The organism is Polynucleobacter sp. UB-Tiil-W10 (assembly GCF_018881605.1).
GTDB lineage: Bacteria > Pseudomonadota > Gammaproteobacteria > Burkholderiales > Burkholderiaceae > Polynucleobacter.
On the sequence record NZ_JACVPZ010000001.1, the window covers coordinates 514,834 to 1,422,226 of the forward strand.

The 907,393-nt window shown below is 45.4% G+C and carries 925 protein-coding genes, 14 tRNA genes, 3 rRNA genes, 1 other RNA gene, 9 pseudogenes and 1 riboswitch (2 of these 953 running past the window's edge); of the genes and pseudogenes, 564 read left to right on the top strand and 388 right to left on the bottom strand.

The window, feature by feature from the left end; translation table 11 throughout:
- The 6 genes from ICN33_RS02555 to ICN33_RS02580 form a co-directional block, all read right to left on the bottom strand.
- Window positions 1-317: the 5' portion of an ABC transporter ATP-binding protein gene (locus ICN33_RS02555; protein ID WP_216194266.1), read on the bottom strand. Its footprint begins 457 nt before the window's first position; the window shows 317 of its 774 coding nt (coding positions 1-317); the start codon lies at window positions 315-317; the stop codon falls past the left edge of the window.
- On the bottom strand, window positions 314-1,405 hold the full coding sequence (locus tag ICN33_RS02560; RefSeq protein ID WP_216194268.1) for an ABC transporter ATP-binding protein: 1,092 nt from the start codon (window positions 1,403-1,405) through the stop codon (window positions 314-316). The genes ICN33_RS02555 and ICN33_RS02560 overlap by 4 nt, the downstream gene beginning before the upstream one ends.
- On the bottom strand, window positions 1,398-2,333 hold the full coding sequence (locus ICN33_RS02565; RefSeq protein ID WP_216196521.1) for a branched-chain amino acid ABC transporter permease: 936 nt from the start codon (window positions 2,331-2,333) through the stop codon (window positions 1,398-1,400). The genes ICN33_RS02560 and ICN33_RS02565 overlap by 8 nt, the downstream gene beginning before the upstream one ends.
- A gap of 74 nt (window positions 2,334-2,407) precedes the next feature.
- Window positions 2,408-3,586: a branched-chain amino acid ABC transporter substrate-binding protein gene (locus ICN33_RS02570; RefSeq protein ID WP_216194275.1), complete on the bottom strand. Its 1,179-nt coding sequence runs from the start codon at window positions 3,584-3,586 to the stop codon at window positions 2,408-2,410.
- 29 nt (window positions 3,587-3,615) lie between these two features.
- Entirely contained in the window at window positions 3,616-4,557 is a 942-nt protein-coding gene (gene ispH / locus ICN33_RS02575) for a 4-hydroxy-3-methylbut-2-enyl diphosphate reductase (protein WP_216194277.1), read from the bottom strand.
- A gap of 3 nt (window positions 4,558-4,560) precedes the next feature.
- Window positions 4,561-5,007 (bottom strand): peptidylprolyl isomerase, encoded by a 447-nt coding sequence (locus ICN33_RS02580; protein WP_216194278.1) that lies wholly within the window; start codon window positions 5,005-5,007, stop codon window positions 4,561-4,563.
- Window positions 5,008-5,037: 30 nt separating this feature from the next.
- Between ICN33_RS02580 and radC the strand changes: the two genes are divergently transcribed.
- The 3 genes from radC to rpmG all read left to right on the top strand — a co-directional run bounded on the left by radC (window position 5,038) and on the right by rpmG (window position 6,290).
- Entirely contained in the window at window positions 5,038-5,733 is a 696-nt protein-coding gene (gene radC / locus ICN33_RS02585; RefSeq protein ID WP_370623214.1) for a DNA repair protein RadC, read from the top strand.
- Window positions 5,734-5,877: 144 nt separating this feature from the next.
- The gene (gene rpmB / locus ICN33_RS02590; RefSeq protein WP_011903570.1) at window positions 5,878-6,111 is read left to right on the top strand and encodes a 50S ribosomal protein L28; all 234 of its coding nucleotides are present in this window, start codon (window positions 5,878-5,880) and stop codon (window positions 6,109-6,111) included.
- An 11-nt stretch (window positions 6,112-6,122) separates the two neighbouring features.
- Window positions 6,123-6,290, top strand: coding sequence for a 50S ribosomal protein L33 (rpmG, locus tag ICN33_RS02595; RefSeq protein WP_015421876.1), 168 nt, complete (start codon window positions 6,123-6,125; stop codon window positions 6,288-6,290).
- 113 nt (window positions 6,291-6,403) lie between these two features.
- On the opposite strand, the gene ICN33_RS02600 is transcribed toward rpmG, so the two are convergent.
- From ICN33_RS02600 to purN, 3 genes are read right to left on the bottom strand one after another with little or no spacing between them, the layout of a single operon-like run.
- Window positions 6,404-7,597: an acyl-CoA desaturase gene (locus tag ICN33_RS02600; RefSeq protein WP_216194280.1), complete on the bottom strand. Its 1,194-nt coding sequence runs from the start codon at window positions 7,595-7,597 to the stop codon at window positions 6,404-6,406.
- A gap of 28 nt (window positions 7,598-7,625) precedes the next feature.
- Window positions 7,626-9,185, bottom strand: coding sequence for an RsmB/NOP family class I SAM-dependent RNA methyltransferase (locus ICN33_RS02605; RefSeq protein WP_216194282.1), 1,560 nt, complete (start codon window positions 9,183-9,185; stop codon window positions 7,626-7,628).
- Window positions 9,182-9,811 carry a phosphoribosylglycinamide formyltransferase gene (purN, locus tag ICN33_RS02610; protein ID WP_216194284.1) on the bottom strand — a complete coding sequence of 210 codons (630 nt, stop codon included), beginning with the start codon at window positions 9,809-9,811 and terminating at the stop codon, window positions 9,182-9,184. Before purN ends, ICN33_RS02605 begins: the two co-directional genes overlap by 4 nt.
- Before the next feature lie 39 nt (window positions 9,812-9,850).
- Between purN and ICN33_RS02615 the strand changes: the two genes are divergently transcribed.
- Genes ICN33_RS02615 through dut form a run of 5 tightly spaced genes read left to right on the top strand, consistent with a single transcriptional unit; the run spans window position 9,851 to window position 15,888 of the window.
- Complete coding sequence (locus tag ICN33_RS02615; protein WP_216194286.1) at window positions 9,851-10,801, top strand: bifunctional riboflavin kinase/FAD synthetase; 951 nt, start codon at window positions 9,851-9,853, stop codon at window positions 10,799-10,801.
- On the top strand, window positions 10,776-13,655 hold the full coding sequence (ileS, locus tag ICN33_RS02620) for an isoleucine--tRNA ligase (protein WP_370623246.1): 2,880 nt from the start codon (window positions 10,776-10,778) through the stop codon (window positions 13,653-13,655). The genes ICN33_RS02615 and ileS overlap by 26 nt, the downstream gene beginning before the upstream one ends.
- A gap of 11 nt (window positions 13,656-13,666) precedes the next feature.
- Window positions 13,667-14,158 carry a signal peptidase II gene (gene lspA / locus ICN33_RS02625; RefSeq protein WP_216194290.1) on the top strand — a complete coding sequence of 164 codons (492 nt, stop codon included), beginning with the start codon at window positions 13,667-13,669 and terminating at the stop codon, window positions 14,156-14,158.
- Between the two features lie 9 nt (window positions 14,159-14,167).
- A complete protein-coding gene (coaBC, locus tag ICN33_RS02630) occupies window positions 14,168-15,379 on the top strand; it encodes a bifunctional phosphopantothenoylcysteine decarboxylase/phosphopantothenate--cysteine ligase CoaBC (protein WP_216194292.1) in 1,212 nt (403 codons plus the stop codon).
- Window positions 15,380-15,438: 59 nt separating this feature from the next.
- Window positions 15,439-15,888, top strand: a complete 450-nt coding sequence (gene dut / locus ICN33_RS02635) for a dUTP diphosphatase (protein ID WP_216194294.1) — start codon at window positions 15,439-15,441, stop codon at window positions 15,886-15,888.
- Window positions 15,889-15,898: 10 nt separating this feature from the next.
- Here the strand turns inward: dut and ICN33_RS02640 are convergent, their stop codons facing one another.
- The 4 genes from ICN33_RS02640 to clpS form a co-directional block, all read right to left on the bottom strand.
- On the bottom strand, window positions 15,899-17,278 hold the full coding sequence (locus ICN33_RS02640) for an APC family permease (RefSeq protein ID WP_255530588.1): 1,380 nt from the start codon (window positions 17,276-17,278) through the stop codon (window positions 15,899-15,901).
- 137 nt (window positions 17,279-17,415) lie between these two features.
- Window positions 17,416-17,649, bottom strand: a complete 234-nt coding sequence (locus ICN33_RS02645) for a hypothetical protein (protein ID WP_068320954.1) — start codon at window positions 17,647-17,649, stop codon at window positions 17,416-17,418.
- 42 nt (window positions 17,650-17,691) lie between these two features.
- Entirely contained in the window at window positions 17,692-19,998 is a 2,307-nt protein-coding gene (gene clpA, locus ICN33_RS02650) for an ATP-dependent Clp protease ATP-binding subunit ClpA (protein WP_216194296.1), read from the bottom strand.
- Window positions 19,995-20,351 (bottom strand): ATP-dependent Clp protease adapter ClpS, encoded by a 357-nt coding sequence (gene clpS, locus ICN33_RS02655; RefSeq protein ID WP_216859677.1) that lies wholly within the window; start codon window positions 20,349-20,351, stop codon window positions 19,995-19,997. The genes clpA and clpS overlap by 4 nt, the downstream gene beginning before the upstream one ends.
- Window positions 20,352-20,627: 276 nt before the next feature.
- Here clpS and ICN33_RS02660 point away from each other — a divergent pair, with 276 nt between their 5' ends.
- Together ICN33_RS02660 and ICN33_RS02665 are read left to right on the top strand one after the other, a co-directional pair.
- Complete coding sequence (locus ICN33_RS02660) at window positions 20,628-20,831, top strand: cold-shock protein (RefSeq protein WP_011903586.1); 204 nt, start codon at window positions 20,628-20,630, stop codon at window positions 20,829-20,831.
- Window positions 20,832-20,915: 84 nt separating this feature from the next.
- Window positions 20,916-21,368, top strand: a complete 453-nt coding sequence (locus ICN33_RS02665; protein WP_216194298.1) for a DUF192 domain-containing protein — start codon at window positions 20,916-20,918, stop codon at window positions 21,366-21,368.
- 9 nt (window positions 21,369-21,377) lie between these two features.
- Here the strand turns inward: ICN33_RS02665 and ICN33_RS02670 are convergent, their stop codons facing one another.
- The 4 genes from ICN33_RS02670 to argF all read right to left on the bottom strand — a co-directional run bounded on the left by ICN33_RS02670 (window position 21,378) and on the right by argF (window position 24,787).
- Window positions 21,378-22,118: a hypothetical protein gene (locus ICN33_RS02670; RefSeq protein WP_216194300.1), complete on the bottom strand. Its 741-nt coding sequence runs from the start codon at window positions 22,116-22,118 to the stop codon at window positions 21,378-21,380.
- A 70-nt stretch (window positions 22,119-22,188) separates the two neighbouring features.
- Window positions 22,189-22,494 carry a pyrimidine/purine nucleoside phosphorylase gene (locus ICN33_RS02675; RefSeq protein WP_215391545.1) on the bottom strand — a complete coding sequence of 102 codons (306 nt, stop codon included), beginning with the start codon at window positions 22,492-22,494 and terminating at the stop codon, window positions 22,189-22,191.
- Window positions 22,495-22,549: 55 nt separating this feature from the next.
- Window positions 22,550-23,782 (bottom strand): argininosuccinate synthase, encoded by a 1,233-nt coding sequence (locus ICN33_RS02680; RefSeq protein WP_216194302.1) that lies wholly within the window; start codon window positions 23,780-23,782, stop codon window positions 22,550-22,552.
- A gap of 57 nt (window positions 23,783-23,839) precedes the next feature.
- Entirely contained in the window at window positions 23,840-24,787 is a 948-nt protein-coding gene (gene argF / locus ICN33_RS02685; protein ID WP_216196525.1) for an ornithine carbamoyltransferase, read from the bottom strand.
- Window positions 24,788-24,939: 152 nt separating this feature from the next.
- On the opposite strand from argF, the gene ICN33_RS02690 reads away from it, so the two are divergent.
- Window positions 24,940-25,254, top strand: coding sequence for a DUF3579 domain-containing protein (locus ICN33_RS02690; RefSeq protein WP_216194305.1), 315 nt, complete (start codon window positions 24,940-24,942; stop codon window positions 25,252-25,254).
- Window positions 25,255-25,327: 73 nt separating this feature from the next.
- Here the strand turns inward: ICN33_RS02690 and rpsT are convergent, their stop codons facing one another.
- A complete protein-coding gene (gene rpsT, locus ICN33_RS02695) occupies window positions 25,328-25,594 on the bottom strand; it encodes a 30S ribosomal protein S20 (RefSeq protein ID WP_011903592.1) in 267 nt (88 codons plus the stop codon).
- A gap of 151 nt (window positions 25,595-25,745) precedes the next feature.
- On the opposite strand from rpsT, the gene murJ reads away from it, so the two are divergent.
- Together murJ and ICN33_RS02705 are read left to right on the top strand one after the other, a co-directional pair.
- A complete protein-coding gene (murJ, locus tag ICN33_RS02700; RefSeq protein ID WP_216194306.1) occupies window positions 25,746-27,299 on the top strand; it encodes a murein biosynthesis integral membrane protein MurJ in 1,554 nt (517 codons plus the stop codon).
- Window positions 27,300-27,304: 5 nt separating this feature from the next.
- Window positions 27,305-28,147: a SirB1 family protein gene (locus ICN33_RS02705; RefSeq protein WP_216194308.1), complete on the top strand. Its 843-nt coding sequence runs from the start codon at window positions 27,305-27,307 to the stop codon at window positions 28,145-28,147.
- 42 nt (window positions 28,148-28,189) lie between these two features.
- On the opposite strand, the gene ICN33_RS02710 is transcribed toward ICN33_RS02705, so the two are convergent.
- Window positions 28,190-28,834, bottom strand: a complete 645-nt coding sequence (locus tag ICN33_RS02710) for a VTT domain-containing protein (RefSeq protein WP_216194310.1) — start codon at window positions 28,832-28,834, stop codon at window positions 28,190-28,192.
- Window positions 28,835-28,892: 58 nt separating this feature from the next.
- Here ICN33_RS02710 and miaA point away from each other — a divergent pair, with 58 nt between their 5' ends.
- Window positions 28,893-29,897, top strand: coding sequence for a tRNA (adenosine(37)-N6)-dimethylallyltransferase MiaA (gene miaA, locus ICN33_RS02715; RefSeq protein WP_216194312.1), 1,005 nt, complete (start codon window positions 28,893-28,895; stop codon window positions 29,895-29,897).
- Window positions 29,898-29,910: 13 nt separating this feature from the next.
- Here the strand turns inward: miaA and purM are convergent, their stop codons facing one another.
- The gene (purM, locus tag ICN33_RS02720) at window positions 29,911-30,963 is read right to left on the bottom strand and encodes a phosphoribosylformylglycinamidine cyclo-ligase (protein WP_216194314.1); all 1,053 of its coding nucleotides are present in this window, start codon (window positions 30,961-30,963) and stop codon (window positions 29,911-29,913) included.
- Window positions 30,964-31,035: 72 nt separating this feature from the next.
- On the opposite strand from purM, the gene ICN33_RS02725 reads away from it, so the two are divergent.
- From ICN33_RS02725 to panB, 6 genes are read left to right on the top strand one after another with little or no spacing between them, the layout of a single operon-like run.
- On the top strand, window positions 31,036-32,025 hold the full coding sequence (locus ICN33_RS02725) for an AI-2E family transporter (protein WP_216194315.1): 990 nt from the start codon (window positions 31,036-31,038) through the stop codon (window positions 32,023-32,025).
- 11 nt (window positions 32,026-32,036) lie between these two features.
- Window positions 32,037-32,792, top strand: coding sequence for a DnaA regulatory inactivator Hda (gene hda, locus ICN33_RS02730; RefSeq protein WP_216194317.1), 756 nt, complete (start codon window positions 32,037-32,039; stop codon window positions 32,790-32,792).
- 19 nt (window positions 32,793-32,811) lie between these two features.
- Window positions 32,812-33,492: an HAD-IB family hydrolase gene (locus ICN33_RS02735; protein WP_216194321.1), complete on the top strand. Its 681-nt coding sequence runs from the start codon at window positions 32,812-32,814 to the stop codon at window positions 33,490-33,492.
- The gene (gene pcnB / locus ICN33_RS02740) at window positions 33,489-34,889 is read left to right on the top strand and encodes a polynucleotide adenylyltransferase PcnB (protein ID WP_216194323.1); all 1,401 of its coding nucleotides are present in this window, start codon (window positions 33,489-33,491) and stop codon (window positions 34,887-34,889) included. Before ICN33_RS02735 ends, pcnB begins: the two co-directional genes overlap by 4 nt.
- Window positions 34,890-34,941: 52 nt before the next feature.
- Window positions 34,942-35,469, top strand: coding sequence for a 2-amino-4-hydroxy-6-hydroxymethyldihydropteridine diphosphokinase (gene folK / locus ICN33_RS02745; RefSeq protein WP_216194325.1), 528 nt, complete (start codon window positions 34,942-34,944; stop codon window positions 35,467-35,469).
- 17 nt (window positions 35,470-35,486) lie between these two features.
- Window positions 35,487-36,305 carry a 3-methyl-2-oxobutanoate hydroxymethyltransferase gene (panB, locus tag ICN33_RS02750; RefSeq protein WP_216194327.1) on the top strand — a complete coding sequence of 273 codons (819 nt, stop codon included), beginning with the start codon at window positions 35,487-35,489 and terminating at the stop codon, window positions 36,303-36,305.
- A gap of 29 nt (window positions 36,306-36,334) precedes the next feature.
- Here panB and dnaJ read toward each other — a convergent pair whose 3' ends face one another.
- From dnaJ to hrcA, 5 genes are all read right to left on the bottom strand, one after another.
- On the bottom strand, window positions 36,335-37,471 hold the full coding sequence (gene dnaJ / locus ICN33_RS02755) for a molecular chaperone DnaJ (RefSeq protein ID WP_216194329.1): 1,137 nt from the start codon (window positions 37,469-37,471) through the stop codon (window positions 36,335-36,337).
- 100 nt (window positions 37,472-37,571) lie between these two features.
- Entirely contained in the window at window positions 37,572-39,509 is a 1,938-nt protein-coding gene (dnaK, locus tag ICN33_RS02760) for a molecular chaperone DnaK (RefSeq protein WP_216194330.1), read from the bottom strand.
- 157 nt (window positions 39,510-39,666) lie between these two features.
- Window positions 39,667-40,221 carry a nucleotide exchange factor GrpE gene (grpE, locus tag ICN33_RS02765; RefSeq protein ID WP_216194332.1) on the bottom strand — a complete coding sequence of 185 codons (555 nt, stop codon included), beginning with the start codon at window positions 40,219-40,221 and terminating at the stop codon, window positions 39,667-39,669.
- A 66-nt stretch (window positions 40,222-40,287) separates the two neighbouring features.
- Window positions 40,288-41,382 carry a ferrochelatase gene (gene hemH / locus ICN33_RS02770; protein WP_216194335.1) on the bottom strand — a complete coding sequence of 365 codons (1,095 nt, stop codon included), beginning with the start codon at window positions 41,380-41,382 and terminating at the stop codon, window positions 40,288-40,290.
- Window positions 41,383-41,428: 46 nt separating this feature from the next.
- Window positions 41,429-42,439, bottom strand: a complete 1,011-nt coding sequence (gene hrcA, locus ICN33_RS02775; RefSeq protein WP_216188667.1) for a heat-inducible transcriptional repressor HrcA — start codon at window positions 42,437-42,439, stop codon at window positions 41,429-41,431.
- A 37-nt stretch (window positions 42,440-42,476) separates the two neighbouring features.
- On the opposite strand from hrcA, the gene ICN33_RS02780 reads away from it, so the two are divergent.
- Window positions 42,477-43,382, top strand: a complete 906-nt coding sequence (locus tag ICN33_RS02780; RefSeq protein WP_216194338.1) for an NAD kinase — start codon at window positions 42,477-42,479, stop codon at window positions 43,380-43,382.
- A gap of 26 nt (window positions 43,383-43,408) precedes the next feature.
- Window positions 43,409-45,079 (top strand): DNA repair protein RecN, encoded by a 1,671-nt coding sequence (gene recN, locus ICN33_RS02785; protein WP_216194340.1) that lies wholly within the window; start codon window positions 43,409-43,411, stop codon window positions 45,077-45,079.
- A gap of 10 nt (window positions 45,080-45,089) precedes the next feature.
- Here the strand turns inward: recN and glnE are convergent, their stop codons facing one another.
- On the bottom strand, window positions 45,090-47,903 hold the full coding sequence (gene glnE, locus ICN33_RS02790; RefSeq protein ID WP_216194342.1) for a bifunctional [glutamate--ammonia ligase]-adenylyl-L-tyrosine phosphorylase/[glutamate--ammonia-ligase] adenylyltransferase: 2,814 nt from the start codon (window positions 47,901-47,903) through the stop codon (window positions 45,090-45,092).
- Between the two features lie 77 nt (window positions 47,904-47,980).
- On the opposite strand from glnE, the gene ICN33_RS02795 reads away from it, so the two are divergent.
- From ICN33_RS02795 to ICN33_RS02810, 4 genes are read left to right on the top strand one after another with little or no spacing between them, the layout of a single operon-like run.
- The gene (locus tag ICN33_RS02795) at window positions 47,981-52,141 is read left to right on the top strand and encodes a YhdP family protein (RefSeq protein ID WP_216194344.1); all 4,161 of its coding nucleotides are present in this window, start codon (window positions 47,981-47,983) and stop codon (window positions 52,139-52,141) included.
- 16 nt (window positions 52,142-52,157) lie between these two features.
- The gene (locus tag ICN33_RS02800; RefSeq protein WP_216194352.1) at window positions 52,158-52,991 is read left to right on the top strand and encodes a carbon-nitrogen hydrolase family protein; all 834 of its coding nucleotides are present in this window, start codon (window positions 52,158-52,160) and stop codon (window positions 52,989-52,991) included.
- Between the two features lie 20 nt (window positions 52,992-53,011).
- A complete protein-coding gene (gene tldD, locus ICN33_RS02805; RefSeq protein WP_255530603.1) occupies window positions 53,012-54,502 on the top strand; it encodes a metalloprotease TldD in 1,491 nt (496 codons plus the stop codon).
- 30 nt (window positions 54,503-54,532) lie between these two features.
- The gene (locus tag ICN33_RS02810) at window positions 54,533-55,657 is read left to right on the top strand and encodes a 3-deoxy-7-phosphoheptulonate synthase (RefSeq protein ID WP_216194354.1); all 1,125 of its coding nucleotides are present in this window, start codon (window positions 54,533-54,535) and stop codon (window positions 55,655-55,657) included.
- A 42-nt stretch (window positions 55,658-55,699) separates the two neighbouring features.
- On the opposite strand, the gene ICN33_RS02815 is transcribed toward ICN33_RS02810, so the two are convergent.
- The gene (locus tag ICN33_RS02815) at window positions 55,700-56,269 is read right to left on the bottom strand and encodes a cob(I)yrinic acid a,c-diamide adenosyltransferase (protein ID WP_216194355.1); all 570 of its coding nucleotides are present in this window, start codon (window positions 56,267-56,269) and stop codon (window positions 55,700-55,702) included.
- Window positions 56,270-56,311: 42 nt separating this feature from the next.
- Here ICN33_RS02815 and ICN33_RS02820 point away from each other — a divergent pair, with 42 nt between their 5' ends.
- The 5 genes from ICN33_RS02820 to proC are packed head-to-tail and all read left to right on the top strand — an operon-like array spanning window position 56,312 to window position 61,821.
- On the top strand, window positions 56,312-57,802 hold the full coding sequence (locus ICN33_RS02820; RefSeq protein ID WP_216196527.1) for an FAD-linked oxidase C-terminal domain-containing protein: 1,491 nt from the start codon (window positions 56,312-56,314) through the stop codon (window positions 57,800-57,802).
- Window positions 57,802-58,947 (top strand): glycolate oxidase subunit GlcE, encoded by a 1,146-nt coding sequence (gene glcE, locus ICN33_RS02825; RefSeq protein ID WP_216194356.1) that lies wholly within the window; start codon window positions 57,802-57,804, stop codon window positions 58,945-58,947. Before ICN33_RS02820 ends, glcE begins: the two co-directional genes overlap by 1 nt.
- An 8-nt stretch (window positions 58,948-58,955) precedes the next feature.
- Window positions 58,956-60,233 (top strand): glycolate oxidase subunit GlcF, encoded by a 1,278-nt coding sequence (gene glcF, locus ICN33_RS02830; RefSeq protein WP_216194358.1) that lies wholly within the window; start codon window positions 58,956-58,958, stop codon window positions 60,231-60,233.
- Entirely contained in the window at window positions 60,230-60,955 is a 726-nt protein-coding gene (locus ICN33_RS02835) for a YggS family pyridoxal phosphate-dependent enzyme (RefSeq protein ID WP_216194360.1), read from the top strand. Before glcF ends, ICN33_RS02835 begins: the two co-directional genes overlap by 4 nt.
- Window positions 60,952-61,821 (top strand): pyrroline-5-carboxylate reductase, encoded by an 870-nt coding sequence (gene proC, locus ICN33_RS02840; protein WP_216194361.1) that lies wholly within the window; start codon window positions 60,952-60,954, stop codon window positions 61,819-61,821. The genes ICN33_RS02835 and proC overlap by 4 nt, the downstream gene beginning before the upstream one ends.
- Here the strand turns inward: proC and ubiA are convergent.
- Both ubiA and recG read right to left on the bottom strand, forming a co-directional pair.
- Window positions 61,807-62,670 carry a 4-hydroxybenzoate octaprenyltransferase gene (gene ubiA, locus ICN33_RS02845; RefSeq protein ID WP_216194363.1) on the bottom strand — a complete coding sequence of 288 codons (864 nt, stop codon included), beginning with the start codon at window positions 62,668-62,670 and terminating at the stop codon, window positions 61,807-61,809. The genes proC and ubiA overlap by 15 nt on opposite strands.
- A 10-nt stretch (window positions 62,671-62,680) precedes the next feature.
- Window positions 62,681-64,744, bottom strand: a complete 2,064-nt coding sequence (gene recG / locus ICN33_RS02850; RefSeq protein WP_216194365.1) for an ATP-dependent DNA helicase RecG — start codon at window positions 64,742-64,744, stop codon at window positions 62,681-62,683.
- Window positions 64,745-64,774: 30 nt separating this feature from the next.
- On the opposite strand from recG, the gene queA reads away from it, so the two are divergent.
- From queA to secF, 5 genes are all read left to right on the top strand, one after another.
- Window positions 64,775-65,821, top strand: a complete 1,047-nt coding sequence (queA, locus tag ICN33_RS02855) for a tRNA preQ1(34) S-adenosylmethionine ribosyltransferase-isomerase QueA (RefSeq protein WP_216194367.1) — start codon at window positions 64,775-64,777, stop codon at window positions 65,819-65,821.
- Window positions 65,818-66,975, top strand: a complete 1,158-nt coding sequence (gene tgt, locus ICN33_RS02860) for a tRNA guanosine(34) transglycosylase Tgt (RefSeq protein WP_216194369.1) — start codon at window positions 65,818-65,820, stop codon at window positions 66,973-66,975. The genes queA and tgt overlap by 4 nt, the downstream gene beginning before the upstream one ends.
- 134 nt (window positions 66,976-67,109) lie before the next feature.
- Entirely contained in the window at window positions 67,110-67,436 is a 327-nt protein-coding gene (yajC, locus tag ICN33_RS02865; RefSeq protein ID WP_216194371.1) for a preprotein translocase subunit YajC, read from the top strand.
- A gap of 38 nt (window positions 67,437-67,474) precedes the next feature.
- On the top strand, window positions 67,475-69,334 hold the full coding sequence (gene secD / locus ICN33_RS02870; protein ID WP_216194373.1) for a protein translocase subunit SecD: 1,860 nt from the start codon (window positions 67,475-67,477) through the stop codon (window positions 69,332-69,334).
- Between the two features lie 3 nt (window positions 69,335-69,337).
- A complete protein-coding gene (secF, locus tag ICN33_RS02875) occupies window positions 69,338-70,312 on the top strand; it encodes a protein translocase subunit SecF (protein WP_216194375.1) in 975 nt (324 codons plus the stop codon).
- Window position 70,313: 1 nt separating this feature from the next.
- On the opposite strand, the gene ICN33_RS02880 is transcribed toward secF, so the two are convergent.
- Together ICN33_RS02880 and purB are read right to left on the bottom strand one after the other, a co-directional pair.
- Complete coding sequence (locus ICN33_RS02880; protein ID WP_216194377.1) at window positions 70,314-71,669, bottom strand: 3-deoxy-D-manno-octulosonic acid transferase; 1,356 nt, start codon at window positions 71,667-71,669, stop codon at window positions 70,314-70,316.
- Window positions 71,666-73,045 (bottom strand): adenylosuccinate lyase, encoded by a 1,380-nt coding sequence (gene purB, locus ICN33_RS02885; RefSeq protein WP_216194378.1) that lies wholly within the window; start codon window positions 73,043-73,045, stop codon window positions 71,666-71,668. Before purB ends, ICN33_RS02880 begins: the two co-directional genes overlap by 4 nt.
- Window positions 73,046-73,140: 95 nt before the next feature.
- On the opposite strand from purB, the gene ICN33_RS02890 reads away from it, so the two are divergent.
- Window positions 73,141-73,755: a glutathione S-transferase gene (locus tag ICN33_RS02890; RefSeq protein WP_216194380.1), complete on the top strand. Its 615-nt coding sequence runs from the start codon at window positions 73,141-73,143 to the stop codon at window positions 73,753-73,755.
- Between the two features lie 73 nt (window positions 73,756-73,828).
- Here the strand turns inward: ICN33_RS02890 and mnmA are convergent, their stop codons facing one another.
- Window positions 73,829-74,941: a tRNA 2-thiouridine(34) synthase MnmA gene (mnmA, locus tag ICN33_RS02895; RefSeq protein WP_216194382.1), complete on the bottom strand. Its 1,113-nt coding sequence runs from the start codon at window positions 74,939-74,941 to the stop codon at window positions 73,829-73,831.
- Between the two features lie 176 nt (window positions 74,942-75,117).
- On the opposite strand from mnmA, the gene ICN33_RS02900 reads away from it, so the two are divergent.
- Genes ICN33_RS02900 through ICN33_RS02910 form a run of 3 tightly spaced genes read left to right on the top strand, consistent with a single transcriptional unit; the run spans window position 75,118 to window position 77,997 of the window.
- On the top strand, window positions 75,118-76,248 hold the full coding sequence (locus ICN33_RS02900; protein ID WP_216194384.1) for a Re/Si-specific NAD(P)(+) transhydrogenase subunit alpha: 1,131 nt from the start codon (window positions 75,118-75,120) through the stop codon (window positions 76,246-76,248).
- A gap of 9 nt (window positions 76,249-76,257) precedes the next feature.
- Window positions 76,258-76,596 (top strand): proton-translocating transhydrogenase family protein, encoded by a 339-nt coding sequence (locus ICN33_RS02905; RefSeq protein WP_216194386.1) that lies wholly within the window; start codon window positions 76,258-76,260, stop codon window positions 76,594-76,596.
- A 33-nt stretch (window positions 76,597-76,629) separates the two neighbouring features.
- Window positions 76,630-77,997, top strand: coding sequence for an NAD(P)(+) transhydrogenase (Re/Si-specific) subunit beta (locus ICN33_RS02910; protein ID WP_216194388.1), 1,368 nt, complete (start codon window positions 76,630-76,632; stop codon window positions 77,995-77,997).
- 142 nt (window positions 77,998-78,139) lie between these two features.
- Here the strand turns inward: ICN33_RS02910 and groL are convergent, their stop codons facing one another.
- Window positions 78,140-79,792 (bottom strand): chaperonin GroEL, encoded by a 1,653-nt coding sequence (gene groL / locus ICN33_RS02915; protein WP_216194390.1) that lies wholly within the window; start codon window positions 79,790-79,792, stop codon window positions 78,140-78,142.
- 28 nt (window positions 79,793-79,820) lie between these two features.
- Window positions 79,821-80,111, bottom strand: coding sequence for a co-chaperone GroES (locus ICN33_RS02920; protein ID WP_072582790.1), 291 nt, complete (start codon window positions 80,109-80,111; stop codon window positions 79,821-79,823).
- Window positions 80,112-80,427: 316 nt separating this feature from the next.
- Here ICN33_RS02920 and ICN33_RS02925 point away from each other — a divergent pair, with 316 nt between their 5' ends.
- Genes ICN33_RS02925 through dacB form a run of 4 tightly spaced genes read left to right on the top strand, consistent with a single transcriptional unit; the run spans window position 80,428 to window position 85,904 of the window.
- On the top strand, window positions 80,428-81,270 hold the full coding sequence (locus ICN33_RS02925) for a diguanylate phosphodiesterase (RefSeq protein WP_216194392.1): 843 nt from the start codon (window positions 80,428-80,430) through the stop codon (window positions 81,268-81,270).
- Window positions 81,270-81,893: a response regulator transcription factor gene (locus tag ICN33_RS02930; protein WP_216194393.1), complete on the top strand. Its 624-nt coding sequence runs from the start codon at window positions 81,270-81,272 to the stop codon at window positions 81,891-81,893. The genes ICN33_RS02925 and ICN33_RS02930 overlap by 1 nt, the downstream gene beginning before the upstream one ends.
- A gap of 6 nt (window positions 81,894-81,899) precedes the next feature.
- The gene (locus ICN33_RS02935; RefSeq protein ID WP_216194394.1) at window positions 81,900-84,326 is read left to right on the top strand and encodes an ATP-binding protein; all 2,427 of its coding nucleotides are present in this window, start codon (window positions 81,900-81,902) and stop codon (window positions 84,324-84,326) included.
- A gap of 48 nt (window positions 84,327-84,374) precedes the next feature.
- Entirely contained in the window at window positions 84,375-85,904 is a 1,530-nt protein-coding gene (gene dacB, locus ICN33_RS02940; RefSeq protein ID WP_216194396.1) for a D-alanyl-D-alanine carboxypeptidase/D-alanyl-D-alanine-endopeptidase, read from the top strand.
- Here the strand turns inward: dacB and ICN33_RS02945 are convergent.
- From ICN33_RS02945 to ICN33_RS02975, 7 genes are read right to left on the bottom strand one after another with little or no spacing between them, the layout of a single operon-like run.
- Window positions 85,850-86,944: an L-threonylcarbamoyladenylate synthase gene (locus ICN33_RS02945; RefSeq protein WP_216194398.1), complete on the bottom strand. Its 1,095-nt coding sequence runs from the start codon at window positions 86,942-86,944 to the stop codon at window positions 85,850-85,852. The genes dacB and ICN33_RS02945 overlap by 55 nt on opposite strands.
- Window position 86,945: 1 nt before the next feature.
- A complete protein-coding gene (locus ICN33_RS02950; protein ID WP_216194400.1) occupies window positions 86,946-88,130 on the bottom strand; it encodes a 5-(carboxyamino)imidazole ribonucleotide synthase in 1,185 nt (394 codons plus the stop codon).
- Window positions 88,131-88,134: 4 nt separating this feature from the next.
- Window positions 88,135-88,629 (bottom strand): 5-(carboxyamino)imidazole ribonucleotide mutase, encoded by a 495-nt coding sequence (gene purE, locus ICN33_RS02955; RefSeq protein WP_216194401.1) that lies wholly within the window; start codon window positions 88,627-88,629, stop codon window positions 88,135-88,137.
- A gap of 49 nt (window positions 88,630-88,678) precedes the next feature.
- Complete coding sequence (locus ICN33_RS02960) at window positions 88,679-89,578, bottom strand: phosphoribosylaminoimidazolesuccinocarboxamide synthase (protein WP_216194403.1); 900 nt, start codon at window positions 89,576-89,578, stop codon at window positions 88,679-88,681.
- A 7-nt stretch (window positions 89,579-89,585) separates the two neighbouring features.
- On the bottom strand, window positions 89,586-90,650 hold the full coding sequence (gene fba / locus ICN33_RS02965; protein ID WP_216194405.1) for a class II fructose-bisphosphate aldolase: 1,065 nt from the start codon (window positions 90,648-90,650) through the stop codon (window positions 89,586-89,588).
- Window positions 90,651-90,707: 57 nt separating this feature from the next.
- Window positions 90,708-92,144, bottom strand: a complete 1,437-nt coding sequence (gene pyk, locus ICN33_RS02970; RefSeq protein ID WP_216194407.1) for a pyruvate kinase — start codon at window positions 92,142-92,144, stop codon at window positions 90,708-90,710.
- 2 nt (window positions 92,145-92,146) lie between these two features.
- The gene (locus ICN33_RS02975) at window positions 92,147-93,358 is read right to left on the bottom strand and encodes a phosphoglycerate kinase (RefSeq protein WP_216194409.1); all 1,212 of its coding nucleotides are present in this window, start codon (window positions 93,356-93,358) and stop codon (window positions 92,147-92,149) included.
- A gap of 210 nt (window positions 93,359-93,568) precedes the next feature.
- Between ICN33_RS02975 and ICN33_RS02980 the strand changes: the two genes are divergently transcribed.
- The 5 genes from ICN33_RS02980 to ICN33_RS03000 are packed head-to-tail and all read left to right on the top strand — an operon-like array spanning window position 93,569 to window position 96,865.
- Entirely contained in the window at window positions 93,569-94,492 is a 924-nt protein-coding gene (locus ICN33_RS02980) for a branched-chain amino acid transaminase (protein ID WP_216194411.1), read from the top strand.
- A 23-nt stretch (window positions 94,493-94,515) separates the two neighbouring features.
- Complete coding sequence (locus tag ICN33_RS02985; RefSeq protein ID WP_215360214.1) at window positions 94,516-94,704, top strand: zinc-finger domain-containing protein; 189 nt, start codon at window positions 94,516-94,518, stop codon at window positions 94,702-94,704.
- A gap of 43 nt (window positions 94,705-94,747) precedes the next feature.
- A complete protein-coding gene (waaF, locus tag ICN33_RS02990) occupies window positions 94,748-95,788 on the top strand; it encodes a lipopolysaccharide heptosyltransferase II (RefSeq protein ID WP_216194413.1) in 1,041 nt (346 codons plus the stop codon).
- Between the two features lie 17 nt (window positions 95,789-95,805).
- Window positions 95,806-96,240, top strand: a complete 435-nt coding sequence (locus ICN33_RS02995; RefSeq protein WP_216194415.1) for a nuclear transport factor 2 family protein — start codon at window positions 95,806-95,808, stop codon at window positions 96,238-96,240.
- A gap of 4 nt (window positions 96,241-96,244) precedes the next feature.
- On the top strand, window positions 96,245-96,865 hold the full coding sequence (locus tag ICN33_RS03000; protein WP_216194417.1) for a DUF2946 family protein: 621 nt from the start codon (window positions 96,245-96,247) through the stop codon (window positions 96,863-96,865).
- Here ICN33_RS03000 and ICN33_RS03005 read toward each other — a convergent pair.
- Entirely contained in the window at window positions 96,862-98,559 is a 1,698-nt protein-coding gene (locus ICN33_RS03005) for a M48 family metalloprotease (RefSeq protein ID WP_216194418.1), read from the bottom strand. The genes ICN33_RS03000 and ICN33_RS03005 overlap by 4 nt on opposite strands.
- A 23-nt stretch (window positions 98,560-98,582) precedes the next feature.
- Here ICN33_RS03005 and moaC point away from each other — a divergent pair, with 23 nt between their 5' ends.
- From moaC to ICN33_RS03025, 4 genes are all read left to right on the top strand, one after another.
- Window positions 98,583-99,062, top strand: a complete 480-nt coding sequence (gene moaC / locus ICN33_RS03010) for a cyclic pyranopterin monophosphate synthase MoaC (protein ID WP_216194420.1) — start codon at window positions 98,583-98,585, stop codon at window positions 99,060-99,062.
- Window positions 99,063-99,135: 73 nt separating this feature from the next.
- A complete protein-coding gene (locus ICN33_RS03015) occupies window positions 99,136-100,119 on the top strand; it encodes a site-specific integrase (protein WP_216194421.1) in 984 nt (327 codons plus the stop codon).
- 223 nt (window positions 100,120-100,342) lie between these two features.
- A complete protein-coding gene (locus tag ICN33_RS03020) occupies window positions 100,343-100,552 on the top strand; it encodes a hypothetical protein (protein WP_216194423.1) in 210 nt (69 codons plus the stop codon).
- Window positions 100,542-101,939: an AAA family ATPase gene (locus ICN33_RS03025; protein WP_216194425.1), complete on the top strand. Its 1,398-nt coding sequence runs from the start codon at window positions 100,542-100,544 to the stop codon at window positions 101,937-101,939. Before ICN33_RS03020 ends, ICN33_RS03025 begins: the two co-directional genes overlap by 11 nt.
- A gap of 357 nt (window positions 101,940-102,296) precedes the next feature.
- Here the strand turns inward: ICN33_RS03025 and ICN33_RS03030 are convergent, their stop codons facing one another.
- A complete protein-coding gene (locus ICN33_RS03030; RefSeq protein WP_216194427.1) occupies window positions 102,297-102,908 on the bottom strand; it encodes a hypothetical protein in 612 nt (203 codons plus the stop codon).
- Between the two features lie 609 nt (window positions 102,909-103,517).
- Between ICN33_RS03030 and ICN33_RS03035 the strand changes: the two are divergent.
- Window positions 103,518-103,649 (top strand): annotated as a pseudogene (locus tag ICN33_RS03035) (cyclic pyranopterin monophosphate synthase MoaC); the annotation flags it as partial.
- A 56-nt stretch (window positions 103,650-103,705) separates the two neighbouring features.
- Here ICN33_RS03035 and ICN33_RS03040 read toward each other — a convergent pair.
- From ICN33_RS03040 to ICN33_RS03075, 8 genes are all read right to left on the bottom strand, one after another.
- Window positions 103,706-104,233: a pilin gene (locus ICN33_RS03040; protein ID WP_216194429.1), complete on the bottom strand. Its 528-nt coding sequence runs from the start codon at window positions 104,231-104,233 to the stop codon at window positions 103,706-103,708.
- 119 nt (window positions 104,234-104,352) lie between these two features.
- Window positions 104,353-105,060 (bottom strand): TerC family protein, encoded by a 708-nt coding sequence (locus ICN33_RS03045; RefSeq protein WP_216196528.1) that lies wholly within the window; start codon window positions 105,058-105,060, stop codon window positions 104,353-104,355.
- A 99-nt stretch (window positions 105,061-105,159) separates the two neighbouring features.
- Window positions 105,160-106,053 (bottom strand): succinate--CoA ligase subunit alpha, encoded by an 894-nt coding sequence (gene sucD / locus ICN33_RS03050; RefSeq protein ID WP_068319459.1) that lies wholly within the window; start codon window positions 106,051-106,053, stop codon window positions 105,160-105,162.
- A gap of 15 nt (window positions 106,054-106,068) precedes the next feature.
- Window positions 106,069-107,238 carry an ADP-forming succinate--CoA ligase subunit beta gene (gene sucC, locus ICN33_RS03055; protein WP_216194431.1) on the bottom strand — a complete coding sequence of 390 codons (1,170 nt, stop codon included), beginning with the start codon at window positions 107,236-107,238 and terminating at the stop codon, window positions 106,069-106,071.
- A gap of 189 nt (window positions 107,239-107,427) precedes the next feature.
- A complete protein-coding gene (gene recX, locus ICN33_RS03060) occupies window positions 107,428-107,949 on the bottom strand; it encodes a recombination regulator RecX (protein ID WP_216194433.1) in 522 nt (173 codons plus the stop codon).
- Window positions 107,950-107,966: 17 nt separating this feature from the next.
- Window positions 107,967-109,052, bottom strand: a complete 1,086-nt coding sequence (gene recA / locus ICN33_RS03065; RefSeq protein ID WP_370623247.1) for a recombinase RecA — start codon at window positions 109,050-109,052, stop codon at window positions 107,967-107,969.
- 114 nt (window positions 109,053-109,166) lie between these two features.
- The gene (locus tag ICN33_RS03070; protein ID WP_216194437.1) at window positions 109,167-109,709 is read right to left on the bottom strand and encodes a DUF2878 domain-containing protein; all 543 of its coding nucleotides are present in this window, start codon (window positions 109,707-109,709) and stop codon (window positions 109,167-109,169) included.
- Between the two features lie 54 nt (window positions 109,710-109,763).
- A tRNA-Met gene (locus tag ICN33_RS03075) sits at window positions 109,764-109,840 on the bottom strand.
- A 203-nt stretch (window positions 109,841-110,043) separates the two neighbouring features.
- Here ICN33_RS03075 and ICN33_RS03080 point away from each other — a divergent pair.
- Window positions 110,044-111,237, top strand: a complete 1,194-nt coding sequence (locus ICN33_RS03080; protein WP_216194439.1) for a glycosyltransferase family 87 protein — start codon at window positions 110,044-110,046, stop codon at window positions 111,235-111,237.
- 27 nt (window positions 111,238-111,264) lie between these two features.
- On the opposite strand, the gene ICN33_RS03085 is transcribed toward ICN33_RS03080, so the two are convergent.
- Window positions 111,265-111,699, bottom strand: a complete 435-nt coding sequence (locus tag ICN33_RS03085; RefSeq protein WP_216194441.1) for a hypothetical protein — start codon at window positions 111,697-111,699, stop codon at window positions 111,265-111,267.
- A gap of 108 nt (window positions 111,700-111,807) precedes the next feature.
- Here ICN33_RS03085 and ICN33_RS03090 point away from each other — a divergent pair, with 108 nt between their 5' ends.
- Together ICN33_RS03090 and ICN33_RS03095 are read left to right on the top strand one after the other, a co-directional pair.
- Window positions 111,808-112,077 carry a DUF6150 family protein gene (locus ICN33_RS03090; protein ID WP_216194443.1) on the top strand — a complete coding sequence of 90 codons (270 nt, stop codon included), beginning with the start codon at window positions 111,808-111,810 and terminating at the stop codon, window positions 112,075-112,077.
- An 18-nt stretch (window positions 112,078-112,095) separates the two neighbouring features.
- Window positions 112,096-112,707: an MOSC domain-containing protein gene (locus ICN33_RS03095; protein WP_216194445.1), complete on the top strand. Its 612-nt coding sequence runs from the start codon at window positions 112,096-112,098 to the stop codon at window positions 112,705-112,707.
- A gap of 66 nt (window positions 112,708-112,773) precedes the next feature.
- On the opposite strand, the gene ICN33_RS03100 is transcribed toward ICN33_RS03095, so the two are convergent.
- Window positions 112,774-114,444 (bottom strand): MFS transporter, encoded by a 1,671-nt coding sequence (locus ICN33_RS03100; RefSeq protein WP_216194446.1) that lies wholly within the window; start codon window positions 114,442-114,444, stop codon window positions 112,774-112,776.
- A 231-nt stretch (window positions 114,445-114,675) separates the two neighbouring features.
- Window positions 114,676-115,305 (bottom strand): trimeric intracellular cation channel family protein, encoded by a 630-nt coding sequence (locus ICN33_RS03105; RefSeq protein ID WP_216194449.1) that lies wholly within the window; start codon window positions 115,303-115,305, stop codon window positions 114,676-114,678.
- 90 nt (window positions 115,306-115,395) lie between these two features.
- On the opposite strand from ICN33_RS03105, the gene maiA reads away from it, so the two are divergent.
- Window positions 115,396-116,076 carry a maleylacetoacetate isomerase gene (maiA, locus tag ICN33_RS03110; protein WP_216194451.1) on the top strand — a complete coding sequence of 227 codons (681 nt, stop codon included), beginning with the start codon at window positions 115,396-115,398 and terminating at the stop codon, window positions 116,074-116,076.
- Here the strand turns inward: maiA and ICN33_RS03115 are convergent.
- From ICN33_RS03115 to ICN33_RS03125, 3 genes are read right to left on the bottom strand one after another with little or no spacing between them, the layout of a single operon-like run.
- Window positions 116,047-116,976 (bottom strand): AEC family transporter, encoded by a 930-nt coding sequence (locus ICN33_RS03115; protein ID WP_216194453.1) that lies wholly within the window; start codon window positions 116,974-116,976, stop codon window positions 116,047-116,049. The genes maiA and ICN33_RS03115 overlap by 30 nt on opposite strands.
- A 27-nt stretch (window positions 116,977-117,003) precedes the next feature.
- On the bottom strand, window positions 117,004-117,528 hold the full coding sequence (locus tag ICN33_RS03120; RefSeq protein WP_216194455.1) for a gamma carbonic anhydrase family protein: 525 nt from the start codon (window positions 117,526-117,528) through the stop codon (window positions 117,004-117,006).
- A gap of 56 nt (window positions 117,529-117,584) precedes the next feature.
- Window positions 117,585-118,787, bottom strand: a complete 1,203-nt coding sequence (locus tag ICN33_RS03125) for an ammonium transporter (RefSeq protein WP_216194457.1) — start codon at window positions 118,785-118,787, stop codon at window positions 117,585-117,587.
- Between the two features lie 137 nt (window positions 118,788-118,924).
- Between ICN33_RS03125 and ICN33_RS03130 the strand changes: the two genes are divergently transcribed.
- Together ICN33_RS03130 and ICN33_RS03135 are read left to right on the top strand one after the other, a co-directional pair.
- On the top strand, window positions 118,925-119,287 hold the full coding sequence (locus ICN33_RS03130) for a Rap1a/Tai family immunity protein (RefSeq protein ID WP_216194459.1): 363 nt from the start codon (window positions 118,925-118,927) through the stop codon (window positions 119,285-119,287).
- 47 nt (window positions 119,288-119,334) lie between these two features.
- Window positions 119,335-119,622 carry a glycine zipper domain-containing protein gene (locus ICN33_RS03135; RefSeq protein WP_216194461.1) on the top strand — a complete coding sequence of 96 codons (288 nt, stop codon included), beginning with the start codon at window positions 119,335-119,337 and terminating at the stop codon, window positions 119,620-119,622.
- 68 nt (window positions 119,623-119,690) lie between these two features.
- On the opposite strand, the gene ICN33_RS03140 is transcribed toward ICN33_RS03135, so the two are convergent.
- On the bottom strand, window positions 119,691-120,080 hold the full coding sequence (locus tag ICN33_RS03140; RefSeq protein ID WP_216194463.1) for an OsmC family protein: 390 nt from the start codon (window positions 120,078-120,080) through the stop codon (window positions 119,691-119,693).
- Window positions 120,081-120,125: 45 nt separating this feature from the next.
- Complete coding sequence (locus tag ICN33_RS03145; RefSeq protein ID WP_216194465.1) at window positions 120,126-120,536, bottom strand: rhodanese-like domain-containing protein; 411 nt, start codon at window positions 120,534-120,536, stop codon at window positions 120,126-120,128.
- 58 nt (window positions 120,537-120,594) lie between these two features.
- Between ICN33_RS03145 and ICN33_RS03150 the strand changes: the two genes are divergently transcribed.
- The 9 genes from ICN33_RS03150 (at window position 120,595) to ICN33_RS03190 (ending at window position 130,571) form a co-directional block, all read left to right on the top strand.
- Window positions 120,595-121,857, top strand: coding sequence for a putative Na+/H+ antiporter (locus ICN33_RS03150; RefSeq protein ID WP_216194467.1), 1,263 nt, complete (start codon window positions 120,595-120,597; stop codon window positions 121,855-121,857).
- 66 nt (window positions 121,858-121,923) lie between these two features.
- The gene (gene miaB / locus ICN33_RS03155) at window positions 121,924-123,270 is read left to right on the top strand and encodes a tRNA (N6-isopentenyl adenosine(37)-C2)-methylthiotransferase MiaB (protein WP_216194469.1); all 1,347 of its coding nucleotides are present in this window, start codon (window positions 121,924-121,926) and stop codon (window positions 123,268-123,270) included.
- Window positions 123,260-123,733: an rRNA maturation RNase YbeY gene (ybeY, locus tag ICN33_RS03160; RefSeq protein ID WP_216194470.1), complete on the top strand. Its 474-nt coding sequence runs from the start codon at window positions 123,260-123,262 to the stop codon at window positions 123,731-123,733. The genes miaB and ybeY overlap by 11 nt, the downstream gene beginning before the upstream one ends.
- Before the next feature lie 30 nt (window positions 123,734-123,763).
- The gene (locus ICN33_RS03165) at window positions 123,764-124,603 is read left to right on the top strand and encodes an HlyC/CorC family transporter (protein ID WP_216194473.1); all 840 of its coding nucleotides are present in this window, start codon (window positions 123,764-123,766) and stop codon (window positions 124,601-124,603) included.
- Window positions 124,604-124,641: 38 nt separating this feature from the next.
- A complete protein-coding gene (gene lnt, locus ICN33_RS03170) occupies window positions 124,642-126,144 on the top strand; it encodes an apolipoprotein N-acyltransferase (protein WP_216194475.1) in 1,503 nt (500 codons plus the stop codon).
- A gap of 59 nt (window positions 126,145-126,203) precedes the next feature.
- Window positions 126,204-127,094 carry a glycine--tRNA ligase subunit alpha gene (gene glyQ / locus ICN33_RS03175; RefSeq protein WP_215391637.1) on the top strand — a complete coding sequence of 297 codons (891 nt, stop codon included), beginning with the start codon at window positions 126,204-126,206 and terminating at the stop codon, window positions 127,092-127,094.
- A gap of 27 nt (window positions 127,095-127,121) precedes the next feature.
- Window positions 127,122-129,260, top strand: a complete 2,139-nt coding sequence (gene glyS / locus ICN33_RS03180; RefSeq protein ID WP_216194477.1) for a glycine--tRNA ligase subunit beta — start codon at window positions 127,122-127,124, stop codon at window positions 129,258-129,260.
- Entirely contained in the window at window positions 129,257-129,829 is a 573-nt protein-coding gene (gene gmhB, locus ICN33_RS03185) for a D-glycero-beta-D-manno-heptose 1,7-bisphosphate 7-phosphatase (protein WP_216194479.1), read from the top strand. Before glyS ends, gmhB begins: the two co-directional genes overlap by 4 nt.
- 7 nt (window positions 129,830-129,836) lie before the next feature.
- Window positions 129,837-130,571 (top strand): 1-acyl-sn-glycerol-3-phosphate acyltransferase, encoded by a 735-nt coding sequence (locus ICN33_RS03190; RefSeq protein WP_216194481.1) that lies wholly within the window; start codon window positions 129,837-129,839, stop codon window positions 130,569-130,571.
- A gap of 38 nt (window positions 130,572-130,609) precedes the next feature.
- Here the strand turns inward: ICN33_RS03190 and rsmA are convergent, their stop codons facing one another.
- From rsmA to ICN33_RS03210, 4 genes are read right to left on the bottom strand one after another with little or no spacing between them, the layout of a single operon-like run.
- On the bottom strand, window positions 130,610-131,386 hold the full coding sequence (gene rsmA, locus ICN33_RS03195; RefSeq protein ID WP_216194483.1) for a 16S rRNA (adenine(1518)-N(6)/adenine(1519)-N(6))-dimethyltransferase RsmA: 777 nt from the start codon (window positions 131,384-131,386) through the stop codon (window positions 130,610-130,612).
- A 9-nt stretch (window positions 131,387-131,395) separates the two neighbouring features.
- Complete coding sequence (pdxA, locus tag ICN33_RS03200) at window positions 131,396-132,397, bottom strand: 4-hydroxythreonine-4-phosphate dehydrogenase PdxA (RefSeq protein ID WP_216196530.1); 1,002 nt, start codon at window positions 132,395-132,397, stop codon at window positions 131,396-131,398.
- The gene (locus tag ICN33_RS03205) at window positions 132,372-133,817 is read right to left on the bottom strand and encodes a peptidylprolyl isomerase (protein WP_255530621.1); all 1,446 of its coding nucleotides are present in this window, start codon (window positions 133,815-133,817) and stop codon (window positions 132,372-132,374) included. The genes pdxA and ICN33_RS03205 overlap by 26 nt, the downstream gene beginning before the upstream one ends.
- Window positions 133,818-133,825: 8 nt before the next feature.
- Complete coding sequence (locus ICN33_RS03210; RefSeq protein WP_216194485.1) at window positions 133,826-136,348, bottom strand: LPS-assembly protein LptD; 2,523 nt, start codon at window positions 136,346-136,348, stop codon at window positions 133,826-133,828.
- 33 nt (window positions 136,349-136,381) lie between these two features.
- Here ICN33_RS03210 and ICN33_RS03215 point away from each other — a divergent pair, with 33 nt between their 5' ends.
- The 10 genes from ICN33_RS03215 (at window position 136,382) to ruvB (ending at window position 145,966) form a co-directional block, all read left to right on the top strand.
- The gene (locus tag ICN33_RS03215) at window positions 136,382-137,383 is read left to right on the top strand and encodes an aminoglycoside phosphotransferase family protein (RefSeq protein WP_216194487.1); all 1,002 of its coding nucleotides are present in this window, start codon (window positions 136,382-136,384) and stop codon (window positions 137,381-137,383) included.
- Window positions 137,384-137,393: 10 nt separating this feature from the next.
- Entirely contained in the window at window positions 137,394-138,110 is a 717-nt protein-coding gene (gene murU, locus ICN33_RS03220; protein ID WP_216194489.1) for an N-acetylmuramate alpha-1-phosphate uridylyltransferase MurU, read from the top strand.
- A complete protein-coding gene (locus ICN33_RS03225) occupies window positions 138,103-139,470 on the top strand; it encodes an aminopeptidase P N-terminal domain-containing protein (protein WP_255530623.1) in 1,368 nt (455 codons plus the stop codon). The genes murU and ICN33_RS03225 overlap by 8 nt, the downstream gene beginning before the upstream one ends.
- A 16-nt stretch (window positions 139,471-139,486) precedes the next feature.
- Window positions 139,487-140,644, top strand: a complete 1,158-nt coding sequence (locus ICN33_RS03230; protein WP_216194493.1) for an FAD-dependent monooxygenase — start codon at window positions 139,487-139,489, stop codon at window positions 140,642-140,644.
- A gap of 129 nt (window positions 140,645-140,773) precedes the next feature.
- Window positions 140,774-141,790 carry a tRNA dihydrouridine synthase DusB gene (gene dusB, locus ICN33_RS03235; protein ID WP_216194494.1) on the top strand — a complete coding sequence of 339 codons (1,017 nt, stop codon included), beginning with the start codon at window positions 140,774-140,776 and terminating at the stop codon, window positions 141,788-141,790.
- Between the two features lie 50 nt (window positions 141,791-141,840).
- On the top strand, window positions 141,841-142,080 hold the full coding sequence (locus ICN33_RS03240; RefSeq protein WP_068319558.1) for a helix-turn-helix domain-containing protein: 240 nt from the start codon (window positions 141,841-141,843) through the stop codon (window positions 142,078-142,080).
- A gap of 47 nt (window positions 142,081-142,127) precedes the next feature.
- On the top strand, window positions 142,128-143,708 hold the full coding sequence (purH, locus tag ICN33_RS03245; protein WP_216194496.1) for a bifunctional phosphoribosylaminoimidazolecarboxamide formyltransferase/IMP cyclohydrolase: 1,581 nt from the start codon (window positions 142,128-142,130) through the stop codon (window positions 143,706-143,708).
- Between the two features lie 31 nt (window positions 143,709-143,739).
- A complete protein-coding gene (ruvC, locus tag ICN33_RS03250; protein WP_216194498.1) occupies window positions 143,740-144,258 on the top strand; it encodes a crossover junction endodeoxyribonuclease RuvC in 519 nt (172 codons plus the stop codon).
- A 29-nt stretch (window positions 144,259-144,287) separates the two neighbouring features.
- Window positions 144,288-144,869 carry a Holliday junction branch migration protein RuvA gene (gene ruvA / locus ICN33_RS03255; protein WP_216194500.1) on the top strand — a complete coding sequence of 194 codons (582 nt, stop codon included), beginning with the start codon at window positions 144,288-144,290 and terminating at the stop codon, window positions 144,867-144,869.
- A gap of 26 nt (window positions 144,870-144,895) precedes the next feature.
- The gene (gene ruvB, locus ICN33_RS03260) at window positions 144,896-145,966 is read left to right on the top strand and encodes a Holliday junction branch migration DNA helicase RuvB (protein WP_216194502.1); all 1,071 of its coding nucleotides are present in this window, start codon (window positions 144,896-144,898) and stop codon (window positions 145,964-145,966) included.
- 9 nt (window positions 145,967-145,975) lie between these two features.
- On the opposite strand, the gene ICN33_RS03265 is transcribed toward ruvB, so the two are convergent.
- Together ICN33_RS03265 and tyrS are read right to left on the bottom strand one after the other, a co-directional pair.
- The gene (locus tag ICN33_RS03265; protein ID WP_216194504.1) at window positions 145,976-146,350 is read right to left on the bottom strand and encodes a nuclear transport factor 2 family protein; all 375 of its coding nucleotides are present in this window, start codon (window positions 146,348-146,350) and stop codon (window positions 145,976-145,978) included.
- A gap of 12 nt (window positions 146,351-146,362) precedes the next feature.
- Window positions 146,363-147,595 (bottom strand): tyrosine--tRNA ligase, encoded by a 1,233-nt coding sequence (tyrS, locus tag ICN33_RS03270; protein WP_216194506.1) that lies wholly within the window; start codon window positions 147,593-147,595, stop codon window positions 146,363-146,365.
- Between the two features lie 76 nt (window positions 147,596-147,671).
- Here tyrS and ICN33_RS03275 point away from each other — a divergent pair, with 76 nt between their 5' ends.
- Entirely contained in the window at window positions 147,672-148,799 is a 1,128-nt protein-coding gene (locus ICN33_RS03275) for an anhydro-N-acetylmuramic acid kinase (RefSeq protein ID WP_216194508.1), read from the top strand.
- Window positions 148,800-148,807: 8 nt separating this feature from the next.
- Here ICN33_RS03275 and erpA read toward each other — a convergent pair whose 3' ends face one another.
- The 4 genes from erpA to rplM form a co-directional block, all read right to left on the bottom strand.
- Window positions 148,808-149,182 carry an iron-sulfur cluster insertion protein ErpA gene (gene erpA / locus ICN33_RS03280; protein ID WP_216194510.1) on the bottom strand — a complete coding sequence of 125 codons (375 nt, stop codon included), beginning with the start codon at window positions 149,180-149,182 and terminating at the stop codon, window positions 148,808-148,810.
- A 68-nt stretch (window positions 149,183-149,250) separates the two neighbouring features.
- Window positions 149,251-150,309 carry an N-acetyl-gamma-glutamyl-phosphate reductase gene (argC, locus tag ICN33_RS03285; protein ID WP_216194512.1) on the bottom strand — a complete coding sequence of 353 codons (1,059 nt, stop codon included), beginning with the start codon at window positions 150,307-150,309 and terminating at the stop codon, window positions 149,251-149,253.
- A 113-nt stretch (window positions 150,310-150,422) separates the two neighbouring features.
- Window positions 150,423-150,824: a 30S ribosomal protein S9 gene (gene rpsI, locus ICN33_RS03290; protein WP_071466175.1), complete on the bottom strand. Its 402-nt coding sequence runs from the start codon at window positions 150,822-150,824 to the stop codon at window positions 150,423-150,425.
- 9 nt (window positions 150,825-150,833) lie between these two features.
- A complete protein-coding gene (rplM, locus tag ICN33_RS03295) occupies window positions 150,834-151,262 on the bottom strand; it encodes a 50S ribosomal protein L13 (protein ID WP_015422034.1) in 429 nt (142 codons plus the stop codon).
- 418 nt (window positions 151,263-151,680) lie between these two features.
- Here rplM and ICN33_RS03300 point away from each other — a divergent pair, with 418 nt between their 5' ends.
- Window positions 151,681-152,103 (top strand): OsmC family protein, encoded by a 423-nt coding sequence (locus ICN33_RS03300; protein WP_216194514.1) that lies wholly within the window; start codon window positions 151,681-151,683, stop codon window positions 152,101-152,103.
- Here ICN33_RS03300 and rnpB read toward each other — a convergent pair.
- The 13 genes from rnpB to ICN33_RS03365 form a co-directional block, all read right to left on the bottom strand.
- Window positions 152,104-152,410: RNase P RNA component class A (gene rnpB / locus ICN33_RS03305), an RNA gene on the bottom strand. It lies immediately after the preceding gene.
- Between the two features lie 60 nt (window positions 152,411-152,470).
- Complete coding sequence (pyrC, locus tag ICN33_RS03310) at window positions 152,471-153,529, bottom strand: dihydroorotase (protein WP_216194517.1); 1,059 nt, start codon at window positions 153,527-153,529, stop codon at window positions 152,471-152,473.
- A 1-nt stretch (window position 153,530) separates the two neighbouring features.
- Complete coding sequence (locus tag ICN33_RS03315; protein ID WP_216194519.1) at window positions 153,531-154,883, bottom strand: glycerate kinase; 1,353 nt, start codon at window positions 154,881-154,883, stop codon at window positions 153,531-153,533.
- 9 nt (window positions 154,884-154,892) lie between these two features.
- Complete coding sequence (locus ICN33_RS03320; RefSeq protein WP_216194521.1) at window positions 154,893-156,716, bottom strand: ABC transporter ATP-binding protein/permease; 1,824 nt, start codon at window positions 156,714-156,716, stop codon at window positions 154,893-154,895.
- 37 nt (window positions 156,717-156,753) lie between these two features.
- Complete coding sequence (gene nudB / locus ICN33_RS03325; RefSeq protein WP_216194522.1) at window positions 156,754-157,197, bottom strand: dihydroneopterin triphosphate diphosphatase; 444 nt, start codon at window positions 157,195-157,197, stop codon at window positions 156,754-156,756.
- Between the two features lie 30 nt (window positions 157,198-157,227).
- Complete coding sequence (gene aspS, locus ICN33_RS03330) at window positions 157,228-159,027, bottom strand: aspartate--tRNA ligase (protein WP_216194524.1); 1,800 nt, start codon at window positions 159,025-159,027, stop codon at window positions 157,228-157,230.
- A 16-nt stretch (window positions 159,028-159,043) separates the two neighbouring features.
- Entirely contained in the window at window positions 159,044-159,697 is a 654-nt protein-coding gene (locus tag ICN33_RS03335; RefSeq protein WP_216194526.1) for a DUF502 domain-containing protein, read from the bottom strand.
- A 52-nt stretch (window positions 159,698-159,749) separates the two neighbouring features.
- Window positions 159,750-161,336, bottom strand: coding sequence for a ubiquinone biosynthesis regulatory protein kinase UbiB (ubiB, locus tag ICN33_RS03340; protein ID WP_216194528.1), 1,587 nt, complete (start codon window positions 161,334-161,336; stop codon window positions 159,750-159,752).
- A 3-nt stretch (window positions 161,337-161,339) separates the two neighbouring features.
- Window positions 161,340-161,960: an SCP2 domain-containing protein gene (locus tag ICN33_RS03345; protein WP_216194530.1), complete on the bottom strand. Its 621-nt coding sequence runs from the start codon at window positions 161,958-161,960 to the stop codon at window positions 161,340-161,342.
- Between the two features lie 53 nt (window positions 161,961-162,013).
- Window positions 162,014-162,922, bottom strand: a complete 909-nt coding sequence (locus tag ICN33_RS03350) for a Tim44 domain-containing protein (protein ID WP_216194532.1) — start codon at window positions 162,920-162,922, stop codon at window positions 162,014-162,016.
- Window positions 162,923-162,990: 68 nt separating this feature from the next.
- The gene (gene ubiE / locus ICN33_RS03355) at window positions 162,991-163,734 is read right to left on the bottom strand and encodes a bifunctional demethylmenaquinone methyltransferase/2-methoxy-6-polyprenyl-1,4-benzoquinol methylase UbiE (RefSeq protein ID WP_216194533.1); all 744 of its coding nucleotides are present in this window, start codon (window positions 163,732-163,734) and stop codon (window positions 162,991-162,993) included.
- Window positions 163,734-164,132: a gamma-butyrobetaine hydroxylase-like domain-containing protein gene (locus ICN33_RS03360; protein ID WP_216194535.1), complete on the bottom strand. Its 399-nt coding sequence runs from the start codon at window positions 164,130-164,132 to the stop codon at window positions 163,734-163,736. The genes ubiE and ICN33_RS03360 overlap by 1 nt, the downstream gene beginning before the upstream one ends.
- Window positions 164,132-167,971: an FAD/FMN-binding oxidoreductase gene (locus tag ICN33_RS03365; RefSeq protein ID WP_216194537.1), complete on the bottom strand. Its 3,840-nt coding sequence runs from the start codon at window positions 167,969-167,971 to the stop codon at window positions 164,132-164,134. The genes ICN33_RS03360 and ICN33_RS03365 overlap by 1 nt, the downstream gene beginning before the upstream one ends.
- A 134-nt stretch (window positions 167,972-168,105) precedes the next feature.
- Here ICN33_RS03365 and ilvA point away from each other — a divergent pair, with 134 nt between their 5' ends.
- From ilvA to queF, 3 genes are read left to right on the top strand one after another with little or no spacing between them, the layout of a single operon-like run.
- Window positions 168,106-169,626, top strand: a complete 1,521-nt coding sequence (gene ilvA, locus ICN33_RS03370; protein WP_216194539.1) for a threonine ammonia-lyase, biosynthetic — start codon at window positions 168,106-168,108, stop codon at window positions 169,624-169,626.
- Window positions 169,627-169,653: 27 nt separating this feature from the next.
- Window positions 169,654-170,562, top strand: coding sequence for a 5'-nucleotidase (locus ICN33_RS03375; protein ID WP_216194541.1), 909 nt, complete (start codon window positions 169,654-169,656; stop codon window positions 170,560-170,562).
- A gap of 37 nt (window positions 170,563-170,599) precedes the next feature.
- The gene (gene queF, locus ICN33_RS03380) at window positions 170,600-171,427 is read left to right on the top strand and encodes an NADPH-dependent 7-cyano-7-deazaguanine reductase QueF (protein WP_216194543.1); all 828 of its coding nucleotides are present in this window, start codon (window positions 170,600-170,602) and stop codon (window positions 171,425-171,427) included.
- A gap of 113 nt (window positions 171,428-171,540) precedes the next feature.
- Here queF and ssb read toward each other — a convergent pair whose 3' ends face one another.
- The gene (gene ssb / locus ICN33_RS03385) at window positions 171,541-171,996 is read right to left on the bottom strand and encodes a single-stranded DNA-binding protein (RefSeq protein ID WP_216194545.1); all 456 of its coding nucleotides are present in this window, start codon (window positions 171,994-171,996) and stop codon (window positions 171,541-171,543) included.
- Between the two features lie 82 nt (window positions 171,997-172,078).
- Window positions 172,079-173,263, bottom strand: a complete 1,185-nt coding sequence (locus ICN33_RS03390; protein ID WP_216194547.1) for an MFS transporter — start codon at window positions 173,261-173,263, stop codon at window positions 172,079-172,081.
- Window positions 173,264-173,300: 37 nt separating this feature from the next.
- Between ICN33_RS03390 and uvrA the strand changes: the two genes are divergently transcribed.
- Window positions 173,301-176,198: an excinuclease ABC subunit UvrA gene (gene uvrA / locus ICN33_RS03395; protein WP_216194549.1), complete on the top strand. Its 2,898-nt coding sequence runs from the start codon at window positions 173,301-173,303 to the stop codon at window positions 176,196-176,198.
- Between the two features lie 38 nt (window positions 176,199-176,236).
- On the opposite strand, the gene ICN33_RS03400 is transcribed toward uvrA, so the two are convergent.
- Complete coding sequence (locus ICN33_RS03400; RefSeq protein ID WP_216194551.1) at window positions 176,237-178,219, bottom strand: monovalent cation:proton antiporter family protein; 1,983 nt, start codon at window positions 178,217-178,219, stop codon at window positions 176,237-176,239.
- An 11-nt stretch (window positions 178,220-178,230) separates the two neighbouring features.
- Between ICN33_RS03400 and ICN33_RS03405 the strand changes: the two genes are divergently transcribed.
- The 9 genes from ICN33_RS03405 (at window position 178,231) to rapZ (ending at window position 184,685) form a co-directional block, all read left to right on the top strand.
- On the top strand, window positions 178,231-179,223 hold the full coding sequence (locus ICN33_RS03405; RefSeq protein WP_216194554.1) for an SIS domain-containing protein: 993 nt from the start codon (window positions 178,231-178,233) through the stop codon (window positions 179,221-179,223).
- 27 nt (window positions 179,224-179,250) lie between these two features.
- Window positions 179,251-179,823, top strand: coding sequence for an HAD family hydrolase (locus ICN33_RS03410; RefSeq protein ID WP_216194556.1), 573 nt, complete (start codon window positions 179,251-179,253; stop codon window positions 179,821-179,823).
- Window positions 179,824-179,826: 3 nt separating this feature from the next.
- On the top strand, window positions 179,827-180,468 hold the full coding sequence (lptC, locus tag ICN33_RS03415) for an LPS export ABC transporter periplasmic protein LptC (RefSeq protein WP_216194558.1): 642 nt from the start codon (window positions 179,827-179,829) through the stop codon (window positions 180,466-180,468).
- A 2-nt stretch (window positions 180,469-180,470) separates the two neighbouring features.
- Window positions 180,471-181,043, top strand: a complete 573-nt coding sequence (gene lptA, locus ICN33_RS03420) for a lipopolysaccharide transport periplasmic protein LptA (protein WP_216194560.1) — start codon at window positions 180,471-180,473, stop codon at window positions 181,041-181,043.
- Window positions 181,040-181,807 carry an LPS export ABC transporter ATP-binding protein gene (lptB, locus tag ICN33_RS03425; protein ID WP_216194562.1) on the top strand — a complete coding sequence of 256 codons (768 nt, stop codon included), beginning with the start codon at window positions 181,040-181,042 and terminating at the stop codon, window positions 181,805-181,807. Before lptA ends, lptB begins: the two co-directional genes overlap by 4 nt.
- 182 nt (window positions 181,808-181,989) lie before the next feature.
- Entirely contained in the window at window positions 181,990-182,313 is a 324-nt protein-coding gene (gene hpf, locus ICN33_RS03430) for a ribosome hibernation-promoting factor, HPF/YfiA family (protein WP_216194564.1), read from the top strand.
- 33 nt (window positions 182,314-182,346) lie between these two features.
- Window positions 182,347-182,808 carry a PTS sugar transporter subunit IIA gene (locus tag ICN33_RS03435; protein ID WP_216194566.1) on the top strand — a complete coding sequence of 154 codons (462 nt, stop codon included), beginning with the start codon at window positions 182,347-182,349 and terminating at the stop codon, window positions 182,806-182,808.
- On the top strand, window positions 182,805-183,791 hold the full coding sequence (gene hprK / locus ICN33_RS03440; protein WP_216194581.1) for an HPr(Ser) kinase/phosphatase: 987 nt from the start codon (window positions 182,805-182,807) through the stop codon (window positions 183,789-183,791). The genes ICN33_RS03435 and hprK overlap by 4 nt, the downstream gene beginning before the upstream one ends.
- A gap of 3 nt (window positions 183,792-183,794) precedes the next feature.
- Window positions 183,795-184,685, top strand: coding sequence for an RNase adapter RapZ (rapZ, locus tag ICN33_RS03445; RefSeq protein WP_216194583.1), 891 nt, complete (start codon window positions 183,795-183,797; stop codon window positions 184,683-184,685).
- On the opposite strand, the gene mutY is transcribed toward rapZ, so the two are convergent.
- Complete coding sequence (gene mutY / locus ICN33_RS03450) at window positions 184,630-185,775, bottom strand: A/G-specific adenine glycosylase (protein WP_216194585.1); 1,146 nt, start codon at window positions 185,773-185,775, stop codon at window positions 184,630-184,632. The genes rapZ and mutY overlap by 56 nt on opposite strands.
- On the bottom strand, window positions 185,760-186,596 hold the full coding sequence (gene mutM, locus ICN33_RS03455) for a bifunctional DNA-formamidopyrimidine glycosylase/DNA-(apurinic or apyrimidinic site) lyase (RefSeq protein ID WP_216194587.1): 837 nt from the start codon (window positions 186,594-186,596) through the stop codon (window positions 185,760-185,762). The genes mutY and mutM overlap by 16 nt, the downstream gene beginning before the upstream one ends.
- 35 nt (window positions 186,597-186,631) lie before the next feature.
- Between mutM and ICN33_RS03460 the strand changes: the two genes are divergently transcribed.
- From ICN33_RS03460 to pth, 6 genes are all read left to right on the top strand, one after another.
- Window positions 186,632-188,119, top strand: a complete 1,488-nt coding sequence (locus ICN33_RS03460) for an outer membrane lipoprotein LolB (protein WP_216194589.1) — start codon at window positions 186,632-186,634, stop codon at window positions 188,117-188,119.
- An 11-nt stretch (window positions 188,120-188,130) separates the two neighbouring features.
- A complete protein-coding gene (gene ispE / locus ICN33_RS03465) occupies window positions 188,131-189,009 on the top strand; it encodes a 4-(cytidine 5'-diphospho)-2-C-methyl-D-erythritol kinase (RefSeq protein WP_216194591.1) in 879 nt (292 codons plus the stop codon).
- A 5-nt stretch (window positions 189,010-189,014) separates the two neighbouring features.
- A tRNA-Gln gene (locus ICN33_RS03470) sits at window positions 189,015-189,091 on the top strand.
- Window positions 189,092-189,145: 54 nt separating this feature from the next.
- Window positions 189,146-190,111 (top strand): ribose-phosphate pyrophosphokinase, encoded by a 966-nt coding sequence (locus ICN33_RS03475; RefSeq protein ID WP_216194593.1) that lies wholly within the window; start codon window positions 189,146-189,148, stop codon window positions 190,109-190,111.
- A 136-nt stretch (window positions 190,112-190,247) separates the two neighbouring features.
- Complete coding sequence (locus ICN33_RS03480) at window positions 190,248-190,892, top strand: 50S ribosomal protein L25/general stress protein Ctc (protein ID WP_216194595.1); 645 nt, start codon at window positions 190,248-190,250, stop codon at window positions 190,890-190,892.
- Between the two features lie 115 nt (window positions 190,893-191,007).
- The gene (gene pth, locus ICN33_RS03485; RefSeq protein ID WP_216194597.1) at window positions 191,008-191,598 is read left to right on the top strand and encodes an aminoacyl-tRNA hydrolase; all 591 of its coding nucleotides are present in this window, start codon (window positions 191,008-191,010) and stop codon (window positions 191,596-191,598) included.
- 21 nt (window positions 191,599-191,619) lie between these two features.
- On the opposite strand, the gene ICN33_RS03490 is transcribed toward pth, so the two are convergent.
- From ICN33_RS03490 to ICN33_RS03510, 5 genes are read right to left on the bottom strand one after another with little or no spacing between them, the layout of a single operon-like run.
- Window positions 191,620-191,886: a YfhL family 4Fe-4S dicluster ferredoxin gene (locus tag ICN33_RS03490; RefSeq protein ID WP_216194599.1), complete on the bottom strand. Its 267-nt coding sequence runs from the start codon at window positions 191,884-191,886 to the stop codon at window positions 191,620-191,622.
- A gap of 16 nt (window positions 191,887-191,902) precedes the next feature.
- The gene (coaD, locus tag ICN33_RS03495; RefSeq protein WP_216194600.1) at window positions 191,903-192,400 is read right to left on the bottom strand and encodes a pantetheine-phosphate adenylyltransferase; all 498 of its coding nucleotides are present in this window, start codon (window positions 192,398-192,400) and stop codon (window positions 191,903-191,905) included.
- Between the two features lie 36 nt (window positions 192,401-192,436).
- Window positions 192,437-193,054 carry a 16S rRNA (guanine(966)-N(2))-methyltransferase RsmD gene (rsmD, locus tag ICN33_RS03500; RefSeq protein WP_370623248.1) on the bottom strand — a complete coding sequence of 206 codons (618 nt, stop codon included), beginning with the start codon at window positions 193,052-193,054 and terminating at the stop codon, window positions 192,437-192,439.
- Window positions 193,051-194,385 carry a pitrilysin family protein gene (locus ICN33_RS03505; protein ID WP_216194602.1) on the bottom strand — a complete coding sequence of 445 codons (1,335 nt, stop codon included), beginning with the start codon at window positions 194,383-194,385 and terminating at the stop codon, window positions 193,051-193,053. Before ICN33_RS03505 ends, rsmD begins: the two co-directional genes overlap by 4 nt.
- On the bottom strand, window positions 194,385-195,749 hold the full coding sequence (locus tag ICN33_RS03510) for a pitrilysin family protein (RefSeq protein WP_216194604.1): 1,365 nt from the start codon (window positions 195,747-195,749) through the stop codon (window positions 194,385-194,387). Before ICN33_RS03510 ends, ICN33_RS03505 begins: the two co-directional genes overlap by 1 nt.
- A gap of 63 nt (window positions 195,750-195,812) precedes the next feature.
- On the opposite strand from ICN33_RS03510, the gene ftsY reads away from it, so the two are divergent.
- Entirely contained in the window at window positions 195,813-196,703 is an 891-nt protein-coding gene (gene ftsY / locus ICN33_RS03515; protein WP_216194606.1) for a signal recognition particle-docking protein FtsY, read from the top strand.
- Between the two features lie 92 nt (window positions 196,704-196,795).
- Window positions 196,796-197,719, top strand: a complete 924-nt coding sequence (gene rpoH, locus ICN33_RS03520) for an RNA polymerase sigma factor RpoH (RefSeq protein WP_216194608.1) — start codon at window positions 196,796-196,798, stop codon at window positions 197,717-197,719.
- 30 nt (window positions 197,720-197,749) lie between these two features.
- Here the strand turns inward: rpoH and ICN33_RS03525 are convergent, their stop codons facing one another.
- The 5 genes from ICN33_RS03525 to ICN33_RS03545 are packed head-to-tail and all read right to left on the bottom strand — an operon-like array spanning window position 197,750 to window position 201,800.
- A complete protein-coding gene (locus ICN33_RS03525; RefSeq protein ID WP_216194610.1) occupies window positions 197,750-198,334 on the bottom strand; it encodes an SCO family protein in 585 nt (194 codons plus the stop codon).
- Window positions 198,335-198,341: 7 nt separating this feature from the next.
- A complete protein-coding gene (gene cyoE, locus ICN33_RS03530; protein ID WP_216194612.1) occupies window positions 198,342-199,235 on the bottom strand; it encodes a heme o synthase in 894 nt (297 codons plus the stop codon).
- Between the two features lie 2 nt (window positions 199,236-199,237).
- On the bottom strand, window positions 199,238-200,359 hold the full coding sequence (locus tag ICN33_RS03535) for a heme A synthase (protein ID WP_255530625.1): 1,122 nt from the start codon (window positions 200,357-200,359) through the stop codon (window positions 199,238-199,240).
- A complete protein-coding gene (locus ICN33_RS03540) occupies window positions 200,359-201,015 on the bottom strand; it encodes a hypothetical protein (protein WP_216194614.1) in 657 nt (218 codons plus the stop codon). The genes ICN33_RS03535 and ICN33_RS03540 overlap by 1 nt, the downstream gene beginning before the upstream one ends.
- Window positions 201,012-201,800, bottom strand: coding sequence for an SURF1 family protein (locus tag ICN33_RS03545; RefSeq protein WP_255530626.1), 789 nt, complete (start codon window positions 201,798-201,800; stop codon window positions 201,012-201,014). The genes ICN33_RS03540 and ICN33_RS03545 overlap by 4 nt, the downstream gene beginning before the upstream one ends.
- A gap of 24 nt (window positions 201,801-201,824) precedes the next feature.
- On the opposite strand from ICN33_RS03545, the gene ICN33_RS03550 reads away from it, so the two are divergent.
- A complete protein-coding gene (locus ICN33_RS03550) occupies window positions 201,825-202,037 on the top strand; it encodes a twin transmembrane helix small protein (protein WP_128112804.1) in 213 nt (70 codons plus the stop codon).
- Window positions 202,038-202,101: 64 nt separating this feature from the next.
- Here ICN33_RS03550 and ICN33_RS03555 read toward each other — a convergent pair whose 3' ends face one another.
- The 7 genes from ICN33_RS03555 to ICN33_RS03585 form a co-directional block, all read right to left on the bottom strand.
- A complete protein-coding gene (locus ICN33_RS03555; protein ID WP_216194616.1) occupies window positions 202,102-202,956 on the bottom strand; it encodes a cytochrome c oxidase subunit 3 in 855 nt (284 codons plus the stop codon).
- A 29-nt stretch (window positions 202,957-202,985) separates the two neighbouring features.
- Window positions 202,986-203,159 (bottom strand): DUF2970 domain-containing protein, encoded by a 174-nt coding sequence (locus ICN33_RS03560; RefSeq protein ID WP_370623215.1) that lies wholly within the window; start codon window positions 203,157-203,159, stop codon window positions 202,986-202,988.
- 17 nt (window positions 203,160-203,176) lie between these two features.
- Window positions 203,177-203,761 (bottom strand): cytochrome c oxidase assembly protein, encoded by a 585-nt coding sequence (locus ICN33_RS03565; protein ID WP_216196534.1) that lies wholly within the window; start codon window positions 203,759-203,761, stop codon window positions 203,177-203,179.
- Between the two features lie 13 nt (window positions 203,762-203,774).
- Complete coding sequence (locus tag ICN33_RS10465) at window positions 203,775-203,990, bottom strand: cytochrome oxidase small assembly protein (protein WP_370623216.1); 216 nt, start codon at window positions 203,988-203,990, stop codon at window positions 203,775-203,777.
- The gene (gene ctaD / locus ICN33_RS03575) at window positions 203,890-205,509 is read right to left on the bottom strand and encodes a cytochrome c oxidase subunit I (protein WP_216194622.1); all 1,620 of its coding nucleotides are present in this window, start codon (window positions 205,507-205,509) and stop codon (window positions 203,890-203,892) included. Before ctaD ends, ICN33_RS10465 begins: the two co-directional genes overlap by 101 nt.
- Before the next feature lie 42 nt (window positions 205,510-205,551).
- Complete coding sequence (gene coxB, locus ICN33_RS03580; protein WP_216194623.1) at window positions 205,552-206,709, bottom strand: cytochrome c oxidase subunit II; 1,158 nt, start codon at window positions 206,707-206,709, stop codon at window positions 205,552-205,554.
- Window positions 206,710-206,888: 179 nt separating this feature from the next.
- Window positions 206,889-207,686: a class I SAM-dependent methyltransferase gene (locus tag ICN33_RS03585; protein WP_255530627.1), complete on the bottom strand. Its 798-nt coding sequence runs from the start codon at window positions 207,684-207,686 to the stop codon at window positions 206,889-206,891.
- A gap of 152 nt (window positions 207,687-207,838) precedes the next feature.
- On the opposite strand from ICN33_RS03585, the gene ICN33_RS03590 reads away from it, so the two are divergent.
- Both ICN33_RS03590 and trmL read left to right on the top strand, forming a co-directional pair.
- Window positions 207,839-208,453: a ComF family protein gene (locus ICN33_RS03590; RefSeq protein ID WP_255530628.1), complete on the top strand. Its 615-nt coding sequence runs from the start codon at window positions 207,839-207,841 to the stop codon at window positions 208,451-208,453.
- A gap of 10 nt (window positions 208,454-208,463) precedes the next feature.
- Window positions 208,464-208,934, top strand: coding sequence for a tRNA (uridine(34)/cytosine(34)/5-carboxymethylaminomethyluridine(34)-2'-O)-methyltransferase TrmL (gene trmL, locus ICN33_RS03595; RefSeq protein ID WP_216194627.1), 471 nt, complete (start codon window positions 208,464-208,466; stop codon window positions 208,932-208,934).
- A gap of 22 nt (window positions 208,935-208,956) precedes the next feature.
- Here the strand turns inward: trmL and ICN33_RS03600 are convergent, their stop codons facing one another.
- Genes ICN33_RS03600 through ICN33_RS03615 form a run of 4 tightly spaced genes read right to left on the bottom strand, consistent with a single transcriptional unit; the run spans window position 208,957 to window position 211,242 of the window.
- Window positions 208,957-209,979 carry an NAD(P)H-dependent glycerol-3-phosphate dehydrogenase gene (locus ICN33_RS03600; RefSeq protein ID WP_216194629.1) on the bottom strand — a complete coding sequence of 341 codons (1,023 nt, stop codon included), beginning with the start codon at window positions 209,977-209,979 and terminating at the stop codon, window positions 208,957-208,959.
- Window positions 209,980-210,003: 24 nt separating this feature from the next.
- Entirely contained in the window at window positions 210,004-210,528 is a 525-nt protein-coding gene (gene secB, locus ICN33_RS03605) for a protein-export chaperone SecB (protein ID WP_216194630.1), read from the bottom strand.
- Between the two features lie 35 nt (window positions 210,529-210,563).
- The gene (gene grxC, locus ICN33_RS03610; protein WP_216194631.1) at window positions 210,564-210,818 is read right to left on the bottom strand and encodes a glutaredoxin 3; all 255 of its coding nucleotides are present in this window, start codon (window positions 210,816-210,818) and stop codon (window positions 210,564-210,566) included.
- Window positions 210,819-210,828: 10 nt separating this feature from the next.
- Window positions 210,829-211,242 (bottom strand): rhodanese-like domain-containing protein, encoded by a 414-nt coding sequence (locus tag ICN33_RS03615; protein ID WP_216194633.1) that lies wholly within the window; start codon window positions 211,240-211,242, stop codon window positions 210,829-210,831.
- 22 nt (window positions 211,243-211,264) lie between these two features.
- Here ICN33_RS03615 and gpmA point away from each other — a divergent pair, with 22 nt between their 5' ends.
- Genes gpmA through ICN33_RS03630 form a run of 3 tightly spaced genes read left to right on the top strand, consistent with a single transcriptional unit; the run spans window position 211,265 to window position 214,192 of the window.
- Window positions 211,265-211,954: a 2,3-diphosphoglycerate-dependent phosphoglycerate mutase gene (gene gpmA / locus ICN33_RS03620; protein WP_216194635.1), complete on the top strand. Its 690-nt coding sequence runs from the start codon at window positions 211,265-211,267 to the stop codon at window positions 211,952-211,954.
- Window positions 211,955-211,966: 12 nt separating this feature from the next.
- A complete protein-coding gene (locus ICN33_RS03625; RefSeq protein WP_216194638.1) occupies window positions 211,967-213,415 on the top strand; it encodes a S41 family peptidase in 1,449 nt (482 codons plus the stop codon).
- Between the two features lie 24 nt (window positions 213,416-213,439).
- Complete coding sequence (locus tag ICN33_RS03630; RefSeq protein ID WP_216194639.1) at window positions 213,440-214,192, top strand: HesA/MoeB/ThiF family protein; 753 nt, start codon at window positions 213,440-213,442, stop codon at window positions 214,190-214,192.
- Window positions 214,193-214,220: 28 nt separating this feature from the next.
- On the opposite strand, the gene ptsP is transcribed toward ICN33_RS03630, so the two are convergent.
- The 8 genes from ptsP to ICN33_RS03670 all read right to left on the bottom strand — a co-directional run bounded on the left by ptsP (window position 214,221) and on the right by ICN33_RS03670 (window position 221,775).
- Window positions 214,221-215,972 (bottom strand): phosphoenolpyruvate--protein phosphotransferase, encoded by a 1,752-nt coding sequence (gene ptsP, locus ICN33_RS03635; RefSeq protein WP_216194642.1) that lies wholly within the window; start codon window positions 215,970-215,972, stop codon window positions 214,221-214,223.
- Between the two features lie 5 nt (window positions 215,973-215,977).
- Complete coding sequence (locus ICN33_RS03640; protein ID WP_216194643.1) at window positions 215,978-216,247, bottom strand: HPr family phosphocarrier protein; 270 nt, start codon at window positions 216,245-216,247, stop codon at window positions 215,978-215,980.
- Window positions 216,248-216,264: 17 nt separating this feature from the next.
- Complete coding sequence (locus ICN33_RS03645; protein WP_216194645.1) at window positions 216,265-216,687, bottom strand: PTS sugar transporter subunit IIA; 423 nt, start codon at window positions 216,685-216,687, stop codon at window positions 216,265-216,267.
- Between the two features lie 2 nt (window positions 216,688-216,689).
- Window positions 216,690-217,631, bottom strand: a complete 942-nt coding sequence (gshB, locus tag ICN33_RS03650; RefSeq protein ID WP_216194647.1) for a glutathione synthase — start codon at window positions 217,629-217,631, stop codon at window positions 216,690-216,692.
- 28 nt (window positions 217,632-217,659) lie between these two features.
- Complete coding sequence (gene gshA / locus ICN33_RS03655) at window positions 217,660-218,958, bottom strand: glutamate--cysteine ligase (protein ID WP_216194649.1); 1,299 nt, start codon at window positions 218,956-218,958, stop codon at window positions 217,660-217,662.
- A gap of 104 nt (window positions 218,959-219,062) precedes the next feature.
- The gene (locus tag ICN33_RS03660; protein WP_216194651.1) at window positions 219,063-220,547 is read right to left on the bottom strand and encodes an ammonium transporter; all 1,485 of its coding nucleotides are present in this window, start codon (window positions 220,545-220,547) and stop codon (window positions 219,063-219,065) included.
- Window positions 220,548-220,560: 13 nt separating this feature from the next.
- The gene (locus ICN33_RS03665) at window positions 220,561-220,899 is read right to left on the bottom strand and encodes a P-II family nitrogen regulator (RefSeq protein WP_011903792.1); all 339 of its coding nucleotides are present in this window, start codon (window positions 220,897-220,899) and stop codon (window positions 220,561-220,563) included.
- A gap of 24 nt (window positions 220,900-220,923) precedes the next feature.
- Window positions 220,924-221,775 (bottom strand): TorF family putative porin, encoded by an 852-nt coding sequence (locus ICN33_RS03670; protein WP_216194653.1) that lies wholly within the window; start codon window positions 221,773-221,775, stop codon window positions 220,924-220,926.
- A gap of 263 nt (window positions 221,776-222,038) precedes the next feature.
- Between ICN33_RS03670 and ICN33_RS03675 the strand changes: the two genes are divergently transcribed.
- Window positions 222,039-222,293: an accessory factor UbiK family protein gene (locus tag ICN33_RS03675; RefSeq protein WP_216194655.1), complete on the top strand. Its 255-nt coding sequence runs from the start codon at window positions 222,039-222,041 to the stop codon at window positions 222,291-222,293.
- Between the two features lie 25 nt (window positions 222,294-222,318).
- Here ICN33_RS03675 and ICN33_RS03680 read toward each other — a convergent pair whose 3' ends face one another.
- Genes ICN33_RS03680 through ICN33_RS03710 form a run of 7 tightly spaced genes read right to left on the bottom strand, consistent with a single transcriptional unit; the run spans window position 222,319 to window position 226,999 of the window.
- Window positions 222,319-222,903, bottom strand: coding sequence for a hypothetical protein (locus ICN33_RS03680; RefSeq protein ID WP_216194656.1), 585 nt, complete (start codon window positions 222,901-222,903; stop codon window positions 222,319-222,321).
- Entirely contained in the window at window positions 222,896-223,906 is a 1,011-nt protein-coding gene (gene lipA / locus ICN33_RS03685; RefSeq protein WP_216194658.1) for a lipoyl synthase, read from the bottom strand. Before lipA ends, ICN33_RS03680 begins: the two co-directional genes overlap by 8 nt.
- A complete protein-coding gene (lipB, locus tag ICN33_RS03690; RefSeq protein ID WP_216194660.1) occupies window positions 223,903-224,547 on the bottom strand; it encodes a lipoyl(octanoyl) transferase LipB in 645 nt (214 codons plus the stop codon). The genes lipA and lipB overlap by 4 nt, the downstream gene beginning before the upstream one ends.
- Window positions 224,548-224,555: 8 nt before the next feature.
- Complete coding sequence (locus ICN33_RS03695; protein WP_215362317.1) at window positions 224,556-224,822, bottom strand: DUF493 family protein; 267 nt, start codon at window positions 224,820-224,822, stop codon at window positions 224,556-224,558.
- Window positions 224,823-224,841: 19 nt separating this feature from the next.
- A complete protein-coding gene (locus tag ICN33_RS03700) occupies window positions 224,842-225,555 on the bottom strand; it encodes an alpha/beta hydrolase (RefSeq protein ID WP_216194663.1) in 714 nt (237 codons plus the stop codon).
- A 24-nt stretch (window positions 225,556-225,579) separates the two neighbouring features.
- The gene (locus ICN33_RS03705; protein WP_216194665.1) at window positions 225,580-225,888 is read right to left on the bottom strand and encodes a ferredoxin; all 309 of its coding nucleotides are present in this window, start codon (window positions 225,886-225,888) and stop codon (window positions 225,580-225,582) included.
- Window positions 225,889-225,904: 16 nt separating this feature from the next.
- Entirely contained in the window at window positions 225,905-226,999 is a 1,095-nt protein-coding gene (locus ICN33_RS03710) for a VanZ family protein (RefSeq protein WP_216194667.1), read from the bottom strand.
- A gap of 37 nt (window positions 227,000-227,036) precedes the next feature.
- On the opposite strand from ICN33_RS03710, the gene ICN33_RS03715 reads away from it, so the two are divergent.
- On the top strand, window positions 227,037-227,822 hold the full coding sequence (locus tag ICN33_RS03715) for a biotin--[acetyl-CoA-carboxylase] ligase (RefSeq protein WP_216194669.1): 786 nt from the start codon (window positions 227,037-227,039) through the stop codon (window positions 227,820-227,822).
- Window positions 227,819-228,628 (top strand): type III pantothenate kinase, encoded by an 810-nt coding sequence (locus ICN33_RS03720; protein WP_216194671.1) that lies wholly within the window; start codon window positions 227,819-227,821, stop codon window positions 228,626-228,628. The genes ICN33_RS03715 and ICN33_RS03720 overlap by 4 nt, the downstream gene beginning before the upstream one ends.
- On the opposite strand, the gene rfaE2 is transcribed toward ICN33_RS03720, so the two are convergent.
- On the bottom strand, window positions 228,625-229,113 hold the full coding sequence (gene rfaE2, locus ICN33_RS03725) for a D-glycero-beta-D-manno-heptose 1-phosphate adenylyltransferase (RefSeq protein WP_216194673.1): 489 nt from the start codon (window positions 229,111-229,113) through the stop codon (window positions 228,625-228,627). The genes ICN33_RS03720 and rfaE2 overlap by 4 nt on opposite strands.
- Window positions 229,114-229,205: 92 nt before the next feature.
- Between rfaE2 and ICN33_RS03730 the strand changes: the two genes are divergently transcribed.
- From ICN33_RS03730 to ICN33_RS03750, 5 genes are read left to right on the top strand one after another with little or no spacing between them, the layout of a single operon-like run.
- The gene (locus ICN33_RS03730) at window positions 229,206-229,775 is read left to right on the top strand and encodes a glutathione peroxidase (protein ID WP_216194675.1); all 570 of its coding nucleotides are present in this window, start codon (window positions 229,206-229,208) and stop codon (window positions 229,773-229,775) included.
- Window positions 229,772-231,148 (top strand): FAD-dependent oxidoreductase, encoded by a 1,377-nt coding sequence (locus ICN33_RS03735; RefSeq protein WP_216194676.1) that lies wholly within the window; start codon window positions 229,772-229,774, stop codon window positions 231,146-231,148. Before ICN33_RS03730 ends, ICN33_RS03735 begins: the two co-directional genes overlap by 4 nt.
- A 3-nt stretch (window positions 231,149-231,151) precedes the next feature.
- Complete coding sequence (locus tag ICN33_RS03740) at window positions 231,152-231,937, top strand: DUF1365 domain-containing protein (protein ID WP_216194679.1); 786 nt, start codon at window positions 231,152-231,154, stop codon at window positions 231,935-231,937.
- Window positions 231,934-233,229 carry a cyclopropane-fatty-acyl-phospholipid synthase family protein gene (locus ICN33_RS03745; protein WP_216194680.1) on the top strand — a complete coding sequence of 432 codons (1,296 nt, stop codon included), beginning with the start codon at window positions 231,934-231,936 and terminating at the stop codon, window positions 233,227-233,229. The genes ICN33_RS03740 and ICN33_RS03745 overlap by 4 nt, the downstream gene beginning before the upstream one ends.
- Window positions 233,226-234,002: an SDR family oxidoreductase gene (locus tag ICN33_RS03750; RefSeq protein WP_216194682.1), complete on the top strand. Its 777-nt coding sequence runs from the start codon at window positions 233,226-233,228 to the stop codon at window positions 234,000-234,002. Before ICN33_RS03745 ends, ICN33_RS03750 begins: the two co-directional genes overlap by 4 nt.
- 29 nt (window positions 234,003-234,031) lie before the next feature.
- On the opposite strand, the gene ICN33_RS03755 is transcribed toward ICN33_RS03750, so the two are convergent.
- The 3 genes from ICN33_RS03755 to argS are packed head-to-tail and all read right to left on the bottom strand — an operon-like array spanning window position 234,032 to window position 237,071.
- Window positions 234,032-234,679: a thiol:disulfide interchange protein DsbA/DsbL gene (locus ICN33_RS03755; RefSeq protein WP_216194684.1), complete on the bottom strand. Its 648-nt coding sequence runs from the start codon at window positions 234,677-234,679 to the stop codon at window positions 234,032-234,034.
- Window positions 234,676-235,308, bottom strand: a complete 633-nt coding sequence (locus ICN33_RS03760; protein WP_216194686.1) for an SPOR domain-containing protein — start codon at window positions 235,306-235,308, stop codon at window positions 234,676-234,678. The genes ICN33_RS03755 and ICN33_RS03760 overlap by 4 nt, the downstream gene beginning before the upstream one ends.
- Window positions 235,309-235,343: 35 nt before the next feature.
- Window positions 235,344-237,071, bottom strand: coding sequence for an arginine--tRNA ligase (gene argS / locus ICN33_RS03765; protein WP_216194688.1), 1,728 nt, complete (start codon window positions 237,069-237,071; stop codon window positions 235,344-235,346).
- Between the two features lie 35 nt (window positions 237,072-237,106).
- Here argS and ICN33_RS03770 point away from each other — a divergent pair, with 35 nt between their 5' ends.
- On the top strand, window positions 237,107-237,421 hold the full coding sequence (locus ICN33_RS03770) for a DUF1840 domain-containing protein (protein WP_216194690.1): 315 nt from the start codon (window positions 237,107-237,109) through the stop codon (window positions 237,419-237,421).
- On the opposite strand, the gene metH is transcribed toward ICN33_RS03770, so the two are convergent.
- Window positions 237,418-240,168 (bottom strand): methionine synthase, encoded by a 2,751-nt coding sequence (gene metH, locus ICN33_RS03775; RefSeq protein ID WP_216194692.1) that lies wholly within the window; start codon window positions 240,166-240,168, stop codon window positions 237,418-237,420. The two genes, ICN33_RS03770 and metH, sit on opposite strands and share 4 nt — an antisense overlap.
- Window positions 240,165-241,229: a homocysteine S-methyltransferase family protein gene (locus tag ICN33_RS03780; protein WP_216194695.1), complete on the bottom strand. Its 1,065-nt coding sequence runs from the start codon at window positions 241,227-241,229 to the stop codon at window positions 240,165-240,167. Before ICN33_RS03780 ends, metH begins: the two co-directional genes overlap by 4 nt.
- Before the next feature lie 74 nt (window positions 241,230-241,303).
- On the opposite strand from ICN33_RS03780, the gene ICN33_RS03785 reads away from it, so the two are divergent.
- Window positions 241,304-241,753 (top strand): PhaM family polyhydroxyalkanoate granule multifunctional regulatory protein, encoded by a 450-nt coding sequence (locus ICN33_RS03785; protein ID WP_216194697.1) that lies wholly within the window; start codon window positions 241,304-241,306, stop codon window positions 241,751-241,753.
- Here the strand turns inward: ICN33_RS03785 and ICN33_RS03790 are convergent.
- Window positions 241,665-242,750 carry an MBL fold metallo-hydrolase gene (locus ICN33_RS03790; protein ID WP_216194699.1) on the bottom strand — a complete coding sequence of 362 codons (1,086 nt, stop codon included), beginning with the start codon at window positions 242,748-242,750 and terminating at the stop codon, window positions 241,665-241,667. The two genes, ICN33_RS03785 and ICN33_RS03790, sit on opposite strands and share 89 nt — an antisense overlap.
- Before the next feature lie 40 nt (window positions 242,751-242,790).
- Between ICN33_RS03790 and ICN33_RS03795 the strand changes: the two genes are divergently transcribed.
- The gene (locus tag ICN33_RS03795; protein WP_216194701.1) at window positions 242,791-242,967 is read left to right on the top strand and encodes a DUF1289 domain-containing protein; all 177 of its coding nucleotides are present in this window, start codon (window positions 242,791-242,793) and stop codon (window positions 242,965-242,967) included.
- 20 nt (window positions 242,968-242,987) lie between these two features.
- Here the strand turns inward: ICN33_RS03795 and ICN33_RS03800 are convergent, their stop codons facing one another.
- On the bottom strand, window positions 242,988-243,971 hold the full coding sequence (locus ICN33_RS03800) for an MDR family oxidoreductase (RefSeq protein ID WP_216194703.1): 984 nt from the start codon (window positions 243,969-243,971) through the stop codon (window positions 242,988-242,990).
- 87 nt (window positions 243,972-244,058) lie between these two features.
- Between ICN33_RS03800 and ICN33_RS03805 the strand changes: the two genes are divergently transcribed.
- From ICN33_RS03805 to ICN33_RS03815, 3 genes are read left to right on the top strand one after another with little or no spacing between them, the layout of a single operon-like run.
- Window positions 244,059-244,355 carry a hypothetical protein gene (locus tag ICN33_RS03805; RefSeq protein ID WP_216194706.1) on the top strand — a complete coding sequence of 99 codons (297 nt, stop codon included), beginning with the start codon at window positions 244,059-244,061 and terminating at the stop codon, window positions 244,353-244,355.
- 10 nt (window positions 244,356-244,365) lie between these two features.
- On the top strand, window positions 244,366-244,866 hold the full coding sequence (locus ICN33_RS03810; RefSeq protein WP_216194707.1) for a flavin reductase family protein: 501 nt from the start codon (window positions 244,366-244,368) through the stop codon (window positions 244,864-244,866).
- Window positions 244,867-244,893: 27 nt separating this feature from the next.
- Window positions 244,894-245,556: a glutathione S-transferase family protein gene (locus ICN33_RS03815; protein ID WP_216194709.1), complete on the top strand. Its 663-nt coding sequence runs from the start codon at window positions 244,894-244,896 to the stop codon at window positions 245,554-245,556.
- Window positions 245,557-245,574: 18 nt separating this feature from the next.
- On the opposite strand, the gene ICN33_RS03820 is transcribed toward ICN33_RS03815, so the two are convergent.
- The 8 genes from ICN33_RS03820 to ICN33_RS03855 form a co-directional block, all read right to left on the bottom strand.
- Window positions 245,575-248,610 carry an efflux RND transporter permease subunit gene (locus tag ICN33_RS03820; protein WP_216194711.1) on the bottom strand — a complete coding sequence of 1,012 codons (3,036 nt, stop codon included), beginning with the start codon at window positions 248,608-248,610 and terminating at the stop codon, window positions 245,575-245,577.
- Between the two features lie 7 nt (window positions 248,611-248,617).
- Complete coding sequence (locus ICN33_RS03825; RefSeq protein WP_216196536.1) at window positions 248,618-249,757, bottom strand: efflux RND transporter periplasmic adaptor subunit; 1,140 nt, start codon at window positions 249,755-249,757, stop codon at window positions 248,618-248,620.
- Window positions 249,758-249,926: 169 nt separating this feature from the next.
- On the bottom strand, window positions 249,927-251,477 hold the full coding sequence (locus ICN33_RS03830; RefSeq protein WP_255530634.1) for an efflux transporter outer membrane subunit: 1,551 nt from the start codon (window positions 251,475-251,477) through the stop codon (window positions 249,927-249,929).
- A gap of 117 nt (window positions 251,478-251,594) precedes the next feature.
- Window positions 251,595-253,427 carry a glutamine--fructose-6-phosphate transaminase (isomerizing) gene (glmS, locus tag ICN33_RS03835; protein WP_216194713.1) on the bottom strand — a complete coding sequence of 611 codons (1,833 nt, stop codon included), beginning with the start codon at window positions 253,425-253,427 and terminating at the stop codon, window positions 251,595-251,597.
- Window positions 253,427-254,932, bottom strand: a complete 1,506-nt coding sequence (gene glmU / locus ICN33_RS03840; RefSeq protein ID WP_216194715.1) for a bifunctional UDP-N-acetylglucosamine diphosphorylase/glucosamine-1-phosphate N-acetyltransferase GlmU — start codon at window positions 254,930-254,932, stop codon at window positions 253,427-253,429. Before glmU ends, glmS begins: the two co-directional genes overlap by 1 nt.
- Entirely contained in the window at window positions 254,929-255,837 is a 909-nt protein-coding gene (gene ttcA, locus ICN33_RS03845) for a tRNA 2-thiocytidine(32) synthetase TtcA (protein ID WP_216194716.1), read from the bottom strand. Before ttcA ends, glmU begins: the two co-directional genes overlap by 4 nt.
- A gap of 26 nt (window positions 255,838-255,863) precedes the next feature.
- Window positions 255,864-256,259: a dihydroneopterin aldolase gene (locus ICN33_RS03850; RefSeq protein ID WP_216194717.1), complete on the bottom strand. Its 396-nt coding sequence runs from the start codon at window positions 256,257-256,259 to the stop codon at window positions 255,864-255,866.
- Window positions 256,260-256,282: 23 nt separating this feature from the next.
- Complete coding sequence (locus tag ICN33_RS03855) at window positions 256,283-257,092, bottom strand: SDR family oxidoreductase (protein WP_216194720.1); 810 nt, start codon at window positions 257,090-257,092, stop codon at window positions 256,283-256,285.
- 25 nt (window positions 257,093-257,117) lie between these two features.
- On the opposite strand from ICN33_RS03855, the gene ICN33_RS03860 reads away from it, so the two are divergent.
- The gene (locus ICN33_RS03860) at window positions 257,118-258,305 is read left to right on the top strand and encodes a class I SAM-dependent methyltransferase (RefSeq protein WP_216194721.1); all 1,188 of its coding nucleotides are present in this window, start codon (window positions 257,118-257,120) and stop codon (window positions 258,303-258,305) included.
- An 8-nt stretch (window positions 258,306-258,313) separates the two neighbouring features.
- Here the strand turns inward: ICN33_RS03860 and ICN33_RS03865 are convergent, their stop codons facing one another.
- From ICN33_RS03865 to ICN33_RS03875, 3 genes are read right to left on the bottom strand one after another with little or no spacing between them, the layout of a single operon-like run.
- Window positions 258,314-259,444, bottom strand: a complete 1,131-nt coding sequence (locus ICN33_RS03865; RefSeq protein ID WP_216194723.1) for a polynucleotide adenylyltransferase — start codon at window positions 259,442-259,444, stop codon at window positions 258,314-258,316.
- Complete coding sequence (locus tag ICN33_RS03870) at window positions 259,444-260,352, bottom strand: complex I NDUFA9 subunit family protein (protein WP_216194725.1); 909 nt, start codon at window positions 260,350-260,352, stop codon at window positions 259,444-259,446. The genes ICN33_RS03865 and ICN33_RS03870 overlap by 1 nt, the downstream gene beginning before the upstream one ends.
- A 36-nt stretch (window positions 260,353-260,388) precedes the next feature.
- On the bottom strand, window positions 260,389-262,347 hold the full coding sequence (locus tag ICN33_RS03875) for a lytic transglycosylase domain-containing protein (RefSeq protein WP_216194728.1): 1,959 nt from the start codon (window positions 262,345-262,347) through the stop codon (window positions 260,389-260,391).
- A 93-nt stretch (window positions 262,348-262,440) separates the two neighbouring features.
- Here ICN33_RS03875 and ICN33_RS03880 point away from each other — a divergent pair, with 93 nt between their 5' ends.
- On the top strand, window positions 262,441-263,058 hold the full coding sequence (locus ICN33_RS03880; protein ID WP_255530635.1) for a 5-formyltetrahydrofolate cyclo-ligase: 618 nt from the start codon (window positions 262,441-262,443) through the stop codon (window positions 263,056-263,058).
- A gap of 11 nt (window positions 263,059-263,069) precedes the next feature.
- Here ICN33_RS03880 and metF read toward each other — a convergent pair whose 3' ends face one another.
- The 3 genes from metF to metK all read right to left on the bottom strand — a co-directional run bounded on the left by metF (window position 263,070) and on the right by metK (window position 266,796).
- A complete protein-coding gene (gene metF / locus ICN33_RS03885) occupies window positions 263,070-263,912 on the bottom strand; it encodes a methylenetetrahydrofolate reductase [NAD(P)H] (RefSeq protein ID WP_216194733.1) in 843 nt (280 codons plus the stop codon).
- Window positions 263,913-263,949: 37 nt separating this feature from the next.
- Entirely contained in the window at window positions 263,950-265,395 is a 1,446-nt protein-coding gene (ahcY, locus tag ICN33_RS03890) for an adenosylhomocysteinase (RefSeq protein ID WP_216194736.1), read from the bottom strand.
- 61 nt (window positions 265,396-265,456) lie between these two features.
- A riboswitch (S-adenosyl-L-homocysteine riboswitch) is annotated at window positions 265,457-265,562 on the bottom strand.
- A gap of 67 nt (window positions 265,563-265,629) precedes the next feature.
- Window positions 265,630-266,796 (bottom strand): methionine adenosyltransferase, encoded by a 1,167-nt coding sequence (gene metK, locus ICN33_RS03895; protein WP_216194737.1) that lies wholly within the window; start codon window positions 266,794-266,796, stop codon window positions 265,630-265,632.
- Window positions 266,797-267,000: 204 nt separating this feature from the next.
- On the opposite strand from metK, the gene ICN33_RS03900 reads away from it, so the two are divergent.
- Genes ICN33_RS03900 through dapF form a run of 3 tightly spaced genes read left to right on the top strand, consistent with a single transcriptional unit; the run spans window position 267,001 to window position 269,698 of the window.
- Complete coding sequence (locus ICN33_RS03900; protein WP_370623217.1) at window positions 267,001-267,861, top strand: lysophospholipid acyltransferase family protein; 861 nt, start codon at window positions 267,001-267,003, stop codon at window positions 267,859-267,861.
- A gap of 23 nt (window positions 267,862-267,884) precedes the next feature.
- Window positions 267,885-268,784: a lipid A biosynthesis acyltransferase gene (locus ICN33_RS03905; protein ID WP_216194739.1), complete on the top strand. Its 900-nt coding sequence runs from the start codon at window positions 267,885-267,887 to the stop codon at window positions 268,782-268,784.
- 59 nt (window positions 268,785-268,843) lie between these two features.
- A complete protein-coding gene (gene dapF, locus ICN33_RS03910; protein WP_216196538.1) occupies window positions 268,844-269,698 on the top strand; it encodes a diaminopimelate epimerase in 855 nt (284 codons plus the stop codon).
- Here the strand turns inward: dapF and pyrE are convergent.
- Window positions 269,695-270,363, bottom strand: coding sequence for an orotate phosphoribosyltransferase (gene pyrE, locus ICN33_RS03915; RefSeq protein WP_216194741.1), 669 nt, complete (start codon window positions 270,361-270,363; stop codon window positions 269,695-269,697). The two genes, dapF and pyrE, sit on opposite strands and share 4 nt — an antisense overlap.
- A gap of 8 nt (window positions 270,364-270,371) precedes the next feature.
- On the opposite strand from pyrE, the gene ICN33_RS03920 reads away from it, so the two are divergent.
- Window positions 270,372-271,154, top strand: coding sequence for an exodeoxyribonuclease III (locus ICN33_RS03920; RefSeq protein ID WP_216194743.1), 783 nt, complete (start codon window positions 270,372-270,374; stop codon window positions 271,152-271,154).
- Window positions 271,155-271,176: 22 nt separating this feature from the next.
- Here the strand turns inward: ICN33_RS03920 and ICN33_RS03925 are convergent, their stop codons facing one another.
- From ICN33_RS03925 to gatC, 12 genes are all read right to left on the bottom strand, one after another.
- Window positions 271,177-272,496: an MFS transporter gene (locus ICN33_RS03925; protein WP_370623218.1), complete on the bottom strand. Its 1,320-nt coding sequence runs from the start codon at window positions 272,494-272,496 to the stop codon at window positions 271,177-271,179.
- Window positions 272,497-272,511: 15 nt separating this feature from the next.
- Complete coding sequence (gene metW, locus ICN33_RS03930; protein ID WP_216194745.1) at window positions 272,512-273,105, bottom strand: methionine biosynthesis protein MetW; 594 nt, start codon at window positions 273,103-273,105, stop codon at window positions 272,512-272,514.
- Entirely contained in the window at window positions 273,102-274,241 is a 1,140-nt protein-coding gene (locus ICN33_RS03935; RefSeq protein WP_216194746.1) for a homoserine O-acetyltransferase, read from the bottom strand. The genes metW and ICN33_RS03935 overlap by 4 nt, the downstream gene beginning before the upstream one ends.
- Window positions 274,238-274,888, bottom strand: coding sequence for a nucleoid occlusion factor SlmA (slmA, locus tag ICN33_RS03940; protein ID WP_216194748.1), 651 nt, complete (start codon window positions 274,886-274,888; stop codon window positions 274,238-274,240). Before slmA ends, ICN33_RS03935 begins: the two co-directional genes overlap by 4 nt.
- A 10-nt stretch (window positions 274,889-274,898) precedes the next feature.
- On the bottom strand, window positions 274,899-275,801 hold the full coding sequence (gene argB, locus ICN33_RS03945) for an acetylglutamate kinase (RefSeq protein ID WP_216194750.1): 903 nt from the start codon (window positions 275,799-275,801) through the stop codon (window positions 274,899-274,901).
- A 13-nt stretch (window positions 275,802-275,814) separates the two neighbouring features.
- A complete protein-coding gene (gene dksA, locus ICN33_RS03950) occupies window positions 275,815-276,192 on the bottom strand; it encodes an RNA polymerase-binding protein DksA (RefSeq protein WP_050747259.1) in 378 nt (125 codons plus the stop codon).
- A gap of 222 nt (window positions 276,193-276,414) precedes the next feature.
- A complete protein-coding gene (locus ICN33_RS03955) occupies window positions 276,415-277,479 on the bottom strand; it encodes a GTP-binding protein (RefSeq protein ID WP_216194751.1) in 1,065 nt (354 codons plus the stop codon).
- 69 nt (window positions 277,480-277,548) lie between these two features.
- Entirely contained in the window at window positions 277,549-278,550 is a 1,002-nt protein-coding gene (locus ICN33_RS03960) for a tyrosine recombinase XerC (protein WP_216194753.1), read from the bottom strand.
- On the bottom strand, window positions 278,531-279,205 hold the full coding sequence (locus ICN33_RS03965; protein WP_216194755.1) for a DUF484 family protein: 675 nt from the start codon (window positions 279,203-279,205) through the stop codon (window positions 278,531-278,533). Before ICN33_RS03965 ends, ICN33_RS03960 begins: the two co-directional genes overlap by 20 nt.
- Before the next feature lie 26 nt (window positions 279,206-279,231).
- Window positions 279,232-280,704: an Asp-tRNA(Asn)/Glu-tRNA(Gln) amidotransferase subunit GatB gene (gene gatB, locus ICN33_RS03970; RefSeq protein WP_216194757.1), complete on the bottom strand. Its 1,473-nt coding sequence runs from the start codon at window positions 280,702-280,704 to the stop codon at window positions 279,232-279,234.
- Entirely contained in the window at window positions 280,701-282,218 is a 1,518-nt protein-coding gene (gatA, locus tag ICN33_RS03975; protein WP_216194759.1) for an Asp-tRNA(Asn)/Glu-tRNA(Gln) amidotransferase subunit GatA, read from the bottom strand. The genes gatB and gatA overlap by 4 nt, the downstream gene beginning before the upstream one ends.
- Window positions 282,215-282,508, bottom strand: coding sequence for an Asp-tRNA(Asn)/Glu-tRNA(Gln) amidotransferase subunit GatC (gene gatC, locus ICN33_RS03980; RefSeq protein ID WP_216194762.1), 294 nt, complete (start codon window positions 282,506-282,508; stop codon window positions 282,215-282,217). Before gatC ends, gatA begins: the two co-directional genes overlap by 4 nt.
- A gap of 61 nt (window positions 282,509-282,569) precedes the next feature.
- Here gatC and ICN33_RS03985 point away from each other — a divergent pair, with 61 nt between their 5' ends.
- Genes ICN33_RS03985 through rodA form a run of 5 tightly spaced genes read left to right on the top strand, consistent with a single transcriptional unit; the run spans window position 282,570 to window position 288,143 of the window.
- A complete protein-coding gene (locus ICN33_RS03985; protein ID WP_068319852.1) occupies window positions 282,570-283,613 on the top strand; it encodes a rod shape-determining protein in 1,044 nt (347 codons plus the stop codon).
- Window positions 283,614-283,637: 24 nt separating this feature from the next.
- Entirely contained in the window at window positions 283,638-284,573 is a 936-nt protein-coding gene (mreC, locus tag ICN33_RS03990; protein ID WP_216194764.1) for a rod shape-determining protein MreC, read from the top strand.
- Window positions 284,570-285,094 (top strand): rod shape-determining protein MreD, encoded by a 525-nt coding sequence (gene mreD, locus ICN33_RS03995; RefSeq protein ID WP_216194766.1) that lies wholly within the window; start codon window positions 284,570-284,572, stop codon window positions 285,092-285,094. The genes mreC and mreD overlap by 4 nt, the downstream gene beginning before the upstream one ends.
- Window positions 285,095-285,102: 8 nt before the next feature.
- Window positions 285,103-287,010, top strand: coding sequence for a penicillin-binding protein 2 (gene mrdA, locus ICN33_RS04000; RefSeq protein WP_216194768.1), 1,908 nt, complete (start codon window positions 285,103-285,105; stop codon window positions 287,008-287,010).
- Window positions 286,992-288,143: a rod shape-determining protein RodA gene (gene rodA, locus ICN33_RS04005; protein ID WP_216194769.1), complete on the top strand. Its 1,152-nt coding sequence runs from the start codon at window positions 286,992-286,994 to the stop codon at window positions 288,141-288,143. Before mrdA ends, rodA begins: the two co-directional genes overlap by 19 nt.
- 89 nt (window positions 288,144-288,232) lie before the next feature.
- Here rodA and ICN33_RS04010 read toward each other — a convergent pair whose 3' ends face one another.
- Window positions 288,233-288,553: an HU family DNA-binding protein gene (locus tag ICN33_RS04010; protein ID WP_011903860.1), complete on the bottom strand. Its 321-nt coding sequence runs from the start codon at window positions 288,551-288,553 to the stop codon at window positions 288,233-288,235.
- A gap of 77 nt (window positions 288,554-288,630) precedes the next feature.
- Window positions 288,631-288,996, bottom strand: coding sequence for a hypothetical protein (locus tag ICN33_RS04015; protein WP_216194771.1), 366 nt, complete (start codon window positions 288,994-288,996; stop codon window positions 288,631-288,633).
- A 157-nt stretch (window positions 288,997-289,153) separates the two neighbouring features.
- On the opposite strand from ICN33_RS04015, the gene ICN33_RS04020 reads away from it, so the two are divergent.
- Complete coding sequence (locus ICN33_RS04020; RefSeq protein WP_216196540.1) at window positions 289,154-290,050, top strand: aspartyl/asparaginyl beta-hydroxylase domain-containing protein; 897 nt, start codon at window positions 289,154-289,156, stop codon at window positions 290,048-290,050.
- A 15-nt stretch (window positions 290,051-290,065) separates the two neighbouring features.
- On the opposite strand, the gene ICN33_RS04025 is transcribed toward ICN33_RS04020, so the two are convergent.
- Complete coding sequence (locus ICN33_RS04025; protein WP_216194773.1) at window positions 290,066-290,362, bottom strand: DUF167 domain-containing protein; 297 nt, start codon at window positions 290,360-290,362, stop codon at window positions 290,066-290,068.
- Between the two features lie 22 nt (window positions 290,363-290,384).
- Here ICN33_RS04025 and can point away from each other — a divergent pair, with 22 nt between their 5' ends.
- Genes can through ICN33_RS04045 form a run of 4 tightly spaced genes read left to right on the top strand, consistent with a single transcriptional unit; the run spans window position 290,385 to window position 294,159 of the window.
- Entirely contained in the window at window positions 290,385-291,056 is a 672-nt protein-coding gene (gene can / locus ICN33_RS04030) for a carbonate dehydratase (RefSeq protein WP_216194775.1), read from the top strand.
- A gap of 1 nt (window position 291,057) precedes the next feature.
- A complete protein-coding gene (locus ICN33_RS04035; protein ID WP_216194777.1) occupies window positions 291,058-291,957 on the top strand; it encodes a lipid A biosynthesis acyltransferase in 900 nt (299 codons plus the stop codon).
- Window positions 291,958-291,982: 25 nt separating this feature from the next.
- A complete protein-coding gene (locus tag ICN33_RS04040) occupies window positions 291,983-292,735 on the top strand; it encodes a metallophosphoesterase (protein ID WP_216194779.1) in 753 nt (250 codons plus the stop codon).
- Window positions 292,736-292,740: 5 nt separating this feature from the next.
- Window positions 292,741-294,159 carry a protein kinase gene (locus ICN33_RS04045; protein WP_216194781.1) on the top strand — a complete coding sequence of 473 codons (1,419 nt, stop codon included), beginning with the start codon at window positions 292,741-292,743 and terminating at the stop codon, window positions 294,157-294,159.
- A 2-nt stretch (window positions 294,160-294,161) separates the two neighbouring features.
- On the opposite strand, the gene ICN33_RS04050 is transcribed toward ICN33_RS04045, so the two are convergent.
- Window positions 294,162-295,490 (bottom strand): dicarboxylate/amino acid:cation symporter, encoded by a 1,329-nt coding sequence (locus tag ICN33_RS04050; RefSeq protein WP_216194784.1) that lies wholly within the window; start codon window positions 295,488-295,490, stop codon window positions 294,162-294,164.
- Between the two features lie 101 nt (window positions 295,491-295,591).
- Here ICN33_RS04050 and ICN33_RS04055 point away from each other — a divergent pair, with 101 nt between their 5' ends.
- Window positions 295,592-296,329 (top strand): pseudouridine synthase, encoded by a 738-nt coding sequence (locus ICN33_RS04055; protein WP_216196541.1) that lies wholly within the window; start codon window positions 295,592-295,594, stop codon window positions 296,327-296,329.
- Window positions 296,330-296,386: 57 nt separating this feature from the next.
- Window positions 296,387-298,015, top strand: coding sequence for a peptide chain release factor 3 (locus tag ICN33_RS04060; protein ID WP_216196542.1), 1,629 nt, complete (start codon window positions 296,387-296,389; stop codon window positions 298,013-298,015).
- A 21-nt stretch (window positions 298,016-298,036) separates the two neighbouring features.
- Here the strand turns inward: ICN33_RS04060 and ICN33_RS04065 are convergent, their stop codons facing one another.
- Both ICN33_RS04065 and ICN33_RS04070 read right to left on the bottom strand, forming a co-directional pair.
- Window positions 298,037-298,282, bottom strand: a complete 246-nt coding sequence (locus tag ICN33_RS04065; RefSeq protein ID WP_216194786.1) for a hypothetical protein — start codon at window positions 298,280-298,282, stop codon at window positions 298,037-298,039.
- A 21-nt stretch (window positions 298,283-298,303) separates the two neighbouring features.
- Entirely contained in the window at window positions 298,304-298,540 is a 237-nt protein-coding gene (locus ICN33_RS04070) for a DUF2798 domain-containing protein (RefSeq protein WP_216194788.1), read from the bottom strand.
- A gap of 128 nt (window positions 298,541-298,668) precedes the next feature.
- On the opposite strand from ICN33_RS04070, the gene ICN33_RS04075 reads away from it, so the two are divergent.
- On the top strand, window positions 298,669-298,851 hold the full coding sequence (locus tag ICN33_RS04075) for a hypothetical protein (RefSeq protein ID WP_216194790.1): 183 nt from the start codon (window positions 298,669-298,671) through the stop codon (window positions 298,849-298,851).
- 51 nt (window positions 298,852-298,902) lie between these two features.
- Here ICN33_RS04075 and ICN33_RS04080 read toward each other — a convergent pair whose 3' ends face one another.
- Window positions 298,903-299,775: a DMT family transporter gene (locus ICN33_RS04080; protein ID WP_216194792.1), complete on the bottom strand. Its 873-nt coding sequence runs from the start codon at window positions 299,773-299,775 to the stop codon at window positions 298,903-298,905.
- A gap of 77 nt (window positions 299,776-299,852) precedes the next feature.
- Between ICN33_RS04080 and ICN33_RS04085 the strand changes: the two genes are divergently transcribed.
- From ICN33_RS04085 to ICN33_RS04100, 4 genes are read left to right on the top strand one after another with little or no spacing between them, the layout of a single operon-like run.
- Complete coding sequence (locus ICN33_RS04085; RefSeq protein ID WP_255530643.1) at window positions 299,853-300,356, top strand: MOSC domain-containing protein; 504 nt, start codon at window positions 299,853-299,855, stop codon at window positions 300,354-300,356.
- The gene (locus ICN33_RS04090; protein ID WP_255530644.1) at window positions 300,346-300,753 is read left to right on the top strand and encodes a GNAT family N-acetyltransferase; all 408 of its coding nucleotides are present in this window, start codon (window positions 300,346-300,348) and stop codon (window positions 300,751-300,753) included. Before ICN33_RS04085 ends, ICN33_RS04090 begins: the two co-directional genes overlap by 11 nt.
- Before the next feature lie 21 nt (window positions 300,754-300,774).
- The gene (locus tag ICN33_RS04095; protein WP_216194794.1) at window positions 300,775-301,419 is read left to right on the top strand and encodes a histidine phosphatase family protein; all 645 of its coding nucleotides are present in this window, start codon (window positions 300,775-300,777) and stop codon (window positions 301,417-301,419) included.
- A 28-nt stretch (window positions 301,420-301,447) separates the two neighbouring features.
- Window positions 301,448-302,221: a MipA/OmpV family protein gene (locus ICN33_RS04100; RefSeq protein WP_216194796.1), complete on the top strand. Its 774-nt coding sequence runs from the start codon at window positions 301,448-301,450 to the stop codon at window positions 302,219-302,221.
- Between the two features lie 49 nt (window positions 302,222-302,270).
- Here ICN33_RS04100 and ICN33_RS04105 read toward each other — a convergent pair whose 3' ends face one another.
- The 6 genes from ICN33_RS04105 to ICN33_RS04130 form a co-directional block, all read right to left on the bottom strand.
- Window positions 302,271-302,420 carry a hypothetical protein gene (locus ICN33_RS04105; RefSeq protein ID WP_216194798.1) on the bottom strand — a complete coding sequence of 50 codons (150 nt, stop codon included), beginning with the start codon at window positions 302,418-302,420 and terminating at the stop codon, window positions 302,271-302,273.
- Window positions 302,421-302,474: 54 nt separating this feature from the next.
- Complete coding sequence (locus tag ICN33_RS04110) at window positions 302,475-302,876, bottom strand: MAPEG family protein (RefSeq protein WP_216194800.1); 402 nt, start codon at window positions 302,874-302,876, stop codon at window positions 302,475-302,477.
- A gap of 10 nt (window positions 302,877-302,886) precedes the next feature.
- Window positions 302,887-303,570 (bottom strand): haloacid dehalogenase type II, encoded by a 684-nt coding sequence (locus ICN33_RS04115; RefSeq protein WP_216194802.1) that lies wholly within the window; start codon window positions 303,568-303,570, stop codon window positions 302,887-302,889.
- 66 nt (window positions 303,571-303,636) lie between these two features.
- Complete coding sequence (locus tag ICN33_RS04120) at window positions 303,637-304,191, bottom strand: peroxiredoxin (RefSeq protein WP_216194803.1); 555 nt, start codon at window positions 304,189-304,191, stop codon at window positions 303,637-303,639.
- Window positions 304,192-304,371: 180 nt separating this feature from the next.
- On the bottom strand, window positions 304,372-305,268 hold the full coding sequence (locus ICN33_RS04125; protein ID WP_216194805.1) for a cation diffusion facilitator family transporter: 897 nt from the start codon (window positions 305,266-305,268) through the stop codon (window positions 304,372-304,374).
- A gap of 165 nt (window positions 305,269-305,433) precedes the next feature.
- A complete protein-coding gene (locus ICN33_RS04130; protein ID WP_216194807.1) occupies window positions 305,434-306,609 on the bottom strand; it encodes an MFS transporter in 1,176 nt (391 codons plus the stop codon).
- 90 nt (window positions 306,610-306,699) lie between these two features.
- Here ICN33_RS04130 and ICN33_RS04135 point away from each other — a divergent pair, with 90 nt between their 5' ends.
- Window positions 306,700-307,050: a DUF3147 family protein gene (locus ICN33_RS04135; protein WP_216194809.1), complete on the top strand. Its 351-nt coding sequence runs from the start codon at window positions 306,700-306,702 to the stop codon at window positions 307,048-307,050.
- Between the two features lie 93 nt (window positions 307,051-307,143).
- On the opposite strand, the gene ICN33_RS04140 is transcribed toward ICN33_RS04135, so the two are convergent.
- The 6 genes from ICN33_RS04140 to ICN33_RS04165 all read right to left on the bottom strand — a co-directional run bounded on the left by ICN33_RS04140 (window position 307,144) and on the right by ICN33_RS04165 (window position 311,116).
- Window positions 307,144-307,539: a hypothetical protein gene (locus ICN33_RS04140; RefSeq protein WP_216194811.1), complete on the bottom strand. Its 396-nt coding sequence runs from the start codon at window positions 307,537-307,539 to the stop codon at window positions 307,144-307,146.
- Window positions 307,540-307,655: 116 nt separating this feature from the next.
- A complete protein-coding gene (locus tag ICN33_RS04145) occupies window positions 307,656-308,015 on the bottom strand; it encodes a DMT family protein (protein ID WP_216194813.1) in 360 nt (119 codons plus the stop codon).
- A gap of 108 nt (window positions 308,016-308,123) precedes the next feature.
- A complete protein-coding gene (locus tag ICN33_RS04150) occupies window positions 308,124-308,570 on the bottom strand; it encodes a GNAT family N-acetyltransferase (protein WP_216194815.1) in 447 nt (148 codons plus the stop codon).
- Window positions 308,571-308,583: 13 nt separating this feature from the next.
- The gene (locus ICN33_RS04155) at window positions 308,584-309,363 is read right to left on the bottom strand and encodes a YoaK family protein (RefSeq protein ID WP_216194817.1); all 780 of its coding nucleotides are present in this window, start codon (window positions 309,361-309,363) and stop codon (window positions 308,584-308,586) included.
- A 130-nt stretch (window positions 309,364-309,493) separates the two neighbouring features.
- A complete protein-coding gene (locus ICN33_RS04160; RefSeq protein ID WP_216194819.1) occupies window positions 309,494-310,588 on the bottom strand; it encodes a patatin-like phospholipase family protein in 1,095 nt (364 codons plus the stop codon).
- A 108-nt stretch (window positions 310,589-310,696) separates the two neighbouring features.
- The gene (locus ICN33_RS04165) at window positions 310,697-311,116 is read right to left on the bottom strand and encodes a BLUF domain-containing protein (protein ID WP_216194822.1); all 420 of its coding nucleotides are present in this window, start codon (window positions 311,114-311,116) and stop codon (window positions 310,697-310,699) included.
- A gap of 251 nt (window positions 311,117-311,367) precedes the next feature.
- On the opposite strand from ICN33_RS04165, the gene ICN33_RS04170 reads away from it, so the two are divergent.
- Window positions 311,368-311,694 carry a hypothetical protein gene (locus tag ICN33_RS04170; RefSeq protein WP_216194824.1) on the top strand — a complete coding sequence of 109 codons (327 nt, stop codon included), beginning with the start codon at window positions 311,368-311,370 and terminating at the stop codon, window positions 311,692-311,694.
- A 177-nt stretch (window positions 311,695-311,871) separates the two neighbouring features.
- Here ICN33_RS04170 and ICN33_RS04175 read toward each other — a convergent pair whose 3' ends face one another.
- The 7 genes from ICN33_RS04175 to ICN33_RS04205 form a co-directional block, all read right to left on the bottom strand.
- Window positions 311,872-312,726, bottom strand: coding sequence for a delta-class carbonic anhydrase (locus ICN33_RS04175; RefSeq protein ID WP_216194826.1), 855 nt, complete (start codon window positions 312,724-312,726; stop codon window positions 311,872-311,874).
- Window positions 312,727-312,925: 199 nt separating this feature from the next.
- Window positions 312,926-314,710, bottom strand: a complete 1,785-nt coding sequence (locus tag ICN33_RS04180; protein WP_216194827.1) for a sulfatase-like hydrolase/transferase — start codon at window positions 314,708-314,710, stop codon at window positions 312,926-312,928.
- Window positions 314,711-314,830: 120 nt separating this feature from the next.
- A complete protein-coding gene (locus tag ICN33_RS04185) occupies window positions 314,831-315,415 on the bottom strand; it encodes a uracil-DNA glycosylase family protein (RefSeq protein WP_216194828.1) in 585 nt (194 codons plus the stop codon).
- A gap of 14 nt (window positions 315,416-315,429) precedes the next feature.
- The gene (locus ICN33_RS04190) at window positions 315,430-316,278 is read right to left on the bottom strand and encodes an ion channel (RefSeq protein WP_216194831.1); all 849 of its coding nucleotides are present in this window, start codon (window positions 316,276-316,278) and stop codon (window positions 315,430-315,432) included.
- Between the two features lie 149 nt (window positions 316,279-316,427).
- Complete coding sequence (locus ICN33_RS04195) at window positions 316,428-316,643, bottom strand: BrnA antitoxin family protein (RefSeq protein ID WP_370623219.1); 216 nt, start codon at window positions 316,641-316,643, stop codon at window positions 316,428-316,430.
- Between the two features lie 5 nt (window positions 316,644-316,648).
- On the bottom strand, window positions 316,649-316,927 hold the full coding sequence (locus ICN33_RS04200) for a BrnT family toxin (protein ID WP_216194835.1): 279 nt from the start codon (window positions 316,925-316,927) through the stop codon (window positions 316,649-316,651).
- 154 nt (window positions 316,928-317,081) lie between these two features.
- Window positions 317,082-317,552, bottom strand: a complete 471-nt coding sequence (locus tag ICN33_RS04205) for a RidA family protein (RefSeq protein WP_216194838.1) — start codon at window positions 317,550-317,552, stop codon at window positions 317,082-317,084.
- Window positions 317,553-317,685: 133 nt separating this feature from the next.
- Here ICN33_RS04205 and ICN33_RS04210 point away from each other — a divergent pair, with 133 nt between their 5' ends.
- Window positions 317,686-318,864 (top strand): integrase core domain-containing protein, encoded by a 1,179-nt coding sequence (locus ICN33_RS04210; protein WP_216194205.1) that lies wholly within the window; start codon window positions 317,686-317,688, stop codon window positions 318,862-318,864.
- Window positions 318,865-318,934: 70 nt separating this feature from the next.
- Here ICN33_RS04210 and ICN33_RS04215 read toward each other — a convergent pair.
- The 8 genes from ICN33_RS04215 to def all read right to left on the bottom strand — a co-directional run bounded on the left by ICN33_RS04215 (window position 318,935) and on the right by def (window position 326,404).
- Window positions 318,935-319,010: transfer RNA gene (locus ICN33_RS04215), tRNA-Phe, on the bottom strand.
- Between the two features lie 114 nt (window positions 319,011-319,124).
- Window positions 319,125-319,808: a response regulator gene (locus ICN33_RS04220; RefSeq protein WP_216194840.1), complete on the bottom strand. Its 684-nt coding sequence runs from the start codon at window positions 319,806-319,808 to the stop codon at window positions 319,125-319,127.
- A 2-nt stretch (window positions 319,809-319,810) separates the two neighbouring features.
- Complete coding sequence (locus ICN33_RS04225; protein WP_216194842.1) at window positions 319,811-322,120, bottom strand: PAS domain-containing sensor histidine kinase; 2,310 nt, start codon at window positions 322,118-322,120, stop codon at window positions 319,811-319,813.
- The gene (locus ICN33_RS04230) at window positions 322,117-322,698 is read right to left on the bottom strand and encodes a DUF4390 domain-containing protein (RefSeq protein WP_216194844.1); all 582 of its coding nucleotides are present in this window, start codon (window positions 322,696-322,698) and stop codon (window positions 322,117-322,119) included. Before ICN33_RS04230 ends, ICN33_RS04225 begins: the two co-directional genes overlap by 4 nt.
- Window positions 322,695-324,011 carry a 16S rRNA (cytosine(967)-C(5))-methyltransferase RsmB gene (gene rsmB, locus ICN33_RS04235; RefSeq protein ID WP_216194846.1) on the bottom strand — a complete coding sequence of 439 codons (1,317 nt, stop codon included), beginning with the start codon at window positions 324,009-324,011 and terminating at the stop codon, window positions 322,695-322,697. Before rsmB ends, ICN33_RS04230 begins: the two co-directional genes overlap by 4 nt.
- A 1-nt stretch (window position 324,012) precedes the next feature.
- Window positions 324,013-324,879, bottom strand: coding sequence for a zinc metalloprotease HtpX (gene htpX, locus ICN33_RS04240; RefSeq protein WP_216194848.1), 867 nt, complete (start codon window positions 324,877-324,879; stop codon window positions 324,013-324,015).
- Window positions 324,880-324,881: 2 nt separating this feature from the next.
- Entirely contained in the window at window positions 324,882-325,880 is a 999-nt protein-coding gene (gene fmt, locus ICN33_RS04245) for a methionyl-tRNA formyltransferase (protein WP_216194850.1), read from the bottom strand.
- 8 nt (window positions 325,881-325,888) lie between these two features.
- Window positions 325,889-326,404, bottom strand: a complete 516-nt coding sequence (gene def, locus ICN33_RS04250) for a peptide deformylase (protein ID WP_216194852.1) — start codon at window positions 326,402-326,404, stop codon at window positions 325,889-325,891.
- 71 nt (window positions 326,405-326,475) lie between these two features.
- On the opposite strand from def, the gene dprA reads away from it, so the two are divergent.
- A complete protein-coding gene (dprA, locus tag ICN33_RS04255; protein ID WP_216194854.1) occupies window positions 326,476-327,150 on the top strand; it encodes a DNA-processing protein DprA in 675 nt (224 codons plus the stop codon).
- A gap of 223 nt (window positions 327,151-327,373) precedes the next feature.
- Window positions 327,374-330,046 (top strand): DNA topoisomerase III, encoded by a 2,673-nt coding sequence (locus ICN33_RS04260; protein ID WP_216194855.1) that lies wholly within the window; start codon window positions 327,374-327,376, stop codon window positions 330,044-330,046.
- A gap of 62 nt (window positions 330,047-330,108) precedes the next feature.
- On the opposite strand, the pseudogene mnmC reads toward ICN33_RS04260, so the two are convergent.
- The 7 genes and pseudogenes from mnmC to rpmH all read right to left on the bottom strand — a co-directional run.
- Window positions 330,109-331,107, bottom strand: a pseudogene (mnmC, locus tag ICN33_RS10395) (FAD-dependent 5-carboxymethylaminomethyl-2-thiouridine(34) oxidoreductase MnmC); the annotation flags it as partial.
- A 38-nt stretch (window positions 331,108-331,145) separates the two neighbouring features.
- Window positions 331,146-333,011 carry a phosphoenolpyruvate carboxykinase (GTP) gene (locus tag ICN33_RS04265; RefSeq protein WP_216194857.1) on the bottom strand — a complete coding sequence of 622 codons (1,866 nt, stop codon included), beginning with the start codon at window positions 333,009-333,011 and terminating at the stop codon, window positions 331,146-331,148.
- 90 nt (window positions 333,012-333,101) lie between these two features.
- A complete protein-coding gene (gene mnmE / locus ICN33_RS04270; RefSeq protein ID WP_216196545.1) occupies window positions 333,102-334,463 on the bottom strand; it encodes a tRNA uridine-5-carboxymethylaminomethyl(34) synthesis GTPase MnmE in 1,362 nt (453 codons plus the stop codon).
- 42 nt (window positions 334,464-334,505) lie between these two features.
- The gene (gene yidC / locus ICN33_RS04275) at window positions 334,506-336,176 is read right to left on the bottom strand and encodes a membrane protein insertase YidC (RefSeq protein WP_216194859.1); all 1,671 of its coding nucleotides are present in this window, start codon (window positions 336,174-336,176) and stop codon (window positions 334,506-334,508) included.
- A gap of 6 nt (window positions 336,177-336,182) precedes the next feature.
- Window positions 336,183-336,530: a membrane protein insertion efficiency factor YidD gene (gene yidD / locus ICN33_RS04280; protein ID WP_216859641.1), complete on the bottom strand. Its 348-nt coding sequence runs from the start codon at window positions 336,528-336,530 to the stop codon at window positions 336,183-336,185.
- Entirely contained in the window at window positions 336,427-336,744 is a 318-nt protein-coding gene (gene rnpA / locus ICN33_RS04285) for a ribonuclease P protein component (protein WP_255530648.1), read from the bottom strand. Before rnpA ends, yidD begins: the two co-directional genes overlap by 104 nt.
- Before the next feature lie 8 nt (window positions 336,745-336,752).
- Complete coding sequence (rpmH, locus tag ICN33_RS04290; RefSeq protein WP_011903922.1) at window positions 336,753-336,887, bottom strand: 50S ribosomal protein L34; 135 nt, start codon at window positions 336,885-336,887, stop codon at window positions 336,753-336,755.
- 222 nt (window positions 336,888-337,109) lie between these two features.
- On the opposite strand from rpmH, the gene dnaA reads away from it, so the two are divergent.
- The 26 genes from dnaA (at window position 337,110) to priA (ending at window position 363,845) form a co-directional block, all read left to right on the top strand.
- Entirely contained in the window at window positions 337,110-338,540 is a 1,431-nt protein-coding gene (gene dnaA / locus ICN33_RS04295) for a chromosomal replication initiator protein DnaA (protein WP_255530649.1), read from the top strand.
- Window positions 338,541-338,803: 263 nt separating this feature from the next.
- Entirely contained in the window at window positions 338,804-339,919 is a 1,116-nt protein-coding gene (dnaN, locus tag ICN33_RS04300) for a DNA polymerase III subunit beta (protein ID WP_216194862.1), read from the top strand.
- 11 nt (window positions 339,920-339,930) lie between these two features.
- Entirely contained in the window at window positions 339,931-342,429 is a 2,499-nt protein-coding gene (gyrB, locus tag ICN33_RS04305; RefSeq protein ID WP_216194865.1) for a DNA topoisomerase (ATP-hydrolyzing) subunit B, read from the top strand.
- 3 nt (window positions 342,430-342,432) lie between these two features.
- Window positions 342,433-342,927: an SET domain-containing protein gene (locus ICN33_RS04310; protein WP_216194866.1), complete on the top strand. Its 495-nt coding sequence runs from the start codon at window positions 342,433-342,435 to the stop codon at window positions 342,925-342,927.
- A gap of 12 nt (window positions 342,928-342,939) precedes the next feature.
- Entirely contained in the window at window positions 342,940-343,155 is a 216-nt protein-coding gene (locus ICN33_RS04315; protein WP_216194868.1) for a DUF3717 domain-containing protein, read from the top strand.
- A 105-nt stretch (window positions 343,156-343,260) separates the two neighbouring features.
- Complete coding sequence (locus tag ICN33_RS04320; protein WP_216194870.1) at window positions 343,261-344,028, top strand: ABC transporter ATP-binding protein; 768 nt, start codon at window positions 343,261-343,263, stop codon at window positions 344,026-344,028.
- A complete protein-coding gene (locus ICN33_RS04325) occupies window positions 344,025-344,729 on the top strand; it encodes an ABC transporter ATP-binding protein (protein WP_216194871.1) in 705 nt (234 codons plus the stop codon). Before ICN33_RS04320 ends, ICN33_RS04325 begins: the two co-directional genes overlap by 4 nt.
- Window positions 344,730-344,751: 22 nt before the next feature.
- Complete coding sequence (locus ICN33_RS04330; RefSeq protein WP_216194873.1) at window positions 344,752-345,975, top strand: ABC transporter substrate-binding protein; 1,224 nt, start codon at window positions 344,752-344,754, stop codon at window positions 345,973-345,975.
- An 18-nt stretch (window positions 345,976-345,993) separates the two neighbouring features.
- A complete protein-coding gene (locus tag ICN33_RS04335) occupies window positions 345,994-346,914 on the top strand; it encodes a branched-chain amino acid ABC transporter permease (protein ID WP_215362427.1) in 921 nt (306 codons plus the stop codon).
- Window positions 346,915-346,916: 2 nt separating this feature from the next.
- Window positions 346,917-347,846 (top strand): branched-chain amino acid ABC transporter permease, encoded by a 930-nt coding sequence (locus tag ICN33_RS04340; RefSeq protein WP_216194875.1) that lies wholly within the window; start codon window positions 346,917-346,919, stop codon window positions 347,844-347,846.
- Between the two features lie 114 nt (window positions 347,847-347,960).
- Window positions 347,961-348,698, top strand: coding sequence for a TSUP family transporter (locus ICN33_RS04345; protein ID WP_216194877.1), 738 nt, complete (start codon window positions 347,961-347,963; stop codon window positions 348,696-348,698).
- A gap of 106 nt (window positions 348,699-348,804) precedes the next feature.
- Window positions 348,805-350,727, top strand: coding sequence for a tRNA uridine-5-carboxymethylaminomethyl(34) synthesis enzyme MnmG (mnmG, locus tag ICN33_RS04350; RefSeq protein ID WP_216194879.1), 1,923 nt, complete (start codon window positions 348,805-348,807; stop codon window positions 350,725-350,727).
- On the top strand, window positions 350,720-351,388 hold the full coding sequence (gene rsmG / locus ICN33_RS04355; protein WP_216194881.1) for a 16S rRNA (guanine(527)-N(7))-methyltransferase RsmG: 669 nt from the start codon (window positions 350,720-350,722) through the stop codon (window positions 351,386-351,388). The genes mnmG and rsmG overlap by 8 nt, the downstream gene beginning before the upstream one ends.
- Window positions 351,389-351,406: 18 nt before the next feature.
- A complete protein-coding gene (locus tag ICN33_RS04360; RefSeq protein ID WP_216194883.1) occupies window positions 351,407-352,177 on the top strand; it encodes a ParA family protein in 771 nt (256 codons plus the stop codon).
- A 24-nt stretch (window positions 352,178-352,201) separates the two neighbouring features.
- Window positions 352,202-353,092 carry a ParB/RepB/Spo0J family partition protein gene (locus ICN33_RS04365; protein WP_216194885.1) on the top strand — a complete coding sequence of 297 codons (891 nt, stop codon included), beginning with the start codon at window positions 352,202-352,204 and terminating at the stop codon, window positions 353,090-353,092.
- Window positions 353,093-353,161: 69 nt separating this feature from the next.
- Entirely contained in the window at window positions 353,162-353,656 is a 495-nt protein-coding gene (locus tag ICN33_RS04370; RefSeq protein WP_216194887.1) for an ATP synthase subunit I, read from the top strand.
- A gap of 40 nt (window positions 353,657-353,696) precedes the next feature.
- Window positions 353,697-354,572, top strand: coding sequence for a F0F1 ATP synthase subunit A (gene atpB, locus ICN33_RS04375; protein WP_216194889.1), 876 nt, complete (start codon window positions 353,697-353,699; stop codon window positions 354,570-354,572).
- Window positions 354,573-354,617: 45 nt separating this feature from the next.
- Window positions 354,618-354,884 carry a F0F1 ATP synthase subunit C gene (gene atpE, locus ICN33_RS04380; protein ID WP_011901869.1) on the top strand — a complete coding sequence of 89 codons (267 nt, stop codon included), beginning with the start codon at window positions 354,618-354,620 and terminating at the stop codon, window positions 354,882-354,884.
- A gap of 63 nt (window positions 354,885-354,947) precedes the next feature.
- Complete coding sequence (locus tag ICN33_RS04385; protein ID WP_216194890.1) at window positions 354,948-355,418, top strand: F0F1 ATP synthase subunit B; 471 nt, start codon at window positions 354,948-354,950, stop codon at window positions 355,416-355,418.
- A 1-nt stretch (window position 355,419) separates the two neighbouring features.
- Window positions 355,420-355,956: a F0F1 ATP synthase subunit delta gene (locus ICN33_RS04390; protein WP_216194892.1), complete on the top strand. Its 537-nt coding sequence runs from the start codon at window positions 355,420-355,422 to the stop codon at window positions 355,954-355,956.
- Between the two features lie 45 nt (window positions 355,957-356,001).
- Window positions 356,002-357,543: a F0F1 ATP synthase subunit alpha gene (gene atpA, locus ICN33_RS04395; protein WP_216194894.1), complete on the top strand. Its 1,542-nt coding sequence runs from the start codon at window positions 356,002-356,004 to the stop codon at window positions 357,541-357,543.
- Window positions 357,544-357,560: 17 nt separating this feature from the next.
- Entirely contained in the window at window positions 357,561-358,430 is an 870-nt protein-coding gene (gene atpG, locus ICN33_RS04400) for a F0F1 ATP synthase subunit gamma (RefSeq protein WP_216194896.1), read from the top strand.
- Window positions 358,431-358,485: 55 nt separating this feature from the next.
- Window positions 358,486-359,886 (top strand): F0F1 ATP synthase subunit beta, encoded by a 1,401-nt coding sequence (gene atpD / locus ICN33_RS04405; protein ID WP_071467468.1) that lies wholly within the window; start codon window positions 358,486-358,488, stop codon window positions 359,884-359,886.
- A 21-nt stretch (window positions 359,887-359,907) separates the two neighbouring features.
- Complete coding sequence (locus ICN33_RS04410) at window positions 359,908-360,324, top strand: F0F1 ATP synthase subunit epsilon (RefSeq protein ID WP_216194898.1); 417 nt, start codon at window positions 359,908-359,910, stop codon at window positions 360,322-360,324.
- Window positions 360,325-360,333: 9 nt separating this feature from the next.
- The gene (gene hemE / locus ICN33_RS04415) at window positions 360,334-361,452 is read left to right on the top strand and encodes a uroporphyrinogen decarboxylase (RefSeq protein WP_216196548.1); all 1,119 of its coding nucleotides are present in this window, start codon (window positions 360,334-360,336) and stop codon (window positions 361,450-361,452) included.
- 266 nt (window positions 361,453-361,718) lie between these two features.
- On the top strand, window positions 361,719-363,845 hold the full coding sequence (gene priA, locus ICN33_RS04420; RefSeq protein ID WP_216194899.1) for a primosomal protein N': 2,127 nt from the start codon (window positions 361,719-361,721) through the stop codon (window positions 363,843-363,845).
- A gap of 4 nt (window positions 363,846-363,849) precedes the next feature.
- Here priA and gcvH read toward each other — a convergent pair whose 3' ends face one another.
- Complete coding sequence (gene gcvH, locus ICN33_RS04425; RefSeq protein ID WP_216194901.1) at window positions 363,850-364,242, bottom strand: glycine cleavage system protein GcvH; 393 nt, start codon at window positions 364,240-364,242, stop codon at window positions 363,850-363,852.
- Between the two features lie 81 nt (window positions 364,243-364,323).
- Between gcvH and ICN33_RS04430 the strand changes: the two genes are divergently transcribed.
- Window positions 364,324-364,968 carry an MBL fold metallo-hydrolase gene (locus ICN33_RS04430; RefSeq protein ID WP_216859643.1) on the top strand — a complete coding sequence of 215 codons (645 nt, stop codon included), beginning with the start codon at window positions 364,324-364,326 and terminating at the stop codon, window positions 364,966-364,968.
- Between the two features lie 246 nt (window positions 364,969-365,214).
- Here ICN33_RS04430 and ICN33_RS04435 read toward each other — a convergent pair whose 3' ends face one another.
- Together ICN33_RS04435 and ICN33_RS04440 are read right to left on the bottom strand one after the other, a co-directional pair.
- Window positions 365,215-366,357 (bottom strand): fatty acid desaturase, encoded by a 1,143-nt coding sequence (locus ICN33_RS04435; protein ID WP_370623220.1) that lies wholly within the window; start codon window positions 366,355-366,357, stop codon window positions 365,215-365,217.
- Window positions 366,358-366,439: 82 nt separating this feature from the next.
- Window positions 366,440-366,515 (bottom strand) — tRNA-Arg (locus ICN33_RS04440).
- A 102-nt stretch (window positions 366,516-366,617) separates the two neighbouring features.
- Between ICN33_RS04440 and ICN33_RS04445 the strand changes: the two genes are divergently transcribed.
- Window positions 366,618-366,845: a hypothetical protein gene (locus tag ICN33_RS04445; protein WP_255530653.1), complete on the top strand. Its 228-nt coding sequence runs from the start codon at window positions 366,618-366,620 to the stop codon at window positions 366,843-366,845.
- Between the two features lie 52 nt (window positions 366,846-366,897).
- Here the strand turns inward: ICN33_RS04445 and rsmI are convergent, their stop codons facing one another.
- Window positions 366,898-367,791 (bottom strand): 16S rRNA (cytidine(1402)-2'-O)-methyltransferase, encoded by an 894-nt coding sequence (gene rsmI / locus ICN33_RS04450; RefSeq protein ID WP_216194903.1) that lies wholly within the window; start codon window positions 367,789-367,791, stop codon window positions 366,898-366,900.
- A 104-nt stretch (window positions 367,792-367,895) separates the two neighbouring features.
- On the opposite strand from rsmI, the gene ICN33_RS04455 reads away from it, so the two are divergent.
- The 3 genes from ICN33_RS04455 to ICN33_RS04465 are packed head-to-tail and all read left to right on the top strand — an operon-like array spanning window position 367,896 to window position 369,554.
- Window positions 367,896-368,498 carry a phosphoheptose isomerase gene (locus tag ICN33_RS04455; protein WP_216194905.1) on the top strand — a complete coding sequence of 201 codons (603 nt, stop codon included), beginning with the start codon at window positions 367,896-367,898 and terminating at the stop codon, window positions 368,496-368,498.
- Window positions 368,499-368,532: 34 nt separating this feature from the next.
- Window positions 368,533-369,183, top strand: coding sequence for a BON domain-containing protein (locus ICN33_RS04460; RefSeq protein ID WP_216194907.1), 651 nt, complete (start codon window positions 368,533-368,535; stop codon window positions 369,181-369,183).
- A gap of 17 nt (window positions 369,184-369,200) precedes the next feature.
- A complete protein-coding gene (locus ICN33_RS04465; RefSeq protein WP_216194910.1) occupies window positions 369,201-369,554 on the top strand; it encodes a c-type cytochrome in 354 nt (117 codons plus the stop codon).
- A 9-nt stretch (window positions 369,555-369,563) separates the two neighbouring features.
- On the opposite strand, the gene ICN33_RS04470 is transcribed toward ICN33_RS04465, so the two are convergent.
- The gene (locus ICN33_RS04470; protein ID WP_216194912.1) at window positions 369,564-370,220 is read right to left on the bottom strand and encodes a GNAT family N-acetyltransferase; all 657 of its coding nucleotides are present in this window, start codon (window positions 370,218-370,220) and stop codon (window positions 369,564-369,566) included.
- 482 nt (window positions 370,221-370,702) lie between these two features.
- On the opposite strand from ICN33_RS04470, the gene ICN33_RS04475 reads away from it, so the two are divergent.
- From ICN33_RS04475 to dsbD, 53 genes and pseudogenes are all read left to right on the top strand, one after another.
- A 16S ribosomal RNA gene (locus tag ICN33_RS04475) occupies window positions 370,703-372,235 on the top strand.
- Between the two features lie 59 nt (window positions 372,236-372,294).
- Window positions 372,295-372,371, top strand: a tRNA-Ile gene (locus ICN33_RS04480).
- A gap of 30 nt (window positions 372,372-372,401) precedes the next feature.
- Window positions 372,402-372,477, top strand: a tRNA-Ala gene (locus ICN33_RS04485).
- A 268-nt stretch (window positions 372,478-372,745) separates the two neighbouring features.
- A 23S ribosomal RNA gene (locus tag ICN33_RS04490) occupies window positions 372,746-375,619 on the top strand.
- 106 nt (window positions 375,620-375,725) lie between these two features.
- Window positions 375,726-375,839, top strand: a 5S ribosomal RNA gene (gene rrf / locus ICN33_RS04495).
- Together the 16S, 23S and 5S rRNA genes with 5 tRNA genes alongside form the textbook arrangement of a ribosomal RNA operon.
- Window positions 375,840-375,944: 105 nt before the next feature.
- A tRNA-Tyr gene (locus ICN33_RS04500) sits at window positions 375,945-376,029 on the top strand.
- Window positions 376,030-376,034: 5 nt separating this feature from the next.
- Window positions 376,035-376,108, top strand: a tRNA-Gly gene (locus ICN33_RS04505).
- 21 nt (window positions 376,109-376,129) lie between these two features.
- Window positions 376,130-376,204, top strand: a tRNA-Thr gene (locus ICN33_RS04510).
- A gap of 63 nt (window positions 376,205-376,267) precedes the next feature.
- On the top strand, window positions 376,268-377,458 hold the full coding sequence (tuf, locus tag ICN33_RS04515) for an elongation factor Tu (RefSeq protein ID WP_216152347.1): 1,191 nt from the start codon (window positions 376,268-376,270) through the stop codon (window positions 377,456-377,458).
- A gap of 13 nt (window positions 377,459-377,471) precedes the next feature.
- A tRNA-Trp gene (locus ICN33_RS04520) sits at window positions 377,472-377,547 on the top strand.
- A 20-nt stretch (window positions 377,548-377,567) separates the two neighbouring features.
- Window positions 377,568-377,945 (top strand): preprotein translocase subunit SecE, encoded by a 378-nt coding sequence (secE, locus tag ICN33_RS04525; protein WP_216194914.1) that lies wholly within the window; start codon window positions 377,568-377,570, stop codon window positions 377,943-377,945.
- A gap of 7 nt (window positions 377,946-377,952) precedes the next feature.
- On the top strand, window positions 377,953-378,525 hold the full coding sequence (nusG, locus tag ICN33_RS04530) for a transcription termination/antitermination protein NusG (RefSeq protein ID WP_216194916.1): 573 nt from the start codon (window positions 377,953-377,955) through the stop codon (window positions 378,523-378,525).
- 148 nt (window positions 378,526-378,673) lie between these two features.
- Window positions 378,674-379,105 (top strand): 50S ribosomal protein L11, encoded by a 432-nt coding sequence (rplK, locus tag ICN33_RS04535; protein WP_011901890.1) that lies wholly within the window; start codon window positions 378,674-378,676, stop codon window positions 379,103-379,105.
- A gap of 2 nt (window positions 379,106-379,107) precedes the next feature.
- Window positions 379,108-379,809 (top strand): 50S ribosomal protein L1, encoded by a 702-nt coding sequence (rplA, locus tag ICN33_RS04540; protein ID WP_071464433.1) that lies wholly within the window; start codon window positions 379,108-379,110, stop codon window positions 379,807-379,809.
- Window positions 379,810-380,045: 236 nt separating this feature from the next.
- Window positions 380,046-380,564 (top strand): annotated as a pseudogene (rplJ, locus tag ICN33_RS04545) (50S ribosomal protein L10); the annotation flags it as partial.
- Between the two features lie 165 nt (window positions 380,565-380,729).
- A complete protein-coding gene (gene rplL / locus ICN33_RS04550; protein WP_216194921.1) occupies window positions 380,730-381,107 on the top strand; it encodes a 50S ribosomal protein L7/L12 in 378 nt (125 codons plus the stop codon).
- Between the two features lie 227 nt (window positions 381,108-381,334).
- Window positions 381,335-385,435 (top strand): DNA-directed RNA polymerase subunit beta, encoded by a 4,101-nt coding sequence (rpoB, locus tag ICN33_RS04555; protein ID WP_216194923.1) that lies wholly within the window; start codon window positions 381,335-381,337, stop codon window positions 385,433-385,435.
- 1 nt (window position 385,436) lies between these two features.
- Window positions 385,437-389,699, top strand: coding sequence for a DNA-directed RNA polymerase subunit beta' (rpoC, locus tag ICN33_RS04560; RefSeq protein ID WP_216194925.1), 4,263 nt, complete (start codon window positions 385,437-385,439; stop codon window positions 389,697-389,699).
- Between the two features lie 177 nt (window positions 389,700-389,876).
- Entirely contained in the window at window positions 389,877-390,257 is a 381-nt protein-coding gene (gene rpsL, locus ICN33_RS04565) for a 30S ribosomal protein S12 (protein ID WP_072582063.1), read from the top strand.
- 161 nt (window positions 390,258-390,418) lie between these two features.
- Window positions 390,419-390,889 carry a 30S ribosomal protein S7 gene (gene rpsG / locus ICN33_RS04570; RefSeq protein ID WP_011901897.1) on the top strand — a complete coding sequence of 157 codons (471 nt, stop codon included), beginning with the start codon at window positions 390,419-390,421 and terminating at the stop codon, window positions 390,887-390,889.
- A gap of 27 nt (window positions 390,890-390,916) precedes the next feature.
- On the top strand, window positions 390,917-393,019 hold the full coding sequence (gene fusA / locus ICN33_RS04575) for an elongation factor G (RefSeq protein WP_216194927.1): 2,103 nt from the start codon (window positions 390,917-390,919) through the stop codon (window positions 393,017-393,019).
- A 51-nt stretch (window positions 393,020-393,070) separates the two neighbouring features.
- Window positions 393,071-394,261 (top strand): elongation factor Tu, encoded by a 1,191-nt coding sequence (gene tuf / locus ICN33_RS04580; RefSeq protein ID WP_216152347.1) that lies wholly within the window; start codon window positions 393,071-393,073, stop codon window positions 394,259-394,261.
- A gap of 123 nt (window positions 394,262-394,384) precedes the next feature.
- A complete protein-coding gene (gene rpsJ, locus ICN33_RS04585; protein WP_096673305.1) occupies window positions 394,385-394,696 on the top strand; it encodes a 30S ribosomal protein S10 in 312 nt (103 codons plus the stop codon).
- Window positions 394,697-394,893: 197 nt separating this feature from the next.
- Entirely contained in the window at window positions 394,894-395,550 is a 657-nt protein-coding gene (gene rplC / locus ICN33_RS04590; protein WP_216196551.1) for a 50S ribosomal protein L3, read from the top strand.
- An 11-nt stretch (window positions 395,551-395,561) separates the two neighbouring features.
- Window positions 395,562-396,182: a 50S ribosomal protein L4 gene (gene rplD, locus ICN33_RS04595; RefSeq protein ID WP_011901901.1), complete on the top strand. Its 621-nt coding sequence runs from the start codon at window positions 395,562-395,564 to the stop codon at window positions 396,180-396,182.
- Window positions 396,179-396,493 (top strand): 50S ribosomal protein L23, encoded by a 315-nt coding sequence (rplW, locus tag ICN33_RS04600; protein WP_068320111.1) that lies wholly within the window; start codon window positions 396,179-396,181, stop codon window positions 396,491-396,493. Before rplD ends, rplW begins: the two co-directional genes overlap by 4 nt.
- 2 nt (window positions 396,494-396,495) lie before the next feature.
- Window positions 396,496-397,326 (top strand): 50S ribosomal protein L2, encoded by an 831-nt coding sequence (rplB, locus tag ICN33_RS04605; RefSeq protein ID WP_215362450.1) that lies wholly within the window; start codon window positions 396,496-396,498, stop codon window positions 397,324-397,326.
- A gap of 19 nt (window positions 397,327-397,345) precedes the next feature.
- Window positions 397,346-397,624 (top strand): 30S ribosomal protein S19, encoded by a 279-nt coding sequence (gene rpsS, locus ICN33_RS04610; RefSeq protein ID WP_011901904.1) that lies wholly within the window; start codon window positions 397,346-397,348, stop codon window positions 397,622-397,624.
- Between the two features lie 7 nt (window positions 397,625-397,631).
- Window positions 397,632-397,964, top strand: coding sequence for a 50S ribosomal protein L22 (gene rplV / locus ICN33_RS04615; RefSeq protein ID WP_198929325.1), 333 nt, complete (start codon window positions 397,632-397,634; stop codon window positions 397,962-397,964).
- A gap of 8 nt (window positions 397,965-397,972) precedes the next feature.
- Window positions 397,973-398,800: a 30S ribosomal protein S3 gene (gene rpsC / locus ICN33_RS04620; protein WP_216194929.1), complete on the top strand. Its 828-nt coding sequence runs from the start codon at window positions 397,973-397,975 to the stop codon at window positions 398,798-398,800.
- A 2-nt stretch (window positions 398,801-398,802) separates the two neighbouring features.
- Window positions 398,803-399,216, top strand: a complete 414-nt coding sequence (gene rplP / locus ICN33_RS04625; RefSeq protein WP_011901907.1) for a 50S ribosomal protein L16 — start codon at window positions 398,803-398,805, stop codon at window positions 399,214-399,216.
- A 14-nt stretch (window positions 399,217-399,230) separates the two neighbouring features.
- Complete coding sequence (gene rpmC / locus ICN33_RS04630; protein ID WP_215362451.1) at window positions 399,231-399,425, top strand: 50S ribosomal protein L29; 195 nt, start codon at window positions 399,231-399,233, stop codon at window positions 399,423-399,425.
- A 12-nt stretch (window positions 399,426-399,437) separates the two neighbouring features.
- Window positions 399,438-399,707, top strand: a complete 270-nt coding sequence (gene rpsQ, locus ICN33_RS04635) for a 30S ribosomal protein S17 (protein WP_011901909.1) — start codon at window positions 399,438-399,440, stop codon at window positions 399,705-399,707.
- A 183-nt stretch (window positions 399,708-399,890) separates the two neighbouring features.
- Complete coding sequence (rplN, locus tag ICN33_RS04640; RefSeq protein WP_072582069.1) at window positions 399,891-400,259, top strand: 50S ribosomal protein L14; 369 nt, start codon at window positions 399,891-399,893, stop codon at window positions 400,257-400,259.
- A gap of 9 nt (window positions 400,260-400,268) precedes the next feature.
- A complete protein-coding gene (gene rplX / locus ICN33_RS04645; RefSeq protein WP_011901911.1) occupies window positions 400,269-400,577 on the top strand; it encodes a 50S ribosomal protein L24 in 309 nt (102 codons plus the stop codon).
- Between the two features lie 16 nt (window positions 400,578-400,593).
- Complete coding sequence (gene rplE / locus ICN33_RS04650) at window positions 400,594-401,136, top strand: 50S ribosomal protein L5 (protein ID WP_046329383.1); 543 nt, start codon at window positions 400,594-400,596, stop codon at window positions 401,134-401,136.
- A 9-nt stretch (window positions 401,137-401,145) separates the two neighbouring features.
- On the top strand, window positions 401,146-401,451 hold the full coding sequence (gene rpsN, locus ICN33_RS04655) for a 30S ribosomal protein S14 (protein ID WP_071464445.1): 306 nt from the start codon (window positions 401,146-401,148) through the stop codon (window positions 401,449-401,451).
- A gap of 24 nt (window positions 401,452-401,475) precedes the next feature.
- Window positions 401,476-401,871: a 30S ribosomal protein S8 gene (rpsH, locus tag ICN33_RS04660; protein ID WP_011901914.1), complete on the top strand. Its 396-nt coding sequence runs from the start codon at window positions 401,476-401,478 to the stop codon at window positions 401,869-401,871.
- A gap of 10 nt (window positions 401,872-401,881) precedes the next feature.
- Window positions 401,882-402,415, top strand: a complete 534-nt coding sequence (gene rplF, locus ICN33_RS04665) for a 50S ribosomal protein L6 (protein WP_071464447.1) — start codon at window positions 401,882-401,884, stop codon at window positions 402,413-402,415.
- A 13-nt stretch (window positions 402,416-402,428) separates the two neighbouring features.
- Complete coding sequence (rplR, locus tag ICN33_RS04670) at window positions 402,429-402,782, top strand: 50S ribosomal protein L18 (protein WP_046329386.1); 354 nt, start codon at window positions 402,429-402,431, stop codon at window positions 402,780-402,782.
- 18 nt (window positions 402,783-402,800) lie between these two features.
- Window positions 402,801-403,319 (top strand): 30S ribosomal protein S5, encoded by a 519-nt coding sequence (gene rpsE, locus ICN33_RS04675; protein ID WP_011901917.1) that lies wholly within the window; start codon window positions 402,801-402,803, stop codon window positions 403,317-403,319.
- 24 nt (window positions 403,320-403,343) lie between these two features.
- Window positions 403,344-403,532 carry a 50S ribosomal protein L30 gene (gene rpmD / locus ICN33_RS04680; RefSeq protein WP_215358833.1) on the top strand — a complete coding sequence of 63 codons (189 nt, stop codon included), beginning with the start codon at window positions 403,344-403,346 and terminating at the stop codon, window positions 403,530-403,532.
- Window positions 403,533-403,559: 27 nt separating this feature from the next.
- Window positions 403,560-404,000 carry a 50S ribosomal protein L15 gene (gene rplO, locus ICN33_RS04685; protein ID WP_216194931.1) on the top strand — a complete coding sequence of 147 codons (441 nt, stop codon included), beginning with the start codon at window positions 403,560-403,562 and terminating at the stop codon, window positions 403,998-404,000.
- Window positions 404,001-404,017: 17 nt separating this feature from the next.
- Entirely contained in the window at window positions 404,018-405,355 is a 1,338-nt protein-coding gene (gene secY / locus ICN33_RS04690) for a preprotein translocase subunit SecY (protein WP_216194933.1), read from the top strand.
- Between the two features lie 4 nt (window positions 405,356-405,359).
- A complete protein-coding gene (gene infA / locus ICN33_RS04695; protein WP_068320132.1) occupies window positions 405,360-405,578 on the top strand; it encodes a translation initiation factor IF-1 in 219 nt (72 codons plus the stop codon).
- A gap of 35 nt (window positions 405,579-405,613) precedes the next feature.
- The gene (gene rpmJ / locus ICN33_RS04700; protein ID WP_012357167.1) at window positions 405,614-405,730 is read left to right on the top strand and encodes a 50S ribosomal protein L36; all 117 of its coding nucleotides are present in this window, start codon (window positions 405,614-405,616) and stop codon (window positions 405,728-405,730) included.
- Window positions 405,731-405,754: 24 nt separating this feature from the next.
- Window positions 405,755-406,120, top strand: a complete 366-nt coding sequence (gene rpsM / locus ICN33_RS04705) for a 30S ribosomal protein S13 (protein ID WP_015420253.1) — start codon at window positions 405,755-405,757, stop codon at window positions 406,118-406,120.
- A gap of 18 nt (window positions 406,121-406,138) precedes the next feature.
- Window positions 406,139-406,546 (top strand): 30S ribosomal protein S11, encoded by a 408-nt coding sequence (gene rpsK / locus ICN33_RS04710; protein ID WP_011901923.1) that lies wholly within the window; start codon window positions 406,139-406,141, stop codon window positions 406,544-406,546.
- A gap of 116 nt (window positions 406,547-406,662) precedes the next feature.
- Window positions 406,663-407,286 carry a 30S ribosomal protein S4 gene (gene rpsD, locus ICN33_RS04715; RefSeq protein ID WP_216194935.1) on the top strand — a complete coding sequence of 208 codons (624 nt, stop codon included), beginning with the start codon at window positions 406,663-406,665 and terminating at the stop codon, window positions 407,284-407,286.
- A 23-nt stretch (window positions 407,287-407,309) separates the two neighbouring features.
- Window positions 407,310-408,290, top strand: a complete 981-nt coding sequence (rpoA, locus tag ICN33_RS04720; RefSeq protein ID WP_216189021.1) for a DNA-directed RNA polymerase subunit alpha — start codon at window positions 407,310-407,312, stop codon at window positions 408,288-408,290.
- Window positions 408,291-408,306: 16 nt separating this feature from the next.
- Entirely contained in the window at window positions 408,307-408,702 is a 396-nt protein-coding gene (gene rplQ, locus ICN33_RS04725) for a 50S ribosomal protein L17 (protein ID WP_068320139.1), read from the top strand.
- Between the two features lie 68 nt (window positions 408,703-408,770).
- Window positions 408,771-409,121, top strand: a complete 351-nt coding sequence (gene cutA, locus ICN33_RS04730) for a divalent-cation tolerance protein CutA (RefSeq protein WP_216194937.1) — start codon at window positions 408,771-408,773, stop codon at window positions 409,119-409,121.
- Window positions 409,118-410,794, top strand: coding sequence for a protein-disulfide reductase DsbD (gene dsbD, locus ICN33_RS04735; protein WP_216194938.1), 1,677 nt, complete (start codon window positions 409,118-409,120; stop codon window positions 410,792-410,794). Before cutA ends, dsbD begins: the two co-directional genes overlap by 4 nt.
- A gap of 28 nt (window positions 410,795-410,822) precedes the next feature.
- Here dsbD and hemB read toward each other — a convergent pair whose 3' ends face one another.
- Together hemB and yihA are read right to left on the bottom strand one after the other, a co-directional pair.
- The gene (hemB, locus tag ICN33_RS04740) at window positions 410,823-411,845 is read right to left on the bottom strand and encodes a porphobilinogen synthase (RefSeq protein ID WP_216194940.1); all 1,023 of its coding nucleotides are present in this window, start codon (window positions 411,843-411,845) and stop codon (window positions 410,823-410,825) included.
- On the bottom strand, window positions 411,829-412,494 hold the full coding sequence (yihA, locus tag ICN33_RS04745; RefSeq protein ID WP_216194942.1) for a ribosome biogenesis GTP-binding protein YihA/YsxC: 666 nt from the start codon (window positions 412,492-412,494) through the stop codon (window positions 411,829-411,831). The genes hemB and yihA overlap by 17 nt, the downstream gene beginning before the upstream one ends.
- A 114-nt stretch (window positions 412,495-412,608) precedes the next feature.
- Between yihA and ICN33_RS04750 the strand changes: the two genes are divergently transcribed.
- Window positions 412,609-413,337 carry a cytochrome c gene (locus tag ICN33_RS04750; RefSeq protein WP_216194944.1) on the top strand — a complete coding sequence of 243 codons (729 nt, stop codon included), beginning with the start codon at window positions 412,609-412,611 and terminating at the stop codon, window positions 413,335-413,337.
- A gap of 97 nt (window positions 413,338-413,434) precedes the next feature.
- On the opposite strand, the gene lysA is transcribed toward ICN33_RS04750, so the two are convergent.
- Both lysA and ICN33_RS10470 read right to left on the bottom strand, forming a co-directional pair.
- A complete protein-coding gene (gene lysA, locus ICN33_RS04755) occupies window positions 413,435-414,733 on the bottom strand; it encodes a diaminopimelate decarboxylase (RefSeq protein ID WP_216194946.1) in 1,299 nt (432 codons plus the stop codon).
- On the bottom strand, window positions 414,733-414,924 hold the full coding sequence (locus ICN33_RS10470; protein WP_223146533.1) for a lipoprotein: 192 nt from the start codon (window positions 414,922-414,924) through the stop codon (window positions 414,733-414,735). Before ICN33_RS10470 ends, lysA begins: the two co-directional genes overlap by 1 nt.
- Before the next feature lie 47 nt (window positions 414,925-414,971).
- Here ICN33_RS10470 and cyaY point away from each other — a divergent pair, with 47 nt between their 5' ends.
- A complete protein-coding gene (cyaY, locus tag ICN33_RS04760) occupies window positions 414,972-415,349 on the top strand; it encodes an iron donor protein CyaY (RefSeq protein WP_216194948.1) in 378 nt (125 codons plus the stop codon).
- On the opposite strand, the gene aroB is transcribed toward cyaY, so the two are convergent.
- From aroB to ICN33_RS04780, 4 genes are read right to left on the bottom strand one after another with little or no spacing between them, the layout of a single operon-like run.
- Window positions 415,346-416,428: a 3-dehydroquinate synthase gene (gene aroB / locus ICN33_RS04765; protein ID WP_255530821.1), complete on the bottom strand. Its 1,083-nt coding sequence runs from the start codon at window positions 416,426-416,428 to the stop codon at window positions 415,346-415,348. The two genes, cyaY and aroB, sit on opposite strands and share 4 nt — an antisense overlap.
- Before the next feature lie 16 nt (window positions 416,429-416,444).
- The gene (locus ICN33_RS04770) at window positions 416,445-416,969 is read right to left on the bottom strand and encodes a shikimate kinase (RefSeq protein WP_216194951.1); all 525 of its coding nucleotides are present in this window, start codon (window positions 416,967-416,969) and stop codon (window positions 416,445-416,447) included.
- Window positions 416,970-416,981: 12 nt separating this feature from the next.
- A complete protein-coding gene (locus tag ICN33_RS04775; protein WP_216194954.1) occupies window positions 416,982-418,103 on the bottom strand; it encodes a secretin and TonB N-terminal domain-containing protein in 1,122 nt (373 codons plus the stop codon).
- Window positions 418,100-418,792, bottom strand: a complete 693-nt coding sequence (locus ICN33_RS04780) for a hypothetical protein (protein WP_216194956.1) — start codon at window positions 418,790-418,792, stop codon at window positions 418,100-418,102. The genes ICN33_RS04775 and ICN33_RS04780 overlap by 4 nt, the downstream gene beginning before the upstream one ends.
- Window positions 418,793-418,933: 141 nt before the next feature.
- On the opposite strand from ICN33_RS04780, the gene ICN33_RS04785 reads away from it, so the two are divergent.
- The 16 genes and pseudogenes from ICN33_RS04785 to hisD all read left to right on the top strand — a co-directional run bounded on the left by ICN33_RS04785 (window position 418,934) and on the right by hisD (window position 437,476).
- Window positions 418,934-421,270: a penicillin-binding protein 1A gene (locus tag ICN33_RS04785; RefSeq protein ID WP_216194957.1), complete on the top strand. Its 2,337-nt coding sequence runs from the start codon at window positions 418,934-418,936 to the stop codon at window positions 421,268-421,270.
- Window positions 421,271-421,282: 12 nt separating this feature from the next.
- Window positions 421,283-421,987, top strand: coding sequence for a transposase (locus ICN33_RS04790; protein WP_216194959.1), 705 nt, complete (start codon window positions 421,283-421,285; stop codon window positions 421,985-421,987).
- Window positions 421,988-422,181: 194 nt separating this feature from the next.
- Window positions 422,182-426,927 carry a glutamate synthase-related protein gene (locus ICN33_RS04795; protein WP_216194961.1) on the top strand — a complete coding sequence of 1,582 codons (4,746 nt, stop codon included), beginning with the start codon at window positions 422,182-422,184 and terminating at the stop codon, window positions 426,925-426,927.
- A 50-nt stretch (window positions 426,928-426,977) separates the two neighbouring features.
- Window positions 426,978-428,441 carry a glutamate synthase subunit beta gene (locus ICN33_RS04800; protein WP_216194963.1) on the top strand — a complete coding sequence of 488 codons (1,464 nt, stop codon included), beginning with the start codon at window positions 426,978-426,980 and terminating at the stop codon, window positions 428,439-428,441.
- 10 nt (window positions 428,442-428,451) lie between these two features.
- Window positions 428,452-429,306, top strand: coding sequence for an ABC transporter ATP-binding protein (locus ICN33_RS04805; protein ID WP_216194965.1), 855 nt, complete (start codon window positions 428,452-428,454; stop codon window positions 429,304-429,306).
- Window positions 429,303-430,091 carry a lipid asymmetry maintenance ABC transporter permease subunit MlaE gene (mlaE, locus tag ICN33_RS04810; protein ID WP_216194967.1) on the top strand — a complete coding sequence of 263 codons (789 nt, stop codon included), beginning with the start codon at window positions 429,303-429,305 and terminating at the stop codon, window positions 430,089-430,091. Before ICN33_RS04805 ends, mlaE begins: the two co-directional genes overlap by 4 nt.
- Window positions 430,092-430,112: 21 nt before the next feature.
- Window positions 430,113-430,595 carry an outer membrane lipid asymmetry maintenance protein MlaD gene (gene mlaD / locus ICN33_RS04815; protein ID WP_216194969.1) on the top strand — a complete coding sequence of 161 codons (483 nt, stop codon included), beginning with the start codon at window positions 430,113-430,115 and terminating at the stop codon, window positions 430,593-430,595.
- Window positions 430,595-431,344, top strand: coding sequence for a VacJ family lipoprotein (locus ICN33_RS04820; protein WP_216194972.1), 750 nt, complete (start codon window positions 430,595-430,597; stop codon window positions 431,342-431,344). The genes mlaD and ICN33_RS04820 overlap by 1 nt, the downstream gene beginning before the upstream one ends.
- Before the next feature lie 61 nt (window positions 431,345-431,405).
- Complete coding sequence (locus tag ICN33_RS04825; protein ID WP_216194973.1) at window positions 431,406-432,047, top strand: phospholipid-binding protein MlaC; 642 nt, start codon at window positions 431,406-431,408, stop codon at window positions 432,045-432,047.
- A gap of 18 nt (window positions 432,048-432,065) precedes the next feature.
- Entirely contained in the window at window positions 432,066-432,323 is a 258-nt protein-coding gene (locus ICN33_RS04830; RefSeq protein ID WP_216194976.1) for a lipid asymmetry maintenance protein MlaB, read from the top strand.
- Window positions 432,324-432,328: 5 nt separating this feature from the next.
- Window positions 432,329-433,012 (top strand): annotated as a pseudogene (locus ICN33_RS04835) (ABC transporter ATP-binding protein); the annotation flags it as partial.
- Window positions 433,013-433,077: 65 nt separating this feature from the next.
- Window positions 433,078-433,866, top strand: coding sequence for an ABC transporter permease (locus tag ICN33_RS04840; RefSeq protein ID WP_216194977.1), 789 nt, complete (start codon window positions 433,078-433,080; stop codon window positions 433,864-433,866).
- Between the two features lie 32 nt (window positions 433,867-433,898).
- The gene (locus tag ICN33_RS04845; RefSeq protein ID WP_216194979.1) at window positions 433,899-434,147 is read left to right on the top strand and encodes a BolA family protein; all 249 of its coding nucleotides are present in this window, start codon (window positions 433,899-433,901) and stop codon (window positions 434,145-434,147) included.
- Window positions 434,148-434,202: 55 nt separating this feature from the next.
- Window positions 434,203-435,477, top strand: a complete 1,275-nt coding sequence (gene murA, locus ICN33_RS04850; RefSeq protein ID WP_216194981.1) for a UDP-N-acetylglucosamine 1-carboxyvinyltransferase — start codon at window positions 434,203-434,205, stop codon at window positions 435,475-435,477.
- A gap of 20 nt (window positions 435,478-435,497) precedes the next feature.
- Window positions 435,498-436,124 carry an ATP phosphoribosyltransferase gene (gene hisG, locus ICN33_RS04855; RefSeq protein WP_216189044.1) on the top strand — a complete coding sequence of 209 codons (627 nt, stop codon included), beginning with the start codon at window positions 435,498-435,500 and terminating at the stop codon, window positions 436,122-436,124.
- Between the two features lie 29 nt (window positions 436,125-436,153).
- Window positions 436,154-437,476 carry a histidinol dehydrogenase gene (gene hisD, locus ICN33_RS04860; RefSeq protein WP_216194983.1) on the top strand — a complete coding sequence of 441 codons (1,323 nt, stop codon included), beginning with the start codon at window positions 436,154-436,156 and terminating at the stop codon, window positions 437,474-437,476.
- A gap of 8 nt (window positions 437,477-437,484) precedes the next feature.
- On the opposite strand, the gene hisC is transcribed toward hisD, so the two are convergent.
- Window positions 437,485-438,567, bottom strand: coding sequence for a histidinol-phosphate transaminase (hisC, locus tag ICN33_RS04865; RefSeq protein WP_216194985.1), 1,083 nt, complete (start codon window positions 438,565-438,567; stop codon window positions 437,485-437,487).
- 116 nt (window positions 438,568-438,683) lie between these two features.
- Between hisC and hisB the strand changes: the two genes are divergently transcribed.
- From hisB to hisF (ICN33_RS04885), 4 genes are read left to right on the top strand one after another with little or no spacing between them, the layout of a single operon-like run.
- Window positions 438,684-439,271, top strand: a complete 588-nt coding sequence (hisB, locus tag ICN33_RS04870; protein WP_216194987.1) for an imidazoleglycerol-phosphate dehydratase HisB — start codon at window positions 438,684-438,686, stop codon at window positions 439,269-439,271.
- Window positions 439,272-439,320: 49 nt separating this feature from the next.
- Window positions 439,321-439,983, top strand: coding sequence for an imidazole glycerol phosphate synthase subunit HisH (gene hisH, locus ICN33_RS04875; RefSeq protein WP_216194989.1), 663 nt, complete (start codon window positions 439,321-439,323; stop codon window positions 439,981-439,983).
- A gap of 21 nt (window positions 439,984-440,004) precedes the next feature.
- Window positions 440,005-440,766 (top strand): 1-(5-phosphoribosyl)-5-[(5-phosphoribosylamino)methylideneamino]imidazole-4-carboxamide isomerase, encoded by a 762-nt coding sequence (hisA, locus tag ICN33_RS04880; protein ID WP_216194991.1) that lies wholly within the window; start codon window positions 440,005-440,007, stop codon window positions 440,764-440,766.
- On the top strand, window positions 440,766-441,524 hold the full coding sequence (gene hisF, locus ICN33_RS04885) for an imidazole glycerol phosphate synthase subunit HisF (protein WP_216194993.1): 759 nt from the start codon (window positions 440,766-440,768) through the stop codon (window positions 441,522-441,524). The genes hisA and hisF (ICN33_RS04885) overlap by 1 nt, the downstream gene beginning before the upstream one ends.
- Before the next feature lie 9 nt (window positions 441,525-441,533).
- Here the strand turns inward: hisF (ICN33_RS04885) and ICN33_RS04890 are convergent, their stop codons facing one another.
- Window positions 441,534-441,926, bottom strand: coding sequence for a type II toxin-antitoxin system HicB family antitoxin (locus ICN33_RS04890; RefSeq protein ID WP_216194996.1), 393 nt, complete (start codon window positions 441,924-441,926; stop codon window positions 441,534-441,536).
- Between the two features lie 10 nt (window positions 441,927-441,936).
- Entirely contained in the window at window positions 441,937-442,119 is a 183-nt protein-coding gene (locus ICN33_RS04895) for a type II toxin-antitoxin system HicA family toxin (protein ID WP_216194998.1), read from the bottom strand.
- Window positions 442,120-442,263: 144 nt separating this feature from the next.
- Between ICN33_RS04895 and hisI the strand changes: the two genes are divergently transcribed.
- The 8 genes from hisI to tatC all read left to right on the top strand — a co-directional run bounded on the left by hisI (window position 442,264) and on the right by tatC (window position 445,800).
- Window positions 442,264-442,644 carry a phosphoribosyl-AMP cyclohydrolase gene (gene hisI, locus ICN33_RS04900; protein ID WP_216195000.1) on the top strand — a complete coding sequence of 127 codons (381 nt, stop codon included), beginning with the start codon at window positions 442,264-442,266 and terminating at the stop codon, window positions 442,642-442,644.
- An 86-nt stretch (window positions 442,645-442,730) separates the two neighbouring features.
- Window positions 442,731-442,991, top strand: coding sequence for an antitoxin (locus tag ICN33_RS04905; protein ID WP_216195001.1), 261 nt, complete (start codon window positions 442,731-442,733; stop codon window positions 442,989-442,991).
- Entirely contained in the window at window positions 442,991-443,386 is a 396-nt protein-coding gene (locus ICN33_RS04910) for a type II toxin-antitoxin system VapC family toxin (RefSeq protein WP_255530658.1), read from the top strand. Before ICN33_RS04905 ends, ICN33_RS04910 begins: the two co-directional genes overlap by 1 nt.
- Window positions 443,387-443,402: 16 nt before the next feature.
- On the top strand, window positions 443,403-443,804 hold the full coding sequence (locus tag ICN33_RS04915) for a phosphoribosyl-ATP diphosphatase (protein WP_255530659.1): 402 nt from the start codon (window positions 443,403-443,405) through the stop codon (window positions 443,802-443,804).
- Between the two features lie 35 nt (window positions 443,805-443,839).
- Entirely contained in the window at window positions 443,840-444,196 is a 357-nt protein-coding gene (locus ICN33_RS04920) for a histidine triad nucleotide-binding protein (protein WP_216195003.1), read from the top strand.
- 16 nt (window positions 444,197-444,212) lie between these two features.
- Window positions 444,213-444,446, top strand: coding sequence for a Sec-independent protein translocase subunit TatA (gene tatA / locus ICN33_RS04925; RefSeq protein ID WP_216195005.1), 234 nt, complete (start codon window positions 444,213-444,215; stop codon window positions 444,444-444,446).
- A gap of 52 nt (window positions 444,447-444,498) precedes the next feature.
- A complete protein-coding gene (gene tatB, locus ICN33_RS04930; RefSeq protein ID WP_216195007.1) occupies window positions 444,499-444,975 on the top strand; it encodes a Sec-independent protein translocase protein TatB in 477 nt (158 codons plus the stop codon).
- Window positions 444,976-445,008: 33 nt separating this feature from the next.
- Window positions 445,009-445,800 (top strand): twin-arginine translocase subunit TatC, encoded by a 792-nt coding sequence (gene tatC / locus ICN33_RS04935; protein ID WP_216195008.1) that lies wholly within the window; start codon window positions 445,009-445,011, stop codon window positions 445,798-445,800.
- Here the strand turns inward: tatC and ICN33_RS04940 are convergent.
- Window positions 445,776-447,239, bottom strand: a complete 1,464-nt coding sequence (locus tag ICN33_RS04940; RefSeq protein WP_216195010.1) for a tetratricopeptide repeat protein — start codon at window positions 447,237-447,239, stop codon at window positions 445,776-445,778. The two genes, tatC and ICN33_RS04940, sit on opposite strands and share 25 nt — an antisense overlap.
- Window positions 447,240-447,447: 208 nt before the next feature.
- Here ICN33_RS04940 and ICN33_RS04945 point away from each other — a divergent pair, with 208 nt between their 5' ends.
- Window positions 447,448-448,746: a porin gene (locus ICN33_RS04945; protein ID WP_216195012.1), complete on the top strand. Its 1,299-nt coding sequence runs from the start codon at window positions 447,448-447,450 to the stop codon at window positions 448,744-448,746.
- A 101-nt stretch (window positions 448,747-448,847) separates the two neighbouring features.
- On the opposite strand, the gene ICN33_RS04950 is transcribed toward ICN33_RS04945, so the two are convergent.
- Window positions 448,848-451,295, bottom strand: coding sequence for a tetratricopeptide repeat protein (locus ICN33_RS04950; protein ID WP_216195014.1), 2,448 nt, complete (start codon window positions 451,293-451,295; stop codon window positions 448,848-448,850).
- Between the two features lie 9 nt (window positions 451,296-451,304).
- The gene (locus ICN33_RS04955) at window positions 451,305-453,122 is read right to left on the bottom strand and encodes a tetratricopeptide repeat protein (RefSeq protein WP_216195015.1); all 1,818 of its coding nucleotides are present in this window, start codon (window positions 453,120-453,122) and stop codon (window positions 451,305-451,307) included.
- A 128-nt stretch (window positions 453,123-453,250) separates the two neighbouring features.
- On the opposite strand from ICN33_RS04955, the gene ICN33_RS04960 reads away from it, so the two are divergent.
- The 5 genes from ICN33_RS04960 to ICN33_RS04980 all read left to right on the top strand — a co-directional run bounded on the left by ICN33_RS04960 (window position 453,251) and on the right by ICN33_RS04980 (window position 458,811).
- Window positions 453,251-455,434, top strand: a complete 2,184-nt coding sequence (locus ICN33_RS04960; RefSeq protein WP_216195017.1) for a tetratricopeptide repeat protein — start codon at window positions 453,251-453,253, stop codon at window positions 455,432-455,434.
- Window positions 455,435-455,626: 192 nt separating this feature from the next.
- Complete coding sequence (locus tag ICN33_RS04965) at window positions 455,627-456,547, top strand: amino acid ABC transporter substrate-binding protein (protein WP_370623224.1); 921 nt, start codon at window positions 455,627-455,629, stop codon at window positions 456,545-456,547.
- A 21-nt stretch (window positions 456,548-456,568) separates the two neighbouring features.
- Window positions 456,569-457,360: an amino acid ABC transporter permease gene (locus tag ICN33_RS04970; RefSeq protein ID WP_216195018.1), complete on the top strand. Its 792-nt coding sequence runs from the start codon at window positions 456,569-456,571 to the stop codon at window positions 457,358-457,360.
- A gap of 11 nt (window positions 457,361-457,371) precedes the next feature.
- Window positions 457,372-458,040 carry an amino acid ABC transporter permease gene (locus tag ICN33_RS04975; RefSeq protein WP_216195020.1) on the top strand — a complete coding sequence of 223 codons (669 nt, stop codon included), beginning with the start codon at window positions 457,372-457,374 and terminating at the stop codon, window positions 458,038-458,040.
- A gap of 36 nt (window positions 458,041-458,076) precedes the next feature.
- Entirely contained in the window at window positions 458,077-458,811 is a 735-nt protein-coding gene (locus ICN33_RS04980) for an amino acid ABC transporter ATP-binding protein (RefSeq protein ID WP_216195022.1), read from the top strand.
- A gap of 23 nt (window positions 458,812-458,834) precedes the next feature.
- On the opposite strand, the gene ICN33_RS04985 is transcribed toward ICN33_RS04980, so the two are convergent.
- Complete coding sequence (locus ICN33_RS04985; protein ID WP_216195024.1) at window positions 458,835-460,013, bottom strand: Do family serine endopeptidase; 1,179 nt, start codon at window positions 460,011-460,013, stop codon at window positions 458,835-458,837.
- A gap of 20 nt (window positions 460,014-460,033) precedes the next feature.
- Window positions 460,034-460,456, bottom strand: a complete 423-nt coding sequence (mscL, locus tag ICN33_RS04990) for a large conductance mechanosensitive channel protein MscL (RefSeq protein ID WP_216195026.1) — start codon at window positions 460,454-460,456, stop codon at window positions 460,034-460,036.
- A 137-nt stretch (window positions 460,457-460,593) separates the two neighbouring features.
- Here mscL and petA point away from each other — a divergent pair, with 137 nt between their 5' ends.
- The 7 genes from petA to ICN33_RS05025 all read left to right on the top strand — a co-directional run bounded on the left by petA (window position 460,594) and on the right by ICN33_RS05025 (window position 465,771).
- Complete coding sequence (gene petA, locus ICN33_RS04995) at window positions 460,594-461,196, top strand: ubiquinol-cytochrome c reductase iron-sulfur subunit (protein ID WP_216195028.1); 603 nt, start codon at window positions 460,594-460,596, stop codon at window positions 461,194-461,196.
- A gap of 10 nt (window positions 461,197-461,206) precedes the next feature.
- The gene (locus ICN33_RS05000; RefSeq protein WP_216195030.1) at window positions 461,207-462,607 is read left to right on the top strand and encodes a cytochrome bc complex cytochrome b subunit; all 1,401 of its coding nucleotides are present in this window, start codon (window positions 461,207-461,209) and stop codon (window positions 462,605-462,607) included.
- A 41-nt stretch (window positions 462,608-462,648) separates the two neighbouring features.
- Window positions 462,649-463,422: a cytochrome c1 gene (locus ICN33_RS05005; RefSeq protein ID WP_370623226.1), complete on the top strand. Its 774-nt coding sequence runs from the start codon at window positions 462,649-462,651 to the stop codon at window positions 463,420-463,422.
- A 100-nt stretch (window positions 463,423-463,522) separates the two neighbouring features.
- Window positions 463,523-464,134: a glutathione S-transferase N-terminal domain-containing protein gene (locus ICN33_RS05010; protein ID WP_068320223.1), complete on the top strand. Its 612-nt coding sequence runs from the start codon at window positions 463,523-463,525 to the stop codon at window positions 464,132-464,134.
- A 29-nt stretch (window positions 464,135-464,163) separates the two neighbouring features.
- On the top strand, window positions 464,164-464,571 hold the full coding sequence (locus ICN33_RS05015) for a ClpXP protease specificity-enhancing factor (protein ID WP_216195032.1): 408 nt from the start codon (window positions 464,164-464,166) through the stop codon (window positions 464,569-464,571).
- Between the two features lie 18 nt (window positions 464,572-464,589).
- A tRNA-Thr gene (locus ICN33_RS05020) sits at window positions 464,590-464,665 on the top strand.
- 29 nt (window positions 464,666-464,694) lie between these two features.
- Complete coding sequence (locus ICN33_RS05025; RefSeq protein ID WP_216195034.1) at window positions 464,695-465,771, top strand: hypothetical protein; 1,077 nt, start codon at window positions 464,695-464,697, stop codon at window positions 465,769-465,771.
- Between the two features lie 17 nt (window positions 465,772-465,788).
- Here the strand turns inward: ICN33_RS05025 and ICN33_RS05030 are convergent, their stop codons facing one another.
- On the bottom strand, window positions 465,789-467,117 hold the full coding sequence (locus ICN33_RS05030) for an MFS transporter (RefSeq protein ID WP_255530662.1): 1,329 nt from the start codon (window positions 467,115-467,117) through the stop codon (window positions 465,789-465,791).
- Between the two features lie 196 nt (window positions 467,118-467,313).
- Here ICN33_RS05030 and ICN33_RS05035 point away from each other — a divergent pair, with 196 nt between their 5' ends.
- Window positions 467,314-467,898 (top strand): phasin family protein, encoded by a 585-nt coding sequence (locus tag ICN33_RS05035; RefSeq protein WP_216195036.1) that lies wholly within the window; start codon window positions 467,314-467,316, stop codon window positions 467,896-467,898.
- A gap of 122 nt (window positions 467,899-468,020) precedes the next feature.
- On the opposite strand, the gene rmuC is transcribed toward ICN33_RS05035, so the two are convergent.
- From rmuC to hemA, 5 genes are all read right to left on the bottom strand, one after another.
- Entirely contained in the window at window positions 468,021-469,295 is a 1,275-nt protein-coding gene (gene rmuC / locus ICN33_RS05040; RefSeq protein WP_216195038.1) for a DNA recombination protein RmuC, read from the bottom strand.
- A 29-nt stretch (window positions 469,296-469,324) separates the two neighbouring features.
- Window positions 469,325-469,633, bottom strand: a complete 309-nt coding sequence (grxD, locus tag ICN33_RS05045) for a Grx4 family monothiol glutaredoxin (RefSeq protein ID WP_216195041.1) — start codon at window positions 469,631-469,633, stop codon at window positions 469,325-469,327.
- Window positions 469,634-469,739: 106 nt separating this feature from the next.
- Window positions 469,740-470,582: a peptide chain release factor N(5)-glutamine methyltransferase gene (gene prmC, locus ICN33_RS05050; protein ID WP_216195043.1), complete on the bottom strand. Its 843-nt coding sequence runs from the start codon at window positions 470,580-470,582 to the stop codon at window positions 469,740-469,742.
- A gap of 26 nt (window positions 470,583-470,608) precedes the next feature.
- Entirely contained in the window at window positions 470,609-471,688 is a 1,080-nt protein-coding gene (prfA, locus tag ICN33_RS05055) for a peptide chain release factor 1 (protein ID WP_216195044.1), read from the bottom strand.
- Entirely contained in the window at window positions 471,689-473,005 is a 1,317-nt protein-coding gene (gene hemA / locus ICN33_RS05060) for a glutamyl-tRNA reductase (protein WP_216195046.1), read from the bottom strand. It lies immediately after the preceding gene.
- Between the two features lies 1 nt (window position 473,006).
- Here hemA and ICN33_RS05065 point away from each other — a divergent pair, with 1 nt between their 5' ends.
- Entirely contained in the window at window positions 473,007-473,303 is a 297-nt protein-coding gene (locus tag ICN33_RS05065; protein ID WP_255530663.1) for a hypothetical protein, read from the top strand.
- Here ICN33_RS05065 and ICN33_RS05070 read toward each other — a convergent pair.
- The 4 genes from ICN33_RS05070 to ICN33_RS05085 are packed head-to-tail and all read right to left on the bottom strand — an operon-like array spanning window position 473,292 to window position 477,818.
- Window positions 473,292-474,047, bottom strand: coding sequence for a uracil-DNA glycosylase (locus ICN33_RS05070; protein WP_216195048.1), 756 nt, complete (start codon window positions 474,045-474,047; stop codon window positions 473,292-473,294). The genes ICN33_RS05065 and ICN33_RS05070 overlap by 12 nt on opposite strands.
- A 6-nt stretch (window positions 474,048-474,053) precedes the next feature.
- The gene (locus ICN33_RS05075) at window positions 474,054-475,829 is read right to left on the bottom strand and encodes a M61 family metallopeptidase (RefSeq protein ID WP_216195050.1); all 1,776 of its coding nucleotides are present in this window, start codon (window positions 475,827-475,829) and stop codon (window positions 474,054-474,056) included.
- A gap of 5 nt (window positions 475,830-475,834) precedes the next feature.
- Window positions 475,835-476,551, bottom strand: a complete 717-nt coding sequence (locus ICN33_RS05080) for a DsbC family protein (protein WP_216195052.1) — start codon at window positions 476,549-476,551, stop codon at window positions 475,835-475,837.
- Complete coding sequence (locus tag ICN33_RS05085) at window positions 476,544-477,818, bottom strand: FAD-dependent monooxygenase (RefSeq protein WP_216195053.1); 1,275 nt, start codon at window positions 477,816-477,818, stop codon at window positions 476,544-476,546. Before ICN33_RS05085 ends, ICN33_RS05080 begins: the two co-directional genes overlap by 8 nt.
- A gap of 40 nt (window positions 477,819-477,858) precedes the next feature.
- Here ICN33_RS05085 and ychF point away from each other — a divergent pair, with 40 nt between their 5' ends.
- Window positions 477,859-478,953, top strand: a complete 1,095-nt coding sequence (gene ychF, locus ICN33_RS05090; RefSeq protein WP_216195055.1) for a redox-regulated ATPase YchF — start codon at window positions 477,859-477,861, stop codon at window positions 478,951-478,953.
- Window positions 478,954-479,029: 76 nt separating this feature from the next.
- On the opposite strand, the gene ICN33_RS05095 is transcribed toward ychF, so the two are convergent.
- On the bottom strand, window positions 479,030-479,380 hold the full coding sequence (locus tag ICN33_RS05095) for a hypothetical protein (RefSeq protein ID WP_216195057.1): 351 nt from the start codon (window positions 479,378-479,380) through the stop codon (window positions 479,030-479,032).
- Window positions 479,381-479,615: 235 nt separating this feature from the next.
- On the opposite strand from ICN33_RS05095, the gene ICN33_RS05100 reads away from it, so the two are divergent.
- Window positions 479,616-480,062, top strand: coding sequence for a hypothetical protein (locus ICN33_RS05100; protein WP_370623227.1), 447 nt, complete (start codon window positions 479,616-479,618; stop codon window positions 480,060-480,062).
- On the opposite strand, the gene trpC is transcribed toward ICN33_RS05100, so the two are convergent.
- From trpC to rpe, 5 genes are read right to left on the bottom strand one after another with little or no spacing between them, the layout of a single operon-like run.
- The gene (gene trpC, locus ICN33_RS05105; protein WP_216195062.1) at window positions 480,043-480,846 is read right to left on the bottom strand and encodes an indole-3-glycerol phosphate synthase TrpC; all 804 of its coding nucleotides are present in this window, start codon (window positions 480,844-480,846) and stop codon (window positions 480,043-480,045) included. The two genes, ICN33_RS05100 and trpC, sit on opposite strands and share 20 nt — an antisense overlap.
- Window positions 480,847-480,856: 10 nt before the next feature.
- Entirely contained in the window at window positions 480,857-481,882 is a 1,026-nt protein-coding gene (gene trpD, locus ICN33_RS05110) for an anthranilate phosphoribosyltransferase (protein ID WP_216195064.1), read from the bottom strand.
- Window positions 481,883-481,899: 17 nt separating this feature from the next.
- Window positions 481,900-482,466, bottom strand: a complete 567-nt coding sequence (locus ICN33_RS05115; RefSeq protein WP_216195066.1) for an aminodeoxychorismate/anthranilate synthase component II — start codon at window positions 482,464-482,466, stop codon at window positions 481,900-481,902.
- Complete coding sequence (gene trpE / locus ICN33_RS05120; RefSeq protein WP_216195068.1) at window positions 482,450-483,955, bottom strand: anthranilate synthase component I; 1,506 nt, start codon at window positions 483,953-483,955, stop codon at window positions 482,450-482,452. Before trpE ends, ICN33_RS05115 begins: the two co-directional genes overlap by 17 nt.
- Window positions 483,955-484,680 (bottom strand): ribulose-phosphate 3-epimerase, encoded by a 726-nt coding sequence (rpe, locus tag ICN33_RS05125; protein ID WP_216195070.1) that lies wholly within the window; start codon window positions 484,678-484,680, stop codon window positions 483,955-483,957. The genes trpE and rpe overlap by 1 nt, the downstream gene beginning before the upstream one ends.
- A gap of 49 nt (window positions 484,681-484,729) precedes the next feature.
- Between rpe and apaG the strand changes: the two genes are divergently transcribed.
- The 3 genes from apaG (at window position 484,730) to ICN33_RS05140 (ending at window position 487,169) form a co-directional block, all read left to right on the top strand.
- Window positions 484,730-485,104, top strand: a complete 375-nt coding sequence (gene apaG / locus ICN33_RS05130; RefSeq protein ID WP_072583449.1) for a Co2+/Mg2+ efflux protein ApaG — start codon at window positions 484,730-484,732, stop codon at window positions 485,102-485,104.
- 130 nt (window positions 485,105-485,234) lie between these two features.
- Complete coding sequence (locus tag ICN33_RS05135) at window positions 485,235-486,365, top strand: murein transglycosylase A (protein WP_216195072.1); 1,131 nt, start codon at window positions 485,235-485,237, stop codon at window positions 486,363-486,365.
- 27 nt (window positions 486,366-486,392) lie between these two features.
- Window positions 486,393-487,169, top strand: a complete 777-nt coding sequence (locus ICN33_RS05140) for an enoyl-CoA hydratase (RefSeq protein WP_216195074.1) — start codon at window positions 486,393-486,395, stop codon at window positions 487,167-487,169.
- 20 nt (window positions 487,170-487,189) lie between these two features.
- Here the strand turns inward: ICN33_RS05140 and ICN33_RS05145 are convergent, their stop codons facing one another.
- From ICN33_RS05145 to bioA, 4 genes are read right to left on the bottom strand one after another with little or no spacing between them, the layout of a single operon-like run.
- Window positions 487,190-488,386, bottom strand: coding sequence for a M20 aminoacylase family protein (locus ICN33_RS05145; protein WP_216195076.1), 1,197 nt, complete (start codon window positions 488,384-488,386; stop codon window positions 487,190-487,192).
- A 56-nt stretch (window positions 488,387-488,442) separates the two neighbouring features.
- Window positions 488,443-489,162 carry a dethiobiotin synthase gene (bioD, locus tag ICN33_RS05150; protein WP_216195078.1) on the bottom strand — a complete coding sequence of 240 codons (720 nt, stop codon included), beginning with the start codon at window positions 489,160-489,162 and terminating at the stop codon, window positions 488,443-488,445.
- On the bottom strand, window positions 489,155-490,402 hold the full coding sequence (locus tag ICN33_RS05155; protein WP_216195080.1) for an 8-amino-7-oxononanoate synthase: 1,248 nt from the start codon (window positions 490,400-490,402) through the stop codon (window positions 489,155-489,157). The genes bioD and ICN33_RS05155 overlap by 8 nt, the downstream gene beginning before the upstream one ends.
- Window positions 490,399-491,745, bottom strand: coding sequence for an adenosylmethionine--8-amino-7-oxononanoate transaminase (gene bioA / locus ICN33_RS05160; RefSeq protein WP_216195082.1), 1,347 nt, complete (start codon window positions 491,743-491,745; stop codon window positions 490,399-490,401). Before bioA ends, ICN33_RS05155 begins: the two co-directional genes overlap by 4 nt.
- Window positions 491,746-491,834: 89 nt before the next feature.
- Here bioA and bioB point away from each other — a divergent pair, with 89 nt between their 5' ends.
- The 19 genes from bioB to lpxC all read left to right on the top strand — a co-directional run bounded on the left by bioB (window position 491,835) and on the right by lpxC (window position 512,866).
- Window positions 491,835-492,884: a biotin synthase BioB gene (gene bioB / locus ICN33_RS05165; RefSeq protein ID WP_216195085.1), complete on the top strand. Its 1,050-nt coding sequence runs from the start codon at window positions 491,835-491,837 to the stop codon at window positions 492,882-492,884.
- Window positions 492,885-492,893: 9 nt separating this feature from the next.
- A complete protein-coding gene (coq7, locus tag ICN33_RS05170; RefSeq protein WP_216195087.1) occupies window positions 492,894-493,523 on the top strand; it encodes a 2-polyprenyl-3-methyl-6-methoxy-1,4-benzoquinone monooxygenase in 630 nt (209 codons plus the stop codon).
- Between the two features lie 293 nt (window positions 493,524-493,816).
- Window positions 493,817-494,245 (top strand): division/cell wall cluster transcriptional repressor MraZ, encoded by a 429-nt coding sequence (gene mraZ / locus ICN33_RS05175; RefSeq protein WP_068320686.1) that lies wholly within the window; start codon window positions 493,817-493,819, stop codon window positions 494,243-494,245.
- Window positions 494,246-494,257: 12 nt separating this feature from the next.
- Complete coding sequence (rsmH, locus tag ICN33_RS05180) at window positions 494,258-495,208, top strand: 16S rRNA (cytosine(1402)-N(4))-methyltransferase RsmH (RefSeq protein WP_216195089.1); 951 nt, start codon at window positions 494,258-494,260, stop codon at window positions 495,206-495,208.
- Window positions 495,205-495,471, top strand: coding sequence for a cell division protein FtsL (gene ftsL, locus ICN33_RS05185; protein WP_216195091.1), 267 nt, complete (start codon window positions 495,205-495,207; stop codon window positions 495,469-495,471). The genes rsmH and ftsL overlap by 4 nt, the downstream gene beginning before the upstream one ends.
- The gene (locus ICN33_RS05190) at window positions 495,468-497,240 is read left to right on the top strand and encodes a penicillin-binding protein 2 (protein ID WP_216195093.1); all 1,773 of its coding nucleotides are present in this window, start codon (window positions 495,468-495,470) and stop codon (window positions 497,238-497,240) included. Before ftsL ends, ICN33_RS05190 begins: the two co-directional genes overlap by 4 nt.
- The gene (locus ICN33_RS05195) at window positions 497,237-498,787 is read left to right on the top strand and encodes a UDP-N-acetylmuramoyl-L-alanyl-D-glutamate--2,6-diaminopimelate ligase (RefSeq protein ID WP_216195095.1); all 1,551 of its coding nucleotides are present in this window, start codon (window positions 497,237-497,239) and stop codon (window positions 498,785-498,787) included. Before ICN33_RS05190 ends, ICN33_RS05195 begins: the two co-directional genes overlap by 4 nt.
- On the top strand, window positions 498,787-500,235 hold the full coding sequence (murF, locus tag ICN33_RS05200) for a UDP-N-acetylmuramoyl-tripeptide--D-alanyl-D-alanine ligase (protein WP_216195097.1): 1,449 nt from the start codon (window positions 498,787-498,789) through the stop codon (window positions 500,233-500,235). The genes ICN33_RS05195 and murF overlap by 1 nt, the downstream gene beginning before the upstream one ends.
- Complete coding sequence (gene mraY / locus ICN33_RS05205) at window positions 500,226-501,395, top strand: phospho-N-acetylmuramoyl-pentapeptide-transferase (protein WP_216195099.1); 1,170 nt, start codon at window positions 500,226-500,228, stop codon at window positions 501,393-501,395. Before murF ends, mraY begins: the two co-directional genes overlap by 10 nt.
- Window positions 501,396-501,408: 13 nt before the next feature.
- Window positions 501,409-503,031, top strand: coding sequence for a UDP-N-acetylmuramoyl-L-alanine--D-glutamate ligase (gene murD, locus ICN33_RS05210; protein WP_370623228.1), 1,623 nt, complete (start codon window positions 501,409-501,411; stop codon window positions 503,029-503,031).
- Window positions 503,028-504,299: a putative lipid II flippase FtsW gene (gene ftsW / locus ICN33_RS05215; RefSeq protein ID WP_216195100.1), complete on the top strand. Its 1,272-nt coding sequence runs from the start codon at window positions 503,028-503,030 to the stop codon at window positions 504,297-504,299. The genes murD and ftsW overlap by 4 nt, the downstream gene beginning before the upstream one ends.
- Window positions 504,296-505,369: an undecaprenyldiphospho-muramoylpentapeptide beta-N-acetylglucosaminyltransferase gene (gene murG, locus ICN33_RS05220; RefSeq protein WP_370623229.1), complete on the top strand. Its 1,074-nt coding sequence runs from the start codon at window positions 504,296-504,298 to the stop codon at window positions 505,367-505,369. The genes ftsW and murG overlap by 4 nt, the downstream gene beginning before the upstream one ends.
- A complete protein-coding gene (gene murC / locus ICN33_RS05225) occupies window positions 505,366-506,802 on the top strand; it encodes a UDP-N-acetylmuramate--L-alanine ligase (RefSeq protein ID WP_216195102.1) in 1,437 nt (478 codons plus the stop codon). The genes murG and murC overlap by 4 nt, the downstream gene beginning before the upstream one ends.
- Window positions 506,795-507,808: a D-alanine--D-alanine ligase gene (locus tag ICN33_RS05230; RefSeq protein WP_216195104.1), complete on the top strand. Its 1,014-nt coding sequence runs from the start codon at window positions 506,795-506,797 to the stop codon at window positions 507,806-507,808. The genes murC and ICN33_RS05230 overlap by 8 nt, the downstream gene beginning before the upstream one ends.
- Window positions 507,805-508,662: a cell division protein FtsQ/DivIB gene (locus tag ICN33_RS05235; RefSeq protein ID WP_216195106.1), complete on the top strand. Its 858-nt coding sequence runs from the start codon at window positions 507,805-507,807 to the stop codon at window positions 508,660-508,662. Before ICN33_RS05230 ends, ICN33_RS05235 begins: the two co-directional genes overlap by 4 nt.
- Window positions 508,663-508,671: 9 nt before the next feature.
- Window positions 508,672-509,901, top strand: a complete 1,230-nt coding sequence (gene ftsA / locus ICN33_RS05240; RefSeq protein ID WP_216195108.1) for a cell division protein FtsA — start codon at window positions 508,672-508,674, stop codon at window positions 509,899-509,901.
- A gap of 48 nt (window positions 509,902-509,949) precedes the next feature.
- Entirely contained in the window at window positions 509,950-511,290 is a 1,341-nt protein-coding gene (gene ftsZ, locus ICN33_RS05245) for a cell division protein FtsZ (protein WP_216195110.1), read from the top strand.
- Between the two features lie 112 nt (window positions 511,291-511,402).
- Window positions 511,403-511,903, top strand: a complete 501-nt coding sequence (locus tag ICN33_RS05250; protein WP_216195111.1) for a peroxiredoxin — start codon at window positions 511,403-511,405, stop codon at window positions 511,901-511,903.
- 48 nt (window positions 511,904-511,951) lie between these two features.
- Window positions 511,952-512,866: a UDP-3-O-acyl-N-acetylglucosamine deacetylase gene (gene lpxC, locus ICN33_RS05255; RefSeq protein WP_216195113.1), complete on the top strand. Its 915-nt coding sequence runs from the start codon at window positions 511,952-511,954 to the stop codon at window positions 512,864-512,866.
- Between the two features lie 31 nt (window positions 512,867-512,897).
- Here the strand turns inward: lpxC and ICN33_RS05260 are convergent, their stop codons facing one another.
- Entirely contained in the window at window positions 512,898-513,428 is a 531-nt protein-coding gene (locus ICN33_RS05260) for a hypothetical protein (RefSeq protein ID WP_255530665.1), read from the bottom strand.
- Between the two features lie 24 nt (window positions 513,429-513,452).
- Here ICN33_RS05260 and secA point away from each other — a divergent pair, with 24 nt between their 5' ends.
- From secA to ICN33_RS05290, 6 genes are all read left to right on the top strand, one after another.
- Complete coding sequence (gene secA / locus ICN33_RS05265; RefSeq protein WP_216195115.1) at window positions 513,453-516,218, top strand: preprotein translocase subunit SecA; 2,766 nt, start codon at window positions 513,453-513,455, stop codon at window positions 516,216-516,218.
- Window positions 516,219-516,390: 172 nt separating this feature from the next.
- Window positions 516,391-516,849, top strand: a complete 459-nt coding sequence (locus ICN33_RS05270) for a (2Fe-2S)-binding protein (RefSeq protein WP_216195117.1) — start codon at window positions 516,391-516,393, stop codon at window positions 516,847-516,849.
- A 14-nt stretch (window positions 516,850-516,863) separates the two neighbouring features.
- Window positions 516,864-518,987 carry a xanthine dehydrogenase family protein molybdopterin-binding subunit gene (locus tag ICN33_RS05275; RefSeq protein ID WP_216195119.1) on the top strand — a complete coding sequence of 708 codons (2,124 nt, stop codon included), beginning with the start codon at window positions 516,864-516,866 and terminating at the stop codon, window positions 518,985-518,987.
- Between the two features lie 81 nt (window positions 518,988-519,068).
- Entirely contained in the window at window positions 519,069-520,304 is a 1,236-nt protein-coding gene (gene argJ / locus ICN33_RS05280; protein ID WP_216195121.1) for a bifunctional glutamate N-acetyltransferase/amino-acid acetyltransferase ArgJ, read from the top strand.
- A 15-nt stretch (window positions 520,305-520,319) separates the two neighbouring features.
- Entirely contained in the window at window positions 520,320-521,177 is an 858-nt protein-coding gene (locus ICN33_RS05285; RefSeq protein ID WP_216195122.1) for an ATP-binding protein, read from the top strand.
- Window positions 521,178-521,189: 12 nt separating this feature from the next.
- Window positions 521,190-521,606 carry an NUDIX domain-containing protein gene (locus tag ICN33_RS05290; RefSeq protein WP_216195124.1) on the top strand — a complete coding sequence of 139 codons (417 nt, stop codon included), beginning with the start codon at window positions 521,190-521,192 and terminating at the stop codon, window positions 521,604-521,606.
- Here ICN33_RS05290 and zapD read toward each other — a convergent pair.
- From zapD to ICN33_RS05315, 5 genes are all read right to left on the bottom strand, one after another.
- Complete coding sequence (zapD, locus tag ICN33_RS05295) at window positions 521,603-522,355, bottom strand: cell division protein ZapD (RefSeq protein WP_216195126.1); 753 nt, start codon at window positions 522,353-522,355, stop codon at window positions 521,603-521,605. The two genes, ICN33_RS05290 and zapD, sit on opposite strands and share 4 nt — an antisense overlap.
- 11 nt (window positions 522,356-522,366) lie before the next feature.
- Window positions 522,367-523,053, bottom strand: a complete 687-nt coding sequence (gene coaE, locus ICN33_RS05300) for a dephospho-CoA kinase (protein WP_216859646.1) — start codon at window positions 523,051-523,053, stop codon at window positions 522,367-522,369.
- 83 nt (window positions 523,054-523,136) lie between these two features.
- Window positions 523,137-524,183: a type II secretion system F family protein gene (locus ICN33_RS05305; RefSeq protein ID WP_216195129.1), complete on the bottom strand. Its 1,047-nt coding sequence runs from the start codon at window positions 524,181-524,183 to the stop codon at window positions 523,137-523,139.
- Entirely contained in the window at window positions 524,174-525,253 is a 1,080-nt protein-coding gene (locus ICN33_RS05310; protein WP_216195131.1) for a GspE/PulE family protein, read from the bottom strand. The genes ICN33_RS05305 and ICN33_RS05310 overlap by 10 nt, the downstream gene beginning before the upstream one ends.
- Window positions 525,250-526,542, bottom strand: coding sequence for an HlyC/CorC family transporter (locus tag ICN33_RS05315; RefSeq protein WP_216195133.1), 1,293 nt, complete (start codon window positions 526,540-526,542; stop codon window positions 525,250-525,252). The genes ICN33_RS05310 and ICN33_RS05315 overlap by 4 nt, the downstream gene beginning before the upstream one ends.
- Window positions 526,543-526,660: 118 nt before the next feature.
- Here ICN33_RS05315 and ICN33_RS05320 point away from each other — a divergent pair, with 118 nt between their 5' ends.
- Window positions 526,661-527,173, top strand: coding sequence for a methylated-DNA--[protein]-cysteine S-methyltransferase (locus tag ICN33_RS05320; RefSeq protein WP_216195135.1), 513 nt, complete (start codon window positions 526,661-526,663; stop codon window positions 527,171-527,173).
- Between the two features lie 2 nt (window positions 527,174-527,175).
- Here ICN33_RS05320 and ICN33_RS05325 read toward each other — a convergent pair whose 3' ends face one another.
- Window positions 527,176-528,138, bottom strand: coding sequence for a phytoene/squalene synthase family protein (locus ICN33_RS05325; protein WP_216195137.1), 963 nt, complete (start codon window positions 528,136-528,138; stop codon window positions 527,176-527,178).
- A gap of 130 nt (window positions 528,139-528,268) precedes the next feature.
- Between ICN33_RS05325 and ICN33_RS05330 the strand changes: the two genes are divergently transcribed.
- Both ICN33_RS05330 and ICN33_RS05335 read left to right on the top strand, forming a co-directional pair.
- Window positions 528,269-529,684, top strand: coding sequence for a sodium:solute symporter family protein (locus ICN33_RS05330; RefSeq protein ID WP_216195139.1), 1,416 nt, complete (start codon window positions 528,269-528,271; stop codon window positions 529,682-529,684).
- A gap of 105 nt (window positions 529,685-529,789) precedes the next feature.
- Window positions 529,790-530,809, top strand: coding sequence for a 2-dehydropantoate 2-reductase (locus tag ICN33_RS05335; RefSeq protein WP_216195141.1), 1,020 nt, complete (start codon window positions 529,790-529,792; stop codon window positions 530,807-530,809).
- Window positions 530,810-530,913: 104 nt separating this feature from the next.
- Here the strand turns inward: ICN33_RS05335 and ICN33_RS05340 are convergent, their stop codons facing one another.
- Window positions 530,914-531,681 (bottom strand): fumarylacetoacetate hydrolase family protein, encoded by a 768-nt coding sequence (locus tag ICN33_RS05340; RefSeq protein WP_216195143.1) that lies wholly within the window; start codon window positions 531,679-531,681, stop codon window positions 530,914-530,916.
- Between the two features lie 56 nt (window positions 531,682-531,737).
- On the opposite strand from ICN33_RS05340, the gene ICN33_RS05345 reads away from it, so the two are divergent.
- A complete protein-coding gene (locus ICN33_RS05345) occupies window positions 531,738-532,673 on the top strand; it encodes a reductase (RefSeq protein WP_216195145.1) in 936 nt (311 codons plus the stop codon).
- On the opposite strand, the gene ICN33_RS05350 is transcribed toward ICN33_RS05345, so the two are convergent.
- Window positions 532,670-533,674 (bottom strand): polyprenyl synthetase family protein, encoded by a 1,005-nt coding sequence (locus ICN33_RS05350; protein WP_216195147.1) that lies wholly within the window; start codon window positions 533,672-533,674, stop codon window positions 532,670-532,672. The two genes, ICN33_RS05345 and ICN33_RS05350, sit on opposite strands and share 4 nt — an antisense overlap.
- Before the next feature lie 75 nt (window positions 533,675-533,749).
- Here ICN33_RS05350 and rplU point away from each other — a divergent pair, with 75 nt between their 5' ends.
- The 4 genes and pseudogenes from rplU to proB form a co-directional block, all read left to right on the top strand.
- Window positions 533,750-534,061 carry a 50S ribosomal protein L21 gene (rplU, locus tag ICN33_RS05355; RefSeq protein WP_011902040.1) on the top strand — a complete coding sequence of 104 codons (312 nt, stop codon included), beginning with the start codon at window positions 533,750-533,752 and terminating at the stop codon, window positions 534,059-534,061.
- Between the two features lie 19 nt (window positions 534,062-534,080).
- Window positions 534,081-534,341: a 50S ribosomal protein L27 gene (gene rpmA, locus ICN33_RS05360; RefSeq protein WP_087908492.1), complete on the top strand. Its 261-nt coding sequence runs from the start codon at window positions 534,081-534,083 to the stop codon at window positions 534,339-534,341.
- Window positions 534,342-534,428: 87 nt separating this feature from the next.
- Window positions 534,429-535,517, top strand: coding sequence for a GTPase ObgE (gene obgE / locus ICN33_RS05365; RefSeq protein ID WP_216195149.1), 1,089 nt, complete (start codon window positions 534,429-534,431; stop codon window positions 535,515-535,517).
- Window positions 535,518-535,538: 21 nt separating this feature from the next.
- A pseudogene (gene proB, locus ICN33_RS05370) lies at window positions 535,539-536,312 on the top strand (glutamate 5-kinase); the annotation flags it as partial.
- 19 nt (window positions 536,313-536,331) lie between these two features.
- Here the strand turns inward: proB and ICN33_RS05375 are convergent.
- On the bottom strand, window positions 536,332-536,898 hold the full coding sequence (locus tag ICN33_RS05375) for a CNP1-like family protein (RefSeq protein ID WP_216195153.1): 567 nt from the start codon (window positions 536,896-536,898) through the stop codon (window positions 536,332-536,334).
- Window positions 536,899-536,900: 2 nt separating this feature from the next.
- Window positions 536,901-537,494 carry an RNA pyrophosphohydrolase gene (locus ICN33_RS05380; protein ID WP_216195156.1) on the bottom strand — a complete coding sequence of 198 codons (594 nt, stop codon included), beginning with the start codon at window positions 537,492-537,494 and terminating at the stop codon, window positions 536,901-536,903.
- 48 nt (window positions 537,495-537,542) lie between these two features.
- On the opposite strand from ICN33_RS05380, the gene ICN33_RS05385 reads away from it, so the two are divergent.
- A complete protein-coding gene (locus tag ICN33_RS05385; protein WP_216195158.1) occupies window positions 537,543-539,285 on the top strand; it encodes a proline--tRNA ligase in 1,743 nt (580 codons plus the stop codon).
- Between the two features lie 14 nt (window positions 539,286-539,299).
- Here ICN33_RS05385 and ffh read toward each other — a convergent pair whose 3' ends face one another.
- Window positions 539,300-540,682 (bottom strand): signal recognition particle protein, encoded by a 1,383-nt coding sequence (gene ffh / locus ICN33_RS05390; RefSeq protein ID WP_216195160.1) that lies wholly within the window; start codon window positions 540,680-540,682, stop codon window positions 539,300-539,302.
- A 20-nt stretch (window positions 540,683-540,702) separates the two neighbouring features.
- Between ffh and ICN33_RS05395 the strand changes: the two genes are divergently transcribed.
- From ICN33_RS05395 to ICN33_RS05415, 5 genes and pseudogenes are all read left to right on the top strand, one after another.
- On the top strand, window positions 540,703-541,551 hold the full coding sequence (locus ICN33_RS05395) for an inner membrane protein YpjD (protein WP_216195162.1): 849 nt from the start codon (window positions 540,703-540,705) through the stop codon (window positions 541,549-541,551).
- 3 nt (window positions 541,552-541,554) lie between these two features.
- Entirely contained in the window at window positions 541,555-542,373 is an 819-nt protein-coding gene (gene ampD / locus ICN33_RS05400; RefSeq protein ID WP_255530666.1) for a 1,6-anhydro-N-acetylmuramyl-L-alanine amidase AmpD, read from the top strand.
- Window positions 542,374-542,704: 331 nt separating this feature from the next.
- Window positions 542,705-545,629 carry a ribonucleoside-diphosphate reductase subunit alpha gene (locus tag ICN33_RS05405; protein WP_370623249.1) on the top strand — a complete coding sequence of 975 codons (2,925 nt, stop codon included), beginning with the start codon at window positions 542,705-542,707 and terminating at the stop codon, window positions 545,627-545,629.
- 44 nt (window positions 545,630-545,673) lie between these two features.
- Window positions 545,674-546,855: a ribonucleotide-diphosphate reductase subunit beta gene (locus ICN33_RS05410; RefSeq protein WP_216195166.1), complete on the top strand. Its 1,182-nt coding sequence runs from the start codon at window positions 545,674-545,676 to the stop codon at window positions 546,853-546,855.
- 332 nt (window positions 546,856-547,187) lie between these two features.
- Window positions 547,188-547,597 (top strand): annotated as a pseudogene (locus ICN33_RS05415) (histone H1-like repetitive region-containing protein).
- 110 nt (window positions 547,598-547,707) lie between these two features.
- On the opposite strand, the gene ICN33_RS05420 reads toward ICN33_RS05415, so the two are convergent.
- From ICN33_RS05420 to ICN33_RS05445, 7 genes and pseudogenes are all read right to left on the bottom strand, one after another.
- A complete protein-coding gene (locus ICN33_RS05420; RefSeq protein WP_216195168.1) occupies window positions 547,708-548,667 on the bottom strand; it encodes a carbohydrate kinase family protein in 960 nt (319 codons plus the stop codon).
- Between the two features lie 45 nt (window positions 548,668-548,712).
- A complete protein-coding gene (locus ICN33_RS10400) occupies window positions 548,713-549,333 on the bottom strand; it encodes a DUF3426 domain-containing protein (RefSeq protein WP_255530826.1) in 621 nt (206 codons plus the stop codon).
- Window positions 549,322-550,242 (bottom strand): annotated as a pseudogene (gene prmA, locus ICN33_RS10405) (50S ribosomal protein L11 methyltransferase); the annotation flags it as partial. The pseudogene prmA and the gene ICN33_RS10400, both read right to left, overlap by 12 nt.
- Window positions 550,243-550,267: 25 nt before the next feature.
- The gene (gene accC / locus ICN33_RS05430; protein WP_216195172.1) at window positions 550,268-551,632 is read right to left on the bottom strand and encodes an acetyl-CoA carboxylase biotin carboxylase subunit; all 1,365 of its coding nucleotides are present in this window, start codon (window positions 551,630-551,632) and stop codon (window positions 550,268-550,270) included.
- 62 nt (window positions 551,633-551,694) lie between these two features.
- A complete protein-coding gene (gene accB, locus ICN33_RS05435) occupies window positions 551,695-552,162 on the bottom strand; it encodes an acetyl-CoA carboxylase biotin carboxyl carrier protein (RefSeq protein ID WP_216195173.1) in 468 nt (155 codons plus the stop codon).
- Between the two features lie 36 nt (window positions 552,163-552,198).
- Window positions 552,199-552,648 (bottom strand): type II 3-dehydroquinate dehydratase, encoded by a 450-nt coding sequence (aroQ, locus tag ICN33_RS05440; RefSeq protein ID WP_216195175.1) that lies wholly within the window; start codon window positions 552,646-552,648, stop codon window positions 552,199-552,201.
- Window positions 552,649-552,877: 229 nt separating this feature from the next.
- A complete protein-coding gene (locus ICN33_RS05445) occupies window positions 552,878-553,405 on the bottom strand; it encodes a redoxin family protein (RefSeq protein ID WP_216195177.1) in 528 nt (175 codons plus the stop codon).
- Window positions 553,406-553,431: 26 nt separating this feature from the next.
- Here ICN33_RS05445 and mpl point away from each other — a divergent pair, with 26 nt between their 5' ends.
- The 6 genes from mpl to mtgA are packed head-to-tail and all read left to right on the top strand — an operon-like array spanning window position 553,432 to window position 560,201.
- Window positions 553,432-554,832 carry a UDP-N-acetylmuramate:L-alanyl-gamma-D-glutamyl-meso-diaminopimelate ligase gene (gene mpl / locus ICN33_RS05450; RefSeq protein ID WP_216195179.1) on the top strand — a complete coding sequence of 467 codons (1,401 nt, stop codon included), beginning with the start codon at window positions 553,432-553,434 and terminating at the stop codon, window positions 554,830-554,832.
- Between the two features lie 30 nt (window positions 554,833-554,862).
- Complete coding sequence (gene fabG / locus ICN33_RS05455; RefSeq protein ID WP_216195181.1) at window positions 554,863-555,597, top strand: 3-oxoacyl-ACP reductase FabG; 735 nt, start codon at window positions 554,863-554,865, stop codon at window positions 555,595-555,597.
- Between the two features lie 2 nt (window positions 555,598-555,599).
- Window positions 555,600-557,639, top strand: coding sequence for a ribonuclease catalytic domain-containing protein (locus ICN33_RS05460; protein ID WP_216195183.1), 2,040 nt, complete (start codon window positions 555,600-555,602; stop codon window positions 557,637-557,639).
- Window positions 557,623-558,510 carry an energy transducer TonB gene (locus ICN33_RS05465; protein ID WP_216195185.1) on the top strand — a complete coding sequence of 296 codons (888 nt, stop codon included), beginning with the start codon at window positions 557,623-557,625 and terminating at the stop codon, window positions 558,508-558,510. Before ICN33_RS05460 ends, ICN33_RS05465 begins: the two co-directional genes overlap by 17 nt.
- A 44-nt stretch (window positions 558,511-558,554) precedes the next feature.
- Window positions 558,555-559,460, top strand: a complete 906-nt coding sequence (gene aroE / locus ICN33_RS05470; protein ID WP_216195187.1) for a shikimate dehydrogenase — start codon at window positions 558,555-558,557, stop codon at window positions 559,458-559,460.
- 9 nt (window positions 559,461-559,469) lie between these two features.
- Window positions 559,470-560,201: a monofunctional biosynthetic peptidoglycan transglycosylase gene (gene mtgA / locus ICN33_RS05475; RefSeq protein ID WP_216195189.1), complete on the top strand. Its 732-nt coding sequence runs from the start codon at window positions 559,470-559,472 to the stop codon at window positions 560,199-560,201.
- Between the two features lie 46 nt (window positions 560,202-560,247).
- Here mtgA and pyrF read toward each other — a convergent pair whose 3' ends face one another.
- A complete protein-coding gene (gene pyrF / locus ICN33_RS05480; RefSeq protein WP_216195191.1) occupies window positions 560,248-561,093 on the bottom strand; it encodes an orotidine-5'-phosphate decarboxylase in 846 nt (281 codons plus the stop codon).
- A 73-nt stretch (window positions 561,094-561,166) separates the two neighbouring features.
- Here pyrF and corA point away from each other — a divergent pair, with 73 nt between their 5' ends.
- Entirely contained in the window at window positions 561,167-562,132 is a 966-nt protein-coding gene (corA, locus tag ICN33_RS05485) for a magnesium/cobalt transporter CorA (protein ID WP_215358999.1), read from the top strand.
- Window positions 562,133-562,152: 20 nt separating this feature from the next.
- On the opposite strand, the gene ICN33_RS05490 is transcribed toward corA, so the two are convergent.
- Genes ICN33_RS05490 through thiL form a run of 3 tightly spaced genes read right to left on the bottom strand, consistent with a single transcriptional unit; the run spans window position 562,153 to window position 564,224 of the window.
- Window positions 562,153-562,632, bottom strand: a complete 480-nt coding sequence (locus ICN33_RS05490; RefSeq protein WP_216195193.1) for a CinA family protein — start codon at window positions 562,630-562,632, stop codon at window positions 562,153-562,155.
- Window positions 562,633-562,641: 9 nt separating this feature from the next.
- Window positions 562,642-563,202, bottom strand: a complete 561-nt coding sequence (locus ICN33_RS05495) for a phosphatidylglycerophosphatase A (RefSeq protein ID WP_216195195.1) — start codon at window positions 563,200-563,202, stop codon at window positions 562,642-562,644.
- Complete coding sequence (gene thiL / locus ICN33_RS05500) at window positions 563,199-564,224, bottom strand: thiamine-phosphate kinase (RefSeq protein ID WP_216195197.1); 1,026 nt, start codon at window positions 564,222-564,224, stop codon at window positions 563,199-563,201. The genes ICN33_RS05495 and thiL overlap by 4 nt, the downstream gene beginning before the upstream one ends.
- Before the next feature lie 104 nt (window positions 564,225-564,328).
- Between thiL and ICN33_RS05505 the strand changes: the two genes are divergently transcribed.
- Window positions 564,329-566,650, top strand: a complete 2,322-nt coding sequence (locus ICN33_RS05505) for an NADP-dependent malic enzyme (RefSeq protein WP_216195199.1) — start codon at window positions 564,329-564,331, stop codon at window positions 566,648-566,650.
- 128 nt (window positions 566,651-566,778) lie between these two features.
- Complete coding sequence (locus ICN33_RS05510; RefSeq protein ID WP_215321414.1) at window positions 566,779-567,399, top strand: barstar family protein; 621 nt, start codon at window positions 566,779-566,781, stop codon at window positions 567,397-567,399.
- A gap of 33 nt (window positions 567,400-567,432) precedes the next feature.
- On the opposite strand, the gene ICN33_RS05515 is transcribed toward ICN33_RS05510, so the two are convergent.
- Window positions 567,433-568,194, bottom strand: coding sequence for a 16S rRNA (uracil(1498)-N(3))-methyltransferase (locus ICN33_RS05515; RefSeq protein WP_216195201.1), 762 nt, complete (start codon window positions 568,192-568,194; stop codon window positions 567,433-567,435).
- 43 nt (window positions 568,195-568,237) lie between these two features.
- On the opposite strand from ICN33_RS05515, the gene tkt reads away from it, so the two are divergent.
- Together tkt and gap are read left to right on the top strand one after the other, a co-directional pair.
- Entirely contained in the window at window positions 568,238-570,232 is a 1,995-nt protein-coding gene (gene tkt, locus ICN33_RS05520; RefSeq protein WP_216195203.1) for a transketolase, read from the top strand.
- Between the two features lie 25 nt (window positions 570,233-570,257).
- Window positions 570,258-571,286, top strand: a complete 1,029-nt coding sequence (gene gap / locus ICN33_RS05525; protein ID WP_216195205.1) for a type I glyceraldehyde-3-phosphate dehydrogenase — start codon at window positions 570,258-570,260, stop codon at window positions 571,284-571,286.
- A gap of 123 nt (window positions 571,287-571,409) precedes the next feature.
- On the opposite strand, the gene fur is transcribed toward gap, so the two are convergent.
- A complete protein-coding gene (gene fur, locus ICN33_RS05530) occupies window positions 571,410-571,853 on the bottom strand; it encodes a ferric iron uptake transcriptional regulator (protein ID WP_216196564.1) in 444 nt (147 codons plus the stop codon).
- Between the two features lie 103 nt (window positions 571,854-571,956).
- Between fur and ICN33_RS05535 the strand changes: the two genes are divergently transcribed.
- From ICN33_RS05535 to hemL, 10 genes are all read left to right on the top strand, one after another.
- Window positions 571,957-572,628 (top strand): outer membrane protein assembly factor BamE, encoded by a 672-nt coding sequence (locus ICN33_RS05535; protein WP_255530672.1) that lies wholly within the window; start codon window positions 571,957-571,959, stop codon window positions 572,626-572,628.
- 70 nt (window positions 572,629-572,698) lie between these two features.
- Window positions 572,699-573,499, top strand: a complete 801-nt coding sequence (gene dapB, locus ICN33_RS05540) for a 4-hydroxy-tetrahydrodipicolinate reductase (protein ID WP_216196566.1) — start codon at window positions 572,699-572,701, stop codon at window positions 573,497-573,499.
- Between the two features lie 42 nt (window positions 573,500-573,541).
- Entirely contained in the window at window positions 573,542-576,214 is a 2,673-nt protein-coding gene (gene leuS / locus ICN33_RS05545; RefSeq protein ID WP_216195207.1) for a leucine--tRNA ligase, read from the top strand.
- Window positions 576,215-576,235: 21 nt separating this feature from the next.
- Window positions 576,236-576,763, top strand: a complete 528-nt coding sequence (gene lptE / locus ICN33_RS05550; protein ID WP_216195209.1) for an LPS assembly lipoprotein LptE — start codon at window positions 576,236-576,238, stop codon at window positions 576,761-576,763.
- A 14-nt stretch (window positions 576,764-576,777) separates the two neighbouring features.
- Complete coding sequence (holA, locus tag ICN33_RS05555) at window positions 576,778-577,839, top strand: DNA polymerase III subunit delta (RefSeq protein ID WP_216195211.1); 1,062 nt, start codon at window positions 576,778-576,780, stop codon at window positions 577,837-577,839.
- Between the two features lie 18 nt (window positions 577,840-577,857).
- Entirely contained in the window at window positions 577,858-579,135 is a 1,278-nt protein-coding gene (locus ICN33_RS05560) for a glutamate-5-semialdehyde dehydrogenase (RefSeq protein ID WP_216195213.1), read from the top strand.
- A gap of 30 nt (window positions 579,136-579,165) precedes the next feature.
- The gene (locus tag ICN33_RS05565) at window positions 579,166-579,591 is read left to right on the top strand and encodes a CopD family protein (RefSeq protein WP_216195215.1); all 426 of its coding nucleotides are present in this window, start codon (window positions 579,166-579,168) and stop codon (window positions 579,589-579,591) included.
- A gap of 45 nt (window positions 579,592-579,636) precedes the next feature.
- On the top strand, window positions 579,637-581,076 hold the full coding sequence (locus ICN33_RS05570) for a class I SAM-dependent RNA methyltransferase (protein WP_216195217.1): 1,440 nt from the start codon (window positions 579,637-579,639) through the stop codon (window positions 581,074-581,076).
- Between the two features lie 78 nt (window positions 581,077-581,154).
- Window positions 581,155-581,325, top strand: coding sequence for a rubredoxin (locus tag ICN33_RS05575; protein WP_071464595.1), 171 nt, complete (start codon window positions 581,155-581,157; stop codon window positions 581,323-581,325).
- Window positions 581,326-581,337: 12 nt separating this feature from the next.
- A complete protein-coding gene (hemL, locus tag ICN33_RS05580) occupies window positions 581,338-582,639 on the top strand; it encodes a glutamate-1-semialdehyde 2,1-aminomutase (RefSeq protein WP_216195219.1) in 1,302 nt (433 codons plus the stop codon).
- A gap of 12 nt (window positions 582,640-582,651) precedes the next feature.
- On the opposite strand, the gene ICN33_RS05585 is transcribed toward hemL, so the two are convergent.
- Window positions 582,652-583,491 (bottom strand): symmetrical bis(5'-nucleosyl)-tetraphosphatase, encoded by an 840-nt coding sequence (locus ICN33_RS05585; protein WP_216195220.1) that lies wholly within the window; start codon window positions 583,489-583,491, stop codon window positions 582,652-582,654.
- 39 nt (window positions 583,492-583,530) lie between these two features.
- Window positions 583,531-585,003 (bottom strand): deoxyribodipyrimidine photo-lyase, encoded by a 1,473-nt coding sequence (locus ICN33_RS05590; RefSeq protein WP_216195222.1) that lies wholly within the window; start codon window positions 585,001-585,003, stop codon window positions 583,531-583,533.
- Window positions 585,004-585,079: 76 nt separating this feature from the next.
- Here ICN33_RS05590 and ICN33_RS05595 point away from each other — a divergent pair, with 76 nt between their 5' ends.
- The 8 genes from ICN33_RS05595 to ICN33_RS05630 all read left to right on the top strand — a co-directional run bounded on the left by ICN33_RS05595 (window position 585,080) and on the right by ICN33_RS05630 (window position 591,479).
- Window positions 585,080-585,889: a YdcF family protein gene (locus ICN33_RS05595; RefSeq protein WP_216195224.1), complete on the top strand. Its 810-nt coding sequence runs from the start codon at window positions 585,080-585,082 to the stop codon at window positions 585,887-585,889.
- Between the two features lie 66 nt (window positions 585,890-585,955).
- Window positions 585,956-586,555, top strand: a complete 600-nt coding sequence (locus ICN33_RS05600) for a YqgE/AlgH family protein (protein WP_216196567.1) — start codon at window positions 585,956-585,958, stop codon at window positions 586,553-586,555.
- Window positions 586,548-587,003 carry a Holliday junction resolvase RuvX gene (gene ruvX / locus ICN33_RS05605; protein ID WP_216195226.1) on the top strand — a complete coding sequence of 152 codons (456 nt, stop codon included), beginning with the start codon at window positions 586,548-586,550 and terminating at the stop codon, window positions 587,001-587,003. Before ICN33_RS05600 ends, ruvX begins: the two co-directional genes overlap by 8 nt.
- A gap of 31 nt (window positions 587,004-587,034) precedes the next feature.
- On the top strand, window positions 587,035-587,538 hold the full coding sequence (gene pyrR, locus ICN33_RS05610; RefSeq protein ID WP_216195228.1) for a bifunctional pyr operon transcriptional regulator/uracil phosphoribosyltransferase PyrR: 504 nt from the start codon (window positions 587,035-587,037) through the stop codon (window positions 587,536-587,538).
- Window positions 587,535-588,494: an aspartate carbamoyltransferase catalytic subunit gene (locus ICN33_RS05615; protein ID WP_216195230.1), complete on the top strand. Its 960-nt coding sequence runs from the start codon at window positions 587,535-587,537 to the stop codon at window positions 588,492-588,494. Before pyrR ends, ICN33_RS05615 begins: the two co-directional genes overlap by 4 nt.
- Window positions 588,494-589,834 (top strand): glycosyltransferase, encoded by a 1,341-nt coding sequence (locus ICN33_RS05620; RefSeq protein ID WP_255530674.1) that lies wholly within the window; start codon window positions 588,494-588,496, stop codon window positions 589,832-589,834. The genes ICN33_RS05615 and ICN33_RS05620 overlap by 1 nt, the downstream gene beginning before the upstream one ends.
- The gene (locus ICN33_RS05625) at window positions 589,831-590,733 is read left to right on the top strand and encodes a DUF6492 family protein (RefSeq protein ID WP_216195235.1); all 903 of its coding nucleotides are present in this window, start codon (window positions 589,831-589,833) and stop codon (window positions 590,731-590,733) included. The genes ICN33_RS05620 and ICN33_RS05625 overlap by 4 nt, the downstream gene beginning before the upstream one ends.
- A gap of 14 nt (window positions 590,734-590,747) precedes the next feature.
- Entirely contained in the window at window positions 590,748-591,479 is a 732-nt protein-coding gene (locus tag ICN33_RS05630; protein ID WP_216195237.1) for a glycosyltransferase family 25 protein, read from the top strand.
- 5 nt (window positions 591,480-591,484) lie between these two features.
- On the opposite strand, the gene ICN33_RS05635 is transcribed toward ICN33_RS05630, so the two are convergent.
- The gene (locus tag ICN33_RS05635) at window positions 591,485-592,303 is read right to left on the bottom strand and encodes a glycosyltransferase family A protein (RefSeq protein WP_216195239.1); all 819 of its coding nucleotides are present in this window, start codon (window positions 592,301-592,303) and stop codon (window positions 591,485-591,487) included.
- A 114-nt stretch (window positions 592,304-592,417) separates the two neighbouring features.
- Between ICN33_RS05635 and ICN33_RS05640 the strand changes: the two genes are divergently transcribed.
- On the top strand, window positions 592,418-593,125 hold the full coding sequence (locus ICN33_RS05640; RefSeq protein ID WP_216195241.1) for a hypothetical protein: 708 nt from the start codon (window positions 592,418-592,420) through the stop codon (window positions 593,123-593,125).
- A gap of 5 nt (window positions 593,126-593,130) precedes the next feature.
- Here ICN33_RS05640 and ICN33_RS05645 read toward each other — a convergent pair whose 3' ends face one another.
- The 3 genes from ICN33_RS05645 to ICN33_RS05655 form a co-directional block, all read right to left on the bottom strand.
- Window positions 593,131-594,075: a glycosyltransferase family 10 domain-containing protein gene (locus tag ICN33_RS05645; RefSeq protein WP_216195242.1), complete on the bottom strand. Its 945-nt coding sequence runs from the start codon at window positions 594,073-594,075 to the stop codon at window positions 593,131-593,133.
- A 27-nt stretch (window positions 594,076-594,102) separates the two neighbouring features.
- Window positions 594,103-594,777, bottom strand: coding sequence for a hypothetical protein (locus ICN33_RS05650; protein WP_216195244.1), 675 nt, complete (start codon window positions 594,775-594,777; stop codon window positions 594,103-594,105).
- A gap of 73 nt (window positions 594,778-594,850) precedes the next feature.
- On the bottom strand, window positions 594,851-595,651 hold the full coding sequence (locus ICN33_RS05655) for a DUF6492 family protein (RefSeq protein ID WP_216195246.1): 801 nt from the start codon (window positions 595,649-595,651) through the stop codon (window positions 594,851-594,853).
- Between the two features lie 126 nt (window positions 595,652-595,777).
- On the opposite strand from ICN33_RS05655, the gene rfbB reads away from it, so the two are divergent.
- The 5 genes from rfbB to waaC are packed head-to-tail and all read left to right on the top strand — an operon-like array spanning window position 595,778 to window position 600,405.
- Window positions 595,778-596,836 (top strand): dTDP-glucose 4,6-dehydratase, encoded by a 1,059-nt coding sequence (gene rfbB, locus ICN33_RS05660; RefSeq protein ID WP_216195248.1) that lies wholly within the window; start codon window positions 595,778-595,780, stop codon window positions 596,834-596,836.
- A 20-nt stretch (window positions 596,837-596,856) separates the two neighbouring features.
- The gene (rfbD, locus tag ICN33_RS05665) at window positions 596,857-597,810 is read left to right on the top strand and encodes a dTDP-4-dehydrorhamnose reductase (protein ID WP_216195250.1); all 954 of its coding nucleotides are present in this window, start codon (window positions 596,857-596,859) and stop codon (window positions 597,808-597,810) included.
- A 12-nt stretch (window positions 597,811-597,822) separates the two neighbouring features.
- Window positions 597,823-598,752, top strand: coding sequence for a glucose-1-phosphate thymidylyltransferase RfbA (gene rfbA, locus ICN33_RS05670; RefSeq protein ID WP_216195252.1), 930 nt, complete (start codon window positions 597,823-597,825; stop codon window positions 598,750-598,752).
- Window positions 598,753-598,754: 2 nt separating this feature from the next.
- Window positions 598,755-599,315 carry a dTDP-4-dehydrorhamnose 3,5-epimerase gene (gene rfbC, locus ICN33_RS05675; RefSeq protein WP_216196568.1) on the top strand — a complete coding sequence of 187 codons (561 nt, stop codon included), beginning with the start codon at window positions 598,755-598,757 and terminating at the stop codon, window positions 599,313-599,315.
- Window positions 599,316-599,352: 37 nt separating this feature from the next.
- Entirely contained in the window at window positions 599,353-600,405 is a 1,053-nt protein-coding gene (gene waaC, locus ICN33_RS05680) for a lipopolysaccharide heptosyltransferase I (RefSeq protein ID WP_216195254.1), read from the top strand.
- On the opposite strand, the gene ICN33_RS05685 is transcribed toward waaC, so the two are convergent.
- A complete protein-coding gene (locus ICN33_RS05685; protein ID WP_216195256.1) occupies window positions 600,402-602,027 on the bottom strand; it encodes a TolC family protein in 1,626 nt (541 codons plus the stop codon). The two genes, waaC and ICN33_RS05685, sit on opposite strands and share 4 nt — an antisense overlap.
- 120 nt (window positions 602,028-602,147) lie before the next feature.
- Here ICN33_RS05685 and ICN33_RS05690 point away from each other — a divergent pair, with 120 nt between their 5' ends.
- Genes ICN33_RS05690 through trmB form a run of 4 tightly spaced genes read left to right on the top strand, consistent with a single transcriptional unit; the run spans window position 602,148 to window position 605,273 of the window.
- Window positions 602,148-602,993, top strand: a complete 846-nt coding sequence (locus ICN33_RS05690) for an undecaprenyl-diphosphate phosphatase (protein ID WP_216195258.1) — start codon at window positions 602,148-602,150, stop codon at window positions 602,991-602,993.
- 34 nt (window positions 602,994-603,027) lie between these two features.
- Complete coding sequence (locus ICN33_RS05695) at window positions 603,028-603,486, top strand: DUF2721 domain-containing protein (RefSeq protein WP_216195260.1); 459 nt, start codon at window positions 603,028-603,030, stop codon at window positions 603,484-603,486.
- Window positions 603,487-603,527: 41 nt separating this feature from the next.
- Complete coding sequence (locus ICN33_RS05700) at window positions 603,528-604,463, top strand: UDP-glucuronic acid decarboxylase family protein (protein WP_216195262.1); 936 nt, start codon at window positions 603,528-603,530, stop codon at window positions 604,461-604,463.
- A gap of 3 nt (window positions 604,464-604,466) precedes the next feature.
- The gene (gene trmB / locus ICN33_RS05705) at window positions 604,467-605,273 is read left to right on the top strand and encodes a tRNA (guanosine(46)-N7)-methyltransferase TrmB (protein WP_216195264.1); all 807 of its coding nucleotides are present in this window, start codon (window positions 604,467-604,469) and stop codon (window positions 605,271-605,273) included.
- 26 nt (window positions 605,274-605,299) lie between these two features.
- Here the strand turns inward: trmB and ICN33_RS05710 are convergent, their stop codons facing one another.
- The 4 genes from ICN33_RS05710 to ribBA all read right to left on the bottom strand — a co-directional run bounded on the left by ICN33_RS05710 (window position 605,300) and on the right by ribBA (window position 609,085).
- On the bottom strand, window positions 605,300-606,772 hold the full coding sequence (locus ICN33_RS05710; protein ID WP_216195266.1) for an NAD-dependent succinate-semialdehyde dehydrogenase: 1,473 nt from the start codon (window positions 606,770-606,772) through the stop codon (window positions 605,300-605,302).
- Between the two features lie 109 nt (window positions 606,773-606,881).
- Entirely contained in the window at window positions 606,882-607,400 is a 519-nt protein-coding gene (nusB, locus tag ICN33_RS05715) for a transcription antitermination factor NusB (RefSeq protein ID WP_216195267.1), read from the bottom strand.
- A 5-nt stretch (window positions 607,401-607,405) separates the two neighbouring features.
- Complete coding sequence (gene ribH / locus ICN33_RS05720) at window positions 607,406-607,918, bottom strand: 6,7-dimethyl-8-ribityllumazine synthase (RefSeq protein WP_216195270.1); 513 nt, start codon at window positions 607,916-607,918, stop codon at window positions 607,406-607,408.
- Between the two features lie 36 nt (window positions 607,919-607,954).
- Window positions 607,955-609,085: a bifunctional 3,4-dihydroxy-2-butanone-4-phosphate synthase/GTP cyclohydrolase II gene (gene ribBA, locus ICN33_RS05725; RefSeq protein WP_216195272.1), complete on the bottom strand. Its 1,131-nt coding sequence runs from the start codon at window positions 609,083-609,085 to the stop codon at window positions 607,955-607,957.
- Window positions 609,086-609,460: 375 nt separating this feature from the next.
- On the opposite strand from ribBA, the gene ICN33_RS05730 reads away from it, so the two are divergent.
- The 7 genes from ICN33_RS05730 (at window position 609,461) to ICN33_RS05760 (ending at window position 613,630) form a co-directional block, all read left to right on the top strand.
- Window positions 609,461-610,087 (top strand): hypothetical protein, encoded by a 627-nt coding sequence (locus ICN33_RS05730; RefSeq protein WP_216195274.1) that lies wholly within the window; start codon window positions 609,461-609,463, stop codon window positions 610,085-610,087.
- Window positions 610,084-610,413, top strand: coding sequence for a hypothetical protein (locus ICN33_RS05735; protein ID WP_216195276.1), 330 nt, complete (start codon window positions 610,084-610,086; stop codon window positions 610,411-610,413). The genes ICN33_RS05730 and ICN33_RS05735 overlap by 4 nt, the downstream gene beginning before the upstream one ends.
- 25 nt (window positions 610,414-610,438) lie before the next feature.
- On the top strand, window positions 610,439-610,984 hold the full coding sequence (locus ICN33_RS05740; RefSeq protein ID WP_216195278.1) for a GspH/FimT family pseudopilin: 546 nt from the start codon (window positions 610,439-610,441) through the stop codon (window positions 610,982-610,984).
- A gap of 17 nt (window positions 610,985-611,001) precedes the next feature.
- Complete coding sequence (gene ribD, locus ICN33_RS05745; protein WP_216195280.1) at window positions 611,002-612,117, top strand: bifunctional diaminohydroxyphosphoribosylaminopyrimidine deaminase/5-amino-6-(5-phosphoribosylamino)uracil reductase RibD; 1,116 nt, start codon at window positions 611,002-611,004, stop codon at window positions 612,115-612,117.
- Between the two features lie 16 nt (window positions 612,118-612,133).
- Complete coding sequence (locus tag ICN33_RS05750) at window positions 612,134-612,745, top strand: riboflavin synthase (protein ID WP_216195282.1); 612 nt, start codon at window positions 612,134-612,136, stop codon at window positions 612,743-612,745.
- 196 nt (window positions 612,746-612,941) lie between these two features.
- A complete protein-coding gene (locus tag ICN33_RS05755) occupies window positions 612,942-613,250 on the top strand; it encodes a type II toxin-antitoxin system HigB family toxin (RefSeq protein ID WP_216195284.1) in 309 nt (102 codons plus the stop codon).
- Window positions 613,247-613,630 carry a type II toxin-antitoxin system HigA family antitoxin gene (locus ICN33_RS05760; RefSeq protein WP_216195285.1) on the top strand — a complete coding sequence of 128 codons (384 nt, stop codon included), beginning with the start codon at window positions 613,247-613,249 and terminating at the stop codon, window positions 613,628-613,630. Before ICN33_RS05755 ends, ICN33_RS05760 begins: the two co-directional genes overlap by 4 nt.
- Before the next feature lie 5 nt (window positions 613,631-613,635).
- Here ICN33_RS05760 and queC read toward each other — a convergent pair whose 3' ends face one another.
- The 7 genes from queC to tolQ all read right to left on the bottom strand — a co-directional run bounded on the left by queC (window position 613,636) and on the right by tolQ (window position 619,054).
- The gene (gene queC / locus ICN33_RS05765) at window positions 613,636-614,379 is read right to left on the bottom strand and encodes a 7-cyano-7-deazaguanine synthase QueC (RefSeq protein ID WP_216195287.1); all 744 of its coding nucleotides are present in this window, start codon (window positions 614,377-614,379) and stop codon (window positions 613,636-613,638) included.
- 9 nt (window positions 614,380-614,388) lie between these two features.
- On the bottom strand, window positions 614,389-615,120 hold the full coding sequence (gene ybgF / locus ICN33_RS05770) for a tol-pal system protein YbgF (RefSeq protein ID WP_216195289.1): 732 nt from the start codon (window positions 615,118-615,120) through the stop codon (window positions 614,389-614,391).
- Window positions 615,120-615,626 carry a peptidoglycan-associated lipoprotein Pal gene (gene pal, locus ICN33_RS05775; RefSeq protein WP_216195291.1) on the bottom strand — a complete coding sequence of 169 codons (507 nt, stop codon included), beginning with the start codon at window positions 615,624-615,626 and terminating at the stop codon, window positions 615,120-615,122. Before pal ends, ybgF begins: the two co-directional genes overlap by 1 nt.
- A 131-nt stretch (window positions 615,627-615,757) precedes the next feature.
- The gene (tolB, locus tag ICN33_RS05780) at window positions 615,758-617,011 is read right to left on the bottom strand and encodes a Tol-Pal system beta propeller repeat protein TolB (RefSeq protein WP_216196569.1); all 1,254 of its coding nucleotides are present in this window, start codon (window positions 617,009-617,011) and stop codon (window positions 615,758-615,760) included.
- A gap of 84 nt (window positions 617,012-617,095) precedes the next feature.
- Window positions 617,096-617,917 carry an energy transducer TonB gene (locus ICN33_RS05785; protein WP_216195293.1) on the bottom strand — a complete coding sequence of 274 codons (822 nt, stop codon included), beginning with the start codon at window positions 617,915-617,917 and terminating at the stop codon, window positions 617,096-617,098.
- 26 nt (window positions 617,918-617,943) lie between these two features.
- The gene (gene tolR / locus ICN33_RS05790; RefSeq protein ID WP_216195295.1) at window positions 617,944-618,363 is read right to left on the bottom strand and encodes a protein TolR; all 420 of its coding nucleotides are present in this window, start codon (window positions 618,361-618,363) and stop codon (window positions 617,944-617,946) included.
- A 34-nt stretch (window positions 618,364-618,397) separates the two neighbouring features.
- Window positions 618,398-619,054, bottom strand: a complete 657-nt coding sequence (tolQ, locus tag ICN33_RS05795) for a protein TolQ (RefSeq protein ID WP_216195296.1) — start codon at window positions 619,052-619,054, stop codon at window positions 618,398-618,400.
- Between the two features lie 76 nt (window positions 619,055-619,130).
- Between tolQ and glyA the strand changes: the two genes are divergently transcribed.
- Together glyA and nrdR are read left to right on the top strand one after the other, a co-directional pair.
- On the top strand, window positions 619,131-620,375 hold the full coding sequence (glyA, locus tag ICN33_RS05800; RefSeq protein WP_216195297.1) for a serine hydroxymethyltransferase: 1,245 nt from the start codon (window positions 619,131-619,133) through the stop codon (window positions 620,373-620,375).
- Window positions 620,376-620,399: 24 nt separating this feature from the next.
- Complete coding sequence (gene nrdR / locus ICN33_RS05805; protein ID WP_072583294.1) at window positions 620,400-620,846, top strand: transcriptional regulator NrdR; 447 nt, start codon at window positions 620,400-620,402, stop codon at window positions 620,844-620,846.
- Window positions 620,847-620,921: 75 nt separating this feature from the next.
- Here nrdR and adk read toward each other — a convergent pair whose 3' ends face one another.
- From adk to ICN33_RS05835, 6 genes are all read right to left on the bottom strand, one after another.
- Complete coding sequence (gene adk, locus ICN33_RS05810; RefSeq protein WP_216195298.1) at window positions 620,922-621,587, bottom strand: adenylate kinase; 666 nt, start codon at window positions 621,585-621,587, stop codon at window positions 620,922-620,924.
- Between the two features lie 114 nt (window positions 621,588-621,701).
- A complete protein-coding gene (kdsB, locus tag ICN33_RS05815; protein WP_216195299.1) occupies window positions 621,702-622,466 on the bottom strand; it encodes a 3-deoxy-manno-octulosonate cytidylyltransferase in 765 nt (254 codons plus the stop codon).
- 21 nt (window positions 622,467-622,487) lie between these two features.
- A complete protein-coding gene (locus tag ICN33_RS05820; RefSeq protein WP_216195300.1) occupies window positions 622,488-622,667 on the bottom strand; it encodes a Trm112 family protein in 180 nt (59 codons plus the stop codon).
- Window positions 622,668-622,728: 61 nt separating this feature from the next.
- Entirely contained in the window at window positions 622,729-623,820 is a 1,092-nt protein-coding gene (gene lpxK / locus ICN33_RS05825; protein ID WP_216195301.1) for a tetraacyldisaccharide 4'-kinase, read from the bottom strand.
- Window positions 623,821-623,845: 25 nt separating this feature from the next.
- A complete protein-coding gene (locus ICN33_RS05830; protein WP_216195302.1) occupies window positions 623,846-624,310 on the bottom strand; it encodes a biopolymer transporter ExbD in 465 nt (154 codons plus the stop codon).
- Entirely contained in the window at window positions 624,307-624,954 is a 648-nt protein-coding gene (locus ICN33_RS05835) for a MotA/TolQ/ExbB proton channel family protein (RefSeq protein WP_216195303.1), read from the bottom strand. The genes ICN33_RS05830 and ICN33_RS05835 overlap by 4 nt, the downstream gene beginning before the upstream one ends.
- A gap of 314 nt (window positions 624,955-625,268) precedes the next feature.
- On the opposite strand from ICN33_RS05835, the gene xseA reads away from it, so the two are divergent.
- The 3 genes from xseA (at window position 625,269) to ICN33_RS10475 (ending at window position 627,044) form a co-directional block, all read left to right on the top strand.
- Window positions 625,269-626,492 carry an exodeoxyribonuclease VII large subunit gene (gene xseA, locus ICN33_RS05840; protein WP_216195305.1) on the top strand — a complete coding sequence of 408 codons (1,224 nt, stop codon included), beginning with the start codon at window positions 625,269-625,271 and terminating at the stop codon, window positions 626,490-626,492.
- A gap of 49 nt (window positions 626,493-626,541) precedes the next feature.
- Window positions 626,542-626,784, top strand: coding sequence for a type II toxin-antitoxin system Phd/YefM family antitoxin (locus tag ICN33_RS05845; RefSeq protein ID WP_216195307.1), 243 nt, complete (start codon window positions 626,542-626,544; stop codon window positions 626,782-626,784).
- 101 nt (window positions 626,785-626,885) lie between these two features.
- Window positions 626,886-627,044 (top strand): Txe/YoeB family addiction module toxin, encoded by a 159-nt coding sequence (locus tag ICN33_RS10475; protein WP_370623250.1) that lies wholly within the window; start codon window positions 626,886-626,888, stop codon window positions 627,042-627,044.
- Between the two features lie 21 nt (window positions 627,045-627,065).
- On the opposite strand, the gene murB is transcribed toward ICN33_RS10475, so the two are convergent.
- Window positions 627,066-628,103, bottom strand: a complete 1,038-nt coding sequence (gene murB / locus ICN33_RS05855) for a UDP-N-acetylmuramate dehydrogenase (protein WP_216195308.1) — start codon at window positions 628,101-628,103, stop codon at window positions 627,066-627,068.
- 135 nt (window positions 628,104-628,238) lie between these two features.
- On the opposite strand from murB, the gene ICN33_RS05860 reads away from it, so the two are divergent.
- The gene (locus ICN33_RS05860; RefSeq protein ID WP_216195310.1) at window positions 628,239-628,724 is read left to right on the top strand and encodes a YajQ family cyclic di-GMP-binding protein; all 486 of its coding nucleotides are present in this window, start codon (window positions 628,239-628,241) and stop codon (window positions 628,722-628,724) included.
- Window positions 628,725-628,775: 51 nt separating this feature from the next.
- On the opposite strand, the pseudogene ICN33_RS10480 reads toward ICN33_RS05860, so the two are convergent.
- Window positions 628,776-628,880, bottom strand: a pseudogene (locus ICN33_RS10480) (hypothetical protein); the annotation flags it as partial.
- On the opposite strand from ICN33_RS10480, the pseudogene ICN33_RS05865 reads away from it, so the two are divergent.
- The 10 genes and pseudogenes from ICN33_RS05865 to ICN33_RS05910 form a co-directional block, all read left to right on the top strand.
- Window positions 628,839-629,093, top strand: a pseudogene (locus ICN33_RS05865) (BrnT family toxin); the annotation flags it as partial. The pseudogenes ICN33_RS10480 and ICN33_RS05865 sit on opposite strands and share 42 nt — an antisense overlap.
- Window positions 629,080-629,352, top strand: a complete 273-nt coding sequence (locus ICN33_RS05870) for a BrnA antitoxin family protein (protein ID WP_216195313.1) — start codon at window positions 629,080-629,082, stop codon at window positions 629,350-629,352. The pseudogene ICN33_RS05865 and the gene ICN33_RS05870, both read left to right, overlap by 14 nt.
- A 31-nt stretch (window positions 629,353-629,383) precedes the next feature.
- Window positions 629,384-630,316, top strand: coding sequence for a site-specific tyrosine recombinase XerD (gene xerD / locus ICN33_RS05875; protein ID WP_216195316.1), 933 nt, complete (start codon window positions 629,384-629,386; stop codon window positions 630,314-630,316).
- A 123-nt stretch (window positions 630,317-630,439) separates the two neighbouring features.
- Window positions 630,440-630,715, top strand: coding sequence for a hypothetical protein (locus ICN33_RS05880; protein ID WP_216195318.1), 276 nt, complete (start codon window positions 630,440-630,442; stop codon window positions 630,713-630,715).
- Window positions 630,715-631,119 carry a hypothetical protein gene (locus ICN33_RS05885; protein WP_216195320.1) on the top strand — a complete coding sequence of 135 codons (405 nt, stop codon included), beginning with the start codon at window positions 630,715-630,717 and terminating at the stop codon, window positions 631,117-631,119. The genes ICN33_RS05880 and ICN33_RS05885 overlap by 1 nt, the downstream gene beginning before the upstream one ends.
- A 70-nt stretch (window positions 631,120-631,189) precedes the next feature.
- Entirely contained in the window at window positions 631,190-631,822 is a 633-nt protein-coding gene (gene plsY / locus ICN33_RS05890; protein ID WP_216195322.1) for a glycerol-3-phosphate 1-O-acyltransferase PlsY, read from the top strand.
- Window positions 631,823-631,842: 20 nt separating this feature from the next.
- Complete coding sequence (locus tag ICN33_RS05895; RefSeq protein ID WP_216195324.1) at window positions 631,843-632,214, top strand: MAPEG family protein; 372 nt, start codon at window positions 631,843-631,845, stop codon at window positions 632,212-632,214.
- A gap of 82 nt (window positions 632,215-632,296) precedes the next feature.
- Window positions 632,297-633,055, top strand: a complete 759-nt coding sequence (gene folE / locus ICN33_RS05900; protein WP_255530678.1) for a GTP cyclohydrolase I — start codon at window positions 632,297-632,299, stop codon at window positions 633,053-633,055.
- A gap of 4 nt (window positions 633,056-633,059) precedes the next feature.
- Window positions 633,060-633,278 (top strand): hypothetical protein, encoded by a 219-nt coding sequence (locus ICN33_RS05905; RefSeq protein WP_216195326.1) that lies wholly within the window; start codon window positions 633,060-633,062, stop codon window positions 633,276-633,278.
- Window positions 633,279-633,461: 183 nt separating this feature from the next.
- Complete coding sequence (locus ICN33_RS05910; RefSeq protein WP_215362647.1) at window positions 633,462-633,770, top strand: high-potential iron-sulfur protein; 309 nt, start codon at window positions 633,462-633,464, stop codon at window positions 633,768-633,770.
- 111 nt (window positions 633,771-633,881) lie between these two features.
- Here ICN33_RS05910 and ICN33_RS05915 read toward each other — a convergent pair whose 3' ends face one another.
- Window positions 633,882-634,022 (bottom strand): hypothetical protein, encoded by a 141-nt coding sequence (locus ICN33_RS05915; RefSeq protein WP_216195328.1) that lies wholly within the window; start codon window positions 634,020-634,022, stop codon window positions 633,882-633,884.
- 162 nt (window positions 634,023-634,184) lie between these two features.
- Here ICN33_RS05915 and ICN33_RS05920 point away from each other — a divergent pair, with 162 nt between their 5' ends.
- The 44 genes from ICN33_RS05920 (at window position 634,185) to ICN33_RS06135 (ending at window position 679,625) form a co-directional block, all read left to right on the top strand.
- Window positions 634,185-635,660, top strand: a complete 1,476-nt coding sequence (locus tag ICN33_RS05920; RefSeq protein WP_216195330.1) for a mannose-1-phosphate guanylyltransferase/mannose-6-phosphate isomerase — start codon at window positions 634,185-634,187, stop codon at window positions 635,658-635,660.
- A 51-nt stretch (window positions 635,661-635,711) separates the two neighbouring features.
- Window positions 635,712-636,839 (top strand): GDP-mannose 4,6-dehydratase, encoded by a 1,128-nt coding sequence (gene gmd / locus ICN33_RS05925; RefSeq protein WP_216195332.1) that lies wholly within the window; start codon window positions 635,712-635,714, stop codon window positions 636,837-636,839.
- A 57-nt stretch (window positions 636,840-636,896) separates the two neighbouring features.
- Window positions 636,897-637,877: a GDP-L-fucose synthase gene (locus ICN33_RS05930; protein WP_216195334.1), complete on the top strand. Its 981-nt coding sequence runs from the start codon at window positions 636,897-636,899 to the stop codon at window positions 637,875-637,877.
- Window positions 637,878-638,191: 314 nt separating this feature from the next.
- Window positions 638,192-639,358, top strand: a complete 1,167-nt coding sequence (locus tag ICN33_RS05935) for an O-antigen ligase family protein (protein ID WP_216195336.1) — start codon at window positions 638,192-638,194, stop codon at window positions 639,356-639,358.
- Between the two features lie 341 nt (window positions 639,359-639,699).
- On the top strand, window positions 639,700-641,346 hold the full coding sequence (locus ICN33_RS05940; RefSeq protein WP_216195338.1) for an ABC transporter ATP-binding protein: 1,647 nt from the start codon (window positions 639,700-639,702) through the stop codon (window positions 641,344-641,346).
- 98 nt (window positions 641,347-641,444) lie between these two features.
- Window positions 641,445-642,653, top strand: coding sequence for a TIGR04372 family glycosyltransferase (locus ICN33_RS10485; protein ID WP_216195340.1), 1,209 nt, complete (start codon window positions 641,445-641,447; stop codon window positions 642,651-642,653).
- Window positions 642,654-642,694: 41 nt separating this feature from the next.
- A complete protein-coding gene (gene pseB / locus ICN33_RS05950) occupies window positions 642,695-643,693 on the top strand; it encodes a UDP-N-acetylglucosamine 4,6-dehydratase (inverting) (protein ID WP_216196571.1) in 999 nt (332 codons plus the stop codon).
- Window positions 643,690-644,859 (top strand): UDP-4-amino-4,6-dideoxy-N-acetyl-beta-L-altrosamine transaminase, encoded by a 1,170-nt coding sequence (gene pseC / locus ICN33_RS05955; RefSeq protein WP_216195343.1) that lies wholly within the window; start codon window positions 643,690-643,692, stop codon window positions 644,857-644,859. The genes pseB and pseC overlap by 4 nt, the downstream gene beginning before the upstream one ends.
- Window positions 644,856-645,545, top strand: a complete 690-nt coding sequence (pseF, locus tag ICN33_RS05960) for a pseudaminic acid cytidylyltransferase (protein WP_216195345.1) — start codon at window positions 644,856-644,858, stop codon at window positions 645,543-645,545. Before pseC ends, pseF begins: the two co-directional genes overlap by 4 nt.
- Before the next feature lie 33 nt (window positions 645,546-645,578).
- Window positions 645,579-646,727 carry an N-acetyl sugar amidotransferase gene (locus tag ICN33_RS05965; RefSeq protein ID WP_216195347.1) on the top strand — a complete coding sequence of 383 codons (1,149 nt, stop codon included), beginning with the start codon at window positions 645,579-645,581 and terminating at the stop codon, window positions 646,725-646,727.
- Window positions 646,724-647,347, top strand: a complete 624-nt coding sequence (gene hisH, locus ICN33_RS05970) for an imidazole glycerol phosphate synthase subunit HisH (protein ID WP_216195349.1) — start codon at window positions 646,724-646,726, stop codon at window positions 647,345-647,347. Before ICN33_RS05965 ends, hisH (ICN33_RS05970) begins: the two co-directional genes overlap by 4 nt.
- Entirely contained in the window at window positions 647,341-648,117 is a 777-nt protein-coding gene (gene hisF, locus ICN33_RS05975) for an imidazole glycerol phosphate synthase subunit HisF (protein WP_216195351.1), read from the top strand. The genes hisH (ICN33_RS05970) and hisF (ICN33_RS05975) overlap by 7 nt, the downstream gene beginning before the upstream one ends.
- Complete coding sequence (gene pseG, locus ICN33_RS05980; protein WP_216195353.1) at window positions 648,114-649,643, top strand: UDP-2,4-diacetamido-2,4,6-trideoxy-beta-L-altropyranose hydrolase; 1,530 nt, start codon at window positions 648,114-648,116, stop codon at window positions 649,641-649,643. The genes hisF (ICN33_RS05975) and pseG overlap by 4 nt, the downstream gene beginning before the upstream one ends.
- Window positions 649,633-650,688 carry a pseudaminic acid synthase gene (gene pseI / locus ICN33_RS05985; protein WP_216195355.1) on the top strand — a complete coding sequence of 352 codons (1,056 nt, stop codon included), beginning with the start codon at window positions 649,633-649,635 and terminating at the stop codon, window positions 650,686-650,688. Before pseG ends, pseI begins: the two co-directional genes overlap by 11 nt.
- Window positions 650,689-650,722: 34 nt before the next feature.
- Window positions 650,723-652,018, top strand: coding sequence for a capsular biosynthesis protein (locus tag ICN33_RS05990; RefSeq protein ID WP_216195357.1), 1,296 nt, complete (start codon window positions 650,723-650,725; stop codon window positions 652,016-652,018).
- A 56-nt stretch (window positions 652,019-652,074) separates the two neighbouring features.
- Window positions 652,075-653,637, top strand: coding sequence for a hypothetical protein (locus ICN33_RS05995; protein WP_216195359.1), 1,563 nt, complete (start codon window positions 652,075-652,077; stop codon window positions 653,635-653,637).
- A 10-nt stretch (window positions 653,638-653,647) separates the two neighbouring features.
- The gene (locus ICN33_RS06000) at window positions 653,648-654,544 is read left to right on the top strand and encodes a glycosyltransferase family A protein (protein ID WP_216195361.1); all 897 of its coding nucleotides are present in this window, start codon (window positions 653,648-653,650) and stop codon (window positions 654,542-654,544) included.
- A gap of 81 nt (window positions 654,545-654,625) precedes the next feature.
- A complete protein-coding gene (locus ICN33_RS06005) occupies window positions 654,626-655,624 on the top strand; it encodes an NAD-dependent epimerase/dehydratase family protein (protein ID WP_216195363.1) in 999 nt (332 codons plus the stop codon).
- Window positions 655,625-655,629: 5 nt separating this feature from the next.
- On the top strand, window positions 655,630-656,727 hold the full coding sequence (locus ICN33_RS06010; protein WP_255530680.1) for a DegT/DnrJ/EryC1/StrS aminotransferase family protein: 1,098 nt from the start codon (window positions 655,630-655,632) through the stop codon (window positions 656,725-656,727).
- 218 nt (window positions 656,728-656,945) lie between these two features.
- Window positions 656,946-657,716, top strand: coding sequence for a hypothetical protein (locus ICN33_RS06015; protein ID WP_216195365.1), 771 nt, complete (start codon window positions 656,946-656,948; stop codon window positions 657,714-657,716).
- A 32-nt stretch (window positions 657,717-657,748) separates the two neighbouring features.
- Window positions 657,749-658,498 carry a glycosyltransferase family 2 protein gene (locus tag ICN33_RS06020; protein WP_216195367.1) on the top strand — a complete coding sequence of 250 codons (750 nt, stop codon included), beginning with the start codon at window positions 657,749-657,751 and terminating at the stop codon, window positions 658,496-658,498.
- A gap of 202 nt (window positions 658,499-658,700) precedes the next feature.
- Window positions 658,701-659,678: a glycosyltransferase family 2 protein gene (locus ICN33_RS06025; protein WP_216195368.1), complete on the top strand. Its 978-nt coding sequence runs from the start codon at window positions 658,701-658,703 to the stop codon at window positions 659,676-659,678.
- A gap of 63 nt (window positions 659,679-659,741) precedes the next feature.
- Window positions 659,742-660,683: an NAD(P)-dependent oxidoreductase gene (locus ICN33_RS06030; protein WP_216195370.1), complete on the top strand. Its 942-nt coding sequence runs from the start codon at window positions 659,742-659,744 to the stop codon at window positions 660,681-660,683.
- Window positions 660,684-660,700: 17 nt separating this feature from the next.
- A complete protein-coding gene (locus ICN33_RS06035; RefSeq protein ID WP_216195372.1) occupies window positions 660,701-661,270 on the top strand; it encodes an SIS domain-containing protein in 570 nt (189 codons plus the stop codon).
- A gap of 11 nt (window positions 661,271-661,281) precedes the next feature.
- Entirely contained in the window at window positions 661,282-662,268 is a 987-nt protein-coding gene (locus tag ICN33_RS06040; RefSeq protein WP_216195374.1) for a GDP-mannose 4,6-dehydratase, read from the top strand.
- Between the two features lie 3 nt (window positions 662,269-662,271).
- A complete protein-coding gene (locus ICN33_RS06045) occupies window positions 662,272-663,096 on the top strand; it encodes a transketolase (RefSeq protein ID WP_216195376.1) in 825 nt (274 codons plus the stop codon).
- A complete protein-coding gene (locus ICN33_RS06050; protein ID WP_216195378.1) occupies window positions 663,093-664,010 on the top strand; it encodes a transketolase family protein in 918 nt (305 codons plus the stop codon). The genes ICN33_RS06045 and ICN33_RS06050 overlap by 4 nt, the downstream gene beginning before the upstream one ends.
- 9 nt (window positions 664,011-664,019) lie before the next feature.
- The gene (locus ICN33_RS06055) at window positions 664,020-664,652 is read left to right on the top strand and encodes a haloacid dehalogenase-like hydrolase (protein ID WP_216195380.1); all 633 of its coding nucleotides are present in this window, start codon (window positions 664,020-664,022) and stop codon (window positions 664,650-664,652) included.
- Window positions 664,639-665,682: a phosphotransferase gene (locus ICN33_RS06060; protein WP_216195382.1), complete on the top strand. Its 1,044-nt coding sequence runs from the start codon at window positions 664,639-664,641 to the stop codon at window positions 665,680-665,682. The genes ICN33_RS06055 and ICN33_RS06060 overlap by 14 nt, the downstream gene beginning before the upstream one ends.
- 4 nt (window positions 665,683-665,686) lie before the next feature.
- Complete coding sequence (locus tag ICN33_RS06065) at window positions 665,687-666,340, top strand: class I SAM-dependent methyltransferase (protein WP_255530681.1); 654 nt, start codon at window positions 665,687-665,689, stop codon at window positions 666,338-666,340.
- An 8-nt stretch (window positions 666,341-666,348) separates the two neighbouring features.
- Window positions 666,349-667,398 (top strand): zinc-binding dehydrogenase, encoded by a 1,050-nt coding sequence (locus ICN33_RS06070; protein ID WP_216195386.1) that lies wholly within the window; start codon window positions 666,349-666,351, stop codon window positions 667,396-667,398.
- Window positions 667,399-667,409: 11 nt separating this feature from the next.
- Entirely contained in the window at window positions 667,410-668,171 is a 762-nt protein-coding gene (locus ICN33_RS06075; RefSeq protein WP_216195388.1) for a phytanoyl-CoA dioxygenase family protein, read from the top strand.
- A 17-nt stretch (window positions 668,172-668,188) separates the two neighbouring features.
- Window positions 668,189-668,929 (top strand): SDR family NAD(P)-dependent oxidoreductase, encoded by a 741-nt coding sequence (locus ICN33_RS06080; protein WP_216195390.1) that lies wholly within the window; start codon window positions 668,189-668,191, stop codon window positions 668,927-668,929.
- Between the two features lie 6 nt (window positions 668,930-668,935).
- The gene (locus tag ICN33_RS06085; RefSeq protein ID WP_216195392.1) at window positions 668,936-670,201 is read left to right on the top strand and encodes a class I SAM-dependent methyltransferase; all 1,266 of its coding nucleotides are present in this window, start codon (window positions 668,936-668,938) and stop codon (window positions 670,199-670,201) included.
- A complete protein-coding gene (locus tag ICN33_RS06090) occupies window positions 670,202-671,380 on the top strand; it encodes a methyltransferase domain-containing protein (RefSeq protein ID WP_216195394.1) in 1,179 nt (392 codons plus the stop codon).
- A 27-nt stretch (window positions 671,381-671,407) separates the two neighbouring features.
- Window positions 671,408-672,091, top strand: a complete 684-nt coding sequence (locus tag ICN33_RS06095) for a bifunctional 2-polyprenyl-6-hydroxyphenol methylase/3-demethylubiquinol 3-O-methyltransferase UbiG (protein ID WP_216195396.1) — start codon at window positions 671,408-671,410, stop codon at window positions 672,089-672,091.
- Window positions 672,088-673,290: a methyltransferase domain-containing protein gene (locus ICN33_RS06100; RefSeq protein WP_216195397.1), complete on the top strand. Its 1,203-nt coding sequence runs from the start codon at window positions 672,088-672,090 to the stop codon at window positions 673,288-673,290. The genes ICN33_RS06095 and ICN33_RS06100 overlap by 4 nt, the downstream gene beginning before the upstream one ends.
- A gap of 12 nt (window positions 673,291-673,302) precedes the next feature.
- Window positions 673,303-673,890 (top strand): WbuC family cupin fold metalloprotein, encoded by a 588-nt coding sequence (locus tag ICN33_RS06105; protein ID WP_216195399.1) that lies wholly within the window; start codon window positions 673,303-673,305, stop codon window positions 673,888-673,890.
- A 267-nt stretch (window positions 673,891-674,157) separates the two neighbouring features.
- Window positions 674,158-675,765, top strand: a complete 1,608-nt coding sequence (locus ICN33_RS06110) for a TIGR04372 family glycosyltransferase (RefSeq protein ID WP_216195400.1) — start codon at window positions 674,158-674,160, stop codon at window positions 675,763-675,765.
- Window positions 675,766-675,984: 219 nt separating this feature from the next.
- Window positions 675,985-676,317, top strand: a complete 333-nt coding sequence (locus tag ICN33_RS06115; protein ID WP_216195401.1) for a hypothetical protein — start codon at window positions 675,985-675,987, stop codon at window positions 676,315-676,317.
- A 141-nt stretch (window positions 676,318-676,458) separates the two neighbouring features.
- Window positions 676,459-677,601, top strand: a complete 1,143-nt coding sequence (locus ICN33_RS06120) for a hypothetical protein (RefSeq protein ID WP_216195403.1) — start codon at window positions 676,459-676,461, stop codon at window positions 677,599-677,601.
- Complete coding sequence (locus tag ICN33_RS06125) at window positions 677,598-678,593, top strand: lysylphosphatidylglycerol synthase transmembrane domain-containing protein (RefSeq protein WP_216195405.1); 996 nt, start codon at window positions 677,598-677,600, stop codon at window positions 678,591-678,593. The genes ICN33_RS06120 and ICN33_RS06125 overlap by 4 nt, the downstream gene beginning before the upstream one ends.
- 314 nt (window positions 678,594-678,907) lie before the next feature.
- A complete protein-coding gene (locus ICN33_RS06130) occupies window positions 678,908-679,123 on the top strand; it encodes a hypothetical protein (RefSeq protein ID WP_216195408.1) in 216 nt (71 codons plus the stop codon).
- Window positions 679,116-679,625, top strand: coding sequence for a hypothetical protein (locus tag ICN33_RS06135; RefSeq protein ID WP_216195410.1), 510 nt, complete (start codon window positions 679,116-679,118; stop codon window positions 679,623-679,625). Before ICN33_RS06130 ends, ICN33_RS06135 begins: the two co-directional genes overlap by 8 nt.
- 189 nt (window positions 679,626-679,814) lie before the next feature.
- On the opposite strand, the gene ICN33_RS06140 is transcribed toward ICN33_RS06135, so the two are convergent.
- Entirely contained in the window at window positions 679,815-680,588 is a 774-nt protein-coding gene (locus ICN33_RS06140) for a glycosyltransferase family 2 protein (RefSeq protein ID WP_216195411.1), read from the bottom strand.
- Between the two features lie 35 nt (window positions 680,589-680,623).
- Window positions 680,624-681,868, bottom strand: coding sequence for a TIGR04372 family glycosyltransferase (locus tag ICN33_RS06145; RefSeq protein ID WP_216195413.1), 1,245 nt, complete (start codon window positions 681,866-681,868; stop codon window positions 680,624-680,626).
- A 584-nt stretch (window positions 681,869-682,452) separates the two neighbouring features.
- Between ICN33_RS06145 and ICN33_RS06150 the strand changes: the two genes are divergently transcribed.
- The 5 genes from ICN33_RS06150 to ICN33_RS06170 all read left to right on the top strand — a co-directional run bounded on the left by ICN33_RS06150 (window position 682,453) and on the right by ICN33_RS06170 (window position 687,447).
- Window positions 682,453-683,955: a PfkB family carbohydrate kinase gene (locus ICN33_RS06150; protein ID WP_370623230.1), complete on the top strand. Its 1,503-nt coding sequence runs from the start codon at window positions 682,453-682,455 to the stop codon at window positions 683,953-683,955.
- The gene (locus tag ICN33_RS06155) at window positions 683,952-684,650 is read left to right on the top strand and encodes a nucleotidyltransferase family protein (RefSeq protein ID WP_216195415.1); all 699 of its coding nucleotides are present in this window, start codon (window positions 683,952-683,954) and stop codon (window positions 684,648-684,650) included. Before ICN33_RS06150 ends, ICN33_RS06155 begins: the two co-directional genes overlap by 4 nt.
- Entirely contained in the window at window positions 684,634-685,437 is an 804-nt protein-coding gene (locus ICN33_RS06160) for an ABC transporter permease (protein ID WP_216195417.1), read from the top strand. The genes ICN33_RS06155 and ICN33_RS06160 overlap by 17 nt, the downstream gene beginning before the upstream one ends.
- 3 nt (window positions 685,438-685,440) lie before the next feature.
- Window positions 685,441-686,154: an ABC transporter ATP-binding protein gene (locus tag ICN33_RS06165; RefSeq protein WP_216195419.1), complete on the top strand. Its 714-nt coding sequence runs from the start codon at window positions 685,441-685,443 to the stop codon at window positions 686,152-686,154.
- Window positions 686,155-686,346: 192 nt separating this feature from the next.
- Complete coding sequence (locus ICN33_RS06170; RefSeq protein ID WP_216195426.1) at window positions 686,347-687,447, top strand: glycosyltransferase; 1,101 nt, start codon at window positions 686,347-686,349, stop codon at window positions 687,445-687,447.
- A gap of 22 nt (window positions 687,448-687,469) precedes the next feature.
- On the opposite strand, the gene ICN33_RS06175 is transcribed toward ICN33_RS06170, so the two are convergent.
- A complete protein-coding gene (locus ICN33_RS06175) occupies window positions 687,470-688,489 on the bottom strand; it encodes a calcium:proton antiporter (RefSeq protein ID WP_216195428.1) in 1,020 nt (339 codons plus the stop codon).
- Between the two features lie 70 nt (window positions 688,490-688,559).
- Between ICN33_RS06175 and ICN33_RS06180 the strand changes: the two genes are divergently transcribed.
- Window positions 688,560-688,922: a sirohydrochlorin chelatase gene (locus ICN33_RS06180; RefSeq protein WP_216195430.1), complete on the top strand. Its 363-nt coding sequence runs from the start codon at window positions 688,560-688,562 to the stop codon at window positions 688,920-688,922.
- Here ICN33_RS06180 and cobA read toward each other — a convergent pair.
- The 5 genes from cobA to ICN33_RS06205 all read right to left on the bottom strand — a co-directional run bounded on the left by cobA (window position 688,845) and on the right by ICN33_RS06205 (window position 692,615).
- On the bottom strand, window positions 688,845-689,672 hold the full coding sequence (cobA, locus tag ICN33_RS06185) for a uroporphyrinogen-III C-methyltransferase (protein WP_216195432.1): 828 nt from the start codon (window positions 689,670-689,672) through the stop codon (window positions 688,845-688,847). The genes ICN33_RS06180 and cobA overlap by 78 nt on opposite strands.
- A 13-nt stretch (window positions 689,673-689,685) precedes the next feature.
- Window positions 689,686-690,303 (bottom strand): DUF934 domain-containing protein, encoded by a 618-nt coding sequence (locus ICN33_RS06190; protein WP_216195434.1) that lies wholly within the window; start codon window positions 690,301-690,303, stop codon window positions 689,686-689,688.
- On the bottom strand, window positions 690,300-692,009 hold the full coding sequence (locus ICN33_RS06195) for a nitrite/sulfite reductase (RefSeq protein ID WP_216195436.1): 1,710 nt from the start codon (window positions 692,007-692,009) through the stop codon (window positions 690,300-690,302). Before ICN33_RS06195 ends, ICN33_RS06190 begins: the two co-directional genes overlap by 4 nt.
- Before the next feature lie 125 nt (window positions 692,010-692,134).
- Window positions 692,135-692,404, bottom strand: coding sequence for a type II toxin-antitoxin system RelE/ParE family toxin (locus tag ICN33_RS06200; RefSeq protein WP_216195438.1), 270 nt, complete (start codon window positions 692,402-692,404; stop codon window positions 692,135-692,137).
- On the bottom strand, window positions 692,388-692,615 hold the full coding sequence (locus tag ICN33_RS06205; RefSeq protein WP_216195440.1) for a ribbon-helix-helix protein, CopG family: 228 nt from the start codon (window positions 692,613-692,615) through the stop codon (window positions 692,388-692,390). The genes ICN33_RS06200 and ICN33_RS06205 overlap by 17 nt, the downstream gene beginning before the upstream one ends.
- Window positions 692,616-692,748: 133 nt before the next feature.
- Between ICN33_RS06205 and ICN33_RS06210 the strand changes: the two genes are divergently transcribed.
- The 3 genes from ICN33_RS06210 to ICN33_RS06220 all read left to right on the top strand — a co-directional run bounded on the left by ICN33_RS06210 (window position 692,749) and on the right by ICN33_RS06220 (window position 694,870).
- Window positions 692,749-693,027, top strand: a complete 279-nt coding sequence (locus tag ICN33_RS06210; RefSeq protein WP_216195442.1) for a type II toxin-antitoxin system RelE/ParE family toxin — start codon at window positions 692,749-692,751, stop codon at window positions 693,025-693,027.
- A gap of 7 nt (window positions 693,028-693,034) precedes the next feature.
- Window positions 693,035-693,340, top strand: a complete 306-nt coding sequence (locus ICN33_RS06215) for a HigA family addiction module antitoxin (RefSeq protein WP_216196573.1) — start codon at window positions 693,035-693,037, stop codon at window positions 693,338-693,340.
- Between the two features lie 81 nt (window positions 693,341-693,421).
- Window positions 693,422-694,870 carry a glycosyltransferase gene (locus tag ICN33_RS06220; RefSeq protein ID WP_216195444.1) on the top strand — a complete coding sequence of 483 codons (1,449 nt, stop codon included), beginning with the start codon at window positions 693,422-693,424 and terminating at the stop codon, window positions 694,868-694,870.
- Window positions 694,871-694,900: 30 nt separating this feature from the next.
- On the opposite strand, the gene ICN33_RS06225 is transcribed toward ICN33_RS06220, so the two are convergent.
- The 5 genes from ICN33_RS06225 to ICN33_RS06245 all read right to left on the bottom strand — a co-directional run bounded on the left by ICN33_RS06225 (window position 694,901) and on the right by ICN33_RS06245 (window position 699,062).
- Complete coding sequence (locus ICN33_RS06225) at window positions 694,901-696,418, bottom strand: phospholipid carrier-dependent glycosyltransferase (RefSeq protein WP_216195446.1); 1,518 nt, start codon at window positions 696,416-696,418, stop codon at window positions 694,901-694,903.
- Window positions 696,419-696,454: 36 nt separating this feature from the next.
- Window positions 696,455-696,826, bottom strand: coding sequence for a hypothetical protein (locus ICN33_RS06230; protein WP_216195448.1), 372 nt, complete (start codon window positions 696,824-696,826; stop codon window positions 696,455-696,457).
- Between the two features lie 4 nt (window positions 696,827-696,830).
- Window positions 696,831-697,055 (bottom strand): hypothetical protein, encoded by a 225-nt coding sequence (locus ICN33_RS06235; RefSeq protein ID WP_216195450.1) that lies wholly within the window; start codon window positions 697,053-697,055, stop codon window positions 696,831-696,833.
- Between the two features lie 78 nt (window positions 697,056-697,133).
- Window positions 697,134-698,036: an amidohydrolase gene (locus ICN33_RS06240; protein ID WP_216195452.1), complete on the bottom strand. Its 903-nt coding sequence runs from the start codon at window positions 698,034-698,036 to the stop codon at window positions 697,134-697,136.
- Window positions 698,037-698,063: 27 nt separating this feature from the next.
- Entirely contained in the window at window positions 698,064-699,062 is a 999-nt protein-coding gene (locus tag ICN33_RS06245) for a tripartite tricarboxylate transporter substrate binding protein (RefSeq protein ID WP_216195453.1), read from the bottom strand.
- A gap of 98 nt (window positions 699,063-699,160) precedes the next feature.
- Here ICN33_RS06245 and pcaD point away from each other — a divergent pair, with 98 nt between their 5' ends.
- From pcaD to ICN33_RS06265, 4 genes are read left to right on the top strand one after another with little or no spacing between them, the layout of a single operon-like run.
- Window positions 699,161-699,976 carry a 3-oxoadipate enol-lactonase gene (pcaD, locus tag ICN33_RS06250; RefSeq protein ID WP_216195455.1) on the top strand — a complete coding sequence of 272 codons (816 nt, stop codon included), beginning with the start codon at window positions 699,161-699,163 and terminating at the stop codon, window positions 699,974-699,976.
- A 58-nt stretch (window positions 699,977-700,034) separates the two neighbouring features.
- Window positions 700,035-700,613 carry an HdeD family acid-resistance protein gene (locus ICN33_RS06255; protein WP_216195457.1) on the top strand — a complete coding sequence of 193 codons (579 nt, stop codon included), beginning with the start codon at window positions 700,035-700,037 and terminating at the stop codon, window positions 700,611-700,613.
- A gap of 47 nt (window positions 700,614-700,660) precedes the next feature.
- The gene (locus ICN33_RS06260) at window positions 700,661-700,837 is read left to right on the top strand and encodes a hypothetical protein (RefSeq protein WP_216195459.1); all 177 of its coding nucleotides are present in this window, start codon (window positions 700,661-700,663) and stop codon (window positions 700,835-700,837) included.
- Between the two features lie 3 nt (window positions 700,838-700,840).
- Complete coding sequence (locus ICN33_RS06265; RefSeq protein WP_255530682.1) at window positions 700,841-701,902, top strand: acyltransferase; 1,062 nt, start codon at window positions 700,841-700,843, stop codon at window positions 701,900-701,902.
- A gap of 1 nt (window position 701,903) precedes the next feature.
- Here the strand turns inward: ICN33_RS06265 and yjgA are convergent, their stop codons facing one another.
- Genes yjgA through ICN33_RS06280 form a run of 3 tightly spaced genes read right to left on the bottom strand, consistent with a single transcriptional unit; the run spans window position 701,904 to window position 703,123 of the window.
- Window positions 701,904-702,431, bottom strand: a complete 528-nt coding sequence (gene yjgA, locus ICN33_RS06270; protein WP_216195461.1) for a ribosome biogenesis factor YjgA — start codon at window positions 702,429-702,431, stop codon at window positions 701,904-701,906.
- 31 nt (window positions 702,432-702,462) lie between these two features.
- Window positions 702,463-702,780 carry a helix-turn-helix domain-containing protein gene (locus tag ICN33_RS06275; protein WP_216195463.1) on the bottom strand — a complete coding sequence of 106 codons (318 nt, stop codon included), beginning with the start codon at window positions 702,778-702,780 and terminating at the stop codon, window positions 702,463-702,465.
- A 40-nt stretch (window positions 702,781-702,820) separates the two neighbouring features.
- A complete protein-coding gene (locus tag ICN33_RS06280; protein ID WP_216195464.1) occupies window positions 702,821-703,123 on the bottom strand; it encodes a type II toxin-antitoxin system RelE/ParE family toxin in 303 nt (100 codons plus the stop codon).
- Window positions 703,124-703,237: 114 nt separating this feature from the next.
- Here ICN33_RS06280 and ICN33_RS06285 point away from each other — a divergent pair, with 114 nt between their 5' ends.
- From ICN33_RS06285 to ICN33_RS06310, 6 genes are all read left to right on the top strand, one after another.
- Window positions 703,238-704,863, top strand: a complete 1,626-nt coding sequence (locus ICN33_RS06285) for a GMC family oxidoreductase (RefSeq protein ID WP_216195466.1) — start codon at window positions 703,238-703,240, stop codon at window positions 704,861-704,863.
- The gene (locus ICN33_RS06290; RefSeq protein ID WP_216195468.1) at window positions 704,856-705,773 is read left to right on the top strand and encodes an EamA family transporter; all 918 of its coding nucleotides are present in this window, start codon (window positions 704,856-704,858) and stop codon (window positions 705,771-705,773) included. The genes ICN33_RS06285 and ICN33_RS06290 overlap by 8 nt, the downstream gene beginning before the upstream one ends.
- A 135-nt stretch (window positions 705,774-705,908) precedes the next feature.
- A complete protein-coding gene (locus ICN33_RS06295) occupies window positions 705,909-707,093 on the top strand; it encodes an ABC transporter substrate-binding protein (protein WP_216195469.1) in 1,185 nt (394 codons plus the stop codon).
- A 141-nt stretch (window positions 707,094-707,234) separates the two neighbouring features.
- Window positions 707,235-708,113: a branched-chain amino acid ABC transporter permease gene (locus tag ICN33_RS06300; RefSeq protein WP_216195472.1), complete on the top strand. Its 879-nt coding sequence runs from the start codon at window positions 707,235-707,237 to the stop codon at window positions 708,111-708,113.
- Between the two features lie 2 nt (window positions 708,114-708,115).
- Window positions 708,116-710,044 (top strand): ATP-binding cassette domain-containing protein, encoded by a 1,929-nt coding sequence (locus ICN33_RS06305; protein ID WP_216196575.1) that lies wholly within the window; start codon window positions 708,116-708,118, stop codon window positions 710,042-710,044.
- 30 nt (window positions 710,045-710,074) lie between these two features.
- On the top strand, window positions 710,075-710,803 hold the full coding sequence (locus tag ICN33_RS06310) for an ABC transporter ATP-binding protein (RefSeq protein ID WP_216195474.1): 729 nt from the start codon (window positions 710,075-710,077) through the stop codon (window positions 710,801-710,803).
- A gap of 90 nt (window positions 710,804-710,893) precedes the next feature.
- Here ICN33_RS06310 and ICN33_RS06315 read toward each other — a convergent pair whose 3' ends face one another.
- The 3 genes from ICN33_RS06315 to ICN33_RS06325 form a co-directional block, all read right to left on the bottom strand.
- Window positions 710,894-711,394 carry a hypothetical protein gene (locus ICN33_RS06315; RefSeq protein WP_216195475.1) on the bottom strand — a complete coding sequence of 167 codons (501 nt, stop codon included), beginning with the start codon at window positions 711,392-711,394 and terminating at the stop codon, window positions 710,894-710,896.
- Between the two features lie 135 nt (window positions 711,395-711,529).
- Window positions 711,530-712,342, bottom strand: a complete 813-nt coding sequence (locus tag ICN33_RS06320) for a sulfite exporter TauE/SafE family protein (protein WP_216195477.1) — start codon at window positions 712,340-712,342, stop codon at window positions 711,530-711,532.
- Between the two features lie 3 nt (window positions 712,343-712,345).
- On the bottom strand, window positions 712,346-713,590 hold the full coding sequence (locus ICN33_RS06325; protein ID WP_216195479.1) for an FAD/NAD(P)-binding oxidoreductase: 1,245 nt from the start codon (window positions 713,588-713,590) through the stop codon (window positions 712,346-712,348).
- A gap of 148 nt (window positions 713,591-713,738) precedes the next feature.
- Between ICN33_RS06325 and ICN33_RS06330 the strand changes: the two genes are divergently transcribed.
- A complete protein-coding gene (locus ICN33_RS06330) occupies window positions 713,739-714,599 on the top strand; it encodes an MBL fold metallo-hydrolase (protein WP_216195481.1) in 861 nt (286 codons plus the stop codon).
- Window positions 714,600-714,604: 5 nt separating this feature from the next.
- Window positions 714,605-714,925 (top strand): helix-turn-helix transcriptional regulator, encoded by a 321-nt coding sequence (locus tag ICN33_RS06335; protein ID WP_255530683.1) that lies wholly within the window; start codon window positions 714,605-714,607, stop codon window positions 714,923-714,925.
- A gap of 14 nt (window positions 714,926-714,939) precedes the next feature.
- Here the strand turns inward: ICN33_RS06335 and ICN33_RS06340 are convergent, their stop codons facing one another.
- Genes ICN33_RS06340 through ICN33_RS06360 form a run of 5 tightly spaced genes read right to left on the bottom strand, consistent with a single transcriptional unit; the run spans window position 714,940 to window position 717,888 of the window.
- The gene (locus tag ICN33_RS06340) at window positions 714,940-715,362 is read right to left on the bottom strand and encodes a hypothetical protein (protein ID WP_216195483.1); all 423 of its coding nucleotides are present in this window, start codon (window positions 715,360-715,362) and stop codon (window positions 714,940-714,942) included.
- Window positions 715,359-716,180: an FAD:protein FMN transferase gene (locus tag ICN33_RS06345; RefSeq protein WP_216195485.1), complete on the bottom strand. Its 822-nt coding sequence runs from the start codon at window positions 716,178-716,180 to the stop codon at window positions 715,359-715,361. The genes ICN33_RS06340 and ICN33_RS06345 overlap by 4 nt, the downstream gene beginning before the upstream one ends.
- A gap of 6 nt (window positions 716,181-716,186) precedes the next feature.
- Window positions 716,187-716,744 (bottom strand): FMN-binding protein, encoded by a 558-nt coding sequence (locus tag ICN33_RS06350; RefSeq protein ID WP_216195487.1) that lies wholly within the window; start codon window positions 716,742-716,744, stop codon window positions 716,187-716,189.
- 36 nt (window positions 716,745-716,780) lie between these two features.
- Window positions 716,781-716,960 (bottom strand): hypothetical protein, encoded by a 180-nt coding sequence (locus ICN33_RS06355; protein WP_216195489.1) that lies wholly within the window; start codon window positions 716,958-716,960, stop codon window positions 716,781-716,783.
- Between the two features lie 13 nt (window positions 716,961-716,973).
- Window positions 716,974-717,888: a DUF6662 family protein gene (locus ICN33_RS06360; protein ID WP_216195491.1), complete on the bottom strand. Its 915-nt coding sequence runs from the start codon at window positions 717,886-717,888 to the stop codon at window positions 716,974-716,976.
- A 151-nt stretch (window positions 717,889-718,039) separates the two neighbouring features.
- Between ICN33_RS06360 and ICN33_RS06365 the strand changes: the two genes are divergently transcribed.
- A complete protein-coding gene (locus ICN33_RS06365; RefSeq protein ID WP_216195493.1) occupies window positions 718,040-718,282 on the top strand; it encodes a DUF3820 family protein in 243 nt (80 codons plus the stop codon).
- Here ICN33_RS06365 and ICN33_RS06370 read toward each other — a convergent pair.
- The gene (locus tag ICN33_RS06370; protein WP_216195495.1) at window positions 718,274-719,299 is read right to left on the bottom strand and encodes a DNA/RNA non-specific endonuclease; all 1,026 of its coding nucleotides are present in this window, start codon (window positions 719,297-719,299) and stop codon (window positions 718,274-718,276) included. The genes ICN33_RS06365 and ICN33_RS06370 overlap by 9 nt on opposite strands.
- Before the next feature lie 495 nt (window positions 719,300-719,794).
- Here ICN33_RS06370 and ICN33_RS06375 point away from each other — a divergent pair, with 495 nt between their 5' ends.
- On the top strand, window positions 719,795-720,787 hold the full coding sequence (locus tag ICN33_RS06375) for a transglycosylase SLT domain-containing protein (RefSeq protein ID WP_216195497.1): 993 nt from the start codon (window positions 719,795-719,797) through the stop codon (window positions 720,785-720,787).
- A gap of 80 nt (window positions 720,788-720,867) precedes the next feature.
- Here ICN33_RS06375 and ICN33_RS06380 read toward each other — a convergent pair whose 3' ends face one another.
- Complete coding sequence (locus tag ICN33_RS06380; RefSeq protein WP_215362092.1) at window positions 720,868-721,215, bottom strand: FKBP-type peptidyl-prolyl cis-trans isomerase; 348 nt, start codon at window positions 721,213-721,215, stop codon at window positions 720,868-720,870.
- An 87-nt stretch (window positions 721,216-721,302) separates the two neighbouring features.
- On the opposite strand from ICN33_RS06380, the gene ICN33_RS06385 reads away from it, so the two are divergent.
- Window positions 721,303-722,319, top strand: coding sequence for a DUF6352 family protein (locus ICN33_RS06385; protein WP_216195499.1), 1,017 nt, complete (start codon window positions 721,303-721,305; stop codon window positions 722,317-722,319).
- On the opposite strand, the gene ICN33_RS06390 is transcribed toward ICN33_RS06385, so the two are convergent.
- Complete coding sequence (locus ICN33_RS06390; RefSeq protein ID WP_216195501.1) at window positions 722,316-723,512, bottom strand: MFS transporter; 1,197 nt, start codon at window positions 723,510-723,512, stop codon at window positions 722,316-722,318. The two genes, ICN33_RS06385 and ICN33_RS06390, sit on opposite strands and share 4 nt — an antisense overlap.
- Before the next feature lie 236 nt (window positions 723,513-723,748).
- Here ICN33_RS06390 and ICN33_RS06395 point away from each other — a divergent pair, with 236 nt between their 5' ends.
- The 4 genes from ICN33_RS06395 (at window position 723,749) to ICN33_RS06410 (ending at window position 728,702) form a co-directional block, all read left to right on the top strand.
- Complete coding sequence (locus ICN33_RS06395; protein ID WP_216195503.1) at window positions 723,749-725,983, top strand: NADP-dependent isocitrate dehydrogenase; 2,235 nt, start codon at window positions 723,749-723,751, stop codon at window positions 725,981-725,983.
- A gap of 238 nt (window positions 725,984-726,221) precedes the next feature.
- A complete protein-coding gene (gene msrP / locus ICN33_RS06400) occupies window positions 726,222-727,184 on the top strand; it encodes a protein-methionine-sulfoxide reductase catalytic subunit MsrP (RefSeq protein WP_216195505.1) in 963 nt (320 codons plus the stop codon).
- Window positions 727,185-727,186: 2 nt separating this feature from the next.
- A complete protein-coding gene (locus tag ICN33_RS06405; protein ID WP_216195507.1) occupies window positions 727,187-727,747 on the top strand; it encodes a lipocalin family protein in 561 nt (186 codons plus the stop codon).
- A gap of 31 nt (window positions 727,748-727,778) precedes the next feature.
- The gene (locus ICN33_RS06410; RefSeq protein ID WP_216195509.1) at window positions 727,779-728,702 is read left to right on the top strand and encodes an MBL fold metallo-hydrolase; all 924 of its coding nucleotides are present in this window, start codon (window positions 727,779-727,781) and stop codon (window positions 728,700-728,702) included.
- Between the two features lie 9 nt (window positions 728,703-728,711).
- Here the strand turns inward: ICN33_RS06410 and ICN33_RS06415 are convergent, their stop codons facing one another.
- Window positions 728,712-729,269: a hypothetical protein gene (locus ICN33_RS06415; RefSeq protein WP_216195510.1), complete on the bottom strand. Its 558-nt coding sequence runs from the start codon at window positions 729,267-729,269 to the stop codon at window positions 728,712-728,714.
- A gap of 296 nt (window positions 729,270-729,565) precedes the next feature.
- Here ICN33_RS06415 and ICN33_RS06420 point away from each other — a divergent pair, with 296 nt between their 5' ends.
- On the top strand, window positions 729,566-730,336 hold the full coding sequence (locus ICN33_RS06420) for an SDR family NAD(P)-dependent oxidoreductase (protein WP_216195513.1): 771 nt from the start codon (window positions 729,566-729,568) through the stop codon (window positions 730,334-730,336).
- 3 nt (window positions 730,337-730,339) lie between these two features.
- On the opposite strand, the gene ICN33_RS06425 is transcribed toward ICN33_RS06420, so the two are convergent.
- On the bottom strand, window positions 730,340-730,873 hold the full coding sequence (locus tag ICN33_RS06425) for a DUF2889 domain-containing protein (RefSeq protein WP_216195514.1): 534 nt from the start codon (window positions 730,871-730,873) through the stop codon (window positions 730,340-730,342).
- 103 nt (window positions 730,874-730,976) lie between these two features.
- Here ICN33_RS06425 and ICN33_RS06430 point away from each other — a divergent pair, with 103 nt between their 5' ends.
- Window positions 730,977-731,702: a pseudouridine synthase gene (locus ICN33_RS06430; RefSeq protein WP_216195516.1), complete on the top strand. Its 726-nt coding sequence runs from the start codon at window positions 730,977-730,979 to the stop codon at window positions 731,700-731,702.
- Window positions 731,703-731,714: 12 nt separating this feature from the next.
- Window positions 731,715-732,005 carry a 4a-hydroxytetrahydrobiopterin dehydratase gene (locus tag ICN33_RS06435; protein ID WP_216195518.1) on the top strand — a complete coding sequence of 97 codons (291 nt, stop codon included), beginning with the start codon at window positions 731,715-731,717 and terminating at the stop codon, window positions 732,003-732,005.
- Here the strand turns inward: ICN33_RS06435 and ICN33_RS06440 are convergent, their stop codons facing one another.
- Window positions 732,006-732,221 carry a hypothetical protein gene (locus tag ICN33_RS06440; protein ID WP_216195520.1) on the bottom strand — a complete coding sequence of 72 codons (216 nt, stop codon included), beginning with the start codon at window positions 732,219-732,221 and terminating at the stop codon, window positions 732,006-732,008.
- Window positions 732,222-732,365: 144 nt separating this feature from the next.
- Here ICN33_RS06440 and ICN33_RS06445 point away from each other — a divergent pair, with 144 nt between their 5' ends.
- From ICN33_RS06445 to ICN33_RS06460, 4 genes are all read left to right on the top strand, one after another.
- Window positions 732,366-732,863, top strand: coding sequence for a (2Fe-2S)-binding protein (locus tag ICN33_RS06445; protein WP_216195521.1), 498 nt, complete (start codon window positions 732,366-732,368; stop codon window positions 732,861-732,863).
- A 10-nt stretch (window positions 732,864-732,873) separates the two neighbouring features.
- Entirely contained in the window at window positions 732,874-735,105 is a 2,232-nt protein-coding gene (locus tag ICN33_RS06450; RefSeq protein WP_216195523.1) for a molybdopterin cofactor-binding domain-containing protein, read from the top strand.
- Between the two features lie 72 nt (window positions 735,106-735,177).
- On the top strand, window positions 735,178-735,765 hold the full coding sequence (locus ICN33_RS06455; RefSeq protein ID WP_216195525.1) for a sulfite oxidase heme-binding subunit YedZ: 588 nt from the start codon (window positions 735,178-735,180) through the stop codon (window positions 735,763-735,765).
- Between the two features lie 109 nt (window positions 735,766-735,874).
- Complete coding sequence (locus ICN33_RS06460) at window positions 735,875-736,201, top strand: hypothetical protein (RefSeq protein ID WP_216859650.1); 327 nt, start codon at window positions 735,875-735,877, stop codon at window positions 736,199-736,201.
- Here the strand turns inward: ICN33_RS06460 and ICN33_RS06465 are convergent.
- Window positions 736,198-736,818, bottom strand: a complete 621-nt coding sequence (locus ICN33_RS06465) for an SOS response-associated peptidase (protein ID WP_216195527.1) — start codon at window positions 736,816-736,818, stop codon at window positions 736,198-736,200. The two genes, ICN33_RS06460 and ICN33_RS06465, sit on opposite strands and share 4 nt — an antisense overlap.
- 84 nt (window positions 736,819-736,902) lie before the next feature.
- Here ICN33_RS06465 and ICN33_RS06470 point away from each other — a divergent pair, with 84 nt between their 5' ends.
- A complete protein-coding gene (locus ICN33_RS06470) occupies window positions 736,903-737,745 on the top strand; it encodes a peptidylprolyl isomerase (RefSeq protein WP_255530684.1) in 843 nt (280 codons plus the stop codon).
- 50 nt (window positions 737,746-737,795) lie between these two features.
- Here the strand turns inward: ICN33_RS06470 and ICN33_RS06475 are convergent, their stop codons facing one another.
- The 4 genes from ICN33_RS06475 to fdxA are packed head-to-tail and all read right to left on the bottom strand — an operon-like array spanning window position 737,796 to window position 740,528.
- Window positions 737,796-738,284 (bottom strand): dihydrofolate reductase, encoded by a 489-nt coding sequence (locus ICN33_RS06475; protein WP_216195528.1) that lies wholly within the window; start codon window positions 738,282-738,284, stop codon window positions 737,796-737,798.
- A 14-nt stretch (window positions 738,285-738,298) separates the two neighbouring features.
- The gene (locus ICN33_RS06480) at window positions 738,299-739,093 is read right to left on the bottom strand and encodes a thymidylate synthase (RefSeq protein WP_216195529.1); all 795 of its coding nucleotides are present in this window, start codon (window positions 739,091-739,093) and stop codon (window positions 738,299-738,301) included.
- A gap of 45 nt (window positions 739,094-739,138) precedes the next feature.
- A complete protein-coding gene (locus ICN33_RS06485) occupies window positions 739,139-740,185 on the bottom strand; it encodes an FAD-dependent oxidoreductase (protein WP_216195530.1) in 1,047 nt (348 codons plus the stop codon).
- Window positions 740,186-740,204: 19 nt separating this feature from the next.
- On the bottom strand, window positions 740,205-740,528 hold the full coding sequence (fdxA, locus tag ICN33_RS06490; protein ID WP_216195531.1) for a ferredoxin FdxA: 324 nt from the start codon (window positions 740,526-740,528) through the stop codon (window positions 740,205-740,207).
- A gap of 119 nt (window positions 740,529-740,647) precedes the next feature.
- On the opposite strand from fdxA, the gene ICN33_RS06495 reads away from it, so the two are divergent.
- The gene (locus ICN33_RS06495) at window positions 740,648-741,661 is read left to right on the top strand and encodes a D-glycerate dehydrogenase (protein ID WP_216195532.1); all 1,014 of its coding nucleotides are present in this window, start codon (window positions 740,648-740,650) and stop codon (window positions 741,659-741,661) included.
- Between the two features lie 89 nt (window positions 741,662-741,750).
- Here the strand turns inward: ICN33_RS06495 and ICN33_RS06500 are convergent, their stop codons facing one another.
- From ICN33_RS06500 to ICN33_RS06520, 5 genes are all read right to left on the bottom strand, one after another.
- Complete coding sequence (locus ICN33_RS06500; RefSeq protein ID WP_072583151.1) at window positions 741,751-742,044, bottom strand: hypothetical protein; 294 nt, start codon at window positions 742,042-742,044, stop codon at window positions 741,751-741,753.
- A gap of 12 nt (window positions 742,045-742,056) precedes the next feature.
- Window positions 742,057-743,373 (bottom strand): gephyrin-like molybdotransferase Glp, encoded by a 1,317-nt coding sequence (gene glp, locus ICN33_RS06505; RefSeq protein ID WP_216195533.1) that lies wholly within the window; start codon window positions 743,371-743,373, stop codon window positions 742,057-742,059.
- On the bottom strand, window positions 743,370-743,975 hold the full coding sequence (gene mobA, locus ICN33_RS06510; protein ID WP_216195535.1) for a molybdenum cofactor guanylyltransferase MobA: 606 nt from the start codon (window positions 743,973-743,975) through the stop codon (window positions 743,370-743,372). The genes glp (ICN33_RS06505) and mobA overlap by 4 nt, the downstream gene beginning before the upstream one ends.
- Window positions 743,975-745,102 carry a GTP 3',8-cyclase MoaA gene (gene moaA / locus ICN33_RS06515; protein WP_216195536.1) on the bottom strand — a complete coding sequence of 376 codons (1,128 nt, stop codon included), beginning with the start codon at window positions 745,100-745,102 and terminating at the stop codon, window positions 743,975-743,977. Before moaA ends, mobA begins: the two co-directional genes overlap by 1 nt.
- Before the next feature lie 93 nt (window positions 745,103-745,195).
- Complete coding sequence (locus ICN33_RS06520; protein ID WP_216195538.1) at window positions 745,196-747,835, bottom strand: Rne/Rng family ribonuclease; 2,640 nt, start codon at window positions 747,833-747,835, stop codon at window positions 745,196-745,198.
- A 464-nt stretch (window positions 747,836-748,299) separates the two neighbouring features.
- Between ICN33_RS06520 and ICN33_RS06525 the strand changes: the two genes are divergently transcribed.
- From ICN33_RS06525 to sppA, 3 genes are read left to right on the top strand one after another with little or no spacing between them, the layout of a single operon-like run.
- A complete protein-coding gene (locus ICN33_RS06525; RefSeq protein WP_216195540.1) occupies window positions 748,300-749,322 on the top strand; it encodes an RluA family pseudouridine synthase in 1,023 nt (340 codons plus the stop codon).
- Between the two features lie 13 nt (window positions 749,323-749,335).
- Window positions 749,336-750,010: an HAD-IA family hydrolase gene (locus tag ICN33_RS06530; protein WP_216195542.1), complete on the top strand. Its 675-nt coding sequence runs from the start codon at window positions 749,336-749,338 to the stop codon at window positions 750,008-750,010.
- 29 nt (window positions 750,011-750,039) lie between these two features.
- A complete protein-coding gene (gene sppA / locus ICN33_RS06535; protein WP_216195544.1) occupies window positions 750,040-750,987 on the top strand; it encodes a signal peptide peptidase SppA in 948 nt (315 codons plus the stop codon).
- Between the two features lie 18 nt (window positions 750,988-751,005).
- Here the strand turns inward: sppA and ICN33_RS06540 are convergent, their stop codons facing one another.
- Window positions 751,006-751,776 carry an SAM-dependent methyltransferase gene (locus ICN33_RS06540; protein ID WP_216195546.1) on the bottom strand — a complete coding sequence of 257 codons (771 nt, stop codon included), beginning with the start codon at window positions 751,774-751,776 and terminating at the stop codon, window positions 751,006-751,008.
- 13 nt (window positions 751,777-751,789) lie between these two features.
- The gene (locus ICN33_RS06545) at window positions 751,790-752,398 is read right to left on the bottom strand and encodes a Maf family nucleotide pyrophosphatase (protein ID WP_216195548.1); all 609 of its coding nucleotides are present in this window, start codon (window positions 752,396-752,398) and stop codon (window positions 751,790-751,792) included.
- 43 nt (window positions 752,399-752,441) lie between these two features.
- Between ICN33_RS06545 and ICN33_RS06550 the strand changes: the two genes are divergently transcribed.
- The 17 genes from ICN33_RS06550 (at window position 752,442) to nagZ (ending at window position 767,807) form a co-directional block, all read left to right on the top strand.
- On the top strand, window positions 752,442-753,017 hold the full coding sequence (locus tag ICN33_RS06550; RefSeq protein WP_216195550.1) for a DUF177 domain-containing protein: 576 nt from the start codon (window positions 752,442-752,444) through the stop codon (window positions 753,015-753,017).
- 105 nt (window positions 753,018-753,122) lie between these two features.
- The gene (gene rpmF / locus ICN33_RS06555) at window positions 753,123-753,302 is read left to right on the top strand and encodes a 50S ribosomal protein L32 (protein WP_011902241.1); all 180 of its coding nucleotides are present in this window, start codon (window positions 753,123-753,125) and stop codon (window positions 753,300-753,302) included.
- Between the two features lie 83 nt (window positions 753,303-753,385).
- Entirely contained in the window at window positions 753,386-754,399 is a 1,014-nt protein-coding gene (gene plsX / locus ICN33_RS06560; protein WP_216195552.1) for a phosphate acyltransferase PlsX, read from the top strand.
- On the top strand, window positions 754,396-755,382 hold the full coding sequence (locus ICN33_RS06565; RefSeq protein WP_216195554.1) for a beta-ketoacyl-ACP synthase III: 987 nt from the start codon (window positions 754,396-754,398) through the stop codon (window positions 755,380-755,382). The genes plsX and ICN33_RS06565 overlap by 4 nt, the downstream gene beginning before the upstream one ends.
- 62 nt (window positions 755,383-755,444) lie before the next feature.
- Window positions 755,445-756,380, top strand: a complete 936-nt coding sequence (fabD, locus tag ICN33_RS06570; RefSeq protein WP_216195556.1) for an ACP S-malonyltransferase — start codon at window positions 755,445-755,447, stop codon at window positions 756,378-756,380.
- A gap of 54 nt (window positions 756,381-756,434) precedes the next feature.
- Window positions 756,435-757,178, top strand: coding sequence for a 3-oxoacyl-ACP reductase FabG (fabG, locus tag ICN33_RS06575; RefSeq protein ID WP_216195558.1), 744 nt, complete (start codon window positions 756,435-756,437; stop codon window positions 757,176-757,178).
- Between the two features lie 102 nt (window positions 757,179-757,280).
- Entirely contained in the window at window positions 757,281-757,520 is a 240-nt protein-coding gene (gene acpP / locus ICN33_RS06580; RefSeq protein WP_215324024.1) for an acyl carrier protein, read from the top strand.
- A gap of 21 nt (window positions 757,521-757,541) precedes the next feature.
- Window positions 757,542-758,789: a beta-ketoacyl-ACP synthase II gene (gene fabF, locus ICN33_RS06585; protein WP_216195560.1), complete on the top strand. Its 1,248-nt coding sequence runs from the start codon at window positions 757,542-757,544 to the stop codon at window positions 758,787-758,789.
- Between the two features lie 50 nt (window positions 758,790-758,839).
- Entirely contained in the window at window positions 758,840-760,288 is a 1,449-nt protein-coding gene (locus tag ICN33_RS06590; RefSeq protein WP_216195562.1) for a DegQ family serine endoprotease, read from the top strand.
- Between the two features lie 136 nt (window positions 760,289-760,424).
- Entirely contained in the window at window positions 760,425-762,230 is a 1,806-nt protein-coding gene (lepA, locus tag ICN33_RS06595; protein WP_216195564.1) for a translation elongation factor 4, read from the top strand.
- Window positions 762,230-763,036, top strand: coding sequence for a signal peptidase I (lepB, locus tag ICN33_RS06600; RefSeq protein ID WP_216195566.1), 807 nt, complete (start codon window positions 762,230-762,232; stop codon window positions 763,034-763,036). The genes lepA and lepB overlap by 1 nt, the downstream gene beginning before the upstream one ends.
- Window positions 763,037-763,041: 5 nt before the next feature.
- The gene (rnc, locus tag ICN33_RS06605; protein WP_216151765.1) at window positions 763,042-763,833 is read left to right on the top strand and encodes a ribonuclease III; all 792 of its coding nucleotides are present in this window, start codon (window positions 763,042-763,044) and stop codon (window positions 763,831-763,833) included.
- Window positions 763,834-763,877: 44 nt separating this feature from the next.
- Window positions 763,878-764,771: a GTPase Era gene (gene era, locus ICN33_RS06610; RefSeq protein WP_216859651.1), complete on the top strand. Its 894-nt coding sequence runs from the start codon at window positions 763,878-763,880 to the stop codon at window positions 764,769-764,771.
- 6 nt (window positions 764,772-764,777) lie between these two features.
- On the top strand, window positions 764,778-765,512 hold the full coding sequence (gene recO, locus ICN33_RS06615) for a DNA repair protein RecO (RefSeq protein WP_216195570.1): 735 nt from the start codon (window positions 764,778-764,780) through the stop codon (window positions 765,510-765,512).
- 12 nt (window positions 765,513-765,524) lie between these two features.
- Window positions 765,525-766,268 carry a pyridoxine 5'-phosphate synthase gene (gene pdxJ, locus ICN33_RS06620; protein ID WP_216195572.1) on the top strand — a complete coding sequence of 248 codons (744 nt, stop codon included), beginning with the start codon at window positions 765,525-765,527 and terminating at the stop codon, window positions 766,266-766,268.
- A gap of 35 nt (window positions 766,269-766,303) precedes the next feature.
- Complete coding sequence (acpS, locus tag ICN33_RS06625) at window positions 766,304-766,696, top strand: holo-ACP synthase (protein ID WP_216195574.1); 393 nt, start codon at window positions 766,304-766,306, stop codon at window positions 766,694-766,696.
- A 34-nt stretch (window positions 766,697-766,730) separates the two neighbouring features.
- The gene (gene nagZ / locus ICN33_RS06630) at window positions 766,731-767,807 is read left to right on the top strand and encodes a beta-N-acetylhexosaminidase (protein ID WP_216195577.1); all 1,077 of its coding nucleotides are present in this window, start codon (window positions 766,731-766,733) and stop codon (window positions 767,805-767,807) included.
- Window positions 767,808-767,814: 7 nt separating this feature from the next.
- On the opposite strand, the gene ICN33_RS06635 is transcribed toward nagZ, so the two are convergent.
- From ICN33_RS06635 to earP, 3 genes are all read right to left on the bottom strand, one after another.
- Entirely contained in the window at window positions 767,815-768,816 is a 1,002-nt protein-coding gene (locus ICN33_RS06635) for a GNAT family N-acetyltransferase (RefSeq protein WP_216195578.1), read from the bottom strand.
- Window positions 768,817-768,894: 78 nt separating this feature from the next.
- The gene (gene efp, locus ICN33_RS06640) at window positions 768,895-769,455 is read right to left on the bottom strand and encodes an elongation factor P (protein ID WP_011902258.1); all 561 of its coding nucleotides are present in this window, start codon (window positions 769,453-769,455) and stop codon (window positions 768,895-768,897) included.
- Window positions 769,456-769,542: 87 nt separating this feature from the next.
- Window positions 769,543-770,613, bottom strand: coding sequence for an elongation factor P maturation arginine rhamnosyltransferase EarP (gene earP / locus ICN33_RS06645; protein ID WP_216195580.1), 1,071 nt, complete (start codon window positions 770,611-770,613; stop codon window positions 769,543-769,545).
- On the opposite strand from earP, the gene uvrC reads away from it, so the two are divergent.
- The 5 genes from uvrC to ICN33_RS06670 all read left to right on the top strand — a co-directional run bounded on the left by uvrC (window position 770,612) and on the right by ICN33_RS06670 (window position 774,001).
- Window positions 770,612-772,522: an excinuclease ABC subunit UvrC gene (gene uvrC / locus ICN33_RS06650; protein ID WP_216195583.1), complete on the top strand. Its 1,911-nt coding sequence runs from the start codon at window positions 770,612-770,614 to the stop codon at window positions 772,520-772,522. The genes earP and uvrC overlap by 2 nt on opposite strands.
- Window positions 772,523-772,555: 33 nt before the next feature.
- Window positions 772,556-773,131: a CDP-diacylglycerol--glycerol-3-phosphate 3-phosphatidyltransferase gene (gene pgsA / locus ICN33_RS06655; protein ID WP_216195585.1), complete on the top strand. Its 576-nt coding sequence runs from the start codon at window positions 772,556-772,558 to the stop codon at window positions 773,129-773,131.
- Window positions 773,132-773,247: 116 nt separating this feature from the next.
- Window positions 773,248-773,323 (top strand) — tRNA-Gly (locus ICN33_RS06660).
- A 49-nt stretch (window positions 773,324-773,372) separates the two neighbouring features.
- Window positions 773,373-773,446: transfer RNA gene (locus ICN33_RS06665), tRNA-Cys, on the top strand.
- 93 nt (window positions 773,447-773,539) lie between these two features.
- Window positions 773,540-774,001 (top strand): hypothetical protein, encoded by a 462-nt coding sequence (locus ICN33_RS06670; RefSeq protein ID WP_216195589.1) that lies wholly within the window; start codon window positions 773,540-773,542, stop codon window positions 773,999-774,001.
- A gap of 69 nt (window positions 774,002-774,070) precedes the next feature.
- On the opposite strand, the gene lexA is transcribed toward ICN33_RS06670, so the two are convergent.
- Window positions 774,071-774,790, bottom strand: coding sequence for a transcriptional repressor LexA (gene lexA, locus ICN33_RS06675; protein ID WP_216151775.1), 720 nt, complete (start codon window positions 774,788-774,790; stop codon window positions 774,071-774,073).
- Between the two features lie 61 nt (window positions 774,791-774,851).
- Here lexA and ICN33_RS06680 point away from each other — a divergent pair, with 61 nt between their 5' ends.
- From ICN33_RS06680 to dnaB, 6 genes are all read left to right on the top strand, one after another.
- Window positions 774,852-775,928, top strand: a complete 1,077-nt coding sequence (locus ICN33_RS06680; RefSeq protein WP_216195591.1) for an asparaginase — start codon at window positions 774,852-774,854, stop codon at window positions 775,926-775,928.
- A 134-nt stretch (window positions 775,929-776,062) separates the two neighbouring features.
- The gene (gene rpsF / locus ICN33_RS06685; RefSeq protein ID WP_215361101.1) at window positions 776,063-776,437 is read left to right on the top strand and encodes a 30S ribosomal protein S6; all 375 of its coding nucleotides are present in this window, start codon (window positions 776,063-776,065) and stop codon (window positions 776,435-776,437) included.
- 59 nt (window positions 776,438-776,496) lie between these two features.
- Window positions 776,497-776,790, top strand: a complete 294-nt coding sequence (priB, locus tag ICN33_RS06690) for a primosomal replication protein N (protein ID WP_072583120.1) — start codon at window positions 776,497-776,499, stop codon at window positions 776,788-776,790.
- 13 nt (window positions 776,791-776,803) lie between these two features.
- On the top strand, window positions 776,804-777,076 hold the full coding sequence (rpsR, locus tag ICN33_RS06695) for a 30S ribosomal protein S18 (RefSeq protein WP_011902267.1): 273 nt from the start codon (window positions 776,804-776,806) through the stop codon (window positions 777,074-777,076).
- A gap of 13 nt (window positions 777,077-777,089) precedes the next feature.
- Window positions 777,090-777,542 (top strand): 50S ribosomal protein L9, encoded by a 453-nt coding sequence (gene rplI, locus ICN33_RS06700; RefSeq protein WP_216195593.1) that lies wholly within the window; start codon window positions 777,090-777,092, stop codon window positions 777,540-777,542.
- Between the two features lie 34 nt (window positions 777,543-777,576).
- Window positions 777,577-779,016, top strand: coding sequence for a replicative DNA helicase (gene dnaB / locus ICN33_RS06705; RefSeq protein ID WP_370623231.1), 1,440 nt, complete (start codon window positions 777,577-777,579; stop codon window positions 779,014-779,016).
- An 87-nt stretch (window positions 779,017-779,103) separates the two neighbouring features.
- Here dnaB and ICN33_RS06710 read toward each other — a convergent pair whose 3' ends face one another.
- The 11 genes from ICN33_RS06710 to ICN33_RS06760 all read right to left on the bottom strand — a co-directional run bounded on the left by ICN33_RS06710 (window position 779,104) and on the right by ICN33_RS06760 (window position 789,560).
- Window positions 779,104-779,370 (bottom strand): hypothetical protein, encoded by a 267-nt coding sequence (locus ICN33_RS06710; protein ID WP_216195596.1) that lies wholly within the window; start codon window positions 779,368-779,370, stop codon window positions 779,104-779,106.
- A 114-nt stretch (window positions 779,371-779,484) separates the two neighbouring features.
- Window positions 779,485-780,015 carry a C40 family peptidase gene (locus ICN33_RS06715; RefSeq protein ID WP_216195599.1) on the bottom strand — a complete coding sequence of 177 codons (531 nt, stop codon included), beginning with the start codon at window positions 780,013-780,015 and terminating at the stop codon, window positions 779,485-779,487.
- Window positions 779,996-781,657, bottom strand: a complete 1,662-nt coding sequence (locus tag ICN33_RS06720; protein WP_216195602.1) for a PhoH family protein — start codon at window positions 781,655-781,657, stop codon at window positions 779,996-779,998. The genes ICN33_RS06715 and ICN33_RS06720 overlap by 20 nt, the downstream gene beginning before the upstream one ends.
- 232 nt (window positions 781,658-781,889) lie before the next feature.
- A complete protein-coding gene (locus tag ICN33_RS06725; RefSeq protein WP_216195604.1) occupies window positions 781,890-782,357 on the bottom strand; it encodes a peroxiredoxin in 468 nt (155 codons plus the stop codon).
- Between the two features lie 33 nt (window positions 782,358-782,390).
- Window positions 782,391-783,320 carry a polysaccharide deacetylase family protein gene (locus ICN33_RS06730; protein WP_216195606.1) on the bottom strand — a complete coding sequence of 310 codons (930 nt, stop codon included), beginning with the start codon at window positions 783,318-783,320 and terminating at the stop codon, window positions 782,391-782,393.
- A 22-nt stretch (window positions 783,321-783,342) separates the two neighbouring features.
- Window positions 783,343-784,389 carry a bifunctional UDP-4-keto-pentose/UDP-xylose synthase gene (locus ICN33_RS06735; RefSeq protein WP_216195609.1) on the bottom strand — a complete coding sequence of 349 codons (1,047 nt, stop codon included), beginning with the start codon at window positions 784,387-784,389 and terminating at the stop codon, window positions 783,343-783,345.
- 37 nt (window positions 784,390-784,426) lie between these two features.
- Entirely contained in the window at window positions 784,427-785,296 is an 870-nt protein-coding gene (locus ICN33_RS06740; protein WP_216195611.1) for a formyltransferase, read from the bottom strand.
- The gene (locus ICN33_RS06745) at window positions 785,297-786,259 is read right to left on the bottom strand and encodes a glycosyltransferase (RefSeq protein WP_216195613.1); all 963 of its coding nucleotides are present in this window, start codon (window positions 786,257-786,259) and stop codon (window positions 785,297-785,299) included.
- A gap of 41 nt (window positions 786,260-786,300) precedes the next feature.
- Window positions 786,301-787,467 carry a DegT/DnrJ/EryC1/StrS aminotransferase family protein gene (locus ICN33_RS06750; protein WP_216195615.1) on the bottom strand — a complete coding sequence of 389 codons (1,167 nt, stop codon included), beginning with the start codon at window positions 787,465-787,467 and terminating at the stop codon, window positions 786,301-786,303.
- 24 nt (window positions 787,468-787,491) lie between these two features.
- A complete protein-coding gene (locus ICN33_RS06755; RefSeq protein ID WP_216195618.1) occupies window positions 787,492-789,183 on the bottom strand; it encodes a glycosyltransferase family 39 protein in 1,692 nt (563 codons plus the stop codon).
- Window positions 789,183-789,560: an Mth938-like domain-containing protein gene (locus tag ICN33_RS06760; protein ID WP_216195620.1), complete on the bottom strand. Its 378-nt coding sequence runs from the start codon at window positions 789,558-789,560 to the stop codon at window positions 789,183-789,185. Before ICN33_RS06760 ends, ICN33_RS06755 begins: the two co-directional genes overlap by 1 nt.
- A 79-nt stretch (window positions 789,561-789,639) precedes the next feature.
- On the opposite strand from ICN33_RS06760, the gene ICN33_RS06765 reads away from it, so the two are divergent.
- From ICN33_RS06765 to oxlT, 7 genes are all read left to right on the top strand, one after another.
- On the top strand, window positions 789,640-790,896 hold the full coding sequence (locus ICN33_RS06765; protein WP_216195622.1) for an aminotransferase class I/II-fold pyridoxal phosphate-dependent enzyme: 1,257 nt from the start codon (window positions 789,640-789,642) through the stop codon (window positions 790,894-790,896).
- A complete protein-coding gene (locus ICN33_RS06770) occupies window positions 790,893-792,203 on the top strand; it encodes a homoserine dehydrogenase (protein WP_216195624.1) in 1,311 nt (436 codons plus the stop codon). Before ICN33_RS06765 ends, ICN33_RS06770 begins: the two co-directional genes overlap by 4 nt.
- An 8-nt stretch (window positions 792,204-792,211) precedes the next feature.
- On the top strand, window positions 792,212-793,654 hold the full coding sequence (gene thrC / locus ICN33_RS06775; RefSeq protein ID WP_216195626.1) for a threonine synthase: 1,443 nt from the start codon (window positions 792,212-792,214) through the stop codon (window positions 793,652-793,654).
- A 40-nt stretch (window positions 793,655-793,694) separates the two neighbouring features.
- On the top strand, window positions 793,695-794,918 hold the full coding sequence (gene glp / locus ICN33_RS06780) for a gephyrin-like molybdotransferase Glp (protein ID WP_216196580.1): 1,224 nt from the start codon (window positions 793,695-793,697) through the stop codon (window positions 794,916-794,918).
- Window positions 794,919-794,936: 18 nt separating this feature from the next.
- Entirely contained in the window at window positions 794,937-795,194 is a 258-nt protein-coding gene (gene moaD, locus ICN33_RS06785) for a molybdopterin converting factor subunit 1 (RefSeq protein WP_216195628.1), read from the top strand.
- Window position 795,195: 1 nt separating this feature from the next.
- Window positions 795,196-795,651 (top strand): molybdopterin synthase catalytic subunit MoaE, encoded by a 456-nt coding sequence (gene moaE / locus ICN33_RS06790; RefSeq protein WP_216195630.1) that lies wholly within the window; start codon window positions 795,196-795,198, stop codon window positions 795,649-795,651.
- A 183-nt stretch (window positions 795,652-795,834) separates the two neighbouring features.
- Window positions 795,835-797,103, top strand: a complete 1,269-nt coding sequence (gene oxlT, locus ICN33_RS06795) for an oxalate/formate MFS antiporter (RefSeq protein WP_216195632.1) — start codon at window positions 795,835-795,837, stop codon at window positions 797,101-797,103.
- Window positions 797,104-797,203: 100 nt separating this feature from the next.
- Here the strand turns inward: oxlT and ggt are convergent, their stop codons facing one another.
- A complete protein-coding gene (ggt, locus tag ICN33_RS06800) occupies window positions 797,204-798,802 on the bottom strand; it encodes a gamma-glutamyltransferase (RefSeq protein ID WP_216195634.1) in 1,599 nt (532 codons plus the stop codon).
- A 70-nt stretch (window positions 798,803-798,872) separates the two neighbouring features.
- Window positions 798,873-799,142, bottom strand: a complete 270-nt coding sequence (locus ICN33_RS06805; protein ID WP_216195636.1) for a GIY-YIG nuclease family protein — start codon at window positions 799,140-799,142, stop codon at window positions 798,873-798,875.
- Window positions 799,143-799,243: 101 nt separating this feature from the next.
- Here ICN33_RS06805 and clpB point away from each other — a divergent pair, with 101 nt between their 5' ends.
- The 4 genes from clpB to ICN33_RS06825 all read left to right on the top strand — a co-directional run bounded on the left by clpB (window position 799,244) and on the right by ICN33_RS06825 (window position 805,273).
- Window positions 799,244-801,847, top strand: a complete 2,604-nt coding sequence (gene clpB, locus ICN33_RS06810) for an ATP-dependent chaperone ClpB (protein ID WP_216195638.1) — start codon at window positions 799,244-799,246, stop codon at window positions 801,845-801,847.
- Window positions 801,848-801,900: 53 nt separating this feature from the next.
- A complete protein-coding gene (locus ICN33_RS06815) occupies window positions 801,901-803,136 on the top strand; it encodes an MFS transporter (protein ID WP_216195640.1) in 1,236 nt (411 codons plus the stop codon).
- Window positions 803,137-803,419: 283 nt separating this feature from the next.
- Window positions 803,420-804,718 (top strand): isocitrate lyase, encoded by a 1,299-nt coding sequence (gene aceA / locus ICN33_RS06820; protein WP_072583092.1) that lies wholly within the window; start codon window positions 803,420-803,422, stop codon window positions 804,716-804,718.
- 114 nt (window positions 804,719-804,832) lie between these two features.
- A complete protein-coding gene (locus tag ICN33_RS06825; protein WP_216195641.1) occupies window positions 804,833-805,273 on the top strand; it encodes an HIT family protein in 441 nt (146 codons plus the stop codon).
- Here ICN33_RS06825 and ICN33_RS06830 read toward each other — a convergent pair.
- From ICN33_RS06830 to ICN33_RS06850, 5 genes are read right to left on the bottom strand one after another with little or no spacing between them, the layout of a single operon-like run.
- On the bottom strand, window positions 805,270-805,695 hold the full coding sequence (locus ICN33_RS06830) for a DUF1841 family protein (protein WP_216196582.1): 426 nt from the start codon (window positions 805,693-805,695) through the stop codon (window positions 805,270-805,272). The two genes, ICN33_RS06825 and ICN33_RS06830, sit on opposite strands and share 4 nt — an antisense overlap.
- A complete protein-coding gene (gene nth / locus ICN33_RS06835) occupies window positions 805,688-806,344 on the bottom strand; it encodes an endonuclease III (protein WP_216196581.1) in 657 nt (218 codons plus the stop codon). Before nth ends, ICN33_RS06830 begins: the two co-directional genes overlap by 8 nt.
- Window positions 806,344-807,030 (bottom strand): electron transport complex subunit RsxB, encoded by a 687-nt coding sequence (rsxB, locus tag ICN33_RS06840; RefSeq protein WP_216195643.1) that lies wholly within the window; start codon window positions 807,028-807,030, stop codon window positions 806,344-806,346. The genes nth and rsxB overlap by 1 nt, the downstream gene beginning before the upstream one ends.
- A 54-nt stretch (window positions 807,031-807,084) precedes the next feature.
- A complete protein-coding gene (locus ICN33_RS06845; RefSeq protein ID WP_216195645.1) occupies window positions 807,085-808,365 on the bottom strand; it encodes a polyhydroxyalkanoate depolymerase in 1,281 nt (426 codons plus the stop codon).
- Between the two features lie 41 nt (window positions 808,366-808,406).
- Window positions 808,407-809,606 carry an amino acid aminotransferase gene (locus tag ICN33_RS06850; protein WP_216195648.1) on the bottom strand — a complete coding sequence of 400 codons (1,200 nt, stop codon included), beginning with the start codon at window positions 809,604-809,606 and terminating at the stop codon, window positions 808,407-808,409.
- A gap of 169 nt (window positions 809,607-809,775) precedes the next feature.
- Between ICN33_RS06850 and uvrB the strand changes: the two genes are divergently transcribed.
- From uvrB to ICN33_RS06895, 9 genes are all read left to right on the top strand, one after another.
- Window positions 809,776-811,929 (top strand): excinuclease ABC subunit UvrB, encoded by a 2,154-nt coding sequence (gene uvrB, locus ICN33_RS06855; protein WP_255530688.1) that lies wholly within the window; start codon window positions 809,776-809,778, stop codon window positions 811,927-811,929.
- A 152-nt stretch (window positions 811,930-812,081) separates the two neighbouring features.
- Entirely contained in the window at window positions 812,082-812,654 is a 573-nt protein-coding gene (locus tag ICN33_RS06860) for a Fe-S cluster assembly transcription factor (RefSeq protein WP_216195650.1), read from the top strand.
- Window positions 812,655-812,683: 29 nt separating this feature from the next.
- On the top strand, window positions 812,684-813,943 hold the full coding sequence (locus ICN33_RS06865) for an IscS subfamily cysteine desulfurase (protein ID WP_216151814.1): 1,260 nt from the start codon (window positions 812,684-812,686) through the stop codon (window positions 813,941-813,943).
- Window positions 813,944-813,973: 30 nt separating this feature from the next.
- A complete protein-coding gene (gene iscU / locus ICN33_RS06870; protein WP_216195651.1) occupies window positions 813,974-814,360 on the top strand; it encodes a Fe-S cluster assembly scaffold IscU in 387 nt (128 codons plus the stop codon).
- 37 nt (window positions 814,361-814,397) lie between these two features.
- A complete protein-coding gene (gene iscA, locus ICN33_RS06875) occupies window positions 814,398-814,721 on the top strand; it encodes an iron-sulfur cluster assembly protein IscA (RefSeq protein ID WP_215359479.1) in 324 nt (107 codons plus the stop codon).
- Window positions 814,687-815,226 carry a Fe-S protein assembly co-chaperone HscB gene (gene hscB, locus ICN33_RS06880; protein ID WP_216195653.1) on the top strand — a complete coding sequence of 180 codons (540 nt, stop codon included), beginning with the start codon at window positions 814,687-814,689 and terminating at the stop codon, window positions 815,224-815,226. Before iscA ends, hscB begins: the two co-directional genes overlap by 35 nt.
- A 27-nt stretch (window positions 815,227-815,253) precedes the next feature.
- The gene (gene hscA / locus ICN33_RS06885; protein ID WP_216195655.1) at window positions 815,254-817,119 is read left to right on the top strand and encodes a Fe-S protein assembly chaperone HscA; all 1,866 of its coding nucleotides are present in this window, start codon (window positions 815,254-815,256) and stop codon (window positions 817,117-817,119) included.
- 29 nt (window positions 817,120-817,148) lie between these two features.
- Window positions 817,149-817,487 carry an ISC system 2Fe-2S type ferredoxin gene (gene fdx, locus ICN33_RS06890; protein WP_215283916.1) on the top strand — a complete coding sequence of 113 codons (339 nt, stop codon included), beginning with the start codon at window positions 817,149-817,151 and terminating at the stop codon, window positions 817,485-817,487.
- A gap of 19 nt (window positions 817,488-817,506) precedes the next feature.
- Window positions 817,507-817,935, top strand: a complete 429-nt coding sequence (locus ICN33_RS06895; RefSeq protein ID WP_216195658.1) for a cupin domain-containing protein — start codon at window positions 817,507-817,509, stop codon at window positions 817,933-817,935.
- Between the two features lie 228 nt (window positions 817,936-818,163).
- Here ICN33_RS06895 and ICN33_RS06900 read toward each other — a convergent pair whose 3' ends face one another.
- Genes ICN33_RS06900 through ICN33_RS06910 form a run of 3 tightly spaced genes read right to left on the bottom strand, consistent with a single transcriptional unit; the run spans window position 818,164 to window position 821,928 of the window.
- A complete protein-coding gene (locus tag ICN33_RS06900) occupies window positions 818,164-819,156 on the bottom strand; it encodes a tripartite tricarboxylate transporter substrate binding protein (RefSeq protein ID WP_216195660.1) in 993 nt (330 codons plus the stop codon).
- Between the two features lie 22 nt (window positions 819,157-819,178).
- Window positions 819,179-820,927: a hypothetical protein gene (locus tag ICN33_RS06905; protein ID WP_216195662.1), complete on the bottom strand. Its 1,749-nt coding sequence runs from the start codon at window positions 820,925-820,927 to the stop codon at window positions 819,179-819,181.
- A 23-nt stretch (window positions 820,928-820,950) separates the two neighbouring features.
- Complete coding sequence (locus tag ICN33_RS06910) at window positions 820,951-821,928, bottom strand: AAA family ATPase (RefSeq protein ID WP_255530689.1); 978 nt, start codon at window positions 821,926-821,928, stop codon at window positions 820,951-820,953.
- A 142-nt stretch (window positions 821,929-822,070) separates the two neighbouring features.
- Between ICN33_RS06910 and xsc the strand changes: the two genes are divergently transcribed.
- On the top strand, window positions 822,071-823,879 hold the full coding sequence (gene xsc, locus ICN33_RS06915) for a sulfoacetaldehyde acetyltransferase (protein WP_216195664.1): 1,809 nt from the start codon (window positions 822,071-822,073) through the stop codon (window positions 823,877-823,879).
- A 60-nt stretch (window positions 823,880-823,939) separates the two neighbouring features.
- Here xsc and ICN33_RS06920 read toward each other — a convergent pair whose 3' ends face one another.
- From ICN33_RS06920 to ICN33_RS06945, 6 genes are read right to left on the bottom strand one after another with little or no spacing between them, the layout of a single operon-like run.
- Window positions 823,940-824,509, bottom strand: a complete 570-nt coding sequence (locus ICN33_RS06920; protein WP_216195666.1) for a nitroreductase — start codon at window positions 824,507-824,509, stop codon at window positions 823,940-823,942.
- A 15-nt stretch (window positions 824,510-824,524) separates the two neighbouring features.
- Window positions 824,525-825,460 (bottom strand): DmsC/YnfH family molybdoenzyme membrane anchor subunit, encoded by a 936-nt coding sequence (locus tag ICN33_RS06925; protein WP_216195669.1) that lies wholly within the window; start codon window positions 825,458-825,460, stop codon window positions 824,525-824,527.
- The gene (locus tag ICN33_RS06930; protein ID WP_216195672.1) at window positions 825,460-826,119 is read right to left on the bottom strand and encodes a 4Fe-4S dicluster domain-containing protein; all 660 of its coding nucleotides are present in this window, start codon (window positions 826,117-826,119) and stop codon (window positions 825,460-825,462) included. Before ICN33_RS06930 ends, ICN33_RS06925 begins: the two co-directional genes overlap by 1 nt.
- Window positions 826,116-829,004 (bottom strand): molybdopterin oxidoreductase family protein, encoded by a 2,889-nt coding sequence (locus ICN33_RS06935; protein ID WP_216195674.1) that lies wholly within the window; start codon window positions 829,002-829,004, stop codon window positions 826,116-826,118. Before ICN33_RS06935 ends, ICN33_RS06930 begins: the two co-directional genes overlap by 4 nt.
- 11 nt (window positions 829,005-829,015) lie before the next feature.
- Window positions 829,016-829,924 carry a bifunctional enoyl-CoA hydratase/phosphate acetyltransferase gene (locus ICN33_RS06940; protein ID WP_370623232.1) on the bottom strand — a complete coding sequence of 303 codons (909 nt, stop codon included), beginning with the start codon at window positions 829,922-829,924 and terminating at the stop codon, window positions 829,016-829,018.
- A 39-nt stretch (window positions 829,925-829,963) separates the two neighbouring features.
- Window positions 829,964-830,764: an IclR family transcriptional regulator gene (locus tag ICN33_RS06945; RefSeq protein ID WP_216195676.1), complete on the bottom strand. Its 801-nt coding sequence runs from the start codon at window positions 830,762-830,764 to the stop codon at window positions 829,964-829,966.
- Between the two features lie 191 nt (window positions 830,765-830,955).
- On the opposite strand from ICN33_RS06945, the gene ICN33_RS06950 reads away from it, so the two are divergent.
- From ICN33_RS06950 to ICN33_RS06960, 3 genes are read left to right on the top strand one after another with little or no spacing between them, the layout of a single operon-like run.
- A complete protein-coding gene (locus tag ICN33_RS06950) occupies window positions 830,956-831,942 on the top strand; it encodes a tripartite tricarboxylate transporter substrate binding protein (protein WP_216195678.1) in 987 nt (328 codons plus the stop codon).
- A gap of 51 nt (window positions 831,943-831,993) precedes the next feature.
- Window positions 831,994-833,403 carry an aldehyde dehydrogenase family protein gene (locus tag ICN33_RS06955; protein WP_216195680.1) on the top strand — a complete coding sequence of 470 codons (1,410 nt, stop codon included), beginning with the start codon at window positions 831,994-831,996 and terminating at the stop codon, window positions 833,401-833,403.
- Window positions 833,404-833,410: 7 nt separating this feature from the next.
- Complete coding sequence (locus ICN33_RS06960; protein ID WP_216195682.1) at window positions 833,411-834,946, top strand: AMP-binding protein; 1,536 nt, start codon at window positions 833,411-833,413, stop codon at window positions 834,944-834,946.
- A 9-nt stretch (window positions 834,947-834,955) separates the two neighbouring features.
- Here the strand turns inward: ICN33_RS06960 and ICN33_RS06965 are convergent, their stop codons facing one another.
- The 4 genes from ICN33_RS06965 to ICN33_RS06980 are packed head-to-tail and all read right to left on the bottom strand — an operon-like array spanning window position 834,956 to window position 839,033.
- On the bottom strand, window positions 834,956-835,726 hold the full coding sequence (locus ICN33_RS06965; protein ID WP_216195683.1) for a sulfite exporter TauE/SafE family protein: 771 nt from the start codon (window positions 835,724-835,726) through the stop codon (window positions 834,956-834,958).
- Between the two features lie 32 nt (window positions 835,727-835,758).
- A complete protein-coding gene (locus ICN33_RS06970; protein WP_216195684.1) occupies window positions 835,759-837,369 on the bottom strand; it encodes a GMC family oxidoreductase in 1,611 nt (536 codons plus the stop codon).
- 5 nt (window positions 837,370-837,374) lie between these two features.
- Window positions 837,375-838,205, bottom strand: a complete 831-nt coding sequence (locus tag ICN33_RS06975) for a 3-keto-5-aminohexanoate cleavage protein (RefSeq protein WP_216195685.1) — start codon at window positions 838,203-838,205, stop codon at window positions 837,375-837,377.
- 15 nt (window positions 838,206-838,220) lie between these two features.
- Window positions 838,221-839,033: an IclR family transcriptional regulator gene (locus tag ICN33_RS06980; protein ID WP_216195686.1), complete on the bottom strand. Its 813-nt coding sequence runs from the start codon at window positions 839,031-839,033 to the stop codon at window positions 838,221-838,223.
- 113 nt (window positions 839,034-839,146) lie between these two features.
- Here ICN33_RS06980 and accB (ICN33_RS06985) point away from each other — a divergent pair, with 113 nt between their 5' ends.
- The 7 genes from accB (ICN33_RS06985) (at window position 839,147) to ICN33_RS07015 (ending at window position 845,122) form a co-directional block, all read left to right on the top strand.
- A complete protein-coding gene (accB, locus tag ICN33_RS06985) occupies window positions 839,147-839,710 on the top strand; it encodes an acetyl-CoA carboxylase biotin carboxyl carrier protein (RefSeq protein WP_216195687.1) in 564 nt (187 codons plus the stop codon).
- Window positions 839,707-841,167: a pyruvate carboxylase subunit B gene (locus ICN33_RS06990; RefSeq protein WP_216195688.1), complete on the top strand. Its 1,461-nt coding sequence runs from the start codon at window positions 839,707-839,709 to the stop codon at window positions 841,165-841,167. Before accB (ICN33_RS06985) ends, ICN33_RS06990 begins: the two co-directional genes overlap by 4 nt.
- A gap of 60 nt (window positions 841,168-841,227) precedes the next feature.
- Window positions 841,228-842,511 (top strand): ABC transporter substrate-binding protein, encoded by a 1,284-nt coding sequence (locus ICN33_RS06995; protein ID WP_216195690.1) that lies wholly within the window; start codon window positions 841,228-841,230, stop codon window positions 842,509-842,511.
- Between the two features lie 6 nt (window positions 842,512-842,517).
- Window positions 842,518-843,291, top strand: a complete 774-nt coding sequence (locus tag ICN33_RS07000) for an ABC transporter permease (RefSeq protein ID WP_216195691.1) — start codon at window positions 842,518-842,520, stop codon at window positions 843,289-843,291.
- Between the two features lie 41 nt (window positions 843,292-843,332).
- On the top strand, window positions 843,333-844,109 hold the full coding sequence (locus tag ICN33_RS07005) for an ABC transporter ATP-binding protein (protein ID WP_216195693.1): 777 nt from the start codon (window positions 843,333-843,335) through the stop codon (window positions 844,107-844,109).
- Between the two features lie 29 nt (window positions 844,110-844,138).
- A complete protein-coding gene (locus tag ICN33_RS07010) occupies window positions 844,139-844,864 on the top strand; it encodes a sulfite exporter TauE/SafE family protein (RefSeq protein WP_255530833.1) in 726 nt (241 codons plus the stop codon).
- 99 nt (window positions 844,865-844,963) lie between these two features.
- Window positions 844,964-845,122: a hypothetical protein gene (locus ICN33_RS07015; protein WP_216195696.1), complete on the top strand. Its 159-nt coding sequence runs from the start codon at window positions 844,964-844,966 to the stop codon at window positions 845,120-845,122.
- Window positions 845,123-845,221: 99 nt separating this feature from the next.
- Here the strand turns inward: ICN33_RS07015 and ICN33_RS07020 are convergent, their stop codons facing one another.
- Entirely contained in the window at window positions 845,222-845,386 is a 165-nt protein-coding gene (locus ICN33_RS07020) for a hypothetical protein (protein ID WP_216196635.1), read from the bottom strand.
- Between the two features lie 111 nt (window positions 845,387-845,497).
- On the bottom strand, window positions 845,498-846,274 hold the full coding sequence (locus ICN33_RS07025; protein ID WP_215291637.1) for a ferredoxin--NADP reductase: 777 nt from the start codon (window positions 846,272-846,274) through the stop codon (window positions 845,498-845,500).
- Window positions 846,275-846,444: 170 nt separating this feature from the next.
- On the opposite strand from ICN33_RS07025, the gene ICN33_RS07030 reads away from it, so the two are divergent.
- The 3 genes from ICN33_RS07030 to cysK all read left to right on the top strand — a co-directional run bounded on the left by ICN33_RS07030 (window position 846,445) and on the right by cysK (window position 849,252).
- On the top strand, window positions 846,445-846,930 hold the full coding sequence (locus ICN33_RS07030; protein ID WP_216195699.1) for a disulfide bond formation protein B: 486 nt from the start codon (window positions 846,445-846,447) through the stop codon (window positions 846,928-846,930).
- 57 nt (window positions 846,931-846,987) lie between these two features.
- On the top strand, window positions 846,988-848,172 hold the full coding sequence (locus ICN33_RS07035) for an acetate/propionate family kinase (protein WP_216195701.1): 1,185 nt from the start codon (window positions 846,988-846,990) through the stop codon (window positions 848,170-848,172).
- Between the two features lie 108 nt (window positions 848,173-848,280).
- Window positions 848,281-849,252, top strand: a complete 972-nt coding sequence (cysK, locus tag ICN33_RS07040) for a cysteine synthase A (RefSeq protein ID WP_216195703.1) — start codon at window positions 848,281-848,283, stop codon at window positions 849,250-849,252.
- Between the two features lie 60 nt (window positions 849,253-849,312).
- On the opposite strand, the gene lysS is transcribed toward cysK, so the two are convergent.
- The 4 genes from lysS to ICN33_RS07060 form a co-directional block, all read right to left on the bottom strand.
- Window positions 849,313-850,863 carry a lysine--tRNA ligase gene (gene lysS, locus ICN33_RS07045; RefSeq protein ID WP_216195705.1) on the bottom strand — a complete coding sequence of 517 codons (1,551 nt, stop codon included), beginning with the start codon at window positions 850,861-850,863 and terminating at the stop codon, window positions 849,313-849,315.
- Between the two features lie 12 nt (window positions 850,864-850,875).
- Window positions 850,876-851,980 (bottom strand): peptide chain release factor 2 gene (gene prfB / locus ICN33_RS07050; protein WP_216195706.1). Its coding sequence is split into 2 segments (ribosomal slippage): window positions 850,876-851,907 and window positions 851,909-851,980, totalling 1,104 coding nucleotides; the frame shifts between segments, so codons are not numbered across the junction.
- 34 nt (window positions 851,981-852,014) lie between these two features.
- Window positions 852,015-853,775: a single-stranded-DNA-specific exonuclease RecJ gene (recJ, locus tag ICN33_RS07055; protein WP_216195708.1), complete on the bottom strand. Its 1,761-nt coding sequence runs from the start codon at window positions 853,773-853,775 to the stop codon at window positions 852,015-852,017.
- A 7-nt stretch (window positions 853,776-853,782) separates the two neighbouring features.
- The gene (locus ICN33_RS07060) at window positions 853,783-854,742 is read right to left on the bottom strand and encodes a hypothetical protein (RefSeq protein ID WP_255530691.1); all 960 of its coding nucleotides are present in this window, start codon (window positions 854,740-854,742) and stop codon (window positions 853,783-853,785) included.
- A gap of 67 nt (window positions 854,743-854,809) precedes the next feature.
- On the opposite strand from ICN33_RS07060, the gene ICN33_RS07065 reads away from it, so the two are divergent.
- Genes ICN33_RS07065 through ICN33_RS07085 form a run of 5 tightly spaced genes read left to right on the top strand, consistent with a single transcriptional unit; the run spans window position 854,810 to window position 860,503 of the window.
- The gene (locus tag ICN33_RS07065) at window positions 854,810-856,072 is read left to right on the top strand and encodes a lipoprotein-releasing ABC transporter permease subunit (protein ID WP_216195712.1); all 1,263 of its coding nucleotides are present in this window, start codon (window positions 854,810-854,812) and stop codon (window positions 856,070-856,072) included.
- Complete coding sequence (locus tag ICN33_RS07070) at window positions 856,065-856,775, top strand: ABC transporter ATP-binding protein (RefSeq protein WP_216195713.1); 711 nt, start codon at window positions 856,065-856,067, stop codon at window positions 856,773-856,775. Before ICN33_RS07065 ends, ICN33_RS07070 begins: the two co-directional genes overlap by 8 nt.
- A gap of 11 nt (window positions 856,776-856,786) precedes the next feature.
- Window positions 856,787-857,623, top strand: coding sequence for a TatD family hydrolase (locus ICN33_RS07075; RefSeq protein WP_216195715.1), 837 nt, complete (start codon window positions 856,787-856,789; stop codon window positions 857,621-857,623).
- A gap of 4 nt (window positions 857,624-857,627) precedes the next feature.
- On the top strand, window positions 857,628-860,108 hold the full coding sequence (locus ICN33_RS07080; protein ID WP_255530692.1) for a DNA internalization-related competence protein ComEC/Rec2: 2,481 nt from the start codon (window positions 857,628-857,630) through the stop codon (window positions 860,106-860,108).
- Window positions 860,109-860,131: 23 nt separating this feature from the next.
- Window positions 860,132-860,503, top strand: a complete 372-nt coding sequence (locus ICN33_RS07085) for a glycine zipper family protein (RefSeq protein ID WP_216195717.1) — start codon at window positions 860,132-860,134, stop codon at window positions 860,501-860,503.
- A gap of 540 nt (window positions 860,504-861,043) precedes the next feature.
- Here the strand turns inward: ICN33_RS07085 and ICN33_RS07090 are convergent.
- Window positions 861,044-861,120: transfer RNA gene (locus ICN33_RS07090), tRNA-Met, on the bottom strand.
- Window positions 861,121-861,275: 155 nt separating this feature from the next.
- Here ICN33_RS07090 and ICN33_RS07095 point away from each other — a divergent pair.
- Genes ICN33_RS07095 through radA form a run of 3 tightly spaced genes read left to right on the top strand, consistent with a single transcriptional unit; the run spans window position 861,276 to window position 865,129 of the window.
- Window positions 861,276-863,219, top strand: coding sequence for a potassium transporter Kup (locus ICN33_RS07095; protein WP_216195719.1), 1,944 nt, complete (start codon window positions 861,276-861,278; stop codon window positions 863,217-863,219).
- A gap of 47 nt (window positions 863,220-863,266) precedes the next feature.
- Window positions 863,267-863,725 (top strand): hypothetical protein, encoded by a 459-nt coding sequence (locus ICN33_RS07100; RefSeq protein WP_255530694.1) that lies wholly within the window; start codon window positions 863,267-863,269, stop codon window positions 863,723-863,725.
- A gap of 39 nt (window positions 863,726-863,764) precedes the next feature.
- A complete protein-coding gene (gene radA, locus ICN33_RS07105) occupies window positions 863,765-865,129 on the top strand; it encodes a DNA repair protein RadA (RefSeq protein WP_216195722.1) in 1,365 nt (454 codons plus the stop codon).
- 13 nt (window positions 865,130-865,142) lie between these two features.
- On the opposite strand, the gene prmB is transcribed toward radA, so the two are convergent.
- The 3 genes from prmB to dapD are packed head-to-tail and all read right to left on the bottom strand — an operon-like array spanning window position 865,143 to window position 868,075.
- Complete coding sequence (gene prmB, locus ICN33_RS07110) at window positions 865,143-866,039, bottom strand: 50S ribosomal protein L3 N(5)-glutamine methyltransferase (RefSeq protein ID WP_216195724.1); 897 nt, start codon at window positions 866,037-866,039, stop codon at window positions 865,143-865,145.
- A gap of 47 nt (window positions 866,040-866,086) precedes the next feature.
- Window positions 866,087-867,238 carry a succinyl-diaminopimelate desuccinylase gene (gene dapE / locus ICN33_RS07115; RefSeq protein ID WP_216195729.1) on the bottom strand — a complete coding sequence of 384 codons (1,152 nt, stop codon included), beginning with the start codon at window positions 867,236-867,238 and terminating at the stop codon, window positions 866,087-866,089.
- Window positions 867,239-867,247: 9 nt separating this feature from the next.
- Window positions 867,248-868,075 carry a 2,3,4,5-tetrahydropyridine-2,6-dicarboxylate N-succinyltransferase gene (dapD, locus tag ICN33_RS07120; protein WP_216195730.1) on the bottom strand — a complete coding sequence of 276 codons (828 nt, stop codon included), beginning with the start codon at window positions 868,073-868,075 and terminating at the stop codon, window positions 867,248-867,250.
- A 175-nt stretch (window positions 868,076-868,250) separates the two neighbouring features.
- Between dapD and smc the strand changes: the two genes are divergently transcribed.
- Genes smc through ICN33_RS07140 form a run of 4 tightly spaced genes read left to right on the top strand, consistent with a single transcriptional unit; the run spans window position 868,251 to window position 875,329 of the window.
- Window positions 868,251-871,772 (top strand): chromosome segregation protein SMC, encoded by a 3,522-nt coding sequence (gene smc, locus ICN33_RS07125; RefSeq protein ID WP_216195732.1) that lies wholly within the window; start codon window positions 868,251-868,253, stop codon window positions 871,770-871,772.
- Window positions 871,773-872,849: a cell division protein ZipA C-terminal FtsZ-binding domain-containing protein gene (locus tag ICN33_RS07130; protein ID WP_370623233.1), complete on the top strand. Its 1,077-nt coding sequence runs from the start codon at window positions 871,773-871,775 to the stop codon at window positions 872,847-872,849.
- Window positions 872,850-872,858: 9 nt separating this feature from the next.
- Window positions 872,859-874,874 carry an NAD-dependent DNA ligase LigA gene (gene ligA, locus ICN33_RS07135; protein ID WP_216195734.1) on the top strand — a complete coding sequence of 672 codons (2,016 nt, stop codon included), beginning with the start codon at window positions 872,859-872,861 and terminating at the stop codon, window positions 874,872-874,874.
- Window positions 874,875-874,918: 44 nt separating this feature from the next.
- The gene (locus tag ICN33_RS07140; protein ID WP_216195736.1) at window positions 874,919-875,329 is read left to right on the top strand and encodes a DoxX family protein; all 411 of its coding nucleotides are present in this window, start codon (window positions 874,919-874,921) and stop codon (window positions 875,327-875,329) included.
- A 72-nt stretch (window positions 875,330-875,401) separates the two neighbouring features.
- On the opposite strand, the gene ICN33_RS07145 is transcribed toward ICN33_RS07140, so the two are convergent.
- A complete protein-coding gene (locus ICN33_RS07145; protein ID WP_216195739.1) occupies window positions 875,402-877,999 on the bottom strand; it encodes a [protein-PII] uridylyltransferase in 2,598 nt (865 codons plus the stop codon).
- A 4-nt stretch (window positions 878,000-878,003) separates the two neighbouring features.
- A complete protein-coding gene (map, locus tag ICN33_RS07150) occupies window positions 878,004-878,840 on the bottom strand; it encodes a type I methionyl aminopeptidase (protein ID WP_216195742.1) in 837 nt (278 codons plus the stop codon).
- A gap of 268 nt (window positions 878,841-879,108) precedes the next feature.
- Here map and rpsB point away from each other — a divergent pair, with 268 nt between their 5' ends.
- The 16 genes from rpsB (at window position 879,109) to ICN33_RS07230 (ending at window position 894,081) form a co-directional block, all read left to right on the top strand.
- Window positions 879,109-879,858 carry a 30S ribosomal protein S2 gene (rpsB, locus tag ICN33_RS07155; RefSeq protein WP_216195746.1) on the top strand — a complete coding sequence of 250 codons (750 nt, stop codon included), beginning with the start codon at window positions 879,109-879,111 and terminating at the stop codon, window positions 879,856-879,858.
- Complete coding sequence (gene tsf, locus ICN33_RS07160; RefSeq protein ID WP_216195748.1) at window positions 879,858-880,742, top strand: translation elongation factor Ts; 885 nt, start codon at window positions 879,858-879,860, stop codon at window positions 880,740-880,742. The genes rpsB and tsf overlap by 1 nt, the downstream gene beginning before the upstream one ends.
- Before the next feature lie 185 nt (window positions 880,743-880,927).
- Window positions 880,928-881,638 carry a UMP kinase gene (gene pyrH, locus ICN33_RS07165; protein ID WP_216195750.1) on the top strand — a complete coding sequence of 237 codons (711 nt, stop codon included), beginning with the start codon at window positions 880,928-880,930 and terminating at the stop codon, window positions 881,636-881,638.
- An 11-nt stretch (window positions 881,639-881,649) separates the two neighbouring features.
- Complete coding sequence (frr, locus tag ICN33_RS07170; protein ID WP_216195752.1) at window positions 881,650-882,210, top strand: ribosome recycling factor; 561 nt, start codon at window positions 881,650-881,652, stop codon at window positions 882,208-882,210.
- Between the two features lie 25 nt (window positions 882,211-882,235).
- Window positions 882,236-883,009: a polyprenyl diphosphate synthase gene (gene uppS, locus ICN33_RS07175; RefSeq protein WP_216195754.1), complete on the top strand. Its 774-nt coding sequence runs from the start codon at window positions 882,236-882,238 to the stop codon at window positions 883,007-883,009.
- Between the two features lie 26 nt (window positions 883,010-883,035).
- Window positions 883,036-883,863, top strand: coding sequence for a phosphatidate cytidylyltransferase (locus tag ICN33_RS07180; RefSeq protein ID WP_216195756.1), 828 nt, complete (start codon window positions 883,036-883,038; stop codon window positions 883,861-883,863).
- Window positions 883,863-885,059: a 1-deoxy-D-xylulose-5-phosphate reductoisomerase gene (gene ispC / locus ICN33_RS07185; protein WP_216195759.1), complete on the top strand. Its 1,197-nt coding sequence runs from the start codon at window positions 883,863-883,865 to the stop codon at window positions 885,057-885,059. Before ICN33_RS07180 ends, ispC begins: the two co-directional genes overlap by 1 nt.
- Window positions 885,047-886,180 carry an RIP metalloprotease gene (locus tag ICN33_RS07190; RefSeq protein ID WP_216195762.1) on the top strand — a complete coding sequence of 378 codons (1,134 nt, stop codon included), beginning with the start codon at window positions 885,047-885,049 and terminating at the stop codon, window positions 886,178-886,180. Before ispC ends, ICN33_RS07190 begins: the two co-directional genes overlap by 13 nt.
- Before the next feature lie 50 nt (window positions 886,181-886,230).
- Window positions 886,231-888,525, top strand: a complete 2,295-nt coding sequence (gene bamA, locus ICN33_RS07195; protein WP_216196588.1) for an outer membrane protein assembly factor BamA — start codon at window positions 886,231-886,233, stop codon at window positions 888,523-888,525.
- Between the two features lie 18 nt (window positions 888,526-888,543).
- Window positions 888,544-889,071, top strand: a complete 528-nt coding sequence (locus ICN33_RS07200; protein WP_216195764.1) for an OmpH family outer membrane protein — start codon at window positions 888,544-888,546, stop codon at window positions 889,069-889,071.
- 5 nt (window positions 889,072-889,076) lie between these two features.
- Window positions 889,077-890,144, top strand: a complete 1,068-nt coding sequence (lpxD, locus tag ICN33_RS07205) for a UDP-3-O-(3-hydroxymyristoyl)glucosamine N-acyltransferase (protein ID WP_216195766.1) — start codon at window positions 889,077-889,079, stop codon at window positions 890,142-890,144.
- A gap of 45 nt (window positions 890,145-890,189) precedes the next feature.
- Window positions 890,190-890,639: a 3-hydroxyacyl-ACP dehydratase FabZ gene (gene fabZ / locus ICN33_RS07210; protein WP_216195768.1), complete on the top strand. Its 450-nt coding sequence runs from the start codon at window positions 890,190-890,192 to the stop codon at window positions 890,637-890,639.
- Window positions 890,639-891,436, top strand: a complete 798-nt coding sequence (gene lpxA / locus ICN33_RS07215) for an acyl-ACP--UDP-N-acetylglucosamine O-acyltransferase (protein ID WP_216195770.1) — start codon at window positions 890,639-890,641, stop codon at window positions 891,434-891,436. Before fabZ ends, lpxA begins: the two co-directional genes overlap by 1 nt.
- Before the next feature lie 4 nt (window positions 891,437-891,440).
- A complete protein-coding gene (lpxB, locus tag ICN33_RS07220) occupies window positions 891,441-892,652 on the top strand; it encodes a lipid-A-disaccharide synthase (protein ID WP_370623251.1) in 1,212 nt (403 codons plus the stop codon).
- On the top strand, window positions 892,649-893,242 hold the full coding sequence (gene rnhB, locus ICN33_RS07225) for a ribonuclease HII (protein WP_216195773.1): 594 nt from the start codon (window positions 892,649-892,651) through the stop codon (window positions 893,240-893,242). Before lpxB ends, rnhB begins: the two co-directional genes overlap by 4 nt.
- Window positions 893,243-893,256: 14 nt before the next feature.
- On the top strand, window positions 893,257-894,081 hold the full coding sequence (locus tag ICN33_RS07230) for an RNA methyltransferase (protein ID WP_216195777.1): 825 nt from the start codon (window positions 893,257-893,259) through the stop codon (window positions 894,079-894,081).
- Window positions 894,082-894,100: 19 nt separating this feature from the next.
- On the opposite strand, the gene ICN33_RS07235 is transcribed toward ICN33_RS07230, so the two are convergent.
- Window positions 894,101-894,928 (bottom strand): pyruvate, water dikinase regulatory protein, encoded by an 828-nt coding sequence (locus ICN33_RS07235; RefSeq protein WP_216195779.1) that lies wholly within the window; start codon window positions 894,926-894,928, stop codon window positions 894,101-894,103.
- 106 nt (window positions 894,929-895,034) lie between these two features.
- Between ICN33_RS07235 and ppsA the strand changes: the two genes are divergently transcribed.
- Complete coding sequence (gene ppsA, locus ICN33_RS07240) at window positions 895,035-897,440, top strand: phosphoenolpyruvate synthase (RefSeq protein WP_216195781.1); 2,406 nt, start codon at window positions 895,035-895,037, stop codon at window positions 897,438-897,440.
- An 89-nt stretch (window positions 897,441-897,529) separates the two neighbouring features.
- Here ppsA and ICN33_RS07245 read toward each other — a convergent pair whose 3' ends face one another.
- The 5 genes from ICN33_RS07245 to smpB form a co-directional block, all read right to left on the bottom strand.
- Window positions 897,530-898,426, bottom strand: coding sequence for a peptidase (locus tag ICN33_RS07245; RefSeq protein ID WP_216195783.1), 897 nt, complete (start codon window positions 898,424-898,426; stop codon window positions 897,530-897,532).
- 56 nt (window positions 898,427-898,482) lie between these two features.
- A complete protein-coding gene (locus ICN33_RS07250; RefSeq protein ID WP_216195785.1) occupies window positions 898,483-899,280 on the bottom strand; it encodes a transglutaminase family protein in 798 nt (265 codons plus the stop codon).
- Between the two features lie 17 nt (window positions 899,281-899,297).
- On the bottom strand, window positions 899,298-900,275 hold the full coding sequence (locus ICN33_RS07255; protein ID WP_216195788.1) for an alpha-E domain-containing protein: 978 nt from the start codon (window positions 900,273-900,275) through the stop codon (window positions 899,298-899,300).
- Window positions 900,276-900,292: 17 nt separating this feature from the next.
- A complete protein-coding gene (locus tag ICN33_RS07260) occupies window positions 900,293-901,705 on the bottom strand; it encodes a circularly permuted type 2 ATP-grasp protein (protein ID WP_216195789.1) in 1,413 nt (470 codons plus the stop codon).
- 83 nt (window positions 901,706-901,788) lie between these two features.
- Window positions 901,789-902,241 carry an SsrA-binding protein SmpB gene (smpB, locus tag ICN33_RS07265; RefSeq protein WP_068321829.1) on the bottom strand — a complete coding sequence of 151 codons (453 nt, stop codon included), beginning with the start codon at window positions 902,239-902,241 and terminating at the stop codon, window positions 901,789-901,791.
- Between the two features lie 25 nt (window positions 902,242-902,266).
- Between smpB and ICN33_RS07270 the strand changes: the two genes are divergently transcribed.
- The 4 genes from ICN33_RS07270 to guaA are packed head-to-tail and all read left to right on the top strand — an operon-like array spanning window position 902,267 to window position 906,163.
- Complete coding sequence (locus tag ICN33_RS07270; protein WP_215359568.1) at window positions 902,267-902,698, top strand: type II toxin-antitoxin system RatA family toxin; 432 nt, start codon at window positions 902,267-902,269, stop codon at window positions 902,696-902,698.
- A complete protein-coding gene (locus ICN33_RS07275) occupies window positions 902,691-903,041 on the top strand; it encodes an RnfH family protein (RefSeq protein ID WP_216195792.1) in 351 nt (116 codons plus the stop codon). Before ICN33_RS07270 ends, ICN33_RS07275 begins: the two co-directional genes overlap by 8 nt.
- Window positions 903,042-903,067: 26 nt before the next feature.
- Window positions 903,068-904,531: an IMP dehydrogenase gene (guaB, locus tag ICN33_RS07280; RefSeq protein WP_216195794.1), complete on the top strand. Its 1,464-nt coding sequence runs from the start codon at window positions 903,068-903,070 to the stop codon at window positions 904,529-904,531.
- A 24-nt stretch (window positions 904,532-904,555) separates the two neighbouring features.
- Window positions 904,556-906,163, top strand: coding sequence for a glutamine-hydrolyzing GMP synthase (gene guaA, locus ICN33_RS07285; RefSeq protein WP_216195796.1), 1,608 nt, complete (start codon window positions 904,556-904,558; stop codon window positions 906,161-906,163).
- Window positions 906,164-906,219: 56 nt separating this feature from the next.
- Here the strand turns inward: guaA and ICN33_RS07290 are convergent, their stop codons facing one another.
- On the bottom strand, window positions 906,220-907,393 hold the 3' portion of the coding sequence (locus ICN33_RS07290; protein WP_216195798.1) for a PP2C family protein-serine/threonine phosphatase. The gene runs 155 nt beyond the window's last position; the window shows 1,174 of its 1,329 coding nt (coding positions 156-1,329); its start codon lies beyond the right edge, outside the window — the gene reads right to left on this strand; the stop codon is at window positions 906,220-906,222.

The following is a 907,393-nucleotide window of genomic DNA, read 5'->3' on the forward strand; positions in this document are numbered from 1 at the left end:
CATCCCACCATCACATTTTCAAGAACAGACATTTCGCCAAAGAGACGAATATTTTGAAATGTTCTAGCTAAACCAGATTTAGTAACTTCAGATACCGACTCTGGAAAATACGCTTTGCCATCAAACAAAAAGATCCCGGAATCTGCAGGATATAAGCCGGTAATGACATTAAAAAAGGTAGTCTTACCGGCACCATTAGGGCCAATCAAGCCAACAATCGCTCCTTGCGGCACTTGTAAGCTGACAGAGTCTAGCGCCTGCACACCGCCAAAACGTTTAGATACATCAGTCACGTCTAATAACAAGGAAGCGGTCATTTCCCACCTCCGTGCTTTTGCCATATGCCACCTGGGCGATAGAGCATGATCAAAATCAAGGCTAGCCCATAAATTAATTGGCGGATGACCTCAACATCAACAATCACATGACCAAACAGAAACTGCTGAACTGGTTGTGCAATGCCACGCAATACTTCTGGAAATACCGCCAAAAGAACGGCACCTAAAATCACGCCTGGAATATGACCAATCCCCCCAAGGACAACCATAGCCAAAACTACGATGGATTCCCATAGAGTAAATGATTCAGGGGAAACAAAGCCCTGAAAAGCAGAGAACAATACGCCCGCTACTCCAGCAAAAGAGGCGCCAATTGCAAAGGCAAGCAACTTCATATTTCGCGTATTGATGCCCATCGCCTTGGCTGCGATCTCGTCTTCACGAATCGCAATCCACGCTCTTCCTATGCGCGAATCTTGTAAATGCAAACAAACAATGGCTACCGCAATAGCTAGCAATAAAAATAAATAAAAAACCAAATACAGACCTGGAATTTGGATGAGGCCGAGGTCTAAGGGCTTGTTAAATGGGATACCAAATAATTGAATTGGATCAATCCCAGAAATTCCTTTGGGACCATTGGTGAGATTTAAAGGACGGTCTAAGTTATTCATGAAGATCCGAATAATTTCACCGAAACCTAGGGTGACAATCGCTAAATAATCGCCGCGCAACTGAAGCGTCGGCAAACCTAAGATCAGCCCAAATAAGGCGGCCAAAATAATTGAGAACACCGCCACCATCCAGGGTGAAAAATGCATCCCCTCTGGAAAGGTCGCTGCAATGGTTTCAAACTGAGTAGGCAGATGAGGTGAAGCCAATAAAGCAAAGCTATAAGCGCCCAAGGCATAAAAGGCAATGTACCCCAAATCCAATAGACCAGCAAAGCCCACCACGACATTTAAGCCCAGAGCTAGAACGATATAAAGCAAGGCAAAATCGAGCACCCGCACCCAATAGTTGCCACCGCCAGCGCCGACCACCCAAGGCAAAAGAACTAATGTGAGAACTCCAAGCCACAGGTATACGGAGCGACTCAGGCGATTGGTAGCAAGGATCTCAAGCACGGTCTGAAACCTTCTCGCCTAATAAACCGGTGGGTCGCAATACCAATACCAAGATCAACACTAGGAATGCAAAGATATCTTGATAGTTGGAGCCGAAAACTCCACCAGTGAGGTCACCAATATATCCAGCACCCAAGGATTCGATCAAACCTAGAAGTAAACCTCCGAGCATCGCACCTTGTAAATTTCCGATGCCACCAAGAACCGCAGCAGTGAAGGCTTTAAGACCAGGAATGAAACCCATATAAAAATGCACGTTGCCGTAATTACTCGCAATCATGACGCCCGCTAGTCCTGCTAATGCACCACCCAACATAAAGGTGATTGAGATCACACGATTTGGATTAACACCCATCAGCGCAACAATTTGTGTTTGCTCAGCAGTTGCCCGCATCGCCCTGCCAAGCTTTGTTTTTTCAACCAAGAACAATAAGCCGGACATGACCGCCAAAGCCACAACGATAATCACGATTTCTTTACCGGTAATCGTGGCGCCACTTCCCCATAAATCAATTGGACTAGAGGGTAATAATTGTGGATAAGTCATGGGATTGCGTGACCAAATCATCATGGCAATCGTTTGCAGCAAAATTGACATGCCAATTGCCGATATCAAAGGCGCCAAACGTGGTGCATTTCGTAAGGGGCGGTAAGCAATTCTCTCAATCCAATAACTTAATCCTGCGCAAACTGCCATCGTCACAGGCAGTACGATTAAAAGCGTTAGCCAACCTGGCAAATCACTGGTTAAATTCAGAACCAAGCGCAATAGCGATAGAGAAACCATTGCGCCAATCATCAACACTTCGCCGTGTGCGAAATTAATAATTCCTAACACGCCGTACACCATGGTGTAACCCAGAGCAATTAAGGCATAGATGCTACCAAGCACTAAGCCATTAATGATCTGTTGAAGAAGGATATCCATGGGGTTGAGGATTGATGAAGTCTTAATAAAAAAATAGCACCGCATTAGCGGCGCCATTTGTTATTGAGGAGACATTACATCTTAATGACTTCAAGAACGTTTTTCTTTTTATCCTTGAAGTCGTACAAGGTGATGACACCTTCTTTCATATCGCCTTTGTTATCAAAAGCAATATTGCCTACCAAGCCTTGCATTTTTGTATCAGGCATTACAGCCAAAATCTTTGCGGGATCGGTTGAGTTTGCACGCTTCATAGAATCCACTAAGACATAGACAGCGTCATAGGTAAAGGGCGCATAAATCTGTACATCAGAGTTAAAGCGCTCCTTATATCGCTTCTGGAAGTCAGCGCCTTGAGCCATCTTCGATAACGCCATACCAGCTTCAGAGCAAGTCACATTCACTACAGCCTCACCAGCCAATTCAGCAAGCTTCTCGGTACACATGCCGTCACCGCCAACCACCTTCGCCTTAATACCCAACTCAGCCGCTTGCTTCGCTAATGGGCCGCCAGTAGCATCCATGCCACCATACATGATGACATCGGGCTTACTGCCTTTGATCTTGGTCAAGATTGCCTTGAAATCAGTAGCCTTGTTATTGCTCGCTTCACGAGTTACCACTTTCATGCCAGCGGCTTTAACCGTTTTCTCAAATTCGTCGGCCAAACCTTTGCCATACTGGGTCGAGTCATCAATAATCGCTACAGTCTTTGCCCTCAAAGTATTCACAACGTAATTAGCAAGCGCTGGGCCTTGTTGGGCATCCGTTGCCACCAGGCGATAGGTTGTCTTAAAGCCTTGCTTGGTGTAATCAGGGTTAGTTGCTGATGGAGAAACCTGAGTAATGCCTGCATCGCTATAAATACGGGATGCCGGAATACTTGTTCCAGAGTTTAGATGACCCACCACACCCACTACCTTGGCATCTACTAATTTTTGTGCAACCTGGGTAGCCGTCTTTGGATCTTCAGCATCATCCTCGGGCACCAAAGTCAGAACTATTTTTTTTCCATCAATCGTTAAGCCTGCTTTGTTGATTTCTTCGATTGCAAGACGAGCGCCATTCTCATTATCCTTGCCCAAGTGAGCAATAGGTCCAGTAAGCGGGGCAACGTGTCCAATCTTCACTTCAACGCCATCGATTGGAGATGCGGCAGACTTGTCCCCAGCTTTGCCGCAAGCAACCAATAGCAAAGCAGAGGCCGCCAAAGCAAGAGTGCTTCTTGCAAAAGTAATGCGTGAACTGATCATGTGCGGCTCCTCGGTTATAGATAGATACTTCAATCAACTAAATTTTTTGGCAACGAAAAGGTAACGTCCTCGACTACACCATCAAGCGCACGCACGCTTCTTGGCCCAAACTCTTGTATGCGACTGACAATAGACTGGGCCAAGCTTTCTGGTGCAGATGCTCCTGCGGTTAAACCCACCCGTTTTTTACCAACAAACCATTCTGGCTTGAGCTGCTCAGGGGCATCCACCATGTAGGACGGAACACCGAGCTTTTCAGAAAGTTCACGCAGGCGATTCGAGTTCGAGCTCGTCGCACTTCCCACCACAATAACCACCTCAACCTGAGGTGCCATGAATTTCACAGCATCCTGACGATTCTGAGTGGCATAACAAATATCTTGTTTACGGGGCTGAACAATATTGGGAAACTTTTTGGTTAGCGCTTCAACAATTTCTTTCGTCTCATCCACTGAGAGTGTTGTCTGGGTAACAAATGCAATCTTTTCGTCAGGCGGGAATGGCAAAGCGCTCACATCGCCCAGTTTCTCGACCAAGAAAACGCCTTGTTTCACTTGCCCCATAGTGCCTTCAACCTCAGGGTGCCCGGCATGACCAATCATCAATACCGTAAAGCCGTCTTTACACATTTTCACAACTTCAAGATGAACCTTGGTGACCAAGGGGCATGTAGCGTCATACACCTGCAGGCCTCGCGCTTCGGCATCCTTACGCACTTCCTGAGAAACACCATGAGCGCTAAATACAACGATGCCGCCTTGCGGAACTTCATGCAATTCGTCGACAAAGACTGCGCCCTTATCGCGCAACTCATTGACTACATAAGCGTTATGCACAATTTCATGACGTACGTATATAGGTGCGCCAAAACGATCGAGTGCCTCATTGACGATGTTGATCGCACGATCTACGCCCGCACAAAAACCACGCGGCTGCGCCATCAAAATTTCTGCGTTATTGAAATCACTCATGGTTTACAAAATCGCCACAATCTCTGCTTCAAAGCTTACAGGCCTTCCTGCCAAGGGATGATTAAAGTCAAACCATGCACCATCTTCATTAATCGATTGCAATACACCCGCGTATTGAGCCCCTCCTGGCGCATTGAACTCAATCACATCACCAGGATTAAATTCCACATCGTCATCACGACCTTCCTTAAGCGCTTTCAGGGATACCCATTGCACTAAATCTTCTTTGCGCTCGCCAAAACTTTCTTCAGGAGCAAGAATCGCACTTTTTTTCTCACCAACACATAAGCCCAGCAAGACACTTTCAAAACAAGGAGCAAATTGTCCAGACCCCATCAAAACCGTCGCAGGACGATCGATAAAAGTATTGATGTAATCCTCCCCATTGGGCAAAGTGAGCCGATAGTTGAGAGTCAAATAGGAATTAGGCAAAACGGTAAGCTTAGTCATAAGGTCATTGTATCTAGGCCTGCGCTAGCTGTGCACTCTCCGATTACGGACTGGCCAAAAAATGAGCAGCCTCGAGAAAAGGTACGCTTATACGGCGCTACAGCTCTTTCCGATGCCGAGCTACTTGCCATCTTTCTGCGGGTCGGGGTAAAGGGCAAAAGCGCTGTTGCCCTAGCCAAAGACCTCCTTCATCATTTCGGAAGCCTTCCCCGACTTTTAGCCAGCACCCCTGAAGAATTTACCCGAATTCATGGCATGGGGCTCTCTAAATGGTCCCAAATTCAAGCGGCCTATGAATTAGTTAAACGCAGCCTAGAAGATGGTCTTAGCCAAGACCCCATCTTTTCATCACCTAACAACGTTAGAGAGTTCTTGCAGGCCAAAATTGGGCGCCTTCCCCATGAGGTCTTCCTGTGCCTCTACCTGGACTCACGCCTTCACCTAATTGAATGCGATGAGCTTTTTAGAGGATCTATTACCCAGACAGCCATCTACCCCCGGGAAATACTCAAGGAAGCCCTTGCCAAAAATGCCAGCGCCCTAATCGTGGCTCATAACCACCCTAGCGGCAACCCATTACCAAGCGATGCAGACCAAGAACTCACTAAGTTATTAGCAAATGCCTTACAACTAGTAGATATTCAACTCCTGGATCACTGCATTGTGAGTAGTAATGGTTTTTTCTCTTTTTCAGACTCCGGTCTTATGAATAATGGGAATAAATGATAGTGAATACTAACTTTTAACTCTATATTGCACCGAATCGCACGTTTTATTTCTAATTACCTCACAACAAAGCCATTTAGGGCTAGCCCAAAATGGGCTGGGACTGATACAATCTTCTTTTTTCGCAATTAATGGAGTTATGTCATGGCAAAAGTTTGCCAAGTCACTGGGAAGAAGCCGATGGTTGGCAACAATGTATCCCATGCAAACAATAAAACGAAGCGTCGCTTTTTGCCGAATTTGCAAAATCGTCGTTTTTGGGTTGAATCTGAAAACCGTTGGATTAGCTTGCGCTTAACCAATGCTGGTTTGCGCGTTATCGACAAGAACGGCATCGATGCTGTGTTGTCTGATCTACGTGCACGTGGCGAAATTTAAGGAGCGCACAAATGGCTAAAGGCGGCAGAGAAAAAATCAAGTTAGAGTCATCAGCAGGTACTGGTCACTTCTACACAACTTCAAAAAACAAGCGTACGAAGCCTGAGAAAATGGAGATCATGAAGTTTGATCCAACCATTCGCAAGCACGTTGCTTACAAAGAAACAAAGCTGAAGTAAGGTTTTCATTCGTATCGATTCGATACTTACTCCCAGCAAATAAAAAACCCGCTACATCAGCGGGTTTTTTATTGCCCAGAAATTCTTACGGGCAATTAGTTTGCGCTTATTCTTTAAGCGTAACGACGCAATCTCAAAGAGAACTCACGTAGACTCGTTAAGCCACTATCTTCAGCGCGCTGACACCAAGCGTGTAACTGGGAGAGTAATTGCTCTTTGGTTGCGCTAGAACGACTCCAAATGGCCTGTAGATCCCGGCGCATTTCAATCATCTTGTGCAACTGCGTATTACTTGCCATTAGTTCTTCGAGCTTTGCTTTTTCTTGTTCGGTTAAACGAGTTTCGTCTTTAGCCAACCAAGTACGAGCATCACTGAGATGTGCCGCCAAGACTTGCATGTGTTGCACTTCATTGCTGAAAAAACTGCGCAATGTCTTGCTATAGCGCGCCATGATTTCATAACGATTCGCGATGATAGCTTCAAGCGTGTTTTCATCGGCTGGACGCAAATCGCTTAATACTGGCTTGGGTGGAGTCTTCTTCACAGTAGCCAAACCAACAGCACTCATGATCTGGATGTACATCCAGCCAATATCAAACTCGTACCATTTATTCGATAGCTTCGCGCTTGTTGCAAAAGTGTGATGATTGTTATGCAACTCTTCGCCACCAATCAAAATACCCCAAGGAATAATGTTTCTAGAAGCGTCTTCGCAATCAAAATTGCGATAGCCCCAATAGTGGCCGATACCGTTAATAACGCCTGCAGCAGTAATCGGGATCCACAACATTTGTACTGCCCAGACAGTCAACCCAACTGCACCAAACAAAAGCACATCGATGATGAGCATGATGGCAACACCCTGCCAAGAGAATTTAGAGTAGACGTTGTTCTCCACCCAGTCATTTGGAGTGCCATGACCAAATTTGTCTAAAGTCTCTTGATTGGCGGCTTCTTTTTTATAGAGCTCAGCGCCACGTGAGAGAACGGTATTGATCCCTAAAATCTGCGGACTATGCGGATCGTCAACTGTTTCACATTTGGCATGGTGCTTACGATGAATCGCAGCCCATTCTTTAGTCACCATACCGGTAGTTAGCCAAAGCCAAAAACGGAAAAAATGAGAAACAATAGGATGCAGATCTAATGCACGATGCGCTTGGCATCGGTGCAAGAAAATAGTTACCGCAGCAATGGTGATGTGGGTGACTATCAAGGTGAAAACGATAATCTGCCACCATGACCAGCCCAAAGCGCCATTCGCAAGCCAATGGAGGAACAAATCAAAACCTGAAACTGTATTCAAAAGAGTATCCCTAAGGAGATCTAAAACTCTATTTTAGTTCTTTAGAGGCCTTCTTGTTTTTGACCTTAATCTCTTTTTGAGCGTCTTTTTCTGATTCAAGAACTGGGGCTGCGGCCTTTTTCTGGAATACGGCTCCAAAGAAGCCATCGGTTCCATGAATATGGGGCCATAACTGCCACCAAGGATTATCCGTACTGCAACCTAAAGGTAATTTATCCTTTGGAAACAATGGTTTAAGAACTTCTGCAGCTGGAACAGCCTCAAATTGTGGGTGTTTTGCCAGGAAATCCTCGGCAATGGCTTGATTTTCTTGGGGCAGGAGGCTACAAGTGGCATAGACCAAGCGTCCGCCCGGTTTAAGCAGGCGAGCTGCAGAGGTAAGAATGCTCATCTGCTTCTGATTTAGCTCTAAGACTCCCGTTGGGGATTGGCGCCACTTGAGGTCTGGATTGCGTCGCAAAGTACCCATACCACTACAAGGGGCATCTACCAAGACCCGATCAATCTTGCCAGCCAAGCGTTTGATCTTGGCGTCATTTTCGCTATCAATCCACACAGGATGGACGTTGGAGAGGCCACTACGAGCCTGCCTAGGCTTCAAATTTGCTAAGCGGCGCTCTGATGTATCTAAAGCGTACAAACGCCCTGTGGAACGCATGAGCGCTCCAATTGCCAAAGTTTTTCCACCGGCTCCAGCACAAAAGTCCACAACCATTTCACCGCGCTTTGGCGCCAGTAAATATGCCAAGAGCTGACTACCCTCATCTTGGACTTCAAACATGCCCGCTTTAAAACCGGCTGTATTTTGCAAAGCAGGTTTACCCATAATGCGCACACCATCAGGTGCGTATGGAGTTGGGATGGCTTGATAGCGACCACCTAATGCATTCATTTGCGCAAGTAACTCCTCGCGATTGGTTTTCATGGTGTTCGCACGCAAATCCAAAAGCGCTGGATGCATTAATGACTTAGCCAGTTCTTCGCGAGTTTCTTCACCAGGATATTTACCAAATGCATCCCACAACCACTCGGGCAAATTATTCCGCACGAGGGGATTTAAGGCAGTCGGATCAACCGTTGCAAAACGTTGCAACCACTCATATTCACCAGGCTTTAGTACGTGAGCCAAGTCAGCAATTGCACTCTCTGCACGATTAGCAGAACCCAACCCACCTTCAGACAAGGCAGACAGCAAACCCAATAGGGCTAAGCGTCTAGCCTGTGAGCCTTCACCACTCGAGGCAAATTGAGAGAACTCATTTTTACGACGCAAAATAGCAAACGCACTCTCCGCTATCAGAGCGCGATCACGATTTCCGAGTTGCGGTTCAGCCCGAAAATACCGACTCACTACTCTATCAGCTGGTTGCTCAAAACTGAGTAACTCCGGAAGTAAACGCTCAAGGTGAATTGCATGCTGCGGCAATGCTTTAGCATTTGAATAATTCTTTTGACCTTCGGGCGCAATTAGATTGCCACTGGCATTGCGACGTTCAGGGCGACGTAGCGGATCTTTCGATTTCGCTGCGTAACTTTTATTGGGGGCTAGTCTGCTGCCAGATCTGCGGGGTGGACGTTCTGCACTCATAATTTAAAAAATTGCGACTCCGGGGGTTGTAACTTCACTTGATTACCTTCTATTCGCAATCGTCCATCGAGGAACCATTTTACGGCCCGCGGGTAAATTTGATGCTCAGCAGCCAAAACTCGGGCAGCTAGGGTGTCGGGATCGTCGCCTTCAAGCACTGGAACTGAGGCCTGGCAAATAACAGGTCCTTCATCCACGCCCTCATTCACAAAGTGGACTGTGGCGCCATGCTCCTTCACTCCCGCCTCCAAAGCTCGCTCATGGGTATGCAAACCAGGGAAAGCAGGCAATAAAGCTGGATGGATATTGATCAATCGCCCCTCAAAATGGCGAATAAATTCTGGGGTCAGAATTCTCATGAAACCTGCAAGAACTACCAAATCCGCTCCTAAAGCATCAATCTGCGCAATTAAGGCGTTATCAAAGGATTCGCGGGTCGGGTGCGCCTGATGGTCAATGACAAAGGCCGGAATACCCTGCAAGCGAGCAAAATCAAGGCCCTTAGCTGCTGAGTGATTGGCTATGACCCCGGCAAATGTGACCGGCCATTGCTCTTTTTGAGCTATTTTGACAATGGCCTCGAAATTGGATCCGCGGCCGGAGATTAAGGTGACGATAGAAGGCATGCCCACAATATAATTGATGGCTACCCTGAAAGCGATTTTGTGAACGTATTCCGTGGCCCCACCCAGTTTTCTGCAGGACCAGCTTGTGCCTTAACCATCGGTAATTTTGATGGCGTGCACAGGGGTCATCGCGCCCTGCTGAATGAACTTATTAATGGAGCTAAGGATCTAGGCCTGGTCAGTTGTGTCATGACCTTTGAGCCGCATCCAAAAGAATTCTTCTCCCCTGAGCAAGCTCCACCCCGCATTCTGAATTTGCGCGATAAGTTAGCTGCTTTTGCTGACCTCGGAATTGATCGCGTTGTTGTGGAACATTTCAACTCAGCTTTTGCAAAACTTTCACCCGAAGAATTTGTTTCGGAAATTATTGTCAAAAGACTGAATGCAAAATGGATCTTGATTGGCGATGATTTTTGTTATGGCGCAAAACGTGCTGGTAACTTTGCAAGTCTCAAGGCTGCTGGTGAACGGCATGGCTTTGAGGTATCGAGCATCCAAACTATTCATGAAAATGGTGAGCGCATTTCTAGTTCTGCGCTACGTGCCGCGCTAGCTTGTGGCGATATTCAATTGGCTGAAAAATTATTAGGTCGTCCTTATGGAATTTCAGGCCATGTTATTCATGGCCAGCAACTCGGACGACAGCTTGGTTTTCCTACTTTGAATTTAGCAGTTGCCAATCATCTCCACCATCGCAAACCAGCAACAACTGGCATCTTTACGGCACAGGTTTTAGGTCTAGCAGATAAACCTCTTCCTGCGGTAGCTAGCTTGGGCGTAAGACCAACAGTGGAAGATGAAGGCAGAGTTTTGCTTGAGACTCATATCTTTGATTACAACGCAGATGTTTACGGAAAAATTATTACCGTAGAACTATTAGAAAAAATCCGTGATGAGGCGAAGTACCCAGACCTCGAAACCCTTACACAAGCGATTGCAGCAGATGCAACGCATGCCAGAAATTATTTCCAGAAAAAAGCTTATGTCTGAAAAAGAAAACTCATATCCCGTTAATCTACTAGATACCTCCTTTCCAATGCGAGGGGATCTAGCTAAGCGTGAACCGCAGTGGGTTGCCGGCTGGCAAAAAAATAAGCTCTATGAAAAGATTCGTGCAGCCCATGCAAACCAGCCTAAGTTCATCTTGCATGATGGCCCTCCTTATGCAAATGGAGACATTCATATTGGCCATGCAGTTAATAAGATTCTGAAAGATATGATCGTCAAGTCACGCTGGCTTATGGGCTTTGACTCTGTTTACGTTCCTGGCTGGGATTGCCATGGCATGCCAATTGAAATTCAGATCGAAAAAGAATTTGGTAAAAATTTACCAACTGCTGAAGTGCAATCTAAAGCGCGCGCTTATGCTCATGTTCAAGTAGAAAAACAGAAGAAAGATTTTGAGCGCTTGGGCGTATTGGGGGACTGGAATAATCCCTATCTCACCATGAACTTCCGCAACGAAGCTGATGAAATCCGAGCACTGGGCAAGATTTGGGAAAAAGGTTATGTATTCCGTGGATTAAAGCCGGTGAACTGGTGTTTTGATTGCGGATCTGCACTTGCTGAAGCCGAGGTGGAGTACCAAGATAAAACTGACCCAACAGTGGATGTCGGTTTTGCATTTGATGATGCGCAACGCCCACAACTTGCTAAAGCATTTGGGTTGGCTGAACTGCCGAATAAACCAGGTCAGATTGTTATCTGGACTACAACGCCTTGGACGATTCCCGCCAATCAGGCAATGAATGTTCATCCAGAATTAACTTATGCGCTGGTCGATGTTGGTGACAGGTTATTAATTCTAGCTAAAGATCGTGTTGAGACTTGCTTGCAAGACTATGGCCTGGAAGGAAAGGTAATTGCAACTTGCCAAGGCGCTCAATTAGCAAATATTTCTTTCTGGCATCCGCTAGCACCATTGCATGAGGGCTATAAACGTCTCTCACCAATTTATCCAGCCGAATACGTCACGCTAGATACCGGTACAGGCATTGTTCACTCAGCACCCGCTTATGGTGAAGAAGACTTTAAATCCTGCAAGGCTAATAAACTTGCTGACAAAGACATTCTGAATCCGGTTATGGGGAATGGTGTTTATGCCTCCTGGTTGCCACTCTTTGCAAATGAGTACATCTGGAAAGCAAATCCAAAAATTGTTGAGGCTATGCGCGAAGCAGGAAGTCTCCTGCGCGACAAAACATATACCCACTCCTACATGCATTGCTGGCGCCATAAATCGCCCATCATTTACCGTGCAACCTCACAATGGTTTGCGAGTATGGATAAAAAGCCATCGGATGGAAATCCTAGCCTGCGCGAGACTGCATTAGCAGGAATTGATAACACTGAATTCTTCCCAGCGTGGGGCAAACAACGTTTAAGTAGCATGATTGCCAATCGCCCCGATTGGACTTTGTCACGCCAGCGTCAATGGGGTGTTCCGATGGCTTTCTTTGTTCATAAAGAAAGTGGCGAGCCACACCCACGCACAGTGGAGCTTCTCGAAGAAATTGCTAAGCGCGTAGAAAAAGAAGGGATTGAAGCTTGGCAAAAATTAGAAGTTGCCGAGCTGCTAGGCGAAGAAGCAGCGCAGTACGAAAAGAATCGAGACACTTTAGATGTCTGGTTTGACTCTGGTACAACGCACTGGCACGTCATTCGCGGTTCTCACCGTGACGAACTGCTCACTGCAGATGCAGAAACCCCAAATGGGCGCCTGGCAGATCTCTATCTCGAAGGGTCAGACCAGCATCGCGGTTGGTTCCACTCCTCGTTGCTAACCGGCGCCATGCTCGATGGCAAGCCGCCCTATAAAGCACTCCTTACGCATGGCTTTACTGTCGATGGCCAGGGTCGCAAGATGAGTAAGTCTGTAGGTAATGTGATTGCACCTCAACAAGTTGCTGACAAACTCGGTGCTGAAATCATTCGTCTTTGGGTGGCCTCAACAGACTACTCCGGTGAAATGACTATCTCGGATGAGATTCTCAAACGTGTTACTGAAAGCTATCGTCGTATTCGCAATACTTTGCGCTTCTTGCTAGCCAATCTATCGGATTTTGATCCCAGCAAACATACAATTCCTGCCGATCAGTGGCTAGAGATTGATCGCTATGCAGTTGCTCTTGCCAATCAATTACAGAACGATGTTGAAGCGCATTACAAAGCATATGAATTTCAGCCTGCAGTTGCTCGCATGCTAACTTTCTGCTCTGAAGATTTAGGTGGCTTCTATTTGGATATCCTCAAGGATCGTCTCTATACGAGTGCACCTGATTCTCCGGATCGCCGCGCTGCTCAGAACGCTTTATTCCATATCACTCGCAATCTCTTAAAGTGGCTATCTCCATTCCTATCCTTCACGGCTGAAGAGGCTTGGAAAGATTTCCCGCATGGCACTGGAAGCAAGCCTGCAGAATCCATCTTCATGGAGGAGTTTGGCAAGTTCCCCGAAATTGCTCACGCCAGTGAATTACTCGCTAAATGGGCTCGTATCCGTGAAATTCGCTCGGAGATTACCAAAGCAATTGAAGTTGAACGCGAAGCAGGCAATGTAGGCTCATCATTACAAGCCGAGCTCACAATCAAAGTTGGTGATGTGGACTTTGCAATTCTGCATTCACTCGAGGATGATTTGCGCTTTGTAACAATCACCTCTAGCGCCAATATTGAGCTTAGCAATGAGGGGTTAGCAGTCTTCGTGCGAGGTAGCCAATACAAAAAATGCGGTCGCTGCTGGCATCACACTAAAGATGTAGGAAACAATGCCGATCATCCTGAATTATGTGGTCGCTGCATTAGCAACCTATTTGGTGATGGTGATCATCGCCTTTTTGCTTAAGTAGTCACTATATGAAAAGTCTGACTCTACTTCGCTATCTTGCAATTGCGATCATCGTGCTATTGCTAGATCAACTCAGCAAGTGGTCGGCACTGAGTAATTTACAAATGGGTATGCCTGAACCAGTTCTTCCTTTTATGAACTGGTTACTACTCTTTAACCCAGGCGCAGCATTTTCATTTTTGGCGCAAGGATCTGGTTGGCAACGCTGGTTCTTCACCATTCTGGGCTTGGCAGCATCCATCTACATTATTTGGCTCCTTTATAAAAACCAAAGCGACAAGCTACTCTGCATTGCCCTTAGCTTGATCTTGGGTGGCGCCCTAGGGAACGTCTTGGATCGCGTGATGTATGGTGCTGTAGTCGATTTTATTGATGTGTATTACGGCAACTGGCATTGGCCAGCATTCAATATTGCCGATAGCACCATTTGCATGGGGGCAGCCCTCATTATTTGGGGTGAACTACGCAAGTCATTTGGCAAATCTGCCCAATCCCATTAAGCTGGCGCCATGCAATCACTTTTAAACAAGAAGATCGTTCTCGGCATCTCTGGCGGCATTGCAGCATATAAAGCCCCTGAGCTTGCACGCCAATTGATGCAAGAGGGCGCCTCTGTGCAAGTGGTGATGACTGAGGCTGCACAGCAATTTGTGACGCCCGTGACAATGCAGGCTCTCACTGGCAACCCAGTTTATTTGAACCAATGGGATAGCAGCATTCCAAACAATATGGCACATATTGAGTTATCGCGCTCTGCAGATGCCATCCTGATTGCCCCTACAAGTGCCGATCTAATGGCCAAGCTTTCTCTAGGTTTAGCTGATGACTTATTGACTACCCTTTGCCTTGCAAGAGATTGCCCCCTGCTACTCACTCCAGCAATGAACAAGCAGATGTGGGAGCATGCCGCTACCAAAAGAAGTGCGAAACGACTTTTGGAGGATGGCGTTACTCTCTTGGGTCCTGCCAGTGGCTTTCAGGCTTGCGGCGAAGTGGGCATGGGCAGAATGCTCGAACCCTCAGAAATTACCGAACAGGTCATTGCCTTCTTTCAGAAAAAATCTTTGGCTGGCAAAAAAGTATTAATTACCGCAGGTCCCACATTTGAAGCAATTGATCCAGTGCGCGGGATTACCAATCACAGCTCGGGCAAAATGGGTTTTGCTATAGCAAGAGCGGCTGTTGAAGCTGGCGCCCAAGTACATTTAATTGCTGGGCCATGTGGCCTAGATACGCCACTCTTGGCAACTGGACAAATCACCCGTACCAATGTGGTCAGCGCTAAAGAAATGCACGCAGCCACCCTTAACGCCCCCGACAGCGATATCTTCTTTGCTGTAGCTGCGGTTGCTGACTGGGGTATCGCTAAACCGGCCAAGGATAAGATCAAACGCCAAGGCAATCAAGCGCCGAACCTAGAATTTGTTGCTAACCCAGACATTCTTCTCGATGTTGCTAAGGCAACAAAAACTCGGGGCGGCAAACCTTACCCCTATTGCGTTGGCTTTGCAGCAGAATCAACCGACCTAGAAAAACATGCCAATGAGAAGCGTAAGCGCAAAGGCATTCCGATGATTGTTGGCAATATTGGCCCCGATACCTTTGGTAGCGACCTTAACCAAATGGTTGTTATCGACGCAAGTGGTAGCAAAAAAATTGCTAAGGCTGAAAAACTGCAATTAGCACGCCAACTAATCCAGCTAGTGGCCAAGAAAATCTAGGTTAAATTCTTTTTAGTTTTTTTATTCTTCACATTTATTCCCTCGCTTTAGGAAATTTCATGCAATCCCTCCAAGTAAAAATTCTTGATGAACGTATGCGCGACCAGTTGCCAGCTTATGGCACTCCTGGAAGTGCTGGATTAGATCTTCGTGCCTGCATTGATGAAGCGATTGAGATTGCCCCTGGCCAATCTGTGCTTGTGCCTACCGGATTGGCAATCTACGTTGAAGATCCGCGTTATGCTGCTTTTATTCTGCCGCGCTCCGGCTTAGGCCATAAGCATGGCATTGTGCTTGGCAATCTTGTTGGCTTAATAGATTCTGACTACCAAGGCCAGTTAATGGTGAGCACCTGGAACCGTGGCTCCACTCCATTCAAGCTTGAGCCGATGGAACGTTTGGCTCAACTGGTAGTAATGCCGGTGCAACAAGTGGAACTCAAGGTCGTGGAAGAGTTCACTGAAAGCAGTCGTGGTGCTGGTGGCTTTGGAAGCACGGGACGCGCCTAATTCAAAAATTCTAATGGGCGGTATTGAGGGCTCTTTTGCGACTAAACGCTAAGGGCAGAAAACCTAGCAGCAAACCTCCAACCCCCATCATGATCGTAAATGCATCAAAGGTGGGGATGCTATAAATGGCAACGAACACCATGAATGCGCCTGAAAAACTAGGCCAGATGACATAAGCCATAGCTGGCCCGAAACCCGCTCTTAGCTTATTCCTGTAATGCCATGCACAAGCAAAGCCAGTCAGGCTCATATAAAAGCAAATCTGAAATCCAATTGCCAAAATAGAGCTGGTCAAGATAGCCTTCACTGAAGGCATAAAGGAGGAGGAAAAAAGCAATACCACTCCTAAAAACCAAATCACAAAAGTAGCCACCCAAGGCGTCTTATATTCGTCATGCACTTTTGCATAGACTGGATGCAACATGCCATCTCGCGCCATTGCAAACATACTGCGACTGAACTGCAAAATCTGAGTTTCTATTGTTCCAACCGTACTAAATATGGTGCAAAAGACCGCAAGGTAGCTCCAGGGGGCTGGGAATAATTTATTAGCGATTGCAAAAAGTACATTGGTACCAGATTCAGCAATTTCACCATCAGTTAAGACCATTAAAACCACAACCATCATCAGCACAAAGAAAAGCATCATATTCAGCACAGCCCAAAATGCCCCCTTGCCTGCAGCACCATCTGAATTTTTTGATCCACCTTTACTCTCTTCGCTTAAATTCATGGTGACATCCCAGCCCCAAAAGAAGAAGATGGCAGTAAGCGCGCCCGTAGCAAATAGTTGTGGAGAAAATGAGAGTGGAGAAATCCATACAAAAGAAGGTGGGTGCGCTGGATTTGACCAGTAACTAATGATTCCTGCAGTAATCAGTGCAAATAAAATTACTGTCTCAAAAAGAGTGAGAGTGATCTGCATAAAGCTTGAATGTTTTATTCCGCGACCAACAATCAACGAGACAACCGTCAACCAGACGACCGCTATTACTGAAATTAGCTGGGTATTTTCTGCCTGATCAGGCGCAACCAGTAGCAAGGTAGAGCTGGCCGCAGGAATGGTTGCCGAAACCATAAAAAAAATAGAGGCAATCAATAAACCCCAACCAGCAAAGAATCCCCATGTGGGTCCAAAAACATGCCCAACCCAAGCATAGGCAGCACCAGCATTCGGCTGAATTTTGCTCAAATGAATAAAAGCTAAAGTGATCCCAAACATGATGAGACCACAATACAAAATACTCCCAACAGATAAAACACCAACCGAAGCCACGATGGCAGCACTAGTTACAGCGACACTAAAGGCGGGCGCAGTTCCCGCAATGCCCATGATGATGGATTCAAATACGCCTAGTGAATTTTTTGCCAAAGCATCGGATGAACTCATATATGGAAATATTGGGTTATTTGCCTAAAGAAGAGATTCTATTCTTAAATAATATGAACCGTCGACTTAGGATTCACACCTTTGGGGTAGCTATAAAAAAACCACCCGTAGGTGGCTTTTTTATCAGTCAATACTGCTTACTTACGAATATGTGCCTTACGTGCCGCATCTTGTGACATGCCGGCACCAGCACCTTCACGAGACTCTTTTTCAGCGGTAATTTCTTTACGGCGCTCTTTGCAAGAGCCGGCAATTTCTTGCAATGCCTTACGAGCCCGAGCAGCAGAAGCTTTAATGCCCTTACCTTGAAACTTTTCATTTTCAGCTTTGTAAGTTTCAAAAGCTTCTAGCAATTTATCGTGATGGGACATATTTTCCTTTTTGGTTTGTATTTATTTAAATAAATTAGGTCGTTAAATTTCTTCAGCCGGCGCCACATCAGCTTTGGTACGCTTTCCAGGTAAAACAGGAGCCTCAAAATTCAAAAGTACTTTGCCGTCAGCGTCAATATCGACATCCACATGACCGCCTTGAGCTAGCTTGCCAAATAGAAGCTCGTCAGCAAGCGCCTTACGCACAGTATCCTGAATAATGCGTTGCATTGGACGCGCACCCATTAAGGGGTCAAAGCCATGCTTAGCTAAATGAGCTCGCAATGCAGGGCTAAAAGTAGCGTCCACTTTCTTCTCGTGAAGCTGCTCCTCTAACTGCATTAAGAACTTATCAACAACACGCATGATGATAGATTCATCGAGTGCTTTAAAGGAAACGATGGCATCCAAGCGATTGCGGAACTCTGGAGTAAAGAACTTCTTGATATCCGCCATCTCATCACCAGACTCGCGCGCATTGGTAAAGCCAATGGTTGACTTCTGCATTGCCTCAGCACCAGCGTTCGTTGTCATGATAATGATCACGTTACGGAAATCAGTCTTCCGACCATTGTTATCCGTCAAAGTACCGTGATCCATCACCTGTAAAAGGATATTGAAAATATCTGGATGAGCCTTCTCGATCTCATCTAACAAGAGCACGCAATGGGGCTTCTTATTCACAGCCTCAGTAAGCAAGCCGCCCTGATCAAATCCCACATAGCCTGGGGGCGCACCAATCAAACGGCTCACCGCATGGCGCTCCATGTACTCGGACATATCAAAACGCAAGAGTTCAATACCAAGAATATAAGCAAGCTGTTTTGCAACCTCAGTCTTGCCAACGCCTGTTGGTCCAGAGAATAGGAAAGAACCAATTGGTCTATCAATCTTTCCAAGACCAGCACGAGTCATTTTGATGGCGCTGGCCAAGGCTTCGATAGCTGGATCCTGACCAAAGACCACACTCCTAATGTCGCGATCCAAAGTCTGTAACTTGCTACGATCATCCACCGTGACGGATTGTGGCGGTATGCGCGCAATCTTAGCCACAATCTCTTCAATCTCAGGACGGCCAATGGTTTTCTTCTGCTTAGACTTCGGCAGAATACGTTGGGCTGCACCAGCTTCATCAATTACATCAATAGCCTTATCAGGCAAATGACGATCATTGATATAGCGAGCAGAAAGTTCTGCAGCAGCAACCAAAGCACCAGCCGCATACTTCACGCTATGGTGCTCTTCGAAACGTGATTTCAAGCCACGCAGAATTTGCACTGTTTGGTCTACTGTTGGCTCTACCACATCTACCTTCTGGAAGCGACGCGATAAAGCTGCATCCTTTTCAAAAATTCCACGATATTCGGTAAAGGTAGTTGCGCCAATACACTTGAGTTGACCATTAGACAGTGCAGGCTTCAATAAGTTGCTTGCATCTAATGTTCCACCAGAAGCTGCGCCAGCACCAATCAGCGTGTGAATTTCATCGATGAACAAAACACCATGAGCATGGTCCTTTAAAGACTTCAGAACACTTTTCAAGCGCTGCTCAAAATCTCCGCGGTATTTGGTACCCGCTAAAAGAGCGCCCATATCTAAAGAGTAAACAGTGGCATTAGCCAAGATATCAGGCACATCACCTTTAACGATTCTCCAGGCCAAGCCCTCAGCAATAGCTGTCTTACCTACACCAGCCTCACCCACCAATAAAGGGTTGTTCTTGCGACGACGGCAGAGCACCTGAATCACCCGCTCTACCTCACTCTCACGACCGATCAAGGGATCAATCTTGCCTTGACGGGCCAACACATTCAGGTTTTGCGTATATTGCTCAAGAGGACTTTCTTTGCCGGAAGAGCTAGATTCCTCAGTCTCCTGGGAAGGCTCAACGGGTTTCACATGCTCGGACTGATCCTTACGTACACCATGGCTAATGAAGTTCACCACGTCTAAACGTGTAACGCCCTGTTGTTGTAAGAAATACACCGCATGAGAATCTTTTTCACCAAAGATGGCTACCAATACATTTGCACCAGTCACCTCTTTCTTGCCATTCGATGTTGACTGCACATGCATGATGGCGCGCTGTATGACTCGCTGAAATCCTAGCGTAGGTTGCGTATCAACCTCATCATTACCTGGCACTACAGGTGTGTTGTCGTTAATAAAGTTTTTGAGTTGAGCGCGTAGCTCTGCAATATTGACTGCGCAAGCCTTTAGGACCTCTACCGCAGTAGCGTTATCCAGTAAGGCTGCGAGCAAATGCTCGACTGTGATGAACTCATGTCGCGATGCCCTTGCGTCAACAAACGCCATATGCAAACTCACTTCTAATTCTTGGGCAATCATGCTTCCTCCATAGTGCACTGTAGTGGGTGACCCGCTTCACGGGAGAGTTCAATAACTTGATGCACTTTCGTAGCAGCAACATCGCGGGTAAATATTCCACAAACGCCTTTGCCAACTAAATGTACTTGTAACATGATGCGTGTAGCTGTTTCGTGATCTTTATTAAAATACTCCTGAATTACCATCACCACAAATTCCATGGGTGTGTAATCGTCATTCAATAGTAAAACTTTATACATCGATGGCGCCTTAACTTGCTCGACCTGTTTTTCGAGAAGAATAGTGTCCTCAGCATATGGATTGCCGGGGTTGCCAGTAGTGGGATTTTTTGGTGCGCGACTCATGAGAAACATTCTAAACACAGATATCCAAACCTTAATTTACTAGGGTCTTGTTGCGAAAACCACGCAAAAACCCCTCTTAAACCTATATTGGGGCATTTTTCTATAAAAAAAGGGGTATTTAATGGGGGGTAGGTGCATATAACTCCTTGACACCCCTCGAAAAAGGGCAAACAATCAGGGGGTAGGCTTCAAGAGAGGTTCTATTTAGGCGTGTTGTGGATTGAGACTGATTAAAAAGTATTTACCCTCATCACGGTTGTTTTAAGTTTATGTAATGGAGTTCGCATGGCGACCGGAATTGTTAAGTGGTTCAATGATGCAAAAGGTTTTGGCTTTATCAAACCTGATGATGGTGAAGAAGAGTTGTTCGCGCATTTCAGCGCAATTACTATGCCTGGGTTCAAAACCCTTAAGGAAAACCAAAAGGTAACGTTTGACATTACCCAAGGCCCTAAAGGCAAGCAAGCTACTAATATCCAAGCGGCTTAATAGTCCTTAGATCATTATTAAAAACCCAGGATTCGTTCCTGGGTTTTTTTTCGCCTGCAATTTACCTCACTTAGAATGTTAAGCATGCATACCCATCAAAATCTCCTACGCATTCTATTTGCGGCCATTCTTTTTGCTAGCTCAAGCTTTGTACTGGCACAGGTCAATGTTGGCCTACCCACTATTGAATTGAAAGCAGGGATCTACCGTATTCAGGCTGAACTGGCCGATACCCCAAAGGCCAGAGAGGTCGGCCTCATGAATCGCACCAGCATGCCAACCAACTCAGGCATGCTATTTATTTTTGAACAAAAAGCTGGTCATTGTTTCTGGATGAACAACACCAAAATTCCACTATCGATTGCGTTCATTGCAGATGATGGCAAGATTGTGAATATTGAAGAGATGCAGGCTGAAACCACTAATAACCACTGCCCTAAAGCGGCTGTACGTTATGCGCTTGAGATGAACAAGCAGTGGTTCTCTGAACGAGTACTCGTACCAGGCAGCGTGATTAGCGGCTTACCCAAAAGGTAGCACTCTTCTCTAGTTTTTTAATATGAACTGGGCAGCTGCTTTTACAAACTCAGGTTCTTTTTGATTAAAGCCGTGATAAGCCTTTGAGCCACAAACATCCCCCTCACTGATGCCGCCGTCTATTTGAATAAATTGAGATACAGCTTGCTTCGGTCGACTTTCGATGATTCGCTCAGAAGTGACAAATGGTGTGGAGGCACAACCATCATCCACATGATGAATAGCTAGTACCGGTACTTTGACATCTGAATCTACCATTGCGGATCTATAGGTTCCGGCAACAATAACTCCGGCTATTAGTTTTTCTTTTTCTTTTCCGCCGTTAACAAATTCAGTAACGCTGACCGTACCCATGCTGTGACCAAAAATCCACACTGGTAAGCTGAGCTTGTCTCTGTAATAACTTACGACATTCAAAATTCTTTGCTGATGGTCTCGGATGGAACGAGAATTACGCATGCCTGCCCCTAAGTCGTATGGCGTGTCGACCAAGACAGAATCTATTCCATATTGAGCCCAGAGATCTTTAGACCTAACAAAGGTATGAAAGTTGGTGGTTGAACCATCGTCCCGCAAATTTAGAACCCCGCCGCCACCGGGAAATAACAAGACAACTGCTTTGGCATTTTTAACTGGACTCAGCAAAGTTCTGGTGGGGGCATCATCCTTGTATTGAACATCGAAAACCTGCGAGTAAGCAATGGGGGATGTGAGCACCCCAATAGCAACAATAATGTGAACTAGCTTCATTTATGAATTCTTGCATATTTAGGACACAAAAAAACCACCCTCAGGTGGCTTTATTCGAAACATCTTCTAGTTACTCAAAGTGGCAAACGTAGTGCACCGGTTGCTCAGCGCGAATAATGAAGTAACCGCCCTTTTCTACTTCCCAGCTTTGACCGGCCTTAAATTCTTGCTCAGGGGCGCCGTTGATGCTGACAAAAGCGTTGCCATCAACTACTTCCATGATCTCTTTAGTGCTTAAATCAAAACGCAAGGTGCTGGGCAATACAACGCCAACCGACTTGCGAACACCATTAGGCAATGTCACGGTGTGAGAAACACACTTGCCATCAAAAAAGACATTGGCTTTCTTACCTACGGAAACTTGATCAAATTGCATGCTGATTCTTTCTAATCTATTTGGTTCTAATTTATTGTTTGTTTTTTACTTCTATTTATTTCTGAGCACGCTTACGTCTTGCGGTTTCAGCAATGCGCATACGTAAGGCATTGAGCTTAATAAAGCCGCCAGCATCTGCTTGGTTATATGCGCCGCCGTCATCATCAAAAGTTGCGATATTTTGATCAAACAAGGTATTTGCTGAATCGCGTGAAATCACCGAGACAGAACCCTTATAGAGCTTCAAACGAACAACCCCGTTTACAGCCTGTTGTGTGTGATCAATCAAAGTTTGCAGAGCTACGCGCTCTGGTGCCCACCACAAGCCGTTGTATATCAAACTTGCATAGCGTGGCATCAAATCATCCTTCAAGTGAGCCACTTCGCGATCCAATGTAATGCTCTCGATGCCGCGATGCGCTTTCAGCAGGATTGTGCCGCCAGGGGTTTCATAGCAACCGCGACTCTTCATGCCTACAAAGCGGTTTTCCACGAGGTCAAGGCGACCGATGCCATGTTTACCACCAATACGATTTAATTCAGCCAATAACTCATGTGGCTTATAGGCTTTGCCATCAATTGCCACTGGGTCGCCCGCTTTAAATTCGATCTCAATAATTTCTGGGGCATCTGGAGCTTTCTCTGGGGAAACCGTCCAACGCCACATTGACTCTTCTGCTTCAGCATTTGGGTTCTCTAAATGACGGCCCTCATAACTGATATGCAAGAGATTGGCATCCATTGAGTAAGGTGAACCGCCTTGCTTATGTTTCATCTCAACCGGAATGCCATGCTTTTCTGCGTAAGCCATCAACTTCTCACGTGAGAGCAGATCCCATTCACGCCAAGGAGCAATGACTTTAATTCCTGGCTCTAAAGCGTAGTATCCCAACTCAAAGCGAACTTGGTCGTTACCTTTGCCGGTGGCGCCGTGCGACACAGAGTCAGCACCAGTTAAGCGGGCAATTTCAATTTGACGCTTAGCAATTAATGGGCGAGCAATCGATGTGCCCAATAAATATTCGCCTTCGTAAATCGTATTAGCGCGGAACATGGGGAATACAAAGTCACGCACAAACTCTTCGCGCAAATCATCGATAAAAATATTTTCTGGTTTGATGCCAAATTGCAAAGCCTTGGCACGTGCCGGCTCAAGCTCTTCTCCCTGACCTAGATCGGCGGTAAAAGTCACGATCTCGCAGCCATAAGTATCTTGAAGCCATTTCAAGATCACGCTTGTATCAAGACCACCGGAATACGCTAAGACTGCTTTTTTAATATCAGACATGTTTTCTTTTTCAATCAAAAATTAACTAGAAACTTACCAAGACAAATTTACAAAAAATTAATCCAAGCGCCCACAGAGCAAATACTCCATTAAAGCCTTTTGAACATGTAAACGATTTTCCGCCTCTTCCCAAACAATGCTTTGCGGACCATCAATTACGCCAGCCGAAACTTCTTCGCCACGATGCGCTGGCAAACAATGCATGAACAAGACATCTGGCTTAGCTAAGGACATCAATTCTTCATCAACCATCCAATCCTGGAAGGCGTTCATACGGGAAGTATTTTCATCCTCATAACCCATGCTGGTCCAAACATCAGTAGAAACCAGGTCAGCACCTCTGCATGCATCCTTCGGGTCAGCGCAAATCGTCAAGTGTTTTGCAGAATTGGGTGTCAGACGTGCAGCATCCAATTGATAGCCCTCTGGCGCTGAGAAGCGCAACTGAAAATCTAAACATTCAGCAGCCTGAAGCCAGGTATAGGCCATATTATTAGCATCACCTACCCAAGCTACTGTCTTTCCCTGGATCGGGCCACGAGCCTCTACAAAAGTAAAGATATCAGCCAAGACTTGGCATGGATGAAATTCATTTGTCAGGCCATTAATGACTGGTACGCGTGAATTAGACGCAAAACGCTCAATGATGTCCTGGCCAAAGGTACGAATCATGATGATGTCCGTCATCCTTGAAATCACCTGAGCGGCGTCCTCTACAGGCTCACCACGACCTAACTGAGTATCTCGAGTGTTTAGGTATACCGCATGGCCGCCAAGCTGATGGATGCCGGCCTCGAAAGAAAGACGGGTACGTGTGGAGTGTTTCTCAAAAATCATCGCCAAAGTTCGGTCATGCAAAGGGTGCCAAGTTTCATAGCTCTTGAACTTAGCCTTGAGCCAAGCTGAACGCTGAAGCAAATAGTCATACTCTTCACGAGTCAGGTCAGAAAACTGCAGGTAGTGCTTTACCTTACCGGGCACTTGAGGCTTTGCCAGCGATGTCATAGTTGAGCTTTCTACTAAAGTTTTGGCTTGCATTTTTTTCTTCATACTTTCGGCTGCACGAAAATAGATCCTAAAGTCATCTTACGGCCAACTCAGGCTGTTAAGCTAGAGGGCTTAGTAATACTATTTTTCACAACCATCATTACGCGAACTTGAACCACAAAAAGCTTTTCATTCAAGGCATTACCACTTCTGGCAAACCATTTCGGCCCAGCGATTGGGCGGAGCGTCTGTGCGGGGTAATGGCTACTTTTCGCCCTCCCGGTGATTCCGGGGACCCTCGCTTCACTTATTCGCCCTATGTCAGACCAGTGCTTATTGCAAAAGTGAAATGCGTTGTTATTGATACCAGGCTACGGGACCTAGATCCCAGAGCGCTAGACTTTGTCATGAACTTTGCCAAAGACAACAGCCTACCGATTGAAGAGGCATGTGAGTTCAACCCAACAGCCCCATCCCAGCCTTAAAAACAAAAACCCGCTCTGATGAGGAGCGGGCTTAGGTCGAAACTACTTCGACCAGCCTAAAACTAAAACTATATTACGCTGCCATCGCCTTAATAGCTGCAGACAAACGTGACTTCTGACGAGATGCAGTATTTTTGTGAGCAATCTTTTTGTCAGCAATCTTGTCGATTGTTGCTTGCGTTGCAGCGAAAACTTTCGCAGCAGCAGCTTTGTCACCAGTTTCAATTGCTTTACGAACCGCCTTAATGGAAGTGCGGAGCTTAGAACGCAAACTGGAGTTATGTTCGTTTTGTTTTACTGCTTGGCGTGCACGCTTGCGCGCTTGTGCTGTATTGGCCATCTTTAAACCTTGCCTCTATAAATTGCAAAATGCGATTAGTTAAAAATCTTGCGGACTTGCCAGATACAGAAGCAAGCTCGCCAAAACCCAAGATTTTACCTTAAAGGGGCAAAAAAGCCCAGCCGACCGATAAATAGGTGAAAATCGGCTCATGAACCTGCTTTCTGCCGCTGCCAAGGTTAGCTCCCTAACCATGCTGTCCCGTATTACGGGCCTGCTCCGGGAGACCCTGATTGCCCGTAGTTTTGGGGCCTCCGAGTGGACAGACGCCTTTAATGTGGCTTTTAGGCTACCGAATTTACTGCGTCGACTCTTTGCCGAAGGAGCCTTTTCCCAAGCTTTTGTGCCCATTTTGGGAGAAATCTCCAGCAACGGGGATCAAAAACAGGCCCAAATCCTCGTAAATGCGGTCTCTACCCTCTTATTTTGGGCTTTGCTGCTCACGGTATTGGTGGGCGTGATCGGCGCCCCAGCCCTCATTTTGATCATCGCCACAGGCTTTAAAGGTGGCCCAGCATATGACGCCAGCGTTGTAATGACCCGAATTATGTTCCCGTATATCGGCCTGATATCACTGGTTTCGCTTTCGGCTGGTATTTTGAACACATTCCAGCGTTTTGCTATTCCTGCCTTTACCCCGGTTCTCCTCAATCTGGCATTAATCGGGAGTGCAATATTTTTAGCGCCCCATCTTGATCAGCCCATTTATGCCCTGAGCATTGGCGTTCTCATTGGCGGTGTTTTGCAACTAGCCATACAAATTCCCGCTCTGTCTCGAATTGGCTTATTGCCTCGTATCGGTTTGCTGCCGGGTGCCATTAAAGCGGCCGCCGCCAATCCGGACGCAAGACGAGTGTTGCGTTTGATGGGGCCGGCGGTATTTGCGGTTTCAGTTGCACAAATCTCCCTCATCATTAATACGAATATTGCTTCACGACTGCAAGCAGGAAGTGTTTCCTGGCTGTCTTATGCGGATCGCTTAATGGAATTTCCTACTGCCCTCCTTGGTGTGGCCCTGGGTACCGTGCTTTTACCCAGCTTAAGTAAAGCCAACGCCAAAAATGATTTAGTGCACGCCGGTGAACTACTGCTTTGGGGATTGCAGCTAACATTTTTACTAGCAGCGCCATGCGCGCTTGCTCTATTTATCTTTGGGGAGCCGCTGGCGGCTGTCTTGTATCACTACGGCAAATTTAATGCGCTGGATGTCGTGATGACACAACGCGCATTGGCTGCCTATGGAGTTGGACTCATCGGTTTGATTCTTGTGAAAATTTTGGCTCCTGGCTTTTATTCTCGTCAAGATATCCGCACCCCGGTCAAAATTGGATTGCTCGTATTAGTAGCTACTCAGTTAGCCAACCTAGTCTTTGTACCTTGGCTTGGACATGCTGGGCTTGCTCTATCAGTGGGCACGGGCGCATGCCTGAATGCCACCCTCTTATGGGTTGGCCTTCATCGACGCGGCGCCCTACCTAGCTCCGCTTGGGCCAAGTATCTAGGTCAATTATTTCTGGCGCTCATTCCCTTTGCAGCAGTGCTTTTTTATGCTGCCGGTGCGCATAATTGGATTGAACTTCAAGCCGAACCATGGCTTCGTATTGGTTTACTTGCCTTGTGGCTTGGTATTGCCGCCATTGTTTACTTTGCGTCCCTCGCTTTAGTTGGAATTCGCTGGCAAAAATTCTTGCGTCATGCAAAATAGCTTGTATGCCAACACAACAACTCGACTATTTCACCTCCCTAGTTGCCGAAGATGAACACTTCCCCTTAACCGAGGGAGCGATCGCTGTCGCACAACATGCCTATCCCGATCTAGACGTTCAGGGTGTACTGGATAAGCTTGATCAACTGGGAAACCAATTAAAGTCGCGCATCACCCCAGATACTTCGCCAGTTCAGCGCTTACAAATTCTCAAGCATTTCTTTTATACCGAGTTGGGCTTTGGCCCAAACCCAAATGATTTTTATGCGCCTGAAAATTCGTACCTGCATTACGTTCTTGAGAATCGCAGGGGTATCCCAATTTCATTAGCGATCCTGATGATGGAGCTCGGAAATCAAATTGGACTCAAGATTCGGGGCGTTTCATTTCCAAATCACTTCATGATGCGCATCTCTTTGCAACAAGGTGAAGTAATCATGGACCCGCTCACCGGAGAATCACTCTCCAAGAATCAGCTTCAAGAAATGCTCGACCCTTACTTAGATGCCAAGGGTTATCGCGGCGAACTCAGCTTGCCTCTCAATCTCTTTCTGAGGGCTTCTAGCTCAAGAGAGATTCTGTCGCGCTTTCTGAGAAACCTCAAAATGATTTACTCAGAACATGAGCGCTGGGAGCGTTTATTGGGCATTCAAGAGCGCCTGGTGATTCTTCTACCAGACTCCGTTGAGGAGATTAGAGATCGAGGATTAATCTTTGCGCAGCTAGAATATTTACGCCCAGCTTTAGCGGATATGCATCGCTACCTAAGCGAAATGCCAGAGGCTGAAGATGCTAGCGATATTCGCGAGCATATAGCCACCCTCGAAAGCCAAACCAAGCTGCACTGAAGTCAAATTGCTTTGACTTCAGTTGTTTAGATATTTAGTTTGTTATTTTTTCTTGCGCTGAAAAATTTTGTAGGCAGCTGCGAATAAAACTGGCACGGCAGCAGCACCAACTCCAACCAGCACAATCACATTGAGATTCTGGCGAATGATGGGGATATTGCCGAAGAAATATCCTGCTATGACTAAGCCAAAGATCCACAAGGCTGCGCCAGTGATATTGAATAACTGAAAGCGTGAGAAGTTCATCTCGGACACACCAGCAATGAAAGGAGCAAAAGTGCGAAATATCGGCAAGAAGCGCGCGAGGATGATGGTCTTGCCGCCATGCTTTTCATAAAATGCGTGGGTCTTTAATAGGGCGCCCTGATCAATCCAGCGCGATTGACTACTAAAGACGCGTTTGCCAATCCAGCGACCAATAAAATAATTCACGGTATTGCCTGCGACCGCAGCAACTAATAAACCAATGCACAAGGTCCAGATATTGAAATGCTCGCTAGCGCAATAGGCGCCCGCGATAAATAAGAGCGAATCACCTGGCAAGAAGGGTGCAACCACTAAGCCGGTTTCTGCAAAAACAATGGCAAATAGGAGGCCATAGGCCCAAGGGCCATATTGCTGAATCACCACATCTAAATGTTTATCAATATGTAGCAATAAATCACTAATTTGCAAAAGGGTATCCATCGACTCGCTCTCTAACTTATGGGTTGTTGCGGATATTAACAGGCTCTTATAATCAGGTATGCCAACTGAACCCTACATTCAGCCTATGCATGCTCCAGATGAAGTCTCAACGCTTTGTATTGTTGGACCTACTGGCGCAGGCAAAACCCATCTCGCCATGTCCTTGGCTGAGTATGCAAAATCAATTGGTCAAACACTTGAACTCATTAGCATGGACTCTGCATTGGTCTATCGCGGCTTGGATATTGGCAGCGCCAAACCAACTAAGGCAGAACAAGCTGCGGTTATTCACCATCTGATTGACATCATCGACCCCACTGAAGTGTATTCAGCGGCACGTTTTGCTAATGATGCAAAGCGTCTTTGTACGGAGATTCGTGCGCGGGGAAATATTCCGGTTGTTGTTGGCGGCACCATGTTGTATTGGCGTGCGTGGGCGTATGGCCTCTCATCACTTCCTCCAGCAAATCCAGAAATTCGCGCTCGTTTGGATGAAGAAGGTAAAGCCATTGGCTGGCCAGCAATGCACGACAAGCTTGCCAAGATTGATCCTGAAACTGCGGCTCGCCTAAAACCAAATGACTCCCAAAGAGTGCAACGCGCTCTAGAGGTTTATGAAATTACTGGCAAGCCGATGTCCATATTATTGGCCGACTCACCCAGTGAAGATGGCAGAGAAGGTTCAGCGATTCCATCATGGATCAAGTTAGTTTCGCTAGAGCCAAGTGATCGCAAACGCTTGCATCTGAACTTAGAAAAACGCTTTGATGAAATGCTTGCCGCAGGATTTATGGATGAAGTCAAAGCGCTTCGTACGAATACTGGATTACACGCAGATCTTCCAGCCATTCGTTCGGTAGGCTATCGCCAAGCCTGGGAATTTCTCAATGGGGAAATTGATGCTGAAGAGATGCGCTACAAAGCATTGGCTGCCACTAGACAACTTGGCAAGCGGCAGCTCACATGGCTGCGTGCAATTGAGGGAAGAAAAATATTTGACCCCTTCAACCCCGAAGAGCTGAAGGCGGCCTTGGATTACTGCAAGAAGAATTTAATCAGGTAAGTAGGCTGGCAGCTTAAATAACGATAGTCTGTGGTGCGTCTTTCGGACGCTCAACGACTTCACCAACAGTCCATGCCTTGAGGCCCTGAGAAGTTAATGACTTGATTGCTGCATCTACTTGGTCAGGCGCAACAATCACCACCATACCGATACCGCAGTTAAATACGCGAACCATCTCTGCATCAGCAACGCCACCCTTCATTTGCAACCAACGGAAGAGCTCCGGCATTTGCCAGCTATCGCGATGCAGCACTGCTTGAGTATTTTCTGGGAGGACGCGCGGAACGTTATCCACTAGGCCGCCGCCAGTAATATGCGCCATTCCTTTTACATTGATTTCAGAAATTAATTTCAGCAGAGGCTTCACATAAATTTCTGTCGGAGCCATCACTACATCGCCTAATGAGCGACCACCCAAATCATCGCTTGGCTTAGCACCGGCACGTTCAATAATCTTACGCACCAATGAGTAACCATTCGAATGCGCGCCACTGGAACCAATTGCCAATACTGCATCACCCGAAACAATTGTTGCGCCGGTAATGATTTTGGATTTCTCAACCGCTCCCACGGCAAATCCCGCTAAGTCATATTCGCCTGGTGGGTACATGCCCGGCATTTCTGCGGTCTCACCGCCGATTAATGCGCAACCAGATAGTTCGCAACCCATGGCAATACCGCCGACAACAGTCGCCGCAGTATCTACAGTCAACTTGCCGCAAGCAAAGTAATCTAAAAAGAAAAGGGGCTCAGCACCCTGAACCAGGATGTCATTCACACTCATCGCCACCAAGTCTTGACCGATGGTTTCATGACGATTCCACTCGAATGCCAGCCTTAGCTTGGTACCGACACCATCTGTGCCAGCAACCAAAACTGGCTCTTTGTAGCGCTTGGGCACCTCAAAAAGGGCTCCAAAGCCACCAATTCCGGCTAAAACGCCCTCTCGCATGGTTTTCTTGGCCAGCGGCTTAATGCGGTCAACCAAATCGTCCCCAGCATCAATATCGACGCCAGCATCACGGTAGGAAAGGCCTTTTGAGGAAGAATTAGTAGATGAAGTCATGTGAGCGCTGGAATATTAGTAAAAAATGCGAGTAGATCAGTAGAATCATTGAATTCTAGAGGATTACTTGTAATGGCTGAAATTTTTACCCCTTTTCTGGCTGCATTCATACTGGCCTACATCCTGCGGCCTGCTTTTCTATGGCTGGAAAGAAGGCGCTTACCCGCATCTTTGGCTGCAGCTCTCACCGTTGTTCTAGGTCTGGCAGTCGTAATTGCCATTGTGAGCCTATTTGTTGGCCTTCTTAAAACAGAAATTCCCCTAATCAAAGCCCAGCTCCCAGGATGGATCTCAAATACCCAGGCATGGCTGGGACCTAAATTAGCTGAATTTCATATTGATGTTGATTGGGGTACTTTAAAAAATACAGCCTCGCAAAAAATTTCAGAGCATATTAGTGACAATGCTGACTCACTGATGAGTACCACGATAGACACGGTACTCATGTCGGGCAGCTCGGTTATCACTGGCTTTGTAAATTGTGTATTAATTCTATTTGTGATGTTTTATTTACTGATCGATTGGAATCAGTTTTTTCAGTACATTAAAAATTTAGTGCCTAAGCGTGCCCAAGAAACTGTTCACCATCTTGCAATGCACACGGATGGTCTACTCTCTCAGTACCTCAATGGCATGGTGATTGTTGTTTCCATCATGTCTGCTTTCTATAGCATTAGCTTGAGTTTGATTGGTATCAAAGGTGCGGTTGCTTTGGGTATTTTTACCGCCTTAATGATTGTGATTCCTTATATCGGCATTACACTGGGATTCACGCTTGCTATAGTCTCGGCCCTTCTTCAATTTGGTCCAGGCTCACAAATCATCGGTGTACTAGTCATCTATGGAATTGGGCAATTCCTAGAAGGCTTCTTCTTGACGCCGCGCCTAGTTGGTGAGCGCATTGGCCTGCATCCTGTTGCCGTCTTGTTTGCGTTGCTTTTCTTTGGCAAACTCTTTGGCTTCTTTGGCGTATTGCTCGCCCTGCCAATTAGTGCGGTCAGCTTAGTCTTAGTCCAGTACTTATGGTCTATTTATACGCAAAGCGCTTGGTATCAAAAGTAAATCTGGTAGTAATGAATACACCCTCACTTCCAAAACAATTTGCGCTTGATATCAGTCATTCGCCTAAAGCGAGTTTAGAAAACTATCTTCCTGGAAAAGATCTTGCTTTAATTTCTGCGCTACAAGATATTGAACGTTCTTGGAAAAGAGGTGATGCTCAAAGCTCTGAGAACCCCTTAAATCAACGTTGGATTTATTGGTGGGGACCAGAAGGCTCTGGACGATCTCATTTAATAAATGCCGTTGGAAATGCAGCTGATTACGCTGGTTTAGAACATATCGCCCTCACCCCATTCGAGCCCACCTCCTGGGTTCGCCTTGAAGAGAAGATGGGCACAATCTCCGAAAGCACTACCCCGTCAGTGATTACCGTAGATGATGTTGATCGTTTAGACGATCGTCTCGTTGGGTCGCTTTTTCGTATCCTCAATGTGGTTCAGGCTAGCAAGGCGATTCATATTTTTATGGCCGGCAAGGCTTCCCCGGCCAATTTGAAGCTTCGGGAAGATCTACGAACCCGTCTGGGCTGGGGTCTGATCTTTCAGACACAACTTTTGGACGATGATGAGAAAATACAGGCATTAGAGGAAGCGGCCAAAGCACGGGGTCTTGTTTTATCTCCCGATGTGTTGCCGTGGTTATTAAGCCGGTTTTACCGAGATATGCCCAGCTTAATGGCTTTGATTGATGCATTGGATGCCTACTCACTTGAAACAAAACGTGCTGTCACTTTGCCTCTTGTACGAGAGCTTTTGCAGCCTAAATAATTTATTAAATATTTCATTCGTGACTCAGTTAGCCCTTTTCGATTTAGACCACACTCTTTTGCCCTGCGATAGCGATTACGAATGGGGTCAATTTTTGGCTCGCATTGGAGTTGTGGGTAGCGAATACTACGCACGACAAAACGAACGCTTTTATCAAGACTACAAAGATGGCAAGCTCGATATTCATGAATTTTTACGCTTTGCCTTAAAACCACTTTCAGAGCATTCTCGCGCGCAATTGAAAGAATGGCATGACGCATTTATGAAAGAAGTGATTAACGGTCAGATCCGACAAAAGTCGATTGATCTTGTAAAGCGTCACCAGGATGCTGGAGATCTTTGCTGCGTCATTACCGCTACCAACAGTTTTGTTACGCGCCCCATTGTTGAGGGTTTTGGCATTGAGCATCTAATTGCTACAGAACCTGCTACCGCAAATAACGAACCCTTAGCTAACTATACCGGCCAAGTCAAAGGTATTCCGAATTTTCGCGAAGGCAAGATTCAGAATTTGCATGACTGGCTTTCATCTCAACAGTTGTCTTTAGATACTTTGTCTCATAGCTATTTCTATTCTGACTCGATGAACGATCTTCCTTTACTCGAAAAAGTAAGTCATCCTGTTGCCACCAATCCAGATGATCGCCTTCGCAACGAAGCCAAGCAGCGTAACTGGCCCATTCTTGAATTGTTTGCATGATCACTAAATTTATTAAACGTATTTTGCGGCGCGACCCCATGGTCAAGCACACTCAGGCCAATAACACTGGCGCTCCAAAACGTATTCCAAAAAAAGCACATCGTATTGATCCTCACTTGCTCTCGAAGAACGCAGTAAAGGTGACACATACATTGCAGCAAGCTGGCTATGAGGCATTTATTGTTGGGGGCGCAGTTAGAGATCTTGCCCTAGGCATCAGCCCAAAAGATTTTGACGTTGCAACCAATGCAACGCCAGATCAAGTACAAAGACTTTTTCGTAAAGCGCGCCTAATTGGTCGCCGCTTTCAGATTGTGCATGTCACCTTTTTTGGTAAAGGTCACCCTGAAATCATTGAGGTATCGACCTTTAGAGCCCTATTGGATAATGCCGGAGATCATGTGGCTGAGAGTGGCCGGATCCTACGAGATAACGTCTGGGGCTCTCAAGGCGAGGATGCTGCAAGGCGTGATTTCACAATCAATGCGATGTATTACGACCCTTCTTCCGAAACCGTTCTTGACTATCACGGTGGAATGGCTGATATGCAAAAGAAGACCTTACGCATGATTGGTGATCCGGCAAAGCGCTATCGCGAAGATCCCGTTCGCATGCTTAGGGCAGTTCGCTTTGCAGCCAAAACTGGCTTTGAACTAGACAGTGCTACACGTGCACCCATTGCAAAGTTGGGCACACTCTTAAATGATGTGCCTTCAGCCAGACTTTTTGATGAAATCCTAAAGCTCTTAATGTCAGGCTACTCCTGGTCAGCAATCCAGGGACTAAAAGATGCCGGTCTGCACCACGGTCTACTCCCGCTACTAGATCACATCCTGGATAAGGGTGAAGAGTCTAAGGGGGCTAACAACTTTGTAAAACTTGCTTTAGCCAATACTGATGATCGCATCCAATCTGGCAAAAGTGTTTCTGCTGGATTTTTATTTGCCACCCTACTTTGGCCTGACTTACTGAAGAATTGGAAAGCCAATTCTGCCAAAGGAATGGCTAATATTCCCGCTTTGCAAGATGCGATGGATGACACGATTGCAACGCAAAGTAGTGGCATGACCATTCAACGTCGCTTTGAAAGCGATATGCGCGAGATTTGGTCAATGCAGCCCCGCTTTGAGAGACGCGTAGGTCGTTTTCCCTTTCGCTTGATCGAATCCCCTCGTTTTAGAGCGGGTTATGACTTCATGTTGCTACGCTGTGAAACTGGAGAGCTAAATCCAGAGATTGGCCAATGGTGGACAGACTTTATTGCAGCAGACCCCGCAAGACAAGACGAGCTAATGGTTAGCGCCAAAAATGAATCCGGCAACAGCCCAAGCCCTGCCAAAAGACGGCGCCGTAGAAAGCCAAAATCAGCAGTGCCCCCAGAGAGTGCGGCAAGCTAAGCAGACTTAGAGAAAATTCAGTAAAGTAGTTTCATCTCTAGTTTGGAAATTTATGGCACGGGTATATATTGGATTTGGTGGCAATATCGGCGACACGCGTCAGCTTATTACTGATGCCATTGTTTGCTTGGCATTGCGGTCTGAACTACAAATTTTGGCAAAAAGCTGTTTTTACCAAAGCGCTCCTGTTGAGGCTACGGGCGGCGATTACATTAATGCCGTCATTGAAGTTGAAACCGAGTTAAGCCCATATGGTCTTTTGTACGTTTGCCAGGCTATCGAACAAGAATTTGGTCGTGAACGACCATATGCAAACGCTCCTCGGACACTCGACCTCGACATCCTTTCTTTTGAAGGGGTCACTCAAAATGAAACAGAGTTAATGCTTCCGCACCCCAAAATCATTGAGCGCTCTTTTGTACTCCTACCCCTCCTGGAAATAGCGCCTGATCTCTTTTTACCCAACTGGGGTGAACTCAAAGCCTATTTACCTAACGTAGCCCACCAAAGAATAGAGAAACTCCCCTGCAGAAACTGCAATTGCGGAGAAAAAAACGTTTATAGCCAAACGGCTCATTAATTCATTAAACTCTCGCCATGGGTTACTTACAGGGCGACAAGCCAATCACAATTACCAAGCTCCTCGCAATGCATGCTGAGGGCGAAAAGATATCTATGCTCACGGCATATGATTCAACTATGTCAGCGCTTCTAAATCGCTGCGGAGTTGAAACTATTTTGATTGGTGATTCACTGGGTAACGTGATTCAAGGACATTCCAGCACAACACCAGTCACCGTAGAGCAAATGGCGTATCACACCGAATGTGTCGTCCGCGCCAATACTCATGCATTTATCATCGCCGACCTGCCATTTGCGAGCTACGGCGATCCCGTGCAAGCCTTAGAGTCGGCCGCCCATTTGATGCGCGCTGGCGCGGATATGGTGAAGCTCGAAGGCGGAGGTGAATGGCAAGTTGATGTGATTAGTCACTTAGTAGAGCGAAGCGTTCCTGTCTGCGCTCACTTAGGCCTGCTACCACAATCCGTTCATGTCTTAGGCGGCTACAAAGTCCAAGGCAAATCCAAAGATGCCGCTAGCATCATGCTTGAGCAAGCGCTTTCATGCCAGGCAGCTGGTGCTCAAATGGTGGTGTTGGAAGCCATCCCTTCATCACTAGGCGAAAAGATTACAGCAGAACTTCACATTCCAACCATTGGCATAGGTGCTGGGCCAAATTGCTCTGGTCAAGTATTGGTTTTACAAGATATGTTGGGCATTAGCCCTGGTAAGCCACCGAAGTTTGTCAAAAACTTTATGGATGGTCACCACTCTGTTGAAGCAGCTATTAAGGCTTATGTACGCGAAGTGAAGTCCGGGAAATTCCCCGGACCCGAACATGGTTTTGCTGGCTGATTGCTAGCCAGCCCAAGTCCCGCTAATTTTTAGCTAAAGAAACTCTTTACGCCGTCAAACCAACCCTTTTGTTGGGGGCTGTGTTTGTCGCCACCTGACTTTAGACTGTCATCAAACTTTTGCAGCAATTTCTTTTGCTCATCCGTCAGCTTAATCGGCGTTTCCACCAAAACATGCACAAAAAGATCGCCAACCAAGGTGGAGCGTAAGCCTTTAATCCCTTTATGACGTAAGCGGAACGTCTTACCAGTCTGCGTACCCTCTGGAATTGGGAACTCAACGCGCCCGGAGAGAGTTGGAACTTCAATTTCGCCGCCGATAGTAGCTGTCGCAAATGAGATTGGCATTTGTACATGCAAATCGCTGCCATCACGCTCAAACACTTTATGAGGCTGTACGCGCACCTCTACATAGAGATCGCCAGATGGTCCGCCGTTAATGCCAGGCTCGCCATTGCCAACTGAACGAACACGCATACCATCATCGATGCCCGCCGGTATTTTGATCTCCAGTGTTTTTTGTTCTTTATGTTTTCCACTGCCATGGCAAGTTTTACACGGCTTAGGAATGTACTCGCCAGTGCCGCGGCATTTTGGGCATGTTTGTTGCATGGAGAAAAAGCCTTGTTGCACACGCACCTGTCCATGACCATCACAAGTCGTGCAGGTCTCAGCCTTTGACCCAGGCTCAGCGCCAGTACCATGACATGGCTTGCAATTACTCCAGCTAGGTACACGAATTTGAGTTGTATACCCTTCGGCAGCCTGCTCAAGACTGATATCCATGTTGTAACGTAAATCTGCACCTTTGTAGACTTGGGGGCCAGCGTGCCTGCCACCGCCTTGACCAAAGATGTCGCCAAAGATGTCGCCAAAGGCATCGGCAAATCCGCCGCCGCCAAAACCACCCCCACCAAAACCACCACCCATTGATGGGTCAACGCCAGCATGTCCATACTGATCGTATGCAGCACGCTTATTAGGGTCTGTTAGGGTTTCGTAGGCTTCTTTTACTTCTTTAAATTGGGCTTCAGCCGTTTTGCTATCGGGGTTGCGATCTGGGTGATGTTTCATCGCCATCTTGCGATAAGCCTTTTTCAACTCATCATCACTGGCACCTTTTGCTACACCAAGTACTTCATAAAAATCGCGTTTACTTTTAGGCACGGCCTATTCCTCTCAACAACCTGAATGACACAAGTCGGCACGAGGCCGACTTGTTGTTTAAGTACATCAAAACTACGTTAACGAATATCTGATTTCAGAATTACTTCTTGTCATCAACCTCTTTAAAGTCAGCATCCACAACATCTGCGTCAGGAGCAGTACCAGGAGCTGCGCCACCAGGAGCGGCACCTGCAGCAGCGCCACCAGCTTTAGCTTGTTCAGCAGCCATGACTTTTTCGCCTAGCTTCTGACTTGCCTTACCCAAAGCTTCTGTTTTTGCTTCAATCGCTTCTTTATCACTACCTTTGATTGCTTCGTCTAAGTCTTTAAGGGCTGCTTCAATCGCCTCTTTTTCGGAAGCTTCTAAGCTAGCACCATGCTCTTCAAGAGCCTTCTTGGTGGAGTGAGCTAAGGCATCCGCAGTGTTGCGTGCAGTGACCAGCTCAAGCGCTTTTTTATCTTCAGCAGCGTTGGCTTCAGCATCTTTAACCATCCGTTGAATTTCTTCTTCGGTTAAGCCTGAGTTTGCCTTGATCGTGATCTTGTTCTCTTTACCAGTGGTTTTATCTTTTGCTGTTACATGCAAAATGCCGTTGGCATCAATGTCGAAGGTCACTTCAATTTGTGGCATACCACGTTGCGCTGGAGCAATACCTTCAAGATTAAATTCACCGAGCAACTTGTTTGCAGCGGCCATCTCACGCTCACCTTGGAAGCACTTGATCGTTACGGCCGGCTGATTATCTTCAGCAGTGGAATAAACCTGTGAATGCTTGGTTGGAATCGTTGTGTTCTTTGGAATCATCTTGGTCATTACACCACCAAGAGTTTCGATACCCAATGACAATGGGGTAACGTCCAAGAGCAATACGTCTTTACGATCGCCAGACAGCACAGAACCCTGAATTGCGGCACCAACAGCAACCGCTTCATCTGGATTAACGTCTTTGCGTGGTTCTTTTCCAAAGATTTCTTTTACTTTATCTTGAACCGCAGGCATACGAGTTTGACCACCGACCAAAATTACGTCGTCAATGTCAGCCACGTTCACGCCAGCATCTTTAATCGCAGTCAAGCAAGGGCCAGCTGTACGGTTGATTAACTCTTCAACCAAAGACTCTAATTTGGCACGGGTTAACTTCAAGTTCAAATGCTTAGGACCGCTAGCGTCAGCTGTCACATATGGCAAATTAATTTCGGTTTGTTGCGCAGATGACAATTCGATCTTGGCTTTTTCTGCGGCGTCTTTCAAACGCTGCAATGCCAAAACGTCTTTACTCAAGTCAACGCCTTGTTCCTTCTTGAACTCGGCAATGATCCAATCAATGATGCGTTGGTCAAAGTCTTCGCCACCCAGGAATGTGTCGCCGTTGGTAGAGAGCACTTCAAACTGCTTCTCACCGTCAACGTTAGCAATCTCAATAATGGATACGTCGAATGTACCGCCGCCCAAGTCATACACAGCAATCTTGCGATCCACTTTGTCTTGTTTGTCTAAGCCGAATGCCAATGCAGCAGCTGTTGGCTCATTAATGATGCGCTTGACATCTAAGCCAGCGATACGACCAGCATCTTTAGTAGCTTGACGTTGGCTGTCATTGAAGTAAGCAGGAACAGTAATCACTGCTTCAGTCACTTCTTCGCCGAGATAGTCTTCAGCGGTTTTTTTCATTTTGCGCAAAATTTCAGCGGACACTTGTTGTGGCGCCATTTTCTTGTCGCGTGCTTCAACCCAAGCATCACCATTATCAGCAGCAATAATTGAATAAGGCATCAAGCCGATGTCTTTTTGCACTTCAGGATCAGTAAATTTACGGCCCATCAAACGCTTCACGGCGTAGATGGTGTTTTTAGGATTTGTTACTGACTGACGCTTTGCAGGCGCACCAACCAATACTTCACCATCTTCAACATAGGCGATGATGGATGGAGTTGTGCGACCGCCTTCGGCATTCTCGACGACCTTAGGTGCATTGTTTTCAACGACTGAAACACATGAATTTGTGGTTCCTAAGTCAATTCCGATAATCTTTCCCATAATTGCTCCAAAAAATTAAGTTGCTTTGTTTTACTAATGAATATTTCGATACCCAGTAAATGGGGTCTAAAAAGGGGATTTCAAGGGGATAAATAGCAAAAAAGGCAGAAATCTGCCTTTTTTATGCCTTTTTGGAGCTTTCCCCTTACTTTTTAGCTTACTTTGGGGCACTAACCGTTACCAAAGCTGGTCTCAGAACCCGGTCGGCAACGGTATAGCCCCTCTGAAGCACCGACACCACGGTGTTGGAATCTTGCTCAGAAGGAACTGAAGCGATTGCCTGGTGGTGGTGAGGGTCAAATTTATCCCCAATCGTAGGGTTAATTTCAGTCATGCGACCTTTCTCAAAGGCGGATAGCAACTGCTTGAGAGTAATTTCTAAGCCCTCTTTAAAGGCTTTGGCATCACCGGCATCTGTGCTCAATGCTGCATAGAGACTATCCGTAACCGGCACTAAATGCTCTGCAAAGCTTTCAATTGCAAACTTATGCGCTTTGGCAATATCTTCAACAGCACGACGGCGAATATTTTCCCCTTCTGCTTTTGCGCGCAAGAAATTATCTTGTAACTCGCCAATCTTTTGATTGAGTTCATCAATCTCTTGTTCTGGTGTTTTAACAGCAGTGGGATCAGCGGCTGCCGCTTCATTCACCTGAGAATCTGCAGAAGCATTTTCTTGCTCTGGGGACGGGTTTTGATTTTCTTGTGTCATGGACGCTATTTTACTTTTCTATAAAGATGGCTATTAGTTTGTAATATGGGGTCAATTGTTTCGATTTCAAGACTTCGTTCTTTCGGCTAGCTCAGCCCTTTCATTGCGCTTCGCCAATTCAATATCAGACTCCACCCCTAAGGACCAGCCCTGCAAATGATGGTGGGCGATTTGGCTGAGAGCCTCAATCCACTTGGGGTTACTGTTTAAGCAAGGAATATAGCGATAGTCTTTACCGCCATGTTCCAAAAAGATTTCACGGGCTTCCATAGCAATCTCTTCCAGTGTTTCCAAGCAATCAGCCGGAAATCCTGGGCAGAAAATATCGATCCGTTCGCAACCTTCCTTAGCCAATTTTTCAATGGTGGGGGCTGTATAGGGTTTTAACCATTCGGCCTTACCAAAGCGAGATTGAAAGGTCACAATATATTGACCGGGCTCTAAGCCTAAAGATTCGCCGAGTAAACGACCAGTCTTCAAGCACTCGCAGTGATAGGGGTCACCCTTCATTAAATTGCGTTTTGGCAAGCCATGAAAAGACATCACAAAGCGATCACCTTTTGCAAAATCGGGTCGCCCATCCACATCCCAACTCGACAATACCTGATCTCTTAATGCATAAATATAGGCAGGGTTGTCGTGATAGTGCTTAACTAAACGCAACTCAGGTTGATCGCGCCAAGTGCTGAAGATACGAAATACTTCATCAAAGCTAGATGCTGTTGTAGTAGCTGAGTATTGGGGATATAAAGGTATTAGTAATAAACGCTCCATGCCCTGCGCCTTCAGGCTCTCAAGGACTGACTGGGTAGATGGCTCACCATACCGCATCGCCAAGTCAACTAAGACTGTATGGCCCTCATTCGCAAATTTCTCACCCAACTCTTTTGCTTGCAAGCGTGAGTAATGCATTAATGGTGAACCTAATTTTGGCAACCAGATAGAGGCGTATTTTTTTGCAGAAGCACTGCTTCGAATGGGCAAAATAATGCCATTCAAAATGCACCACCAAATAATGCGAGGAATTTCTACTACACGTGGATCAGAGAGAAATTCTTTTAAATAAGCGCGCACCGCTTTGGATGTCGGAGCCGATGGTGTCCCCAAGTTCAATAGTAAGACTGCAGTTTTGGAAGCGCGTAGATGCGGGTTCTGATTCAAGATGTTCTGTCTCTAGTAATGAGTTATAAATAAATAAGGGTTTGGGTTAGGAACTTAAAGCACCTGATAATAATTTTGAGGTTATATCCACAATGGGTATAACTCGGTCATACGCCATCCGCGTCGGCCCAATAACGCCAAGCGTCCCCACCACCTGACCATCAACGCTATACGGGGCGCTAATGACGGCAAGATCCTCATAAGGCAATAAGTCACTCTCACCGCCAATAAAGATTTGAATACCATCGGCATGACTTGATACATCAAGTAATTGCATGAGTACTGATTTCTGCTCCAACATATCGAACATCTTGCGCAACTTATCCAAGTTAGAGCTTAAGTCTCCGACATTGAGCAATCGTCGCTCGCCCGAGAGCACCATGTCACCGCGACCCATATCGTAATCAGCTACTCCCGTTTGCAAAGCTAAAGCCATCAAGCCGGAGATATCTGCACGCAAATTATCTAAATCGGATTTCAGATGCATGCGCACTTGATCAAAGCTTTTGCCAGCAAATTGGGCGTTAATAAAGTTACCCGCCTCAATGAGTTGACTGGGGGTGTAATCCTGGGTTGTAGGCAATATCCGATTTTGCACATCGCCTTCTGGTGTAACCATGATGAGCAATATCTTGCCTTCACCCAAACGCAAAAACTCAATATGTTTGAAAACCTGAGCTCGCTTAGGTGTCATTACCACCCCTGCAAAGTGGGTTAGGTTGGACAAAATCTGTGCTGCCGAGTTGAGAACCCTTTGTGGCGAATCAGGCAAAAGGCCTTTTTCAACCTCTCGAGCTGCCATCGCCTCCAATGGGCGGACAGTCACCATCGTATCCACAAAGAGGCGATAGCCCCTTGGGGTTGGGATGCGGCCAGCAGAAGTATGGGGGCTGGTGACCAACCCCATGTCCTCTAAATCCGCCATCACATTGCGGATAGTGGCTGCAGAGAGGTCTAAACCCGAGAATCTAGAGAGCGTACGCGAGCCAATAGGCTGACCCTCCTCGATATAGCGCTCGATGAGGGTTTTTAGTAGTGCGCGGGAACGTTCATCCATGGTGGAAGGGATTTTATGCCTATGGTTTAATCGTTATATGTTAAGCCCATCCCCAAATTCCACCAAGAAGGCATTTAGCCGGATCGCGCTTGTCGGCAAATACCAGGCAGACGGGATCGAGGAACACCTCAAAGATCTGGCAAAACTGCTTAAGGGGCTAGGGTGTGAGGTATTTTTGGAGGCAGCCACGGCAAAGCATGTTGGCTTAAAAGACTTCCCCACCGAAACTGCCGAGAATTTTGCTGGGGCAATCGATTTAGTCGTTGTTCTGGGTGGCGATGGAACAATGTTAGGCATTGGTCGTCAACTCGCAGGCAGTAATGTGCCGCTAGTCGGAATTAATATGGGTCGTCTTGGTTACATGACCGATATCCCCATTCAGTCCGTTCAAGCCACCCTTCCCAAAATTATTGCAGGTGAATACGAAGCCGATACGCGCACTTTGCTCGATGCCGTAGTTCTTCGTGACGGCAAAGAGATCAATCGTGCGTTAGCACTCAATGACGTCGTTGTAAACCGCTCTGGAATTTCTGGAATGGTCGAACTAGCAGTTCACGTCAACGGCTCATTTATGTATAACCAAAGATCCGATGGTTTAATCGTCTCAACCCCTACCGGCTCAACGGCTTACGCACTTTCAGCTGGTGGACCTATTTTGCATCCCCATGTTGCAGGTATTTTGCTAGTGCCCATTGCGCCACACTCGCTTTCTAATCGGCCAATCGTCTTGCCACAAGATAGCGTCACTGTGATTGAAGTGGTTAATGGACTCGAGGTAATTGTGAATTTTGATATGCAATCGCAAACTAACTTGCAAAGCGGTGACAAGATTGAAGTACGTCAATCCGATAAAACAATTGCCCTTTTACACCCCAGCAATCACAGCGACTACAAAACTTTGCGTGAGAAATTGCATTGGAATGAATACCCATCGACTTTCTGATGTCGAGCTTTTTGCTACGCTAATACATGCTTCAAACCATCTCACTTCGTGACTTTGTCATTGTTGACCAGCTAGAGCTAGATTTCTCTAGCGGCTTTACCGTGCTCACCGGCGAAACTGGCGCAGGTAAATCCATTCTGCTTGACGCTCTTGGCTTGGTCCTAGGTGAACGCGCAGATAGCAGCCAAATACGTGAAGGCAGTAACCGCGCAGAAATTTCTGCACTCTTTCGCATTGAACCTGAATTAGTCCAATCTTTTGGTCAATGGCTTGATGAACAAGGGTTCCCTTTGGAAGATGATGGCCAAAGTCTATTACTTAAAAGAACCGTAGAAAGCAGTGGACGAAGTCGGGCCTTTATTAATGGCAGTGTTGCGACATTGGTGCAATTACGCGAGGCAGGTGACCAATTAGTGGATATTCATGGTCAACATGCCCATCAACTCTTGCTCAAGGGCGGTGCTCAACGGGAGCTTTTAGATCGTCATGCCGGACTATTACCGCTTGCTACTGAAGTAGCGCAGGCATTCAAAATACTTTCGGATTCTCGTCGTCGTCTAGAGCAAGCAGAAAATGCAGGCCAAGATGTGGAACGCGAGCGTGAACGTCTTGAGTGGCAACTAGAGGAGCTTAATGAGCTTGCTCCACAAGAAGGTGAATGGATCAGCATTCAAAGTGAGCATGCACGCTTAGCAAATGGTGCAAAGCTGATTAGTGGCTGCCAAGAGGCAATTGAAATCTTGAGTGATGCCGATAACTCTCTTGAATCTTCACTGTCCAAAGTATGTGCCAATGTTGGCGCACTAGCAGAACATGATCCGGCACTAGTTGACATCAACCAAGCTCTAGAGTCTGCAACCATTCAGCTCGATGAAGCTATTCATGGCCTCAATCGCTACTTACAAAAGATTGACCTTGACCCCGCTAGGCTTGCCCAAGTTGAAGAGCGCATGCAAGCATTGCACAGTACAGCCCGAAAATATCGCGCCGAAGTAGACGAGCTCCCTGCATTACTGCAAAAAACTACTGAGCGACTTGAAGCTTTAACTGCCTCCCAAAATATTGAAGCGCTTAGACAGCAAGTCCAGCAACAGGAAAGTGCTTATTTAAAGCTCGCTAAACAACTCTCACAAAAACGTGAAAAAGCGGCATCTGATCTCGGGAAATTAGTAACAGATGCAATGCAAGATTTATCTATGGCTGGCGGTCGCCTAGAGATTGCTCTAACACCTCTCAATGAAGGTGGTTCCCACGGTCTTGAGCAAATTGAGTTCCTAGTTGCAGGCCATGCCGGTAGTACCCCACGGTCACTAGCAAAAGTAGCATCAGGCGGTGAGTTAGCGCGTATTAGCTTAGCAATCAGCGTCATCACTAGCAAAGCCTCATTTACACCAACTCTCATATTTGATGAAGTGGATGCAGGTATTGGAGGTGCAGTGGCTGAAACAGTTGGCAAGCTCTTGCATCAATTGGGTCAATCGCACCAAATATTATGTGTGACTCATTTACCTCAGGTTGCTGCCCAAGGCAATCATCACCTCAAAGTTAGCAAGTCACAAAGTGGTGAAAAGACTGTTTCGCAAGTGCAGATCTTAGGCAGAGCCGAACGAGTTGAAGAAGTAGCGCGCATGCTTGGTGGCGCCACCATTACCGACACCACACGCCGTCATGCTCGTGAGTTGCTAGAGCAAAACTAGGCCCTGCCTCCTAATCGCTATTAGAAGGTGCCTTGAATATCTCCAGCCATAGCGCTTGCACTGCGTCTCTTGCAGCAATCAGTTCAGGCTCATTCTCTAAATGAATGCGGGTTTTCTCAGCACCATCCAAACGCAAACGATGTTGACGAGACCTCATTAAGCGATAGGCATCTCCCACAGAATGGGCGGCTTGCTCGGTAATTAAGCCTACATCACCAGCGATACGTAACAAAGCAATATTACCCAGATTACCAATCAGTTGAGAATGCTGATGGGCATATGCTAAGACTAGAAACTGGACAATAAATTCAATATCGACCATGCCGCCTGCATCATGCTTTAAGTCAAATTCGACGTTGGCATTGGGATGACCCGCATGCACCTTGCGACGCATTTCTAGAATCTCAAGTCGCAGCTGATCAACATCTCGCGGCTGACTTAATACCTCTGAGCGAACGGAATCGAAAAAGGCTTCCACAGCCACACTTCCAGCAGAGAAACGAGCCCGGGTTAGCGCTTGATGCTCCCATACCCAGGCGGCGTTATCACCTTCACGCAGTTGATATTTTTTAAAGGCCTCCGCGTTCGTAACTAAGAATCCAGCAGAGCCATTCGGACGGAGGCGGGTGTCAATTTCGAACAAACTACCTGTTGAGGTAAATGCAGTGAGCCAATTAATCATCCGTTTTGCAAGCAAGGCATAGATTTCCTGCGCAGCATAATCAGACTCATCTGCCTGATATAAAAATATGATGTCCAAGTCAGAGGCATAGCCCAATTCCTTACCGCCTAACTTGCCATAAGAAATAATGGCAAAAGGTGGATTCGCATCAGCGGGAAGATCAAATTTTTTGGCGACGCTTGGCCAAACACGCTCAAAGGTAGCCTGCAAAATTAAATCTGCCAGAGCAGATAAATGATCGCTCACACGCTCTACCGGTAAGGCTTTTTGTATACCGATACCTAGATCGGTCAATAACGTAATAAAAGTTTCGTTGTGATGGGTGACTCGCAAAATATCCATTGCCTGCTCAGAACCATCACCCTGAGCCATCACGTCATCAAGTTGCATATTGAGATTTGAACGCACCTCTGACCAATATTTTTCTGGATCCTCAATTAACGCCCTCTCTGATTGAGCGTTCAACAAATGATCCAATAAATGGGGGTGACGCGTGAGATATAAAGCACCCCATTGCGAGGCCTTGAGTAAATCCAGAACATTAGAAAGGGCTCTAGGGTACTCCGACAAAATGGCAAGATAGGCACTACGTCTTGCAATTGCTTCAAGCAAGTCAAAAAAACGTAACAGCGTTTTATCAGCATGCGCAGGAGATGCACTTTCAATCTGCAAACTCTCTGCTGCCTTACACATTAAGTTATCAAAAATTAACCGGCTTTTTTGCGGCAATAATTTTTGTTTAGGGCTATCAATCCACGCCCGCCAACGAACATGGGAATCAGGAAAAAATGTCTGGTCGGGCGCCCAGTCTAGAGATAGAGGCGCCATCTCCAGACGGGCACCATCATCTAATAAAAACGCTTTTTCAAATAACTGCGCAACATTATTTTGATGGCGCTCTAATTCGGCCATAAAAGTATCTACCTGGGAATTTTGTCCCTGCATCGAAATCGCCAAACGTGAGCGTGCTGCTCCATCCTCTGGAAGATAGTGGGTCTGCTGGTCATCCCACACTTGAATACGATGCTCTAAGCGTCTTAAGTAAACATAAGCTGCTTGCAAGACCTCGACTTCGTGAGCAGGCAAAATGCCACACTGCTTAATCAGCTCTAGGACCTCTAAACTTGGTCGCACTCTAAAGCGGGGATCCGTACCACCTCGCATCAGTTGAAACATTTGTGCCAGAAACTCAATCTCCCGAATGCCGCCGCGCCCCAATTTAATATCTCTTGATCGACCTTGATGACCCGAGGATCTCTTTTCAGCTTCCGCCTGAATCTGCGCGTGTAAATCACGAATGGAGGCAATCACACCGTAATCCAAATGTCGGCGATATACAAAGGGTCGAATAAGTTGATCAAGCTCTTTTTGACAGTACGCAAAATCGGGAGATTCTGGTAATGGTGCAATTAATCTACCTTTAATCCAGGCGTAACGCTCCCACTCCCTGCCCTGCACCATGAGATATTCTTCCAACATATCTAGACTGCACACTAACGGTCCAGAATCCCCATTAGGACGAAGACGCATATCCACCCTAAATACAAAACCATTGGCATCGTGCTCAGCAAGCAACTTAATCAACCGTTTACCCATGCGAGTAAACCACTCGTGATTAGACAAACTCTTAGGACCACCAGTAGTCTCGCCCTCATGCTCGTATAGAAAAATTAAATCAATATCTGACGAGAGGTTTAACTCAAGGCCGCCTAATTTACCCATCCCGACGACCATCAGAGGCATCTCAGATTGTGTTGAACTACTCCAAGGCAGGCCAAAACGATTTTTGAGATCTTCACGGATAAAAGCAATCGAAGCAGAAACTGCTAATTCAGCAAAATGGCTAAGTGCTTGGGTAACCTCTTGGAGGTCAGCCATACCATTTAAGTCTCGAAATGCCACCCATAGCATCAGACGCTGCCTTGCCAAGCGGAGATTGGCCATCCATAGAGCCTCATCTTGCTCATGGGCTAGGCAATCGACACCACAGTCTTTTAATAAATCTCTAATACCCTGAGAATCGACTTTTATCTGCCCCTGCATACGAAGCCATTCAAGCCATTCGGGGCGAGCACTTAGCCAGCGTCGCGCATAGGTCGAGTGTTGCTCTAAAAAATCGATTTGTCGGGAAAAATCATCCATTCCCCCATCTTAATCCGACCCCAAGACTCAAGCCAGAAGCTTGGCGATCAAGCTAAGCCTGACGGATAATAGAGCTCATGCTGCAAAAGTTCATCCCGCCTCGCCTCAAGAGCGTGCTTGCTAAACGTCCTCAAGGTTCGAGTGGGGCTTGGCGTAAGCGTGCCCTGATTTTGGCCGGTATTGTTGCGGCAGTATTTGTGCTCGGACATATTGGAGTTCGTTTTGTACTTTGGCCTCAAATTGAGAAATCCAAAGCCTCGGTTGAAAAACTGATCAGCGCTCGAATTGGCGCTGAAGTTTCGATGGACTCTCTCCAAGTTTCGTGGACAGGGATGAGGCCTAATTTTGAAATTGAAGGTTTACGCTTCAACGGTCCAGATAAATCACAGCCATACTTATTTGTTCAGAAAATTAATGGTCAGTTAAGTTGGGCATCTTTTTATCACCTTGCGCCGTATTTTTATGAACTCAATATTACAAATGCTGAAATTTTTTCGCAACGTAATAAGAAAGGCATCGTTACCGTTGCCGGCGTTTCGATTGATGGAAATTCGAATGACTATTCTGCAGAGAATTGGCTCTTCGCTCAAAATGAAATTCACATCAGCAATGTCAAACTATTTTGGGATGATCAACTCAAGAAAAAAGCAATCACGACAATCGATATTCAAAGTCTTTCTCTTAGCAATGGCATTCGCAGTCACCAGGGCTCGCTAAGCGCCGTCACGCCTTGGACCAAAGGTCCGCTCACACTTGATATTGATTTAGTTCATCATATCGGCGGCCAAGCTGGTAATTGGCGTAACTGGATTGGAACAATTTCCTGGAATTTAAATGAACTCCAGCTTAGTCAAATAGCCAGTGAGTTTTCCCTCACACTAAATACTCTTGAGGGAGTCCTGAACTCCAATGGAAAACTAAAAATTGACAACGGCAAGCCTGATGGCGGAGAAATTAATCTCGCCGCTGATAACTTAACCATCCAGTTATCTAAAGATGAAGATGCCATTGCACTTGGAAGATTAGAAACCAATCTAGTTCAAGAAACTGACAGTGGCTTGATCTCCGTTACAACCAAGACTTTTGCGTGGCGCGATATCGATAGTCCAAAATCTACCCCACTAGAACATTTGAGTCCAATGACTTTCCGTTGGAGACCCCCTGCTGGAGATGGGGAAATTAAAGAGTTTGGTTTTTCATCGCCAAAGATACTGGTTGAAGATGTTGCCTTATTTGCCCTTAATCTTCCGTTATCCAAAAAAGTACACCAGTGGATTAAGGCCTCGAAAGCAGATGGTGAATTACAAGATTTAGATATTAATTGGGCGGAAAGTAAATCACCTTTATCGGCCCTCAATATTCCTGGTGGCTGGTTTAAGACAAACAAACTAGACTTTACTGTAAGCGCCAAACTCATTGATTTGAGCTTTATTGGCATCAATAAATCAATGCCTTCTGTATCAAAGCTTTCAGGCTTCCTCACTGCCGACCAAAGCAAGGGCAGCTTCTCAATTGCATCAAATGATCTCGAAGTTGAGGTGAACGACTTGTTGGTGGACCCCAAAATAAAACTGGACAAAGCCAGCGGTCAAATTTCTTGGTCGAAGCAAAAAGGAAATTGGGTCATTAATGCAAAACGGTTAGCTCTTAGTAACCCCGATATATCAACAACGCTCAATCTAAATTACATCATTGGCGAAGCTAAAAAGCCTGACTACATGACTCTAGATATGGATTTTAGTCAGGCCAATCTTAAAACTGCCTATCGTTATTTGCCGATTGGCATGGGAAGTGATGCCAAGACCTATTTAAGTAAAGCCTTTGATGCAGGCAGTATTCAAAAAGGTAGCCTGCATATTCAAGGAGATCCCAATGAAGTGCCCTTCCCCAAATCGAGTACTGCAGACTTCACCCTCAAGCTCCCGATTACTGGCGCTACTTTCAGTCCAGTGCCTGCCTCATCAGCTGCGCAAGGTGTTTGGCCCGCCTTCAATAAGGTGAATGGCGTCGTTAACATGAAGAATGCCAACTTCACAGTAGATATCGATCAAGCAAACTACAAACAAGTTGCTCTCAGTAAATTTCATGCAGAAATTCCGAGTGTTATTGCAAAGCAATTAATACTGACAGTCAATGGCGAAGCGCAAGGTGATGCACCGCAACTGCTGGACTATTTATTTGCCTCGCCTGTTGGCAAGAAGCAGATTGAACTTGAGAAGAATCTCAAAATAACGGGGCCAACCAACTTAAGTTTGGACTTAAAGATTCCACTGACCGGTAGTGGAGATACCAACGCAGATGTTCAATTAAGCTTTCCTGGTAACAGAGTGCAATGGGCTGACTTACCACCCTTTGAGAATCTCAAGGGAATGATACGAATTACTGAGGTTAATCCGGAATTTGAAAATATCACTGCTAATTTTCTTGGTGGTGCCATCAAAATTTCAAGCACAGCACCCAACCAAAAGGGCCAAAGCTATAACATCTCGGGGGATGTTTCAGCAAGCTTTATCAAAGACTACTTTGCTAGCGATAGTGCCGTACAAGCATTTCCAATATTGCAGGCATTGAGCGGAGTAGCTAAATATGATGGCATTATTAACTTCAACAAAGGGAATAGCGAAACCAATCTGAAAATTGATATGCGGAACTGGGGTAGTACTGCCCCTGCGCCTGCTAAAAAGCAGATTGGCACAGCAATGTCAGGCCAGCTTAATCTCAAAACTTTTGCTAAAACCAAAACTAGTTCAAGCCGTTTCTCTTGGGATGGAAAAATAGGGGATGCCTACTTTATTCAGGGTGAAATAGCGAGCGACGATACCATTCGTCATGCTGTTGGCATTGGAACGCCCGCGATTCCACCTCAACAAGGCTTTCAGCTTAACCTTGTAAGTAATGAGCTGAACTTAGATGTCTGGCAAGAATTTTTGAGTCATCAAAATAGAAAAAAATCTGCGCCTAGCTCTAGCTCTATCTCCAACAATACAAATAGCATTCAAGTTTCGGCGCAAGTTAAGCAATTAACATTATCTGATCGCATTTGGCAGGACTTAAATCTGGTGGCAACCAATAAAAATGCCGCTTGGCAATTGCGCTTAAGAGGATCCCCTCAGATTACCGGCAATATTCAATATCAACCCGCCAATCAATCTCAAGTTAGCAGCCTTATCAGCGGGCGACTTGCGCGCCTCAAAGTTCCTGAATCAATCATTGCCCCGCCTCCTACGCAGCAGGATCAAAAAAATCCAGCCAGTAAAAATACACTTGAGCCAGGCTCTATACCTAGTATTGATTTAACTATTGACGACTTTGATTGGAAAAAAGCGCAACTTGGTCAGGTAAAAATTAAAACTAATACCACTGGCAATGCTATCAATATAGATTCCATTCAATTTAGCAGCCCACAGGGCAGCTCAATCATTAATGGCCGTTGGGTTGGTGACACATCCAATACGCCTGCCCACACAAACTTAAATGTTGATTTGGAGATTAAGGATGCTGGCCAGATTATTGGTCATTGGACCAATCAAAAGTCAGTGGAAGGTGGGCAAGGAAAATTAACTGTGAATGCCGAGTGGGACGGATCTCCGTTTGATCCAAAATATGACACCCTTGCAGGCAAAGCAAATCTGAATCTAGAAAAAGGGCGCCTTCTAGAAGTGAATACCAGTAGCGCAAAACTACTCGATGTTCTGAGCTTACAAAGCTTGTTTCGATTTGCCACGTTTGACCTAAAAGGAAGTCTAGGAAATATTGTTACTAAAGGCACTCCATTTAATACTATTGATGCCTCTTTTGATATGAATGCCGGCATAGCCCAAACCAAGCAATTCACGATGGGTCTAGATCAAGCAAGGGTAGCTATGACAGGACAAATCAACATTCCCAAGCAAACACAAGATTTGCGGGTCACTATTTTTCCGACAATTGATGCAACAGCGGGCTCTTTAGCTGCGTTTGCTATTAACCCTATAGTAGGGCTTGGTGCATTAGTTGGACAGTACTTGATTACCAGCCAGATCAATCGCAACTTTCAATCTGACTATCTAGTACAGGGATCTTGGGATAACCCGGAAGTGATCCCACTTGATCAGAAGGGTCAACCAATCGATAGCAAAACTATTGATACGATTCGTAGCAAGGAGTTGCTAAAAGAGCAAAACAAGCCAAGCAGCAACACCACAGGACCACAAAACAATCCGAGCAATCCAAGCAGTCCCAATAAAACCGCCAACTAACACTAGCGAATACAGCATGAGCACATCAGCAAGTAATGCAGAACTTAAGGTTGCCTCCATCCAGATGGTCTCTACTCCTGATTTGCAGGAGAACTTATCTACCGCAAGTAGACTCATCGCTACTGCCGCTGCAGATGGTGCTCAGCTAGCTGTTTTGCCAGAGTATTTTTGCTTAATGGGCCTTAAAGATAAGGATAAGGTGCGCGCAAGAGAAAGCGCTGGAAGTGGGCCCATTCAAGAACACCTTTCCCAAATTGCTCAAGAAAATAATCTTTATTTAGTTGCTGGCACGATTCCACTGGAAGCGAAAGACCCCAATAAGGTGCTTAATACAACTCTTGTATTTAATCCTGCCGGTCAGCAGATTACTCGTTACGACAAAATCCATTTATTTGGCTTTCAAACAAGCACTGAGCGCTATCAAGAGTCCGAAACAATTGAAGCTGGCAATGCGCCGGGTCTTTTAAAGATTTCAATTAACGGGAGTGATTGGACGTTTGGTTTGAGCATTTGTTATGACTTACGCTTCCCAGAACTCTATCGCGCCCTAGGCCAAGTGGACTGCCATATCATTCCCGCTGCGTTTACCTACACCACTGGCAAAGATCATTGGGAGATCTTGCTACGCGCCCGAGCCATTGAAAATCAATGCTATGTTTTGGCATCTGCCCAAGGGGGAATGCATCAAAATCAACGTCGTACTTGGGGTAACAGCATGCTGATTGATCCTTGGGGCGATATTATGGCCAACCTCCCCGAGGGAGAGGGCTTTATTTCTGGGGTTTTGTGCAAAGATAAATTAAACGAGGTACGCTCTAAGTTACCCGCACTTACACATCGCAAGCTTTAAAGAAAGATCTGCTGAATCACATGAATGCACCAGAAGCACTATTTCCCGCTAATTGGACCAAAGCCAAAAAGCAAGCAGACCTCATTAAATTAGCCAAATCTATCTTGCTTGAGCCAACTGGTCTATCAGAACAAGATCTGCATCACACCTTTGGAAATCTATTTACCCATCGCCTCGATGATGCAGACCTTTATTTCCAGCATACTCGCAGCGAAAGTTGGAGTCTGGAAGAGGGAATCGTTAAATCAGGTAGTTTTAATATTGACCAAGGTGTTGGCGTACGCGCCATCTATGGCGATAAGACTGCCTTTGCCTACTCAGATGAAATTAACTTAGAAGCCCTAAATAAAGCAGCTAAAGCTACTCGAGTAATTGGTCCTGAGGGCGGTAAGCAAGCGGTTGCGAGCAAACTATTTAATACCGTATCGAATAAGCTCTATTCAGATATCAACCCTTTAGATTCACTGCAGCCCAAAGAAAAAATTGCGCTACTTGAAAGTATTGAGCGTCGCGCCAAAGCGCGTGATCCGCGCATCATTCAAGTCATGGCAAGTTTAGCTGGGGAGTTTGATGTCGTTTTAGTGGTGCGCGCAGATGGCTTATTGGCTGCTGATGTGCGTCCGCTAGTGCGCGTGTCAGTGCATGTTATTGCCGAACAAAATGGTCGCCGTGAATCAGGATCCTCTGGCGGCGGCGCACGGCATGACTATCTTTACTTCGATAACGAGCTCATTAATCGTTATGTTGATGAAGCGGTTGATGGCGCTTTAGTTAATCTCGAATCTCGCCCTGCGCCTGCAGGCCCAATGACAGTGGTGATGGGGCCTGGGTGGCCTGGCGTTTTGTTGCACGAGGCAGTAGGTCATGGTCTCGAGGGCGACTTTAATCGCAAAGGTTCTTCTGCTTTTGCTGGTCGAATTGGTCAACGGGTAGCAGCCAAGGGTGTCACCGTGGTTGATGACGGCACATTGTCTGGGCGTAGAGGCTCCTTGAATATTGATGATGAAGGTACACCAACGCAATGCACCACCTTAATTGAAGACGGCATTTTGAAGGGCTATATCCAAGATAGCCTGAATGCCCGCCTGATGAATATGCCCCTTACAGGCAATGGTCGCCGTGAAAGTTTTGCTTCTCTACCGATGCCGCGCATGACCAATACCTATATGCTTGCCGGCAAAGATGATCCCCAAGAAATTGTCGCCAGTATTAAGCGCGGCTTATATGCAGTGAATTTTGGGGGTGGCCAAGTGGACATCACTAGCGGCAAATTCGTTTTTTCTGCTTCAGAGGCTTACTGGGTGGAAAACGGCAAAATCCAATATCCCGTTAAAGGCGCCACCATTATTGGTAGTGGACCAGAGTCTCTAAAACAGGTATCCATGATCGGAAATGACCTCAAATTAGACGGTGGTGTGGGGGTTTGCGGCAAGGAAGGGCAAAGCGTTCCGGTCGGGGTTGGACAGCCCACCCTCAGGATTGACAGCCTGACTGTAGGTGGGACTGCCTGATATCAGCTAATTACGGCTTAAAATAGCCGGATGAGCCAACAAAATACGAATCCCGCTAATTGGTACTCCGCTGTCGACAAGACTTCGGATACTGACGATCAACGCATTGACAAAATTTCTGTTCTGCCTCCGCCAGAGCATTTGATTCGCTTCTTTCCAATTTCTGGAACACCGATTGAGGCGCTGATCAGCAAAACCCGCAAAAAGATCCGTGACATTATCCATGGCAAAGATGACCGCTTACTCGTCATCATCGGACCATGCTCAATTCATGATCCAAAAGCAGCGCTGGAATATTGCCAACGTCTCTTAGCTGAGCGTGAGCGTTTTGCTGGCGAATTGGAAATTGTGATGCGTGTTTATTTTGAAAAGCCGCGCACTACTGTTGGTTGGAAAGGTTTAATCAACGATCCGTATTTGGATGAAAGCTATCGCATCGAAGAAGGTCTGCGCCTTGCTCGCCAAGTGCTGATGGAAATCAATCGCCTTGGTATGCCAGCTGGTAGCGAGTTCTTGGATGTGATTTCCCCGCAATACATTGCTGACCTTATTTCTTGGGGGGCAATTGGTGCGCGCACTACTGAGAGTCAAGTACACCGTGAACTTGCATCCGGCCTCTCTGCACCTATTGGTTTTAAGAACGGCACCGACGGCAACATCAAAATTGCTACTGATGCGATTCAAGCAGCTGGTCGTCCACATCATTTCTTATCTGTTCATAAGAATGGTCAAGTTTCTGTTGTGGAAACTAAAGGCAACAAAGACTGTCACGTAATTTTGCGAGGCGGAAAAGAGCCAAACTATGAAGCTAAATATGTACAGGCTGCCTGCTCTGAGCTAGAAGCAGCAAAGCTTCCAGTCAGTTTGATGGTTGACTTGTCGCACGCTAATTCAAGCAAGAAACATGAGCGTCAAATTGTGGTTGCTGATGATGTGGCACAGCAAATTGAATCTGGATCACATCAAATTTTTGGTGTGATGATTGAAAGTCATTTGAATGACGGTGCTCAGAAATTCACGCCAGGAAAAGATGATCCCAATAAATTGGAATACGGCAAGAGTATTACTGATGCCTGCATTAATTGGGATGACTCAGTAAATGTACTCGAGCGTCTTGCAACTGCCGTTAAAAAACGTCGCAGCCAGAAAAAATAATGCAGAAGTAATTTAGTAGTACTGCAGTTAAAAGAGACTAATTTATTTAGTCTCTTTTTTTTCGTGCTTCCACAGTACGTCGGAACCACCAGCGGTACGATTCAGAATACGTGCAAGCACAAACAGGAGATCGGATAAACGATTGACGTATTGGCGAGGCGAGTCATACAAAGGCTCTTCCCAACCCAGGCGAACAATCGAACGCTCCGCTCTTCTGCATACGGTGCGGCAAACGTGCGCTTGTGCCGCAGCACGTGTACCACCAGGTAGGATAAATTCTGTTAACGGAGGCAATTGCGCATTGTATTTTTCAAGCCAAACATCCAGCTGTGCGACATGCTCGGGTTTAAGTAGCTTGTAATTCGGTATGCAAAGCTCACCACCCAAATCAAATAAATCATGCTGCACTTGCAAAAAAAGCGCATGTAATTCAGAAGCTATGGGTGCAGGGATCTCTTCGGTCATCAAAACGCCAATTTCCGAGTTCAACTCATCAATATCGCCCATGGCACAGACCCGCAGGTGATCTTTCTCTACGCGGCTGCCATCTCCTAAGCCAGTCATTCCTGCATCACCCGTTCTAGTGGCGATTTTTGATAGTCGATTTCCCATAAACCTAATTATAGGTAAATGGCTAAAATGATTCTTATGAATATGGTGACCCCACCCCCCGAATTAGCCGCTATTAGCGCCCTTCAGACCAAACTGGTTGCAGCCTTGCGGCCAATCTTGCCGGAACATGCCCTTCTATGGGAGCCGGAAGACACCATCCCCTACGAATGTGATGGTCTGGCAGCCTATCGCCGGATGCCTTTGGCAGTGGCTTTACCTGAAACCGAAGACCAAGTCGCCCAAATTTTGAAGATTTGCTATGCAATGCAAATTCCAGTGGTGCCTCGTGGATCTGGAACCGGGCTCTCTGGTGGCGCAATGCCCCTTTCCCAGGGGTTGGTACTGTCTTTAGCTAAGCTTAAGAAAATCATCAGTATTGATCCATTTACCCGCACTGCAGTAGTTCAGCCTGGTGTACGCAATCTCGCCATCTCCGAAGCTGTCGCGCATCTTGGTTTGTACTATGCACCAGACCCCTCCTCTCAAATTGCTTGCTCGATTGGTGGCAACGTCAATGAAAACTCTGGAGGCGTGCACTGCCTTAAATATGGTTTGACCCTGCACAATGTTCTGCGTGTGCGTGGAATACTCATGAACGGTGAGATCGTTGAATTTGGTAGCTTGGCACCAGATTCTCCTGGGCTTGATTTACTGGCGATCATGATGGGTAGCGAAGGTATGCTTGCAGTGGTTACTGAAGTCACCGTCAAATTAGTGGCTAAGCCAAAATTGGCTCGTGTGATTATGGCAAGTTTTGACGATATTGAAAAAGGTGGTAACGCAGTTGCTGCCATCATCGCAGCCGGCATCATTCCTGCTGGTTTAGAGATGATGGATAAGGCCACGACGCGTGCTGTAGAAGAGTTTGTGCATGCTGGCTATGACTTAGAGGCTGCAGCCATTTTGCTCTGTGAATCTGATGGCACACCGGAAGAGGTTGCTGAAGAAATCGAGCGCATGACCAAGGTACTCGAAGAAGCTGGTGCAAGTGGCATTCAGATTTCCCAAGATGAAAGCGAACGTTTAAAGTTTTGGAGTGGTCGCAAGAATGCTTTTCCGGCTGCAGGTCGATTGGCGCCTGACTACTATTGCATGGACGGCACCATCCCGCGCCGTCACATTGCTACTCTGCTCAAGCGTATTCAGGGCATGGAAGAGAAATATGGCCTTGGCTGCTTAAATGTATTTCATGCAGGTGATGGCAATATGCATCCACTTATTTTGTTCAACGGCGCCGATCAGGATGAATGGCATCGCGCTGAAGAATTCGGTACTGAAATTTTGGAAGCCTGTGTAGAGCTCGGTGGCACTATTACTGGCGAACATGGTGTTGGCATCGAAAAAATTAATTCCATGTGTGTACAGTTTGGCGAGGGCGAGCGGGAATCTTTCTGGGGCGTGAAGAGCGCATTTGATCCAAAGAAATTACTCAACCCAGATAAAGCAATTCCAACCTTGAATCGCTGCGCAGAATATGGTCGCATGCGCATTAGCGGCGGCCAATTGCCTCACCCAGAATTGGAGCGCTTCTAATGAGTCACTCCCACCCACAAATCAACGCATTTCGAGAGCAAATTCTGAATGCCGCAAAGAACAGAACTTCGCTTTCAATTGAAGGTGGCGGCACTAAATCCTGGTACGGAAATCCAAATAACTTTACCAAGCTAGAAACACGTGCCTACTCAGGAATTTTGGAATATCAACCAGAAGAGTTAGTGATTACTGCTTGTGCCGGTACTCCACTCAAAGAAATTGAAGCCGCTCTCACAGAAAAAAATCAGACGCTGCCTTTTGAACCACCCCACTTTGGTGAGAATGCAACCTTTGGTGGCGCAATTGCTGCCGGACTTGCTGGTCCAGGACGAATCACTGTTGGTAATTTCCGCGACTTTGTATTGGGTGCTCGCATCATCGATGGCAAAGGTCAGGATCTTTCCTTTGGCGGTAAAGTGATGAAGAACGTTGCAGGATATGACGTCTCTCGTTTATTGCCGGGTTCTTTGGGAACGCTTGCGCTTTTATTGGAAGCCTCAGTCAAAGTATTGCCAAAGCCTGCTGCGACCGTAACGCTACGTTGCCAGATCCCCCAAGATAAAGCCTTAAAGATTCTCAATGAATGGGCTGGGCAGCCACTGCCACTATCTGCAAGTTGCTGGATAGGTTCTGCCAAAGGCGGAGATGGCGAACTTACCTTCCGCCTCGCAGGTGCAGCAGCTGCCGTAAAAGCTGCGATTCCCCTCATGGGTCCATTGGTGAATGCTATTGAACTTAATCATGAAGTTGCAGAACATTTCTGGAATGATTTGCGTGAGCAAAAAGTTTCTGCGTTTGCTAATCTTGGTGGCGATCAAACCCTTTATCGCTTAGCGCTACCTGCTGCCTGTGGGCCAATTACTATCGCTAGCGCTGCCGATGAAATTATTTTGGAATGGCATGGCCAACAACGGTGGATTAAAGCGCCTGGTGATGAGGCTAGCTTTAAAGCAATTAAAGCATTAGCCAGCTCTCATGGAGGACATGCGGCTCGCTTTAGACAGGGCGCAAATGTAGATCCTAGCCATCAGCGCTTTACTTTACTATCAGAGCAAGCTCATTCCAAAGCCCTTGAGGCAGTGCAAGATCGCCTGCGATCAGCCTTTGATCCCGCAGGTGTATTCGCCACTAAACGTCTTCCATAAGTCTTTATATGCAAACTCAACTCGCCCCTCAATTTGCCAACACACCGGAAGGTATCGAGGCAGCCCGTATTCTGGGCAAATGTGTTCACTGTGGTTTTTGTACTGCCACCTGCCCTACATATCAACTGCTTGGTGATGAGTTAGATGGTCCACGCGGCAGAATCTATCTCATTAAGCAAATGGCTGAAGGTCAAGCCCCCACCGAAAAGACTCGCTTACATTTAGACCGTTGCTTAACCTGTCGCAATTGCGAAAGTACTTGTCCGAGTGGCGTGCAATACGGCAACCTAGTGGATATAGGTCGCAAATGGGCAGAAGAAAATACGCCTGAGCGTCCAGTCGGTCAACGCCTGACTCGCTGGGCCTTAAAAGAAGGTTTAACTAAACCGGCTTTATTTAATTCAGCAATGGCCTTGGGTCGCCTAGTGCGCCCATTAATGCCGAGTGGCATTAAACGCAAGATTCCGCTGACTATTAACAAAGCATTAGCCAACTCCACTGATGCATATGCAAGGCCTACTACAGCACATCAGCGCAAAATGGTTTTGCTTGAAGGTTGCGTGCAGCCTGGCATGCTCCCGAACATCAATTCAGCAACAGCGCGTGTGCTCAATGCGTTAAAGATTCAACTAGTTAGCGCGTCCAATGCCACTTGCTGTGGAGCGCTACGCTACCACTTGAATGATCAAGCTGGCGGATTAGAGAATGCTAAGCAAAATATTGATGCATGGTGGCCTTTGGTAGAAAGCGGCGTAGAGGCCATTGTGATGACGGCATCAGGTTGTGGAGTGATGGTGAAAGACTATGGCCATCTCTTTGCAGCTAATCCAGCCTATGCAGCCAAAGCAAAGAAGATTTCTGAATTAACAAAAGATATCTCCGAAATACTGCCTTCCTTACAAAATGAGCTAGTTCAACTCTTAGGTACCGACCCAAAACCTGGTGTGGTATATCACCCGCCCTGCACTTTGCAGCATGGTCAGCAAATTCGCGGCAAGGTTGAGGGGTTACTTTCAAGCATTGGTATTGGTGTGCGTTTATGTGCCGATAGCCATCTTTGCTGTGGATCTGCCGGCACTTATTCAGTTACTCAACCAGAACTATCGGAACAACTCCGCAAAAATAAGTTAACTCACTTAAATGCAGCGTGTGAAGAGTCTGGGGCAGAAGTAATTGTTTCGGGAAATATTGGCTGCATTACCCATCTGCAGCAAGATGACACTCCAGTAGTCCATTGGATTGAAATCGTAGACCAAATGCTCAGCAAATCTTCTAAGGCCGCATGAACTCCATTGTTGTAAATCTCATGCAAGTCAGAGCACGAATTGAACTTGCGGCTTTAGCAGCAAAGCGTGAGCCCGAAGAAATTGAGCTCCTTGCGGTTAGTAAGACTTTCCCAGCTTCGGCAGTTGAGGAGGCTATGCATGCCGGTCAATCTGCCTTTGGTGAAAACTACGTCCAAGAGGCCGTTGAAAAGATTGAGAAGCTTGCTAAATTACGTCCTTGGTTGATTTGGCATTTCATAGGCCCGTTGCAGAGCAATAAAACGAGAGAGGTGGCGCAGCACTTTGATTGGGTTCATAGCGTAGATCGCCTCAAAATTGCTGAACGCTTATCCACTCAACGGGGTGAGTTTCCTGAGTTATCACCCCTGCAGGTTTGCGTACAAATTAATATTAGCGAGGAAAATAGTAAAAGCGGCGTTTCCCTGGGGGAAGTTGAAGAACTTTGCAATGCCATTAGCTCTTTGCCAAACTTAGTTCTCAGGGGCTTAATGGCTATTCCAGAACCCAGCCCAGACCCGATTGAGCAGCGCAAGGCTTTTGCGGCTGTTCAAGCTTGTTTTACGAAGATCCAAATCACTCACTCGACTGAACTGGGGTACCAATTCTTTGACACCCTATCAATGGGCATGTCAGATGATTTAGAGTCTGCCATTGACGAAGGTAGCACTATGGTCCGTGTTGGTACGGCCATTTTTGGGAAGCGCGATAAGATTAGCAAATGAGCATAAACAAAACCTCGCAAAATAATAGCAACACCCACATTACCTTTATCGGTGGCGGCAACATGGGGCGCGCGCTCATTAGCGGTCTGCTTGCAAGCGGATTTGAGCCAAATCAAATCTCTGTTGTTGAAGCAAATGCTGTAACCGCCCTGAAGTTGCATGAAGATTTTGGCGTACAAGGAATTGGCACATTAGAGCAAATCGCTTTTGACTTCTCCAAAAATAATGTTGTTGTCATGGCGATTAAGCCTCAAGATTTCAACGTAGTTGCCAAAGGCTTAGCAGCGAAGTTAAAACATGCCAGCGCACCCGGTCCATTGATTCTGAGTATTGCGGCCGGCATTCGCTTGAAGGATATGAGCCGCTGGTTAGACCACACGCGTTGTGTGCGCGCCATGCCAAATACTCCAGCCCTCATTGGTAAAGGTATCACCGGTCTATTTGCAGATGCCGCAGTAAATGATGCTGATCGCGCTTTATCTGAAATGATTTGTAATGCAGTAGGTCAAGCTGTATGGGTAAGCGAAGAAAAGCTGATGGATGCAGTGACTGCTGTTTCTGGTAGCGGCCCTGCTTATGTCTTTGCATTTCTAGAGGCAATGCAGTCTGCTGGTGAGAAGTTAGGTCTTGATTCAGAGACTGCGCGTAAGCTTGCATATGCCACACTTGAAGGTGCAACGCAGTTAGCCCATAACTCCGATGAACATGCTGGCGTTCTGCGCGAAAGAGTAACCTCTAAGGGAGGCACTACTGCTGCAGCACTTGATGTGATGAAGCAGCAAGGTTGGAACGAGATCTTAGAAAAAGCCATTGATGCCGCAAGTCAACGCGGCAAAGCTATGGGGGATGAGTTAGGGCAGAGCTAGTCCCAACACAATTCCGAGAAATAAAAATCCACCTAGCCAGTTGTTATGGCGAAATGCTTTAAAACAATTTTCTCTATTACTAGTAGATACCAGCTTTAGATGATAGATCGCACAAGTTAATGCTGCGAACCATCCCACTAGAAAATAATTACTTAGACCAGCTAATTGCGCAACCCATAACTGGCTCACGAACAAAATGCCGTAACTTATTGCAATTGCAAGTACATCATACTGACCAAAAGTAATGGCAGATGTTCTCAAACCTAAGCGCAAGTCATCATCACGATCGACCATGGCATAGGCAGTGTCATAGGCAATTGCCCAAAAGATATTCCCCACAAATAGAATCCAAGCCTCTAGGGGGATGAAATCCAGAATCGCCGCATATGCCATGGGAATGCCGAAGCCAAAGGCAATCCCTAAGACCGCTTGGGGCATAGCAAAAAAGCGTTTAGTGAAGGGATAGATAAAGGCAACCAATAAAGCAAGCACTGATAGTTGCTTCGTGAATACATTCAAAGGTTGAATCAGTAAAAAAGCAATGAAGGCTAATGTGCCAGCTACCGCAACGGCCTCTTTACCCGAAATTTTTCCACTGGTAACTGGGCGCGCTTGCGTTCTCTTCACATGGCGGTCAAAGTCACGATCAGCATAATCATTGATTGCACATCCTGCGCTGCGCATCAAAAAGGTGCCGACAGTAAAGATCAGCAAAATAGATACATCAGGCATACCGCTGCTTGCCAACCAAAGAGCCCAAAGCGTAGGCCATAAAAGCAAGAGTGTGCCAATAGGCTTGTCCAACCTAATGAGGTAGCAATATGAAATGAAACGCTCTCTTAAATTCATAGTGCAATTATCAAGCTTTTAGAAATTCCGCACGAGATCCAAGCCAGCGCTCTAAATGACGCTCCACTAAATCTGCGTGCTCAGCAAGTAAGCGCTCTGCCGCCTGCTGGGCTAACTCAATCAACCAAGCATCCCGTTGCAAATCTACAAAACGCAGCATGGCATCACCCGATTGTTTGGCACCAAGCAATTCACCAGGGCCACGCAGTGACAAGTCGCGCTCAGCAATCACAAACCCATCCGATGTCTCTCGCAAAGTTTGCAAACGCTCCTTAGCAGCCAACGAGAGTGGCTCGGCATACATCAAAATACAGACTGAATCTGCGGAGCCTCTCCCTACGCGCCCACGCAACTGGTGAATCTGAGCATATCCAAAACGCTCGGCATGCTCAATCACCATCAGCGCCGCATTGGGGACATCAACGCCAACCTCAATCACTGTAGTTGCTACCAAGAGTTGAATTTCGTTCGATTTGAAGGCGGCCATGACTGCCGCTTTTTCTTCTGCTTTTAGTCTGCCATGCACCAAGCCAACTTTAAAGTCAGGCAAAGCTTGTGTGAGTTGTTCAAAACTCTCAACTGCTGTTTGCAATTGCAGGACTTCAGATTCCTCAATAAGAGGACAAACCCAATACGCTTGTAATCCTTTAGATAACCAACTTTGCAAACCACTAATGACCTCATCACGACGACTAGCTTTAACGACTTTAGTAGCAATCGGTTTTCGTCCAGGAGGTAACTCATCAATTACGGAAACATCTAAATCAGCGTAGTAGGTCATCGCTAAAGTGCGTGGGATGGGAGTAGCAGACATCATCAACTGATGACAGTAAAACAATTCTGAGCCAACGCGTTGCTGAATTTCTAAACGCTGTCTCACGCCAAAACGATGCTGCTCGTCAATCACCGCTAGACCTAACTTAGCAAAGCTGACGCTCTCCTGAATGAGGGCATGCGTACCAATAATTAGTTGGGCTTTCCCATTCTCAATAGCTTCTTGCGCATGTCTTTTTTCTTTAACCTTTAGACTTCCTGATAGCCAAGCGATCTGAACCCCCAAAGGCTCAAACCATTCTTTCATTTTGAGGTAATGCTGCTCAGCCAAAATCTCAGTAGGGGCCATGATGGCGGCTTGATAACCATGATCCATTACCCGAGCCGCGGCCAAGGCAGCTACCACAGTCTTCCCGCTCCCCACATCCCCTTGCAGGAGGCGATTCATGGGGAAAGATTTGGAGAGATCATGACTAATTTCTGACCAAACACGTTCTTGTGCTTGAGTTAATTTAAAGGGTAAGACTTTTAACAATCCCTCTTCAAAACTTTGCTTCTTTTCTTTTGGAAAACTTGGCGCATGCCGTTCTCGACGAATCGCATGAGCTCTTTTTAAAGAGATTTGTTGCGCAAGAAGCTCTTCAAATTGCACCCGACGCCACGCGGGATGGGTACGGTCTAGTAAAGCCTGGGTATTAGCATCGGCGGGCGGTTGATGCAAGTAGGTAATAGCCGCTTGTAAGTTGGGCCAGTCATTGCCCGGCAACATCTCGACCATCAGTTTTTTGGGTAAGAACTCAGCCAAGCTATCTTGCAGGCTTGGGTCACGCAAGGCTTGCGTAACTGCCTTACGAATAATAGTTTGCGAGACACCAACGCTTGCAGGGTAAACAGGGGTCAAACTAGCAGGCAAAGGAGCATCAGGAGCTACAGCTCGCACAGTAGGATGCACCATCTCTGGACCCTGAAAACCCTCGCGCACCTCACCGCGCACTCGGATATTGACGCCTACTGCCATCTGCTTTTGTTGGCTAGGATAAAAATTGAGGAAGCGAAGATTTAAGGTTTCAGTGTCATCCTCAATAGTGACGACCATTTGCCTTCTTGGCCGAAACAAGACCTGATTACGGATAACTACCCCCTGAGTTTGGGCCGAGTTAAACCTACCCTGAGCAATAGCCTCCTCAATGGTGAGCAACTCCGTCTCATCCTCATATCGGGCTGGCAAGTGCAAAGCAAGGGCCATAGGGCTGTCTAAACCCATCTTTTGGAGTGTGCTTGGCGCTTGTTTAGTAGTCATCGTTAAAATCTAATACCTGATGGTAATGCTATGCAACTCTCCGACTTTAATTACGAACTTCCTGCCGAACTAATCGCCCAACATCCCTTGGCGAATAGAACCGATAGCCGCCTCTTAGAGGTAAAGGCTAGCGGGCCAAATCACGTTCAATTGGTAGATCTACAGTTTAAGGACATTCTGAGCCTTGTTCAGCCTGGGGACTTATTAGTCTTCAATGACACCAAGGTCATTCCCGCACGCCTGCATGGTAAAAAGGAAACTGGCGGGAACGTTGAATTACTCATTGAACGCATCAGTGGCGAAAAACAGGCTTGGGTACAGATAAGGGCATCTAAGGTGCCAAAAACTGGCACCACCGTTCATGTCCATAATCAGGCTGGCGAAACCTTCCCCGTGGAAATGATTGGGTACGACGGACGTTTTTATGAAGTTCGCTTTCCTGAGAATGTTTTTTCTTTACTTGAGCGCTTTGGTGAGCTACCTCTTCCGCCATACATCGAACATCAACCTGACGGCGAAGATGCACAGCGTTATCAAACGGTTGTTGCTAAAAATCCAGGTGCCGTAGCGGCACCTACAGCTGGCTTACATTTTGATGAAGCGATCTTGCAAGAACTTCAGCAATTGGGCGCTAAACAAGCAACCGTCACATTGCATGTGGGCGCAGGTACATTCACACCTGTGCGCGAAGAAGATCTCTCAAAACATAAGATGCACTACGAGTGGTTCTCCATTCCTAACGAAACTTTGCAAGCAATAGAAGCAACCAAGAAAAATGGTGGCAGAGTGATTGCGGTAGGCACCACCAGCCTGCGCGCCTTAGAGAGCCAGGCGGCTAGCGGGCAAAGTAGCGGCGAGACCAATCTTTTTATTACTCCGGGATATCAATTTAAAACCGTAGATTGTTTGTTAACAAACTTTCATCTGCCAAAATCTACTTTATTAATGTTGGTTAGTGCTTTTGCTGGAATAAATAACATTCGCGCTGCTTATCAACATGCCATTCATCAGAAATATCGCTTCTTCAGTTATGGAGACGCGATGTTTCTTTGCCGACTCGAGAATACAAAGCCATGACCAAACCCGTTCACTTCAACATTCTGGCGCGCGACTCACAAAGTCCCGCCCGCCTTGGGCAGCTTGATCTCCCGCACGGCAGTGTTCAAACGCCGATCTTCATGCCAGTAGGAACCTATGGCACGGTAAAAGCAATGACGCCGCGCGACCTGAATGAAGCCAAGGCACAAATTATTTTGGGCAACACATTTCACCTTTGGTTAAGGCCCGGACTGGACGTTGTTAAGAAGCATGGGGGCTTGCATCGCTTTATGGGCTGGGATAAACCCATCCTCACTGACTCAGGTGGTTTTCAAGTATTTAGTTTGGGTGCATTACGCAAGATTTCTGAAGAAGGCGTCACCTTTGCCTCACCAATTAATGGAGACAAGTTATTTATGTCTCCAGAAGTGTCAATGGAAATTCAGGCGGTACTCAATAGCGATATTGCCATGCAGTTTGATGAATGCACTCCGTACGAGATTAAAGGGCAGCCCACTTCCGAAAAAACAGCACGTGCCTCACTGGAGATGTCCTTACGCTGGGGCGATCGCTCCCTCAAGCGATTTCGTGAGCTCAATACTGGCAATGGTCTCTTTGGCATAGTACAGGGCGGTATGTTCGAGAATCTTCGTGAGTTCTCTTTAGATGCCGTTAGTCAGCAAGGTTTTGATGGCATTGCCATTGGTGGTCTCTCGGTTGGAGAACCAAAACCCGAGTTTGAGCGCATTCTCAATTTCACCGCACCAAAACTGCCAGAACACATGCCTCATTATTTAATGGGCGTTGGCACTCCAGAAGACCTGATTTTGGGTGTCAGTCTAGGCATTGACATGTTTGATTGCGTCATGCCTACCCGAAACGCCCGAAATGGTTGGCTCTTTACACGCTTTGGTGACCTTAAGCTACGTAATTCAGGATATAAGGACGATGATCGCCCTGTTGACCCTACCTGCGCCTGCTATACCTGCCAAAACTTCACCAGATCCTATCTAAATCACCTCCAAAAGGCCAACGAGATCTTGGGGTCACAGCTCAACACCATCCACAACCTGTCTTACTACCTCCAGCTCATGACTGAGGTCCGTGAGGCCCTTGGAAAAGACCGCTTTAGCGCTTATCGCGAGGAATTTCATAGTAATCGCCAGCGTGGCGTTGAGCCCGGACAGGACTAATAGCCCTACAGGGGGCAAAACCCCCTGCAAATCACCTCCCAAGCCCCACACAGTTTAGAATTGCGGGTTACGACCCAAGATTTACAGGTCGAAAAATTCGGCAGTTTTTAATTGGTAATTAATGGAGGTTTTGTATGTGGATTAGTAACGCTTTTGCCCAAGCTCCTGCAGCGGGCGCAGATTCTGGTGGCTTAATGAGCTTCCTACCTTTGATTTTGATGTTTGCAGTTTTGTACTTCATCATGATTCGCCCACAAATGAAGCGTCAAAAAGAAACTAAAGCAATGCTTGAGTCATTAAGTGTTGGCGATGAAGTGGTGACTGTTGGCGGCATCATGGGCAAAGTAACAGCATTAAAAGATCAAGTAGTTACTGTTGAAATTTCTGCTGGTACTGAAGTACAAATGCAAAAAGGCGCCATCACTACAGTATTACCAAAAGGTACGCTGAAGTCTGCTTAATGCATCCGCTCAATTTGTTTGTTTAAAAGTATCTCAATATGAATCGCTACCCTCTCTGGAAATATCTAGTCATCGCAGTTGCACTACTGATCGGCGGACTATATTCATTACCCAATTTCTATGGTGAGGCACCTGCGGTTCAAGTCTCGTCTGCCAAACCAACCATCAAGGTTGATTTGGCAACGCAGGCTCGCGTAGAAAAGATTTTGACAGAGGCTAGCATCAATAACACCGGCATCTTCTTTGAGGTTGCTGGTCATGTGGGTTCCATCAAGGTACGTTTTAATAACACTGATATTCAGTTACGTGCGCGTGACCTTTTGCAACAAAAACTCAATGTGGATCAAAACGATCCCAATTACACCGTTGCATTAAATTTGCTGTCCAATACACCGAGCTGGTTAAGCGCAATTAACGCGTTACCAATGCCACTAGGCCTTGATTTGCGTGGTGGTGTCTACTTCCTCTTGCAAGTTGACATGAAGGGCGCAGTTCAGAAAAAAGTGACCTCCTTGGCAGGCGATATCCGCAGCCAATTACGTGATAAGAGCATTCGTCATCAAGGCATTGAGCGTGGCGCTGATTTCATCTCTATTAATTTCGGTAGCATCGCTGATGCTGAAGCGGCTCGCAGTGTATTGCTAACGGCCCAACCAGAACTCATCTGGCAAGTAAAGCCTACCGGTCTATCACCTAAAGTGGTTGGTGAATTTAAGCCGGCCGCATTAAAAGAAATACAAGATAACGCCGTTAAACAAAATATCATCACCCTGAATAAACGCGTGAATGAGTTGGCGGTTAAAGAGCCAGTAATTCAACAGCAAGGTGCTGAGCGTATCGTGGTGCAGTTACCTGGCGTACAAGATACAGCTCGCGCCAAGGACATCATTGGTCGCACAGCAACATTAGAGTCTCGCTTGGCCGATCCTTTGGTTTCTACTATCGGCTTAGGTGAAACCCCTCCTCCAGGCATGGACACTTTCCGCTTTGGCGAAAACCGTTTAGGCGTATTTAAAAAGTCAGTGATCTTCAGTGGTGATCGCATTACCGATGCAAGCGCTGGCTTTGATCAAAACCAACGTCCTGCTGTAAATATCTCACTAGACTCTGCTGGCGGTCGCGTCATGCAAGAAGTGACCCGTGAAAATATTGGCAAACCAATGGGCATGATTTTGTTTGAAAAAGGCAAAGGCGAAGTACTCACCATCGCCACCATTCAAAGTGAATTTGGCGCTAAGTTCCAGATTACCGGTCAACCCACCACTGAGAGCGCTAATGATTTGGCTCTTCTATTGCGTGCAGGCTCTTTAGCTGCGCCAATGGAAATCATCGAAGAACGTACTATCGGCCCTAGCCTTGGTGCAGAAAACATTGAGAAGGGCTTTAAGTCTCTCTTAATTGGCTTTACTGCTATCGCAATCTTCATGATGGTCTACTACCTACTGTTTGGCACTTTCTCAGTTGTCGCTTTGGCAGTGAACTTACTCTTGCTGATCTCAGTGCTATCCATGCTGCAAGCTACGCTAACCTTGCCAGGTATCGCGGCGATGGCCCTAGCCCTCGGTATGGCGATTGACTCTAATGTGTTGATTAACGAACGTATTCGTGAAGAGCTGCGTAATGGCGCTTCACCGCAAACGGCAATTGCTGTTGGTTTTGATAAAGCTTGGGCAACGATTTTGGACTCGAACGTAACGACTTTAATTGCCGGTCTGGCATTGTTAGCGTTTGGATCAGGCCCTATTAAAGGCTTCGCAGTCGTTCACTGCTTAGGTATTCTGACTTCAATGTTCTCGGCTGTTTTCTTCTCACGTGGCCTTGTTAACCTCTGGTACGGCAGACATAAGAAGATTCAAAAACTCGCTATCGGCCAAGTTTGGCGCCCACAGGAGAAATAAGCCATGGAATTTTTCCGGATCAAAAAAGATATTCCCTTTATGCGCCATGCATTGGTGCTCAATGCGATTTCTTTAATTACCTTTTTAGCTGCAGTCTTTTTTCTCTGGCATAACGGTCTTCACCTCTCCATTGAATTTACTGGCGGCACAGTCATGGAAGTGAGCTATCCACAGACTGCTCCATTGGACTCTATACGCACTAAGGTCGAGAAACTCGGCTATGCAGATACTCAGATTCAAAACTTTGGTAGCTCACGCGATGTGATGATTCGCCTGCCCTTGCAAAAAGATGCTGAAGGGAAGTTGATTTCTTCTGCCGACCAAAGTACTGCAGTGATGCAGGCGCTCGATCCCGAAACAACTGGCGTGAAACTTCAGCGCGTAGAGTTTGTTGGCCCACAGGTTGGTCAAGAACTCGCTTTTGATGGTTTAAAAGCGCTGATTTTTGTGATCATTGGTATCGTGGTGTATCTCTCCTTCCGCTTCGAATGGAAGTTTGCAGTTGCCGGCATCATTGCGAACTTACATGACGTTGTCATCATCTTGGGATTCTTTGCTTTCTTCCAATGGGAATTCTCCCTCTCCGTGTTGGCAGCAGTTCTAGCAGTTCTGGGTTACTCAGTAAATGAATCCGTCGTGATCTTTGACCGTATTCGCGAAAACTTCCGAAAATACCGCAAGATGAATACCCGCGAGATTATTGACAATGCGATCACCAGCACAATCAGTAGAACAGTAATTACCCACGGCAGTACAGAAATGATGGTTTTGGCAATGCTAGTCTTTGGCGGGCCCACACTCTTCTATTTCGCCTTAGCGCTGACCATCGGTATTTTGTTTGGTATCTACTCTTCAGTTTTCGTTGCTGCCGCACTAGCCATGTGGCTTGGTGTTACACGCGAGGATTTAGTGAAGGGCGATAAAAAGCCGGATGACAATGCCCGTAACGATGACCCTAACTACGGGGCACGCGTTTAAGCTAGTGCAAGTTTTGCTGATCAAGGGCAGCTAAGATTCTCTTAGTTGCGCCTTGATGTTCTACTGAATAAGACCTAGCAGCGGCACTCATCTTTGCCAGCTCGGCAGCATTCAACAGTAATTCTTTCAAGGCCTCCATCAAGGCAACCGGTCCACTTAGAATTAAATCTCCCCCAATACGCTTAGCAGCACCGCTTTCAATAGCATCTAAAGCTGCCTGCTGAAAGTTATAGGTATGCTCACCCAGCAAAACTGGGCAGCCAGCGGCACATGCCTCAATGAGGTTTTGGCCGCCAAAAGGCAAAAGACTGCCGCCCATCAGCACTAGGTCTGAGGCACTGTAATACAAAGGCATCTCACCCATAGAGTCACCCAGAACCACATCTAATCCAGCGCACTCACTCGGAATGCCGGGCCACTCACTGCGACGGCGAAACCTCAAGCTAGCACTATTGATCTGATCCGCCACCTCCGTAAATCGCTCTGGATGGCGTGGCACTAAACAAAGCAAGGGAGGAGTTATAAATGCATTGTTTAAAAGTAAATCTTTCCAAGCCTTCAGAATGATCGCTTCTTCCCCATCACGCGTACTAGCAGCACATACCATCAAGCGATTAGCCGAATGTAATTCTTTCTTCCATTCTTCACCTTGAATAACTAATTGCGGGTCAAGTGGAACATCAAACTTCAGATTGCCAGTAATAACAATATTTTTAACGCCTGAGCTACGATACCGCTGGGCATCAAATTCAGTTTGCGCCAAAATGCCTGCAAAAGCTTGAAATAATGAACGCCCTGCTTTACCAAATTGATTTACACGTCGCGCGCTTCTCTCGGATAAACGTGCATTAACCAAAAACAATGGCAAGCCCATATCTTTGCAACGAAAGACTACTGTTGGCCAAGCTTCGGTTTCCATAAAGAGTCCAAACTTTGGCTGGAACGATTTTAAGAAATGCTCTACTGACCAGCAAAGGTCATAAGGCAAATAAACTTGTCGAATTTGCCCAGAAGCTATCTCCTTAGCAAATAACTGTTTACCGGTGCGGCGTCCGTTCAAAGTCATATGTGTGAGCAAAATGGATTCGCCCTTCGCCAAATAGGCTTCGATCAAAGGCTGAGCTGCGCGGGTTTCGCCCACTGAAACCGCATGAATCCAAATAGCCCCCTGAGTGATTGGCTTGCTATAGCCAAATCCTAGACGCTCCGGAATGTGATGCAAATAAGAGAAAGAGTGACGGGCACGCCAAGCTAGGCGAATAAATGCTAAGGGCAGCAAGAGATGCCATAGCAGTTGGTAAGCAGCAAACCAGGTCTGGGGACGCGCCCCATACTCTGAATTGGTAGTCAAACTCACTTTTTGAGTCGTTCGGTCAACTCGACCGCCTTACCTAAGTAAGAAGATGGGGTCATCTCCAGCAAACGTGCTTTTGCATCATCGGGAATCTTCAGGCCACGAATAAAGGTTTGAAGATCTGCTTGATTAATGCCTTTGCCGCGAGTGAGCTCTTTTAACTGCTCATAGGGATTCTCAATTCCGTAACGGCGCATCACGGTTTGTACTGGCTCAGCTAACACTTCCCAGCATGCGTCCAAATCAGCAGCAATCGCCGCAAGATTAACCTCTAACTTACCAAGTCCACGTAAGGCGCTGTCATAAGCCAAGACGCTATGACCAAATGCAGGTCCTAGGTTACGTAATACAGTTGAATCAGTCAGGTCACGCTGCCAGCGAGAGATCGGCAATTTTTCAGCAAGATGGCGCAGTAATGCATTAGCAACACCTAAGTTACCTTCAGAGTTTTCAAAGTCAATTGGGTTTACTTTGTGCGGCATAGTAGAAGAACCAATCTCACCTGCTTTAGTGCGCTGCTTGAAATATCCAATAGAGATATAAGCCCAGAAATCACGATCCATATCCAAGAGAATCGTATTAGCTCGCGCAATTGCATCAAAGAGTTGGGCCATGCCATCGTGCGGCTCTATTTGAATGGTGTAGGGATTGAAGGTTAAACCTAGACGCTTCTCAACTACATTCTTTGAAAAATTTTCCCAATCAAAATCAGGATAAGCTGATATGTGAGCGTTGTAATTACCTACCGCTCCATTCATCTTGCCGAGCAAGGGGGCCGCAGCAATGGAGTCAATTGCGCGCTCTAAACGCATCGCGATATTAGCAATCTCTTTACCCAAAGTACTTGGTGAAGCTGGTTGTCCATGAGTGCGAGATAACAAAGGTACTTTAGCGTGTTCAATTGCAAGATCAGTCAGTACTGAAAGTACTTTTCTGAGTTGAGGTAAGAGCACTTCATCACGAGCACCGCGCAACATCAAACCATGTGAAGTATTGTTAATGTCTTCTGATGTACAGGCAAAATGAATGAACTCACTGGCTTTTAGCAAATCAGGGCGACCTGCTACTTTTTCCTTTAAGAAGTACTCCACTGCTTTTACGTCGTGGTTGGTTACCGCTTCGATGTCCTTAATACGCTGAGCATCGGCATCAGAAAAATTCTCTGGAAGTGAAAGCAAAAAAGCTTCGTCAGCAGCGTTAATTTTTGGCACATCAGGAAGGCCGGCAGCAGCCAAAGCCAAAAGCCAATGAATTTCGACAAAAACACGTTGACGCATAAAAGCGGCTTCGGAAAGCCAAGGGCGCAAAGCATCTAGTTTTCCGGCATAACGGCCATCTAGGGGTGAAAGGGCATTGAGGGTTGAAAGCGGCTGACTCACGAATATTGCCTTTGCATTGAATATGTCAATAAAAGCTGATTTTAATGCGTTCCGGTGTACAGCAAACCCCAAATAGGATCGCTATACTTGAGCCCATGAAACTAATCGGATCCCTCACCAGCCCCTATGTACGTAAAGTACGCATCGTTTTTAATGAAAAAAAGGTCGATGTTGACCTCGAATTAGAGAATGTCTGGGCTGCAGACACCAAAATAAGCGTTACCAACCCCCTAGGGAAGGTTCCTTGCCTCATTGCTGACGACGGGGAGGCCATCTATGACTCCCGCGTCATCGCCGAATACGCTGATGGCCTGAGCCCCGTAAGCAAGCTCATTCCTGCAGAAAATCGTGAGCGTGCTGCGGTGAAAACCTGGGAAGCGCTAGCAGATGGAATTATGGATGCTGGCATTTTGGCTCGTTTAGAGCGGACTTTGCGCCCAGCAGAGCAACAAAGTCAAACTTGGTATGACCGTCAAATGGGCAAGATTGATGCCGCACTTCGTGAAATGTCCAAACAGCTTGGCGAGAATACCTGGTGTCATGGCAATCAAATCACATTGGCAGATATCGCTGTTGGTTGTGCTATCGGATATTTATTGTTTCGTTTCCCAGAAGTGAAATGGCAAACTCAATATCCAAATCTAGATCGTCTTTATCAAAAATTATTGCAGCGATCTTCTTTTATAGAAACTGAACCACCAGCCGCTTAATTAACCTGCAGTTTAATTAAAAATGCCAATCAAAACTGATTGGCATTTTTGTATCCGCTATTTGGTAATGAAATTATGCTGAAATAATTCCGCCACCCAAGCAAATATCTCCGTCATAGAGAACGGCAGACTGTCCAGGTGTAACAGCCCACTGCGCATCTGGAAAACTCAATTCAAAACTCAGGGTCTCATTGCCCGCACTCAATGTGCATGCTGAGTCTGCTTGACGATAGCGCGTTTTAGCAGAATATTTTCCGGGTGCAGGGGAAGCACCAGCAACCCAACTTGCATCCATAGCAGCCAGCCTGTTAGCCAATAGCCATGGGTGTTCGTGGCCTTGGGCTACATACAAGGTGTTATTAGGAACATCCTTACGCGCAACGTACCAAGCATCACCATTGCCATCTTGACTACCACCCAAACCAATGCCTTTACGTTGACCTAAAGTAAAGAAAGCCAAGCCCATATGCTCACCAACCGTCTTACCCTCTGGCGTTTTAATAGGACCAGGTACGCGAGGTAAATAGCGATTTAAGAATTCCCTAAAAGGACGTTCACCAATAAAACAAATTCCGGTGGAGTCTTTCTTTTTTGCATTATGTAAACCAATTTGTTCTGCAATTTTTCTGACTTCAGTTTTTGGAATTTCACCAAGAGGAAACATCACGTTTTTTAGTTGTTGCTGCGTTAGACGATGCAAAAAATAACTTTGATCTTTGCTGGCATCGACTGCTTTTAATAATTGCACTTTGCCGCCCTCATGACGAACACGTGCATAGTGGCCTGTTGCAATAGCATCAGCACCTAAACTCATGGCGTGATCTAAAAAGGCTTTGAATTTAATCTCGGCGTTACATAGAACATCGGGATTAGGCGTTCGCCCTGCAGCGTACTCGCGCAAGAAATCGGCAAATACGCGCTCACGATACTCGGTGGCGAAATTCACTGCTTCAACGTCGATCCCAATCATGTCAGCCACTGACACCACATCTAGCCAGTCTTGACGGGCAGAACAGTATTCGTCGTTATCATCATCTTCCCAATTTTTCATAAAAAGGCCAATAACTTCAAAGCCTTGCTCTTTGAGCATCCACGCTGCAACAGACGAATCTACCCCTCCAGACATGCCAATAACGACTTTCTTGGGTCGGGAAGATGGTATTGAGGAAGAATTGAGCTGGATCATCAAAAAATGCGAGAATTCAATATAAGCTGATAGACCACATTGTAGAAGTCTTGGCCCAAATTCACAGGATTTTGGGTAAAAACCAAGCAATTGGACTTAGGGGTAAGTAAATAGGCGCAATTAGTCCTATTTAACTAAAATAGATTTTTTATAAATTTTGCTTTTGGAGACATGCCATGCGCATAGGAGTGCCACTGGAAACAAGGCCCGGGGAAACTCGAGTAGCCGCCACACCAGAAACCGTTAAAAAACTCATCGGTCAAGGTCATACCGTCGTTATTCAAAAAGATGCCGGGGTAAAAGCTAGTCAACCTGACTCCGCATACGAGGCTGTAGGTGCAACCATTGGTAGCGCTGCAGATGCATTTGGTGCGGAGATTGTTCTTAAAGTACGCGCGCCCGAGTCAGCTGAACTTAAACAGATCAAATCCGGCGCTGTTCTTCTGGGCATGCTCGATCCATTTGATAACGACATGATTGCAGCGATGGCTGCACAAGGCGTTACTGCGTTCTCTTTAGAAGCTGCGCCACGCACAACACGCGCACAAAGCATGGACGTTTTATCTTCCCAAGCAAATATTGCTGGATACAAAGCAGTGATGGTTGCCGCAAATGAATATCAACGCTTCATGCCAATGCTGATGACTGCTGCGGGAACTGTTAAAGCAGCTCGCATCCTGATCTTGGGTGCTGGTGTTGCAGGCTTGCAAGCGATTGCTACTGCAAAACGTCTTGGTGCCGTGATTGAGGCATCTGACGTACGTCCTGCCGCTAAAGAGCAAATCGAATCATTGGGTGCCAAGTTTGTTGATGTTCCTTATGAAACTGATGAAGAGCGTGAAATCGCTCAAGGTGTTGGTGGCTATGCCCGTCCAATGCCTGAAGCGTGGATGAAGCGCCAAGCTGCCTTGGTTGCAGAGCGTGCGCAACAAGCGGACATCGTTATCACGACTGCATTGATTCCTGGACGTAAACCCCCAGTTCTATTACATAGCGATACCGTTGCTAATATGAAACCAGGCTCGATCGTGATCGACTTAGCTGCTGGTAAAGGTGATAACGGCTCAGGCAACTGCCCTTTGACACAAGCAGACAAAGTGATTGATGTGAATGGCGTAAAGATTGTTGGCTACACCAATTTAGCTAGCATGGTTGGTGCCGATGCTTCTGCACTCTACTCACGAAACTTACTCGATTTCATGAAACTCATTGTGGATAAAGATGCCAACTTAGTTATCCCGACTGATGATGACATTGTTACTGCTTGCTTAATGTGTCGTGATGGCCAAGCCATCCGCAAAAACTAAGGAAATACTATGGATCTCGCTGCCTTTCAAAGCATCCTCACCGTTCAAAACATTACCGTGTTCGTATTAGCTATTTTTGTTGGCTATCACGTAGTTTGGAACGTTACCCCAGCATTGCATACGCCTTTAATGGCGGTGACCAATGCCATCTCCGGCATCATCATCGTTGGCGCATTACTGCAAACTGAAATTATCGGTGGTGATGAAATCACGCTCACCAGCATCATTGGTGCTGTAGCGGTATTCCTCGCATCTATCAATATTTTTGGTGGCTTTATGGTCACTCGTCGCATGCTTGAAATGTTCAAGAAAAAAGCTCCTAAAGCTGATGCGGCTGGAACCAAATAAACCCAGAACAAGACCAATATAGAGACCAAAACTATGTCAAACATAACCGCTATTTCTTATCTCATTTCATCGGTGTTGTTCATCCTCGCTTTGCGTGGCTTATCTTCACCAACCACTTCACGCCAGGGCAATACCTTCGGCATGATTGGTATGTTGTTAGCAGTCATCACCACTTTCTTCATTCCTGATTTCAAACCCGTTATCTCTTTGATCGGTGTTGCAATCGTGGGTGGCGCCATCATTGGAACCATCGCCGCGAAGCGCGTGCAAATGACCAAGATGCCTGAGTTGGTTGCTTTGATGCACTCCTTCGTAGGTTTGTCAGCGGTATTAATTGCGATTGCTGCTGTATTTAATCCAGCACATGACCATACAGGCGCCCAGAAGATCGAACTTTTCATTGGCGCGTTTATTGGCGCTATTACCTTTACTGCATCTGTGATTGCATTTGGTAAGTTATCTGGCAAGGTTAGCGGCAAGCCTGTGAGCTTTGCTGGTCAACACTTACTGAACTTAATCTTGGCTGTTTCCATGGTGGGCGCTGGTATTGCTTACTACATGGGCGATAGCCACGCTGCTTTCTTGGCGATGTGTGCCATTGCCCTGGTATTAGGCGTGACCTTGATCATCCCTATTGGCGGTGCCGATATGCCAGTAGTTGTATCAATGCTCAATAGTTATTCTGGTTGGGCTGCGGCTGGTATTGGCTTTACCTTAAACAACCCAGTATTGATTATTGCTGGTGCTTGCGTAGGTTCATCCGGTGCGATTCTGTCTTACATCATGTGTAAGGCGATGAACCGCTCCATTCTGGCTGTATTACTTGGTGGTTTTGGCGCTGAAGCTGCTGCCGGCGGTGCCGATGATGGCGGCCCTAAGAATTACAAAACAGGCTCTCCCGAAGATGCAGCATTCCTCATGGAAAATGCTGACACAGTGATCATTGTTCCCGGCTATGGCTTAGCAGTTGCCCGCGCTCAACACGCTCTAAAAGAATTGACTGAAAAGTTGACTCATCATGGCGTGACTGTGAAGTATGCGATTCATCCAGTAGCAGGTCGTATGCCTGGTCATATGAATGTCCTCTTGGCTGAAGCTGAAGTTCCATACGATCAAGTATTTGAGATGGAAGACATCAATAGTGACTTTGGTCAAGCTGACGTAGTGCTAGTGCTTGGCGCTAACGACGTGGTGAACCCTGCCGCACGTACTCCAGGTAGCCCAATCTTTGGTATGCCAATCTTAGAAGCATTTAAAGCTAAAACAATTATTGTTAACAAGCGCTCTATGGCGGCTGGTTATGCTGGCCTAGACAATGAACTCTTCTACATGGATAAAACCATGATGGTCTTCGGTGATGCGAAGAAGGTCGTTGAAGATATGGTCAAGTCTGTTAGTTAAGCTTTTCATACTCAATAAATGACCGCCTTCGGGCGGTTTTTTATTGTCTCAATAGCTTAGGCATTGCCAATAAAAAACGCCTGGTCTTTTGAACCAGGCGCTCTTGTTTCTACAGCTAGATAGCTGAGGAAATTAACGGCTATTACATCATGCCGCCCATTCCACCCATACCACCCATGCCGCCCATATCAGGCATGCCACCAGCACCAGACTCGTCTTTTGGAGCGTCGCAGATTGCGCAATCGGTTGTCAACAATAAGCCAGCAACAGAAGCTGCATTTACCAATGCTGTTTTTGTTACCTTAGTTGGATCGATAACACCTTGTGCAACGAGGTCACCATATTCACCAGTAGCTGCGTTGTAGCCGTTATTGCCTGTACTTGCTTGTACTGCATTAACAACCACACCAGCATCTTCACCGGCATTGCTAACGATCGTACGCAATGGTTCTTGCATAGCGCGCAATACGATGCTGATACCAGCGTCTTGATCAGCGTTATCACCTTTCAAGCCCTTGATACCTTGCATTGCACGAATCAAGGCAACACCACCGCCAGGAACAATACCTTCTTCAACGGCTGCACGTGTTGCATGTAATGCGTCGTCAACACGAGCCTTCTTCTCTTTCATTTCTACTTCAGTAGCAGCACCAACACGAATCACAGCAACACCGCCAGCCAACTTGGCTACACGCTCTTGCAATTTTTCTTTGTCGTAGTCGCTAGTAGCTTCTTCGATCTGAACACGAATGTTCTTCACACGAGCTTCAATCGCTTTAGCATCACCAGCACCGTCAATAATGATGGTGTTTTCTTTGCCTACTTCGATACGCTTCGCTTGACCTAAGTGCTCAAGAGTTGTTTTCTCGAGTGTGAGGCCGATTTCTTCAGCGATTACTGTACCGCCAGTCAAAATCGCAATATCTTCCAACATGGCTTTACGACGATCACCAAAACCTGGAGCCTTAACAGCACAAGTCTTGATGATGCCGCGAATGTTATTCACAACCAAAGTTGCCAAGGCTTCGCCTTCAACATCTTCTGCAATGATCAACAATGGACGGCCAGACTTAGCTACTTGCTCGAGTACTGGGAGCAAATCACGGATGTTGGCAATTTTCTTGTCAAACAAGAGAACATATGGGCTTTCCAGTACGGCAACTTGCTTTTCTGGTTGATTGATGAAGTATGGAGAGAGGTAACCGCGGTCAAACTGCATACCTTCAACAACTTCAAGCTCATCTTCTAAAGACTTGCCATCTTCAACAGTGATAACGCCTTCCTTACCTACTTTTTCCATTGCTTCTGCAATACGCTGACCAATGCTATGGTCGCTGTTTGCAGAGATAGAACCTACTTGAGCGATTTCTTTAGTAGTGGTGCAAGGCTTGCTGATTTTTGCCAGTTCTTCGATTGCGGCTGTAACAGCCTTGTCGATACCGCGCTTCAAGTCCATTGGGTTATGGCCTGAAACTACATACTTCATACCTTCACGAACGATGGATTGAGCCAAAACAGTCGCGGTAGTTGTACCGTCACCAGCGATGTCAGCAGTTTTGGAAGCAACTTCCTTAACCATCTGTGCACCCATGTTCTGAAGCTTATCTTTGAGTTCAATTTCTTTTGCTACGGATACACCGTCTTTAGTGATTGTTGGTCCACCAAATGAACGCTCGATCACTACGTTGCGACCTTTTGGTCCCAAAGTTGTTTTAACTGCATTAGCAAGAATGTTTACGCCTTCAACCATCTTGGTGCGAGCGCTATCTCCAAATACAACGTCTTTTGCTGCCATGATTAAATTCCTCTCTTAAATACCGAAATTACTTCTGTACAACAGCCATGATGTCGTCTTCACGCATCACGATGAGTTCTTCGCTGTCAACTTTTACTGTTTGACCTGCATATTTACCAAACAACACACGGTCGCCTACTTTGACGTCGGGTGCATTTAATTTGCCGCTGTCATCGCGCTTGCCTGGACCTACTGCCAAAACTTCACCTTGATCAGGTTTTTCAGCTGCAGCGTCAGGAATGATGATTCCGGAAGCAGTTTTTGATTCTTGATCTAAACGCTTGATGATTACGCGATCATGTAAGGGACGCAAATTCATCTCTTCTCCTATGTTAGTAAGTGTTAACTATTTAATTAATCTATATAAATCAAAGATTTATAAATTCCTCACATGAGAGCTGATGGCAATTTACGAATAAAATGCCCTTTTAGCACTCGCATGTAGGGAGTGCTGATTATATAGGTCTGTTTCCTGAGATTTCAAGGGTAGATCGCCATAAATTCTTTAAGGATTTAGCCCTTATCTATAATTTGGACAGGGTCGTAGGGCTTTTCCTACAGATAAATCAGCCCAAAGCCCTTACCGCTCCAATCTGTCCTGCCTAGACTGAACAGTCACCGATTGGAGAATCCTGATGAGCCCGAAATCCCGGCTGTACACGCTTGTAAAGGCATGGAAGAACAAACCCTTCCAAGAAGTGCGAGACGCCTGTGGCGACCCCTGGCTTGGCCTTAGTAACCAAGCGCTTGAAGAACACCAATCCTGGTCCAAACGACAAGCGATTAGTCATGAACCCATTTTTAACTGCAAGGGAACAAAACTGACAGGCTCTTTATTTAGACCACTTCTTACTGCTTCTGACATGCAATTACTACGCCTTTTTATGGAAGGCTTAGACACTATTGCGTATTGGTATCGAACTGGTCGCTTTATTCCTGGCATTTTGCCAATACCGACACATGTCTTAGCCTCCAACGGATATGTGGATGCAATGAGTGAATTAATTCTGAACTCTCGACTACCGGTTGGACTAGTGGCCATTGGGATTCAAAATATTCCTGAGTCCGACACAGCCGATGCTTGCAAGGAAGGATTGTTGCGCTTACGACGGCTTGGCGTTTTGCTGCATTTCCTCAAATTTACCGGAAGCATTGAGGAGTTGCAGTGGATTACTGATTTGCAATTAGAAGGGGTACATATTGATATGGGTCAGCTTCGTGAGCGTGAACTGACAAGTGATGCTCTATCCCAATTGAGACAGTCACCCTATTCACCTACCCAAATTTATGCCAGCAATATTGCATTGGTAAAGGACCTCGAAAATGCCTCCACCCTTATTGCTGACCACTCTTATGGCAGCCTCATGATGTCGCCTTTAAGCCGCCATCAGATGCTGCAAATTAACGATAGTCGTATCGCTAAAGCTATCTTTTCGCTTCACCCTCATCAACACCCAAACCAAAACGGAGACAAGTAATGAGAAAACGCGTGATGTTGGTAGATGACCATCCAGCAATGCTGATGGCTCTTAAAAGTATGTTGCAAGACCAGTTACTCTTTGAGATTGCAGGGCAAGCCCAGAATGGCGAAGAGTGCCTCAGATCCATGAAGGAGGTTAATCCCAATATGGTGATTTTGGATCTGGATATGCCCAAGACGGATGGCTTTGATGTTATCCGTCGTATTGGACTAATGTATCCCGAGGTTCGCATGCTGGTTCTCTCGAGTATGGATGAAGCAGTTTACGGCGGCAGAGTTCGCTCCTTAGGCGGGCATGGTTTTGTGAATAAAACTGCTGGGGCTGATGTCATCCTAGCTGCTTGCGTTGCGATCTCTCAAGGCTATAACTTTTTCACCCATGGAAAAAATGGCAATAGCTCACTGAGTGATAACGATAAGCTGGCGCTAATCTCGGATCGTGAGTTGCAAGTCATGAAGTACTTAGGCAAAGGCAATACTAATCAACAGATATCTGACATGTTGCATATCAGCAATAAGACTGTAGCAACCTACAAGACCAGAGTCTTTGACAAGCTAGGTATTAACAATATTGCTGACCTCATCTTGTTCTGTCGCATGAATAATATTATCGAAAGCTAATTCAGCATGCATCGATCCATCATCCGTATTGCGGTCTGCATCCTGTTCAACGGGGTACTTGGCAATGCATATGCAAATTTGCTGGGTCCAGTCGAGCAAGAGTGGATCGATGCCCATCCCATAGTGCGTTTTAGCATTCATGAAAAATATGCCCCGTATTTAGAAGCCACTGAAAGGGGCGAATTCGGAATTTTTCATAGCGTGCTAAGCAAGTTGGGTGAATTTACCAAGCAAGAATTTCTACCAAAATGGCGCAAGAACGATAAAGAAGGGTTGCAACAGCTTGCCAATGGGGAGGTGGACTTCATCATTGATCCGCCATCATTAGATGATGAATACCTCAAGTTTGGATCTTTATCAGAGGCAATCTTCTGGGGTCAAGATGCAGTTCTGACAAAACGCTCAAAAAACGATACCCCCATTGACCCAATCAATATTGCCTACTTTGACCGTGGATTTAAAAACCCGCCAATACCCCATCACCCTCAAGCCAGTATTTCTAGTCATACCGAGAAATTGGTTTTTGATCTTCTCAAAAACGATATTGAAGCGCTTGTCTTACCGCTTCGGTTAGCGCGGCAACTCATTGCAAAGTTAAGCCCAGATCAGTTACAAGTCGATGGGCTCTATAGCAGAGAGCCATTTGAATATCGCTGGCTTATTGCCCACCAGGATGCAGCTTTGCATGGTGTACTGGAGCATTTTCTACGTAACTTAGATCCAATCGCATCACGCCAACTTTTTAGCATCAACACCTCCACTTTGGAGGATTGTCCTTTATCTCCTGAAAACCATTTGCCTTGGCTCTCTACTCTAGGAATCCTCTTGCTAGGATCTTACTTAATCTGGCGCATGCATCAAAAGCAATCCCTGCAAAAACAAGAGGTGCAAGAACTAATGTCATCCAAAGAGCAGGCTGAAAATGCGAATGCTGCAAAGTCTAACTTCCTAGCAACCATGAGCCATGAAATCCGCACCCCCATGAATGCTATTTTGGGTGTGCAAGAGCTATTGCTCACCAGCCCACTTCCAGCAAATGAAAAAACCTTACTTAAAAGCGCGCATTCCTCTGCAGAATCTCTCTTGGGAATCCTCAATCAAGTTCTAGACCTCTCAAAGATCGAGGCCGGAAAGCTCACACTCAATATTGAACCTTGCAATCTCAATACCTTGATTGATAACATTGATTCAGCATTTGCAACCGTTGCTCAAAGGCAAAATCTCAAACTACATACCTCTAAAGACCCACGTATTGCAGAGGTCTTAATGCTTGACACCTTGCGCTTGCGTCAAGTAATACAAAACTTAATTAGCAATGCGATTAAATTTACTGATAGTGGTGAAATCTATTTCTCTATTAGCGTGCTTGCAGATGATCATGCTGGCCAGCTGATTGAATTCAGGGTCATCGATACGGGCATTGGCATGGGTACAGAGGAGATCGCAATCGCCCTTCAAGCCTATGAGCAAATTCCAGGCAATGCCGAACAGCGCAATGGAACCGGTCTTGGCCTAACCATAACAAACCACTTAGTCACTTCCATGAATGGCCAACTCTACTTTGAGAGCGCCCCTGGCTTTGGTAGCAATATCCATTTTTGCCTTGCATTCCCACGCACCAGCATTGCCGCAACTAGAACCTTAATGCCAGAACATACCAATGTCTCTAGAAAGCTAGTATCGAAGCATCCTCAAAATAATGGGCGCCTTTTACAAGCCCTAGTAGTCGAAGATCATCCTGCTAGCCGTCAAATTATTTCTCTCCAACTTCAGGCTTTAGGTATTGAGGCATCCGTTTGCGATAACGCCAGCACTGCACTGGCTTTGATCAGCCAAAATCATTTTGATCTTCTTCTAACAGATCAATCTATTCCCGGAATGCAGGGATCAGATCTTGCCAAGTGTCTGCGGGATAAGGGCTGTCGAGATCTCATCATTATTGGAATTACTGCGGATATTTATGCACTAGACTCTCGCCATCAATTCTTGGAGGCCGGCATGAATGGGGTCCTAATAAAACCCTTGAGCCTCATGACTTTAGAGAATGAGCTTTCGCGATATTTCCAGAACGAAGGATTGCCTGATAACACCTCGTCCATTAGGGTCCAAGAAGAATATTCGTTTGATGCCTTCGAAAATCTCTTAAGAAGTAGCCCAAAATATATTCTGGTCATCCTAGAGGAAATTAAAAAGGTTCATGATGAGACCCTTTTCTCACTTAAAGATGAAGCAATAGATGAGGCAAGCTTTAGGGTCCTGGTACATAAGGTCAAGGGAGGGGCCCAACTAGTCAGTGCTACAAAATTTATTCAAGCATGTGAAGCTTTGGAGCAAACAGGGATGCTGGACCATCGAATCCAAACCTTTATCCATTTGCTTGAAGAGCAAAATCAAATTATCAGCGGGTATCAAGCAAGATATTCAAAGCTTTAATCTTTGGCACGATACACCCTCCTGTAATGTGGGTTTATCCTATGGGAAATGCGCCCTTACATCTCACATTCAGCCTTCTTTATTGCAAGCTTCTGTTGGCTAGCCAGCTCTTTCGCCGCTGCCAATGAAACCGCGCCCCTCAGTATCCCTAAGGTTGTAGTCAGTAGCCTAGAACGCAACCAGATTCCTCTCGATACTGTCAGTATTTCAGTTGTGGAAATCGAGCCTGGAAGTCCTGGAAAACATGTCGCCAAGAAAATGTTGGATTGGCGTGGTATCGAGCCAATGAACCCAGCCTCAACAATGAAGCTATTAACTACGCTTACTGGTCTGGATATATTAGGCCCCCAATACCGTTGGCGCACTAATGTATTCACCGATGGCGTGATACGTCAAGGCACCCTCAAGGGTAATGTGTATTTGCAAGGTACCGGTGATCCGAAGCTGGTTCCCGAAGAGCTTGCAAAGATGATGAGAGAACTTCAGGGTCTGGGTATTCAGAAGATAGATGGTAATTTATTCTTTGACCGCAGCGCTTATGCGCCAAGCGCAATGGAACACAACACTATTGATGGTGAATCCTTACGCGCTTATAACGTTCCACCAGATCCTTTACTGTATGCATTTAGAACGCTTTCGTTTCAGCTAAGCAAGTCACGCACTGCTGACTTTATCGACATCAGCTACACGCCAGCGCTTTCTCAACTGAAGGTATCTAATCAAATGCAATTGGTTGATCGCTCATGCGATAACTGGAAAAGTAATATTCGTTTTAATTTAGATCCAGAAGGTATAACTAACACTGATCAACCTTTAACCGCAGAATTCTCAGGCGCATTTCCCAGCTCCTGCAAAGGAGTGAACTTTAATGTTGTAGCACTAGATGCCAATACCTTTTTAACGCAAGGCTTTGCTGCCGCCTGGGAGTTGGCTGGTGGCACTTGGGTACGGCCACCAGTTGGAAAAAATGGCAATGTGCCGCTGGCAGCAAGATTGCTGCTTCAGTTTGAGGGCATTGCACTGGCTGACGATGTTTTGGATATCAATAAATATTCCAATAACGTGATGGCACGCCAACTGCTATTAACCCTAGCCTTAGAAAAAATGGGGAAACCTGCTACTACTGCCAATGGAGAACTCGTTATTCAGAGTTGGCTTAAGCAAAATGCTCTAGATTTTCAAGGTCTAGTGATTGAGAATGGCTCTGGTCTATCTCGTAATGAAGCAATCTCCGCCAGCCAGATGAATCAACTCTTATTAACCGCACGTAATCTACCGGTAGGCGATATTTTTTATAATAGCCTGCCAATTGCGGGTACAGATGGCACGATGAGAAATCGCCTGATGAGTCAGCTTCGCAAGTTTTTGCATCTAAAGAAAAAGCCTGAAGCCAGAATCAAAACCGGCTCGCTAGCAGATGTACGTGCAATCTCGGGTTATGTTTTAAGTAAATCTGGAAAGATGTATGCAGTAACTTCGTTCATCAACCACCCCAATGCTTGGAGGGGACTAGAAGCCCACGATCAGTTGCTATCGTGGCTATTAGAAGATGGACCAGACCCAAAGCATGCGCGCTGAAGACGGTCTCTAACGCCGTCCCACTCCTCGCCTGCTGGCGGTTCAGGAAATAAAATCAAATCCCAACCTTGCTGATCTAGGTCGCGCAAAGTTCGGTACAAGCGATTTGCAAAAGCAGCGCTATCACTAGGAACTTCTACCTCTTCAAAGTGCGCCGAAGGATGCCCATCCTCACTTAAGGAAGATTCCGAATCCCACACCGCTACAGCAACCCTCGATTTAATATCTGGAAACTCGCTCAAGGCATCTAAGACACGACCGGAAGCATATAGACGCAAAGGAGTGGTTGGTGCGTAATGGGCTTTGAGACTTCCAGATACTCTAGGAAAATCATCCATTGCTTCGTTAGCCTTTGCCTCGCCAAGTAGATAAACTTTTACACCGGTCTTAGCAAAGATCTCACTCGGAGTAATCGCACCAGGCCTTAAAAGCACGGCTTTATCACCAGATGATAAGTCAATGATGGTTGACTCAATACCTACTTCACAATCACCACCATCTAACACCATCAAATCCAACATACCTTCGAATTCATGACGGACATCAGCAGCACTGGTGGGTGATACCTTGCCAAAACGGTTTGCCGAAGGCGCTACAACACCGCTTTTAAATTTACGTAATAGCTCTTGGGCAATTGGGTGAGAAGGTGCACGAATGGCTACCGTATCCTGACCGCCTGTTAGCTCATTCAAAACGCTTTTATCTTTTTTGAAAACCAAGGTTAATGGGCCAGGCCAAAATGCATTAATCAACTTTAGCGCTTCTTCAGATAAATCTCTTACCCATGGTGCTAGCAGAGCAACCCAATCAATTTGGGCTTGATCAAATTTATCTGGTGCAGCTAAGTGAACAATTAAGGGATGATTTGATGGGCGTCCTTTAGCGGTGAAGATTTTCTTAATGGCTTCAGGGTTCTTTGCATCAGCGCCCAAACCATAAACCGTCTCAGTAGGAAATGCGACCAAACCACCGTCACGTAAGCTTTGTACTGCTTCGTTAATCACTGCAGATGAATGCAGTGGGGTACTGTCGCTGGACATTCTAGGGCTCTATCCCTAATTCAGTGGCAACAGCTGCACAATTTTGGCGAGCCTCATTGAGGGCTTCACCTAAGCAGTTAATATGCCCCATTTTTCTACCAATACGTGGCGCAGACTTGCCGTAGAGGTGCAACTTGGCATCAGGATGAGCCAGTACTTTATTCCAAGCAGGTTCACGGGCTTTATCTTCGCTACCCTCAAACCAAAGATCGCCTAACAAGTTCAGCATGGATACTGGAGCTAACTGACGGGTGTCGCCTAAAGGAAGCCTAGCCATTGCCCTCACCTGCTGCTCAAACTGACTGCTCACACATGCATCCATTGTGTAGTGGCCAGAGTTATGGGGACGTGGAGCAATTTCATTGGCAATGATATCGCCGTTTTTGAGGACAAAGAACTCTACACATAGAACGCCAACGTAATCAATCTTGCGAATGAGTGCCTTCGCTGCATCAATGATTTTCTTTTCTTGAGCGGGCTTGAGAGACGGAGCCGGCACAGTCGAGGTATGCAAAATACCATTGCGATGAATATTTTGAGCTACTGGATAGGCCACTACAGCATCATCATAGCCACGCACTACCAAAGCAGATACTTCAAAATCCAAATCCATGCGCTTTTCAAGTACGCACGGCACGCGGCCGAATTCATTCCATGCGGCATTCAATTCTTCTGAGCTATAAACAGTTGCCTGACCTTTGCCGTCGTAACCCATGCGGGCAGTCTTTAAAATTCCAGGAAAAAGGTCGGTAGGGGTGTGTGCAATGTCTGCCTCATGTTCAATCACAAAGCTTGGTGCCGGGCCAATATTGGTTTCTGACTTCCATGTGGCCAAGAAATTTTTCTCAGCAATACGATTTTGAGCTAGAGAAACACAGCTACTGCGTGGTGCCACAAATACACCCAAAGACTCTAATTCATCCAATGCTTGAGCCGGGACATTCTCGAATTCAGTACTCACAGAGGAGCACAGGGCAGCCATCTCGTTTAAAGCAGCACTATCAGTGTATTCAGCTTGAATAAATTTTTCCGCAATAGATCCAGCGGGACTATCAGAGCCAGGGTCGAGCACGCAAACCTTGTAGCCCATAGCTTGGGCAGCCTGAGTAAACATCCGCCCCAATTGACCACCACCCAAAATTCCTAAATACGAACCCGGCAAAATGGGTTCCAGACGATCTGCCATGTAATTAATATCCCGGCAGATTCATTGAACGTGCAGCGTCAGATTGCTTTGCACGGAAATCCTCTAAGCGCTTAGCCAAATCGGTGTCGTGCAAAGCTAAACCTGCAATCACATGCAAGGCAGCATTTGCTGCGCCGGCTTCACCAATCGCAAAAGTAGCAACCGGGATACCTTTAGGCATTTGCACAATAGAGAAGAGAGAATCTTCGCCGCGCAAATATTTACTGGCAACAGGAACGCCATAAACAGGAACAATGGTTTTTGAGGCAAGCATGCCTGGTAAATGCGCTGCGCCACCTGCACCAGCAATAATGGCCTGCAATCCATTAGCTTGGGCATTTTCAGCATACTGAAACATATCGTCAGGCATACGGTGCGCAGAGAGAACCTTAGCCTCATGAGCTATACCAAACTGCTCGAGCATTTGAGCGGCATGCTGCATGGTGTCCCAATCTGAATTGGATCCCATCACTATTCCGACGATTGGCTTCTTACTCATTTACTTCTCCAAATGCCTTATAACCATTAAGAATTCTATTATCCCTGACTCAAGAAGTTTCAGTAAGACGGGTAAGCGCTTCACGATACTTTTGGGCAGTCTTATCAATCACATCTGCTGGCAATTGCGGCGCAGGGGCTGTTTTGGGCCATAACTTGCCATCTACCATAGCGGTTTCAAGCCAATCACGGACAAACTGCTTGTCATACGAGGGTGGATTTGAGCCCACATAGTAGGTTTCAGCAGGCCAGAAACGAGAGGAATCTGCCGTCAGGATCTCATCCATCAACACCAATTGCCCATTAGCATCTAAGCCAAACTCAAACTTGGTATCGGCAATGATGATTCCGCGAGTAGCAGCGTATTCAGAGGCTTCTTTATATAAACGAATACTGACCTCACGAATTTGATTGGCCAACTTTTCACCAATCAATTCAATTACTTTTTCAAATGAAATATTTTCATCGTGCTGCCCAAATTCAGCTTTAGCGGCAGGAGTAAAAATAGGCTCAGGTAGTTTTTGTGCATTCTCTAAGCCTTCCGGCAAAACAATGCCGCATACCTTGCCTGTTTCTTTATAGTCTTTCCAGCCACTTCCCGCCAAATAACCGCGCACCACAGCTTCCACTAGAATGGGCTTTAAACGCTTAGCCACAACTGCTCGACCTTTGACTTGCTCAACTTCATCAGCTGATACCACGGTAGCAGGATCAATCCCAGTCAAATGATTCGGAATAACGGCTGCCAATTTATCAAACCAAAAATTCGCCATTTGATTGAGAACCACACCCTTCTCCGGAATAGGCTCACCCATTACCACATCAAAGGCGGAAAGACGGTCAGTAGTAATCATCAACAACTTGTCATCATCTAATGCATAAACATCGCGCACTTTGCCTTTGGACAGCAAAGGCAATGACTTAATAGAGGTAGCGTATAAAGCAGGCATATTTAAATCACTTCACAATTTGAGTTAATTTTCCGCTCTTATATAGCTCAGCCATTTTCTCTAAAGAAATCGGTTTGATTTTGGATGCTTGACCAGCAGAACCAAAAGCCTGGAAGCGTGCAATGCATACCTTCTTAGCAGCTTCACGGGCCGGCTTCAAATAATCACGTGGATCAAACTTAGATGGGTTTTCAATGAAGTAACGGCGAATCGCACCAGTCATCGCCAAACGGATATCGGTATCAATATTGATCTTGCGCACACCATTCTTGATGCCTTCTTGAATCTCTTCAACAGGAACGCCGTAAGTTTCTTTCATATCGCCACCGAATTCACGAATCTCGGCAAGCAATTCTTGTGGAACACTGGAAGAGCCATGCATCACTAAATGGGTATTTGGAATACGCGCATGAATTTCTTTAATACGATCAATTGCCAATATATCGCCAGTAGGCCTCTTGCTAAACTTGTATGCCCCATGGCTAGTACCAATCGCAATCGCTAAGGCATCACACTGGGTTGCCTTGACAAAATCGGCCGCCTGCTCCACATCAGTAAGCAACTGCTCACGGGTCATCTTGCCATCAGCACCATGACCATCCTCTTTATCCCCCTGCATAGTCTCAAGAGAACCCAATACACCCAACTCAGCCTCAACCGTCACTCCGATTGAATGAGAGAATTTCACCACCTCTTTAGAGACATCTACGTTGTACTCATAACTGGCAACAGATTTGCCATCAGCCTCCAATGAGCCATCCATCATTACGCTAGTAAAGCCACTCTTGATCGCTGCCATACATACTGCTGGGCTTTGGCCATGGTCTTGGTGCATTACTACAGGAATATGCGGATAAGCCTCTACTGCAGCAGAAATTAAGTGACGCAAGAAAGCTTCTCCAGCATATTTACGTGCACCTGCTGATGCTTGCATGATGACTGGAGAATCGGCTTCATTCGCCGCCTCCATAATCGCAGTTACTTGCTCTAAGTTATTCACGTTAAATGCTGGCAGGCCGTAACCGTTTTCAGCAGCATGATCCAAGAGTTGTCTTAAAGATACTAAAGCCATGATGTTCTCTTAATTAAATAGTAATGATGTTAAAAATAAATCTGCCTTCAATGTGAATTACTTCACATGAATAATTTTGAGAGTATTGGTTCCGCCGGGCTCGCCCATAGGTTCGCCAGAAGTCAGCACAACAGTGTCACCCTTCTTAACTGCACCTACTTTTTTCAAGCATGCCTCAACCTCTTGCAGTGCGGTATCACGATCTTTTGTATAGTCCAAACCAATTGGAGTGACATTACGATAGGTGCTTAAAGCGCGCTGGGTAGCAATCTTAGAAGTCAATGCAAAGATCGGCACATGAATATTGTGACGACTCATCCAAATTGCTGTTGAGCCGGAATCTGTCAATGCAGCGATCGCATTGGCGTGCAAGTGGTGGGCTGTAAATAGTGCGCCTAAGGCAATAGTTTGATCAATACGCGCAAAAGTTTGATCCAAAAAGTCGGTCTCCAACTTGACGGGGTCTGATTTCTCAGCCTCAAGGCAAATTTCTGCCATAGCCTTAATGGTTTGAACTGGATACATGCCAGCAGCCGATTCAGCCGACAACATCACGGCATCAGTACCATCCAACACAGCGTTAGCAACGTCGCTCACTTCAGCACGTGTAGGTACTGGAGCATTAATCATGGACTCCATCATTTGCGTAGCAGTGATCGTAAATTTATCTGCCTCACGTGCCCACTTAATCATGCGCTTTTGCAAAGCAGGCACTGCAGCATTGCCCACCTCAATTGCCAGATCACCTCGAGCAACCATGATGCCATCGCTCTCAGCAATAATACTTTTAAGTGCTACTGGCTCAATTGCTTCAGCACGCTCTACCTTAGCAATCGTCCTTACTTTACCAACGCCATACTTAGCGCTAGCTGCATCGGCCAACTTTCGGGCATAGGCCATATCCGCACCGTCTTTAGGAAAGCTGATAGCCAAGAAATCAACCCCCATTGCAATGGCTGCATCTAAATCAGCAATGTCTTTTTCAGTAAGTGCAGGTGCGGTTAGACCACCACCAGCACGATTGATGCCTTTGTTATTGGAGAGTGGTCCACCCTGCTCAACGATGGTAAAAATCTCTCCACCTTTAACATTCTGAACCGTTAGAACAACTAAACCATCATTTAATAAAAGACGGTCGCCTGGCTTTACATCACCAGGCAACTCTTTGTAATCAAGACCTACTTTGGTTTGATCGCCGAGCTCACATGCCACATCCAGAGTAAATTTGTCGCCTTCTTTCAGAAGAATTTTGCTATCTGCAAATTTACCTACGCGAATTTTTGGGCCTTGCAAGTCAGCCATGATGCCGACTTCTTTACCGACCTCAGCTGAAATTGTGCGCACTAAATCGTGACGCGCTTTATGGTCAGCAACAGTACCATGAGAGAAGTTCATGCGCACAACATCTACGCCAGCACGGATCATGTCACGCAAGACTTCAGGCTTTTCGGAGGCAGGCCCTAGGGTTGCAATGATCTTTGTTGCTCTCAACATATTTAGTCTTTCGCTCTTTCAGCAAGTACTGCAAAGGCTGGCAAAGTTTTACCTTCTAAAAACTCCAAGAAGGCACCGCCGCCAGTAGAGATGTAATCCACTTGATTCTCAATACCGTACTTCGCAATCGCCGCCAAGGTATCACCTCCACCAGCAATAGAGAATGCAGGTGAATGCGCAATGGCTGCAGCTAACATTTTGGTGCCGCCACCAAATTGATCAATTTCAAATACGCCTAATGGGCCATTCCAAACAATCGTGCCGGCATGAGCAAGCATGGTTGATAAGCGTGCAGCTGTCTTCGGACCGATATCCAGAATCATGTCATCGTCTGCAACTTGATCTGAAGACACGCGATTCGCACGCGCCAATGGAGATAATTCATTGGCAACCACTACATCTTCTGGAATCGGCACATGAGCGCCACGCTTTTCCATGATCTCCATAATCTCCCTGGCTTCATCAACTAAGTCAGGCTCAGCAAGCGATTTACCAATTGGCAAACCTTTAGCCAGCATGAACGTATTAGCAATGCCGCCCCCAACAATCAACTCATCCACTTTCTCAGATAAGGCTTTTAGGATGGTGAGCTTGGATGACACTTTAGAGCCTGCAACAATAGCAACCAGTGGACGTTTTGGACTCGCCAATGCACGGCTTAATGCATCTAACTCTGCAGCCATCAAAGGACCAGCACAAGCGACTGGTGCGAACTTTGCTACACCATATGTCGTTGCTTCAGCGCGATGAGCGGTACCGAACGCATCATTGACATAGACATCACACAATGCAGCGATCTTTTTAGCCAATTCATCGTTATTCTTTTTCTCGCCGACATTGAGGCGACAGTTTTCTAGTAACACTAGTTCACCTGGATTAACTTCAAATCCCCCATTCACCCAATCGCTAATCAATGGAACTTTGCGATTCAGTAAGCTGGCGATACGATCGGCAACCGGAGCCAAACTATCTTCCGGTTTAAATTCACCTTCTGTTGGGCGACCCAAATGGGAAGTCACCATCACAGCTGCCCCAGCGTCTAAACACATCTGAACTGCCGGCATCGATGCCCGAATACGCGTGTCTTCAGTAATATTTCCAGCTTCGTCTTGGGGAACATTGAGGTCAGCACGGATCAGCACCCGTTTACCCTTTAATTGTCCTGACTGGGCTAGTTCGCTTAAACGCTTAACTTTAAATAAGGATTCCGGCATGAGTTTGGGTAAATAAGATGGTTTATGGGGAAAGTCCCATTCTAAAGGCTCTGGTCTAACAACCCCCGAGGATCGGAGCCAACAGACTTTCCTGCCTGCTCTACAATAAGGACTTAAACGCATTCTGGGCCGGAAGACCATAATCCACCTGCCTAGAGCCTTGCTTAATCAGCTTTTACAGATACTTAACTGACACAAAAGGTAGAAAAAATGTCGATGTCCGACCGCGATGGCTTTATTTGGACTGATGGGAAGTTAATTCCATGGCGTGAGGCCAATGTTCACGTGTTAACCCATAGTCTGCACTACGGAATGGGCGTGTTTGAGGGCATCCGAGCCTACAAAACCCCCCAGGGAACCGCTATTTTCCGCCTTCAGGAGCACGTAAAGCGCCTTTTTAACGGCACCAAGATCTTCCAAATGAACATGCCTTTCAGCTCAGAAGAGATCTCCAAGGGCATTATTGACGTGGTAAACAGCAATAAGCTCGAAGCCTGCTACATACGCCCAATTATCTTTATTGGCGCCGAAAGGCTTGGAATCTCCCCTAAGGGCAACAGTATTCATACCTCTATCGCCGCCTGGGAATGGGGTGCCTATTTAGGTGAAGATGGCATCAATAAGGGCATTCGGGTTAAAACCTCCTCTTTTACACGCCACTTTGTTAATTCTTCATTGGTTCGTGCCAAGGCATCTGGCTACTACATCAACTCTATTTTGGCCAACCAAGAAGTGACCGCCAATGGCTACGATGAAGCTTTATTGCTTGATACCGAAGGTTATGTTTCTGAAGGCTCTGGCGAAAACCTCTTTATGGTTCGCAACGGTATTGTGTACACGCCTGACTTAGCCTCTTGTTTAGATGGCATCACTCGTGACTCCATTATTCAGATTGCAAAAGACCTTGGATATGAAATTCGCGAGAAACGCATCACCCGCGACGAAGTTTATTCTGCTGATGAAGCTTTCTTCACTGGCACAGCCGCTGAAGTTACTCCAATCCGTGAATTAGATGATCGCACGATTGGGGATGGCAAGCGTGGCCCCATCACTGAAAAAATTCAGAAGACCTATTTCGATGCGGTGTACGGCAGAAATGATAAATACAAATCTTGGCTCACTTACGTTAAGTAATTTCAGCAATTAGGAAATAGGATATGACTCAAGCTCAAGTTGTTATGGTGGACGGCAAAGACTTACCTCTTCATTGCCCCACCAACAAAACTCCAGCATGGAACTCGCACCCGCGCGTTTTCTTAGACATTACTAAAACCGGCGAAGCCAAGTGTCCTTATTGTGGCGCAGAGTACAAGCTCATTCCCGGCACTGAGCCACACGGTCACTAAGCCTTGTCAGCACCCCTCGGGGTGCTGAGTCGGGATACATTACATGCACGGTATTCTGATCATCGCCCCAAACTGGATTGGGGATGCTGTAATGACTCAGCCTTTGCTGGCAAATATAAAAGAGCAATATCCAGAATCAAACATTGATGTACTAGCCAGCAATTGGGTGGCGCCTATCTATCGGGCTTGCTCAGAAGTTCACGAAGTAATTGAAGCGAAGTTCGAGCATAAGCAATTGCAATGGGACTTGCGCAAACAGCTAGCAAAAAAACTTGCAGTAAAAAAATATCAAGCGTGTTTTGTATTGCCCAATAGCTTTAAGTCAGCATTGATTCCCTGGCTCGCTAATATTCCTTTTCGAATTGGCTATCGTGGCGAGTTGCGCTTTGGATTAATCAATCTCCCCTTAGATAACCCAAGCAAAATAAATCGCCCGCCCATGGTCGAGCACTATCTTGCGCTGAGCCAACTGCTTGGCAAAGATCAAGCATTAGCAATAAGTAATAGCCTGACACCAAAGTTAAATGTCTCCCCTATAGCAAATCAATCTGTGCAGGCAAAATTGCAAAGTGCCCAGATTGATCCTGCAAATATTTACGTCATGTGCCCAGGCGCCGAATATGGTCCAACCAAGCGCTGGCCAACAAGTCATTTTGGAGAACTGGCGCAAAGGTTAATTTCCAGCAACCCAAATAATCAGATCATTCTTTTGGGCAGCAAAGGTGATCACGCACTTGCCCAAGAAATTCATTCCCAAGCCAAGCAAGATGGCCACATCCATAATTGGTGTGGAAATACCTCACTGGATGAGGCGATTGCCCTGATTGGTACAAGCAAAGCAGTGATCAGCAATGACTCAGGTCTAATGCATATCGCAGCAGCCCTCAAAACACCTCAAGTAGCCATTTTTGGCTCAAGCGATCCAGCCCATACCCCGCCTTTATCGGAAAAGGCTAAAGTGATTTGGCTAAACCTACCGTGCAGCCCATGTCATAAAAGAGAATGTCCATTAGGCCACCTCAATTGCTTAAACGACATTCTCCCCGAACAAGTATTCGCTACACTGAATACATTGCAGTCATAAACTAGGAAAAGTTAGCCATGACCAAACTTGCCAGACTCTTTCACAGTGCAGATGATGTAGTAGAGGCATGGCGAGATGCCTTACGTCATCGCGACGTTCAAGGTGCGCTGGATATTTGGCTTGATGATGATTCCATTACCTGCGTTCTCCCCGAGGGTCATCGTCTCAGTGGACATGCAGAAATTCGGGAGGGCTTAGAAAGACTGCTCACTAAGCAGCCTTTATTTTTAGAGCCAATTGCTTGTATTAGCCATTCTGTTTTAGGTGCTGCAGTATATGACACCACTGAAGCTGTTCATCTTCGCCCCGATCAAGTTGAAGCAGAATTTTTTCTAAACATTACGCTCGTGCTGTTACAGGATAGTCAAGGTTGGCGAATTGCCCACCTGCATGCCAGCCACTCTACTGAAGAGACTTTCGACGCTCCTTCAACGCCACACGGCTTGCATTAAATCCATGGATGATCAAGTGCTTCGGTCACTCATGAAGTGGCCAAATGTGCCTGATTGCTATGGCTGGCTTGCTTTAGATCGCCGCGGCTATTGGCGCATGCGCGATGAGTTCACTCAATTAAATAATCTTCCTGGCCAGATTATTCAACATACAGCTTTAAATGAATTTATCGCACGCAACTATGCGTGCAATGAACTCGGAAAATACTTTTTCCAGAATGGGCCGCAGCGCGTTTTTATTACCCTAGATACCACCCCTTGGATAGTGAGAATGATTCCCGACGACAATGGCCCACATCTCATCAATCAATGCCATCAAATCATGGAACCCACTGCCGCGCTAAGTGATGAGAATGGCAACATTTATATTGTTGGTAATGTAAATCAAAATATTTGCAACAGCAATGACAATGGCAAAAATCAGTTGATTAAGAGCAATAGTCAAACCATTGCTTTGTTACATGATCATGATTTAGATCATTTTTCTGAGCTAGCCAAACTACGTGAAGAAGCTTGTAGTTTTGGAGGATCTTGGACTTGGCAAGGAAAACAATTGTTCCTAGATCCCATTCACTCTCAAGAATTAGCGTCTCGCTTTAACTACATTGCAAAACCAAAGCCCTAACTTGGCATTTGCTTGCCCTGCTCCTTGAGCTCATCTTGATACTGCCGTTGCATTTCCCGTAAACGAGCATCAATACTAGAGCTTTGATAAAAATCAGCCCCGCCAGCAGAACGTGCAATTCTAAGCTGCTCAATTGCCGAAGGCCAAGCACCTTCAAGAGCATATTTTTCACCAAGCGCGTAATGACGCATGGGCACATTCTTAGCCTGATCGTAGGCTTTAGATAATAAGGTCCACCAGACTATTTCATTAGGCTGAGATCTTGTGCGAGCCTTTAACCATGCGATGGCATCATTTGTGCGGCCGAGATTTAACTCCGCATTAATCATGGCGGCACCTGCAGCATAAGACTGAGGATAGGCTCGCAAAGTAGCTTGGGCTATTTGCAACGCCTCTTCACCCCTACCTTTAGCTAGGGCAAGTTCGGATGCGGTGATATCCAATGAAAGGCTTTGTCTTTGGATCGGAGATCCTGGAGCGCTTGCCTTCTGGGCCAAATTGCGAGCTTGCTGCAAATCGGCTTCTGCCTGATCTATTTTTCCTTGACGTTGCGCAATTAAAGCCAGACCATAGAAACCTTCTAACTGCTTACCAATAGGCTGTTGTTTGCTCAAGCTATCAAAGGTATTTTTTAAGTCATACATTCCACTAGAGGTACCCGCTTGCTCCATGCGTGCCCGTGCCTTAATAAAATAAAACTCTACGGATGTAGGGACGTTACGTGATAAGGCAGTACGGGCCCTATCTTGCATGTCGGCAATACGATCTGTTGTCAGCGGATGAGTACGGACATATGAAGGTACGCCTTTATCCATAATGCCCGTAGCTTTTTGTAAACGCTGAAAAAATCCTGGCGCACCATTTACATCGTATCCGCTGGCATCCAAGATCTGAAAGCCAACACGATCAGCCTCACGTTCAGCATCCCTGGAATAGGAAAGCTGATTACTAATTGCTGCCGCTTGGCCACCTTGCATTAGGCCAGCGCCAGCCTGAGGATTCCGGGACATCGCCAATGCACCAAGAACCATACCTGCAATGGCAATCATCATGTTCGTAGTTTGCTTATCCATCTGACGAGCTAGGTGGCGCTGCAATACGTGGCCTGTTTCATGGCCCATTACAGAAGCTACCTCAGAATCCGATTCCGCACTCACAATGAGGCCCGTATGAAAGCCAATGAATCCACCAGGCAATGCAAACGCATTAATAGTGCTATCTTTTACCGCAAATACTTCGAAGTTGTAAGCGCCGCTTCCCTGTTCATTGGCACCTCCAAGCTGTAACTTCCTGGCGGCCTGCAATAAACGACGTTCCATCTGATTTAAAAAATCATAGATCGGCAAGTCATTTGAATAATCGGGATCTGGACGAATCTGACGCATGATCATTTCGCCATATTTACGCTCGTCCACTCGACTCAAGGAATCACCACCTGGATCACCCATATCAGGCAAAACAATATTAGGCTGACTCTGCATGGAACTGCGTGTAGGCGCATTAGTGGGGCGAGCATCGGGAGACTGCATAGCCCTCCCAATATTCTGAATAGCGGCAGAGTTACCCTCTACAGATACATCGCCAGCAGGAGCAGCATATGCAGGTAATCCAGAGCAAGTCAGCCCCACCATCAGCTGAACAGCTAAAGTGCGGCGTAAAAAAGAGGTTTTTGTAACAGACTTTATGTCTTGCATCTCTATATGGTAAAACTTATCCCATGAACAAACTAACTCATTTTGATGCCAGTGGGCAAGCTCACATGGTAAACGTTGGTGATAAGCCTAACACCCACCGTATGGCCATTGCTACCGGCAAGATCACGATGCTTCCTGAAACCTTCCAAATGGTAGAAGCTGGCTCCCATAAAAAGGGGGATGTCCTCGGTATTGCCCGAATTGCAGGGATACAGGCATCTAAGAGAACTTCTGACCTCATCCCCTTATGCCACCCGCTAGCGCTAACTCACGTTAGCCTTGAATTTCAAACCAACCCTCAAGAAAGCAGTATTACCTGCCAAGTCAGAGCAGAGACCACTGGGCCAACTGGCGTTGAAATGGAAGCTCTCACCGCAGTCCAGGTTGCCCTGCTCACAATCTACGATATGTGCAAAGCTGTAGACCGTGGCATGGTGATGGGTGATGTGAAGCTGCTTGAGAAGAGTGGTGGCAAGAGCGGAGAATGGAAAGCGGAGAAGTAAGCGCTAACCTATAAAACAATAACGAGAGAATAAAAACACTCTTGGCCTAATCCTGTCCTTCTTGGAGAGGTAAATGGCAACATTTCGCAACCGTAACGGTAAGTGGCAAGCACGAGTTCAAACCAAAGGCCACGCTGCCCTAAGTAAAACCTTTATCAATAAAGTAGATGCCGAGCGTTGGGCTAAGCAGATTGAAGTAGAAATACAAAAAGGCAGCTATACAAATCTGGTCTTGGCTGAGCGCACAACTTTCGCCGAAGTCATAGAGCGTTACATAGCTGAAGTATTACCTACCATGCGTGGAGGCAAAGCCGACTTCATTCGCTTAAAGGCACTTGCAAGGCGTCCAATAGCAAAGCTGAATATGGTTAGCCTCACCCCTCAAAAAATAGCCCAGCACAGGGATGAACGTCTTAAAGAAATAGCACCAGCAACGGTTATTAGAGAGTTGTCTTATTTTTCTTCCATCATCACCTATGCTCGCAAAGAATGGGGCATCAACATCAATAATCCCGTAGCACTGGTAGCGAAACCTAAGAACCCACAAGGAAGAAGTCGCATACTTGATGCTGCCGAAACTAACGCATTATTTGAGACATTGAGGCCAATAGGACGGCGTTCAATATGGATACTACCTTTGGTGAAGTTGGCATTGGAAACGGCTATGAGGAGAAGTGAGCTGCTAGACCTACGCTGGGATCATGTTGAGCTTGGGCGGCGCACGATATTTTTACAACTCACCAAAAATGGCACAAGCAGAACGGTGCCGCTATCAACCCATGCAATCCAAATCCTTTCTGAAATGCCACGCAGTCTTGATGGAAGGGTCTTTCCAGTTACGCACGAAGTAGTGTCACAAGCATTTAACCGAGCAAGACAACAGGCCGGGGTGAAGGACGTTAGATTTCATGATTTAAGGCATATGGCCATTACAAGACTTGCAGAAAAGCTACCTAACTTGATTGAACTTAGCGCCGTTAGCGGTCACAAAAGCTTGGCCATGCTCAAAAGGTACTATCACCCAAACCCCGAGCTGCTTGCAGCGAAGTTGGGGTAAAAGCAACACTTTTAAGGACTTAAGCGAGCTTTCTAAATTGGATTTTATAATAGCGATTGCTCACTAGCGCAGCCAGATCTTTTTTAGACACTTAAGGTGACGAGCTAGTAGACGGGTTTTATATCGCCAAGCGATCCATAGCCGACAAACGTAGTACCAATTCATTAACCCGGATTGGAGTTTGTTGGTAAACCCCGGCAGCTCCATCCAATTAGGAGCTGTTATGGAAAAAGCAATAACCACTGTAATAACAAATCAACAACGGATTGAACTCGTCTATCAGGCCGTGATAGCGCTTGAAGCCCAAAACTGGGCACACATACGAAATTCACAAAATTCACTAGTCGCTGCCATAGAAATTCTTGAGGCTGTAGAAGAGGTAATTCATTCCAAATATCCGACACACACTGAAGGTGACCGTAATGAATTATGAGAACAATATACTTTCACATCTAATTTTTGATGCCAGTAAACCCGAAAACAATATCTACCAAGTGCTAAGTCAAATTGACCCCGGATGCTCCCGTAGCGAATGGATGCAAGTTGGCTTTGGCTGCATCGACCATCTTGGGGAATTAGCTCAAGAGCCTTTTTCTGACTGGTCACAAGGTTGCTTGCATGAGAAATATGATTTTGGCAACTCTCCCCCATCTAATTACAGCCTCAAAGATCTTGAAAGCCAGTGGGCAGATTGGATCAAGCGTCATGCGGCGGGTAAAACTGGCATTACGTTTGGTACGGTCAAACATATTGCCAAAAGAAATAGCGGCCAACAACCTGAACCCACCAAACTTACTGTCATAAGTAGAACATCAGGTGGCATAAGTGCAAAAGAATTGGCCAACAAAAAGTTTCCGCCCCTAATTTGGGTGGTTCAAGACATACTTCCAGAGGGTTGCTATTTACTCTCAGCGAGACCAAAGGTTGGAAAGTCGTGGCTGGCACTTCAATGCTGCATAGCCGTTGCTTATGGAAGCCAAACCCTAGGCAAGGAAGTGCAAGCAGGAAAAGCTATCTACTTAGCACTTGAAGACAACCAGCGAAGGCTGCAAGGTAGGCTGAAAATCATGCGCCCCCAAGGCTACTCAACCGATAATTTGATTCTTCATACAGAGTGGCCAAAATTAAATGATGGTGGCTTGGAGGCATTAGAGAAACTCATTATTTCTGAATCACCAAGACTTGTCGTCATTGATACTCTGGCTAAAGTTCGCCCATCTATGGGCAGAAACTCAAACCTGTACGAAAGTGATTATTCAGCCGTAGCACCGTTAACTGGATTGGCTAATAAATATCGGTGCTGCATCTTGGTGGTTACCCATAATAGAAAAGGTAAATCTGATTCCGATGCGCTGGAGCAGATAAGCGGGTCTCTTGGTTTATCGGGGGCAGTAGATGGGGCTCTCGTTATCGATGGCATTAGATCGGATAAACAATATAAATTGAGTCTGATCGGCAGAGACATACCCAATGATGATGAGCTGGCTATTAGCCGTCAGGAAAATGGGGAATGGAAGATTCTCGGGGAAGCGACGCAGGTATTTATTAGCGCTGAAAGAAAAGAAATTACCGATGTCCTTAGGCTTCACCCAGCAGGACTAAAGCCAAAGGAAATAGCCGAGATCATAGGAAAAAAACAGCCAACCGTACGTAGACTCTTAAGTTCAATGGCCGTCGATCGGCAAGTCCAAAGTTCTGCTGGTACCTATACATTAATAAGTAGTAACTCGAGTAATAACGAGAATATCGATAACTCTAGTAACACCGGTAACTCTAGTCACTTAAGCGGACTGTTAGCATCAATAGACTGGGATAGTTGAGTTACGGAAGTTACCGATTTACATAGGTATACCGTTAAGTGGATAAAGCACTGATCGGTATACCCCCTTTAACTCAATTCAAAATTGTGACAAAACTATGCCATTGCCAGCAATAACTAAATTCGGAGCAAAGCAGTGCCAATGCAAAAGTAAGCGTACAGGTCTTCCCTGTAAAAACTTAGCAGCACATGGCTGCATTAGCTGCAGAATGCATGGGTCACATAAATCACGAAATGTACTCAGAGGCAAATCCCACCCCAACTATAAGCATGGACTTGATACAAACGGGGCGATAGCCGAAAGAAAGAAGAAATTTAAGGAATTAGGAGAGATTGCCATGGGCCTTGGAATTAAAGCTTAATTGCAACTAGTAATATTCCCAATTGTTGAACAAGTCATCATCTTATTTCCTGGCAGCATATAAGTTCTTGGACCCATTTGAGGTGGGAGAGATGGACTACCAGAATTAGCGGATCCGGGCGAATTGTTAGATAACATTCCAAGCCCCATGCCCATCATCGCCACTCCAGCCGCTTGAGATTTTTGCTTGTTATAGGCATCTAGCTGTTGTTGATATTGATCTTGTTGCTGTCGGGCTTGTATTCTTGCTTGGTCAATTTGCAGGCGGCAAGAAGCATATTCATTTGTTTGCGGCTTAAAACCATAACGTCGACACGTTGCCTCATCAGGATCATTGGGATTAATTGGAGAATTGCTCGATCCCCTATCTACAAGTTCTAGTACGCAATTTGCAAATGCTTCAGTCTTTTTCTTAAAACCAATATCAGAACATGTTTTTTCCTGCTCAGAGGTATCAATTGCTCTTGCTAAATTAGTATTAAAAAGTAGCAGTAGGATTAGCATATACTTTTTATTAATAACCACTTTTATCACCCTCATGATGTCTATAAAAAGCTCTTTTGCGATTCTACTCTTGATCACTTTGAATGGATGCTCTGGCGTTCGCATACAAGATTCCGGGGGGTCTGACTTCACATACTTTTTTGATCTAAAAGTAGATTCAGGGTGGATTGATGGAAAGGCATCGGATTTATGCTATCGAAAAGGTTACGGAAGCTATAACTTAGTCAATTCTTCAGATGCCTCGTTCAATCACTCTAGAACATACAGATGCTCGAATCCATTAAATCAGTCATTACAACAACCATCTTATCAACCATCTATTCAGCCACAGAAGACCTCAATGGATGAAGCAAAAAGAAAATGTGTTGACTTGGGCTTTAAAGCAGGAACAGACGGCTTTGGAAACTGTGTATTGAAGCTAACCAAATAACTCTTCAAAACTCGTCCCTATTGTCATGTCGAATATTTGACATCACCCCATAAGTTTTGTGATGTGGTTACAAAATCCTGATCTATATACATTGAAGGGCTTGCCTGCATTTGGGTGGGTATGGGATGGGTGGGGGTTCGATATTCCAATATGAAGAAGCAAAACCGCTTTGTGATATTCTTTTTTTCAGGCCTAACACTGTCCTTTTTGGCCTAACTTTTAACCTGATAGGTTTGGGTTTAGTTTGTTTTAGTTTTTCTTAGTTCATTGTTTTTATTGGGTTTCTCACCGCAGTCCAGGTTGCCCTGCTCACAATCTACGATATGTGCAAAGCTGTAGACCGTGGCATGGTGATGGGTGATGTGAAGCTGCTTGAGAAGAGTGGTGGCAAGAGCGGAGAATGGAAAGCTGCTTGATTTTGCCAATGACCCTAGATAAAAGCCGCTTCATGAGCGGCTTTTTATTTGGAAGTCTATTTACCAATCCTGCATTCTGAAGGCAATAACTGAGAAATAAGATTTGTCTCAGTAGATCTGCATGACCATCCACCAGCCCAACTTGCCCCTTCTGGTTTGGATAAATCAATCGGCTTCGGAGAGTTAGCATCAGGCTCATTTGTTGGAACTAGATGAAGTGTATTTTTGCCCTCAGGCGCTACGCTGACTTGATAGTCAATTGCAATCGCACCTGATGGAGTCACCTCAATTAACTTGACGCTACGGGTCGGGGTAAATGTAAACGATCCATGTGTCGCATCATCCATAGGAACAGTCCCTCTGCTAGCAAATGCCTCAGTCACCGCAAGCTTGGCACTAGACGATAAATTCATACCCTCCACCACCCTACTTCTCGCTATGTAATCCTGATACTGTGGCACCGCCACTGCAACCAAGATGCCAATGATGGCCACTACAACCATCACCTCAATCAAGGTAAAGCCTGCCTCTTGATTGCTTTCTGCATTTTGAATATCTTGAATCCCATTGCTTAGCTTTTGCATATTTTCTGCCTCCTAAAGTGAAATACTGCATCATCCGTTTTTGCGCAGATACTCACAAGGAAACTGGCAACAAAAAAGCCGGCATATACGGCCGGCTTTTCTGATTTGATGCGGAGAAATTACGCCGCTTCTTTATGCTTGTTCTTCTTTTTGAGATAAGTGCCAACTAAAAGAACAATGGCGACTCCAATGCCCTCAAAAATCATGTGTGCATCTTCAAATGCAGCCTGCATAGACTCTTTAATTGCTGGATCTTCAACTAGCATACCGCCTGCCAAAAGACCCAATAAGCCAGCGCCCAAGGTAATGATGATGGGGAAGCGATCCATTACTTTTAACAGCATGGTGCTACCAAAGATGATCAACGGAATCGAAAGGCCGAGGCCAATGATTAGGAGGGCTAAACGAGTTTCTTCTGGGCCTTTTTGAGCAGCCGCAGCGACTGCAATAACGTTATCCAAACTCATAACCAAGTCCGCCACCAATATTGTGCGTATCGCACCCCATATATTGGAGTGGCCATCCATCTCAGCCTCATCATCGCTATCTGCCAATAATTGCACGCCAATGTAGACCAACAAAATAGCGCCAACGATTTTCAGATAAGGAAGGCTGAGGAGTTGTACCGCAGTGATTGTCAAAACAACACGCAAAATAATAGCTGCTGCACTACCCCAAAAGATCGCCTTTTTTTGTTGATTGGGCGGCAGATTGCGTGATGCTAGCGCAATCACCACAGCGTTATCACCCGATAACAAAATATTCGCAACAATAATTGATAAAAGAGCAGCCCAAAATGCTGATCCTGAAAATACTGAGAAATCCATCATGTCTCCTACGTGCTTTATTTTTATTTTATGTTTTAACTACTACCTACTGCCAAAAAAAGGATGCTGGTTTAACAGCATCCTTTTACTGATTACTAATTACAACATGGCTTTCAACAAAGCAGCCATTTCTGATGGATTCTTTGTTACTTTGAAGCCACACTCTTCCATCACGGCAAGCTTGGCATCTGCCGTATCGGCACCACCAGAAATTAAAGCACCTGCGTGACCCATACGCTTGCCTGGAGGCGCTGTTACGCCAGCAATAAAGCCAACTACCGGCTTCTTCATATTGTCTTTGCACCAGCGGGCAGCTTCAGCCTCATCTGGACCACCAATTTCACCAATCATAATGACAGCGTCAGTCTCTGGATCTTCATTGAACATTCTCATGATGTCGATATGCTTCAAGCCATTGATCGGGTCTCCACCAATACCAACTGCTGTGGACTGACCTAAGCCAATAGCTGTCAACTGACCAACCGCCTCATAAGTCAATGTACCGGAACGACTAACAACGCCGATGCGACCTTTCTTATGAATATGACCAGGCATGATGCCGATCTTGATTTCATCTGGAGTAATGATCCCTGGGCAGTTAGGACCAAGCAATAGAGTTTTCTTGCCACCAGCAGCTTCTTTTGCATGCATCTTGTTTCGTACTTCCAGCATGTCCCGGACAGGGATGCCTTCCGTAATACAGATCACGAAGTCGAGGTCAGCTTCAACAGCCTCCCAAATTGCAGCAGCAGCGCCAGGAGGCGGAACATAAATTACAGAAGTAGTTGCGCCAGTTTGCTGGGCAGCTTCTTTAACAGTTCCATAAATTGGAATGTTAAAAATGGACTCGCCAGCTTTTTTAGGATTTACACCCGCAACAAAACAATTTTTGCCGTTTGCGTATTCCTGACATTTTTCTGTATGGAACTGACCGGTCTTACCAGTAATACCTTGTGTAATAACTTTGGTGTTTTTATTGATCAAAATAGACATATCGAAATTCCTGGATTATTTGTTTTTGGCAACAGCAGCAACTACCTTAGTAGCGGCTTCAGCCATTGAATCGGCGCTAATGATTGGCAAACCGGAGTCTGCAAGAATTTTCTTGCCCAACTCTTCGTTTGTGCCCTTCATACGCACAACCAAAGGTACCGTAAGGTTGACTGCTTTACATGCAGTAACAACCCCGTCAGCAATAACGTCACAACGCATAATGCCACCGAAGATATTTACCAAAATCGCTTCAACACTCTTGTTCTTCAACATGATCTTGAATGCTTCAGTAACTTTTTCTGCTGTAGCACCACCACCAACGTCCAAGAAGTTTGCTGGCTCACCGCCGAACAACTTAATCGTGTCCATAGTTGCCATTGCTAAGCCTGCACCGTTAACTAAACAGCCAATATTGCCGTCCAATGAGATGTAAGCAAGGTCAAATTTAGAGGCTTCGATTTCAGCAGCATCTTCTTCGTCGATATCGCGGTAAGCAACGATCTCTGGATGACGGTACAAAGCATTTGGATCAAAGTTGAACTTTGCATCCAAGGCCTTGATTTTGCCGTTACCTTCAAGAATCAAAGGATTGATTTCAACCAATGAAGCATCAGTATCCCAGTAAGTCTTGTACAAGTTCTTAAATACATCACGAGCCATTGGGATAGATGCTTCAGGAACTCCAATACCTTTAGCAACAATGTCGCAATCAGCATCTGTCAAGCCGATCATTGGATCAACAAATACTTTGATAATTTTTTCTGGATGAGATTCAGCAACTTCCTCAATATCCATACCGCCTTCGCTTGAAGCCATGATCACATTCTTTTGTGTGCCACGGTCTGTAACGATACTGAAGTAGTACTCTTTTTTAATATCAGCGCCATCTTCAACGAGGAGGCGATTTACTTTTTGACCTTCTGGTCCAGTTTGATGTGTCTTGAGCTGCATGCCCAAAATTTCAGAAGCATATTTCTTCACTTCGTCCATGCTCTTAGCCAATTTCACACCGCCGCCTTTGCCGCGACCACCGGCATGAATCTGCGCTTTCACAACCCATACTGGACCACCGAGTTTTTCAGCAGCTTTCACTGCCTCATCAACACTAAATGCAGGGATGCCGTTAGGAACTGGCACATTAAATTGGCGAAGAAGTTCTTTGCCTTGGTACTCGTGAATTTTCATAATTACTCCGAAACGGTATCTTTTTTAGTAAGCGATGAGGATTAGTAAAACCGATGTCGCCACAATCTCATACTTACTCTAAAAACTGGCTAAATTTGCCAAATTTGAATAAATGCGAACGGCTTGACCGACTTCATAAGTCTATCATGCTGCAACGCCGCAAATTGGGTCTGCTGATCCGTAATTGCCCTAATCAGGGCTCTGGCCACCAACCACCTTAGCAACCACTTCAGAGCTAAAACCCTTGGAAGCCAAAAATCGATACTGCCTAGCTCTCTCCTTTTGATCTTGGGCGCGTACACCGTATTTCCTGGTCCAAAGATCAAAAGCGCGCTGAAATTCCGTCTCTTTAAGGACTCCAAGGAGCTTAGCCGATTGTTTGGAATCCACGCCTGCTCTGTCAAGCTCATCGGCAATCTTTCTCATGCCATAGCGCTCGCTCCGGCGACGCACTAAGGCTTCCGCAAAGCGCTCATCTGATAACCACCCGCGAGCCTCAAAGTCCTCCAAAACTGCCTCAATTTGAGAAATCCTGGCTTCAGCCGATTGCTCAGCCTGCTCACCACCTAGCTTGCCCCATCTAGCCTCTGATTCGGCTAATTTTGCAGCCAAACCCTTCCGGCTATATTCCCGCTGCGACAAAAGGCGCAAAGCCCGAGCTTTGAGACTCGGGCTTTGTTTGACCTTCTTGTTGCTACCTAATTCTGACATTGAATTATTCAACGTGGTTATTCGACTTCCTCTTCCTCGCTCAACACATCAGTTACTACTGCTGAGCCAGATTTAACGCCTAACTTCGCGCGGATTTTTGCTTCGATATCTTTAGCAATGGCTGGGTTCTCTTTTAAAAACTCACGCACATTATCTTTTCCCTGACCAATACGATCACCGTTGTAGCTATACCAAGAGCCTGACTTTTCAACAAGATCAGCCTCAACACCCATATCAATGATTTCGCCTTCTCTAGAAATACCGGCGCCGTACATGATGTCAAAGATCGCTTCGCGGAACGGAGGAGAAACTTTGTTCTTCACAACCTTCACACGGGTTTCATTACCCACAACCTCATCACCCTTTTTGATGCTACCGATACGACGGATGTCTAAACGCATAGAAGCGTAGAACTTCAAAGCATTACCACCAGTAGTAGTTTCTGGGGAGCCAAACATGACGCCGATCTTCATACGGATTTGGTTAATAAAGATCACAGTAGTGTTGGTACGCTTGATCGCACCAGTCAACTTACGCAAAGCCTGACTCATCAAGCGAGCTTGCAAGCCCGGTAAAGAGTCGCCCATATCGCCTTCGATCTCTGCCCTTGGAACCAAAGCGGCAACTGAGTCGATCACGATCAAATCAATGGAGCCAGAGCGCACTAATGCGTCTGCGATTTCTAAAGCTTGCTCACCAGTGTCAGGCTGAGAAATTAAAAGATTATTTACATCCACACCCAAGCGTGATGCGTACTGCACATCCAAGGCGTGTTCCGCATCAATAAATGCGCAAGTCCCACCAAGCTTTTGCATTTCAGCAATCGCATGCAATGTCAAAGTCGTTTTGCCAGAAGATTCTGGGCCGTAGATTTCAATTACGCGACCACGCGCAAGACCACCAACTCCAAGGGCGATATCTAAACCGAGTGAACCACTGGATACCACCTGAATATCTTGACTAATTTCAGCATCGCCCAATCGCATGATTGAACCTTTGCCAAACTGTTTCTCAATTTGTGCCAGCGCCGCTGTAAGCGCTTTTTGTTTGTCTCCGCTCATTCCTTCAAATTCTGAAGAGGCTGATTGCTTTTTGTTATCCAAGGCCATTTTTTATTCCCTTTTCACTATGTACTGGGCTTTTTCCCGAAGTTTTATCTACTGTGTAACAACTTAGGAGTTACTGTATATAAAAACAGTAGTCTTTGCAAGCGACTTTTAAACTGAATTTACAGATTCTTTACTAGTCTGCCCTTGATTGGCTCGGTCCCAGTAGAAAAAGAGGGGTATGGCGACCGCCCAGGCCAATCCCACAAGGATAAATCCAATCATTTCGCCGCCAGGAACCCAAGATCCAGCCCCCATCCGAATCCCAGCCTCGTAGGACATGGGTCCGGCAATACCCCCTAAAACGGCCCCTAAAACAGGTTTACCGCGTAACCAAGTCAAGGAACTATTAATAGTGGTGGCTACCAACACCCATAAGACCCACATCCAGAGTGGTGATAAAAATGGTGAGGGCCAATCGTCCCGAAAATCCAGATAGCCCAAATGCATGATGAGAGAATCAGCAACCAATCCAAAGGCAAAAGCTTTGAATAAAAGGCTTATTTCTGTTTTTGGTGAAGGTGAACGCCAGGCATGAAAAGCGATGTAGGCCAAAGTCCCAATTACCGCCCAAACCACATCTTTATTGGCCGCGCCCAATACACAGGCAAACCAACCAAGCTGGAAAATAACAAAGTTCCAAAATTTAGCCATATACCTAGCAACCTAAGAAAAAGGCCACTGCCGAGGGGCAATGGCCTTTAGATTTGGTGGCGAATCAGGGATTTGAACCCCGGACCTGCGGATTATGATTCCGTCGCTCTAACCAGCTGAGCTAATTCGCCGAGTTCTATATTTTAGCGTAATTAAGTGCCATCGTCTAAATATAGTGAACTGTAAAGCCCATACACGCTTGCATGTATGAAAAGATAGCTTACAGGGCCCCACATTGCATTCAAGACGGTTATACCCATAAACATAGAAAAAATGAGGTAGCCTAATAGGCCGGTCAAATATATTTATAAATAAGGATTCACAATTGTCTCGAATGAATTCAAATACAGAAAGGTATTGGCTCAATAAAGAAAGACTCCGGATTTATCCAAGAATTATTTTGGCCATCCTCCTCTTATGCACCCTTGGAATTTATTTATTTATCAGGCTTAACGGGGATTCCTTTTATTACGAGAATGATTACAGTATTTTTTGGACAGTTTCACGCCTGTCACTAGAAGGCAAAAGCATCCTTGCATATGACTATCTATTTTTATTAGATAAAGTGAGGGAAATTGCCCCCGTTGTCAAAAGTCGCTGGTTTTATTTTCCCACCTATGACTTATTTATTCTACCCATTGGCTTATTACCTTATGGCGCCTCCTACCTGCTTTTTATGGCGACCACCTATTGTGCTTATGCCACTGTTATTTGGCGTATCTTGCCTTACAAAGAAACAATGTGGTGGCTTGCTGTTTTTGGTGGGGCTTGGATCAACCTTCGGTTTGGTCAAAATGGTTTTATCACAGCAGCCTTAGTTGGCGCAGCATTAATGAACATTAATAAAAGACCTGCTATATCAGGTATCTTCATTGGACTGCTCACGATTAAACCGCAGCTGGTAATTTTGTTTCCGGTAGCGCTAATAGCATGCAAGGCCTGGCGCACCTTAATTTTTGCAGTAATTACTGCAGTCCTCTTTCTATCCATAAGTACATACCTTATCGGCATGGATAGTTTAATTGCCTCACTTGACAACATCGCTCAAGCGAGGGCGCTTATAGAGAGCGAAGGCTCAAATGGGTTTTGGCAAATCATGCCAACCTTTTTTGCTTTATGCAGGCTATCAGGTGCACCAGTTTTCACTTCTTATTTAGTACATTATTTTTTTGCTGCCTTTGCGGTACTCTCTACCTGGATTATTTGGAAAAATACCCCTAATTCTGACCTACGTAATGCAACTTTAATCATATGTACATTACTCGTCAGCCCTTATTTACATGTTTACGATCTAACATGGCTAGCACTTGCAATTGCCTGGTTTATAAGATATGGGATGCAGACTGGATGGCGAAACGGAGAAAGAGAGGTATTAATTGGCATATGGATTTTGCCATTTGTAGATGTACCAATCTCAAGATATTTTGATATTCAAATTGGGCCAATCATTGTTTTTTGTTTTTTACTTATTTTGATGAAAAGATATCAAATCAATTTGAGATGTAACTTATCCCCCAACAAATGTTAGTAGGGGAAGCTTTGACTAGCTCAACCTTTATTTAATCAAAAATATACTCACCGCTTCTTCTCGACCATAAAGCACATTAAACTCGATTTTCTTAGCTAAAAATAGTTTTTTTAGCATTTCATCCTTATTCTCAAACACAATCGCAGTTTGCTCGGGGTAATGCGAAAAGGGATCGCTGTTAACGTCTACCGAAACCCCATCAATCTTAATTTGCTTAATAGAACGCTTATAAAGCTTGTCAGGACGTATAAAAATTAAGCGTTTTACATACTTATCTAACACCAACTTTTGATTCTGCTCATTAGTCTTGTAATAGTAAACTAGCTCTTCTTTGCCATTGGCTGTCATATCCCGCTCTTCATCCCACTTGGCGTGAACAATTTGACTCACCATTCCACAAAAAAATACCAAGGCCAATTGGCTAAGCGAAAAAATGGTTTTTGCTTGAAATGAATTTTTCATATACTCATCTTAGCCCAAGCTACACATCTAAAGCAGAAGGCGTAATATTCTCAAATAATGACTGATCTTCGCTCACTGTTTCTTGGTCTAATAATTTTGAGTAGTTGCATGCCCATTTGCGCTTCTGCAGCCCAAATCTTCATCACCAATTACCCATCAGAAGCTAATGCAAAAGTCTTTGTCACCAAATATCCCTCTGAAGCAAACTGTATTGTGTATGACACCCAATACTCGAGCGATAACGAACCTGGCGTCTGGTTCTATACAAAATATAAAAGTGATGCACGTGCCGTGATTTACTACACCCAATATAAATCCGAGGCCGATCTCATTGTGTACTTCACCAAGTACAAGAGTGATGCACGCTGCCGTTACTAATAATTACTTATTTAATCCATGAGACTTCTCTCCATTTCTGCAGGCAAAGTAGCCCCCTTATTTGGCAATCATCACCCTAATTACAAATCTGTTGCCTCTGCGATTCACAAGAAAGTGGTAAGTGATTTCGCAAATCCCACCCCAGTTGAAATCACTTCGCTTGGTGTTCAGGGTGATGAACAGGCAGACTTATCCGTGCATGGCGGAATGGAAAAAGCAATCTATGTTTATCCAGCGGAACACTACATCTTCTGGAATGAACTGCTCACCCGTGAAACCAAGCAACCTACTGAATTGCAACATGGCGCTATTGGAGAAAATTTCACGATCGAAGGACTTTTAGAAACTGAAGTCTTTGTAGGAGATCGACTTCAAATAGGAGATCTAGAATTCGCAGTGGTAAAACTCCGTGAACCTTGTTTTAAGTTCAATGCGAAGTTGGGCTATAAAGGCGCAGCCAAAGCGATGCTTCAAACCGGCTTTAGTGGCTGGTATTTGCGTGTATTAAAAACCGGGATCCTTGCTGGTGGCGCCGGAATTACTTTAATTCCCGGCCCAAGAGAAACCTCTATTGCGCAACAAAATCAAAAGCTCCTAAACAATCGCAACCAAAAGAATTTGTGGGAATAAAAAAACCCGACCATTTCTGGTCGGGTTTCTTATTTGATACAGACTAAAGAATCTTAGTAAATCCGCTTAGTCACGTGCGTAGATATCTACATCTTTGGTTTCTTTAACAAACAGTGTACCGATTACCAATGTCATCGCAGCGATGATGATTGGGTACCAGAGACCGTAGTAAATATTACCGTTTTGCGCTACCAAGGCGAAGGAGATCGTTGGCAACAAGCCACCGAACCAACCGTTACCAATGTGGTATGGCAAGGACATAGAGGTGTAACGAATGCGGGTTGGGAACATCTCAACCAACATCGCAGCGATTGGGCCATAAACCATGGTTACCAAGATCACCAAGTACACCAACAAGAGCAATACAGCAACGTAGTTAATGCCAGCTGGATCAGCTTTAACTGGATAACCCTCTTTATTTAAAGCATCGCGAATTGCCTTCTTGAACTCAGCATCCTTAGCTTTTGCTTCAGCAGGATCAATTCCCTTGGAGGTATAACCAGGGATTTCAACATCACCAATTTTCACAACTGCAGTAGTGCCAGCTGGAGCTGGAATAGTAGTGTAGCTAGCTGAGTTAGATGCCATCACTTGTTTTGCAATGTCGCAAGAACTAGTGAACTTCGCAGTTCCAGTTGGGTTAAATTGGAATGTACATTCAGCAGGATCAGCTGTAATTGTTGCTGGTGCTGTTGCCATTGCCTTTTCTAACGCAGGGTTAGCAAAGTGAGTTAAAGCATTAAATACGGAAACTGGTGTGTTAGGGATGTAAGTAATTACAGCCAACAACAAGCCTCCCATGATGATTACCTTACGGCCAATCTTGTCTGACAAGCTGCCGAACACTACGAAGAATGGTGTGCCGATTACTAATGAAGCAGCAATCAACAAGTTCGCAGTCTTAGCGTCTACCTTTAATACTTGAGTAAGGTAGAACAAAGCATAAAACTGACCCGTGTACCAAACCACCGCTTGACCTGCAACCAGACCAAACAATGCCAAGATAACAATCTTCAAGTTTTTCCATTGACCGAATGACTCTGTCAAAGGTGCTTTAGACAATTTGCCCTCTTCTTTCATCTTCTTGAAAGCTGGAGATTCATTCATGGACAAGCGAATCCATACAGAAACTGCCAACAAGCCAATAGAAACGATGAAAGGAACACGCCAGCCCCAAACGTCAAAGTCTGGACCAGTGAATTCACGTGTGAACAAAATCACGAGCAAGGAGAGGAACAAGCCCAAAGTAGCTGTTGTCTGAATCCAAGCTGTGTAAGCGCCACGACGGCCATGAGGAGCATGTTCTGCAACATACGTAGCAGCACCGCCGTACTCACCACCCAAAGCTAAACCTTGAAGCATACGCAATGCGATCAAGATGACTGGTGCAGCAACACCGATAGTTGCATAGTTAGGCAGAATACCCACGATGAAAGTTGCGCCACCCATTAACAAGATGGTTACCAAGAAGGTGTATTTACGACCAATCAAATCGCCTAGACGACCAAACACCAACGCGCCAAATGGACGCACGATGAAACCAGCAGCAAACGCTAATAAAGCGAAAATGAAGGCAGAGCCTGCATCTAGGCCAGAGAAGAATTGCTTAGCAATAATTGCCGCAAGTGAACCGTAAAGATAAAAGTCGTACCACTCAAAAACCGTACCTAAAGATGATGCAAAAATAACTTTGCGTTCTTCGGCGGTCATTGGGGCTGCTTTAGTTGATGTTGACATCAGTAGCTCCTAACTATTTTTATTAAATAAAAAACAACGGGTCGATTATGCTTTGAAAAAATTCAAAGAAATCCACTAGTTAGGGTAATTCCCCATCAAATAGGATCGGGGTTTTCCCGAGAAATAGCGAAACTGGAGGCAATTACGCAACATGCACTAGCCCAACCTCTAATGCAAGATTGGTGCTTTTATATAGTGAGAATATAAAAACACGCCGTAAAAATGGCGAAGTTAGCGCGTTTTAGTGATAAACATTTTGGGTACGCGCAGATCCCAGAAAATCGCTGATGCACGTAATCCAAAAATTCCTAGCATGCAAATTACAGAACCTTCGACCACATACTGAGGCAAGAAGTTCAATATCAGAACATATGCACAACATCCCAAAGTCACTGGAATGGCATAAAGCTCATGCGACATGATGAGTGTTTTTCTACCCGCCAATACATCGCGTAATAGGCCGCCGCCAATTGCAGTAACAACACCTAAAATGACAGGCGCTACCGGCAGACCATAACCCATACTCCAAGCCTTGTCAGCACCCTGTATACCAAAGAGTGCTGCACCAAAACCATCGATATAAAGCATCCAGCGATAAATTTGTGGTTGAGTAAAGAAAGATTCTGCGAAGAAGGTAATAACGCTAGCTCCTAGTGCAAGCCAGACATAAATCTGATTCTCGGACCAGAAAACAGGGGCCTCTAAAATGATGTCGCGAATAGTCCCTCCACCGATTGCGGTGATGAGCCCAAGCACCAAAACACCAAAGAGATCCACACCCCGATCTGCAATTGCCAAGACCCCTGTCACAGCAAAAGCCATGGTTGCGATGATGCCAATCCAGAAATTAATGTCTTTCATATCAATTAGTCTAATGCACTTTGTCTGAACGCAGTCTTGAATAACCATCCTGAATATACTGTTAGCTATGAGTGCAAATAAGAGGTTGATATGACCTACAAGCTTTATAGCTTTTGGCGCAGCTCCGCTGCTTTTCGTGTTCGCATTGCCCTTAATCTCAAAGGCATGGATTACGAAATCATTCCCGTACATCTCAGCAAAAATGGCGGGAATCAGTTGAGCGAGGAATACGGCAAGAAAAATCCCAACCGCTTAGTACCCGTTCTGGAAGATGGTGAAAAAAGTATTCATCAATCCTTAGCGATGATTGAATATCTTGAAGAGGTGAAGCCCGAACCTCCCCTCTTACCAACCTTGGCTATTGATCGAGCATGGGTACGCGCACTTGCAATGGATATTGCCTGCGATATTCACCCCATCAACAATGTGCGGGTGTTACGTTACCTCATCAAAAAACTAGGCATTAGTAGTGAGGCAAAGGATGAGTGGTATCAGCATTGGGTCAAGACTGGATTAGAAAGTTTAGAAAAGCAATTAAGCAGTGACGCTAGGGTCGGGAAATTTGCCTATGGCGATCAACCAGGCTTAATTGATCTTTGCTTAGTTCCCCAACTATTTAACGCGCTCAGCGCAAAAGTAGATGTAAGCCCCTACCCAACCCTCATGCGAATCTTTCATGAGTGCATGAAATTACCTGCTTTTATAAACGCCTCTTGGGAAAGACAAATTGATGCAGAGGGCTTAAACCCCGTTGCTCCACCACAGGAATAATGAGAGTGTGAGTAATGAGCTCACGGTTGTAATCAATACCACTCTAGAAATAACGCTACCGTCTGCTTTGTAATACTGCGCCAACATAAAAGGTCCAGTACCAGTAGGCAGTGCACTCAAAATCACAATTGCACTGACCCATAATCCAGGCAAATCTAAAATGGGTGATGCAATTACCCAGGCAATCAAGGGCTGAAGAAAGAGCTTTGCAAAACTAATACCCCAAGCTTGCGTTGGAGCTGCAGTGTTTTTTTGTATGAGAAATAAACCAATTGAAACCAGCGCACAAGGAGTCGATGCTGCCGCCAAGAATGCAATCACTTGTGCAATTGGATCATACAAAGTCAGGCCACTAGCGGCCCATGCCAAACCAGCAACTGGGGCAATTAATAATGGATTAGTACAGAGAGATTTAATGACGCTCAGAACAATCTCATGTGACCTCTTATGCGACAAGATGCCGATCTCAATCAGAACTGTCGCTAAAGCGAACATCACAAACACAATGAAGGTGGAAATAATCGCTGGTGCCAAACCATCTTGACCAAGGGCCAGTGCGCACAAAGGAATGCCCATATACCCTGTATTTGAATAAGAGGCGCTAAGACCATCGAAGCTAGCTGATGCCAAATCTCGACTACGCATGAAGCTCATCAAGAGCACCAGAATAAAAACAATTAAACAGCTTAGAAAAAAAGCGGTAATAAAGCCAGGCTGCCAAAGCGTTTGCCAGCCGCTATTAGCGGCGAAATTAAAGAGTTGCGCAGGTAATGCTAACCAAACAACAAAGCGATTTAGCTCAATCGAAGCGTTTATACCCAGCTTACCCGTCCGCCCTCCAACATACCCAATCAGAATGAGTAAAAAGACTGGAAGAACTACATTAAATACGTAGAGCAAAATATTTAATATGCAAAAGTTAGAGTGTTAGGAAATCTTTTTCAGCGTCTTTACGTAGCGCTGTGCATTTTTGACATAACGTCCGGCGATATCATGAATTCCGGCAATTTGTTCTAGAGTTAGTTCTTTGACCGCTTTGGCAGGTGTTCCTAAAATCATGGAACCATCCGGAAATTCTTTTCCCTCTGTAACGAGCGCGCCCGCACCAACCAAACAGTTTTTTCCAATCTTGGCACCATTCAAAATAACCGCACCAATTCCGATAAGACTACCGTCTCCAATATGGCAACCATGCAACATCACTTGATGACCGACAGTGACATGCTTACCAATGATCAGCGGATAACCTGGGTCGGTATGCAGGACAGAAGCGTCTTGCACATTACTACCCTCTCCGATTTGAATGAGATCGTTATCGCCACGAATAACTACCTTTGGCCAAATGCTCGCATCTTGATGAAGTACAACTTTGCCGATCACTTCTGCGCTCTCGGCAACCCAAGCACCCTCAGCTAATTGTGGGGCGTTTCCGTCTAGTTCAAATATAGCCATGATTCATTATAGGTACGAATCTGGCTATAGATGAATGACCTCACACCAAGAAAGCACTACCAGTTAGGCTCGCGATCTGGGGTAGAGGAAATACGGTGCACACTTAAATCAGCGCCTTCGTATTCCTCTTCTTGTGACATCCGAATACCCAAGAATGCTTTCAGGGCGCCATAAACAACAAAACCGCCGACCAGTGCGATACCCACTCCCAATGCACTGCCCATCAGTTGACCAGTAAAGGTAACGCCACCGATTCCGCCCAGAGCCTTGCTGCCGAAGATGCCTGCGGCCAATCCACCCCAAAGCCCGCATAAACCATGCAAAGGCCAAACACCGAGAACATCATCAATCTTCCAGCGGTTTTGCACCAAAGTAAACATATAGACAAACAAAGCACCAGCGACCAAACCAACAAATAAAGCACCTAAAGGATGCATTAAATCTGAGCCTGCGCAAACCGCAACCAAACCAGCCAGCGGGCCGTTGTATGTAAAACCAGGATCATTGCGACCCACCACCCAAGCAGCCAATGTTCCACCAACCATCGCCATTAGTGAGTTCATCGCAACCAAGCCGCTGATCTTATCAATCGCTTGTGCGCTCATCACATTAAAACCAAACCAACCTACCGCCAAAATCCAGGCACCCAAAGCTAAGAAAGGAATGCTTGAAGGTGGATGAGCAGAGATTTGACCGTCTTTTGTGTAACGGCCACGACGTGCGCCCAGTAGAATGACCGCTGGCAAGGCGGTCCATCCGCCTACCGCATGAACCACTACTGACCCAGCAAAGTCATGAAACTCTTCACCAGTAAAACCTTTAATCCAAGCTTGAATGCCGTAATGTTGATTCCAGGCAATGCCTTCGAAGAAGGGGTAGACAAAACCTACCAATACAAAAGTAGCAATTAACTGAGGATTAAATTTGGCTCGCTCTGCAATGCCGCCAGAAATAATTGCGGGAATTGCGGCAGCAAAAGTCAGCAAGAAGAAAAACTTCACTAACTCATAACCGTTCTTCTCTGCCAACAACTCCGCGCCAGAGAAAAAGTTCACTCCATAAGCAATGCTGTAACCGATAAAAAAATACGCAATAGTGGAAACCGCAAAGTCCACCAAGATTTTGACCAGAGCATTTACTTGGTTTTTCTTGCGTACTGTTCCCAACTCCAAGAACGCAAAGCCGGCGTGCATGGCAAGAACCATAATGGCGCCGAGCAAGATAAATAAGGCATCGCTGCCTGACTTCAAAGTTTCCATGAAATTTCCCCTCTTATTTTTTGCATCATTATGGGGAATTCAATAACCCAAATAAGTGCACAATGCACTTATTTAGTGCATTAATAGGGCTTATTTATGGTTTATCATATTTTTTACACACACCTAAGGGAGAACCCATGAAAAAATTCCTCGTTGCATTAGCCACTTTGGCTGCATTTTCAGGCCTTGCTCAAGCACAAGAAACCATCAAAGTTTTGAGCACGCAAGAACTGGCCAATACCTGCAAACTCCCAGCAAGCCCAGAATCACGTAGCTTTTGTATTGGCTTTACGACTTCTGTTTATGAAACCTATCTAGCAACGCGTCACCCACAACGTGCAAAGCCATTTATTTGCGTTAAGCAACCAGCACCAGCACGCGACGAAGTTATTGCTGATTTCGTGAAATTTGCACAAAGCACTCCACAAGTTGCAGACAAGCCAGCAGCAGGCGTTTTCTTGGGCTTCTTAGGGTCACGCTTCCCTTGCGCTAGAAAATAATCTAAACAACTTAGCCAAACTAATACACATTCAAAGGATCAATTGAGATGAAAAAAATTATCGCAATTACTGCAGCAACTTTAGCAATCGCTGGTTGCTCAAACATGAGCAACACTGAGCAACGCACACTTTCAGGCGCAGGCATTGGCGCTGCAGCCGGAGCTGTTGGTACCGCAATCTTTCACGGCAATCCGATCTGGGGTGCGGTTGGTGGTGCAGCAGTTGGTGCAGCGTCTGGTTACGTCTACGATGCATACAAGAAAAATGAAGGCGCTAATTACAATGCTGGTTATAACGCTGGCAAAAATAATCAGCCAGCTAACGCGCCTAACTAAGGCATCAAACTAAGCTCAAACATTCGACCTTCTCGGGCCGAAGTTTGACAACACGAACCCAGCTTGTATTAATTTACTAGCTGGGTTTTTATTTGAATCTGTCCCGCCAAAGCCTTATGTATTGGGCACTTCTCTGCAATCTCTAGTAGGCGCTCTTTTTCTTCCTCGCTCAAATTACCTTGTAACTGAATTTCACGGGAGAATGTTTCAACGTCATCAGATCTCTCAATATCAACCGTCACAATCGCATTTTCTAATTTCATTTCCTTACGCCCAGCGTACATCTTTAAAGTCATGGATGTACAGGCAGCTAAAGCTGCGCCAAGATACTCATGAGGACTTGGGCCAGTACCCGAGCCCCCTTTAGAAACTTCAGCATCAGATAAAAAATGTAAATCACCAGCAGTTAATTTCTGCTGAAGCGGGCCTTGGCCAAACTGCGAAACAACTTTTCTCATAATGCTCCTAAAAAATATTCTGATAGTTTAAATTTCAGAATGACTTTAACCGGAATGGGATTTGCTTGCTTTTTCTACGATGGGCAATTGCGCATTCTTCCACGCACTAAAGCCACCCGCCAAATGACAAATATTAGGGACACCCATTCTCTTTAAAGTTTGAGTTGCCAATGCTGAACGCCATGCAGAGGCGCAATACAACACCAAACGCTTTCCTTCACCAAATACTGACTTGTAATAAGGGCTATCAGGATCAACCCAAAACTCCAACATTCCTCTTGGGGCGTGTAGGGCATTCGGAATCATGCCTTCTCGCTCTAATTCTCTTATGTCGCGAATATCCACAAATATAGAATTTGGATCATCCAATAACAGCTTCGCTTTTTCCATGGGGAGCGTCTCTATTTCAGCCATTGCCCCCTCAATAAGCTCCTGATATCCAATCTTTAATTTCACCAAAATCCCCTAAATTAACAATGTCATAAGCCCATTAAGCACCTGCTACCATTCTGCTATGAACTTTACCCCTACAGAACTTGGCGCAAGCTTTATTTTTGCAGTTGCAGTGTTGCATACCTTTTGCACGGGATATTTTGAATCTATTGCCAAAAAATCACCACGTCATGCAGGCTTATGGCATCTCCTAGGCGAAGTTGAGATTGTTTTTGGATTTTGGGCAGCCATCTTAATTATTTTCATCTCCCTACAAGATGACTTAAATACTGCTAAAGACTTTTTAAATAAACGCAATTTCACAGAACCGCTCTTTGTCTTTGCCATCATGATTGTGGCTGGCACAAAACCTATTCTTCAAATTTCTACCCAAATTTTGCATGCGTTAGCCAAAGGACTGCAATATGTATTTCGCATCCGAAGCGCTCCCGCTTTATATTTTTTAACTCTCGGGGCTACGCCACTCTTAGGCTCTCTAATTACCGAGCCAGCAGCGATGACCTTGGCTGCTTTTTTATTACGTGATCTAGTCTATCGCCACCAATGCACCAAAACACTGCTATTTGGAACTCTTGGTGTTCTATTTGTAAATATTTCTATTGGGGGTACGCTCACTAACTTTGCTGCTCCACCCGTTCTCATGGTGGCCTCTACTTGGGGGTGGAGCTCAGCTTTTATGTTTAGCAACTTTGGCCTAGAGTCTTGTATTGCAATTTTCATCAATGCCCTCGCTGCCACCCTTCTATTTCATCGCCAACTGATTGAGCCGAACGAAAATAAAAAGGAATCGAAGATTCCATTAGCAGTAATTTTGATGCACCTACTGTTCTTATTTGGAGTAGTTTTCTTTGCACACGATCCTATTATTTTTATGTGGATCCTGCTCTTTTTTATTGGTTACACGACAGCCTATCCAAAACATCAAAGCCCTCTCATTCTAAAAGAAGCGCTTTTAGTGGGATTCTTCTTGGGCGGCTTAGTAGTATTGGGCGCTTTACAGGGATGGTGGCTACAACCCATTCTTGAAATGATGAGCCCCACTGCAGTCTTTTACGGCAGCCTGATACTGACAGCTTTCACAGACAATGCCGCGCTCACCTATTTAGGATCACTGGTGACTGGCACTTCCCCGGAGTTCAAGCTAGCCTTAGTGGGTGGGGCGGTGGCCGGTGGTGGCCTAACGGTTATTGCCAATGCGCCTAATCCAGCAGGTATTGCAATCTTGCGTAGCCACTTCCCCGGAAATACGGTTTCAGCGCTATATCTATTGATTGCTGCCATCCCTCCCACAATCGTGGCAATCTTAGCCCTACGACTGATCTAAGACCTAAATTGAGTTTGGGCAGTAAACTCTGAGCTTCGCCCCCAGCTATAAACCTGAGAACGGCATATGAAAAAGCTCTACATCAAAACCTTTGGCTGTCAAATGAACGAGTATGACTCGGGGAAAATGGCAGACCTCTTACATGCCGACGAAGGCATGGTCATGACAGATCGGCCTGAAGATGCCGACGTCGTCCTTCTCAACACTTGCTCCATTCGAGAAAAAGCAGAAGATAAAGTCTTTTCAGATTTAGGTCGACTACGCGAGCTGAAGAAAACAAAACCAAACTTACTGATTGGCGTTGGCGGTTGCGTGGCCAGCCAAGAAGGCCAACAAATTGTTAGCCGCGCTCCTTATGTTGACGTTGTCTTCGGGCCTCAAACACTCCATCGCTTATCCGACCTCCTTGCAGAGCGACGTAAAACCGGTGTTTCTCAAGTAGATATTTCTTTTCCAGAAATTGAGAAGTTTGATCACTTGCCTGCCTCACGCCAAACGCGGGGCTCCGCTTATGTCTCCATCATGGAAGGTTGCTCCAAATACTGCAGCTACTGTGTTGTGCCCTATACGCGCGGCGAAGAAGTCTCAAGACCATTTGACGATGTACTTACTGAAGTGGCAGGCCTTGCTAGCAAAGGCGTGAAAGAAATTGTTCTCCTCGGTCAAAACGTCAATGCTTATCTGGGCAAAATGGGTGACACCGAAGAAATCGCTGACTTTGCATTACTCATTGAATACATTGCTGAAATTCCTGGGGTTGAGCGTATTCGATTTACCACTAGCCACCCTAAAGAATTTACGCAACGTCTCATCGACGTCTACGCAAAAGTGCCTAAACTTGTAAGTCACCTACATCTCCCCGTACAGCATGGATCGGATGTCATGCTGTCTGCGATGAAGCGTGGCTATACAGCAGTAGAATTCAAAAGCATTATCCGTAAGATGCGTGCCGTTCGCCCTGACCTCACTTTATCGAGTGATTTCATTGTGGGCTTTCCAGGCGAAACAGAAGCTGACTTTGAAAAGCTTTTAAAGATGGTGAAAGAGTTGAACTTTGATAACAGCTTTTGCTTTATCTTTAGCCCACGTCCAGGCACACCAGCAGCCAACCTCAGCGATGACACGCCATACGAAGTAAAACTTAAGCGCCTACAAACCCTATTAGCATTGGTTGAAGGGCAAGCGAATGCAATTAGCCAAAAAATGCTGGGCAATACAGAAAGAGTACTAATCGAGGGTCTTGCAAAAGATGGCATTAATTTACAAGGCCGCGCTGAAAATAATCGTGTGATCCATTTTGCGGCACCCGATCAAGATATTGAGAATCTCATCGGCCAGATAGTGGATATTCGCATTACTGAAGTCCTCAATTACACCCTCAGAGGTGAGCTGGTAGAGGCACATGTCCACTAAAAATAAAACAGCCTCTCTAAAACTGACAATTGATCTGCAATATGCCAGTCCTGCGATTGAGTCCAGCCTCAGCAAAATTGCCTCCCCTGCTCTATTAAAAAAATGGGTCAAGAGCGCCATCACTATTGGCGGTTTAGTTACCCTACGCTTCGTTAATACTGCAGAGGGTAAAAAGTTGAACTTGGCTTTTCGTCAGAAGGATTACGCCACCAATGTTTTAACCTTCCCTTATGAGTTATCCAAAAATACTTTAGTGGCTGACATTATTTTTTGCCTACCAGTGCTGCAAAAAGAGGCTAAGGAGCAAAGTAAGTCACTGAAAGCCCATTTGGCGCACTTAATTGTGCACGGCTGTCTTCATTCCCAAGGTCATGATCATGAATTAGTGCGTGATGCTAACAAAATGGAGGCATTAGAAATCCAAATTCTCCAGAAATTGGGCTTTACTAACCCCTATTCTTGATTTGCCATATTTCTAAGCTATTCTTGCTATATGCCTGACCCCAATAAATCCCTTTTAGACCGCTTGGCTCATTTTTTAAGTCCTGAACCAGCGGAACCTAGCGAACGCCGTCAAGAACTGATCGAAACCCTACGCGAAGCACAATCCGAAGGTTTAATAGATGCCGATGCCCTCTCGATGATTGAAGGTGTTTTTCAGGTAGGGCAATTGTGTGCCCGTGACATTCTTGTACCTCGCGCTCAAATTGACTGGATTGATATCAACCAAGCGCTTCCTGAAATTATCAAGAGCGTGATCGAAGCTGCACACTCCCGTTTTCCAGTATTTGAAGGTAGTCGAGATAATGTCATTGGCATTTTGTTGGCTAAAGATTTATTACGTCACGCCACTGAAAAAGACTTTCAAGTACGCGATTGGTTGCGCCCAGCCGTTTTCATCCCAGAATCCAAACGCCTCAGCGTCTTATTGCGAGACTTTAAAGATAATCGCAATCATTTAGCCGTAGTGGTCGATGAATACAGTGGTGTAGCCGGAATCATTACTATCGAAGATGTGCTCGAGCAAATCGTTGGCGATATTGAAGATGAGCATGATGTTGATGAAGAGGCGGATAACCTTATTGCTTTAGATAATGGTGACATTCGCGTCAAGGGAATTACTGAGCTCGAACAATTTAATGAAATGCTTGGTACGCATTTTGAAGTTGAAGATATTGAAACAGTTGCAGGTTTAGTCATTCAACATTTAGGCCGCGTTCCCAAAATGGGCGAGCTCATTGAGATTGATGGCATTGAATTTGAAGTACAACGTGCCGACCCAAGACAAATTCATATTCTGCTTGCACGACAAATTAATAAAAAATCTGACTGAAATTCACATTGTTAGATTCGCGCCCTTATCAAGCCCGTATGAGCATTAGAATTTTCTTAGTCTTTAGTTTGTTTATATTAGGCGCAAGTCTTGCGGCTATTGCCGAGCTGCCTTACGGCGGATGGATTCAAATACCCGTTTTAAGTCTTCTCTGGTGGCGTCTTGATCATCAACAATCCACCTCCTTAATCAAAAAATTCGCCCTAGGCCTCTCATTTGGCATCGGCTATTTTGTTGTCGGTCTCTGGTGGCTTTACATTAGTCTGCACGATGTTGGCGGGATGAACGCGCTTCTTGCTTGCATGGGCGTGCTTCTACTCTCCGCTTATGTAGCCCTCTATTTTTCCTTAGCAACATTAGCAATTCCGCTGTTAAAAACAAATCGCCTGTCTGGCCTATTTTTGGCATCTAGCTGGGTGCTTGCAGAATTTCTGCGTGGCTACATCTTTACCGGATTTCCTTGGATGGGTTTTGCTGAAACTCAGTTCAATGGCCCATTTGCGCCCATCGCGCCTTTTTTTGGTGGTCTAGCCTGCACCTTCCTGGTGGTATGGACTTCCTGGGAAATTTACCAACTTCGCAAGCATGTACTTTCTAGTGCACTACTGATCGCATCTGTCATCGTTATCACGCAATTTGCCAGTTTCTTTACTTTCACAAAGCCAACTGGAGAACCTATCAGCGTTCGATTGATTCAAGGTAACTTTGAGCAAACTTTGAAATTCAACCCCCAAGCCATTGGCCGGCAAATTGATTTTTATGCAGGAGCAATTACTAAAGAAGCGGCTAATCTCATCATCATTCCTGAGACTGCGTTTCCATGGCCACTTCCCAATTTACCAATTGGCTTAGTCGAGTACTTACAAAATTTTTCAAATAACAGTGGTAGCAATGTTTTACTTGGCTTGATCGGTGAAGTGCCGGGAGAGAGCGGGATGCAGTACTCGAATCGTGCAACCGGGCTCTCTCCAAATACCGCTCCCTATCAATACGATAAGGCCCATCTCGTGCCCTTCGGAGAATTTATTCCTCCAGGCTTTCAGTGGTTTGTCAAAGCCTTTCATGTGCCAATGAGTGACTTCGCTAGAGGGCGACTGGATCAATCACCATTTACGATTGCGCGCAAAGGTCAAGAAGAGATTCATGCTGCCATTACGATTTGTTATGAAGATGTATTTGGTGGCGAATTAGCCTCTCGCATTCAGCAAAGCGATAAGCCAGTAAACCTTCTCATCAATATGACTAATCTCGCTTGGTTTGGAGAGTCGCAAGCATCTACTCAACAGCTTAGACTTTCGCAACTGCGCTCTCTAGAAACTGGGCTTCCCGCCTTACGCGCTACTAATACAGGGATTACTGCGGTTCTCGGCTCTGATGGCAAAGTGCTCCAAGCACTCCCTGAATTTACCCAAGCCACGCTCAGCACCCAAGTCCAGGCCTATTCTGGCAAAACGCCTTATGTAATTTGGGGAAATTTACCGATTTTGGGTATTTCTTGCCTACTGCTCCTCTGGGGTCTGATTCGTCATAGACGTTTTTAAGCATTTTTAACTCCCGAGCGCCCTAGCCATGTAAAATCAACGGCTTAGCCAGGTTAAACATGCTTACTTTTCAGCAAATCATTCTCAAACTTCAAGATTATTGGGACCAACAAGGTTGTGCCCTATTGCAACCCATTGACCTCGAGGTTGGTGCAGGTACATCCCATACTGCAACCTTCTTACGCGCCATTGGTCCTGAGCCGTGGAAGGCAGCTTACGTTCAGCCATCCCGCCGACCAAAAGATGGTCGCTATGGCGAGAACCCAAATCGTTTGCAACACTACTACCAATACCAAGTAGTACTTAAACCAGCCCCTGAAAATATTCTCGATCTCTATTTAGGCTCCCTCGCCGCTTTAGGCTTAGACCTTAAAGAGAATGATGTCCGCTTTGTAGAAGACGACTGGGAAAACCCAACTTTGGGCGCCTGGGGTCTTGGCTGGGAGGTTTGGTTGAACGGCATGGAAGTCACTCAATTTACGTACTTCCAGCAAGTGGGTGGTTTAGATTGCAAGCCTGTTCTTGGTGAGATCACCTATGGTATCGAACGTTTAGCAATGTACATCCAGAATTGCTCGAACGTATATGACTTAGTGTGGGCCGATGGCATCTCTTATGGTGATGTATATCACCAGAATGAAGTTGAGCAATCTTGTTATAACTTTGAACACTCTAATGCCGATTTGCTCTTTGCTAATTTTACTAATTACGAAAGTGAAGCCAAGCGCTTGATGGAGGTTCCATTAGCACTACCTGCTTATGAAATGGTTCTGAAAGCTGCGCATACATTTAATCTGCTGGATGCTCGTGGCGCTATCTCGGTTACAGAGCGTGCAGCCTATATCGGCCGCATTCGCAATCTTTCTCGTGCAGTTGCTCAAGCCTACTTTGAGTCTAGAGAAAAACTGGGCTTCCCAATGTGTCAACGTCAAGCTAAAGCGCAGGCTTAAGCACATCGAGATTTCTGCATTCCATTTATGAGTACATCTAATTCAAAACCGCAATCAGCTACTTTATTGATTGAGGTATTTACTGAAGAACTTCCGCCAAAGTCATTGCGTCGCTTAGGTGATGCATTTAGCGAAGGTATCTTTGCAGCACTTAAAGCTGCCGGCTTAGCATCTGATTTATCCAAAGTCACTGGCTTTGCCACACCTCGCCGATTGGCCGTTCAAGTGACCGATGTTCTTGATCAAGCGCCAGACTTTCCAGTGCGTGAAAAATTACTACCAACTAGCATTGCATTTGATGCTGAAGGCAAAGCCACTCCACCTTTACTCAAAAAATTAGGTGCTCTTGGGTATGCCGATATTGATTTGACCACTTTAGAAAAAGCTGGCGAAGGTAAGAATGAGGCTCTCTACCTGAATGTCGTCGCTAAAGGTGCCGCACTTGCGCAAACAGCACAAGCTGCCCTTGAACAAACATTGAACAAGCTACCCATTGCCAAAATGATGCATTACCAAGTACTGCAGAAGGATGGCCAATTGGCTGATGTGCAATTTGCTCGTCCTGCTCACCGTATTATTGCGCTTCATGGTGGCACCACTTTAAATATCAGCGCCCTGGGTATTGATGCAGCCAATCAAACTGAGGGGCATCGTTTTCTAGCTCCCGGTCTAGTTACCATAACCAGTGCAGACCAATACGAAGTAGATTTGCAATCCAAGGCGAAGATTATTCCTAGTTTTAATCAGCGTCGTGCGCAAATTGAAACTGCCCTTTTGAAAGCAGCTGGTGATGATTTAGTGTTGATGCCAGACAGCCTTCTAGATGAAGTAACAGCTCTCGTTGAGTGGCCAGCCATCTACGAATGCCATTTTGATCAAGAATTCTTGGAAGTCCCACAAGAGTGCTTGATTTTGACAATGCAAACTAATCAAAAGTACTTTGCATTAACAGACAAGCAAGGCAAATTACGTAATCGCTTTTTGATTGTTTCAAATATCGAAACTAGTAAGCCCGATGCCATCATCTCAGGCAATGAGCGTGTTGTTCGCCCACGCCTTTCTGATGCCCGCTTTTTCTTCCAGCAAGATCAAAAGCGCCCATTAGCTTCCCGTGTGGCAGATCTTGGCAAGGTGGTCTATCACAATCAATTAGGCAATCAATTGGATCGCACCAAGCGTGTTCAAGGACTTGCTGTGGGTATCGCTAAAAAACTAGGTGCTGATGAACAACTAGCCTCCCGCGCTGCGGAAATTGCTAAAACAGACTTATTAACCGATATGGTTGGTGAGTTTCCAGAATTGCAAGGAATCATGGGTCGCTATTATTCTACGCATGATGGTGAGAATGCAGAGGTCGCTAGCGCTTGTAGCGAACACTATATGCCACGCTTTGCAGGCGATGCTCTTCCGCAAACCCAAACCGGTACGATCTTAGCAATTGCTGACAAACTAGAAACTCTGGTTGGTATTTGGGGTGTTGGACTTGCTCCTACTGGTGATAAAGACCCTTATGCCCTTCGTCGTCATGCCTTGGGTATTTGCCGTTTGCTCTTAGAAAAAAATCTTTCTCTTAATTTGCCTGAATTAATTGAGCTGGCTCGCGCACAGTTTCCGCAAGCAGACGTACAAGAGAAAGCAAAAGCTGCTGATATTTACGCATTTATTATCGATCGCTTACGTGCCTATTTGCGTGACCAGTCGGTTGCCGGTAAAGCATTTACCAGCGCAGAGATTGATGCCGTCTTGAGTCAAGACCCCGCGCAAATTAATGATTTGATCAAGCGCCTGACTGCCTTACGTGAATTTAATGCTCTCGTAGAAGCTGCTCAACTGGCTGCTGCTAATAAGCGTATTAGCAATATCCTCAAGAAAACTACTACTGCGATTCCTGAAACTTGCTCAGTAACATTACTGCAAATTCCAGCTGAGGTAGCATTGCATCAGGCATTAGAAGCAGTCACCCCCGTACTCAATGGGGCCTATGAACAACGTCAGTTTGTTGAACTCCTGAGATCTCTCGTAGCTTTAAGTGGGCCAATTGATCAATTCTTTGCCGATGTCATGGTAATGGATCCTAATCCTGAACTACGTGACAACCGCCTAGCCCTCCTGCAACAACTTCACCAGAAAATGAATCTCGTTGCCGATCTCGGCAAATTAGCATGAGCACTAGCTCCCCTAAATTAATCATTCTTGATCGCGATGGTGTGATCAATGAAGATAGCGATGAGTATGTGAAGTCGGTAGATGAATGGATTCCCCTTCCAGGAAGTTTGGAAGCAATTGCTTTGTTAAATCAAGCAGGCTATCAAATTGCTATCGCAACCAATCAGTCTGGTCTCTCAAGAGGCTACTTCACAATCACTGATTTGCATGCCATGCACAGCAAGATGGATGCCCTGCTAAAACCATTAGGTGGCCGTATCGACAGTATCTTTTTTTGCCCTCATCAGGACGCACATCAGTGTGATTGCCGTAAACCTGCACCAGGTATGATGAAGGAAATTGCGTTGCGCTACAAGAAGACGGATAGCATCAAGCCACTGACAGGAGTTCCGGTAGTAGGAGATTCATTACGCGATCTTCAGGCTGGGGCTGTTTTGGGCGCTACGCCACATTTAGTTCTAACCGGCAAGGGTGAAACAACTCTTGCAAAAGGTAAGTTGCCAGAAGGGACGCAAATCCATGCTGATCTCCTGGCTTTTGCAAATGCACTTCTAGAGAATAAGGTTTAGACCAATCGTGAAATTGATTCGCTCCATCCTCTTCGCCTTATTTTTATTGGTGTTCACGCCAATCTGGTCAGTGTTGTGCATGATCGCCTTTCCATTTCTAAGCCCTGAAAACCGCTATACCTTTATTGGGCTCTGGAACAAAGTTGTTATCGCTCTATTAAAACCACTATGCGGTATTCATTATGAAATTCGCGGAATGGAAAACATGCGGGCCGTTCTCAATGAACGCGTCATCATCCTGAGCAAACATCAGTCTGCTTACGAAACGATTGCTTACATCGCATTGCTACCAAAACAACTCTGCTTCGTCTTTAAGCGTGAATTACTCTGGATTCCATTTTTTGGCTGGGCTTTAGCATTACTAAAGATGATCCACATTAATCGCTCAAATAAGCAGACGGCAGCGCATTCTGTGGCGACCCAAGGTCGCAAACGTTTGAGCGAGGGCAAATGGATTATGCTTTTTCCAGAGGGAACTAGGACGCCTACCGGCTCAAATAAGCCTTATCGCAAAGGCGGTACACGCCTCGCTAGCGCTACTGATGCCTTAGTTATCCCGATTGCACACAATGCTGGCCGCTGCTGGCCAAAGAATAGTTTTATCAAGCAACCAGGTACCGTCATTTTTTCAATTGGACCAGCCATTAGCTCAAAGAATAAATCCGCAGAGCAGCTCCAAAAGGAAGTGGAAGATTGGATTGAGACTGAAATGCGCGTAATCGACCCCAGCGCTTATCAATAAAACTATCAGAAGGTATTAAATCAGTATTGATTATTGATTTATGAGGCGAGAACCTTAGCCCACTCAATATAGCGATCTACTGAAATATCCTGAGCCCTCGCTTTAAGCTCTGTCTCAGTCAAACGTAATCTATCAACAAAAGCACTCAGGTTGGTACGCAACATTTTTCTTCTTTGAGCAAAAGCTGAGGCAACTACTTTCTCTAAAGAACTCCACTGCACATCTGTTAGAGCAAAATCCCTCCTAGGGATCATGCGCACTACAGCTGAGTTCACTTTAGGCTGAGGGTCAAACGCTTCAGGCGGAACCTCTAATACCAGCTCCATATCGTAGCGAGCCTGAAGCATGACAGATAACCTACTGAAATCAGAGCTCCCCGCCTTTGCAACCATTCGTTCCACCACCTCTGCTTGGAGCATAAAGACCTGCTCATCAATATGACGTGCAGCGGTCACCAAATGGAACAGCAGTGGCGATGAGATGTTGTATGGCAGATTACCGACTACCTTACATAACCCCTTTTTAGTAGCGCAATCCTGAGCCCATGCCAAGAAATCAAACTTAAGGGCATCGCCTTCGATAACCTTTAGGCCTTTAAGATTTTTCTCATTCCAAAATGCCACTAAGTCTCGGTCAATTTCCAGAAGATCCAAGTGATCAAGATTACTGAGCAAAGGGAGTGTTAATGCGCCCAAGCCAGGCCCTATCTCAATAACGTGCATATCAACACTGGGATTGATGAGCGCAACAATCGAATAAATAATTCCGTTATCTTGTAGAAAATTCTGACCAAATCGTTTACGAGCGCGATGCATGTTTTGGTCTTACTTTCTTTGATTAAGCACTAATTGGTAAGCTAAACGCAAAGCCTCAAGCATGCTGCCCGAGTCTGCCACACCTTTGCCAGCAATATCTAAAGCGGTTCCATGATCTACCGAGGTGCGGATGATAGGCAATCCTAAGGTGACATTTACACCATTTCCAAAAGTAACGAATTTAAATGGCGCCAAACCTTGATCGTGATACATCGCAATGAACGCATCCACGTGCGCAATAGATTCAGAATCAAACATCGTATCGCCCGGATATGGGCCTGAAATATTGATTCCACTCCTTTGAGCTGCTTCAATTGCGGGCGAGATCACCTCTATTTCTTCGCGGCCTAAATAGCCTGACTCTCCCGCATGAGGATTTAATCCCGCAATTCGAATATAGGGTTTTACGATGCCGAATTTTTTCTGCAAGTCTTGGTTGACGATTTCAATCGTTTGCAATATGAGCTCATAACTGAGCGCTTGTGGAACTTCTTTTAAAGGAAGGTGGGTAGTAACCAGGGCGACTCGTAGCTCCCTAGAAGTCTTCAATCCCAAGAATCCAACTGGCAAGGGTGCGCACAACATCATCACTACATGAGAGATATGACAACGCTGCGCAAGATACTCGGTATGCCCTGTAAATGGAGTCCCAGCGTCATTAATAATACTTTTTTGAAGTGGTGCGGTCACCATTGCATCAAAGCGCCCTTGCTTACAACCATCAATTGCTTGATCCAAAAGATTGATCACATATTGAGCGTTTTGTGCATTCAAGCTCCCTGGAATTACAGTATCCCCCAGTGGGATGGATTGAATTTGCAATCGACTCGATAAATCTGAGTTCAAGTTATCAGGCAAGATCAATAGCTTGTCATTGCCTAATAAAGTTATTCGAGCATCAGTATGCTCACTTAAAAACCCCAACGACGCAGCAAGAGAAACTTCTGGCCCAATACCGGCTGGCTCGCCAGTGCTTACAACGAGATTAACGAGGGGCGCTGCTTGCGGCATCATCCACGTTCAAAATTTTAACTGTTGCGTTATCACGTAACTCGCGCATCCATTCCTGATAAGCCTGTTCAAACTTTTTTTCACGGATTGCTGCACGTGCAAATTGACGCTGCTTCTCAACAGTAAGCTGACCTTCACGACGATCAATTACCTGAATTAAATGCCAACCAAATTCAGATTTCACTGGGTTACTTACCTCACCAATTTGCAAGCGGTTCATCGCCTGTTCATATTCTGGAACCAGATCTCCAGGCCCCATCCAGCCAAGCTCACCACCATTTGGTGCCGACCCATCTTCAGAGTATTTTTTTGCAAGCTCGGCAAAATCCGCCGTCTTGGCGCGTACCTGATCACGGTATCCCTGCAAACGACGCTCGGCATCCTGATCACTTAAACCGGCACGGCTGCGCAACAAAATGTGACGAGATAAAGTTTGAGTAATTGGAATATTTTGTGGTGCAGCAGATCCAGCATCGGAAGCTGTAGCCTGCTGCGGTGGTGGGCTAGCGCCCGCTGCACGACGATCCAAAACCTTTAGGACATGGAACCCAGCCGGGCTCTTCACAACTGCATTCGCAACCTGACCGCTGCCAGTATTACGAACAGCTTCATAGAATAATTGCGGCAAACGATCGGGCGTACGGTAACCCAACTCTTGAAACTTAATCTTGGGATTTTCTTTGGCAGCCATAGCTCCCAACTGCAAGAAGTCAACATCACCACGAGCATCGCGCAAAAGAGCTTCAGCTTTCTTCTTAGCATCTGCTTGTGCGCCTGCACCAGCTCCAGCATCCACCGGAATAAAAATTTGGGCTACATCAATTTCTTCTAACTCACCCTTAGCGGCGGGTGCTGAACGTTGTGCCCCACCCGAAGTCATCGCTCGAGTTCGGTCTGAAATATAGTTATCAACCTCAGCATCAGAGATCTTAATTTTTCCCTCAATCTCCCGCTCTCTATAGCGAGAAACCAGAATCTCGTCGCGCAACATCTCCTTGTAGCGCTCAAATGAAGTTCCTGAGGTAGCTACCTTGGCTTTAAATTCTGCAAGACTTACCTTATTCTTGGCGGCTATATCGCTAATAATTTTATCCAACTCTTTGTTGGTGACTTTGATTCCCTCTTGATCTGCATTTTGCAGTTGAATTTTTTCTAAGATAAGTCGATCTAAGATCGCTTTTCTCTCTGATCCATCCTCGGGTAGCTTGACGCCCTGCTTTTTAAGTGCGGCAATACGATCGTCAATTTCTTTGCGTGTTACATAGCCTGTATTTACTACCGCAGCCACACCATCAATATTACGAATCTTGCTTTCTGCAACAGTATTCGACTTTGCTGCATCTTGAGCAAATGAAGAAGTTACAAACAACCCAAGCCCAATGAAGATGGCAAGGAGAGCGATTTGTTTAAAGCGATTCATACAAAGCATCATTGATAGTTCTCGTATGTTGAAGGTGGTATAGGCTTGGAGGTAGGCATATATCCAGGAACATTTAGCTTCATGATATCAACTGGATTGCTTCCAGCGCTAGCAAAGCCCCTAAATTCGATCTGGAAGAGCACCTGAGTGGTGGTTATTTGTGAAGTATTCAAGACTTGTGAATAGGCTCCGCGGAATGTCCAGCAATCCCTACTCCACTCCAGAGCTACCAAAGTGTTCAAGGTCTTAGTGGTTAAGGCATCGTAACCCCAGCGGCCTAAAACAGAAACTTCTCGGGTAATCGGCCATTGTCCAGAAATATTGTATTGATCTGTAGTGGTGGATGCAGGAACAAACGCTTGATTATTCTGAACCGAGGCCTGCACTGGAGGGGACCAAACATTGCGGTAGCCAAAATTCAAACTTCTACCTTGTGTTGGACGCCAACTACCTCCAACCGTACTTTGTACAAATTTATTTAACTGGGTGTTGTATTGCCCAAATACATCTGCACTGAAATTACCTAGCAAACGAAGTGAGCCGGATCCCAAAGTGTCAGAATAAGTGGTGGGATTCAAAATCGTGCCGTTCAATCCAACGCGCTGTCCAGTGAACTGCTGCTTTTGAGCCACAGTTACGTTGGCACGCTCCGCTCCGGTATTCGCCTCAATCATGCGACTAGTAAGACCAAGAGTGGCAGCATTGTTATCCGCTATACGGTCGTTACCAATAAAAGTGTTTTCACTAAAGATTTGGGAAACGCCAAAGCCAGCATCTGCCGTATCAAATAGAGGGGTCTGCGCCTGACTCTGATAAGGCGTGTAAACATAAAAAGCGCGAGGCTCCATAGTCAGCAACATATCGCGACCAAAGAAACCTTTTAATTCAGCAGCATCTCTTTCAAATGCCAATGCTGAATCCAAACTAAAGGTCGGTATAGTAAAACCTTGAACTACCGGCGCTCCAGTTGCCGCAAATGGCGTGGCGTTATATGTATTTGACTGAAAACTAACTTTAGGAGTGATGTAGTAGCCTGGGGTCACTTGCGGTAATGCCATTGCGCCTTTAATCACTGTTCTATCTGCTTGGCTATAGACGCCTGGAGCAGTGGCTGCCAAGTTTCCACCAATGTTGTATGAGAATCTTGTGTAATCAGCAGAAAAAGTGGTTGCCGGTCCTGTTGGCAAGGTAACGTACTTCCCACTGACATCAGCGACTGCTGGAGTCAGACGATTGTTATAAGCAGCCGTAACGTTTGGCAAAATGTTGTAAGGCGCTTGAACTATATTTGTTGGATCTGGTTGCAAGGTTTGAAATGTCAATGCTCTAGCCGACACATTCCAATTACTCAGACTTCCGGTCAAGCCCTTGGTGGTTCCTACCTCCTGACGAAACTGACTCGTTACAGCACCAGCAATACTCTGCGAGAAGTCTGTTGGATATAAGTTATCTGAAACCCGCGCCATATTAGCGTAACCAGTCCAAGAGCCCGGCAGAGGAACCCCGCCAGGAGCAACGCCGCCACTAAATACTTGTCTCTGCTGCCAGTCATAGCGCCAACGATCGGTGCCCGTCTTGTTGTCATGCGCCAGATAATCTCCGACTAAAGTACCGGTGTATTTGGTATCTAGAAAGCGGTAGTTCGCGCCTATCTGCAAACCGCGTTCACTCATGTAGCGCGGAAGAATCAATAAATCCCTATTGGGCGCAATATTGACGTAATAAGGCTGCGTCACATCAAAGCCGTTATTAGAGCTGTATCCAACAACGGGAGCCAAAATACCCGAACGGCGCTGATTTGAGGTTGGTGCAGTGAAATAAGGAACGTAAGCAATAGGTACATCAAAGAAACGCATCACACCATGAGTACCCACCATCTCCTTTTGCTCATTGTCGATTTCTAAGGTGCTGGCCGAAAAATACCAATCCATATTTTGCGGTGTGCATGTGGTGTATGTTGCCTTGTCAAAAACAAAAATATCTGAGTTTTCAATCGTTAATTTTGTTGCAGATCCATTACCACGGGTATCGCGCAGTTCGTACGTAGGCGTCTCCATCTCGCCTTCACGGGCATCTACCTTAAATTTAGCAGTTGGTCCTTTAAAAGTAGTATTACCTTTAGTCAACTCAGCGTTACCCACGAGATCAGCAATGTCAGTATCTGGGTCATAAATAATCTCATCAGCTTTAATGACTCCGCCATTGCGCCGCATTTGAGCGCGACCCTTAAGCTTCATTTGCCGATTCACTACACCCTCAATAGAATCGCTCGAAGTAAAAGTCAGCGCTTTGCTATCGTCTATCGGAATCCCAGTTCTTAGCTGATCATCCAACTTTAAAATGGTGACATTACCGCGATCCGGCAATAAAACTGTATTGGCGTTAGCCTGTGCATTTGGGGGTAATGGAGCCGGTGCTTGAGCGCGTGCGTAGAAGGCAAATTGAAGCAATGCCACCCCCATCATTACGCGCAGGGTTACATACAAAAAAAGAGGGGCGCAAAGGCCGGCGCGACGGCGATAATGACTCATAGATCCAGACCCGCCTTATTATACGAATCGACCATGACTGACTCTCGCTTAAACACCCTCCGCAACTGGCTAAAAGCCCTGGAAGCTAGCTGGCAATTAGATCTCGACTCTTTGGCGCCAGCCTCAGCCGATGCCAGCTTTCGGCGCTATTTCCGAATTGTGTCCAAAAAGCCCAATTTTGGGACTTTGATCGTGATGGATGCCCCGCCCCAATATGAGCCCTTAGATGCCTTCATTCAAGTGGATTTATTGCTGTCAGAAGCAGGTTTAAATGTACCAAAAATCCTCGAGCAAAATCTTGTAGAAGGCTTCTTGCTGATAAATGATTTGGGCACCAAAACCTATCTAACTGAACTCAATAACGAGACAGCTGATCATCTCTACAAAGATGCTACTCACGCATTGGTTTTAATGCAAATGGCAAGCAAACCAGATGTTTTACCAAATTACGATGCAGCGCTATTACAAAGAGAGCTCGATTTATTTCCAGAGTGGTATTTAAGCAAGCACCTCAACGCTGAACTCAATGAGCAACAAACCGAGCAATTGAAAAAATCTTTTGCGCTCATTATTGAAAATAATTTAGCGCAGGCTAAAGTCTACGTTCATCGTGACTACCATTCTCGCAACCTAATGGTCACGGAAAAGAATAATCCTGGAGTAATTGACTTTCAGGATGCTGTATACGGGCCAATTACTTATGATGCTTCTTCCTTATGGCGTGATGCTTATATTGCTTGGCCTGAAGAACGTGTAATTGACTGGGTGATTAAATTTTGGGAAGAAGGCCGCAAGGCAGGGCTGCCAATGCCAAATGATTTTGGACAGTTCTATCGTGATTTTGAATGGATGGGTTTGCAACGCCACCTCAAGGTCTTAGGCATATTTGCAAGACTCTTTCATCGTGATGGCAAAGATGGCTACCTCAAAGATATTCCTCTCGTTTTGGAATACGCGATTGCTACTGCAAACCGTTACATTGAGTTAAAGCCATTGGCTCGTATTCTAGAATCCACTCGCCCAAATCAAGCGTAGTTCACACACCATGAGTCAGCTCAATCGCATACCTTGTTTTTTACTGGCGGCTGGACGTGGTGAGCGTATGCGCCCCCTCACGGATGACTTACCAAAACCCTTGCTCACCATTCGGAACAAATCTTTGCTGAAATGGCATTTAGAGGCGCTAGCAAACGCAAAAGTTGAGGATGTCGTGATTAATCATGCGTGGTTAGGCGAAAAAATTGAGGCAGCCCTGGGCGATGGAGGCCAATTTGGCCTGCATATTCAATACTCTCCCGAGGAAAGCGCTCTGGAAACAGCCGGAGGAATCTGTAAGGCACTTCCGATCATCGCTCCCGAGGACTACTTCTTGGTCATTAACGGCGATGTCTTTAGCCCAAATCTACCCATTACTCAGTTGTTGGAAATGGTGCCCAAAATGCGAATGGACGCCAGCAAGCCTTTGGCCCACTTATTGATGGTCCCCAACCCGGTTCAGCATCCCGAGGGTGATTTTTACCTCCAGGGATCAACGGTTAGTACTGCTGAATCCATTGGCGCCGAGAAGCTCACTTTTTCTGGAATTGGGATTTATCACAAAGACCTCTTTAAAACCCTGGAATTCGGGGCACCAGCCAAGCTCGCGCCATTATTGAGAACTGCCATGGAGCAAAATCAAGTGTCTGGTGAAAAATATCTCGGTCCATGGCACGATGTAGGCACACCACAACGCTTACAAGAGCTCAATGCAGCATATGAATAATTTGAATATTTATCAGCTTCGCAGAAATCAATTAGCAGAACTAATCTTTGCTAAGACTGGTGGAGGGGTCGCCGTCATCTCTACAGCACCTGAGCTGACCCGTAACCGTGACAGCGAGTTTCCTTATCGCCACGATAGTGACTTTTATTACTTGACTGGTTTTGAAGAGCCAGGTGCCACACTAGTTATGAAGATTTTGGGTAATGGAAAAAACTTCCAACTTGAATCTCACTTATTTTGCAGACCCAAAGATTCTGAACGAGAGATTTGGGATGGCATTCGCCTTGGGCCTGAAGCAGCGCCTGAAGCTTTGGGTATTGAGTATGCTCACAGCAATCAAGAATTAGACCAAACACTGGGTAACTTATTAGCTGATGAGGATGCGGTGTACATACGCCTTGCTGAAAGCGCTGAAGCTGATAGACGCTTGCGTCATTGGATGAAACAAGTACGAGGTCAAGCACGATCCGGAATCAATCCACCATCAGAGCTTCATGATGTTGAGGCACTCATTCATGAAATGCGCTTATTTAAAGATGTTCATGAAATTGACATCATGCGTCGCGCAGCGGCTATCTCTGCTCGCGCCCATGTTCGTGCCATGCAAGTCTGCATGCCAGGAATGCGTGAATATCAAATCGAAGCAGAATTACTACATGAGTTCCGCAATAGCGGTGCACAAAGCGTTGCCTACAACAGCATCGTTGCTGGCGGTGCAAATTCTTGCATTCTTCACTATCGTGCAGGCTCAACTGAATTGCGCAGCGGTGAGCTTTGTCTTATTGATGCTGGCTGTGAACTTGATGGCTACGCGTCAGATATCACACGGACATTTCCAGTCAATGGAAAATTTACTGGGCCACAACGCGCCTTGTATGACATTACATTAGCAGCTCAAGAAGCTGCAATTGCGATGACCAAGCCCGGCAATACATTTATGCAGCCACATGAAGCAGCACTCAAAGTGCTTACCCAAGGCTTGTTAGATGAAAAACTACTAAAACTCTCCGACTTAGGCTCGCTTGATAACGCCATTGAGACTGCTGCCTATCGTCGCTTCTATATGCATCGCACTTCGCACTGGCTTGGTATGGACGTTCATGATGTCGGTTCATATCGTGAAGCCACCCAAGATTCTTCAACTGTAGAAAAGCCTTGGCGCATTCTCAAAAACGGTATGGTTATTACGGTGGAACCAGGCCTATATGTCAGACCAGCAGATGATGTAGATGAAAAATTTTGGAATATCGGTATCCGCATTGAGGATGATGCTGTCGTCAATGACTCTGGATGTGAATTAATTTCTCGTGGCGTGCCCGTCAATGCTGATGAGATTGAAGCGCTCATGAAAAACGCTTAAGGCCATCCACATCAAAATGAGTCTACCTAGTTGCGATATCTTGATTCAGGGTGGCGGTCCAGTCGGACTCGCTTGCGCTGCATGGACCTTGCAGAAATTTCCTGATGCAAAAATTACATTACTTGATCGCAATCCCATCAATGACGAGGATTTAGCAGGCGCCGATAGTCGAGGAATTGCACTCTCCCACGGTAGCAAACTTTTACTCGATACGATTCATGCATGGCCAAAAGAGTCTGCCGCAATTCATTGCGTTCATGTTTCACAAGCTGGACGTTTTGGTCGCGCACTCATGACGCGAGAAGAGCTCAATCAAGATGCGCTTGGACATATTATTCGCTATCGCGATATTCACATTACGCTACGCCAAGCCTTAAGGGCTATTCAAGGTAAGAGCCCTCATTTTATTTGGCAGCATATTCATCAAGATGCCAAAGACTTGAGTATTCAAGCCAAATGTATTGTGCATGCTGAGGGTGGTTTATTCAAGACACAAGATTGGGTAGAGTCTGGTCGCGATTATGGGCAGTCTGCTTTGGTGGGTCTAGTTGAAGTAGAAAATGCAGAGCCTCATAAAGCTTGGGAACGCTTTACTGCTGAAGGTCCATTAGCCGTATTGCCGAGTCATTATGGTCACAACATTCTGAATCTTGTTTGGTGTGGTTCACCAGAATCATCGCAGCAGCGCTTGCATCTGAGCGATGCAGATTTCTTGAATGAACTACAAAAAGAATTTGGTTCGCGCATTGGAAAATATCTGAAAGTTCAAGATCGTCGTTTGTATGAACTGGGTTTGAACTATCGCAAAGAAATTGCTAAAGACCATGAAGTATGGATTGGTAACGCCGCCCAAACTTTGCACCCTGTGGCAGGTCAGGGTTTGAATTTAGGGTTACGAGATGCCTTTTTGCTGTCAGAGAAGTTAGTTGGGGTATTTTCCGGATCCACAGAAGAGCAATCTCCAATAGACATTCAAGATGCGCTCCAGGGTTATGCGCAAAGTCGAAAAATCGATCGAGCAACCACCATTGGTCTTACAGACTTCATGGCCAGGGTATTTACATCTAATCTAGCCCCAATTGTGGTGGCTCGTGGATTGGCTTTATCGGCCCTTCAGTGGCTCCCACCAGTCAAAACAGCCTTAGCTCGTCAGATGATGTTTGGCAAGCGCTAAAGCGCTTTAATAGCTTCCAAAATCAAAGTCTTCTCAATTTGATCTAGAGCAAGCATTCTGCCTAAAAAATAGGCAAAAAAGGGTGTGACTATGCTAAAGTGTCATGCTTTCCGCCTAAGCCCCTTTTAGATGAATATTGGTCCTCACCTCCTCGCAAATAAGTTATTTGTGGCTCCTATGGCCGGGGTAACGGACCGCCCATTTAGGCAGCTTTGTAAGAAATTAGGTGCTGGGTATGCCGTTTCTGAAATGGTGGCCTCAAATGCCCTGCTTTGGAAAAGTGAAAAGACGCAACGGCGCGCCAACCATGTTGGCGAATTCAAACCCATTGCGGTCCAAATCGCAGGGGCTGATCCAGCGATGATGGCTGCGGCAGCAAAAATTAATGTAGATCACGGCGCCCAAATTATCGACATCAATATGGGCTGTCCCGCTAAGAAAGTTTGCAATGTTGCTGCTGGCTCTGCATTACTACGGGATGAGCCTTTAGTGCAGCAAATTCTAGAAGCAGTTGTAAATGCTGTTGGAGTCGGACCAGATGCCGTGCCTGTTACTTTGAAAATTCGTACGGGCTGGGATCGCGAACATAAGAATGCAATTGAGATTGCGCGTCTTGCTGAGAAATCTGGCATCTCAATGCTGACTGTGCATGGCCGTACAAGAGCGGATCTTTACCATGGTGAAGCAGAGTATGAAACGATTACTGCGGTCAAAAATAGCGTAGGTATTCCTGTGGTGGCTAACGGTGATATCAACTGCCCAGAAAAGGCAGAGCAAGTTTTAAAGATTACTGGCGCCGATGCCATCATGATTGGTCGCGCCGCTCAAGGCCGCCCTTGGATTTTTCGCGAAATTAATCACTATCTCGAAACTGGTGGCATGCTTCCAACTCCTGAGATCAATGAGATTCAGTCCATCATGAACGCCCATCTCTTGGACCACTATGAGTTCTATGGGGAACATATTGGCCTGCGTACCGCTCGCAAACATATTGGCTGGTACTGCAAAGGTTTGCGTGATTCGCATGCCTTCCGTCAGCGTATGAATACCGCTGACGACTGTAAAACTCAACTTCAAATGGTTAATGACTATTTTGACGAGATGAAATCCCACTCTGACCGCTTGTTATTTTTAGAGGCGGCGTAGCTTTAAGCGTATTTAGTTTTCTTTATTTAATTTTGCATTGATAGATTGTTATGACCAATAAGCACCCGATTACCGAATGTATTGAAACCCAGTTACAGGGTTACTTGAATGATCTCAAGGGAACTGCGCCGACGGATATCTATCAAATGGTATTGGCAGTAGTTGAAAAGCCAATGTTGGAATTAGTAATGCAACATGCTAAACAAAACCAATCCTTAGCAGCCCAATATCTGGGCATTAACCGCAATACCCTACACAAAAAGTTAGTTGAACATCAATTACTCAAGTAAATATTACATATAACAAAGCCATTTTTTAATTAAACCCTTCGAAAAATATGATCCGCACAGCCCTCCTTTCTGTATCCGATAAAAATGGCATTGTGCCTTTTGCTAAAGCCCTCCATGAGCAAGGCATTAAGCTCATCTCCACAGGTGGTACCGCCAAACTTTTGGCAGAAAATAATCTACCTGTCGTCGAGGTCTCTTCATTGACCAAGTTTCCAGAAATGCTGGATGGTCGTGTGAAAACTCTCCACCCAATGGTGCATGGCGGCTTATTGGCTCGCCGAGATTTCCCAGAACATATGGCAGCCTTAAAAGAGCATGGTATTGATACGATCGACATGCTGGTCATCAACCTTTACCCTTTTAATGAGACTGTTGCCAAGGAAAACTGTTCGTTCGAAGATGCGGTTGAGAACATTGACATTGGTGGACCAGCGATGTTGCGTGCGGCTGCAAAGAATCATCAGGACGTCACAGTGCTGATCTCACCGGAAGATTACGCTCCAGTCTTATCTGAAATGAAAGCTAATCAAAACGTTGTTTCTTACAAAACCAACTTAGCTTTAGCAAAAAAAGTATTTGCACACACAGCCCAATACGACGGCGCTATTGCTAACTATCTCTCAGCCTTAGGCGATGACTTGGATCACAAAGCACGCTCAGCTTATCCAGAAACATTGCACCTAGCGTTTGAAAAAGTTCAAGAGATGCGTTATGGCGAGAACCCACACCAATCTGCAGCATTCTATAAAGATATTTACCCCGTAGACGGCGCACTAGCTAATTACAAGCAGTTACAAGGAAAAGAGCTTTCTTATAACAACATTGCTGATGCAGATTCTGCTTGGGAATGCGTCAAGAGCTTTACCGGTAACTCTGGTGGTGCTGCTGCCTGCGTCATTATTAAGCACGCCAATCCCTGTGGCGTTGCCGTAGGAAGCAATGCACTCGAGGCTTATCAAAAAGCATTTAAGACTGACACAAGCTCAGCATTTGGCGGGATCATTGCCTTCAACGTGCCTTGTGATGCCGCTACTGCTGAAGCAGTCTCCAAGCAATTTGTAGAGGTCCTGATTGCCCCAAGCTTTAGCGAAGAAGCAAAAGCAATTTTTGCAGCCAAGCAAAACGTTCGTCTTCTAGAGATCCCATTGGGTACTGCATTTAATGCTTTTGATTTCAAACGTGTAGGCGGTGGTCTGCTCGTGCAATCTCCAGATGCTAAAAACGTTCTTGAAAATGAAATGCGCGTTGTCAGTAAGCGTCTACCAACTCCAACAGAAATGCACGACATGATGTTTGCATGGCGTGTTGCTAAGTTTGTTAAATCCAATGCCATTGTGTATTGTGCCAACGGTATGACCTTGGGCATTGGCGCGGGTCAAATGAGCCGTGTAGATTCTGCACGCATGGCAAGCATTAAGGCTGAAAACGCTGGCTTAAGTCTTCAGGGCTCTGCTGTAGCTAGCGATGCTTTCTTCCCATTTCGCGATGGCTTAGATGTTGTAGTAAATGGCGGTGCCAGCTGTGCAATTCAACCTGGCGGCAGTATGCGTGATGATGAAATCATTGCAGCAGCTAACGAACATGGCATTGCCATGATCTTTACTGGCACACGCCACTTCCGCCACTAGGCAATTAGCCAAACGGAAATCTAAAACGCATATGCGCTGGATAGGTATCGACCCAGGCTTAAGGGTCACCGGTTTTGGCATCATTGATGTCGATGGCCAAAAATTGACCTACGTAGCTTCTGGGACGATTGAAAGCGGAGATCCAGCGAAAGGTCTGCCTGAGCGCTTAGGCGCCCTCTATGCCGGCGTTAAAGAAGTTCTAGAGACCTACCGACCTGAATCTGCAGCAATCGAAGAGGTTTTCTTAAATGTAAATCCTCGTTCAACATTAATGCTGGGTCAAGCTCGAGGCGCAGTCATTGCAGCCCTCGTCTCTGAAAAACTCCCAGTGGCAGAGTACAGTGCCTTAAGAGTCAAGCAAGCCATCGTGGGTACAGGCCGTGCAGCCAAACCGCAGGTGCAGGAGATGGTTAAGCGCCTTCTAAGACTGAATCGTGCCCCAGGTACAGATGCTTCTGATGCATTAGGTGTTGCTATCTGCGCCGCCCATCATGCACAAATGCCTAAAGCAATTACTGCGGCCTTGACCCCCAAGAAACGTAGCAAGTAAAAATACACATCACAGGTTAAGATCTCTACATGATTGGTCGCATTCAAGGCATTCTCGTTTCAGTTCATCCTCCTCGCCTCTTGGTCGATTGCCAAGGTATTGGTTATGAGGTTGATGTACCAATGAGCACTCTGTATCAGTTGCCTCAGGCAGGTCAGAAAATCACTCTACTGACACACTTTCAAGTTCGAGAAGATGCGCAGCAACTCTTTGGTTTTGCCACTGAAACTGAGCGTGAGGCATTTAGACAGCTCATCAAAATTAGTGGTGTTGGTTCACGTACGGCACTAGCAGTACTTTCTGGCATGAGTGTCAATGAGTTAGCTCAGGCGATTGCCTTACAAGAGGCCGGGCGCCTAACTCAAGTTCCTGGCATCGGCAAGAAAACCGCTGAACGTCTTTGCTTGGAACTCAAGGGTAAGCTTGCTCCTGATCTCGGTATTACAGGCGATAAACCTCAAGCTATTGAAGCTAGTAGCGAGGTATTACAAGCACTCCTTGCGCTGGGCTATTCTGAAAAAGAAGCACTCCTTGCGCTCAAGCAAATTCCACCTGATACCAGCATCTCGGACGGCATTCGAATGGGTCTGAAGTATCTATCTAAGCCCTAATAGATAAACACCACTACACTTGCAGCATGGCAATTCATACAGACGACCTAAGCTCTATCCCCGAAGATTTACCAGAAGGTAATGACCGCATTGTGAGTGGCGCAGCAGGTAATGCTGAAGCAGTCTTTGAAAGAGCCCTTCGCCCTAAACAACTCGATGAGTATGTCGGCCAAACTAAAGCCAGGGCGCAATTAGAGATTTTTATTAGCGCTACGAGAGCACGGCAAGAGGCTTTAGATCACGTTCTATTATTTGGACCTCCTGGGCTTGGTAAAACCACCCTTGCTCACATTATTGCCAGGGAGCTTGGCGTTAATCTACGTCAAACCAGTGGCCCCGTTTTAGATAGGCCAGGCGATCTAGCTGCCTTGCTAACCAATTTAGAAGAGAACGATGTTCTCTTTATTGACGAGATTCATCGTCTTTCTCCAGTTGTTGAAGAAATTCTCTACCCAGCGCTTGAGGACTACAGCCTAGATATCATGATTGGCGAAGGTCCTGCAGCACGTAGCGTGAAGATTGATCTCAAGCCATTCACTTTGATTGGTGCAACCACCCGCGCAGGAATGCTGACCAATCCATTGCGTGATCGCTTTGGCATTGTGGCCAGACTCGAGTTTTACACCACTGAAGAGCTCACCAAAATCATTACTCGCTCTGCGAGCCTCCTCAAAGCAAGTATTGATCCCGAAGGATCCATTGAAATTGCAAAGCGTGCGCGTGGCACTCCTCGTATTGCTAACCGCCTACTACGTCGTGTACGAGACTATGCGGAGGTAAAAGGTACTGGCACGATTACCAAGGCCATGGCTGATGCCGCGCTGAAAATGCTTGATGTGGATCCAAGCGGCTTTGATGTGATGGACAGAAAATTGCTGGAGGCGATCTTGCACAAGTTTGATGGCGGCCCAGTGGGTATTGATAACCTGGCAGCTGCTATTGGTGAAGAACGAGACACGATTGAGGATGTTCTGGAGCCTTACCTTATTCAGCAAGGCTACTTACAACGTACATCGCGTGGCAGAGTGGCAACCCGTCAGGCTTATGAGCATTTTGGACTAACGCCACCTAGTGGAAGCGTCAGCATCGATTTGTGAGGATGTGAATTAGCTGGCAATCAGATCAGCATAAGCAATGCATTGCCACTGCCCATCTATTTTTTTCCAAACGCTTAGGCGTGGAGAGTATTCCAGCGAAAGCTCTTTGCCATCACGATATTCCAACGCAGCAATCCAGAAACTCACTATTAAATTATCCTGAACTTCAGTCACCTTAAAATCTTTAAACCGAACGGGGCCGAGATGCATCTCTTTCATTAGGCGCATTGCACTTTCTTTATCGCATGCGCCCTGGGAGCTTACAAATTGACATTCTGGAGCAAGTAATTTCTCTAGAGCTTCCCAGTTTTTGTCTTGAATCAACTTTACCGAAAGTCGCTCCAGATTTTCTGCTTCTACTTCAATACTTTTTTGATCACTCATATCTGCCATCAATTAAGTGAGGGTTACTTTTGCAAACTTCCGTTTACCAACCTGCACGACATAAGTTCCGGCCTCAACTTTTAACTGTTTATCAGTAATCGTTGCGCCATCAATTTTTACACCGTTTTGCTCAATATTGCGATTCGCTTCTGATGTGGATGGAGCCAAACCAGCGGCCTTGAGAAGGTTAGCGATGCCCATTGACCCACCAGCAAGGATCACCTCAGGAATGTCGTCTGGTACACCACCCTTAGCGCGATGATTAAAGTCTTCTAAGGCTTTTTCTGCGGCAGCTTGCGAATGAAAGCGGGCAACGATCTCTTGGGCGAGTAGAACTTTGCAATCTTTTGGATTGCGTCCAGCAGCAACTTCTTGCTTCATGAGATCAATTTCAGACATTGGTCGGAATGACAACAATGTGAAGTAATCCCACATTAAATCATCCGAGATACTTAAGAGCTTTCCAAACATGTCTCCAGCAGGCTCGCTGATACCAATGTAATTACCCTTAGACTTACTCATCTTTTCAACGCCATCAAGACCTACCAATAAAGGCATTGTCAAAATACATTGCGGTTCTTGGCCATACTCACGCTGGAGTTCGCGCCCAACTAAAAGATTAAATTTTTGATCTGTACCACCAAGCTCTAAATCACTCTTTAGTGCAACTGAGTCATAACCTTGCATGAGTGGATACAAAAACTCATGGATCGAAATTGGTACGCCATTGCGATAGCGCTTGGTAAAGTCATCGCGCTCTAGCATGCGAGCAACAGTATGCTTGGCTGCTAATTGAATCATGCCGCGTGCACCCAATGGATCACACCATTCACTGTTGTAACGCACTTCAGTTTTAGAGGGGTCGAGCACCATGCTTGCTTGACGATAGTAGGTCTCCGCATTGATGGCGATATCTTCTGCTGTCAATGGAGGGCGGGTAGCGTTACGACCTGATGGATCGCCAATCATGCTGGTGAAATCACCGATCAAGAAAATAACGGTATGCCCCAAATCTTGCAGCTGACGCAATTTGTTTAAAACAACGGTGTGACCCAGATGAATATCAGGGGCAGTTGGATCTAAACCCAATTTAATCCGCAAAGGAGTCTTGGTAGCTTGGCTACGTGCTAGCTTCTGCACCCAGTCAGCCTCAACCAATAACTCATCGCAGCCACGCTTGGTGACTTCAAGTGCCGCAAAGACTTCAGGGGTCAAAGGATATTTTTGTTCTGGTTTAGCCGTCATGCTGATTCGGATTGCTGATTCAGTTAAATTAGTAGTTAAATTGCTAAAGCATAATTGTCGCATTCCTGAGAGCCACATGAACAAACCATACCCCCTCTATATCGGCTTAATGTCTGGCACCAGCCTAGATGGGATAGATGCCGTTCTAGCTAAGATAGGACCGAATGGCGAAGCCAGTGCTCTAGAGGCTGTCAGCACCCCTTTTTTACCCGAGCTCCGTAAAGCCTTATTTGAGCTTCAAAGCCCCGGCCCAAATGAGCTCCACCGGGAAAAGCAAGCTGGTAATGCTCTAGCCTTGGCTTATGCAGTAGCTGTCGATCAGCTGCTCACAAAAGCCAAGCTCCACCCATCCGCCATCACTGCTATCGGTGCGCATGGACAGACCATTCGCCACCAGCCTCACCTTGGTGACATGGCTTATACGCATCAAACACTCAATCCGGCACTCTTAGCAGAAAAAACTGGCATTGATGTCATCGCTGATTTTAGAAGTCGGGATTTAGCTGCTGGTGGACATGGTGCCCCTTTGGTGCCCGCTTTTCATGCACAGCAATTTTCATCGCTTGATGATTTGGCTATTCTGAATATTGGCGGCATCGCCAATCTCACGCTACTTCGCAAAAACGGTGAAGTGACCGGCTTTGATTGTGGCCCCGGAAATATGTTGATGGATGCCTGGATATATGAACACCAAGGAAATGCATTTGATGAGAATGGCGCCTGGGCATTACAAGGCAAGGTAAATGAAGTGCTACTAGCAAAGATGTTGAAAGATTCCTTCTTTGCCAAGATGCCACCAAAAAGCACTGGCAGGGATGATTTTCATCTGACCTGGTTAAAAGAAAATTTAGGTAATGAGAACTATCTGTCTGAAGATGTACAGGCCACCTTACTTCATTTAACTGCGTACTCGGCCTTAGATGCTTTAGCGCGTCATGCCCCGCAAACCCAGAAGCTAATTGTCTGTGGAGGTGGCGCCAGAAATAATGCCCTGATGAATTTATTCAAAGTAAAGTCGCAGCAGCTCTTCAAACAGCCATTAGAAATTACTACAAGCGATACTGCTGGAATTGATCCGCAACTTGTTGAGGGTCTTGCTTTTGCCTGGCTTGCGTGGGCCCACAAAGAAAAACGGCCAGCAAATTTGCCAGCCGTTACAGGAGCGAAGGGTCCTAGAATTCTAGGCGCTTGCTACCCAGCGTAGTTCAATATTTAAGCGGAGAAAGAAGATCCACAACCACACGTAGTTTGTGCATTTGGATTCTTAATAACAAATTGTGAGCCGTTGATATCTTCTTTGTAATCAATCTCAGCACCCACTAAATATTGGAAGCTCATTGAATCCACCAACAAAGTAACGCCATTCTTTTCAAAGAGCGTGTCATCTTCATTCACAGCATCATCAAATGTGAAGCCATACTGAAATCCTGAGCAACCACCCCCTTGTACAAATACTCGGAGTTTCAATTCTGGATTACCTTCTTCCGCAATCAAGTCAGCCACTTTTGCAGCAGCGTTATCCGTGAACACCAATGGGATTGGTGGCTCAGCTAAATCTTGTGCGGGTTGGGTAGCTAATTCGGTCATGGTTCACTCCTAAATCAAATGGGTATGTCTTATTTTAGGCTTTTAATGCCCAGCTTGCTGAAGGGTCATTATGGCGAAACAGCGATCTGGGTAAGGCCCGTGGTCTCTGGGAAGCCAAACATCAGGTTCATACACTGCACGCCTTGGCCTGAAGCGCCCTTTACCAAGTTGTCCTCAACCACCAAAATTACTAAAGTATCACCGCCGCCTGGGCGATGGATCGCAATCCGAATGCCATTACTACCCCGTACAGAACGTGTTTCTGGATGGCTGCCTGCTGGCATCACATCAACAAATGACTCATCTTTGTAGAAGTTTTCATAGAGCTTTTGGTAATCAACATCCTTACCAGCGTAAGTTAAACGCACATACAAAGTCGAATGAATACCCCTAATCATCGGCGTTAAATGCGGCACGAAGGTCAAACCAATCTGATCATGGCCAGCAATTGCTTTTAGGCCTTGCACGATTTCAGGGAGATGACGATGGCCTTTCACGCTATAGGCTTTGAAGTTATCAGCCGCCTCAGACAATAGCGTACCAATCTCCGCTTTACGTCCAGCACCAGAAGTGCCAGACTTCGAATCCGAAATAATATGATTACCATCGATCAATTGCTTACCACCAGTCGATTTTGGCGAAAGCAATGGAGCTAGTCCAAGCTGCACAGACGTTGGGTAGCATCCAGCCAAACCAACGACGCGTGCCTTTTTAATGGCATCACGATTGATTTCTGGCAAACCATAAACTGCCTCAGCCAAAATTTCTGGGCAACCATGCTCCATGCCGTACCACTTTGCAAATTCTTGAACATCCTTGAGACGAAAGTCCGCGGCAAGATCCAGAATCTTCACATTGTTGGCCAGCAATTCTTTAGCTTGCGCCATGGCAACGCCATGGGGAGTTGCAAAGAATACTGCATCACATTCATTTAATTTAGCTTCGTCAGGCGTTGTAAATTTTAGGGCAACACGACCGCGTAAAGATGGGAACATATCAGCTACCGACATGCCAGCTTCAGTGCGAGAAGTAATTGCGGTGAGCTCTACCTCAGGATGTTGCGCCAATAAACGCAACAGTTCGACTCCGGTATATCCAGTGCCACCTACGATGCCAACTTTAATCATGCCATTCTCCAAAATACCAACAGATGAATTTTATTTCTTTAATACCTAGATTGTAGAAACAAAAAGGGCCGCTTGCGCGACCCTTTCGATAAAACTGAAGCGACTGAAAGAAATTAGCGCTTGCTGAACTGCTTACGACGACGTGCGCCGTGCAGACCAACTTTTTTACGCTCAACTTCACGAGCATCGCGAGTTACCAAACCTGCTTTAGACAGGGTTGGCTTCAAAGCGTTGTCATAGTCGATCAATGCACGAGTAACGCCGTGACGAACCGCACCAGCTTGGCCAGTTTCACCGCCACCAGAAACGTTTACTTTGATATCAAAGGTCGTTAAGTGGGCTGTGAGAGCCAAAGGCTGACGAGCGATCATGCGTGATGTTTCACGAGCAAAATAAGCATCGATAGGCTTGCCATTAACAATGATTTCGCCTTTGCCAGATTTAATGAATACGCGCGCAACAGAACTCTTGCGGCGACCAGTACCGTAATTCCAATTTCCGTAATTAATAGCCATTTGGTTTCCTTAAATCTCTAACGCTTTTGGCTGTTGAGCCGCATGCGGATGACTGGCGTCGCCATAGACTTTTAATTTCTTAATCATGGCATAACCTAGTGGGCCTTTTGGCAACATACCCTTCACAGCCTTCTCTAAAGCGCGACCTGGAAAACGGTCTTGCATTTTGTCGAAGTTAGTCGAGCTAATACCACCTGGGTATCCGCTGTGACGGTAATAAATTTTGTTCAAGCCTTTAGTGCCAGTGACACGGAGCTTAGATGAATTGATGACAACAATAAAGTCGCCAGTATCAACGTGTGGGGTGTATTCAGGCTTGTGCTTGCCGCGTAGACGGAGTGCCACTTCACTGGCGACACGACCGAGGACTTTGTCCGTAGCGTCAATCACGAACCATTCATGCACTACCTCATGGGATTTTGCAGAAAAAGTTTTCATGATTTCTCAAATTGTTATAGTCAAAAAAATTACCCCAACCAAACTACGTCCACCTTGGCCCTGCTTATGTTTGCAAGCTCGCAGATTCTGCAATTTAACTGGTACAACAAATTACCGCTGACCGGCTCGGTAATTCAGTAAAGCCTTGAATTGTAACCTAAAAAAAACCCAGGAACGAGTCCTGGGTTGGAATCCACCTATGTTTGGGTGGAGGAGACACTGGGTGGTAAGTCGCAGTCTTATACAAGACTGACTACCAATGTGGTTATTGTATCCATATATATGGTGCGATGCAAGAAAATTGACCAAAATCAATTTTTTGCTACTTTTGAGCGATTTTCAGAGCCTAACTAAAGCTCATAAATATTGGTAAACTATTGATAATATTGATTAATTTAGTAAGTTAGGGGTCACTACTATGGAATGTCGAGTAAGCTGGTTGGGTAATGGTGGGATGGCCTTTTCTGCAGAAACTGGGAGCGGCCACCTCGTAAACATGGATGGCGCCCCTGAAGCTGGAGGCAAAAACCTGGCTCCAAGGCCCATGGAGCTACTTTTAGCTGGTGCTGGTGGTTGCTCAGCATTTGATGTGGTTTTAATCCTACAAAGGGCTCGTCAGGCGATTAGCGGCTGCGAAGTCGCGCTGCAGGCTGAAAGGGCATCGGATGACCCCAAAGTCTTTACCAAGATCAATTTGCACTTTACGGTGAAAGGAAAAGATCTAGACCAGGCAAAAGTAGATCGTGCAGTAAAACTTTCACATGAAAAATATTGCTCAGCTACCACCATGTTGGCTAAAACTGCGGAACTGACTTACAGCGTCGAAATCATTTCAGAATAAGTGCAGAGTCAATCGATAAGCCGGATTCTGTCGCCCAGATTTGCATCTAGGGGCAATCATTCCTCTAGGCCGTCAGTTACCTGACGGCTCAAGCTCCCTACCCGCAGACTCAGCGGGACGCCTCATCGTCTGCTTACTTGGGATTGCTCCGGGTGGAGGTTACCGCGTTTCACCGTAACTAAATACGCTCGTCTCTGTGGCCCTATTCCTCACGTCGCCGTGGATGGCCGTTAGCCATCACCCTTCCCTATGGAGTCCGGACTTTCCTCCCCCTCAATAAAGAGGCGGCGATTGCCCAATTGACTCTGCGCCTGCAGTCTAACGCAGTCAGGGCAATTTGGCTAAGAAACTAATGAAGTTGAGTTTTTTAAACCAGCGACCAAGCTATCGTTTCACCAGCGCGAAGTGGAACGATCGTGGCATAACCTAATGGCAATTCAGATGGAATGTTTTGCGCTTGCTTTACCAAGGTAATTTTTTTGCTATTCCGTGGCAATGAATAAAAATCTGGGCCAAAAAAACTAGCGAAGCCTTCCAACTGATCCAACTTGCCAACACTTTCAAATGCCTCTGCGTACAAACCCAAAGCATTAAAGGCACTATAACAACCCGCACAACCACAAGCCGTCTCCTTAGCACCCTTAGCATGAGGCGCACTATCGGTACCCAAAAAGAAGCTAGAGTTACCACTAGTGGCAGCCTCTAAAAGGGCAATGCGATGCTCTTCACGCTTGAGTACTGGCAAACAATAATTGTGTGGACGAATACCGCCAGTAAAAATAGCATTACGATTCATAAGCAAATGCTGTGGAGTAATTGTTGCCGCAATAGTATTTTTTCCGCCTGTCATTGCATCTCGTACATAGTGAGCTGCTTGTTTTGTGGTGATGTGCTCAAACACGATTTTGAGGTCAGGAAATTTTTTGCGCAGAGGCTCTAATACTGTATCGATAAATACCGCTTCGCGATCAAAGATATCGATTTCTGAGCTCGTGACTTCACCATGAACTAAGAGCGGCATACCAACAGCCTGCATTGCCTCCAATGCTGCATGGCAGCGCTTAAGATCACTAACACCAGCATCGCTATTGGTTGTTGCTCCCGCGGGATAAAACTTGAAACCAACTATTCCTTCAGCCATAGCCTTACGAACCTCATCCGCTGAAGTATTGTCAGTCAGATACAAAGTCATCAAAGGTGTAAAACTGTTAACGCCCAAGGCATTGAGGTTTGCTTGAATACGATCTTGATAAGCCTTAGCCAAATCCACGGTAGTAATTGGTGGCTTGAGATTCGGCATGATGATGGCACGTGCAAATTGACGTGCAGTATCTGCCAAAACATCCTTCATCACATCACCATCACGAATATGCAAGTGCCAATCGTCTGGCTGAGTCAGTTGAATTTGAGTAGGGCTATTGGACATATTATTTTTCTAGCAAGATGATGCGGAAATCATTCACATTCGTAAGTGTAGGGCCAGTTTCCACTAAAGCGCCTAATTGCGCAAAGAAGCCATAGCAATCATGCGCTGATAAGAATTTCTCTGGCACCAGGCTTTCAGTCTGGCTAGCTTGACGCACGGCGCTATCAAACCAGGCTCCAGCATTCTTTTCGCTGCCATCAATTCCATCGGTATCGGCAGCCAAAGCAGCGAACGCAGGAAGGTCTTTAGAGGCAGCAAAAAGCGAGAGCAGGTATTCGCTACAGCGACCACCACGCCCCTTAATGCCCGCTGGAATGGTGACGGTACATTCGCCACCAGAGATCAAGGCAAGCGGTTTAGCGATTCCTCTTGCAAGATAGTCACGAACTAAACCAGCCTGTTCAATACCAACTTCTCGAGCCTCACCAGTAATTGTGTCGCCCAAAATGATTGGCTCATAGCCCTGTGCATGAACATACTCAGCAGCTGCCTCTAAGCTTTTATAGGCAGTAGCTATGACATGGTTGCTTACTTGGGCATCTACTAAATCAGCGTCTTTTAAGGTCTCTGGTTTTTCTCCCGCCAAACCTTGCTGAAGATGATCTAGTACTGACTTTGGAATGGAGGACTCATCTAAATCGTATTTTTCCAAAATACTGAGTGCATCCAAATAGGTCGAATAGTCAGCAGCACATGGACCGCTAGCAATATCCGCAGGTGAATCTCCAGTTACATCAGAAATTAATAAGGCCTCTACTCGGGCACCACGCGCTATTGCTACTCTAGCTAAGTTACCACCTAAGATTGCAGATAAATGCTTGCGCACCACATTCATTTCTTCGATAGGCGCACCACTCCGCAAAAGAGCTTCAGTAGTTTTGCGCATGTCATCAATAGATATGCCTTCTTGCGGCAAGGTCAGAAGGCTGGAGCCTCCACCGGATACCAATGCAATTAATACATCGCCCTGCTTCAGTCGATTAGTTAATGCTAGAACTTCTTTCGCCCCATCCATGCCAGCCTGATCGGGTACTGGATGTCCTGCCTCAATTATTTTGATATGAGAAGTTGGTGAATGATGGCCATAACGTGTGAGCACAATGCCCTCTAGCATCACTTGTGGCCAATGTACTTTTGCATAAGCCTCTAATGCGCTAGCCATAGAAGCACTTGCTTTGCCAGCACCCACTACTAAACACCTACGCATTGGCTCTTGCCCGACCGGAAATATCTTGGCCAAAAATTTCGGGACAATCACTTGGGGGTCAGCAACGGCAACTGCTGCTGCAAAAGCGTTTTTAAGAACAGCTTCCTTGCTTTCTAGGATAGTAGATGAGGCAGTACTTTGAGTCATCAAGCTATTCTAATCAAGAGTGGCACGTTCTTGCATTTGCCACATTTCAGCATACTTGCCCTGAAGAGTAAGAAGCTCCATATGGGTTCCTCGCTCCACAATCTGTCCGTGATCCATTACCAAAATTTGATCTGCATGAGTAATGGTTGAAAGACGATGGGCAATGATGAGGGTTGTTCTGTTCTTAGCCAAACTCAGAAGTTCTTCCTGAAAAGCGCGTTCTGTTTTGGAGTCTAGGGCCGAAGTAGCTTCATCAAAAATCAGCATGGCAGGTTTCTTGAGGAGTGTTCTAGCAATCGCCACGCGCTGTTTCTCACCCCCGGAAAGCTTTAAACCTCTCTCACCCACCTGCGTCTCATAGCCCTCGGGCAAGCGCTTAATAAAGCCATCAATTTGGGCAGCCCTAGCCGCCTCTTGTACTTCTTCAATTGTCGCGGAAGGATCGCCATAGGCAATGTTGTAGCCAATCGTGTCATTAAATAAAACTGTATCTTGCGGAACAATACCAATTGCTTTGCGCAAACTGGCTTGAGTTACATCCTGAATATTTTGACTATCAATTAAGATTGCTCCTGACTGCACATCATAAAATCGAAACAGCAATCGGGCTAAGGTGCTCTTACCTGCGCCACTTTGACCCACCACTGCCGTAATGGTTCCCGCAGGAATATTGAAACTCACATCGCGCAATATTTCACGCTTAGCCTCATAGTGAAACGAGACATGTTCAAATCGCACATCTGGTCCGTGACTATGATTTTGAACTTGTAGTGTTTTTGCATTTGGGGAATCAGCAATTTCTTTATCAGTATTGAGCAAAGAAAACATTCGATCCATATCGGTCAATGACTGTTTAATCTCTCTATAAATCACACCCAAGAAATTCAGTGGAATATAAAGCTGAATCATTAAGGTGTTCACCAAAACCAGATCGCCCAAAGTCATAGTGCCATTAACGACACCCACAGTGGCGCGCCATAAGATGAGCATCAAACCAATTGCAATAATGAATTGCTGTCCAAGATTTAGGAATGCTAAGGTCTTTTGCGACTTCACTGCAGCAGCTTGATAGCGCAACAAATTCTCATCGTAACGACCAGCCTCAAAAGCTTCGTTACCGAAATACTTCACCGTCTCAAAATTCAACAAAGAGTCGATAGCCTTTTGATTGGCCTTTGAATCCATATCATTCATGGTGCGACGGTAATGGGTACGCCACTCTGTAACCACTATCGTGAAGGCAATATAGAGTACCAATGCTAGTAATGTTATTGCGGCAAACCAAATGTCATATGAATAAGCAAGGTAGCCCAGCACTAAACAGAACTCAATTAATGTTGGCAGGATGCTGTACAAAGAATAAGAAATCAGCGATTGAATACCACGCGTACCACGCTCAATATCTCGGCTCACACCACCAGTCTGACGTGCCAGATGAAAGCTCAGTGCTAAGGAATGCAAATGCTCAAATACTTGGAGCGCTACTTTACGGACGGCATTCTGCGTAACCTTAGCAAATAAGGCTTCACGTAATTCTGTAAATAAAGATGCAGAAATTCTTAATAACCCATAGGCAAGAATAATGCCCAAAGGTACCGCTAGAAGTGCCTGTGGAGAGCTAGCCTTAATGTCCAAAGAGTCAATTAACTCTTTCATGACAATTGGAATGCCTAGGTTGGCAACCTTAGCTGCAACAAGGCAGCTAAGGGCAATCAATACCCGAAAGCGATACTCTAGAAGATAGGGAAGAAGATCGCGAATAACACGCCAATCACCGCGTTGAGGTGTCTTTGATTCTGTGCTACCGTGATGATGCCCCGATGAATGTCTCATCGCTCTATCTTATTCCTAATTCATTATTTGACTTGGCTTAGTTCGTAAAAAATAATCTCAGAATAGCCTCGCCGTTACTGGGAGAAAAACATTTCTGTATAGCCTTTTGATAAGGCAACCACTCATAAGCTACATGCTCTCTTGGGGAAAGCGTGATTGGAGTGTTATCTGGAACCGCCAGTGAAAACCAGTGTTCAATATTTTTAGTGACGCCAGGAGCGTAACGAAAACGCCAATCTGGATAGATTTCATATTCGATCTGATGGTGCATGCTCTGCAATGCATCTTTTGGTAAGCGATCAACGGCAATACCCGTTTCCTCAAAAACCTCGCGAGCGGCCGCAAAAGCCAAATCTTCATTGGGGGCATCAAGACTGCCTGTCACCGATTGCCAAAAGCCCGCACGATCAGCGCGTTCAATTAACAAAACATCCCTATTCGATTTGTAGATTACAACCAAAACCGAAATAGGGATTTTCAAGATGGGGCTAAAAATGCTAATTAAATTGTTTTATGCGGGGGGCGCTGCTTGACGCAAACGGATGTGCAACTCACGCAACTGACGCTCATCAACCGGACTTGGAGCCTGTGTTAACAAACATTGTGCACGTTGTGTTTTAGGGAATGCAATCACATCACGGATCGACTCAGCACCAGTCATCATGGTCACGATGCGATCAAGTCCAAAAGCAATACCACCATGTGGAGGTGCGCCATATTGGAGAGCATCCAACAAGAAACCAAATTTTGCTTGCGCTTCTTCTGCATTAATCTTCAAAGCGCGGAATACCTGGCTTTGAACCGCTTCTTGGTGAATACGTACTGAACCACCGCCAATTTCACTACCGTTCAACACCATGTCGTAAGCTTTAGCCAAGCACTTACCCGGATCAGACTCCAGATACTTCATGTGCTCATCTTTAGGGCTGGTAAACGGATGATGGCAAGCAACCCAACGTGCCTCGCCTTCATCGTAGTCAAACATTGGGAAATCGACTACCCACAATGGCTTCCAGCCTTCAGTAAAGAGACCATGCTCTTTACCCCAAGCAGATTGGCCAATCCGTAAGCGCAAATTACCAATCGCATCGTTTACGACTTTTTCTTTATCAGCACCAAAGAAAATAATGTCGCCATCTTTTGCACCAGTGCGCGTCAGGATGCCTTCAATGGCTGCATCGTGCAAATTCTTCACGATTGGTGACTGCAAGCCATTACGGCCTTCCGCAACCGAATTCACCTTAATCCAGGCCAAGCCTTTAGCACCATAGATACTCACAAATTGCGTGTAGTCATCGATTTCGCTACGACTGATTCCAGCGCCACCAGGAACACATAAGCCGACAACACGTCCACCAACCTGGTTTGCAGCGCCTGAGAAGACCTTGAAATCAACGTCTTTCATCAGATCCGTTAATTCGGTAAATTCAAAGTTCACACGTAAATCTGGCTTATCAGAGCCAAAACGCGCCATACCTTCTGAATATGGCATGGTTGGGAATGGATTAGGAAGCTCAACATTCATAGTCTTCTTGAAAATATGACGAATCATGTTTTCAAACAAATCACGAATTTCTAATTCACTTAAGAAAGCTGTTTCACAGTCAATCTGTGTAAATTCAGGCTGACGATCTGCGCGCAAATCTTCATCGCGGAAACATTTGGTAATTTGGTAGTAACGATCAAAGCCGGCAACCATTAACAATTGCTTAAATAATTGGGGGGATTGTGGCAATGCAAAGAACTGACCGTCATGTACACGGGATGGAACTAAATAGTCGCGCGCACCCTCTGGAGTGCTCTTAGTCAGCATTGGCGTTTCAATATCGATAAAGCCTGCATCATCCAAGTAACGACGACACTCCATCGCTACGTTGTAACGCAAACGCAAATTCTTTTGCATTTGTGGGCGACGTAAATCTAATACGCGATGAGTCAATCGAGTTGTTTCAGATAAATTCTCATCATCGATTTGAAATGGTGGGGTTACAGAAGCATTCAGTATCACTAGGCTATGGCAGAGAATCTCTACTTTTCCACTGACTAAATCGGCGTTCTCAGTACCAGCAGGGCGGGCACGAACAAGACCTTTGATCTGAATACAAAACTCGCTTCGAACTTGCTCAGCAAGAGCAAACATTTCTGGGCGATCAGGATCGCAAACAACCTGTACAAAACCTTCGCGGTCACGCAAGTCAATAAAGATCACGCCTCCGTGGTCACGACGGCGATTAACCCATCCAGCAAGAGTGACTTCTTGACCAATCAGTGAATCGGTTACCTGGCCGCAGGTATGGCTTCGCATTGACATAACAATTTCCTATAAATCAAAAATGGCGTGGCAACTGGGATGCAGTTAAACCACTAGAACTATTGGGAGGAACAGAGCCCATTGAAACAATATGTTTCAAAGCCTCTTCCACACTCATCTCTAATTCAATCGTTTGTGCACGCGGCACGATCATGAAAAAACCAGAGGTAGGATTTGGGGTTGTTGGCAAAAATACGTTGACGTAGTCTTCACCCAATTTGGCGGTGACTTCTCTAGCGGGCGTACCCGTTTGAAAAGCAATCACCCAAGAATCTGCGTGAGGATAACGAATCAATAAAGCCTTACTAAAGGCCTGACCACTACCAGAAAATAAAGTGGATGAAACTTGCTGCACGCTGGAATAAATGGAGCGCACAACCGGAATACGATTAATCTGCTTGTTCCACATCCGAATCCACCACTGGCCAGCAAAACTAATTGCCACTAAACCGGTCAACATAATGACTGCAATCACAATCAAGATACCAACTCCGGGAAGATCGCGGAAATGCTGAACATCTACTGCAGCATCGTGAGGAAGAACTATGATGATGGCGTGCATCACCGATCCAAAAACGCCGTCGAGCAAACCCAAGCCCCAGGCAATCACCCAAACGGTAATCGACAATGGTGCCCAAACGAGGATGCCAGCAATAAAGTATTTTTTCATGTGTTCTGCCTAACCCGCTATTTTAGCGGTTTAGCAGCCAATCAGCGAGAGACTAATAAATGCCTAGGCTGATGATCAAAATTCCAGCCAAAAACCCGCCAGCAAACAGTAAAGCCCCCATTAATAGGCGATCTGTACGCCTTTCCTGGAATAAAAGGGCTTTTAAGGCCTCTAATTCGCTGGTTTGGTCTTTTATTTGATGCTTTCCTTGGGCCAGACTATCTGCAATTAAGCGTGGCAATGTAGGCAGAATTTTGGCCCAAGTCGGCGCCTCTTCCTTTAGACCATCAATTAATCCGCGCCAACCCAATTGCTTGCTTACCCATTTTTCTAGAATCGGCTTGGCCGTTTTCCACAGATCTAGATCTGGATCCAGCTGTCGGGCCAGCCCCTCAACATTGAGGAGAGTTTTTTGCAATAAAGTCAGTTGCGGCTGAATTTCTACTTTAAAGCGGCGTGACGTTTGGAATAAGCGCATGAGCACGATACCCAAAGAGATCTCCTTGAGGGGGCGATCAAAATAAGGCTCGCAAACTGAACGTACCGCACCCTCTAATTCTTCAACACGGGTATTGGCCGGAACCCAGCCTGACTCTATATGCAATTCTGCAACGCGACGGTAATCGCGATTAAAGAATGCCAAAAAGTTCAAAGCTAAATAATTTTTATCCGACTCACTTAATGCGCCAACAATTCCGAAGTCTAGCGAAATGAAACGGCCGAATGTTTCTGGCTCCAAGCTAATCATGATATTTCCAGGATGCATATCTGCGTGGAAGAAACCATACTCAAACACTTGGGTAAAAAATATTTCTACGCCATCCGAAGCTAGCTTTTTAAAGTCAACGCCAGCATCTCGTAATGCTGCAGTTTTACCAATCGAGATGCCATACATTCTTTCCATGACAATCACATTGGTGCGACAAAGATCCCAATACATCTCTGGAATCATTAACTTCTGAGAATCTGCAAATTGTCTGCGCAACTGACTTGCATTAGCGGCTTCGCGCATAAGATCTAATTCATCATGCAAGTGTCTATCAAATTCTGCCACGTTCTCTCGCGGCTTTAATCGACGACCATCCTCAGAAATCTTTTCTATGACTTTAGCCAAGTCATACATCAATGCAATATCACCATCAATTACTGGAAGAATGCCTGGGCGTAGAACTTTAATAGCTACAGCACGACCTTCCCACTCAGGGCGTTTGTCTGTGCCACGAAGTACGCCAAAGTGGACTTGCGCAACAGATGCGCTGGCGACAGGAGTTGCATCAAAGCTAATGAAGACTTCCTCGATCGGCTGCCCTAAATCCTTTTCAATTAAGCGACGTGATTCTTCGTTTGAGAATGGTGGTACCTGGTCCTGTAATTTAGCCAACTCATTGGCAATATCTTCTGGCAATAGATCACGGCGTGTAGAAAGTACTTGGCCAAACTTCACAAAAATAGGGCCCAGTGCTTCTAGCGTTAATCGAATGCGGTCGCCTCTCGGTAAATGGCGCCCAGGAGAAACCCAGCACAATACAGTTAAGAAACCGCGACGAATGCCAGGCTTTAAAAGGTCACGCAGAAGCGGCAATAAACCATAACGCCATGCAGTAAAAAATATAAAAAAGAGACGAGCAATACGACGCACGATTTATTTAGCCTTTTGCTCTAAAAGTTGAATACGTTTTTCCATGCGATCTACTGATTCGCGCAATTCACTTAACTCGGATTTACGAACCATAAAATCCCGTTTATTTAAAAGTACTTTCTTTTCTTCGCTGACATACTCCACCACATTGTCTAGCAAATCGCTAGCTGCAGAGCGAGTGGCCGACACAAACTTTTTGCTCTGTCTGACAGCAAAATTGGCTGGTGCATCACCTACCAGACGAGCTAAATCCTCCTCGTACTCCCAGCGCAATTGTCCCGCTAGACGACCTAATAATTGGGCTAAGTCTGCATCACCAGTAATTTTGACGGCTTTAAATGCCTGCTCTCGCAAAGAGCCTGGGCTGCTGGCCAAGTCACTCAATGCCTTAGTGGAAACCTCCAAGGTGAGTGAAGGGGCTTCGATCTCTTTTAGGCTAGCTAAAAAACCATCGGGCTTTATCTCAAAGCAAAGATTTCCCAAGGGTAGCTGCAGCAAAATGGTTTTGCTTGCATGGCGAGCCAACTCAGCCAAAGCCCAAGGCTCACTACCCAAAACATGATTCAGCCCCCGGCAAGCTGCGCCAGAAGCAATCGTATGGGTAGTCGAAAATTGTGTGTTCATGAGTGTAAAAAACCCGCACTAGTGCGGGTTTTCCGACGGAAAGTACCTTAAGCTTAAACCAACTGGGAGATACCCGCCAGTACCCAGCCGCCAGGACCTTCTACAGGCTTGCTCAAATTCCAGACTTCGGAGAAGTCACTAGCTGGAGCTCCTGGTTGTTCACGGATCATGCCGCTGAACTGAACACTGCAGAAATAATGACCATCGGCTGTTTCGATACCGAGGAGCTGAGCATTAATCGTGACTACATCAGTTTGATTGCTGCCATCAGTGCGGCCAGATAAATCTTGTTGAATCGTGGCAAACATATCAGGCGTTGTAAATTCACGCAAAGACGCAAGATCACCTTGATCCCAAGCTTTTTGCAAAGACACAAAATATTGTTTTGCATTCTCCAAAAATGTTTGTTGATCAAATCCCGGCGGTAAGGTTGACTGAAATACCTCAGGCTCAGAACTCACACCACCGAATGCATTTGCAGCAGGGGTAAAAGCAGGCTCCTGCCTTGGAACATCAACATTACTACGTTGCATGCCTTGGGAAGGCACGTTGGAATTCTGAACAGCACCAGACAGTACTGGCAACATTTTGCGAATAATGAACATAATGACAAAGCCTGCCAACATCGCGATGAGTAAGCCTGTAATTAAAGAAGACGCCGCCTCACCCAAACCGAAATGGGATAAGAGGTAACCAATTCCTAGGCCTGCAGCTAAGCCACCTAAAATACCGCCCATACCACCAAAACGACTAGGTGCAGGAGCCTGTGGAGTTGCAGCCGGTGTCGCAGGTTGAGCTTGCTGTGCTGGCTTCTGAACAGGCGCCGCTTGTTTTTGCATTGGTGCGCTTGGAGCTCGTCCAATACTTCTACCACCACCTAAGCGTGCTGCATCAGCATGACCTACCATTGCAAAAATTAAAGTAAGACTTAAAAGCGTCGCTTTAAAAAAATGTTTATTCATGGTTCTTTACCCCTTCTTATAACTACTTAACTTCTTTAGTTTTTAAGACTTTAAAAACTATACAACTATCAGTATTTAATACCAATATGTAAGGCGACGATACCCCCAGTCATCCTGTGGGTTTCGACTTCATCAAAACCTACTCCCAACATCATTTCCTTGAGGGTTTGCGCATCTGGGTGCATCCGAATGGATTCAGCTAAGTAGCGGTAACTTTCTGAATCCTGTGCAATCTTCTCACCCAACCAAGGCAAAACCTTAAACGAATAAGTGTCATATACAGGCTGTAAAAAAGCATCTGGCTTAGAAAATTCCAAGACTAAGACTCTGCCGCCTGGCTTAATCACGCGGCGCATTTCACCTAAAGCAATATCTTTGTGCGTCATGTTGCGCAAACCAAATGCAACCGTCACCACATCAAAATGATTATTAGGGAAAGGTATTTTTTCTGCATCGAACTGAACGCAAGGCAAAGCCATGCCGCGGTCTAACAAGCGATCACGCCCAACTCCCAGCATGGAGGCATTGATATCGCTTAACCAAACTTGAGCATCAGGATTGCGTCCCCAGTCGGCAGCTTTTGCGAAAGCCGCAGCCAGATCACCAGTGCCACCAGCGATATCCAAGATCTTCTGACCAGGCCGTACATTTGCTCTAGCAATCGTCACTTTTTTCCAAACACGATGCAAGCCGAAAGACATCAAGTCATTCATCACATCATATTTGCTGGCCACCGAATGAAACACCTCGGCAACCTTTCCAGCCTTTTCAGCTTCGTCAACGCTTTGATAACCGAAGTGCGTTTTACTCATTAGTGACTTCCACAAGAATGGCCTGATGCACCGCCTGACTGAGTCATCGGTGTATCGCGATCTAAACCGGCAGCAGCCAATTTATCTAAATGCTCTTTCCATAATTGCTCCTGGTTCTCACACAGAAACAATAAATAATCCCAGGTATACAAACCCGAGTCATGCCCATCAGAAAAACTAGGCTTGAGTGCGTAATGGCCTACTGGCTCTAGATTAGCAATCAAAACATCGCGCTTACCAGTTTGTAATGTTTCTTGTCCAGGCCCGTGCCCTTGCACTTCGGCAGAAGGAGACAACACTCTTAACAACTCAAAAGGTAAGCGATAGGTATCTCCCTTTTCATAAGAAAGCTCCAAGACCTTAGACTGCTGATGCACAACAACATTGCTCGGAATCATTAAACGAGAACCCTTTCAATACCACCTTGGTTTGCTTTGGTTACATAGTCTTGCATCCAATCCTTGCCCAATATCTTTTGAGCCATCTCCACTACGATGTAATCGGCTGTAGTGTCGCTATCAGCATCAAAGCGTGTAAGTCCTTGTAAGCAGGATGGACAGCTAGTCAGCACTTTGACCTCGCCAGTAAAATCACCTTTGCGTAAATCATCGGCGGCTTTTTCCATCTCAATTTGCTTGCGGAAACGCACTTGAGTAGAAATATCAGGACGGGTCACAGCCAATGTTCCAGACTCACCGCAACAGCGATCGTTCTTCAGAATAGCTTTGCCGTCTTCAAGCTGAATTAACTCGTTTACCGTCTTCAATGGATCTTGCAACTTCATTGGGGAGTGGCAAGGATCGTGATACATGTACTTCACGCCTGTGACACCAGAGAGCTTAACGCCCTTCTCCGCTAAAAATTCATGGATATCAATAATGCGGCAGCCAGGGAAAATTTGATCAAACTGATATCCCGCCAACTGGTCATAACAAGTACCGCAGGAAACAACAACGGTCTTGATATCTAAGTAATTGAGAGTATTAGCAACGCGATGGAATAACACGCGGTTATCCGTAATCATCTTCTCAGCTTTATCAAAGTCACCATTACCGCGTTGTGGATAGCCACAGCAGAGATACCCAGGAGGTAGAACCGTTTGCACGCCGACATTCCACAACATAGCTTGAGTAGCTAAGCCAACCTGGGAGAACAAACGCTCAGATCCACAGCCCGGGAAATAAAACACCGCCTCAGTATCTGCAGAAGTTGTCTTAGGATCGCGGATGATTGGGACATAGTTTGCATCTTCAATATCCAATAAAGCACGCGCAGTTTTCTTAGGAAGATTGCCAGGCATCTTCTTATTTACAAAGAAGATGACCTGCTCTTTAACACTTGGCTTACCGACCGTTGCAGGGGGGTGTGCAGTTTGTTGTTTTGCAAATCTACGCAGCACATCATTACCCAAGCGTTGCAACTTATAACCCCAACCAATCATCATCTTACGAGCTAGATGAATTGATTCTGGGCTAGTTGCATTCAAAAAGAACATGGATGCAGCAGTGCCCGGATTAAAGCGCTGCTGACCCATCTTGCGCAGAAGATTACGCATGTTCATCGTTACATCACCAAAGTCAATTTTGACTGGGCAAGGCGTTAAACACTTATGACAAACTGTGCAGTGCGCAGCTACATCATCAAACATTTCCCAATGACGAATTGAAACGCCACGGCGAGTTTGCTCTTCATACAAGAAAGCTTCAATCAACAGGGAAGTTGCGAGAATCTTGTCGCGCGGACTATAGAGGAGGTTTGCACGTGGGACATGTGTTGAGCAAACAGGCTTACATTTACCGCAACGTAAACAATCCTTCACGCTATCGGCAATAGCGCCAATATCACTTTGCTGCATGATGATCGACTCATGACCCATCAAGCCAAAGCTTGGTGTGTAGGCCATGCTCAGATCAGCATGTGGCATCAACTTACCTTTGTTGAAGCGGCCTTCTGGATCAACTCGATTCTTGTAGCTACGGAAGTCTTTGAGTTCAGCTTCTGTTAAATACTCTAATTTGGTAATTCCAATACCATGCTCACCAGAAATCACTCCATCTAAAGAACGGGCCAACTTCATGATGCGATCAACTGCGCGATGTGCGTCTTGCAACATCTCATAGTCATCGGAGTTCACTGGAATATTCGTGTGCACATTACCATCGCCAGCATGCATGTGCAAAGCCACAAATACCCGCTTACGCAAAATATTTTTGTGGATTGCTTCAAGCTCAGCCAGAATCGGCTCAAACGCTAGGCCCCCAAAAATGATGCGCAATTCTGAACGCACTTCTTCTTTCCAAGAGGCGCGCAAGCTGTGATCCTGCAAACGTGGGAAATAAGAATCCATCTCAGTGAGCCACTCAGCCCAACGCCCTCGCACCTTGGCAATGAGTTCCAAGGCTTGCTGCACACGATCGCCCAAGATCTCTGCTGTAGGAATCTCATACTCAGCATCACTCTTGCCAAGGGGTAAAGCACTCTTTTTCAAGAAGGCATCAAGGCCATCAAGTACTTGGAGCTTATTTTTGAGAGAAAGCTCAATATTGATGCGATCGATACCGTCGGTGTATTCGCCCATACGGGGCAAAGGAATCACGACGTCTTCATTAATCTTAAAAGCATTGGTATGACGGGCAATCGCAGCTGTACGAGCGCGGTCTAGCCAGAACTTTTTTCGAGCCTCCGGACTGACCGCCACAAAACCTTCGCCAACGCGTAAGTTCGCCATACGCACTACTTCACTAGTAGCGGCGGCAACAGCCTCTTCATTGTCACCAGCAATATCGCCCAGCAATACCATCTTCGGCAGGCTATTGCGCTTCGATTTAGTGGAGTAACCCACTGCTCTTAAATAGCGATCATCTAAATGTTCAAGGCCAGCCAAAATTGGGCCACCCTGCTTACTTAAACCATCTAAGTAAGCTTTGATCTCCACAATACTTGGAATGGCTTCTCGTGCTTGACCAAAAAATTCTAAGCAAACGGTGCGCATGAATTTTGGCATACGATGCAAAACCCAAGTTGCACTTGTAATCAAACCATCGCAACCTTCTTTTTGTACGCCAGGTAAACCTGATAAAAATTTATCAGTAACGTCTTTACCTAAACCTTCTTTGCGGAAACGCCTACCTTCAACCTCTAATAATTCTTTTTTGAGAATGCGCTCACCTGGTTCGCTATTTCCATCAGACCAAGTCAACTGAAAACGCACCGTAGCCACATCATGGATCTTGCCCATATTGTGTTCAAGTCGCTCCACATCCAACCAATTGCCTTCAGGATCCACCATGCGCCAGCTAGCAAGATTATCTAAAGCCGTTCCCCAAAGAACAGCCTTCTTACCACCAGCATTCATTGCAATATTACCGCCAATACAGCTTGCATCAGCAGAAGTAGGGTCGACCGCAAACACAAGCCCAGCAAGCTCTGCAGCATCAGATACACGGCGGGTAACAACACCTGCGCCAGTAAAGATTGTTGAAACTTCGCGATCTAAGCCTGGTAGTTTCTTCGCTTTTACACCGCCAATATCTTGCAACTTCTCAGTATTAATTACTGCCGACATTGCGTAAAGTGGAATAGCGCCACCGGTATAACCAGTACCACCTCCACGAGGGATGATGGTCAAACCTAATGCAATGCAAGCTTTCACCAAGCCAGGAATCTCAGATTCGTAATCAGGCTTTAAAACAACTAGTGGAAACTCCACACGCCAGTCGGTTGCATCAGTAACGTGCGCAGCACGAGACACGCCATCAAAACAAATATTGTCTGAAGCTGTGTGACGGCCCAACTCCTTGCGAGCGCGTTTACGAATTTGCTCAACTTCCTTAAAGCCATTTTCGAAATTTTCGATGGCGCGATAGGCAGCGCTTAATAGGATATCTACTTGATCTGCAGAATCGCCACTATTGCGCTTCTTCACTTCGCCCAAGCGATGCCATAGTGCATCGATTAATTGTTTGCGACGGTTTGGGCTATCGAGCAAGTCATCTTGCAAGAAAGGGTTGCGCTGAACTACCCAAATATCACCCAAAATTTCAAACAACATCCGTGCCGAACGTCCAGTACGGCGAACGCCGCGCAAGTTATTGAGAACGCGCCATGACTCCTCGCCCAATAAGCGAATAACAATCTCTCGATCTGAAAAAGAGGTGTAGTTGTAGGGGATTTCGCGAAGACGGGGGGAGCCCGCCTCAGCATCCAACAACTGGTTCAAAGCTAATGGTGCGTTCATAGCGACATATTCGATAAATAAGCATTTTAATTGAGTGAACCTGATAGTGGCAGGATTCCGAGAAAGTTGCTCCCTGAAGGGATAAACCCTTGCAAATCTAAGGGCTTAGGAGCCATCCGTGGTACGCTCATTGGATGGCAACGAACTATTTAAAGAAAATTTTATCGGCTCGCGTCTATGACGTAGCCAGAGAAACCGAACTTCAGCCCGCCCCAGAACTGACTAAGCGTTTGGGCAACCAGGTACTTCTCAAAAGGGAGGATAACCAGCCGGTTTTCTCCTTCAAACTCCGTGGCGCCTATAACAAAATGGCCCATTTACCCCCTGAAGCCTTAAAACGCGGGGTAATAGCTGCTTCGGCGGGTAATCATGCCCAAGGAGTAGCTCTTTCAGCAGCCAAAATGAAGTGCAAAGCCGTCATCGTGATGCCAGTAACCACTCCAAGCGTCAAAATTGACGCAGTGAAGGCTCGAGGCGGACCTTGGGTAGAAATCATTCTTCATGGCGAATCCTATAGTGATGCTTTCAAGTATTCCGAGGTTCTTGGCAAAAAACGGGGCTTAACCTTTGTTCACCCCTTTGACGATCCTGATGTCATTGCGGGCCAAGGAACGATCGCCCACGAAATCTTTACTCAATATGAAAAACCCATCGATGCTGTTTTTGTAGCGATTGGTGGTGGTGGTTTGATTGCCGGTATTGGTGAATACATCAAAGCAATTAGCCCAAAAACAAAAGTCATCGGCGTTCAAGCTTCTGACTCTGACGCCATGAACCAATCACTCAAAGCGAATAAACGCATTGAAATGAAAGACGTAGGTTTGTTCTCGGACGGCACTGCGGTGAAATTGGTTGGCAAAGAAACATTCCGAATCTGTAAAAAAGTTGTAGACGAAATTGTTACCGTCGACACAGATGAAATCTGTGCGGCCATTAACGATGTCTTTACCGACACTCGCAGCATTCTTGAGCCCGCAGGTGCGCTCGCCATTGCTGGCATGAAGAAGTATGTAGAGAAGAAACGCATCAAGAAGAAAACCTTGGTGGCTGTGGCTTGCGGGGCCAATATGAACTTTAGCCGCCTACGCTTTGTAGCTGAACGTGCTGACGTTGGTGAGTTCCGTGAAGCAGTATTTGCCGTAACGATTCCTGAAGAGCGTGGCTCTTTCAAGCGCTTCTGTGAATTACTCGGCAAAAGAAATGTTACTGAATTCAACTATCGCATTGGCGATCAAAGTGAAGCGCATATTTTTGTCGGTATCAGTACACAAAAATCAGGCGATAGCGAAGCCATTGCAAAGCATTTCAGAAAAGCAAAATTCGCAACGATTGATCTCACCCATGATGAGTTAGCAAAATCTCATTTACGTCATATGGTTGGCGGACATTCAGCGCTTGCTAAAGATGAATTACTCTACCGTTTTGAGTTTCCAGAGCGCCCAGGTGCATTGATGAAGTTTCTAACCAGCATGGCGCCTAACTGGAATATTAGTTTGTTCCACTATCGCAATCACGGGGCTGACTATGGTCGCATTCTGATTGGTATTCAGGTTCCTAAAAATGAGCAGAAGAAATTCCAAAGCTTCTTGGCAACCTTGGGTTACCCGCACTGGGATGAAACCAATAACCCAGCTTATCGCCTGTTCCTTAAATAAAATTTAATACAGAAGACCAATACTTTCATGTCATACACGCTTACCGGAAAACTCGTCGTTGCGATCTCTTCGCGCGCCCTGTTTGATTTCGAGGAAGAAAATCGCATCTTCGAATCAACCGATGACAGCGCCTACATGAAGTTACAGCTGGAACGTCTTAGTGAGGCCGCTCAAAAAGGGGTGGCCTTCCCACTAGTAAAAAAACTACTTGCCTTTAATGAAGAGGGTGACCAGCGGGTAGAGGTAGTGATTCTCTCTCGCAACGATCCAGTTAGCGGGCTACGTGTATTCCGGTCCGCCGAGCATCATGGATTACATCTTGAACGTGGTGTATTTACTAGAGGTAGGCCGCCGTATCACTACCTGCGCTCCCTACATGCCAACCTCTTCTTATCTGCAAATGAAGATGATGTGCGGGCAACGATTGATGCAGGATTCCCAGCGGCTCGGGTGTATCCAGAATCTAGTAAAACTGCTGAGTCTCATCCAAATGAAATTCGTATTGCATTTGACGGAGACGCCGTACTCTTCTCAGATGAAGCTGAACAAGTCTTCCAGAAAAAAGGGCTTGAAGCTTTTGTTGATCACGAGAGTAAAAAGGTGGACATTCCTCTGCCTCCGGGTCCCTTCAAACCCCTACTAGAAGCCCTACACAGACTGCAACGCTCTACCAGTGAAAATGGTATGCGCATTCGCACAGCATTAGTAACCGCCCGTTCTGCGCCCGCCCACGAAAGGGCAATTCGCACCTTGATGGCATGGGGTATTGATGTAGATGAGGCGATGTTCTTGGGTGGCCTCTCAAAAAGCGAGTTTTTACGAGAATTCGAGCCAGACTTTTTCTTTGATGATCAAACAGGTCATTGCCAATCGGCAGCATCTGTTGCACCAACAGGCCATGTCGTCTCTGGCGTATCCAATCAACCCAAAAAGTAAGCAAGTAGTAACTTAATTCAGTTAATCAAAAATAGTTATGGCAACGTTACCACTCGGACAATCAACGCAATACCCAGATCAGTATGATCCGAGTTTGCTGTTTCCAATTCCAAGAACTGAGAACAGAAAAAAACTGGGGCTTCAAGAGGGTCGATCATTACCGTTTGTAGGTGTTGATATTTGGAACGCCTTTGAGCTGAGTTGGCTAAATCAAAAAGGTAAGCCCCAAATTGCACTAGCTGAGTTTCAGATTCCCGCAGACTCACCGAACATGATTGAGTCTAAGTCATTTAAGCTTTATCTCAACAGTCTAAATAGCGCACGGTTTGAAGATGAGAATGAAGTGAAAGAGCGACTCACCACAGACTTATCTGCAGTTGCTGGCAGCAAGATCACGACACGCATCAATCCAACTGAAGCAGTTTCTAAAAAAGGATTGCAGGAGATGGGTGGCATTTTGATGGATCGGCTCGATATTGAAGTAGACCCCAGTCTGCCAGCAGACCCAAGTTTATTGGGCGTCAACGAATCATTTGGTCCAATCGAGCAGTGCTTGGTCTCACACCTACTGAAATCTAACTGCCCCGTTACAGGCCAACCAGATTGGGCTAGCGTGCAAATACGTTACCAAGGCAGGCCAATTCTGGAAGAAGGGTTGCTGCGCTACCTCATAGGCTTTAGACAGTTAGGTGAGTTTCATGAGCATTGTGTAGAAACCATCTTCACCGATATCAAGCGTGAGTGCAAACCAGAGAAATTATCTGTGTATGCACGCTACACAAGACGCGGTGGCTTAGATATTAATCCCTTCCGCACGGATCATAATTCGCCATGGCCAAAGAATATTCGGCATGCAAGGCAGTAAAGATAGTAAACAATTTAAAAAATAAGTAATTAAAAACCCCTTGTAGGAAATCCTAGAAGGGGTTTTTGCTATAGAACTCACCAGCTAATAACTGATGCACTGCTTAGTAATCATTAAAACGGAATATCATCATCCATTGCGCCGAGTGAGGCAGCGTTTGAGGCTGCTGGAGCACTGTGCTCAGCCGGCTTTGAGCGTGCATAGCTTTCGCCACCGTCACCGCTTCCGCCTACTGGCTTGCCACCGAGCATTTGCATGGTTTCTGCAACGATTTCTGTGGAATACTTTTCTTGGCCACTTGCATCAGTCCATTTGCGTGTGCGCAAACGACCTTCAACATAAACCTGTGAACCTTTTTTGAGGTACTGACCAGCGATTTCTGCAAGTTTCCCAAAGAATGCAACGCGGTGCCATTCTGTGGTTTCTTTCATTTCGCCAGTTTGTTTGTCTTTGTAGCGATCAGATGTTGCTACTGAAATGTTTGTAACTGCGTCGCCGCTTGGCATGTAACGCGTCTCTGGATCACGTCCTACGTTACCTACGATGATGACCTTATTTACCGAAGCCATGTTGTCTCCCGAAGAAAAAATAATACTGTTATTGCTGCTGAAAAATAAACTGCTCGCTTTAATTTAATCCATGAAGCTGCGGTTATGTCTTGGTGGCTACATCCCTCGATTCTGTTGCTCTCGTTGGCATTTCACCCATCGACCAAGCAATTATAAGCCAGCAAACCAGGAGCACTGCACCCATAGCAAAGACCGATAAATCACCATGGCTATCCATCAAATAACCCCCAATTACGGCACCTGAGAAGAGGCCAATCGATTGCGTAGTGTTGTAAACACCCAATGCGGTGCCTTTTGATTCTTTAGCAAAACGCGATACCAGTGAAGGCTGTAAAGCTTCGAGCAGATTAAAACCTACAAAATAAACAAGTAATGCGGTTGCAATCGTCATCACTGAATGTGCTTGCGTAAAGATTATTTCTGCAACCAACAATAAAACAATCGCAATTAGCAAAACGGTTCTTAGCTGCTGCCGCTTCTCACCGTAAATTATCGCGGGTGCCATGAAGACAAATGACAGCAGCACTACAGGAAGATAAATTTCCCAATGAGAAGAGAGCGGCAATCCCGCCTGCACCAACAAACGCGGCACCACCAAGAACATAGCCACTTGAGTTGCATGCAATACAAATACACCCAGATTTAAGCGCATCAAATCTGGTCGGAAGAAAACTTCTTTCAATGAAGCTTGCTGAACTTTTGCTTCTGGCTTGCTAGTGGGTAAAACATAATAGGTAACGAACATCGCAATAACGCCCAACACCGCAAGAACTATAAAAATTCCGCCAAGACTAATCGCGCGATAAATCGGTGCGGCAATGACTAAGGACAAGGCGAACGAGAGGGCAATACTGCCGCCCACCAATGCCATGGCTCGGGTACGAACCTGCTCACGAGTCAAATCCGCTACCCAAGCAGAAATCGCTGCCGAGACAGCGCCAGCACCCATAATCCCTCGACCAATGGCAATCCAGAGCAAATCATCTTTGGCAGCGCAAATTAAGGCTCCAGCCACAAATAGGGATAAGCCCCATAAAACGACCGGTTTACGCCCTATTCGGTCCGATAAACGCCCTAAAGGGATATAAAAACAGGCTTGGACGATATTGAAGATTCCAAGGGTCAAGCCCACCCAAAGGGCGTGTTCGCCACCCGGCAAGCCCCGCGCATGAATGCTGAAGATGGGCAATAGCAAAAACAGGCCCAACATGCGTAGGCCAAAGATGCCTGCTAAGGCCAGAGTAGATCGGAGTTCAGAAGGATTCATGGGAAAGAGCTATATTAACAAGTTACGCTAAAAAAACATGAATAACGAAATCAAGATCCGCGGTGCCCGCACCCACAACCTCAAAAACATCAATCTAGACATCCCTAGAGAGAAACTTGTTGTCCTGACTGGCTTATCGGGTTCAGGCAAAAGCTCCTTGGCTTTTGACACCCTTTATGCCGAAGGTCAACGCCGCTATGTTGAGTCGCTCTCAGCATATGCCCGTCAGTTTTTACAACTGATGGAAAAGCCAGACGTCGACACGATTGAAGGTCTTTCACCTGCAATTTCGATTGAACAAAAAGCCACAAGTCACAATCCGCGCTCTACCGTTGGTACTGTTACAGAAATCCATGATTACTTGCGTTTGTTATTTGCGCGCGCTGGCACGCCGCATTGCCCAGATCATGATCTTCCATTAGAAGCTCAAAGCGTTTCGCAAATGGTCGATACCGTTCTCTCAATGCCAGAAGATACGAAGTTGATGATTCTGGCGCCCGTGGTTAGTGAGCGTAAGGGTGAGTTCGTTGACCTCTTTCAAGACCTGCAAGCGCAAGGCTTTGTGCGCTTCCGCGTGCGCTCTGGTGGGGGCACAGCAAACGTAGCGAAAGCCGAGATTTTTGAAGTGGATCAATTACCAACTCTCAAAAAGAATGATAAGCACTCTATTGAAGTAGTAGTGGATCGCATTAAAGTGCGACCTGATATTCAGCAACGCTTGGCAGAATCTTTTGAGACAGCCTTGCGCCTAGCCGATGGTAAAGCCATGATCGTCGATATGGATACTGGCAAAGAGATGATCTTCTCTAGCAAGTTTGCTTGCCCAGTTTGCTCATACTCCTTACAAGAGTTAGAGCCGCGCCTCTTCTCCTTCAACAATCCGATGGGTGCCTGCCCTTCATGTGACGGCCTGGGTCATCAGTCTTTCTTTGATCCAAAACGTATCGTTGCCCATCCTGATTTATCGCTTGCCTCTGGTGCCATCAAAGGCTGGGACCGCCGTAATCAGTTCTATTTCAAATTACTACAGACACTTGCTAAGCATGGTGGCTTTGATGTTGAAAAGCCATTTGAAACTCTCAATAAGAAACAGCAAGATCTCATTCTCCTAGGCTCTGGTGATGTCACCATTCCATTTGAATATATCAACGAACGTGGCAAGAACAGCATTCGCGAACACGCTTTCGAAGGCATTGTTGCGAACTTTGAAAGACGCTATCGCGAAACCGACTCCATGACAGTTCGTGAAGAACTATCGCGCTATCAGAATGTTCAAACCTGCCCAGAATGTAACGGCAGCCGTTTACGCAAAGAAGCGCGCTTTGTCAAAGTAGGCGAGAAGAAACAATCTCGTGCAATTTATGAGATCAGCGCTTTACCACTGAAAGAAGCTAAAGAATATTTCGAAACCCTTGAACTCAAAGGCGCTAAGCGTGAAATCGCTGACAAGATCGTCAAAGAGATTGGTGCACGTCTACGCTTCTTAAATGACGTAGGTCTGGACTACCTCTCCCTGGAGCGTAGTGCCGATACTCTTTCAGGTGGAGAAGCTCAACGTATTCGACTGGCAAGCCAGATAGGCTCTGGCTTAACGGGGGTGATGTATGTATTGGATGAACCTTCGATTGGCTTGCATCAACGCGATAACGATCGCCTGATCGGCACCCTAAAGCACTTACGTGATTTAGGTAATAGTGTTTTAGTCGTTGAGCATGATGAAGATATGATTCGAGCCTCTGACTGGGTAATTGATATCGGCCCTGGCGCTGGCATTCATGGCGGTGAGGTAGTCGCACAAGGCACACCTGCCGAAGTGGAAGCAAACCCGAACTCCTTGACGGGCGCTTACCTCGCTGGGCGTGAAGCGATTGCCGTTCCAGAAAAGCGTATTCCTGTAAGTGATCGCTTTTTGGAAATCATTGGCGCTCGTGGCAATAATTTGCAATCAGTGCACGCAAAGATTCCAGTAGGCCTATTAACCTGCGTTACTGGCGTATCAGGTTCCGGTAAATCCACTCTAATTAATGACACCCTGCATCATGCAGTCGCTCACCATCTCTATGGCTCGAATGCAGAGCCCGCAGCACATGATGCAATCAAAGGTTTAGAGCACTTCGATAAAGTCATTAGTGTCGACCAATCCCCGATTGGCAGAACCCCACGCTCTAACCCAGCCACTTATACGGGGTTATTTACTCCAATTAGAGAACTCTTTGCAGGTGTTCCTGCTTCGCGCGAACGGGGCTATGAAGCTGGTCGCTTCTCTTTTAACGTGAAGGGCGGTCGCTGTGATTCTTGTGAAGGCGATGGCGTTCTCAAAGTTGAGATGCATTTCTTGCCTGACGTTTATGTTCCGTGTGATGTTTGTCACGGCAAACGCTACAACCGCGAGACCTTAGACATTCGCTACAAGGGTAAGAATATTCATGAAGTGTTGTCGATGACTATCGAACAAGCGCATGAATTTTTTGAAGCAGTCCCCGTAGTGAAGCGCAAACTCAAAACGCTGCTAGATGTTGGCTTGGGTTATGTGAAGCTTGGACAAAGCGCAACCACCTTATCCGGTGGCGAGGCGCAACGCGTGAAACTCTCTCTCGAACTTTCTAAGCGTGATACCGGCAGAACTCTATATATCCTGGATGAACCAACTACTGGTTTGCATTTCCATGACATTCAGTTACTGCTTACAGTGATTCAAACACTAAAGAAACAAGGCAACACGATTGTCATCATTGAGCACAATCTTGATGTTATTAAGACTGCGGATTGGATTATTGACTTAGGACCTAAAGGTGGTGCTGGCGGTGGGCAAATCATTGCTACCGGCACACCAGAAGACGTGGCTAAAAACGAGTTGAGTTTTACGGGTCACTACTTAGCACCATTGCTAACTCGTAAAGCTCCTACTCCTGCAGCCGGCAAAAAGAAGAAATAATTAAGGCAATAACAATCATTGACGTTATTACATTGATCTCAGAGTAATTTAGCCTCGGCTAGATCAGTCGCCTCGGAATTACCTGAGATCACCAAAATATCATTGGCTTCAAGCTGGAGATCTGAAACAGGATCTAACTTCACATAATCTGCGTTTCGACCTTTGCGACGCACTGCCTGAACATTCACGCCCTCCTTCTCCAAGTCAAGCTCTCCTAGAGTTTTACCAATCGCTTGTGAATGCGGCAATAAGGTAATGGCGTGTAAGCGCCAAGATTCATTCGAGCCAAAGTCATCGTCAGCCGAACCCCTAAAGTAGCCCCTCAACAAGCTATAGCGCTCTTCCCTTGCGGTTGTTATGCGACGCACTACCTTCCGCATAGGCACACCCATGATCAGCAAAACGTGGGAAGCAATCATCAAACTACCTTCAATTAGCTCAGGCACCACTTCAGTAGCACCAGCTGCTTGCAACTTGGCGATATCGGCATCATCTCTTGTGCGTACCAACACAGTCATGCCTGGACGCAAGTGTTCCACTTGGCGAAGCACTCGCATGCTAGCAGCAGTATCTGCATAAGTGATCACTACTGCCTTTGCCCTAGAAAGACCCGCAGCGACTAAATAATTTTCACGACTCGCATCCCCATAGACCACATTGTCACCGGCAGCTGCGGCCTCTTTAACGCGGTCAGGATCCAAATCCAAAGCAATGTAAAGAATTTTTTCTTGATCAAGCATGCGTGCCAAACTTTGACCTGAGCGACCAAATCCACAAATAATTACGTGGTTTTCATTACGAACACTTTTGGAAGCAACACGAGTTAATGCAAGTGATTGCAACAACCATTCATTGCTAGAGAAGCGCATCGCAATACGATCGCTGTATTCAATTAGGAACGGGGCGCAGAACATTGAGATTAGCATTGCTGCTAATACCGCCTGACTCAAGGTGGGGTCAATCAGATCTAATCCATCAATTTGATTCAATAGCACAAAGCCAAATTCACCTGCTTGCGCTAAACATAGTCCAGTTCGAATCGAGATGCCAGGGCTTGAGCCAAAGGCTCGTGATAACAAGGCAATCAGGCCAAACTTAAAGATTAGGGGACCAAGAAGCAAAACCAAAACCAGCAACCACTGCTCACGAATGACATTGAAATCAAGCAGCATGCCAATCGTAATAAAGAAGAGGCCAAGCAAGACATCGCGAAACGGCTTGATATCCTCTTCCACCTGATGTCGATACGGTGTTTCAGAAATCAACATGCCTGCTAAGAACGCACCAAGCGCCAGTGATAAACCAAAGTGTTCAGTTAATCCAGCCATGCCCAACACAATCAATAAGAGATTGAGCATGAATAATTCTTGTGAGCGTAATTTGGCAACCAATCTAAACCAATGACTCATCAAACTTTGGCCAATAAAGAAAATCAATACCAAGGCAATGGTGATTTTGATAGATGCTGCAGTAAGCGCTACAAATAAGTCTGAAGGATTTTTTCCGAGCGATGGCAACAGGATCAGCAGGAAGACCACCGCCAAGTCTTGGAACAACAAAATACCCACTACATTGCGTCCATGCTCTGTCTCCAGTTCAGCGCGATCGGAAATCAGCTTGGTCACAATCGCTGTTGAAGACATTGCTAGTGCACCGCCCAAAGCGATCGCAGCGTGCCATGAAATGGGATATATCCAGTTCATCAAAAGACTTGCCGGGACTGCTAGCAACATCGTCAATATGACCTGGCTACCGCCTAAACCAAACACAATGGACCGCATAGCCCTTAACTTGTGAAGATTAAATTCCAGACCAATTGAAAACATCAGGAAAACCACGCCAAATTCAGCCAAATACTTCACCGTTGCCGAATCATTTGCCAAGCCAAGGGCATGCGGACCGATCAGCACGCCAATGGCCAAATAGCCCAAAATAGGGGGTAAACCAAAATAGCGGAAAATAACCACTCCGGCCACACCCGAGGCCAGGAGAATGAGGGTTAATTGAAGGACTGACGGCATATACTTACTCGATGATAGCTAAGACTCGTGAACGTACCCTAAAGCTTGCGCGCGACACCCTCACTATTGAGGCTGCTGCACTGCACACCATGCGCGATCGCCTTGAAGGCGCCAATGCTGACGCCCTCGTCCTGGCAGTAGAGCTTTTACATGGCTGCAAAGGCAGAATCGTGGTTTCTGGAATCGGTAAATCGGGACATATTGCCCGCAAAATTGCTGCCACCTTTGCCTCAACCGGCTCCCCGGCTTTTTTTGTTCACCCCGCGGAAGCTAGTCATGGTGATTTAGGTATGGTTACCAGAGACGATGTTTTTGTCGCTCTTTCGAATTCTGGTGAGACCGATGAACTTCTAACTATCGTTCCGATCGTGAAACGCACAGGCGCAAAACTCATTGCACTAACTGGCGCTCCACATTCATCCCTTGCCAAGTTGGCAGATGCGCATCTGGACACCAGCGTGGAAAAAGAAGCTTGTCCTTTAAATCTCGCGCCCACTACTAGCACTACTGCGGCTCTAGCCATGGGAGATGCGCTAGCTGTTGCCTTATTAGATGCTCGAGGTTTTGAAGCTGAAGACTTTATACGCTCCCATCCCGGCGGCAGACTAGGTCGCAAGCAATTGATGCATGTCAGCGAGGTGATGCGTAGCCTGGCGGATACACCAAAGATCTCTATCGATGCATCACTACAAGATGCCTTATTAGAGATGACATCAAAAAGAATGGGGATGGTAGTAATCCTCGATGCCAACAAAAAAGTATTTGGCATCCTGACTGATGGTGACTTACGTCGTCTACTAGAAAAGACTACCAATCTAGATGGCATCAAACTGGGAAGTGCAACTACTGCTGATCCTCGCACCATTCCAGCAGAACTACTTGCTGAAGAGGCTATCGAGATGATGGAAAAGCATCGCATTAACCATTTGGTAGTGACTGATGCTAAAGGCCATTTATTAGGCGCCTTAAATCTGCATGATTTATTTGCAGCCAAAGTAATTTAATTTCATTAGTAACTGAGTTCCCTGTTCATGCCTAGTGCCTTCAATACCCACAAAACCAACCCCCTAGCTCAATATCCACAAGCCTGGGAGCGCGCAGGCAAAGTGAAGCTCTTAGTTTTGGATGTTGATGGTGTATTAACAAATGGGCAGGTCTGGATTGGCGCAGATGGCAAAGAATCGCTGAAAGCTTTTGATATTCAAGATGGGTTAGGTATCAAATTATTAGAGCAATGCGGCATTCTGACTGCCATCATTACCGGCAGAAATTCCAAAATGGTTTTGGCACGCTGCGAAGAGCTTGGCATTAAACACGTTCATATGGGTGTTGAAAACAAAGCCATAGCATTAGAAGAGGTGATGAAATCTCTAGGGCTCACTTCAATTGAGTGCGCTGTTATGGGTGATGATTGGCCCGACCTGCAAATGATGAAAAATGCAGGTTTTCGAATTTGCCCAGCACAAGGTCACGAGGCTGTGAAAGAATTTGCGCACCTAGTAACGTCACGCAGCGGCGGTAATAGTGCCGTACGTGAAGTATGCGACCTGATTCTCAAGTCTCAGAATCTTTATGAGGCATTACTCAATAAGGCTTGTAGCTAAGCAATGCAGTTAAATCCTCAGCAAATCAAAATTGGTATTGGTCGCAGCCTATTGCGCCTGATGCCCTTGATTTTGATGGGAGCGCTCACCCTAGCAACCTTTTGGTTGGTCCAAAAAAATACCCCCCCTGAAAAATCCCCCCTTCAACGTGTGCGACTGCATGAGCCTGACTACACAATTAAAGAGGGCGCACTATCGGCCTTAAATGAATTAGGCAGTACCAAATACCGAATTTTGGGTGTCAAGGTCACTCACTACGATGACGATGCCTCTATCGACATTCTTACGCCCCGCATGCGCTTATTTCAAGCCGAGAAAGCGCCTGTTACTGTTAAGTCAGATACTGGACATCTTGATGGTGATCTCACTATTTTGGATTTGTTTGATAACGCCACGATCTTTCGCCCCGCTCAAGAGGCGACTGCATCACAACCAGCTACATTAAGAATGTTAGCTAAGTCTAGTTATTTCAAAGTGCTAATTAATGATGACATTATTGAAACAGATCGACCCATTACCCTTGAGCAGGGCATGTCGATCATGAATTCCACCGATGGTGGCGTCTTCAATAATGTCGAGCAAAGCATGGTACTCAGTGGTCAAGTCAAAGGGCGTATCGAGCGCGCCCCACGGAGCAATCAATAAACATGCTGTCAATTAAATACTTGGTTTCTCGCTCCGTACTCTTGGGCTCTTTTGCTCTAGGGATTTCTGTTGCGACTTCGGCATACGCAGAAAAAGCAGACCAAGATAAACCCGTCATCCTAGAAGCCGAACATGTTTCTGTAAACGACGTTAAACAAGTTTACGACCTTAATGGTCAAGTGCTACTGATTAAAGGCAGCATCATCGTTACCGGCGAAGATGGGCATATTGCAGTGGATCCACAAGGCTATGAATTTATCGACGTTATAGGTAAACCTGAAGCAGTAGCAAGCTTTAGACAACGTCGCGAAGGACTGGCAGATGAATTCATGCAAGGGCGTGGAGCTCAAGTTACCTATGACGCAAAGACCGAGTTTCTGACACTTACCGGCGATGCTAGCCTCAAGCGCTTGCTCAATATGCAAATGCTCGATCAATTGAAGGGCTGGAAAATTGAGTACGATGATGTAAAGCAGTACTATCAAGTCACGCCCCCCAAAGATGCAAAGCCGGATGATTTGCCTTTAGCAAGAGCCCTCCTTTCACCAAGACGAAAAGCAACCCTAGAGAAATGACAGCGGATTTAGCCCAAATGAACGATGCGCCAACATTAAGCGCGCACAACTTGCAAAAACGTTACGGTTCAAGAACGGTAGTTCGGGATGTATCAGTCCAAGTCAGATGCGGTGAGGTCGTGGGATTATTAGGGCCAAATGGCGCTGGCAAAACCACTTCGTTCTACATGATTGTTGGCCTGGTTCCGCTCGATGGCGGAAACATTATTTTAGATGGCACAGACATTACACACCTTCCTATTCATGAGCGCGCTCGAATGGGCCTATCTTATTTACCGCAAGAAGCCTCTGTATTTAGAAAGCTGAACGTAGCTGAAAATATCCAAGCCGTCCTAGAGCTTCAGGTTCAAGGTGGCAAACCCCTCAGCAAGGCTGAGATTGCCCATCGCCTAGATGAACTTTTGGGCGAGCTCCAAATTAGCCATTTACGTAATAATCCAGCCCTCTCTCTTTCAGGCGGGGAGCGTCGACGAGTAGAGATTGCTAGGGCGCTAGCCTCTCAGCCAAAATTTATCTTGTTAGATGAACCGTTTGCCGGCGTTGACCCTATTGCAGTTGGGGAAATTCAACGGATTGTACGATTCCTTCGAGACCGCCAAATCGGGGTACTAATTACCGACCATAATGTCCGCGAAACCCTGGGCATCTGTGACCACGCTTACATCATTAGCGAAGGCAGCGTATTGGCTGAAGGCAAGCCTGATCAGATAATTCAGAACGATGCCGTTAGAAGAGTCTATCTGGGCGAAAACTTCCGGATGTAAGCCCAGTCAGGGTTTACGCTTTTTAAGTAATAAAAATTGCTTTTCCCTCTTGGTTTTCAGCAAATTCGCTGATACGCTGGAGGCTCATGGTTTATTTTCCAAAAAAACAGCACAACAATTTCAGGGGCTTGCTGCGCACCCCGAGTATCGCTATGCGCACGCATCTATAAAAGGAGTCGCTAATGAATTTGAAAATTAATAGCCGTCATGTGGAAGTTACCCCTGCCATGCGCTCTCATCTCGAGGCGGGACTAACCAAAATTCGTAAGCACTTCGACCACGTTATTGATGCGTCTGCCTTTTTGGTAGTAGATAAAGCCAAAGAAAAGGATTTGCGTCAAAGCGCTGAGATCACTATTCACCTGAAGGGTAAGGAATTGTTCGCTGAAGCACATAACGCTGACCTCTATCACGCTATGGACGCGGTGGTTGATAAGCTTGAGCGTCAGGTTGTCAAACACAAAGAAAAGATCCAAGATCATCATCACGAAAAGCATTTTGAGTGATCCCGTTCGTCAGGACACCTATAATCAATTCACATGAATGCCCTGATCAATCTTTTTACTCCCGACTGCATTGCATTAGACGTCCCTGCCAAAAGTAGGGCTGATGCATTTGCAGCCGCTGGAGAACTATTTGCCAAGCAAACCGGTATCGCAGCAAACTCAGTAGTAGAGTTCCTGAACGCTCGCGAAGATTTAGGTTCCACCGCCCTTGGCGCAGGTGTCGCTATTCCCCATGGTCGAGTGAAAGGCTTAAAGCAACCAAACGCTGCTTTTATGAGACTGCAAAACCCGATTGAGTTTGCAGCCCCGGATGGCGAAGCGGTTTCCATCTTGATCTTCTTATTAGTCCCCGAAAAAGCCACGCAACAACATTTAGAAATCCTTTCTTCGATTGCTCAGCTGCTGTCAGATGCCGATGCTCGCCAGAGCTTATCGTCCTCAACAGACCCATTAAAAGTTTGCGAACTTTTACAAAACTGGGGTACGGCAAAATGACTCAGTTACTACTCCTAGAGGGTGTAACTGCTCAGCAAATTTTTGATGACAATGTTTCAGAATTAAAACTGTCTTGGATTGGTGGCCTTGAAGGTGCCGATCGCACCTTCCCACCTGAGGCTGTAAAAGCAGCTGCTGCCAGCTCAGACTTAGTAGGCCACTTAAATCTTATTCACCCCAGCCGCATTCAAATTTTCGGTGAGCAAGAGGTTGACTATCACGCAGCACTAGAGCCAAAACAAAGACAAGAGCAAATTGCTAGCCTAATTTCCAAGACGCCTCCTTGTGTCATTGTGGCCGATGGTAAGAGCGCGGATCCAGACTTACAACTGTTCTGCCAGCGCTCCTCCACACCTTTATTCACCACTGCGATTTCTGCTGCGGAAGTCATTGACCATTTACGCACTTACTTAACAAAAATTGGTGCACCTCAAATCACGATGCATGGTGTCTTTATGGACATTCTTGGCTTGGGTGTACTCCTCACTGGTGAATCTGGCCTAGGTAAAAGTGAATTAGGTCTTGAACTGATTTCTCGTGGGCATGGTCTAGTAGCAGATGATGCCGTTGACTTTGCACGCCTTGGGCCTGATTACATTGAAGGTCGTTGCCCTGTGATCTTGCGTAACTTACTTGAGGTACGTGGATTAGGACTGCTGGATATTCGCACGATCTTTGGTGAAACAGCAGTACGCCGTAAATTAAAACTTCGCCTCAATGTTCAACTCGTTCGCAGAACCGATGGTGAATTTGAGCGTTTACCGCTTGAAACCCAGCATATCGATGTACTAGGGATTCCAATTCGTACTGTCAAAATTCAAGTGGCTGCAGGTCGTAACTTGGCGGTACTAGTTGAAGCCGCTGTACGCAATACTATTTTGCAATTGCGCGGCATCGATACCTTGAAAGAATTTATCGAACGTCAACGTATTCAGATGAATGCTGAAGCCGACACTACTAAATCACAAGGTCGCCTTCTCTAAGCCATGCAAATTAATCTGATTACCGGAATCTCAGGCTCAGGTAAATCAGTAGCCCTGAGGGCTTTCGAAGATGCGGGCTATGACTGCGTAGATAATCTTCCAGTCTCGCTTCTAGAAAACCTCATCTCCACTCTCGAAAAAGAAACGTGTGAGCAGGTTGCAGTTGCTATTGATGCACGACGCGGGCAATCCATTGAATACCTGCCGTCCATACTCGAGAACTTACGCAAACATCATCAGGTAAGAATTGTCTTCTTAAATGCTGATACCAATACCCTCATACAGCGCTTTTCAGAAACACGTCGACGCCATCCTTTATCTACCAATGCCAAGCAGTCACAATCAGCGACACTGATTGAGGCGATTGAAAAAGAACGTAATTTATTGGAGCCCTTACGTGCCCAAGCGCATAGCATCGATACCAGCAACCTACCTGCTCATGCACTGCGCTCATGGATTCAAGATCTCCTCAAAGACAAGCATGTTGGGCTTACAGTTGTTTTTGAATCATTTGGCTTTAAAAAGGGTGTCCCTAGCGAAGCGGACTTAGTGTTTGATGTACGCTGCCTACCAAACCCTCATTACGATAAAGTATTGCGGCCCCTCACCGGTAACGACAAGCCTGTGAAAGAGTTTCTGGAAAAAATTCCAGAGGTGATGAGCATGGAATCCGATATCACCCAATTTATCAACAAATGGTTGCCCCATTACATTGCCGATGGTCGTAGTTATTTAACAGTAGCAATTGGCTGCACTGGCGGTCAACATCGCTCCGTTTATTTAGTAAATCGTCTAAGCGAACACTTTCGCGCCCAAAAAGACCTGATGAACTTACAGCTTAATTTTTTAGATCGTCACCGCGAACTAGACTCAATCGCTGCAGCAAGATCTTAATCGGCTGAGGCAGGCCATAGCGCCCCAACTGATTTAAAGGTACCCACTTAAGATTTGGACTTAGAAATGTCAGCTCCTTTGAGCTGGTTGCCTGCCAAATTTGCATCCACAAGCGACGATGCGTAAAGACATGCTTAATTTCTTCCGTCTGTTTTATGGACTTACATGCCTTTGACAGGGCGGCAAACTTTTCATCAGGCAATGTGGCGGCAAATAATGCTTGCGCAACGATGTCTTCATTCTTTGCACCAAATACTCTGGGCGTCCAAGGCCCTTCCGGTAAGGACCAAAGACCGCCCCAAATGGCTTTACTTGGGCGCTTTTGCAATAGAACAGAATTTCCCCAACGCATCAGCAACATATTGCAATCAAATTCTGGAGACTTTGTCTTGATGGTTTTTTGTGGGAGTAAAAGGACTTGATCGCTTAAATTGGCCTGACAATCTTTTGAGAATGGGCACTTTTTTTCAGAACTGAGACAAACTGGTTTACGTGCTGTACACCAAGTGGCACCAAAATCCATTAGTGCCTGCGTATATACCGGCATATCGGCAGGCTTACTTGGCAACAAATCGATTGCCAAATTCCATAGACGATCATTTACCGCCTTATCTTGTATTAGGCCCTCAATTGCAAATAAACGCGCGAGTATGCGTTTCACATTAGCGTCCAAAATAGGCGCCCGCTCATGAAAAGCAAAAGCGGCGATAGCACCTGCAGTAGATCGGCCAATACCCTTCAATTGCTCAAGCAAAATCGGATCGCTTGGAAACTTACCGCCAAACTCTGTCATCACTTGCTTTGCGCAAGCGTGTAGGTTTCTGGCGCGTGAGTAGTAACCCAAACCAGCCCACTCAGCCAATACCTCATCAACATCAGCAGCAGCTAATTTTTTTACTGTTGGAAATCGCTTCATAAAACGCGGATAGCGCTCAAGGACAGTAGCCACCTGAGTTTGTTGCAACATGATTTCCGAAACCCAAACTGCATAAGGATCTCGATTGCCCTGCCACGGCAAACCTGAGCGCCCACTGGCGCCATGCCAAGCGATCAACTTTTGTGCAAATGTATTGATCAGCGTTTTTGACATTGGGCACAGAAATAAGTGGAACGTTGGCCCTGCACTATCTGGCTGATAGGTGTTTTGCAAACCTTACATGGCAAGCCTTTGCGGTCATAGACTTTGGTTTGGACCATAAAGTGCCCTGGATCACCATCGCTATTCACAAAATCTTTTAATGAGCTCCCGCCGGCATCAATTGCTTTTTTCAGTATCAATCTCACCGCTTGCGCTAAACGAGAACACTGTGGTCGAGTGAGCTTACCTGCCGCCTTGGCCGGATGAATGCCCGCCTCAAATAAACTTTCTGAGCAATAAATATTGCCAACACCAACAACCGCTTGGCCCGCCAACAGAAACTGCTTTACAGCAATACTACGTTTACGGGATGCTTGATATAAAACCTTTGTACCCATTTCGCCAGAAAACTCCGGGGAAAATGGTTCCACCCCAAGCTTTTGTAAAAGCGTAAATTTTTCAATCGGCCCTTTTGATTTGGGATGCCATAAGACCGCGCCGAATTTTCGTGGGTCATGCAAGCGCAAACTCAACTTGCCAAACTCCAACGTAACGCGGTCATGAATCTTCAATGGATCTGAGCTTGGGAGCGCTCGCAAAGTGCCTGTCATCCCTAAATGAATGAGCAAATAGCCCGTATCCATTTCTAGTAAAAGATACTTCCCGCGCCTTTCAATGGCATGCACTTTTTGCCCAGGCAAAGTTTTAGGAAGGCTGGCAGGCACAGGCCAACGCAAGCGTCCATCAATAATCTTGACGGCGCTGACCTTGCGTCCCTCAATATGGGGGGCAATACCTATTCGAGTGACCTCTACTTCTGGAAGTTCTGGCATAAATGGATTGTAGATTCGCGGATTAGAATGTGCTTATGAGCAAATTAAGACTAAAACCTCTTTTAAAGGCTTTATTCCTGTCAGCCTTGACTGGTGGAGTCATTTCATCAGCGTACGCCCAATCACAGCCTAATGGATTAGAAACGGGTGAAGCCGTCTTTGAAGTGCTCGCATCGGAAATCGCCCTTCAGCGAGGTCAGGCCGGCTTGTCCTACAACACCTATCTGGAGATGGCGCGTCAATATAAAGATCCTAGGCTCGCCCAAAGAGCCATGGAAATTGCGATTGCAGGTGGCTCACCAGATTTAGCCATGGAAGCTGCAAAGACTTGGGACGAACTGTCGCCAATCTCGGAGACCAAACCCAAAGAAGTCTTGGTGACTCTTTTGATCTTAGGTAACCGTTGGTCAGACTCAATAAAGCCAGCGATTTCCTTGTTGCGCCAACAAACTCCTGCGCAACAAGAAAATACCCTTTTGCAATTACAAGCTTTGCTTGCCAAGGCTAAAGATGAGTCTGAAGCCTTACGCGCTTTTTATGAAATCGCCTCCACTGTCAAGATCTCACCCAATGATCCTGGATTGCTATACACATACGCCATGTCTGCTGAAAAAGTGGGCCGCATTGATGTGATGGAAAAAATCTTGCGTGAAAATTTACGCAAAAACCCAAATGACGTCAATTCTCTCAATGCTCTTGGCTATTCATTAGCCGATCGCAATATGAAGTTACCAGAAGCATTTGTGCTAATCAGTAAGGCGCATCAACTTTCACCAAAGGATAGTTTTATTTTAGACAGCCTAGGGTGGGTAAATTTTCGCCTTGGTAAAAATGCACTTGCATTAGAGCAATTGCAACAAGCATTCACCATAAAGCCTGAAGCAGATATTGCAGCCCATACCGGTGAAGTGCTGTGGGTTATGAATCGTCATACCGAAGCCGAAGAGGTGTGGCGCCAGGGACAAAAAATTGATGCCAATAACCCAACCCTAAAAGAGACTTTAAAACGTCTAAAGCCTGATTGGACAAGAGATGATCAGGCGGCCAAGGGCTCATGGGATGGGCGCTTTGCCGTCAAGGTGACCGGCTTAACTGACTCACAAAACCAAGGTGGCTCTGGCGGCTTTACCTTGACTCAAGAAGCATTAAAGGATGTTTTAGAGATTCGCAATCCTATGGGTGGGTCTATTGCAAAAATTACTATTACCCCAGGCGAGGCTTCGCTTGAACGCGATGGCAAAGTAGTTACTGAAATAGATGCAGACACCTTGGTGCAAAACACTTTAGGCCTTCCACTGCCAGCGCGTGGACTATCCAACTGGTTAAGAGGCGAAGTGCGCCCTGGTAGCGAAGCAAGTATTGAGAGAAATACCGAAGGTCAAGTCAGCAAAATTAGTCAAGATGGCTGGGACCTGGTCTACACATGGAGCAATACTAATCGCCTTGAAAAACTTATCATGACACGCAGTTCAAACATCGGCTCGATTGATATTCGTCTCGTGTTTGATCGCCCGAATGATTAAACAAAATAACAATGGTGAACCCTGATCAATTAACCCTTCGTTCGCCAGCAAAGCTCAATCTTTTTTTGCATATCATCGGACGTAGAGAAGATGGATATCACCTCCTGCAATCGGTCTTTCAACTCATTGATTGGTGCGACACAATCCATTTAAAAAGAATTTCTGAAAATGAAGTGCGCCGAATTAATCCAATCCCTGGAGTTCCACCCGAACAAGATTTAGTTGTTCGCGCAGCAAATCTTTTAAAAGATTTTTGCAAGATTGAAGCTGGTGTTGAAATTAATCTTCAAAAAGAAATCCCAATGGGCGCGGGCATGGGGGGTGGATCCTCTGATGCAGCCACAACATTGATTGGTCTTAACTCGCTCTGGAATCTCAATCTCCCCAAAGAAACTCTTTGTGCCCTGGGATTAAAGCTTGGGTCTGATGTCCCATTTTTCATTTTTGGCCAAAATGCATTTGTTGAAGGTATTGGCGAGAAAATTCAGGCGATTTCCCTCCATATTCCTGAATTTTTGGTCATATTCCCGAATCAGGGCATTGCAACCGCTAGAATTTTTCAAGACCCCGAATTGACCCGAGATCATGCTCAGATTACAATTGATGGCTTTCTTGCATCGCCCTTGTCATTTCAGTCAAATGACTGTCAGGCAATAGCGCTGCGGATTTGCCCAGAAGTGAAGCAAGCTTTGGATTGGATTACCCAGGCAGTACCGGGCTCACAGCCCCGAATGTCTGGTTCTGGAAGTAGCGTTTTTGCAGTCTTAGACCCTAAGACTGACACCGCAACACTAGAAAATCTTCTACAAAATCTTCCTAAAGGGTGGGTAGGTCGAGTTGTTCGGGGGCTAAATAAAAATCCCGCTTACAATTTGACTTCTTCAGATTGACCTGTAGGGGAATCGCCAAGCTGGTTAAGGCACTGGATTTTGATTCCAGCATGCGAAGGTTCGAATCCTTCTTCCCCTGCCAAAGACTGTAGAAACGATAAAGATAACCTTTTGACCCCACCAAACCCTTAAGACTATGTCCTCCACAAACGCAGATTTATTGACTCTTTTTACAGGCAACGCAAATCCCGTTTTGGCTGAGGCCGTAGCCAAAGAACTTAAGCTCCCAATGGGAAAAGCCTTTGTTGGCCGTTTCTCTGATGGTGAGATTCAAGTAGAAATTCAAGAAAACGTCCGCGGCAAGAATGTCGTAGTTATCCAATCAACCTGCGCGCCTACAAACGACAGCTTGATGGAACTCATGATCATGATTGATGCACTGAAACGAGCTTCTGCAAGTCGCATAACCGCAGTGATTCCTTACTTCGGTTATGCCCGTCAAGACCGCCGCCCGCGTTCTGCGCGCGTTGCCATTTCTGCTCGCATTGTGGCCAATATGCTTCAGTCAGTTGCAGGTATCGAGCGCGTTTTAACTATGGACCTGCATGCCGATCAAATTCAGGGCTTCTTCGATATTCCCGTAGACAACATCTATGCCTCTCCAGTTCTTTTGGCAGACCTAGAAGCGCAGAAAACCAAAAAAGACCTAATCATTGTGTCTCCAGACATTGGCGGCGTAGTACGCGCCCGTGCAATGGCTAAGCAATTGGGCACTGATTTGGCGATTATTGATAAACGCCGCCCTAAGGCAAACGTATCCGAAGTAATGCACCTTATTGGCGAAGTAGAAGGTCGCCATTGCGTCATCATGGATGACATCATCGATACCGGCGGAACCCTCTGTAAAGCTGCTGAAGCGCTTAAGGAGCGTGGTGCTAAGGGCGTTACCGCCTACTGTACTCATGCCGTGCTCTCGGGCGGTGCTGTAGCCCGTATTGCTGCCTCCGAATTGGATGAGCTCGTTGTTACTGACACCATTCCCCTGACTCCAGAGGCAATGAAAGTATCTAAAATTCGCCAATTGAGCGTTGCCCCCATCCTCGCTGAAACCCTTTCCCGCATTAGCAAAGGTGATTCAGTGATGTCGATGTTTGCCGAATAAGCCAAAAATCAACGTTTTACCCCGGTTTTTGGCAGTTTTTAGGCTTTTTTAGGCAAAAAAGTCCTTTCCCACGATATAATCGAAGGCTTTTCTGTTTGGTCGCGAACGGAAATTAACCTTAACTAGGGAATTAATCATGAAAGTAGTAGCCTTTGAAAGAAGCGTACAGGGAACGGGTGCGAGCCGCCGTCTGCGCAATTCCGGAAAAACTCCGGGAATCGTTTACGGTAGTAAAGATCCAGTTTCGGTCATCGAACTAGACCATAACGCGTTGTTCCATGCTCTCCGCAAGGAAGCATTCCACTCATCCATTTTGGATTTGGAAATTGATGGCAAGACACAAAAAGTGTTGTTGCGCGATTACCAAATGCATCCATTTAAGCCATTGGTATTGCACATTGACTTCCAGCGCGTATCCGCGACTGAGAAAGTTCACATGCGCGTTCCATTGCACTTCACAAATGCTGACACATCAGCTGCTGTGAAATTGCAAGGTGCTGTTATTAGCCACATCCTTACTGAACTCGAAGTTTCATGCTTACCAGCAGACTTGCCAGAGTTCATTGAGGTGGACTTGTCTAAGATTGAAGTTGGTCATGGCATTCACGCTAAAGACCTTGCATTGCCAAAAGGCGTTTCTTTGGTATTGCATGTTGAGCAAGAGAACCCAGTTCTTGCTAACGCCCGTATTCCTGCCGTTAAATCTGCTGATACTGAAGCAGCTCCTGCGGCACCAGCTGCGGCAGCTCCTGCGGCCGATGCAGCAAAGGATAAAGCTTAATTATTTAGCTTAATCGCTTTTGTAAGAAGGCCCGCGCAAGCGGGCTTTCTTTTTTCCGCCCCTTCAAGCTCGAATTCTTTTTGGCGAAATACTGTTATATCTTTACACTCTCAGCATGACTAAATTAATTGTTGGCCTAGGCAACCCTGGAGACGAACACGAAGCAGATCGGCACAATGCTGGCTTCTGGTTTATTGACACCCTAGCAAAACAATTAAACGCTCGCTTTGAATCTGAAAAGCGCTTTCATGGCAAAGTGGCTAAAGCCAAATGGGAGGGTGAAGATCTTTATTTACTAAAGCCCAGCACCTACATGAACCTCAGCGGGCAATCCGTTGGAGCACTGTGCCGGTTTCATAAAATAGTTCCTGCAGATATTTTGGTAGTGCAAGATGAGCTTGATCTCAAGCCGGGTACTGCGCGCTTGAAACTCGGTGGCGGTACTGGTGGCCATAATGGCCTAAAAGATATTCAAGCCCATTTAAGTACGCCTGATTATTGGCGTTTACGTTTAGGCATTGGCCACCCAAGAGATTTGGCGGGTGATGGGCGTCCTATGGATGTTGCTGATTACGTATTACGTAGACCACAATTAGCCGAGCAAAAACTCATCGATGCCAGCATTGAAAATGGCTTGCAAATATTGCCGCTCTTTTTAAAAGGTGACACCCAAACCGCCATGATGGAGCTGCACTCCAAGGGCTAAGTACTGAACTAAGCTGCTCAGTTAAGCCGTTTTAGTCTTTTTATTGGCAGTTAAAAGCTTGAACTTCACCATCAATTGGTCTTGGGTTTCAGTGTGCTCTGGATTAAATGGAATGCAGTCCACTGGGCATACCTGGCGACACTGGGGTGCATCATAGTGACCTACGCATTCAGTACATTTATCAGGGTTGATTTCATAAATCTCCAGACCCATGTAGATTGCATCATTCGGACATTCCGGTTCGCACACATCGCAGTTGATGCATTCGTCCGTGATCATTAAAGCCATGGTTTACTTACCAATCTCACTCTTTATTCTGAGTGCCAGAAGCAATTTTCTTGACTAGCCATTTTTCCACTGATGGAAAAACAAATTTACTTACATCGCCACCCATCGAAGCAATCTCACGCACAAAGGTGCCAGAAATAAATTGATATTGATCGGATGGGGTCAAGAACAAAGTTTCAACATCCGGAAGCAAGTAGCGGTTCATGCCAGCCATTTGAAACTCATATTCAAAATCGGAGACCGCACGCAAACCGCGGACAATCACGCGCGCATTATGCTCACGTGCGAAATCTTTTAATAAACCAGTAAAGCCAACGACTTTCACATTGGGGTAGTGACCAAGCACTTCCTTCGCAATATCAATGCGCTCTTCCAAACTAAAGAATGGGCGCTTACTACGACTATCCGCAACGCCCACAATCAACTCTTTGAAAATGCTCGATGCGCGACGCACCAAATCCTCATGGCCACGAGTAAATGGATCAAATGTTCCAGGGTATACAGCAACTGTCATAACGTTCCTAAGGCTTTATCGGCTACAGGCAAGAGTTTAGCCCCTTCCACTCCGAAATAGACAGGCTTTTACTTGACCGGCCTCTAAGTACTTTCCACAATGCCAGTCCGGCAGTAGGGCTTCTACCTCCTCACGGAGGCGGCTAGAGGGAAATTCCACATAAATACCGCCGCCTGAGGAGTCATCGCATACCCTGCCAGCCTCAATTACCGCACGATCTAATAGGCTTGAATCCTGAAATGGAGGATCAATAAAAATTAAATTACTAGAGTGGTCGGCCTGCTGTTTCAAAAATTCAAGGCTATCTCGCTGCAAGATTTCTACTTGCCCAGCGGCTGGAGATGACTGTAATGCAGAAAAATTAGTACTTAAATTTGCACAAGCCTTTTTATCCTTCTCAAGCAACACTACTAAGATGGCGCCCCTTGAGGCAGCTTCAAATCCTAAGGCGCCGGTACCCGCAAAAAGATCTAAGCAACGCAAACCCGTTAAATCCTGTCCCAACCAATTAAACAAAGTTTCACGGATACGATCGGTTGTAGGCCTTAATCCGGGAAGATCCAGAACGGTTAATAACCGACTTCTCCAGTTACCGCCAATGATCCGAACCTTCTTTGGTAGCTCAGCTTTTAGATTCTTGATGGGTTTATTTATTTTTTTGCTCCCAGTACAACAATCTTCATGCGATCCATCGCAAGGTATTTTTTGAATGCAGCATTTACCTGCTCTAAAGTAACCGCCTCAACTTGCTTAGTCCATATGTCCATCGTATCCAGAGGCAAGTCATTCCATGCGATTGAAGATACGTTATCCAGTAACTTGCGGTTGTTATCAATACGTAGTGGATAACCATTCACTAGATTTGCTTTAGCAGCAACCAGTTCAGGCGGAGTGGGCCCATCGGCGATAAATTGAGAGATCGTTGTGCTCATTACCTCTAAAGCCAGCGTAGCTTGGTCACTCTTGGTTTGCAAGCCCGCCTGAAAAATACCGTTTTCTTTTCCGGGTGCAAAGTAACTAAACACGCTATAGGCAAGGCCGCGCTTCTCTCGCACCTCAGACATCAAACGAGACACAAAACCGCCGCCACCCAAAATGTAGTTGCCAACGAGCAAAGGGAAGTAATCAGGGTTGTTGCGGGCTACCGCTGTCATCCCCATCGCAATATGCGCTTGTTGTGAATCGAATGGAATGTAAATTTCCCTCTGCACCAAAGGCTCTATAGGAGAGGGCTCAAGTTCAGGGAGTTTCGCAATAGCTTGGCCTGATTGGGGAATCTGCTTTAACAAAGTCTGGACTATTTCATTTGCTTGAGCGCGGTCAACATCACCAACAATACTGACAATCATGCGATCACTACGGTAAAACTGTCGATGGAATTCTCGTAAATCATTTGCATTTACAGCGCCAATAGATTTCACTGTTGGCAGGTTGGCTAAAGGATAGTTGCCGTAGACTGCTTTTTTAAAACGACGCTCGAGAACAAACTCGGGTTTTGTTTCTGCCTCTAGCAAACTAGTAATTGTCCTTTGCTTCTCACGCTCAACAATTTTTGGATCATAGGTAGGCGCACTCAACATAGCCGAAGCTAGCTGTACGGCTCTATCGCGTAAATCCTCTCTACTCAGGCTGCGAATACGCAAGATGGCGCGCTCACCACCTACTGACAAGCCAATATTCGCACCTAAGTCCGCAATTTCATCAGCAATTTGCGCCTCAGTGAGGATGCCTTTATTACTCTTTACCCCATAATTCATCAAGCCTGCTGCCATATCGGCAAGACCGCTCTTACCAGCAGGGTCATAGAGATCGCCAGCATCAATGCTGACCTCAATATCTAGCATAGGCAAGGCTTTAGTTTGAACCAAATAGGCTTTGGCGCCTTTATAAGAATCTAACTTCTCGATAGGCAAAATGGCATGTGCGTTTCCAAGAAAGCTAAAAGCAAAGAGGCAGAATGAAATACTCTTAATAATGAGATTCATTATTTACCCTCCTTACCCACAGCTTGGCGAGCCTGCGGGTCTAATACGGCAATCGTTAAGCCATCATCAACCAGATATTTTTTTGCTACCGCCTGAACTTGCTCAGGCGTAATAGTTTGCATTTTCTCCAGCATGTAATCAATGTCTTTCCAAGAAAATCCCGCCATGTCAGTACTGCCAATTTCCATTGCCTGACCAAAAATAGAGTCGCGTTTATAGATTTGCTCAGACAGAATGCGCACCTTAATTCTCTTGAGCTCAGACTCTAAAATTCCTTTTTGCTTCAATTCATCAAGCGCCTTGCGAATACTTGCCTGAGCCTGCGCAACTGTTTTTCCCTTGGCCATCGTTGTACCAATCAGAAATAGCTCAGGACCACGAGAGATCATGTCGTATCCCACGCCAACATCATTGACTACCTTTTCCTGTTTAACGAGGACGCGATTTAAGCGTGCATTGTCATAGCCATCGAGCACTGCCGTCAGGAGCTCTAGCGCATAGGGCTCAGGCTCATCCAGCTTCCCAGGCTCTAAACGGGGCACCTTCCAAGCCATAGACAGTTGGGCACTATCAGCCGGCGCCTTAACCTGAGTCTGCTTAATACCTTTTTGGGGCGGCTCAATTTGTGGCTTGCGAACTGGTAATTCATGAGCACTGGCTACGCCATAATATTTTTCTACCAAGCCTAAAACTATTTTTGCATCCACATCGCCGGTGATCACTACTGTTGCGTTATTTGGCGCATACCAACTGCGATACCAATCTCGCGCATCTGATGCTTTCATATTCTGCAAATCATTCATCCAGCCAATGACTGGGTGGCGATATGGAGAACTCATATAAGCAGTTGCCATTAATGATTCATTGAGCAAACTACTTGGATTGTCTTCTGTTCGTAAACGTCGCTCTTCAATGATGACTTGAATTTCTTTTAAGAACTCCGCATCATCAAAATTGAGGTTAGACATACGATCTGCTTCTAGCTTAATGACATCTTCTAGTTTTGATTTTTCAATTTGCTGAAAGTAAGCGGTGTAATCGCGCGAGGTAAATGCATTTTCACGCCCGCCAACGGCGGCTACTAAGCGGGAGAATTCGCCCGCCTTGACTTTATCGGTGCCTTTAAACATCATGTGTTCAAGGACATGCGCAACCCCAGTCTTACCATTTACTTCATCCATTGAGCCGGCTCGATACCAAACCATATGAGCTACCGTGGGTGCGCGATGATCTTCCCTCACAATCAATTTGAGTCCATTACTCAACTGATATTCATGGGTATCCCCTGAGCTAGGGCCGGCAGCCCAAGCAAGCTGAGTAAATGCGAAGAATAGAAAGGAAATTCGGAGTAAATTGGAAAGCATCTGCTAAATCACCATTTCCCAAGAATTAAATTGATAAGATGCAAGGTTTAAATTGTATCGATTATGTTCGGCTTACGTAAAACCCTCGGATCCCTTTTCAAATCAAGCAAGGTTGATGAGACTTGGTTTGAAACTCTAGAAGAATCGCTCATTCAAAGTGATGTGGGTCTACCCACGACCGAACAATTAATGAACAAGCTCCGAAAGGCTGCAAAGTCTGAGAAGGCCTCTAGCCCAGAAGAATTGCAAGCACTCCTCATTCAAGAAGTCGGCTCATTACTGGCTGCTATTGAACCGTCGCCAAACCCGCTGTTTGCAAGCCAAAAGCCTAATACCCCAGAGGTATGGTTGGTTGTAGGGGTAAATGGTGCCGGCAAGACCACGACTATTGGGAAACTCTGCCAACTCTTTCAGTCTCAAGGCAAATCGGTGCTTTTGGCGGCTGGCGACACCTTCAGAGCTGCAGCTCGCAACCAACTGCAGGAATGGGGTGGACGCAATCAAGTTGATGTCATCACCCAAGAAGGTGGTGATGCTGCTGCTGTTGCGCACGATGCGATCCATGCTGCCATCTCTCGCAAGAATGACATCCTTATCATCGATACCGCAGGTCGTCTTGCTACCCAAGACAATCTCATGGAAGAGCTCAAGAAGGTAAAGCGCGTCATTGGTAAAGCACTTCCAGGGGCACCTCATCACACGCTTTTAGTCTTAGATGGCAATACAGGGCAAAACGGCTTAAGCCAAGTAAAGGCCTTTCATGCTGCTCTTGGCCTGACTGGAATCATTGTTACCAAGCTGGATGGCACTGCCAAGGGTGGAGTGATCTGCGCCCTAGCTCATACCTTACAAGATGGTCCAAAACCTGCTGTTTTAGCTCTAGGTAAGGGTGAAGGGATTGATGATTTAGTCCCCTTTACGGCAAGGCAATATTCCTCTGAATTATTCAATTAAATCAATAGGTTATAGACCCTAAAATCCATTAGCACTCTCTTGATAAGAGTGCTAAAATAGAAGTCTATTAACACCTCATATTTATAAGAAAAATGGTTCAAAAGAAATCTGACAAACCGAAATTGCAAACGCTGCCAGTCGCGCAGACTGCGGCGGCGTCTGCATTTCCAATGCTGCCAACTCTTGGGGTTGGCACACTCGATTCATACATTGCGTACGTTAATCGCGTACCGATGCTCAGCGCTGCGGAAGAGTTACATCTTGCGCAGGAGTTTCGCCGCACAGAAAATGTAGATGCCGCTAAAACTTTAGTGCTCTCACATTTACGCCTGGTGGTATCTGTTGCTCGTCAATACCTTGGTTACGGTATTCCGCATGCCGACCTAATTCAAGAAGGCAATATTGGCTTGATGAAAGCCGTGAAACGCTATGATCCAAACAATGGTGCCCGTTTAGTGTCTTATGCAATTCATTGGATCAAAGCAGAGATTCATGAATACATTCTTAAGAATTGGCGTCTAGTAAAAACTGCAACAACTAAAGCTCAACGTAAGCTGTTCTTTAATTTACGTAGCAACAAACCTACTTTGAGTGCACTTACTCCAAGTGAAATAGACGCTCTAGCTAAAGCACTTGATGTCAAAGGTTCTGACGTTAAAGAAATGGAAATGCGCCTTGCTGGTGGAGACGTTGCACTTGAAGGTGATGATAGTGATGATGAGTCTGCTTACGCCCCCATTCAATGGCTAGCAGATAGCTCTCAAGAACCCACCGCGCGTATTGCCAGCGCTGAGGCAGATGCACTTCAAGGTCCTAAGTTAGACCAAGCGCTTATGGCCTTAGATGAGCGAAGCCGGAATATCGTGCAATCTCGTTGGTTGGCGATGGATGCTGAAGGCAATGGTACAAAGACATTGCATGATCTAGCTAGTGAATATGGCATCTCAGCAGAACGCGTTCGCCAAATTGAAACTGCCGCTCTCAAAAAGATGCGCGGCTTGTTGCAGGCAGCCTAAGCAGCGCGAGCAACAAACTGCTTACTCTTTTTACTTCAGCAATTCCTTTAAGTCATGCGCCAAGATCTCTGGGCCTTGAGCGTGCTTAATATATAAACGTAAGTGACCATCGGGATCAAATGCGTAGCTTCCTGCTGTGTGATCCATTGTGTACGAGCCTGGTTTAGTCCCGGGCACCTTCTTGTAATAAATCTTAAAGTCCTTAGTCACCTTCTCCAAGGCGGCTTCATCTGCGGGGCGCAAGCCCAGGAAACGGGGATCAAATGCAGGAACGTACTGCTTGAGAATCTCTGCAGTATCGCGCTCTGGATCCACCGTGACAAAAAGTACCTGCACCTTATCTGACTGAGGGCCAAGAAGGGTCATGACTTGTTGCATCTCCGTCAATGTTGTTGGGCAGATATCAGGACACTGGGTGTAACCAAAGAACATCACCACAACCTTACCCTTAAAGTCCGCCAAGGTCCTTACCTTACCATCGGGATCAAGCAAGCTAAAGTCTTTACCAAAGGCTGTACTGCCTGTGATATCAATATTTTTAAACTCTGGCTTTGGGCTGCAAGCAGTCAATACAAAACAAAGAATTGCTAGAAAGCAAATGCGCAGAAAATTCATATTAATCTCAGAGGAAATAATGGTCTATCAAGAGTGCCGCAAAGAGTAGAGAAAGATAGGTAATGGAAAAGCGGAAGGTCTTTTTGGCCAAAGCGTCACTATATGAAATAAATAGCGCAACCACATAAGCCAAGAACAATAAACCCAGAATAATTGCCGCTACTAAATAGACAACACCGCTCATCCCGTAGATGTAGGGCAGCAAAGTAGCTGCAATTAATATCAAGGTATAAAGCACCATATTGAGTAGCGTAAAGCGCTCCCCGTGCGTTACAGGTAGCATCGGTAAGCCCGATTGAGCATAGTCATCACGACGATATAAAGCCAATGCCCAGAAATGTGGAGGGGTCCACACAAAAATAATCAAAACCAAAAGCCAGGCCTCTGCAGAAAGCGTGTTGGTTACTGCTGCCCAACCTAGTGCTGGTGGCATAGCACCAGATAAACCACCAATCACAATGTTCTGGGGTGTGGCAGGTTTTAGTAGCCACGTATAAATTACTGCATACCCAACAAAGGTAGCAAGTGTTAGCCACATCGTTAAAGGATTGCAGAAATTCCACAAAATAATCATTCCGAGCGACCCCAGAACAATTGAGAAAACAATAATATGAAATGGTGTGACTTCGCCTGTAGCAGATGGGCGCCAAGCAGTGCGCTTCATCTTTGCATCAACAGCCTGTTCAATTAAACAGTTCACCGCAAATGCTGCGCCAGCTAACAGCCAAATACCGACGATGCCGCCAAAGAGCACTGGGTAGGGAACCATCCCAGGTGTTGCCAAGAACATTCCAATGACCGCACAAAAAACGGCAAGCTGAGTCACTCTTGGTTTGGTTAAAACCCAATATTGACGCCAACGTGGCATAGCTACCGGTGCGTTTGCTTGAGGAGAACTCATATTTATGCCATCTTCTTTTGAATGAAAGGCTTCCAAGATGCCCAATAACTCATTCTGACTAAACAGAATACCAAAGCGGCAGACCCAGCAGTGTGCAATAAAGCAGCAAATAGGGGCCACTGAAACACCACATTAGAAATGCCAGTAATTACCTGCAAGGAAAGCACGCCCAGCAAAAGCTTAGCCACCTGACTAAGGCTCGATAAGACCGGTGTTGCAAGCTGCAGAGCCTTCAACCCTAAAGTACCAAGCACCCCCAATACCAGTATTGCAAATAGCCGATGTGCCCAATGAATAGTTTGCAGAGCGATTGGAGAGATAAATTCTCCCTGAGCATTTAGACCCAATTGCCGCCAAAGAGTAAAACCCTCAATCCAATTGGTCTCAGGCCAAGCGCTTCCCAAACAAGTCGGAAAGTCTGGGCATGCCAAGACGGCGTAATTAGTACTTACCCATGCGCCCAAGAAAATCTGAACGAATAAAACGATGAAAGAAAGAGAAAGAAGTTGTGCAGACAGTGGTCGGATTCGAATTGAGCGAACAGCAGAAGACTTGCTCTCCCATGATTGCTGCGCATAGACCGTTAAACAAGCAAGCAAGACTAAAGCCAACATCAAATGAATAGTAACGATAATCGGCTGTAACTTGAGGGTGACTGTCCAAGCGCCAAACGCACCTTGAATACAGACCAATAAAAGCAAGCCAATGCTACCAAGCAGGGGATTCTTGCCTAAAGATTTCAGCTTGGTAAATGCAATAGCCACTTGTACCAAAATCAATGCACCCACCGTCATCGCTAAATAGCGGTGAATCATCTCAATCCAAGCCTTTATGACTGTCACAGGGCCTGTAGGCCAAGCACTTTCAGCGTACCGAATGTCTCCAAGGGCATGAAAGGGATTGGAAGTTCCATAGCATCCAGGCCAATCGGGACAACCTAACCCGGAATCCGTGAGGCGCGTAAACGCACCAAACACAATCAGATCAAAAGTCATGAAGACCAATATCCAATTCAGTTTTTGGAAATAGTCATAGCCTGGCTTTCTCCAAACATAAAGTAGCGGTAGGCCTGCAAAAACCAATGCGATAGCCGCTAACTCTAGAAACAAAATCACGCCTGGCATTACAAATTCTCACCCTTGTGATTTAACTTTAAGAGTTTTTCGAGATCCTTCTTCATGCTCGAGAATTCTTTAGGAGAATTTGTCACAGGGAAATACATCATCTTTGCTGGGCTCGGATCAATCAATTGAATCTGTTGGCCGGCACCTTCTTTGTTTAGCCAAGCCTCAAATTCAGCCTTGGCCTTCAGATCCGCTGGCAGGTCCACTATCTTGAGGCCGGCTACTTTCTCGTCATAAACCTTGGTAACTTCAGGATCAACAAGTTTGCCATCTGTATTGACCCAGACCAGTTGCAAGCGTCCGCTTTCTCTACCCATAGCCACTCTTGTTTGACGCATCAGAAATAATGCCTCAATACATTTCTCATCTTTAATTTGGCACTCACCTGCTGGACGAGCAATTAAAAGAGTCCACTTGCCTTTGACCGGCACATCAAGCCACGCGGCATTAAATTCTTGCGCTGGATAAACGAGCGTGCCCAAATTCGTTTTACCGCCCTCCGGCTTAATAACGTAATAGGCAAAATATGAGGCGATAACCGGAGAGGCGCAAGCGAGCAATAACAACAGCATCTGAATGCGGCCGCGACGCGTGCGCGCATTAATAGCAGATGTATCTATCTGTGACGCTGGAATTAATAACTCTTTATCACTCACCCTTGATCCCCATTCACAAAACCCCGCCGTTTAAATTGCCGCAGACCAGTTACCAACCAAAATAAAAATCCAGCAAAAGCTAAGGCAAACCACTGGAATGCATAAGCATAATGGCGATCGACTCCGCTTGTCAGTGGCGCCCAATCACGCAGCAAGCCATCCTCTGTGCCAACCTCTACCTCACGCAAAATAAAGGGGGCTTGATTCCAACTATGCAGCTTACCTTCAGCCGTTAAATCAAAGTTTTGCTCGATCCTTGGTCCGCTGACAGCTTCGGCGATCTTTTTACTACCCAACTCAAATACCCTGCCAGGATGAGCAAATACAATGCCTTCAATATTGACCACCTTATTTGGTGTTTGCACGGGCGGTAAAGTCTCACGATTTTCGTTATTGCGAGGTGCCCAACCTCGGTTTACCCAAAGAATCCCATCCTTCCCCTCAAGCCTTAAGGGCATCATGAGGTAAAAACCAGACTGCGCTGTAGTGCTACCGCCTGGAGGAATAGGTCTTGGTCGGTTATCCAACCAAATAGCTGACTCTGGAATATATTGTCCACGAGCAATCATGCGGCGCTCACTTGCCTCTTCTAAGGTCAAAGGACCTGCATTTGCGCTCAAGATAGGCATCTTTTGCCTAGCCAGTAAATTGGCTGCCAAAGCAATTTTGGTCTCGGCCCTGCTTAGCTGCCAAATACCAGCGCTGCAGCCGATAGCAACGACCAGCAAGGCTGATACAGTAGCAACTATGCGCTTAGCAATGAGGGCAGTAAAAAGACTATTCAAGAGATTTAAAAATAAGGATTTGAGATGAAGTGGCTTATTCCGATTGTCCTACTAATGATTGTTTTTAGCTTAGGATCAGCCTTGTATTACATGATGAAAGATAGGGGCAATAGCTCGCGAATGGTTCACTCGCTCATGCTGCGTATTGGCTTGTCTATCGCCTTGTTTCTGGGAATTCTCCTGGCCCACTATTTTGGCCTGATTGAAGCTACCGGAATTAAAGTAGGCACCAATTAAAAAGTGCACCCATAAACGAGCACTTAAAAACAAATCGGGGCTTTAAGCCCCGATTTTTATTGAATTACATCCAGTAAACAGCGATGTAAAGTCCTAGCCAGACTACGTCAACGAAGTGCCAGTACCAAGCAGCGCCCTCAAATGCAAAATGATGCTTAGAAGTAAAGTCGCCACGAATCATACGACGCAACACAATCGCCAACATGGTGCCACCAAGGAACACGTGGAAGCCATGGAAGCCAGTCAACATGAAGAATGTAGAGCCATAGATACCTGAAGTCAGCTTCAAGTTCAAAGCATGGTACGCATGGTAGTACTCATAAACCTGGAAACCCAAGAAGACCGCACCCAAGCCTACAGTTGCAGCCAAGCCAATGATAGCTTTTTTCATATGATTTTCTACTAATGCATGGTGAGCAATAGTAATCGTCACACCAGAGCTCAACAGCAACAATGTATTAATGGTTGGAATTGGCCAAGGACCCATGGTTGTAAATTTCTCAACCAAACCAGCAGGGCCATCATTTGGCCAAACAGCCTGGAAATTAGGCCAAATCAATTTGCTCTCAACATCACCCATCCAAGGCATTGCTATATTGCGCGCATAGAAGAGGGCCGCAAAGAAAGCGCCGAAGAACATGATTTCAGAGAAGATGAACCAGGCCATCGACCAGCGATAAGAAATGTCTACGTTGACACCATTCTTACCAGCATTGGACTCTGCAATCGTGTCGCCGAACCAGTTATAAAGCACATACAGAACCCATGCCACACCTGCAAGGGTCAAGGGGCCACCCCAAGACGCATGATTTACCCACCCAGAAATACCAAAGGCAAAAGCAATTAAGCCAAATGCGGCCATTGCTGGATGTCTAGATAGTCCAGGGACGAAATAGTATGGGGTTGAATTGGATGACATCTTATTCTCTCTATTCAATCAAAAAATAATCAATGGGACACAACTACTTTCACTATCAACAGAAGGACGCCCATAAAAATCAAGGCGCCAATAACTCCTGCAATGATAATGTGCACAAAACTTAATGAAGCAACATCTTCCTGCAAACCTGCTTTCTTACGCACACCCAAAAAGCCCCACATCACGGCTTTCATAGACTGCATAAAACTACTTTTCTTTTTCATGAAACCACTTTCGATTTAGGAGCCGGTGGTGTACCACCCAAGCCCAACTCAAAGAAGGTATATGACAAAGTAATTGTTTTTACATCATCCGGCAAACCTGCATCAATCACAAAGACTACCGGCATCTTTTTTGTTTCATTTGCTGCTAGTGTTTGTTCCTGAAAACAAAAACACTCTAATTTCGTAAAAAACTCTGTTGCACTCTTTGGCGCATAACTTGGTATTGCCTGTGCACGCACAGTCCGCCCAAGATTATTGGTGACTTCATAAACAATCTCAGTCATTTCACCCGGATGCACTTCTAAAAAATTCTTCACCGGCTTAAATGTAAACGGACCACGACTATTCGAATCAAACTCAATGGTCACTGTACGAGCATAGTTAACCTGGGTATTGCCTACCTTGTTAGGGCTAAAGGCTCTGACACCATAATCATTCTTACTTGTCACCACATTAATTCCAGTGACCTCACACAAGGCCTTGTACATCGGAACTAAAGCGTAACCAAAGCCAAACATCATTACCGCTGCAATTAAGAGCTTTAATAAAATTTGGCGATTCAGTGATTGAGTTGAAACCATCGTCATCGCAGGATTAACCCAACATACTCCGTTTAATCACAATACCAATAAAAAATGTCACTACGACAGTCAAAAGAATAAAGCCCATCCTGCGATTATTCGCAGCAAGGGCTTGCTTCTCTGAAGGCTTAAATTCCTGCTTCACGCATTTGCTCGGCACTAGGTGGAGTTTCAAAAGTGTGATGTGGCGCTGGTGAAGGTACTGTCCACTCAAGACCTTTTGCTCCATCCCATGGCTTCATCGGTGCTTTTTCACCTTGACCGCGATATGCAGGAAGCACAACGAAGAACAAGAAATAGACCTGCGACAGGCCAAAGCCCAATGCGCCGATTGAAGCAACCATATTGAAATCAGCAAACTGGGTTGGGTAGTCAGCGTAGCGACGTGGCATACCTGCTAAGCCCAAGAAGTGCATTGGGAAGAAAGTGATATTAAAGAAAATCATGGAAGTCCAGAAATGGATCTTGCCGCGAGTTTCATTAGCCATATAACCTGTCCACTTAGGGCACCAGTAGTAGAAGCCAGCAAACATTGCAAACAATGAGCCTGCTACCAACACATAGTGGAAGTGAGCTACAACATAGTAAGTATCTTGCACCCCAATATCAATTGGCGCCATGGCTAGAATCAAACCGGTAAAGCCACCCATCGTAAATACGAAGATGAAGCCGATAGCCCACAACATTGGAGTTTCAAAGGTCATTGAACCTTTCCACATTGTTGCAACCCAGTTAAAGATCTTCACGCCAGTTGGTACAGCGATCAACATCGTTGCATACATGAAGAACAATTGACCTGTTACTGGCATACCAGTTGCAAACATATGGTGAGCCCAAACAATGAATGACAAGATCGCAATAGATGCTGTTGCATAAACCATTGAGCTGTAACCAAACAATGTTTTTCTTGAGAAGGTTGGGATGATTTCACTGACGATTCCGAATGCAGGAAGAATCATGATGTAAACCTCTGGGTGACCAAAGAACCAGAAAATATGCTGGAACATGATTGGGTCACCACCGCCAACAGCGGAGAAGAAAGAAGTACCAAAGTGACGATCAGTAAGAACCATCGTAATTGCGCCAGCCAATACAGGCATCACAGCAATCAATAAATATGCAGTAATCAACCAAGTCCAGCAGAACATTGGCATCTTCATCAAAGTCATGCCAGGAGCGCGCATATTCAAAATGGTTACGATGATGTTGATCGAACCCATGATGGAAGAAGCACCCAATAAATGGAGGGCAAAAATAGCCATGTCCATACCAGGCCCCATTTGTGAGGTCAATGGAGCATAAATAGTCCAACCGCCTGCTGGAGCGCCGCCAGGGACAAGGAATGAGCTCAACAACAAGGTTGCAGCCACTGGCAGAATCCAGAAGCTAAAGTTGTTCATACGAGCAAATGCCATATCAGACGCACCAATTTGCAAAGGCACCATCCAGTTAGCAAAACCAACGAATGCCGGCATGATCGCGCCGAACACCATCACCAGTCCATGCATAGTTGTCAGCTGATTAAAGAACTCAGGGCGGAAGAACTGAAGGCCTGGTTGGAATAATTCCAATCGAATTCCTAAGGCCATCACACCACCAGCCAATAAGCTGACAAATGAGAAGATCAAATACATCGTACCGATGTCTTTGTGGTTAGTTGCGAACAACCAACGACGCCATCCGTGTGGCGTGTGATCATCATGCGCGTGATCGTGTGCGTGATCGTGGGTAGTAGAGACTGTGCTCATGGATTACTCCGGTTTCGTTTTATCTGTATTTGTTAATCTGAATTACTTGCCGCCGCGCGCAGTAATAATCTCTTGGGTCTGAATTACTTCACCCGTTTTATTACCCCATGAATTACGGGTATAAGTAATAACGGCAGCGATATCGCCATCAGAAATTACGCCAGCCCATTTCGGCATAGCATTTTTACCGTTCAACAAAATGTTGTACTGACCTGCTTTAGGACCGTTAACAACTTTGCTGCCATCCAATGCTGGGAATGCGCCTGCGCCTTTACCGTTTGGTTGATGGCAAGCTGCACAGTTCGCTGCATACACTTTAGCGCCACGTTCTTTTTGCTCATCCAAGGTGTAAACCTTAGATGGATCATCGCCACCAGCGCCCATTTCTTTCTTTTTCTCTTCTACCCACTTGGTGTAGTCCTCTTGCGAAACTACTCTTACAACGATAGGCATAAAGGCATGTTCAGCACCACAAAGCTCTGAGCACTGACCGCGGAATGTACCAATCTTGTCGGCTCTGAACCAAGTGTCGCGTACGAAACCAGGGATCGCATCTTGCTTGACGCCAAACGCTGGAATAGTCCATGCGTGAATCACGTCATTAGCAGTTGTGATCAAGCGAATTTTTTTGCCAACAGGAACAACCATTTCATTGTCAACTTCCATCAAATAGGTATTTGATTTAGGTGCCAAGTTATTGATTGCTTCACGGGGGGTAGATAAGGTTGATAAGAAGCTAATGCCTTCACCCTCACCTTTGATGTAGTCGTAACCCCACTTCCACTGATAACCAGTGGTCTTAATAGTGATATCAGAGTTAGTAGTATCTTTCATTGCCACAACAGTTTTTGTTGCAGGCAATGCCATTCCGATCACGATGAGCAATGGAATCACTGTCCAAATAATTTCAACAGTTGTGCTCTCGTGGAAAGAGGCTGATTTATGGCCTAATGATTTGCGGTGTTTCAAGATGGAATAAAACATCACTCCAAAAACGCCCACAAAAATCAATGCGCAAATTACCAACATCATCCAATGCAACCAATGGATCTCTTGCATAATTTTGGTAGCTGGAGGCGCAAAGTTCAGCTGATTAACAGCTGGGCCACCAGGCATATTCTCTGCTGCATGAGCAAAAGCAGTGCCAAAAGCTACTGCGAAATAGAGCGAAGCCCTAGTGACTTTTCCAAATAAATTCATCTTATTCTCTGTTTATTGTCGTGAGCAAAGCAGCAAAAATGCCACAGAATGCCCAAAAAACGATCTGAAGCTAATACTTACTGCCGTGATTATAGGGTTAATTAGGCGCAACAACAAACAGGGTTAACCCAGCTTGATCCAATCTTGGTGAAGGTTTAAATGATAGTAAGCGCTTACACTTAAGCAGAATCTGACCTAGTCTTGCGCCCAATTTGATTTAGATCAATGTAGGCGACGTTGTCCCTCGCCTTTGCGAGGTGCTTTCCGAGAGCCCAAGCGTGCCCATAAACCACCTCTAATGTCAGTTTTTGTGGCAAAACATGCATTTGAGGAAGTTCAAGAGGGTTCGTATGCGTCAATTTCAGAGCGCTAACATCTGCAAGCAATAGCTCGGGCATCTCATAGTCCAGGGTTAAATACTCCATATCCATTACCGGGTCAGAAAAGCGCTCCCCCAGTAATGCATCACCCATATCGTGCATATCCCAAGGACTCAATAAGCTCTTGTGCTTTAACCCAGAAAGCTCCAGCGAGCGCAACTCTTTTCCAGTGTCTGGCCCTAAATAACTAAATGTAATTAAACCGCCTTCGCGCAGGACGCGCCAACACTCCTGAAGGAAATGTTTCGGGTCGGGTAAATCCTGTAACAAAAGATCGCTAAAAACTAAATCAACAGAATTATCTGGAATATCAAATCTTCCAGATGAGGTGAAGTCTTCCAAAGGACTGGCATTACTGGCAAATAAAGATCGCCAATTACTCAGCGCTTTAGCGCGCCACATTTGCAAACCCGAAACACCTGCTTCGGTAATGCTAAAAGTACGCGCTTTTGGGAAACGCTGAGCAAGCATGCCTAAATGTTTGCCAGCAAAATCTGGCACGACCAAGATATCTTTTACATCGAGCTTAACAATGTCTAATTTTTGCAGCATACGATCTGCAATTTCATCCTGTAACCATCTGATGGGCTGGGTCATAGGCTCAGTATACTCAGCGCCCCATGCGATTTCCAGAGAACATTTTTCAAACCATTTGCGAGCATCTTTTGCCAACCGCATGCATTACTTGTCAGAAGTTTCAAAAATTCTCAATTTGCAATAAGTGTCTCATCTCATTAAAAAATGACGCTTTGTTTAACTATCAATGTTGCTACCAATGTGGCATTGCACTTCAGGCCTCTGAATTGGTTCAACAGCGTTGCGCTCCGTGTCAAACTAATCAGCCTCATTTTGATGAAACCTACTGTTTAGATCGCTATGATGGATTGTTACAAAAACCGCTACATGATTTGAAGTACCAAAAACGTATTGCATTTGCCAATGCTCTTGGCAACACATGGAACCTACTTATCGACCCAGAGCAGCAAGATATTTCCGCAGATTATTTGCTACCAGTTCCACTCAGCATTCAAAAGTTAGCGCAGCGTGGCTTTAATCAAAGCTGGGAAATTGCTAAACGGATACGCTGCGGAAAATATATTCAAAAATCACCCTACGTACTCCGGCGTCATCATTATTTTGAGCGCCAAGCAGGAAGCACGCTAAGCAATCGCCATCTAGCCATTCAAGGAATGTTTTATGTGGATCCGAATTCCATTGAGAAGCTGCAAAATAAGACCATTATTATTTTTGACGATGTAATGACCAGTGGCGCAACGCTTAATGAAATTGCGCGCATTCTGAAGGACAATGGCGTATCTCGCGTAATCAATTGGGTGTTACTCAGGGCGATGCGACCAATTTAAAGAGTGTCACATGTTTAATATTGTTTTATTCGAACCAGAAATTCCGCCCAATACAGGCAACATCATTCGCCTATGCGCCAATACAGGGGCTAAGCTACATTTAATTGAGCCTCTCGGTTTTCCGATGGAAGATGCGAAGCTGCGCAGAGCCGGTTTGGACTATCACGAGTTTGCAAGAGTGAAAGTCCACAAAAATTGGGTCCAGTTTTTAAAAGATGAACAACCTGATTCTCAACATCTCTTTGCATTAACCACCAAGGGCTCAGGAAAGTTTCATGAGGGCAAATACTCCCCAGAGGATTACTTTGTATTTGGCTCCGAGACTAAAGGTATTACGGATGAAGTAAGAGACTCCATACCAGCAGAAAATCGTATGCGTCTGTCGATGCAAGATAGCAGCCGGAGCTTGAATTTATCAAATACTGTGGCGATTGTTGTGTATGAAGCATGGCGCCAAAATGGCCTTGCGGGTGGGCAGTAGCAAACTAAACCGAATGCATTGATTACGATTCGATTTTAGGATCACGCCCCATCAGCTTTTTAACAGCATCATGGGGCTTCAATTTAGCTGATAGTACCTCGCCCATCATGGCGGTAATAGGCATCTCGACTCCTAAGCGCCCCGCTAAATCTCCAACTGCAGCAGCACAAAGCACCCCCTCGGCAACATGGCCAAGACCCGCAAGAATTTCAGGCAAAGATTTACCAGCAGCAAGCTCAAGACCTACACGACGATTGCGAGATAGGTCTCCGGTAGCAGTCAAGATCAAATCTCCAACACCCGTTAAACCCATACACGTTTCAGATTTACCACCCGCAGCCTTTACTAGGCGCATCATTTCTGCCAAGCCACGTGTAAGAACAGCGGCGCGAGCATTAAGACCTAAGTCCAAGCCATCACCAATACCTGCGGCAATCGCCAAGACATTCTTAATGGCGCCACCCAACTCCACACCAATCAAATCATCGCTTGAATACACACGCATATTGCCGTGATGAAAAGCCGCCTGAACCGTCTCACAAAGTTTTGTAGATTTACTCGCAATTGTTAAAGCACAAGGCATGCCTGCTCCAACCTCACGAGCAAAACTTGGGCCAGATAAAGCACCATACGAATGCGTTATCCCATGAGAATGGGTTTCGTTTTCACGCGCCACAACTTGATGTGGTAGTAATGCGGTATTTGGCTCTAAGCCCTTGCACAACCAAATGATGTTGAGAGGATGCTCGGCAATCTTTAAAACTTGTGCAATTGTTTCTGCAAGCCCTGACATCGGCGTCGCAATAACCAACAAGTCATTACTAGAAAGTCTTTTAATTGCTAAAGAAAAGTTGTCTTCAAACTTGAGTTTTTCAGGCAACTTAATCCCCGAAAGATAAGCGTGATTTTCACCGCTCTCTTGAATATCTGCTAGTTGCTGTTTACTGCGTGACCATATACAAACATCACCCTCCTGGAGGTGGCGAGCGGCTTGTGCCGCCATCGCCGTTCCCCAAGCGCCAGCGCCAAGCAGTGTCACTTTCATGATCTGTGGGCTCGCTATTAAGACTTAATGAGGAAGGATAATCTTGCTCTCATCAGCGGATCCGCTTTCGCTTGCTGATGCTTCTTGTTGAGCCTGCATCAAACGATGCTCATACATACCGTGGAAATTAATATCATTCAAATGAATCGGCTGGAAGCCTGCACGGCTAATAATGTCAGCGATATTTGCACGCAGGTAAGGATACAAAATCGTTGGGCAAGTAATGCCAAGCATTGGATCAACTTGCTCAGCAGGAATATTGCTAAATTCAAAAATGCCCGCTTGTTTTGCTTCGACTAAGAATAATACTTTTGAATCAACCTTGGCAGTCACGGTAGAGCTTAAGGCCACCTCGAAGATTCCCTCGGCCAAAGGAAGGGCAGCAATATCAATCTCTACCTGCACTTGTGGCTCAGATGCTACCAATAAAATTTGGGGAGAATTTGGCTGCTCAAGCGATAAATCTTTTAGATAAATTCGCTGAATGCGAAAGCCAGGTTCTTTAATTTGTTCGGTGCTTGCTTGTGGTGCAGAAGATTGTTCAGTCATTGCTAACTTTCATTGTATGTTAAATCTATTAAGTATTAAGCCAATAAAGGATCAAGATTTCCCGCGCGATCCAATGCAACTAGGTCGTCATAGCCGCCAACATGGGTTTCGCCAATGTAAATCTGAGGAACCGTGCGACGACCAGTTCGTGTCATCATGATTTCACGTTGGGTAGGATCGCGATCAATCAAAATCTTTTCTAAATTGGTAACACCTTTTTTGAGCAAAAGCTTTTCTGCCATTACGCAATATGGGCAAACCTGAGTGCTATACATCGTTACTGAAGGCATCAATTTCTCCTTACTTCACCAAGGGTAGAGCTGCTGCCGTCCAAGCCTGAACACCGCCGTCTAAAGTGCCTACCTCAGCAAATCCTAGTTTCTGAGCTTCGGGGAGGAGTTTGCGTGACTGGGCGCCCGTTTCACAAACTAAGATTACGGGATGTTTGCGATCTAGCTTCAGCTTTTCAATGGCTGCCGTTAAACCAGCGGCATTAGTAAATTTGGCGCCAGGAAGATGCCCTGCTTTGAAATCGTCTTCCGAACGCAAATCCAGTACATATGCTTTGCGTCGATTAATCCAAATCGTCGCTTCGGTCGGGGACAAGCCTTTTCCCCCAATAAGCGTAGATAATGAGGGTAGGAAAAGCGCTATGCCCGAAACTATCAGAAGGGCAATTAGCGCTAAATTATCAATTTGAGTGAGAAAGTTCATCACCGGATTATAGAATGGCTCTATGAAACAACTTGTCCTTATTCGTCATGGCGAATCCGCCTGGAACCTTGAAAACCGCTTCACCGGCTGGGCGGATGTTGACTTAACCCCCAAAGGGGCAGAACAAGCCTTAGCAGCAGGCGAAAATCTGCGTAAAGCTGGCTATGAATTCGATATCGCCTATACCTCTGTTTTGAGGCGCGCTATTCGTACCCTCTGGCATGTTCAGGACACCATGGATTTAATGTGGCTTCCAGTAGTTCATAGCTGGCGTCTCAATGAGCGGCACTATGGTGCCCTAACCGGCCTTAATAAAGCAGAGACAGCAACGAAGTATGGCGATGAACAAGTTCATATTTGGCGTCGCTCATACGACGTGCGTCCACCCTTGCTCGAAATGGAAGATGAGCGTAACCCAAAAAATGATGCTCGTTACTCCAAACTAAATACCTCCGATATCCCATTGGGCGAGTGCCTTAAAGATAACGTTGAGCGTGTGTTGCCACTGTGGAATGAGTCGATTGCTCCTGCGCTGAAAGCCGGCAAACGTGTTCTCTTAGTGGCACATGGAAATAGCATCCGCTCATTAATTAAGTATTTAGACCAAATGTCTGATGAAGCCATCATGGAAGTAAACGTTCCTAATGGCATTCCTCTTGTTTACGAGTTAGACGACAACCTCAAACCCATTCAACACTTTTATTTGGATTAAAGCAAAAGCGATATGCGCCAATTTCTAAAGAACTTTGCCCTAATAGCCGTTGGTCTTATAGCCGGTGTGGCAGCAACGATCCAGCTCTCTGCGACTGCACAGCAGCAAGTTACCCAGCAAAGCACTCAGCTACCCCTGGACGAACTGCGTACACTGTCTAATGTCTTTGCCCAGATTAAGCGCGAGTACGTTGAGCCTATTGAAGATAAGCAATTATTGACAGACGCAGTGAAGGGCATGGTGAGTAGCCTTGATCCACATTCCACCTTCTTAGATAAAAAAGACTTTTCAGAAATGCAAGAGCAGACTTCTGGAAAATTTGCGGGTCTCGGAATTGAAATTACATCTGAAGACGGTGTGGTTAAAGTACTAAATCCTATTGAAGATAGCCCTGCTGCGCGCGCAGGCCTTCAGGCGGGTGACTTAATTACGCGCCTTGATGACAAACCTGTACGCGGCATGTCTTTAGATAAAGCAGTGCGCACCATGCGTGGCACTCCTGGAACCAAAATTACTTTGACAGTGTTTCGTAAAAGTGAAGAACGAAGCTTTCCAGTAACAATTACTCGGGCAGAAATTAAAGTTCAATCTGTAAAAACAAAAATTCTCGACAACGATATTGCTTGGGTAAGGATCACCAGTTTTCAAGAGCGTACTGTTCCCGATCTTGCTAAGAAATTGACCGATATTGCTAATCAAGATCCAAAGCTCAAAGGCATCATTCTGGATCTTCGCAACAATGGGGGCGGACTATTACAAGGCGCTGTAGGTGTCGCTGCAGCATTCTTGCCACCTGATGCGATCATTGTGTCTACTAAGGGTCAATCTGCGGATTCAAAACAGGTATTTAATGCCACCCCAGCCATGTATCGCCTCAACGAGCCTGGCGATCCTTTAGCAGGCATCCCAGCCATGTTTAAGAAATTGCCTATGGTGGTTTTGGTAAACGCATACTCAGCCTCAGCCTCTGAAATTGTGGCTGGCGCACTTCAGGACTATAAGCGCGCAACCATTATTGGGAAAACCACCTTTGGTAAAGGCTCAGTGCAAACTGTTCGCCCCCTCACCAATGACTCTGCGCTGAAGATTACTACCGCTTATTACTACACGCCGAGCGGAAAATCGATCCAAGCTTTTGGTGTTAAGCCAGATATTCCAGTCGATCAAAATAAAGATGGCGATCCTGATGACGTATTAATTACTCGCGAGATTGATAGTGAAAAACATCTACGCAATAAGCAATCTGCTGAAGACAAGCTAATTAAAGACCGCGAACAACGTCGTCTCGAAGAGTTGCAACGCATTGAAGAAAAAAATGCCAAGAAGACTCCTGAGGAAAAAGAGAAAGAAAAAAATAAGAAGCCTACTGAACTGGGTAGTGCTGATGACTTTATGCTCTCCCAAGCAGTGGCTTTTATTAATGGGCAGCCTGTGAAGCGCTCTTCATCCAAACTCGAATAATCTTTTAATCTCTGCGGCTGGCACATGAATGACGAGCAGTTACTTCGATACTCAAGGCACTTGCTGCTTGAGGAAATTGATGTCTCCGGCCAAGAGAAGCTTCTAAGCGCACACGCATTAGTTATAGGTGCCGGCGGCTTGGGTAGTGCCGCAGCACCCTACCTAGCTGCAGCAGGCGTAGGCCACATTACCCTAATAGATCACGACGATGTAGAGCTCACCAATTTGCAACGCCAAATCATGCATGCTGAAAGTAGCGTCGGCAAAAGTAAAGTGAGCTCTGGGAAAGATTTTCTTCAGCGGCTCAATTCCACCATTCAGATTGAAACTATTCAAGCTAAGGCTACTGCTTCGTTATTAGATGAATTACTCCCAAGTGTTCATGTCGTGTTGGATTGCACAGATAACTTTTCAACCAGACACTTAATTAATGCCGCTTGCGTCAAACATCAAATTCCACTGGTCTCAGGGTCAGCTCTGCAGTTTGACGGTCAAGTCAGCGTCTTTAATCCACGCGATCCTAGCTCACCATGCTACGCCTGCATCTTTCCTCCAAGTGAACAGTTTGAAGAAGTCAGCTGCTCCAGCATGGGCGTCTTCTCACCATTGGTGGGTATTATTGGAGCTATGCAAGCAGCTCAAGCGCTACAAGTCCTAATTGGTTTTGGAGAAACCTTAGTGGGTCGCATGCTGCTATGGAATGGTCGCACGACCCAAATAGATGAAATCCGCATTAGCCGTAATGCAGAGTGTTTAGTGTGCGGCTCCTCACACTAAACAACGTACTTAGCAACGCACCAAGCGATTAAGACAGCAAGCGCTCTAAAGCCTTTGCCTGCTCTTCGGGCTCATAAGCCCTCAAGACTCTAGATACACGTGCCTTTAATAAACCTACATTGGCCTTGAGAATCTCGCGCTTAACCAGCAGCAACTGGCTGAAGTGCATCGAAAAATCAGTCAAACCCAATGCAAGCAAAAGCTTTGTTAACGCAGGATCCCCAGCCATCTCACCACAAACAGCTACAGGCACATTTGCGCGCTTAGCTTGTTCTATGATATTTGCTAATAAATTTAATATCGCTGGGTGTAGAGGATCATATAAATGAGCCACTGCATGATCTGCCCGATCAATCGCTAATGTGTACTGAATTAAGTCATTTGTACCAATAGATAAAAAATCAAATCGATTAATGAATAATGGCAACACCAAAGCAGCTGCCGGAATTTCAATCATGGCTCCGACTTGTATATTTGGATTAAATGCTTTTCCACGTTGATGTAATTGTTGCTTGGCTTTTTCAATCAGCCTAAATGTTTCATCAATCTCTTTAGCATGCGCCAACATTGGAATCATGATGCGCGCCTGACCATGGGCAGATGCGCGCAGTATCGCCCTGAGTTGCGTTAAAAAGATTTCAGGCTCTGTTAAAGACCAGCGAATCGCGCGCAACCCCAATGGCGATGTGCCTGTTTGCGAAATATCACCGCCACCGCCCAGTGCTTTATCAGCACCAACGTCAATCGTTCTAATGTTGACGGGTAAGCCATGCATAAGATCAACAACGCGGCGATATTCTTGGTACTGCTGCTCTTCATCAGGTAAAGCCTGCTTACGGTCCATGAATAAAAATTCAGAGCGGAACAGGCCAACGCCCACAGCCCCCAACTTCACCGCCTGAATCGCATCTTCTGGTAATTCAATATTGGCCAATAACTCAATCTCAACACGGTCAGCCGTTTCAGTTTTTGCATGCTTTAACTGTTGAAGCTTGCGTACTTCTTTTAAAACTTGAGTTTGTAGTTTGCGGTATTCAGCCAGCAACTGCTCATCAGGAGCAACTACTACCACCCCTCGCTCACCATCTAATACCAACCAATCGCCGTGACGAATCATTTCACTAGCGTGTCGCACGCCCACTACCGCAGGAATCTCCATACTACGAGCCACAATAGCAGTATGGGAGGTCTTGCCGCCAAGATCGGTTACAAAACCAGTAAACGCATGCTCTTTAAAACGAAGCATGTCGTGCGGAGCAATATCATGAGCGACGATGATTGAGTCAACCCCAATATCGCTCGTGGGTAAAAAATCAGAATCATTTAAGACGTCTTTTTTCTGCGCATTTAATGCCTTAATAACGCGTTCAGCAACCTGGCGAATATCATTGGCGCGCTCTTTTAAATACGCATCCTCGATGTCTGCAAATTGCTCCAAAAGATCATTGAGTTCAGTTGTTAATGCCCAAGCCGCATTTAATCGTTGTGTACGAATTAATTTAATGGGCTTTTCAGCTAAAGCTGGGTCAGCCAAAATCATGCCATGTACATCCAAGAATGCTGCCATCTCTTGTGGTGCATCTTTTGGCAATCCTTGGCGTAATTGATCAAGCTCTAAACGAACCTGATCAAATGCATCCAATAGCTTTTGGGCCTCAGCCTCTTCTTTGCCAGCCTCAATCAGGTAATGACTCACCTCTAATGCTGCACGTGAAATCAGTACCGCCTTGCCAATGGCAATGCCTTTCGATACCGGAATTCCGTGCAACGCAAATGTCATGTTAGTTACTCGCCTTCGCCAAAGCGGTCATTAATTAATGTAGTAAGCGCTTGCATTGCTTCATCGGCTTTCTCACCAACCGTCTCAAGGGTTACAGTGCTGCCAATTCCCGCCGCCAACATCATCACGCCCATAATGCTCTTAGCATTAATTTGACGCCCATTACGTGACAAGAGTATTTCACAGGGGAACTGCGCGGCCAACTGCGAAAGCTTTGCAGATGCACGAGCATGCAAGCCTAATTTATTAATTATTTCAATTTCTGCTATAGGCATTTTGTAAGGGCCCTTATTTAATCTTGATTTACTTTTGCACCAAGGCGCAAAATTCCGTGCTGTCCACCAGCGAGTGCCTTCTGCGCTAACTCCTCTAAACTCTCTCCTCGATGAGAGATGCAGCGCATCAGCATTGGGAGGTTTAATCCCGCCAAAACAATTACGGGTGCGTTCAATCCCGATAACGGACCGAGGGCCTCCAGCTTAGAAGCTACATTGGCAGGGGTTGCACCCATTACGTCCGTCAAAATCAGGACACCATTACCCGTATTCACCCCGTAAGCGGCCTTGAGAACTCGATCAAAACTCGCCTTGGTATCTTCATGAGGAGGAATATCAACCGCCCGAACTCGTTCAGGCAATACACCAAAAGTGTGTTCAGCAAACCCTAGCATTGCGCTAGCAACTGGTGTGTGAGCCACGATGACAATGCCAACCATATTTATGCCGATGCTTTCTCTAGAGCTGCCAACCAAAATTGCGGGACATTAAAGTCTGTTTGATTGGTAATTTCAACAAAACAAGTAGGGCTCGTCACATTAATTTCAGTGAGGTAGCCACCAATTAAATCTAATCCCACTAAGAATAATCCGCGCCGATTTAAAACTGGCGCTAATTTTTCGGCGATCCTTTTTTCAGTCTCAGTTAAGGGCATTGCCACACCTTTACCGCCTGCAGCTAAGTTACCCCGGATTTCGCTCCCCTGAGGTATACGCGCCAGCGCAAACGGCACCACTTCTCCGCCAATTAAAAGTACTCGCTTATCTCCCTGGGTAATTTCAGGAAGAAAACGTTGGACCATCAAGGTTCTAGCGCCATTCTCTCCAAGCGTTTCTACGATGCTTGCAAGATTAAGGCCATCAGGACCCACTCTAAATACGCCCATCCCCCCCATGCCATCTAAGGGTTTAATCACGATATCTCGGTGAGTTTGATGGAAAAGCTCTACAGCTGCCAATTCACGCGTAACTAAAGTGGGTGGAATAAGATCAGGAAATTCTGTAATGGATAGCTTTTCTGAGTGATCACGAACAGCGCTTGGCTCATTAAATACTTTTGCGCCCTGGCGAACTGCAGCTGATAACAACCAAGTGGTATTGAGGTATTCAATATCAAATGGCGGATCCGTACGCATTAAGACCGCAGAAAAAGAGTTGAGCGCTCGGGACTCAATCTCACCCAATTCAAACCAGGTCGTAGAGCTCGGCTTAATTACCAAAGACTGACAATCAGCAACTACAAAATCGTTTCTCCACAATACATTTTGACTTTGGCAAAACCACAGACGATGTCCCGCTTCTTGCGCAACTCGCATCATTGCGAGCGTGGAATCTTTTTGAATCTTAAAAGAATCAAGGGGATCCGCAATAAAAAGAAGGTTCATTTTTTCTATTGAGAGATTAGTATTTTATTTATGCAGCTTCGGCATTAGGGTCGGTACGCTCTAACTCCAATGATGCAGCAAGTAGGGCCAAGCGAGCAACTACGCCATACAAGTAGAAGCGATTAGGGGCGGCGCTTCCCGGCTTAGCCCCTAGATCAGGCATCGAGTTTTGCTCGAAGGCCAAAGGCACAAAGTGCATTCCTGGTGCATTCAGATTCTCATCTGGTCCACGGTCCGTATGAACGCGATAGAAGCCACCGATGACGTAACGATCGATCATGTACACCACTGGCTCGGCAACCGCTTCATTGACTTTTTCGAAGGTATAGACGCCCTCCTGAATAAGCACATCACTAACTTCAAGACCTTCCTTGACCACACTCATTTTGTTGCGGTCTTTACGATTCAAACCCTTTAGCTGAGAGGGATCATTCACAACCATCACACCCATGCCATAAGTGCCGGCATCGGCCTTCACAACTACATAAGGCTTCTCTTTAATTCCATATTCGCGATATTTCTTGGCTGTCTTTTTCAAGACTTGCTCTACTGCTGTTTGTAGCTCTTCTTCACCTTTGCGCTCGTGGAAATTGATATTCGAGCAACTTGAAAAATAGGGGTTAATCATCCATGGATCGATATCAACCACTTTGGCAAATTTCTTCGCTACCTCTTCATATGCAGCAAAGTGGTTCGATTTACGACGGATATGCCAGCCAGCGTGCAAACCAGGAAGCAAGTACTGTTCATAGATATTTTCTAGAATCGGAGGGATGCCTGCCGATAAGTCGTTATTCAACAGAATCGAGCAAGGATCAAAATCTTTGAGGCCTAAACGCTGCTTCTTAAGACCCAATCGGGCAAGCGGCTCCATTAATAGGCGATTGCCATCCGGCAACTCAATCCAGGTAGGTTTTTTTATTTCTTCCGAGAAGGTGCCTAGTCGAACATTTAATCCAGCTTGACGCAAAATTGAAGACAGGCGAGCTATATTTTGCAAATAAAAAGTATTGCGAGTGTGACGCTCAGGAATTAATAATAAATTCTTAGCTTCAGGACAAATCTTCTCAATGGCAGCCATAGCAGCTTGCACGGCAAGCGGCAGCATCTGCGGGGAAAGGTTGTTAAACCCTCCAGGGAAAAGATTGGTATCAACCGGAGCCAACTTAAAGCCAGAATTACGCAAATCCACTGAACAGTAAAAAGGAGGGGTGTGCTCTTGCCACTCCAGCCTAAACCAACGCTCAATAGTTGGGGTTGCTTCTAGAACCTTTGACTCTAATTCGAGCAAAGGGCCGGTGAGTGCTGTGATGAGATGTGGAACCATTCCACCATTGTAAGATTATTAAAAGAAAGACGCGGGATCCGAGGATCCCGCGCTTAAAACTAGGCAGCCAACCAGGACCGCCCAGTGAGGGGTAAATCTACTGATTAAGACTCGTAGGCAGACTCACCATGTGAGCTGATATCCAAGCCTTCGCGCTCTTCTTCTTCCTTCACACGCAAACCAATCACGATATCGATCAATTTGAAGGCAACGAAAGAAACAACGCCGGACCAAATAATAGTAGTAATCACGCCTTGAGCTTGGATCCACAATTGGCTAGCAATAGAGTAATCAGGAGCAACAGCGTTAGCCACATAATCCCAAATACCAGAGCCACCTAATGCTGGATCAGCAAATACACCTGTCAGCAATGCACCAGTAATACCGCCTACGCCGTGAACACCAAATACGTCCAAGCTGTCATCTGAGCCCAAAATCTTCTTCAGGCCAGTAACACCCCAGAGGCAAACTACGCCAGCAACCAAGCCAATGATGATTGAACCCATTGGGCCAGCAAATCCAGCTGCAGGAGTAATTGCAACTAAACCTGCTACGCAACCAGATGCAGCGCCCAACATAGATGGCTTACCTTTGAGAACCCACTCAGCAACTGACCAGCCCAATACAGCGGCAGCAGTAGCCAAATATGTGTTCACGAATGCCAAGGCAGCACTACCGTTTGCCTCAAGAGCTGAACCAGCATTGAAACCAAACCAGCCGAACCACAAGAGAGCGGCACCAGTCATTACATACACTAAGTTATGTGGCTTCATTGCTTCTTTGCCGTAGCCCAAACGCTTGCCGATTACAAAGGAACCAACTAAACCAGCGATCGCAGCATTGATATGCACAACGGTACCGCCAGCAAAGTCGAGAACACCTTTTTGCCACAACCAACCAGCACGAGCAGTAATTGCTTCGAGTGATGCAGCATCTTTGATGTCATCTGGACCAGGCCAGAACCAAACCATATGAGCGATTGGCAGGTAGCTCAAAGTGAACCAAATCACCATGAATACCAAGATTGCAGAGAACTTAGCGCGCTCAGCAAAAGAGCCAATGATCAAGCAGCAAGTGATAGTTGCGAACACTGCTTGGAATGCCATAAATACGTACTCAGGAATCACAACACCTTTACTAAATGTTGCTGCTACTGAGTCTGGATTCATACCAGCCAAGAAGAGTCGATCTAGTCCACCGACAAATGCTCCGCCTTCCGTGAATGCAAAACTATAGCCATAAATCGCCCATAGCACTGAAATCAAAGAAAACACCATGAAACATTGCATGCAGATAGACAAGATGTTCTTGCTACGTGTTAAACCGCCGTAGAACAACGCCAAACCAGGAAGTGTCATCAACAGCACTAATGCTGTACAAACCATCATCCAAGCAGTGTCACCCTTATTGCACTTTTCAGAGCAAAGTACTGGAGCAGGTTCTGCTGCAGCAGGTGTTGCAGCAGGAGCTGTAACAGCTGGTTTTTTTACTTCATCAGCATGAGCTGGCGAAGTAACGATTACACCAGTAGCGCCAATAGCCAAGGCCATAGCACCACCAGCAACGAGTCGTTTCATCCAAGTTAACATTTTGAACCTCTCTTTAAAGTGCTGACGCGCCGGTTTCACCGGTGCGAATACGAATGACGTGCTCAACTGGTGAGACAAAAATCTTGCCATCACCAATCTTGCCTGTACGTGCAGATTTTTCAATTGCTTCAATCGCACGCTCTAAGATGCCATCTTCAACAGCAGCTTCAATTTTTACTTTAGGTAAAAAATCAACTACGTACTCAGCACCACGATACAACTCAGTGTGACCCTTTTGACGACCAAAGCCTTTAACTTCAGTGACGGTAATGCCCGAAACTCCCACTTCCGAGAGAGCTTCGCGCACTTCGTCAAGCTTGAAGGGCTTGATGATTGCGGTAATTAATTTCATGTGTTTCTCCGTTCAGAGTGGAAATTAGAAAGTTTTGGTAAGGGAAACAACGCCAGTTGCGCCTGCCAAGTTCTTAGAACCCTGGCTTATTGGGCCCATGTAGGCATAGTTATTGCCAACTTTTTGAGCATCAGTGCCGATATAGGCTGCTGCCAAGGAAAGGCCGCCGCCAAAGTCTTTAGTAACACCCAATTTCCAATCAGTGTAGTTAAGATTTGGGAAACCTGAACCTGGGTTTTGACCAGAAACATATTGGTAACCAACGTGGGCGTTGATAGCAAGACCCCAAACGCCTGTGTCGTAGTTCACTGTTAAGTCTGGGTAGTAAGACCCTGTGCTTCCAGGATTACCGAACAATGGGCTGACCGCGTAAGAGAACTTAGCAAAGCCCGTTACTGCACCGAAAGTAAAGTTTTGAGCCAAATATAACTCAGTTGTATTTGGGTTTACCTGAGTTTTATTAGAGTAAGTTACGTAACTGTAGCCGCCGCGTGTTGGATATGCATATTGCAAAACACCGAAATCAGTTGCAAAACCTTCGCCGATCAATTCTTTCTTGAAGCCGCCGTAGAAGTCCATCTCGATCGGAGATGTTACACCTGGGTTTTGATCTCCGTTCCAGCTAATGGAGCTGTTCCAGTTACCAATATAGAGACCGCTTTCGTGTGCATAGTCAAAGCCACCTTGAATTGCAGGCTTCATATTTGATTGAGAAATACCACGATAGCGGTAATCACTCACAACAGAAACGTTAGCAGTGATTGGGCTTACTTCTACTTCTGCTGCTGGTTCATCAGCCGCAAATGCTACTGTTGATAGGCCAGCCAACAAAGCTACTGCTGCTGCAGAGATTGCTGTCTTCTGTAAAGTTTTCATGTGCTACTCCTTACTGGTTGAAATAAAAAATGGGTTAAATGTTTAATGCATGGTGCGATCATGAAGGTCAGGGCATTTTTGACTTTGGGCGGATTCCCCGAATTAAGGCTTTTGCACTTTTTTGGTGCTATATATTGCACCTAATCGGTGAATTTAGGGCAATAAATGGGTTTTAACCCCTTTTTGGGCATTTTTACCCATTCAACTTAAAATACGAATGTGTATCTTTTCTGCAACTCTCAATAGAACTGCGAACCCTCATCATGCAAAAACCAGGCGAAATCCTCGAACAAATCCAACGTATCGCAAGTGATATGCAGAACAAGGTTGGGGATGCGATCCGTAATTCGCCAGCCCAAGAGATAGAAAAAAATGTTCGCGCCATGATGAATCAAGGTTTTCAGAAAATGGACTTAGTTACACGCGAAGAGTTTGAACTTCAGACCAAAGTACTCGCAAAGACACGCGAAAAATTAGAGGCGCTTGAAGCTAAAGTAGCCGCCTTAGAAAAACAGTAATCCTCTTGGATGTATTTTCTTCAGATTACTCTGGAGAAAAATCACTAAAGAAGTTTTCATAATCTTCTTTAGTGAAAAAAGTTTTTGCATTTTCTGAACTTGCGCCCGCATGAAGTACTGAAATCTGATAGATCCAGTTATCGCCATTGGATGCCACACGATTAATCCAGCGAACGCGCATGAGCTGCTGAGTTTTCCCATTTGCCTTCAAATACAGGAAATAATCTTTAGTCGGTAAACGTTGGCGATCTGCAGTTTTATAAAATGCGTCTTCAACAGTAACATCGCCGCCAGATGCCTTTGCCCTATCCAACACATTAGCTTGTAATTGCATTAGCAACTGATTTAACGATGGACTTTGATTAGCAGGCAACTGAATAGTGCTGATGGAATAAATAACATCATCAATTTTTACCGCTTCAAGAACCTGCGAAAACTCTTGATCAAGATAGGGAATACGGCGCTCTAGTTTGTCTGGCTTACCAGGAAATAAAGCTGTATATCTTTCTTGGGGAGATTGAACTGTACGCCAATCAAGTTTTGGGCTACAAGCTGCCAGAAAAACCAAAGCCGCTAACAAAGTAGCGGCTTTCAAAATTCCTCTAAACAACTCCCGCTCCATGCGCTTGTTGATCGGCGTGATAACTTGATCGCACCATGGCCCCTACCGCTGCGTGGGAGAAGCCCATTGCATAAGCCTCTTCCTCAAACATCTTAAATACGTCTGGGTGAACATAGCGCGTGACAGGTAAATGATGTCCCGATGGAGCTAGATACTGGCCAATAGTGAGCATGTCAATATTGTGCTCACGCATATCGCGCATGACCTCCAAAATCTCCTCATCCGTCTCACCTAGGCCAACCATCAAACCGCTCTTGGTAGGAATATGTGGAAAGCGCTCTTTAAAATCTTTCAAGAGCTTTAAAGAATGTTGGTAATCGGCACCTGGTCTAGCTTGCTTGTATAAACGCGGGACGGTTTCAAGATTGTGATTCATCACATCAGGTAAGCCGCTGGGCGCATACTCAGCAAAAATATCTAAGGCCTTATCTAGTCGACCGCGAAAATCCGGCACCAATACCTCAATACGAGTGTTAGGCGAAAGAGCGCGTGATTGAGAAATGCAATCGACATAGTGCATTGCACCGCCATCACGCAGATCATCACGATCCACGCTAGTGATCACCACATAATTTAGTTTCAGTGCAGCAATAGTACGGGCTAGATTAGCAGGCTCCTTTACATCCAGAGGATCTGGTCTGCCATGACCCACGTCGCAGAAAGGACAACGACGCGTACACTTGTCGCCCATGATCATGAATGTAGCAGTTCCCTTGCCAAAACATTCGCCAATATTGGGGCAGCTAGCTTCTTCGCAAACGGTTACCAACTCGTTCTCGCGCAAAATCTTTTTGATTTCAGCAAATCGTGAATTATTTGATGCCGCCTTAACTCGAATCCAGTCTGGCTTTTTCAATATCTCATTAAGAGGAATAATTTTGATTGGAATACGGGCAGTCTTCTCACTCGATTTTTGTTTGCGTGAGGCGTCGTAATTGAGGTCTTGGCGCGCCTCGATAGATGGGTTGGTGTCAGGCTTATTTATGGTCATGATGGCATCAGTTGCTTTTGTAAATGCTGCAAAAGCCTTTGGCTAATAGTGTCTATATTGTCCTTGATCCCAAGGGTTTGCATATCGACAGTCTTTAAGCCCTCATACCCACAAGGGTGGATGCGTTGAAAAGCCTCTAGATCAGTGGCTACATTCAAAGCAAGACCATGATAGGAGCAGCTTTTGGAGACTTTAAGCCCCAAGGCTGCAATCTTTGCTCCAAGCCATTCTGGAGGCACTAACGCCTGCTGAGAGACATAAATTCCGGGGGCGCCCGGGTGTCTTTCGGCCTCAACACCAAAATCTGCCAATGTATCAATGACTGCTTGTTCTATGCGTGAGACTAATTCCTTGACGAAAATGCCTAAACGCCTGAGATCTAGCAAAAGGTAGACCACAATTTGGCCGGGACCATGATAAGTAATCTCCCCACCACGATCCACTTGAACCAGAGGTATTTTATTGCTGGGGGAATGCAAGTTACTTGCATCTCCAGCTAGGCCCAGAGTAAAAACCGGGGGATGCTCTAAAACCCAAATCTCATCAGGTGTTTCACTAGTGCGATCTTTAGTAAATGCTTGCATGGCCTCATACGTAGATACGTAATCAGCCAATCCAAGTTGTTTGACTAAAGCCAACATAAATTCAATTACAGAACGATGCTAACGAGGGGATGAGTAGACAAAGTTCGATACAACTCATCTAACTGTTCACGACTAGTTGCAGTAATTGGCAAAGTAATACCCAAATAATTTCCATCCTTAGAGGGGCGCTGCTCAACCTTACTCTCATCAAACGTAGGATCAAATTGTTTTGCAATGTGCACTATTGCAGGAAGATACTCTGGGTTTGCCTTACCCATCACCTTGATAGGAAAAAGTGATGGGTACTCGATTAATGATTTTTCTTCAGCCATATGATCTCTCTGGTTCTAATTACTGACGATGATCTGGCATGCCCAACCAAGCGCCAGTAATGATGTTGCGAATGCAATGTAAACGACGATGAAAGAAGTGATCAGCACCGGGAACCACTTGGACAGTGAGCTCTTGCGGACGCGCCCAATCTAAAACATCAATCAAGGGAATGGTCTCATCCAATTCACCATGAATCAAAATCGTATCAGCCGGAACCTGAGCCAGCGTCCATTTACCAGCGGCACTACCAACCATGACAAGGCGTTCAGCCGGGCGACCCAGATCTGAAAGTCTTTGTACTAAATGGCTACCAACAAAACTGCCAAATGAAAAACCTGAAACCACTAAAGGTAAAGTATTCGCATTGGTAACCCAAGATTGATTTACTGTTGCTTCAAATTCACCCCAGCTTGAAGGTGTTCGCATCCAGTCAGTAACGTGCAACAAATCTTCTAGCTCGCCAACCCCGTCATCATGGACGCCTTCAGTTCCGCCTACACCCCTAAAGTTTGGGCGCACGCTAACGTAACCTAATTGATTAAACGCACGCGCCATGGTTTGAGCTACTTTGTTATCCATGGTTCCACCCATCAAAGGATGTGGGTGCGCAACAAGTGCTAAACCGCGAACTGCAAATGTAGGATCATTTTTTAATTCATCTGGAAGATCGATGGACATTTCCATTGATCCCACAATACCTTCGATATGAATTACTTTAGTACGGCTATTCATAAAAAACTTTCAATTCTTAAATTACTATGCCAATTGCAAGCGCTCTACTGGGCGTCCTGCGATTAAATGCGACTGAATAATTTCTTCAACGTCATCCGCATCAACAAAGGTATACCAAATGCCTTCTGGATAAACAACCATTACTGGACCATCGGCACAACGATCTAAGCACCCAGCCTTATTTACCCGAATCTTTCCTGGGCCCGCCAGACCGAGCTCCTTCACTCTTTTTTTGGCATAGTCAAACAAGGCAAAAGCATTATGCTGATCGCAACACTCTTCGCCATTAGCGCGCTGATTTAAACAAAAAAATAGGTGGTGTGAAAAACTCATAGAAAAATTATATTTATCAATGTTTCGGTTTAAATTCCAAGGCGCTACGAAGCAACCAAATAAGAGCCAAAGGTAACCATACTACTGAAACCCACTGCATCAGCTCATTAAAGTGTAATAAACGTCCTTGATACCAATGTCTTAGCGCCAGTATGAAATATGGATTGTCAGGTAAAACATTGACCGCGATTGTGGTGCCAAGTAGGCAGATCAAAGCTAGCCAAAACTTAGTTCTTAGCTCTAACTGTAATGCCCATCGTAAGAAGATGCTGCTAAGGACCATACCCCAAATTGCACCGGTAGTCAGCCAATTCAAACTAAACTCGGCGCCAAATTGAAGTGCGGTAAACATAATCTTGATCAATACCGTCAGCCCAAGCAGCCCATTAAGAATGCGCCATTGTGGACCCTTAGTGCGCAATCCCAGCGAAAGCAAAAGTGCAATACCTAGCCAAGACAGCGATGTAATGACTGTCTCTTGAATGACATGATTAATTACTAAGGTACCCCAATCAACTGAGCCAAATATGGCATGCCCCCATACGCCCGTGCCAAGCCAGGAGCTTTGCGGGTAAATCTGTGACCAAGGAAACAACAAGAATAAGGCACATGCTGCCCAATTGAGGCCAAACCATTGATCAAAGCGCCGACGAATTGCGCTCCCAGATAACCATTGCGGTCCAAGAGGAATGGCTAATAAGCCCCCCAATAAACCCCCAAAGATATTGGCCCACCAATCCATTTGACTTGGGATGCGAGTAGGCAGCCAAGATTGCAATGTTTCTACGCCCAGTGCCAAGGTGGCACTTAAAACCAGGGCAATCCCAAGCGCTACATAGTTACGCCATCCTGGATAGGCAGCAAACATCACCAAGAATCCGAACGGAATGTAAGCCAAGATATTGACTGACACATCAAATAGAGTAATAAAACGGGGTAAAGGGGCGTCCAACCAGGCCCATGCGACTATGCCGTTCTGAAAATCAAAATCAAAAGGGTTAAGACTGACATATAGGATCAAAAGTGCGTAACTGAGGCTCATAGCCCTAGCCAATGGCATAGCCTGCAGAGGCCATGCCAACTTTCGAGGTCTTTGATCTTTTTGATCCATCCCACAATTCTAGGTCAGACCTTTCTACAATGGCAGAATGACTGCAAATTGCATCCTTGAGCGCGTTACCGAGACCAAATCAACCAACGATGATCTTTTAGCACGCTGGCGCGCGGGTGAACTCATCGACCCAGTGGCTCGTATCGCCCACAAACAAACTGCTGGCAAGGGAAGAGCGGGTCGAGCATGGCTTGCTAACCCAGATGATTCATTGTGCTTTTCTCTCGCATTCCCATTTAAAAGAACGCCTTCTGAACTTAGCGGGCTTAGCTTGTTGGTTGGCTTAGCAGTTGTTGCTGGTATTTCACAGGCTTGCGATCTTAGCGAAGCGAAGCTGCAAGCAGCAGGCCTTCAGCTTAAATGGCCTAATGATTTATTGCTAAACAAGCACAAATTCGGAGGCATCCTCATTGAAGGCGGCCAAGCAAAACCGGGTGATCCTACTTGGATGATTATTGGTGTTGGGATTAACTTACGTAATGCAGAAGTGATTGTAGAAACTCTAGACGCCGGAATTAAAGTAGGTTCACTTTCCGATCTGACTAAAGCACTTCCTGATATCGAATACCTTTGGCTTAAATTAATTGCTTCACTTGAGCAACATCTCACAGAATTTGATCTGCATGGATTTAAGCCTTGCAAAGAGCATTGGATGCAATGGGATGCTTATCGAGATCTGCCTGTGTGCATTTCTGGTGCTGGCAAAGATCCTATTTGCGGCCTTGCAAACGGCATTGATCAAACAGGGGCATTACTATTGCTGCAAGATGACAAAATAATTACCATTCACGCGGGCGATGTTTCATTGCGGATTCAATCATGAGCCTCTATTTATTTTTTGATGTTGGTAATACGCGCCTTAAATGGGCGGCTGTAGAGTCTTCTCAAAATCCAAGCGAGCAACAAAAGAAATTATGGGCTTACTCTGGGTCTATCAGCAGTAAGTCTTTACAGTCAGTAGAACATCGCGCTGAGTTAGCAGACTATATTTCTAAAACATTGCCAAAGCCTGCAGCCATTGGATTCTGCTGCGTTGCTGGCGAAGAGGCAATTACCAATCTCAAGTCATTATTTCCTCAATGGAGTGATATTGAATGGAAGCAATTAAAGGGAGATAGTACTTTCATAGGGATGCGCAGCTTATATCAAGACCCTAGCAAGCTTGGCGCCGATCGCTGGGCTGCGCTGATCGGTGCTCGCGCCCTGTCAAGCAAAAATACTCTAATTGTGAATGCCGGTACCGCTACAACAATTGATTTAATTGGCTCCAACGGCGTACATTACGGCGGATGGATTTTGCCCGGCCTTGAATTAATGCAAACTAGCTTAGCAAACAATACTGCGCAGCTAGATTTAGCTACACGTTCAGCGCACCATGGTTTCGGCGTGTGCACTAATGACGCAATTATTGGGGGCTGTGACGCAGCGCAAGTGGGTGCAATTCTCTATGGCATGCAGCATGCAAAAGAGATCAATATCCCCGTTGAAAAGATTTGGATTGATGGTGGTAACGCAAAGATCCTAGCAAAGGAAATTTCACAAACCAATTTACCGGCCAGGCAAATGCTTGAAGTAACAGAAGGATTGGTGCTGCGTGGTACTTGGGCCTGGTTACTGCAAAATCTTTAAGAACGGATCTTGCCTAATAGGCTTGTAGTCGAGCGCTCATATATAAACGGTATCGCAACGGCTTTGCCGCCCCAACTTTTTACCAAGTGGGTCTCTGCCAAGGTATCGATTTCATAATCACCGCCTTTGACGTAAATATCGGGCCTAATTTTTTCGATTAAGCCGACGGGTGTTTGTTCGGTGAACAACACTGCCATATCTACGCTTTCTAATGCAGCCAATAGAGCCTGACGATCAGCCTCGGTATTAATGGGACGGTCATCCCCTTTACCCAACATCTTTACAGAGGCATCCGAGTTAACGCCCACTACCAAACTAGCCCCCAAAGCACGTGCCTGCGCCAAATAACTAGCATGACCGCGATGCAAAATATCGAAAACTCCATTAGTAAACACTAATGGCCTAGGAAGATTTGCTAAGCGAGCTCCAAGTTGGTCTGGTGGGCAAACTTTGGCTTCGAAAGAGGGTGGTGGCAACTGACTCATAACCCAATATTAATGGCAATTTTGTAATGCCAGCGATATTACTCAGAATGTCTTAGACTTGCCCTCTATCTAGTGAAATTAAAAGGCGCAATATGCACCGCTATCTAATAAATTCCCTCTTTGGCTTATTTGCCCTCCTATCGGGATTTCAGCCTGCTAATGCTGCGACCACTTGCAGCCCCCTGCTCTCCCACACCTTTCCCCGCCTTCAGGATGAGGCGCCGCAAAACCTTTGCCAATATCAAGGCAAGGTTATTCTGGTTGTAAATACAGCCAGCTTCTGTGGTTTTACAAGCCAGTACGAAGGTCTTGAGAAGATTTATGCCAAGTACAAAGACCAGGGTTTTGTAGTGCTCGGCTTCCCGTCCAATGATTTCGGACAACAGGAGCCGGGTAGCAATAAAGAAATTGCTGATTTCTGCAAGAATACCTATGACGTGAAATTCCCGATGTTTGCCAAGAGTACAGTTTCGGGTAATAGCCCAAATCCCTTATTTAAAATGTTGATTGCCAAAACAGGCACAACTCCAAAATGGAATTTTTATAAATACCTAATAGATCGTAATGGCAATGTGGTTGATTCATTTGGCAGTATGACTAAACCAAGTAGCAGCAGTATTACTGGCCCAATTGAAAAGCTTTTAGGAGAAAAAGCTCAGTGAGTAAAAAACGAATTGCCATTATTGGCGCGGGCATCTCTGGATTGGGCTGCGCATATGCCTTAAGACAACATCCTGAGTTTGAAATTACATTATATGAAGCAGGCGACCATATTGGTGGTCATAGCAATACAGTAGATTTCACTTGCAACATCAACGGGGAGGAAGTCACCCATGGTGTAGATACTGGTTTCCTAGTCTTTAATCGTAAGACTTATCCGCGCCTCGTTCGGCTATTCGAAGAAATTCAAGCGCCAATATCCCCTTCAGAAATGTCTTTCTCTGTATCCATTGATGCCTCTGGAAAATCTGGGATAAATAAAAAAATTGAATGGGCCGGTAACGACATTAATTCATTTTTTGGTCAACGATCCAATCTTCTTTCTCCATCATTTTGGAGAATGGCCTATGACATCTTGCGCTTTAATCGCTTAGCTACTCAGCTAGCGCATGAACAAATTGAAGCCGGTCATCTATACAAAGAGCCAGATGAAAAAATTTCTGATTTTTTAAAGCGTCATCGCTTTAGTCAAAGCTTTAAAGAGAATTATTTTCTCCCCATGATTGGTGCCATCTGGTCTTGTTCAGTCGAGCAGATGCTAGAGTTTCCGATTCAAACCATGGTGCGCTTCTGTCATAACCATGGTCTTTTGCAAATCCAAAATCGCCCACAATGGTTGACCATCAAAGGCGGATCACGAGAGTATGTAAAGCGGATTGTTGCTGTACTAACAAAACATCAGATAGTGATTCAGCGTGAGTCTGTTCTGCGTGTAAATACCAATCAGAATGGCAATCAAGTTGAAGTGATTAGCCAGTCTGGTATGGCCCACTTTGATGAAGTGATCATGGCCTGTCACAGCGACCAAACATTAGATTTAGTTCATGGCATTGATCAACAAGCCAGAAATATTTTGGCGGCCATTCCATACCAAAAGAATCGTGCGCTTTTGCATACCGATATTCGCTTCTTACCAGAAGCAAAGCGCTGCTGGGCAGCATGGAACTACACCGCCAAGTCTGGTGACAAACCAAATACAAAACAGCATGTCAGCGTTAACTATCTAATTAATCGCTTGCAGCCACTGCCAGCCCAACTACAAGATACGCAAATTATTGTTAGCCTTAACCCTTCGGAAGAGCCCGATCCAAAACTAGTGCATCAAGAGATTCACTACTCTCATCCAGTCTTTGATATGAATGCGATACAAGCTCAGAAGGAGCTGCCCTTAATTCAGGGATCATCGTCAATTTGGTATTGCGGCGCTTGGACTGGTTTTGGGTTTCATGAGGATGGCTTGCGTTCAGGTGAATTGGTTGCTGAAGCTTTAATTGAAAGCGTTCGACAGCCCATTAAAACTAAACAAGATGTCTAGTTAATGGCGCAAGCAAACATTAACTTTGGAGTAGTAAAACACCAGCGCTTGCGGCCAGCAAGGAATGCATTTGGCTATGGTGTATTTACTATATCCATCCCTATGCGTGCTCGAAGCGCTAATCCCAATTTACTCACACGTCAGGGCTTAAGCGATAACCGCTGGGGACTTTGCGCATTTTTTGATAAAGATCATGGCTTGGGAGAATCCGACAGCCTTGCCTGGATTGAAAAGATTCTTGCGGAAAACCATGTGCAACATGTCGACGGAGAAATTTGGCTTCAGACCTTTCCAAGGGTGTTGGGCTATGTCTTTAATCCAGTAAGCTTTTGGATCTGTAAGCGTGCCAATGGCAAAGTGCAGGCAGTTCTGGCTGAGGTCAACAATACCTTTGGCGAGCGACATTGTTATTTACTGCATAAAGATTCAGGCGAAGAGTTGCGCTCAGGCGAAACGCTCACCAGCAAAAAAGTATTTCATGTTTCACCATTTTGCGCGGTACGGGGTGACTACCATTTCCGCTTCTTATTTCCACAAGATAGCACTAGCGGCATTAAAAACGTCTGTCGTATTGAGTTACATGAAGACGGTCTACCCCTTATCAATACCAGTATCAGCGGCACCAGTCGCCCATTAAGTCAAACCAACCTCATTTTGGCGATGATGCGCTACCCCCTAATGAGTTTAGGAGTGATTTTCCGGATACATTGGCAAGCATTGAAATTATGGTTAAAGGGTGTACCCTTTCATTCAAAACCTAAACCACCCGAACTTGAAGTTAGCAGATGAATCGCCCAGGACAATCCCTTCTCTCTAGACTAAATTTTTCTCGCCCCCAGGAGCGCGTTAACTCCTCACACAAACATCACATTAGCGCCAAGACACTTCTAGCGCTCTTGACCCAACTTAGCAGTGGTCACTTGAAATTAACGCTGCCGGATGGCGAAAAGCGGGAATTTGGAAACCATAGTGATCAATTACTTGCTGAAATTCATATCTTGGAGTGGTCAGTATTTAAAGACATTATGTCGCATGGAGATATTGGTTTTGCTGAAAGCTATATCCAAGGAAAATGGAATACCCCGGATCTCAAGACACTACTTGAGCTAGCGATACGAAATCGAACTATCTTAGAAAAAGCCATCTATGGCAATTGGTACGGATCCATCTTTTATCGCCTGAAGCATTGGCTGCGAGATAACAGCAAAGCTGGGAGTCGCAAGAATATTCATGCACATTACGACCTAGGAAACGCCTTCTATACGCTTTGGCTTGACCCCACCATGAGTTACTCTAGCGCCTGGTTTGCAGAAGGCGATAAGCAAGCTCTAGTTGATGCACAGCGCGCAAAGATAAAGCGCATTCTTAAATCTCTTCAAACCAAGTCTGGAGATCATGTTTTAGAAATTGGCTGCGGCTGGGGTGGAGTGATGGAAGAATCCCTGCGGAGCAATAAAGCGATTACAGGCCTAACTCTCTCAAAAGAGCAAAAGGCATTTGCAGAAAAGCGTTTGCTAGCAGTTCAAGCGGAGATTGTTGACGCCCCCTCTTTTGAAGTGCGATTACAAGACTATCGCGATTGTCAGGAAAAATATGATGGCATCGCTTCAGTCGAAATGTTTGAAGCGGTCGGCGAGAAACATTGGCCTGAATATTTTGAAACGATTGCACATTGCCTAAAAGCTGGTGGTAAAGCCTGCATCCAAACTATTGTGATTGCAGAAGACCTATTTGATCGCTATCGTCGTAATACTGACTTTATTCAACAGTATGTATTTCCTGGAGGCATGCTGCCTTCTAGGGAAAGCTTTAAGGAAAGCGCAGCCAAAGCCGGATTAAGAATCGAACAAGAATTTGCATTTGGCGCCGACTATGCAAAAACTCTTTGCCTCTGGAGAGATAGCTTTAATCAAAAATTGAATGAGGTTCGTCAATTAGGATTTGATGAAGCTTTTATTCGTCTATGGAATTTCTATCTGATGTACTGTGCCGCGGGCTTTACGGAGCGCAATATCGATGTGGTGCAATTTACACTGAGTCACCAACCCTCACCCGCATCTTCTGATGCGCTCAGCGCATGAAACAACTAGGTATCGATCATTTCTCGGGAAAAAGAGTCTGGGTCATTGGTGCTTCTAGCGGCATTGGTGAAGCCTGTGCACAGGCCCTTCTACTCAAAGGCGCCAAGGTTGCGCTTTCTAGCCGACGAGCCGAACGACTGAATCAAATCGCCCTTAATTGTGAAATTGGACAAACCCTCGTTGTTCCACTAGATGTTACAGATGACGTGCAACTCCAGACTGGCTATAAAACTATTTTGAGTGCCTGGGGTGGAATTGATCTCCTCCTTTTTGTATCCGGAATGTATGTGCCGCTACGTGCAGATAATTTTGATATCAAGATTGCAGAGAAAACGATTGATGCCAACCTTTTGGGGCCCATGAGAGCGGTTGCATTAGTGGTGCCAGAGATGCTAAAGGCTCACTCAGGGCATATTGCTATTGTTGGCAGTGTCGCAGGATACAGCGGCCTACCAAAAGCCCTAGCATATGGCCCAAGTAAAGCAGCCATCATCAATTTCTGTGAGAATTTGTATTACGACTTACTACCTACCGGTGTCTGCGTACATATGATCTCACCAGGATTTGTGGCTACAGAAGCTACCGCACAAAATGATTTTGAAATGCCAGCCTTAATTAGCGCAGAAACAGCAGCAAATGAGATATTGATAGGTATTCAGAATGGGGAATTTGATATTCATTTCCCTAAGCGATTCTCAAGATTCTTAAAGTTTCTCCGAATCTTGCCTTATCCAGTCTACTTTTGGATTGTGCGCCGCTTCGTCAAAATTTAAGTAGCGCCAAAGCATGACCTTCAAAAAAGTTATTGCTTGTACTTATCTTTGCGGATTTTATCTTCCAAATAATCCATTACGGCGATTGCTTTAGCTTTAGTCCCCGCAATAGATGGTGAGGTCACGTATTTACCTTGCATCACAATCGTAGGCACGCCATCAATTCGGTAAGCTTCCGTTAACTGCTTAGCGGCACGCGCTTTGGAAACAACTGCGAAAGAACGATAAGTCGCCAAGAAGGTATTTCTGTCAATGCCTTGTGATGCAACCCAATCAGCAATCTCCGTCTCCGTTAGAAGGCGCTTGTTTTCTTTATGCATTGCATACATGACTTTTTCATTGAGCGCATCTCCTTTGCCCATTGCCTCTAAGGCATAGAACAATTGGCTATGTGGCAAGAAGTCATCGCGAAAGGCTACAGGGACTCTGCGAAAGACAACATCTTTAGGTTGACGCTTCACCCAAGCACTAAGCTCAGGCTCAAAGTCGTAGCAATGTGGACAACCGTACCAAAAGAATTCAATAACCTCTACTTTTCCCTTGGTTTCTACCGGCTGCGCAATAGGCAAAATGCGGTAATCGAATCCTTCTTCAATTTTTTGACCTTGCGCTCCAGCAAAGCCACTTAAAGAAAGAAGTGTAAATAAGGTAATGAGTCTTTTACTAAATGAAATCATGATTTACTAGATTTAATTAAAGTTGGTTTAATGCCCATGCCACTCAATTTATCGCGTACTGAGTTACTCTCTTCAGGGCTGTTATATGGACCTACACGAACACGCCAGAGGGTGTTTCCATCGCTCGTCACTTCACTTAACTGCGCCTGCATTCCTTGAATAGCCAAATTGGCTTTTTGCGCATCTGCATCAGCACGTTTTGTGAATGCGCCCACTTGTAAAAAATAAATAGAATCTGCTTTAGTTGAAGGAGTAAGAGCTGAATCTGCAGGCTTGTCGGCCGATTTCTTGCCGTTGACTAAATCACCAATCGGATCTGTTGAAGCTGCGGCAGGTGATTTACCCTGGAGCGGTTTATTTAAATCAACTGGCTCGACAGGAGCAGCCACTTCACCTTCAGCGGGTGTAGCAGAAGGTTTAATAGTTAATGGCAGACTAGGAGCACGCATCCCCGGTCTTTCTTGGGGCGTATTTTTGGAAAGATAAAAGGCGATAACAAAGGCAATACCAAGGCCAGCGCCTAGCCCCAAAATAAAGCCGAGAATAGTGCCGCCGTATTGGGTATTTTTACTATCAACGCGGTTAAGGCGTTTTACGAAGCCAGTTTGCTGATTCGGTGTTTTCATCATTTCCTCATCTTACATCTTCACTCCATGCCTCGCCATTACATCTTTAATGGTGCTGATACCCCGAGTACTTTTAAGCCATTTTGTAGAACCTGGCGGGTTGCTAAAAGCAATGCAAGACGTGCTTGTTTTAAGTTCTGATCGTCAACCAATACGCGATCGGCGTTATAGAAAGTATGGAAATCACCTGCTAAATCACGCAGGTAAAAAGCCAATGCATGCGGAGCTAATTCTTCAGCAGCAACTGTAAGGACTTCTGGATATTCCGCTAAACGACGCAGTAGATGATCGGATGCCTTGCTTTGTAGAAGGGATAGGTCGGCCATAGCCAATTCTGATGCCTGTCCACCCCATTGATGCAAGATTGAACTAATTCGCGCATGCGCATATTGAACGTAGAACACTGGGTTCTCATCGTTTTGCTGCAAAGCTAAGTCAACATCAAAAACAAACTCAGTATCTGCCTTACGCGAGATCAAGAAAAAACGCACCGCATCGCGGCCGCGCTGCAAAGCCAGTTCCCTCTCTTCGGGCGTCATCTCCGGCGTAACACCACCAGACCATTCAACCAAATCACGCACTGTTACATACGAACCAGCGCGCTTAGAAATTTTCACTTCTTCACCATGACGCATCACGGTAACCATCTTGTGCAAAACATATTCTGGATACGTTTTAGGAATATCCCAACCGCGCTTCTTTGCTACGCCCTGCAAGCCTGAACGAACACGGGCAATCGTGCCATGGTGATCGCTGCCTTGTACGTTAATGACTTTGTGAAAGCCGCGATTCCATTTACTTGCGTGATAAGCCACATCAGGAACGAAGTAGGTAAAGCTGCCATCTGACTTACGCATCACACGATCCTTATCATCGCCGTCATCCGTACTCTTTAGCCATAGAGCACCTTCAGACTCATAGGTCTTTCCAATGCTTTGCAAATCACCAACGATTTGGGCAACACTACCATCGGTGTACAAAGAAGACTCTAGGTAATAACAATCAAACTTCACACCAAAGATTTTTAAGTCTATATCTTGCTCATTACGCAAATAAGCAACTGCAAATTGACGTATCGCTTCGATGTCATCTTTAAATTCGGGAGAGGCTTTAAATGTTGCCGCAATCTCCGCAATATATTCGCCGTTATAAGCCTGTTCAGGCCACTTGGCGTCCCCAGGCTTCAGACCTTGTAAGCGAGCTTGAACCGATAAGGCCAAATTGGCAATCTGCACACCGGCATCGTTGTAATAAAACTCACGGTGAACTTGAATTCCCTGGGTTGCCAATAAATTCGCTAAGGCATCACCAAGCGCAGCCTGTCTTCCGTGACCTACGTGTAGTGGGCCAGTTGGGTTGGCTGATACAAATTCAATCATCGCACTTGGGGCAGACCCATCACTTGGGGCAGACTCGCCAAAATGTAATCCCGCGGATAGTATTTCACCCACCACCGCTGTCTTAGCGGCATTACTGAGGCGGAAATTAATAAAGCCAGGACCGGCAATTTCACAAGATGCAATAAGCTGGTTAAAGCCTGCTTGCTGCTGCAAGCGCTCCACCAAAGCTTGTGCCAGCTCGCGTGGATTCAGTTTCCAGGCCTTAGAAAGCTGGAGCGCAATATTACAGGCGACATCCCCATGATCTACAGCCTTGGGGCGCTCAAGACGGGGGGCGGGAGCATCTCCCAACCCGCGTTCTAGGGCTAAGCCTGTGAGCGCATCACTCAGCATTTCGATTAAACGATTTTTATTGGTCGACAACATAGATAAGTGAGTTTATCAGGTGGTAAGCTATCGAAATGATCTATCAATTTCGCTCAAAGGCTGGTCCAGATGTCATCATGCTGGCGGATCTGACTAAACGAATTTTTGACATATTAGGGCGCCCCCTAGAACCCCGCGGCATCCTCACGGTAGAGCAACTCCCAAATCTCATCACCGCGCTTGAAACCGCCATCCTCAAAGATCTTGAGGAACGGGCCAAAGCAAATGAGAACGAGAATGGTGCAGAAAAGCCCAGGCTGGCTGACCGCCTTGGACAGCGTGCCTACCCTTTCTTGGAACTTATGAAGCAGTCTAAAGCCAAAGATGAGCCGGTAATGTGGGGCGTTTAATCCAGTAAGCTCGCTAATTGGCGCCGGGTATCTTCAACACTCTGACCACGACGCTTTGCTAAGTCTTCAACCTGATCAATCGAAAGTTTGCCCACATTGAAGTAGCGCGCGTCTGGGTGAGCCAAATAGAAACCGCTTACGCTAGAAGCTGGATTCATCGCCATCGACTCTGTCAGTGTCATACCGATGTCTTCAGAACCAATCACCCTCAATAAATCTTGTTTGACCTCATGGGCGGGACAAGCTGGGTAACCAGGCGCTGGGCGAATGCCGCGGTATTCCTCGTTGATCATCTGATCATTTGTCAAAATCTCATCGGTTGCATAACCCCAAAGATCAGTTCGAACGCGATGGTGCATTAATTCAGCAAAGGCTTCTGCCAAGCGATCTGCTAAAGCCTTCAACATAATGGCACTGTAGTCGTCATGCTTTGCCTGAAATTCAGCGACTTTCTTTTCAACGCCATGTCCTGTAGTAACCGCAAAACAACCAAGGTAATCAGAGACGTGAGAATCTTTTGGTGCAACATAATCAGCTAAACAACGATTAGGTCTGCGCACACCATCTACAACGGGACGTTCAGATTGTTGACGTAAGTTATGCCACACAAACAAAGGATGTTCACGCGCTTCATCGCTATACAGAACAATATCGTCACCAATCGTATTGGCGGGATAGAAGGCAACTACTGCATCGGCTTGCAACCATTGGCCCTTGATCAGCTTGTCAAGCAACTCTTGTGCATCTGCATAAACCTTGCGCGCCTCAACACCAACAACTTCATCATCTAAGATTGCTGGAAACTTACCTGCTAAATCCCAAGTCTGAAAGAATGGTGTCCAGTCAATATATTTAGCAATATCACTCAGTGCAAAGTTTTTAAATATACGACGACCAATAAACTTCGGCTTCTCTGGAACATAAGCCGACCAGTCAATCATCTCGCGATTCTTACGAGCCGCCTCTAAAGAAATAGTTGGCGCAGCTTTCTTATTGGCATGCTGTTCGCGAATGCGAACATAGTCATCGCGCAAATCTTGAATAAATTTCTTGGCGCTTTCATCTGAGAGCAAGCTAGAGGCAACGGATACTGAGCGAGATGCATCAGGTACATACACCACCGGACCATCGTAGTGTGGGGCAATCTTTACGGCAGTGTGTACGCGCGAAGTGGTTGCGCCGCCAATCATCAAAGGAATTTGACGCTCGCGGAACCAATCATCACGCTGCATCTCCTGCGCAACGTAAGTCATTTCTTCAAGTGATGGTGTGATTAAACCTGATAAACCAACAATATCTGCATTCTCTTCTTTAGCGCGCTTCAAAATTTCTGCGCAAGGAACCATCACACCCATATTGGCTACTTCAAAGTTATTACATTGCAGAACCACAGTCACAATATTTTTACCAATATCGTGTACATCACCTTTAACAGTTGCCATGACGATCTTGCCCTTGGCCTTGGCTTCGCCACCCGCTGCAATATGTTGGCGCTTTTCTTCTTCGATATACGGAATCAAGATTGCAACTGCCTGCTTCATCACGCGCGCACTTTTGACCACTTGGGGTAAGAACATCTTGCCAGCACCAAACAGGTCGCCAACAACGTTCATGCCATCCATGAGTGGGCCCTCAATTACTTCAATAGGTCTACCGCCAGCACCCATAATTTCAGCGCGCAACTCTTCGGTATCGTCCTCAATAAAAGTAGTGATGCCATGTACTAGGGCATGCGTCAGACGCTCACGCACAGGAGCTTCGCGCCATACTAGGTTCTCAACCTGCTTAGCGCCCCCGCCTTTAAATTGATCAGCAATATCTAACAAGCGCTCTGTTGGTGTCTTGCCATCTTTTTCTTTAAAACGATTGAGGACAACATCCTCAACACGCTCACGCAATTCGGAATCAAGGTCCGCATAGACACCCAATTGACCTGCATTCACAATACCCATGTCCATGCCAGCCTGAATGGCGTGATACAAAAACACGGTATGAATAGCTTCGCGTACACGATCATTGCCGCGGAACGAAAAGCTCACATTAGAAACGCCGCCACTAACCTTGGCGCCAGGTAAATTTTCTTTAATCCAGCGAGTAGCATTAATAAAGTCGACTGCGTAGTTGTCGTGCTCTTCAATGCCAGTAGCGATGGCAAAAATATTCGGATCAAAAATGATGTCTTCAGCAGGAAAGCCAATTTCGTTTACCAAGATCTCATAGCAACGCTGACAGATCTCCGTCTTACGCTTAAACGTATCTGCTTGCCCTACTTCATCAAAAGCCATCACCACAGAGGCAGCACCGTAACGACGAATTAAACGTGCCTGCTTTCTGAAGGACTCCTCGCCCTCTTTCAAGGAAATCGAATTAACGATAGGCTTACCTTGAATACATTTCAAACCAGCTTCAATAACGCTCCACTTAGAGGAATCGATCATGATTGGAACGCGTGCGATGTCTGGTTCAGATGCAATCAAATTCAAGAAACGCGTCATTGCCGCTTCAGAATCCAGCATCGCCTCATCCATATTGATGTCGATGACTTGCGCGCCATTCTCAACTTGCTGACGCGCCACAATGAGCGCTTCATCAAATTGATTATTCAAAATCATGCGGGAAAATGCCTTGGAACCTGTGACATTAGTACGCTCACCAATATTGACGAAGCCAACATCAGCAGTAACGTTAAAAGGCTCAAGTCCAGAAAGCTTCATTGCTGGCATTGCTTTTTTCTCTATCTTGCTCATGCTGCTGCCCCTACATTTTCGCGATAGAAAGCACGAGGCTTGCGTTTGGCAACGGCATCTGCAATTGCACGAATGTGATCAGGCGTAGTGCCGCAGCACCCCCCAACTAAATTCACTAAACCATCTTTAGCAAAACCATCTACCAAACTAGAAGTAATTTCGGGCGTTTCATCAAAGCCTGTATCACTCATCGGATTGGGTAGACCCGCATTAGGATAGCAAGAGACTGCCGCATCGCAAATCCTTGCTAGCTCTGCAATGTAAGGGCGCATCAGAGCAGCACCTAACGCACAGTTCAAGCCGAAAGTGAGTGGCTTAATGTGGCGTAAGCTATTCCAGAAGGCTTCCACTGTTTGACCAGATAGAATGCGGCCGGAAGCATCAGTCACCGTTCCAGAAATCATGACTGGCAAACGTTCGCCCGTTTCTTCAAAAAATTCATCTAATGCAAATAAGGCTGCTTTTGCATTAAGTGTGTCGAAAATAGTTTCAACTAAAAATAAATCTACGCCACCAGCAAACAAACCTTCGATTTGCTCGCGATAAGAAGCACGCAAAGCATCAAAGGTTACGTTACGTGCACCTGGATCATTTACATCCGGTGAAATACTGGCAGTCTTTGGTGTAGGTCCAATCGCTCCCGCTGCAAAACGTGGCTTATTGGGAGTGCTATATTTTTCACAGGCCGCACGCGCTAATTTGGCAGAGACTTCATTCATCTCGCGCGCTAAGCCGGCCATTTTGTAATCCTCTTGTGCCACTGAAGTTGCACCAAAAGTATTGGTTTCAATAATGTCTGCGCCAGCATCCAAATACTGCTCATGAATTTTGCTGATAATTTGCGGCTGGGTCAAAACCAAGAGTTCATTGTTTCCCTTGATATCCCCAGGGTGTTCGGCAAAACGGGTATTTCCTGGCATGCCGCGATAGTCGGCTTCGGATAGTTTGTATTGCTGAATCATGGTGCCCATGGCGCCATCCAAAATGAGAATGCGCTGCTTTAATAGCTCGGGAAGCTTTTGACCGCGGGTGTAAGGCTGGGACAAACCATTAGATTGCATTGTTAAACCGGGAATAATCTCTAGAATCCCTTATTCTATTGGAAAAGCCACTTTTCATTTACCCCGGAGCCCTTATGTTTGGAACCATTCCAGAATTTAATCAAAGCCTAGATATGTTTAAAACCATGTGGGGGCAAGGTGCTGCCGGTCAGGCTGGGCAATTCCCCTTCACAACAGATGCCTCTAAGGCTGCTGGCGGCTTTGGTTCAGCCTTTCCTGGCTTGGATGTGGACGAGCTTGAAAAGCGGATCAAGGACCTTAAAAGCGTTGAAAATTGGCTTAATCTGAACCTCAATATCCTTAAATCGACCATTCAAGGCCTAGAAGTCCAGCATGCCACCATGATGGCCCTCAAATCCTTCGGTGATGCTGTCTCAGCAGCTAGCTCAGCAGCAACCGCCCCAAAGGAAGAGTCTGAGACTAAAACGACTAGTGCTAAACCGCGGAAAACCGCAACACGCCGTCGTCGCAAAGCTGGCGATGCAACTTTCCTCGACGAAGTAGGTAATTCAGATGAGCAATAGCCTCACCCATCGCAAATGTGAGTTGATGAATATCTAATTCGCGTTTAAACAAAACCGGCACAAGCTCTCTAGCGTGTGCCGGTTTTTTACATGCGCCCAGAGTATCTGCCAAGCGTTCGTCATGATGTGCTTTCAGTTGTGCAACGCGCGGTCTGATTCCAGTAAATGGTTTGCCATGCGATGGAAGCACTAATGCATCCTCAGGTAGTTCTAAATATTTTTCAATAGAGTCCAAATACAATCCGAGGGGATCTGCATCTGGATCAGCGTCATAAACGCTCACATTCGTGGATATGCGGGGCAACAACATATCTCCAGAGATCAATACCCCTAGCTCTTCACAAAATAGAGAAGCATGCTCAGGGGCATGTCCATAACCCATGATGACCTGCCACGCACGACCACCAATCAAAATAGATTCACCATCCAAAATACGTCGGTACTGACGCGGCACTCCGGGAACCATATTGCTATAGTAATTTGAGCGTGACCGAATTTTTTCTAAATCTTCTACGCCTGTTAAACCATGTCTTTGAAAATGATCTGCAGAACCCCCGCTGCCTGCCCGTGACCCAACTGCAGCGCCACCCTCCTTGCAACTTAACCACTGTGCAGTTAAATAATCTGTCATGGAAATCCACATAGAAACATTCCACTTCTCGCATAGCCATTGCGATAAACCCACATGATCAGGATGCATATGGGTCACAATGACACGCAAGACTGGCATACCTTCAAGCTGGGTAGCAAATACCTGCTCCCAAGCAGCTCTTGTCTCATCATTGGCGATACCACAATCCACAATCGTCCATCCCGCAACACCATCAATTTCGTCACGCAATAGCCATAGATTGATATGATCCAAAGCAAATGGTAGTCGCATCCTGATCCAACGAACACCAGGCGCCACCTCGATGCTGCTACCCACTTCCGGAAGCGCCTCTCCTAAGGGATAATGGACTGCGGATTCAGCACTCGCTTTGTTTTGAGTATTCATGGCTTAGTGTTATTTATTTATTTTTATTTCTAGGTTTGCTTTGACAACAGTTCCATCGCCTTGCATTAATTGGTGTGACATTAACCCTGAAAATGGTTACTGCCGTGGCTGCTATCGTACTTTGTCTGAAATTGCTGATTGGTCAGATCTCACGAATCCTGAAAAGCTCGAGGTTTGCTCACAACTCCCTAGTCGCAAACCCCAAGCACCGCAGTAAAACCAATCTTCATTTCTTTTTTATTTATTCACGTCGACAATTAAACGTCCACGTACATTTCCTGCCATTAATTCTTGTGCGTATTTGATTGACTCCTCTAGCGTAATCTCATGAGAGATTTCATCTAAGGTTTTTAGATCCACCAACTTACTGAGTTGCTCATAGGCAGCGATTCGTTTTGGACGAGGTACAGTCACGCTATTAATGCCATACAAAGTAACACCGCGCAAAATAAATGGCGCAACACTCGAAGGAAAATCCATGCCTTGAGCCAGCCCACAAGCGGCTACTGCGCCATCACTCTTGGTTTGTGCACAAGCATTGGCCAGAGTATGACTCCCGACGCTATCGACTACCGCAGCCCAACGCTCTTTTGCCAATGGTTTGCCAGGGGCCGATAAAGTAGCGCGATCAATTACTTCTGTTGCGCCCAATTTTTTCAAGTAATCTGCTTCAGCCATGCGGCCAGTACTGGCGACAACACTAAAGCCTAGCTTGCTAAGAAGCGTGATTGCAAAGCTACCAACACCGCCGGCAGCGCCAGTGACCAAGACCTCCCCATCACTTGGCTTGAGCCCATGCTTTTGTAGCGACATAACGCATAGCATGGCGGTATAACCTGCGGTGCCAATAGCCAAAGCCTGTTTAGCAGTAAACCCTTTTGGCAACGGAATCAACCAATCAGCCTTTACACGAGCCTGCTGTCCCAAACCACCCCAATGTCCCTCACCCACACCCCAGCCGTTAAGAAGCACCATATCGCCAACCTTGAAGTCGGGACTAGTGCTTTCTAGCACTTCACCAGCAAAATCAATTCCCGGCACCATTGGAAAGCTTCGAACAACTGGGCCTTTACCAGTAATGGCAAGGCCATCCTTATAGTTCAGAGTGGAATACAGGACTTTTACGCGAACATCACCCTCTGGAAGGCTAGCCTCATCGACTTGGGCAAGCTCTGCGCGATACCCTTGTTCATCCTTATTTACTAATATTGCTTTAAACATGTCTCTTCCTTTAAGAACGAGGTATTTCCCCGCAGCAATTGCTTAATAGGTTTATCCTAACGAGCATTGCTGATTATGGAGGTTTCCATGAAAAAAATTCTACTATTAACTACGATTTCTGGCTTGGCGCTATCTGGCTGCTATTCCACCCAAATTAATATGTCCATGGGCAATATGCGCCTTATCACCTCTAGTGCTGCGCCGCAGGATGTCATGGATTTCGCCACCAAGACCTGTCAAGAGGATTTCTATGAAGGCGCCAGCTTTTTATCTAAGGCAGGCAAAGAATATCGCTTTAAGTGCGTAAAAACTGAAGAAAACGAAATCTTGAATCCAATTCCTGGCACAACGATTGCTGCTACAGCAAAAGCTGAAGCCAAGTAAGTAAAGACTAATGACTCCATTTACCTCACAAGAGCTGCGCAAGGGGTTTTCTTCATTTGCCACTGGGGTCACTGTAATTACCTGCCTCGATGAGGAAAACAATTCTCACGGAATTACGATTAGCTCCTTCAATACTGTCTCGCTTGAGCCACCGCTCATACTCTGGAGTCTAAAGAAGCATTCACGTCTAATGCCCTGGGTTGAGCTTGGCAAGAAACACCTGATTCATGTTCTCGAGCGCTCCCAAGAGAATTTGGCAATGCATTTCGCCACAGTGAAGATTGATCAATTTAAGGGAATCGATCACAAGCTCGCAGCCAGCGGCCTTACCCAAATTGATCATTGCGTAGCTTATTACGAATGTGAAACCGTTTGTGTTCATATTGGCGGCGATCACAACATCATCGTTGCCAAAGTGCTTAACTTAAAAAATCATCCTGAACGAGATCCGCTCATTTTTGCGCGCAGTCAATTTATTGGCCTTGATTTCACTGAAACTAAAACCAACTAATTCGAATTAACTTCGTAAGGAAATGCCATGATGCGTTTATGGGGTCGCAAAAGTTCTATTAACGTTCAAAAAGTACTATGGTGCCTTGCTGAGCTTGGGTTAGAAGAAAGCAAAGACTTTGAGCGGATTGATGCAGGTCTGCAATTTGGCAAAAATAACACGCCCGAGTTTCTCAAAATGAATCCAAATGGGCTTGTGCCTACGCTCGAAGATGGGGATCTGGTTCTTTGGGAATCCAACACCATGATGCGTTATTTAGTTTCGCAGTACGACAAAAATGGACGCTTTCCAAAAAGCATTGCAGCTCAATACAGCTCTGAAAAAATGATGGACTGGCAGCTAGCAACGCTATGGCCTCCATTGCGCACTGCTTTCTTAGGTCTCACTAGAACAGCTGAAAAAGATCGGAATTACGACGCTATCTATAAGGGTTATCAAACGACAAACCAAACCCTTGGTTTGCTCGATAACATCCTATCGGCGCAAGATTACTGCTCGGGTAATGAATTTAATATTGGCGATATTGTGGTGGCTTTGTGTGTACATCGCTGGGTTTTGCTGAACGATGCATTTCCAGAAAAAACAGGTCCACGCAGTGAACTAAAAAACGTTGAACGCTGGTTACTGCAGATGAGAACTGAAACCTGCTTTGGCGAGTTTGCTGATAAAGAACTGAATATCGTTAAATAAGTTTTAGCACTCAAGAAGTTATTGTTGCTTGAACTTTTTAGCGTGGTGGTCAGCCCCTATAAATAGGTACATTGCTGGTACTACGAAGAGAGTGAATAAGGTGCCAATCGAGAGGCCTGTAAAGATTACAATACCCATCGATTTTCGACCCGCAGCACCAGCCCCAGAGGCAATCACCAGGGGCAAGACGCCTAGGACCATCGCAGCAGTTGTCATCAAAATTGGGCGCAAACGAACGCTACTTGCCTCAACAATAGCATCGAGCTTACTGCGACCAGCTTCTTGAAGCTCATTAGCAAACTCCACAATCAAAATACCATGCTTACTAATTAAGCCCATGAGCGTAACGAGGCCAACCTGGGTATAGACGTTTAAGGTCGTGAATCCCAGATTAATAAAGATCAAAGCACCGAATAAGGCTAGCGGCACAGAAACCAAAATCACAATCGGGTCACGGAAGCTTTCAAACTGTGCTGCAAGCACCAAGAACACAATCAAGATTGCAAAGAACATGGTGACCAAGAATCCACCAGACTCAGCCATAAATTGGCGTGATGGACCTGCGTAGTCCATTGCGTAGCCATTGGGTGCAACCTCTTTCAAGGTCTGGCGCATGAACTCTAATAAATCTGCCTGAGAAATAAATGGAGTACTCACTCCAGAAATCGTTGCTGAATTCAGTTGCTGGAAATGATTAATCGATTGAGGTACTACCCTTTGCTTAATCGTTGCGATAGTGCGCGCCTGCACCATAGCACCACTCGGAGTACGAATGTAGTAATCCAATATTTGATCTGGGTTTAGACGATCAACTTGTTTTACTTGTGGAATGACGCGATAAGAGCGCCCGGCCACAGAGAAGTAATTTACATAGCCACCACCCAAAGCGGCAGACAGCGCTGCACCAACCTGTTGTTGAGTCATTCCTAATGCTGCAACCTTTTCGCGATCAATTTCCAATACATCTTGTGGCTTATCAATCTTGAGATCAGAATCCACAAAGAAAAAATTGCCACTACGGCGCACTTTATCAAGCACTGCTTGCGATACTTCGTTTAACTGCGCATAAGATTCAGTTGTATTGATGACCACCTGCACTGGCAATCCTTGTGCGCCTGGTAAAGCCGGGAATTGGAAGGCGGCAACGCGTGCACCGGCAATGGTATTCCACTGCTGCTGCATATCTTCCTGGAACTTCGTTGCATTCCGACTGCGCTCGCCCCAATCTTTTAGCAAGATACCGCCAAAGCTAGAGGTTGGACTCGTTATTTGAAAGGCCTGCTCGTATTCTGGCTCTGCAGCAGCAATTGCGTAGATTTGATCGGCATAAGTCTGCATTTGAGTAACTGTGCTGTTCGGTGGTCCTGATGCTTGCATCAAGACAATGCCCTGATCTTCTGTAGGTGCCAATTCAGCACGCGCGGTAGTATACAAATAAGCTACGCCACCCAGCAAGATTACCCCCATCACAATAATGACCTGCCAAGTACTTAATAAATCACGCAAAGTTGTTTGATAACTGTGATGCACCTTATCAAAAACACGATCAATTTTCTGGACGAATGGTGAGGCTTCTTGCTCTTCGGTAAAGATGCGAGAACACATCATGGGTGAGAGGGTTAAAGCAATCAATCCCGAAACAGCTACCGCACTAGCTAAAGTAAAGGCGAACTCAGTAAACAATGCACCTGTTAATCCGCCCTGGAAGCCAATAGGGATATACACCGCAATCAACACTACCGTCATTGCCAAAATAGGGCCGCCTAATTCACGAGCAGCAATTAAAGAGGCTTCTAGTGGAGACTTGCCTTCTTTCATATGGCGGTCAACGTTTTCCACCACGATGATGGCGTCGTCCACTACCAACCCAATTGCCAATACCAAGGCCAAAAGGGTCAGCAAGTTTATGGAGTAACCCAAGACTTGCATTAAGAAAAATGTGCCGATGAGTGATAAGGGCATTGCAATCACTGGTACAGCAACAGCGCGAGCACTACCTAAGAAAAGGTAGATCACCACCGTCACAATGACTAAAGCTTCTAATAAAGTAGAAACTACTTCCTCAATAGAGCTGGTAATAAATTTGGTTGAGTCATAAACAATCTTGCCGGTCATGCCGATGGGTAATTGCTTCTGAATATCGGGCACTACATCACGAACACGTTGTGCCACGTCTAATAAATTGGCTTGAGGCGCAACCTTAATTGCAATAAATACTGAGCGCTTGCCGCTAAAAGCAACGTTGGTGTTGTAGTCCTCGGATCCTAAAGTGACAGTAGCTACCTGGTCTAAATAGACAATATTCACACCGTCTTTTTTAATGACCAACTTACGAAACTCTTCAAGCGTATGTAAATCAGTACCAGCAACTAAGTCAACTGACACCATATCGCCTTTAGTGCTGCCAACCGCTGATAGATAGTTGTTTGCTGACATGGCGCTATAGACATCATCGGCACCAACACCGAGCCCAGCCATCTTCTCGCGATCTAACCAAGCACGTAAGGCAAACTTTCGACCACCAGTGATTTCAGCATTTTGTACGCCCTCAACCGAATCCAGCTTTGGCTTTACAACACGCAATAAATAATCGGTAATGGCATTATTGGGGATTTCATCGCTGTAGAAACCCATATACATCGCGGCAGTAGATTGACCAACCTGCACAGTCAAAATAGGTTGCTGCGCCTGCGGTGGCAACTGATTCTTTACCGCACTAATTTGAGTCTGAATCTGCGTTAATGCCGCGTTTGAGTCGTAGTTCAACTTCAGCGTTGCAACAATGGTTGAAACACCACTCACACTGGCTGAAGATAGGTAATCAATACCTTGAGCCTGAGCTATAGAGGCTTCCAGGGGTTGAGTAATAAAGCCTGCAATCGTTTCAGGATCGGCACCATAGTAGGCCGTAGTAATTGTCACAATCGCGTTTTGCGTTTGCGGATATTGATTTACTGGCAAAGAACCAATTGCCTTCAAACCAAATATCAGCACAAGGGCGCTCACCACCATGGAGAGTACTGGCCTGCGGATGAATATGTCAGTCCAATTCATCTGCTATTTATTCCTGCGGCTTTGGATCAGGTGAGTTTGCTGGCTGCACCTTATTGTTAATAATCAATGGTGTGCCATTTTTGAGCTTAAGCTGACCACTAGTAACAACCGTTACACCTTCATCCACGCCCTTCAGGATGGCAACCTGATCACCACGTGTTAGCCCAGTCGTTACAAATACTTGTTGCGCTTCAAGGGCTGGATTGCCTTGCTTGTCTTTCTTGCCAGTAGGTTTAGCAATAAAGACCGTTGATCCATAAGGGTTGTAAGTCACTGCCGTCTGAGGCAATGTCAAGTACTTCACTTGATCGCCCAGTTTGATATTTACATTAGCAAACATGCCGGGGAGAATTTTTTTATCTGGGTTAGCGAGTTGTGCCTCAACCTGAATATTGCGTGTATTGGTATCAACTTTCGGACTAACAGCTGTAATCTTGCCGGTGAAACTAGCATCTTTAAATGCATCAGTCGTCACTATGACTTCTTGGCCAACCTGAATTAGCTCCGCATTATTTTGTGGCAAGTTGAAGTCTACAAAAATAGGATCCAAGGTTTGCAGCGTTAATAGCTTATCGCCAGGGTTTACATACTGACCCGGATTGATGGAAACAATACCAACACGACCCGTAAATGGCGCCTTAAGATTTTTCTTTGCTACCAAAGCCATCTGTTGCTCTACTTGCGCTTGTTTAGATTTGGCATCAGCAGCGCTTGTATCAAATACGTTCTTGCTAATTGCCTGAATCGCTAGCTGCTGTCTATCTCGCTCATTAATTACCTTGGCTAAATCAGCCATTGCTTTTAAGGAGTTCAACTGGGCAACATCAGAAGCATCGTTTAATTTAATTAGAAGCTCACCTTCTTTGACATCTTGTCCAGACTTTATGGGCACTGTTTGTACCAAGCCGCCGATCTCGGTACTGAGCTCAACACCCCTAAATGCACGTACATTACCAACACTAGTTAACTTAGGCTGCCATTCAGCAGTGGTAATCACCATTGTTGATACTGCTGCAGGAGGCAAACCCATGCTAGAGATGAAATGCTTAATCATGAAGGTCTTCACCTGATTAAAAGTGAAGATCAAACCTAACAATAAAAATACGCCGCAGAGCATGATGGTCATCCGACGCTGCAATGGCTCCATAGCCATCAGCTTTCCGTACGCCTTAGTGTTGCGCCACTTCTGTCCCATGCGCGCCCAAAAAGCTTTGATCTTTCCCCAAAGAGCAATTGCCCTCTCGCGCAATTTCCATTCAATTGCTTTACGTTGCATCCATGCCCACATGGCAAGAAACAAAGCAATTAGCTTGTTCTTAATTTTTTCCAGAAGTTTCATTTTGATCTTTGTTCGCTATGTCTTTTGGTTTAAAAGCAGGGCCTTCGCGATTCCACCAGCCGCCGCCGAGTGCTGCAAATAATGCTGCCGTATCCGAGAAGCGAGTAGCTTGTGCTGCAACGGATTTCACTTTTGCTTGTTGATACTGATTTTGGTAATAGAGCACAGCCAGATAACTCGCTGTGCCAAGCTTATATTGCTGCTGCACTAAATCCAAAGTCTCAAAGGCGTAACGCTCTGCGTCAGATGCCGCCTTGAGTGCTTGCGCACCAGTCTCTAATGCACGCAATGCATTTGCCACTTCCTGAAATGCATTTAAGACTGTAGCCTGATATTGAAAAGCCGCCAGCTCATAATTAGCAATCGCGCCACGACGCTGCGCCAATAACTGCCCACCCTGGAACAAAGGCTGCAAGATGCCACCACCCAAAGTCCATAAGGCAGAGTTAGGGCCAAACAATCCGTTGGAGGTTAATGAAGCAGCACCAATGGATCCGGTGATATTAAATTGTGGCAATAAGTTCGCTGTTGCAACACCCACAAAAGCATTCTGCGCCTTTAGCTGAGCTTCGGCGGCACGCACATCAGGACGTTGACGCACTAAGCTAGATGGGACTGATAGGGGCAGCTTTTCTGGTAGATGCAAATTTGTGAGATCAAACTTTGCAATATTGGCATTGCTTGGAATTTCTCCAACCAGTACTGCTAACTGATTGCGTGCAAATGCAAGATTACGTTCGTAGTTAAAGAGATCTACTTGAGAATTGGACACCAAGGTTCGCTGTGAAGTGACATCCACCTTAGAAACCGTACCAATAATCAACTGCTTCTCAGTAACCTCGGCAAGATTGGTTTGAGCCTTCAGGATTTCCTCGGTGGCTTGCATCTGTGCACGCAGGGCAGCCTCTTTAACAGCGCTCGTCACTACGTTAGCAGTTAGTGAAAGATAGGCGCCCTCTAACTGAAACTGCGCAACTTCTGCTTGTGCGCGCGCACCTTCAACCGCCCTTCGAGCCCCACCAAACACATCTAACTTATACGTTACATTGACTGTAGCGTTATATAGGTTATACGTATCAGTTCCGTAGTTCATGCCATAAACGGCTGAAGGCTGTTTCTGTCTTATTGCATTTGCACCAACGCCAATTGCAGGAAAGTACTGCCCACCAATTTGTGCGTTGACATTTTCTTGCGCTGCACGCAATGCCGCATCAGCTGCACCTAAATTCGGATTCTGCTCAAGCGCCTTTTTAATCAACGCATCGAGTTCGGGAGATTTATAGAGCTCCCACCACTGCGCTTCAATATCCGCGCCCTCAACAAACTCTTGATCGCCGCCTCCGGGAACCCCGGGGGCAGTAGTGAGTTTCTTTGACAGAGTAGTTTCTGTATAAGTAGAGGTCTTCGGAGCCTCAGGTTGCTTAAAGTCCGGCCCAACAGCACACGCAGAAAGTGTGCCCGCACAAATTAGTGCAAGCAAATACAAACGGCGAAGCGGAGAGATCGACAGAAACATGGGTTGCAACAAATATCCTCTTTTACAAGAGTTATTTGAACACAAAAAAGCAACTAGGGCTTCGTAAAGCCCTGATTTATCTACTGAAATTTGTTCACAAATTAAGGCGAATGTCAAACGGGCGAAAATTTATTCAACCGTAACACTCTTTGCTAGATTTCTAGGCTTATCAACATCAGTTCCGCGTGCACAGGCTGTGTGATAAGCCAATAGCTGCAGAGGAACTACATGCAAGATCGGCGAGAGATTTCCGTAGTGCTCAGGTAGCTTAATTACATTGATGCCTTCGCTACTGGAAATGTTAGCCCCTTGATCAGCAAATACGTAAAGCTTGCCACCACGTGCTTTTACTTCTTGCATGTTGGACTTAAGCTTTTCCAATAGAACATCATTAGGCGCAACGGTAACTACAGGCATCTTATCTGTAACCAAAGCTAGTGGTCCATGCTTTAACTCTCCAGCTGGATAAGCTTCAGCATGAATATAAGAAATCTCTTTTAGCTTTAATGCACCTTCAAGTGCAATTGGATAGTGCATTCCGCGACCAAGGAACAGCGCATTCTCACACTTAGCAAAAGCGTCGCTCCAAGCAATAATTTGTGGCTCAAGAGCAAGGACTGCATGAAGCGCCTTTGGTAGGTGGCGCAATTCACGGAGCAACTCTTTTTCTTTTTCAGAAGAAATCCTGCCATTGCGCTTAGCAATCGAAACAGCTAAGAGATAGAGCGCTAAAAGCTGTGTTGTAAATGCCTTGGTAGAGGCAACCCCAATTTCAGCGCCAGCCTTGGTTAAGAAATGCCAATCGGTTTCACGAACCATCGCACTACTTGCCACATTACAAATAGCCAAGGTATATCGATGACCAAGACTCTTAGCATGACGTAATGCGGCCAAGGTATCAGCTGTCTCACCGGATTGTGAAACAACCACAATCAATGTTTTTGGATTTGGCACAGTAGTGCGATAGCGATACTCACTCGCAATCTCTACTTGTGTTGGAATGCCTGCAATCTCTTCTAACCAATACTTGGCAACGCATGCAGAGTAGTAACTCGTCCCACAGGCCAATATTAAAATTTGATCAAATGCTTGCCAGTCTTCTGACTTGGCCTCAAATAAACCTGGGCCAAATTCAGCGATGTTGGCAAGCGTGTCGCCAATTGCTCTAGGCTGCTCAAAAATCTCTTTTTGCATGTAATGCTGATACGGGCCTAGATCAACCGAGTCAGCTTGTGCTGGCATCGGCTTAAGCTCTCTTTGCACAGTCTTGCCTGCTTGATCAATTATTTCAACAGCATCAGCTTTAAGAATGGCGACATCGCCCTCCTCCAAATACATCATGGAATGAGCACGCCCTGCCAAAGCCAACGCATCAGAAGCCAAGAAGTGCTCATGATCACCTATAGCAACCACCAGCGGAGATCCAACACGAGCACCCACTAGAGTGCTTGGATTATCTTGAGCGATCACACCAATAGCATATGCGCCATGTAGTTTAGGCAATACTGCCCTTACAGAAGATGCAATATCTTTTTGTCCACTAGCTACATATTGCTGATGGACCAAATGGGCAATCACTTCTGTATCTGTCTCAGACATAAACTCATAGCCAGCCGCTTTTAATTCTGCGCGCAGAGTTTCATAGTTTTCAATAATGCCGTTATGTACAACTGCAATTAAGCCACCAGAAATATGAGGGTGTGCATTTTGTGTATCTGGCTTGCCATGAGTAGCCCAGCGAGTATGAGCGATACCTAATGTGCCGAAAAAATCTTTTCCTTGTTCGCCCAATTCTGCAACACGGGCCGTGGTGCGAGCACGCTCAATAGGATGTTTTGCATCATCGCCATTGATTACTGCAAAGCCGCAAGAGTCATAACCCCTATACTCTAGACGGCGTAAGCCTTCGACCAAAACATCAACAATATTTTCATGGGAGGCTGCACCAACAATACCGCACATTATTTTTTAGCCTTTGCAGTTTTCTTGGTTGCAATTTTCTTAGTAGAAACTTTTTTAACAGTTGACTTTTTTGTTGGCGCTTTTTTAGTAATAATCTTTTTTTCCTGCTTCACAGGGCGCTGCCACTGCATTGAAATTTGCTTTGCTCTAGATACGGTCAACTGATTAGCGGGCGCATCTTTCGTCAGAGTTGTTCCCGCGCCCAATGTAGCGCCGCGACCAACGCGCACAGGTGCAACTAACTGTGTATCGGATCCAATAAAAACATCATCTTCAATAATGGTCTGGTGTTTATTAACACCGTCGTAGTTGCAAGTGATGGTGCCAGCGCCAATATTGACTCTTGAACCAACAATAGAATCGCCGACATAAGCCAAGTGATTTGCTTTGCTATTAGCAGCAATTTTGCTGTTCTTCACTTCTACAAAATTACCAATATGCACATCGTTTGATAAATCCGCACCCGGACGCAAACGTGCATAAGGACCAATTACCGATTGAGCACCAACTTTTGCACCCTCTATATGGCTGTATGCATGAATAGCAACACCCTTACCAACCACACTATTGCGAATCACGCAATACGGACCAATCTTTGTGCCAGCATCCAACGTGACACAACCTTCAAATACACAACCGACATCAATTGATACATCAGTGCCACACTCCAGGGTGCCGCGCACATCGATACGCGCCGGATCCGCAAGAGATACTCCTGCATCCATTAATTGGTTGGCAATATTCAGTTGGTGCGTGCGCTCTAACGCTGCCAATTGATCGCGACTATTAACGCCAACCGTTTCACACTCATCATCGGCTTGTGTTGTACGAATCGGAACGCCATCTTTGACGGCCATAGCAATCACATCAGTCAAGTAATACTCACCCTGTGCATTGCTGGCACGTAAAGCCTTGAGCCATTTCTTCAATGAGCTCGTTGGTAGCACCATGATGCCGGTATTAATTTCTTGAATTGCTATTTGCGCTGGCGTTGCGTCCTTCTCTTCAACGATCCCTGTGACAGAGCCATCAGCATCACGCACGATCCGGCCATAACCAATTGGGTTGCGCAGATTCTGTGTCAACAAAGCCAAAGCAGAATCTTGCCCCCTCACCCCATCAGCTAATTTAACTAATTTAGTAAGCGTCTTCTTCGTAATAAGGGGCACATCCCCATACAAAACTAAGGTTGGCTCTTGCACATCTAGTTTTGGCAAGGCCTGAAGAAGAGCATGGCCCGTACCCTTTTGCTCTGCCTGAAGCGCAGTTGTTACCTTACTAAAGCTTGGGTCTTCCTTGCTTGTATTTAACAAGAATGTTTTTACGTCTGCTGCTCCATGACCAACTACAACTACAGGTCCATTTTTAGCCTGCTTACCCTGCAGTGATAGAGCCGTACTAAGAACATGTTGAAGCAGGGGTTTGCCTGCTAAAGTTTGCAGGACCTTGGGCAGCGCGGATTTCATCCGCTTTCCTTGCCCAGCAGCCAAAATGACGATATTCATAGAGGGGGATTATAAATCCCTTGAATCATGGTTCCGCAGGCTAATTCGTCCAATTCGGCCTCATCAATTGCCTTGTCCCCAGACGATCGGGCAGCAATACCCGATAACTCAGTGGAAATCTCTAGGTTTTTGAAATCAAAGGCTTCTCCATCCATTAAATGGGATGGCACGATGTGATGCATAGATCGGAATAAGTTCTCGACCCGTCCCGGATGCTTCTTTTCCCACTCACGCAGCATTTCTTTCATAACTTGACGCTGTAGATTGGGCTGACTTCCACACAAATCACATGGGATGATGGGGAAGTTCATGTCCGTCGCATAGCGCTCAAGCAATTTTTCAGGAACATAAGCAAGTGGGCGAATCACAATATGTTTGCCATCATCCGAGCGTAGTTTTGGCGGCATAGCTTTTAGCTTGCCCGCATAAAACATATTGAGCATCAAGGTCTCTAGAATGTCATCGCGGTGATGACCTAAGGCAATCTTCGTTGCGCCCAACTCATCTGCTACACGATACAAAATACCGCGACGCAATCTTGAGCACAACCCACAAGTAGTTTTACCCTCAGGAATTACGCGCTTCACAATGCTGTAAGTATCTTGTTCTTCGATGTGATATTGAATCCCTAAACTCTTTAAATAATTAGGGAGTATTTCTGCTGGGAAATTAGGCTGTTTCTGATCTAAGTTCACCGCAACAATTTCAAAATGAATCGGAGCACGTTCACGTAACTTCATCAGAATATCGAGCATGGCATAACTATCTTTGCCACCTGATACACAAACCATCACCCTGTCACCATCCTCAATCATGCCAAAGTCACCAATAGCTTGGCCCACTAAGCGACAGAGTTTTTTCTCCAACTTGTTTTCTTCGAAGACAACTTTACGAATATCACCCATAAGAGTTCTTTTCTAAACTTTATTAATCAAGAAGTCTTAATACGAAATACTTCAACGCCTACTGAGTGGCAGTCGGGATAGACATCAGGCTTTGCTGTGCTAACACGTGCAGCTAATACTTTCGGGTGAAGCAGCATTGCCGTCACGATGTCGTCACAAAAGGTTTCCTGCAAATGAATATGCCCCTGTGAAGCCCTGGCCTTAATGGTCTCACGCATAAAGTCGTAATCCACCACTTCGTCCAACTGATCGTTAGTTGGGGTATTCATTCCCATCGGAATATATAAATCCACATTGAGAATAACCCGTTGCTCTGCTTTTTTCTCAAAGTCATGAACACCAATGTTGATATAGATCTCATAGTCGCGAAGGAATAAACGGCGACAGTCAACAAGAGCAGGATGAGAAAGAATAGCGTGCATAAATATTTGCTTTTTAAAAATACTTAATTGGTTTTGAACATCACATCACGTGATGATGGCAATAAATGCTGTCCACCATCTACATATAAGGTGGTTCCAGTAATGGCGCTAGATTCGGCTAAAAATACTGCTGCCTTCGCAATATCTGTGGGCGTTGAAGATTTTCCTAGTGGCGTCATTTGATGCGCTTTGGAAAAACCATCACTTGTTTGATCGCCTGACGGTAAAGAGATTCCTGGCGCCAATCCAATTAACCGCAGATGTGGCGCGAAATCCATAGCTAGCAATTCAACCGAAGAAAGCAATGCCGCCTTAGACAATGTGTAAGACAAATAATCTGGATTGGGATTAATCAATTTTTGATCTAACAAATGAATTACTGCTGGAATTACTTCTGATTTGTTTGGCTTATTCTTGTGATACTCAAACATGAGTTGAGACAACAAAATTGGCGCCGACAAATTGACCTGCATATGATCTTGCAAGCTTTTCGCACTGAATGGGGTCTTTGAATTTGCGCGGTCATATTCAAAGATAGATGCGCTATTTACTAGGCAACCTAAGCTGGGAAAGGCCTTGGCTACGGCTAAGAATAGGTCTTTAGTAGCGATTTCATTGGCTAAATCCGCCTGAAAGGCCTGAGCCTTGATCCCTAAATCCTGAAGCTCTTGAACGGTTTGGGCTGCCTCTTGGCCTGATCGCCCATAATGAACGGCAACATCCCAGCCCTGACGGGCAAACTGCAAGGCAATTTCTCGACCCAGACGCTTTGCGGCGCCAGTCACTAAAACTGCTTTTCCTTGCTGGGATGGAGGTGTTGAACTAGGGTTCAATTAAATTCTCTTAGACTAGCGAGCTATGGATATTACCTTGACCAGCCTTGAAACGGAGCATAGTGCCCTTCTAAGGGCCAAAATAGCCTCTCAAATCGCTTCAAAGGACGGCTGGCTCCCATTCTCTCGCTATATGGAGATGGCTTTATACGAGCCAGGAATGGGCTATTACAGCGCCGGCGCTCACAAACTAGGGGCTGGTGGCGACTTTACTACCGCACCAGAATTAAGCCCCCTTTTTGGCGCAGCCATTTGCTCCACCCTTCTGCCCGTGCTTGAGGGGCTTCGGGAAAAAGGCATTCCCACTCAAATCTTGGAGTTTGGGGCCGGCACAGGAAAACTCGCCACATCGATACTCGCCCGCCTCAATGATCTTGGATTTCATTTGGACCGTTACGACATCATTGAAATTTCACCTGACTTAGCCCAGCGACAACAAGAAAAAATTGGGGGTCTTCTTCAGCAACTCAATCTCAAAATTCAATGTAACTGGTTAACTGAATTACCCCAAAATTTCAAAGGCATCATTCTGGCGAATGAAGTGATTGATGCCATACCTTGCGATGCCATCATTTATCAAAATGGATTTTGGTATTGGTATGGTGTAGCTTACGAGAATGACAAACTCATTTGGAAATTAGGTTCTCCAGTAGAACAACCATTGCTTCCTGAAAGCCTTCTTGATGGTAATTTCTCAGAAGGCTACATCACTGAACTGCACACGCCAGCAAATGCATGGATGCAACAAGTTGCCAAGCATTTAGAAACTGGCCTGTTTCTCACGTTTGACTATGGCTTTCCTGAAAGCGAGTACTACCACCCACAAAGGCTTGAGGGCACCCTGATGGCCCATCATCGCCATCATGCGATTCAAGATCCATTCTATCTTCCTGGTCTTTGCGATTTAACAACGCACGTTGAGTGGTCACAAATTGCTCGTAGTGCTTTAACTGAAAATGCAGATGATGTATATCTCACCAATCAAGCCGCCTATCTACTGGATGCTGGCATTGGTGACATTGCTTTAGAAATTGGTGACCCTAGTGACCCAGAAAAATTTCTACCGATTTCCAACTCATTGCAAAAGTTATTGTCTGAGGCAGAGATGGGCGAACTCTTTAAGGTCTTTGCGTTTTCTAAGAAATTAGAAGACCTACTGCCAGACTATGTTCTGGAGGATCTACCGGGCCTACGGGGTAGAAATAAACTGTAAAAGTTTAATTAAGCCTCTAAGGCTGCGGTAATCGCAGACAGCCTAGCAGACTCAAATGCACTGCCAATTCGCTCACCATTGGATCGATCTTCCGCAGCGACGCCAGCAATAATTTCTGCAGTATTGATTGCTTGTGTGGCGCGCATTGCGTTGATCAAGGGCGAAACAGGCATTCTCAATTTTTCTGCAAGCTTCAAAAGTGCTTGCGCTCGATCTGGCTTACGCCAAACATCCGCACGGTTAAACCAAGCTAAAACATCTACTGCCCGATAAGAGGTATTCAGATACTTCTTTACCAAGATCCGAAGATCGCTGAAAATTTCACTAAAATCTCGCACTTCAATTGGCATGCGAACACACTCAGCCCATGAACGAATTGCACTGGCAGGCAGATCCATCAAGGTAATTGCACAGCGCTCTTCAATGCTATTTCCAATCAATACAAAATGTGTGATCAATTCCTCGCGAAACAGCTCCTCAGATAGCTTGGCGGTTAACGCAGACGGCAATATGGTGTTGGCAGCGCCAGTGTTTAACAGAACTTGAAATAAATGCATGGGCTTGGAAGCAACTAAGCCCCTGGCTAACTCCTGCCAAATACGCTCTGCTGATAATGCGTTTAATTCCCCCGAGCGAACAATCGCCTTTAAGGCGATAAGTGTTTCATCAGCAACGCTAAATTCTGGAAAACGTGCAGAGAATCGAGCAATTCGCAATAAGCGCAATGGGTCCTCTGCAAAAGCATCTGACACATGACGAAATACTTTGGCAGCCAAATCTTCTTGGCCGTTATAGGGATCAATAATCGGGCCGAACTGCTTTCCATCGGCGCCTACCTCTTGCGCCATTGCATTGATTGTTAAATCACGACGCTCTAAGTCTTGCTCGAGTGTTACGGAAGGATCGGCGTAAAAATAAAAGCCTTTATAACCCTGGCCAGTTTTACGCTCAGTACGTGCAAGCGCATATTCTGCTTGCGTCTCTGGATGTAGAAATACAGGGAAGTCTTTACCAACGGGACGAAAGCCCTTAGCCAACATCTCTTCTACGCTTGAGCCCACCACAACATAATCAATGTCGTTTACAGGCAAACCCATGAGGGTGTCCCTGATGGCGCCACCCACTGCGTAGATTTTCATTACTGCATACCCTCTAGGGTGCGGCGACTCATTTTGAATACTTCCGTCAACGCATCAACACCATTTGCTGGCAAGATATTAGGCAATTGCATGGAGGCAATATTGTCACGTGACATCAATGTTGGGCCCGGCAGAAATTCAAATGCTAATGCTTGTAGATAGCCCACAAAGGCTGGCACAGGAATAATGACACAAGACGTTTTTGCCTTACGTGCCGCAAACTCAACAATCTCTTTCATGGTGTAAACCGTTGGGCCCACTAAGTCATAAGACTGATGAATCGTTTGGGGCATTAATAAAGATTTAACAAATGCAGTCGCAACATCATCCACACTAACAGGCTGGAACTGCGCTTGATAATTTGCCAGGGGCATCGCTGGAAAAATCTTAGTCAATTTAGAAAACAGGTTAATAAACTGATCTTGCGCACCAAAGATGACTGAAGGCCTAAAGATGGTCCAGTCCAAATTACTTGCTCTCACAGCAGCTTCGCCATCGCCTTTGCTACGCTGATACATAGACGGGCCCTGAGAATCTGCTCCTAAGGCACTCATATGTAAGTAGCGTTTTAAGCCATGCAATTGCATCGCAGTAATAATATTTTTTGGCAGTTCCACATGCGCAGCCTTAAATACTTTTCCATATGGCTTGGCTGGCTTGTCGTGCAGCACCCCAACTAAATTAATCACAGCACCATTTGGCTTAATACGCCCACAAAGACTCTGCAGCTCATCAAACTCATGAATATTAGCCTCTTCAACATGTACTTTAGGCAGCATGCGTAGTTCACGTGCGGCTATTAAATGGCTAGTAGGAACCAATACAGAATATCCAGCTAGCTGAAGTTGCGCAGCAATCACTCGCCCCACAAATCCGTTACCACCGATCAAAAGGATGTCATATTTCATGGGAAACTTTCTTTACTTTAGGCAGCAATGATTGGGTTAAGGAAGCTCAGATTGAGTTGCAGCCTTAGGTGTAATAACACCTAAGCGTTGCTTTAAAGATTGCGTCTGGCCGTTCATCACTGATGAATAGTAATTCGCATTAGAAAGGACATTCTTCACATATACGCGTGTCTCAGTAAACGGAATGGTTTCAGCAAAGATAGCGCCCTCTGTAGGGCCAGATAATTTCTCACGCCAAGCCTTTGAGCGAGAAGGTCCTGCGTTATAAGCCGCAGAAGCCAAAACCCAAGAACCATCCAGATCAATAAGAACCATATTTAAATAGTTGCTGCCCAATGTCAGATTGGTATTGGTATCGCTCAGCTTGTCATTGGTGTAATTTGTCATCCCAATTTTCTTGGCCACATACTTTGCCGTATTGGGCATCACCTGCATTAATCCTGATGCACCTACAGAAGATGCGGCATTCATAATGAAACGCGACTCTTGACGAATCAAGCCATAAGCCCAGGCAAGATTCAAATCAATTTGACGCGCAATGGGAGATAGCTCTTCTTTGTAAGGAGTTGGATAGCGCAAACTAAAGTCGTGCTCTTGTTTTGTACGATCAGCTGTATTGACGACCCGGTCATATAAGTTGATGCGCTTTGCATACTCTGCAGCAGCCAACAATTGCTTGTCGGTCATGTTACGTAATTCCCAATTCCATTCGCGATTACCTTCAAAGCGAAGATTCATGGCATATAAACGCTCGCCGCGAATAAAACCCTTGCGGCTCGCCATGGCATCAATCTCTTGCTCAGTCACTTTAGTTTTGGCGGGCGCGTGATTAGGTTTACCCAACTCTTCGCGTGCGAGCTGACCATAAAAGTTATATTGATCTGCAATTAACTCAAAACTATCTTTGGCTTTTGCATCTTGACCTTCGGCTTTTAGCGCCCGACCGTACCAATAAGTCCAAGCTGGATCTTTACTGCGCACGGTAGGATTCATGCCATCAATCGCATTTTTAACTAGGTCCCAATCTTTGGCACGCAAACCTGCACGTACTTTCCATTCCTGTGACTCCACTGAAAGGAGCTCGTTGTATCCAAGCTCTTGTTGTAGGCGGTATGCATCATCTGCATTAGGATCTAATTTCTTCGCTAAAAATTGTCCGATCACACCCCATGCAACAGCTTGATTCTCTTTGCTATAACGCGAAGCATTTTGAGAAAAATCACGATAGGCTTTGGCTGGATCAGCCTTAGCTGCTTTGACAATATCTGCAATAGGATCTTCGCCACCAAGGCGACGGGCCATTGAGTCAAAACCTTTTTCACTAGCAGCGCGGCCAATAGCTTTTGCCTCACTCGGAGACATACCGCCAGCAGCAACCAAAGATGGGACCAATTCTTGGCATGCTTGTCCAAAATAACTTGGATCCAACAATATCGCTCGAGAATCAATAGCCAATTTAGTTGGGTTTTCAGCTTGCGACAATTTGGATAATAAGGAGTAGCACTTCACTTGTGTATCGTCATCTAATACAAACTTGGCGTACTCCGCATCAAAACGCGCCCAGTCCTTACGCTTACCAAGCACCAAAAGCCAATCATTGCGCATACGGTCAGCCAGTGCCGTACCTTGATATTGATTTAAAAAAGCAACTACTTGGGAATCCGCACCATAGTCATTACGCGCCCCACCAGCGCTATCAAATAATTGCGGTTTGATGCGGAAGTAAGCTACATAGTCATCAAATGGGTAATTGGATAAATTAGATGACAGTTGCTGAGTACGGAATACATCATTCTTTTTTGCCGCCTCACGCAGATCGATAAACATACGATCAGTATCGGTAATTTCCGCTGGAGCAATCTTGCTTTCATAAGACTTCGGTAGAGCAGGTTTTTTCAGCTTTTCAGCAAAGCTACTGGACGCAATAAGGGCCAGGCCCAAAATCAGAATTTTGGCCCATTGAAGGTATTTGCTATTTACTATTGCAGACTTCATTCTTGCTATCTAACCCTATCTCTATTTGCAAGGCATTGTGCCCTGCAGCACTTGATTACTATATTCTTTAATTTTCGCCTGATAATGGTCGATATGCACGGTAATTCACCAAAAACTCTTCGCCAAGATTTATTAAAACAACGCAAAGAATTTACTTCTGGGAATAGCTACGCTTCTGCAAAAGCCGGCTTGATTGCAGGTATCAATCATTTTTTAGTCAATGAAGGCAAATCCATTCGCTCAATAGCGCTTTATTGGCCTATTCAAGATGAAATTGATTTACGTCCCGCCTTACTCAATTGGGCGAAGAATGATGCTGGGCGTAAATTAGCACTGCCTTATGCACGTGCCGATAAACACCTTGATTTTTTTGAGTGGCAAGAAGGGGATGCATTAATTCCAAGCGCACACGGCGTTCCTGAGCCTAGTCCAGAAAATACTGCCAGGCCACAACTCATTCCTGACTGCATCCTGATTCCCTGTGTAGGCTGGTCTAGCTCTATTGTGAGCGGTAAAGCGCACTACTGGCGACTAGGCTATGGTGGTGGATATTTTGATCGAACCCTAGCGCAACTCAGAAAAGACAATCCAAACCTCATTTGCATAGGGATTGGATTTGATTGGCAAAAATTAGATGATTCTCAATGGGCGGCCCAAACACATGATGAGCCTTTAGATTTAGTACTGACGGAGTCTGGTTTACTCCGCTAAATTAAGTATTGTTAAGTATTGGCTTTCGTTGTTAAGCCTAAGTTATCTGCAATTGCTAATACTGCATCGGCCTGATTCAGTGAATAGAAATGAATTCCTGGTGCGCCAACTGCTAGAAGTTGATCACATAAGTCGGTTACCACTTCTTCGCCAAATGCCCGAATAGAGGCGATGTCGTCGCCATAAGACTGAAGACGCAAACGAATCCAACGTGGAATCTCTGCGCCACATGCATCAGAGAATCTCAACAACTGACTACTATTTGTGATGGGCATAATGCCGGCGATGATGGGCTGCGTTACGCCGAGATCATAAGCTTCATCCACAAAGCGGAAATAAGCATCGCTGTTATAAAAATACTGAGTGACGGCAGAATTTGCGCCTGCCTTCATTTTTTGCACAAAGAAATCGACATCACTAGCAGGCGACTTTGCCTGTGGATGCATTTCGGGATAGGCGGCTACATCGATATGAAACCAATCACCTGTTTCTGCGCGAATAAATTCAACCAATTCGTTGGCATGATGAAACTCGCCATACTGACCCATGCCAGATGGCAAGTCACCACGCAAAGCCACAATACGCTTCACACCTAAAGCTTGATATTGCTTAAGCATCTCACGCACGCTTTCACGTGAGCTACCAACACAAGATAAGTGAGGAGCAACTGCTGCACCGGCAGCATGAATGTCGCTCACCACTTTTAATGTGCCTGATTGTGTAGAGCCACCGGCACCAAACGTCACAGAATAAAACGAGGGCGTGAGCGTTTCGGAAAACCGCTCACGCACCAGATGCAACTTACTCTCACCTTCAGGTGTTTTTGGAGGAAAGAATTCGACGCTTAATTCCATGATTTTGGGCCTAGATATCTATTGAACGGTGACTGGATTAATAACGATAGTGGTCGGCCTTGTATGGGCCTTCCTTCGTTACGCCAATATAAGAAGCTTGCTGATCTGACAACACAGTTAATTCTGCATTCAGAGTCTTGAGCTGTAAGCGAGCTACCTTCTCATCCAAATGCTTAGGCAAGGTGTAAACACCAATTGGGTATTTATCCGTACCTACTGCATTCCACAATTCAATTTGCGCAATTACTTGATTTGCAAATGAAGAGCTCATGACATAAGAAGGGTGACCTGTACCGCAACCCAGATTAACTAAACGACCTTTAGCCAAAATGATGATGCGCTTTTCAGGCTTGCCATTGGCGGCCGGGAAAATCACATGATCAACTTGTGGCTTGATTTCTTCCCATTTGTATTTTTCAATACCAGCAACATCGATCTCGTTATCAAAGTGGCCAATGTTACAAACGATGGCTTGATTCTTCATCTTTGCCATGTGGTCATGTGTAATCACGTGGTAGTTGCCGGTTGCAGAAACAAAGATATCGGCTTTATCAGCAGCGTAATCCATTGTTACAACACGGTAGCCTTCCATTGCAGCTTGCAATGCACAGATTGGATCTACTTCAGTAACCCAAACTTGAGCAGATAAGGCGCGCAATGCTTGAGCTGAGCCCTTACCCACGTCACCATAACCACAAACTACTGCAACCTTGCCAGCCACCATTACGTCAGTAGCACGCTTGATCGCATCTACCAAAGATTCACGGCAACCATAGAGGTTGTCAAATTTACTCTTAGTAACAGAGTCATTTACGTTAATTGCAGGGAACTTCAAATCACCCTTAGCAAACATTTGATATAAGCGATGTACGCCAGTAGTGGTTTCTTCTGTAACGCCCTTGACTTGCGCTAAGCGTGTTGAATACCAAGTTGGGTCTTGCGCCAATTTGTTCTTAATGGCTGCAAACAAAATAGTTTCTTCTTCGCTGGTAGGGTGATTCAAGCAAGCTTGATCTTTTTCAGCACGTGCACCAAGGTGCAATAGCAAAGTAGCGTCGCCACCGTCATCCAAAATCATATTGGTGTAGCCACCATCAGCCCACTCAAAAATGCGATGGGTAAAGTCCCAATACTGCTCAAGGGTTTCACCCTTGATTGCAAATACTGGTGTACCGTTGGCAGCGATTGCAGCAGCAGCATGGTCTTGTGTAGAGAAAATATTGCATGAAGCCCACTGCACTTCAGCACCGAGCGCCTCAAGTGTTTCGATCAACACCGCAGTTTGAATGGTCATATGCAATGAACCAGTAATGCGTGCACCACGCAATGGCTGTTGTGCCGCGAACTCATCACGAATAGCGATCAAGCCAGGCATCTCAGTTTCAGCGATCGCAATCTCTTTGCGGCCAAAGTCAGCCAAAGAGATATCAGCAATTGCGCAACGAGTTGCTACAAAATTATTTAAATCAGAAACGGTATTCATTAATGCTCCAGCTAAATACGATCCAATGCTGGAGTAGAAACTCGCTAGCCATTGAATCATGGGTTAGCGAGCGCGGTTGCAATTAGCAAACTCCGTTTAGGAGCCTACTCCCTTCAAGCCTGGGGAAGTGCTGGGTCTCAGCATTCCTTGCAACGCTCCTTGAAGGTATGCCGTAATTGTAAACAATTACGGCATATTTCGCCTCAATACACCTACAAACTGCGTATTTCCTGCTTACAGACCTGCTGCTGCACGTAATGCAGTCGCTTTGTCTGTTTGCTCCCAGGTAAATTCTGGCTCCTCACGACCAAAGTGGCCATAAGCAGCAGTCTTACGATAAATTGGACGCAAGAGGTTGAGCATCTTCACGATACCTTTTGGACGTAAGTCAAAGTGCTCAGATACCAATTGAGCGATCTTCTCGTCAGAAATCTTACCGGTGCCAAATGTGCTCACCATGACTGAAGTTGGTTTCGCAACACCAATAGCGTAAGAGATCTGAATCAAGCACTTGCTCGCTAAACCAGCAGCAACCACGTTCTTCGCAACATAACGACCAGCATATGCAGCAGAGCGGTCAACCTTAGAAGGATCTTTACCAGAGAAAGCGCCACCGCCATGAGGAGCTGCGCCACCGTAGGTATCCACAATAATTTTGCGGCCTGTTAAACCGCAATCGCCCTGTGGGCCGCCGATAACGAAACGACCGGTTGGATTAACCAAAAAGTTAATCGCGCCTTTGATCAAATGCTTAGGCAATACTGGTTTGATGATTTCTTCAATCACTGCTTCACGTAATTTCTCAAGGGAAATCTCTTCATCATGCTGAGTAGAGAGCACAACGGTATCGATAGAGTCAGGTTTGCCATCCACATAACGCAAAGTCACTTGTGACTTTGCATCAGGGCGCAACCAGTTCAAACGGCCATCGCGACGCAATTGTGATTGACGCTCAACCAAACGATGCGACAAGTGAATCGGCAAAGGCATAAGCTCTGCAGTTTCGTCACAAGCATAACCAAACATCAGGCCTTGGTCGCCAGCGCCTTGATCTAAGCCGTCATCATGAGCCTTATCAACGCCTTGAGCGATGTCAGGGCTTTGCTTGTCATAAGCAACCAACACTGCACAACCTTTGTAATCGATACCATAGTCAGTATTGTCGTAACCAATTTCACGCAAGGTATTGCGAGCCACCTGAATGTAATCAACGTTAGCGTTAGTAGTAATTTCACCAGCCAAAACTACCAAGCCGGTGTTACATAAAGTCTCTGCTGCAACGCGTGCAGTTGGATCTTGAGCCAAAATGGCATCCAAGATGGAATCAGAAATTTGATCTGCTACTTTATCGGGGTGACCTTCAGAAACGGATTCTGAGGTAAAGAAGTAATCGTTTGCCATTGCATATTCCTTTAAAAAATTAACACGATCATTGGGACAACTCGACGTGCCAGGAACAACAACGGCGACGCTTTAGCAGAATTTATGAATCGCCCTGCAAGTTGCCTTAACTCAGCGATAGTGAGATTTTATCCGAAAAATACCCAATTCAGCAAAGTAAGCTGAAATCCACACACTAAGAGCGGCATTGAATATCATTGGGGGGTGCGAAAACTCCTTCTCAAGCTCTGCCTTAGTGCTATTGCCGTACTTCCCCTTGCGCTCGTGCAGGTGATTGGGTCATTTTTAGGCATGCTGGCCTATGTTGGCTCAAAGCAATATCGCTCACTCTTTAGACCTCAATATGAAGCTGTAGTGCGTGTTCGAGGTCTGCCATTCAAGCTCTGGGAAGCAGTGCGCGCCTCCGGAATGCTGTTTTCAGATAGCTTATGGATTTGGCGTAACCCCCAAAAGGCGCTTGCATTGGTAGATGTTCAAAACTGGGATTTGGTAGAGACCGCCATTAACGAAGGTCATGGCTTAGTCATGCTGACCCCTCATCTCGGTGGCTTTGAGATCATTCCACGCGTACTTGCCCAGCATTTTCCAGCAACTATTCTCTATCGCCCCTCACGCCAAGAGTGGCTCAATGAGGTAGTAGAAGAAGGTCGCGCTTATCCCAATATGCATTTTGTGCCAACCAACCTCAATGGTGTGCGCCAAATGACTAGAGCGCTCACGCGAGGCGAAGCGATTGGCATTCTTCCAGATCAAGTACCCAGTGGAGGCGAAGGTGTTTGGGTTCCGTTCTTTGGGCGCCCCGCATACACAACACCATTACCAGCACGTCTTGCCAATCGAAACAACACTCCAGTAGTGATGTTTACCGCCAAACGCAAAGGCATTGGCAGGGGTTGGCTCATGCAGGCAACCCGTCTTGCCCCCCTGTCTGAGGATGCAAGCATTGCTGCTGCAGAACTCAATATTGCGATTGAAAATGCAGTGCTCGTCGCACCTGAACAATTCATTTGGTCATACAACCGCTATAAGCATCCCACTGGTGCAGAATTGCCTCCAAGCAATTAAATAAATTCGTTATCATTTTTGAAATGACCTGGTTACAAAACCTCTTCAATTTCTTAGCGCTCAGTATTTTGCGCCTCTTTGCCTTTCTGCCTTATACGATTACTGTCCATGTTGGCTATGCCTTAGGCTGGCTGGCTGCTCATATTCCAAATAGTCGTACCCACGTAGTAAAGACCAATTTACGTTTGTGCTTTCCTAATCTCAGTGAAAAAGAAATTGATCATCTGGCGATTGAGCACTGGAAATTATTTGGTCGTAGCGTATTAGAAAGAAGTCGCATCTGGCTTGGTAGTGGCAAACAAATTACCGGCATCGTCAAAATCGATTCAGCAATTACCTTAGGGGATCGCAAGCCACGCCTACTGATTAATCCACACTTTGTTGGGCTTGAAGGCGGCTTTATGGCCCTTTCAGTATTGGCTAACCAGCATGACTGGCCACGGGGTGCAGGTCTTTATCAAAACATGAAGAACCCCTTCTTCAATCAAAAAATGATTGAGTGGAGAAATCGCTTTGGCGGAAAGTCAATTGAGAGGCAAAGTCGCCTGCGCGATCTCATACGAGAAATTCAAACGGGTAACTTTATTTTCATTGCCCCTGATATTGACCTGGGACCTCGTGACTCGGTCTTTGTACCTTTCTTCGGCATCCAGACCAACACCATTACCTCTGTCTCACGACTAGCAAGACTCAGCGGGGCTGAAGTGTGTCTTATGACGACTACATTAAATAAAGACCGCAAAGGCTATACCTGCCATATCAGCGAGCCATTACCAAACTTTCCAAGTGATGATGTTGAAAAAGATACCGCTCGCATAAACCAATACATTGAGGAACTTGTTCGAGAAAGACCAGCAGAGTACTATTGGGTTCATAAGCGTTTTAAACATAGGCCTGAAGGCGAACCCAGCCTTTACGATTAAACGGAAATATTTTGAGCACCAATACAAACAACCCAGTACGCAAGCTACGCTTCACCAAAATGCATGGTGCTGGCAATGATTTCATTGTGCTCAACGGAATAGATCAAGATCTGAGTGACATTACCAAAGAACAATGGCAAGGTTTAGCCCATCGTCAATTTGGTATTGGTGCAGATCAAATTCTTCTAGTTGAAAAGGCAACGCGCCCAGATGCTGATTTTCGGTATCGCATTTTTAATGCCGATGGTGGCGAAGTAGAGCAATGTGGCAATGGCTCTCGTTGCTTTGTACGCTTTGTATTAGATCAAGGTCTATCCAGCAAGAATCCCTTACGAGTAGAGGTTGCGCATACCGTCCTTACACTCAAATCCCATGAAGATGGTCAGGTAGAGGTAAATATGGGTGCGCCAATTTTTGAACATAGCCATATTCCGTTTAATGCAAACGGCTTGGCAAGCCTTCAAGAATTTCAGGAAACTCTTTATGCACTTCCACTAAATCATCCTGCCACGCATGACACTTTGGTTGGAGTTCTTTCTATGGGCAATCCACATGCCGTGCAAGTGGTTGGCGATGTCGATAGCGCACCCGTCCTAGAAGAAGGTCCCGAGATTGAAAGGTTTGCCGCGTTTCCTAAAAAGGTAAACGTGGGCTACCTGCAAGTGATCAATCGCAATGAAATCAAATTACGCGTCTTTGAACGTGGCGCTGGCGAAACCTTAGCCTGCGGCACTGGTGCTTGTGCAGCCGTGGTTTCAGGTATCCGTAGGGGCTTACTAGATTCACCTGTAAAAGTACATACGCGCGGCGGAGACTTGCAAATTACTTGGGACGGCGTCTTAAATGATGTTGTTCAATCCGTCATCATGACTGGCCCTGCGGTCACCGTCTTCGAAGGCGAAACTACAATCTAAATGCCGTATTTTTCGCGGTAAGCTTTTACTGCAGGCAAATAGTTTGTTAGTTCAGCATCACTAGAAGAAGTTAAGAAAGACATTAAGCCAGCCAAGTTTGCAATCGTAATTACCGGCAAACCAAACTCTTGCTCTACCGCTTGAACTGCAGATTTATCTCCAATTTCTATCGCATTACCCGAGCGCTCCATACGATCTAGAGCAATGAGAACAGCTGCCGGCTCTGCACCCGCACCGCGAATCAAATCGACTGACTCTCTTACTGATGTGCCTGCTGAAATCACATCGTCAATAATGACAACTCGGCCCTGAACGGGAGCGCCAACCAACATGCCCCCTTCGCCGTGGTCTTTTGCCTCTTTACGGTTATAGGCATAAGGCACATTAATGCCGTTATCAGCCAAAGCGATAGCCGTAGCAGCCGCCAGTGTGATTCCTTTATAAGCCGGGCCATAAAGCATGTCGAACTGAACGCCCGACTCTTGTAAAGCTTTAGCGTAGTAGCGACCTAAGGCGCTTAAACGAGCACCATCATTAAATTCGCCGGCATTAAAGAAATAAGGCGAGAGTCTTCCCGCTTTAGTTTTAAACTCCCCGAAGGACAAAACCTTTGCCTCTAAGGCAAAACGAATAAAGTTATCTTGATTTGAATTATTTGAGCTCATAGGCCTACATGTTACGCATCATTTCCGCGAACCTCAACGGTATCCGTTCCGCAGCCAAAAAAGGCTTCCTACCATGGGCTATTAAGCAAAAAGCCGACTTCATTTGCATGCAGGAGCTTAAGGCTCAGCGCGATGATCTTGAGGATGCCATCCTCAATCCAGATAACCTGCACGGCTTTTTCCATCACGCCGAGAAAAAGGGCTACAGCGGTTGCGGGATTTATACCCCCCATAAACCAGATGAAGTCTTATATGGCTACGGTAATGAAGAGTTTGATGCGGAAGGGCGTTATGTAGAAGCACGCTTTAAAGGGCTTTCCGTCATTTCAGTCTATATGCCCTCAGGCTCAAGCTCTCCTGAGAGACAAGAGGCCAAATATCGCTATCTCGATAGTTTTCTACCGCATCTTATTTCCCTCAAAAAATCTGGTCGTGAAATCGTGCTTTGCGGTGACGTCAATATTGCCCATCAAGAAATTGACCTAAAGAATTGGAAAGGCAATCTCAAAAATTCAGGCTTCTTACCTGAAGAACGTGCATGGCTCACTAATCTTTTTAGTAAAGTGGGCTATGTAGATGTTTACCGCCAGCTTGAGCCAGAGGCGACTGAAACTTGCTATACCTGGTGGAGTAATCGCGGACAAGCTTATGCAAAGAATGTTGGCTGGCGCATTGACTATCACATCACTACGCCTGGCATTGCAGCTACAGCCAAGAAAACCGCTGTGTACAAGGATGAAAAATTTTCAGATCACGCCCCGCTCACTGTGGATTACGACTGGAAGTTTTAAGCAAGAAACAATAGGGGAGAAATTACTCCCCTTCTTTTTTGATCTGCACAACCTTAAAATGAATCGTAACCCAAATGAGAAGCAGGACTGGGGCGCCAATAATGGCGGTGCCATAGAAGAATGCTTGATATCCAAAATTGTCTACAAACACTCCTGAGAAGCCTGCCAACCATTTCGGCAAGAGTAGCATCATGGAGCTAAATAAAGCGTACTGAGTTGCCGAATAGCGGATATTGGTTAATGAGGATAAAAAAGCAATAAAAGCCGCACTCGCGATACCAGAACTGAGATTGTCTGCTGAGATCACCCAAATCAAGCCATGTAAATCATGTCCTTGAGTAGCCAGCCATGCAAACAATAAATTACTGACGGCTGAGAGAACCGCCCCCACAAACAGTATTCGCAAGACACCAAAACGAAGCGTCAGCACACCGCCAACAAAGGCTCCAACCAAAGTCATTACTACGCCGAATACTTTACTTACGGCCGCTACTTCATCTTTGGTATAACCCATGTCGACATAAAACGGATTGGCCATAATTCCCATCACCACATCACTAATGCGATAAATGGCAATTAAAGACAAAATCAAAATGGCATGCCAGCGATAGCGCGTAATAAATTCAGCAAATGGCTCAACCAAGGTTTGGTACAGCCATGCTTTGGCAGTGCGCACTTTTGCCAATTCATATCTTGCTGGTTCTTTACTTAATAAAGTTGTAATCACGCCTATACCAATAGAGGCCGCCATACAGAGATAGGCAAACTGCCACGCACTTGGGTCATAGCCACTGCCTGTTTCAGCACGAGCTGCAAGCCAAAGGACGCCAGCGCCAGCCCAAATCAAAGCCAGTCGATAACCGGTTTGATAAGTAGCTGCTAAGGCAGCTTGATGATCGCTATTAGCCGATTCAATACGAAATGCATCTAAAGCGATGTCTTGGGTGGCAGAACCAAAGGCGACCAAGAGCGCACACCAAACAATCGAGTTCAGTGCAAGCTTAGGATCTAAAGTCGACATTCCAATAAGACCCAGAATGATGATCGCTTGCGCAAAGAGTAGCCAGCTACGGCGGCGGCCAAATAGTTTGGTTAACAAGGGAATTTGTATGCGATCTACAAGCGGCGCCCAAACCCATTTAAAGGCGTAGATCAAGCCAACCCAGGTTAAGTAACCAATCGTGCTTCGATCAATACCAGCCTCACGCAACCAAAAACTGAGAGTTCCTAGAATGAGTAATAAAGGAAGGCCCGCGGAGAAGCCCAAGAACAACATGCGTAAACAAGGCCATTCGAGATAAACCCGAAAGTCTTTTAACCAAGATTGGACTGCAGTGAACACCTTTAAATTTTTACCCTACGCACGACGAATGCGGAATAAAGCGAGGCTGCCAAATAAGTTTGGCATCAAGGTAACTTGATGCCCTTCATGCAGGATGCATTGATCAAGAACCTTCAAGCCGAGACTTGAGGCCAACTTCTCAAAGTCGGCAACAGTAAGCACGCGAACGTTAGGGGTGTTGTACCACTGGTAAGGCAGACTCTTCGAGACTGGCATACGGCCTAGACCAACAGCGAGGCGATGAGACCAATGCCCAAAGTTTGGAAAAGAAATTACTGATTCTTTTCCTACACGCACCACCTCACGCAAAATCTTTTCAGTCTGATGGATGGTTTGTAATGTTTGTGAAAGTACAACCGTATCAAAACTATTATCTTCAAAAAGCGCTAAGCCACCCTCTAAATCCTGCTGAATTACGTTCAAGCCTTTTTGCACGCATGACAGTACACGTGAGTCATCAATCTCGACACCATAGGCATGAACGGGTTTTTGTTTCTGCAAATACTCTAGAAAGCTGCCATCACCACAACCGAGGTCCAACACTTGAGTATTAGGCGCAACCCAATTAGCAATTGCAGCAAAGTCTGCACGCTTATTAAAGTTACTCATTGTTGAGCCTCGCGCATTTGCCTAAAGTAAGCTCGAACTAAATTATGGTAACGCTCATCGTCCAACAAGAATGCATCGTGCCCATGAGGCGCATCAATCTCAGCATAAGTCACTTCACTCTTATTGCTCAGTAAAGACTGCACAATCTCGCGACTACGATCAGGCGGGAAACGCCAGTCGGTTGAGAAGCTCACAACCAAAAACTTGGCACGCACTTCTGCTAAAGCACGATTCAGACTGCCATCGTAACGACGCGCAGGATCAAAATAATCTAGGGCGCGGGTAATGAGTAAATAGGTGTTCGCATCAAAATAAGTTGAAAATTTATCACCTTGATGGCGTAAATAACTTTCAACCTCAAACTCAACACCAAAACTAAAACGATAGTCGTTTGACTCACCATTAGGGCGCTGTAATTCCCGCCCAAATTTTTCTGCCATGTCATCATCAGACAGATAGGTAATATGGCCAACCATTCGCGCTAAGCGCAAGCCGCGCTTCGGAACAACGCCATGTTCGTAATAGTTGCCGCCATGAAAATCTGGATCAGACAGGATGGCGTTGCGCGCCACTTCATTAAAAGCAATATTTTGCGCGCTCAACCTTGGGGTAGATGCCACCACAACGCAATGATCTATCCGCTTAGGAAACTGAATAGCCCAAGCCATTGCCTGCATTCCACCTAAGCTGCCGCCCATTACCGCAGCAAACTTCCGAATACCCAACTTATCTGCCAAACGAGCTTGCGTATTAACCCAATCTTCTACTGTTACAACAGGAAAATCTGCCCCATAAGGCTTACCGGTTGCTGGATTAATACTCATCGGCCCAGTAGAACCAAAGCAAGAGCCTAAATTATTTACGCCTATAACAAAAAAGTGATCGGTATCCACCGGCTTGCCCGGACCAATCATGTTGTCCCACCAACCAATATCTTCTGGATCTTCTGGACTTGGACCGGCTACGTGGTGAGATGCATTCAGAGCATGACAAACGAGCACAGCATTACTTTTATCGGCATTAAGCTTGCCGTAAGTTTCAATGACTAAATCGTAGCCAGACAGCATGGCGCCACTCTGCAAAGGCAGGGGCTCGGCAAAATGAATGGTATTTCTAGAGAGATGTAGCTCGCTCATTCTGACAGGAGAAGACGCAAACTAACATCAGAGGCTTCAGTCGGCAGCTTCTTAAATCCGCTACGGGCAAAGCGATGCCAACGACCCAATACAAAACTCATCAACATAGCAGCGCGGATGCTGACCTCTTCTTGGCCCAACTGCCCCCAGTTACCGCCTTGAGTTTGAGCAATACGTAGAGCTTGCTTAAGAGACGCTTCAACACGGTCTAGCACTTGAGTAATACGCTCTTGCAGACGATCATCTTCTTGCAATAAAGCATCTCCCAATAGAACGCGAGTCATACCAGGATTCTTTTCTGCAAAGAACAAGAGCATTTGCAAAATACCGCGTGCTTGGGCTAGGCCAGACTCTTCCTTTTGATTGATTTGATTAATCAACCCAAAAACTGTTTGCTCAATAAAAGAAATAAGACCCTCAAACATTTGAGCCTTGCTAGCGAAGTGACGATATAAGGCCGCTTCCGAAACCTCAATCTTGGCCGCTAAAGCTGCAGTAGTAACGCGCTCACCCTTAGGGTTTTGCAACATCTCAGCAAGCACTTGCAGGATCTGCAATCGGCGCTCGCCTGGGCGAGGGCGCTTACGAGCCTTGCCAGCATCAGCATTGCTATCGTTGATGTTGGCTGGCTCTAAAGATTCGCGCATGCTTATCTACTTATCTAGAACGGATCATCGTACCGAACGCTTGCTCGGTCAGAATTTCTAACAATAATGAATGCTCAATGCGGCCATCAATGATGTGCACTGAATTCACACCACTCTTGGCTGCATCCAATGCAGACGATATCTTAGGCAACATGCCACCTGAAATAGTTCCATCAGCAAACAGTGCATCAATTTCTCGCGCTGTTAAATCCGTCAACAACTTACCGTCTTTATCCATCACGCCAGGAATATTCGTCATCATGACCAACTTCTCTGCATGAAGGATTTCAGCCATCTTGCCAGCCACCAAGTCCGCATTAATGTTGTAAGCCTGGCCTTCTGCACTAAAGCCAATAGGAGAAATTACCGGAATAAACGCATCGTCTTGCAAGGCTTTAACGACCGCAGGGTTAATTGCCTCAATTTCGCCAACAAAACCGATATCCAGTTTTTTTCCCGGCTCAGTATCGCTCGGGATCATCATTTTCTTGGCATGAATTAGTCCACCATCTTTACCGGTCAAGCCAACAGCTTGGCCGCCAAAGTGGTTAATCAACATCACGATATCTTGTTGCACTTCACCGCCAAGAACCCATTCAACCACTTCCATGGTCTCTTCATCGGTGACGCGCATACCCTGAATAAAAGTACCCGTCTTACCAATTTTCTTGAGGGCCTCGTCAATCTGTGGGCCGCCGCCATGAACCACCACTGGGTTCATGCCAACCAACTTCAACAAAATGACATCGCGTGCAAAACTTTCTTTCAGACGCTCTTCAACCATGGCATTGCCGCCGTACTTAATCACGATCGTTTTACCGTGATACGCGCGGATATAAGGCAAGGCCTCAGCCAAAATCTCTGCCTTTAACAAAGGAGAGATATCACTAATAGTTGGTAAATACTTAGTCATCGCTACTTAAAATTTATTCGCCAAATAATTTTTGACGGAGTTCACGACGCTCTTGAGCCTCAAGAGATAAATTGGCTGTAGGCCTTGCAATTAAACGGTTTAAGCCAATCGGCTCACCCGTTTCTTCGCACCAACCATAATCACCAGACTCAATGCGAGCCAATGCTTGCTCTACTTTTTTGAGCAACTTGCGTTCACGATCACGGGTTCGCAATTCCAATGCATGCTCTTCTTCAATCGTTGCACGATCAGCGGGATCAGGAACCAAAATATTTTCACGAAGATGCTCTGTCGTCTCAGACGCATTCTTCAGAATGTCATCCTTGAGGGTCAGTAATTTTTGACGGAAAAAATCTAACTGGGCAGCATTCATGTAGTCCTTGTCGGACATTTTGAGCAATTCGGCTTCAGTTAATGGAGCGCCTTTTGCAACCTTAGGGCTCGCAGCCTTGCTACTAGCTTTTGCAGCTGTTGCTGGTTTTGTTGCTGTTTTTACCGTCATCTCATTCTTCCTTGATTTGAAGCATTATTGCCTCATTCTGCCAAACTTTTACGGCCCTTTTATTAATATTTATCAATATGGGCTGTGGCGGCGGATTGTAACCGAATCTTGCTAGGCCAAACATCCCTCAAGCCCAGCCAATAGGGTGTCTTTAGGTAAATCGATGCCTATGAAGACCATCCTAGTTTGCTTGGGTTCTACACCCCATGGACCAGCCAAATCGCTGCCCATCATCTGATGAACCCCCTGGAGCACTACTTTTCGGTTGCTACCCTTCACATAGAGCACCCCTTTATAGCGCAGCATCTTCTCTCCAAAGACCTCCAGAATGCCCCCAAGGAAGTCTTCCAGTTTTTTATGATCAAAGGGTTTATCACTACGAAAAACGAAGGATTGAATACGGTCTGTATGCCCAGCATGCCCATGATGATGCTGATCATGACTGTGGTCGTGCCCGCAGGTGCTGTGATCATGGTCATGGCTATGGTCATGGCCGCAATTCTCGTGATCGTGGTCATCCTGCTCCAAGAAATGCGGATCAATATCCAGCTTGGCATTTAGATTGAAGCCTTTAAGGTCCAAAACTGCATTTAAAGGGACAACGCCCTTAGAAATGCCCGTAATAGGAGCCCTCGGATTCATATGCATAAGGCGATTACGCAAAGCATCTACTTCGGCAGGAGTCACCAAATCGGTCTTGGTAATAAAGATTTGATCTGCAAAGCCGACTTGGCGCTGAGCCTCTTCATGCTCATTGAGCTGCTGCTGACCATGCTTGGCATCAACCAAGGTCACTACAGCATCTAATACGTAGTGGTCGGCAACATCATCATCCATAAAGAAAGTCTGGGCTACAGGACCAGGATTAGCAACGCCAGTGGTTTCAATCACGACGCGATCAAAGCTAATCTTTTTATCTTTGCGCTGCTCCCAAAGCTCGTTCAGAGCGTCAACCAGGTCACCGCGAATGGTGCAACAGATACAGCCATTACTCATCTGCACAATGTTCTCTTGATTATCTTGTACCAAGATGTCGTTATCTATATTTTCTTCGCCGAACTCATTCTCAATCACAGCAATTTTTTTACCGTGTTCCTCAGTCAGAATATGTTTAAGCAAAGTGGTTTTGCCGCTTCCTAAGAAGCCCGTCAAAATCGTTACCGGAATTAATGCCATGAATGATCCAATCAAAATCTAAAAGCCACCAATTCCCAAAGCGGGAAACCTTCTATCTTACCGAGTTCCTCAGCCTTTGCCAGCCTTTGCACGCGGATGCGCTTTATCGTATGCCTGAGCTAGGTGTTGAAAATCCAAGGAGGTATAAATCTGGGTGCTGGCGATACTTGCATGCCCCAACATCTCCTGTACAGCCCGTAAATCTTGCGAAGATTGCAACACGTGACTTGCAAAGCTATGACGCATCATATGGGGATGCACATGGGTAGGCAATCCAGCGCGCATAGCTAAAGTACGCAATCTGGCTTGTACGGTACGCGGTGATAGGCGCTTACCAGTCGCAGACAAAAATAAAGCGATGGATTCTTGTGGATAACTTCCAGCATCACGCAACTCTCGCCAAGCAGCAAGAGATTTCATTGCCGGCACGCCAACAGGGACAGAGCGCCGTTTGCCGCCCTTACCTAATACCGTTACTTCAGCAGCATCCCAATCTAACCAACCCGCAGATTCATGCTGACGATCTTTGCTTTGCATCACATCAATCCCTAGTAGCTCTGAAAGACGTAGACCGGAGGAATAGAGTAAGTCAATAATTGCTGCATCACGAATCGATTCCAAATCCTGCTTTTCTTCAGCTTCTTTGACGGCTTGATTAACCAAGGCAAGGGCCTGTTCAACTGACAGGGCCTTAGGTAAGGACTTCAAACGCTTAGGCGCCTTGACGTCATCAACTGGGTTAGCTACCAAGTTGCTAGTGACTTTGCCAGCACGTGCATCTCGCCTTGCATCTTTTTCGGTTAGCCAGTCATACCAACCACGCCACGCAGAGAGCGCTCTCGCAATACTTCTGGAGGATTTCCCCTTGGAATGCAAACGCCCAGCCCAGCGTCGCACATGGCCATTGCTAACTTTTAATAGCTCAATAGAATCTTCAAGGGCAAAATTTTGGAGGTCACTCAGATCCGTGCCGTACGCTTTAAGCGTATGCGGCGAGAGTTGACGCAACACATGTAGCTCATGCAAATACTCTTGCATGAGAGGGTGAAGATCAGTCGCCTTTAGTTTCATAAGCCTGGATACGATCCAAAGCTGCAGCAGTTAATTCGGCGATCTGACGTAAGTAGAAGGCACCCATGTCTGCCGTAAAGCGGGATTCATCTTTACTAGCTAGCAACAACACTGCTGGCGATTGGTTGGCGCCAATGCTCTTGCCTAAGGGCAGACCAATCGCCACCATACTTTGCCATTCTGGATTAATCGTTATTTGGCTTGCTAACAAATCTACACTGGCAGCAGCCAACTCTTTTGCAGAGCCACACAGAGGCGTGTCTACCCAAGGACCAAAAGCAGAGTTGGGTGATAGTAATTGTGCAGACTCTACTTCAAACACCTCAGCCAGACCAGAAGTAATTGCAGCCTCTACATCAGCTTTGTTATTAGCTTTCATTAAGCGCAATAACCAGGCAACTAAACTTTGTTGGGTTTTATCGTTACGACTACCAAAATGCAGCATTTCACTTAAGCGACGATTGAGCTCTTGATTTTGTGTCCTCAATACCGTCATCTGACGCTCTTGTAAAGAAATAGCACGATCCTCATGCGGATGCTTAATCCGAATCTCATTAAAGAGATCCGCATATCGCTCAAAGAAACCTGGGGTTACGCGTAACCACTCAGCAACCAACTCTTCTTGCTCTGCTTGCTTCGGATCAATTGCACTCATGAACTTCTTTCTAAATATATATTTTGTTAGCCAAGCTTTTTACGCAAGAGCTCATTGACCTGACCAGGATTTGCCTTACCTTGCGATGCTTTCATAATCTGGCCAACGAGCGCGTTAAATGCTTTCTCTTTGCCGGAGCGGAACTCATCAACCGATTTCTGATTGGCTGCTAATACTTGATCAATGATCGCCTCAATTGCTCCGCTATCACTAATTTGCTTTAGACCCTTGGCATCAATCACTTGATCCACGGTGCTGATAGCCTTACCTGCGATAGCATCTTCCCAAAGAATCGCAAAGATATCCTTAGCAATCTTGTTTGAGATAGTGCCGTCAGCTACACGCATCAGCAGTGGCGCCAAGTGTCCAGCGTTTAATGGCGCATCTACAGTAGCAATACCAGCGCGATTTATAGAGGAAGCAAATTCACCGGCAATTAAATTAGCAGCTGCTTTGGCCAATGACTTGCCTACGATAGCCAACAACTCTTCAAATACTTTTGCAGTGTCACGATCTTGCGTGAGCAACTGCGCATCGTATGCGCTTAAACCAAATTCGCTTTGCCATTGTTCGCGCAACTGGGCTGGCAATGCAGGCATCTTGCTACGCACATCCGCAATCCAAGCATCATCAATTACTACAGGCAGCAAATCCGGATCTGGAAAATAGCGATAGTCATTAGCATCTTCTTTACTACGCATGCTGCGTGTTTCACCGCGATCAGGATCATATAGCCGCGTCTCTTGAACAACGGTCCCGCCATCCTCAATAAGCTCGATTTGTCGACGCACTTCATATTGAATGGCTTCTTCCAAGAAACGGAAGGAATTCAAGTTTTTGATTTCACAGCGGGTACCAAATTCAGCCTGACCTTTCGGGCGAACAGACACGTTCGCATCGCAGCGGAAGGAGCCTTCCTGCATATTGCCGTCACAAACTCCCAACCACACCACCAAGCCATGCAAGGCCTTAGCATAGGCAACCGCCTCAGCAGCGCTACGCATTACTGGTTCAGTCACGATCTCGAGAAGTGGTGTACCGGCACGATTTAAGTCAATTCCGCTAGAAGGTTCACCATGAGGGCCTGTGAAGTCTTCTTCATGAACGGATTTACCGGCATCTTCTTCCATATGGGCACGAGTGAGCTCAACCACCTTCACTTCATCGCCCACCAAAATTTCGAGATGTCCACCAACAACAACCGGGATTTCCATCTGACTAATTTGATACCCCTTAGGTAGATCGGGATAAAAATAATTCTTGCGCGCAAAGATGCTCGCCGGTGAAATCTTCGCATTCACCGCCAAACCAAAACGAATAGCATGTTCTACGGCTTGACGGTTCAACACTGGCAGTACACCAGGCAAAGCCAGATCAACAGGACATGCTTGCGTATTGGGCTCTGCACCAAAGCGCGTGCTCGCCCCACTGAAAATCTTAGATTGTGTTTGCAGTTGTGCGTGGGTCTCTAGACCAATAACGACTTCCCATTGCATCATGCCACCTCGCTTGCTTGACGCAAATGCCAATCACTGGCCTGCTGATATTGATGAGCCACTTGTAACAAACGGGCTTCCGAAAAATAATTACCAATGAGTTGCATGCCAATAGGCAAGTTATTTCCATTAAATCCACAGGGAACACTCATTGCTGGCAGTCCTGCCAAGTTCGTAGAAAGGGTGTAAATATCTTCCAAATACATTTGCACTGGGTCTTTTGATTTCTCGCCTAAGCGCCAGGCCACATCAGGGGCTACGGGCCCTAGGATGACATCGCATTGATTGAATGCCGCCTGAAAATCAGCTGCAATAATTCGACGAATTTTTTGTGCCTGAAGATAATAAGCATCGTAGTATCCATGACAAAGAACGTAGGTTCCAATCATGATGCGGCGCTTTACTTCTGCGCCAAAACCTTCAGTGCGTGACTTGGCATACATATCATTCAGATCACGATATTCATTGGCACGGTATCCATAGCGCACACCATCAAAGCGACTTAAGTTACTGGATGCTTCTGCTGGGGCTAAAACGTAATACACCGGAATGGATAGTTTGGTTTTTGGCAAACTCACCTCAACCAATATTGCACCTAAATTTTCTAACTGCTTTGCTGCTTCATTAACGGATTTAGCAACATCGTTTGACAAGCCTTCTGCAAAAAATTCTTTTGGCAAACCAACGCGCAAACCTTCCAACGGTTTGGCGGGATTTACATTACCCTCTTTCCAACCCTGATTAAGGTAGCGCCCATAGTCCTCTCCTGAATCAGCCAAGGAAGTGGAGTCGCGCGGGTCATGTGAAGACATCGCCGAGAGTAGTAGTGCGCAATCTTCAGCAGTCTTGCCCATAGGGCCCGCTTGATCTAGTGATGATGCATAAGCAATCATCCCGTAGCGTGACACGCGCCCATAACTGGGCTTAATTCCAGTTAGGCCACAAAACGCAGCTGGCTGACGAATCGAGCCCCCCGTATCCGTGCCGGTCGCAATCGGTGCCAAGCCAGCAGCAACGGCTGCGGCTGAACCACCCGAGGAGCCACCAGCTACGTGAGCAGCATTCCAGGGGTTTAGAACTGGCCCAAAGGCAGAGTTTTCATTAGAGGAGCCCATAGCAAACTCGTCCATATTGGTTTTACCCAAACACACCATGCCGGCACCATGAGGGCTGTTTTCATCCGGTATTCCCAGATTGGCAACGACAGTGGCATCAAAAGGACTCTGATAACCAGCCAAGATTTTGGAGGCGGCCGTCGACTTCCACCCACGGGTTACAAAGACATCCTTATGTGCAACAGGGATGCCGGTCAGCTTACCGGCCTTACCTGAAGAAATAATCTGGTCTGCTTTATTTGCTTGCTCTAAACTTAAGTGAGCATTCACATCAAGGTAAGCATTCCACTGCTTTCCCGCCTCAATGCGGTCCAAAAAGTATTGCGTTAACTCTGTGCTGGAGACCTCTTTTGCAGCAAGTGCTTTTGCCATTAGGGCGATAGGGGTATTGTGCCAACTCATTCGATCACCCTTGGCACCAAGAAGTAGCCTTCCTGCTGAGCAGGGGCGGATTGCATGTTTTCGGCACGATGGTCTGACTCGGTAACCTGATCAGCGCGCATGGGTTGAGCCAAATCACGCAAAAAGAGAATTGGATGAGCCAAAGGCTCAAGACCGGTTGTATCGACCGCCTGCATTTCCTCAACCAAGGAAAAAATAGCCTGTAATTGAGGCAAAACAGCCTCAGCTTCTGCCTGATTTAACTCAAGCCTGGAAAGGTGCGCAATGCGCTGGACATCATCAAGTTTCATGGGGCGCTAGAGTATCATTCCTATATATTTTCATTAACACTTTCTATTTTCCCACTACATCATGTTTGGTTTTTTCCGCAGCTACTTTTCCAATGACCTAGCCATCGACCTAGGAACCGCCAACACCTTAATTTATATGCGTGAGCGGGGTATTGTCCTCGATGAGCCCTCTGTTGTGGCAATTCGCCAAGAAGGTGGTCCAAACGGCAAAAAGACTATTTTGGCCGTCGGCAAAGAGGCAAAAGCGATGTTGGGCCGCGTTCCGGGCAATATTGAGGCAATTCGCCCAATGAAAGACGGCGTGATTGCTGACTTCACCATTACCGAACAAATGCTCAAGCAATTTATCAAGCTTGTGCACGAAAGCAAGCTATTAAAGCCAAGCCCTCGCATCATCATTTGCGTTCCCTGTGGATCTACTCAGGTTGAACGTCGTGCGATTCGGGAATCTGCATTAGGTGCTGGCGCATCACAAGTATTTTTAATTGAAGAGCCAATGGCAGCTGCAATTGGTTCAGGCCTACCCGTGTCTGAAGCTGCTGGTTCCATGGTTGTTGATATCGGCGGCGGCACAACTGAAGTCGGCGTGATGTCACTAGGCGGTATGGTTTACAAAGGCTCAGTTCGTGTTGGCGGCGACAAATTCGACGAAGCAATTACAAATTACATTCGCCGTAACTACGGCATGTTGATTGGCGAACAAACTGCTGAATTAATTAAGAAAACAATTGGCTCTGCTTTCCCTGGCGCTGAAGTGCGCGAGATGGAAGTAAAAGGTCGCAATCTTTCTGAAGGTATTCCACGTAGCTTCACTGTTACTAGCAACGAAATTCTAGAGGCCTTAACTGATCCACTCAACCAAATCGTGACTGCAGTAAAAGCAGCTCTCGAGCAGATTCCACCTGAGCTGGCTTCCGATATTGCTGAGCGCGGCATGATGCTGACTGGCGGCGGAGCCTTATTGCGTGACCTTGATCGCCTCTTGCTTGAAGAAACTGGCTTGCCGATTCATGTTGCGGAAGATCCATTGACTTGCGTGGCCCGAGGTTGCGGGATTGCACTTGAGCGCATGGATAAGTTAGGCGGAGTGTTCTCGCACGAGTAAGCGACATACACGTCGAACAGGGAATTGCAACATAGCGCTCCACCACTTTTCAGACAGGGCATTCCGGCCTTACTTAAACTGATTGTCTGTCTGTCAATCAGCATCGCTCTGATGCTGATCGATTTTCGCTTCAAAGCACTCGATCCAATTCGCAATAATATCAATTGGGTTTTGCGTCCGCTGGAATATGTCATGATGGCGCCACGAAATGCATTCGAAGCAACATCTGAATACTTCACAACAAGATCAACTCTTGACCAAGAAAACCAGGTAATGAAAGTGCGCCAAGCAGAACTTTCATTACTGGCAAATCAATCAGAATTTTTGATGGTCGAAAACCAAAACCTGCGCGAGCTAATGACCTTGCAAAAACAGGTTCCATTCAAAACATTGCCTGTAGAAATTCTGTTTAATCCGCCCAATGCGATTTCACAGCGCATCGTCATTAATCGCGGCAGCAATGAAGGCCTTAAGCTTGGCAACCCAATTGCAAACGATGCAGGAATTCTTGGCCAAGTGGTGCGACTTTATGAGCGCTCTGCCGAAGTATCACTATTAGAAGATCGCGACTTTGCAGTTCCAGTCCAGGTTGCCCGCAATGGCTTGCGTGCAGCGGTTTTTGGGGCGGGACGGGGTAATCCCCTGGAATTACGCTATTTACCCGTTGCCAGCGATCTTGAGGTTGGCGACATCTTGCTAACATCGGGAATTGATGGTGTTTACCCGCCAGGCTTTGCTGTAGCCGTCATTAGCAAAATTGAACGTAACGTCGACAAAAACTCTTCCAATGTATTTTGCGTGCCAGTTGCCGCAGTGAATCGTTATCGTCAGGCACTTGCCTTTTTGTATGACCCACAGTTTGATGCGAAGGCACCAACCTTAAATAACAAATCTCCTTCTGGTGCACCTTTAACCAATACGCCAGGCAGACGTCAAACTCGGGCGCGAGGAATGCAATGATCGATTTCCAGAGCGGCTATATTCTGCGTCCGGTAAATCCGGTCTTTATTTATTTCAGCCTATTTTGTGCGCTGCTACTCAACCTATTACCGATAGGTAATTATGGTTGGGTGCCGGATTGGTTAATTCTGTGCATAGTTTTTTGGAATATTCATCAACATCGTTATGTCAGCGTGATTACCGCATTCATTTTGGGTTTGATGATGGATGTCCACAATTCCGATTTATTGGGCTTACATGCATTCAGTTATTCACTCGTCGCTTACGTGGCCATCTCATGGCATCGGCGTATTGTGGCCCTTACAGTGCTGTCACAAGCTTTGCACCTACTGCCTATTTTCTTATTGGTATCGCTATTTCCAGTACTAGCGCATTGGTTGCTCAGCGGCGAACTCTATTGGTGGGCTTTAACAGGCATCATCCAGGCCTTGGTTGAGGCAATGCTGTGGCCCTTAGCCACTCGCATCTTGCTTGCGCCGCAGCGTCGCCCTATAGATGTTGATCACAATCGACCCCTCTAAGAAGCAGCATGGTTTCTTTTAAAAAACCGGATCTCGACTCATTCCAAGAGCGCATTCATATTGCGACTCTATTTGTCACCTTTTGTTTTTTGCTGCTAATCACGCGTCTGGTATGGCTGCAACTCGTTAGCCATGGAAAATATGCGCTTCTGGCTGAGAGCAATCGGATTGCCTTAGTTCCTGCGCCTGCAAATCGCGGTCTTTTAATTGATCGAAACGGTATCGTCATTGGTCGCAATTATTCTGCGCTTACCTTGGATGTAAATGCTGAAGAGGTAAAAGGGAATGTAGACCAGCTCATTAACGACCTTTCTGAAATCATCGATATCTCCCCCAGAGATCGCCGTAATTTCAAAAGATCCCTTGAAGATTCGCGCAATATGGGCACTTTCCCGCTGCGCTCGATGCTCAACGAGACCGAAACGGCGCGCTTTATGGCCAATCGCTACCGCTTCCCGGGAGTAGAAATCCGCGCTAGAAGCTTTCGAGAATACCCATATAACGAATTAGCATCCCATCTGATTGGATATATTGGCCGCGTTTCCCAAAAGGATAAGGAACGCATGCAGGCTGAAATTGAAGGCGCCAAAGCAGATGATCCTGATGCATTACAGGCTTCTTTTTTGCCAGGCATTCAGTACGTCGGCAAGATTGGTTTAGAGCAAAGCTATGAAACTGTTTTACGCGGTGTGCCTGGATACGATCAAGTAGAAATTACTGCGGGCGGCAAACCAGTGCGCACACTTTCTAGCTCGGCATCCGTTCCTGGCAAAAACGTTGTTCTCTCAGTTGATATCAAGCTGCAATATTTAGTTGAGCAACTGTATGGTAATTTCCGTGGCGCATTTGTCGCAATTGAACCAGAGACGGGTGACGTATTAGCATTTGTATCTAAGCCCAACTTCAATCCGAATGACTTTGTTGAGGGCATTGATTCTGTTACCTGGAAAGAGCTCAATGACTCTCCCCAGAAGCCGCTCTACAACCGCCCCCTGAAAGGCATCTATCCTCCAGGCTCAACTTATAAGCCTTTCATGGCGCTTGCGGCTTTAGAAAACAAAAAGCGCACACCATCGCAAACTATTTCTGATCCGGGCTACTTCGACTTTGGCAATCACACTTTCCGCGATGATAAAAAGGGTGGTCATGGCACTGTCGACATGCAAAAGTCTATTGTTGAATCCTGCGACACCTACTACTACATGCTTGCACGTGACATGGGTGTAAACATGATTGCTGATTTTATGAAGCCGCTTGGTTTTGGGCAAATCACTGGAATTGATTTACAGGGAGAGTCAAGAGGCGTATTGCCATCTACTGAGTGGAAGAAAAATACTTTTAAAAAACCTGAGCAACAAAAGTGGTACGAAGGAGAAACCATTTCTCTTGGTATTGGCCAAGGTTATAACGCTTTTACCATTCTGCAGTTAGCTCACGCTATGGCAAACGTTGCCAATAACGGTATCGTCATGAAGCCCCACCTAGTCAAAGCAATTGAAGATCCATTTACTCGCAATCGGGTGCTCACGACACCGAAAGAAAGTTATCGTATTGATCTCAATGCCGAGAATATTGAAGTGATCAAGAAGGCCATGGTCGAGGTTAATAACTCTGGCACATCTGCTGCGGCATTTAAAGGCACCGGATATCAAGTGGGCGGAAAGACTGGGACCGCACAGGTGTTTAGCTTAAATTCTAAAGATTACAAACATGGATCCACAGCAGAATTTTTACGTGACCATGCTTTGTATATTGCATTTGCACCTGCCGATAAACCAACTATTGTGATTGCAATGGTTGTAGAGAATGCAGGCTTTGGTGCACAGTACGCAGCGCCAATTGCACGACAAGCACTGGACTATTACATAGAGGGCAAGTGGCCTAAGGAGATTCCTGAATGGAAAAGAGCCCCTTAACTAAAGTCAAAGGGTTTTTCTTTGCTATCTTTGCTGGCCTAGACCGCCAGCTAGGCCTTATTCTGCTTGGATTAGCGGCTGTTGGCTTTTTTACTTTTTTATCTGCAAGTCAAAATACTCCCGTGCAAATTGCAGATGAACTACGCAACCTCGCACTGTCATTTGTAGTGATGTGGCTTGTCTCGCGCATTCCACCAAAGTGGTTGGAGATGGGTGCAGTTTGGATTTATGGATTAGGCATTGCTCTTTTAATTGCGGTAGCCGTTTTTGGATTAATTAAAAAAGGGGCGCGCCGTTGGCTCAACATCGGCATTGTGATTCAGCCATCCGAGATCATGAAGATCGCAATGCCACTAATGCTTTCTTGGTACTTTCAAAAGCGTGAAGGCATTAAAAAATCTTGGGACTATGGTGTAGCAGCAATCATTTTAGCAATTCCCGTCTTTTTAATTGCACGCCAACCAGACTTAGGAACTGCACTACTTGTTTTTGCAGCCGGACTTTATGTCATTATTTTGGCGGGTCTACCCTGGAAATGGATTCTGCCATTTGTTGGCCTTGGGGTCATAGGCATTCTGCTAATTGTTATTTTTGGCAATACCATTTGCGCGCACGATATTGTGTGGCCTTTTGTACATGACTACCAAAAACATCGTATCTGTACCTTATTGGATCCTACGAGCGATCCCCTTGGAAAAGGATTCCATACTATTCAATCAATGATCGCGATTGGGTCTGGTGGATTTTTTGGCAAAGGCTGGTTTCAAGGAACTCAGGCGCACTTGGAATTCATTCCAGAAAAACATACTGACTTTGTGTTTGCCGTTTTCTCAGAAGAGTTTGGCCTGCTGGGTAATTTAGTTCTTCTTGCGCTTTTCTTTGCCCTAATTAAGAGAGGCCTCGCTATCTCTGCGAGTGCGCCAAATTTATTTACGCGATTACTAGGTGCAACAGTGACTTTAATTTTCTTTACCTATGCGTTTGTGAATATCGGCATGGTGAGCGGCTTATTGCCGGTTGTTGGAGTGCCGCTTCCATTTATTAGCTATGGTGGCACTGCACTTGTTACGCTAGGGTTTGGGGCCGGAATACTCATGAGCATTCATCGTCACCGCCGTTTAGTTCAAAGCTAACTCAATGATTTGCGGTAATTTTCATTGCCTAGATTTTTGAGGAAATAAAAAAGCCCGGCATACCGGGCTTTTTATCAACAAGGGAAAGATTACTTCTTACGCTTGTTAACTGAATCTTTAAATGCTTTACCAGCAGAAAACTTAACAGTTTTAGCAGCAGCAATTTTGAGTGGCTCGCCAGTTTTTGGGTTACGACCCATACGTGCAGCACGCTTACCAGATGCAAATGTACCAAAGCCAATCAGTTGTACTGAGTCACCTTTAGTAACAGCTTTGATGATTGTGTCGATTGCAGAATTCAATGCGAATTCAGCTTTGGCTTTTGAGATCTCCGCGTCGTCAGCAATCGCTGCGATTAGTTCGGCTTTGTTCAAGTGAAGCTCCTTATAGATATTGATGTCAGCGCACATTACGCTTACATGATTTTAACCACAAAAAATTATAAAAATAAAGTTGCGTTACAGCAATTTTTTACTACGCCTACAAATTACTCATCCAAAACAGTGATATCAGAAACAAAATACTCAGTATCGCCAAAACAAGTAGTTGGCAAACCAATGTGTTGCTCATACTTTAGAGCAACTTTTTTCCCTAAATTAGCATTTATTTTTTGCGCCACAGCATCTTCACGCACCGTGAAGAGGAATTTTTCTGACATGGTACCTGGCATGGAAACCATAGCTAATTCACCCTCCCAGGTTTTGCATATGTAGCCACGATTTGAGAATTTCTGAACATACCCTGCGCGCTCACCGCTACCATAGCTCCAATTGAGCATTCCCCAGGTATAGGCTGAAATGCCCACTAACCCAATTAAAACAAGGCTTAAGAGCCACCTTATAAACCTATTCATAAGAATTTCCTTAGTAAATCTCCACACAAACCCGTAGCGGGCCCTTACATCTTCTATCTGAAGTATATGGGCATCCCAGTAGAAGAAATAGTCTATTTAGCGGCAACATACAAATTAAAATAAGAGCAATTACCTCACTTAGATAAAACCCATGGAAATTCGCCACATCATCTTTTTTATTTTTGTAGCATCAGCGATCTATGTTTATTACAGGGGGAAAGTTCGTTTCGGGGTTGTCAGATCTCTGACTGACTACCAAGTACTTTTAGCACCAGTAAACGCACTTTTATATTTATTCTCAAAAGTGAAGCCTGGTGCTTTTATTCCAGTTAGCCAATTTCCTGAGATGCAGCCCATTCAAGATAATTGGGAAACTATTCGCCAAGAAGCGCTTTCCTTACAAGAGGGTGGCTCAATTGCTGCGGCAACTGGATATAACGATATCGGCTTTAACTCTTTCTTTCGCACTGGCTGGAAGCGTTTTCATCTGTGCTGGTATGGAAAAGAGGTGACGTCAGCCCAGGCAAGGTGTCCGAAAACGGTTGCATTGCTTAAATCAATCCCTTCCGTCAAGGCGGCCATGTTTGCCTCTCTGCCTCCTGGAGCGACTCTGGTGCGCCATCGTGACCCCTATGCTGGCTCCTTGCGCTATCACATTGGCTTAGTAACCCCCAATGATCCTAAATGCTTTATTGATGTGGATGGGGAGCGCTATTTCTGGAAAGATGGTGAAGCAGTGATGTTTGATGAAACTTATATTCATTTCGCTGCCAACGAAACAGATCAACAAAGAATCATCTTATTTTGCGATGTCGAGCGCCCGGTTTATACCAAAGCAGTACAACTATTTAACCGCTGGTTTGGGCGCTATGTCATGAGCGCTGCCTCATCCCAGAATGTTGAAGGTGAAAAAGTAGGCTTTGTAAATGTTCTGTTTACCTATTTTTATCAACTGCGTGCACAAGCCAAAAAGTTGAAAGCAAAACATCGCTCTGTTTACTACGTAGGTAAGTGGGTTCTCATTCTAGGAATTTTGTGGGCTATATTTTGGTAGGTCCAGACATGACTTTTAGGGGCTTAATAACTGAACAATTTGCTCTGGACTAATAGGCCCCCAAATTTCCACTCGTTTCTTGCGACTATTTTGACCGGAAACAAATTGAATCTGCTTTTGGGGCACCCTTAATTGCTTTGAAAGCCAGGCCAATAAAAGCTCATTAGCCTTATTTTCAAGCGCTGGCGCCTGTAGAGAAATTTTTAAGCAGCCATCATGCAGGCCAACAACCTTAGTCACCTTTGCGCCTGGTTGGCAATGTAGATTTAAGGTAATTCCGGTGGGGGTTTGTTTTAACCAAATAGGTGTCATTAAAGTACTTTAAACTGAAAGCATGACGATGAAGAATTCTCAAGCTCTAGAACAGCTATTTGCCAATAATCGTGCCTGGGCTGAAAGCATGGTGGCAGAAGATGCCAATTTCTTTAAGCGCCTTGTCTCTCAGCAAGCCCCTGAGTATTTATGGATTGGCTGCTCCGATAGCCGAGTACCGGCAAATGACATTGTGAATTTATTACCTGGTGAATTATTCGTTCACCGAAATGTGGCAAACGTAGTTGTTCACACGGATTTGAATTGCTTGTCTGTTATTCAATTTGCCATTGACTTGCTTAAAGTGAAGCACATCTTGGTAGTGGGTCACTATGGTTGCTCTGGGGTACATGCAGCACTAACCGACAGGCGAGTAGGTCTCGCTGACAACTGGTTACGTCATGTGAAAGATGTACATCAAAAACATGAACGCTATTTGGGCGATATGATTCCAACCCCTAAACGTCAAGATCGACTATGTGAACTCAATGTCATTGAGCAAGTGGTTAACGTATGCGAAACAACTATCGTGCAGGATGCATGGGCACGCGGGCAAGATCTGACGGTGCATGGGTGGGCCTATCGCCTAGAAACTGGCTTAGTAAATGATTTGGGAATGTCGAGTAGCTCCATTGAAGAGATGACCGAACGCTATGCCAAATCAGTAAAGCGCTACGAATCAGAACACAACTAAGTTGCTTAAGTCATTTTTGAACTACCTAGGAGTTGGTTTTCTAGCGCTCCTTTCAATACTCCCCTATAGGCTGTTAGTTTCTATTGGCTACGGTCTAGGCTATATAGCTGCGCGCATTCCGAGCGATAGAAATCGAGTGGTCAAAACAAATCTGCATTTATGTTTTCCGTATTTAAGCTCGGCAGAAATTGATAGTCTTGCCAAAGAACATTGGCGATTGCTAGGGCGCAGCCTAGTAGAGAAAAGTATTATCTGGTGCGGAAGTGCAAAGCAGCTAAGCAATATGATTGAAGTGAAGTCGGCAGTAGATCTCTCCAGCAAAAAGCCACGCATCTTGGTAAATATGCATTTCACAGGAATTGAGGGCAGCATTATCTTGAGTGCGCTCTCCAAAGAAAAGCATTGGCCACGAACCTCAGGATTTTTCCAAAGGATGAAGAGTCCTTTTTTTAATAAGCGGATTGTGGAATGGCGCAATCGTTTTGGTGGCAACTCGATTGATCGGCAGGGCAATGCTAAAGCAATCATTCGAGAAATTCGCAATGGGGACTTCATCATCATTGCGCCTGACATTGATCTAGGTCTCAAGGATTCTGAATTTGTGCCATTTTTTGGGATTCAAACAAACACCATTACTACCATCTCTCGTTTAGCAAGAATTACTGGTGCTGACGTATGCTTGATGACCACTACATTAAAGGCCGATGAATCTGGCTATCTTTGCGAAATTGGAAAGCCTTTAGAAAATTTTCCAGGAACGGATCCCAAGTCAGACACTGCGCGCCTAAACCAATATTTTGAGGCTGAGATTCGACTGCGACCGGCTGAGTACTATTGGGTGCATAAGCGCTTCAAAAACCCACCAGACAGCGGCCCAAGCCCCTATAACCCTTCTAAATAGAGGTTATTTGTCCTATCATTAAGAGATGAGCGAACGTATTGGGCTATTTGCCGATCTCCATAGTAATTTAGAGGCCTTTGAAGCCTGCATGGCTCGTGCTGAAGAACTTGGCGTTACTCGCATGGTATTTCTAGGCGACCTCGTGGGCTACAACGCTGACCCAGCAGCCATTATTGAGCGCATTGCGACCCTCGTAGCAGACAAAAAGGCAATTGCCGTTCTAGGCAATCATGATGAAGCGGTTTTTAAAGATTGCCGCGATCAAATGAATGCTAGTGCTAACGCAGCCATTGAATGGACTCGGTCTCAACTAAAAAATAGTCATGTAGATTTTCTTAAAAATCTACCTCTCATTGTTCAAGAAGAAAATATCTGTTTTGTACATGCTTCTGCACATAATCCGGCTGACTGGAATTACATTACTGACAGCATGAGTGCTTGGCATTGTGTACAAAACTCTGGGAAAAGTTATACCTTTGTAGGTCATGCGCATGAGCAAGCGCTTTTTTATCAAAGCGCCGTTGGAAAACTGATTCGCTTCGCACCACATCCAGGAGATGAAATTCCAGTGCTTCATCATCGTCAATGGGTGGGCGTTGTAGGTTCACTTGGTCAGCCCAGAGATGGAAATCCTGAAGCTTGCTTTGCAGTGTTTGAACCTGAATCTGAAGTGCTTACTTTTCATCGCGCAGCCTATGATTACTTTACAGCTGCTGACAAGGTCCGTCGTGCCGGCCTACCGGAAGATCTGGCAAATCGCCTCATTACTGGCAAATAAAATCGATGGCAATCAACACTGATATTGAAGCGGTAGACGATATATTTCAAGAAGGAAAAGTAGTAGACGGCTTTGTCATGGGCAAGGAAGTGCATCGCGGTGGAATGGCGAGTCTTTTTTCAGCGACTAAGGAAGGTATAGATATACCTATTCTGCTAAAGATTCCGCGAGTTGGCAGAGATCAGCCGGTAGAAAGCTTGATCGGCTTTGAAACCGAGCTCACTATTTTGCGCTCCTTAAAAAGTCCATATGTTCCTAAATATTTAGGATCTGGCAATATGGCGACGCGCCCTTACATTGCCATGGAAAGAGTCGAAGGCAGACCACTAGAGGACTTCATTAAGGAAGGGAAAGTATTTACGATTGATGAGGTCGTCCGTATTGGTGCTGATCTGGCACAAGCGGTTCAGTCGCTGCACTCACAAGACGCCATCCACTTGGATGTCAAGCCTGAAAATATTTTGATTGATGACAAAGGAAAGCTAACGCTCATCGATTTTGGTTTGTCACACCACGCCAGATATCCAGACTTACTTGCAGAAGAAATGCGCAAAGGTGTTGGGTCTGCGCCATATATTTCACCAGAACAAGTGGCCGGAATTCGTTCGGATTCTCGTAGTGATATTTATTCTATCGGCGCAATCATTTATGAATTGCTGACCGGTGAACTACCATTTGGCAATCCGCAAACCATGAGCGGTCTGCGGAGAAGAATGTGGGCCGAACCATTTCCCCCGCGCTCTATTCGCAGAGAAATCCCTCGCTGGCTACAAGAAGTAGTACTCAGATGCTTGGAGCCTCGCGCTGCAGATCGCTATCAAAGTGCTGCGCGCTTACGGCAAGTGTTACGAGATCCTGAGGGCGTTACGCTCACTGAGCGCGCTGACAGAGTTGAGCCACCTAGCTTTTGGCAAAACCTCAAGGGCATGTTCAAGGCTGCAGGTTATGAGCCCTCACCAAGCCCGCGCCCCAGCATGGGTAACTTTGATGCGCCCCTAATGATTGCTGCGATTGATACACGCCAGTCAGATGAAGATTTGCGTGAGCGTATGCAAATTACCGCAAAGAATTTATTGCAGGCCTATCCTGAAAGTCGCTTGGTTTGCTTGAGCACCATTAGTAGCACACCCACCTTCGAAGGCAATCAAGAAAATGAAACAGCGAGTGGAATCGTGCGCGGTCATTTAGTGCAATTGATGGATTGGGCCAAACCACTTAAGCTACCGCCAGAGAGAATTTCTTATCACGTACTAGAAGCACTTGATCCCGCATCCCGCATCGTAGACTTCGCCAAAGACAATGATGCCTCCCTTATTTTGATCGGGGCATCACATAAGTTACCTAATAAGGTAACTCCTTGGAGAACCTCTATGACCAAGATTGTCGAAGAGGCCCCCTGCAGCGTTCATATTGTTAGAACTTAAGCTCAGCGCATTTTGTCTTGCTTTTGATCTAAGATGAGCTCAGGCTCTTGTGCCTCAATCCAGTTATCGCGATTGAGCACGCTAGTTAATTGTTTGTGATCTAGTTCACCAGTCCATTTAGCAACCACAATCGTGGCCACGCCATTGCCAACCAAATTAGTTAATGCCCTCGCCTCGGACATAAAGCGATCGATGCCCAAGATAATTGCCAACCCAGCAACTGGAACATCTCCGACAGCAGAAAGGGTGGCTGCTAACACAATAAATCCACTACCAGTTACACCTGCAGCGCCTTTAGATGTGAGCAATAGCACCAATAAAAGAGTAATTTCCTGCATAAGGGTCATGGGTGTATTGGTTGCTTGCGCAATAAATACTGCGGCCATAGTTAGATAAATCGAAGTGCCGTCCAGATTGAATGAATAACCCGTTGGGATGACAAGACCAACACAGGTTTTCTTGGCGCCCAAGAGTTCCATTTTTTCCATCATGCGCGGCAAGACAGATTCAGACGATGAAGTCCCCAAGACAATCAACAACTCTTCCTTGATGTAGCGCACAAATTTAAAAATATTGAATCCATTAATTTTCGCAATGATCCCCAAGACAATAAATACAAAAAGAAAACAGGTTAAATAAAACGAACCCATTAATTTGCCCAAAGAAAATAAAGAGCCTATACCGTATTTACCAATAGTGAATGACATGGCACCAAATGCGCCAATAGGCGCAAACTTCATGATGACGCCAATCATGTCGAAAAGAACGTGTGATGTTTTTTCAATTAAGTCGAACACCAAAGTTCCCCGACCGCCGAACTTATGTAATGCAAATCCAAACAATATTGCCAAGAAAAGGACCTGTAAAATTTCACCTTTAGCAAATGCATCCACAGCACTGCTCGGGATGATATTCATCAAGAAATCGGTGGTGGTACCCATCTTTCCGGGTCCGGTATATGCTGCAATTCCTTTGGTGTCTAAGCTTGCTGGGTCGATGTTCATGCCTGACCCAGGTTGGAGCACATTAACTACAACCAGCCCGACTACCAAGGCAATGCTGCTCACAATCTCAAAATACAAAAGGGCTAGTCCGCCCGTTTTGCCAACCTTCTTCATATCTTCCATGCCAGCAATACCGATAACTACCGTACAGAAAATAATGGGGGCAATTAACATCTTGATGCCTTTAATAAAGGCATCTCCAAAGGGCTTCATTTCTGTACCCAGGCTTGGGTAAAAATATCCCAACAACACACCAATTACAACTGCTGTAAGTACCTGAAAATAAAGGATTTTATAAATAGGTGGCTTTTTTAATTCTATGGTCATGTCGTTATCCTTTATTTAATTTTTAGCAGGTTTTTTTCATCTTAGCTGAGCCCATATTAACTCCAGGTTAGAAAATAGCCTAGATGCCGGATAATGCAGGGATGGAAGAAAAAGTTCGTGTCTCAAAATTACTCTCAGAGCTTGGTCTTTGCTCACGTCGAGAGGCAGACTCTTATATTGAGCAAGGGTTAGTGACCGTAGACGGTGAAGTTGTTAATGAGCTTGGTACTCGCGCATTTCGCCACCAAAAAATTGAACTGCAATCCGGCGCCAAAGCGCAACAGGCATCTCGCATTACTGTCATTCTGAATAAGCCCGTTGGCTATATTTCGCACTATGATGACGAACAAGAATATCAACCTGCAGCCTCTTTAATTACCGCAGAAAACTACTTTGCTAGTCCACTGGATAAGGGCAGAAGCCCTCGTTTTAATACCAAGGGGTTAGCGCCTGCAGGTCGCTTAGATATAGACTCCACAGGCATGCTAGTTCTTACTCAAGATGGTCGCATCGCTAAATTATTGATTGGCGAAAATAGCCCAATCGAAAAGGAATATTTAGTCCGCGTTGAGGGCATGCTTTCTTTCGAAGATTTAGATCGCCTAAAACATGGCTTATCTCTTGATGGAGTAGAGCTAAAGCCCGCACAAGTTAGCTGGCAAAATGAAGATCAACTTCGCTTTGTATTGCGTGAGGGCCGCAAGCGTCAGATACGCCGTATGTGTGAAATGGTAGGCCTCAAAGTGTTAGGTCTCAAACGCGTCAGGATGGGTCGGATCTCATTAGGCCCGCTTCCTCCCGGCCAATGGCGCTTTGTAAGGCCTGAAGAGCAGTTCTGAAAGGCTTTGCACGCTTATAATTGCGTCCAAACCTAGATTAATCAACGCAGAATTACCATCGAAACTCCTAACTCCAGCACTCCAGGCGCAGAAGTACTTAGACGCCGCAGCTTTGCCATCATCTCTCACCCAGATGCAGGTAAAACAACGCTTACAGAAAAATTATTGCTTTACGCAGGGGCCATTCAAATTGCCGGCAGCGTTAAAGCACGTAAAGCAAGTCGTCATGCAACATCTGATTGGATGGAAATTGAAAAGCAACGTGGCATCTCTGTAGCGAGCTCAGTAATGCAGATGGAATACCGCGACTGCATCATTAACTTATTAGATACCCCTGGACACCAAGACTTCTCAGAAGATACCTATCGAGTGCTGACAGCTGTTGACTCTGCTCTCATGGTAATTGATGCTGCAAATGGTGTTGAATCTCAAACCTTGCGCTTGCTTGAAGTTTGCCGCGCACGCAACACGCCTATCGTGACATTCATCAACAAGATGGATCGTGAGGTAAAACCTCCGATGGAATTAATGGATGAGATTGAAACAGCGCTCGGCATTGAAGTCGTTCCATTTACATGGCCAGTTGGCATGGGCAAATCTTTTGCTGGCGTGATTGACATCGCTAACTCTCGTATGCGCATGTTCAAGGCAGGTGAGGATCGCGTTACCGAAGACTCGCATGCGGTAGTGGATATAAATGATCCAGCTCTTAAAGAACGCCTTGGCAGCGACCTAGAACTCGCTTTAACTGAAGTAGAGTTAATTAAAGAAGCAATGCCAGCATTTGATCTCGAAGCCTTTTTAGCAGGGCGTCAGTCGCCAGTCTTTTTTGGATCGGCCATTAATAACTTTGGCGTACGTGAAATTCTCAATACTTTAGTTGAGCTTGCGCCATCACCAGGATCGCGTAAAGCATTGCAGAGAGAAGTTAGTCCTGCAGAAAACAAGTTCACAGCCGTGGTATTCAAGATTCAAGCAAACATGGATCCAGCGCATCGTGACCGCGTTGCATTTTTACGCATCTGCTCTGGACACTTTCAGCGTGGCATGAAATTAAAGATTTGTCGTAATGGCAAAGAGGTGCGGACGAATAACGCACTCTCCTTTCTATCGCAACGACGCGATATTTTGGATGAAGCCTTTCCGGGCGACATCATTGGTTTGCCCAATCATGGACTACTTCGCTTAGGTGATACCCTCACTGAAGGCGAGCAATTGCAGTTCACTGGCCTGCCATTTTTTGCTCCAGAAATATTCCGTATGGTTGAGTCTGCCGATCCGCTGCGCTCGAAACAGCTGCGTACTGGACTGATGCAGTTGGGAGAAGAGGGTGCGATACAGGTCTTTAGGCCCATGGCTGGTGGCATCATGTTGCTTGGCGCTTTTGGCCAACTCCAATTCGAGGTGGTAAGCCATCGCCTGCAGACTGAATATGGTGCAGAGGTACGCCTTTTACCAGCTCGCTACAGCTTAGCTCGTTGGGTAAGTTCTGATGACCCTGTAGCTCTGAAAAAGTTTACTCAAGAAAATATTCACCGTATGGCAGAAGATGTCGTGGGTGCATCTGTATTCTTAGCATCACACAAGTCAGAATTAGATGTAGCGCAACAGCGCTGGGAGTCCATTCAATTCCACGCTCTCAGAGAGCACGCTGGTCTAATTTATCAATCAGACCTCGCCGGCTAAAAAATCGGGCGCTCAATTTAATTATTTTGTAGCTTTACAGTCAAACACGGCGACTAGCTGGGTATCGCTGCTTCTGAATGAAGCAACCTTGCCGTACTGCTCACAATAAGCATTCGCCTTCTTTGTTAATTGCTCAATTGACTCACCACTACTATTCAAAAAAGTGACGTGGTTAGAATCTGATGCATCGGTATATACCGCAGCACAGCCGCCTAACAAAGATACACAAAACATACTGAACGTAGAAAACTTTAAAAACGCATTCATCACAGATCCTTCGTGTGCAATTTAGGATTCATTAAGCTTTAACTTTTTCATAAGCTTTACAGTGATTTTGCTAGAAAGTGGCTTGTATATCAAAATGCCAACAATCGCAACTGGGTAAGCCACCAGCCATACCTCCAACCAAATCCAAAAGAAATTTTCTACGATGCTAATACGCGCATATGTTGTGGCAAATGTAATCGTTGCAGACATTAAGAAACCCATTACCAGGGCAAAAACCAGATTGGGTAAATTGATCATGCTCACATCATAGCGTCTAAGCTTGTTAACTGTTATTCTGGACTGTGATCACTATTGTGCGCCCTAGACAGGGGAATCTCTTGAGAAAGTCTATGAGATTCATCATTCCATTACTCTAGGAAAATTCCATGGCTGTTGGCCAAAATCAAAGAACCAGAAAAAATGACTCAATGCTCACCAAAACAGGAAAAGCCCGTTTAGGCCCCTTGAATACAGCACAACTTACCAAGTTGTTAGAGTCAAGCACTAAACCCAAAGAGAAGGGCAAAATATTGCGAGCTCTTGGCAAACATAAAGTTGTTGTCGCATAATTAAAAAGCCCCACTAAACGGGGCTTTTTAATTTCATAGCGTATTTGAAAACTATGCCCTTTTCACCAACATTCTTTTTCCCAGCATGACAGTCGATACAACTAACACTGCGAATATTAAGTTCATCACAGTGAGCGAGTCACCAAGCAAAAAGCTAGCCGCCACCAGAGTGCAAAACGGTTGAATTAATTGCACCTGACTTACCCTTGCAATACCGCCAATCGCAAGCCCTTCGTACCAAAAGAAAAAGCCAAGAAACATTGGAAATAAACTCAGGTAGGTAAAACTAGTCCAGGCAACAGCTCCAGCATCTATGTACCCGGGGCTGTATGTCAGCCAGGTCATCACGATATTTAGCGGCAATGAAATGACTAAGGCCCAGGAAATGACGGCGCGTGGATTCATCCTTCTGGAGAGCTCGCCACCCTCTACATATCCAATACAAGCACTGATTCCGCCAAGCACTAGAAGGCCATCAATATAAGTAAAGCTTCCGGAACTTTTAAGGAATGCGTATATAACAACTAAACCAGCCCCTAAAAGTGATACTAGCCAAAATCCTAGCGAAGGCCGTTCTTTAAAGCGTAGAACGCCAATCACCGTTGTAGCCAGCGGCATCATTCCTAAGATTACTGCTCCATGCGACGATGACCCCTGGGTCATTGCCACGGTAGTAAAGATGGGAAATCCAAATACAACGCCCAAGGCTATAACTACAAACTTCACAAAATCAACTTTGCTAGGTGTAGCCTCCTTTTTATAGACTAGATAGGCCAGCGCTACCAGCCCAGCCAAAGTCGCCCTGCCAAAGGCAATGAAATAAGGGCTGAAACTTAAAACAGCAATTTTACTAACTGGTAGCGTTAAGCTAAAAATGAGGATGCCGATAAAACCAATCAGCATTCCTTTGCTTTCTTTATTCACCTTCGCCCTTTTTCTAGTATTGAATTGATTGTATTAACAATAGGCTGAGCGTGGGTTGTAATATGCAAGTACTTCTTATGAAATTAAACGCTCATATTCAGGCCATCTATCTTGCCACCTCCGCTGGTGCGCAGATGAAATCGGTCAGTCATGCCAAGGTCAATGCCGGCTCTGGCTTGGAGGGTGACCGCTATGCCATGAACACGGGCGCATACTCAACCGTCGAACCAATAAAAGTACGTCATATCAGCCTGATAGCTTTGTCAGGTATTGAGACGGCAAATGACTGGCTATTAGCTGGCGATGAGCCCACTTTTGATGGGGCCGAAACACGGCGCAACATTGTGCTTGAAGGAATTTCTGCGTCGGAACTGAATGGCTTAGTTGGACAGCGATTTCAGTTGGGCAATATACAGCTGCTAGGCACCGAACTGTGCACACCTTGTGAAAGGCCCGCCCAACTATTAAATAGGCCAAGCTTCATGGATGCATTTGAGGGCCGTGGCGGCCTTCGAGCAGAGGTTCTCAATTCTGGATCTCTTGCTATTGGTGACAAGCTATTTAAAGAGAATGAGAAATAAGATGATTGAGTACCGCGAAAACGTCATCATTACTGCCGAGCAGGCCATAGAACTTTACAAGCGCTCCACGCTTGGTGAACGCCGCCCCATTCATAACGTTCAGACGTTTGAAGCCATGCTCAAGAACGCTAACCTCACAATTACCGCATGGGATGGAGAATTGTTGGTGGGCATTTCTCGATCACTAACCGACTTTGCCTATGTGGCTTATCTTGCGGATTTGGCGGTTGATCAACAATACCAACGCTCCGGCATTGGTAAACAGCTAATCGAAGAAACTAAAGTGCGACTTGGCCCCGAATGCATGATCGTTCTTTTAGCGGCGCCCAAGGCAAACGAATACTACGAACATATTGGCTTTGAGCACAATCCACGCGCCTGGACACTCAAAAAATAATTAAATCTTTATCATTGCAGCATGACCATCACTCGATTTTGTTTAGTTCGCCATGGTGAGACCGACTGGAATGCGGCACGCCGTCTTCAAGGCCATACAGATATTGACCTCAATGCTAGAGGTCTTGCCCAAGCAGAGCAAATGGCGCGCGCACTAAAGCGAATCAATCTGCAATTTGATGTTTTATATACAAGCGATCTTCAACGCGCAGCAAAGACTGCAGAAGCTATAGAGCATTTATTTAAAACGTCTGCAATAAGCAATGTTGCCCTGAGAGAACGTCACCTTGGCGCTTTACAAGGCCTGACCACTGATGAAGCTCCAGTGCGTGAGCCAGAACTCTGGAAATCCCATCTCAGCAGAAATATTCAAGAGAATTTACGAAGTGGTGAAAGCATTCAACAATTTTCGGATCGCATCAAAAATGTACTTGAAGAGATTCGGGCTCAGCATTTAGGTAAAACTATTTTGTTGGTAAGCCATGGTGGAGCATTAGACATGATGTATAGAATCGCGAGCAATCAACCTTTGGATGCTGAAAAGGCCGTTGCAGTGCCTAATGCCTCCCTCAACTGGATCAGCCACGATGAGCTAGCGTGGAAAGTTGATGGCTGGGCAGACACCAGCCATCTAATAGATTCGGCCCTAGACAATTTAGACCTTTAATAAGCCAGCATGGGCTTATGATAGTGCAATGCGATACTACTTTTCCTTAGCCGCAGCCCTCTTATTTGGGCTTTTAATGCCATGCTCGTCTTATGCCATCAGCGACGTTCCCGATGAACTTCCTGATCGCATTGTTGGGGATATCGGCGCAGCTGTTTACACCTCTAACTTACACATTGGAACCGAAGGCACCCAATCCCTGGTACTGCCTTATGCTTTTTTTGACTATCAACGATTCTTTGCTCGCATAGATGAAGTGGGCATTAAAACTTTTAAGATGGGTTATGGCTACCTTGAGGTAATAGGAAAGATAAACTTAGACACCTATAAAGTGAAGTCTTCAATAAATGGAAATTCAATTAATCGAAGTGATCCAATTCCTCTAGGCTTAGGAACTTTTCAAGAAACACCCATCGGTGGATTTTTTGTAAATGCGTATCATGACTTTGGAAAATCTAAAGGTGCTTTGTATGAATTTTTATACTTCGCCGAAATTGAAACCTACAAAAAAGTGGTGGTCTATCCCCAAGTTGGCATAGAGCGGCAGTCAAGTCAATACGCTAATTATTACTATGGCATCAACCCTGGAGAGTCGACACTTACTGGCTATACAGCCTATACGGCCCCAGCAACAAATAATCTTTTAGCCGGCCTGATGGTAGAAATTCCAGTCGTGGATAACTGGTATATCAATATTTATGGCAAACGCAAATGGATGGGCAGCGGAATCAATAACAGCCCCGTCATGAATCGCTCATTTCAAGACAATATTTTTATGGCCCTCGCTTATCGCTTTAAGTAAACAGCAATTAACAAGCCACCCGTAGGCGGCTTATCTTGCTCAAAATTACTTACCGCCCCTGACAATCTACAGGCATCTCCCACATTGGCTTGCCAGTGTAGTTGCAATTAACGCCAACTGGAGAGGTGGTACTTGCTTGGCAACCACTTAAGACCAAAGCAAACAAAGCTACAGCTAATGTAAAGAATGTTTTTTTCATGTTGTTTTATCTCGATTAAATTAATGTTTTATAGATGCGGATTAATCGACTTAATTATCCGCCAACCAACTTATATAAAACCCATCCCAAGTTCATAAAAACCAATGCAATCAGCGTGAAAAAAGTGAATTTCATTCCCATTACACGCTTGCTGAAATCTGGTGGAGGAGTATTAATACCCTTTGCATGTATCAAACGCCCAATAATGAGCGCGATACCTGGAATAGCAACCAACCACAATGGGGCGCCATTTAATTCAAGGCAAGCAATCAAGATAATTCCAAATGGCACATACTCAGCGAAGTTACCATGAGCGCGAATGGCTCTTTCTAAATCATCATGGCCTCCACTTCCTAAACCAACCTTATTTTTTCTTCTGAGGCCAATGACGGCAAAAGAAAGTTTGATGAAGATCATTGTTAGTAAAGAGGCAACCGTTGCTGTGACCAATAACATTGATTATTCCTTAGATAGCTTCCAACACCTTACTTAAACAATCGCCTTCATAGTTTGGTTTTTCACCAATCTCTTCAAAGGGATGTCCGAGGCGGTTAACCCAAAAAACATCGAAACCATACCACTTAGCCGCTAGAGCATCCCAAGCATTGCTCGATACAAAAAGTACTTCTTCTTTCTTGACTGGGAATGCTTTTAATAGCAGTTCATAGGCCTGTGGGGCCGTTTTAAATAAACGTACATCCTCAATAGTGACTACTTTATCTAAGTAAGGACTTAAGCCATTACTCTCGACTACTGTGGCCAACATCTCTCTACTGCCATTGGACAATATCGCAGTAGAAATACCTTTTCCCTTGAGGGCCTTAAGAACATCGAGGCTGTCGTCAAAGCCAGTGAGCTTGGCATACTGATCCATGAGACGCTTTTCGTATTCGGCAGTGATCTCTAGCCCCATCCGCCTACAAACATAGTGCAAGGAGCGAATGGTTAGCTCCCAAAATGGAAGGTAATACTTACTACCATTTGGGCTGGGGTCGCTCATGGTCACAAGTCGGGTGTATTCAATTTGGCGATCGCGCCACATTAAAGCCAAGGCTTGTCCATGTCCTGGAAATAATTCTTCTGCTAGCTGCCCCATGGAATACACATCAAATAATGTTCCATAGGCATCAAAAGCGATTAGCTTGTACATAAGGCTCCCAACTTGTTAGTAAGAATTCTTATTGTCGTTTAAAAATAGTATTTTTGACGCCCCACACTAGTGATGCCTCAAATAATCAATCACCCAAGCTGGGTCACTGTCGCTTGGGAAGATGGGGTAGTGAACTGCCTCAATCACACCATTATTACTAATTAGTGTGACTCGCTTTAACAATGTCATTCCAGCGGCCACAAAGGTAGGCATATTCAGGGCCTTTTGAAATTGATAATCCTCATCACTAACGATTGGAAATGGCAAGTGAAGTCTATCGGCCATCTCTTTTTGATATTCAGTGGATTGAACACTTAATCCGACAACTTCTGCATTCAATGCTAGAAGCTCTTGATGGTGATCTCTAAATGAACAACTTTGAGGCGTACAGCCTCTTGCTCCAGGAATTTGATCCCAACCATCGGGCAGAGCAATATTAGGCTGCCCTGTCATCGGATAACAATAGATAACCAATTTGCCCTTGATGTCACCAAAATGAATAACCTGACCATTGGTAGCATTTAAAGAGACGTTAGGCAACCGCATTCCCTTTAAATGATTGGTCGAGCCATCGTCTTGTGGAATGGGTAGGCCTGTAGGGAGCTGATTAAGATTGGTCATAGATGCCTACTATACAAAATAAAACTCCTAAATAACCTAGGAAATAAATAAAAAACCGCTCGAAGGTAGTTTTAGTGCTTCATAGTATCTTGGGGCTGAATTCTGTCGCCGCTACAAGGCCATTCACCTTCAATTTAATCCAATTATTGCTTCTATAAAGTTGTGCAAGGGATCATTTTTTTAAACAGGATCAATGTGAGTCATTACGTTCAGAACCGGCAATTGTTTTTTGATTTGATTGCCAGCCTTTAGGGCAATATCGTGTCCAACTTTTACGGTGGCATTTGCATCCACATCAATATGAACATCAACCAAAATCATGTCACCCATCTTTCGAGTTCTTAAGTCGTGAAAACCTCTAACGCCTTCGGTAGATTGAATGATTTCTTCAATTTGTCGATGCTCTTCTTCTGATACCGCCCTATCCATCAAGTCATGCAAGGCATCCCAGCCAAACTTCCAGCCCATTTTTGCCACCATTAAGCCAACGACTAAAGCGCCAATAGCATCAAATATGGGGTGCCCTAATAAAGCACCAACAATACCAATAGAAACCACCAATGAGGAGGCCGCATCTGATCTCGCATGCCAAGCATTGGCCACCAGCATTGAAGAGCGAACTCGCTTAGCCACTGCCAACATATATCTAAACAGTAATTCTTTAGCAACCAAAGAAGCCAGCGCTACATACAAAGCAAGGATTTGAATTTGTCCGGCTGGCACGGGGTTGACAATCTTTTCTCCGGCCTTAAAGAGCATGCCGGCCCCAACTACTAATAAAGAAATTCCTAAAAATAAAGAGGCGGCAGTTTCATATCTTTGATGTCCGTAATGGTGATCCTCATCCGCACCTTTTGCACTATGGTGATTGGCAAAGAGCACCACAAAATCGGCAACTAGATCTGTCGCGGAATGAATACCGTCTGCAATTAAGCCTTGGGAGCCAGACACAATGCCTGCAAATACTTGAGAAACTGTTAAGCCAATGTTAACAACGACGCTAACTAATGTGCTCTTCTTTGCGGCCGCTTGTTTGACGGGCGTTTGTGATTCGTGATCTTCTATTTCATTGTCCATAGACCCATACTTTCAACTCATGATGCCCTATCTCGCTTAACTTACTCGTTCAGTATGATCTCATTAAATGACTAAGTAACGACATTTAAAAAATCATGCCGCTGCGCTTTGATATTAGTCAAAAGGTTTGCTGAAATGGTGTTTGAAATCGCTCAAGACCAAGGCCTAAGATCTTTCAGGCCGATATACCCAGGTAGCCATCAATACAAATGCGACTAATGCACAGCCGCCAGAGAATAAGAAGGCATAGAGTGGCGCTATTGATTCGTATACCCATCCAAAGATGAATGAGGCTGGAAATAGCATTAGCCCCGTAATTAAATTAAACCAACCAAATGCTGTGCCAGCCAATCCCTTGGGCGCCATGTCTGCTACCAATGCTTTCTCTACGCCCTCGGTTGCCGCCTTAAACAATCCATAGATCCCAAACAGTCCAAATATTTGATAGATAGAAATACCCGGCAAACCCATGGCAATATAAAAGAACGCAAAAGCGGCCCAAGCAATCAAAATAAATCGCTTGCGACCAAAAGTATCTGATAGTGCTGATAAAGGGGTGCCGAACAAAGTGGTGATCAACGAGATTGCTGCCCATAGCAATGGAATCTGTTCTTGTGGGACTCCTGCTTCTCTTGCCCTTAATAACAAAAACATGTCTGATGAATTTGCCAAAGCAAAGATTCCAGCCACAACAAGATATCTTTTGAACTGATCAGGCATTCCCTTAAGAGACCAGCTAAATTTACTAGCTTGTGGAACAGCTTCTCTAAGTGGCTCCCGAATACACAAAGCAAGAGCAATGGTAATGAATGCCGGCACTATTGCCCAGAAAAAAATATCTTTGAGCGGAACGCCCATGGATAAAAACATGGTGGCCAGTAATGGGCCAATCACAGCCCCAGCGTTATCCATCGAGCGATGTAAACCAAAAGTAACGCCTCGCTGCTTCTCGCTCACGGTCTCAGCCAACAAAGCATCTCTAGGTGAGCTTCTCAGTCCCTTGCCCATACGATCTGTAAAGCGGATTGCCAATACCCATAGCCATGAGTTCGCCAGCGCAATCAGAGGCCTCCCAATGCCGGCAAGGGTGTAACCCAAAACAATCCAAGGCTTGGCTTTTTTAGTGCGATCAACAATGACGCCTGAGACTAACTTGAAAATACTAGAAGTTGCCTCGGCAATGCCTTCAATAATTCCAAGTGCTTTTGGACCTGCCATTAAAACTGACGCCAAGTACAAAGGCATTAATGGGTAGAGCATTTCGCTCGCAGAGTCATTAACAAAGCTAATGAGCCCAATGAGCCAAACGGTGCGAGGAAGCGAAAGAATTGTTTTAAACATGACAGACTCAATTTAGCACCATAGCTTCTTTTACTGTTGTTTAAAACAACATTCCTATAATGGGGCAACCCTCTAACATCAAAGGTTTATATGGCCTGGATCATTACCAAATATTTATTAACCGCAGGCATGGTTGTATTCATTTCTGAGATAGCCAAGAGAAGCGATCGATTGGGTGGCTTTATTGCGGCATTACCGCTCATGACTCTTTTAACGCTTGTCTGGCTGTATGTAGAGAAGCAGCCGGAAGATAAGATCTCCAATCACGCTTATTACACATTTTGGTATGTGATCCCAACATTGCCTATGTTTCTATTATTTCCATACTTACTCCCAAAAATTGGGTTTTGGATGACTATCGGCATGTGCATAGTGACAACCGTTATATGCTTTGGCTTATTTGCCTTGCTGATGAAGGGCTTTGGAATTAATCTTCTGTAAATAAAAAACCACCCGAAGGTGGTTTTGGAAATTCGTGGTGGCCCGAAACAGAATCCACCAAGGCTGAGGATGTTTAATCCTGCTTAGCCCCTATTACATCTTCACAATTTGCCAGGCGCCATTTAAGAAACCGTCCCCTGTTTTATCTCCTGGCTTAGTGTCTTTAACCCAGAAATAGAGAGGCATGCCTTTAAATGCTAATTGCTTTTTGCCATCATCACGTGTGATAACAGAGTAATCGCCTGATACTGCTGGACTGCCATCAACTAAAAGTGGCGGCCAATTGGCAGCACATGGGCCATTACACATAGACTTACCTGAACCAGCGGTATCTTTGGCAAAGGTATACAAAGTCATATTATTACTACCCACTAACATGCCATCATTTACTTTGGTGTACGGCGCCATTGACCCGCCCATCATCGATGAACATGCAGCCAATGTGGCAGCGGCAATCAAGCCAACCAATATGCTTTTAATTTGATTCATTTAGATCTCCTTTTGAAGTTACCTAAATACTTTACCCCTAATTGATGTTTATCGTGCAACGCCATTAAATACAAGGGAAATGGGCGGGGTCGACTAATGCAGGTGATGCCCAACCCCTATCCCCTAAACATAAAATAAACCGCGCCTAATAAGCAAAGACCCGCCCAAATGTAATCAGTCTTAAAAGGTTCGCCCATGTAGAAAACGGCAAATGGCACAAATACGCTTAGGGTAATAACCTCTTGGGTAATTTTGAGTTGCCCCAGAGAGAAGTATTGAAATCCAATTCGATTTGCTGGAACCTGAAATGCATATTCCAGCAAAGCAATTGCCCAACTTGCGAACACGGCAATCCACCAGGGTTTAGAAGATAGATTCTTGAGGTGGGCATACCAAGCAAATGTCATAAAGACATTGGAAAGGGCCAAAAGCCCAATAAAAGAAAGTGGGCCGAAGATATTGGATGAAATAGGCATAACTGAATCTTAACGAATTCATACAACGCAAAAGAAAAACCGCCCGAAGGTGCCTGTTGTGTTTCTTGGCAGTCCATAACTGGAGACGGCCAGACGACCCCGAAATGTCTAATCCAGCAAAAGCCTATAAGGAGTCATCTTTGATTTCATAAAACCTTTCTTTTGATAGAAAGATTGGGCTTGAGGATTGTCTATATCTGTTAGTAAAGTGATTCGCTTGCAGCCCACGTTTTTAGCTTCGCTAATTGCATAGTCTATTAATTGAGAGCCGATACCTTCGCCCCTGAAGGCGGATAAAACAATCATATCTTCAATAATTGCTACTGTAGAACCTAGTGCGGTTGATTCCGTAAACAGCAGATTAACCATTCCGAATATTTTTTCATTGTCTTTGGCAATCAAAACTATGCCGATCTTTGGATCAGAAATAATTTTGCTCAGGGCGCTGCTTTGGGCTTCCGAGTTAGGCTCAAACTCAGCTTCCTGCTCAAAAAGAGTCTTCAATAACTCAGTAAGGCCAGGAATATCAGAATGGATCGCTTTGGTAAGCCTCATAAATCACTTAATTTCAATTACCCTGAGATCCTGATTGGACCCTATCTTTCAAAGCAGACCTAATGTCTCTATAAATCTGTAGGCCCGCAATAAAGACAAGGGAGATGGATAGGGGCACCACCGAAATATAGCCAACCTTCTTAAAGCTTACTGCTCCAATAATTCCGCCAAACAAGAACATTCCAAAAATGAATGAATGGGCTTTTAGTTTTTCTCTATTGGCTTTGACATAACCAGTCTTATTGGCCTCTTCTGACTTATTCCAATAAATCAGCTTGCCCAGCTCTATCCCAATATCAGTAATTACGCCTGTCATATGGGTAGTTCTAATTTCTGCTCTTGAGGCTTTAGTGACTATTGCATTTTGCAAGCCCATCACAAAACATAACAGGAGCGCAATCGCTGGGACTGTCAAAGGCAGGTACACGTTCAGATTGGCGCCAACCAAACCGAATACCAATAGCAAGATAGCTTCGACTAATAGCGGCAAGGCAAACTCACTATGAATTTTTCTTCTATGCCCCCAATTAACAATAATGGCAGTTGTGGCAGCGCCCAATAAAAATGAGAGCAGGAGTGAGATTCCACCTAAAACAGAAATAAAGTTGCTTAATGCGAGATCGTCTCCAATCGCTGAAATGATTCCGCTCATATGCGATGTATAGCGAGCTATTGCAAGAAATCCCCCCGCATTAACAGCGCCCGCCACAAATGCCATATAAGCGCCAAGCTGAATATTGGTCTTATGAGAGCGCTGAGCGCTAGTTAAAAGCTGAATAAACTGAATTGGCATTGAATCTACATTCTACGACTCAGGACTCTTTGAGCCACTACATCCTGCCCAATGAAAAACCACCCCAAGGTGGTTTAGCTGTTTCTTGGTAGCCGGAGTAACTTCGGCTGCATAGGAGAAGTAACGATTCCTAAGCCCAAAAACGTTTCATCTCTGGAAGGTCTTGCATCCCTCGCTCATAGCCATATTTAATGGCTGGCTCCATGATTGCCGGGTCCACAACACTCATGGTTTTTCTACCAGGCAGCATTCCTACAACAACAAGTTTAGTTTTGGTTCCCCCTGCCTCAAGATCTTTAACCTCCTGCAGAATGGTATTGGGCAAATGATTTAATCGAAGGCCTTCCTTTTCCTGCTCAATGGTATCGGCTAAAGCAACCACGAGAGCCCTTCTTGATCCAGCCACAATATCGCAATGCGTCTCAGTCGAACCAATGCTGCCGTCCATGCAAACACGATCCTTCACCCAAGTTGGGCCAGTCACGCCAGGAGCAGAAGCGCTGGCCGCACATGCATCAACCACCGATACCCCCGAATCTGGCGCAATCACTAAACGTTCAGCGGTATAGCAATCAATCGAGGTGATATACATCTTCCCAGGGATATCTTTCATACCCCCCAGGAAAACTTTAATGTTGGTTTGAAACTTTTCAGATGGAATTGACTTTGCCGCCATCGCCGCATGGCCAATCGCCTGAATAGTATCGGGATTGCCATCCTTAGCATTTAGCCCCATTCTCATGACCCGCTCTTGGCTAGGAGAAAACTTTTTCGTTGGAACTAGCTTAGCCATAATTTTTGGATAGTCGGCCAATAAATTAAATTCTGCGGAGAATAAGTCTAGGCGACCTCCCAATAAAGCGCTACCCAAAACTGCTCCGGCAGATGTGCCAACTACGATATCGGCCAAGCGCAGATCGATGCCATTTTTTAGCAAGGCATGAAAATAGCCAACTAAAAATGAGCTCATGTATTCAGAGCCACCACCCAAAACAATTGCCCTATCTTTTCCTTTCCCTGGGGGATTTTTATAGGGTATTGGATGGGCTAGACCGTCATTCCAGCTAGAGGTAGTTTGCTGAATTTCTTTTGCTTCTAATGCCCTCACCTCTGCGATTGTTTTCTTAGAGGGGATTTGGCTTTGAGCAAGAGCCTGCGGCCCAGCAATAGCTACAGCACCGATAGCAGAAGTTTTCAAGAAACTACGGCGGGAAGATTGCGTCATATCAGCTCCATTGATGAGTAATCAATTTATAGAAGATCCCTTAAGCAAAAGTCCCCTGAAAGTAGTTTTGATGTTTCTTACTGGGCCAAGAATACTCAATCCTCATCTTTACCCCCCTTTGGCTACTGAGCGCATGATTCTCAATAACTCAACATCATGACTCGGTAGACCATCTAGTACACCGACCAGATGAGGAACATCCTTAGCAATTTGGTCGCCCCCATAAAACCTTAATGCCCAATTGGGAAATAATCTTTGATCAATCTCGTCTAGCTCAATTCGATGAAGAACCTTGTGACGATAGTCTTTTTGAATTTTTTCCCAAATGAACAAAACATCTTTTCGCCTTCCTTCAAGAATCTGCGCAAAATGTCCATTTTCATAGAAGAGAGCACCTGTAAGCTCATGATCTACATTCCACTTTCGCGCAACATCAAATAAATGGATCAAGCTTGACAAGCCCATGTCATGAGTTGCTTTACTGATGTAGCTAAGTTCAACTAATTGATTTGGATCATCAGAACTCACTTCTTCCCCTAGCCTCAAAAAATACTCATGAAAAATAGAGTCAGTTTGTTCTTTTCGGCGCAAAGCTAATATGGGCAATAACCCTATCAACCACAAATAAAGAAGCAACCCGAAGATAGTTTTGATGTTATTGGGTAGCTAGGCCAGAATCGACTAATGCAAAGATCTGGCATTCATTCGAGAAAACTCTCTCTCAGAAAAAATGATGATTCAAATATCAATTACAAACCCTACTCTGAACTTTAAAAGAAGTGAAATATTTCCCATTTCTCAGCTTGTCTTTTGTCAGCTCATTGAGGATGGCTAACGGTGAAGAGACGTATAAGGCCCCTATTGTGGGCGATAAAAAACAATGGGGTAAGTTAATCAAAGAGGGTCACGCACATATCACTTCTAATGGTTATTACGGGGTCAGAGCAATGCATCCAAAAGGCGGAAGGCCCGACTTAACTGTTGCTGAGTTTGCTTCTGGGGTCGTTTATATGGCAAATCAAGCTGGTACCAATTGGAGCGAGCCTGATGAAGCAATGCTCAAGGATATTAACAAGCGAATCGCCAAAAAGCTATCAAAATCATAAATGACTAACTGATGCGTCCTTTTTAGGGGGCGCTTCTTGATAGGGGTATTCGAGACCAACAGTGCCCATTACAAAAAACCACAAAAGAAAATAGCCCAACAAGTGGGCTATTAAGATTCTTAGCGGTTCGGGCGGAATCGACCAGGGCTGAGGATGCCTGACGCATGCCGGAATAATTTATTTAATGTTTGAGAGAAGCTCGGGATCCCTAACAAGATTTCTTGCTCCATGAGCATGATCTTCCTTGAAGTCATTCCCGCTGCACCATTTACCAACAGATTCGGCATTCACCTTCAACACTTTAGGATAAACACTCCATGAAACTTGTAATGGAGATCCTTTTTCATTGTAGGAAGGGCCTGTAGTTGATCCAGCATACTCAATCGGTAGGCCAGCATTTTTAGGAATATTTAGCGCCTGTTGATATCCATTAAGCTCACCAGTTTTTGCAAGCGCTTCGAAGTCTAGAGCCGACGGATCATTTACTAATACATAAACCTGCGCCTCAACTCGTAACTGGGGATTGCTAAGCGTTTCGCTCAAGCACGAACCTAAAGTTGGGCCTGGCTTCACTTGAGCTGAGCTGTGAACATAGTGCGCTTCAATTGTGTCGCCAACCGAGAGGCTGCCATGATCCCCTTTGCAGACTTGCTGGGCTAGAGGCTTTAACTCAGCTGGAGAAAGCTTTCCGGAGTACTTGTAGCCAGTTTCATAACCATGACCATCGCCATATCCAGCAAATTCTGTGAACTCACCACCCTTATGCTCTGCATTTTTATGCACATGGATATTGCATAGATTCAAATTTTGGTAAGCAGGCGCGGGATTAAAAAGGCGCTTGTTTGAACCATTTTTGGACCCCAAGTCTCGAGGGGATTGTGGGCCATAACCCTTTCCAATTGTATTGGTGCTCAAGGCGGCATTCTGGGAAGCAAGGGCGATCTCATTACCTGCCACACTCGAATCTCGCGCAAATGCCAGAGAACTAATGGCTGACAATGAAATAACAACTGCTAAAAATTTTGTGCTCATTTTTGAGTTTCCATAAAAGTAAAAACCTCTAAATTGGAATAGGGCGCCAATATGGGTTTAGAGCAATAGAATATTCGCTTTATTATTCGGCTGGAATTAGATTAACCCTAACCGCCCAAAATAAAAAACCACCCGAAGGTGGTTTTGGTATTTATTGGTCACCCAGGGCGAATTCAACCCGGATTTAGGATGCCTGAATTTAGCGCTCACTGCTTGGCGGAAAATACCACTTTCCATTTCGGATGGGCATGAAGGCGCCATTGTCTATGCCCACCTCACTAGCTATAAGCTCATTTGTTTTTTGGTTCAGCGCCAAAATCAGATCGGCATTTTTCTTCAAATCTAGAGCAAGATTATTCACTTCCTGTGGGTCATTTTTGAGATCATAAATTTCAAGATCGTTATTGGTAATTAATGCCTCCATCGTTTTGGGTGTATTGAAGTTATTTGGTCCAAAGTATCTCGAGAAGCGATATTGCCCATCAAAAATGCTTCTTATGGAAGTTCTATTCGAAAAGTTTGGCGGAGAATTTTTGAGCAGGGCCTCTTGAACCTTCGGGTCGGAAGAATTAAATTTCTTCGTATCAACAACCATACTTGCCCACCTCGTATCTTGATAAGACAGCATATCAAAATTAAATAATGAGGCTGAGCGCGAAGAGTCTAATTTAGCTTGTCCAGGATTTTTTAATAACCCTGAAAAGTCTTTGCCCTTTAATCCTTCGCTCGCTTTTTGACGGGCAACTGGATCCTTACCGGTCAGACCAATGATGGTTGGAGTCATATCTACTTGCGAGGTAATTGCCTGACACTCCACTCCACCAGGGTATGCCGGATGAACAATCATTAAGGGCAGGTGGTTTTGCTGTTGGTAGGTTGAAGTACCCTTGCCGCGCATCTGATGATGTCCACCAAGCTCACCATGATCAGCATTAAAAATGACAATGGTGTTTTTTTCCATACCATTCGTTTTAAGCATGTCTAGAATCGCTTCGACTCTACGATCACAATCGCGAATAGCATTGAAATAATAGTTCTGCAAATCTCTCCAGCGACGATCTTCATTGGGCCATTGCCCCACCATGACATCCATAATTTGCTGGTATAGCTTTTGGCCCTTAGGTCTTCCGGGGGCATCAAATGATTGACTCCGCGTGGGAGGCAATGGCACATCATTCCAGGTGGCGCTGTAAATCTCGTCATTAGGAGCTCTGGCAATATGCATTGAGTGTGATTTGCTTTGAATGTTTTCATTCGGCAAATCGGAGTTGAAATACATCACATCATGCGGATTAACAAAATTGACTGCCAAATACCAAGGCTGTCCTTTAGTTTTTAATTCCTGCCCTTGCGTTCTAAACCAAGTGCTAACTGACGATACAGTGACATCGTCATAGTGATACCCGCCCAATGTGGTGTCCGTTAAATCACCCAAGCCAAAATAATCTTTGAACCCATAAGATTCAATTGTTTTTTGATATTGCTTTAGTGGAACATCTAATGGATTAGAAGTTAAATCCATCGTAGCGGATAAATGCCATTTACCCTGATAACTGGCGTGATAGCCTAGCTCGGTTAGGCGATGACCAATTGTTTTTATATTGGTAGATAAATCGCGTTGCCAAATATAGTTTAAGTTATCAGCAATCCCAGTGTGCTGGATGTGTTGACCCGTATACAGAACTGAACGAGCAGAAGAACAAACGCAAGATGCAGCTTGGTGGTTCAAGAAAGTAATTGCTTTTTTCTTAATGGCTTCTCGAGCAGGTACTGGGAAAGGCCATTTGGGGAAAAAATGCTCTTGATCAACCAAGATATAGAGAATGTTATAGCCAGCAGGCGGACTATCAGGCGGCACCAAACTTGCATTTGCAGTCTGCGCAACAGCCCCCATCTCTGGAAGCATGGTTGAACCTAATAATGCGGCTCCCGATCCTAAAAGATTTCGACGGGATGGATTCTTAAGCAAACTATCCTGAGTCATTGTGCTTTTTCCTTGGCAGTCTTTAACACCTACTTTATAAATGAAAAAACCACCCAAAGGTGGTTTTGGTGTTTCTTGGTGGCCCGGGGCGGAATTGACTAGAGCTAAGGATGTCTGATCCTACTTCAATACAGCCTTTACCCTCTTCTTAAGGGAAGGCAAAACCTCTTCCTCAAACCAAGGATTCTTCTTTAGCCAAATATTGTTTCTGGGGCTTGGATGTGGCAAAGGAATCGCTTTGGGCCAATAGTCTTTCCATGCCATTACCGTTTCAGTCAAATTCTCTTTACCGCCTTTGTCTAAGTGCCATGCTTGAGCGTATTGACCAACAATAATAGTTAGCTTGATATTGGGTAGTTGCTCTAATAGCTTGACTCGCCATGTATCCGCACATTCTGGTCTTGGAGGTAGATCGCCTGATTTACCTGTTCCGGGAAAACAAAAGCCCATTGGAACAAGGGCAATCTTCTTATCGTCATAAAAGACTTCTTTATCAATGCCCATCCACCCCCTAAGACGATCGCCACTAGGATCGTTAAATGGAATTCCGGTTTCATGAACTCGACTGCCGGGGGCTTGGCCCACTATGAGAATCTTTGCTGCACTACTAACCTGAATAATGGGTCTTGGGCCCAAAGGTAAATGCTCTGTACACAAAGCACAAGAACGGATTTCTTTAACCAGTCTGGCGAGGGTTTGACTCATCAATTGAGGTTAGGCTATCTTACTTCTTCTATCGTATCGTGAATCAAAGTCTGATCAATAAGAACTTTCATGTCTGACTCATTTTTACGATACAAATCTACAAAGCGATGATTCCACCGAATATCTTCAAATGTATAGGTGTGGTTGGAATGAATTGTTTGTGAAACAGTCTCATCCAAGCCCTTAACGGTTGCTACCAAAGCAAAGTCTGCTTTTGATAAATCTTCTTGGGATAACTTTGATAGAGGACTTTTTTCATCGATTGGATGAATCACAAGCCAAGTTAGGGCCAACATAGGCGTATGGTTGCGGGCTAGACTTAAGTCATATATCCGCCGCATACTTTGGCCTTCTTTGGTAGTCTCTTGTATGAACAGGCTCAACTCTACCTCAGCGCCAATGATGCGGTTATTTCTCTCATTGGCCATCCTAAACATTAGGGCCGGTTGACCCTCAAAATTATTTATTACAGCTGTATTGCTAAAAACCACTCGCGATCTTGGTAATGAAATTCGGGCAAATGCGAGGGCCGCAAACATGCCGACACCCAACAACCCAATCATTGCCTCAACAGTGACCAAAATATGTCCGTAGAGTGTTTGGGGATACATGCTTCCATAACCAATAGTGGCTAAGGTTTGAACGCTAAAGAAAAAATATTCTAGAAACCCAATACCTTTAAGCCCACTAATGGAGTCGCTTTGAAGACAATATAAGAAACCAAAAAACAAATTAATGGCTAAAAATACAATGACGAAAGAAGCTAAAAAACGAGGCCATGTCATCCGCACCACTAAATGATAAAAATCTATAAACGCATTTGAAAACAGTGATGTTGAAGATCGCTTAACAGGCGTAGTCATGAAATTATTTTTATCCATCGAAACAGCTTAACCCATAGCGCCTGCGAGCACATTTAAAATCCTAAGGCATAAATGAAAAAACACCTGAAGGTGGTTTTGGTGTTTCTTGGTTGTCGGGGGGAATCGACCGGGGCTGAGGATGCTTAATCCTACTTCCAGCTAAGGTTCAATTTCTTATGCGAAGCGGCGCAATCTCTCAAATAGAGATTAATAAGGCTTTGATAAGGAATACCCACCTCCTCTGATACAGATTTGAAGTAGTTCACTGAGTCCTCATCCAATCTAATGGTTATAGGCCTCTTGAGCATAGAAGCATATGGGTTTTTACGAGCCTTTGAGAAATCATATTCTTTACGCATCTTCATCACCTTTAATAAGCTTTTGACTCTTTAGGAGTTGCCTTACGAGCCGAAATAATACGAACGACATTACTCTCGCTTCGATAACAATGGCAAACCAAAATCACACGAAGAGAATGGCTTACCCCCAGCAAGATAAATCTGTCTTCATCCTCCGAATGATCGGGATCGGAAATTAACTTAGCACTTTCATCATAAAACACGGATTTCGCCTCTTCAAAAGAAATGCCGTGTTTTTTCAAATTGGCTGAAGCTTTTTTGGGCTCCCATTCAAATCGCAATGAAGTCATATGTACATTGTACATATATCAGTTGGGGTAAGCAACCAAGGTTAAAAATTCTGAATCACGCAACCTTTCCATCCGACCAAATGAAAAAACCACCCTAAGGTGGTTTTGGTATTTCTTGGTGGCCCGGGGCGGAATCGACCAGGGCCTAAGATGCCTAATCCACGGCGACCACAAAATCAATTTCTACTGAGGCATTCTTCGGCAATTGAAATGCGCCAACCGATGTTCTTGAATGAACACCAGCATCGCAAAAGATTGAATGTAAGACCTCAGAGGCTCCATCTGAAACTTCGCTTTGCTGGGTGAAGCTTGCTGAGGACTGAACATAAACAGAAATTCGCAAGATCTTTTGAACTCGATCCAATGAACCCAAATGCTTTAGCAATAGAGCAATGGCTCGCATTACACAAATCTTTGCCGCCATCTGCCCCGCCTCAAGCGTGACATCGGCACCCAAGGCACCCTGAATAACCACGTCATTGCCAACCCGGGGGATTTGTCCACTGATATAGATTGTGTCTTGATGCTGAACTAATGGGCTGTAATTACCCCCAACTTTGATTTCTCCATCAAAGCTATAGCCAAGCTCTTTGGCAATTTGGTGGAAGCGTTCTTCTCTAGTCATATAAGAAAGATTCTAAGGGAGGCTGGAAATAAAAAACCACCCGAAGGTGGTTTTAGTTGTCCTACCCGAGACATAGTTTACGTTTTATACCGGACACATACTTTACAGTTTTTGGCATAGGAGGGACCACTCTATGCCGTGGAATGAAAGTACGAAGATGGATGAAAAGCTGAAGTTTGTGTCTCGTTACCTCGATGGCGAGAAGATTGCTACCCTGTGTCAGGAGTTTGGAATCTCCAGAGTGACTGGCCATAAGATCATTGATCGCTATAAAGACAGTGGCCTAGAAGCCTTTACGGATCGCAGTAGACGACCCTTTCGGCAAGCCAACCGGCTGCCCTTCCAGGTCGAGCAATTGATCGTGAATCTGAAAAAAGAGTTCCCCACCTGGGGCGCTCCTAAACTGCGAGACCGCATCCACACCCACTATCCGCAGCTAGTTTTGCCAGCTAAGAGCACCGTACACGCTGTACTGGATCGCCATGGCCTAGTCAAAAAGAAACGGCGCCGGTATGGCAAGCTTGAAGGTACCGCATTAAGCAATACTCAATCCCCTAATGCCCTATGGTGCGTAGATTACAAAGGCGAATTTATGTTGGGTAACAAGCAATATTGTTATCCCTTAACGGTGACGGACTATGCCTCTCGCTTTTTGATTTGCTGTGAAGGTTTAGAGAGCACCCGTGAGGCGCAAGCCTTTACCGTCTTTGAGCAACTCTTTAAGGAGTATGGCCTGCCAGGCTCTATCCGCTCGGACAATGGGGTGCCCTTTGCTAGCCCCAATGCCATTTATGGTCTGAGCAGTTTGTCAGTTTGGTGGCTCCGCTTAGGGATTGGCATTGAGCGCATTAAGCCGGGTAATCCTCAGCAAAATGGCCGGCATGAGCGCATGCATTTAACGCTCAAGCAAGCGACGACTAAACCACCCGCCAAAACACTGTTGCAACAACAAGATAAGTTCGAAGACTTTATCTATGAGTACAACTATGAGCGACCCCATCAAGCCTTGGAGATGAAAAAACCTGCGCAGCTCTATACCCCATCAAGTCGAAAATATGAAGGATTGCCAGATGTCAGTTACCCCTTCCACGATAAAACAGTCACTGTGACTAAATGCGGCAGGATCTGTCTGGGCAATCAAAAGATCCACTTTAGTACCGTGTTCGCTGGTCATGACGTGGGCCTGCGCCAAGTCGAAGACGATGTGTGGTTAGTGAGCTTTATGGATTACGATATGGCTTACTTTGATATGGAGTCTCACAAGGTTAGTGCCCTAGAGAATCCATTTGGTCCCAAAGTATTGGGGGTGTGATTGGTAAATGTGTAAACCATGTGGTCGGTACCGGACGTAAAGCATGTGTCCGGTACGGACCGATGTTTCTTGGTGGCCCGGGGCGGAATCGAACCACCGACACAAGGATTTTCAATCCTCTGCTCTACCGACTGAGCTACCAGGCCAAGACTTAGAATTATAACGAATTGGCTTAGGGTTCTATCAAATTTCTCTGAGTCGCCCTTGATTGGTGGGTTTTGCTGAATTCTTTGGTGTGGCCGCCCTTATTACATGGGGGCTTAGCTCTCGCCCTTATTGCGAGATGTGTCGATTCCCAAGGCTTTAAGCTTGCGATATAAATGCGTCCGCTCTAGACCCGTGTACTCTGAAATCTTAGTCATGCTACCGCCCATGATTTGCATTTGATGTTCAAAATACGCCTTCTCAAACAAGTCTCTTGCCTCTCTTAGAGGAAGATCATAGTAAGTTTTTGCGATTCCGCTGATGAACTCACCCTCTAGAGGTGCTGCGACTAATTCGACAGCGGTCTGCTTTGGTGCGGCCATAGCGCTAGGGTTTGACTGAACTGCTCGCTCTTGTTCTGGCTCCACATATTTAGGGGAGCTCTCCAAAGCCTTGCTGACTGTCTTCAGAAGCTTTTGTAGGGCAATCGGTTTTTCTAAAAAGTTTAGTGCGCCAATGCGAGTAGCTTCAACAGCGGTGTCAATCGTCGCGTGGCCAGACATCATGACTACTGGCATGGTCAATTGTCCTGTGTTGGACCACTCTTTTAACAAAGTAATGCCATCCGTGTCAGGCATCCAAATATCCAACAAGACTAAATCGGGGCGCATTTGCTCGCGAATAGTACGCGCCTGAATAGCACTCTCTGCAGAGTACACCGTATGGCCTTCATCAGTGAGAATCTCATTGAGAAGCTCACGAATTCCCATCTCATCATCCACAACCAAAATACTAGCCATGCTTAGGCTGCCTCTTTTGCTAGATTCATAAACAATATCGATACTTGCGCACCAATTACTTCTCCATCCTGCATCCGGTTCCGAATTTCAATTCTGGCAGCGTGATCATCAATAATTTTCTTGACCACCGCCAAACCAAGTCCCGTACCTTTGCTCTTTGTAGTCACATATGGTTCAAAGGCTCTTGCCAATATCTTAGCTGGAAATCCAACTCCACTATCACTTATTGTTAATCGCACCGCATTTTGAACTTCGCCATTGTGTTCGCCATAAGGCGCTAATTCCGTTTTAACCTCTACAGGACTATTCGGATGGGGACCTTCTAGAGTGGCATCTTGAGCATTTTGTAACAAGTTATGAATCACTTGCCTTAATTGGGTAGGGTCTCCCATGATTTCTGGGCAACCTGGATCTAACTGGACAAGTAAGGGGCTGCCTTCATAAAGGCCTAAAATTTCTGAAGTAAGGGTATTAATGGAGACTGGCTTTAGTTGTGGTGTTGGTGTCTTCGCAAAATCCCTAAAATCATTCACCATTTCTTTCATAGCTTGTACTTGACCAATAATGGTCTCGGTACTGCGATTAATCATTTCTTCTTGTTCTGGGCTCAACTTGCCCGCAAGCTTATGCTGCAATCTTTCGGCTGAGAGCTGTATTGGAGTTAAGGGATTCTTAATTTCATGGGCAAGGCGTCTTGCTACCTCGCTCCACGCAATCGATCTTTGTGCGCTCACCACATCAGTAATGTCATCAAAAACCACCATGCGCAAGTCACCAGTAAGCTCTGTACCGCGCACAAACAAAGTCACGCCCGGTTCATTTTCAAATTCATTCGTACTGTGTAATTGGATTTGTTTTTGCCACACCGGCGCACTAGCCTGCGCAGACTTTTTCTCTGTCCCACCCTCGCTAAGCACTGCAAGCTTCATGGTTGAAAAGCCTTCTCTGATGGCTCCCTCGAACTCCAGCAAAGCCGGATTGCTGCCAAGGGGCTTCCCATCCAGTTGAATAAGATCTTGATTAAAAATTCGGTCTGCACCTGCATTACTAGAAACAACGTTGTAGTTTTTATCAAAAATACATACGCCTGCAGTAAGACTGCCCAATACACGCTCTAAAAATGCCTTGGATTCTTGCAAAGAGGTACGAGTGTCAGCTAGCTGCCTAGTCATGACGTTAAATTGCCGTGTAAGCATCCCAAGCTCATCGCCAGTATCGAGCTCTGGTTTAGGCGACAAGTCTCCCTGCGCAACCGCTTGAGTACCTCTCAGAAGCATCAAGAGAGGCCGAGCAAGCTGCCTGCCCAATAAAAGAGCCAAAGTAATGGCCACGAATACTGCAAAGAAAAGGGTCAAGGTTAAGGTCCCCACAAACATCTTGCGTAGACCGGTTCGCCCTAATGACTTCTCTTGGTATTCACTATATGCAGATTCAACTGCAAAAATATTCTTCGCTAACGGGGTTGGAATGATGCGGACAAGCTGTAAAAAATACTTATCGTCCACATCTTTACCTGCATCCAATTTGATGTGAATGGGCTTTTTGCGAATAATCGGAACAATTGCCCTAATCCGATAACCACGTTGCCCGCCTTCCGCTTCAATTTGATCTAAAAAGGTAATGCCTTTCTTTTTAAATGCCTCATCAACCACCTCGGCATTAGGTGCAGGAAAATATTTCTTAGGCTTTACTTCGCTGGTGAAGATCAAATCGCGCTGCACATTAAAAAGACTAACTTCTTGAATACCGAATTGATTGCGAATCTTCATCACTGCAGCGGCAACCTGCTCAGTAGTAGTGCCTGGAGGTATCTGCACAATCTGCTCAGCTATAAAGTTACCTTCGCCCAAAATTTCTTCTTGGGCTACTCGTAAAGTAACGCGCCCCAGCTCTAAGCCTGAGTTGAGGGCCGTCTCAACTTTCACGTCAAACCAAGTCTCGATACTGCGTGATACGAACTGTAAAGATACGCCGTACAAAATTAAGCCCGGAACAATACCAACCAAAGCGAAGATCATCGCCAGCTTTGCAATCAAACGCGTACCAAAGTGTCCTCGATACCATCGCACAGCAATGACAGCCACCAAAACCACAATGACTAAAGTTAAGCAAATGCCAATCACCACATTGGCGGCGTATAGCCAAATAAAGTAATTATCAAAAAATTCTGTATTGGATGAGGCGATTGCCAACAACACTAAAAGCAATAGAGCAAATGCACCGATCGCGCCAATCGTGATCGAAATTATCTTTTTGCTCCAAGCCTTTGATGTAAAAAAGCTTGTGTCTAGCAGGGCAGCTATCAGTCTCATCGCTTAATTAGATTGGGGCTATTGGAAGAAAATGGAAAACGATACCAGTCACTCGAAACATTCCAGTCGCGATTATTAAGTGCATTTACCTGGAATGGTTTTGGCAGCTTAGTGAGATCCAAAGTCATGCGAAGGGAGCCCGTATAAGACCTACTGGGGTCAAGTTGGGCATTATCAATGACTCGCCATCCTCCAATACTACCAACTGCTTGCAATGCCTCAGCAATGGTTTTAGCGGAAAAAGTAAAGCCTTCGGATGCGATTCGATACTGCTGTGTCAGTGGCTGAAAAGATAGGCGGGTTTGCCTTTGTACAAGCGCAGATTTTTCATCAAACCAATACCAACGTGCTCGCGATAAATCAAACTCAGTCTGAAAATACAGAACCACGCCCCTTTGCACGGCATCTTCTAATCCTGGTGATAACTCTATCTGGAAGCTGGCATTGAGAAGCCAGTCGTTATCAACCTTCTCTAGCTCAAAGGACTTGATTTTGATGCCTTCTGCGTTAACGGTTGTGGAAAAAAAGCCCAACACCATCAAGCACAGAAAGAGGAATTGTTTAATTCTTCGGCTCATGGCCCATTTTTCTTAAACAAAGCATAGTAGAAACCGTCATTTAACTCGCCAGGCAAAAGCTGCCCTGGAGCGCCTAATCGTACCGCATTGGGGTGCTGGTCAGCAAACCAAATAGCCTGCTCTTCACCTTCTTCAGGAAATATTGAGCACGTTACATACAAAAGAGCGCCCCCTGCCTTGAGCATCTTCCATGCTTGACCCAAAATAGCACGCTGTCTTTCTTGAAGAGCTCTGATATCAGCTTCGCGCCTCAGAAATGGAATATCGGGATGACGAGACACTATTCCCGAAGCTGAACAGGGGGCATCGAGCAAAATCTTGTCAAAAAGAATGCCATCCCACCAAGCAGCCTTTGAGGCATCGCCGCGGAGTACTTTCACCTTGTCGGAATGTAAACGAAGGCGATCAAGGTTACCCCCAATTTTTCCTATCCGGTCTCCATCCAACTCCAAGGCCTGCATTGAACAATCTGCAAGCTCTAATAAATGTGCTGTTTTTCCACCAGGAGCGGCGCAAGCATCTAGCACCAACTCTCCTTCCTGAGGGCTTAATAAGATTGCAGCTAACTGCGCTCCCGCATCTTGCACAGAAACGGCCCCGCTATAAAAACCAGGCAGGTCTGATACAGGCACTGCATCAGACAACAAAAGGGCAGAAGGTAAGTGAATACCGGCCACCTCTTCTATTGGCGCTGCTGAAATTCCAGCGTCGGACAATAGGGATTGATATTGCTCGCGTGTATATTGCCTTGGATTCACACGCAGAATTAGTGGCGCACGCTTGGCTTGTTGAAACAAAATAGATTGCCATGCTTTGGAATAATTACGTTTGAGATTTGCTCGCCACCAAGCGGGTACATACATTGGAATTGGATCGGGTGGAAAACGTTTCTCACCCTCAGGTGGCTGAACCAATAGGCTTACCTTACGCAAGACTGCATTCACCAAACCTTTGGCATAGATTGTTTTGTCATACTCGCCACACGCCTTCACTGCCTGATCAACAATCGTGTGTGCTGGATAGCCTTTACTCTCCCCAATGTCTTGCAAAAATAAGGCTATTGCAACGCTTAATAGATGATCAACTTCGGGAGGCGGCGTCTTTGGAATAAATTCCTTAATCAACTCATGAGAACGGACCCATTTACGCAGAGCGTCAAAGCTCAGACTCTGAACGATCGGTCGCTCATGTGCCTCTAGCTGATCCAGAACCTCTGTAAGAGATCTTCCGCTCATTACCTCGCTGATCGCTTGCGCGGCAATTGTGATTGCTTCAGAAAGCGGGAGACTGCGTGGTGTTTTTTGATCAGTCAAATTAATTTGCTCCGGGATACGTCCCGTTTTTAGCCATACTCATTAAGCGTGCCACCCGCTCTTCAGTAGGTGGGTGGGTTGAAAAAAGTTGTGCGAGGCCGCCAGCGCTCAAAGGATTAAGGATCATCATCTGCGCAGTTTCAGGATGCTGCTCAACTGCTTGAAATGGAATGCCCTGAGCATAGCTATGAATTTTTTCTAATGCGTGTGCGAGCGCCTCTGGATCAGAGCTAATTTCTGCACCACCACGATCAGCTTCGTATTCTCTAGCGCGAGAAATGCTCATTTGAATCAAGCTTGCTGCTATCGGCGCCAAAATTGCCACCATCAAGCTGGCTATCGGATTGTTGGGTCTACCTTCAGAGTCGCGCCCACCAAAGAACATGGCAAAGTTAGCCAATGCCGAAATAGCTCCAGCCATAGTAGCGGCAACGGTCGAGATCAAAATATCACGATGACGAACATGTGCCAACTCGTGGGCCATCACGCCACGTAATTCACGATTGGAGAGAATTTTCAGAATGCCAGTTGTTGCGGCCACTGAGGCATTCTCTGGATTGCGCCCAGTTGCAAAAGCATTCGGAGCATCCTCGTCAATCAAAAATACTTTGGGCATTGGCAAGCCCGCCTTCTCAGACAACTCTTTTACTAACGCATAAAACTGAGGCGCAGATCTTTCATCAACCTGCTGCGCATTGGTCATTTTCAACACCATGGTGTCAGAAAACCAATAGCTAAAAAAATTCATGCCAACAGCCAAGAGCAGGGCCATCAACATGCCTTGCTCGCCGCCCAACATACCACCAACCACAATAAATAATGCAGTAATTGCTGCCATCAAAACAGCAGTCTTTGCAAAATTAAACATTTCTACTCCTTTGCTTGAAAGCGCAACAACATTTCACCGATGCCAAGCGGCTGCAAGCAGGCTTTGGCATCTATTTTTTTACCGCCGGGTTTTTGCATTTCTAAAACCTCAAGCACCCCTTCTCCACATTGAATATATACGCCATCACGACTAAAACCCAGAACATCACCTGCAGTATTGGCAGCACTTACGTCTTTTGAGTCTGCAATCTTTGAATTCCAAAACTTCATTGCTAGGCCATTGAGATTGCTGCTTGCCCCTGGAAACGGATTAAAGGCCCGAATGCGCCGATCAATTTCTGTAGCGCTTAAGGTCCAATCAATTTCCGCCTCACTCTTGAGGATTTTTTCGGCGTACGTAATACCTTCGGTTGCTTGAGGTAGTAGCTGCATTTCTTTGCCTTGCTGCAAAGAGCCTAAAACTTCAACAATTAATTTTGAACCGAGCGACGCCAATCGATCGTGCAAGCTAGCACTAGTTTCATCAGGAGCAATTACAAGATCAGCGACTAAAACTGTATCGCCAGTATCTAGGCCGGCATCCATTTGCATAATACAAACGCCCGTTTTCAGGTCGCCCGATTCAATTGCTCTTTGAATCGGCGCTGCACCGCGCCAGCGCGGTAGTAACGAAGCATGAATATTAAAACTCCCAAATCTACTCGACCTCTCAGTAATGTCCAAAATCTCTTGGGGCAAGATCAAGCCATAGGCAACTACCACCATAGCATCAAACTCTATTGTGGACAATTGATCATATGCCGCTAATGCTTGAGCCCGCTTTTGAGGATCAATACTCGTGCGCCTCAATGTTTCCGGCTGTAACACAGGGATATTGTTTTGTAAGGCAAACTCTTTAACGGGGCTTACCTGGAGATGCATTCCTCTTCCGGCGCGACGATCAGGCTGAGTTAAAGCCAAAACAATTTCATGGCCAGCATCGTAAATTGAGCACATCGCTTGCGCAGCAAACTCAGGAGTTCCAGCAAAGACGATTTTCATTGGTGCGCTTAACGCTCACCCACTAATTCTTTAGCGCGCTTTTTCATTTTTTGCGTAATACGGGTTCGCTTCAGTATTGATAAATACTCAACAAATACTTTGCCTTGCAAATGATCCAACTCATGCTGTAAACAAACCGCCAACAAACCGTCAGCATCAATTTCAAATTCTTTGCCATTGATATCCAAAGCCTTCACTCGGATCTCAGATGGCCTTTCAACTTCGTCATAAAACTCCGGAACAGATAAACAACCCTCGCGCCAAGATTTGGTTTCCGAGCTAGACCAAATAATCTCCGGATTGATAAATACCATGAGTTCATTTTGCTCATCAGATACATCAATCACCACAATGCGCTCGTGAACGTCCACTTGTGTTGCCGCCAAACCAACACCTGGAGCTTCATACATAGTGTCCGCCATATCAGCAACAATTTTCTGAATGCGGGCATCCACCTGCGCTACCGGTTTAGCAACCTTATGCAAGCGGGGATCTGGATAACAAAGGACAGTTAATAAAGCCATTTAAGAATTATCCAACAGAGCTATCAGTCTGTCCTGATTGATCTAATTTCCCCACAGGACAAAATTGGTTTATGCAAATTTCGCCCACTCCATACTCAGTCACCCGAATCGATCGCGGAAGTCCGCACTACCCACCCCGCCTCCAAGATTTATATGATCCGCCGGCTTCGCTCTATATATATGGCGATATTGACCTGCTAAAAATGCCGATGATTGCCATCGTAGGCTCCAGAAGCGCAAGCCTGGACGGCTTAAAAAATGCCCGCCTGTTTGCTCAAGCGCTCTCCGAAACAGGCTTGATCGTCGTTTCTGGCCTTGCAACAGGGATTGATAGCGCCGCCCACCAAGCCACGCTTGGCCTTGGACCAAACCACCACACCATAGCCATATTAGGCACAGGCATAGATGTCGTCTACCCCCGCCAAAACATCGCCCTGTCCAGAGCCATTAGCCAGCAAGGTCTTTTGATATCAGAGCTTCCATTGGGGGCGGGGCCAAAAGCATTTCATTTTCCGCGGCGAAATCGCATTATTGCTGCCCTAGCGCTTGGGGTTGTGGTGGTAGAGGCGGCAGAAAAGTCTGGCTCCCTCATCACAGCCCGTATGGCCGCAGACCTTGGGAGAGAGGTTTTTGCAGTTCCTGGGCCTATTCATAACGCAAATTCGGCTGGTTGCCATCTACTTATCCAGCAAGGAGCGAAACTAGCCTTTAGACCGAATGATGTTCTTGAGGAGCTTTATATTTAAGCAAAAACTGCATTTAAATAGCCTAAAAGAGGGTTTTTATCCTAAAACTGGGAGTTTTGACCTGCTCAAAACTAGCAAAAAATAGAGGTTTTTGGACTTTTCCTAATTTATCGGTTAATAATAAAAAAGGGGTATGCAGCTGGCCAAGTGCAATTTTGGTTTAAATTGGCCATCCGTTTTATCCCAAAAAACATCATTTCTAGCTCAAATTTAGGCAAAACGCGTGGCAACTAAAGCAACTACCAAAAAAAACAGCTCAAAGACTACCGCTGGCGATCATCCAAAGGCGCTCATCATTGCAGAAAAGCCCTCTGTTGCCAATGATATTGCCAAGGCCTTAGGCGGCTTTACAAAATATGAAGATTATTTTGAGAGCGATGATTTCTTAATCTCTTCTGCGGTGGGCCATTTATTGGAAATCGCCGCCCCCGAAGAATTTGACGTGAAGCGTGGCAAATGGTCTTTTGCTAATTTGCCGGTAGTGCCCCCTTATTTTGATTTGCGCCCTATTGCTAAAACAGAGTCGCGCCTTAAGGTATTGCAAAAACTCATTAAACGAAAAGACGTCACTGCACTCATTAATGCCTGTGACGCGGGACGTGAAGGTGAATTGATATTCCGCTTAATTGCACAACATGCCAAGGCATCGCAATCTATTCAACGCTTATGGCTGCAATCAATGACGCCAGCCGCCATTCGTGAAGGCTTTACGAACTTGCGCTCCGATGAAGACATGAAACCACTCGCTGATGCTGCCCGTTGCCGCTCAGAAGCAGATTGGTTAGTCGGCATCAATGGCACACGTGCGATGACTGCTTTTAATAGTAAAAGTGGTGGCTTCTTCCTAACGACAGTAGGTCGCGTGCAGACTCCAACACTTTCTATTGTGGTGGAGCGTGAAGAGTTGATTCGTAAGTTCATCTCCAAGGATTATTGGGAAGTAAAAGCCGAATTCATCGCCGCCGCTGGTGTCTATGAAGGTCGCTGGTTTGATCCGAAATTTAAAAAAGATGTCACCGAACCCGACGCACGTGAGAACCGCCTATGGAGCGAAGCTGCAGCGCAAAGCATTGTTGCGGCATGTCGTGGCAAAAAAGCAAACGTCACTGAAGAAGCTAAGCCCGCTACGCAACTTGCTCCTCAATTATTTGATTTAACGAGTTTGCAACGAGAGGCCAATGCGCGCTTTGGATTCTCCGCAAAAAATACATTGGGTCTTGCACAAGCTTTATATGAGCGCCATAAAGTATTAACGTATCCACGTACCGATGCAAAGGCTCTTCCAGAAGACTATCTCGATACTGTTAAGCAAACCATGGAGAATCTTGCCGAACATTCGCAAGACTATCGTGCCTTCGCTAAGCAAATTCTGCAAGGTGACCCGAAAGATCCAAAATCAAAAGCGGGTTATGGCTGGGTAAAGCCAAACAAACGAATTTTTGATAACTCCAAAATATCTGATCACTTTGCGATCATTCCAACATTAGAAACGCCCAAGACCCTAAGCGAGCCCGAAGCCAAGCTCTACGACTTGGTTGTGCGTCGCTTCTTGGCAGTGTTTTATCCGGCTGCAGAGTTCCGTGTTACCACCCGCATTACAGAGGCATCTGGACACCATTTTAAAACTGAAGGGCGTGTGCTTGTAAATCCTGGTTGGTTAACGGTATATGGCAAATCAAATCAAGCTGATGATGAGTTGGTTCCAGTCCAAGAAGGCGAGTCAGTACAAACCGAATCTATTGCAGCTATACCATTGAAGACAAAGCCACCCGCACGTTATACAGAAGCAACTTTGCTCTCTGCTATGGAAAGCGCTGGCAAATGGGTTGATGATGATGACATGCGTGAAGCCATGGCTGAAAAAGGCTTGGGCACGCCTGCTACGCGCGCCGCCATCATCGAAGGACTGCTCGCTGAAAAATATATGGTTCGCGAAGCTCGTGAACTTATTCCAACCGCAAAAGCTTTTCAGCTGATGACTTTGTTGCGTGGCTTAGATGTTGAGGAGTTAACTCGCCCTGATTTGACCGGCAGCTGGGAGAACAAACTTTCTCTCATCGAGCAAGGCAAAATGAATCGCGATACCTTCATGCAAGAGATCGCACAGATGACTCAGCGCATCGTCAAGCGTGCGAAAGAATATGACAGCGATACCATTCCGGGTGACTACGCCACAATGACCACACCGTGCCCACACTGTAAGGGCCCGGTAAAAGAAAACTATCGCCGTTTTGCTTGTGAAAAGTGCGGCTTCACTATCAGCAAAACCCCTGGTGGACGCGCATTTGAATACCCTGAAGTTGAAGAGTTATTACGCGAAAAAACGATCGGGCCTTTACAAGGCTTCCGCAGCAAAATGGGGCGCCCATTTGCTGCCATTATTAAGTTGAGTGAAATTCCAGAAGACGATAAAGACTATCCGAACGCGGGCTTCAAGCTAGAGTTTGATTTTGGAAACACGCAAGATGATGAAACTGAAGCGGTCGATTTCACGGGCCGTATGGCGTTAGGCGTTTGTCCAAAATGCTCTGGTGCGGTATATGAAGACGGCATGCGTTACGTTTGTGAAAACAATACCGGCCCTAGCAAATCATGTGATTTCAAAACTGGGAAAGTAGTTTTGCAGCAGGAAGTTTCAGCTGAGCAGGTTCAAAAGTTATTAAAAGAAGGCAAAACAGATTTACTAACCAACTTTAAGTCCAACCGCACTGGGCGTGGTTTTAAGGCTTACTTAGCCTTAGATTCAACGGGCAAAATTGGCTTTGAATTTGAAGCCAAGGCACCCAAAGCCGAAGGCGCTGCTCCAGCAAAGAAACGCTCTGGTGCAAGCGCTGCGACTAAGTCTGTAGCAAAACCCAAGCGCGCAAGTAAAGCAAAATCATCCTCTAGCAGCTGAGCACCAATTAGCTTGGCCGCTAGAGCGGACCACAAAATTCCTCTCGACCCCAAGGCCGTTGCTAGAAATATCCCTGGGCGTTGAGTGAGTGCGCCAATGATTGGCAGTCGATCTCCAGCGACACAGCGCACACCAACAAATTCACCCGCTTTTTTTAGTGCGCGAAGATCACCTTCTGGATAATTCACCAAACCCCTCGCTTGCTCGCGATTAAAGTCATCACTTTTTTCTCTTGGAGAAAGGTCATCCTCACCTTCATCAAAACTTGAGCCCACAATCCACCGATAACTACCGTCTTCGAGCAGATCGGCAGGCAAGCAATAACCATCTCCAGAAATCCCCACGCTGGGTAATTTTTTAACCCAAGGATCATTTTCTGGAATTGAAAAAATACTCAGTTGCCCGCGCACAGGTTTAAGGGGCAAACGAATGCCAACGGTAGCCATTAATGACTTAGCCTCCATGGCACAGGCAACAACCACCTTGTCGGCAGAGGTGATTAACTGATTTTCTGCATCAAATAAATACCATTTATTTTCATTGGCCTCTAGGCGATTAACCCGCCTATTCCAAACACCAGTTAGGCGTTCATGATGCTGTAGCAGCCGCTTGCTCGTTTCAAATAAATTTAAGCCAGCTCCTCGCGGTAGCCAAACTCCACTTTGCTGAACACCACAAATCCTATTAGCCTCTTGGGCATCCATGGCAATGGCCATATCTTGTTCAAGACCCAAGGAAAGGAGATGCTCCATCGTTTGAGCATGGTCAAAATTTTTATCTTTTTTGGTTGGCTGAAAAATCCCATGTTGTTGCCAAACATTTTTCCAGCGCGCTTCTGCGAGCAAGAATGCAATGCGGGTTAGGCGCAATAAACGGGGTGAGCCTTTACCAATATGCGGATGTGCAATAGCATAAGCGTGGCTTGAACAGGCAGTGGCTGGGGATGATGCGGCATCAACAATACATACGGCTTTGCCGCGCAAGAGCAACTCATTTGTAATGGTTGCCCCACAAATGCCTGCCCCAATCACCACTATTTCATGGTGTTGGGGTTTGGTCATTTAAATAAATCTAGATAGATAATGGTGATACTTAAAACTTAAGCGTTTAAGCGTTTTTCAATCTTGGTACGCATCTCTGCTAATTCCTTAGGCAGGCGCTCACCAAGATGTTCAAACAATTCTGTATGCAACTTGAGTTCGTTTTTCCAGTCGTCTACCTTAGCGGTAATTACCTTCTCGAACTTCTCAAGAGAAAAGTCTAAGCCCTTCCAATTCATATCGGTATGCTCTGGTGAGATGCCAAATACGGTTTCAACACCTTTTGCTGTCCCATCTGCACGACCCAAAATCCAAGCAAGAACACGCATGTTTTCACCGTAACCAGGCCAGACAAACTTGCCGTCGTCGCCTTTGCGGAACCAATTCACGCAATAGATCTTTGGCAATACAGCACCTTCAGCTTCAAGCTTCTTGCCGATATTGAGCCAATGCTGGAAGTAGTCGCTCATGTTGTAGCCAGCAAAAGCAATCATCGCAAATGGATCACGACGAACTACGCCCACCTGCCCAGTGATAGCGGCAGTTGTTTCAGAGCCCATCGTTGCAGCCATATAAACACCTTCTACCCAATCACGCGCTTCGCTAACGAGAGGCACAGTGGTTGAACGGCGACCGCCGAACAAGAATGCGTCAATCGGAACACCTTCTGGATCGTCCCATTTAGGATCAACGGCTGGATTATTGGTGGCAGCCATTGTGAAGCGAGAGTTGGCGTGAGCAGCTTTGCGGCCAGCAGCACCATCAGCCGGAGTCCAGTCCTTACCCTGCCAGTCGATCAAATGGGCTGGCGGTGTTTCTGTCAAACCTTCCCACCAAACATCACCATCATCCGTTAAGCCAACGTTAGTAAAGATTACGTCTTGGTTTAGAGAGTCAATGCAATTTGGATTTGTTTGACGATTTGTTCCTGGAGCAACGCCAAAATAACCAGACTCAGGGTTAATCGCAAACAGACGTGTCTTGCCGGTTACGGGGTCTTTGCGCGGTTTAATCCATGCAATATCGTCACCAATCGTTGTTACTTTCCAACCATCAAATCCTGCTGGAGGAATCATCATTGAGAAGTTGGTTTTGCCACAGGCAGATGGGAATGCTGCAGCTACGTGGTATTTCTTCCCTTCAGGTGAAGTAACACCCAAAATCAACATATGCTCAGCAAGCCATCCCTGTTCGCGGCCCATGTTAGAGGCAATACGCAAAGCAAAACATTTTTTACCCAATAACGCATTGCCGCCGTAACCCGAACCAAATGACCAAATTTCACGGGTTTCTGGGTAGTGAACGATGTATTTAGTTTTGTTGTTTGGCCAAGCCATATCCTTTTCGCCTGGGCTCAAGGGCTTGCCTACTGTATGAACGCATGGGACAAACTCACCATCCGCACCCAGCTGATCAATTACCGCTTTACCCATCCGAGTCATCAAGCGCATGTTGATTGCAACATAAGGACTGTCAGACAGCTCAACACCGATGTGTGCAATTGGTGAACCAATCGGACCCATAGAAAACGGTACAACATACATAGTTCTGCCGCGCATGGATCCATCAAACAATGGGTTCAATGTTGCACGCATTTCAGCTGGGTTTACCCAGTTATTAGTTGGGCCAGCATCTTCTTGCTTAGCAGAACAAATATAAGTGCGGTCCTCAACGCGCGCAACGTCGTCCGGATCAGATAAGGCTAAAAATGAATTTTTACGTTTAGCAGGATTAAGGCGCTTGAAAACACCAGCCTTCACCAACAGCTCACACAGCTCGTCATACTCTGCCTGTGATCCATCGCACCAACGAATAGCATCAGGCTTTGTGAGAGCAGCAACTTCGCCAACCCACTCAATTAAACGCTTGTTTTTTACATAAGCTGGCGCATTTACATTGATCTGGCCGCTGGTAGTTGAAGTCATATGTTTCCTTATGAAAATTGAATTTTTTAATCCAGCAATTTTATCATTTTGGGTGAATTTTTATCACCACCCCAACAGGGCACAAACCCTCTATTTGCCAATACAAAATTGACTGAAGATTTTGCCTAAAAGGTCATCCGGAAGCAGCTTTCCGGTAATTTCACCTAAGTGCCTTTGGGCCAAAGAAAGCTCTTCTGCAAATAACTCAAGCGAATTGTTGCCATTTGCTGCGAATTTCTCTGATTTTTCAATATGTTCAGCTGCACGCTCAATACAGTCTAAATGCCTTCTACGGGCCAAAATGGCGCCCTCTTGAGAGCCGGCCCACCCCACAAGCTTCAAAATCTGCTGCTTTAGCTGCTCAATTCCAACCCCAGTTTTAGCGGAAATCAATAAGACCTCCCCTGGCGCCGTTTTTAATGGCTCTAGCAGCAAATCCGCCTTATTAAGAACCTCGAGAACGGCGCATTTAGGGGGTAATTCTTTCAAAATCTGGGTTTTTAGATCATCTTGCTGATCGTCCGACTGCACATCGGTTAAAAAAATCACCAGGTCTGCTAGGCGTATGGCATCCCAAGATCTTTCGATGCCTTTTGCCTCTACAACATCTGTTGTCTCGCGTAGACCGGCCGTATCAATAATGTGCATAGGCACACCATCAATGGTGATGCTTTCTTTAACACGGTCTCGGGTTGTGCCGGCGATAGGGGTAACAATTGCCACCTCTTCACCAGCCAATCGATTAAGCAAAGAACTTTTTCCGACATTGGGCGCACCAGCAAGCACCAGCTGAATGCCATCTCGCAAAATTTTTCCTTGCTTAGCCCCAGCACGTAAGGTTTGTAATTTTTCTTTAACTGCAATTAGGCGTTGACGCGCCTGAGCATTTTCTAGAAATTCAATTTCTTCTTCAGGAAAATCTAAGGTGGACTCAACCAAAATTCTGAGTTGAGTAATTTCTTCAATTAAGTGATTGATGTCATCAGAAAATACGCCTTGCAATGAGCGCGCTGCGCCACGTACAGCTGCCTCGCTTTGTGCGTCAATTAAATCGGCAATCGCCTCTGCTTGGGTTAAATCAATCTTATTATTTAAGTATGCGCGGAGAGTGAATTCGCCAGGCTCTGCAATAACAAGACCATCTTCTTTGCCCAACTCGAGGCAGCGCTTCATCACCAACTCAAGGAGTTGTGGACCACCATGACACTGAAGCTCTAAAACATCTTCACCAGTAAAGGAGGCTGGTCCAACAAAATAAATTGCAATGAGCTGATCAATGGCTTCGCCATGTTTATTGCAGAGCGTTAATAGATTCGCCTGTCTTGGAGCTAGTTTTTTTTGAAAGAGGGCGCTTGTAAGGGGGCCCAAATTTTGTCCACTGATGCGAACAACACCAACGCCGGCCTTGCCTGGCGCTGTTGCGACAGCAATGATTGGCAATTTTCTCGTCATCATTGCTGTCTACTTATTACTAGCTTTTTTGCGGCGCGCGAATTACTTAGCGGGCTTTTTTCCAAACATTTGATTAATTTGCCACTGCTGTGCGATGGATAGAAGGTTGTTAGTGACCCAATATAAAACCAAGCCGGCAGGGAAGAAGAAGAACATGATTGAAAAGACAATTGGCATGTACATCATAACTTTCGCCTGAATTGGATCTGGTGGTGTTGGGTTCAACTTCGTTTGCACAAACATGGAGACAGCCATAACCACCGGCAAAATGTAATACGGGTCAGGCACTGAAAGATCGTGGATCCATAAAACCCAAGGTGCTCCACGCATCTCCACTGATGACAACAAAACCCAATACAAAGAGATAAATACGGGGATCTGAATGACGACCGGCAAGCAACCGCCCAATGGGTTGATTTTTTCCTTGCGGTACATCTCCATCATGGCTTGATTCAGTTTTTGTGGCTCGCCCTTGTACTGCTCCTTCATTGCTGTCAAGCGTGGCTGAACTTCCTTCATGCGCGCCATTGATTTATAGCTAGCAGCTGATAGGGGGAAGAACACCAGCTTAATTAAGATGGTCAACAAAATAATTGACCAACCCCAATTGCCAACATAAGAATGAATGCTATCCAAGAGCCAGAAAATGGGTTTTGCAAGAATGGTTAGGTAGCCGTAATCTTTTAACAACTCAAAACCAGGTGCAATCGTTTCTAAAAGGCGCTCTTCTTGTGGTCCAACAAATAATTTAGCTTTTTCAACCACAGTAGAGCCGGCCGCAACCACCCCAAGTGGTGTTTGCATACCAATTCGGTACAGGTTGTTATCAATTCTGCCCGCATAGATATCGCGCGCAACTTTGTCGCCCGGTATCCATGCGCTTGCAAAATAATGTTGAACCATTGCAATCCAAGCCGGATCCCCAGCAGCAACCTGCGTGGGAATGGTGATTTTGTTTTTATCTATTGCTGTGAATTCCAGCTTATTGAATTTTTCTTTGTCTGTGTAAGCTGCAGGTCCAGTAAATGTGCTGGCTGAGAAGGCTCCGCCAAATGGACCAATTTTTTGTTCTTGCGAAGCATCCCGCACTATCTCTGTGTACAAAACGAGTGGGTTCGTATTGTTGCTAGTTTGAGTAACACGATGACCAACGTCCACCACATAACTGCCTGGGTTCAAGATGAAAGTTTTTTCAAGCTTGACGCCATTGCGCTCGCTAGCAAAAACAGCAAATGGTCTACCGGAACCATCTTTACCAGACTGAATTAACTTAAATACGCTTGTGTGATTCGGAAGATCGTTGTTTAAAGAAATTAAACCAGAGCGAGCAAAATATTTATGTGTTGGCGTGTACTGAAACAATTCAACCGGTTTATTTTCTGCCGTTAAGGACTTGAGCAATTTGGCGTCAATAACGTTGGCACCGCTTGCGCTAATTTCCAATACCAATACATCATTTTGTAAGGTGAATTTTTCTGCGCTTTCAATGACGTTGCCACTTACAGCCGGGGCTACAGCGACAACTGGCGCGCCCGATATTTGCGTGGGCACGTCGACCTTATTGCTTGCGGTAGCCTTATCGGCAACCACTGTAGTGTTTGCTGGAGCCCCCCCAAACAAAGATGGCTTGCCCTCATGGACCTGCCAATTGTTGTAGAGCATGAGACCCGACATCGAGAATACTGCCCAAAGAATTGTTTTTTTAAAGTCCATTGATATTCACTTAAGTTGGTGCTTTGTATCTTTTACAGCAGGATCATAACCGCCGTGTGACAACGGGTTGCAGCGCAAAATACGCCACACCGTAAGACCAAAGCTTTTAATAAATCCGTAGTGACTAAAGCAGTCACATGCATATTGCGAACAGCTGGGCACATACTTGCAGTGCATGCCTAAATACGGGCTTAAAGCGAGTTGATATATTTTTACCAACCTAATTGCCGCATTGTTTAAAACGCGCACCTTAAAGTAGTCCTGAAATCTGAGCGCGCAAAGCTTCTTTTTCTTTTTTTCTGAGTCTGCCTCGAGTCTCACGACCAATTGGTTTTTTAAGCTTAACCACCACATCTTTGTTTAATGTATTGGTTTGAGCCGCCCAAATCAATTCGCGGATCATCCGCTTTAAGCGATTTCGATCAACCGCCCTTTTGGCTAGCTTCTTTGCTACTGCAACACCCAAGTCGGGCTCAGCGCCCTCTTGAATAGATGCAACATACATACCCCAATACAAACTTGTCTTGGGGCGTGTTTTTAGTAATTCAGAAATCCTTGCGCTATTCAATGGCTAAATTAAACAGCCAAACGCTTGCGGCCTTTTGCACGACGTGCATTTAAAACTGCGCGTCCGCTTTTGGTTTTCATGCGAATGCGGAAGCCGTGTGTGCGTTTGCGACGGGTTACTGAGGGTTGGTAAGTTCTTTTCATGTTCGATCCCTGGAAAACCAAGTATTTTCCTTGTTGCAGAGCAAAAGGTCAATCTATCTTGACGAATATGTAGGTGTTTTTCTCTATTTTTTCTTAAATTTCTCTTAAATCATTAATTTAAATAGGGTTTTTTCTATTATTCACAAGTTATCCACAGCTTTTCCACGTTTTTGTTGCTTGTGGATAACTTTGGAGCATCGCTACAATGGATCCTCCAAAAATATGAGCAACCTACACAATCCCCCCGCCTTGAATTCAATTAGCCCACTGGGGTTTTGGGATGATGCTATTGGCATTTTATCCCGCGAACTGTCACCCCAACAGTTTAAAACATGGATTCAGCCCCTTACATTATTATCTTTTATTGAAAGTGATGACTCACTAACAATAGGAGCCCCCAATCGATTTAAGCTGGATTGGATTAAAAAGACTTTTGCTGACAGATTCCAAGACCTGGCCTCACAGTATTTTGGGCGCCCCATTAATGTGGGCTTTACCTTGGCGGTCGAAGGCGGCACAACAACAAATACCGCTGACAGTACGGCCCGGGAAGATCCAACCCAGAAGGCTGTTTCAAGCGAAACAATAGAGCCAAGCATCTCTGTTGAAGAAAATGCCTTTGAAATTGAAGATCACTCCAAACTAAATCCAAACCTCACTTTTGAAACATTTGTAACTGGTAAGGCAAATCAACTGGCTAGGGCAGCATCTATTCAGGTGGCGCATAACCCCGGGACATCATATAACCCGATGTTTTTGTATGGCGGGGTTGGTTTGGGCAAAACACACCTAATTCACGCCATTGGCAACCACCTCTTAAAAGAAAAGCCTGGCGCCCGAATTCGTTACATCCATGCTGAGCAATATGTGTCAGATGTGGTTCGCGCCTATCAACAAAAAGCTTTTGATCGCTTTAAGCGCTATTACCACTCACTAGACCTATTGTTAATTGATGATATTCAGTTCTTTAGTGGCAAATCCAGAACGCAAGAAGAATTTTTTTATGCTTTTGAGGCCTTACTAAGCAATAAAGCTCAGGTCATTATCACCAGTGATACCTACCCCAAAGAAATGGCGGGAATAGATGATCGTCTTATCTCTCGCTTTGATTCTGGCTTAACGGTTGCAATTGAGCCCCCCGAACTAGAGATGCGAGTGGCTATTTTGATGAGAAAGGCTATAAGCGAAGGCATTCCAATGAGTGAGGATGTAGCTTTCTTTGTAGCCAAACACTTGCGCTCAAACGTTCGTGAGTTAGAGGGTGCACTAAGAAAGATCTTGGCCTTTGTTCGCTTTCATGGTCGCGAGGTCACTATTGAGGTCGCTAGAACTGCGCTTAAGGATTTGCTGTCAATCCAAAATCGCCAGATTTCCGTAGAAAACATTCAAAAAGCGGTTGCTGATTTTTATAGCATTAAAGTTGCTGATATGTACTCTAAAAGGCGTCCGGCGAACATTGCTAGACCTCGTCAAATCGCCATGTTTATGGCCAAAGAACTCACGCAAAAGAGTCTTCCTGAGATTGGCGAGTTATTCGGTGGGAGAGATCACACAACTGTTTTACACGCTGTTCGTAAGATTGCTGATGAGCGAGCCCACGATGGACAACTAAACCATGAAATTCACGTTATTGAGCAAACCTTGAAAACATAATTTTTGCTTGTGGATAAGGTTGTGGACAACCCTAGGGATAAGTTTGGGGATTGGGTGTGGATAAATTGTGGAAAGATCCAGCTTCATGCAAAAATAGGGTATTAATAAAAAGTTATCCCCTTTTTATGCAGTGCTTATACAAGAGTTTTCCACAGGTTTTTTAGTCTTCAATGTGTTGTTTTATAAAGAGTTTTTGACTTATCCACGGAATTTCAAGCCCTTATTACTATTACTACTAAGATATATACAAGGATTTAAAAGCAATGCAACTCGTTAACACTTCTCGCGATAGCCTACTAAAACCCCTTCAGGTTGTTAGTGGAATTGTTGAACGCAGACACACACTGCCAATTTTGGCAAACCTATTATTCAAAAAGGTTGGAGTAAAGGTTTCATTTATCTCAACGGATATTGAAATTCAGATAACAACTAACGCCAACTTTGGTGTCGGTACTGAGGATGTCACAACGACTGTTGCCGCTAGGAAATTATTAGATATTTTGCGCGCACTACCAGAGGGGCCGGTTTCCTTAAATTTAAAAGATAACCGCATGGTTATACAAAGTGGCAAGAGCCGCTTTTCTTTGCAAACATTATCAGCAACTGAATTCCCGGTGATGCAAAGCGTTGGAGAAGTCACTGCTGCTTGGAAGATGTCACAAAAAAGCTTTCGTCAATTAATTAGCCAAGTACATTTTTCGATGGCCCAACAAGATATTCGTTATTACTTAAACGGCATGTTGTTGGTAATTGAGGGTAAAGAAGTGGTTGCAGTAGCCACCGATGGACATCGTCTTGCGTATTCACAAGTTGAGTTGGCCGAAGCGCCATCCGGCTCTGGTCAAAAACAAGAAATTATTATTCCTCGCAAAACAATACTTGAGTGCCAGCATTTACTTGAAGACTCTGAAGAGTTGTTGGAAATCAGTTTGACCGCCAATCAAGTGAAATTCTCGTTTGGTGATATTGAACTAATTTCGAAATTAGTCGAGGGTAAATTCCCAGACTTCCAGAGAGTAATTCCTAAGGGTCAAAAAAATTCACTAGTGGTTGGCCGTGATGCCTTGCAGTCAGCCCTTCAACGTGCTGCGATTTTGACAACTGACAAATTTAAGGGCGTTCGCTTTTCCTTGTCTCCAAATCGAATCACAATTCAATCAACCAATGCTGAGCAAGAAGAGGCTCAAGAAGAGATTGAGACTGAGTACGCGGGTGATTCAGTAGAAATTGGATTTAACGTCAGTTATTTACTCGATGTTTTATCAAACCTAAAGAACGAAAAAATTCAAATTAGTTTGGGTGATGCAAATAGTAGTGCTGTGATTACTCTACCTGGCTCAGAGAGTTTTAAGTATGTTGTGATGCCAATGCGTATTTAATTTAGAAAAAAATGACTGAAGAAAAAAAAGTAGTAGAGCAGTACGGCGCATCATCGATTCAAATCCTAGAGGGTCTTGAGGCTGTTCGTAAACGCCCTGGCATGTACATCGGAGATACATCTGATGGAACCGGCCTACACCATCTTGTTTTTGAGGTTTTGGATAACTCAATTGATGAAGCGTTAGCAGGGTACTGTTCTGAGATTACAGTAGTTATTCAAACCGATAACTCTATTTCTATTGTTGATAACGGCCGTGGTGTTCCTACGGGCATTAAATACGACGATAAGCATGAACCAAAACGCAGTGCAGCTGAAATCGTAATGACGGAGTTGCATGCAGGCGGCAAGTTTGACCAAAATAGCTATAAAGTTTCAGGCGGTCTTCATGGTGTTGGCGTTAGTTGTGTAAATGCATTATCTAAATGGTTGAAGCTAACCATTAGGAGAGATGGCAAAGCTCACTACATGGAGTTCGCTCGTGGCGTTATTCAAAACCGCAATGTAGTGGATGAAAATGGTGTATTAGTTTCTCCAATTACAGTTACTGGTGATACAGAGCTATCAGGAACCGAAGTTCACTTTTTAGCGGATGAGACAATTTTTGGAAACGTAGACTTCCATTATGAAATTCTCGTTAAACGGATACGCGAACTTTCTTTTTTAAATAATGGCGTTCACATCAAGTTAATTGATCAACGCACGGGCCAAGAAGAAGATTTTGCTTTCTCAGGTGGTGTTACGGGTTTTGTTGAGTATATTAATCAAACCAAAAACGTATTGCATCCCAATATTTTTTATGCTGAAGGTATTCGTCCTTCAGACTTAGGTGGAAACATCACCGCTGAAGTCTCCATGCAATGGAATGATAGTTTTAGTGAGCAAGTACTTTGTTTTACTAATAACATTCCACAACGTGATGGCGGTACGCATTTAACGGGTTTGCGCGCGGCAATGACGCGAGTCATCAATAAATATATTGATGAGAATGAGGTAGCCAAGAAAGCAAAGGTAGAGATTTCTGGTGAAGATATGCGTGAGGGTTTGGCTTGCGTTTTATCGGTAAAGGTTCCAGAGCCAAAATTTTCTAGCCAAACCAAAGATAAATTAGTCTCAAGCGAAGTTCGTGGTCCAGTAGAGGAAATTGTTGCTGAAGCATTGAGCGCATACCTGCAAGAGCGCCCAGCAGATGCCAAGATTCTGTGTGGCAAGATTGTTGATGCAGCACGAGCTCGTGAAGCAGCGCGTAAAGCGCGTGACATGACGAGGCGTAAAGGCGTGTTGGATGGGCTTGGTTTGCCTGGTAAGTTGGCTGACTGCCAAGAGAAAGACCCAACCAAATCTGAGCTTTTCATTGTCGAAGGAGATTCCGCGGGCGGTTCTGCTAAACAAGGCCGTGATCGTCGCTTCCAGGCCATCCTCCCGTTAAAGGGAAAGATTTTGAACGTTGAAAAAGCACGTTTTGACAAAATGCTCGCTAGCCAAGAGGTGGTTACCTTAATTACCGTTCTGGGTACTGGTATTGGCATTGAAGAATATAAAGCAGACAAACTTCGTTATCACCGCATCATCATCATGACCGACGCGGACGTTGACGGTAGCCACATCCGCACCCTTCTATTAACCTTCTTCTATAGACAGATGCCGGAGTTGATTGAGCGTGGCCACATTTATATTGCTCAGCCACCCCTATATAAGGTTAAGTTTGGAAAAAATGAGCAGTACATTAAAGATGACAATGAGTTAAATCAGTTGTTATTAAAGATCGCATTAGAAACAGCCTCACTACAAACACCATCCGGTGAAATTATTGAGGGTGAGGCACTTAATGAGTTGGCAAAACACTATCAGGTGATTCAGTCAATTGTTGATAGGCTCTCTCGCACCATTGATGAAGACGCTTTGCGTGCAATTGCCTCAGGGACACCATTAAATCTGGATACAGAAAAATCAGCGAATGAATCTGCTGATCGACTAAGGGTAGCGCTTGCAGATTCCTTAAATCCCTTAGCCTTGCCACCAGAAATCATTGTGCAAAAAGAAGATCGCACCGAGCGCTTCCGTTTATTGTTGTCACGCCGAATTCATGGAAACTTAAAACTGTCTTCTATCAACTCAGACTTTGTTCATGGTGATGATTATCAAAGTCTTGCAAATGCTGCGGCTGTTTTATCGGGCAAAGTAGTTGCCGGCTCCAAAGTGCGCCGTGGCGATCCTGACAAGAATCAGAAAGAGCAAACAATTGGCGACTTTAGAGCTGCCTTTGCTTGGTTGTTGTCCGAAGCAGAGCGGGTCTTAAGTCGCCAGCGCTACAAAGGTCTTGGTGAGATGAATCCATCCCAGTTGTGGGAAACTACTATGGATGCAAACTCAAGAACACTCTTGCAGGTAAAGATTGAAGATGCGATTACTGCAGACCAGGTCTTTACAACATTAATGGGAGATGAGGTTGAGCCTCGTCGTGCGTTTATTGAAAAGAATGCGCTCATTGCACGTAACCTAGACGTTTAATTTATGACATCCAAAAAATTAAAACCACCTAAGGTGGATCGATCTTCAATTGTTGTTAAATCCTCTCCCATTCATGGGAAGGGTGTTTTTGTTGCGAAGCCGATCAAAAAAGGTCAGGCAATTATTGAATACAAGGGTGAGCGTATTAGTTGGAAGCTTGCTGAAAAACGCCACCCTCATGACCCTAAAGACCCTAATCACACCTTTTATTTTTCACTAGAAGATGGTCGTGTGATTGATGCTAAATACGGCGGCAATGCTGCGCGCTGGATTAACCATTCATGCAAACCCATTTGCGAAACTCGTGAAGACAGTTTTGGTGGTGAGCCACGCGTTTTTATTTATGCAAAACGCGCCCTCAAAGTTGGTGAAGAGTTGTTTTATGACTATTCACTCGATGTTGAGGGGAAGATTACTAAGCAAATGAAAAAAGATTATGAGTGTCGCTGTGGCGCAAAAAAATGTCGCGGCACTATGCTAGCGACAAAAGATAAGTAAAAATAATTTTTTATGTTGTTTGTGACAATTCAAGAACTAGAGGCTGCCATTAACTATTGGCGTAGTCAGTCACCATCAGAGGGTGATGAGTTGCGACTTTGCCTAGAGGCCTCAGCCCTTGCCAAACCATATGCATTAATGATCGTCCAAGGGGCACAGAGGATGCCTGTAGATGTCTTGGATGAGCAGGCTCGTTCAGCTATTGAGCGGTTTCAAAAAATCTCTTAGACACTTTTGATTGTGTGGCTCACAGAGTTTAGGGTTATTGCTATATAAAGACCGACTATCTTGGGGTATTCTCGTATTCTTGCTCCCAAGTAGGGGGTAGAGGGCATGAGATTGCAAGAAATAATATTAAAAACAATTGGACTGGGGAAATCTTTTAAGGGATTTTCTGCGGTTACTGACGTGAACCTAGATGTTGCCCGCGGAACTATTCATGCCTTGATCGGGCCGAATGGTGCAGGCAAGACCACTTGCTTCAATTTGCTAACCAAGTTTTTGGAGCCCAGCAGCGGACAAATCTTATTTAACGGTCTTGATATCACCAACGAGGCACCCGCACAAATTGCGAGGCGGGGCGTTATTCGCTCCTTTCAGATTTCAGCCGTATTCCCACATTTAACTGTGGTTGAAAATGTCCGTGTTGCGCTGCAGCGAGGATTGGGTACCGAGTTCCATTTTTGGAAATCTGGCGACTCTTTAAACGTGCTTAATGAGCGCGCCCTAGAGCTTCTACATGAGGTTGGGTTGGAGGGTTTTGCTCATGAGGAAACCTTGAATTTGTCTTATGGCCGAAAAAGGGCGCTTGAAATTGCAACGACCTTGGCCATGGAGCCCGAGCTAATGCTTTTGGATGAGCCCACGCAGGGCATGGGGCACGAGGATGTGGAGCGTGTAACCGAGTTGATTGATCGTGTGGCCAAGGGCCGCACTATTCTGATGGTTGAGCACAACATGAAGGTGGTTTCTTCAATTGCTGACCGCATTACCGTTTTGCAGCGCGGCTCTGTGCTGGCTGAGGGTTCTTATCATGAGGTTTCAAACAACCCGCTGGTTGTTGAGGCCTACATGGGAAGCCATGGCGGAGACAACCTATGAGCAACATGGCATTAGAGGTTAAGAATTTAGAGTCTTGGTATGGCGAATCCCATATTTTGCATGGCGTCAATTTTGCTGTGCGTGATGGTGAAGTAGTTACCTTGCTTGGGAGAAATGGGGCCGGCAGAAGCACCATTCTTAAAACAATCCTAGGCCTTACTAGCAAAAGAACTGGTTCTATTGAGGTTTATGGCACACAAACCATTTCTATGCCGACTTACAAAATTGCGCGTCTAGGGGTTGGTTTTTGCCCAGAAGAGCGCGGAATCTTTGCCAGCTTAAGCACCGAAGAAAATTTATTGTTGTTGCCAGAGATTGCCCCTGGCGGCATGGGTTTGGATGAGATTTATGAAATGTTTCCAAACTTATACGAGAGAAGAAATAGTCCTGGCACTCGCCTATCTGGTGGTGAGCAGCAGATGCTGGCAATGGCGCGGATCCTGAGGACCGGTGCAAAACTATTGCTATTGGATGAGATCACCGAGGGATTGGCGCCGGTGATTGTGCAAAAGCTAGGTGAAGTTGTTACCAGTTTGCGCAAAAAAGGTTTCACGATTGTGTTGGTTGAGCAAAATTTCCGCTTTGCTGCACCCTTGGCGGATCGTCATTATGTTGTTGAGCACGGAAATGTAGTTGAAGTTGTAAATCAGAACGAGCTTGCTGAGAAAGCGGCTCTATTAAATGAGTATCTTGGTGTTTAGTGGATTTCTATAGGAGACAGCAATGAAGTTAAAGCAAATAACCGCGTGCCTGGTTGCGGCGACCATGTTTGGTTCAAACCCAGTGTTTGCACAAAGCGGATCAAAAGTAAGTGGCGATGTCGTGAAGATTGGCGTATTGACAGATCTTTCCTCAACCTATTCTGACCTGGCTGGCCCGGGCGCTGTGATTGCGGCGAAGATGGCAATTGCTGATTTTTCTAAAGATGGCACTGTTATTGGAAAGAAGATTGAGCTTGTTAGCGCCGATCACCAAAACAAGGCTGATATCGCTGCAAACAAGGCGCGTGAATGGTATGACAAAGACGGTGTAGACGTTATTGTTGAGTTGGTTTCAACCAACGTAGCTTTGGCTGTGATGGAAGTTGCCGAACAAAAGAACAAGATTACTTTGGTTTCTGGCGCGGGCTCTTTAACCATTACCAACGAAAAGTGTACGCCAAACAATGTGCATTGGGCTTATGACACATATGCACTGTCAAATGGCACAGGTAAGGCGGTTGTAAAGCAGGGCAAAAAGAATTGGTACTTTATTACTGCTGACTATGCTTTCGGCGCAGCTCTTGAGAAGGATGCTACGGCCGTTGTGACTGCTAATGGCGGTAAGGTTTTAGGTACCAGCAAACACCCGTTCCCTAATAGCGATTTTTCCTCATATCTGTTGAAGGCCCAAGCTAGCGGAGCTGATGTGGTTGCCCTTGCAAATGCTGGTCAAGACACCATCAATACTGTAAAGCAGGCATCCGAGTTTGGTATTAACAAAAAGCAAACCGTTGTTCCATTGCTAATGTTTATCTCTGATGTGCATTCTTTAGGTCTTCCTGCCGCACAAGGCATGTACCTCACAGAGGGCTTCTACTGGGACAAGGATGATAAGACCCGTGCGTTTGCTAAACGCTTTATTTTGCAACACAAGCGTATGCCAACCATGGTACAGGCTGGCGTTTACTCCTCTGTTTTGGCTTATTTAAATGCGGTACAAAAGGCCGGCACTGATGACACACAAGCTGTGATGAAGGCGCTTAAATCTACCAACATCGATGATGGCCTCTTCAAGGGCAAGATTCGTGCGGACGGCAAATTTGAGCACGATATGTATTTGCTTGAGGTTAAAAAACCAGCCGACTCTAAGAGTCCATGGGATTATTACAATGTTCGTGCTGTAATTCCTGCCGCTGAAGCTACTTTGCCGCTTTCGCAATCGAAGTGCAAGTTGGTTAATAAGTAAGAAACATAGAAATTAAGAATGTTTGAACTTCTCGGAATTACCCCTCAAGGGCTGGTAGCCCAACTCTTGGTGGGGCTTATCAATGGCTCGTTTTATGCCATATTGAGTTTGGGATTGGCCATTATTTTTGGCCTTCTCAACATCATTAATTTTGCGCACGGCGCTCAGTACACCATGGGTGCTTTTGTTGCGTGGATTGGTTTGACGCAAATTAGCCAATGGCTTGGTTTCCCTGATCTGTCTATTAATTATTGGTTTGCTTTAATTGTTGTGCCCCTGGTATTGGCAGGCTTTGGTCTCATACTAGAACGAACAATGTTGCGTCGCTTGTACCATCTTGACCATTTATACGGCTTATTGTTAACCTTCGGTTTGGCGCTCATTATTGAGGGTATGTTCCGCCATTGGTATGGAATTTCTGGTGAGAGCTATCCAGCCCCAGAGATATTGCAGGGCGCGATTCCTCTTGAGTCTCTTGGCATTATCTTGCCCAAGTATCGTGTATGGGTTGTGGTTATCTCCCTGGCGGTTTGCTTCTCTACTTGGTATGTCATTGAAAGAACCAAGTTGGGCGCATATTTGCGTGCCGGTACTGAAAACCCTAAATTACTACAAGCCTTTGGTATCAATGTTCCGCTAATGATTTCCTTGGCGTACGCCTATGGTGTTGGCCTGGCCGGATTTGCTGGCGTTTTAGCTGCGCCGATTTTCCAGGTGAATCCGCTGATGGGTTCAAACCTCATCATCGTTGTTTTTGCCGTGGTGGTGATTGGTGGCATGGGCTCAATTATGGGTGCCATTCTGACGGGCTTGGGCTTGGGCCTTGTTGAGGGCCTTACTAAAGTTTTTTATCCAGAGGCATCTGGCGTTGTGATTTTTGTGATCATGGCTATTGTTTTGTTGATTCGCCCTGCTGGACTTTTTGGGCGGGAGAAATAAACATGAATCCAAAAATAAAATTGTTATATGGCATCTTGGTTTTAATCGCTCTCCTGTTGCCGTTCCAAGACTTCATTTATCTTGTGTTCGCAATGAAGGTGTTGTGCTTTGCCCTTTTTGCTTGCGCATTTAATTTGTTGCTTGGCTTTACAGGCCTTTTATCTTTTGGTCACGCAGCCTTCTTTGGAACCGCTGCTTATATTACGGCGTATTTTTGTAAAGAGGCGGGCCTTTCACCTGAGTTGGGAATAATCTTGGGGGTTTTGGGTTCGGGCGCTCTAGGTTTCTTAATTGGTTCGCTTGCCATTCGCAGACAAGGCATTTACTTTGCAATGGTGACCTTGGCCCTTTCGCAAATGGTTTACTTCTTGGCAGTTCAACTTCCCTTTACTGGCGGTGAAGATGGAATTCAGGGGGTACCTCGCGGATCATTGTTTGGTCTGATTGACCTAAAGAATGACGTCGCCATGTATTACTTTGTTTTGGCGGTTTTCTTGTTTGGCTTTGCTGTGATTATGCGTGCGGTGCATTCGCCATTTGGTCAGGTGCTTAAAGCAATTCGCGAGAACGAGCCTCGTGCGATTTCTTTGGGTTATGACGTTGATCGCTTTAAGTTGATGTCTTTCGTAATTTCTGCTGCCCTTTCTGGATTGGCTGGATCAATGAAGTCTTTAGTATTCCAGTTGGCCACATTGACCGACGTTCATTGGCATATGTCAGGCGAGGTTGTATTGATGACCTTACTTGGCGGAATGGGAACTATTCTCGGGCCGGTGGTTGGTGCCGGCATTGTTGTTGGCTTGCAGAACTACTTAGCAAACATCGGCTCTTGGAGCACGATTGCAACAGGATTCATTTTTGTTATTTGTGTACTAGCATTTCGTCGTGGCGTTGTTGGCGAAGTTGCTGCGCACTTCAAAAACAAAAGCTAATTTCCTTTTATTATTTGCTTTTAGTGCGGCGTGAACTTTAATAGCGCCGTACTCATTTAATTAAAAGAGACCCTCATCGAATTTTCAATTTTCATATGGCCACTGCTTTTAGCAATGGCTTTTTTTGCTGGGCTGGTGGATGCGGTGGCTGGCGGTGGTGGCTTGATTCAGGTGCCCGCTTTATTTGCCGCCTATCCCGATGCTCCCCCAGCAACACTGCTTTCTACAAATAAGGTTTCAGCAGTTGGGGGAACTTTAAATGCTGCAAGAAAATACTTGCGCCATGTGTCGCTGCCTTGGGCAATTGTGCTGCCCGCGATTATTGCTGGCTTTATAGGCTCTCTGATGGGTGCCAATGCGGTTAGTAATTTTCCTGCGGAGCCCCTGCGTAAGGCTTTGCCATTCGTTTTACTATTTCTGTTGCTTTATACCTGGTTCCAACCATCACTTGGAGAATCCCACGCACCGAAAATTCTTGGTCGCTTTCAACAGGTTAAGGGAGCCATTCTTGGTTTAACCATTGGTTTTTATGACGGATTCTTTGGGCCTGGCACTGGTAGCTTTTTATTGTTTGGTTTCGTGCGCTTGTTTGGTTTTGATTTTTTACACGCATCTGCTGCAACAAAATTGGTAAATGTGGCAACCAATCTAGCGGCTATTTTGATGTTGGCCAGCCTTGGACATATTAATTGGCCCCTTGGGTTTGCAATGATGATTGCTAATATTGCCGGCAGTCAGTTCGGCAGTAGATTAGCAATTAAGCACGGCAGCGCTTTTGTGAGAAAGGCCTTTCTGCTTATTGTCAGTGTGTTGATATTAAAGTCAGCCTGGAACGCTTATTTTGTTAATTAAATCAAATACTTAGAAAAATTCTTTTTATTTCCTGGGTATTTTGATAGGTTTTGTTTCACGTGAAACAAACAAAATGCTATGATCATCGCCCTATCTGAGGCAAATCATGCGTTATTCCAAAAGTTTCGATGTCATTGTAGTTGGGGGCGGACACGCCGGGACTGAGGCCGCCCTTGCGTCAGCGCGCATGGGTTGCGACACCCTACTCATTACACATAGCATTGAAAATCTCGGTGCGATGAGTTGCAATCCCTCTATTGGCGGGATTGGCAAGGGGCATCTAGTCAAAGAAATCGACGCTATGGGTGGTGCAATGGCAGCCGCCACTGATGAGGCTGGTATCCAGTTCCGCATTCTGAACTCTAGTAAAGGCCCTGCCGTTCGAGCTACCCGCGCCCAAGGGGATCGCGTGCTTTATAAAGCCGCCATTCGTCGCCGACTTGAAAATCAGCCGCACTTAAGCCTATTTCAGGCTGCGGTTGATGATTTGCTGGTTAAAGGGGATGAAGTCCAAGGCGTAGTTACGCAAATGGGCTTGGAATTTGCTGCCAAAAAGGTGGTACTTACGGCCGGCACATTTCTGGATGGAAAAATCCATGTTGGCTTAAATAACTACGCCGGTGGTCGTGCTGGCGATCCGGCCGCCATTTCTTTGTCTGCCAGATTAAAAGAATTGAAGCTTCCTCAAGGAAGGCTGAAGACCGGTACCCCACCCCGAATTGATGGTCGAACTATCGACTTCTCAGTGATGCTAGAGCAGTCTGGAGACTTGGATCCTGTGCCGGTGTTCTCTTATTTGGGTCGCCCAGAACAGCATCCTAGGCAGGTTCCTTGTTGGATTTCTCACACAAATGAAAAGACTCACGACATTATTCGTGGTGGTTTGGATCGTTCGCCGATGTATACAGGTGTTATTGAGGGGGTTGGCCCACGCTACTGCCCTTCTATTGAAGACAAGATCCATCGCTTTGCTTCCAGAAATAGTCATCAGATCTTTTTGGAGCCAGAGGGCTTAACCACTAACGAGTTTTATCCCAATGGAATTTCTACCAGCCTACCTTTTGATGTTCAGTGGGATTTGGTGCGCAGTATCCGCGGCATGGAGTCTGCAGTTATTGTTCGTCCTGGTTATGCAATTGAGTACGACTTCTTTGATCCGCGCCAACTTCGGCATAGCCTTGAGACAAGGGCGATTGGCGGCCTTTACTTTGCTGGCCAAATAAATGGCACAACAGGCTATGAAGAGGCTGCGGCGCAGGGTATGTTGGCAGGTATTAATGCTGGATTGGCGGCTAAAGGTAGAGAGCCTTGGTTGCCGAAGCGCAGCGAGTCTTATATTGGCGTTTTGGTTGATGACCTGATTACCCGCGGTGTTCAGGAACCGTATCGTATGTTTACAAGTCGTGCCGAGTATCGCTTAAGTCTGCGCGAAGATAACGCAGATATGCGCCTAACCACCATTGGTCGAGAGCTTGGTTTGGTGGATGACTATCGCTGGGAGGTGTTTTGCAGAAAACAGGAGGCTGTTTCACGTGAAACATCTCGTTTGCAAGATATTTGGATTGGCCCAAAACATGAGGCGGCATCCTTGGTTTCTCAGTTACTAGGCCAAGATTTGTCCCACGAATGTAATTTAACTGAGTTATTGAGGCGGCCAGGTGTTACTTATGAGGCAATCACTGCCTTGGGTAATGGTATGTGGGCCCCAGAAACACTTGATGAGGATCTTGGTTTGGCTGCCCAAATTAGCGATCAGGTAGAGATTTCAGTCAAATACCAGGGCTATATCGACCGCCAAGCGACTGAAATCGCCCGTCAAGAACACAATGAGACGTTCCCGCTGCCAGAGTTGCTTGATTATTCGCAGGTTGTTGGTTTATCTAAAGAAGTTCAGCAAAAGCTCAATTTGCATAAACCTGAAACATTGGGTCAGGCTGGCCGTATTTCAGGGGTCACCCCCGCAGCCCTCTCCCTTTTGTTGGTTCACCTCAAAAAAGGTTTGGGTCGCACCCAAGAGACTCATGAGTGAAGGCCTGCTTGCCTTAGGAATTGAGGATCTTGGACTTCAATTGAGTCCAATCAATATTGCTGATTTAGAGCTGTTTCTACAGGAAATGGGTCGTTGGAATCAAGTCCACAATCTCACGGCAATTGAGGGTGAGAGAGACTCTATTAGGCTGCACCTTATTGATTCTATTGCAGTTTTACCAGTATTAAGGCAATTTTTAAATAGCCCATCGCCCAAGATTGCAGATCTCGGTTCAGGGGGCGGCTTGCCTGCAATCCCAATTGCTATTATTCAACCAGAGTGGCAACTTTCCCTAATAGAGGCCATACGCAAGAAGACGGCATTCTTGCAGCACGTACGCGGAAAGTTAAAACTTAAAAATATTGAAGTGCTCTGTGAGCGAGTAGAAGATGCTGCGTTGCAACAACCGGCGCAATTTGATGCCGTCATTTCACGCGCATTTACCAATCTCGCACGTTTTTTAGATTTGTCATTACCTTTCTTAAAGCCTGGTGGTTTGGTGTTTGCAATGAAAGCTAGGCGCGCTGATGATGAAATGAAAGATGTTTGTATGGGCGACTGGCGCTTGGTTGCCGATGAACCTCTTCGTATTCCAAATTTAGCGGTGGAGCGGCGCCTTTTGGTGTTGGCCCCCGTGAGAAAATCCACCCTCCCCTCTTAAGTAAATCCAAAAGTAGCCATGGCCAAAATTTTCTGTATTGCAAATCAAAAAGGTGGTGTTGGTAAGACCACTACTGCTGTTAATTTGGCGGCAGGCTTAGCGGGACTGCAACAACGTGTTTTGTTGGTAGACCTTGATCCTCAAGGTAATGCAACCATGGGTTCTGGTGTAGAAAAGGCGGACTTAAACACCAGCGTATATCAAGTATTAATTGGTATGGCATCGGTTAAGGAATGCGCGCAGCGTTGTGAAAGTTCTGGCTACGACGTACTGCCCGCGAATCGCGATTTGGCGGGCGCTGAAATTGAATTGGTAGATTTAGATTTACGCGAAGTGCGCTTGAAAGAGGCGCTTGCTCAAGTGTCGAATGATTACGATTTTATTTTGCTCGATTGCCCACCTGCATTGTCATTGTTAACACTCAATGGATTGTGTGCGGCAAATGGCGTGATTGTTCCAATGCAGTGTGAATATTTCGCATTGGAAGGCTTATCTGATTTAGTAAACACTATCAAACAAGTGCATGCGAATTTAAATCCTGATTTAGTCATCATTGGTTTGTTGCGTGTCATGTTTGATGCGCGCATGACTTTGCAACAACAGGTGTCTGATCAACTACTTGAACACTTTGGAGACAAAGTATTTAAGACTATTATTCCGCGCAATGTTCGCCTTGCCGAGGCCCCCTCATATGGGCTTCCCGGTGTTGCTTTTGACAAATCATCGCGTGGCGCAAAAGCTTATTTAGAGTTTGGTGCTGAAATGCTTGAGCGCATCAAACACATGTAATTCCAAGAAAGAAAATAAAAGATCATGGTTGCAATTAAGAAAAAAGGATTAGGCAGGGGGCTTGAAGCTTTGCTTGGAGAAAAGACTCAGCAAGCAAACTCTTCTACCGATATCAACCGTCTGCCACTAACAGCTTTGCAAGCAGGTAAATATCAACCGCGTCAAAAAATGGAAGCGGGCGCATTGCAAGAGTTGGCAGAAAGTATTCGTGAACAAGGCGTTATGCAGCCTTTATTAGTGCGCTTGGTAGCTCCCGGAAAGTATGAAATTATTGCGGGCGAGCGTCGCTTTCGAGCAGCAACGATTGCGGGCTTAAAAGAAGTTCCAGTTTTAGTTTCTGGTGCAGATGATCAAGCTGCCGCAGCAATGGCCTTGGTAGAAAACATGCAGCGCGAGGATTTAAATCCTCTCGAAGAATCACGGGGTTTGGCTAGGCTGATTGAGGAGTTTGGTTTTACACATGAGCAAGCAGCAAAAGCTGTCGGCAAGTCTCGTAGTGCGATTACCAATTTATTGCGTTTGGCTCAACTGGCAAAACCAGTCCAAGCCATGCTATTGGCTGGGGACATCGATATGGGACATGCCCGTGCACTTTTGCCTCTTCCGGGCGCTAGTCAGGTTGCTTTAGCCCAAAGAATCTCTGCCCAAGGCCTGTCCGTTCGTGAAGCGGAGCGCATGACTGCTGCTTTGGTTATTGCTGGTGGTCAGATAGGCGACAAAAAGTCTAAGAATAAGCCTGGGAATAAGTCACCAAGTGCGGACCCAGACATGCAGCGTCTAACGCAGGAAATAGCCGATTTAATCGGATTAAGCACTGAATTTAAGCTTAAAGGCAGAGGGGGAGAGCTCAGAATTCGCTTTAGCCAATTTGATGAGCTGGATTCCCTATTAAAAAAGTTGGGTATTGAGTCATAAATTAGGTATAAAAATGTCCCCAAATCCTTTGACATATTGCACTGCACACATTAAACTTTCGGGGCTAAATTGATTCCTCAAAAAAATCAATTTTCCAAGGTGGATGAATGGGATGAACCCGAAGAAGAAGTCATTCGGGTCTACAGCAAGGATGAAATTGTTGCGTTGCAGCAAATCAATGCGACAAAATACCGCGCCCTATCACCATGGAAAATTATTTTGGTTCAAGTCTTGATTACGGCTATCAGCATGTTGTTTTGGTCAATTTTTGGGGGGTTGGTAGGGGTAAGCCTTTATACTCAGTCGGCGTTTTTAGGTGGTTTAATTAGCGTCTTGCCTACAGCCTTGTTTTTAATTAGGTTGGAGTTGGCAAAGAAATCGCAAAGATTGAATCCAGGAAGGTTTTTGGCGGCATTAGTTTCAGGCGAATTTATAAAAATCGCCGTGACATTAATGATGTTTTTAGGGATTGCGTATTTCATCCCTGGCGTGCTTTGGGTCCCCTTGTTGGTGACTTATCTGCTTGCTTTGAAGTGTGTATGGCTAGCGTGGTTGTGGCGCTAAGTAGTGACAATTGAGATTGAAACAAAGGACTAGTTAAGAGATGTCTAGCGAAGTACACCAAGCCCACGAGGCAGCCGAACAAATGACGCCAACGGCGTACATTTCTGAGCACTTACAAAATCTCACCAGCACTGGTGAGCATCAAACTTCTATTGTCGATTTCAGCATTATTAATTTAGATACTATTTTTTGGGCCTCTTTGATGGGTCTCTTAGCAGTATTTATTTTGTTAATTGCCGCACGTCGTGCAACGCCCGGCGTTCCAGGTCGCTTCCAGTGTTTGGTCGAAATGATTGTGGAGATGGTAGATACGCAAGCTAAAAGCATTGTTCATGGCAACCGTACTTTTATTGCCCCTCTCGCGCTCTTCGTATTTTTCTGGATCATCCTTTTAAATACCCTTGACTTGATTCCAGTGGATTGGGTTTTGGGCGTAAATCACTTTATTGGTAATTTTGGCGGTCATGTACCTCATAACCGCATGGTTCCTACAACTGACTTAAACGCAACCATGGGCATGTCCCTATCGGTTTTAGTTTTGGTGTTCTTTTACAGCTTCAAGGTAAAAGGTTTTGGTGGATTTTTGCATGAGCTTATCTCTGCTCCATTTGGTGCAAAATGGTACTTAGCCCCATTTAATCTTGCATTGAACATCATTGAGTATTTGGCGAAAGGCGTTTCCTTAGGAATGCGACTTTTCGGCAATATGTACGCTGGCGAATTGGTTTTCTTATTGATTGCCTTGCTCGGTAGCGTATGGACCTTTAATTTAGATTTATCCCTGTTCGGATTGGTGGGCCATGTTATTGCTGGATCAGCTTGGGCCATCTTCCACATTTTGGTTATTTTGTTGCAGGCCTTTATTTTTATGATGTTGACCTTGGTTTACATCGGGCAAGCGCATAGCCATCACTAAGATTTTATTTTTAACTTACCTCTTTTAACTTCAGGAGTCAGCAACATGCAAGCATTTTTAGCAACTATTCAAGGTTCAACAGCTATCTGTATCGGCATCATCATCGGCCTCGGCGCGATCGGTGCATGTTTGGGTATCGCATTGATGGGCGGCAAATACATCGAAGCTTGTGCTCGTCAACCAGAATTGATGGAGCCACTCCAAACTAAGATGTTCCTTTTGGCTGGTTTGATCGACGCTGCGTTCTTGATCGGCGTTGGTGTTGCAATGTTGTTTGCTTTCGCAAACCCACTGCTCGCAGTTATTAAGTAATTGTTTTGGCGTGGATGACTATAAGGTCATCCAATTGTTCTCAACAATACTGAAAGGAATATCGTGAATCTGAACGCGACCCTATTCGCGCAAATGATCGTTTTCTTCGTCTTATGGTGGGTTGTTGCACAGTTTGTGTGGCCACCGCTAGTTAAGGCGTTAGATGAGCGTTCAAGCAAAATTGCTGCTGGTTTAGCTGCTGCCGAGCGCGGTAAAGAAGCACTCGCATTGGCCAGCAACGAAGCTGAGCAAGAATTAACTAAAGCACGCCAAGAAGGTGTTCAACGTGTCGCTGAAGCTGAAAAACGTGCACAAATGTCAGCCGAAGAAATTCGCGCTAACGCACAGGCTGAAGCTGCTCGAATCATTTCTCAAGCTAAGCAAGATGCAGATCAACAAGTTACTCGTGCACGTGAAGTGCTGCGCGCTGAAGTTGCCCTGCTTGCCGTTAAAGGCGCTGAGCAAATTTTGCGTCGCGAAGTTGATGCAAAAGCTCATGGCCAAATGCTTGATCAACTAAAGGCAGAACTTTGATATGGCTGAATTAGCCACCATTGCCCGTCCTTACGCGGAAGCGCTTTTTCAAAGCGCCAAGCCGGCTGAGCTTGCGGGATGCTTGGAGCAGTTAAATGAATTGGCACAGCTTGCTGCTTTGCCAGAAGTTGCTGCTTTATCAAACAACCCAAAAGTATCCGCCGATGATTTGAGCAAGTTACTTTCTGGCATGGTTAAGACCAAGCTAGATGGCAAGGTTGCCAGCTTTTTGAATCTTGTGAATCAAAACCACCGATTAGCTGCCGTTCCTGAAATTGCTCAACAATTTGAAGCAATGAAGAACAAGAGTGAAGGTGCGGCCGAAGTAAGCATTACCAGCGCATTCCCTTTGGAGGGATCTGCGCTAAATGATTTGTTGTCAAGTTTGAAGAAACGCTTTGGGGGTAAAGAATTGCGCCCAACTATTCAGGTTGACCCAGCATTGATTGGCGGAGTTCGCATTCAAGTTGGTGATGAAGTGATGGATAGTTCAGTTAAGGCACAGTTAGCTCAAATGCAAGCAAGTCTTGGCGCATAAGTTATCCCTATTAAGAACATACGAAATAAGACCCAGGAGTAAGTAATGCAACTCAACCCTTCCGAGATCAGCGAGCTGATCAAAAGCCGAATTAGCGAAATGGGTGTTGACACTCAGTCTCGCAATGAAGGCACTGTAATTTCAGTGACTGACGGTATTTGCCGTGTACATGGCTTATCTGGTGTTATGCAGGGCGAAATGTTGGAGTTTCCGAACAACACCATCGGCCTCGCATTGAACCTTGAGCGCGATTCTGTTGGTGCAGTTGTGTTGGGTGAATACACCCACATTAAAGAAGGCGACCCAGTTAAATGTACTGGCCGCATTTTGGAAGTGCCAGTTGGTCCAGAGTTGCTAGGTCGCGTTGTAAACGCGCTTGGTCAACCGATTGATGGCAAAGGCCCAATCAACACCAAGTTAACTGATTTTATTGAAAAAGTTGCTCCCGGTGTTATCGCGCGTCAATCTGTTAGTCAGCCAGTTCAAACTGGTTTGAAGGCAATTGATGCGATGGTTCCAATCGGCCGCGGTCAGCGCGAGTTGATTATTGGCGATCGTCAAACAGGTAAAACAGCAGTTGCGGTTGACGCGATCATTAACCAAAAAGGTAAAGGCGTTTATTGCGTTTACGTTGCGATTGGTCAAAAAGCTTCCACTATTGCTAACGTTGTTCGTAAGCTCACAGAGCTAGGCGCAATGGAATACACGGTTGTTGTTGCAGCAAGTGCTTCTGAGTCTGCAGCGATGCAATACCTCTCAGCATATGCTGGCTGCACAATGGGTGAATACTTCCGCGACCGCGGTGAAGACGCTCTGATTGTTTACGATGACTTGACCAAGCAAGCGGTTGCTTATCGTCAAATCTCATTGTTGCTCCGCCGCCCACCAGGCCGTGAAGCTTACCCTGGTGACGTGTTCTATCTCCACTCACGCTTGCTCGAGCGAGCTGCTCGTGTAAATGCTGAGTATGTTGAGAAGTTCACCAATGGCGCAGTAAAAGGCAAAACTGGTTCTTTAACTGCCTTGCCAATCATTGAAACTCAAGCCGGTGACGTTTCTGCATTCGTTCCAACCAACGTAATTTCGATTACTGACGGCCAGATCTTCTTGGAAACTGACTTGTTTAATGCTGGTGTACGTCCTGCGATTAACGCTGGTATTTCAGTTTCCCGCGTTGGTGGTGCTGCACAAACCAAAGTAATTAAGAAATTGTCAGGCGGTATTCGTACCGACTTGGCGCAGTATCGTGAATTAGCAGCTTTTGCTCAGTTCGCATCAGACCTTGACGAAGCAACCCGCAAGCAACTTGAGCGCGGTCGTCGTGTTACTGAATTGTGTAAGCAAGCTCAATACAAGCCACTCCAAGTTTGGGAAATGGCCGCTTCACTCTATGCTGTTAATAACGGCTATTTCGATGACCTCGAAGTGAAGAATGTATTGGCATTCGAAAAAGGTTTGCAAGATCATTTGAAATCTAAGTACGCTGACTTAGTTGCGCGTATTGAAGAAACGAAAGATTTGAGCAAAGATGACGAAGCTGCATTGCGCGCCGCCATTGAGGATTACAAGCGTTCTGCCTCTTTCTAAGAGGGCTCGCATAAATCATGGCAAGCACAAAAGAGATACGATCTAAGATCAAGAGCGTGCAAAACACGCGCAAGATCACGAAGGCAATGGAAATGGTCGCCGCATCCAAGATGCGTCGTGCCCAGGAGCGCATGCGTAATGCGCGCCCATATGCTGAAAAAATTCGTGAGATTGTTGCTAACCTTTCCAAAGCTAATCCTGAGTTCCGCCCTGCTTACATGGCAACTCGCGAAGTTAAGAAAGTTGGCACGATTTTGGTTACAACAGATAAAGGCCTGTGCGGTGGTTTAAATACCAACGTACTGCGCTTTATTACTAACCAAGTGCGCGATTTGCAGGAAAAAAATATTGAGATTGTCTATACGGCAATTGGTTCAAAAGGCTTACAGTTTTTGAATCGCTCAAAAGCAAAACTGATTTCTCAAACAATCCAAATTGGTGATACACCCCACATGGATGTTTTGATTGGTGCAATTGTTGCCCAATTAGAAGCGTTTGAGCGTGGCGAGATTGATGCTGTTTATCTGGCATATAACCGCTTTGTTAATGCTATGAAACAAGAGCCTGTTTTAGAAAAGCTTTTGCCTTTGGAGCCTGCAGCATTGGCGCCTGAAGATAAAGTTGGAAATTCTTGGGACTACATCTACGAGCCTGATGCAGAGTCCATTTTGAATGGCTTACTCAAGCGTTATGTTGAGGCAATGATTTATCAGGCAGTTGCTGAAAATATGGCATCTGAGCAATCTGCACGCATGGTCTCAATGAAGGCCGCCTCAGATAACGCGAAGAACGTCATTGGCGAATTGCAATTGGAATACAACAAAACACGACAAGCTGCTATTACTAAAGAGTTGTCAGAGATTGTTGGCGGAGCGGCTGCGGTTTAAGCGGTCAGCGTTTAGGAATACGAAAGAATTCAGGAATTAAAAGCGGAGAAATGCGATGAGTAACGGAAATATCGTGCAGTGTATCGGTCCAGTGGTGGACATTCAGTTCCCACGCGACAAAATGCCAAACATTTATGATGCATTGACATTAGTTGATAGCGGCGAAAAATCATTTGCTGAAAAAGGCTTGACCTTTGAAGTTCAGCAACAAATTGGCGATGGCGTAGTTCGCGCGATTGCCATGGGTGCCAGCGACGGCTTGCGTCGTGGCATGGAAGTGAAATCTACAGGTAAGCCGATTTCTGTTCCAGTGGGCCCAGCAACTTTGGGTCGCATCATGGACGTATTAGGTCGCCCAATCGATGATGCAGGTCCGATTGCAACTGAAGAGCGCCGCGCAATTCACCAGCCAGCTCCAAAGTTTGATGAACTGTCCCCTTCTGTTGACTTGCTCGAAACCGGCATTAAGGTTATTGACTTAGTTTGCCCGTTCGCTAAAGGCGGTAAGGTTGGCTTGTTCGGTGGTGCGGGCGTTGGTAAGACCGTGAACATGATGGAATTGATTAACAACATCGCTAAGCAACACTCAGGTTTGTCAGTGTTCGCTGGTGTTGGTGAGCGTACTCGTGAAGGTAATGACTTCTACCACGAGATGAAAGAATCTAACGTTATCGACAAAGTGGCGATGGTGTTTGGTCAGATGAATGAGCCCCCTGGCAACCGTTTGCGCGTTGCGTTGACTGGCTTGACAATGGCTGAAGCCTTCCGTGACGAAGGTCGTGACATTTTGTTCTTCGTTGACAATATTTATCGTTACACATTGGCCGGTACTGAAGTTTCTGCATTGCTCGGTCGTATGCCTTCTGCTGTGGGTTACCAGCCTACTTTGGCTGAAGAGATGGGTAAATTGCAAGAGCGTATTACCTCTACTAAGACTGGTTCTGTTACATCTATTCAGGCCGTTTACGTTCCTGCGGATGACTTGACCGATCCGTCACCAGCTACCACCTTCTTGCACTTAGACTCCACAGTTGTGTTGTCACGTGATATTGCTGCATTGGGTATTTACCCAGCGGTTGATCCATTGGATTCAACCAGCCGTCAGCTCGACCCACAAGTGGTTGGTCAAGAGCACTATGAAGTTGCTCGTGACGTACAGATGACTTTGCAGCGTTACAAAGAGTTGCGCGACATTATTGCGATTTTGGGCATGGACGAATTGTCACCAGAAGACAAATTGGCTGTGTCACGCGCTCGTAAGATTCAACGTTTCTTGTCCCAGCCTTTCCACGTTGCTGAAGTGTTTACTGGTTCACCAGGCAAATACGTTCCATTGAAAGAAACTATCCGTGGTTTCAAAATGATCTGCAGCGGCGAACTGGATCACTTGCCTGAGCAAGCGTTCTACATGGTGGGTTCTATTGATGAAGCCATCGAGAAAGCCAAGAAGCTCTAATCGAACTCATCTAGGGAAATTATGTCAACCATACGCGTCGATGTAGTAAGTGCTGAGCAGTCTATTTTCAGCGGGGAAGCCAAGTTTGTTGCGCTCCCTGGTGAAAGTGGTGAGCTCGGCATTTTGCGCGGCCACACTCCTTTGATTACACGCATTCGTCCAGGCTCGGTTCGTATTGAAAAAGCCAATGGTGATGAAGAGTTTGTTTTCGTAGCAGGCGGCTATTTAGAGGTTCAACCTGATCGCGTTACCGTATTGGCAGACACTGCAATTCGTGGTCATGATCTTGATGAAGCTAAAGCAACAGAAGCCAAGAAGCGCGCTGAAGAAGCAATGCAAAATCGTGGAACAGACTTTGATATGGCTTTGGCCCAGTCTGAGTTTGCAATGGCGGCTGCACAGTTGGCTGCAATTGCTCGTTTCCGTCGTAAAAAGTAATAGCCGGTCATCTCCTTGTTGTTAAATGATCGGTTTTTAAAGGCCTGCCTGGGCGAAGCGGTTGATCAAACACCGCTTTGGCTCATGCGTCAAGCCGGCCGATATCTCCCCGAATACAACGCCACTCGTGCAAGAGCTGGAAGTTTTTTAGGGCTTGCAAAAAATCCTGCATATGCCACTGAAGTAACTCTTCAACCTTTGGATCGATATCCATTGGATGCAGCCATTTTATTTTCCGATATATTGACCATCCCTGATGCTATGGGTTTGGGTTTGAAATTTACTGCGGGCGAAGGCCCAAGCTTTGATTACCCACTTCGCACTGAAGAGGCGGTAAAAAAATTACGTGTTGCTGATATGGATCAACTGCGATATGTGTTTGATGCCGTCTCAGAAATTCGTAAAGCACTTATTCAAGACGGCAAGCAGCGAGTCCCACTAATCGGTTTCTCGGGAAGCCCGTGGACATTGGCTTGCTACATGATTGATGGGTCAAGTTCGGATGATTTCCGTCATGCCAAAACAATGATGTTTAGCCGCCCAGATTTGCTGCAACATATTTTGGATATTAACGTTCAATCTGTTGCTGCTTATTTAATTGAACAGGTAAAAGCCGGCGCACAAGCGCTGATGATTTTTGACACTTGGGGTGGAATGCTTCCAGACGGCTGGTATCAATCCATGTCTTTGGCAGCGATGCAAAAAGTGATTGCTCTATTACCTCGTGAACATGAAGGTAGAAAAATTCCAGTGATCATGTTTACTAAAGGCGGGGCAATTTGGTTAAATGATATGGCTCAAGCTGGAGCTGATGTGATTGCCATTGACTGGACTATGTCTCTCAGTCGTGCCCGTAAGCAATTGCTTGCCATGAATAAGCCTTTGGCAATGCAAGGCAACTTAGATCCCCTCATTTTGTTCTCAGAACCAAAACAAATTGCTGAGCAAGCAAACCTTCTTCTGGAGGATTTGGCGAGTGCTCCAGCCCTTAAATCCGGCCTGCACCCTCTAGACGGACATGTCTTTAATTTAGGGCACGGGATTTCCCAGTTCACTCCCCCCGAAAGCGTTACGGCTCTGGCGGAAGCGGTCATTACTAGCTCAAGGTCTCTTAGAGCAAAGTCATAATCCTAAGTGATTGCTAACTTGCCATTAAAATTTTTAATGAAAGTTATGCACAGATAGCGACATAATTCGAAATTCAGTAAGATTGCGCTTAAAGGTGAAATTTCACTTTCGTTTACCTTTGTAACTTATTGATTTATAACTAAATTAACTAAAAAGCTTTAAAAGGGTGCAGAAACTAAAAGCTGATAAATTAGCTTATAAATCAAAATCCTCGGATGATATCCACAGACTTATCCACAAGTAAAAATAGAAATTTGAAGTAAATCATGCCTTCTCCAATCGTTGTTCAAGTCGTCGTTGATAAGCCCCTTGCCCAGGGCTTTGACTACTTGTGGGACGAAAAAGATTTGGGGGGCGTGCCGGAGGTGGGGACAATAGTAGAGGTTCCATTTGGACGCAGTTCACTTGTGGGGCTGGTAATTAAAGCAAGCGCTTACTCTGAATATGAGTTAGAAAAATTAAAATGGGTTACTAAGGTTGCACCTCTTCAGCCTTTAGACCCTGCAGTCTTGAGGTTAATGAACTTTGCGAGCCAGTATTACATTCATGCGCTTGGGGAAACCATTATTCCCACCATTCCTCAGATGTGGAAAAAGTCAGAAGACTGGGAAAAGATTCCCAAGAAATTAGCGGTGAATGAAGAAAAGAAAAAGAAAAAAACTCATCTTGAATTGAGCGAGGGATTTATTGATGAAAAGTTTTTGAACGAGGGGCAAAAACTTGCGCTCGATAAATTACGTTTATGTCAAACGAACGAGTTCAAAGCAATACTCTTACAGGGACAAACGGGTAGCGGGAAAACCGCCGTATTTCTGAATTGGTTGAGCGGGATTTTGCAAGATGCCAACGCACAAGCCTTACTTTTAGTTCCTGAAATAAACTTAACGCCACAGTTAGAGCGCAGAGTTCGGGCATATTTTCCTGATAAAAAATTGGTTGTGCTTCACAGTGGAGTGAGTGAAAAAGTCAGGGGCATTGCTTGGTATGAAGCAATGACGGGCAAAGCCCAGATTATTTTAGGGACGCGTTTAGCCGCTTTAACTCCGATACCAAATCTACGCGCCATAGTTGTCGATGAAGAGCATGACCCATCGTATAAGCAGCAAGACGGCATTCGATACTCCGCGCGTGATCTTGCTATTTGGCGCGCTCATGATCTCAAGATACCGATCTTGCTTGCATCTGCTACTCCTTCGCTCGAAACATGGATGGCAGCCAAGGCAGGCCGTTATGAATATATTCGTTTAGATCAACGTGCCCAGGGCGCAAGCTTGCCAAGAGTCCATTTAATCAATACTCGCGATCCACAAACTCAGTTTAGTCCTGGCGATAGTGAGAAGCCAAGGTCAAAAAGTCTGATTACTAAAACTCTTGCTAATGCAGTCAGCCAGAATTTAGAAAATAAAAGGCAAAGCTTAATACTCATTAATCGACGCGGTTACTCACCAGTGCTAAGTTGCGGAGCTTGCTCATGGCTTTCAAGATGCGAGCAATGTAGCTCCTATATGGTGCTGCATAAAGCCGGCGCTCTTGGCAGGAAGTCGGTTTTAAGTTGTCATCATTGCGGTTTGGTTAGAGCAATTCCTAGCCATTGTCCTGATTGTGGAAATGCTGACTTGAAGACATTGGGGCAAGGCACCCAAAAGATCGAAGACTCTATTGAGGAGATGTGGCCCGAAGCAAGAGTCCTGCGGGTCGATACAGACTCAAGCAGAAAAAGTAAGGGCGCCGAAGACCTCTTTCAGGCAATCCACGAAGGCAATGTCGATATTGTTGTTGGGACGCAAATGATTGCCAAGGGACACGATTATCAAAATATTGGCTTAGTTGCGGTCTTGGATGCTGACAGCAGATTGTTCTCACAAGATTTTAGAGCTGCGGAAAGATTATTTGCGCAGCTCGTTCAGGTTGCAGGACGGGCTGGACGCTCGAATAAGGATGGCGAAGCAGGAGGCGCTATTTATATTGAAACCCAATTTCCCGAAGCGGCCGTTTTTCAGTTTTTATTACGCCATGATGTGGATGGTTTTTTAACCTTTACTGCAAATGAAAGAAAAGAGGCGGGCCTTCCCCCTTTTGCATATCAAGCGTTGATACACGCAGAGGCAAAAGTCTTGGATAAGGCAATTCACTTTTTAAATGGCCTAAAAGAATATTTAAAGACCCGGGGCCATATAGCAAATGGACTAAGGGTCTACGATCCAGTTCCAAAAGCGGTCATGCGAGTAGCGGGTTCAGAGCGGGCTCAACTTTTGGTGGAGTCCGAGGACCGTAAAAATCTTCAAGAGATCTTAGAGGTCATGGATCAATATTTGCGAGAAATCTCTCAGGGGCGCATTAGCAAAGAGGGACGCATTCGTTGGTTAATTGAGCGCGACCCCATTGCTATCTAATTTTTTAGGCGCCAGGACCCGAGTTATATTTTTGTAAACTTAAGAGTAGATTTAATTCTGATTTAAGACTCTCGTCAGAAGTTGGCTTGATTTTGAATAGCCAAATGCTATAGGGCTTTTCATTTACGAGTTCGGGAGATGCATCTAATTCTTCGTTGAGCGTAACAATTTCTCCGCTTACTGGTGCATGAATATCACTGGCCGCCTTAACGGACTCTATGACAGCAATAGCTTCGCCTTGTTTTACTTGCTGCCCGATCTTGGGCGCTTGAAAAAACATGACATCACCTAGCGCCTCTTGGGCATGATTGCTAATGCCAACCCATACCAACCCATCATCTTCCTGATCTGCCCATTCATGGGTTTCTGCAAATTTAAATGTAGCTTGGCTATTCATTGTTTTATCCTTTAGGGATATTTTATGCCGACTCCCATAAACTAGCTTTCCTCAAATGATTCATTAATCCGCTTTGTATGTATGCCAATTAAATTAGGAATTGTTCCCGTTACTCCCTACGAGCAAAATTGTTCGATCTTAGTTTGCCAAGAGACCGCCGACGCTGCCGTTATCGATCCCGGCGGTGATATTGAAAAGATCCTCGAGGGCGTTAAGCAGATGGGCGGCAAGGTTAAAAAGATCTTGTTAACCCACGGACACCTTGATCATTGCGCCGCCGCTAAAGATTTAGCTGATCAGTTGGGTGTGCCCATTGAGGGTCCGCAGGAAGATGAGCGTTTTTGGATTGATCAATTACCAGAGCAAACGGTGCGATTTGGTTTTGGGCATGCCAAGGTTTTTGAGCCTGATCGCTGGTTAAATAATGGTGATCATGTTCAAGTAGGCAATGTTGATCTTGAAGTGTTTCATTGCCCAGGCCATACGCCAGGTCACGTTGTATTTTTTGATAAAGAAGATCGTCTAGCAATTGTTGGAGATGTTTTGTTTGCCGGTTCGATTGGTAGAACAGATTTCCCGCGCGGTAATCATGCAGACCTAATCAATGCAATTAAAACGAAATTGTGGCCCTTGGGCGATGACGTGCAATTTGTTCCTGGCCATGGACCAATGTCGACGTTCGGCAGAGAACGAAAAAATAATCCCTACGTTGGGGATGGCACTTAAATTTTTTACTTCAGGTGAAATTAGGTTTTTGCCGAACCGGTACGATGAGTACGGTTGTATAAACAGCTAGCGCAGATCCAGCGTTGCTTTCGATTGCTTGTTGGAATCCATGTGCCACCCTCAAGTCGTTTTTCACGGCTGCAAGAAGAGCAAAATTTTAGGCTCTGGGAGGATTCTTGGGTAGCTGCTGGAGTTGATGTAGTCATGGGCAATCAGGGTAAGGCAAATCTATACAGAAGATCTATTTTACCCGTTTTGTCCCGCCGGAGCTGGGCTGAGCACAACTCGGACTGAATTAGCCGTTTTATTGCCGTCAAAGTCGAGCCAAGCCTTGTTTTCAAAGTCATAGAGCTTGCACTTACGTGCTGTATCGAAATACCAGCTCCAAGAGAATTTTTGCACAAAAATTCGCTCTGGAAGGATGGTTTCCAGGGTTGTTTGGGCCTCTTCCAGACGATAAAGCGGCACGCTCATGTCCACATGGTGGGCGGTGTGCTCCATGATGTGGTGCATCAATTTGCCCCAAATCCAGTTAAAAGTCAGGTGAACCGTTGTTGAAACAAAGGGCTGGGCACGCAACCACTCAGATTTCTTGTCATACCAAGATACCTTTGGATGGGTATGGTGTACGTAGACTACAAAACCAATCATGCCGTTCCAAAACAAGAATGGAACTGCAAATCCAGTGATTAACCCGAGCCAAACAGACTGTCCAGTAGCAATAGCGCCGGCAATGAGGCAGCCGATCCAAATGATTGCAAATGCGGTAACGAGCAAATTGTCTTTTAAGAAGATGGGACGATCGCCAGGTTTATTTTTGGCGTTTGGAAAGTATTCACGTCTCCACCAAATTTCAATGAGATAGTAAAAAACAGGACCCCAGCCACTGCGATAAAGGCGCTCTAAAGCCTTGCGCCATGGGGGAAGCGCGTCATATTCTGATTTTGATAGGGGCGCCCAAACAAAGTCAAAGCCCTTTAGATTGGTTTGACCATGATGTACTACGTTATGACCAACGTCCCACAAGCTATACGGCGTGAGAGATGGCAAGAACGCAATGCGACCCAGCACTTTGTTAAGTTCGCGATTAGGTGTGTAACTTTGATGGCAAGCATCGTGGCCCAAAATAAAGATGCGCCCTGTAACAAAGCCAGCAATAAGGCCAAAAACAAGCTTAAGCAGAACGCTCTCTACAAAGATCGTACCTGCGATGCAAGCTAGCCATAGAAAGGCGTCGATTGCCAGAAGCATGATTGCCCGCCCAGTTTCGCCTTGTGCCATTGGGATTAGCCAGCTTCGAATGATTTTTCGATGCGGTAATGGAGCCTCTGGCGGCAATGGATTGGTTAAGGAGGGCTCTGAAAGGGCTGTATTTAGATGTGTAGACACGATAAGAATCAATAAGTTAGATGCAAATGATAGCGGTTTTCGTGATTTTCCGCATGATGTAAGTCAAAAACCCCTTGAATTTTGGCGCGCCCGGCAGGAATCGAACCTGCGACCCTTGGCTTCGGAGGCCAATACTCTATCCACTGAGCTACGGGCGCTAGTTTAAAGCTAGCTACCCCGCCATTGTAAGTGTCTATAACCTTACTCTCTAGTTATAATCTTGGCAAACAACCCTAAAACCCGTCAAACGATAAATTCTTATGAGCAACGAGCACGGAAGTCTGATTAAGTCCCCAAAACAACTCATCATCATGGTGTTTGCAAGCTTTTTTGTGCCACTAATCATCATTTTGTTGTTAATGGTGTTTGTGAACAATGGCAAGCGCACAGATTCATCAGCCTCTGCAGATCAAATCATTAAGCCGGTAGCTCAGCTTAATTTTAAAGATGCTAGCGAGCCTGCGGCCCCCGCTGTTGCCGCAAAATAAGTCTTCGACCCACGTTTAAAAGCTGGCTGTGTGCCAGCTTTTTTATTTGTATTTACTCACTCTTTGCATCTAAGGCAACTTGGTAAGCCTCTTTTTTGGTGAGACCTAAAGTTTGCGAAAGAACGGCAGCGATTTCTTTGCTGCCTAGATAAGGGCTCAGAGCATTTGCCCACAATATAAGAGATGAATGCTCTGGAGCCTCGTCGCTATTGGATGAGCGCCCTGCTACCACAATAACAAACTCGCCCTTAAGGCTCTCTGCCGTCACAAGCCAATTGGCAACATCTTGCGCTTGAAGCGCTACAAGCTGCTCAAATTTTTTGGTTAACTCACGGCAGACTAGAAGCTGACGATCAGGCTCTAAATTTTTTGCAAGCAACGTAAGTGTTTCTTTTATATGGTGCGGGGACTCAAAAAAGAGGCTCGCTTTTTTACTGCTGGAAATATCCTGCATAAGAGCATCACGCTCTTTGGCTTTATTGGGCCAGAAACCTAAAAATTGAAAGCGCCCTTCTGAGCTATGCATCACAGAGCCTGCTGCCGAGACTGCGCTTGAGACTGCGCTTGCTCCGGGAATGGGGATGACTCTTAAGCCTGCTTTTTGAACCTCATTTACCAGTCTTGCACCGGGGTCTGAGACTCCAGGCGTTCCTGCATCCGAAATGTATGCCCAACGCTCATTGTTAGAAAGATATTGGATAACAGTTTGTGCGCCGGTAATTTCATTGTGTTCATGCAGCGCCAAACATTTTTTATGAATGCCAAATTGCTGGAGTAATGCTGCGCTGTGTCTAGTATCTTCACAGGCAATCCCATCGACCGCATTTAAAACATGTAGGGCGCGCAAGGTAATGTCGCCTAAATTGCCGATGGGCGTAGCAACCATGTAAAGCGCCCCAGCAGGCAAATCCTGCTGTTTTAAAAAATCAAATGAGCTAAGTTCCATAGGGGCTGCCTGAGAAAAGTTGAATAATGACTAAGAGGATACGTTGCTTTTGAGATAAGCTGATTGCTACTGAAATGGGGGCGTCTTTGGCGCATAATATTGTTATGGAAAAAGAGATTAATGAACGTTTGCGTAAGCGTGCCTCCCAGCATTTCTTGGATAGTATTGCTGTTAAGCAAGAGGCTGAAAAATTACTGCCAGAGTCTGTTGCTAGGGGCGTATTGGCAATGGTGGACTGTCTTCGTGCAGGCGGCAAGGTAATGGCTTGTGGCAATGGCGGATCTGCGGCTGATGCTCAGCACTTTGCGGCAGAACTCATTGGACGCTTTGAGAGAGAGCGCCAAGAGTTGGCAGCGATTGCTTTAACAACCGATACCTCAATTCTTACGGCTATTGGAAATGACTATAGCTACGATGAGATCTTTAGTAAGCAGGTTCGGGGGCTTGGAAAAAAAGGCGACATTCTTTTGGGAATTTCCACTTCTGGTAACTCAAAGAATGTTGTTAAAGCAATTGAAGCCGCAAAAAAGATGGGCATCAAAATTATTGCGCTTACCGGAAATGGTGGCGGAAAGATCGCTCAGCTATTAGATCAGGATGATATTCATTTGTGTGCACCATCAACTCGCACCGCCCGCATTCAAGAAACACACTTAGTTCTACTGCACGCTCTATGTGATGGTGTAGATCACGTTTTGCTCGACTAAAAATTATTGTTACCTCAATACAGAAAATACCAAAATGAAAATTTCATCCCTCCGAAGATTATTTCTTGCTACTCTCATCGCATCTCAGATAACGGGTTGCGCAGTAGTTGCTGTTGGTGGTGTAGCGGCAGGGGCAACTGTAATGGCGGATCGTCGCACGCCAGCGGTGCAGGCTATTGATAAGGGCATTGAGTTGGAGGCCGAAAATGCGTTAGCAAAACGATTTGGCGATAACGCACACATTAACGTTACTTCATTTAATCAGAAAGTATTGCTGACTGGCGAAGTAAAGGATGCCGATATTAAGGGTGAAGCAGGCGCTTATGTAAAAGCAATGAAGAATGCGCGTTCCGTCTTTAATGAGTTGATTATTGGACCTAACAGCACCTACACATCTCGCGCAAACGATTCTTATCTTGAGTCTAAGATTAAAACGCAAATGATTTTTACTGATCAGCTGCCATCAAACTCAATGGCTATAGTGGCTGAAGGAAGTAGCATATACCTCATGGGCATCTTGACACAAAGCGAAGCAGAGCTTGCTAAAAAAGTTGCAAGCAATACTAACGGCGTAAAAGATGTTTATGTCTACTTCGACATCATTTCTGTAGACGAAAAAAATCGTTTAGAAAAACAAGGTAAAGCTGATCAAACTCAACCTAATACTCCGCCAAAATTCCAATAATTTTTTATAGATTGGCGATGTTGAAAAAGCTAGCAGCTGTAAAAATAGTTTTACTTTTTGTAGTGCTTGCTTCTTTAATGAATGTTGCGCAAGCGAAGGTTGAGGATGAGAACGCATTCACAATTGCAAAGCAAAACGCTTGCTTGGGTTGTCATGCGGTTAATAAAAAAATTGTTGGACCAAGCTTTCAAGCGGTTGCTGAAAAATACAAGAGCAACCCAAATGCTCAAGCGTATTTAAAAAATAAAATCTCTAAGGGAGGGTCTGGCTCTTGGGGCGTGGTGCCAATGCCGGCCAATGCAAAATTAAGTGATGCAGATTTATCTACATTAAGTAGCTGGATATTACGCGGCGCACCCAACCAAAATTAATGGCTGAAATTAACGCGCGAGATCAGGTCTTCCAAAGAACCACCACCATGCTTGATTGGATCGCTTGAGGTTTTCTTTTAGGGCGTAATCCATGTCGGCCCACTGCTCATTAGCGGCCTCTTCCACAATGGTTCCGGGATTTGCTGGGGGCAACTTAAGGCAAGCATCGGCATCGCCGTAAGCGTACTCAACAGTCATCCCGGCCTTTTGTGCCAAATGCATCATTGCTTTGTTATTAGCTAGGCAATGAACATAGAGGGTCTCAATACGTGTATTGCGTGAATGCACTGCTGAGCGCTCTAAAAGAGCCGTGCCCAAGCCTTGTGAGCGCCCCTCTGGCAATACAGAAACTCCAAATTCAGCTGCTCTTGCCTGACCTTTGTGTTCTGGCAAGTAGGCCAAATGGGCCATGCCAATGAGCTTAAGGTTTAAATCAAACACACCAAAAATGACGTCTTTATTGAAATCAAGGCGTTCAACATAGCGGGCAATAACTTCGTCTGGCGTTTGTGTACCAAAGCGTAAGCGTCTATCGTCATCATTTAATTGCAATAAATGATTCAGTATTTCTTGTCTATATCCGGCGTGAAGTTCGCGAACGGGTACAGCCTGTCCAGCCCTATGGGGGCTTGAAGGTAAGTTATTGTTCGCATTTTTAATATCCATAAGAACATCTTAGCAGGAACGGTGGGAAATTACAGGGTTTTCCCTTAGTTTGTTGGAAATAGGCCAAATCAGTATGAAAAAGAGCCTGTTTTTTTAGCTCATTAGGGCTAAACCCTAAAAAAATCAATAATTTTCAAAAAAAGTTCAATTTATTTTCAAATCCTAAGCCATTGTTTTTATTGGGTTTATTTTAAAAATCAGAAAAATCTTAGTGTTTTTTAAGTAGAAGAGTACGAAAGGTGTTGACGACCCAGAAAAAGTGGGATATAGTCTCACCTCTCTGCTGAATGTTTTACGAAATACGAAACAAGTCAGCCCTCTTTAAAAATTAGTCAACCGATAATTGTGGGTACTAAGTGAAAGCATCAAGTCCTTCGGGACAGATGTAAATAAATAGTACTCATAGACAGTAAAAAGATTTGGTTTTATTACCAAGTCAATTTCTTGAATGAGTGCGACGATCCGCAAGGATCACAGGAATTAAACTGAAGAGTTTGATCCTGGCTCAGATTGAACGCTGGCGGCATGCCTTACACATGCAAGTCGAACGGCAGCACGGGTGCTTGCACCTGGTGGCGAGTGGCGAACGGGTGAGTAATACATCGGAACGTACCTTATCGTGGGGGATAACGCAGCGAAAGCTGTGCTAATACCGCATACGCCCTGAGGGGGAAAGCGGGGGATCGAAAGACCTCGCGCGATTAGAGCGGCCGATGCCTGATTAGCTTGTTGGTGGGGTAAAAGCCCACCAAGGCGACGATCAGTAGCTGGTCTGAGAGGACGATCAGCCACACTGGGACTGAGACACGGCCCAGACTCCTACGGGAGGCAGCAGTGGGGAATTTTGGACAATGGGGGAAACCCTGATCCAGCAATGCCGCGTGAGTGAAGAAGGCCTTCGGGTTGTAAAGCTCTTTTGTCAGGGAAGAAACACCGGCTCTAACACAGTCCGGGAATGACGGTACCTGAAGAATAAGCACCGGCTAACTACGTGCCAGCAGCCGCGGTAATACGTAGGGTGCAAGCGTTAATCGGAATTACTGGGCGTAAAGCGTGCGCAGGCGGTTATACAAGACAGGCGTGAAATCCCCGGGCTTAACCTGGGAATGGCGCCTGTGACTGTATAGCTAGAGTGTGTCAGAGGGGGGTAGAATTCCACGTGTAGCAGTGAAATGCGTAGATATGTGGAGGAATACCAATGGCGAAGGCAGCCCCCTGGGATAACACTGACGCTCATGCACGAAAGCGTGGGGAGCAAACAGGATTAGATACCCTGGTAGTCCACGCCCTAAACGATGCTGACTAGTTGTTCGGGATTTACATCCTGAGTAACGTAGCTAACGCGTGAAGTCAGCCGCCTGGGGAGTACGGTCGCAAGATTAAAACTCAAAGGAATTGACGGGGACCCGCACAAGCGGTGGATGATGTGGATTAATTCGATGCAACGCGAAAAACCTTACCTACCCTTGACATGTCACTAACGAAGTAGAGATACATTAGGTGCTCGTAAGAGAAAGTGAACACAGGTGCTGCATGGCTGTCGTCAGCTCGTGTCGTGAGATGTTGGGTTAAGTCCCGCAACGAGCGCAACCCTTGTCTTTAGTTGCTACGCAAGAGCACTCTAAAGAGACTGCCGGTGACAAACCGGAGGAAGGTGGGGATGACGTCAAGTCCTCATGGCCCTTATGGGTAGGGCTTCACACGTCATACAATGGTGCATACAGAGGGTTGCCAACCCGCGAGGGGGAGCTAATCTCAGAAAATGCATCGTAGTCCGGATCGTAGTCTGCAACTCGACTACGTGAAGCTGGAATCGCTAGTAATCGCGGATCAGAATGTCGCGGTGAATACGTTCCCGGGTCTTGTACACACCGCCCGTCATACCATGGGAGTGGGTTTTGCCAGAAGCCGTTAGCCTAACCGCAAGGAGGGCGACTGCCACGGCAGGGTTCATGACTGGGGTAAAGTCGTAACAAGGTAGCCGTATCGGAAGGTGCGGCTGGATCACCTCCTTTCTAGAGAAAAGATGCTGGAGCTATAGTGCCCACACTTATCGGTTGACAATAAAAGCCACGGGTCTGTAGCTCAGCTGGTTAGAGCACTGTGTTGATAACGCAGGGGTCGTAGGTTCAAGTCCTACCAGACCCACCACCAGCCAGAAACAAGACTTAGTGGGACGTTGGGGGATTAGCTCAGCTGGGAGAGCACCTGCTTTGCAAGCAGGGGGTCGTCGGTTCGATCCCGTCATCCTCCACCATCATCTAAATGTCAAAACTAAGCGAATATTTAATCGTTTAGTTTTGCCATTTATGGCTGTTCTTTAAAAATTTGAGTAAGCAAAGTGTCAAATGTTTCTTTGAGAGGACATTTGACAATGTAATAAGGGTAAAGATTGAATCATCAATCAGTAATATCAAACGAGTTTTACCAAGTTCTTAACAAAGTACTTACAGTTTGGATTACGGCAAACATGTCAGAAGTAGAAGTAAACCTGTAACAGGTGCTAGCAATGGTGCTCGTTATAGGATCAAGTGAATAAGTGCACATGATGGATGCCTTGGCGATTACAGGCGACGAAAGACGTTATAACCTGCGATAAGCCCCGGGGAGCTGGTAAATAAGCTTTGATCCGGGGATTTCTGAATGGGGAAACCCACCACTTTTGTGGTATCCATACCTGAATACATAGGGTATGAGAAGCGAACCTTGTGAACTGAAACATCTAAGTAGCAAGAGGAAAAGACATCAACCGAGATTCCCAGAGTAGTGGCGAGCGAAATGGGAACAGCCTTCTAGTGATATCTCAGTAATTAACAGAATGGAATGGAAAGTCCAACAATAAAGGGTGATAGTCCCGTATGTGAAAATTATTGAGTGGTACTAGGCTAGAGACAAGTAGGGCGGGACACGTGAAATCCTGTCTGAATATGGGGGGACCATCCTCCAAGGCTAAATACTCGTAATCGACCGATAGTGAACAAGTACCGTGAGGGAAAGGCGAAAAGAACCCCGGGAGGGGAGTGAAATAGATCCTGAAATTGTGTGCATACAAACAGTAGGAGCCTCGTAAGGGGTGACTGCGTACCTTTTGTATAATGGGTCAGCGACTTACATTCAGTAGCAAGCTTAACCGAATAGGGAAGGCGTAGCGAAAGCGAGTCCGAATAGGGCGCTAGTTGCTGGGTGTAGACCCGAAACCAGTTGATCTATCCATGGCCAGGTTGAAGGTGCGGTAACACGTACTGGAGGACCGAACCCACTAACGTTGAAAAGTTAGGGGATGAGCTGTGGATAGGGGTGAAAGGCTAAACAAAACTGGAAATAGCTGGTTCTCTCCGAAAACTATTTAGGTAGTGCCTCGTGTATCACTGTAGGGGGTAGAGCACTGTCATGGTAGTGGGGTCCATTGCGGATTACTGCGCCATAGCAAACTCCGAATACCTACAAGTGCAAGCACGGGAGACAGACATCGGGTGCTAACGTCCGGTGTCAAGAGGGAAACAACCCAGACCGCCAGCTAAGGTCCCTAATATATGCTAAGTGGGAAACGAAGTGGGAAGGCTAAAACAGTCAGGAGGTTGGCTTAGAAGCAGCCATCCTTTAAAGAAAGCGTAATAGCTCACTGATCGAGTCGTCCTGCGCGGAAGATGTAACGGGGCTAAGCATATAACCGAAGCTGCGGATCACAGCAATGTGATGGTAGGAGAGCGTTCTGTAAGCCTGTGAAGGTGTCTTGTAAAGGATGCTGGAGGTATCAGAAGTGCGAATGCTGACATGAGTAGCGATAAAGGGGGTGAAAAGCCCCCTCGCCGTAAGCCCAAGGTTTCCTGTTCAACGTTCATCGGAACAGGGTGAGTCGGCCCCTAAGGCGAGGCAGAGATGCGTAGCTGATGGGAACAAGGTTAATATTCCTTGACCATTGTTAGATGCGATGGGGGGACGGATCGCGGAAAGTTGTCCGGGTGTTGGAAGTCCCGGTTCTTGCGTTGGAGATGGCTATTAGGTAAATCCGGTAGCGTAATTCAAGGGCGTGAGACGAGCGAATTTATTCGCGAAGCAATTGGAAGTGGTTCCAAGAAAAGCCTCTAAGCTTCAGTCTAACAAGACCGTACCGCAAACCGACACAGGTGGGCGAGATGAGTATTCTAAGGCGCTTGAGAGAACTCAGGAGAAGGAACTCGGCAAATTTGTACCGTAACTTCGGGATAAGGTACGCCCTGGTAGTTTGACCCTGTACAAGGGGAGGACGAAAGGGTTGCAATAAAAAGGTGGCTGCGACTGTTTAATAAAAACACAGCACTCTGCAAACACGAAAGTGGACGTATAGGGTGTGACGCCTGCCCGGTGCTGGAAGATTAAATGATGGGGTGCAAGCTCTTGATTGAAGTCCCAGTAAACGGCGGCCGTAACTATAACGGTCCTAAGGTAGCGAAATTCCTTGTCGGGTAAGTTCCGACCTGCACGAATGGCGTAACGATGGCCACACTGTCTCCTCCTGAGACTCAGCGAAGTTGAAATGTTTGTGATGATGCAATCTACCCGTGGCTAGACGGAAAGACCCCATGAACCTTTACTGTAGCTTTGCATTGGACTTTGAATCGGTCTGTGTAGGATAGGTGGGAGGCGTTGATAACAGGATGCTAGTTCTGTTGGAGCCAACCTTGAAATACCACCCTGATTTATTTGAGGTTCTAACCTTGGCCCGTTATCCGGGTCGGGAACAGTGCATGGTAGGCAGTTTGACTGGGGCGGTCTCCTCCCAAAGTGTAACGGAGGAGTACGAAGGTACGCTTGGTACGGTCGGACATCGTACCTAAAGTGCAATGGCAAAAGCGTGCTTAACTGCGAGACCGACAAGTCGAGCAGGTGCGAAAGCAGGTCATAGTGATCCGGTGGTTCTGTATGGAAGGGCCATCGCTCAACGGATAAAAGGTACTCTGGGGATAACAGGCTGATACCGCCCAAGAGTTCATATCGACGGCGGTGTTTGGCACCTCGATGTCGGCTCATCTCATCCTGGGGCTGTAGCCGGTCCCAAGGGTATGGCTGTTCGCCATTTAAAGAGGTACGTGAGCTGGGTTTAAAACGTCGTGAGACAGTTTGGTCCCTATCTGCCATGGGCGTTGGAGATTTGACGGGGGCTGCTCCTAGTACGAGAGGACCGGAGTGGACATTCCGCTGGTGTACCTGTTGTTTCGCCAGAAGCATCGCAGGGTAGCTATGAATGGAAGAGATAACCGCTGAAAGCATCTAAGCGGGAAACTTGCCTGAAGATGAGATCTCCCGTAGGTTTAACCTACATAAAGGGTCGTTGAAGACCACAACGTTGATAGGTCGGGTGTGGAAGTGCAGTAATGCATTAAGCTAACCGATACTAATTGCCCGTTAGGCTTGATCCTATAACCAGCACTATTGTGTTGAATGTTTGCCAGATTTAATCTGCATCCTTATTACATGCTTACTCAAATAGAGTTGTTGATTTAATCAGCAACTCGACCCTCTACGCCCGGTGACCATAGCAAGTTGGAACCACTCCTTCCCATCCCGAACAGGACAGTGAAACGACTTTACGCCGATGATAGTGCGGATTACCCGTGTGAAAGTAGGTAACTGCCGGGCACCAATGCGACGCCCAGACCCTTTTAGGTCTGGGCGTTTTTACTTGTGCAAAGCGTTTAGAGATATTGACAGAAACTCCATTTGGAGTCAGAATGTTGGGTTCGCGGAGGGGTGTCCGAGCGGCTAAAGGAGGCAGACTGTAAATCTGTTGGCTATGCCTACGTAGGTTCGAATCCTACCCCCTCCACCAGATGTGCGGGATTAGTTTAATGGTAAAACAGCAGATTTCCAATCTTCGGTCAAGAGTTCGATTCTCTTATCCCGCTCCAGAATTTGTTGCATTAGATTACGCCCATGTGGCTCAGTGGTAGAGCACTCCCTTGGTAAGGGAGAGGTCGGCAGTTCGATCCTGCCCATGGGCACCATGTTAGATTTATTAATTGTGTATTTCGTGTTTGGTTTAAGAGTTAACTAAAGGCAGATTAAAAATGGCAAAAGAAAAGTTTGAGCGGACAAAACCGCACGTAAACGTAGGCACTATCGGTCACGTTGACCACGGTAAAACCACATTGACAGCAGCAATTGCAACCGTGCTTTCTAAAGCATTCGGTGGCGAAGCTAAAGCATATGATCAGATCGATGCTGCTCCTGAAGAAAAAGCACGCGGTATTACGATTAATACAGCACACGTTGAGTACGAGACTGCAAACCGTCACTATGCTCACGTTGATTGCCCAGGACATGCTGACTACGTTAAGAACATGATTACTGGTGCTGCTCAGATGGACGGCGCAATTTTAGTTTGCTCTGCAGCTGACGGCCCAATGCCACAAACTCGTGAGCACATCCTCTTGGCACGCCAAGTTGGTGTTCCGTACATCATCGTGTTCCTGAACAAGTGCGACATGGTTGATGATGAAGAGTTATTAGAGCTCGTAGAAATGGAAGTTCGTGAGCTTCTTTCTAAATACAAATTCCCTGGCGATGACACACCAATCGTCCGTGGCTCTGCTAAGTTAGCTCTTGAAGGCGACGAAGGCCCATTGGGTAAAGAAGCCATCATGAAGTTGGCTGAAGCTTTGGATACATTTATTCCTACTCCAGAACGTGCTGTTGACGGCGCATTCTTGATGCCAGTAGAAGATGTGTTCTCTATCTCTGGTCGCGGTACTGTGGTGACTGGTCGTATCGAGCGCGGTATTGTTAAAGTCGGCGAAGAGATTGAAATCATCGGTATCAAGCCAACACTCAAGACAACTTGTACTGGTGTTGAAATGTTCCGCAAATTGCTCGACCAAGGTCAAGCAGGCGATAACGTTGGTATCTTGTTACGCGGTACAAAACGTGAAGAAGTTGAGCGCGGCCAAGTATTGGCTAAGCCAGGTTCAATCACCCCACATACTCACTTTACAGCCGAGGTTTACATCTTGGGTAAAGATGAAGGTGGTCGTCATACTCCATTCTTTAACAACTATCGTCCACAGTTCTACTTCCGTACCACGGACGTAACTGGTTCAATCGAGTTGCCAAAAGACAAAGAAATGGTAATGCCTGGTGATAACGTTTCTATTACCGTAAAGCTCATCGCTCCTATCGCGATGGAAGAAGGTTTACGTTTTGCGATCCGTGAAGGTGGCCGTACTGTTGGCGCCGGCGTGGTTGCAAAGATTTTGGCTTAAGTAGTTTTTATAAAGGGGTGTAGCTCAATTGGCAGAGCGTTGGTCTCCAAAACCAAAGGTTGGGGGTTCGATGCCCTCCGCCCCTGCCACGATTTGAACTGAAAGCAAAATGTCTCATCAAACAGCAAGTCATACTGAAGAAAAAAGTAGCTGGGTCTCTGGACTCGCTGCTTTAATCGTCGTTGCAGCGTTAGTTCTTTACTACACGTTGGCGGATCAATCGATGTTGGTTCGTCTTGCGGTTTTGTTTGGCGGCATTGCAGCTGCAGTTTTGATTGTGGCGATTTCGCCTGATGGGCGTCGTTTTATCGCCTATGCAAAAGATTCTTGGTATGAAGTAAAAAAGGTTGTTTGGCCAACTCGTAAAGAGACAACCCAAATGACTCTAGTCGTATTTGGCTTTGTTCTGATCATGTCCTTGTTTTTGTGGATTGCAGACAAATTGATTGAATGGCTAGTTTTTTCAGTCTTTTTAGGCTGGAAGTGAGTAAAAAATGATTGATTCAGAATTAGCGGTTAACCCACAAGCAACTGGCAATATGCGCTGGTACGTTATTCATGCTTACTCCGGAATGGAAAAAAGCGTGAAAAAAGGGCTTGAGGAGCGAATTTCACGTTCAGGCATGCCTAAAAAATTTGGCCGCATCTTGGTTCCCTCTGAAGAGGTTGTAGAAATTAAGTCTGGTACAAAGTCAGTATCTGAGCGTCGTTTCTTCCCAGGTTATGTCCTGATTGAGATGGAAATGACCGATGAGAGCTGGCATTTGGTAAAAAATACGCCAAAAGTGACTGGTTTCGTAGGCGGTGTTCGTAACCGACCAAGCCCTATTTCTACAGCAGAAGTTGCCAAAATCATGGATCAAATGCAGGCTGGGGTTGATAAACCTAAGCCTAAGACCCTATTTGAAGTTGGCGAAATCGTACGCGTTAAAGAAGGCCCATTTGTTGATTTCAACGGAAATATCGAAGAAGTCAATTATGAGAAGTCAAGATTACGCGTTTCTGTTACAATCTTTGGCCGCGGTACCCCAGTTGAGCTGGAGTTCGGCCAGGTAGAAAAGATGTAAAAACAAGGACTTAGTCCTGGTTTTGGTAGTAAGCAGTTAAGTGGTTAGCAATAACCGAGGAGCGGAGCTAGAAAGCCAAAAACTAGCGAAGCGTTTACTCAACAGCGGTCTTTCCTAATGAGGTTAGGCGCGCTTTAAGGAGCAACACATGGCAAAGAAAATTATTGGCTTTATCAAACTGCAGATACCTGCAGGTAAAGCAAATCCATCACCACCCGTAGGTCCAGCACTGGGTCAACGCGGTCTTAACATTATGGAATTCTGTAAGGCGTTCAATGCTCAAACTCAGAGCATGGAGCCTGGTCTACCGATTCCAGTCGTGATTACAGCGTTCGCTGATAAGAGCTTCACATTCATCATGAAGACTCCTCCAGCAACCATCATGATTAAGAAGGCTGCGAAGATCGAAAAAGGATCACCACGTCCACATACTGACAAGGTGGGAAAAATTACTCGTGCTCAAGCGGAAGAAATCGCTAAAGCAAAAATGCCAGATTTGACAGCAGCCGATATGGACGCAGCTGTTAGAACAATCGCTGGTAGCGCCCGTTCCATGGGCATCACTGTGGAAGGTCTCTAATCATGACTAAATTATCTAAACGCGTTAAAGCAATTCAATCTAAAGTTGATCGCAACAAATTCTATTCATTGGATGACGCATTGAACCTCGTAAAAGAGTGTGCAACTGCTAAGTTTGATGAGTCTATCGATGTTGCTGTTCAGTTGGGTATTGATGCTAAGAAATCTGACCAAGTTGTACGTGGCGCAGTAGTGCTCCCAGCTGGTACAGGTAAGCATGTTCGTGTAGCTGTTTTTGCACAAGGTGAGAAGGCTGAACAAGCTAAAGCCGCAGGCGCAGAAATTGTTGGCATGGAAGAGCTTGCTGAACAAATTAAAGGCGGCAAAATTGATTTTGATATTTTGATCGCATCCCCAGACACAATGAAAATTGTGGGTACCTTAGGTCAAGTATTGGGCCCACGTGGTTTGATGCCAAATCCAAAAGTGGGAACTGTTACCCCTGACGTTGCTACTGCAGTAAAAAATGCAAAAGCTGGTCAAGTTCAGTTCCGCGTGGACAAAGCCGGTATCGTGCACGCAAGTATTGGTCGTCGTTCATTCGAGCCAACTGCATTGAAATCCAACTTGCTAGCATTGCTTGAGGCTTTGAATAAAGCAAAGCCACCTGCATCTAAGGGTATTTATTTAAAGAAGGTTGCCGTAAGCAGCACCATGGGTGCAGGCGTACGCGTAGACCAAGCATCGTTACAGGCAGCAGCTTAATTAGCTTGTAACAAAAAAGAACTTTGGGTCGACTCCTGCTCTTTGAGTGAGAGTCGAACATCAAAGACCGTTGGTGAATTAGTTGCTTGTAAAGAATGAATTCTTAATCGTTACGAAAGTAATAGCCAGCGCAGATGGCGACCCTGAAAAGATTTCACAAGAACCTCTTGTGACAAATGATCAGACGCTGGTGTGTAACCCCAACTGGAAACAGTTGGTTTTTATGGAGTTAAACCGTGCCTTTGAATGTACAAGACAAAAAAGCGATTGTTGCTGATGTCGGCGCTCAATTGGCTGGAGCTCAAACAGTCGTGCTTGCTGAATACCGCGGTATTCCAGTCGAGCAGTTGACAAAGCTACGTGCTAGCGCACGTGACCATGGTGTATACCTTCGCGTTTTGAAGAACACCTTGGCACGACGTGCAGCACAAGGCACTCAGTTTGAGCCTCTTGCTGATTCGATGGTTGGCCCCTTGATCTATGGAATTTCTGCAGATCCGATTGCTTCGGCAAAAGTATTGCAGAACTTTGCTAAGACTCAAGACAAGCTAGTCATTACTGCTGGCTTATATAACGGCAAGTTGTTAGATGTTGCTGGCGTAAAAGCCCTCGCAACAATTCCAAGCCGCGACGAGTTGTTATCTCAGTTGTTGGGTGTGATGTTGGCACCTGTCTCTGCGATGGCTCGCGTATTGGGCGCAGTAGCAGCACAAAAGGCAGAAGGAGCACCTGCTCCTGTTGCAGCACCCGCAGCGGAAGTTGTTGAAGCGGCAGCAGCACCAGCAGTAGTTGCTGAAGCCGCCGCTCCAGAAGCAAGTGCTGAGCCTGCAGCCGCAGCCCCAGAAGCTGGAACAGAAGCAAACGAAACCCCTGCCGCTGAATAAGCGACAGATTAACTATTTAAGTATTAGGAGCTAAAAATGGCGATTACTAAAGAAGAAATCATTGAAGCAGTAGGTAGCATGTCCGTTATGGATTTGAATGACTTGGTTAAAGCGTTCGAAGAGAAGTTTGGCGTTTCAGCTGCAGCGATGGCTGTTGCTGGTCCTGCTGGTGCTGGCGGCGGCGGTGCTGCTGCTGAAGAGCAAACAGAATTCACTGTTAACTTGCTCGAAGCTGGCGCAAACAAGGTTTCAGTAATTAAGGCAGTTCGCGAAATTACTGGTCTTGGCTTGAAAGAAGCTAAGGACTTGGTTGACGGCGCACCGAAGCCAATCAAAGAGGCTGTTGATAAGAAAACAGCTGAAGAAGCTAAGAAGAAACTTGACGAAGCAGGCGCTAAGTCAGAAATCAAGTAATACACACACTGCTGGCGTCTCTCACAAAGGGACGTTAGCCATGTTGGGTTTGACCTTTAGAGGTCAAACCCGATTTCATTTCTGATTGAAATCGGGTTTGCCTTCTGATACGACTGCAGAATGCAAGTTTGGTCGGACACTAAATCGAAACGGTTTAGTGTTGTCCGCCAGTGATTGGTAGTGGCCAATCGCCAAATCTTTGTACAGTCGCTGAATTCGGAGATGAAATGAACTACAGCTTCACCGAACGCAAGCGAGTCCGTAAAAGCTTTGCTAAGCGAGTAAACAACCACCAGGTTCCGTACCTGATCGCAACGCAGCTGGAATCCTACGCTAAATTTTTACAGGCTGATAAGCCGGCAATGTCTCGTCTTACTGAGGGACTTCAGGCCGCCTTTACATCAGCGTTCCCGATTGTGTCTAACAACGGCTATGCACGTATGGAATACGTGTCTTACCAGTTATCACAACCACCATTTGATGTTAAAGAATGTCAACAACGTGGTTACACATACCACTCTGCCTTACGCGCAAAAGTTCGCTTGATTATTTATGATCGCGAAGCGCCTACGAAGGTTAAAGAGGTAAAAGAGAGTGAAGTCTACATGGGTGAAATTCCACTCATGACAGAAAATGGCTCTTTCGTTATTAATGGTACTGAGCGCGTAATCGTATCTCAGTTACACCGTTCTCCTGGCGTCTTCTTCGAACACGATAAGGGTAAGACACATAGCTCTGGTAAGTTGCTGTTCTCAGCACGTATTATTCCTTACCGTGGTTCATGGCTCGATTTCGAGTTTGATCCAAAAGACATTCTTTATTTCCGCGTTGACCGTCGTCGTAAGATGCCTGTCACCATTTTGCTTAAAGCAATTGGTTTAAACAACGAACAGATTCTTGCTAATTTCTTTAACTTTGACCATTTCTCATTGACTGCTAATGGCGGCTCAATGGAATTTGTGCCAGAGCGTTTGCGTGGTCAGTTGGCTAGCTTTGATGTGCTCGATAAGAATGGCGTTGTTGTTATTCAAAAAGACAAGCGTATTAATGCTAAGCACATTCGCGAACTCGAAGCCGCAAAGACAAAAACAATTGCTGTACCTGATGACTATTTAATTGGTCGTGTGGTTGCACGTAATATTGTTGATCCAGATTCTGGTGAAATCTTGGCTTACGCCAATGATGAAATCACTGAAGAAGTATTGGCGACATTGCGCGATGCAGGCATCAAACAATTAGAAACCATTTACACCAATGATTTGGATTCTGGCGCGTACATTTCTCAGACATTGCGTACTGATGAAACTGCGGACCAAATGGCTGCTCGTATCGCCATTTATCGCATGATGCGCCCTGGTGAGCCTCCAACAGAAGATGCAGTTGAAGCCTTGTTTCAGCGCTTGTTCTATAACGAAGATACTTACGATTTATCTCGTGTTGGTCGTATGAAGGTTAATAGCCGTTTGAACCGTCCAGAAATGGAAGGTCCAATGGTTCTGTCGAATGAAGATATTCTCGACTCCATTAAGTCCCTTGTAGATTTGCGTAACGGCAAAGGCGAAGTAGACGATATCGATCACTTAGGTAATCGTCGTGTACGCTGCGTTGGCGAGTTGGCTGAAAACCAATTCCGTGCTGGTTTGTCACGTGTTGAGCGTGCGGTTAAAGAACGTCTCGGCCAGGCCGAAACAGAAAACCTCATGCCGCATGACTTGATTAACAGCAAGCCAATCTCTTCTGCTATTCGTGAGTTCTTCGGTTCTTCACAGTTGTCCCAGTTTATGGACCAAACCAACCCACTCTCAGAGATTACGCATAAGCGTCGTATTTCTGCATTGGGACCTGGTGGTTTGACCCGCGAACGCGCTGGCTTTGAAGTGCGCGACGTGCATCCAACCCACTACGGACGCGTTTGCCCGATCGAAACTCCAGAAGGACCAAACATTGGTTTGATCAACTCACTCGCGCTATTTGCGCGTTTGAATGAGCATGGCTTCCTCGAGACTCCATATCGTAAGGTTTCCAATAGCAAGGTAAGCGATGAAGTGGTTTACCTCTCTGCAATTGAAGAAGCTAAGTATGTGATTGCTCAGGCGAATGCAACGATCGACAAAAACGGTAAGTTGGCTGACGAATTGGTTTCTGCTCGTCAAGCTGGTGAAACTATGATGGTTAGCCCAGAGCGCATCGATTTCATCGACGTTGCTCCTAGTCAGATCGTTTCAGCTGCTGCTTCACTCGTTCCATTCTTAGAGCACGATGATGCAAACCGTGCTTTGATGGGTGCGAACATGCAGCGTCAAGCGGTTCCTTGCTTGCGTCCAGATAAGCCATTGGTTGGTACAGGTTTAGAGCGTATTGTTGCGGTTGACTCCGGCACTGTTGTATTAGCAGCACGTGGCGGTAATGTTGATTACGTTGACGCAAATCGTGTTGTGATTCGTGTGAATGATGATGAAACTGCAGCCGGTGAAGTTGGTGTGGATATTTATAACCTCATCAAGTACACCCGTTCAAACCAAAACACCAATATTAACCAGCGTCCAATCGTAAAAGTTGGCGATCGTGTAGCCCGCGGCGACGTAGTTGCTGACGGCGCATCTACCGATTTGGGTGAGTTGGCTTTGGGTCAAAACATGACTGTGGCATTTATGCCATGGAACGGCTACAACTTCGAAGATTCAATCTTGATCTCTGAGAAAGTTGTTGCTGACGATCGCTACACCTCTATTCATATTGAAGAGTTGTCAGTGGTTGCGCGCGATACCAAGCTTGGTTCAGAAGAAATTACTCGCGATATTTCCAATTTGGCAGAGTCACAACTCTCCCGTTTGGATGAGAGCGGTATTGTTTACATCGGTGCTGAAGTTGAAGCTGGCGACGTATTGGTTGGTAAGGTAACTCCAAAAGGTGAGACTACTCTCACTCCTGAAGAGAAGCTCCTCCGTGCGATCTTCGGTGAAAAGGCATCTGACGTTAAAGATACCTCTTTGCGCGTTCCATCAGGAATGATCGGTACCGTTATCGATGTTCAGGTCTTCACCCGTGAAGGCATTGAGCGCGATGCACGTGCACAGTCAATCATTCAAGAGGAATTGCAACGCTATCGTTTGGACTTGAACGACCAGTTGCGTATTGTTGAGGGCGATGCCTTCATGCGTTTAGAAAAGTTGTTGATTGGCAAAGTTGCCAACGGCGGCCCTAAGAAATTAGCTAAAGGCACCAAGATCGACAAGGAATACCTTGCTGATTTGGATAAATACCATTGGTTCGACATTCGTCCAGCGGACGACGAAGCTGCCTCACAAGTTGAGGCAATCAAGTCTTCTATCGAAGCTAAACGCAAACAGTTTGACGAAGCTTTTGAAGAGAAGCGCACCAAACTTACCCAAGGTGATGATTTACAGCCTGGCGTAACGAAGATGGTTAAGGTCTACTTAGCGGTTAAGCGTCGCCTGCAGCCTGGTGACAAGATGGCCGGTCGTCACGGTAACAAGGGCGTGGTTTCTAAAATCGCCCCAGCAGAAGACATGCCATTTATGGCTGACGGACGCCCTGTAGACATCGTGTTGAACCCATTGGGTGTTCCTTCCCGTATGAACGTTGGTCAAATCTTAGAAACCCACTTAGGTTGGGCTGCTCAAGGTATTGGTAAGCGTATCGACGAGATGGTTCGTGAGCATGCTAAACAAACTGAATTACGCAAGTTCTTCAAGCAGCTTTACAACGAAACAGGTCGTGTTGAAGACATCGACAACTTCACTGATGAGCAGATCACTGTTTTGGCTGAGAATCTCCGCCAAGGCTTGCCATTTGCAACCCCAGTGTTTGATGGTGCTACTGAAGCAGAAATCGGACGCATGCTCGAGTTGGCTTATCCAGAAGATGTTGCTAAGTCTTTGAAGATGACCCCTTCACGTCAGCAAATGATTTTGTGCGACGGCCGTACTGGCGATCAATTTGAGCGTCCAGTAACTGTTGGTGTAATGCACGTCTTGAAACTCCACCATTTGGTCGACGACAAGATGCATGCACGTTCAACCGGACCTTACTCTTTAGTAACGCAACAGCCATTGGGCGGTAAAGCTCAGTTCGGTGGTCAGCGCTTTGGTGAGATGGAAGTCTGGGCCCTCGAAGCATACGGTGCTTCATATGTCTTGCAGGAAATGCTGACAGTGAAGTCCGATGACGTCGCAGGCCGTACCAAAGTTTACGAAAACATCGTCAAGGGCGAGCACACGATTGATGCTGGCATGCCCGAATCCTTCAACGTGCTGGTAAAAGAAATCCGTTCGTTGGGTATTGACATTGACATGGAGCGCAACTGATATGAAAGCATTGCTCGATTTATTTAAGCAAACGCAGGGCGAAGAGCAGTTTGATGTCATCAAAATTGGTCTCGCATCTCCTGAGAAAATTCGCTCATGGTCTTTTGGTGAAGTACGCAAACCAGAAACCATCAACTACCGGACTTTTAAGCCCGAGCGTGATGGTTTGTTTTGCGCCAAGATTTTTGGGCCAACTAAAGACTACGAGTGCTTATGCGGCAAGTACAAGCGCTTAAAGTTCCGTGGCGTTATCTGCGAAAAGTGCGGCGTTGAAGTCACTCTCGCTAAGGTACGTCGTGAGCGCATGGGCCACATTGAGTTGGCAGCTCCTGTAGCGCATATTTGGTTCTTGAAATCATTGCCATCCCGTTTGGGTATGGTTCTCGATATGACATTGCGTGATATCGAGCGCGTTCTTTACTTTGAAGCATATGTAGTCGTTGATCCTGGCATGACTCCTGAAGGCGCGATGAAGCGTGGTCAGATCATGTCTGAAGATGAATACATTGCCAAGACTGAAGAGTATGGTGATGGTGCTTTCACTGCCATCATGGGCGCGGAAGGTATTCGTGATCTCTTGCGTTCGATTGATATCGATCGTGAAGTAGAGACGATTCGTGCTGACTTAAAAGCAACTGGTAGCGATGCCAAGATCAAGAAATACGCTAAGCGCTTAAAAGTGCTCGAGGCGTTCCAGACTTCAGGTATTAAGCCTGACTGGATGATCATGGAAGTGTTGCCAGTATTGCCACCTGAATTGCGCCCATTGGTGCCATTGGATGGCGGTCGCTTTGCTACCTCTGATTTGAACGACCTCTATCGTCGCGTTATTAACCGTAACAACCGTTTGAAGCGTTTGTTAGAGTTGCGCGCACCAGAGATCATCGTTCGTAACGAAAAACGCATGTTGCAAGAAGCGGTTGACTCATTGCTCGACAACGGTCGTCGCGGTAAGGCTATGACTGGCGCTAACAAGCGTCCTCTCAAGTCCTTGGCTGAGATGATTAAAGGTAAGAGCGGTCGTTTCCGTCAAAACTTGTTGGGTAAACGCGTTGACTACTCAGGTCGTTCAGTCATCGTGGTTGGCCCTACATTGAAATTGCATCAGTGCGGCTTGCCAAAATTGATGGCTTTGGAATTGTTCAAGCCGTTTATTTTCAACAAGCTTGAGACTTTAGGAATCGCAACTACTATTAAGGCTGCGAAGAAAGAAGTTGAAAGTCAGACTCCAATCGTTTGGGATATTCTCGAAGAAGTGATTCGTGAACATCCAATTATGTTGAACCGTGCGCCTACATTGCACCGTCTCGGTATTCAGGCTTTCGAGCCAATGCTGATCGAAGGTAAAGCAATCCAATTGCACCCATTAGTTTGCGCAGCATTTAACGCCGACTTTGACGGTGACCAAATGGCGGTTCACGTTCCTTTGTCGCTCGAAGCGCAGATGGAAGCACGTACATTGATGTTAGCTTCGAACAACGTATTGTTCCCAGCTAACGGCGAGCCATCTATCGTTCCTTCACAGGACGTGGTGTTGGGTCTGTACTACGCTACACGCGACAAGATCAACGGTAAGGGCGAAGGCATGGTCTTCGCTAACATTACTGAAGTAGTACGCGCATACGAAGCAGGTCAAGTTGAATTGGCTTCTCGTGTTGCAGTGCGTATTACTGAGTTTGAAATCGTGGACAAGAAGGCAGAAGGCGAAGCGCGTTTTGCCCAGAAGACCAAAATCTATCAAACATCAGTTGGCCGTGCAATCTTGTCTGAGATTTTGCCTAAGGGCATGTCTTTCGAGGAAATTAACAAGCCTTTAAAGAAAAAAGAAATCTCACGCTTGATCAACACGTCATTCCGTAAGTGCGGATTGCGTGAAACAGTTATTTTTGCTGACCGCCTCTTGCAGTCTGGTTTCCGCTTGGCGACCAATGCTGGTATCTCAGTTGCGATCGACGATATGTTGATCCCAACATCTAAAGAGCGCATCATTACTGAGGCATCTGCCAAGGTTAAAGAGTATGACAAGCAGTTCATGTCAGGCCTCGTAACCAATCAAGAGCGTTATAACAACGTGGTTGATATTTGGGGTGCTGCAGGTGATCAGGTTGGCAAGGCGATGATGGACGAGTTGTCGCACGTTGATGTACTCGATCGTAATGGTAAAACTGTGCGTCAAGAATCCTTTAACTCTATCTACATGATGGCGGATTCTGGTGCACGTGGATCTGCAGCGCAGATTCGTCAGTTGGCCGGTATGCGTGGTTTGATGGCAAAGCCTGACGGTTCCATCATTGAAACCCCAATTACTGCGAACTTCCGTGAAGGTCTGAACGTATTGCAGTACTTCATCTCCACCCACGGTGCTCGTAAAGGTCTTGCTGATACAGCGTTGAAGACAGCGAACTCTGGTTACTTGACACGTCGTTTATGCGACGTTACTCAAGATCTCGTGGTGATTGAGGATGATTGCGGCGCCACTAACGGCGTCACTATGAAGGCTCTGGTTGAAGGCGGCGAAATTATCGAAGCATTGCGTGACCGTATTTTGGGTCGTGTATGTATCGGTGACATCGTTCATCCTGATACACAAGAAGTTATCGTTCCGAATGACACATTGCTTGACGAAGATCATGTTGATCAAATCGTTGCATTGGGTATCGACGAAGTTAAAGTTCGTACAGTATTGTCTTGCCTAACCCGCTTTGGTTTATGCGCTAAGTGTTACGGACGTGATTTAGGTCGTGGTGGTTTGGTTAACGTTGGTGAAGCAGTCGGTGTGATAGCTGCTCAGTCCATCGGTGAGCCAGGCACACAGTTGACTATGCGTACTTTCCACATCGGTGGTGCAGCGTCACGTGCTTTGGTTGCAAGCAATATTGAAGCTAAGTCAAATGGAGCATTGAAGTTCTCTGGCACGATGCGCGTTGTTAAAAACGCAAAGGGCGAGCAGATCGTGATTTCACGCTCTGGCGAAGCCTTGATTGTTGACGAGAATGGTCGTGAGCGCGAGCGTCACAAAGTTCCTTACGGTGCAACCCTCTTGTTAAAAGAAGATGCAGCAGTTAAGGCTGGCGCAAGCTTGGCGACATGGGATCCGTTAACACGTCCGATTATTTCTGAGTACGCTGGTATCGCTCGCTTCGACAACGTCGAAGAAGGCGTAACTGTTGCTAAACAGGTTGACGAAGTTACTGGCCTCTCCACTTTGGTGGTGATTGACGGTAAGCGTCGTTCTGCTGCAAGCAAAGGCGTTCGCCCAATGATCAACTTGGTTGATGAGAAGGGCAATGAAGTCATGATCGCTGGTACTGATCATCCAGTAAACATCGGCCTCCAGGTAGGCGCTTTGATTACTGTTAAGGATGGTCAGAAGGTCGAAGTTGGTGAAGTATTGGCACGTATTCCAATCGAATCACAGAAGACTCGCGACATTACCGGTGGTTTGCCGCGCGTTGCAGAATTGTTCGAAGCACGTTCACCAAAAGATGCAGCTGTATTGGCGAAAGTTACTGGAACAGTTTCCTTCGGTAAGGAAACCAAAGGCAAACAGCGTTTGGTCATTACTGATATGGACGGCGAAGCCAATGAGTTCTTGATTCCTAAAGAGAAGCAAGTTCTGGTTCATGATGGTCAAGTTGTGAACAAGGGCGAGATGATTGTGGAGGGCCCTGCTGATCCACACGATATCTTGACTCTCAGAGGCATTGAAGAATTGGCGATTTACATCGTTGATGAAGTTCAAGACGTTTACCGTTTGCAAGGCGTGAAGATTAATGACAAGCACATTGAAGTCATCGTGCGTCAAATGTTGCGTCGCGTGCAAATCACTGATGGTGGCGATACCGCTTACATCACTGGTGAACAAGTTGAACGCTCAAAACTGTATGACGCGAACGATTTAGTGATTGCCGCAGGTAAGCGCCCAGCTCAGTTCGAGAACGTGCTGTTGGGTATTACTAAAGCATCCTTGTCGACCGACAGCTTCATTTCAGCGGCTTCTTTCCAAGAAACCACCCGTGTATTGACCGAAGCCGCCATTATGGGCAAGACCGATACACTCCGTGGCCTCAAGGAAAACGTCATTATTGGTCGTCTGATTCCTGCTGGTACCGGCTTGTCTTACCGCCGTGCACGCAAGGTCAGGGAGCAATTCGAGCGTGATCGCGCTCAAATGATTGCCGCCGAAGAGGAAGCAATGGCCAATATGCCTGTAGAAATCGAGGCTGAAGTTGTTGCTCCTGCTGGGGAGGCTGATCCGAGCTAATTTGGTAATTCTGGCCAGAAATGGCCAGTTTTTTCCTCATTAGGTTGACGGAAAAGGCTGGCCAAGCTAGAATGCTGAGTTCTACTGATTCAGAAGAAGGTCTTTTTGACCTAGAAATTCTCTAAGTCATTGATTTTCTTAAAGAAAGCAACAAAGAAGTACTAACCGAGCTATTTTATGCCAACAATTAATCAATTAATACGCAAGCCAAGATCCAGGCTTATCGTTAAAAGCAAGAGCCCTGCACTGGAAAACAGTCCGCAGCGCCGTGGTGTTTGTACACGTGTGTACACCACTACTCCTAAAAAGCCTAACTCTGCGCTTCGTAAAGTAGCCAAAGTTCGCTTAACCAATGGTTTTGAAGTTATTTCATACATTGGTGGTGAAGGCCATAACCTCCAAGAACACTCAGTAGTGTTGATTCGTGGTGGTCGTGTAAAGGATTTGCCAGGTGTTCGTTACCACATCGTTCGTGGCTCACTTGACTTGCAAGGCGTTAAAGATCGTAAGCAGTCACGTTCCAAGTACGGTGCTAAGCGCGCTAAGAAATCTGCTTAATCTTTCAATAGATTTTTGCTGAAGTATTTGCAGTAAGTCTTCGTTTGTCAGACTTAAAAGACAAGTAAGTGGTTGTTCCGTCTAGGAATCTTCTTAGATAGTAGAGCAACCGGAGCGGATGATTCATGTGAATCATCCCTAACTGAACTGAAGGAGTAGTTATGCCACGTCGTCGTGAAGTTCCCAAACGGGAAATTTTGCCGGATCCAAAATTCGGCAATGTAGAAGTAGCTAAATTCATGAACGTCCTCATGTTGGACGGCAAGAAATCGGTTGCAGAGCGTATCGTTTACGGTGCCTTTGATCACATCGAGAAAAAAGCAAATAAAGAACCACTCGAAATTTTCTCAACAGCTATGGGCAACGTTAAGCCAATGGTTGAGGTGAAGAGCCGTCGTGTTGGTGGCGCTAACTATCAGGTTCCTGTTGAAGTTCGTCCATCACGCCGTTCTGCTTTGGCAATGCGCTGGGTGCGCGAAGCCGCTAAAAAGCGTGGTGAGAAATCAATGGCTCAACGTTTAGCCAACGAATTATTAGAAGCTGCAGAAGGTCGCGGCGGAGCAATGAAGAAGCGTGAAGAAGTTCACCGTATGGCAGAAGCTAACAAAGCATTCTCACATTTCCGCTTCTAATCGCACAGCAAAGAAAAGGTACCAACAGTGGCACGTAAAACCCCTATCGACAAATACCGCAATATCGGTATTTCTGCGCACATTGACGCAGGTAAGACAACTACTACAGAACGCGTTTTGTTCTACACCGGTGTTAACCATAAAATTGGTGAAGTGCACGATGGTGCGGCCACTATGGACTGGATGGAGCAAGAGCAGGAGCGTGGTATCACGATTACTTCTGCTGCTACTACAACGTTCTGGAAGGGCATGGCTGGTAATTTCCCAGAGCATCGCATCAATATTATTGATACCCCAGGACACGTAGACTTCACCATTGAGGTTGAGCGTTCAATGCGCGTATTGGATGGTGCTTGCATGGTTTACTGTGCGGTAGGTGGTGTACAGCCACAGTCCGAAACTGTTTGGCGCCAGGCTAACAAATACAAAGTGCCACGTTTGGCGTTTGTAAACAAGATGGACCGTACAGGTGCTAATTTCTTCAAGGTCTATGACCAGATGAAATTGCGTTTGAAGGCAAATCCTATCTTGATCCAAATTCCTATCGGCGCAGAAGAAAACTTCAAAGGCGTTGTTGACTTGGTCAAAATGAAGGCCATCTATTGGGATGAGGCTTCACAAGGTACAAAATTTAGCTACGAAGAAATTCCTGCTGAGTTACAGGCATCTGCTGAAGAGTGGCGCGAAAAGATGGTTGAAGCCGCTGCCGAAAGTTCAGAAGAGTTGATGGAAAAGTATCTCGGTGGTGAAGAGCTAACTGAAGCAGAAATCAAAACAGCATTGCGTCAACGTACGATCGCTAATGAAATCATTCCAATGATGTGTGGAACTGCTTTTAAAAACAAAGGCGTTCAGGCGATGTTGGATGCGGTGGTTGAATTGTTGCCATCCCCATTGGATGTTCCGCCAGTTCCTTGTGAATTGGAAGATGGCACACCAACAACACGTAAGGCTGATGATGCTGAGAAATTCTCCGCATTGGCATTTAAGATCATGACCGACCCATTCGTTGGTCAGTTAATATTCTTCCGCGTTTATTCAGGCGTAATGAAGTCTGGCGACACTATCTACAACCCAATTAAGGGTAAAAAAGAGCGTGTTGGACGTTTGTTGCAAATGCACGCAAATCAACGTGAAGAAATTAAAGAAGTTTACGCAGGTGATATCGCTGCAGCGGTCGGTTTGAAAGATGCGACTACTGGCGAAACATTATGTGATCCAGAGAGCATTGTTATTTTGGAGCGCATGGTATTCCCAGAGCCAGTGATTTCTCAAGCTGTAGAACCTAAGACTAAGCCTGACCAAGAAAAAATGGGTCTTGCTTTAAATCGTTTGGCTCAAGAAGATCCTTCATTCCGCGTTAAAACTGATGAAGAGTCTGGCCAAACTATTATTTCTGGAATGGGCGAGCTCCATTTGGAAATTTTAGTTGACCGTATGCGTCGTGAGTTTGGCGTTGAAGCAACTGTTGGTAAGCCACAAGTTGCATACCGCGAAACGATCCGCAAGGTCTGCGAAGAAATTGAAGGTAAGTTCGTTAAGCAGTCTGGTGGTCGTGGTCAGTATGGCCACGTTGTATTGAAGCTTGAGCCACAGGCACCAGGTAAAGGTTTTGAATTCATTGACGCCATTAAGGGCGGTGTAGTTCCTCGTGAATACATCCCTGCTGTAGAAAAAGGTATTCGTGAAACATTGAACTCCGGTATTTTGGCTGGCTATCCAGTTGTGGATGTCAAGGCAACCTTGTTCTTCGGTTCATACCATGACGTTGACTCCAACGAAAACGCATTTAAGATGGCGGGTTCGATGGCTTTCAAAGACGGTATGCGTAAAGCATCCCCAGTGTTGCTTGAACCAATGATGGCTGTTGAAGTTGAAACACCAGAAGATTTCATGGGTAACGTAATGGGCGACCTCTCATCACGTCGCGGTATTTTGCAAGGCATGGATGACATTCCAGGCGGCGGCAAGATTGTTCGCGCTGAAGTGCCATTGGCAGAGATGTTTGGTTACTCAACTGGCTTGCGCTCGTTGACCCAAGGTCGCGCCACTTACACCATGGAATTTAAGCATTATTCCGAAGCACCTAAGAACGTTGCTGAAGCAGTTATGGCTGCTAAAGCGAAGTAATTTATCCACATTATTTTGAATATTGACTAGCTAAAGAAAGCAGACAAAAAAATGGCAAAAGAAAAGTTTGAGCGGACAAAACCGCACGTAAACGTAGGCACTATCGGTCACGTTGACCACGGTAAAACCACATTGACAGCAGCAATTGCAACCGTGCTTTCTAAAGCATTCGGTGGCGAAGCTAAAGCATATGATCAGATCGATGCTGCTCCTGAAGAAAAAGCACGCGGTATTACGATTAATACAGCACACGTTGAGTACGAGACTGCAAACCGTCACTATGCTCACGTTGATTGCCCAGGACATGCTGACTACGTTAAGAACATGATTACTGGTGCTGCTCAGATGGACGGCGCAATTTTAGTTTGCTCTGCAGCTGACGGCCCAATGCCACAAACTCGTGAGCACATCCTCTTGGCACGCCAAGTTGGTGTTCCGTACATCATCGTGTTCCTGAACAAGTGCGACATGGTTGATGATGAAGAGTTATTAGAGCTCGTAGAAATGGAAGTTCGTGAGCTTCTTTCTAAATACAAATTCCCTGGCGATGACACACCAATCGTCCGTGGCTCTGCTAAGTTAGCTCTTGAAGGCGACGAAGGCCCATTGGGTAAAGAAGCCATCATGAAGTTGGCTGAAGCTTTGGATACATTTATTCCTACTCCAGAACGTGCTGTTGACGGCGCATTCTTGATGCCAGTAGAAGATGTGTTCTCTATCTCTGGTCGCGGTACTGTGGTGACTGGTCGTATCGAGCGCGGTATTGTTAAAGTCGGCGAAGAGATTGAAATCATCGGTATCAAGCCAACACTCAAGACAACTTGTACTGGTGTTGAAATGTTCCGCAAATTGCTCGACCAAGGTCAAGCAGGCGATAACGTTGGTATCTTGTTACGCGGTACAAAACGTGAAGAAGTTGAGCGCGGCCAAGTATTGGCTAAGCCAGGTTCAATCACCCCACATACTCACTTTACAGCCGAGGTTTACATCTTGGGTAAAGATGAAGGTGGTCGTCATACTCCATTCTTTAACAACTATCGTCCACAGTTCTACTTCCGTACCACGGACGTAACTGGTTCAATCGAGTTGCCAAAAGACAAAGAAATGGTAATGCCTGGTGATAACGTTTCTATTACCGTAAAGCTCATCGCTCCTATCGCGATGGAAGAAGGTTTACGTTTTGCGATCCGTGAAGGTGGCCGTACTGTTGGCGCCGGCGTGGTTGCAAAGATTTTGGCTTAAGTAGTAAGTTTTAAATAGTAAAAATATTTAGCGGTTTGCTAACCGGTGACATCAGTGCTGCTGATGTCACCGTGCTCTTTAGATATATAACGCGGCAGCACCGCAACGCTCTTTGGAATTAATATGCAAAACCAAAAAATTCGTATTCGTCTTAAGGCTTTTGACTATCGTTTGATCGATCAATCTGCTGCTGAAATCGTAGACACAGCTAAGCGTACTGGTGCTGTTGTTAAGGGCCCAATTCCTTTGCCAACGCGTATTGAGCGTTTTGACTTATTGCGCTCACCACACGTAAACAAGACTTCACGCGACCAGATGGAAATTCGTACCCATTTGCGTTTGATGGACATCATTGATCCTACTGAGAAAACTGTAGATGCTTTGATGAAATTAGACCTCCCTGCAGGTGTGGATGTCGAAATTAAGTTGCAATAATTCAGTATTTCCAGTCTTTTCCCTTGTCAAGACTGGTTTTTCAGGATAGAATCTAAGGCTTCACTCAATTATTTGGGCGAAATTTAAGGTTTTATTAGCATTAAAAACGTTGTAACTTATTGATTTAGAAGTACTTTTACTTGTAAATCACTTAAATTAATTTTGCCGACCAATCGAAGTCGGCGTGGAGCATGAATATGAGCTTAGGCTTAATCGGCCGCAAGGTCGGCATGACCCGTCTATTTACGGACGAAGGGGATTCTATCCCTGTAACCGTAATTGACGTGAGCGACAACAGAATCGCTCAAATCAAGACCCAGGCAACTGATGGCTATGATGCTATCCAGTTGGCACATGGCACACGTAGAGCTACTCGCGTTACCAAAGCAATGGCTGGTCACTTCGCTAAAGCAGGGGTGATGGCTGGTAACGGTCTCAACGAATTCCAATTAGACGCAGCAAAAATTGCAGAAATGACGCCAGGACAAGTAATTCCTGCCGAAACTGCATTTACTACTGGTCAAAAAGTGGACGTACAGGGCGTTTCTATCGGTAAGGGCTACGCAGGTACTATCAAGCGTTATCACTTCGCTTCAGGTCGCGCATCCCACGGTAACTCACGTTCACATAACGTACCAGGCTCTATCGGTATGGCGCAAGATCCAGGTCGTGTTTTCCCTGGTAAGCGTATGACCGGTCACTTGGGTGATGTTACCAAAACAGTTCAAAATTTAGTCATCGCACGCATTGATGCAGAACGTAATCTCATCATGGTTAAAGGCGCTATTCCAGGTGCCCCAGGCGGTAAAGTTATTGTTACTCCAGCGGTTAAAACACCGTTGAAGAAGAAATAAGGAGAGCGAATATGGAACTTAAGCTTCTCCAAGACAACGGTACTCTAGGTGCAGGCGTACAAGCTTCACCAGAAGTATTCGAACGTGAATATAACGAAGCATTGGTACACCAAGTTGTAGTGGCTTACCAAGCTAATGCACGAAGTGGTAACCGTGCACAAAAAGACCGTGAGCAAGTTAAGCACACTACCAAGAAACCTTGGCGTCAAAAAGGTACTGGTCGTGCACGTGCTGGTATGAGCTCTTCCCCGCTGTGGCGTGGAGGTGGTCGTATATTCCCGAATTCTCCAGAAGAGAATTTCAGCCAAAAAGTAAACAAGAAAATGTACCGCGCTGGTATGAGATCTATTTTGTCTCAGTTAGCACGCGAAGGTCGTTTGAATGTAGTTGATCAATTTTCTCTTGACGCTCCAAAGACTAAAGTTTTAGCTGATAAAGTTAAAGCAATGGGATTGGATTCAGTCTTGATCATTGTTGATCAGGTTAGCGAGAATTTGTACTTGGCTTCACGCAACTTGCATAAGGTTGCTGTATGTGAGCCACAGCACGCTGATCCATTAGCTTTAGTTCAATACAAAAAAGTATTGGTAAGCAAAGCAGCGATCGCAAAAATTGAGGAGTTGCTGAAATGAGCCAAGTCCGTAAAAACGATCACAACCTGATGAGGGTTTTGCTTGGACCGGTGATCTCTGAAAAAGCCACTATGGTTGCAGAGAAAAACGAACAAGTAGTTTTCCAAGTAGCTCGCGACGCAAACAAGAGCGATGTGAAGCAAGCAGTTGAATTGCTCTTTAAAGTGCAAGTTGACTCAGTTCAAATCGTGAATCAAAAAGGTAAGCCAAAGCGCTACGGCCGTTTTGAAGGTCGTCGTGACCACACTAAGAAGGCCTATGTAAGCTTGAAGCCAGGTCAAGAAATTAACTTTGAAGCGGAGGCGAATTAATCATGCCTTTGATGAAGACAAAACCGACCTCACCAGGTCGTCGTTCAATGGTCAAGGTGGTAAATCCTGACCTGCATAAAGGTAAGCCTTTTGCAGCGTTAGTAGAGCCACAATTCCAAAAAGCGGGTCGTAACAATAATGGTCATATCACTACCCGTCATAAGGGTGGTGGTCATAAGCATCACTATCGTGTTGTTGATTTCAAACGCAACGACAAAGATGGTATTCCAGCAAAAGTTGAACGCTTGGAATACGACCCAAACCGTAGTGCAAATATTGCATTGATCGTGTTTGCTGATGGTGAGCGTCGCTATATTCTTGCTGCTAAAGGGATGACTGTTGGTCAAGCCTTAATGAGCGGTTCAGAAGCGCCGATCAAATCTGGTAATAATTTGCCAATCCGCAATATTCCTGTAGGTAGCACAATTCATTGCGTAGAAATCATGCCAGGTAAAGGTGCTCAAGTAGCCCGTTCCGCTGGTGGTTCTGCAGTGTTGCTAGCTCGTGAAGGTGTTTACGCCCAGGTGCGTTTGCGCTCCGGTGAAGTTCGCCGTGTTTTGATTGACTGCCGCGCCACTATTGGTGAAGTAGGTAACGAAGAACACAGCTTGCGCGTTATCGGTAAAGCTGGTGCAAATCGCTGGCGTGGTATTCGCCCAACCGTTCGCGGTGTGGCAATGAACCCAGTAGATCACCCACACGGTGGTGGTGAAGGTAGAACCGGCGAAGGCCGCGTACCTGTATCTCCATGGGGCACTCCAACCAAAGGTTATCGCACACGTCGCAATAAGCGTACAACTTCGATGATCGTTCAACGTCGTCAAAAACGTTAAGCGATAAGGATAAATAGATATGACACGTTCAGCTAAAAAAGGCCCATTCTGCGACGCCAGCTTAGTAAAAAAAGTTGAAGTTGCACAAGCCAACAAAGACAAAAAGCCGATCAAAACTTGGTCACGCCGTTCAACAATCCTCCCAGACTTTATTGGTCTGACGATTGCTGTGCATAACGGTCGTCAACACGTTCCGGTATATGTATCAGAAAACATGGTGGGTCATAAGTTAGGCGAATTTGCCTTGACCCGTACTTTCAAAGGTCACGCTGCTGACAAGAAAGTAACGAAGAAGTAAGGGGATGATGATGGAAGTTAAAGCTATTCACAAGGGTGCCCGCATTTCTGCGCAAAAGACACGTTTGGTCGCCGACCAAATTCGTGGTTTGCCGATTGCTCGCGCATTAAACATTTTGAATTTCAGCCCCAAGAAAGCTGCCTTCATTGTGAAAAAAGTTGTTGAGTCCGCAGTGGCCAACGCTGAACACAATAAAGGTGCTGATATTGATGAGCTCAAGGTTTCAGCAATTATTGTTGATAAAGGCACTTCTTTGAAGCGCTTTACCGCACGCGCTAAGGGTCGTGGCAATCAAATTGAAAAACAAACTTGTCACATTAGCGTGACCTTGAGTAACTAAGGAAAAATATGGGCCAAAAGATAAACCCCACCGGATTCCGACTCGCGGTAACGAAGAATTGGACATCACGTTGGTATGCAAACAATACTGACTTCGCTAAGATGTTGAAAGAGGACGTTGATGTCCGCATCTATCTGAAGAAGAAGTTGAAGAATGCATCCGTAAGTAAAGTAGTGATTGAGCGTCCTGCTAAGAACGCACGCATCACTATTTATAGCTCACGTCCAGGCGTTGTAATCGGCAAAAAAGGCGAAGATATTGAAGTACTCCGTCGCGAATTACAAAAGCGCATGGGTGTTCCAGTTCACGTGAATATCGAAGAAATTCGTAAGCCAGAGGTTGATGCGCAATTGATCGCCGATTCAATTACTCAGCAACTCGAAAAGCGCATCATGTTCCGTCGCGCAATGAAGCGTGCAATGCAAAATGCTATGCGTCTTGGCGCTCAAGGCATCAAGATCATGTCTTCTGGTCGTTTGAATGGTGCTGAGATTGCTCGTCGTGAATGGTATCGCGAAGGTCGCGTTCCACTTCATACATTGAAGGCTGATATTGATTACGCAACATCAGAAGCTGAAACTACATACGGCATCATCGGTGTAAAAGTTTGGGTTTACAAAGGTGATACATTAGGTCGCGGTGCTGAAGCTCAAGTGGCTGCTCCATCTGCTGAGCCAACTGCCGAAGAAAAGAAAACTCGTCGTGCCCCAAGCAAAACAGCTGCTCGTAAACCAGCTGCTGGCACAGACAAGCCATTAGTTGCTGCTAAGCCAGCAGTAAAGCGTGTGCGCAAGGTTGAAACACCAGCCGCAGATACGCAGAAGTCAGGAGAGTAAGCATGCTACAACCAAAGCGTCGCAAGTATCGTAAGGAACAAAAAGGCCGTAACACTGGCGTGGCAACACGCGGTAGTTCTGTAGCCTTTGGTGACTTTGGATTGAAGGCCGTTGGCCGTGGTCGTTTGACTGCTCGTCAAATCGAGTCAGCACGTCGTGCTATGACTCGTCACATTAAACGTGGTGGCCGTATTTGGATTCGCATTTTCCCAGATAAGCCAATTTCACAAAAACCTGCTGAAGTACGTATGGGTAACGGTAAAGGTAATCCAGAGTACTACGTAGCTGAAATTCAACCAGGCAAAGTGCTCTACGAGATGGACGGTGTTGATGAGCAATTGGCGCGTGAAGCTTTCAAGCTTGCTGCTGCTAAGTTGCCTTTACAGACTACTTTCGTGATTCGCCACTTAGGTTGATCGGGATAGAGATTATGAAAAATACAGAATTAGCTTCAAAAGATCTGACAGCTTTAAATGCAGAGTTAACCGAGTTGCTTAAGACCGGTTTCAAACTCCGCATGCAAAAAGGCACTCAGCAACTCACAAATACTAGCCAATTGGGTAAAAATAAGCGCGACATCGCTCGTGTGAAGACTTTTATTGCCCAAAAGACTGCACAGAAATAAGGAAAAAGGGATATGACAGAATTATCTAAACCCTTACGCCGCACATTAGTGGGCCGCGTTGTTAGCGACAAAATGCAAAAAACTGTGACGGTATTAGTTGAGCGTCAAGTTAAGCATCCAGTGATTGGTAAGTACGTTGGCCAGTCCAAAAAGTACCATGCCCACGACGAAGCTGGCACATACAAGATGGGTGATACCGTTGAAATTGCTGAATCTAAGCCAATTTCACGCACTAAATCTTGGGTAGTGACCCGTTTAGTTGAGGCTTCAAAGGGTATTTAAAGAAATATTAGGGATTTTGGCGAAGTTTTTTCCCAAATCCCTGTTTTACGTAGTAGAATAGAAGGCTTCTCTGGTTTTATTGGAGAAGCAGTGTTTTTCATTAATTCCGGGTTTTAGCTTTCGTTAAAACCCATAGACGGAACCAAGACTGTTTGCCTTTGGCCAATAAGTTGGGGATTAGAAATGATACAAACCGAAAGTAGATTACAGGTTGCCGATAACACAGGCGCCAGTGAAGTGTTGTGCATCAAGGTATTGGGCGGCTCTAAGCGACGTTACGCCAGTATCGGTGATGTCATCAAAGTCAGCGTTAAGTCTGCTGCTCCACGTGGCCGTGTTAAAAAAGGTGATATTTATAACGCCGTAGTAGTGAGAACTGCTAAGGGTGTTCGCCGTCCAGATGGTTCATTGATTAAGTTCGATGGCAACGCTGCGGTATTGCTCAACGCTAAGTTAGAGCCAATTGGCACACGTATCTTTGGACCAGTGACGCGCGAGTTGCGTACTGAAAAGTTCATGAAGATCGTTTCTCTCGCCCCCGAAGTTATTTAAGAGGCTGATATGAAAAAGATTCGTAAAGGTGATTCCGTAGTTCTGTTGACTGGCCGCGATAAGGGCAAGCAAGGAACTGTTACAGCCGTTCTCGAGAACAAGTTAGTGATCGAAGGCGTAAACATTTATAAAAAGAGCGTTAAGCCAAATCCTGCAGCCGGAGTTACTGGCGGCATGATTGACAAGACGATGCCTGTTCACATTTCTAATGTGGCTGTGGTTGACGGTAACGGCAAACCATCACGTGTTGGTATCAAACTCGTGGACGGTAAAAAGCAACGTTTCCTGAAAACTACTGGCGCAACTTTAAGCGCATAAGGGGCACGGAGAAATTATGAGCACACGTTTTCAAGAACACTATCAAGCTAAAGTCGTTGCTGATTTGATCGCCAAATTTGGTTACAAATCTGTAATGGAAGTTCCACGTATCACTAAGGTAACCCTAAATATGGGCTTGGGTGATGCAGTGAACGACAAGAAAATTATCGAAAATGCAGTTGGTGATTTAACTAAAGTTGCTGGCCAAAAGCCTGTTGTGACTAAAGCTAAAAAAGCGATTGCAGGTTTCAAAATTCGTCAAGGCTACCCAATCGGTGCCATGGTGACATTGCGTGGTGCACGCATGTACGAATTTTTGGATCGTTTCGTTACTGTTGCATTGCCACGCGTTCGTGACTTCCGCGGTATTTCCGGGAAAGCATTTGACGGCCGCGGTAACTACAACATCGGCGTTAAAGAACAGATCATTTTCCCTGAAATCGAATACGACAAGATTGATGCCCTCCGTGGTCTCAATATCAGTATTACGACGACTGCTAAAACCGACGAAGAAGCAAAAGCTTTGTTGGCGGCATTCAAATTCCCTTTCCGCAATTAAGAGGCTAACGTGGCAAAACTATCCCTAATTGAGCGCGAGAATAAGCGCGCAAAAACTGTAGAGAAGTACGCTGCCAAGCGTGCGGAACTCAAAGCGATCATTGCTGATCAATCACGCAGCGATGAAGAGCGCTATGAAGCTCGCTTGAAGCTACAGGCACTTCCACGTAACGCAAGCCCGATTCGTCAAAGAAATCGTTGTTCATTAACCGGTCGCCCACGTGGCACATTCCGTAAATTCGGTTTGGCTCGTAGCAAGATTCGTGAAATCGCCTTCCGTGGCGAAATCCCCGGTTTAACCAAGGCCAGCTGGTAAGCGGCGAAAGAATTAGGAGAACTCATGAGTATCAGCGATCCAATCGCCGACATGTTGACAAGGATCCGCAATGCGCAAGCAGTGCAGAAACCCGTAGTCTTGATGCCGTCGTCAAAAGTTAAAGTAGCCATCGCAAAAGTTTTGCAAGATGAAGGCTATATCGAAAGTTTTGAAATCAAAGGTGAAGCAGCTAAGCCAGTGCTACACATCGATCTCAAATACTATGCAGGCCGTCCTGTTATTGAGCGTATTGACCGTGTATCAACACCAAGTCTACGTATCTATAAAGGCCGTCATGACATTCCAGAGGTAATGAATGGCTTGGGCATTGCAATTATTTCAACCCCTCAAGGCGTAATGACAGACCGTAAAGCACGTGCAACAGGCGTGGGCGGCGAAGTTATTTGCTACGTAGCTTAAGGAGCGAAATATGTCCCGCGTAGGTAAATCACCAATTACAGTTCCTAAAGGCGCTGAAATCAGCATCAACGGTGCAAACGTTACTGTTAAAGGCCCATTGGGTACTTTGACACACAACTTGCATCCTTCTGTTGGTTTGAAACAAGAAGATGGCGTATTGACAGTTGTTTTAAATAACGATTCACCAGAAGCTGGTGCACAGTCAGGTACAGCACGTGCTTTAGTAAACAATATGGTTGTTGGCGTAACTGCTGGTTTTGAGCGCAAGCTCAGCTTGGTAGGCGTTGGTTACCGTGCTGCTGCTCAAGGCGAAACATTGAAATTGCAGTTAGGTTTCTCACACGACATTATTTACAACCTGCCAAAGGGTGTGAAGGCTGAGACTCCAACTCAAACTGAAATCATTATCAAAGGTTCCAACAAGCAGCAGGTTGGCCAGGTCGCAGCTGAAGTTCGCGCATACCGTTCACCAGAGCCATATAAAGGCAAAGGTGTTCGCTACGTGGATGAGGTTGTGCATCTGAAAGAAACTAAGAAGAAGTAAGCGAGATTAGAAAATGAATAAAGACGAATCCAGACAAAGACGCGCTAGGCAGACTCGTATTCGCATTGCTGAAGCATTGGCAAATCGCTTAACAGTTATCCGTAGCAATACTCATATTTCTGCTCAGGTTTATAGCCCATGCGGAACCAAGGTTGTAGCAGCTGCTTCAACAATGGAAAAAGATTTGCGCCAAGCGATCAAAAACGGCGGCAACGCTGAAGCGGCAAAACAAATCGGCAAGTTAGTTGCTGAGCGTGCTGTTAAGGCAGGCATTGTTGATGTTGCTTTCGATCGTTCCGGTCATCGTTACCACGGCCGTATTAAGGCCTTAGCTGAAGCTGCGCGTGAAGCCGGCCTGAAGTTCTAATAGGGTTTAGGAAAAAACATGGCAAAAATGCAAACTAAGATGCAAAACGAAGAGCGTGATGATGGTCTTCGCGAGAAGATGATTGCTGTTAATCGTGTAACTAAAGTGGTTAAGGGTGGTCGTATTCTCGGCTTCGCTGCACTCACTGTAGTTGGCGATGGCGATGGCCGCATCGGCATGGGTAAAGGCAAATCAAAAGAAGTTCCAGTTGCTGTTCAAAAGGCAATGGACGAAGCACGTCGCAAGATGATCAAAGTAACTTTGCGTAAAGGTACTTTGCAGCACACGGTTACTGGTCAGCATGGCGCATCACGCGTTTTAATCTCACCAGCTAAAGACGGTACTGGAATTATTGCTGGCGGCCCAATGCGCGCGATTTTCGACGTAATGGGTGTAACTAACGTGGTTGCTAAGTCACTTGGCTCTACAAACCCATACAACTTGGTTCGTGCAACGATTGATGGTTTGAGCAAGATGAGTACTCCTGCTGAAATTGCTGCTAAGCGCGGCAAGTCAGTTGAAGAGATTCTCGGCTAAGACCAAAAGATTAGGAATCTATAAATGACAACATCTAACTCCAAAGTCAAACTGCAATTAGTACGCAGCTTGATCGGTACACGCGAAAGCCACCGTGCAACTGTTCGAGGCCTAGGCCTTCGTCGCATCAATTCAGTTTCTGAATTGGAAGACACTCCAGCTGTTCGCGGCATGATTAATAAAGTTTCTTATCTAGTTAAAGTCGTTGGCTAATAACTAGCAAGTAAATAGGCGAAGAATATGCAACTCAATACAATTAAACCTGCAGAAGGCTCCAAGAAAAACCGTCGTCGCGTTGGTCGCGGCATTGGTTCTGGTCTTGGTAAAACTGCTGGCCGTGGTCACAAAGGTCAAAAATCCCGCTCAGGTGGTTTCCACAAGGTCGGATTTGAAGGCGGTCAGATGCCTATGTATCGTCGTTTGCCAAAGCGTGGTTTCGTGTCTTTGACACGTCGTCATGTTGGTCAAATTACTTTGAACGACTTAGCAAAAATCAATTTGCCAGAAGTTGACCTATTGGTATTGAAGGCTCACGGTTTTGCTAGTGAACAAATCAATGCAGTTAAGGTTATTAAGACTGGCGAACTCAAGATTGCTGTAACCCTCAAGGGCATCACAGCAACTGCCGGCGCTAAAGCAGCTATTGAAGCAGCTGGCGGTAAATTGGTTGAATTGGTTTAATAGGTCTTTTAGTAGATATGGCTTTAGCACCTACCAATAACGCAAACACTGCAGCATCAGGCGGCAAGTTTGGCGAATTACGCCAACGCTTAATCTTCCTGGTGTTGGCTTTGCTCGTGTTCCGTTTAGGTGCTCATATTCCAGTTCCTGGAATTGATCCGGACCAACTGGCACAGTTGTTCTCGGGTCAAAAAGACGGCATTTTGGGAATGTTCAACTTGTTTTCAGGCGGCGCTTTATCTCGCTTCACTGTATTTGCTCTGGGCATCATGCCTTACATATCTGCATCGATCATCATGCAGTTAATGACGATTGTTGTTCCTTCCTTGGAGTCTTTGAAAAAAGAAGGCCAAGCAGGTCAACGCAAGATTACTCAATACACTCGTTACGGTACCGTGTTCTTGGCTACTTTCCAAGCATTGGGTATTTCCGTGGCATTACAAGCTCAACCAGGCTTGGTAATTAATCCAGGCTTGATGTTTGAGTTGAATACTGTAGTGACTTTAGTTACTGGCACGATGTTCTTGATGTGGCTTGGTGAGCAAATTACTGAGCGTGGTTTAGGTAACGGTATCTCCATCATTATTTTTGGTGGCATTGTTTCTGGCTTGCCAAACGCGTTGGCCAGCTTGTTGGAGCTGGTTCGTACCGGCTCAATGAATATTATTTCTGCATTGCTTATCGTTGTTATTTGCGTAGCAGTGACTTATTTTGTGGTGTTTGTAGAGCGCGGTCAGCGTCGTATCTTGGTGAACTACGCTAAGCGTCAAGTTGGTAACAAGATTTACGGTGGGCAGTCTTCTTACTTCCCGTTGAAGTTAAATATGGCAGGTGTAATTCCTCCGATCTTTGCTTCTTCAATCATTCTGTTCCCTGCAACTATTGCTGGCTGGTTTACTTCAGGTGAGCCAACGAATATGTTCAGTAGGATTATTAAGGATTTGGCAGCTACTTTGGCACCAGGTCAGCCTGTGTACACCATTTTGTATGCAGCTGCGATTATTTTCTTCTGTTTCTTCTATACCGCACTGGTATTTAACAGCCGCGAGACTGCTGAGAATTTGAAGAAGAGTGGTGCTTTTGTTCCGGGTATTCGTCCTGGCGATCAGACAGGTCGATATATCGACAAGATCTTGGTACGCCTGACATTGGCCGGTGCTATTTATATGGTTCTGGTTTGCTTGTTGCCAGAATTCTTGGTCTTAAAGTACAACGTGCCGTTTTATTTCGGCGGTACTTCATTGTTGATTATTGTTGTTGTTGCAATGGATTTCATGGCTCAAGTTCAGTCATTCGTTATGCAACAGCAATACGGCTCTTTGATGAAGAAGGCTAACTTTAAGATGGGCGCTTAACTGAATGTCTAAAGACGATGTAATTCAGATGGCGGGAGAAGTTGTAGAGAATTTGCCGAACGCGATGTTTCGCGTGAAGCTAGAAAATGGACATGTGGTTCTAGGGCACATTTCTGGAAAGATGCGGATGCATTACATCCGTATTTTGCCGGGAGACAAGGTGACGGTGGAGATGACTCCTTACGACCTAACGCGTGCCAGAATCATTTTCCGCGCGAAGTAAAGATTAAGAAGTACCTATTTTTTTAGAGGTGAGTTATGAAAGTTTTAGCATCCGTTAAGTGTATTTGCAGAAATTGCAAGATCATTAAGCGCAAACGCGTTGTTCGCGTGATCTGTTCTTCAGACGCACGTCATAAGCAGCGTCAAGGCTGATCTGGTTAATTAAGAGGAAATCTCATGGCACGTATCGCTGGGGTAAATATCCCAAATCATCAACATACTGTTATTGGTTTAACAGCAATTTTTGGCATCGGCACTACTCGTGCTCGCAAAATTTGTGAAACCACAGGTGTTGCAATCGACAAAAAAGTTAAAGACCTTACTGACGGTGACTTGGAAAAGTTGCGTGATGAAGTAGGTAAATTCATTACTGAAGGTGACCTTCGTCGTGAAGTAACTATGAGCATCAAGCGTTTGATGGACTTAGGTTGCTACCGTGGCGTTCGTCATCGTAAGGGCTTGCCTGTACGTGGTCAACGTACTAAGACTAACGCTCGTACCCGCAAGGGCCCGCGTAAGTCTGGCGTGCAACTGAAGAAATAATCAAGAAAGTTTATTGACATGGCAAAACAACAATCCGCTTCTGCAGCTTCACAGCGCGCACGTAAGAAGGTTAAAAAGAACGTTGCTGACGGTATTGCACACGTTCACGCTTCTTTTAATAACACCATTATTACGATCACTGATCGCCAAGGTAATGCGCTTTCATGGGCAACATCTGGTGGACAGGGTTTTAAAGGCTCACGTAAATCAACACCTTTTGCTGCTCAGGTAGCTGCTGAAGTTGCTGGTAAAGCTGCTGTTGAATGCGGCATCAAGAACTTGGAAGTTCAGATCAAAGGCCCAGGCCCAGGTCGTGAATCAGCAGTTCGTGCATTGAACTCATTGGGTATCAAGATCACTGAGATTCAAGACGTAACTCCAGTTCCACACAATGGTTGCCGTCCTCCTAAGCGTCGTCGTATCTAAGCTAGGAAGTTGGCAGTACAAGTTTTAGTAGTTTTTTATTAAAGCCCACTGTTCGCCTGATTTAATGGGCGAACTCACCGTCGGTCGTAAGACTGCGGCAAAGAAAGGAAAGCATCGTGGCACGTTACTTAGGGCCTAAGGCCAAATTAGCACGTCGGGAAGGTACCGACTTATTTTTAAAGAGCGCACGTCGCGCCCTGTCAGACAAGTGCAAGTTAGATACTAAGCCTGGTCAACATGGCCGTACATCTGGCTCAAGAACATCTGATTACGGTAATCAATTGCGTGAAAAGCAAAAGGTTAAGCGTATGTATGGAATTTTAGAGCGTCAGTTCCGTCGTTATTTTGCTGAAGCTGAGCGTCGCAAGGGAAATACAGGCTCGATGTTGCTTCAGTTGTTAGAGTCACGTCTTGATAACGTTGTTTATCGTATGGGCTTTGGTTCTACTCGTGCTGAAGCACGTCAGTTGGTTTCTCACTGTGCAATCTTGCTCAATGGCAGCCCAGTAAATATCCCATCTATTCAGGTTAAGCCTGGTGATGTAGTTGCCATTCGTGAAAAAGCGAAGAAGCAAGCGCGTATTACAGAATCACTCAATTTGGTTGGACAAATGGCACCTGTTACTTGGGTTTCAGTTGATGCAGCTAAGCTCGAGGGAACATTTAAGCAAGTGCCTGACCGCGAAGATATTAGCGGTGAAATTAATGAAAGTTTGATCGTTGAATTGTATTCACGCTAATTAGGCACTCTCAAGGAAAAAATATGCAAACAAATTTGCTCAAGCCAAAGATTATTTCTGTTGAAGCGCTTACCGCCAACCAAGCTAAGGTTGTTATGGAGCCGTTCGAGCGTGGCTATGGCCACACACTCGGAAATGCATTACGTCGTGTACTATTGTCCTCGATGGTTGGTTATGCGCCAACTGAAGTAGCTATTGCTGGTGTTGTTCATGAGTACTCCACATTAGATGGAGTTCAAGAGGACGTAGTAAATCTCTTGTTGAACCTCAAAGGTATTGTATTTAAGTTGCAGTCACGCGATGAAGTTACTATCAATTTGCGTAAAGAAGGTCCCGGCGTTGTTACAGCTAAAGATATCGACTTGCCACATGATGTAGAAATCATGAACCCTGATCATGTGATCGCTCACTTGTCAGCTGGTGGTAAGTTGGACATGCAAATCAAGGTTGAAAAAGGCCGTGGTTATGTACCAGGTAACGTACGTCAGTACAGCGACGAAACAACAAAGATTATTGGTCGTATCGTTCTCGATGCTTCATTCAGCCCAGTAAGCCGTGTTAGCTATGCCGTTGAGTCTGCTCGTGTTGAGCAACGTACTGACCTCGATCGTTTGGTAATGACTATCGAAACAAACGGTGTGTTATCTCCTGAAGAAGCTATTCGTCAAGCAGCTAGCATCTTGGTTGATCAATTGGTTGTATTCGCGGCCCTCGAAAGCAGCGAAGTTTCTGGTGATTTAGCACCAAGCCGCTCATCAATGGTTGATCCAATGTTGATGCGTCCGGTTGATGATCTCGAGCTCACAGTGCGCTCTGCAAACTGCTTGAAGGCTGAGAACATTTACTACATTGGTGACTTGATTCAACGTACAGAGAATGAATTGTTGAAGACGCCTAATCTAGGTCGTAAATCTTTGAATGAAATTAAAGATGTTTTAGCGGCTCGTGGCTTAAGTCTTGGCATGAAACTCGAAAGCTGGCCTCCAGCTAACCTCGAGAAATAATTAGAAAGGAAGCATCATGCGTCACGGAAACGGCTTACGCAAACTAAACAGAACATCATCACATCGCCTAGCGATGCTGCGCAACATGTCCAATTCACTTTTGGAGCACGAAGTCATTAAAACGACTTTGCCAAAAGCAAAAGAATTGCGCATGGTTGTTGAGCCTTTGATTACCTTAGGTAAAAAAGACAACTTAGCAAACCGCCGCTTAGCATTCAATCGCACACGTGATCGCGATATCGTAGCCAAACTCTTCACAGAGCTAGGCCCACGTTACGCAACACGTCCAGGCGGCTACCTTCGTATTTTGAAGTTTGGCTTCCGCCATGGCGATAATGCACCAATGGCTTTGGTTGAGTTGGTAGATCGCCCAGAAGTTGATGAAACAGCAGTTGTAGCTGAAGAGGCTTAAGTCTCGCAGTTAGGGTAAAAAGCCAGGCTTCGGTCTGGCTTTTTTCATTTACAGGTTATAAATACAGCATGCCTCAAAACTCCCCAACTAAAACCGATAGCCTTTTGGTGGTTGTCACCAGCCTGCCCAATTTGGAGGCGGCTAGAGCCTTGGCTAGGAGCTTGGTAGACGGCCATCTTGCGGCCTGCGTTCAAATTAGCGAGGGTCTGTATTCCATCTATCGCTGGGAAGGCAAAATTTGTGAAGAGCAAGAAGTGCTTTTGTCTGCAAAAACTGTGCCCCATCTATGGGAAGAAATTTGCAGCTTCATAAAAGAAAGTCATCCCTATGAACTTCCAGAGATTTTGGCTTTTTCACCGAAGCACTGTGAGCAGCAATATGGCCAGTGGGTTAGTTCTGAGATAAATTCGAAGCAATGAGAATCTATTCATTTCTGGCAAAGATCTTTGCCTTACTCCTATTCTTGTCTGCACCAGTTTTTGCTGCCCAAGATTTCTTGCCGCCAGAAAAAGCATTTCGAGCAGAGGCCACTTGGATTGAAAACTCTAATCAAATTGAAATAGAGCTTTTGCCCGCTAAGGGCTACTACATCTATCAAGAATCTCTTAAGTTCGAAGCAGGTATACAGGCCGGAAAGCTAATTAAATCAAGACCTTTATTGCCATTAGGGATAGAAAAGTTTGATGAAACTTTTCAGAAAAAGTTGCAAGTTTACAAAGGGCCCTTCTTGGTGTTTTTGGATATAAAGCCTATTGTTGGAAAGCCGATTCATGTTGAAGTAACTCTTCAAGGTTGCGCTGAAGCTGGTATTTGCTACCCACCAATGACGTTAAAATTTTTGCTTACTGGGCCTGGGGTAAGGGCAGGGCCCATTCCTGATATTTTGGATGCTGCTGCTTCTGGTAGTTCTCAGGAAAATAGTCAATTTAGCTTGACGGATTTATGGCGTGAAAGAGATGATGTCAATGCAATTGGCCGCTTTTTGGAAAGCACTTCAACTACTTATTTATTTCTAGCCTTTTTTGTCTTGGGGCTTGCATTGGCATTTACGCCCTGCGTGCTTCCAATGTTGCCCATTTTGTCGACTGTCATCTTTGGCGCTGAGGGTGGCAAAGCGATCTCTAAGGGGCGAGCCAGCATCCTGGCGCTCGCATATGTATTGGGTATGGCATTGGTCTACGCTCTGGCAGGAGTACTCATGGCAGCCCTTGGCGGGAGTGTACAAAGGGCTTTGCAAAGCCCCTTCGCATTGGCTGCATTTGCCTTATTGCTTCTGGCCCTTTCGGGAAGCTTGTTTGGTTTATATGACCTGCGTTTGCCGCAATCATGGCATCACCATGTCGATAAGCTCGCAGGTCGTCAAAAGGGCGGTAGCGTATTTGGTGCTTTTGCCTTGGGCGGTATTTCTACCTTAGTGGCTAGTCCATGCATAACCGCCCCGTTAGCGGGCGTGTTGGCTTTTATTGCGCAAACCGGGTCCATGAGTCTAGGCGCAGGCTTACTCTTTGTAATGGCCTTAGGAATGGGTCTGCCATTGCTCTTTATTGCCATTGAAGCTCGGATTTTGATTCCATCCACCGGCATTTGGATGGTTTGGTTGCAGCGCACTTTGGGCGTTTTATTGGTTGCTACTGCTGCTTGGATTGCCTCTCCTTTAATTCAGAAAAATGAGCCCGTTGGATCTGTAAAAACGATTAATGGACAAAGTATTCATCAAGTTGGTGATTTATCTTTCGTAGTGATTCATTCCCCTGCTGAATTGGATGCGCAATTAAGTAAAGCTAAGGAAGAGAAGAAATTGGTGCTCCTTGATTTCTATGCAGACTGGTGTATCAGCTGCAAAGAAATGGAAGTTAGTACATTCGCAAACCCAGAAGTGAGTAATGAGCTTAAGCAATTTGTTTTATTACAAGCTGACGTTACTAGAAACAGCTCTGAGAACCAAGCATTGCTTAAACGCTTTGGTCTGTTTGGTCCCCCAGGAATTTTGATCTTTAATCAAAATTTAGAAGAGCTAAAAGATCAACGGGTAATTGGCTATATGCCGCCACAGCGTTTTATTGAACGCCTAAAGAATGTATTGAAAAACTAACGCATCTATAAAGTAACTATTTATTTAATTAGTTATTGGATGCTTTAATTAGACGTGCTGCATCAAGTGCAAAGTAAGTAAGAATGCCATCAGCACCGGCACGCTTAAATGCAAGTAGAGATTCCATCATGACTGCATCGTGATCTAACCAACCATTTTGCGCGGCAGCTTTCAGCATGGCGTATTCCCCGCTAACTTGGTAAGCGTAAGTGGGGTAATTAAATTCTTCTCTTACACGGCGTACGATATCTAAGTAAGGCATGCCAGGCTTAACCATCACCATGTCTGCACCTTCGCTAATATCAAGAGCAACCTCCCGCAAAGCCTCGTCCCCATTGGCGCAATCCATTTGGTATGTTTTTTTATCGGCCTTACCAAGATTTTTTGCAGAGCCTACCGCATCCCTAAATGGGCCATAAAAAGCCGAAGCATATTTCGCTGAATACGCCATGATACGAGTGTGAATCAATTTCTTTTGCTCAAGCGCATCGCGAATTTTTCCAATGCGACCATCCATCATGTCTGATGGTGCAACAATATCGACACCAGCCTCAGCTTGAGTGATGGCTTGTTTTACTAAGATCGCAGTCGTCTCATCATTAAGAATTCGTCCTTGTTCATCCAGCACGCCATCTTGACCATGACTTGTGTATGGATCAAGTGCTACGTCTGTCATGATGCCTAGATTTGGGAAGCGTTTTTTAAGTTCACGAACTGCATTTGGAATGAGGCCGTTTGGATTAAATGCCTCTTTACCTTCGGGCGTTTTTAGTGCGGCATCAATTACTGGGAAAAGTGCAAGAACAGGAATTCCTAAATCCACACACTCTTGTGCAACTGGAAAGAGTTGATCTAAAGATACACGATTAACGCCGGGCATTGAGGCGACCGCTTCTGATTTGCCTTGGCCTTCAAGTAAAAAGACTGGGTAGATTAAATCACTTGGAGAAACACCGTTCTCTTGCATTAAGCGACGCGACCAATCATCACGACGCATGCGACGAGGACGGTGTCCCGGAAAATTAAGCAATGAGTTAACTGGTGATTTCATCTTCTTTAGTCTCTGCTTCAAATAACCATTTAATAACAATATTGTCGGCCTCTTCAAGACCAATGCGTTTGGTACTTGAAAATAATTGTGCCGTAAGTTGCTTAGACTCACCATTGCCATCGGGCAAAGCTGGGTCATATTGTTGCAATTGTTTGCGTACCGCCTCCAAAACGTGTTTGCACTCACTTTTGTTGAGTTTGTCGCATTTACTGAGTAAAACGTGGATTGGCTTGCCAGTAGGAACAAACCACTGAATCATTTGCTGATCCAGTTCTGTGATGCCACGCCTTGAGTCTACGATGAGCACCATGCCCACTAGCTGCTCCCGCTCCTGTAAATAGTCGCTTAGGAGGGCATTCCAGTGGTATTTGGTCTCATGATTCACGGCTGCGTAGCCATAACCAGGTAAATCCACCAAATAAGCCAGAAGGTCGTCCTTGGCAAAAAGGCCGAAATAATTGATATGTTGCGTGCGACCAGGCGTTTTACTGGCAAATGCTAGCCTTTTTTGGTTGCAAAGGACGTTTATGGCGCTAGATTTACCCGCATTTGAGCGTCCAGCAAAGGCTACCTCACGAAGCTGGGTGGCAGGCAGGCAATGGGTGTCATTGACTGTGGTGGCGAAGCGGGCTTGAAAGAGTTTAGACATGTCGAGAAGCTATTGTAAAATCACGCAAAATCATGAAATATCTCATGGTGTTGGGTAAAAAGTTGTAAATGCAGGGCCCAAACACTTTTAGGAATTTTTGCCAAGGTAAACATAATGCGTCAAACCTCTCAAATCTCCAAATTAACTGGCTTACGGGCTGGTTTTGCGGCCCTTTCCATTTTCGCTCTGATCGGCGTATCCGGTACAGTTTTTGCTACTGATGTTGCTGCTCCTATGGCAGCTGCTCCAGAAGCTAAAGCAGAAGTTCCAGGTAAACCCAAGGTTGATCCAGCTGCGGGTGAAGCGCTGTATTCAAATGGCGATGCCACTCGTGGCGTAACCGCCTGTATCACTTGCCATGGCCCTAAAGGTCAAAGTGCGATTGGAACATGGCCAAAGCTTTCCGCTCAGCATGCTGCATACCTCACAAAGCAGTTGAAAAACTTTAAAGAAGGTACTCGCGCAAATCCAATCATGATGGGTATGGCGGCTAATTTGACTCAGCAAGATATGCAAAATATTTCAGCTTTTTTAGCTAAGCAGCCAATCTCCCAGGGCGTTGCTCAAGATAAAGCAACAATCGCTTTGGGTCAAAGCATTTATCGCGGTGGTATTGCAGCAAAAGGCGTTCCAGCTTGTGCTGCCTGCCACAGCCCAACAGGCGCTGGAATTCCTGCTCAGTATCCACTCCTTGGTGGTCAATGGGCTGAATACAATAATGCCCAGTTGCTAGCTTTCCGTGAAGGTGTTCGCACAAACAGCAGTCAAATGACAACGATTGCTTCTAAGCTTTCGGATCAAGAAATGAAAGCAGTAGTTGACTACATCGCAGGTTTGCATTAATTAGCTAAAGCATTCAAACAAAACCCCGCTACTTCAGCGGGGTTTTTTGTTGCCTAAAATTTTATAGAGTTTTTAAATTCTCTCCGACTGCTATTTGTTAATTTGGTAAAACTGTTTCCGATGAAAACAAGTCAGAAGTTTTTTCCCGGGCGCGAATCACGTAAGCATTTTTTCCGTCAACCATAATCTCTGCAGGTTTAGGGCGTGTGTTGTAGTTGGATGCCATTACAAAACCATAAGCACCAGTTGACAGAATAGCCAGAAGATCGCCTTCTTCCACTGCAAGATGACGATCTCTTCCCAGCCAGTCGCCAGATTCGCAAACAGGGCCAACGATGTCATAGGTTAAGGCTTTTGTTGCCTTCTTTTGTACGGGCACTATTCCGTGATGGGCCTCATAAAGGGCGGGTCGCATGAGTTCAGTCATCGCCGCATCAACGATGCAAAAGTTTTTCTCAGCACCAGGCTTGAGATACTCAACCGTCGTTAGAAGCACGCCAGCATTGCCTACCAATGACCTGCCTGGCTCAAGTACAACATCTAAGTGACCAAAGCCGCGCTCAGCCACTCGATTCAATAAGGTATTCGTAAAGTCAGTAATATCTGGGGGAGTTTCATCGCTATAAGAAATACCTAGGCCACCACCAAGATCGAGATGGTGAATAACAATGCCTTCTTTTTTCAATTGCGCCACGAGATCCAATACCTTATCTAAGGCATCCAAATAGGGCGCGGTAGTAGTGATCTGCGAACCAATATGGCAATCAATGCCCACAACATCTATTTGAGAAAGTTGTGATGCTTCACGATAGGTTTTTAAAACCTCGTGATATGCAATGCCAAATTTATTACCCTTGAGCCCAGTAGAAATATAGGGATGGGTTTGTGCATCTACATCAGGATTGACACGTATAGAAATTGGGGCGCGACAGTTGAGCTTTGTCGCAACACGATTAATTTGGTGAAGTTCGGCAATGGATTCAACGTTGATGCACTTAACACCGGCTTGTAGCGCAGCAGCTATCTCATCAGCAGATTTACCAACACCAGCAAAGACTAAGCTTTTGGGGTCAGCGCCAATCGCTAAGGCCCGAGCTAATTCACCGCCGCTGACCAAATCAAATCCGGCGCCCAATTTTTTAAAGCAATCAATTACCGCTAAATTACTATTTGCTTTCATCGCATAGTGCACACGTGCACGGCGCTTACCTTGCGGATCAATGCAAGCTTTGTCATATGCTTGGTAAGCTTCAGTGAGCGCTTTTTTGCTATAGACATATAGCGGCGTGCCAAATTCTTTTGCTAGATCAGCCAGTAGAATTTCTTCGGCATACCAATTGCCGTTGCACTCGGTAAATCCGGATAACTTAGGGAGAGGAATTGCTTTGCTTGTCATTACTTGGCCGATGAAGAATTGCTTGGGCTAGCATAGGTTTGGGGCGGATATAGTTTGCCTTTAGTTTCTGGCTCTGTAGGGGCGGGTGGAGCTGGCGGTACATTTGGTAAATATAGCGGCCCCCTTACCCCACACCCTACAAGGGATATTAGAAGGCTAAAGCAGAGTGTCCTATTAAGAATCGCTATCATGAATGTCTCTAAAACGAATGATTGAATATAGCATGCAGGACTCCGGTATGAATCCAAATAATTCAGACATAGAAGCCATTGATGACAAGCAGTTTTATCAACTGGGAAGTAATTTATTGCAATCTATAGAGGTGGCATTAGAGGCTGCCGATGATGCCTTGGACCTCGATTTGGACGTTGAGCGTCAGGGCGGCAATGTCATCAATATTCGCTTTAAGGATAAAAGTGTCATTGTGGTCAATACTCAGCCACCCTTGCATGAGATTTGGGTTGCCGCCAAATCTGGTGGATATCACTATCGCTGGGCTGGCACTATGGCAAAGCCATTATGGCTCGACACCAAAACAGGAAAAGAGCTGTTGAGCGATCTGACCGAGTTTGCGAGCGCTCAGGCAGGTCAAGCCGTCAAGATTGGCTTAATTTAAGCGGCACCAGTTGCACTTAATGTTTCAATCACCTGGGCGTCATCTACGCTTTTAATCTGGGCTTTACCAATTTTTTCTAAAACAACGTAACGGATCTGCCCGCCCTCGGTTTTTTTATCGACTTGCATGAGCTCCATATAACGCTCTGCGCCAAATTTTGGCGGTGTAATGGGTAAATTCATGGATTGAATGATTTTGGTGAGCCGCTGAACGTCTGCTTCGCTGATGTAATTGAGGCGACGCGATAAGTCTGCCCCGAGCACCATACCGCAACCAACAGCTTCTCCATGCAGCCACTCGCCATAACCCATACCCGCTTCAATCGCATGACCAAAGGTGTGTCCAAAGTTCAGGGTTGCCCGAATGCCGCCTTCTCTTTCATCGGCAGATACCACTGCAGATTTAATTTCGCATGAACGCAAAACTGCGTGCCCCATGGCTTCAGTGTCACAAGTCAATAATGTTTTTGAATTTGCTTCGATCCAATCCAAGAATTGGGCATCGGCAATAGCGCCATGTTTGACCACTTCTGCAAGACCCGCAGAAAGTTCTCTTGGCGGAAGGGTCTTTAGAGTGTTCAGGTCAGCAATGACTGCAACAGGCTGATGAAAGGCGCCAATCATATTTTTACCAAGCGGGTGATTGATGCCAGTTTTGCCGCCAACGGAAGAGTCTACTTGTGCAAGTAGGGTAGTGGGTACTTGGATAAAGCGAATGCCGCGCATAAAGCTGGCTGCAGCAAACCCAGTCATATCGCCTATGACGCCGCCACCCAAGGCAACTAACATGGTTTGGCGATCAGCTCCAAACTTTAAAAGGTCATCAAAAATCAGTTGGAGATTTTTCCAGTCCTTATATGACTCACCATCAGGCAGAACAATTGTCCTAACTGGTTTACCAAAGGTGCTGAGTGTTTTGCTGAGGCGTTCAGCATAAAGCGGAGCAACCGTAGTGTTACTAACAATATAGATAGAGGTCGCTTTTTCACAAGCGCTAAATAAGCTTGCTTGATCAATCAAATCTGTACCAATATAAATTGGGTAACTGCGATTGCCAAGATTAACTTCAAGTGTTTTCATCATAGTGCCAATGTATTTAAGCAGAAAGTTCAAGCTGCATGATTAAGGTGTTGACTAGTTGATTAACGCTGGGCTTTCCAGTCTCAATCACATGGTCGGCAATTTCGCGGTAGAGCGGATCGCGGATCGCATATAAATTCTCTAGGATTTTTTTGGCATCACCGTTTTTAAGTAGAGGTCTTCCCTCGCCACCTTTGGTGCGATGCCAAAGCTCCATTGGGTTTGCATGAAGATAAATGACAATGCCATGCTCACTTAATGCCTGACGATTTTCTGGCAACAGTATTGCACCTCCGCCAGTCGCCAAAATAATGTCTTGCTCAGCAGTAATTTCGCGTATAGCTTGTGCCTCTCTTTTGCGAAATCCATCTTCACCTTCCATTTCAAAGATGACGGGAATTTTTACGCCACAACGCTCTTCAATTACATGGTCGGCATCCAAAAAGCGACGCCCTAATTTTTTTGCTAAGACTTTCCCGACGGTCGACTTCCCGGCGCCCATGAGGCCGATCAGAAAGATATTGTTTGTCGAAGAGTTCACCCTTCGATTTTATTAGGGTTTGTCGAGAACGGTCGGAGTTAAAAAGACAAGTAGCTCTGTTTTATCTTGCAATTTGGATTTATGGCGAAAAAAATGACCAATGAAGGGTATATCTCCTAATAAAGGGATTTTGACTTCATCCTCCCTTTCAGTGGTTTGAAAAATGCCACCAATGATGGCCGTTCCTCCGTTTTCTACAGTCACCTCTGAGCTCAGGCTTTTGGTATCAATCGCATAGCCTTGCTCCGTTTTCATGCCTACAGTGTCTTTGTTAATGCCAACCAGCATTGAAATTTTTCCATCTGGATGGATTTTTGGAAGTACCTCTAAGCGTAAATTAGCCTTTCTGAATTGCAATTTACTGCCATTTTGACTAGACGTTTGGTATGGGAGTTCTGTGCCTTGCTCAATAGTGGCCTTTACTTGGTCGCCGGTCATGATGCGGGGGTTGGAAAGAATCTTTCCCTGACCTTCTGATTCAAGCGCAGAAAGTTCTGCCTGAAGAATGCGACTGGCATTTTTAGAGACCAAGGTAGCGGCCATCGTGGCTGGGTTAAAACCACCTAATCCGGCGCCTCCCAAGTCGATATTGCCAAGCAGCTTTTGATCTACGTTGCCTCCAATGCCATTGGCTTGGTAGCCAAGCTTAACGCCTAACTCTCGAGCAAAGCGTTCATCTGCTTCGACTATTCGAGCTTCAATGAGGATTTGCCTGGGACTATTGATATGGTCTCCTCCGAAGGGCAGGGCGGCATCCTCACGACGAAATTTCTGAAAGGCTTGTATTTCTGCATGGGGCCCAATCCAGTAGATTTCGCCATTGCGCAAAAGTCGCAATCCTCGGCTGGCCAAAATCGAGTGGAGTGCTGTTTGCCAGGGAGTATTTCTGAGGTCTATCGAAACGGTTCCCTTAATGGCCTCACTTAATAAAAAATTGGTGTTTCCCAATTTGGCCATTGTTTGTAAAAGCTCTGTTATTTCAATATCGGTAAATTGCAGGCTGATTGGGCTCAGAAAATGATTTTGTGAGGGCTGATGCCCGGCTGTTACATTGGTTGATAACAGTAGCAGTAGGGCTAACCAAGAGGTGATATGTTTTAAGTATTTCTTGATGCAATCTGGACCGATCTTCATTCGCTTTTCAAGGCCCTTAGAACTAAAGATTTACCTTGGGAATTGTTGAGAGTTACAAGTTCTTTTTCGATATTGCTCAGGCGCCAATCTCCCAAAACCTGTGACCCTTTTTCAAAGCTATGATGGCTTTTCCCCGTATGAAAGTAGGCTTGATGCGAAGTGCCCATTTGGGAGGCACCAAGGTAGCGCCAGCGGCGAAGCTCTGACTCATGAGTGGATATAGGCGGCCTGTTGAAAACTCTGACTTCAGACTTTTTATCTTTTAAAGAGTGAATACTCACTTCTATTTCATCTATTGCAAGATATAGATCATCTTGATCTTGATGAATTTCATCGCGCATTAACGCCATATCCTTTTTTAGATCAGACAACTGCTTTTGAATTCCCTCAAGAGCACTTTGAGATTGGCTATTGAGCGAGTTATAAGCAGCAAAAAAGACAGCAGCTAACGCTATAAAGACCCCAATGAGAATGGCGGGGCTTCCCAATTTTTGGAGTAAATGTTTAATAACAACACTGCTGATGGGCTCAGTAAGGGAGTTGCCTTTGCCTTGGCTTGAGTGCCTAGGTGGGGTGCTTTGCTGGGGAGGGGGTTTACGTATTCCATGGGGATCTGGGATGGCGGGATCATCACCCAGATCACTCAAAATATCATCAAAGGATTGGCTAGAAATATGGCGAGCTGGCATGCCCACATTCTTCTGTTTTAAGGGCTGTAAATCTATCGGTCTGGCTTGAGCCTTATGTCAGAAATCAGACTATTACTGCGAGCAAAACAAGGGTTTTGGAGCTTTTAGGGAAATTGGCTAAGCACCCTATAATTTGGACATATGGCCTTACCTCCAAAAGACAAGCCGCCGCTGAATCAGCGTCCCATTCGCCCATCCGATAGACGTCCTCGGCAGACACGAGGGCAGCCTGGTTTGCCACGCAAAAATTCAAGTAACCCGCTTATGAAGGCCTTGCTGATCATTGGCGTGGTTTTTGCTTTAGTAATTACGCTCTTAATGGGTTATGCCTTTTTGGTGGCTAAGCCCAATCTACCCAAGATCTCGGTCTTAACGGATTACAACCCTAAAACTCCTCTGCGTATTTATACGGCGGATAAGGTCTTAATTGGTGAGTTTGGTGAGGAGCGACGCAAGGTCATCCCATTAAATGAAATTCCCCAAAGTATGCGTAATGCGGTTTTAGCAATTGAAGATGATCGCTTCTACTCTCACGGCGGTGTCGATTACGTCGGAATTTTGCGGGCAGCTGCAACTAATTTGCGCGGCCATCTTTCGCAGGGTGCTTCAACCATCACCATGCAAGTGGCACGTAATTTCTTTCTCAGTAATGAAAAAACCTTTAGTCGCAAAATATACGAAGTACTACTCGCTTGGGAAATTGAATCTCAATTAACCAAAGATAAAATTCTGGAAATCTATATGAACCAGATTTTCTTGGGGCAGCGGGCTTATGGTTTCTCGAGTGCGGCACAGATTTATTTTGGCAAAGAGCTAAAAGACATCACTATTGCAGAGTCAGCCATGTTGGCCGGTTTGCCAAAAGCGCCTTCAGCATATAACCCTGTTAGTAATTTCCGTCGTGCCAAGATTCGTCAAGAGTACATTCTTCAGCGCATGCGCGATCTGGGGTACATCACGCCAGAGGAATACCAAAAAGCGATGATTGAAGAGCTGCATATTCGCGGCCTAGGCAATGAATTTGCAGTTCGAGCTGATTTCCCGGCTGAAATGGTTCGCCAATTGTTATTCACTCAATATGGTGAGGCGATTTATTCACAAGGAATCGACGTTTACACCACTATCTTGAAGGCCGATCAAGATGCGGCCTATAAAGCCGTTCGCCGCGGAATTTTTGAATACGACTTGCGACATGCCTATCGTGGACCTGAAGGTTTCATTAATCTTCCAGAAGATGCTGTGAAGCGTCAACGCGCGATTGACGAAGCATTGCTAGCATACCCACAGTTGGATGATTTGCAATCTGGTGTTGTGCTTGATGTTAAGCCAAAAGAAATGCAGGTCATGATTGCCACAGGAGATACCATTACCATTAAAGGTGAAGGCATGAAATTAGCGGCTGCATCTATTACCGACAGCACTCAACCTAAAAAACGTTTACGTCCTGGCGCTGTAGTACGCCTTCTGTCGGATGGGGGTCTCTGGAAGTTAGCCCAACTGCCGCAAGTTGAGGCAGCTTTTGTGTCTATGAACGCAGAGACTGGGGCAATACTCTCTCTAGTGGGTGGCTTCGATTTCCGTCGTAATCAATTTAATCATGTGACGCAAGCTTTGCGTCAACCGGGCTCCTCGTTTAAGCCATTCATCTATGCGGCAGCCATTGAAAAAGGTTTTACCCCTAGCACTATGGTGAATGACGCACCTTTATCAATTGGGAGCATGGAAACAGGCAGTCAGGCTTGGGAGCCAAAAAACTACGACGGCAAATATGATGGGATGATGCGCTTACGTAATGCTTTAGCAAAATCTAAGAACTTAGTTTCGGTTCGTATCATTCGTGCCATCGGCCCTTCTTATGCCCAGGAATATATTCAGCGTTTCGGCTTTGAACCAGAAAAGCATCCCCCCTACTTAACAATGGCGTTAGGTGCGGGTTCAGTAACGCCGTTACAGATGGCCTCTGCTTATAGTGTGTTTGCCAATGGCGGTTATCGTGTAGATCCATTCTTAATTGACAAGATGGTGGACTCTAAAGGCACCGTCATCTTCGAAGCGAAGCCTTCGCATGCAGGCGAAGATGCACCTCGTGTATTGGATGCTCGCACTGCATTTGTGATGGACAGCATGCTACAAGAAGTTACCAAGACGGGTACTGCAGCCTCAGCGCGTGGTAAGTTAGGACGTAGCGACATTGCAGGTAAAACAGGCACAACGAATGATTCGCACGATGCCTGGTTTGCTGGCTATAACCCTAAAGTAGTTGCGATTGCATGGATTGGTTTTGATAAGCCAGCGAGTTTGGGCGATCGAGAGACTGGTGGCGGACTTGCGTTACCAATGTGGATTTCTTATATGGCGACCGCACTTAAAGATAGCCCTCAGATCTCACGCGAAGTGCCAAGCGGCGTAACGCAAGTCGATGGCGACTGGTTTATTCCAGAATTCTCAAATAATGGTGGTGCGCGCGAACTGCAATAGTTCGTTTTCAACATGGCACGGCAAGCGCGCACAGTAATACCAGGCCAAGCAATGCATGTGATGGTCCGCGGCAATAATCGCGAAACGCTTTTCTTTGCTGATGCAGATCGCCGCATCTATTTGGAGTGGTTACGTGAAGCTGCCAGACAGTTTGCCTGCGCAGTGCACGCTTTTGCCTTAATGCCCAATCATGTACATTTATTAATGACACCCCAAAAAGAAGATTCGCTTGCAAAGACCATGCAGTCTCTCGGACGTCGTTATGCGCAATATTTCAATCAGCAACACCATCGATCGGGGACCATTTGGGAGGGAAGGTATCGCTCCTCTCTAATTGATCCGGATTATTTTTTGCGCTGCCAGCGTTACATAGAACTGAACCCAGTAAGAGCTGGATATGAATCTAATCCCCAAAGTTCTGCATGGACTAGTTTTGCAACGCATATCGGCGGCAACGCCGAGCCTTGGTTAGTAGATCACCAGCACTTTTGGAAGTTGGGTAACACCCCTTTTGAGCGACAGATAAACTGGTCTAACTTTGTAAAAGAGGGCGCACCCCATTGGGAAGACCGCCAAATTACAGAATCGCTCATTCGATCAAAACCTTGGGTGAGCGATATTTATGCAAAAAAACTCTTTAAAGAGGCGCCAGAGACAGCGCTGATTAGACATCGTGGACGCCCTAGAAAAATAAATACAGTAAATTCAATAACTTAGATAGAAAAATTGCACCCTATATTCAAATTGGGGTCTTGAATATTACGACTCTGTCCCCATATGTAGAATTCATATTGGTGCGAGATCTAAATAAATGGGACAGACTCATTTTATTTCTATTGCATCGGTGTGGGTATTCACCTATATTTGATCCTCCAAAAGTAATCAGGCCTTTGTTGCCCCTCGGAAACACTATGACTACAAAATTAAATTCAGATCTTCGCCCAATCGCTCAAGGTTTATACGACCCAAGTAATGAGCATGACGCTTGCGGCGTAGGATTCGTTGCACACATCAAAGGTAAGAAATCTCATGAGATCGTTTCTCAGGGTTTACAGATTCTTGAGAACCTAGATCACCGGGGAGCGGTTGGTGCCGATCCATTGATGGGTGACGGTGCCGGAATCTTGATTCAGATCCCAGATACTTTGTACCGCGAAGAAATGGCTAAACAAGGTGTGACTTTGCCACCTTTAGGTGAGTATGGCGTTGGCATGATTTTCTTGCCAAAAGAGCATGCTTCCCGTTTGGCATGTGAACAAGAATTAGAGCGCACTGTGCGCTTGGAAGGCCAAGTTGTTTTAGGCTGGAGAGATGTTCCGGTAGATGTGAAATTGCCGATGTCTCCAACTGTACAAATGACTGAGCCATTCATTCGTCAAATTTTTATTGGTCGTGGTCGTGACATCATGACAACCGACGCGCTTGAGCGCAAGTTGTATGTGATCCGCAAAACGGCTAGCCATGCAATTCAAGATTTACATCTTAAGCATGGTAAAGAATATTTCGTTGCTTCAATGTCTGCTAGAACCATTGTTTACAAGGGTTTGCTGTTGGCAAATCAAGTGGGTGCTTATTACCAAGACTTGCAAGATAAGCGCACTGTGTCAGCACTTGCTTTGGTGCACCAACGATTCTCTACTAATACCTTCCCAGCCTGGGAATTGGCGCATCCTTATCGCATGATTGCGCACAACGGTGAGATCAACACCGTCAAAGGTAACGTCAATTGGGTGAATGCACGTGAAGGCGCGATTAGCTCACCAGTGCTCGGTGATGATTTACAAAAACTCTGGCCATTAATTTACCCAGGTCAGTCAGACACTGCGTGTTTTGATAACTGCTTGGAGTTGCTGGTGATGTCTGGCTATCCATTAGCTCAAGCCATGATGATGATGATTCCTGAAGCATGGGAACAGCATGCATTGATGGATGACAATCGCCGCGCTTTCTATGAATACCATGCAGCAATGATGGAACCATGGGATGGCCCTGCAGCAATGGCATTTACCGATGGTCGTCAAATTGGCGCAACTTTGGATCGCAATGGTTTGCGTCCAGCGCGTTATTACGTTACCGATGATGACCTTGTCATCATGGGCTCTGAGGCTGGCGTATTGCCAATTCCAGAGAGCAAAATTGTTCAAAAGTGGCGCTTGCAACCAGGCAAGATGTTCATGATTGATATGGAGCAAGGTCGCATTATTGATGACGTAGAGCTAAAGAATGCGGTATCTAAAGCTAAGCCATACAAGAGTTGGATCGATGCAGTTCGTGTGAAGCTAGATGAGGTTGATGCCAGCAAGGCCGACTTGATAGACGAGAAAATGACTATCCGTCCGGCGGCTAAATTATTAGATCGCCAACAGGCATTTGGTTACACCCAGGAAGACATTAAGTTCCTCATGGCGCCGATGGCCATGAATGGTGAAGAGGCTATTGGTTCAATGGGTAATGACAGTCCATTAGCCGTTCTCTCTAATAAGAACAAACCGCTCTACAACTACTTCAAACAATTATTCGCGCAAGTGACCAATCCTCCGATTGATCCAATTCGCGAGAATATGGTGATGTCTTTGGTTTCATTCATTGGGCCTAAGCCGAATTTATTGGATACCAACAATATCAATCCACCAATGCGCTTGGAAGTAAGCCAACCAATTTTGGATTTTGATGACATCACTAAGATTCGTCATATAGGTCATTACACCAACGGTAAGTTCCGCTCATATGAGTTGGATATTTGCTATCCAGCTTCATGGGGTAAAGCAGGTATTGAAGCTCGCTTGGCTTCTTTGTGTGCCGAAGCAGCTGATGCTGTGCGTTCTGGTTACAACATTTTGATCGTGAGCGATCGTCAGGTTGATGAGGCGCATGTGGCCATTCCTGCATTGTTGGCAACTTCTGCTATTCATCAGCATTTGGTGCAAAAAGGTTTACGTACCAGCGTTGGATTAGTGGTTGAAACTGGTAGCGCGCGTGAGACGCATCACTTTGCACTTCTTGCGGGCTATGGTGCCGAAGCCGTGCATCCATACCTCGCAATGGAAACCTTGGCAGAAATGGCTAAGGGCTTGTCTGGTGATTTATCTGCTGAGAAAGCAGTAAAGAACTTTGTGAAAGCAATTGGTAAGGGTCTGCAAAAAGTCATGTCCAAAATGGGCATCTCTACTTACATGTCTTACACCGGCTCGCAGATTTTTGAAGCAATTGGTTTAAATAGCGACATCATTGATCAATACTTCAAAGGTACTCCATCAAATGTTGGTGGCATTGGTGTATTTGAAGTGGCTGAAGAAGCCTTGCGTATGCATACATCTGCATTTGGTAACGACCCAGTCTTAACGAATATGCTCGATGCTGGTGGTGAGTATGCTTTCCGTATTCGTGGCGAGAACCATATGTGGACTCCTGACACGATAGCGAAGTTACAGCACTCCACACGGATTGGTGCCGAGAAGGGCTACCAGACTTATAAAGAGTACGCCAACATTATTAACGATCAAACTAAGCGCCAGATGACTTTGCGCGGTTTGTTTGAATTCAAGATCGATCCAGCAAAAGCCATTCCTTTGGATGAGGTTGAGTCTGCAAAAGAAATTGTTAAACGATTTGCAACGGGCGCGATGTCTTTAGGTTCAATCTCTACTGAAGCACATGCTACTTTGGCAATTGCTATGAACCGTATTGGTGGTAAGTCAAATACTGGCGAAGGTGGTGAAGATCCAAATCGTTATGTGAATGAACTCAAAGGCATTCCAATTAAAAAGGGTGAGACATTAGCCAGCATCTTGGGTAGTGATGTCGTTGAAGCCAATATCCCATTACTAGATGGTGATTCATTGCGCTCGAAGATTAAGCAGGTTGCTTCTGGCCGTTTTGGCGTAACTACTGAGTACTTGCGATCTGCAGATCAGATTCAGATCAAGATGGCACAAGGTGCCAAGCCTGGTGAGGGCGGTCAATTACCAGGCGGCAAGGTTTCCGACTACATTGGCAAGTTGCGTTTCTCGGTGCCAGGCGTAGGTTTGATCTCTCCTCCTCCGCACCACGATATTTATTCGATTGAAGATATCGCTCAATTGATTCATGACCTAAAGAACGTCAATCCAAAAGCTGATGTTTCTGTAAAGTTGGTATCTGAGGTTGGTGTTGGAACAGTTGCTGCTGGTGTTGCGAAGGCAAAAGCAGATCACGTTGTGATCGCTGGTCATGACGGCGGAACTGGCGCATCTCCATTGTCTTCTATCAAACACGCTGGCTCCCCGTGGGAACTCGGTTTGGCTGAAACACAGCAAACACTAGTTCTGAATGGCTTGCGTAGCCGAATTCGTGTTCAGGCTGATGGTCAAATGAAAACCGGCCGCGACGTAGTGATCGGTGCTTTATTGGGCGCAGATGAGTTTGGATTTGCAACGGCTCCATTGGTGGTTGAGGGTTGCATCATGATGCGTAAGTGTCATTTGAATACTTGTCCAGTAGGTGTTGCTACCCAAGATCCAGAACTGCGTAAGAAATTCTCAGGCAAGCCTGAGCATGTGGTGAACTTCTTCTTCTTTATCGCTGAAGAGGCTCGCGAAATCATGGCTCAATTAGGCATTCGCAAGTTTGATGACCTAATTGGTCGCGTTGATTTGTTAGATACCCGTAAGGGAATTGAAAACTGGAAAGTGCACGGCTTAGATTTCAGTAAGATTTTTGCTGAGCCGCAAGTTGCCCCTGAAGTTCCACGCTATCAAGTGCTGACACAAGATCATGGCTTGGCTAGCGCGCTGGACAATATTTTGATCGAGAAGAGTGAGCCTGCAATAGAGCGTGGCGAAAAAGTTTCCTTCATTGTTCCAGTGAAGAACGTAAACCGTACTGTTGGTGCAATGCTTTCGGGCGAAGTTGCGCAGCGCTATGGTCATGCAGGTTTGCCTGACGACACAATTCACATTCAGTTGAATGGTACTGCTGGCCAAAGCTTTGCAGCCTTCTTGGCGCGTGGTATCACTTTGGATTTGGTTGGTGATGGCAATGACTATGTTGGTAAAGGCTTATCAGGAGGTCGTGTCATTGTTCGTGCTCCTCATGAGTTCCGTGGCGATACCGCCCAGAACATCATTGTTGGTAATACCGTTCTTTATGGCGCAATTGCTGGCGAAGCATTCTTTAATGGTGTAGCAGGCGAGCGTTTTGCAGTTCGTAACTCTGGAGCCACTACTGTTGTTGAAGGTACTGGCGATCACGGTTGCGAATACATGACCGGTGGCACAGTGGTTGTGTTGGGTGCAACAGGTCGTAACTTTGCTGCAGGTATGAGCGGTGGTATTGCTTACGTTTACGATGAAGATGGATTATTCGATAAGCGTTGCAACACCAGCATGGCGACTTTGGAAAAAGTATTGCCTACTGCTGAGCAAGTTGCCAAGATGCCTCAGGCCCAATGGCATGCCCCTATTGATGTAAAAGATGGCGGCGAGCGCTTAACTGACGAGCAAATTTTGAAGAGCTTGATCGAGCGACACTTCCGCCACACTGGCTCTGAGCGCGCTAAAGCAATTTTGGCTGATTGGGAAAATGCCCGCGGACGTTTTGTGAAGGTGCTCCCAACTGAGTACAAGCGCGCTCTTGGTGAATTGTGGGAAAAAGCTCAAAACAAAACCGTTGCAGCTTAAATAACTTAATCAAACAGATAGACATTAAGAAAAGATACTAAGGATTAGATATGGGTAAGGTCACTGGATTTATGGAGTTTGAGCGCGTTGATGAAACGTATGAAGTGCCGGTTAAGCGCCTCCATCATTACAAAGAATTTGTTGCTGCTTTAACTGACGAAGAAGCCAAGGTTCAGGGTGCGCGTTGCATGGATTGTGGTATTCCGTTTTGCAATAACGGATGCCCTGTCAACAACATCATTCCCGATTTTAATGACTTGGTATTTCAGAATGATTGGAAGAATGCATTAGATGTTTTGCAATCTACCAATAACTTCCCAGAATTTACTGGCCGTATCTGCCCAGCGCCTTGCGAGGCTGCTTGTACTCTAGGGATTAACAGCACTGCAGTGGGCATCAAATCTATCGAGCATGCCATTATTGATAAGGGTTGGGAAAGTGGTTGGGTTAAACCACAACCTTCTAAAACTAAGACAGGTAAAAAAGTTGCAGTGGTCGGCGGTGGCCCAGCAGGTATGGCGGCTGCTCAGCAATTGGCGCGCGTTGGTCATGATGTGACTGTCTTCGAAAAGAATGATCGTGTTGGCGGCTTACTGCGTTACGGCATTCCTGATTTCAAAATGGAAAAGTGGCTGATTGATCGTCGCGTAGAGCAGATGCAAGCTGAAGGCGTCAAATTTGAGACTGGCGTATTTGTTGGTAAAGAAGCGATTGGTCCTGAAGTAAAAAATTACTCCACTAAGACGGTTTCTCCTGAGCAGTTAATGAAAGATTTTGACGCGGTAGTAATCACTGGCGGCGCAGAACAGCCACGTGATTTGCCAGTACCAGGTCGTGAGTTAGCTGGCGTGCACTATGCATTGGAATTCTTAATTCCTCAGAATAAAGAAAATGCAGGTGACTTTAAAAATGAAATTCGCGCAACAGATAAGCATGTAGTTGTTATCGGTGGTGGTGATACAGGTTCGGATTGCGTTGGCACTTCAAATCGTCACGGCGCAACAAAGATTACTCAGTTTGAATTACTGCCACAGCCCCCTGAAGTAGAGAACAAGCCATTAGTTTGGCCGTATTGGCCAACGAAATTGCGCACTTCATCCTCTCATGAAGAGGGTTGTGATCGCGACTGGTCAGTTGGAACTAAGCGTTTTGAGGGTAAAAACGGCAAAGTTGAGAAATTAATTGGCGTACGTCTGGAGTGGAAAGACGGCAAGATGGCAGAAGTGCCAAACTCTGAATTTGAGATTAAGGCAGATTTAGTGCTTTTGGCTATGGGCTTTGTGTCTCCAGTCCAGCAGGTATTGAATGCCTTTGGCGTTGAGAAAGACGCTCGCGGCAATGCGAAAGCAACTGAAGATGGTCAAAATGCCTACCAAACGAACGTCCCCAAGGTATTTGCAGCGGGTGATATGCGTCGTGGACAGTCTTTGGTGGTTTGGGCAATTCGGGAAGGTCGTCAATGCGCCCATTCAGTAGACGAGTATTTAATGGGGTCTTCTGTTTTGCCCCGATAATATTGGGGATATGAACAATGGTCAGCCAAACTCCTTGGATGTAAGCAAGCCAGCTGCAGGTGAAGTTGTCGTCTCTATTAAAGACGTCAACTTTTCCTATGCTGCAGGTGAGCGGCAGATTTTGTCGGGACTCAATATGGAGTTTCGACGCGGCCAGGTAGTGGCTGTGATGGGTGGTTCAGGCTGTGGCAAGACCACCATCCTTCGTCTCATCGGCGGTCAATACACTGCGCAGTCAGGTCAGGTTATTTTTGAAGGTCAAGACATCGGCAAGATGAGTGGTGCTGAGTTGATGGCGGCCCGTCGTCGCATGGGCATGCTTTTTCAGTTCGGCGCATTATTTACTGACCTTAGTGTTTTTGAAAACGTTGCCTTTCCATTGCGCGAGCATACTGATCTCAGTGAGGAGCTGTTGCGCTCGTTGGTGCTCATGAAGCTGAATGCAGTTGGTTTACGCGGCGCGCGTGATTTAATGCCTTCGCAAATTTCAGGTGGTATGGCAAGACGTGTTGCTCTCGCTAGAGCGATTGCGTTAGATCCGCCACTCATCATGTACGACGAACCATTTGCTGGTCTTGATCCTATTTCACTTGGCATTACAGCGCGCTTAATTCGTGACCTCAATAATGCCTTGGGAGCCACGAGTTTATTAGTGACCCATGATGTCGAAGAAACTTTTGCAATCGCGGATTACGTCTATTTCATTGCGAATGGCCGCATTGGTGCAGAGGGTACTCCTGAGGAATTAAGTCGTTCGACGGATCCTTTTGTCAGACAATTTTTAGATGCAGCGCCAGATGGTCCGGTGCCTTTCCACTATCCAGGAGTAAGTTTGGAAGAAGATTTTGGAGTGAGTAAATCATGACCACGCTTCTGAATCTTTTTGGCGATCTTGGTTTTTTTGTACGCCGCAACTTAAGTAGTCTTGGCTTAGCGGCTCGCATGTTTGCGGCTGTGATCGTACGCTCAGGATTTTTGCTTAAAAGACCACGTTTGGTGATCGATCAAATTCTATTTGTCGGAAACCACTCTTTTGTAATCATTGCAGTCTCTGGATTATTTGTTGGATTCGTCTTAGGTCTACAGGGCTACTACACCTTAAATCGTTACGGCTCGGAGCAAGCACTTGGCCTATTGGTTGCGCTCTCTTTAACTCGTGAATTGGGTCCAGTGATTACCGCATTATTGTTTGCTGGAAGGGCGGGTACCTCATTGACCGCAGAGATCGGCTTGATGAAGGCTGGTGAACAATTGACTGCCATGGAAATGATGGCAGTTGACCCCTTGGGCCGTGTAATTGCACCGCGTCTTTGGGCGGGCATTATTTCTATGCCAATTCTTGCAACCATCTTTACGGCAGTGGGTGTTTTGGGGGGTTATTTGGTTGGCGTCCCATTAATTGGGGTGGATTCAGGTGCCTTTTGGTCTCAGATGCAGGGTGGAGTCGACTTGTTCGCCGATATTGGCAATGGCCTTATTAAAAGCATGGTGTTTGGCGTAGCGGTTACTTTTATTGCTCTTTATCAGGGTTATGAGTCTAAGCCTACGCCCGAAGGCGTTTCGCAAGCCACTACCCGTACGGTGGTGATTTCTTCTTTATCGGTCTTAGCGTTGGATTTCTTGCTAACCGCGATGATGTTTTCAAATTAGAAAGAATAAACTGGGGCTCTTATGAGAAAAAGCGCAATTGATGTTTGGGTAGGAGTCTTTGTTGCCATTGGTTTATTGGCAGCACTATTTCTTGCGCTGAAGGTCGGCAATATGAATGCGGTCTCATTTGCCCCTACATACAAAATTTCTGCACGCTTTGATAATATCGGCGGCTTAAAGCCGCGGGCACCCGTCAAAAGCGCTGGTGTAGTTGTGGGCAGAATTGCCAATATTTCTTTTGACGACAAGACTTATCAAGCGACAGTAGTGATGACTATTGAAGATTCCTATAAGTTCCCAAAGGATTCTTCCGCCAAGATTTTGACATCGGGTTTATTGGGTGAGCAGTACATCGGTCTTGAAGCTGGCGGCTCTGATGATATGTTGACTAATGGTGAAAAGATTTCACAAACTCAGTCAGCTATTGTTTTAGAGAACTTGATAAGTCAGTTTCTTTACAACAAAGCAGCTGATAGCGGCCAAGAAAAGGGCGCAGCCAAGTGATGTTGTTCTTTATGCGCAAAGCCAAGATGGTAATCCTGCTTGGTTTAATTGCCATGTCGGTTGGCTGCGCATCCATTCCTGCTGGTGTCGAGCGCTCCCCCCAAGATCCATGGGAGCCATTTAACCGCTCGGTCTTTGAATTTAATGAAGGCTTGGATGCCTACGTTCTAAAGCCAGTAGTTGCTGGTTATCGTTTTGTATTGCCTGAGATTGTGCGTGAAGGCGTTTATAACTTTTTTAGTAACTACAACGACATCTACACTGCGCTCTTTAACTTGCTTCAAGGTAAGCCAGACTATGCCTTTAATGACTTCATGCGCGTGGTAGTCAATACCACTATGGGATTGGGCGGGCTAATCGATCTAGCAACGCCAGGCGGGCTTGAGAAGCACAAAGAGGATTGGGGGCAAACTTTAGGTGTTTGGGGTGTGCCCTCAGGCCCTTATGTGGTTCTTCCATTCTTTGGCCCAAGTAATGTACGTGACACTTTTGGTACCGTGGCTGACTTAGAGTCAGACTATCTATTTAGCTTTGTGAAAAACATTGGCCTACGAAACAGTATTACTGGATTGCGAGTAGTTAATGCTCGAAATACGTACTATGAAGCTGGTGATTTACTGGATGGCGCTGCAATTGATAAATATAGTTTTATAAGGGATGCATATATTCAGAGACGGGCATATCAAATTAATGAGGGTCGTGATGATGAAGAACCTCTCATGCCGGTTTACGAGAATCCATACCAATAGGTAACGTAGCTTGAGATGACTAAAATGAGTTCCAACATAGATAAAGACAGTGGGCGCGAATATGAAAAGCTTTAAAAAAATCTACAGCTTTCTTTTGACAGGCCTGCTCCTTGTAGCTAGCACTGTTTTTGCACAAACCCCCGATCAATCAACGCCACCAGATGCCTTAATCAAGATGGTGGTTACGGATGTGATGGCAACGGTGAAGTCTGATCCCGATATTCAAAAGGGTAATATTCCCAAGGTTGTAGATTTGGTGGAAAAGAAAATTGCTCCGTATACCGACATGCGTCGCACTACGGAAATGGCGATGGGGCCTAATTGGAAAAAGGCAACTCCGGAGCAGCAGGCACAACTCACGATGGAATTTAAGAATTTATTGATTCGCACTTATTCTGGCGCTTTGAGCCAATTGCGTGATCAGACTGTGCAATTTAAGGCTTTGCGCGCAGCGCCAGACGACAAAGAAGTTGTGGTTAAGACGGTGGTTCTGGGTCGCGGTGATCCTGTGCCTCTGGATTACCGCCTAGAGAAAACAGCCAGCGGTTGGAAGGTCTATGACATGAACATCATGGGTGTTTGGTTAGTCGAGGCATACCGCAACCAATTCGCTAACCAAATTAGTCAAAATGGCATTGAGGGTTTAGTGAAGTTCTTGCAAGACCGTAACAAGCAATTGGCCACTGCTAAGCCAGCCAATTAATTCTTAGACATAGACATCATGCCCTTTCTTTTGCCAAAAATAGTAAAGCAAGATAATGCCTTGCAGTTGCAAAAAGAGGGTTTATTAAATAGTCCAAGCTTACGCTCGATTGATTGCTCTGCATTAAAGGATTTTGACTCCACGGTATTAACGGTGTTGTTGGCTTGGCAGAAAAAACTGATGGCTGAAGGCCAGTCTATTTCCCTCGAGCATGCGCCAGAAAAACTAAAAGTCCTTGCTGGTGTGTATGGCGTTACTGCATTGCTGGGTTTGTAATGGCGATGCATTCTGCAATATCTATTCAAAATATATCTAAGCAGTACGGAGTACTTCAAGCCTTAGATGATGTTTCACTCACCATCGAGCCTGGAGAATTTTTCGGTTTACTGGGACCTAATGGCGCAGGTAAAACGACATTGATTTCCATTTTGGCTGGTTTAGTAAAGCCTAGCCATGGCCATGCAGCCATTATGGGAGCCGATGTACAGAAAGGCTTTCGTGAGGCACGCCGCATGCTTGGTGTTGTTCCTCAAGAATTAGTCTTTGATCCCTTTTTTACTGTGCGTGAAACATTACGCTTTCAGTCCGGCTACTTTGGCATACGCAATAACGATGCATGGATAGACGAGATCATGGCTAATCTCGATCTCACTTCCAAAGCTGATAGCAATATGCGCTCTTTATCTGGCGGCATGAAGCGTCGGGTGCTGGTTGCTCAGGCTTTAGTCCATAGACCTCCAGTCATTATTTTGGATGAGCCAACTGCTGGCGTAGATGTTGAGTTACGTCAGTCTTTGTGGCAATTTATTAGTCGCTTAAATCAAGATGGGCATACGATTGTTTTGACTACCCATTATTTGGAAGAGGCTGAAGCCCTATGCCAGCGTATTGCGATGCTCAAGCATGGCAAGATTGTGGCTCTTGACACCACAGCGAATTTATTAAGTCGTTATGGCTCTGTCAAAAAAGATGGTGAAGGTAAAACCGATTTAGAAGAGGTCTTTGTGAACATCATGTCAGGGAACGCCCAATGAAGCATGGCCTCAATCGACCTGCTTTGGAGTATGGCAGTGGTTTCCCAACATTATTGTTTAAGGAAGTAAAGCGCTTTTATAAAGTGGCATTTCAGACAGTAGCCGCTCCCGTTCTTACTGCTGTGCTTTATCTCATGATCTTCGGACATGTGCTTGAAGGCAGGGAAATGTATGGGCGTTTAAGTTACACCGCCTTTTTAATCCCCGGTCTTGTGATGATGAGCGTTTTGCAAAATGCATTTGCAAATACCTCTTCTTCTTTAATACAGTCAAAAGTCACCGGTAACTTAGTCTTTGTTTTGTTGGCCCCTTTAAGCCATTTTGAGTTTTATGCAGCTTATATTTTGGCCGCTGTATTTCGGGGCATAGTTGTGGGTCTAGGTGTGCTGTTAATTACCATCTGGTTTGCAACACCCACTTTGGAGTATCCATTGTGGATATTGGTGTTTGCATTCTTGGGCGCTGCGATTTTAGGAAGTCTTGGCTTGGTAGCTGGTATCTGGGCGGACAAATATGATCAATTAGCAGCCTTTCAGAATTTCATCATCATGCCTGCCACCATGTTGTCAGGAGTCTTCTACTCTATTCACTCTTTACCGCCAGCGTGGCAGGTGGTGTCGCATTTCAATCCCTTCTTTTATATGATTGATGGCTTCCGTTACGGGTTCTTTGGGATTTCTGATAACTCCCCATGGAGCAGCCTGGCAATTGTGTTCTGCTTTTTTATAGTGGTGTCAGTGATTGCTTTGCGTCTGCTACAAAAGGGCTATAAGCTCCGTTATTAATTGTTTACACCCTGGTTTTATTAGGAGAAGAAATGCTACCCACCCCAGAACAAATTGAAAGCTATATCAAACAAGGTATTAGTTGCACCCATATTCAGGTTGAGGGTGATGGACAGCACTTTTTTGCAACGATTGTGAGCCCTGAGTTTGAGGGCAAGCGTTTAGTGCAACGTCATCAATTGGTATATGGCGCAATGGGTGATCGCATGAAGGCAGAAGTGCATGCTTTGTCAATTAAGGCATTTACACCCGAAGAGTTTTCGCAGAATTCAGCAGCATAAAAACGCAGCATTACCCACTACACATTAATTACTAAGTTTTTACTGGAATCGCTTCATGGATAAATTACGAATGGTTGGCGGAGTGCCTCTCAAGGGAGAGGTAGTGATTGCCGGCGCTAAAAATGCCGCTTTACCAATTCTATGTGCTTGTCTACTGACCGATCAACCAGTTGTATTGCGCAATGTCCCCGACTTACAAGATGTGCGTACCATGCTCAAGCTTTTGCAAGAGATTGGCGTCACAGTAGATTTTCCGAGCGCTGGTGATCGTAGTCACATGGTATTGAACGCAGCGGTTATTAAAAGTTCAGAAGCTACTTATGAAATGGTTAAAACCATGCGTGCCTCGATCTTGGTGCTTGGGCCGCTCTTAGCCAGAATGCATAGCGCCAAGGTTTCATTGCCTGGTGGTTGTGCTATTGGCGCTCGCCCTGTTGATCAGCACATCAAGGGATTGAAGGCAATGGGTGCGGATATCAAGATTAAGAGCGGCTATATTCAAGCTGAAACCAAGCCTCAAGAAAGTCGATTGCAGGGCGCTTCTATCTTGACCGACATGATTACCGTAACTGGTACCGAAAATTTATTAATGGCAGCCACATTGGCGTCTGGCACTACAGTTTTAGAAAACGCTGCACGCGAGCCTGAAGTTGGTGATTTAGCAGAGCTACTGGTGAAGATGGGCGCTAAAATTTCTGGTATTGGAAGTGATCGCTTAGTAGTTGAAGGTGTTGAAAAACTGCATGGCGCAGAGCACTCAGTTATTCCGGATCGCATTGAGGCTGGCACATTCTTGTGTGCGGTTGCTGCCACTGGTGGTGAGATCATAGTCAAGCATTGCCGTCCCGATACTTTGGATGCTGTCATTGTTAAGCTGAAAGAAGCTGGTCTACAGATGGAGATTGGTCCTGATTGGATTAAGGCCACGATGCAGGTTCGCCCTAAGGCAGTCAATTTCCGTACATCTGAATACCCTGCTTTTCCGACTGATATGCAAGCCCAATTAATGACTGTGAATGCAATCGCATCGGGTAGTTCAACCATTACAGAAACGATTTTTGAAAATCGTTTTATGCACGTACAAGAGCTTAATCGTTTGGGTGCTGACATTGCTATTGAGGGTAATACCGCGATTGCTCAGGGAGTAGATAAGCTTTCGGGCGCGATTGTGATGGCTACGGATCTGCGTGCCTCAGCCAGTTTGGTCATTGCTGGATTGGCTGCCCAAGGCGAAACCCAAGTAGATCGAATTTACCATTTGGATCGTGGCTATGACCGCATGGAGCATAAGTTAACCCTTTTGGGTGCCAATATTGAGCGCATAAAGTAAGGCTGATGGATAATTAGTCCATGAAATTGACTTTAGCTCTCTCCAAAGGGCGCATCTTCGAAGAAACTGCAGAGATCTTATCCAAGGTCGGTATTGTGCCGCTGGAGGATCCCGAGAAGTCACGCAAACTCATTATCGAGACCACGAATCCGGATGTTCGCTTAATTATTGTGCGCGCATCAGATGTGCCAACCTATGTGCAATTTGGTGGAGCTGATTTTGGGGTCGCAGGGTTAGATGTTCTGATGGAAAAAGGTGCCGATGGTCTCTATGTGCCTTATGACTTAGATATCGCCAAGTGCCGCATGTCTGTTGCTGTCCGCGAGGGCTTTGATTATGCTGCGGCCGTAAAGCAAGGTTCTCGCTTAAAAGTGGCCACAAAGTACGTCAATTGCGCCCGGGAACACTTTGCCAACAAAGGTGTGCACATCGACACGATTCAGTTATATGGGTCTATGGAGCTCGCGCCTTTGGTTGGCCTGGCAGATGCTATTGTGGACTTGGTATCCACAGGTAATACGCTAAAGGCAAATGGTTTGGTTGAGGTTGAGCCAATCGCTGATATCAGTGCTCGCTTGGTAGTGAACCAGGCTTCTTATAAGCGTAAGCGTGCTCAACTACAGCCTATTTTTGAGTTGCTGAAGTAATTAGTAAGCAGAATAGGAAGTATTAATCAATGTCCACCCAAATCAACGTTAAGCGTCTCAATAGCAAGGATGCTGGCTTCAGAGAAATTCTGTTGTCGAGTCTTTCCTTGCCAACTGCCGATGATGAGGCGATAGATGCTGCAGTAGTGAAAATTTTGGCAGCAGTAAAAGCCCAAGGTGATGAAGCGGTCCTCAGTTTTACAAAACAATTTGACCGCTTAAATGTTGCCAGTGTTTCGGATTTAGAAATTTCTCATCAAGATTTGGAGTTGGCTTACAACTCTCTATCTACAGAACAAAAAAACGCCTTGGATATTGCTGCGCAAAGAGTGCGCGCTTATCACGAGAAGCAAAAGATTGAAGCAGGCTGCCACTCTTGGGAGTATGAAGAGCGGGATGGAACACGTCTTGGTCAAAAAGTGACTCCATTAGATCGTGTTGGTATTTATGTGCCAGGTGGTAAAGCGGCTTACCCATCATCTGTGTTGATGAACGCCATTCCTGCAAAGGTAGCTGGTGTTGCCGAAGTCATTATGGTGGTGCCCACTCCTGATGGCGCGCGCAATCCTTTAGTCTTGGCTGCGGCATATCTCGCAGGTGTCGACCGCGTCTTTGCGATCGGTGGTGCACAGGCAGTAGGCGCCTTAGCTTACGGAACTAAAACTATTCCTTCAGTCGACAAAATTGTTGGCCCTGGTAACGCTTATGTAGCTGCAGCTAAGCGTAGGGTTTTTGGCATTGTGGGCATCGATATGATTGCAGGCCCATCTGAAATTTTGGTGCTGTGTGATGGTTCTAGTAATCCAGACTGGGTGGCTATGGACTTGTTTTCTCAGGCTGAGCACGATGAGCAAGCGCAATCGATTTTGCTTTGTCCAGATACTGCATTCATTGAACAGGTTCAGGCAAGTATTAATAAGTTACTCCCTGAGATGCCAAGAGCAAAGGTGATTGAAGCTTCACTCACAAATCGCGCCTTACTAATTCAAGTAAAAGATATGTCAGAAGCATGTGAGATTGCTAACGCGATTGCTGCCGAGCATTTAGAGATTTGCGCTGCTGATCCACGGAAGTGGGCGGATCAGATTCGTCATGCCGGCGCTATCTTTATGGGCAACTACACGAGCGAATCGTTGGGTGATTATTGCGCTGGCCCTAATCACGTTTTACCGACTGCACGTACTGCACGATTCTCTTCGCCATTGGGTGTGTATGACTTCATCAAGCGCTCGAGCATGATTGAGGTAAGCGAAGCCGGTGCTCAAACTTTGGGCACAGTTGCCAGTACGCTAGCGCACGGCGAGGGCTTGCAAGCTCATGCTCGTGCAGCTGAGATGCGCCTCAAGAAGTAAGTTCAACCTTACTTCTTAAAAACTGAATTCAGAATTTCTTTTAAAGCAGCGACAAGTTCGCTGCTTTGTTCACCTGTGCCGATCGTAATGCGCAAGAACTCTTCTATGCGCGCAGATTTAAAGTGACGAACGATGATGCCTCGATCTCGTAGCGCTTGATATAGCTTTGCTCCAGAATGCTTTGGATGGCGAGTAAAGATAAAGTTTGCGGTCGAAGGTAGAGTCTCAAATCCCAAAGCACTCAGTTCTGCGACTAAGGTAGTGCGGGTTTGGATAACCTTGTTAGCAGTTTTCTCAAGGTGCGCCTGATCTTCAATAGCTGCTATGGCGCCGGCTTGAGCAAGACGTCCGAGTGGGTAAGAGTTAAAGCTATTTTTTACTCGCTCTAATCCTTCAATCAAATCTGGGTGACCCACAGCAAAGCCAACACGGAGACCAGCAAGGGCGCGCGATTTGGAGAGTGTATGCACGACTAAAAGATTTTCTGGGCAAGCACTGCCACGCAATAGTGGAATGCAAGACTCGGTTCCATAATCCACATAGGCTTCATCAATGACCACTACAGAATCTTTATTGTGCGAGAGTAGTGCTTCAATTTCTGAGCGAGGGATGGATCTGCCAGTTGGCGCATTGGGGTTGGGGAAAATAATTCCACCATTAGGCACTTTGTAGTCAGCAATCCTGATATCAAATTGATCACCTAGGGCTACAGTTTTGTAGTCAATCCCAAATAGCTTGCAGTAGACGGGATAGAAGCTATAGGTAATGTCCGGAAAATGTACGGGTTTGCTTTGTTTGAGTAGTCCAGCAAATACGTGAGCCAAAACCTCATCTGAGCCGTTACCTAAAAAGACCTGTTTTGGGTCTAAGCCATGTAATTTGGCGATGGCTTGTTTGAGGGCTGCGCCTTCTGGGTCGGGATAGAGACGTAAATCTGAGTTATTTTGACTTTCAATAGCAACAAGCGCTTTTGGTGATGGGCCATAAGGACTTTCATTGGTATTGAGTTTGACCAGCCGCTGCATTTGCGGTTGCTCCCCTGGAACATAAGGGGTTAAGGTTTTAACAACGGGGCTCCAAAAACGGCTCATGAGGGTTCTCAGGTCAAAAAACGGGATGAAAGTGTGGCAATGTCGATATTTAAATCTTCTCTAGGAATGATATTATGAGGCTTCAATCAACACTTCGCCTCGCGGCGCAATGAAGCATGCGGCAAGCCGACGTTACCCGAAACACTTCGGAAACCAAAATTCAGATTTCCATCAATTTGGATGGTGCTGGCAAGGCTGAACTAGCCTCTGGTGTTCCTTTCCTCGACCACATGTTGGATCAAATTGCCCGTCACGGCATGATCGACCTCAAAGTGGTGGCCAATGGAGATACCCATATTGATGATCACCACACCGTTGAGGATGTGGGAATCACTCTAGGTCAAGCATTTGCAAAAGCGGTTGGCGATAAGGCTGGCATTACTCGATATGGCCATTCTTATGTTCCTCTCGATGAAACCCTTTCTCGTGTTGTGATTGATTTCTCGGGTCGTCCAGGCTTGGAATTTAACGTTCCGTTTACCCGCGCTCGTGTAGGTGACTTTGATGTCGATCTCAGCATCGAGTTCTTCCGTGGTTTTGTGAACCATGCCGGAGTAACTTTGCATATTGATAATTTGCGCGGTATTAATGCACATCATCAGATCGAAACTGTATTTAAGGCTTTTGGCCGTGCATTGCGTATGGCTTTGGCTGTCGACCCTCGTGCTTCTGGCTCCATTCCTTCAACCAAAGGCAGCCTCTAATCTAGATTTTCTAGTTGCCCGTTAGATAACAGCAAAGATAGGCTATATTTTGGCGCAAACCATTGCGATCGTGGATTATGGAATGGGTAACCTCCGTTCTGTGTATCAGGCATTTCATCATGTCGCACCCAATGACACTGTATTGATCGCGCATCATCCAGAGCAGATTCGTTCGGCTGATCGCGTTGTGCTTCCAGGTCAAGGCGCTATGCCCGACTGCATGAAACACCTTGAGGAATCTGGCTTATTGGAGGCTTTACTAGAGGCATCTAAAAACAAACCCCTTTTAGGTGTTTGCGTTGGTGAGCAAATGTTATTTGATCAAAGCGCTGAAGTACGCACCAGCGGAAGCGATCAATGGACTCCATGTTTGGGCTTGATTCCTGGTGAGGTGCGTCGTTTTGATTTGGCGGGTAAGAAGCAGCCTGATGGGTCTGCCTATAAAGTACCCCACATGGGCTGGAATCAAGTGCGCCAAGACTATAAGCACCCACTTTGGGATGGCATTCCAGATTTGACTAGTTTTTATTTTGTGCACAGTTACTATGTTGTGCCGCAGCGCAATGAAGACATTGCTGGCTCTACTGAATATGGCACTTGGTTTACTTCTGCGGTGAGCCGAGATAATATTTTTGCTACACAATTCCATCCAGAAAAAAGTGCAGAATACGGATTAAAGCTTTATAAAAACTTTGTTTCTTGGCAACCTTAATTAATTTGATTACTCTTTGCTATGCTGCTGATTCCCGCAATTGATCTAAAAGACGGCCACTGTGTTCGACTCGAACAAGGTGATATGGATAGGGCCACAGTTTTTTCTGAAGACCCCGGTGCAATGGCGGCTCATTGGATTAGCAAAGGCGCGCGACGTCTGCATTTAGTTGATCTCAATGGCGCATTTGCTGGCAAGCTCAAAAATGAGTCCGCAATTAAATCTATTCTCAAAGCTGTGGGCGATGAGATCCCTGTTCAACTGGGTGGCGGGATTCGTGATCTTGAAACCATTGAGCGTTTGTTGGATGACGGCATCAGCACAGTCATTATTGGTACTGCGGCAGTGAAGAATCCGGGCTTTGTGCAAGACGCCTGTACTGCATTCCCAGGGCATGTGATGGTTGGCTTGGATGCGCGTGATGGCAAGGTGGCTACTGACGGCTGGAGCAAGATTACTGGCCATGAAGTTATCGACCTCGCTAAGAAATTTGAAGATTGGGGTGTAGAAGCCATCATATATACCGACATTGGTCGTGATGGCATGCTCAAGGGTGTGAATATTGATGCTACTGTGAAGTTGGCTCGGGCAATTCGTATACCTGTGATTGCAAGTGGCGGACTCTCAAACAATCAAGATATTGATGCGCTATGTAAGGCTGAAGAAGAGGGTGTTATGGGCGTGATTGCTGGCCGCTCCATTTATGCTGGCGATCTTGATCTTGCTGCCGCTCAAAAATATGCCGATGAGTTAACGCTCAAATACGCCAAGAAAATTATCTAGTGTTAACCAAGCGAATTATTCCTTGCCTCGATGTCACTGCGGGGCGCGTCGTTAAGGGTGTAAATTTTGTAGGCTTACGTGATGCAGGCGACCCTGTAGAAATCGCTAAGCGTTATGACACACAAGGTGCAGACGAACTCACTTTTTTAGATATCACCGCAACATCTGATGGGCGCGATCTTATTTTGCACATCATTGAAGATGTGGCATCACAAGTATTTATTCCCTTGACTGTTGGTGGTGGTGTACGTGCTGTTGCTGATGTTCGGCGACTATTGAATGCTGGCGCAGATAAGGTGAGCATGAATTCTTCTGCTGTTGCTAATCCTGATTTAGTTTCTGATGCGGCTGCATACTACGGTTCTCAATGCATTGTGGTGGCGATTGATGCCAAGCAAACAGAGGCTGGTAACTGGGAGGTGTTTACCCATGGTGGCAGAACGGCTACAGGTATGGATGTAGTCGAGTGGGCCAAGGAGGTTGCCAAGCGCGGCGCTGGTGAAATTCTATTGACCAGTATGAATCGTGATGGCAGTAAAGACGGTTTTGACTTACCTTTAACAGCCGCCGTGAGTGATGCAGTTTCTGTGCCAGTGATTGCTTCTGGCGGTGTTGGCAATTTACAGCATTTAGTTGATGGCATTACTAAGGGGCATGCAGATGCCGTTTTGGCTGCCAGCATTTTTCACTATGGCGAGTACACCGTAGGCCAGGCAAAAGAATATATGGCTGCTCAAGGAATTCCGGTTCGGATTTAATCAGAGTTTTTAAGCGCTGATCGCCATATGGGCAATAAAAGCAGATCGATTCTCGCCGGCTGATTTCGCCTTGGCATCTAATCTTGCTAAGACTCTTTTTGGCAAAGAGATATTTACCCTCTCGATATCGTCTGATAGTAAGGCCGGGTCAATCTCGGCAATTGCCCAGATGTATCCCTTGAAATCTTTCTTCTTTTGTAGATCGGTAATGGAGCTGGGCTTCGGTATATCTTCGCCAGCATCTAAAGCTGACTCAATCCAAATCTCAATAGCTTCTTTAGTATTTTCAATAGCCTCATCGATTCCGCTATCTGCGGCTGAAAAACATCCTGGCAAATCAGGAACTATTACACCCCATGCCAACTTATCGTTACCCGGCTCAATCGCAATTGGATATTTCATTGTGATACCTCTATTTAATTCCTGCTTGTTTCAGTAGCTTTTGAACTAATCCAACCCCTAAATCCTTTTTGGGGTGAGGAACGGTAATGTGCCCAACTCTCAGGGGATGATTAAAAACATGATGAGAGCCTTTTGAGTTCCGCAACACCCAACCATTTTTTTCTAACGCTTTAATTAATTCTTTGCTATTCATCTAAGAATTATAAATTCTATACACATCATACACACAAATGGGAGAAGTGTCCATGTGCTTAGGTAGGTTATTTCCTTAAGTCGTGGACGAAAGCTTATTTGGATGGCCCCCAACAATTCTGTCAAAATCAAACAAATGTCAGATATGAATAAAAACTCACAAAACCAATCTTTATTAGAGGCAGTAACTTGGAATGATCAAGGTCTCGTCCCGGTCATTGCGCAGGAAGTAGGAAGCGGTGATGTGCTGATGATGGCCTGGATGAATCGAGATGCTCTTTTAGAAACTTTGCGTTTGGGTGAGGCAGTCTATTGGACTCGCTCTAGACAAAAGTTATGGCACAAGGGGGAAGAGTCCGGCCATACCCAAAAAGTAAAGGAAATCCGCTTAGATTGCGACGGCGATACCATTTTGCTGATGGTTGAGCAAAAAGATGGGATAGCTTGCCATACGGGCGAGCACAGCTGCTTCTTTATGGAATGGGATGCAGTAAGTTCAAATTGGCGCAGGATCAGCAAAGCCTGACTTAAGTAATTATTTTTAGCCTTTATTTACTCTTTGCGATGGTTTAGAATGGTATATACTTTGATATATACCAAGGAGCCAGAATAATGAGTCAATTAGCAAAAGTCTTCATGAATGGGCGCAGTCAGGCAATACGCCTCCCCGCAGCATTTCGTTTCGAGGAAAAAGAGGTATTCATACGGCGCGATGTGAATACTGGCGATTTAATTCTCTCTAGAAGACCTGAAAATTGGGATAGTTTTTTCTTGGCGCTTGAGAGTGCGGATGTTCCGGCAGATTTCTTAAGCTCTGAAGATCGAAATCAAACCCTGCAAGAGCGAGATCCTTTTGACGGGGTGAATGAGTAATGAGATATATGCTGGATACCAATACCGTCAGCAGTCTCATTAAGAAAAATCCAGCAGTAAGTAGGAGAATTGCAAGCTTTCCGATGGAAAGACTATGCTTATCGGTAATTTCTGAAGGTGAGATTCTCTATGGGTTGGCAAAAAAGCCGAATGCAAGAAACCTTCATGTAGCCGTACAAGAGTTTTTAAAGCGGGTGGATGTTTTGGTTTGGGATACTAATGTGGCTGAGCATTATGGTGTTTTGAGAGCCGAGCTGGAGGCCAGCGGTAATGTACTGGGCTCTCTAGACATGCAAATTGCAGCACATGCTTCTCAGCTTGGGGCAGTTCTGGTGACGAATGATCAGGCCTTTAAAAGAATTAAGAAGCTAAAGGTGGAGGATTGGACTGTATAGTCTGAAAAACATATTAATGGACAAAATGCTTAATTCAGGGAAGAAAATAGATGCTGCTTTGACCCATTTAGCCGATGTAGTGGATCAACGTCGTGATGCGTTTAAGGCGGGTAAAGCAGACCCCAAGACCTCCTATACCGCCTTACTCTTTTCTAAGGGCGATGATGGAATCTTGAAAAAGATTGGCGAGGAAGCGACTGAAGCAGTGATGGCAGCAAAAGATGCGCGCAACTCCAATTTGGCGCCTGAGCAGCAAAAGTTGCTAGTGGGCGAAATGGCCGACTTATGGTTCCATTGCCTGATTGCCCTGTCCCAATTTAATTTACGCCCGGAAGATGTGATTGCTGAACTCGATCGTCGTTTGGGAACTTCGGGTATCGAAGAAAAGGCCGCTAGAAAAGCGGCCGGTAAAGAATAAGCCCGGTATAGCACCAGAATAACTACGGAATAAGCATGTCTCACGACCCTAATTGCCTGTTTTGCAAGATTTCACAAGGTTTGATTCCTTCCCAAAAGATTTATGAGGATGAGGAAATCTACGTATTTAAAGATATCAACCCAGCAGCACCAATCCATTTTTTAATGATTCCTAAAAAACATATACCCATGTTGGAGTCTGCGGAAAGCGTAGATGCCCCTTTGCTAGGTAGAATGATGGAATTAGCACCCCGTCTTGCCAAAGAGCAGGGCTGTCGTCCTGGTAAGGATGGTGGCTTTAGGTTGATGGTGAACAATGGTGCGGATGGTGGGCAGGAGGTTTATCACTTGCATTTACATGTGATGGGCGGTCCCCGCCCCTGGAAAAAATAATCCAAGGAGATTAAAAATGGGTTCATTTAGTATTTGGCATTGGTTAATTGTGTTGGTTATCGTGATGTTGGTATTCGGTACCAAAAAATTGCGCAACATCGGACAAGATCTGGGCGGTGCTGTTAAAGGCTTTAAAGATGGTATGAAAACCTCTGAAGAGCCAACAGAAAAAGCTAAGGATCAAATCCAACAAAGTTCTGAGGCAGCAGAAAAGACTGTTGATGTTCAGGCTAAAGACGTAAATAAATAACAAATAACTGAAGCGCGATAGAAACTCATGCAGCTTTTAAACGACTGGTTAAATGATTGATCTCGGAGTTTCAAAGCTTGCGCTGATTGCTGTGGTTGCTTTGGTTGTCGTTGGACCAGAGCGCTTGCCAAAGGTAGCGCGTATGGCCGGTAATTTATTTGGGCGCGCGCAACGCTATATGGCTGACGTCAAATCTGAAGTCAATCGCCAAATGGAAGTGGAAGAATTTAAAAAGTTTCGTGAAGAAACTGCCGCCACTCTTAAAGAGGTTGAAAACAGTATTGGTTCGACGGTTCAAGAGGCTGGTGCCAACTTAAGTGATCAAGCGGATATCTTTGAGACTAGTTTTGAAAAGCCACCGCTTAACGAAAAAGAGGTGCTTCGTAAAAGTCAGCGCCAAGGCCGTAATAGCTGGGGCGTACGCCGTGCTGCAAGGCCAGTTTGGTTTAAACGGTCTGCAGGTATTCGCACTCGCGTGCAATCTGGTGCAGCCAGAATGAAACGCTTTCATCACAGCGCTAGTAAATAATAGTAAAAAGCAAAAGAATAAAAAAATCTACGCATGACTGAAAACAATTCAACTGAAGACTCGGGATTACAAGAAACCTTTCTATCCCACTTATTTGAATTACGTGATCGCGTAATTAAATCAGCGCTCGCAATTATTGCTGTCTTTGTTTGCCTAGTCTATTGGGCCCCTGATATTTTTCATTTATTTGCGCAGCCTTTATTAGAGGCATTGCCTGCTGGCGGCAAGATGATTGTGACGGACGTTACAGGATCATTTTTCGTGCCTATGAAAGTCACCATGCTGGTGGCATTTCTCATTGCATTACCAGTGGTGATGTATCAGCTCTGGGCTTTCATTGCACCTGGACTATATCTGCACGAGAGGAAATTGATTCTTCCTTTGGTGGTTAGTAGCTATTCCTTATTCATTCTTGGTATGGCGTTTGCTTACTTTTTAGTGTTTCCAACAGTATTTAAGTTTATGGCTAGCTATAACGCACCTTTGGGCGCGGAGATGTCTACTGACATTGATAACTATTTAAGTTTTGCCATGACAACCTTTCTAGCTTTTGGTATTACCTTCGAGGTGCCTGTAGTCGTGGTAGTTTTGGTTCGCATGGGGCTTGTTCCTCTGGCTAAGTTAAAGGAAATTCGTCCCTATGTCATCGTAGGGGCATTTGTGATCTCGGCAGTGGTAACTCCGCCTGACGTACTTTCTCAATTGCTCCTAGCAGTTCCGATGACTTTGCTTTACGAATTAGGGCTTCTGATTGCGCGCTTCTATGTGCCCAAGCCATCCGTAGATGAGCCTGAGGCAGATCAATCGACCTCAGCGTCTGCTTGATTCTTAGAAAAAGTATTTTCTAGCCAACTCGTGACGCGATCAAAGCGATAGCGTCTTTGACGTAAGTTACCTTCCAAATCCATCTCTGTGCCAGCGAAGGCCTTGCCGGCAGCCAATAGGGCACGGCGTTGTTGAATGGTTTCAATCTGAATTAATCTTGGTAAGATCTTTGGTAGCTCCCAACGGATATCCACCACTACACAATGCTCATGTTGGAGTTGGCCAACTTCACAAAGTAATAACTCTGCTTTGCTGAAGTTAAATTGATTCGCAATGATGATGCGATGACAGAGTAATAGCCAATCTTCATCTAGCTTATGTTCAGCATGATGATTGATGGCTTCCTCAGCACATTGCGCCAATTCAAACCATTCATTTAATTTAGGGTTAGGGCAGCCCTCTAAAATCTTTCCGAGTAATTCTTTGGCTTCGGGCACGCCTTGCTGATGGGCTTGCCACACCCAATAAGATGCTTGCAATCCGCGAACCCTCTCTTCGCTCTTTTCGCGCTTGCGCCAAAGATTGGCCCCTTTACGAAGTTGGGCTTGTGCATGACCAAGATCGGCAGCGCGATCAAAGCAGCGATCACTCTCATTAGCGTTGTATCCAGAAAATTGGGGGCGACGATAAATTTCACCAAGGGCATACCAAGCATCTCGATCTCCATCTTTGGCTGCAAGCTCTAACCAGTGAGCTGCTTTCTTGAGAGAGGCGTTTGATTTACTCTTCTCCGAATCAAGACCGCCATCCAGCTGAGCAAGACGTAAACCTAAAGTAAGTTTGGCAATGGTTAGTCCTAGTTCTGCCGCTTGAATGAGCGCTTCTTCGTTTTGGTCATCAAGCCAAACTTTCCACAATGAAGAAAGTGCTTCATTTTTTGGTTGCAACTTAATCAATAATTCTTTTGCGCTGCTTGTATAGGATGAATCGCCTTCCGCAAGTTCTTGCAAATATAGTTTGGCTATCTTTTGCATGCCAGCAAAATCGAGAGAAGCAATTTTTTCTATTGGCGCTGATGAAGTCTTCCGTTTGTGCCAGTCAACTAGTTGAGATTGGATTTCTTCATTGATGGGGTTAATTAATAAATTAACAAGTTGCCATTTAGCTGCGATCTGAGAATTAAGATCGCCTCCCGTCTCAGCCAAACTCCAAAAAGAATTCCAGCCAAATTCAAAAGCAGGGGAATTAAATGTTTCGGCCAGGGTAATGGTGGCTACCTGGGCCAATAGATTACAAATTTCATCGCCACCCAAGTTTTTTTCTGCAAGCTGTTGATTTAAAATGGAAAAATAGGATTTTTCTAGCCAAATAAGGGCATTCGCCGGTTGAATTGGGGTTTTAAAGGCGCCTGTCAGATATGCAGACGCTAACATTTGTTGCGCGGAAACATCACCTAAACGGGCTGAACTAAGGATTTTTAAGAATTCGCGACTTGCCATATGACAATTTTGGCATCTAAGGCCCATAAAAGACAGAAAACAAAGGTCCTGTTGCCGAGATACAACGAAGAAAGCCAAAAAACTACCTTTTGACAAGCAAAAAGAGCTCCTAAATACCCTGACCCCCAGTCTAGCGGGGCAAAAGAAGCAAAATTCATAGGTCCCAGTTTTATTTGGGCATTACTTTTAATTTTTGGAGATTTAAAGAATGAAAAAATCGCTATTAGCAGTTGCAGCTATCGGTGCATTTGCATCTGCTGCTCAAGCTCAGTCCAGCGTAACCGTATACGGTATCTTGGACGTTGGTTATGTTGGTGGTAACGCACGTGTTGCTGAAGGCGGAACAAAATCAGCCACTCAAAACACAGTTCAAAAAGCAACCCAGAATTCTTTTGATAACAATGCTGAGTCAACCTCACGCCTTGGTTTTAAGGGCACTGAAGATTTAGGCGGCGGTACATCTGCATTTTTCACTGTTGAATTAGGTTTGGCGCCTTCTGACTCACAGTCAGGCTTCAAGTCCGCTACTACTACTGAAAACCGTCAATCTTTTGCTGGTTTGAAGAAAAATGGTATTGGTGACTTTGCAATTGGTACACAGTACACAGCATTGCACAATGCAGTAGCTGCTACTGATGCTGCTGGTACAAATAACATCCTTGGCGATATGATTTATACATCCGCTACAGCTTCAGCTACCAATACAGGTGCTGGTGTTAAGGATGACAACTTTGCTGCAAACAACGGATTTGGTGCTGGTAACTCATACACAATTCGTGCTAACAACACTTTAACTGTTAACACAGCAACTTTCGCTGGTTTCACTGGTCACGGCATTGTGATTATGAATAACAACAATAGCACTCAGACATCTAACTATGCCAGTTCAAATGGCTATGTTGGTGGTACTAATAACCAAAATGGTTGGGGCTTAGGTCTTGACTATGCATGGAACAAGTTATTTGTTACTGCACAATTGCAACAGTTGAATGCTAAACAAGCTTATAACTCAACTGGTGTGACCGTTGCTGCCAACACTCCTTCTGCAGTAGCGACAGCCTATGGCATCAGCATCTTCGGCGCAGGCCAAGCTTCTACATTGGGTACTAACGTTAAAGACAATCAATACTACGTTGGTGCTACTTATGACTTCGGCATCTTGAAGGCATATGCACAGTACATTAACCGCAAGGTAACTGCACAGCAAGACACTGGTTTCTACGCTAAGCGTACTGGTGAGCAGATTGGTGTTCGTAGCTATATCACTCCAGTAATCGAAGCTTGGGCACAGGGTGGTTTGGGTAAGACTACAGCTTTTGGTGCAAGCAACCCAGCTGCTAATATGACTTCATGGCAGGTTGGCTCTAACTACTACCTAAGCAAGCGTACAAACTTGTATGCTATCTATGGTCAAGTTGGAACTTCAAACGTATCCATCATTAACAGCCAAAATCCATCTAGCTTCAATGCTAGCAACTATGCTGTTGGCGTACGTCACACTTTCTAATTTAACGCTAGCTTAAGCTAGTTCCAGATTAGTAAGGCATCAAAAAACCCCGCTGTGAAAATACAGCGGGGTTTTTATTTATATAACAGGATAATAACTAATCAATTATTATTAGTTAAATGGCTGGTATCTACACCCACCTTGACTCGATCGATCAAAAACTGCTCTAAAGCTCTAATCGGCTCTAAATCATCAAACAAAATAGATCTAAGGACAATAATTTTCTCTTGCACTGTTTTCCTGTAATCTCGGTCTTGTACTAATTTGACAATCAGGTTGATATATTCCGTCTCGTTGTTGGTGATGAGTTCAGACATGTCCATTCTTCTAAGGATTCCGCTAGCTAAGCGACCTCGCAGAAAATGACCTTCTCTCGTAACAATAGGGAGTCCACATTCAATTGCTTGAATAGCGGTATTAAATCCAGAAAAACCAATTGTGTCTAAAAATACATCGGCTTTCAACATTAATCCGTAAAATGCCTCAGTTTTTTGCCATGGAATAAAGTGAATGAAATCAGCAGCATTTAAGTTTTCCCGCTCGAATGCATTTTCCAATCTTTCTTTTAATGCTTCAGACAAAGCCACTTCTTGACTCTGGAAGAAGATAAATTGGCATACAGATAGTTTTTGCGCTATGGATACAAAAATTTGGTCATGCTCAGGGGCGTATTTAAAAGGCGTACCAGGGCATAAAAGTATGGGCGATTCTGCATTTATACCAAGTTCCTGAAGATTAATATTTATTGGGCTTTCAGTACGGGCTGAGTAGTAACAGCCTAAATTAGGGAGTTGAACTAATTTTTCGCTGTAATAATCCTCTGCATTAGTAGGTTCAAATTCCTGGGCTGAGATAAAGTAATCAATGGTCGCCAAACCAGTGGTTTCGGGGTGGCCCCAAGAAGCAAGTTGTAAAGGGGCCAATCGTAGATTAGCTAGTATGCAACTCAATGGGGACATACCAATTTCAGGGTAAATTAAAACATCAACTTCTTTTTCTAGAATTGCTTTGACTGAATCTCTTAGATTATCCAGGTTGTCAGTGAATGAAGTGGCAATTGATTTTGCTAAGATCGTTTCATAGTCGCTGAAACTACTTAAATAAAATACATGAACCTCGAATAAGTCAGGATTGAGGTGCTGTATCCAACCTTTGACAATAGCATTCCATACTGAATGCTCATAAATATGTGAGCTGACTATACCAACTTTAATGCGCTCTCTAGTATTGGGTGCGCTAATTGAAAAATTTTGTCGACTACTCCACCAGGACATTACTCTATGGCAGATTTGACCATACTGATAAATGAGTTCTCTATTATTTATTTCTTGGTAAGCTAAATAAAATGGTTGCCGCCAGCCAATAGCATGGTGGGCATTAGGAAGGGTAGACTCGTCAAGCCATTGATTCAAATTGCTTAAGGCATCCTTAAAAGACTGGCGCATAAGATTGGTAGCATTAAGACTAGATGGTATTTTGTGTATTAAGTTAAAGGTGAGACCCCATTTGGCCTGAGCATTTTTAGGATCAATTTTTAAAGCAGTTTTAAAACAATCTCTTGCCTCTGTATGTCTATTTAAGTTTTCAAGCGCTGTACCGCGATCGATATATCCATCGGCTATGTTTGGGTTCAATGAAATTCGTTTATTAATACAGACCAATGCACTCTCAAATTGTTTAAGCTCCATGTGCACTGCGCTTTTGCATATATATGCATTGATATTATTTGGATTAAGGTCTATTGCCCTATCAAAGCATTCAGAGGCTTCAGTTAGATTGCCTATTTTCTGTAGAATTTTTCCCTGCTGGATATGGTATTCAGCCACTTTCGGATCTAAATCAGTGGCCTTTTCAAAGCAAGCAAGAGCATCTTGTAGGCGAGACAAATCCAGTAGAGCGTTTCCGACATTTATCCATGCGTCAATTTTATTGGGGTTTATTTTGATTGCTCGATCAAAGCAACTTAGGGCTTCATCGTTTTGATTGAGGGCTTTCAATGAAATTGCTTTATTGAGCCATCCCTCATAAAAATCTACATTTAAGCTCAGGGCTTGATTTATTAATGCTAGAGCCTCATCATCTTTTTGAAGTCCTCTTAGGGCTATGGCCTTGTTGAGTAAAGCCTCAGGATAATGCGCATGAATATTTAGCGCCTTATTGAAGGTGGCCATCGCTTCTTCATTTCGATTCAGTGCTAGTAAGCTTTTTCCATAATTTAACCAAGCCTCTGGATTTTGGGGCATTAATTTAATGACTCTTTGATGATGAATTAATGCTTCTTTTTCATTCCCGATGCTTGAAAGTGCTTTAGCTAGGTTATATTGCAGCGAGGGATCTGAGGGCTCGAGTGCCACAGCTTTTTTTAGATATTTAACAGCCTCTACATGATTATCTTGCAAAGCTCGAATGAGGCCAAGAACATGCAGTGCCGGTACATTTTTTGCGTCGACCTGTAGTAGTCTTTTTAGGATGATTTCAGCACTTTGGGTGTTGCCACTTTGGAATGCCTCAATTGCTTGGCTGAGCATTAATTGATATTGTGAATTCATTAAGGGAGTTTAAATGTCTTGGTCATGTTTTTGCGCTAGGATTTTTAGATCTCTTTCAACTTGCTCCAAAACCTCCCCCCATTCTCCGGAGTTTTTTTGTCTATAAAGCCTTACGCTCTTATACCAAGGTGAATCGGCTCGATCTTCAAGCCAGCGCCAACAGGTGTCATATCGATTTAATATCCAAGTAGGCTTTCCGAGAGCTGCTGCTAGGTGTGCGGTTGAAGTGTCGACGGATATCACTAGATCTAAATTGCTGATGAGTGCCGCTGTGTCTGAAAAGTCCTCGAGTTCGGGGACGCAATTAAATAAATTATTTGTAGGCCAAATATTAGACTTGTTTTGTTCTAATTCTGATTCAGCGGGATCTCCCTTTTGAAGGCTATAAAACTCAATATTAGTTAAGTGCTGCAGGCGAGCAATAATTTCAAGAGGGATATTGCGGCGCTCATTAATAGCCCACATTTCAGGTTGCTCTGGCCTGAAGCCACCATTCCATACTAGCCCAACCCTAAGAAGGTGATGCTGGGCTAGTTTTTCCGCCCACATTTTTTTCTTTGTGAGATTAGCGCCTAAATAGGCGTTTGAGTTAGGGATTGATGCAAGCTCAGTTTTAAAAATTAGGGGCAGACTCATTAGGGGGGCCTGAAAAGCAAAATCACTTAAATTGTGGCACTCAGAAATAATTTGAATTTTTTCACTTAAGCTTTCCATTAATACGGCAAGAGTGAGTGGGGTCACAAATGTCACATTTGCACCCAATTTAACTAATTCTGGAATGTAGCGGCAAAACTGAATAGAATCACCAAGGCCCTGCTCGGACCAGATTAGAATCTTCTTTCCTTTTACGTCTAATAAATTCTGCAATCGTGGAATTGAGTTATAGCTGGATTTAAGTGGATTGATTTTGATAAAGGCTCGAGCTTCAAAATTTTGCCAGCCATTGCGAAAATCTCCAATAGTGAGCTCAACTAGAGATTTATTCCAGTAGGCCATGGCATAGTCAGACTTTAGTCGGATTGCTTGATCGTAAGCAGCTATACATTCTTGATGGCGCTTTAATGCACAATAAGAAATTCCGAGGTTATACCAGGCTTGTGCATAGTTTGGCTTTAGTTGAATAGCATGCTGGTGATGTTCAATGGATTCATCGAGGTGCCCCAGGGCAAAGACAACATTTCCTTTATTGGTCCAGGCCTCTGCAAAATCGGGATTTAGTATTAGGGCATGATCATAGAGAGTTAGCGCGTCTTCATGTTGCTCAAGCTCGCTATAGGCCATACCTTTATTAATCCAAGCCTTAGCAGACATAGGACGAAGTGAGATTGCTTTGTCGTGATGTGCCAATGCATTTTCGAAATCTTTAAGATGATTTAGAACAAGGCCCTTATTAGACCAAGCCTCTGCATAAGAGGGATTCAAGGCAATGGCTCTATCGTGGTGCCCTAGAGCTTCTTCATAGCGTTGTAGCTCGTATAAAGCATTACCCTTATTAGACCAAGCCTCTGCATAGGTAGGATTCAGTGCAATTGCTGTGTCATAAGAAATAAGGGCATCTTCAAGTTGCCCAAGCTCAAACAGCAGATTGCCAATGTTGCTATGGGCAATACCATTTTGTGGATTTATCTTTATTGCCGCCTCTAGGTATTTGAGTGCCTGAGTGTAATCTTTACGTTGAGCATAAATAATCCCCAGAAATCTAAGTACATCTGGATTATTTGATTCAATGGATAAAGCTTGCAGGAGCAATGGTTCAGCTGCATCTAAATTCGATTCTCGAAGGTAATCAAGTGATTTATTTAATAAAAATGCAAGCTGGGGATTCATCATCAAATTTTAAATGAATTCCTTCTTCATATGATGGTGGCGATCACTGCGGTATTAAGTTATTCTGAATTGGGAGTTTATTCTTTCAGGCTTTAGAATCAAGGGTTGTAATTGAGTATTTAACTTATATGCAAAAAGATAGCCTAGAAAATTCCTTACATTTAGCCAGGCAGCACTTTCAAGCGAAAGACTATCAAGCTACTGAGTTAGCTCTTGGAGCTGTTCTTGCAGAAAATTCAGATCATGCCGGGGCAAATGAGCTTTTGGCATATATTGCCGCTAGTACTGGTGATGCAGAGCGCTTTCACAGCCTACTTTTAAGAGCCGGCCAGCAGTCAGATTGCTCTGCTCAGGCGCTATATTACTTAGGGTCTTCTTTCCTTGAGAGAGGCCAATTTGAGCATTCCATCCTCTACCTGGATAGGGCCATCAATATGGGGGGTGAATTTTTTGAAGCATTGCATGACATAGCCACAGCTCAAGCTCAAATGGGTGATACAACTTTAGCACTTCAGAACTATACAAAAGCACTTCAACTAAAAAAAGATTCACCTGAGCTGCATTACAACGTAGCTAGGTTATACGATGAGCTTGATCAATTAGATCTCGCTTTAGCCCACTATAAAAATGCAGTGCAAATTGAACCTAGATACGCCGAGGCCTGGTGTAATTTAGGGGTTGACTTGGCTAGACTGCGGCGCTATGAAGAGGCACTTTATTCTTATGAAAAAAGTCTTATTTTGCGTCCGAATGATGCTACAACTTGGTCCAATAAAGGCATTACCCTATGTGCTCTTAAGAAATTTAATGAGGCATTGATAGCATACGACCAGGCCATCAGGTTGCGCCCAGAGTACGCACAAGCCTGGGCTAATAAGGCCTCATCCCTTCATGATCAGAAGCAATACCCACAAGCGATTGCCGCATATGAAGAGGCGCTTAGGCTAAACCCCGGTATTCATTATGTAGCTGGAGAAATGCTACATGCAAAAATGAAAATATGTGACTGGAATAATCTTAATGCTGAGATTAATGATATTCAAGGGGCTATTGCAGCCAATCAATTGGCCTCATCCCCATTTCCTATGGTGGTTGCATCAGCATCGGAGAGTATCAATTTTCAAGTAGCAACGCTCTTTGCAAAAGATCAGTTCCCAGTTTTTGTAAGGCCGAAATTTCATTCAAAGAGTGCGGAAAAGAAGATCAGGATTGCTTACTACTCTAATGATTTTTTCAATCATGCCACAGCCTATTTAATGGCTGAGTTATTTGAATTACATGATCGGGAGCACTTTGAAGTATTGGCCTTTTCTTTTGGCCCAAATACGCAGGATGCAATGCAGGTAAGGCTTCAAAAGAATTTTGACCAATTTATCGATATCAGCGCTATGTCGGATCAAGAGGTAACTGCTTTATCCCGTCGAATGGAGGTGGATATTGCGATTGACCTGAAGGGATACACCACGAATTCAAGGCCTGAAATTTTTGCGCTAGGCGCCGCACCTTTGCAAATTAATTATTTAGGCTATCCCGGTACTATGGGGGCTGAATTTATGGACTACATCATTGCTGACAGGGTGTTAATTCCAGAGTGCAACCAACAGTATTTTTCGGAAAAAATTATTTACTTGAAAAATTGTTATCAGGTAAATGATTCAAGGCGGGAAATCTCGAACAAGAAATTCTCTCGATCTGACTTTTATCTACCTGAAAACAAATTTGTTTTTTGTTGCTTTAATAACAACTTTAAAATTTTGCCAACGACTCTTGATCTTTGGGCGCGTATTTTGTCAAAAGTTCCCAATAGTGTTTTATGGTTGCTTGAGGACAATTTGTTAGCCAAGCAAAATCTCATTTTTCACGCTGAAAGTAGGGGAATTGCAAAAGAGCGATTAATTTTTGCAAAGCGCATGGATCTTCCAGAGCATTTGGCGCGACATCAATTAGCGGATTTATTTTTAGATACGCTGCCCTGTAACGCGCACACCACTGCCAGTGACGCACTATGGGCTGGTTTGCCGGTGCTGACTCAGTTGGGTGAAACCTTAGCGGGTCGAGTTGCCGGAAGTCTTCTAACGGCTATGAGCTTGCCCGAACTCATTGCCCGCAGCCCAGAAAAATATGAAGATTTGGCGGTTGAACTGGCCACAAACCTATTTAAGCTGAAGCAAATCCAAGAAAAGTTGTTGTTAAATAGATTGAGCACCCCATTATTTGATGCAGAACTCTTTACTCGTGGAATTGAGGATGCTTTTATAAAAATTTATCAGCACTACCAAATGGGTCTACCTCCAGAACATCTTTATTTATAAAATTTTTTATGGGCGACTGATTAGTTATTAATCAAATCTGAGCTCAAGAAAAAGTCAAAACTAGTAGATACCCTAGTTTTTGCACTCTTAATGGGATTTAATAGACGTCATTTGATATAAAGTCTGTTAAAAATAGAGTATCGATGAACAGTAGCTTTTTCAACTAAAAATGAACTAATAGTGAGACCTTCAATGAAAAACAATAAATTCCCAATGATTTTTGCAGCTAGCGCGCTAGTCGCTGGTTTGCTGGCTCCTGTCTCATCTCAGGCTGCGAGTGCAACGATGGATAAGATTAAATCCACTGGTGCGGTAACCATGGGCGTACGCGAGTCTTCAATACCAATGTCCTATACCACTGGCGATAGCCGTTTTGACGGTTACCATGTTGAAATATGCCGCATGATTTTGGGTGATATTAAGGATAAGTTGGGCATGAGTACCCTACGAATTAATTATCAGCCAGTGACTTCACAAAATCGCGTTCCTTTAGTGCAAAACGGCACAGTTGATATCGAGTGCGGTACAACAACAAACAATACTGCCCGTGCCAAAGATGTTGGATTTGCAAATACCTTATATGTAGAAGAGGTGCGCATTGCAGTGAGAGCAAACTCAGGAATTACTTCTATTTCTCAGTTGGCGGGTAAGAAAGTTGCAACAACTACTGGTACAACTTCAGTACAGCTCTTGCGTAAGCACGAAAAAGCCAATGGTGTGAATTTTGATGAAGTATTCGGAAAAGACCATGCTGACAGTTTCCTGTTGCTTGAATCTGGTCGCGCTGATGCCTTTGTGATGGATGGCTCTATTTTGGCCGGAAATATTGCGAACTCCAAGAATCCAAAAGACTTTAAAATTGTTGGCGAAGTACTAGCTACAGAGCCAATTGCCATCATGGTTCCTAAAAACGATCCTGAGTTTAGAGCTGCTGTGAATGCTGCTATTGCGAAGATTGTCGCGAACGGCAAAATGCCTGGACTCTGGAACAAATGGTTCTTATCACCAATTCCACCAAAAAATATCGTAGTTGGTCTTGAATTATCTCCGGCAACTAAAAATGCTTGGGCTAATTTGAATGACAAACCTGCGGAAGATTACAACAAGAAGTAATTCAAAAAATAAGTTACTAATATGGCATTAGATTTAGGTGTTTTTTGTAAAAGCACCTTAGACGGGGAAGTAGTTGAACACTGCTTCTCCTCTATTTTTGGGCTTGGCCAAAACGCAGATCCTAGTTATCTAGACTGGTTGATGAAGGCTTGGGGCTGGACCTTAGCGGTAGCGGGTCTAGGGCTCGCGATTGCCTTGATTTTGGGCGCCGTTATGGGCACTCTCAGAACCCTGCCAGACAACGGCAGACTTAGCAGAATATTGGTAAGATTCTCGACTACTTGGGTCGAGTTATTTAGAAATATTCCCGTTTTAGTTCAGGTATTTCTTTGGTACCACGTTATCCCCGCATTTATTCTGCCATTAAAGGCGCTACCCTCCTATTGGTTGGTAAGCATTGCCTTAGGATTTTTTACCTCCGCTCGCATAGCAGAGCAGGTGCGGGCTGGTATTCAGTCTTTGCCCAGTGGCCAAAGAGCTGCTGCAACTGCCTTGGGATTAACTACTCCACAGACTTATCGTTATGTCATATTGCCAATGGCATTGCGTATCGTCATTCCTCCTCTGACTTCTGAGAGCATGAATGTGATTAAAAATTCTTCAGTAGCCTTTGCCGTCTCTGTGCCAGAGCTGACTTTATTTGCAATGCAGGCTCAAGAAGAAACCTCTCATGGCGTTGAGATTTATTTGGCAGTTACTGCGCTTTATGCATTGTCAGCATTCTCCGTCAATCGAGTTATGGCATTGATCGAGAAAAGAAGCCGTATTCCAGGTTTCATCGCCGCATCGAATGATGCAAGTCTGGCTCACTAAAAGGCGATGATATGTTGAGCTTAGACTTAAGTTTCTATAACTGGGAACTCTTCACAAACTATATTGTGAAGGGGTTGTTATTTAGCGTACAGCTCACTGTCATTGCGACCATTGGCGGCATTGTGGTGGGTACCTTTTTAGCTTTGATGCGGCTTTCGGGCAAACCTGCTTTAGTTTATCCCGCAACGTTTTATATCAATACCATGCGCTCCATTCCATTGGTCATGGTGATTCTTTGGTTCTTCTTGCTTATCCCAATGTTGATTGGCAGGCCTATTGGGGCTGACCTATCGGCTACGATTACTTTCATTGCATTTGAGGCCGCCTTCTTTTCGGAGATCGTGAGAGCGGGCATTCAGTCTGTTCCAAAAGGTCAGATTTATGCAGGCGAAGCTTTGGGAATGACCTACGGACAAAATATGCGCCTAGTCGTTTTGCCACAAGCATTCAGAAATATGATCCCTGTCTTCATGACCCAGACCATCATCTTGTTCCAAGATACTTCTTTGGTCTATGCGATTGGAGCCTACGATCTCTTAAAAGGTTTTGAGATTGCTGGAAAAAATTATGGGCGCCCAATTGAGACTTACATCTTGGCTGCAGCTACGTATTTCGTTATTTGCTTTTCACTATCGAAAGCAGTGCGCACTATTCAGGCAAAAGTTGCCATTATTCGTTAATTATTTTTTTGATTGCTACACACTACATAGACCATCATGATTGAACTTCAAAACGTTTCTAAATGGTATGGCTCCTTTCAGGTTTTGACTGACTGCACGACGTCAATCAAAAAGGGGGAGGTGGTAGTGATTTGTGGGCCTTCAGGTTCTGGCAAATCTACTCTTATCAAAACGATTAATGCCTTAGAGCCAATTCAGTCAGGTGAAATTTCAGTTAATGGAATTAGTCTGCGCGATCCTAAAACCAACTTACCTAAGTTGCGTTCTCACGTGGGAATGGTATTTCAGCACTTTGAGCTTTTTCCGCACTTAAGTATTACTGAAAATCTGACACTTGCGCAAATCAAGGTGTTGGGACGCTCGGCTGACGAGGCCAAAACTCACGGGCTAAAATATTTAGAGCGTGTTGGCTTGACTGCTCAAAAAGATAAATTTCCAGGTCAACTCTCTGGCGGTCAGCAACAACGCGTGGCTATTGCACGTGCATTGAGCATGGATCCAATTGTGATGCTGTTCGATGAGCCTACCTCTGCGCTTGATCCGGAAATGGTTGGTGAAGTTTTAGATGTCATGGTCAAGCTTGCCAATGAGGGTATGACGATGTGCTGCGTGACTCATGAAATGGGTTTTGCGCGAAAAGTTAGTCATCGGGTGATCTTTATGGATCAAGGCAGAATTATTGAGGATTGCAGTAGGGATGAATTCTTTGGCAACCCAGATGCACGTTCACCTAGAGCTAAAGATTTCTTATCCAAAATACTTCCTGGGTAAGTCCTTAGGCACTACCTCTGCTATTAGTTGATTGTTTTGGGTTTGGGTCTTTTGCCAGTTTGAACCTTAAGCTCTAATTCTTTATCTTTGCGTAAGATTTTCAGGTTAGCTTCATTACCTGGACCAATTTGAGCAATTTGATTTAATAGCTGTCTTACATCTTTGGTGCTATTGCCGTTGACAGCTACCAGAACGTCACCAGGCTTGATGCCGCCCCTGGCTGCAGGCCCACCCTCTAGCACTCCTGACAATAGAACGCCCACGGTATTTTGAGGAAGTCCAAGTGACTCTGAGAGCTCCTTGGATAAGTTTTGAGGCTCAACCCCGATCCAGCCACGTGTAACGCTGCCATTGTTGAGAATCGATTCCATTACCTGTCTTGCAAGATTAATGGGGATGGCAAAACCAATTCCCATGGAGCCTCCATTATTGGAATAAATAGCGGTGTTAATTCCAATTAAATAGCCGCGTGTGTCTACTAATGCGCCACCAGAATTTCCAGGATTAATTGCGGCATCAGTTTGGATAAAGTTTTCAAAAGTATTGATGCCCACATGATCACGACCTAGAGCAGAAATAATTCCAGAGGTAACGGTTTGACCAACTCCAAAGGGGTTACCAATGGCAAGCACTACATCCCCTACGTGAACGGATTCAATTTTTCCTAAGGTGATAGGCGTGGGTAATTGCTTTACATCAATCTTTAAAACGGCAATATCTGTTTCTGGATCACCGCCAATTATTTTGGCCTTTACTTTTCTGCCATCAGATAGTGCCACATCAATTTCGTCGGCATCACTAATGACATGATAGTTGGTGAGAATAATTCCCTCTGGACTGACGATCACCCCAGAGCCTAGGCTGGAGCTTGGTTCTGAGTCTGGAGGTTGATCCCCAAAAAAGAATTTAAATAAAGGATCTGCCGAATTGCTGCCACTCTCTTTGCGGGCTTTAGGTTTTGTATTTGCCTTGCTCGTAAAAATATTGACGACAGCAGGCATCGATTTTTTGACTGCCTCGTGATACGAGCCGGGACTAATTGCAGAATTATCGTAAGCGCCCTCTCTGAGGGTGACACTCTCCACCATTGAGCCCATTTGCGCGCCCGATATCCAGCCAGGCTTGAGCGTAGCAACAATGAATAATGCAGCCAACAAAATGGTTACTGATTGTGCAAATAGTAACCAGAATCGATTCAACATTTATTAATTAGATGTGCAAATTATTTTTTTAGACTGTCACGAATCTCGCGCAGCAAAACGACATCTTCCGGAACGGGAGGTGGAGGAGGGGCATCCATCAAACGAACTTTATTGACCACCTTAACCATTTGGAAGATAACGAACGCCAGAAGGATAAAGTTGATCGAAATGGTGATGAAGTTGCCATAGGCAAAGATGGGTACACCGGCCTTTTTCAGGGCATCAAAGGTTCTCGGTACGCCCTCTGGGACGTGGCCAAGGACGATAAACAGGTTGGTAAAGTCAATATGACCCCCTAAAAGGGTGGAAATAACAGGCATAACGATGTCATTTACCAGGGAATCGACGATTTTCCCGAAAGCGCCACCAATAATGACACCGACCGCCAAATCAACCACATTGCCCTTTACGGCAAAGTCACGAAACTCCTTTAAAACGCTCATAAATGGCCTCCTTTGAATTTAGATCGAGATTAACCCGAGATTAACCCCATAACTTTCTTGCTTACCCTACTTTTTACTTTAAAATCCTACCTTTAAGCAATTTCCACCCATAAATACCCTTTTTAGGAATTTTGTAAATGAGTGACAAGCCCTGTATGGACAAGGATCGCCGTAATTGGTTGATCGCCACTTCGGCGGTTGGTGGCGTAGGTGCCGCTGCAGCCCTATACCCTTTTGTGGACAGTTTTGAGCCTTCTGAGCGCGCGAAAGCCGCTGGAGCAGCTGTTGAAATCGACATCACTGGTATGCAGCCAGATGAGATGAGAATGGTGGAGTGGCGTGGTAAGCCTGTTTGGGTGGTTCGTCGTACCCCTGATCAGGTTGCTGAGTTATCCAAGATTGATAGCGAATTGGCTGACCCGAATTCATTGCGTGATCCATCTCAATTTACGCCCCCATATGCCCAGAATCAGTGGCGCTCTATTAAACCTGAGTACCTTGTAGTAGTTGGTATCTGCACCCATTTGGGCTGCTCTCCAACGCCTAAATTTGAATCCGGTGCTCAGCCTTCCCTGCCCAACACTTGGCCAGGCGGCTTCCTTTGCCCATGTCATGGCTCTACTTTTGACATGGCAGGCCGTGTATTTAAGAACAAACCAGCCCCAGATAACCTTGAAGTGCCGCCACACATGTATTTGAGCGACACCAAGATTCTGATTGGCGATGATAAGAAGGCCTAAGGAGAGATAAATGGCATTCCACGAAAAAGAAGTCCCAGCAGACGCATCCGCCGCCCAAAAGCTAATGGCTTGGGTTGACTCACGTCTCCCGGTAACTGAAGCATTTAAGCGGCACATGAGCGAGTATTACGCGCCGAAAAATTTAAATTTCTTTTATATTTTTGGCGCGTTAGCTATCGTAGTGTTGGTAAACCAGATACTTACCGGTATTTTCTTAACCATGAACTACAAGCCTGATGCTGCAAAGGCTTTTGAGTCAGTTGAATACATCATGCGCGAAGTTCCGTGGGGTTGGATGATTCGCTACATGCACTCCACAGGCGCTTCCTTATTCTTTGTGGTGGTGTATATGCATATGTTCCGTGGTTTGATCTACGGCTCCTATCGCAAGCCACGTGAATTAATCTGGATTTTTGGTTGCGCAATTTTCTTGTGCTTAATGGGCGAGGCATTCTTCGGTTACTTGCTCCCATGGGGCCAGATGTCCTACTGGGGCGCTCAAGTGATTGTGAACTTATTCTCTGCAATTCCATTCATTGGTCCAGATTTATCCTTGTGGTTGCGTGGCGACTATGTTGTGGGTGATGCAACTCTCAACCGCTTCTTTGCATTCCACGTCATTGCAATTCCATTGGTATTGATTGGTTTGGTAGCGGCTCATATTTTGGCCCTCCATGAAGTTGGCTCAAACAATCCTGATGGCGTTGAAATTAAAGAGAACTTAGACGCCAATGGTCATCCAGTTGATGGCATTCCATTTCACCCTTTTTACTCAGTCCATGATGTGATGTATTTGGGTGGGTTTTTGATGGTATTTGCTTGCATCGTGTTCTTTGCTCCAGAGATGGGCGGTTACTTCCTTGAGGCAAATAACTTCGTCCCTGCAAATCCATTGCAAACTCCTCCGCACATTGCGCCGGTTTGGTATTTCACACCGTTCTACTCAATGTTGCGTGCAACTACAACAAACTTCTTATTGCCTTTATGGATCTTCTTAGCAGTCATTCTTGGAATGTTTGCCCTGAAGACCAAAGACCTGAAGGTGAAGGGCGCCTGTGCTGCAATCGCTCTTGTGTTGGCAGGTGGCTTCTTCTTATTTGATGCTAAGTTCTGGGGTGTTGTGATCATGGGCGGTTCTGTTGTGATCATGTTCTTCTTGCCTTGGCTTGATAAGTCACCAGTGAAATCCATTCGTTATCGCCCACAATTCCATAAATATATTTATGGCTTATTTGTGGTGTGTTTTGTGATCTTGGGTTACTTGGGTATTGAGCCACCATCACCAGTGTTCGAAAAGATTTCTCAGGTATGCACTATTTATTATCTGGGCTTCTTCTTGGCAATGCCGTTCTGGAGCACGCTTGGTACATTCAAGCCAGTCCCAACACGCGTTACTTTTAAGTCCCATTAATTCACGCCTGAGATATTGGCAAAGAGAAATTAGGAATTAGCATGAAACGAATTCTGCAAACTTTGATGGGCATCTGCCAAGCAACAGTATTGGTTGCGGCCCTGGGCTTTGGTGTAAGTGCCAATGCAAATGAAGGTGGCTTCCCATTGGATACGGCCCCGAATCGCGTCAGTAAAAATGCATCCCTGCAAAATGGTGCAAAGATTTTTGTGAACTATTGCTTGAACTGCCACGCAGCTTCTAGCATGCGTTACAACCGCCTACGCGATATTGGCTTGACTGATCAACAAATCAAAGACAACCTCATTTTGACTGATGCCAAAGTAGGTGATTTGATGACCATTTCTATGACACCAAAAGAAGGTAAGGCTTTCTTTGGTAAGAACCCGCCTGATTTATCAGTTGAGGCTCGTGCTCGTGGAACTGATTGGCTCTATACCTACTTCCGTACTTTCTATAAAGACGACACCACTCAGACTGGGTGGAATAACTTGGTGTACCCAAACGTGGGCATGCCCCATGTTCTCTGGCAGTTACAGGGTGAGCGTGCTGCTAAGTTTGAGGAACATAAAGATCCTCATGACGAAGGCAGAATGGAAAAAGTATTTGTGGGTTTTGAGCAGTTGACCCCGGGCACAATGAAGCCACAAGAATACGATGACAACATCGCTGACTTGGTTGCTTTCATGTCATGGATGGCTGAGCCAGTTCAGTTGGAGCGTAAGCGTCTTGGCGTAGTGGTGCTCTTGTTCTTGGCTATCTTCACCCTGTTGGCTTGGCGTTTGAATAAGGCTTATTGGAAAGATATTCACTAATTGAATTTGATGGGTTCTGATGCTGGGACCCGTTGGTGAAAAAGATTTAACGCTGATGTGCGTTTGTTGTATTGAAGTAGAAATTTAAGGAAATAAATTTATGATGGTGTTGTACTCGGGTACTAACTGCCCATTCTCGCAACGCTGCCGCTTGGTGCTTTTTGAAAAAGGCATGGATTTTGAAATCCGCGATGTCGACTTGTTTAATAAACCTGAAGACATCTCAGTGATGAACCCATATGGCCAAGTTCCTATTTTGGTTGAGCGCGATTTAATTTTGTATGAGTCCAACATCATTAATGAATATATTGATGAGCGTTTTCCTCACCCACAATTAATGCCGCCTGATCCAGTGGCGCGCGCTCGCGCACGTCTCTTCCTCTTCAATTTTGAGAAAGAGTTATTTGTGCATGTGGCTGCCTTAGAGAATGAAAAAGGGAAAGCTGCTGAAAAGGTTCATGAAAAAGCGCGTTTAGCGATTCGTGATCGTTTGACTCAGTTGGCGCCAATTTTTGTTAAAAACAAATATATGTTGGGCGATGAGTTTTCGATGCTGGATGTTGCGATTGCGCCATTGTTATGGCGTCTTGAGCACTATGGCATTGATCTGTCTCGCAACGCAGCGGCTTTGCTGAAATACGCTGAGCGTATATTTAGTCGACCTGCTTATATTGAGGCTTTGACTCCCTCTGAGAAGGTAATGCGCCGCTAAGTATTTCTAGCGGTACATTGCTCGTCGGCATGTCTGACATTCCAAGTAACAAGCCCTATCTAATCCGTGCTCTACATCAGTGGTGCACGGATTTTGGTTTTACGCCCTTCATCGCTGTTTTTGTCGATGCTAGGGTGGAGGTGCCTATGGAGTTTGTGAAGAATGATGAAATTGTTCTGAATCTCTCTTTGGAGGCGTGTCATCAGCTTCAGTTAGAAAATGACTGGATTAGCTTTCAGGCGAGGTTTGGGGGCATTCCGAGAAAGATTATGGTTCCTGTCAGCAACGTCTTGGCTATCTACGCTAGAGAGAATGGTCAGGGGATGTCTTTCCCATTTGATCCAGCCCAGGCCCGTGATCTCCATATTGCAGACTCAGCGGATAGCACTCCTGAAAAGCCCAAAACTACAAGACCATCCTTGAAGATTGTGAAATAGGATAAAATATATCCCGTTGCCCCTTTAGCTCATCTGGTAGAGCAACTGATTTGTAATCAGTAGGTGGTCTGTTCGAGTCGGACAAGGGGCACCACCTTTCTTTTTGGCATTTAAAATCTCTAGATGTCGTACAAAAATATCGGTTTTGATGCAGGCTTGATGTCTCTTCGAGGCACTCATATCGCCATTTTTGATTACGCACTTCAGAATCAAAGACTCTTAGGCAATAAATCGACCATTTTTTATGATCGCCGCTCAGAGCAGGTACAGCCCCTTGTTTTTCAAAAATTCCAGCACGAGTTTCAATTAGTTCCATACGATCAATTTAGTGATATTCAGGCAATGCCTGAATTAGGGCAGGTTGACGCTATGTATCTCATCAAGTCCGGCGAGCGAGATGGCTATATGCTTCCGGGCGTCCCCAATTTAATGCACGCTGTGTTCCCGCAAAATATTAAGGAGATGCATGGTGACATTTATGCCTACGTCTCAAAGTGGTTAAGTGATGAGTGTTCTAACGGAAGAATTCCATACGTTCCCCATATGATTGATTTGCCGATAGTAGGCAAATCTCTTAGATCGAACTTAGGTATTTCCGAAAGCGCGACTGTATTTGGATGTTATGGTGGAAGCGATAGCTTTAACTTAGATTTTGTAAAGAAAGTAATTGCCGAGCTTGTTGATAAGCATCCGCACCTATATTTTCTGTTTATGAATATTGATCAATTTATAGCTCACCCCCAGGTGATCTTTCTTCCGGGGAACTCAGATCCAGTATTTAAGTCGAGCTTTATTAATACATGCGATGCCATGATTCATGCAAGAGGAATTGGTGAAAGCTTTGGGCTAGCCTGCGGAGAATTTTCTATGCACAACAAGCCAGTAATTACCTATGCTCTTTCTCCCCAGCGAAATCATATAGATGTCTTGGGGTCAAAAGCAGTTTTATACAAAGGGCCAGATGACCTTAAGAAAATTTTCTTGGACTTCGATCGAGTTTGGCAACAGAAGCAAGAATGGGATTGCTATTCCCAAGAATTTTCACCAGCTGTTGTAATGAAAAAATTTGCTTCTGTATTTCTGGATGAGAAAGCTCTAAAGCAATCAGAAATTGAAATTAGCACCTTAGATAGGGCAGCAGTTCAGGGCAAGCGTTTTAGGAAAAAACTGCGCAGTCTTTCGCGAAAACTCTACCTCTAGAGTTTTGTCTGGATGGATTAATCCAGTAAGGAAACTTTTCGAGTCTCGGGTAGATAGAGAGCAGCAATAATTGCTGCTGCTGCTAAGAAGATGGTTGGGTACCATAGTCCAGCGCTATCACTCTGCCAACGTTGATTTAACCAAGTCACTATTAAGGGTAGTAAACCACCAATCCATCCTGCCGCTAAATTGTGAGGCAGTGTTGCTGCACTATTTCTGGTTTTGGCGGGAAAGAGTTCGGCCAACATAGCCGTTTGTGGGCCAACTACTAATGCAAGAGCTAAAGATAAACTCGTTAGCAATATTCCAATGAAAATGAGATGGAATGTATTGGCTGGGCTATTGAGATATTCAATGCCAATAATTTTAAGTAGTTGAAACGCGGGTAGGATAATGCTGGCGCCCAAGAATAGTCCGCAAACTATTACTGGTTTACGGCCTATCTTGTCTGACAACCAGCCCGCAAAAATAGTAAGCGGGAATAATGCTAGGGTTGCATAAATACTGAGTTGGTCAACCAACTCGGGCGCAAGTTTTACAGAGGTTTTTAGAAAAATCGCTGTATAGACTTGTACGCAAAAGAAAAGCACTGCTCCTCCCGCTGAGACACAGAAGAAAAGTAAAAACATGCGCTTGCGTGTTTGTGGATCTCGAAAATTATTGAGCAGAGGACTTTCAGATTGCTGGTGAGTTTTGCTGAGTTCTAGAAAAATGGGAGTCTCTTCTAAAGCCATGCGTGCTTTAAACGCAATAAGGAGGAGCACAATCGAAATCCAGAACGGTACGCGCCATCCCCACGATTGAAATTCCTCTGGGGAGAGATAGTTTCTCAGGAGTGCAATTTGTAGGGTGGAGAACAGAATGCCAAGTGGACCCATTAGCTGCAAGAAGCTGGTTTTAAACCCTCGGTACTCATTGCCGGCATGTTCTGTGAGATAGACCGCACTCCCACCGATTTCGCCGCCTGCAGAGAGTCCCTGGAGTAGACGCAAGCCAACCAATAAGACTGGCGACCAAATTCCTATTTGCGCATAGGTGGGCAAAAAGCCTACGCTTACGGTTGCTGCGCCCATGAGGGCAATGGTGATCATAAAGACGGGCTTTCGACCAATACGATCGCCCATAGAGCCAAAAAGAGCAGCCCCTATGGGTCTGACTACCATTCCAACGCCAAAAGTCGCTAGGCTGGCTAAAAGGGCTGTATTTAGATCCGTAGAGGGAAAGAAGAGGGGGGCAAAAACTACCGCTAGTGTGGCAAATGTCAGGAAGTCATACCACTCCAAAAAGGTGCCAAAGCAGGCTGCAATGGCTACTTTTCGATAGGAATGAGGATTCTGGGGTGACATTAAGTAATTGATTATATTCAGTTTATTTTATTATTGGAATATATTTGTTGCATAGCAGCAAAAACAACTTGATTTGTCATATTCCTTCAGTTACAGTTTCATGGTGCAGTGCAATATTTAAGGTATCTGAAGTTTTCCATCTCTTAAATCGTGCGCTTAATAGACTAGTTGTACCACTTAATTTCTGGAGAAATACATGAACCAAGACCAAATCACCGCTAAATTGTCCCAAATTAACAGCAAAGGCCTCGAGGCTTCATTTTCTTTGAGCGAAGCTGCTTTGGAAAATGCTCAAAAATTGGCTGAGCTGAACTACGCAGCTTCTAAAGATGCATTGGTAAACGCTCAAGACGGCATTCAACAAGTTTTGACAGCTAAAGATCCAAAGCAAGTTACTGAAATCTTTGCTGCCGATTCTTTACAAGCTGCTGGCAATCAAGCTTTTGCTTACCAAAAGAAAGTAAGCAAAGTATTGCGCGATAGCAATAAAGAATTTGCAAATGTAGTTGATGCAAGCATTGACCAGTTGCAAGATGGTTTCCAAGATTGGATGAATACCGTTACTGCTAATGCACCAGCAGGTTCTGATGCTTTCTTGTCTTCATTTAAAACTGTATACGGTAGCGCATTGCAAGGTTTTGAGCAGTTCCGCGCTGCTAGCAAAGAAGCTTTTGCGACTGCAGAAAAGACTGCTGATCAAGCAATCGAAACTGTACAAGGTCAAATTGCTCAAGTTAAGAAAGCTGCTACACCTGCATCACGTAGCCGTAAAGCAGCTTAATTTGTAGCTGAGTAAGAGTTAGATCTAGTAGTAGGCCTTAAATAAAAAACCCCGTTTAGTGCAAACTAGGCGGGGTTTTTGTTTGAATGTATCTTAATGTCTTTTTGTGTGTCGATGATTCACTATTCAAAGTCAGAAGAAGACTCAATCAATGGAGAAGCCAGATTCTTGGTGGGTTTGACACCTAATTCACGTACCTTTTCAGCGGAGCGGATGAGATTACCTTTGCCGGTTTTAAGTTTGTTGAAGGCATCGTGATAGCTGGTTTGTGCTTGGTCTAGACGTTGACCAAGTTTTTCTAAATCATCTACAAAACCAACAAACTTATCGTAGAGGTTGCCACATTGTTTTGCAATCTCTAATGCATTGCGGTTTTGATGATCTTGACGCCAGAGGTGGGCAACGGTTCTAAGTGTTGCCATTAAGGTGCTTGGGCAAACCAGCACAATATTTTTTGCGAGAGCTTCTTGATACAAATTTGGCGCAGTCTTTAATGCGAGCAAGAATGCCGGCTCAATCGGCACAAACATTAAAACAAAGTCGACTGACCCTACGCCATAGAGGGAGCTATAGTTTTTCCCAGAAAGGCCCTGAATATGTTGGCGTAGAGACTGAATATGTGCAGCCAATCCTTGCTCCGCAGTTACAGGGTCTGTAGTTTCAACATGTCTTGCATAGGCGGTAATCGATACTTTGCTATCGACTACAAGGCTTCTGCCTTCTGGGAGCTTAATTACTACGTCAGGCTGAAGACGTGAGCCATCTGTTTGGGTATGACTGTCTTGTACAAGGTATTCCTCACCCTTACGCAGGCCAGAGGATTCCAAAATAGATTCCAGCACCAATTCGCCCCAATTACCTTGAACCTTAGAGTCACCCTTGAGGGCTTGCGTTAGCGAGCGTGTCTCATCAGACATGCGCAGATTAAGATTGGCTAAACGTTCGATTTCACTTTTGAGAGCATGACGCTCACGGGCTTCATTGCCGTATGAAGTGCTTACTTGCTCTTTAAATTCAGTGAGCTTAGTTTGCAGAGGTTTTAATAGGGCATCTAAGTTAGCCGTATTTTGTTCAGTAAAGCGCTTAGATTTATCTTCCAAGATCTCATTGGCTAAATTTTTAAATTGATTTGTAAGCGCTTCTTTAGCTTCATTGAGCGACTCAATTCTTCCTAAACCTTGCTTACGCTCAGAATCTAACTCTGCCTCTAAGCGGATTGCATTTTGTAAAGCTTGGTCACGTTCAGCGCGCAAACTAAGCGCTAGGGCAATTTCTGTTTGGGCTTGCAGCTCAACACGAGCAAGGGTCGAGCGTAGGTTTAGTGCATAAACTAAAAGGCCTGCGCAAACTCCAAATGGCAGGCCGAATAGTAGAAGAGAGCCTAAATCAAAAGTCATGGCGTCAACAGTTGCAGCAAAAAGTTTGCTTAAGCTTTAACCAGTTTTTGAAGTTCGCCAGACTGAAACATTTCAGTCATGATGTCAGAGCCACCAACAAATTCACCATTGATATAAAGCTGAGGAATCGTTGGCCAATTGGCATATTCTTTTATGCCTTGGCGAATTCCAGCATCTTCTAAGACGTTCACGGTATGGAGTTTTTCAACACCACTAGCGCGCAAGATATTGATGGCATTGCCTGAAAAGCCGCATTGTGGAAACTGTGCAGTTCCCTTCATAAACAATACCACTGGATGGCTAGTAACGATTTCTTTAATTTGAGCTTGAGTGTCCATATATTCTTTCTACAAAGTTTCTACTACGGCGGTCTTATTGCAAAGACGGTTTGAAAATAAGGTTTGTTTGATTTTAAGACTTAATGTGAAAAAAGGTTATTAAGCTCTATTTTCTGCCTGAGGCGACACGGTAATGGCCGCCCAAATCTAAATGCGTTTGAATGTCGTAAAGGCCTGCTATCTTCATGAGGGCTACTACCGCATCTGATTGGTCAAACCCATGCTCAACGGCTAACAAGCCATTTGGATTCAGGTGATGTTTGGCACCGAAAATAATGTTTTCTAAGCAAGTGAGGCCACTAGAATGGTCGGTGAGTGCTGAAATTGGTTCAAAGCGCAGGTCACCCTGACTTAAATGCGAATCTTGGGCCGCTATATAGGGCGGGTTACTAAGAATGATGTCAAAAGAAGCTCTGTCATCGATCGCCTCATACCAGTTCCCCTGTAAAAACTGGACTTGAGAGGCAACATTTAATAGCTTGGCATTTGTACTGGCAATTTCTAAGGCTTCAGTCGATTGATCGGTGGCGGTAATTTGTGCGCTTGGCACTGCATGTGCAATCGCCAAGGCAATCGCACCCGAACCGGTACCCAGGTCCAGAATTCTTGCTGGATTATTTAAGTGTTGAATTTCGCGCAAACCAATCTCAACCAAGAGCTCAGTTTCCGGGCGCGGTATGAGAACGCCAGGGGCTACGTAAAGTTCAACGTTATGAAAGCCTCTTTTACCCACTAGGTAGGCAATCGGCTCCCCTTGAAGTCTTCTGGCTTCAAGATCTTTCCAGAATGCCATTGCTTCTGCGTGAAGTGACATGTCATCTCGAGAAAGTAGGGCGGAACGTGGAAGTTGGTAATGCTTTTCCAGAACATGGGCCATGAGAATTTTTGCCTCACTGGGGGTAAGGGCTGTATCTCTCAATAGAGAGCGTAGACTTAAATCTTCACTCACAGTTTCAGGTATCGCTTAGTTATGACTTAGTTATCACCAAGAGCCGCAAGGAGCTCTGCCTGATGCTCGGATGCAAGAGCGTTGCATAGATCATCAATATCGCCATCCATCATGGCATCAATTTTATAAAGCGTTAGGTTGATGCGGTGGTCGGTAATGCGACCTTGAGGGAAGTTATAGGTACGAATACGATCACTGCGATCGCCAGAACCAACCAGGGACTTTCTGGTTTGGGCTTCGAGCTGATGCTTCTCGCGTTCGCGGGCATCCATAATGCGAGAAACCAAAACCTTCATGGCTTGTTCTCGGTTGCGGTGCTGGCTGCGATCATCTTGGCATTCAACAACAGTACCGGTGGGTAAGTGGGTGATACGCACCGCAGAATCTGTTTTATTAATATGCTGACCTCCAGCACCAGAAGCGCGGAAGGTGTCGATGCGTAATTCTGCGGGATTAATTTTGACTGCTTCAAGCTCATCTGCTTCTGGCATTACAGCTACAGTGCAAGCAGATGTATGGATGCGACCTTGAGTCTCTGTTTGCGGAACGCGTTGGACGCGATGACCGCCAGATTCAAACTTCAGTCGGGAGTAAACAGACTGGCCTACAAGACGCAAGACTACTTCCTTGTATCCGCCTAAATCCGATTCAGCCGCATTCACCATTTCCACTCTCCAACCTTGGCGTTCGGCAAACCGTGTGTACATGCGCAGGAGATCACTAGCAAAAAGGGCGCTCTCATCGCCACCAGTACCTGCACGAATTTCTAAGAAGACATTACGCTCATCATTCTCATCCTTGGGGAGAAGGAGTTTTTGCAGCACCCCTTCTAGCTCTTCCATCGTAGCTAAAGCCTGCTTTTGCTCATCATCAGCAAAGTCTTTCATTTCAGGATCTTTGCGCATCTCTTCTGCTGCTTGAGCATCTGCCTCTGCTTGCTTGTATAAGCCAAACTGCTCAACCACCTTAGCAATATCGGAATGTTCACGCGTGAGCTTCCGATAGGCATCCATATTTTTGGTTGCTTCTTCAGAGGTTAATAAGGAATTAAGTTCGGCTAAGCGCGTGTCTAGGTGGTCTAGCTTAGCCCGCATGCTGGGCTTCATCTAATGGTCTTCTGGCTTGGAATGCGAGGCGAATAATTTAGGCAACAACTTAATTAGGGCGTCACGCTCAGCGCCATTAGAGTGTTGTAATGCATGGAGCGAACCATGTAAAAATTTATTGGTTAGGCCTTGGGCCATTGCATTGAGAACTTCTTGTGGATCCTCACCGCGCATTAAACGTTTCATTGCACGTTCAAGCTCGAGTTGACGCAATCGTTCACCTTGTTGCTGAATATCTTGAATGAGTGGAACCGCTTTACGGCCTTGCATCCAATGCATAAAGTTACCAACGCGATCTTCAATGATTGCTTCAGCCTGACTAACAGCCGCTTGACGTAAGTTAGTACCAGTCTGAATCATGACTCCTAAGTCATCGACGGTATAAAGGTAGATGTCATCTAATCTGGAGATCTCTGGCTCAAAATCCCGTGGAACCGCTAAATCAATCATCACCATAGGTTTGTGCCGACGCTGTTTCAGGGCGCTCTCCACCATACCGAGGCCAATGATGGGTAGGGATGAGGCTGTGCTGGACACAATAATGTCAAACTCGTGTAAACGTCCAGGTAACTCTGAAAGCTTGAACGATTCGGCTTCTACATCTTGCTCTGATATTGAATCTGCCAGCTCCTGACCACGCTCAATAGTTCGGTTGGCAATGGCTACATTCTTGGGTTTGCGGGCAACAAAATGAGTGGCGCATAAAGTGATCATTTCACCTGCGCCAATAAATAAGATCTTTTGGTCTGAAATTTTTTCAAAGATCCGCTCTGATAGACGAACGGATGCTGCAGCCATTGAAATAGAGTGCGCGCCGATTTCAGTTGAGCCACGAACCTCTTTAGCTACCGCAAATGTTTTCTGAAAAAGTTGGTTGAGATAGGTTCCCAAAACGCCAGCATCATTTGCAGTGCGAACTGCATCTTTCATTTGACCTAAGATCTGGGTCTCGCCAATCACCATAGAATCTAGACCGCACGCCACTCTGAAGGCATGTCGAACAGCATCCGATTGCGGTAGTGAATAAATGTGGGGCTCAAGACTGCTTGGAGCAAGTTGTTGGGTTTTGGCTAGCCAATCAAAAGTAGCCTCATGCAAAAGTCCTGCAGCGCTGGCATCATTGGCAGCGCAGTACACCTCGGTGCGGTTGCAAGTAGACAAAATCGTAGCTTCGGGCAGCCCAGCCTGATTCGCGCCAACTAAATGTTGGCGAAGATCGTGTAACGCTTCTTGAAGAAATTCAGGGTCAAAGGCGACTTTTTCCCGAACGGCTAGCGGCGCTGTGTGATGATTGATGCCGAGTGTCAACAACTTCATAATGGCGATTATAGATTTGATGGCAGCATTAATGGGGGTATCAATGGGGTTTTTGGCTTTTCTGGTGATTGGGGGTATTTCTGGGGCATCCACATGGATTTTTTATCCCGGCACTTCAGCTGGGCTTAGGCCTGGAAAAATCCTCTTCGCCTCCTTGCTTGGGTTTGTTGCAGCGGCTACCAGCTCGTATTTAGGGCAATACTGGGGTCTTTTCCAGTCTGGCCAAATCCTGGAATGGGCAAGTGCTATTTTTGTTTCTTGTGCTTTAGGCTGTGTCTTTACCGCTTTAGCTAAATAGGTCGGTCTGGGGGCTTTCAACCCACTGAATAGGTGAAGCCTTGTGTTCAATTAGCCATTGATTCGCTTGGGTGAAGTGACCACAACTTGCTTTACCTCCAGGCTCCAAAAAAGGCCTATTTGTCTTGTAAACCCCCAAGCCGGATGGATGAGAAGACTGCAAAATATGTTGTGTTCTGCCGCTCTCAATCAGCGGCAATTTAGATTGGGCGTGCCCTCCCCATAACATCCAGACAATATTGGACTTTTGTTTTGCTAATGCGCTAATAAGAAGGTCAATCAAACTCTTCCACCCCAGATTGGTATGGCTACCTGCTTCACCCAATTTGACACTTAAGGCTGTGTTGAGCAGAAGCACCCCTTGTTGAGCCCAGTGATGAAGGTCTCCATTTGACAAGGATCCAAAACCCTCTAGTGCCAGTGCTTTTCTGATATTGCGCAGTGAGCTGGGAAATTCTCGTGAGTTCACTGCAATCTGCGCTGGAATGGAGAAGGCTAATCCTTGCGCCAATCCAGGTGAGTGATAAGGGTCTTGACCAAGGATAACGACTTTTACTGAATCTACAGGACAGAGTTTGAGAGCTTTAAAAAAGTTTTGAGGCTCAGGCCTAATAGAGACAGCATCTAGTGCGAGAGCAGACTGCAAATTTTTTTCTAGAAAATGCCATTCTGTAGACTCGAAATAATCTCCCAGTAATTCACGCCAATCATTTGGAATATCGTCTTTGGAAAATAGCGCTTTCAATTTCGGTCAAGCATCTTTCTTGGGTGTCAGTTCATATTGTTCTGGTATTTGAGCGGACTGTAGCGAGACCATGCGCTCATGCTCAAGATCATCTCGATAAAAAGTGATGCGGGTATAAGAATTTTCGGACAGGCTGGCCAAAACCTTATCCCAGCGTGTGCTGGTTATACGTTGCCCATCAATACTGGCTAGTAAGTCACCAGCTGCTAGACCGGCCGTTTGGGCAATGCCGCCATCAAGAACGTGGGTAACCCTAAGCCAGCCATTGGTATCAGAATGACGCATACCAAATTGAAGTTTAATTTTTTCCAAAGTGGACTGAGATTTTGGTTTTACAGAAATCAGATTTGAGTTAATCCATTTCTGCAGGGGAATATCTTCAACACCAAAAATATAGCGTGCCTTCATATCATTCCAGATTTTGCTAAAGCCATTTCCTAGTAATTCAACAATCAACTCGTCTAGCCCATCTTCTGCAATACCATGGACGCCATGCTTGCGCCAAAGTAAGCGCACAAGATCATCAAGGGATTGTTTATTTTTTGAGAAGGCGCGAATTTGTAAATCGAGACCAAGCGCTATCAAAGCACCTTTACCGTAATAGCTTACGACTGCATTCGGAGTATTTTCGTCTACTTGGTAATACTTAGTCCAAGCATCGAAAGAACTGTCAGCCAAGCTTTGCTTATGGCGTCCAGGGCCGCGCAAGATCCCATTCCAATTATCGGAAACTAGTTTTAAATAAGTTTTGAGATCAATCCGCTTGCTACGCAATAGTTGGAGGTCATCGTAATAACTGGTGAAGCCTTCAAATATCCAGAGCAAGCGAGTGTGATTACGTTTGGATAGATCATAAGGCTGAAAGGCTTTGGGTTGAATACGCTTAACCAGCCATGCATGAAAATATTCGTGACTACATAAACCTAAGAATTCTCTATAAGCAGATTCTTCAAAGAGAATATTGTCTTGAGGAATTTGATCGCGACGACAAAGTAATGCAGTGCTATTGCGATGCTCAAGACCACCATAGCCATTCAAAACTGCGTTTACCAAGAAAAGATATTCTCCGAATGGAGCATGCTTGGTCTCAGGCTCAAACAGATCAATAGTGCTAGTGCAGATTGCCTGTAAATCTTGCGCAAGACGTTTGGTGTCAACAATGTGATTGCATCCCTGTATTGCCATGCGATGAGCAACACCATTCGATTTCCAGTGCACGAGTTGGAACTCACCCATCGCTACTGGGTGATCTAGTAAGTCGTCATAATTTTTTGCCAGGTAATATCCAAATCCAAGATTATCAGTTTTAACTGCCCTTAAAGTGGTTTGTACCGTCCAATGATCTGCAAATGCAAGCTCTGGCGCAGTAATGGCGAGGGAGCATGGCAAGTGCTCTTGCCCCTTTACTGCTATACATAAGCTGGAGGCATTAAAGAATGCCCGTTCGGTATCTAAATATGCTGCGCGTACCGAAGAGTCAAAAGCGTAAACAGTAGTGAGGATTTCTACAGGGCCTTCAACGGGCGACAAATGCCAATGGTCATTATCGATACGCTCGAGAGCAATTTTTTTTCTAGTGCTAGCAATTGAGTAGGCCTCAATCGATTCAATTTGCTTGCTGAAATCCCGAATTAAATAGCTGCCCGGAATCCAGGCTGGCATTTGGAGTACTTGACCATCGGGGGCAGGGTTTGCAATATGAAGCTTGATCCGAAAGCGATGACCATGCAGATCTTCTGGCCAGACCGTATATTGGATTGCAGGTAAGTCGGCAGGATTCATGGTCTTTATTTCAGCGAGCTAAATTTCTTTTCAATATCGGCAATCTGTACTGCCCCAGGAAAGCGGCTGCCATCAGTAAAGAAAAGAGTAGGTGTGCCAGTAATGCCATAGGTTTTAGCAAAGGCCATATTCTTATCTAGCGGTGTGCTGCACTCACCTTTGCCGCTAGGTGCAATACCGTTAATCATCCAGTCTATATATGCCTTGTAGGGATCAGAAGAGCACCAAATTTGTTTTGATTTCTGCGCTGAGTCAGACGATAGGATCGGAATCAAATAAGTGTAGATTGTGACGTTATCGAGCTGCTGAAGAGATTTTTCTAGACGCTTGCAGTAACCGCAGTTGGGGTCAGAGAAGACGGCGAATTGACGACTACCATTACCGCGTACATTTTTGATGGCATTTGCAGGGTTTAAGTCGCTCCATTTAATGCGATTTAAGTCTGCCTGTCTTTGCTCGGTCATATTTTTACCTGACGCAAGCTCAATGATTTCGCCTTGTATGAGATATTTTGCAGAGGCGTCAGTATAAAAAATATCGTTGCCAACCAATACTTCATATAAACCAGAAATGGGTGCTGGAGAAACACTTTTTACCTTTGCATTAGTACCCAACTTCTTTTGAACTTCAGTTTTTATTTGTTGCTCTGGTTGCGCATGAGCTGAGCCAATATAAAGTAGTGTTGCCCCAATAAAAGCAATCGCAGATAAGAATTTATTCAAAATCAATTTCTCCTAAAGCGCGTTCGATTAAGCGCTGTTTAATAAAGTGGCTTTTATTCACTAGACCCAGACCCCAATTACGGAGTTGTCGTTCCGTGCTGCTGCTTGCAGAAAATAATTTCTTGAGTTTATCGGTAACCCACAAGAGAGCGCTGGTATCACCCTGACGCTGTCGTTCATAACGACGAAGTAGTACTAAGTCGCTTGGTGAGCGGAAAGATTCTTTCTTGCCCAAAATATTCAGTAGCACCGCTACATCTCTTAGTCCTAGATTTAGACCTTGCCCAGCTAGAGGGTGCATAACGTGAGCTGCATCCCCAATCAGTACAACCTTTGGAAAGGCATCGGGTCCAATAAATCGCTTGGCTCGAATTTTTCTTAATGGGAATGCGGCTGGCGTAGAGTTAAGAGTGAGATCACCTAACTGTTTAACAATTGCACCATTAGCTATAGAAGCAAATTGACCTAGCCACTGCGCTTGATCGAGCTTTAATAATTCTGCAGCCTGCTCCGGTGAGGTAGACCAAACCATGGAGACTTGTTTGCCGGGCAAGGGAAGCATGGCAATAATATCGCCACCACGTAAGAACCACTGATAAGCAGTTTCTAGGTGTGGGTAGGCGCAAAGCCAATTGGCAACAACTGCACTTTGGGAATAACTTTCTTCACTTGCACTAATGCCAAGTTCGTTTCGAATTGGAGAATTAGCACCGTCGGCTGCAATCACAAGTTGCGCACGAATAGTTCCACCATTTTTTAAATATAGAGTGCTGCCATCGGTATCTACATTGATCTTTTCAACAGCATCACTAATCCGTTCTAATTTATTTTGAAAGCGCGAAGCCTGATCAATGGTGTGTTCGATTAAATTGGATTCTCCAATCCAGGCGAGTTGCGGAGTGCCTGCTTCAAATGCAGAAAGATGGAGTTGATCATCTTTTTCGCCGCGATCACCATAAATGCGCATATCCCGAACGGGTTGCAGACGACTGTGATCGATCGCATCCCAAATATGCAAATGGGCTAATAATTTTTGGGTGCTTGGTGAAAAAGCATAGATTCTTTGACCCCATTGAGTGCCTTGCGGGCTTGGGACGCTTTGCCCTAAATCGGGGGCAATTTCGATAGTATGAAGACCAAGCTGGGCTAGACCTAGGGCGCAAGCCTTACCTGCAATGCCTCCACCAACCACCGCAACATCAACAGTGCGGTTTTGGGGGCTCGGAGGAGAGGGCTTTAAGAGGTAATTTTGGTGAACTTCTGACATAACTCGATGATATCGAAACCAGCCCCTTTACAATACGGATATGTCTTTGAAATGTGGCATCGTCGGCCTGCCTAACGTCGGCAAATCTACCCTCTTTAATGCGCTTACCAAGGCTGGAATCGCAGCGGAAAACTATCCTTTCTGCACGATTGAGCCCAATGTGGGCGTGGTTGAGGTTCCTGACCCCCGTTTAGCTTCCTTGGCTGAGATAGTCAAGCCCGAGCGCATTCTGCCGGCAGCTGTCGAATTTGTCGATATTGCTGGTTTGGTAGCTGGCGCCTCAAAAGGCGAAGGCCTTGGCAATCAGTTTTTAGCTAATATTCGCGAAACGGATGCCATTACCCATGTGGTGCGGTGTTTTGAGGACCCTAACGTCATTCACGTTGCTGGAAAAATTGATCCTATTGCCGACATTGGTGTTATCGACACCGAATTGGCTTTATCGGACCTGGCAACGGTTGAGAAGACTCTAAATCGCTCAAGCAAGGCTGCTAAGTCTGGGAATGATAAAGAGGCTGCCGCCTTGGTTGCTGTTCTCACTAAAGTCCAAGCCCATCTCGATTCTGCTTTGCCAGTACGCAGTTTGAACTTAAATGATGACGAAAAATTACTAATTAAACCTCTGTGTTTGATTACAGCAAAGCCTGCAATGTATGTTGCAAACGTAAAAGAGGATGGCTTTTCAAATAATCCCCATCTCGAAGCTGTTAAGCAGCACGCTGCTAAAGAGAATGCCCCGGTCGTAGCTGTATGCGCTGCAATCGAGGCAGAAATAGCGGACCTAGAGGAAGCTGACAAGATTGAGTTCTTGGCAGACCTAGGCATGGAAGAGCCTGGGTTGGATCGTGTGATTCGCGCTGGTTATACATTGCTGGGTTTGCAAACATATTTCACGGCTGGTGTTAAAGAGGTTCGTGCTTGGACTATTCACTTAGGCGATACGGCACCTCAAGCTGCTGGCGTCATTCATACTGACTTTGAGCGTGGCTTTATTCGTGCCCAGACAATTTCTTACGATGATTTTGTTCAGTTCAAAGGCGAGGCCGGCGCCAAGGAAGCTGGCAAGATGCGTGCTGAAGGCAAAGAGTATGTTGTTAAAGACGGTGATGTATTGAACTTCTTGTTTAACGTCTAAAGCAATCTTATTTTTGCCCAATAAAAAAGCCCTGAAAAGGGCTTTTTGCTTATGTGGCGAGAGAAATTGAGAATTATTAAGCTGCTTTCGCTGCCTTCTCCAAGCATTTAGACATTTCTTCATAGCGCCTCATGGCTAGCTTAGTTGGTAGCACTTCTTTTTTTCGGCCATCGGCATTCGCTGCCATTTTGATATAGCCCAAGGCGCTGAGATTTTTGAGGCGACCGTGCAAAGTAGCTTGTGAGCCTAAGTCAGAAATAGAAATCAAATCACCAACCAAAATTGCCTGCTTTGCGTGAGCGCATGAAACGATTTTATCGAGCAAGCTCTCTTCGATGCAGTCGAGTTTTTTTCCTGGGTTAATGCGATCAATGGCATCAACCAAGTTCAGAAACTTAATGTAGGATGAGGTTTTGGGGGTTGGCATATTTATTGTTTAATGAATATTTACTAACTCTTGAGATAGCGCCATTCTATTCCTAGGATCTAACTTTAGCAATTGATGTGTGTCAATTAAAAAATAAACCATACCCATTTCAATGTCTAAATTATTAAAAATTTTTTCAGAATGGTTTATCGGATGCGTCATTAGTTCGATGGCGTACACATTTCTTTTTTATTTCAATAACTGGATAACTAGCGACATCACATTTGGATTAGGGGTGAGTTGGATTTATTTACCCGCCGGTCTGCGCTTATTTCTCACTCTGATCTTTGGCTTACCTGGCGCAATTGGTATTGCTATAGCTTCATTTTTAATTAGTTATTACGGGGAGTTTCCACATAACTTAATTGTGTGTGTTGGGATTGGTTTGATTTCCGGATTCGCGCCTTACTTAGCCAGATATTTTGTGTTTAGAAATCTTCGGCTTGATTCGGATTTAAGTAATTTAAACCTCCCAAAATTGATTGCTTGTATTTTGATTTATGCTTTGTTAACGGCGGGCCTACACCAGCTATGGTTCTCTATGATGACGCTAGAAAATACGGGCAGCATTAATCACTTTCTAGTGATGTTCATTGGCGATGTGCTGGGCTCGCTACTACTCATTTCTTTGATCAAATATTGCTTAGATCTTTTGAGAAAAGTTAGGAAAATAGCTCGCTAAGGGCGGCGCCTGGATCATTAGCGCGCATGAACGCTTCCCCAACCAAGAAGGCGTTGATTTGGTTGTTGCGCATGAGCTCTACATCAGCGCGATTCAAGATGCCTGACTCTGTCACCAAGGTTTTATTGTTTGGCACCATGGATAGCAGAGAGAGGGTGGTTTGTAGAGTCACCTCAAAGGTCTTGAGGTTGCGATTATTGATGCCGAGTAATGATGTCTTTAGTTCTAGTGCTTGCTCTAATTCGGGAGCATTGTGAACTTCCACTAAAACATCTAGACCTAATTCATGGGCGCAAGCCTCAAGCTCTTTCATTTGATTTAATTCTAGGCATGCCACGATGAGCAAGATTGCATCAGCACCAATAGCGCGTGCTTCATAAACTTGATAAGGGTCTATGGTGAAGTCTTTGCGAAGAACGGGAATTTGGCATGCAGCACGTGCTTGCTGAAGATAGGCATTGCAGCCTTGGAAATAATCTACATCAGTCAGTACTGATAAACAAGCGGCGCCATGTTTCTCATAGGATTGCGCAATAGATGCAGGCAAGAAGTTCTCGCGCAAGACCCCTTTACTTGGGCTTGCCTTTTTAATTTCAGTAATGACACCTGCCTTACCGGCAGAGATCTTGTTTTCAATGGCCTGAATAAATCCTCTTGGTTTCAGTAGCACATCTTCATTGTTAGCCTCGGCTTGCTCACGTTGATTAGCAAGTGAAATTTTCTGCAGGCAACTGGCTACTTCAATCTTTTTGGTAGCAACAATTTTGTCGAGGATATCGCTCATGTCTTCGGAATTATTTAGATTGTGTTGCTATAACAAAAGCGTCTAATTTTTGACGTGCCGCACCAGAGATAATGGTTGCTTTGGCTAGGGCAACGCCGTTGGCAATATCTTTAGCAACCCCAGCTACATAGAGTGTTGCGCCAGCATTGAGACAAACAATGTCACTAGCTGCCCCTAACTTGCCATCAAGCACGTCTAGAACTATTTTTTTGGACTCTGCTGCATTGGCAACTTTAAAGCTGTTGGTAGGGGCGGTACTTAATCCAAAGTCTTGCGGTTGAATTTCATATTCACTTACCACGCCATCTTTGAGTTCTCCAACCAAAGTTGGTCCCTCTAAAGAAATTTCATCTAGACCATCACGCCCATAAACCACTAGCGCATGTTCCATTCCCAAGGCTTGTAGAACACGAGCCTGAATTCCTACAAGGTCAGGATGAAATACGCCCATCAATATCCGTTTGGCATCAGCGGGGTTAGTGAGGGGCCCTAGGATGTTGAAAATAGTTCTAACACCTAGTTGCTTTCGTATAGGTACTACGTTCTTCATGGCTGGGTGGTGGTTTGGGGCAAACATAAAGCCAGCGCCCACTGTGGAGATACATTTAGCGACTTGATCGGCAGACAAAGCTAGATTGACACCAAGCGCCTCTAATACATCCGCACTTCCTGACTTACTGCTGACACTGCGATTACCATGTTTGGCAATCTTTGCACCTGCACCTGCGGCTACAAACATAGCGGCGGTTGAAATATTAAAAGTATGTGCGCCATCACCGCCAGTACCCACTACATCCACCAATTGACTGCGGTCATCAACCTTCACTGAGGTGGCAAACTCACGCATGACTTGTGCGGCTGCAGCGATTTCACCAACAGTTTCTTTTTTAGTACGCAGGGCCACAAGTAATCCAGCAACAAGCTCTGGCGACATTTCACCGCTCATGATGAGACGCATCATCGCCGTCATCTCGTCATGAAATAGTTCCCGATGTTCAATACAGCGTTGTAGGGCTTCTTGCGGTGTAATCGACATAGCGCTATTAGTAAACTTTATTTATTTTGCAAAAAATTCTTGAGCAAAGCGTGGCCGTGCTCAGAAAGAATAGATTCTGGATGGAACTGCACGCCTTCAACCGCAAGCTCTTTGTGGCGTACACCCATGATCTCGCCATCGGATGAGGTTGCGGTTACTTCTAGCATTGCAGGCAAGGAACTTTTCTCAATAGCGAGTGAGTGATAGCGGGTAACCTTAAATGGGTTGGGCAAATTATTAAACACACCTACACCTGTGTGCTGAATGCTATCCGTCTTGCCATGCATGACTTTTTGGGCGCGAATCACATTTCCGCCAAAGGCTTCACCAATAGCTTGATGTCCTAGACAAACACCAAGAATGGGGATTTGACCAGCGTAGCGCTTGATGGTGTCGACGGAGATGCCTGCCTCTGAAGGACTGCAAGGGCCTGGCGAGATGCAAATGCGCGCTGGATTGAGCTTAGCAATATCTTCAACCGCAATTTCATCATTGCGAAAGACTTTTACCTCTTCACCTAGTTCTGCAAAATACTGTACGAGGTTGTAGGTAAAGGAATCATAGTTATCAATCATTAGGAGCATCGAGTCCTCCTTGTACTAAATCTGCTGCAGTCAATACTGCGCGTGCTTTGGCTTCAGTTTCTTTCCATTCGGCAGTTGGGTCGGAGTCAGCCACTACGCCTGCCCCAGCCTGAGAATGCAACATGCCATCACGGATAACACCCGTACGAATGGCAATCGCTACATCCATATCACCCGAGAAAGATAGGTAACCCACTGCACCACCATATACGCCGCGTTTCACAATTTCCATTTCATCAATAATTTCCATCGCCCGAATTTTTGGTGCGCCCGATAAGGTTCCCGCTGGAAAAGTGGCACGAAGCACATCCATATTGCTCATGTTATCCAAAAGATGACCTTCTACCGAGCTCACGATGTGCTGAACATGAGAGTACTTCTCAATTGACATGGAATCGGTTACTTTGACTGAACCCGTTTTGGCAATGCGTCCCACATCATTGCGGGCTAGGTCAATCAGCATCACGTGTTCTGCTATTTCTTTCGGGTCAGCCAAGAGCTCCTTGGCTAAGCGCTCATCCTCCTCCGGGTTTGCTCCGCGATGACGAGTTCCGGCAAGTGGTCGTATGGTGACAATCTTCTCTGAGGCACGTTTTTCTTGGCGTACTAAGATCTCAGGAGATGAGCCTACGATTTGCATATCGCCAAAATCATAGAAATACATATAAGGCGATGGATTAAGTGAGCGCAGGGCTCTATAGAGGGCTAATGGAGAGTCTGTAAATGGCTTGCTAATGCGTTGACCAATCACAACTTGCATGCAATCACCGGCCAAAATATATTCTTTGGTTTTGAGTACTGCCTTTTCAAAATCTTCTGCTTTGAATTTGCGGATGAGATCAGTTTTAGTGCTTGGTAAAGATGCTGGCATATTTGCTGGCTTACCAAGACAAGCAAGTAATTCCTTTAAACGACCCTGTGCTTTTTCAAAGCAATCTGTAATGCTCGGATCTGCATAAACTATCATGTAAATTTTCCCAGCGACGTTATCAATCACTGCTAACTCTTCAGTCAACATAAGTTGAATATCAGGTACACCCAATTCATCTGGTAGTTGATGCTTAGCTAAGCGTGACTCAATGTAGCGAACTGTGTCATAGCCAAAATAACCGGCAAGGCCACCACAAAAGCGTGGCATGTCAGCCTGTAAAGCCACCTTAAAGCGCTTGAAATAAGCATCTACAAAGTCGAGTGGATTATCTGTATTGGTCTCAACAATTTTTCCATCAGTTACCACTTCATTTACTGGTGAAGAAGGTGTGCCAACAGCTCTCACAATAGTCTTTGCAGGTAGGCCAATAAAGGAGAAGCGGCCGAAACGCTCGCCACCCAACACAGACTCTAATAAGTAAGTATTTTTTTTACCAAATGCCTGCGTGAGTTTGACGTAGAGAGATAGTGGAGTCTCTAAGTCTGCTAAAACCTCTTTGATCAGAGGAATGCGATTGAAGCCCTGCTTGACCAGGATATTAAATTCTTCACGTTGCATTACGCTTTTCCTGACTTTCCTAATTCAGTGCGCATCGCTTCGATTACTTGTGCGTAATTCTCTTTTGCATAAATCGCTGAACCAGCAACAAAAGTATCCGCACCAGCTCGCGCTACTTCCGCAATGTTGTCGACTTTAATTCCGCCATCCACTTCAAGACGAATGTGTCTTCCAGTTTCTGCTTGATAGCGATCGAGGCGTGCACGTACTTGAGTGATTTTATGCAGAGTGCTTGGGATAAATGATTGACCACCGAAACCTGGGTTCACTGACATGAGCAATACAAGATCAAGCAATTCCATTGTGTGATCGAGATGGTCAAGCGGTGTCGCTGGATTTAATACGAGGCCTGCTTGACATCCTTGGTCGCGAATCAAGTTCAGGGTGCGATTGACATGGGGGCTTGCCTCGGGATGAAAGCTAATTAAATTTGCACCCGCTTTAGCAAAGTCAGGAACGATACGATCAACTGGTTCAATCATCAAGTGCACATCAATGACTGCGGGCTTGCCATCTTTGCTTGCATATGGGCGAATAGCCTCACAAACTAAGGGGCCAATAGTGAGATTGGGTACATAGTGGTTATCCATCACATCAAAGTGAATCCAGTCAGCGCCTGCCACTAAAACATCCTGTACTTCCTTGCCTAAGCAGGCGAAGTCAGCGGACAAAATGGATGGGGCAATAACAAATTGAGTATTTGAGGATGATTTTTGGCTTTCCATCCCTAGATTCTAGCTTGCAGTTGGCCTAAGGATGGAGCAGAATTCGTGCATGAATCCCCACGAAATGAGCATTACGGTCAAAGCCCAGTACCTTCCTGAGCAATCTGACCCCGATAACCGCCAATTTGCCTTTGCCTACACGGTCACCATTCGAAATACTGGCACAGCCAGCATTCAGGTGATTGCCCGCCATTGGTTCATCACAGATGGGGATAACGATGTACAGGAGGTTCGGGGTTTGGGTGTTGTAGGACAACAGCCGCTATTGCGCTCTGGCGAGCATTTTGAGTACACGAGCTGGGCTACTTTACCCACTCCCGCAGGAACAATGCGCGGGGAGTATTTCTGTGTGACCGAGGATGCCCAGTTCTTTCAGGCCCCTATCCCAGAATTTGCTCTAGTAATGCCTCGCACCCTACATTAACGTAGGGCGTAGTAAATCCTATTTCTTGCCTTTGCCTGTCCAGAGGACGATAAATAACAAAAGCCCCAAGGCAACAGCACCTTCAAAAGCAAACAGTAGCATTGGGTATTCATCGAGTAAATTGGCAATCATGATTTCTAACTTTAAATTAGTTCCTCTAAGTGTATTCGCTATCCTCCTAGCCAGTTTGATTGTGGGGTGTTCCGCGCCTCCTACCCGGGCACCTGGATACCGATCTAGTGGTTCTGGCGCCCCCCCATCGAACTACAGCTCCTCTATAGCGAGTTTTACTGCCGTTTCTTGGCAGGCATTGCCTGGCTGGGAAGATGATGATTTATCTCAGGCTTGGCCTGCTTGGTTAAAAAGTTGCGATGCTTTGCGCAAAAAAAGTAGCGAAGTCAATTGGCGACAGGTGTGCTCTCAAGCTGGCAATGTATCGAGTCGGGATGCACAGGCGATTCGTAAATATTTTGAGAGTAATTTTCAGGCTTATGAAATTCGTAATAGCTCTAGCAGTGACACTGGCTTAATTACTGGTTATTACGAGCCAGTGATGAATGGTTCACAAACCCGCACTAGCACTTACACCGTGCCACTGTATGGCTACCCTAGTGCGTGGCGAAAATCTAAACCCAATCCAGGGCCAACGCGTGCAGAGTTAATAAGTTCAGGAGTGTTAAAGGGGTCCGAAATTGCATGGGTACAAGACCCTGTTGAGGCAGCTTCAATGCAAATTCAGGGCTCAGGAAAAATTCGTCTTGAAGATGGCCGTACTTTGCGTCTTGGTTTTGCAGGAACCAATGATCAACCATTTAAATCTTCAGCCCTATGGTTACTGGATCGTAAAGAAATTACTCGTAGTGAAGCTACCATGCAAGGCATCTCACAATGGGCGAAGCGTAACCCTGGTCAAGTCAATGAAATGCTCAACGCAAATCCACGTTTTGTTTTCTTCAAAGAATTACCAGGAAACGTAGCAGCAGATTTAGGCCCTAACGGCGCCTTGGGGATTCCCCTCACTGGAGAGCGAAGTATCGCGGTAGATTTACAGGCATTGCCGTTGGGCGCGCCTGTCTTTTTGGCTACCACTAAACCATTAAGTAATCAGCCTTTACAGAAGTTGGTGATGGCACAAGATACGGGCAAAGCTATTGTGGGCGGTGTAAGAGCAGACTACTATTGGGGATCCGGAGAATCTGCTGGAGAAATGGCAGGTCGCATGAAGCAAAATGGCAGGATGTGGTTATTGCTCCCACGTTAATTAAATACATATCACCGAAAGAAATTTATGAGCTACAAAACAATTTTGACTGAAGTAGAAGGTAAGGTTGCCACCATTACCTTGAATCGTCCCGAAGTACTAAACGCATTGAATGATCAGCTCATGGAAGAGCTCGGCGCAGCGTTATTGGCTTTTGATGCAGACGACAATATTGGTTGCATGATTGTTACGGGTAGTGAAAAAGCATTTGCTGCTGGAGCAGATATTGCTTCAATGGCCAAGTATGGTTTGAAGGATGTCTATCGCGGGGACTTTATTACACGCAACTGGGAAGAGATTAAAAAAGTTCGCAAGCCCGTAATAGCCGCAGTCTCTGGTTATGCACTTGGTGGCGGTTGTGAGTTGGCCATGATGTGTGACACGATTATGGCGGCTGATAATGCCAAATTTGCACAGCCTGAGGTCAAGCTGGGCATTATCCCAGGCGCTGGCGGCACGCAACGTTTACCTCGCGCAGTGTCAAAAGCAAAGGCTATGGATCTGGCATTGACGGGTCGCATGATGGACGCTGCTGAAGCCGAGCGCTCAGGTTTAGTTGCGCGCATCTTCCCGCAAGCAGATTTACTGAAAGAAGTTAAGGCAATCGCTAAGGGAATTGCAGATATGCCTTTATTGACTGCGATGATGGTGAAAGAAAGTATCAACACCGCTTATGAAACTACACTGACTGAAGGTATTCATTTTGAACGCCGTCTCTTCCATGCTTGTTTTGGAATGAACGATCAAAAAGAAGGTATGGCTGCATTTATGGAAAAACGCCCAGCCAAATTTACAAATTCTTAATTACAGTGATTCAAAAGAATTTAATTTTTTTCTAGAAAGCGTTGAGCTAGTTTGACCCAATAGCTCACGCCTACTGGGATCAAGGAATCATTAAAGTCGTAAGAAGGATTGTGCAAGTGGCATGGGCCCATACCATGACCCGCAGAGCGATGATCACCATCGCCATTGCCTAAGAATACGTAGCAACCCGGTTTTTCAAGCAACATAAACGCAAAGTCTTCAGCACCCATCGTTGGATCGACAGAGCTATTTACGTTCTGCTCACCAACCAATTCACTCATGACTTCTGTGGCAAATTTCACTTCATTTGCATGATTGATGAGTGGCGGATAATTTCTGGAGAGGGTAATTTCAGCTTGGCAATCAAATGCGCCTGCAACATTGTGGGCGATTTCTCGCAGGCGTTGCTCAATCAGGTCTAAGACATCTATAGTAAATGTACGGACGGTGCCACCAATAAAGGCGCTATCCGGTATGACATTGCTCGTTTCACCCGCATGAAATTGCGTAATCGATAAAACAGCAGCATCTATAGGACGTTTGTTACGTGTGATGATGCTTTGTAATGCAAGCACTACTTGTGCACCAGCAAATACTGGATCTGCGCTGTTATGAGGTAAGGCAGCATGCCCACCTTTACCTGTGACGGTGATTTCAAAAGTATTACTTGAGGCCATCATGGGGCCAGAGGTGACACCGAAGTGGCCTGCTGCAAAACCAGGCCAATTATGCAAACCAAACACCGCATCACATGGAAACTCTTTAAAGAGACCATCTTTAATCATTTCATTCGCGCCGGCACCACCTTCTTCGGCTGGCTGGAAAATAAAAATTACCGTGCCTTTAAAGTCACGATGATTTGATAAATATTGTGCAGCGCCCAGGAGCATCGCGGTATGTCCATCATGTCCACACGCATGCATCTTTCCGGGATTCTTTGAGGCATGAGCAAAGTTATTGTGCTCTTGCAATGGCAGTGCATCCATGTCGGCGCGTAAACCAATCATTTTTCCTGGGCCTAAGTCACCATCTAAACGACCAACTACGCCAGTTTTACCCATGCCGCGGAAAACAGTAATTCCCCAGCTAGAAAGTGCTTCTGCTACGAGGTCGGCTGTGCGATTTTCTTCGAAGCGTAATTCAGGATGAGCATGAATATTGCGTCGAATTTCTTGAATAGATTCTGCAGAGTTAGTAATTTCAGGGATTAAATGCATCCCTTTATCTTATCCGAAAGTCTTTTGATATGTCTTTCAAAAGCAGCTAACGCGTGTTATTCCTTGGGTAATTGAATGTGCTTTGCAGCAAAAGTGAGGGCTTCGATGGAATAAGGCCTATTAATGGCTTTTTGAAGTGCTTTTGGGAGGGTTGGAATGAGACCCAAGAAAGGGGCATCAATTCTGGCTTGCAGGGTCTGCAGGTTTTCTTGAAGAAGTGGCATTTCTGTAGATAGGACGTTGGCTACCCATCCAGCAAGATTTAAATTACGTGCTCTGATCGCTTCATACGTCAGTAGGGCGTGATTTATACAGCCTAACTTCATACCCACTACAAGAATGATGGGTAATTTAATTTCTTTTGCGAAAGTAGCTAAATCTTCCTCATCATTTAAGGGAATGAGTAAACCGCCGGCACCCTCAACTACAACGCAATCTGCATGCCTTTGAATATTCTGAAAAGCATCAGTAAGCACACCCATTTCAAGCTTTAATCCTTGACTTGCTGCCACAAGATGTGGAGCGGCAGGCTGATCCAGTACATAAGGGCACAAACTCAACTCATTGAAGCTAGGACCCGAGGCAATGTGCAGGGTTTCTAGATCCTCATTCAGAGTCTCCCCTTTTGCATCACGATAGGTGCCGGCAACTACAGGCTTAAAGCCAATCACTTTAATTTCTTGTGCGCGCAATTTCAGAATCAGCGCGCCGCTGACTAAAGTTTTCCCAACATCTGTGTCGGTACCAGTAACAAAGAAGCCATTCGGCTTAATCATGGACTACCTTTTCATTTACCTCATGCTCAATTGCTTTTAAGGTGGCAATTAATTGACGCAAATCTGCTTCGCTGTGATTGGCAGAAAATGTAATACGCAATCTTGCGCTTCCATTTGGTACGGTAGGCGGACGAATGGCTGGAATCCAATAGCCTGCCTCATCCAACAGCTTGGAGGCAAGTAAGGCATTAGCATTACTGCCCAGAATGACCGGCTGAATGGCAGTGCAAGAGGGCATTTTTTCCCATTGAGAAAAATGCATTTCATCTTGCCAGATGCGAATGAGTTTATTCAGTTGAGTGCGACGATTACGGCCCTCATCCCCTTCAATGATTTCCAGACTCTTTGAAAGAGTGTGCGCTATTGCTGGCGGCGTTGCTGTACTGTAAATAAAAGGACGACCTTTTTGAATCAGCCATTCAATGAAGGTTTCTTGTGCGCAAACAAAAGCACCGCTGACGCCAGCAGCCTTTCCAAGCGTGCCGATATAGATGATCCGATCAGAGCAGATATTTTCTTGCTCCAAAATACCGTGGCCTAACTTTCCCAAAACTCCAAATCCATGAGCATCATCTACTAATAACAGCGCGTCGAATTGCTCAGCAAGCATTAATAATTCTTTCACTGGAGCAATGTCGCCATCCATACTAAAGACACCATCAATAACGATCATCTTTAGAGGATTTTGATCCGCTTTCAGTAAATTGCTTAATGAGTCAATGTGGGTGTGATCGAATAAGGTGACACTTGCTTGACTTTGGGCTGCCGCTAAACGAATGCCATCTATTAGAGATGCATGATTTAACTTTGCTGAATAAATACTGGTGGATTTTTCTGGCGCAAGTCTTGCTAGGGCTGTGATAGCAGTGAGGTTGGTGAGATAGCCAGTGCTAAAAAACAGGGCGCGCGCATTTGGGATATGTTGCTTTTGAAAAGAGGCCAATTCTTTTTCAAGAATCTCATGAGCCATGCTGTGCCCGCTGATAAGATGCGAGGCTCCGCTACCTACCCCGTACTTTTTTCCACCTACAGCAAGTGCTTTGATCAGCTCGGGATGATTCGCAAGTCCCAAGTAGTCGTTGCTACAGAATGCCTTTAACTCACGCCCATCAACGAAAGATATCGTATCGCATGGGGACTCTGTTGCCCTAAGTTTTCGCTTTAGTAATTGCAACTCTAGATCTGCAATTTGCTCTTGGGCAAAAAACAAGGCCTTAAAGGCGTTTTTAGAGCTTGTCATGTCAAGGTCTTCTCAAGAGCGAGTTGTACCGAGTTACCTAATTGAATGGCATCTTCTGGTGACAAAATATACGGAGGCATGACATAGATAGTATTGCCGATGGGCCTGATCAATACACCTTGTTCTAAGCTATTTGCAAACATCTCACGTGCAAAATTTTTGCGATTGCTTAAGTAATCATTTTTAACATCAAATGCCAGAATCATGCCTTGTTGACGCCAGTGCTCAATTCGTGAATCAGCTTTTGCCCATGCAAATGCCTTCGCTAAATCTTTTGAGCGCCCAATATTTTTTTCTAAGACTTTATCTATTTCGAAAATCTCTAGACAAGCTAGTGCAGCAGCACATGCTAATGGGTTGCCGGTATAGGAGTGGGAATGTAAAAATCCTTGCTGTGTTTGATCGCTATAAAACGCTTGATAAATGGAGTCGGTAGTGAGACAAAGGGACAGCGGAAGATAGCCACCGCTAATACCTTTTGAGAGCGTCAAGAAATCTGGCCAGATATCAGCATGTTCACAAGCGAAAAATTTACCGGTTCGACCACAGCCCACCGCAATCTCATCAGCAATGAGATGTACTTCATAACGATTACATAGCTCTCTCACTAGGTGAAGGTACTCGGGGGAGTGCATTGCCATTTGTCCAGCACACTGCACTAAGGGCTCCACAATGATGGCTGAAATATGTTGATGCTCTCTTGCAAATAATTCTTCAAGCTGTTTGGCCGCATGTTTTGCTACATCTTCGGCGCTCTCACCAGGTCTTGCTTTACGTGCATCGGGCGAAGGAATAGTGAACACTTCCTGCAAGAGCGATCCATAGGCCTTCCGAAAGATAGCTACATCAGTTACAGCTAATGCACCCAGTGTTTCGCCGTGATAACCATTCTCTAAGCAGACAAATTTTTTCTTTTGGGGCTTGCCACTGAGTTGCCAGTAGTGGTGACTCATCTTCAGTGCAATCTCTACCGCGGAGGCGCCATCAGAGGCATAGAAGACATGACCCAAATGGTGATTGGTGAGTGCGGAAAGTTTTTCAGATAATTCGACTACCGGTGGATGGGTAAATCCAGCGAGCATGACATGCTCAATTTTTTCTAGTTGTGCAGTAATCGCTTGATTGATGCGCGGATTGGAATGGCCAAATAAATTAGTCCACCACGAACTGATGGAGTCAAGTAGCGCTTTTCCGTTTTCGTCGTACAGCCAAGCACCTTTCCCTTTTGTAATGGCAACCAGTGGAAAGGACTCATGCTGTTTCATCTGAGTGCATGGGTGCCAAACGGCGGCTAGGCTGCGATCAACGAGGGGGGCTTGATTTAAATCAGAAATAACCTTCATGTTTGATATTTGACCACTAGTTTTTCCAAACTCAGGTCTGTATCTGTTATGTTTATGCCTTGAATCCACTCATTTTCTGGAATTTACCCATGCAGGACACTCAAACCGTTGAAAAACCATTAACCCAGTTCAAATCCAAAGCGGATTTGCATCAGGGGGCAAATGCTGGGGTCGAAGCATCTGGCGAGTGGTCAGTAGCTCAAATTGAGGCTTTATTCGCACTTCCGTTCAATGAGTTAATGCTGAAGGCTCAAGAGACCCACAAGTCATATTTCCCTGAGGGTGATGTGGAATTGGCCACTTTGTTGTCAATTAAAACGGGTGGTTGTCCTGAGGACTGCGGTTATTGCCCTCAGGCCGCTCGTTATGACACCGATGTTAAGGCTGAGAAGTTGATGGGCTTAGAAGAGGTTTTGGAGGCTGCTAAGGCAGCTAAAGCTGCTGGTTCTAACCGTTTCTGTATGGGCGCCGCTTGGCGCGAGCCCAAAGATCGCGATATTGAAAAAGTGACAGCCATGATCAAGGGTGTTAAAGCCTTAGGTTTGGAGACCTGCGCCACTTTGGGTATGCTGGAGGCGGGTCAGGCCCAGGCCCTGCAAGAGGCCGGGCTAGACTTTTATAACCATAATTTGGATACCAGCGAGGATTTTTACCGCTCTGTAATTTCTACCCGTGGCTATCAAGATCGCCTAGATACGATTTCCAATGTTCGTGCCGCAGGAATGTCTGTTTGCTGTGGTGGAATTGTAGGTATGGGGGAATCTAGAGAGCAGAGAGCTGCATTCTTGGCGCGCTTAGCCAATTTGAGCCCTTATCCAGAGTCAGTGCCGATTAATCATTTGGTGCCGGTAGCTGGTACGCCATTGGCCGAGCAAAAGCCTTTGGATCCATTGGAGTTTGTAAGAACCATTGCGGTTGCTAGGATCACAATGCCGAAGGCCCGCGTGCGCTTATCTGCGGGCCGTCAGGAACTGGGTAGGGCAGTTCAAGCCATGTGTTTCATGGCTGGTGCTAATTCGATTTTCTATGGTGAGCAACTACTCACTACCGGTAATCCCGAGGCTGAGCAAGACCGCGAGCTTTTGGCAGAATTGGGTTTGAAGACCAAACAAAGTTGCAAAGCAGAGGTTTTGGTCTAGCTTTTTAATATGCCCCCAATAGATCGCCTTATTCTGGAGTTTGATACAGCACTTCGGTCTGTGGTCGGCGGCGCAAATGCTCATAGACCTACTCCAGGGTCTGAGGCAGGAGCTAATACTGGACTGGAAGTTGCTGAACGCAAGCATTCGGCAGGACTCATGCGCGTCAATCATGTGGGTGAGGTTTGTGCACAAGCGCTTTACCAGTCGCAAAAATTAGTCGCCCGAAATCCGGATATTCAGGCGATGTTGGACCACTCAAGACAAGAAGAAATGGATCACCTTGCATGGTGCGAAACTCGTCTACTAGAGCTAGGTTCTCATACCAGTTATCTCAATCCACTTTGGTATGCTGGATCCTTTGTAATCGGCTTGGTAGCTGGCTTAGCGGGCGATAAATGGAGTTTAGGATTTGTTTCTGAAACAGAAAAACAAGTTGAGAACCACTTAGAAAGTCATCTCGAAAAATTACCCAAAGAAGACCAACGTTCTCGTGCAATTGTTGATCAAATGCGCATCGATGAAATTGCTCATGGGCAAGCTGCAAAAAATGCGGGCGGCGCAAATTTGCCAGAGCCTATTCAAAAAATAATGCAGGCAATGTCAAAGGTAATGACCACAACTGCTTATAAAATTTAAGACTGAAATTCGGTTTAATTGGTTAAATTAATTTTTTGATCCATTTTTCAATAATTACTGTTTATAAATACAGTATATTTAGGGATTATCTTGCTAAATAGCTAAGATCTATTCTTAAGTATATTTTCCAAGCCATTGTTTCAAGTAGCTATTTTATTATCAGTATTTTCTCAACACATGACGCTAAGTGTTTGTAAACACTAGAGAAATTCCTAAAAAAACTCTCAAAAACACTTGACCCTCTTATTGCGATCCTCTAAAGTGGGAGGAAGTGTGAAAAAGTGGGGTAAATGGTGTTTCAAGGTGCGTCAGCTCTCAATTTAGATGCAAAAGGCCGCATGTCTGTGCCGGCAAAGCATCGTGACGCCTTGTTGGTGCAGGGTGAGGGCCGAATTACGCTCACAAAACACCCCGACGGTTGCCTACTTCTATTCCCAAGACCAGAGTGGGAAACCTTCAGAGCAAGAGTTGCGCAACTGCCAATGGATGCCCATTGGTGGCGCCGTATTTTTTTAGGTAATGCAGCTGAAATGGATTTGGATAGTGCCGGTCGTGTGTTGGTTAGTCCAGAGTTGCGAGCTGCTGCCGGAATTGAAAAAGAAGTGATCTTGCTCGGCATGGGTAGTCATTTGGAGTTGTGGGATGCGGCTACATACGCCGCAAAAGAACAGGCTGCGATTGCACAAGGCATGCCTGAAGCACTCAAGCAATTTAATTTTTGATGACAGGGTGCCATGAACATAACTCATCGCCCAGTTTTACTGGCCGAGGCGGTGACGGCGCTAGTTGGCGGTCCGCTGATTCAAAATCAAGATGCAGCGAACCAAATTTTGGTGATCGATGGAACCTTTGGGCGCGGCGGTCACACACAAGCTTTGCTCAAGGAGCTAAATCCTGGGGCGCGCATGATTTCATTCGACAAGGATTTGGATGCGATCGCAGTAGCACAACAAATCAGCGATTCGCGGTTGAGGATTGTGCACGACAGTTTTGCACAGATGGATCAGTACGCGGAGGTGGAATCAGTCGATGGCATTTTGTTGGACTTGGGTATCAGTTCACCTCAAGTAGACGAAGCGCATCGGGGATTTTCTTTTCGCCGCGAAGGTCCGCTCGATATGCGGATGAATACCGATCAAGGTTTGACTGCAGCAGAGTGGTTGGAGCAAGCACCGCTAGAGGAAATCACACGGGTGATTAAGACTTACGGAGAAGAGCGCTTTGCATTTCAGATTGCGAAAGCTATTGTAGCTAAGCGCGAAGAAGGTTTGTCGCCAAAAACTACAACTGAGTTGGCCAATCTGGTGGCGAGCGTAGTGCGAACACGTGAAGTGGGTCAAGATCCTGCAACAAGAACTTTTCAAGCATTGCGCATTTTTATTAATCGAGAGTTAGAAGATTTGGAGCTCGGTTTAAAGGCGGCTTTGAAACTATTAAAGCCCGGCGCAAGACTTGCAGTCATTAGCTTTCATTCCCTTGAGGATCGCATTGTGAAGCAGTTTATGCAATCACATGCAAAGGTAGTAGTGCCTCGCGGTTTACCTGTGCGCGAAAAAGATTTGCCACAAAGCGCACTCAAAATTATTGGACGCATTAAGCCAAGTGATAGCGAGGTATCTGAGAATCCTCGCGCACGCTCAGCAATTATGCGCATAGCTGAGAAGCGCATGGATGAATTAGCATGAATCGTGCCACTTTTACTTTGCTCGCATTGCTATTGATTTGCGCTCTTTCATTGGTGGCGGCTCAGCAACGTGCTCGTAAGTTATTTATTCTTCAAGAGCGTGCACAAATTGAAGAGCGTAAATTAAATCAAGATTGGCTGCGTTTGGAGTATGAGCAACGCAACCTTTCAAAATCTGCGCGCATCCGTGATGTTGCACGCAATCAGCTTCACATGTCTCCGATTTCTCCCGAGCGCACTTTGTATTTGAAGGATGCTCAATGAGGCACGTTGGATTCTCTACTACGCCAAATTTAGTATTGCGCCTACCAATGTGGCGCTCGCGTTTGATGCTATTCCTCTTATTCTTTGTATTCATGATGCTGTTGCTTCGTGCGTTTTGGATTCAGGGTCCAGGAAATGCATTCTATGAAGCCAAAGGCGTACGTGGTACCCAGCGTGAATTAGAGTTGCCAGCAAGCCGCGGAAAAATTTTGGATCGCAATGGTCAGGTAATTGCAACCAGCTTAGAAGCTAAATCGGTCATCGCTTATAACGACACAGTCCCAGATGATTTAGCTGCAGATAAAGTGCAAAAGTTGGCGAGGCTTTTACAAATTAGTGAAGCTGAATTGCGCAAGAAATTAAAAGAAGAGCGCAAGCAGGTTTTCTTAAAGCGCCAAGTAGACCCAGCGGTAGCGCAGGAAATTAAACAGTTAGAAATCCCAGGTATTGGCTTGAACAATGAGTATCGTCGCTTCTACCCAGAAGGTGAGGCGATGGCTCACGTAGTTGGATTTACTAACGTTGAGGATCGCGGTCAAGAGGGTATGGAGCTCTCTAGGGAGAAAGAGTTAGCAGGTCATCCAGGTCAAAGACGTGTGGTGGTTGATCGTTTGGGTAGGGTGGTTGAAGATGTTGCCATTTTGCAGTTACCCCAAAACGGTAAGGACCTGAATCTTTCCATTGACAGCAAGATTCAATTCTTGGCTTATAACGCCGTGAAAGATGCCGTTGAAAAGCATCATGCTAAGGCCGGTGGTGCTGTAGTGCTTGATACCCAAACGGGCGAGATTTTGGCACTAGCAAATTACCCCAGTTATAACCCGAATGATCGAAAGTTTTTGACTGGTGAGCAATTACGTAATCGTGTATTGACCGATACATTTGAACCTGGTTCCACCATAAAGCCGCTAACCATAGCAATTGCTTTAGAAAAGGGCGCGGTCAAGCCTGAAACGAATATGGTGATTGGTGCGAAATATTTGGTTGGTCCCAAACCAATTACAGATACGCATCCTTACGACAACTTAACAGTTGCACAAATTATTCAAAAGTCTAGCAACATCGGTACTGCAAAGATTGCAATGAATAATCTCTCTGCTGAAGAGATGTGGGACTTTTATACCGCCGTTGGTTTGGGTCAAGCTCCAAAAATTGGTTTCCCTGGCGCAGTTGCTGGCACAGTGCATCCCTTCAAGAAATGGATGCCTACAGATCAAGCACGTATTGCGTTTGGTTACGGTATTTCTGCTTCACTTTTCCAAGTAGCTCGCGCATATACCGTTTTTGCTCGTGATGGTGAATTAGTACCCTTGACCATTGAGCGTAGCCCAGACTTCAAACCAGGCACTAAAGTGCTCTCTCCAAAAACAGCAATTGAAATGCGCAACATGATGGAAGCGGTTACTGAGCCTGGAGGTACTGCAATTAAAGCGCAGGCTGAAGGGTTCCGTGTTGGCGGTAAGACTGGAACAGCGCATAAGTTAGTTGGTAAAGGCTATGGCAATAAATACCGCGCCTATTTTGCGGGATTGGCGCCAATTAGCGCCCCTCGTATTGTTGTTGCGGTAATGATTGATGAGCCTACTGGCGGAAGCCATTATGGTGGTGATGTAGCTGCACCAGTGTTTTCAACCATTGTGAGTGAAACATTACACACATTAAATGTTTTGCCTGACAGCAAAGTAAAGCAAATGGTATTGCAGGATAAGAGTCCTCAAGAGATTCAAACTGCTAGTGCTCAAGCTCAACCTGTGGTTTTGAAGCGATGAGGGTGGACTTGAAAATAGACACCAATCATTTGATTGACCATTTACATACTCTGGCGAATTCTTCCGCAAAAGTGTGTGCGGATAGTCGCCAGATGATGTCTGGCGATATCTTTTTTGCCTACTCGGTAGGTCATGGCAATGCTTTGCGCGATGGTCGCCAATTCATTCACGCTGCTTTAGATGTGGGCGCGTCTGCTGTAGTCTTTGATCCAGAGGGTATGGACAATCAATGGATTGATCATCCACAATGTTTTGCAGTTGATAATCTTGCTGCAAAAGCAGGTGAGCTATGCGCACAATGGTATGGCTACCCGAGCAAAGAATTAAAAATCATCGGCGTCACCGGTACAAATGGGAAGACCAGTATTACGCAATGGCTATCCCAAGCTTTAGATGCTACCAATCATCGCACTGCAGTTTTAGGTACCTTAGGTACTGGCTTTCCAGGTTCATTAGTACAAACTGGCTACACCACGCCAGACGCACCTAAATTGCAGACTCAGCTAGCAGAGTTGCGCAATTCTGGAGCAAGACAAGTAGCGATGGAAGTGTCTTCGCATGCATTGCATCAAGAAAGAATAGCCGGGACCGAATTCAATTGTGCGGTGTTCACTAATCTGACTCAGGATCATTTGGATTACCACGGCAGCATGGCTGAATATGCCGAGGCAAAAGCTAAATTATTTCACCAAGCTGGTCTTGAGCATGTAGTCATCAATTTAGATGATGCCTTTGGTCGTGAGTTAGCCATGAATTTATTGATGAAAGAGGGCTTGAAAGTCTGGGCATACGCATTATCCCAATCTGCATTCAAGGGCTTTGAAAAATTTGGCGATCGTTTACAAACTATTTATGCAAAAGATGTCTTATTAAGTGGTGCAGGCTATAAATCAAGCTTTATCTGGGGTGGAGTAGGAAGCGTTGAACTACACATTCCATTATTGGGTGAATTTAATATAAGCAATGCACTTGCTGTATGGACGGTATTGCTAACGCAGGGCATTAACCAGGAAGAGGCTGCTAAAAAAGTCAGTCAATTACAGCCGGTACTTGGCCGTATGGAGCTCATTCGCTTGGGCAAATATCAAAAGACAGATGGCTTGTTGGCAGTGGTAGATTACGCACACACTCCTGATGCACTAGAAAAAACGCTCCAAGCATTACGCCCTATTGCAGAACAACGTGGTGGAAAAATCTGGTGCGTGTTTGGTTGTGGCGGTGATCGTGATGCCGGCAAGCGTTCGCTCATGGGTACCGTTGCCGAGCAAAATGCCGATCACATTCTGATTACTAGCGATAATCCTCGCTCAGAAGATCCGCAGGTCATCATGCAGATGATTCGCAATGGCATGAAGGCGGACGCACTAAATATTCAAATGATTGCCGATCGTGCGGCAGCCATAATGGCTGCAATTCGTCATGCTGATGCGTGCGATATTGTTTTGGTTGCTGGTAAAGGTCATGAGACCACTCAAGAGATCAATGGTAAGAAGTTTGATTTCTCTGACCAAGAGCATATTCGCTTAGCGGCTGGAGGTGGAGTCTGATGTCCATCATGACAAATCTTGCGCAAGCCCAGTCCATGTTGCCTGGAAGTACATTGGTTAATACCTCTTTAGAGGCCGCTCGGGAAATACCTATTTCTCGAGTGGGTACAGACAGTCGTCAGATCGATCGTAATGAATTTTTTGTTGCCTTAGTTGGTGAACGTTTTGATGCACATGATTTTTTATCTGATGTAGCTAAGGCTGGTGCTGGTGCCGCTCTCATTAGTTCTCAAGATAAATGCCCGCCAGATCTGCCTGCTATTTGTGTTTCAAATACTCGTATTGGACTAGGAAATTTGGCAAAAGCATGGCGTGCTAATCATCCTATTCCTTTGGCATTGGTTACCGGTAGCAATGGAAAGACCACTGTAAAAGAAATGATCGCCTCTATTTTTAAGGCTGCAGTTGGTGAGCAACATACTTTGGTCACTAAAGGGAACCTAAATAACGATATAGGTTTGCCATTAACGCTATTAAAACTGCGTTCTACAGATCTTCTTGCAGTCGTTGAGCTTGGCATGAATCACCCTGGTGAAACAGCGCAGTTAGCTGCTATTGCACAAGCGAATATTGCATTAATTAATAATGCTCAACGAGAGCATCAGGAATTTATGGCAACTGTAGCGGCCGTGGCTGAGGAACATTCTGATGCTATTCGTGCTTTACCAGTTGATGGTGTTGCCGTATTTCCAGCGGATTCTGAATTTTCAAATGTTTGGCGCCAAGCTGCTGCCGGGCGTCAAGTGATTGATTTTGTACTGTTATCAGCGCAGGGAAAAGCCTCAGCTTCAGTAACTGGGAGTCTATTAAGCAATGGATTGGTACAGATACAAACAGCACAAGGCACCATCGAAGTTCAGTTAAATACTTTGGGTAGCCACAATGTTCGTAATGCTTTGGCTGCAAGTGCCGTAGGAATAGCCGCTGGTGTAAGTCTCGAAAAAATTAAGCAGGGTCTCGAGTCTTTCTCACCAGTTAATGGACGTATGCAAGCAAAGGTGATTGATTCAAATCACACCTTAATTGACGATAGCTATAACGCTAATCCTGATTCCGTAAGAGCTGCTATTGATGCGCTAAAACAATCAGGCAATTTGTCTTGGTTGATTTTGGGTGATATGGGTGAAGTCGGCAATCAAGGTCCAGAGTTTCATCGAGAGGTCGGCGCTTATGCCGCTGAGCAGGGAGTATCAAAACTTTTTTCCCTAGGGGGGCAATGTCAGTTTGCTCTTCAAGGATTTAATGACGCTGTCAGCAAACATGCGACCAAATCTAGCGCAATACATTTTTCCGATATGGATGCTCTGATCGCACACTTAAAAGATGCGTTGCATGCACAGTCTGGCGGTAGCAATCAACATTTAAATATTTTGGTTAAAGGTTCACGGTTTATGCGTATGGAGCGTGTAGTACAGGCCCTGTTAGAGGAGGCTAAAACATGCTCTTAATGTTAGCGCAATGGTTGCAAGATGACTTTGGATTCTTTAGGGTGTTTAACTACATCACCTTTAGAGCGGTGATGGCAACAGTAACAGCATTGTTGATCGGCTTGGCAGCAGGCCCTTGGGTGATTCGTAAATTGGCCGCATTAAAAATGGGTCAGGCAGTCCGCACTGATGGACCACAAACTCATTTAGTGAAAACAGGTACGCCAACAATGGGTGGCGTTCTGATTTTGATTGGCATCTTTATTTCATGCATGTTGTGGGCTGATCTAAGCAATCGATTTATTTGGATTGTGATGATTGTTACTTTTGGATTTGGCTTAGTAGGCTGGGTAGATGACTACCGTAAGGTGGTCTACAAAGATCCCAAAGGAATGGCCTCAAGAGAGAAATTTTTCTGGCAAACCTTAATTGGTTTATTTGCTGCAATTTATCTAGCGTTCTCTGTTTCTGAAGTAAACAACCTCAAAGTATTGCAATTGTTTTACGAGTGGCTCAGAAGCGGATTCGCTTTAGATCTGCCTGCAAAGAGTAATTTGCTGATCCCATTCATGAAAGAAATTAGCTATCCATTAGGTGTAATGGGCTTCATTATTTTGAGCTACTTGGTGATTGTTGGTAGCAGCAATGCCGTCAACCTAACCGATGGTCTTGATGGTCTTGTCATCATGCCGGTAATTTTGGTAGGAGCTGCTTTGGGTGCCTTTGCCTATGTGATGGGTAATGCAATTTATGCAAAGTATCTCCTTTTTCCTTACATTCCAGGCGCTGGTGAGTTAATGATTTTCTGCGGAGCCATGGGTGGTGCTGGCTTAGCCTTCCTTTGGTACAACACACACCCAGCACAAGTATTTATGGGTGATGTCGGTGCGCTAGCTCTGGGTGGGGCGCTTGGCACTATCGCCGTTATTGTGCGCCAAGAAATTGTGCTCTTTGTAATGGGTGGCGTTTTCGTTGCTGAAACCGTCTCAGTCATGCTTCAAGTATTTTGGTTTAAGTTCACCAAAAAACATTTTGGCGAGGGCCGTCGTATTTTTCGAATGGCACCGCTACATCACCATTTTGAATTAGGTGGCTGGAAGGAGACGCAGGTAGTAGTGCGTTTCTGGATCATCACCATTCTTTTAGTCTTAATTGGCTTGTCTAGCTTGAAGTTACGGTAATCCAAAAGTAAATATGTTGATCTTAGAAAACACCTTTGCAAATTCAGCCTTTATGGCTGATGAAGGCTATCAAGCACCACACCGATTCCTGATATTGGGATTGGGTGAGTCTGGCGTGGCTATGGCTAAGTGGTGCTTACGCAATGGCGCAGAGCTACGTTTAGCGGATACGCGAGACCAATCAACATTCACTGAACGTCAAAATGCTTGGTTAGAAGAACTCCGAATTGCTGGACTCAAAGATATTTGTTTTGGTCCTTTGGGTGATGACTTGCTCAAAAATATTGATGTAATTGGCATTAGCCCAGGTTTATCGCCACTACAAGAGCCTACTCAGTCTTTTTTGGCTAAGGCTGAAGAGGCTGAAATTGATGTTTGGAGCGAGATTGAATTTTTTGCTAGAGCTATTTCTTCGTTAAGTCGCATGGCTCAGGCGGAAGAATCTGGCTATAACACTGCAGTATTGGCAATTACCGGCACCAATGGAAAAACAACCACTACTGCATTAACCGGACAGCTCTGTGAGCGTGCTGGCAAGAAAGTGGCCGTAGCAGGAAACATTAGTCCAGCTGCCCTAGAAAAGCTCATGAGTTGCTTGGATCTGGCAGATCACGTTGTAGATATGCCAGACATATGGGTGCTAGAGCTATCTAGCTTCCAATTGACCTATACCCATACATTCAATGCAACTGCAGCAACGATCCTGAATGTTACCCAAGACCATTTGGATTGGCACGGTGATATGCAATCTTACGCAGATGCAAAGTCAAGGATTTTTGGTGTTGATACGGTATGTATTCTGAATCGTGATGATTCTATTGTGATGGGTTTGCTTTCTGAAGAGCAAAAAGCAAATAAATCGATTGTGACTTTTGGCTCTAACCGTCCAGACGAGCAAGGTGCTTTTGGTATAGAGCATGACTTACGTGCAGGTGGAATTGATTGGCTGGTGTGGGCCGAAGTAGATGAAGATGTTGAGCCTAAACCTAAGCGTCGTCGAAAGTCTGCAGTCGTTGAGGAGGATGAGCCATTAAGACTCAAGCGCTTGATTCCAGCCGATGCTCTCAGAATTCGCGGTCGTCACAATGCATTAAATGCCTTAGCTGCGCTTGCCTTAGCGCGTGCTGCTAATTTACCGATGAATGTACTGTTGCATGGCTTACGTGATTACCATGGCGAGCCACATCGTGTACAAAGCATTGCGATCGTTAGAGACGTTGAGTATGTGGATGATAGTAAAGGTACCAATGTTGGCGCTACTGTTGCTGCATTAAATGGTCTAGGTAACAACGAATCAGGGAAACGAATTTGGTTAATAGCTGGCGGTGAGGGTAAAGGACAAGATTTCAGCCCATTACGTGAACCAGCTTTACGTTTTGTTAAAGGCGCCTTCTTAATTGGTAAGGATGGTGCAGCAATAGGTCAGGCCCTAGGCATCGATATTCAGAGCGTGCATTGCGGTGATCTGAAGTCCGCAGTACAGGCAGCGGCAGCTAAAGCGGTATCAGGAGATTTAGTTCTACTATCTCCCGCATGCGCAAGCTTAGATCAGTTCCGTGATTATGTTGAGCGAGCTCAAGTATTTGCTGCAGAAGTTGAAGAGTTGGGAATGCAATTTGATGGAGTTCAGGCATGAACTTAAAAGAGAAATTATTTCCTGAAAATCGCCTTGGACTAAATCGCTTCTGGAGTTTTTCCCGCGGTGGGATTGATAACTTCCGAACTGGCTTGCGAGATGCTGTGTCAGGTGTAGAGCAAACCCGTTCAAGAATGATGGATTATGACCAGTTACTCGTATGGGCAATTCTTTCGCTGATGTTAATTGGTCTAGTGATGGTGTACTCCGCCTCAATTACTTTGGCCGATGGGCCTAAGTACGCTAACTACAGTAGTAATTTTTTCCTGATTCGTCACGTAATTTCTTTGGCGATTGCGATTGGTGTTGGAATCTGGACTTTTAAGATACCTACTAAGGTCTGGGATCGTTATTCGCCAGTGATTTTTGGATTTACTGTTTTATTACTCATTGCGGTTTTGATTCCTGGAGTGGGTAAAGGGGTGAATGGCGCTAAGCGATGGATTCCGTTGGGCTTGATGAACTTTCAACCATCCGAGTTGATGAAATTTGCTGCAGTGATTTTTGCGGCAAGCTATACCGTCCAGCGCCAGGAATATCTTCACTCCTTTGTTAAGGGCATGTTGCCCATGGGCATTGCGGTTGCTCTGGTGGGCGGTTTGCTGATGGCTGAGCCTGATATGGGCGCATTCGTAGTGGTCGCCTTGATTGCATTTGGCATTCTCTTTTTGGGCGGCATTAATGCCAAGTTATTTGGTGGTTTGATTGCCGTTGGTCTGATGAGTGGCGCAACCATGATTGCACTCTCTCCATTTCGTCGTGGACGTATGTTGGCTTTTATGGATCCATGGCAAGTCGACAATGCTGCTAATAAGGGCTATCAATTAACTCATTCACTAATGGCATTTGGCCGTGGTGAATGGTTTGGAACAGGTCTTGGCGGTAGCGTGGAAAAACTACACTACTTACCAGAAGCGCATACCGATTTCATCATGGCAGTAATTGGTGAAGAGCTAGGCTTTGTTGGTGTAGTAGTCATGATCTTCTTGTTTTATTGGATCGTACGTCGAGCCTTCTTAATTGGCCGCACTGCTTTGCAACTAGACCGCAGCTTTGCAGGACTGGCCGCTAAGGGCGTTGCAATTTGGATTGGTTGGCAGGCCTTTATCAATATGGGCGTGAATCTGGGGCTTCTTCCAACGAAAGGTTTGACTTTACCTTTGGTAAGTTATGGCGGCTCTGGAATTTTGATGAATGCTATAGCTGTTGCGATGTTGTTGCGTATTGATTTTGAAAACCGCATCCTCATGCGTGGAGGGAAGCTGTGACAAAACCCTCAATTTTGGTGATGGCCGGTGGTACTGGTGGGCATATTTTCCCAGGCCTTGCTGTTGCCGAATATTTGCGGATTTGCGGTTGGAATGTTTCTTGGTTGGGTAACCAAGCTGGCATGGAATATCGCCTCGTCAAATCTTGCGATTTTCCTTTTGAGTCAGTTGAATTTGGCGGTCTACGTGGCAAGGGATTAAAGGCAAAGTTGATGCTGCCTATCAACCTTATACGGGCATGTTTTCAAAGCTGGAAAATTATGCGCCGAGTAAAGCCGAATGTTGTTTTAGGAATGGGTGGTTATATTACATTCCCTGGCGGTTTAGTCACTAAGTTTTTGAAGCGCCCCTTGGTTTTGCATGAATCAAATTCAGTTGCAGGTAGCGCGAATCGGGCATTAAGCAAGATTGCTATGCGGACTCTCACTGGATTTCCAGAAACAATGGAACGCGCTGAGTGGGTAGGCAATCCTATTCGTGAAGAATTCGATCATATGCTTTTGCCTTCAGTTCGTTATGAACAGCGTCAGGGGCCTTTATCTATATTGGTAGTAGGCGGTAGCTTGGGTGCCGCAGCCTTAAATGAAAATATTCCTGCTGCTCTGGCATTAATACCAGTGGAGTCACGCCCTAAAGTAATTCATCAGGCGGGCGTTAAGCATTTAGCAGATCTGCAAAAACGATATTCCGACTTAGCTGTAACAGCAGATATTCGCCCTTTTATTGATGACATGCCTGCTGCGTATTCACAGGCTGATTTAGTAATTTGTCGCTCAGGTGCTATGACGGTTTCTGAAATTGCAGCTTGTGGTGTTGCGTCTTGCCTTATTCCTTTTCCATTTGCAATTGATGATCATCAAACTGCGAATGCACAGTTTTTATCAAGCGCCAATGCCGCGGTTTTATTGCCACAGCAACTGCTAAATCCACAGGATTTAGCAATGATGATTCAAAACTTAAATCGTACAGAATTAAAAGAGATGGCATTGCGTGCGCATGCCTTAGCAAAACCACACGCTACTCAGCGAGTAGCTGAAGTGTGTGCAGACTGTGCAGGGGTAGGCATATGAAACATATCGTTCAGCAAATTCACTTTATCGGTATCGGTGGTGCTGGCATGAGCGGTATTGCTGAAGTACTGCTCAACTTGGGCTATCAAGTTTCAGGATCAGATTTGGCTGATGGTGCAGTCACTAAGCGTCTTAGAGAATTGGGCGCGCTAATTCATATTGGTCATGACCCCAAAAATATTGGTACTGCCGAGGCTGTAGTGATATCTACTGCCGTTGCAGGCAATAACCCGGAAGTTTTAGCTGCACGCGCAGCGAAGGTTCCAGTGATTCAGCGTGCGGTGATGTTGGGTGAGTTAATGCGCCTCAAGCAAGGTATTGCAATTGCTGGAACGCACGGCAAAACAACTACTACTAGTTTAGTAGCATCAGTTTTAGCTGAAGGTGGCCTGGATCCGACATTTGTGATTGGTGGCAAGCTCAATTCAGCTGGTGCCAATGCACGCCTGGGACGAGGTGATTTTATTGTTGTTGAGGCGGATGAATCAGATGCCTCTTTCTTGCAGTTATTCCCTGCAATGGAAGTAGTGACTAATATCGATGCTGATCATATGGATACCTATCAGCACGATATGGCCCGCTTGAAGCAAGCATTTGTGCAGTTTATTCAACGCATGCCGTTTTATGGCGTAGCAGTACTTTGCATTGATGATGCCAATGTGCGCGACATTATTCCATTTGTATCTCAGCCGGTACTGCGTTATGGCTTATCAGAGGATGCCGATATTCGCGCAAGCAATGTTCGTGCAGAAGGCACTCAGATGCACTTCACGGTTGACCGACGTACTGTACGTAGACATGGCAATAAACCTGGACCGTTAAACGTCACACTGAACTTGCCTGGTTTGCATAACGTTTGCAACGCCTTGGCTGCTATTGGGATTGCGACAGAGCTGGGCGTTGGTGACGAAGCAATTATCAAAGCGCTGTCTGAGTTTGGCGGTGTTGGCCGTCGCTTCCAGCGTTATGGAGAAATTCCTCTAGCGTCTGGTGGAAGCTTTACCTTGATCGATGATTATGGACATCATCCTGTTGAGATGGCTGCAACGCTAGCTGCAGCGAGAGGCGCTTACCCAGATCGTCGCTTAGTCTTGGCATTTCAGCCACATCGCTTCACTAGAACTCGCGATTGCTTCGGTGAATTTGTTCAAGTTCTCAAAAATTTTGATGCCTTGGTATTGACCGACGTATATCCAGCAGGCGAAGCAAAAATTCCAGGCGCTGATAGCAAAAGCTTAATGAAAGCTGCTATTGCTGAAGATAAGAACTCCAAAACCTTATTAAATACGAGTGCGGTTGCCTATGCTGCAAATGTTGTGGACATGCCAGAAATATTGAGTCAAGTTTTAAAAGATGGAGATGTATTAATCACAATGGGTGCAGGATCAATTTCTGCTTTGCCACATACGCTGTCGGAGGCAAAGAATGTCTAAGGTAGGTGCTAATTTGAGTTCTTGGGGTGATCGCGTTAAGTCCAGCTTAGCTAGTTTGGACCTCAATTCTTTAGGTCGCGTTGGCGTATTGCTAGGCGGTAAATCTGGTGAGAGAGAAATCTCTCTTATGTCTGGTAATGGTGTATTAGAGGCTTTGCGCTCAAAAGGGGTTGATGCCCATGGATTTGATACAGGTTTGCGTTGCCCTACCGAATTAGCCAAAGAAAATTTTGATCGCATATTCATTTCTTTGCACGGTCGCTATGGTGAAGATGGAACTATTCAAGGCCTATTGGAATTATTAGGTATTCCATATACCGGCAGTGGTGTGTTAGCTTCTGCTTTAGCAATTGACAAGATTGTGACTAAGCAAGTCTGGATTAGTAATGGACTCGCTACACCTGAGTACGAAGAGTTAACGACTGATAGCGATTGGAATGCGGTTGTCCAGCATTTGGGCTTGCCATTAATTGTGAAGCCTGCCCATGAGGGCTCTTCTTTAGGCTTAACAAAAGTTAAATCAGTAGATGAGTTGCCGGCTGCTTATAAGCTAGCTGCTGGATTGGATAAAAAAGTGATTGCCGAGACTTGCATCATTGGTGACGAGTTAACTTGCCCATTGGTTGGTCAGGGTATGGCGGCAGAAGCTTTGCCGGTGATCAAAATTATTCCACCACAAGCAAATTACGATTTTCATAATAAATATTTCTCTGACGAAACTCAGTACCTGTGCCCGACTGGACTTGCACCTGAAGTCAATGCAGTTGTTCAGGAATTAGCCTTGGCTGCATATAAAGCATTGGGTTGTCGTACCTGGGGACGTGCGGATGTGATGTTGGATCAAAAGACTGGTAAGCCCTACTTACTGGAGATGAATACTTCCCCTGGCATGACTTCTCATTCTTTGGTGCCTATGGCTGCTAAAGCTGCTGGCATTGAGTATGCGGACTTAGTGCTTTGGATACTAAGTCAAACATTGCGGCAAAAAGAGGGCGTTCCTGCATGAGTAACTTCATGGACCGTTTCGGTGAAATTTTCTCGATGCTGATGTCTCCGCTTTGGAATCATTCGGAGCGGATGGAGAAGTTGAGTCGTTTGTTGATGCGTTGCTTTACCGTAATGCTAGTGATTGGTATCTTGGTTTGGCTTAGTCAGCGCCCAGTATTTGCTTTGAAGCAAATTCAAATTGAACCAGTTGCTGGTCAAGTACTAAAACATATTAATAAGCCCATCGTGAAGCAGCAGGTATTAGAAACGGTGCAAGGTAATTTCTTTAGTGTTCGATTGGAAGATGTAAAGCGTGGTTTTGAAAGCATGCCTTGGGTCAGGCATGCGAATGTCCGTCGTGTCTGGCCAAATGGATTGGTGGTGAGTATTGAAGAGCAGAAACCTTTTGGCACATGGGGTGGCGCTGAAAGTCACACCCTCATGAATACCCATGGTGAACTCTTTACTGGGCGTGTATCGGAAGTCGGTGACGATGTACGCATTGTTGATTTTTCAGGCCCTGCAGATGCTGGTAAAGAAGTCATGAGTCTTTATGACAAAGCTAACAATTGGTTTAAGCCGTGGGGCGCAGAGGTAATTAGCCTTGCTCTTACTGAGCGCTATGCATGGCATGTAAGGCTTTCCAATGGGATGAAGGTTGAGTTTGGGCGTGATGAAGAAAGCTCCGATAAAAATTTAACGGAAGAGCGTGTTGCGCGCTTATTTAAGTATTGGCCACAAGTGCAAGAGAAGTGGACAAATCGAGTAGATGCAGTCGATTTGCGATATGCAAATGGTTTTGCAGTTCATCTTGCTTCTGCAAGTGTGAAAAAGAATGATGTAGACGGCAGAAAAAGTGAGTTGAAGCAATGAGGAATGTTAATGAGTAAAGACAATCGCGATATTTTGGTTGGTTTAGATATTGGAACTTCCAAGGTTGTAGCCTTGGTTGCTGAATTAGCTCCTGACGGTCAATTCAATGTGGTTGGTGTTGGCCAAACTGCATCCAAAGGACTAAAGAAGGGGGTTGTAGTCAATATTGAAGCAACTGTTCAGTCGATTCAGAAGGCGCTTGAAGAGGCTGAGGTAATGGCTGATCGCCAGATCGTGCAAGTATTTACAGGTATCGCTGGTAACCATATTGTGAGTTTTAACTCCAGTGGCATGGTTGCCATTCGTGATAAAGAGGTTGGCTCTGGAGACGTTGAGCGTGTTCTGGAGACGGCAAAAGCAATCAATATTCCAACCGATCAGCAGATTCTGCACATCCTCGTTCAAGAATTCATTATTGATGGTCAGGAAGATGTACGAGAACCAATTGGTATGAGTGGCCTGCGCTTAGAAGTAAAGGTGCACATTGTTACTGGGGCCGTTAGCGCTGCACAAAATATTGTGAAGTGTGTACGTCGTTGTGGTCTCGAAGTAAATGATTTGATATTGCAACCTTTGGCTTCAAGCTTAGCGGTGTTAACTGAAGATGAAAAAGAGCTTGGCGTTGTATTGGTTGATATTGGTGGCGGTACAACCGATATTGCAATTTACTGTCAAGGTTCAATTCGTCATACCGCGGTTATTCCAATTGCAGGCGATCAAATTACTAATGACATTGCTATGGCATTACGCACCCCAACGATTGATGCCGAGGATTTAAAGATTGCTCATGGTATTGCTCGTCAAGAGATGGCCGATCCGGCTGCCATGATTGATGTACCTGGTGTTGGTGATCGTGAGCCACGCCCTATGTCAAAGCAGGCTCTGGCAGCAGTCATTGAGCCTCGTGTTGAAGAGTTATTTACCTTAGTAAGAGGTGTAGTGCGTGACTCTGGCTATGAAGACATGGTTTCTTCAGGAATCGTTTTAACCGGTGGCACTGCATTAATGCCTGGCATGGTGGAGTTGGCTGAGCAAGTCTTTTTGCGTCCCGCTCGAATTGGTACGCCTGAATATCGTGGACATTTGCATGAGGTTTTACGTAGCCCAAGATATGCCACCAGTATAGGTTTGCTGATGGAAGGCCAAGCGCAATTGCTCCGGGGCCGTCGCGTTTCTCAATCTGGCGCGTTGCAAGGTGTTATCTCGCGCATGAAGGAATGGTTTGCAGGAAATTTTTAAGGTTTTTTCGTCGTCGTCAATGTAGTACGTATTTACCTAGGAGGGTATATGGAATTTGAAATGTTAGATCAAGAAACAGCTGGCAAGACCATTATTAAAGTGGTTGGAGTCGGTGGCGCTGGTGGCAATGCTGTCCAGCACATGATCCGTCGCGGTGTTAACGGCGTAGAGTTCATTTGCATGAACACCGATGCGGGCGCTTTGCAGCGTTCGGAAGCATCTGTGAATTTGCAACTGGGTTCTAGCGGATTGGGTGCGGGGGCTAAACCAGAAATCGGTGCAGCTTCAGCTGAAGAGGCTCGTGCACGTATTGCCGATACCTTGCAAGGTGCACACATGGTATTTATCACTGCAGGTATGGGTGGCGGAACGGGAACTGGGGCAGCCCCAATCGTGGCTCAAGTAGCCAAAGAAATGGGTATCCTAACCGTTGGTGTGATTAGCAAGCCCTTCGATTTTGAGGGTGTGAAGCGCTTAAAGGTTGCAGAAAATGGGGCCGCTGAACTCGAATCTTATGTAGATTCACTGATTGTTGTGCTCAACGAGAAACTCTTTGAAGTGATGGGTGAAGATGCTGAGTTCGACAAAGCATTTGCTTGCGCAGATGATGTGTTGCATAACGCAGTATCTGGTATCGCTGAAATCATCAATGTTCAAGGTTTAATTAACGTTGACTTTGAAGATGTGAAAACAGTCATGGGTGAGCAAGGTAAAGCCATGATGGGAACAGCTACTGTTTCTGGCATGGATCGTGCGCGCTTAGCGGCTGAAGCTGCAGTTGCATCACCGTTGCTCGAAGGCGTAGATCTATCTGGTGCACGTGGCGTATTGGTGAATATCACTGCTAGCCGTTCATTAAAGTTGTCTGAGACTCGTGAAGTTATGGCGGCGATTCGTGGTTATGCCGCCGATGACGCAACCGTCATTTTCGGTACTGTGTATGACGAGACCTTAGGTGATGCATTACGTGTAACGGTTGTTGCTACAGGCTTGAACAATCCTCAGGCTCGTAAAAACAACCAGCCTGAAGTAGTTTGGAGACAGGCTACTGGTACGCATGATGCAATGCCGACGATGGCAGACCTCAATAGCTTTGCTCCTGCCAGTGCATCAGCGGCAATGAGTAAAGTGAGCTTGGACTCACCGTTAAGTACTAGCGCGGGTTTAGCCTTAACTGGATCTGGTAGTGCTCCAGCAATGGCGGCTCAACCAGCAAGTACTGGCGTTGACTATAGCCAGTATGATTTGCCGCGAGTTTTTCGTAGCTCTCGCGAAGCGACTCCTGCGCCTACATTAGGTGCAGATAGTTCTCCTCAGGCTAAATCCATGTTGGATAAAGGGGCTGATTACTATGAAATTCCAGCCTTTTTACGTAAGCAAGCAGATTAATTGACTGCTTAATACAATAGTTAATTGCGTAATGCCAGCGCGGCGCCCCTCCGGACGACGAATCCCGCGCTTGCGTTGGCATGCTTACTAACAATTATTTATTGGAGATGTCATGATTGCAGTTGGACAAAAATTACCTAACGCTACTCTTTATGAGTTTATGAATGAAGAGAGCGAAGGCTGCTCCTTAGGGCCAAATGCTTTTGAAGTTGAAAAGATTGCAGCTGGAAAAAAGATTGTGTTGTTTGCATTGCCTGGTGCATTTACACCGACATGCTCAGCAAAGCATGTACCTGGTTACGTCGAGCATTTTGATGCGATTAAAGCCAAGGGCGTTGATGAGATTTGGTGTGTTTCTGTAAATGATCCATTTGTAATGGGTGCATGGGGACGCGATCAAAAGGTTGGCAAGAAAATTCGCATGTTGGGCGATGGTAGTGCGGAGTTCACCAAAAAGTTGGGTCTAGAGTTGGATTTAACAGCTCGAGGTTTTGGTGTTCGTTCAGATCGCTATGCCATGATTATTGAAGATGGCGTTGTGAAGTCATTAGACCGCGAAGCTCCTGGTAAGTTTGAAGTGAGTGATGCCGCTTCTATTCTCAAAAAGCTGTAATTCGATTTATTTAAATAACTAACACCCCCTGAATTTAGAAATCTAAACATGATGAAGCAACGCACTATCGCCACTCCGGTTAAGACCGTGGGGATTGGCTTGCATTCTGGTCGCAAGGTGACGATTTCTATTAAGCCTGCACCAGTAAATTCAGGGGTTCAATTTGTTAGAGTAGATACGCCTGAACAGTCGGTTATACCTGCAACAGCTTTAGCTGTATGTGACACAAGACTTGCCTCGGTTATTCAAAAGGATGGCGTCCGTGTTTCTACTGTAGAGCATCTGCTTTCAGCTTGTGCGGGTCTTGGCCTTGATAATTTATTTATTGAGCTTGATGGGGAAGAAGTGCCCATCATGGATGGTAGTGCCGCTTCATTCTTATTCTTAATCGAATCTGCTGGTATTGCAGAGCAAGATGCGCCACGTCAATTTGTGGTGATTAAAAAACCAGTAGAGGTTCGCGAAGGTGACAAGCTTGCGCGCTTAGAGCCATTCTTTGGTTTTAAGTTGGACTTCACGATTGACTTTAAGCATCCAGCTGTTGATAAAACTGGCCAACGGTTTGTGGTGGATTTTGCAGAACAAGCTTACCGCAGTGAAATTGGTCGCGCACGTACATTTGGATTTGCGCATGAAGTAGAGGCATTACGCGAAATGGGGTTAGCTCGTGGCGGTAGTTTGGACAACGCGATTGTTTTGGACGAGCATCGAATTTTGAATAACGAAGAGCTTCGTTATGAAGATGAATTTGTGCGCCACAAAATCTTGGATGCGATTGGCGATCTGTACCTTATTGGCCATCCTATTGTTGGGGCTTATATTGCTGAGAAGTCAGGTCACGCCCTCAATAACGCACTTTTACGTAAGCTTTTGGAAGATCCAAGTGCTTATGAAATCAGCTCCTTTGCTGAAAATAAAGCTCCGGCAGCCTATTCTCAGGAAAGCCAACCCCTCTTTTTTTAAGTGGCACTAAGTGGGCTGAAGTGATCTTTGGCTACTTTGGTTTGTTTTTGAGCAGTTTCTCGATAGAAGAGCGCAAACCTGAGTCTGGGTCTAATTTCTCCAATAGTGACTCCCAAGACTTTTTGGCGACCTCATTTAGTCCTTGTGGTCTCTCGCGCTGAGTAGCTAAACGGGGTTTAACCTCCCATGCAGGCGGGGCCGGTTTCACGCGTACTTTTACTGCCTTGCAGGACAGCCCAGTTTTAGTTAACTCATTGATTAAGCTAGGTAATATTTGCTGTAAGCGGGTTGCGATACTGGCGCTGCTGACCAGTAAGAACAGCTCATCTTGCGAGCCTGAGCGCCATCCAGCTTCTATTTTTGAGCACAGATGCCCTAAATCAAGCTTTGTCAGTGCTGCGTTAATAATCGTCTTGAGTTTGGCTAGATCCTCAGTTTTGGCCAAAATTTCCCCTAGACCATCGGATTCTCGCAGGTAATCCATCCAGTCATGGGCTTTGTGCTTGCGGGACGGTTTAGGAGCAAAGTTCATAGAAAATGGGGTTACGGGTGATAAACTCAAGGACTTAATTTTCTTCAATATCCCATGGTAATCGGTCTTCTTAAAACCCTGGTCGGCAGTCGTAACGACCGCCTCTTAAAACAGTATCGCAAAGTCGTTGCCAAGGTCGGCGCTTTTGAAGCGAGCCTGCAATCTTTGGATGATGCTGCTCTTGCTGCAAAAACTGCAGAATTCAAGTCACGTCTTGCTGGCGGTGAGTCCTTGGACGACATCGCAGCCGAAGCTTTTGCGGTAGTTCGCGAGGCTAGTACACGCGTGATGAAGATGCGCCACTTTGATGCGCAGATTTTGGGCGGCTTAGCCTTGCATCAAGGCAAGATTGCCGAGATGGGTACAGGCGAGGGAAAAACATTAACAGCAACTCTTCCAGTCTATTTAAATGCTTTGACTGGCAAAGGTGTGCACGTTGTAACGGTCAATGATTATTTAGCGCAGCGTGATGCTGAGTGGATGGCCAAGTTGTATAACTTCTTAGGCATGAAGGTAGGCGTGAACTTATCCCAAATGGATCACACTACTAAGCAAGAGGCTTATGCCGCTGATATTACTTACGGCACCAATAACGAATTTGGTTTCGATTACTTGCGCGACAACATGGTTCAGGATTTGGATCAGCGTGTACAGCGTGGTTTAGCTTATGCAATTGTTGACGAAGTTGACTCTATTTTGATTGATGAGGCTCGTACACCCTTAATCATCTCTGGTCAGGCAGAAGATCACACTGATCTCTATATCAAGATTAATGCCCTACCTTCTCACTTAGAGCGTCAAATTGGAGAAGAGAAGGCCGACGGTTCTGGCGTTGAAAAGCCGGGCGACTACTGGGTAGACGAGAAGTCGCAGCAGGTTTATTTGACAGAGCAAGGTCATGACAAGGCCGAAAATGTATTAGTTCAGCTTGGAGCGCTCAACGATGGTGATTCTCTCTATGCGCCACAAAACATTACGTTAATGCACCACGTGTATGCAGCTTTGCGTGCACATTCTCTTTATCACCGCGATCAACATTACGTTGTTCAAAATGGCGAAGTCATCATCGTAGATGAATTTACTGGCCGTTTGATGCAAGGTCGTCGTTGGTCTGATGGATTACATCAGGCTGTTGAGGCTAAAGAGGGAGTGCAGATTCAGAATGAGAATCAGACTTTAGCTACTATCACTTTCCAAAATTATTTCCGCATGTATGGCAAGTTGGCCGGCATGACTGGTACTGCTGATACAGAGGCATATGAATTTAAAGAAATCTATAACTTAGAAACGGTTGTGATTCCTCCAAATCGCATTAGCCAAAGAAAAGACAAGCAAGATCAGATCTATAAGTCTTCTCAGGAGCGCTATGACGCGGTTATTAAAGACATTGAAGATTGCTATGAGCGTAGCCAGCCAGTATTGGTGGGTACCACTTCGATTGAAAACTCTGAATTGATTGCTAACTTGTTGGATCAGCGCAAATTGCCGCACCAAGTCTTGAATGCGAAGCAGCATGCGCGTGAGGCGGAAATCATTGCACAAGCTGGTCGTCCAAAAATGATCACGATTGCTACCAATATGGCGGGTCGTGGTACTGACATTGTTTTGGGTGGCAATGTAGGCAAGCAGTCATCCTTAATTGAAGCTGATGACACGCTTTCTGATGCTGATAAGGCAGCCAAGATTAAACAATTGCAGGATGAGTGGCAGGGTATTCATGATCAAGTTTTGGAGGCTGGTGGATTGCACATCATTGGCACCGAACGTCACGAGAGCCGTCGTATTGATAATCAGTTAAGAGGCCGTTCAGGTCGTCAGGGTGATCCTGGCTCCTCTCGCTTCTACCTTTCATTAGATGATGCGCTTTTACGCATTTTTGCAGGCGATCGTTTACGTGCTGTGATGGATCGACTCAAGATGCCAGACGGTGAGCCGATTGAAGCTGGAATGGTGACTCGTTCTATTGAGTCTGCACAGCGCAAGGTTGAGGGCCGTAACTTTGATATTCGTAAGCAATTACTTGAATATGACAACGTTGCTAATGATCAGCGTAAAGAAACTTACCGCCTCAGAAATGAAGTGCTTGAGAGCGCTGATATTGGTGAGTTAATTGCCAATTTGCGTGAAGATGTCTTGCGTTCGGTTTGCTCGGTTTATGTTCCCTTGGAGTCTATGGAGGAACAGTGGGACTTAGCTGGATTAGAAAATGTCCTAGCTAGTGAATGGGGTCTGACGATCGATCTGAGAAATTGGGTTGAAGGTGCTGAGACAGTAGATGATGCAGAAATTGTTGAGCGCGTATTGCAGGCCGCTAAAGATGCCTACGATGCGAAGGTGGAACTTTCCGGACGCGAGTCTTTTGCTGGTTTCGAACGCTCAGTTCTTCTATATAGCTTAGATAGTCATTGGCGTGAGCATCTGGCTGCCTTGGATCATTTGCGTCAAGGTATTCATCTGAGGGGTTATGCGCAGAAGGATCCTAAGCAGGAATATCGTCGCGAAGCTTTTGAGCTGTATGGCGAGTTGCTTGGTGTTATTAAGAATGATGTTGTGAAAAGCATCATGACTGTACAGATTCGAAGTGCGAGCGAGCTGGATCAGGCCTCAGAGTCAATAAATGAGGATTTGGCAAAACTTTCGGATGTTCAGTATCAACATGCAGATCCTGAGAAAGAGGTTGCTGGATCAACAGGTGATCGTGGTGCTGCTATTGATATTCAGCCGGCGGCTACACGAGTTGGACCGAAGGTTGGTCGTAATGATCCCTGTACTTGCGGCAGTGGTAAGAAGTATAAGAATTGTTGCGGTGCGTTAGCATAGAGTAAAAGCTCTCATTCGATAGTGATGAAATGGCTTAGTTCACTCTGAGCCATTTTTCTTGGTGGAATCCCTAATTATCAGAACTCCCTCATATTCTGTAGATCTGTCATGATTTGTAAGTGCAAAAAATTTACTTCGTTTTCAAAATTTCAAATCTAATTAAGGGGGCGTTATGGCCATTTCTTTCACACTTAATGGTAAAGCTGTCAATTTCGATGGAGATCCTGAAACGCCTATTCTCTGGGTCTTACGTGACCATTTAGATGTGACCAGCCCAAAGTATGGCTGTGGCGCAGGACTTTGTGGTGCATGTACCGTTCACTTAGAGGGTGCCGCCATCCGTTCTTGCTCTACCCCTGTATCTGCTGCAGGAGGCAAGTCGGTTACTACGCTCGAGGGTTTGGCTGCAAAGGTTGGAAAGGCGCTTCAAGACGCTTGGATAGAGTTTGATGTGCCTCAGTGTGGATATTGTCAGACTGGGCAAATGATGTCTGCGGCTGATTTATTGGCAAAGAAAAAACAGCCCAGTAGCGATGATATTAAAAATGCAATGAGCGGAAATATTTGTCGCTGCGGAACTTATTCTCGCATTGAAAAAGCAGTAAAACGCGCTGCAGATAAATTGGCTTAAGGGATAAAGATCAAATGAAAAATCAATCTTTAAAAAATAGCAGTCGCCGTCAATTTATTCAGCAAAGTTCTGCATTGACTGGTGCACTAGTTGTTGGGATGTACCTTCCCCTAACAAGTCAAGCAGCTGTTGGCGATGCCGCTATGCCAGTTTTGGCTAATGCTTGGATACAAATCTCTCCCAATAATCAAATAACTTTAATTTGTGCACGCTCAGAGATGGGGCAGGACGTATATACCTCCTTGCCAGCATTGCTAGCTGAGGAATTAAATTTGCCCCTCTCTATGATTCAGGTTGAGATTGCTGGAGTAGCTCCTGTTTATATCAATACGATGTTAGGTGGTCAAATTACCGGCGGTTCAACTTCAGTTCGCGAAGCTTTTGATAAGTTACGAACTGCTGGCGCTGCAACTCGTGCCGTCCTGGTGCAGGCTGCAGCTCAACGTTGGAATGTTGCTGCAGCCAACTGTAGGGCAATGAATGGGAAAGTAATGCATTCGAGTGGTAAGTCAGCCACTTATGGCGAACTGGCTGCAGATGCTGCTAAGTTACCTCTTCCAGAAAAGCCAGCACTAAAGTCTCCTGCGAATTTTATGGTGATTGGCAAAGAAACAATGCGTCGTTTGGATACGCCAAGTAAAGTTGCTGGCAAAGCGGTTTATGGAATTGATGTGAAGATTCCGGGAATGGCGATTGCATCTTTAGCACAATGCCCTGTTATAGGAGGCGTACCTACATCCTTTGATGCTTCCGCTGCAATGAAAATATCTGGAGTAATTAAAGTTGTCCAGATTTCTGATGGTGTCGCGGTATTGGCTAAAGATTTTTATGCGGCGCGCAAGGGTAGAGATGCGCTGAAGATTGCCTGGAATGAAGGTTCCAATGTGAACCTGAACAATGCTGTTGTTCGGAAGTCATTGGAAGAGGGTTTATCTAAAAAAGGCGCTGTGATTAAAACGGTTGGCAATCCTAATGCTGTCTTTGCTAATGGTAAGCCACTTAGCGCCCAATATTTTTTGCCGTATTTGGCTCACTCCACAATGGAGCCTGTGAACTGTTCTGCAGATGTATCTAATAGCAAATGCAAAATCATTGGACCAATTCAGTTCCAACAAGGTGGGCAAGCAGTCGCTGCAGCGGCAGCCGGTGTTAAGCTGGAAGATGTCACGATTGAGACAACCTTCTTAGGTGGTGGATTTGGTCGTAAATTGGAGCTGGACTTCATTCGTCAGGCTGCAGAAATTTCTAAAGCGGCTGGAATGCCGGTGAAGATGCTATGGACCAAGGAGGATGACATTACTCATGACTTCTACCGTCCAATGAGTATTCATAACGTAGAGGGTGTCTTGGGGGCTGATGGCCAATTGACTTCTTTAAAGGCCAAAATGGTTTCCCAATCAGTGACTGCACGAGCCTTCCCTGGCTTTGTGAAAGATGGTTTTGATCCATTCATGGTTGAGGGTTCCAACAATATTACTTACGAAATACCCAATCTAGAAATCACCAACGTGATTACTGATACCGGACTTCGAGTGGGCTATTGGCGTTCAGTTAGTAATGCACTCAATGCATTTGCAATTGAGAGTTTTGTGGATGAAGCAGCCAAAGCTGCTGGCAAAGATCCTGTTGCATATCGGATGGCATCTTTAAGTAAACACCCTCGTGCAAAAGCTGTCCTTGAGTTGGCGGTGAAAAAGTCTGGATACGTTCCTGGCAGTAAGCGTTTTGGTGTAGCGCAGATGGAGTGTTATGACACTTATTCTGCTTGCATACTTGAATTGGATCCTACGGCCAAAGATACTAAAGTTAAGAAAATTACTTTTGTTTCTGACTGTGGAATTACGGTACATCCTGACCAGGCGAGAGCTCAACTTACTGGCGGCGTGATTTATGGCTTGAGCGCAGCTTTAAGCAATGAAATTACGATTGAGAATGGCCGAGTTCAGCAGACTAACTTCAATAGCTACCCTAGTTTGCGACAGAATCAAGTACCTGTAGTTGAGGTACATTTGGTGCCAAGTCAAGAGAAACCGGGTGGCTTGGGTGAGGTTGGCGTGCCTTTAGTAGCCCCAGCCCTAGTAAATGCAATCGCTGCGGCAACTGGCAAGCGGATCCGGGAACTGCCAATTAAGGCATAGTCCTTGTAACAAGTGGCCACTCAACAAAGCGCGCTTAGAAGGCGCGCTTTGTTTTTGAGCCTCATCTACAATTGTCAAATCATGACAGTTAACTTACCTCTCCCCCAAAAAGCCGAACTCAAGCCTGTTAAAGGCTTTGAAATGGGCATTGCTGAAGCTGGAATTAAAAAGGCAAATCGTAAAGATGTATTGGTAATGACTTTGGCTCCTGGTTCCCAGGTGGCTGGTGTTTTCACCTTGAACCGTTTCTGCGCTGCCCCTGTGCAAGTTTGCCGTGAGCATTTAGCGCAAGAAGGCCGCAATGGTGAAATTCGGGCTCTGGTAGTCAATACCGGTAATGCCAATGCTGGGACTGGTGAGTCTGGCATGAAGCATGCCTTGGAAACCTGTGCAGCACTAGCTAAAGATCTCCATCTTCATCCAGAGCAGATTTTGCCTTTCTCAACGGGCGTGATTCTGGAGCCGCTTCCGATCGAAAAAATCATTAATGCATTGCCTAAGGCAGTAGCTAACCTAGGCGAGGACAACTGGCTTGATGCGGCTGAAGCGATCATGACTACCGATACGCAGCCTAAAGCAACTTCAATGACAGTAGACACGCCTGTAGGAAAAGTAACTATCACTGGTATCTGCAAAGGCGCTGGCATGATTCACCCAAACATGGCAACCATGCTCGGGTTCATAGCGACTGATGCTGGTTTTGCTCCGGGACTCTTGGGTAATCTAACTCGTGAGATCGCTGACCTCTCATTTAATGCCATCACTATTGATGGTGATACTTCAACCAATGACTCTTTCATCATTATGGCGACGGGTCAGTCTGCAGCACTAATTAATTCAGTAAGCGATCCTAGCTATGCTGTCTTGCGGGATGCACTAATTGTTCTAGCTAGAAAGTTGGCGCAAATGATTGTGCGTGATGGCGAAGGCGCAACTAAATTTATGACGATTGAGGTTCTTGGTGGCAAGACCCTTGAAGAATGCCGCTTAGTCGCCAAGGCGGTTGCACATTCACCTTTGGTAAAAACAGCCTTCTTTGCTAGTGACCCTAACTTAGGACGTATTCTTGCGGCGATTGGCTATGCAGGCATTACAGATTTAGATGTAAACCATGTGCAAATGTGGTTAGGTGATGTGTGGGTTGTTAAGAATGGTGGGCGCAATCCTGACTATCAAGAAGTTGATGGCCAGCGAGTAATGCAAGCCCCAGAGATCACCATCAAGATTGACTTGGGTCGTGGCAACGCAACTCACACCATGTGGACTTGTGATTTGTCACATGACTACGTCTCTATTAACGCAGATTACCGCTCATAAAAGACCGCTAGAAATATGAATGAAAAATTGGACCGTCTTTTAGACCACCTTGATACTTTTTTGCCAAAGCCGTTAACGGAAGAGCAATGGAAGTCATCAACAGCATTTAGATGGCGTCGTCGCGATAGTATTTTTGGCAGCATTGGATTCTTGCAGCCAGTAAAGCATGTGTCCGATATCACTTTCGAAGATTTGCAGAATATTGATCGTCAGCGCGATGCGATACGCAATAACACTAAAAACTTTATCCAGAAAAAGCCGGCAAATAATATTTTGCTGACGGGTGCCAGGGGAACAGGTAAGTCTTCTCTCATTAAGGCTAGCTTGCATGAGTTCGCGGGTCAGGGCTTACGTTTAGTTGAGGTTGAAAAAGAACAATTGGCTGATTTGGCTGACATTACTGAGCTTTTGGCTGAACGCCCGGAGCGCTTCATCATTTTTTGTGATGATTTGTCGTTTGAGGACGGCGAGTCTGGGTACAAAGCGATGAAATCAGCCTTGGATGGCTCAGTTTCTGCCCAAGTCGACAATATTTTGATTTACGCGACATCTAATCGCCGTCATTTATTGCCAGAGTACATGAAGGATAACGAGAGCTATGTTCATAACGACGATGGAGAAATTCATCCTGGCGAAGTAGTTGAAGAGAAGATCTCTTTATCGGAGCGCTTTGGTCTTTGGTTGTCTTTTTATCCACCAAAACAAGATGAGTATTTAGCAATCGTCGCACATTGGTTGCAGCATTTTGGATTAAGTGCCTCACAAATTGACGCGGCGCGTGCAGAAGCTTTGGTATGGGCTTTGGAGCGTGGCTCACGTTCGGGTCGCGTTGCTTGGCAATTTGCTAAGCACTGGGCTGGATCAAAGTCTTAAGTTAATTTGCTAATGAGTGAAATTAATCGCCCGATTACTGTTGTTGCGGCAGGAATATTAATTGATTCTGAAGGGCGCTATCTTCTCGGGCAAAGACCTGAAGGCAAGCCTTACGCTGGTTACTGGGAAGTGCCAGGTGGAAAAGTTGAAAAAGGGGAGACCGTTTTTCAGGCGCTTCAACGAGAACTGCAAGAAGAACTTGGCATTGATATTCGCACTAGTGAAGAGTTAACCGTCCTTGAGCATGACTATCCACACGCATATGTTCGTCTATATGTAAGCATTATTAGGGATTGGTCGGGTACCCCTAGAGGTTGTGAAGGGCAGGCCCTATCTTGGGAATCGATAACTTCAGAATCGCCTAGCGTGGAACCTTTGCTACCAGCCGCATGGCCAATGCTGGAGTGCCTTAGAAGGTCTTTAAGTTAAAGCTGGCAGAGAGTGAGTTTGAACGGAACATCGGCATTCACTAGCTGTGCTTTTTTATCTCGCTCAGACCTTAAGAAGCGCACGGAGAGTAAATATTTGTTGGCGCTAATTTCTGAAAATAAAGCGTCATCTTCGACAGCGATCCGCATTAACTGGTAAACCTTTCCAGAGGGTGCTTGCTGAAAAGATCCGTTGTGTGCGACTACATCCTTAGCTTCGCCGGATTGACGAAGCAGTCTTAAAAATAACTGACATGCTTCATGCCATGGCAAGAGTGGGGCGACAAATTTTTCCAGTAACCCACGACGTTCTTGTGTGGGGCTATTTTTCCAGGCGTGATAGCTCGGCAAATCAATCGGGCTAGTGCCGCCCGGAATATTTAATCTGGTACGAATGGCATTTAACCATTCACTCTCAGTAATGGCAGAGTTAGGCCTGCCTGCAGATTGATTGATGCCACTAGCAACGGCATCAATTTCAGAAAGAGTTTGTGTGAGCGCTTCTTGATCAACTTTTTGTGATGACTTCAAACCATTGAGCGCATATTTTTGACGTTCAAATTCTTTGAGTAAAAGAGATTTGATATCACCACGAGCGCCAATATCACCAAGATCGAACAAGATGGAGATGGCATTGTGATGTAACTCAGGATCATCAGAGCGGACAAAGTGATTGAAGCGGGCGAACAAATACTCCAGCCGAAGCATGCTTCGAACTAATTCATTGAAGGGGTATTCATAGACAATCACAAGCCCATATTCTATGACGAACTGGTGCGATCTTTCTGATTCTGTAGGATTTTTTGGTGCAACTCTAAAACTCGGGCTTGTAAGTCGGCTAAGCTGCCTTGGTTTTCAATGACCACATTCGCATGGGCAATCCGCTCCTGTCTGTTGGCTTGAGCCTTAAGGATTCTTTCAACTTCATTTCGGGGTAATTTGCTGCGGTGCATCACTCGCTCAATTTGGACTTCCTCTGGACAGTCCACCACTACCAGGTCATCCAGGAGGGATAGCCAGTTCCCAGACTCAATTAGCAGGGGTACTACAAAAACCAGATAAGGAACCTTTGCATTGATCAGTTCCATTGCCTGCCGTATGGTTTCTTCCCGAATAAGGGGGTGGGTAATTGTCTCCAATGCTTTTCTCGCCTCGGGGTCGGCAAACACTAGGCTACGCATCTTCGTTCTATCTAGCGCCCCGCTAGAGTCAATAAATTCTGGACCAAACCGCTCTTGAATCAAAGGAATTGCTGCTCCATTTGGGGCGGTGATTTGATGGGCAATGAGATCTGTATCAATAATGCCAGCACCCAATTGCGCAAGAAGATCGCTGACAGCGGTTTTCCCTGAGCCAATGCCCCCAGTAAGACCCACAAAGGGCACATGCCCTTTTAGACTGTCTAGGCTAGCTTGTTTTGCAGAGGGGGTTGTAGGGTCTATGGCCATAACAACTCAATGATGCCAGTAATAGCAAGAAAATGGTTACCAGACAAAGGATTCTGACCTAATCGAGAATATACCAATACCCATTAAACAATTTGTCCTAGATTAAAGATGGGGAGGTACAAGATGATGACTAGACTTCCAATAATGAGCCCGACAATAATAATTAATAGGGGCTCTAAGCTTTGACTTAAGGTGTTGAGTCGATTGCTTAATTGAGACCCCAATATCGATGCGCGTCTTTGAAGCATTTCAGCAAGTGCACCACTTTCTGATGCAATTCGTAATAGTTGTAATGTCTCAAGATCAAATAGCAAGCGCTTGGGATCAGCTCTCACTATCGCATCTCCAAGCGACCAGCCGCGGGTCAGGTGTTTGAATATTTCAGCACTAAAATCATGGCTGAGCCAGTGGTTGGATGATTGTGCAGTGACTCTAAGGGCGTCTGGAAGGGGTAAGCCAGACTTCAGGAGATGACCCAGTGTTCGGCACCAGTAGGTAAGAGTTGCTAACCTCAGTAGTTGGCCAACTATAGGAACAGTAAAACTCATTCGATCACAATATTTTTGTAGCCCAGGAAGTTTTATCCATGCAAGACTAAAGAGTCCGGCAAGGATGGCTAAGGTTATAGTTATTTCAACAGAGAGTTCTTCAAACCAGGACGATGCTTGAATCAACGCTTTAGTTGGCGCTGGTAGCTCTGCTTGAAAATGAGCAAAAACATCCTTAAAGACTGGCACAACCCAGATCATCATGACGATAACGAGGAGGCAAGAGCTGGCTAAGGTAATGATCGGGTAGCTCATCGCTTGTTGGATCTTTCGACGCAACTCAATTTGGTCTTCGAGTTGCTGGCAAATAGTCTTCAGAGCTAAATTGAAGTCGCCAGTTCGTTCGCTAACACGAATGAGATTAATGAACTCCATTGAGAATAGATTTTTTTCGGACCGCAAGCATTGAGAAAAACTTTCCCCTCTTTTGAGTTGCTTATAAATGTCACTAATCCAAATCAGCCAACTTTTAGGGGCAGTTGAATAAATCAGCTCAATTGCATTTAGGAGGGGTAGGCCCGCCTCTAATAGCGTTAAAAGTTGCTCGGCAAAATGGAGTTGGTCCTGTTTGCTTAATGCCATGCGCCTACTTCTGCATCCAGAGAGGTCTGATTGATAAGGCCTGCTTTTATATGAATCAACCCTGCATCTCGCATGCTGATGTGTGAAGTAGATAAGTTAAATAGATGACTCTTGCTTAACACCTCATGGACACCAATGCGTCCAAAGTAACCACTTCCTTTGCACGCTGGGCATTGGTGCTTGGCTATTGCTTTCTCCGCAAGGCATTGATGACAAGTTTTGCGCACTAAACGCTGTGAGCTAACGCTTAGGAGGCATGATGCAATAGACTCCTGATCCACCCCTAGGTTTATAAGTCTGGGAACTGCTCCACGAGCATTTCGGGTGTGTAATGTGCTGAGCACTAGATGGCCAGTTTGCGCTGCTTGAATAGCCAGCTGAGCTGTAGCGGTGTCTCGTATTTCCCCGATCATGATGACATCAGGATCTTGTCTAAGTAGGGCGCGAATGATCGTCGAAAAATCCAAACCCGCTCTAGGGTGATATGCAACCTGGTTGACTCCCGCCAGACGAATTTCAATGGGATCCTCAATGGAGCAAAGGTTACGATGATCTTGATTAAGTTGATGAAGGCAACTGTAGAGTGTGCGAGTCTTGCCGCACCCTGTTGGTCCTGTCACCAAGATAAGTCCATTGGGTTGAGAAAGTGCCCGCTGGAATATCTCCAATTGGTTTGAGAGGAGGCCAATCTCACAAAGATCAAGATCATCAACGCAACTTGGCAATATACGAATAACAGCTTTCTCTCCATGCAGGGTCGGCAGAATCGAAACTCGGCAATCAATATTGGGTTTGGAAAAATCATGGCCTATGGAAAGGCGACCATCTTGCGGGAGCCGTTTTTCTGCAATATCTAAGCGTGCAAGAACTTTGATACGTGTGATGAGGCGATCATGAAGCTCAATAGGGTAGTGCGACTGCTTTTGCAAAAGGCCGTCTACCCGAATGCGGACGACTGTAGCCAGCGTCCCAGCTTCTATGTGGATATCACTTGCTCTTGCATCTAGGGCATGTACGGCGATTTCATACCAGGTGCGAATGATTAGTGAGTCATCAGCAACAACGCTCAATCTGTTTCTTGAGCCAGCGTAGCGGGGCGATATAGCCTCACTGTTTTTACCCCATGCTCATTAAACTGAACGATTTCCATCACAATTCCAGCAATACGAATGCTCACATCATGATCAGGAATGGCCTCGAGTTTTTCAAGAATGAGGCCATTCAGTGTACGCGGTCCATCTAAGGGGAGATTCAGATTGAGTAGTCGATTGAGGTCTCGTAGGGACGCACTACCCGTTGCTAGATATGTGCCATCATCAAGCCAGCGGGGATCCGTAGAGAGATTCGAGAAAGAGGTAGTAAATTCGCCGATGAGTTCTTCAACAATATCTTCAAAGGTCACTAAGCCAAGAACTTCACCATACTCATTCACCACTAGGCTTAAGCGTTGTTGGTTATCTTGAAAAAATTGCATTTGCTGTAGAACGGGCGTACCACTTGGGATGAAATAAGGTTCATTGAGCAAAGATCTAAAATCTTCGTGCTTTAGATCGGTATCACCCAATAAGGACAACGCTTTCTTGACTGAGAGAATGCCGACAATGCGTTCAGAATCACCGTCGCAGACTGGCAATTTGTTGTGATAGCAAGTTTCCAGTTGTTCAACTACTTCATCAATGGGCCTCGATAGATCCAAAACCTCAATTTTGGATCTCGGTGTCATCACATCATCAACAGTAATATTTTCTAGGTTAAATAAGTTGAGCAGAATGTTGCGGTGATGATTGGAGACAAAGCGGTTTGATTCTAAAACCAGGCTACGTAACTCTTCTTTGCTCATAGCCCTACTATCAGAAGAAGATTGCAAGCCAGATACCTTCATCAAGCCAGACACGAAACTATTGATAAACCAAAGCAAGGGTTTAAGCGCAAAAGTAAGCGGCAAAATAAACCAGCCCACATTGGAGGCAATCTTCTCAGGGAATGCAGCACCAATTACCTTGGGGGTAATCTCGCTAAAGATGATGATGAGTAGGGCAACTACCAAAGTAGCAATTGAAAGGACAAGGCCGCTGTCACCAAAAATATGCAGGGCAATACCCGTTACCAGAATAGGCAGTACTGTATTGATCAGGTTGTTAGAAATTAGTAGAACTGATAACAAGGAATCAATGCGTTTTAAGAGTCTTTCAGCAAGTGCTGCGCCTGCGTTACCTCCGTTAGCCATTGCGCGCAGGCGATGACGATTGGAGGACAGCATGCTGGTTTCTGCCATCGAGAAAAAGCCAGAGAGTGCTAGTAAAAATAGGACTAGAGCAACTTGACCATAAAGGGGCCAATCGTCAAAAAAAGTGTCCATTAGGTATGCCTGAAAAAAGTAAGGATGAGTCAATATAGCAAAGTGGCATTTGGTCGGCTATAGCTATGGAATAAAGCCCTGTCATCTCCCCTTTGCATATGTGTAAGAATGACCTGATATGGCTTCCTCAATATCACCATTGAACCTCAATAGCGCTAACTACTGTGTTGTTGCGGCGCCTTTTGGCTGTCTGGGCATTGGGACTGAATTGGTGGAGGGTAGCTTGATGCTTTCCAGGATTGACTACTTACCCGCAAATACGGCTTTAATCGTTCCGCAGAATCAGTTGGCCAAAGAGGTTGCACGACAGTGCAAGGCGTACTTTAAGGATCCTCATTGGCAATTTGACTTGCCTACTAAACCGGCGGGCACTGAGCATCAGAGAAAAGTGTGGACCAGCATTCAAGACATACCTACTGGTAAAACAAAAACTTACGGTGAGTTGGCCAAACAAATTAATAGTGGGGCGCGGGCGGTGGGGACCGCATGTGGCGCCAATCCCTACCCCTTAATCGCCCCTTGTCATCGAGTTGTATCTGCCCAAGGGCTTGGGGGTTTCATGAAGGAAAACTCACCTGGCTTGTATCGCCAAATTAAGATCTGGCTTTTAAAGCATGAAGGCGCTTTATAACTTTATTTAGTCAGTGATTTACTGCCGAGATAGAAAAAAGCCTTCATCAGAAAATCGGTTTTAACCGCCCACTTTGTAAAGCCATAGAAACTCATTACAGTCTTCCTGGAAAGCTTTACTTCATTCTTATCGTCAAATTCTTTTCGATTGGCAATCCTGGCAAGAGTCATGACTGCCAAGCCAAATGCTAAAAAACAAAATCGCCGTATACCCTGCTCTTGTTTGGGAATCAACAAAATGTACTGTAGGGAGTCTTGTAGTTTTTGATAAGCAATCTTTAGAAGATCTGCTTGGCTTACATTAGTTGGCTTCCACGACACCCCGCGCGCCTTATCTTCCGGTGAGTCCTTGAGAATATTGGTCATTTGTAGCGCCTGTCCAAATGCAATTGCTAAATCCTCATGCCCTGCTATTTGTGCTTGAAAGGCGGGCGAATGGTTGGCAAAGATGGTTGTTAGTAGCTCGCCAACTACTCCAGCAACTACATAACAATATTCTTCAAACTCAGCGAGGTTTTGCAGGCCTGCTTGATTTTGCTTGCCATGAAAATAAGACATTCCTTCAGACATGATAGAAACGCAGCGACTGACTGCCTCTTGATCATTGCTTGAGCAAGTATGCAAAATGCGTAGAACAGTTGGCGTATGAGCAATTAAATCTAGCTCATCTTGATTGTTGTAATTCTTAAGTGCATCCAAGCAAGGTTGAACAAAAGTTTCAACAGGAGCCTTTTCTAGTACCGCATCCAAAAATAGCGCTGAGAGTGATTGCTTGGTTTGTGCACTTAAGTCTGCTGCATCCTCAATCGTGTCGATAATGCGGCAGAGCAAATAGGTATTTCCAACTACTTTTTCGATGCTGGGAGATAAGAGTGGAATGGTGAGGGCGAAGGTCCGTGATACGGATCCCAGAATGGCTTTTTGGTATGCCAGGTCCGCGGATGGGTTTGACGAGTGGCTTTGCATTGGGGATCTCACTCTTGAATTATGTCAGACCGATGCGCATGTTGAGGTGCTCCAAGCTGGTTCCTTTTGGAAAGTGTCAAAAATGACATGGCCATATAATTTCATCCAATTTCTGAAGGAGCATTGAGGCGTGCTTATTTGGTTCGTCATTATCTACTGGGTTATTTCCGTTGGCATTGGCTTATGGGCAGCTCTGCGAGTCAAAAATACTGCTGACTTTGCGGCAGCAGGCCATAGCCTGCCCTTGCCAATTGTGACCGCCACTGTATTTGCTACCTGGTTTGGCTCTGAAACTGTATTAGGTATTCCAGCAACTTTTCTAAAAGAGGGTTTAGGGGGTGTAGTTTCCGACCCTTTTGGCTCTTCACTTTGTTTGATTTTGGTGGGCCTGTTCTTTGCACGCCATCTTTATAACCGCCGCATGTTGACGATTGGCGACTTCTTTCGTGAGAAGTATGGTCGAACGGTAGAGGTTTTGGTAACCCTATGCATTGTGGTTTCTTATTTAGGTTGGGTCGCAGCCCAAATTAAAGCCTTAGGTCTCGTATTTAACGTAGTGTCTGAGGGAAGTATTTCTCAGACGGGCGGAATGTTAATTGGTGCAGGTAGCGTGCTGATTTACACCTTATTTGGCGGCATGTGGTCAGTTGCGATTACCGATTTTATTCAGATGATCATTATTGTGATTGGTATGCTGTATATCGGTGGAGAAATGACGGCGCAGACTGGTGGTATTGGCGTTGTAATTGAGCATGCGTCTGCAGCAGGTCAATTCAGTAACTTCTGGCCGGATATGAATTTGGCTTCGATCTTGGGGTTTGTTGCCGCCCTGTGTACCATGATGCTCGGCTCGATTCCGCAGCAAGATGTATTCCAACGCATTACCTCATCAAAGAACGTCAATATTGCCGTCCAAGCGGCTTTACTGGGTGGGGTACTTTATTTTATTTTTGCTTTTGTTCCGATGTATTTGGCTTACTCGGCGACATTAATTAGTCCTGATTTAGTGAAGCAGTATCTTTCTACGGATCCGCAGATGATTTTGCCTAAACTCATTCTGAATCACGCACCATTAATTGCACAGGTGATGTTCTTTGGCGCCTTACTCTCAGCCATCAAGAGTTGTGCCAGTGCAACTTTATTGGCGCCATCGGTAACTTTTGCTGAAAATATTGTTCGAGGCTTTTTTAAACATTTGTCCGATCATGATTTACTCAAAGTCATGCGTATTACGGTTTTATGTTTTGCGGTGGTGGTAACTTTCTTTGCGGTGAATTCTGAGCTGTCTATTTTTAAGATGGTGGAGAGCGCCTACAAAGTGACTCTGGTCGCCGCATTTGTCCCGTTGGCATTCGGGGTGTATTGGTCAAGAGCCAACTCCTTGGGAGGATTGCTATCCGTAGTCGGAGGCTTAACTATTTGGATCAGCTGTGAGATTTTGGCTCCGAATGCTATTTTGCCGCCTCAATTGGCTGGTTTATTTGCCAGTATTGCGGGAATGATTTTAGGTAGCTTGGTGCCAAAAGATGCATTAAAAGCAGTTTAGAGGGTAATTCGCTTAAAAATGATGCAAATAAGAATATATTGCACCGCAAAATTTTCTCCTCTAATATGACAGTAATTCAAAATTTTTTGTTCTTATGGAGTTCTTATGAAAATCTGTGTGATCGGCGGGGGTGGCGCAATTGGCGGCTACTTAGCTGTCATGTTGGCACGAGCGGGCAATGAAGTAACTGTTGTTGCGCGTGGTGCAACTTTGGCTGCAATTAAAGAGCGTGGTCTTGCTTTGATTATGGATGACCAACCAGAACCTTTGGTTGCTCAAGTTAAAGCGGTAGAAAAAATTCGCGACGCTGAGACTCCTGATGTTGTTATTCTCGCGGTGAAGGCTCATCAAGTTGAGCCGATCATTGATGATTTGGCAGCCATCATGGGCCCCGAAACCATTTTGATCCCAATGCAAAACGGAATTCCTTGGTGGTATTTCCAAAAGTTGGGCGGCGAGTATCAAGATCATTCAGTAGAAACAGTCGATGCTGGCGGTATTGCGAAGAACGCAATTAATCCAAACAACATTATTGGCTGCGTAGTCTATCCGGCAACCTTTACTCAAGCACCTGGCGTGATTCGTCACGTTGAAGGTAATCGCTTCCCATTGGGTGAATTGGATGGCAAAACCTCTGAGCGTATTCAGAAGATATCCGAGATGATGGGCGCAGCTGGATTCAAGTCTCCTATTTTGGATGACATCCGCTCAGAAATCTGGCTCAAGCTTTGGGGCAATATGACTTTTAACCCAATCAGCTCCCTAACACATGGCACCTTGGAAGGCATTTGCCAATATCCATTGACCAAAGAATTAGCGCGCAACATGATGGCTGAAGCTCAGACCATTGCCGAAAAGTTGGGCGTTACTTTTCGCGTTGACATTGAGCGCCGCATCGCTGGCGCTGAAAAAGTTGGTAAGCACAAAACTTCTATGTTGCAAGACTTAGAAGCTGGTCGTAGCCTAGAGATCGATGCTTTGTTAGGCTCAGTCATTGAGCTTGGTAAGATTACTCAAACGCCAACACCTTGCTTAAATACCGTATTTGCTTTGACTAAATACTTAGATGAAAATGTTCAAGCATCTAAAGGCAGCCTTGCGTTGCCATCGGTATCTGGTTACTAATTCGGAAATCAGAAAAAGCTAATAGAAGATTGGAAATAAATCTTTAGCAATAAAAAACCCTTGCTATGTAAAGTAGCAAGGGTTTTGTTTTATGTGAATCTAAATTACTCGAAGCGATTATCGAGGCGTCCTACACCATCAATGATGATACTGACATTGCTGCCAGGTTTCATCGAGCCAACGCCCACTGAAGTGCCGCAAGCAATAATGTCGCCAGCCTCAAGTGGTACGTCTTGAGAAATCAAGCTGACGAGTTTTGCTGGCGAGAAAATCATATCCGCAATAGGATAGTTTTGACGCTCTTGATCATTGAGTATTGTCTTGATTGTTAGCTTGCTCGGATCTACATCGGTGGTGATGTAAGGGCCGAATACTCCAAAGGTATTAAAACTCTTAGAGCGTGTCCATTGAGCGTAACCGGGGTCACGATTGAGGATTTCAATGGCGGTAACATCATTGATGCAGGTGTAACCAAATATAGCTTTAGCTGCTTCTAACTCATCGACCTCATGACAACGCTTGCCAATCACAATGCCAAGCTCCCCTTCATAAACTACTTTTCCGGAATAGGACTTGGGTGTACGAATCACTTGGTTTGCTGCCAAGAAAGAATTATTCCCTTTCAGGAAATAGAGAGGTTCGGCGGGTACAGCATGCTCAAGCTTGGTTACCAATGCATGAAAGTTGTCAACCATAGCAACCATCTTGGAAGGAGTGCATGGGATATCAATCGTTACATCGGCTAGCTTGATGGATTCACCGGTGGCTTGAGGTCCTTGAAATAAATCACCCTCATACACCGAGATTTGATCGCCCTGTACTTGCCCTAAACCACTTTTTCCTTGATGCTGAAATCTAAGCCACTGAGCCATAATAAGTTCCTATGAATTTAAATATTTGATATGCAACATCTTACAGGGATGATTTGATGGCTAAGACTTCTGAGCTCATATTTGCACCAGAACAGGATCAGCCGGTTCGTTATATTGAACGTACCCGCAGTTACTACTTGGGTTTGGGCTATGAGAGCCCTTATGTATGGGCTCACTATATTGATGTGCCATTTACCCCGCCGAGAAAGCCACTAACTCAGTCCGTATTGGGTTTAGTGACCACAGCCGTTCCATATGATTCTGATAAAGGGGCTCAAGGCCAAGGCGCACCCTATAACGCTTCAGCAAAGTTTTATCAGCCATACCAGCAATCTATTGATGGAAATAATGATCTGCGAATTGCTCATGTTGGTATTGATCGAAAAAATGCCAACATGGAAGATATCAATTGTTGGTTTCCATTGGCCGCTGGAAGACGAGCGCTTGCAGCCGGAAGGCTAAAAGCAATTTCTCCTCATTTTTACGGCTTGCCTACCAATCGGAGTCAGCGCCACACATTAGAGATTGATGCCCCTCGTATTTTAGAAATGTTGATAGCTGACGGTGTGGATGTAGCGGTATTAATTCCGAACTGTCCGATATGTCATCAGAGTCAAAGTTTATTAGCGCGTTATTTGGAGGCTGCAGGCATCTCCACTGTGGTGATGGGTGCTGCTAAAGATATTGTTGAATATTGTGGAGTACCGCGACTTCTATTTAGTGACTTTCCATTGGGTAATGCAGCTGCAAAACCGAATGATGTGTCTTCGCAGGATTTAAATTTTGAGTTGGCTATGCGACTTTTAGAATCAGCTCCCGCTCCACGCACGACAGTTCAATCACCATTGCAATGGTCGGTTGACCCATCATGGAAATTAGATTATTCCAATCTAGAGCAGCTATCTTCACAGGAAATTGCACGATTGCGTGAAGAGGTAGAGCGGGTGCGAATGACTGCACGGGAACTCAGAGTCAATACCTTGGGAACTTAAGTTTGTCTTGTGAGGGAATACGCGCACAGGGCTTGTAGTGCAGTGCTGGCCTCGTTTACTGGGAAATCTTTTAGACAGGTTAAGGCTAGGTCGGCTTCACGTTTAGCCACAGCTTGCGTGTAATCTAGGGCGCCAGAGTTTTGTACGCCAGCAAGAATTTGTGCAAACACATCATCTGGTAAATCTTGATTTTGCTCAATTGCTGCACGCACCAGAAGACGCTCTTCGCTACTGCCATTTTCTAGCAAGTAAATCAGCGGGAGCGTAGGCTTACCTTCGCGTAAATCATCACCAGCATTTTTCCCCATTTGTTCCGCGTTAGCGGTGTAGTCCAGCAAGTCATCCATGAGCTGAAAAGCGGTGCCAATGTGACGTCCAAATGCAGCAGCTTGTTCGCGTTGCGCGTCGGTAGTATTAGCCAGAATGGCGCCCAATTCAGTAGAAGCTTCAAAAAGTTTGGCTGTTTTATAGCGAATTACTTGTAAGTAACTGGCTTCATCCACTTCTGGGTCATTCATATTTAGAAGCTGCAACACTTCGCCTTCAGCAATCGTATTGGTCGCATCTGACAAAATTTGCATAATTCGAAGATCATTTGGGCCAACCATCATTTGGAAGGCTCTGGAATATAGGAAGTCACCAACCAAAACGCTCGCAGCATTGCCAAAAGCAGCATTGGCCGTCTCCCGACCCCGTCTGAGAGTGGATTCATCAACAACATCATCATGAAGTAGGGTGGCTGTGTGGATAAATTCGACTACAGCCGACATTTCTAAGGTATGGGGCGTTGCTTTGCCGTTTGCCAAGGCTTTGGCCACCAGCATCAATAGGGCGGGTCTGACCCGCTTTCCTCCAGCTTGGATGATATAGGTCGAGATTTGGTCAATTAAGGCGACTTTTGAGGCTAAACGCTGACGGATAACCTCGTCTAAGGCCTTGAAATCTAAGGCAATTGGGGCCAGAATTTGGCTTAAGTCATTGATTTTGACAGTGCTCGTCATGCAAGATATAATAATGGGCTTAGCTGATCCAGGGTGGATTAGCTTAAATGTAGATATTAATTGAGGTTTCAAACCATGTACGCGGTCATAAAAACCGGTGGCAAACAGTATAAAGTTGCTGCAGGCGAAAAATTGAAAATAGAACAGATACCAGCGGAAATCGGCAGCGAAATCACTCTTGACCAAGTCCTCGCCGTTGGCGAAGGCGCTTCACTGAAATTAGGTGATCCATTGGTTAATGGTGCAGCTGTGATGGCCACTGTCGTCTCCCAGGGACGTCACGATAAAGTGACAATCTTTAAGATGCGCCGTCGCAAGCATTATCAAAAGCACCAAGGCCATCGTCAGAATTTCACTGAAATTTTGATCAACACGATAAAAGCCTAATTCAGGGTAGGAGAAAGATATGGCACAGAAAAAAGGCGGCGGCTCAACACGAAATGGTCGCGACTCAGAATCGAAACGCTTAGGCGTTAAGGTATTTGGCGGCGAGCAAATCAATGCTGGCAGCATCATCATTCGTCAACGTGGTACACGTGTTCATCCGGGTGCAAACGTTGGTATTGGTAAGGATCACACATTGTTTGCCTTAATTGACGGACAAGTGGAATTCGGCGTTAAGGGTGCTTTGAAGAAGGCCCAAGTTTCAGTCTTGCCTCGTTCATAAGGCGCCTGACTGAGACACGTTTGATTCAGATTTATTCCGAATTTAACTCTTAGGAACAGGCCTCGCTAAGCGAGGCCTTTTTTATTCATGAAATTTATAGACGAAGCACGTATTGAAGTGATTGCCGGGCAAGGTGGTGCCGGAAGCGCCTCTATGCGCCGAGAAAAGTTCATTGAATTTGGCGGACCTGATGGTGGCGACGGCGGCAAGGGTGGTAGCGTCTGGGCAATAGCTGATCGCAACATCAATACCCTGATTGATTACCGTTACGCAAAAACACACACTGCGAAAAATGGTGAGCCTGGTCGTGGCGCAGATTGTTATGGTCGCGCAGGCGACGATATTGAATTGCGGATGCCGGTTGGCACGATCATTGCTGACTATGAGACTGGCGAGCCAATTGCCGACTTAACTACCCATGGCGAACGTCTTTGTTTGGCGCAGGGTGGCGTTGGTGGTTGGGGCAACATTCACTTTAAGAGCAGCACGAATAGAGCACCACGTCAAAAGACGAATGGTAAAGAAGGTGAGCGTCGCAAGCTTAAGCTCGAATTAAAGGTCTTGGCTGATGTTGGATTGCTAGGCATGCCTAATGCGGGTAAATCTACCTTGATTACTGCTGTATCAAATGCGCGTCCGAAGATTGCTGACTATCCCTTTACAACCCTGCATCCTAATTTGGGTGTTGTGCGTGTTGGGGCTGAGCGTAGTTTTGTGATTGCCGATATTCCAGGATTAATTGAGGGAGCCGCAGAAGGTGCTGGCCTAGGCCATCGTTTCTTAAGGCACTTACAGCGTACTGGGGTACTTTTGCATTTGGTAGACATCGCACCATTTGATGAGAATATTGATCCCGTCGCTGATGCTGTGGCAATCGTAAATGAATTGCGTAAGTACGATGAAGCGTTGGTCGAGAAACCGCGTTGGCTAGTCTTGAACAAAGTGGACATGATTCCTGAAGAGGATCGCAAGAAAGTAGTTGCAGACTTTATCAAGCGTTTTAAGTGGAAGGGTCCAGTCTTTGAGATCTCAGCCTTAACAGGATTGGGTTGCGACAAGCTTTGCTATTCTCTGCAAGATTATTTAGATTCTGTACGTCGCGATCGAGATGATGCTGATGAGCGTGCTCAAGACCCTCGTTATCAAGATCAGCCAGAAGATAAAAAACCAGATTAAATATTCAATTTCCATTGCGCTATGAATGCTAAAAACCCCCAACGGATTGTTGTCAAAGTAGGCTCTAGCCTAGTTACCAATAATGGTGAAGGCTTAGATCATGCTGCGATCGCAATGTGGGCCGAGCAAATGGCAAGCCTTTTAAAAGCTGGCTATGAGGTATTAATGGTGAGCTCAGGAGCAATTGCTGAAGGTATGCAGCGTTTGGGCTGGTCAAAGCGTCCCCAAGACATTCATCAGCTACAAGCTGCTGCTGCCGTAGGTCAAATGGGCCTGGTACAGGTTTATGAAAGTTGTTTTGCGCGCTTCAATCTGCGTAGCGCCCAGATCTTGCTGACAAATGCAGATTTAGCGGATGTAGAGCGAAATGCTAATGCAATGGCTACCTTGGATACTTTATTAAAGCTAGGTGTTGTACCGATTATTAATGAGAATGACACCGTGGTAACTGATGAAATTAAGTTCGGTGACAACGATAGCCTAGCTGCTTTGGTAACGAATTTAATTCATGCAGATTTCTTGGTGATATTGACTGATCAAGGCGGTTTATTTACCGCAGATCCACGTCATAATCCGAATGCAACACTGCTCCCCGATGCCATTGCCGGCGATCCTGCTTTAGAGAAAATGGCTGGCGGTGCCGCTAGTGAGCTTAGCAAGGGTGGAATGCTTACCAAAGTGTTGGCTGCCAAGATTGCCGTAAAAACTGGTGCCACCACCGTAATTGCTTCTGGTCGTGAACCTAATGTTCTGACCCGTTTGATGGCGGGTGAAAAGATTGGTACCCGCTTAGTCCCAGCTTCAAAGTAATTTTTTAATAAATTATCCCGAATGAGTTACTGGGTTTTGTACCGCCTGTAAACGCATTTGGATTGAGGGATTTCAAAACATTGTTAATATTTTTTTCTTGATTATTAAAGTTGCAGAAAGCGCCTTGCGCTAGTGCTGCTTGATAGCGGTTCGGGACATTGGTTTGGATATTGCGCCAAGTCGACAAGGGATTCTCTTTCCATGCGCCATTTTCTAAGGTGCCGTACAAGCGCCACTGAAATGAATCGCAGCGAATTCCTTCGTATTGGGTTTGCACACTACCGTTTGGACTTGTTAGCGCCACAATATATCGGGTTACCCCATCTGCACCAATGAGTATCGAGTCTGTATCCACGGAAAATTTAAAAATAGTGCGTTCAGATACATAAAAGGGTATTAGGGTTGCTTGATTCGGTGGGTTAAGTGGCATCGTAGTTGTGCCCTCTTTGAACACCATGGGTGCAAATGGATCTAGTCCGCTTTGTAGCGGGTCTCCAGCGCAGGCGGCTAAACAGGCAGCAAAGATAAGGCAGTTTAGGTAGAGAGCAAGCCTGCAGGATATTTTTTTCATTTTTAGTTGTCTGATTTTTCTGAAGATCCAGCTTCATCTTCTTGTCCGGCATAAAAAGAATGCATCATCTCTAACGGAGTGCCCCATGCCATTTGTTGCATGCGAATGCCTCGAGAAAGGTAACGAGCCAGTTCTGATAATGCTAATTGATAGACTTCACGCTTAAAGCCAATTACTGCATCTAATTGGATCCAAAAGGGAACCCAGCGCCAGGCGTCAAATTCTGGGTGCTCTGAGGCGCGTAATTGAATATCGCTGTCCAGACCCACTAGACGCAATAGAAACCAAATTTGTTTTTGACCACGATATGCAGCTCGATGGACGCGCGTGGAGTTTTGACGGCGCAAGTATTCCTCAGGGACGTCGTAGCGAAGCCAATCCCTGGTGCGTCCAATAATTTGGACATGCTCCGGCAGTAAGCCAACCTCCTCTTGCAATTCGCGGTACATAGCCTGTTCAGGGCTTTCACCATGCTGAATCCCGCCTTGTGGGAACTGCCACGAATGCTGCCCAACGCGTTTTCCCCAGAAAACCTCGTTACGGCTGTTGAGGAGGACAATGCCGACATTCGGGCGATACCCTTCACGGTCAAGCATGATCGTGCCTCAAATCCTTTAAAATCAACGATTTGATTATATCCATACATGAAAGCCTCACAATCATTTCTCGCCACGCTAAAAGAAGCCCCCTCCGACGCTGAGGTGGTTTCGCACAAACTTATGGTGCGTGCAGGTTTAATTCGCAAGCTTAGCGCAGGCATCTACAACTATTTGCCACTGGGTTTGAAAGTCATTCGCAAAGTCGAAAACATCATTCGCGAAGAAATGAATCGTGCTGGTGCAATTGAATTGCTGATGCCGATGATTCAGCCAGCTGAATTGTGGCAAGAGACTGGTCGTTGGGAAAAGATGGGCCCGGAGTTACTCCGCATCAAAGATCGCCATGAGCGTGATTTTTTGATTCAGCCAACCTCTGAAGAGGTGATTACTGATTTGGCGCGCAATGAAATCAGAAGTTACAAGCAGTTGCCAGTGAACTTCTATCAAATTCAGACAAAGTTCCGTGATGAAAGACGTCCTCGTTTTGGCATCATGCGTGGTCGTGAGTTCAGCATGAAAGATGCTTATTCATTTGATCGAGATGTTGAGGGTCTCAAAAAGTCTTACCAAATAATGTTTGATGCATACACCCGCATCTTTAAGCGTATGGGTCTTCAATTCCGCGCTGTAACGGCAGACAATGGCGCGATTGGCGGCTCTGGCAGTCAAGAGTTCCATGTGATCGCTGATACCGGTGAAGATGCGATTGTGTATTGTCCAAATTCTGATTACGCAGCTAACTTGGAAGCGGCTGAGTCTTTAGCTTTAATTGCTACGCGCGGAGCAGCATCTGCGGCGATGAGTAAGGTGCCAACACCTGATCAAACAAACTGTGCTGATGTAGCGAAGCTCTTAAATATTCCTCTTGAGCGCACTGTGAAGTCTCTACTATTTGCTGCCGATCAAGATAGCGGCCCGGCAAAGCTCTTTATGCTGCTGGTGCGCGGAGACCATGAGCTGAATGAGGTGAAGGCTAGCAAAATTCCTGGTATGACTGAATCGCGTTTTGCAACGGAAGCCGAAATCAAGCAAGCCTGCAATGCGCCAGCGGGATATTTAGGTCCTGTTGGGGTTAGTGCTGATGTAACTGTTGTTGCTGATCTTACAGTCGCCAATATGGCCGATTTTGTATGTGGCGCAAATGAAGCGGGACATCACTTGACTGGTGTGAACTGGGACCGTGATTTGCCTGAGCCATTGGTATTAGATATCCGCAATGCGGTGATTGGCGATCCTTCACCTGACGGTTTAGGCGTTGTTGATATTTGCCGTGGCATTGAAGTCGGTCATGTCTTCCAACTGGGCACGCGTTATTCAGAAGCCATGGGTTGCACATACTTGGATCAGCAAGGCAAGGCTCAGCCGATGGTAATGGGTTGTTACGGGATTGGAGTTACTCGATTGCTAGGGGCTGCAATTGAGCAGGGTCACGATGAGCGCGGCATTATTTGGCCAATTTCTATGGCGCCATTTGAGGTAGTGATTTGCCCGATGGGTTACGAGAAATCAGAAGCAGTTAAAGCTGCCTGCGACCAATTACATGATGAACTTTTAGCTGCTGGAATTGATGTGATTTTGGATGATCGCAACGAACGCCCGGGCGCAATGTTTGCCGACTGGGAGTTGATTGGGGCCCCATTCCGAGTGGTCATTGGCGATCGTGGCTTGGCAGATTCTCAAGTGGAATTTAAAGGACGCACCGATGCTGAATCTCAGAACATTCCACTCGATGACATCAAGTCAAAAATAATTGCTGCGGTAAATACTGCAAAGCAATTGATTGCTTAGTTAAACCTCGTTTATTATTTTTTAAAGAGTCCGCCAATTCCCTTGGCGGCTCCTTTGGCAGCCATGCTAGCCATGGTACGCGCCATTTTTCCACCTTTGAATTGTTTCATCATCGTTTGCATTTGTTCGAATTGAGCAAGCAGGCGATTCACTTCTTGTACTTCTACCCCAGAACCTGCAGCAATCCGACGCTTGCGGCTAGCTTTTAGTAATTCAGGTTTTCTGCGCTCTTGGGGAGTCATGCTATCTATGATGCCGCGCATGCGCGTGGTTTGTTTATCGGCATTGCTCAGGTTTGCTTTGGATGCCGCTTGTGCAACTTGGCTGGGTAATTTATCCATGAGGCTGGCCATGCCACCCATCTTTTGCATCTGCATCAGTTGATCTCGAAAATCCTCAAGATCAAACCCACCTTTAGAAATCTTACTTGCTAATTTTTCTGCTTTAGCAACATCAACGTGTTGCTGCGCTTGTTCAACCAAGGCAAGGATGTCGCCCATGCCCAAGATGCGATTGGCCATACGATTGGCATCAAAAGCTTCCAGGCCATCCATCTTCTCGGCTACGCCGATAAACTTGAGAGGAACGCCTGTAACTTGACGAACAGAAAGCGCTGCACCGCCGCGGGAGTCGCCATCTAGTTTGGTGAGAATGACGCCCGTTAGTGGGAGAGCTTCGTGGAATGCTTTGGCGGTATTGACGGCATCTTGGCCAAGCATCGCATCAACTACAAATAAGGTTTCGATGGGATTGAGGCTGGCATGCAAAGTTTTAATTTCTTGCATGAGTACTTCATCAATACCAAGGCGACCTGCGGTATCCACTAAAACTACGTCAAAGTAGTGACGGCGCGCCCAATCAAGAGCGGCGAGTGCAATGTCATTGGGTTTTTGGCTAATGTCGCTCGGGAAAAAATTTGCACCCACTTGTTTGGTAACCGTCTCTAATTGCTCGATTGCGGCTGGACGATAGACGTCGCAAGAAACAGTGAGAACTTTCTTCTTCTTCTTTTCTTGCAACCACTTGGCAAGTTTGCCAACGGAGGTCGTTTTACCGGCACCCTGCAAGCCAGCCATCAATATCACCGCTGGCGGCTGGGTTGCTAGATTGAGTTCGCCACTTTGATTGGTGTCACCCATCATTACTTGAGCGAGCTCACGCTGCACTACGCCAACCAGAGCTTGTCCTGGACTTAGGCTGCCAACCACTTCCTCACCAAGGGCTTTAAATTTAATCCGCTCCAGTAAAGACTTCACCACTGGAAGCGCTACGTCAGCCTCCAATAAGGCTAAACGGATTTCCCGCAGCATTTCTGCGGTATTGGCTTCTGTGAGGCGGGCTTGGCCTCGCATCGTTTTAACAACGCGAGATAGGCGGTCGGTGAGGTTTTCTAGCATTTATCGATTAGACTTTCCAGATGGATATTTTAGGTTACTCAAGTTACGGATGGCTCCCTTCCGCACTTTATTTAGCGCTTTTGCTTGTTTTGAGCTTCAAACCCAAGAGCGGCGTGGAGTCTGGACTCTCAAGCACGGTGGTGCAAGCTGCAATTTTTGTGATTTTGGTGATTCATGGGGTGCAACTTCATGACTCTGTGTTCACTCCCCAGGGCTTTGTATTTGGTTTTGCGCAAGATTTGTCCTTAATTGCTTGGGTTGGCCTGGCTTTTTATTGGTTTCAATCATGGTTTTTGCCTATCTCTAGCTTACGTTGGATGGCCTTAATGTTTGCGCTGGTTTGCGCATCCCTGCCCAATATTTTTCCTGGAACCTTAATTTCACCTAAGGCTGTTTCAGACCCTTGGTTTAAGGGGCACTTCGTAGTTGCTACGGTTTCAGTTGGTTTGTTGAGTCTAGCGGCGATGCATGCCATGCTCATGAGCGTTCAAGATCGCGCCTTACATCGTCAATTAGCAATGATTCCTAATGGCCGCTTAGCGCATTGGTTAGAAGACTTACCCCCGCTAATGACAATGGAAAGCCTTTTATTCAACTTGATCTATGTTGGTTTTGCACTTCTGAGCTTGACTGTGTTTTCGGGATTGCTCTTCTCTCAAACATTGTTTGGTAAACCTCTCGTGTTTGATCACAAAACAATTTTTGCTTTGGTCTCGTGGTTTTTGTTTGCGGGCTTATTGATAGCGCGCTGGCGAGTGGGGCTCCGTGGAAGGGCTGCTATTCGTTGGGTATTAAGTGCTTACACCGCTTTATTGCTTGCTTATGTTGGCAGTCGCTTTGTGGTTGAAGTCATTCTTCAGAGAGCTTAAGTTTTGTTTAAGTGGCTTCTATTATTTGCTGGCGCTGGCCTTTTTTATCTTTGGATTAAAGGTAAAAAGCAGGCTGCCCTCGATGCGGAGAACCCCTTCAAACCCAATAAAAATAAGCCTGAGAAGGTAAGCTCTCCTGAGGTAATGGTGCAATGCCAGTGTTGCAAAGTGCATCTTCCGCAGTCGGAGGCAGTTATTTTTGAAAACCGGTTCTATTGTTCAAAAGAGCACCTTCAATCCTTAGGCTCAAAGGGTTGGGTTGGTGATGCACACTGGAGGATTTCACCCAATCAAGATGCTAGACCGGAAAACACTCAACCTGATTTAGTGGTGATTCATCACATCAGTCTTCCGCCAGCAGAATTTAGAAATAAACCATCTAGCCATCATATTGTTGATTTTTTCCAAAATAAGCTTGATTCAAATAGCCATCCTTATTTTGCGGAGATAGCGGGCCAAAAAGTCTCCAGCCACTTTTTAATTACGCGCACTGGCGAGTTGATTCAGTTTGTATCCACTCAGGACAGGGCCTGGCATGCGGGCGCCTCTTCATTTCTTGGTCGCGAAAAGTGCAATGACTTTTCCATTGGCATTGAGTTGGAAGGAGATGGCGACACGCCATTCGAAGCTTCGCAGTATTTGGTCTTGGCAAATCTCATTCAAAAATTGGCGAGCATGTACCCACTTTTGCAATTTGCTGGGCACAGCGACATAGCACCGGATCGCAAAACAGATCCTGGAATTTTCTTTGATTGGAAAAAGTTCCAAAAAGAGACAGCGATTTCAGGTGAAAAACTACCTTTCGGCTTAAGTCCCCGATAGTCTTATTGTTGTATGTAAGCGTACGCTTACTTTTTTAGCCTTTGTCTAAAAAGGGCCAAAAATTCCGCACCAAAATGACTCCAAAATAAGTAGAAAACTTAGTAAAAGTACTAATAAATATTTGTCATAAATGGCTTACCAATTATCAAATATTTCCCTATACTTAGTGCCTAATACACTTAAAAACACTAGATGTAGTGTCTAAATCCAGTAATACCCTATTGTTTTTTAACGATATTTTGTCCAAATAACTATATATATACGCAGGAGCACCATGACATACGCCAATCCACAGACAGCAGGTCAACCGGCTGGAGTAAATAACCCAGGAATGAGTCCTGCGGGGGCGGTTAATCAAGCCCCTTCTGCCAGCTTTGTAGCTGGTGGTGTTGGCGGCAACCAGGCAACCCAGCTGTCTGATTACAAAATTATTCGCCGTAATGGTTCGGTTGTAGCATTTGAGCCATCCAAAATTGCGATTGCTGTAACCAAAGCATTCTTAGCGGTTAATGGTGGTCAGGGTGCGGCATCTGCGCGCGTTCGCGAGCAAGTAGAGCAGTTGACCAATGCTGTTGTGCGCGCACTACTGCGCAGCCGACCAAACGGCGGAACATTCCACATTGAAGATATTCAAGATCAAGTGGAATTGGCATTGATGCGTAGTGGCGAACACAATGTTGCCCGTGCTTACGTTCTCTATCGCGAAAAGCGCAATCAAGAGCGCGCTGCTCAGCAAGAAGTTTCACAAGAGGCTCAAACAGCTAATCAGGCTGGTGAGTCTGGTATCAAAGTAACGGATAACGGAGTTGAAAAGTGGCTTGATATGGCCGCTTTGCGAACAGTGATTGAGGCAGCTTGCGAAGGTTTAGGCAATAACATCGACGCCACTCCAATCATTACCGAAACCATCAAGAATTTATATGATGGCGTACCAATGGCGCAAGTTTATGACTCGGCTATCTTGGCCTCCCGTACTTTGATTGAAAAAGATCCCGCATACAGCCAAGTGACAGCGCGCATCCTGATGCACGTAATTCGTAAGGAAATCTTGGGTAAAGAAGTATTGCAAGGTGATATGCAAGCTGAGTACAGCACTTATTTCGCTAAGTACATTAACGAAGGTATTTCTGCTGAGTTGTTAGACCCACGTATGCGTGAGTTCGACTTGCCACGCTTAGCCGCAGCTTTGAATGCTAGCCGTGACTTGCAGTTCAATTACTTAGGTTTGCAGACTTTGTATGACCGCTATTTCTTGCATATTGAAGATCGCCGCATTGAAATGCCGCAGGCTTTCTTCATGCGCGTAGCAATGGGCTTGTCCTTGAATGAATTGGACCGTGAGCGTCGTGCAATTGAGTTCTATGAAATCCTTTCTACATTCGATTTCATGTCCAGCACACCAACTTTGTTTAATTCAGCAACTACCCGTCCACAGCTCTCTAGCTGCTACTTGACAACAGTAGATGATGATCTGGATGGTATCTACGAAGCATTGAAAGAAAACGCTTTGTTGTCTAAGTTTGCTGGCGGCTTGGGTAATGACTGGACCAATGTTCGTGCATTGGGAAGTCATATCAAAGGCACTAACGGTAAATCACAAGGTGTGGTGCCATTCTTGAAGGTGGTAAATGACACTGCGGTTGCTGTGAACCAAGGCGGCAAGCGTAAAGGTGCAGTCTGCGCCTATCTAGAAACATGGCACTTAGATATTGAAGAGTTCTTAGAGTTGCGCAAGAACACAGGTGACGACCGTCGTCGCACCCACGATATGAATACTTCGAACTGGATTCCTGACTTGTTCATGAAGCGTGTGATGGAAGGTGGAGATTGGACTTTATTCTCACCATCCAATACTCCAGATTTGCATGACAAATATGGCAGGGCGTTTGAGGAGGCTTATGTTGCTTATGAGCAAAAGGCTGATCGTGGTGAATTGAAGCCATTCCGTCGCATTCCAGCGCAGCAATTGTGGCGCAAGATGCTCGGTATGTTGTTTGAAACCGGTCACCCATGGATTACTTTCAAAGATCCTTGCAATATCCGTAGCCCGCAACAGCACATTGGCGTAGTTCACTCATCTAATCTCTGTACTGAGATTACCCTCAACACCAATGAGAGCGAGATTGCAGTTTGTAACTTGGGTTCTGTGAACTTAACTGCTCATATGACTACCGATGCCAACGGCAAGATGATCTTGGACCATGAGAAGCTCCAAAGAACCGTACGTACTGCAATGCGTATGCTTGATAACGTAATTGATATCAACTACTACGCAGTAGCTAAGGCACGTAATTCCAACTTAAAGCACCGTCCAGTAGGTATGGGCATCATGGGCTTCCAGGATTGCTTGCATATGCAGCGTATTCCTTACGCCAGTGATGAGGCTGTGAAGTTTGCAGATTCTTCAATGGAAGCAGTTTGCTACTACGCTTACCAAGCATCTAATGAATTGGCTGCTGAGCGTGGTGTTTACAGCACCTATAAGGGTTCTTTATGGGATCGCGGCATCCTCCCGCAAGATTCAGTAGCTATGTTGGCTGCTGAGCGTGGTGGTTATGTAGAGGTCGACAACTCCTCCACTATGGACTGGAGTGGTTTGCGTGCAAGCATTAAGCAGCACGGTATGCGCAACTCTAATTGCGTTGCGATTGCTCCTACAGCAACGATTTCTAATATCATTGGCGTCTCTGCTTGTATTGAGCCAACTTTCCAGAACTTGTTCGTGAAATCTAACCTTTCTGGCGAATTCACAGTAGTTAATGAGTATTTGGTGCGTGACTTGAAAGATCGCGGCCTTTGGGATGAAGTGATGATTGCTGATCTCAAGTACTTTGACGGCACTTTGTCTAAGATCGATCGCATTCCTCAAGATTTACGTGATTTGTACGCAACTGCCTTTGAGGTTGAGCCAAGTTGGTTGGTTGAAGCAGCTTCCCGCCGTCAAAAGTGGATCGACCAGGCGCAGTCACTGAACATCTACATGGGTGGAGCTTCCGGCAAGAAATTGGACGACACCTACAAGTTGGCTTGGTTGCGTGGTTTGAAGACTACTTATTACCTCCGCACGATGGCTGCAACTCACGTTGAGAAATCAACAGTTGCTAGTGGTCAGTTGAACTCTGTTTCTAGCGGTGGTGGCGTAAACGGTACCGACGCAGCCGCTGCAAATGCTGCCGGAGGAGTTGAGGCTGATGGCCCAGTTTGCACAATGCGCCCAGGTGATGCTGGTTTCGAAGAATGTGAAGCATGCCAATAAGCTATTCGCTTATTGGTGATTAATAGAAGAATTAGGAGATAGTTATGTTGAATTGGGAAGAGGAAGTTGCTCCAGCACTAGCGAAAGCTGGTCTTGCACCGCAGCCGGTTGCAATGGAGCCACAACGTCCGCAGCCAGATCAAGTGGCAATGAAAGCCCCTCAAGAAGCTGCGCCTGCCCCAGCTGCCTCATTAGCTGGTGGTGCAGCTTTGCGTGTAAATGCTGCTGATAAGCGTGTGATTAATGCTAAGACTGATGTAAATCAGCTTGTCCCTTTCAAGTACAAGTGGGCTTGGGAAAAGTACCTAGCTGGTTGTGCAAACCACTGGATGCCGCAAGAAATCAATATGAACCGCGATATCGCACTTTGGAAAGACCCAAATGGTCTAACTGAAGATGAACGTCGCATCATTAAACGTAATCTTGGTTTCTTTACGACTGCAGATTCTTTGGCTGCAAACAATATTGTTTTGGGTACTTATCGCCACATTACTGCTCCAGAGTGCCGCCAATACCTATTGCGCCAGGCTTTCGAAGAGGCGATTCATACCCATGCGTATCAATATATTGTGGAATCTTTGGGCTTAGACCAGTCTGAAATCTTCAATGCGTATCACGAGATTGACTCGATTCGCGCTAAGGATGAGTTCTTAATTCCTTATATTGATGTTCTTACCAATCCAAATTTCAAGACTGGCACACTAGAAGCTGATCAAACATTACTCCGTTCGCTCATCGTTTTTGCTTGTGTGATGGAAGGTTTGTTCTTTTATGTTGGTTTTACGCAAATACTCGCAATGGGTCGTCAAAACAAAATGACGGGTGCTGCTGAGCAGTATCAATACATCCTTCGTGATGAGTCCATGCATTGCAATTTTGGAATCGATTTGATTAACCAAATTAAGCTTGAGAACCCGCAGTTATGGACCTCCGCGTTCAAAGACGAGATCAAATCCATCTTCGAAAAAGCAGTCGAATTAGAGTACCGTTATGCTGAAGATACGATGCCTCGCGGAGTGCTCGGATTGAACGCTCCGATGTTCAAAGGGTACCTAAGATACATCTGTAATCGCAGATGTTTGCAAATAGGACTTGACGCAATGTTCCCAAATGAAGAGAATCCATTTCCATGGATGTCAGAAATGATTGATCTGAAAAAAGAACGAAACTTTTTTGAGACACGCGTTATTGAGTATCAAACCGGTGGTGCGCTTAGTTGGGAGTAGTAGGACAGTAATAAAGCGCACAACTGGCTAAATAGGAGATTAGACGGTTGGATAGTTTTAGAAGTCAGCAAAACCAGACTCAAATCCGAAAACCCTTGCTCAAGGGTGCCTGGGCTATTCTCTCTATTTTTTCCAGCACATTTAAGAAGCCGTTGCCCTTTGGGGTCACGGCTTTTTTTCCAGGATTCATTAGCGTGCAGCACTTAGCATCAAGCCGCGCGCCGATGAATGGCTCGCTCGCCAGATCCAAAAGGTTGCAAAACCAGGCGGAAATGAGTGGTCGGGTCTTCTTAATGTAGTTTGTACTAATCCTCACGTGAAGGAGCAATACTATGGCAATCGCCAAGAAAAAACCTGCTGCAAAGAAACCAGCTGCTAAAAAAGTAGCCGCTAAGAAACCAGCCGCTAAAAAAGTAGCTAAAAAGAAGCCTGCTGCTAAAAAAGTAGCTGCTAAAAAGCCTGCTGCTAAAAAAGTAGCTAAAAAGAAGCCTGCTGCTAAAAAAGTAGCGCGTAAAGTTGCTGCTAAGAAGCCAGCTGCTAAAAAAGTAGCACGTAAAGTTGCTGCTAAGAAGCCAGCTGCTAAAAAAGTAGCACGTAAAGTAGCAAAAAAAAAGTAAGTAAGCCTGCTGCGAAGAAAGCGGGCTCCGCTGTAAAAAAGCCCGCGGCTAAGAAAGCTGCACCAGCGACTAGTGCGTTGAATCCTGCCGCTGCTTGGCCCTTCCCAACTGGCACACGTCCATAAGCGTTTGCTTAGGACGGGTGAAGTTCAAAGGGGTCTCTTACGAGACCCCTTTTTTATTTCCACACTGTTCCTGAATAACTCTGATCTACATCGGAGTCTATTGAAAGCTCTTAGAAGCTAAAGCCAAAAGCCGCTTTAAATTGCTCTGTGATCTGATCTTTGCTCAATTGATGATTTTGTGGTCCTTGATGGGTAATTTTGATTGAACCCATCAGGCTAGCTAGGCGACCGGTAGCTTCCCAGTCCATATCGTTTTCTAAACCAAACAGCAATCCACCGCGGAAAGCATCGCCGCAACCAGTTGGATCTATGACTTTTATAGCTGGTACTGGTGGGATAGCAATACATTTACCTTCAAAGTAAATATCTGCACCTTCGGCACCCTTAGTCACAATGAGTGCCTTAACGCGCTCGGCTACTTTTGCCAAACTTAAGCCCGTTCTTTGCGAAAGCATTTCTCCTTCATAGTCATTTACCGCTAGGTAGCTGGCGATATCCACTAATTCCAAAAGCTCGGGACCGTTAAACATTGGCAAGCCTTGGCCTGGATCAAAAATGAATGGAATATTGGCATCTGCCAGTTGATGGCAGTGCTCCCACATTCCTTGGCGCCCATCGGGTGCAACAATTCCCAATTTCGCTGGGCTTTTGGCATTTGTACTGCGTTCCGCTACAACAGCCGAAACTTGGTTGAGGTGTGATTCGCCCATTGCACCAGGATGAAATGCGGTTATCTGGTTATTAGCTTGATCGGTTGTGATCATGGCTTGCGCAGTAAAGGCATCGTCTATCTGGCGAATATGGCTTGCGTCAATTTTGAGTTGGCTAAGGCGATTCATGTAAGGGGCAGCATCACCACCAACGGTCGCCATGATGATAGGGTCGCCGCCTAGAAGATTGAGGTTGTAGGCGATATTACCAGCGCATCCACCAAACTCTCGGCGCATTGTTGGTACCAAGAAGGCTACGTTCAGGATGTGAATCTGCTCGGGCAAGATTTGATCGGCAAATTTGCCTTCAAAGTTCATGATGGTGTCATAGGCAATGGAGCCACAGATCAAGCTAGACATAGATTGCTTCCTATAAGGGGATAAATGTAGTGTTAATAAATAGAATTAGGGGTAAAACACCCGAACGCGATAGCCCGCCGCATTTGGTGGCAATGAAATAGGCAATTCAATCTGTAACAGTTCGCCGGAGGGAATACCTTTGTTAAATAAATCAGGATGTGCCTCTTGCCAAGTTTTAGGAAGCCATTCTTGCGGCGTAAATTGCAGCACTTTGATTTCAGATTCCTCTGCATCAGTCAGAGTAATTTCTAAATTTGGCGGTAAAACTGTAATCGCCAACCGATTTTGTATCTCAACTTGCAATACAGATTGATTTGCAGGGCTTTTAAGCCCTTCTCGCGCGGTTTCTGGTGAGAGTGCGGCTTCGTTTATTTTCCAGGCAGCAAAATCGCTTACAGCGCGATCTAAACATCCTAGTGCACTACAAAGTTTTGCATCGAAGCGTTGCAAAAAATGAAACGCACGAACAGAAAATGAATTAGATGTTCCGTCAACTTGCGGCGCCAACATAGGAAGCAATGAATTTCTAGAGAGATGCTCACCAAAAACAAGTAGTAGCAGCAATAAAGCGGCGTATAGAGCTAACTTAAGACTTTTTTTTTGAGCAGGTGCAGCAAAAACAGATTCTTGGTCACCTTGCTTATTCTGAGAAAGGGTTCCATGCAAGCATACCCAACCTTCACTCTCTTTCCATACGGAAAGTTTAAACCATTGACTGTAGGTGGCAATCACTTCTTCTGCTTGGCGCGCTAGCACGCCTGATAAAACAATTCTTCCGCCTAATTTCATCTTGTTAACCAATGCGGGCGCAAGAACTTGCAATGGATTAGCCAAAATATTAGCCATCACGATGTCATATTTTGTTTCTGCAGCGAGTTCTGGGGCGCCTTCGTTAGGAAGAACAAAACGAATCGTGGTGTTATTAATTTCTGCATTACTGCGTGCTGCAACCATGGCCTGAGGATCGATATCCGTACCAATCACGGGACTGCAACCTAATTTTGCTGCGGCAATTGCCAAAATTCCTGAACCGCAACCGTAATCCAATAAGCTTTGGTTCTGCAAAGCAGTTTGTTGTTCAAGCCAAAGCAGGCATAGGTGGGTAGTGGGATGGCTGCCTGTGCCAAATGCAAGGCCTGGATCAACAGCAAGACAAATCGCATTGGGATCGCTTGGTGCATCGTGCCAAGAAGGCACGACCCAGATGCGTTCGCCGATCTGAATGGGCGAGAATTGACTTTGGGTGAGCCTGACCCAGTCTTGCTCTTCGACTGTCTTCTCTTGGGGAGGGCTTAGATGAAACCCCTCTTCCTTGAGGGAAGCAAGGAGTTCAGGAATAAATTCTGCGCTTCCGGAGGAATCAATCTCTGGATTAAAGAGAGCCGTTACCGCCGATCTATCCCATGCTTGCACTTCTGGTGAAAGTCCAGGCTCTCCATAGAGAGGGTTTTCATCATAGCCACCAGCAGCGTCATCTTCAACGGTGACCGATAGGGCGCCCAATTCCAGGAGTGCGTCACCTAAGGGTTCAGCAGTTTCAGCAGCTACCGTAAATACCAGCTCACGATAGGACATTAGGCGTTCGCTTTGCTAGCATGAATTAAGATTTACCGCGACTTGCAGCTTGCTCTTCTAAGCGATGCTCCAAGTAATGAATGCTGGTACCACCTTCAATAAAATTGGGGTCAAGCATTAGTTCACGGTGTAGTGGGACGTTAGTGGTAATACCGTCAATCACCATCTCAGAAAGCGCAATTTGCATCCGGCGAATAGCTTGATCACGAGTATTGCCGTATGAAATCAACTTGCCAATCATGGAGTCATAGTTTGATGGGACCACATAGCCACTGTAGGCATGTGAGTCGACTCGAATGCCGGGGCCTCCGGGCATGTGGAATGAACCAATTTTGCCTGGGCTGGGGGTGAACTTAAATGGATCTTCAGCATTCAAGCGGCACTCAATAGCATGACCACGGAAAACAATGTCTTTCTGGCGATAACTTAATTTCAGGCCAGCGGCGATACGAATTTGCTCTTGAACGATGTCCACCCCGGTAATCATTTCAGTCACGGGATGCTCAACCTGAACGCGGGTGTTCATCTCAATAAAGAAGAATTCGCCATCTTCGTAGAGGAACTCAAAGGTACCCGCACCACGATAACCAATTTTTCGGCATGCTTCCGCACAGCGCTCACCAATTTTGGCAATCAAACGACGATCAATGCCTGGTGCTGGCGCTTCTTCGATCACTTTTTGGTGGCGACGCTGCATGGAGCAGTCACGCTCGCCAAGCCAAATGGCATTGCCATGGGTGTCGGCCAAAATCTGAATCTCTACGTGGCGTGGTTTCTCTAAAAACTTCTCCATATAGACTTCTGGATTGCCGAAGGCGCGACCGGCCTCTTCACGCGTCATGTTTACTGCATTGATGAGGGCTGCCTCAGTATGCACAACGCGCATACCGCGACCACCACCACCACCTGCAGCTTTAATGATGACTGGGTAGCCAACTTTTTTTGCTGTTGCAATAATTTCTTTTGGATCATCAGGAAGCGCACCTTCAGAACCAGGTACGCAAGGCACGCCTGCTTTGATCATGGCGCGCTTGGCGGAAACCTTGTCACCCATCAAGCGGATGGAGGCTGCTGTAGGTCCAATAAACGCAAAGCCAGATTTCTCAACACGTTCTGCAAAGTCTGCATTCTCGGAGAGGAAACCGTAGCCAGGATGAATTGCTTCTGCGTCGGTTACTTCCGCTGCAGAAATAATTGCTGGCATATTGAGATAGCTAAGCGGAGATGGAGCCGGTCCGATGCATACTGCTTCATCAGCAAGCCTTACATATTTCGCTTCTTTATCTGCAGTGGAATACACCACTACAGTTTTAATTCCCAACTCGCGGCATGCGCGTTGGATACGGAGAGCAATTTCTCCCCGATTGGCAATCAGAATCTTATCGAACATGTCGGCTCTGAGTTAAGTTACGGTGAATTGGAATGGATCTAATGATCAAGAATGATGTTTAATTAAGCGATGATGAAAAGTGGTTGGTCAAATTCAACGCCTTGACCGTTTTCACAGAGAATTTCTTTGATCACACCAGCTTGTTCAGATTCAATTTCATTGAGTAACTTCATAGCCTCAATGATGCAAAGTGTTTGCCCCACCTTTACTGTGTCGCCAATATTGACGAAGTTTGGCGATTCTGGATTTGGAGCGCGATAGAAAGTCCCCACCATTGGAGAGCGAGCAACAAAACCAGTTTGCACAGCTTGCGCTTCAACAACGGGCGCAACTGGAGCTGGAGCGCTGGGCATCTGTGCAGTTTGCATAGTTTGTGCAGGCGCTTGATTGGCGTAAACCACTTGACCAGCTGGAGCAGAAGATCCAGCATTGACAATGCGAACGCGATCTTCGCCTTCATTTACTTCGAGCTCTGAAATACCAGATTCAGATACTAAATCGATCAAGGTTTTTAGTTTTCTTAGATCCATAAGGGTGCTTCCTCTCTTGTAATTCTTTAAGTAGTTTTATTGCTGCAAACGAGTAATAGCCGCTTGCAGTGCTAGTTCGTAGCCTATTGCGCCAAGTCCACAAATCACCCCAGTCGCAATATCGGAAAGATAGGAATGCTTGCGGAATTCTTCACGCTGATGAATATTGGATAAATGGACTTCTGTAAAAGGGATGGCTACCCCAGCCAAAACATCACGTAAGGCAACACTTGTGTGGGTAAAGGCGCCTGGATTGATGATGATGAAATCAACCCCATCTTGTTTGGCTTTTTGAATGCGGTCAATTAACTCGCCTTCATGATTGCTTTGAAAGGTACCGAGATCTACGGACTGCGCTTTAGCTAGTTCGCCCAACTTTTTATGGATGTCTTCAAGGGTGGTTTTGCCATAAACATCTGGTTCACGGGTGCCTAATAGATTTAGGTTCGGGCCTTGAATTACGAGAATTGAAGCTTTTTTCGACATAGATCCCTGTTTTTAGAGGCAGTTAAGCTTAAATTGCTAAACAACTTCATGCTTGATTGCTTACGAGGCAAGTATACCTTTTTAAAGGCAGAAAAAGATCAAAAAGTTATCCAAAAAATAGGAATTTTCCAACCTTTTAAAGGTGACACCTTCAAAAATATTGACAAAAATGCCTAATTATTAAGCATATTTAGAAATGCCTATAAATTCATTTGTATCTTAAAAATGTTTATAAGGCAGATTTAATGGCACTTCTGATGTCATCTTCGCTTATCTTCCCTAATTTGCTATAGGTTGCTTTGCCCTTGGCATTGATGATGATGGTGTATGGAAGGGCGCCCTGAGAATTTCCCAGTTGCTTGGAAAGATTGCTGCCCTCAAGGCCGCCAATGACGATTGGATAGCTAACAGGTGTTTTTGAGAGAAATTCACGAATATTAGGGGGTGAATCGATACCAATGCCAACAAATAAGACATTTTGCTGTAAGAACTCTTGTTGAAGCTTGTCCAAAGTAGGCATTTCCTCAACGCAAGGAGGGCACCAGGAAGCCCAAAAGTTTACAACTAGGACTTTTCCCTGCCATTTTTGGGTATCAACTGTTTTTCCGTCCGGAGTTTGCCAAGAATTTGCAAAAAATGCTTTTACAGCTGGATCACTTGCCAAGCTACTTTTGTAAATCCATTGCGAAGTCAGCACTCCCGCAAGGAGGGCCAAAAGACTAATTGTGACGATGATGCTCCATTGTCTGCGGTTCACTGCAACTCCTTCGCTAAAATTCGCTAATGCATATACATATCTTGGGCATTTGCGGTACTTTCATGGGCGGCATTGCCGCAATCGCGAGGCAAGCTGGACATCGCGTTACGGGTTGTGATGCCAACGTGTATCCACCAATGAGTACGCAGCTTGAATCTCAAGGCATCGAACTGATTGAGGGGTTCTCGCCAGATCAATTATCTCAGTTTGAGACCATGCCTGATTTATTTGTGATCGGAAATGTGGTTTCACGCGGCAATCCATTGATGGAGGCAATTCTCAATCAAGGGCTGCCCTATATCTCTGGACCACAGTGGTTGGGTGAACAAGTTTTATACGGCAGGCATGTTTTGGCTGTGGCGGGCACTCATGGCAAAACAACAACCTCAGCCATGCTAGCGTGGATTTTAGAATTCAACGGCTATAAGCCTGGCTATCTCATCGGTGGTGTGCCTCTCAATTTCACAGTCTCGGCTCGTTTAGGTGAGGGTAAATATTTTGTCATTGAGGCAGATGAATATGACACCGCCTTCTTTGATAAGCGTAGTAAGTTTGTGCACTACCGTCCTCGTACTGCCTTACTCAATAATTTAGAGTTTGATCATGCTGATATTTTTGCTGATCTTGCAGCTATTGAAACGCAATTCCATCATTTAGTACGAACAGTTCCTGGCGATGGTTTGTTAGTGGTGAATGGTGAAGAGCCGGCACTAGCAAACGTTATTACACGTGGTGCTTGGGCGCCTGTAGAGCGCTTTGGGCAAGATGCGACAAATGAATGGTCATTGATTTCCCAAGAGGACGATGGATTTATTGTGTGTAAGTCAGGTAAAGAACTTGCCACAGTGAAGTGGGCGTCTGATTCTGGTGTGATGGGCAGACATAATCAACTCAACGCGCTTGCGGCGATTGCCTCTGCAAACCACATAGGTATTTCTCCAGCAGATTCTGCCCGCGCTTTGGAAAAATTCAGAAACGTGAAGCGTCGCCTTGAAACTATCGGTGTTGCCAATGAGACCACTGTCTACGATGATTTTGCGCATCATCCAACAGCGATTACAACTACCGTGGATGGCTTGCGTCGTAAAGTTGGTAAGGCGCGTATTTTGGCGGTACTCGAGCCACGCTCCAATACGATGAAGCTTGGCGTGATGAAAGCCCAACTTCCTGGAAGTTTGGAGGCGGCTGATAAAGTTTTTGCCTATGGAGCTAACGCCGGAAAAGAATTTCTAGGGTGGGACTTGGCTGAGGTCTTATCCCCGCTGAATAAAAGCGAGCAGGGTAAAGCGTATGCTTTTGATGATCTTGAGGCCTTAGTGAAGGCGGTTGCACAAGAAGCAAAGCCAGGCGATCACATTTTGGTGATGAGTAATGGCGGGTTTGGCGGTGTACATCAAAAGCTATTAAAAGCCATTGCGGCGAAGTAAAAAACAAAAAGTAAAAATAGAAAGCAAAAAATGGGTGATAGATTAAAAGACAAAGTAGCCATCATTACTGGCGCCGCTAAAGGCATTGGGTTTGCTACATCGCAGCGTTTTGCTCAAGAGGGCGCAAAAGTCATTCTTGCTGATATCAACTTAGAGGCTGTCAATGGCGCTGTCGCTCAAATACCCAATACAGAAGGCTACGCTATGAATGTCACTGATCGCGCTAGCATTCAGTCGGTCGTAGATCAGGTAATGCAAAAACACGGACGTATTGATATCTTAATTAATAATGCCGGCATCACTCAAGATGCACGCTTAGTGAAGATGACTGAAGCGCAGTTTGATACGGTAATTGATGTCAATCTGAAGGGCGTTTTTAATTGCACTCAACTGATTGTTCCCCACATGCTCGAGGCCGGCTCTGGCTCAGTAGTGAACGCCTCGAGCGTAGTGGGTATCTACGGTAATTTTGGCCAAACCAATTATTCGGCTACTAAATTTGGTGTCATTGGCTTTACTAAGACATGGGCGCGCGAGCTTGGTCCAAAAGGTATTCGAGTAAATGCGGTGTGCCCTGGCTTTATTGCCACTGAAATGGTCAAAGCTATGCCAGAAAATATTCTGCAAGACATTGAAAGGCGCAGTTGGCTTGGGCGCTTAGGTACCCCAACTGAAATGGCAAACGTGTATTTATTCTTAGCTAGCGATGAAGCAAGCTATGTCAATGGGGTGGCATTAGAGGCCAGCGGCGGGATCTCCCTCTAAGCATGAATCTTTTATATGAAGAAGGTGGCGATATTAAGATCGCCACAGTCCAGTCAGCCTCAGGCACTGGAGATGCGGAGTCTTGGCAGGCAACCAGTCTTTCTGGAAAAAAGCTCAAACTCAAAGCCAGGGAAGTATGGCTGCGTTTTGAAAAGCCAGAAGCTCAAGGAGCAATGGATGAAGCTCATACTCTGACTGCTGATATTGATTTGCAATTTCTTTGGGATTGCGCCCCAGACGAAGAGTTTGGTTTGGTTGATGTTGCACATGAGTACTTCGGCTCGCAAGCGAGTATTCCGCAACAAGTTGCGCTAGCGATTGCTTTGCAGGGAGCGCCAGTATTTTTTCGTCGTAAAGGGCGCGGCCGCTTTCAGCGGGCACCGCTTGAACAACTGCAGGCTGGGCTAGCGGCTTTAGAGCGTAAGCAAAAAGAGCTCGAGCAGCAATCAGTTTGGCAGCAAGAGTTAGTTGCCGGCACTTTCCCTGAGGCGCTGAAGTCTTCAGCCAAACAATTGCTTTTCTCCCCAGATAAAAATACCTCTGCTTACAAGGCATTCATTGCTGCTTGTAATGAGACCGGTGAATCTCCAGCACAACTTATGATTCGTTGTGGTGCAATCGATTCGCCTTTGGCTTATCACCAAGGAATTTTTCTGAAGGCGCATTTTCCGAATGGTGCTGCACATAACCCCAGTGTTGGAATAGACCAAGCAGCCTATGCGGCTGCTATCGCTGAGCTTCCGCAGGCTGAGGTGAAGGCATTTTCAATTGATGATTCAGGGACTACCGAGATTGATGATGCTCTATCAGTCACAGTAATTGAGGGTGGGCATCGAGTAGGCATTCACATCGCTGCGCCAGGCTTAGCGATTACCAAAGATGACCCATTGGATCAGGTGGCGCGTAATCGGATGTCCACGGTGTACTTTCCAGGCGACAAAATTACGATGTTGCCAGAGTCGGTGATTGATCAATTCTCATTGGACGAAGGAATGCCTAGACCGGCACTTTCCATCTATGTGGATATTGATGCTCAAGGTTTGGTCAATCGAGATACGTTACAGATGCGTGCGGAGTTGGTGCCGATGGCAGCAAATTTACGTTTAGAAGATATTGAGCATCTCGTCAGTGAGGAGAGTTTGCTTGATGAGGGTGCTAGCTACCCCTATCGCAAAGAACTGGCAACTTTGTGGCAAGCCGCCAAGCATCTTCACGCGGGGCGTCAAGAAAAGCGTGTGGAAAATGGTTTGCGCGCTGAGCAACTGGGCCTCATAGATCCAAATGCCTTAGCGAGAGACTTTCATTTCCAGATTCAAGAAACTGATGGAGTGCAGCGTGTTGACATCGTGCCACGCCAGCGCGGGTCAATTTTGGACACTATCGTTGCCGAGTGGATGATTTTCTGTAATAGCGCTTCTGGTCAGCTTCTAGCGGATCATGGTTTGCCGGGATTATTTAGGACTCAGAAGGGCTGGGGGCCATTGCGTACTCGTATGCAAACAACCCCCGGACCACATGAAGGTTTGGGCTTAGATTATTACGCTTGGTGCACATCCCCCTTGCGTCGGTATTCGGATTTAGTCAATCAATGGCAATTAATCGCTCTGGCAAAGCATGGCGTAACTGCCAAGATGGTTGCGCCTTTTCCGCCCCGTGATGCAACCCTAATGGGCATAGCTGCTGATTTCGAATCTTGCTATCAAGCATATGGAGAGTTCCAGGATCGATTGGAGAAGTATTGGTGTCTGCGTTGGATTACTCAAGAAGCTGAATCTAAGACGGTTTATGTTCGGCACCTCAAGGAGGGCATGTCTAGAGTGGAATCAGTCCCCCTACATTTACACATCCCTGAATTGGCAGCCCATCCGCGTATGACTCGTGCAGAAGTTGTAGTGTCTGATGTAGATCTGCTACAGCTAAGTGCAGGTGTGCGAGTGCTGGAGATTGAGGCAAAGATTGAGCCTTCTGAAAAGACGGTGACTGATCAAGTATCAGAACAAGAGGTATCAGATACTTCTGAAAAAGATGTTAGCCCAGATTAAATCGCAAGTGTTTCCTTGTCCTGAGAAGCTTGAAAAAGCTTTGCGTTTTTTGCATAGCGCTTGGAATCGTTATCCATTCCGGTTTGCCTTATTAGTTTCGATACTCATTCACGTACTTTTCTTATCCTTTCGTTGGGGTGTTGGCGAAATTCAAAATCGCCGGTTAAATACTCCTCTGAGTGTTGTGTTGGTAAACGCCAGTAATAAAACTCCACCCCAGAAAGCAAAAAAGTTGGCGCAGGCTGATTTACAGGGCGGCGGTAAAACCGAAAATCAAGAAGCCACTGCTATGCACCGCGCCAGATTAGGTGCGGAGGCTAGGCTCGAGGTTTTAGAAAAACAGCAAAAGCAAATGCTCGCTAAATTAGATGAGCAACGCAGTCGCTCTGGCGGTCGAAAAAGCGGTGATGAGCAAAAAATTACCCCTCAATTAAATTCATTAGAGGCGGAGTTAGCCAAGCGGCTTCAGGCTGATGGGAAGGAGCCAAGGCGTAAGGTGCTAACCGGAGCCAATACAAAAGCAGTTACCTTTGCGCATTACTACGATGCGATGCGCCAAAAGATTGAGGCTTATGGAAGCGCCTTTTTTCCAAGAGCGAATGGACGTCCTTTATACGGTAGTTTGGTAATCGTAGTCAGTGTTGATAATCAAGGCAGAATCACGACTAATGCTCAGGGCAAGGATGGGCTCTCGATTGGGCGTAGTTCCGGTAATCCCGAGTTGGATCGTCAGGCGCTAGCAATCATCAGAGCCTCGGCGCCTTTTGGTGCCTTCCCATCAGAAATGCGTAATCAAATTGATGTCTTGGATTGGATTTCTACTTTTGAATTCACTCGCGATGGTGTGGATCGACTCGAGCTACGCCATTAATACAATTTTGTAAAGTTTCTAAATTCGCTTATTCTGTAGTCATCATGAGTTCCACAAATACCAGCGCCCTGCATACTGATCCAAGCCTTTTCTCGGGTATGGATGTCTATGCAGTGGCTGGAAATCCAATTTCTCACAGTAAATCACCATTGATTCATCAGCGTTTTGCAGAGCAAGCTAAGCAGCGTATGCACTATGGTCGACTTCAGCCTGAGATGGATTCTTTTGCCCAAGCCGCTAAGGCATTTTTTGCTGCGGGCGGAAAGGGGATGAATGTCACCGTGCCATTTAAGCTGGATGCTCAAAATCTGGCTGATGTATTAACGCCACGCGCGCAACTAGCGGGCGCAGTCAACACCTTGTGGAAAATAGAAGGCAAAATTTTTGGTGATAACACTGATGGAGCTGGATTAGTGCGTGATCTTTTGGCGCAGGGCATTGCACTTCACAGTGCTCGTATTCTGCTGATCGGTGCTGGTGGAGCTGCGCGTGGAGTAATTGGCCCCTTGCTTGAGCAATCTCCAAAGGTCCTCATCATTGCTAATCGCTCAAGCGCTAAAGCAGATGAGTTGGTAAAACTCTTCGCTGATTTAGCTGCATCTCAAGAGGTTGCGCTGGAATCTCGTACTTTGGCTGAATTGGAAGACAGTGCCAAAACCCAACATCCTTTTGATTTGGTTATTAATGCTACTGCTGCAGGCTTAACCGATCAGTCTCCGTTAACGCCGAAGGCAGTCAGCAATATTTTTATGCCCAGTTCTTTTGCTTATGACATGGTTTATGGCAAAACGACTGCATTCATGCAGCAGGCCTTGCAGCGAGGCGCACGCGTCAGTGACGGTCTTGGAATGTTGGTAGAGCAAGCTGCTGATGCCTTCTTGTTATGGCGGGGCTCACAACTAGCGACCGTTATTAATCCTCGTGCAGTATTGGCGGAGTTACGTAGTTAGTTTGCCCTGATGCGCTGGCTTCTTTACCCAGTGAAGTGTTTGCTAGCAGGGTTTGTAGCAATGCAAATCTTTTTTGCGTTGCAAATAGCCCTCTGGATTAATTTGGATCCCAGCAGCACTGCATTTCAGAGGGCGGAGCGTTGGCGCTTATGTAGCTGGCATTGGACTTGCTCAGTGCAGTCGAAATGGGTGCCTTATGACAAAATCTCTAATAACCTGAAGCGTGCTGTTTTAGTTAGCGAAGACGATATTTTCTTTCAACATAAAGGCGTGCGAGTGGAAGATATGCAAAAAGCCTGGCAGAAAAATCAACAAAAGAGCCAATCAGGTAGTAAATCTAAAACTGCCTTACGAGGCGGATCGACTATTACCCAGCAGTTAGCAAAAAATTTATTTCTGTCTTCAGAGCAAAACTATTTGCGCAAGGGGCAGGAACTCATCATCACTGGGCTTTTAGAATTAACACTGTCCAAGCAAAGATTATTTGAGATTTATCTCAATTCAGTAGAGTGGGGCGAGGGTATTTTTGGAATAGGTGCTGCTTCTCAGCACTATTACGCTGTAAGTTCGGCGGGGTTGGATCGAGAGCAGGCTGCAGCGCTAGCCTCTGCTCTACCGGCACCAAAGTGTTTTGATAAGCAACAGTATTGTCGTAAAGCCAATATTCACTTTCCGACTCGCCAAGAATTTATCTTAGAAAATATGGATCGTGTGGCCTTAGCACCCTACCCCAAGAGGTAAGAAAGATACTTCGCTTTAGGGTTGTAATCCAAGCTTCCTGATTAAATTATTTGCTTGCAGCGGCTCGAAGTGCATCACGAGTACTTGCCGCAACAGCTCTAGCTGCTTGAGCAAAATCAGCTCCTGAGCTGGCATATAAAATGGCTCTCGAGGAATTAATGATCATGCCGGTTCCTGGCTTGTTGGCTATTTTTCCAGCGCTGACAGTGGCATCAATATCCCCGCCTTGAGCCCCAATACCTGGGATTAATAAAGGCATATCACCAACAATGGCACGTACTTTAGCGATTTCTTCTGGAAAGGTTGCGCCCACGACGAGGCTGATCTGACCGGAACTGTTCCATTGCTGTGCTGCAAGTTTGGCCACATGGAGATAAAGAGGCTCCCCATCGGGAGCTACATTCAGAAACTGCAAATCAGAGCCTCCGGGATTAGAGGTGCGACACAAGACAATCACCCCTTTGCCTGCATGCTTAAGGTAAGGTTCAATTGTGTCAAAACCCATATATGGGTTCACAGTGACTGCATCGGCGCCGTAGCGATCAAAGGCTTCAAGCGCGTAATGATCAGCAGTACTGCCGATATCCCCACGTTTGGAATCCAGGATTACGGGGATATGAGGGTATTTATCTTTGAGATGTTTAATGAGCTTTTCTAGCTGAGCCTCTGCTCTTTGGGAGGCAAAGTAGGCAAATTGAGGCTTGAATGCACAGACTAGATCCGCGGTTGCATCAGCGATTTCTCGGCAGAACTCATAGATGCCCTCGGGTTTCCCTTGCAGGCTAAGGGGCAAGCGCTTTGGGTCTGGGTCAAAACCAACGCACAGCATGCTGCCTTGAGAAGCCCATGCGGACTGGAGTTGCTGGGTAAAGGTATTTGAGCGAGAGTTCATTGGATTTAGCTTATTTTAGTGAAACTGTCATGTTCTATAGGATAAACTAGCGCACATTCCTTAGGAGTTCACCATGATCAACTTGTTCGTCCTGCAAAATGGCCGCCTCTCTCAAGAGCAAGTCGAAGATCGCAATGAATTGTTGCAATACGCCAATCCTATCTGGATTGACGTCGTTGATCCAGAAGAAGAGGAATTGATTTGGATTAAAGAGGCGTTTGGTGTGCTTTTGCCCGAGTTAGATGACTTGGGCGACTTAGAAGCTTCTGCGCGTTACTTTGAGGCAGATGACGGTCACCTCCATATCCGCACTGACTTCTTGTTGGATGAAGAAGAGACCTCTCGCAACGTTCGAGTTGCATTTGTTCTTACCAAGCAAGTGCTGTTCTCAATTCATGACGAAGATTTGCCAGTATTCCGCTTGGTTCGCTTGCGTGCGCGTTTGCGTCCAGGATCAGTCAGCAATGCAAAAGATGTGTTGCTCGATCTGTATTCGACTGATGCTGAATATTCTGCTGATGCCTTAGAAGAAGTTTATGAAAATCTTGAGCAGGCCGGTAAGCGAGTCTTGCAAGATGACATTAACGATGCGGATGCTGAGCAAGTTCTCGAAACAATCGCTAAAGAAGAAGATACCAACGGGCGTATTCGTCGCAATGTGATGGATACCCGCAGAGCCTTGTCTTTTCTAATGCGCAGCAAGTTACTCTCTGATGAACAGCAAGAAGAAGCGCGTCAAATTTTGCGCGATATTGATTCTTTGGAAAATCACACCGCATTCTTATTCGATAAGATTAACTTCTTGATGGATGCTACCGTTGGTTTCATTAACTTGAACCAGTCCAAGATCATCAAGATCTTCTCGGTGGTATCAGTAGCCTTAATGCCACCAACTTTGCTAGCTAGCATTTGGGGTATGAACTATAAGCACATGCCTGAGTTGGATGCAACCTGGGGTTATCCAATGGCCATAGGTGCCATGGTGGTTTCAGCAATCATTCCGCTTTGGTACTTCCACAGCAAAGGTTGGATGAAGTAATTGGCAGTTTGGCTTTGTGCTTAACTTCGGAGTAGTGCGATTAACTCAGTAAGTGCAAATTCAGTTGCTTGCCGTCTTACTGCTTGACGATCGCCGTCAAAACGCATAGTTTTAGTCAGACTTTGATTCTCAGTAGCCCAACCAAAACAGACTGTTCCCACTGGTTTATCTGCTGAACCGCCGGATGGCCCTGCAATTCCAGTGATGGAGATGGCTACATCACCACCTGAATTGATTCGGGCACCTTCTGCCATGGCCTTTGCAGTCTGCTCACTCACCGCCCCATGGGACTCAATGAGTTGGGCTGGAACACCAAGACACTCGTTTTTAGCTTCGTTGCTATAAGTGATATAGCCACGTTCAAACCATTCGCTTGAGCCAGCTAGCTCGGTAAGAGTGGCGCATACAAGGCCGCCAGTGCAAGACTCCGCTAACGATAGTGTCCAATTTCTGGAGAGCAAAATATCAGCCAAGGTTTTAGTGAGATCGCTGGCGTTCATTGAGGTTCATTATTTAATTAAGAACTGTATTAAAGCCATCACGAGCAGCGTACAGAACGCGGCCGCTAGATCATCCACCACAATGCCAAATCCACGCCATATGATTTGAAGATAAGTTGAATGTTGAGCGGCATCACTCGCAGCACTTTTAAAGTGATGATCAATCATCCCTATGGGGCCTGGCTTCATTGCATCAAAAAATCGAAATAGCGCAAAAGCAATCATCTGCATCCAAATATTAGTCGGCATGATGAAGATCAGCACCAGCCAAAAAGCAACGATCTCATCCCAAACAATGCCACCAAAATCTTTTTTACCCAATTCTTCACTGACAAAACCGCAAATCCAGCAGCCGAGCAAAATACCGCCACCAATAATCCACAGGAAGTCTTCAGTACTGAGAAAATATTCACCTATTAGAAAGGCCGCCCAAGCCCAGAGGGTGCCGGCAGTGCCCGGAGCTACAGGGCTTAGGCCGCTACCAAAGCCAAAAGCAAGAGTGCGGCTAGCGGTTTGGAATACCCATTTGAAGGTTGGCTTCACCTCTGCAGGATGATGAAGATTCGTCATATTGCAAAGTGATCAAATGAGTTTAAAAGGGGTGCTGTTTCTGCATCACTCAGAAGTATGCCAAATGTATCCAGTAAATATATTTCTTCTTCAACATCTTTTTTAGGGAGTGTTTTGCCAATCAATGTTAAAGGCAGGTTGAGTGAATGACTAATAGTTTGAATGATATCGCGCTGACTAGATGGTGCTGTAAAGCAAATTTCATAATCATCTCCACCACATGCTGCAAACAAGTTTTGAATGGAAGACTCTTGTTTTTTCAAGATACTCGACTTGGGTAGCTTATCCAAGATGATCTCTGCATCGACATGTGACTGCTTCAGAATGTGACGTAAGTCACCAAGCAATCCATCGGATACATCCAAAGCGGCGCTCGCAATATTTCTTAATTGGATCCCCAATTCAATTCGGGGGGTTGGCTGATGCATGCGGTGTTCGATTTCCTGCAAATCATCAGCAGGTAGATTTATTTCATGACGCAGTGCAGCAAGTACGAGCCTTGCATCACCAACTGCACCGGATATCCAAATATCGTCACCAGGTTTTGCCCCTGAGCGGCGAATGGCTTTCCCGCTGGGGGTGGCACCAAAAGCAGTAATGGAGATAGTGAGGGGGCCAGCAGTAGTATCGCCACCGATTAGAGGGCAAGAATATTCTTTGGCGATGGCAAGAAGACCCCTAGAAAATCCTTCGAGCCAGTGGCTATCAGCCTTTGGAAGGGCAATTGCCAGCGTAAATCCTAGCGGCCTTGCACCCATAGCTGCTAGGTCTGAAAGGTTGACTGCAAGGGCTTTGTGGCCCAATAGCTCAGGATTGGCGTCTGGAAAAAAGTGTCTGCCTGCAATCAACATATCGCTAGTAATGGCAACTTCTGCATTTTCTGGTGGTCTGAGTAGGGCGCAGTCGTCGCCAATCCCTAAGGCAATTGATTGATCAGCATTGGCACCCAAAGAATCCGCTCCTGTTTTAAAGAAGCGTTCGATCAGGTCAAATTCTCCAAGGGGTTTCGAATGAGAAGACATACCCCATTTTATGGCTGTTATGTGGTCAATGCCCGAGAGGAATAGAATTGAACACTTAAAGTCTTAGATATACGAAGATAAGACAGAACTTAGCGAGTTAGCGGATGAGCAAAGAAAATAGTAAAGAACAACAAATTGCAGCCTTAAGAGAGGCTGCTCTTCAGTACCACGAATTTCCTACCCCGGGCAAAATTGAAATTGCCCCAACCAAGCAACTGACCAATCAACGAGACTTAGCGCTGGCATATACGCCTGGTGTTGCTGCTCCTTGTGAAGAGATTGTTAAAGATCCGGCGAATGCTTTCAAGTACACGGCACGTGGAAATTTAGTTGGCGTGATCACGAACGGCACCGCTGTTTTAGGTTTGGGAAATATTGGACCGCTAGCTAGTAAGCCGGTGATGGAAGGTAAAGCAGTTTTATTTAAAAAATTCGCCGGCATTGATGTTTTCGATATCGAAGTTAATGAAAACGATCCTGATAAGTTAGTAGAAATAATTGCGGCATTAGAGCCAACATTTGGCGGCATCAATTTAGAAGACATTAAGGCCCCTGACTGTTTTGTGGTTGAGCGTAAGTTACAAGCGCGCATGAAGATTCCGGTCTTCCATGACGACCAGCACGGCACAGCCATTGTTGTGGCGGCAGCTATCCTGAATGGCTTGAAGGTAGTTGGCAAGAAAGTAGAAGAAGTAAAACTTGTTACTTCGGGTGCGGGTGCGGCAGCATTAGCCTGTTTAGATTTATTAGTTGACCTTGGTATTCAGCGTAAAAATATTTGGGTTACTGACTTAGCTGGTGTTGCATATAAGGGCCGTAAAGAATTGATGGATCCTGAGAAGGAGCCATTCTGCCAAGAGACAGATCTGCGCACGCTCGATCAAGCAATTGAAGGTGCTGATATTTTCTTGGGACTTTCTGCCGGCGGTGTATTGAAGCAAGATATGGTCAAGAAGATGGCGCCTATGCCATTGGTTTATGCCTTGGCAAATCCAACCCCTGAAATCTTGCCTGAAGAAGTAAAGGCAGTTCGTCCAGACGCAGTGATGGCAACGGGCCGTACTGATTATCCAAATCAAGTAAATAACGTTTTGTGTTTCCCATTCATTTTTCGTGGCGCTTTAGATGTGGGTGCAACCACCATTACTCGTGGCATGGAAGTCGCAGCAGTCAAGGCTGTAGCGGAGTTGGCTCAAGCGGAACAGAGTGAAGTGGTGGCATCCGTTTACGGTATTGAAAATCTATCTTTTGGTCCGGAATATTTGATTCCAAAACCATTTGATCCCCGTTTAATCACAGTGATTGCGCCAGCCGTTGCTAAGGCTGCAATGGATGATGGTGTGGCTTTGCGTCCAATTAAAGATTTCGATGCGTATCGCAATCAGTTGCAGCAATTTGTGTACCACTCAGGTACTTTGATGAAGCCGCTCTTTAGTATTGCAAAGCGCGTCCCAGCCAATCAAAAACGCATTGTGTTTGCCGAGGGTGAAGACGAGCGTGTATTGCGTGCAGTACAGATCATTATTGATGAGCACCTTGCTACACCGATTTTGATTGGGCGCCCAGCCGTTATTGAACATCGCATTGAGAAGTTTGGTTTGCGCATGAAGGCGGGCGATGACTTTGAGTTTGTTAATCCAGAAAATGACTCACGCTTTCGTGATTTCTGGCAAACCTACCTTGCCCTTACTGAGCGCAAGGGTGTCACACAATCGTTTGCTAAGTTAGAAGTACGCCGCCGTAATAGTTTGATTGGAAGTCTTTTAATTCAAAAAGGTATGGCAGATGGCATGATTTCTGGCACGGTTGGAAATATCGCCACGCACTTAAAGTATGTTGATGAAGTGATTGGGCATGAGCCTGGCGCGAATGTTTATGGTGCGATGTCAGGTTTAATTCTTCCGGGGCGCCAAGTATTTTTGGTAGACACCCATATTAATCTTGACCCTACTGCCGAACAGTTGGCAGATCTCACTCTCATGGCTGCTAGTGAAATGAGAAAGCTGGGGCTAGCTCCTAAGGTTGCACTTCTATCCCATTCCAATTTTGGTTCAAGCAACGCACCATCAGCAATCAAAATGCGCGAAGTATTGGCATTGCTACAAAAAGCAGATCCAACTCTTGAGGTTGATGGAGAAATGCACGGTGATAGCGCCTTGGATGCAAGCATTCGTGAGGGCGCAGTATCTTCTTCTGCGTTGAAGGGCGATGCCAATCTGTTGGTTTTGCCAAATATTGACGCTGCAAATATTTCTTACAACTTGTTAAAAACAGCGGCGGGCAATGGCATTGCAATTGGCCCATTGTTGTTAGGTGTTGCTAAGCCGATTCATATTCTCACTCCAGCGGCGACTGTTCGCCGTATTGTGAATGTGACAACTTTGGCAGTTGTGGAAGCGGCAAGCAACGCTAGAGGTATTTCTTAAGAATTGGTAATTTATGTAAGTTAGCAATAACTTACATAAATTATTTCTATATAAATCAGTGTGTTATATAAAATGCACTGTATTTGGGCTTGATTTGATGGCGTGTTACGGGTAACCTAGCACCCATCATGAATAATCGCTCTGAAAACAGCAATACAGCCAGCTTCGATGAACACAGCCGCGCTGAAAGTTGGGATAGCAATGATCGACTCGAAACTGAGTCATCGGCTGCCAATATTTACGCTGAAGGCGGTTTATCTCGTTTACAAACCTATGCAGCAAATCAAGTTTCGGGGAAAAAAGTGACAGCTTCTTGGCGTGCCGCTTTGGCCGTTCGCGATGCCGGACCGCCGGCAATGTTGCGCAGTGTGCGACCTAATATCGTGCAATCTATTCGTGCTTTCCGTACTCCTGATTTACAGGAAGCGGCCACTGAATTGGGTCAGCACTTTATTTATGCCAATTGCGCCAATGCCATGACTAAAGGCGAAGTATTGGAGTCGATTGCAATTGCTTACTCGTTTACAAAGCAGCAGGCAAAAAACTACGATCCTCTTTTGGATGCCTTGACTACTACAGTTGATAAATCAGGCCCACAGCCTGGCTTTGTGGTGGTGCTAGAAGGTTTGCCATGTACTCAGAAGTTTGACAAAGAAGCTCGTGAAACACTTTTAGATGTTTTCCGCGATGCCGTTGATTTCTGGGCCGAGCGCCGTACTCCATATCGCGTCTTCTACTCTTTTGCTTAATTGCTAAAGCCTTAGAAGTTCTGTAAATCGCCTCTAATTGAGGCGATTTTGCATTTCAGGGTTCCACACACTATGAACTGCTGTAATAGCCACAACGCCCGCTGTTTCAGTTCTGAGCACCCGCTCACCTAGGGAGACTAATTGAAAGCCAGCAGCTTGCGCTTGAGCCTCTTCTTCGGGAGAGTGGCCCCCTTCCGGTCCGATCATCAGGACAATATCTTGGGGATTATTTTCTATCAGCACTGAATACATGCTTTTGGTGGCATCAGGACTTAGTAGTAGCTTGAGAGCAGGCTTTGGGCTTGCGATTAAATAAGCTTCAAATGTTTGTATCGGTTCCAGACTGGCAAAAACGGTCCGGTCGCATTGTTCACAGGCTGCCTGGATAATCCCTTCCCAATGGGCAATTCGCTTCTGGGCACGCTCTAAATCGCTAGAACGCGTCAGTTTTAGGATGGACCGCTCACATTGCATGGGCGCAATATTTTGCGCGCCAGTCTCGACCGCTTTTTCTACAATCCAGTCCATTTTGTCGCCACCGGCTAGTCCTTGGGCCAAAGTAATGGCGTATGGGGCCTCCCGATGAGTGTCAGTACGGATATCCGTTAACTGAACTTGACCGATTTTTCCACTCAAAGATAAGAGCTCTCCCTTGGCAATTTGGCCTTTACCGTCAAATACTGGGAAAAATTCCCCGGTTTGGATGCGTCGAACACGCAGATGGTGGGCAACCTCAGGTGTGAGGGTGGTTGGCTTTTGGGATTCCCATGGTCCGGGAAGATAAAATTGAGGCATTACTGAAATATAGCCAATTAATTTTCCAGAGACCACTTTTACGATGTCAAACCTTCAAATTCGTATGGCCAATGCCATTCGCGCTTTATCCATGGATGCAGTACAGCAGGCAAATTCAGGCCACCCTGGTATGCCAATGGGTATGGCAGATATTGCTGTTGGTCTTTGGAATGAGCATTTAAAACATAATCCAACAGATCCGCATTGGATTGATCGTGATCGTTTTGTTTTATCCAATGGTCACGGATCAATGTTGTTGTATTCACTCCTACATCTATCTGGTTACGACTTACCGATTGAAGAGTTAAAAAATTTCCGTCAATTGCATAGCAAGACTCCAGGACATCCTGAGTATGGAATTACTCCTGGAGTAGAAACAACGACTGGCCCACTTGGTCAGGGAATCTCTAATGCAGTTGGTATGGCGCTTGCAGAAAAATTACTTGCAGAAGAATTTAATCGTCCCGGCCTTAATGTCATTGATCACTACACCTATGTATTTTTAGGTGATGGTTGTTTAATGGAGGGCATTAGTCATGAAGTGTGTTCTTTGGCTGGCACGCTAAAGCTAAATAAGTTAATTGCATTATGGGATGACAACGGTATCTCGATTGATGGCAAAGTTGTTTCATGGTTTAACGAAGATACTCCTAAGCGTTTTGAAGCCTATGGTTGGAATGTCATTCGTGATGTGGATGGCCATGATGCTGAGGCTGTATCAGCGGCAATTACTAAAGCCAAAAAGAGCGATAAGCCAACTCTGATTTGCTGCAAGACCGCCATTGGTCAAGGCTCGCCAAATATGGCTGGTAGCGATAAAGTGCACGGCTCACCATTGGGCGCCACTGAAATTGCAGCAACTCGCGTAGCGCTGAATTGGCCTTATGCGCCATTTGAAATTCCGAAAGATATTTATGCAGCATGGGATTTTAAGAAGCGTGGCCAAACGGCTGAGCACGAGTGGAATAAAGAATTCCAAAAATACAAAACTAAATATCCAGAGCTCGCTTCTGAGTTACAGCGTCGTATGGAGGGTGAATTATCCAAAGATTTTTCGTCTACATTAAATGCGTATTTGAAAACTTGCCAGACAAAGGCGGAGACAATCGCTACTCGTAAAGCAAGTCAAAATGCAATTGAAGCTTTGGCACCTGCTTTACCAGAATTTATGGGAGGCTCCGCTGACTTAACGGGATCCAATTTAACAAATTGGTCCGCATGTAAGGCGGTGCGCGCTGATCAATGGGGTAACCATATTAATTATGGTGTGCGTGAATTTGGTATGAGCGCGATCATGAATGGAATTGCCTTGCATGGTGGCTATATTCCATTTGGTGGCACTTTCTTAACCTTCTCGGATTACAGTCGAAACGCTTTGCGTATGGCTGCTCTGATGAAGTTACGTAGCATTTTTGTCTTTACCCATGACTCGATTGGTTTGGGGGAAGATGGTCCGACTCATCAATCTGTTGAGCATGTGGCTAGCTTACGTTTGATCCCTAACTTGATGGTGTGGCGCCCTTGTGACACCACAGAGAGTGCTGTAGCTTGGGGCGCAGCTGTTGAGCGTAAACATGGTCCTAGCGCCTTGATTTTTAGCCGCCAGAACTGCCCATTTGTATCTCGAACTGCTGCTCAAATTAAAGATATCGCACGTGGTGGTTACGTCTTGCGAGATCCTCAGTCTGGAAAGATTGATGCAGTCATCATCGCCACCGGCTCTGAAATTGCGCTTGCATTGCAAACCGCTGCACGTTTAGAGACAGAAGGTTTGGGAGTTCGAATTGTTTCGATACCTTCCACCACTGTTTTTGATCAACAAGATGCTGCGTATAAAGCAAAGGTATTGCCAGCCAATATTCCACGTATCGCAGTTGAGGCAGGCGTAAGTGATTTCTGGTGGAAGTATGGTTGCGCTGCTGTACATGGTGTAGATACCTTTGGTGAGTCTGCACCTGCGCCACAGCTCTATGAATATTTTGGTTTAACGGTTGATCAAATTTCAAAGACGGTTAAGCAATGCATCGCGAAGAAATAAATTCAATATTAGCAAGGGGAAATAAATGACAATTCGTGTCGCAATTAATGGTTATGGACGTATCGGTCGCATGGTATTGCGTGCTTTGTATGAGGATCAAGTAAACGGCAAGCCACGCCGCGATATCAAGATCGTTGCGATCAATGCGATGGGTGACATTGCCATCAATGCCCACCTTACCCAATACGACTCTGCGCATGGCCGCTTCCCCGCAGAAGTTTCTGTTGATGGTGATTGCATGGTGGTCAATGGCGATCGTATCAAAATGTTCTGTACACGTAATCCTGCAGAAACCCCATGGGGTGAATTGGGTGTAGATTTAGTTTTAGAGTGCACTGGTAAGTTCACTTCAAAAGAAAAAGCCATGATTCACATTGAGCAGGGCGCAAAGAAAGTGTTAATTTCTGCTCCTGGTGAAAAAGATGTGGATGCAACCATTGTGTATGGCGTGAACCAAAATGTATTGAAGCCAAGCGATGTTGTTGTATCTAATGCAAGTTGCACAACAAACTGTTTGGCTCCATTGGTGAAGCCGCTGCTAGAAAAAATTGGCATCGAGTCAGGTTTGATGACTACTATTCACGCATTCACAAATGATCAAGTGTTGACTGATGTGTATCACAAGGATATGCGTCGCGCGCGTTCAGCTGTAACTAGCATGATCCCTACGAAGACTGGTGCCGCTAAAGCTGTTGGCTTAGTTCTTCCCGCTTTGGCAGGTCGCTTTGATGGTTTTGCGATGCGCGTGCCAGTCATAAACGTTTCAGTCGTTGACCTCACTTTTGCTGCAAGTCGCCCCACGAGCGTGAACGAAGTGAACTCCATTCTGAAAGCCGCCAGTGAAGGTGAGCTCAAAGGCATTTTAGGATTCAATACATTGCCATTAGTCTCTATCGACTTCAACCATGACCCGCGTCCAAGTATTTATGATGCTTCTCAAACCCGTGTATCCGCCGATGGCAAATTGGTAAAGGTATTGGCTTGGTACGACAACGAGTGGGGTTATTCAGTGCAGATGCTAAATGCTGCTGAAGCTTTGATGGCTGTAAAGTGATAAAAAATAGCTAAGAGTGTCTAAAAGTTGTTAAAAAACGCTTAAATCTTCTTTTTAAGCTTAGTTTTGTAAAAAAGACCTCAATTTGAGGTCTTTTTTTGTGCCCAAGGCGTTAAAAACTGCTTATTTAGGCTGTTTATTGCGACAATTTTTCTTCAGACAGTGCCCATACATCGCCAAAGCATGCTCTTGGAGCTTAAAACCGAGATTTTTAGCAATATCACGCTGTCGTTTTTCAATAGCTTCGTCCACAAACTCTTCCACATGGCCACAATCGATGCATACCAAATGGTCATGGTGCTGACCTTCATTGAGCTCATAAATCGCCCGGCTATCACCCTTACTGGACTCAAAATGGCTACGTAAGAGCAGGCCAGCCCGCTCAAATTGGGTCAGCACTCGATAGACCGTTGCCAGGCCAATTTCTTTGTCCTCTTTGGCTAAGGCCATAAAGACATCTTCGGCGCTAAAGTGGGTGCCACCATTTTGGTGGAAGAAATCGAGGATTTTCATCCTTGGACCAGTCGCTTTTAGGCCGATATCGCGTAAATCTTCAGGGGTAGGGATTTGGGTCATATTTATGGCATTGGGAGCTAAAATCAATGTCTTAATGATACGGCCAGCCATGCAAAATTGCCTTGAACTTTTTACCCGTTTTTTGAGTCCCGTTTTGAGGGGAACGTTTTCTTCTGCTCGACTAGGAATTGTTACGCTTACCCTGTTTGGTTTGCTGGGGGTAGCTGGGTGCACGTCTGCGGTTGATGAAACTCAACGCGCTTGGATGAACAAGGTTTTTAGGCCTTATGTTCCTGACGTTGTGCAAGGCAACTTCATATCTAGTGAACAGTATTCCAAATTGCAGTTGGGTATGACACGTGAACAGGTGCGTCAAATTTTAGGCACTCCATTGTTGGCGAGTTACTTCCATGCAAATCGATGGGATTACATTTTTGAATTTAAGCGCTCTGGTCAGCCGATTGGCAAAGAGCGACACGTCACAGTGTTTTTTGATGGCGATAAAGTGGTGAAGTTTGAAGGCGATGCATTGCCAACTGAAATAGAGTTGGTTGCTGAGATCGACAACTACTCCAAGACAAAGCGCTCGTTTTGGGACATCATGACTGGATCCAATAAGCCGCCGGTCACACCGCCGTTGCAGCAGCCAGAATTACTGGTACCAAGCAAGACCGATAATTTACCAGCTGGAGCAGCAATACCTGCCGCCACCACTAGTAGTTCATTCTGGGATTTTTTTAGTTTCTCGAAAAAAGATCCAGATGTTCAGCCTCAGCCATTAGGTCCAGGAGCTCTCAATATTCCTCAGGCTGGTGAAGCAAAGTAAAAATTACTTTTATGTTGATGCTGAAGTGAGTTCCATCAGCAATTTTGAATAAGAAGCGAAGACACTAATGATGAAGATAGCAATTGCAGGCGCAACCGGGCGTATGGGTAAGATGTTGATTGAGGCTGTACTCAACTCAGCGGATACACAATTGGTTGGCGCGCTCGAACATAACGCTTGCCCACAATTGGGTGAAGATGCTGGCGCGTTCTTGGGTAAAAAAACTGGCGTACTTATTTCCTCTGATGTCGCTCAGGTTCTTGCGAATGCACAATTTTTAATTGACTTCACTAGACCTGAAGGCACGATGGCACATTTGGCTGTTGCTGAAAAGACTGCTACCAAAATGATTATTGGTACTACGGGTCTGACTATTGACCAAATTGCTAGCTTGAAAAGAGCCTCTACAAATTTAGCTATTGTGTTTGCTCCAAACATGAGTGTTGGTGTTAATGCGACTTTTAAGTTATTGGAGATTGCCGCCAAGATGCTTAATCAAGGCTATGACATTGAGATTATTGAGGCTCATCATAAGCACAAGGTAGATGCTCCTTCTGGTACTGCGCTCAAGATGGGCGAGGTGATAGCAGATGCTTTAGGTGAAAAGCTCGATGATGTTGCTGTCTATGCGCGCGAAGGCCATACCGGTGAACGCAAAGAAGGTTCAATTGGTTTTGCAACTATTCGTGGTGGCGATATCGTCGGTGATCACACCGTGTTATTTGCTGGTGATGGTGAGCGTATAGAAATTAGTCATAAATCCTCAAGCCGTCAGTCCTATGCCCAAGGATCATTGCGCGCTGCGCGTTTCTTGCAAAACCAAAGCAATGGTTTATTCGACATGCAAGATGTTTTGGGTTTGCGCAAGTAATTAGTCAATCAATTAAAAATAGAAGAAAAGAGTTGTCGAAGAATGAGTAAGGATTACGACCACCGCAGTATTGAAGCGGCAGCGCAAGCTGATTGGGAAAGTGCGCAAGTCTATCAAGTGGCAGAGAATGCAGTTGATGCACTAGGCCAACAAAAGCCCAAGTACTACGCTTGCTCAATGTTGCCTTACCCTTCTGGAAAGCTCCACATGGGGCACGTACGCAACTACACCATCAATGATGTGATGGCTCGTCAGCTTCGAATGCAGGGTTTTAACGTCTTAATGCCCATGGGCTGGGATGCATTTGGTATGCCTGCAGAAAATGCAGCGATTCAGAACAAAGTGCCACCAGCAAAATGGACTTACGACAACATTGCTTATATGAAGAAGCAAATGGCTGCGATGGGTTTAGCTATCGATTGGTCGCGTGAAGTGGCAACTTGCAGTCCTGATTACTATCGCTGGAATCAGTGGCTCTTTTTGAAGATGTTAGAAAAGGGTATTGCCTATCGCAAAACACAAGTAGTGAATTGGGATCCAATTGATCAAACTGTTTTAGCGAATGAGCAGGTGATTGACGGTCGCGGTTGGCGCTCTGGGGCTTTGGTTGAGAAGCGTGAGATACCGGGCTATTACTTCAATATTACTGCTTATGCAGAGCAATTACTTTCTGGCTTAGACGGTTTAGGTTGGCCTGAGCGCGTTAAGACAATGCAGCAAAACTGGATTGGTAAAAGTCACGGCGTACGATTTGCTTTTAGGCACGAGATTGCCGACGATCATGGTAACTTTATTCAAGATGGACTCTTGTATGTGTTTACTACGCGTGCAGACACCATCATGGGCGTTACTTTCTGTGCGGTAGCGGCTGAGCATCCTTTAGCTACTAAGGCGGCCGCCAATAATCCAGAGCTTGCTGCATTCATTGAAAAATGCAAAACGGGTAGTGTGATCGAAGCAGATTTGGCGACTCAAGAAAAAGAAGGCATGTTTACCGGTTTGTATGTCACACATCCCTTGACGCAGGAACCTGTACCGGTCTGGATTGGTAACTATGTATTGATGTCCTACGGCGATGGGGCCGTCATGGGTGTTCCTGCGCACGATGAGCGCGACTTTGCTTTTGCTCTCAAGTATGACTTGCCAATTAAGCAAGTCATTGCCCTCAAAGGCGAGTCGCCCATGTTTAATACCACTCGCTGGGAAGATTGGTATGCCCAAAAAGACGATGTCGTTTGTTTTAATAGCGCTCAGTTTGATGGCCTATCCCATGAAGAGGCAGTGAGTGCTGTTGCGAAAGAATTAGAAAAGCTAGGTATTGGCGAAATGAAGACTACCTATCGTTTACGTGATTGGGGTATTTCTCGTCAACGTTATTGGGGTACGCCAATTCCGATTATTCATTGTGGCGATGAGAGTAATCCAGGTTGTGGTGCAGTACCTGTGCCTGAGGTAGATCTACCTGTTGTGTTGCCGGAAGATTGTGTACCTGATGGTAGTGGCAACCCACTGAATAAACGCGCTGACTTTTTGAATGTGAAGTGCCCGAAGTGCGGCAAGCCTGCGCGTCGTGAAACTGACACGATGGATACCTTTGTAGATTCCTCTTGGTATTTCATGCGCTATACCGGCCCTAATGCCAAGACCATGGTGGATGAGCGTAATGAATATTGGATGCCAATGGACCAATATATTGGTGGCATTGAGCATGCGATTTTGCACCTGCTCTACGCGCGCTTTTGGACTAAGGTCATGCGGGATCTCAAGCTCATTACTTATGAAGAGCCGTTTCAGAATTTACTGACCCAAGGTATGGTTCTTAACGAGACTTATTACTCCGAAGATGCTTCGGGTAAGAAAACTTGGCTTAATCCTTTGGATGTGGAATTAGACCTTGATGAAAAAGGTCGCCCTCAAGGCGCTAAGTTGATCGGAGATGCTTCCAATACACCCGTTGTCATTGGCGGTGTTGAGAAGATGTCGAAGAGTAAAAATAACGGTGTTGATCCTCAGGCCTTGATTGATCAATACGGGGCAGATACTGCGCGTTTATTTGTAATGTTTGCTGCCCCTCCTGAACAGCAACTGGAATGGTCAGGTGCTGGCGTGGATGGCGCATCTCGCTTCTTACGTAGGATATGGATGTACTCTAGTAGTCAAGCAAGCGCATTGCACGATGCCTCGGAAAACTTGCCCGACAACTTGAGTGATGCTGAAAAAGAATTGCGTCGCGATGTCCATACGATTTTGAAGCAAGCTAACTTTGATTATCAGCGTCGCCAGTACAACACAGTTGTTTCTGCGGCCATGAAGATGCTCAATATTCTTGAGCCCATTAAGTTGGATCAGAATGCTGCCATTAGCGCGCCGGTATTGCGTGAATGCTTGAGTATTTTGTTACGTATTCTTTATCCAGTGGTTCCTCACTTAACTCACGTCTTGTGGAAAGACCTTGGGTATACCAAGAATTTTGGCCTCTTGCTGGATGCGCCTTGGCCTTCTGTTGATGAGGCAGCTTTAGTGCAAACAGAGCTCACTTTAATGCTCCAAATTAATGGTAAGTTACGCGGCGATATTAAAGTGCCTGCAGATGCCACCAAAGAGGAAGTAGAGTCTTTAGCTTTGCAAAGTGAGCCTGCACAAAAGGTGCTAAATGGTGGCGCACCTAAAAAAGTGATTGTGGTACCCGGTCGTTTGGTCAATATTGTTGCCTAACCTTTTACAGAAACTAAAGCGATGAGCGTAAATCACCTGCGACGTGCAATGTTGGGTTTAATTGCCGCGGCACCTCTGAGTGGCTTACTTGCTTGCGGATATCGCTTGCGAGGTATGGTGGATTTGCCATTCAAGGTGATTGCGATTACAGGGAATCCGTCTCCACCCTTAAGGGCAGATTTGCAGACGGCAATTTTGACTGGCACAGATGCCAAAGTAGCCATTAACCCTAAAGATGCAGATCTCATCCTAGAAATTACCAATGATATTAATGGCCGCGAGATTTTGGCTTACAACTCAAATGGTCAGGTATCTGCCTATCGACTCAATATTCGCGTTGGCTTTAGAGCATTTGATTTGGCTGGGGCTGAAGTTGTGCCTGAGTCTGAGATTTACATGACTCGCGATATGGACTTCACGGTTTCAACGGTTTTGGCTACCGATGTTCAAATTCAACAATTCTTAACTCTAATGCGTAAAGATTTAGCTATTCAAATCTTACGTCGCGTTGCTGCTGCTGCAAGAGCGCCGCAAGTCAGAGCATTCTAGAGGTGAATTAAGGCATGGTTAAAGTGGATGCCTTGCAAGTGCACTTAAAGTCTTTGAACTCTAGTGCTGCCATGTTGCCATTGTATGTTTTTAGTGGTGATGAGCCGCTATTGATGATGGAAGCAATGGATCAACTGAGGGCTGCGGCCAAGAAGCAAAACTTTACCGAGCGTGAGGTGTTGTTACAGGAACGCGGCTTTGACTGGAGTGCTTTATTGAGTGCTGGGCAGACCATGTCTTTATTTGGTGATAAGCGTTGGGTGGAGTTGCGCATTCCAACGGGCAAGCCTGGTCGCGATGGGGCGGATGCGTTAAAGCAGTTTGCTACTCAAATTGCATCTCAAAAGAATGGACCTGAGGGTCCGGATACAGTAGTTTGTATTATTTTGCCCCGCTTAGATGGTAAGACAAAGACATCAGCTTGGTTTAGCGCTCTAGATGATGCGGGGATGGCTATTCAGATTGACTCATTGGATCGTAGTCATTTACCGCATTGGATTTCTGGCAGATTGAAGCGTCAAGATCAAGAGGTTGAAGCGGGACCTGAAGGTCAACGCGCACTTGAATTTATTGCTGATCAAGTGGAGGGTAATTTAATTGCTGCCCATCAAGAGATTCTGAAGTTGGGCCTGTTGTACCCCACTGGAAAATTATCTGATGAGCAAATTCGCTCTTCTATTCTGAAGGTGGCGCGTTATAACGTCTTTGAATTAACTGAGGCCATGCTTTCTGGTGACCTCGCTAGGCTCAATCGCATGTTGGATGGTTTAAAAGGCGAAGGAGAGCCACTGGTATTAATTCTGTGGAGCGTAACTGAAGAGCTTCGGATACTATCTAAATTGAAGGCAGCAAGTGATGCAGGCGAATCTGTACAGAATCTCATGCGAGCCAACCGGATCTGGGGAAATAAAGAACGTTTATATCCAGCGGCACTAAGAAGGGTTCAGCCCCTCAAGCTGCGTAGGGCAATGCAAGTTGCTGCGGGCTTAGATCGCCAAGTAAAAGGGTTGTATGCGGCAGAATTGCCAGCAGACCCTTGGGATGGTTTGCGTTTGGTCGGAAATTTACTGCGTTAAGAAATAAGAGAGTTAAAAATGAGTTTATCTATTCATGAAATGATGCAAGACATCGGGAAGCGAGCACGGACTGCATCGCGGGCGATGGCGCGCGCATCTAGTGAGCAAAAGAATCAAGCCTTATTGCATATCGCTAAGGTTGTTCGTCAAAAATCTACTGAGATTCAGAAGGTGAATCAGGTTGATGTCGAGCGCGCGAAGGCGAATGGACAAGATGCTGCTTTTGTTGATCGTTTGACCATGACGCCTAAAACAATTGAAACTATGGCTTTGGGCTTGGAGCAAATTGTTTCCCTGGATGACCCAATAGGAAAAATTTCTGCTTTGCAAAAGCAATCTTCCGGAATCGAAATTGGCCAGATGCGTGTGCCACTTGGGGTGATCGGCATCATTTATGAGTCTCGGCCAAATGTCACCATTGATGCAGCCGCCTTGTGCCTAAAGTCTGGAAACACAGTGATTTTGCGTGGTGGTTCAGAGGCTATTGATTCAAATACTTTGTTGGCCCAGATTATTCAAGAGGGCTTAGCAACTGCAGGCTTGCCTAAGGATGCTGTGCAAGTGGTGACCACTACGGATCGGAGCGCTGTAGGCGAGATGATCACAATGACCCAATATATTGATGTAATCGTGCCGCGTGGAGGTAAGAGCTTGATTGCGCGTTTGATGGCTGAAGCCCGTGTTCCGATGATTAAACATTTAGATGGCATCTGCCATACCTATATTGATGCTGATGCTGATGTTGCAATGGCTGTGAAGGTATGCGATAACGCCAAGACTCAACGCTATGCTCCTTGTAATGCGATGGAGACCTTGTTGGTAAATCAAGAGATTGCTAATAAGGTATTGCCAACCCTTTGCAAGATATATCAAGATAAAGGCGTCGAACTTCGGGTCGATAGTTTGACTCGCAAGACGCTCGAGGCCAGCGGCTTTCAGAATTTGGTCGATGCCAAGGAAGAGGATTGGCAAACAGAGTATTTGGCTCCAATTTTGTCAATTAAGATGGTCGCCAATATCGATGAGGCTATGAATCATATTGAGCAATATGGCAGCAAACATACTGATGCCATTATTACCAATAGCAAGTCACAGGCTGATCGCTTCTTGCGTGAAGTCGATAGTGCTAGCGTGATGGTCAATGCCAGTACGCGCTTTGCGGATGGTTTTGAGTATGGCCTTGGCGCAGAAATTGGTATCTCTAATGACAAGCTACATGCCCGTGGTCCTGTCGGCCTCGATGGTTTGACCTCATTGAAGTATGTCGTTATGGGTCATGGCGAGATTCGTACTTAACTTAAATAGAACATACTGCACACACTAAATATGAGTAACGCTTACCTCTGGATAAAAACTTTTCACATCGTATTGATTACCTCGTGGTTTGCTGGATTGTTTTATTTGCCTAGAATTTTTGTGAACCTGGCTGAAGAGAAAAATCCTGAGGCTTATGCTCGATTGCTGGGTATGGCTGATCGCCTCTTTCGGTTTATGACCATCTTGGCCATACCAGCTGTTTTGTTGGGTTTAACGCTTTGGCTTTACTTCGGTATTGGCGCTGGCGATATTTGGATGCACGCCAAATTATTTTTTGTGATCCTGGTAATTGGTTATCACCATGCCTGTTTAAGCTTGCTGAAGAAATTCCGTTCTGGTGTAAATGCGCGATCCGGTGTTTGGTTTCGTTGGTTTAATGAAGTCCCAGTAATCTTATTGGTGATTATTGTTGCCTTAGTGCTCTTTAAGCCGTAAAGAGCAACCCCTATTTTTTAATATCCTTTTAAGACTGTTAGCCCCATGAGATTTTTTGTTGTTTGTCCAGGCGGTTTGGAAGTGCCGCTTGCCCAGGAGTTAGCAGAGATTGCTGGACGCCCAGAATGCAAGGCTTTAGGTGCCTGGGTAATAGACTCGACCCCAACTAGCCCCACTGGTGGGGTTGGCCTTGCCGCCCCCTTATCTGCAGCGATGGCATTGAACTTACATTCGCGTATTGCAAGCCGAGTTTTATTGCAAATGGCACAAGCGCCCTATAGACAAGAAGAGGATTTGTATAAGTTAGCCAGTGGTTTAGCGTGGGAAGAGTGGTTTACTTCTAAGCAAACTCTACGAGTTGATGTGACGGCGCATCGCTCTCCATTGAAAAGTTTAAATTTTGCAACTCTCAAAATTAAAGATGCAATTGTTGATCGTTTACGTGACGTGACAGGAGATCGACCTAGTATTGATACTGCTTTTCCGGACGTACGAGTGCAGGCGCATTTAACAGCAACCCAGGTAACTATTTATTTGGATACCTCTGGTGAGGCTTTATTCAAGCGAGGCTGGCGTGATGAAAAAGGTGATGCACCCTTAAAAGAAAATTTAGCTGCTGGCATTCTGTCATTCACCGCTTGGAAACCTGGCCAATCTTTATTTGATCCCATGTGTGGTAGCGGTACTTTTTTAATTGAAGCCGCCCAAATAGCCTTATCTATTCCGCCTGGCGCCATACGTGCAGGCATGTATGGCGACGATGCTAAACCAAGTCGCCTGGCCTATCGCCCTCTAGTCACTTCTGCAGATGGTTTTGGATTTCAACGACTAAAGCCATTTAATGACGCTGCTGCGCATCAGCATTGGTTGGGTTTGAAAGAAGCTGCTCTTGCGCTGATGCTAGAAAAACGTAAGCAGTATCCTGGTGTTGAGGCATTAAAAATTTCTGGCGGTGATATTAATGAGAAATTAGTATCTATGTTTAAGGGCAACTGGCAAAGAGCACAATTACCAGACCAACCGGTGGTACGTCAGGTCGACGCTTTAGCTGCAAAGCCACCGGGCAATATTAGCGAAGGTGTGATGTTATTAAATCCACCATACGGCGAGCGACTGGTGATTAAGGGTGGGCGTGGTCAGGATCGATCTAGTCAAGAGATTCGTCATGATGATATTGAGGAGCCAGATAATCGTTTTGAGCTCAACTTGGAGACAGGTCGTCAAAGCGCTAAACGCTCTAGTCGGGAGTCATTGAAAAAGCTGCAGGCTCAGGAAGAGCAAGATCCCAAGTTTGTTGAATTTTTGCGTCAATTTGGACAGCATCTCAAAGATGATTTTGGTGGCTGGAATATCTTTGTGCTTACGGCAGATATGGCGCTACCAGGTCAACTGCGCATCAAAGAATCAAAACGTACACCCCTCTTTAATGGTCCCTTGGAGTGTCGTTTATTTAAGTTTGAGATGCATGCCAAGCGACCAGCTTAAGCCTGACCAATATAAGCATAAAACCTTAAAATAAGAGAATGAGCTGAGATTAGTAATCTATAGGCGGAGAGCAAAGTAATGGAATTTAAAACGTATATGTGTTTAATCTGTGGCTGGGTCTATGACGAAGCTGCTGGATTGCCGGATGAAGGCATTGCACCCGGAACTCTTTGGAAGGATGTGCCAATGAACTGGACTTGTCCTGAGTGTGGTGCTCGTAAAGAAGACTTTGAAATGATGGCAATTTAAGTAAAAACAACAATGGCAAAAGTAAATCAAAACGAAGTGCTGTTTGAGCGCGCACAAAAGACAATTCCTGGAGGCGTCAACTCCCCAGTGAGGGCTTTTCGTCAAGTGGGTGGAACACCGCGTTTTGTTACTAAAGCCAAGGGCCCTTATTTTTGGGATGCCAATGATCAGCGCTACATCGATTTGATTATGTCTTGGGGCCCCATGATTGTGGGCCACGCAAATCCAGAAGTGGTGGCTGCGGTGCAGAAAGCTGCCGAGACTAGTTTTAGTTATGGCGCTCCTACTGAAGGCGAGATTGAGCTAGCTGAACGTATATGTGCCCTCATGCCAAGTGTTGAACAAGTGCGCATGGTATCTAGTGGAACAGAAGCGACGATGAGCGCTTTGCGTTTAGCGCGTGGTTACACTGGTCGTGACTTGATTATTAAGTTTGAGGGTTGCTATCATGGTCACGCCGATAGCTTGTTGGTAAAGGCGGGATCAGGCTTACTTACTTTTGCTGACTCCACCCAAAATGCGCCATCTTCCGGAGGCGTTCCGCAGGATTTGGTGAAGCATACCTTGGTATTGCCTTACAACGATGTTGCTGCGATTGAAGAAGTATTCAAAAAGCAGGGCGATCAAATTGCTGCAGTCATCATTGAGCCAATCGCCGGTAATATGAATTTAATTCAACCACCTAAAGAGTTTTTGGCGGCAATTCGATCTCTCACCAGTAAGTATGGCGCTGTACTGATCTATGACGAAGTCATGACTGGCTTTAGAGTGGCTTTAGGTGGCGCTCAATCTTTACAAGGAATTACTCCTGATTTAACTTGCTTGGGCAAGGTCATGGGTGGTGGCATGCCAATGGCGGCTTTTGGCGGAAAGAAAGAAATCATGTCTAAGCTTGCCCCTCAAGGGAATGTTTATCAGGCTGGAACTCTCTCTGGAAATCCGGTAGCTGTAGCAGCAGGCTTAAAGACTCTGGAGATTATTTCTAGAGAAGGTTTCTATGAATGTTTAACTGGTCAGACAGAAAAGCTTATGGCTGGTTTAAGAGCAGCTGCTGATAAAAACAATATTCCTTTTTCCGTAGACAGCGTAGGCGGTATGTTTGGTTTTTACTTTACGGATCAGGTTCCGGCCTCATATGAAGCGGTGACTAAAACCAATATTGATGCCTTTAAGAAATTTTTCCACTTGATGTTGGATGAAGGCGTGTATTTAGCGCCGTCTGCTTATGAAGCTGGCTTTACCTCTATTGCACATGACAACGCTGTGCTTGATGAGATTATTGCTGCCGCAGAAAATTCATTTAAGAAGCTCTAAAAACTCTATTTTTTACATGCGTAGCGGATGGTCATAGCCATTTGCTTGGATGATTGCTAGTTTTTTACTGTCTTTATTGGAGTCTGCAATTTCTAGGGCGGTGAGTTTTCCGCCCCAAACACAGCCAGTGTCTAGGCCAATAACATTGTGTTTACGTAGCAAACCTAATGTGGACCAATGTCCAAAGTAAATCAAGGTGTCGGCCGTTTTTCTATTGGGCGCCATAAACCAAGGGGTATAACCCTTGGGGCCATCTTCTAAACCTTCTTTACTTTCAAACTCCATTTGACCAGTAGGGCTACAAAAACGCATTCTGGTTAAAGCATTAGTAATCACTCGTAAGCGCTCATGTCCCTTTAGGGAGTTGCTCCATTTATTGGGGATATTGCCATACATATTGGCTAAAAAGGTTTTATAAGATTTACCGCGCAATGCTTTCTCTACCTCTTGAGCACATTCAATAGTTTGTTGTAGATCCCATTGCGGTAGCACTCCTGCATGAACAGTGAGTACCTTACCATTACTAAGTGCCATGGGACGTTTTCGAATCCAGTCAATGAGTTCTGCACGATCAGGGGCATTTAAGATGGGTGTAACGGTATCAAGCCCTTTTGTTTTTCGGAGACCGGCATCAATCGCCAGAAGATGCAAGTCATGATTGCCTAAGATGCACTCAGCGCGTCCAGACTCTTGCAAAGTTTTTAAATGTCTTAATGCGCCTAATGAGTCAGGTCCACGATTGACTAAGTCCCCCAGAAAAATCATTTTGGATTTCGGTGGGAGTTTTTTGACTAAGGCTTTTAATGAAGGTGCGCAGCCTTGGACATCACCTACAGCATAGATCTTGCTCATATCTCATCTTAAAGCGGAAATCAGGGGATATAGCTAGTGCTAAGTGATTTTTTTCACAACGCTATAGCGCACTAAAGTCTTCTTACGTGCCTCGTCATGATCAACTACTGGCAGGGGGTAATCTCTTCCAAGGCTGATACCAGCTGCCTCTAGCTCTATATGGCCGGCTTTCCATGGGGCGTGAACGGTTTTCTTGGAGAGTTTTTCCAGTTGTGGCAGATAGCGTTTGATGAACTTGCCTTCTGGATCAAACTTTTCTGACTGGGTGATGGGGTTAAAGATCCGGAAATAAGGCTGAGCATCGCAACCCGATGAGGAGGCCCATTGCCAGCCGCCGTTATTGGAAGAAAGCTCAAAGTCATTAAGATGTTCGGCAAAATAGGCTTCACCCCAGCGCCAATCTATTCCTAAATCTTTTGTTAAAAAACTCGCTACTACCATACGTAAACGATTATGCATGTAGCCACTTTGATTGAGTTGATGCATTGCTGCATCAACTAGCGGGTAGCCAGTCTTACCTTCACACCAAGCGGAAAATAGTTTCTTTGCTTTCGGGCCAGATTCCCAAACGATATTGTCATAGTCCGGTTTAAAAGATGCACCCTTTGCTAGGCGCGGATGATTAGCAAGAATCATGAAATAAAAATCACGCCATATCAATTCACTTAACCAAATGGTTGCGCCCATACTTCCTGCTAGCATTCGTCGATGGGCCTCGCGCACCAAACCTCTGATAGACAGCATGCCAAAGCGTAAGTGCGTCGATAGATAACTTACTCCCTTGATCGCGGGAAAGTCTCTACCAATTTGGTATTGATCAATGCGCGGTAAGAAGTCTTCTAAAAAGGCTTGACCACCTTCAGAGCCAGGTGGAAGGTAGCTTTCAATACCTGTGGCGCAAAAGCCCATGGATTCAAGAGAGGGAAATGCTTGATTTAATTTTTTAGGAATCGGAGCAAGCTGTCCAGGCTTTGGATTGCACTCATACGCAGCGAGATCTTTTTCTTGGAGAGTTTTAAGCCAATTATTTTTGTACGGCGTAAAGATAGAAAAGACAGTATTGGAGTTGGTCAGAATTTCCTTTTTCTCAAAAATCACTTGATCTTTGAAGCTCTCAAAATGTATTTCCAGTTTTTCCAAGGATGACTTAACGCTTTCATCTCTTGCTATCCCTGAAGGCTCGTAATCATGATTGGTGAAAACAGTTTCAACACCCAATTCTTTAGCAATTACGGGAATGCACTCAGTAGGCTTGCCGAAGCGAACAATGAGTCCACCCCCCTGTTTGCGGAGCTCATCATCTATTTGCTTCAGGCCCTGCCAAATGAAGTCAACACGACGGTCCGGTTTGAATCCTTTAACATCTAATTCACCCTTCAGCAGGGGATTGAGGATATCGGTATCAAAGACAAAAGTAAGCCATACCTGCTTACCCTCCTTGAGGGCGTGGTGGAGCGCAGCATTGTCATATAGACGGAGGTCACGGCGGAGCCAAACAAGAGCTTTTTGCATAGCCCCTATATTAGGGCTTATTTAAGCTAAATGCAGGCGGCTGCATACGTTAGACGGGTTAAGATCCTATGGAATCATGGATACGATCTTTTTTATTCTCTCTAAAGTGGTGCAATTTTGTATTGAGCCACTTAATTGGGTGCTCATCTTTGTTCTGATGGCGCTACTTTTTTTGTCTTTGCGAAAATCTCATCTCTGTAAGCGGTTTTTAGTGTTGGCTTTGGTAGATCTTGCTCTGGTGGGTTGGCTACCGGCATCTGAAGTTTTTCTTCGGGCGCTTGAGAATGCCGTTCCGAAAATAGAGCTCTCAAAGTTATCCGAAAATGATATCGGTGGAATGATTATTTTGGGTGGCGCTATTGATGGCGGAGAAATTGCCGTTGATCGTGGAGAGATTTCGATTTATTCATCGGCTGAAAGAGTGACCAAAGCATTTGAGCTGATTCGGAAGAGTCCAAATGTAGCGTTCATATTTAGCGGCTACTCAGGACGCATCAATCCTAAGGGTGTTTCAGAGGCGGATGCCTTTAAGCGGCTGATCCAAGAACAGGGCTTAAGCGAGCAAAACGCACATTACGAAAAACAGTCTCGTAATACCTATGAAAATGTCTTATATGTGAGGCCGATGATGGAGGAGTTTGGTCTAAAATCGGATGCGGGGCAACAAAAGCCATGGCTCCTAATTACCTCTGCTAGCCATATGTACCGTTCAACCAAGATTTTCCAAAAACAAGGTTTGTATGTGATTCCTGTGCCAGTAGATTATCAAACGGCTAATAGCCTCCAGTGGACAATGTTTGACTTGGTGGATGGAGCCCACAATTGGAACATCCTGATTCATGAAATAGTTGGACTTTTTGCTTACTGGATTACCGGAAAAATCTAGATATTCTGTAAAATAGACTCCATGACTTCCGCTAAAAAAGCACCCACTGCTTCAGGCTTAGTCTCTATGCCGGAGTCATCAATTTCTTTTTCTGCAGACCATCTAGCCAATCAGTTTTTAATTGCGATGCCTGGCATGGTCGATCCCAACTTTGCTGGATCAGTAATCTATCTTTTTGAGCATACTGAGAGGGGCGCAATGGGTCTGGTGGTTAATAGGCCAACAGAGGTAAATTTGAGTACTCTTTTTGACAAAATTGATCTCAAATTGGAAATTGCCCCTTTGCTAGATCAGCCGGTGTATTTTGGTGGCCCTGTTCAAATTGAACGTGGTTTCGTTTTGCATGAATCCAAGCCCAATCTTTCTTATAGCTCCTCATTGATTATTCCCGGAGGTCTAACGATGACTACCTCTAAAGATGTGCTGGAGGCAGTGGCTGGAGGCAATGGGCCTCAACAGTTTCTAATGACCTTAGGCTATGCCGGTTGGGGTGCCGGTCAACTCGAAGAAGAAATCACGCTCAATGGCTGGATCAATGTCCCGCTGACATGTGAGCAAATGACAGACATTATCTTTAATACCCCTTCCAGCCAGCGCTATCAAAAGGCGATGAATTATCTAGGCTTTGATCCATCCGACCTCTCAGGAGAGGCGGGGTATGCTTAAGCCCATTGCACCGAACGCGCCGATTATGGTGATGGCATTTGACTATGGAACACGCCGCGTAGGTGTTGCAGTTGGTAATTCCGTAACAATGGCAGGAGAGCCTTTAAGGACAATTACAGCGGCCAATAGTGATGCTTTATTTAGAGATATAGAGGCCCTCTTAGCCGAATGGCAGCCTAATCAGTTGGTAGTGGGGCGACCGACCCATCCAGATGGCGCTCCTCATGAGATGACAGCAAAGGCTACCCGCTTTGGTAATCAATTGCATGGCCGCTTTCGGCTGCCGATTGCTTGGGTGGATGAGCGGTATACCTCGGTAGTTTTAGAGGGTGACGCCCAGATGCGGGACAATCTAGATGCGCATTCGGCAGCCCTCATTTTGGAGCAATATTTTTCAGAGTTAGATACGAAATTGGATACTCAGTTAGATGCTAAAGCTGCCGACTAAAAATGTAGTTCGATACAGTGTGGATTAAAGAATGAATGCAGAACAGTTATACGATAAATTACTAGTCAAACTTCGTGAGGTAATGCAAGTAGACTCTTTTGAGCTGGTAGGACTTGCGATGGGTGGAGCATGGATTGCTGAACGTCTAGCCAAAGATCTAGGCTTGCCTCACTATGGCGTCATTAATGTGGCTTTTCATCGAGATGATTATGCTGAGAAGGGGATGACGGCATTACGCACCGCTAGCACGATGACCACCCATCTGCCGTTTGATGTCAATGGCGCCAATGTCATTTTGATTGATGATGTTCTGCTAACCGGAAGAACGGTTCGAGCAGCCCTCAATGAGTTATTTGATTTTGGTCGGCCTGCACAAGTTGAGTTGATGGTCTTGGCTGACCGAGGAAATCGTGAGTTACCAGTGACCGCTAATTTTGTTGGGGAACAGGTAGCAGTTCCGGAGAACCAAATTCTGGTTTTAGAGAAGGATAACGCTGGCAAGTTCAGCTTTGAACTAGAGGAGCGTAAACAATGAGTCAGCTAGTGAATCAATTTAATTCAGCTGGAGAGTTGACCCATCTTTTAACGCTTGAAGGCCTACCGAAGGAGCAGATCCTCCATATTTTAGATACTGCGCAACAGTTTGTGAGTGTGACTGACCCTGCTCGTGAAGTAAAAAAAGTGCCTCTGCTGCGCGGTAAAAGTGTATTTAATCTCTTTTTTGAGAACTCAACCCGCACGCGAACAACTTTTGAGATTGCTGCTAAACGTTTATCTGCAGATGTTATTAATTTAGATATTTCTACATCATCTACCGCTAAGGGCGAGAGTCTACTCGACACGATCGACAATCTAGTGGCGATGCAGGCAGATATTTTTGTTGTTCGTCATGGCATATCTAGAGCACCCATAGAAATTGCAAATCATGTTCCTGCTCATGTACACGTAGTAAATGCGGGTGATGGTAGTCATCAGCACCCGACTCAAGGTTTGTTGGATATGTATACGATGCGTCACTTTAAGCAAAACTTTAAAGGCTTGAAGGTGGCGATTGTGGGTGACATTGTTCATAGTCGTGTAGCGAAGTCGAACATTCATGCGTTAACCACCTTAGGTTGTGAAGATATCCGCGCAATAGGTCCAGAAAGCTTGCTTCCAAGCGACCTTGATATGTTGGGTGTTAAGGTCTTTCATAGCATGGAAGAGGGACTAAAAGATGTTGATGTCGTGATGACGCTGCGCATCCAAAAGGAGCGCATGGAGGCTGGTCAAGTTCCTGAGGGGGATGCATTCTTTGGGCAGTATGGGCTCACGTCTGCTCGTCTAGCATTGGCGAAATCAAACGCCATCGTTATGCATCCTGGTCCAATGAACCGAGGAGTTGAGATTGACTCTGCTGTGGCTGATGGCCCTCAGTCAGTCATTCTGAATCAAGTCACGTTTGGTATTGCCGTGCGTATGGCTGTCATGTCGATTGTTGCGGGCAATTGATGCAACAGAAGCGCTGGTTAATTCTGTCTCATGGTTTTAATATGGATGGCAGAGCTTCTAGCCAAACCATCACTGACAAGATCCCCTATTTTCTGGAAGCAGGTATTGAGCCAACGGTCTATAGCGCTATTACTGGCATTAAAGATCATCGTTTTCCGCATCGTCAATTTTTAGCATGGGGTCCTGCAGCGTTTCGATTTGATTTTCGTCATTGGATTGCAAATCAATATGGCAGGGGATTCTTTTATAAAGCTTCTACGGGCCTAGTTTCTTTGTTGCTTGCACCCTTTATTGCGCTAGAAAAGTTTTTTCTTGGATATTCAAGTCAGTGGTCTTGGTCTATCCCCGCTTATCTGCATGGCTTAAATTTGATTCAAGCAGGTAAGATCGATTTAATTTTTTCAACCGGTGGAGCTTGGTCTGCTCACTTGGCAGGCTTATGGTTGAAAAAAAAGACTGGTCTGCCTTGGATAGCCGAGATTCATGATCCCTTGGTGATCCGTCAGAGTCCAAACGATCCTGGTTTCGATAAACCTAAAAATAGAGATGCCCGGTTCAGGCAATATCTTGAAAGGCAAATTTGTAAATATGCTGACTTGGTATGGTGGTTTACTGATGGGGCTGTGCATTATGCAAAGGTGCGTAATACCAATTTAAATACTTCAAATAATGCTCACGGATTTATGGTGTTGCCGGGTGCAGAACCCCCGGGTGGTTTGAATGCCGCTCAAATACATCAGTATTCTGATTATTTAAACTTGTGCCACTTTGGTTCCCTAGCAAATGATCGTTCTCTTTCTACGATTCTGAATGCCTTAGTCCCGCTTTTTAAAAAATATCCTAAGGCAAGAGAAAGTATTCGGGTTCACGCCTATGGAGCGCCATTAGATTCTTTAACAGTAGAAGCCATCAAAAAATTACAATTTCAGGATGTTTTACTAGCGCATGGACGCCTAGAAAAGGATCCCGGTACAGGAAAATCTGGAAGGGAGCGGGTCGTAGAAAAGATGCAATCCGCAGATGTTTTAATTCTCTTGCATGGAAATGATGAGTGGTGCGCAGAATATATTCCATCCAAGTTTTATGAATACCTTTGGACTGGTAGGCCAATTTGGGGAATTACGCATCGCAATCCTCAGTTGGATCAAATGCTATTGGAGCGATCCGCTTACTTGAGTCCTCAGAGTGATTCTGAGGCTGTGGAGCTTGCATTAGAGAGAATTTGGTTGGATTGGGAGGGTCAGCAATTAGTACAACCAATGTGGTCCCCCATAGGTGTAAAGCAGGCAGCGTATAAAATACTTTCAGAAGTTATAGATAAAACTGAAAGAAGCGCTTGAAAGATATAGTCCTTTACTGTAAGTCTTACCGCCGGGATTTTCTTCGGCTAAAGCGCTTACTGGAGTCGATTAATCAGTATAATATCGACCAAATCCCTTTTTATATTTCTACGCCTGCAGATCAATATCAGGACTTGCTATCTGTTTTAGGAGCTACCTCTGGGTTTCATTGGGTCTCTGATGAATCAATTATCGAGTCAAACCCAAGAGTAGGCGCTGGAATTGAAAAGACACGTTCTGGCGGGCTTAGCCAGCAGGCAATAAAGTCTGAATTCTGGCGTTTGGGGATTTCAGAAAAATATGTGTGCCTTGATTCTGATTGCATCTTTCTAAAAGAGTTTGGTCGTAAGAATTTCATTTCCGCAGATGGCAATCCTTACACAGTGATTTACCAAAACAAAGAATTTTTTCAGCTAGCAATTAATCGAAATCATTCTAGGGTTGAAGAAAATCTGTGTCTCGAGGGAGATCGAGTCAAGGCTTTATTCGGTAGAGAGGGGCCTAATTACTATTGCCCATGCCCACCTTTTATTTGGTCCGCTAAAGTTTGGCAATCACTTGACGAGCAATATCTCATCCCCAGGGGATTGACCTTTTGGGATATTTCAACTCCTGAGCATCCAGAGACTCTTTTATATCTTGAAGCCTTATTAAATTTTCATGCAATACCTTTGCATCCTATAGAGCAACTATTCAGGATTTATTACTATGATTGGCAATACTATCTTCTGCTCAGAGCAGGGGAATCAGAAAAAAAACTAACAACAAATTATTTAGGCGTTATCTATCAGTCAAACTGGGATTCTGATTTAGATCTCGGATCGTCCGGAAAATCTTTTCTGTCGCGGATAAATAGAAGATTAAAAAGATTTCTCCGATATTTGCAAAGTTACGTCTAGGCTAACTTTAATTTATGACAGCCACCCCATTACCATTACAGATTTTGGTTATCTCTTTGAGCAGATCACTTGATCGTAGAGCAAAAGTTGTGCAGGAGTTTCAGAAGGTTTCCCTGCCATGGTCATTTTTAGACGCAGTGGATGGCTCAGCCCTGCAAGGGCCGCCCAAAGAATATAAAGCCTTGAAAGTGAAGTGCTTGCAGGGTTATAAATTAACGCCCAATGAAATTGGCTGCTATCTTTCGCACAAGGAAGCTTGGATACGCTGCGCTGAGAAAAATATCCCAACATTAATTTTTGAAGATGATTTTGTCTTAACCCCAGAATTCGGGCATGTTATTCAGACTCTATTGAGCAATCCTATGTCTTGGGGTTTTGTAAGATTACAAGGTTTGTATGAAGTTTCGTATCAAGAAATCTCTTTCATCGATGACGTTCATTTGGTAAAAAATAGTGGTGATGCAGTTGGTGCAACTGCATATCTCTTAAAACCTGAAATTGCACGCATCTTAATTAATGAATCATCTGAGATTTATGAGCCAGTCGATCATTTTTTAGAACACCAAAAAAAGCATGGCTTGGAATTTTTAGCGATACGACCGTATCCAGTAGATATTACTCGAGCTAAGTCTACGATTGACGATAGAGAAGAGCGAGCCCCAGTCCAGGGTCTTAGAAAGCGTCTGCGTTCTGTTGCTAGAGCTTTTGATCGAGTATTTAATAAAAAACCTTGGTTTCCTAGGTAGATCTTTTACGAGTTGATTCCCTGATCAACGCTACTGTCATTTCTCCAGCAGCTAAGGGGGGTGATATTACTCAGAGCAACCGGGAACAAGGCATTCATTCTTAATTGAAAATCTCTATCCGAAAAGTGCACCAGCCTTTTTGATTTATCGGAGTAGTAGCCACCAATACTTTTCCAGGCGGATTTGTAAAAGCTGCTTCCGGAGTGGGTCATATTGATGTCGTTATATTTACGGTAGCTTAGTGTGTTGCTGGGTTGTCGTAGATCAATTTCAATTTTTTCAGCTGGGCAAATAGACTCGATGAGTTTGGTGGTGTTTTTCAATTCATCCGCACCAAAATGCAAAGAATGACCACCGAGTAGGGCGGCAGTAGGATATTTTTTTAAGATCTTATATGTAACCTCAATGACGTCATGCATGAGATAGTCATCATCATTAAGAATTGTGATGATGTCGGCATTGGAGTATTCGATGCCCTTGTTAAGACTGGCGGCCTGGCCTAGGTTTGTCTCATTTTGAAGGAGGACTAATTCAGACTCCATAGTGGGCTGATATTTTGAAATCAGATCTTGCAGAATTTCAAAGCTATTATCAGGAGATTGGTCTATAACAAAAATAACCTGATTTGGCGCTATCGTTTGTTGGCGAATGCTTTCAAACATTTCTTGTAAAAATGGAGCATGACCGTAACACGGAACGATAATTGCTATCGAAGGCTTGCTTGCAGAAGAAAAACTTGGCTTTTTTATCCCATTCTTGCTTTTAATAAAAGCCCTAAGCTTCCTCTTTGAAACCTCAGGTCTAAGCCAATCCTTCAGGCCCATTCTGAAATTGCGATGGATATTCCTTAATCTTTGATAGGGGGATGGCATATTCTGGTCAATAAAGGGGTGGAATGTAGAATGACGTTATTCTGAACAGTACCCGGGTAAACAAAAATGATCAATATCGTCTATAGACTGTGCGAAGCTGAGATGGCTCCACCATTTAGATCTAAGCGCTTACCTTGGTTCTCCAAATTGAATTGTTTGAAGTCATTTCTGAATTCAGTCGAATTTTCTAAAAACTATATAGCCAGTGTAACCTTTATTCATGACGGCCCAGAAGGGCAGTTATTAAAAGCGATACCTGAGAATTTTAAGGTGATTAAGGTAAATGCCTGCAGTAATGAGGGTAGTTTAATTGCGACTTATGAAGCTGCTAATGAGATTTCTGGGGATATCTATTTTGTTGAAGATGACTACCTCCACTTGCCAGAATCCATTAAATCGATTGCCCTTGCATTGCCAAGTCTTGGCTTGCTTACTGGTTATGATCATGAGGATCGTTATGTCAGAGATGATGATTTGAGTTATGGAAAAGAACTCATTATTTTTGATAAAAATAGCAATCGCCATTGGCGCACGGCTGAATCCACAACATGTACATTTGCCATTAGCGAATCAATGCGACCAAAAGTTGAGCCATTTGCAAAAAAGTATATGCTGCACGATCGCATGCTATTTAGAAAACTTTATAAGAAAAAGATACGCCTTTGGACTCCAGTACCGGGCTTAACAACTCACGTCGATACCGCACTTGCCCCTGGATTTGATTGGCTTGCATTTAATAATGCAATGTCTATCGCTCGCGATGCCTCTGAGTAGCTTAATTAGGAAATCGCTTCACTCAATATCTTATTGAGGAATTGTTTTAATGGCTCTAACGATGGCTTTTTAATCAATAAGGGTTCAGACTGGTAAGACTCAAGCCTGAGTTTGTTTAGCAAAATCTCAGGGAGATCTTGGAAATCACTTTTAAATAGCGGTTGAAGATTTAGGAATGAGCTTGGGTTGAAGTCTACGCCTATATTTTCATCGGCCCAGGTAATGGGTAAGCATCCAGAATAAAATGCCTCGGGAATCTTTTCTGTGTAGTAGCCGGGATAAAGACCATTCTCCGGGCACAGGTTGTAAGAAAAATCTTTTAGTACGCCCCTCTTCAGAAATCCACTAGAGTGATGATCTTTTATTTCTTTGTTAAAAAAGGCGCCAAATCCCTGGATGGGGACTACTTTTTCTAGCGCCTTAAAGAGTGAGCCCCTAGGCTCCCTTAAATGCGAAGACAGTAGCGCGCATGATCCACCTCTATTAAGGTATCGGCTTCCTAAGGGGGACATCAAAGTGGATATTTTTAATAGTTCACCATATCTCGGATTGGTGTTGGTGGTAATGCCCTCGTGCGACCAATCAAGCATTTCCATCCAATATGGGAATCTAAAGTGCTTGTCTGATTGCACGCCTAGATCGAACGAAATCGAATAGTCAGCATCTACAAAATCATGCCGCTCATTTTCTTGAGTATGGAAAAGCGTTAAAGGCCTAGACTTCTTTGTTTTAATGGCTTCAGTTGATTTATTTAGTAGCGGTCTAAGGGGTTTTGGGCACCACCTAAAGGGCTTCTGATTTTTTTTACAGAAGGGCCCAAGAATTAGTAAGTCAGCCTCACCTGGTTTTACCCAATCAATCTTGTATCCCATACCTTGGATAACCATAGGAAGCAGGCTAGACTGATAGTCGTGCGGGACACCTTCGGTAGCTATCTTGATCGAATTCATATGGATTATTGAGTAAATATCGAAAGCCTAGTCATTGTATTCCACCAAGACCCATGGCAATTTTCTAGTAAACGCGCTTTTCAGCTTCTTTTTAGCAAGGTGATAGTAAAGATTTCCATTAGATTTTTCATATAAAACATTTTCTACAAAATGTAAAAAGGAGGTATCTATAGAGTGGATTTCTGCAGCGTTCTCAACCAGCTTTGTCCAGTCATAGATGTTCTGTGTGGCAGGGTAAATTTCTATTGTTTTTAGATTGGTTGAATTTTCAATCTTTAGTGGGTAGGTATTATTTCCAGATTCTGTTCTGCAAACCAACATGTAAGGTTCATTCAGGGGATTAAGACGCCTGTATAACTCCTCAGATTCCGGGCCTGGTGGGACTGCTGCCTTGCTCCAGCGATAGTCAAATGGAACTCCATACTGCTCGTAAAAGGATTCATCAAAACGTTTGATGTCAATATTGTGGATACCGATTGTTTGATAAGTTGCATTTAAAAATTTAGCTAATTGCCTTGCTTCTCGACCACTGGTGACGACTGTCGGAAAAATATTTTTTGAGCTTTGAAGCATCCATGCAACAGAATGAAAGTATTGGGGAAGGCAAGCTAGGTGATAGCGCACATTCGGATTTTTTTCTGCAAGGGTACGCATGAGACCGAGACAGATGAGATTGTCTCCTAGCCCAAAGTGGGCCTCCATTAGAACAACATTTTTATTGCGCTTTACAAATAAATGCTTAATCGCACGTTTAATATTGGATTGGTGGAATGCATTAAACATGTTTATTTGGCATCTTATTAAATAGAGAGGGAAGATATATTTTAAAGAAGTAAGGGATGCTTACTTTAATAAAGTATGGCTTAGCTCTTTCCCATTTTTCAAAGCTAATAAAGTCATACTGTTTTGAGAGTTCTGCAGCCTTATTTGGATTTAAGAATGCTACATGGTTAAGTAATGAATTTCCAAGGCGCCACCAAGGCCTATCGCTATAGGTCACTTGATCAGCATGGCGATGTGAAATAAAGGTGCCTAAGGTTTCATATTCGCTAAAGCTATTTGGTACGGAAAAATGAATTTGATTTAAAACCGCCTCCACCCATGGCATTTGAAATTTGTCTTCTATCTCTTTGCAAAGTTCATTGAGCCAAGAAACATTTACAGGAAAACATTGGGCGATGAAAGAAAAAGGAACTATCTTTTTCAGGCCGGTCAGTCTTTGTATGGTTTCAAAATAGGGGGTGTGATTTTCTGTACCCTTGTAATAAATCAATTTCCCCTTATGGTCTATAAACTCCAGCTTATTAATGGGGGCGGTATCTGCATCCCAAATCAAGATAATTTCATTATCTTGATTGTCTTTAACGGCTAGCAACTTAATAAATTGTTGCAAATACCAACCAAATTGACTTTTCTTATCTTGAGGTAAGAGTTCTAAAAGTTGATCCTTGAATTGCTTTGTATAACGCGATTCCCCAATCACCTTGAACTGGGGAGGTGATTTTTTTACAAACTCTTCAATTTCCTCGTCTGGGACAATAACTCGGTATTCTTTGGCTGCAATATTCCGAACCATAAAGCTAGAGGTAATCTGCCAAGCCTCAATATCCTTAAGGCAGCAAACAGAGATAAGTTCAGAAATTTGCATAGGAATCTCAGGCATAATTTGCATGATAAACCTTAATAAATTGGGCTACTAACAATGATCTTAGTAACTGGCGGAGCTGGCTTTATTGGCGGTAATTTTGTATTGCATTGGCTATCCAGTCCTGATGCCGAGGGTGTTATTAATCTTGATAAGCTAACCTATGCAGGTAATTTGGCTACATTAGAGTCATTAAAGGCAGACTCTCGTCATATATTTATTCATGGCGATATTGGCGATAAAGAATTAGTCACCAAGTTATTAAAAGAGCACAAGCCTCGTGCAATTGTGAATTTCGCTGCTGAGAGTCATGTGGATCGATCCATTCATGGGCCTGCCGATTTTGTAGAAACTAATATTGTTGGAACATTTAATTTATTAGAGTGCGCACGAGAGTATTGGAATGCTCTTGAGGGTAAAGATCAAGAAGCATTTCGCTTTCATCATGTTTCAACCGATGAGGTGTATGGCTCATTATCTTTAACCGATCCTGCTTTTACCGAAACCAACTCTTATGAGCCTAATAGCCCTTACTCAGCATCTAAGGCGGCTTCTGATCATCTGGTACGCGCTTGGTTTCATACCTATGGATTCCCGGTAGTGACAACTAATTGCTCTAATAACTATGGGCCATATCACTTTCCAGAGAAATTAATTCCACTGGTGATTTTGAATGCTCTTAACAGTAAACCATTACCGATTTATGGTGATGGTCAGCAGATTCGGGATTGGCTCTATGTAGGCGATCATTGTTCTGCCATTCGTGAGGTATTGGCTCAAGGTAAATTGGGTGAGACTTATAACATTGGCGGCTGGAATGAAAAAGCTAATATTGATGTTGTTAAAACGATATGCACTATTTTGGATGAGCTCAAGCCTCGCGCTGATGGCAAGTCCTATGCTGAGCAAATCACTTTTGTTAAAGACCGTCCAGGGCATGATCGTCGCTACGCAATTGATGCTGGTAAGGTTGAGCGTGAATTAGGCTGGCGACCAGCCGAGACCTTTGACACCGGTATCCGCAAAACAGTCCAATGGTACTTGGATAACCCTGTTTGGATTGAAGGTGTGGTGAGCGGCTCTTACCGCGACTGGTTGCAAAAGCAGTACAACTAATTTTCAGAATCAGAATCTACGTGAATATTTTAGTTTTTGGAAAAGATGGTCAGCTAGGTAAGGCGTTTAAAGCTTTGTTTGAGCAATTGCCAGTTTTTGAAAACGCGCATGTAACTTATCTCGGTAGAGCGGAATGCGATCTCAGCAAAGAGGCTGAAGTGCTTGCGCAACTCAATGCATCTAAAGCCGATCTCATCATTAATGCTTCTGCGTACACGGCAGTTGATAAGGCTGAAACGGAAATTGAATTAGCCTATGCTGTGAATGCAAAAGCCCCTGAATTAATGGCGCGCTACGCCGCAGAAAATGATGCCACTTTTCTCCACTACTCAACCGATTATGTGTTTGATGGTAGCAAAGAAGGTTTTTATATTGAGACTGATGCTTGTAATCCATTGGGTATTTATGGAAAAACTAAGGCCGCAGGAGAAGAGGCGATAGAAAAAGTATTTGCAAACTCAACCCAAGGTCAATTTGCTATTTTCCGAACCAGCTGGGTGTATGGAGATGGTGGTAATTTCATTCGTACGATATTGCGCTTGGCAAAAGACCGTGAAGAGTTAAAAGTCATTGACGATCAATATGGAGTGCCTACTAGTGCGCAATGGCTTGCCCAAGTAAGTCTGGATTTAGCACTAGATTCTCAAGGGAAGCTAAAGCAGTTTCCATCGGGTATTTATCATGCTGTTCCTGTAGGTGAGACTACTTGGCATGGTTTAGCCTTTTTTGCGGTTCAGGCGGCCTTAAATGCTGGCGTTGAGCTTAAAGCCAAGCCAGACACTATTAAGCCTATTTTGGCGGTTGAATACCCCCTTCCAGCCCCTAGGCCGATGAATTCCCGTATGGACTCAAGAAAACTTCAGGAGCAGCTTGCCCTTTCGGGGGGTATGTCAAAATCAGGTCTATTCCAGAGCTCATGGAACATATATGTGCAGCAGTATGTTCAGGAACTCGCAAAAAGCGGCCTTATTTAAAGGGTATATCGTATGGCGGTAAGTAGGAAAGGCATTATCTTGGCGGGCGGGTCTGGTACTCGCCTCTATCCAGTGACGCAGGCAGTTTCAAAGCAGTTAATGCCGGTCTACGACAAACCAATGGTGTATTACCCATTAAGTACCTTAATGTTGGCTGGTATTCGCGACATTCTGTTGATTTCTACACCACAAGATACCCCTCGATTCTCTGAGCTCTTAGGAGATGGTTCCCAGTGGGGTCTCAACATTGAGTATTGCGTACAGCCTTCGCCAGATGGTTTGGCGCAAGCATTTACTTTAGGAAAAAATTTCGTAGGCAATAGTCCGAGTGCATTGGTACTTGGCGACAATATTTTCTATGGCCATGAATTAGTCGACCAACTGAATAGTGCTAATGAGCGCACTGTTGGGGCATCTGTATTTGCTTATCACGTGAACGATCCAGAGCGTTATGGCGTTGTGGAGTTTGATAAGGACTACAAAGCACTTTCGATCGAAGAAAAGCCGTTGAAGCCTCGCAGTAGCTATGCTGTAACCGGCTTATATTTTTATGACAATCAGGTGTGCGATATCGCAGCCTCCATCAAGCCTAGTGCTCGAGGTGAGCTCGAGATTACTGATGTGAATCGCGCCTACCTTGAAAAGAATGAGCTGAATGTGGAGATTATGGGCCGTGGATTTGCTTGGCTCGACACCGGCACCCATGATTCTTTGCTTGACGCTGCTGGCTTTATTGCCACTTTGCAGAAGCGCCAGGGCCTCATGGTAGCTTGCCCGGAGGAGATTGCCTATCGCCAAGGCTGGATTACCGCGGACACAGTGCAGAAGGTTGCCGCACAACTCAGTAAAAATAGTTACGGCCAATATCTTGGAAAAATCTTGAACGAACTCAATAATGCTGCTCAGCCTGTTGCTTTGTCCCATAAAAAGATTATTGGGTAATGATGGCCTCTAAATTATTCATTACGCCAACATCAATTCATGATGTGTTCATTGTGGAGCCAAAAGTATTTGGTGATGAACGTGGGTGGTTTACTGAGTCATTCAACGCAGAAGACTTTGCAAATGCAACTGGTCTTGATGTTCAGTTTGTACAAGATAACCATTCATTCTCTCGCCAGTGGACTTTGCGGGGCTTGCATTATCAAATGGAAAAGACTCAAGGTAAGTTGGTACGAGTTGTTGCGGGAAGCGTGTTTGATGTGGCGGTTGATATTCGTGAAGATTCACCCACCTATGGCAAATGGGTGGGCGTTGAATTAAGTGCTGCGAATCATAAGCAAATGTGGATCCCAGCGCAGTTGGCCCATGGCTTTTTAGTGCTCTCTCCAACCGCTGAATTTCTTTATAAAACCACGGATTACTATCACCCGCAGAGCGAGGTTTGCCTTGCTTGGAATGACCCAACGGTTGGAATTGAATGGCCATTACCTAGTGGCGCTCAGCCCAATATGAATGCCAAGGATACAGCCGGCCTTTTATGGGATGCGGCACCTAAGTTCTAGCCGTCTCGGTCGACACAAAAGATAAGATAATGCTCTCATGAGCAATTCATCTGCCAACTCTCAAAATCCCAAGATCTTATTGGTAAAGCTCTCCTCATTAGGGGATGTGCTGCATAACTTGCCAATCGTTTGGGATCTTCGGGCGCGTTTGCCTCATGCTCAAATTGATTGGGTGGTTGAAGAAGGGTATGTTCATTTGCTCACGCCACTGCTTTCCCAAGAGGGCTTTCAAGGAATTGATCACATCATTCCATTTAGCTTGCGGCGTTGGAAAAAGAATCTCTTCAAACTTTCTACCTGGCAGCAATTTTTTGCATTCAAGAAAGAGCTTCAGCAAACTTCATATGACATCATCATTGAAACTCAGGGTTTGCTGAAATCAGCCATCGTCTGTTCGCTAGCTAATAAGGCCTCAATTGCAGTGATTGCGGGCCTAGCTAATGCAACGGAGTTTTCTGGTTACGAGCCGATTGCAAGATCTTTTTATAACCACCCTGTGCAAGTCCCGACACAATGTCATGCGGTAGATCGTTCACGTTGGGTAACGTGTTCAGCCTTGGATTGGTCCTTAATAGATCGCAAAAGTGCCCCTCAGTTTTATCCAGAAACTTGCATCAATTCTTTAGCTCTAGACTCGACAAAAGTGCTTGCAGCATTAAGAGCGCCGTATATCTTGTGCTTTCATTCGACAGCTAGAGAAGCTAAGCGTTGGCCTAATGAAAGCTGGGTAGCTTTGGGTAAAGAGCTGGCCAGCCGCGGTTATCAAGTGGTTCTGCCTTGGGGTAATTTTGCTGAGAAAGAAGTGAGCAATGACATTGCCTCGCAGATTCCTAATGCATTGGTACCGCCTGCTTTTTCAATTCAGGATGCTTTCTCAGTCATAGCAGGTGCCGCATTGACGGTCGGCGTTGATACTGGACTCACACATCTTGCAGCCGTACTAGGTAAGCCTACGGTAGAAATTTATTGCGACTCACCTAGGTGGAAGACCGAAGGTTATTGGTCTGACAATATTCGTAATGTTGGAGATATCCAGAAGCCACCAATAGTGACTGAGGTGATTGAAGCTTCCTTAGGTTTGCTGAATTAACGCAGTAAAGCGTTGATTGCTACTAAGTCTTCATCTGTTAATGCAGCAGCGTGAGCTTTTAATTTGATGGCATTGAGGATGGTGCTGTATCTCGCTTGCTGGAGTAAAGAGCGAGTATTAATCAATGAATCCAATGCAATTAATACGTCAATATTAATTAAAGTTCCGACCTGAAAGCCAAGCTTACTGGACTCTAGGGCAGATGAGGATGAGCGTTCCGCTGCCTCATAGGCCTTAACGCTAGCTAAACCACCATAGAAGCCAGTAAAGGCGGTCCTTGTGTTTTGAGCTGCCGCACGACGATAGCTATCGTAATTTGCTTTTGCTGCATCCACTAGGGCGGCATTTTGACGAATGAGGGAGCTATTAAAGCCTCCCGATACAAGAGGAATAGTCATTTGTAGCGCCAATGTGTTGTTATAGACATTGGTACTAGCTGGCGTGTAATTATTCGGAGTGCCGTTTGAGGTGTTGTACCCCGATGTGCCCACTAAATTGACAGTTGGATAATTTAAAGCTTGTGCACCACGATAAGTGCTCTCTGCAAGGCTGACGGATAGTTGACCTGCTAAGACATTGAAGTTTGCTGATTCTGCTTGATTAATCCAGTCATCCAAGGTTTGTCCTGGCGGCAGAATAGGGTTAACACTCTCCGCAATGGGGTAGCCCTTGGAATCTTTACTCTTGCTACGTGGATCCCTGAGAACGCCCTCAATTTTGGCTTCTTTAATAAGCGGCTTGATTGCACCTACAGGACGTCCAACGATTTGCTCAAGCGCGCCGCGCTTCACAATCAGGTCGGCCTGTGCAGCAATCTCCTGGGAGTTGGCTAAATCTAATGCTGCTTGTGCGGTATTAACATCAACAATCGTAGCGAGTCCGGCATCAAATTTTGCTTGGGCTGCCTCAAGTTGCTGCTTAATCAAATCCTTCTTATTTTTGAAGAGCGCCACATTATCTTGACTCGTTAGTGCATCGAAATATGCTTGTGACACACGTAAGATTAAATCTTGTTGCGCCAAGAAAAAACGCATGTCTGCTAATTTGGTATTGAGATCGCCTTGCTTAAAAAGTTCCAGCGCACCTACGTTAAAGACTGGCTGGGTTAAGGTGACGGTATAACTTTTTTGATCAAATACTCGTGAGTTGCCGGAGTTATTGGAGACTACGGTGCTGCCTGTGCCATGCTGATAGTAGCGAGTTCCGCCAGGAGTGGCATTAGCTTGTGGCATCAGCAAGGAGAAACCTTGCCAGTAGAGTTCTTTACTAGCCTGATAGTTAAAACGAGCGGCTGTTAATACGGGGTCACTAAAGGCAGCCTCTTGGTAGAGCTGTATTAAATCGTTTAATTGCCCTTTAGTCTCACCAGGTTTGTTACCAACCAAGTTGGATGGTGCAGCACCTGCCGCTACTGCGGGTTTGGAAGGCAAGGGCGCGATTTGCGGTGGCTGCTCCAATCCAATGAGGGTAGAAGCACTCATTGGAGTGGGTAAAGCAGGCCTTGTGGCCGCGTTAGGGCTTTGCGCAAAGGCATTGCAGGACCAAGCACTCAAACCTAACGCTTGACTCAGGATCAAACCAAAGGCGGTAAGTCTAGATAATCTGAAGCGGGCTGGGGTCATGTAATTCGGATACTTTTCAATGTGCCATGCAGTTTAAGGCTAATTTATTCAAAATGCTCATTTAGGCACTATTTTGCCAAATACCCTGAATTGCTTCCATATACCTATAAAATTTGGCCCATGGATCTAATTTTGTTACTGAAGGCAGTCATTCTGGGTGTGGTCGAGGGATTAACGGAGTTTTTGCCGATCTCTAGCACTGGGCATCTGATCTTAGTCGGCGATTTGCTGGACTTTAATGATGATCGTGGCAAAGCCTTTGAGGTCATTATTCAGTTTGGCGCCATTTTGGCGGTTTGCTGGGAGTTTCGTCAAAAGCTCATCAAGGTGGTTAGCTCTTTTTCTAGCAGTTCTGAATCCCGCCGTTTTGTCCTGAATTTATTGATTGCATCGATCCCGGCGATGGGACTAGGCTTTTTGTTTGGGAAGCACATCAAAGCAGTTTTGTTTTCTCCAATCCCGGTAGCTAGTGCATTTATTGTGGGCGCGCTCATTATTTTTTGGGCTGAGCGTCGCCAGCAAAATTTTGCTGATGTGTCTAATCAAATCAGGTCAGTGGATGATTTAACCCCATTGGACGCACTCAAGGTTGGTCTTGCTCAATGTGCTGCTTTAATACCCGGTACATCACGTTCGGGTGCAACCATTATTGGCGGCATGTTATTTGGTTTACCTCGCGCTGTAGCTACGGAATTTTCTTTTTTCTTGGCTATTCCAGTGATTGGTGGCGCCACCGCCTATGAGCTGCTCAAGCTTTGGAAAGCCCCTGTAGCCTTTTCTGGTGAATTTACTCTCGCTATTGTTATCGGTTTTATAGCCGCATTTATTTCTGCTTTTATATGTGTGCGCTGGTTAATACATTATGTGGCTCACCATAATTTCATACCATTTGCTTGGTATCGCATTGCTTTTGGAGTGTTGGTTTTGTTTACTTCCTACACTGGCTTAATTGCTTGGTCCCATTAATCTTTAAGTGACTTAAAAAGCTCAGGAAATTCTTATGGATGCATCAATTGACGCAATAACGAATAATATTCAGCTGGCTCTGGCACCGGTATTTTTGTTAACTGCGGTTGCTACTTTAATTAACGCTATTTCAGGTCGACTTGCTAGATCTGTCGATCGTATGCGCGCAATTCGACACTCCGTTGATCGGGGTGATGTGAAAGATGAAGCGTTGTTGCGGCATATGAATAAGGAGGCTGATGAAGCCCAAATTCGTGGCCGCCTTTGTACGGCAGCCATCTTTTTTGACGTGCTCAGTGGCGTCTTTATCTCAATGACAGTACTGGAATTATTCTTCTTTCAAGCGGGCGCTGTGCGTTCATTGCAAACGACTTACGTTATATGGACATTTGTATTGGGGCTAATCTTTTTTATGACTTCACTATCAATTGTTCTGGCTGAAGTTGTTTATGCTTACCGATCTGCAGGCTGGAATATCCCAAAAATAGATTAATGGTTGATTCATTAAATAACTCCCTCAATAAAAGACGAACTATGAACAAAATCCTCATCACCGGCGGCGCAGGTTTTTTGGGATCCCATCTCACCGAGAAATTACTCAAAGAGGGTAATGATGTTTTGGTGGTGGATAACTATTTCACTGGCTCCAAAGAGAATTTAGCGCATCTCTTGCCTAATTCTCGTTTAGAGCTCATGCGACACGATGTCACTTTTCCGCTCTATGTAGAAACCAATCAGATTTACAACCTCGCTTGCCCAGCATCCCCAATTCACTATCAATACGATCCAGTGCAAACGACTAAGACAAGTGTGCATGGTGCGATTAATATGCTGGGCCTAGCCAAAAGAACCAGGGCTCGCATTCTCCAAGCATCTACTAGTGAAGTCTATGGCGATCCAGAAGTCCATCCCCAGCCAGAAGAGTATTGGGGTAAGGTCAATCCCATTGGTATTCGTTCTTGCTACGATGAAGGCAAGCGTTGCGCTGAAACTCTCTTTTTTGACTACAACCGCCAACATAATTTAGACATCAAAGTTGTGCGTATTTTTAATACGTATGGCCCACGCATGCATCCCAACGATGGCCGAGTGGTGAGTAACTTTATTGTGCAGGCATTACAAGGCAAGGACATCACTATTTATGGTGATGGTCAGCAAACCAGAAGCTTTTGCTATGTCGATGACTTAATTGATGCCATGGTCAAAATGATGAACTCAGAAGATGGCTTTACAGGGCCAGTAAATATCGGTAACCCGGGAGAGTTCACGATGTTGCAGTTAGCTGAGACCATTCTGAAACTGTCGGGTAGCAAGTCCAAAATCATTCATCAGCCACTGCCATCGGATGATCCCAAGCAACGTCAGCCTAATATCGAGCTAGCTAAAGCAAAATTAGGTTGGCAGCCAAAGGTCAACCTAGAAGACGGTCTCAAAGAGACGATTGCTTACTTTAAGAAGGTGGTTGGTTAAGTAGTGATTGAAAATAACAAACCTTCTAAAAAGCGTTTTGATGAGCGTATTCGCTCTTTTGTTTTAAGGGCAGGGAGAACTACTGCTGGACAGCAACGCGCTATTGAAGAATTAGGCCCACAGTTTCTCATTCCCTATCAAGCCTCCAATCTCAATTTAACTGAAGCATTTCAAGGCTCAAGTAAGCCAAAGATTCTAGAAATTGGTTTTGGCATGGGGGAGACAACTGCCAAGATTGCTGCCTTAAGATCTGGTGATGACTTTTTGGCCATTGAAGTCCATCCACCTGGCGTTGGAGCATTGCTGAAGCTGATTGGTGAAAATGACCTGACAAACTTAAGGCTCATTCGTCATGATGCTGTTGAGGTTCTCGAGCAGATGATTGCGCCAGATTCGTTGGATGGGATTCATATTTATTTTGCAGATCCTTGGCATAAGAGGCGTCACAACAAACGTCGCCTGATTCAGGCTGAGTTTGTTCGATTGCTGGCTTCCAAATTAAAGCCGGGCGCTTATTTGCATCTGGCAACGGATTGGCATAACTACGCAGAGCAGATGCTCTTGGTATTGAATGCAGAGCCTGCTCTACAAAATACTTCAAGTGAATCGGTAAAGATGGAAACCTTCACCTTCGAGGACACTGCCAAGCAAGGCGAGGTCTTCAATGAATTTAAACCCACTCTTGAGCAACTTCATGCTGAGCATCAAGGTTATGTAACCCGACCAGAATACCGTCCCGTAACTAAATTTGAGAACCGCGGCATCAAGCTGGGCCACGGTGTTTGGGATTTAGTCTACAAGAAAAAATAAGCAGAAGAGCGATTAAGTAGCAGGGCTTATAAGCCGACGCAGACGTATTTCATCTCCAAGTATTCATCCATACCGTAAACACTGCCTTCACGACCAAGGCCGGATTGCTTAATCCCGCCAAAGGGTGCAACTTCATTTGAGATTAAACCGGTATTAACGCCAACCATCCCGTACTCCAACGCTTCAGCCACTTTCCATACACGGCCAATATCACGACTATAGAAGTAGGATGCCAAACCAAACTGACTATTGTTGGCAAGCTTGATCACCTCTTCATCACTCTCAAAAGGAATAATTGGTGCTACTGGACCAAAAGTTTCTTCATAGGTAATGAGCATCTGACTATTTACGTTGGCCAAAATAGTGGGCTCATAAAAGTTCTTGCCCTCTGTTGTTTGTTTGCCGCCGGTAACGAGTGTTGCGCCTTTGCTGAGGGCATCAGCAACATGCTTTTTAACTTTTTCTAGTGCTGCAGTTTCAATCAAGGGGCCTTGAGTGATACCGGCTTCCATGCCGTTGCCGACCTTAATCATTTCTAGTGCTTTGGCAAACTTTTCCACAAAAGCATCTTGTACCTTTTTGTGAACATAAAAACGATTTGCGCAAACACAGGTTTGACCGGAGTTCCTAAATTTAGAGGCCATAGCGCCATTCACTGCTGCATCAATATCAGCATCTTCAAATACGATGAACGGGGCGTGACCACCTAGTTCAAGAGCGAGCTTTTTGACGGTTGGAGCACATTGCTCCATGAGAATGCGACCGACCTCTGTTGATCCTGTGAAAGAAAGATGGCGAACTGTCGGTGATGCACAAAGGGTTTTTCCAATAGCAATTGATTGATTTGCATCCGCAGTGACAATATTGATAACTCCATCTGGTATGCCAGCACGCTTGCCAAGCTCAGCCAAGGCGAGAGCGGATAGTGGCGTCAGCTCGGCTGGCTTAATTACAATGGTGCAGCCAGCCGCTAATGCCGGCGCTATCTTGCGCGTAATCATGGCGATAGGAAAGTTCCATGGCGTAATTGCAACGCATACACCAATGGGTTGCTTGATTACCATCAGGCGCTTATCGCTCCAGGTGGTTCCTAGAATTGAGCCTTCAACGCGTTTTGCCTCTTCTGCAAACCACTCCACAAAAGAAGCGCCATAAACCACTTCTCCAGCAGCTTCAGCCAAAGGCTTGCCTTGCTCAAGTGTCATGAGCTTTGCTAGATCTTGGGTATTTTCAATAATCAAATCAAACCATTTGCGCATGATTTGGGCGCGCTCTTTAGCTAATTTGCTGCGCCAAGAAGGTAGCGCTTTTTCTGCTGCAGAAATGGCTAGTTCGGCATCCTGAATTTCAAGGTTGGCAACATTGGCTATGATTTCATCAGTGGCAGGATTGGAAATAGAGAAAGTCGTTTTAGAGCTAACCCATTTACCGTCTATAAAAGCTTTTTCTTGGAAAAGGTGAGGATCTTTGAGTTGGCTACGAATATCTACTTTTTGCATGATGTTTTAACCTTGGTTATGTCCAAGCCATTTTATCCCTCAATAAATAAAAAAGCCTCCAAGCGTATTAAGCTTAGAGGCCAGGATTCAGTGCTGCTAGATTGAGGGGTTAATCTGCTTGAGTTTCTGCGGTGCGCAGCTTCTGGGCTAGTAAATCTAGTACGCCGTTCACATATTTGTGACCGTCAGTGCCACCAAAGGTCTTGGCAAGCTCTACAGCTTCATTAATGGCTACTTTATAAGGTACTGAGAGGTCGATTGCTAGCTCATAAGCACCAATGAGCAGTGCTGCATGCTCCACGGGAGACAGCTCATTAATTGGGCGATCTAATGCCGGTGTAATGATGGCTTCTAATTCATCGGTGCGGGCTAGAACCCCATCGAAGATTCCTTGAAAAAGATCCAGTTGGCAGCGACGAAAAGCGGGATCTTCAGCGAGCTGCTTAGCAATCGCAGCGCCATTGGGAATGCTGCCGGCACGACGCATCACAAGACTTTGATAAACGCCTTGAAGGGCGTACTCACGAGCGCGACGGCGCGGCGTAAGGGATCGCTTAGGCGCTGGCTTTACTTCTTTTCCGGCTGGTAGAGATTGAGGGGTAGAGGGGTTCTGGCTAGAGGTTGACATGCGAATTATTCTTCTTCACTCGAGTTGATTTCGATATCGATATCCGGCGTCAATGCTAGCGCTAGATTAGCCATCTCTACTACCGCTTGAGCACATTCTGCGCCTTTTACCTGAACACGAGCATGAGCTTGTTCATCAGTATCGCAAGTTAGTACACCATTGGCGATTGGTAATCCAGTATCGATAGAGATACGAGTGATACCGGAAGCAGATTCATTAGAGACCAACTCAAAGTGATAAGTCTCACCACGAATAACCGCTCCTAGAGCAACTAAGCCGTCAAACTCACCAGTCTCAGCAAGTTTTTGTAGAGCAAATGGAATCTCTAATGCGCCTGGAACTGTCACTAGCTTAATGTCAGATTGATTAACACCCAAAGAAATTAATTCATTAATACAGGCATTGGTTAAAGCAACACAATGGTCTTCGTTGAAACGCGCTTGAACAACGCCAATCCGAAGATCCTGACCATTAAGATCGGCTTCTAATACACCTACAAAGTCATTAGTACTAGTCATATCAATTCTCTAAAAATATTTATCGCATTACCGATATTAGGGGGTGTAAGGCTTGTAGCCTGTCACTTCGAGCTTATAGCCAGATAGGCTTGGCACTGGACTTGGCTTGGCTAACAAGCGCATTTTCTCTACACCAAGATCTTTCAAAATTTGTGCGCCAATACCGTAGCTTCGAAAGTCAGTTTTTCTGGCTAGCGGTTTTTTAGCTTCTTCATGCGACTGATTCAGTTTCTGAAATTGCGCTAACCAATCGGTGTCATTTGGTGCTGCAATACCTGAGGCATTTAGGAGTACTGCAACTCCAGCGGTTGAAGTAGCAAGTTCTTCTAGGGCTTTGGCTAGCGGCCAAGAATGGGTGCTGATATCAGATTCTAGGAAGTCCAAAACAGTGACTGGTTCGTGAACGCGCACTAAAGTTTCTTGTGCCTCAGAAGGTTTACCGTGAACGAGTGCAATATGCACGCATGAACTTGGAGTATCGCGATAAATAACGCCTTGAAATTTACCCCAGGGAGTAATGAATTCACGAGCACCTTCGCGCACCACAATACTTTCATGCTGGCTGCGATACTGAATGAGATCAGCAATGCTGCCAATCTTGAGTTGATGTTCTTTAGCAAACTCTAGTAAGTCTGGAAGACGCGCCATACTGCCATCGTCTTTCATGATTTCGCAGATGACTGAGGTTGGAGAGCAACCAGCCATAGCCGCAAGATCGCAACCAGCTTCTGTATGACCAGAACGAATTAATACACCACCAGGCTGAGCCATCAATGGAAAAATATGACCCGGCTGAACTAAGTCGCTAGGCTTGGCATTTGGCGCTACTGCAGTTTTGATGGTGAGTGCACGATCTGCCGCTGAAATGCCAGTAGTTACTCCGCTAGCTGCCTCTATAGATACCGTGAAGTTCGTTCCCATCGATGTGCCGTTATCTCGAACCATCAAAGGAAGGTTAAGTTGTTGGCAACGCTCGCGAGTGAGGGTTAAGCAAATTAGTCCACGGCCATGTTTTGCCATGAAGTTCACTGCCTCGGCGGTGACGTGGTCAGCTGCCAAAACTAAATCACCCTCGTTCTCGCGATCTTCTTCGTCGACAAGGATCACCATTTTGCCGGCACGCAGGTCGGTAATGATTTCTTCGGTGGAGGCAAGAGTATTTGGCATAGCCCTCTATTTTAAGCGCAGGACCCGCTTGTTGTTCGGTCCTACTGCAATATCTCGTCTTTCTGACGGGAAGTGCCTTGGGTATGAGTTTTTGTTGGGAACCTACCCTTTGAAAATGGGGAATGTCAGCTCAAAAGCACCCCAATTTGGCAATGAGGTCAAAAAATTACCAAGGATTCATCTTGCTGGAGTCTTTAGTAGCCATGAGCATGATTTTGGGGGTTTGGATGGTTTCCGTTGAGACTTATCAGCGGATTGCTTTGAGTCTGACTCAACAAGAAGGTAAAAGATCGCAACTGAGAGGGGAATGGGATGCTTTTGAAATACAAGAACATAGTAGGGCTCATGTCAATTTGCCCAACAAGGACTTAAGCAGTGACTCTGCTCGAATGCCTAGTCGGCATCGCTCTATGCGCACTCCTACTCAACCCCCTATTAAAAACAAGCACTGATTTGGTAATCAAGCAAATTGAGTATGAAAAAACGCAAGCTTTAATTTCAGAGGCGGATCGCGCATTTGAGCTTATGGGCCGCGCCATTCGAGTGGCGGGTTATCGCAATATTTCAAGCCAGCAAACCAACAAAAAATCATCCTTAGAGATAAATAAAAAGTCAGGATTTAGAGGGTCTGATTCCTTAATAGTCCGCCATGAATTATCGGACGGCATTGATTTTGATTGCATTGGTAACATCATTACAAAAGAGCGCACCAAAAATCAATTAGCGCTACAAGGATTTTTGGTTGATCGTCAGGCGGGCGTCCCAAAAGGGAAGAAGGTGAATGGCGGATCACTAATATGTCAATCGCTAGATCGTCAGGGTCGTACTCAAATCACCACCTTGATGAACGGAGTAAATGAACTCGTTATTGAAGAAATAAATGGCGTGCAAGCCCAATATATAAGGGGCCAAAGACTGTTTAAGGTCAAACTGAAAATGACCGATGGAGTCAGATTAAACCTAGATCTAGAGCGTACTTTTTCAACAAGGAACCTCTTGTGATCGTAGCTTGGGTATTTTCATTGCTCCTGCTTTGTTCATCGCTTATTACTTATTTGGAGGGATTAAGTTCTTTGCGAATAATCGAAGCAAATACTATGCGACTGGCAAAGAATCAATTTGTAGCGGCTGAAAAATCAGTATTTGAGTGCGAGAAAAATATCACTTCCCTTGGGCAGCTAAACGAGAATCTTTGCTTTATCCAGTCGGCGGGAAAAAATCGGTGGCTCATTACGAGTAAAGAAAAACCTGCAATCCAGATTGGTGTTGTCGTTGATGAAAAGACTGGCATCGCTACGCGCCTGAACTGGCGGCAAGTATTTGAATAATGTAAATCGATGCTTAAGACGGCAGATGAATCGACAGTCTGGATTTAGCTTATTGGAACTGATGGCTGTAATGTTGATCATTGCCATCGCCGCCATGATGACGATGCCCTTATTGCATGAGCAAATTGCGGCTCGAGAAATCGATACCATTGCTAGAAGATTTATCGCTCATGCACATTTTGCTCGTCAACAGGCGCTCCATTTGGGGCAACCTGTCCGCCTCGCGCCGATTTCGGAAGAGCACTGGGAGGCAGGGTGGGTGGTAAAAAGCGGGTGTTTTGGGAAATCGGTTCATGCAGGGTGTATTGAAAAGCTTTGGTTTTCTCAGGCAGATATTGAGCCTGTTTACTTTAAAAGTGGCGGCAAGCAGTTCATTGACCCTAATTCAGGCAAGAGGGGCATCTTATTTAATGCGGCTGGTTCGGCAAAAACAGCCCAAGGTGGATTTGTAGCCAATCGACTGATCCTGGGTCACGGCAGGGTTCCTGAGCTCGAGCGCCAAATGATACTGGGTAGTGGCGGTCGGTGGAGGATCTGTGATCCATCAAGAGATGCAAAGCGTTGTCATTGAATGGTTTAATAGACCCCATGTACAGCGCAGTTGACCACCAGTTCATGAGTGAGGCTTTGGCCGAAGCTCAAAAAGCACTTTATTTATCCAACCCCAATCCAAGAGTGGGTTGTGTGATTGTTAAAGCAGGGCAAGTAATTGGCCGAGGATTTACACAAAAGGTGGGTAGTGCTCACGCTGAGGTACAAGCATTAGCCAACGCTAAATCCCTAGGCAATGATCCTGCGGGTTCAATTATTTATGTCACTCTTGAGCCATGCAATCACACGGGGCGGACTCCACCATGCGTAGATGCCTTAATTGCTGCTAAACCAGAGGCTGTATTTGTGGCAATGTCTGATCCCAATCCTTTGGTTGCTGGTAAGGGTTTAGAACGTCTTAAGGTCGCAGGAATTAAAGTGCATTGCGGACTGATGGAATCAGAAGCGCGGGCCTTAAACCCGGGATTTATCTCGCGGATGATGCGTGGCTTACCTTGGGTGCGCATGAAAATTGCTGCAAGTCTTGATGGAAAGACTGCTTTGCCTGATGGCCGCAGCCAGTGGATTACTGGGCCGCTTGCTAGAGCGGATGGTCATCATTGGCGCGCACAAGCCTGTGCAATTGTTACTGGTGTTGGCACTGTCAAAGAAGATGATCCTAGCTTGAATGTGCGAGATGTTCACACTGAGCGCCAGCCTTGGCGCGTGATTGTTGATTCCAAATTAGAAACTCCAACCACTGCGAGAATCTTGAGTGACCTTGATCAATCTGGTGTCATCATTGTGTGCGCCAGCTTAGGCAGTCCTGAAATGCAACAAAAGGCCAAAGTATTTACCGATCGAGGGATTGAGGTTATTGAGATGGCCAATACCTTTGGGAAGGTTGATCTCCCAAAACTCTTTTCATACCTCGCTCAAGAGCGTGAGATGAATGAAGTTCATATTGAGTCAGGCTTTAAGCTTAATGGATCTCTACTTCGAGAAAATTGTGTAGATGAGTTATTGCTCTACTATGCACCATTCTTTATGGGAGATGGTATTGGTATGGCCAATATCTCACCATTGAACTCTTTGGATAGCAGACAGGACTGGAAGGTGATTGACAACAGTCTATTTGGCTCTGACTTACGGCTGCGCCTCATTAAAAATTAACAACTAAAATTACGCTATGTTTACTGGAATCATTACTGCAGTCGGTCAAATTAAAAGCGCTCAAGCTAAGGGCGATGGTTTGCATTTAGTGGTTGAGGTACCCGTAGGATATTTAGATGACGTGGCTTTGGGTGACAGTATCGCCATTCAGGGGGCCTGTATGACTGCCACCCAGTTAACTGACAATTCTTTTGCTTTAGACATTTCTCGTGAGTCGCTTAATAAAACTGTTGGTCTCGATAAAGTCGGCCCAGTGAATCTTGAGAAGGCAATGCGTCTAAACGATCGCTTAGGTGGCCATTTGGTCAGTGGTCACGTGGATGGTGCTGGCAAAGTGTCTCACTTTTCACAAGTAGCAAATGATGCTTATGGTTCTTGGCTGCTGCGGATAGAGGCTCCAAAAGAGCTAGCGCAATACCTGGCTTATAAAGGTTCCATCGTTGTCAATGGTGTATCACTCACCGTCAATCAAACCGAAGACTCCACAAATGCTTGTGTGATTGATATCAACATCATTCCCCATACTCTGCAAAACACTACCCTTGGCAATCTGAAGCAAGGCGATGTTGTGAATCTTGAGGTAGACCTGATTGCACGATATGTAGCTAGGATGCTCAATAAGATTTAAGTCGGATTTAAATTTTTACGTTTATAGTTTTTCTGCCTTTGCAATCCTTGATAGTTTAAATAAACGAAGCATCATCGATCCACTCAAGCAATACTTCATATGCTCTGGGGTGCAAAAGGTAGGCTTTAAACCTTGTTTTTTCTATGGTTAAATGGCCTTACTTGCAATAGTCCCATTTTGGGACTAAAATCAACAGGTGAGAATAATAGCGAGAAAACACTTAATTAATTTCTGGCGTATTCATCCTGATGCTGAGCAGTCACTCAAGGCTTGGTATGACGAGGTGGCGCATGTCAGTTGGAAAAAGCCGCAAGATATAAAGAATCAGTATCGAAGTGCGAGTTTTATAGCTGATAACAGGGTGGTATTTAATATCAAAGGAAACGCATATCGCTTAGTAGTGGCTGTTGCTTATAGCTTTGGTGCGGTTTATGTGAAATTTATTGGCAGTCATGCTGCTTATGATCGAATTGATGCTTGCACAGTGCAGTTGGAGGAAAAATGAAAGAATTAAAACCTATTCGCAACAAGGCGGAATATAAAGACGCATTAGCGCAAGCGTCTTACTATTTTGATCATGAGCCAAAATCTGGAAGTAAGGAAGGCGATAGATTTGAGATTCTCTTAATGCTCATAGAGGATTATGAAAGCAAGCGCTATGCAATTCTTCCGCCAGATCCAATTGAGGCAATAAAATTCAGGATGGAGCAGTCTGGTTTGAATCCAAAGGATTTGCAGCCAATGATCGGCGGTCTAAATCGCGTATATGAGATATTGAATCGCAAGCGCCCTCTCACATTAAAGATGATTTGGAGGCTGCACTCAATGTTAGGAATACCTGCTGATAGTTTGATTCAGCAGGATGATGAGCTACGAGCAGCCTGATACCCTTAATGCTTTTTTTGGTAGCGAGTTGGATCACTTAGCTTGGCCTGCTTAAAGCCCTCTTGTCGTAAGCGACATGACTCACATTCACCACAGGCCTCTCCTAAATCATTTGCCTGATAGCAAGATACCGTCTGCGAATAATCCACGCCTAGAGTACTTCCCAGCTGAATGATTTCAGCTTTGGTGAGGCTGATGATGGGAGCATGCACCCTAAAGCGATTAGCATCATTGATTGCTTCAACACCAGCTTTGGTGGCTAGATTCGCCATTTGCTCAAAAGAGGCTACATACTCTGGTCTGCAATCGGGATAGCCTGAGTAATCAACCGAGTTAGCTCCATAGAAGACATCTAGGCCTCCAAGAGATTCTGCCCATCCTAATGCGAGTGACAACAAAATCGTATTGCGAGCAGGCACATAGGTAACCGGGATTTCTTGATCTTTACCTGGGGTGATCGGAATTGCAATTGAAGAATCGGTTAATGCGGATCCACCAAAGCGAGTGAGATCTAAATTAACCACTTCATGACGAGCCACACCAATCTGTTTGGCGATATGTTTGGCAGCAGCAAGCTCGGAGGAATGCCTTTGCCCATAACCTACTGAAAGAGCATAAGGTGTGTACCCAAGATCTTTAGCAAGCGCAAGGACAGTTGTTGAATCTAGGCCACCAGAAAATAAGATGACTGCGGGGGCGCCGAGTTTGCGGGGCGCCAGTGATTCAAATGCAGCGGACAACTTAGACATGGTTATGAATTACTTCGTACCGGCGATGAGCTGTTGAGCATCTTTAGCTGCCTCGGTGTCTGGATATTTGGCAATAATGTCGCTAAATGTTTTTTTGGCGGCTGCTTTATTACCACTTTCCAATTGAGCATTACCCAAAGTTACCATTGCTGCGGGAATGCGTGGATGGTTTGGGTATTTCTTAATCAGGCTTTGGAGCTGGCTTATGGCACCTGCGTAATCTTTACTGGCATATTTACTATTAGCACCCCAATACAACGCGAGTGGCAAATAAGGGCTGCTGGAATATTTAGCAGCAAAGGCGGAAAAAGCTTGGTCAGCTTTTTTCAAATTACCAGCTTGAAAAGCCTTCAACGCATCATCGTAAGCTTTTTTCTCACCAGGCTGCACTGTGCCACTTACACCTTCAATAGTAATAGTGCGTGGCTCAAAATTGCCTAGGCGTGTATCGAGATCTTGGTAATACGTTTTTTGGCTAGTGTTGATGTCTTCGCCTTGCTTTTCAAGCTCTTCTACCTTGCCACGCAGTTCCGCATTCTCTGTCTTGAGCTTGTCTATTTGCCCTTGCAACTCAAGCTGGGTGGTGGCTAGCGACTTACGCAAGTCCAAAATAGCCTTGCGTGCTTCATCATCAGAAAAGAGGGCCCAAGCGCTGTTAGATGTGCCTAAAAAAATGAGAGTGGCACTTAAACAAAACGCTCGTAAGAGCGTTTGTTTTACTGAGTGAGAAAGCGTCATCATTAGTTGCTGATGTAAACAATATCGGCGCGGCGATTTTCTGCCCAAGCAGCTTCATTATCACCATCTGCTTTTGGTTTTTCTTTGCCAAAGCTTACTGCTTCCATTTGATCATCAGATACACCCATCAAGTTCAATGATTTGCGAACTGCATCTGAACGACGTTGACCTAGCGCTAAGTTGTATTCAGCAGTGCCACGTTCATCCGTATTGCCTTGAATGATGATCTTTTGTTTTGGGTTAGCTTTTAAGTAGCTAGCATGAGTAGACAGCATTTTTTGATATTTAGTTTGCACGGTGTACTCGTCAAAGCCAAAGTAAATGCTCTTCTCGAAAAGCGGGCTACTTGGATCGTTCCAAGGTTGTGAGCCAAACTTTCCGCTACCGTTGCCGCTACCATTAGCGCCATCGGTATCGTCCAATTTAACGCTGGAGCATGCTGCCATGAGAAATGCTGTTGCGCCGATGAGGGCAAATGTCGCTGCGCGACGTGCGATAGAAATCTTCATGATTTTTCCTTTTTCCTACAAGCTGAATCTATAAATGAGTCAATAGCTAATATTATGCCCCCAAGAGCATCAAAAGTGGCTATTTAAGCCCTTAAAGAGGGGTTTGGGTGAGTTTTGATTGGCTCTGAGTCTTAGTCCATAAATGGACCCCAGGACGGCTGACGAACATCAGATCCTGGAATGCTGAGCACCTGCTTAGTGTTCCCGTCTACTGAAACAGCGGCTAGGACGCGTTTACCGCCAACTTTGGTGGAATACAGAACGTAGCGACCATTCGCAGCAAAGGAGGGGGATTCATCACTAGTGCCATCGGTGAGCGCTTGAGCATCACCGGTGGCTAGATTCAGAATGTACAGGCGATAAGCGCCGCCAATATTAGCGATATACGCTAAATATTTTCCGTCAGGTGAAATGCGCGGTGAGGTTACAAAACCCTGTTTGAATGTAACGCGTTTCACACCTTCAGCTTGCTCACCGTCGGCACTCATGCGATAGATTTGTGGATTACCACCACGATCGCTCGTGAAGTAGATATAGCGACCATCAGCAGAATATTGCGGTTCAGTATCAATGGTGTTGCCGCGAGTTAAGCGATGTAAGCCAGTTCCATCAGCATTGATGCCGTAGATCTGCGTGTTGCCATCTTTAGATAATGAGATCGCCAATTTTTTGCCATCAGGTGACCAAGCTGGCGCGCTGTTGTTACCCTTTTGATTTGAGAGAGAAATACGACGACCAGTAGCAAGTTCGTGAACATAAATTACAGGCTTACGATCTTCGAAAGAAACATAAGCCACTTTCTTGCCATCAGGTGACCATGATGGAGAAATGATAGGTTCGCTACTGTTCATGGCATTACGAATATTTTGGCCGTCTGCGTCAGAGATCACGAGGCGATAGCGCTTACCATCCTTGATGACATAGGAGAGGCGGGTAGAAAACACGCCGCGTTCACCGAGTAATTTAAAAATGATGTCATCAGCAATTTTGTGGGCTACTGCACGCAAGTTATCAGCGCTGGAGTTTAGGTTTAGGCCACCAAGGCTTTGGGATTTGCGAACATCAAATAGCTTGTAGTGAATGTCAAATTGGTTGTTGCCTGTTTGAACAACTGAGCCCACTACCAATGCATCAGCACCACGAGCAGCCCAAGATTTGTAGTTTGGAGTGCCCTCATCACTTTCAACAGCATTACCGTTCTCAGTATTTTTAAAGTATCCGCTGCGAGCTAAATCTTGACGGATGATCTCTGTGATTCCAATAGGTAACTTGTTTTCATCCTTAAAACGCATTACTGCGATTGGGTAGAGTGATTGACCAACGCCAGTAATTTCAATATTCATCTGCGCAAGAGCAGGTGTTGCCGTACTTACAAACAGCGTCATGCACAGAGTAAAAACGATCAAGCTAAAAGAATTCAGTTGTGATGCCAATCTCTGTATCTGTCTTTTCGCGAATCGCAACATGCATTAATCCTTGGGTTTAAAAGTGAGCTTTACTTCTCGTTGAGGAATTTTGCCATTGTCGTCTTTTGGTAGGCTCTCTGCACGTGAGAGTGCAAGCAATACCGCTCGGTCCCACCCGGCATTGCCGCTAGAGGACTGAATACTAGTGCTCAAAATAGCTCCATCCGGTGCAAGACTTACCAAAATCACGGCTGCTGGATTGCCGCTTACGGATTCCGGATTAAAGACGATCAATGGCTTGACCTTTTTAATCACTTTATCGGTCCAGCCTGGCGGTGCGTTGCCACCACCACCAACACCGCTTCCCACACTACCGCCACTACCACCTTCGGCCCCAGCTGCTGCACGTAAACGCGCTAGTTGATCAGCACGGGCTTTTTCTGCTGCAGCATTGGCTTTAGTTTCCGCAGGTGATTGCGCTTTAGGAGCCTCAACCTTTTTTGATTTTTCTGGCTCTTTTTCTTTAACCTTCTCTTTGGGTGGAGGAGGTTTTACAGTCTTAGGAGTTTCTTTCACCACTTCTTTTTTAGGCGGTTCTTTATCCACCTTCTTTTTCTTGATAGCGATATCAGCGGCTTCTTCTTTAACTTCGGTTTTGAGTTCTGGTTCTGGTGGAGTTTCTACTTGCGGAGCTGAGTCCCAGAGTTCCACTTCAACACCCGATGAAGTTGTATTGTTCCAGCTAATGCCGATCACCAAAAAGGCGAGTAAACCTATGTGAGCTATTAGTGAGAAAGTAAACGCACGCTTCGTACTTTCAGATTTGGTATAGCGTCCTCGCTTGAATGGCGAGAAGGATGGCTGAAAAGTAGGGGCGCTATTCATGAGTAATGAGAGCTAGCTGCTAGGCCTTACTGGGTTTTGACCGCAAGGCCAACACGCTTCACACCATTCTCTTTGAGTTTGGACATGACTTCCATTACTGTTTCATATTTAATGGATTTATCGGCTGCAATCACAATCGGTTGATCTGCAGATTTTTCTGCTTGTGATCTCGCAAAGGCGCCGAGTTCAAATTTATTGAGTGTTTGTACTGGGTCACCATCTTTGCGTACGATGACATTTTCATTGGCATCAATCGTTAAAAAGACAGGTGGCAATGACTGCACTTTCGCACCGCCAACGGTTGGTAAATTAACAACGCCAGGATTCACCATTGGTGCAGTGACCATGAAGATCACTAGCAACACCAACATCACATCAATATAAGGAACGACATTGATGTCAGACATTGCCCGACGTTTATTTTTACGTAATGAGGATCCGGCCATAATTTTTTGCTTATGAGTTCAGTTGTAGATTCAACTAACGTCCTGCAGTTTGACGCTGCAAGATATTGGTGAACTCTTCGATGAAAGTTTCAAAGCGAATGGAGAGGCGGTCTACATTAGTAGCAGCACTGTTATAGGCAACTACTGCCGGAATCGCTGCAAACAAACCAATCGCAGTTGCAATTAATGCCTCGGCAATACCAGGAGCAACTGCTGATAGGGTGGCATTTTGAACGTTAGCCAAACCGCGGAAGGAATGCATGATGCCCCAAACGGTGCCAAAGAGGCCGATATAGGGGGAAACTGAGCCCACAGATGCCAAGAACGGCAAATTGGCCTCTAAGAGGTCCATTTCGCGCTGGTAGGTGGCTTTCATGGCGCGGCGGGCGGCGTCAATCTCACGACCCTTTGTGAATTCTTGCATGCCGGCTTCAAAGATATGCTCCAGAACGGCATCACTGCGGGTATTGCGTTGGGCGGCTTCTAGGAGGGTGTTGAGGTCTCCGCCTGCCCAAAAATCACGCTCAAAACGCTCCGTATCCTGCCGGACTCCCCGCAAAACAGCTGTTTTCTTGAAAATAATGGTCCAAGAGGCTATAGACATACTCAGTAATAACAACATTACCAACTGGACTAATAGGCTGGCATTGAGGACTAGAGAGAGGAATGAGAGGTCTTGTGTAGAGGTCATGGTGGATTTTGTATGATGTAGGTTGATTTTACTAAGTTAATTAACGTAGCAATCCAACTTCATCAGGATTATCACCATGTTTGACCGTCAAAACACTTTAGCCAAAACCGATCCCCAATTATGGGCAGCCATCCAGAGCGAGAATAAGCGTCAGGAAGACCATATTGAGCTGATTGCCTCTGAGAACTACACCTCACCAGCAGTAATGGAAGCTCAAGGCTCTCAGTTAACAAATAAGTACGCTGAAGGCTATCCAGGCAAACGTTATTACGGTGGCTGTGAATTTGTGGACGTAGCTGAGCAATTGGCAATTGATCGCGTCAAAGCGCTGTTTGGTGCTGAAGCAGCTAACGTACAACCTCATTGCGGGGCATCCGCTAACCAGGCAGTGTTCTTGGCATTCTTAAAACCAGGCGATACCTTCATGGGTATGAGTCTTGCTGAAGGCGGACACCTGACCCACGGCATGGCTTTAAACATGAGCGGTAAATGGTTTAACCCAATTGCCTATGGTCTCGATAAAAATGAAGAGATCGATTACGAGCAAATGGAACGTTTGGCGCGTGAGCACAAACCAAAACTCATTATTGCTGGTGCGTCTGCTTATTCAAGAAAAATTGATTTCGAGCGCATCGGTAAATTAGCAAAAGAAGTGGGCGCGATTTTTATGGTCGATATGGCTCACTACGCTGGCTTAGTCGCAGCAGGTGTTTATCCAAACCCAGTACCTCATGCAGACATCGTTACATCGACTACGCACAAGAGTTTGCGTGGCCCACGTGGCGGTATTATCTTGATGAAAGCTGAGCACGAGAAAGCAATTAACTCTGCAGTCTTCCCAGGCTTACAGGGCGGCCCTCTGATGCATGTGATCGCAGGAAAAGCGGCAGCGTTTAAAGAGGCTCAGGAGCCTGGCTTTATTGATTACCAAAAACAAGTGGTTGCCAATGCAAAAGCACTTGCTGAGACCTTGATTGCTCGTGGATTGCGGATTGTTTCTGGCGGCACTGATTCTCATGTGATGTTGGTGGATTTACGTGCCAAGAAAATGACTGGTAAAGAAGCTGAGCGTGTTTTAGGTGAAGCGCACATTACTTGTAATAAGAATGGCATTCCAAACGATCCAGAAAAACCAATGGTGACGAGCGGTATACGTTTGGGTTCACCTGCAATGACTACGCGTGGATTTAAGGAAGCAGAAGCAAGACAAGTGGGTAACTTTATTGCTGATGTTTTGGATAATCCAAATGATGCAGACAATATCGCCAAGGTACGTGCTCAGGTTTCTGAATTGACGAAGCGCTTCCCGGTTTACGGTTAAGCAATCAAAGAAAAGAAGAAATAATTGCGCTGTCCTTTCTGTCATAACGAAGATACTCAGGTATTGGATACCCGGGTATCTGACGAAGGCGATACCATTCGCCGCCGCCGCCGTTGTGCAAAATGCGATAAGCGCTTTACAACTTATGAGCGCGTTGAATTGGCGCTCCCAGCAATCGTCAAGAAAAACGGTAGCCGGGTTGAATATAGTCACGACAAATTAGCAAGCTCGCTCAAGTTGGCTCTTCGAAAACGCCCCGTTTCCTCGGATTCTGTAGACGAATCTATTGCGCGTATTGAAGAAAAACTTCTCAGTCTCGGTGAAAAGGAAATACCGAGTGAGCGCGTGGGTGAACTGGTGATGCGTGAGCTCAAACGTTTAGATAAGGTTGCCTATATTCGCTTTGCTTCTGTGTATCGAAGTTTTGCAGACATTGAGTCTTTTGAGAGCGCCTTAAAGGAACTGAAATAACAAGAACTGAAGTGAGAAGGGCTTAAAAAAGAAAAAGGACTGCATTGCAGTCCTTTTTTGCTGATGCGGATTGAATTACTTCAATTCGGCAAAAATAGAAACAGTAATGTCTTCAACACTACCAGTACCACTTACCTTGCGATAGGCGGGCGCTTTTACTTTGTCAGCTGAATTGGCTTGTGCTGCCCATGATGAGTAGTACTCAACCAATGGACGGGTTTGATCGTCATATACCTGCAGACGCTTGCGAACGGTTTCTTCTTTGTCGTCATCACGCTGAATAAGGTCTTCACCAGTCACATCATCCTTACCCGCAACTTTTGGTGGGTTGTATTTGATGTGATAAGTACGGCCAGAAGCTGGGTGAACACGACGACCACCCATACGATCGATGATGGCATCAAATGGCACATCGATTTCTAAAACATAATCAATGGGTACGCCAGCATCTTTCATGGCTTGCGCTTGCGGAATGGTTCTTGGAAAACCATCAAACAAATAACCTTTGCTGCAATCGGGTTGAGTCAGACGATCTTTAACCAGGCCAATGATGATGTCATCAGAAACAAGGCCACCTGCATCCATAATTTTTTTAGCAGCAATACCAAGTTCAGTTCCTGCTTTCACAGCAGCGCGCAACATATCGCCGGTGGAAATTTGTGGAATAGCAAATTTTTCGCAAATAAACTGAGCTTGTGTGCCTTTTCCAGCACCTGGTGCACCGAGCAGAATCAACCGCATTGTTTTCCCCTTAGAAGAGCTGACATTGTCCCGTATTTTGTTGGGATCTTAGATACCTATTTACTAGGATTATCCCCGAGAAGCTTGAAACGACCGAGGCTTAGGTTTATACGCTTAAGAGCCAGCTAGCAATTGCCGTACCCTATCTAGGTCTTCTGGGGTGTCTACACCTGCTGGCGGGGCCTCAGGGGCGGTGTGAACCGCTATGCGATAGCCATTCCAGAGGGCGCGTAGTTGCTCTAGGGCTTCGGCTTGCTCCGGTGGTGCAGGTTCTAGGCGGGTATAGGCCTGCAAAAAGTCAGCTCTGTAGGCGTAGATACCTAAATGACGTAAATGTTCTATTTTTTGGATACTTTGCGGATCTCTTACAAAGGGAATTGGTGCCCTTGAAAAGTAGAGCGCTTCCCCTGAGCGATTGAGAACGACTTTCACCACATTGGGATTGTTAATTTCGGCAGGGTCAGTAATTGGTACGGCAACTGTTGAGATAGCGCACTGCGGATGATCTGCCAGTGTGTGAGCAACCTGATTAATAAGTTCTGGAGGAATGAGGGGTTCATCACCTTGAACATTTACTACTAATGCATTGCTAGGTAATTTAAGTAGCTGCGCAACTTCTGCAATGCGATCTGTACCAGTAGGGTGATCTGCGCTTGTGAGTAAGCACTCAATACGGTGTTCATCGCAAGCAGCTTGTATCTCTGGTGAATCCGTTGCAACAACTACGCTTTGTGCAAGCGATAACTTGGCACGTTCAGCCACCCGAATCACCATGGGCTTACCGCCAATATCAGCCAATGGCTTTCGTGGCAAGCGTGTTGATCCTAGTCTAGCCGGAATCACTACTAAAAAATCGGGAGCTTTTGCGTCAGCGTTCATTGAAAAATGAGGTTCAATAAATTAAGCAATTTCATCAGCGCTTAGGCTGCGCGCTTCATCTACCAACATCACCGGAACATCATCCCGAATGGGATAGGCCAAGCGATCCGCTTTACAAATTAACTCCCGTTTAGCAGCATCTAAATGCAGTTGGCTTTTGCACAAAGGGCAAACCAAAATATCGAGCAGTCGTTTATCCATGATTTCTTTAATGGCGTTTCTTAATAGGTGATCAGGTAGTGTAGTGCTATGTAGCTCAAAACTACAAGGTGTAGCGATAGGGGTTGGGTCTTTGGAGGATGGATTGCAGCCAGTCAGCCAAGCTATCTGAAAGTGATAGCGACATCGGCACTACCCAAATACGCTCATCACTGATGTTTGCACACTTCACAGCATCTTTTTCGGTAATCAGAATGCATTGCGCATTGATCTTGGAAAAGAATTCGGAGGTATAGGTCGCATGATCAGGTAAGGGAATCGATTTTCCAGCAATACCTTGTTTGAGCAAATCATCAAAAAAGGATTGCGGGTTACCTAGGGCGGCCACAGCAGTAATCTTGTTGGGTAAATAACTATCAGCAATTTGTGCAAGGGTCTGCTGATGACTTGGGTTGATCAGTTGATAAGCATTGCCTAATCTGCTCTCTAGGGAGAATGCGCGACGCCCTAAAAAATATTCATCCTGAGCGCCAACTTTATGAGCGCCTGCTTTGGTTCTTCCAGTCAATAGAGTGGCATCTCGTTCACGTGTTGCGGGTTCGCGCAAGGGACCCGCAGGCAACAAAAAGCGATTACCTTCACCCCGTCCATCACGCACAACGAACTCGATATCGCGCCCACCTTCACGCGCTGGCCAGCGTGCTAAGCCGCTATGTTGGAGGCCATCATCACTAATAATGACATTTACATTTGGCGAATGCTTGAGCAAAGATTGAATGCTCTTCTGGCGTTTTGGAAAAACCCAAATTGGAAATTGATCATGCGTACGTTTTGCAATCAAGACAGGCTCATCACCGACCAGCATTGGATCTGAATGACTGTTGACTTGTAGGGGGACGCTTTGTGCAGAGGAGCCATATCCTCTGCTAATAATCCCAGGATTCCATCCGAGTTGCTGCAATCTTTCTGCTAGTGCAATAACGATCGGAGTCTTACCAGTGCCGCCTACGCGGATATTGCCCACAATGATGACGGGTACTGAAGCAGGTTTTTGCTTTACTAAGCCTATGTCCTGAATGAGTTTGCGGACACGCAACACCAAACCATAAAGCCATGAGAGCGGCCATAGCAATAAGCTAGTAGGGCCGCGCTTTTCCCAGAACTTGGGTGCTTTACGAAAAAACGAAAAGGACATGGACAATATTTTCTAGATTCGTAATTTACTTCTTAGTTTGACTGCTAAACACAATATTGGAGAGGTTGGCATCTCGTGCTGCCTCAAGAGCGCTCATAACAGCTTGATGGGGCGCTTTAGCATCCGCATCAATATTGACTTGTAGTGCGCTTGCACCTTCCTTTGGGCTACCTTGGTTAGTCAACTGAGCTAACGAAGCGCTTAGTTGCGAGCGATCCGTTACTTTGCCATTAATTGCAAAGCGACCATCACGACTGACGGCAATATGTATTTGTTTCGTCTCAGCTTGGCTTTCACTACCGTTAGCAGTCGGCAATGTAATAGCAAGCTCTTGATAACGCGTGAAGGTAGTAGAGATCATCAGAAAGATCAACACTACTAGCAGCACATCAATAAAAGGAATGAGATTGATCTCTGGCTCTATAGGAGCCGAGCTACTTCCTAAAGAAAATCTTCTTCTTGCTTGGGGATGCGTTTCTAACCAACTCATTTAGTGGAATTATTTGGGTAAAGCTTCTTAAAGAGTTGGCGTGTAAATTCTTCGCACTCGCGTTGACGTTGGTTTGCCATTGCGCGCAGTCCACGCCAAGCGGCTAAAGCAGGAATGGCGATTAACAATCCAAAGGCGGTGTTGTATAAAGCTACTGAAATGCCATGTGCCAGTTGTTGTGGACTTCCTGCTGCGCCATTAATAGCGCCCTGACTACCAAAGATTTCAATCATGCCGACGACTGTGCCAAACAACCCCAGTAATGGTGCGATTGTTGCAATCGTGGCTAGCGCTCCAAGGTAGCGGTCTAGCTTCAGCCAGGTCGTTTGTGCGATCGCCTGCAGCTCTTCCAAAGCAGCATCGGGACTGCTGCCGCTCAACTTTTCTTTTAGGGCGCACGCGAGCAATGGGCCTGCTGGAGATGTTTGAGCCAAATCGGCAACTTGTAATTCGTTTACGACAGGCCCTGATTTTTGGCTAAGGATCTGATTAGCAAGTGAAAAAGCAGTTTCAAGGCAGTTTTTAGGAAAAATGTGTATTTGGCGTAAGTACCAGCTTCGCTCTAAGGCGATAGCCATACCCAAAATAGAAATAATTAAGAGGGGCCAAATTGGCCAGCCTGCGGATAGTAAGATGGAGTACATAAGCTCAGTACTTTAGCTGAATTAAAAAGACTGTTTCTGAAAGCTAGCCTGTGGATAACTCTGTGCAAAACTTTTTTGGATTGGCGTTGTAAGTCCTTGATTGATGGTAAACCCTGTTATTTTTCTCCAAAAACTCGGTTGATTAGCTGAATTTATTTATTTATTAATCAATGACTTGCAATTGGTATGTTGGATTTATGAGACGTTTTGGGTCAGTAATTACTTACTTATAATCGTTAAACCAAGGTCGAGTTGGGATCTGTGGATATGTTAATGGCCTCTAGGCTCAATGGCTAGTGGATTGAAGAGAAAAAATGTCGGAAATATCAAGGGAAATTCTAAGTGTTGGCGATCTAAACCGCGCCATTGCTGCCTCTTTGGAGGACCGTTTCGATGCCGTCTGGGTGAGCGGGGAGATTTCGAACTTCAAGGCTTATGACAGCGGGCACTGGTATTTCTCCTTAAAGGATGAGGAAGGCCAGATTCGCTGCGTGATGTTCCGCGGTCGTAATGGTCAAGTTGGGTTTATGCCCCAATCCGGGGATTTGGTTGAAGTCAGCGCCAATCTGGGAATGTACGTTCCGCGTGGGGATATTCAGCTCACTATTCAAACTTTGCGTCGCGCCGGCATGGGTGGGCTTTACGAAGCTTTCTTAAAGCTCAAGGCTAAATTAGCAAAAGAAGGCTTGTTTGATGATGAGCGCAAACGCGAGATTCCTAGCCATCCAAGATCAATTGGCATCATCACATCACTACAAGCGGCAGCACTAAAAGATGTCTTAAGTACACTAGCTAGAAGAGCCCCTCACATTCCGATTGTGATTTATTCAACCCTAGTTCAGGGGGTAGATGCGCCTGCCGGAATTATTTCAGCGCTCAAAGCAGCTGAAAAAGAAAATGCTGTTGACGTTATTTTGTTAGTGCGGGGCGGGGGCAGTATTGAAGATCTCTGGGCATTTAATGATGAGCAGTTGGCATATGCAATTGCAGATTCGTCAATCCCGGTGGTGAGTGGTGTTGGACACGAAACGGATTTCACGATTGCCGATTTTGTTGCTGACTTACGTGCCCCAACGCCGACTAGTGCTGCAGAGCTTGCCGCGCCTCGGAAAGATCAAATGCTGCAAGAGCTTGAAGCCATTATGCAAGCATTGCTGCAGCGGATTAATCAACGAGTGGAACGCGAAGCGCAAACCTTAGATCAACTGGCGTTGCGATTGACCCATGCCTTACCAAACCCAGATCGGATGCGCGAGCAAATTCAGGGATGGCAACAAAGACTTAATCAGGCCTGGTCTGTGCGCATGGAAAATTGGAAGCGCAATCAAACACATTACCAGTCGCAACTAGAGATGCTGAATCCACAGAGAACGCTAGAGCGAGGATATGCGGTGATTTTGAGTAAGGATAAAAAAGAATTGCATGCAGTACGTAAAGCAGATGAGTTGAATTCAGAAAATATATTCGAAGTTCGCTTGGCCGAAGGTTATGCAGAAGTTCGTTTTGTGGATATACAAATAACCCCAGAAAACTCTTGATTAGACAATACGTACACTTTTACGCGTCATATTGCAAAAGAGGAAAAGCATGACAACATTTACCGCAAGCGAGGCAGGGGCCGGTCTTTATCGACTAATAGATCAGGTGACTGAGACCCATAAACCAGTGATCATTTCGGGTAAGCGGGCAAACGCTGTCTTAATTTCGGAGGAGGATTGGAGCGTAATTCAAGAAACCCTCTATCTCTTAGCGATCCCCAATATGCGTGAATCGATTAAGGAAGCTATGTCTGAACCTTTAAGTAAAAGTAAAAAGGCGTTGAAGTGGTGAGTTGGAATCTGGTTTATTCCAAATATGCCATCAAAGATGCCAAAAAATCTCCGCAGTAGAGCTTCAAGATAGGGTGCAAAGGTTACTGAAGATTTTTAGAGATTGACCCACTTCAAAATCCGCCACCATATGAGAAATTAATTGGAGATTTACAGGGGGCCTATTCTCGGAGAATTAATATTCAACATCGCTTGGTTTATGAAGTGTTTCGTAAAGAGAAGGCTGTTCGTATTTTGAGAATGTGGACTCACTATGAATAGAGTCAAAATTAAGAAGCTTTGCTAGAGAATATTGGGCTCTATGGTTAGACTCACACCAAACTCCGCTCGCACCTTGTCCTGAATACATTTCGCAAGACCAAGGATGTCTTGGGCGGAACCACCACCATGATTTACTAGCACAAGGGCTTGGTTTTCATAGACGCCAACAGAGCCCATGCGTTGACCCTTAAAGCCGCATTGATCAATGAGCCATCCTGCTGCAAGCTTTCGTTTTCCCGGCATATCTGGATAAGAAACTAGCGCTGCATGCGCCTTAAGCAAGGTTTCGTATTGCTCGTTGGGAATGATGGGGTTCTGGAAAAAACTACCCGCATTACCAATGACTTTTGGGTCGGGTAGTTTGTGGGTGCGGATCTTACAAACTGCTAAAAAGATATCTTCCGGACTCGGATTGGAATGCTCAGGAAATTGTTTAGCAAGATCTGCGTAATGAATCCGAGGTTCCCAGGCTTTGGGTATTTTAAAAACGACCTTTGTCACAATAAATCGGTTGGGGTGTTGCTTAAAGAAGCTATCGCGATAAGCAAATTGGCATGCCTCTTTTGTGATGGTGACAAAGGCATGTTCTTTAACGTCAAAAGCTTCGATAGATTCAATGTAATCGGCAACCTCAACACCATAAGCCCCAATATTCTGAATCGGGGATGCACCGACAGTCCCTGGAATGAGCGCCAGATTTTCTAAGCCAGGCAGATCATTTTCTAGCGTCCAAGCAACTAGTTCATGCCAATTTACCCCGGCACCCACCGCCAATAAGGTGGCGTTCTCATCAGTCGAGAGGACTTCTTGTCTCAATATATTCATGAGCAGGGTTGCACCAGGTAGATTCTCGGGAAGAATCACATTGCTACCACCACCCAAAATCCGCCATGGGAGTTTTTGCTTCTTAACTTCAGAAATAATTGCTGGAATTTGCTCGGGCGAGGTAATTTCGTAAGCCAGCTCTGCATTGGCATCAAAGCCAAAGGTGTTGCGGTGCTTCAACCCTAGATTTGGGGTCAATTTTGCTGGCAGGGGCGCATTTTGAGCACGGTTCATGCCACAATCTTATTCGTAAAAGAATCTAGTGCAAATTTTTTGGCAGCATAGACAGTAATAAGCCTTAGCTGGGCGCCAAAATATCTGCAAAATGTAAAGATTACGAGAATATAAATAGGTAAATAGGGAGTAAAAATGCCGACATTTGACGTTGTATGTGAACCAGACATGGTTGAGCTCAAAAATGCGATTGAGCAATCTAATAAAGAAATTAGCAACCGCTTTGACTTCAAAGGTTCTGATAGTCGAGTAGAGCAAAAAGACGAAGCGCTCATTTTGTTTGGCGATGATGACTTTAAATTAGGTCAAGTGCGCGATGTGCTGATTGGCAAAATGGCAAAGCGTAATGTGGATGTACGTTATCTCAAAGATGACAAAACAGAAACCATTGGTAGCGATAAGCGCAAGCAGACTATGAAGATTCAAAAAGGAATTACTTCAGATTTAGCGAAGAAAGTTGTGCGCATTATCAAAGACAGCAAGCTAAAAGTGCAAGCCAGTATTCAAGGTGATGCAGTACGTGTCACAGGCGCTAAGCGCGATGATCTGCAAGAAACAATGGCCCTACTTAAAAAAGAAGTAACCGAAGCGCCATTGGGCTTTAATAATTTCCGTGACTAAGCTTACGCAAATTTTTATTTAATACCCTCTTGCCTGAAAAGTGTATGTATATTATGATAATATACATACATGATTGAATTCCACCGAATTGTTGGATTCCAGTGGGATGCTGGAAATGCTTATAAGAGTCAAGAAAAGCATGGTGTAACCCAAGGGGAGGCTGAAGAAGTTTTCTTTAATCATCCCCTGTTGGTTTCTGGTGATGAAAAGCATAGCGAAGACGAGCAACGTTTTTTGGCCCTAGGAGTCACCTCTGTTGGTGTTTTTTTGTCCATAGTTTTTACCTTGCGAAAGAGTGCAACTTTAATTAGGGTCGTCTCCGCAAGGCCAATGAGTAAGAAAGAGAGGGCATTTTATGAAAAAGCCTAGTAAAGCAATTCCGAAGTTTAAGAGTGAAAAAGAAGAGCGCGCATTCTGGGAGAAGAATGATTCTTCAGAATATTTTGATTTATCAAAGGCTGTGCGAGTCACAATGCCAAATCTGAAGCCAACAACTACTTCAATTTCACTCCGGTTATCTCAAAGTATTTTGGAGAATATTAAGTTGCAGGCAAATAAGCTTGATGTGCCATACCAATCTTTGATGAAGATATGGCTTGCCGAGAAGCTGGAAGAAGTCGCGAAGTAGTTGGTTAGCATTGGTTCCTTAGCACCATTAAATGCCAATTTCTAAAAATATTAAGAATGAAATGGCTCCAGCAAGCCAAGAGGCCATCGAGCGCTTCTGTGATGCTTGCTGGCTAGAGGATGGCTTGGCTCAAAATAGCTTGGCCGCATACCGAAGAGACCTATTGTTATTGGCCCAGTGGCTCTATAAGGACTCTGGCCCAGATCTTTACGGGGTGACGGAAAAAGACCTCACAGCGTATATAGCGTCTCGGCGTGCGGACAAGGCCACCACTGCTAATCGCCGCTTAACTGTATTTAAGCGATTTTATCGCCACGCACTTCGCATCAATTTAGTGAAGAACGATCCCTGTATTGGATTGCGCGCAGCAAAACAAGCGCCGCGCTTTCCGAAGACCTTAAGTGAGGACCAAGTTACTGCATTACTCAATGCTCCTGATATTGAAACTCCACTAGGATTGCGTGATCGCACGATGCTGGAGTTGATGTATGCCAGTGGCTTGCGCGTTTCAGAAATCGTTTCTTTAAAAACCGTGGCGCTAGGATTGAATGAAGGTGTAGTAAGAGTGGTCAACGGCAAGGGCGGTAAAGAGCGCTTGGTGCCATTTGGTGGAGAGGCAGGGCAGTGGCTAAGACGTTACTTGGCAGAAGCGCGTACTCCCTTATTGGAAGGCAAAACGACCGATGCTGTTTTTGTGGGGCGCCACACTGGCACTGGCTTAACCCGCCAGGCGTTTTGGGCGCTGATTAAGCGCTATGCCACTGTGGCTAATATTGCTGTTGCACTATCACCGCATACATTGCGCCATGCTTTTGCCACTCATTTACTGAACCATGGGGCGGATTTAAGGGTGGTTCAGCTTCTTTTGGGGCATGCTGACATTTCAACCACCCAGATCTATACCCATGTGGCCCGCGAACGCCTTAAATCGATTCATCAACAGCACCATCCCCGAGGTTCGTAGCCCTAGTTATTTTGCAATTGGCGAGAACGGATTCGTTTAATTGCTGTTAATTCCCCCCTGTGTGCTGGGTTGACATATCTGGTTTTAACTGATATCTTTAAGATATATTAAACGGGAGGGTTTATGAAATCTGCAGTTGCCCAAATTGCATTTCGCTATAGGGCGCAAGACAGCGTCACTGGAGTAACTCGCTCAACCGCTAAGCGTTTAGCTGAGACCTTGGGTGTAGATGAAACACAGGTGATTCATTTGGCTTTGCATGAGCTGGCCAGTAAATTTCTACCCCAATATGCTGCTGATGATGGTGCCTTAACGATGGCTCAGTTGCAGCAAATCAAGAAAACTGCACCTAAAGCCAAAGGCGGCATTGTTCGTAGCAGTCTCTTTGAGGGAGTCTAATGCGTTGGTGGCCTGAACCGGTAGCCGGTGAAATTGTCTGGTGTCACTTCCCCAATAGCATTCAACCAAAACCTAAAGCAAGACCAGCACTTATTCTCGCCAGCAAAGAGAGCGAGGATGGTGATTTCTTTGCTGAAGTAGCTTATGGGACGAGCCAAAAAGTCAATCGCTTATTTAAAGGGGAATTTCTGATTGCAAGAAAACAAAACCCTATCGCATATGAGGTTGCTGGGTTGAGTTATGACACCAAGTTTGACTTAGGCAAGGCCATAGAGTTGCCGTTTAATGACCGGTATTTCACGGTGCCGCCGCATGCTCCATTTGGGCAAATTCCAAAGTTGGGAATACTGCACCCTAGTATGGTCCATGCCGCCTCTGCTGCGTATAAGGCTATTCGCGCTTAATGTGTTTGAGGAGGTCTATACCATCACTCGCCTTAGGTACATCCGGGGGATAAGTGTTTAAGATAGGGGTATGGAATTGACTCTTGATCTCTTGCTTATCCCGATTGCCTATTTAATAGGCTCTATTTCATTTGCGGTGGTGGTGAGTAAGTGCATGCGCTTGCCCGATCCCCATTCATATGGCTCTGGTAATCCAGGCGCAACTAATGTTCTGCGCACTGGTAATAAGTTAGCTGCCGTCTTAACGCTGACAGGTGATGCCTTAAAGGGTTACTTTGCTGTCATGCTGGCACGAGTACTACTCGGAGATGAATCTCTTACCTCCACAATGAACTCGTGGCTTTTGTGTGGGGTTGTGGTTGCGGTGTTTCTAGGTCATCTCTTTCCAATATTTCATGGATTTAAAGGTGGTAAAGGTGTAGCAACAGCATGCGGCATTCTGTTTGGCATCAACTGGATTTTGGGCGCGGCAACCCTGAGTACTTGGATTATTGTGGCGATGTTTATGCGTTACTCATCTTTGGCAGCATTAGCTGCTGCAATCTTTGGCCCTATCTATTTTGTTTTCTTGTTCGGCTTTCAGCCGATGGCTATAGCTCTCTTAGTGGTGTGCTTGCTATTGATTTGGCGCCATCGTAGCAATATTCAAAATTTGCTCAATGGTAATGAGAGTCGTATTGGATCCAAAAAAGTACCTAAATAAAGAATGCAAAGAAACTGACTATGAATATTGCTTATGCTTGCGTTCTCTTGATGGGTCTTCTACCTTATGTAGCGGCAGGCATTGCCAAAAAAGGTTTTGAAGGCTACGACAATGCCATGCCTAGACAGTGGCTTGCCAAACAAAGCGGCTTTAGGGCTCGAGCCAATGCCGCGCAAGCAAATCTGTTTGAGTCTTTACCTTTTTTCTTTGCTGCAGTAATTATTGCTTCGCTTGCTCATGCCCCGCAAGACAGAATCGACTTGTTGGCGATGGGTTTTGTACTTGCGCGTATCGCCTACCTTATTTGCTATATAGCCAATTGGCCAACCACAAGATCGATTGTTTGGCTATTTGGAATGATTTGTGTGGTGGGCTTGTTTTTTCAGATCTAAGCATCTCAATAGACAAGCAATTAAAACAACTCCATTCACCGATATCACCAGAACTATTCAAAATTGAGACAAAGTATTTTTTATGCCAACAAAAAAGCCAGTAGTTAAAAAAGTAAGTACTCTTCAAAAGAAAGAGTTTAAGAAAGAGTCCGCCAAAGACGAATCTGGTTTGCCATTATCTGTGGTGATTCGTCGTCGCATCGAAGCCCAAAAAGCCCGCTTTCATGCAAACGACAATATTGCTTCATTTATCAAACCAGGCGAACTGGAAGGTCTGGTAGATGAGGTGGCAGAGAAGATGCAGGCTGTTTTAGAAAGTCTAGTCATCGATACTGAAAATGATCACAACACCCAAAATACCTGTCGCCGAGTTGCGAAGATGTATGTCCAAGAGGTTTTTAATGGTCGTTATGTAGATCAGCCGACCTTAACCAAGTTCCCTAACGTGAGCCGTTTAAATGAGCTCATGATTATTGGTCCCATCACCGTGCGTAGCGCCTGCTCTCATCATCTTTGCCCAATCATGGGCCGCATCTGGATTGGAGTATTGCCAAGCAAGGAATCTGCTCTGATTGGACTCTCGAAATACTCTAGGCTGACTGAATGGGTCATGTGCCGCCCACAGATTCAGGAAGAGGCTGTAGTTGAGTTGGCGGACATGCTCGAGAAAAAGATTAAGCCCATCGGTGTCGCCGTCGTAATGGATGCGGATCACTTTTGCATGCAATGGCGGGGTGTGAAGGATCGCGATTCTAAGATGATTAATAGTGTGATGCGTGGTGCATTCTTAAAAGATTCCAATCTACGCCGTGAATTCTTGGCTTTGATTGATCGAAAATAATTCAATGAAGAATCATTTGCATCGTTTAATGACTTTATTTTTTTTACCGACGCTAATTATTTCTTGTGCGAGTTTTCCGTCAGAAAACCAAGATCCCGCTAAAAACAATAAAGTGACCTACAACAAGGATTTAAAAGAGTGCAAGGAAGATTATCAAGAAACTCCCTCTGGAACGCACATTAGGCAATGGATAGGATGCATGAACTTAAAGGGCTGGAAATAACCAAGCCTTGCATTCACTTTTTTATGAGAACAATTCTCATCTATAAATCTATATAAATCATTGACTTGGGTGACGGCTGGCATCCGCAAATCTTCTCCACTATGATCACCCTTAGTTTTCAAAGGTGTGCATTGTTTAAAGATGCGCTTGCAAGTTAATTACTGATTTATTTTTGGAGAATCCATGAAAAATAGTCGTCGCCAATTTATGATTTTGTCTGCTGCTGGTGCCTGTACTTTGGCATTGAACGGTAAAGTTCAAGCCCAAGCCATGGTTGCTGAAACTGATCCACAAGCTGCTGCTTTGGGTTACAAGGCTGATGCCTCAAAAGTAGACAAAGCGAAGTATGCTAAATACGCTGCTGGTCAGCAATGCAGCAACTGTGCCTTGTTTCAAGGTAAAGCCGATGCGGCTGCAGGCGGTTGCTCTTTGTTTGCTGGTAAGCAAGTTGCTGGTAAAGGCTGGTGCTCTGCTTACGCTAAAAAGGCTTAAGCGGCTCTTTAGTCAACATTCTGAGCGCCTTGGGTGCTCGGCAAAAAAAAGACTGCATGGTGCAAACCTGCAGTCTTTTTCTTTTGGATAACCCCCAAATGGGGCGATTGATTATTTGATTTTGCTGGCAGCAATTGAGGCAATACAGTCTTTTATGGCGTAGTTTTGGTATTTGCCGGCATTTTCCTTGCGGATTGACTGACCGCATTCGGTTAATGAGTTGCGTAGCTTAATTTTGGGGATATTGCTCATTTTGAAGGCTCCTGAAAGTCATTTTAGTTTTAATAACAACTAGCGCCCATTGTGCGCTCAAATGAATTTTAATAAATTCCCAAGCTTTGCTAAAGAGCGGCAATAAACCCTTTAAAATCAGCTTTTCTTCATAAAAAGCATAAAAAGTGCTTTTAACCCTACATGGCATTAGTGATTCCAGTCATTTTGTGCGGCGGCTCCGGAACTAGGCTTTGGCCTTTGTCCCGCTCGGGCTTTCCTAAGCAATTTTTAGTGCTATCAGGGGATGGCAGTTCCCAGAGTCTTTTTCAGCAGGCAGTGGAGCGCGTCAATTCGCTCGAGAAAGCGGAAATTACTTTAGGTAGCACACTGGTAGTTACTAATGAAGAGCATCGTTTTTTAGTGCTTGATCAGTTGCGTGAACTACCTTCGATTAAAGCCACTTTATTGTTAGAACCTGTAGGACGTAATACTGCACCTGCTTTAAGCATGGCTGCATTTTGCGCTAATGAACTGGCCAATGATCAGGATCCAATCTTGGTCATCACTCCCGCTGATCAAACCATCCAAAACAAAGAGGCATTTACGAATGCGCTGAGGGACTGTATTGAAACGGTTCAAGCAACCAACAATTCTGTAGCGATTTTAGGCATTACACCAACAGCACCAGAAACTGGCTATGGTTACATTCAGCGCACTGGCGATAAAGATCAAAACAATGCATTTAAGGTAAATCGCTTTGTAGAGAAGCCTGACAGTAAAACTGCTCAAGACTATTTAGCGCAGGGAAGCTATCTTTGGAATAGCGGCATGTTTGTTCTTAGGGCCAGTACTTGGCTTGCGGCCTTAAAGGATTTTCGTGGGGATATTTTTGAAGCCTCCCAAAAGGCATGGCAAGCAAGAACTGAGGATAAGAGTGCTAGCTATAGTTTTATTCGTCCAGGTAAGGCAGAGTTTGAGGGCATCCCAAGTGAGTCGATTGACTATGCTGTGATTGAGAAGTGCCCTGGTTCAAAGTTCCCCATCAAAATGGTAGAGCTCGATGCTGGTTGGAATGACTTGGGGGCGTGGGACGCAGTATGGCAAGTAGGTCAGCAAGATCAGGATGGAAACGTAACTAGTGGCGACACATTACTCACAAATTCGAAGAATTCATTAGTGCACGCTAGCAGTCGACTAGTAAGCGCGGTTGGAGTTGAGAATTTAGTGATTGTTGAAACTGCAGATGCAGTACTTGTTGCTAATAGGAGCAATAGCCAAGATGTAAAGAATATTGTTACTCAGTTAGAGGCGCAAAAGCGAGAAGAAAAGAATCTGCATCGCAAGGTCGCGAGGCCTTGGGGTTGGTATGACAGTGTGGATGAGGGTGAGCGTTTTAAGGTCAAGCGTATCCAGGTGAAACCGGGAGCCAGCCTTTCCTTACAGATGCACCATCATCGCGCAGAGCATTGGATTGTGGTCAAAGGCGTTGCGGAAATTACCAATGGTGATCAAGTAATTACCCTCAAAGAAAATCAAAGTACGTATATTCCTCAAGGGCAAACTCACCGCTTAGCCAATCGCGGTACTGAGCCCTTGGAAATTATTGAAGTGCAGTCGGGTAGTTATTTAGGCGAAGACGATATTGTGCGTTTCGAAGATACCTATGGCAGAAATTAGAACTGTTCATAGCATTCAGAATAAATACCCAGAGCAAAAGAAAGAGATCCTATGAGTAAACAAAAAGTCGCCCTCATCACCGGTATTACCGGTCAAGACGGCTCTTACCTTGCTGAGTTTTTATTAGAAAAAGGGTATGTTGTTCATGGCATCAAGCGCCGTGCGTCCTCTTTTAATACAGACCGTATTGATCATATTTATCAAGATCCGCATATTGATCATCAAGACCTCATTTTGCATTATGGCGATTTAACTGACACTAGTAATTTGGTGCGCATTATTCAAGAGTGTCAGCCTGACGAGATTTATAACCTGGGCGCACAGTCTCACGTTGCTGTTTCTTTTGAGTCACCTGAGTACACTGCAGATGTTGATGCAATGGGTCCATTGCGGATATTAGAAGCTATTCGAATTCTGGGCTTAGAAAAGAAAACCCGTTTCTATCAAGCATCCACTTCTGAGTTGTATGGTTTGGTACAAGAAATCCCCCAAACAGAAACTACGCCGTTTTATCCACGCAGTCCTTACGCCGTTGCCAAGATGTACGCCTATTGGATTACTGTGAACTATCGCGAAGCGTATGGCATATACGCCTGTAATGGTATTTTGTTTAATCATGAGTCTAAACGTCGCGGTGAAACTTTTGTCACTAGAAAAGTGACGCGCGGTCTTGCTAATATTGCTCAAGGTCTAGAGAAGTGCCTTTACATGGGTAATATTGATGCATTACGTGACTGGGGTCATGCCAAAGATTATGTGCGCATGCAATGGTTGATGTTGCAACAAGAAAAACCAGAAGACTTTGTCATTGCAACAGGTGTGCAATTTACCGTTCGCGAATTTATTACCCGTAGCGCCAAGCAATTGGGTATCAGCTTAAAGTTTGAAGGCGCTGCTGAGAACGAAAAGGCTACTGTGGTCGCAATCGAGGGCGATAAAGCTCCGGGCTTGAAGGTTGGCGATGTGATTGTGCAGATTGATCCACGCTATTACCGTCCTACCGAAGTAGAAACCCTTTTGGGCGATCCTGCCAAGGCCAAGGCCAAGCTGGGTTGGGTTCCAGAAATCACACTTGATCAAATGATTGTTGAGATGGTCGCTAACGACCTAGATCAAGCCAAACAACATGCGCTATTACAAAAGCACGGGTATTCAGTATCGGTCGGCAAAGAAAACTAAATCGCCCATGAATACTGAAAAACTCCGAAAACGAATCTTTAAAAAATAGTCACCTTAATGCGCTCAGACCTTAACCAAAAGATATACGTAGCTGGCCATCGTGGCATGGTGGGCTCTGCCATCGTTAGAAACTTACGAGCTGAAGGTTGCAGCAATATCATTACCAAAACGCATGCCGAGCTGGACTTAACTAATCAGCTTGCAGTGAAAACATTTTTTGAGCAAGAAAAGCCTAATCAGGTTTATTTGGCTGCAGCAAAGGTAGGGGGTATATATGCCAACAATACTTTTCCAGCGGAATTTATTTACCAAAACCTCATGATGGAGGCTAATGTCATTCATCAGGCGTTCGAGGCAGGTGTCAAAAAGCTTCTCTTTTTAGGCTCAAGTTGCATCTATCCCAAGCTCGCTCCGCAACCTATGGCCGAGAATGCACTTCTCACAGGAACTTTAGAGTCCACCAATGAGCCCTATGCCATTGCAAAGATAGCGGGCATTAAGTTATGTGAAAGTTATAACCGTCAGTATGGACAAAGTCATGGCATTGACTATCGTTCAGTAATGCCAACGAATTTATATGGGCCTGGTGATAACTACCACCCAGAAAATAGTCACGTTATTCCAGCTTTAATTAGAAGATTCCATGAGGCAAAAGTAGCAAATGCGCCTGAAGTCCTCATTTGGGGAACAGGAACCCCTAAGCGGGAGTTTTTATACGTAGATGATATGGCCGCTGCCTCGGTGTTTGTAATGGAGCTGAGCAAAGATATTTATGGTCAGCATACTCAGCCAATGCAAAGTCATATTAATGTGGGCTATGGCGATGATGTCACGATTGCACAGTTAGCAAGTGCGGTTGCAAAAGCCACTGGCTATCAAGGTAAGATTGGATTTGACTCATCAAAACCCGATGGCGCCCCCAGAAAATGGATGGATTCAGGCAGATTAAATCGCTTAGGCTGGCAGGCTAAGGTAGATTTAGAGTCTGGACTCAAAGAGGCTTATGCAGACTTCTTGGCAACGCACTCGAATGCATAAGCAGAAAGATCGTCTTGAGAATTGGCCGTCAGTTAAAAGGTCTTCTACAAGGCTCTACCTACGGGAAAGCTGTGACAAAAAATATTACCTCTAATTTGGCAGATGGGCCTATTGCTAATATTTGGGTTTACACCCAGGCAGTTTGTTTTGCTGTGCTTTATGCAATTTGGATTCTTCCTAATACGATATTAGTTCGCAATGCTTGCCTAATCTTGGGGGCCGTCATTGGGGTCTATCAGATATATTATTTCCGCAAGCAGATTAAGCTACCACAAGCACTCCCCATCATTTTGTTATTGGCTCTTTTCGGATGGATGACCTTGCATTTGATATTTTTCAGCAATAATTTTGCAATGCAGTATGAAGAATATACGAGTGTTTGGAAGCGTAGTTTTTTAGCTCTTCTTTTTGCCTTTGGTTTTGGGTTAGCCATTCTCAAGAGCTCTCCAAAGGTGCGTCAACAGACCTGGATTATTTTCTATTTGGGCTTAGTAATGCCGACCCTCATTTATCTATTGAAATGTGCGTTAGTCTGGCTTGGACAGGCTTATGCAATTGAAATCGCGCCATATTGGGGTTTATATGCCCCCAGCACGCCTCCATCTCCTTACTATGTTGCTAAGACTGCATATATGGGGTTCTGCGCGCCAGTTCTCGCGATTGCCTTAGGACAAATTTATTTCAGATTTAGGGATGGCGTTTGGTTGAGTATGGGCAATCTCTTCTATATGACAACAGTAGCGGCAATATTTTTTCTTTTCTATAAGGAGAATATAAAAAATGGCATGGTGTACGGATTTCTTTTTATATTAATTTTCATTGCTCTCATATTTATTAAAAATATAAAAGTGTCGCCTTTAAAAAGTATCGTGCTGGTTTTAGTTGTGATCCTCATCTCTGGATTTTTTATATTTAAAAATATTCAAGAGAACCCTTCTTGGAGAACCCTTTTTTCTGATGCAAAAATTGCAGTTCAAACTACCCATTTTCCAAATTGGCAATGTGGATCTGTTATGGGATACCCAAATAATGATTTGGGTCAGGTGGTTTCAGTTACAAATTATGAGAGGATTTCATGGGGAGTTCAGGCGGCAAAGTTGGTGGCTCAATATCCATTAGGTTACGGTTTAATTGAGAGATCTTTTCGGCAGCGCGGAAATCAACTTTGGCCTGGATCATGCCTCAGTCAAAGTCATAGTGGTTGGCTAGATTTGGCGCTAGGTATTGGTATCCCAGGAATATTGCTAATTTTTGGATCTTTATTTAGTGGTTTAACAAGACTCCAGTCTGCGCTGGCAAACCCAGACAAGCCCCCTCAAGTTTGGCTAATAATGTCATTTTGCGTGCTTTTTAGTTTTTTGCTGATTTGGTGCACTACTGAAATTAGCCAAAGAGTGTTTTTTGAGGAATTGATTTTCTATTTAGCATTTTCTAGCGGGGTTGTGATTAAATTTCAACAATGCCCTATTAATAAAGACTAAAAAATGCTGACATTGCAATTTTTTTTAAAACATAAAAATGTATCGTTTCTGATCGTACCCATCGAATGCAATTTTTTATAATTTATTGGGTATTTTTTTGGTGTTAGAATAATTGTACGCCTGTTTATATTCGTAATTAAAGATTTCCCAAAAGTTTAATTCTTATCATAAATGTGGATTCCGTTACCGAATTCTAGGCCGATCTCAAAAGATTTCCTTAGGCAAAGCGTATGACTACATCGAGATTAATCAGTTCGCAGGAAGTCTTACTTCTATTAAAAGATTTGTGGAGAACTCTGTCTAAAAGACGCAGAATTCAATTTTATGAACTTCTACTTCTAATGTTGGTTGCCTCTTTATTCGAAGTAATTAGTATTGGGGCAGTTTTGCCATTTTTAGCAGCCCTCACCAATCCTGATAAGATTTTGCACAATTCATTAGCAGTGCCAATGCTAAATTTTTTTGACATCCATGCGCGCGATCAAATACTTTTGCCATTCTCTATATTGTTTGGTGTGGCAGTATTGTTTGCTGGAGTCTTAAGACTGGTATTAATTTGGCGCTCTAATTATTTATCTAGTGCGGTAGGTATGGATATTGGCTTGGATATATTTAGAAGAACTCTTTTCCAGCCGTATGTTGTTCATATAAATAGAAATAGCGGCGAACTTGTAGTCGGCATCTCCTCGGGAACATCAAATGCAGTTTATGCAATGACTTTAACCGTAACAATTGTTTCCTCTCTCATATTGTTGCTGGTAATTCTAATGGCGCTAATGTCCGTTAATCCTACCATTACGTTTTTAGCGCTCGGTGGATTTGGGTTGATCTATTTTGGAATAGTATTTATGAGCCGCAGGGAATTGAATGAAAATAGTCAGGTGATTGCTAAAAATGCTAAATCTGTGGTGAGAATTTTACAGGAGGGTTTAGGTGGAATTCGGGATGTATTAATTGACGGCTCTCAAGAGGAGTATTCGAGGGTTTATAGGTTATCAGACGAACCCATGAGAATTGCAATGGCTAAAAGTAATTTTATAAGTCAAAGCCCTAGATATGTTATCGAAGCGATAGGCATGATTATGATCATCTCAATAGCCTATTACCTAGCAGCGAAGAGTTCAGATCTTGGTGAGATGGTTTTGTTATTAGGCATCTTTGCTCTTGGGGCACAAAGACTTTTACCAATTTTGCAGCAAGCCTATGCTGCATGGGCTTCTATACTTGGAATGCAGGCATCGCTCACAGAGACGCTACATCTTTTAAAACAACCATTGCCGTCAGAACATTGGTTAACTGACTCTGAAAGATTGGATTTCAAAATTGGTATTGATTTAAATAAAATCTGGTTCAGATATTCTGCAAGCTCTAATTGGGTATTAAAGGGCATTAATTTACATATAGATAAAGGTGACCGAATTGGGATTATTGGTCAAACTGGAAGCGGTAAGAGTACCCTTATTGACATTGTAATGGGTCTATTGAGGGCTGAATCTGGAAATATATCTGTTGATGGAAATGCAATTAACTCTGGAGAGGAGCTTAGGTGGCAAAAAAATATTTCGCATGTCCCGCAAAATATTTTTCTAAGTGATGGTAGCATTAAATCTAATATTGCTTTTGGTGAGCATCCTAAAAAAATAGATTTCACTAGAGTCTGTGCAGCTGCAAAAGCAGCTCAAATAGAAGACTTTATAAATGGACTGCCTGAAAAATATGAAACAACAGTTGGGGAGCGTGGGGTAAGATTATCAGGCGGGCAAAGGCAAAGAATTGGTATAGCGAGAGCATTGTACAAAAAATCGGCATTTATCATTTTGGATGAGGCAACAAGTGCTCTTGATTCGGATACTGAAAATGCCGTGATGCAATCTATTCAAAGTCTAAGTAAAGAAATTACGTTAGTTATCGTCTCACATCGAATTCAAACTTTAAAAAATTGTAATAGGATTTTTGAAGTGCGCAACGGTGAACTTTTGCCGTCCTAGTACTTATAGTCCGATTGCTTGTTAATTATAAATTTTTAAATTAAATCTCCTTAAAGGCGGCTAAAATTTTTCTAGATAAGGATCCACAGGGGTTTCTGGTGACAATATTAATTTTAAGAAAAATTAAATCGATATCTTTGTTCATTTATAGTTTAATTTTTTATTTCTTGTTAATACTGATTAGGCCTCTTGTAATAATAAGATTGGGGGAGATTGAAACGCGAGCTATTGGCCATTATTTTTTACCTTTCGAAATATATTTATCTGAGAAAGATAGTGGTTTTTTAACTGGTTTACCCAGGACGGCAGATTTTTTTTATAGAAACAAAGTGATAGCTAATGAATATATTTATAGAGCTTGGAAAAAATATATTAATATAGCACCAGCGCTGATTATTAAGCATCCATATCTATTCCTGATTAAAAATAATCCAAAAACTAGGCATTTAGTCCCTTTTAGAACATGGCGTTTATATCGGCCATGGCAATTACGTGATATCCATAACTCACTACCAAATTCAAAAATTCATTTTGAATTCAGTCAAGATGAATTAAATTTTGCAGAGGGAGAGCTTAAAAAACTTGGCTTGAGCAATGGCGATCAATATATTGCCTTTTTTGCGCGCGATCCACAATTTCATGGCGGTAGTTCAACGAGGCCATCTTTTAGAGACTCAGATATCACAACTCAAATTGATGCAATGGAAGAGATGGTGAAGTTGGGGTACAAATGCATCAGAATGGGCAAAAATGCTCGTAATAGGCTTGGAGGCGAGTCAAAAAACATAATTGACTATGCTTTTTCCCCTTTAAGATCGGATTTGTTGGATTTATATATTCTCTCTAAATGTAAGTTTATGGTCAGTACTGGCTCTGGTATAGATACCATTCCAATGGTCTTTAGAAAGCCAGTTCTTTATGTGAATTTTTCTGAATGGGGTCATATGGACTGTGTGGGCATCAACCAGGTGCCACTTTTTATACCTAAAAAGTTTTTCTATGTCTCTAATAAGAAATATTTAAGTACAACTGAAATATGCAAGCTAGGTGTTTACCAATACTCGTCTGAAAAGGAGTATATAGATAATGATGTATGGTGGGAAGATAATACCTCGCAGGAGATCATGGATGCTGTTTTAGAGATGGAGCTCTTGGTGGGCAAAAATAATAGCAAATGCCACACTGGCTATAGTGAAAATCAAGAAAATTTTTCTCAGTTAGTAAATTCACTTAGGTCGCCAGAATTGGTGATTGAGGCTAAAATAAGTCACGCTTTTTTAAATGCTAATCCGCATTATTTAAGGTGAAATTATTAAATTTTTCAGTTTTTAATTTTTTAGGATGGGAAGTGTTAAAAAATTCAACAATACTAATTACTGGTGGTACAGGATCTTTTGGTCACGTATTCGTAAAGTCTACGCTTTCTAAATATAACCCTAAGAGATTAATTATATTTTCACGTGATGAGATGAAGCAGTGGGAAATGGCTAAGCAATTTCCTGATGATAGGCGAGTCCGTTTTTTTATTGGGGATGTTCGTGATAAGGATAGATTATCCAGGGCCTTGCATGGTGTTGACTTTGTGGTTCATGCTGCCGCTACAAAAATTGTGCCTACTGCCGAATACAATCCATTTGAATGCGTTAAAACAAATATCTTTGGGGCAATGAATTTAATTGACGCGTGCATTGACCAGGGCGTGAAAAGAGTGGTTGCCCTCTCAACTGATAAAGCTAGCAATCCGGCTAATTTATACGGCGCAACAAAGCTAGCCTCAGATAAATTATTTGTCGCAGGAAATTCCTATTCTGGTAAAGATGCGACGCGATTTAGTGTTGTTAGATATGGAAATGTCATGGGCTCACGCGGCTCTGTTATTCCCTTCTTTATGTCTTTGGTAGATAAAGGTGTCTTACCAATTACGGACACTCGAATGACCCGTTTTATGATTACCCTTGATCAGGGTGTTGAGCTTGTATGGCGTGCATTTGAGGATGCGATAGGTGGCGAAATTTATGTTAAAAAAATTCCATCAATGACAATAACTGATATTGCTCATGCCGTTCTCCCGAATGCTAGGTTTGATATTGTTGGCATTCGTCCAGGAGAAAAGTTGCACGAGCAAATGATCGGCACAGAAGATGCTCCTTACACCTATGAATATGATTCTCATTTCAAAATTTTGCCAGCGATTCATAGTTGGCATGAAGATCCAGCAAGAATAGGTGACGGAAAAATCGTGCCACCTGATTTTATTTATTCCTCTGACAACAATCCAGAATGGATGACTAAAGATGATTTGAGATTATGGATCGATAACAATCTCAGTATTGTTGGGAAGTTATGACCAAGCTAATACCTTATGGTAGGCAGGATATAAATGAGGCCGATATTCAGGCAGTCATTGATGTATTGAAGTCAGATTTTTTAACTCAGGGGCCTGCAGTGCCAGCTTTTGAGGTTGCAGTTCGTGATTTCGTGGGCGCCAAGCATGCCATTGCTACGAGCAATGCTACCTCCGCCCTTCATTTGGCATGTCTCGCATTGGGTGTAGGCCCTGGCGATATTGTTTGGACGAGTCCAATTACTTTTGTAGCAAGTGCAAATTGTGCAGTTTATTGTGGCGCTAAAGTTGATTTTGTTGACGTGGATTTAGATAGCTTCAATATGAGTGAGCAGGCTTTGCGTTGCAAGCTTGAGCATGCTCGCAAGGCTAGATTATTACCAAAGGTATTAATCCCAGTTCATATGGGTGGACAGTCTTGCAATATGGCGGCTTTTTATGATCTAAGTAAGGAGTATGGGTTTTCGATTATCGAGGATGCTTCGCATGCTATTGGAGGGCGCTACCAAAATCAACAAGTAGGCTCATGCCAATTTAGTAGCATTACAGTCTTTAGTTTTCACCCCGTCAAAATTATTACCACCGGTGAAGGTGGAATGGCTATTACCAATGATTTAGGTTTGGCAAAAAAAATGCAGTTATTGAGAAGCCATGGCATTACTCGCGAACAAAGTGAGATGGTGTCTATTCCAGATGGACCTTGGTTTTATGAGCAAATTGATCTGGGTTTTAACTATCGAATGACTGACATTCAAGCTGCCTTGGGATTGAGTCAAATGAGTAGGCTGCACGACTTTGTTATAAAGCGAAACTCGATTGCGCATCGTTACGAAAAATTATTAAAAGATGTGCCGGTATTTTTGCCAAAGATTGCTAAAGACACATACTCCGCTTATCACTTATACGTAATTCAATTAAATTTAGAGCTCATTAGCAGTTCTCACAAAAATGTTTTTAATGAGCTTCGTAATGCTGGAATTGGCGTTAATTTACATTACATCCCGGTCTATCTGCAGCCCTACTATCAAAATTTAGGCTTTAGTAAAGGCTACTGCCCTAATGCTGAAAAATATTACTCAAGAGCAATTAGTTTGCCCATGTTTAGTAGTCTTACAGATGAGGAGCAGGATTGGGTAGTCACGCAGTTAATTAAAGCTATCCAGAAATGAGAGTGGCAATTATTCCTGCGAGGGGTGGCAGTAAGAGGATCCCTTACAAAAATATAAAGCTTTTCCATGGAAAGCCGATGATTGCCTGGTCAATTATGGCTGCCCAGCATTCTAAAATATTCGATCGTGTCATAGTCTCCACTGATGATTCTGAAATTGCAGAGATTGCTATAACCTGCGGAGCAGAGGCCCCTTTTATTAGGCCCGCTAAATTGGCCGATGACCATGCCACGACTGCTGATGTGATGGAACATGCTGTAAAGTTGCTGGTACATGAAGGACATTCTCCATCTGAGCTTTGCTGTATCTATGCTACAGCTCCTTTTATAGAGGTTAATGATTTGGTGAGCGGTTTAGAATTGCTGATATCGGGAGGTTGGCAATATGTATTTCCAGCCGCTGAATTTACGGCGCCTATTTTTAGAGGTTTTAAAGTAGGGTGTGGTGGCTTGGAGATGATTTTCCCTGAGCATTATCTAACGCGTTCTCAAGATTTACCTCGAGTATTTCACGATGCGGGCCAGTTTTATTGGGGCACTAAAAATGCCTGGTTATCAAAGGCGCCGATATTTTCTAATAAAAGCCAATTCATTGAACTGCCTAGATTAAGAGTGCAAGATATTGATACTCCTGAGGATTGGGAGATTGCGGAAAAAATATTCACCCTATTAAGTTCTGCAAAATAAAGCCATCTAATTACCGTTTGTGAGAAAAGAAAAATGTTAAGTTATTGCATTCGCTGTGTGATGCCAAGCACGAAACCAGACCTGTATATTGATGAACAGGGGGTTTGTAATGCATGTAGAGCCTATGAGAGCAGAAAGAATGTTGATTGGATTTCAAGAAAAAATGAATTAACTTCCATTCTTGAAAAATATCGAAGCAAGGATGGGGGATGGGATTGTGTTGTACCCGTAAGTGGCGGTAAGGATAGTACGTTCCAGGTAATTAGAGTTCTGCAGTTGGGGTTAAATCCACTTTGCGTGACATCCTCAACATGTGATTTATCCCAAATTGGCAGGGAGAATATTGAAAATTTAAAGCGCTTAGGGGTGGATCATATGGAGTTTTCTCCGAATCCCAAGGTCCGATCGAAATTAAATCGAATTGGATTAACTGAGGTGGGTGATATTGCATGGCCTGAACATGTGGGAATTTTCACAATCCCTGTCCGTGCCGCAGTGCAATTTAAGATTCCCTTGATTATATGGGGTGAAAACTCTCAAAATGAATATGGTGGGCCTGCAGCCGCAGCTGAAAATAATGTACTAAGTCGTCGTTGGTTAGAAGAATTTGGCGGGCTATTGGGGTTGCGCGTATCCGATCTTTCGGATGCCTATGGCATTAGCAAAAGGGATCTTCTCCTTTACCAATATCCTTCGGACGAAGAATTGCAATCTGTTGGTGTAACGGGGCTATTTTTAGGGCACTACTTGCAGTGGGATGGGCTATCTAATTTATTAATTTCTCAGGCTCACGGGTTTAAGAGTTTTAGTGGGCCGGTAGAAGGTAGTATGGTTAATTATGAAAATCTAGATAATCATCAGCATGGAATTCATGATTATTTTAAGTTCCTCAAATTTGGATTTTCTAGGGCAACCGACATAGCCTGTTTGCATGTTCGACGCGATCGAATAACGCGAGAGGATGCATTGTCGATAGTGAAAGAGCGTGATGGCAAGTTTCCTTGGACCTATTTAGGGAAAAGTTTAGCGGATATTTTGATGCCACTAGAAATGACCGTCGACGAGTTTATTACACTGTGCGATCGATTTACCAATAAAAGAATATTTAAGTGCGACGCTTCCGGTGCATTGATTAAAGATCGAGAAGGTAATCTTGAGAAGGTTAATTACGATAATCAATGAAGGTAGCGATAATAAATTATGGCATTGGTAATCTAGGCTCCGTTCAAAGAAGTGTGGAGGAAATTGGAGCAGATGCCTACATAGCAAATCACCCATCAATGCTCTATGATGCGAATCGGATTATTTTGCCTGGCGTGGGAGCATTTTCTGAGGGCATAACTAGACTTGAAGAGGGGGGTTGGGCGGACTCTCTCAGGGATCTTGTGAGCAATCATCAAAAGCCGATAATGGGAATATGTTTGGGTATGCAATTGCTAGCTAGTACTGGTGAGGAAGGCGGGCAGTTTTCTGGTCTGGGATTTATTCCAGGATCGGTTGTGAAGTTAGATGCCATTGGTTGCACCCTTAAAATTCCACACGTTGGGTGGAATTCAGTGCATAAAGTACAAGAAGATTTTCTTCTTAAAGAAATTCCAGATGAATCTGATTTCTATTTTGTTCATAGCTATGGAATGGTTGTCGAACATAGACATCATTTATTGGCAACAGTAAGTTATGGCTGTGATATTGCTGCTATCGTGAGACATAAAAATATCTTTGGATGTCAGTTTCATCCTGAAAAAAGTTCAAAAGCAGGTCGAAAACTTTTAAAAAATTTCATGGAATATGTCCCATGTTAAAAATTAGAGTTATTCCAACGCTGTTATGGAAAGACTTTGGCCTAGTTAAAGGGGTTGGATTTAATAGCTGGAGGCGAGTGGGCTCTGTACTTCCGGCAATTAAGGTTTATAACTCTCGAGATGTAGATGAGCTAATCCTTGTTGATATTTCTGCGACCAATGAGGCTCGTAAGCCGGACGGTGATTCGGTAGCTGATTTTTCTAGGGAATGCTTTGTGCCTTTTACAGTTGGCGGTGGCATAGACAACATAAATCAAATTTCAACTTTATTGCACTCCGGGGCTGATAAGATTTGTATTAATACTGCGGCATACGATAGGCCTGCTTTAATCCAAGAGGGTGCTAAACGCTTTGGATCGCAGTGCATTGTAGCCAGCATGGATGTTAGTCGATGCGATAACAATAAGCCCCTTTGTTTTAGCCATGCCGGAAAAGTAAATACTGGCCGAGATCCAGTTTCTTGGGCTAAAGAGTTGGTGGATTTGGGGGTAGGAGAAATATTGTTAACCTCTATAGACCACGATGGAACAATGAGTGGGTATGACCTAAATTTAATTGAGGATGTGGTTAGAGCAGTAAATGTACCCGTTATAGCATCAGGCGGTGCAGGTAAATATCAGGACATGATTGATGCGGTTAATAATGCTGGAGCTTCAGCAGTTGCAGCAGCCAGTATGTTTCATTTTACAGAGCAAACCCCTGCTGGAGCAAAACAAGCGATGGCCTTGGCAGGAATAAATGTCCGTAAAAATTTAACTGGTTTGTTATGAGGGTCGCTTTCAGGTTAGATGCTAGCAAGCAAATTGGAACCGGCCATTTTGTAAGATGTTTGACTGTTGCAAACTGGCTAAAACGTAGAGGGGCTCATACTCGCTTTATTTGCTACCCCCTTCCGCAATCATTAATTGATCAATTGGACAGGCAAGGGCATGAGTATTATCCAATCTCTGAATTGGCTGAAGTTGTATCTAAGAGCAAGGGTCAGGCTAATACTCATGGGCACTGGATACCAACATCCTTAGATACTGACGCCCAAATAACTATTCAAGCTCTAGCAGGGAGCGATTGGGATACATTGGTTGTTGATCATTACGCGCTTGATATCGAGTGGGAGTCTGTCTTAAGGCCATACGCTAAAAAAATATTTGTGATCGATGATCTTGCTGATAGAAATCATGATTGCGACTTTTTATTGGATCAAAATTTTTATCTTAATTATGAGGATAGATATCAGTCAAAAGTTCCGCAACATTGTCGTTTGCTTTTGGGTCCAAAATATTGCCTATTAAGGGATGAATTTATAGAGACTCATCAAGTTCGTAATTCATCCCCTAATATAGTAAATGAAATATTAGTATTTATGGGTGGAGTTGATTTTGAAAATTACACAATGAAGGTGCTTAATTCATTGCTTTTATGCAATCTTAATAACTGCAGCGTCAATGTAGTAATAGGTGATTCTCACCCAGATTTAATTGGAATCCAGAAAATTTGTAAGAAGCAAGGATTTAATTGTTTTGTGCAAACTCAAAAAATGGCAAATCTAATAGTATCTGCTGACTTGGCTATTGGTGCTGGTGGAACTGCAGTATGGGAGCGCTGCTATTTGGGCCTACCTACGATTACGCTAGAGGTAGCAAAAAATCAAAAGAGATTAATTAAGGATGCGGCTGCTCAAGGGTTGATTTATGGCCCAGAAATCAATCAGGAAGATTTTGAGGGATCGCTTGCAAATCATATCGCTGCCCTGATGGAAAATCCAAGTTTGCGTCAATTGATTGCATCCAGTGGTCAATATGCTATTGATGGTTTTGGGGTTTCTCGCGTAATGGATGAGTTATATCCACAAATTGAATTGCGGAAGGCAACGATTAATGATCTTGATATTTTGTATCACTGGCGAAATCATCCCAGCATAAGATCGGCATCAGCCAATTCGGAAATCATATCACTTGAGCAGCATTCTGAATGGTTTAAAAAAGTAATTACTGCCCCAGATCGTCATATTTTGATCGCCCAGAAAAATGATGGTAATTTATTGGGAATGATTCGATTTGATGAGCATGGAACTGAGGTCGAAATCTCAATTTATATCGCGCCTGATTTAGCTTCTCAAGGAGTGGGCTCTAAAATATTGAGAGCTGGTGAGCGTTGGGTTTTCGAGAATCGCAAGGGCATTACAGGATTTCGTGCAAAAGTCTTAGGAGGAAATAAGGCATCACATCATTTGTTTCAAAAGTTAGGCTACCAAAATTGCGAATCAACCTATAAAAAAGAGGTCAAATATGAGACATGAAATAAGAATTTCAGGAAGGCTGATTGGAGCATCGGCCCCTCCATTTGTTATTGCTGAAATGTCGGGAAACCATAATCAGTCTCTAAAGCGCGCTCTCGAAATTGTTGATGAAGCAGCAAAAACAGGCGCGCATGCATTAAAAATTCAAACATATACGCCCGATACGATGACTTTGGATTTGGATGTACGTGAGTTTCATATTGATGATCCAAAAAGTCTATGGGCCGGAAGCTCGCTCTTTAAGTTGTATGAAAAAGCTCAAACTCCTTATGAGTGGCATCAAGCAATTTTTCAAAGAGCAAGACATCATGGCATGATTCCATTTAGTACTCCATTTGACGCAGGCGCAGTTGATTTTTTAGAGGAGCTTGGTGTCTCATGTTACAAAATTGCCTCATTTGAAAATACAGACTTAGACTTAATTCGTAGGGTTTCCGCTACAAAAAAGCCAGTTATTATTTCTACGGGGATGGCAAGTATTTCGGAGTTAGGGGACACCGTTAATGCGGCTCGCGATGCAGGATGTGAAGATCTTATCCTACTCAAATGCACCAGTACGTATCCAGCTACCCCAGAAAATTCAAATTTACTAACTATTCCACATATGAGAGAGTTATTTGACTGTGAAGTTGGATTGTCTGATCATACTTTAGGAGTGGGCGTTTCAGTTGCTAGCGTGGCTTTAGGGGCCACAGTCATTGAGAAGCATTTCACACTAAATCGAGCCGACGGTGGGGTTGATAGCGTATTTTCAATGGAGCCAAGCGAGATGAAACAATTAATTGTAGAAACAGAGCGTGCTTGGGCCGCTTTGGGAAGGGTAAGTTATGGCCCGATTAAGGATGAACTTAAGTCATTGCAATTTAGGCGTACCCTATATGTGACTAAAAATTTAAAGTCAGGAGATGTTCTGACAAAAGACAACGTTCGAGCTATACGTCCAGGAAAAGGTCTTCCCATTAAATACTTGCCCATCGTAATCGGCAAGAAAATTAATCAAGATATTGAAATTGGAACACCACTTAGCTGGAAGCTATTTGGTTGATCTTTTACAAACTAATCACTGAATAAGCTAACAAATGTCTAGCGAATCAATTTTAGCTTTAGGCTTTAAGGGGGACTTGCTTAAGGAATTAAAAAGTAAGATGCCAATTACCTATTCAATTTCTAATGATTCCAATGCGGACATTACCTGGGATGATTTTTATAGTCTTAAATTTGATATCACTAGACCGGATTTCAGTGAGGAGATATCGAAAATTTTTCGAGAGGTAAAGAAAAATTATTGCCAGTTTAATGATATTTATTCAAGGCGATTTTTTTATGTAACAGAATCGTGTGCTGAGGTGTATAGCGTATTCACATTATATTTTTACCAATGCATTAGCGTATTAAAAAATAATTCTGTCAATTGCATAATTTTTTCTAATGTTCCTCATGAAGGATATGACTACATTTTCTATTTGATTGCAAAAAATATGAGCATAAAAACTATCATATGCAATCAATCACTATTTCCAAATCGGTTTTGGATATTTTCCGCTATTGAAGATTTTGGAAATTTTGCTTCATCTCCAAAAGTTAGCGAGCATTGGTCCAGCAATTATGTTTTACCAAAACCATCAGAGTGGGTAAATATGCAAGGCCGCCTAAATGACCGCTCTTACTTTATTCTAGATTTTATAAAGGAGATATTGAGGAAACCACACCGCCTTCCATTAGCTTTAGTTCGGCTTTTCCATGGTTTTCAATATAGGATCAATGTGCACAAAGCCGTTATTGATCCAGTTGCCAATGAGAGGTATGTATATTTTCCATTGCACCTTCAGCCAGAGCTAACTACTTCGGCTCTGGGCGGAGAGTTTGCAGATCAGATTTCAGCTATCGAGGAATTAAGCTCAATCTTGCCTAATGATTTGTATTTATATGTAAAAGAGAACCCAAAGCAAAATGAGGCCTATCGAGGAAAGTTGTTCTTTAAGCGTTTAAAGAAATTAAAAAATGTAAGATATATCAAGAGAACTTATAGCTCTTCGAAATTAATACAGGACTCAGAATTTGTTGCTGTTATCAATGGCACGGCTGGCTGGGAGGCAATTTTTGCTAAAAAATCTATTTTAATATTTGGCTATGCGTGGTTCAGCTCCTTTAAGGGGGTAACCAGGTATGCACCAACAATCAGCGTTGATGATGTTCTGAAGAATAGGCCTGCTAATGCTATTGAGACCATCAATTATTTGGATGATATCCTCACTAAGACTGGTATTGGCATAGTAGATGATGACTACATCAGCATCTTTGATCAATACGATGTTAATGTAAATTCAAAAACTGTAACTAATAGCTTGATTACATATTACAAATTTAAAAATTGAATTATCTTTTTAAGTGGTTAAGCCATAAATTCTGTTTGCCTCCCAGCATTCGAGGGATGGCAGACTTTTTTCGCATTAAAAATAGCGCCAACTCTTGTGCTTCTGGAGCAACAATTCTTATACAGAATGTTGAAGACCCATACTATTTTTGCTTATTCGGGTCAATTATTACCGAAATGAGTAGATATGGAAATTTTCGCGTAGAGCAATATATCTCTCGTTCATTTCATGTGAATGAGTCTAAAAATTTCATACGATTTACTCTGTTTAGAGCAAGCAATTTAGTTTTGGGTTCTAAATGGGTTAATGCGTATAAATCATTTGCGCCATTTATAGGGTTTAAATTTTTAAAATTTAATTTGATATTTGATTTTCTGGATGCAGTTTTAGCATTAAAGTCTTATAGGCTAATTAAAAGCCATGATGAGCTACTTGCACTAAATATTAAAAATGTTTACGTAGGAGACTTGGTTAATGACACTTATTTGAGATTTAAGCCATCCCCAAGGGTAACATTAAGTGACCTTTATTTATTATTTATAATTTGGCATGCTTATCGAGTGATTAGATCTACTCAAAAATACTTCTTGCGGGCGCGTCCTATCTTATTCTTAACTTCCTACAGCACATACTTACAACATGGAATTGCAGTTAGAGTTGCTTTATTGAATCAGGTTCAGGTCCGCTCTTTTGGGAATTACCAACAATTTTCCAAACGTTTAACAATCGATGATTTTTATCATACAAAAAATCCAACTAGCTATAGATTAGATTTTGAACTCCTAAATGACAAAGAGAATTGTTTGAAATTGGCTGAAGATTCATTTAAAAGAAAGATTGCAGGAGAGGTGGACCCTCATTTTTCATATATGAAGAATTCTGCGTACACCATTACAGAGCAGGGTATTCCCAGTGTCCGAGGTGCTAGCATTATTTTCTTGCATGATTTCTTTGATAGCCCTCATGTTTATCCAGGCATGGTATTCCATGATTTTTGGGAGTGGATTTGCTTCACTATTGACTCTTTAGATTCTCTTAATTTAAGTTACTTTGTTAAGCCACATCCGAACCAAATTGGCTTAAATGATGAAGTGCTGGCTGCTTTGATTAGAAAATACCCCCATTTAAAATTTATATCACCAAAAGTAACTAATACACAGCTAATTGAGGGCGGGATTGTTTCTGCCATTACCGTGTATGGAAGCGTAGCTCATGAAATGGCGTATTTTGGAATCCCTTCAATAGCATGTGCAAGGCATCCACATATTGCCTACTCATTTTGTAGAACTGCTAATACAAAAGAGGGATATAGAAAACTAATTCATAGCTTGAAAACAATGCAAAATTTGGATGAATCAAAGATGCGCAATGAAAGCTTAGAGTTTTACTTTATGCATAATTTAAATCTAAAAACTTCAGAGTCTGATTTAATGCTTGCTACTCACAACCTTAGATCCGCATGTTCTAGGGTGCCCTTAGATGATGGTCATGAATTGGTTGATTTTGTTATGAAGCTATATTCCAATGATTCATTCAAAGAAACTTGTAAGGTATTATTTAACCTTACATCTGAAAATAGCACTTTGAATAAAATCAACTATCACGTGTTTTTAGATTAACCTAATTTTAATGCCAGCTCCTATTGCGCTATTTGTGTATAACAGACCAGATCATTTTAAAAAAGTGGTCGAGTCATTGTTGGTCAACCCCGAGTCTAAGTACACGGACCTTATTATTTTTTCTGATGGCGCAAAGTCTGATGCAGATACTCTCTTGGTAAATGAAGTAAGAGCTGTTGCGGAAAATATTACAGGTTTTAAATCTTCTAAAGTCGAGATGCAGAATTCAAATCTGGGGCTATCAAGATCGATTATTTCTGGGGTCACCAAGATTCTATCTACTTATGATCAGATCATTGTTATTGAAGATGATCTGATTGTGGCGCCTTATTTCTTAAAATTTATGAATGAAGGCTTGAGTAAGTATAAGGATGATGATAGGGTGATTAGCATACATGGATATGTCTATCCCACTGAAAATATACTCCCGGAAAATTTCTTTTTAAGAGGTGCTGACTGTTGGGGTTGGGCCACATGGAAAAGGGGTTGGAAACTTTTTAATGAGAATGGTTCGCTTCTAATTAGGGATCTCAAGTCTAATAATCTTATTTCTCAATTTGACTTTAATGGTGCATATCCATTTTCAAAAATGCTAGCTGATCAAATTAGAGGTCGCAATGATTCTTGGGCTGTAAAATGGTACGCTTCAGCGTTTCTTGCAAATAGAGTAACTTTATATCCTGGAAAAAGCTTGATTCAAAACATGGGATTTGATGGCATGGGAGTGCATTGTTCGCCTACTCAGATTTTTGACGTTGACCTGACGCGCGAACCTGTAGAGCTTGTGGATATACCTGTTATTTCTTCTGAGATTGCTTTTGGAGAGTTTGAAAAATTTTATCGAAGGTCCAAGAGAAGTTTTTTAACTAGACTACTAGCTAAGATTAAAATGATACTTTTTAAATAATGTGAACAATCCCCATTTTGGACTTTGTCATAGCAATAATTTTATTCATTGATTTTGGATTTGATCATTAAGGATTCTTAAGTGATAAATTGTTACGCCAATAAGAAGATATTAATTACTGGTGGATTAGGTTTCATTGGATCCAATTTAGCTCGTGCGCTTCTCGCTTATGGAGCGAAAATAACCTTAGTTGATAGTTTAATACCCGTTTACGGTGGGAATATTTTTAACATAGATGATATTAAAGATAAAGTCACCGTAAATATCAGCGATATCCGCGATCAATATGCCATGACGCACCTTTTAAAAGGGGTGGATTTCCTCTTTAATCTTGCGGGGCAAACAAGTCATCTCGATTCGATGTTGGATCCTAAATCGGATTTAGAAATCAATGCAGCTGCACAGTTAGCAATTTTAGAGGTATGCAGGAAAGTGAACCCAGCATTAAAGATTATTTTTGCAAGTACTCGGCAGCTATATGGGAAACCAGAGTATCTACCTGTGGATGAGGCTCACCCTGTTCGTCCAGTGGATGTTAATGGCATCAATAAGCTGGCTGGGGAGTGGTATCACATTTTATATAATAATGTATACGGAATAAGGGCCTGCGCCTTACGTCTTACCAATACTTATGGGCCAGGCATGCGTGTAAAGGATGCTCGCCAGACTTTTTTGGGGATATGGTTGCGACTCTTGATTGAGGAAAAGCCTATAAAAGTCTTTGGTGATGGCCTGCAATTGCGCGACTTTAACTATGTGGATGATTGCGTGAGCTCACTTTTATTGGCTGGCGCAAGCGAAAATAGCAATGGTAAGGTTTATAACTTAGGCAGCAGTGAAGTTATACGACTGAAGGATTTGGCTGAATTACTAATTGATATTAATGGAGCCGGTAGTTGTGAATTGGTTCCATTTCCGGCGGAACGAAAAAATATTGATATCGGCGACTATTACAGTAACTTTGATTTAATTTCTTCAGATTTGGGTTGGCGGCCTAAAGTTGGACTCAACGTAGGTTTGGAAAATAGCTTGAATTATTACCGCAATAATTACAAGCATTATTGGGTAGATTCAGAATGATATTAATGAATGACTTCAAACTGGAGTCACATGAGATTCAGAAGGAAATGCAACTCGCGGTTAATCGAGTAATCAAATCCGGCTGGTATGTATTGGGACCTGAAGTAGAGTCATTTGAAAAAGAATGGGCTCAGACCTGTAAAACTAAATATAGCATTGGAGTGGGCAATGGAATGGATGCAATTGAAATCATCCTGCATTCCATGAATGTTGGTCCAGGCGATGAAGTCATCACTACTCCAATGACGGCTTTTGCGACAGTATTGGCTATTCTTAGGGCGGGGGCGACCCCAGTATTAGCGGATATTGAGTCTGATACGGCATTGCTATCGATGGACAGTGTGCGACGATGTATTTCTCCCCGAACTAAGGCAGTAGTTTTGGTGCACTTATACGGACAAATGAAAGAATTAGATTTATGGAAATCATTCTGTAATGAGCATCATATTTTCTTAATAGAGGATTGTGCTCAATCTCATTTAGCCACCTGGAATGATTTGCCTGGTGGCAATTTTGGTGTTGCGGGTGCTTATAGTTTTTACCCAACCAAAAATCTGGGGGCTCTTGGTGATGGCGGCATAATTGTCACAAGTGATGAACGGCTTTCTCGCACCGCCAGTTCGCTTCGTAACTACGGCCAAAGCGTTCGTTATGAGCATCCTTTGGTGGGTATGAATAGTCGATTAGATGAAATGCAGGCTGCAATTTTATCTGTCAAATTGAAATGGTTGGAGGGCTACACTGCCCGAAGAAGAGAAATTGCTGGTCAATATTTAAAAAATATTCAAAACCAATACGTTAGCAATTTATCAGCTCCTCTTGATGCTCATTCTCATGTTTATCATCTTTATGTGGTTACCTCTCGGTATCGTGATGCCTTACAGGCGCATTTGAACGGCCAATCAATTCAATCTTTAATTCATTACCCCATTCCAATCCATCATCAAAAGCCATGTCTTGATATGCTTCGAGATCCTACAGGGCTTTCTATTAGTGAAGAGCATGCAGCTCAATGCTTATCGATACCATGTCACCCACATATGTCGCAAGGCGATGTGGAGCGGGTGATCATTGCTGTAAATTCTTTTTCACCGCATCATTAACTTGTAATACGCAACGTATGGGATTTCATTTCTGCACACTTTTTGATAGTAACTATCTTATTAAGGGTGTCACAATGATTAGAAGTTTGCAGAAGTATTGCCCATCAGCAAGTATCTATGTTTTGTGCATGGATACCAACTGCGAAGAGGTTCTCTCTGAATTAAGTCTAACTAATGTTCACCTGATACCCCTCTCAGATCTAGAAGATTCCGAGCTATTGCAAGTAAAAAAACAGCGAGGTGTAGCTGAGTATTGCTGGACTCTTTCTCCATGCCTACCATACTATGTTTTAGAAAAATATCAGCATGTTGAATTCATCACCTACTTAGATGCAGATCTTTTTTTCTATTCTTCATTGGAGCCACTGTTTCAGGAGATAGGTAGGGCTTCAATTGCAATTATTGAGCATCGCTTTACCTCAAGACTCAAAGACCAAGAGATTAAGGGAAGGTTTTGTGTTGAATGGGTCAGCTTTCGAAGGGATACAGAAGGCCTTGCCTGTTTAAAGCGTTGGCGTGAACAGTGTATTGAATGGTGTTTTTATCGCCTTGAGGAGGGAAAGATGGGCGATCAAAAGTATCTGGATCCATGGCCTGAACAATATGCAAACTGTCACATATTAATGCATCAAGGTGCCGGCATTGCGCCTTGGAATTATCCTCAATACTTGATTTCTGGTGACGCTAATAGCTCTGCATTGATTAATGGGGACCCATTAATTTTTTATCATTTCCACCAGTTCCAGATTTTAGAAAATGGAAAATTTGATCGCCTCTCATCCTTTTATACTGAGGAAGCGCCAGCACCAGACTTAATATATTCACCATATGAGTCTGCTATTAATGAGACTATTGGTACAGTACATTTAATGTACCCAAATTTTCTTGCAGGATTTAAGTCTTCAAATTCTGTATTTGCACGCAGATTTGCGCAAAAATTCTTACCCAGTTCTGTGAAGAGATTTTTGCAAAAATTTATGCGTTATTAGTCCTGACATAAAACGAAGAGGCTTGCAGCTGCATGAAAATCACCGTAATTACAGTATGCTTTAATGCGGCCTCCACAATAAAAAAGACATTAGATTCGGTTGCTTTTCAAACCTATCCCTCAATTGAGCATATAGTGATTGATGGTGACTCCAAAGATGGAACCTTGGGGATTCTGAAAAGTCATGAGGCCCAATTTTCCAGTCTACTTTCTGAGCCTGACAATGGTGTCTATGACGCCATGAACAAAGGGTTGCGTCTGGCAACAGGCGATATTATTGGATTTCTTAATGCGGACGATGTTTTTGCACATCCAAACGTATTGGCGGATATTGCTACAGCATTTATAGATGAAAATATTCAAGCGATTTTTGGTGATGTTGAATATTTTCCTGCTCACAATCCACGTAAAACTCTTCGAAAATATCGCTCTAATAAATTTTCGCCCAAAAAATTACAAATGGGTATGATGCCTGCGCATCCAACTTTATATATGAGAAGGGGTGTGTATGAACAATATGGGCTATTTAATCCTGATTATAAAATTGCTGGTGACTTTGAATTCATTTCTAGAGTTTTCAAAATTCCCTCCATCTCCTATCTATATATGCCTGAGGTAATGGTAAGGATGCAGACGGGGGGATTGAGTAATAGTGGAATAAAGAGCAGCATTCTAATTAACCGTGAAATTAAAAAAGCTTGCAAAGAGAATGCGATTCCCACTAATAGCTTGAAGTTATGGCTTCGTTATCCCCTCAAACTGCCAGAGTGGCTAAGCTTATAAGCCAATTCATTTGAAAGCATGAGGTGTTAAACGGTATTGGCGCACTTACCCTTTAAATTAGGGCTTTTTAGGGTATATGTGCGATAGCGCACCCAATTTATTCACCCCAATTCGTATAATTACTTCATATTAATCGGGTTAAATCTCCTTTGGGTTTCATTTATCACTCATGGTAGGTCAAAATTTTTAGAAATCACTGTAAATGACTGATTTTATTTATAAAAATCTTAATCTAGGATTGAGTTCGGATGCTCCTTTGGTGGCTATATTGCTGTGCACCTATAATGGGGCTAGGTTCTTAGCTGAGCAATTGGACTCCTTGGAGGATCAAACCCATCAAAATTGGGTAGTAATAGCCAGTGATGATGGCTCCACTGACCAAACCCTAGAAATATTGCAACAATATCAAGTCAAATGGCCTGCTGGGAAATTAACCATCCGTAGCGGTCCCCAAAAGGGCTTTAGCCAGAATTTTTTATCCCTCGCGTGCGATCCTGAAATTAAGGCTGATCACTATGCGTTCTGCGATCAAGATGATGTGTGGTTGCCAGAAAAATTAGACATAGCCGTAGGCAATATTGTTGCAAAGCAAGAATATAAGGCTAAAAAGTGGCCTTATTTGTACTGCGGACGCACGGCCTACATTTCTTCCGATAAAAAGCCTTTAGGTTTTTCGCCGCTCTTTGGATTCCCTCCTTCCTTTCGAAATGCGCTTATTCAGTCGATTGCGGGTGGAAACACAATGGTCTTTAATCAAAAGGTTAAGGATATACTCGAGCGTGTTGGATTGGTGGATGTAGCTTCTCATGATTGGTGGGTCTATCAATTAACCTCTGCAGCTGATGGGATGGTTTACTACGACAAAGAACCGCAAATCCTTTATCGTCAGCATTCAGGGGCGCTTATTGGGGGGAATAGCACCTTCTTAGCTAGGCTCAAAAGACTCAAAATGTTGCTTAAAGGGCGTTTTTTCCACTGGACCAATCAGAATTTGATTGCACTTGATCGGGCAAAAGTTGAAATGAGTAGAAGTAATTCTGATGTCTTGTCACTTTTTATAACTATGCGTGGCGCCAAATTAAAAGACCGTTTTAGGTTAATAGAGGTTTGCGGTCTATATCGTCAGACTTGGACTGGAACGATCAGTCTGGTTTTGGCTGCGTTACTAAATAAAGTTTAGTTATAATTTCTTGAATAATCAAATAATCAAATAATCAAATAATCAAATAATCAAATAATCAAAATGAAAATATTAGTTACTGGTAGTTGTGGATATAAAGGGCATGTTTTAGTGCCTAAATTATTGGCCAAGGGTCATAAAGTGGTTGCATTAGATACACAGTGGTTTGGCAGCTACCATCAGTCGCACCAAAATCTAAATTGCGTCAAGGGCGATGTTCGTAACATTGAAAGCATTCCATTTGATGGGGTTGAAGCAATCATTCACCTTTCTTCGATCGCAAATGACCCATGCGGCGACCTAAATCCAAAGCTAACATGGGAAGTCAGCGCGCTAGCAACAATGCAGCTAGCTGATCAAGCTAAACGTAGGGGTATTAAACATTTTATTTACGCATCTTCAGGTAGTGTTTACGGTGTTAAAGAAGAAGATCAGGTTACGGAAGATTTGGAGTTAAAGCCTATTTCTGAATACAACAAAACTAAGATGGTTTCCGAGCGTGTTCTATTGAGTTATGGCGATGACATGGTGGTACAAATCGTGCGTCCAGCAACGGTCTGCGGACTATCCCCACGTATGCGCTTGGATGTTTCGGTGAATTTGCTGACGATGCAAGCCTTATCCAAAAATAAAATTACTGTTTTTGGTGGCGATCAGACTCGCCCAAATATCCACATTGATGACATTACCGACTTGTATATTTTCTTGTTAGAAAATCCACAAGTGACGGGCGTATTTAATGCGGGATTTGAAAATATTTCTATATTAGATATCGCAAAAACTGTTACCAAGTATATTCCGGTGGAAATCGAAGTAACAGCATCAAATGATCCACGCTCTTATCGCGTCAATTCAGATAAGTTGTTGGCAACCGGATTTAGACCTAAGAAATCAGTTGAACATGCAGTGAGGGAAATCATTGAGGCTTATCAAAAGGGTGAGCTCAAGGATGAGGATCGATTTTATAACCTAAAGTGGATGGAAAAGGCTAATTTGGCTTTGTAATCAAATTCAATTTATTTATGTCTACTTCATTTAAAGAATACTCAGCTCGCTTAGCTGAAATTTTGACCTCCCATGAATGGGGAGAAGTCTTGCCCTTGGCGCGAGAGGTAGAACGCTGTTGGCGCGATGGAAATCAAGTTTTCCTGTGCGGTAATGGTGGTAGTGCTGGCAATGCAGTTCATTTGGCTAATGATTACTTGTACGGTATTGCCAAAGAGACCGGCAGGGGATTACGAGTCCATGCGCTATCTGCAAATCCAGCCGTTATTACTTGCCTGGCTAACGATGTCTCATACGATGCGATTTTTTCTGAGCAGCTTGCAGTTCTTGGGCGAAAAGGTGACTTAATAATTTGCTTATCCGGTAGTGGTAATTCTGCAAATATTCTGAAGGTTTTACGTCAGGCTAAATCAATGGATATTCAAAGTTGTGCCATATTGGGATTTAGCGGCGGTGAGGCGAAGGCACTTTCTGATATTCCATTGCATTTTCCAGTCAACGATATGCAAATTGCTGAAGATTTGCAGCTCGTAGTTGGTCACATGCTAATGCAGTATCTCTATTCTCGAAAAAATCAGATTCAATAGCAAGGAATACCATGTCATCAGTTGTGGTAGTGGGTAGTAATTCATTTTCAGGCGCTAGTTTTGTAGATTATTTGCTAAATCAAGGGCAAAAAGTCATTGGGACAAGTCGCTCAAAGGAGCCTAATGGCGCAATGCTCCCCTACAAGTGGCGGGATCATCAAAATTTTAATTTTCATCAATTAGACTTGAATCAAGATTTGGATAAGATCGTCGATCTTATCCATGCAGAGAAGCCAGAATATGTTGTTAACTTCGCAGCCCAAAGCATGGTGGGTGAGAGTTGGCAAAATCCTGATCATTGGTTTATGACCAATGCTGTCTCAACCGTAAAACTTCACGATGCTTTACGTAAGTTGGACTCTTTAAAGCGTTATGTTCATATTTCTACCCCCGAGGTTTATGGCAGTTGCGAGGGCTTTGTAAAGGAAGACTTTCCATTTAATCCGAGCACCCCTTATGCCGTTTCGCGTGCGGCAGCTGATATGAGTCTAAAAACTTTCCGGGCGGCCTATGATTTTCCAGTGGTAACTACTCGCGCAGCTAATGTGTATGGTCCAGGCCAACAGTTGTATCGCATTATTCCAAGAACAATCCTCTTTATTTTGTTGGGTAAAAAGATTGAGCTTCATGGCGGAGGATCATCGACTCGCTCTTTTATTCATATGCGTGACGTATCAGACGCTACGTGGAAAATTGCTCAGCATGGAGTAAATGGAGATACGTATCATATTTCAACTGATGAAGTTATCTCAATTAGAGATCTCGTGGCTAAAATTTGTGCCAAACTTGGCGCAAATTTTGAGGATCATGTTGAGATTGTAGGCGAGCGTCTCGGCAAGGATTCGGCTTACCATCTTGATAGTACAAAAGTACGTACAGAGCTCGGCTGGGCTGATCAGATCAAGCTTGATGTTGGAATTGACGAGTGCATCTCATGGGTTAAAGGCAATTTAGAGACTTTGCGCAATGAACCAATAAACTATATCCATAAAGCATAGCTTATGAGCAATCATCAGGAGCTAATTGACCGCTCAAATTTATTACGATCCAGGATCATTGAAACGTCATCGCTATCGGGCACACCCCATCTGGGCTCATGTCTTTCTTGCGTGGATTTATTGGTAGCTTTGTACTTTAATGAGCTAAAAATTGATCCGAGGAATCCGTATGATCCCCTTAGAGACCGCTTTATCTTAAGTAAGGGCCATGGTGTGCCGGCATTATTTCAAGTGCTGGCAATGCGTGGTTTTTATCCTGAGTCTTGGTTAAAAGATTACGGTAAAGATGGTGGAATATTTGCCGAGCACCCTCCAACCCCAGATCATTTAGCGGGTATTGAGGCGGCAACAGGTTCTTTAGGGCATGGCCTTCCAATTGGTCTGGGGATGGCTCTGGCTGGGCGAATTCAAAAGCAAACTTACAATATTTACACGGTGCTTGGTGATGGGGAGTGCAACGAAGGCTCGGTCTGGGAGGCTGCCATGTTGGCAGCCGCACAACAAGTGTCTAATTTATGTGTATTTGTTGATTTTAATAAGTGGCAGGCTACCGGCAGAAGCGAAGAGGTTATGGCCCTTAATTCCCTATCTGGAAAGTGGCAAGCTTTTGGATGGAATGCTTTAGAAATTGATGGACACGATTATGGCCAAATTCTCGCTGCCCTTGAGAGCTTTAAGTTAGAAAATACGAAACCTACGGCCATCATTGCGCATACTGTAAAAGGTAAAGGCGTTTCCTTCATGCAAGATGATAATAATTGGCATTACCGTATTCCTACTGCCGACGAAGTAAGAATGGCAAAACTTGAGTTGGGGGTCTCCTCATGAGAAATGCATTTGCTGATGAGGTGGCCAAATTAGCACAAGCAGACTCAAGAGTAGTACTCTTGTCTGGAGACATCGGTAACAAGTTATTTGATCCGGTTAAGTTGGTAGACGATTCTCGCTTTTATAATTGCGGAATTGCTGAGGGCAATATGATGGGCGTCGCGGCAGGGATGGCTCTTTCAGGATTGCGCCCAATTGTTTATACGATAGCTCCGTTTACTACGACTCGGTGTTTTGAGCAGATTCGAGTAGACGTCTGTTATCACAAGGCCCCAGTAATTATCGTGGGCACTGGCTCGGGACTCTCATACGCAGAATTGGGTCCAACGCATCACTCTCTAGAAGACATGGCAATTCTTCGCTCTCTTCCGGGTATGCGAGTGGTTGCACCATGTGATGCAAATGAACTAAGGTCGGTGCTAAGAGCGGCATTAAATGACAATGCCCCAACTTATATACGGATTGGAAAAAAGGGCGAAACAACAATTTTCCCTGAGCCACCCGAGTTAAAAATTGGTAAATCTACTGTCGTTAAGCAAGGTAAAGATATTGCATTGATATGCTCTGGCACTCTCATGGGTGAGGTTGTTCAAGCAGCACAAAACCTAGCCGAAGTTGGTGTATCTGCAGAAGTAGTGAGCATGCATTCGGTTAAGCCTCTAGATGAAGATTATCTATTGAGTGCCCAATCTCGTTTTAAGCTAATTGCTAGTATTGAAGAGCATGGTTTGATAGGGGGGCTTGGTGGCGCAATAGCTGAATGGAGGTCCCAAGGAAACCATGCGATAAAACACGTGATGCTAGGTACGCCAGATGAATTTATGCATGAAGTAGGTACGCAAGAATATGCGAGAAATAAGTATGGTTTGACTTGCAAGAATATCGTAAAGCGTATTCAACAGGCGTTAAGGTAAGGTCTATTGATGAGAATTGGATTGGACTTTGATAATACGATAGTTAGCTACGATCACTTGTTTCATAAAGTTGCCCTAGAAAAATCTCTTATCTCCCATGAAGTTCCCATTAATAAGGTAGCAGTAAGGGATTACTTGCGTAATACGAACCAAGAAGATGCATGGACTGAGATGCAAGGTTATGTATATGGTGCGAGAATGAATGAGGCAATTGCCTATCCCGGCCTAATAGCTGCACTAAGGGCTATTAGGGACGCTGGTCATGAACTCTTTATTGTGAGTCATAAAACGCAATATCCATATGCCGGTGAACGTTATGACCTTCATGAAGCATCTCGCTCTTGGATTGCCTATCATCTTCAGGCCCCTGAATCCACACTGATTCACAAATCGAATGTATTTTTCAATCCTAGTAAAGATGAAAAAATTGAAAAGATTTCTCAGTTAAAGTGCGATATTTTTTTGGATGACTTACCAGAGATACTCTTGGCAACACACTTTCCTCAAGATACAAAAAAATGCTTGTTTGATCCAGAGGGTCATTATGTCGGCCTTGAAAATGAGATTCTTGTGAATCTTCAGTCCTGGAAAGCATTTTCCGATTGGGTTCATAACCTAGGACGGAATAATGAATCCAGCTAATTTGATAGAAGAGATCAGGAAGTCGCTTGATGCTAACAATATACTCGATGAGCTCACCGAAATTAAGGTGCTGAAGGGCGGTAAAAATAATCAAACATATAAGGTAGATTTAAGAACTGGAGCTAGCTACGTTGTAAAGAAATACTTTAAACATTCCCACGATTTACGTAATCGTCAAAATGCAGAATTTTTATTTACCACCTATGCCAATAAAGTCGCCTCAAATTTTGTACCTCGGGTACTTTTTTCCGATGCAATGAATGGAATGACACTTTTTGAGTATCTTCAGGGCTCCCCCGTTATTGATAAAGAGGTTGCAGATTTAGAAGTTAAGTACGCCATTGATTTTGTGAATGCATTGAACGATAAAACGCTTAAAAAAACAGAAGCTCAATTACCTGATGCCTCAGAAGCATGCTTTACGATTAAAGCTCACTTAGATTTAATTGATTCCCGTATTGATGTATTGCATGACGTTTTAAATAAAGGCAAAGACCAAGATGCATCAGAATTTATTGGGCAATTGGCTCACCATTGGAATGAGCTCAAAAGATCTATATTTCAGTATTGCACCAATTCTGCTATTGCAATTGATCTCGCCTTGCCGCCTGAGGATAGATGTATTTCGCCCTCAGATTTTGGATTTCATAATGCACTCAAGGATCCCTGTGGTGCCATGCGCTTTATAGACTTTGAATATGCCGGTTGGGACGACCCCGCTAAATTAGTGGGAGATTTTTTTGCCCAACTAGAAGTTCCAGTTCCAGAGAAATTTGCTGAAGTTTTTATAGAATCCATTTCGCATAATTTTTCAGGAGCGCATGAATTTAAAATTCGCTCAAAATTATTGCTGCCGGTTTATAAAATAAAATGGTGTTGTATTGCATTAAATGTTTATCTTCCGGCTCATTTAAGCCGTCGTCAATTTTCCAATCCTTTGGTTGATGTTTCTGGCTTACAGTCTGATCAGTTATCAAAGGCGAAAACTATTCTTTCAAACTTGCAGAAAAAAAACTATGAACTACATTGATTTTATGTCTCCTCTTCATAAGAGTACTGTTCGTGATTATTTAGCTCGCGTTAATGACTCGGAGTATCCAAAAGCCAAGGCAGCAGATCTTGCTAAAAAATGGGCATTTGATTATTGGGATGGAGATCGACGAATTAACTACGGCGGGTATCGATATATGGAAGGTCGCTGGGAGAAGGTTGCGCGCTTGATGGCAGAGCATTACGGAATAAAGCCTGGCGATAAAATATTAGATATTGGGTGCGGCAAAGGTTTTTTACTGTTTGACTTTTTAAAAGTGGTTCCCGGAATAGAGATATATGGAATCGATATCTCGAGTTACGCTATTGACAATAGTAAGGAAGAAATTCGAGATCAACTACAAGTTGGTAGTGCAACAGCGCTACCATGGAAAGATCAGACATTTGACTTTGTTTATTCCATCAATACATTTCATAATCTTCATAATTACGATCTTGATTTGGCCCTAAAAGAGATGGAACGAGTAGGCAAGAATAATAAGTATGTTTGTGTTGAGTCTTATCGCAATGAAATTGAAAAAATGAATTTGCTTTATTGGCAAGTAACTTGCGAGGCTTTTTGTACGCCTGAAGAATGGCAGTGGTGGTTCAAGCAAACGGGCTATAGCGGTGATTATTCTTTTATCTATTTTGAGTAGGTCTTAATATGACAATGCCACGTACTATGAGGGCGGCCATATTGGTCGAGCAAAAGAAACCTTTAATTGTTGATGAAATTCAATTACCCGATGCCTTGGAAATAGGTCAAGTATTAGTTAAGGTTCACTTTAGCGGAATTTGTGGCTCGCAACTTGGTGAGATTGATGGCGCTAAAGGTGAGGATAAATTCTTGCCGCACTTGTTAGGGCATGAAGCTTCTGGAACGGTAATTGAGATAGGCGCCGGCGTAAAGCATGTAAAGCCTGGCGACGTGGTGGTATTGCATTGGCGTAAAGGGTTGGGTATAGAAGGCGCCCCTCCAAATTATTTATGGAATGGCAAAAAATTAAATGCTGGATGGATAGCTACATTTAATGAATATGCCATTGTTTCGGAAAACCGACTTACCTCAATACCGGCAAACAGTGATTTAGAGGTTGCTGCTTTGTTTGGCTGTGCGGTAACTACCGGATTTGGAGTGATTGAAAATAATGCAAAGGTGAGAATTGGTGAGTCAGTTGTAGTTTTTGGTGCTGGTGGGGTAGGTCTTAATATAGTGCAGGCCGCTTCTTTGGTAGGCGCCTATCCGATCATCGCAGTCGATCTTTATGATAATCGCCTAGCCTTAGCTAAGGAAATGGGAGCCACTCATTTAATCAATTCGAGCAAAGTAGATGCGAAATTAGGCATTGAAGAAGTGGTAGGGAATTTAGGACTCGATGTTTTCATTGATAACACTGGACAGCCCAAAATTATTGAGCTTGGATATCAGATTACTAAGCAGCAAGGAAGGATAGTTTTAGTGGGTGTCCCAAGAAAAGGTAATGAAATTCAGGTGTATTCACTACCTTTGCATTTCGGGAAAAAAATTACAGGATCACATGGCGGGGAATCTGTTCCGCAAGATGATATACCGAGATATCACAATATGTATTTGGCAAACAGAATATCTTTAGAAGAGCTTATTACTGAGAAATATTGTCTTGAAGATGTGAATATTGCAATAGAAAATATGCGTAATGGCCAAGCATCTGGCCGCTGTTTAGTTCAATTGTAAAAGAGGCTTAGATGAGTTTAAGAGATCAAATCTTTGGTGAAATGGGATATTCATCTGATTACAGACTAAATCAGGAGGAGTTAAAAGCATTACGCTTATTTGTCAGCGATCATTGGCTACAGGGAATTGCAAAAAGTAATCCAGAGCTATTGAATGAAGCAAAAGAGATTGGAATTGAAAACTATCATTTAATTGCTGATAAATTAAATCACAAGCAAGTTTGGCCTAAATCGAATCGTGTATTGACTCAATCAGTTGTTGAGAAAATAAAAACTTTTCCCTTTATTGCCAAATTAAAGGATGAATTGGGGGAATTTACTATTTCAGACGTTTACGATACTTATCAACACTGCGGAGAGCAGGAAATATATTGGAGGCTTGTTCGACCAAATGTTGCTAGTGATGTTGGTCCACTGCATGTGGATAAATGGTTCCACGAATCTTTCAATATGGGTGAAGGAATGTTTCCGGCCGGAGTTGTAACTGTGAAAATTTGGATCCCACTATTTTGTGAGCCTGGAAAAAATGGCCTTTCACTCGTTCCTGGGTCTCACTTACATAAATGGAGCTTTCACGTAGAGAATATTGAGGGCTTACCAAAACCAATCCCTGAAGACGATTTATCTAAATTGAATGCCCAACTGATGCATACAGAATCCGGAAATATGCTGATATTCCATGAGAATACGCTTCATGGTGGCGTGGTAAATAGAGGTAATAAAACAAGGGTCAGCGCAGAAATAACTTTGGTTTTAAGTAATAATAATTTTTAAGGTATTAATAGGAAAAAATGGCACATACATTAATAGTTGGTGGAACTAAAGGCTTGGGTCGAGTTGTATTACGTCTTTTGGCAAAGCGTGGAGATTTAGTTTCTGTCATCGGTAGGAGCGAGCTCTCGCCTGAGGATAAGAATTCGGGAAGTATTGATGGGTACCAGGCAGACCTTTCTGATCTAAAGTCCATTGAGAAGGCTGTGAATCAGATGGTAGCTAAAAATGGGGGGATCAATTACTGCATCTTTCTTCAAAGATATAGAGGCAAAGATAATGAATGGATTGGGGAGTTGGAGACAACTCTCACGGCAACTAAATCTGTCGTTGAAACTATCTTGCCCGTATTTTCTAAAGAGGGTGACAAAGCATTGTTGATGGTGAGCTCCGTTTTTAGTAAGTACGTCGGTGAAGGCCAATCTGCAAGCTACCATGTTGCCAAAGCTGGCCTTGATCAACTAATGCGTTTTTATGCTTTAAATTTAGGTCCCCAAGGTATTCGTTCTAATGGCGTAACTCCATTCACTTTTTTGAAGGAAGAGTCTAAAAAATTCTATTTTGATAATCCACAAATCATGAAGGTTTATGAAGACATTATTCCCTTATCAAGGATGGCAACGGCTGAAGATTCAGCGAATGCGATTGAGTTTTTATGTAGCCCTAAAGCGGGTTTTGTTACCGGCCAGAATATTACTATTGACGGGGGTTTATCGTTGGTTTGGCCAGAATCGTTGGCGCGAAGATTGATGGGGGTTTGAAATAGTATGAGTCAAATATCAACCAAGAGAGAGAATTGCCGTCTCTGTGGCAGCAAAAATTTAAGATTAGTGTTGCCAATAAAAGCCTCCCCTATAGCTGATGCTTTCGTTGGAGCAGATAAGTTACTGATTACACAGCCACTCGCTCCTCTAGATTTATACATGTGTAGTGACTGTGGGCATGCACAAAATCTAGATGTGGTTAATCCCGAATTGCTTTTTAGAGAATATATTTTTACAACCTCAAGCTCCAAGGGGCTAATAGATCACTTTAAAAAATATGCGACAGATGTAGTTGATCATTTTAAGATCAATCGCGGTTCCTTGATTATTGAATTGGGTAGTAATGACGGGACCTTGCTAAAGTTTTTTAAAGATCTTGGTATGAAAGTATTGGGGGTGGATCCCGCAAGAGAGATTGCCAATAAAGCCACGGTTTCAGGAATAAAAACCATACCTGACTACTTCGACAGTGAGCTATCCAAAAAAATCTTATCAGAATACGGTCCAGCAAAGCTCATAGTAGCTAATAATGTCTATGCTCACGCTGACCAATTAGGTGATATTACTAAAGGTATTGCTCAATTACTGGATGATGACGGAGTTTTTATTTTTGAGGTTTCTTATCTCCTAGATATAGTCGATAAATTTGTATTTGACACTATTTACCACGAACATTTGTCTTATCACTCAATAAAACCATTCGTTCAATTTTTTAAATCTCATGGTTTGCAATTATTTGACGTTGAGTCCATTGGGACTAAGGGCGGATCAATCCGTGGTTTTGTTCAAAAGGTAAATGGCGGTCGTCCTGAAAAGCCCATCATTCAAAAAATGCTTAGTATTGAAAACGAGCGAGGACTCCATGAGATCGGTATATTTTCAGAATATGCCCATCAAATTGAGGAAAGAAAAAATTCCTTACTTAACGTTATAAAAAAATTAAGGGCAGAAGGTAAAAAAGTTGTTGGCTATGGCGCCTCAACCACTGTCACAACGTTAATGTATCACTTTGAATTAACCGATCAACTGGATTATTTGATCGATGACAATGAGCGTAAGCATGGTTTATTCAGCCCAGGTTGCCATCTCCCAGTCGTTCCCTCTAGTGTATTGCGAGAAGATCCTCCGGATGTTGTGGTTATCTTGGCATGGCAGTATGCAAAACCAATTATGGAAAAGAATAAGGACTTCTTGGAGCGTGGCGGATTATTCATTGTTCCACTGCCAAATCTTCAAGTAATTTCAAAACAGAACATTGGGGATATTTAAATGCATTCAAACGAGGCATTAAAGCGGCAAACACACCTTGAGTTTTACCAACAACATGGAATAAGTCCAGTTAGTTACGACATTAAAAACTTAAGTGACCATTTTGAGCGCAGAGCGTCTTTGTATGATCAGCTTGCGCTACCAACCCTTGCATTTTCAAAATCTAGGGTATTGGAAGTTGCAGCAGGAACCGGACATAACAGTCTTTATATAGCTGCTCAACATCCTGCAAGCTTAGTATTGTTAGAGCCAAATTCTGTAGGTATTAATGAAATTAAATCCACGTATAGTCAATTTGGGGCTGACTTTATAGAGCCAATATTGATAACAAAAAAGCTAGAGGACTATTTTCCTGAGTCCCCCTATGAAATTGTAATTTGTGAAAATTGGCTTGGAACGTCTAAGCATGAGCAATTGTTGCTCAATAAATTAAAATCATTTGTCGGCCCCAGGGGAATACTTGTTATAACGACTGTCTCGCCTGTAGGCTTTTTACCTAATCTAATTAGACGTTTTTTATCTTCTTTAGTTGCCCCACTAAATTTATCATTTGAAGAGAGATCGACAATATTAAAAAATGCGTTTCAGTCGCATTTAGATACATTAAAGGCGATGACAAGAAATGTAGAAGATTGGGTGCACGATAATATGATTAATCCTGCTTATTTTGATCTTTGCCTAAGTACACCTACAGCATTGGATTTGTTCGGGGTCGAATTTGAAATCTTAGGATCATCACCATCCATCTCAGAAGATTGGCGGTGGTTCAAAAGTCTCTATGGCGAAGATAAAAGCAGCAATATTCATTACCTAAAAGAATATTGGAAAAAAAATCATAATTTCTTGGACTCTAGGCTAGAACCGTCCTCTGGAGACGCTGAAGTAAATATTGGATTGGAAAACAAAGCCATTGAATTTTTAGAGGCTGTGAGGGCGCATGAAGATGGTCTTATTCAGGGTAAAAATGTTGAAAAGTTACGATCTAAGGTTGCATCAGTTCTACAGGAGTTTATTGGACTTCTTCCTGAGTCTGTTCTCCTAGCAAAGGTTGCTCTAGAGGATGCTTTAAATCTCATCCAAAATAACAATAAAATTAATGTCGCAGATATAGCCGACTCTGAAAATTTTGCCCACTTATTTGGACGTGAAACTTCTTATATTTCTGTGCAAAAAATATAAATATTGAATAATGAAAAGGTTAGCAAAATGACTGCTAGAACAGTAGAAGCTCAATATGATGGGCATGTCGAATTAAAGTTAAATCAAGGTTTAACTAAATTAGGCATTGAAAAAAATGCAAATTGGCACACAGATCCAAGAAGGCTTGTTTTTGCATTATCAAGATACAAATTTGTATCAAAAATGTTAAGTGGAAAAAATAGAGTATTGGAAGTAGGATGTGGTGATGCATTTCCTATGAGAATTCTTCTTCAAGAAGTAAAAAGTGTGCATGGAATTGATATAGACCCAATCTTTATTGAGGATGCCCTTGCTCGAATGGATCCGAAATGGCCATTTACATGTGCTGTTCACGATATAACTAGTGGCCACTTGCAGGAAAAGTTCGATGCTGCGTTTTCACTCGATGTTCTGGAGCATATCCCCAAAGAGCAAGATGATGTGTATTTCACCAATATTGCAGCTAGCCTGACTAATAGCGGTGTGCTGATTGTGGGCATGCCGTCGCTCGAATCGCAAGCCTATGCTTCCCCGCTCAGCAAAATCGGACATGTCAATTGCAAAACCGGCGCTGAACTTAAAACGCTGGCTGAAAGGCATTTCCAAAATGTGTTTATTTTTTCGATGAACGACGAAGTTGTACACACTGGCTATCAACCCATGTCGCAGTACCTTTTTGCGCTGTGCGTTGGTAAGCTTTCTACATCATGAGCTCTGCCGCTCTGGTGCCATGCACGGTGTGTGGTGCAGGTTTGCCGGCACCACAAATCTCCTTTGGCAAGCAGCCGCCGTCCAACCGCTTCATGTCAGACAGCGCAAGCGCTGCCCAATTAGAAAGTCATGCCTTAAGCCTTTCTACTTGTACTCATTGCTGTACCATCCAGTTGTTTGACCGCATGCCTATAGAGGCATATCGCCCCCGCTACGACTGGTTAGTCTATAACGAGCCTGAAGGTCACCTTGACGATGTTGCCAGTCATCTAGCAGCGCTTCCAGGAATCAGCACTTCTTCGCGCTTCATGGGCATCACCTACAAAGATCAAAGCACCCTGACAAGAATGGCGAATATGGGCTTTGCAGACACGCTTTGCCTCCAGGACTCAGATCTCGAATGCACGGTAGCCCCCTTTGGACTTGAGACTGTGCAAGCTGTGCTCAGCAGTCCGGTCAACGTCAACAGGCTCGTGGCCCGTTTCGGTCAGGCTGATGTTTTGCTGGTCAGGCACATCACCGAGCACTCATTGAGCTCCAGCCGATTACTCACGTCGCTGAGTGCACTGGTGTCATCCGGAGGGTATATGATGCTGGAGCTGCCTGATAGCCAGCGCGTGTTCGATGTAGGTAACTACCCTTTTATCTGGGAGGAGCATATTAGTTACTTCACCGAAGTTACTGCTAGACGCCTAGCACAGGAAGTCAATGCAGAAGTGGTCTGGCTGGGTCGTTATGCCTATCCGTATGAAGATTCATTGAATGTCGTGCTGCGCTTTCCCGCAGCCTCCGCGGGAAAGCGCAGCACGACCAGCCAAGTCGGTGTGCAAAAACAGGCTACACATTTCTTTGGCCATTTTAGAACCGCGCGCGACCAATGGCGCACCAGATTGCAGGACATACGCGCCAAAGGCAACCAGGTTGCAGTATTCGGTGCCGGTCACTTGGCAGCGAAGTTCATCAATTTCTTTGAACTCAAAGACCTCATCACCTGCGTCATCGATGACCATCCCCAAAAGGTGGGCATGTATATGCCAGGTTCTGGGCTGCCCATTGTTCCGTCAACTCAGCTGCAAGAACTGGGCATCCGCTACTGCGTATCCACCCTGAGTCCTGAGAGCGAGATCAAGGTTCGTGGTAAGTTAGCTCACTTTTTTGACAATGGTGGATGCTTCATGCCTGCCTTCAGTACCATTTAGCCAAGTCTGTATATGACAACCTCTTACTCACCATCTTCTTCGATCTTGCCGTCGTCCGCCTCATTGCCTTTGAGAAAAGTCAACGACGAGGTCTTCATGGCGACTGATGAAGTTATACGGTTTGATTCGCGTTACGTCGATCTCATCAAGCAAAGCGCTGCCAAAAATGCACGCGGTAGAGCCCGCATTTGTGCGCATCGCGGGCCGTCTGACATCCTTCACGAGATGCTAATCGCCATTCGCTCGGACAGCTACATCCGTCCGCATCGCCACCATCAGAAGGTCGAGTCTTTTCATTTGGTTGATGGTTTGGTAGATGTTGTTGTTTTGAACGAGGACGGCAGTATTGCCGACGTGGTTGAATTGAGTCACCAGGGAAATTTTTATTACCGCCTTGATTTACCCAGGTACCACACCTTGTTGATTCACTCACCCGTGCTTGTTATTCACGAAATTACCAATGGCCCCTTTGAAGCTACGCAAAGCGATTGGGGTAGTTTCTCGCCGGCGGAGGGCTCTGTTGAGGTCACCGCCTACATTTCCCAGTTGCGCAAAGAAGTTCTTCTGAGAAAAGCCACCATGAGTATTAAAGAGAGCTAGGGTTAGATGATCTCGCGATTTATAAGGTTTTTCATTCACTCCTGTGTTCTATCAGCTGGTCGTTTTGCCGTCCTCATGCTTCGACTGCTGGCAAAGAGCCAATTGTCAGACAATGCGGTGATTCGTATCCTGGGCTATATACCATTCAAGCTGATCGATATTATTTTTGGCGTCATGGTGCTGCACCTGATCGGCTATGTGGCCCGACAGGAAAGACGGCCTGTCAACTTTCTGATGCGCGTGAAAAGAAAACTGTGGTTCGTAGCTATGCGCTCACAGCAATTTGTTTCAAGTACTTTGAATGCGATTTATGATCGATTTTTTGGTGCAGCCCCAGCCGAGAAATCTAGACTGAATACTCATATTCGAAATCGGCGTTTGCGTTCTTACCTATATCTGTTATATGCAAAAACTGACCCTTTATTGACATCACAATTACAACCAGAAATTTTTCGGCAAGAATTAATCAATGAGAAGCTGGATGCGAAAGCCTTGTACCTACTTGGTCATCATTTGTTTAATATTGGTAAGCTTGACTTGGCATGTGAAGTCTTTGTTGCTCTTGCGGAACACACATTTGATGAGCTGGCTAAAGAGCGTCAACTGGAGGCACTTCGTTTCGCTGGTATCACTAGTTTTTTGCTTGGAAAAATTACCCAGGCCAGCCACTATTGGGTTCGTGCAGGCAAGCTACGCCGTACTATTTTGGGTGAAGAGTTTGGCCCGATGTATCGGATAGTGGGGTCTGCGTGGTATGCGGCAATAGGCCATGTAGCCATGCTGGACTTCTACGTCAAATACAATAAACTTTATCGGGGCGACGAGGTTCGTGTTGTAGCTGCGCAAACCATAAGTCTTATACCCGGCGAGTATCTGTGCAAGGCCCTAGGTGAGACTGGCATCGAGTTTTTATCGCCAGAGGAATTGTCTGCGGACTACGACTTGTGGGCTATGTATAACGACAAGCCTACTTGGGAAACACTAACTCCTGCTTACCGCTCTGCCATGATCGATGATTTCTGGGAATTTGAGTTCCCAGATGGTGAAATCTTGGGTTATACCCATGCCGCCAATCGCATTCAGAAAGATTGGGAACGGCAGCAGCGCCCGCCGCTGCTTTCGGTGACTGCGGGTGAACAAAAGTTCCTGCGCAGGACGTTGTCCCTTTTGGGTCTGCCTGATGGAGCATGGTATGTGTGCCTCCATGTACGGGAATCAGGCTTCCATAAGGGCTGGAATACGCTTTACCCGACTATGCGCGATGCCAACATCGACGACTACCTGCCAGCTATCGATCTAATTGTGAAGCAGGGTGGTTGGGTAATCCGCATGGGTGATCCATCCATGAAGCCACTGCCACCCATGGCAGGGGTTATTGATTACGCACACAGCACGCTTAAGACGCCTAAGGCAGATATCCTCATCGCAATTGACTGCCGCTTCTTTTTGGGCACCAACTCGGGCTTTGCCACCATACCCGCCATCTACGGGGTTCGGTGTGTATTTTCAAATTGGGTGCCTATTGGTTTGCCCCTGTGGCCTAGTCAAGACTTAATGATGCCGAAACTGTTTTGGAACGAGCATCAGGCGCGTTACCTCAGTTTTGACGAAGTTTTTTCATCAGGCTTGGCCTTCATTCAAAACTGGGCAGATCTGCCCAAAGGCATCATCCTGCGGGACAACACTCCACAAGAGATTCTTGAGCTAACCGCTGAGGCTTTGGGCATAACATCCCCACCAGCTGATCTAAGCCTGTGTGCTAATGCACACCATGCTTACCAGCAAACAGCCACTCAATATAACGGCTACTGCGGCAGCCGCCTGGCTGATTCGTTTGTGCAGCGGCACCATGCTTTGCTGCTTCATTCAAAATAAAGAACAGGGTTGCAGTGTTCTAGGTTACTCTGTGACTTGAGATTTGACATTTGACGAATGACATTTTTATGCAAAAAATAATCAATTTTTTTAGTAGCCAAATGCCGGTAACTGCTGTAGTACTGTCTGATTCAAAACCAGTGATTACAACAGTGCATACCAAGCACCGCGACCAGCTTAAGTGTCTCAATTACTTTTGATTTTTAAGTGTTTAAAAAAATGGCAAATAAGGACTTTCCGAATTTAGTGAATCTAGGCTTAATTTCTTCTATCTCCTACAGCAAAAGATGTCAGATTCTTACGTTTATTTCTTTAGCTTTGATTACTGTCATTTTTCAGCGCGGTATACAACTCGACCTGATTAGCTCTGTAACTGATAGGATTCGATTCCACGCTATACCTGTAGCTATTTCATTTTTGTATCATGGCCAACCACATGATTACACGGCCTTGCGTGAGGTTGCTATCCCTTTTCAGGGGGCTGGCCCGCTACATGATCTCATAGCAGATGCAGTTAATAAAAAGGTAACCGGACGCGACGCCTATTACTGAGTAGCTGATGACAAGGGTTTTGGCGACTTTGTCATTATTGCATTCAAATTCTTCGGGCCGAAAGTATCAAGCATGTATTTACTGTGGTTCGTTTGTCTAATATTTTCAACAATACTCTTCTTGAGAAGCTTCAACCGCTGTATGTGGGCACTAGGTTTGCTGGGTATGGTTCTAGCGGGTGTGTACACTGCAATTTCGACCCTTCCGCTGGTAGATGAAGCCAATTTCTTAAGCGTCCTAGGGAAAGTCCCTTTATCTTCGGTCAGCGTTTACGAAACAAGATTCCTGGACGTCCTGGCCATGATTCCGGTCATTCACATATCCCTTTTTGCATTGCGTAGAAGCTGGTCTACTGGTGCCTTGCAGATCAGCTTACTATTGGGGCAAGTGGGTTTGTTCTTTTTTCTCTACCACGCGAGATCTTCTTTGGGGTGGCAACTAGTCGGCATGATTGGATTTTTGGGTCTGATTGTTTTTTACCGCTTTTGGCGGGGTAGAAAGAAAAAAGTCAAGAACATTGCAGTCTTCTTTCGCCCAATATTTGTTTTAGTGACTCTAATTACTTGCTTGATTACTTTGTCAATCTACAAAAATGCAAGCTACAACTCTCGATACTTTCAGGATATGGGAACCCGGACGTTTTGGCACAATGCCTTAATGGGTATCAATGAGCCTGTACTCGCGAAGAAATATAACCTGGGTTATGGCGACCTAGAGTCCGCACGTTCTGTTATTCAGTTTGCGCAACGGGGTACTTGTGAAAATTCAGTGGCTAAGCTGGATCCACAAGGCTTATTAAACTCATTGGGTGGACATGGCGAGCAAGACTGGTTTGCTTATGAAAATTGCGCAAAAAAATTCTATTTTTCCTTATGGAAGAATGATTTATTGCGCATGATCTATAACTACCTGATAGTTAAGCCTCAAGCGGCTTTTAATCTTGTGTTGAAAGTCGCAAAGAGCGCAGGAGCTTCCGCATCGGACGTAATAGGGGACCGATTCTCTATTGGCTGGCATCCATTGGTTGGGATGCCCTTCGCATTTGCCATTGTAATTCTATTGGTTGCCAACAGAGCGTTGTACCAAAGACGCGCCCAGTTATTGGTTCTCTTGGGCGTATTGCTTGCAACCAGCCTCATACCGTCGATATTCTTTTATTCCGCCATTCTCACAATGGGCGGATTTTTTGTAACGCTGACTATCATTTACTACATGCTCCTACTGATTGTCGTTCGTGGCTTCGTTCGCTGGCTCTATGCTGCTCCCAGTAAGATGACAAAGTGAAATTCGGCAAAGTTTTTTCACTCGGCTGGAAAATTACCCTGGGTGTGACTCTGTTCGTCTACATTGGTAACCTTGTTGACTGGGCCGACGTTTACATCAAATTCAAAAACATGTCTCCGGTTTATGTGGGGCTTGGCTTTGTGATTGTGATGCTGCAGGCTAATGTGTTGGGCTGGCGCTGGGAGCGTATTGGCAAGCTTGATCATATTAATATTCAAGTGCTGCCCCACAGCAAAGCGATTTTGATCAGCTTCTTTTTCTCGCAAGGTTTGCCTGCCTCACTGGGGGCAGATGCTTTTCGTGTCTGGTGGTATTCAAAATATCAGGTGGGTACAGCACAGGGACTGAAGATCATTGCTTTTGATCGGGTTATTGGCCTTGTCTCTCTGGCGATGGTGTGTGTGGCAAGCATTGCAGTATTTACGGCGCGGGGTAATAGTTCAACTGCTGTTAACTCTTTGGTGTTGGTGGTGGTGGTTGCGCTGTTTGGTTTTGGCACCTTGGTGCTACCGTTTCGGTTTGGCTTAACACCGTTTTTGGCTCAGCAAGGAAGTAAGTTGCCCAAGTCTGCGGCTAGCTTGCTGGCGTGGCTGATCGAGATACGAGAATTCTTTCGTGTGGGCACCAAAGCTGATCTGGCCCTAATTCTTTTTCTGGGGATGTCCGTACATTTGTTGACGGTGTTGCTGGGCTTCGTTCTAGCGTGGGGGCTGGGTGTACAGGTAAGTTTTTTCAGCTGCCTTGCCGTCATAGCCCCTGCGCTGCTAGTGAGTTATGTACCCATCAGCATTGCGGGCTGGGGTGTGCGTGAGGCATTGTTTGTGCTGGCCTTTAGCCTGATTGGTGTTGACGCTGAAACTGCGTTGTTGATTTCTCTAGGTATAGGCATTCTTGTATTACTGGTGTCGCTGGTGGGGGGTGTTTTGTGGGCAGGGTCCGGCATGCGACATATTTATATAAGCGAGACGCGCAAAAAGGACACGGTGGCGTAACCATGATTTTTTTACCTGGGGCCATCATAGGCCTTGCGCTTCTCTGCGGGGTAAGCATCGTGCCGGTGCTGATGTCGCTTTCTCATGGGCCTACGCGTATAGAGGCAGCCAAAACTCGCTTCCTGACTGCAGTGGCCATCTGTTTTTTGGTCTGGGTAGCTGGCGCCTGGCTCCTTTGGTGGCTGGCCTATCCGTGCTCCTGGCTCGACGTTCTAGCCAGCATGGCTATTATTTTCACAGCGACGGTAGCCTTGGGCATGTTGTGGTCCCTAGTCTGCTGGGGTTTCACAACCTCGCTGCTTTCGGCGCTGTGTATGCTTGATGGACCAGCAAGCCGCGAGGTTTGGTTTCGTGCTTACGGTGGCGGTAGCAGCATTGCTGATTTTTTAGACGATCGGCTGTCCATCCTGCTGGCTTTGGGGCTTACCAAGGTGGATGGTTCATCAGTGGCACTGTCTGGCAAAGCTGGGAAGTGCATGGCTCTGCTGGTGCTGAATCTGAGAAAGTTCTACGGGATTCCCAATGAATGAAGAACTATTATCGATGATAACCGGGCTGTTTGTGGGTCTAGGCGCGGTTGTGCTAATTGCGGGGGTGATACGCCTTCGCCGTGATCTGGCTCCCGTAGCCATATTTGCCGTCTGCATTGCCTTGTCGGAGCTGGTGACTCTGGCCATTGGTGCCACATGGCTTGACCGGTTTTATGTCTGGCCAGCGACTGCCATGGTTTGCTTTATCGGCATCGTCAACTTTTTTCTATTTGGCGCAGTTTACAAGTCGGTGTCGCTGCAGATACTGGGGCTGCTAAATACTCAGCCAGGTGGCCGCGCTGACAAAAAGTTGCTGGTTGATGTGATTGCCCAGCCATGTGTGGAGCAACGCATGGAATTGCTGGTGGAGATGGGGCAGGTGAACAAGTCAGCTGAGCAGACTTACGCACCCACCCTCCAAGGCTTGAAGGCTGTTAGCCATCTACACAAGCTTCAGCGTCTGTTGGGTATTTATAAAAGCGGTCTGTACGGCAAGACCTGAGGTAACTGAATTCGGGGAGCCCCCGCCCTCTAGGGGGTAGTTCGGTTGGGGAGTTGTACTGATAAATTTAACCTCCCCAGTGCGCTTGTCCAGTCATTTTTTCGTTTTTTAGCGCTTGCACAGATTTTTCTTGCTGTGCAAGTTAAATCTTAGTAATTGGGCTTCCTGGGTGCGTGCCAGGCCCAGACTCTAGCGGAAGCGTGCGCCCAAGGCGACTTTTCGCGGTGGTTGGATGCCTAGCCTAGCAAAAGATGCTATGGTCAGTAGCGACAGTCGCCATGCCAGAGTGGCGACGGTACCTAGTCGCAAAACCCTTGAAAATTCGTCAGGCTTGGGTGTAAGGGTAACGGGTAATTCTGCGTACGTGGTGACCTTTTGCAACAGGCTGACCAGGGTGACTAAGTGGTAAGAGTAGTCGGGTGGAATATTGATGCTTCGCGCTAGTTTGACTGGCCATACATATAGACTATGCCCGTCACGCAGCCAGCAACGTGTGGTTATGCGAAGTTGCATGGTGCAAATCCTAGACAGCTGGCGGCGCACGGGTGAGCGTGCGCGGGGGTTGGCGCTGTATGAAATGATCATGTCGGCTTTTCCAACGGCGGAAAATAGGTCTAGCAATCCCGATTTTTCAAAAGCCTGGTCACCGGGCACCAGCGAGATGTTGCCGTAGCGTGCAGCCTCAAGCCCGGCCCTGTAAGCGGCACCCACTCCACGATTGGTCTCGAAATGAATTACCGAGACGCACTTGTGTTTAGTTGCGAGTATATCTGCCACTGCTCGGGTGTTGTCTGTTGACCCGTCGTTAATGATGATGACTTCAAAATCATCCAGGGTCTCCAAAGCGGCGGAGATTACTTCATTTGTCGTGAGCGCAAGCCGGTCTTGCTCGCAATATGCCGGTATCACAATGGTTAGCTGGCGCTGGGCTATGGTTGTGGAAAGGGGCGGCTGATTGTTCATATGGTAATAATCAATTCTAGATTGAACGAAGTGAGTTAATGTTTTTTGAGAAGCATCTGGTGGCGCTCTAGAAAAGTTTGACTCAGGCGGGAAGATGTGCCAAAAGAATAATGGTGAGAGCCCAGCATGGATAGAAACACCGCTGACAGACCTGCAACTGAGTCGCTGTCGGGCTGTGTCTTGTCAATATCGGCCATCATCTCAATCGCTAGTTCCCGGATTTCCTCGGGGCTGTTTTCTTCTAGTCGGATGCCAGATTGGGTAAATTCGCTACTGTACTGGGACTGAGACAATTTTGATGAGAAGATTTCTGAGAAAGTCAGGTAACGCTGTTCAGCCAAAGACCAGTAAAGCTTGGGAATGGATATATCCATGGGGCTGACACCAACCGCGGCTAGTGGCACCATATTTGTCAGTGCACATGGCGTGCCAAATACGGTGCCGACTAAGGCAATGCCAGAGGTGTTTCCGAGGATGAACCTAGCCTCAGCGCATAGAACGATGTCAAGGCGCGCCGATTTGAGTCGATGGTGGGCATAATCAACTACCTGCGGCATGGGTGCAAGGCGGTTCATGCTGGTGTCACCGATACGGATCACCCAGCCCCCGCGATTGACAATTTCTTGGATGGCTGGTGTGAAGTTTTCGATCAGGCTATTGCGGTGCCCATGTAATGATTCGTCAACCGGCGAAAAACCTGGCCCCCGAGCATGCACGCATGCGAACCAGGCACCTTCGGGCAGACCGAGCTCCGCAAGCTGTTGGCGACTCCACTGCTGGTCTTCTTTGCTGATCTTTAGCAGGGGCGCCCGCATGCCCCAATCAGCATAAGTTGAATATGCTGATTGCGCTTTCCCGATAGCTCGAATGGCGTGGTCGAGGTCGTAATGCATCAGGCCCCACTGGCTCATGCTCCGTATTAAAAAAACTAGGGTAGGGTTCTGCACGATGTAAAAAAAGGGTTGCCAGTACAGTAGTAAATGCGCGTTGGCGACTCGCTTCGCCGGCGCCAGCATGATCCATTTTCGTTTTTTCAGCTGCCCTAGAGCCTGCATTTTCAACAGGCAGTCGGGCTCCAGCGCTAGGTGACCGATGCGATCGGTGAAGACGGTCACGTAGCGGTACCCAGCTAAGTGCAACAGTGCCGTGCTGGGCAACAGCATTAAGCCAATACCCAAACCGAGCAGCTTGGCTGCCGCTTTTCTGGCCAGTGTTATCCATGGCATTTGACGTAAGCGTGAGTACTCGAAAGTCAGTTGTTGGCGATTGAATGATTTCATTACGAAAGACTGGTTGTTGGTGGGGTAGCGTGTGATTAATTTCGAGGTTTTGAATATAAATGCCGAGCAGGTTCATTGTTTCACGGTTCGCCAAGCTCTAAAATAGCCTCCTCGCCGCATGAAGAGTAGAAAGGAAGCTTAGCTCATTCGAAGTAAAAAGAGGTATAAACCGACGAGTTTCATGCTATGAAGAGGTTGCCCAACCTCATAATGGTTCTGGCGCTTAAGGATAGGATGGCACTTAGAGTCCAGTTTGCATCACATGTTGTGGTGATGGATCGCTTGGCGGCAAATCTGACATCCAAACAGAACTTGACTAGGTGAAGGCTGTTCAATAGATTCGGTTGACGCGGAGGATCGAGATAGAGCCAGCTCAGGCCGAACTAATGGAAGCCTAAAATTTCAATATTCGTTATGAGCAGAGTAAATCCCGTTTGCCTTGGGTGCGTCCCATACATTCTTTGAGGTCTGCGTAAAATAGGCCTGAAGACGCAAAAAATTTATAATTACCAAATATACTGATTTCGTCAGGCAGATTGGCGGTTATTATTAAACTTATAAATATTTTATGGCAAGGACAATGTGTGGCTTTCAACGCTAAAGAGCCGATAACAACTGCTGTGGCAGTAGCTGATGACATAAGGCACATAGCGGGTACCAATGCTTCAATTGTTTTTGTATCCGGTAATTTTAATATATTACACCCGGGACATCTTCGACTGCTGAACTTTGCTGCAGATTGCGGTGACTTTCTAGTAGTTGGTCTCACTGACGATAGTAACCCTGGCGCCTTTATAAGCCAAGATTTACGTTTGGAGAGTTTGAAGTTAGTTAACGTTGTTAATTACGCATTCATCCTGCGGGATCCGGTGGAGGAGTTTTTAAATCTCCTTCAGCCGCACATTGTAGTGAAGGGTAAAGAGCATGAGGCGTGCTACAACCTTGAGCAACCTGTCGTAGAGAGCTATGGAGGCAAGATTCTTTTTAGCTCAGGTGAAGTGCGTTTCTCCTCGCTAGATTTGCTTCAAGAGGAGTTTCGAGCGACATCTTTTTCCTTATTCAAAAAGCCTATAGAGTTCTCCAGGCGCCACCAGTTCGAGAACAAGTCATTGGTGCCCGTCATCAATACATTTTCTGCGTTGCGTGTGGTCGTCATTGGCGATTTAATTGTGGACGAGTACATTACTTGCGATGCGCTTGGCATGTCCCAAGAAGACCCTACCATCGTGGTGACGCCAATTAAAGAGGACTTATTCGTTGGTGGTGCCGGCATTGTTGCGGCACATGCGGCGGGCTTGGGGGCGCATGTTTCGTATTTTGGTATTGTAGGCAATGACAAGACAGCAGCATTTGTTGGTCAGACCTTGGCGGACCATGGTGTCAATGCGAGCTTGGTCTTTGATGAAAGTCGCCCCACCACACTGAAGCAACGTTTTCGGGCGAACGGCAAAACATTATTGCGGGTCAGCCACCTAAAGCAGCACGATATCAGTCAGGCGCTAGCAGCGGAGTTGCTGGAGCAACTTGCACCCCAGCTGGAAATAGCTGACTTAGTAATTTTTTCAGACTTCAATTACGGCTGCCTACCCAAATCCTTGGTTGATAAAATAATTTCACACTGCACCAAGTTGGGCGTGCCGATGGTAGCCGACAGCCAGTCGTCGTCACAGATTGGCGATGTGTCGCGGTTCAAGGATATGTTATTGATTACACCAACCGAGCATGAAGCCCGATTGGCACTGCAGGATTCAACCTCTGGTCTGGTTGTACTGGCAGATACCCTGTGCCGTAAAGCCAGGGCGAAGCACGTTTTTATTACGCTTGGCGCTGAAGGGATGTTGGTGCATTCACCCCATAGCGCTAAGAATGTTCTGGAGACAGACGAGTTGCCTGCGCTCAATATGTTGCCAAAAGATGTCTCAGGCGCTGGGGACTGCATGTTGACCTCTGCCTCTATGGCGCTAGTTGCCGGTGCCAATGTTTGGGAGAGCGCCTTCATTGGCTCCGTGGCGGCAGCCTGTCAAGTGAGTCGTTTAGGTAATCTGCCACTGACTGCTAAGGAGCTTAAGGAAGCGTTGGCGCGATGAGGGCGCTGTTACTGGCTGCTGGGTTTGGAACCCGACTAAGGCCAATTACCAATACAGTCCCAAAGTGCATGGTGCCGATCCATGGCAAGCCACTGTTGGGTTACTGGTTAGATTTGCTCTTGAACGACGGTATTGATTGCGTATTGATTAACACTCATTACATGCCTATGTCTGTTTGCAGTTTTGTGGCCTCCTCACCGTGGGCGCCGTCAATTAGCTTGGTTCACGAGGACCATTTGCTGGGTACTGGAGGAACGGTTCTGAAAAACCGAGCCTTTGCTGCCGGTCAAGCTCTGATGGTGGCACATGCTGACAACCTAACGCGTTTTAAGCCTTCAGAATTTATCGCCGCGCATATCAATCGTAGTGCGGGTACGGTGATGACGATGATGACGTTTGACACTGATGCACCGCAGACCTGTGGAATTGTGGAGCTGGACGCGCGGGGTGTGGTTCAGGCGCTTCATGAAAAGGTGGCTAACCCACCGGGCACGAGGGCAAACGCAGCTGTTTACATCTTAGAGCCATTCATAATTGATTTCATCTCCTCTTTGGATAAGGAGTTCTGTGACATTAGCACAGAAATTCTTCCGCACTTTCTTGGAAAAATCCAAACTTTTCACAATACTGATTATCATCGTGACATTGGAACCCCTGAAAGTTTGGCTCTTGCTAACAATGAATTCATCAAATAACTCCAGAGTAATGCTCAGTGATGTATTTGAGGGTATGCGCAGTTGGCATTTATGTTTGTTTATGGCTTGGGAGGAAACAAAGCAAAAGTATAGGAGGTCGCTGCTCGGACCATTTTGGATTACGATCAACTCCGCAGTTTTTATGCTGGCTATGGGTCCTTTATATGGGACGCTGATGAAGCAACCGATTGCAAATTATTTTCAATATTTTGCGGTGGGATATGTTGTTTGGAATTTTATTGCTAGTTATTTAAATGATTCATGCGGAATATTTATTAGTGCGGAAGGATATATTAAGCAAATTAAGTTGCCATATACTTTTTATTTATTTAAAGCATTGGCTAAAAACTCGATTATCTTTGCGCATAATTTTATTATCATCTTAATAGTCCTTGTTTTTTTTCCTCCTGATAATCTAGCATATGTACTCTTTGCTCCTCTTGGGGGGGTATTATTGGTTGGGAATTTATTTTGGATGAGTGTTTTACTCTCAATCATATCCATCAGGTTTAGGGATATTCCACAAATTCTTTCAAATATATTACAGCTCCTTTTCTTTTTAACGCCAATCATGTGGTATTCAACTATGGTTGCAGAAAGTAGATCCTCTATATTGGTTAATTTTAATCCTGCATACTACATGCTAGAGGTTGTACGAGGGCCATTGTTGGGCGAGCCGCCAAATATGCTTGCATTTAAAGTTGCTGGCCTAATGTTGTTTATTGGATTTTTTATTTCTGGCGCTATATTTTCTAAGTATCGATCAAAAATTAGCTACTGGGTGTGACAGATGCCTTCATTAGTAGGTAAAAATATTACAGTTGATTTCCCTATTTATGGAGGTGGATCACGGTCTCTAAAAAAATCCATAGTTAATGCAGCATCTGGCGGTTTTTTCGCTCGCGATGCATCTGAGCGTCTGGTTGTCAGGGCATTAGATGGAATTTCATTTAATTTTTCATCTGGCGATCGCGTCGGTCTATTTGGACATAACGGTGCTGGCAAGTCAACCTTGCTAAGAGTTATGGCTGGAATTTATGAACCAACTTCCGGAAGTTTTATTTCTAAAGGAAGAGTTGCGTCGATGCTAAGCATTACTTTAGGTATAGATCCTGAGGCAACTGGCTTTGAGAATATCTTCACCCGGGGATACTTAATGGGGATTAAACCTAAGGCAATGAATACTTTGGTCGATGAAATTGTTCATTTTTCTGGGCTTGGGGATTTTTTACATCTACCATACCGCACTTACTCAAGTGGCATGGCCATGCGCTTAGCTTTCTCAATAGCAACATGTGTAAATGCCGATATTATTTTGATGGATGAGTGGTTAAGCGTTGGTGATGCTGAATTTGTTGATAGGGCAAAGGTAAAATTAGAGAAGATGATTAATGAGGCGGGAATAGTGGTGCTGGCCTCTCATAATCTTGATCTAATTAAATCCCAGTGCAATAAAATATACCAAGTTAATCATGGAAAAATAGACATTTACTCAGAATTTTGACGGCTAATTAATGAGTTGAATGAGTAAAAAATTCTTTTTTTGGTAGTCTGAAAAAAATTGATAATAGGATCTAATTTTGATAAAGGAGAAGAAGGGTAGTACTGCTAATACCTCTTGGTAGCTCTCTAATCCTAATTTCAAACCTTAGTCTTATTCCCTTAAGATAGACTAATTCTTATATTATTAGGGCCTATGAGCGTTTTAGCCACTTCCTTTTTAATCTCCCTGCTGGCAACCATGCTGGTCATACGCTACAACCATCTTCACGCTCGGTTTACGGCTGACTCAGATACTTCTGGCATACAAAAATTTCATTTTGAACCCGTACCTAGAATTGGTGGAGTAGGTATATTTCTTGGTTTATTGGGCGCTTTTGTTGTGCGTTATTTTCAAAATAGCGAGGTGGGAAGTTTTGGGTTTTGGTTGTTAATTTGCTGTTTGCCAGCATTCGTTTTTGGGTTTGCGGAGGATTTAACGAAAAAAGTGGGTGTAAAGGCCCGTCTAGTTGCCACCATTCTTTCGGCCATCCTCGCTGGGCACTTTCTCGGGGGTTGGCTAACTTCAGTGCAGATTTTTGGTATCGATAACTTGATGCTTGCCTATCCTCTAGTTGCCATTTTAGTTACCTGTTTTGCGGTTGCAGGTGTTGCTAATGCATTTAATATCATTGACGGCTATAACGGCTTATCAAGCATGGTGGCCATAATCATTTTGGGAGGGGTAGCCTATGTTGCCTTTCAGGTGAATGATGCTCCAATCATGATTGCTGCAATTGCCTTGATTGGTTCATTATTGGGATTTTTTGTTTGGAACTACCCGCGTGGCCTGATTTTTCTTGGGGATGGCGGTGCTTATTTGATCGGCTTTTGGATAGCCGAACTCTCAGTTTTACTAACATCTAGACATCCTGAGGTATCTAAATGGTTTCCTTTACTACTCTGTTTGTACCCCATTTTTGAAACGATTTTTACTATCTATCGCAGGGTGGTTCTAAAGAGAGTGCATCCTGGAATGCCTGACGCATCACATTTGCATCAACTAATATATCGACGCGTGGTCCGCTTATCAAGCGGTGTAGAGAGCGGTAAGGGTCGGGCTTATCGCAATTCAATGACATCACCATACCTGTGGTTAATTTGTCTGCTGGCAGTGATTCCTGCAGTCTTATTTTGGCGCTCACACCTGATCTTAAAGGCATTTTGCTTGGTATTTGCAATTACCTATATTTGGATTTATTGGGCAATTGTTCGTTACAAAATACCTGAATATCTCATCTATCGAAAAGATGATTAAATTCCTTAATGGATATTGTTATCTAAGGCACCAAACTCAAAAACAAATACTCGCAGAAAATAATGAGGTGCACCACACCTTGTAATAGGGTAGTTCTGCCAATCGCTAGCGTCAATGCTCCAATAAAGAATGAAAGATACATCAAGGTTATATTTAAGCTACTGATTCCTAGGCTGAGCGGCAAATCAAAGAAGATAGCTATTGCTGCAATAGCTGGAATGGACAGTCCAATACTCGCTAAGGCAGAGCCCAAGGCTAGGTTCAGACTGCTTTGTAATCGATTGGCTCTAGCCGCCCTAACTGCCGCAAAGCCCTCCGGTAAAAGTACTAGCAGAGCAATGGCAATACCCACAATAGTTTTGGGTGCGCCTGCCGCCTTTACCCCTGCCTCAATAGCCGGACTGAGTAATTCTGCAAGACCAACCACAACGATAAGCGAGAGTATGAGCAGCGCGACGCTCGCCGCAGTTTTCAGGTTGCTAGGTTTGAGTGCATGAAAATTAATATCTGTTTTTTTATCCTCAGTTTTGGGTAAGTAATAGTCACGATGGCTCACGGTCTGAAAAAATAAGAAAGCTGCATAAAGTACAAAAGAGGCAATACCAGCAAAAGCGAGTTGCCCTTTTGTAAAGTCAGGCCCGGGCGTACTCACGGTGACAATGGGCATCACTAAAATAAAAGTTGCCAAAGCGGTCAGTACAGCCAAAGCGGAATTAGTACCCTCGTTACGAAAGCTCATCTCATGATGGGTGAGCCCTCCAATAAAAATACAAAGACCAATGACGCCATTGATGACGATCATGACTGTGGCAAATACAGCATCTCTCGCAATAAATTCCGAACCTTCATGCCCTGTAAGCATCATCGAGATGATAAGTGAAACCTCAATTATGGTTACACAGATCGCTAGCACTAAGGACCCAAATGGTTCCCCAGTTTTATGAGCAACGACTTCAGCATGGTGAACGGCCGAAAGTACGCCTCCGATTAAGGTAATGCTCATCAGCAGGATGAACCAGGTTTGACTAAGAAGATTGGTCATATGAGCGCTATTGATTATTTAGGGTTAAGCTTACGTCACTTTAGAAGATTATCTTGAAAGTTTGACATATATGAAAGCCATTATCCTATTTGGCCATGGGGCCCGCGATATTCGTTGGCGTGAGCCATTTGATCGCTTGGCTAGCTTATGGCGTGAGCAGCATGCAGGGGTAGCAGTAGAGCTTGCTTTCTTGGAAATGATGCAACCTAGCCTGGAAGAGGCAGTGACTTCTTTGAGTGGTTTAGGTGCCACGCACATTACAGTGGTACCAGTCTTTTTTGGCCAAGGCGGCCATTTAAGAAATGATTTTCCAGTACTGCTTTCTGCTTGCCAGGAAAAGTTTCCTCAGATCACTTTAAGCACGACGCCTGCTGTTGGAGAAGACTTGGCCGTCTTGCAAGCCATTATTGATTTTGGCGCTAGAGCTCTCTGATTTTCTCAAAGCTTCGCCAATCATGATAAGCGCTGGTGAGCTGCTATCAAACCACTGATCTGCTTTGCCTTGTGCCATCTCTTCTAGGGTGCTTACCCACTGACGCTCACGTTCTGTGCTGACCGCTTCTAATATTTGAACCGGGGTAGTGTTGGTATGAGGACCTTGCGCAATCAGTTGCTGTGCAATCTTGGTGGCATCCTTACGACCCATGTAATACACCAGGGTATCAGCATTGGGATTCTCAATTGGCTGCACTTTTTCTTGAGGATGTTCTGTACCAATATTTTTGTCTGCTTGGGCTAGAGTAACAAAAGCGACGCTACGAGAGATACCACGCAGAGTTAAGGACTGCTGCAGGCTAGCAGCCCCAGCTAATGCGGCGGTAATACCAGGTACCACCTCAACTGCAATGCCAGCCATCTTCAGCGCTTGGATTTCTTCATCAGCGCGCCCAAAGAGCATGGGGTCCCCACCTTTAAGGCGCACAATAAGTTGATGTTTTTGAGCGGCATCCACTAAACGCTTATTAATAAACTGCTGAGCTGAAGATAGCTTGCCACAACGTTTACCGACAGGCACTTTAATAGCTTGTGGGCATAGCGCTAACATCTCTGGTTCGACGAGAGCATCATAAAAAACAATATCAGCTTTTTCTAAAAGCTTAGCGCCACGCACAGTAATGAGATCAGCTGCGCCTGGGCCGGCGCCAACTAAATACACTTTACTTGGTGAGGGATTGTTTGTCATGACAGTGTATTAGTTAAGGGGCGTTGTTGATTGATGCTTGGTTTGTTGCAAGCAAAGTTCTCTTACCGCGCCAGCTGTTTTGGGTAGTCACTGAAAATAGATCAAACTGCTTTAAGGCAACATCGACTTTTTGATCTGGGCGCAATGCAAAGCTATCAAAGCCAACACGTGCCCCTTGTAATAATTGATCAATGAGTACATCACCGATAGCGCGGATCTCACCATCCCATTGAAATCGGCCTCTTAGCAAAGCAGCCGTACTAAAACTGCGACCATCTCTAAAGATGGGGAAGTGCGCTGCTACCACTGGCCAAACTTTTTTGCCATTCTCAATCACTTCTGCGTGTTTCAGAATATCGTCATCTGCAGCAAACCAAACCCCAAGTTGACCTTTTTTGGCTGTAGCAAGAACGCCAGCTTCTTTTTGATGGCCTTCAACTTGGCTGCACCACCAAGAAAATGGCACTAGCACCTTACTATTTGCAAGTTCTGTGGGTAGCTCGCTTTCTTCTTGGGGTTCCCAAACTTGCCATTCATTCGGGGTAAGTGTTGGCTTGCCACCTTTAGGAAAGCGCAAGATTTCTTGCTGGGTATTGATGGTGCTGAATGTGTTTGGCGTTACTTGGCTCATGCGTCGACTCCTGCTTTGGCATCAGCTTTATCTTTCTTCTTGGCATTTTTATAGGCAGCCTCTTTGAATGGGGCTACCCCTAAGCGCTTATAGGCTTGGATAAAAGATTCATTATCAGCTCTATGCTCTACATAGGTATTGATGATATTAGTCATGACATCAGGGATTTCATCTGCGTAAAAAGATGGGCCAATGACTTTCCCAATCGCAGCATCATTACCTTGCTCACCACCCAAAGTGATTTGATACCACTCTTCACCGTCTTTATCGACACCAAGAACGCCAATATTTCCGACGTGATGGTGACCGCAAGAGTTAATGCAGCCAGAGATGTTCAGGCTAATATCACCCAAATCAAACAAGTAATCCAAATCATCAAAGCGTTCCTGAATCGCTTTAGCAATCGGGAGTGATTTGGCATTAGCGAGTGAGCAGAAATCACCGCCAGGGCAGGCAATGATGTCGGTGAGTAAGCCAACGTTAGGTAATGCAACATTTTGTTTTTTAGCGGCTTGCCAGAGCTCAAATAACTTAGCCTGCTCAACATCCGCTAGCACTAAGTTCTGTTCGTGGGTTGCACGCAGTTCACCAAAGCTATATTGATCTGCAAGATCGGCAATTGCGTTCATCTGCGCGGTAGAAGCATCGCCTGGAGCCGCAACGACGTGTGGCTTTAACGAGAGAGTCACGATGGCATAGCCTGGCACTTGATGGGCGCTAACATTGCGCTCTAACCAACGAGTAAAGGCAAGCTTATCTATTTCTGGTGCTAGCGCTAATACTTGTTCGGCAGTCAGTGCTGGAAGACTCTTGTAGGCAGGCTTAGTAAAGTGTTTGGCAACCCGATCCCATTCAGCTTGGGTGAAGTTGTCGTCACTCTTCTGAATATGAAGCCATTCGCCTTCCACTTGGCGTGCAAATTCTTCGGGACCTAGTGCTTTAACTAAAATCTTGATGCGGGCCTTATAGAGATTGTCTCTGCGGCCAAAGCGGTTATAAACCCGCAGTAGGGCAGTGAGATAGCTGGGCAATGCTTGCCAAGGTAGTTCTTGCTTAATGAGTGAACCCAGAATTGGTGTGCGACCCATGCCGCCGCCAGCGTAGATGGCGGCAATCAGTTCACCTTGCGCATTCTTCTTGAGCTCAATACCCACATCATGGCAAAGCAATACCGTGCGGTCTTCTTTAGCACCATTGACTGCAAATTTAAATTTACGCGGCAAGTGGGCAAACTCTGGATGCAGAGTAGACCATTGACGGAGTAGTTCACAAACAGGACGTGGATCCACATATTCATCAGCGGCAACTCCAGCGAAGGCATCACTCGTAATATTGCGAATACAGTTGCCTGAAGTTTGAATAGCATGCATCTCTACTGTTGCAAGATCAGCCAAGACACGAGGCGAGTCTTCAAGTGTGAGCCAGTTGTATTGAATATTTTGACGAGTAGTGAAGTGACCATAGCCACGGTCATATTTGTCAGCAATTGTTGCCATCATGCGCAACTGCTTGGAGTTAAATAAGCCATAGGGAATAGCCACACGCAGCATGTAGGCATGGCGCTGGTGGTACAAACCATTTTGCAAACGCAGGGGGCGGAATTCTTCTTCGGCTAATGAGCCGTCAAGGCGCCTTGAAACCTGGTCTCTAAATTGGGCAACCCGTTGATTTACAAGGGTTTGGTCAATGTGGTCATATTTATACATAGACCACGATTGTGAAGGATTTTCAATATTCCTTCAAATACTAAAAAGTCCATTCTATATATCAAATTTTATATATGCCAGAATGTCACAGGCGGTTTTTTATCCCAACCGATTGGGCCAAGGTCTTAACGATAGACTTCTTTTCGATTTCCGACCTCGATGACTAAAACGCAAAGCTGATGGTCCTGAATATTACAAATGATTCGATAATCGCCAACCCGATATCGCCAATACGTCCCTAATTTAGGGCCGGAGAGCACTTTTCCAGTTGAGCGTGGATTTTCGCCCCCAGAAATTCTCGCATCCATAAAATCCAAAATACGGATGGCACTTTGTTTATCTAGCTTTTTGAGTTGCTTTCGTGCTGAATCGGTGTATTTAATGATCCAGACCAAGATCGCCCCTTACCTCTGTAGAGGAAAAAGTGCCTTCATCGCCTTTGCGAACACGTTCCATCGTCGCGTCAGCCAAGTAAAAGTCTTCCAAGTCATCAAGTCCGTTTATAACTAGTTCTCGAAGATAGTAGGCTTTTGTTCTGCCTGTTGCTGATGCTAAATGGTCTAGTCGTTTTTCAATAGCAGGGTCTAAACGGATTGAGGTAGCCATAATTGCTCCTAAGTGAATACATGTACTCAATGTATCACATCGTGACAAACAATCCAATCCCCCTGGGTCATACAGCTAAAAAAGTAATAAAAGTTCCATTTGACAGATTCTGTACTGCAGAATATTATATTGAATGATCCGTTCATTTGCATGTGCACTTACTGAAGACTTATTTAATAGCAGGCCTTCCCGAAGGTTTGGAAATATTGAAAGAGTGGCTAGGCGAAAGTTGTTGCAACTGCATGCGGTAGTTAACTTATTAGATTTGCGAATTCCACCTGGCAATATGCTGGAGTTATTAAGTGGGGGTCGCAAAGGACAGCATAGCATTCGAATAAATAGCCAATGGCGCATTTGTTTTGTCTGGAAAGAGGATGGGGCCTATAGCGTAGAGATTGTGGATTACCACTGAGGATATGATGAATACAAAACTGCTTGATGAAATTCACCCTGGTGAAATATTGCTAGAAGACTTTATGAAGCCGATGGGCATCACAGCTCGTCAGCTGGCCGCAGATATTGATGTTTCACCCAGTCGCATTAGTGAAATCGTACATGGGGCACGTCCAATCACTGCAGATACAGCGTTACGCTTGGGCCTATTTTTTGCCATGGAACCTCGTTTTTGGCTGAATTTGCAGTCTGAGTACGATATGAGGGTGGCCAAAAGAAAGCTCCAGAATTTAATCGAGCCGCGGATTCGGGTATTTAAAATGGCCGCTTAAGCATCAAGGATCGAGTCATGTCTGGGAAATGGGGTCCAGCCAAATATTATTAGGGACCAAGGGCTAGGTTATATTCTTGTTATGAATAAGAGCACAGACACCAGCCCCTACGAATTAGAGTTTGCCGACTATCAGAAGCGACGGGAGCAGTTTTGGGATGGGGTGAACGGCTCCTCTAGTCATTCTTGGGGTACTTATTATCAGAAAAAGTTAGCGCACATTTACCAAAATATCGTACCTAGCGATTGCAAGGTATTGGAATTAGGCTGTCGTGGTGGTGAGTTGTTGCATGCGCTCAAGCCGTCCTTTGGGTTAGGTGTTGATTTCAGTGAGCAGGCTCTCATTAAAGCCCGCAAGCGCTATCCGCATTTGCATTTTATTTGCGCCGATGCTCATCAGCTGAATCTTGGCGATCACGTTTTTGATTACATTGTGATCTCGGACTTGGTGAACGACTTATGGGATGTGCAAACTGTACTAGACAGTATTCGCCCTTACTGTCATGCAGAGACCCGTATCGTATTTAATTTTTTCAGTCACGCCTGGAATTTACCCTTACGAGCGGCTCGTGCATTAGGTTTAGCCACCCCAAATTTGCCGCAGAACTGGCTCACTCGTCATGATATGAATAATTTGCTGGAAATTTCAGAGTATGAGAGCTTGCGTCAGTGGCGTGAAATTATTGCGCCGCTCAATATTCCTTTGATCTCTAATTTTTGCAATCGCTACTTGGCAAAAATTTGGCCATTTGAGTTGTTGGCAATTACCAATTTCATCATTGCAAGACCTGTAGGGATGCAAGAGAGGAAAAACCCAAGCGTCTCTGTGATTATTGCTGCCCGCAACGAGTCTGGACATATTGCTGAGCTCTTTGAGCGTGTTCCCCATATGGGATCCGGGACTGAGATCATTTTTGTTGAGGGGAACTCGACTGACGATACCTACGAGATGATCGCTAGCGAAATACTAAAGCGTCCGCAATGTAACTGTAAGTTGCTTAAGCAAACTGGTAAAGGCAAAGGTAACGCTGTGCGCAATGGTTTTGATGCTGCCACTGGCGATATCTTAATGATCTTGGACGCCGATATCACTGTGCCGCCAGAAGATTTAACCCGTTGCTACAACATTATGGCTAGCGGACTTGGGGAGTTTGTTAATGGCGTGCGTTTGGTCTATCCAATGCAAGATGAAGCAATGCGCTTTCTCAATCTACTCGGTAATAAATTTTTCTCATGGGCATTTAGTTGGCTAATTGGTCAGCCTATTCGCGATACATTGTGCGGAACCAAGGTCCTTTGGAAAACGGACTATGAGCGTATTGCGCATAATCGTAAATATTTTGGCGATTTTGACCCGTTTGGTGACTTTGACTTACTCTTTGGCGCTGCACGTCTAAACCTCAAGATCGTTGAGGTGCCCATTCGGTATCGTGCAAGGCGCTATGGCGAGACCAATATTTCTCGATGGAGTCATGGCTGGCTCTTACTCAAGATGGTCGCCTTTGCTGCACGCCGCATTAAATTTACCTAAGGCTTTTACCTAAGATTTACAAGTTACAGCCTATTGTTCTGCAGAGGGCTGAGCGCACTCCAGCTCAATTCTGTTGGCATCCATTTTTTGATGAAAGTGAATGAGTCCAGATTGACAGAAAGGGTGGGACCCTTTGCGGATTAGCCAATTGTAGTAATTGGTATAGGGAACTAGGTTGGAGAGTAGGCATAAAAAAATCAAAATACCTAGGGTTCTTTTTTGTCCACGTTGCGGCATTCTATAAATCAGAAAAATTGCAAATGTGAATAAGAAAAACTCAGAGAAAATTCGGTAATGTGGATTATCTAAATAGCGAATTTTGTTCACTAGATTGACGATATAAAAACTCGCTAAGTTAAATCCTGCGAACCACCATTCCTTTTGGGTAATGCTATGGCGGTGATAAATCAAGTAGCCTAAACAAAACCCAATGAGCAAAGTGGGTGATGTGAACTTACTAAAAGTCTCCACCAATGGGCTTCCCATAAAACTGATGGCATTCAATATGCCTTCAGCTGGTGTAGAGCTTGTCAAAGCAATGCTCTCAGACCCCTTTAAAAATCTGGTCATGCTCATGGGGTCAGCAATATTGCCAAAAATCGATATACCCAAATTGATCTGGGTACTTATTGTTTCTACAGCTAAAAAAGCAATCAGATAGCAAATATTAAAAATAGTCATTGATGCGAAGGCATTATTGCGTTGGATCTTCAATGCAATGCCTGCAACAAGAACATTAAAAAAGCTCACCAAAAGTGCATTTAGGACAAATCCCAGGCCTATTGACTGGGTGGAATAAAAGTAGAGCAAGATTGCATAAGAAAGCGCCGCCAAAAACGCATAAACAAAGTGATGAGATTCTGGTTTCTCAATCCGGTTTTTATTGGGGATAAAGTAAGCCGCCCAGCAAAAATAGAAGGGGGCTAATATGATAATTTGTGCTTTGTTAAGTGCGGCACAGAAAAAGCAAATGAGACAGAGTTGCAGTAAGTAATATGACTTAAAAGAGTTATTTTTATAACTTGCAATAAAGCAGTAAAGCGCCAGCATTAAAAAGATAAAGGTGATCGGCTCTGTGCGTGTAGCAGTGAAGTGATAAAAAACACCATTGCTTACAAACGCTAAAAATGCCACGAGCAATGCAATGCCAACGCTCTGAAAGATTTTCTTGCTTACGTAGTAAACACCAAAAATCAATGCGATAGTGGTTAGCAGTGCAGCATGCCGCGCGGAAATAACAAGGTATCGCATTGCATCAAACATGGATGATGCTTGATTGAATTGCGAAATATTGTTGATATCGCTTAAGCCTAAGAGGCTGCCCACCTTCAGTAGAAGAGCAATCAGGTGAATGGAGAAAAATCCAGGGTGATCAATATATTCTTGATTCAAGCCTGAATTAATTAAGAGAGCGTTATAGCCCAGAGTTAATTCTTGATCAGCCCAAAAAGACCAATTGCGGTTATATCCTGTGCTGTAAAAAAGTGCCGTCAGCAAGGTGCCAATAATGAAATAAGGCAGACATTGCTTTAAAAAGGATTTAGTCATGCCATTAACCTACTGTTTGACTGCTCGGAGGATCGATTAAAGACCGAACTCTCGATAGTGCCTGTAAAGATTGGCAATCGATGCAAAGCCAAGAACAACAATCAGGACTGCAAATAAGTATTCAATGGTGAGGTAGGTGTAGATACCTAGCTGCACCAAGGCAGTTGCAGCAATGAAAGCAGCAATCGACCCTAGTGCGACTAACTTAAAGTTAGGAACAAAAGCGCCTAATGTAATAGCGATAAATACGATGTAAAGATCGGAAACAAGCTGATCAGCGGTTACAAAAATAGCATTAGTGAGTTCAGGGTTGATGAATTTACCCAAAACGGCAATGCCCAGAATGGCAGCTAGGATTGCAAAGTTCAGCTTTGCTTTAAGAAAAATAGTCTTAAATTGATCGCCCATGGTTTTATGAGACGCTGCCGTTAAATACTAGGCTTATGCCAATCCACAAAATAATAAAAGCAACTAAAACAGTTGAGCCAATTTTTTTCAGGAAATATTCCAAGGTATCCATGTATGCCTCATCACCTCTGCCGAAGTAATGATCAAAGCGTTTCCAAAAAAGACGCCCCACAACTAGTGGCAGGAGTATTGCGACAATTCCTAAGGTAACAGTAAGCGTGTTGTCCATATTTATTTGTAAACTTTCTTGCTAAATTCAATATTGTGATGCCCCGCACCTTTCGGGTTTTGGGTCATTTGGCTAGCTTCATGCCGGGAAGTCATACAGGATACAGGGGTTGTGAACCAATATCGATTTTCTGAGGTTTTCGTCCTGCACCCAGTCCCCAAAGAGGTCGCATAGATCGGCGTCATGTGGCATTTGCTTTTTCACCATGACATGAGGCCAATCACTTCCCCAAATGAGTCGGCCGGAGTTTGCTTGAATCACAGCATCCGAGAATGGACGCATATCGAGGTAGGGAAGATTGCCGTCGCAAATGCGATAGGGCCCTGTCATTTTTACCCACGCGCGCTGGTTTTTCATTAAATCCAGAAGACCCTGAAATCCTTTGTCGGCAACACCATGTTTTGCATGGGTATAACCAAAGTGACCAAACACTAAATCCACCGGAAAATCTTCGAAAGTTTTGGCAAGATTAGGATATTCATTCACGTGCATTAATAATTCTAAGTGCCAGCCAAGCGGTTGAATACGTCTAGCCAGGCTCCTCAATTGCTCAATTGGAAGTCCACCCGATTTATCAGCAATATCGACAATATTGCAACGTAATCCTCTTACCCCAGCTGCATGCAAATCAGTAAGCTGTTGATCGCTCACTGCGGTGGGATCGTTGGGAATAACTGCAACACCTCTAAATTGTTGTGGGTTAGATTTCAGGGCAGCCAGCATTGCTCTATTGTCAGTGCCATAAACGCTTGGTTGTACCAATACAGCGCGATCTACTCCTAGCGTCTGCAGTAATGCTTGATAGCTTTCGAGTGTGGCATCTGGGGGTGTGTAGATACGCTCTTGTGCGTATGGATATTGGGTGGCGGGACCACAGACATGGGCATGAGAATCCACTGATCCTGCAGGCAGCTTAATAAGGGGCGAACGCATTTCTGCGATCGGCGCCTGGCAAAGAGGCGCTGTAAGAGTTGGATTCAAGTGAGAGAAGGTTTTAGTGGTGATGAACTATTGCGGTTCAATCGCTGCTTCTTTAGCGATCTTTTGATACTTGCCCATCTCTTCGCGGACGAACTTCGTAAACTCTGCGGGAGTCATTGGGGTTGCCTTAATGCCTTTAGTCTCGTATGCAGTTTTGACTTCGGGATCTTGCATTGCTTGATTAATATCTTGATTAATCTTTTTCACAATGGCTGGTGGGGTGGCTGCAGGTGCCCATACTCCAAACCACAAACCAATTTCAAAATTGGCATAGCCTTGTTCGGCAACGCTTGGAATATCTGGGACAGCAGGATTGCGAGTTTTGCTAGTCACTCCTAAGGCACGCACTTTGCCGCCTTTGAGTTGGCCAATAGCAGTGTCTAAAGGTGCCATATAAAAAGCAGTGCGGCCAGACATAGTGTCCTGAATCGCTTCGGGCGAACCTTTGTAGGGAACGTGAATGAGTTTGATGCCCATTACCTGATTGAAATACTCAGCTGCCAGATGGGTTGAGCTGCCAACGCCAGCAGAAGCAAAAGTAATTTCATTAGGCTTAGACTTTGCGGCAATGACCAGGTCGCGAATGGATTGATAAGGGCCATCTGCTGCAGTAATCATGACATAGGGTGTTTGCCCCAAAATAGCGACATCTACCAAGCTCTTGAGGGGATCGTAGGGAAGCTTCTTATAAATTGCAGGATTAGCAGCATATGAAGCAGATTGCACTAACAATGTGTATCCATCTGGATCTGAGTTCACAACTACTCCGGTGCCAATCAGGCCGCCAGCACCAGGCCGATTTTCAATAATGACGGACTGCTTCCACGTTTCTGTGAGACTTTTTGCTACAACCCGTCCAGCAATATCGGCACCAGAGCCTGTGGTTAAGGGAACAATCATTTTCACGGTGCGGTTGGGGTAGCTTTGGGCATAGGTAAGGCTAGCCCCAAAAGCGAGGAAAAATGTGAGGATAAGACTATTGAGCTTATGAGCGCCTCGCCCCCGCCCGAGTGTTGTAAACATCATGTCTCCTGAGTATTTTTATAGTTTCGTTGGATAATCTAACATGCTCTGACAAATAGATAAATAGAAGATAAACAGAACTTGAGATAGGGTGGAGATAAATGACTCAAATGCAGGATCAGCAAATCATCAAGGTAAATGGTGTCGATATTGCCTATCGTTTTGATGGCCCACAAGACGGCCCTGTTTTGTTGGTCGCAAACAGTTTGATGGCTAATGGCAGCATGTGGGATGGAAACGTGCCTGCACTAGCAGACCGCTACCGCGTATTACGCTATGACAAAAGAGGGCATGGAGGTTCTGGTCTTAGTGCCGGTCCTTACACCATTGCTCAATTGGCAGATGACGCAATCGGATTATTGGATGCGCTTGGTATTCAGAAAGCCCACTTTATGGGCTTATCCATCGGCGGCATGATTGGTCAGCAATTGGCTGCGCGATTCCCTGATCGAATTCTCTCATTGTCACTTTGTAATACCGCTTCAGAAATGCCACCACGTAGCTTGTGGGAGGAGCGTTTTGAAATTGCTCGCTCTCAAGGCATTGCTGGATTAGTGGAGGGTACGATTAAGCGCTGGTTTACTGCGCCTTTTATTGAAAGAGCCCCTCAAGAAATTGAAAAGGTACGTCAGATGATTTTGGGTACCAATGTCGATGGCTATATGGCTTGCGGTAGTGCGGTGCGCGATATGGCCCAAAGTACAATGCTTCTAAAGATTAAAGCTCCCACCCTAGTGCTGTCAGGGCGCGATGATCCAGCGTGTACTGTTGACCAAGGTATTGTGTTGCATCGTTTAATAGAGCACTCCAAAATGGTGATACTTGAGCAAGCAGCCCACTTATCTAATATTGAGCAGCCTGAAGCATTTAACAAGACGGTGCGTCAATTTATAGATTCCGTTTACGACACTTTGTAATTTGTTGTCATTATTTAGATTTTATTAACAGCATTCATTTAGAAAAGAAGGTACCTTTATGGCCGAACTATCAAACGCTCAAATTCAAGAGCTCCGCACGAAAGTATTAGGCGCGGCTGCCAAAATTCCAGGCGCTTTAATTGGTCTGGGAATTTTATTCATTGTGCTGGGCATGATTGGCATCGCAGGCCAAACCTTGTTTTCATTTATTACAGTCAATGTTCTAGGCATTTTCTTATTTGCTGGCGGCGTGCTGCAAGGCGCTCATGCCTTGAAATCACAAGGCTGGAAAAGTGTTGGCGTACAACTCATTTTGGCTGCTCTCTATATTGCAGCAGCAATCTTTACTTGGGCCTTCCCAATCCCAGCACTTGAGGCGATTACGCTTTGGTTGGCAGCAATCTTTTTTGTAACTGGTGCATTGCGTTTGATCTCCGCATTCCAGCATCGCCACTTCCGCGAATGGTTCTGGTTGGTTCTATCTTCAGCAATCTCTATCTTGATGGGCGTTCTGATCATGAACGGCTATCCAGAGTCTAGCCTTTGGCTTCCTGGAATGTTGATTGCGATTGAATTGCTATTACAGGGTTGGTCATTGTTGTTTATGGGTTTAGCGGCTCGCTCACTTACTAAATAACTCAGTAAACAATTTAATCAAGAACCGCAGAGAAAAGAGTCTTCATCATGTCAATGAAAAAAACGGATCTCTATAAGAATTTAGCTTTGAAGACTGCGCAGGGAATGAAAAATGCTTCCAAGACTCCTAAACTCGGCGCAGATGAGAAGGCAAAGTCCAAAAAAGAACTAGCAAGCGCAAATCCATTGCTAGCTTCTTTGATGGGCAAGACTAAATCTAAGTAGTTCTTGAAGCAAACATCCCCGCTTTTTCTGGTTGATATCCTCAAGGTCCTAGCGGCCTTGATGATCATTCTTCATCATCTCTCGAGTTATGGGCAAATTGCTGAGGATGCCCGTAGAGTTCTTCCTGGTCTAATGACTTGGTTATTTGAGTACGGGCGTTATGCAGTACAAATCTTTTTAGTCATGGCAGGTTATTTGGCTGCCCAGTCTTTGAGTAGATATGCCAATACCAAATTTAGTGCTAATGGTTTGCTCAAACTGATTCTGAATCGTTATCTCCGTTTATTTGCCCCGTATGCTGCCGCATTAATTTTTACAATTGTGTGCGCATACATTGCGCGTATTTGGGTGAATGATGAGTTTGTTGGGCAATCAGAAACTCTCTCGCAATTTTTAGCGCATCTCTTTTTTATTCAGGGCATCTTAGGGCTTGATTCCATTTCTGCAGGCGCTTGGTATGTTGCAATTGATTGGCAGTTATATTCAGTATTAGCTATCGTGTTTGTCTCTTTCCCAAGTTATCGAGCGCTGATTTGGTTGATTAGTATTTTCGCGGTGAGCTCTTTGTTATTTTTTAATCGTTCGAGCGAATATGAGGCGTTTTTTATTTATTTCCTGGGCTCTTATGGATTAGGTGTCTTAGCTTATTTGGCTAGCGGCTTTCAAGATGCTGGTGTGAAGCGCGTAGCGAAGATAGCTCTGATCTTAATTGGCCTCATCATTGCTGCTGCCTCGTTTCAGCAGATTTGGTTAAGAAACTTCCTTGCCTGGTTTGTGGCGTTGGCTTTGTATTTATGGGGCAACACGCACTACCCAAAAAGTCTTAGTGGAAGCAACTTATTAAAATGTATTTCCTGGGGAAGTAAGCGCTCTTACTGCGCTTTCTTAATTCACTTCGCATTTATTTTGTTAGCGAATACGCTCTATATTGCCCTGGGTTTTCATATACAAAAAAGCGGTGCGCTAGCGCTTGCGTTGATGCTAGGAGTTATTGCTTGCAGCATCTTTGCGGCTAATTACTTTTATCGCTGGATAGAAGTTCCTGCGAACAAACTTAAAGTCTAGTTTATAGACCCATATCTTTGAGTACGCGGAAAATCTCGCGGTAAGCCTTGGGCGGCTTGTTTTGTTCTTTCTCACGACGCGCATTCCGTATTAAGGTGCGCATATTCTGAATATCCATATTAGGATATTGCTCAATCATTTTGGTGAAGGCTTCATCATTTGCAATCAGCCTATCGCGATAGCTCTCTAAAAAATGCAGCTTAGCTGTTTCTGCTTTGCTGACACCTTGGATTGCATCCAAACGTTTCTGAATAGTATCTAATTCTTCCTCATCTAAGAAGCGCATGAGTTTGCCAAGATATTGTTTATGACGGCGAATCGCCTCAAAACTCTTAATCTTGTTCGTCTCTGCAATTGCTGTTTTAATCGCCTCATCCATGGGGATGGTTTTTAAGGCATCGCTACTTAAGGCGGCCAAAACTTCCGCCAATTTCTGGCGCTCAGTCATTTGGCGCTTTAGCTCAGACTTACTAGGCCCATCATCAGCCTCAACCAGCTTGGGAGTGCGATTCTTCTCATTAATATGCATACGGGTATTTTAGACGGGTATTGGAATTTTACTATTCTTTGTTGATTTTCTGCTTCAGTAGTTTTAGATCGGTACTTGAAAATAATTGGCTTCTACCAATGATTGATGTTGGCTTCAATCTACCGGCCTGAACGTATCTACGTAGGGTGGGAAGTGAGACCTCTAAAAATTCTGCAGCCTCTTCTGCTGAAAAGGTTGCATTTCTTAGGTGTCCAAATACTTGCTCATGTGTATAGTCAGACTCTTGGAACGCATTTATCGCAATCAAAGAGAAAAATTTAATACGTTCTTTTGAGGGCATTTTTCGTACGTGATCAAATAGATCCTCTGCAGTCATGTATTGAGTCATATATAGACCTTACTTTCTGTATTGAAGTGGCTTGAAGATGTCATTTGAATCGAATAGATTTCTTTAATTGCGTATAAAAATTTTCATGATGTCCGATTTGACAAAATTCAATCCAGGTTATTTCTGTCACACCTGAAAAATAATCAAATTGATACGCCATCAAATATTCCTGTGTATTAAAGCGAAATTTATAAACAAACACCCCCTGTAAATCACCCAGCTTTTGTTGGCCTATCCTAGGGTTATTACAAACTTCAGCCACCCTAATTTCAATTGCTAACTGCAAAGGCTTAGAGGCCTTTTTTACAAATTGGGCAAAAGCTTTTTTATAGGTAGTTCTCATGATCTAATATTAGATCAATTTTGATTCTATAACAAATCAACAAAAATACCAAGAAATACCTGAATTTTTGTATTGGTAAATAATGGGGTCAATTTCGTTTTCGGCGGCGGACATATGACTCAAACAAATACTTACGACTACATCATTATTGGGGCAGGTAGTGCCGGCTGCATGTTGGCTAAGCGTTTGACGGAGAATCCTAATAAGAGGGTCTTGTTGATTGAGGCGGGTAAGAACGATAACTACATCTGGATACATATTCCGGTGGGGTATTTGTATTGCATCGATAACCCTAGGGCAGATTGGCGTTTCAAAACGGCTGCAGAAAAAGGCTTGAACGGACGCTCATTGTTATATCCCCGTGGCCGTGTTTTGGGTGGATGCTCTTCAATCAACGGCATGATTTATATGCGCGGCCAAGCGGGCGACTATGAGTCTTGGGTGCGGGCAACCGGAGACGATTCATGGTCTTGGGAAAATGCGCTTCAGCGCTACAAGTCATTTGAGGATTACCACAGCGCTGCTAATCAATGGCATGGCAAAGGTGGTGAGTGGACTGTTTCCAAGCAGCGCCTCCGTTGGCCCATCATGGATCGATTTAAGGAGGCTGCGGTTGAAGCTGGTATTCCGGCCTCCGACGACTTTAATTGTGGTGATAACTTTGGCGTAGGTTACTTTGATGTGAGTCAGCGTGCCGGTTGGCGCTTAAATACTTCCAAAGCTTTTTTAAGGGATGCCGCCAAGCGCAGCAACCTTACGGTTCTCACTGAAGCCATAGTCACCAAACTGAAAATAGATCCCATTACAAAAAATTGTCTTGGAGTGGAATTCATTCAAAATGGACAAGCCCGCGAAGCCTTATGTGCAATCGAGCAGGGTGGCGAAGTATTGCTAAGTGCCGGTGCAATTGGTAGCGTACAAATTTTGGAACGCTCTGGTATTGGTTCTGCTGCACATCTTAGTCAATTGGGCATCCCTGTTATCGCCGATCTCCCGGGGGTTGGTGAGAATCTGCAAGACCACTTACAACTGCGCATGGTTTACAAAGTAAATGGCATTAAGACCTTGAATACCAAAGCCAATACGCTCTGGGGCAAGATGATGATTGGCTTAGAGTATGTGCTTAAGCGCTCTGGCCCAATGTCGATGGCGCCTTCGCAGTTGGGTGCCTTCGCCTATAGTTCACCAGAACAAAAGAGTGCAAACGTGGAGTATCACGTGCAACCATTGTCTTTAGAGAAGTTTGGCGAAGACTTGCATTCATTCAATGCCTTCACAGCAAGTGTGTGCAATTTACGTCCCACTTCGCGAGGTAGTGTGCATATTCACTCAACAGATCCAGAAGCACCGCCAGTCATTAGCCCAAATTATTTATCGACCGATGAAGATCGCAAAGTGGCAGCAGAGTCTTTGCGTTTGACTCGCAAGATTGTCCAGCAAGCTGCGCTCGGTCCTTATGCCCCAGAGGAATATAAGCCTGGCATGCAATATCAAACTGATGATGAGTTAGCAAAAGCTGCTGGTGACATTGGTACAACGATCTTCCATCCGGTAGGCACTTGCAAGATGGGACGTGCTGATGACCCGATGGCTGTACTTGATTCGGAGTTGCGCGTGATGGGTATTCATCATCTGCGCGTTGTAGATGCTTCAGCCATGCCTACGATTACCTCTGGCAATACTGCTGCACCTACGATGATGATTGCAGAGCGCGCAGCGGAATTGCTTACGAGTGCCTAAGACCCCACAGAAAACTTACTCATTACCAGCGAGTCATTTATTGCTGGCGCTAGCCATAGTGGCGGTGTGGGGTACAAACTTTGTAGTGATTAAGTTATCGCTTGGCGCATTTCCACCATTTCTGTTTGCCGCATTGCGCTACACATTTGCTTTTCTGCCGCTGGTGTTTTTTATGCCAAGACCTAAAGTGTCTTGGATCAATCTCTGTATTTATGGCTTGGCAGTGGGGGTGGGGCAGTTCGGTATTTTGTACTTTGCGATTGATGGGCGCATTTCCCCAGGCCTAGCTTCGCTAGTCATCCAGACACAGGTATTTTTCACAATCGGCTTTGCAATGTTTTTTGCGAAAGAGCGTTTGCGTATTTATCAAATGCTGGCCGTGCTGGTAGCTATGACCGGTTTAGGAATTATTGCGCTGCACACTGATGCGAATACGACCTTCCTCGGTTTGGCTTTGGTTGTATTTACTGGGTTCTCTTGGGGGGTGGCAAACACCGTCAGTCGTAGGGCGGGCTCTATCAATATGCTGGCCTACGTGGTTTGGGCGAGCGCTTTTGCAATTCCCCCCTTATTTGCGATTTCTTACCTTTTTGAGGGTGGGTGGGAGCATATGAGTACTTCTTTAACCTCAGCCCCAGTAGGGTCATGGGCTGGTGTTCTTTGGCAGTCTTGGGGAAACACCATCTTTGGTTATTCGGCTTGGGCTTGGCTCCTTTCTAAGCATCCAGCGGCAGTGGTAGCGCCTGCGCCCTTGCTGGTACCTATTTTTGGCATGGGGGCGGCAGCCTATTTCTTGGGAGAGTCTTTGCCAGCATGGAAGATCTTGGCAGCGGGCTTGGTGATCGTTGGGCTGATCATCAACCTTTTTTGGCCAAACATTGAGCGTGGCCTTAAAAGACGATTTTCATAAGCCTCTAGAGCTAATGTAAAACCCTAATACAAAGCCCTTTTTTTGCCTTTGTATTAACAGTAAGATAACTGTTCGTTTCGGTTTTACATATAAAAAAGTATTTATTAATTAGCAATTTTTAGTCATGGAGACTTTATGAACATTCGTCATCACATTTTTGCAGTAGCCGCTGCTGCAATGCTTACAACCGGCGCTTATGCTGCCGATATCAAACTTGGTGTTGCAGGTCCATTTACTGGTGGTTCATCCTCAATGGGTGTCAGTATGCGTGACGGTGTTCGCCTTGCTGCAAAAGAAATTAATGCTGCTGGTGGCATCAACGGCAACAAAATCGTTTTGGTTGAGCGCGATGATGAAGCAAAAAACGAACGTGGCGTACAAATTGCACAAGAATTAATTAACAACGAAAAAGTAGTTGCTACTTTGGGTTACATTAATACTGGTGTTGCATTGGCCTCACAACGCTTCTATCAAGAAGCAAAGATTCCAGTATTTAACAACGTTGCAACAGGTACATTGATTACTCATCAGTTCCCAAATGCTGCTGAAAACTACGTATTCCGTAATGCTGCAGCTGACAATATTCAAGCACCAATGATCGCCAAAGAAGCGGTTGAGAAGCGTGGTTTAAAGAAGGTAGCAATTTTGGCTGACTCAACAAACTACGGTCAGTTAGGCCGTGAGGACTTAGAGAAGGCATTGAAAGGTTACGGCGTAACTCCAGTCGCAACTGAAAAGTTCAATATTGGTGACGTAGATATGACTTCACAATTGCTCAAAGCAAAGAATGCTGGCGCTGATGTTGTTTTGACATACGCAATCGGACCTGAGTTGGCACAAATTGCTAACGGTATGGCGAAGTTGGGTTGGAAAAAACCAATGATTGGTAGCTGGACATTGTCAATGGCGAGCTTTATTGATACAGCCGGTAAGAATGGTGATGGCGCAACAATGCCAGAAACTTTCATTCAAAGTCCTGCAACAACTCCAAAGCGTAAAGCTTTCGTTGAAGCTTACTTGAAAGACTTCAAGCCTAAGAATGGCATTATTGCTTCTCCAGTTTCTGCTGCTCAAGGATATGACTCTGTTTATTTGTTGGCTGCCGCTATCAAGCAGGCAAACAGCACAGAGGGACCAAAGATTTTGGCGGCATTGCAAGATCTCAAGACTCCTGTTGAAGGCGTTGTGATTACTTACAACAAGCCATTCACTGCAACAGACCATGAGGCTATCAAGTCAAAAGACGTAGTTATGGGTGTGGTTGAAAGCGGCCGTGTTCAGTTCTTGAATGCTGAAGACGCAACAGCGAAAAAGAAGTAATTTAAGCTCTAGGGCAGGCAATCTAAATAATTATTTTGCACTGCAGCATTAGATAAAGCAAAACGCCGCCTAGAAGCGGCGTTTTGCTTACAATGTCGGATTCGTTAATAAAACAGTTTTAAGAATATTTAGGCCAATAACATGGACATGTTTGCACAAATCCTCTCGAGCGGCATAGCGGTGGGGATGATCTACGCGGTCATCGCTTTCGGCTTTCAGCTCACATTTGCCACATCTGGCACCTTGAACTTCGGTCAGGGTGAAGCGCTGATGTTAGGTGCTCTTGTAGGTTTAACTTGCGTGGATACCTTTGGTATGAATTACTGGGTGATGATTCCAGTGGTTTGCTTGTTTGGTATGTTGCAAGGTAGCTTCGTTGAGCTCATCGGCGTCCGTCCTGCAATTAAGATTAAATCGGAGTTTGGTTGGATTATGTCTACCATCGCTCTCGGTATTATTTTCAAGAACGTGGCTGAAAATATTTGGGGTCGTGATGCATTGCCATTTCCACCACCGTTACCAATGGAGCCAATGAGTTTCTTGGGTGCAAATATTCTGCCAATGGAAATTTTAGTAGTCGTTGGCGCATTAGTGATGATGTTGTTAGTGGAGTTCTTTAACCGTAAAACGATTTACGGTAAAGCGGTTGTTGCGACAGCAAACGACCGTGATGCAGCTGGCTTGATGGGGATTAATACCAGCGTAGTCATTACATTCTCATATGCACTTTCTTCTTTAACAGCTGCATTCGCAGGTGTATTGATTGCACCACTGACTTTGACTGGCGCAACTATGGGCGGCGCCTTAGGTTTGAAGGCTTTCGCGGTAGCGATTATTGGTGGCTTATCGAGCGGTCTTGGAATTATTGTGGGTGGTTTGATTTTGGGTATTGTCGAAACAGCTACCGGTTTTTATATCTCTACTGGTTACAAAGATGTTCCAGGTTTGATTTTGTTATTGCTTGTATTGGCATACAAACCATCTGGTCTCTTCGGCAAATCTGCGATTAAGAAAGTTTAATGATGAAATTGAAGTCTCTATTACCCATATTAATTGCGATTGCGGGGCTGTTTGTATTGCCCTTATTTATCCATAATCCTTATTACATTCACCTAGTTGAAACTATCCTGATCTACACCATTTTGTTATTTGGTTTGGATATTGTGGTGGGTTATGTAGGTCAGGTCTCCTTAGGGCATGCAGCCCTTTTTGGAATTGGTTCCTATACCGCTGGTGTTCTGTACTTCCACTTTGGTTTGCCAATTTGGGTCAATATCCCAGCTTCCATCATCGTTACTGCGATCTTTGGCGGGATATTAGCGTTGCCAGCCTTGAAGGTAATCGGGCCATATCTTGCGATGGTGACCTTAGCATTCGGTACGATCGCTCAGATTTTAATTAATGAAATGACTTGGTTGACCGAGGGTCCTTTAGGTATCAAGATTCCAAAGCCCGAACTCATGGGTGTACCTATGACCAAGGCAGAGTATTTCTGGTTGGTCTCTGCAGTCCTCATTATTTCCATGATCGTAGTTGATCGTTTTGTGAAATCCCAAATCGGCCGTGCTTTCGAAGCTTTGCGTGATAGCCCGATTGCTTGTGACTGTATGGGCGTTTCTGTTTATCGCTTTAAGGTGATTGCGTTTGTACTTAGCGCGGGCTTTGCTGGCTTGGCTGGTTGCTTGTACGCCTACTCAGAGCAATACATTTCCCCAAACACTTATAACAATGAATTAGCTGTTTTGTTCCTACTTGGCATCATTATGGGGGGACGCAAGTCCCGCTTGGGCGCAGTGATTGGCGCTGCCATCATCGTATTATTGCCAAAACTGCTTGACGATATCTTCCTGTTCCGTATTGTTGCCTCGATTATTGCAATCGTTGTAGTGGCGGGCGCTGCTATGGCCCTATCCAAGCAATTAACTACCCCTAAACGTGTAGCAGTTCCGATTGCTGGTGTTGTAGGTTTAGCTGCGTTTTCATTCTGGCTCAACAGCATCTCTGACTGGCGCTTGAGTATTTTCGGCTTCATGATTTTGCTCGTTGTCTACTACTTGCAAAACGGTATTGTTGGCTTTGCGAAAAGCTTCTATCAATCCATGGTCGGTAAAGCTAAAACTACCCGTGGTGGTGATCACGAAGAAGTGGATGACTCCATTAGCTTTATTAGTACTGTTGCCAATCAAAATACTGGTGCTGAGCTCCTCAAGGTTGATTCTGTATTGATGCAATTTGGCGGTTTGAAGGCCTTGAACAATGTTGATCTGAGCATCAAGCGTGGCACTATTCATGGCTTGATCGGCCCTAACGGTTCCGGCAAGAGCACCATGATGAACGTGTTGACTGGTATTTATGTGCCTACAGCCGGTAACGTGTTGTACGCAGGCGCAAGTGTTGTTGGTAAGACATCTTCCGATATTGCCTTGTCCGGTATTGCGCGTACTTTCCAAAACGTTCAACTTTTCGGTGAAATGACTGCCATCCAAAATATTTTGGTTGGTTTACATCACACCTTTAAATCGAACATGGTAGAAATTGCTTTGCATCTACCGCGTTACAAGAAGGAAGAAGCTGAAGCCCATGCTCGTGCAATGGCGCTTCTCAAGTTCGTTGGTCTTGATGACTTAGCGAACGAAGAGGCTCGTAACTTGCCATACGGTAAGCAGCGTTTGCTAGAGATTGCTCGCGCTTTGGCTTTGGATCCTGAACTACTCTTGTTGGATGAGCCTGCTGCAGGATTGACAGCTCCTGATATTAAAGAGCTCTTGCGCATTATTCGTAAGATCCGCGATAGCGGTATTACCTTCATCCTGATTGAGCATCACATGGATGTGGTGATGTCAGTTTGCGATACCGTTTCTGTATTGGACTTCGGTCAGAAGATTGCAGAAGGTAAACCAGCTGAAGTTCAGGCAGACGAGAAGGTGATTCATGCCTACTTGGGCGCTTAATCACTAGAACATATTGAATCGGTAAATACCATGTTATCTATTAAGAATCTTGAAGCAGGCTACGGCAAAGTTAAAGTCCTCCACGGCATCAATATTGATGTTCCTAAAGGCCAAGTGATTACCTTGATTGGCTCAAACGGTGCTGGCAAAACCACCACCATGCGTGCTATTACAGGCATGATTAAGCCAACTGCTGGTGAAGTAACTTTAGGCGGCGAAAAAATTGATGGTTACGACTCTCATAAAATTGCCCGCTTAGGCTTGGCTCATAGTCCTGAAGGTCGTCGTGTATTTACGACGATGTCAGTTACTGACAATTTGTTGCTTGGAGCATTTCCACGCTTCACAGGCAGCCGCCCAAAAGGCGACATCAAGAACGATCTCGAGAAGTCTCTAGAAATGTTCCCACGCCTTAAAGAGCGTCGCAATCAATTGGCGGGAACATTGTCTGGTGGTGAGCAGCAGATGTTGGCTATGGCACGTGCTGTGATGCTGAACCCAGAAATTATCCTCTTGGATGAGCCATCAATGGGTCTGGCGCCAATTTTGGTTGAAGAGGTGTTTAGGATCATTTCTGACTTGAAGTCTCAAGGGGTAACGATGTTGTTGGTTGAGCAGTTCGCTGCTGCTGCCTTGAACGTCGCTGACTATGGCTATGTTCTTGAGAACGGCAAAATCGCTACTCACGGACCTGCTGAAAAGCTCAAGGATGACCCTGCTGTCAAAGCCGCCTACTTAGGTGGTGCAGGTGGTCACTAAGTAGCTGTCTAAACTACATGTAATAAAAAAGCCCTTAGTCATAAGGGCTTTTTTATTTAATCGACATGAACAACTGGCTTTATTTGCGATCTAGTTAGAAAGTAGCTTTACAGCTTCCCGAATGAGTAAGGCTCGGTAGCCCATATATATGGCAACCAAGGTAAAGCCAAATAGAAAGAGCTTGGGAATGATTGCACCCTCGATGACAAGCTCGCTATTCAGCAAGCCAATTGCTACCGCGAAGAAGAAAAGAGAGCCCAGGACCAGCACAACCCAATTCTCATTGCTAGTTACTTGCTGCGTTTGATTTTGATACGCAAGAACTTGAAGGGCGCCATCTTTTTGATATCCCGATACGGTAATTTGATCGCCTTCGGAAATCTTCATGGGAGATGAAAACTTTGCCTCAATAGCCTTGTCACCTAAATTAAATTTGGAGATGAAAAAGCGTTTGTAATATTGCGAGGAATGGTCGTGCGTAGGCTTTTCTGGGTTTACGTATTCAAGTAATTCATTGTTGAGATTGTTGACCGTTCCTGAAATGCTGCTGATTGAGCTAGATAGAAAAGTACTTGGTTTGGCAATGGTCATCAGCAAAACTCCTAAAAGACTAATGCCCAGTATAAAGAGAAGTGTAAGAAGTGGTCTTTTGACTCGCACAAAAGGGGTGTCGCGTATTAATGTTTTCGAAGGCTAAAAGTTTTAGTCAAAAACTGGTTCTTAAGTTTAATTTAATGCCTTGATGAGAAGGCTTATGGCGATGATTAAGGTAAAGATCGCAAAAATTTGTTGCACCCTGGGACCACTGATTTTCTTCTCTAGAAATTTTCCAAGCAATAAGCCAAATAAAGAGCCGATTGAAAATGGAATTGCCATTCCTGTATTAAGAGTCCCAGAGGCGAGTGAAATAAATGCCCCTCCAGCTGAAACAATTGCCAATACCCCAAGAGAGGTTGCAACAATGGACTTCATGGGAAGGTCAGTAAATTTGTTGAGTGCCGGTACTAGAATAAATCCACCCCCAACACCAAGTAAGCCCGATAGAAATCCTGCGCTGGCCCCTGCGAACATAAGAGCTCTTGCGCAAGGGACCGTCCAGATTAGTTTTCCAATGGAGAGATCCAATTGGCATGGCGGAGCTTTAGCGCTATGTATGGGTTTTCCTGAGAGGATTCTTGCAACTTGTAATAGCATACGAATAGAAACATACATTAGCACCAAGCTAAATAGTATTAGGAGTGGAGTATTAGGAGTTTGCTGGGCAAGCCATAAGCCTAAGGGAGATAACAGTAAGCCAAATAAAGCCATAAATGCAGCTGCTTTATAGCGGAGCAGTTTGGCATTCAAACCTATCATTGCTCCAGCGCCGGCAGAAATAGTAATTGCTGTTAATGCAATTGGGCCCGCTTCAGAAATCGGAAGGTGAAGAAGAAAAACCAGCAAAGGCACCGATAGGATACCCCCGCCAGCTCCGGTAAGCCCCATCAAGATGCCAACAAATGCTCCAATGGCTAAAGTTAGGTAGGGTAAAAGATCCATCAATTAATTTTCAAATGGACGTGCTAACCATTCCCTGCCTTTCAGCATGGCATTCCAGTAAAGCCAAGGAAGTACATCTTTCTTCAGGATCCAGGCAAGCTTTGTAGCCTTGAGTGGATTAATGAGCCAAGGAAAGGTGGGGAGAAGTTTTCCACCAAAGCCAAACTCGGCCAAAATAATTTTTCCATTCTCAACCGTCAAGGGGCATGAACCATATCCATCATATTTGGTTGGCAACGGTTTGTTATGTTTGGCAGCCAGTAGATTTTCTGCAACAACTACGATTTGTTTTCTGGCTGCTGCAGCTGTCTTGGAGTTTGGTGAAGAGCAACAGTCGCCTAAACCAAAAATATTAGGATAGCGAGTATGTTGCAGTGTGAATTGGTCAACATCTACAAAGCCATCAACATTAGCCACCGAACTGCCTTTAAGACAGTCTTGAGGCCCTTGAGGAGGTACTACATGCAGAATATCAAAGGATTTTTCTACTTGACTGACATTGCCGTTAGCATCTTTGACTGCAAAAATCGCCTTTTTAGAAGGGCCATCAACCCTAATGAGATTGATGTTGAAATTGAGTTTTGCGTTATATTTTTTAACGTATTCCATTAAGGGTGGAACAAAATCCGCCACACCAAAGAGGGCGGCACCTGCATTATTTAATTCCACCTCAATATTTTTCAATCTACCCTGCTTTTGCCACTCATAGCAAGATAGATACATTGCCTTTTGGGGTGCACCCGGGCATTTGATTGGCATAGGAGGTTGTGTAAAAATCGCTTTCCCAGACTTGAGATTTTTAACTAGCTCCCAAGTATATGGGGAGTATTCAAAGCTGTAGTTAGAGGTCACACCATTTTTACCGATTGTTTCTGCGAGTCCTGGAATTGCATCCCAGTTGGATTTGATGCCCGTAGCAATAGCTAATTGCTTATATTTGATAGGCGTACCACTTTGGACTAGAACTTCATTTGTCTCTGGATTAAAGCCGGTGATCTTATCCTTGATCCACTTAACTCCTAGTGGAATTAAATCTTTAGTTTGGCGACGAGTATTTTTTATCTTAAATGCACCACCGCCCACCAGAGTCCATGCGGGCTGGTAATAATGCACTTCAGAGGGTTCAATAATGGCAATACTTAGTGATGAATCCCTGAGTTTTAGGCTGGCGGCCAAGCCTATGCCGGCAGCGCCGCCGCCCGCAATCACAACATCAAATACGGTTAAGTCTGCTTGCGCTGAAACCATTTTGTCCCCACTTCTATATATTGGTTGGATTTAGGACACTAAATTAGCCTGAAATACGGCAATTGCCTATCAGGGTTTATTATTAGTTTATATTTTTGTATAGTATCTATCCTAAAATAAACCATTCAATGCAAACTGGAAAAAATACATGAAACCGATTGTTAAGGGCTTTTTTGACCCAGATACGTGGACCGTCACTTATGTAGTTTATGAGAAACCTGGGTCACCCTGTTTGATCGTTGATTCAGTCCTCAATTATGACCATAAGTCTGGGCGAACTAAAACCAAATCAGCCGACGAGGTGATTGATTTTGTCAAAAAGAATAACTTGGTTACACAATGGATTTTAGAAACCCATGCGCACGCTGACCATGTCTCAGCCGCTCCTTATCTCAAGTCTCAGCTTGGCGGCAAGATTGCCATTGGCGATCATATAGCGTTGGTACAGAGTGTATTTAAGAAAGTGTTCAATTTAGAGGAGGGGTTCTCAACTGATGGCTCCCAATTTGATTACTTACTCAAAGATGGCGAGGAAGTCCAATTTGGCAATTTAAGCTTTAAATCTCTGTTTGTTCCTGGACATACTCCAGCCTGTATGGCCTATCAAGTGGGGGATGCTGTTTTTGTGGGCGACACCATGTTTATGCCTGATGTTGGTAGTGCAAGATGTGACTTTCCTGGAGGGGATGCGCATACCCTTTATCGGTCCATGAAAAAGATCCTGAGTCTGCCGGATCAAACCAGATTGTTCATGTGTCATGACTATCCTCCAAATGGGCGCGCTGTAAATTATGAGACAACCGTAGCCGAGCAAAAGAAGTCAAATATTCATATGCATGATGGCATTACCGAAGACGAGTTTGTACAAATGCGCAGCAAGCGAGATGCTTCATTAGATATGCCAGTGCTTATTTTGCCGTCGATCCAAATCAATATTCGAGCTGGTGAGATGCCTCCCAAGGAAAACAATGGGATCGCTTATTTAAAAATTCCACTAAACGCTCTTTAATGCTTATGTTGGCTGATAAACGTCGGGTTGCGGAATTTAAAAAAATGCAGGCTTCCGCAGTAAAGGCTTGTGATTTCCTAAAGGTGATCTCGAACCCCAATCGCTTAATGCTGCTTTGTGAAATTGCGGTTGGAGAGAGGTGCGTTGGCGATCTGGAGGATTCAACGGGAATACGCCAGCCAACATTATCGCAACAGCTTACCGTTCTCAGGACAAAAAAAATGGTTAAAACACGTAGAGAGGGCAAGCAGATTTATTACTCGCTTGCTAGTGATGTTGCTCTTTCTGTAATGAATGTGCTGTACGATCATTTTTGTAAAAAGTAAACCACTCACGGAGTTCAATTGGGTGTTGTTTGTTTTTTCTGAATCAGGGTATGTAGCAAGAACACGAAGAAAAAGAGTAATCCCACTATCCAATGGATATTTATTACTCCATCCCTAATCTCTTCAGGTCCGTAATATAGAAGAGCGCCAGAAATAAGCAGTACGGCAAGAAAACCCAGCTGACTAAAGCCGCTCCACCATTGCTTCTTAGACTTATACCCTGCCTTGAGATGGAATGGTAATACCGAGCCAAGAGCCAAGGTTGCCAATATTGCAGCAATGCCGTGTGCCGCAAGGATACTGTGGGCGCCAAGAGCAGATCTTTGAATTTGGAATTGATGACCTAGTAAATACATCAGGCCTGTGATGGAGCAGGCCGCCATGCCATAGATGACAAACATTCTTTGCCAGTGCGGCATCTTCCCAAGGCGACTCATGCACTAATCCTTATGGCTTGTGCCGAGAATTTATTAAAACAAGGGTGATGCTCATTATTGGATAGGGCAAGAACCTTTGTTAGCGCATCTGCATAGACGCATTCTTTTGCAAGAATGGAGAATGATCCGGAAACCTCTGCATGGACTTCAGAAAAATGCTGAGCCAAGGGGTTGATGATGTGACTCTTCTGGCGATCTCTTTTTGCAAAGTAAAGACTGCTCGTGGCAATCGCACCGTCTTTCAAAGAACCAATTTCAATAATCTCATTAGGGGTTTCGGGGTTACGAACTTGAATAGGAAGAGAAGTGCCCCCGAATACCCGTAGGTCCCCACCAGCATTTACTGAGCCTGATGAAATACCTTCTGATATCAAGACTCTAACCGCCATATCTACCGCAAACCCCTTAGCAATTCCGCCTAGATCCAAGCAGGCTGGACGGGAGGACTTTATCAAGTCGGGCGCTAAGAAGTAAATATCTTCAATTCCACCGAGCTCATGATTTGACAGGGTGATATGACCTGGAAGCAAGCCTGCGGCAACCAGTCGGTGGCCGATTCCGCAATTAAATAAGCCATTAGATTCAATATGAACCTCTTTCGCAATCCGGATGACTTGGGCAGTCCACGGATGAATTTCAACGACCTCTAAGTGGGCACGTTGATTGATTTGGCTGAGCTCGCTTTTAGGATCATGAAATCCCATCAAGTCATGAACGTTTTGAATGGCTGCAAAAGCATTCTCAATGGCTACTGGACCATCATCTTGATCTATGGAGATTTCAACAAAGGTTCCGAGTAGGGGTTTGCATCGAATCATTTTTACCTACTTGCCAGGAATGGACTTTGAATTGGTATTCTTTAGTGCCAAATCGTATAAAACGGTTACACGCTTAACGCCATCTGTAATGTGCTTACAAGAAAGCGTTGCGCCACTAATATTCTGGATATCTTGGTTAAGCTTGATGGGGTCGTTTATCGTCTTGCCAATAAATTGCTTACGCCATTGGGGCTCTGCAACCTCATACCCATAAGATTCAACATATTCTAGGATTTCAATTCCTAGGATGCCACCGGTTGCACTAAGCGCTACTGCATAAGTGACCATTTCATGTTTGCCAATGACTTCGTCGATTACAAGCCAGCCGCCATCAGCCGACTTCCAGATGCGCTGTCCCTGGAATGGGTAGCGAATGCTGGATGCAGCACGCATCTTTTCTTGTAGATCATCTGTAATGATGATGGGATTTATCGTAAGCGTTTTATTTGGGAATAGAATTTTTTGAGCTTGCTCTGCCGAAACATAAATTTTTGCATGCGCAATGATGGGTGCGCTTATGATTGCAAGGCCAAAAATAGCTATTGGGCTGGGTTTCCAGATCATGATGAATAAGTTTAGATAAAAGATTGAGAATTCAATTTATGTGGCGAGTAATTCATTGGCTTCATAGCAAAGCATTTGAATGTTTGTGTCTATACCTTGTTTTTCTGCCAATGCTTCAAACATCATCAATGCCCTCCTTCTTGCTGTGGGGCATTGTGTCGATTGAAACTTCACTAAGTGAGTTAAAGCTGCAACTAATAGGTTCTGAATTTCCATAATGTCTATCCAATCAATTTAGTGGGAAGCCAACTTTTACAATGAATTCATTTACAGAATGGCTATCCCAAACACGTGCGTTAGAGCATTCGGCCTCTCCGCCACCCATACAGTTGCCACCGGCCAGCTGATAGCGCCATGCTCCTGTGACCCACCAATCCTTTGCGGCATAGTGCATATTGGGCCCCACAAAAGTGGCTCTTTGTACTTGATTGCGTAAGTTCAATTCTGAATAGTCGTTATGAAAGCGAGCCTCAACACCCGCTGACCATTTGGGGGCAAAACGATAGCTGGCGCCTATTAAAAAATCCATCATTGATTCCGGCACATTTCCGTTTTCAATAAACTTTAATCGTTCATTGGCGAGCACGATATTTCCTGCCAAAATTAATCGATCATCAATAAAGTTTGATTGGAGTAAGAGCCTCGCTTCAAGCTCATCTTTATTTTTCCCCCATGTCGGCTCAAGATAAAGCCCCACACCGACAGGTGATGTCACTGGATTTGTAATCCGATAGATCGCCTCTAAGGAGCCACCTTCAATCCCGCTTTTCTTATAGGCTGTAGATGGGTCATGTGATGAAGGCACACCGTATCCCCCTGTACAAGTTGGCGAATCTCCGCATGCCTCTGGATTGGTGTAATTTTGATTGGCATTTGTATAGTAGGAGTTTATGTAGCCGGCAACTTGTAAGTCATTGGTTAGACCATATTCCAGTTCAGATCTTGCGGTCCATGCTTCATAAGTTCCTGAAGACTGCTGTTGATTGAGTTGCAGACGCTGCTCAAATTCCAGTTTTCCCTTAGGTTGTAAATCTAGGGTGTAGATCCAGCCAAATACTCCCTCACCAGCGTGGGCTAACGAAAAATGAAGTGTGGCAACTAAGAAGAGGCTAAATGCAAGAAGTCTATTAATGGTCAATTTCATGGTCCCTTATGGTTGATAGTGATTAATCTAAATGAGAATGGTTCTCAATATATCACCAAATGAGAATCATTCTCAAATAGGAAAATGACCATTAAGTAAAAAATGGCGGAATTTATAGGCCTATTCTTGTTTGCTTGTAAGATTCCTCCAAATGAACGCTGAGTCCTTGGAAAAATTAGTTTTAATGAAGATGCCCTTTGGGAAGCACGCTGGGCGTGCATTGGCTGATTTGCCAGGGAACTATTTGGCATGGTTTGCTCGCAAAGGTTTTCCTAAAGGCGAGCTTGGTCAATTATTAGAATTAATGCACACCTTGGACCACAATGGTTTGCGCGGACTCTTAGCGCCTATAAAGAAGGCTCATGGCTTACAAGCGAAATCTAAATTACTTTGAGCGAACGATCAGTGTGACGCGATTCCGTTCGTAAGTCACCGTTGGTGATTCTGGTGGGCTACTTTGAATCGAACTGACCTTGAGGTTGGTCTGAGATTCAATTTGAGAGGCAATCTGTTTTGCAAGAGTTTCATTGCGGTCATATTGAATCTGAATGCTAGCGACCTTGCCCGACTTGACGTTGTTAAGGACTTCATTGAGTTTGCTGGGTGAGTACCCATCAAAAAAAACTGGGTACCAACCCCCAACAAGAGTCTTCTGCGCCTTTATTTCGCTAGTCTGGGCGGTTGGATTGCTTGCCAGATTGGTATCGTCAACTACGGGTAAATGAAAGTCGATCCCAGTCTTTTGCATCAACTCTTGATAGGAAATTGGGGGATTCATACTTGCTTCATTAGTGTTCTCAACCCAATAAGCCCAAGCAGTATTTTTACTGGGATCGAAGACTAATTTATAGAGGTGGCTGGGAATCGTCACACGACTTCTGCCAATACTGCCGCTGCTACCGGTTGAGCCCGTGAATACATAAATATCGCCAGACGCTCTTTTGATATAGGCTCTAGTTGGCTCTTCCACGTTTTTAGCCCAGATTCCCTGATTATTTTGCCTTGCTTGGGGCATCATATTGGCCAAGGAAAAAGATTGAGCCATTGAGCGTTCATTGCTCATATCACCAGCAGGGGCGTTATGACCCCGGTCAAAACCGCTGCCGCGGTAATCCGAGAGTAGGGCTCGCTCAGAGAAAGGTAGCCTAGCTTCTTCGTAAAACTGATTGCTTCTCCGCGGGTGTGGAGTAGAGAGCTGTTCTTTACTGAGCCTCTCAACGGTATAGATTGGCTTCTTCTCCTGCGGCGAGTAGTAGATGGCGAAACTATCAAAGCAAAGATCTCGCCCCACCTGCGGACTTGTCGGTATTTGCTGGGCTGGAAATAGATCTTTGCAGTTTTCAAAAGCCGCAAGCGCGTTGAATGAGACGGTAATCGCCACAAGGGTAAGAAGGTTGCGAAGGAAATTCATGGGTTCTAAGTGTATGACCTCTGCCTCAGATGCTTGCAACTTTTGGTCTTGAGCAAGTAATAGTCAGGGCTTTCTTGATATTTTTGTGGGCATGAGAACAAATTTTTTCCGTAAGAGTGACCAGTAAATAGTACCGCGCAATCACTCCCGTCTGACTACTACCCCTAGAAAATGAGAGGCTTCAAAGCACTAGATGTATGGTTTTTGCAGCTCAATTTTTGTTCGAAAGTGTAAAAAAGTCCTTTTCAGATCATTTTTTTATAGAGTGAAATTAGCGCTCCCTAACTTTTATAAGCCATTGATTTTATTGACTTATATATGAAAATATAGGGTTCTATACGGGATCTCCCGCATTTCTAGATCAATTAGTTATTGATTTCCATTTCTTTATTCTTGACTTGATATAAGAATCTTCTTAGGATGACCCATGTTTTTTAAATATTGCAATGCAGCATAAAACAGTAATTCAGTTTTTTGGTGCTTAGCAAATAATGAATGAGTAAATGTTTATTTAATAATTTGAGCGACATGCAGAATGTGCAGCCAACACTGTTGACTGCCAAAGAGCTGCTAGCGCACGCTATGGCTCCGGTCTATCGAGTCATTAACGGCCTGCTTGTTGTGACTGTATTTATGGTGGTTGGACTTTGGCTTTCGGGTAATGGTACTAATGCCGGTCCTTTTGACATGGCTCGCATCTTGGTTCCTGATGAGGCCCGCCACATGGTTTGGAGCAATGGCTTTGGCATGCTCAATCAATATAAAGATTCCAATGAAGTAATGGCTCCTCAAGCCGTTGATACTGAGATTGCTGCTGTTATCTACAACAAGTCCATGACGCCAGCTACAACTGGCTTAGCCAGCGCTAAACAGCAAACCGTTGCCTTGTTGATGCCTTCGGTAGCGCAAATGCAGGTAAAGTCGATTTCCCATCTGTCAGACCGTATTCCAACCTCGAAGATCGATCCCCAGGCTTTAGATAGTAATTTGATGGGCTCTATTCAAAATCAACGTGCGGTTGCTGACTTCTTTGAGAAAAAATACAATTTAGATCGTGCCAAGATTGAAGAGTATGTTTCAAACACTATCTTGATTGCAAAAGAGGTCAACATTGACCCGGTGCTATTGTTGGCAGTCATTTCAGTGGAATCGAATTTCAATCCAAATACCAAGAGTCATGCTGGGGCTGAAGGCCTCATGCAAGTGATGACTTCAGTGCATAAGGATAAGTACGCAATCTTTGGTGGCACTTCTGAGGCTGCTAAACCTGAAGTAAATATTCGTGTTGGCGCTTACATCTTGAAATACCTCATTGCCACCGCTGGTTCATTGCGCAATGGCTTAAAGTACTACGTTGGCGCTGCGAATGCTGAGGATGATGGCGGCTATACCGAAAAGGTAATGGCCGAAAGAAATCGTCTTATCAGCTTATGTCAAACCCGATCGTCCAATCGCTTGACGCTGAACGGTAAGGATTTGCGTTCTTAAATAGCAAGATCATGAATTGATCAAAGCATATAAAAAGCCACCCTCGGGTGGCTTTTGTTTTATCGCTATTTCTGAATGCCTTAATTAACGCCGTGTAATTCGACATCAAATACGAGGGTGGCATTTGGAGGAATCACTCCGCCTGCCCCACGCGGGCCATAACCCATTTCCGAAGGAATGATGAGGGTGCGTTTACCGCCAATTTTCATGCCTGCGACGCCTTCATCCCAGCCTTTGATGACATGTCCAGCGCCAAGGGGAAAGCTAAATAATTGACCGCGATCCAAGGAGCTATCAAACTTTTGACCCTTATGATCGGCAGCTTTCTCGTCAAAGAGCCAGCCGGTGTAATGCACATCTACATGATTGCCCGCTGCAGCTTCTTTACCCTCACCTACAACAGTGTCTATTTTTTTGAGTTCACTCATGATGTTTTCCTATTTCACGCAAATTAAGCGGCTAGTATATTCTGAGCTTTGTAAATTCTCACGGTAAGCTTTATTTAGCTAAAACGCATGACAAATTATTGGGCAAATTCTGCATATAGCACTCTGGAAATTAGTCCTGATCATCAGCTGATGGTGACGGATGACTTTTTGCGGACCTACATGGATAGGCCGGAGCTCAAGCTTGTGCCGGAATCTTGCCCCATCGAGCGCTCATTGCACCAACGCCTGACTGAAAACCCCCGCGCCGATTTGGCGGATGATGAAATCTCGGCTATGGCTGATGAGGATATTCAGGAGAACTATCGCATTTGGTTGCGTTATCGGAAGCGCTTATTGGCGGCAGATTCTTTAGAGGGCTTTTATATGAGCCTATTTAAAGGTGAGGGGGTAGATGTGCCCCCTTTATTTATCTCTCAACTTGCGCAAATTTTCATAAGGCATATTTTGGGGGATGAAGCACATCCATTGGAGGTGCGGATGGGCGAACTTTTTTTCAGAACTCAGAAAATTAGCGTTATCGAAGACGGTATTGTGATGGGTGCAGATGAGGAGGTCATTGCACGAAATGCTCAGGCTAGCGATACGGGCAACATTATGGATTTACTGAAAGGTAAATCGATGACCATGCGTTCGGCCGACCTAGATGTCCTACATGAAGATAATGCTGAATCCTATTGGGCTCGAAATGAAGATTTTGATCTAGCGGTTCAGTTAAATTTTGGGCATGAACCCATTAATCATTTTTGCCGCGTGTTAGAGAAATGGATAAAGCATTTTCTCGGTGTTAGCGTCCGAATTACTCCGATGCAGCAAATTACTGATCCTAAGTGGTCATGGCATGTTGGCTTAGATGTAGCTGCTACTGAAATACTGAATAAGCTATATAACAAAGAGCTAGTTGAATCCGACGAGTTGCAAAAAGTAATTTGTTTATTCCGTCTGGACTTTATTGACGAGGCTGCTGTAGCTCAAGCACAGGCTGGTAAGCCTGTTTATATGGCTATTGCCATGAATGATCAACAGCAACTGAAGTTAAAGCCTCAAAATTTATTATTTAACTTGCCGCTAGCAAAGACTTCTTAGACTTTGTTTCTCAATAGCTTGCGCTGCTGAGCTAGCCAGAAAATCGCCAGCCCGCTCACCACCACGGGAATGAGTGACCCCCAATTCAGGATGCTCCAGCCGTGAGATGTGATGAGGGCACCTGACCCAAAAGAAGTGAAGGCCATTGTGCCAAAGACACAGAAGTTGATAGCAGCCTGCGCCTTGTCACGCTCATTAGGTTGATAGGCCGTCATTGCCAAAGAAGTAGCGCCAGTAAATAAAAAGTTCCAGCCGACACCAAGTAAAAATAAGGCGATGAAGAATTGATGAAGATCAGTTCCAGTCAGGGCAATAGCAATACAAATAAAATTCAGTGCGACCCCAGTCCCCATAATTTTTAATACCCCAAATCTTTGTATGAGGGAGCCCGTAAAAAATCCAGGGGCAAACATTCCTATGACATGCCATTCGAGTACTAGTGCGGTATCTGAAAACGGTAGCCCACAGATTTGCATTGCCAAAGGTGTGGCAGCCATCAGCAGGTTCATGACTCCGTAGCCTAATGCTGCCCCAATAATGGCAACCATGAAGGTTGGTTGTTGGAGGATGACCTTTAGGGGGCGACCATCAGTCAGTGCATGCTGAGTCTTAAATTCTTGAGGAAAGTGAATGAACAGCATCACGAATATGCCAATAAACCCAGCGATCGACAGGGTTAGATAGGCCCCGAGAAATGCAGTATCAAATAGATCTCGAGTCCATGATGCGAGATTAGGTCCAATGACGGCGCCAAGAATGCCACCAGCCAATACCCAAGAAACTGCTTTATCACGTTGACTTATGTCGGTCAGCTCTGCAGCGGCAAAGCGATACAGCTGACCATTGGCGCTGTAATAGCCCGCAATAAATGTGCCCAATACCAATAGCCAAAAGTTCCTACTGGAAGCTGCATAGGCGCATAAAAGGGCAGATAGCATTGCCACTAGCAAGCCAAGCTGAAAGGAAATCTTGCGTCCAAAGTAATTTTGGGATTTGGCAACAATCGAGGTGGAAAAAGCACCTCCAACTACATAGCCCATGACGGGGAGGGTGGCCATCCAGCTCACTGGCGCTAGGCTAAGACCAACGAGGCCATTAATGGCAATAAAAGTGACGTTATTGGTAAGGAATAGGCCCTGACAAATGATCAGCAGCACCAGATTTTTATTGAGTAAGGGATGCTTGCTGGTCATGGCTTGCAGTTTACGGCGAATTTATAGCCTCTGCTGCCTCGGTGGATTCCCTTAAATTGCCCTATATCGGGTGCTTTCAGGTGCAAAACCGCCATTTTTGACAAGCCCGATGATTTAAAATAACCCTCTCGCCTCATTGGCAAAAGGTGCGCTAAAAGCGACTTGCTCGATGTGGATTTGAGGGCGACAGGGTAAAAACCTGACTCTGTAATTTTTTCAATATTGAGGAAACATTCATGGCTTCAGAGAAATCAAAGATTATTTATACGCTGACAGATGAGGCGCCACTTTTGGCTACCCGTGCATTTCTGCCAATTATTCGTACTTTTGCAGCTCCTGCTGGCGTGGAGATCGTGACGAGTGATATTTCAGTTGCCGCCCGTATCTTGACTGAGTTTCCTGAATGCCTGACTCCTGAGCAGCAAGTTCCCAATAACTTGGCTGAGCTAGGCAAAATGACTTTATTGCCTGATACCAACATCATTAAGTTGCCAAATATTAGTGCTTCTGTTCCTCAGTTACTCGCAGCTATTAAAGAGTTGCAGACTAAGGGCTACAAGATCCCTAGTTTTCCGGAAGATCCAAAAACAGACGAAGAGAAATCTATTCGCACTCGCTATTCCAAATGCTTGGGTAGCTCAGTAAACCCAGTATTGCGCGAAGGTAACTCTGACCGCCGCGCTCCTCCGGCAGTGAAACGCTACGCGCGTAAGAATCCTCACTCGATGGGGGAATGGAGTCAGGCGTCGCGCACTCACGTATCCCATATGCATGGCGGTGATTTTTACGCTGGTGAGAAGTCCTTAACGATGACTAAGGCGTGCGATGTGAAGATGGACTTGGTGACGAACAGTGGCAAGACTGTTGTCCTCAAACCAAAAGTCTCTTTATTGGCTGGTGAAATTATCGACAGCATGTATATGAGTAAAAAAGCTCTTTGTGATTTTTATGAAAAAGAAATCGAAGACGCTTATAAGACCGGTATGATGTTGTCCTTGCACGTCAAGGCAACCATGATGAAGGTTTCCCATCCAATCGTGTTTGGTCACGCGGTAAAGATTTTCTACAAAGATGCTTTTGAAAAGCATGCTAAGTTGTTTGAAGAGTTGGGTGTGAATGCTAATAACGGTATGAGCAGCCTGTACGAAAAGATCAAAACTTTGCCAGAATCTAAGCGCGAAGAAATCATTCAAGATTTGCATGCTTGTCACGAACATCGCCCTGCATTGGCGATGGTGGACTCTGCTAAAGGCATTACCAATCTGCACTCTCCAAGCGATGTGATCGTAGACGCTTCTATGCCTGCAATGATTCGTGCTGGCGGCAAGATGTGGGGTGCTGATGGTCGTTTGCATGACACGAAGGCTGTTATTCCAGAAAGTACTTTTGCCCGCATCTATCAAGAAATGATTAATTTCTGTAAAACGCACGGCAACTTTGATCCAACAACAATGGGTACAGTACCTAACGTTGGTTTGATGGCTCAACAGGCTGAAGAGTACGGTTCACACGACAAGACTTTTGAAATTCCAGAGGCTGGTGTCGCTCGTATCGTCACCGATGACGGCACTGTATTGCTTGAGCAGAATGTGGAAGAGGGCGATATCTGGCGTATGTGTCAGGTTAAAGATGCGCCAATCCGTGACTGGGTGAAGTTGGCTGTAAATCGTGCACGCCTTTCTAATACGCCAGCAGTATTCTGGCTCGATGAGTACCGTCCCCACGAAGCTGAATTAATTAAGAAGGTGCATACCTACCTCAAAGACTATGATCTCACTGGCGTAGATATTCAGATCATGTCGCAGACACGTGCAATGCGTTACACCTTAGAGCGCGTCATTCGTGGCAAGGACACCATCTCTGTAACCGGTAATATTTTGCGTGACTATCTCACTGACTTATTCCCAATTATGGAATTAGGTACCAGCGCGAAGATGTTGTCCATTGTGCCTTTGATGGCCGGTGGCGGCTTGTTCGAAACGGGTGCTGGTGGTTCAGCTCCTAAGCACGTTCAACAGTTAGTAGAAGAAAACCATTTGCGTTGGGATTCACTTGGCGAGTTCATGGCTTTAGCTGTATCTCTTGAGGATATCGGCGATAAGACAGGTAACAATAAGGTAAAAATCTTAGCCCGCACTTTGGATGAGGCGACTGGTAAGTTGTTGGATAACAATAAGTCACCTTCACCACGCACTGGCGAGTTGGACAACCGTGGTAGCCAGTTCTACTTAGCGATGTACTGGGCCGAAGCATTGGCTGCTCAAACAGAAGATAAAGAATTGCAAGCGCACTTCGCTCCTTTAGCAAAATCTTTGATTGAGAATGAGCAAAAGATTGCAGCCGAACTCAAAGCGGTTCAAGGTAAGCCAGCAGATATTGGCGGTTACTTTATGCCTGATTCTGAGAAGTTTGAAGCAGTAATGCGTCCTAGCGCTACTTTGAATGCAGCTTTAAAGGCAGCAAGTGCCTAATATATGGAAGCGATAAACGTCTAATTTTATAATTAGGTTTAGCACTAAAGGCAAACTTTCGGGTTTGCCTTTTTTCTTGATGAATCGCGTTTCTAAGCTCTACCAAAACCAAAAGACCCAGCGGAGCTGAATTATTGGAAATTCGCAAAATAGCACGCATGCCAGCCTTCATCAGGGCTCAGCAAGAAATTCCCATCGGTAGCAAAATAGGGCTATTACATTCTTTAAGGAGTGCGTTATGGGTTTCTTAGATAAAACCATTATTGCGAGCGATATCACTCCAAAAGCTGTTTTTGAAAATCGCCGCAACCTCATCAAGACTGCAGCTGCCGGCGGCTTTGGAATGGCTCTGGCACCATGGTTTTCTAGAGAGGCGCTTGCCGCCGCCTCAGAAAAGCTAGCGGCTACTCTTAATCCTGCTTTTGCAGATAAAGATGGACTTACTCCATACAAGTACATCACCAGCTATAACAATTTTTATGAGTTTGGCACTGATAAAGCAGATCCAGCTGCAAATGCGGAGACCTTGCAAACTCGTCCTTGGACGATATTGATTGAGGGCCTGGTAAAAAAACCAATGACGCTCGATATCGACTCACTCCTCAAATTAGCCCCAATGGAAGAGCGTATTTACCGGATGCGCTGCGTTGAAGGTTGGTCGATGGTTATTCCCTGGGATGGTTTCTCACTCTCAAAACTCATTAATAAAGTAGAGCCACTCGCATCTGCAAAGTATGTGGAATTTACTTCTTTAGCTGATCGTAAGCAAATGACGGGGGTGAAGAGCAATATTATTGACTGGCCCTATCGCGAAGGTTTGCGTATGGATGAGGCCATGAATCCATTAACACTGCTTACCTTTGGCTTGTATGGCGAAGTCTTGCCCAAGCAAAATGGCGCACCAGTACGGATTGTGGTGCCCTGGAAGTATGGTTTCAAGAGCGCCAAGTCAATTGTCAAAATCCGCTTTACTGAGGAAATGCCAAAGACCAGCTGGAGTCAATTTGATGCACGAGAGTATGGCTTCTATTCCAATGTGAATCCTCAGGTAGATCACCCGCGTTGGAGTCAAGCCGTTGAGCGTCGTATTGGCGATCCTAAGGGAATGTTTGCGCCCAAGATTAAAACCCAAATGTTTAATGGCTATGGCGAGCAAGTAGCTAGTATGTATTCAGGTATGGATCTGAAGAAGTACTATTAGTAATGAATAAAATTTATTCGATACTTTTTAGTACTCACATTCTAGTCTTTAGTTTTTCTGCTTATGGGCAGGCAAGTGATGCACCAGTCAAAACAATTCCTTCGCTAGATGTGCAGCGCTATCTGGGAACTTGGTATGAGATCGCCAAATACCCAAACTGGTTTCAGAAGAAATGCGTTAGCAATACCAAGGCGGTGTATTCGGCCAGGGCTGACGGTACTTTAAAAGTGTTAAATAGTTGCAAAACTAGTGATGGCGAGGTATCGGAGGCCGAGGGCACAGCGCGACAGATCGGCGCTAAAGACTCTGCCAAGCTAGAGGTACGCTTTGCGCCTACATGGTTGGCTTTTATACCCATGGTATGGGGTGATTACTGGGTCATTGATCTTGATCCGCAATATCAAGTAGCCGTGGTGAGCGATCCCCGCCGAGAGTACTTATGGATCCTTTCCAGAACGCCACAATTAGATAAAAAAGTCTATGAAGACACGTTGCAGCGTTTGCAGGCTCAGCAGTTTGATGCGCGCAAGTTAGAGTTAACTGCGCAAGCTGCTGCAAAGTAATCAAAAAAAGTAATCAAAAAATAACTGAGGTATGACAGCGCATTTATTACCACCGGGCATTGAAGTTTTTGAAAGAGGCTGGCTTTCGGCCAATAATATTTTTCACTATGGCACAGATGATGTTTCTTTGGTTGATTCTGGGTATTGCGCACACCAAAATTTGACCGTAGATTTAGTTCGCAATGCTCTAAAAAAACATAGCTTGCCTAAACTGAACAAGCTTTTGAATACCCATCTACATTCTGACCACTGTGGTGGTAATGCTGCGTTAACAAAGACATTTAATTGTAAAGTGTATATTCCTGCTGCTGAAGAGATTGCAGTTAAAAACTGGGATAGCACTTTATTGAGCTATGACAACTTGGGTCAAGAGTGTCCACAGTTTGCTCATCAAGGAGTATTAATTCCAGGCGAGGAGATCTTGCTAGGTAGATACTTTTGGAAAATATTAGCTGCACCAGGGCATGATCCCCATTCTGTCATGTTGTATCAAGCAGATCACCGCATCTTAATTTCTGCAGATGCTTTGTGGGAAGAAGGTTTCGGAGTAATTTTTCCTGAGCTCTGGGGTGAGGCTGGGTTTGAAGAGGTGGCCCAAACTTTAGATTTAATTGAGACTTTGCCAGTGGATCTTGTGATTCCTGGGCATGGCTCACCCTTTGTAGATGTTACGAAATCTCTAGCTACAGCGCGATCCAGATTAGATTACCTGGCAACTGACTCAGAACGCAATGCGCGTCATGGCGCTAAAGTTTTGCTGAAATATCGCTTATTAGAGTGGCGCAATCGAGATATAGCGCAAGTAAATGATTGGATTGCCAAAACGCCAGCGTTAATTAGCGCAGCAAAGTTACTGAATATGGATATGAATGAGTTCGTTCAGTGGTTGCCCAAAGCTTTAGTTAAATCGGGTGCCGCAAAACTTGAGGGTGAAACCTTGGTTGATCTAAATTAATGGCTCACTTTAGAAGCTAAGCGAAATTTTTCCGTAGACAGACCAATTGTAGAGTTGATAGGTTTGGACAACTTGTTTGGCTCCACCAATTGCGAATAAGATATTTTTACTGAGACGGTGCGTCACCATGGCATCTATTGGCACAAACCAACCTCCACCTGCGGCGTTATAGACCGCACCATTCTCATCCCAAAACCGAATTTGTGTGCTGGGGCTCAAATTTAAGCCGATCGTTGGATAGAGTTCGAGTTGGCTTGTTAAAGGCGGCAGGCTTGAGCCAGCAGGCGCTTTTGGATTAAAGCCGAACATATATCGAGCTAGTGGTGAAATATCCGAAATTACACTTTTCTCGCCATTAGCAGGTTTAAAAGAAGTACTCACTTGAGGTCCAGCCAGCCATTGGCCCGAATTGCTCAGTGGGGCGAATATCCGAGCGCCAATATTGCCAAACCAGCCGGCTTGACCGCCCCAAATTGTTAACATGGCATTGTTAGGTGAAAAGGTTCCGGTCGATTGTGCTGATTGTTGGGGGCCGTAGCTTGCGGTATAGGCGGTATCGAGTCGCATAGTGCCGTGCCAATCCCCAAGGTTAAGTGGGTTGTAGTAACGGAGTTTTAAAGTATCGGCATAATTTTGGGACCCTTGGTAGTCATGGTAGCCCCAGAATTCCAGTATGTGATCTTGGGACCTGTCTTGAGACGCGTTGATGAGCCCTAAAATAGGTGTAGAAGAAGTTGGTTCTGCAGCGCTCACCAAAGCAATAGGAATGCATAAGAAGGAAAAGGTCAGCGCGCGCAAGAATCCCATATAGGCATTAATATTAAATTACAAATTACTATTTACTAAAGATTTAAAGAGGAAGCATGGAACATACCGTATTCGTTACTGGCGCTACTGCAGGATTTGGTGAAGCTACTGCCAGACGTTTTTTGGCTCATGGGCACAAGGTCATTGCCGCCGGTAGAAGGGCCGATCGTTTGGATGCTTTAAAAAACTCCTTGCCAATTGATCAGCAAAAAAAACTCCTCACCTTGGTGCTTGATATTTGCGATAGTGCTCAGGTAGATGTTCTATCTAATACTTTGCCAACAGAATTTTCTAAAGTGACCGTTCTAGTTAATAATGCCGGCCTTGCCTTGGGTTTAGAGCCGGCTTATCAAGCAAAAGTTTCTGATTGGGATCAGATGATTGATACCAATATCAAGGGATTGGTTCATATGACGAGAGCCTTTTTGCCTGGAATGGTTGAACGCAAGTGCGGTCATGTGATCAACATTGGTTCAGTAGCAGGTCTTTACCCTTACCCAGGCAGCAATGTGTATGGATCGACTAAGGCATTCGTCAAGCAATTTAGTTTAAATTTGCGTGCCGATTTAATTGGAACGCCCTTGCGTGTAACTTGCGTTGAACCTGGCTTAAGTTCGGGGACTGAATATTCAAACGTACGCTTTAAGGGCGATGATGCAAAAGCAGAAAAAGTCTATGAAGGCGTTCATGCATTAAGTGCAGATGACATTGCTGAAGCAATTTACTGGACCGCTACTTTACCTGCCCACATGAATATCAACGCCCTTGAGGTAATGCCGGTTCAGCAATCCTTTGCTGGTACCACTTTGCATCGTGGTGCTTACTAAGGCCTAAGGCTTCCAGCGATAAAACTTGGGATAAACGCGCATCACTACAGGGCCATCAAAATCCCAGGATTTGCAGGTGCCCAAGTAAAGCGGCGGCTTATCGCCATTAGGATCAAAGAACGCTCCTGGAACGGATTGATATGCTGCCGTAGCTAGACTAACTAGTAGCTCGCGCAAATGAGTGCAGCCTTTGATTCCGCCAAGGTGCGTATCAATTGTTTTACGCCAGCCCTTACCCAAGCGTGATCCAATCAAAGCATCCATTGGTGGAATCGCTGCTGTACATTCCGCATGCGGCTGGCCATCCATCACTGCTTCAATCTCTTTGATGACAAAATCTTTGTCTAGCGTGACTCGTACCCACATGTCATGAAAGGCTTCACCTGGCTGCCAGGTTTTTGCGCTCGTTTTAAAGGGATTTGTTTTGAAATCTTTGAGATGACCTTCGATATCCCATAAACCATCTTCTCTTGCGTAACCCTGGAAAGTGATTTCTCTGGTGTGTAGTAAGGAGCGTGGTTTTGGGGTGGAGAGCATGGCGATGGCGCTATTGAATAGTGGGATTATCTAATGATAATGAATTGCACTGCATGAATGATCGACTCAATTGGAGTCTGCTCTGTAGTATGCTCTGCAACATATGGCAAAACCTATTTCCCTAGAAAAAATTCTTTTTAGCCAAGGCTTTGGTACTCGTCGGTATTGCAGCGATTTGGTATATGCCGAGCTGGTAAAAGTGAATGGGGTATTAGCTGAAGACCCAGAAGAAAGAATTGCTACTGAAAATCTGATCCTCAATGTAGAGGGTAAAGATTGGGAGTATCACGAGAAGGCTTACCTAGCTTTTAATAAGCCAGCCAATTACGAGTGCTCACATAAAACGACTCATCATCCCAGCGTCTATAGCTTGTTACCCCGCCCTTTTGTTGAGAGAGGGTTGCAATGCGTTGGGCGACTAGACTATGACACTACTGGCTTGCTTTTGATTTCGGATGATGGCCAGTTTATTCACAAGATGACTACTCCCAAGAAGAATATCGGCAAGGTTTACGAGGTCACCACACCAGAGCCAATTACGCAGAAGCAAATCGATCACCTAATAAATGGTGTTGTGCTGGACGATGACCCTAAGCCCTGCTTTGCTACGGCATGCAAACAAATTTCTGATCATGTACTAGCGATGACGATTGTCGAGGGCCGCTATCACCAGGTAAAACGCATGATGGCTGCTGTCGGTAATCATGTCGCCAAGTTACATCGCACTGAAATTGGGGTATTTAAAATGCCGTCCGATTTAATGGAGGGCGAATGGCGCTGGCTGTATCCGGAAGATTTAAAGCAACTCTCTCAAAGCGTTTCTAACTAAAGGTAGTCTAACTTGATAGTTGATGGCTTCGATTTAGATAAAGAAATCCCTCTATGGTCCGTAGATGCCGGTGGAAAGGTGATTGCGCGGATGTTTGCATTCACAAATTTCAAACAAGCTTTTGAATTTATGACGCTCGTTGCACAATATGCCGAAGAAATTGACCATCATCCTGATTGGTCAAATTCTTGGAATAAGGTGACGGTGAAACTGACGACCCATTCAGTCGGAACTTTGACTAAATTAGATATACAGCTAGCAAAAGCAATGGATACCTTTGCATTCCAAGTGAAGCAAGACTAATTAGTGTTCTTCACCTTCGTGCTCTTCTTCATTCATGCTCATGAGAATGGTGGCTAGCAACCCATAGACCACTTCGGTGGAGATCATGCCATCTTCATCTAGATCATCAATTAAGTCGTTTAGGCGATCTTCGGTAGGTTCGTTGAGCAAGGTCATTGCGCATTCGCACCCATAATCAAAATCTTCATCGTTCTGGGCTTGGTTCTCTTCGGTCATGTTTATCCTTAATTGAGCTTTCAGGATAGCAAATTAAAGCCCGGTTCGATAGGGTTTAGCCTTAGTCAATAGCTATTTATGTGCAAGCGCAAATATTCCAGAATGATTTATAGTCTTTTGAAAAGAAAAACCATGGGAGATAGCATGCAATTAGATATTAATGGTCAAGTCCAAAACATTGATGTTGAGCCGAATATGCCTTTGTTGTGGGCCATACGGGAAGTGGTTGGGCTCACGGGTACGAAGTATGGTTGTGGCGTAGCGCAATGTGGCGCTTGCACTGTTTACCTCAATGGTGAGCCGGTGCGTTCTTGCTCTATTCCAGTGTCCGCAGTAGGTAAGGCCAAAATTACCACCATTGAAGCACTCTCTAAAGATAATACGCATCCAGTGCAGCAAGCTTGGATTGCGCTCGATGTGCCCCAATGTGGATATTGCCAATCTGGACAGATTATGGCTGCAGCTGCATTATTAAAAAGAAATCCAAAGCCGTCTGATGCCGATATCGATAATGCAATGGGTAATTTATGTCGTTGTGGAACTTACCAAAAGATTCGCGATGGAATTCATGTTGCCTCTGGCCAAAAGAAATTGGCAGATGTCTTAGCGCAGTACAGCGCGACTCCTGCGACTCGTGGTTAAGGAGAAAAACATGACAACAAAAATTCAAACTCCAAATTTAGAAAATTCCTCCCGTCGTGAATTCATTATTAAGGGCACGATGCTGGGTGGTGGACTGATGTTGGGTATAGGCTCCTTACCTAATTTAGCGTATGCGCAAGCTGGCGTTAAATATGATCCTAATACGCCCACACAAGCGGGCGATGCTGAGGTGAATGCCTGGGTTAGCATCAAACCCGACGACACTGTTTATATCAGGATTGCTCGATCTGAGATGGGGCAGGGCACTCGCACGGGCCTAGCCCAATTGGTCACGGAAGAGCTTGAGTGCAATTGGAAGAAGGTGAAAACCCAATCGGCCACGCCCGGACAAAGTTTGGCACGCAAACGAGTTTGGGGCGAGCACGGGACTGGTGGTAGCCGCGGCATTCGGATTTCTGAAGACTACGTACGCCGTGGTGCAGCAGCAGCGCGCATCATGCTAATGCAGGCAGCCGCTGATCGGTGGAGTGTCCCTGTTTCAGGGTTGACTGTAGATAAGGGTGTGATTACTCATACGCCAACTGGCCGCAAAACGACCTATGGCAAAGTGGCTGAGTTGGCTTCCACTTTAACTCCGCCTGATCCTAAATCAATTACCTTAAGAGATCCGCGCCAGTGGAAAGTTGCTGGACAACCCTATGCACGCTTAGACACAGCAAACAAGGTGAATGGGTCTAAGGTGTACGGTATCGATTTGCAGCTCCCTGGCATGCTTTGTGCTTCTGTTAAGGCTTGTCCAGTCTTTGGTGGCAAATTGGTGAGTTATGACGAAGCCAAGATCAAAGATATGCGTGGGGTGAAGGGCGTGGTCAAGATAGATGACGGCACCCTTGCGGTAGTAGCGGATACTTGGTGGCATGCCAATACTGCGCTGAATGCTATGCCTATCGTCTGGGATGAAGGTAAGTCTGCTAGCGTTTCACAAGCTGGCATAGACAAAATGTTGCGTGATGGCTTGGATGAGCAGGGAGACTTTTGGCAGCGCAAAGAAGGTGATGCGCCTGCTGCTATTAATGGCGCCGCTAAAAAAGTAGAGGCTATCTATTACACCCCTTATCGTGCGCACGTCACGATGGAGCCGATGAATGCTACAGTCAAAATCACAGGGGATCGTGCTGAGGCTTGGGTGCCCACTCAAAATAGCGAGGGTTCGCATGCAGCTTTATCTGAGGCTACTGGATTACCGCTCGCAAACTGTGAAGTGTATAAATTAGACTCCGGTTGTGGCTTGGGTCGTCGTGGCTCAACACAAGACTTCACTACTTTTGCCGCTAAAGTTGCGCAGAAATTTCCAGGCTTGCCAGTGAAAGTAGTTTGGAGTCGAGAAGAGGATATGACCCATGATTACTATCACCCGATTGCCATGGCAAAAATGACTGCTGGCGTAGACAGTTCTGGCAATCTAACCGGCATGCATATCAAGGTGGCAGGGCAATCCATTAATGCCACTTTAGCGCCACAGAATATTAAGAATGGTAAAGATGAGCGTCAACTCCAAGGCTTTTACGAGAAGGGCCCTGATGCTCAACTTGGCTATACCTTCCCAACACTCTTAACCGAGTATGTAATGAAGAATACCCATGTGCCAGTTGGTCCATGGCGCGGTGTGAATACCAACCAAAATGGCATCTTCATGGAATGTTTTATGGATGAGTGTGCCAAGGCGGCTGGAAAAGATCCAGTGCAATTTAGGCAGGCGCTGATGCAAAGTCATCCAAAGCATTTGGGCGTTCTGAATGCTGCTGCCAAAAAAGCGGACTGGGATAAGCCTTTGCCCGCAGGAACGTATCGAGGTGTTGCTCAGTTCATGGGCTATGCCAGTTACTCTGCTTGCGTAGCTGAAGTAACTGTACAAAACAACGTTGTTAAAGTCACGCGATTGGTATTTGCTTTAAATTCTGGACACGTTGTAAATCCATATTTAACGCGTGAGCAAATTGAAGGTTCAGTAGCGATGGCATTGGGGGCAATTTTCTTGCCAGAGATCTCTGTAGAAAACGGTCGTATAAAACAGCAGAATTTGGATACATACCCACTACTAAGGCTATCTGCAACACCGAGGATTGAAACAGTCCTGGTCCCAAGTTTTGATTTTTGGGGTGGAGTGGGTGAGCCAACTATTTGCGTAGTTGGTCCGGCTGTAGCAAACGCTATATCTGCTGCAATTGGTAGGCCGGTGCGGAACTTCCCTCTAAGTAAAGAAGGTTTGAGTTTGGCTTAACGCTTAATCTCATTCCAATCGTTAACTTCGACCCCATTGATTTTAAATTAATGGGGTCGTTTAATATGTCTTATGAAGTTTATTAAGACAGCCGTCTTCCTCTTATCCCTCGCTCCCCTAGTACGCTTAATCTGGCTGGGTAGTCATGAGGGTCTGGGGGCTAATCCCATTGAATTTATTACCCGTTCAACCGGAACCTGGGCACTAATCTTTTTATGTATTACGCTTGCGATGACTCCTTTGCGATTGGTTACGGGGCTGACTGTATGGATAAAGCTGCGTCGCATGTTGGGACTCTTTTGTTTCTTCTATGCCTGCATGCACTTTTCGATTTGGTTCTGGTTGGATCAGAATCTAGATCTTCAATCTATGTGGAGTGATGTCGTCAAACGACCCTTCATTACGATGGGCTTTCTGACCTTGGTGTTACTTACGCCCTTAGCGTTGACATCAAACCAGTGGGCAGTACGTCAGCTTGGAAGGCGCTGGACTTTATTACACAAGCTCGTATATTTAATTGCCTGTACTGCAATAGTTCACTATTGGTGGCATAAAGCAGGCAAGAACGATTTGGGAACGGTCTCTATTTATGGAGTGGTGATTTTAATATTGCTTCTTTGTCGATTGCCTTCGCTAAAGAGGCTTCTTCAGCGAAAGTAAAAATCGGTGGCGCCAAGAGGGTCTGCGCAATGATTTGCCGTAAATTCATGCAGTCCTGTGAGTAATATATAAGTAATAGTTAAAACTGGGCTGCCCTACAATGGGATGCATGAATACATTCTTCTCGAAGTTCAGTCCACTTCTATTATTAGCGGGTGTTGTGGCTTGCACTCAAACACCTCCCCAACCCCCTGGGTCGACAACTTACTCCCCATATTCTCCACAGCAGATCAAGGAGTTTAATGGTCAGACTATCTCTCCGGTTGAGGGGCCATTTGGCCCGGTGGATCCAAACGCAGAAGATCAACGCCTATCTAAAGAGCGCGCATCGGATTCGAAATTTTATAGTCAACCCAAAGGCGAACAAGAGGCAGAGGCAATCGAAACACAATCAGCCGACCCTTATCAAGCAACGAAGCCTGTCATTACTTTCTAAACGATGGTTAGCTCAGGAATGGAGTTTAATTGCAGCAGTGCTTGCGCCTCTTCTGGCGTGGCATTTAGCCAAGCGTTAAAGAGCTCAGGATGTAATGGAACCACTGTACGTTTTTCATCTTCGGGTTTATGCATGCGCTGCATGACTGGGTGACCGTCGGCATTAATCGTGAGCATAGAAAAAGAAACAATTAGCTCGCCAGTTTCTGGTTCGGTCCAGGTATCCCAGATTGAGGCAATGGCCATCGGTTCCTGATTGGCTTGTTTAATGGCAGTGCGTACTGCTTTACCTGACTCATAACAGGGCTCATAAAAAGTATCAGCTAAGGCGAGTGCGTAATGCCGTGTTTTCCAGGCGTGTTTATAGGAGGGTTTCTCGGCAACTGTTTCCGCTCTGGCGTTATATGTTTTTCTGCCGAAGGTTTCCTCTTTGGCCCAGGATGGTAATAAGCCGAAACGGGCTAAACCAATCGCAGTACGCTGATTATTATGGCTTTTGAGAATGATGGGCCCAGGGTAAGTAGGGAATACATCGTGGGCATTAGATGCTTGTAGATCGAGATCAAAGTGGGATTTAACCCAGTCAACATTGACGGTCGTGAGGTATTGAACGCACATGGGCTAATTTTACTGCGGCTTAATACAATTTGACCTAGGCCTGCTGGTACTATTGAGGCTAAATTTTAGAAAGATATCTTCCTTATGAAACCTTTTACTTCTGTTTTAAATCCAATGGTAGTGCGCTTTATTGCTGCAGGCTTATTAACAGCTGCGTTGGTAAGCGGTGCTGATGCACAGCAAAGCGGTTTGCCAATCAATGCTGCGGCGTCTGTTAACGGTACCATCATTACCAATGACATGGTAGAGCAGGGAATAAAGGTTGCCCTTTCTCAAGGACAAAAGGATACTCCAGAGCTGCGCAAAGTAGTGATTGAAAAGTATATTGAAGTTTTATTACTATCTCAGCAAGCTGAGAAAGACGGTTTAGCTAATTCTGAGAAAGCCAATACACAGCTCATGATGATTCGCCAAAACTATTTGGCAGATCTTGAGTTGTCGACTTATATGGCTAAAAATCCAATCACCGATGCAGATATCCAGGCTGAGTACAACAAAGAAATTGCAACTTTGGGACCTCAAGGAATGGTTGTGGAATATAAGGTGAGCGATATTGCGGTAGCGAGTGAAGCGGATGCTCAAGCAGCATTGGCTCGCATTAAAAAAGGCGAGTCATTTGATAAGGTTGCTAAGAGTGTTTCCTTAGCACCGAACAAAGTGCAGGGTGGGGCTGTGGGCTGGATTCAGGCTGGGCAGGTAGCGCCTCAACTGGCTGCTGTATTGACGGCGCTAGCCAAAGGCCAAGTTTCACCGGCGCCAATTCAGATGCAACAAGGTTGGTACTTAGTTAAGCTGGAAGATAAAAAATCGAGTAAGCCACCATCATTTGAGCAAGCGAAGACAGCTATTCGTGCTGGAATGACGCAAAGAAAGCAATACGAGTTCTTGGGTCAGATCGCAAAAGACGCAAAGATTGTTGTTCAGTAAATAGCAATAGTAGAACTTGCAATAGAAAAAAGGACTCCTAGGAGTCCTTTTTATTTGCGCTCTAAAGTAATAAAGCTAAAAGAGATATCACCTTCAGAACCAGGAGTTCTCTCTATTTCTTGCCAGGCAGATTCATTGGGTACTTCAAAGAAAGTATCGCCACCTTCAATATCTAAATCGATTTCAGTAATGTAGAGGCGGTCTGCTTTATCAAAGGCCTGCTTGAAAAGTTGTTCGCCGCCGATAACAAAAACACGCGAAAAATCACTCAAGCGATCCAATGCTTCATCCAAGGAGCCAGCCAATTCTGCGCCAGATAATTGAAAGTCGGCATTGCGACTCACTACGATATTTCGGCGTCCAGGCAATGGCCGCCCAATGGATTCCCAGGTCTTGCGACCCATAATGACGGGATGGCCCATGGTCACGCGCTTGAAAAACTGTAAATCTGCTGAGATTTTCCAGGGCATTTGGTTGTCGCGACCAATGACGTGATTGCGTGAACGCGCAACAATCATGGAGATGGCAGGTTGTGTCATAAGTGGCTAAATTCTTAAATGGCTACAGGAGCTTTAATGTGGGGATGAGATTCATAACCGACGATTTCAAAGTCTTCAAATTCGTAATCAAAAATTGAATCAGGCTTGCGCAAAATATTCAGCTTTGGTAGCGGGAAGAAATCGCGGGATAACTGAAGTTCTACTTGCTCTAGGTGATTGCTATATAAATGGCAATCACCACCAGTCCAAATAAAGTCTCCCACTTCTAAATTGCATTGTTGCGCCATCATATGAGTCAACAATGCATAACTAGCAATATTAAATGGCACCCCCAAGAAGATATCAGCACTGCGTTGATAGAGTTGGCAGGACAACTTACCATCGGCGACATAAAACTGAAAGAAGGCATGACAGGGCGCTAAAGCCATACGTGGAATATCGGCTACATTCCACGCAGAAACAATCATGCGACGAGAGTCTGGATTCTTCTTGATGGTCTCAACCACTTCTGAGATTTGATCGATATGCTGACCGTTTGGAGCGGGCCATGAGCGCCATTGATAGCCATAAATCGGGCCTAATTCACCATCCGGGGCGGCCCATTCATTCCAGATGGATACGCCGCGCTCTTTAAGCCAGTTATTGTTTGTACTGCCCTTGAGGAACCAAAGTAATTCGTAGATGATGGATTTGAGATGTAACTTTTTGGTAGTTACCATTGGAAAGCCATCAGCCAAGTTAAAGCGCATCTGGTGTCCAAATACGGAGACCGTGCCAGTTCCGGTCCTGTCGGACTTTTGAACCCCTTTAGCGAGGACTTCTTTCATGAGATCGTGATATTGACGCATATATATTGGCTAAAAGTGGTTATGTATTAACGAATTATGGATAGCTTACTCGAATGTAGGCGACTTCACTCCCAAGGCCTTGTGAAGCTTGGGGGAGGTGGTCGTATATTGAAGTTGAATCTGCTTTTCTGGGTGCAAGTACTCCGCAGCGGCAAAGGCGGCAAGCGCGGCTTCATGAAATCCAGATAGGATCAGTTTTTTCTTACCCGGATAAATGTTGATATCACCAACCGCATAAATTCCTGGGGTGCTGGTTTGAAATTTTGCGGTATCGACACAAATTTGTTTGCGATCGATATTAAGGCCCCACTCCGCAATAGGCCCCAACTTCGGTGAGAGGCCATAAAACACTAAAAGGTCATCTAGGGGGATTAGTTTGGAATCGCCATCAATATTGGTAAAGGCTATTTCAGTAAGGAGATCATCTTTCACTTCGTAGCCGGTAACTTGTCCAATCAGAAGTTCCATTCGATGGTTGGCGCAAAGTTCACGCATTTTGGCAATCGATTTTGGTGCCGCCTTAAATTCATCGCGACGATGAATCAAGGTAACGCTAGCTGCAATTTCGGAAAAATGAATTGCCCAATCTAGGGCTGCATCACCACCACCACAAATCACAATTCTTTTTCCCGCAAATTGCTCAGGATTTTTAACGTGATAGAAGACTTGCTTATTGATGTAAGCATCAATGCCTTCAAGATTAATAGTGCGTGGTTGAAACGCCCCTACACCGCCAGCAATAAAGACAGTCTTGCTCAGAAATGTTTTATCTTGCGAGGTGCTAATGAGGAAACGTCCATCGGCTTGTGGCTCAAGCTTGCTGACCTCTTGGCCAAGATGAAACTGAGCACCAAAGGGCTGAATTTGCTTTAATAAGTTATTAATGAGTTCGCGCCCAGTACATACTGGGATCGCAGGAATATCGTAAATGGGTTTATCTGGATAGAGCTCAATGCATTGACCTCCCACTTCTGGAAGTGAATCGATTACATGCGCTTTAATTTCGAGCAAACCCAATTCAAAAACTTGAAAGAGCCCCACAGGACCAGCGCCAATGATTACGGCATCGGATTCTATGGGTGAGTGCGACACGAATTTATTGGACTAGAAATTACTTTACTAGTTGATCAAGTTTATTTTTAACATCTTTCCATTCTTCAGCATCTGGCAGCGCTGCCTTAGACTTGGTAATCGATGTCCAGGCAGGGGAAAGATCGGCGTTTAATTTAATGAATGCTTGTTGATCGCCGGGTACATCATCTTCTGCATAAATAGCGTTTACGGGGCACTCAGGTACGCACACCGCGCAGTCTATGCACTCGTCCGGATCGATCACTAAAAAATTGGGGCCTTCGCGAAAGCAGTCAACTGGGCAAACATCAACACAGTCGGTGTATTTGCAGCGGATACAAGATTCGGTAACAACATAAGTCATAGTGATTTTGTTTCAAGAGCCCCAAAAAGCCGGGTGCTAAGTTATAAAAGATCAATTTTAGCCGAAATAGCCTATTTTTCAGGCAAAACCCTCTATTTACTTAAGGTAAAGTTCCCACTATGAATACACAGCCCAATGCCCAGGTTAGCAAGCAAAAACCCAAAATTTTGGTGGCAAGAGCCATTTTTCCAGAGGCTTTAGCCAAACTGGAGGAATCCTATGAGGTTCGATCCAATCAAGAGGATCGGATTTTTAGTCCAGAAGAGTTGCAAAAAGAACTCTCTGGGGTTGTAGGGGCTTTAGTAGCAGGCAGCGAAAAAATTGATGCCAATGCGCTAGTTCATGCTAAAGACTTAAAGGTGGTGGCCAATATTTCTGTCGGTTATAACAACTTTGATGTTCCGGCAATTTCTGCTGCTGGTGTCATGGCGACGAACACCCCGGATGTTTTAACGGATACCACGGCTGATTTTGGCTTTGCCTTATTAATGGCAACAGCAAGACGGATTACCGAATCGGAGCATTGGGTTCGTGCAGGTCAATGGGATAAGTGGTCGATTGTGAATAATCCCCTGGGCATGGATTTGCATCACAGTACAGTAGGCATTATTGGCATGGGACGAATTGGCCAAGGCATTGCTAAACGTGCTTTAGGTTTTGGAATGAATGTGATTTATCACAACCGCAGTCATTTATCGGAGGCTGATGAAAAAGCTTGTGGTGCAAAGTATGTTTCCAAAGAAGAATTGCTGCGCACTGCTGATCATGTTGTCTTGGTGCTGCCCTATAGTGCCCAGAGTCATCATACGATTGGAGCTAAAGAAATTGCGCTCATGAAACCTACTGCAACCCTTATAAACATTGCCCGTGGCGGAATTATCGATGATGCGGCACTAGCTCAAGCTCTGAGGGAGAAAAGGATCTTTGCTGCTGGCCTTGATGTATTCGAAGGTGAACCCAAGGTACATCCTGAATTATTAAAGTTAAGCAACGTTGTGCTCGCTCCACACATTGCTAGTGCTACAGAAAAAACGCGTAGAGCAATGGTTGATTTAGCAGTCAATAATTTACGTGCAGCACTTGATGGAAAAAAACCACCTAGCCTTATTAATGTGGAAGTTTTTAAAGGCTAATTGCGTTAATTTAATCTTCTAAGCATTAAAAATAAAGCCGAGCATTGCTCGGCTTTATTGCTGAAAGAGTGACCGGTAATTAATAATGATTACTCAGCATCAATCTCTTCTGGAAGCTCGCGCAACGCTAATTCAATTCCACCGAATTTTCCAGCAACCCAGTTATAGACTTTGCAGGCAATCCATAGCAATCCAAAGCCGAGTAAGGCGTTGAGAATTAATGCGGACAACACGGTAAAACCAGGGATAGCGCCATCGCGAATGAAGGCTACGAACAGTGCCAACAAAACGATTGGAACGGAGAAGCAGAGGTAAACCAAAACTAAAGTTTTGGCAGTATGCATTGGGTCGAGAAAGACGAGTTCTTTTTTGCTAAGTTTCATGATGACGCAATCTTAAAGCAGTCCATCAAAAAGCGCTACATCTACCCAGTCTCCAGCAGCAACATTTCCCTGCTCGTGACCTAGGATGACAAAGCAATTGGCCTCACTCATCGAACGCAAAATACCGGCACCTTGGCTGCCAGTGAGTCTGACCGTTGGCTTGCCATCAGCTCGACGCTCCAGAATGGCGCGTTGAAATTCTGTGCGACCTGCCTTTTTCCGGATGGGGGCTTCGGCAATGGCCTGGGTAAGCGGGGGTTCAGTTTGATTTGCGCCATTGAGCTGCAAAAGGGCTGCGCGGACAAATTGGTAAAAGGTCACCATGACTGCTACGGGATTCCCTGGCAATCCAAAGAAGAGCGTCTTACGAGTGGGCGATTTTCCTTCGGCTGACTTGAAAATCCCAAAGGCCATGGGGCGACCTGGACGCATGGCAATTTTCCAAAAACCAACATCGCCTAACTCTTGCATGATCTGTTTCGTGAAATCTGCTTCGCCAACAGAGACGCCTCCAGAAGAAATTAATACATCTGCTTTACTGGCCGCCTCAATAAAAGCTTGCTTCAAGGAGGTTGGATCATCGCGCACAATGCCGCAGTCAATGATCTCTAAATTTAGACGATTGAGCAGACCATTAAGGCTGTAGCGATTGCTGTCGTAAATACTTCCCGCATCTAATGATTGACCTAGTGCGCGCAATTCATCGCCTGAAGACAGAATGGCAACCTTGAGCTTGCGCTTAACTGGTAGTGATGCAACGCCTAGTGACGCAGCTAAACCTAAATCAGAAGGGCGCAGTAAGCGACCAGCTGCAATTGCAGGTTTCCCCTTTTGCAGATCCTCGCCACTTAAACGTCTGTTCTCTCCAGGTTTTAATTGATCTTGCTTAAATTCAATCGTGAGATTATCTTTTGCAGTTATGAATTCTTGTGGAATGACGGTATCGCAGCCAGTAGGCATCAGCGCGCCGGTCATGATCTTGAGGCATTCCCCTGCATGAATACTACCTTCATAGGGCTTGCCCGCAAGTGCTGTACCAGCGACTCGTAATTCAATGGTTGCACTGGTGGTATTAAGACATTCGCTATTAAATGCAAAGCCATCCATCGCAGAATTATCGGCAGCTGGAACATCGATTGGTGAGAGTAGATCTGCCGCTAGGATCCGGTTGATCGCTTGATCTAGGGCAACAGTTTCAACATCAGCAGGATCCTTGAGGGCGGCATTTTCTGCAATGAGATCATTGACTAATCCGGTAATCGCCTTCCGCGCATCATCAACATGAAGGGATGAGGTTAAGAGAATCGGCTGGTTTGGTGAGTGACTCATGCTGATACTTCCTCTAATGACTTGAGTTCTTCAGGAGTATTTACATTAGCGAAAAATAGGGGATCGTCAAAAATTACGGTGCTACTGCGCAATTCTTTAAACCAGCGATCAATTTTGAGGTCCCCTTTTTGGAGAAATTGATTCAATGAATCTTGTAGGTTGCTTCGCATGAGGCAAAAAACAGGCTGCGCCCATACCTTGCCATCCGTCTCCTTGCTGGAGGCATATACCAACTCAAAATCACCTCGTTCCATCTCTGCGCTCAATAGCTCAGCAAGATTACTGGGTAGTAAAGGCGAGTCGCAAGGTGAGGTAAGGAGATAAGGTGTTTTGCATGCCTTTAGGCCCACCGAGAAACCAGCCAGGGGCCCTGAAAAATCTGGCGTCTCATCCATGATTACGGGGTATCCATAGCCCGCATACTTTGTAATATTGCGGTTGGCATTAATGATGATGGTTTGTGTCTGAATCTTTAGCTTGGCAATAGCGGATTCGATCAGCGGTTTGCCGTGAAAAGGGATCAAGCCCTTATCGATGCCGCCCATACGTTGCGCACGACCGCCAGCAAGTATTAACGCAGTAATGTCTTTAGTCAAAATCATTAGCCACCAATATAAGACATTTCAACCTTGCGATTACCCGAAGTTACATTGGTAGTATGAGAGCCACGAATTTCTGAATAGTGATCATCGCGAGATGACCAGGTATTCATTACGGCATTGGCGATTTCTAAATCACTTTTCCCTGAGCGCAGCAAAGTTTTGAAATCAAAACCTTCATTAGCAAAGAGGCAGAGATACATTTGCCCGTCGGTAGAAATGCGAGCTCTAGAGCATTCGTGGCAGAAGGTTTGGGTAACGCTGGAAATCACGCCAATCTCACCTGAGCCATCGACATAACGCCAGCGTTGTGCAACTTCGCCAGCGTAGTTGGCCTCAACTGGCTCGAGCGGAAATACTGCATTTATACGCGCAATAACTTCTTTTGAGGGAAGGACTTGCTCCATATTCCAGCCATTCGAGCTGCCCACATCCATGAATTCGATAAAGCGCAAAATGACACCACTACCTTTGAAGTGCTTAGCCATCGCCACAATTTCGTGATCATTGGTGCCTTTTTTAACCACCATATTTACTTTGATGTTCTGAAAGCCAACTTCTTGCGCCGCCTTAATTCCATCAAGTACATCAGCCACAGGGAAGTCGACATCATTCATTTTTTTAAAGATGATGTCGTCCAAACCATCCAGGCTGACTGTCAATCTTTGCAGGCCCGCTGCTTTTAACGCGGCAGCTTTCTTGCGCAAGATGCTACCGTTGGTCGTGAGGGTAAGGTCCAGCGCTTTATCTTCAGATGTGCGAACTTTGGCCAACATCTCAATGAGCACCTCTAAGTTCTTGCGAAGCAAGGGCTCGCCGCCGGTTAATCTAATTTTTTCAACACCCAATGTAGCGAAGATAGCGGTAATCCGAGTAATTTCTTCAAAACTCAATAACTCTTTGTGAGCTAAGTAAGGATAGTTTTGGTCAAACACTTCCTTGGGCATGCAATAGGTGCAACGGAAATTGCAGCGATCGGTTACGGAGATGCGTAGATCTCTTAGGGTGCGTCCTCGGGCATCTTGAGTGTGGCCATGAGGCGTGACGAGTTGGGCGCCAATAGATGGCGACAGGCCTTTGCCTTCGTCAATGCGGATAGGGATTACTTTTGGGATTGCTTTTTCAACCATGCTCTCAATTATGGCTGTGAAACGGGGTTTCTGCCAAACCACCAAATATCCTTGTGGGATAAATGGCAGTCTGGAGAAAAGCTTAAATAAGCGTTAAACCGTTTTTTCTTGGCCGCCGGTTTCAACTAAAACCATTGGTCCTTCAGGAAGGCTTGCGGCAGGTTTAGGCGCTCTGCCTAAATTATGCGCAACAGGCTCTGCCTGGATCTGGCTTTGTGCTTCAGCATGCTTAGAAGAGTCGGTAGCGACCCAGATCATGCCGGCTGATTGCACAACGCTATGCAACGGAGTTTCTTCAAGCGCCTGGAAAGCCACTTTTGGAAGCTCGGGTGCAGGCTTGGCAATTACCTCTACTTTAGCGGCTGCTACAGCAACTGGTGCTGGAGTAGCTACGGCTGCAGGAGCAGCGTTTTGCGCAGGGCGATTGGATTGACGTGGAGCACGTGGTGCGCGCTCTTGCCTTTCTTGTTTCTCTGCAGCAGGTTTTGCATTGCCAAAACTATTAACGATGTTCTGAATCGGCATAGATGCAGAGGCGCCAGCCATTCCAACTGGAGGACCTGTAAATGGACTTGCTGATATTGCAGTTGCAGTAGCCGGTGTATTAGCAGCATCATTGCCGCCTTCAGTACGCTCGCCACGTTGACCGCGACCACGACCCCGACGGTTGCGACCACGACCACGACGCTCATCACCTTCGGCGCTTGGAGCAGTTTCGCTTCCAGGAGCCGCTTCAGTAGCAGGAGTTACTGCCGCTGGGTTGGCTTGACGTTCTGGCTTGGGACCATTCTGGTTGGTTTGATTGCCTTGGTTACGATTACCGTTACGGTTGCTACGATTGCGATTATTGCCAGCGCCTTCTACTGCTGGAGCTCCTTCAGCCGCAGTCGCTGCGGGACGCTCGGTTCGCTCGCCACGACGGTTGCGACCACGATTGCGATCACCGCCATTGCCATTGCGGCCTTGGTTGCGACCACGTGAGTTACTTGGTGCAGGCTTCTCTTCAACTGCTGGAGATGAACCAAAGAGGCTCTTAATAAATCCAAAGAAACCACCAGTGCTTTCTGCTTTTGCTACTTTTTCAGTGCGCGCAGGGCGTGGTTGGCTAACTGGCGCAGGTTGTGTTGGCGTGATTCCTTTGACTGCTGCCTCTGGACGTACTTTTACATCTGCATCCTTGCGGCTCACAGTAGTGTCAGTTTCGAGTTCGCGAGCAGCTTCTTCGGCCATTACGTAGCTAGCCTTTTGATCATCAAGACGGGGGTCGTCATGACGCAAACGCTCGAGTTTGTAATGCGGAGTTTCTAGATGCTTATTAGGAACCATCAAGACATTTACTTTGAAGCGAGTTTCAATCTTGATCACTTCAGCACGTTTTTCATTCAAGAGGAAGGCAGCCACTTCGACTGGTACCTGAGTATGAATCGCTGCTGTGTTTTCCTTCATTGCTTCTTCTTGGATGATCCGTAGAACTTGCAATGCAGAAGATTCAGTGTCGCGAATGTGGCCAGTGCCGTTACAACGTGGGCAAGTTACATGGCTACCTTCAGACAATGCAGGGCGCAAGCGCTGGCGAGACATTTCCATCAAGCCAAACTTGGAGATCTTACCCATCTGCACACGAGCACGGTCATGACGTAGGGCATCACGTAAACGATTCTCTACATCCTTTTGAGCTTTACTCGATTCCATATCAATGAAGTCGATCACGATCAAGCCGCCTAAGTCACGTAAGCGAGCTTGACGAGCAATTTCATCAGCAGCTTCTAAGTTAGTGCGAGTTGCAGTCTCTTCAATATCAGAACCGCGAGTTGCGCGAGCTGAGTTAACGTCCACTGAAACTAAGGCTTCAGTGTGGTCGATCACGATCGCGCCACCTGAAGGCAATGGCACAGTGCGTGAGTAAGCGGTTTCAATTTGATGCTCGATTTGGAAACGAGAGAACAAAGGTACATCATCTTGATAGCGCTTAACACGCGGCAAATTGTCTGGCATTACTACCGACATAAATGCTGCAGCTTGTTCGTAGATGTCATCGGTATCGATGAGGATTTCACCAATATCAGGCTGGAAGTAATCGCGAATAGCGCGAATCACTAAGCTGGACTCGAGGTAGATCAGTAATGGAGCAGAGTTGCCTTTGGCAGCTTCATCAATCGCTTTCCATAACTGCATGAGGTAACTTAAATCCCATTGCAATTCAGTGGCATCACGACCAATACCAGCGGTACGGGCGATGATGCTCATGCCATCTGCTACTTCTAATTGAGACATGGCTTCACGCAGCTCTTGACGGTCTTCACCTTCAATGCGACGGGAAACACCGCCTCCACGTGGGTTATTCGGCATCAAGACCAAATAACGGCCTGCCAAGGAGACAAAAGATGTGAGGGCGGCACCTTTTTGGCCACGCTCTTCTTTTTCTACTTGAACAATGATTTCTTGACCTTCGCGCAGGGCATCCTTGATGGAAGCATTGCGGACGTCTATGCCCTCTTTAAAGTAACTACGGGCAACTTCCTTGAATGGCAAGAAGCCATGACGCTCTTCGCCGTAATTGACAAAGCAGGCCTCAAGGGAAGGTTCAATACGGGTAATGACACCTTTGTAGATATTGCCTTTGCGTTGTTCACGACCGGCAGCTTCGATATCGATATCAATGAGTTTTTGACCATCAACGATGGCAACTCGCAACTCTTCTTGTTGAGTTGCATTAAACAACATGCGTTTCATAACACTCTCCTATGGGGGAGGGCGTCGTTGCGCGCTGCGTTAGGGGACAAGTTAGATGCCGCTTGGGACTAAGCCCAAGGCGGTATATGAGTGTGGATCATGCAAATCTAAGCATTTTTTGCCTAGCTCACCCAGTTAACGGTTGGTTAAATCGGTGCCACACTTGACGATCGCCGCAGAGACCTCCTTTAGGCCATCAATGCAGGCGCGCGCCTGAAAACTGTCTTCTAATCGCGGGTCGCGGCATACGGCACACCAACCCTGCGCCTCATTACAACGGGGGAGGGGCAACCCCGGGAGTCTTTTAAAGGGCGACTCCAAGCTCCACGATTCAAACCTGACTTCAGGTTGGTCTCAGGCCAATAAATTGGCTAGAGCGTTGATTATACGGCACAAGTTGCGTGACAATGGGGTATTGTTGAGTCCCTTGTCGTCCCCCGCCGGGGTCACAAGAGAGATAAATCATGAAATCCGAACCTAATTCCAAGCCCTTAAAGGCAAAAACGCCCGCTACTTCAGCGCCTGCAGCAGTGCATCTCCAGACTATTGGTCCGGAAGAGGCTGGCCAACGTCTGGATAATTACTTACTACGCTGGGCTAAAGGGGTTCCTAAAAGCCACGTTTATCGCATCATCCGCTCCGGAGAGGTCCGGGTTAATAAAAAGCGCGCTGAGCCAACAACCCGCCTCATTGAGGGTGATGTGGTGCGACTTCCCCCGGTTCGGATTGCCGAACCCGCCCAAATGGCTGCCGTTAATTCTGCCCAAACCAAATCTCGGGCGCATGGCTACTCAGACAAAATGCCGATTCTTTTTGAAGATGAAGCACTCCTAATAGTCAATAAGCCAGCAGGTTTGGCTGTGCATGGTGGCTCAGGTATTGCTCTTGGGGTAATTGAAACCCTGCGCATTACTCGCCCTGAACTCAAGTTTCTGGAATTGGTCCATCGTTTAGACCGAGACACTTCTGGTGTTTTACTTCTGGCTAAAAAGCGTAGCGCCTTAGTGGAGTTGCATCGTCAAATCCGTGAGGGTCAAACGGACAAGCGTTATTTTTTACTTGCACATGGTGAAATTGAGCAGGGCGCTCAAACCATGCAGCTCAAATATCCCTTACATAAATATCTTCTTCCAAATGGTGAGCGCCGCGTTCGGGTTGATCCAGATGGGTTACCAAGTCACACGGCCTTACGGGTGACTAAAACGCTCAAGCGTGAAGATGTTGCTATCACTTTGGCGGAAGCTCAGCTTAAAACAGGTCGCACCCATCAAATTCGGGTTCACCTGCAAAAGCTGGGGCATGCGATTTTGGGCGACGATAAGTACGGCTTTGAAGATCTAGACAAGGTCATTAAATCGAAGCGCCTATATCTGCACGCACATCTGGCAGGATTTACCCATCCCCGCACTGGTGAAAAGATGCGTATCGAGTCGCCATTGCCCCCAGAATTTACTGCCATGATGAAAACGTTTGAACAGCACGATTAAATTACAGCCAAGCATGTCTCAAGTAAATAAATCGAATCGACCTTATGACCTGATAGTTTGGGATTGGGATGGAACCATTATGGATTCCACGCCAACCATCGTGCATTGCATACAACAAGCTTGTCGTGATTTAGGCTTTAAGGCGCCAGACGACACCTTGGCGAGTTCGGTCATTGGCTTAGGAATTCAGGATTCATTGCGTCGAGCGGTGCCTTGGGTCGAACCAATTCATTTTCAAAAACTAACCGAGCGCTTTCGTTACCACTACTTGGCAAAAGATCATGAGCTTGATTTATTTGTTGGTATTCGAGAGCTTTTACAAGAATTACATGCGCAGCAATATTTGCTGGCTGTAGCCACAGGCAAATCTCGTGTCGGCTTAGATCGCTCACTGAAGCATCATCAAATTGGCCATCTCTTTCATGAGACTCGTACTGCAGACGAATCTTTTTCTAAGCCTCATCCAGGGATGTTGTTAGAGTTATCAGATGTGACACAGGTGCCTACTCGTCGCATGCTGATGATCGGTGATACAACACATGATTTAGATATGGCGGCAAATGCGAGTGTGGATGCAGTAGCGGTGACCTATGGTGCTCACCCTCCTGATACTTTGAAGGAGTCGCCTTCATTAGTGCACGTTCATGATGTTGCGGAACTTTCGCAATGGCTTAAAAATAATTTGTAATCTGATTAGTAACGCTAAGGAATTCATAGATGGAAAATAATCCAAATCCTAATTGGGAACGTCAAGCCCTTGAGCATCTTCTCTTGGAGAATTTGAAAGAGACTCGCAAAGCGCGTCGCTGGAAGGCGGTATTGCGTGTACTTACTTTATTGGTAATTGTGGGCGCCCTACTGTCGATATTTGATTTCCATCTTCCGGGCAAAGGTATGGGGGTTGAAAAACATACTGCGTTAGTGACCCTTGAGGGAGAAATTTCCTCCAGCTCAATGGCTAATGCGATGGATATCAATTCTTCTTTGTTATCGGCGTTTGAGAATGAGCAAAGTGCTGGCGTCGTATTGCGTATCAATAGCCCTGGTGGATCCCCTGTCCAAGCAGGCATGATTAACGATGAGATTCATCGTTTACGTAAGCTCTATCCTAAAAAACCGTTTTACGTCGTAGTAGAAGATATTTGCGCATCTGGCGGTTATTACGTTGCTGTTGCTGCAGATCAAATCTTGGTTGATAAAGCCAGCTTAGTGGGATCGATCGGTGTAATCATGGAGGGCTTCGGTTTTACGGGTCTGATGGATAAATTAGGCGTTACTCGTCGCATGATTACTTCGGGCTCCAACAAAGGCATGATGGATCCATTTAGCAAAGAGAATCCAAAGCAAATTGAAATGGTCAAGACCATGATTGATGAGATTCATCAACAATTTATTGCAGTAGTTAAAGAAGGCCGCGGCGATCGCTTAAAGGATGTGCCAGATTTATTTTCTGGACGCATCTGGAATGGTGAACAAGCCGTAAAGATTGGTTTGGCTGATGGTTACGGCACGATTGATACAGTTGCGCGCGATATCTTTAAGGCGCCTGATATTCTGGATTACACCATGAAAGAAAACTTTGCTGAGCGCGTTGCTAAGCGCTTTGGCGCTGAGGCTGGAGCCGCTGCTGGCAAAGCTTTGGTGAAGACGCCAGATCTCAAGTAAAACTCAGTAGTAAAGAATCTAGGCCAATAGTAGAAATACTGTTGGCCTATTTTGCAATGAGGCACAGGCGGCTTCATTTGGGTAGCGTTTGCGCCATTCTGCAATCGACAATGTTGAAATCATTTCTGAGGACAGACTGAGATCTATGCCAAGACAAAGTAAGCTTTGTGGTGCCAAAGAATTGAGGCATGCCATCAGCATGACGGTATTGCGATAGGGTGTCTCAATCCAAATTTGGGTTTGCTGCAATTTGCGAGATTCTATTTCGAGTTGCTTGAGTTTGGCAGCGCGCTCATGCTGGTCATGGGGTAAGTAGCCCTGAAATGCAAAACATTGCCCATTAAGTCCGCTTGCCATTAGACCAAGCAAGATAGAGCTTGGTCCAACCAGAGGCTTTATTTTTGCCCCTAGCTTATGCGCTGCTAATACCAATTCTGCTCCAGGGTCTGCAACTCCGGGCACTCCCGCCTCAGACATTAAACCCATATCGTTTCCGGCAAGTAAAGGCCTGAGTAAATCTGCAGGTTTTACCGCATCACCATACTTTGCGTTACGCGCGGCACCACGCCATTCACTCATCTGCATTTCTTGGATGGTGTTGGCTAATGGAGCGACAGAATCAATTGCCTTTAAGAGGGCGCGCGCTGTTTTAGCATCTTCCACAATCCAGTGTTTTAACTTGGCTGCTTGCGTAATTGTTTCTGATGGAAGCACCCAAGGTAATTGTTCAACGCGACCGTCATCACCCAAAGTATTGGGAACTAAATAAAGAGTGCCTAGTTTGCTCATGAATGACTTTTTCTTATTTTTTTGATGGGAATACAAAGCCTGCATCCCGCAGTAAGCTTGTTAATGCAATCAGCGGTAAGCCAATTAAAGCGGTTGGGTCATCACTCTTAATCGACTCTAGCAGGCTGATGCCTAGGCCTTCTGACTTAGCGCTGCCTGCGCAATCATAAGGTTCTTCAGCAAGTAAGTAGGCCTCCAAAACGCTGTCAGGTAGTTTACGAAAGGTCACTTCAGTCGGAACATATAAAGTGGTTTGTATATCCCCCTTCATTAAACATAGTGCCGTTTGAAAAATCACTGTCGCACCACGCATCAGTTGTAACTGGGCTAGCGCTCTTTCAAAATTACCAGGCTTACCAATCGCTGCACCACAGAGATCTGCAACTTGATCAGAGCCAATGACCCAGGCGTGCGGATGTTCTTTGGCAACTGCCGCCGCTTTGGCGTGAGCAAGACGTAACGCTAAATCGAGAGTGCTTTCACCAGTGATTGGCGTCTCATCTACTTCTGGTGAAACAACTTCAAAAGGAATGCGTAGGCGCTCTAGGAGTTCACGGCGATATTTGGAGGTAGATGCCAAAATAAGCAGTGGGTTTTGGGATAAATTGGTAGGGATACTCATGGTGTTCTGCACTTTCAAGCTGGCATTCATTTAGACTGATGCTATGAATCGTAATCAAGTTTTACCTCAAGTCGAGCTATCTGCCGAGCCTAGCGCCTTAAAGAGGGTGGATTTTTGTGCCCCTCAATCTTATAAGGGTGCAGGTTTTTTAAGTATTGCTGAGTTACCAAGATTGGCCGAGGAGGCATCAACCATCAATCCAAGTGATGGTTTTAATTGGTCGGTTCAGACCTATTTTGAAGATTCCCCCGGCAGTGAGCCTCGTCAAATCCTAGAATTAGGTCTAAATGGCCGTTTGCACCTAGTCTGCCAACGTTGTTTGCAAGATTGCGCAGTCGATTTGGATGAAAAACGTCGATTTATTCTGGTTTTGACTGATATTGAGGCTGATGAGTATCCGATTGAGGATGAAGAGCAGGAGCCTTTGGTGGTAAATCAGCACTTCAACCTCCTAGAAACTATTGAGGATGAGGTTTTGCTGTCTTTACCACTGATCCCAAAGCATCCAGATGGGTTTTGTGAGCCCCATCCCTCTACCTTTGGGGACGAGGGCGATGAAGAGGTGTCAAATGAGCGTGAAAATCCCTTTAACATATTGAAAAATATGAAGAAAAACTGACTTCAGGGTACTCATTCAGACTGTTGTTTTGAGTATGTTTTGTCAATAGATCAAGCATTTAGGCGCATTTCCATGCTAGAATGTCGCCTTGCTTAGGAGTTCAATATGGCCGTTCAACAAAACAAAAAATCACCTTCCAAACGTGGCATGCATCGTGCGCACGACTTTTTGACCGCACCTGCTACGGCTGTTGAAGCCACAACTGGTGAGGCTCATTTGCGCCACCACATTTCACCTAACGGCTACTATCGTGGTCGTAAAGTTGTTAAAACTAAAAACGACTAATTTTTTAGTCTAAACAGATAGAAGCGGCTCCAGTAAAAGCCGCTTTTTTCTTGGATAAATCACTTGCAGCAATCAATGAGTTTATGAGCGTTACTCTTGCTATTGATGCCATGGGCGGAGATCATGGAGTCGTTGTGACGGTCCCAGCTGCCTGCGATTTTTTAGAAAAACACGCAGATGTGAAGATTGCTCTTGTGGGTGATCCCGATTTAATCAAGCATGTCTTGAGTAAATCTCCCAAAGCTCCTATGGAGCGAATTCAAATTATTCCCGCTAGTGAAGTTGTCTTGATGGACGATCCCATTGAGGTTGCTTTGCGTCGCAAAAAAGACTCTTCCATGCGTGTTGCGATTGAGCAAGTAAAAGAGGGCGCTGCGGATGCGGTGATCTCTTCTGGTAATACTGGCGCACTCATGGCGATCTCCCGCTACATTCTGAAGACGCTTGAGGGTGTTGATCGTCCGGCGATTGCAACCGCTATCCCCAATGAATTAGGCCGTGGCACGACCATGCTGGATCTAGGTGCCAATGCCGACTGCGAGCCAATGCATCTGGTGCAGTTTGCCCAAATGGCAAACGTGATGGTGCAAGTGGTAGATGGTAAAGAAAATCCTTCAATTGGCCTTCTCAATATCGGCGAAGAGGTTATTAAAGGTAATGAAGTTGTTAAACAAACTAGCGAGTTGCTGCGCCAAACCTCTTTAAACTTTTACGGCAATGTAGAAGGCAACGATATCTTTAAGGGTACGACCGATATTGTGGTCTGTGATGGCTTTGTGGGTAATGTGGTTTTAAAAGCCAGCGAAGGTTTGGCAAAGATGATGAGTGGCTTGATTCGTGAGGAATTTAATCGCTCGTGGCTTACTAAGTTGATGGCGATCTGTGCGATGGTGCCATTGCTAAGAGTACGTAAGCGGGTTGATCATCGACGTTATAACGGGGCGGTATTGTTGGGTTTACGTGGTTGTGTGATTAAGAGCCATGGTTCTGCTGATCGCTTTGCTTTTGGCTTTGCCTTGGATCGCGCCTATGAAGCAGCTAAGAACCGCATGGTGGAGCGTATTGCTGCAGCCTTTGTGGTGGAGACAAAAGAATGAGTATCTTTGCAAGAGTAGCTGGAACCGGAAGTTACCTTCCTGAGTTGCGCTTAACCAATCAAGATTTAGTAGAGCGTCTCGCCAAAACTGGCTTAGAGACCAGTGATGAATGGATTAAAACGCGTAGTGGTATTTCGGCGCGTCACTTTGCGGCTGAGAATGAACTTACCAGCGATTTGGCAGTAAAGGCATCACAAGCGGCGTTAGCTACTGCAGGCATTACTTCCGAAGACTTGGATCTCATTATTTTGGCTACTTCTACGCCAGACCATTTGGGTGGATTTCCAAGTACTGCGTGCGTGGTGCAAGATAAGTTAGGTGCACATACTTCTTGTGCAGCTTTTGATGTACAGGCAGTCTGCGCTGGATTTACTTATGCACTTGCTATTGCAGATGCTTTTATTCGTTCTGGTTCATACAAAAAAGTATTGGTCATTGGCGCAGAAACCTTCTCGCGTATTCTCAATTTCCAAGACCGCGGAACTTGCGTCTTGTTTGGCGATGGAGCTGGAGCTGTCGTGCTCGAAGCTTCTCAAGAGGCAGGCATTTTATCTACCGCATTACATGCTGACGGTAGCCAGCGCGATATATTGTGCGTTCCTGGGCGCGCAGGTAATGGCGAGGTACATGGTTCTCCATTTATGACAATGGATGGTCCGGCTGTATTTAAGTTGGCTGTGAAGGTATTAGAGCAAGTAGCTCACGAAGCACTGGATAAAGCCAATCTCAAGCCCGAGCAAATTGATTGGTTGGTACCGCACCAAGCAAATATTCGCATCATGGAAGGTACGGCCAAGAAGATGGGCATGTCTATGGACAAGGTTATTGTGACCGTGCATGAGCATGGCAATACTTCTGCTGCATCTATTCCATTGGCATTAGATGCGGGCGTGCGCTCTGGACAGATCAAGCGCGGTCAACATCTTTTGTTAGAGGGTGTTGGTGGTGGCTTTGCTTGGGGTGCAGTTGCAATTAAATACTAATAAAAATTCAATATTTTTTATTTATTCATTTCTTTAATTTCTTTCAATAGCGAACTCATTAAATGACATTTGCATTCGTATTCCCAGGTCAAGGTTCTCAATCAGTTGGTATGCTCAATTCTATTGCGAAGCGCCCAGAGGTGCGTACAACACTGCAAGAAGCCTCTGAAGCGTTGGGTGAGGATGTTGCAAAGTTAATTGCCGAGGGTCCTGCTGAGGCGTTGTCATTAACCACAAATACACAACCTGTGATGTTGACCGCTGGTGTTGCCTTTTATCGTGCTTGGTTAGCTGCAGGTGGCCCCGCTCCCAAGGTGATGGCTGGTCATAGTCTTGGTGAGTACTCCGCCTTGGTTGCATCTGGCGTAATTTCTTTTAAAGATGCTGTTCCATTGGTGCGTTTCCGTGCCCAAGCAATGCAAGGTGCGGTGCCTGTTGGCACGGGCGGCATGGCTGCTATTTTGGGATTAGATGATGCAACCGTGACTAAGGTTTGTGCTGAAGCGAGCGCTGCATCTGGCGGCGTAGTGGAGGCAGTCAATTTCAATGCCCCTGGTCAGGTAGTCATTGCTGGTGCAAGTGATGCCGTAACTAAAGCATGTGAGCTACTGAAAGCTGCTGGCGCTAAGCGCGCATTACCCTTACCAGTCTCTGCGCCATTTCACTCTTCTTTATTGCAGCCTGCTTCCGAGAAGCTCAAAGACTATTTGGCAAATATTGAATTTAAAGCTCCAAGCATTTCCGTTATTAACAATGTGGATGTCGAGATCTTGAATGACCCAGTAGCAATTAAAGATGCATTGGTGCGTCAAGCTGCTAAGCCTGTGCGTTGGCAGGAAACCATTCAGGCTATGGCTGGACAGGGTATTACTCAAGTGGTGGAGTGTGGGCCTGGCAAAGTATTGGCAGGTCTCACTAAGCGCATTAATGATCAACTCACTGGCGTGCCAGTATTTGATGAAACTAGCTTGAATGAGGTTCTAGCAAGCCTCAAATAAAATCAAGACCATACAAATTAAATACAGAAATACAGAAAACAGCGGAAGATAAATATGAATCTCGACTTAAGCGGACAAATTGCTTTGGTAACTGGCGCTTCGCGTGGTATCGGTCAAGCGATTGCGGATGAGTTAGTGAAGTGTGGTGCCAAGGTGATTGGCACTGCGACATCTGAGAGCGGCGCAAAAGCCATTGATGAGCGATTGAAAGCTTCGGGCGGCGCAGGCAAGGTATTGAATGTCACTGCACCGAATGCTTGCGAAGAAATTATCGATTTGATCGTGAAAGAATATGGCGGCATCAATATTTTGGTGAATAACGCGGGCATTACTCGCGATAACTTGGCTATGCGCATGAAGTCTGATGAATGGACCGATGTGATTGACACCAATTTAAGTTCAGTCTTCCGTTTGTCACAAGCAGTAATGCGCCCAATGATGAAAGCCCGTGGCGGCCGGATTATTAACATCACTTCTATTGTTGGCCATATGGGTAATGCTGGACAAGCCAACTATGCTGCCGCAAAGGCGGGGGTTTCAGGTATGACTCGTGCGCTAGCTCGTGAAATCGGTAGCCGCAATATCACCGTGAATTGCGTAGCCCCGGGATTTATTGACACTGATATGACTCGTGCCTTGAGCGAAGAGCAGCAAAATGCCCTAAAAGTGAACATTCCTTTGGCGCGTTTAGGCAGTCCTGAAGATGTGGCCCAGGCAGTGGCATTTTTGGCTTCTCCAGCGGCGGGATACATTACGGGTAATACCTTACATGTCAATGGCGGACTATATTTAGCCTAACGGCAAAGCTAGGATTTGGTCATTTTTTGGCGGTTTTGCTAGATTGCTCCGCCAAGCTGATAAAATCCCTTCATCGTTTTTTTACAACCCTTGGGGGACTTAATGGATAACATCGAACAACGCGTTAAGAAAATCGTCGCTGAGCAATTGGGCGTCGCAGAAGCAGACATCAAGAATGAATCTTCTTTTGTGAATGACTTGGGCGCTGACTCTCTTGACACTGTTGAGCTGGTTATGGCTTTGGAAGATGAATTTGGCATCGAAATTCCTGATGAAGAAGCTGAAAAGATCACTACAGTTCAGCTCGCGATTGACTTCGCTAAATCTAAAGCTCAGGGTTAATTCCCTAGCCTAGGTAATACTGTGTCAGCATCAAATGGCCGACGCCGGGTAGTAGTCACCGGTCTTGGCCTCATCTCACCTGTTGGTAATTCAGTTGATGTAGCTTGGTCTAATTTGCTTGCAGGCAAATCAGGCATAGCTACTATCACTAAGTTCGACCACGCTCCGCTTAGCGTTCATTTCGCTGGAGAGGTGAAAGATTTCAATGTCGAAGAATATGTTTCTGCAAAAGAGGCGCGCCATATGGATACTTTTATCCATTACGGCATTGCTGCTGGTACACAAGCTATTCGCGATAGCGGCTTAGAAATCACTGAACAAAATGCCGAGCGCGTTGGTGTCATGGTGGGCTCCGGTATTGGCGGTCTACCAATGATTGAGGAAACAGGCGCTGAATTATTAGCTCGTGGTCCTCGTCGCATTTCACCATTCTTTGTTCCTGGCTCGATCATTAATATGATCTCTGGCCACCTCAGTATTTTGTTTGGTCTTAAAGGTCCAAACGTTGCCGCGGTAACTGCTTGTACAACTGGTTTGCATAGCATCGGCTTAGCAGCACGTTTAATTCAGTACGGCGATGCTGATGTCATGGTTGCCGGTGGTGCTGAGTCAACAATTTCTGCCTTAGGTGTTGGTGGCTTTGCATCTGCAAGAGCGCTCTCGACGCGAAATGATGATCCTGCTACTGCTTCACGCCCTTGGGATAAAGATCGTGATGGTTTTGTTCTGGGCGAAGGTGCTGGTGTGGTGGTGATCGAAGAGTATGAGCACGCTAAAGCTCGTGGCGCAAAAATTTATTGCGAGTTACTCGGCTTTGGCATGAGTGGTGACGCTTATCACATGACTGCGCCAAATATGGATGGTCCACGTCGTTGTATGGTCAATGCCATGCGCGATGCCAAACTCAATCCAGATCAAATTCAGTATTTAAATGCTCACGGAACTTCTACACCTTTGGGTGACAAGAACGAAACTGAAGCCATTAAAGCTGCTTTAGGTGATCATGCTAAAAAGGCTTTAATTAACTCCACCAAGTCTATGACTGGCCACCTATTGGGCGGTGCCGGTGGCTTGGAGTCTGTTTTCACGATTTTGGCGCTTCACAACCAAAAATCGCCACCTACTATCAATATCTTCAATCAAGATCCTGAGTGTGACTTGGACTACTGCGCCAACACTGCAAGGGACGTGAAGATTGACCATGCAGTCAAAAACAATTTTGGCTTTGGGGGTACTAACGGTACCTTGATTTTTGGCAAACTGACCTAATATTCTTAATATCTTCATTGTTGGTTTTCACCAAGTAGGTCTATAGCATTATGAAAAAGTATTTAATTGCACTCTTGGCTATTTTTAGTCTGGGTCAACTTGCGTTCGCTCCTCCTACATTAGCGCAAACTCCTAGAGTCACTATTCCTGACTTTGCGGATTTAGTTGAACGTGCTAGCCCAGCAGTTGTCAACATTCGCACAACTGAAAAAGTAGCGGTACAGCAGGCTCAAGGCGGCATTCCTGGAATGCCTGAAGATCAAGCTGAATTCTTCCGTCGTTTCTTTGGGGTGCCTATTCCCGGTATTCCAAATAGTCCTAAGCAAGCGCAACCAAACTCAGGAAAACCGCAAGAGGCAGATCGTGGTGTGGGCTCCGGTTTCATTATCGAATCCAACGGCTTGATTTTGACAAATGCTCATGTGGTTGAAGGGGCTACTACTATTTATGTAACCCTGACTGATAAGCGAGAGTTCAAAGCAAAATTGCTTGGTATGGATAAGCGTACTGATGTAGCAGTTGTAAAAATTGAAGCACGTGATTTACCAAAGCTTCCTTTAGGTGATTCATCTAGGGTGCGCGTAGGTGAATGGGTTCTGGCAATTGGCTCCCCGTTTGGTCTTGAGAACACTGTCACCGCAGGTATTGTCTCAGCGAAGAGTCGTGATACTGGCGACTACCTCCCATTTATTCAGACTGACGTTGCAGTTAACCCAGGAAACTCAGGCGGCCCACTCCTCAATACTGCTGGACAAGTCATTGGGATTAACTCGCAAATATTTAGTCGCTCTGGAGGCTATATGGGCATCTCCTTTGCGATTCCGATTGATGAGGCAATGCGTGTTGCAGATCAATTACGTACCAATGGAAAAATGACCCGCGGTCGCATTGGTGTCGCTTTGGGTGAGATGACTAAAGAAGTGGCTGAGAGCTTAGGTTTGGGTAAGCCTCGTGGTGCTTATATTCGAAACGTTGAGCCAGGAGGTCCTGCATCAGCTGGCGGCATTGAAGCGGGGGATGTGATCCTGAGTTTTAATGGCCGTGATATTGCTAAATCCACTGACTTACCAAGGGTAGTTGGCGAGACTAAGCCGGGCACTTCAGTGCCAGTACAAGTTTGGCGCAAAGGTGGGGTACGCGATTTTACGGTAACAGTAACGGATGCTGAATCTACTCAGGCAGCCACTAAGAAGTCAGATGCACCTGCGGCAAATGGGAATAGTGCCAATGCTCTCGGAGTTGCTGTTAGCGAGCTCTCGGATGCCAAAAAGAAGGATTTGAATATCAAAGGCGGGGTTGAGGTTACCGGTTTGGGGGATGGGCCCTTAGCTAAGGCTGGTATTCGGCCAGGCGATGTCATTATTCGGGTTGCAGATGCCGATATTACCGGCGTTAAGCAGTTTGAGGCCCTGGTGAAGGGTTTGGATACCAATAAGGCTGTACCAGTCTTTATTCGCCGTGCTGATAGCACGCTGGTGGTCCCTGTAAGACCCAAATAACCCCATTTTTGGCATTAAAACGAGGTCTGGCGCCTTTTGGGCGCCACCCATTACAATCACTTCAAGACGACTTTTTGCAGCGCATCATTGTGGTGCGTTCTGACAAGGCGTTTTTTGAATGACCAATTAAGACGCTATGGATTTAATCCGCAATTTTTCTATCATCGCCCATATCGATCACGGTAAATCGACGCTTGCTGATCGCATCATTCAACTCTGCGGCGGTCTTTCCGATCGCGAAATGGAAGCCCAAGTCCTTGACTCAATGGATATTGAGCGTGAGCGCGGCATCACCATTAAAGCGCAAACCGCAGCTTTAAATTACAAAGCTAAAGACGGCAAGATTTACAACATCAATCTCATTGATACCCCGGGTCACGTCGACTTCTCTTACGAGGTAAGTCGTTCATTGTCCGCTTGTGAAGGCGCATTGTTGGTGGTGGATGCCAGTCAAGGTGTTGAAGCACAAACGGTTGCGAACTGTTACATGGCTCTGGAGTTGGGCGTTGAGGTTGTGCCTGTGCTCAATAAGATTGACTTACCCCAAGCTGATCCTGAGCGCGCTAAAAAAGAAATTGAAGACGTCATTGGTATTGATGCATCCGAGGCTGTCACATGCTCAGCTAAAACAGGTTTGGGTGTGGCGGATGTAATCGAGGAAATGATTGCAAGAGTGCCTCCGCCAAAGGGGAATGCAACAGATCCATTGCAGGCCTTGATTATTGACTCTTGGTTTGACAATTACGTAGGCGTTGTCATGTTGGTGCGTGTTGTAAATGGCACCTTAAAACCAAAAGAAAAAATTACCTTAATGGCAAATGGCTCAAGCCATTTAGTCGAGCATGTAGGCGTGTTTAGTCCGAAGTCGGTGGACCGTCCAGAGTTATCCGCAGGTCAAGTGGGCTTTGTGATTGCTGGTATTAAAGAGTTAAAAGCAGCCAAGGTGGGAGACACCGTTACACACACTCCTGGTCAGCAAGGTAGAATCCCTGCTTCTGAACCGCTTCCTGGTTTCAAAGAGGTCAAGCCTCAGGTCTTTGCTGGCTTATACCCAGTAGAAGCAAGTGAATATGATCAGTTGCGCGAGTCTCTTGAAAAGCTCAAGTTAAATGATGCTTCACTCTTGTATGAGCCAGAGGTATCGCAGGCTTTAGGTTTTGGATTCCGTTGTGGATTCTTGGGCTTACTCCACATGGAGATCGTACAAGAGCGTTTAGAGCGCCAGTACGGCATGAATCTCATCACGACCGCTCCAACGGTGGTGTATCAAGTAGAACAATCCGACGGCACACTCATGATGGTGGATAACCCGTCGAAGATGCCTGAGGCCAGCAAGATCAATACCATTCTTGAGCCGATTGTGACGGTTAATTTATACATGCCGCAAGAGTACGTGGGGGCGATGATTACCTTATGCGTTGGTAAGCGCGGTATTCAGATGGATATGAATTACCTGGGTCGTCAGGTCAAGCTCACCTATGAATTGCCGATGGCAGAGATTGTTTTGGACTTTTTCGACAAAATGAAATCCATCTCACGTGGCTATGCCTCGATGGATTATGAGTTCAAGGAATATCGTCCGGCAGATGTGGTCAAGGTTGATATCCTCATCAATAGCGAACGGGTTGATGCTCTCTCCGTGATTGTTCACCGTAGTAATAGTCAACATCGCGGGCGTGAAGTAGTCGCTAAGATGCGCGGGATTATTCCACGTCAAATGTTTGATGTGGCTATTCAGGCCGCAATCGGAAGTAACATCGTTGCGCGTGAAAACGTCAAAGCTTTGCGTAAAAATGTATTGGCTAAATGCTATGGTGGTGACATCTCTCGTAAGCGCAAACTATTAGAGAAGCAAAAAGAAGGCAAGAAGCGTATGAAGCAAGTAGGTAACGTAGAGATACCACAAGAGGCCTTCTTGGCTATTCTGCAGGTGGAGGATTAATGAACTTTGCTTTAGTCCTCTTTATCTTGGTGATTGTTTCTGGAATCGCTTGGGTTGCTGACAAATTACACTTTGCTCCGCAAAGACGTTTGGCTGGCAACGACCGTATGCCTTTATGGCTTGAGTACACGGCAGGTTTCTTTCCAGTCATTTGCGCTGTATTTGTGTTGCGCTCCTTTATTGCTGAGCCTTTCAAGATCCCATCTGGCTCCATGATTCCGACTTTGCAAATTGGTGATTTTATTTTGGTAAATAAATTTACCTACGGAATTCGTTTGCCAGTGATTAATCAAAAAGTAGTCGACTTAGGTTCGCCTAAGCGAGGTGATGTTGTGGTATTTCGTTATCCACGTGATGAGTCAGTTGATTACATTAAACGTATAGTGGGATTGCCAGGCGATGAAATCACTTATGAAAATAAACGCCTGACGATCAATGGTCAGCCATTGCAGTACAGTGGCGGCGAGTCTTATCTTGACCCTGAGAATATGCGCTACGCTAAGCGCTTCACAGAAACCTTTCCAGCAGACCTGGGCGGTAATCGTCATGAGATCCTGAATGATCCCGATCGTCCATCTGCTGTATTTCCAACCGAGCGCTTCCCAGGTTCCGAGTTTTGTCAGTATCAACAGGCTGGTGTGACTTGCAAGGTGCCAGCGGGTCATTATTTTGCAATGGGCGACAACCGAGACAACAGTCTAGATTCTCGCTATTGGGGTTTTGTGCCAGATAAAAATATTGTGGGCAGGGCCTTCTTCGTTTGGTTAAACCTAGGTAATCTTGGCCGTATAGGCGGATTCGAGTAAACATCATGAATGCGCGCGCCGTTATCGAAACTGGACCGCTGCAAGAGCGCCTCGGCTACACCTTTAAGAAGCCTGAGCTATTGAATCAAGCCTTGACTCATCGTAGCCATAGTAAAAAAAATAATGAGCGACTTGAGTTTTTGGGCGACTCTATTCTGAATTGCGTCGTTGCTGAAATGCTTTATGAGCGTTATTCAGACTTAGATGAGGGTGATCTCTCTCGTGTGCGTGCCAACTTAGTCAAGCAACAAGCTTTATACGAAATTGCCCAAACTTTATCTTTGTCAGATTACTTACGTTTAGGCGAAGGTGAGTTGAAGAGCGGCGGCTTCCGTCGCCCCTCAATCCTTGCTGATACCTTAGAGGCAGTAACTGGCGCCATCTTTATGGACGGTGGTTTTGAGGCCGCTAAGGCAAGCTTACGTAAGCTGTATTCCATTATCTTGGCCCATGTGGATCCCAAAACTTTGGGTAAAGACGATAAAACGTTATTGCAAGAATGCTTACAAGGCTATCAATTGCCATTACCAACCTATAACGTTACCGGCACTACAGGGGCTGCGCATAACCAGCAGTTTGAGGTTGAGTGCCTGATCCCAAGTCATAAGGTAGCGGTTAAAGGTGAGGGCGCATCACGTCGCGCTGCTGAGCAAGCGGCGGCAAAGCTAGCTTTAATTGCCATGCTCAAGGCATTGCCGCAGGAATCTCGTAAACCCAAGAAGACTCGGTCGGCTAAAAAGAAGGCAGCCAAAAAGGAAGTGACCGAAGAGCAGTTCAATCTTAAGCTGAAGGGCTAATCGTGTTTAGATGCGGCACCATCGCCATTGTTGGGCGTCCTAATATGGGTAAATCAACACTTCTCAATGCTTTGGTCGGGCAGAAGATCAGTATTACCTCTCGTAAGGCGCAAACTACACGGCATCGCATTCTGGGTATTCAGAATCGTGAAGAAGCGCAATTCATTTTTATTGATACCCCTGGCTTTCAGACGCGTTTACTAAATACGCTGAATAAAGCGCTTAATCGAACTGTAACTACGGCTCTGCAAGATGTGAATGTCGCTTGCTTTGTAGTCGAGGCTGGTTACTTTGGGGAAGACGACAAGAAGGTATTGAAGTTGCTGCCAGATGACTTGCCTGTTGTTTTGGTTCTGAACAAATTGGATCTATTTAATAGTCGTTTTCAGACCCCATCTGAACGTGATCAGGCTTTGCTCAGCTTCATTAAAGAGATGGCTCGCCCTTGGTGTGAATTAGGTGGCCACGAGGATCAGAAATGCGAGTTCGCTGAAATCGTACCGATGAGTGCAAAGAGTCCTAGTGATATCGAAAGATTGCTCGATGTGCTTGAAGGTTATCTGCCTGAAGCGGAAGCTGTCTATGATGGCGATACCATCACCGATCGCAGTGAGCGTTTTTTAGCTGCCGAGATCCTGCGTGAAAAGGTATTCCGCTTTACTGGTGAAGAGTTGCCATATACCAGCACAGTTGTAATTGATCAGTTCAAAATGGATGGCAAGATGCGTCGCATTGCGGCAACCATTTTGGTGGATCGCGATAGTCATAAGGCGATGATCATTGGGCAAAAGGGTGAGCGCCTCAAGAAGATTTCGACTGATGCCCGCATTGATATGGAAAAGCTCTTTGACGGCAAAGTCTTTTTGGAGACTTGGGTTAAGGTCAAGCGAGGCTGGGCAGATGATCGCGCTGAATTGCGGGCGCAAGGTCTGGAATAAATTTCTATGGCCTCGATTCGTGTTGCTGACGAACCTGCTTTTGTATTGCACAGTATTCCCTATAAAGAAACCAGCTTAATTCTGGATGTTTTTACTCGGCAATATGGTCGTATGGCTTTGATTGCTAAGGGTGCAAAACGCCCGCACTCAACCTTAAGACCTGTCTTGCAGCGTTTCCAGCCGCTTCTGGTTTCTTGGAGTGGTAAATCCGAGCTGCGCACCTTAACAAAGTCGGAGTGGGTAGGCGGCATGCCTTCCTTGGCGGGAGATGCTTTGCTATGTGGTTTTTATCTTAACGAGTTACTTGTAAAGTTTTTAGCGCGCGAAGATGATTATGAAAAGCTTTACGATCGCTACGCCGAGACAATTAATGCTCTTTCCAATCTTGAGTTTGAATCTAAAGGGTTAGAGGAAATTCTGAGGCCATTTGAGTTATCCCTCCTACAAGAAACGGGTTACGCAGCCGCCTTGGACCGTTGCGTCGAAACTAATGAAGCACCGCTAGCTCAAGAACAGTACATATACCAACCAGAGCGTGGGGTACGTCCTGTTCAAGTGGATGATCCAGGGCATTGGCCTGTTCTGACGGGTAAATCCCTTTTATCGATTGCGGTAGGAGATTTTTCTGATCCAGAGACTCTTTTGGAGAGTAAGCAATTAATGCGTTTTCTGCTGGGCTTGCATTTGCAAGATCAGGTATTAACTACCCGCCAGATTTTGATTGATTTGAAGAAAATCTAGTAATCTATATCAATGAACAGCCACCTAGCCCTTGAACTGGGTATTAATATTGATCACGTCGCCACTTTGCGTAATGCGCGTGGCACGGTGTATCCCGATCCGCTAAAAGCGGCAGTTTTGGCTGAGGAAGCAGGCGCAGATCTCATCACCTTACATTTACGGGAAGATCGTCGTCACATTAAAGATGCGGATTTATTGGCTTTGCGTCCACTCATTAAAACCCGCATGAATCTTGAATGCGCAGTCACTCCAGAAATGATCAACATTGCTTGCAAGGTAAAACCACATGATGTCTGCCTTGTTCCCGAGAAGCGCGAAGAAGTCACAACCGAGGGCGGTTTAGATGTAACGGGTCACTTTGAGGCCGTAAAATCAGCCACGAAACAATTGCAAGATGCTGGTATTCGAGTATCCCTCTTTATTGATCCTGAAGAGAAACAAATTCAGGCAGCTAAAGAGGTTGGCGCAACAGTAGTGGAGTTGCATACCGGTCGTTATGCTGATTTATCTGGTGCTGCTCAAGTATCCGAATTAGAGCGTATTCGTAAAGCCGCCATATTTGGAAAAAGTATTGGCCTGAGGGTCAATGCTGGCCATGGTTTACACGAAGGTAATGTCAAGCCAATTGCCGCCATTACTGAATTATCTGAGCTTAATATTGGTCATGCCATTGTTGCTGAGGCTTTATTTAAGGGTTGGCAAAAAGCAATCACTGATATGAAATCCTTAATGATTCAGGGTAGAGAAAACTCTTAAGAATTAACTACAGTAAACAGCCATTTAAATAAAAAATGATCATCGGTATCGGCACTGACATTCTGCAGATTGAGCGCTTACAAGCAGCTTACAATCGCACCAACGGTCGCTTAGCTGAGAAAATACTTGGTCCCGATGAAATGCTGGTATTCAAGCATCGCCTTTCCAGAAATCATAAACGAGGCATTGCGTTCTTAGCCACCCGTTTTGCAGCCAAAGAGGCTTTTTCAAAAGCGATTGGGCTTGGCATGAGAATGCCGATGACTTGGCGCTCACTCCAAACCTTAAATGAGCCCAGTGGCAAGCCGATAACTAGCTACCTCGGGGCATTAGCTCAATTTATGCAAGAGAGAAATTGGGAAGCTCACGTGACGGTAAGCGATGAACAGGATATGGCAATTGCACACGTAATTGTCACTCAAAAGTAAAAGTAAGAAATAAAGAATTTACAAAGAGGAAGAAATGAGTAAAGCGATCATGAGCCCGGGACCAGTTACTTTAGATGTGGTTGGTCTTGAATTAAATGCTGAGGATCGTCGGCGTATTTTGCATCCACTTACAGGTGGCGTGATTTTGTTTGGTCGAAACTTTACTAATCGTCAGCAGCTCACCAAATTAACGGCCGCTATTAAGAAGCTGCGTCCCGATGTCCTTATATCTATTGATCATGAGGGCGGAAGAGTGCAGCGCGCCAAGTCCGATGGTTTTACTCACCTACCCGCAATGCGTAAGCTTGGCGAGCTCTGGGGCGCAAAGAATATATCGAATCACCCAGCCGAATCCGCTGCTATTGCGATGGCTGCAGCAACTGCTTGTGGTTATGTGCTCGCATCTGAGTTGCGTGCCTGTGGCGTTGACTTCAGTTTTACCCCGGTTCTTGACTTGGATTTTGGTCGTAGTGGTGTCATTGGAGATAGGTCTTTTAGTCGTGATCCACAAATTGTCTTTGCTTTAGCAAAAAGCCTAAATGAAGGTTTGCGCTTAGCTGGTATGGCGAACTGCGGTAAACACTTTCCTGGGCATGGTTGGGCTGAGGCAGATTCTCATGTAGCCATTCCAGTGGATGAGCGTTCTTTAAAAGAAATCTTGAGCGATGATGCCAAGCCCTATGAGTGGTTAGATCTCAGTTTGGCTTCGGTAATGCCAGCGCACGTGATCTATCCAAAGGTAGATAAGAACCCCGCAGGATTTTCAAAGATTTGGCTTCATTCCATTCTGCGTCAAGAATTGGGTTTTGAGGGCGTGATTTTTAGTGACGACCTATCCATGGAGGGTGCCAGCGTAGCAGGATCAGTCGTGAAGGGCGCTGAAATGGCTTTAGATGCTGGATGTGATGCAGTATTAATCTGCAATCGTCCAGATCTTGCAGATCAGTTGCTTTCTAAGTTAAAAGTAACAAAAGCCAAACAGGTGGAGTCAGCAACCCGATTAAATCGCCTCATGCCTACTGCTTCTGCAAGCTCATGGGATGCGCTTCAAAGCGAGTCTGAATACCAGCATGCCAAGGGCTTGCTGCAAGAGTTGAATTTAATTCAGTAGGGCCTGATTAATTCTTTGAAACTCTCGCCCATTCGGAGAGAACAAACTTTTTAATGTCATACCCTTGTGGTCTTGCGCAGACAATCGTTTCTACGTCTACGGACTGATAAATTTTCTGTAGTCTTAGTGAATCGCCCTTCGTTGAAAAATTGGGCATCCAAGATCCCCAGAAAAATCCAATACTTTCAAGTTCAAGATAGGCATGCGCTGCTGTCTCTTGCTCTATTGGGATATCTAAATAGATGGAAGCAAGATTGAGAGCCTCCAGCTCTCTGAGCTCATGCATCACTGCAGCGACTAAGTCACTACCAATACGATCAATAGCAATATTTGCAGTTTGAATGCTGGAATTAATCACGGTATGAAAAGTTGTTTTCCCGCTCGCAGCTATATTAGTGCTCACAATATTGCGTGGCAGATTTAAATCAAGAGCCAGTGATTTAGCGTGTTCCGCATGTTGAGGCGGCATATAAATAGTGTGTGGGCGATCGTTAAGTGGCAGATAAAAAGCCAACAATGACATCCGAGTATCCGGATGATTTTCTAGGCCTTTCATGGAGATGGTTGGTGGTATGTCCCCAATAAATAAACCAGTCTCTTTGGCGTTGAACGCAATCATTTCATGTTGGCTATAAGGATGGTTTGTAACGCACTCTGTCCAAAATCCAGGTAAAGATAGCTCTTGTGCAATCTCAATACGTTTTTTAGCCATGATTTCGGCAATTTGATGCCCCCTGAAATTGGGATCAACCATCATCTTGCCGGCCTCTGGAGATACATTGTGTACTCCATCAAAAGTCAGGGCACAATGTCCGATGATTTGGCCGTTGTCTAGTTTTGCAATGACTGAATGCATTAACTTGTTCTCGACAATTTCTTCTAATAGTTCAATGTCATACATCGCTGTGTTGGGGTAGCTTTCACCATAACAGCTACGCACGCAGTCGATTAACTGCGGTAGATCGGCAAGATCAAGTTTGGCAATTTTTGGGGAAATGTCATTGTTCATGGTTTGGATATTATGAAGGGTAGTCTGAAAATAAAAAAGCCCAGCAATGCCGGGCTTTTTACGTTTGTAGCAGGCTAATTAGTTAGCGCGGCTACGATATTCACCAGTACGAGTATCGATCTCGATCTTGTCGCCAGTGTTGCAGAACAAAGGAACTTGCAATTCATAGCCGGTTGCCAATTTTGCGTTCTTCAAAACCTTGCCTGAGCTGGTATCGCCTTTCACTGCTGGTTCTGTGTAAATAATTTCACGAACTAACGAGTTTGGCATTGCAACAGAGAGTGCTTTACCTTCGTAGAACACTACTTCACAAGGCATACTTTCTTCGAGGTAGTTCAATGCATCGCCCATGAACTCCGCTTCAACTTCATACTGGTTGTATTCTGTATCCATAAATACATACATAGGATCGGCGAAATAAGAATAAGTACATTCTTTCTTGTCGAGGATCACAACATCAAACTTGTCATCAGCCTTAAAAACACCTTCGTTCGGTGCGCCGGTTAACAAGTTTTTGAATTTCATTTTCACAACAGAGGAGTTGCGGCCAGAGCGGCTGTATTCGGCTTTTAAAACGACCATGGCATCAGTGCCGATCATTACTACGTTACCAACGCGGAGTTCTTGTGCTGTTTTCATCTTGCTGTTCCTGGGGGCAGAGCTATTTTTCTGCAGTTTTTATCAAAAACAAGATTGTAACCGCCCGCAAGCCTTTATTGCTTGGGATTAGGCGACAAAGTGGATTAAACGCGCTGGCAAGCCACCATCGGCTTGTTTTTCGAGTAAATGAGCCCGCCACTGCTTGGCATGTGCTTTCCAACGGCTTAAGTCTCCAAACCATTCGCTGGGCATTGCCCAGGTCATGGCGGCAATCGTAGCCAGCCTTAATTCTTGGCTAACTTCTTCAAGATACAAGTCCAGAAAAGCGGCTAATTTCACTTCATGGGCACGATCTTCTTGCGGATAGATATGCCAAATAAATGGTTTGCCAGCAAGCTGAGCTCGCACAAAAGAATCTTCTCCGCGCACAATATTAAAGTCGCATTGTGATAGCACCCAGTCATATTCATCCTGTGAAATAAATGGTATGGATAGCAATTGCAGATTCGCTGGCAACGAGATTGGTTGCTCACCGTAAAGGTTTAATTGTTCAGCATGACCATGAGCAAGTAGGACGTCGACATTCTCGCCAAGGCTAGCTAAGTTAGCCAGCCATTTTTTGAGAGGAGCTCCTGGGTAGCAAAAAACACTGATCCGCTTTGCGTCCTGTCGTAACTGAGACCAGGTAGCTTTCAGATCTTTAGGAATTTTTTCTTCCACGAGATGACCTTCTGCTGGGATGGGGTCAAGCAATAGTCCGCCCACCTCATCTTGAAAGCCAGGAAAGAAAAAATACTTCGGAATACCGTGTGACTGGGGTGAGGCCTTGCCATGAAACTCAGCCACCCAAGGTTCCGCACTTAAATACTCTAAGTTCACAATGATAGGTTTGATAGGTGCGATAAAGAGGCCGGCCAAATAGCGCTCAGGTAATTCGCAACCAAAAGCTTCAATCACAACATCTGGCATTTGCACTGGGTGCCGAGCATTGGTGTGACTGGATTCCCATGGCTGGAGGTCAATTCTTTGTTTAATGGATTGTTCCACCCCAGAAGCGAGTAAATTGAGGGTTGGTAGGTCATCGCAAAAAATACGGACCTCTTGCCCATGAATGCTTGATAAGCTTCGGGCTAGACGCCAGCAAACACCGGCATCACCATAGTTATCAACGATTTGGCAGAAAATATCCCAACGCATGAGTAAATCGCTTTTCGAAACCCTTCAGCAGGATGTTAAACGGCTACCCGGATTGCCGGGGGTATATCGCTTTTTTGATGAAGCGGGACATATTCTGTATGTGGGCAAAGCTCGTAACCTTAAAAAGCGTGTCTCTAGTTATTTTCAGCGCACTCAGTTATCACCGCGTATTGAGCTGATGGTGAGCAAAATTGCTCGCTATGAGACTACGGTAACACGGACTGAAACTGAAGCCCTCATTCTAGAGAACAATCTCATTAAAGAGTTAGCTCCGCCATTCAATATTTTATTTAGAGACGATAAGTCATATCCCTATGTCATGTTGACGGGGCATCAGTTTCCAAGATTGGCTTCTTATCGCGGCAAGGTGGACAAGCGTAACCATTACTTTGGACCATTCCCCAATAGCTGGGCGGTGCGTAATAGTGTGCAGATCCTTCAGAAGGTATTTCGTCTGAGAACTTGTGAAGATTCTGTTTTCAAGAATCGCAGTCGTCCTTGTCTCTTGCATCAGATTCATCGTTGTAGCGCCCCTTGTGTTGGCCGTCTGAGCGTTGAACAGTATGGGCAAGATGTTGCTCAAGCAACCCGTTTTTTAAAGGGCGATCATAGTCAAGTGTTATCAGAGCTTGAAAAAGAAATGCACAAGCATAGCGAGTCGATGGAGTTTGAGATGGCGGCAGTGATGCGCGATCGCATCGCAGACCTATCAAGTGTTTTGCAGCAGCAAGCAATGGATACAGTGGCGGAGGGTGAGGGTGATGTAGACATCATCGCCGTTGCGCAAATGGAAGGTATGGTTTGTGTCAATCTGGCAATGGTACGTGGTGGACGTCACTTGGGGGATAGGGCTTATTTCCCTAAGGGATTGCGGACTACCTCAGGCGAGCTGCCGCCCCCCACAGAAATTTTAGAGGCCTTTATTGCGCAGCATTATTTGGAAGAGCATGTTGATGAGACAACTGCAAACTTAATTCCGCCGGTATTGGTTTTAAATCATGCCCTGCAATCAGCTAGCGATGATCTTACTCAGTTGAATGAATCCCCACCTGAAGATTTGCATGAATTACTCAATGCACAAGCTGGTAGAAAAATTACCTTTTTGCATCAGCCTCAAGGGCAAAGGCGTCACTGGCTTGCGATGGCAGAAGGTAATGCCAAAATTGCTTTGACTAAGCGTTTAGTTGAGACTGGTGGACAGTTGGCGAGAGCGCGTGCATTGGCCGATGTCTTAAGTCTTGAATTAGAAAGTCTTGAGCAGTTAAGAATTGAATGTTTTGATATTAGTCACACCTCTGGTGAAGCAACGCAAGCATCTTGTGTGGTCTACGCAAACAATGCCATGCAATCGAGCGAGTATCGACGTTTCAATATTAATGGCATTACTCCAGGTGATGACTATGCCGCCATGCGACAAGTGCTGCATAGACGTTACGCTAATTTTCAAGAACTGCCTCTAGAAAAAATACCGCAGGTGATTTTGATTGATGGCGGCAAAGGTCAAGTAGAGATGGCTCGTCAAGTATTGACCGAGTTTGGAATGGATGTCGGATTGATTGTTGGTGTGGCGAAGGGTGAGGGGCGCAAGGTGGGTCTAGAAACCTTGATCTTTGCTAACGGTCGACCAGCCCTTGAGCTCGGTATTGATAGTGCGGCCTTATTGTTGGTAGCCCAGATACGAGATGAGGCTCATCGCTTTGCTATTACAGGCATGCGTGCTAAGCGCGCCAAGGCAAGAACGATTTCACGATTAGAGGAGATTGAGGGAATCGGTGCCAAGCGTCGTCAAAAGTTACTGGCTCGTTTTGGCGGGCTAAAAGGTGTTGCCAATGCCAGTATTGAGGAAATCGCAAGTGTAGAAGGCGTCTCTTTAACGCTTGCTGAGCAGATATATCGCCAGCTCCACTAGGAGCATTGACCGTTCTTGGTTTATGCTTATCCAATGCCATTCAATTTACCAATTGCCCTGACCTGGTTGCGCGTTGCAGCCATACCGCTTTTGGTAGCAGTCTTTTATCTTCCCAGTGCCTGGCTCACCCCGTTTGATAAGAATCTAATTGCAGCAATCATCTTCATCTCCGCTGCTATTACGGATTGGTTGGATGGTTTTCTAGCACGTCGCCTAAAACAAGAATCTGCATTTGGACAGTTTTTAGATCCTGTCGCAGACAAGCTCATTGTTGCTGCTGCATTATTAGTTTTATTAAATATGGACCGCGTACAGGTTTGGGTTGCGCTCATTATTATTGGTCGTGAGATCACAATCTCTGCCTTGAGAGAGTGGATGGCGTTATTGGGTGCGGGAAAAAGCGTGGCAGTTCACATGGTTGGCAAACTCAAAACAACTGCCCAGCTAGTAGCCATTCCATTTTTACTGCTAAATGACACCTTATTTGGCTGGCTAAATTGCGCACAAGTAGGCACCTGGTTAATTTGGATTGCTTCATTTTTAACGCTTTGGTCGATGTTCTATTACATGAAAAAGGCCTTGCCGCAGATCGCTGGAAAAATCGACTAAGCGTCATAAAGCCCAGCCAGTTAAGACTTATTGGGTAATTTAATTCCCTTGCCTCTGAGGTTTTGTAAGGAATAATGCTTTCTTGGAGATTGTTTGTTAAACTATCGCCCTGTTATGCGGGAATAGCTCAGCTGGTAGAGCGATACCTTGCCAAGGTATAGGTCGGGAGTTCGAACCTCCTTTCCCGCTCCAAGTTCGATGGGAAGCCCTCAAAAGCTTCCCATTTTTGATTCAAGAGTATGGCGCGTTGGCCGAGTGGTTAGGCAGGAGCCTGCAAAGCTTCGTACGGGGGTTCGATTCCCTCACGCGCCTCCAGTAATTTGTCTTGACGAAATAGGTGCATCACCTAAAATACTTTTAACTAATGGAAGTAAAAAGTATCAACCACCTTAATCAACTAGAACATACATGATCACAATCCAAACTCTGAAAGTCAGCACCCTTGCATTGTTTTTAGCAGCACTGTTGGGCGCGTGCGCAAGTTCTGGTGATTCTCCCTCCGGATCTCCACAAGAGATTCAGGAAGTTCAAACGCAGTTATTGGGTGATATGTTGTTGCCACAAGGCGCGCGTTTGAATGGCGCTGATTCCATCATTATTGGTCGCGGTAATGAATGGGTTGGTAGGGCGGTTGTGAATGCACTTCAAGGTGCAACAGATGTCTATGCATTTTTCCAATCTGAATATCCTAAAGGTGGTTGGACGACTGTGACTGCGGTTAAAGCTAAAACTAGCATCTTGGTGTTTACAAAAAACGATAGGACGGCGACGATTGAAGTGGTTGACGGTTCATTGGGTGGACCTAAATCCATCATCATCATTACCTCATCGCCAAAGAATGCAAATGTGCTTGCTCCAACTCGCAAGTAATGAGATGAAGTAACGCGGTAAATAAAAAAGGCCTCTAATAAGAGGCCTTTTGCTTTGGGGGTCTATAGCTTACAGGCCTTCAGCCCGGATGAGGCCAACTGCTTGACCTTCAATGGCAAAGTTGGGTTGACGATCATCGACCAAGATATTTTTGAAGTCTGGGTTCTCTGCTTGAAGTTCAATGACCATACCATTAGCCGTTTTCTTCTGTTGCCAACGTTTTACTGTGACTTCGTCATCTAGGCGAGCAACTACGATGTCACCATTGCGAACTTCAGTTGTTTTTCTCACTGCCAAATAGTCACCATCCAAAATACCCGCATCGCGCATGCTCATCCCTTTTACTTTTAATAAGTAATCGGCACCCTTGCTAAATAAACTTGGATCAATCGGAACATGTTTCTCAATATGCTCCACTGCCATGATTGGTGAGCCCGCAGCAACACGCCCAATTAATGGCAGTGTGAGTTGTTGTAACGCGCCTGATGGCAAGGACAACTGGCGATATTTATTGCTGTTGTGGGATTGATTAAATCTTTGTGGAATTCGAATGCCGCGTGAAGTGCCAGGTGTTAATTCGATGTATCCCTTTTTTGCTAATGCTCGAAGATGTTCTTCCGCTGCATTGGCAGAGGCAAATCCCAGCTGTGTAGCAATCTCAGCGCGGGTGGGCGGCAGACCGCTCTCATCGATGGCCTTGGTAATCAACTCCAAAATCTCATTCTGACGTGGAGTGAGCTTGGGGAGGGCAGTCAGCTCCTCCGGAAAATCGACTGTGTTTATGTCCATACTGGGATTGTATACAGCAGTATTTGATAGATCAAGCTATTTAAGGGGGGATAATCAAGGTATGAGCTCACAACAAAACGCCCCTGAAAATTCACCCCACATCTTGGTTTTAGGCATGGGTGGCACGATTGCTGGTTTGGCAATGAAGCCAGCCGACAATCCTTTGCAATACGAAGCCGGCCAAGTCCAAGTTGCTTCATTATTGGCTCACATTGAATCTGCCGTTCCCGAGAACATCAAGCTGGTTTCAAGGCAGGTTGCCAATATCAATAGCCGAAATCTCACAGAGCCTTTATTGAGCATATTGGGTGAGGCTGTGAAGGAGGCCCTTGCTAATACCTTGGTTAAAGGGATAGTGGTCACTCACGGAACCGACACAATTGAAGAAACTGGGATCTTTTTACAGCTTACTTGTGGAAAATATGCTCAAAATTTAGGCAAAAGAGTGATCTTGACTGGCGCTATGTTGCCGTCTAATGCGCCTAAGGCAGATGGCCCATCAAACTTGCTTGATGCTATCCGCTGGGCTTCTGCTCCGATTGATGACTGCCCTGGAGGTATTTATGCCGTCATGGATGGCAGGGGATGCCTGGCTATGGATTTGGCAAAACGCCACGGTAGCGCCCTGAATGCGCCCATCCAAGCCTCTCCCAGCAGTTCGGTTGGCTTGATAAATCCATCCTGGCTATCAGGCGTTAAGGCGGTTCAAGCACTTTGGGCTGAAGATTTGCCAATCCCGAAGGAGAATGAGTGGCCTTGGGTGGAAATATTGACCAGCCATGCAGGTGCTCGCTCCGAAACCATTACTCATTGGCTAAGCTCCAAGGTCAAGGGGTTAGTCCTGGCTGGATCTGGGATGGGGGGATTTCATGATGCTTGGAAGGATTCTCTGGTTGCGGCGGTCAAACATGGGATTGCCCTGGTCAGAACTACCAGAACTGGCGCAGGTGAAACACTGTCCGATTTACCGGAAAAGGACATTGCAGGGTGCCTGGCTTCAGGCAGCCTAACCGCCCCCAGGGCCAGAATTGCGCTTCAACTGTCTCTAAATGCAGAAAAACAGGCTCAGGCAGCAGGTAAATCCCTGACTTGGCAGGATTTTTTTGCTAGAATAGCGGTCTTGCCTGTAATTCGGTAAGCGCTGAAAAGCGGCTGTAAAAGTGTTGTAAGCAGTACCTACAATTTGTTACTACCTTGTCACACTGGCGCTGAGTTCACAACCATCAGAACTTAGCAAGACGCCCAGGTGACTTCATCCTTAAGGAGTGTTAGATGCGTCATTATGAAATCGTCTTTATCGTCCACCCGGACCAAAGCGAGCAAGTGCCAGCGATGATCGATCGTTACAAAGCTACATTAGCGGCTGCGGGCGGCAAAATTCATCGTATGGAAGATTGGGGTCGTCGTCAGATGGCTTACATGATCGACAAGCTTGCTAAAGCCCATTACGTTTGCATGAACATTGAGTGTGACCAGAAAACTCTGGAAGAGCTTGAGCATGCGTTCAAATTTAACGATGCTGTTTTGCGTCACCTGATCATCAAGACTAAGAAAGCTGAAACAGAGCCTTCCATCATGATGAAAGAAGTGCAACGTGAAGAAGCACGCAAATCAGCTCAAGCCGACGCTCCTGTAGCGGCAGCCTAAGTTAGAAATTTGAAGAGGAATACAAAGACTAGAAAACGTATCAGAGAAGCGGAGCGGCGTTGAATCATTTCACCCTAACTGCAATCTTGGTATCTAAAGACGCGATTCGATTTACACCAGCAGGAATACCGGTGATGCATTGCCAGCTAGAACATAGCGGACAAGCAAACGAGGTAGGAGTGGCAAGGAAAATTCAGATGAACGTTGAAGCCATCACAATCGGTCCGATACAAAAGGATTTGGAGAGAATGGATTTAGGAACTGAGGCAGTGTTTGAGGGATTCTTAGCACCCAAGACTCTACGTAATCAAAGACTTGTTTTCCATATTACCCATATTCAATTGAAAAATTAAAGAGGAAATCATCATGGCGTTTGGAAAGAAACCCGATTTCAAAAAGAAACCAGCTCAGAACCCATTGTTCAAGCGTAAGCGTTATTGCCGTTTCACTGTTGCTGGCGTAGAACAGATTGATTACAAAGATGTAGATACATTGAAGGACTTCATTGGCGAGAACGCCAAGATCACTCCTGCTCGTTTGACAGGCACAAAAGCAAAGTATCAGCGTCAGTTAGACACTGCTATCAAGCGTGCTCGTTATTTGGCTTTATTGCCATTCTCAGATCAACATAAGAAATAATTGGGAGCCCTCAATGCAAATCATTCTTTTAGAAAAAGTAACTAACCTGGGCAACCTTGGCGACGTAGTTCGCGTTAAAGACGGTTTCGCTCGTAACTTTTTAATCCCACAACGCAAAGCGCGTCGTGCAACTGAAGCAGCAATTGCTGATTTTGCAGTTCGTCGTGCTGAGTTGGAAAAATTAGCTGCTGAGAAATTGGCTGCTGCTGAAGCAGTAGGCGCAAAGCTCAAGGACTTGGTTCTCGAAATCGGTCAAAAGGCGGGTGTTGACGGTCGTTTGTTTGGTTCTGTAACCAATCATGACATCGCTGATGCTTTGAAAGCTAAAGGCTTCACAATTGAGAAGTCCTCAGTTCGCTTGCCTACTGGTCCATTGAAAATGGTTGGTGATCATCCTGTAGCGGTTGCTGTTCATACCGACGTAGTTGCAGATATCACTATTCGTGTAGTTGGCGAGCAAGCTTAAGTAAAACTTAGGCTTTAGGAACTTCGCTAGCCTCATGGCTGAATCCCGTTCACGTTCCGTTACGCTGAATCCCGGCATGATGGGTTCTGGGGATGCAGTCGTGCAGGCCTTAAAAGTTCCACCGCATTCTGTAGAAGCCGAGCAATCATTGCTCGGCGGTCTACTGATCGACAACTCCTCTTGGGATAACCTAGGTGGAGTATTAAATGATAAAGATTTCTATCGTCCCGAACATGCTTTGATCTACAAAGCAATTGCTCGTTTGGTTGGCGACAATCATCCTGCTGACGTCATTACTGTTCATGATGCAATTAAATCTGAGCAGGGTGGTGATTTAGTTGGCATTGATTACCTGAATTCTTTGGCGCAAAACACCCCAAGTGCGGCGAACATAAAAGGCTATGCCGATATTGTTCGTGACCGCAGTATTTTGCGTCGCTTGATCGAAGTTTCAGATAGCATTGTCAATTCAGCGTTCGTTCCAGAGGGTCGTACTGTTAGAACCTTGTTGGATGAGGCCGAGTCACGCATTCTTCAGATTGGTGAAGAAGGTAGCCGCAAGGCTGACTATCTTGAGATTGAGCCCTTGCTGAAGGCTGTTGTTGCCCGGATTGATGAGCTCTATAACCGTCAAGGCGGTAGCGACATTACTGGCATTGCGACTGGCTTCATAGATTTAGATAGGCAAACTAGTGGCTTGCAAAAAGGGGACTTAGTGATTATTGCCGGAAGACCGTCGATGGGAAAAACGGCGATGGCACTGAACATTGCTGAAAACGTAGCTTTAGCCGAAGGCTTGCCAGTCGTTATATTTTCTATGGAAATGTCTGGTGAGCAATTGGCCGCACGTTTGCTTGGTTCAGTTGGGCGCGTAGATCAAAGTCGCATGCGTACCGGTAAGCTGCAAGACGATGAGTGGCCGCGCGTTACCGATGCGATTGCGCGTTTAAGTAATACCCAAATTTTAATTGATGAGACTGGCTCTTTATCAAGCTTAGAATTGCGTGCACGTGCACGTCGTATTGCCAGAAACTTTGGCGGCACGCTCGGATTAGTGGTAATTGATTACTTGCAGTTGATGAGTGGTTCCGGTTCTGAAAACCGTGCCACTGAGATTTCAGAAATCTCACGATCACTCAAATCACTCGCAAAAGAATTGCAGTGCCCAGTCGTTGCGCTCTCACAGTTAAATCGTGGCCTTGAGCAGAGACCTAATAAGCGTCCAATCATGTCAGACTTGCGTGAGTCAGGCGCTATTGAGCAAGATGCAGACTTAATTATGTTCATCTATCGTGATGAGGTTTATCACCCAGATACCACTACTGATAAAGGTATAGCTGAGATCATCATCGGCAAGCAGCGTAATGGCCCAATTGGAACTATTCGGGTAAGCTGGCAAGGTCCATATACTAAGTTTGATAACTTAGCGATGGGTTCTGTCGGTTACTCTTCTGGTGGATACGAGCCTTTTTAAATCCAAATAAGAAAACAAATTGCCCAAAGAAAAAGCCTCACACTGTGAGGCTTTTTTTATACGGCAATTAAGCTGAATTGATAAAGCTTATTTACCGCCTTCACATTTCTTAATGGAGGCAGCTTTAGCAGCGCCATACAAAGGCTTACCGTCCTTGCTTACTGCTTTAGCTTCGCAATCATCGACCTTTGCGCCGCCCATACATTTCTTAATTGAGGCATCCTTGGCTGCACCATAGAGCGGCTTACCATCTTTGCTCAGTGCTTTAGCTTCGCAGGCTGCTTGATCGGCAAAAGCGTAAGTTGGAAGTGCAAAACTCAGTGCAATACTTAAAGCAATGATGATTTTCTTCATATTATTCCCCTGTTTGGTAAGGACAAGATTGAAAGTGCTACTTAGCGGACTACTTTAAAGCAAATAAATTGACTTGTGAATATAGGGAAAGTCATATGAGTCCTAAAGCAGCTATTAGGGCACTATACGACGTGCTTCTGTAAACTTTGCTGCCCAGTATGGTGCCGTGATGTAGTCGAGGCGGACGGTTCCACCGGCGCTAGGGGCATGAACAAATCTTCCTTGGCCAACATAGATTCCAGCATGGGAATACTTTTCACCAGTGGTATTAAAGAAAACTAAGTCCCCTGGAGCTGGGGGTTGATCCTCAATGCTTCTGCCTTTGCTGCTCATTAATTGAATGGTTCGTGGGAGTTTGACCCCAACTGCTTTGTTATAGACATACACAATTAGCCCGCTGCAATCAAAACCACCTTTAGGGGTATTTCCGCCGTATCGATAAGGTACATCTACCAAGCCCACGGCTGCAATGGAGATATCTTCGGTACCAACACTGGTATCTTGCTTAAATTGAGAAACCCTCGAGGTGTTCGATTTACTGCTGAATGTGCTGCATCCGCTGAGGATGAGCACGCTACAAATAAAAATGCCGCACCCCAGGAGAGTGCGGCATGAGAGGGTTTGCTTAGAGTGCGTCGGCAGCATGATCCGCAAGACGTGAACGTTCGCCACGAGCTAACGTGACATGACCGCCGTGACGCCAGCCTTTGAAGCGATCTACTACATAGGTGAGACCAGAGGATCCCTCAGTTAAGTAAGGCGTATCAATCTGGGCAATGTTACCTAAGCAAATAATTTTGGTTCCAGGACCTGCGCGTGTAACCAAGGTTTTCATTTGCTTAGGAGTTAAGTTTTGCGCCTCATCAATGATGACGAATTTGCTCACAAAAGTTCTGCCGCGCATGAAGTTCATGCTCTTTACTTTAATGCGCGAGCGGATTAGCTCTTGAGTGGCAGCGCGACCCCACTCACCAGCCCCACCATCCTCATTGCGTTGTAATACTTCGAGGTTGTCATCAAATGCACCCATCCAAGGCTGCATTTTTTCTTCTTCCGTGCCCGGTAGGAAGCCGATATCTTCGCCCACTGGAACTGTCGCACGAGTAATAATGATCTCGTTATAGCGTTTGCTATCCAGAACCTGCTCAAGACCTGCAGCTAAGGCTAGTAAAGTTTTTCCGGTTCCCGCTTGACCAAGTAAGGTCACAAAATCCACGTCAGGATTCATCAGGAGGTTCATGGCAAAGTTTTGCTCACGATTGCGAGCGGTTACGCTCCAAACATTGTTCTTTTGGTGAGAGAAGTCACGCAAGGTTTGCAAGAGAGCGGTTTTGCCATTGATTTCTCTAACCTGTGCGTAGAAAGGTGTTGAGCCGTCTGGATTTTCTTGATAGACAAATTGATTAACCAGCATGCTTTGAACTGCAGGGCCAGTTACCCTGTAGAACATCGTGCCAGACTTTGAGTCCGCCCAGCTTTCCATATCCTTGCCATGCTTTGGCCAAAAATCTGCCGTCAATGCCATTACACCGGCATACATCAAGTCACGATCTTCTAATACTTGGTCGTTGAAGTAATCCTCAGCCGGCAATCCCAGCGCGCGTGCCTTAATACGCATGTTGATATCTTTTGATACCAACACCACTTCTTGACCTTTGCGAGTTTTTTGCAGTTCACTAACAACTGCCAAAATGAGATTGTCACCTTTACCTTCAGGCAAGCCTTCAGGTAATGCTTGGGTAGAGAACTTAGTTTGGAAGAATAAGCGACCAGTCACATCTTGATTGCCTAACTTATTCAGCGGGATACCTTCATCTAAGGTGCCGCTAGTACCAGCAATGAGTTGGTCAAGCGATCGACTGACGGTACGGGCGTTACGGGCTACCTCGGTCATCCCCTTTTTATGGTTATCCAATTCTTCAAGGGTAGTCATTGGTAGATACAGATCATGCTCCGAGAAGCGGAATAGCGAGCTTGGATCATGCATCAATACATTGGTATCTAAAACAAATAGGCTCGGCGGGCCAGTGCGAACCACCCGTTTTGGCTTTGCAGGTGTCGGCACTTTACTCTCATTGCGCTGATGATGAACAGGGCGATGATCAGCTTTAATCTTTTCGAGAGCAACCTCTGCTGCAGATAAGTCCTCTTCTGCATCATTTGTCCAATCAACGGCTTCCACTACCACCGGTTTTGCTTGAGCAGGACGTTTCTTTAAGTCGGGAGTGTCTTTGCGACTGAGTTTCACTTGATCAGCAATTTGAGTGGGGATTGGGGGCAGTGGCATGGACTCTCCTAAAAGAAAAAACCGCCAAGCGGAGTGCGTTGACGGTTTATTACGAAATTGGCTGCAACAGTACTGGAAAAACGGAGGGGGTTGCTCCCCGCGCCTGATCTGAGATATTCAGGTTTCTGATTCAAACGGATTGTCAGACTTTCCCGTCGTTTACGGTGCATATGAATCACTTTACCCCAAAATTTGGGGTTTGCAAGCACCCTAGAACAAATTTTTGTAAATATTAACTAGTGGCTTGAGCAGCCTGTAACACCTCTGTCACATGACCCGGAACCTTAAGGCCGCGCCACTCTTTTGCCAGCTTGCCAGAGGAGTCAAATAAGAAGGTGCTGCGCTCTACGCCACGGACTTGCTTGCCATACATATTCTTCATCTTCATAACGCCAAAGAGTTGGCAAAGCGTTTCTTCGGTATCAGCAACCAGCTCAAATGGAAGTTCTAGTTTGCTGCGGAAGTTGTCATGTGACTTGAGGTTATCTCGGGAAACTCCCACCACCAGGGTATTGGCTTTTGTAAATGCTTCAATATTGTCTCTAAATTCACCAGACTCAGCGGTACATCCCGGAGTCATATCTTTAGGATAGAAGTAAAGAACCAGTTTTTTGCCTTTTGCGGACGCAGGAGAAAATGTCAATCCAGATGTTGCTGGAATCGCGCACTGTGGCATAGGTTGACCAATTGCTACTGTCATGATGATCCTTTGTTTATTAATTGTCTCGAAGTCTTATTGAACTGATTCGTTATTTTGAATGATCAAATCACCGCTGCGATTTGGTATTTCACCCCAGGTCAGCGGTAATACAGCTATTTTATCTAGTTGCTTGGTGGCCTCCCAGGATTTATGAAGCTCCCCCATCGTGACAAGGTCATGACCTTGGTTTAGCCATCCAGCCAATAACTGCTCGAACGCGGGCAATAGCTTTTGCCCCTCGAGTTCTGCGTGCAATGTAAAGACTTGGTCGTTTGGGTTGCTTTGAGTGATCTCTAGAAGCTTTTTGACCGCGCCAAACTCATCTGCGCCATCGATACCAATGAGTTCGTCAAAGGTGGGTAGTGTTGTTGGGTACTGGACATGCTTTGCTTTGCCAGAAGTTAAGGCAAGACGGTAGGGTATGAGGTTTGGTTCAGACCTACCATCCGAAGAGTAGGCGATGCCCCATTGATCGAGCTGCTCAAAGGCGGCTTCGTTCATTTGCCAGCCAGCGGCGCCATAAGTAATAGGCGCATGACCAAATATTTCTACAAAACGATCCCAACTTTTTTGCATCATCGTTTTTGTCCATGACGCATCTTGATTGCGAACCGCATCTTGCCAAGCAACGTGGTCCCAAGTATGAATACCTGTTTCGTGTCCTGATTTGTCAATTGCACGCATTTCAGCAGCAGCTTGCTTGCCGATATCTGGCCCGGGAATGAGCACGCCGTAGAGCAGTGTCTTAATGCCATAGTGCTCTACAACAGATGTACGGCTTACTTTTTTTAGAAAGCCAGGACGAAACACCCGCTTTAAGGCCCAGCCGGTATGGTCGGGTCCAAGACTAAAGAGAAAGGTAGCCTTAAGGCCAAAACGCTCTAGAGTGCGAGCAAGGTTTGGCGCGCCTTCTTTGGTGCCGCGTAAGGTATCAACATCAACCTTGAGAGCAATCTTAGCCATGTACCTGTGGATTTACTTTTGCTTATTCTTTGTCTACTAAGGTGCGAGCTTTTTCAACATCTTCACGATAGGCTTCGAAAATATTCTTGAGCGCATCGTTCATCGTTGTAGTTGGCTTCCAGCCTAATTCGTTCATCGTATTATCAATTGCAGGAACGCGATTTTGCACGTCTTGGTAGCCTTCGCCATAGTAAGCGCCAGAAGTGGTTTCTACAATCTTCACTGCATTAGCAGTCTTTGCATACTCTGGAATGCTACGAGCAATTTCCAGCATCTGATTGGCTAGTTCGCGAATGGAGTGATTGTTCTTTGGATTGCCGATGTTGTAGATCTTGCCGTTAGCAATTCCATCTTTGTTATCGATGATGCGCATTAAAGCATCGATGCCGTCATCTATATAAGTAAAGGCACGCTTTTGAGCGCCACCATCAACGACGTTGATGGCTTCGCCGCGAACAATGTGGCCTAAGAACTGAGTCACCACTCGGGAAGAACCTTCTTTTGGTGTGTAGATGCTATCTAAGCCAGGACCGATCCAGTTAAAGGGGCGGAAGAGTGTAAAGCGCAAACCTTCCATACCGTAGCCCCAAATGACGCGGTCCATTAACTGCTTGGAGCAAGCGTAAATCCAACGTGGTTTGTTGATTGGGCCGTAAACCATATTCGATTTAGCAGGATCGAATTCACCGTCTTCACACATTCCATACACTTCAGAAGTGGATGGGAACACTAAATGCTTTTTGTATTTAACTGCAGAACGTACGATTGGAAGATTGGCTTCAAAGTCGAGCTCAAATACTTTAAGTGGTTGCTGAACATAGGTTGCTGGAGTTGCAATGGCAACCAATGGCAAGATGACATCGCATTTGCGGATGTGATATTCAACCCACTCTTTATTGATGGTGATATCACCTTCGAAGAAGTGCATACGCGGGTGATTTACTAAGTCACCAAGACGATCGTTTTGCATATCCATTCCATAGACATCCCAATCGGTCGTCTCAAGAATGCGCTTCGAAAGGTGGTGACCAATAAAACCGTTAACACCAAGAATGAGTACTTTTTTCATCTCTACTGCCTCGTTTTAATCTAATTTGTGTCGCTGCTTATTTGTTTGCTGGAAACCATTCCAATACTTCAACTGCTAGATGGTCACCACAAATGCCGAATACCCGATTATCAACCACTTGGATACCGCAAACCCCAAGATTGAGTTGGGCCGGAAATGGGCCTTTTAAGGTGGTGCGAGCCACAATCATGGCTTTGCCCTCGTGGTCTATAAAAGCGCCTGGATAAGGGGGTGCAACCGCCCTAACTAGGTCGTGAACCTGTTTAGCAGTCTGATTCCACTGAATTTGCCCATCCGCAGGCTTTCGACCGCCAAAGTAACTGCCTTTTTGGAGCTCATTGGGCTTGCGGGGGACCACTCCCTTTAGAAGGCTGGGTAAGACTTGATCTATTACGCTCACGGCAGCCTGACTTACCTTGCTAAAAACCTCTGTAGCGGTTTCATCTGGGCCAATACTGACTGCGGCTTGCCCAACAATATCTCCCGCATCTGGCTTTAACTCCATGACGTGCAAAGTTGCACCTGTCTCGGTTTCACCATGCAGAATGGCCCAATTAACCGGCGCACGCCCACGATATTTCGGAAGTAGTGAGCCATGCATATTGAGGGCGGCAATTTTGGCGCAAGCCAAAATCTGCTCCGGAATCATGAAGCGATAGTAGAAAGAAAAAATATAGTCTGGCGCAATCGCCTGAAACTTCGGAAGCAAAGCTGATAAATCAGTCACGCTAGGGGTGATGTAAGAAATATTGTTTTCTTGACAGAGTTTTGCAACGCTCCCAAACCAAACATTCTCATTGGGGTCATCTTCATGGGTAACTACCAAATCCACCTGTATTCCCGCATTGAGAAGTGCTTTTAGGCAGTTGACGCCAACGTCGTGATAAGCAAAGACGACTGCGTGCAATTATTTTTTCTCTAAAACAGTTTGCACTACATAGCGAGGGCGCTTACGGATTTGCTGATAGATGCGACCGATGTATTCGCCTAAAAGACCAAGCCCAAAGAGCATCACACCAATTAGGAAGAAGGTTAGGGCGAAGAGGGTAAATACACCCTCAACCTCAGCACCCAGAACAAAGCGGCGCACTAGCAGATAGGCAAACAAGCTACCAGCAGCAAGGGATAGAAGCATGCCGAGTATTGAGAAAATCTGCAACGGCATTACAGAGAATCCAGTGACTAAGTCAAAGTTCAGGCGAATGAGTTGATATAGACTGTATTTGGATTCACCGGCAAAACGCTCTTCGTGTTTAACGGTGATCTCGACTGGATTTGCAGAAAAGGTATAGGCCAGCGCTGGGATGAAGGTATTACTTTCATCACATTGACGAACTAGGTCAACAATGCGGCGACTGTATCCACGTAACATGCAACCTTGATCGGTCATCGTGATGCGCGTAATGTTTTCGCGCAAACGATTCATGGCGCGCGAGGCGAATTTTCTAAAGAAGCTATCGCGACGATCAGCGCGAATGGTGCCGACGTAATCATGGCCTTTTAGTAGTTGCTCAGTCAACGCATCAATTTCTTCAGGTGGATTTTGTAAGTCCGCATCCAAAGTGATGATGTGTTCGCCCTTGGCATACTCAAAGCCCGCCATGATGGCCATATGTTGACCAAAGTTGCTGTGAAATAAAACAGCACGAGTCACATCAGGACGTAATTCAACTTGCTTAGAGAGGATGCCGGCCGAACGATCTTTACTGCCGTCGTTGACGAATACGATTTCGTAAGCAATCTGGCGTTTGGCAGCCAGCGCGTCTAATGCTGGATAGAGACGATCAAAAAGGGCCTGTAGGCCATCTTCCTCGTTGTAAACGGGGATCACAATACTGAGCGTTGGATTGGCAACTAAATTTGCAGTCATGGAGCAATTTTGCCTGATTCTCTTGATTTAACCCAGGAACACTAGTTTTTGAAGTATTTTTGCAATATTCCGACTAATCCTTTGGTTATTCGACCAATATCTTGATCAGCCATTGCAGGAAATAAGGGGAGAGTGAGGATAGATCGACCAATGCGTTCGGCAATGGGCGTATCAGATGTTTTGTAACCTTGATTTTTGTACAGCGTAAAGCCAGTAATAGCAGGGTAATGAACGCCAGTGCCAATGCCCAAGTCTTTTAGCTCTGCCATCACTTGGGCGCGATCTGCAGTTAACTGCTCAAGTGGCAAAACAACTTGAAACATGTGCCAGTTGCTATCGGTAAAGTTTTCCACTGGAAGCTCTAATTTCAAATTTTCCAAATTAGCAGATTTCAATTCAGCGCGAATCACCTCAAAGTATTGACGAGCTAGTTCGGCACGACGCACTTGATATGAAGGGAGTTGCTTGAGTTGTTCAAGACCAATAGCTGCATTCACATCAGTCAAGTTATCTTTGCCACCCAATACGTCAACATCCATACCATCCATGCCATGCCGAGTTAATCCCTGAAGGCGAAACTTCTCTGCAAGTTTTGCTTCACCATCATTGTTCAGCACAAGACAGCCACCCTCAACAGTGGTGAGATTCTTGTTGGCCTGAAAGCTAAAACTGACCAAGTCACCAAAGCTACCAATCTTCTTGCCTTTCCACTGTGAGCCAAAGGCTTGTGCTGCATCCTCAATTACCCGAAGCTGATATTGATTCGCCAATGCATAGAGCTGATCCATATCAACAGGCAGACCAGCCAAATAGACCGGCATGATCGCACGGGTCTTAGGTGTGATCGCAGCAGCAAGCTTATTCAAATCAAGATTGCGCGTAACGGGGTCAATATCTACAAACACCGGTTTTGCGCCAACGCCTAAGATGACATTGGAAGTGGCTACCCATGAAATAGGGGTGGTAATCACTTCGTCGCCAGGACCAATGCCGGCAACTTGCAAAGCAATCTTCATAGTCGCGGTGCCATTGGCAAAACAACGCACTGGACGACCGTCAAAATATTTACTTAAAGTGGCCTCAAACTCTGCCAGCTTGGGGCCTGATGTGACCCAGCCTGAACGCAGCACTTCCGAAACAGCATCAATCGTTTCCTGATTAAAGCTGGGGCGCGTAAAAGGGATGAAAGCGGAATCAGAATTTGACATAGTTACTTATATTACTTTACCCCGTTACTGCGTCAACTTAGGTGCATCGGGATGTTTCACGATGACTCTCCGCGAGTCACGATCGACTTCCTGCATGGGTAAGTTTTGTGCTTTTAGAGCATCAAACTGCTCTGGAACCATTAAAGCGTAGGCCGTTTGATCTTCTTGCCAGCGCTCAATAAACGCATTCAAGGTGGGCATCCATAACTCTGGCTCTTGATTGACTCCAAACTCGAGCTCATCGGGAGACTCGACCATGATCATCGTTCTGCCCAAATAGAAGGGCACGGTGTGATCTAAAAGGCGCACTGAGTAGAAATTTACTTTTGGCGGAATGGAAGCTTTCACCCTCTCAACGAGATCGATACCAGAAACTGCGCGACCTAAAGTCTCGTGGCCTGTACCTGCGATGATGGTGCACAGAAAAAATCCACAAGCAAAACTGACAATACTTTGAATGCCATTTCGCTGGGTTTGCCAAGCCGCGAAGGCACTGCAACTCACCAGTGCAACTAATGCGGCAATGATCCAATAGGTATATTGCGCATAGGCTTCAATTTCATCTGGTCTCGCCTGCCTGCCAATGGCATCCAAAAAGAAAAATCCAACGCAGCCCAGCAGCGCAAATCCAAGTGTTTGTATTTTCCATGGCAGAGCCATAGTATTGCTATGTCCAAGCAAGCGATCTAAGCGATTGCCAATAATCAATGCGAGCGCAGGAAAAACAGGAATGATGTAGCCAGGTAGCTTGGAGTGAGAGACGCTAAAGAAGGCAAAGATTACTAAAAACCAACATACCAATAACCAACCTGCCGAGAACTCGCGGCGACGCTCATTCCAAGCTTGTGCAATGGCTCCAGGAATTTGCAGGACCCAAGGAAGTAAGCCAATCAGTAGGAGCGGAGCAAAGTAATAAATAGGGCCAGTTCTGCTGTGTGCGTCTTGGGTGAAGCGTTGTAGATGTTCGTGAATAAAAAAGAATTCTAGAAATTCAGGATTGCGTTGCGCAACTAATACAAACCAAGGTGCGGTGATGGCTAGGAACAAAATACTGCCACTAAATAATCGTAGGCGAGACCAAATTTTCCAGTCCCAAGTGCTCAGTGAGTACGCAATGAAAACCATTGCAGGAATTGCAGCACCGATCACGCCCTTGGATAAAGTGGCGAGCGCCATGAAAGCCCAGCAAGCCCACATCCAATTGCGACAACTATTTTGATTGTGAGAGGTTTGTGCAAGTAGCAGGCTGCAGAGTGCAGCTACCAAGAAAGAAGACAAGCCCATGTCGAGTGAATTGAGGTGGCCGCCGATGATCCACATCGGGCTTGATGCTAATACAACGGAAGCCAGCCAACCCGCTCTAGCGTTATAAATTCGAGTGCCAGTAAATCCAACTATCAGAATGGTAAGAAAGCCAGTTAATGCAGTCCAAAGTCTTGCCTGCCATTCGCCAATACCAAATACTTGAAAAGTTGCGGCAGTTGCCCACGCTTGTAATGGGGGCTTTTCAAAATACTTGTAACCGTTGTAACGGGGTGTGACCCAGTCGCCGGTGACCAGCATCTCCCGGGCGATTTCTGCGTAGCGCCCTTCGTCTGAAGGAATGAGGTGGCGGTAATTGAGTGTGCCAAACCACAGCAGGGCATAAATGATGATCAACAGCAAAATCTTGCCTGGATGCAAGGCTGATGATTGCCGAATTTGGCCAAATTGCATTAAATGGGTTCCACAATGAGGGCTAAAAGGACTTGGCGTCCTTCCCCTACCAAGATGTTGTATGTCCGGCAGGCGGCTTGAGAATCCATGATCTCGAAGCCAATCTTGGCCTCAATTAAGGCTTTGAGGAGTTCGGGTCTGGGAAAGCGCTGGCGACTACCGGTGCCAATAAGGACTAATTCTGGTTTTAAATCAACCATTTGGGCGAAATGACTAGCCTCTAAGTTGTCAAATGTCTGCGCAGACCAGTTCGAGATGGCGCCATCCGAACTCAGCAGGACCGCATGTGCGTAAGGGGTCTTATTGATCTCTACGTAGCCAGGGCCGTAGCCGGTGATCGTATTCGCTCCGGAATGGGGGTCAGATTGAAGCTTCAAGTGGACTCTCTGTCATAATTATGTGGATTATAGCTAGCTGTTTTTTCTCATATTTCAAGAACTTACCCTTAAATTTATTGTGAAACCGATCCGAAAGTCCCAAAAGCTCGATAACGTCTGTTATGACATACGTGGGCCGGTGCTCGAGCTTGCTCAGCGCATGGAGGAAGAGGGTCACAAAATCATCAAATTAAACATCGGAAACGTAGGGGTTTTCGGTTTTGATCCGCCTGAAGAAATTCAGTTGGACATGATTCGCAATTTAAGTAATGCCTCAGCCTACTCTGATTCCAAAGGAATCTTTGCCGCTCGAAAAGCCATCATGCAGTACTGCCAAGAAAAAGGCATCCAAGGCGTGACTTTGGATGACGTCTATACCGGCAATGGTGTTTCTGAGCTCATCGTCTTGTCGATGAATGCACTTTTAAATGACGGTGATGAAGTCTTGGTTCCAGCGCCGGATTACCCGCTGTGGACTGCTGCTGTCAGTTTGTCCAGCGGCACACCTGTGCATTATCTTTGCGATGAGTCTAAAGATTGGGCCCCTGATTTAAACGATCTGCGTAAAAAAATTACACCGCGCACGAAAGCGATTGTGGTGATTAATCCAAATAATCCTACTGGTGCGATTTACTCCAAAGAAGTTTTGATGGAGCTAACGCAAATTGCACGCGAACACGATTTGATTTTGTTTGCTGATGAAATTTACGACAAGATGTTGTACGACGGCGAGAAACATCTCTCACTGGCTTCTTTATCTACCGATGTTGTCATTATTACCTTTAATGGCCTTTCTAAAAATTACCGTTCATGCGGCTACCGCGCTGGCTGGATGGTGGTTTCAGGCGATAAAGAGATGGTGCGTGATTACATCGAAGGTTTAAACATGTTGGCTTCAATGCGTTTGTGTGCAAACGTGCCAGGCCAGTATGCGATTCAAACAGCGCTAGGTGGATACCAAAGTATTAATGATTTGGTGGGCGAAGGCGGTCGTCTTGCAAAGCAACGCGATCTTGCATGGAAACTCATTACAGATATTCCGGGCGTCACATGCGTAAAACCAAAATCAGCTTTGTATTTATTCCCAAAGCTAGATCCTGAGGTCTACCCAATTGAAGATGACCAGCAGTTTGTTGCTGATCTCTTAAGAGAAGAAAAAGTATTGTTAGTGCAGGGCTCTGGTTTTAACTGGGGCAAGTCTGATCACTTCCGTGTAGTGTTCTTGCCTCACGAAGATGTGTTGAAGGAGGCCATTAGCCGCCTTGCACGTTTTCTGGAGCGTTATCGTAATAAGCACAGCCGTAAGGCTTCTTCAACTGCAGCAAAGGCATCATGAAACCGATTCAAGTAGGTCTATTAGGTATTGGCACTGTTGGTGGTGGCGTATTCACTGTTCTCGAGCGTAACCAAGATGAGATTACTCGTCGTGCTGGGCGTGGCATTCGTATTAATACAGTCGCCGATTTAAATGTAGAGCGTGCCAAAGAGTTGGTTAAAGACCGAGCACAAGTGGTAAATGACGCTCGCGCCGTGATTAATAATCCAGAGATTGACATCGTTGTTGAGTTAATCGGTGGTTACGGTATCGCTAAAGACTTGGTTCTTGAGGCTATCGCTGCAGGTAAGCATGTTGTTACAGCAAATAAGGCATTGATCGCTGTTCACGGCAATGAGATCTTTAAAGCAGCTCACGCTAAGGGCGTAATGGTTGCCTTTGAAGCTGCTGTTGCAGGCGGTATTCCGATCATCAAAGCTTTGCGTGAAGGCTTAACTGCAAATCGTATCGAGTGGATTGCCGGCATCATCAATGGCACAACAAATTTCATCTTGTCAGAAATGCGTGACAAAGGTTTGGATTTTGAAACCGTTCTGAAAGAGGCGCAACGCTTGGGATACGCAGAAGCAGATCCGACTTTTGATATTGAAGGTGTTGATGCTGCTCATAAAGCCACCATCATGAGCGCGATTGCATTTGGTATTCCAATGCAGTTTGAAAAAGCGCACGTTGAAGGCATTACTAAATTAGATGCAATTGATATTAAATATGCGGAGCAATTGGGCTATCGCATCAAGCTGCTAGGTATTGCCAAGAAAACTTCAACTGGTGTTGAGTTACGCGTTCACCCAACTTTGATCCCTTCTAAGCGTTTGATTGCAAACGTGGAAGGTGCCATGAATGCTGTTCAAGTGTTTGGCGATGCGGTGGGAACTACCTTGTATTACGGCAAAGGCGCTGGCTCTGAGCCTACGGCTTCTGCAGTGATCGCCGACTTGGTCGATATCACCCGTTTATTAAGTGCAGATGCTGCGCATCGTGTGCCTTACTTGGCATTCCAGCCAGATGCCGTGCATGACACACCAGTATTGCCTATTGGTGAGATCACTACTAGCTACTATCTGCGCTTACGCGTAGCGGACCAAGCTGGTGTATTGGCTGATATCACCAAAATCTTAGCTTCACATGGCGTTTCCATTGATGCCCTCTTGCAAAGAGAGGCTGATGAAGGTGAAAGTCAAACTGATTTAGTGGCCTTGACTCATGAAACCAAAGAAAAGAACATGCTTGCCGCAATTAAAGAGATTCAGAATCTCAAGACAGTTGCTGGCGAAGTGGTGAAGATCCGTTTAGAAAACTTGTCTTAAGTAAACACATGCGTTACCAATCGACTCGTGGCAATAGCCCACAACAATCCTTCTTAGAAATTTTGTTAGGTGGATTGGCGCCTGATGGTGGCTTGTATTTGCCAACTCAGTATCCAAAAGTCACAGCGACGCAACTAGATGCTTGGCGTGGCTTGTCTTATGCTGACTTAGCATATGAAGTTTTAAGTCTCTATTGCGACGATATTCCTGAGGCAGACTTGCGTGCAATTTTGCGTAAAACGTATACCGAGCAGGTGTATTGCAATGGCCGTGCACAGGACAATGCTAAAGACATTACCCCTATGCATTGGCTAGGCGAGGAGCAGGGAACACGAATTGGACTACTAAGCCTGTCAAATGGCCCAACGTTGGCCTTTAAAGATATGGCCATGCAATTACTGGGCAATCTCTTTGAATACGCTCTTAAGAAAAATGGTCAGCAGCTCAATATTTTGGGCGCAACTTCTGGTGATACTGGTAGCGCTGCAGAATATGCGATGCGTGGCAAAGAGGGTGTGAACGTATTTATGCTTTCACCGCGCGGCAAGATGAGTGCGTTCCAGTCTGCACAGATGTACTCACTGCAAGACCCTAATATATTTAACTTAGCAGTTGCCGGAGTCTTTGATGACTGCCAGGATATCGTTAAAGCAGTAAGCAATGATCATGCTTTTAAAGCCAAGAACCAAATTGGTACTGTGAACTCCATCAACTGGGGTCGCGTGGTTGCTCAGGTGGTGTACTACTTCCAGGGCTATCTTTTAGCTACAAAGTCTAGCTCGGAGAAAGTGTCTTTTACAGTCCCGTCAGGCAACTTTGGCAATATTTGTGCTGGCCACATTGCCCGTATGATGGGTTTACCGATCGAGCATTTGATTGCCGCTACAAACGAGAATGATGTACTCGATGAATTTTTCCGCACTGGCGTCTATCGTGCCCGCAAGTCTGCAGAGACTCTGCATACCTCTAGCCCTTCGATGGATATCTCTAAAGCCAGCAACTTTGAGCGCTTCGTATTTGATTTTATGGGTCAAGACGGCAAAGCTACTGCTGCCATGTTTAAGCAAGTGGATGAATCTGGCGGTTTTGATATTTCCAAAGAGTCAGTATTTAAGGAGCTTGGTAAGTATGGATTCCAATCTGGTCGCAGTACACACGAGAATCGCCTAGAAACTATTCGTGATATTGATAAGCGTTACGGCGTCATGATTGACACACATACCGCTGATGGTGTGAAGGTAGCCCGTGAGCATTTGCAAGCTGGTATTCCGATGATTGTGTTGGAAACAGCGTTACCAATCAAGTTTGAAGAAACGATTGAAATTGCTCTAGGTCGTCCTGCTGAATGCCCACCTGCATTTAAAGATATCAAGTCTAAGCCGCAGCGCGTAGAGAATATCGATGCAGATGTGAATCAGGTAAAAGATTTCATCACAACGCATCTCCATTAATACTCACCTGGTAATACAAGCCGCCATGACAAAGCCACCGATGTTGACTGCGCAGCAGGCTTTAGACCACTTGCTTTCTCATGCCAAAACTGTTGGTGAGAGTGAGAAGGTTACAATGCAGGCCGCATTAGGTCGCGTGCTTTCTGAAAACGTCCATAGCCTAGTTGATGTACCTCCACTCGATAACACTGCGATGGATGGATATGCAATTCGCTCTGCTGATGCCGCCACTCCAGGAAAATCACTCAAGATTGCTCAGCGTATTCCGGCTGGATCGATGGGAACCCCGCTAGAGTCCGGCACAGCTGCTAGAATTTTCACGGGAGCTCCTGTGCCTCCTGGTGCGGACGCAGTCGTCATGCAAGAGGATTGCACGCTAGAGGGTGAAAGCGGTAAAGTGACTATCAATATCGCTCCAACAGCGGGCCAGTGGATTCGTCGCAGAGGCGAAGATCTCACTGCTGGCAAAACTGCTCTTACTGCAGGTACTTTCTTGCGCCCACAAGAGTTGGGCGTAGCTGCTTCAGCTGGCTTGACTCACTTAAGTGTTAAACGTCGTGTTAAGGTAGCCGCCTTTTTCACTGGTGATGAATTAGCCCTTCCTGGTGAGCCATTAAAACCAGGTGGTATTTATAACTCCAATCGCGACACTTTATTGGCCTGCCTTAAATCTTTGGGTTGTGATGCCACTGATTTGGGTATCGTCCCAGATCGCTTAGATGCAACCCGTGCAGCATTGCGTAAAGCCAGCAAGGACCACGATTTAATTATTACCTCTGGTGGCGTCTCAGTTGGTGAAGAAGACCACATCAAGCCAGCAGTTACTGCTGAAGGAAGATTGGATCTGTGGCAGATCGCGATTAAGCCAGGTAAGCCATTGGCATTTGGTGCGGTCCGAAAATCAGACGAACCTAAGGATGGTGAGGCTTGGTTTATTGGTTTGCCAGGTAATCCGGTATCTAGTTTTGTAACCTTCCTATTGTTTGTTCGTCCTTTTATTCTGAAGTTGCAGGGTCGTGAAGCTAGTCTTCCTCAGTCGTATTTAATGCGCGCAGATTTTGATTGGTTGAAAGCTGATCGACGCAATGAGTTTCTGCGTGTCAAATTGAATAGCAACGGCGGCTTAGATTTATTTCCTAATCAAAGTTCTGGCGTGCTCACTAGTGCCTCTTGGGCCGATGGTCTGGTTGATTGTCCACCAAATCAGCCAATCAAAGCTGGCAATTTGGTGAAGTACATCCCATTTGATGCACTACTCAAATAATCGGTTTACGATTAGCTCATGAAACTCGAATTACGATTCTTTGCCTCACTGCGTGAATCGCTTGGCATCTCGCAAGAGAGGATCACCATCCCGGTGACAGTAAAAACCATTGCCGATCTCAGAGCGCACCTCATTGAACGTGGCAATCCATGGTCTGAAGTCTTAGCAAATGGTAAAGTCTTGCGTTGTGCCTTGAACCAGCACATGGTTGATGCAAATACTGCATTGCAAGATGGTGCAGAAGTTGCTTTCTTTCCTCCGGTAACTGGGGGCTGATATGCCAATCAAAATTCAAGAAAGCGATTTTGATGTCAGTGCAGAAATATTGGCATTACGTAAAGGTGATCCGCGAGTAGGTGCGGTAGTTTCTTTCTTGGGCACTGTGCGAGATATGAATGACGGTAGCCAAGTAAGGGGTATGACGCTTGAGCATTACCCCGGCATGACTGAAAAAGCACTCCAAGAAATTCTGGATCAAGCCAAAGCGCGCTGGGATATTTTCCAAGCACTGGTGATTCATCGTGTTGGACCTTTACTGCCCGAAGATCAAATCGTATTAGTGGCGGTCACCAGCGCACACAGAGGTGAAGCATTTGCTGCCTGTGAGTTCATCATGGACTACCTTAAGACTGCAGCCCCCTTCTGGAAAAAAGAAGATACGCCTGAAGGGGCTCGCTGGGTTGATGCCCGCGTTATCGATGAAGCTGCAATGGCTCGTTGGAAGCAGAGCTAATTTCATTAGCCTTGCCGAATTAGATTCTGATTCAAGGTTTTTATTGGTGCACCAAACGGCATCAAAATAAGCGCTTCTGCACCATCTCAGGGAATTCCTTAGTAATTACCCGTAAATTTAGATCAAAATGCATTAACAAAAGCATTTTAGAAATTTTGATTTAACAAAGCTCAGGAGATTTACATGACAACAGCAGCATTGAGTACGGAAAGTACTAGTAGCAACCCTCTAAAGTCGAAATGGGTGCAATTGGCTTTAGGCGTCATTTGTATGATGTCCATATCCAGCCCTCAATATGTTTGGGCTTTATTTACTAAGCCAATCATGGGTCAGCTCGGTGTTACTTTGACAGAGTTGCAAATTACATTTTCGATCTTGATTGTTTTACAGACTTTCTTCTCACCGTTTCAGGGTTACTTAGTTGATAAGTTTGGCCCTCGCCTATTGTTATCCATCGGCACTATTCTGACGGGTGCAAGCTGGGTTCTTTCGGCTAACCTGACTACCGTATCTCATCTTTACCTCACCTATGGTGTGTTAGGTGGCTTGGGTACCGGTATTGTTTACATCGGCGTTGTTGGCTTGATGGTTCGTTGGTTCCCAAACAATCGTGGATTTGCAGTAGGTATGGTTGCTGCTGGTTATGGCATCGGTGCATTGCTGACGACATTCCCAATCTCCACTAGCTTGACTGAGACCGGGATTCAGGGCACGTTGACGTTCTTTGGCTACATCATTGGTGCTGTTGGACTATTGGCCGCTCAAGGCATTCGCGTTCCTCACGCTGATCGTGCACAAACTGCTGATCAAATAGAAGCTGCTGCATCGGGAGTTGCACCAAAGGTAATGTTAAAGACACCAGTTTTTTGGCTCATGTTTTTGATGATGTCCATGATGTCTACATCGGGATTGATGGTGATCTCCCAAATGGGCGCATTTGCAAAAGACTTTGGTATTACATCGGCTATGGTTTTTGGTATGGCGGCCTTACCTTTGGCCTTAACAATTGATCGCGTTACCAACGGTTTAACTCGACCAATATTTGGTTGGGTATCTGATCGTATCGGCCGCGAATACACCATGACGATTGCTTTTGGTTTAGAAGCGGTTGCTATGTTTGCTTGGGTAATGACACGCTCAGATCCTGTCATGTTCGTATTGCTCTCAGGCATTGTGTTCTTTGGTTGGGGTGAGATTTTCTCTTTATTCCCATCTACTTTGACTGATACTTTTGGTCAAAAGCATGCCACTACAAACTATGGCTTCCTGTACATGGCTCAAGGCGTTGGCTCTATTGTTGGCGCACCAGTTGCAGCCTACATTCATGGTGTTACAGAAAGCTGGATACCAGTATTTGGCATCATGATCGTATTGGATGCTACTGCGGCTATCCTGGCATTCTTCGTACTACGCCCAATGCGCGCTAAGTATTTGAAGACACGCACTGCATAAGTGCTAACTCAGTGGTAATTTGAAATTCGAAGTTAGAAAAAAGGCTACCAACAAGGTAGCCTTTTTTAATGCCATCTAATTGTTAATGCATTGCGAGGGTTTAGAAAGCGCTCACAGCTCCATCACTTCTAGGATCCCATCCGCCTTGTAGCGTACCTGATGGATCGCGAATGATGCAACCCGCATGACCAACGGTTTCGTCAAATGCATCGAGCATTTCAATCTCATGGCCTAAAGCGTGAAGCTCTTTAGCTACCCATGGACTAAAGCGCGACTCTAATTTAAGGCTATCACTGGTTTGCCCCCAGGTCCGTCCAAGTAACCAGCGTGGACGACTGATTGCATCCTGTGGATCAAGACCATAAGTTGCTGTTCGAGTAAATACTGCGCACTGGGTTTGTGGTTGACCATCTCCACCCATCGTTCCATAAACCATTGAGCGACCATCTTTAAATAAGGCCATCGCTGGGTTAAGGGTATGAAAAGGCTTGCGATACGGCTCAAGGTGATTGAGTGTATTTGGGTCGAGAGAAAAGCTGCAACCGCGGTTTTGCCAGTTGACACCTGAGGTAGGAAGCACAATGCCTGCGCCAAACTCATGATAGATGCTTTGAATGAAAGAAACGCAATTACCGTCACCATCAATTACGCCCATCCAAATAGTATCTGCAGGACCTTTGCCCTGACCCCAAGGGAGCGCTTTTTCTGGATCAATATTCTTGGCTAACTTTTTCAGGAATGCAGGTGACAAGAAAGATTGCGCATTCTTTGTCATATAGGCAGGATCAGTTACAAATTGATCGCGTACTTTAAATGCTTGTTTGGTAGCCTCAACACAATGGTGAACGTACTCGGCGCTATCAACCTTAAAGCGTTTTAAGTTCAACTGGTCCAAGATGCCAATAATCATCAATGAGACAACACCTTGTGTAGGTGGAGTCATGTTGTAGACATTGCCCATGCTATGCTTGAGCTCAAGAGGGTCTATGAGTTTTGCTTTATGACGGTTTAGATCGTCTAATCTGAGTGGGCTTCCTAGCTCAGCGAGTTCTTTTGCTAGTGATTGAGCTAGTTCGCCACGGTAATAGTCATCCGTGCCTTTTTTGGCAATCTGACGTAAGGTTTTAGCAAGACGTTCTTGCTTAAAGATGCTGCCAACAGCGGGCGCTTTGCCATTTACTAAAAAAGTCTCTGCAAAGCCTGGTATGGGACTCAGTTCTTGACGCTTCTTTTCTGTGAGGCTTGATTGGCTGAAAGTAACTGGTGTGCCAGCTTCTGCATAGTGAATCGCATCAGCTAATAGGCGTGAAAGTGGTAGTTTGCCGCCTAACCCTTGTTTGGAGAGCTGGTGCGCTGCGCCCCAGCCAGAGATAGTGCCAGCAACCGTATTAGCCGCTACTGCACCACGAAATGGAATGGCCTTAGTGATGCCACGTTCCGCGTACCATTGCTTTGTCGCCAAACCAGCGGCTGCTCCACAGGCATCAATTCCACCCATGGCCTTTCCAGGAGAATGAACCACCCAGAAAGAGTCGCCGCCTATGGAGTTCATATGAGGGTAGACCACTGCAATAGTTGCTGCAGCGGCAACCATTGCCTCTAAGGCATTGCCACCTTCTCGTAAAACAGCTAAAGCAGATTCTGATGCTAGAGAATGTGGCGCTACCGCCATTCCTCTGGTTCCCCATTTTGGTTGCATGATTGTTGTCCGGTTAAATAATTGGTTTTGTTATGGCTATATTGTATTGCTGGCTCATAGGTTGCTCTGACTAACTGTGCCCAGTTTTGGTGGTGCTCTCAGTCTCAAAAAAGGCTAGCTTTTCAGACCTCGGTAAACGCTTTAATCGGAGCTCTGCTTTAGAGGCTTCAGAACGGTCAGGGTGCTTTTGTGTTGCTAAGAGGACAACTGGTCCGCGCGATCTTGTATAGCGAGCGCCTTGCCCTGAGTTATGTGCCTCTAGGCGATGCTCTAGGCGGTTAGTAATGCCGGCATAGTAGGTGCCATCTGAGCATTCAAGGAGGTAAACAAGCCAGGTCAAAATAGGGAAAATTAGGGTTAAAAGTGCGGTGGATGCTTGAAATTATTAATATTGCCCTTATATTCTATAGATAGATATAGATGGAGTTGATGGGGTAGAAAATGAGAATAGATAAATTAACAACCAAATTTCAAGAGGCCTTAAGTGAGGCCCAAAGTATCGCTTTAGCTAAAGATAACCAATATATTGAGCCTGCCCACTTGTTGCTGGCCATGTTGCGTGATTCCGATGGTGGCGCCAAGAGTTTATTGACTCGAGCAGGGGTCAATGTCCCTGGTCTTGAAAAAGGCGTAGAGAAAATCATCAGCAATCTCCCCGAAGTGCAAGGTACTAGTGGAGAAGTGCAGGTAGGCCGTGATTTAAGTAACTGGCTCAACCTATGTGAAAAAGAAGCCAATAAACGCAATGATCAATTCATTGCTGGCGAACTATTTTTGCTGGTGGTGGCTGATGACAAAGGCGAGCTCGGTAAAGTAGCTCGTGAGAATGGATTAAATCGTAAATCATTAGAAGCGGCTATTGATTTAGTACGCGGAGGAGAGTCAGTGAATAGTGCAGATGCTGAAGGCCAACGTGAAGCCTTAAAGAAATACACAGTGGATTTAACTGAGCGCGCTCGTATGGGCAAGCTTGATCCAGTCATTGGGCGTGACGATGAGATTCGTCGCACCATTCAAATTTTGCAACGTCGCGGTAAGAACAACCCTGTACTCATTGGTGAGCCAGGTGTTGGTAAGACTGCTATTGTTGAAGGTTTAGCGCAGCGCATCGTTAATGGTGAAGTGCCTGAGACTTTGAAAAATAAGCGCGTCTTGGTTTTGGATATGGCCTTGTTATTGGCCGGCGCCAAGTACCGTGGCGAGTTTGAAGAGCGCCTGAAGGCAGTTCTGAGTGATGTCTCCAAAGATGAAGGTCAAACGATCATCTTTATTGATGAAATTCATACGATGGTAGGGGCTGGTAAAGGTGACGGCGCAATGGATGCTGGCAATATGCTCAAGCCTGCCCTAGCGCGTGGTGAATTGCATTGCATCGGCGCAACCACTTTGGATGAGTACCGTAAGTACATTGAAAAAGATCCAGCGTTGGAACGTCGTTTCCAAAAAGTGATGGTGGAGGAGCCTACCGTCGAGGCAACTATTGCGATCTTGCGAGGCCTTAAAGAGCGCTATGAACTACATCATGGTATCGAAATTACTGATCCAGCGATTGTTGCGGCTGCTGAGTTATCGCATCGCTACATTACGGATCGTTTCTTGCCAGATAAGGCGATCGACCTGATTGATGAAGCGGGTTCGCGTATTCGGATGGAGATTGATTCTAAGCCTGAAGTGATGGATAGGCTGGAGCGTCGTCTGATTCAATTAAAGATTGAGCGCGAAGCGGTTAAGAAGGAGAAGGACGATGCTTCGCAAAAACGCCTAGGTCTCATTGAGGATGAAATTAAACGTCTGGGTGCTGAGTATGCTGATTTAGAAGAGGTTTGGAAAGCAGAGAAGGGCGCTGTATTAGGCGCAGCTCAGCTGAAAGAGGAAATTGAAAAAGTAAGGGTAGATATTGCAAAGTTACAACGAGATGGCAAGCTAGAAAAGGTTGCGGAGTTGCAATATGGGAAGTTACCTGAGCTAGAAGCTAAGTTGAAGTCTGCTGCTGCAGCGGAAGCTAAGGGCGACAAAGATGGCGTATTGAAGAACAAGTTACTTCGCACTCAAGTTGGCGCAGAAGAAATTGCGGAAGTAGTTTCTCGCGCGACAGGTATTCCAGTGTCGAAGATGATGCAAGGTGAGCGCGATAAGTTACTCAAGATGGAAGAGCTATTGCATAAGCGTGTAGTTGGTCAAGAAGAGGCCATTCGAGCGGTATCGGATGCTATTCGTCGTTCCCGTGCTGGCTTGGCTGAAGAGAATCGTCCTTACGGCTCATTCTTATTCCTTGGGCCTACCGGTGTTGGTAAGACTGAGCTATGTAAAGCGCTGGCTGGTTTCTTGTTTGACAGCGAAGATCATCTGATTCGCATTGATATGAGTGAGTTTATGGAGAAGCATAGCGTGGCACGTTTAATTGGTGCGCCTCCAGGTTATGTTGGTTACGAAGAGGGCGGTTATTTAACTGAACAAGTCCGTCGTCATCCATATAGCGTAATTTTGTTTGATGAAATCGAGAAGGCTCACCCCGATGTCTTCAATGTGCTCTTGCAAGTGCTTGATGATGGCCGCCTTACTGATGGTCAAGGTCGCACTGTAGACTTTAAGAACACCGTCATTGTGATGACCAGCAATATTGGATCTCATTTAATTCAGTCAATGACTGATAAGAAGCAGTCTGAAATTAAAGAGGCTGTATTTGAAGAGTTGAAGAATCATTTCCGTCCTGAGTTCTTAAATCGTATTGATGAAATCGTAGTGTTCCATGGCTTGGATAAAGGTAATATTGCCAATATTGCGAAGATCTTGCTAAAGAACCTGTCAGATCGTTTGGCAAAAGTGGATATGCAGCTTGAGGTGAGTGATGCCGCTCTGAATAAGATTGCCGAAGTAGGTTTTGATCCAGTCTTTGGAGCAAGGCCTCTGAAGCGGGCGATTCAGCAGCATATTGAAAACCCAGTCTCCAAGATGATTTTGGAGGGCAAGTTCGGGCCTAAGGATGTAGTGCCTGTGGATGTAGATAAAAAAGGCGACTTTAGCTTTACGCGTCAGGTGCACTAAACAATATTGAATGTAGTTCAGCAGAAATTTTCCTGCGCCAGTAAACTCGGAGCATGACTGTTGCGCTTAATAGGCGTGCCAGTGATGTCCGGGTTATTGGTCTCATTAGCCTAGCTCACGGCAGCTCCCATTTCTTTCATTTAGTACTTCCTCCCATGTTCCCATGGTTGAAGGATGCTTTTGCATTGAGTTATGCCGAACTCGGTTTGCTCATGTCAGTTTTCTTTGTAGTGTCTTGTATTGCTCAAGCTGCATCTGGTTTTTTAGTTGATCGAATTGGCGCTAGACCAGTGCTATTTGGCGGCATTAGCTTGCTTGTGCTTGCAGCACTTGTGTATTCACAAAGCAATGGTTATGCCATGCTCCTATTGGGGGCGGTGATTGCTGGTTGCGGTAATGGTATTTTTCACCCTGTTGATTACACTCTTATTAATCACAAGGTGTCGCCACCCAATCTCCCATATGCATATTCAATGCATGGTGTAACAGGATATTTGGGTTGGGCAGCGGCGCCAGCCTTGATGGTTGCGATTGCTCAATTTGCCGATTGGCGCATAGCCTTTCTATCTGCAGCCCTGCTAGAAGCCAGCATCTTAGTGATTCTTTGGTTAAATAAAAAATACCTCTTAGATAACGTCAAAGAGCGCCACGAGAACACCTATGCAAGTTCTCAAGCCGCTCATCCTGGTGTTGCTCAGGAGAGTCCATTTGCGTTTCTGAAGTTAACTGCCGTTTGGTTGTGCTGGATTTTCTTTTTCTTCAGCATGGCCTCTACATCAAGCTTGCAATCATTTGCGCCAAGTGCATTATTTAATATTTATCAAGTGCCTATAGATGTGGGAAGTTATTACATCACCCTGCTGGCGCTCGGTAGTGCTGGCGGTGTATTGTTTGGCGGCTATTTAGCCGCAAGATTGCAAGCGCCAGAGCGTATCGTCTCCTCTTGTCTTTCAGTAACGATTGCGATGTGTTTGTTGCTTGGTACTGGATTCATTCCTGTGGTGCTGATTCCTTTTCTTTTTATTGGGTTGGGTTTTGGTTACGGCGTTGTCGCTCCCTCACGAGATCTTTTGGTGAAGTCTGTAACACCTAAGGGTGTGGCGGGGCGGGTATATGGAATCGTTTATTCAGGAATTGATTTGGGGGCGGCAGTAGGCCCATTTATCTTCGGCTTCTTTATGGATGCAGGCCTTCCTAAAGCCCTGTTCTTAGGCATCGTTTTATTCCAACTCATGATTATTCCAACCGTGTTTAAGGTATCGGCTGGCACTACCCCCAAAACCGCCTAGTTAGTTTCGAATATTTTTCACAATATGAAACGTCATTACGCTGCGTAAAATGCGCTGCAGTGTGCGGCTAGCCTTTTCATTCCAAGCAGTGGATAGGCATTCCACATTGTAAAAATATAAATATAAGTTATTGAATTTAAATAACTAAATATTTTTAAAAATAGTTCAAATTCCTCTTGCTTGCTTTTTTGAACTGTCTAAACTCTTATATAAGACATAAGACTTGAATGGGTCTTAAAGGTCCTCAAATTTTGAAGTACTTGTTTAACTTAGGGAGAAAAACATGGCAGATCGCAAAGCAGAAATCGCAGCATTACAAAAAGACTGGGATACCAATCCACGCTGGAAAGGTATTACACGTGGTTACACCGCTGAGGATGTAGTTCGCCTCCGTGGCTCATTGAAGATTGAGCACACTTTGGCTAAGCATGGTGCCGAGCGTCTTTGGGAATTGGTAAACAATGAAGCTTACGTTAACTGTTTAGGTGCTTTGACTGGCGGTCAAGCAATGCAACAAGTTAAAGCTGGCGTACAAGCAATTTACTTGTCAGGTTGGCAAGTTGCTGCTGACGGAAATTCTTACGCAGCGATGTATCCAGATCAATCTTTATATCCAGTAGATTCAGTTCCTAAGATGGTTGAGCGTATCAATAACTCATTCCAACGTGCTGATGAAATTCAAACAGCCAAAGGTATCAACAAAGGCGATGCTGGTTATATTGAATATTTTGCGCCAATCGTTGCTGATGCTGAAGCTGGTTTCGGTGGTGTATTGAATGCATTTGAATTAAGCAAGGCATTGATCAAGCAGGGCGCTGCAGGCGTTCACTTCGAAGATCAACTGTCTTCCGTTAAGAAGTGCGGTCACTTGGGTGGCAAGGTATTGTTACCTACTGCTGAGTCTGTACAGAAGTTGATTTCTGCACGTTTAGCTGCTGACGTCATGGGCGTTTCTACCATCATTTTGGCTCGTACTGATGCAGAAGCTGCTGATTTATTGACATCTGATTACGATGCAAACGACAAGCCATTCTTGACTGGCGAGCGGACACCTGAAGGTTTCTACAAAACACGCAAAGGTTTAGATCAAGCGATCTCCCGTGGTTTGGCATACGCTGCTTACGCTGACATGGTTTGGTGTGAAACTGGTACGCCTGACCTTGAGTTTGCGCGTCAGTTCGCTGAAGCAATTCGTGCAAAGTTCCCAGGCAAGATGTTGGCTTACAACTGCTCACCATCCTTCAACTGGAAGAAAAACTTGGACGACGCAACAATTGCTAAATTCCAACGTGAATTAGGTGCAATGGGTTACAAGTATCAGTTCATCACATTGGCTGGCATCCACTCTATGTGGTACAACATGTTCGACTTGGCTCAAGACTACATGCAGCGTGGCATGACTGCATATATCGAGAAAGTACAAGAGCCAGAATTTGCTGCTCGTGACCGTGGTTACACATTCGTTTCACATCAGCAAGAAGTTGGTACTGGTTACTTCGATGATGTCACTACCGTTATTCAAGGTGGCAAGTCTTCCGTAACAGCATTGACCGGTTCCACTGAAGAAGAGCAGTTCCACTAAGAATCCCTAAGTAGTACGTAGTAAGCAGCGTAGTAATAATGCGCCAATACTACCGCGGCACCTAAATGACCCCACAAGGGTGACTTAGGTGCCGTTTTCGTTTACATTCTTTCCATGACCAATTGCGTACTTTGTAAAGACGAGCTCAAGCCCGAAGAAGGGGAAGTTATTTGGCGTGGAGATGACTGTCGAGTCGTCCTAGTGAATGATCCTGATCTGCCTGGTTTCTGCCGAGTGATTTGGAATCGCCATGTGGCCGAGATGACCGATCTCACCTACAGTGAGCGTGAGCACTTAATGACTTTGATATTTGCTGTAGAAGAGGCTATGCGTCACGTCATGCACCCCGATAAGGTCAATATTGCTGCCCTGGGCAATATGGTTCCCCATATTCATTGGCATGTCATCCCAAGATTTAAGGATGATGCTTTCTTTCCCGGTTCTGCTTGGTCTAGCAAGACTCAAGATACTCCAATATCAATCATAGAATCTAGAAAGCAAAAGGCTCAGCAGTTACCAGCCGCAATTAGGGCTGCTATTGCTACTCTTGCTTAAGCTAGCTTTTTAAGAGCCTCTAAATACTTCTCTGGATTGAGGGGCTGACCTTCACGTTGCGCCTCCCACATTACTTGACCCAGGCATTCCATCATCACATGCTGAGCATCATGCATTGAGCCTAGCTTTTGTGAGAGCTTGTCCGCAATTTCTTTGATGCCTGGGGGCTGGTTAATGGATATTTGTTCACTAATAGACAGATGCATTGATAGGTGTAGGAATGGATTGGTTTCACCGCGTTCTGGTGTGTAATCCTGTCCTAGGGCGCCTTCTGGATCGGCAAGTAACTCGTGATATTCAGGATGCTCAACCATCCAATCGCTCGCAAGCGTTTCCATTGGATCCAGTATGTGGTTTTCAGTTTTCTTTTTCCAGGTGTCACAGAAAAAGCGACGCACTTCTTCACGAGTTGGATTAAATATCGCCACGCACTTTTCCTTTGCCAGTTTTTTGTTTAAAGCCGCATAGTGGCTCCACTATGCATTGTGCACAATCTGGGTTTCGTGCTTTACAAGTATATCGGCCGTGCAGAATAAGCCAGTGATGAGCATCTAATAAATATTCCTTAGGTACGCGCTTCAGTAATTGCTCTTCCACTTTCACAACATCTTTGCCGGGCGCTAGGCCCGTACGGTTCGAGACTCTAAAGATATGGGTATCAACGGCGATAGTGGGTTGCCCAAATGCAGTGTTCAAAATAACGTTCGCTGTTTTTCTGCCAACACCTGGCAGGGCTTCCAATTCTTCACGGGTTTGTGGTACTTCACCACTATGTTTTTCAAGAAGAAGTCGACAGGCCTCTTGAATATGTTTGCCCTTGGAGTTAAATAAACCAATATGCTGAATATAAGGTCTGACGCCTGCTTCACCAAGAGCTAAAAGAGCCTGCGGGGTATTGGCTACCTTGTAGAGTTTGCGTGTTCCCTTGTTAACCGATACATCGGTTGCTTGCGCTGATAGCAATACTGCAATTAATAGCTCAAATGGTGAGCTGTATTCCAACTCAGTTTCTGGTTTGGGGTTATTCGCTTTGAGTTGCTCAAAAAAAGCCCGACGCTTTTCTACATTCATCATTTCTTTTGCTGGGCTCGTGCAATGGCTGCTGCAATAATGGCGCGTTTACGCTCTTGCTCTTGCAGTTCATTCGCGGAAGATGGGCTTTCTGCATTGACCGTAGATAATTTTGCCTCAGCCTTTTTAGCTAAACGATCATTGTTATCTTTCTGCTCTCTATCAAGACGCTGCTCGCGATCGTGATAACGCTTACGAGAAACATCCGCAAGCTCTTGGGACCAAGCATCCCAACCAGTTTGATGTCCGGTGACATCAATCATGCTGATGCAGTCGACTGGACATGGTGGAATGCAGAGATCGCAACCAGTGCACCACTCGGTCAAAACTACATGCATTTGTTTGGAAGCGCCAACAATTGCATCAACAGGGCATGCCTGAATACATAGCGTGCAGCCTATGCACTTTTGGGGATCGATAAATGCGACTGACCTAGGACGCTCTAGGCCGCAATCTGGATCGATTGTGGGGTGAAGATCAAATGCATCTTGTGGATAAATCGGTATTAGCACCCTACTTAGACGTTCAATACCTACCACGCCTCCAGGAGGGCAGCGATTTGGTAGAGCTTCACCACTGGCCATTGCTTCTGCATATCCACGGCAATCTGGGTAGCCACACTTAGTGCATTGTGTTTGCGGAAGAATATCCTCAAGTTGATCGATGAGTGTATTTGTTTGGCTCATGGAAATTGCTTGCGGTGATCTTCTTAAAATTAAAGGCTCCGAAGAGCCCTTAATTTACGCAGACTTGGTAGTCCGAGTAGCTGTTTTCTTCGTATTCTGATGCTCACGAATAAACGCTTTAATTTTTGGATAAACCTTCTCACGCCAACGACGACCAGCAAAGATGCCGTAGTGACCAGCACCAGCAACTTCGTAGTGATCTTTGTTATCTTTTGGAATACCTGCACACAAACCATGTGCTGAACGTGTTTGACCGCTTCCGGAGATATCGTCAAGTTCACCTTCAATAGTTAGAAGGGCAGTCTTTTTAATATCTTGTGGTTTGACTAGTTCACCTGCAACTTTCCAAGTGCCATTTGGCAATGCATAGTCTTGGAAAACAGTCTTGATAGTGTCTAGGTAGAACTTGGAATCTAAATCCAATACCGCGTTGTACTCGTCGTAGAAGCGAATATGAGATTCGGCATCCTGCTCGTCACCGCGTACTAAATTCTGGAAGTAATCCCAGTGAGACTGCAAGTGATTCTGTGGGTTCATGGCAATGAAGCCAGTGTGCTGCAAGAAGCCTGGATATACGCGACGACCGGCGCCTGGATAGTTAGGAGGTACGTTGTAAATTACATGACTCTCAAACCACTCATAAGACTTCTGATCTGCTAGGTTGTTAACCGCAGTTGGTGACTTACGTGCATCAATCGGTCCGCCCATCATGATCATTGATGCTGGAGTCGCTTCGCCAGAAGATGCCATCAAGGAGATTGCCCCTAAGGTTGGAACAGTTGGTTGGCAAACAGAAATTACATGCAAATCTTTTGCGCCGATAGCGCGAATGAATTCTTGAATGTAGTGTACGTAGTCGTCAAGACCAAATTCACCATCCTCAACGGGAACTAGACGTGCATCAATCCAGTCAGTGATGTAAACCTTGTGATCTTGCAAGAGAGTGCGAACAGTGTCACGCAATAGGGTGGAGTGGTGACCTGATAAAGGGGCTACCACTAAAACTACAGGATCTTCCTTGAGTTTTTTGATGACTTCGACATCATCAGAAAAGCGCTTAAAACGAACCAAATTGCAAAAAGGTTTTGCTACGGCAGTTCTTTCATGAATGGCAACTTCTTTGCCATAGGCCTGGACTGAACGAATACCAAATTCTGGTTTTTTGTAATTTTTGCCTAAACGGTAGAGTAGTTCATAACTGGCAGCCAATCGATCTGATCCTGGAACCTTAGAGGCAGGATTAGAAGCGTTAATAAAAGCTTCAGAGGCAGCGCGTGCCCATGAACTCACTGGTTGAAGTAAGGCTTTTTGAAATTCGTGTAACTGATATAGCATGGTGCCTCCGGTAATTCAGTGTATCCGCTTATTACGCTTTATTAAGCCAATACGCGGGCGATTGCTTTTGCTACCTTATCAATATTTTTAGTATTGAGGGCTGCAACACAAATGCGACCAGTAGAAAGGGCATAAATGCCATCCTCTTTCTGCAAGCGCTCAACTTGCTCAGCTGTTAAACCTGAGTAAGAAAACATTCCACGTTGTTGCTCGATGAAAGCGAAGTCTTGCTTCACACCAGCAGCAGCGAGTTTTTCAACGAGACCCTGACGCATTGCTTTAATGCGATCACGCATCTCTGCCAACTCATCTTCCCAGAGCTTACGTAATTCTGGTGAATTTAAAACGGCAGCTGCGATAGCGGCTCCGTGAGTTGGGGGATTGGAATAGTTAGTGCGAATCACGCGTTTTAATTGTGAAAGCACGCGAGTGGATTCATCCTTGCTTTGTGTCACGATAGACAAGGCACCAACACGCTCACCATAGAGCGAGAATGATTTTGAAAAAGAGCTAGAAACAAAGAAAGACATACCGGATTGGGCAAACAGGCGCACCGCGATGCCATCTTGCTCTATCCCAGCGGCAAATCCTTGGTATGCCATATCCAAGAAAGGGATCAAGCCTTTGTTCTTGCAGATCTCAATCACTTGATGCCATTGCGCTTCTGTAATATCTGCACCAGTTGGGTTATGACAGCATGCATGCAGGAGCACTGTTGTGTTCTTTGGGAAAGACTCTAGGGACTTCACCATGCCATCAAAATCTACGCCACGAGTTTTACCATCGAAGTAGGTGTACTCAACAACTTCAAATCCAGCGGATTCAAAAATGCCGCGGTGATTTTCCCAAGTTGGGTTGCTGATTGCGCATGGTGCATTTACATTAAGGCGCTTAATAAAGTCGGCACCAACGCGCAAAGCGCCAGTTCCACCCAGGCACTCAGCAGTAACAACGCGACCATCTTTAATTAATTCAGAGTCAGCGCCAAACAAGAGGTTTTGCACTGCACTGTTGTAAGGATTTGGACCTTCGATTGGGATGTAGCTACGTGGTGAATGCTTTGCAACAATCGCCTCTTCAGCTTTGATAACCGCCTTCAAAAGAGGAACCTTGCCTTCGTCTGTGTAATAAACACCCACACCTAAGTTCACTTTGTCAGCGCGCTGGTCGGCAACGTAGGCTTCTGTGAGGCCAAAAATAGGATCTTTAGGGGCTAATTGGACGGAGGCAAACAGGGTCATTTGAGGTCGAAAGTGGTGGTTAAAGGGGGTTTAGGGGCAGTTTTGTGCGTAATTGACGTTAATTTCAGTTTAATTGTCGGTTTTTGAAGCCAGAATCAACTATTTCCTAAGAAAAACGGCAAAATCATTGTTTGTACAAAATTCTCCGTGAAGAAATCTCACAGGTGAAATGATAGCCGAGATGCCTCCTAAGTTGCCTAAAACTGGTTTAAATTCTGAAGTAAAAGTAGTGAATACGAGCCCCGCGGCAGATCCCTTGGGTGAAGCTGGTCACGACCTGGATCCGGCTAAATTTGTTACCTTCCCAGACTCTCCTTATCACCTCTACCAGCCATTTCCGCCTGCGGGAGACCAACCACAGGCTATTGATGCCCTGGTTGAGGGGATTGAGGACGGATTGACCTTTCAGACGCTCTTGGGGGTTACGGGGTCCGGAAAGACCTTCACGATGGCCAATGTCATCGCTAGAACAGGTCGTCCAGCCATTATTTTTGCCCCCAATAAGACTTTGGCAGCTCAGCTGTATAGCGAATTTAGGGAGTTTTTCCCGAAAAACGCGGTTGAGTACTTCGTTAGCTACTACGACTATTACCAGCCAGAGGCCTATGTTCCTCAACGGGACCTCTTCATTGAAAAAGATTCCTCGATTAACGAACACATTGAACAGATGCGTTTGTCTGCAACGAAAAGCTTGTTAGAGCGTCGCGATGTCATCATCGTTGCAACCGTATCTGCAATTTATGGCATTGGTAATCCTGGCGACTATCACAGCATGGTCATGACATTACGCCCGGGTGACAAGATGAGTCAGCGTGATATTTTGATGCGCCTCATTGCTATGCAATACGACCGCAATGAAACGGATTTCAAGCGTGGCGTATTTAGAGTGCGCGGTGACACGATTGATATTTTCCCTGCTGAACATAATGAACTTGCGGTGCGTGTTGAGCTATTTGATGATGTGATTGAGAGTTTGCAATTCTTTGATCCTCTCACTGGAAAGATTCGTCAAAAGATTCCACGCTTTACTGTGTACCCAAGTTCGCATTACGTAACACCACGCGATACAGTCTTGAAAGCGATTGAAACTATCAAGATAGAGTTGCGCACTCGTTTAGATGAGTTTGTTAAGGATGGAAAGCTAGTTGAGGCACAACGCCTTGAGCAACGGACCCGTTTTGATTTAGAGATGCTTAACGAATTAGGTTTTTGTAAAGGGATCGAGAACTACTCCCGTCACCTTTCAGGGGCAGCACCTGGCGATGCCCCGCCGACGCTGGTGGATTACCTGCCGAACGATGCTTTGATGTTCCTAGATGAGAGCCATGTGCTGATTGGACAGCTCAACGCTATGTACAACGGTGATAAATCTCGTAAACATACTTTGGTTGAATTTGGTTTCCGCTTGCCATCAGCAATGGATAACCGCCCCCTCAAATTTACCGAGTTTGAAACCAAGATGCGTCAAACCATTTTTGTTTCTGCAACACCTGCTGATTATGAGAAGGCGCATCAAGGACAAGTAGTTGAGCAGGTTGCAAGACCAACGGGATTGGTTGATCCAGAAATTGAAGTCTTGCCAGCAAGTACGCAGGTAGATGATTTGCTCGATCAAATTCATGCACGCGTCAAAGTACATGAGCGAGTTCTAGTTACCGTATTGACGAAAAGAATGGCTGAGCAATTAACCGATTATCTTTCGGATAATGGTGTAAAGGTGCGCTATGTTCACTCTGATATTGATACTGTGGAGCGCGTAGAAATTTTGCGCGACTTACGTTTGGGTGTCTTCGACGTACTAGTTGGTATTAATTTATTGCGCGAAGGATTGGACATTCCTGAAGTGTCATTGGTTGCCATTTTGGATGCTGATAAAGAGGGCTTCTTGCGTTCAGAACGCAGCTTGATTCAGACCATTGGCCGTGCTGCTCGCAACGTGCGAGGCAAAGCCATCTTGTATGCCGACAGAGTTACTGACTCCATGAAACGCGCTATGGGTGAGACTGAAAGGCGCCGCACCAAGCAAATTGCCTTTAATAAACTTCATGGGATTGAGCCTAAGGGGGTCAAAAAGCGCATCAAGGACATTATTGATGGTGTCTATGACGTCAAAGAGAAGCGTCAGGAGATGCAGGTTGAGCAGGAGCGGGCTCGCTATGAGGATATGGGCGAGAAGGACCTGGCAACTGAAATTAAGCGTCTGGAGAAGCAAATGAACGCTGAAGCTAAGAATTTGGAGTTTGAAAAGGCCGCCAGCACCCGGGATAGGCTAACTAAGGTGAAAGAAATGGCTTTTGGGGCGAGATCTAGGGATTCAGTCTAAAGGTTCGATTGGCTAATTCCTGGCTTGCTTTAAGGTTTTTTGGGATAATGCCTGAGCAAATTTCTAGGGTATATGTTAAAGTTGAGTGGAATGGTCGGGTATTACCCGCCCGACTGTTAGCTGTCCATAACAATCCATTACCAAGGTGACATATGAGACTTACAACCAAAGGTCGTTTTGCAGTAACCGCAATGATTGATTTAGCCCTGCGTGAAACGCATGGTCCCGTAACTTTGGCTGGAATTAGCCAAAGACAGAAGATTTCCCTTTCCTATCTCGAGCAATTGTTCGGCAAGTTGCGCCGCTTCAATATCGTGGAAAGTACACGCGGTCCTGGTGGTGGTTACACCCTAGCGCGTCCATCCTCCGAGGTGAGCGTGGCCGATATTATTATTGCAGTCGATGAGCCTCTCGATGCAACCCAGTGTGGCGGTAAAGGCAACTGTCATACGGATGATGAGAATCATGGTCGTTGTATGACGCATGATCTCTGGAGCAACCTGAATTCCAAAATGGTTGAGTACCTCAGCTCGGTGAGCTTAAAAGATTTAGTTCATCAGCAAGAGGGGCGCGGCATTGTGATTCAAGATATGCGTCAACAAAAGAAAATTAAAGTTGAAAGTGCCAAGGCAGAGAAAACTGCTCCAGCGCTTGCAGCTAAAAAAGAAGTTGCCCCTAAGGCACCATTGATTAATTCCGTATTCAATTTGGCCCGACAAAGTTAATAACAGTATTACCTACCGATAAATAAACCATGAACGCACCACAAGCTTTGCCGCAACAACCGGTTCCAATGTTTAGTCCTGAACACTTTCCGGTGTATATGGACTACTCGGCTACAACGCCGATTGATCCTCGCGTAGTTGACAAAATGTTGCCATATTTGCGTGAGCAGTTTGGTAACGCCGCTTCACGGAGTCATGCTTATGGCTGGGCTGCAGAAGAGGCGGTTGAGTGGGCGCGTTCTGAGGTTGCTCAATTAGTGCATGCTGATCCAAGAGAGATCGTATTTACCAGTGGTGCTACTGAAAGTATTAACTTGGCCTTGAAAGGTGCTGCACACTTCTATAAAGATCGTGGCAATCACATCATCACTGTTAAGACCGAACACAAAGCCACTTTAGATACTTGTCGTGAGCTCGAGCGCGAAGGCTATGAAGTCACTTATTTAGATGTGTTGCCGAATGGCCTGATTGATTTTGCACAGCTTGAAGCTGCGATGAAGCCCGGTACGATTTTGGCTTCAGTCATGTATGTCAATAATGAAATCGGCGTAGTGCAAGACATTCCTGCAATTGGCGACTTGTGCCGTTCACGCGGTGTGATTTTGCATGTGGATGCAGCCCAGGCAACGGGTAAGGTAGAAATTGATCTCGAAAAGATCAAAGTTGATTTAATGAGTTTTTCTGCTCACAAGAGTTACGGCCCAAAAGGTATTGGTGCTTTGTTTGTGCGTCGTAAGCCCCGTATTCGCATTGAGGCTCAGATTCATGGTGGTGGTCATGAGCGCGGTATGCGTTCGGGAACTCTTGCCGTTCACCAGATCGTAGGTTTGGGCGAGGCATTCCGTATTGCCCGTATCGAGATGGCAGAAGAAAATAAACGTATCCGGGCTTTGCGTGATCGCTTGTTAAATGGCTTGAAGGATATTGAAGAGGTTTATGTCAACGGTGATATGGACAATCGTGTTCCGCACAACCTGAACATAAGCTTTAACTATGTTGAAGGCGAATCTATGTTGATGGCCTTGAAAGATTTGGCGATCTCTTCTGGTTCGGCCTGTACTTCTGCTTCTTTAGAACCTTCTTATGTATTGCGTGCCTTAGGCCGCAATGATGAATTGGCGCATAGCTCGATTCGTTTTACTTTGGGTCGCTTTACGACTGAAGAAGAAGTAGATTTCACTATCAAGCTGGTGAAAGAAAAGATTGCCAAGTTGCGTGAGTTATCTCCGCTTTGGGAGATGTATAAGGACGGAATCGACATCAGCACGATTCAATGGGCAGCACACTAAAAAGATATAGAAGATTAAAGAGGAAATATCATGGCATATAGCGAAAAGGTCATCGACCACTACGAAAATCCCCGTAACGTTGGTTCATTCGAAAAGGGTGATGACAGCGTAGGTACCGGCATGGTTGGCGCGCCAGCTTGCGGTGACGTCATGAAGTTGCAGATTCGTGTAAACGATCAAGGTGTGATCGAAGACGCTAAATTTAAGACCTATGGTTGTGGCTCTGCGATTGCTTCATCATCCCTAGTGACTGAATGGGTCAAGGGCAAGACTTTGGATCAAGCGCTTGAGATCAAGAATTCATTGATTGCTGAGGAGTTGGCTTTGCCCCCAGTAAAAATCCACTGCTCTATCTTGGCGGAAGATGCTATTAAGGCGGCGGTAGCGGATTACAAAGAAAAGCATCCAACGACATAAAAGCCGAAATAAAGAACGAAAAAACGAAGTCAACACTATGGCAATTACCTTAACTGATAAAGCAGCTGCACACGTAAACCGCAACCTAGAAAAGCGCGGCAAGGGTTGTGGCTTGCGCTTGGGCGTTCGCACAACAGGTTGCTCTGGTTTGGCGTATCAACTTGAATATGTGGATGAGCCTGCAGCCGAAGACCAAGTCTTTGAGTCCAATGGCATTAAGGTATTTATAGATCCAAAAAGTTTGGCTTACTTAGATGGTACAGAGCTAGACTTTGTGCGCGAGGGTTTGAACGAAGGATTTAAGTTTCAGAATCCAAACGTAAAAGATGAGTGTGGTTGTGGCGAATCCTTCCGCGTCTGACAATTACTTTCGCTTCTTTGGTTTAAATCAGCAATTCAATATCGATTTGCCTGCTCTAGAGCAGGCATACCTTGCGATTCAGAAGGAAGTGCACCCTGATCGCCATGCACGTGGAAGCGATGCAGAGAAGCGTCTTGCTATGCAAATGGCAACCTTTGCCAATACCGCTTTGCAGACCCTGAAGAATCCTATTCAACGTGGCCTCTATATTTGCCAGCTTCATGGCGTTGATGCCAAGCTGGAAACGAATACTGCGATGCCTGCTGCCTTTCTGATGAAGCAGATGGAATGGCGTGAAAGTTTAGATGAGCAAGCCGAAGATTTGTCTGCTCTAGATGATTTAATGACTGAAGTTGAAGAGTCTAAGCAAGATACGTTGGCAGAAATTGCTCAGGCAATCGATGGCGCCAAGAACTATTTACGTGCCGCTGAGCTGCTTCGTGGTTTACTCTTTATTGATAAGTTTGCAGTTGAGCTTGATGACACCATTTCAACTTTAATCTAGCCCTTACTCAAGCTAAACTCATCACTTATGGCCTTATTACAAATCTCTGAACCCGGTAAATCACTTGCGCCTCATCAGCGCCGTATTGCTGTAGGTATTGATTTGGGAACCACCAATTCTTTAGTGGCTATCGTACGTGATGCCTTGCCTAAGGTCTTGCCGGATGCCCAAGGGCGCGAGCTACTTCCTTCTGTAATTCGTTATTTGCCAAATGGCAGAACCCAAGCTGGCTTCGAGGCGCTTGAGAGCGCTGTGATTGACCCAAAGAACACCATTGTTTCCGTAAAGCGTTTCATGGGCCGTGGCTTACTGGATGTAGAAAATATTGAAAGCGCTCCTTACGACTTTGTCGATCAGCCTGGAATGCTTAAGCTCAGAACGGTTGCTGGGGATAAGAGTCCAATTGAAGTCTCAGCAGAAATCTTGGCACGTTTACGTCAATTAGCTGAAGACTCCGTTTCCGATGAAATCGTGGGTGCAGTAATTACTGTCCCAGCTTATTTTGATGATGCACAACGTCAAGCAACAAAAGATGCTGCCAAGTTAGCAGGTATTGAAGTGCTGCGCTTATTGAATGAGCCTACTGCTGCTGCTATTGCCTACGGATTAGATAATGCCTCTGAAGGCGTCTATGCCGTATATGACTTAGGCGGCGGTACCTTCGATATCTCCATTCTGCGAATGAGTAGAGGTGTCTTCGAAGTGCTTTCTACTGGTGGTGACTCTGCTCTTGGTGGCGATGACTTTGATCATCGTTTGTATTGCTGGGTGATTGAACAAGCCAAGCTTCCACCATTATCGATTCATGATCATCGAACACTCTTGCAGGCGTGTAAACACGCTAAAGAGTTATTGAGTCACAACCCTTTGGCACGAGTGCATGAGACTCTCGCAGATGGTACGGTAGTGAATGTTGGAGTTAGTCAAGCGCAGCTCTTTGAAATAACTCAAAACCTAGTTACTAAGACCTTGATGGCTTGTAAAAAAGCTTTGCGTGACGCCGGCCTTAAGGCTGAAGATGTTAAAGGCGTAGTGATGGTAGGTGGTTCAACCCGTATGCCTAACGTGCAACGAGCTGTAGGCGAATTGTTTGGTACCAAACCATTGAATAACTTAAATCCCGATCAAGTAGTTGCATTGGGTGCAGCAATGCAGGCCGACTTATTGGCAGGCAACCAAAGCAAAGATGATGAGTGGCTACTACTTGACGTCATTCCGTTATCTCTTGGTATTGAAACCATGGGGGGTTTAGTAGAAAAGATCATCCCTCGTAATACGCCTATCCCTGTTGCCAGGGCACAAGACTTCACAACCTTCAAAGATGGTCAGACCGCATTAGCTATACAGGTAGTGCAGGGTGAGCGTGAGTTGGCACACGACTGTCGCTCTTTAGGCAAGTTTGAATTACGTGGCATACCAGCAATGGCTGCAGGTGCAGCTCGTATTCGGGTCACTTTCCAGGTCGATGCAGATGGATTACTCTCTGTCAGTGCTACCGAGCAAGGCTCTGGTGTGAAGGCTTCAATTGATATCAAGCCTTCATACGGCTTAACTGATGCAGAGATTACTCGCATGCTGCAAGATGGTTTTGCGTCGGCTAAAGAGGATTTACTTTCGAGGTCATTGCGCGAAGAGCAGGTTAATGCGCAGCGTTTACTCGATGCCGTACAAACTGCCCTTGCTAGTGATCGCTCTTTACTGAGTGCGGATGAGCAGAAGGAAGTTGATCAAGAGATGGCAGTTCTGCAAAAGATTTTAAATGAAGAAACAGATAGCGCGGTTGTTCGCAAGGCTGTCGACCATGCCGCTAAGGCTACAGACGACTTTGCACAAAAACGCATGAACGCTAGTATTCAAAAGGCTTTGTCCGGTAAGAATGTTGCTGAGATTTAAGCAAACTAAACATCAATAGAAAAAGAAACATGACTCAAATCGTTGTACTACCGCATAGTGAGTATTGCCCTGAAGGTGCAGTTGTTGAGGTTGCCCCAGGCACTTCGATTTGTGAGGCTTTATTAGAGAACGATATTCCGATTGAACATGCTTGCGATATGGTGTGTGCTTGCACTACTTGTCACGTGATTGTGAAAGAGGGCTTTCAAAGTCTAAATCCTCCCGATGAGAATGAGGAAGATATGCTTGACCGTGCTTGGGGCCTTAACCCACAGTCACGCTTATCTTGCCAAGCGATTGTCGCCAAAGAAGATTTAGTCATTGAGATTCCAAAATACTCAATTAATCACGCAAAAGAAAACCACTAAAGCGCTAGACTGCAAATTCATGAAGTCTCTTATCGGCTGCCTTGTTTTATTTGCATCATTACTTAATTTTGCCCATGCTGATGATGAGCATCCTGGGGTGGTTACCGACTTGTTAATCCGTAGCGGTAGTGATTGGACTGGAAGTGCTTTGCCGTCCTACTTGGCAGGTGCCCCTCAGATTGCAGTAATGAAATTTACTATTCCTCCGCAAACTGCATTGCCGATTCACAAGCATCCCGCTATTAATGCTGCCTATGTTGTTGATGGTGAAATTACCGTAGTACAGGAGGGTGGTATTCAGCGCAGTTTTAAAAAAGGTGAAGTCATCATTGAGATGGTGGATAAATGGCATCACGGCATCAATCAAGGCTCTGTGCCAGTGGAATTAGTTGTTTTCTATGCCACCACCAATGATCTCCCATTGGCGGTTAAGAAGCCAAATCCTTAAAACCAGACTCCTAATGCACCAAATTGATGCATATATGCCTTCAAACATGCATGCGTTCCATTGCGAAGGTTTTTAGAGGATTAATATGAACTCGTAGTTCATTCTTTAGGCAGTACCTCCAAAAAATCTTTTAAGCCATCCTTCGGGGTGGCTTTTCTTTTATCTGTTTGTTAGATAAAAAACCTCGCACTGCGAGGCTTTTTTACATCAAGCGCGCTGGATCGACTCTTACTGAGTAGGAATATTCCGCGCCTTAATAACTTTTTCCCAGTTAATAGACTCAGCCTGAATTTTTGCATCTACATCTTTACTTTTCATCATCATTGGCGTCAAGCCGTTGGTTTCCATATTGGCAAGCAAAGAAGGTGCCTTGAATGATTTTTCTGTAGCAATATAAATCTTGTCAATGATGGATTGTGGTGTGCCCATCGGAACTGCCAATGCATACCAGCCGGTATTTTCAAATCCAGGAATAGCAGCTTCAGAAACGGTGGGAACATTAGGGAGCTGTTTCAACCTTTTGCTGCTAGTAACAGCAAGTGCTTTTACTTGTCCTGCTTTTGCAAATCCTCCGGTTGCAGGAAAGTTTCCAGCCATAAAATCAATTTGTCCTGCGATCAGATCATTTAATGCGGGGTTCTCACCTTTATAGGGCACGTGCGTTGCATGAATTCCAGCAGAGTAAAGAAAATTTTCATTAGCCATGTGTATTTGACTGCCAATACCTGCTGAACCAAAGTTGAGCTCTTTTGTTTTTGCTAATGCAATGAGTTCTGCCAGCGTATTGACTGGCAGTTTTGGGCTGACTGCGATGACCATAGGCACAGTTGCAATAGTTGTGATGTATGAAAAGTCTTTTATATAGTTAATAGAAGCTTTTTTGTAAATGAAGGGGTTAACCGTCATCATGCTGCCTGAAGCTAGAAGGATGGTGTAACCATCAGCAGGTGACTTTGCAACTATTTCTGCACCCAAGTTTCCACCTGCACCACCCCGATTTTCAACAATTACATTTTGACCGAGATTTTTGCTGAGCTCCTGAGAAAGTATTCTCCCTAAGATATCTGCACTTCCTCCTGCGGCAAATGGAACAATCATCTTGATGGGTTTATCTGGCCATGTTTGGGCGGAGAGATTGGCGGAGCCAAATATTCCTAGGGAGGCACAAAGCGCAAGAATAAATTTATTTTTCTTGGCAAAGGTGTTAATTAAAAGTTGCATGATTTTTTCTCCAACTACTTTGTTATGAATATTTTTTATTGATAAAAGATGATGCCCTAAATTCACTAGCCCAATTTTTTAGGGTATTTGCCACATTATTGGGATCCTCATCCCAGCTAAGACGATGTTGAAATGCAGGTCGCAGTTCTGATCCAATGCCGCAGCCCCATAATTGAAAGTTGGGTTGCTGTTCACACCAAGCAATGGTCTGCAGGAGATGATCTTTTAGAAATTCTTCACCATTCGCCTCAATAGTGGCTCGATCCATGGGGCAGCCATCAGAAAAAAGAATGAGTGTATTACTGGAATTCCGTAGACTGCCAGTATTCTTTAAGCGCTCTGCCGCCCATATAAGCGCCTCTCCATCAATACTCTCCGCATATATTTCTGGGCGCAACAGTGCAGCTATACCAGCTCGAGATCTTCTCCAGCTGGTATCAAAATCTTTAAAAATCCAATGCGCTCTTTCATTGAGGCGACCCGGATTTGGAGGTTGACCATTTTTACGCCATTCCTTAAAAGGCCTTCCTCCTTGCCAAGTGCTAGTGCTGTATCCAAGTACTTCAGTTTTTATTCCAGCTTGATCTAGTATCCGCACCAAGGAATCAACGCAAGTAGCAATTTTGACTCGCTGCTCTTTCATGGATCCAGAGCAATCTATCAAAAGCGTCACCTTGGAATTGACCATGTTACTGCCTACAAGTTGCTTATAGAGGGCTGGTTGCAGTGGAGAGGTCGCGGCACGAGTAAGGTAGCGACGGTCAAGAACCACCTCTGCCTCAGTTGTTTGCCAATTTTTCGGCTGCTTACTTGAAAATAATTGTTGATAAATACGAATGAGTTTTGCCCAAGGAATATTTTGCTTGCCAATCTCAGAATTTAATTGATCTTGATAGATTGCTAATTGAGCTGATCGTATTTTTTTCTTAGCCTCAGCTTCAGTGTCATAGCTTGAGTTGTAAATGTGATACTTATCGAGAGATTTTTTAAGTAGTCGTAGTTTTTCGCTAGAAGAGTGTGCAGGGCTTTTAAAGTCGGCCGCAATAATTCCTGCATGTGGCGGCACCCACTCTATTTTCAAATGAGTAGAGCTCTGATTTTTTCGTTTAGTTCGAATGCTGGGATTGTTACGATATTCCTCTGCGATTAAACCAGATGCTAGTTTTATTACCTCGTGCGCAGTCTGCGCGTAAGACTCTTGGTTGTTGCGGGTCACTTTTAGTTTCACTAGAAGTGGACCCATGTTTTCGGCTATACCAGCTCGAGTAGCCTCCACAATATCTTGCATTAACTGTGGAATAGGCTGGCTATTTAATTTCATCCAGACTGTAGAGAAAATGGTGACCAGTAAAAGGCCAACGCTTCCCTCGGCACCTCCGCTAGAAATGAATTGCTGCATCCAGGCAATAAATTGCATCTGAATATTTTGTTGGCTGCCTTTGAGTTCATCAGGGCAGTTACTTTCCACGCGAATTTGTTCTAAGACTTCAAATATTAGCGATTCAATCATGCCTTCTGGAGTTAGCGAGGCATGTAAATTGGCATTGGAATATCGGAGGCGTAGCGCTATGCCATCTAGTACTCCGCGTGGATAAGCCCATGATGCTTTGAGATTATCAAGATTAAGGTGTGGTGCAATTGAATCCAGTGGTACGGATTTATGAAAGAGCTGCCAATCCCGAATCTGAGCACTAGTTTCGCCGGACAATGATCGAATCATTGCACCGTACTGTTGTTGCTGTTCGAAGTCTTGGTGTGTTTGAGTTTGCAAGGTGAGTTTGCGCGTATCTTGTTTTACTGCTTGCTTAAATCTAGTTCACTGGCGAAGCAGCGTTGATAGTATTCAGCCACTAAGACTTTTTCCTCTGATTCACATTTATTTAAAAATGCCAGAGAAAATGCAATTTGCAAATCTTTAAAGATGCGCCAATTTTCACCCCAGGTAATTAGGGTTCTCGTAGACATTAAAGTGGAAATATCTCCAGCTGCAAAACCGCTTCTAGTAAGGTTGGCAAGGCTAATCATTGCTTTTCCTTGTGCATCAGACAGCTCTGGAACTTTTGCCATCAAAATCTTTTGTTCTTCACTAGGTTCAAGGTAGTTTAGGGCTGCAACGATATCCCAACGATCCATTTGGCCATGATTTAATAATTGAGTGCCTTGATAAAGGCCGTTCCAATTTCCTAGGCCAACAGTATTGCTAGTGGCGAAGATTCGAAATGCAGGATTAGGATTAATTACTCTATTTTGATCAAGCAAAGTCAGGCGACCTTCACGTTCGAGCATTCTTTGAATCACAAACATCACGTCTGGTTGGCCCGCATCATATTCATCCAGAATCAGTGCGACAGGGCGTTGGAGACTCCAAGGGATAAGGCCTTCTTGAAAGCGGGTAATTTGCTTTCCATCTTCTAGGCTAATGACATCTTTTCCAATCAGATCCATTCGAGTAATTTGGCCATCTAGATTAATCCGCAAACAGGGCCAATTTAAACGTGCTGCGACTTGTTCTATATGGGTTGATTTACCGGTGCCATGCATCCCTTGAAGCATGACTCTTCGATTGAAGGCAAAGCCAGCCAAGATGGCTAAGGCGGCTTCGGGATTCAGTTGGTAGCTTGGATCAACAGCGGGCACAAGCTCACTTGGCTTATTAAAGGCGGGGATCTGAAAGTCAGCAAAGCCTCTGCACTCAGGGAAGGCGGAGTGCAGAGAAACCAGCTTTTCAGGCTGCAAACCCATTAAATCAATTGAAGAGGTGCTTTCAGCCATTTCCTTGCCTTTAAAAGTCTTAATATGTTGTCAAATATATTCCATATTCGGGTTTATATGCTTGACTTTACTAAAAATACGCTATTATTATTCATATTGTAGAACAAAATGTTCCGTTTAATTGAATACCTAGGAGAGCTTTATGTCTAAGTCTGACGCTAATTTACCTACCGGCCCACAAAAAATGACCCCTTCCGAAGCATTTGTGGAGACCATGGTCGCCAACAAGGTGAAGGATATTTTTGGAATCATGGGCTCCGCCTTTATGGATGCAATGGATATTTTTGCTCCAGCAGGCATTCGCTTGATTCCAGTGGTTCATGAGCAAGGCGCGGCGCATATGGCTGATGGCTATGCTCGCGTAAGTGGAAGTCATGGTGTCGTAATCGGACAAAATGGCCCTGGTATTAGTAACTGCGTTACAGCAATTGCGGCAGCTTATTGGGCGCATAGCCCCGTGGTGATTATTACTCCTGAAACAGGCACGATGGGTATGGGTTTAGGTGGCTTCCAAGAGGCCAACCAATTACCAATGTTTGAGGAGTTCACAAAGTATCAAGGACACGTTAACAATCCTAAACGTATGGCTGAATTTACCGGCCGCTGTTTTGATCGTGCCTTATCTGAAATGGGTCCAACCCAATTAAATATTCCGCGTGATTATTTTTATGGTGAGATCGAAGTAGAGATCCCACAGCCAAATCGCCTTGATCGTGGTCCTGGCGGTGAAAAAAGCTTGGATGAAGCAGCAGAGCTCTTAGCCAACGCCAAATTTCCAGTAATTATTTCTGGTGGTGGTGTGGTGATGGGTGATGCCGTTGAGGAGTGCAAAGCATTTGCAGAGCGCTTGGGCGCTCCGGTAGTGAATAGCTACTTACATAATGATTCTTTCCCTGCTAGTCATCCATTGTGGTGCGGCCCTCTGGGATATCAAGGTTCTAAAGCGGCGATGAAGTTGATGGCTCAGGCTGACGTAGTGGTTGCGCTTGGATCACGTCTTGGACCATTTGGCACATTGCCACAACACGGCATGGATTACTGGCCTAAAAACGCCAAGATTATCCAGATCGATGCTGATAACAAGATGCTCGGCTTGGTGAAGAAAATCTCCGTAGGTATTTGTGGTGATGCTAAGGCTGCTGCAGTTGCATTAACAAAGCGTTTAGAAGGCAAGACATTGGCTTGCGACGCCACCAAAGCAGAGCGCGCTAAAACGATTGCTGCTGAAAAAGCTGCATGGGAAAAAGAGTTGGATGAGTGGACCCATGAAAAGGACCCATTCAGCTTGGATATGATTGAGGAGCAGAAAAAAGAAGTGACTCCAACAGGCGGTCACTACTTGCACCCACGCCAAGTTTTGCGTGAACTCGAAAAGGCGATGCCTGCTGATGTGATGGTGTCTACTGATATTGGCAATATCAACTCTGTTGCAAATAGCTACCTCCGTTTTGAAAAGCCCCGCAGCTTCTTTGCTCCAATGAGCTTTGGTAACTGTGGTTATGCGCTACCAACAATTATTGGTGCTAAAGCAGCGGCTCCTAACCGTCCTGCGATTGCTTATGCTGGTGACGGTGCTTGGGCGATGAGTATGGTCGAGATTCTGACTGCGGTTCGTCACGATATCCCTGTTACTGCGATCGTGTTCCACAATCGCCAGTGGGGTGCTGAGAAGAAGAACCAGGTGGACTTCTATAACCGCCGCTTTGTGGCGGGCGAGCTAGAGAGTCCAAGTTTTGCGGGTATTGCACAATCAATGGGTGCTGAAGGAATTGTGGTTGACCAGCTTGATCAGGTTGGCCCAGCACTCAAGAAGGCGGTAGATATGCAGATGAAAGAAGGTAAAACTTGTGTGATCGAGATTATGTGTACTCGTGAGCTTGGTGACCCCTTCCGCCGTGATGCTTTATCTAAGCCAGTACGTTTCTTGGATAAGTACAAAGATTACGTCTAATTAACAACTGCAGCATGCTAAAAAGGCCCAGTAGAACTGGGCCTTTTCTTTTAAGCGAATCTAAAAAATGAAATGGTATTCAGATAGGCTCGGCCGTATTCGTCCGGGCTTATTTTTTAGCACGGTACCAATCGTAATAAAGCAAATTGGCTCTTCGTCCTTGGTGAGCTGAAATAAGGTCCTGATGCGATCACTTTGTAATGCTCTTCCGCTAGATAGGCCAGAGCCAAAGCCAAAGGCATAGGCACTCAATAGAATATTCTGAATGGCACACCCAAGAGAGACTAGCTTCTCTTGTTTACTGATGTCGTCATTTGCATCTCGGTAGTTTGCAATAGCTAGAAGGAGTAGTGGGCCACGGGATGCTTTGTCGCGCGCCTCTTGCTGTTGTATCTCTGTAGCACCTTGATCGCGATCTAAGAGGCACTGGTGGAATACCTCCCCAAGGGCGGGGCGACTGCTTTCCTGAATCTCAATGAAACGCCATGGAACCATTCTGCCGTGATCAGGGGCGGCATTCGCCGCTAAGAGGATGGTTTCTTTCTGGGCGGGGCTAGGACCTGGATCTCCTAATCTTTTGGGTGATATATGCGTTCTGCCATGAATCAGTTGTTCGGCGAATTGATCCATGGGCATTAGGCGTGCTTAAGAGACTCTTTGGTAATACAAATTTTGCGGATGATTTGCCTCTGCAAAGAACATCCATCTTTCAGCAAGCAAGCCTAGATAATTCATCAGCAACGCTAGAGTGATCATCAAGGTACTTGGTGTAGTGATGGTGTAAGCCATCAATATCATTGGTATTACATAGGCGCAAAGCAAAATAATTTTACGTAAATTAGCAATGACCCGATCAGTTTGATGGTGAAAGAATTCACGGGTATTAAAACTACCACCCATTAGACCCATTGAGGTCTGTCGGATATTGGAACCTTTAATTCCAGTAGCAGTTGAGAGGTTTGATTTTGGTTTTAGATCTCGATTGCGTCTCCAAATCCAGAGCTTAAGATTAAAAGACAGAAATAGCAGCAAGAAAGCAACTATAGATAATGGCGCATCAATAATCTGTGCAGTTGTATCACCCCATAAAGCAATGAGTAGCTCCAGCAGAATCAGGCCAGAGGTCAATCCTAAAAGAATGAAGTTGGTCAGAGTTGAGGGGTGTGACCATTCTTGGATAAAACGAATGCACTGATAGATCTTCGCGGTACATACCCAAAGAGCCAATGTAGTGAAAAGGAGGGCAACCCACAGCCATTGCGGCACTTCGCTTACGCATGCATAAAAGTAAATTGCCGCAGTCACCAACATGAGTGCCGGAAGAGCAATAACTTCTCTGGATAGCCAAGAAGTTCTCCACATCATTGCAGCTCTCCAGGCTCGCTCAGGATGGCCTAAGTGAAAGAATGAGGCCACTAAACCTAAACCCAGGAGCACCAATGCAATGGGGAGCGCAAGATTGGTGAGGAATGGGTTGGGGGTAGTTTGGCTATACAGATTGGATAACGCCAGGAAAAATAGCAGGCCTTGCGCCATGCCAGCCAAGGTGGTGAAGAAAATAATTGAAAATTGTGGGCGCATTATTTGTCATTCCTTGCTGCATCAATCGTTTCCATAATGGAGCGCGGTAAATAGTGATTGGCGGGTTGAGTTTCCCATTCAGGCATGAGTGCGTACCCTGAGCGCTCCTCTATTGCTTTGCTAGCAGCAGATTCAGGATCATGAATATCCCCAAAGATACGTGCGCTAGTAGGGCAGGCGAGAACGCAAGCGGGTTTTTTCTCGGATTCTGGCAGTGTTTCACTATAGATTCGATCAACGCAGAGTGTGCACTTTGTCATGACCTGACGTTCTTGATCTAGCTCTCGAGCGCCATAAGGACATGCCCAAGAGCAGTAGCTGCAGCCGATGCATTTGTCATAGTCCACCAGAACAATGCCATCTTCTTTGCGCTTATAGCTTGCACCGGTTGGGCAAACTGGAACACATGGAGGCTCTTCGCAATGTAAACACGATTTTGGGAAGTGAACTGTTTGGGTGTTTGGGAAAGTTCCGGCTTCAAAGGTTTGCACGCGATTGAAAAAAGTACCACTCGGACTCGCACCATAAGCGTTGAGGTCTGTAAGCGGACCAGCTGACCCAGAGGTATTCCATTCTTTGCATGAGGTCACACATGCATGGCACCCCACACAAACATTGAGATCTATAACGAGAGCTAATTGTTTATTTTTTTTACTCATTTTGTCTCCCCCGATTTTTTGAGGGCCATTCCAGGAACTTCAAATGCCTTTACTTGTGGCCAGGTTTCTTTCGGTTCATTCTCGTCTGCGGGTGCCAGCCTTACTCTGACGTCATACCAACCCGCTTGGCCGGTAATTGGATCAGAGTTGCTAACGGTAAAACCTCCTAACGGAAGCTCCTCTGAGATGAGGTGGTTTAGCAGAAAGCCTTTTTTGGATTCATCTGCATCACTAGTTAGACTCCATGCAGACTCTGCCTTGCCGATAGCATTCCATGTCCACACTGTTCCAGGGTCCACGGCTTCCGAATGTCTTGCCATACATCTGACTTTGCCCCACTGAGATTCAATCCACATCCATGCACCATCTGCAATTCCACTCTTGAGCGCTGTTGCAGTATTAACGTATAGATAGTTATGGCTATGAATTTGTCTTAACCAGGCGTTTTGTGAGTCCCATGAGTGGTACATCGCCATTGGTCGCTGAGTAATTGCATTCAGGGTAAATTTCGTAAGATCAGTTGCCTCATCTTCAAGGGGTGGATACCAGAAGGGTAGCGGATCAAAGTATTTGTAAATGCGCGCTTTCAAGTGCTCTGGTGGTTGTGCACCAGGACGTTTACCGGTCGCAGCTAATCTAAAGCGTTGCAATATGTCTGAGTAGATCGCGATCATGATCGGATCATTCTTCTGTCTTAAGGCATTTTCTTTGGAGAAGTCTAAATATCCTTTGTTCCAGTTGCGCATGTACTGATGCTCTGGGGGCATGTGATATTGATGCACGCAATTATTCTCAGCATATTTTTGCCACTGATTGGGGTTCGGTTCCCCGCGCAGAGGCTTATCCCCATCCTTACCGCGCCAGCCGCTCAAGAAACCAATTCCTGAATCGGGGGTAGTCTGGAAGCGAGTAATAAAGTCAGGGTAGTCTTTGAACTTACGATCCCCTTCTGGAGTAGTAAATGCGGGAAACTTTAAGCGCGAAGCCAGTTCAATTAAAACCTCCTGAAATGGTTTGCATTCACCTAGAGGCTCTAGAACGGGGATGCGAACAGAATCAACCGGACCATCAAATTCAGAAATAGGTCTGTCGAGCATACTCATGACGTCGTGACGCTCTAGATAAGTAGTATCCGGAAGAACTAGGTCAGCAAAGTCCACCATTTCAGATTGGAATGCATCGCATACTACCAAGAATGGAATCTTAAATTCACCATCATCATTTTTGGCATTAAGGTGTTCGCGAACTTCCATCGTATTCATGGTGGAGTTCCATGACATATTCGCCATGAAGATCATTAGCGTATCAATCGAGTAGGGATCACCTTTAACTGCGTTCGTAATGACGTTGTGCATCAATCCATGGGCTGCTAAAGGGTGCTCCCAAGAGTAGGCTTTATCAATACGCAGTGGCTTCCCATCAGAATCTAATGCCAAGTCTTCTGGTTGCGTTGGCCATCCCAGCGGTGGTTTAGCTAGGGGCGTATTAGGCTTAATGTCATTTTCAGAAGACGGTGGTTTCGCATTGGGTGGAACCTGTCGTGGATAAGGGGCTTTATGTCTAAAGCCACCTGGACGATCAATCGTGCCAAGCAAAGACATGAGTACCGCTAAGCCACGCGTAGTTTGAAAACCATTTGAGTGAGCTGATAAACCTCGCATTGCATGGAATGCAACTGGTCTGCCAGTGACAGAGTCATGCTTTTCACCCCATGAATCTGTCCACTGGATTGGCAACTCAAATTCTTGTCCAAATGCTGTGTCTGCCATCTCAAGAGCAAGCTTGCGAATACGTTCTGCTGGAATGCTGGTAATAGCTGCAGCCCATTCTGGGGTCGTCTCGCTTACTTGTCGCTTCAGTAACTCAAATGAAGGGACTACTTTCTTTCCTTGATGAGGTCCTGGACCCATCACATATTCACCCAGTAGAGCAGGTGATGTGCCTTGAGCAAAACAGGGTTTAGCACTTTGCGATTTTTCATCCCAAATATATTTGTTATGAGGTAAATCTAGGTTTAGTGGATCAGAGTCAGGGTCATACAAGAACAAACCTTCTTCTGGACCTGAGTCCATGCATACCAATTGTGCGGAGTTGCTAAAACGCTTGAGGAAAGGCGCGTCATATTTCTCAAGACGAATCAACTCATGCATCAAAGCCATGAAGAGCGCGCCATCGGTTCCGGGCTTAATTGGAATCCATTCATCTGCAATCGCGGAATATCCAGTTCTCACTGGGTTGATTGAGATAAAGCGACCACCAGCCCGTTTGAATTTAGATAAAGCAATCTTCATTGGGTTGCTATGGTGATCTTCGGCTGTGCCAATCATGACAAATAACTTGGCTTGATCTAAATCAGGCCCGCCAAACTCCCAGAAGCTGCCGCCAATCGTATAAATCATTCCTGCAGCCATATTTACGGAGCAAAATCCTCCATGAGCTGCATAGTTAGGCGTGCCAAACTGCCTTGCAAATAAACCAGTAAGCGCTTGCATCTGGTCGCGACCAGTAAAGAGTGCAAATTTCTTAGGGTCAGTAGAGCGGATTTTGGCAAGACGCTCGGTGAGAATATCAAATGCTTTTTCCCAGCTAATGGGTTCAAATTCACCATTGCCTCTTTCGCTTCCCGCTTTACGTAAGAGAGGTTGTGTGATGCGTGCCGGAGAATTTTGCTTCATGATTCCTGAGGAACCTTTGGCGCATATAACGCCTTGATTCAGTGGATGCTCAGGATTGCCATCGATATAAACCAATTTGCCATCTCTAAGGTGTGCTCGAATACCACATCGACAGGCGCACATATAGCAGGTAGTTTTTTTTATTTCAGTCGCAGGCGCTTGCTTGTTGACTGGGTCATGCACGGGATCACTAGAAAATATTTTGAACATAGCCTTCTCAACTATTGAGGGTTTTTTGCAAGAAGAATGGCCATCGCCGTAGATGCCACTCTAGAGAAAACAGAATCAGATCTTGATGTGAGCGTAATGGGTACTTGGGCACCTAAAATGGTGCCGGCACACTCCGCCCCAGCCATATAAACAAAGGATTTATAGAGAATATTGCCAACCTGTAAATCGGGCATCAGCAAAAGGTCAGGGTCTCCCGCAACCTTAGAGTAAATCCCTTTTGTTCTTGCTGACTGAGCTGAAATCGCATTATCAAATCCAAAAGGACCTTCAATAATGGTGTCTGGAAAAATAGGATGAGCAATGTGTTCATCAACAATTTCTTTTGCATCCGTGGTTGAGGACATTGCAGGGTTGATGACTTCAGTAGCGGCAATGATTGCCACTTTGACATTGCTAATACTTAATCTTTTTAAAGCATCAAGACTATTAGCTAGAATTTCTCTTTTGAGTTGCGCGTTAGGTGCAATATTCATGACCGCATCAGTGACACCTAATAGCTTGTGATAGCGAGCAAGTTCAAATAAGAAGAGATGGCTTACCCGTTTATCGGTTCGTAAGCCATCGCGACTCACAACTGGCCCCATGAGATCTTCGGTATGTAAAGATCCCTTCATTAGAACTGCTAGCTTTCCCTCTTTGACCATCTCAATGGCTTTCTTGGTTGCTAAGATAGGATCTTTAGGTGTATCAACAATTTGAATGCCCTCTAAAGAAAGGTTCTCTATGGCAGCGAGTTCTTCGATATCTTTCTTAGGGCCAATTAAGATGGGGGTACACAACTGTCTTTTGATGAGATCAAAAACGGTTTCTAGAGCCGGCGCGCTTAGTGGGTAAACCACTCCAAGAGGTAGATCGCTCTTGGCCTCCTCGATCATTTTTTCTAATAGTGGATATTTCACGTTTAGATTTTTCCTAAGGTAGCCGTGTTACGTTGCTGATTAGGAGAGAGTTTGAGAGATGCGCTCAGATGCTTCTTTAAGCTTGGGTATATGTTCCATGGCTTGATTTAATGGCAGTCTTGCGGTTGCTGCATGAACTGCGATTGCTGCTACCACTTCACCCACAGAGTCTCTTACTGGAACAGCCACACAAGAAACGCCTAGGACATACTCTTCGTTATCCACTGCATAACCAGTGCTAACAATTCTTTCCATCTCGGATTCCAGCAAGTGGCGATCGATGATGGTTCTATGGGTAAATTGTTCAAGCGGAAGATTTTCTAAAATCTTGGCGCGCTCATCTGCAGGTTTGTAGGCGAGCAGTAATTTTCCGCTGGCACTGCAATGTGGCGGTAATACCGTTCCCGGCGGAAGATGCAGACGTAAGGCCCAATCTGCTTCAACGCGGTCTAAATAAAAGAGTTCGCCACGTCTTAAGACGGCAAGGTTACAGGTCTCACCTAGATCAGAAACGAGTTTACGCAAAATGGTATGACGAATTGCTGAGACGGTATCGTGGGTCAGTGTCGACATTGCCAAGTGTGAAAGGCGCTCACCAGGGGCGTAGGTTCGACCTCCAGGTTCTCTTGCTACAAGGCCAGCTTCTTCAAAAATAGCCAATGTTCTATGCAGGGATGCCTTGGGCATTCCGGTAATTTGCATCAGTTGAGCCAAGGTGGCGGGCTGTTGTAAGCCGGCTAGGGCCTCCAAAATCACCACACCCTTCAGCATGGAAGAGTTTTCGCTCGAGTTATCTCTTTTAGCGGTATCTAGCTGTTCGATAGGATCTAATTCAAGCATAGGTGTTAAATCTCATGAAATGTGTCGTTTTGTTCATTCTAATAGAACAAGGTTGTAATTTCTAGGAAAAATGTTAGTATTTTTACTTATACGAAACAACTTGTTCCGTTGAATAAGATCATTTATGCTCATCGGAGCGTTCAATAAAGACTAATATAGGTCTTAAAGTGGTTTTAAACAGGAGATTGGGTATGCGTAGAAGCAATCAATTAGTCGCTGTTCTGTCATTAATTCTGACCTTTGCAGGTTCGCTCGGTTGGTCGCAGCTTTCTCAAGCCCAGTCTTGGCCAAATAAACCCATTAAATTTATAGTTCCTTACCCGCCAGGTGGGGGCACCGATGTGATTGCGCGCATCATGCAAGAGCCACTCAGTCAGGCCCTTGGTCAGCAGATCATTATTGATAATCGTGGCGGAGCTGGCGGTTCGATTGGAACGGATATTGCAGCAAAGTCTCCAGCAGATGGATATACGGTCTTGTTCACACTTTCCTCGCACACTATTAATCCAGCCATCTACCCGAAGCTAGCATTTGATACTGAAAAAGATTTCTTACCAGTTTCTTTGGTGGCTTCTTTGCCGCAAATATTGGTGGCTAATCCTGATTTCCCAGTGAAGTCAGTTAAGGATGTAATTCAAATGGCTAAGGCTAAGCCAGACTCTGTGTCTTATGCTTCTGTGGGCAATGGTTCTCCTGGTCATTTAGCAGGAGCCATGATGGCAAGTTCTGCAGGCGTCAATATGATGCACATTCCGTACCGTGGAGGTGGCCCGGCAATTACTGATGTCATCGCTGGACAGGTTCCTTTATTGTGGGTGTCCATTCCAGCGGCAGCGAACTACGTTAAGACCGGGAAGCTTAAGGCTCTAGCCGTATCAACTGTGAAGCGTTCGCCAGTGTTTCCGGATGTTCCAACCATGGTTGAGCTTGGATTTAAAGATTACGAGGTCGACTCTTGGTACGCCATGTTTGTCCCTGCAGGCACCCCGCAAGCCATTGTTGAAGCGCTCAATAAGGCGGCTATTAAAGTTTTAGCTGAGCCGGCCGTAAAAGAAAAATTATTAGGGCAAGGGGCTGAAGCGGTGGGAAGTACTCCTGCACAATTGGGTGCAATAGTGAAAGCGGAACTGGTCAAGTGGAAAAAAGTAACCAAAGACGCCAGCATCAAGGCTGAATAAGTATTATTAACTCTGAAAACTCAAATTAAATTAGTAAAGATAAAAATATAAATGATGACGCCAGTAGAAGTTATTGTTGAGCGCGGCCGTGCAGCTCAAAAGGTATATGAGAGTTACACGCAAGCTCAAGTGAATTTGGTAGTAGAGGCTGTGGCTTGGGCCATTCTGGAGCCAAAGCGCAATCAGGAATTGGCCGAGCTTGCCGTTCAAGATACCGGTCTAGGAGATGTGGCTGATAAGTTTAAAAAGAACTTTAGAAAAACCTTAGGTTTGGTGCGTGATCTGAGTTACGCAAAAACAGTTGGCATTATTTCTGAAGATTTAAAAACTGGCCTTACTGAGTATGCTCGTCCAGTAGGAGTGGTGGCTGCCATTACACCTTCAACTAATCCTGGCGCAACCCCCATCAATAAAATTTTGAATGCCTTGAAGTGTCGTAATGCAGTCATTATTGCGCCTTCTCCAAAAGGACAATCCACTTGCGCACGTTTATTAGAGTTTGTTCATCATCAATTGGATCAGGTAAAAGCCCCTCGTGACTTGGTGCAGATGTTGCCATCACCGATTACTAAAGATTCCACGAATGAGTTAATGCGTTTGGCTGACTTAGTTGTTGCAACAGGATCTCAATCTAATATTCGCGCCGCCTATACTTGCGGTACGCCTGCTTTTGGGGTTGGCGCAGGTAATGTGCTCGTGATTATTGATGAGTATGCGGATCTTGCTAGTGCAGCTAGTAAAATCTTGCAGTCGAAGACATTCGACAATGCTACAAGCTGTTCAAGTGAAAATGGCACAGTGATTTGTGCGCAGGTTTACGATAAAGCGATTAGCGCTCTTGAAGCGGTAGGCGGCTTGATGCTAGATGCGGCCGATAAAAAGCGACTTGAGGATGTCATGTTCCACCATGGCAAACTGACTTCAACGCTGACGGCTCAGAATCCAGCAGTTATTGCTGAGCGTGCTCAATTACAAAATCCTAAAGCTAAATCAGCTAAATTTTTTATGGTTGAAGAGCAAGGATTTGGGCCAGATGCGCCTTTTTCTGGAGAAAAACTCAGCCCAGTGCTAACAGTTTGGAAGGCTGCTGACTTTGAAGCAGCCAAACAATTAATTGCTAATGTATATGCATACCAAGGGGCAGGACATTCTGTTGGCCTGCATACTGCGCAAAGTGGTGAAACCCAAGAATCACGGGCTGCAGGACTGGCTCAGCAATTGCCTGTCGCAAGAATTATTGTGAATCAAGCTCACGCTATCGCAACAGGCGGTAGCTTTGAAAATGGCCTTCCTTTTTCTTTGTCTATGGGTTGCGGCACTTGGGGAAAAAATAATTTCTCTGAGAATATGAACTATCGCCACTATATGAATATTACGAGAGTGGTTAGACCAATCCCCGAGCATGTGCCAAAGGTAGAGGATTTGTTGAAAGAATATTTCAGCCGTTTCCCGCAGGCTTAATTCGAATATGACGGCTTCTTGTAAGAGTTTGGGTGAGGTGTTATTGCACTGGGAGGCGATACAGCCTTCCAAATCATTTCTGTTTGCCCCCGAAACTGGGGTTGCGCTGAGTTATGGGCAGCTCGCAAAAGAAGCGCGCTATTTTTCAACATGGCTAGAGCAGCAGGGGATTAGCGAGCAGGGACATGTTGGTTTGTTTATGCAAAATGGGCGCCAGACCAGTACGGTATTTTTGGCAACCATGTCTTGCGGTCGAGTCATTACACCTCTAAATCTGTTGGCTCCTATAGATCAGTTAGCTTGGGTGCTCGATCATAGTGACATCGAGGTTTTGTTTTACTCTCCCGATAAGAAGCAGGGATTGTTCGCCGCTCTTGAAAAAACCAAAAGAAAGTTTTTATTGGTTGAGCTTGATCCGGATGCTGCTGAAGGTCCTTTTATGCAAGGCACCTCTGGAACATTGCCTATGGTTGAGTCTTCACGGCCAGCACTTTTAATGTATACCTCAGGCACAACAGGTACCCCTAAGGGAGTCTTGTTGACCCATGCTAATTTATTACATGCTGCGCGATCTATGGCGGCATGGCATTCATTGACGCAAGCGGATGTTGTGTTGAGCTCATTGCCGATTTATCACATCAATGGACAGGTCATTTCCACCATCACTCCTTTTGTATCTGGTGGATCTGTTGTAGCTCCGCATGCATTCTCCGTTTCGAATTGGTGGAGTTTGGCCATACAGTACCACTGCACTTGGATCAATATGGTGCCGACCATCATTGCGTATTTAATTAATGCCGCCAAGAGTGGTGGCGCGTTACCAAGTCGCGAAGAGTTGAAATCGATTCGATTTGGGCGTTCCGCCTCTGCTCCATTGCCTCCAGAGCATCATCGTGAATTCGAAGCGCTGTTTGGAATCACTGTAATAGAAGGCATGGGCATGACAGAGTCAGCCTCAATGGTCTTTTGTAACCCCCATGACGAAAGCAGGCGTTATGGAAGTCCAGGGAAACCTTGTGGGGTGGAGGCTAAGGTTATTGATCCTGAAGGTAATCTACTTGGTAGCAATACTGTTGGTGAGATCTGCCTGCGCGGAGGTAATGTCCTAAATGCCTATTACAAAGCAGAAGCAGAAACGGCTAAAGCCTTTGATGGCGAAGGTTGGTTAAAAACTGGCGATCTTGGTATGCGCGATGACGATGGTTTTTATTTCATCACCGGCCGCCTTAAGGAATTAATCATCAAGGGCGGAGAAAATATTGCTCCGCGCGAAATTGATGAAGCAGTCTTAAAACATCCCGCAGTATTGGATGCTGCAGCGGTAGGCATTCCCGATAGTAACTATGGCCAAGAGATTATGGTGTGCATCATTCTTAAGCCAGAAGCAAAGTGCTCCGAAGATGAGATGAGAAGTTTTTGCTTAGAGCATTTAGGAAAATTCAGGACCCCAAAGATCATTCGTTTTATGGAAGATCTGCCGCGCGGTCCATCTGGTAAGGTGCAGCGCTTGAAACTGATGGATGTGGTTCCTAAAGTAGCCTAGTTTTAAGATTTAGATAAACGAGCGGGCAATTACCCATATCCCCAAACTTACAAGGTAGCATCCCAGCAGACGTTGCCTAAGCCCGTCTCTCATTCTGACCAATTTTCCTGATGCAAGGGTTTGGGTAAATGCAGCACTTACCCCAAGAATGAGTATCAAAATCAACATGGTGTTATCAATACTATCCGCCCCATGAATACCAACCCAGGCTGAACTTAGTGTAGTTAGGCTCACAATTGAAGTGGCCGATACAAATAAAATTGAGATATCAACACAAATAGCAATCGGCAATCCAACCCACATTGTTAAGAGCGGCATTAAGAGGGTTGCTCCACCAAGGCCAAATAGTGCTGAGGAAATTCCAGAAATTGCACCTACCGTAATGAGTTTATAAGTACTGGGTTTGTGGGGGGTAGCAGTAGATTTGCTAGATGGATTTTTGCCAAAGAGTGTCCATAGGCCAATTAAAACAATGGTTCCAGAAAATCCTAAACGCAGCGCTTTGTCTGCTAATTGAGTGGCTGCTAGACTAGCTAATAATATGAATGGGAGCGCGCTAACAATCAATAAATTTGCAATGCCACGTTCATTTTTATTACCGGTTAAAACTTTAATAGCGCGTGGCAGGGATCCGATTACGATGGTACATAAACTACCAATGACGATCAACTGAAATGGCGGGTGAGCCGAGTTAGGAACTGCTAGAAATGCGGCATCTAAGGCTGGGACAATAAAGGCGCCACCACCGATGCCAAAAAGCGCCATCAACAAGCCTGTCATCACTCCGATCAGGGAAAAAATAAAGAAATGCATTAGTGAGCTTGAATCTTTCCTAGAATTAGGTCAGAGGCTCTTTCGGCAAGCATGACTGCGGGCCAATTCGTGTTCCCTGAAGGGAGGGTTGGCATTGCCGAACAATCCACCACTCTTAGACCTTGCACACCTCGAACTCTTAATGAAGAATCGAGCACGGCCATAGGATCACTATCTGGGCCCATTTGACATGTGCCAGTAGGATGAAAAATGGTTGCTCCATTATTGCGACAAAACTCTAGAATTTCATCATCAGATTGTGGGTTATTGGGCTTTACCTCTCGCACAATGAGGGATCGCAATGGATCGGTCTGTGAAATTTTTCTGGCGTACTTGACAGCTGCAATGCTAATTTCCCGGTCATAGGGGGTAGACATATAGTTTGCAAACATTTTCGGAGGTACGAGTGGGTCTGTAGATTGAATGCGGACATGGCCGCGAGACTCTGGCCGTAACTGACATACCGACATAGTGAATCCCGAAAAAGGGTGAACCTTGCCGCCAGCCATTTCTGCTGAAAGTGTTGCCAAATGAAATTGGATATCGGGTGTTTTGGAGTCTTTCATAACGCGAGTGAATAGGCCGCCTTGGTTAATGCCAATAGATAGCGGACCACCACGAAAGAGAAGCCAATCTAAGCCCATTTTTAATTGACCAAACCAAGATGAGAGCTGATCATTGGTAGAGATGGGTTGGTTTAATTCATAAATGAGACGATGCTGCAGGTGATCCTGTAGATTTTCTCCAACACCTGGCAAGTCATGCACCACGGGAATATTAAATTCCTGCAGCAGTTTGGCTGGACCAATTCCGGATAACTGCAAAAGCTGTGGGCTTAGGATAGCGCCTGCACTCAGAATGACTTCTTTATTTGCGTGAACGACACTCTTAATGCCATTACTAATAATCTCAACACCAACTGCTTTTTTGTTTTCAAAAATAACCTTGCAAGCCTGGCTATCAGTCAGAATTTGTAAATTACTTCTATGTCTGGCTGGTTTTAAATAGGCAACTGCAGTACTGCAACGAAAGCCTTTGTGGGTAGTTAGTTGATAGTAACCAACACCTTCTTGCGTTAAGTTATTAAAGTCATCGGTCTCAGGCACTCCTAAAGCATTTGCCGTCTTTTTGAATGCTTCAACTAAGGGATGCTTCTTTGGGATGGAGGAGGCTTTTAATGGCCCAGTTTTTGAGTGCAATGGCTCATCTAATCGATCATTACCCTCAGCCTTTTTGAAATAGGGCAGCACATCATCCCAACCCCATCCGGGGTTACCCAGATCACGCCAGGTATCGTAATCTTCCTTTTGTCCCCGAATAAATATTAAGCCATTAATAGAGCTTGAGCCTCCTAGAGTCTTGCCTCTGGGCCAATAAATTTGCCGATTATTTACACCGGGATCCGGCTCGGTCTGAAATTTCCAATTGAGTTTTGGGTCCCACATCGTCTTTGCATAACCAATTGGCAGATGAATCCAAGGTGAGCGATCTTTAGGCCCTGCCTCAATTAGGCAAACAGAATTCTTGGGGTCCTCTGAGAGGCGGCTGGCCAAAACACAGCCGGATGAACCGCCGCCGACAACAATGTAATCGAACGATGTGTTTGACATGCTGTTTAGTGCTTTCTTAATCCCAAAATTTCACGCGCTTGTGCTGGCGTTGCAACTGTGCGGTTATATGTGGGAGCCATTTCAGCTAAGCGCGCTACAAGCTCGGCGTTATCTTTTGCTGCGCGCGTTTTATCGAAGCGCGTATTGTCTTCAAGTCCAGTTCTTACATGACCACCCAATTCAAGAGTCCACTCATTTACAGTCAATTGGTGGCGTGCAATACCTGCTGCAGTCCATGTAGCGTCAGGCATCACTGCTTTCAATTCTGAAATCAGAAATTCTAGAACCGTGCGTCTTGCTGGCATCGCATTAGGAATGCCCATCACAAACTGCACATGAGCTGGCGCCTTTAGGAGGCCACGTTCAATGAGATTTGCTGCGTTGTAGAGCATAGCCAGATCAAATATCTCAATTTCAGGCTTAATTTCATACTTCAGCATCTCACTGGCAAGGCCATCGACAAATTCTGGGGGATTTTCATAAATACCGGTTGGGAAGTTTACGGAACCCGTTGCCAAAGAAGCCATATCAGGCCTGTGGAATAGCATCCCACCACGTGCCGCTTGATCTCGACCGCGTCCACCGGTAGAGAATTGAATAATCATTCCGGGGCAATGTTTCTGTATACCTTCTTGTACTGCTGCATATAAATCAGGATCTGAGCTTGGAGTTTCATCTAGGTTGCGTACATGAATGTGTGCAAGAGATGCGCCTGCTTCAAAAGCCTTATGGGTTTCTTCAATTTGTTCGCTGGAAGTCACTGGCAAACCAGGACAATCTTTTTTACGCGGAATTGCGCCAGTCATTGCAACGGTGATGATTACAGGAGTTGTCATATAAATTCCAAGAAATTAATTACTGTTTTCGGATAGGCTACTTTGTATATCTTGTGCAGCGCGTTTTAAAGGTTTGATATAAAAATCAATCGATTTTTCTTGCATGCGAGGTGCGGGGCCATGAGCAGTAATCGTGGCAAAAGTTTTATGTTTGGAGTTAATGACTGGCACTGCGATACCAATAAATCCCTCTAGGAAGGCCGATTCATCAAGGGCATAGCCATTTTGACGAATTTTTTCTAGCTCGGAAAATAATTTGTCGTAGTGGGTAATTGTTCTTGGTGTGTACGTCTCAAAGGGCTCATTTCCTAGCGAGCGTTGAACTTGCAATTCAGTCATGCCAGAGAGAAATAGTTTTCCGCTAGCAGTGCAGTGAAGCGGCACACGCATTCCAAGGTCGACGTGAAGGCGAATGGGCGCACTTGTTTCGACGCGATCTAGATACATCACCTTGTTGCCATCCAGAATATTAAAGTTACAGGTTTCACCAATTTCTTCGACCAAACGTTTCATGACTGCTACACGTTGTGATCGAATCGAATCCACGGAAAGAATATTAATTCCTAGGATTCTGAGTTTTGCACTGGGCTGAAAGCGCCTGCCATTAGGATCGCGCTCAATGAATCCTTGCGTAACCAAGGTGTTTAGCAATCTAAATGCAGTAGGTTTGGCTAAGCCAGTCCCCGTGGAAATAGTCTCAAGTGTGAGAGGAAATTCGGATTGAGCAATAGTTTCCAAAATGAGTAAAACCTTTTCCGCCATGCTGGATTTGGCAGATTCTTCCAATATTTCTTCTGGAGGAGTGATGCGGGAGAGCTTTTGTGGCATTTACTGAAGGTTTTTTGAAGATATTTGCATTTTTAAGTGTTTACCCTTAAAGCATTTCATCTGATGATACTTTAAATTTCATTAGAGAAAATATTAACTAAAAATACGAGACAGTGCAAACAAAAAAGAAAGTCGCCCCAAAAGCGAAAGTAAATACAAAGACCTCAAAAAAAGTTCCAGCAAAAAAAGCTGCGGCTAAGGTGAAGGTGCCGCCTGAGTTCACGATGAAACAGGTGAAGGAAATTGTTGCCCTCATTAAAGATGCGGGCACTTTCACTACGTTCGGATATAAAACGGATGAATTTGAAATTGAGATTTCAGTAGGAGCAACAGGCGCCTCGCCTCCAGTTGCTTACGCCGCACCTCAAGTTCTTGCGTCTGCCCCAATGCCTGTTGCTGCCCCCGCCCTTAGTGCGGCGCTGACTATCTCATCTTCAGAGCGGGCCATTGTGAGCCCGATGATTGGTACTTTCTATCGTAGGCCAAGTCCAAACTCTGCGCCATTTGTTGCGGTGGGTGATAGCGTTACACCAACCACAGATGTATGTATTGTCGAGGTGATGAAGTTACTCAACACCATTCCAGCAGAATGTGTTGGCAAGGTATCTCGAATCTTGGTAGAGGATGGAGAAACGATTGAGGTTGGGCAGGTATTGATGGTGATTGAGCTTACATGACGCCAAAGAAGAAGGCATTCGAAATGATCGATGTCACTTTGCGTGATGCGCATCAGTGCCTTTGGTCTACTCGGATGACTGCACCCCATATGTACCCAGCTTTGGCAGATATTGATCAGGCTGGATATGGCTATATCAATATATTAGGTGGCGCTGTGTTTGATGTCATGGTGCGATTCTTGCGCGAGGATCCTTGGAAGCGCATGGAGTTTTTAAGTAAACAACTGAGTACACCTACTGATGCATTAACTCGTGGCCAAAGTATTTATACATTCGAGTTATTTCCAGATGACATCGTTGAACTCAATGTGGAGTTGTTGGCTCAGTCTGGAGTAAAAGTGCTGACTGTTTACGATGCCCTAAACGATAACCGCAACATTGAATCTTCAGTTAAGGCCGGCAAGAAGTATGGCATGTTGATTAATGCAATGCTGACTTATGCTTTGAGTCCAGTTCATGACGACGCTTACTTTATTGCTCGCACACGTGAGTTGGTTAAATTGGGCGTGGATTTTATTTCAGTAAAAGATCCTACTGGCCTGCTAACTCCGGAACGAGCCGCAACACTGTTTCCTGCAGTAGTTGCTGCATCTGCCGGCATTCCGATTAAATTACATTCCCATTGCCAGTCCGGCTTAGCCCCATTAGTTTATGAAGAAGCAATCAAGGCTGGATTTGCATATGGTTATGTAGCAACGGATTGTTTGGCAAATGGCGCCTCACTTCCATCAGTGTTGGACGTATACGCTAGTGCACAGAAACTTGGGCGTGCGCCAAAGATGAATCATTCCGCCTTGCAGAAAGTGGATGAATATTTTGACTGGATTTGTGCGCGGGATAATTTTTCTCGTGGGGGGAAAGCAAGTTATGACCCTGCTTTATATGAGCACCAAATTCCAGGTGGAATGATTTCGAATTTGCGTGCTCAACTTGCCACAATGGGTATTTCTCATCGAGAAGCAGAGATTTTGGAGGAGACGGCTAGGGTTCGCGAGGACTTGGGTTATCCCATCTTGGTTAGTCCATTTGCGCAATATATCGTGACTCAGGCAGTTCTCAATGTGATGCAAGGCGAGCGCTACAAAACTATCCCTGATGAAATTAAGCTTTATCTCAAAGGACATTATGGGAAATTGGCTGGCACCCCGAGTGCAGAGGTAATGAATCGTGCAAATGTAGACTACGACGCCTCACGTAGACCTGGCGAGCTTATTGAGCCTGCTTTGCCTGCGTTGAGAAAAAAATGGGGAAGATCTATTAGTAAGGAGCAACTCAGCTTGCATGCCTTCTATCCGGAGCATCTTGCCTTGGGATTAAAGGATGGTGCGCAGGAGGCCCTTAAGCAGGGACCTGCTTTGCAGCCCTTTACTGAGCTGGTGAAGTATTTAGTTATGAAAAAAGAATATAGAAAAATTAGAACTAGATTGGGTGGTATAGAGTTAAGCTTCAGCAGTTAGTTTTTTGGCCTTTGCTTTTTTGTATTTGGTACAAGAAATTTCATTCTTAAGGGGATCGTAATGAAACAATTTAGCGCATCACGCCGTATCTTTTCAGTGCTCGCTGTTGCTATGTTATCGGGTGCACCAATGCTGTCGATGGCACAAAATGCCACTAAATTTAATGACTATGGATGGCCAGAGGGCGCTGATGAAAAGGTTTCTGCTAAGTCTGTGGCCTGGCTCAAAGAAAAAGGTTGGTGGCCATTACAGATCGCATTTCAGCCGCCTTGGTCAGGTCAAAATACGATTAACTTGGTAATGGACAAAAAAGGCCTCTTGGCCAAGCGTGGTATTGAATCTAAGTTACAGGCATTTCCATCTGGTCCAGCCATTAACGAGGTAATTATCTCTGGACGATTCCAGTTTGGTAATGGTGGTAATTTCCCATTCACCTCATTAATTGATAAAAATATTCCCGTTAAGACCATTGCGGTGATTAATACCAATTTGATGCATGCAGTTTTGGTGCCATTAGATTCCAAAATTAAGTCCTTTAAAGACTTCAAGGGGTCGAATCCTCCGGCAACCATTGGTATTGTGACTGGCTCCTCTGCGGAGTTCTATATTCAGGCTGCTGCAAAAGCGAATGGCATTGAGATTGGCAAAGACATCATCTTAAAAAATATGCCTCCAGGTGAGCAAATGGCAATGCCAAAAGGGATTGATGCTGTAGTGCCTTGGGACCCAACCCCATCCATCATGTCTAAAGAGCGCAAAAACGCAAGAATTATTAGCGATAGTTACCCCTATAACATTTATGAGGGTACCTTCTATGTGCGTCAAGAGGTGATTGATAATGCGCCAGATGTAGTGCAAGCATTTACTGATGCAATTGCTGAAGCGACACTGTGGATTAGAAAGAATCCAGATGCTGCAGTGGACGTCATGCAAGAAGATCCTAACTTGAAGAACTACTCCAAGGAAATCTTACGTCAACAAATCTCTGCTTATAACCTCTTGTATAAGCCAAATTACATCTATCCAATTCCAGTGTTCTGGGGTCGCGCTAATGAGCCAATTTATACATGGCTTTATGAGAACAAGCGTATTCAGAACAAGTTAACAGGTATTGATTTTGCTCGTGCGGTGGATACACGCTTTATGGATAAAACTTTCGAAAAGTTGGGTTGGGCAACAATTACTCGCCCACCATTCTTGCCGGCTAACTGGTCTGCACCGATGGATAAAACACCATATCCAAACTATATGAATCCATTAAACACCACCACACCTCAGGCCTTTCCGGAAAAAGGCGATCTGACTAGAGATTGGTCTTTTGATGGTAAGGTTTACAAAAAATAAAGCACTATGCCAATACTTAATTTTTTCAAGCAATTTCGTCGCCTAGCTTTATTAGTCATTTTGCTTGCTGCCTGGGAATATGCCAGTCGGTTTATTTTGGATAAAACAGAAGCCACTTTGTTGCCACCTCCTTCGGGAGTGGCGCTAGGCGGTTTTGAATTAATGAAATCCGGAGAGATCTGGAAGCATCTGTTTGATAGTTTATCCAGAGAGTTTGTCGCATTTTGCTATGCCTCTGTCGCTATTCCTTTGGGAATAGTGATGGGGTGTTTTAAATGGGTGAATGAGCAGGTTGATCCAATCGTAGAAATATTGCGACCCATTCCACCAATAGCTTGGATTCCGTTGAGTATTTTATGGTTTGGTGTGGGTAATATTCAAAACCAATTTATTATTTTCTTGGGAATCTTCTTCCCAATCCTCTTGAATACGATTGATGCGGTAAAGAATGTCGAGCCAAACCTGATTAGAGCGGCACGCTGTTTGGGTGCTGGTTCTTGGGGTGTGATTACTCGCGTTGTTTTGCGCGCAGCACTCCCGCAGATCGTTACTGGTATCCGTATTGGTCTTGGGGTAGGTTGGATGGCTTTAGTGGCGGCTGAATTGGTTGGCGCTAACTCCGGTCTTGGTTTCTTAATTAATGACGCGCGCACTGTTCTTAGAACGGATTACATTTTGGTTGGTATGTTAGCCATTGGATTAATTGGCCTATTCTTAGACAGATTGATTCGATTCACGGCGCAAAAACTCATGCCATGGTCTAGAGCGCTGAATGCGTAAGCAGTATTGTTAATCGACTAATTATTCAAACAGATAATTCAATGCAAGCACTTAAAGTAGAGCACGTCCGAAAAATTTATCCTTCGATGAATGCCAAGGAGCAAGAAGTTTTGGCAATCGACGATATCTCTTTAGAGGTTAGCAAGAATGAGTTTTGCTCAATCTTGGGACATAGCGGCTGTGGCAAAACCACATTGTTAAATTTAATTGCTGGCTTTGAGGTCCCGACAGCTGGGCGTATCGAATGCGCTGGGAAAGTGGTTGAGGGTCCTGGTGCAGATCGTTCCATGGTTTTTCAGGACTACGCTCTCTTTCCTTGGTTGACTGTATATGACAACATTGCATTTGGTTTAAAAATCAAAGGCATTAGCGCTACAGAAATTAATCAAATCGTGACTCGTTTTGCATCTTTGGTGGGACTCAGTCAATTTACCAATCACTATCCCCATCAACTTTCTGGCGGCATGCGTCAACGCGTGTCGATTGCAAGAGCTTTAGTCGTAGATCCAACGGTCCTTTTAATGGACGAACCCTTTGCTGCCTTGGATGCTCAAAATCGCGCGATGATGCAAGCTGAAATGATTCGGATTTTGAATGAGGAAAGTAAAACTGTTGTGCTGGTAACGCACAGTATTGAAGAAGCCATCAACCTCTCGGATGTTATCGTTGTGATGACGCGTCGCCCAGGAAGAGTCAAAGAGATTATTCGGGTTCCGGAGCCTCGGAGAATGGTTGAGGATACGCCTGCTTATTTAGAAATCCGCCGTCAAATTCGCGATCTGATTGCTGGCGAACATGATGTCAGTGAGGTAGTTTGATTCTTGAAAACCTAGCCCCTATTAGCTTATTGCTAGTCGCGGCAGTTTTTGGTGGATTCATTAGAAGGTTGAGCGGGTTTGGTGGGGCGCTCATTATGACGCCTCTTCTAATGTGGGTTTTTCCGATCCCATTCCTAATTCCAATCGTAATGTGCTCCGAAGTTTTTGGTGGCGCCTTGCTTTCTCGGCAATGGAAAGTGCATCAACTAGATCGGCCTCGTCTTTTACTCATGTTGTTTTTTTCGGCAGTCTTTCTGCCTTTAGGTATTTGGTTGGGAGGATTTATTCCGCTAGACATACTCAAAACAGCTACAAGTACAGTCATTCTTTTTTTTGCAAGCTACTTGCTGCTCAAGCCTAACGTGCAATTAAATAGCTCTAGAACTTTAGATGGCTTAGCTGGCGGCTTATCAGGTTTGTTGTTAGGGGCATGTGGAATTGGTGGGCCTCCAGCTGCTTTGTACCTGAACTCAACCAATCAAGCATTCGAGCGAACCCGTTCTTTGTTATCCCATTTCGTTTCTGGCATATCTTTATTTGCTATCGTTGCCGCAAGTGTGATGGGTGGAGGTATTGGTTGGCTCAGTTACCTTATATTTGCTATTCCAGCATATTGGCTGGGCTTAAGGCTTGCCAAGGCAGTCTTGGAGGCTCATGCCGTTTCAGATGGCGCCTTAAAAAGGCTTTGTTTAATGCTGCTGATGGCAAATGCAGGCTTTAATCTGCTAATTCTTCTTATATTTAAACAGATATAAGCAAATGAAATATATGTTCTTTTCATATATAAGAAAACATCCTATTCTCTAGTCTTATTGGTCAGATACGTCTGCATAGATTGGATAAGGGAGTGAGATATGGGATACACAGTTGAGAACAAACAAGATGCAGCCGCTCAATCCGTTTTGCTTACAACAGAAAAAAGTTTCGCAGCATCTAATGGCGTTGAAAAATCCGCTAACATCCAAGCAAATACTAAAGTCAGTACTGAAGTATATTTTCAGATAGAGGATTAACTGGGATGAGCTGATTTGCTCTGAAGAGAGCTAAATCACAATCAAATAAAAAAACCGCCACAGAGGCGGTTTTTTTATTATCTAAAGAGAGTTGAGTATTTAAGAAAACGAAGTTTCAAACTCAGCTGTTTTAATAGCGTTCATTAAAAATAGAATTTTGCGTTGAAAGCATTTTCTTTCGGCTACCTTGTCATGGGGTAACTGGTCATGCTCACGCAATAGGCTAATAATAGTCGGGTTGTAATGTTCTCTAACAGGTGACATCTTAACTCCTTGAAACTGTTCTCGTTAGAGATACTGTATCAAGATCGTTATATATTCACAAGGAATATATAACGATAACTAAACTACTTTTGGGTATATCAAATCTGAAGCTTACTTCTCTACGAAGGCACGTTCAAATACATAATCTCCAAGTTGGCCTAGGCTTGGGGATACCTTAAAGCCTTTAGCATCAAGCATCTCAGCGGTTTCTTTGAGCATGGAAGGACTGCCGCAGATCATGGCTCTATCGACTGCTGGGTCTAACGGAGGTAGGCCGATATCTTTAAATAGCTGACCAGATTCAATGGCTGTAGTTAAGCGCCCTGTATGTTTAAACGCCTCCCTAGTAACCGTTGGGTAGTAGATAAGCTTTTCACGAATCAGTTCGCCAAGGTACTCATCTTGAGTTAGCTCATTCTTGATGTAATCACCATAGGCGAGCTCACTCACAAGACGAACGCCATGAATAAGAACCACTTTCTCAAACTTGTCATAGGTTTCTGGGTCGCGAATAATGCTCATAAATGGCGCAAGTCCCGTTCCGGTGCTGAAAAGGTATAGATGTTTTCCAGGGTTCAAATCGTCGATCACCAAAGTGCCAACGGATTTCTCGCTAACGAGGATGGGATCGCCCACCTGAATTTTTTGTAAGCGTGAGGTGAGTGGACCGTCCTGAACTTTAATACTTAAAAATTCCAAATGTTCTTGATAGTTCGGGCTAGCAACGCTATAGGCTCTTACTAGTGGTTTACCTTCAACCTCAAGACCAATCATCAAAAAGTGACCGCTACGAAAGCGCAGGCCTTTATTGCGGGTAGTGGTGAAGCTAAAAAGCGTGTCATTCCAATGGTGAACGGTAAGAACAGTTTCAGTGTTGTAGGCTGCCATAAATACTTAATCTTGTTGAGGTTGTCTAAACCTCAATTATCCTCAATCTTGGGTAACTGCAGGGGGTATCCAGGCCTCAATGAGCAATTAACTTCTTATAAGTAATGGACTTTTGGTTATAAAAGCCTGAGTTTAGGGTTCTTGGAAGCTGATCTCGCTATCATCTAGGGATGAGTCGTGCCCAATATCTATCGATTTCTTTATTCACCCTGAGTTTGGTGGTCTTTGCCGTTTTGCTCCAGCAATTTGGCTATCGGGGAGTCTCTTTTCTGCCATGCCCTTTATGTATCTTGCAGAGAATTGGCTATCTTGGAATTGCTATCAGCTGTTTTTTAGCGGCAGGGATATCTCCTCTAAAAAAACTGTTCCACATTCTGGCGGCATTATCAGCGGGGTTTGGCGCCATCATTGCCGGTAAGCAGGTCTGGTTGCTATCTCACCCAGAGTCTTCTTGTGGGATTGATCCCTTAGAGGTTTGGATTAATCAATTTCAATTGGTGCGGGATTTGCCTTGGTTGTTTAAGGCGGATGGACTTTGTTCGGCTAAGTTGCCCGCTATTGTTGGATTGCAAGTTCCAGAATGGTCATTACTTTGGTTTTGCGTCTTACTACTTTTATTCGCCCTAACATTTTTTAAAAATGCAAAAGCGATATAGTGGGCCCACTGTTTATCGCCTAATTTATTGGCTTCATAAAACATACTTCATATTCTTATGGCAATTCTGACTGTTAACGCTGGCTCTTCATCTCTCAAGTTTTCAATTTATCCAACCCTTGATGGGTCAGTGCTACCTTCAGTACTCTCTGGTAGTTTTGAAGGTCTTGAGCCCGGTGGAAAGACAGAGCTCCGTTACGCCTATAAGGGAGCGGAACATGCAGAGCATTTTGAAGATGTAGACCAAGACCCTTTTATTGCTGCCTTGCTGCATCTGAAAGAATTGTTGCTAGGAATCAAAGGGCTGCCTGCCATACGAGCAGTGTCCCATCGGATTGTTCATGGCGGCTCCGAGTTTTTTCAGCCCATCGTTTCTACTGATGCTATTTTGGAAAAATTATCGGCGATGAGCGCTTTGGCACCGCTTCATCAGCCCCACAGCTTAGATGGCGTGAGGGCCTTTTCTCAGGTATTCCCAGGCATCCCCCAAGTGCTTTGTTTTGATACTGCCTTTCATAAAACCATGAGCGCTCTTGAAACTTCCTTAGCACTACCTAAGGAGATTACCGATCAAGGAGTGCGGCGCTATGGTTTTCATGGCATCTCATATCAGTACATTATTGGCGACTTAATGGAGAACTCTAAGAGGGCGAGAGATAAAGTACTAATGGCCCATCTTGGTAATGGTGCCAGTTTATGTGCTGCTATAGATGGAAAAAGTGTTGCTACTACTATGGGCTTCTCTGCTTTGGATGGTTTGATGATGGGCACCCGAAGCGGCTCGCTAGATGCTGGTGTATTAATGTATTTGGTCGAGCGTGGATACACTCATGATCGACTACAAGATCTTCTCTATAGAAAGAGCGGTTTGCTTGGTGTTTCAACCATCTCTGCTGATATGAGAAAGCTAAGAGCAAGTTCAGATCCTTTGGCCAAAGAAGCGATTGAGTTATTTATCTATAAGATTATTCGTGAAGGCGGTGCAATGATTGGATGCCTTGGTGGCCTTGATCTCATTTCCTTCAGCGGAGGCATAGGCGAGCATGACCCCTTTTTAAGGTCGGCAGTATGCAAAAAACTGGCATGGCTTGGGGTCGAGATAGATGAAAAGTTGAATCAAGAAGCAATGCAGAACTTAACCTTAAAAATTAGCACCCCACAAAGCCGTGTCGAGGTTTGGGTCGTTCCTACCGACGAGGGCGTAATGACAGCGCAGGAAGCCGTTACCTTGCTTCATATTTAAGGTGCCTCTTAATAGGTTTTAGTATTTAGCTAATAACAATCTCATCTTTTACAAGAGCAGCTTTAACCCATAAGATATCTATCAAACTTTTTGTATTAAGGAATCCCTATGACTTACTTTGCCGACAACTCCGAAACGATTGGTAAGACACCTCTAGTTCGCTTAAATCGCGTAACGGATGGCGCTAAGGCTACCGTGCTAGCTAAGATTGAGGGCCGCAATCCCGCTTACTCTGTTAAATGCCGTATCGGTGTCGCCATGATCAATGACGCACAAGAAAAAGGCCTTCTCGGTCCAAGCAAAGAATTGGTGGAGCCCACAAGCGGTAATACTGGCATTGCTTTGGCGTTCGTGGCAGCTGCTCGCGGTATTCCTCTGACATTGACGATGCCTGAGACGATGAGTATTGAGCGTCGCAAGTTGCTTACTGCTTTGGGCGCAAAGATTATTTTGACTGAAGGCCCCAAGGGAATGAATGGCGCCGTAGCCAAAGCTAAAGAAATTGCTGAATCTGATTCTAAATATGTGCTGCTTCAGCAATTTAGCAATCCATCTAATCCAGCGATTCATGAGAAGACTACGGGCCCAGAAATTTGGGAAGACACCGATGGCAAGATCGATGTGTTTGTTGCTGGTGTTGGAACGGGTGGCACGATTACAGGGGTAGGGCGCTACATCAAGAATGTTCAGAAAAAAAATATTGAGGTGGTTGCAGTTGAGCCAACTACTAGCCCGGTGATTACACAGAAGTTAAATGGTGAAGAAATTAAACCTGCGCCGCACAAAATCCAAGGTATTGGCGCTGGGTTCATTCCGGATAACCTCGATTTATCAGTGGTGGATAGGGTTGAACAGGTAAGCAATGAAGAGGCAATTGAATTTGCACGACGAATCGCCAAAGAAGAAGGCATTTTGGTGGGCATCTCTTGCGGGGCTGCAGCTGCAGTCGCTGTGCGCCTAGCTAAAAAGCCTGAATACGCAGGTAAAACCATCGTTGTTGTTCTGCCAGATACGGCTGAGCGTTACTTAAGCTCTGCTTTGTTTGAGGGCGTGTTTGATGAAAAAGGGTTGCCAGCGTAATTTAAATGCTTGGCAATAAAAAAGGCACCCTAGGGTGCCTTTTGTTTATTTCGGAAATCGTTATTCTTCCTCGCGGCGTAAGTGTGGGAAGAGAATCACATCACGAATATTGGGTGCATCGGTCAATAGCATTACCAAGCGATCGATGCCAATACCGCAGCCACCAGTCGGGGGCATGCCGTACTCGAGGGCGCGGATGAAGTCATGGTCAAAGTACATTGCTTCTTCGTCACCGGCTTCTTTTTGCTCAACTTGCTTGCGGAAGCGGTTTGCCTGATCTTCTGCATCATTTAACTCTGAGAAGCCGTTCGCGATTTCGCGGCCCGTGATAAAGAGTTCAAAGCGCTCAGTGATGCCTGGGCGAGTATCAGATTCTCTAGCGAGTGGACTGACTTCGATTGGGTAATCGATGATGTAAGTTGGCTCCCAAAGGTGCTCTTCAGCAACCAATTCAAATAAGGCGAGTTGAAGTGCGCCAATACCTGCATTCTTGAGCGTTGGGGCGTCTGGGTTCTCACCACCTTTTTTCAATTCAGCGCGAATAAAGTTGATGTCATCTAATTGAGCGGCTTCATAGCTCTTGCCTGACTGACCGCAGTACTTAAGGATGGCTTCGTTAATGGTAAGGCGCTGAAATGGCTTGCTTAGATCGAGTTCACGACCTTGGTGAGTCAATACTGCAGTGCCTTGAGCATCAATCGCAGCAGAACGAATCAAGCCTTCTGTGAAATCCATTAGCCAGCGGTAATCCGTATACGCCGCGTAAAACTCCATCATGGTGAATTCAGGGTTGTGACGTGGGCTAACGCCTTCATTACGGAAGTTGCGATTGATTTCAAAGACGCGCTCAAAACCACCGACTACAAGACGCTTGAGATAGAGTTCTGGCGCGATACGCAAAAACATTTGCATATCGAGGGCGTTGTGATGGGTAATAAATGGCTTTGCTGCGGCACCACCTGGAATTGGGTGGAGCATGGGTGTTTCTACTTCCATGAAGTCGGCATCCAACATATGGCGACGTAATGATGCAATTGCATTGCTACGCGCCTTGAATGTATTGCGACTTTCTGGGTTCACAATCAGATCCACATAGCGCTGACGGTATTTAGTCTCTAGGTCTGAGAGGCCATGGAACTTATCCGGTAATGGACGCAAGGATTTGCTAAGGAGACGCAAATTACTGCATTCAACAGACAACTCACCTTTATTTGTCTTGAAAAGATTGCCTTCAGCAGAAATGAAGTCACCCATATCCCAATGCTTGAATGCACCATGAACATCAGCGCCGCTAAGCTCATCATTGATATAGAACTGAATCTGACCACTGCGATCTTGAATGGTTGCAAAACTTGCCTTACCCATTACGCGCTTGAGTACCATGCGTCCGGCTACTTTGACATGAACCTTTTTAGCAGCCAGCTCTTCTTTAGTGAGGCTATCGTAATGAGCATGCAAATCAGCCGCTAAATGAGTTGGAACAAAGTCATTTGGAAATGCAACGCCACCAGCACGAAGCTTGGCCAGTTTTTCACGGCGCTCCGCAATGATGTGGTTCTCATCAATTACTTCAGTAGCTGGGGCAGTATCTAAATTTGTTTTATCGTTCATATTCGTGATTAATTAAACACCTTGTTTCAGGCTGGCTTCGATAAAGGCATCTAAATCTCCATCCAATACTTTCTGGGTGTTGGAGATTTCGACGTTCGTGCGTAAGTCTTTAATGCGGCTCTGATCCAAAACGTAGGAGCGGATTTGATGACCCCAACCTACATCAGTCTTGCTAGCTTCTAGCTTGTCTTGTTCAGCACGACGCTTTTGCATCTCATGTTCGTAGAGGCGAGACTTAAGCATGCTCATTGCTTCAGCGCGGTTACGGTGCTGACTACGGTCGTTCTGACACTGCACCACAATCCCGGTTGGAATATGGGTTAGACGGACAGCCGAGTCTGTTTTGTTAATGTGCTGACCACCCGCACCAGAGGCGCGGTAGGTATCGGTGCGAATGTCAGCAGGGTTGACGTCGATTTCAATCGAGTCATCAATCTCTGGATACACATAGATAGAGGCAAAAGAAGTATGACGGCCATTGGAGGAGTCAAACGGAGATTTCCGTACTAAGCGATGTACACCAGTTTCTGAGCGGAGGTGGCCGTAAGCGTATTCGCCATCGACTTTGATAGTTGCACTCTTAATACCCGCAACATCGCCATCAGATTCTTCAAGGATTTCGGTTTTGTAACCTTTACGTTCGCAATACTTAAGATATTGACGATAGAGCATGCTAGCCCAGTCACAGGCTTCAGTGCCCCCAGCGCCTGCTTGAATATCAATAAAGCAATTACAAGAGTCCATCTCATTGTGGAACATGCGGCGGAACTCTAAGTCACCAATAGTTTTGCTGTAGATTTCAACATCTTGTTCAATAGCAGCGATCGTTTCAAAATCGCTTTCTTCTTTAGCCATATCGAATAGCTCAAGAGCGCTAATGATGTTGGTATTGAGATCAGTGAGAGTGGCAACTACGCCGTCGAGCAATTTCTTTTCTTTGCCCAGCGCTTGCGCTTTCTTTTGATCATCCCAAATAGTGGGATCTTCCAGAATTGAGTTAACTTCGGTAAGGCGACGTGACTTTACGTCGAAGTCAAAGATACCCCCGAAGAGCTTGCTCACGGGTGAGCAGATCGGACAAGGTATTCGAAATAGTGTTTAGTTGTTCAGCTTCCATCCCCTAATTATAAGGGGGTTATTCCTTTGGACCCTCAGGTGCCAGGGGTCTCATCATGGGCTTCAATCATCAACTGAACGCGGGCTTGACCCTGATAGCGGTCGGTAACTAGGCGGTAGGCTAATTTAGCTTTGGCAGGCAGGCTTTGGGTGCGGTTAAACCAAACGGCAGTGAGTGGCTTGCCACCGATCTTCGGATCTGACGCCCCGATGGGGCGAATCATGAGTCGTAAATGCTTTTCCTTCATGAGGCTTTGCTGTGTAATTTCAAATTCCCCGTAAAACACTGGCTGAGGGAAGCCTTGGCCCCAGATCTCTTCAGCGAGCAAGTCGCCGATTTCAGGGGTAAATTCAGCAATCTCCAATTCGCCATCATGCGCATGGCGACGCTCCAATAATTCCTTGGTCAGCAATTCAGAGGCGACTTGTTGAAAACAGGTATCAAACTTTTCAAAATCACTTTTTCGAATCGTTAAGCCCGCAGCCATTGCATGGCCGCCAAATTTCAGAATTAGCCCAGGCTCACGCTTTGAAACAAGATCTAGGGCGTCTCTTAAATGAAAGCCCGTAAGTGAGCGACCGGAGCCGCGCAATTCTTCGCCAGTGCTGCCATCAGCTGGGGCAAATACAATTGATGGACGGTTGAAGCGTTCCTTTAAACGTGAAGCAACAATTCCAACAACACCTTGATGCCACTCAGGATTCCATAAACAAATACTAGTGCGCTCAGCCATAGTGCCATCCAGTTGATCTTCGGCAAGATGAGAGAGAGCAGTTTCTTGCATACCAGTTTCAATGACGCGGCGCTCTCGATTAATTCGATCCAGCTCGTTGGCCAAGGTTATCGCTTCATCAGCGTTATTTGTAACTAGTAAACGAATCCCTAAGGTCATATCCGCTAGGCGCCCAGCTGCATTGAGTCTGGGGCCAATAGCAAAGCCTAGATCAAAGGTATTTGCTTTTCGTGGGTCGCGGTTGGCGGCCTGAAACAGTGCTTGAATTCCGGGCTGTGAAATACCAGCACGAATTCTTTTTAAGCCATTAGAAACTAATACTCGATTATTGCGATCGAGTTGGGCAACGTCAGCAACAGTTCCCAAGGCAACAAGATCTAAAAGATTCTCCACCTTGGGTTGAGTCTCATTAGTAAATTTCCCACGCTTACGTAATTCTGCGCGCAGTGCAACTAATACGTAAAACATCACACCAACACCAGCGAGCGCCTTGCTTGGAAAAGTGCAACCTGGCTGATTGGGATTAACGATTGCTAGTGCCTTAGGTAGATGGTCTCCAGGTAGGTGATGATCGGTCACAATCACCTCCATGCCAAGTTCACGAGCGCGGTCAACACCAGCTTCGCTGGCAATCCCGTTATCTACAGTGATGAGGTATTTTGGTTTGGGGTTTTGCTTTGCAGCTAATTCCACTACCTCAGGCGTAAGGCCATAACCCATCGTAAATCGATTGGGAACTAGAAACTGAATCGGCGTCTCAGTGCCACCTAGCATTCGTAAACCGCGCAGACCCACTGCGCAAGCGGTGGCGCCGTCGCAGTCATAGTCAGCAACGATGAGCATCGGCTCTTTTTTCTCAATGATGTCTGCCAGTAAAGAGGCAGTATGAATGCAGTTTTTCAGATCTACCGGTGAAAGTAATTGTTTTAAATCGAGAGAAAGCTCATCTGGGGATTCCAGACCCCGTGCAGCGTAAAGTCTTGCTAGTAATGGATGTAAACCGCTCTGTGCCAACCAGGTGGCAGTGCGTTCTGAGAATGGGCGTTGAGAAAATAAGCTCATACGAAACTCATGCTTGAGTAATTTCTTTCCAAGTCAGTGGTTCTGCTTTTTTCCAGAAGGCCCATGATTTTTTATGAAGATCTTTAGTGGTGAAGATACGCTCGCGCGCTTTACCTTTGGGAAAGTCAATGATGACTACTTCATCCAATTGCTTATTCAGCAGTGCTGCACTTAATTGAGGCCACGCCAATTGAGGTTGCTCAAGCCAGGCAAAGGCGCCAGCCAGAACTTGTCCGTCTAAATTATTTTTGTGAGCAATATTCAGATACCTTGCCAGGCCAGTCAGGATTGGGTTCTGACCAATGAGGTGCTGAGATTGCTTTAATGCTTCGGGAACCTCTACATCATTGAGCTTGCCAATGCCGCTAATCCAGATGGAGTTAATACTGGGCATGCCGCGTTGTTCGCGCTCTTCATTGACGGGACCAATGTGCCATAGCATCTGAATTTCATTTTGGAGTTTGCGCCAGCGCTTAGCAATGCCATCTACCTCGGTATCTCGAGGCATCCACCAATCGATATTCCGGCCGTGAGCCTGATCCACGCTGTAACTTGTTAAGCTAGAAAAGGGGCCCGCAGGAACAAACCAATAATGCTGATCATGGAAAAGTACGGAGCCTTGAAAATCTTCTTCAATAAAAGGTAGTGCTGCATTGAGCAGTTGGGCAGACTCTTCGGTTGTCAGATCAATCTGGTTTTGCCCCATCAAAATTAGGTGATCGCGCGTAGCATGAAGATGAACTGGCTGTAGACAGGCAATGACTTCGGCTGGATTGACTGCTTGATCGGATTGCCCGAGTAGCAAAACAGGGGCAAGTGGGACCAATTCTCCCAGCAAAAAGCACTCATGAGGCAGTCCTTGCCGGGGTGCGCCCCTACTTTCATGCTCATCTAGCGCATCTTCCCCTGAAAGCATCAGGGTAAAGCGGCGAATTGCTGCCTTAGAGGGGGTGGAATTAGCGTTCATTCCCCTGATTTTAGGTGGCATTTAGGTATTCCATCAGTTTGTCTCCGCGATTCACTAAACTGTGTCTATGTTAAGACTCCCTATTGAGCTAGAAATTGGCCTGCGCTACACCCGATCCAAGCGTCGTAAGACTGTTGGCAAGCGTGATGGCTTCCTATCCTTTATCTCTGGAATTTCTACTGCTGGCATCGCTTTGGGGGTTGCCTCGCTGATTGTGGTTCTGTCAGTCATGAATGGTTTCCAAAAAGAAGTACGTGATCGTATGTTGTCGGTGTTGTCCCATGTAGAGATCACCGCGCCTGATGGATTGGCAAATTGGGAGCCACTTGCGCTTAAGGTTGCAACTCAACCACACGTAGTTGGCGTAGCGCCTATGGTGAGTTCACAGGGATTGCTTACTCGCGACAACATGATGCGTGGGGTAGCTATCCGTGGCATCTTGCCCAGTGAGGAAGGCAAAGTTTCAGCTCTACCAAAACAATTTGTTGCGGGCAATATTGACGACTTAAAGCCGGGTAGTTTTGGGGTTGCTTTGGGCGCCCAACTTGCAGCAATGATTGGTGCGCACGTTGGTGATCGCATCAACTTAATTGTTCCTGAAAGTGATTTAACTCCAGCAGGTGCTATGCCACGCATGCGTACCCTTCAAGTCGTCGGCATTGTTGATAGCGGTCATTATGAATATGACAGCTCTTTAGCCATCATGCACTGGAAAGATGCTGCAGCTCTGTTGCGCTTGCATGATCCATCGGGTCTGCGCGTCAAGGTGGATGATATGCAGCGGGCTCCAGAGGTTGCTAATGAGTTGGCAACCATTGTTCCTCAGGCGCTTTGGATTACCGACTGGTCAAGATCAAATCGCAATTGGTTTGCAGCGGTTCAGACTGAAAAGAAAATGATGTTCATCATCTTGACTTTGATTATTGCGGTAGCGGCTTTTAACTTGGTTTCTACTTTGGTGATGACGGTTAATGAAAAGCAGGCGGATATTGCGATTCTGAGAACAATGGGTGCAAGCCCGGGATTAATTCAGAGAATATTTTTAATTCAGGGGCTAGCAATTGGTTTGTTAGGTTCATTGGCTGGCGTTGCTCTAGGTTTATTAATTGCGCTCAATATCGACGTCATCGTGCCGGTGATTGAGGCTATATTCCGGGTGCAGTTTTTGCCGCGTGAGGTTTATTTCATTAGTGAGTTACCTTCGGATGTGAGGGCAAGTGATGTGCTAACAGTAGGCTTAATGGCTTTTGGCCTTTCTGTATTAGCAACGCTTTACCCAAGTCGTCGTGCCGCTAATGTACAACCAGCGGAGGCCTTACGTTATGAGTAATTTATCTGCGGTCAATTTAGATAAGTTGGTACTAAAGGCAAGAGGCTTAGCCAAGACATATGGTCAAGGACCTACTGCAGTTGAGGTTCTTAAGGACATTGATTTAGATGTTTCCCCATCAGAGAAGGTGGCTATTGTCGGCTCTTCGGGGTCTGGTAAGAGTACTTTGCTGCATCTATTAGGTGGTTTAGACAGTCCAAGTACTGGCTCCGTCATCTTGGCCGGCTCCAATTTGAGTGATTTATCAGTCAAAAAATTAGATCAACTTCGTAACCATAGTCTTGGGTTTATTTATCAGTTCCACCATCTTTTAGATGAATTTAGTGCAGTTGAGAATGTGGCCTTACCCTTACGCATTCGTGGCCTCAATAATGACGAGTCAATGGATCGCGCCAGCAAGATGCTCCATGCAGTTGGTTTAACAGCGCGTAAATTACATACGCCTGGAGAGTTATCCGGTGGAGAGCGTCAGCGCGTTGCAGTTGCTCGTGCCTTGGTAGGTAATCCCGCCTGTGTTCTAGCGGATGAACCAACTGGTAATTTGGATACCGAGACTGCTGATGGTGTATTTGATTTGATGTTAGATATTGCTCGCGATCAAGGTACAGCCTTTGTGATCGTCACGCATGATCCAGTGCGCGCTAAACGTTGTGATCGCATATTGCATTTAGAGCGTGGAGTACTAAAGACGTTTTCAGCGTGAGTGGGCATCCCATGTGGATCGATACCCATTGCCATCTAGATGCCCCTGAGTTTGCTAGCTCGCTAGATTCGGTTATTCATGCGGCTGCTGATAAAAACGTCAAGGCAGTTCTTCTTCCTGCCGTTAAGGTGGCTGACTGCACTCATGTAAAAGAGATGGCCCACCAATATTGCCAGGATATTCCTGGTTTGGTTTATACCCTCGGGATTCATCCGCTCTTTACCAATCAGGCGCAAGAGGGTGATATTGAAACCCTCGAAAAAATAATTGTTGAATCGCTTTCTGATCCACGCTTTGTAGGCGTTGGTGAAATCGGCTTGGATTATTTTGTTGAAGGCTTAGATCCTCATCGGCAAGACTTCTTCTTTAATGCGCAATTAGATTTAGCGCAAAAGTTTCAATTGCCCGTGATTTTGCATGTACGCCGCTCACAAGATGCCATCTTAAAGGCCTTACGTCGTCGTAATATTTCTGGCGGAATAGCGCATGCTTTTAATGGTAGCTTTCAGCAGGCAGAGCAATTTATTGAACTTGGGTTTAAGTTAGGGTTTGGTGGGGCGGCCACTTATGATCGAGCCCTGCAGATCCGTAGACTCTTAATAGAGTTACCGCTAGACAGCATCGTCACTGAAACGGATGCGCCGGATATTCCACCGGCATGGCTAAGAGATGAGGGCGTTACATTTAATGAGCCTGCTTTTCTTCCGAGAATTGCAAAAGAGCTTGCTTTGGTTAGAGGTATTAGCGAGACTGAATTTGCTAGTGCTGTCTGGAATAACGCTATGCAAGCATTGCCGCGCTGGTCTGCGCTCTGTGAAAACATCCCAAGCCTCAAAGTAGCCTCTTAACTCCTTGCGCTTAGCTATTACGGCGTTTATCGCCGGGGGATCACTCCTTCTCTTTTTACCGAAAATCCCAGAATATTGGTTGTCTATCTGCATGGTTGTGGGTGCTCTGTGTTTATGCGTGATTTACTTTGCTCCTGATGTGACCGCTCTCAAAAGACTGGCAATCTTGAGTTTGATATTGACGATGGGGTTTGCGTGGAATGCTCGGTACGCTGAAAAGCGCTTGGCAAATATTCTTGCAACAGAGCTAGAGGGAAAAGAATTTACTCTCGAGGGCAGGGTGATTGCGCTGCCGCAAAGTAGTTCATCGGGCGCCAAGTTTGCCTTTAAAGTGGTTCGCGCTGCATCAGGAGGTGAACTTCTGCCTGACTTTCCAAAACGGATCTATTTGAGTTGGCAGCCTGCCTGGAGAAGTCCCCAAGAAATTCCTGAAGTAATCCCTGGTCAACGCTGGAAGTTCAAGGCGAAACTAAAGCGACCATATGGTTCGCTAAATCCCCATACTTTTGATTTTGAGCGTTGGTCGTTTCATCAAGACTTCGGCGCTAGCGGCTCGGTAAGGTCTGGGGAGTTATTGCAGGATAAAGATATTGCTTGGACAGAGCTTGACTTACGCATGGAGCTTGCACGCTGGCACTTGCGTAAAAAGATTCAAGCAATGTTGCCAAGTGATGCGCGCTATGTAGGAGTCTTAATAGCTTTGGTCATGGGTGATCAAAATGCCATTAATCAAGAAGACTGGCAAGTCTTTAATGCAACTGGTATTGGACATCTTATAAGCATATCGGGGCTGCATGTCACCATGTTGGCGGCTGTAGGTGCTTCACTCGCTGCATTTATTTGGCGTCGTCGCACTTGGCCTCTGATTGCCCCTGTTGGTAAGGTGGCGGCAGTTTCGGGTTTTTTGACTGCATTTGTTTATGCTTGGTTAGCGGGCTTTCAGATTCCAGCGCAAAGAACGATGTATATGGTTGGCGTAGTCGCATTTGCTTTGTGGACCGGCAGAAATCCGCGATCGTTTGATATTTGGTGGTGGGCCCTTGCCTTTGTATTGCTGATTGATCCAATGGCCCCTTATACGCCAGGCTTTTGGTTATCTTTTGGTGCAGTAGCTGCCATTCTCTATGCCATGGGGGATTCCTCTGGTTTATTGGGTATCCCAACCGGAAAAGAATTAGAAGTGCATTGGACACATCGTGGGTTACGGGCGCTACGCGAAGCTTGTCGTGTGCAAGCAGTAGTCACGCTGTCATTGCTGCCGATTACTTTATATTGGTTTTATCAAGTCTCATTGGTTTCACCCCTTGCTAATGCCTTTGCAATTCCATTGGTAAGTTATGTCGTGACACCGCTGGCGATCACTGGAGCTTTGTTGCCAGAGTTTATTGGGCGTTGGCTGTTATTGCCCGCCCATGGATCTATGGAGTATTTGGCATTTGCTCTGGAGGGGATGGCAGGCTGGAGTTGGTCGGTCGTTTGGTCACGGCAGCCTGAGTGGTGGATGCTTGTCCTTTCTCTATGTGGAATCGTGTACGCCATTCGTCCAGGGGATATTAGTAAATCATGGGGGTGGAGATTGTTTGGGATCACATTTTCTATACCCTTGTTTATTTTGCCAGCTCCACTACTTCAGGGTGCCCATCTCGTCGAAGGTGAATTTAAAGCGAGTGTTCTAGATATTGGTCAGGGTACTGCAGTACTTGTTGAAACTGCGAATAGAAAATTACTTTATGACACTGGCCCTATCCAAGGAAAAAAAGATGATGCAGGGCAGAGGGTCATTCTTCCCTATTTGCGCGGCAGAGGAATTCATCGGATTGATCGTATGGTTATCAGTCATAGCGACAGTGATCATATTGGTGGAGCTGCAACTCTTCTCAAGCATATTCAATTTAATTTCATGATGGGATCCTTGCCTAGCACTAATCCACTGCTGACAAATTTACATGAAAGGAGTATTCCTGCAATTCCCTGCCGCTTTGGGCAGCGCTGGGTATGGGATGGGGTGGAGTTTGTGATTTGGCATCCTCATGAAGATACGATATTTGCTGAACAATATTCTGCTAAGCCTAATGAAATCAGTTGTGTGCTTGAGGTGCGCAATCAACTAAGCTCATTTTGGTTAACTGGCGATGTTGAGAAGCAGGGCGAGGCTGAAATTATTGAGCGGTTAGACTTTGAAGCGCTAGAAGAAATTGGTGACAGAGAATTGATCTTTATGGCGCCGCATCATGGCAGTAAAACCTCATCATCTCTAGCTCTTCTAAAAAGATTGGAGCCTAATGAGGCTTTTGCACAAAATGGCTATCGCAATCGGTATGGGCATCCACATCCTGATGTGACTGCACGATATAAAAATTTGACCATTCCTTTTTATCAAACCCCTCAAACCGGGGCGCAGACTTGGTTGTTTAAAAATAATGCAAAGTCTTCGACACAATTTTGGCGGCATGATATAAAACGACTATGGCATCGACTGATGTGAAATTGAATAAAAGGATTCTCCTTATGAATAAGCTATTCACCGTATCTTTGTTGGTTGCCGCTGTGACAGTGGGTTGTGCTGGCGCTGACGTTCGTCCCATTGTGGATATGAAAGGTGTAAACGAGGCCACCTACGAGAATGATCTTAAGGAGTGCCAGACTTACGCTCAGCAACAATCGGGCATGGGCTCTACTGCAGCTAAAGGTGCTGGTGCTGGTGCAGTAGTTGGCGGTCTATTGGGATTGGTTACCGGCGGTAATGGTTCGGGAATTGCGCAGGCTGCTGGTGCAGGCGCCGTGATTGGCGGCGCTGGTGGCGCATTTTCTGGTAATCAAGCTCAAGAAGCAGTGGTGAAAAGATGTTTAAGTGGGCGCGGTTACAGGGTTTTGAATTAAAACCATACTCAGACAGCAAAAAAGCCCGAGATATCGGGTTTTTTATTACCCCTGAAAAGTAAAAAACCCAAGCATCCTAATTATTAAGAGGGGAATCGGGAGGGGATTTATTAATCACCCTTTCTTTTGAATGCCTCCATCTTCTGTAGAGCAAAAAAATAGGGATTACGGCAATTAATACCGCCAGAATTGCCAATAGCTCAGAGCCCCCGAAAAAGGTATCTGCCAATTGAGTGAACAGAAAAACTACTCCCAATAGGAAGATTGTGACCAGAAGGAGTTGCATCTCCATTGCAACAAAGTAAATAATGGCCGGCACTAGAACAAAGAGCAGAATGATTAATGGTAACCACATGGCAGTGCTTAAGTAGTGTGTGACCTATTCATGATAGATGAATTAGTGCGAGTAAATATTCAATTGGGCGTTGCAAAGCCTGTAATTGTTTGAGTCAAATTGGTGGAAATTCAATACACGGCCAAATAGCCCAGAAAAGCAAAAAGGCTTCAAAGACAAAATTGCCTTTAAAGCCTTCTACTGTTTGGTTGCGGGGGCAGGATTTGAACCTACGACCTTCGGGTTATGAGCCCGACGAGCTGCCAGACTGCTCCACCCCGCGTCTGAAGCTGAAATTCTACCATTTTTTGGGGGTCTCTGTCGAGGTTTTCCCGCAAATAACGCATAAATAAGCGGTTTTCTTGGGGAAATTCTCGAATTAATGACTGCAGTTAAGGAGTAACATATTGCCACGCAATAACACGCTAAGGCTTAATTATGTCAGTTAGTAATCCTGAGTTTTCTGAATCGTCCTTACTAAGGCCCGTGGAAATTTCTCGAGAGGATCATCCTCACAAGAAGGGCGCCTCCATATCACTAATGTTTGCCGCTATCGGCGTGGTGTTTGGTGACATTGGTACCAGTCCTTTGTATGCGCTAAAAGAATGCTTTAGTCCTGATCACGGCATTCCATTTTCACCAGATGCGGTCTATGGAGTGATCTCCATGGTATTTTGGGCTTTTGCGATTGTGGTTTCGCTGAAGTATGTTTTATTCGTGATGCGTGCAAACAACCATGGTGAGGGCGGTATTTTGGCACTTATGGCTCTAGCTTTAAGAACGGCCCCTATAAATTCCAAGCGTGCACTTCTAATCATTATGGCGGGTGTATTCGGTGCTTGTATGTTCTATGGCGATGCCATTATTACGCCAGCGATTTCTGTGCTTTCGGCAGTTGAAGGTCTTGAGGTCATATCCACTGACTTAACGCGTTATGTCATACCAATTACCATTTTGATTTTAGTTATCCTCTTTTTTATTCAGAAGACTGGAACCGATCTAGTGGGCAAGCTTTTTGGCCCGATCATGATGGTCTGGTTTATTGCTATCGGATTGATGGGGGTGCATCAAGTCATCCTCAATCCAGCAATTTTTGCCGCTATTAATCCTTTGTTTGCCATCCGGTTCTTGATTGAGCACTCGCTACAGGGCTTTATTGTTTTGGGCGCGGTCTTCTTGGTGTTGACTGGTGCCGAAGCTTTGTATGCTGATATGGGTCACTTTGGACTCAAGCCTATTCGTATGGGTTGGTTTTTTATTGTCATGCCTTGTTTGCTTCTGAATTACTTTGGTCAAGGTGCAATGTTTTTAAATAACCCCGAGACTATTACCAACCCATTCTTCTTGATGGTGCCCGAATTCCTGGTATTTCCTTTGGTAATTCTGGCCACCCTGGCAACTGTTATTGCCTCGCAGGCCGTGATCTCTGGTGCTTTCTCAATGACGAGCCAAGCAATCTTGTTGGGCTTTGTTCCGCGCATGAAAGTGCGCCATACCTCTGATAGAGAAATTGGTCAGATCTATATGCCCTTGGTGAATTGGGTTCTATTGATTCTGGTGATCGCTGTGGTCTTGGCATTTAAGCAATCCGCAAACTTAGCAGCTGCCTACGGGATTGCTGTCACCACCACAATGATTGTGACTACATTCTTAGCGGCAATTGTGATGAGGGTGGTTTGGCGCTGGAACTCCTTGCTAGTTGCTTTGGTAATCGGCTCTTTCTTGGTCGTTGATTTAGCCTTCTTAACTGCCAATCTTTTAAAAATTATGGAAGGCGGATGGTTCCCATTATTGTTGGGCTCAGCCTGCTTCTTATTGTTGATGACTTGGTATCAAGGGCGTAAGATTTTGCGCCATAACGCCATGAATAACGGTATTGAGCTGAAGAGCTTTATTGAGGCTTTGATGCAGCATCCACCGCATCGCGTAGAAGGTACTGCTGTTTTCCTGACGGCACACGTAGATTACGTGCCAGTTTCGTTCTTGCACAATTTAAAGCACAACCATGTATTGCATGAAAGAGTATTTTTCTTAAAAGTCAGCATCTGGGATGTGCCATACGTCAAGGATAGCGAGCGCATTACCTTGCGTGATCTTGGTAATGGTATATACGTGGTGCGTGCTGTTTATGGATTTAATGAAACTCCAGATATGGGTCAGATTATTGAGTTGATAGAAAAAGCGTCTGACTTGAAATTTGATTTGATGAATACTTCATTCTTCTTGTCCCGTGACACCATCGTTTCTACGGAGATTCCAGGAATGGCCATCTGGCGTGAGAAATTATTCTGCTGGATGTATCAAAATGCCGGTCGCCAGTCTGACTTCTTTAAGATTCCTGCAAATCGCTTAGTTGAGTTGGGTGCAAAGGTCGAGATTTGAGAAAAAATCTTTTGCTCCAATCAAAAATATTTATTGCAATATTTTTGTTGGCCTCTGCATTCAGTGGTGTTGTATTGGCCACTCCTGCAGAAGAAGCTGAGCTCGAGCAGTTAGATAAGATTGAGCAAGAGTTGGAGCTTCAGCGTGAGTGGTCTAAGTACCGCTGGGGCAAGGCATCCTCTGAGTGCTATCAAAAATATTGGGTTAATTCTTGTTTAAAAGATGCTCGTGCTGACTATCGCAAGGAAATCGATCCAATTCGCGAGCAAGAGGTGGCTTTGCATGAGGTGCAACGTAAGCTCCGCGAAAGTCTAAAGAATCAAGAAGATATTAAGCGTGCAGCCGAACGCGTTTCGCCAGAAAAAGCTGCTGAGAGAGCCGCTAATCAGCGTGAGTTTGAGCAGAAACAAAAAGATGCCGCAGCAAGAGCTGCTGATCTAGATCAGCGTCGTAAAGATGCTCCTAAGCGGGCTCAAGAAAATAAAGCAGGCACTCAGCTCGATTAATTTTTTCACCAATTTACTTTTTAATTCATTAGGCAATCCTTGGCTAAAGTCAAATCGGTTTATATCTGTCAGTCTTGTGGCGGTACTTCTGCTAAGTGGCAGGGTCAATGCCCGTCTTGTCAGGCTTGGAATACTTTGGAAGAGGGTTTGCCTGAGACGACATCTAATGCCCGTTTCCAGGGTTTGGCGCAATCATTGCCGCGCCAAAAGTTATCTGCTATTAGCGCTGAAGATCTACCAAGATTTAGTACTGGAGTCGAAGAGTTTGATCGAGTGCTGGGTGGTGGCTTAGTTCCAGGTGGGGTAGTGCTCTTAGGCGGTGATCCTGGTATTGGTAAATCCACTTTGTTATTGCAGGCATTGGCGGAGATGAGTTCGGCTGGTATGAACGTGCTCTATAGCAGCGGTGAAGAATCTGCTGCGCAGATTGCCTTGCGTGCAAAACGTATTGCGTTGGATGCGCCACAGCTTGAAGTATTAGCAGAGATTCAGTTGGAAAAATTGATTTCCATTATGGATACCGTTAAGCCTCAGGTTTTAGTAGTCGATTCTATTCAGACCCTGTATTCAGAAGTATTGAGTTCTGCCCCTGGTTCTGTAGCCCAGGTCCGAGAGTGCGCAGCCCAATTAACGCGTGCTGCTAAATCAAGCGGCATCTGCGTATTGATGGTGGGTCACGTGACTAAGGATGGACACCTTGCTGGCCCTCGCGTTCTTGAGCATATTGTGGATACCGTTTTGTATTTTGAAGGTGACACCCACTCTTCGTTCCGTTTAGTGCGCTCAATTAAGAATCGTTTTGGTGCTGTTAATGAGCTAGGTGTCTTTGCGATGACTGAAAAAGGTCTACGCGGCGTAACTAACCCATCGGCTATTTTCTTGTCGCAACATGAGCAAATGGTCCCGGGTGCTTGTGTATTGGTCACGCAAGAAGGTAGTAGACCTCTGCTGGTTGAGATTCAGGCTTTGGTGGATACCGCGCATGTTCCAAATCCCCGTCGCTTAGCTGTTGGCTTAGAGCAAGCCCGCTTAGCAATGCTCTTGGCAGTATTGCATCGTCATGCAGGTGTAGCCTGCTTTGATCAAGATGTTTTCTTAAATGCAGTTGGTGGTGTCAAGATTTCTGAGCCTGCTGCTGACTTGGCCGTATTGTTGGCAATTCAGTCATCGATTCGGAACCGTGCGTTACCAAAAGAGTTGATCGTGTTCGGTGAAGTTGGATTGGCTGGAGAAATTCGCCCTTGTCCACGTGGTCAGGAGCGTCTAAAGGAAGCGGCAAAGCTTGGCTTTACTGTGGCAATCATTCCGAAAGCGAATATGCCTAAGACTAAGATTCCAGGATTGAAAGTGATTCCTGTGGAGCGCATTGATCAGGCAATCGCCGCCGCTGCAGAGTTAAGTTAATTTCTTGACTTGCTTAGTGCAAGTCTTCAGCCTGAATTAATAATACCTGTTCATCTCCAGCGGATACTTCCATCCAGATTGCCGGGATTTGCGGGAACGCTTTTTTGAAGTTCTCATACTCATTACCTATTTCCAGCAGGATGGCCCCGCGCTCAGATAGGTAATCGGGCGCTGCAGCAATGATGCGTCTGATTAAGTCCATGCCATCGTCACCGCCAGCCAAGGCCAGTTCTGGCTCAGCATGGTATTCAGGGGGAAGCGCATTCATTGAAACTGCATTCACATAAGGTGGATTGCAAATAATGAGATCGAAGAGGTTCTCTTCATTGGGCTCGGGCAATGCATCCCAGAGATCGCCATCTAATAACTCTACTTGTGAGCTCAAGCTATGGCGATCAACGTTGCGCGCCGCTACGGAGAGTGCAGGCATGCTGATATCGCAGGCGCTCACATGAATATCTGGGCATGATAGGGCTAAGAGGATGGCTAGCGAACCATTGCCAGTACAAAGATCAAGTGCTTTGCCATCAGCCGGCAACCAAGGCTCTAAGGAGCCATCAACAATAAGTTCGGCAATCCAAGAGCGGGGAACAATACTTTGTTCGCTGCAAAAAAACGGTACACCCATGAGCCAGGCTTCACCCAAGATGTAAGCAAGGGGTTTGCGTGTAGAGATTCTAGTGTCTGTAACAGCAGAAGCTTTTTGCTGTTGATCCTCGGAGATTGCATCATCTAGGTGATCTAATGCTTCCGCTGGACTAAGGTTGAGTTGCTTGCTGACAATCCACAAAGCTTCGCTTTGCGCATCAATTGCCCCATGACCGTAATGCAAATTGGCTGCTTCAAGTTTTTGTGCATTCTGATTAATACACTGATTTACTGTAAGTTGTTGCTGAGGCTCGGGGTCCATGATGGAGGGGGATCTTTAGAGAAAAGGGTGAGCTCGCGATTAAGCGATTATGCGATTAATAGTTCGAGAGTTTTGCGATAGATGTTTTTGAGTGGTACTACATCATCAACAATAACGCACTCATCAATTTTGTGACTAGTCGCATTAAGTGGGCCAAATTCCACTACCTCTTGGCAAATCTTGGCGATAAAGCGACCATCACTCGTGCCACCAGTGGTGGAGAGTTCTGTATCAATGTTGGTTTCTGCTTTGATGGCGGTGCGAAGTGCGCCCGCTAAGGCGCCATCGCCAGTAATAAAAGGGCTGCCACCTAAGACCCAGTCAATCTCAAAATTGAGGCCGGCATCTTTTAGAATCTTTTCTAGACGTTCACGTAATTGCTCTGGCTTGCTTTCGGTGGAGAAGCGGAAATTAAAGTCGATAACCAACTCACCAGGAATAACGTTATTCGCGCCAGTTCCGGCATGCACATTGGAGATTTGAAAACTGGTAGGCTGGAAGTATTGATTGCCTTTATCCCATTCAGTCTCTACTAAGGCAGAAATTGCTGGTGCAGATAGATGAATTGGATTTTTACCTAGGTGAGGGTAGGCGATGTGCGCTTGAATGCCATGCACTCTGAGTTTGCCTGATAGAGATCCACGACGTCCATTCTTAATCATGTCACCAAGCTTATCAACCGATGTCGGCTCACCAATCACACAGTAATCCAAACGCTGCCCCTGTTTTTGCAAACGCTCGCACATGATGACAGTGCCGTCGTTAGCAGGACCTTCTTCATCACTGGTGATTAAAAAGGCAATGGAGCCTTGATGGTCCGGATGTGTAGTGATAAATTCTTCTGTGGCAACCACAAAACCTGCGAGAGAGGTTTTCATATCAGCAGCACCACGCCCATAGAGCATGCCGTCGCGAATCGTTGGGGCAAAAGGATTGTTTGTCCACTTCTCCAGTGGGCCGGTAGGCACTACGTCGGTGTGACCCGCAAATACCAAGACTTTTCCTTGATCGCCGTCTTTACCTTTTTTAATTGCCCACAAGTTGGTTACTTGGAAATTTTCAGGACCACTTACAACGCTCTCAGTATGAAAACCAATCGCCTGCAATCGCTTTGTAATTAAATCTTGGCAGCCACCATCAGCTGGTGTTACAGAATGGCAGGCAATCAGAGCTTCAGTGAGATCAAGTGTGGCGCTCATGGATTGAACTTAGTCGCGGAGTAATTCGTTGATGGCAGTCTTTGCTCTAGTTTGAGCATCAACCTTCTTAACAATGATCGCTGCATACAAACTGTATTTGCCGCAAGCGGAAGGAAGGGAGCCTGGAACAACTACTGAGCCGGCTGGAACGCGACCGTAGTGCACTTCACCAGTTTCGCGGTCATAGATCTTGGTGCTTTGACCAATATAGACGCCCATGGATAAAACAGCGTTTTCTTCGATAACAACACCTTCAACAACTTCAGAGCGGGCGCCAATGAAGCAGTTATCTTCAATAATCACTGGGCCAGCTTGAATTGGCTCCAAAACACCGCCAATCCCAACGCCACCAGAAAGGTGTACGTTTTTACCAATTTGGGCGCAAGAACCAACTGTCGCCCAGGTATCTACCATCGTGCCCTCACCGACATAAGCGCCAATATTGACGTAGGAAGGCATTAAAACAGCGTTTTTACCGATAAATGAGCCACGGCGAGCTACGGCAGGGGGAACGACACGGAATCCACCAGCAGCAAAGTCAGCTGCTGTGTAGTTTTCAAACTTACTAGGAACCTTATCGTAAAACTGGGTATAACCCCCAGCACCCATAGGTTTATTGTCTTCTAGGCGGAAAGAGAGCAGAACGGCCTTCTTAACCCATTGATTTACCTCCCACTTACCGACATCGCGGCGCTCAGCCACGCGAATCGTGCCGGCATTAAGACCTTCTAAAACGGCATTTACGGCATTACGGACATCCCCAGGGGCGCTATCTGGAGACAGGTTTGCGCGGTTTTCCCAGGCTTGTTCAATGATGTTTTGTGGTGATTGGCTCATGCTTTTTAGTTAACTATCAGATTGTTAAGGGATTTTGTCCCTGAAGGTAGATTTATCATTATATAGATGGGGGAAAAACGCGTCTAAGCAGGCAAGAGCTTGCTATCATCTTCCCACCTTAGTTTTAATTTTTTGCCCCTTTATTTGAACCCCTTTTTTCCCTGCAAAGTCCGCCGTGCAACTGAAATCCATCAAACTTTCCGGCTTTAAGTCTTTCGTAGACCCAACCCATTTTGAAATGCCTGGCCAACTCATTGGAGTTGTGGGTCCTAACGGTTGCGGAAAGTCGAACATTATTGATGCCGTACGCTGGGTTTTGGGGGAATCCCGCGCCAGCGAATTGCGTGGCGAATCCATGCAAGACGTTATTTTTAATGGCTCGGGCTTACGTAAACCATCTGGCCGCGCCAGCGTTGAACTCATTTTTGATAACACGGAAGGCCGTGCTCAAGGTCAGTGGAGCGCTTTTACAGAATTGGGTATCAAACGCGTTTTGACACGTGATGGAAATTCTAGCTATTACGTTAATAACCAAGTCGTTCGTCGTAAAGACATTCAAGATATTTTCTTGGGCACGGGTATGGGTCCAAGAGGCTACGCCATTATTGGCCAAGGCACGATTAACCGAATTTTGGAAGCAAAGCCAGAAGAGTTGCGCGTTTTCTTGGAGGAAGCAGCTGGCGTTTCTAAATACAAAGAGCGCCGTAAGGAAACTGCATCCCGCTTAGAAGACACTGTAGAAAACCTAACGCGTGTTGAAGATATTTTGCGCGAGCTTGATCAACAGTTAACTCGCTTAGAAAAACAAGCAACAGTTGCAGAGCGCCATGCTGAACTTTCTACGCAAATGAAGTCACAGCAACAACTGCTGTGGTTTGTGCGTCAGACCGAAGCCGGTAAAGAACAAGAGCGTCATGCTAATGGTATTCGCGATACGCAAGTTTCCTTAGAAGAGCAGACCGCTAAGCTGCGTCACGCTGAGGCCGAGCTAGAAACGATGCGTACACAACAGTACGCATTGCAAGATAAAGTTTCGCAAGCCCAAGGCGATTTGTATCAAACCAATTCTGATGTTAGTCAAGTTGAGGCGCAGATTCATTATGTGCAAGAAGCACGCCAACGTTTGCAACAACAGACCCAAGATTTGCAAGCGCAACTACAACGTTGGACTGTGCAAGAAACCGATGCGGCACAGGCACAGCGCACTACTGAGCATGAACTCTCATTAGCTGCCGAAAAAGAGCAAACTCTCTTGGCTGATTTAAATGGTTTGCAAGAGCAAATGCCAAGTCGTGAAGAGGCTTATCAAAATTCTTCACGTGAATTAAATAGCGCTCGTGATTCACTGGCCTCTATTGAGCAACGCTTAGCCAGTTTGGGTGAACGCCTTCGCTCCATGTCTGCTCAGTCCGATGAGTTAAAAGGGCGCGAGACTCGCTTAGTTGGCGAGTTTGATGGTTTGCGTCGCCCGGATGCTGAAGCACTGCAGACGGCTATTGACCGTCAAGCAATGGCTGCCCGTAAAGTTGAGGAGGCTAAACAGCGTGCTGTAGAAACTCAACAACGCGTTCCAGCTGCAGATGAGGCACGTAATACTGCGCAACAACAAATTCAAGTTGCAAATCAAGAGCTTGCTCAGACCGAAGCAAAATTGACAGCATTGACCGCCTTGCAAGCAAGCGTTCAGGCTCAAGGCAAGATCGGGCCTTGGCTTGAAAGTAAGGGTCTTAAAGAGAGCAAGCGTCTCTGGCAAGAGCTCAAAGTGGAGAGTGGCTGGGAGGCTGCCCTAGAATCCGTATTGCGCGAGCGTTTAGCCGCCGTAACCGCTAAGAGCGTTCAAGAAACATTGGCTTTGGCCAATGATGCACCTCCTAGCCGTTTGGCAATTTTGCTCACAGAAGAAATTACTCCTGCTCATACTTCTGCACCGGCTGATTTCACGCCATTGTTGAGCCGTGTGCAAAGTGCTGGCGCACCAAGACTTACTTCAGTATTACAAGAGTGGCTAGACAATATTTATATCGCTAGCAGTCTTGAGGATGCATTGCATCGCCGTGAAAAATTACCGGCTGGTGGTGCATTTGTTACTCAACAAGGTCACCTCGTTAGCCGTGTTGGCGTACAACTTTACGCGGCTGATTCTGAGCAAGCTGGTATGTTGGCGCGTGCTCAAGAGATGGAAAGTCTCGAGAAGCAATTACGCGCGCAACAACTCATGCAAAGCGAGCTCAAAAGTGAGCTGGATCAATGTGTAGCAAACTATCAAGCAGCACATCAAGCCGCTGAACAAGCTCGCGAGAATGCTGAACATGCTGTTCAAGAAGCCCATGGTTTTGAAGTAGAAAGAATGCAGCTGACTCAAGCTGAAGAGCAATATAGTCAACGTGCAGCGCAGATTCAGGGTGAGTTGAGTGAGCTGCGTCAACAGATGGAGCAGTTGTCTCAGACCCAAGAACAGTCTGCCGCTGAGTTGCTTGAATCTGAAGAGTCCAAGCAAGCTTTGCAAGAAGGCTTAGAAATTGCTCATGAAAAATTAGAGCGATCCACCGAGGAGCGTGATCGTTTACGTGAATCCCTCCGCGCTGCTGAGATGTCTGCTCAAGAGGCTGCTTTTGCAACCCGCTCTTTGCAACAGCGTATCGCTGATTTGCAGCGTGATCAAAGTACTGCCCGTACTCAAATCATGGAAATTCAAGATAAGCATGATGCCGCGGCTCAAGAATTAGAAACCTTAAGTGATGAGGAAGCGCAAGATAAGCTACAGGGCTTATTGCTGGCCCGTAGCGCACGCGAAGCTGCTTTAGCAAATGCCCGCACTGAACAAGATGCTTTGTTACATCAATTGCGCGAAGCTGATGAGTCCCGTATGCAGGTTGAGCGTAGCTTGCAACCAATGCGTGACAAAGTGGTTGATTTGCAATTGCGCGAACAGGCTGCACGCTTGAACTTTGAGCAATTTGCTACTTTATTGTCTGATGCTGAAGCTGACCTCACAGCGCTCGAAGCTAACTTCAGTGCAGATCTAAAGGTTGGCGCCTTACAGAGCGAAGTAAATCGCTTGAATACAGAAATTCAGTCCTTAGGTCCAGTGAATATGGCTGCGCTAGATGAGTTGTCAAGCTCACGTGAGCGTAAACAGTTCTTGGATGCGCAATCAGCTGACTTAAACGAAGCAATGCAGACTTTGACAGATGCGATTGCTAAAATCGATGCTGAAACACGTGACTTATTGCAAGGCACCTTTGATCAAGTCAATCTGCATTTCGGAAAACTCTTCCCTGAGTTATTTGGTGGTGGTCATGCTGAATTGGTAATGACTGGCGAAGAGATTCTAGACGCTGGCGTACAAGTAATGGCCCAGCCTCCCGGCAAGAAAAATAGCTCCATTTATCTCTTATCAGGCGGTGAAAAGGCTTTAACTGCAATTGCCTTAGTGTTCTCACTCTTCCTCTTGAACCCAGCCCCATTCTGTTTACTTGACGAGGTTGATGCTCCATTGGATGATGCAAATACCTTGCGTTATGCACAGCTAGTAGCCAAAATGTCTGATAAGACACAATTTTTGTTTATATCTCATAACAAAATCACTATGGAAATCGCCCATCAATTGATTGGTGTCACGATGCAAGAGCAGGGTGTATCCCGCATTGTTGCGGTTGATATTTCTTCTGCTGTTTCAATGGTAGAGGCTGCCTAAGTGTACGTAGAGCAAATGATGACGATGTTGGGCTTGTCTGATTTGCAATTGGCGCTTGCCGTTATTGGTCTGTTGATTCTGATGGCAGTAGCCATTCTGAATTTTAAGTATGCTCGTGCACGCCGCAAAGCAAAGGAACAAAGCGAATATTCTGCGGATGATCATTTTGCGCGTGAGCCTAGTTTTAGTCAAGGCTTTGGCGATAACATTACCTCCAGTAGAGCAGAGCCCAGTTTTGGTGAGGCGATGACAACAACTATTTCAGCTCCTGAAAAGTTTGTTATTGATCCGCGTATTGATTGTGTAATTACACTTCGTTTTGATGAGAGCATTAGCGGCTCCGAAATTCTTGATGAAATATATGCTTGGACTGACCTTGAGGCTCAATCGACTGCACGTTGGATGTGTGAAGGCTTAAATGCCGATATTGATGCTGCTGAAGATTGGGAAGAATTAAAGCCTGAGGCATCTTATTCTGAATTGCAGTTGGCTATTCAGTTAGCAAGCCGTAAGGGTGCTATCGGTGTTTTGGAGTTATCTGATTTCTGCTCTCGCGCTCAAGCGCTTGCTGAAACCTTGGGTTCGCAAATCGATATGCCTAGCGTAAGCACAATGCTAGATAACGCTAAAGAATTAGATGTGATGGCCGCTGAGAGCGATATTCAATTAAGTATTAATGTGCTGTTTGATGAGCCTTGCCCTTGGGGTAACTTTGATGCTCTGATGCGTCAGCGTGGCTTTAAGTTGGCCCGTAATGGTCGCCAGTATGAGTATCTGAGTAAGGGCATATTAATTTTTAATAGCAATGATTTAGATCCCAATAAGTCTGTAACCCAAGTGACACTATTGCTAGAAGTTCCTTTGGTGCCACAAGAAGAGCGTGCATTTGAAAGAATGTTGTCAGAAGGTGTGGAGATTGCGCAAGTCGCTCACGGGCGTTTAGTGGACGATAATTGCATTAATTTGAGTGGAGCTGCTGTGATTAGTATTCGTCAGCACCTCGATGTTCTCTATGCCAATCTTGAGAAATCTGGCGTTCCTGCTGGATCCTCTACAGCTAGTAGACTATTTAGCTAGGAAATCACTTTGTCGTCCACTAGTCCGACAAATTTAGCGGAGCGCTACGCATTCTTGCAAGGAGAGCTTGCTCGCTTAGAGCACGCTTATTACGTTTTAGATAATCCGCTTCTTCCTGATATTGAGTATGACCGCCTCTATAGAGAGTTAATTGATATTGAAGCCGCTCACCCCGAATGGATTACGCCAGAATCTTTATCTCAGCGCGTAGGCGGAGCGGCATTAAAAGAATTTGATTCAGTTACCCATGCAGTACCAATGCTTTCTTTAAATAATGCCTTTGAAGATGCTGAGCTCGTTGCCTTTGATCGCCGTTGTTGCGAGGCTCTGCATACTGATCATGTGACCTATGCGGGTGAATTAAAGTTCGATGGTTTAGCGATTTCTCTGCGTTATGAAAATGGTTCATTAGTCACGGCAGCAACTCGTGGTGATGGCGCAAGCGGCGAAGATGTCACGTCTAATATCAAAACTATTCGCGCCATCCCACTTAAACTTATCGGGAAAAATATTCCTCAGGTCCTAGAAGTGCGTGGTGAGGTCTTTATGTATCTCAAGGACTTCGAGAAGATGAATCGGCAGGCCGCACAGTTGGGTGAGAAAGAGTTCGCTAATCCACGCAATGCTGCAGCAGGTAGCCTTCGTCAACTAGATTCCAAGATTACTGCTAAACGACCACTTTCTTTCTTTGCTTATGGCTTGGGTGCGCTGGAGCCTCAATCCTGGCTACCCAAAACTCATGAAGGGCTACTCAATGCTTACGCCGAACTTGGCCTACCTGTTTGCTCTGAGCGTAAGGTTTTGCATTCAGTGGAGGAGATCTTAGCTTTCTATATCGAGATTGGTGCCAAGCGTGATGAACTGCCATATGATATCGATGGTGTTGTCTACAAGGTCAATTCATTTTCAGAACAGGCAAGACTGGGTTTTGTCTCACGGGCGCCTAGATTCGCTTTGGCGCACAAGTACCCAGCACAAGAGGCTTTGACTACCGTGTTAGGAATTGATGTCCAGGTTGGACGCACAGGTGCAATTACTCCAGTAGCTAGATTGGCGCCAGTAGAAGTTGGTGGCGTAATCGTAACGAATGCGACGCTACACAATGAAGATGAAGTCAAACGCAAAGATGTACGAATTGGGGATACCGTTTCAGTTCGTAGAGCAGGAGATGTGATTCCAGAAGTTGTTTCCGTCATCAAGGATCGACGTCCCACGAATACTCAAGAGTTTCAAATGCCTACCCGCTGTCCAGTATGCGATTCACATATCGAGCGCTTGGCTGATGAGGCGGTAGCCCGTTGTAGTGGCGGTCTTTTTTGTGGCGCACAGCGTAAACAGGCGCTAATTCACTTTGCCCATAGAAGGGCTCTCGATATTGAGGGCCTGGGTGAGAAAATCGTCGATCAGTTGGTTGATCATAATTTGGTAAGAACGCCAGCAGATCTCTATCGCCTTGGCTTTACTGCGCTTGCAAACTTAGAGCGTATGGGCGAGAAGTCAGCTGATAATCTCCTGCAAGCAATTAATCAATCTAGAAATACGACCCTAGCTCGATTTATCTTTGCATTAGGTATTCGTCACGTGGGTGAGACCACTGCTAAGGATTTAGCAAATCATTACCAATCTATGCACGCTTTGATGGATGCAGGCATAGAAGATCTGCTGACTGTTAAAGATGTTGGCCCAGTTGTTGCGGATTCCATCACGAGCTTTATGCAAGAGGCGCACAACCGAGAGGTGATTGAACAGCTACTTGCCTCAGGCATGCAACTTGCTATTGAAAAAAAGATCATTAGTGCAGCAGTTGCCGGCAAGACCTTCGTTCTGACAGGCACCTTCCCAACGATGACAAGAGATGAGGCCAAAGAGCTGCTAGAAAAAGCAGGTGCCAAGGTAGCTGGATCAGTCTCCAAGAAAACAGACTATGTTGTTGCCGGAGCTGATGCTGGTAGCAAGCTCACCAAAGCAGAAGAGCTTGGTGTGCCGGTCATTGATGAGGCGGCCATGATGGACTTATTAAAGTAAGATGTACTGGTTGCAAATTGCGATCAAATTATTGAAGGGGTTGCATGAATAAGGCTCAAAGCACATTAAATTTAATTGGACGCATTGCGATTGCGACTCTATTTTTACCGGCTGGGATTCTAAAGTTGATGGGCATCGAGGATACAGGTGCTTATTTTGGCTCTTTGAGCGTTCCTGTGGTTGCTATTTTAGTTTGGATGGTCACTGCCATCGAAATAGTAGGAGGTCTGGCTTTAATCCTTGGCTACCAGACGCGTATTGCTGCCATTGGTTTGGCAGGCTTTACATTGGGTGCAAGTTTGATTGGTCATGCATTTTGGTCTGCCCCAGAAGATGCAGCGCTTATTGCCCAGCTGATATTCGTGAGGAATATGGCCATTATGGGCGGCTTATTAGTATTGGCAGCTTCTGGCGGCGGCGCCTATAGTTTGGATGCTCACAAGAGTAAAGCCTAAGAGAAAAAGATTTCTCCATCAGAAGCAAAAAACCACCCGAGGGTGGTTTTTGATTATTTAGATCAAGAATTTTTAAGCCCCTAAAGCCTCAAGCAATTCTGTTTCAAGCTGTATCTGTAGTTTGGGATTCTTGCCTAGGTTGGCAGCATCCAAGAGAAGAACGTCTTCCACTCGTTCCCCTAGCGTATTAATTCTGGCGGTATGAATAGAGACCTGGTGTTTTGCCAAGACTCTTGAAATTGTATAAAGCAGACCGGTGCGGTCATTCGCAGAGAGTGCTAAGGTGTAGTACCTGCCGCGATCATCTGGAACCATATGTACGCGTGGCTGAATTGGGAATGTGCGTGATTGCCTAGATAGGCGGCCCATGCTTGGATTGGGTAGGGGATCAGCGTTGGTTAAAGCCGCCGTTAATTCAAATTCAACCAATTGAATGATGTCGCGATAACTACCGCCTTCATCTACCAAGTTGCTCCCAGAGATTTGGAATGTATCTAGGGCATAGCCATGACGCGTGGTATGAATGCGGGCATCCCAAATTGAGAAACCGTGTCTTTCAAAGTAAGCACAGATTCTGGCAAAGAGATCTTCTTGATCCTTTACATAGACAGCTACTTGGAGTCCTTCGCCAATAGGAGATAGCCGTGCTCTCACAATCGGTTGATCGCTATTGACCTTGTTAAATAAATGCCTTGTAAGCCAAGCAATGTCAGAAGAATCTTGTCTTAAGAAGAAAGCGACATCCAATTGCTTCCACAGATCCTCGTAAGCATCATCATTGATGCCGTAAAGGCGTAATTTTTCTCTGGATTCTTCTTGATGTTGAGCTAATTCTGATGAGGCATCTGGTTTTGCGCCGCCCAACACTCTGAGTGTTGCACGATAAAGATCTTCCAAGAGTTTGCCTTTCCAGGCATTCCAAACTTTAGGGCTGGTACCGCGGACATCCGCCACGGTTAATAAGTACAGTGCCGTGAGGTGACGCTCATCACCCATCTTCTTCGCAAAGGCCTTGACAACATCAGGATCGGTAATATCTTGCTTTTGCGCAAACTGGCTCATATTGAGATGCTCTGCCACTAGCCATATCAATAGCTCGGTATCTTTTTTATCTAAGCCATGGTCTTTAGCAAATTTACGCATGTCCGCTTTGCCCAGTTGCGAGTGATCACCGCCACGACCTTTAGCGATGTCATGAAAAAGGGCGGCGATTACGAGTAGCCAAGGCTTTTCAAAGTGGGCGATTAAGCTGCTGCAGAAAGGGAATTCATGAGTGTATTCAACAACCATGAAGCGGCGCACATTACGCAACACCATGAGGATATGTTGATCAACGGTATAAATGTGAAATAAATCATGCTGCATCTGCCCAACAATTTTTCTGAAGGCGGGAAGGTAGCGGCCTAAAACGCTACTACGATTCATTAACTGAAACGCACGGCTTACGCCCTCGGGTTGCTTGAGAATCTCAATAAAGAGTGCACGATTAACTGGGTTGGCGCGCCATTGACTATCCATTTTTTGGCGGGCGTTATATAGGGCCCTAAAAATAGTGGCCGATAGACTTTTTACATTGGCCGTTTGTGCAAAGACCAAGAAGGTGCGCAAAATTTGTTCTGGATGTTTTTGATAGAGCTGCGGATCAGTAATGTCCAGCACACCCTGTCGCTCAATGAAGTACTCATTACCTTCACCTGGAATAGAGAGAATCGTCCTAGACTCTTGTGGAAAGAGAAGGGCCTCAATATTTTGTAAGAGCACATCATTTAATTGCGTTACTGCTTTAGCTGCCCAGTAGTAGCGACGCATGATGGCTTCGCTAGCTTGACGGGGCGATTCTTCTTTAATTCCCATTGACGCCGCAAGCGCTGCCTGTAGGTCAAAAGCAAGAACATCTTGTCTTCGTCCAGCCAGCAAATGCAAGTTAGCGCGCAAGGTTTCTAGGAAGCGTTGATTGCGATTGAGCTCAGTCAGTTCGCGCTGCGTAACAAGGCCGGCCTCATTGAGGTCCTTAAAGGTATCCCCCAATAATGCTGCCTTACTAATCCAAGAAATGACCTGTAAATCACGTAAGCCGCCAGGGCTCTCTTTGCAATTCGGCTCTAAGGAGTAAGGCGTGTTTTGATATTTATAGTGACGCTGAATCTGCTCTGCTTGTTTGGCCTGAAAGAATGCTTTTGGATCCATCGCTGCTTCAAAGGCCTTGGCAAAGTCTTTGAAGAGTTGTTTTTTGCCGCAAATAAGTCGTGCCTCCAGCAGGGAAGTGCGGACGGTAATGTCTTGCTCTGATTCAGATATACATTCAGCAACATTTCTGACTGAGGAGCCAATTTCTAAGCCAGTATCCCAGCAGCTTGCAACAAATTGCTCTACTTGCTTTGATAAAGCTTGCGACTGTTTTTCATCAGCTGGTAGCAAAATCAAGATATCGATATCGGAGTAGGGAAATAAGGCGCCTCTACCAAAGCCACCAACCGCCACTAGAGCGGCTTCATTATTTAAACCAAAACTACTCCATAAATGACTGAGGAGTTGATCGCTCAGTTTGGAGAGTTGCTTGGTTAATTTACTGACTGACTGTGTTTTTTTAAATTCTGTGTAAGCAATCTCTCGAGCAGAACGCAGACTGGCTGCATCAGTAATATTGCTGGCTGCCTGCGACTGACTCATCGTATTAAACGCTTGCTAATGAAGGTCTAAATGAAAGGCCCTTAACGCAATCTGGGGGAGGGTTGCTACCTTCCGACCACGTTAGCACCTCAACCCCGGTTGCGGTAACTAAAAGGGTATGCTCCCACTGCGCGGAGAGGCTGCGATCTTTTGTCTTTACGGTCCACTGGTCAGGCATGGTACGAATATCGCGTTTGCCAGCGTTGATCATGGGCTCAATCGTAAATGTCATGCCTGCTTCTAATTTTTCACCAGTACCCGGTTTGCCGTAGTGAAGAATTTGTGGGTCTTGGTGAAATACTTTGCCAATGCCGTGACCGCAGTATTCCCTTACAACTGAGTAACCGGCTTTTTCAGCATGAGTCTGAATCACATGGCCAATGTCACCAAGCGATGCGCCCGGTTTTACTTGGGCAATGCCCAGCCACATACATTCAAAAGTAATTTGCGTGAGGCGCTTTGCCATGACAGAGACTTCACCCACCATAAACATGCGACTGGTGTCACCGTAATAACCATCATGGGTGATAACAGTAATGTCTAGGTTCACAACATCACCCGTCTTGAGAACTTTGTCTCCTGGAATGCCGTGACAGATCACATCATTCACTGAGGTGCAGATGGATGCTGGAAAAGGTGGGTAGCCAGGTGGTTGATAGTTCAGCGGGGCCGGAATGGTTTTTTGGATGTCGCGCATGTAGTTATGGCAAATCCGATCCAATTCGCCAGTAGTAACTCCAGCTTTGACGTGGGGGGCCACATGATCAAGTACTTCGCTGGCTAAGCGGCCAGCTTCGCGCATCCCTAGGATGTCTTTTTCTGCGGTAAATACACTATTCATGCCTTGATTATCAACGACTTGGGGAGTTTTGGTTTGCCATAATTGCCTAAAATTTGAGCAATTACTGCGTTTTTAGACCTTCTAGTGCTAATTTTGATGATTTAACCACTCACTTGGAAGAGTGTGGAGTCAGCTAGAGCATTGATATTTAAGCTATAATTTCGGTCTCAGGTCTATCTTGGACTTGAAATCGCAAGTTGAGCCTTCCAGGGTGGCGTTTTTTAGCGCAGCTAGGACTCAACTTTAGAACCAACCCTTAGGAGAAGTTATGTCAGTAACTATGCGTCAAATGCTGGAAGCCGGTTGCCATTTTGGTCACCAAACACGCTTCTGGTCCCCAAAGATGGCCCCATTTATTTTCGGTCATCGCAACAAAATCCACATCATCAACTTGGAAAAAACATTGCCAATGTTTCAGGAATCACTGAAATTTGCAAAACAAGTTGCTGCTAATCGTGGCACTATTTTATTTGTTGGTACTAAGCGTCAATCACGCGAGATCATTGCTGAAGAAGCGGCTCGTGCTGGTATGCCTTACATCGACAGCCGTTGGTTGGGCGGTACGCTCACCAATTTCAAAACTGTTAAAGGTTCCCTGAAGCGTTTGAAAGACATGGCGGTTGCTAAAGAAGCTGGCGACTGGGAAAAGCTTTCCAAGAAAGAAGCGTTGACTAATGATCGTGATCTCGACAAATTGCAAAAAGCACTTGGCGGTATTCAGGATTTGAATGGCGTTCCTGATGCGATTTTCGTTGTGGACGTTGGTTATCACAAGATTGCTATTACTGAAGCTAACAAGCTTGGTATTCCAGTAATCGCTGTTGTGGATACCAACCACTCACCAGAAGGCGTTGATTACATTATTCCTGGTAACGATGACTCCAGCAAAGCGGTTCTCCTCTATGCGCGCGGTATTGCTGATGCAATCCTCGAAGGCAAAGCTAACTCTGTTCAAGAAATCTTGACAGCAGTTAAAGAAGGTGAAGAAGAGTTTGTTGAAGAAGGGAAAGCTGAATAATGGCCGCTATTACCGCTGCAATGGTTGGTGAGTTACGCGCCAAGACTGATGCTCCGATGATGGAGTGCAAAAAGGCTTTAACTGAGGCTGATGGTGATATGGCTCGTGCAGAAGAGATTCTGCGTGTAAAGCTGGGTAGCAAAGCAGGTAAAGCGGCTTCTCGTGTAACGGCTGAAGGCATCGTTGCAACTTCTATCAATGGCACTACTGGTGCATTGTTAGAAGTGAACTGTGAGACTGATTTTGTTTCTAAGAACGATGATTTCTTGGCATTTGTAAATGACTGTGTGAAGTTGGTTGCTGAAAAGAACCCAGCTGACGTAGCTGCATTGTTAGCATTGCCATTGAATGGGCAAACTGTTGATGAAGTTCGTAGCGCACTGATCGGTAAGATTGGTGAGAACATCATGCCACGTCGCTTCAAGCGTTTTGCTGGTAGCAACAAGTTAGTCTCTTACCTCCACGGCACTCGTATCGGTGTGATGGTTGAGTTCGAGGGCGATGAAACTGCTGCTAAAGATGTAGCGATGCATATTGCTGCAATGAAGCCAGTGGCTTTGTCTATGGCTGACGTTCCTGCTGAAGCGATTGCTGTTGAGCGTAGCGTTGCCGTTCAAAAAGCGGCTGAATCTGGCAAACCACCAGAAATCGTTGAAAAGATGGTTGAAGGTTCTATTCAGAAGTTCCTTAAAGAGGTTTCTTTGTTGAACCAGACTTTCGTGAAGAACGACAAGCAAACTGTTGAGCAAATGCTCAAGGCTGCAAATACAACAATCAAGGGTTTCACTATGTTTGTTGTAGGCGAGGGCATTGAGAAGCGTCAAGACGACTTTGCGGCTGAAGTGGCTGCGCAAGTGGCTGCCGCCTCTAAAGCAACTGCTTAATTAGCTGTTTTGGGGCTTGCCCCGCTAGTTGGTAATACCCAAAAGGGCATAGAAACCTTAGTTTCTGTGCCCTTTTCTTTGATCCTTCCCAAGCCCTTTATAATTTGGCGGAGATATTAAAAAGTGCTTAAAGATCAATAAGCTAAGTAAATTAATTACTTGGCAAATTACGGAAAATAAAAAACATGCCAGCCTACAAACGAGTCCTCTTAAAACTATCTGGTGAAGCCCTTATGGGTGACGATGCTTTTGGCATTAATCCAGTCACCATCGATTCCATGGTTAAGGAAATTGCTGATGTTGTGAATAGCGGTGTAGAGCTAGCCATTGTGATTGGTGGCGGAAATATATTCCGTGGTGTTGCAGGTGGCGCAGCTGGAATGGATCGCGCAACGGCAGATTACATGGGTATGTTGGCAACCATGATGAATTCCCTTGCATTGCAAGATGCACTACGCCAAAAAGGTGTTGAAGCGCGCGTGCAGTCTGCGCTTCGTATGGATCAAGTGGTTGAGCCATACATTCGTCCACGTGCGATTCGTGCAATGGGTGAAGGTAAGGTTGTTATTTTTGCCGCTGGTACAGGCAATCCATTCTTTACCACTGACACAGCCGCTGCTCTGCGTGGTGCTGAGATGGGTGTTGAGATCATGCTCAAAGCAACGAAAGTGGATGGTATTTATAGTGCCGATCCCGTTAAAGATCCAGCAGCAACTTTATATAAAACAATTACGTTTGACGAAGCTTTAATCAAGAATCTACAAGTCATGGATGCAACTGCATTTGCATTGTGCCGTGATCGCAAATTACCAATCAAAGTATTTTCAATTCTCAAGCCAGGCGCGTTAATGCGTGTAGTGCAAGGTGAACCCGAAGGTACTTTAGTACACGTTTAATAGGAGGTCTGATGTCAGCAGCAGAAATTAAAACTAATACCGATCAAAAGATGCAAAAGTCTCTTGATGCTTTGAAGACCAATTTAGCCAAGATTCGTTCTGGCCGTGCTAACCCAGGAATTTTGGAGCACATTCAGGTGGATTACTACGGTAATCCAACGCCATTAAGTCAGGTTGCTAGCCTGGGTTTAGCGGATGCCCGCACCATTAATGTTCAGCCATTTGAAAAGACGATGGTTGCAGTCATTGAAAAGGCGATTCGTGATTCTGATTTAGGCTTAAACCCAGCATCTCAAGGTACGGTAATCCGCGTGCCAATGCCTGCTTTGACTGAAGAGCGCCGCCGCGACCTCACTAAAGTTGTGAAGAACGAGGGTGAAGAAACTAAGATTGCTGTTCGTAATTTGCGTCGTGACGCTAATGAGCATTTAAAGCGTCTTACTAAGGATAAAGAAATTTCCGAGGATGAAGAGCGTCGTGCTACAGATGAAATTCAGAAGATGACTGATAAAGCAGTGATCGATGTTGATAAGATCGTTTCTGAAAAAGAAAAAGAGATCATGACGGTTTAAAGCCGTCCTGAATTTTTAGCTTTTCATGACACAACATTCCAGTTCAACCCTAGCCATTCCAGAGGTCAATGCTGTACCTCGCCATGTGGCAATTATTATGGATGGAAATGGGCGCTGGGCTAGTAAGCGGATGATGCCTCGCGTTGCTGGACACTCGGAAGGGCTGAGTGCCGTTCGTAAGATTGTTCAAGAGTGCCGCAAGCTTGGCGTTGAGTACTTAACGGTCTTTGCTTTTAGCTCTGAAAACTGGCGTCGCCCACCGGAAGAGGTGGGATTCTTAATGAAGTTGTTTCTAAAGTCTCTCAAGGGCGAGGTGTCTCGTCTAGCAGAAAACGATATCGCTTTACGTTTAATTGGGGACTTAAGTCGCTTTGATGCTGCGATTCAAGAGATGGTGGAGTTTTCCGAAAAAAAGACTGCTGACTGCAAGAGCTTAACATTCACGATCGCAGCAAACTACGGTGGTCGCTGGGATATCTTGCAGGCAATGCAAAAATGCCTGATTGCCAATCCTGACTTGAAGCCCGAACAGGTTTGTGAAGAGGTGCTTCAACCCCATCTTTCGATGGCTTATGCTCCGGAGCCTGATTTGTTTATTCGGACTGGCGGTGAGCAGCGTGTAAGTAATTTCTTGTTGTGGCAACTGGCCTACACCGAGCTGTATTTCACCGATGTCTTGTGGCCTGACTTTGATGAGAAAGAGTTGCACAAGGCATTTGACTGGTTTAGTCAGCGCGAGCGTCGCTTTGGTCGCACTAGTGCTCAGCTTGCGTCGCAAGCAACGAGCGATGCAGTTTGACGTAGTTCATTGCCAATACATTCCCCATGCTAAAAACCAGAGTCATTACCGCCCTTGTCCTATTGGCGGTACTGCTGCCCATCTTGTTTCTACTCCCCCAGATTTACATTGGCGCTTTCTTTTTGGTAGCTTTGTTAGCCGCCGCTTGGGAGTGGAGTCGCTTGCTTGCGCCTGAGGCAGGCCGCGCTGCTTGGATATACGCTTTATTTTGCTTAGTCATTATTCTGTTTTTACTAGGCATGCAAAATCCTGCATGGCAATTTGCTCTCTTACTTCTAGCAGTCATATTCTGGTTTTTTGTGGCACCTTTTCTATTGGCTAAAGGGATGAATCTCTCACTAGAAAAGCTGAGACCTTTTTATGTGGTGCTGGGTTTAATTGTGTTGCCAGCTACTTGGTTTGCATTAGTGTTCTTGCGTGAGCTAGGACTCATCTTTTTGCTCAGCAGCATCGCTCTAGTATGGGTTGCAGACATTGGCGCATATTTTGTTGGGAAAGCTTTTGGTAAACATAAGCTTGCTGTGCAAATTAGCCCCGGCAAATCTATTGAAGGCGCCATTGGCGGCTTAATCCTTTGCTACTTGTATGCATTCTTATGTGTTTACTTTTTACCCTTTGAATCCACTTTGTTTGGTGCATGGGCCATCCGCTTTGGATGGGTGCCGATGTTCTTGATGGTGACGGTGTTGACTGCCTTCAGTATTTTCGGAGACTTATTTGAGTCCCAGCTAAAGCGCTTGGCTGGCGTCAAGGATTCTAGTCATTTATTGCCAGGCCATGGCGGAGTATTGGATCGTGTAGATGCTTTAATTCCAGCTATGCCAATCGCAGCACTCTTGGCGAGATTGGTGTGATGTCTGTGAGGCGGGTTGCTATCTTAGGCTCAACGGGGTCTATCGGTGTTAATACGCTGGACGTTATACGTGCGCATCCAGATCGATTTAAGGTGGTTGCGCTAACTGCAGCAAAACAGGTTGATGTGCTTGCTGATCAGTGTGCTGAGTTTCATCCAGCCATTGCTGTAGTGGCTGATGCCGCTGGCGCAGCCCGATTAACTAAGCTTTTGCTAGATAGAAAAATAAATACCGAAGTCTTGTATGGACCGCAAGCTTTGGTGAGTGCCGTTACCCAATCTGATTGCGACACTGTAATGGCCGCCATTGTAGGTGCTGCAGGATTGGTTCCAGCATTAGCTGCCGCTAAAGCAGGCAAAAGGGTATTGCTCGCAAATAAAGAAGCATTGGTCATGTCCGGTGATTTATTCATGCAGGCAATGAAAGTAGGTGGTGGCGAGTTATTGCCAATTGATAGTGAACATAATGCGATCTTTCAGTGTCTGCCCAGTCGATTTTCTAAGGATCTCAATCCCAGCTTAGGGGTGGAGGAGCTTTGGTTAACCGCTTCAGGTGGACCATTCAGAAATACCCCGCTTGAACAGCTGGCAAGCATTACTCCAGAACAAGCCTGCGCACATCCCAATTGGGTGATGGGTAGAAAAATTTCAGTAGATTCTGCAACGATGATGAATAAAGGTCTGGAGGTCATCGAGGCTTTTTGGTTATTTGGCTTACCTTTAGAAAAAATTAAAGTATTGATTCATCCGCAAAGCCTTGTTCATTCAATGGTCCGTTATCGTGATGGTTCTGTTTTAGCCCAGTTGGGTCAACCCGACATGCGCACCCCTATCGCTTATGGCCTAGCATGGCCAGAACGCATTGATGCTGGTGTAGCGCCATTGAGTTTGACGCAATTAGCATCCTTGAGTTTTGCTGAGCCCGAGCTGGAACGTTTTCCATGTCTTTCTTTAGCATTTGCTGCTGCTTACGCTGGCGGCACTGCGCCAACTGTTCTCAATGCTGCCAATGAAATTGCTGTTGCCGCTTTCTTAGAGGAAGGTTTGCCGTACTTGCAGATTCCGGTGGTAGTGGAGAAGGTATTGAATTCCATCGCCTCCGTGAATGCAAAATCTCTAGAAATAATTTTGGATGTAGATGCGCGCGCTCGTCAATCTGCGCAAGAGGTAGTGAGGGATGCTCTTTGCAAGCATTGATTACTCTTGCTGCGTTTTTATTGACCCTCGGAATCCTGGTCAGCTTTCATGAGTTTGGACATTTTTTAGCGGCTCGCTGCTGCGGAGTTCGTGTGCTGCGTTTTGCAATTGGATTTGGTAAGCCTTTATTTACTTATCACGCGAAAAATAAAACAGAGTGGGTATTGGCATCGATTCCTTTGGGTGGCTATGTCAAGTTGCTCGATGGTCGAGACCCTCAGCAAGCTATTTCGCCAGCCGAGGAGTCTCAGGCCTTTGATCGAAAGCCGCTTTGGCAACGATCTTTCATTGTGGCCGCTGGCCCCTTCGCCAATTTTTTTCTAGCAATCATCTTTTTTACTTTTATCTATATATCTGGTGCCCCACAATTGCCAGCAGTTTTGCAGAATCCCCCTGAGCATTCTGTTGCTGCCAAGCTCGGGCTAGCAGGAGGCGATCGGGTGATTGGATGGCAGGATTTAGGCTCTGGACAGGTTAATGCGCCCCTTTTTGGTGATTTTTCTCCTGTTCCAAGCTGGAATGCCTTGCGCTGGAGTTTGATGGATGCTCTTACTGGGGAGAATGGATTTGCCTTGGAGCTTGAAACTCCTGCTGGCGTAATTTCAGTTAAGGCCTTTTATGCCATAGATTTGCCCAAAATTACCCCTAATAGCGACCCAATACTGGCGCTGGGCATTTTGCCTGCTTTAACACCCCTGGCAGAGTGGCAGGATCTCAAGTTAGGGCCAATAGATGCACTCGTATTTGCGTCTGAAAGGGTCTGGGTGGTTACCAAGGTTTCTGCAAGGCTCATGGCCGGATTATTTACCGGAAGCACCTCCCTAAAACAGCTTAGCGGACCCATCAGTATTGCCGATATGGCGGGTAAATCAGCCCAGGTAGGGTGGCAGCCATTTTTAGCCTTTTTAGCACTTATGAGTATTAGCATTGGTTTGTTGAATTTGCTCCCTTTTCCAATGCTAGATGGGGGTCAGCTACTGTATGATGCATGGGAGTTGGTAGCCGGTAAGCGGATTTCGACATCAATGCAGGAGCAGCTCCAAAAAGTGGGCTTCCTTTTGCTGATTTCTATGTCGTTGCTGGCCTTGTTTAACGATTTACAACGCTATATTTCGCCTTGAATTCTCTGACATATTCTTTCCGTATTTTTGCCCGCTTCGTTACCCATACCCTGGTATTTTTTGCGCTTGGGTTGAGTTTGAATGCATCTGCAGCCGACTCATTTGTAGTGAAAGATATTCGTGTTGAAGGTTTGCAGCGCGTAGAACCAGGAACAGTCTTTAGTTATCTGCCTGTTCAAGTGGGCGACACCTTTACCGAAGAAAAGGGCGCTGAATCGATTAAGGCCCTTTACACCACAGGTTTTTTTAGAGACGTCCAGATTCAAGCTCAGGGCAATGTGCTGATTGTGATTGTTGAGGAGCGTCCTACGATTGCTCGTATTGAATTTACTGGGATGAAAGAATTTGATCCTGAAGTTGTTCGTAAGTCTTTAAAGGCGGTTGGTTTGGCTGAAGCGCGTTTTTACGATAAAGCGTTGATCGATAAAGCTGAGCAAGAATTAAAGCGCCAATATGTTGGTAAGGGTATGTATGCGGCAGAAGTGGTTGCTACCGTTACGCCGGTTGAACGAAATCAAGTGGCTGTGTATTTCAATATTGATGAAGGTCCTGTCGCTAAAATTGAAGAGATTAGCTTCATCGGAACGGAAGCTTTTAGTGAAAGTACTTTAAAAAGCGAGATGCAGTTAAAAACTGGCGGATGGTTGTCTTGGTACAGCAAAGACAATCTGTATTCCAAGCAAAAATTAACTGCCGATTTAGAGAATATTCGCTCGTACTATCTCAACCGTGGTTATCTCGAGTTTGTGATTGAATCCACTCAGGTTTCCATTACGCCAGATAAAAAAGGTATTTATCTGACGATCAGTATTCGTGAAGGCAAGAAGTTCACTGTGAAGGATGTCCGTTTAGCCGGTGAAACTCTGGGTAAAGAATCAGAGTTGATGCAGTTGATTGTGCTCAAGCCGGGAGATACTTTCTCATCCGCTAAATTAACAGAGAGCACTAAGGCGATTGCTGAAGTCTTGGGTTCTTATGGTTATGCGTTTGCAACCATTAACCCTCAGCCGGATATCCGCCGTGATATAGCTGAGGTAGATCTCACTTTGGTGGTTGATCCTGGTCGCCGAATCTATGTTCGTCAGGTCGCTATTTCTGGCAATGCTAAAACTCGCGATATGGTGATTCGTCGCGAAATGCGTCAGTTTGAAAGCTCTTGGTTTGATAGCGATAAGATTGATTTATCTAAAAAGCGCTTAGGTCGTTTAGGCTACTTTACTGAGACAGATATCACAACGGAAGATGTTCCTGGCTCTCCAGATCAAGTTGACGTCAACGTTAAGGTGACTGAAAAGCCAACAGGTGCAATTACCATTGGTGCCGGCTTCTCCTCAACTGAGAAATTGATTTTGTCTGCTGGTATTAATCAAGATAACGCCTTTGGTACCGGTACTGCAATTGGTTTGAATGCATCCTTGGGCAAGATTACTCAGAACTTAACCCTTTCTAATTACGATCCTTATTTCACTGAGGATGGCATTAGTCGCTATACAGACTTGTACTACCGCTCATCCAAGCCTTTGTATTACGCTGGCGATCCTGATTACCAAATTAAGTCCGTCGGATCGAATATTAAATTTGGTGTGCCGTATACAGAAGTGGATAGAGTATTTTTTGGAACCGGTCTAGAGGCCTTTCAAATTAAAACCTCTGCCAACACGCCAATACCGTATTTAAATTACGCAATGAGTTATGGAGTGGCTTCACCGGGCTACCCTGGCACAGTGACTACTTACAACGTTCCTTTAACTGTTGGTTGGGCACGCGACGGTCGCGACAGCTCGTTGATTCCGTCGACCGGCTCTTTGGAGCAGCTCTCGGGCGAAGTTGGAACCCCTGTCGGAGACCTCACTTTTTATCGTATTTATGGTCAGTATCAGAAATATCACTCCTTTTCGAAGGCCAATATTCTGTCCTTTAATGGTGAAGTGGGTTACGGTCAGGCTTATGGCAGCAATCCATTCCCGATTACCAAAAACTACTATGTAGGCGGTATTGGTTCTGTGCGCGGCTATTCTCCAGGCTCTTTAGGGCCGCAGTACTACAACACCTATATTGGCGCTTATCAGCCAACGGGCGGACAATCTAAGATTGTCAGCAACGTGGAATACACCTTCCCCGTCCCGGGTTCTGGGGTGGATAAAACCCTCCGCCTATTTACCTTCGTGGACGGTGGTAATGCATTTGGGCAAAACATCAATTTAGTTCTAAGATACTCCTATGGATTGGGTTTATCATGGATATCACCGCTTGGACCTTTGAAATTTAGCTATGGTATTCCGTATAAGTCACAACCAACGGACAATATCCAGCGTTTGCAGTTCCAAGTGGGTACAGCGTTTTAATTGCTTAAGGAAAGTTTTATGAAGTTTTATCAATCTTCAAAATGGATTCAAGTTGGCGTTCTTGCTGCTGTGACAGCGATCGCCGCTCCACAGGCTTTTGCTCAAGACGCGGGAACCCGTGTTGCAGTTGTGAACTCCGAGAAAGTATTTAATGAGTCCAACTTAGCAAAGGCGATGCAAACTCGCTTGCAAAATGAATTTACTAAGCGTCAGAATGATCTGCGCGATGCTGCTCAAAAGATTAAGTCTGCAGCTGAAAAGCTCGATCGTGATGCCGCAGTGATGAATGAAGCCGAGCGTGTACGTCGTCAACGTGAATTGGCTGATCAAGACCGCGAATTACAACGCAAGCAACGCGAATTTACTGAGGATCTTAATCAACGTACATTTGAAGAGCGCGCCAAGATTGCTGAAAAAGCAAACTCAGTGTTAAAGCAAATTGCAGAGCAAAGAAAAATTGACATCATTGTTCAAGAAGCAGCTTATGTCAGTCCTAAGGCTGATGTAACCGATGATGTTATCAAGGCTTTAAATAGCCAGAAGTAAGCTTTATGCCGACCGCCATTGAGCTGGCCGAACAGTTTCAAGCAAGCTTGGTGGGGGAGGCCTCCCATGGTTTTATAGGCCTCGCTCCACTAGAGCGAGCGCAGCCAGATCAGATATCCTTTCTTTCCAATCCGCTATATAGACAGCAGGCTAGCGATAGCGCTGCTGGCGCGTTAATTGTTAGTAAGTCTGATCTAGATTTTTTACAAGCAAACCCTAGTGAAAATTCTGCAAAGCGGGTGTACTTTGTATCAAAAAATCCGTATGCCACATTCGCTAGAATGGCTCAGCACTTTGCAAAAGCAAGTAGCCCAATCTATCCATCCGGAATTCATCCGAGTGCGGCAATTGATAGCACTGCGATTGTTCCAGCCTCATGCCATATTGGACCCTTTGTGCAAATTGGCGCAGGCGTAATGTTGGGTGAGCGTGTTTCTATTTTAGGTAATTCAAGTATTGCTAAAGATTGCTGTATTGAATGCGATACATTAATTTATCCGTCAGTTTCAATTTATTACAACACCCAGATTGGTGAACGCTGCATTATTCATAGTGGCGCAATCATTGGGGCTGATGGCTTTGGTTTTGCCCCCGATTTTTCTGCTACAGGCGGTGAGTGGGTCAAGATTCCGCAGACAGGCCGAGTAGTTATTGGTAATGATGTGGAGATTGGCGCTTCGACAACGATTGATCGTGGCGCAATGAGTGACACAGTCATTGGTGCGGGAACCAAAATTGATAATCAAGTGCAAATTGCGCATAACGTAGTGATAGGTAACTGTTGCGTTGTGGCCGGATGCGCCGCCATATCTGGCAGCACTAAGATTGGCAATTTCTGCATTATTGGCGGGGCAGCCAATTTTGCAGGGCACCTGACTATTGCTGATAGGACTACGGTTTCTGGTAACACTTCTATTATTCGCTCGATTAGCGAGCCAGGCCAGCACTACACTGGCGTTTACCCATCAATGCTCCACAGCGCTTGGGAGAAAAACGCCGCAATTTTGCGCGGCCTAGATAAAATACGTCAGCGCTTGCGCTTACTGGATAAAAACAAAACCACAGAGTCTTAAGATTCTGTAATCTAAAACTAATATTTACTTTTCAGCGGGTTATTTATGAGCACACCAATCGCAATCGATATCAATAAGATTCTTCAATTGCTACCGCATCGTTATCCATTTTTATTGGTTGATCGTGTATTAGAAATTACTCCGCGTGAGACTATTACTGCGTTAAAAAATGTCACCATGAATGAGCCTTTCTTTCAGGGCCATTTCCCAGATTTTCCAGTAATGCCTGGCGTGTTGATTATTGAGGCTTTGGCTCAAACAGCCGCCTTACTCACATTCTCTGAAGAGCGGGCAGAAGATGCGGTCTACTACTTTGCTGGTATCGATGGCGCCCGCTTCAAAAAACCAGTATTGCCAGGCGATCAACTCATCATGACTGCAAAGTTAGAGCGAGAGCGTGCAGGTATTTATAAATTTTCAGTACAAGCAACTGTAGATGGTGAGATTGCTGCAGAGGCCAATATCACTTGTGCGGTTCGTTCGAAAGGCGCGTAATGACTCGGATTCATGCATCTGCTGTAGTTGACAGTAAGGCTGAACTGGCTAGTGATGTTGAGGTAGGTCCATATTCTGTTATTGGCCCCAACGTCAAGATTGGCGCTGGTACTAAGGTAGGCTCCCATACAGTGATCGAGGGTTACACCACAATCGGCCAGGCCAATAGCTTTGCGCACTTTGCGGCGATTGGTGGACCACCGCAGGATATGAAGTACCGTGGAGAGCCCACCCAATTAATTATTGGCGACCGCAATACTGTTCGCGAGTTTACGACGATTCATACTGGTACGTCGCAGGATGAAGGCATTACCCGTATTGGAAATGACAACTGGATCATGGCTTATGTTCATATTGCCCATGACTGTCAGGTGGGCAATCACACCATTTTCTCAAGTAATGCGCAAATTGCGGGACATGTTCAGGTCGAAGATTGGGCCATCATGGGCGGCATGTCTGGAGTTCATCAATTTGTTCGTATTGGGCAGCACGCTATGTTGGGCGGTGCTTCTGCATTAGTGCAAGACATTCCACCATTTGTGATTGCCGCTGGAGATAAAGCTTCCCCTCACGGCATTAATGTGGAAGGCTTAAAGCGTCGTGGTTTTTCTAGCGAAACAATCTCTGCTTTGCGTCAGGCTTATAAAGTTCTCTATAAAGATGGTCTCAGTTTTGAAGAGGCTAAAGTAGAAATTCATAAAATGGTAGTCGCTTCTGCGGCTGATGTTGCTACTGCTGAAAAGCTAGCCCAGTTCCATGATTTTATTGCCGCTTCTACGCGCGGCATCATTCGGTAACGGAATTACTTTGCCAAAGTTAGCTTGTGTAGCTGGCGAACCTTCTGGCGATCTATTGGCGGCGCCAGCTCTTAGGGCGCTAAATCAAATACCAGACATGTCTGGTCTTGAGGTCTATGGGATTGGCGGCCCCCGTATGCAGGCTGAGGGTATGCGTTCTGATTGGCCCATGGAAACCTTGAGTGTGCGGGGTTATGTTGAGGCTATCAAACAGTTGCCAGCTATTCTGAAGCTTCGCAAAGAACTGATTCGAAATCTCCTGAATGAAGGTCGGCCTGACATCTACTTAGGAGTTGATGCGCCTGACTTTAATTTAGGTATCGAATTGGAGTTGCGCAAAGCGGGTATTCCGACATTGCATTTAGTCTCCCCCTCTATTTGGGCATGGCGAGCAGGAAGAATCAAGAAAATTTCCCAAGCAGTAGAACGCATGCTCTGCATCTTTCCCTTTGAAACAGAAATCTATGACAAAGCCGGCGTTGCCTCTACTTATGTTGGGCATCCATTGGCTAGCGATATTCCACTTGAGCCAGATACAAAGGCTGCCAGAGAGAAGATCGCCAAGACATTCAATATTGAAAGCAACTCCCTTGATGGAATTGTTATTGCGGTTCTTCCTGGGAGTCGTGGATCTGAGATTGAGCTTATAGCACCTGTCTTTTTTGAAACCATGGAGCTTCTATCGAAGAGGCTAAAGGGTCAGAAGCTTCACTTTCTCATTCCGGTGGCAACACCGCGATTGCGTGAGCCCCTTGAGCAACTTTTGCTGAAAGCGAAGAATGCAAATCCAGATGCTCAGATTTATTTGTTGGATGGAATGGCAGATGAAGTACTCGAGTCATCGGATGTGGTGCTGATTGCCAGCGGCACAGCAACTTTGCAGGCGGCTTTATGGAAAAAGCCGATGGTCATTTCTTATAAGGTGCCATGGTTAACAGCGCAGATCATGAAGCGCCAAGGTTACTTGCCGTATGTAGGTTTGCCAAATATTCTCTGCGGCGAGTTTGTAGTTCCTGAACTCTTGCAGGAGGATGCTACCCCTGAAAAATTAGCCAATGCCTTGCAAGATTGGTTAGAGAACCCAGTAAAGGTCGCCAAACTCAAAGAACGTTTTGCGCAGATGCATGAAACTTTGCGTCGTCCCACAGGTTTATTGGTTGCGCAAGCAGTAGCGCAGACGATTGCCAATCAACGCAAGAACAACAGTAGCATATGAGCCTCATTTGGATCTGCGGCGTGGATGAGGCGGGGCGTGGACCATTGGTGGGTGCAGTGGTTGCTGGCGCGGTAGTGCTAGACCCCAGCAATCCGATTGAAGGTCTAAAGGATTCTAAAAAGTTAACTGCTGTGCGCCGCGAATATCTCTATGAGCAGATCATGGAAAAGGCAAAAGCCTGGGGTGTAGGTGAGGCCAGTCCAGCCGAGATTGATGAGATGAATATTTTGCAAGCTACTATGCTGGCAATGCGTCGCGCTATAGAGGATCTCGCAAGCCGTTTGGGCTCCTGGCCCGATAAAGCCTTGATTGACGGCAATCGTTGTCCAGAATTGCCGATTGCTGCAGAAGCTATTATTAAGGGTGATGCTAAAGAACCAGCAATTTCTGCTGCATCTATTGTTGCTAAAGTCACTCGTGATCGTCAGATGATTTGTTTACACGAGCTTCATCCAGAGTATGGTTTTGCTCAGCATATGGGTTATCCCACTGAAGCCCATTTTGCCGCTCTAAAACAGTATGGCGCATGTGATCAACATCGACGCAGCTTTTCACCGGTGCGTAAAGTTCTTGAATCTATTGCAAACTAAGTTACGAATAAGTTATGAACTTTGACCTCATTACCTCCAAAGAGAATCCCTTGTTTAAAGAGATTCGGAACCTGCAAGCCACGGGCTCTAAAGGGCAGAAAGCCAGAATAGCTAGTGGACAAGCATTGTTAGAAGGGATTCACCTGGTTCAAACTTGGGTGGGTGATCCAGCGTTAAAGATTCTTTTAACCTCAGAAGTTGGCTTGAAGAATGTAGAGATTTCCCAAGCCGTTTATGAGCATCTGGAGATTTGTCCCGACACCAAAGTAATCCAATTGGATAGCGCACTCTGGGACTTATTGAGTGATCTGGTAAATGCACCCCATATTGCAGGTTTGCTGGATCTACCAAAATCTACCCTCACACCACCGCAATCTATTGCAACCCTAGAGGGCGATTTAGTCATATTGGATCGAGTGCAGGATGCAGGTAATGTTGGCTCAATCTTGCGTACTGCAGCTGCATCTGGTTTTACACAGGTAATTGCATTATCAGGTTGTGCTCATTTATGGTCCACCAAAGTATTGCGTGCGGGTATGGGTGCACATCGCTTGCTTGACCTTTATGAAGGTTGGTCTAACCAGCAAGTGTTGAGTGCTGTTACAGCGTCTTTATTCGCAGCCACAGCAGATGCTGAACAAGATCTTTACTCCCTGAAAAAAGATTTACTACACCCTGTAGCATGGGTGATGGGTAGCGAAGGGCAGGGCATATCAGAAGACCTACGTGCTCAGGCTAAGGGTGTATCCATCCCTATTGATCCACGGGTGGAATCCTTGAATGTTTCTACAGCTGCTGCAGTCTGTTTATTTGAAACTATGCGCGTAAGGCGTACTTAAACTGCTGATTCAGTTTGTATTAGCCAAGAATGGTTCTATCTGACTTGATCGCTTGCAGTACTGTGGTGGCAATTTCTTCAATCGATTTACTGGTTGTTAATACCCACGGTATAGATTGTTTTTTCATCATTGCCGTTGCTTCATTAATTTCATAGCGACAGTTTTCTAGTTTGGCGTAATTACTACCGGGTCTACGCTCATTCCGAATTTCTGAGAGACGCTCAGCATCAATCATGAGGCCAAAGATCTTCTGGCGATATGGCACCAAGTCCTTGGGCAGTTGACCCCGTTCAAAATCTTCCGGGATCAGTGGATAGTTGGCCGCCTTTAATCCATATTGCATCGCCAAATAAAGGCTAGTCGGGGTTTTGCCAACTCGAGAGATGCCAATCAGGATGACGTCGGCTTCAGCCAAGTTTTGGTTGGACTGGCCATCATCGTGGGCTAAAGAGTAGTTAATGGCCTCAATGCGGTTTTTATAAGCATCGGTATCCGCATTATGGTGGAGGCGGTTCATGGCATGGGTTGATTTCATGCCTAATGCTGCTTCTAATGGGGCCACAAAAGTCTGGAACATGTCGAGTATTAACCCGTTTGCCTTGCCAACAATTGTATTGAGCTCAGAGTTCACCAAAGTGGTGAAAACAATCGGTTGAACCCCATATTTGCTTGCTGCCTGGTTGATGCTACTAACGGCTTCATGGGCTTTATCGACACTATCCACAAAAGGCACCCGAATGTGCTTAAAAGGGGCCTCAAATTGCGCCAAAATCGACTGGCTGAAGTTCTCGGCAGTAATGCCGGTACCGTCAGAGACAATAAAAACAATACGGGTTTGGTTAGACATGGATTTGGCCTAAAAGTCAGGGTCAGCACTACAATAGAATCATATTAAAGCATGCCCCATTGAAGGTGGCCGCTACACCAGTTTCCTTATCCTTAGAGAGTATTTTATGTCCAACCAACAGCAACAAAATAGCAGTATGGCCGATGCCTATGTTTTGCCTTTTGAACAGTTACGCATGACTGATGTCGAATCAGTTGGCGGTAAGAATGCTTCATTAGGGGAGATGATTTCTCAGTTAGCCTCTACTGGGGTTCGTGTTCCTACTGGATTTGCAACTACCGCATTAGCATTCCGTGATTTTCTAAAACACAACAATCTCACCGATCGCATTCAACAGCGTTTAGAGGGTTTAAACATTGATGATGTGCGAGCATTGGCACAGGCTGGTGCAGAAATTCGTAATTGGATTGAAACAGCGCCTTTTCAGCCCAAATTGGACGAAGAGATTCGCAAGGCATTTGCAGTATTAGATGATTCCGGTAAAGGCTCATTCGCCGTGCGTTCTTCAGCTACTGCTGAAGACTTGCCTGACGCCTCTTTTGCTGGACAACAAGAAACATTCTTGAACGTCGAAGGTATCGATGATGTTCTGAAGAAGATTCGCGAAGTATTTGCTTCTTTGTATAACGATCGCGCAATCTCTTACCGTGTTCATAAGGGCTTTGCCCATGCTGAAGTAGCCTTATCTGCTGGTATCCAGCGCATGGTACGTTCAGACTTGGGTGCTGCCGGCGTAATGTTTACCTTGGATACTGAGTCCGGATTTGAGGACGTGGTGTTCATTACCTCCAGCTATGGCCTGGGTGAGACTGTTGTTCAGGGTGCGGTGAACCCAGATGAGTTTTATGTTTTCAAAACTACTTTGGCCCAGGATAAGAAGGCCATTATTCGCCGCTCTTTAGGTTCTAAGTTGATTCAGATGCAATTTGCGCCTAAGGGCTCTGCAGAAAAAGTGCAGACAGTGGATGTGTCTCCAGAAAAACGCAATCGCTTTTCCTTAGAAGATGCAGATATTACTGAGTTGGCTAAGTATGCAGTGATCATTGAGAAACACTACGGTCGTCCAATGGATATCGAGTGGGGTAAAGACGGTCAAGATGGCCGTATTTATATTCTGCAAGCGCGTCCTGAGACTGTAAAGAGTCAGGCAGCTGGTCAAGTTGAAATGCGCTACAAGTTAAAAGGTAGCTCAAAGGTATTAGCAAAAGGTCGCGCGATCGGCCAAAAGATCGGTGCTGGTCCTGTTCGGATTATTCGTGATCCAAGCGAGATGGATCGTGTTCAGCCTGGTGATGTATTGGTTGCCGATATGACTGATCCAAATTGGGAGCCAGTGATGAAGCGTGCTTCTGCGATTGTGACTAATCGTGGCGGTCGTACTTGTCATGCGGCGATTATTGCCCGTGAACTTGGTGTTCCTGCGGTGGTGGGTTGCGGCGATGCAACTGAGCATTTGCAAGACGGCATGATGGTGACCGTTTCTTGTGCTGAAGGTGACGAAGGTCATATCTATGATGGCTTGATCGAAACTGAAGTAACCGAAGTGTCCCGCGGTGTATTGCCAGAGATCCCAGTAAAGATCACCATGAATATTGGTAATCCTCAGTTGGCATTTGATTTCTGTCAAATCCCTAATGCAGGCGTAGGTTTGGCACGTCTCGAGTTCATTATCAATAACTACATTGGTGTTCATCCACGTGCAGTATTGGAGTATCCAAATATTGATCCTGATCTCAAACGTGCAGTGGAAAGTGTGGCTCGCGGTTACGCTAGTCCACGTCAGTTCTATGAAGATAAATTGGTTGAGGGTGTGGCAACGATTGCTGCAGCTTTCTATCCAAAACCAGTCATTGTTCGCCTTTCAGATTTCAAGTCCAATGAATATAAGAAGTTGATTGGTGGATCACGTTACGAGCCAGATGAAGAAAACCCAATGTTAGGCTTCCGCGGCGCGTCACGTTATGTATCGGCGGATTTTGGTGAGGCATTTGCTCTTGAGTGCGCAGCTATGAAGCGTGTACGCGAAGATATGGGCTTAGATAATGTAGAGATCATGGTTCCATTTGTACGCACGATTAATCAAGCTAAGCGCGTGATCGACATGATGGAGACATTTGGCCTCAAACGTGGCGTGAATGGCCTCCGTCTCATCATGATGTGCGAGATTCCATCGAATGCAATTTTGGCAGATCAGTTCCTTGAGTACTTTGATGGATTCTCTATCGGCTCAAACGACATGACTCAGTTAACGCTTGGTCTGGATCGTGACTCTGGCATGGAATTACTGGCTATCGACTTTGATGAGCGTGACCCAGCGGTGGAATTTATGATCGCTCGTTCAATTGACGCTTGCCGCAAACAAAACAAATACGTTGGTATTTGCGGTCAAGGCCCATCAGATCATCCAGACTTTGCTCGTTGGTTGGTTGAGAAGGGCATTACCTCTATTTCATTAAATCCAGATAGCGTGGTTGCTACTTGGGAAATGTTAGGTAAGAACTTAAAAGCCTAAACCAAGGCGGATGGCGATAAAGCAAAAGGCCTAGATTTTTTCTAGGCCTTTTTGTTTGTCAATGCATCCAGCACTCGCTTATTGGGCGCCTACCTTTTCTTTACAGGCGCCTTTTTTGCTGCAGCTTTCTTTGCTACCTTCTTTGCAGGAGTAGCCTTAGTTGTTTTTGCAGGCTTTGAGGCTCTTGCCTTGGATGGCGGATGATTAATTGGAACAATCCCCATTTTTTTAGCAGGGGTAGAAATGTCACTCGATTTATGAGCGCCGCTCCAGCTTGGTTCTGCTATAGAGTTAAAAGCCTCGCGTAGTTTCTCTCCCCATGCCTGATGAATCATGGCGAAATAAGGGTTTGCATCATCCAGGGTGACTAGCTTAGTGGCTTTCAGAGAATTTTTTTCATAAACCAGCATATCCAAAGGAAGCCCGACTGAAATATTACTTTTCAGAGTGGAGTCCATCGAAATGAGGGCGCACTTAGTTGCAAGGTTAAGTGGTGTATTGAAATTAAGTACTCGATCTAAGATTGGCTTTCCGTATTTAGATTCACCAATTTGGAAGTAGCAAGTCTCAGGCGTGGCTTCAATGAAATTTCCTGCGGAGTAAATATTAAAGAGGCGAGGTTTCTCACCTTTAACTTGGCCGCCAAAAATCATATTGCAGTTGAAATCAATACCAGACTTTTCGAGTGCTAAATGGTCACGCTCATAAACTTGTTTAATGGCATCGCCCACAACAACGGCGGCCTCGTATGAGTTTTTTGCTGTCCAGAGGTTTTTGCCTTTAAAAAGCTGTCCTTGAAGCAAGATTTCTTTAACAGACTGCGTAATCGCAAGATTGCCGGCACTCATCAGGGTAAAGAAGCGATCCTTGTTTTGAAACAAGCTCATCTTTCTGAAGGTGCCAATTTGGTCTACACCAGCATTGGTGCGGGTATCGGATAAGAAAACGAGACCATCTTTAAGGCAAAGCCCAACGCAATACGTCATACACTAACCCTCTTAATTATTTCCTGAAATTATCTCTTAAATATCTCAGGTGGGTTCTAAGACAGCTGTTGAATGGAGATATTGGCAGTAAGTTCTTCACCTCCGCCGCCGGAGCGAACGCCTTTAACTGGAGCTGCAGAGTAGTAGTCGCGACCAATGGCCAGTCGGATATGGCGGGAGTCAATTAAGCATGCATGGGTAATGTCTACACTAGTCCAAATACCTTTTTCAATATCGCTACAGAAATCAATCCACGCATGGCTCGCAAGATTCGGAGACTCTTCGGCGAAGAAATAGCCGCTGACATAACGGGCTGGGATGTTGGATGCGCGACATAGGCTCAGCATAATATGCGCATGATCTTGGCAGACGCCGGATTTCATGGCAAAGGATTGGGCTGCTGTAGTAGCAAAGTTCGTTTGGCCTGGAGAGTACACGATCAAACCCTGAATTGCTTCAGCAAGTTTGATCACTTGATCAACAGAATTTTTCTTGGGAAGGCTATAAGAAAAATAATCCAACATTTCATCTGTTGGTTCAGTCAGATTGGTTTGTTGAAGCAGATAGTAGGGTGAGACAGCCTTAGCATCATCTGCAAACTCAAATGCATCTTGTGTTTGTACTTCACCTTCAGCCTCAATCATCATCGAGGTATAAGGACTTTCCAGTACAAATACGCTGCAAACGTTACCAAAGGTATCTATGGAATTAGATGATTTAATCGGAGTGCTAATTCTCCATTTATCTATTTGTTGGCCCGCTAGCGATGGTGGCGTTAAGCGCAACTCTTGAATTGAGTAACGTACTGGCGTCTCATAGCGATATTCAGTGCGGTGGCGAATTTTAAGATGCATATAGTCTTCGTGAGTTCTTAGGCGACAGCCAATGGGATGAGATAAGCATTACTGAACTCATCGGCTATGTAGTTAATACGCTCTAAGAAGGCCTCAATAAATTCCTCTAGGCCTTGATCGAACACCTCATTAATATCTGAATAATCCAAACTTGCCTTCAGTTTTCCGAGCAAGCGTTCAATTTCTTTGGATTGTTGGTTCTTTACTTCCGAGATCAAGGGAATTAATTCATTCACGCAGCAGACTAAGGAGCGTGGCATCTGCTTATTGAAGATTAGCAGCTCAGCCACTTGCTTTGGTGTTACTTGATCAGAATAGATTTGACGATAAATTTCAAATGCTGAAACTGAGCGGAGCAATGCAGCCCAGTGATAGAAATCAAAGAATTCACCATCAGTACCTTCGTCGGAGGATTTCTTGGCACCGAGGACTTTCAGGGCGGCCTGATCTTCGTACTTAGTTTCTAAAATACGGGCAGTATTATCTGCACGCTCAAGCAGCGTTCCAACGCTGATAAAGTAAAACGCTTCGTTCTTGAGCATCGTGCCATAGAGAACGCCTCTAAAGAGGTGGCAGCGGTGCTTCACCCATTCCAGAAGGCGACTAGGATCGGCTTGATGTCTTGCTTCTAGTATGCGTTGAAGTTCTAACCAGGTAGTGTTTTGAGTTTCCCAAACTTCGGAAGTAATCTTGCCGCGAATGACGCGCGCATTTTCACGTGCGGCATATAAACAGGAGACGATGCTAGATGGGTTGCTGGTTTCATAAATCATGAAATCCAGGACGTTCTCGCGATTGACAACATCATATTTGCTGCGGAAGGCATCTTCTAGCTTAGAAATCGTCAATAATTTTTTCCAGCTCTGCTCTAAATATTCAGCAGGCTGTGGAAGTAGAGAGGTCTGATGATTTACATCGAGCATTCGGGCAGTGTTTTCTGCGCGCTCGGTGTAACGGGCCATCCAATAAAGACAATCAGCGGTACGACTTAACATGTGTTTCCTTATTCTTCTTACTCTTCCAATACCCAGGTATCTTTGGTGCCACCGCCTTGGGAGGAGTTCACCACTAAAGAACCTTCTTTGAGGGCAACCCTAGTCAACCCGCCAGGAACCATCTTGATGGTTTTTCCTGAGAGAACGAAGGGTCTTAAATCGATATGTCTTGGCGCAACACCGGACTCTACAAATGTAGGGCAGGTTGAGAGCGCTAAGGTAGGTTGAGCAATATATTTATCTGGATTGGCAATGAGATGGGTTCTAAATTCTTCAATCTCTGCTTTGGTAGATGCTGGGCCAACCAACATGCCATAGCCGCCAGCACCATGAGTGAGCTTCACTACTAACTTATCCAAATTGGCCAAGGTATAAGCTAAGTCATCGGCCTTGCGACATTGGAATGTAGGTACATTATTCAGGATGGGTTTTTCGCCAAGATAAAACTCAATCATCTCGGGAACGTAGGGATAAATAGACTTGTCATCAGCGATACCGGTGCCAATCGCATTTGCCAACGTCACGTTACCAGCGCGATGCGCTGATAAGAGTCCTGCTACACCTAAGGTTGAATCGGAGCGGAATGCCAATGGATCCAAGAAGTCATCGTCGACGCGGCGATAGATCACATCCACTCGTTCGGGCCCCTGGGTAGTTCGCATAAAGACCTGTTCATTCTTAACAAACAAATCCTTGCCTTCGACTAGTTCAACACCCATCTGTTGTGCAAGGTAGCTATGCTCAAAGTAAGCAGAGTTATACATGCCAGGAGTCAGCACAACCACGTTCGGTTTTTTAACATCATCCGGTTTAACGGATTTGAGGCACTCCAATAAAAGATCTGGGTAATGCTCTACAGGGGCAATACGATATTTCTGGAAGAGATCTGGGAAAAGTCGCATCATCATCTTGCGGTCTTCAACCATATACGACACACCGGAAGGAACACGCAAGTTATCTTCTAATACATAGAACTCGCCTTCGCCGGCGCGTACGATATCGATTCCGGCAATTTGGGCATAGATGTCACGCGGTATGCTGACATTGCGCATCTCAGGGCGATATTGCGCATTGTTGTAAATCTGTTCGGCTGGAACAATTCCCGCCTTAATAATTTCTTCATCGTGATATACGTCATAGATGAAGCGGTTCAGTGCTTTCACGCGTTGACGTAAGCCTGCTTCAAGCTGTTCCCATTCTTTGGCAGTAAAGATACGAGGCACTTGATCGAAAGGGATGGTTCTTTCTGAGCCAAGATCATCGCCGTAGACGGCGAAGGTGATGCCCACGCGCCTAAAGATGAGGTCTGCTTCAGCGCGTTTGAGACCCATCAGGGAATCACTTTGCTGTTTCAACCAGTTGTGAAAGATTTCGTAGTGGGGACGCGCTTTGCCAGCGGCGTCGAGCATTTCGTCAAAAGGCAATTTCATAGGTATAAAACTAATGCCTTTATAAAAGCTGTAAGAAATTAATTGAAGCAGCTTGGTGCTGTATTGCACCATTTAGGTGCAATTTATGCGTTCAAATCGCCTCTGGCAATACGACCTTTTTGAACTTCCCACTCACGCTCTTTGGTTGCTGCTCGCTTGTCATGTTGCTTTTTGCCTCTGGCAAGGCCAATTTCACATTTCACGTTGCCTTTGGAGAAATGCAGGTTTAGTGGCACTAGGGTGTAGCCCTTTTGCTCTACCTTGCCAATCAGCTTGCGGATCTCAATGGCATTGAGCAGTAGCTTTCTAGTGCGCGTGTTGTCTGGAACGATATGGGTAGAGGCAGACAGAAGGGGGGTAATATGGCAGCCGATCAAAAATAGCTCCGCCTTGCGAATGACAACATACGCTTCTTTAATGTGTACACGACCTGCGCGGATGGCTTTCACTTCCCAGCCTTCCAGCACAAGCCCTGCCTCAAAACGTTCCTCGATAAAATAATCAAAGAAGGCTTTTTTGTTATCGACGATACTCATATTTATTTAGCTCTCAAGAACGATTATGGCAGACGTCTACAAGACCGTTTTAATTGGTCAATCCGCCGACCGCATGTACGGCTTGGTGACTGATGTCGCTCGTTATCCCGAGTTCCTGCCTTGGTGTGGTGGCGTAGAAATTTTTGAGCAGACCGAGACCGTGCTCGACGCCAAAATTAATATCCATTTCAAGGGCATTACCCAGTATTTCCACACTCGCAATGTGAATCATCGCCCTGAGACCATCGATATGGTCTTCGTGGATGGCCCGTTTAAGCATTTTTCGGGCCAGTGGAACTTTATCCCCTTAAGAGAGGACGCCTGCAAGGTTGAGTTCAAACTTCACTGGGAGTTCAAGAGTGTCATCCTGGATAAAATTATTGGGCCTGTTTTTGGCCATATTGCCGGTACCTTTGTTGATTGCTTTGTAAAGCGCGCTGAGGATCTCTATGGCTGAACGCGCACTTGATCTGATTCTCTGTGACGCCAGACTGGGAGAGCCAGAACTGAAGCCATTCAAGCTCCTTTTGGATGCTGGAGAGTTGGCGACGGTTGGTTTAGCCTTAGTTAAAGCCGGTATTGCCGTTGGTCCGGATGACCCCGTTTTAGCCCGAAAGGGCTGCTTTGGGGTCTTTGGCAAACGCAAGGACTGGGATAGTCCGATTTATGCTGGAGATCGCTTAGAGCTCTATTCCCCTCTATTAATCGACCCCAAGACAGTTCGGCGTAAGAAGGCAAATCAGAACCAGGATGCCAAATTCCAGGCAGCCGCAGCTAAAAGAAAGGCTAGGAGGCTATAATCTGTTTTTGCGACTAGGGGTTTTGCATGCGACTCATTCAAAAAGCACTCACTTTTGACGATGTGCTCCTCGTACCGTCATATTCTTCGGTACTTCCTCGAGATGCCAGTTTGGCAAGTAAGTTAACTCGAGATATTTCACTCAATACACCATTGGTGTCTGCAGCTATGGATACCGTCACCGAAGGTCGTTTGGCAATTGCCATGGCCAGTGAGGGTGGTATTGGCATCGTTCATAAAAATTTAAAGCCTGCCGAGCAAGCACGTGAAGTGGCTAAAGTAAAACGCTACGAATCTGGCGTTTTGCGTGATCCGATCACAATTAGTCCAGACGTTACCTTGCGCCAAGTGATTCAACTTTCTCGCGAACATGGTTTCTCAGGATTCCCAGTTTTGGTTGGCAAAGAGGTTGTCGGAATTATTACGAACCGCGATTTACGTTTCGAAGAAGATTTAGACGCTCCAGTAAAAACCAAAATGACTCCACGTGAGCGTTTGATTACTGTGAAAGAAGGCTGCTCATTAGAAGAGGCAAAACGTTTGATGAGCCAGCATCGTTTAGAGCGCGTACTTGTCGTCAATGACAAGTTTGAACTGCGCGGTCTCATAACCGTAAAAGACATCCTGAAAGCGACAGAGCATCCAAATGCTTGTAAAGACAGCGAAGGCAAGTTGCGAGTGGGTGCAGCGGTTGGCGTGGGTCCTGATAATGACGAGCGTATTGAGCTCTTAGTTCGTGCGGGCGTTGACGTGATCGTTGTGGATACTGCGCACGGTCATAGCCAGGGAGTATTGGATCGCGTGAAGTGGGTTAAGAAAAACTATCCTCATGTACAAGTAATTGGCGGCAATATTGCTACTGGTGAAGCTGCTAAGGCATTGGCTGATCATGGTGCTGATGGCGTCAAGGTTGGAATTGGCCCAGGTTCAATTTGCACAACACGAATTGTTGCTGGCGTAGGTGTCCCACAAATTACGGCGATTGTGAATGTGGCAACCGCACTCAAAGGCACTGGCATTCCATTGATTGCTGATGGCGGCGTGCGTTACTCTGGTGACGTTGCTAAAGCATTAGCAGCCGGCGCTAGTTCAGTCATGATGGGCGGTATGTTTGCTGGAACTGAAGAAGCTCCTGGTGAAGTTTTCCTATACCAAGGGCGTTCATACAAGAGTTATCGCGGCATGGGTTCTTTAGGTGCCATGGCTGATGGTTCTGCTGACCGCTACTTCCAAAGCGACATTGTTGCGAATGCAGAAAAGCTTGTACCAGAGGGTATTGAAGGTCAGGTGCCATACAAAGGTAGCGTGTTGGCAATCTTGCATCAGCTTACTGGCGGCATTCGTTCTTCGATGGGTTACCTTGGATGCAGCACGATCGAAGAGCTGCATGAAAAAGCCAACTTTGTTGAGATTACATCCGCTGGTGTGCGTGAGTCGCACGTTCATGATGTGAAGATCACTAAAGAAGCGCCCAACTACCATATTGACTAAGACTTAAATAAGATTGCTTCATTCGTGCACGACAAAATACTGATTCTTGACTTTGGTTCACAAGTAACCCAATTAATTGCTCGACGTGTGCGTGATGGGCGCGTGTATTCAGAGATCCATCCCTATGATTGCGATCCAGAATTCATTCGCAAGTTCATTCAGGAGCAAGGTGGCAAGGGCATTATTCTTTCTGGTGGTCCTAGTTCGGTAACCGAAGACGGTAGCCCGCGTGCACCCCAAATCGTTTTTGAGCTTGGCGTTCCTGTTTTGGGGATTTGCTATGGCATGCAAACCATGGCTACTCAATTGGGCGGCGCAGTGGCTTCCGCAGAGTCTTTGGGTAAGGCGCGCGAATTTGGTTACTCTGAAGTGCGCGCGCATGGTCATACCAATTTACTAAAAGGTATCCAGGATTTCTCCACCAGTGAAGGTCATGGTATTTTGAAGGTGTGGATGAGTCATGGCGATTCAGTGACTACATTGCCGCTATCATTTAAGTTAATGGCTTCTACCGAGTCTTGTCCAATCGCCGGTATGGCTGATGAAGAGCGCCGCTTTTATGCATTTCAGTTTCATCCTGAGGTAACGCACACCATTCAAGGCACTGCAATCATTGAGCGCTTCGTACATGAAATTTGCCAATGCAAACCTGATTGGGTAATGGGTGATTACATTGCTGAGGCTGTAGAAAGTATTCGAAAAAAAGTTGGAGATGAGGAAGTTATTCTTGGTTTGTCTGGCGGCGTTGATTCAAGCGTTGCTGCAGCCTTAATTCATCGCGCGATTGGCGACCAACTGACTTGCGTATTTGTAGATCACGGCCTGCTTCGCTTGAATGAGGGCGATATGGTGATGGAAATGTTTGCGCGCAATTTAGGCGTGAAGGTCATTCGTGTTGATGCTAAAGAAACCTTTATGGGTGAATTAGCTGGCGTTGCTGATCCAGAAGCAAAGCGCAAAATCATTGGTAAAGAATTCGTAGAAATATTTCAGACTGAGTCTGGAAAAATCAAGAACGCTAAGTGGCTTGCCCAAGGAACCATTTACCCAGACGTGATCGAGTCTGCTGGTAAGGGTAAAAAAGGTGCGCACACCATCAAGAGTCACCATAATGTTGGGGGCTTACCAGATGACATGCACCTCAAATTACTAGAGCCATTGCGTGAGTTATTTAAAGATGAGGTCCGAGAGCTTGGTGTTGCTTTGGGCCTTCCTCGTGAGATGGTGTATCGCCATCCATTCCCGGGCCCAGGCCTAGGTGTGCGTATCTTGGGTGAAGTAAAGGCAGAGTTTGCAAGCTTGTTACAGCGCGCTGATGCTATCTTTATCGAAGAGTTACGCAATACGATTGATCAAGCAAGCCAAAAGTCTTGGTATGACTTAACTAGCCAGGCATTCGCTGTTTTTCTGCCGGTCAAGTCTGTTGGCGTAATGGGTGATGGCAGAACTTATGAGTATGTTGTTGCGCTCAGAGCCGTGCAAACCCAAGACTTTATGACGGCGCATTGGGCTCATCTACCGCACGAACTGCTCGGCAAAGTATCAAACCGCATCATTAATGAAGTGCGCGGTATCAATCGTGTTGTCTATGACATCAGCGGAAAGCCCCCGGCTACGATCGAGTGGGAATAAATAATTTTTTATTAAAAATGAAGTGTATTTAAACCCATCATTTTTACCGCCCCTACTTAATGATATTGAATAGCAAGAAGCGTAATATCGTCTGACTGGGGTGTTGATTGGCAATGAAGATCAATATCCGTTAGCAATTTATTAACAATTTCCTCGCTAGTCATTTGAGAGTTTGATAACAATCGACTAACTCGATTGATTGAATAAAGTTGACCTTCGATACTTTCAGCCTCAGTAACTCCGTCTGTGTATAGCAGAAGCGTATCCCCAGTGTTTAAAGTTGTAGTTCCTACGTTAAAGCTATTTACCTCATGAATGCCTAAAATCATATTTCTAGGGCCAGATAGAGGCGTGAACTCTTGGTTGGTGTTTGCTGTTAACGGGGCGTCATGACCAGCATTGATGTATTGCATTTCACCAGTAGTTACATTCAGGATTCCGATAAACATAGTGACAAACATATTGCTGTCATTGTTTTGGCAGAGGGCGTTATTAACAACCCGTATGGACTCTATCAGCCCTGTAGACTTGGTGATATTGGAGCGAAGAAGCGTCATGATTTTCATCATAAATAATGCTGCTGGGACACCCTTACCAGAAACGTCACCAATTGCTAATGCAATGTGGTCTGAATCAATTGAGAAGGCATCAAAGAAGTCTCCACCCATTTCTTTTGCAGGTCTAGTAAATCCATGGGCCCGAATGCGCGTGTGTTCAGGGTATAGATTCCCCCCTTTTGGGATCATATTCATTTGAATGGCGCCAGCGATCGTAACCTCATTTTTTAGGCTCTCATGAATCTTCTTTTCGACCTGTCTAAGACGTTCAATCTCTTCCTCAGCTTTCTTGCTATCTGAGGTATCGCGCACCATACCTAAAAACATTAATTCTCCGCCGATGATCATGCTGCTGGTGATTAAATCCATTGGAAATTTTTCACCATTGCTACGCACGCCAATGACTTCTCGTTTGCTGTTATGAAAAGCGAGCGTTTCATTATCCTCAGAGATGCTTTGGATTTTGTCCTGAAATTCATTGGCGTAGGATATATCCAGTAGCACTTTGAAATGTTTACCGATTGCTTTATTAAAGGGTCTTTGAAATATCTTCTCTGCCGCTGGATTAAATTTAACAATCACACCCTCTTTGTCAATCATGATCACACCATCAAGCATGTTATCGATGACATCAGCAGCTTGCGTATGTGCCTCTTGCAATTCTTTGTTTAAG

Excerpts from the sequence above, each read along its gene's own strand:
- ICN33_RS03790 (WP_216194699.1), bottom strand. The coding sequence starts at position 242,750 with ATGAATACTCAAAACAAAGCGAGTGCTGAATCCGCAGTCCATTATCCC.
- ICN33_RS06105 (WP_216195399.1), top strand. The coding sequence starts at position 673,303 with ATGACAACCTCTTACTCACCATCTTCTTCGATCTTGCCGTCGTCCGCC.
- ICN33_RS06295 (WP_216195469.1), top strand. The coding sequence starts at position 705,909 with ATGAACATTCGTCATCACATTTTTGCAGTAGCCGCTGCTGCAATGCTT.
- rpmC (WP_215362451.1), top strand. The coding sequence starts at position 399,231 with ATGAAAAATACAGAATTAGCTTCAAAAGATCTGACAGCTTTAAATGCA.
- ICN33_RS03525 (WP_216194610.1), bottom strand. The coding sequence starts at position 198,334 with ATGAATTTTCTGCGCATTTGCTTTCTAGCAATTCTTTGTTTTGTATTG.
- rplE (WP_046329383.1), top strand. The coding sequence starts at position 400,594 with ATGAGCACACGTTTTCAAGAACACTATCAAGCTAAAGTCGTTGCTGAT.
- ICN33_RS06315 (WP_216195475.1), bottom strand. The coding sequence starts at position 711,394 with ATGACCATTGCCAAACCAAGTACTTTTCTATCTAGCTCAATCAGCAGC.
- rpmH (WP_011903922.1), bottom strand. The coding sequence starts at position 336,887 with ATGAAAAGAACTTACCAACCCTCAGTAACCCGTCGCAAACGCACACAC.
- ICN33_RS05000 (WP_216195030.1), top strand. The coding sequence starts at position 461,207 with ATGGCATTCCACGAAAAAGAAGTCCCAGCAGACGCATCCGCCGCCCAA.
- ttcA (WP_216194716.1), bottom strand. The coding sequence starts at position 255,837 with ATGGGTGATATTCGTAAAGTTGTCTTCGAAGAAAACAAGTTGGAGAAA.
- yjgA (WP_216195461.1), bottom strand. The coding sequence starts at position 702,431 with ATGCATATTAATGAGAAGAATCGCACTCCCAAGCTGGTTGAGGCTGAT.
- murA (WP_216194981.1), top strand. The coding sequence starts at position 434,203 with ATGGATAAATTACGAATGGTTGGCGGAGTGCCTCTCAAGGGAGAGGTA.
- gatA (WP_216194759.1), bottom strand. The coding sequence starts at position 282,218 with ATGAGTTGGCACAATACCCCTATCGCCCTAATGGCAAAAGCACTTGCT.
- proC (WP_216194361.1), top strand. The coding sequence starts at position 60,952 with ATGAGCATAAACAAAACCTCGCAAAATAATAGCAACACCCACATTACC.
- adk (WP_216195298.1), bottom strand. The coding sequence starts at position 621,587 with ATGCGGTTGATTCTGCTCGGTGCACCAGGTGCTGGAAAAGGCACACAA.
- ICN33_RS05845 (WP_216195307.1), top strand. The coding sequence starts at position 626,542 with ATGACAACATTTACCGCAAGCGAGGCAGGGGCCGGTCTTTATCGACTA.
- purE (WP_216194401.1), bottom strand. The coding sequence starts at position 88,629 with ATGAGTAAGAAGCCAATCGTCGGAATAGTGATGGGATCCAATTCAGAT.
- ICN33_RS05395 (WP_216195162.1), top strand. The coding sequence starts at position 540,703 with ATGGATATTTTAGGTTACTCAAGTTACGGATGGCTCCCTTCCGCACTT.
- tkt (WP_216195203.1), top strand. The coding sequence starts at position 568,238 with ATGTCAAACCTTCAAATTCGTATGGCCAATGCCATTCGCGCTTTATCC.
- dnaN (WP_216194862.1), top strand. The coding sequence starts at position 338,804 with ATGCAACTCGTTAACACTTCTCGCGATAGCCTACTAAAACCCCTTCAG.
- ICN33_RS02935 (WP_216194394.1), top strand. The coding sequence starts at position 81,900 with ATGCATCGATCCATCATCCGTATTGCGGTCTGCATCCTGTTCAACGGG.
- ICN33_RS03770 (WP_216194690.1), top strand. The coding sequence starts at position 237,107 with ATGATCTATCAATTTCGCTCAAAGGCTGGTCCAGATGTCATCATGCTG.
- rpoH (WP_216194608.1), top strand. The coding sequence starts at position 196,796 with ATGGTTCAAAAGAAATCTGACAAACCGAAATTGCAAACGCTGCCAGTC.
- nth (WP_216196581.1), bottom strand. The coding sequence starts at position 806,344 with ATGAATGTAGAAAAGCGTCGGGCTTTTTTTGAGCAACTCAAAGCGAAT.
- hemL (WP_216195219.1), top strand. The coding sequence starts at position 581,338 with ATGGCAAAAGTAAATCAAAACGAAGTGCTGTTTGAGCGCGCACAAAAG.
- ICN33_RS06215 (WP_216196573.1), top strand. The coding sequence starts at position 693,035 with ATGAATACAAAACTGCTTGATGAAATTCACCCTGGTGAAATATTGCTA.
- ICN33_RS06335 (WP_255530683.1), top strand. The coding sequence starts at position 714,605 with ATGTTGGCTGATAAACGTCGGGTTGCGGAATTTAAAAAAATGCAGGCT.
- ICN33_RS03965 (WP_216194755.1), bottom strand. The coding sequence starts at position 279,205 with ATGAGTGCAATTGATCCGAAGCAAGCAGAGCAAGAAGAGTTGGTTGCT.
- earP (WP_216195580.1), bottom strand. The coding sequence starts at position 770,613 with ATGCGTTGGGATATTTTCTGCCAAATCGTTGATAACTATGGTGATGCC.
- ICN33_RS03085 (WP_216194441.1), bottom strand. The coding sequence starts at position 111,699 with ATGAAAAATTCATTTCAAGCAAAAACCATTTTTTCGCTTAGCCAATTG.
- ICN33_RS04905 (WP_216195001.1), top strand. The coding sequence starts at position 442,731 with ATGAGTCAATTAGCAAAAGTCTTCATGAATGGGCGCAGTCAGGCAATA.
- ICN33_RS03070 (WP_216194437.1), bottom strand. The coding sequence starts at position 109,709 with ATGGCTAAATTTTGGAACTTTGTTATTTTCCAGCTTGGTTGGTTTGCC.
- ICN33_RS02710 (WP_216194310.1), bottom strand. The coding sequence starts at position 28,834 with ATGGATACCCTTTTGCAAATTAGTGATTTATTGCTACATATTGATAAA.
- ICN33_RS07000 (WP_216195691.1), top strand. The coding sequence starts at position 842,518 with ATGCCAATACTTAATTTTTTCAAGCAATTTCGTCGCCTAGCTTTATTA.
- ICN33_RS03670 (WP_216194653.1), bottom strand. The coding sequence starts at position 221,775 with ATGAAAACTTTACAGAAGACAGCAATCTCTGCAGCAGCAGTAGCTTTG.
- ICN33_RS02995 (WP_216194415.1), top strand. The coding sequence starts at position 95,806 with ATGACCAAACTTGCCAGACTCTTTCACAGTGCAGATGATGTAGTAGAG.
- ICN33_RS03460 (WP_216194589.1), top strand. The coding sequence starts at position 186,632 with ATGAGCAAATTAAGACTAAAACCTCTTTTAAAGGCTTTATTCCTGTCA.
- ICN33_RS02675 (WP_215391545.1), bottom strand. The coding sequence starts at position 22,494 with ATGCAATTTGATCAAGTTTCCGTAGGTAAGAAAGCCAATGTCTTTTTT.
- fmt (WP_216194850.1), bottom strand. The coding sequence starts at position 325,880 with ATGAAAATCGTCTTTGCTGGAACTCCTGAGTTTGCTGCGCAAGCGATG.
- ICN33_RS06000 (WP_216195361.1), top strand. The coding sequence starts at position 653,648 with ATGCCAGCTCCTATTGCGCTATTTGTGTATAACAGACCAGATCATTTT.
- ICN33_RS06950 (WP_216195678.1), top strand. The coding sequence starts at position 830,956 with ATGCGTAGAAGCAATCAATTAGTCGCTGTTCTGTCATTAATTCTGACC.
- ICN33_RS05380 (WP_216195156.1), bottom strand. The coding sequence starts at position 537,494 with ATGCTTGACCGTGAAGGGTATCGCCCGAATGTCGGCATTGTCCTCCTC.
- ICN33_RS04940 (WP_216195010.1), bottom strand. The coding sequence starts at position 447,239 with ATGGCAAGTCGCGAATTCTTAAAAATCCTTAGTTCAGCCCGTTTAGGT.
- ICN33_RS06980 (WP_216195686.1), bottom strand. The coding sequence starts at position 839,033 with ATGCCACAAAAGCTCTCCCGCATCACTCCTCCAGAAGAAATATTGGAA.
- ICN33_RS07260 (WP_216195789.1), bottom strand. The coding sequence starts at position 901,705 with ATGAAATTGCCTTTTGACGAAATGCTCGACGCCGCTGGCAAAGCGCGT.
- ICN33_RS04010 (WP_011903860.1), bottom strand. The coding sequence starts at position 288,553 with ATGTGCGCTGACATCAATATCTATAAGGAGCTTCACTTGAACAAAGCC.
- rplN (WP_072582069.1), top strand. The coding sequence starts at position 399,891 with ATGATACAAACCGAAAGTAGATTACAGGTTGCCGATAACACAGGCGCC.
- mlaD (WP_216194969.1), top strand. The coding sequence starts at position 430,113 with ATGAGAAAAAGCGCAATTGATGTTTGGGTAGGAGTCTTTGTTGCCATT.
- ICN33_RS04110 (WP_216194800.1), bottom strand. The coding sequence starts at position 302,876 with ATGTTATTGGTCACAGCAACGGTTGCCTCTTTACTAACAATGATCTTC.
- ICN33_RS04410 (WP_216194898.1), top strand. The coding sequence starts at position 359,908 with ATGTCAACCATACGCGTCGATGTAGTAAGTGCTGAGCAGTCTATTTTC.
- ICN33_RS03985 (WP_068319852.1), top strand. The coding sequence starts at position 282,570 with ATGTTTGGTTTTTTCCGCAGCTACTTTTCCAATGACCTAGCCATCGAC.
- ICN33_RS04025 (WP_216194773.1), bottom strand. The coding sequence starts at position 290,362 with ATGACACCTATTTGGTTAAAACAAACCCCCACCGGAATTACCTTAAAT.
- ICN33_RS05860 (WP_216195310.1), top strand. The coding sequence starts at position 628,239 with ATGCCGACATTTGACGTTGTATGTGAACCAGACATGGTTGAGCTCAAA.
- ICN33_RS05880 (WP_216195318.1), top strand. The coding sequence starts at position 630,440 with ATGAAATCTGCAGTTGCCCAAATTGCATTTCGCTATAGGGCGCAAGAC.
- ICN33_RS02820 (WP_216196527.1), top strand. The coding sequence starts at position 56,312 with ATGGTGACCCCACCCCCCGAATTAGCCGCTATTAGCGCCCTTCAGACC.
- lepB (WP_216195566.1), top strand. The coding sequence starts at position 762,230 with ATGAACTTTGCTTTAGTCCTCTTTATCTTGGTGATTGTTTCTGGAATC.
- ICN33_RS06440 (WP_216195520.1), bottom strand. The coding sequence starts at position 732,221 with ATGACCGAAGAGAACCAAGCCCAGAACGATGAAGATTTTGATTATGGG.
- rpmB (WP_011903570.1), top strand. The coding sequence starts at position 5,878 with ATGGCAAAAGTTTGCCAAGTCACTGGGAAGAAGCCGATGGTTGGCAAC.
- ppsA (WP_216195781.1), top strand. The coding sequence starts at position 895,035 with ATGTCCAACCAACAGCAACAAAATAGCAGTATGGCCGATGCCTATGTT.
- tuf (WP_216152347.1), top strand. The coding sequence starts at position 376,268 with ATGGCAAAAGAAAAGTTTGAGCGGACAAAACCGCACGTAAACGTAGGC.
- ICN33_RS05830 (WP_216195302.1), bottom strand. The coding sequence starts at position 624,310 with ATGAGTTGGTTAGAAACGCATCCCCAAGCAAGAAGAAGATTTTCTTTA.
- ftsZ (WP_216195110.1), top strand. The coding sequence starts at position 509,950 with ATGGAATTTGAAATGTTAGATCAAGAAACAGCTGGCAAGACCATTATT.
- ICN33_RS06305 (WP_216196575.1), top strand. The coding sequence starts at position 708,116 with ATGAAATTGAAGTCTCTATTACCCATATTAATTGCGATTGCGGGGCTG.
- ICN33_RS06355 (WP_216195489.1), bottom strand. The coding sequence starts at position 716,960 with ATGGAAATTCAGAACCTATTAGTTGCAGCTTTAACTCACTTAGTGAAG.
- ICN33_RS06935 (WP_216195674.1), bottom strand. The coding sequence starts at position 829,004 with ATGTTCAAAATATTTTCTAGTGATCCCGTGCATGACCCAGTCAACAAG.
- ICN33_RS05885 (WP_216195320.1), top strand. The coding sequence starts at position 630,715 with ATGCGTTGGTGGCCTGAACCGGTAGCCGGTGAAATTGTCTGGTGTCAC.
- hisG (WP_216189044.1), top strand. The coding sequence starts at position 435,498 with ATGAAATTGACTTTAGCTCTCTCCAAAGGGCGCATCTTCGAAGAAACT.
- oxlT (WP_216195632.1), top strand. The coding sequence starts at position 795,835 with ATGACAACAGCAGCATTGAGTACGGAAAGTACTAGTAGCAACCCTCTA.
- kdsB (WP_216195299.1), bottom strand. The coding sequence starts at position 622,466 with ATGAACGCTGACGCAAAAGCTCCCGATTTTTTAGTAGTGATTCCGGCT.
- ICN33_RS07020 (WP_216196635.1), bottom strand. The coding sequence starts at position 845,386 with ATGTCACCTGTTAGAGAACATTACAACCCGACTATTATTAGCCTATTG.
- pyrE (WP_216194741.1), bottom strand. The coding sequence starts at position 270,363 with ATGAGCTCAAATAATTCAAATCAAGATAACTTTATTCGTTTTGCCTTA.
- rmuC (WP_216195038.1), bottom strand. The coding sequence starts at position 469,295 with ATGACTTTTGATTTAGGCTCTCTTCTACTATTCGGCCTGCCATTTGGA.
- ICN33_RS05025 (WP_216195034.1), top strand. The coding sequence starts at position 464,695 with ATGTCGTACAAAAATATCGGTTTTGATGCAGGCTTGATGTCTCTTCGA.
- acpP (WP_215324024.1), top strand. The coding sequence starts at position 757,281 with ATGGATAACATCGAACAACGCGTTAAGAAAATCGTCGCTGAGCAATTG.
- ICN33_RS05290 (WP_216195124.1), top strand. The coding sequence starts at position 521,190 with ATGAGTGAAATTAATCGCCCGATTACTGTTGTTGCGGCAGGAATATTA.
- ICN33_RS06120 (WP_216195403.1), top strand. The coding sequence starts at position 676,459 with ATGTGGGCACTAGGTTTGCTGGGTATGGTTCTAGCGGGTGTGTACACT.
- ICN33_RS03240 (WP_068319558.1), top strand. The coding sequence starts at position 141,841 with ATGACCAATAAGCACCCGATTACCGAATGTATTGAAACCCAGTTACAG.
- rpmG (WP_015421876.1), top strand. The coding sequence starts at position 6,123 with ATGGCTAAAGGCGGCAGAGAAAAAATCAAGTTAGAGTCATCAGCAGGT.
- yidC (WP_216194859.1), bottom strand. The coding sequence starts at position 336,176 with ATGGACTTTAAAAAAACAATTCTTTGGGCAGTATTCTCGATGTCGGGT.
- ICN33_RS04345 (WP_216194877.1), top strand. The coding sequence starts at position 347,961 with ATGGCTTTTTTTGCTGGGCTGGTGGATGCGGTGGCTGGCGGTGGTGGC.
- ICN33_RS05700 (WP_216195262.1), top strand. The coding sequence starts at position 603,528 with ATGAACAAAATCCTCATCACCGGCGGCGCAGGTTTTTTGGGATCCCAT.
- ICN33_RS06480 (WP_216195529.1), bottom strand. The coding sequence starts at position 739,093 with ATGCGTCAATATCACGATCTCATGAAAGAAGTCCTCGCTAAAGGGGTT.
- yihA (WP_216194942.1), bottom strand. The coding sequence starts at position 412,494 with ATGTCTAAACTCTTTCAAGCCCGCTTCGCCACCACAGTCAATGACACC.
- lpxA (WP_216195770.1), top strand. The coding sequence starts at position 890,639 with ATGACTCGGATTCATGCATCTGCTGTAGTTGACAGTAAGGCTGAACTG.
- ICN33_RS06170 (WP_216195426.1), top strand. The coding sequence starts at position 686,347 with ATGAGCGTTTTAGCCACTTCCTTTTTAATCTCCCTGCTGGCAACCATG.
- aroQ (WP_216195175.1), bottom strand. The coding sequence starts at position 552,648 with ATGTCGAAAAAAGCTTCAATTCTCGTAATTCAAGGCCCGAACCTAAAT.
- recX (WP_216194433.1), bottom strand. The coding sequence starts at position 107,949 with ATGTCAGAATTAGGTAGCAACAAGAAGGTCAAACAAAGCCCGAGTCTC.
- ICN33_RS04230 (WP_216194844.1), bottom strand. The coding sequence starts at position 322,698 with ATGAGCCGAAGAATTAAACAATTCCTCTTTCTGTGCTTGATGGTGTTG.
- ubiE (WP_216194533.1), bottom strand. The coding sequence starts at position 163,734 with ATGAGTAAAACGCACTTCGGTTATCAAAGCGTTGACGAAGCTGAAAAG.
- rsmI (WP_216194903.1), bottom strand. The coding sequence starts at position 367,791 with ATGGAACTTAGCTCATTTGATTTTTTAAAACAGCAGGATTTGCCTGCT.
- rfbA (WP_216195252.1), top strand. The coding sequence starts at position 597,823 with ATGGCGGTAAGTAGGAAAGGCATTATCTTGGCGGGCGGGTCTGGTACT.
- ICN33_RS05465 (WP_216195185.1), top strand. The coding sequence starts at position 557,623 with ATGTTAGCCCAGATTAAATCGCAAGTGTTTCCTTGTCCTGAGAAGCTT.
- ICN33_RS03300 (WP_216194514.1), top strand. The coding sequence starts at position 151,681 with ATGGAATGTCGAGTAAGCTGGTTGGGTAATGGTGGGATGGCCTTTTCT.
- ICN33_RS02580 (WP_216194278.1), bottom strand. The coding sequence starts at position 5,007 with ATGACTAAGCTTACCGTTTTGCCTAATTCCTATTTGACTCTCAACTAT.
- metW (WP_216194745.1), bottom strand. The coding sequence starts at position 273,105 with ATGAGTAACTTTAATAAGCGTGCAGACTTTGCTGCAATTGCTAATTGG.
- ICN33_RS03315 (WP_216194519.1), bottom strand. The coding sequence starts at position 154,883 with ATGACTCAAAGTACTGCCTCATCTACTATCCTAGAAAGCAAGGAAGCT.
- ICN33_RS06100 (WP_216195397.1), top strand. The coding sequence starts at position 672,088 with ATGAGCTCTGCCGCTCTGGTGCCATGCACGGTGTGTGGTGCAGGTTTG.
- ICN33_RS04175 (WP_216194826.1), bottom strand. The coding sequence starts at position 312,726 with ATGAGCACAAAATTTTTAGCAGTTGTTATTTCATTGTCAGCCATTAGT.
- pseC (WP_216195343.1), top strand. The coding sequence starts at position 643,690 with ATGACCAAGCTAATACCTTATGGTAGGCAGGATATAAATGAGGCCGAT.
- mnmE (WP_216196545.1), bottom strand. The coding sequence starts at position 334,463 with ATGACGAGAAAATTGCCAATCATTGCTGTCGCAACAGCGCCAGGCAAG.
- ICN33_RS04330 (WP_216194873.1), top strand. The coding sequence starts at position 344,752 with ATGAAGTTAAAGCAAATAACCGCGTGCCTGGTTGCGGCGACCATGTTT.
- trpC (WP_216195062.1), bottom strand. The coding sequence starts at position 480,846 with ATGAGCGATATCCTCGACAAAATTGTTGCTACCAAAAAGATTGAAGTA.
- ICN33_RS03660 (WP_216194651.1), bottom strand. The coding sequence starts at position 220,547 with ATGTTAACTTGGATGAAACGACTCGTTGCTGGTGGTGCTATGGCCTTG.
- hisD (WP_216194983.1), top strand. The coding sequence starts at position 436,154 with ATGTCCACCCAAATCAACGTTAAGCGTCTCAATAGCAAGGATGCTGGC.
- ICN33_RS05585 (WP_216195220.1), bottom strand. The coding sequence starts at position 583,491 with ATGAGCAAGATCTATGCTGTAGGTGATGTCCAAGGCTGCGCACCTTCA.
- ICN33_RS07085 (WP_216195717.1), top strand. The coding sequence starts at position 860,132 with ATGAATAAGCTATTCACCGTATCTTTGTTGGTTGCCGCTGTGACAGTG.
- ICN33_RS06815 (WP_216195640.1), top strand. The coding sequence starts at position 801,901 with ATGACTGTTGCGCTTAATAGGCGTGCCAGTGATGTCCGGGTTATTGGT.
- ICN33_RS05505 (WP_216195199.1), top strand. The coding sequence starts at position 564,329 with ATGAGCAAAGAAAATAGTAAAGAACAACAAATTGCAGCCTTAAGAGAG.
- ybeY (WP_216194470.1), top strand. The coding sequence starts at position 123,260 with ATGTCCACTAAAAATAAAACAGCCTCTCTAAAACTGACAATTGATCTG.
- ICN33_RS05575 (WP_071464595.1), top strand. The coding sequence starts at position 581,155 with ATGGAATTTAAAACGTATATGTGTTTAATCTGTGGCTGGGTCTATGAC.
- purM (WP_216194314.1), bottom strand. The coding sequence starts at position 30,963 with ATGACTTCATCTACTAATTCTTCCTCAAAAGGCCTTTCCTACCGTGAT.
- ICN33_RS05405 (WP_370623249.1), top strand. The coding sequence starts at position 542,705 with ATGAGTCCTGCGGGGGCGGTTAATCAAGCCCCTTCTGCCAGCTTTGTA.
- rpmF (WP_011902241.1), top strand. The coding sequence starts at position 753,123 with ATGGCCGTTCAACAAAACAAAAAATCACCTTCCAAACGTGGCATGCAT.
- ICN33_RS06370 (WP_216195495.1), bottom strand. The coding sequence starts at position 719,299 with ATGAATTTCCTTCGCAACCTTCTTACCCTTGTGGCGATTACCGTCTCA.
- ICN33_RS04780 (WP_216194956.1), bottom strand. The coding sequence starts at position 418,792 with ATGCCAGCTCGCCATATTTCTAGCCAATCCTTTGATGATATTTTGAGT.
- miaB (WP_216194469.1), top strand. The coding sequence starts at position 121,924 with ATGAAAAAGCTCTACATCAAAACCTTTGGCTGTCAAATGAACGAGTAT.
- ICN33_RS04980 (WP_216195022.1), top strand. The coding sequence starts at position 458,077 with ATGATTGAACTTCAAAACGTTTCTAAATGGTATGGCTCCTTTCAGGTT.
- cyaY (WP_216194948.1), top strand. The coding sequence starts at position 414,972 with ATGAATCCAAATAATTCAGACATAGAAGCCATTGATGACAAGCAGTTT.
- ICN33_RS04220 (WP_216194840.1), bottom strand. The coding sequence starts at position 319,808 with ATGGCTAGTATTTTGGTTGTGGATGATGAGATGGGAATTCGTGAGCTT.
- ICN33_RS06930 (WP_216195672.1), bottom strand. The coding sequence starts at position 826,119 with ATGAGTAAAAAAAATAAACAATTAGCTCTCGTTATAGATCTCAATGTT.
- glyA (WP_216195297.1), top strand. The coding sequence starts at position 619,131 with ATGTTTGACCGTCAAAACACTTTAGCCAAAACCGATCCCCAATTATGG.
- ICN33_RS06430 (WP_216195516.1), top strand. The coding sequence starts at position 730,977 with ATGGCAAAACCTATTTCCCTAGAAAAAATTCTTTTTAGCCAAGGCTTT.
- ICN33_RS03225 (WP_255530623.1), top strand. The coding sequence starts at position 138,103 with ATGAATAATTTGAATATTTATCAGCTTCGCAGAAATCAATTAGCAGAA.
- ICN33_RS04785 (WP_216194957.1), top strand. The coding sequence starts at position 418,934 with ATGGCCTTACCTCCAAAAGACAAGCCGCCGCTGAATCAGCGTCCCATT.
- ICN33_RS05035 (WP_216195036.1), top strand. The coding sequence starts at position 467,314 with ATGAACCAAGACCAAATCACCGCTAAATTGTCCCAAATTAACAGCAAA.
- ICN33_RS03645 (WP_216194645.1), bottom strand. The coding sequence starts at position 216,687 with ATGGTTGGCATTGTCATCGTGGCTCACACACCAGTTGCTAGCGCAATG.
- erpA (WP_216194510.1), bottom strand. The coding sequence starts at position 149,182 with ATGACCGAATTAGCTACCCAACCCGCACAAGATTTAGCTGAGCCACCA.
- moaC (WP_216194420.1), top strand. The coding sequence starts at position 98,583 with ATGAACAAACTAACTCATTTTGATGCCAGTGGGCAAGCTCACATGGTA.
- lnt (WP_216194475.1), top strand. The coding sequence starts at position 124,642 with ATGAGCATTAGAATTTTCTTAGTCTTTAGTTTGTTTATATTAGGCGCA.
- ICN33_RS05385 (WP_216195158.1), top strand. The coding sequence starts at position 537,543 with ATGAAAGCCTCACAATCATTTCTCGCCACGCTAAAAGAAGCCCCCTCC.
- ICN33_RS02565 (WP_216196521.1), bottom strand. The coding sequence starts at position 2,333 with ATGGATATCCTTCTTCAACAGATCATTAATGGCTTAGTGCTTGGTAGC.
- gap (WP_216195205.1), top strand. The coding sequence starts at position 570,258 with ATGACAATTCGTGTCGCAATTAATGGTTATGGACGTATCGGTCGCATG.
- dapE (WP_216195729.1), bottom strand. The coding sequence starts at position 867,238 with ATGAGCGCCACACTTGATCTCACTGAAGCTCTGATTGCCTGCCATTCT.
- ICN33_RS02905 (WP_216194386.1), top strand. The coding sequence starts at position 76,258 with ATGGATCTCGCTGCCTTTCAAAGCATCCTCACCGTTCAAAACATTACC.
- ispC (WP_216195759.1), top strand. The coding sequence starts at position 883,863 with ATGTCTGTGAGGCGGGTTGCTATCTTAGGCTCAACGGGGTCTATCGGT.
- ICN33_RS03805 (WP_216194706.1), top strand. The coding sequence starts at position 244,059 with ATGAAAAAAATTCTACTATTAACTACGATTTCTGGCTTGGCGCTATCT.
- rplX (WP_011901911.1), top strand. The coding sequence starts at position 400,269 with ATGAAAAAGATTCGTAAAGGTGATTCCGTAGTTCTGTTGACTGGCCGC.
- ICN33_RS05590 (WP_216195222.1), bottom strand. The coding sequence starts at position 585,003 with ATGCAAAAAGCTCTTGTTTGGCTCCGCCGTGACCTCCGTCTATATGAC.
- ICN33_RS06340 (WP_216195483.1), bottom strand. The coding sequence starts at position 715,362 with ATGAGTCGCCTTGGGAAGATGCCGCACTGGCAAAGAATGTTTGTCATC.
- ICN33_RS05600 (WP_216196567.1), top strand. The coding sequence starts at position 585,956 with ATGCCGGAGTCATCAATTTCTTTTTCTGCAGACCATCTAGCCAATCAG.
- ICN33_RS06070 (WP_216195386.1), top strand. The coding sequence starts at position 666,349 with ATGACAATGCCACGTACTATGAGGGCGGCCATATTGGTCGAGCAAAAG.
- ICN33_RS04825 (WP_216194973.1), top strand. The coding sequence starts at position 431,406 with ATGAAAAGCTTTAAAAAAATCTACAGCTTTCTTTTGACAGGCCTGCTC.
- ICN33_RS06955 (WP_216195680.1), top strand. The coding sequence starts at position 831,994 with ATGATGACGCCAGTAGAAGTTATTGTTGAGCGCGGCCGTGCAGCTCAA.
- rpsB (WP_216195746.1), top strand. The coding sequence starts at position 879,109 with ATGTCAGTAACTATGCGTCAAATGCTGGAAGCCGGTTGCCATTTTGGT.
- ICN33_RS04790 (WP_216194959.1), top strand. The coding sequence starts at position 421,283 with ATGGCACGGCAAGCGCGCACAGTAATACCAGGCCAAGCAATGCATGTG.
- ICN33_RS06310 (WP_216195474.1), top strand. The coding sequence starts at position 710,075 with ATGTTATCTATTAAGAATCTTGAAGCAGGCTACGGCAAAGTTAAAGTC.
- ICN33_RS06145 (WP_216195413.1), bottom strand. The coding sequence starts at position 681,868 with ATGAAATCATTCAATCGCCAACAACTGACTTTCGAGTACTCACGCTTA.
- ICN33_RS03905 (WP_216194739.1), top strand. The coding sequence starts at position 267,885 with ATGACCTGGTTACAAAACCTCTTCAATTTCTTAGCGCTCAGTATTTTG.
- glyS (WP_216194477.1), top strand. The coding sequence starts at position 127,122 with ATGAGTACATCTAATTCAAAACCGCAATCAGCTACTTTATTGATTGAG.
- ICN33_RS03695 (WP_215362317.1), bottom strand. The coding sequence starts at position 224,822 with ATGGCTGAAGAAAAATCATTAATCGAGTACCCATCACTTTTTCCTATC.
- moaE (WP_216195630.1), top strand. The coding sequence starts at position 795,196 with ATGCCAATCAAAATTCAAGAAAGCGATTTTGATGTCAGTGCAGAAATA.
- grxC (WP_216194631.1), bottom strand. The coding sequence starts at position 210,818 with ATGCCTTCAGTAACGATGTATAGCACTCAGGTTTGCCCATATTGCGTA.
- ICN33_RS05965 (WP_216195347.1), top strand. The coding sequence starts at position 645,579 with ATGTTAAGTTATTGCATTCGCTGTGTGATGCCAAGCACGAAACCAGAC.
- ICN33_RS03230 (WP_216194493.1), top strand. The coding sequence starts at position 139,487 with ATGAGTCTACCTAGTTGCGATATCTTGATTCAGGGTGGCGGTCCAGTC.
- glmU (WP_216194715.1), bottom strand. The coding sequence starts at position 254,932 with ATGAATATCGTCATTTTGGCTGCTGGGCAAGGAAAGCGGATGAAATCC.
- ICN33_RS06075 (WP_216195388.1), top strand. The coding sequence starts at position 667,410 with ATGAGTTTAAGAGATCAAATCTTTGGTGAAATGGGATATTCATCTGAT.
- ICN33_RS04920 (WP_216195003.1), top strand. The coding sequence starts at position 443,840 with ATGTCTCACGACCCTAATTGCCTGTTTTGCAAGATTTCACAAGGTTTG.
- rnhB (WP_216195773.1), top strand. The coding sequence starts at position 892,649 with ATGAGCCTCATTTGGATCTGCGGCGTGGATGAGGCGGGGCGTGGACCA.
- ICN33_RS02780 (WP_216194338.1), top strand. The coding sequence starts at position 42,477 with ATGTTAAGCCCATCCCCAAATTCCACCAAGAAGGCATTTAGCCGGATC.
- ICN33_RS06990 (WP_216195688.1), top strand. The coding sequence starts at position 839,707 with ATGACGCCAAAGAAGAAGGCATTCGAAATGATCGATGTCACTTTGCGT.
- ICN33_RS05420 (WP_216195168.1), bottom strand. The coding sequence starts at position 548,667 with ATGTCTAGCTTGATCTGTGGCTCCATTGCCTATGACACCATCATGAAC.
- ICN33_RS07015 (WP_216195696.1), top strand. The coding sequence starts at position 844,964 with ATGGGATACACAGTTGAGAACAAACAAGATGCAGCCGCTCAATCCGTT.
- ICN33_RS06500 (WP_072583151.1), bottom strand. The coding sequence starts at position 742,044 with ATGAAACTTAGCAAAAAAGAACTCGTCTTTCTCGACCCAATGCATACT.
- pseF (WP_216195345.1), top strand. The coding sequence starts at position 644,856 with ATGAGAGTGGCAATTATTCCTGCGAGGGGTGGCAGTAAGAGGATCCCT.
- queF (WP_216194543.1), top strand. The coding sequence starts at position 170,600 with ATGGCAACGTTACCACTCGGACAATCAACGCAATACCCAGATCAGTAT.
- rpsC (WP_216194929.1), top strand. The coding sequence starts at position 397,973 with ATGGGCCAAAAGATAAACCCCACCGGATTCCGACTCGCGGTAACGAAG.
- ICN33_RS05630 (WP_216195237.1), top strand. The coding sequence starts at position 590,748 with ATGACAGCCACCCCATTACCATTACAGATTTTGGTTATCTCTTTGAGC.
- ICN33_RS04105 (WP_216194798.1), bottom strand. The coding sequence starts at position 302,420 with ATGAAAAAAACATTCTTTACATTAGCTGTAGCTTTGTTTGCTTTGGTC.
- ICN33_RS06155 (WP_216195415.1), top strand. The coding sequence starts at position 683,952 with ATGAGGGCGCTGTTACTGGCTGCTGGGTTTGGAACCCGACTAAGGCCA.
- ICN33_RS04210 (WP_216194205.1), top strand. The coding sequence starts at position 317,686 with ATGCCGTGGAATGAAAGTACGAAGATGGATGAAAAGCTGAAGTTTGTG.
- dprA (WP_216194854.1), top strand. The coding sequence starts at position 326,476 with ATGCAAATTTCGCCCACTCCATACTCAGTCACCCGAATCGATCGCGGA.
- ICN33_RS04910 (WP_255530658.1), top strand. The coding sequence starts at position 442,991 with ATGAGATATATGCTGGATACCAATACCGTCAGCAGTCTCATTAAGAAA.
- trmL (WP_216194627.1), top strand. The coding sequence starts at position 208,464 with ATGTTTAATATTGTTTTATTCGAACCAGAAATTCCGCCCAATACAGGC.
- atpE (WP_011901869.1), top strand. The coding sequence starts at position 354,618 with ATGCAAGCATTTTTAGCAACTATTCAAGGTTCAACAGCTATCTGTATC.
- argC (WP_216194512.1), bottom strand. The coding sequence starts at position 150,309 with ATGATTAAAGTTGGCATCGTAGGTGGCACTGGATATACCGGAGTCGAA.
- ICN33_RS05410 (WP_216195166.1), top strand. The coding sequence starts at position 545,674 with ATGTTGAATTGGGAAGAGGAAGTTGCTCCAGCACTAGCGAAAGCTGGT.
- ICN33_RS06495 (WP_216195532.1), top strand. The coding sequence starts at position 740,648 with ATGAATACACAGCCCAATGCCCAGGTTAGCAAGCAAAAACCCAAAATT.
- ICN33_RS03490 (WP_216194599.1), bottom strand. The coding sequence starts at position 191,886 with ATGGCTTTAATGATCACGGACGAATGCATCAACTGCGATGTGTGCGAA.
- lipB (WP_216194660.1), bottom strand. The coding sequence starts at position 224,547 with ATGTTGGCTTTAGTCAAACAACTTGGATTGGCTGATTACGTATCTACG.
- ribBA (WP_216195272.1), bottom strand. The coding sequence starts at position 609,085 with ATGCCAAATACTCTTGCCTCCACCGAAGAAATCATTACCGACCTGCGT.
- ICN33_RS03870 (WP_216194725.1), bottom strand. The coding sequence starts at position 260,352 with ATGAAATATGACATCCTTTTGATCGGTGGTAACGGATTTGTGGGGCGA.
- rplI (WP_216195593.1), top strand. The coding sequence starts at position 777,090 with ATGCAAATCATTCTTTTAGAAAAAGTAACTAACCTGGGCAACCTTGGC.
- rodA (WP_216194769.1), top strand. The coding sequence starts at position 286,992 with ATGGAAAAGAGCCCCTTAACTAAAGTCAAAGGGTTTTTCTTTGCTATC.
- recG (WP_216194365.1), bottom strand. The coding sequence starts at position 64,744 with ATGACTACTAAACAAGCGCCAAGCACACTCCAAAAGATGGGTTTAGAC.
- ICN33_RS03400 (WP_216194551.1), bottom strand. The coding sequence starts at position 178,219 with ATGCCGTCAGTCCTTCAATTAACCCTCATTCTCCTGGCCTCGGGTGTG.
- ICN33_RS03625 (WP_216194638.1), top strand. The coding sequence starts at position 211,967 with ATGCGCCAATTTCTAAAGAACTTTGCCCTAATAGCCGTTGGTCTTATA.
- holA (WP_216195211.1), top strand. The coding sequence starts at position 576,778 with ATGGTTAAAGTGGATGCCTTGCAAGTGCACTTAAAGTCTTTGAACTCT.
- ICN33_RS04195 (WP_370623219.1), bottom strand. The coding sequence starts at position 316,643 with ATGAAGATGCGTAAAGAATATGATTTCTCAAAGGCTCGTAAAAACCCA.
- ICN33_RS06750 (WP_216195615.1), bottom strand. The coding sequence starts at position 787,467 with ATGTCAAATTCTGATTCCGCTTTCATCCCTTTTACGCGCCCCAGCTTT.
- ICN33_RS06275 (WP_216195463.1), bottom strand. The coding sequence starts at position 702,780 with ATGACTCAATACATGACTGCAGAGGATCTATTTGATCACGTACGAAAA.
- tldD (WP_255530603.1), top strand. The coding sequence starts at position 53,012 with ATGAATGCACCAGAAGCACTATTTCCCGCTAATTGGACCAAAGCCAAA.
- hprK (WP_216194581.1), top strand. The coding sequence starts at position 182,805 with ATGACTCAGTTACTACTCCTAGAGGGTGTAACTGCTCAGCAAATTTTT.
- ICN33_RS06525 (WP_216195540.1), top strand. The coding sequence starts at position 748,300 with ATGAAATCCGAACCTAATTCCAAGCCCTTAAAGGCAAAAACGCCCGCT.
- ICN33_RS04150 (WP_216194815.1), bottom strand. The coding sequence starts at position 308,570 with ATGAGGCTTACCAAAGCGATCCATTCTGATATTCCTGGCCTTACTGAG.
- dnaA (WP_255530649.1), top strand. The coding sequence starts at position 337,110 with ATGAGCAACCTACACAATCCCCCCGCCTTGAATTCAATTAGCCCACTG.
- ICN33_RS06900 (WP_216195660.1), bottom strand. The coding sequence starts at position 819,156 with ATGCAACTTTTAATTAACACCTTTGCCAAGAAAAATAAATTTATTCTT.
- ICN33_RS05235 (WP_216195106.1), top strand. The coding sequence starts at position 507,805 with ATGAGTAACTTCATGGACCGTTTCGGTGAAATTTTCTCGATGCTGATG.
- ICN33_RS05140 (WP_216195074.1), top strand. The coding sequence starts at position 486,393 with ATGAGCTACAAAACAATTTTGACTGAAGTAGAAGGTAAGGTTGCCACC.
- ICN33_RS05230 (WP_216195104.1), top strand. The coding sequence starts at position 506,795 with ATGTCTAAGGTAGGTGCTAATTTGAGTTCTTGGGGTGATCGCGTTAAG.
- ICN33_RS05710 (WP_216195266.1), bottom strand. The coding sequence starts at position 606,772 with ATGCAAAAAGTAGATATTCGTAGCCAACTCAAAGATCCTCACCTTTTC.
- ribD (WP_216195280.1), top strand. The coding sequence starts at position 611,002 with ATGTACAGCGCAGTTGACCACCAGTTCATGAGTGAGGCTTTGGCCGAA.
- ICN33_RS04455 (WP_216194905.1), top strand. The coding sequence starts at position 367,896 with ATGGAAAAAGAGATTAATGAACGTTTGCGTAAGCGTGCCTCCCAGCAT.
- ICN33_RS04970 (WP_216195018.1), top strand. The coding sequence starts at position 456,569 with ATGGCATTAGATTTAGGTGTTTTTTGTAAAAGCACCTTAGACGGGGAA.
- rplD (WP_011901901.1), top strand. The coding sequence starts at position 395,562 with ATGGAACTTAAGCTTCTCCAAGACAACGGTACTCTAGGTGCAGGCGTA.
- slmA (WP_216194748.1), bottom strand. The coding sequence starts at position 274,888 with ATGCGCGAATCTTTAGAGCCAGCCAACATCAACGATAGCAATGCTGAT.
- pdxA (WP_216196530.1), bottom strand. The coding sequence starts at position 132,397 with ATGCCGCAAGCAGCGCCCCTCGTTAATCTCGTTGTAAGCACTGGCGAG.
- bioD (WP_216195078.1), bottom strand. The coding sequence starts at position 489,162 with ATGATTAAGCCGAATGGCTTCTTTGTTACTGGTACCGACACAGATGTT.
- ICN33_RS05915 (WP_216195328.1), bottom strand. The coding sequence starts at position 634,022 with ATGAGCAATATCCCCAAAATTAAGCTACGCAACTCATTAACCGAATGC.
- ICN33_RS06410 (WP_216195509.1), top strand. The coding sequence starts at position 727,779 with ATGACAGCGCATTTATTACCACCGGGCATTGAAGTTTTTGAAAGAGGC.
- ICN33_RS02725 (WP_216194315.1), top strand. The coding sequence starts at position 31,036 with ATGGCTGAAATTTTTACCCCTTTTCTGGCTGCATTCATACTGGCCTAC.
- bioB (WP_216195085.1), top strand. The coding sequence starts at position 491,835 with ATGCAGGACACTCAAACCGTTGAAAAACCATTAACCCAGTTCAAATCC.
- rpsG (WP_011901897.1), top strand. The coding sequence starts at position 390,419 with ATGCCACGTCGTCGTGAAGTTCCCAAACGGGAAATTTTGCCGGATCCA.
- ICN33_RS04965 (WP_370623224.1), top strand. The coding sequence starts at position 455,627 with ATGAAAAACAATAAATTCCCAATGATTTTTGCAGCTAGCGCGCTAGTC.
- ICN33_RS03710 (WP_216194667.1), bottom strand. The coding sequence starts at position 226,999 with ATGGATCAAAAAGATCAAAGACCTCGAAAGTTGGCATGGCCTCTGCAG.
- ICN33_RS03935 (WP_216194746.1), bottom strand. The coding sequence starts at position 274,241 with ATGAGCGAGCTACATCTCTCTAGAAATACCATTCATTTTGCCGAGCCC.
- ICN33_RS03850 (WP_216194717.1), bottom strand. The coding sequence starts at position 256,259 with ATGCACGCTATTCTTTCTCATCCTGCTCTTGTTGACTGTCGCCGTTTA.
- xerD (WP_216195316.1), top strand. The coding sequence starts at position 629,384 with ATGCCAATTTCTAAAAATATTAAGAATGAAATGGCTCCAGCAAGCCAA.
- ICN33_RS06245 (WP_216195453.1), bottom strand. The coding sequence starts at position 699,062 with ATGATGTTTACAACACTCGGGCGGGGGCGAGGCGCTCATAAGCTCAAT.
- ICN33_RS07035 (WP_216195701.1), top strand. The coding sequence starts at position 846,988 with ATGGCAATTCTGACTGTTAACGCTGGCTCTTCATCTCTCAAGTTTTCA.
- rplQ (WP_068320139.1), top strand. The coding sequence starts at position 408,307 with ATGCGTCACGGAAACGGCTTACGCAAACTAAACAGAACATCATCACAT.
- ICN33_RS03615 (WP_216194633.1), bottom strand. The coding sequence starts at position 211,242 with ATGAACTTTCTCACTCAAATTGATAATTTAGCGCTAATTGCCCTTCTG.
- rpoC (WP_216194925.1), top strand. The coding sequence starts at position 385,437 with ATGAAAGCATTGCTCGATTTATTTAAGCAAACGCAGGGCGAAGAGCAG.
- ICN33_RS06920 (WP_216195666.1), bottom strand. The coding sequence starts at position 824,509 with ATGGATCAATTCGCCGAACAACTGATTCATGGCAGAACGCATATATCA.
- plsY (WP_216195322.1), top strand. The coding sequence starts at position 631,190 with ATGGAATTGACTCTTGATCTCTTGCTTATCCCGATTGCCTATTTAATA.
- ICN33_RS04120 (WP_216194803.1), bottom strand. The coding sequence starts at position 304,191 with ATGACCAATCTTAATCAGCTCCCTACAGGCCTACCCATTCCACAAGAC.
- rsxB (WP_216195643.1), bottom strand. The coding sequence starts at position 807,030 with ATGAGCCAAACAAATACACTCATCGATCAACTTGAGGATATTCTTCCG.
- ICN33_RS04205 (WP_216194838.1), bottom strand. The coding sequence starts at position 317,552 with ATGACTAGAGAAGAACGCTTCCACCAAATTGCCAAAGAGCTTGGCTAT.
- iscA (WP_215359479.1), top strand. The coding sequence starts at position 814,398 with ATGGCAATTACCTTAACTGATAAAGCAGCTGCACACGTAAACCGCAAC.
- map (WP_216195742.1), bottom strand. The coding sequence starts at position 878,840 with ATGAATAGTGTATTTACCGCAGAAAAAGACATCCTAGGGATGCGCGAA.
- folE (WP_255530678.1), top strand. The coding sequence starts at position 632,297 with ATGCCAACAAAAAAGCCAGTAGTTAAAAAAGTAAGTACTCTTCAAAAG.
- ICN33_RS05145 (WP_216195076.1), bottom strand. The coding sequence starts at position 488,386 with ATGCATTTAATCCCTGAAATTACTAACTCTGCAGAATCTATTCAAGAA.
- ICN33_RS05345 (WP_216195145.1), top strand. The coding sequence starts at position 531,738 with ATGGCTAAGACTTCTGAGCTCATATTTGCACCAGAACAGGATCAGCCG.
- ICN33_RS06165 (WP_216195419.1), top strand. The coding sequence starts at position 685,441 with ATGCCTTCATTAGTAGGTAAAAATATTACAGTTGATTTCCCTATTTAT.
- ICN33_RS03390 (WP_216194547.1), bottom strand. The coding sequence starts at position 173,263 with ATGAATCCTTCTGAACTCCGATCTACTCTGGCCTTAGCAGGCATCTTT.
- ICN33_RS04130 (WP_216194807.1), bottom strand. The coding sequence starts at position 306,609 with ATGTTTAAAACAATTCTTTCGCTTCCTCGCACCGTTTGGCTCATTGGG.
- ICN33_RS03535 (WP_255530625.1), bottom strand. The coding sequence starts at position 200,359 with ATGCCAGGCGTGATTTTGTTTCTAGAGTTAGCGGCTATCGCATTGGTT.
- ICN33_RS04955 (WP_216195015.1), bottom strand. The coding sequence starts at position 453,122 with ATGAATCCCCAGCTTGCATTTTTATTAAATAAATCACTTGATTACCTT.
- fabZ (WP_216195768.1), top strand. The coding sequence starts at position 890,190 with ATGAGCACACCAATCGCAATCGATATCAATAAGATTCTTCAATTGCTA.
- ICN33_RS06210 (WP_216195442.1), top strand. The coding sequence starts at position 692,749 with ATGATCCGTTCATTTGCATGTGCACTTACTGAAGACTTATTTAATAGC.
- ICN33_RS10470 (WP_223146533.1), bottom strand. The coding sequence starts at position 414,924 with ATGATAGCGATTCTTAATAGGACACTCTGCTTTAGCCTTCTAATATCC.
- corA (WP_215358999.1), top strand. The coding sequence starts at position 561,167 with ATGATCAACTTGTTCGTCCTGCAAAATGGCCGCCTCTCTCAAGAGCAA.
- ICN33_RS06345 (WP_216195485.1), bottom strand. The coding sequence starts at position 716,180 with ATGATTCGATGCAAACCCCTACTCGGAACCTTTGTTGAAATCTCCATA.
- ICN33_RS03640 (WP_216194643.1), bottom strand. The coding sequence starts at position 216,247 with ATGCCTATAGCAGAAATTGAAATAATTAATAAATTAGGCTTGCATGCT.
- hisH (WP_216195349.1), top strand. The coding sequence starts at position 646,724 with ATGAAGGTAGCGATAATAAATTATGGCATTGGTAATCTAGGCTCCGTT.
- ICN33_RS03135 (WP_216194461.1), top strand. The coding sequence starts at position 119,335 with ATGAAAAAAATTATCGCAATTACTGCAGCAACTTTAGCAATCGCTGGT.
- ybgF (WP_216195289.1), bottom strand. The coding sequence starts at position 615,120 with ATGATGACGCTTTCTCACTCAGTAAAACAAACGCTCTTACGAGCGTTT.
- miaA (WP_216194312.1), top strand. The coding sequence starts at position 28,893 with ATGCCAACTGAACCCTACATTCAGCCTATGCATGCTCCAGATGAAGTC.
- ICN33_RS06280 (WP_216195464.1), bottom strand. The coding sequence starts at position 703,123 with ATGAGAACTACCTATAAAAAAGCTTTTGCCCAATTTGTAAAAAAGGCC.
- tolQ (WP_216195296.1), bottom strand. The coding sequence starts at position 619,054 with ATGACCTCTACACAAGACCTCTCATTCCTCTCTCTAGTCCTCAATGCC.
- ICN33_RS06860 (WP_216195650.1), top strand. The coding sequence starts at position 812,082 with ATGAGACTTACAACCAAAGGTCGTTTTGCAGTAACCGCAATGATTGAT.
- htpX (WP_216194848.1), bottom strand. The coding sequence starts at position 324,879 with ATGTTTAATTTTGCAAAGACTGCTGTTTTGATGGCAGCAATTACTGCA.
- ICN33_RS06385 (WP_216195499.1), top strand. The coding sequence starts at position 721,303 with ATGACAAATTATTGGGCAAATTCTGCATATAGCACTCTGGAAATTAGT.
- ICN33_RS06925 (WP_216195669.1), bottom strand. The coding sequence starts at position 825,460 with ATGCGCCCACAATTTTCAATTATTTTCTTCACCACCTTGGCTGGCATG.
- glcF (WP_216194358.1), top strand. The coding sequence starts at position 58,956 with ATGCAAACTCAACTCGCCCCTCAATTTGCCAACACACCGGAAGGTATC.
- maiA (WP_216194451.1), top strand. The coding sequence starts at position 115,396 with ATGACCTACAAGCTTTATAGCTTTTGGCGCAGCTCCGCTGCTTTTCGT.
- ICN33_RS04390 (WP_216194892.1), top strand. The coding sequence starts at position 355,420 with ATGGCTGAATTAGCCACCATTGCCCGTCCTTACGCGGAAGCGCTTTTT.
- ICN33_RS06670 (WP_216195589.1), top strand. The coding sequence starts at position 773,540 with ATGATCACAATCCAAACTCTGAAAGTCAGCACCCTTGCATTGTTTTTA.
- ICN33_RS04465 (WP_216194910.1), top strand. The coding sequence starts at position 369,201 with ATGTTGAAAAAGCTAGCAGCTGTAAAAATAGTTTTACTTTTTGTAGTG.
- secB (WP_216194630.1), bottom strand. The coding sequence starts at position 210,528 with ATGACTGAACAATCTTCTGCACCACAAGCAAGCACCGAACAAATTAAA.
- ICN33_RS04985 (WP_216195024.1), bottom strand. The coding sequence starts at position 460,013 with ATGTTGAATCGATTCTGGTTACTATTTGCACAATCAGTAACCATTTTG.
- coaD (WP_216194600.1), bottom strand. The coding sequence starts at position 192,400 with ATGACAGTTGCTGTATACCCTGGAACATTTGATCCATTTACTCGTGGC.
- ICN33_RS02925 (WP_216194392.1), top strand. The coding sequence starts at position 80,428 with ATGAGCCCGAAATCCCGGCTGTACACGCTTGTAAAGGCATGGAAGAAC.
- rplR (WP_046329386.1), top strand. The coding sequence starts at position 402,429 with ATGAATAAAGACGAATCCAGACAAAGACGCGCTAGGCAGACTCGTATT.
- murC (WP_216195102.1), top strand. The coding sequence starts at position 505,366 with ATGAAACATATCGTTCAGCAAATTCACTTTATCGGTATCGGTGGTGCT.
- trpE (WP_216195068.1), bottom strand. The coding sequence starts at position 483,955 with ATGCAACGTGAAGAATTTAATATCCTGGTCAAGCAGGGCTTCAATCGC.
- ICN33_RS04185 (WP_216194828.1), bottom strand. The coding sequence starts at position 315,415 with ATGAGTCAAACCCTCGCCAGACTGGTTAAAGAAATCCGTTCTTGTGCT.
- ICN33_RS06035 (WP_216195372.1), top strand. The coding sequence starts at position 660,701 with ATGTCTACTTCATTTAAAGAATACTCAGCTCGCTTAGCTGAAATTTTG.
- ICN33_RS02605 (WP_216194282.1), bottom strand. The coding sequence starts at position 9,185 with ATGAGTGCAGAACGTCCACCCCGCAGATCTGGCAGCAGACTAGCCCCC.
- ICN33_RS05570 (WP_216195217.1), top strand. The coding sequence starts at position 579,637 with ATGAGATTTTTTGTTGTTTGTCCAGGCGGTTTGGAAGTGCCGCTTGCC.
- acpS (WP_216195574.1), top strand. The coding sequence starts at position 766,304 with ATGATCATCGGTATCGGCACTGACATTCTGCAGATTGAGCGCTTACAA.
- ICN33_RS03730 (WP_216194675.1), top strand. The coding sequence starts at position 229,206 with ATGCACCGCTATCTAATAAATTCCCTCTTTGGCTTATTTGCCCTCCTA.
- ICN33_RS02705 (WP_216194308.1), top strand. The coding sequence starts at position 27,305 with ATGCCAACACAACAACTCGACTATTTCACCTCCCTAGTTGCCGAAGAT.
- ICN33_RS03510 (WP_216194604.1), bottom strand. The coding sequence starts at position 195,749 with ATGCTTTCCAATTTACTCCGAATTTCCTTTCTATTCTTCGCATTTACT.
- lptA (WP_216194560.1), top strand. The coding sequence starts at position 180,471 with ATGCTGTCAATTAAATACTTGGTTTCTCGCTCCGTACTCTTGGGCTCT.
- ICN33_RS04340 (WP_216194875.1), top strand. The coding sequence starts at position 346,917 with ATGAATCCAAAAATAAAATTGTTATATGGCATCTTGGTTTTAATCGCT.
- ICN33_RS06195 (WP_216195436.1), bottom strand. The coding sequence starts at position 692,009 with ATGTATAAATATGACCACATTGACCAAACCCTTGTAAATCAACGGGTT.
- ICN33_RS03875 (WP_216194728.1), bottom strand. The coding sequence starts at position 262,347 with ATGAAGTCTGCAATAGTAAATAGCAAATACCTTCAATGGGCCAAAATT.
- ICN33_RS06050 (WP_216195378.1), top strand. The coding sequence starts at position 663,093 with ATGAGAAATGCATTTGCTGATGAGGTGGCCAAATTAGCACAAGCAGAC.
- ICN33_RS06225 (WP_216195446.1), bottom strand. The coding sequence starts at position 696,418 with ATGACTAAATCCTTTTTAAAGCAATGTCTGCCTTATTTCATTATTGGC.
- ICN33_RS04310 (WP_216194866.1), top strand. The coding sequence starts at position 342,433 with ATGACATCCAAAAAATTAAAACCACCTAAGGTGGATCGATCTTCAATT.
- ICN33_RS07180 (WP_216195756.1), top strand. The coding sequence starts at position 883,036 with ATGCTAAAAACCAGAGTCATTACCGCCCTTGTCCTATTGGCGGTACTG.
- grpE (WP_216194332.1), bottom strand. The coding sequence starts at position 40,221 with ATGACACAAGAAAATCAAAACCCGTCCCCAGAGCAAGAAAATGCTTCT.
- rplC (WP_216196551.1), top strand. The coding sequence starts at position 394,894 with ATGAGCTTAGGCTTAATCGGCCGCAAGGTCGGCATGACCCGTCTATTT.
- argB (WP_216194750.1), bottom strand. The coding sequence starts at position 275,801 with ATGACTAAGTATTTACCAACTATTAGTGATATCTCTCCTTTGTTAAAG.
- ICN33_RS05335 (WP_216195141.1), top strand. The coding sequence starts at position 529,790 with ATGAAAATCTGTGTGATCGGCGGGGGTGGCGCAATTGGCGGCTACTTA.
- aceA (WP_072583092.1), top strand. The coding sequence starts at position 803,420 with ATGGCAGATCGCAAAGCAGAAATCGCAGCATTACAAAAAGACTGGGAT.
- ICN33_RS05270 (WP_216195117.1), top strand. The coding sequence starts at position 516,391 with ATGGCCATTTCTTTCACACTTAATGGTAAAGCTGTCAATTTCGATGGA.
- ICN33_RS03815 (WP_216194709.1), top strand. The coding sequence starts at position 244,894 with ATGATGCGTTTATGGGGTCGCAAAAGTTCTATTAACGTTCAAAAAGTA.
- ICN33_RS05560 (WP_216195213.1), top strand. The coding sequence starts at position 577,858 with ATGAGTTTATCTATTCATGAAATGATGCAAGACATCGGGAAGCGAGCA.
- ICN33_RS03505 (WP_216194602.1), bottom strand. The coding sequence starts at position 194,385 with ATGAATCTCATTATTAAGAGTATTTCATTCTGCCTCTTTGCTTTTAGC.
- rplK (WP_011901890.1), top strand. The coding sequence starts at position 378,674 with ATGGCAAAGAAAATTATTGGCTTTATCAAACTGCAGATACCTGCAGGT.
- hisI (WP_216195000.1), top strand. The coding sequence starts at position 442,264 with ATGAATAAAAACTCACAAAACCAATCTTTATTAGAGGCAGTAACTTGG.
- dacB (WP_216194396.1), top strand. The coding sequence starts at position 84,375 with ATGCGCCCTTACATCTCACATTCAGCCTTCTTTATTGCAAGCTTCTGT.
- ICN33_RS07270 (WP_215359568.1), top strand. The coding sequence starts at position 902,267 with ATGGCAGACGTCTACAAGACCGTTTTAATTGGTCAATCCGCCGACCGC.
- bioA (WP_216195082.1), bottom strand. The coding sequence starts at position 491,745 with ATGAAGGTTATTTCTGATTTAAATCAAGCCCCCCTCGTTGATCGCAGC.
- recN (WP_216194340.1), top strand. The coding sequence starts at position 43,409 with ATGCTTCAAACCATCTCACTTCGTGACTTTGTCATTGTTGACCAGCTA.
- ICN33_RS02680 (WP_216194302.1), bottom strand. The coding sequence starts at position 23,782 with ATGTCTGATATTAAAAAAGCAGTCTTAGCGTATTCCGGTGGTCTTGAT.
- ICN33_RS06680 (WP_216195591.1), top strand. The coding sequence starts at position 774,852 with ATGAGCTCACAACAAAACGCCCCTGAAAATTCACCCCACATCTTGGTT.
- aspS (WP_216194524.1), bottom strand. The coding sequence starts at position 159,027 with ATGTCAATGCGAAGCCATACCTGCGGCCAGGTAACCGATTCACTGATT.
- lysA (WP_216194946.1), bottom strand. The coding sequence starts at position 414,733 with ATGACAAGCAAAGCAATTCCTCTCCCTAAGTTATCCGGATTTACCGAG.
- ICN33_RS06455 (WP_216195525.1), top strand. The coding sequence starts at position 735,178 with ATGAAGTTTATTAAGACAGCCGTCTTCCTCTTATCCCTCGCTCCCCTA.
- hisF (WP_216195351.1), top strand. The coding sequence starts at position 647,341 with ATGTTAAAAATTAGAGTTATTCCAACGCTGTTATGGAAAGACTTTGGC.
- coaE (WP_216859646.1), bottom strand. The coding sequence starts at position 523,053 with ATGGCCATAGACCCTACAACCCCCTCTGCAAAACAAGCTAGCCTAGAC.
- rpmD (WP_215358833.1), top strand. The coding sequence starts at position 403,344 with ATGACAACATCTAACTCCAAAGTCAAACTGCAATTAGTACGCAGCTTG.
- cobA (WP_216195432.1), bottom strand. The coding sequence starts at position 689,672 with ATGACAAACAATCCCTCACCAAGTAAAGTGTATTTAGTTGGCGCCGGC.
- ICN33_RS03045 (WP_216196528.1), bottom strand. The coding sequence starts at position 105,060 with ATGGATTTCTCAGTATTTTCAGGATCAGCATTTTGGGCTGCTCTTTTA.
- ICN33_RS05135 (WP_216195072.1), top strand. The coding sequence starts at position 485,235 with ATGATTTCTAACTTTAAATTAGTTCCTCTAAGTGTATTCGCTATCCTC.
- ICN33_RS06060 (WP_216195382.1), top strand. The coding sequence starts at position 664,639 with ATGAATCCAGCTAATTTGATAGAAGAGATCAGGAAGTCGCTTGATGCT.
- infA (WP_068320132.1), top strand. The coding sequence starts at position 405,360 with ATGTCTAAAGACGATGTAATTCAGATGGCGGGAGAAGTTGTAGAGAAT.
- fabG (WP_216195181.1), top strand. The coding sequence starts at position 554,863 with ATGGGTGATAGATTAAAAGACAAAGTAGCCATCATTACTGGCGCCGCT.
- ICN33_RS06910 (WP_255530689.1), bottom strand. The coding sequence starts at position 821,928 with ATGGCTGAAAGCACCTCTTCAATTGATTTAATGGGTTTGCAGCCTGAA.
- ICN33_RS06745 (WP_216195613.1), bottom strand. The coding sequence starts at position 786,259 with ATGACTGCAAATTTAGTTGCCAATCCAACGCTCAGTATTGTGATCCCC.
- nagZ (WP_216195577.1), top strand. The coding sequence starts at position 766,731 with ATGAGTAAAGCGATCATGAGCCCGGGACCAGTTACTTTAGATGTGGTT.
- ICN33_RS05895 (WP_216195324.1), top strand. The coding sequence starts at position 631,843 with ATGAATATTGCTTATGCTTGCGTTCTCTTGATGGGTCTTCTACCTTAT.
- ICN33_RS06725 (WP_216195604.1), bottom strand. The coding sequence starts at position 782,357 with ATGACAGTAGCAATTGGTCAACCTATGCCACAGTGCGCGATTCCAGCA.
- ychF (WP_216195055.1), top strand. The coding sequence starts at position 477,859 with ATGTCTTTGAAATGTGGCATCGTCGGCCTGCCTAACGTCGGCAAATCT.
- ICN33_RS04320 (WP_216194870.1), top strand. The coding sequence starts at position 343,261 with ATGAGATTGCAAGAAATAATATTAAAAACAATTGGACTGGGGAAATCT.
- secA (WP_216195115.1), top strand. The coding sequence starts at position 513,453 with ATGGTAATCGGTCTTCTTAAAACCCTGGTCGGCAGTCGTAACGACCGC.
- sppA (WP_216195544.1), top strand. The coding sequence starts at position 750,040 with ATGGAAAATAATCCAAATCCTAATTGGGAACGTCAAGCCCTTGAGCAT.
- ICN33_RS06550 (WP_216195550.1), top strand. The coding sequence starts at position 752,442 with ATGAATCGTAATCAAGTTTTACCTCAAGTCGAGCTATCTGCCGAGCCT.
- aroB (WP_255530821.1), bottom strand. The coding sequence starts at position 416,428 with ATGAAAACACTTGAAGTTAATCTTGGCAATCGCAGTTACCCAATTTAT.
- ICN33_RS06715 (WP_216195599.1), bottom strand. The coding sequence starts at position 780,015 with ATGCTGCCGACGCACTCTAAGCAAACCCTCTCATGCCGCACTCTCCTG.
- ICN33_RS05325 (WP_216195137.1), bottom strand. The coding sequence starts at position 528,138 with ATGCAAAGCCACTCGTCAAACCCATCCGCGGACCTGGCATACCAAAAA.
- ftsL (WP_216195091.1), top strand. The coding sequence starts at position 495,205 with ATGAATCGTGCCACTTTTACTTTGCTCGCATTGCTATTGATTTGCGCT.
- ICN33_RS03435 (WP_216194566.1), top strand. The coding sequence starts at position 182,347 with ATGAATGCCCTGATCAATCTTTTTACTCCCGACTGCATTGCATTAGAC.
- sucD (WP_068319459.1), bottom strand. The coding sequence starts at position 106,053 with ATGTCTATTTTGATCAATAAAAACACCAAAGTTATTACACAAGGTATT.
- ICN33_RS06730 (WP_216195606.1), bottom strand. The coding sequence starts at position 783,320 with ATGGCTAAGATTGCTCTCAAGGTTGATGTTGATACCTTACGCGGCACC.
- ICN33_RS05030 (WP_255530662.1), bottom strand. The coding sequence starts at position 467,117 with ATGTCACCCCAGAATCCTCATTCCTATCGAAAAGTAGCCATTGCAGCC.
- dapF (WP_216196538.1), top strand. The coding sequence starts at position 268,844 with ATGCATGGTGCTGGCAATGATTTCATTGTGCTCAACGGAATAGATCAA.
- ruvB (WP_216194502.1), top strand. The coding sequence starts at position 144,896 with ATGGCAATTCATACAGACGACCTAAGCTCTATCCCCGAAGATTTACCA.
- rsmA (WP_216194483.1), bottom strand. The coding sequence starts at position 131,386 with ATGCATCGCGCTCGTAAACGATTTGGTCAGAATTTTCTACAAGATAAC.
- ICN33_RS05340 (WP_216195143.1), bottom strand. The coding sequence starts at position 531,681 with ATGGCTCAGTGGCTTAGATTTCAGCATCAAGGAAAAAGTGGTTTAGGG.
- hpf (WP_216194564.1), top strand. The coding sequence starts at position 181,990 with ATGAATTTGAAAATTAATAGCCGTCATGTGGAAGTTACCCCTGCCATG.
- ICN33_RS07030 (WP_216195699.1), top strand. The coding sequence starts at position 846,445 with ATGAGTCGTGCCCAATATCTATCGATTTCTTTATTCACCCTGAGTTTG.
- ICN33_RS02960 (WP_216194403.1), bottom strand. The coding sequence starts at position 89,578 with ATGCCTGCTTTATACGCTACCTCTATTAAGTCATTGCCTTTGCTGTCC.
- rpmA (WP_087908492.1), top strand. The coding sequence starts at position 534,081 with ATGGCACAGAAAAAAGGCGGCGGCTCAACACGAAATGGTCGCGACTCA.
- ICN33_RS03960 (WP_216194753.1), bottom strand. The coding sequence starts at position 278,550 with ATGAAACTAAAGGCGACTGATCTTCACCCTCTCATGCAAGAGTATTTG.
- ICN33_RS03125 (WP_216194457.1), bottom strand. The coding sequence starts at position 118,787 with ATGGAAACTTTGAAGTCAGGCAGCGATGCCTTATTTATCTTGCTCGGC.
- efp (WP_011902258.1), bottom strand. The coding sequence starts at position 769,455 with ATGAAAACAGCACAAGAACTCCGCGTTGGTAACGTAGTAATGATCGGC.
- ICN33_RS02980 (WP_216194411.1), top strand. The coding sequence starts at position 93,569 with ATGTCGATGTCCGACCGCGATGGCTTTATTTGGACTGATGGGAAGTTA.
- ICN33_RS03090 (WP_216194443.1), top strand. The coding sequence starts at position 111,808 with ATGCCCATTTGCGCTTCTGCAGCCCAAATCTTCATCACCAATTACCCA.
- rpsL (WP_072582063.1), top strand. The coding sequence starts at position 389,877 with ATGCCAACAATTAATCAATTAATACGCAAGCCAAGATCCAGGCTTATC.
- ICN33_RS03275 (WP_216194508.1), top strand. The coding sequence starts at position 147,672 with ATGAACAAACCATACCCCCTCTATATCGGCTTAATGTCTGGCACCAGC.
- ICN33_RS07145 (WP_216195739.1), bottom strand. The coding sequence starts at position 877,999 with ATGAGTCAGTCGCAGGCAGCCAGCAATATTACTGATGCAGCCAGTCTG.
- ICN33_RS07005 (WP_216195693.1), top strand. The coding sequence starts at position 843,333 with ATGCAAGCACTTAAAGTAGAGCACGTCCGAAAAATTTATCCTTCGATG.
- ICN33_RS05835 (WP_216195303.1), bottom strand. The coding sequence starts at position 624,954 with ATGTACTCCATCTTACTATCCGCAGGCTGGCCAATTTGGCCCCTCTTA.
- queA (WP_216194367.1), top strand. The coding sequence starts at position 64,775 with ATGCAACTCTCCGACTTTAATTACGAACTTCCTGCCGAACTAATCGCC.
- ruvC (WP_216194498.1), top strand. The coding sequence starts at position 143,740 with ATGCGCTGGATAGGTATCGACCCAGGCTTAAGGGTCACCGGTTTTGGC.
- ICN33_RS03165 (WP_216194473.1), top strand. The coding sequence starts at position 123,764 with ATGCCTGACCCCAATAAATCCCTTTTAGACCGCTTGGCTCATTTTTTA.
- rplP (WP_011901907.1), top strand. The coding sequence starts at position 398,803 with ATGCTACAACCAAAGCGTCGCAAGTATCGTAAGGAACAAAAAGGCCGT.
- mrdA (WP_216194768.1), top strand. The coding sequence starts at position 285,103 with ATGGTTTCTTTTAAAAAACCGGATCTCGACTCATTCCAAGAGCGCATT.
- ICN33_RS03630 (WP_216194639.1), top strand. The coding sequence starts at position 213,440 with ATGAATGACGAGCAGTTACTTCGATACTCAAGGCACTTGCTGCTTGAG.
- yajC (WP_216194371.1), top strand. The coding sequence starts at position 67,110 with ATGTGGATTAGTAACGCTTTTGCCCAAGCTCCTGCAGCGGGCGCAGAT.
- ICN33_RS06220 (WP_216195444.1), top strand. The coding sequence starts at position 693,422 with ATGAATAAGAGCACAGACACCAGCCCCTACGAATTAGAGTTTGCCGAC.
- ICN33_RS04945 (WP_216195012.1), top strand. The coding sequence starts at position 447,448 with ATGAAAAAATCGCTATTAGCAGTTGCAGCTATCGGTGCATTTGCATCT.
- ICN33_RS03365 (WP_216194537.1), bottom strand. The coding sequence starts at position 167,971 with ATGAACGCACCATTAGCTTTGAACCAGTTGTTGGATGCTGAGGCGGGC.
- ICN33_RS02975 (WP_216194409.1), bottom strand. The coding sequence starts at position 93,358 with ATGCCGGAATCCTTATTTAAAGTTAAGCGTTTAAGCGAACTAGCCCAG.
- ICN33_RS03705 (WP_216194665.1), bottom strand. The coding sequence starts at position 225,888 with ATGAGTTTTTCACACCACCTATTTTTTTGTTTAAATCAGCGCGCTAAT.
- ICN33_RS05275 (WP_216195119.1), top strand. The coding sequence starts at position 516,864 with ATGAAAAATCAATCTTTAAAAAATAGCAGTCGCCGTCAATTTATTCAG.
- pal (WP_216195291.1), bottom strand. The coding sequence starts at position 615,626 with ATGAAGATTTCTATCGCACGTCGCGCAGCGACATTTGCCCTCATCGGC.
- ispE (WP_216194591.1), top strand. The coding sequence starts at position 188,131 with ATGGTGAACCCTGATCAATTAACCCTTCGTTCGCCAGCAAAGCTCAAT.
- ICN33_RS04145 (WP_216194813.1), bottom strand. The coding sequence starts at position 308,015 with ATGCCTATTTCATCCAATATCTTCGGCCCACTTTCTTTTATTGGGCTT.
- ICN33_RS06720 (WP_216195602.1), bottom strand. The coding sequence starts at position 781,657 with ATGCCACTGCCCCCAATCCCCACTCAAATTGCTGATCAAGTGAAACTC.
- ICN33_RS03105 (WP_216194449.1), bottom strand. The coding sequence starts at position 115,305 with ATGAAAGACATTAATTTCTGGATTGGCATCATCGCAACCATGGCTTTT.
- ICN33_RS06260 (WP_216195459.1), top strand. The coding sequence starts at position 700,661 with ATGTCAATGAAAAAAACGGATCTCTATAAGAATTTAGCTTTGAAGACT.
- ICN33_RS04070 (WP_216194788.1), bottom strand. The coding sequence starts at position 298,540 with ATGATCAATTTACCCAATCTGGTTTTTGCCCTGGTAATGGGTTTCTTA.
- ICN33_RS04430 (WP_216859643.1), top strand. The coding sequence starts at position 364,324 with ATGCCAATTAAATTAGGAATTGTTCCCGTTACTCCCTACGAGCAAAAT.
- ICN33_RS04225 (WP_216194842.1), bottom strand. The coding sequence starts at position 322,120 with ATGAGACTGATAGCTGCCCTGCTAGACACAAGCTTTTTTACATCAAAG.
- ICN33_RS06825 (WP_216195641.1), top strand. The coding sequence starts at position 804,833 with ATGACCAATTGCGTACTTTGTAAAGACGAGCTCAAGCCCGAAGAAGGG.
- ICN33_RS07070 (WP_216195713.1), top strand. The coding sequence starts at position 856,065 with ATGAGTAATTTATCTGCGGTCAATTTAGATAAGTTGGTACTAAAGGCA.
- ICN33_RS04360 (WP_216194883.1), top strand. The coding sequence starts at position 351,407 with ATGGCCAAAATTTTCTGTATTGCAAATCAAAAAGGTGGTGTTGGTAAG.
- ICN33_RS07255 (WP_216195788.1), bottom strand. The coding sequence starts at position 900,275 with ATGTTAAGTCGTACCGCTGATTGTCTTTATTGGATGGCCCGTTACACC.
- tolR (WP_216195295.1), bottom strand. The coding sequence starts at position 618,363 with ATGGCCGGATCCTCATTACGTAAAAATAAACGTCGGGCAATGTCTGAC.
- dut (WP_216194294.1), top strand. The coding sequence starts at position 15,439 with ATGCAATCCCTCCAAGTAAAAATTCTTGATGAACGTATGCGCGACCAG.
- glyQ (WP_215391637.1), top strand. The coding sequence starts at position 126,204 with ATGCTTACTTTTCAGCAAATCATTCTCAAACTTCAAGATTATTGGGAC.
- queC (WP_216195287.1), bottom strand. The coding sequence starts at position 614,379 with ATGTCTAAGTTGTCCGCTGCATTTGAATCACTGGCGCCCCGCAAACTC.
- argF (WP_216196525.1), bottom strand. The coding sequence starts at position 24,787 with ATGACATCGCTGGCAAAGCCTCAAGTGCCCGGTAAGGTAAAGCACTAC.
- ICN33_RS06255 (WP_216195457.1), top strand. The coding sequence starts at position 700,035 with ATGGCCGAACTATCAAACGCTCAAATTCAAGAGCTCCGCACGAAAGTA.
- pdxJ (WP_216195572.1), top strand. The coding sequence starts at position 765,525 with ATGAACAGCCACCTAGCCCTTGAACTGGGTATTAATATTGATCACGTC.
- ICN33_RS06140 (WP_216195411.1), bottom strand. The coding sequence starts at position 680,588 with ATGAACAATCAGCCGCCCCTTTCCACAACCATAGCCCAGCGCCAGCTA.
- hrcA (WP_216188667.1), bottom strand. The coding sequence starts at position 42,439 with ATGGATGAACGTTCCCGCGCACTACTAAAAACCCTCATCGAGCGCTAT.
- ctaD (WP_216194622.1), bottom strand. The coding sequence starts at position 205,509 with ATGAGCACAGTCTCTACTACCCACGATCACGCACACGATCACGCGCAT.
- ICN33_RS05490 (WP_216195193.1), bottom strand. The coding sequence starts at position 562,632 with ATGAACGCCAGCGATCTCACTAAAACCTTGGCTGATATTTTGCTCTCC.
- ICN33_RS03720 (WP_216194671.1), top strand. The coding sequence starts at position 227,819 with ATGAGCCTCTATTTATTTTTTGATGTTGGTAATACGCGCCTTAAATGG.
- era (WP_216859651.1), top strand. The coding sequence starts at position 763,878 with ATGGGTAAATCAACACTTCTCAATGCTTTGGTCGGGCAGAAGATCAGT.
- ICN33_RS02670 (WP_216194300.1), bottom strand. The coding sequence starts at position 22,118 with ATGAAGCTAGTTCACATTATTGTTGCTATTGGGGTGCTCACATCCCCC.
- ICN33_RS05910 (WP_215362647.1), top strand. The coding sequence starts at position 633,462 with ATGAAAAATAGTCGTCGCCAATTTATGATTTTGTCTGCTGCTGGTGCC.
- ICN33_RS06445 (WP_216195521.1), top strand. The coding sequence starts at position 732,366 with ATGCAATTAGATATTAATGGTCAAGTCCAAAACATTGATGTTGAGCCG.
- ICN33_RS05870 (WP_216195313.1), top strand. The coding sequence starts at position 629,080 with ATGAAAAAGCCTAGTAAAGCAATTCCGAAGTTTAAGAGTGAAAAAGAA.
- ubiA (WP_216194363.1), bottom strand. The coding sequence starts at position 62,670 with ATGAATTTAAGAGAGCGTTTCATTTCATATTGCTACCTCATTAGGTTG.
- dapD (WP_216195730.1), bottom strand. The coding sequence starts at position 868,075 with ATGAGCCAATCACCACAAAACATCATTGAACAAGCCTGGGAAAACCGC.
- ICN33_RS10465 (WP_370623216.1), bottom strand. The coding sequence starts at position 203,990 with ATGGAGCAAAAGGTCTTGAGTGGACAGTACCTTCACCAGCGCCACATC.
- pyrC (WP_216194517.1), bottom strand. The coding sequence starts at position 153,529 with ATGTCCAATAGCCCTACTCAAATTCAACTGACTCAGCCAGACGATTGG.
- rplB (WP_215362450.1), top strand. The coding sequence starts at position 396,496 with ATGCCTTTGATGAAGACAAAACCGACCTCACCAGGTCGTCGTTCAATG.
- pgsA (WP_216195585.1), top strand. The coding sequence starts at position 772,556 with ATGCCATTCAATTTACCAATTGCCCTGACCTGGTTGCGCGTTGCAGCC.
- iscU (WP_216195651.1), top strand. The coding sequence starts at position 813,974 with ATGGCATATAGCGAAAAGGTCATCGACCACTACGAAAATCCCCGTAAC.
- ICN33_RS04460 (WP_216194907.1), top strand. The coding sequence starts at position 368,533 with ATGAAAATTTCATCCCTCCGAAGATTATTTCTTGCTACTCTCATCGCA.
- ICN33_RS06375 (WP_216195497.1), top strand. The coding sequence starts at position 719,795 with ATGAGTAAATGTTTATTTAATAATTTGAGCGACATGCAGAATGTGCAG.
- fabG (WP_216195558.1), top strand. The coding sequence starts at position 756,435 with ATGAATCTCGACTTAAGCGGACAAATTGCTTTGGTAACTGGCGCTTCG.
- ICN33_RS03780 (WP_216194695.1), bottom strand. The coding sequence starts at position 241,229 with ATGCAATCTAATGGTTTGTCCCAGCCTTACACCCGCGGTCAAAAGCTT.
- ICN33_RS05645 (WP_216195242.1), bottom strand. The coding sequence starts at position 594,075 with ATGAATTCGATCAAGATAGCTACCGAAGGTGTCCCGCACGACTATCAG.
- ICN33_RS06180 (WP_216195430.1), top strand. The coding sequence starts at position 688,560 with ATGAAAGCCATTATCCTATTTGGCCATGGGGCCCGCGATATTCGTTGG.
- ICN33_RS06945 (WP_216195676.1), bottom strand. The coding sequence starts at position 830,764 with ATGCTTGAATTAGATCCTATCGAACAGCTAGATACCGCTAAAAGAGAT.
- ICN33_RS04960 (WP_216195017.1), top strand. The coding sequence starts at position 453,251 with ATGCAAAAAGATAGCCTAGAAAATTCCTTACATTTAGCCAGGCAGCAC.
- ICN33_RS04045 (WP_216194781.1), top strand. The coding sequence starts at position 292,741 with ATGGCAATCAACACTGATATTGAAGCGGTAGACGATATATTTCAAGAA.
- hscB (WP_216195653.1), top strand. The coding sequence starts at position 814,687 with ATGAGTGTGGTTGTGGCGAATCCTTCCGCGTCTGACAATTACTTTCGC.
- ICN33_RS04095 (WP_216194794.1), top strand. The coding sequence starts at position 300,775 with ATGACCATCACTCGATTTTGTTTAGTTCGCCATGGTGAGACCGACTGG.
- ICN33_RS02800 (WP_216194352.1), top strand. The coding sequence starts at position 52,158 with ATGAGCACATCAGCAAGTAATGCAGAACTTAAGGTTGCCTCCATCCAG.
- ICN33_RS04115 (WP_216194802.1), bottom strand. The coding sequence starts at position 303,570 with ATGTACAAGCTAATCGCTTTTGATGCCTATGGAACATTATTTGATGTG.
- mnmG (WP_216194879.1), top strand. The coding sequence starts at position 348,805 with ATGCGTTATTCCAAAAGTTTCGATGTCATTGTAGTTGGGGGCGGACAC.
- ICN33_RS05930 (WP_216195334.1), top strand. The coding sequence starts at position 636,897 with ATGCGCTCAGACCTTAACCAAAAGATATACGTAGCTGGCCATCGTGGC.
- ICN33_RS06465 (WP_216195527.1), bottom strand. The coding sequence starts at position 736,818 with ATGTGCGTTCAATACCTCACGACCGTCAATGTTGACTGGGTTAAATCC.
- ICN33_RS05655 (WP_216195246.1), bottom strand. The coding sequence starts at position 595,651 with ATGGTTCGGAATATTGCAGCCAAAGAATACCGAGTTATTGTCCCAGAC.
- fba (WP_216194405.1), bottom strand. The coding sequence starts at position 90,650 with ATGGCTTTAGTATCTTTAAGACAACTCTTGGATCATGCTGCTGAAAAC.
- dusB (WP_216194494.1), top strand. The coding sequence starts at position 140,774 with ATGAATATTGGTCCTCACCTCCTCGCAAATAAGTTATTTGTGGCTCCT.
- ICN33_RS06770 (WP_216195624.1), top strand. The coding sequence starts at position 790,893 with ATGAAACCGATTCAAGTAGGTCTATTAGGTATTGGCACTGTTGGTGGT.
- dnaK (WP_216194330.1), bottom strand. The coding sequence starts at position 39,509 with ATGGGAAAGATTATCGGAATTGACTTAGGAACCACAAATTCATGTGTT.
- rplL (WP_216194921.1), top strand. The coding sequence starts at position 380,730 with ATGGCGATTACTAAAGAAGAAATCATTGAAGCAGTAGGTAGCATGTCC.
- ahcY (WP_216194736.1), bottom strand. The coding sequence starts at position 265,395 with ATGAATACCGTTTCTGATTTAAATAATTTTGTAGCAACTCGTTGCGCA.
- metK (WP_216194737.1), bottom strand. The coding sequence starts at position 266,796 with ATGGCAAACGATTACTTCTTTACCTCAGAATCCGTTTCTGAAGGTCAC.
- ICN33_RS05190 (WP_216195093.1), top strand. The coding sequence starts at position 495,468 with ATGAGGCACGTTGGATTCTCTACTACGCCAAATTTAGTATTGCGCCTA.
- hscA (WP_216195655.1), top strand. The coding sequence starts at position 815,254 with ATGGCCTTATTACAAATCTCTGAACCCGGTAAATCACTTGCGCCTCAT.
- ICN33_RS03130 (WP_216194459.1), top strand. The coding sequence starts at position 118,925 with ATGAAAAAATTCCTCGTTGCATTAGCCACTTTGGCTGCATTTTCAGGC.
- dksA (WP_050747259.1), bottom strand. The coding sequence starts at position 276,192 with ATGTCCGACAAGGACTACATGAATGCTGCCCAGTTAGATTTTTTCCGT.
- ICN33_RS03080 (WP_216194439.1), top strand. The coding sequence starts at position 110,044 with ATGAATTCAAATACAGAAAGGTATTGGCTCAATAAAGAAAGACTCCGG.
- rpsS (WP_011901904.1), top strand. The coding sequence starts at position 397,346 with ATGACACGTTCAGCTAAAAAAGGCCCATTCTGCGACGCCAGCTTAGTA.
- tatC (WP_216195008.1), top strand. The coding sequence starts at position 445,009 with ATGACTGAAAACAATTCAACTGAAGACTCGGGATTACAAGAAACCTTT.
- ICN33_RS06110 (WP_216195400.1), top strand. The coding sequence starts at position 674,158 with ATGCGCTCACAGCAATTTGTTTCAAGTACTTTGAATGCGATTTATGAT.
- ICN33_RS05615 (WP_216195230.1), top strand. The coding sequence starts at position 587,535 with ATGAGTCAGCTAGTGAATCAATTTAATTCAGCTGGAGAGTTGACCCAT.
- ICN33_RS02930 (WP_216194393.1), top strand. The coding sequence starts at position 81,270 with ATGAGAAAACGCGTGATGTTGGTAGATGACCATCCAGCAATGCTGATG.
- ICN33_RS06025 (WP_216195368.1), top strand. The coding sequence starts at position 658,701 with ATGACTGATTTTATTTATAAAAATCTTAATCTAGGATTGAGTTCGGAT.
- hisA (WP_216194991.1), top strand. The coding sequence starts at position 440,005 with ATGCTGCTGATTCCCGCAATTGATCTAAAAGACGGCCACTGTGTTCGA.
- mpl (WP_216195179.1), top strand. The coding sequence starts at position 553,432 with ATGCATATACATATCTTGGGCATTTGCGGTACTTTCATGGGCGGCATT.
- ICN33_RS04800 (WP_216194963.1), top strand. The coding sequence starts at position 426,978 with ATGGGTAAGGTCACTGGATTTATGGAGTTTGAGCGCGTTGATGAAACG.
- ICN33_RS07230 (WP_216195777.1), top strand. The coding sequence starts at position 893,257 with ATGAACTTTGACCTCATTACCTCCAAAGAGAATCCCTTGTTTAAAGAG.
- ICN33_RS07075 (WP_216195715.1), top strand. The coding sequence starts at position 856,787 with ATGTGGATCGATACCCATTGCCATCTAGATGCCCCTGAGTTTGCTAGC.
- ICN33_RS05250 (WP_216195111.1), top strand. The coding sequence starts at position 511,403 with ATGATTGCAGTTGGACAAAAATTACCTAACGCTACTCTTTATGAGTTT.
- gatB (WP_216194757.1), bottom strand. The coding sequence starts at position 280,704 with ATGATGCAATGGGAAGTCGTTATTGGTCTAGAGACCCACGCACAACTG.
- ICN33_RS03335 (WP_216194526.1), bottom strand. The coding sequence starts at position 159,697 with ATGAAAAAATACTTTATTGCTGGCATCCTCGTTTGGGCACCATTGTCG.
- pyrF (WP_216195191.1), bottom strand. The coding sequence starts at position 561,093 with ATGAACTCTCGCTCAAATACCTTTACCCAGCAACTCCAGTCCGCATGG.
- rpmJ (WP_012357167.1), top strand. The coding sequence starts at position 405,614 with ATGAAAGTTTTAGCATCCGTTAAGTGTATTTGCAGAAATTGCAAGATC.
- rpoA (WP_216189021.1), top strand. The coding sequence starts at position 407,310 with ATGCAAACAAATTTGCTCAAGCCAAAGATTATTTCTGTTGAAGCGCTT.
- hda (WP_216194317.1), top strand. The coding sequence starts at position 32,037 with ATGAATACACCCTCACTTCCAAAACAATTTGCGCTTGATATCAGTCAT.
- ICN33_RS06115 (WP_216195401.1), top strand. The coding sequence starts at position 675,985 with ATGGCAAATAAGGACTTTCCGAATTTAGTGAATCTAGGCTTAATTTCT.
- ICN33_RS03140 (WP_216194463.1), bottom strand. The coding sequence starts at position 120,080 with ATGAGAAAAGTTGTTTCGCAGTTTGGCCAAGGCCCGCTTCAGCAGAAA.
- ICN33_RS03015 (WP_216194421.1), top strand. The coding sequence starts at position 99,136 with ATGGCAACATTTCGCAACCGTAACGGTAAGTGGCAAGCACGAGTTCAA.
- panB (WP_216194327.1), top strand. The coding sequence starts at position 35,487 with ATGGGTTACTTACAGGGCGACAAGCCAATCACAATTACCAAGCTCCTC.
- ICN33_RS03700 (WP_216194663.1), bottom strand. The coding sequence starts at position 225,555 with ATGAATAGCCGTACTAAAGTAATTCATATCGAAGGTATTGTGGGATCA.
- xsc (WP_216195664.1), top strand. The coding sequence starts at position 822,071 with ATGTCTAAGTCTGACGCTAATTTACCTACCGGCCCACAAAAAATGACC.
- gshB (WP_216194647.1), bottom strand. The coding sequence starts at position 217,631 with ATGAACCTTCTTTTTATTGCGGATCCCCTTGATTCTTTTAAGATTCAA.
- metF (WP_216194733.1), bottom strand. The coding sequence starts at position 263,912 with ATGGAATTAAGCGTCGAATTCTTTCCTCCAAAAACACCTGAAGGTGAG.
- ICN33_RS03585 (WP_255530627.1), bottom strand. The coding sequence starts at position 207,686 with ATGACCCAGCCCATCAGATGGTTACAGGATGAAATTGCAGATCGTATG.
- ICN33_RS07065 (WP_216195712.1), top strand. The coding sequence starts at position 854,810 with ATGTTAAGACTCCCTATTGAGCTAGAAATTGGCCTGCGCTACACCCGA.
- glmS (WP_216194713.1), bottom strand. The coding sequence starts at position 253,427 with ATGTGCGGTATTGTTGGTGCAGCCTCCCATGAAAATATTGTTGATGTT.
- ICN33_RS07275 (WP_216195792.1), top strand. The coding sequence starts at position 902,691 with ATGGCTGAACGCGCACTTGATCTGATTCTCTGTGACGCCAGACTGGGA.
- ICN33_RS06865 (WP_216151814.1), top strand. The coding sequence starts at position 812,684 with ATGAACGCACCACAAGCTTTGCCGCAACAACCGGTTCCAATGTTTAGT.
- purN (WP_216194284.1), bottom strand. The coding sequence starts at position 9,811 with ATGCCTTCTATCGTCACCTTAATCTCCGGCCGCGGATCCAATTTCGAG.
- ICN33_RS05620 (WP_255530674.1), top strand. The coding sequence starts at position 588,494 with ATGCAACAGAAGCGCTGGTTAATTCTGTCTCATGGTTTTAATATGGAT.
- ICN33_RS03375 (WP_216194541.1), top strand. The coding sequence starts at position 169,654 with ATGTCATACACGCTTACCGGAAAACTCGTCGTTGCGATCTCTTCGCGC.
- rplF (WP_071464447.1), top strand. The coding sequence starts at position 401,882 with ATGTCCCGCGTAGGTAAATCACCAATTACAGTTCCTAAAGGCGCTGAA.
- pseI (WP_216195355.1), top strand. The coding sequence starts at position 649,633 with ATGAGACATGAAATAAGAATTTCAGGAAGGCTGATTGGAGCATCGGCC.
- yidD (WP_216859641.1), bottom strand. The coding sequence starts at position 336,530 with ATGTGGTGGTTAAGCTTAAAAAACCAATTGGTCGTGAGACTCGAGGCA.
- coq7 (WP_216195087.1), top strand. The coding sequence starts at position 492,894 with ATGCCCCCAATAGATCGCCTTATTCTGGAGTTTGATACAGCACTTCGG.
- ICN33_RS05065 (WP_255530663.1), top strand. The coding sequence starts at position 473,007 with ATGGCGATTATAGATTTGATGGCAGCATTAATGGGGGTATCAATGGGG.
- ICN33_RS06045 (WP_216195376.1), top strand. The coding sequence starts at position 662,272 with ATGAGCAATCATCAGGAGCTAATTGACCGCTCAAATTTATTACGATCC.
- ftsW (WP_216195100.1), top strand. The coding sequence starts at position 503,028 with ATGAACTTAAAAGAGAAATTATTTCCTGAAAATCGCCTTGGACTAAAT.
- ICN33_RS05635 (WP_216195239.1), bottom strand. The coding sequence starts at position 592,303 with ATGGGCCTGAAGGATTGGCTTAGACCTGAGGTTTCAAAGAGGAAGCTT.
- clpB (WP_216195638.1), top strand. The coding sequence starts at position 799,244 with ATGAGAATAGATAAATTAACAACCAAATTTCAAGAGGCCTTAAGTGAG.
- can (WP_216194775.1), top strand. The coding sequence starts at position 290,385 with ATGACGATGAAGAATTCTCAAGCTCTAGAACAGCTATTTGCCAATAAT.
- ICN33_RS05750 (WP_216195282.1), top strand. The coding sequence starts at position 612,134 with ATGTTTACTGGAATCATTACTGCAGTCGGTCAAATTAAAAGCGCTCAA.
- lpxK (WP_216195301.1), bottom strand. The coding sequence starts at position 623,820 with ATGTCCTTTTCGTTTTTTCGTAAAGCACCCAAGTTCTGGGAAAAGCGC.
- apaG (WP_072583449.1), top strand. The coding sequence starts at position 484,730 with ATGAATCCCCACGAAATGAGCATTACGGTCAAAGCCCAGTACCTTCCT.
- ICN33_RS05350 (WP_216195147.1), bottom strand. The coding sequence starts at position 533,674 with ATGACGAGCACTGTCAAAATCAATGACTTAAGCCAAATTCTGGCCCCA.
- ICN33_RS06960 (WP_216195682.1), top strand. The coding sequence starts at position 833,411 with ATGACGGCTTCTTGTAAGAGTTTGGGTGAGGTGTTATTGCACTGGGAG.
- ICN33_RS06325 (WP_216195479.1), bottom strand. The coding sequence starts at position 713,590 with ATGGTTTCAGCGCAAGCAGACTTAACCGTATTTGATGTTGTGATTGCG.
- grxD (WP_216195041.1), bottom strand. The coding sequence starts at position 469,633 with ATGGACACTCAAGCTCAAATTAAAGAAATCGTTACTAGCCATCCAGTG.
- ICN33_RS05115 (WP_216195066.1), bottom strand. The coding sequence starts at position 482,466 with ATGCTCCTAATGATTGATAACTATGATTCCTTTACCTACAACCTCGTA.
- ICN33_RS03410 (WP_216194556.1), top strand. The coding sequence starts at position 179,251 with ATGCCTAGTGCCTTCAATACCCACAAAACCAACCCCCTAGCTCAATAT.
- ICN33_RS04155 (WP_216194817.1), bottom strand. The coding sequence starts at position 309,363 with ATGCCAATTCAGTTTATTCAGCTTTTAACTAGCGCTCAGCGCTCTCAT.
- ICN33_RS03740 (WP_216194679.1), top strand. The coding sequence starts at position 231,152 with ATGGCGCAAGCAAACATTAACTTTGGAGTAGTAAAACACCAGCGCTTG.
- secF (WP_216194375.1), top strand. The coding sequence starts at position 69,338 with ATGGAATTTTTCCGGATCAAAAAAGATATTCCCTTTATGCGCCATGCA.
- ICN33_RS06365 (WP_216195493.1), top strand. The coding sequence starts at position 718,040 with ATGAACGCTGAGTCCTTGGAAAAATTAGTTTTAATGAAGATGCCCTTT.
- ICN33_RS03755 (WP_216194684.1), bottom strand. The coding sequence starts at position 234,679 with ATGATTTCATTTAGTAAAAGACTCATTACCTTATTTACACTTCTTTCT.
- ICN33_RS06420 (WP_216195513.1), top strand. The coding sequence starts at position 729,566 with ATGGAACATACCGTATTCGTTACTGGCGCTACTGCAGGATTTGGTGAA.
- ICN33_RS06135 (WP_216195410.1), top strand. The coding sequence starts at position 679,116 with ATGAATGAAGAACTATTATCGATGATAACCGGGCTGTTTGTGGGTCTA.
- rfaE2 (WP_216194673.1), bottom strand. The coding sequence starts at position 229,113 with ATGAGTCAGTTGCCACCACCCTCTTTCGAAGCCAAAGTTTGCCCACCA.
- mtgA (WP_216195189.1), top strand. The coding sequence starts at position 559,470 with ATGCGCTGGCTTCTTTACCCAGTGAAGTGTTTGCTAGCAGGGTTTGTA.
- ruvX (WP_216195226.1), top strand. The coding sequence starts at position 586,548 with ATGCTTAAGCCCATTGCACCGAACGCGCCGATTATGGTGATGGCATTT.
- glp (WP_216196580.1), top strand. The coding sequence starts at position 793,695 with ATGTTGACTGCGCAGCAGGCTTTAGACCACTTGCTTTCTCATGCCAAA.
- pyrH (WP_216195750.1), top strand. The coding sequence starts at position 880,928 with ATGCCAGCCTACAAACGAGTCCTCTTAAAACTATCTGGTGAAGCCCTT.
- rpsH (WP_011901914.1), top strand. The coding sequence starts at position 401,476 with ATGAGTATCAGCGATCCAATCGCCGACATGTTGACAAGGATCCGCAAT.
- ICN33_RS02835 (WP_216194360.1), top strand. The coding sequence starts at position 60,230 with ATGAACTCCATTGTTGTAAATCTCATGCAAGTCAGAGCACGAATTGAA.
- recJ (WP_216195708.1), bottom strand. The coding sequence starts at position 853,775 with ATGAGCTTATTTTCTCAACGCCCATTCTCAGAACGCACTGCCACCTGG.
- gmd (WP_216195332.1), top strand. The coding sequence starts at position 635,712 with ATGAGTAAACAAAAAGTCGCCCTCATCACCGGTATTACCGGTCAAGAC.
- murU (WP_216194489.1), top strand. The coding sequence starts at position 137,394 with ATGAGTCAGCTCAATCGCATACCTTGTTTTTTACTGGCGGCTGGACGT.
- ICN33_RS06235 (WP_216195450.1), bottom strand. The coding sequence starts at position 697,055 with ATGGACAACACGCTTACTGTTACCTTAGGAATTGTCGCAATACTCCTG.
- hisB (WP_216194987.1), top strand. The coding sequence starts at position 438,684 with ATGCGGCAAGCCGACGTTACCCGAAACACTTCGGAAACCAAAATTCAG.
- recO (WP_216195570.1), top strand. The coding sequence starts at position 764,778 with ATGGCCTCGATTCGTGTTGCTGACGAACCTGCTTTTGTATTGCACAGT.
- murF (WP_216195097.1), top strand. The coding sequence starts at position 498,787 with ATGTCCATCATGACAAATCTTGCGCAAGCCCAGTCCATGTTGCCTGGA.
- tuf (WP_216152347.1), top strand. The coding sequence starts at position 393,071 with ATGGCAAAAGAAAAGTTTGAGCGGACAAAACCGCACGTAAACGTAGGC.
- ICN33_RS06590 (WP_216195562.1), top strand. The coding sequence starts at position 758,840 with ATGAAAAAGTATTTAATTGCACTCTTGGCTATTTTTAGTCTGGGTCAA.
- gyrB (WP_216194865.1), top strand. The coding sequence starts at position 339,931 with ATGACTGAAGAAAAAAAAGTAGTAGAGCAGTACGGCGCATCATCGATT.
- ICN33_RS05495 (WP_216195195.1), bottom strand. The coding sequence starts at position 563,202 with ATGACGAATCTTCATCATCCTGCAGAGGTGAAGCCAACCTTCAAATGG.
- clpS (WP_216859677.1), bottom strand. The coding sequence starts at position 20,351 with ATGTTTCTCATGAGTCGCGCACCAAAAAATCCCACTACTGGCAACCCC.
- ICN33_RS02890 (WP_216194380.1), top strand. The coding sequence starts at position 73,141 with ATGAAACTAATCGGATCCCTCACCAGCCCCTATGTACGTAAAGTACGC.
- tatA (WP_216195005.1), top strand. The coding sequence starts at position 444,213 with ATGGGTTCATTTAGTATTTGGCATTGGTTAATTGTGTTGGTTATCGTG.
- ICN33_RS03865 (WP_216194723.1), bottom strand. The coding sequence starts at position 259,444 with ATGAAAATCTACGCAGTGGGTGGCGCCATCAGGGACACCCTCATGGGT.
- hisC (WP_216194985.1), bottom strand. The coding sequence starts at position 438,567 with ATGAGCCGTTTTTGGAGCCCCGTTGTTAAAACCTTAACCCCTTATGTT.
- mnmA (WP_216194382.1), bottom strand. The coding sequence starts at position 74,941 with ATGATCCAGCTCAATTCTTCCTCAATACCATCTTCCCGACCCAAGAAA.
- ICN33_RS06405 (WP_216195507.1), top strand. The coding sequence starts at position 727,187 with ATGAATAAAATTTATTCGATACTTTTTAGTACTCACATTCTAGTCTTT.
- smpB (WP_068321829.1), bottom strand. The coding sequence starts at position 902,241 with ATGAGTATCGTCGATAACAAAAAAGCCTTCTTTGATTATTTTATCGAG.
- pth (WP_216194597.1), top strand. The coding sequence starts at position 191,008 with ATGACTAAATTAATTGTTGGCCTAGGCAACCCTGGAGACGAACACGAA.
- rplV (WP_198929325.1), top strand. The coding sequence starts at position 397,632 with ATGATGGAAGTTAAAGCTATTCACAAGGGTGCCCGCATTTCTGCGCAA.
- ICN33_RS04315 (WP_216194868.1), top strand. The coding sequence starts at position 342,940 with ATGTTGTTTGTGACAATTCAAGAACTAGAGGCTGCCATTAACTATTGG.
- ICN33_RS06020 (WP_216195367.1), top strand. The coding sequence starts at position 657,749 with ATGAAAATCACCGTAATTACAGTATGCTTTAATGCGGCCTCCACAATA.
- rplW (WP_068320111.1), top strand. The coding sequence starts at position 396,179 with ATGAGCCAAGTCCGTAAAAACGATCACAACCTGATGAGGGTTTTGCTT.
- ICN33_RS04265 (WP_216194857.1), bottom strand. The coding sequence starts at position 333,011 with ATGACTTCAACTACCAGCGGCCAGATCAATGTAAATGCGCCAGCTTAT.
- ICN33_RS03715 (WP_216194669.1), top strand. The coding sequence starts at position 227,037 with ATGACTGCAAATTGCATCCTTGAGCGCGTTACCGAGACCAAATCAACC.
- aroE (WP_216195187.1), top strand. The coding sequence starts at position 558,555 with ATGAGTTCCACAAATACCAGCGCCCTGCATACTGATCCAAGCCTTTTC.
- ICN33_RS06080 (WP_216195390.1), top strand. The coding sequence starts at position 668,189 with ATGGCACATACATTAATAGTTGGTGGAACTAAAGGCTTGGGTCGAGTT.
- ICN33_RS04365 (WP_216194885.1), top strand. The coding sequence starts at position 352,202 with ATGGTTGCAATTAAGAAAAAAGGATTAGGCAGGGGGCTTGAAGCTTTG.
- ICN33_RS05990 (WP_216195357.1), top strand. The coding sequence starts at position 650,723 with ATGTCTAGCGAATCAATTTTAGCTTTAGGCTTTAAGGGGGACTTGCTT.
- ICN33_RS02660 (WP_011903586.1), top strand. The coding sequence starts at position 20,628 with ATGGCGACCGGAATTGTTAAGTGGTTCAATGATGCAAAAGGTTTTGGC.
- ICN33_RS06425 (WP_216195514.1), bottom strand. The coding sequence starts at position 730,873 with ATGCTCTCCACCCCAAAACCACGCTCCTTACTACACACCAGAGAAATC.
- ICN33_RS05305 (WP_216195129.1), bottom strand. The coding sequence starts at position 524,183 with ATGGCATTAAGCAAACAGGACCAACTCCATTTTGCCGAGCAACTTTTA.
- ribH (WP_216195270.1), bottom strand. The coding sequence starts at position 607,918 with ATGACTAGTACTAATGACTTTGTAGGTGTATTAGAAGCCGATCTTAAT.
- ICN33_RS04890 (WP_216194996.1), bottom strand. The coding sequence starts at position 441,926 with ATGAAATATCCAATTGCGATTGAGCCGGGTAACGATAAGTTGGCATGG.
- argS (WP_216194688.1), bottom strand. The coding sequence starts at position 237,071 with ATGTTGTCGACCAATAAAAATCGTTTAATCGAAATGCTGAGTGATGCG.
- nusB (WP_216195267.1), bottom strand. The coding sequence starts at position 607,400 with ATGTCAACCTCTAGCCAGAACCCCTCTACCCCTCAATCTCTACCAGCC.
- rpe (WP_216195070.1), bottom strand. The coding sequence starts at position 484,680 with ATGGAAAGCCAAAAATCATCCTCAAATACTCAATTTGTTATTGCCCCA.
- ICN33_RS05320 (WP_216195135.1), top strand. The coding sequence starts at position 526,661 with ATGGCTTCCTCAATATCACCATTGAACCTCAATAGCGCTAACTACTGT.
- ICN33_RS04140 (WP_216194811.1), bottom strand. The coding sequence starts at position 307,539 with ATGAATCAAATTAAAAGCATATTGGTTGGCTTGATTGCCGCTGCCACA.
- ICN33_RS04445 (WP_255530653.1), top strand. The coding sequence starts at position 366,618 with ATGAGCAACGAGCACGGAAGTCTGATTAAGTCCCCAAAACAACTCATC.
- ICN33_RS06010 (WP_255530680.1), top strand. The coding sequence starts at position 655,630 with ATGAATGACTTCAAACTGGAGTCACATGAGATTCAGAAGGAAATGCAA.
- pcaD (WP_216195455.1), top strand. The coding sequence starts at position 699,161 with ATGACTCAAATGCAGGATCAGCAAATCATCAAGGTAAATGGTGTCGAT.
- ICN33_RS03205 (WP_255530621.1), bottom strand. The coding sequence starts at position 133,817 with ATGAATCGCTTTAAACAAATCGCTCTCCTTGCCATCTTCATTGGGCTT.
- ICN33_RS06635 (WP_216195578.1), bottom strand. The coding sequence starts at position 768,816 with ATGAACAATGACATTTCCCCAAAAATTGCCAAACTTGATCTTGCCGAT.
- ICN33_RS06330 (WP_216195481.1), top strand. The coding sequence starts at position 713,739 with ATGAAACCGATTGTTAAGGGCTTTTTTGACCCAGATACGTGGACCGTC.
- gcvH (WP_216194901.1), bottom strand. The coding sequence starts at position 364,242 with ATGAATAGCCAAGCTACATTTAAATTTGCAGAAACCCATGAATGGGCA.
- ICN33_RS06160 (WP_216195417.1), top strand. The coding sequence starts at position 684,634 with ATGAATTCATCAAATAACTCCAGAGTAATGCTCAGTGATGTATTTGAG.
- fabD (WP_216195556.1), top strand. The coding sequence starts at position 755,445 with ATGACATTTGCATTCGTATTCCCAGGTCAAGGTTCTCAATCAGTTGGT.
- ruvA (WP_216194500.1), top strand. The coding sequence starts at position 144,288 with ATGATTGGTCGCATTCAAGGCATTCTCGTTTCAGTTCATCCTCCTCGC.
- mraY (WP_216195099.1), top strand. The coding sequence starts at position 500,226 with ATGCTCTTAATGTTAGCGCAATGGTTGCAAGATGACTTTGGATTCTTT.
- ICN33_RS03030 (WP_216194427.1), bottom strand. The coding sequence starts at position 102,908 with ATGCGAACGCCAGAGCATCCATTCAAAGTGATCAAGAGTAGAATCGCA.
- rplA (WP_071464433.1), top strand. The coding sequence starts at position 379,108 with ATGACTAAATTATCTAAACGCGTTAAAGCAATTCAATCTAAAGTTGAT.
- ICN33_RS04125 (WP_216194805.1), bottom strand. The coding sequence starts at position 305,268 with ATGGACAATGAAATAGAAGATCACGAATCACAAACGCCCGTCAAACAA.
- ICN33_RS02950 (WP_216194400.1), bottom strand. The coding sequence starts at position 88,130 with ATGGCAGATCGTCTGGAACCCATTTTGCCGGGTTCGTATTTAGGAATT.
- ICN33_RS07245 (WP_216195783.1), bottom strand. The coding sequence starts at position 898,426 with ATGACGTATTGCGTTGGGCTTTGCCTTAAAGATGGTCTCGTTTTCTTA.
- ICN33_RS04805 (WP_216194965.1), top strand. The coding sequence starts at position 428,452 with ATGAACAATGGTCAGCCAAACTCCTTGGATGTAAGCAAGCCAGCTGCA.
- ICN33_RS04065 (WP_216194786.1), bottom strand. The coding sequence starts at position 298,282 with ATGAATGCGTTTTTAAAGTTTTCTACGTTCAGTATGTTTTGTGTATCT.
- tgt (WP_216194369.1), top strand. The coding sequence starts at position 65,818 with ATGACCAAACCCGTTCACTTCAACATTCTGGCGCGCGACTCACAAAGT.
- ICN33_RS02900 (WP_216194384.1), top strand. The coding sequence starts at position 75,118 with ATGCGCATAGGAGTGCCACTGGAAACAAGGCCCGGGGAAACTCGAGTA.
- rpsQ (WP_011901909.1), top strand. The coding sequence starts at position 399,438 with ATGACAGAATTATCTAAACCCTTACGCCGCACATTAGTGGGCCGCGTT.
- ICN33_RS07250 (WP_216195785.1), bottom strand. The coding sequence starts at position 899,280 with ATGCATCTTAAAATTCGCCACCGCACTGAATATCGCTATGAGACGCCA.
- ICN33_RS06475 (WP_216195528.1), bottom strand. The coding sequence starts at position 738,284 with ATGACACAACCTGCCATCTCCATGATTGTTGCGCGTTCACGCAATCAC.
- ICN33_RS02815 (WP_216194355.1), bottom strand. The coding sequence starts at position 56,269 with ATGGGAAATCGACTATCAAAAATCGCCACTAGAACGGGTGATGCAGGA.
- uvrA (WP_216194549.1), top strand. The coding sequence starts at position 173,301 with ATGAATAACGAAATCAAGATCCGCGGTGCCCGCACCCACAACCTCAAA.
- ispH (WP_216194277.1), bottom strand. The coding sequence starts at position 4,557 with ATGAGTGATTTCAATAACGCAGAAATTTTGATGGCGCAGCCGCGTGGT.
- rapZ (WP_216194583.1), top strand. The coding sequence starts at position 183,795 with ATGCAAATTAATCTGATTACCGGAATCTCAGGCTCAGGTAAATCAGTA.
- ICN33_RS03860 (WP_216194721.1), top strand. The coding sequence starts at position 257,118 with ATGGATATTACCTTGACCAGCCTTGAAACGGAGCATAGTGCCCTTCTA.
- guaB (WP_216195794.1), top strand. The coding sequence starts at position 903,068 with ATGCGACTCATTCAAAAAGCACTCACTTTTGACGATGTGCTCCTCGTA.
- ICN33_RS05315 (WP_216195133.1), bottom strand. The coding sequence starts at position 526,542 with ATGGACACTTTTTTTGACGATTGGCCCCTTTATGGTCAAGTTGCTCTA.
- ICN33_RS03565 (WP_216196534.1), bottom strand. The coding sequence starts at position 203,761 with ATGGTTTCAACTCAATCACTGAATCGCCAAATTTTATTAAAGCTCTTA.
- atpD (WP_071467468.1), top strand. The coding sequence starts at position 358,486 with ATGAGTAACGGAAATATCGTGCAGTGTATCGGTCCAGTGGTGGACATT.
- rsmG (WP_216194881.1), top strand. The coding sequence starts at position 350,720 with ATGAGTGAAGGCCTGCTTGCCTTAGGAATTGAGGATCTTGGACTTCAA.
- gshA (WP_216194649.1), bottom strand. The coding sequence starts at position 218,958 with ATGGTTCCACATCTCATCACAGCACTCACCGGCCCTTTGCTCGAATTA.
- ICN33_RS03750 (WP_216194682.1), top strand. The coding sequence starts at position 233,226 with ATGAAACAACTAGGTATCGATCATTTCTCGGGAAAAAGAGTCTGGGTC.
- frr (WP_216195752.1), top strand. The coding sequence starts at position 881,650 with ATGTCAGCAGCAGAAATTAAAACTAATACCGATCAAAAGATGCAAAAG.
- ICN33_RS03955 (WP_216194751.1), bottom strand. The coding sequence starts at position 277,479 with ATGGCATTAATTCCGGTAACGATTTTGACGGGCTTCTTAGGAAGCGGC.
- ICN33_RS03820 (WP_216194711.1), bottom strand. The coding sequence starts at position 248,610 with ATGAATTGGACTGACATATTCATCCGCAGGCCAGTACTCTCCATGGTG.
- rpsM (WP_015420253.1), top strand. The coding sequence starts at position 405,755 with ATGGCACGTATCGCTGGGGTAAATATCCCAAATCATCAACATACTGTT.
- gatC (WP_216194762.1), bottom strand. The coding sequence starts at position 282,508 with ATGAAACTTGATGATGTCCAGCGCATTGCGCACCTTTCCAGGCTTGAG.
- ICN33_RS03405 (WP_216194554.1), top strand. The coding sequence starts at position 178,231 with ATGATAGCTAAGACTCGTGAACGTACCCTAAAGCTTGCGCGCGACACC.
- rpsJ (WP_096673305.1), top strand. The coding sequence starts at position 394,385 with ATGCAAAACCAAAAAATTCGTATTCGTCTTAAGGCTTTTGACTATCGT.
- ICN33_RS03665 (WP_011903792.1), bottom strand. The coding sequence starts at position 220,899 with ATGAAATTAATTACCGCAATCATCAAGCCCTTCAAGCTTGACGAAGTG.
- ftsA (WP_216195108.1), top strand. The coding sequence starts at position 508,672 with ATGAGTAAAGACAATCGCGATATTTTGGTTGGTTTAGATATTGGAACT.
- lipA (WP_216194658.1), bottom strand. The coding sequence starts at position 223,906 with ATGACCATAAATAAGCCTGACACCAACCCATCTATCGAGGCGCGCCAA.
- ICN33_RS06735 (WP_216195609.1), bottom strand. The coding sequence starts at position 784,389 with ATGAAAAAAGTACTCATTCTTGGTGTTAACGGTTTTATTGGTCACCAC.
- ICN33_RS05940 (WP_216195338.1), top strand. The coding sequence starts at position 639,700 with ATGTTGGTTGCCTCTTTATTCGAAGTAATTAGTATTGGGGCAGTTTTG.
- ICN33_RS03215 (WP_216194487.1), top strand. The coding sequence starts at position 136,382 with ATGACTGACTCTCGCTTAAACACCCTCCGCAACTGGCTAAAAGCCCTG.
- ICN33_RS05515 (WP_216195201.1), bottom strand. The coding sequence starts at position 568,194 with ATGCCTCAATTTTATCTTCCCGGACCATGGGAATCCCAAAAGCCAACC.
- ICN33_RS05760 (WP_216195285.1), top strand. The coding sequence starts at position 613,247 with ATGAAAGAATTAAAACCTATTCGCAACAAGGCGGAATATAAAGACGCA.
- ICN33_RS05375 (WP_216195153.1), bottom strand. The coding sequence starts at position 536,898 with ATGAAAAAAATATCCTGCAGGCTTGCTCTCTACCTAAACTGCCTTATC.
- ICN33_RS03150 (WP_216194467.1), top strand. The coding sequence starts at position 120,595 with ATGAACTTTACCCCTACAGAACTTGGCGCAAGCTTTATTTTTGCAGTT.
- ICN33_RS06530 (WP_216195542.1), top strand. The coding sequence starts at position 749,336 with ATGTCTCAAGTAAATAAATCGAATCGACCTTATGACCTGATAGTTTGG.
- ICN33_RS05935 (WP_216195336.1), top strand. The coding sequence starts at position 638,192 with ATGACCTTGCATTTGATATTTTTCAGCAATAATTTTGCAATGCAGTAT.
- rplU (WP_011902040.1), top strand. The coding sequence starts at position 533,750 with ATGTACGCGGTCATAAAAACCGGTGGCAAACAGTATAAAGTTGCTGCA.
- uvrB (WP_255530688.1), top strand. The coding sequence starts at position 809,776 with ATGATAGCCGAGATGCCTCCTAAGTTGCCTAAAACTGGTTTAAATTCT.
- ilvA (WP_216194539.1), top strand. The coding sequence starts at position 168,106 with ATGGCAACGAACTATTTAAAGAAAATTTTATCGGCTCGCGTCTATGAC.
- ICN33_RS06850 (WP_216195648.1), bottom strand. The coding sequence starts at position 809,606 with ATGACCCTGTTTGCCTCCGTCCAATTAGCCCCTAAAGATCCTATTTTT.
- purH (WP_216194496.1), top strand. The coding sequence starts at position 142,128 with ATGATCCGCACAGCCCTCCTTTCTGTATCCGATAAAAATGGCATTGTG.
- ICN33_RS06390 (WP_216195501.1), bottom strand. The coding sequence starts at position 723,512 with ATGACCAGCAAGCATCCCTTACTCAATAAAAATCTGGTGCTGCTGATC.
- rpsR (WP_011902267.1), top strand. The coding sequence starts at position 776,804 with ATGGCGTTTGGAAAGAAACCCGATTTCAAAAAGAAACCAGCTCAGAAC.
- ICN33_RS06175 (WP_216195428.1), bottom strand. The coding sequence starts at position 688,489 with ATGACCAATCTTCTTAGTCAAACCTGGTTCATCCTGCTGATGAGCATT.
- ICN33_RS03040 (WP_216194429.1), bottom strand. The coding sequence starts at position 104,233 with ATGCAAAAGCTAAGCAATGGGATTCAAGATATTCAAAATGCAGAAAGC.
- ICN33_RS03745 (WP_216194680.1), top strand. The coding sequence starts at position 231,934 with ATGAATCGCCCAGGACAATCCCTTCTCTCTAGACTAAATTTTTCTCGC.
- ICN33_RS05075 (WP_216195050.1), bottom strand. The coding sequence starts at position 475,829 with ATGAATCCTGCCGACTTACCTGCAATCCAATATACGGTCTGGCCAGAA.
- rpsI (WP_071466175.1), bottom strand. The coding sequence starts at position 150,824 with ATGGCTATTAATTACGGAAATTGGAATTACGGTACTGGTCGCCGCAAG.
- accB (WP_216195173.1), bottom strand. The coding sequence starts at position 552,162 with ATGGATCTAAGAAAACTAAAAACCTTGATCGATTTAGTATCTGAATCT.
- ICN33_RS05820 (WP_216195300.1), bottom strand. The coding sequence starts at position 622,667 with ATGGATAAACGACTGCTCGATATTTTGGTTTGCCCTTTGTGCAAAAGC.
- trpD (WP_216195064.1), bottom strand. The coding sequence starts at position 481,882 with ATGTCGATTACACCGCAAGAAGCCCTACAACGCTGTATTGAACATCGG.
- ICN33_RS05920 (WP_216195330.1), top strand. The coding sequence starts at position 634,185 with ATGGCATTAGTGATTCCAGTCATTTTGTGCGGCGGCTCCGGAACTAGG.
- ICN33_RS07025 (WP_215291637.1), bottom strand. The coding sequence starts at position 846,274 with ATGGCAGCCTACAACACTGAAACTGTTCTTACCGTTCACCATTGGAAT.
- ICN33_RS04775 (WP_216194954.1), bottom strand. The coding sequence starts at position 418,103 with ATGAAGATCGGTCCAGATTGCATCAAGAAATACTTAAAACATATCACC.
- hemB (WP_216194940.1), bottom strand. The coding sequence starts at position 411,845 with ATGAAATCACCAGTTAACTCATTGCTTAATTTTCCGGGACACCGTCCT.
- ICN33_RS02910 (WP_216194388.1), top strand. The coding sequence starts at position 76,630 with ATGTCAAACATAACCGCTATTTCTTATCTCATTTCATCGGTGTTGTTC.
- ICN33_RS02920 (WP_072582790.1), bottom strand. The coding sequence starts at position 80,111 with ATGAATTTGCGTCCCTTACATGATCGCGTAATCATCAAGCGTTTAGAT.
- xseA (WP_216195305.1), top strand. The coding sequence starts at position 625,269 with ATGTCGGAAATATCAAGGGAAATTCTAAGTGTTGGCGATCTAAACCGC.
- def (WP_216194852.1), bottom strand. The coding sequence starts at position 326,404 with ATGGCTTTATTAACTGTCCTTTGTTATCCAGATCCCCGCTTGCATAAG.
- rfbC (WP_216196568.1), top strand. The coding sequence starts at position 598,755 with ATGGCCTCTAAATTATTCATTACGCCAACATCAATTCATGATGTGTTC.
- thrC (WP_216195626.1), top strand. The coding sequence starts at position 792,212 with ATGCGTTACCAATCGACTCGTGGCAATAGCCCACAACAATCCTTCTTA.
- ICN33_RS05785 (WP_216195293.1), bottom strand. The coding sequence starts at position 617,917 with ATGAATAGCGCCCCTACTTTTCAGCCATCCTTCTCGCCATTCAAGCGA.
- ICN33_RS06360 (WP_216195491.1), bottom strand. The coding sequence starts at position 717,888 with ATGAAATTGACCATTAATAGACTTCTTGCATTTAGCCTCTTCTTAGTT.
- clpA (WP_216194296.1), bottom strand. The coding sequence starts at position 19,998 with ATGATTGCCCAAGAATTAGAAGTGAGTTTGCATATGGCGTTTGTTGAC.
- ICN33_RS05510 (WP_215321414.1), top strand. The coding sequence starts at position 566,779 with ATGAATAATCGCTCTGAAAACAGCAATACAGCCAGCTTCGATGAACAC.
- lpxD (WP_216195766.1), top strand. The coding sequence starts at position 889,077 with ATGCCGACCGCCATTGAGCTGGCCGAACAGTTTCAAGCAAGCTTGGTG.
- tatB (WP_216195007.1), top strand. The coding sequence starts at position 444,499 with ATGATTGATCTCGGAGTTTCAAAGCTTGCGCTGATTGCTGTGGTTGCT.
- prfA (WP_216195044.1), bottom strand. The coding sequence starts at position 471,688 with ATGAAGCCCAGCATGCGGGCTAAGCTAGACCACCTAGACACGCGCTTA.
- ICN33_RS06710 (WP_216195596.1), bottom strand. The coding sequence starts at position 779,370 with ATGAAGAAAATCATCATTGCTTTAAGTATTGCACTGAGTTTTGCACTT.
- petA (WP_216195028.1), top strand. The coding sequence starts at position 460,594 with ATGAGTGACAAGCCCTGTATGGACAAGGATCGCCGTAATTGGTTGATC.
- rpsE (WP_011901917.1), top strand. The coding sequence starts at position 402,801 with ATGGCAAAAATGCAAACTAAGATGCAAAACGAAGAGCGTGATGATGGT.
- ICN33_RS07060 (WP_255530691.1), bottom strand. The coding sequence starts at position 854,742 with ATGAACGCTAATTCCACCCCCTCTAAGGCAGCAATTCGCCGCTTTACC.
- ICN33_RS04015 (WP_216194771.1), bottom strand. The coding sequence starts at position 288,996 with ATGAATAGGTTTATAAGGTGGCTCTTAAGCCTTGTTTTAATTGGGTTA.
- ICN33_RS04075 (WP_216194790.1), top strand. The coding sequence starts at position 298,669 with ATGGCTGTTGGCCAAAATCAAAGAACCAGAAAAAATGACTCAATGCTC.
- priA (WP_216194899.1), top strand. The coding sequence starts at position 361,719 with ATGCCTTCTCCAATCGTTGTTCAAGTCGTCGTTGATAAGCCCCTTGCC.
- ICN33_RS04915 (WP_255530659.1), top strand. The coding sequence starts at position 443,403 with ATGGACAAAATGCTTAATTCAGGGAAGAAAATAGATGCTGCTTTGACC.
- ICN33_RS04895 (WP_216194998.1), bottom strand. The coding sequence starts at position 442,119 with ATGAATAGCAAAGAATTAATTAAAGCGTTAGAAAAAAATGGTTGGGTG.
- ICN33_RS02985 (WP_215360214.1), top strand. The coding sequence starts at position 94,516 with ATGACTCAAGCTCAAGTTGTTATGGTGGACGGCAAAGACTTACCTCTT.
- ICN33_RS06085 (WP_216195392.1), top strand. The coding sequence starts at position 668,936 with ATGAGTCAAATATCAACCAAGAGAGAGAATTGCCGTCTCTGTGGCAGC.
- ICN33_RS03800 (WP_216194703.1), bottom strand. The coding sequence starts at position 243,971 with ATGTTTAAAGCAATATTAGTAAATAAGGATGAACAAGGGTATCGCGCA.
- ICN33_RS03555 (WP_216194616.1), bottom strand. The coding sequence starts at position 202,956 with ATGTCATCCAATTCAACCCCATACTATTTCGTCCCTGGACTATCTAGA.
- atpB (WP_216194889.1), top strand. The coding sequence starts at position 353,697 with ATGTCTAGCGAAGTACACCAAGCCCACGAGGCAGCCGAACAAATGACG.
- ICN33_RS05905 (WP_216195326.1), top strand. The coding sequence starts at position 633,060 with ATGAAGAATCATTTGCATCGTTTAATGACTTTATTTTTTTTACCGACG.
- ICN33_RS04180 (WP_216194827.1), bottom strand. The coding sequence starts at position 314,710 with ATGACTCAGGATAGTTTGCTTAAGAATCCATCCCGTCGAAATCTTTTA.
- mscL (WP_216195026.1), bottom strand. The coding sequence starts at position 460,456 with ATGAGCGTTTTAAAGGAGTTTCGTGACTTTGCCGTAAAGGGCAATGTG.
- ICN33_RS05690 (WP_216195258.1), top strand. The coding sequence starts at position 602,148 with ATGGATCTAATTTTGTTACTGAAGGCAGTCATTCTGGGTGTGGTCGAG.
- tolB (WP_216196569.1), bottom strand. The coding sequence starts at position 617,011 with ATGACGCTGTTTGTAAGTACGGCAACACCTGCTCTTGCGCAGATGAAT.
- lspA (WP_216194290.1), top strand. The coding sequence starts at position 13,667 with ATGAAAAGTCTGACTCTACTTCGCTATCTTGCAATTGCGATCATCGTG.
- moaA (WP_216195536.1), bottom strand. The coding sequence starts at position 745,102 with ATGGTTGAAAAAGCAATCCCAAAAGTAATCCCTATCCGCATTGACGAA.
- ICN33_RS04040 (WP_216194779.1), top strand. The coding sequence starts at position 291,983 with ATGAGCGAACGTATTGGGCTATTTGCCGATCTCCATAGTAATTTAGAG.
- ICN33_RS04975 (WP_216195020.1), top strand. The coding sequence starts at position 457,372 with ATGTTGAGCTTAGACTTAAGTTTCTATAACTGGGAACTCTTCACAAAC.
- ICN33_RS06565 (WP_216195554.1), top strand. The coding sequence starts at position 754,396 with ATGAGTATCTTTGCAAGAGTAGCTGGAACCGGAAGTTACCTTCCTGAG.
- ICN33_RS03825 (WP_216196536.1), bottom strand. The coding sequence starts at position 249,757 with ATGGAGCCATTGCAGCGTCGGATGACCATCATGCTCTGCGGCGTATTT.
- folK (WP_216194325.1), top strand. The coding sequence starts at position 34,942 with ATGGCACGGGTATATATTGGATTTGGTGGCAATATCGGCGACACGCGT.
- cyoE (WP_216194612.1), bottom strand. The coding sequence starts at position 199,235 with ATGAGTTCTCCTCAAGCAAACGCACCGGTAGCTATGCCACGTTGGCGT.
- atpG (WP_216194896.1), top strand. The coding sequence starts at position 357,561 with ATGGCAAGCACAAAAGAGATACGATCTAAGATCAAGAGCGTGCAAAAC.
- ICN33_RS02640 (WP_255530588.1), bottom strand. The coding sequence starts at position 17,278 with ATGAGTTCATCCGATGCTTTGGCAAAAAATTCACTAGGCGTATTTGAA.
- ICN33_RS06090 (WP_216195394.1), top strand. The coding sequence starts at position 670,202 with ATGCATTCAAACGAGGCATTAAAGCGGCAAACACACCTTGAGTTTTAC.
- rpsF (WP_215361101.1), top strand. The coding sequence starts at position 776,063 with ATGCGTCATTATGAAATCGTCTTTATCGTCCACCCGGACCAAAGCGAG.
- ICN33_RS03760 (WP_216194686.1), bottom strand. The coding sequence starts at position 235,308 with ATGATGAAAACACCGAATCAGCAAACTGGCTTCGTAAAACGCCTTAAC.
- fdxA (WP_216195531.1), bottom strand. The coding sequence starts at position 740,528 with ATGACTTATGTTGTTACCGAATCTTGTATCCGCTGCAAATACACCGAC.
- thiL (WP_216195197.1), bottom strand. The coding sequence starts at position 564,224 with ATGTCTTCTCATTCGAAACCCCTTGGAGAATTTGACCTGATCGAACGC.
- ICN33_RS03100 (WP_216194446.1), bottom strand. The coding sequence starts at position 114,444 with ATGTCAACATCAACTAAAGCAGCCCCAATGACCGCCGAAGAACGCAAA.
- ffh (WP_216195160.1), bottom strand. The coding sequence starts at position 540,682 with ATGCTAGAAAACCTCACCGACCGCCTATCTCGCGTTGTTAAAACGATG.
- lepA (WP_216195564.1), top strand. The coding sequence starts at position 760,425 with ATGGATTTAATCCGCAATTTTTCTATCATCGCCCATATCGATCACGGT.
- nusG (WP_216194916.1), top strand. The coding sequence starts at position 377,953 with ATGATTGATTCAGAATTAGCGGTTAACCCACAAGCAACTGGCAATATG.
- lexA (WP_216151775.1), bottom strand. The coding sequence starts at position 774,790 with ATGGACATAAACACAGTCGATTTTCCGGAGGAGCTGACTGCCCTCCCC.
- ICN33_RS02665 (WP_216194298.1), top strand. The coding sequence starts at position 20,916 with ATGCATACCCATCAAAATCTCCTACGCATTCTATTTGCGGCCATTCTT.
- ICN33_RS06460 (WP_216859650.1), top strand. The coding sequence starts at position 735,875 with ATGAATACATTCTTCTCGAAGTTCAGTCCACTTCTATTATTAGCGGGT.
- ICN33_RS02645 (WP_068320954.1), bottom strand. The coding sequence starts at position 17,649 with ATGTCCCATCACGATAAATTGCTAGAAGCTTTTGAAACTTACAAAGCT.
- ssb (WP_216194545.1), bottom strand. The coding sequence starts at position 171,996 with ATGGCTTCGGTAAATAAGGTCATCATCGTAGGTAACGTAGGACGTGAT.
- rpsT (WP_011903592.1), bottom strand. The coding sequence starts at position 25,594 with ATGGCCAATACAGCACAAGCGCGCAAGCGTGCACGCCAAGCAGTAAAA.
- ICN33_RS03550 (WP_128112804.1), top strand. The coding sequence starts at position 201,825 with ATGAAGTGGCTTATTCCGATTGTCCTACTAATGATTGTTTTTAGCTTA.
- mutM (WP_216194587.1), bottom strand. The coding sequence starts at position 186,596 with ATGCCAGAACTTCCAGAAGTAGAGGTCACTCGAATAGGTATTGCCCCC.
- ICN33_RS03120 (WP_216194455.1), bottom strand. The coding sequence starts at position 117,528 with ATGGCTATATTTGAACTAGACGGAAACGCCCCACAATTAGCTGAGGGT.
- sucC (WP_216194431.1), bottom strand. The coding sequence starts at position 107,238 with ATGAAAATTCACGAGTACCAAGGCAAAGAACTTCTTCGCCAATTTAAT.
- ICN33_RS04190 (WP_216194831.1), bottom strand. The coding sequence starts at position 316,278 with ATGACTACGCCTGTTAAGCGATCTTCAACATCACTGTTTTCAAATGCG.
- ICN33_RS04160 (WP_216194819.1), bottom strand. The coding sequence starts at position 310,588 with ATGACGCAATCTTCCCGCCGTAGTTTCTTGAAAACTTCTGCTATCGGT.
- ICN33_RS06285 (WP_216195466.1), top strand. The coding sequence starts at position 703,238 with ATGACTCAAACAAATACTTACGACTACATCATTATTGGGGCAGGTAGT.
- ICN33_RS04820 (WP_216194972.1), top strand. The coding sequence starts at position 430,595 with ATGTTGTTCTTTATGCGCAAAGCCAAGATGGTAATCCTGCTTGGTTTA.
- ICN33_RS06415 (WP_216195510.1), bottom strand. The coding sequence starts at position 729,269 with ATGCGACTCGATACCGCCTATACCGCAAGCTACGGCCCCCAACAATCA.
- tsf (WP_216195748.1), top strand. The coding sequence starts at position 879,858 with ATGGCCGCTATTACCGCTGCAATGGTTGGTGAGTTACGCGCCAAGACT.
- ICN33_RS03095 (WP_216194445.1), top strand. The coding sequence starts at position 112,096 with ATGAGACTTCTCTCCATTTCTGCAGGCAAAGTAGCCCCCTTATTTGGC.
- ICN33_RS06130 (WP_216195408.1), top strand. The coding sequence starts at position 678,908 with ATGCTTGATGGACCAGCAAGCCGCGAGGTTTGGTTTCGTGCTTACGGT.
- ICN33_RS05195 (WP_216195095.1), top strand. The coding sequence starts at position 497,237 with ATGAGGGTGGACTTGAAAATAGACACCAATCATTTGATTGACCATTTA.
- ICN33_RS03345 (WP_216194530.1), bottom strand. The coding sequence starts at position 161,960 with ATGAACACACAATTTTCGACTACCCATACGATTGCTTCTGGCGCAGCT.
- secY (WP_216194933.1), top strand. The coding sequence starts at position 404,018 with ATGGCTTTAGCACCTACCAATAACGCAAACACTGCAGCATCAGGCGGC.
- ICN33_RS05640 (WP_216195241.1), top strand. The coding sequence starts at position 592,418 with ATGATCAATATCGTCTATAGACTGTGCGAAGCTGAGATGGCTCCACCA.
- ICN33_RS06350 (WP_216195487.1), bottom strand. The coding sequence starts at position 716,744 with ATGATCTGGAAACCCAGCCCAATAGCTATTTTTGGCCTTGCAATCATA.
- ICN33_RS06395 (WP_216195503.1), top strand. The coding sequence starts at position 723,749 with ATGGCTTCAGAGAAATCAAAGATTATTTATACGCTGACAGATGAGGCG.
- coxB (WP_216194623.1), bottom strand. The coding sequence starts at position 206,709 with ATGAATTTATTTGGAAAAGTCACTAGGGCTTCGCTCTATTTCGCAGTA.
- rpsK (WP_011901923.1), top strand. The coding sequence starts at position 406,139 with ATGGCAAAACAACAATCCGCTTCTGCAGCTTCACAGCGCGCACGTAAG.
- lysS (WP_216195705.1), bottom strand. The coding sequence starts at position 850,863 with ATGAACGATAAAACAAATTTAGATACTGCCCCAGCTACTGAAGTAATT.
- ICN33_RS06965 (WP_216195683.1), bottom strand. The coding sequence starts at position 835,726 with ATGACAGGCTTGTTGATGGCGCTTTTTGGCATCGGTGGTGGCGCCTTT.
- waaC (WP_216195254.1), top strand. The coding sequence starts at position 599,353 with ATGAGCAATTCATCTGCCAACTCTCAAAATCCCAAGATCTTATTGGTA.
- ICN33_RS03880 (WP_255530635.1), top strand. The coding sequence starts at position 262,441 with ATGCACGGTAATTCACCAAAAACTCTTCGCCAAGATTTATTAAAACAA.
- ggt (WP_216195634.1), bottom strand. The coding sequence starts at position 798,802 with ATGCAACCAAAATGGGGAACCAGAGGAATGGCGGTAGCGCCACATTCT.
- ICN33_RS05995 (WP_216195359.1), top strand. The coding sequence starts at position 652,075 with ATGGCAGACTTTTTTCGCATTAAAAATAGCGCCAACTCTTGTGCTTCT.
- ICN33_RS06895 (WP_216195658.1), top strand. The coding sequence starts at position 817,507 with ATGAAGTCTCTTATCGGCTGCCTTGTTTTATTTGCATCATTACTTAAT.
- accC (WP_216195172.1), bottom strand. The coding sequence starts at position 551,632 with ATGTTCGATAAGATTCTGATTGCCAATCGGGGAGAAATTGCTCTCCGT.
- ICN33_RS07235 (WP_216195779.1), bottom strand. The coding sequence starts at position 894,928 with ATGTCTAACCAAACCCGTATTGTTTTTATTGTCTCTGACGGTACCGGC.
- ICN33_RS05015 (WP_216195032.1), top strand. The coding sequence starts at position 464,164 with ATGTCTGACATTCCAAGTAACAAGCCCTATCTAATCCGTGCTCTACAT.
- murD (WP_370623228.1), top strand. The coding sequence starts at position 501,409 with ATGTTGATCTTAGAAAACACCTTTGCAAATTCAGCCTTTATGGCTGAT.
- metH (WP_216194692.1), bottom strand. The coding sequence starts at position 240,168 with ATGAGCAAGATAGAGAAAAAAGCAATGCCAGCAATGAAGCTTTCTGGA.
- ICN33_RS04090 (WP_255530644.1), top strand. The coding sequence starts at position 300,346 with ATGAGAAATAAGATGATTGAGTACCGCGAAAACGTCATCATTACTGCC.
- ICN33_RS06450 (WP_216195523.1), top strand. The coding sequence starts at position 732,874 with ATGACAACAAAAATTCAAACTCCAAATTTAGAAAATTCCTCCCGTCGT.
- groL (WP_216194390.1), bottom strand. The coding sequence starts at position 79,792 with ATGGCAGCAAAAGACGTTGTATTTGGAGATAGCGCTCGCACCAAGATG.
- ICN33_RS04795 (WP_216194961.1), top strand. The coding sequence starts at position 422,182 with ATGACTACAAAATTAAATTCAGATCTTCGCCCAATCGCTCAAGGTTTA.
- ICN33_RS05285 (WP_216195122.1), top strand. The coding sequence starts at position 520,320 with ATGAATGAAAAATTGGACCGTCTTTTAGACCACCTTGATACTTTTTTG.
- leuS (WP_216195207.1), top strand. The coding sequence starts at position 573,542 with ATGAGTAAGGATTACGACCACCGCAGTATTGAAGCGGCAGCGCAAGCT.
- dapB (WP_216196566.1), top strand. The coding sequence starts at position 572,699 with ATGAAGATAGCAATTGCAGGCGCAACCGGGCGTATGGGTAAGATGTTG.
- ICN33_RS03350 (WP_216194532.1), bottom strand. The coding sequence starts at position 162,922 with ATGAATAAACATTTTTTTAAAGCGACGCTTTTAAGTCTTACTTTAATT.
- ICN33_RS03475 (WP_216194593.1), top strand. The coding sequence starts at position 189,146 with ATGTCCTCCACAAACGCAGATTTATTGACTCTTTTTACAGGCAACGCA.
- obgE (WP_216195149.1), top strand. The coding sequence starts at position 534,429 with ATGAAATTTATAGACGAAGCACGTATTGAAGTGATTGCCGGGCAAGGT.
- pyk (WP_216194407.1), bottom strand. The coding sequence starts at position 92,144 with ATGTTGAGAGCAACAAAGATCATTGCAACCCTAGGGCCTGCCTCCGAA.
- rpoB (WP_216194923.1), top strand. The coding sequence starts at position 381,335 with ATGAACTACAGCTTCACCGAACGCAAGCGAGTCCGTAAAAGCTTTGCT.
- gmhB (WP_216194479.1), top strand. The coding sequence starts at position 129,257 with ATGAGCACTAGCTCCCCTAAATTAATCATTCTTGATCGCGATGGTGTG.
- ICN33_RS03560 (WP_370623215.1), bottom strand. The coding sequence starts at position 203,159 with ATGCAGTCTATGAAAGCCGTGATGTGGGGCTTTTTGGGTGTGCGTAAG.
- ICN33_RS06055 (WP_216195380.1), top strand. The coding sequence starts at position 664,020 with ATGAGAATTGGATTGGACTTTGATAATACGATAGTTAGCTACGATCAC.
- ICN33_RS03480 (WP_216194595.1), top strand. The coding sequence starts at position 190,248 with ATGAAAGTAGTAGCCTTTGAAAGAAGCGTACAGGGAACGGGTGCGAGC.
- ICN33_RS03020 (WP_216194423.1), top strand. The coding sequence starts at position 100,343 with ATGGAAAAAGCAATAACCACTGTAATAACAAATCAACAACGGATTGAA.
- cysK (WP_216195703.1), top strand. The coding sequence starts at position 848,281 with ATGACTTACTTTGCCGACAACTCCGAAACGATTGGTAAGACACCTCTA.
- ICN33_RS07200 (WP_216195764.1), top strand. The coding sequence starts at position 888,544 with ATGAAGTTTTATCAATCTTCAAAATGGATTCAAGTTGGCGTTCTTGCT.
- ICN33_RS06190 (WP_216195434.1), bottom strand. The coding sequence starts at position 690,303 with ATGAGCCAAGTAACGCCAAACACATTCAGCACCATCAATACCCAGCAA.
- ICN33_RS05740 (WP_216195278.1), top strand. The coding sequence starts at position 610,439 with ATGAATCGACAGTCTGGATTTAGCTTATTGGAACTGATGGCTGTAATG.
- pyrR (WP_216195228.1), top strand. The coding sequence starts at position 587,035 with ATGAATGCAGAACAGTTATACGATAAATTACTAGTCAAACTTCGTGAG.
- ICN33_RS06320 (WP_216195477.1), bottom strand. The coding sequence starts at position 712,342 with ATGGATCTTTTACCCTACCTAACTTTAGCCATTGGAGCATTTGTTGGC.
- lptE (WP_216195209.1), top strand. The coding sequence starts at position 576,236 with ATGAGCGTAAATCACCTGCGACGTGCAATGTTGGGTTTAATTGCCGCG.
- ICN33_RS03210 (WP_216194485.1), bottom strand. The coding sequence starts at position 136,348 with ATGAGTCATTATCGCCGTCGCGCCGGCCTTTGCGCCCCTCTTTTTTTG.
- tyrS (WP_216194506.1), bottom strand. The coding sequence starts at position 147,595 with ATGACGGCTAAACCAGAACAAAAATATCCTTTGACCCCTGAAGTCTTT.
- ICN33_RS06995 (WP_216195690.1), top strand. The coding sequence starts at position 841,228 with ATGAAACAATTTAGCGCATCACGCCGTATCTTTTCAGTGCTCGCTGTT.
- ICN33_RS05695 (WP_216195260.1), top strand. The coding sequence starts at position 603,028 with ATGGATGCATCAATTGACGCAATAACGAATAATATTCAGCTGGCTCTG.
- uvrC (WP_216195583.1), top strand. The coding sequence starts at position 770,612 with ATGAGTAAATCGCTTTTCGAAACCCTTCAGCAGGATGTTAAACGGCTA.
- ICN33_RS06755 (WP_216195618.1), bottom strand. The coding sequence starts at position 789,183 with ATGCAATTTGGCCAAATTCGGCAATCATCAGCCTTGCATCCAGGCAAG.
- ICN33_RS06230 (WP_216195448.1), bottom strand. The coding sequence starts at position 696,826 with ATGGGCGATCAATTTAAGACTATTTTTCTTAAAGCAAAGCTGAACTTT.
- lptB (WP_216194562.1), top strand. The coding sequence starts at position 181,040 with ATGACAGCGGATTTAGCCCAAATGAACGATGCGCCAACATTAAGCGCG.
- ICN33_RS06380 (WP_215362092.1), bottom strand. The coding sequence starts at position 721,215 with ATGAGTGAACTCAAAAAAATAGACACTGTTGTAGGTGAGGGTAAAGAA.
- ICN33_RS06845 (WP_216195645.1), bottom strand. The coding sequence starts at position 808,365 with ATGCTATATCAGTTACACGAATTTCAAAAAGCCTTACTTCAACCAGTG.
- ptsP (WP_216194642.1), bottom strand. The coding sequence starts at position 215,972 with ATGACATTTGCGTTGCACGGAATTCCGGTATCGAAAGGCATTGCCATT.
- waaF (WP_216194413.1), top strand. The coding sequence starts at position 94,748 with ATGCACGGTATTCTGATCATCGCCCCAAACTGGATTGGGGATGCTGTA.
- ICN33_RS03000 (WP_216194417.1), top strand. The coding sequence starts at position 96,245 with ATGGATGATCAAGTGCTTCGGTCACTCATGAAGTGGCCAAATGTGCCT.
- pcnB (WP_216194323.1), top strand. The coding sequence starts at position 33,489 with ATGATCACTAAATTTATTAAACGTATTTTGCGGCGCGACCCCATGGTC.
- ICN33_RS04050 (WP_216194784.1), bottom strand. The coding sequence starts at position 295,490 with ATGACCATAGAATTAAAAAAGCCACCTATTTATAAAATCCTTTATTTT.
- ICN33_RS03320 (WP_216194521.1), bottom strand. The coding sequence starts at position 156,716 with ATGAGACATTCATCGGGGCATCATCACGGTAGCACAGAATCAAAGACA.
- ICN33_RS07140 (WP_216195736.1), top strand. The coding sequence starts at position 874,919 with ATGAATAAGGCTCAAAGCACATTAAATTTAATTGGACGCATTGCGATT.
- ICN33_RS02810 (WP_216194354.1), top strand. The coding sequence starts at position 54,533 with ATGAGCCAACAAAATACGAATCCCGCTAATTGGTACTCCGCTGTCGAC.
- ICN33_RS03600 (WP_216194629.1), bottom strand. The coding sequence starts at position 209,979 with ATGAAAGTGACACTGCTTGGCGCTGGCGCTTGGGGAACGGCGATGGCG.
- mreD (WP_216194766.1), top strand. The coding sequence starts at position 284,570 with ATGATCGATTTCCAGAGCGGCTATATTCTGCGTCCGGTAAATCCGGTC.
- ICN33_RS03920 (WP_216194743.1), top strand. The coding sequence starts at position 270,372 with ATGTTACGCATCATTTCCGCGAACCTCAACGGTATCCGTTCCGCAGCC.
- ICN33_RS06095 (WP_216195396.1), top strand. The coding sequence starts at position 671,408 with ATGACTGCTAGAACAGTAGAAGCTCAATATGATGGGCATGTCGAATTA.
- msrP (WP_216195505.1), top strand. The coding sequence starts at position 726,222 with ATGGGTTTCTTAGATAAAACCATTATTGCGAGCGATATCACTCCAAAA.
- ICN33_RS04470 (WP_216194912.1), bottom strand. The coding sequence starts at position 370,220 with ATGGATATTAAAAATGCGAACAATAACTTACCTTCAAGCCCCCATAGG.
- ICN33_RS02945 (WP_216194398.1), bottom strand. The coding sequence starts at position 86,944 with ATGTCCAGCGACAGTACCCCACTGCATTCATCTGCAGTGATTAACGAA.
- fdx (WP_215283916.1), top strand. The coding sequence starts at position 817,149 with ATGACTCAAATCGTTGTACTACCGCATAGTGAGTATTGCCCTGAAGGT.
- cutA (WP_216194937.1), top strand. The coding sequence starts at position 408,771 with ATGCCTCAAAACTCCCCAACTAAAACCGATAGCCTTTTGGTGGTTGTC.
- ICN33_RS04750 (WP_216194944.1), top strand. The coding sequence starts at position 412,609 with ATGCGTCAAACCTCTCAAATCTCCAAATTAACTGGCTTACGGGCTGGT.
- atpA (WP_216194894.1), top strand. The coding sequence starts at position 356,002 with ATGCAACTCAACCCTTCCGAGATCAGCGAGCTGATCAAAAGCCGAATT.
- ICN33_RS05005 (WP_370623226.1), top strand. The coding sequence starts at position 462,649 with ATGAAACGAATTCTGCAAACTTTGATGGGCATCTGCCAAGCAACAGTA.
- ICN33_RS05085 (WP_216195053.1), bottom strand. The coding sequence starts at position 477,818 with ATGTCAGAAGTTCACCAAAATTACCTCTTAAAGCCCTCTCCTCCGAGC.
- ICN33_RS05460 (WP_216195183.1), top strand. The coding sequence starts at position 555,600 with ATGAATCTTTTATATGAAGAAGGTGGCGATATTAAGATCGCCACAGTC.
- ICN33_RS03005 (WP_216194418.1), bottom strand. The coding sequence starts at position 98,559 with ATGCAAGACATAAAGTCTGTTACAAAAACCTCTTTTTTACGCCGCACT.
- ICN33_RS02795 (WP_216194344.1), top strand. The coding sequence starts at position 47,981 with ATGCTGCAAAAGTTCATCCCGCCTCGCCTCAAGAGCGTGCTTGCTAAA.
- ICN33_RS07095 (WP_216195719.1), top strand. The coding sequence starts at position 861,276 with ATGTCAGTTAGTAATCCTGAGTTTTCTGAATCGTCCTTACTAAGGCCC.
- lpxC (WP_216195113.1), top strand. The coding sequence starts at position 511,952 with ATGATGAAGCAACGCACTATCGCCACTCCGGTTAAGACCGTGGGGATT.
- ICN33_RS04335 (WP_215362427.1), top strand. The coding sequence starts at position 345,994 with ATGTTTGAACTTCTCGGAATTACCCCTCAAGGGCTGGTAGCCCAACTC.
- glcE (WP_216194356.1), top strand. The coding sequence starts at position 57,802 with ATGAGTCACTCCCACCCACAAATCAACGCATTTCGAGAGCAAATTCTG.
- moaD (WP_216195628.1), top strand. The coding sequence starts at position 794,937 with ATGAAACTCGAATTACGATTCTTTGCCTCACTGCGTGAATCGCTTGGC.
- ICN33_RS06540 (WP_216195546.1), bottom strand. The coding sequence starts at position 751,776 with ATGAGCAAACTAGGCACTCTTTATTTAGTTCCCAATACTTTGGGTGAT.
- ICN33_RS03025 (WP_216194425.1), top strand. The coding sequence starts at position 100,542 with ATGAATTATGAGAACAATATACTTTCACATCTAATTTTTGATGCCAGT.
- ICN33_RS06065 (WP_255530681.1), top strand. The coding sequence starts at position 665,687 with ATGTCTCCTCTTCATAAGAGTACTGTTCGTGATTATTTAGCTCGCGTT.
- rfbB (WP_216195248.1), top strand. The coding sequence starts at position 595,778 with ATGATCTTAGTAACTGGCGGAGCTGGCTTTATTGGCGGTAATTTTGTA.
- ICN33_RS05565 (WP_216195215.1), top strand. The coding sequence starts at position 579,166 with ATGAGTAACGCTTACCTCTGGATAAAAACTTTTCACATCGTATTGATT.
- ICN33_RS05685 (WP_216195256.1), bottom strand. The coding sequence starts at position 602,027 with ATGACCCCAGCCCGCTTCAGATTATCTAGACTTACCGCCTTTGGTTTG.
- glp (WP_216195533.1), bottom strand. The coding sequence starts at position 743,373 with ATGAGTCACTCACCAAACCAGCCGATTCTCTTAACCTCATCCCTTCAT.
- ftsY (WP_216194606.1), top strand. The coding sequence starts at position 195,813 with ATGTTCGGCTTACGTAAAACCCTCGGATCCCTTTTCAAATCAAGCAAG.
- ICN33_RS03265 (WP_216194504.1), bottom strand. The coding sequence starts at position 146,350 with ATGAGTGATCAAAAAAGTATTGAAGTAGAAGCAGAAAATCTGGAGCGA.
- prmB (WP_216195724.1), bottom strand. The coding sequence starts at position 866,039 with ATGGACCCCGAGCCTCAGCAACAACTTACAGTAAATCAGTGTATTAAT.
- ICN33_RS04135 (WP_216194809.1), top strand. The coding sequence starts at position 306,700 with ATGGCCTGGATCATTACCAAATATTTATTAACCGCAGGCATGGTTGTA.
- secE (WP_216194914.1), top strand. The coding sequence starts at position 377,568 with ATGTCTCATCAAACAGCAAGTCATACTGAAGAAAAAAGTAGCTGGGTC.
- murJ (WP_216194306.1), top strand. The coding sequence starts at position 25,746 with ATGAACCTGCTTTCTGCCGCTGCCAAGGTTAGCTCCCTAACCATGCTG.
- coaBC (WP_216194292.1), top strand. The coding sequence starts at position 14,168 with ATGCAATCACTTTTAAACAAGAAGATCGTTCTCGGCATCTCTGGCGGC.
- mlaE (WP_216194967.1), top strand. The coding sequence starts at position 429,303 with ATGACCACGCTTCTGAATCTTTTTGGCGATCTTGGTTTTTTTGTACGC.
- plsX (WP_216195552.1), top strand. The coding sequence starts at position 753,386 with ATGAGCGTTACTCTTGCTATTGATGCCATGGGCGGAGATCATGGAGTC.
- rplM (WP_015422034.1), bottom strand. The coding sequence starts at position 151,262 with ATGAAAACTTTTTCTGCAAAATCCCATGAGGTAGTGCATGAATGGTTC.
- pseG (WP_216195353.1), top strand. The coding sequence starts at position 648,114 with ATGAGGGTCGCTTTCAGGTTAGATGCTAGCAAGCAAATTGGAACCGGC.
- ICN33_RS06970 (WP_216195684.1), bottom strand. The coding sequence starts at position 837,369 with ATGTCAAACACATCGTTCGATTACATTGTTGTCGGCGGCGGTTCATCC.
- ICN33_RS05650 (WP_216195244.1), bottom strand. The coding sequence starts at position 594,777 with ATGGAGGCCCACTTTGGGCTAGGAGACAATCTCATCTGTCTCGGTCTC.
- ICN33_RS04200 (WP_216194835.1), bottom strand. The coding sequence starts at position 316,927 with ATGACTTCATTGCGATTTGAATGGGAGCCCAAAAAAGCTTCAGCCAAT.
- uppS (WP_216195754.1), top strand. The coding sequence starts at position 882,236 with ATGACACAACATTCCAGTTCAACCCTAGCCATTCCAGAGGTCAATGCT.
- hemA (WP_216195046.1), bottom strand. The coding sequence starts at position 473,005 with ATGAAGTTGTTGACACTCGGCATCAATCATCACACAGCGCCGCTAGCC.
- secD (WP_216194373.1), top strand. The coding sequence starts at position 67,475 with ATGAATCGCTACCCTCTCTGGAAATATCTAGTCATCGCAGTTGCACTA.
- ICN33_RS04840 (WP_216194977.1), top strand. The coding sequence starts at position 433,078 with ATGAAGCATGGCCTCAATCGACCTGCTTTGGAGTATGGCAGTGGTTTC.
- ICN33_RS06205 (WP_216195440.1), bottom strand. The coding sequence starts at position 692,615 with ATGGCTACCTCAATCCGTTTAGACCCTGCTATTGAAAAACGACTAGAC.
- ICN33_RS06030 (WP_216195370.1), top strand. The coding sequence starts at position 659,742 with ATGAAAATATTAGTTACTGGTAGTTGTGGATATAAAGGGCATGTTTTA.
- ICN33_RS03360 (WP_216194535.1), bottom strand. The coding sequence starts at position 164,132 with ATGATTCCGAGCAATGTTGTTGTGCATCAGCAGTCTAAGGTCTTGGAG.
- dnaB (WP_370623231.1), top strand. The coding sequence starts at position 777,577 with ATGGCTGAATCCCGTTCACGTTCCGTTACGCTGAATCCCGGCATGATG.
- ICN33_RS03810 (WP_216194707.1), top strand. The coding sequence starts at position 244,366 with ATGACTCCATTTACCTCACAAGAGCTGCGCAAGGGGTTTTCTTCATTT.
- ICN33_RS04845 (WP_216194979.1), top strand. The coding sequence starts at position 433,899 with ATGCTACCCACCCCAGAACAAATTGAAAGCTATATCAAACAAGGTATT.
- ICN33_RS04325 (WP_216194871.1), top strand. The coding sequence starts at position 344,025 with ATGAGCAACATGGCATTAGAGGTTAAGAATTTAGAGTCTTGGTATGGC.
- ICN33_RS04085 (WP_255530643.1), top strand. The coding sequence starts at position 299,853 with ATGAAATTAAACGCTCATATTCAGGCCATCTATCTTGCCACCTCCGCT.
- gpmA (WP_216194635.1), top strand. The coding sequence starts at position 211,265 with ATGAAACAACTTGTCCTTATTCGTCATGGCGAATCCGCCTGGAACCTT.
- ICN33_RS06300 (WP_216195472.1), top strand. The coding sequence starts at position 707,235 with ATGGACATGTTTGCACAAATCCTCTCGAGCGGCATAGCGGTGGGGATG.
- rplO (WP_216194931.1), top strand. The coding sequence starts at position 403,560 with ATGCAACTCAATACAATTAAACCTGCAGAAGGCTCCAAGAAAAACCGT.
- ICN33_RS02570 (WP_216194275.1), bottom strand. The coding sequence starts at position 3,586 with ATGATCAGTTCACGCATTACTTTTGCAAGAAGCACTCTTGCTTTGGCG.
- ICN33_RS04830 (WP_216194976.1), top strand. The coding sequence starts at position 432,066 with ATGCCCTTTCTTTTGCCAAAAATAGTAAAGCAAGATAATGCCTTGCAG.
- ICN33_RS05595 (WP_216195224.1), top strand. The coding sequence starts at position 585,080 with ATGGATACGATCTTTTTTATTCTCTCTAAAGTGGTGCAATTTTGTATT.
- ICN33_RS05010 (WP_068320223.1), top strand. The coding sequence starts at position 463,523 with ATGATGGTGTTGTACTCGGGTACTAACTGCCCATTCTCGCAACGCTGC.
- murB (WP_216195308.1), bottom strand. The coding sequence starts at position 628,103 with ATGAACCGTGCTCAAAATGCGCCCCTGCCAGCAAAATTGACCCCAAAT.
- mutY (WP_216194585.1), bottom strand. The coding sequence starts at position 185,775 with ATGTCAAAAACGCTGATCAATACATTTGCACAAAAGTTGATCGCTTGG.
- ICN33_RS06040 (WP_216195374.1), top strand. The coding sequence starts at position 661,282 with ATGTCATCAGTTGTGGTAGTGGGTAGTAATTCATTTTCAGGCGCTAGT.
- ICN33_RS05095 (WP_216195057.1), bottom strand. The coding sequence starts at position 479,380 with ATGCCAACCCCCAAAACCTCATCCTACATTAAGTTTCTGAACTTGGTT.
- ICN33_RS05155 (WP_216195080.1), bottom strand. The coding sequence starts at position 490,402 with ATGACAAGCTCTAAAAACGCCTTTAAGGCCTTGTTTTTTGCCCAAGAG.
- ICN33_RS06520 (WP_216195538.1), bottom strand. The coding sequence starts at position 747,835 with ATGAAACGCATGTTGTTTAATGCAACTCAACAAGAAGAGTTGCGAGTT.
- glnE (WP_216194342.1), bottom strand. The coding sequence starts at position 47,903 with ATGGATGATTTTTCCCGACAAATCGATTTTTTAGAGCAACACTCGACC.
- ICN33_RS04950 (WP_216195014.1), bottom strand. The coding sequence starts at position 451,295 with ATGAATTCACAATATCAATTAATGCTCAGCCAAGCAATTGAGGCATTC.
- ICN33_RS04055 (WP_216196541.1), top strand. The coding sequence starts at position 295,592 with ATGGAAGAAAAAGTTCGTGTCTCAAAATTACTCTCAGAGCTTGGTCTT.
- argJ (WP_216195121.1), top strand. The coding sequence starts at position 519,069 with ATGACAGTTAACTTACCTCTCCCCCAAAAAGCCGAACTCAAGCCTGTT.
- rnc (WP_216151765.1), top strand. The coding sequence starts at position 763,042 with ATGAATGCGCGCGCCGTTATCGAAACTGGACCGCTGCAAGAGCGCCTC.
- ICN33_RS06545 (WP_216195548.1), bottom strand. The coding sequence starts at position 752,398 with ATGAGTATCCCTACCAATTTATCCCAAAACCCACTGCTTATTTTGGCA.
- ICN33_RS06975 (WP_216195685.1), bottom strand. The coding sequence starts at position 838,205 with ATGACAACTCCTGTAATCATCACCGTTGCAATGACTGGCGCAATTCCG.
- mobA (WP_216195535.1), bottom strand. The coding sequence starts at position 743,975 with ATGATTTTGACTAAAGACATTACTGCGTTAATACTTGCTGGCGGTCGT.
- ICN33_RS03675 (WP_216194655.1), top strand. The coding sequence starts at position 222,039 with ATGCAAAAACCAGGCGAAATCCTCGAACAAATCCAACGTATCGCAAGT.
- ICN33_RS03785 (WP_216194697.1), top strand. The coding sequence starts at position 241,304 with ATGTTTGGAACCATTCCAGAATTTAATCAAAGCCTAGATATGTTTAAA.
- lptC (WP_216194558.1), top strand. The coding sequence starts at position 179,827 with ATGCAGTTAAATCCTCAGCAAATCAAAATTGGTATTGGTCGCAGCCTA.
- dsbD (WP_216194938.1), top strand. The coding sequence starts at position 409,118 with ATGAGAATCTATTCATTTCTGGCAAAGATCTTTGCCTTACTCCTATTC.
- ICN33_RS04100 (WP_216194796.1), top strand. The coding sequence starts at position 301,448 with ATGCGATACTACTTTTCCTTAGCCGCAGCCCTCTTATTTGGGCTTTTA.
- ICN33_RS06470 (WP_255530684.1), top strand. The coding sequence starts at position 736,903 with ATGAAACCTTTTACTTCTGTTTTAAATCCAATGGTAGTGCGCTTTATT.
- rsmH (WP_216195089.1), top strand. The coding sequence starts at position 494,258 with ATGAACATAACTCATCGCCCAGTTTTACTGGCCGAGGCGGTGACGGCG.